This is a genomic window from Mesorhizobium sp. ANAO-SY3R2 (assembly GCF_042466635.1).
Taxonomy (GTDB): domain Bacteria; phylum Pseudomonadota; class Alphaproteobacteria; order Rhizobiales; family Rhizobiaceae; genus Aminobacter.
This window is the reverse complement of record NZ_CP159955.1, coordinates 2,420,139-3,328,286: the sequence shown is the minus strand read 5'-3', so window position 1 is coordinate 3,328,286 and position 908,148 is coordinate 2,420,139. Positions and strand designations below refer to the sequence as shown.

The 908,148-nt window shown below is 63.2% G+C and carries 828 protein-coding genes, 12 tRNA genes, 1 other RNA gene, 6 pseudogenes and 1 riboswitch (2 of these 848 running past the window's edge); of the genes and pseudogenes, 492 read left to right on the top strand and 355 right to left on the bottom strand.

Annotated features, from left to right (window positions below; translation table 11 throughout):
* Together ABSY17_RS20955 and ABSY17_RS20950 are read right to left on the bottom strand one after the other, a co-directional pair.
* Window positions 1-1,113 carry the 5' portion of an extracellular solute-binding protein gene (locus tag ABSY17_RS20955; RefSeq protein ID WP_378944970.1) on the bottom strand. 780 nt of this gene lie to the left of the window's left edge, so 1,113 of the gene's 1,893 nt are visible here — the first part of the coding sequence; it begins with the start codon at window positions 1,111-1,113; its stop codon lies off the left edge, out of view.
* Window positions 1,114-1,267: 154 nt separating this feature from the next.
* Entirely contained in the window at window positions 1,268-2,002 is a 735-nt protein-coding gene (locus ABSY17_RS20950; RefSeq protein WP_378944967.1) for a c-type cytochrome, read from the bottom strand.
* A 203-nt stretch (window positions 2,003-2,205) separates the two neighbouring features.
* On the opposite strand from ABSY17_RS20950, the gene ABSY17_RS20945 reads away from it, so the two are divergent.
* Window positions 2,206-2,934 (top strand): 3-deoxy-manno-octulosonate cytidylyltransferase, encoded by a 729-nt coding sequence (locus tag ABSY17_RS20945; RefSeq protein ID WP_378944964.1) that lies wholly within the window; start codon window positions 2,206-2,208, stop codon window positions 2,932-2,934.
* A 13-nt stretch (window positions 2,935-2,947) separates the two neighbouring features.
* On the top strand, window positions 2,948-3,808 hold the full coding sequence (locus ABSY17_RS20940; protein ID WP_378944961.1) for a prephenate dehydratase: 861 nt from the start codon (window positions 2,948-2,950) through the stop codon (window positions 3,806-3,808).
* A gap of 168 nt (window positions 3,809-3,976) precedes the next feature.
* Here ABSY17_RS20940 and ABSY17_RS20935 read toward each other — a convergent pair whose 3' ends face one another.
* The 3 genes from ABSY17_RS20935 to ABSY17_RS20925 all read right to left on the bottom strand — a co-directional run bounded on the left by ABSY17_RS20935 (window position 3,977) and on the right by ABSY17_RS20925 (window position 6,309).
* Window positions 3,977-4,819 carry a GNAT family N-acetyltransferase gene (locus ABSY17_RS20935; protein ID WP_378944958.1) on the bottom strand — a complete coding sequence of 281 codons (843 nt, stop codon included), beginning with the start codon at window positions 4,817-4,819 and terminating at the stop codon, window positions 3,977-3,979.
* Between the two features lie 96 nt (window positions 4,820-4,915).
* Complete coding sequence (gene nudC / locus ABSY17_RS20930) at window positions 4,916-5,857, bottom strand: NAD(+) diphosphatase (RefSeq protein WP_378944955.1); 942 nt, start codon at window positions 5,855-5,857, stop codon at window positions 4,916-4,918.
* A 32-nt stretch (window positions 5,858-5,889) separates the two neighbouring features.
* Window positions 5,890-6,309: an HIT domain-containing protein gene (locus ABSY17_RS20925; RefSeq protein ID WP_378944952.1), complete on the bottom strand. Its 420-nt coding sequence runs from the start codon at window positions 6,307-6,309 to the stop codon at window positions 5,890-5,892.
* A 119-nt stretch (window positions 6,310-6,428) separates the two neighbouring features.
* On the opposite strand from ABSY17_RS20925, the gene ABSY17_RS20920 reads away from it, so the two are divergent.
* The 7 genes from ABSY17_RS20920 to ABSY17_RS20890 all read left to right on the top strand — a co-directional run bounded on the left by ABSY17_RS20920 (window position 6,429) and on the right by ABSY17_RS20890 (window position 12,211).
* Window positions 6,429-6,881 carry a DUF1772 domain-containing protein gene (locus ABSY17_RS20920; RefSeq protein WP_378944950.1) on the top strand — a complete coding sequence of 151 codons (453 nt, stop codon included), beginning with the start codon at window positions 6,429-6,431 and terminating at the stop codon, window positions 6,879-6,881.
* A 54-nt stretch (window positions 6,882-6,935) separates the two neighbouring features.
* Window positions 6,936-7,032: signal recognition particle sRNA small type (ffs, locus tag ABSY17_RS20915), an RNA gene on the top strand.
* Window positions 7,033-7,155: 123 nt separating this feature from the next.
* A complete protein-coding gene (locus ABSY17_RS20910) occupies window positions 7,156-8,982 on the top strand; it encodes a DNA polymerase III subunit gamma/tau (RefSeq protein WP_378944947.1) in 1,827 nt (608 codons plus the stop codon).
* An 18-nt stretch (window positions 8,983-9,000) separates the two neighbouring features.
* A complete protein-coding gene (locus tag ABSY17_RS20905; protein ID WP_378944945.1) occupies window positions 9,001-9,324 on the top strand; it encodes a YbaB/EbfC family nucleoid-associated protein in 324 nt (107 codons plus the stop codon).
* 201 nt (window positions 9,325-9,525) lie between these two features.
* Window positions 9,526-10,233, top strand: coding sequence for a cell wall hydrolase (locus ABSY17_RS20900; protein WP_378944942.1), 708 nt, complete (start codon window positions 9,526-9,528; stop codon window positions 10,231-10,233).
* 99 nt (window positions 10,234-10,332) lie between these two features.
* Window positions 10,333-10,938 (top strand): recombination mediator RecR, encoded by a 606-nt coding sequence (gene recR / locus ABSY17_RS20895; protein WP_378944939.1) that lies wholly within the window; start codon window positions 10,333-10,335, stop codon window positions 10,936-10,938.
* Between the two features lie 25 nt (window positions 10,939-10,963).
* Window positions 10,964-12,211: a lytic murein transglycosylase gene (locus tag ABSY17_RS20890; RefSeq protein WP_378944937.1), complete on the top strand. Its 1,248-nt coding sequence runs from the start codon at window positions 10,964-10,966 to the stop codon at window positions 12,209-12,211.
* Window positions 12,212-12,624: 413 nt separating this feature from the next.
* Here ABSY17_RS20890 and ABSY17_RS20885 read toward each other — a convergent pair whose 3' ends face one another.
* The 3 genes from ABSY17_RS20885 to ABSY17_RS20875 form a co-directional block, all read right to left on the bottom strand.
* Complete coding sequence (locus ABSY17_RS20885) at window positions 12,625-13,623, bottom strand: LLM class flavin-dependent oxidoreductase (RefSeq protein ID WP_378944934.1); 999 nt, start codon at window positions 13,621-13,623, stop codon at window positions 12,625-12,627.
* The gene (locus ABSY17_RS20880) at window positions 13,620-14,444 is read right to left on the bottom strand and encodes an arylamine N-acetyltransferase (protein WP_378944931.1); all 825 of its coding nucleotides are present in this window, start codon (window positions 14,442-14,444) and stop codon (window positions 13,620-13,622) included. The genes ABSY17_RS20885 and ABSY17_RS20880 overlap by 4 nt, the downstream gene beginning before the upstream one ends.
* Before the next feature lie 160 nt (window positions 14,445-14,604).
* A complete protein-coding gene (locus tag ABSY17_RS20875; RefSeq protein WP_378944929.1) occupies window positions 14,605-15,654 on the bottom strand; it encodes an LLM class flavin-dependent oxidoreductase in 1,050 nt (349 codons plus the stop codon).
* Between the two features lie 221 nt (window positions 15,655-15,875).
* On the opposite strand from ABSY17_RS20875, the gene ABSY17_RS20870 reads away from it, so the two are divergent.
* On the top strand, window positions 15,876-16,304 hold the full coding sequence (locus ABSY17_RS20870) for a DUF6481 family protein (RefSeq protein WP_378944926.1): 429 nt from the start codon (window positions 15,876-15,878) through the stop codon (window positions 16,302-16,304).
* A 238-nt stretch (window positions 16,305-16,542) separates the two neighbouring features.
* Here the strand turns inward: ABSY17_RS20870 and sugE are convergent, their stop codons facing one another.
* Both sugE and ABSY17_RS20860 read right to left on the bottom strand, forming a co-directional pair.
* A complete protein-coding gene (sugE, locus tag ABSY17_RS20865) occupies window positions 16,543-16,857 on the bottom strand; it encodes a quaternary ammonium compound efflux SMR transporter SugE (protein ID WP_378944923.1) in 315 nt (104 codons plus the stop codon).
* Between the two features lie 159 nt (window positions 16,858-17,016).
* On the bottom strand, window positions 17,017-17,142 hold the full coding sequence (locus ABSY17_RS20860; protein WP_109576538.1) for a hypothetical protein: 126 nt from the start codon (window positions 17,140-17,142) through the stop codon (window positions 17,017-17,019).
* 144 nt (window positions 17,143-17,286) lie between these two features.
* On the opposite strand from ABSY17_RS20860, the gene ABSY17_RS20855 reads away from it, so the two are divergent.
* The gene (locus ABSY17_RS20855) at window positions 17,287-18,243 is read left to right on the top strand and encodes a cation diffusion facilitator family transporter (RefSeq protein WP_378944920.1); all 957 of its coding nucleotides are present in this window, start codon (window positions 17,287-17,289) and stop codon (window positions 18,241-18,243) included.
* Between the two features lie 27 nt (window positions 18,244-18,270).
* Window positions 18,271-18,675 carry a GFA family protein gene (locus ABSY17_RS20850; RefSeq protein ID WP_378944917.1) on the top strand — a complete coding sequence of 135 codons (405 nt, stop codon included), beginning with the start codon at window positions 18,271-18,273 and terminating at the stop codon, window positions 18,673-18,675.
* Between the two features lie 9 nt (window positions 18,676-18,684).
* On the opposite strand, the gene ABSY17_RS20845 is transcribed toward ABSY17_RS20850, so the two are convergent.
* The gene (locus ABSY17_RS20845) at window positions 18,685-19,938 is read right to left on the bottom strand and encodes a DNA recombination protein RmuC (RefSeq protein WP_378944914.1); all 1,254 of its coding nucleotides are present in this window, start codon (window positions 19,936-19,938) and stop codon (window positions 18,685-18,687) included.
* Between the two features lie 103 nt (window positions 19,939-20,041).
* Between ABSY17_RS20845 and def the strand changes: the two genes are divergently transcribed.
* The 4 genes from def to truA all read left to right on the top strand — a co-directional run bounded on the left by def (window position 20,042) and on the right by truA (window position 23,017).
* The gene (gene def / locus ABSY17_RS20840; protein WP_378944912.1) at window positions 20,042-20,572 is read left to right on the top strand and encodes a peptide deformylase; all 531 of its coding nucleotides are present in this window, start codon (window positions 20,042-20,044) and stop codon (window positions 20,570-20,572) included.
* Window positions 20,573-20,803: 231 nt separating this feature from the next.
* Complete coding sequence (fmt, locus tag ABSY17_RS20835; RefSeq protein WP_378944909.1) at window positions 20,804-21,739, top strand: methionyl-tRNA formyltransferase; 936 nt, start codon at window positions 20,804-20,806, stop codon at window positions 21,737-21,739.
* Complete coding sequence (locus tag ABSY17_RS20830; RefSeq protein ID WP_378944906.1) at window positions 21,736-22,245, top strand: GNAT family N-acetyltransferase; 510 nt, start codon at window positions 21,736-21,738, stop codon at window positions 22,243-22,245. The genes fmt and ABSY17_RS20830 overlap by 4 nt, the downstream gene beginning before the upstream one ends.
* Window positions 22,246-22,264: 19 nt before the next feature.
* Window positions 22,265-23,017, top strand: coding sequence for a tRNA pseudouridine(38-40) synthase TruA (gene truA / locus ABSY17_RS20825; protein WP_378944903.1), 753 nt, complete (start codon window positions 22,265-22,267; stop codon window positions 23,015-23,017).
* Here truA and ABSY17_RS20820 read toward each other — a convergent pair.
* From ABSY17_RS20820 to dapD, 5 genes are all read right to left on the bottom strand, one after another.
* The gene (locus ABSY17_RS20820; protein WP_378944900.1) at window positions 23,002-23,598 is read right to left on the bottom strand and encodes a transporter; all 597 of its coding nucleotides are present in this window, start codon (window positions 23,596-23,598) and stop codon (window positions 23,002-23,004) included. The genes truA and ABSY17_RS20820 overlap by 16 nt on opposite strands.
* A gap of 12 nt (window positions 23,599-23,610) precedes the next feature.
* Window positions 23,611-24,798 (bottom strand): succinyl-diaminopimelate desuccinylase, encoded by a 1,188-nt coding sequence (gene dapE, locus ABSY17_RS20815; RefSeq protein ID WP_378944897.1) that lies wholly within the window; start codon window positions 24,796-24,798, stop codon window positions 23,611-23,613.
* 114 nt (window positions 24,799-24,912) lie between these two features.
* A complete protein-coding gene (locus ABSY17_RS20810) occupies window positions 24,913-25,284 on the bottom strand; it encodes a DUF805 domain-containing protein (RefSeq protein WP_378944894.1) in 372 nt (123 codons plus the stop codon).
* Window positions 25,277-25,630: a DUF805 domain-containing protein gene (locus ABSY17_RS20805; protein WP_378944891.1), complete on the bottom strand. Its 354-nt coding sequence runs from the start codon at window positions 25,628-25,630 to the stop codon at window positions 25,277-25,279. Before ABSY17_RS20805 ends, ABSY17_RS20810 begins: the two co-directional genes overlap by 8 nt.
* 75 nt (window positions 25,631-25,705) lie before the next feature.
* On the bottom strand, window positions 25,706-26,560 hold the full coding sequence (gene dapD / locus ABSY17_RS20800; RefSeq protein ID WP_378944889.1) for a 2,3,4,5-tetrahydropyridine-2,6-dicarboxylate N-succinyltransferase: 855 nt from the start codon (window positions 26,558-26,560) through the stop codon (window positions 25,706-25,708).
* A 144-nt stretch (window positions 26,561-26,704) separates the two neighbouring features.
* Here dapD and ABSY17_RS20795 point away from each other — a divergent pair, with 144 nt between their 5' ends.
* Complete coding sequence (locus ABSY17_RS20795; protein WP_378944886.1) at window positions 26,705-27,544, top strand: LOG family protein; 840 nt, start codon at window positions 26,705-26,707, stop codon at window positions 27,542-27,544.
* Between the two features lie 24 nt (window positions 27,545-27,568).
* Here the strand turns inward: ABSY17_RS20795 and ABSY17_RS20790 are convergent, their stop codons facing one another.
* A complete protein-coding gene (locus ABSY17_RS20790; RefSeq protein WP_378944883.1) occupies window positions 27,569-28,279 on the bottom strand; it encodes a pyrimidine 5'-nucleotidase in 711 nt (236 codons plus the stop codon).
* Window positions 28,280-28,442: 163 nt separating this feature from the next.
* On the opposite strand from ABSY17_RS20790, the gene ABSY17_RS20785 reads away from it, so the two are divergent.
* Both ABSY17_RS20785 and ABSY17_RS20780 read left to right on the top strand, forming a co-directional pair.
* Window positions 28,443-29,204 carry a GGDEF domain-containing protein gene (locus tag ABSY17_RS20785; RefSeq protein WP_378944880.1) on the top strand — a complete coding sequence of 254 codons (762 nt, stop codon included), beginning with the start codon at window positions 28,443-28,445 and terminating at the stop codon, window positions 29,202-29,204.
* 133 nt (window positions 29,205-29,337) lie between these two features.
* Window positions 29,338-30,243, top strand: a complete 906-nt coding sequence (locus tag ABSY17_RS20780; protein WP_378944879.1) for an EamA family transporter — start codon at window positions 29,338-29,340, stop codon at window positions 30,241-30,243.
* Here ABSY17_RS20780 and phhA read toward each other — a convergent pair.
* On the bottom strand, window positions 30,240-31,094 hold the full coding sequence (gene phhA / locus ABSY17_RS20775; RefSeq protein ID WP_378944876.1) for a phenylalanine 4-monooxygenase: 855 nt from the start codon (window positions 31,092-31,094) through the stop codon (window positions 30,240-30,242). The genes ABSY17_RS20780 and phhA overlap by 4 nt on opposite strands.
* Before the next feature lie 114 nt (window positions 31,095-31,208).
* On the opposite strand from phhA, the gene ABSY17_RS20770 reads away from it, so the two are divergent.
* Entirely contained in the window at window positions 31,209-31,685 is a 477-nt protein-coding gene (locus tag ABSY17_RS20770) for an Lrp/AsnC family transcriptional regulator (protein WP_378944874.1), read from the top strand.
* Window positions 31,686-31,715: 30 nt separating this feature from the next.
* Here ABSY17_RS20770 and argB read toward each other — a convergent pair whose 3' ends face one another.
* Window positions 31,716-32,618 carry an acetylglutamate kinase gene (gene argB, locus ABSY17_RS20765; protein ID WP_378944871.1) on the bottom strand — a complete coding sequence of 301 codons (903 nt, stop codon included), beginning with the start codon at window positions 32,616-32,618 and terminating at the stop codon, window positions 31,716-31,718.
* A 136-nt stretch (window positions 32,619-32,754) separates the two neighbouring features.
* On the opposite strand from argB, the gene ABSY17_RS20760 reads away from it, so the two are divergent.
* The 3 genes from ABSY17_RS20760 (at window position 32,755) to msrB (ending at window position 34,711) form a co-directional block, all read left to right on the top strand.
* On the top strand, window positions 32,755-33,294 hold the full coding sequence (locus ABSY17_RS20760; RefSeq protein WP_378944868.1) for a sigma-70 family RNA polymerase sigma factor: 540 nt from the start codon (window positions 32,755-32,757) through the stop codon (window positions 33,292-33,294).
* The gene (locus ABSY17_RS20755) at window positions 33,291-33,995 is read left to right on the top strand and encodes an anti-sigma factor domain-containing protein (RefSeq protein WP_378952935.1); all 705 of its coding nucleotides are present in this window, start codon (window positions 33,291-33,293) and stop codon (window positions 33,993-33,995) included. The genes ABSY17_RS20760 and ABSY17_RS20755 overlap by 4 nt, the downstream gene beginning before the upstream one ends.
* A gap of 236 nt (window positions 33,996-34,231) precedes the next feature.
* Complete coding sequence (msrB, locus tag ABSY17_RS20750; RefSeq protein WP_378944865.1) at window positions 34,232-34,711, top strand: peptide-methionine (R)-S-oxide reductase MsrB; 480 nt, start codon at window positions 34,232-34,234, stop codon at window positions 34,709-34,711.
* On the opposite strand, the gene yihA is transcribed toward msrB, so the two are convergent.
* The 5 genes from yihA to rpmH all read right to left on the bottom strand — a co-directional run bounded on the left by yihA (window position 34,708) and on the right by rpmH (window position 38,730).
* The gene (gene yihA, locus ABSY17_RS20745) at window positions 34,708-35,346 is read right to left on the bottom strand and encodes a ribosome biogenesis GTP-binding protein YihA/YsxC (protein ID WP_378952932.1); all 639 of its coding nucleotides are present in this window, start codon (window positions 35,344-35,346) and stop codon (window positions 34,708-34,710) included. The two genes, msrB and yihA, sit on opposite strands and share 4 nt — an antisense overlap.
* A gap of 23 nt (window positions 35,347-35,369) precedes the next feature.
* The gene (locus ABSY17_RS20740; RefSeq protein ID WP_378944862.1) at window positions 35,370-36,008 is read right to left on the bottom strand and encodes a CatB-related O-acetyltransferase; all 639 of its coding nucleotides are present in this window, start codon (window positions 36,006-36,008) and stop codon (window positions 35,370-35,372) included.
* 381 nt (window positions 36,009-36,389) lie between these two features.
* Window positions 36,390-38,201, bottom strand: coding sequence for a membrane protein insertase YidC (gene yidC / locus ABSY17_RS20735; RefSeq protein ID WP_378944860.1), 1,812 nt, complete (start codon window positions 38,199-38,201; stop codon window positions 36,390-36,392).
* A 9-nt stretch (window positions 38,202-38,210) separates the two neighbouring features.
* A complete protein-coding gene (gene rnpA, locus ABSY17_RS20730) occupies window positions 38,211-38,579 on the bottom strand; it encodes a ribonuclease P protein component (protein WP_378944857.1) in 369 nt (122 codons plus the stop codon).
* Window positions 38,580-38,595: 16 nt separating this feature from the next.
* Window positions 38,596-38,730, bottom strand: a complete 135-nt coding sequence (rpmH, locus tag ABSY17_RS20725; protein WP_008833937.1) for a 50S ribosomal protein L34 — start codon at window positions 38,728-38,730, stop codon at window positions 38,596-38,598.
* 501 nt (window positions 38,731-39,231) lie between these two features.
* Here rpmH and ABSY17_RS20720 point away from each other — a divergent pair.
* Together ABSY17_RS20720 and ABSY17_RS20715 are read left to right on the top strand one after the other, a co-directional pair.
* Window positions 39,232-40,719: an ATP-binding protein gene (locus ABSY17_RS20720; RefSeq protein WP_378944854.1), complete on the top strand. Its 1,488-nt coding sequence runs from the start codon at window positions 39,232-39,234 to the stop codon at window positions 40,717-40,719.
* A gap of 110 nt (window positions 40,720-40,829) precedes the next feature.
* Window positions 40,830-40,906, top strand: a tRNA-Arg gene (locus tag ABSY17_RS20715).
* Between the two features lie 114 nt (window positions 40,907-41,020).
* On the opposite strand, the gene ABSY17_RS20710 is transcribed toward ABSY17_RS20715, so the two are convergent.
* From ABSY17_RS20710 to ABSY17_RS20700, 3 genes are all read right to left on the bottom strand, one after another.
* On the bottom strand, window positions 41,021-42,037 hold the full coding sequence (locus ABSY17_RS20710; protein WP_378944851.1) for an ABC transporter substrate-binding protein: 1,017 nt from the start codon (window positions 42,035-42,037) through the stop codon (window positions 41,021-41,023).
* Window positions 42,038-42,190: 153 nt separating this feature from the next.
* Window positions 42,191-42,553: a LysR family transcriptional regulator gene (locus ABSY17_RS20705; protein ID WP_378944848.1), complete on the bottom strand. Its 363-nt coding sequence runs from the start codon at window positions 42,551-42,553 to the stop codon at window positions 42,191-42,193.
* Between the two features lie 52 nt (window positions 42,554-42,605).
* Window positions 42,606-44,057: an NAD-dependent succinate-semialdehyde dehydrogenase gene (locus ABSY17_RS20700; RefSeq protein WP_378944845.1), complete on the bottom strand. Its 1,452-nt coding sequence runs from the start codon at window positions 44,055-44,057 to the stop codon at window positions 42,606-42,608.
* A 446-nt stretch (window positions 44,058-44,503) separates the two neighbouring features.
* On the opposite strand from ABSY17_RS20700, the gene ABSY17_RS20695 reads away from it, so the two are divergent.
* The 3 genes from ABSY17_RS20695 (at window position 44,504) to ABSY17_RS20685 (ending at window position 47,038) form a co-directional block, all read left to right on the top strand.
* On the top strand, window positions 44,504-45,448 hold the full coding sequence (locus ABSY17_RS20695; protein ID WP_378944843.1) for a LysR substrate-binding domain-containing protein: 945 nt from the start codon (window positions 44,504-44,506) through the stop codon (window positions 45,446-45,448).
* Between the two features lie 295 nt (window positions 45,449-45,743).
* Window positions 45,744-45,820, top strand: a tRNA-Arg gene (locus ABSY17_RS20690).
* Between the two features lie 300 nt (window positions 45,821-46,120).
* Window positions 46,121-47,038, top strand: coding sequence for a hypothetical protein (locus ABSY17_RS20685; protein WP_378944840.1), 918 nt, complete (start codon window positions 46,121-46,123; stop codon window positions 47,036-47,038).
* Window positions 47,039-47,075: 37 nt separating this feature from the next.
* On the opposite strand, the gene ABSY17_RS20680 is transcribed toward ABSY17_RS20685, so the two are convergent.
* The 3 genes from ABSY17_RS20680 to ABSY17_RS20670 all read right to left on the bottom strand — a co-directional run bounded on the left by ABSY17_RS20680 (window position 47,076) and on the right by ABSY17_RS20670 (window position 50,967).
* Entirely contained in the window at window positions 47,076-47,411 is a 336-nt protein-coding gene (locus tag ABSY17_RS20680) for a hypothetical protein (RefSeq protein ID WP_378944838.1), read from the bottom strand.
* A gap of 200 nt (window positions 47,412-47,611) precedes the next feature.
* Window positions 47,612-48,799 carry an IclR family transcriptional regulator C-terminal domain-containing protein gene (locus ABSY17_RS20675; RefSeq protein WP_378944835.1) on the bottom strand — a complete coding sequence of 396 codons (1,188 nt, stop codon included), beginning with the start codon at window positions 48,797-48,799 and terminating at the stop codon, window positions 47,612-47,614.
* A 77-nt stretch (window positions 48,800-48,876) separates the two neighbouring features.
* The gene (locus tag ABSY17_RS20670) at window positions 48,877-50,967 is read right to left on the bottom strand and encodes a flotillin domain-containing protein (RefSeq protein ID WP_378944832.1); all 2,091 of its coding nucleotides are present in this window, start codon (window positions 50,965-50,967) and stop codon (window positions 48,877-48,879) included.
* 263 nt (window positions 50,968-51,230) lie between these two features.
* Here ABSY17_RS20670 and ABSY17_RS20665 point away from each other — a divergent pair, with 263 nt between their 5' ends.
* The 15 genes from ABSY17_RS20665 to ABSY17_RS20595 all read left to right on the top strand — a co-directional run bounded on the left by ABSY17_RS20665 (window position 51,231) and on the right by ABSY17_RS20595 (window position 65,858).
* On the top strand, window positions 51,231-51,602 hold the full coding sequence (locus ABSY17_RS20665) for a RidA family protein (protein ID WP_378952929.1): 372 nt from the start codon (window positions 51,231-51,233) through the stop codon (window positions 51,600-51,602).
* On the top strand, window positions 51,599-52,114 hold the full coding sequence (locus tag ABSY17_RS20660; protein WP_378944830.1) for a RidA family protein: 516 nt from the start codon (window positions 51,599-51,601) through the stop codon (window positions 52,112-52,114). The genes ABSY17_RS20665 and ABSY17_RS20660 overlap by 4 nt, the downstream gene beginning before the upstream one ends.
* Window positions 52,101-53,141 (top strand): tRNA U-34 5-methylaminomethyl-2-thiouridine biosynthesis protein, encoded by a 1,041-nt coding sequence (locus tag ABSY17_RS20655; RefSeq protein ID WP_378944827.1) that lies wholly within the window; start codon window positions 52,101-52,103, stop codon window positions 53,139-53,141. The genes ABSY17_RS20660 and ABSY17_RS20655 overlap by 14 nt, the downstream gene beginning before the upstream one ends.
* Window positions 53,142-53,146: 5 nt before the next feature.
* Complete coding sequence (locus tag ABSY17_RS20650) at window positions 53,147-53,959, top strand: tRNA U-34 5-methylaminomethyl-2-thiouridine biosynthesis protein (RefSeq protein WP_378944824.1); 813 nt, start codon at window positions 53,147-53,149, stop codon at window positions 53,957-53,959.
* 39 nt (window positions 53,960-53,998) lie between these two features.
* On the top strand, window positions 53,999-55,246 hold the full coding sequence (locus ABSY17_RS20645; RefSeq protein ID WP_378944821.1) for an ABC transporter substrate-binding protein: 1,248 nt from the start codon (window positions 53,999-54,001) through the stop codon (window positions 55,244-55,246).
* Between the two features lie 80 nt (window positions 55,247-55,326).
* Window positions 55,327-56,298: an alpha/beta hydrolase gene (locus ABSY17_RS20640; protein ID WP_378944818.1), complete on the top strand. Its 972-nt coding sequence runs from the start codon at window positions 55,327-55,329 to the stop codon at window positions 56,296-56,298.
* A gap of 4 nt (window positions 56,299-56,302) precedes the next feature.
* On the top strand, window positions 56,303-57,019 hold the full coding sequence (locus ABSY17_RS20635) for an ABC transporter ATP-binding protein (RefSeq protein ID WP_378944816.1): 717 nt from the start codon (window positions 56,303-56,305) through the stop codon (window positions 57,017-57,019).
* The gene (locus tag ABSY17_RS20630) at window positions 57,000-57,797 is read left to right on the top strand and encodes an ABC transporter ATP-binding protein (RefSeq protein ID WP_378944813.1); all 798 of its coding nucleotides are present in this window, start codon (window positions 57,000-57,002) and stop codon (window positions 57,795-57,797) included. Before ABSY17_RS20635 ends, ABSY17_RS20630 begins: the two co-directional genes overlap by 20 nt.
* Window positions 57,794-58,714 (top strand): branched-chain amino acid ABC transporter permease, encoded by a 921-nt coding sequence (locus ABSY17_RS20625; RefSeq protein ID WP_378944810.1) that lies wholly within the window; start codon window positions 57,794-57,796, stop codon window positions 58,712-58,714. The genes ABSY17_RS20630 and ABSY17_RS20625 overlap by 4 nt, the downstream gene beginning before the upstream one ends.
* On the top strand, window positions 58,711-60,792 hold the full coding sequence (locus ABSY17_RS20620; RefSeq protein ID WP_378944807.1) for a hypothetical protein: 2,082 nt from the start codon (window positions 58,711-58,713) through the stop codon (window positions 60,790-60,792). Before ABSY17_RS20625 ends, ABSY17_RS20620 begins: the two co-directional genes overlap by 4 nt.
* A 37-nt stretch (window positions 60,793-60,829) precedes the next feature.
* Complete coding sequence (locus ABSY17_RS20615) at window positions 60,830-62,296, top strand: 2-hydroxymuconic semialdehyde dehydrogenase (RefSeq protein ID WP_378952926.1); 1,467 nt, start codon at window positions 60,830-60,832, stop codon at window positions 62,294-62,296.
* 10 nt (window positions 62,297-62,306) lie between these two features.
* Window positions 62,307-63,098, top strand: a complete 792-nt coding sequence (locus ABSY17_RS20610; protein ID WP_378944804.1) for a 2-keto-4-pentenoate hydratase — start codon at window positions 62,307-62,309, stop codon at window positions 63,096-63,098.
* 14 nt (window positions 63,099-63,112) lie between these two features.
* The gene (locus ABSY17_RS20605) at window positions 63,113-64,042 is read left to right on the top strand and encodes an acetaldehyde dehydrogenase (acetylating) (RefSeq protein WP_378944801.1); all 930 of its coding nucleotides are present in this window, start codon (window positions 63,113-63,115) and stop codon (window positions 64,040-64,042) included.
* Between the two features lie 59 nt (window positions 64,043-64,101).
* On the top strand, window positions 64,102-65,097 hold the full coding sequence (dmpG, locus tag ABSY17_RS20600; RefSeq protein WP_378952923.1) for a 4-hydroxy-2-oxovalerate aldolase: 996 nt from the start codon (window positions 64,102-64,104) through the stop codon (window positions 65,095-65,097).
* On the top strand, window positions 65,094-65,858 hold the full coding sequence (locus ABSY17_RS20595) for a 2-keto-4-pentenoate hydratase (RefSeq protein ID WP_378944798.1): 765 nt from the start codon (window positions 65,094-65,096) through the stop codon (window positions 65,856-65,858). The genes dmpG and ABSY17_RS20595 overlap by 4 nt, the downstream gene beginning before the upstream one ends.
* Before the next feature lie 128 nt (window positions 65,859-65,986).
* Here ABSY17_RS20595 and ABSY17_RS20590 read toward each other — a convergent pair whose 3' ends face one another.
* The 11 genes from ABSY17_RS20590 to ABSY17_RS20540 form a co-directional block, all read right to left on the bottom strand.
* A complete protein-coding gene (locus ABSY17_RS20590) occupies window positions 65,987-66,394 on the bottom strand; it encodes a hypothetical protein (protein ID WP_378944795.1) in 408 nt (135 codons plus the stop codon).
* Window positions 66,395-66,414: 20 nt separating this feature from the next.
* Window positions 66,415-66,918, bottom strand: a complete 504-nt coding sequence (locus ABSY17_RS20585) for a chemotaxis protein CheD (RefSeq protein ID WP_378952920.1) — start codon at window positions 66,916-66,918, stop codon at window positions 66,415-66,417.
* 32 nt (window positions 66,919-66,950) lie between these two features.
* Entirely contained in the window at window positions 66,951-67,340 is a 390-nt protein-coding gene (locus ABSY17_RS20580) for a response regulator (RefSeq protein ID WP_378944792.1), read from the bottom strand.
* Window positions 67,318-68,394 (bottom strand): chemotaxis response regulator protein-glutamate methylesterase, encoded by a 1,077-nt coding sequence (locus ABSY17_RS20575; RefSeq protein WP_378944789.1) that lies wholly within the window; start codon window positions 68,392-68,394, stop codon window positions 67,318-67,320. Before ABSY17_RS20575 ends, ABSY17_RS20580 begins: the two co-directional genes overlap by 23 nt.
* The gene (locus ABSY17_RS20570; protein ID WP_378944786.1) at window positions 68,391-69,290 is read right to left on the bottom strand and encodes a protein-glutamate O-methyltransferase; all 900 of its coding nucleotides are present in this window, start codon (window positions 69,288-69,290) and stop codon (window positions 68,391-68,393) included. Before ABSY17_RS20570 ends, ABSY17_RS20575 begins: the two co-directional genes overlap by 4 nt.
* Window positions 69,287-69,751 (bottom strand): chemotaxis protein CheW, encoded by a 465-nt coding sequence (locus ABSY17_RS20565; RefSeq protein ID WP_378944784.1) that lies wholly within the window; start codon window positions 69,749-69,751, stop codon window positions 69,287-69,289. The genes ABSY17_RS20570 and ABSY17_RS20565 overlap by 4 nt, the downstream gene beginning before the upstream one ends.
* Window positions 69,752-69,755: 4 nt before the next feature.
* Window positions 69,756-71,906 (bottom strand): chemotaxis protein CheA, encoded by a 2,151-nt coding sequence (locus tag ABSY17_RS20560; protein ID WP_378952917.1) that lies wholly within the window; start codon window positions 71,904-71,906, stop codon window positions 69,756-69,758.
* A gap of 31 nt (window positions 71,907-71,937) precedes the next feature.
* On the bottom strand, window positions 71,938-72,303 hold the full coding sequence (locus ABSY17_RS20555; RefSeq protein WP_378944781.1) for a response regulator: 366 nt from the start codon (window positions 72,301-72,303) through the stop codon (window positions 71,938-71,940).
* Window positions 72,300-72,602, bottom strand: coding sequence for an STAS domain-containing protein (locus ABSY17_RS20550; protein WP_378944778.1), 303 nt, complete (start codon window positions 72,600-72,602; stop codon window positions 72,300-72,302). Before ABSY17_RS20550 ends, ABSY17_RS20555 begins: the two co-directional genes overlap by 4 nt.
* A 7-nt stretch (window positions 72,603-72,609) precedes the next feature.
* A complete protein-coding gene (locus tag ABSY17_RS20545; RefSeq protein ID WP_378944775.1) occupies window positions 72,610-74,619 on the bottom strand; it encodes a methyl-accepting chemotaxis protein in 2,010 nt (669 codons plus the stop codon).
* 470 nt (window positions 74,620-75,089) lie between these two features.
* Window positions 75,090-75,455, bottom strand: a complete 366-nt coding sequence (locus ABSY17_RS20540) for a hypothetical protein (RefSeq protein ID WP_378944772.1) — start codon at window positions 75,453-75,455, stop codon at window positions 75,090-75,092.
* Window positions 75,456-75,731: 276 nt separating this feature from the next.
* Here ABSY17_RS20540 and ABSY17_RS20535 point away from each other — a divergent pair, with 276 nt between their 5' ends.
* Window positions 75,732-76,376 carry a carbonic anhydrase gene (locus ABSY17_RS20535; protein WP_378952914.1) on the top strand — a complete coding sequence of 215 codons (645 nt, stop codon included), beginning with the start codon at window positions 75,732-75,734 and terminating at the stop codon, window positions 76,374-76,376.
* On the opposite strand, the gene ABSY17_RS20530 is transcribed toward ABSY17_RS20535, so the two are convergent.
* From ABSY17_RS20530 to ABSY17_RS20515, 4 genes are all read right to left on the bottom strand, one after another.
* On the bottom strand, window positions 76,377-78,014 hold the full coding sequence (locus ABSY17_RS20530; protein ID WP_378944769.1) for a tetratricopeptide repeat-containing sulfotransferase family protein: 1,638 nt from the start codon (window positions 78,012-78,014) through the stop codon (window positions 76,377-76,379).
* A gap of 86 nt (window positions 78,015-78,100) precedes the next feature.
* A complete protein-coding gene (locus tag ABSY17_RS20525; protein ID WP_378944766.1) occupies window positions 78,101-78,823 on the bottom strand; it encodes an outer membrane protein in 723 nt (240 codons plus the stop codon).
* Window positions 78,824-79,012: 189 nt separating this feature from the next.
* Window positions 79,013-79,696: an outer membrane protein gene (locus ABSY17_RS20520; RefSeq protein WP_378944763.1), complete on the bottom strand. Its 684-nt coding sequence runs from the start codon at window positions 79,694-79,696 to the stop codon at window positions 79,013-79,015.
* Window positions 79,697-79,911: 215 nt separating this feature from the next.
* Window positions 79,912-80,583, bottom strand: coding sequence for an outer membrane protein (locus tag ABSY17_RS20515; protein WP_378944760.1), 672 nt, complete (start codon window positions 80,581-80,583; stop codon window positions 79,912-79,914).
* A gap of 323 nt (window positions 80,584-80,906) precedes the next feature.
* Between ABSY17_RS20515 and ABSY17_RS20510 the strand changes: the two genes are divergently transcribed.
* Window positions 80,907-82,394 (top strand): aldehyde dehydrogenase family protein, encoded by a 1,488-nt coding sequence (locus ABSY17_RS20510; protein WP_378944758.1) that lies wholly within the window; start codon window positions 80,907-80,909, stop codon window positions 82,392-82,394.
* A gap of 11 nt (window positions 82,395-82,405) precedes the next feature.
* Here ABSY17_RS20510 and ABSY17_RS20505 read toward each other — a convergent pair whose 3' ends face one another.
* The gene (locus tag ABSY17_RS20505; RefSeq protein WP_378952911.1) at window positions 82,406-84,160 is read right to left on the bottom strand and encodes an ABC transporter ATP-binding protein; all 1,755 of its coding nucleotides are present in this window, start codon (window positions 84,158-84,160) and stop codon (window positions 82,406-82,408) included.
* 231 nt (window positions 84,161-84,391) lie between these two features.
* Here ABSY17_RS20505 and ABSY17_RS20500 point away from each other — a divergent pair, with 231 nt between their 5' ends.
* The 6 genes from ABSY17_RS20500 (at window position 84,392) to ABSY17_RS20475 (ending at window position 91,604) form a co-directional block, all read left to right on the top strand.
* Entirely contained in the window at window positions 84,392-85,417 is a 1,026-nt protein-coding gene (locus ABSY17_RS20500) for a BMP family protein (protein WP_378944755.1), read from the top strand.
* A gap of 115 nt (window positions 85,418-85,532) precedes the next feature.
* Window positions 85,533-87,107: an ABC transporter ATP-binding protein gene (locus tag ABSY17_RS20495; RefSeq protein WP_378944752.1), complete on the top strand. Its 1,575-nt coding sequence runs from the start codon at window positions 85,533-85,535 to the stop codon at window positions 87,105-87,107.
* 162 nt (window positions 87,108-87,269) lie between these two features.
* Window positions 87,270-88,319: an ABC transporter permease gene (locus ABSY17_RS20490; protein ID WP_378944749.1), complete on the top strand. Its 1,050-nt coding sequence runs from the start codon at window positions 87,270-87,272 to the stop codon at window positions 88,317-88,319.
* Between the two features lie 2 nt (window positions 88,320-88,321).
* Entirely contained in the window at window positions 88,322-89,263 is a 942-nt protein-coding gene (locus tag ABSY17_RS20485) for an ABC transporter permease (RefSeq protein WP_378944746.1), read from the top strand.
* On the top strand, window positions 89,260-90,552 hold the full coding sequence (locus ABSY17_RS20480; RefSeq protein ID WP_378944743.1) for an amidohydrolase family protein: 1,293 nt from the start codon (window positions 89,260-89,262) through the stop codon (window positions 90,550-90,552). Before ABSY17_RS20485 ends, ABSY17_RS20480 begins: the two co-directional genes overlap by 4 nt.
* Before the next feature lie 131 nt (window positions 90,553-90,683).
* Complete coding sequence (locus tag ABSY17_RS20475) at window positions 90,684-91,604, top strand: DMT family transporter (RefSeq protein WP_378944740.1); 921 nt, start codon at window positions 90,684-90,686, stop codon at window positions 91,602-91,604.
* A 185-nt stretch (window positions 91,605-91,789) separates the two neighbouring features.
* On the opposite strand, the gene ABSY17_RS20470 is transcribed toward ABSY17_RS20475, so the two are convergent.
* The 4 genes from ABSY17_RS20470 to ABSY17_RS20455 all read right to left on the bottom strand — a co-directional run bounded on the left by ABSY17_RS20470 (window position 91,790) and on the right by ABSY17_RS20455 (window position 97,086).
* Window positions 91,790-92,278 carry a CAP domain-containing protein gene (locus ABSY17_RS20470; protein WP_378944737.1) on the bottom strand — a complete coding sequence of 163 codons (489 nt, stop codon included), beginning with the start codon at window positions 92,276-92,278 and terminating at the stop codon, window positions 91,790-91,792.
* Window positions 92,279-92,422: 144 nt separating this feature from the next.
* Entirely contained in the window at window positions 92,423-93,667 is a 1,245-nt protein-coding gene (eutH, locus tag ABSY17_RS20465) for an ethanolamine utilization protein EutH (RefSeq protein WP_378944734.1), read from the bottom strand.
* A gap of 90 nt (window positions 93,668-93,757) precedes the next feature.
* Window positions 93,758-96,199, bottom strand: a complete 2,442-nt coding sequence (locus tag ABSY17_RS20460) for an FAD-dependent oxidoreductase (RefSeq protein WP_378944731.1) — start codon at window positions 96,197-96,199, stop codon at window positions 93,758-93,760.
* A gap of 2 nt (window positions 96,200-96,201) precedes the next feature.
* Window positions 96,202-97,086 (bottom strand): phosphotransferase, encoded by an 885-nt coding sequence (locus ABSY17_RS20455; protein ID WP_378944728.1) that lies wholly within the window; start codon window positions 97,084-97,086, stop codon window positions 96,202-96,204.
* A gap of 316 nt (window positions 97,087-97,402) precedes the next feature.
* Here ABSY17_RS20455 and ABSY17_RS20450 point away from each other — a divergent pair, with 316 nt between their 5' ends.
* Window positions 97,403-98,167, top strand: coding sequence for a DeoR/GlpR family DNA-binding transcription regulator (locus ABSY17_RS20450; RefSeq protein ID WP_378944725.1), 765 nt, complete (start codon window positions 97,403-97,405; stop codon window positions 98,165-98,167).
* Window positions 98,168-98,201: 34 nt separating this feature from the next.
* Here ABSY17_RS20450 and ABSY17_RS20445 read toward each other — a convergent pair whose 3' ends face one another.
* The 9 genes from ABSY17_RS20445 to ABSY17_RS20405 all read right to left on the bottom strand — a co-directional run bounded on the left by ABSY17_RS20445 (window position 98,202) and on the right by ABSY17_RS20405 (window position 106,712).
* Window positions 98,202-98,519: a hypothetical protein gene (locus ABSY17_RS20445; RefSeq protein WP_378944723.1), complete on the bottom strand. Its 318-nt coding sequence runs from the start codon at window positions 98,517-98,519 to the stop codon at window positions 98,202-98,204.
* A gap of 143 nt (window positions 98,520-98,662) precedes the next feature.
* Window positions 98,663-98,914 carry a formate dehydrogenase subunit delta gene (locus ABSY17_RS20440; RefSeq protein ID WP_378944720.1) on the bottom strand — a complete coding sequence of 84 codons (252 nt, stop codon included), beginning with the start codon at window positions 98,912-98,914 and terminating at the stop codon, window positions 98,663-98,665.
* Window positions 98,904-99,731, bottom strand: coding sequence for a formate dehydrogenase accessory sulfurtransferase FdhD (gene fdhD / locus ABSY17_RS20435; RefSeq protein ID WP_378944717.1), 828 nt, complete (start codon window positions 99,729-99,731; stop codon window positions 98,904-98,906). Before fdhD ends, ABSY17_RS20440 begins: the two co-directional genes overlap by 11 nt.
* A gap of 7 nt (window positions 99,732-99,738) precedes the next feature.
* Window positions 99,739-102,618, bottom strand: a complete 2,880-nt coding sequence (gene fdhF, locus ABSY17_RS20430) for a formate dehydrogenase subunit alpha (protein WP_378944715.1) — start codon at window positions 102,616-102,618, stop codon at window positions 99,739-99,741.
* Window positions 102,619-102,626: 8 nt separating this feature from the next.
* The gene (locus ABSY17_RS20425) at window positions 102,627-104,183 is read right to left on the bottom strand and encodes a formate dehydrogenase beta subunit (RefSeq protein ID WP_378944712.1); all 1,557 of its coding nucleotides are present in this window, start codon (window positions 104,181-104,183) and stop codon (window positions 102,627-102,629) included.
* On the bottom strand, window positions 104,180-104,659 hold the full coding sequence (locus ABSY17_RS20420) for a formate dehydrogenase subunit gamma (RefSeq protein ID WP_378944709.1): 480 nt from the start codon (window positions 104,657-104,659) through the stop codon (window positions 104,180-104,182). Before ABSY17_RS20420 ends, ABSY17_RS20425 begins: the two co-directional genes overlap by 4 nt.
* 141 nt (window positions 104,660-104,800) lie before the next feature.
* A complete protein-coding gene (locus ABSY17_RS20415) occupies window positions 104,801-105,700 on the bottom strand; it encodes a LysR family transcriptional regulator (protein WP_378944706.1) in 900 nt (299 codons plus the stop codon).
* Between the two features lie 74 nt (window positions 105,701-105,774).
* Window positions 105,775-106,182: a DoxX family protein gene (locus ABSY17_RS20410; RefSeq protein WP_378944703.1), complete on the bottom strand. Its 408-nt coding sequence runs from the start codon at window positions 106,180-106,182 to the stop codon at window positions 105,775-105,777.
* Window positions 106,183-106,301: 119 nt separating this feature from the next.
* A complete protein-coding gene (locus ABSY17_RS20405) occupies window positions 106,302-106,712 on the bottom strand; it encodes a VOC family protein (RefSeq protein ID WP_378944701.1) in 411 nt (136 codons plus the stop codon).
* A gap of 252 nt (window positions 106,713-106,964) precedes the next feature.
* Here ABSY17_RS20405 and ABSY17_RS20400 point away from each other — a divergent pair, with 252 nt between their 5' ends.
* On the top strand, window positions 106,965-108,134 hold the full coding sequence (locus tag ABSY17_RS20400; protein ID WP_378944699.1) for an Mrp/NBP35 family ATP-binding protein: 1,170 nt from the start codon (window positions 106,965-106,967) through the stop codon (window positions 108,132-108,134).
* 311 nt (window positions 108,135-108,445) lie between these two features.
* Window positions 108,446-109,132, top strand: a complete 687-nt coding sequence (locus ABSY17_RS20395) for an outer membrane protein (protein WP_378944697.1) — start codon at window positions 108,446-108,448, stop codon at window positions 109,130-109,132.
* A 48-nt stretch (window positions 109,133-109,180) separates the two neighbouring features.
* Here the strand turns inward: ABSY17_RS20395 and ABSY17_RS20390 are convergent, their stop codons facing one another.
* From ABSY17_RS20390 to pgi, 3 genes are read right to left on the bottom strand one after another with little or no spacing between them, the layout of a single operon-like run.
* Window positions 109,181-109,645: a GNAT family N-acetyltransferase gene (locus ABSY17_RS20390; protein WP_378944694.1), complete on the bottom strand. Its 465-nt coding sequence runs from the start codon at window positions 109,643-109,645 to the stop codon at window positions 109,181-109,183.
* Between the two features lie 36 nt (window positions 109,646-109,681).
* Window positions 109,682-110,389, bottom strand: a complete 708-nt coding sequence (locus ABSY17_RS20385) for an HAD family hydrolase (RefSeq protein ID WP_378944691.1) — start codon at window positions 110,387-110,389, stop codon at window positions 109,682-109,684.
* Window positions 110,390-110,394: 5 nt separating this feature from the next.
* The gene (gene pgi, locus ABSY17_RS20380) at window positions 110,395-111,969 is read right to left on the bottom strand and encodes a glucose-6-phosphate isomerase (RefSeq protein ID WP_378952908.1); all 1,575 of its coding nucleotides are present in this window, start codon (window positions 111,967-111,969) and stop codon (window positions 110,395-110,397) included.
* A gap of 318 nt (window positions 111,970-112,287) precedes the next feature.
* Between pgi and ABSY17_RS20375 the strand changes: the two genes are divergently transcribed.
* Window positions 112,288-113,781 (top strand): PLP-dependent aminotransferase family protein, encoded by a 1,494-nt coding sequence (locus tag ABSY17_RS20375; RefSeq protein ID WP_378944688.1) that lies wholly within the window; start codon window positions 112,288-112,290, stop codon window positions 113,779-113,781.
* A gap of 167 nt (window positions 113,782-113,948) precedes the next feature.
* Window positions 113,949-115,538 (top strand): trimethylamine methyltransferase family protein, encoded by a 1,590-nt coding sequence (locus ABSY17_RS20370; RefSeq protein ID WP_378944685.1) that lies wholly within the window; start codon window positions 113,949-113,951, stop codon window positions 115,536-115,538.
* 12 nt (window positions 115,539-115,550) lie between these two features.
* Here ABSY17_RS20370 and ABSY17_RS20365 read toward each other — a convergent pair whose 3' ends face one another.
* The 4 genes from ABSY17_RS20365 to ABSY17_RS20350 all read right to left on the bottom strand — a co-directional run bounded on the left by ABSY17_RS20365 (window position 115,551) and on the right by ABSY17_RS20350 (window position 120,425).
* Window positions 115,551-115,949: a hypothetical protein gene (locus ABSY17_RS20365; RefSeq protein ID WP_378944682.1), complete on the bottom strand. Its 399-nt coding sequence runs from the start codon at window positions 115,947-115,949 to the stop codon at window positions 115,551-115,553.
* A gap of 102 nt (window positions 115,950-116,051) precedes the next feature.
* Window positions 116,052-117,644 (bottom strand): peptide ABC transporter substrate-binding protein, encoded by a 1,593-nt coding sequence (locus tag ABSY17_RS20360; protein WP_378944679.1) that lies wholly within the window; start codon window positions 117,642-117,644, stop codon window positions 116,052-116,054.
* A 125-nt stretch (window positions 117,645-117,769) separates the two neighbouring features.
* Complete coding sequence (locus tag ABSY17_RS20355; RefSeq protein WP_378944677.1) at window positions 117,770-119,572, bottom strand: IlvD/Edd family dehydratase; 1,803 nt, start codon at window positions 119,570-119,572, stop codon at window positions 117,770-117,772.
* Between the two features lie 112 nt (window positions 119,573-119,684).
* The gene (locus ABSY17_RS20350) at window positions 119,685-120,425 is read right to left on the bottom strand and encodes a GGDEF domain-containing protein (protein WP_378944675.1); all 741 of its coding nucleotides are present in this window, start codon (window positions 120,423-120,425) and stop codon (window positions 119,685-119,687) included.
* Between the two features lie 157 nt (window positions 120,426-120,582).
* Between ABSY17_RS20350 and ABSY17_RS20345 the strand changes: the two genes are divergently transcribed.
* Window positions 120,583-121,035, top strand: a complete 453-nt coding sequence (locus ABSY17_RS20345; protein WP_378944672.1) for a carbon monoxide dehydrogenase subunit G — start codon at window positions 120,583-120,585, stop codon at window positions 121,033-121,035.
* Between the two features lie 687 nt (window positions 121,036-121,722).
* On the opposite strand, the gene ABSY17_RS20340 is transcribed toward ABSY17_RS20345, so the two are convergent.
* The 3 genes from ABSY17_RS20340 to ABSY17_RS20330 all read right to left on the bottom strand — a co-directional run bounded on the left by ABSY17_RS20340 (window position 121,723) and on the right by ABSY17_RS20330 (window position 125,809).
* Window positions 121,723-122,352, bottom strand: coding sequence for a sulfotransferase (locus ABSY17_RS20340; RefSeq protein WP_378944669.1), 630 nt, complete (start codon window positions 122,350-122,352; stop codon window positions 121,723-121,725).
* A 554-nt stretch (window positions 122,353-122,906) separates the two neighbouring features.
* Entirely contained in the window at window positions 122,907-123,923 is a 1,017-nt protein-coding gene (locus ABSY17_RS20335; protein WP_378944666.1) for a hypothetical protein, read from the bottom strand.
* Window positions 123,924-124,180: 257 nt separating this feature from the next.
* Window positions 124,181-125,809: a long-chain-fatty-acid--CoA ligase gene (locus tag ABSY17_RS20330; protein ID WP_378952905.1), complete on the bottom strand. Its 1,629-nt coding sequence runs from the start codon at window positions 125,807-125,809 to the stop codon at window positions 124,181-124,183.
* 875 nt (window positions 125,810-126,684) lie between these two features.
* On the opposite strand from ABSY17_RS20330, the gene ABSY17_RS20325 reads away from it, so the two are divergent.
* From ABSY17_RS20325 to ABSY17_RS20265, 13 genes are all read left to right on the top strand, one after another.
* Window positions 126,685-128,280, top strand: coding sequence for an ABC transporter substrate-binding protein (locus ABSY17_RS20325; RefSeq protein WP_378944663.1), 1,596 nt, complete (start codon window positions 126,685-126,687; stop codon window positions 128,278-128,280).
* Between the two features lie 108 nt (window positions 128,281-128,388).
* Window positions 128,389-129,393 carry an ABC transporter permease subunit gene (locus ABSY17_RS20320; RefSeq protein ID WP_378944660.1) on the top strand — a complete coding sequence of 335 codons (1,005 nt, stop codon included), beginning with the start codon at window positions 128,389-128,391 and terminating at the stop codon, window positions 129,391-129,393.
* Window positions 129,394-129,402: 9 nt separating this feature from the next.
* Window positions 129,403-130,311: an ABC transporter permease subunit gene (locus tag ABSY17_RS20315; RefSeq protein WP_378944658.1), complete on the top strand. Its 909-nt coding sequence runs from the start codon at window positions 129,403-129,405 to the stop codon at window positions 130,309-130,311.
* Window position 130,312: 1 nt separating this feature from the next.
* Window positions 130,313-131,164, top strand: coding sequence for an ABC transporter ATP-binding protein (locus ABSY17_RS20310; protein WP_378944655.1), 852 nt, complete (start codon window positions 130,313-130,315; stop codon window positions 131,162-131,164).
* Window positions 131,161-131,988 carry an ABC transporter ATP-binding protein gene (locus ABSY17_RS20305; RefSeq protein WP_378944653.1) on the top strand — a complete coding sequence of 276 codons (828 nt, stop codon included), beginning with the start codon at window positions 131,161-131,163 and terminating at the stop codon, window positions 131,986-131,988. Before ABSY17_RS20310 ends, ABSY17_RS20305 begins: the two co-directional genes overlap by 4 nt.
* A gap of 218 nt (window positions 131,989-132,206) precedes the next feature.
* Window positions 132,207-133,814, top strand: a complete 1,608-nt coding sequence (locus ABSY17_RS20300) for an ABC transporter substrate-binding protein (protein WP_378944651.1) — start codon at window positions 132,207-132,209, stop codon at window positions 133,812-133,814.
* A gap of 245 nt (window positions 133,815-134,059) precedes the next feature.
* Complete coding sequence (locus ABSY17_RS20295) at window positions 134,060-135,046, top strand: ABC transporter permease (protein ID WP_378952902.1); 987 nt, start codon at window positions 134,060-134,062, stop codon at window positions 135,044-135,046.
* Window positions 135,043-135,870, top strand: a complete 828-nt coding sequence (locus tag ABSY17_RS20290; protein WP_378944648.1) for an ABC transporter permease — start codon at window positions 135,043-135,045, stop codon at window positions 135,868-135,870. Before ABSY17_RS20295 ends, ABSY17_RS20290 begins: the two co-directional genes overlap by 4 nt.
* Entirely contained in the window at window positions 135,867-136,631 is a 765-nt protein-coding gene (locus tag ABSY17_RS20285; RefSeq protein WP_378944645.1) for an ABC transporter ATP-binding protein, read from the top strand. The genes ABSY17_RS20290 and ABSY17_RS20285 overlap by 4 nt, the downstream gene beginning before the upstream one ends.
* Entirely contained in the window at window positions 136,628-137,425 is a 798-nt protein-coding gene (locus ABSY17_RS20280) for an ATP-binding cassette domain-containing protein (protein WP_378944642.1), read from the top strand. Before ABSY17_RS20285 ends, ABSY17_RS20280 begins: the two co-directional genes overlap by 4 nt.
* Window positions 137,422-137,928 (top strand): L-2-amino-thiazoline-4-carboxylic acid hydrolase, encoded by a 507-nt coding sequence (locus ABSY17_RS20275; protein WP_378944639.1) that lies wholly within the window; start codon window positions 137,422-137,424, stop codon window positions 137,926-137,928. The genes ABSY17_RS20280 and ABSY17_RS20275 overlap by 4 nt, the downstream gene beginning before the upstream one ends.
* A gap of 201 nt (window positions 137,929-138,129) precedes the next feature.
* The gene (locus tag ABSY17_RS20270) at window positions 138,130-138,312 is read left to right on the top strand and encodes a YegP family protein (protein ID WP_378944636.1); all 183 of its coding nucleotides are present in this window, start codon (window positions 138,130-138,132) and stop codon (window positions 138,310-138,312) included.
* Window positions 138,313-138,435: 123 nt separating this feature from the next.
* Window positions 138,436-138,690, top strand: coding sequence for a GlsB/YeaQ/YmgE family stress response membrane protein (locus ABSY17_RS20265; protein ID WP_378944633.1), 255 nt, complete (start codon window positions 138,436-138,438; stop codon window positions 138,688-138,690).
* A gap of 57 nt (window positions 138,691-138,747) precedes the next feature.
* Here the strand turns inward: ABSY17_RS20265 and ABSY17_RS20260 are convergent, their stop codons facing one another.
* The gene (locus tag ABSY17_RS20260) at window positions 138,748-139,089 is read right to left on the bottom strand and encodes a DUF982 domain-containing protein (protein ID WP_378944630.1); all 342 of its coding nucleotides are present in this window, start codon (window positions 139,087-139,089) and stop codon (window positions 138,748-138,750) included.
* Between the two features lie 231 nt (window positions 139,090-139,320).
* Between ABSY17_RS20260 and ABSY17_RS20255 the strand changes: the two genes are divergently transcribed.
* From ABSY17_RS20255 to ABSY17_RS20245, 3 genes are all read left to right on the top strand, one after another.
* Window positions 139,321-139,590, top strand: a complete 270-nt coding sequence (locus ABSY17_RS20255; RefSeq protein ID WP_378944627.1) for a hypothetical protein — start codon at window positions 139,321-139,323, stop codon at window positions 139,588-139,590.
* Window positions 139,591-140,076: 486 nt separating this feature from the next.
* Window positions 140,077-143,331, top strand: coding sequence for an FkbM family methyltransferase (locus ABSY17_RS20250; protein WP_378944624.1), 3,255 nt, complete (start codon window positions 140,077-140,079; stop codon window positions 143,329-143,331).
* Window positions 143,328-143,684: a hypothetical protein gene (locus tag ABSY17_RS20245; protein WP_378944622.1), complete on the top strand. Its 357-nt coding sequence runs from the start codon at window positions 143,328-143,330 to the stop codon at window positions 143,682-143,684. Before ABSY17_RS20250 ends, ABSY17_RS20245 begins: the two co-directional genes overlap by 4 nt.
* Before the next feature lie 130 nt (window positions 143,685-143,814).
* On the opposite strand, the gene ABSY17_RS20240 is transcribed toward ABSY17_RS20245, so the two are convergent.
* Window positions 143,815-144,510: a hemerythrin domain-containing protein gene (locus ABSY17_RS20240; protein WP_378944619.1), complete on the bottom strand. Its 696-nt coding sequence runs from the start codon at window positions 144,508-144,510 to the stop codon at window positions 143,815-143,817.
* Between the two features lie 153 nt (window positions 144,511-144,663).
* On the opposite strand from ABSY17_RS20240, the gene ABSY17_RS20235 reads away from it, so the two are divergent.
* On the top strand, window positions 144,664-145,140 hold the full coding sequence (locus tag ABSY17_RS20235) for a hypothetical protein (RefSeq protein ID WP_378944616.1): 477 nt from the start codon (window positions 144,664-144,666) through the stop codon (window positions 145,138-145,140).
* Window positions 145,137-146,477, top strand: a complete 1,341-nt coding sequence (locus ABSY17_RS20230) for a GAF domain-containing protein (RefSeq protein WP_378944613.1) — start codon at window positions 145,137-145,139, stop codon at window positions 146,475-146,477. The genes ABSY17_RS20235 and ABSY17_RS20230 overlap by 4 nt, the downstream gene beginning before the upstream one ends.
* Before the next feature lie 347 nt (window positions 146,478-146,824).
* Here the strand turns inward: ABSY17_RS20230 and ABSY17_RS20225 are convergent.
* Together ABSY17_RS20225 and ABSY17_RS20220 are read right to left on the bottom strand one after the other, a co-directional pair.
* Window positions 146,825-146,900: transfer RNA gene (locus ABSY17_RS20225), tRNA-Thr, on the bottom strand.
* 191 nt (window positions 146,901-147,091) lie between these two features.
* On the bottom strand, window positions 147,092-148,048 hold the full coding sequence (locus ABSY17_RS20220; RefSeq protein ID WP_378944610.1) for an NAD(P)H-dependent flavin oxidoreductase: 957 nt from the start codon (window positions 148,046-148,048) through the stop codon (window positions 147,092-147,094).
* Window positions 148,049-148,268: 220 nt separating this feature from the next.
* On the opposite strand from ABSY17_RS20220, the gene ABSY17_RS20215 reads away from it, so the two are divergent.
* The gene (locus ABSY17_RS20215; RefSeq protein WP_378944607.1) at window positions 148,269-149,351 is read left to right on the top strand and encodes a hypothetical protein; all 1,083 of its coding nucleotides are present in this window, start codon (window positions 148,269-148,271) and stop codon (window positions 149,349-149,351) included.
* A 12-nt stretch (window positions 149,352-149,363) separates the two neighbouring features.
* Here the strand turns inward: ABSY17_RS20215 and ABSY17_RS20210 are convergent, their stop codons facing one another.
* Together ABSY17_RS20210 and ABSY17_RS20205 are read right to left on the bottom strand one after the other, a co-directional pair.
* Entirely contained in the window at window positions 149,364-150,962 is a 1,599-nt protein-coding gene (locus ABSY17_RS20210) for a cisplatin damage response ATP-dependent DNA ligase (RefSeq protein ID WP_378944604.1), read from the bottom strand.
* Entirely contained in the window at window positions 150,962-151,972 is a 1,011-nt protein-coding gene (locus tag ABSY17_RS20205; protein WP_378944601.1) for a ligase-associated DNA damage response exonuclease, read from the bottom strand. The genes ABSY17_RS20210 and ABSY17_RS20205 overlap by 1 nt, the downstream gene beginning before the upstream one ends.
* Window positions 151,973-152,089: 117 nt before the next feature.
* Between ABSY17_RS20205 and ABSY17_RS20200 the strand changes: the two genes are divergently transcribed.
* The gene (locus ABSY17_RS20200) at window positions 152,090-153,004 is read left to right on the top strand and encodes a methyltransferase domain-containing protein (RefSeq protein WP_378944598.1); all 915 of its coding nucleotides are present in this window, start codon (window positions 152,090-152,092) and stop codon (window positions 153,002-153,004) included.
* Here ABSY17_RS20200 and ABSY17_RS20195 read toward each other — a convergent pair.
* Entirely contained in the window at window positions 153,001-153,168 is a 168-nt protein-coding gene (locus tag ABSY17_RS20195; protein ID WP_378944595.1) for a hypothetical protein, read from the bottom strand. The genes ABSY17_RS20200 and ABSY17_RS20195 overlap by 4 nt on opposite strands.
* Window positions 153,169-153,819: 651 nt before the next feature.
* Here ABSY17_RS20195 and ABSY17_RS20190 point away from each other — a divergent pair.
* Window positions 153,820-156,321: a ligase-associated DNA damage response DEXH box helicase gene (locus ABSY17_RS20190; RefSeq protein WP_378952899.1), complete on the top strand. Its 2,502-nt coding sequence runs from the start codon at window positions 153,820-153,822 to the stop codon at window positions 156,319-156,321.
* Window positions 156,318-157,031 (top strand): ligase-associated DNA damage response endonuclease PdeM, encoded by a 714-nt coding sequence (gene pdeM / locus ABSY17_RS20185; RefSeq protein WP_378944592.1) that lies wholly within the window; start codon window positions 156,318-156,320, stop codon window positions 157,029-157,031. Before ABSY17_RS20190 ends, pdeM begins: the two co-directional genes overlap by 4 nt.
* Window positions 157,032-157,456: 425 nt before the next feature.
* Here pdeM and ABSY17_RS20180 read toward each other — a convergent pair whose 3' ends face one another.
* The 3 genes from ABSY17_RS20180 to ABSY17_RS20170 form a co-directional block, all read right to left on the bottom strand.
* On the bottom strand, window positions 157,457-158,236 hold the full coding sequence (locus tag ABSY17_RS20180; RefSeq protein ID WP_378944589.1) for a TIGR02186 family protein: 780 nt from the start codon (window positions 158,234-158,236) through the stop codon (window positions 157,457-157,459).
* Window positions 158,236-159,165, bottom strand: coding sequence for a sulfite exporter TauE/SafE family protein (locus ABSY17_RS20175; RefSeq protein WP_378944586.1), 930 nt, complete (start codon window positions 159,163-159,165; stop codon window positions 158,236-158,238). The genes ABSY17_RS20180 and ABSY17_RS20175 overlap by 1 nt, the downstream gene beginning before the upstream one ends.
* Before the next feature lie 174 nt (window positions 159,166-159,339).
* A complete protein-coding gene (locus ABSY17_RS20170) occupies window positions 159,340-163,038 on the bottom strand; it encodes a peptidoglycan-binding protein (protein WP_378944583.1) in 3,699 nt (1,232 codons plus the stop codon).
* Between the two features lie 429 nt (window positions 163,039-163,467).
* Between ABSY17_RS20170 and ABSY17_RS20165 the strand changes: the two genes are divergently transcribed.
* The 10 genes from ABSY17_RS20165 to ABSY17_RS20120 all read left to right on the top strand — a co-directional run bounded on the left by ABSY17_RS20165 (window position 163,468) and on the right by ABSY17_RS20120 (window position 174,354).
* Window positions 163,468-163,920 (top strand): MerR family DNA-binding transcriptional regulator, encoded by a 453-nt coding sequence (locus tag ABSY17_RS20165; protein ID WP_378952896.1) that lies wholly within the window; start codon window positions 163,468-163,470, stop codon window positions 163,918-163,920.
* A gap of 904 nt (window positions 163,921-164,824) precedes the next feature.
* The gene (locus ABSY17_RS20160; protein ID WP_378944580.1) at window positions 164,825-166,621 is read left to right on the top strand and encodes an acyl-CoA dehydrogenase; all 1,797 of its coding nucleotides are present in this window, start codon (window positions 164,825-164,827) and stop codon (window positions 166,619-166,621) included.
* 141 nt (window positions 166,622-166,762) lie between these two features.
* Window positions 166,763-167,164, top strand: a complete 402-nt coding sequence (locus tag ABSY17_RS20155; protein WP_378944577.1) for an endonuclease domain-containing protein — start codon at window positions 166,763-166,765, stop codon at window positions 167,162-167,164.
* On the top strand, window positions 167,161-168,330 hold the full coding sequence (locus ABSY17_RS20150; protein ID WP_378944574.1) for an acyl-CoA dehydrogenase family protein: 1,170 nt from the start codon (window positions 167,161-167,163) through the stop codon (window positions 168,328-168,330). The genes ABSY17_RS20155 and ABSY17_RS20150 overlap by 4 nt, the downstream gene beginning before the upstream one ends.
* A gap of 32 nt (window positions 168,331-168,362) precedes the next feature.
* Complete coding sequence (locus tag ABSY17_RS20145) at window positions 168,363-169,571, top strand: acetyl-CoA C-acetyltransferase (RefSeq protein WP_378944571.1); 1,209 nt, start codon at window positions 168,363-168,365, stop codon at window positions 169,569-169,571.
* A gap of 23 nt (window positions 169,572-169,594) precedes the next feature.
* Window positions 169,595-171,814: a 3-hydroxyacyl-CoA dehydrogenase NAD-binding domain-containing protein gene (locus tag ABSY17_RS20140; RefSeq protein ID WP_378944568.1), complete on the top strand. Its 2,220-nt coding sequence runs from the start codon at window positions 169,595-169,597 to the stop codon at window positions 171,812-171,814.
* A gap of 4 nt (window positions 171,815-171,818) precedes the next feature.
* A complete protein-coding gene (locus ABSY17_RS20135) occupies window positions 171,819-172,364 on the top strand; it encodes a thioesterase family protein (RefSeq protein ID WP_378944565.1) in 546 nt (181 codons plus the stop codon).
* 114 nt (window positions 172,365-172,478) lie between these two features.
* A complete protein-coding gene (locus ABSY17_RS20130) occupies window positions 172,479-172,769 on the top strand; it encodes a hypothetical protein (RefSeq protein WP_378944563.1) in 291 nt (96 codons plus the stop codon).
* Window positions 172,770-172,877: 108 nt separating this feature from the next.
* On the top strand, window positions 172,878-173,528 hold the full coding sequence (locus tag ABSY17_RS20125; protein ID WP_378944561.1) for a helix-turn-helix transcriptional regulator: 651 nt from the start codon (window positions 172,878-172,880) through the stop codon (window positions 173,526-173,528).
* Between the two features lie 7 nt (window positions 173,529-173,535).
* On the top strand, window positions 173,536-174,354 hold the full coding sequence (locus ABSY17_RS20120) for a thermonuclease family protein (protein WP_378944558.1): 819 nt from the start codon (window positions 173,536-173,538) through the stop codon (window positions 174,352-174,354).
* 54 nt (window positions 174,355-174,408) lie between these two features.
* On the opposite strand, the gene ABSY17_RS20115 is transcribed toward ABSY17_RS20120, so the two are convergent.
* A complete protein-coding gene (locus ABSY17_RS20115) occupies window positions 174,409-176,067 on the bottom strand; it encodes a lysine--tRNA ligase (protein ID WP_378944555.1) in 1,659 nt (552 codons plus the stop codon).
* 154 nt (window positions 176,068-176,221) lie between these two features.
* Here ABSY17_RS20115 and ABSY17_RS20110 point away from each other — a divergent pair, with 154 nt between their 5' ends.
* Window positions 176,222-176,635 (top strand): tellurite resistance TerB family protein, encoded by a 414-nt coding sequence (locus ABSY17_RS20110; protein ID WP_378944552.1) that lies wholly within the window; start codon window positions 176,222-176,224, stop codon window positions 176,633-176,635.
* Between the two features lie 116 nt (window positions 176,636-176,751).
* Here the strand turns inward: ABSY17_RS20110 and ABSY17_RS20105 are convergent, their stop codons facing one another.
* Window positions 176,752-177,594: a transporter substrate-binding domain-containing protein gene (locus tag ABSY17_RS20105; protein ID WP_378944549.1), complete on the bottom strand. Its 843-nt coding sequence runs from the start codon at window positions 177,592-177,594 to the stop codon at window positions 176,752-176,754.
* A 440-nt stretch (window positions 177,595-178,034) separates the two neighbouring features.
* Between ABSY17_RS20105 and ABSY17_RS20100 the strand changes: the two genes are divergently transcribed.
* The gene (locus ABSY17_RS20100; protein ID WP_378944547.1) at window positions 178,035-179,981 is read left to right on the top strand and encodes a glycosyltransferase; all 1,947 of its coding nucleotides are present in this window, start codon (window positions 178,035-178,037) and stop codon (window positions 179,979-179,981) included.
* Between the two features lie 12 nt (window positions 179,982-179,993).
* On the opposite strand, the gene ppk2 is transcribed toward ABSY17_RS20100, so the two are convergent.
* Complete coding sequence (gene ppk2, locus ABSY17_RS20095; RefSeq protein WP_378944545.1) at window positions 179,994-180,932, bottom strand: polyphosphate kinase 2; 939 nt, start codon at window positions 180,930-180,932, stop codon at window positions 179,994-179,996.
* Window positions 180,933-181,025: 93 nt separating this feature from the next.
* Here ppk2 and ABSY17_RS20090 point away from each other — a divergent pair, with 93 nt between their 5' ends.
* Together ABSY17_RS20090 and phoU are read left to right on the top strand one after the other, a co-directional pair.
* Window positions 181,026-182,303 carry an ATP-binding protein gene (locus tag ABSY17_RS20090; protein WP_378944543.1) on the top strand — a complete coding sequence of 426 codons (1,278 nt, stop codon included), beginning with the start codon at window positions 181,026-181,028 and terminating at the stop codon, window positions 182,301-182,303.
* Between the two features lie 91 nt (window positions 182,304-182,394).
* Window positions 182,395-183,123, top strand: coding sequence for a phosphate signaling complex protein PhoU (phoU, locus tag ABSY17_RS20085; RefSeq protein ID WP_378944541.1), 729 nt, complete (start codon window positions 182,395-182,397; stop codon window positions 183,121-183,123).
* 139 nt (window positions 183,124-183,262) lie between these two features.
* Here phoU and ABSY17_RS20080 read toward each other — a convergent pair whose 3' ends face one another.
* Entirely contained in the window at window positions 183,263-183,787 is a 525-nt protein-coding gene (locus ABSY17_RS20080) for a GcrA family cell cycle regulator (RefSeq protein ID WP_378944538.1), read from the bottom strand.
* 455 nt (window positions 183,788-184,242) lie between these two features.
* Between ABSY17_RS20080 and ABSY17_RS20075 the strand changes: the two genes are divergently transcribed.
* The 3 genes from ABSY17_RS20075 to ABSY17_RS20065 all read left to right on the top strand — a co-directional run bounded on the left by ABSY17_RS20075 (window position 184,243) and on the right by ABSY17_RS20065 (window position 187,482).
* Window positions 184,243-185,436: an aspartate aminotransferase family protein gene (locus tag ABSY17_RS20075; RefSeq protein ID WP_378944536.1), complete on the top strand. Its 1,194-nt coding sequence runs from the start codon at window positions 184,243-184,245 to the stop codon at window positions 185,434-185,436.
* 14 nt (window positions 185,437-185,450) lie between these two features.
* Entirely contained in the window at window positions 185,451-186,368 is a 918-nt protein-coding gene (gene argF, locus ABSY17_RS20070) for an ornithine carbamoyltransferase (RefSeq protein ID WP_378944533.1), read from the top strand.
* Between the two features lie 121 nt (window positions 186,369-186,489).
* Window positions 186,490-187,482, top strand: coding sequence for an Hsp33 family molecular chaperone (locus ABSY17_RS20065; RefSeq protein ID WP_378944530.1), 993 nt, complete (start codon window positions 186,490-186,492; stop codon window positions 187,480-187,482).
* 12 nt (window positions 187,483-187,494) lie between these two features.
* Here ABSY17_RS20065 and apaG read toward each other — a convergent pair whose 3' ends face one another.
* Window positions 187,495-187,887, bottom strand: coding sequence for a Co2+/Mg2+ efflux protein ApaG (gene apaG, locus ABSY17_RS20060; RefSeq protein WP_378944527.1), 393 nt, complete (start codon window positions 187,885-187,887; stop codon window positions 187,495-187,497).
* A gap of 129 nt (window positions 187,888-188,016) precedes the next feature.
* Complete coding sequence (locus ABSY17_RS20055; RefSeq protein ID WP_378944525.1) at window positions 188,017-189,210, bottom strand: O-succinylhomoserine sulfhydrylase; 1,194 nt, start codon at window positions 189,208-189,210, stop codon at window positions 188,017-188,019.
* 43 nt (window positions 189,211-189,253) lie between these two features.
* Window positions 189,254-189,331: riboswitch (SAM riboswitch) on the bottom strand.
* A gap of 250 nt (window positions 189,332-189,581) precedes the next feature.
* Between ABSY17_RS20055 and ABSY17_RS20050 the strand changes: the two genes are divergently transcribed.
* The 3 genes from ABSY17_RS20050 (at window position 189,582) to ABSY17_RS20040 (ending at window position 192,067) form a co-directional block, all read left to right on the top strand.
* A complete protein-coding gene (locus ABSY17_RS20050; protein ID WP_378944522.1) occupies window positions 189,582-190,670 on the top strand; it encodes a 2'-deoxycytidine 5'-triphosphate deaminase in 1,089 nt (362 codons plus the stop codon).
* A 133-nt stretch (window positions 190,671-190,803) separates the two neighbouring features.
* Complete coding sequence (locus tag ABSY17_RS20045; RefSeq protein ID WP_378944519.1) at window positions 190,804-191,583, top strand: ABC transporter substrate-binding protein; 780 nt, start codon at window positions 190,804-190,806, stop codon at window positions 191,581-191,583.
* Window positions 191,584-191,836: 253 nt separating this feature from the next.
* Window positions 191,837-192,067 (top strand): hypothetical protein, encoded by a 231-nt coding sequence (locus ABSY17_RS20040; RefSeq protein WP_378944516.1) that lies wholly within the window; start codon window positions 191,837-191,839, stop codon window positions 192,065-192,067.
* A 66-nt stretch (window positions 192,068-192,133) separates the two neighbouring features.
* Here the strand turns inward: ABSY17_RS20040 and ABSY17_RS20035 are convergent.
* Both ABSY17_RS20035 and ABSY17_RS20030 read right to left on the bottom strand, forming a co-directional pair.
* Window positions 192,134-192,207: transfer RNA gene (locus ABSY17_RS20035), tRNA-Gly, on the bottom strand.
* A 133-nt stretch (window positions 192,208-192,340) separates the two neighbouring features.
* Window positions 192,341-194,167, bottom strand: a complete 1,827-nt coding sequence (locus tag ABSY17_RS20030; protein ID WP_378944513.1) for a glycosyltransferase — start codon at window positions 194,165-194,167, stop codon at window positions 192,341-192,343.
* 110 nt (window positions 194,168-194,277) lie between these two features.
* On the opposite strand from ABSY17_RS20030, the gene ABSY17_RS20025 reads away from it, so the two are divergent.
* Both ABSY17_RS20025 and ABSY17_RS20020 read left to right on the top strand, forming a co-directional pair.
* Entirely contained in the window at window positions 194,278-195,282 is a 1,005-nt protein-coding gene (locus tag ABSY17_RS20025) for a UDP-glucuronic acid decarboxylase family protein (protein WP_378944511.1), read from the top strand.
* Window positions 195,283-195,391: 109 nt separating this feature from the next.
* A complete protein-coding gene (locus ABSY17_RS20020) occupies window positions 195,392-195,655 on the top strand; it encodes a DUF6460 domain-containing protein (RefSeq protein ID WP_378944508.1) in 264 nt (87 codons plus the stop codon).
* Between the two features lies 1 nt (window position 195,656).
* On the opposite strand, the gene ABSY17_RS20015 is transcribed toward ABSY17_RS20020, so the two are convergent.
* Complete coding sequence (locus ABSY17_RS20015) at window positions 195,657-196,553, bottom strand: histone deacetylase (RefSeq protein ID WP_378944505.1); 897 nt, start codon at window positions 196,551-196,553, stop codon at window positions 195,657-195,659.
* A gap of 116 nt (window positions 196,554-196,669) precedes the next feature.
* Here ABSY17_RS20015 and ABSY17_RS20010 point away from each other — a divergent pair, with 116 nt between their 5' ends.
* A complete protein-coding gene (locus ABSY17_RS20010; RefSeq protein ID WP_378944502.1) occupies window positions 196,670-198,028 on the top strand; it encodes an MATE family efflux transporter in 1,359 nt (452 codons plus the stop codon).
* Here the strand turns inward: ABSY17_RS20010 and ABSY17_RS20005 are convergent.
* Complete coding sequence (locus tag ABSY17_RS20005) at window positions 198,004-199,080, bottom strand: quinone-dependent dihydroorotate dehydrogenase (RefSeq protein WP_378944499.1); 1,077 nt, start codon at window positions 199,078-199,080, stop codon at window positions 198,004-198,006. The genes ABSY17_RS20010 and ABSY17_RS20005 overlap by 25 nt on opposite strands.
* Window positions 199,077-199,427: a DUF952 domain-containing protein gene (locus ABSY17_RS20000; protein ID WP_378944497.1), complete on the bottom strand. Its 351-nt coding sequence runs from the start codon at window positions 199,425-199,427 to the stop codon at window positions 199,077-199,079. Before ABSY17_RS20000 ends, ABSY17_RS20005 begins: the two co-directional genes overlap by 4 nt.
* A gap of 113 nt (window positions 199,428-199,540) precedes the next feature.
* Here ABSY17_RS20000 and ABSY17_RS19995 point away from each other — a divergent pair, with 113 nt between their 5' ends.
* Both ABSY17_RS19995 and ABSY17_RS19990 read left to right on the top strand, forming a co-directional pair.
* Window positions 199,541-199,978: a hypothetical protein gene (locus ABSY17_RS19995; protein ID WP_378944494.1), complete on the top strand. Its 438-nt coding sequence runs from the start codon at window positions 199,541-199,543 to the stop codon at window positions 199,976-199,978.
* Between the two features lie 152 nt (window positions 199,979-200,130).
* A complete protein-coding gene (locus tag ABSY17_RS19990) occupies window positions 200,131-200,787 on the top strand; it encodes a response regulator transcription factor (RefSeq protein WP_378944491.1) in 657 nt (218 codons plus the stop codon).
* A gap of 61 nt (window positions 200,788-200,848) precedes the next feature.
* Here the strand turns inward: ABSY17_RS19990 and ABSY17_RS19985 are convergent, their stop codons facing one another.
* On the bottom strand, window positions 200,849-204,343 hold the full coding sequence (locus ABSY17_RS19985; RefSeq protein ID WP_378944489.1) for a NahK/ErcS family hybrid sensor histidine kinase/response regulator: 3,495 nt from the start codon (window positions 204,341-204,343) through the stop codon (window positions 200,849-200,851).
* 224 nt (window positions 204,344-204,567) lie between these two features.
* Here ABSY17_RS19985 and mscL point away from each other — a divergent pair, with 224 nt between their 5' ends.
* Window positions 204,568-204,990, top strand: coding sequence for a large conductance mechanosensitive channel protein MscL (mscL, locus tag ABSY17_RS19980; RefSeq protein ID WP_378944486.1), 423 nt, complete (start codon window positions 204,568-204,570; stop codon window positions 204,988-204,990).
* A gap of 127 nt (window positions 204,991-205,117) precedes the next feature.
* Window positions 205,118-206,284 carry a pyridoxal phosphate-dependent aminotransferase gene (locus tag ABSY17_RS19975; protein ID WP_378944484.1) on the top strand — a complete coding sequence of 389 codons (1,167 nt, stop codon included), beginning with the start codon at window positions 205,118-205,120 and terminating at the stop codon, window positions 206,282-206,284.
* A 79-nt stretch (window positions 206,285-206,363) separates the two neighbouring features.
* Here the strand turns inward: ABSY17_RS19975 and hemA are convergent, their stop codons facing one another.
* Window positions 206,364-207,641: a 5-aminolevulinate synthase gene (hemA, locus tag ABSY17_RS19970; RefSeq protein WP_378944481.1), complete on the bottom strand. Its 1,278-nt coding sequence runs from the start codon at window positions 207,639-207,641 to the stop codon at window positions 206,364-206,366.
* A 284-nt stretch (window positions 207,642-207,925) separates the two neighbouring features.
* Here hemA and galE point away from each other — a divergent pair, with 284 nt between their 5' ends.
* Both galE and ABSY17_RS19960 read left to right on the top strand, forming a co-directional pair.
* Window positions 207,926-208,921: a UDP-glucose 4-epimerase GalE gene (gene galE, locus ABSY17_RS19965; RefSeq protein WP_378944478.1), complete on the top strand. Its 996-nt coding sequence runs from the start codon at window positions 207,926-207,928 to the stop codon at window positions 208,919-208,921.
* Window positions 208,922-209,055: 134 nt separating this feature from the next.
* A complete protein-coding gene (locus ABSY17_RS19960; protein ID WP_378944476.1) occupies window positions 209,056-210,306 on the top strand; it encodes a D-amino acid dehydrogenase in 1,251 nt (416 codons plus the stop codon).
* 34 nt (window positions 210,307-210,340) lie between these two features.
* Here the strand turns inward: ABSY17_RS19960 and tsaA are convergent, their stop codons facing one another.
* The 5 genes from tsaA to ABSY17_RS19935 are packed head-to-tail and all read right to left on the bottom strand — an operon-like array spanning window position 210,341 to window position 213,929.
* Window positions 210,341-210,832 carry a tRNA (N6-threonylcarbamoyladenosine(37)-N6)-methyltransferase TrmO gene (gene tsaA, locus ABSY17_RS19955; RefSeq protein WP_378944473.1) on the bottom strand — a complete coding sequence of 164 codons (492 nt, stop codon included), beginning with the start codon at window positions 210,830-210,832 and terminating at the stop codon, window positions 210,341-210,343.
* 2 nt (window positions 210,833-210,834) lie between these two features.
* Window positions 210,835-211,041: a molybdopterin-binding protein gene (locus ABSY17_RS19950; protein ID WP_378944470.1), complete on the bottom strand. Its 207-nt coding sequence runs from the start codon at window positions 211,039-211,041 to the stop codon at window positions 210,835-210,837.
* The gene (locus tag ABSY17_RS19945) at window positions 211,038-211,826 is read right to left on the bottom strand and encodes an ABC transporter ATP-binding protein (protein WP_378944467.1); all 789 of its coding nucleotides are present in this window, start codon (window positions 211,824-211,826) and stop codon (window positions 211,038-211,040) included. The genes ABSY17_RS19950 and ABSY17_RS19945 overlap by 4 nt, the downstream gene beginning before the upstream one ends.
* Complete coding sequence (locus ABSY17_RS19940) at window positions 211,823-212,854, bottom strand: FecCD family ABC transporter permease (protein WP_378944464.1); 1,032 nt, start codon at window positions 212,852-212,854, stop codon at window positions 211,823-211,825. The genes ABSY17_RS19945 and ABSY17_RS19940 overlap by 4 nt, the downstream gene beginning before the upstream one ends.
* Window positions 212,855-212,876: 22 nt before the next feature.
* Window positions 212,877-213,929 carry an iron ABC transporter substrate-binding protein gene (locus ABSY17_RS19935; RefSeq protein WP_378944460.1) on the bottom strand — a complete coding sequence of 351 codons (1,053 nt, stop codon included), beginning with the start codon at window positions 213,927-213,929 and terminating at the stop codon, window positions 212,877-212,879.
* Window positions 213,930-214,124: 195 nt separating this feature from the next.
* Here ABSY17_RS19935 and ABSY17_RS19930 point away from each other — a divergent pair, with 195 nt between their 5' ends.
* Window positions 214,125-214,574 (top strand): universal stress protein, encoded by a 450-nt coding sequence (locus tag ABSY17_RS19930; RefSeq protein WP_378944457.1) that lies wholly within the window; start codon window positions 214,125-214,127, stop codon window positions 214,572-214,574.
* A 75-nt stretch (window positions 214,575-214,649) separates the two neighbouring features.
* Here ABSY17_RS19930 and ABSY17_RS19925 read toward each other — a convergent pair whose 3' ends face one another.
* A complete protein-coding gene (locus ABSY17_RS19925; RefSeq protein WP_378944454.1) occupies window positions 214,650-215,708 on the bottom strand; it encodes an alanine racemase in 1,059 nt (352 codons plus the stop codon).
* Window positions 215,709-215,866: 158 nt separating this feature from the next.
* Between ABSY17_RS19925 and ABSY17_RS19920 the strand changes: the two genes are divergently transcribed.
* The 7 genes from ABSY17_RS19920 to ABSY17_RS19890 all read left to right on the top strand — a co-directional run bounded on the left by ABSY17_RS19920 (window position 215,867) and on the right by ABSY17_RS19890 (window position 221,111).
* Window positions 215,867-216,706 (top strand): transporter substrate-binding domain-containing protein, encoded by an 840-nt coding sequence (locus tag ABSY17_RS19920; protein WP_378944452.1) that lies wholly within the window; start codon window positions 215,867-215,869, stop codon window positions 216,704-216,706.
* A gap of 63 nt (window positions 216,707-216,769) precedes the next feature.
* Window positions 216,770-217,432: an amino acid ABC transporter permease gene (locus ABSY17_RS19915; protein WP_378944449.1), complete on the top strand. Its 663-nt coding sequence runs from the start codon at window positions 216,770-216,772 to the stop codon at window positions 217,430-217,432.
* Window positions 217,433-217,437: 5 nt separating this feature from the next.
* Window positions 217,438-218,100 carry an amino acid ABC transporter permease gene (locus ABSY17_RS19910; protein WP_378944446.1) on the top strand — a complete coding sequence of 221 codons (663 nt, stop codon included), beginning with the start codon at window positions 217,438-217,440 and terminating at the stop codon, window positions 218,098-218,100.
* A gap of 10 nt (window positions 218,101-218,110) precedes the next feature.
* The gene (locus ABSY17_RS19905) at window positions 218,111-218,881 is read left to right on the top strand and encodes an amino acid ABC transporter ATP-binding protein (RefSeq protein WP_378944444.1); all 771 of its coding nucleotides are present in this window, start codon (window positions 218,111-218,113) and stop codon (window positions 218,879-218,881) included.
* 16 nt (window positions 218,882-218,897) lie between these two features.
* Complete coding sequence (locus tag ABSY17_RS19900; protein WP_378944441.1) at window positions 218,898-219,281, top strand: RidA family protein; 384 nt, start codon at window positions 218,898-218,900, stop codon at window positions 219,279-219,281.
* 43 nt (window positions 219,282-219,324) lie between these two features.
* Window positions 219,325-220,149, top strand: a complete 825-nt coding sequence (locus ABSY17_RS19895; protein WP_378944438.1) for an IclR family transcriptional regulator — start codon at window positions 219,325-219,327, stop codon at window positions 220,147-220,149.
* A 38-nt stretch (window positions 220,150-220,187) separates the two neighbouring features.
* The gene (locus tag ABSY17_RS19890; protein WP_378944436.1) at window positions 220,188-221,111 is read left to right on the top strand and encodes a sugar kinase; all 924 of its coding nucleotides are present in this window, start codon (window positions 220,188-220,190) and stop codon (window positions 221,109-221,111) included.
* Between the two features lie 520 nt (window positions 221,112-221,631).
* Here the strand turns inward: ABSY17_RS19890 and ABSY17_RS19885 are convergent.
* Genes ABSY17_RS19885 through ABSY17_RS19875 form a run of 3 tightly spaced genes read right to left on the bottom strand, consistent with a single transcriptional unit; the run spans window position 221,632 to window position 223,999 of the window.
* A complete protein-coding gene (locus ABSY17_RS19885; RefSeq protein WP_378944433.1) occupies window positions 221,632-222,204 on the bottom strand; it encodes a hypothetical protein in 573 nt (190 codons plus the stop codon).
* The gene (xerC, locus tag ABSY17_RS19880; RefSeq protein WP_378944431.1) at window positions 222,201-223,448 is read right to left on the bottom strand and encodes a tyrosine recombinase XerC; all 1,248 of its coding nucleotides are present in this window, start codon (window positions 223,446-223,448) and stop codon (window positions 222,201-222,203) included. Before xerC ends, ABSY17_RS19885 begins: the two co-directional genes overlap by 4 nt.
* Window positions 223,448-223,999 (bottom strand): Arc family DNA-binding protein, encoded by a 552-nt coding sequence (locus ABSY17_RS19875; RefSeq protein WP_378944428.1) that lies wholly within the window; start codon window positions 223,997-223,999, stop codon window positions 223,448-223,450. Before ABSY17_RS19875 ends, xerC begins: the two co-directional genes overlap by 1 nt.
* A gap of 127 nt (window positions 224,000-224,126) precedes the next feature.
* Between ABSY17_RS19875 and ABSY17_RS19870 the strand changes: the two genes are divergently transcribed.
* The 3 genes from ABSY17_RS19870 to ABSY17_RS19860 all read left to right on the top strand — a co-directional run bounded on the left by ABSY17_RS19870 (window position 224,127) and on the right by ABSY17_RS19860 (window position 225,404).
* On the top strand, window positions 224,127-224,318 hold the full coding sequence (locus ABSY17_RS19870; RefSeq protein ID WP_378944426.1) for a hypothetical protein: 192 nt from the start codon (window positions 224,127-224,129) through the stop codon (window positions 224,316-224,318).
* Window positions 224,319-224,496: 178 nt separating this feature from the next.
* On the top strand, window positions 224,497-225,246 hold the full coding sequence (locus tag ABSY17_RS19865) for a hypothetical protein (RefSeq protein WP_378944424.1): 750 nt from the start codon (window positions 224,497-224,499) through the stop codon (window positions 225,244-225,246).
* Window positions 225,243-225,404 (top strand): hypothetical protein, encoded by a 162-nt coding sequence (locus ABSY17_RS19860; RefSeq protein ID WP_378944421.1) that lies wholly within the window; start codon window positions 225,243-225,245, stop codon window positions 225,402-225,404. Before ABSY17_RS19865 ends, ABSY17_RS19860 begins: the two co-directional genes overlap by 4 nt.
* Before the next feature lie 19 nt (window positions 225,405-225,423).
* Here the strand turns inward: ABSY17_RS19860 and ABSY17_RS19855 are convergent, their stop codons facing one another.
* Window positions 225,424-225,987 (bottom strand): hypothetical protein, encoded by a 564-nt coding sequence (locus tag ABSY17_RS19855; RefSeq protein ID WP_378944419.1) that lies wholly within the window; start codon window positions 225,985-225,987, stop codon window positions 225,424-225,426.
* A gap of 80 nt (window positions 225,988-226,067) precedes the next feature.
* Here ABSY17_RS19855 and ABSY17_RS19850 point away from each other — a divergent pair, with 80 nt between their 5' ends.
* The 8 genes from ABSY17_RS19850 (at window position 226,068) to ABSY17_RS19815 (ending at window position 231,134) form a co-directional block, all read left to right on the top strand.
* Window positions 226,068-226,412, top strand: coding sequence for a hypothetical protein (locus tag ABSY17_RS19850; RefSeq protein WP_378944416.1), 345 nt, complete (start codon window positions 226,068-226,070; stop codon window positions 226,410-226,412).
* A 135-nt stretch (window positions 226,413-226,547) separates the two neighbouring features.
* On the top strand, window positions 226,548-226,727 hold the full coding sequence (locus tag ABSY17_RS19845; RefSeq protein ID WP_378944413.1) for a hypothetical protein: 180 nt from the start codon (window positions 226,548-226,550) through the stop codon (window positions 226,725-226,727).
* Window positions 226,724-226,864, top strand: a complete 141-nt coding sequence (locus ABSY17_RS19840; protein ID WP_378944410.1) for a DUF5681 domain-containing protein — start codon at window positions 226,724-226,726, stop codon at window positions 226,862-226,864. Before ABSY17_RS19845 ends, ABSY17_RS19840 begins: the two co-directional genes overlap by 4 nt.
* 135 nt (window positions 226,865-226,999) lie before the next feature.
* Window positions 227,000-227,251, top strand: coding sequence for a hypothetical protein (locus ABSY17_RS19835; RefSeq protein ID WP_378944407.1), 252 nt, complete (start codon window positions 227,000-227,002; stop codon window positions 227,249-227,251).
* Between the two features lie 246 nt (window positions 227,252-227,497).
* Window positions 227,498-229,600 carry a putative Ig domain-containing protein gene (locus tag ABSY17_RS19830; RefSeq protein ID WP_378944405.1) on the top strand — a complete coding sequence of 701 codons (2,103 nt, stop codon included), beginning with the start codon at window positions 227,498-227,500 and terminating at the stop codon, window positions 229,598-229,600.
* Between the two features lie 28 nt (window positions 229,601-229,628).
* Window positions 229,629-229,796, top strand: a complete 168-nt coding sequence (locus ABSY17_RS19825; RefSeq protein ID WP_378944403.1) for a hypothetical protein — start codon at window positions 229,629-229,631, stop codon at window positions 229,794-229,796.
* Window positions 229,797-229,845: 49 nt separating this feature from the next.
* Window positions 229,846-230,739: a hypothetical protein gene (locus tag ABSY17_RS19820; protein WP_378944400.1), complete on the top strand. Its 894-nt coding sequence runs from the start codon at window positions 229,846-229,848 to the stop codon at window positions 230,737-230,739.
* 62 nt (window positions 230,740-230,801) lie between these two features.
* A complete protein-coding gene (locus tag ABSY17_RS19815) occupies window positions 230,802-231,134 on the top strand; it encodes a hypothetical protein (protein ID WP_378944398.1) in 333 nt (110 codons plus the stop codon).
* 227 nt (window positions 231,135-231,361) lie between these two features.
* Here the strand turns inward: ABSY17_RS19815 and ABSY17_RS19810 are convergent, their stop codons facing one another.
* From ABSY17_RS19810 to ABSY17_RS19785, 6 genes and pseudogenes are all read right to left on the bottom strand, one after another.
* A complete protein-coding gene (locus tag ABSY17_RS19810; RefSeq protein ID WP_378944395.1) occupies window positions 231,362-232,402 on the bottom strand; it encodes a hypothetical protein in 1,041 nt (346 codons plus the stop codon).
* A 225-nt stretch (window positions 232,403-232,627) separates the two neighbouring features.
* Complete coding sequence (locus ABSY17_RS19805; RefSeq protein ID WP_378944392.1) at window positions 232,628-232,777, bottom strand: peptidoglycan-binding domain-containing protein; 150 nt, start codon at window positions 232,775-232,777, stop codon at window positions 232,628-232,630.
* 867 nt (window positions 232,778-233,644) lie between these two features.
* Window positions 233,645-233,782, bottom strand: a complete 138-nt coding sequence (locus tag ABSY17_RS19800) for a DUF2280 domain-containing protein (protein WP_378944390.1) — start codon at window positions 233,780-233,782, stop codon at window positions 233,645-233,647.
* A 700-nt stretch (window positions 233,783-234,482) separates the two neighbouring features.
* Window positions 234,483-234,875 (bottom strand): annotated as a pseudogene (locus tag ABSY17_RS19795) (ATP-binding protein); the annotation flags it as partial.
* 59 nt (window positions 234,876-234,934) lie between these two features.
* Window positions 234,935-235,498, bottom strand: coding sequence for a hypothetical protein (locus tag ABSY17_RS19790; RefSeq protein ID WP_378944387.1), 564 nt, complete (start codon window positions 235,496-235,498; stop codon window positions 234,935-234,937).
* A 102-nt stretch (window positions 235,499-235,600) separates the two neighbouring features.
* Window positions 235,601-236,536, bottom strand: a complete 936-nt coding sequence (locus ABSY17_RS19785) for a glycosyltransferase family 2 protein (protein WP_378944385.1) — start codon at window positions 236,534-236,536, stop codon at window positions 235,601-235,603.
* Window positions 236,537-236,719: 183 nt separating this feature from the next.
* Between ABSY17_RS19785 and ABSY17_RS19780 the strand changes: the two are divergent.
* A pseudogene (locus tag ABSY17_RS19780) lies at window positions 236,720-236,908 on the top strand (IS3 family transposase); the annotation flags it as partial.
* A gap of 100 nt (window positions 236,909-237,008) precedes the next feature.
* On the opposite strand, the gene ABSY17_RS19775 reads toward ABSY17_RS19780, so the two are convergent.
* Complete coding sequence (locus ABSY17_RS19775) at window positions 237,009-238,133, bottom strand: hypothetical protein (RefSeq protein ID WP_378944382.1); 1,125 nt, start codon at window positions 238,131-238,133, stop codon at window positions 237,009-237,011.
* Window positions 238,134-238,231: 98 nt separating this feature from the next.
* On the opposite strand from ABSY17_RS19775, the gene ABSY17_RS19770 reads away from it, so the two are divergent.
* The 4 genes and pseudogenes from ABSY17_RS19770 to ABSY17_RS19755 all read left to right on the top strand — a co-directional run bounded on the left by ABSY17_RS19770 (window position 238,232) and on the right by ABSY17_RS19755 (window position 240,136).
* The gene (locus ABSY17_RS19770) at window positions 238,232-239,143 is read left to right on the top strand and encodes a capsular polysaccharide synthesis protein (protein ID WP_378944379.1); all 912 of its coding nucleotides are present in this window, start codon (window positions 238,232-238,234) and stop codon (window positions 239,141-239,143) included.
* A gap of 65 nt (window positions 239,144-239,208) precedes the next feature.
* Window positions 239,209-239,379: pseudogene (locus ABSY17_RS19765) on the top strand (IS3 family transposase); the annotation flags it as partial.
* Between the two features lie 2 nt (window positions 239,380-239,381).
* Window positions 239,382-239,760: pseudogene (locus tag ABSY17_RS19760) on the top strand (transposase); the annotation flags it as partial.
* A gap of 124 nt (window positions 239,761-239,884) precedes the next feature.
* Complete coding sequence (locus tag ABSY17_RS19755) at window positions 239,885-240,136, top strand: hypothetical protein (RefSeq protein ID WP_378944376.1); 252 nt, start codon at window positions 239,885-239,887, stop codon at window positions 240,134-240,136.
* 709 nt (window positions 240,137-240,845) lie between these two features.
* Here ABSY17_RS19755 and ABSY17_RS19750 read toward each other — a convergent pair.
* Both ABSY17_RS19750 and ABSY17_RS19745 read right to left on the bottom strand, forming a co-directional pair.
* Window positions 240,846-240,929, bottom strand: a pseudogene (locus ABSY17_RS19750) (IS6 family transposase); the annotation flags it as partial.
* 211 nt (window positions 240,930-241,140) lie between these two features.
* Window positions 241,141-241,728 carry a hypothetical protein gene (locus ABSY17_RS19745; RefSeq protein ID WP_378944373.1) on the bottom strand — a complete coding sequence of 196 codons (588 nt, stop codon included), beginning with the start codon at window positions 241,726-241,728 and terminating at the stop codon, window positions 241,141-241,143.
* A 404-nt stretch (window positions 241,729-242,132) separates the two neighbouring features.
* Here ABSY17_RS19745 and ABSY17_RS19740 point away from each other — a divergent pair, with 404 nt between their 5' ends.
* From ABSY17_RS19740 to ABSY17_RS19690, 11 genes are all read left to right on the top strand, one after another.
* Window positions 242,133-242,480, top strand: a complete 348-nt coding sequence (locus ABSY17_RS19740; RefSeq protein ID WP_378944370.1) for a VanZ family protein — start codon at window positions 242,133-242,135, stop codon at window positions 242,478-242,480.
* A 659-nt stretch (window positions 242,481-243,139) separates the two neighbouring features.
* A complete protein-coding gene (locus tag ABSY17_RS19735; protein WP_378944368.1) occupies window positions 243,140-243,946 on the top strand; it encodes an NAD(P)-binding domain-containing protein in 807 nt (268 codons plus the stop codon).
* Between the two features lie 26 nt (window positions 243,947-243,972).
* Entirely contained in the window at window positions 243,973-245,415 is a 1,443-nt protein-coding gene (locus ABSY17_RS19730; protein WP_378944366.1) for an FAD-binding oxidoreductase, read from the top strand.
* Window positions 245,416-245,783: 368 nt separating this feature from the next.
* Entirely contained in the window at window positions 245,784-247,121 is a 1,338-nt protein-coding gene (locus ABSY17_RS19725; RefSeq protein WP_378952893.1) for a CapA family protein, read from the top strand.
* A 95-nt stretch (window positions 247,122-247,216) separates the two neighbouring features.
* Complete coding sequence (locus ABSY17_RS19720) at window positions 247,217-248,230, top strand: ABC transporter ATP-binding protein (RefSeq protein WP_378944364.1); 1,014 nt, start codon at window positions 247,217-247,219, stop codon at window positions 248,228-248,230.
* The gene (locus ABSY17_RS19715; RefSeq protein WP_378944361.1) at window positions 248,227-249,171 is read left to right on the top strand and encodes an ABC transporter ATP-binding protein; all 945 of its coding nucleotides are present in this window, start codon (window positions 248,227-248,229) and stop codon (window positions 249,169-249,171) included. Before ABSY17_RS19720 ends, ABSY17_RS19715 begins: the two co-directional genes overlap by 4 nt.
* A 4-nt stretch (window positions 249,172-249,175) precedes the next feature.
* Window positions 249,176-250,129 (top strand): ABC transporter permease, encoded by a 954-nt coding sequence (locus tag ABSY17_RS19710; RefSeq protein ID WP_378944358.1) that lies wholly within the window; start codon window positions 249,176-249,178, stop codon window positions 250,127-250,129.
* Window positions 250,126-251,064, top strand: a complete 939-nt coding sequence (locus tag ABSY17_RS19705; RefSeq protein ID WP_378944355.1) for an ABC transporter permease — start codon at window positions 250,126-250,128, stop codon at window positions 251,062-251,064. Before ABSY17_RS19710 ends, ABSY17_RS19705 begins: the two co-directional genes overlap by 4 nt.
* A gap of 40 nt (window positions 251,065-251,104) precedes the next feature.
* The gene (locus ABSY17_RS19700) at window positions 251,105-252,799 is read left to right on the top strand and encodes a peptide ABC transporter substrate-binding protein (protein WP_378944352.1); all 1,695 of its coding nucleotides are present in this window, start codon (window positions 251,105-251,107) and stop codon (window positions 252,797-252,799) included.
* A gap of 58 nt (window positions 252,800-252,857) precedes the next feature.
* Entirely contained in the window at window positions 252,858-253,835 is a 978-nt protein-coding gene (locus tag ABSY17_RS19695) for a D-2-hydroxyacid dehydrogenase family protein (protein ID WP_378944349.1), read from the top strand.
* Entirely contained in the window at window positions 253,828-255,117 is a 1,290-nt protein-coding gene (locus tag ABSY17_RS19690; RefSeq protein ID WP_378944347.1) for an MFS transporter, read from the top strand. The genes ABSY17_RS19695 and ABSY17_RS19690 overlap by 8 nt, the downstream gene beginning before the upstream one ends.
* A gap of 2 nt (window positions 255,118-255,119) precedes the next feature.
* On the opposite strand, the gene ABSY17_RS19685 is transcribed toward ABSY17_RS19690, so the two are convergent.
* Window positions 255,120-256,016: a LysR substrate-binding domain-containing protein gene (locus tag ABSY17_RS19685; RefSeq protein ID WP_378944344.1), complete on the bottom strand. Its 897-nt coding sequence runs from the start codon at window positions 256,014-256,016 to the stop codon at window positions 255,120-255,122.
* 128 nt (window positions 256,017-256,144) lie between these two features.
* Here ABSY17_RS19685 and ABSY17_RS19680 point away from each other — a divergent pair, with 128 nt between their 5' ends.
* The 7 genes from ABSY17_RS19680 to ABSY17_RS19650 all read left to right on the top strand — a co-directional run bounded on the left by ABSY17_RS19680 (window position 256,145) and on the right by ABSY17_RS19650 (window position 261,946).
* The gene (locus tag ABSY17_RS19680; RefSeq protein WP_378944342.1) at window positions 256,145-256,345 is read left to right on the top strand and encodes a rubredoxin; all 201 of its coding nucleotides are present in this window, start codon (window positions 256,145-256,147) and stop codon (window positions 256,343-256,345) included.
* Between the two features lie 18 nt (window positions 256,346-256,363).
* A complete protein-coding gene (locus tag ABSY17_RS19675) occupies window positions 256,364-257,575 on the top strand; it encodes an NAD(P)/FAD-dependent oxidoreductase (RefSeq protein ID WP_378944339.1) in 1,212 nt (403 codons plus the stop codon).
* Between the two features lie 40 nt (window positions 257,576-257,615).
* Window positions 257,616-258,356 (top strand): hypothetical protein, encoded by a 741-nt coding sequence (locus ABSY17_RS19670; RefSeq protein WP_378944337.1) that lies wholly within the window; start codon window positions 257,616-257,618, stop codon window positions 258,354-258,356.
* Window positions 258,357-258,502: 146 nt separating this feature from the next.
* Complete coding sequence (locus ABSY17_RS19665; protein WP_378944334.1) at window positions 258,503-259,237, top strand: PIG-L deacetylase family protein; 735 nt, start codon at window positions 258,503-258,505, stop codon at window positions 259,235-259,237.
* A gap of 24 nt (window positions 259,238-259,261) precedes the next feature.
* The gene (locus tag ABSY17_RS19660; protein WP_378952890.1) at window positions 259,262-260,224 is read left to right on the top strand and encodes a VOC family protein; all 963 of its coding nucleotides are present in this window, start codon (window positions 259,262-259,264) and stop codon (window positions 260,222-260,224) included.
* Window positions 260,225-260,226: 2 nt separating this feature from the next.
* Complete coding sequence (locus ABSY17_RS19655; protein ID WP_378944331.1) at window positions 260,227-260,898, top strand: 4-carboxy-4-hydroxy-2-oxoadipate aldolase/oxaloacetate decarboxylase; 672 nt, start codon at window positions 260,227-260,229, stop codon at window positions 260,896-260,898.
* The gene (locus ABSY17_RS19650; protein WP_378944328.1) at window positions 260,891-261,946 is read left to right on the top strand and encodes a 4-oxalomesaconate tautomerase; all 1,056 of its coding nucleotides are present in this window, start codon (window positions 260,891-260,893) and stop codon (window positions 261,944-261,946) included. The genes ABSY17_RS19655 and ABSY17_RS19650 overlap by 8 nt, the downstream gene beginning before the upstream one ends.
* A gap of 65 nt (window positions 261,947-262,011) precedes the next feature.
* Here ABSY17_RS19650 and ABSY17_RS19645 read toward each other — a convergent pair whose 3' ends face one another.
* Window positions 262,012-262,737 carry a transporter substrate-binding domain-containing protein gene (locus ABSY17_RS19645; protein WP_378944325.1) on the bottom strand — a complete coding sequence of 242 codons (726 nt, stop codon included), beginning with the start codon at window positions 262,735-262,737 and terminating at the stop codon, window positions 262,012-262,014.
* Between the two features lie 697 nt (window positions 262,738-263,434).
* Between ABSY17_RS19645 and tatB the strand changes: the two genes are divergently transcribed.
* The 9 genes from tatB to ABSY17_RS19600 all read left to right on the top strand — a co-directional run bounded on the left by tatB (window position 263,435) and on the right by ABSY17_RS19600 (window position 272,314).
* Window positions 263,435-263,740 carry a Sec-independent protein translocase protein TatB gene (tatB, locus tag ABSY17_RS19640; RefSeq protein ID WP_378944322.1) on the top strand — a complete coding sequence of 102 codons (306 nt, stop codon included), beginning with the start codon at window positions 263,435-263,437 and terminating at the stop codon, window positions 263,738-263,740.
* Window positions 263,741-264,042: 302 nt separating this feature from the next.
* A complete protein-coding gene (locus ABSY17_RS19635; RefSeq protein ID WP_378944320.1) occupies window positions 264,043-264,240 on the top strand; it encodes a hypothetical protein in 198 nt (65 codons plus the stop codon).
* 284 nt (window positions 264,241-264,524) lie between these two features.
* Window positions 264,525-266,270: an amidohydrolase family protein gene (locus tag ABSY17_RS19630; RefSeq protein ID WP_378944317.1), complete on the top strand. Its 1,746-nt coding sequence runs from the start codon at window positions 264,525-264,527 to the stop codon at window positions 266,268-266,270.
* A gap of 71 nt (window positions 266,271-266,341) precedes the next feature.
* Window positions 266,342-267,178, top strand: coding sequence for an IclR family transcriptional regulator (locus ABSY17_RS19625; RefSeq protein WP_378944314.1), 837 nt, complete (start codon window positions 266,342-266,344; stop codon window positions 267,176-267,178).
* 24 nt (window positions 267,179-267,202) lie between these two features.
* Window positions 267,203-267,886 carry an SDR family NAD(P)-dependent oxidoreductase gene (locus ABSY17_RS19620; RefSeq protein WP_378944312.1) on the top strand — a complete coding sequence of 228 codons (684 nt, stop codon included), beginning with the start codon at window positions 267,203-267,205 and terminating at the stop codon, window positions 267,884-267,886.
* Between the two features lie 123 nt (window positions 267,887-268,009).
* Entirely contained in the window at window positions 268,010-269,002 is a 993-nt protein-coding gene (locus ABSY17_RS19615) for a Bug family tripartite tricarboxylate transporter substrate binding protein (RefSeq protein ID WP_378944309.1), read from the top strand.
* Between the two features lie 118 nt (window positions 269,003-269,120).
* Complete coding sequence (locus tag ABSY17_RS19610) at window positions 269,121-270,212, top strand: TauD/TfdA family dioxygenase (protein WP_378944306.1); 1,092 nt, start codon at window positions 269,121-269,123, stop codon at window positions 270,210-270,212.
* A gap of 111 nt (window positions 270,213-270,323) precedes the next feature.
* The gene (locus ABSY17_RS19605) at window positions 270,324-270,806 is read left to right on the top strand and encodes a tripartite tricarboxylate transporter TctB family protein (RefSeq protein WP_378944303.1); all 483 of its coding nucleotides are present in this window, start codon (window positions 270,324-270,326) and stop codon (window positions 270,804-270,806) included.
* A gap of 5 nt (window positions 270,807-270,811) precedes the next feature.
* The gene (locus tag ABSY17_RS19600; RefSeq protein ID WP_378944301.1) at window positions 270,812-272,314 is read left to right on the top strand and encodes a tripartite tricarboxylate transporter permease; all 1,503 of its coding nucleotides are present in this window, start codon (window positions 270,812-270,814) and stop codon (window positions 272,312-272,314) included.
* A gap of 318 nt (window positions 272,315-272,632) precedes the next feature.
* On the opposite strand, the gene ABSY17_RS19595 is transcribed toward ABSY17_RS19600, so the two are convergent.
* Window positions 272,633-273,088, bottom strand: a complete 456-nt coding sequence (locus tag ABSY17_RS19595; RefSeq protein WP_378944298.1) for a thermonuclease family protein — start codon at window positions 273,086-273,088, stop codon at window positions 272,633-272,635.
* Window positions 273,089-273,160: 72 nt separating this feature from the next.
* Here ABSY17_RS19595 and ABSY17_RS19590 point away from each other — a divergent pair, with 72 nt between their 5' ends.
* Window positions 273,161-273,367, top strand: a complete 207-nt coding sequence (locus tag ABSY17_RS19590) for a hypothetical protein (RefSeq protein WP_378944296.1) — start codon at window positions 273,161-273,163, stop codon at window positions 273,365-273,367.
* A 508-nt stretch (window positions 273,368-273,875) separates the two neighbouring features.
* Here the strand turns inward: ABSY17_RS19590 and ABSY17_RS19585 are convergent.
* From ABSY17_RS19585 to ABSY17_RS19540, 10 genes are all read right to left on the bottom strand, one after another.
* Window positions 273,876-273,951, bottom strand: a tRNA-Phe gene (locus ABSY17_RS19585).
* A gap of 165 nt (window positions 273,952-274,116) precedes the next feature.
* Window positions 274,117-274,335, bottom strand: a complete 219-nt coding sequence (yacG, locus tag ABSY17_RS19580; RefSeq protein ID WP_378944293.1) for a DNA gyrase inhibitor YacG — start codon at window positions 274,333-274,335, stop codon at window positions 274,117-274,119.
* Window positions 274,332-274,961, bottom strand: a complete 630-nt coding sequence (locus tag ABSY17_RS19575) for a Maf-like protein (RefSeq protein WP_378944290.1) — start codon at window positions 274,959-274,961, stop codon at window positions 274,332-274,334. The genes yacG and ABSY17_RS19575 overlap by 4 nt, the downstream gene beginning before the upstream one ends.
* A 50-nt stretch (window positions 274,962-275,011) precedes the next feature.
* Window positions 275,012-275,230, bottom strand: a complete 219-nt coding sequence (gene infA / locus ABSY17_RS19570) for a translation initiation factor IF-1 (RefSeq protein ID WP_006200926.1) — start codon at window positions 275,228-275,230, stop codon at window positions 275,012-275,014.
* A gap of 88 nt (window positions 275,231-275,318) precedes the next feature.
* On the bottom strand, window positions 275,319-275,789 hold the full coding sequence (locus ABSY17_RS19565) for a low molecular weight phosphatase family protein (protein WP_378944288.1): 471 nt from the start codon (window positions 275,787-275,789) through the stop codon (window positions 275,319-275,321).
* A 3-nt stretch (window positions 275,790-275,792) separates the two neighbouring features.
* Window positions 275,793-276,278, bottom strand: coding sequence for a UPF0262 family protein (locus tag ABSY17_RS19560; RefSeq protein WP_378944285.1), 486 nt, complete (start codon window positions 276,276-276,278; stop codon window positions 275,793-275,795).
* Window positions 276,279-276,285: 7 nt separating this feature from the next.
* The gene (gene hisD, locus ABSY17_RS19555; protein ID WP_378944283.1) at window positions 276,286-277,578 is read right to left on the bottom strand and encodes a histidinol dehydrogenase; all 1,293 of its coding nucleotides are present in this window, start codon (window positions 277,576-277,578) and stop codon (window positions 276,286-276,288) included.
* Window positions 277,579-277,589: 11 nt separating this feature from the next.
* Window positions 277,590-278,024: a DUF2948 family protein gene (locus ABSY17_RS19550; RefSeq protein ID WP_378944280.1), complete on the bottom strand. Its 435-nt coding sequence runs from the start codon at window positions 278,022-278,024 to the stop codon at window positions 277,590-277,592.
* A 162-nt stretch (window positions 278,025-278,186) separates the two neighbouring features.
* Window positions 278,187-279,476: a UDP-N-acetylglucosamine 1-carboxyvinyltransferase gene (gene murA, locus ABSY17_RS19545; RefSeq protein WP_378944277.1), complete on the bottom strand. Its 1,290-nt coding sequence runs from the start codon at window positions 279,474-279,476 to the stop codon at window positions 278,187-278,189.
* Between the two features lie 129 nt (window positions 279,477-279,605).
* Entirely contained in the window at window positions 279,606-279,794 is a 189-nt protein-coding gene (locus ABSY17_RS19540; protein WP_378944275.1) for a hypothetical protein, read from the bottom strand.
* A 158-nt stretch (window positions 279,795-279,952) separates the two neighbouring features.
* On the opposite strand from ABSY17_RS19540, the gene ABSY17_RS19535 reads away from it, so the two are divergent.
* Window positions 279,953-280,027: transfer RNA gene (locus ABSY17_RS19535), tRNA-Thr, on the top strand.
* 51 nt (window positions 280,028-280,078) lie between these two features.
* Here the strand turns inward: ABSY17_RS19535 and ABSY17_RS19530 are convergent.
* Window positions 280,079-281,629, bottom strand: coding sequence for a phospholipase D family protein (locus ABSY17_RS19530; RefSeq protein WP_378944272.1), 1,551 nt, complete (start codon window positions 281,627-281,629; stop codon window positions 280,079-280,081).
* Between the two features lie 190 nt (window positions 281,630-281,819).
* Here ABSY17_RS19530 and ABSY17_RS19525 point away from each other — a divergent pair, with 190 nt between their 5' ends.
* Both ABSY17_RS19525 and ABSY17_RS19520 read left to right on the top strand, forming a co-directional pair.
* A complete protein-coding gene (locus ABSY17_RS19525) occupies window positions 281,820-282,638 on the top strand; it encodes an endonuclease/exonuclease/phosphatase family protein (RefSeq protein ID WP_378944270.1) in 819 nt (272 codons plus the stop codon).
* 140 nt (window positions 282,639-282,778) lie between these two features.
* Complete coding sequence (locus ABSY17_RS19520; protein WP_378944267.1) at window positions 282,779-284,293, top strand: acetyl-CoA hydrolase/transferase family protein; 1,515 nt, start codon at window positions 282,779-282,781, stop codon at window positions 284,291-284,293.
* Window positions 284,294-284,298: 5 nt separating this feature from the next.
* On the opposite strand, the gene ABSY17_RS19515 is transcribed toward ABSY17_RS19520, so the two are convergent.
* On the bottom strand, window positions 284,299-285,072 hold the full coding sequence (locus ABSY17_RS19515) for an IclR family transcriptional regulator C-terminal domain-containing protein (RefSeq protein WP_378944265.1): 774 nt from the start codon (window positions 285,070-285,072) through the stop codon (window positions 284,299-284,301).
* Between the two features lie 132 nt (window positions 285,073-285,204).
* Between ABSY17_RS19515 and ABSY17_RS19510 the strand changes: the two genes are divergently transcribed.
* From ABSY17_RS19510 to pcaF, 3 genes are read left to right on the top strand one after another with little or no spacing between them, the layout of a single operon-like run.
* A complete protein-coding gene (locus ABSY17_RS19510; protein WP_378944262.1) occupies window positions 285,205-286,062 on the top strand; it encodes a CoA transferase subunit A in 858 nt (285 codons plus the stop codon).
* Window positions 286,059-286,868, top strand: coding sequence for a CoA-transferase subunit beta (locus tag ABSY17_RS19505; RefSeq protein WP_378944259.1), 810 nt, complete (start codon window positions 286,059-286,061; stop codon window positions 286,866-286,868). Before ABSY17_RS19510 ends, ABSY17_RS19505 begins: the two co-directional genes overlap by 4 nt.
* The gene (gene pcaF / locus ABSY17_RS19500; RefSeq protein ID WP_378944256.1) at window positions 286,861-288,066 is read left to right on the top strand and encodes a 3-oxoadipyl-CoA thiolase; all 1,206 of its coding nucleotides are present in this window, start codon (window positions 286,861-286,863) and stop codon (window positions 288,064-288,066) included. The genes ABSY17_RS19505 and pcaF overlap by 8 nt, the downstream gene beginning before the upstream one ends.
* Window positions 288,067-288,147: 81 nt before the next feature.
* On the opposite strand, the gene ABSY17_RS19495 is transcribed toward pcaF, so the two are convergent.
* Entirely contained in the window at window positions 288,148-288,999 is an 852-nt protein-coding gene (locus tag ABSY17_RS19495; protein ID WP_378944253.1) for a sulfite exporter TauE/SafE family protein, read from the bottom strand.
* A 273-nt stretch (window positions 289,000-289,272) separates the two neighbouring features.
* On the opposite strand from ABSY17_RS19495, the gene modA reads away from it, so the two are divergent.
* The 4 genes from modA to ABSY17_RS19475 are packed head-to-tail and all read left to right on the top strand — an operon-like array spanning window position 289,273 to window position 292,265.
* Window positions 289,273-290,079: a molybdate ABC transporter substrate-binding protein gene (gene modA / locus ABSY17_RS19490; protein ID WP_378944251.1), complete on the top strand. Its 807-nt coding sequence runs from the start codon at window positions 289,273-289,275 to the stop codon at window positions 290,077-290,079.
* Between the two features lie 18 nt (window positions 290,080-290,097).
* Window positions 290,098-290,799: a molybdate ABC transporter permease subunit gene (gene modB, locus ABSY17_RS19485; protein WP_378944249.1), complete on the top strand. Its 702-nt coding sequence runs from the start codon at window positions 290,098-290,100 to the stop codon at window positions 290,797-290,799.
* Window positions 290,796-291,908: a molybdenum ABC transporter ATP-binding protein gene (gene modC / locus ABSY17_RS19480; RefSeq protein ID WP_378944246.1), complete on the top strand. Its 1,113-nt coding sequence runs from the start codon at window positions 290,796-290,798 to the stop codon at window positions 291,906-291,908. The genes modB and modC overlap by 4 nt, the downstream gene beginning before the upstream one ends.
* A 15-nt stretch (window positions 291,909-291,923) precedes the next feature.
* Window positions 291,924-292,265, top strand: a complete 342-nt coding sequence (locus ABSY17_RS19475) for a winged helix-turn-helix domain-containing protein (protein WP_378944244.1) — start codon at window positions 291,924-291,926, stop codon at window positions 292,263-292,265.
* A 3-nt stretch (window positions 292,266-292,268) separates the two neighbouring features.
* On the opposite strand, the gene proC is transcribed toward ABSY17_RS19475, so the two are convergent.
* Both proC and ABSY17_RS19465 read right to left on the bottom strand, forming a co-directional pair.
* The gene (gene proC, locus ABSY17_RS19470; RefSeq protein WP_378944241.1) at window positions 292,269-293,084 is read right to left on the bottom strand and encodes a pyrroline-5-carboxylate reductase; all 816 of its coding nucleotides are present in this window, start codon (window positions 293,082-293,084) and stop codon (window positions 292,269-292,271) included.
* 64 nt (window positions 293,085-293,148) lie between these two features.
* Window positions 293,149-294,264 carry a metallophosphoesterase gene (locus ABSY17_RS19465; protein ID WP_378944238.1) on the bottom strand — a complete coding sequence of 372 codons (1,116 nt, stop codon included), beginning with the start codon at window positions 294,262-294,264 and terminating at the stop codon, window positions 293,149-293,151.
* Between the two features lie 154 nt (window positions 294,265-294,418).
* Here ABSY17_RS19465 and ABSY17_RS19460 point away from each other — a divergent pair, with 154 nt between their 5' ends.
* From ABSY17_RS19460 to ABSY17_RS19430, 7 genes are all read left to right on the top strand, one after another.
* The gene (locus tag ABSY17_RS19460) at window positions 294,419-294,913 is read left to right on the top strand and encodes a hypothetical protein (RefSeq protein ID WP_378944236.1); all 495 of its coding nucleotides are present in this window, start codon (window positions 294,419-294,421) and stop codon (window positions 294,911-294,913) included.
* A 114-nt stretch (window positions 294,914-295,027) separates the two neighbouring features.
* Entirely contained in the window at window positions 295,028-295,924 is an 897-nt protein-coding gene (folD, locus tag ABSY17_RS19455; protein ID WP_378944233.1) for a bifunctional methylenetetrahydrofolate dehydrogenase/methenyltetrahydrofolate cyclohydrolase FolD, read from the top strand.
* A 70-nt stretch (window positions 295,925-295,994) separates the two neighbouring features.
* Window positions 295,995-296,957, top strand: a complete 963-nt coding sequence (locus ABSY17_RS19450) for a GlxA family transcriptional regulator (RefSeq protein ID WP_378944230.1) — start codon at window positions 295,995-295,997, stop codon at window positions 296,955-296,957.
* Window positions 296,958-297,031: 74 nt separating this feature from the next.
* On the top strand, window positions 297,032-298,243 hold the full coding sequence (locus ABSY17_RS19445; RefSeq protein WP_378944228.1) for a VWA domain-containing protein: 1,212 nt from the start codon (window positions 297,032-297,034) through the stop codon (window positions 298,241-298,243).
* A gap of 407 nt (window positions 298,244-298,650) precedes the next feature.
* Window positions 298,651-300,180 (top strand): ABC-F family ATP-binding cassette domain-containing protein, encoded by a 1,530-nt coding sequence (locus tag ABSY17_RS19440; RefSeq protein WP_378944225.1) that lies wholly within the window; start codon window positions 298,651-298,653, stop codon window positions 300,178-300,180.
* Window positions 300,181-300,332: 152 nt separating this feature from the next.
* A complete protein-coding gene (locus tag ABSY17_RS19435) occupies window positions 300,333-302,084 on the top strand; it encodes a VWA domain-containing protein (RefSeq protein ID WP_378944222.1) in 1,752 nt (583 codons plus the stop codon).
* 74 nt (window positions 302,085-302,158) lie between these two features.
* Window positions 302,159-302,509 (top strand): MliC family protein, encoded by a 351-nt coding sequence (locus ABSY17_RS19430; protein ID WP_378944220.1) that lies wholly within the window; start codon window positions 302,159-302,161, stop codon window positions 302,507-302,509.
* Window positions 302,510-302,525: 16 nt separating this feature from the next.
* On the opposite strand, the gene ABSY17_RS19425 is transcribed toward ABSY17_RS19430, so the two are convergent.
* The 5 genes from ABSY17_RS19425 to zwf form a co-directional block, all read right to left on the bottom strand.
* Window positions 302,526-302,924 (bottom strand): type II toxin-antitoxin system VapC family toxin, encoded by a 399-nt coding sequence (locus tag ABSY17_RS19425; protein WP_378944217.1) that lies wholly within the window; start codon window positions 302,922-302,924, stop codon window positions 302,526-302,528.
* Entirely contained in the window at window positions 302,921-303,172 is a 252-nt protein-coding gene (locus ABSY17_RS19420) for an AbrB/MazE/SpoVT family DNA-binding domain-containing protein (protein ID WP_378944214.1), read from the bottom strand. The genes ABSY17_RS19425 and ABSY17_RS19420 overlap by 4 nt, the downstream gene beginning before the upstream one ends.
* A 55-nt stretch (window positions 303,173-303,227) precedes the next feature.
* The gene (edd, locus tag ABSY17_RS19415; RefSeq protein ID WP_378944212.1) at window positions 303,228-305,051 is read right to left on the bottom strand and encodes a phosphogluconate dehydratase; all 1,824 of its coding nucleotides are present in this window, start codon (window positions 305,049-305,051) and stop codon (window positions 303,228-303,230) included.
* A gap of 164 nt (window positions 305,052-305,215) precedes the next feature.
* Window positions 305,216-305,917 (bottom strand): 6-phosphogluconolactonase, encoded by a 702-nt coding sequence (gene pgl / locus ABSY17_RS19410; RefSeq protein ID WP_378944209.1) that lies wholly within the window; start codon window positions 305,915-305,917, stop codon window positions 305,216-305,218.
* 4 nt (window positions 305,918-305,921) lie between these two features.
* A complete protein-coding gene (gene zwf / locus ABSY17_RS19405; RefSeq protein ID WP_378944206.1) occupies window positions 305,922-307,391 on the bottom strand; it encodes a glucose-6-phosphate dehydrogenase in 1,470 nt (489 codons plus the stop codon).
* A gap of 258 nt (window positions 307,392-307,649) precedes the next feature.
* On the opposite strand from zwf, the gene ABSY17_RS19400 reads away from it, so the two are divergent.
* Window positions 307,650-308,396 carry an SDR family oxidoreductase gene (locus tag ABSY17_RS19400; RefSeq protein WP_378952887.1) on the top strand — a complete coding sequence of 249 codons (747 nt, stop codon included), beginning with the start codon at window positions 307,650-307,652 and terminating at the stop codon, window positions 308,394-308,396.
* A gap of 110 nt (window positions 308,397-308,506) precedes the next feature.
* Window positions 308,507-309,631, top strand: coding sequence for a beta-ketoacyl-ACP synthase III (locus ABSY17_RS19395; protein ID WP_378944203.1), 1,125 nt, complete (start codon window positions 308,507-308,509; stop codon window positions 309,629-309,631).
* Here ABSY17_RS19395 and ABSY17_RS19390 read toward each other — a convergent pair.
* From ABSY17_RS19390 to ABSY17_RS19370, 5 genes are all read right to left on the bottom strand, one after another.
* Window positions 309,618-310,322, bottom strand: coding sequence for an RNA polymerase sigma factor (locus tag ABSY17_RS19390; RefSeq protein WP_378944200.1), 705 nt, complete (start codon window positions 310,320-310,322; stop codon window positions 309,618-309,620). The two genes, ABSY17_RS19395 and ABSY17_RS19390, sit on opposite strands and share 14 nt — an antisense overlap.
* A gap of 27 nt (window positions 310,323-310,349) precedes the next feature.
* Window positions 310,350-310,874: a plastocyanin/azurin family copper-binding protein gene (locus ABSY17_RS19385; protein ID WP_378944197.1), complete on the bottom strand. Its 525-nt coding sequence runs from the start codon at window positions 310,872-310,874 to the stop codon at window positions 310,350-310,352.
* Complete coding sequence (locus ABSY17_RS19380; protein WP_378944194.1) at window positions 310,871-311,290, bottom strand: DUF5602 domain-containing protein; 420 nt, start codon at window positions 311,288-311,290, stop codon at window positions 310,871-310,873. The genes ABSY17_RS19385 and ABSY17_RS19380 overlap by 4 nt, the downstream gene beginning before the upstream one ends.
* 166 nt (window positions 311,291-311,456) lie before the next feature.
* Complete coding sequence (locus ABSY17_RS19375) at window positions 311,457-312,140, bottom strand: outer membrane protein (RefSeq protein WP_378944192.1); 684 nt, start codon at window positions 312,138-312,140, stop codon at window positions 311,457-311,459.
* A gap of 283 nt (window positions 312,141-312,423) precedes the next feature.
* Entirely contained in the window at window positions 312,424-313,710 is a 1,287-nt protein-coding gene (locus ABSY17_RS19370) for an NAD(P)/FAD-dependent oxidoreductase (RefSeq protein ID WP_378944189.1), read from the bottom strand.
* Between the two features lie 553 nt (window positions 313,711-314,263).
* Between ABSY17_RS19370 and ABSY17_RS19365 the strand changes: the two genes are divergently transcribed.
* On the top strand, window positions 314,264-315,442 hold the full coding sequence (locus ABSY17_RS19365) for an ATP-grasp domain-containing protein (RefSeq protein WP_378944186.1): 1,179 nt from the start codon (window positions 314,264-314,266) through the stop codon (window positions 315,440-315,442).
* 66 nt (window positions 315,443-315,508) lie between these two features.
* Here the strand turns inward: ABSY17_RS19365 and ABSY17_RS19360 are convergent, their stop codons facing one another.
* The gene (locus tag ABSY17_RS19360; protein ID WP_378944183.1) at window positions 315,509-316,942 is read right to left on the bottom strand and encodes a glutamine synthetase family protein; all 1,434 of its coding nucleotides are present in this window, start codon (window positions 316,940-316,942) and stop codon (window positions 315,509-315,511) included.
* 143 nt (window positions 316,943-317,085) lie between these two features.
* Here ABSY17_RS19360 and ABSY17_RS19355 point away from each other — a divergent pair, with 143 nt between their 5' ends.
* The gene (locus ABSY17_RS19355) at window positions 317,086-317,796 is read left to right on the top strand and encodes an HAD family hydrolase (protein WP_378944180.1); all 711 of its coding nucleotides are present in this window, start codon (window positions 317,086-317,088) and stop codon (window positions 317,794-317,796) included.
* Between the two features lie 2 nt (window positions 317,797-317,798).
* Here ABSY17_RS19355 and ABSY17_RS19350 read toward each other — a convergent pair whose 3' ends face one another.
* From ABSY17_RS19350 to aceA, 3 genes are all read right to left on the bottom strand, one after another.
* Window positions 317,799-318,254, bottom strand: coding sequence for a response regulator (locus tag ABSY17_RS19350; protein WP_378944178.1), 456 nt, complete (start codon window positions 318,252-318,254; stop codon window positions 317,799-317,801).
* Between the two features lie 245 nt (window positions 318,255-318,499).
* On the bottom strand, window positions 318,500-318,742 hold the full coding sequence (locus ABSY17_RS19345) for a hypothetical protein (protein WP_378944176.1): 243 nt from the start codon (window positions 318,740-318,742) through the stop codon (window positions 318,500-318,502).
* 96 nt (window positions 318,743-318,838) lie between these two features.
* Entirely contained in the window at window positions 318,839-320,128 is a 1,290-nt protein-coding gene (gene aceA / locus ABSY17_RS19340; RefSeq protein WP_378944173.1) for an isocitrate lyase, read from the bottom strand.
* 245 nt (window positions 320,129-320,373) lie between these two features.
* Here aceA and ABSY17_RS19335 point away from each other — a divergent pair, with 245 nt between their 5' ends.
* Window positions 320,374-321,816 (top strand): short-chain fatty acyl-CoA regulator family protein, encoded by a 1,443-nt coding sequence (locus ABSY17_RS19335; RefSeq protein ID WP_378944170.1) that lies wholly within the window; start codon window positions 320,374-320,376, stop codon window positions 321,814-321,816.
* 62 nt (window positions 321,817-321,878) lie between these two features.
* Here ABSY17_RS19335 and ABSY17_RS19330 read toward each other — a convergent pair whose 3' ends face one another.
* Window positions 321,879-323,930: a putative bifunctional diguanylate cyclase/phosphodiesterase gene (locus tag ABSY17_RS19330; protein WP_378944167.1), complete on the bottom strand. Its 2,052-nt coding sequence runs from the start codon at window positions 323,928-323,930 to the stop codon at window positions 321,879-321,881.
* Between the two features lie 305 nt (window positions 323,931-324,235).
* Here ABSY17_RS19330 and ABSY17_RS19325 point away from each other — a divergent pair, with 305 nt between their 5' ends.
* The 7 genes from ABSY17_RS19325 (at window position 324,236) to ABSY17_RS19295 (ending at window position 331,346) form a co-directional block, all read left to right on the top strand.
* On the top strand, window positions 324,236-325,159 hold the full coding sequence (locus tag ABSY17_RS19325) for a DMT family transporter (protein WP_378952884.1): 924 nt from the start codon (window positions 324,236-324,238) through the stop codon (window positions 325,157-325,159).
* A gap of 196 nt (window positions 325,160-325,355) precedes the next feature.
* A complete protein-coding gene (locus ABSY17_RS19320; protein WP_378952881.1) occupies window positions 325,356-326,702 on the top strand; it encodes a glutamine synthetase family protein in 1,347 nt (448 codons plus the stop codon).
* A 198-nt stretch (window positions 326,703-326,900) separates the two neighbouring features.
* Window positions 326,901-327,998, top strand: a complete 1,098-nt coding sequence (locus tag ABSY17_RS19315) for a polyamine ABC transporter substrate-binding protein (protein WP_378944165.1) — start codon at window positions 326,901-326,903, stop codon at window positions 327,996-327,998.
* A gap of 67 nt (window positions 327,999-328,065) precedes the next feature.
* The gene (locus ABSY17_RS19310; protein WP_378944162.1) at window positions 328,066-329,205 is read left to right on the top strand and encodes an ABC transporter ATP-binding protein; all 1,140 of its coding nucleotides are present in this window, start codon (window positions 328,066-328,068) and stop codon (window positions 329,203-329,205) included.
* A gap of 8 nt (window positions 329,206-329,213) precedes the next feature.
* Complete coding sequence (locus tag ABSY17_RS19305) at window positions 329,214-330,125, top strand: ABC transporter permease subunit (RefSeq protein WP_378944159.1); 912 nt, start codon at window positions 329,214-329,216, stop codon at window positions 330,123-330,125.
* 1 nt (window position 330,126) lies between these two features.
* Entirely contained in the window at window positions 330,127-330,945 is an 819-nt protein-coding gene (locus ABSY17_RS19300; RefSeq protein WP_378944156.1) for an ABC transporter permease, read from the top strand.
* Window positions 330,946-331,034: 89 nt separating this feature from the next.
* Complete coding sequence (locus ABSY17_RS19295; protein WP_378944153.1) at window positions 331,035-331,346, top strand: hypothetical protein; 312 nt, start codon at window positions 331,035-331,037, stop codon at window positions 331,344-331,346.
* A gap of 259 nt (window positions 331,347-331,605) precedes the next feature.
* Here ABSY17_RS19295 and ABSY17_RS19290 read toward each other — a convergent pair whose 3' ends face one another.
* Complete coding sequence (locus tag ABSY17_RS19290) at window positions 331,606-334,860, bottom strand: putative Ig domain-containing protein (protein WP_378944150.1); 3,255 nt, start codon at window positions 334,858-334,860, stop codon at window positions 331,606-331,608.
* A 292-nt stretch (window positions 334,861-335,152) separates the two neighbouring features.
* Window positions 335,153-337,222 carry an ATP-binding protein gene (locus tag ABSY17_RS19285; RefSeq protein ID WP_378944148.1) on the bottom strand — a complete coding sequence of 690 codons (2,070 nt, stop codon included), beginning with the start codon at window positions 337,220-337,222 and terminating at the stop codon, window positions 335,153-335,155.
* A 110-nt stretch (window positions 337,223-337,332) separates the two neighbouring features.
* On the opposite strand from ABSY17_RS19285, the gene ABSY17_RS19280 reads away from it, so the two are divergent.
* A complete protein-coding gene (locus tag ABSY17_RS19280) occupies window positions 337,333-338,100 on the top strand; it encodes a response regulator transcription factor (protein WP_378944145.1) in 768 nt (255 codons plus the stop codon).
* 263 nt (window positions 338,101-338,363) lie between these two features.
* Here the strand turns inward: ABSY17_RS19280 and ABSY17_RS19275 are convergent.
* Window positions 338,364-338,440: transfer RNA gene (locus ABSY17_RS19275), tRNA-His, on the bottom strand.
* Window positions 338,441-338,697: 257 nt separating this feature from the next.
* A complete protein-coding gene (locus tag ABSY17_RS19270; protein WP_378944142.1) occupies window positions 338,698-339,156 on the bottom strand; it encodes a phasin in 459 nt (152 codons plus the stop codon).
* A gap of 242 nt (window positions 339,157-339,398) precedes the next feature.
* Between ABSY17_RS19270 and ABSY17_RS19265 the strand changes: the two genes are divergently transcribed.
* The 3 genes from ABSY17_RS19265 (at window position 339,399) to ABSY17_RS19255 (ending at window position 345,951) form a co-directional block, all read left to right on the top strand.
* Window positions 339,399-342,878, top strand: coding sequence for a PAS domain S-box protein (locus ABSY17_RS19265; RefSeq protein ID WP_378944139.1), 3,480 nt, complete (start codon window positions 339,399-339,401; stop codon window positions 342,876-342,878).
* A gap of 243 nt (window positions 342,879-343,121) precedes the next feature.
* Entirely contained in the window at window positions 343,122-344,162 is a 1,041-nt protein-coding gene (locus tag ABSY17_RS19260) for a Fe(3+) ABC transporter substrate-binding protein (RefSeq protein WP_378944136.1), read from the top strand.
* A gap of 328 nt (window positions 344,163-344,490) precedes the next feature.
* Window positions 344,491-345,951, top strand: coding sequence for an ABC transporter permease (locus tag ABSY17_RS19255; protein WP_378952878.1), 1,461 nt, complete (start codon window positions 344,491-344,493; stop codon window positions 345,949-345,951).
* 259 nt (window positions 345,952-346,210) lie between these two features.
* On the opposite strand, the gene ABSY17_RS19250 is transcribed toward ABSY17_RS19255, so the two are convergent.
* On the bottom strand, window positions 346,211-348,169 hold the full coding sequence (locus tag ABSY17_RS19250) for an acetoacetate--CoA ligase (protein WP_378944133.1): 1,959 nt from the start codon (window positions 348,167-348,169) through the stop codon (window positions 346,211-346,213).
* Between the two features lie 181 nt (window positions 348,170-348,350).
* Here ABSY17_RS19250 and ABSY17_RS19245 point away from each other — a divergent pair, with 181 nt between their 5' ends.
* Window positions 348,351-350,222, top strand: a complete 1,872-nt coding sequence (locus ABSY17_RS19245; RefSeq protein ID WP_378944131.1) for an AsmA-like C-terminal region-containing protein — start codon at window positions 348,351-348,353, stop codon at window positions 350,220-350,222.
* Window positions 350,223-350,277: 55 nt separating this feature from the next.
* On the opposite strand, the gene xseA is transcribed toward ABSY17_RS19245, so the two are convergent.
* Both xseA and ABSY17_RS19235 read right to left on the bottom strand, forming a co-directional pair.
* Complete coding sequence (gene xseA, locus ABSY17_RS19240; RefSeq protein ID WP_378952875.1) at window positions 350,278-351,843, bottom strand: exodeoxyribonuclease VII large subunit; 1,566 nt, start codon at window positions 351,841-351,843, stop codon at window positions 350,278-350,280.
* A 57-nt stretch (window positions 351,844-351,900) separates the two neighbouring features.
* A complete protein-coding gene (locus tag ABSY17_RS19235; protein ID WP_378944128.1) occupies window positions 351,901-352,857 on the bottom strand; it encodes a LysR substrate-binding domain-containing protein in 957 nt (318 codons plus the stop codon).
* 167 nt (window positions 352,858-353,024) lie between these two features.
* Here ABSY17_RS19235 and ABSY17_RS19230 point away from each other — a divergent pair, with 167 nt between their 5' ends.
* Window positions 353,025-353,315, top strand: a complete 291-nt coding sequence (locus tag ABSY17_RS19230; RefSeq protein ID WP_378944126.1) for a DUF1127 domain-containing protein — start codon at window positions 353,025-353,027, stop codon at window positions 353,313-353,315.
* 195 nt (window positions 353,316-353,510) lie between these two features.
* Here the strand turns inward: ABSY17_RS19230 and ABSY17_RS19225 are convergent, their stop codons facing one another.
* The 4 genes from ABSY17_RS19225 to ABSY17_RS19210 all read right to left on the bottom strand — a co-directional run bounded on the left by ABSY17_RS19225 (window position 353,511) and on the right by ABSY17_RS19210 (window position 357,454).
* The gene (locus tag ABSY17_RS19225; RefSeq protein WP_378944123.1) at window positions 353,511-354,410 is read right to left on the bottom strand and encodes a DUF937 domain-containing protein; all 900 of its coding nucleotides are present in this window, start codon (window positions 354,408-354,410) and stop codon (window positions 353,511-353,513) included.
* A gap of 84 nt (window positions 354,411-354,494) precedes the next feature.
* Window positions 354,495-355,868 carry a glutamate--cysteine ligase gene (locus tag ABSY17_RS19220; protein ID WP_378944120.1) on the bottom strand — a complete coding sequence of 458 codons (1,374 nt, stop codon included), beginning with the start codon at window positions 355,866-355,868 and terminating at the stop codon, window positions 354,495-354,497.
* 175 nt (window positions 355,869-356,043) lie between these two features.
* On the bottom strand, window positions 356,044-356,775 hold the full coding sequence (locus ABSY17_RS19215; protein WP_378952872.1) for a 16S rRNA (uracil(1498)-N(3))-methyltransferase: 732 nt from the start codon (window positions 356,773-356,775) through the stop codon (window positions 356,044-356,046).
* Between the two features lie 31 nt (window positions 356,776-356,806).
* Complete coding sequence (locus tag ABSY17_RS19210) at window positions 356,807-357,454, bottom strand: hypothetical protein (RefSeq protein WP_378944117.1); 648 nt, start codon at window positions 357,452-357,454, stop codon at window positions 356,807-356,809.
* 82 nt (window positions 357,455-357,536) lie between these two features.
* Here ABSY17_RS19210 and ABSY17_RS19205 point away from each other — a divergent pair, with 82 nt between their 5' ends.
* Together ABSY17_RS19205 and ABSY17_RS19200 are read left to right on the top strand one after the other, a co-directional pair.
* Window positions 357,537-358,235, top strand: a complete 699-nt coding sequence (locus ABSY17_RS19205; RefSeq protein ID WP_378944115.1) for a type 1 glutamine amidotransferase — start codon at window positions 357,537-357,539, stop codon at window positions 358,233-358,235.
* Between the two features lie 308 nt (window positions 358,236-358,543).
* Window positions 358,544-358,681, top strand: a complete 138-nt coding sequence (locus ABSY17_RS19200; RefSeq protein ID WP_378944112.1) for a hypothetical protein — start codon at window positions 358,544-358,546, stop codon at window positions 358,679-358,681.
* On the opposite strand, the gene ABSY17_RS19195 is transcribed toward ABSY17_RS19200, so the two are convergent.
* The gene (locus ABSY17_RS19195; RefSeq protein ID WP_378944109.1) at window positions 358,665-359,423 is read right to left on the bottom strand and encodes a metallophosphoesterase family protein; all 759 of its coding nucleotides are present in this window, start codon (window positions 359,421-359,423) and stop codon (window positions 358,665-358,667) included. The genes ABSY17_RS19200 and ABSY17_RS19195 overlap by 17 nt on opposite strands.
* Entirely contained in the window at window positions 359,420-360,217 is a 798-nt protein-coding gene (locus ABSY17_RS19190) for an FCD domain-containing protein (RefSeq protein WP_378944106.1), read from the bottom strand. Before ABSY17_RS19190 ends, ABSY17_RS19195 begins: the two co-directional genes overlap by 4 nt.
* Before the next feature lie 196 nt (window positions 360,218-360,413).
* Between ABSY17_RS19190 and ABSY17_RS19185 the strand changes: the two genes are divergently transcribed.
* The 7 genes from ABSY17_RS19185 to ABSY17_RS19155 all read left to right on the top strand — a co-directional run bounded on the left by ABSY17_RS19185 (window position 360,414) and on the right by ABSY17_RS19155 (window position 367,826).
* Window positions 360,414-361,736, top strand: coding sequence for a DUF3422 family protein (locus ABSY17_RS19185; RefSeq protein ID WP_378952869.1), 1,323 nt, complete (start codon window positions 360,414-360,416; stop codon window positions 361,734-361,736).
* A gap of 157 nt (window positions 361,737-361,893) precedes the next feature.
* The gene (locus ABSY17_RS19180; RefSeq protein ID WP_378944103.1) at window positions 361,894-363,390 is read left to right on the top strand and encodes an FAD-linked oxidase C-terminal domain-containing protein; all 1,497 of its coding nucleotides are present in this window, start codon (window positions 361,894-361,896) and stop codon (window positions 363,388-363,390) included.
* Window positions 363,391-363,546: 156 nt separating this feature from the next.
* Window positions 363,547-363,909 carry an endonuclease domain-containing protein gene (locus ABSY17_RS19175; RefSeq protein WP_378944101.1) on the top strand — a complete coding sequence of 121 codons (363 nt, stop codon included), beginning with the start codon at window positions 363,547-363,549 and terminating at the stop codon, window positions 363,907-363,909.
* An 85-nt stretch (window positions 363,910-363,994) separates the two neighbouring features.
* Window positions 363,995-365,248: a glycolate oxidase subunit GlcE gene (gene glcE / locus ABSY17_RS19170; protein WP_378944098.1), complete on the top strand. Its 1,254-nt coding sequence runs from the start codon at window positions 363,995-363,997 to the stop codon at window positions 365,246-365,248.
* Window positions 365,245-365,622, top strand: a complete 378-nt coding sequence (locus ABSY17_RS19165; protein ID WP_378944095.1) for a DUF4870 family protein — start codon at window positions 365,245-365,247, stop codon at window positions 365,620-365,622. The genes glcE and ABSY17_RS19165 overlap by 4 nt, the downstream gene beginning before the upstream one ends.
* A 19-nt stretch (window positions 365,623-365,641) precedes the next feature.
* The gene (gene glcF / locus ABSY17_RS19160; protein WP_378944092.1) at window positions 365,642-366,940 is read left to right on the top strand and encodes a glycolate oxidase subunit GlcF; all 1,299 of its coding nucleotides are present in this window, start codon (window positions 365,642-365,644) and stop codon (window positions 366,938-366,940) included.
* A gap of 133 nt (window positions 366,941-367,073) precedes the next feature.
* The gene (locus ABSY17_RS19155; protein WP_378944090.1) at window positions 367,074-367,826 is read left to right on the top strand and encodes a L,D-transpeptidase; all 753 of its coding nucleotides are present in this window, start codon (window positions 367,074-367,076) and stop codon (window positions 367,824-367,826) included.
* Window positions 367,827-367,933: 107 nt separating this feature from the next.
* Here the strand turns inward: ABSY17_RS19155 and ABSY17_RS19150 are convergent, their stop codons facing one another.
* Entirely contained in the window at window positions 367,934-368,671 is a 738-nt protein-coding gene (locus ABSY17_RS19150; protein WP_378944087.1) for a L,D-transpeptidase, read from the bottom strand.
* Window positions 368,672-368,884: 213 nt separating this feature from the next.
* Between ABSY17_RS19150 and ABSY17_RS19145 the strand changes: the two genes are divergently transcribed.
* Entirely contained in the window at window positions 368,885-369,523 is a 639-nt protein-coding gene (locus tag ABSY17_RS19145) for a DNA-3-methyladenine glycosylase I (protein ID WP_378944084.1), read from the top strand.
* 10 nt (window positions 369,524-369,533) lie between these two features.
* Here the strand turns inward: ABSY17_RS19145 and ABSY17_RS19140 are convergent, their stop codons facing one another.
* The gene (locus ABSY17_RS19140) at window positions 369,534-369,728 is read right to left on the bottom strand and encodes a hypothetical protein (protein ID WP_378944082.1); all 195 of its coding nucleotides are present in this window, start codon (window positions 369,726-369,728) and stop codon (window positions 369,534-369,536) included.
* A 209-nt stretch (window positions 369,729-369,937) separates the two neighbouring features.
* On the opposite strand from ABSY17_RS19140, the gene hisS reads away from it, so the two are divergent.
* From hisS to hisG, 3 genes are read left to right on the top strand one after another with little or no spacing between them, the layout of a single operon-like run.
* The gene (gene hisS, locus ABSY17_RS19135; protein ID WP_378944079.1) at window positions 369,938-371,404 is read left to right on the top strand and encodes a histidine--tRNA ligase; all 1,467 of its coding nucleotides are present in this window, start codon (window positions 369,938-369,940) and stop codon (window positions 371,402-371,404) included.
* 4 nt (window positions 371,405-371,408) lie between these two features.
* Window positions 371,409-372,527, top strand: a complete 1,119-nt coding sequence (locus ABSY17_RS19130) for an ATP phosphoribosyltransferase regulatory subunit (protein WP_378944077.1) — start codon at window positions 371,409-371,411, stop codon at window positions 372,525-372,527.
* On the top strand, window positions 372,527-373,231 hold the full coding sequence (gene hisG / locus ABSY17_RS19125; protein WP_378944074.1) for an ATP phosphoribosyltransferase: 705 nt from the start codon (window positions 372,527-372,529) through the stop codon (window positions 373,229-373,231). The genes ABSY17_RS19130 and hisG overlap by 1 nt, the downstream gene beginning before the upstream one ends.
* A 174-nt stretch (window positions 373,232-373,405) precedes the next feature.
* Here the strand turns inward: hisG and ABSY17_RS19120 are convergent, their stop codons facing one another.
* Entirely contained in the window at window positions 373,406-373,705 is a 300-nt protein-coding gene (locus ABSY17_RS19120) for a hypothetical protein (protein WP_378944072.1), read from the bottom strand.
* Window positions 373,706-373,903: 198 nt separating this feature from the next.
* On the opposite strand from ABSY17_RS19120, the gene ABSY17_RS19115 reads away from it, so the two are divergent.
* From ABSY17_RS19115 to ABSY17_RS19100, 4 genes are all read left to right on the top strand, one after another.
* Window positions 373,904-375,190: an RsmB/NOP family class I SAM-dependent RNA methyltransferase gene (locus ABSY17_RS19115; RefSeq protein WP_378944069.1), complete on the top strand. Its 1,287-nt coding sequence runs from the start codon at window positions 373,904-373,906 to the stop codon at window positions 375,188-375,190.
* A 227-nt stretch (window positions 375,191-375,417) separates the two neighbouring features.
* On the top strand, window positions 375,418-375,876 hold the full coding sequence (locus ABSY17_RS19110; RefSeq protein WP_378944066.1) for a PaaI family thioesterase: 459 nt from the start codon (window positions 375,418-375,420) through the stop codon (window positions 375,874-375,876).
* Between the two features lie 4 nt (window positions 375,877-375,880).
* Window positions 375,881-376,513: a 5'-methylthioadenosine/S-adenosylhomocysteine nucleosidase gene (locus ABSY17_RS19105; protein ID WP_378944064.1), complete on the top strand. Its 633-nt coding sequence runs from the start codon at window positions 375,881-375,883 to the stop codon at window positions 376,511-376,513.
* A 180-nt stretch (window positions 376,514-376,693) separates the two neighbouring features.
* The gene (locus tag ABSY17_RS19100) at window positions 376,694-377,191 is read left to right on the top strand and encodes a DUF2165 family protein (protein ID WP_378944062.1); all 498 of its coding nucleotides are present in this window, start codon (window positions 376,694-376,696) and stop codon (window positions 377,189-377,191) included.
* 45 nt (window positions 377,192-377,236) lie between these two features.
* Here ABSY17_RS19100 and ABSY17_RS19095 read toward each other — a convergent pair whose 3' ends face one another.
* The gene (locus ABSY17_RS19095) at window positions 377,237-377,557 is read right to left on the bottom strand and encodes a hypothetical protein (RefSeq protein WP_378944059.1); all 321 of its coding nucleotides are present in this window, start codon (window positions 377,555-377,557) and stop codon (window positions 377,237-377,239) included.
* Between the two features lie 59 nt (window positions 377,558-377,616).
* Between ABSY17_RS19095 and ABSY17_RS19090 the strand changes: the two genes are divergently transcribed.
* From ABSY17_RS19090 to ABSY17_RS19075, 4 genes are all read left to right on the top strand, one after another.
* Window positions 377,617-378,075 (top strand): MarR family winged helix-turn-helix transcriptional regulator, encoded by a 459-nt coding sequence (locus ABSY17_RS19090; RefSeq protein WP_378944056.1) that lies wholly within the window; start codon window positions 377,617-377,619, stop codon window positions 378,073-378,075.
* A 97-nt stretch (window positions 378,076-378,172) separates the two neighbouring features.
* A complete protein-coding gene (gene guaA, locus ABSY17_RS19085; protein ID WP_378944053.1) occupies window positions 378,173-379,735 on the top strand; it encodes a glutamine-hydrolyzing GMP synthase in 1,563 nt (520 codons plus the stop codon).
* 500 nt (window positions 379,736-380,235) lie between these two features.
* Window positions 380,236-391,935 carry a hypothetical protein gene (locus ABSY17_RS19080; protein WP_378944050.1) on the top strand — a complete coding sequence of 3,900 codons (11,700 nt, stop codon included), beginning with the start codon at window positions 380,236-380,238 and terminating at the stop codon, window positions 391,933-391,935.
* A complete protein-coding gene (locus ABSY17_RS19075; RefSeq protein WP_378944047.1) occupies window positions 391,932-399,857 on the top strand; it encodes a hypothetical protein in 7,926 nt (2,641 codons plus the stop codon). Before ABSY17_RS19080 ends, ABSY17_RS19075 begins: the two co-directional genes overlap by 4 nt.
* A 147-nt stretch (window positions 399,858-400,004) precedes the next feature.
* Here ABSY17_RS19075 and ABSY17_RS19070 read toward each other — a convergent pair whose 3' ends face one another.
* Entirely contained in the window at window positions 400,005-401,606 is a 1,602-nt protein-coding gene (locus ABSY17_RS19070) for a methyl-accepting chemotaxis protein (RefSeq protein WP_378944044.1), read from the bottom strand.
* A 383-nt stretch (window positions 401,607-401,989) separates the two neighbouring features.
* Between ABSY17_RS19070 and ABSY17_RS19065 the strand changes: the two genes are divergently transcribed.
* The 9 genes from ABSY17_RS19065 (at window position 401,990) to sbmA (ending at window position 410,294) form a co-directional block, all read left to right on the top strand.
* Entirely contained in the window at window positions 401,990-403,024 is a 1,035-nt protein-coding gene (locus ABSY17_RS19065; RefSeq protein ID WP_378944041.1) for a P1 family peptidase, read from the top strand.
* Window positions 403,025-403,265: 241 nt separating this feature from the next.
* A complete protein-coding gene (locus ABSY17_RS19060) occupies window positions 403,266-404,216 on the top strand; it encodes a LysR family transcriptional regulator (protein ID WP_378944039.1) in 951 nt (316 codons plus the stop codon).
* A gap of 128 nt (window positions 404,217-404,344) precedes the next feature.
* Window positions 404,345-405,619, top strand: coding sequence for a Coenzyme F420 hydrogenase/dehydrogenase, beta subunit C-terminal domain (locus ABSY17_RS19055; RefSeq protein ID WP_378944036.1), 1,275 nt, complete (start codon window positions 404,345-404,347; stop codon window positions 405,617-405,619).
* A gap of 25 nt (window positions 405,620-405,644) precedes the next feature.
* Window positions 405,645-406,865: a PLP-dependent aminotransferase family protein gene (locus ABSY17_RS19050; protein ID WP_378944033.1), complete on the top strand. Its 1,221-nt coding sequence runs from the start codon at window positions 405,645-405,647 to the stop codon at window positions 406,863-406,865.
* Window positions 406,846-407,712 carry an SMP-30/gluconolactonase/LRE family protein gene (locus tag ABSY17_RS19045; protein ID WP_378944030.1) on the top strand — a complete coding sequence of 289 codons (867 nt, stop codon included), beginning with the start codon at window positions 406,846-406,848 and terminating at the stop codon, window positions 407,710-407,712. Before ABSY17_RS19050 ends, ABSY17_RS19045 begins: the two co-directional genes overlap by 20 nt.
* Entirely contained in the window at window positions 407,709-408,113 is a 405-nt protein-coding gene (locus ABSY17_RS19040) for a RidA family protein (RefSeq protein WP_378944027.1), read from the top strand. The genes ABSY17_RS19045 and ABSY17_RS19040 overlap by 4 nt, the downstream gene beginning before the upstream one ends.
* A gap of 69 nt (window positions 408,114-408,182) precedes the next feature.
* Window positions 408,183-408,533, top strand: coding sequence for an ArsC family reductase (locus tag ABSY17_RS19035; RefSeq protein ID WP_378944024.1), 351 nt, complete (start codon window positions 408,183-408,185; stop codon window positions 408,531-408,533).
* A 124-nt stretch (window positions 408,534-408,657) separates the two neighbouring features.
* On the top strand, window positions 408,658-408,867 hold the full coding sequence (locus ABSY17_RS19030) for a hypothetical protein (protein WP_378944021.1): 210 nt from the start codon (window positions 408,658-408,660) through the stop codon (window positions 408,865-408,867).
* 149 nt (window positions 408,868-409,016) lie between these two features.
* Window positions 409,017-410,294 (top strand): peptide antibiotic transporter SbmA, encoded by a 1,278-nt coding sequence (sbmA, locus tag ABSY17_RS19025; RefSeq protein ID WP_378944018.1) that lies wholly within the window; start codon window positions 409,017-409,019, stop codon window positions 410,292-410,294.
* A gap of 311 nt (window positions 410,295-410,605) precedes the next feature.
* On the opposite strand, the gene ABSY17_RS19020 is transcribed toward sbmA, so the two are convergent.
* Window positions 410,606-411,598 (bottom strand): polysaccharide deacetylase, encoded by a 993-nt coding sequence (locus ABSY17_RS19020; RefSeq protein WP_378944015.1) that lies wholly within the window; start codon window positions 411,596-411,598, stop codon window positions 410,606-410,608.
* Between the two features lie 281 nt (window positions 411,599-411,879).
* Here ABSY17_RS19020 and ABSY17_RS19015 point away from each other — a divergent pair, with 281 nt between their 5' ends.
* The 3 genes from ABSY17_RS19015 (at window position 411,880) to der (ending at window position 415,353) form a co-directional block, all read left to right on the top strand.
* On the top strand, window positions 411,880-412,533 hold the full coding sequence (locus ABSY17_RS19015) for a sulfotransferase family 2 domain-containing protein (RefSeq protein WP_378944012.1): 654 nt from the start codon (window positions 411,880-411,882) through the stop codon (window positions 412,531-412,533).
* A 707-nt stretch (window positions 412,534-413,240) separates the two neighbouring features.
* A complete protein-coding gene (locus ABSY17_RS19010) occupies window positions 413,241-413,906 on the top strand; it encodes a tetratricopeptide repeat protein (protein ID WP_378944009.1) in 666 nt (221 codons plus the stop codon).
* 10 nt (window positions 413,907-413,916) lie between these two features.
* Window positions 413,917-415,353 (top strand): ribosome biogenesis GTPase Der, encoded by a 1,437-nt coding sequence (gene der / locus ABSY17_RS19005; RefSeq protein WP_378944006.1) that lies wholly within the window; start codon window positions 413,917-413,919, stop codon window positions 415,351-415,353.
* Between the two features lie 48 nt (window positions 415,354-415,401).
* On the opposite strand, the gene ABSY17_RS19000 is transcribed toward der, so the two are convergent.
* Complete coding sequence (locus tag ABSY17_RS19000) at window positions 415,402-416,427, bottom strand: helix-turn-helix domain-containing protein (protein ID WP_378944003.1); 1,026 nt, start codon at window positions 416,425-416,427, stop codon at window positions 415,402-415,404.
* 356 nt (window positions 416,428-416,783) lie between these two features.
* Between ABSY17_RS19000 and ABSY17_RS18995 the strand changes: the two genes are divergently transcribed.
* From ABSY17_RS18995 to ABSY17_RS18965, 7 genes are all read left to right on the top strand, one after another.
* Entirely contained in the window at window positions 416,784-419,615 is a 2,832-nt protein-coding gene (locus tag ABSY17_RS18995) for an autotransporter outer membrane beta-barrel domain-containing protein (RefSeq protein ID WP_378944000.1), read from the top strand.
* A 527-nt stretch (window positions 419,616-420,142) separates the two neighbouring features.
* Window positions 420,143-421,330, top strand: coding sequence for a cell wall hydrolase (locus ABSY17_RS18990; protein WP_378943998.1), 1,188 nt, complete (start codon window positions 420,143-420,145; stop codon window positions 421,328-421,330).
* Window positions 421,331-421,570: 240 nt separating this feature from the next.
* Window positions 421,571-421,981: an AtpZ/AtpI family protein gene (locus ABSY17_RS18985; protein ID WP_378943995.1), complete on the top strand. Its 411-nt coding sequence runs from the start codon at window positions 421,571-421,573 to the stop codon at window positions 421,979-421,981.
* A gap of 39 nt (window positions 421,982-422,020) precedes the next feature.
* Window positions 422,021-422,770: a F0F1 ATP synthase subunit A gene (locus tag ABSY17_RS18980; protein WP_378943993.1), complete on the top strand. Its 750-nt coding sequence runs from the start codon at window positions 422,021-422,023 to the stop codon at window positions 422,768-422,770.
* A gap of 65 nt (window positions 422,771-422,835) precedes the next feature.
* Window positions 422,836-423,060, top strand: coding sequence for a F0F1 ATP synthase subunit C (locus ABSY17_RS18975; protein WP_269932084.1), 225 nt, complete (start codon window positions 422,836-422,838; stop codon window positions 423,058-423,060).
* Between the two features lie 62 nt (window positions 423,061-423,122).
* On the top strand, window positions 423,123-423,725 hold the full coding sequence (locus ABSY17_RS18970) for a F0F1 ATP synthase subunit B (protein WP_378943990.1): 603 nt from the start codon (window positions 423,123-423,125) through the stop codon (window positions 423,723-423,725).
* A gap of 10 nt (window positions 423,726-423,735) precedes the next feature.
* A complete protein-coding gene (locus ABSY17_RS18965) occupies window positions 423,736-424,215 on the top strand; it encodes a F0F1 ATP synthase subunit B (RefSeq protein WP_378943987.1) in 480 nt (159 codons plus the stop codon).
* A gap of 329 nt (window positions 424,216-424,544) precedes the next feature.
* On the opposite strand, the gene ABSY17_RS18960 is transcribed toward ABSY17_RS18965, so the two are convergent.
* Together ABSY17_RS18960 and ABSY17_RS18955 are read right to left on the bottom strand one after the other, a co-directional pair.
* Entirely contained in the window at window positions 424,545-425,195 is a 651-nt protein-coding gene (locus tag ABSY17_RS18960) for a ribonuclease HII (protein WP_378943985.1), read from the bottom strand.
* A 129-nt stretch (window positions 425,196-425,324) separates the two neighbouring features.
* On the bottom strand, window positions 425,325-426,479 hold the full coding sequence (locus ABSY17_RS18955) for a PA0069 family radical SAM protein (RefSeq protein WP_378943982.1): 1,155 nt from the start codon (window positions 426,477-426,479) through the stop codon (window positions 425,325-425,327).
* Between the two features lie 140 nt (window positions 426,480-426,619).
* Here ABSY17_RS18955 and ABSY17_RS18950 point away from each other — a divergent pair, with 140 nt between their 5' ends.
* Window positions 426,620-427,126 (top strand): glycosyltransferase family 2 protein, encoded by a 507-nt coding sequence (locus ABSY17_RS18950; protein ID WP_378952866.1) that lies wholly within the window; start codon window positions 426,620-426,622, stop codon window positions 427,124-427,126.
* 5 nt (window positions 427,127-427,131) lie between these two features.
* Here ABSY17_RS18950 and moaB read toward each other — a convergent pair whose 3' ends face one another.
* From moaB to ABSY17_RS18920, 6 genes are all read right to left on the bottom strand, one after another.
* Window positions 427,132-427,683: a molybdenum cofactor biosynthesis protein B gene (moaB, locus tag ABSY17_RS18945; protein WP_378943979.1), complete on the bottom strand. Its 552-nt coding sequence runs from the start codon at window positions 427,681-427,683 to the stop codon at window positions 427,132-427,134.
* 8 nt (window positions 427,684-427,691) lie between these two features.
* Complete coding sequence (locus tag ABSY17_RS18940; RefSeq protein WP_378943976.1) at window positions 427,692-428,582, bottom strand: 4-(cytidine 5'-diphospho)-2-C-methyl-D-erythritol kinase; 891 nt, start codon at window positions 428,580-428,582, stop codon at window positions 427,692-427,694.
* Window positions 428,569-428,754 carry a hypothetical protein gene (locus tag ABSY17_RS18935; RefSeq protein WP_378943973.1) on the bottom strand — a complete coding sequence of 62 codons (186 nt, stop codon included), beginning with the start codon at window positions 428,752-428,754 and terminating at the stop codon, window positions 428,569-428,571. The genes ABSY17_RS18940 and ABSY17_RS18935 overlap by 14 nt, the downstream gene beginning before the upstream one ends.
* An 86-nt stretch (window positions 428,755-428,840) precedes the next feature.
* Window positions 428,841-429,740 carry a S49 family peptidase gene (locus ABSY17_RS18930; RefSeq protein ID WP_378943971.1) on the bottom strand — a complete coding sequence of 300 codons (900 nt, stop codon included), beginning with the start codon at window positions 429,738-429,740 and terminating at the stop codon, window positions 428,841-428,843.
* A gap of 142 nt (window positions 429,741-429,882) precedes the next feature.
* On the bottom strand, window positions 429,883-430,683 hold the full coding sequence (locus ABSY17_RS18925) for a tRNA1(Val) (adenine(37)-N6)-methyltransferase (RefSeq protein WP_378943968.1): 801 nt from the start codon (window positions 430,681-430,683) through the stop codon (window positions 429,883-429,885).
* Complete coding sequence (locus tag ABSY17_RS18920) at window positions 430,680-430,904, bottom strand: DUF2007 domain-containing protein (RefSeq protein WP_378943965.1); 225 nt, start codon at window positions 430,902-430,904, stop codon at window positions 430,680-430,682. Before ABSY17_RS18920 ends, ABSY17_RS18925 begins: the two co-directional genes overlap by 4 nt.
* Window positions 430,905-431,053: 149 nt before the next feature.
* Here ABSY17_RS18920 and ABSY17_RS18915 point away from each other — a divergent pair, with 149 nt between their 5' ends.
* From ABSY17_RS18915 to glyS, 4 genes are all read left to right on the top strand, one after another.
* On the top strand, window positions 431,054-432,070 hold the full coding sequence (locus tag ABSY17_RS18915; RefSeq protein WP_378943963.1) for a polyprenyl synthetase family protein: 1,017 nt from the start codon (window positions 431,054-431,056) through the stop codon (window positions 432,068-432,070).
* Between the two features lie 172 nt (window positions 432,071-432,242).
* The gene (locus ABSY17_RS18910; protein WP_378943960.1) at window positions 432,243-434,042 is read left to right on the top strand and encodes a tetratricopeptide repeat protein; all 1,800 of its coding nucleotides are present in this window, start codon (window positions 432,243-432,245) and stop codon (window positions 434,040-434,042) included.
* 226 nt (window positions 434,043-434,268) lie between these two features.
* Window positions 434,269-435,213 carry a glycine--tRNA ligase subunit alpha gene (locus ABSY17_RS18905; RefSeq protein ID WP_378943958.1) on the top strand — a complete coding sequence of 315 codons (945 nt, stop codon included), beginning with the start codon at window positions 434,269-434,271 and terminating at the stop codon, window positions 435,211-435,213.
* Window positions 435,214-435,277: 64 nt separating this feature from the next.
* Window positions 435,278-437,569, top strand: a complete 2,292-nt coding sequence (gene glyS, locus ABSY17_RS18900) for a glycine--tRNA ligase subunit beta (RefSeq protein ID WP_378943955.1) — start codon at window positions 435,278-435,280, stop codon at window positions 437,567-437,569.
* Window positions 437,570-437,582: 13 nt separating this feature from the next.
* Here glyS and ABSY17_RS18895 read toward each other — a convergent pair whose 3' ends face one another.
* Complete coding sequence (locus ABSY17_RS18895; protein WP_378943952.1) at window positions 437,583-437,966, bottom strand: hypothetical protein; 384 nt, start codon at window positions 437,964-437,966, stop codon at window positions 437,583-437,585.
* A 199-nt stretch (window positions 437,967-438,165) separates the two neighbouring features.
* Between ABSY17_RS18895 and ABSY17_RS18890 the strand changes: the two genes are divergently transcribed.
* The 3 genes from ABSY17_RS18890 to ABSY17_RS18880 all read left to right on the top strand — a co-directional run bounded on the left by ABSY17_RS18890 (window position 438,166) and on the right by ABSY17_RS18880 (window position 441,525).
* The gene (locus tag ABSY17_RS18890; protein ID WP_378952863.1) at window positions 438,166-439,104 is read left to right on the top strand and encodes an L-threonylcarbamoyladenylate synthase; all 939 of its coding nucleotides are present in this window, start codon (window positions 438,166-438,168) and stop codon (window positions 439,102-439,104) included.
* Between the two features lie 119 nt (window positions 439,105-439,223).
* Complete coding sequence (locus ABSY17_RS18885; protein ID WP_378943949.1) at window positions 439,224-440,654, top strand: FAD-binding oxidoreductase; 1,431 nt, start codon at window positions 439,224-439,226, stop codon at window positions 440,652-440,654.
* A 304-nt stretch (window positions 440,655-440,958) separates the two neighbouring features.
* Window positions 440,959-441,525 carry a DUF6101 family protein gene (locus tag ABSY17_RS18880; RefSeq protein ID WP_378943947.1) on the top strand — a complete coding sequence of 189 codons (567 nt, stop codon included), beginning with the start codon at window positions 440,959-440,961 and terminating at the stop codon, window positions 441,523-441,525.
* A 9-nt stretch (window positions 441,526-441,534) separates the two neighbouring features.
* Here the strand turns inward: ABSY17_RS18880 and ubiA are convergent, their stop codons facing one another.
* On the bottom strand, window positions 441,535-442,518 hold the full coding sequence (ubiA, locus tag ABSY17_RS18875) for a 4-hydroxybenzoate octaprenyltransferase (protein ID WP_378943944.1): 984 nt from the start codon (window positions 442,516-442,518) through the stop codon (window positions 441,535-441,537).
* Between the two features lie 136 nt (window positions 442,519-442,654).
* Between ubiA and purD the strand changes: the two genes are divergently transcribed.
* Window positions 442,655-443,932, top strand: a complete 1,278-nt coding sequence (gene purD / locus ABSY17_RS18870) for a phosphoribosylamine--glycine ligase (RefSeq protein ID WP_378943942.1) — start codon at window positions 442,655-442,657, stop codon at window positions 443,930-443,932.
* Here purD and ABSY17_RS18865 read toward each other — a convergent pair.
* Entirely contained in the window at window positions 443,929-445,038 is a 1,110-nt protein-coding gene (locus tag ABSY17_RS18865) for a glycoside hydrolase family 25 protein (RefSeq protein WP_378943939.1), read from the bottom strand. The two genes, purD and ABSY17_RS18865, sit on opposite strands and share 4 nt — an antisense overlap.
* Before the next feature lie 566 nt (window positions 445,039-445,604).
* Between ABSY17_RS18865 and ABSY17_RS18860 the strand changes: the two genes are divergently transcribed.
* Window positions 445,605-447,383 (top strand): acyl-CoA dehydrogenase, encoded by a 1,779-nt coding sequence (locus ABSY17_RS18860; RefSeq protein ID WP_378943936.1) that lies wholly within the window; start codon window positions 445,605-445,607, stop codon window positions 447,381-447,383.
* 26 nt (window positions 447,384-447,409) lie between these two features.
* Window positions 447,410-448,159 carry a crotonase/enoyl-CoA hydratase family protein gene (locus ABSY17_RS18855; RefSeq protein ID WP_378943933.1) on the top strand — a complete coding sequence of 250 codons (750 nt, stop codon included), beginning with the start codon at window positions 447,410-447,412 and terminating at the stop codon, window positions 448,157-448,159.
* A gap of 38 nt (window positions 448,160-448,197) precedes the next feature.
* On the opposite strand, the gene pdxH is transcribed toward ABSY17_RS18855, so the two are convergent.
* Window positions 448,198-448,815 carry a pyridoxamine 5'-phosphate oxidase gene (gene pdxH, locus ABSY17_RS18850; protein WP_378943931.1) on the bottom strand — a complete coding sequence of 206 codons (618 nt, stop codon included), beginning with the start codon at window positions 448,813-448,815 and terminating at the stop codon, window positions 448,198-448,200.
* A 42-nt stretch (window positions 448,816-448,857) separates the two neighbouring features.
* Between pdxH and ABSY17_RS18845 the strand changes: the two genes are divergently transcribed.
* The 4 genes from ABSY17_RS18845 (at window position 448,858) to ABSY17_RS18830 (ending at window position 451,886) form a co-directional block, all read left to right on the top strand.
* Window positions 448,858-449,316 (top strand): RT0821/Lpp0805 family surface protein, encoded by a 459-nt coding sequence (locus tag ABSY17_RS18845; protein WP_378943928.1) that lies wholly within the window; start codon window positions 448,858-448,860, stop codon window positions 449,314-449,316.
* 89 nt (window positions 449,317-449,405) lie between these two features.
* Window positions 449,406-450,344, top strand: coding sequence for a DnaJ C-terminal domain-containing protein (locus ABSY17_RS18840; RefSeq protein ID WP_378943925.1), 939 nt, complete (start codon window positions 449,406-449,408; stop codon window positions 450,342-450,344).
* Between the two features lie 106 nt (window positions 450,345-450,450).
* Window positions 450,451-451,269, top strand: a complete 819-nt coding sequence (gene fabI / locus ABSY17_RS18835; RefSeq protein WP_378943923.1) for an enoyl-ACP reductase FabI — start codon at window positions 450,451-450,453, stop codon at window positions 451,267-451,269.
* Window positions 451,270-451,298: 29 nt separating this feature from the next.
* Window positions 451,299-451,886, top strand: coding sequence for a histidine phosphatase family protein (locus tag ABSY17_RS18830; RefSeq protein ID WP_378943921.1), 588 nt, complete (start codon window positions 451,299-451,301; stop codon window positions 451,884-451,886).
* A gap of 12 nt (window positions 451,887-451,898) precedes the next feature.
* Here ABSY17_RS18830 and ABSY17_RS18825 read toward each other — a convergent pair whose 3' ends face one another.
* Entirely contained in the window at window positions 451,899-452,147 is a 249-nt protein-coding gene (locus tag ABSY17_RS18825) for a DUF1344 domain-containing protein (RefSeq protein WP_378943919.1), read from the bottom strand.
* Between the two features lie 276 nt (window positions 452,148-452,423).
* Between ABSY17_RS18825 and aroC the strand changes: the two genes are divergently transcribed.
* The 3 genes from aroC (at window position 452,424) to ABSY17_RS18810 (ending at window position 455,805) form a co-directional block, all read left to right on the top strand.
* Window positions 452,424-453,524: a chorismate synthase gene (aroC, locus tag ABSY17_RS18820; RefSeq protein ID WP_378943917.1), complete on the top strand. Its 1,101-nt coding sequence runs from the start codon at window positions 452,424-452,426 to the stop codon at window positions 453,522-453,524.
* A gap of 38 nt (window positions 453,525-453,562) precedes the next feature.
* Window positions 453,563-454,660 (top strand): 3,4-dihydroxy-2-butanone-4-phosphate synthase, encoded by a 1,098-nt coding sequence (ribB, locus tag ABSY17_RS18815; protein WP_378943915.1) that lies wholly within the window; start codon window positions 453,563-453,565, stop codon window positions 454,658-454,660.
* A 161-nt stretch (window positions 454,661-454,821) separates the two neighbouring features.
* Complete coding sequence (locus ABSY17_RS18810; RefSeq protein ID WP_378943913.1) at window positions 454,822-455,805, top strand: hypothetical protein; 984 nt, start codon at window positions 454,822-454,824, stop codon at window positions 455,803-455,805.
* A gap of 55 nt (window positions 455,806-455,860) precedes the next feature.
* On the opposite strand, the gene ABSY17_RS18805 is transcribed toward ABSY17_RS18810, so the two are convergent.
* A complete protein-coding gene (locus ABSY17_RS18805; RefSeq protein ID WP_378943911.1) occupies window positions 455,861-457,075 on the bottom strand; it encodes an MFS transporter in 1,215 nt (404 codons plus the stop codon).
* A gap of 131 nt (window positions 457,076-457,206) precedes the next feature.
* On the opposite strand from ABSY17_RS18805, the gene ABSY17_RS18800 reads away from it, so the two are divergent.
* The 7 genes from ABSY17_RS18800 to ABSY17_RS18770 all read left to right on the top strand — a co-directional run bounded on the left by ABSY17_RS18800 (window position 457,207) and on the right by ABSY17_RS18770 (window position 464,082).
* The gene (locus ABSY17_RS18800) at window positions 457,207-457,821 is read left to right on the top strand and encodes a TetR/AcrR family transcriptional regulator (protein WP_378943909.1); all 615 of its coding nucleotides are present in this window, start codon (window positions 457,207-457,209) and stop codon (window positions 457,819-457,821) included.
* 71 nt (window positions 457,822-457,892) lie between these two features.
* The gene (locus tag ABSY17_RS18795; protein WP_378952861.1) at window positions 457,893-458,819 is read left to right on the top strand and encodes a histone deacetylase family protein; all 927 of its coding nucleotides are present in this window, start codon (window positions 457,893-457,895) and stop codon (window positions 458,817-458,819) included.
* A 3-nt stretch (window positions 458,820-458,822) separates the two neighbouring features.
* Window positions 458,823-459,074: an exodeoxyribonuclease VII small subunit gene (locus ABSY17_RS18790; protein WP_055978295.1), complete on the top strand. Its 252-nt coding sequence runs from the start codon at window positions 458,823-458,825 to the stop codon at window positions 459,072-459,074.
* A 45-nt stretch (window positions 459,075-459,119) separates the two neighbouring features.
* On the top strand, window positions 459,120-460,040 hold the full coding sequence (locus ABSY17_RS18785) for a pirin family protein (RefSeq protein WP_378943907.1): 921 nt from the start codon (window positions 459,120-459,122) through the stop codon (window positions 460,038-460,040).
* A gap of 72 nt (window positions 460,041-460,112) precedes the next feature.
* Window positions 460,113-462,026 carry a 1-deoxy-D-xylulose-5-phosphate synthase gene (dxs, locus tag ABSY17_RS18780; protein WP_378943905.1) on the top strand — a complete coding sequence of 638 codons (1,914 nt, stop codon included), beginning with the start codon at window positions 460,113-460,115 and terminating at the stop codon, window positions 462,024-462,026.
* A gap of 53 nt (window positions 462,027-462,079) precedes the next feature.
* Window positions 462,080-462,844: a TlyA family RNA methyltransferase gene (locus ABSY17_RS18775; RefSeq protein ID WP_378943903.1), complete on the top strand. Its 765-nt coding sequence runs from the start codon at window positions 462,080-462,082 to the stop codon at window positions 462,842-462,844.
* Window positions 462,841-464,082 carry a class I SAM-dependent RNA methyltransferase gene (locus tag ABSY17_RS18770; protein WP_378943901.1) on the top strand — a complete coding sequence of 414 codons (1,242 nt, stop codon included), beginning with the start codon at window positions 462,841-462,843 and terminating at the stop codon, window positions 464,080-464,082. Before ABSY17_RS18775 ends, ABSY17_RS18770 begins: the two co-directional genes overlap by 4 nt.
* 13 nt (window positions 464,083-464,095) lie before the next feature.
* On the opposite strand, the gene ABSY17_RS18765 is transcribed toward ABSY17_RS18770, so the two are convergent.
* The 4 genes from ABSY17_RS18765 to ABSY17_RS18750 all read right to left on the bottom strand — a co-directional run bounded on the left by ABSY17_RS18765 (window position 464,096) and on the right by ABSY17_RS18750 (window position 467,373).
* Window positions 464,096-464,806, bottom strand: coding sequence for an NAD-dependent deacylase (locus ABSY17_RS18765; protein WP_378943899.1), 711 nt, complete (start codon window positions 464,804-464,806; stop codon window positions 464,096-464,098).
* A gap of 48 nt (window positions 464,807-464,854) precedes the next feature.
* Window positions 464,855-466,267 (bottom strand): metalloprotease TldD, encoded by a 1,413-nt coding sequence (gene tldD / locus ABSY17_RS18760; protein ID WP_378943897.1) that lies wholly within the window; start codon window positions 466,265-466,267, stop codon window positions 464,855-464,857.
* Window positions 466,268-466,329: 62 nt separating this feature from the next.
* Window positions 466,330-466,851 carry a GNAT family N-acetyltransferase gene (locus tag ABSY17_RS18755; protein ID WP_378952858.1) on the bottom strand — a complete coding sequence of 174 codons (522 nt, stop codon included), beginning with the start codon at window positions 466,849-466,851 and terminating at the stop codon, window positions 466,330-466,332.
* A 6-nt stretch (window positions 466,852-466,857) separates the two neighbouring features.
* On the bottom strand, window positions 466,858-467,373 hold the full coding sequence (locus tag ABSY17_RS18750) for an invasion associated locus B family protein (RefSeq protein ID WP_378943895.1): 516 nt from the start codon (window positions 467,371-467,373) through the stop codon (window positions 466,858-466,860).
* A 380-nt stretch (window positions 467,374-467,753) separates the two neighbouring features.
* Here ABSY17_RS18750 and coxB point away from each other — a divergent pair, with 380 nt between their 5' ends.
* From coxB to rnhA, 11 genes are all read left to right on the top strand, one after another.
* Complete coding sequence (gene coxB, locus ABSY17_RS18745) at window positions 467,754-468,617, top strand: cytochrome c oxidase subunit II (protein ID WP_378943893.1); 864 nt, start codon at window positions 467,754-467,756, stop codon at window positions 468,615-468,617.
* 39 nt (window positions 468,618-468,656) lie between these two features.
* The gene (gene ctaD, locus ABSY17_RS18740; RefSeq protein WP_378943891.1) at window positions 468,657-470,306 is read left to right on the top strand and encodes a cytochrome c oxidase subunit I; all 1,650 of its coding nucleotides are present in this window, start codon (window positions 468,657-468,659) and stop codon (window positions 470,304-470,306) included.
* A 75-nt stretch (window positions 470,307-470,381) separates the two neighbouring features.
* Complete coding sequence (locus ABSY17_RS18735) at window positions 470,382-471,323, top strand: heme o synthase (RefSeq protein ID WP_378943889.1); 942 nt, start codon at window positions 470,382-470,384, stop codon at window positions 471,321-471,323.
* A gap of 1 nt (window position 471,324) precedes the next feature.
* On the top strand, window positions 471,325-471,483 hold the full coding sequence (locus ABSY17_RS18730) for a hypothetical protein (protein ID WP_378943887.1): 159 nt from the start codon (window positions 471,325-471,327) through the stop codon (window positions 471,481-471,483).
* Window positions 471,480-472,127 carry a cytochrome c oxidase assembly protein gene (locus ABSY17_RS18725; protein WP_378943885.1) on the top strand — a complete coding sequence of 216 codons (648 nt, stop codon included), beginning with the start codon at window positions 471,480-471,482 and terminating at the stop codon, window positions 472,125-472,127. The genes ABSY17_RS18730 and ABSY17_RS18725 overlap by 4 nt, the downstream gene beginning before the upstream one ends.
* Window position 472,128: 1 nt before the next feature.
* Window positions 472,129-473,016 carry a cytochrome c oxidase subunit 3 gene (locus tag ABSY17_RS18720; protein ID WP_378943884.1) on the top strand — a complete coding sequence of 296 codons (888 nt, stop codon included), beginning with the start codon at window positions 472,129-472,131 and terminating at the stop codon, window positions 473,014-473,016.
* Between the two features lie 82 nt (window positions 473,017-473,098).
* A complete protein-coding gene (locus tag ABSY17_RS18715; protein WP_378943882.1) occupies window positions 473,099-473,485 on the top strand; it encodes a DUF983 domain-containing protein in 387 nt (128 codons plus the stop codon).
* Complete coding sequence (locus tag ABSY17_RS18710) at window positions 473,482-474,237, top strand: SURF1 family protein (protein ID WP_378943880.1); 756 nt, start codon at window positions 473,482-473,484, stop codon at window positions 474,235-474,237. The genes ABSY17_RS18715 and ABSY17_RS18710 overlap by 4 nt, the downstream gene beginning before the upstream one ends.
* A gap of 172 nt (window positions 474,238-474,409) precedes the next feature.
* The gene (gene ispH / locus ABSY17_RS18705) at window positions 474,410-475,420 is read left to right on the top strand and encodes a 4-hydroxy-3-methylbut-2-enyl diphosphate reductase (protein WP_378943878.1); all 1,011 of its coding nucleotides are present in this window, start codon (window positions 474,410-474,412) and stop codon (window positions 475,418-475,420) included.
* Complete coding sequence (locus tag ABSY17_RS18700) at window positions 475,420-476,382, top strand: homoserine kinase (protein ID WP_378943876.1); 963 nt, start codon at window positions 475,420-475,422, stop codon at window positions 476,380-476,382. The genes ispH and ABSY17_RS18700 overlap by 1 nt, the downstream gene beginning before the upstream one ends.
* A complete protein-coding gene (gene rnhA, locus ABSY17_RS18695; RefSeq protein WP_378943874.1) occupies window positions 476,379-476,828 on the top strand; it encodes a ribonuclease HI in 450 nt (149 codons plus the stop codon). Before ABSY17_RS18700 ends, rnhA begins: the two co-directional genes overlap by 4 nt.
* Before the next feature lie 48 nt (window positions 476,829-476,876).
* Here rnhA and ABSY17_RS18690 read toward each other — a convergent pair whose 3' ends face one another.
* Window positions 476,877-477,362 carry a peroxiredoxin gene (locus ABSY17_RS18690; RefSeq protein WP_378943872.1) on the bottom strand — a complete coding sequence of 162 codons (486 nt, stop codon included), beginning with the start codon at window positions 477,360-477,362 and terminating at the stop codon, window positions 476,877-476,879.
* 113 nt (window positions 477,363-477,475) lie between these two features.
* Window positions 477,476-478,282: a protein-disulfide reductase DsbD domain-containing protein gene (locus tag ABSY17_RS18685; protein ID WP_378943870.1), complete on the bottom strand. Its 807-nt coding sequence runs from the start codon at window positions 478,280-478,282 to the stop codon at window positions 477,476-477,478.
* A 149-nt stretch (window positions 478,283-478,431) separates the two neighbouring features.
* Here ABSY17_RS18685 and ABSY17_RS18680 point away from each other — a divergent pair, with 149 nt between their 5' ends.
* Window positions 478,432-479,037, top strand: a complete 606-nt coding sequence (locus tag ABSY17_RS18680) for a YqgE/AlgH family protein (protein ID WP_378943868.1) — start codon at window positions 478,432-478,434, stop codon at window positions 479,035-479,037.
* On the opposite strand, the gene ABSY17_RS18675 is transcribed toward ABSY17_RS18680, so the two are convergent.
* Genes ABSY17_RS18675 through thrC form a run of 4 tightly spaced genes read right to left on the bottom strand, consistent with a single transcriptional unit; the run spans window position 479,028 to window position 485,235 of the window.
* Window positions 479,028-481,916: an EAL domain-containing protein gene (locus ABSY17_RS18675; protein WP_378943866.1), complete on the bottom strand. Its 2,889-nt coding sequence runs from the start codon at window positions 481,914-481,916 to the stop codon at window positions 479,028-479,030. The two genes, ABSY17_RS18680 and ABSY17_RS18675, sit on opposite strands and share 10 nt — an antisense overlap.
* 2 nt (window positions 481,917-481,918) lie before the next feature.
* On the bottom strand, window positions 481,919-482,515 hold the full coding sequence (locus ABSY17_RS18670; protein WP_378943864.1) for a GNAT family N-acetyltransferase: 597 nt from the start codon (window positions 482,513-482,515) through the stop codon (window positions 481,919-481,921).
* Window positions 482,516-482,530: 15 nt separating this feature from the next.
* The gene (locus ABSY17_RS18665) at window positions 482,531-483,823 is read right to left on the bottom strand and encodes a M16 family metallopeptidase (RefSeq protein ID WP_378943862.1); all 1,293 of its coding nucleotides are present in this window, start codon (window positions 483,821-483,823) and stop codon (window positions 482,531-482,533) included.
* A gap of 14 nt (window positions 483,824-483,837) precedes the next feature.
* A complete protein-coding gene (thrC, locus tag ABSY17_RS18660) occupies window positions 483,838-485,235 on the bottom strand; it encodes a threonine synthase (protein ID WP_378943860.1) in 1,398 nt (465 codons plus the stop codon).
* Between the two features lie 128 nt (window positions 485,236-485,363).
* Here thrC and ABSY17_RS18655 point away from each other — a divergent pair, with 128 nt between their 5' ends.
* Window positions 485,364-485,954 carry a hypothetical protein gene (locus tag ABSY17_RS18655; protein ID WP_378943858.1) on the top strand — a complete coding sequence of 197 codons (591 nt, stop codon included), beginning with the start codon at window positions 485,364-485,366 and terminating at the stop codon, window positions 485,952-485,954.
* A 44-nt stretch (window positions 485,955-485,998) separates the two neighbouring features.
* Here ABSY17_RS18655 and ABSY17_RS18650 read toward each other — a convergent pair whose 3' ends face one another.
* A complete protein-coding gene (locus ABSY17_RS18650) occupies window positions 485,999-486,688 on the bottom strand; it encodes an HAD family hydrolase (RefSeq protein WP_378943856.1) in 690 nt (229 codons plus the stop codon).
* Between the two features lie 160 nt (window positions 486,689-486,848).
* Here ABSY17_RS18650 and ABSY17_RS18645 point away from each other — a divergent pair, with 160 nt between their 5' ends.
* On the top strand, window positions 486,849-487,982 hold the full coding sequence (locus ABSY17_RS18645; protein WP_378943854.1) for a site-specific DNA-methyltransferase: 1,134 nt from the start codon (window positions 486,849-486,851) through the stop codon (window positions 487,980-487,982).
* A 212-nt stretch (window positions 487,983-488,194) separates the two neighbouring features.
* On the opposite strand, the gene ABSY17_RS18640 is transcribed toward ABSY17_RS18645, so the two are convergent.
* The 3 genes from ABSY17_RS18640 to mutY are packed head-to-tail and all read right to left on the bottom strand — an operon-like array spanning window position 488,195 to window position 490,308.
* The gene (locus tag ABSY17_RS18640; protein WP_378943852.1) at window positions 488,195-488,572 is read right to left on the bottom strand and encodes a hypothetical protein; all 378 of its coding nucleotides are present in this window, start codon (window positions 488,570-488,572) and stop codon (window positions 488,195-488,197) included.
* Between the two features lie 8 nt (window positions 488,573-488,580).
* A complete protein-coding gene (locus ABSY17_RS18635; protein WP_378943850.1) occupies window positions 488,581-489,192 on the bottom strand; it encodes an HAD family hydrolase in 612 nt (203 codons plus the stop codon).
* A 3-nt stretch (window positions 489,193-489,195) separates the two neighbouring features.
* Entirely contained in the window at window positions 489,196-490,308 is a 1,113-nt protein-coding gene (mutY, locus tag ABSY17_RS18630) for an A/G-specific adenine glycosylase (RefSeq protein WP_378943848.1), read from the bottom strand.
* Between the two features lie 58 nt (window positions 490,309-490,366).
* Between mutY and ABSY17_RS18625 the strand changes: the two genes are divergently transcribed.
* From ABSY17_RS18625 to ABSY17_RS18615, 3 genes are all read left to right on the top strand, one after another.
* Window positions 490,367-490,864 (top strand): DUF721 domain-containing protein, encoded by a 498-nt coding sequence (locus ABSY17_RS18625; RefSeq protein WP_378943846.1) that lies wholly within the window; start codon window positions 490,367-490,369, stop codon window positions 490,862-490,864.
* A gap of 143 nt (window positions 490,865-491,007) precedes the next feature.
* The gene (locus tag ABSY17_RS18620) at window positions 491,008-491,739 is read left to right on the top strand and encodes a DsbA family protein (RefSeq protein WP_378943844.1); all 732 of its coding nucleotides are present in this window, start codon (window positions 491,008-491,010) and stop codon (window positions 491,737-491,739) included.
* Between the two features lie 60 nt (window positions 491,740-491,799).
* Entirely contained in the window at window positions 491,800-495,258 is a 3,459-nt protein-coding gene (locus tag ABSY17_RS18615; protein ID WP_378943842.1) for a chromosome segregation SMC family protein, read from the top strand.
* Window positions 495,259-495,268: 10 nt separating this feature from the next.
* Here ABSY17_RS18615 and ABSY17_RS18610 read toward each other — a convergent pair whose 3' ends face one another.
* Window positions 495,269-495,820: a TetR family transcriptional regulator gene (locus tag ABSY17_RS18610; RefSeq protein WP_378943840.1), complete on the bottom strand. Its 552-nt coding sequence runs from the start codon at window positions 495,818-495,820 to the stop codon at window positions 495,269-495,271.
* 151 nt (window positions 495,821-495,971) lie between these two features.
* On the opposite strand from ABSY17_RS18610, the gene ABSY17_RS18605 reads away from it, so the two are divergent.
* On the top strand, window positions 495,972-497,162 hold the full coding sequence (locus ABSY17_RS18605) for an efflux RND transporter periplasmic adaptor subunit (RefSeq protein ID WP_378943838.1): 1,191 nt from the start codon (window positions 495,972-495,974) through the stop codon (window positions 497,160-497,162).
* Complete coding sequence (locus ABSY17_RS18600) at window positions 497,159-500,239, top strand: efflux RND transporter permease subunit (RefSeq protein ID WP_378943836.1); 3,081 nt, start codon at window positions 497,159-497,161, stop codon at window positions 500,237-500,239. The genes ABSY17_RS18605 and ABSY17_RS18600 overlap by 4 nt, the downstream gene beginning before the upstream one ends.
* 68 nt (window positions 500,240-500,307) lie before the next feature.
* On the opposite strand, the gene ABSY17_RS18595 is transcribed toward ABSY17_RS18600, so the two are convergent.
* A complete protein-coding gene (locus tag ABSY17_RS18595) occupies window positions 500,308-500,829 on the bottom strand; it encodes a Cache 3/Cache 2 fusion domain-containing protein (RefSeq protein ID WP_378943834.1) in 522 nt (173 codons plus the stop codon).
* 437 nt (window positions 500,830-501,266) lie between these two features.
* Here ABSY17_RS18595 and ABSY17_RS18590 point away from each other — a divergent pair, with 437 nt between their 5' ends.
* The 6 genes from ABSY17_RS18590 to ABSY17_RS18565 all read left to right on the top strand — a co-directional run bounded on the left by ABSY17_RS18590 (window position 501,267) and on the right by ABSY17_RS18565 (window position 506,797).
* Window positions 501,267-501,821 carry a hypothetical protein gene (locus ABSY17_RS18590; protein WP_378943832.1) on the top strand — a complete coding sequence of 185 codons (555 nt, stop codon included), beginning with the start codon at window positions 501,267-501,269 and terminating at the stop codon, window positions 501,819-501,821.
* A 565-nt stretch (window positions 501,822-502,386) separates the two neighbouring features.
* Window positions 502,387-502,842, top strand: coding sequence for a YidH family protein (locus ABSY17_RS18585; RefSeq protein WP_378943830.1), 456 nt, complete (start codon window positions 502,387-502,389; stop codon window positions 502,840-502,842).
* Window positions 502,843-502,895: 53 nt separating this feature from the next.
* Window positions 502,896-504,452, top strand: a complete 1,557-nt coding sequence (locus tag ABSY17_RS18580; protein ID WP_378943828.1) for an arylsulfatase — start codon at window positions 502,896-502,898, stop codon at window positions 504,450-504,452.
* Window positions 504,453-504,505: 53 nt separating this feature from the next.
* Window positions 504,506-505,372: a bile acid:sodium symporter family protein gene (locus ABSY17_RS18575; RefSeq protein WP_378943826.1), complete on the top strand. Its 867-nt coding sequence runs from the start codon at window positions 504,506-504,508 to the stop codon at window positions 505,370-505,372.
* Between the two features lie 70 nt (window positions 505,373-505,442).
* Window positions 505,443-506,423 carry a formylglycine-generating enzyme family protein gene (locus ABSY17_RS18570; RefSeq protein ID WP_378943824.1) on the top strand — a complete coding sequence of 327 codons (981 nt, stop codon included), beginning with the start codon at window positions 505,443-505,445 and terminating at the stop codon, window positions 506,421-506,423.
* Window positions 506,424-506,428: 5 nt separating this feature from the next.
* Complete coding sequence (locus tag ABSY17_RS18565) at window positions 506,429-506,797, top strand: DUF1622 domain-containing protein (protein WP_378943822.1); 369 nt, start codon at window positions 506,429-506,431, stop codon at window positions 506,795-506,797.
* 61 nt (window positions 506,798-506,858) lie between these two features.
* On the opposite strand, the gene ABSY17_RS18560 is transcribed toward ABSY17_RS18565, so the two are convergent.
* From ABSY17_RS18560 to ABSY17_RS18545, 4 genes are all read right to left on the bottom strand, one after another.
* Window positions 506,859-509,240 carry an arylsulfatase gene (locus tag ABSY17_RS18560; RefSeq protein WP_378943820.1) on the bottom strand — a complete coding sequence of 794 codons (2,382 nt, stop codon included), beginning with the start codon at window positions 509,238-509,240 and terminating at the stop codon, window positions 506,859-506,861.
* A 96-nt stretch (window positions 509,241-509,336) separates the two neighbouring features.
* Entirely contained in the window at window positions 509,337-511,706 is a 2,370-nt protein-coding gene (locus tag ABSY17_RS18555) for an arylsulfatase (RefSeq protein WP_378943818.1), read from the bottom strand.
* Between the two features lie 572 nt (window positions 511,707-512,278).
* Window positions 512,279-512,353: transfer RNA gene (locus ABSY17_RS18550), tRNA-Gln, on the bottom strand.
* 120 nt (window positions 512,354-512,473) lie between these two features.
* A complete protein-coding gene (locus ABSY17_RS18545) occupies window positions 512,474-512,809 on the bottom strand; it encodes a VOC family protein (RefSeq protein WP_378943816.1) in 336 nt (111 codons plus the stop codon).
* A 203-nt stretch (window positions 512,810-513,012) separates the two neighbouring features.
* On the opposite strand from ABSY17_RS18545, the gene ppdK reads away from it, so the two are divergent.
* Window positions 513,013-515,679, top strand: a complete 2,667-nt coding sequence (gene ppdK, locus ABSY17_RS18540) for a pyruvate, phosphate dikinase (protein WP_378943814.1) — start codon at window positions 513,013-513,015, stop codon at window positions 515,677-515,679.
* Window positions 515,680-515,874: 195 nt separating this feature from the next.
* Window positions 515,875-516,615, top strand: a complete 741-nt coding sequence (locus tag ABSY17_RS18535; RefSeq protein ID WP_378943812.1) for a polysaccharide deacetylase family protein — start codon at window positions 515,875-515,877, stop codon at window positions 516,613-516,615.
* Window positions 516,616-516,655: 40 nt separating this feature from the next.
* On the opposite strand, the gene ABSY17_RS18530 is transcribed toward ABSY17_RS18535, so the two are convergent.
* A complete protein-coding gene (locus tag ABSY17_RS18530) occupies window positions 516,656-517,411 on the bottom strand; it encodes a hypothetical protein (RefSeq protein WP_378943810.1) in 756 nt (251 codons plus the stop codon).
* Between the two features lie 154 nt (window positions 517,412-517,565).
* Between ABSY17_RS18530 and ABSY17_RS18525 the strand changes: the two genes are divergently transcribed.
* Window positions 517,566-519,203, top strand: a complete 1,638-nt coding sequence (locus tag ABSY17_RS18525; RefSeq protein WP_378943808.1) for a fatty-acid--CoA ligase — start codon at window positions 517,566-517,568, stop codon at window positions 519,201-519,203.
* Window positions 519,204-519,399: 196 nt separating this feature from the next.
* Complete coding sequence (locus tag ABSY17_RS18520; protein WP_378943806.1) at window positions 519,400-520,215, top strand: DUF1499 domain-containing protein; 816 nt, start codon at window positions 519,400-519,402, stop codon at window positions 520,213-520,215.
* A gap of 8 nt (window positions 520,216-520,223) precedes the next feature.
* Here ABSY17_RS18520 and ABSY17_RS18515 read toward each other — a convergent pair whose 3' ends face one another.
* Entirely contained in the window at window positions 520,224-521,129 is a 906-nt protein-coding gene (locus ABSY17_RS18515) for an MBL fold metallo-hydrolase (RefSeq protein ID WP_378943804.1), read from the bottom strand.
* 123 nt (window positions 521,130-521,252) lie between these two features.
* Here ABSY17_RS18515 and ABSY17_RS18510 point away from each other — a divergent pair, with 123 nt between their 5' ends.
* Window positions 521,253-521,849, top strand: coding sequence for a biotin transporter BioY (locus ABSY17_RS18510; protein ID WP_378943802.1), 597 nt, complete (start codon window positions 521,253-521,255; stop codon window positions 521,847-521,849).
* Window positions 521,850-521,930: 81 nt separating this feature from the next.
* Entirely contained in the window at window positions 521,931-522,938 is a 1,008-nt protein-coding gene (locus ABSY17_RS18505) for an NAD-dependent epimerase (protein ID WP_378943800.1), read from the top strand.
* Between the two features lie 15 nt (window positions 522,939-522,953).
* On the opposite strand, the gene ABSY17_RS18500 is transcribed toward ABSY17_RS18505, so the two are convergent.
* Window positions 522,954-524,393 carry a DUF2793 domain-containing protein gene (locus tag ABSY17_RS18500; RefSeq protein ID WP_378943798.1) on the bottom strand — a complete coding sequence of 480 codons (1,440 nt, stop codon included), beginning with the start codon at window positions 524,391-524,393 and terminating at the stop codon, window positions 522,954-522,956.
* Between the two features lie 337 nt (window positions 524,394-524,730).
* On the opposite strand from ABSY17_RS18500, the gene cysD reads away from it, so the two are divergent.
* Genes cysD through cysQ form a run of 3 tightly spaced genes read left to right on the top strand, consistent with a single transcriptional unit; the run spans window position 524,731 to window position 528,378 of the window.
* Window positions 524,731-525,636: a sulfate adenylyltransferase subunit CysD gene (gene cysD, locus ABSY17_RS18495; protein WP_378943796.1), complete on the top strand. Its 906-nt coding sequence runs from the start codon at window positions 524,731-524,733 to the stop codon at window positions 525,634-525,636.
* A 2-nt stretch (window positions 525,637-525,638) separates the two neighbouring features.
* Window positions 525,639-527,576, top strand: a complete 1,938-nt coding sequence (cysN, locus tag ABSY17_RS18490; RefSeq protein WP_378943794.1) for a sulfate adenylyltransferase subunit CysN — start codon at window positions 525,639-525,641, stop codon at window positions 527,574-527,576.
* On the top strand, window positions 527,527-528,378 hold the full coding sequence (gene cysQ / locus ABSY17_RS18485) for a 3'(2'),5'-bisphosphate nucleotidase CysQ (protein ID WP_378943792.1): 852 nt from the start codon (window positions 527,527-527,529) through the stop codon (window positions 528,376-528,378). Before cysN ends, cysQ begins: the two co-directional genes overlap by 50 nt.
* Window positions 528,379-528,399: 21 nt before the next feature.
* Here cysQ and ABSY17_RS18480 read toward each other — a convergent pair whose 3' ends face one another.
* The 3 genes from ABSY17_RS18480 to ABSY17_RS18470 all read right to left on the bottom strand — a co-directional run bounded on the left by ABSY17_RS18480 (window position 528,400) and on the right by ABSY17_RS18470 (window position 531,959).
* Complete coding sequence (locus ABSY17_RS18480; protein WP_378943790.1) at window positions 528,400-529,542, bottom strand: DegT/DnrJ/EryC1/StrS family aminotransferase; 1,143 nt, start codon at window positions 529,540-529,542, stop codon at window positions 528,400-528,402.
* 233 nt (window positions 529,543-529,775) lie between these two features.
* Window positions 529,776-530,699 (bottom strand): carbohydrate kinase, encoded by a 924-nt coding sequence (locus tag ABSY17_RS18475; protein ID WP_378943788.1) that lies wholly within the window; start codon window positions 530,697-530,699, stop codon window positions 529,776-529,778.
* A 114-nt stretch (window positions 530,700-530,813) separates the two neighbouring features.
* Window positions 530,814-531,959, bottom strand: a complete 1,146-nt coding sequence (locus tag ABSY17_RS18470; RefSeq protein ID WP_378952855.1) for an ROK family protein — start codon at window positions 531,957-531,959, stop codon at window positions 530,814-530,816.
* A gap of 284 nt (window positions 531,960-532,243) precedes the next feature.
* On the opposite strand from ABSY17_RS18470, the gene ABSY17_RS18465 reads away from it, so the two are divergent.
* The 14 genes from ABSY17_RS18465 (at window position 532,244) to ABSY17_RS18400 (ending at window position 553,675) form a co-directional block, all read left to right on the top strand.
* Window positions 532,244-533,275, top strand: a complete 1,032-nt coding sequence (locus ABSY17_RS18465) for a sugar ABC transporter substrate-binding protein (RefSeq protein WP_378943786.1) — start codon at window positions 532,244-532,246, stop codon at window positions 533,273-533,275.
* A gap of 101 nt (window positions 533,276-533,376) precedes the next feature.
* Window positions 533,377-534,459 (top strand): ABC transporter permease, encoded by a 1,083-nt coding sequence (locus tag ABSY17_RS18460; RefSeq protein ID WP_378943784.1) that lies wholly within the window; start codon window positions 533,377-533,379, stop codon window positions 534,457-534,459.
* Complete coding sequence (locus ABSY17_RS18455; RefSeq protein WP_378952852.1) at window positions 534,459-535,241, top strand: ATP-binding cassette domain-containing protein; 783 nt, start codon at window positions 534,459-534,461, stop codon at window positions 535,239-535,241. Before ABSY17_RS18460 ends, ABSY17_RS18455 begins: the two co-directional genes overlap by 1 nt.
* A gap of 152 nt (window positions 535,242-535,393) precedes the next feature.
* Window positions 535,394-537,862, top strand: a complete 2,469-nt coding sequence (locus ABSY17_RS18450) for a glycogen/starch/alpha-glucan phosphorylase (protein WP_378952849.1) — start codon at window positions 535,394-535,396, stop codon at window positions 537,860-537,862.
* A 51-nt stretch (window positions 537,863-537,913) separates the two neighbouring features.
* On the top strand, window positions 537,914-540,130 hold the full coding sequence (gene glgB / locus ABSY17_RS18445) for a 1,4-alpha-glucan branching protein GlgB (RefSeq protein WP_378943782.1): 2,217 nt from the start codon (window positions 537,914-537,916) through the stop codon (window positions 540,128-540,130).
* 14 nt (window positions 540,131-540,144) lie between these two features.
* Window positions 540,145-541,407: a glucose-1-phosphate adenylyltransferase gene (gene glgC, locus ABSY17_RS18440; RefSeq protein ID WP_378943780.1), complete on the top strand. Its 1,263-nt coding sequence runs from the start codon at window positions 540,145-540,147 to the stop codon at window positions 541,405-541,407.
* A 3-nt stretch (window positions 541,408-541,410) separates the two neighbouring features.
* Window positions 541,411-542,856, top strand: a complete 1,446-nt coding sequence (glgA, locus tag ABSY17_RS18435; protein WP_378952846.1) for a glycogen synthase GlgA — start codon at window positions 541,411-541,413, stop codon at window positions 542,854-542,856.
* 2 nt (window positions 542,857-542,858) lie between these two features.
* Window positions 542,859-544,487, top strand: coding sequence for an alpha-D-glucose phosphate-specific phosphoglucomutase (locus ABSY17_RS18430; RefSeq protein ID WP_378952843.1), 1,629 nt, complete (start codon window positions 542,859-542,861; stop codon window positions 544,485-544,487).
* A 28-nt stretch (window positions 544,488-544,515) separates the two neighbouring features.
* Window positions 544,516-546,537: a glycogen debranching protein GlgX gene (glgX, locus tag ABSY17_RS18425; protein ID WP_378943778.1), complete on the top strand. Its 2,022-nt coding sequence runs from the start codon at window positions 544,516-544,518 to the stop codon at window positions 546,535-546,537.
* On the top strand, window positions 546,534-548,177 hold the full coding sequence (locus tag ABSY17_RS18420) for an alpha-glucosidase family protein (protein ID WP_378943776.1): 1,644 nt from the start codon (window positions 546,534-546,536) through the stop codon (window positions 548,175-548,177). The genes glgX and ABSY17_RS18420 overlap by 4 nt, the downstream gene beginning before the upstream one ends.
* Before the next feature lie 190 nt (window positions 548,178-548,367).
* Window positions 548,368-549,960 carry a peptide ABC transporter substrate-binding protein gene (locus ABSY17_RS18415; RefSeq protein WP_378943774.1) on the top strand — a complete coding sequence of 531 codons (1,593 nt, stop codon included), beginning with the start codon at window positions 548,368-548,370 and terminating at the stop codon, window positions 549,958-549,960.
* 62 nt (window positions 549,961-550,022) lie between these two features.
* Complete coding sequence (locus ABSY17_RS18410; protein ID WP_378943772.1) at window positions 550,023-550,946, top strand: ABC transporter permease subunit; 924 nt, start codon at window positions 550,023-550,025, stop codon at window positions 550,944-550,946.
* Window positions 550,939-552,057, top strand: a complete 1,119-nt coding sequence (locus tag ABSY17_RS18405; protein ID WP_378943770.1) for an ABC transporter permease — start codon at window positions 550,939-550,941, stop codon at window positions 552,055-552,057. The genes ABSY17_RS18410 and ABSY17_RS18405 overlap by 8 nt, the downstream gene beginning before the upstream one ends.
* A gap of 1 nt (window position 552,058) precedes the next feature.
* Window positions 552,059-553,675 carry an ABC transporter ATP-binding protein gene (locus ABSY17_RS18400; protein ID WP_378943768.1) on the top strand — a complete coding sequence of 539 codons (1,617 nt, stop codon included), beginning with the start codon at window positions 552,059-552,061 and terminating at the stop codon, window positions 553,673-553,675.
* Window positions 553,676-554,106: 431 nt separating this feature from the next.
* On the opposite strand, the gene ABSY17_RS18395 is transcribed toward ABSY17_RS18400, so the two are convergent.
* Window positions 554,107-554,183 (bottom strand) — tRNA-Pro (locus ABSY17_RS18395).
* 202 nt (window positions 554,184-554,385) lie between these two features.
* Here ABSY17_RS18395 and ABSY17_RS18390 point away from each other — a divergent pair.
* Both ABSY17_RS18390 and ABSY17_RS18385 read left to right on the top strand, forming a co-directional pair.
* Window positions 554,386-555,906, top strand: a complete 1,521-nt coding sequence (locus ABSY17_RS18390; RefSeq protein WP_378943766.1) for a phosphomannomutase/phosphoglucomutase — start codon at window positions 554,386-554,388, stop codon at window positions 555,904-555,906.
* Between the two features lie 11 nt (window positions 555,907-555,917).
* Window positions 555,918-558,158, top strand: a complete 2,241-nt coding sequence (locus tag ABSY17_RS18385) for a mannose-1-phosphate guanylyltransferase/mannose-6-phosphate isomerase (protein WP_378943764.1) — start codon at window positions 555,918-555,920, stop codon at window positions 558,156-558,158.
* Between the two features lie 22 nt (window positions 558,159-558,180).
* Here ABSY17_RS18385 and betB read toward each other — a convergent pair whose 3' ends face one another.
* The 4 genes from betB to betI are packed head-to-tail and all read right to left on the bottom strand — an operon-like array spanning window position 558,181 to window position 562,934.
* Window positions 558,181-559,644 carry a betaine-aldehyde dehydrogenase gene (gene betB, locus ABSY17_RS18380; protein ID WP_378943762.1) on the bottom strand — a complete coding sequence of 488 codons (1,464 nt, stop codon included), beginning with the start codon at window positions 559,642-559,644 and terminating at the stop codon, window positions 558,181-558,183.
* Window positions 559,645-559,697: 53 nt separating this feature from the next.
* Window positions 559,698-561,350, bottom strand: a complete 1,653-nt coding sequence (betA, locus tag ABSY17_RS18375) for a choline dehydrogenase (protein ID WP_378943760.1) — start codon at window positions 561,348-561,350, stop codon at window positions 559,698-559,700.
* The gene (locus tag ABSY17_RS18370; protein ID WP_378943758.1) at window positions 561,343-562,344 is read right to left on the bottom strand and encodes a threonine/serine dehydratase; all 1,002 of its coding nucleotides are present in this window, start codon (window positions 562,342-562,344) and stop codon (window positions 561,343-561,345) included. The genes betA and ABSY17_RS18370 overlap by 8 nt, the downstream gene beginning before the upstream one ends.
* Window positions 562,341-562,934 carry a transcriptional regulator BetI gene (gene betI, locus ABSY17_RS18365; RefSeq protein ID WP_378943756.1) on the bottom strand — a complete coding sequence of 198 codons (594 nt, stop codon included), beginning with the start codon at window positions 562,932-562,934 and terminating at the stop codon, window positions 562,341-562,343. Before betI ends, ABSY17_RS18370 begins: the two co-directional genes overlap by 4 nt.
* Window positions 562,935-563,115: 181 nt before the next feature.
* Here betI and ABSY17_RS18360 point away from each other — a divergent pair, with 181 nt between their 5' ends.
* The 4 genes from ABSY17_RS18360 (at window position 563,116) to ABSY17_RS18345 (ending at window position 566,611) form a co-directional block, all read left to right on the top strand.
* On the top strand, window positions 563,116-564,279 hold the full coding sequence (locus ABSY17_RS18360) for an acetyl-CoA acetyltransferase (RefSeq protein WP_378943754.1): 1,164 nt from the start codon (window positions 563,116-563,118) through the stop codon (window positions 564,277-564,279).
* Window positions 564,276-565,001, top strand: coding sequence for an SDR family NAD(P)-dependent oxidoreductase (locus ABSY17_RS18355; RefSeq protein ID WP_378943752.1), 726 nt, complete (start codon window positions 564,276-564,278; stop codon window positions 564,999-565,001). Before ABSY17_RS18360 ends, ABSY17_RS18355 begins: the two co-directional genes overlap by 4 nt.
* 69 nt (window positions 565,002-565,070) lie before the next feature.
* Entirely contained in the window at window positions 565,071-566,075 is a 1,005-nt protein-coding gene (locus tag ABSY17_RS18350; protein WP_378943750.1) for an asparaginase, read from the top strand.
* Between the two features lie 65 nt (window positions 566,076-566,140).
* Window positions 566,141-566,611 carry a GreA/GreB family elongation factor gene (locus ABSY17_RS18345; protein WP_378943748.1) on the top strand — a complete coding sequence of 157 codons (471 nt, stop codon included), beginning with the start codon at window positions 566,141-566,143 and terminating at the stop codon, window positions 566,609-566,611.
* Here the strand turns inward: ABSY17_RS18345 and ABSY17_RS18340 are convergent.
* Together ABSY17_RS18340 and ABSY17_RS18335 are read right to left on the bottom strand one after the other, a co-directional pair.
* Window positions 566,608-566,997: a type II toxin-antitoxin system death-on-curing family toxin gene (locus ABSY17_RS18340; protein ID WP_378943746.1), complete on the bottom strand. Its 390-nt coding sequence runs from the start codon at window positions 566,995-566,997 to the stop codon at window positions 566,608-566,610. The genes ABSY17_RS18345 and ABSY17_RS18340 overlap by 4 nt on opposite strands.
* Window positions 566,994-567,215: an AbrB/MazE/SpoVT family DNA-binding domain-containing protein gene (locus ABSY17_RS18335; RefSeq protein ID WP_378943744.1), complete on the bottom strand. Its 222-nt coding sequence runs from the start codon at window positions 567,213-567,215 to the stop codon at window positions 566,994-566,996. The genes ABSY17_RS18340 and ABSY17_RS18335 overlap by 4 nt, the downstream gene beginning before the upstream one ends.
* A 140-nt stretch (window positions 567,216-567,355) precedes the next feature.
* Between ABSY17_RS18335 and ABSY17_RS18330 the strand changes: the two genes are divergently transcribed.
* Window positions 567,356-568,909 carry a helicase HerA-like C-terminal domain-containing protein gene (locus tag ABSY17_RS18330; protein ID WP_378943742.1) on the top strand — a complete coding sequence of 518 codons (1,554 nt, stop codon included), beginning with the start codon at window positions 567,356-567,358 and terminating at the stop codon, window positions 568,907-568,909.
* A gap of 74 nt (window positions 568,910-568,983) precedes the next feature.
* Here the strand turns inward: ABSY17_RS18330 and ABSY17_RS18325 are convergent, their stop codons facing one another.
* The gene (locus ABSY17_RS18325) at window positions 568,984-569,727 is read right to left on the bottom strand and encodes a L,D-transpeptidase (protein WP_378943740.1); all 744 of its coding nucleotides are present in this window, start codon (window positions 569,725-569,727) and stop codon (window positions 568,984-568,986) included.
* A 190-nt stretch (window positions 569,728-569,917) separates the two neighbouring features.
* Window positions 569,918-570,580, bottom strand: a complete 663-nt coding sequence (locus ABSY17_RS18320; RefSeq protein ID WP_378943738.1) for a haloacid dehalogenase type II — start codon at window positions 570,578-570,580, stop codon at window positions 569,918-569,920.
* Window positions 570,581-570,721: 141 nt separating this feature from the next.
* On the opposite strand from ABSY17_RS18320, the gene ABSY17_RS18315 reads away from it, so the two are divergent.
* From ABSY17_RS18315 to ABSY17_RS18300, 4 genes are all read left to right on the top strand, one after another.
* Entirely contained in the window at window positions 570,722-571,600 is an 879-nt protein-coding gene (locus ABSY17_RS18315; RefSeq protein ID WP_378943736.1) for a branched-chain amino acid aminotransferase, read from the top strand.
* A 107-nt stretch (window positions 571,601-571,707) separates the two neighbouring features.
* Window positions 571,708-572,304, top strand: a complete 597-nt coding sequence (locus ABSY17_RS18310; RefSeq protein ID WP_378943734.1) for a superoxide dismutase — start codon at window positions 571,708-571,710, stop codon at window positions 572,302-572,304.
* A 194-nt stretch (window positions 572,305-572,498) separates the two neighbouring features.
* Entirely contained in the window at window positions 572,499-572,936 is a 438-nt protein-coding gene (locus ABSY17_RS18305) for a c-type cytochrome (RefSeq protein ID WP_378943732.1), read from the top strand.
* Between the two features lie 10 nt (window positions 572,937-572,946).
* Window positions 572,947-573,900 (top strand): c-type cytochrome, encoded by a 954-nt coding sequence (locus tag ABSY17_RS18300; protein WP_378943730.1) that lies wholly within the window; start codon window positions 572,947-572,949, stop codon window positions 573,898-573,900.
* Between the two features lie 47 nt (window positions 573,901-573,947).
* On the opposite strand, the gene ABSY17_RS18295 is transcribed toward ABSY17_RS18300, so the two are convergent.
* The gene (locus ABSY17_RS18295; protein ID WP_378943728.1) at window positions 573,948-576,047 is read right to left on the bottom strand and encodes a S9 family peptidase; all 2,100 of its coding nucleotides are present in this window, start codon (window positions 576,045-576,047) and stop codon (window positions 573,948-573,950) included.
* Between the two features lie 116 nt (window positions 576,048-576,163).
* Here ABSY17_RS18295 and ABSY17_RS18290 point away from each other — a divergent pair, with 116 nt between their 5' ends.
* Window positions 576,164-576,532, top strand: a complete 369-nt coding sequence (locus ABSY17_RS18290) for an SH3 domain-containing protein (protein ID WP_378943726.1) — start codon at window positions 576,164-576,166, stop codon at window positions 576,530-576,532.
* 770 nt (window positions 576,533-577,302) lie between these two features.
* A complete protein-coding gene (locus ABSY17_RS18285) occupies window positions 577,303-577,728 on the top strand; it encodes a MucR family transcriptional regulator (protein WP_378943724.1) in 426 nt (141 codons plus the stop codon).
* 17 nt (window positions 577,729-577,745) lie between these two features.
* On the opposite strand, the gene ABSY17_RS18280 is transcribed toward ABSY17_RS18285, so the two are convergent.
* Window positions 577,746-578,102, bottom strand: a complete 357-nt coding sequence (locus ABSY17_RS18280; protein WP_378943722.1) for a cytoplasmic protein — start codon at window positions 578,100-578,102, stop codon at window positions 577,746-577,748.
* Window positions 578,103-578,319: 217 nt separating this feature from the next.
* On the opposite strand from ABSY17_RS18280, the gene ABSY17_RS18275 reads away from it, so the two are divergent.
* Window positions 578,320-578,742: a helix-turn-helix domain-containing protein gene (locus ABSY17_RS18275; RefSeq protein ID WP_378943720.1), complete on the top strand. Its 423-nt coding sequence runs from the start codon at window positions 578,320-578,322 to the stop codon at window positions 578,740-578,742.
* 7 nt (window positions 578,743-578,749) lie between these two features.
* On the top strand, window positions 578,750-579,553 hold the full coding sequence (locus tag ABSY17_RS18270) for a DUF6456 domain-containing protein (RefSeq protein WP_378943718.1): 804 nt from the start codon (window positions 578,750-578,752) through the stop codon (window positions 579,551-579,553).
* 103 nt (window positions 579,554-579,656) lie between these two features.
* Here the strand turns inward: ABSY17_RS18270 and ABSY17_RS18265 are convergent, their stop codons facing one another.
* Both ABSY17_RS18265 and ABSY17_RS18260 read right to left on the bottom strand, forming a co-directional pair.
* Complete coding sequence (locus ABSY17_RS18265; RefSeq protein ID WP_378943716.1) at window positions 579,657-580,085, bottom strand: SufE family protein; 429 nt, start codon at window positions 580,083-580,085, stop codon at window positions 579,657-579,659.
* 108 nt (window positions 580,086-580,193) lie between these two features.
* Window positions 580,194-580,538, bottom strand: coding sequence for a DUF5330 domain-containing protein (locus ABSY17_RS18260; protein WP_378943714.1), 345 nt, complete (start codon window positions 580,536-580,538; stop codon window positions 580,194-580,196).
* Between the two features lie 465 nt (window positions 580,539-581,003).
* Between ABSY17_RS18260 and ABSY17_RS18255 the strand changes: the two genes are divergently transcribed.
* From ABSY17_RS18255 to ABSY17_RS18245, 3 genes are all read left to right on the top strand, one after another.
* The gene (locus tag ABSY17_RS18255) at window positions 581,004-582,782 is read left to right on the top strand and encodes an ATP-binding protein (protein ID WP_378943712.1); all 1,779 of its coding nucleotides are present in this window, start codon (window positions 581,004-581,006) and stop codon (window positions 582,780-582,782) included.
* On the top strand, window positions 582,757-583,566 hold the full coding sequence (locus ABSY17_RS18250) for a peptidoglycan-binding protein (RefSeq protein ID WP_378943710.1): 810 nt from the start codon (window positions 582,757-582,759) through the stop codon (window positions 583,564-583,566). Before ABSY17_RS18255 ends, ABSY17_RS18250 begins: the two co-directional genes overlap by 26 nt.
* Window positions 583,567-583,652: 86 nt before the next feature.
* Entirely contained in the window at window positions 583,653-584,000 is a 348-nt protein-coding gene (locus ABSY17_RS18245) for a DUF1491 family protein (protein ID WP_378943708.1), read from the top strand.
* On the opposite strand, the gene ABSY17_RS18240 is transcribed toward ABSY17_RS18245, so the two are convergent.
* Together ABSY17_RS18240 and ABSY17_RS18235 are read right to left on the bottom strand one after the other, a co-directional pair.
* A complete protein-coding gene (locus tag ABSY17_RS18240; protein WP_378943706.1) occupies window positions 583,987-585,000 on the bottom strand; it encodes a DUF2336 domain-containing protein in 1,014 nt (337 codons plus the stop codon). The genes ABSY17_RS18245 and ABSY17_RS18240 overlap by 14 nt on opposite strands.
* A 278-nt stretch (window positions 585,001-585,278) precedes the next feature.
* Window positions 585,279-585,740, bottom strand: coding sequence for a hypothetical protein (locus tag ABSY17_RS18235; RefSeq protein WP_378943704.1), 462 nt, complete (start codon window positions 585,738-585,740; stop codon window positions 585,279-585,281).
* Between the two features lie 215 nt (window positions 585,741-585,955).
* Here ABSY17_RS18235 and ABSY17_RS18230 point away from each other — a divergent pair, with 215 nt between their 5' ends.
* Window positions 585,956-586,186, top strand: coding sequence for a hypothetical protein (locus ABSY17_RS18230; protein ID WP_378943702.1), 231 nt, complete (start codon window positions 585,956-585,958; stop codon window positions 586,184-586,186).
* Here ABSY17_RS18230 and ABSY17_RS18225 read toward each other — a convergent pair.
* From ABSY17_RS18225 to ABSY17_RS18215, 3 genes are all read right to left on the bottom strand, one after another.
* Window positions 586,180-586,722 carry a DUF1254 domain-containing protein gene (locus ABSY17_RS18225; protein ID WP_378943700.1) on the bottom strand — a complete coding sequence of 181 codons (543 nt, stop codon included), beginning with the start codon at window positions 586,720-586,722 and terminating at the stop codon, window positions 586,180-586,182. The genes ABSY17_RS18230 and ABSY17_RS18225 overlap by 7 nt on opposite strands.
* Window positions 586,715-587,299: a DUF1214 domain-containing protein gene (locus ABSY17_RS18220; RefSeq protein ID WP_378943698.1), complete on the bottom strand. Its 585-nt coding sequence runs from the start codon at window positions 587,297-587,299 to the stop codon at window positions 586,715-586,717. The genes ABSY17_RS18225 and ABSY17_RS18220 overlap by 8 nt, the downstream gene beginning before the upstream one ends.
* A 112-nt stretch (window positions 587,300-587,411) precedes the next feature.
* Window positions 587,412-589,571, bottom strand: coding sequence for a transglycosylase domain-containing protein (locus ABSY17_RS18215; protein ID WP_378943696.1), 2,160 nt, complete (start codon window positions 589,569-589,571; stop codon window positions 587,412-587,414).
* A 291-nt stretch (window positions 589,572-589,862) separates the two neighbouring features.
* Here ABSY17_RS18215 and ABSY17_RS18210 point away from each other — a divergent pair, with 291 nt between their 5' ends.
* The 30 genes from ABSY17_RS18210 to ABSY17_RS18065 all read left to right on the top strand — a co-directional run bounded on the left by ABSY17_RS18210 (window position 589,863) and on the right by ABSY17_RS18065 (window position 617,457).
* Window positions 589,863-590,312, top strand: a complete 450-nt coding sequence (locus tag ABSY17_RS18210; RefSeq protein ID WP_378943694.1) for a hypothetical protein — start codon at window positions 589,863-589,865, stop codon at window positions 590,310-590,312.
* Complete coding sequence (locus ABSY17_RS18205; RefSeq protein WP_378943692.1) at window positions 590,272-591,552, top strand: DNA-packaging protein; 1,281 nt, start codon at window positions 590,272-590,274, stop codon at window positions 591,550-591,552. The genes ABSY17_RS18210 and ABSY17_RS18205 overlap by 41 nt, the downstream gene beginning before the upstream one ends.
* 12 nt (window positions 591,553-591,564) lie before the next feature.
* Window positions 591,565-592,740 carry a phage portal protein gene (locus ABSY17_RS18200; protein WP_378943690.1) on the top strand — a complete coding sequence of 392 codons (1,176 nt, stop codon included), beginning with the start codon at window positions 591,565-591,567 and terminating at the stop codon, window positions 592,738-592,740.
* A gap of 27 nt (window positions 592,741-592,767) precedes the next feature.
* Complete coding sequence (locus ABSY17_RS18195) at window positions 592,768-593,112, top strand: DUF6107 family protein (RefSeq protein WP_378943688.1); 345 nt, start codon at window positions 592,768-592,770, stop codon at window positions 593,110-593,112.
* A 1-nt stretch (window position 593,113) separates the two neighbouring features.
* The gene (locus ABSY17_RS18190) at window positions 593,114-593,803 is read left to right on the top strand and encodes an HK97 family phage prohead protease (protein WP_378952840.1); all 690 of its coding nucleotides are present in this window, start codon (window positions 593,114-593,116) and stop codon (window positions 593,801-593,803) included.
* On the top strand, window positions 593,800-594,948 hold the full coding sequence (locus tag ABSY17_RS18185) for a phage major capsid protein (RefSeq protein WP_378943686.1): 1,149 nt from the start codon (window positions 593,800-593,802) through the stop codon (window positions 594,946-594,948). Before ABSY17_RS18190 ends, ABSY17_RS18185 begins: the two co-directional genes overlap by 4 nt.
* A gap of 99 nt (window positions 594,949-595,047) precedes the next feature.
* Window positions 595,048-595,617, top strand: a complete 570-nt coding sequence (locus ABSY17_RS18180) for a head-tail connector protein (RefSeq protein ID WP_378943684.1) — start codon at window positions 595,048-595,050, stop codon at window positions 595,615-595,617.
* Window positions 595,617-595,952 carry a phage head closure protein gene (locus ABSY17_RS18175; protein WP_378943682.1) on the top strand — a complete coding sequence of 112 codons (336 nt, stop codon included), beginning with the start codon at window positions 595,617-595,619 and terminating at the stop codon, window positions 595,950-595,952. The genes ABSY17_RS18180 and ABSY17_RS18175 overlap by 1 nt, the downstream gene beginning before the upstream one ends.
* Window positions 595,949-596,125, top strand: a complete 177-nt coding sequence (locus ABSY17_RS18170; protein WP_378943680.1) for a hypothetical protein — start codon at window positions 595,949-595,951, stop codon at window positions 596,123-596,125. Before ABSY17_RS18175 ends, ABSY17_RS18170 begins: the two co-directional genes overlap by 4 nt.
* A complete protein-coding gene (locus tag ABSY17_RS18165) occupies window positions 596,106-596,516 on the top strand; it encodes a DUF3168 domain-containing protein (RefSeq protein WP_378943678.1) in 411 nt (136 codons plus the stop codon). Before ABSY17_RS18170 ends, ABSY17_RS18165 begins: the two co-directional genes overlap by 20 nt.
* 39 nt (window positions 596,517-596,555) lie before the next feature.
* Window positions 596,556-596,972 carry a phage major tail protein, TP901-1 family gene (locus ABSY17_RS18160; RefSeq protein WP_378943676.1) on the top strand — a complete coding sequence of 139 codons (417 nt, stop codon included), beginning with the start codon at window positions 596,556-596,558 and terminating at the stop codon, window positions 596,970-596,972.
* Entirely contained in the window at window positions 596,969-597,310 is a 342-nt protein-coding gene (locus tag ABSY17_RS18155; protein ID WP_378943674.1) for a gene transfer agent family protein, read from the top strand. The genes ABSY17_RS18160 and ABSY17_RS18155 overlap by 4 nt, the downstream gene beginning before the upstream one ends.
* Window positions 597,311-597,354: 44 nt before the next feature.
* Window positions 597,355-597,534, top strand: coding sequence for a phage tail assembly chaperone (locus ABSY17_RS18150; protein WP_378943672.1), 180 nt, complete (start codon window positions 597,355-597,357; stop codon window positions 597,532-597,534).
* Window positions 597,527-597,835, top strand: a complete 309-nt coding sequence (locus ABSY17_RS18145; RefSeq protein ID WP_378943670.1) for a hypothetical protein — start codon at window positions 597,527-597,529, stop codon at window positions 597,833-597,835. The genes ABSY17_RS18150 and ABSY17_RS18145 overlap by 8 nt, the downstream gene beginning before the upstream one ends.
* Window positions 597,832-598,719, top strand: coding sequence for a DUF2163 domain-containing protein (locus ABSY17_RS18140; protein WP_378943668.1), 888 nt, complete (start codon window positions 597,832-597,834; stop codon window positions 598,717-598,719). Before ABSY17_RS18145 ends, ABSY17_RS18140 begins: the two co-directional genes overlap by 4 nt.
* Complete coding sequence (locus ABSY17_RS18135) at window positions 598,716-599,177, top strand: NlpC/P60 family protein (protein ID WP_378943666.1); 462 nt, start codon at window positions 598,716-598,718, stop codon at window positions 599,175-599,177. The genes ABSY17_RS18140 and ABSY17_RS18135 overlap by 4 nt, the downstream gene beginning before the upstream one ends.
* A 15-nt stretch (window positions 599,178-599,192) precedes the next feature.
* Entirely contained in the window at window positions 599,193-603,095 is a 3,903-nt protein-coding gene (locus ABSY17_RS18130) for a glycoside hydrolase/phage tail family protein (protein ID WP_378943664.1), read from the top strand.
* Between the two features lie 32 nt (window positions 603,096-603,127).
* Window positions 603,128-603,340, top strand: coding sequence for a hypothetical protein (locus ABSY17_RS18125; protein ID WP_378943662.1), 213 nt, complete (start codon window positions 603,128-603,130; stop codon window positions 603,338-603,340).
* A 76-nt stretch (window positions 603,341-603,416) separates the two neighbouring features.
* Complete coding sequence (locus tag ABSY17_RS18120) at window positions 603,417-603,710, top strand: hypothetical protein (protein ID WP_378943660.1); 294 nt, start codon at window positions 603,417-603,419, stop codon at window positions 603,708-603,710.
* Between the two features lie 69 nt (window positions 603,711-603,779).
* Window positions 603,780-604,445 carry a response regulator transcription factor gene (locus tag ABSY17_RS18115; protein WP_378943658.1) on the top strand — a complete coding sequence of 222 codons (666 nt, stop codon included), beginning with the start codon at window positions 603,780-603,782 and terminating at the stop codon, window positions 604,443-604,445.
* A 46-nt stretch (window positions 604,446-604,491) separates the two neighbouring features.
* Window positions 604,492-605,868, top strand: a complete 1,377-nt coding sequence (locus ABSY17_RS18110; protein WP_378952837.1) for an ATP-binding protein — start codon at window positions 604,492-604,494, stop codon at window positions 605,866-605,868.
* A gap of 91 nt (window positions 605,869-605,959) precedes the next feature.
* Window positions 605,960-606,406, top strand: a complete 447-nt coding sequence (locus ABSY17_RS18105; RefSeq protein WP_378943656.1) for a hypothetical protein — start codon at window positions 605,960-605,962, stop codon at window positions 606,404-606,406.
* Window positions 606,407-606,505: 99 nt separating this feature from the next.
* The gene (gene ccmI / locus ABSY17_RS18100; protein WP_378952834.1) at window positions 606,506-607,642 is read left to right on the top strand and encodes a c-type cytochrome biogenesis protein CcmI; all 1,137 of its coding nucleotides are present in this window, start codon (window positions 606,506-606,508) and stop codon (window positions 607,640-607,642) included.
* 2 nt (window positions 607,643-607,644) lie between these two features.
* On the top strand, window positions 607,645-608,085 hold the full coding sequence (gene ccmE, locus ABSY17_RS18095) for a cytochrome c maturation protein CcmE (protein ID WP_378943654.1): 441 nt from the start codon (window positions 607,645-607,647) through the stop codon (window positions 608,083-608,085).
* An 18-nt stretch (window positions 608,086-608,103) separates the two neighbouring features.
* Entirely contained in the window at window positions 608,104-610,092 is a 1,989-nt protein-coding gene (locus ABSY17_RS18090; RefSeq protein WP_378943652.1) for a heme lyase CcmF/NrfE family subunit, read from the top strand.
* The gene (locus tag ABSY17_RS18085) at window positions 610,089-610,556 is read left to right on the top strand and encodes a cytochrome c-type biogenesis protein CcmH (protein WP_378943650.1); all 468 of its coding nucleotides are present in this window, start codon (window positions 610,089-610,091) and stop codon (window positions 610,554-610,556) included. The genes ABSY17_RS18090 and ABSY17_RS18085 overlap by 4 nt, the downstream gene beginning before the upstream one ends.
* Window positions 610,557-610,673: 117 nt before the next feature.
* Window positions 610,674-612,209, top strand: coding sequence for a Do family serine endopeptidase (locus ABSY17_RS18080; protein ID WP_378943648.1), 1,536 nt, complete (start codon window positions 610,674-610,676; stop codon window positions 612,207-612,209).
* Between the two features lie 167 nt (window positions 612,210-612,376).
* Window positions 612,377-613,051 carry a response regulator transcription factor gene (locus tag ABSY17_RS18075; RefSeq protein ID WP_378943646.1) on the top strand — a complete coding sequence of 225 codons (675 nt, stop codon included), beginning with the start codon at window positions 612,377-612,379 and terminating at the stop codon, window positions 613,049-613,051.
* Window positions 613,051-614,502 carry an ATP-binding protein gene (locus ABSY17_RS18070; protein ID WP_378943644.1) on the top strand — a complete coding sequence of 484 codons (1,452 nt, stop codon included), beginning with the start codon at window positions 613,051-613,053 and terminating at the stop codon, window positions 614,500-614,502. Before ABSY17_RS18075 ends, ABSY17_RS18070 begins: the two co-directional genes overlap by 1 nt.
* A 9-nt stretch (window positions 614,503-614,511) precedes the next feature.
* Window positions 614,512-617,457 (top strand): bifunctional [glutamine synthetase] adenylyltransferase/[glutamine synthetase]-adenylyl-L-tyrosine phosphorylase, encoded by a 2,946-nt coding sequence (locus ABSY17_RS18065; RefSeq protein ID WP_378952831.1) that lies wholly within the window; start codon window positions 614,512-614,514, stop codon window positions 617,455-617,457.
* Window positions 617,458-617,493: 36 nt separating this feature from the next.
* Here the strand turns inward: ABSY17_RS18065 and ABSY17_RS18060 are convergent, their stop codons facing one another.
* Both ABSY17_RS18060 and pepN read right to left on the bottom strand, forming a co-directional pair.
* Window positions 617,494-619,827, bottom strand: coding sequence for a PAS domain-containing sensor histidine kinase (locus tag ABSY17_RS18060; protein WP_378943642.1), 2,334 nt, complete (start codon window positions 619,825-619,827; stop codon window positions 617,494-617,496).
* A gap of 219 nt (window positions 619,828-620,046) precedes the next feature.
* A complete protein-coding gene (gene pepN / locus ABSY17_RS18055; protein WP_378943640.1) occupies window positions 620,047-622,692 on the bottom strand; it encodes an aminopeptidase N in 2,646 nt (881 codons plus the stop codon).
* A gap of 151 nt (window positions 622,693-622,843) precedes the next feature.
* On the opposite strand from pepN, the gene ABSY17_RS18050 reads away from it, so the two are divergent.
* Together ABSY17_RS18050 and ABSY17_RS18045 are read left to right on the top strand one after the other, a co-directional pair.
* Window positions 622,844-625,153, top strand: a complete 2,310-nt coding sequence (locus ABSY17_RS18050; protein WP_378952828.1) for a xanthine dehydrogenase family protein molybdopterin-binding subunit — start codon at window positions 622,844-622,846, stop codon at window positions 625,151-625,153.
* Complete coding sequence (locus tag ABSY17_RS18045) at window positions 625,150-626,097, top strand: DMT family transporter (RefSeq protein ID WP_378943638.1); 948 nt, start codon at window positions 625,150-625,152, stop codon at window positions 626,095-626,097. The genes ABSY17_RS18050 and ABSY17_RS18045 overlap by 4 nt, the downstream gene beginning before the upstream one ends.
* Here the strand turns inward: ABSY17_RS18045 and ABSY17_RS18040 are convergent, their stop codons facing one another.
* Both ABSY17_RS18040 and ABSY17_RS18035 read right to left on the bottom strand, forming a co-directional pair.
* Window positions 626,098-626,970 carry a uracil-DNA glycosylase family protein gene (locus ABSY17_RS18040; protein ID WP_378943636.1) on the bottom strand — a complete coding sequence of 291 codons (873 nt, stop codon included), beginning with the start codon at window positions 626,968-626,970 and terminating at the stop codon, window positions 626,098-626,100.
* Between the two features lie 36 nt (window positions 626,971-627,006).
* Entirely contained in the window at window positions 627,007-627,660 is a 654-nt protein-coding gene (locus tag ABSY17_RS18035) for a hypothetical protein (protein ID WP_378943634.1), read from the bottom strand.
* 249 nt (window positions 627,661-627,909) lie between these two features.
* On the opposite strand from ABSY17_RS18035, the gene ABSY17_RS18030 reads away from it, so the two are divergent.
* Window positions 627,910-629,592 carry an electron transfer flavoprotein-ubiquinone oxidoreductase gene (locus ABSY17_RS18030; protein ID WP_378943632.1) on the top strand — a complete coding sequence of 561 codons (1,683 nt, stop codon included), beginning with the start codon at window positions 627,910-627,912 and terminating at the stop codon, window positions 629,590-629,592.
* 106 nt (window positions 629,593-629,698) lie between these two features.
* Here the strand turns inward: ABSY17_RS18030 and ABSY17_RS18025 are convergent, their stop codons facing one another.
* The 4 genes from ABSY17_RS18025 to ABSY17_RS18010 form a co-directional block, all read right to left on the bottom strand.
* Window positions 629,699-630,718, bottom strand: coding sequence for an endonuclease/exonuclease/phosphatase family protein (locus ABSY17_RS18025; RefSeq protein ID WP_378943630.1), 1,020 nt, complete (start codon window positions 630,716-630,718; stop codon window positions 629,699-629,701).
* Between the two features lie 54 nt (window positions 630,719-630,772).
* Window positions 630,773-632,272, bottom strand: a complete 1,500-nt coding sequence (locus ABSY17_RS18020; protein WP_378943628.1) for an AMP nucleosidase — start codon at window positions 632,270-632,272, stop codon at window positions 630,773-630,775.
* A gap of 65 nt (window positions 632,273-632,337) precedes the next feature.
* Window positions 632,338-632,532 carry a hypothetical protein gene (locus ABSY17_RS18015; protein WP_378943626.1) on the bottom strand — a complete coding sequence of 65 codons (195 nt, stop codon included), beginning with the start codon at window positions 632,530-632,532 and terminating at the stop codon, window positions 632,338-632,340.
* Between the two features lie 36 nt (window positions 632,533-632,568).
* Window positions 632,569-632,739, bottom strand: a complete 171-nt coding sequence (locus tag ABSY17_RS18010; RefSeq protein WP_378943624.1) for a hypothetical protein — start codon at window positions 632,737-632,739, stop codon at window positions 632,569-632,571.
* 171 nt (window positions 632,740-632,910) lie between these two features.
* On the opposite strand from ABSY17_RS18010, the gene ABSY17_RS18005 reads away from it, so the two are divergent.
* Entirely contained in the window at window positions 632,911-633,633 is a 723-nt protein-coding gene (locus ABSY17_RS18005) for a glutathione S-transferase family protein (protein WP_378943622.1), read from the top strand.
* Between the two features lie 107 nt (window positions 633,634-633,740).
* On the opposite strand, the gene ABSY17_RS18000 is transcribed toward ABSY17_RS18005, so the two are convergent.
* On the bottom strand, window positions 633,741-634,097 hold the full coding sequence (locus tag ABSY17_RS18000; RefSeq protein WP_378943620.1) for a DUF2147 domain-containing protein: 357 nt from the start codon (window positions 634,095-634,097) through the stop codon (window positions 633,741-633,743).
* A gap of 438 nt (window positions 634,098-634,535) precedes the next feature.
* Here ABSY17_RS18000 and ABSY17_RS17995 point away from each other — a divergent pair, with 438 nt between their 5' ends.
* The 3 genes from ABSY17_RS17995 (at window position 634,536) to ABSY17_RS17985 (ending at window position 637,112) form a co-directional block, all read left to right on the top strand.
* Window positions 634,536-634,802 (top strand): sel1 repeat family protein, encoded by a 267-nt coding sequence (locus tag ABSY17_RS17995; protein ID WP_378943618.1) that lies wholly within the window; start codon window positions 634,536-634,538, stop codon window positions 634,800-634,802.
* A gap of 374 nt (window positions 634,803-635,176) precedes the next feature.
* The gene (locus tag ABSY17_RS17990) at window positions 635,177-636,295 is read left to right on the top strand and encodes an ABC transporter substrate-binding protein (RefSeq protein ID WP_378943616.1); all 1,119 of its coding nucleotides are present in this window, start codon (window positions 635,177-635,179) and stop codon (window positions 636,293-636,295) included.
* Between the two features lie 154 nt (window positions 636,296-636,449).
* Window positions 636,450-637,112, top strand: coding sequence for a peroxiredoxin (locus ABSY17_RS17985; protein ID WP_378943614.1), 663 nt, complete (start codon window positions 636,450-636,452; stop codon window positions 637,110-637,112).
* A gap of 45 nt (window positions 637,113-637,157) precedes the next feature.
* Here ABSY17_RS17985 and ABSY17_RS17980 read toward each other — a convergent pair whose 3' ends face one another.
* The 3 genes from ABSY17_RS17980 to ABSY17_RS17970 form a co-directional block, all read right to left on the bottom strand.
* A complete protein-coding gene (locus ABSY17_RS17980) occupies window positions 637,158-637,775 on the bottom strand; it encodes a YitT family protein (protein ID WP_378943612.1) in 618 nt (205 codons plus the stop codon).
* A 102-nt stretch (window positions 637,776-637,877) separates the two neighbouring features.
* Window positions 637,878-639,836 carry an acetyl/propionyl/methylcrotonyl-CoA carboxylase subunit alpha gene (locus tag ABSY17_RS17975; RefSeq protein WP_378943610.1) on the bottom strand — a complete coding sequence of 653 codons (1,959 nt, stop codon included), beginning with the start codon at window positions 639,834-639,836 and terminating at the stop codon, window positions 637,878-637,880.
* Window positions 639,837-639,875: 39 nt separating this feature from the next.
* Window positions 639,876-640,403, bottom strand: coding sequence for an O-acetyl-ADP-ribose deacetylase (locus ABSY17_RS17970; protein WP_378943608.1), 528 nt, complete (start codon window positions 640,401-640,403; stop codon window positions 639,876-639,878).
* 95 nt (window positions 640,404-640,498) lie between these two features.
* On the opposite strand from ABSY17_RS17970, the gene ABSY17_RS17965 reads away from it, so the two are divergent.
* Window positions 640,499-641,056, top strand: coding sequence for a dihydrofolate reductase family protein (locus ABSY17_RS17965; protein ID WP_378943606.1), 558 nt, complete (start codon window positions 640,499-640,501; stop codon window positions 641,054-641,056).
* Window positions 641,057-641,134: 78 nt separating this feature from the next.
* Here ABSY17_RS17965 and ABSY17_RS17960 read toward each other — a convergent pair whose 3' ends face one another.
* The 3 genes from ABSY17_RS17960 to ABSY17_RS17950 are packed head-to-tail and all read right to left on the bottom strand — an operon-like array spanning window position 641,135 to window position 643,461.
* Window positions 641,135-642,742, bottom strand: a complete 1,608-nt coding sequence (locus tag ABSY17_RS17960; RefSeq protein ID WP_378943604.1) for a carboxyl transferase domain-containing protein — start codon at window positions 642,740-642,742, stop codon at window positions 641,135-641,137.
* 6 nt (window positions 642,743-642,748) lie between these two features.
* The gene (locus ABSY17_RS17955; protein WP_378943602.1) at window positions 642,749-643,126 is read right to left on the bottom strand and encodes a type II toxin-antitoxin system VapC family toxin; all 378 of its coding nucleotides are present in this window, start codon (window positions 643,124-643,126) and stop codon (window positions 642,749-642,751) included.
* Window positions 643,123-643,461: an AbrB/MazE/SpoVT family DNA-binding domain-containing protein gene (locus ABSY17_RS17950; RefSeq protein ID WP_378943600.1), complete on the bottom strand. Its 339-nt coding sequence runs from the start codon at window positions 643,459-643,461 to the stop codon at window positions 643,123-643,125. Before ABSY17_RS17950 ends, ABSY17_RS17955 begins: the two co-directional genes overlap by 4 nt.
* 341 nt (window positions 643,462-643,802) lie before the next feature.
* Between ABSY17_RS17950 and ABSY17_RS17945 the strand changes: the two genes are divergently transcribed.
* On the top strand, window positions 643,803-644,195 hold the full coding sequence (locus ABSY17_RS17945; RefSeq protein WP_378943598.1) for a hypothetical protein: 393 nt from the start codon (window positions 643,803-643,805) through the stop codon (window positions 644,193-644,195).
* Window positions 644,196-644,209: 14 nt separating this feature from the next.
* Here the strand turns inward: ABSY17_RS17945 and ABSY17_RS17940 are convergent, their stop codons facing one another.
* The 8 genes from ABSY17_RS17940 to ABSY17_RS17905 form a co-directional block, all read right to left on the bottom strand.
* Window positions 644,210-645,373, bottom strand: coding sequence for an isovaleryl-CoA dehydrogenase (locus ABSY17_RS17940; RefSeq protein WP_378943596.1), 1,164 nt, complete (start codon window positions 645,371-645,373; stop codon window positions 644,210-644,212).
* Complete coding sequence (locus ABSY17_RS17935; protein ID WP_378943595.1) at window positions 645,339-645,983, bottom strand: TetR/AcrR family transcriptional regulator; 645 nt, start codon at window positions 645,981-645,983, stop codon at window positions 645,339-645,341. The genes ABSY17_RS17940 and ABSY17_RS17935 overlap by 35 nt, the downstream gene beginning before the upstream one ends.
* A gap of 305 nt (window positions 645,984-646,288) precedes the next feature.
* Complete coding sequence (locus ABSY17_RS17930; RefSeq protein ID WP_378943593.1) at window positions 646,289-647,401, bottom strand: pyridoxal phosphate-dependent aminotransferase; 1,113 nt, start codon at window positions 647,399-647,401, stop codon at window positions 646,289-646,291.
* Window positions 647,402-647,653: 252 nt separating this feature from the next.
* Window positions 647,654-648,667, bottom strand: coding sequence for a porin (locus ABSY17_RS17925; protein WP_378943591.1), 1,014 nt, complete (start codon window positions 648,665-648,667; stop codon window positions 647,654-647,656).
* A 1,029-nt stretch (window positions 648,668-649,696) separates the two neighbouring features.
* The gene (locus ABSY17_RS17920; RefSeq protein ID WP_378943589.1) at window positions 649,697-650,404 is read right to left on the bottom strand and encodes a GntR family transcriptional regulator; all 708 of its coding nucleotides are present in this window, start codon (window positions 650,402-650,404) and stop codon (window positions 649,697-649,699) included.
* Between the two features lie 749 nt (window positions 650,405-651,153).
* Window positions 651,154-652,086: a tyrosine-type recombinase/integrase gene (locus tag ABSY17_RS17915; protein ID WP_378952825.1), complete on the bottom strand. Its 933-nt coding sequence runs from the start codon at window positions 652,084-652,086 to the stop codon at window positions 651,154-651,156.
* A 257-nt stretch (window positions 652,087-652,343) separates the two neighbouring features.
* The gene (locus tag ABSY17_RS17910) at window positions 652,344-653,507 is read right to left on the bottom strand and encodes a porin (protein ID WP_378943587.1); all 1,164 of its coding nucleotides are present in this window, start codon (window positions 653,505-653,507) and stop codon (window positions 652,344-652,346) included.
* A 138-nt stretch (window positions 653,508-653,645) separates the two neighbouring features.
* A tRNA-Ser gene (locus tag ABSY17_RS17905) sits at window positions 653,646-653,736 on the bottom strand.
* A gap of 452 nt (window positions 653,737-654,188) precedes the next feature.
* On the opposite strand from ABSY17_RS17905, the gene ABSY17_RS17900 reads away from it, so the two are divergent.
* A complete protein-coding gene (locus ABSY17_RS17900; protein ID WP_378943585.1) occupies window positions 654,189-655,208 on the top strand; it encodes a porin in 1,020 nt (339 codons plus the stop codon).
* Window positions 655,209-655,362: 154 nt separating this feature from the next.
* On the opposite strand, the gene ABSY17_RS17895 is transcribed toward ABSY17_RS17900, so the two are convergent.
* Window positions 655,363-656,256, bottom strand: a complete 894-nt coding sequence (locus tag ABSY17_RS17895; RefSeq protein ID WP_378943583.1) for an alpha/beta fold hydrolase — start codon at window positions 656,254-656,256, stop codon at window positions 655,363-655,365.
* Between the two features lie 84 nt (window positions 656,257-656,340).
* The gene (locus tag ABSY17_RS17890) at window positions 656,341-658,377 is read right to left on the bottom strand and encodes a lytic transglycosylase domain-containing protein (RefSeq protein ID WP_378943581.1); all 2,037 of its coding nucleotides are present in this window, start codon (window positions 658,375-658,377) and stop codon (window positions 656,341-656,343) included.
* A 229-nt stretch (window positions 658,378-658,606) separates the two neighbouring features.
* Here ABSY17_RS17890 and dapA point away from each other — a divergent pair, with 229 nt between their 5' ends.
* Both dapA and smpB read left to right on the top strand, forming a co-directional pair.
* Window positions 658,607-659,488, top strand: a complete 882-nt coding sequence (gene dapA / locus ABSY17_RS17885; protein WP_378943579.1) for a 4-hydroxy-tetrahydrodipicolinate synthase — start codon at window positions 658,607-658,609, stop codon at window positions 659,486-659,488.
* A 46-nt stretch (window positions 659,489-659,534) separates the two neighbouring features.
* Window positions 659,535-660,014, top strand: a complete 480-nt coding sequence (gene smpB, locus ABSY17_RS17880) for an SsrA-binding protein SmpB (RefSeq protein ID WP_378943577.1) — start codon at window positions 659,535-659,537, stop codon at window positions 660,012-660,014.
* A gap of 812 nt (window positions 660,015-660,826) precedes the next feature.
* Here smpB and ABSY17_RS17875 read toward each other — a convergent pair.
* Entirely contained in the window at window positions 660,827-661,498 is a 672-nt protein-coding gene (locus ABSY17_RS17875; protein ID WP_378943575.1) for a uracil-DNA glycosylase, read from the bottom strand.
* Entirely contained in the window at window positions 661,498-662,079 is a 582-nt protein-coding gene (locus tag ABSY17_RS17870) for an NYN domain-containing protein (RefSeq protein WP_378943573.1), read from the bottom strand. The genes ABSY17_RS17875 and ABSY17_RS17870 overlap by 1 nt, the downstream gene beginning before the upstream one ends.
* A 282-nt stretch (window positions 662,080-662,361) precedes the next feature.
* On the opposite strand from ABSY17_RS17870, the gene rpoZ reads away from it, so the two are divergent.
* The 9 genes from rpoZ to ABSY17_RS17825 all read left to right on the top strand — a co-directional run bounded on the left by rpoZ (window position 662,362) and on the right by ABSY17_RS17825 (window position 671,347).
* Window positions 662,362-662,760, top strand: coding sequence for a DNA-directed RNA polymerase subunit omega (gene rpoZ, locus ABSY17_RS17865; RefSeq protein ID WP_378943571.1), 399 nt, complete (start codon window positions 662,362-662,364; stop codon window positions 662,758-662,760).
* Between the two features lie 179 nt (window positions 662,761-662,939).
* Window positions 662,940-665,174, top strand: a complete 2,235-nt coding sequence (locus tag ABSY17_RS17860; RefSeq protein ID WP_378943569.1) for a RelA/SpoT family protein — start codon at window positions 662,940-662,942, stop codon at window positions 665,172-665,174.
* Between the two features lie 37 nt (window positions 665,175-665,211).
* Complete coding sequence (pyrE, locus tag ABSY17_RS17855; protein ID WP_378943567.1) at window positions 665,212-665,790, top strand: orotate phosphoribosyltransferase; 579 nt, start codon at window positions 665,212-665,214, stop codon at window positions 665,788-665,790.
* 102 nt (window positions 665,791-665,892) lie between these two features.
* Entirely contained in the window at window positions 665,893-666,309 is a 417-nt protein-coding gene (acpS, locus tag ABSY17_RS17850; RefSeq protein ID WP_378943565.1) for a holo-ACP synthase, read from the top strand.
* A 75-nt stretch (window positions 666,310-666,384) separates the two neighbouring features.
* Window positions 666,385-667,131: a signal peptidase I gene (gene lepB, locus ABSY17_RS17845; RefSeq protein WP_378943563.1), complete on the top strand. Its 747-nt coding sequence runs from the start codon at window positions 666,385-666,387 to the stop codon at window positions 667,129-667,131.
* 2 nt (window positions 667,132-667,133) lie between these two features.
* Entirely contained in the window at window positions 667,134-667,856 is a 723-nt protein-coding gene (gene rnc / locus ABSY17_RS17840) for a ribonuclease III (RefSeq protein WP_378943561.1), read from the top strand.
* Window positions 667,857-667,885: 29 nt separating this feature from the next.
* The gene (gene era / locus ABSY17_RS17835; RefSeq protein ID WP_378952822.1) at window positions 667,886-668,782 is read left to right on the top strand and encodes a GTPase Era; all 897 of its coding nucleotides are present in this window, start codon (window positions 667,886-667,888) and stop codon (window positions 668,780-668,782) included.
* Between the two features lie 348 nt (window positions 668,783-669,130).
* Window positions 669,131-670,834 (top strand): ABC transporter ATP-binding protein/permease, encoded by a 1,704-nt coding sequence (locus tag ABSY17_RS17830; protein ID WP_378943559.1) that lies wholly within the window; start codon window positions 669,131-669,133, stop codon window positions 670,832-670,834.
* 108 nt (window positions 670,835-670,942) lie between these two features.
* Window positions 670,943-671,347, top strand: a complete 405-nt coding sequence (locus ABSY17_RS17825) for a cupin domain-containing protein (protein ID WP_378952819.1) — start codon at window positions 670,943-670,945, stop codon at window positions 671,345-671,347.
* Window positions 671,348-671,509: 162 nt separating this feature from the next.
* Here the strand turns inward: ABSY17_RS17825 and ABSY17_RS17820 are convergent, their stop codons facing one another.
* A complete protein-coding gene (locus tag ABSY17_RS17820) occupies window positions 671,510-672,205 on the bottom strand; it encodes a winged helix-turn-helix transcriptional regulator (RefSeq protein WP_378943557.1) in 696 nt (231 codons plus the stop codon).
* A gap of 178 nt (window positions 672,206-672,383) precedes the next feature.
* On the opposite strand from ABSY17_RS17820, the gene ABSY17_RS17815 reads away from it, so the two are divergent.
* The 7 genes from ABSY17_RS17815 to ABSY17_RS17785 all read left to right on the top strand — a co-directional run bounded on the left by ABSY17_RS17815 (window position 672,384) and on the right by ABSY17_RS17785 (window position 679,488).
* A complete protein-coding gene (locus tag ABSY17_RS17815) occupies window positions 672,384-672,710 on the top strand; it encodes a DUF1330 domain-containing protein (RefSeq protein WP_378943555.1) in 327 nt (108 codons plus the stop codon).
* Between the two features lie 288 nt (window positions 672,711-672,998).
* On the top strand, window positions 672,999-674,231 hold the full coding sequence (gene pepT, locus ABSY17_RS17810; protein WP_378943553.1) for a peptidase T: 1,233 nt from the start codon (window positions 672,999-673,001) through the stop codon (window positions 674,229-674,231).
* A 64-nt stretch (window positions 674,232-674,295) separates the two neighbouring features.
* Window positions 674,296-675,057, top strand: a complete 762-nt coding sequence (gene recO / locus ABSY17_RS17805; RefSeq protein WP_378943551.1) for a DNA repair protein RecO — start codon at window positions 674,296-674,298, stop codon at window positions 675,055-675,057.
* An 85-nt stretch (window positions 675,058-675,142) separates the two neighbouring features.
* Window positions 675,143-677,830, top strand: a complete 2,688-nt coding sequence (locus ABSY17_RS17800; protein ID WP_378943549.1) for a DUF2339 domain-containing protein — start codon at window positions 675,143-675,145, stop codon at window positions 677,828-677,830.
* Window positions 677,831-678,074: 244 nt separating this feature from the next.
* Entirely contained in the window at window positions 678,075-678,713 is a 639-nt protein-coding gene (locus ABSY17_RS17795; RefSeq protein ID WP_378943547.1) for an outer membrane protein, read from the top strand.
* 107 nt (window positions 678,714-678,820) lie between these two features.
* A complete protein-coding gene (locus ABSY17_RS17790; protein ID WP_378943545.1) occupies window positions 678,821-679,066 on the top strand; it encodes a type II toxin-antitoxin system VapB family antitoxin in 246 nt (81 codons plus the stop codon).
* Window positions 679,063-679,488, top strand: coding sequence for a type II toxin-antitoxin system VapC family toxin (locus ABSY17_RS17785; protein WP_378943543.1), 426 nt, complete (start codon window positions 679,063-679,065; stop codon window positions 679,486-679,488). Before ABSY17_RS17790 ends, ABSY17_RS17785 begins: the two co-directional genes overlap by 4 nt.
* A 20-nt stretch (window positions 679,489-679,508) precedes the next feature.
* Here the strand turns inward: ABSY17_RS17785 and ABSY17_RS17780 are convergent, their stop codons facing one another.
* The gene (locus ABSY17_RS17780) at window positions 679,509-680,750 is read right to left on the bottom strand and encodes an MFS transporter (RefSeq protein WP_378943541.1); all 1,242 of its coding nucleotides are present in this window, start codon (window positions 680,748-680,750) and stop codon (window positions 679,509-679,511) included.
* Between the two features lie 254 nt (window positions 680,751-681,004).
* On the opposite strand from ABSY17_RS17780, the gene ABSY17_RS17775 reads away from it, so the two are divergent.
* From ABSY17_RS17775 to ABSY17_RS17760, 4 genes are all read left to right on the top strand, one after another.
* Window positions 681,005-681,523, top strand: a complete 519-nt coding sequence (locus ABSY17_RS17775) for a sigma-70 family RNA polymerase sigma factor (RefSeq protein WP_378943539.1) — start codon at window positions 681,005-681,007, stop codon at window positions 681,521-681,523.
* Window positions 681,520-682,308, top strand: a complete 789-nt coding sequence (locus tag ABSY17_RS17770) for an anti-sigma factor family protein (protein ID WP_378943537.1) — start codon at window positions 681,520-681,522, stop codon at window positions 682,306-682,308. The genes ABSY17_RS17775 and ABSY17_RS17770 overlap by 4 nt, the downstream gene beginning before the upstream one ends.
* Window positions 682,309-682,833: 525 nt before the next feature.
* Window positions 682,834-683,940: a peptidase C39 family protein gene (locus ABSY17_RS17765; protein WP_378943535.1), complete on the top strand. Its 1,107-nt coding sequence runs from the start codon at window positions 682,834-682,836 to the stop codon at window positions 683,938-683,940.
* Window positions 683,937-685,397: a RimK family protein gene (locus ABSY17_RS17760; protein ID WP_378943533.1), complete on the top strand. Its 1,461-nt coding sequence runs from the start codon at window positions 683,937-683,939 to the stop codon at window positions 685,395-685,397. The genes ABSY17_RS17765 and ABSY17_RS17760 overlap by 4 nt, the downstream gene beginning before the upstream one ends.
* Before the next feature lie 77 nt (window positions 685,398-685,474).
* Here ABSY17_RS17760 and ABSY17_RS17755 read toward each other — a convergent pair whose 3' ends face one another.
* Window positions 685,475-686,230 carry a TSUP family transporter gene (locus ABSY17_RS17755; RefSeq protein ID WP_378943531.1) on the bottom strand — a complete coding sequence of 252 codons (756 nt, stop codon included), beginning with the start codon at window positions 686,228-686,230 and terminating at the stop codon, window positions 685,475-685,477.
* A gap of 227 nt (window positions 686,231-686,457) precedes the next feature.
* On the opposite strand from ABSY17_RS17755, the gene ABSY17_RS17750 reads away from it, so the two are divergent.
* Complete coding sequence (locus tag ABSY17_RS17750; protein ID WP_378943529.1) at window positions 686,458-687,084, top strand: glutathione S-transferase family protein; 627 nt, start codon at window positions 686,458-686,460, stop codon at window positions 687,082-687,084.
* Between the two features lie 53 nt (window positions 687,085-687,137).
* Here ABSY17_RS17750 and ABSY17_RS17745 read toward each other — a convergent pair whose 3' ends face one another.
* Together ABSY17_RS17745 and ABSY17_RS17740 are read right to left on the bottom strand one after the other, a co-directional pair.
* The gene (locus ABSY17_RS17745; RefSeq protein WP_378943527.1) at window positions 687,138-687,755 is read right to left on the bottom strand and encodes a hydrolase; all 618 of its coding nucleotides are present in this window, start codon (window positions 687,753-687,755) and stop codon (window positions 687,138-687,140) included.
* Window positions 687,755-688,609, bottom strand: a complete 855-nt coding sequence (locus tag ABSY17_RS17740) for a YgfZ/GcvT domain-containing protein (protein ID WP_378943525.1) — start codon at window positions 688,607-688,609, stop codon at window positions 687,755-687,757. Before ABSY17_RS17740 ends, ABSY17_RS17745 begins: the two co-directional genes overlap by 1 nt.
* 81 nt (window positions 688,610-688,690) lie before the next feature.
* Between ABSY17_RS17740 and ABSY17_RS17735 the strand changes: the two genes are divergently transcribed.
* Window positions 688,691-690,022, top strand: a complete 1,332-nt coding sequence (locus ABSY17_RS17735; protein ID WP_378943523.1) for a dihydroorotase — start codon at window positions 688,691-688,693, stop codon at window positions 690,020-690,022.
* A gap of 565 nt (window positions 690,023-690,587) precedes the next feature.
* On the opposite strand, the gene ABSY17_RS17730 is transcribed toward ABSY17_RS17735, so the two are convergent.
* The 4 genes from ABSY17_RS17730 to ABSY17_RS17715 all read right to left on the bottom strand — a co-directional run bounded on the left by ABSY17_RS17730 (window position 690,588) and on the right by ABSY17_RS17715 (window position 692,708).
* A complete protein-coding gene (locus ABSY17_RS17730) occupies window positions 690,588-691,352 on the bottom strand; it encodes a hypothetical protein (protein WP_378943521.1) in 765 nt (254 codons plus the stop codon).
* A 116-nt stretch (window positions 691,353-691,468) separates the two neighbouring features.
* On the bottom strand, window positions 691,469-691,726 hold the full coding sequence (locus ABSY17_RS17725; RefSeq protein ID WP_378943519.1) for a hypothetical protein: 258 nt from the start codon (window positions 691,724-691,726) through the stop codon (window positions 691,469-691,471).
* Between the two features lie 133 nt (window positions 691,727-691,859).
* Complete coding sequence (locus ABSY17_RS17720) at window positions 691,860-692,237, bottom strand: TIGR02301 family protein (protein WP_378943517.1); 378 nt, start codon at window positions 692,235-692,237, stop codon at window positions 691,860-691,862.
* Between the two features lie 48 nt (window positions 692,238-692,285).
* Window positions 692,286-692,708 (bottom strand): NUDIX hydrolase, encoded by a 423-nt coding sequence (locus ABSY17_RS17715; RefSeq protein WP_378943515.1) that lies wholly within the window; start codon window positions 692,706-692,708, stop codon window positions 692,286-692,288.
* Window positions 692,709-692,815: 107 nt separating this feature from the next.
* Here ABSY17_RS17715 and ABSY17_RS17710 point away from each other — a divergent pair, with 107 nt between their 5' ends.
* A complete protein-coding gene (locus ABSY17_RS17710; protein ID WP_378943513.1) occupies window positions 692,816-693,595 on the top strand; it encodes an SOS response-associated peptidase in 780 nt (259 codons plus the stop codon).
* A gap of 20 nt (window positions 693,596-693,615) precedes the next feature.
* Window positions 693,616-694,236 carry a LysE/ArgO family amino acid transporter gene (locus tag ABSY17_RS17705; protein WP_378943511.1) on the top strand — a complete coding sequence of 207 codons (621 nt, stop codon included), beginning with the start codon at window positions 693,616-693,618 and terminating at the stop codon, window positions 694,234-694,236.
* Here the strand turns inward: ABSY17_RS17705 and ABSY17_RS17700 are convergent.
* Window positions 694,219-694,371, bottom strand: coding sequence for a transcriptional regulator (locus ABSY17_RS17700; RefSeq protein WP_378943509.1), 153 nt, complete (start codon window positions 694,369-694,371; stop codon window positions 694,219-694,221). The genes ABSY17_RS17705 and ABSY17_RS17700 overlap by 18 nt on opposite strands.
* Before the next feature lie 362 nt (window positions 694,372-694,733).
* Between ABSY17_RS17700 and cysS the strand changes: the two genes are divergently transcribed.
* The 8 genes from cysS (at window position 694,734) to ABSY17_RS17660 (ending at window position 701,864) form a co-directional block, all read left to right on the top strand.
* Window positions 694,734-696,155, top strand: coding sequence for a cysteine--tRNA ligase (cysS, locus tag ABSY17_RS17695; protein WP_378952816.1), 1,422 nt, complete (start codon window positions 694,734-694,736; stop codon window positions 696,153-696,155).
* Between the two features lie 48 nt (window positions 696,156-696,203).
* The gene (locus ABSY17_RS17690; protein WP_378943507.1) at window positions 696,204-696,584 is read left to right on the top strand and encodes a VOC family protein; all 381 of its coding nucleotides are present in this window, start codon (window positions 696,204-696,206) and stop codon (window positions 696,582-696,584) included.
* Window positions 696,585-696,596: 12 nt separating this feature from the next.
* Window positions 696,597-697,091, top strand: a complete 495-nt coding sequence (locus ABSY17_RS17685; RefSeq protein ID WP_378943505.1) for a GFA family protein — start codon at window positions 696,597-696,599, stop codon at window positions 697,089-697,091.
* Entirely contained in the window at window positions 697,084-697,560 is a 477-nt protein-coding gene (locus tag ABSY17_RS17680) for a GFA family protein (protein WP_378943503.1), read from the top strand. Before ABSY17_RS17685 ends, ABSY17_RS17680 begins: the two co-directional genes overlap by 8 nt.
* On the top strand, window positions 697,557-698,513 hold the full coding sequence (gene pip / locus ABSY17_RS17675; RefSeq protein ID WP_378943501.1) for a prolyl aminopeptidase: 957 nt from the start codon (window positions 697,557-697,559) through the stop codon (window positions 698,511-698,513). The genes ABSY17_RS17680 and pip overlap by 4 nt, the downstream gene beginning before the upstream one ends.
* A complete protein-coding gene (cimA, locus tag ABSY17_RS17670; RefSeq protein ID WP_378943499.1) occupies window positions 698,510-700,132 on the top strand; it encodes a citramalate synthase in 1,623 nt (540 codons plus the stop codon). Before pip ends, cimA begins: the two co-directional genes overlap by 4 nt.
* Before the next feature lie 126 nt (window positions 700,133-700,258).
* Window positions 700,259-701,161, top strand: a complete 903-nt coding sequence (rarD, locus tag ABSY17_RS17665) for an EamA family transporter RarD (RefSeq protein ID WP_378943497.1) — start codon at window positions 700,259-700,261, stop codon at window positions 701,159-701,161.
* Between the two features lie 16 nt (window positions 701,162-701,177).
* The gene (locus tag ABSY17_RS17660) at window positions 701,178-701,864 is read left to right on the top strand and encodes a glutathione S-transferase family protein (RefSeq protein ID WP_378943495.1); all 687 of its coding nucleotides are present in this window, start codon (window positions 701,178-701,180) and stop codon (window positions 701,862-701,864) included.
* A gap of 99 nt (window positions 701,865-701,963) precedes the next feature.
* On the opposite strand, the gene ABSY17_RS17655 is transcribed toward ABSY17_RS17660, so the two are convergent.
* Entirely contained in the window at window positions 701,964-702,575 is a 612-nt protein-coding gene (locus ABSY17_RS17655) for a TIGR00730 family Rossman fold protein (protein ID WP_378943493.1), read from the bottom strand.
* A gap of 111 nt (window positions 702,576-702,686) precedes the next feature.
* Here ABSY17_RS17655 and ABSY17_RS17650 point away from each other — a divergent pair, with 111 nt between their 5' ends.
* The 5 genes from ABSY17_RS17650 to ABSY17_RS17630 all read left to right on the top strand — a co-directional run bounded on the left by ABSY17_RS17650 (window position 702,687) and on the right by ABSY17_RS17630 (window position 708,052).
* Window positions 702,687-704,093 (top strand): LysM peptidoglycan-binding domain-containing protein, encoded by a 1,407-nt coding sequence (locus tag ABSY17_RS17650; RefSeq protein ID WP_378943491.1) that lies wholly within the window; start codon window positions 702,687-702,689, stop codon window positions 704,091-704,093.
* Window positions 704,094-704,162: 69 nt separating this feature from the next.
* Window positions 704,163-704,501 carry an ArsR/SmtB family transcription factor gene (locus ABSY17_RS17645; protein ID WP_378943489.1) on the top strand — a complete coding sequence of 113 codons (339 nt, stop codon included), beginning with the start codon at window positions 704,163-704,165 and terminating at the stop codon, window positions 704,499-704,501.
* Between the two features lie 13 nt (window positions 704,502-704,514).
* Complete coding sequence (locus ABSY17_RS17640) at window positions 704,515-706,407, top strand: ABCB family ABC transporter ATP-binding protein/permease (RefSeq protein WP_378943487.1); 1,893 nt, start codon at window positions 704,515-704,517, stop codon at window positions 706,405-706,407.
* A 95-nt stretch (window positions 706,408-706,502) separates the two neighbouring features.
* Entirely contained in the window at window positions 706,503-707,201 is a 699-nt protein-coding gene (locus ABSY17_RS17635) for a phosphatidylserine decarboxylase (RefSeq protein ID WP_378943485.1), read from the top strand.
* Window positions 707,201-708,052 carry a CDP-alcohol phosphatidyltransferase family protein gene (locus ABSY17_RS17630; protein WP_378943483.1) on the top strand — a complete coding sequence of 284 codons (852 nt, stop codon included), beginning with the start codon at window positions 707,201-707,203 and terminating at the stop codon, window positions 708,050-708,052. The genes ABSY17_RS17635 and ABSY17_RS17630 overlap by 1 nt, the downstream gene beginning before the upstream one ends.
* A gap of 13 nt (window positions 708,053-708,065) precedes the next feature.
* Here ABSY17_RS17630 and ABSY17_RS17625 read toward each other — a convergent pair whose 3' ends face one another.
* The gene (locus tag ABSY17_RS17625; protein WP_378943481.1) at window positions 708,066-710,288 is read right to left on the bottom strand and encodes an AMP-binding protein; all 2,223 of its coding nucleotides are present in this window, start codon (window positions 710,286-710,288) and stop codon (window positions 708,066-708,068) included.
* 349 nt (window positions 710,289-710,637) lie between these two features.
* On the opposite strand from ABSY17_RS17625, the gene ABSY17_RS17620 reads away from it, so the two are divergent.
* Window positions 710,638-711,144, top strand: coding sequence for an OsmC family protein (locus ABSY17_RS17620; RefSeq protein WP_378943479.1), 507 nt, complete (start codon window positions 710,638-710,640; stop codon window positions 711,142-711,144).
* A gap of 5 nt (window positions 711,145-711,149) precedes the next feature.
* On the opposite strand, the gene ABSY17_RS17615 is transcribed toward ABSY17_RS17620, so the two are convergent.
* The 13 genes from ABSY17_RS17615 to ABSY17_RS17555 form a co-directional block, all read right to left on the bottom strand.
* Window positions 711,150-711,773: a hypothetical protein gene (locus ABSY17_RS17615; RefSeq protein ID WP_378943477.1), complete on the bottom strand. Its 624-nt coding sequence runs from the start codon at window positions 711,771-711,773 to the stop codon at window positions 711,150-711,152.
* A 102-nt stretch (window positions 711,774-711,875) separates the two neighbouring features.
* A complete protein-coding gene (locus tag ABSY17_RS17610; protein WP_378943475.1) occupies window positions 711,876-713,642 on the bottom strand; it encodes an SLC13 family permease in 1,767 nt (588 codons plus the stop codon).
* A 110-nt stretch (window positions 713,643-713,752) separates the two neighbouring features.
* Window positions 713,753-714,499 carry an SDR family NAD(P)-dependent oxidoreductase gene (locus ABSY17_RS17605; protein WP_378943473.1) on the bottom strand — a complete coding sequence of 249 codons (747 nt, stop codon included), beginning with the start codon at window positions 714,497-714,499 and terminating at the stop codon, window positions 713,753-713,755.
* A gap of 94 nt (window positions 714,500-714,593) precedes the next feature.
* Window positions 714,594-716,063, bottom strand: coding sequence for an amidophosphoribosyltransferase (gene purF, locus ABSY17_RS17600; RefSeq protein ID WP_378943471.1), 1,470 nt, complete (start codon window positions 716,061-716,063; stop codon window positions 714,594-714,596).
* 84 nt (window positions 716,064-716,147) lie between these two features.
* Window positions 716,148-716,744: a CvpA family protein gene (locus tag ABSY17_RS17595; protein ID WP_378943469.1), complete on the bottom strand. Its 597-nt coding sequence runs from the start codon at window positions 716,742-716,744 to the stop codon at window positions 716,148-716,150.
* A 27-nt stretch (window positions 716,745-716,771) separates the two neighbouring features.
* Window positions 716,772-718,175, bottom strand: a complete 1,404-nt coding sequence (gene radA, locus ABSY17_RS17590) for a DNA repair protein RadA (RefSeq protein WP_378943467.1) — start codon at window positions 718,173-718,175, stop codon at window positions 716,772-716,774.
* 40 nt (window positions 718,176-718,215) lie between these two features.
* Window positions 718,216-719,712 carry a replicative DNA helicase gene (locus ABSY17_RS17585; RefSeq protein WP_378943465.1) on the bottom strand — a complete coding sequence of 499 codons (1,497 nt, stop codon included), beginning with the start codon at window positions 719,710-719,712 and terminating at the stop codon, window positions 718,216-718,218.
* A gap of 209 nt (window positions 719,713-719,921) precedes the next feature.
* The gene (locus ABSY17_RS17580; protein WP_378943463.1) at window positions 719,922-720,245 is read right to left on the bottom strand and encodes a YnfA family protein; all 324 of its coding nucleotides are present in this window, start codon (window positions 720,243-720,245) and stop codon (window positions 719,922-719,924) included.
* 77 nt (window positions 720,246-720,322) lie between these two features.
* Entirely contained in the window at window positions 720,323-721,612 is a 1,290-nt protein-coding gene (locus ABSY17_RS17575) for a class I SAM-dependent methyltransferase (protein WP_378943461.1), read from the bottom strand.
* Window positions 721,613-721,742: 130 nt separating this feature from the next.
* Window positions 721,743-722,318, bottom strand: coding sequence for a 50S ribosomal protein L9 (gene rplI / locus ABSY17_RS17570; RefSeq protein ID WP_378943459.1), 576 nt, complete (start codon window positions 722,316-722,318; stop codon window positions 721,743-721,745).
* 216 nt (window positions 722,319-722,534) lie between these two features.
* The gene (gene rpsR / locus ABSY17_RS17565; RefSeq protein WP_018427106.1) at window positions 722,535-722,783 is read right to left on the bottom strand and encodes a 30S ribosomal protein S18; all 249 of its coding nucleotides are present in this window, start codon (window positions 722,781-722,783) and stop codon (window positions 722,535-722,537) included.
* The gene (gene rpsF, locus ABSY17_RS17560; RefSeq protein ID WP_378943457.1) at window positions 722,783-723,265 is read right to left on the bottom strand and encodes a 30S ribosomal protein S6; all 483 of its coding nucleotides are present in this window, start codon (window positions 723,263-723,265) and stop codon (window positions 722,783-722,785) included. The genes rpsR and rpsF overlap by 1 nt, the downstream gene beginning before the upstream one ends.
* A 309-nt stretch (window positions 723,266-723,574) precedes the next feature.
* Window positions 723,575-725,437, bottom strand: coding sequence for an LTA synthase family protein (locus ABSY17_RS17555; protein ID WP_378952813.1), 1,863 nt, complete (start codon window positions 725,435-725,437; stop codon window positions 723,575-723,577).
* Between the two features lie 333 nt (window positions 725,438-725,770).
* Between ABSY17_RS17555 and fabD the strand changes: the two genes are divergently transcribed.
* The 7 genes from fabD to gmk all read left to right on the top strand — a co-directional run bounded on the left by fabD (window position 725,771) and on the right by gmk (window position 732,114).
* Complete coding sequence (fabD, locus tag ABSY17_RS17550) at window positions 725,771-726,712, top strand: ACP S-malonyltransferase (protein WP_378943455.1); 942 nt, start codon at window positions 725,771-725,773, stop codon at window positions 726,710-726,712.
* Between the two features lie 55 nt (window positions 726,713-726,767).
* Entirely contained in the window at window positions 726,768-727,505 is a 738-nt protein-coding gene (gene fabG, locus ABSY17_RS17545; RefSeq protein WP_378943453.1) for a 3-oxoacyl-[acyl-carrier-protein] reductase, read from the top strand.
* A 189-nt stretch (window positions 727,506-727,694) separates the two neighbouring features.
* Entirely contained in the window at window positions 727,695-727,931 is a 237-nt protein-coding gene (locus ABSY17_RS17540) for an acyl carrier protein (protein ID WP_347974514.1), read from the top strand.
* 29 nt (window positions 727,932-727,960) lie between these two features.
* Window positions 727,961-729,223 carry a beta-ketoacyl-ACP synthase II gene (gene fabF, locus ABSY17_RS17535; protein ID WP_378943451.1) on the top strand — a complete coding sequence of 421 codons (1,263 nt, stop codon included), beginning with the start codon at window positions 727,961-727,963 and terminating at the stop codon, window positions 729,221-729,223.
* Between the two features lie 107 nt (window positions 729,224-729,330).
* Window positions 729,331-730,536: an endolytic transglycosylase MltG gene (gene mltG, locus ABSY17_RS17530; RefSeq protein ID WP_378943449.1), complete on the top strand. Its 1,206-nt coding sequence runs from the start codon at window positions 729,331-729,333 to the stop codon at window positions 730,534-730,536.
* A 30-nt stretch (window positions 730,537-730,566) separates the two neighbouring features.
* A complete protein-coding gene (locus ABSY17_RS17525; RefSeq protein WP_378943447.1) occupies window positions 730,567-731,457 on the top strand; it encodes a YicC/YloC family endoribonuclease in 891 nt (296 codons plus the stop codon).
* A 3-nt stretch (window positions 731,458-731,460) separates the two neighbouring features.
* Window positions 731,461-732,114: a guanylate kinase gene (gene gmk, locus ABSY17_RS17520; RefSeq protein WP_378943445.1), complete on the top strand. Its 654-nt coding sequence runs from the start codon at window positions 731,461-731,463 to the stop codon at window positions 732,112-732,114.
* A gap of 39 nt (window positions 732,115-732,153) precedes the next feature.
* Here the strand turns inward: gmk and rsmA are convergent, their stop codons facing one another.
* The 6 genes from rsmA to lptF all read right to left on the bottom strand — a co-directional run bounded on the left by rsmA (window position 732,154) and on the right by lptF (window position 739,748).
* Window positions 732,154-732,990 (bottom strand): 16S rRNA (adenine(1518)-N(6)/adenine(1519)-N(6))-dimethyltransferase RsmA, encoded by an 837-nt coding sequence (rsmA, locus tag ABSY17_RS17515; protein WP_378943443.1) that lies wholly within the window; start codon window positions 732,988-732,990, stop codon window positions 732,154-732,156.
* Window positions 732,987-734,009 carry a 4-hydroxythreonine-4-phosphate dehydrogenase PdxA gene (gene pdxA / locus ABSY17_RS17510; protein WP_378943441.1) on the bottom strand — a complete coding sequence of 341 codons (1,023 nt, stop codon included), beginning with the start codon at window positions 734,007-734,009 and terminating at the stop codon, window positions 732,987-732,989. The genes rsmA and pdxA overlap by 4 nt, the downstream gene beginning before the upstream one ends.
* 3 nt (window positions 734,010-734,012) lie before the next feature.
* The gene (locus tag ABSY17_RS17505; RefSeq protein ID WP_378943439.1) at window positions 734,013-734,948 is read right to left on the bottom strand and encodes a SurA N-terminal domain-containing protein; all 936 of its coding nucleotides are present in this window, start codon (window positions 734,946-734,948) and stop codon (window positions 734,013-734,015) included.
* A gap of 119 nt (window positions 734,949-735,067) precedes the next feature.
* A complete protein-coding gene (locus tag ABSY17_RS17500) occupies window positions 735,068-737,449 on the bottom strand; it encodes an LPS-assembly protein LptD (RefSeq protein WP_378943437.1) in 2,382 nt (793 codons plus the stop codon).
* Between the two features lie 11 nt (window positions 737,450-737,460).
* A complete protein-coding gene (gene lptG, locus ABSY17_RS17495) occupies window positions 737,461-738,549 on the bottom strand; it encodes an LPS export ABC transporter permease LptG (protein ID WP_378943435.1) in 1,089 nt (362 codons plus the stop codon).
* The gene (gene lptF, locus ABSY17_RS17490) at window positions 738,546-739,748 is read right to left on the bottom strand and encodes an LPS export ABC transporter permease LptF (RefSeq protein WP_378943433.1); all 1,203 of its coding nucleotides are present in this window, start codon (window positions 739,746-739,748) and stop codon (window positions 738,546-738,548) included. Before lptF ends, lptG begins: the two co-directional genes overlap by 4 nt.
* Before the next feature lie 314 nt (window positions 739,749-740,062).
* Between lptF and ABSY17_RS17485 the strand changes: the two genes are divergently transcribed.
* Both ABSY17_RS17485 and ABSY17_RS17480 read left to right on the top strand, forming a co-directional pair.
* The gene (locus ABSY17_RS17485) at window positions 740,063-741,559 is read left to right on the top strand and encodes a leucyl aminopeptidase (protein ID WP_378943431.1); all 1,497 of its coding nucleotides are present in this window, start codon (window positions 740,063-740,065) and stop codon (window positions 741,557-741,559) included.
* A gap of 91 nt (window positions 741,560-741,650) precedes the next feature.
* Window positions 741,651-742,100: a DNA polymerase III subunit chi gene (locus ABSY17_RS17480; protein WP_378943429.1), complete on the top strand. Its 450-nt coding sequence runs from the start codon at window positions 741,651-741,653 to the stop codon at window positions 742,098-742,100.
* An 18-nt stretch (window positions 742,101-742,118) separates the two neighbouring features.
* Here the strand turns inward: ABSY17_RS17480 and ABSY17_RS17475 are convergent, their stop codons facing one another.
* A complete protein-coding gene (locus ABSY17_RS17475; protein ID WP_378943427.1) occupies window positions 742,119-744,842 on the bottom strand; it encodes an autotransporter domain-containing protein in 2,724 nt (907 codons plus the stop codon).
* Between the two features lie 405 nt (window positions 744,843-745,247).
* Here ABSY17_RS17475 and ABSY17_RS17470 point away from each other — a divergent pair, with 405 nt between their 5' ends.
* The 5 genes from ABSY17_RS17470 to ABSY17_RS17450 all read left to right on the top strand — a co-directional run bounded on the left by ABSY17_RS17470 (window position 745,248) and on the right by ABSY17_RS17450 (window position 748,638).
* Window positions 745,248-745,856, top strand: a complete 609-nt coding sequence (locus ABSY17_RS17470; RefSeq protein ID WP_378943425.1) for a hypothetical protein — start codon at window positions 745,248-745,250, stop codon at window positions 745,854-745,856.
* Complete coding sequence (locus ABSY17_RS17465) at window positions 745,853-746,713, top strand: 23S rRNA (adenine(2030)-N(6))-methyltransferase RlmJ (protein WP_378943423.1); 861 nt, start codon at window positions 745,853-745,855, stop codon at window positions 746,711-746,713. Before ABSY17_RS17470 ends, ABSY17_RS17465 begins: the two co-directional genes overlap by 4 nt.
* Window positions 746,714-746,766: 53 nt before the next feature.
* Entirely contained in the window at window positions 746,767-747,240 is a 474-nt protein-coding gene (locus ABSY17_RS17460) for a hypothetical protein (protein WP_378943421.1), read from the top strand.
* Window positions 747,182-747,967 carry a ribonuclease gene (locus tag ABSY17_RS17455; RefSeq protein WP_378943419.1) on the top strand — a complete coding sequence of 262 codons (786 nt, stop codon included), beginning with the start codon at window positions 747,182-747,184 and terminating at the stop codon, window positions 747,965-747,967. Before ABSY17_RS17460 ends, ABSY17_RS17455 begins: the two co-directional genes overlap by 59 nt.
* A gap of 71 nt (window positions 747,968-748,038) precedes the next feature.
* The gene (locus tag ABSY17_RS17450; protein ID WP_378943417.1) at window positions 748,039-748,638 is read left to right on the top strand and encodes a glutathione S-transferase family protein; all 600 of its coding nucleotides are present in this window, start codon (window positions 748,039-748,041) and stop codon (window positions 748,636-748,638) included.
* A 93-nt stretch (window positions 748,639-748,731) separates the two neighbouring features.
* On the opposite strand, the gene ABSY17_RS17445 is transcribed toward ABSY17_RS17450, so the two are convergent.
* On the bottom strand, window positions 748,732-749,394 hold the full coding sequence (locus ABSY17_RS17445; protein WP_378943415.1) for an outer membrane protein: 663 nt from the start codon (window positions 749,392-749,394) through the stop codon (window positions 748,732-748,734).
* A 419-nt stretch (window positions 749,395-749,813) separates the two neighbouring features.
* Between ABSY17_RS17445 and ABSY17_RS17440 the strand changes: the two genes are divergently transcribed.
* The 6 genes from ABSY17_RS17440 to ABSY17_RS17415 all read left to right on the top strand — a co-directional run bounded on the left by ABSY17_RS17440 (window position 749,814) and on the right by ABSY17_RS17415 (window position 754,964).
* Window positions 749,814-750,578, top strand: a complete 765-nt coding sequence (locus ABSY17_RS17440; protein ID WP_378952810.1) for an SDR family oxidoreductase — start codon at window positions 749,814-749,816, stop codon at window positions 750,576-750,578.
* A gap of 59 nt (window positions 750,579-750,637) precedes the next feature.
* Entirely contained in the window at window positions 750,638-752,635 is a 1,998-nt protein-coding gene (gene uvrC / locus ABSY17_RS17435; protein ID WP_378952807.1) for an excinuclease ABC subunit UvrC, read from the top strand.
* 107 nt (window positions 752,636-752,742) lie between these two features.
* Window positions 752,743-753,339, top strand: a complete 597-nt coding sequence (pgsA, locus tag ABSY17_RS17430) for a CDP-diacylglycerol--glycerol-3-phosphate 3-phosphatidyltransferase (RefSeq protein WP_378943413.1) — start codon at window positions 752,743-752,745, stop codon at window positions 753,337-753,339.
* 5 nt (window positions 753,340-753,344) lie between these two features.
* Window positions 753,345-753,599: a molybdopterin converting factor subunit 1 gene (gene moaD, locus ABSY17_RS17425; protein ID WP_378943411.1), complete on the top strand. Its 255-nt coding sequence runs from the start codon at window positions 753,345-753,347 to the stop codon at window positions 753,597-753,599.
* Window positions 753,600-753,603: 4 nt separating this feature from the next.
* Entirely contained in the window at window positions 753,604-754,077 is a 474-nt protein-coding gene (locus ABSY17_RS17420) for a molybdenum cofactor biosynthesis protein MoaE (protein WP_378943409.1), read from the top strand.
* A gap of 122 nt (window positions 754,078-754,199) precedes the next feature.
* The gene (locus tag ABSY17_RS17415; RefSeq protein ID WP_378943407.1) at window positions 754,200-754,964 is read left to right on the top strand and encodes a YbaY family lipoprotein; all 765 of its coding nucleotides are present in this window, start codon (window positions 754,200-754,202) and stop codon (window positions 754,962-754,964) included.
* Window positions 754,965-755,293: 329 nt separating this feature from the next.
* Here the strand turns inward: ABSY17_RS17415 and ndk are convergent, their stop codons facing one another.
* Both ndk and ABSY17_RS17405 read right to left on the bottom strand, forming a co-directional pair.
* Entirely contained in the window at window positions 755,294-755,716 is a 423-nt protein-coding gene (ndk, locus tag ABSY17_RS17410; RefSeq protein WP_378943405.1) for a nucleoside-diphosphate kinase, read from the bottom strand.
* Window positions 755,717-755,791: 75 nt separating this feature from the next.
* Complete coding sequence (locus ABSY17_RS17405) at window positions 755,792-756,484, bottom strand: glutathione S-transferase family protein (protein ID WP_378943403.1); 693 nt, start codon at window positions 756,482-756,484, stop codon at window positions 755,792-755,794.
* A gap of 166 nt (window positions 756,485-756,650) precedes the next feature.
* Between ABSY17_RS17405 and ABSY17_RS17400 the strand changes: the two genes are divergently transcribed.
* The 4 genes from ABSY17_RS17400 to ABSY17_RS17385 all read left to right on the top strand — a co-directional run bounded on the left by ABSY17_RS17400 (window position 756,651) and on the right by ABSY17_RS17385 (window position 762,880).
* Entirely contained in the window at window positions 756,651-757,163 is a 513-nt protein-coding gene (locus ABSY17_RS17400; RefSeq protein WP_378943401.1) for a DinB family protein, read from the top strand.
* A gap of 190 nt (window positions 757,164-757,353) precedes the next feature.
* Complete coding sequence (locus tag ABSY17_RS17395; protein ID WP_378943399.1) at window positions 757,354-758,622, top strand: MFS transporter; 1,269 nt, start codon at window positions 757,354-757,356, stop codon at window positions 758,620-758,622.
* 97 nt (window positions 758,623-758,719) lie between these two features.
* Window positions 758,720-760,597, top strand: a complete 1,878-nt coding sequence (abc-f, locus tag ABSY17_RS17390; protein ID WP_378943397.1) for a ribosomal protection-like ABC-F family protein — start codon at window positions 758,720-758,722, stop codon at window positions 760,595-760,597.
* 177 nt (window positions 760,598-760,774) lie between these two features.
* Window positions 760,775-762,880: a molybdopterin-dependent oxidoreductase gene (locus ABSY17_RS17385; RefSeq protein ID WP_378943395.1), complete on the top strand. Its 2,106-nt coding sequence runs from the start codon at window positions 760,775-760,777 to the stop codon at window positions 762,878-762,880.
* 12 nt (window positions 762,881-762,892) lie between these two features.
* On the opposite strand, the gene ABSY17_RS17380 is transcribed toward ABSY17_RS17385, so the two are convergent.
* Genes ABSY17_RS17380 through purM form a run of 3 tightly spaced genes read right to left on the bottom strand, consistent with a single transcriptional unit; the run spans window position 762,893 to window position 765,202 of the window.
* Window positions 762,893-763,420, bottom strand: coding sequence for a SixA phosphatase family protein (locus ABSY17_RS17380; protein WP_378943393.1), 528 nt, complete (start codon window positions 763,418-763,420; stop codon window positions 762,893-762,895).
* 13 nt (window positions 763,421-763,433) lie between these two features.
* On the bottom strand, window positions 763,434-764,141 hold the full coding sequence (gene purN, locus ABSY17_RS17375; protein ID WP_378943391.1) for a phosphoribosylglycinamide formyltransferase: 708 nt from the start codon (window positions 764,139-764,141) through the stop codon (window positions 763,434-763,436).
* Window positions 764,138-765,202, bottom strand: coding sequence for a phosphoribosylformylglycinamidine cyclo-ligase (purM, locus tag ABSY17_RS17370; RefSeq protein WP_378943389.1), 1,065 nt, complete (start codon window positions 765,200-765,202; stop codon window positions 764,138-764,140). The genes purN and purM overlap by 4 nt, the downstream gene beginning before the upstream one ends.
* Window positions 765,203-765,409: 207 nt before the next feature.
* On the opposite strand from purM, the gene ABSY17_RS17365 reads away from it, so the two are divergent.
* The 3 genes from ABSY17_RS17365 to hdaA are packed head-to-tail and all read left to right on the top strand — an operon-like array spanning window position 765,410 to window position 767,809.
* On the top strand, window positions 765,410-765,967 hold the full coding sequence (locus ABSY17_RS17365; RefSeq protein WP_378943387.1) for a CDP-alcohol phosphatidyltransferase family protein: 558 nt from the start codon (window positions 765,410-765,412) through the stop codon (window positions 765,965-765,967).
* On the top strand, window positions 765,939-767,105 hold the full coding sequence (locus ABSY17_RS17360; protein WP_378943385.1) for an AI-2E family transporter: 1,167 nt from the start codon (window positions 765,939-765,941) through the stop codon (window positions 767,103-767,105). Before ABSY17_RS17365 ends, ABSY17_RS17360 begins: the two co-directional genes overlap by 29 nt.
* On the top strand, window positions 767,102-767,809 hold the full coding sequence (gene hdaA / locus ABSY17_RS17355; RefSeq protein ID WP_378943383.1) for a DnaA regulatory inactivator HdaA: 708 nt from the start codon (window positions 767,102-767,104) through the stop codon (window positions 767,807-767,809). The genes ABSY17_RS17360 and hdaA overlap by 4 nt, the downstream gene beginning before the upstream one ends.
* 7 nt (window positions 767,810-767,816) lie before the next feature.
* Here hdaA and ABSY17_RS17350 read toward each other — a convergent pair whose 3' ends face one another.
* Together ABSY17_RS17350 and ABSY17_RS17345 are read right to left on the bottom strand one after the other, a co-directional pair.
* The gene (locus ABSY17_RS17350; protein WP_378943381.1) at window positions 767,817-768,095 is read right to left on the bottom strand and encodes a hypothetical protein; all 279 of its coding nucleotides are present in this window, start codon (window positions 768,093-768,095) and stop codon (window positions 767,817-767,819) included.
* Window positions 768,096-768,304: 209 nt separating this feature from the next.
* Window positions 768,305-768,381: transfer RNA gene (locus ABSY17_RS17345), tRNA-Pro, on the bottom strand.
* 190 nt (window positions 768,382-768,571) lie between these two features.
* Here ABSY17_RS17345 and ABSY17_RS17340 point away from each other — a divergent pair.
* The gene (locus ABSY17_RS17340; RefSeq protein ID WP_378943379.1) at window positions 768,572-768,877 is read left to right on the top strand and encodes an ETC complex I subunit; all 306 of its coding nucleotides are present in this window, start codon (window positions 768,572-768,574) and stop codon (window positions 768,875-768,877) included.
* 44 nt (window positions 768,878-768,921) lie between these two features.
* Window positions 768,922-768,998, top strand: a tRNA-Arg gene (locus ABSY17_RS17335).
* Window positions 768,999-769,063: 65 nt separating this feature from the next.
* Here ABSY17_RS17335 and ABSY17_RS17330 read toward each other — a convergent pair.
* Entirely contained in the window at window positions 769,064-770,239 is a 1,176-nt protein-coding gene (locus ABSY17_RS17330; protein WP_378943377.1) for a cystathionine beta-lyase, read from the bottom strand.
* Here ABSY17_RS17330 and ABSY17_RS17325 point away from each other — a divergent pair.
* The 6 genes from ABSY17_RS17325 to ABSY17_RS17300 all read left to right on the top strand — a co-directional run bounded on the left by ABSY17_RS17325 (window position 770,238) and on the right by ABSY17_RS17300 (window position 776,451).
* A complete protein-coding gene (locus tag ABSY17_RS17325) occupies window positions 770,238-771,113 on the top strand; it encodes a phosphatase PAP2 family protein (protein WP_378943375.1) in 876 nt (291 codons plus the stop codon). The genes ABSY17_RS17330 and ABSY17_RS17325 overlap by 2 nt on opposite strands.
* A gap of 263 nt (window positions 771,114-771,376) precedes the next feature.
* Window positions 771,377-772,405 (top strand): amino acid ABC transporter substrate-binding protein, encoded by a 1,029-nt coding sequence (locus ABSY17_RS17320; protein WP_378943373.1) that lies wholly within the window; start codon window positions 771,377-771,379, stop codon window positions 772,403-772,405.
* 63 nt (window positions 772,406-772,468) lie between these two features.
* Entirely contained in the window at window positions 772,469-773,659 is a 1,191-nt protein-coding gene (locus ABSY17_RS17315; RefSeq protein WP_378943371.1) for an amino acid ABC transporter permease, read from the top strand.
* Window positions 773,660-773,668: 9 nt separating this feature from the next.
* Entirely contained in the window at window positions 773,669-774,826 is a 1,158-nt protein-coding gene (locus ABSY17_RS17310; RefSeq protein ID WP_378943369.1) for an amino acid ABC transporter permease, read from the top strand.
* 26 nt (window positions 774,827-774,852) lie between these two features.
* Window positions 774,853-775,656: an amino acid ABC transporter ATP-binding protein gene (locus tag ABSY17_RS17305; RefSeq protein ID WP_378943367.1), complete on the top strand. Its 804-nt coding sequence runs from the start codon at window positions 774,853-774,855 to the stop codon at window positions 775,654-775,656.
* 93 nt (window positions 775,657-775,749) lie between these two features.
* Complete coding sequence (locus ABSY17_RS17300; protein WP_378943365.1) at window positions 775,750-776,451, top strand: TIGR02117 family protein; 702 nt, start codon at window positions 775,750-775,752, stop codon at window positions 776,449-776,451.
* Here ABSY17_RS17300 and ABSY17_RS17295 read toward each other — a convergent pair.
* Together ABSY17_RS17295 and ABSY17_RS17290 are read right to left on the bottom strand one after the other, a co-directional pair.
* On the bottom strand, window positions 776,406-777,629 hold the full coding sequence (locus ABSY17_RS17295; protein WP_378943363.1) for an FAD-dependent monooxygenase: 1,224 nt from the start codon (window positions 777,627-777,629) through the stop codon (window positions 776,406-776,408). The two genes, ABSY17_RS17300 and ABSY17_RS17295, sit on opposite strands and share 46 nt — an antisense overlap.
* Before the next feature lie 19 nt (window positions 777,630-777,648).
* Window positions 777,649-777,897, bottom strand: coding sequence for a zinc-finger domain-containing protein (locus tag ABSY17_RS17290; RefSeq protein ID WP_378943361.1), 249 nt, complete (start codon window positions 777,895-777,897; stop codon window positions 777,649-777,651).
* A gap of 250 nt (window positions 777,898-778,147) precedes the next feature.
* On the opposite strand from ABSY17_RS17290, the gene ABSY17_RS17285 reads away from it, so the two are divergent.
* Together ABSY17_RS17285 and ppx are read left to right on the top strand one after the other, a co-directional pair.
* The gene (locus tag ABSY17_RS17285; RefSeq protein ID WP_378943359.1) at window positions 778,148-780,352 is read left to right on the top strand and encodes an RNA degradosome polyphosphate kinase; all 2,205 of its coding nucleotides are present in this window, start codon (window positions 778,148-778,150) and stop codon (window positions 780,350-780,352) included.
* Window positions 780,352-781,887: an exopolyphosphatase gene (ppx, locus tag ABSY17_RS17280; protein WP_378943357.1), complete on the top strand. Its 1,536-nt coding sequence runs from the start codon at window positions 780,352-780,354 to the stop codon at window positions 781,885-781,887. The genes ABSY17_RS17285 and ppx overlap by 1 nt, the downstream gene beginning before the upstream one ends.
* Before the next feature lies 1 nt (window position 781,888).
* Here the strand turns inward: ppx and ABSY17_RS17275 are convergent, their stop codons facing one another.
* The 4 genes from ABSY17_RS17275 to fumC form a co-directional block, all read right to left on the bottom strand.
* Window positions 781,889-782,284 (bottom strand): DoxX family protein, encoded by a 396-nt coding sequence (locus ABSY17_RS17275; protein ID WP_378943355.1) that lies wholly within the window; start codon window positions 782,282-782,284, stop codon window positions 781,889-781,891.
* Between the two features lie 237 nt (window positions 782,285-782,521).
* Entirely contained in the window at window positions 782,522-783,013 is a 492-nt protein-coding gene (locus ABSY17_RS17270; protein WP_378943353.1) for a hypothetical protein, read from the bottom strand.
* 327 nt (window positions 783,014-783,340) lie between these two features.
* Window positions 783,341-783,763 carry a DoxX family protein gene (locus ABSY17_RS17265; protein WP_378943351.1) on the bottom strand — a complete coding sequence of 141 codons (423 nt, stop codon included), beginning with the start codon at window positions 783,761-783,763 and terminating at the stop codon, window positions 783,341-783,343.
* Between the two features lie 116 nt (window positions 783,764-783,879).
* The gene (fumC, locus tag ABSY17_RS17260) at window positions 783,880-785,277 is read right to left on the bottom strand and encodes a class II fumarate hydratase (protein ID WP_378943349.1); all 1,398 of its coding nucleotides are present in this window, start codon (window positions 785,275-785,277) and stop codon (window positions 783,880-783,882) included.
* A gap of 145 nt (window positions 785,278-785,422) precedes the next feature.
* Here fumC and ABSY17_RS17255 point away from each other — a divergent pair, with 145 nt between their 5' ends.
* Entirely contained in the window at window positions 785,423-786,910 is a 1,488-nt protein-coding gene (locus tag ABSY17_RS17255) for a patatin-like phospholipase family protein (RefSeq protein WP_378943347.1), read from the top strand.
* Between the two features lie 176 nt (window positions 786,911-787,086).
* On the opposite strand, the gene ABSY17_RS17250 is transcribed toward ABSY17_RS17255, so the two are convergent.
* The 4 genes from ABSY17_RS17250 to ABSY17_RS17235 form a co-directional block, all read right to left on the bottom strand.
* The gene (locus ABSY17_RS17250; RefSeq protein ID WP_378943345.1) at window positions 787,087-788,490 is read right to left on the bottom strand and encodes an MATE family efflux transporter; all 1,404 of its coding nucleotides are present in this window, start codon (window positions 788,488-788,490) and stop codon (window positions 787,087-787,089) included.
* A gap of 269 nt (window positions 788,491-788,759) precedes the next feature.
* Window positions 788,760-790,403: a chaperonin GroEL gene (gene groL / locus ABSY17_RS17245; RefSeq protein ID WP_378943343.1), complete on the bottom strand. Its 1,644-nt coding sequence runs from the start codon at window positions 790,401-790,403 to the stop codon at window positions 788,760-788,762.
* Window positions 790,404-790,473: 70 nt separating this feature from the next.
* Window positions 790,474-790,770: a co-chaperone GroES gene (gene groES, locus ABSY17_RS17240; protein WP_378943341.1), complete on the bottom strand. Its 297-nt coding sequence runs from the start codon at window positions 790,768-790,770 to the stop codon at window positions 790,474-790,476.
* Between the two features lie 162 nt (window positions 790,771-790,932).
* A complete protein-coding gene (locus ABSY17_RS17235; protein ID WP_378943339.1) occupies window positions 790,933-791,565 on the bottom strand; it encodes a DsbA family protein in 633 nt (210 codons plus the stop codon).
* A 140-nt stretch (window positions 791,566-791,705) separates the two neighbouring features.
* Here ABSY17_RS17235 and ABSY17_RS17230 point away from each other — a divergent pair, with 140 nt between their 5' ends.
* From ABSY17_RS17230 to ABSY17_RS17220, 3 genes are all read left to right on the top strand, one after another.
* The gene (locus tag ABSY17_RS17230; protein ID WP_378952804.1) at window positions 791,706-792,176 is read left to right on the top strand and encodes a MarR family winged helix-turn-helix transcriptional regulator; all 471 of its coding nucleotides are present in this window, start codon (window positions 791,706-791,708) and stop codon (window positions 792,174-792,176) included.
* A complete protein-coding gene (locus tag ABSY17_RS17225; protein ID WP_378943337.1) occupies window positions 792,173-793,306 on the top strand; it encodes an HlyD family efflux transporter periplasmic adaptor subunit in 1,134 nt (377 codons plus the stop codon). Before ABSY17_RS17230 ends, ABSY17_RS17225 begins: the two co-directional genes overlap by 4 nt.
* 120 nt (window positions 793,307-793,426) lie before the next feature.
* A complete protein-coding gene (locus ABSY17_RS17220; protein ID WP_378943335.1) occupies window positions 793,427-794,965 on the top strand; it encodes a DHA2 family efflux MFS transporter permease subunit in 1,539 nt (512 codons plus the stop codon).
* Window positions 794,966-795,031: 66 nt separating this feature from the next.
* Here the strand turns inward: ABSY17_RS17220 and ABSY17_RS17215 are convergent, their stop codons facing one another.
* Window positions 795,032-797,023: a pilus assembly protein TadG-related protein gene (locus ABSY17_RS17215; RefSeq protein ID WP_378943333.1), complete on the bottom strand. Its 1,992-nt coding sequence runs from the start codon at window positions 797,021-797,023 to the stop codon at window positions 795,032-795,034.
* A gap of 270 nt (window positions 797,024-797,293) precedes the next feature.
* Between ABSY17_RS17215 and ABSY17_RS17210 the strand changes: the two genes are divergently transcribed.
* Together ABSY17_RS17210 and ABSY17_RS17205 are read left to right on the top strand one after the other, a co-directional pair.
* Complete coding sequence (locus ABSY17_RS17210) at window positions 797,294-798,154, top strand: TIGR01459 family HAD-type hydrolase (RefSeq protein ID WP_378943331.1); 861 nt, start codon at window positions 797,294-797,296, stop codon at window positions 798,152-798,154.
* Window positions 798,155-798,162: 8 nt separating this feature from the next.
* On the top strand, window positions 798,163-799,146 hold the full coding sequence (locus tag ABSY17_RS17205) for a bifunctional riboflavin kinase/FAD synthetase (protein ID WP_378943329.1): 984 nt from the start codon (window positions 798,163-798,165) through the stop codon (window positions 799,144-799,146).
* Here the strand turns inward: ABSY17_RS17205 and ABSY17_RS17200 are convergent.
* On the bottom strand, window positions 799,143-799,697 hold the full coding sequence (locus ABSY17_RS17200) for an HdeD family acid-resistance protein (RefSeq protein ID WP_378943327.1): 555 nt from the start codon (window positions 799,695-799,697) through the stop codon (window positions 799,143-799,145). The genes ABSY17_RS17205 and ABSY17_RS17200 overlap by 4 nt on opposite strands.
* Before the next feature lie 209 nt (window positions 799,698-799,906).
* Between ABSY17_RS17200 and ABSY17_RS17195 the strand changes: the two genes are divergently transcribed.
* From ABSY17_RS17195 to ABSY17_RS17185, 3 genes are all read left to right on the top strand, one after another.
* On the top strand, window positions 799,907-800,719 hold the full coding sequence (locus tag ABSY17_RS17195) for a MipA/OmpV family protein (protein WP_378943325.1): 813 nt from the start codon (window positions 799,907-799,909) through the stop codon (window positions 800,717-800,719).
* Between the two features lie 235 nt (window positions 800,720-800,954).
* The gene (gene ileS, locus ABSY17_RS17190; protein ID WP_378943323.1) at window positions 800,955-803,876 is read left to right on the top strand and encodes an isoleucine--tRNA ligase; all 2,922 of its coding nucleotides are present in this window, start codon (window positions 800,955-800,957) and stop codon (window positions 803,874-803,876) included.
* Window positions 803,877-804,066: 190 nt separating this feature from the next.
* Window positions 804,067-804,684, top strand: coding sequence for a hypothetical protein (locus ABSY17_RS17185; RefSeq protein ID WP_378943321.1), 618 nt, complete (start codon window positions 804,067-804,069; stop codon window positions 804,682-804,684).
* 26 nt (window positions 804,685-804,710) lie between these two features.
* On the opposite strand, the gene ABSY17_RS17180 is transcribed toward ABSY17_RS17185, so the two are convergent.
* A complete protein-coding gene (locus tag ABSY17_RS17180; protein ID WP_378943319.1) occupies window positions 804,711-805,163 on the bottom strand; it encodes a nucleoside deaminase in 453 nt (150 codons plus the stop codon).
* Window positions 805,164-805,239: 76 nt separating this feature from the next.
* Here ABSY17_RS17180 and ABSY17_RS17175 point away from each other — a divergent pair, with 76 nt between their 5' ends.
* The 5 genes from ABSY17_RS17175 (at window position 805,240) to ABSY17_RS17155 (ending at window position 811,611) form a co-directional block, all read left to right on the top strand.
* On the top strand, window positions 805,240-807,393 hold the full coding sequence (locus tag ABSY17_RS17175) for a pseudouridine synthase (RefSeq protein WP_378943317.1): 2,154 nt from the start codon (window positions 805,240-805,242) through the stop codon (window positions 807,391-807,393).
* Complete coding sequence (rsmD, locus tag ABSY17_RS17170) at window positions 807,393-807,947, top strand: 16S rRNA (guanine(966)-N(2))-methyltransferase RsmD (protein ID WP_378943315.1); 555 nt, start codon at window positions 807,393-807,395, stop codon at window positions 807,945-807,947. Before ABSY17_RS17175 ends, rsmD begins: the two co-directional genes overlap by 1 nt.
* 109 nt (window positions 807,948-808,056) lie before the next feature.
* The gene (locus tag ABSY17_RS17165; RefSeq protein ID WP_378943313.1) at window positions 808,057-809,430 is read left to right on the top strand and encodes a M16 family metallopeptidase; all 1,374 of its coding nucleotides are present in this window, start codon (window positions 808,057-808,059) and stop codon (window positions 809,428-809,430) included.
* A gap of 4 nt (window positions 809,431-809,434) precedes the next feature.
* Window positions 809,435-810,793 (top strand): M16 family metallopeptidase, encoded by a 1,359-nt coding sequence (locus ABSY17_RS17160; protein ID WP_378943311.1) that lies wholly within the window; start codon window positions 809,435-809,437, stop codon window positions 810,791-810,793.
* Complete coding sequence (locus tag ABSY17_RS17155; RefSeq protein WP_378943309.1) at window positions 810,790-811,611, top strand: patatin-like phospholipase family protein; 822 nt, start codon at window positions 810,790-810,792, stop codon at window positions 811,609-811,611. The genes ABSY17_RS17160 and ABSY17_RS17155 overlap by 4 nt, the downstream gene beginning before the upstream one ends.
* 12 nt (window positions 811,612-811,623) lie before the next feature.
* On the opposite strand, the gene ABSY17_RS17150 is transcribed toward ABSY17_RS17155, so the two are convergent.
* Window positions 811,624-813,054, bottom strand: a complete 1,431-nt coding sequence (locus ABSY17_RS17150) for an MATE family efflux transporter (protein ID WP_378943307.1) — start codon at window positions 813,052-813,054, stop codon at window positions 811,624-811,626.
* Window positions 813,055-813,198: 144 nt separating this feature from the next.
* On the opposite strand from ABSY17_RS17150, the gene ABSY17_RS17145 reads away from it, so the two are divergent.
* From ABSY17_RS17145 to lpxK, 6 genes are all read left to right on the top strand, one after another.
* On the top strand, window positions 813,199-814,542 hold the full coding sequence (locus ABSY17_RS17145) for a TldD/PmbA family protein (protein WP_378943305.1): 1,344 nt from the start codon (window positions 813,199-813,201) through the stop codon (window positions 814,540-814,542).
* The gene (locus tag ABSY17_RS17140; RefSeq protein WP_378943303.1) at window positions 814,529-815,335 is read left to right on the top strand and encodes a 3'(2'),5'-bisphosphate nucleotidase CysQ; all 807 of its coding nucleotides are present in this window, start codon (window positions 814,529-814,531) and stop codon (window positions 815,333-815,335) included. Before ABSY17_RS17145 ends, ABSY17_RS17140 begins: the two co-directional genes overlap by 14 nt.
* A gap of 79 nt (window positions 815,336-815,414) precedes the next feature.
* Window positions 815,415-815,663 (top strand): DUF4170 domain-containing protein, encoded by a 249-nt coding sequence (locus ABSY17_RS17135; RefSeq protein WP_378943301.1) that lies wholly within the window; start codon window positions 815,415-815,417, stop codon window positions 815,661-815,663.
* Window positions 815,663-816,454, top strand: a complete 792-nt coding sequence (locus tag ABSY17_RS17130; RefSeq protein WP_378943299.1) for a lysophospholipid acyltransferase family protein — start codon at window positions 815,663-815,665, stop codon at window positions 816,452-816,454. Before ABSY17_RS17135 ends, ABSY17_RS17130 begins: the two co-directional genes overlap by 1 nt.
* Entirely contained in the window at window positions 816,451-817,767 is a 1,317-nt protein-coding gene (waaA, locus tag ABSY17_RS17125; protein WP_378943297.1) for a lipid IV(A) 3-deoxy-D-manno-octulosonic acid transferase, read from the top strand. Before ABSY17_RS17130 ends, waaA begins: the two co-directional genes overlap by 4 nt.
* A 2-nt stretch (window positions 817,768-817,769) precedes the next feature.
* Complete coding sequence (gene lpxK / locus ABSY17_RS17120) at window positions 817,770-818,795, top strand: tetraacyldisaccharide 4'-kinase (protein WP_378952801.1); 1,026 nt, start codon at window positions 817,770-817,772, stop codon at window positions 818,793-818,795.
* A gap of 119 nt (window positions 818,796-818,914) precedes the next feature.
* Here the strand turns inward: lpxK and ABSY17_RS17115 are convergent, their stop codons facing one another.
* Together ABSY17_RS17115 and mutL are read right to left on the bottom strand one after the other, a co-directional pair.
* On the bottom strand, window positions 818,915-819,148 hold the full coding sequence (locus ABSY17_RS17115) for a DUF2093 domain-containing protein (protein WP_378943295.1): 234 nt from the start codon (window positions 819,146-819,148) through the stop codon (window positions 818,915-818,917).
* Between the two features lie 60 nt (window positions 819,149-819,208).
* Window positions 819,209-821,089, bottom strand: coding sequence for a DNA mismatch repair endonuclease MutL (gene mutL, locus ABSY17_RS17110; RefSeq protein WP_378943293.1), 1,881 nt, complete (start codon window positions 821,087-821,089; stop codon window positions 819,209-819,211).
* Between the two features lie 172 nt (window positions 821,090-821,261).
* Between mutL and ABSY17_RS17105 the strand changes: the two genes are divergently transcribed.
* A complete protein-coding gene (locus ABSY17_RS17105) occupies window positions 821,262-822,827 on the top strand; it encodes a trimethylamine methyltransferase family protein (protein WP_378943291.1) in 1,566 nt (521 codons plus the stop codon).
* 17 nt (window positions 822,828-822,844) lie between these two features.
* Here the strand turns inward: ABSY17_RS17105 and queF are convergent, their stop codons facing one another.
* Entirely contained in the window at window positions 822,845-823,306 is a 462-nt protein-coding gene (gene queF / locus ABSY17_RS17100) for a preQ(1) synthase (RefSeq protein ID WP_378943289.1), read from the bottom strand.
* A gap of 120 nt (window positions 823,307-823,426) precedes the next feature.
* Between queF and ABSY17_RS17095 the strand changes: the two genes are divergently transcribed.
* Window positions 823,427-825,472, top strand: coding sequence for an FAD-dependent oxidoreductase (locus ABSY17_RS17095; RefSeq protein ID WP_378943287.1), 2,046 nt, complete (start codon window positions 823,427-823,429; stop codon window positions 825,470-825,472).
* Here the strand turns inward: ABSY17_RS17095 and ABSY17_RS17090 are convergent.
* Window positions 825,462-826,367, bottom strand: coding sequence for a LysR family transcriptional regulator (locus ABSY17_RS17090; protein WP_378943285.1), 906 nt, complete (start codon window positions 826,365-826,367; stop codon window positions 825,462-825,464). The genes ABSY17_RS17095 and ABSY17_RS17090 overlap by 11 nt on opposite strands.
* Window positions 826,368-826,487: 120 nt before the next feature.
* On the opposite strand from ABSY17_RS17090, the gene ABSY17_RS17085 reads away from it, so the two are divergent.
* The 8 genes from ABSY17_RS17085 (at window position 826,488) to ABSY17_RS17050 (ending at window position 833,862) form a co-directional block, all read left to right on the top strand.
* Window positions 826,488-827,684 carry an acyl-CoA dehydrogenase gene (locus ABSY17_RS17085; protein ID WP_378943283.1) on the top strand — a complete coding sequence of 399 codons (1,197 nt, stop codon included), beginning with the start codon at window positions 826,488-826,490 and terminating at the stop codon, window positions 827,682-827,684.
* Window positions 827,685-827,962: 278 nt separating this feature from the next.
* The gene (locus ABSY17_RS17080; RefSeq protein ID WP_378943281.1) at window positions 827,963-828,433 is read left to right on the top strand and encodes a cupin domain-containing protein; all 471 of its coding nucleotides are present in this window, start codon (window positions 827,963-827,965) and stop codon (window positions 828,431-828,433) included.
* A gap of 233 nt (window positions 828,434-828,666) precedes the next feature.
* The gene (locus ABSY17_RS17075) at window positions 828,667-829,854 is read left to right on the top strand and encodes a glycine C-acetyltransferase (protein ID WP_378943279.1); all 1,188 of its coding nucleotides are present in this window, start codon (window positions 828,667-828,669) and stop codon (window positions 829,852-829,854) included.
* A 53-nt stretch (window positions 829,855-829,907) separates the two neighbouring features.
* The gene (gene tdh / locus ABSY17_RS17070; protein WP_378943277.1) at window positions 829,908-830,942 is read left to right on the top strand and encodes an L-threonine 3-dehydrogenase; all 1,035 of its coding nucleotides are present in this window, start codon (window positions 829,908-829,910) and stop codon (window positions 830,940-830,942) included.
* 199 nt (window positions 830,943-831,141) lie between these two features.
* Complete coding sequence (locus tag ABSY17_RS17065) at window positions 831,142-831,552, top strand: HPP family protein (RefSeq protein ID WP_378943275.1); 411 nt, start codon at window positions 831,142-831,144, stop codon at window positions 831,550-831,552.
* A gap of 112 nt (window positions 831,553-831,664) precedes the next feature.
* On the top strand, window positions 831,665-832,567 hold the full coding sequence (locus ABSY17_RS17060) for an MBL fold metallo-hydrolase (protein WP_378943273.1): 903 nt from the start codon (window positions 831,665-831,667) through the stop codon (window positions 832,565-832,567).
* Window positions 832,548-833,300 (top strand): fumarylacetoacetate hydrolase family protein, encoded by a 753-nt coding sequence (locus tag ABSY17_RS17055; protein ID WP_378943271.1) that lies wholly within the window; start codon window positions 832,548-832,550, stop codon window positions 833,298-833,300. The genes ABSY17_RS17060 and ABSY17_RS17055 overlap by 20 nt, the downstream gene beginning before the upstream one ends.
* Before the next feature lie 25 nt (window positions 833,301-833,325).
* Window positions 833,326-833,862 (top strand): DinB family protein, encoded by a 537-nt coding sequence (locus ABSY17_RS17050; protein ID WP_378943269.1) that lies wholly within the window; start codon window positions 833,326-833,328, stop codon window positions 833,860-833,862.
* A gap of 36 nt (window positions 833,863-833,898) precedes the next feature.
* On the opposite strand, the gene ABSY17_RS17045 is transcribed toward ABSY17_RS17050, so the two are convergent.
* The 4 genes from ABSY17_RS17045 to aztA form a co-directional block, all read right to left on the bottom strand.
* A complete protein-coding gene (locus ABSY17_RS17045; protein WP_378952798.1) occupies window positions 833,899-834,237 on the bottom strand; it encodes a TIGR01244 family sulfur transferase in 339 nt (112 codons plus the stop codon).
* 114 nt (window positions 834,238-834,351) lie between these two features.
* Window positions 834,352-835,287 carry a zinc ABC transporter substrate-binding protein AztC gene (aztC, locus tag ABSY17_RS17040; RefSeq protein ID WP_378943267.1) on the bottom strand — a complete coding sequence of 312 codons (936 nt, stop codon included), beginning with the start codon at window positions 835,285-835,287 and terminating at the stop codon, window positions 834,352-834,354.
* Between the two features lie 30 nt (window positions 835,288-835,317).
* The gene (gene aztB / locus ABSY17_RS17035) at window positions 835,318-836,184 is read right to left on the bottom strand and encodes a zinc ABC transporter permease AztB (protein ID WP_378952795.1); all 867 of its coding nucleotides are present in this window, start codon (window positions 836,182-836,184) and stop codon (window positions 835,318-835,320) included.
* An 8-nt stretch (window positions 836,185-836,192) separates the two neighbouring features.
* Complete coding sequence (gene aztA / locus ABSY17_RS17030) at window positions 836,193-837,032, bottom strand: zinc ABC transporter ATP-binding protein AztA (protein WP_378943265.1); 840 nt, start codon at window positions 837,030-837,032, stop codon at window positions 836,193-836,195.
* A 208-nt stretch (window positions 837,033-837,240) separates the two neighbouring features.
* Here aztA and ABSY17_RS17025 point away from each other — a divergent pair, with 208 nt between their 5' ends.
* Window positions 837,241-837,585 carry a RidA family protein gene (locus ABSY17_RS17025; RefSeq protein ID WP_378943263.1) on the top strand — a complete coding sequence of 115 codons (345 nt, stop codon included), beginning with the start codon at window positions 837,241-837,243 and terminating at the stop codon, window positions 837,583-837,585.
* A 23-nt stretch (window positions 837,586-837,608) separates the two neighbouring features.
* On the opposite strand, the gene hutC is transcribed toward ABSY17_RS17025, so the two are convergent.
* Together hutC and ABSY17_RS17015 are read right to left on the bottom strand one after the other, a co-directional pair.
* Window positions 837,609-838,373 carry a histidine utilization repressor gene (gene hutC / locus ABSY17_RS17020; protein ID WP_378943261.1) on the bottom strand — a complete coding sequence of 255 codons (765 nt, stop codon included), beginning with the start codon at window positions 838,371-838,373 and terminating at the stop codon, window positions 837,609-837,611.
* 8 nt (window positions 838,374-838,381) lie between these two features.
* Window positions 838,382-839,737, bottom strand: a complete 1,356-nt coding sequence (locus tag ABSY17_RS17015; RefSeq protein ID WP_378943258.1) for a formimidoylglutamate deiminase — start codon at window positions 839,735-839,737, stop codon at window positions 838,382-838,384.
* Between the two features lie 94 nt (window positions 839,738-839,831).
* Between ABSY17_RS17015 and hutI the strand changes: the two genes are divergently transcribed.
* The 10 genes from hutI to ABSY17_RS16965 all read left to right on the top strand — a co-directional run bounded on the left by hutI (window position 839,832) and on the right by ABSY17_RS16965 (window position 858,842).
* A complete protein-coding gene (gene hutI, locus ABSY17_RS17010) occupies window positions 839,832-841,067 on the top strand; it encodes an imidazolonepropionase (protein ID WP_378943256.1) in 1,236 nt (411 codons plus the stop codon).
* Window positions 841,064-842,608 carry a histidine ammonia-lyase gene (gene hutH, locus ABSY17_RS17005; RefSeq protein WP_378943253.1) on the top strand — a complete coding sequence of 515 codons (1,545 nt, stop codon included), beginning with the start codon at window positions 841,064-841,066 and terminating at the stop codon, window positions 842,606-842,608. Before hutI ends, hutH begins: the two co-directional genes overlap by 4 nt.
* Window positions 842,605-843,423, top strand: a complete 819-nt coding sequence (gene hutG / locus ABSY17_RS17000) for an N-formylglutamate deformylase (RefSeq protein WP_378943250.1) — start codon at window positions 842,605-842,607, stop codon at window positions 843,421-843,423. Before hutH ends, hutG begins: the two co-directional genes overlap by 4 nt.
* A gap of 25 nt (window positions 843,424-843,448) precedes the next feature.
* Complete coding sequence (gene hutU / locus ABSY17_RS16995; protein WP_378943248.1) at window positions 843,449-845,125, top strand: urocanate hydratase; 1,677 nt, start codon at window positions 843,449-843,451, stop codon at window positions 845,123-845,125.
* 3 nt (window positions 845,126-845,128) lie between these two features.
* On the top strand, window positions 845,129-845,704 hold the full coding sequence (locus tag ABSY17_RS16990; RefSeq protein ID WP_378943245.1) for a HutD family protein: 576 nt from the start codon (window positions 845,129-845,131) through the stop codon (window positions 845,702-845,704).
* A 115-nt stretch (window positions 845,705-845,819) separates the two neighbouring features.
* Complete coding sequence (locus ABSY17_RS16985) at window positions 845,820-845,987, top strand: hypothetical protein (RefSeq protein ID WP_378943243.1); 168 nt, start codon at window positions 845,820-845,822, stop codon at window positions 845,985-845,987.
* Window positions 845,988-846,294: 307 nt separating this feature from the next.
* A complete protein-coding gene (locus ABSY17_RS16980; protein ID WP_378943240.1) occupies window positions 846,295-854,850 on the top strand; it encodes a GH36-type glycosyl hydrolase domain-containing protein in 8,556 nt (2,851 codons plus the stop codon).
* Window positions 854,851-855,092: 242 nt separating this feature from the next.
* A complete protein-coding gene (locus ABSY17_RS16975) occupies window positions 855,093-856,859 on the top strand; it encodes a glucan ABC transporter ATP-binding protein/ permease (RefSeq protein ID WP_378943238.1) in 1,767 nt (588 codons plus the stop codon).
* A 115-nt stretch (window positions 856,860-856,974) separates the two neighbouring features.
* Window positions 856,975-857,739, top strand: a complete 765-nt coding sequence (locus ABSY17_RS16970; protein WP_378943235.1) for a heme ABC transporter permease — start codon at window positions 856,975-856,977, stop codon at window positions 857,737-857,739.
* A 26-nt stretch (window positions 857,740-857,765) separates the two neighbouring features.
* Window positions 857,766-858,842, top strand: a complete 1,077-nt coding sequence (locus ABSY17_RS16965) for an NAD(P)H-dependent flavin oxidoreductase (protein WP_378943233.1) — start codon at window positions 857,766-857,768, stop codon at window positions 858,840-858,842.
* A 22-nt stretch (window positions 858,843-858,864) separates the two neighbouring features.
* On the opposite strand, the gene glpK is transcribed toward ABSY17_RS16965, so the two are convergent.
* The 10 genes from glpK to ABSY17_RS16915 all read right to left on the bottom strand — a co-directional run bounded on the left by glpK (window position 858,865) and on the right by ABSY17_RS16915 (window position 871,669).
* Window positions 858,865-860,358 (bottom strand): glycerol kinase GlpK, encoded by a 1,494-nt coding sequence (gene glpK / locus ABSY17_RS16960; RefSeq protein WP_378943230.1) that lies wholly within the window; start codon window positions 860,356-860,358, stop codon window positions 858,865-858,867.
* An 89-nt stretch (window positions 860,359-860,447) separates the two neighbouring features.
* On the bottom strand, window positions 860,448-862,172 hold the full coding sequence (locus ABSY17_RS16955; RefSeq protein WP_378943228.1) for a carbohydrate ABC transporter substrate-binding protein: 1,725 nt from the start codon (window positions 862,170-862,172) through the stop codon (window positions 860,448-860,450).
* A 75-nt stretch (window positions 862,173-862,247) separates the two neighbouring features.
* Window positions 862,248-862,529 carry a DUF2160 domain-containing protein gene (locus tag ABSY17_RS16950; protein WP_378952792.1) on the bottom strand — a complete coding sequence of 94 codons (282 nt, stop codon included), beginning with the start codon at window positions 862,527-862,529 and terminating at the stop codon, window positions 862,248-862,250.
* Window positions 862,530-862,684: 155 nt separating this feature from the next.
* On the bottom strand, window positions 862,685-863,503 hold the full coding sequence (locus ABSY17_RS16945; RefSeq protein ID WP_378952789.1) for a carbohydrate ABC transporter permease: 819 nt from the start codon (window positions 863,501-863,503) through the stop codon (window positions 862,685-862,687).
* 115 nt (window positions 863,504-863,618) lie between these two features.
* Window positions 863,619-864,485, bottom strand: coding sequence for a carbohydrate ABC transporter permease (locus tag ABSY17_RS16940; RefSeq protein ID WP_378943225.1), 867 nt, complete (start codon window positions 864,483-864,485; stop codon window positions 863,619-863,621).
* 3 nt (window positions 864,486-864,488) lie between these two features.
* Window positions 864,489-865,556: an ABC transporter ATP-binding protein gene (locus tag ABSY17_RS16935; protein ID WP_378943223.1), complete on the bottom strand. Its 1,068-nt coding sequence runs from the start codon at window positions 865,554-865,556 to the stop codon at window positions 864,489-864,491.
* A 10-nt stretch (window positions 865,557-865,566) separates the two neighbouring features.
* A complete protein-coding gene (locus ABSY17_RS16930) occupies window positions 865,567-866,649 on the bottom strand; it encodes an ABC transporter ATP-binding protein (protein WP_378943220.1) in 1,083 nt (360 codons plus the stop codon).
* 37 nt (window positions 866,650-866,686) lie between these two features.
* A complete protein-coding gene (gene glpD / locus ABSY17_RS16925; RefSeq protein ID WP_378943218.1) occupies window positions 866,687-868,216 on the bottom strand; it encodes a glycerol-3-phosphate dehydrogenase in 1,530 nt (509 codons plus the stop codon).
* A gap of 357 nt (window positions 868,217-868,573) precedes the next feature.
* Window positions 868,574-869,917: an AAA-associated domain-containing protein gene (locus ABSY17_RS16920; RefSeq protein ID WP_378943215.1), complete on the bottom strand. Its 1,344-nt coding sequence runs from the start codon at window positions 869,915-869,917 to the stop codon at window positions 868,574-868,576.
* A gap of 15 nt (window positions 869,918-869,932) precedes the next feature.
* Entirely contained in the window at window positions 869,933-871,669 is a 1,737-nt protein-coding gene (locus ABSY17_RS16915) for an ABC transporter permease (protein WP_378943212.1), read from the bottom strand.
* A gap of 513 nt (window positions 871,670-872,182) precedes the next feature.
* On the opposite strand from ABSY17_RS16915, the gene ABSY17_RS16910 reads away from it, so the two are divergent.
* Window positions 872,183-872,704 carry a cytochrome c gene (locus tag ABSY17_RS16910; RefSeq protein ID WP_378943210.1) on the top strand — a complete coding sequence of 174 codons (522 nt, stop codon included), beginning with the start codon at window positions 872,183-872,185 and terminating at the stop codon, window positions 872,702-872,704.
* Window positions 872,705-872,791: 87 nt separating this feature from the next.
* On the opposite strand, the gene ABSY17_RS16905 is transcribed toward ABSY17_RS16910, so the two are convergent.
* The 4 genes from ABSY17_RS16905 to ABSY17_RS16890 form a co-directional block, all read right to left on the bottom strand.
* A complete protein-coding gene (locus ABSY17_RS16905) occupies window positions 872,792-874,081 on the bottom strand; it encodes an NCS2 family permease (RefSeq protein ID WP_378943207.1) in 1,290 nt (429 codons plus the stop codon).
* 323 nt (window positions 874,082-874,404) lie between these two features.
* Window positions 874,405-874,788: a TraR/DksA family transcriptional regulator gene (locus tag ABSY17_RS16900; RefSeq protein WP_378943205.1), complete on the bottom strand. Its 384-nt coding sequence runs from the start codon at window positions 874,786-874,788 to the stop codon at window positions 874,405-874,407.
* Window positions 874,789-874,809: 21 nt separating this feature from the next.
* Complete coding sequence (lon, locus tag ABSY17_RS16895) at window positions 874,810-877,143, bottom strand: endopeptidase La (RefSeq protein ID WP_378952786.1); 2,334 nt, start codon at window positions 877,141-877,143, stop codon at window positions 874,810-874,812.
* Between the two features lie 93 nt (window positions 877,144-877,236).
* Window positions 877,237-877,641, bottom strand: coding sequence for an Hsp20/alpha crystallin family protein (locus ABSY17_RS16890; RefSeq protein WP_378943202.1), 405 nt, complete (start codon window positions 877,639-877,641; stop codon window positions 877,237-877,239).
* Window positions 877,642-877,899: 258 nt separating this feature from the next.
* Here ABSY17_RS16890 and ABSY17_RS16885 point away from each other — a divergent pair, with 258 nt between their 5' ends.
* Both ABSY17_RS16885 and ABSY17_RS16880 read left to right on the top strand, forming a co-directional pair.
* Window positions 877,900-878,805, top strand: a complete 906-nt coding sequence (locus ABSY17_RS16885) for a DnaJ C-terminal domain-containing protein (RefSeq protein ID WP_378943199.1) — start codon at window positions 877,900-877,902, stop codon at window positions 878,803-878,805.
* Entirely contained in the window at window positions 878,806-879,156 is a 351-nt protein-coding gene (locus ABSY17_RS16880) for a MerR family transcriptional regulator (RefSeq protein ID WP_378943197.1), read from the top strand.
* A 23-nt stretch (window positions 879,157-879,179) separates the two neighbouring features.
* Here ABSY17_RS16880 and grpE read toward each other — a convergent pair whose 3' ends face one another.
* From grpE to ABSY17_RS16855, 5 genes are all read right to left on the bottom strand, one after another.
* Window positions 879,180-879,722 carry a nucleotide exchange factor GrpE gene (gene grpE / locus ABSY17_RS16875; protein ID WP_378943194.1) on the bottom strand — a complete coding sequence of 181 codons (543 nt, stop codon included), beginning with the start codon at window positions 879,720-879,722 and terminating at the stop codon, window positions 879,180-879,182.
* Window positions 879,715-881,607 (bottom strand): molecular chaperone DnaK, encoded by a 1,893-nt coding sequence (dnaK, locus tag ABSY17_RS16870; RefSeq protein ID WP_378943192.1) that lies wholly within the window; start codon window positions 881,605-881,607, stop codon window positions 879,715-879,717. Before dnaK ends, grpE begins: the two co-directional genes overlap by 8 nt.
* A 146-nt stretch (window positions 881,608-881,753) precedes the next feature.
* Window positions 881,754-882,437: a cyclic nucleotide-binding domain-containing protein gene (locus ABSY17_RS16865; RefSeq protein ID WP_378943189.1), complete on the bottom strand. Its 684-nt coding sequence runs from the start codon at window positions 882,435-882,437 to the stop codon at window positions 881,754-881,756.
* A gap of 201 nt (window positions 882,438-882,638) precedes the next feature.
* Window positions 882,639-883,586 carry a ring-cleaving dioxygenase gene (locus ABSY17_RS16860; RefSeq protein ID WP_378943186.1) on the bottom strand — a complete coding sequence of 316 codons (948 nt, stop codon included), beginning with the start codon at window positions 883,584-883,586 and terminating at the stop codon, window positions 882,639-882,641.
* A gap of 67 nt (window positions 883,587-883,653) precedes the next feature.
* The gene (locus tag ABSY17_RS16855) at window positions 883,654-883,950 is read right to left on the bottom strand and encodes a DUF2218 domain-containing protein (protein WP_378943183.1); all 297 of its coding nucleotides are present in this window, start codon (window positions 883,948-883,950) and stop codon (window positions 883,654-883,656) included.
* 166 nt (window positions 883,951-884,116) lie between these two features.
* Between ABSY17_RS16855 and ABSY17_RS16850 the strand changes: the two genes are divergently transcribed.
* Together ABSY17_RS16850 and ABSY17_RS16845 are read left to right on the top strand one after the other, a co-directional pair.
* Window positions 884,117-884,689, top strand: a complete 573-nt coding sequence (locus ABSY17_RS16850; protein WP_378943181.1) for an NADPH-dependent FMN reductase — start codon at window positions 884,117-884,119, stop codon at window positions 884,687-884,689.
* 36 nt (window positions 884,690-884,725) lie between these two features.
* Window positions 884,726-885,241 carry a Dps family protein gene (locus ABSY17_RS16845; protein WP_378943178.1) on the top strand — a complete coding sequence of 172 codons (516 nt, stop codon included), beginning with the start codon at window positions 884,726-884,728 and terminating at the stop codon, window positions 885,239-885,241.
* A 66-nt stretch (window positions 885,242-885,307) separates the two neighbouring features.
* Here the strand turns inward: ABSY17_RS16845 and pqqE are convergent, their stop codons facing one another.
* From pqqE to ABSY17_RS16805, 8 genes and pseudogenes are all read right to left on the bottom strand, one after another.
* Window positions 885,308-886,390 (bottom strand): pyrroloquinoline quinone biosynthesis protein PqqE, encoded by a 1,083-nt coding sequence (gene pqqE / locus ABSY17_RS16840; RefSeq protein WP_378952784.1) that lies wholly within the window; start codon window positions 886,388-886,390, stop codon window positions 885,308-885,310.
* A 207-nt stretch (window positions 886,391-886,597) separates the two neighbouring features.
* Window positions 886,598-886,816 (bottom strand): annotated as a pseudogene (locus ABSY17_RS16835) (PqqD family peptide modification chaperone); the annotation flags it as partial.
* Window positions 886,813-887,571 (bottom strand): pyrroloquinoline-quinone synthase PqqC, encoded by a 759-nt coding sequence (pqqC, locus tag ABSY17_RS16830; protein ID WP_378943176.1) that lies wholly within the window; start codon window positions 887,569-887,571, stop codon window positions 886,813-886,815. The gene pqqC and the pseudogene ABSY17_RS16835, both read right to left, overlap by 4 nt.
* The gene (gene pqqB / locus ABSY17_RS16825; RefSeq protein WP_378943173.1) at window positions 887,568-888,497 is read right to left on the bottom strand and encodes a pyrroloquinoline quinone biosynthesis protein PqqB; all 930 of its coding nucleotides are present in this window, start codon (window positions 888,495-888,497) and stop codon (window positions 887,568-887,570) included. Before pqqB ends, pqqC begins: the two co-directional genes overlap by 4 nt.
* Window positions 888,498-888,658: 161 nt before the next feature.
* A complete protein-coding gene (locus ABSY17_RS16820; protein WP_378943171.1) occupies window positions 888,659-888,754 on the bottom strand; it encodes a pyrroloquinoline quinone precursor peptide PqqA in 96 nt (31 codons plus the stop codon).
* A gap of 317 nt (window positions 888,755-889,071) precedes the next feature.
* On the bottom strand, window positions 889,072-889,929 hold the full coding sequence (locus tag ABSY17_RS16815; RefSeq protein ID WP_378943168.1) for a substrate-binding domain-containing protein: 858 nt from the start codon (window positions 889,927-889,929) through the stop codon (window positions 889,072-889,074).
* Between the two features lie 4 nt (window positions 889,930-889,933).
* Window positions 889,934-890,455: a c-type cytochrome, methanol metabolism-related gene (locus ABSY17_RS16810; RefSeq protein ID WP_378943166.1), complete on the bottom strand. Its 522-nt coding sequence runs from the start codon at window positions 890,453-890,455 to the stop codon at window positions 889,934-889,936.
* Window positions 890,456-890,624: 169 nt separating this feature from the next.
* Entirely contained in the window at window positions 890,625-892,526 is a 1,902-nt protein-coding gene (locus ABSY17_RS16805; protein WP_378943163.1) for a methanol/ethanol family PQQ-dependent dehydrogenase, read from the bottom strand.
* 677 nt (window positions 892,527-893,203) lie between these two features.
* Between ABSY17_RS16805 and ABSY17_RS16800 the strand changes: the two genes are divergently transcribed.
* Window positions 893,204-893,560 (top strand): hypothetical protein, encoded by a 357-nt coding sequence (locus tag ABSY17_RS16800; RefSeq protein WP_378943161.1) that lies wholly within the window; start codon window positions 893,204-893,206, stop codon window positions 893,558-893,560.
* 191 nt (window positions 893,561-893,751) lie between these two features.
* Here ABSY17_RS16800 and ABSY17_RS16795 read toward each other — a convergent pair whose 3' ends face one another.
* From ABSY17_RS16795 to ABSY17_RS16740, 12 genes are all read right to left on the bottom strand, one after another.
* Window positions 893,752-893,961 carry a hypothetical protein gene (locus ABSY17_RS16795; protein ID WP_378943158.1) on the bottom strand — a complete coding sequence of 70 codons (210 nt, stop codon included), beginning with the start codon at window positions 893,959-893,961 and terminating at the stop codon, window positions 893,752-893,754.
* 189 nt (window positions 893,962-894,150) lie between these two features.
* Window positions 894,151-894,783 (bottom strand): hypothetical protein, encoded by a 633-nt coding sequence (locus tag ABSY17_RS16790; protein ID WP_378943155.1) that lies wholly within the window; start codon window positions 894,781-894,783, stop codon window positions 894,151-894,153.
* Entirely contained in the window at window positions 894,783-895,655 is an 873-nt protein-coding gene (locus ABSY17_RS16785) for an ABC transporter permease (protein ID WP_378943153.1), read from the bottom strand. The genes ABSY17_RS16790 and ABSY17_RS16785 overlap by 1 nt, the downstream gene beginning before the upstream one ends.
* Window positions 895,652-896,425 (bottom strand): ATP-binding cassette domain-containing protein, encoded by a 774-nt coding sequence (locus ABSY17_RS16780; protein ID WP_378952777.1) that lies wholly within the window; start codon window positions 896,423-896,425, stop codon window positions 895,652-895,654. The genes ABSY17_RS16785 and ABSY17_RS16780 overlap by 4 nt, the downstream gene beginning before the upstream one ends.
* A 73-nt stretch (window positions 896,426-896,498) precedes the next feature.
* Entirely contained in the window at window positions 896,499-896,960 is a 462-nt protein-coding gene (locus tag ABSY17_RS16775; protein ID WP_378943151.1) for a hypothetical protein, read from the bottom strand.
* 43 nt (window positions 896,961-897,003) lie between these two features.
* On the bottom strand, window positions 897,004-897,978 hold the full coding sequence (locus tag ABSY17_RS16770) for a YVTN family beta-propeller repeat protein (RefSeq protein WP_378943148.1): 975 nt from the start codon (window positions 897,976-897,978) through the stop codon (window positions 897,004-897,006).
* Between the two features lie 25 nt (window positions 897,979-898,003).
* A complete protein-coding gene (locus tag ABSY17_RS16765) occupies window positions 898,004-899,233 on the bottom strand; it encodes an ABC transporter substrate-binding protein (protein WP_378943145.1) in 1,230 nt (409 codons plus the stop codon).
* A 219-nt stretch (window positions 899,234-899,452) separates the two neighbouring features.
* Complete coding sequence (gene gfa / locus ABSY17_RS16760; protein WP_378943143.1) at window positions 899,453-900,028, bottom strand: S-(hydroxymethyl)glutathione synthase; 576 nt, start codon at window positions 900,026-900,028, stop codon at window positions 899,453-899,455.
* 61 nt (window positions 900,029-900,089) lie between these two features.
* Window positions 900,090-901,217: an S-(hydroxymethyl)glutathione dehydrogenase/class III alcohol dehydrogenase gene (locus tag ABSY17_RS16755; RefSeq protein WP_378943141.1), complete on the bottom strand. Its 1,128-nt coding sequence runs from the start codon at window positions 901,215-901,217 to the stop codon at window positions 900,090-900,092.
* 356 nt (window positions 901,218-901,573) lie between these two features.
* Window positions 901,574-901,948 carry a hypothetical protein gene (locus tag ABSY17_RS16750; protein WP_378943138.1) on the bottom strand — a complete coding sequence of 125 codons (375 nt, stop codon included), beginning with the start codon at window positions 901,946-901,948 and terminating at the stop codon, window positions 901,574-901,576.
* A 339-nt stretch (window positions 901,949-902,287) separates the two neighbouring features.
* Window positions 902,288-902,557, bottom strand: coding sequence for a hypothetical protein (locus ABSY17_RS16745; protein ID WP_378943135.1), 270 nt, complete (start codon window positions 902,555-902,557; stop codon window positions 902,288-902,290).
* Window positions 902,558-902,825: 268 nt separating this feature from the next.
* On the bottom strand, window positions 902,826-903,542 hold the full coding sequence (locus ABSY17_RS16740; protein ID WP_378943133.1) for an outer membrane protein: 717 nt from the start codon (window positions 903,540-903,542) through the stop codon (window positions 902,826-902,828).
* Window positions 903,543-903,885: 343 nt separating this feature from the next.
* Here ABSY17_RS16740 and ABSY17_RS16735 point away from each other — a divergent pair, with 343 nt between their 5' ends.
* On the top strand, window positions 903,886-904,656 hold the full coding sequence (locus ABSY17_RS16735) for an outer membrane protein (protein WP_378943130.1): 771 nt from the start codon (window positions 903,886-903,888) through the stop codon (window positions 904,654-904,656).
* 87 nt (window positions 904,657-904,743) lie between these two features.
* On the opposite strand, the gene ABSY17_RS16730 is transcribed toward ABSY17_RS16735, so the two are convergent.
* Complete coding sequence (locus ABSY17_RS16730; RefSeq protein WP_378943128.1) at window positions 904,744-905,817, bottom strand: helix-turn-helix transcriptional regulator; 1,074 nt, start codon at window positions 905,815-905,817, stop codon at window positions 904,744-904,746.
* Window positions 905,818-906,246: 429 nt separating this feature from the next.
* Window positions 906,247-908,148, bottom strand: the 3' portion of a protein-coding gene (locus ABSY17_RS16725) for a SulP family inorganic anion transporter (protein WP_378943126.1). 342 nt of this gene lie beyond the right edge of the window; the window shows 1,902 of its 2,244 coding nt (coding positions 343-2,244); its start codon lies beyond the right edge, outside the window; the stop codon is at window positions 906,247-906,249.

The following is a 908,148-nucleotide window of genomic DNA, read 5'->3' as shown; positions in this document are numbered from 1 at the left end:
GCGTTTGTAGGCGTCGAAGAAGATGTTGCGGTTCATTGTTTCGAAGTCGAAGGCCATGGTGATGGCCTTGCGCACGCGCGGATCCTGGAACTGCGGCCGGCGGGTGTTCATCACATAGGCTTGCATCGGCTGGCCCGACGTCGTCGCAAACTCGGCCTTGATGACGTCGCCGGCCTTCACGGCCGGGAAGTTGTATTCGGTCGCCCAGCGGCGGGCGCTAGATTCGGGACGGATGTCCTGGAAACCGCCCTTGGCGAAGGCCTGCCAGGCGGCATTGTCGTCGAGGAAATAGGTATAGCGCCGCTTGTCGAAGTTCTCGCGGCCGACCTTCACCGGCAGCTGTGCCGCCCAGTAGTCGGGCACGCGCTCCCAGACGATCTCCGAGCCCGGCTTGAAGCTCGATATCTTGTAGGCGGCGGAGCCGAGCGGCGGCTCCTGCGTGGGGCGGCTGATGTCGCGTTTCTTGCCTGACGCGTCGGTGCCTTCCCACCAGTGCTTGGGCAGGACGACCAGGTCGCCCATGATCTTTGGCAGTTCGCGATTGCCCTTCTGGTCGAAGTGGAACGTCACCTCGCGATCGCCGGTCTTCACCGCTTCGGTCACGTTGGCGTAGTATTTGTTATAGAGCGGGCTGTGCGTCTTCAGCGCGTTGAACGACCAGATGACGTCGTCGACGGTGATCGGCTTGCCGTCGTGCCATCTGGCGCGTGGGTCGAGGCGGTAGGTCGCTGAGGAGAAGTCCTCGGGGTATTTGTAGGCCTCGGCGACGAGCGGATGGCTGACGCTGCCTTCGTCTGTGGCCTGCTCCATCAGCGTGTCGTAGAGCAGCCCGCCGCCGAAGCTGGCGAAGCCGGCGGCGGCGTTGCCCTGGACGATATAGGGATTGAAGCTGTCGAAGGTGCCTGACGTCGTGGAGTTCAGGGTGCCACCCTTCGGCGCATCAGGATTGACGTAGTCGTAGTGCTTGAAATCCTCGCCATATTTCGAGGTGCCGATCAGCGACGAACTGGTGTGCCATTCGGGGTCGGCGGCGGAAGCAGGCAGCCAGGCGCCTGAGAAAAGAACCGCGGCCAGGCCGGCCGCCGCAATTGTTCTATTCAGGCATGGCTTCATTGCGAACCCCTCGGCGCTGGTATTTCGGGACAGTCTAATTCATTCGCGGCGCATGGAAACCGTGCCCTGGACGATTGTCTTCGCACGATTGCGTAAGGCAACAAAAAAGCCGGGCTAAACCCGGCTTTTTCAAGATGCGAAGATTACAATTCGGTCACTTTGCCGGCTCGGCTGCCGGGGCAGCACCCTCGGCCGGAGCCGCAGGAGCTGCGCCTTCTGCAGGAGCCGCCGGAGCGGCACCCTCAGCCGGAGCGGCCGGGGCCGGAGCAGCGCCCTCTGCAGGGGCCGCCGGAGCAGCGCCTTCAGCCGGAGCGGCCGGAGCAGGAGCAGCGCCCGCCTCAGGCAGCGGTGCCGGGCTGTCCGCCTGCGAACGCAGATAAGCGATCAGGTTGGCGCGCTCGTCGTCCTTCTTGATGCCCGCGAAGCCCATGGCGGTGCCCTTCACGAGGCCCTTCGGCGAAGCGAGGAAGTGGTTCAGGTGGTCGTAGTCCCAGACCACCTTGCCGCCTTCCGAGAATTCTTTCATGGCGCCCGAATAGGCGAAGCCCTCGTGCGAGGCGATCGGACGGTTCACGACGCCCCAGAGATCGGGGCCGACCTTGTTCGGGCCGCCCTTCTCTGCGGAGTGGCAGGCCGTGCACTTCTTGAATACGGCAGCACCCGCCTCGGCGTTGGCGCTTGCCAGCAGCTGGGCGATCGGCACGGCTGCCGGGGCTTCGGCTCCGCCGCCGGCGGCAGCGCCGCCTTCTTCTGCGGCTTCAATGGCAAAACCCGGCTTTTCCGGGGTGGGCGAGGCAAAGATCGCATCCGACACCAGCGAAATCGAGAATACCACAAAGGCAGTTCCCAGCAGGCCGCCAAGCACCTTGTTTACTTCAAATGAGTCCATATGCCCCTGGCTCCCTTATCCGGCCGGTCCGCCGTCCTCTGCGACCGTCGCCGTTTGTCGGTATCGTTTATCGCCCGGCCGGACCGGGTCAAATCGCGCGGAAACTAGGTCTTTTGCTTGCCGGTTGCAACACATATAAGGGCGCTTCCAGTGAGACTTTTTGACACTTTCCAACACCATTTAGAGACAGCCACGGCCAAGCCATGTCCACCCTTGTCCTGATCCCCGCCCGCATGGCCTCGACGCGCCTGCCGGGCAAACCACTGGCCGATATCGCCGGCCGCCCGATGATCGTCCATGTCGCGGCCCGCGCCGCCGACAGCGGACTCGGGCGGGTGGTCGTCGCCACCGATACCGAGGCCGTCGCCGATGCGGTCCGGGCGCATGGCTTCGAGGCGGTGATGACTCGCGCCGACCATGAGTCGGGCTCGGACAGGATCTTCGAGGCGCTGACCGCGCTCGACCCCCATGGCGAGGTCGAGACCGTGGTCAATGTCCAGGGCGACCTGCCGACCATCGACCCCGAACTGATCCGGGCTGCTTTCCGGCCCTTCTCCGAGGCTTCCGTCGACATCGCCACGCTTGGCGTCGAGATCGTCAGGGAAGAGGAAAAGACCAATCCCAACGTCGTCAAGATCGTCGGTTCGCCGCTATCGGCGCAGCGCCTGAAGGCGCTTTATTTCACGCGCGCTACCGCACCTTGGGGCGAGGGGCCGCTCTATCATCACATCGGGCTCTACGCCTATCGCCGCGCAGCGCTCGAACGCTTCGTCAAGCTCGGGCCGTCGCCGCTGGAAAAGCGCGAGCGGCTCGAGCAATTGCGGGCGCTCGAGGCCGGAATGCGCATCGATGTCGAGATCGTCTCGTCGGTGCCACTCGGCGTCGATACGCCCGAAGATCTCGAACGCGCCCGCGACATTCTCTCCAGATAGAACAGGCCTGAAAATGCCCGAAAAGACCAACCGCATTTCCTTCCAGGGCGAACCTGGCGCGAACTCCGACACCGCCTGCCGCAACGTCTTTCCTGATATGGAACCGTTGCCGTGCCCGACCTTCGAGGACGCGTTCAGTGCGGTGGAGACCGGCAAGGCCGATCTCGCGATGATCCCGATCGAGAACACGATCGCCGGCCGCGTCGCCGACATCCATCACCTGTTGCCCGAATCGAAGCTCCACATCGTCGGCGAATATTTCCTGCCGATCCATTTCCAGCTGATGGTGCTGCCGGGCGTGAAGCGCGCGGAGATCAAGACCGTGCACAGCCACATCCATGCGCTCGGCCAGTGCCGCAAATACATCCGCAAGAACAGCTGGAAGCCGGTCGTCGCCGGCGATACGGCGGGTGCCGCCAAGCTTGTCTCGGAGGTCAAGGACCGGACGATGGCAGCCCTTGCGCCGCGTCTCGCCTCCTCGCTCTACGGTCTCGACATACTGGAAGAAAATGTCGAGGACACCGAAAACAACATCACCCGCTTCGTCGTGCTGTCCAAGGGCAAGCACTGGGCCGAGCGCCAGGAGGGGGTGCCGATGGTAACCACCTTCGTCTTCCGCGTGCGCAACGTGCCGGCTGCGCTCTACAAGGCCATGGGCGGCTTCGCCACCAATGGCGTCAACATGACCAAGCTGGAGAGCTACCAACTCGGCGCTTTCACCGCGACGCAGTTTTATGCCGACGTGGAAGGGCATCCCGAGGACCAGAGCCTCAAGAACGCGCTGGAGGAGCTTCGCTTCTTCTCGCGCGAGGTGCGCATTCTCGGCGTCTATCCAGCCAACGAGTTCCGCGCCACGCAGGACGCCGACGCCTGAAGGTCGCTGCACGGCTCCGGCTGGTGCATGACCCCGAAAATCGGAATCGATTTTCGGAAAGGATCATGCACCGTTTCAAAGTGCTACAGCGTCCTTTGCGCGTCCAATCGGACGCGCGGCGCTGGCGCCGGAGCCGTATCGGCAACGGTTTGATCCGGCCGGAAACGCTTACAGGCGCTTAGAATACCAGTGGTCGGCGAAGGGGTTGTCGTTGTACGGCGCGATTTCCTCGTAGCCATCGCGCCTGTAGAGCGATTGCGCTTCCTTGAGCGCACGGTTGGTGTCGAGATACACCGTTTGCGCGCCCAGTTCGCGGGCGATCGCCTCCAGCTCGTGCAGCATGCGGCCGGCAACGCCCAGCCCGCGCGCGGATGGCGCGACCCACATCCGCTTGATTTCCGCCGTGGTGGCATCCAGCATGCGCACCGCGCCGCAGCCAATGGCGCTACCGTCCAGCCGGGCGATCAGGAAGGCGCCGTGCGGACGGACGAACTCACTCCCGCGCACGCTGTTTCCCTTGCTGGTGTCGAAACCTTCCTCGAAGCGCGCCGCCAGCTCGTCGACATAGAGCCCCATGCATTGCTGCGCCTCGGCGCTGTTGGCGTCTTCTTCGCCGATCGTGACGGCGGCGGCGGCGACGAGCAGGCGCTCGACCTCCGCCATGGCAGCGACAAGCCGATTTCGCGCGTTTTCCGAAAGCGGTTGGAGGATGGAACCGGCCAGATCGTCCGACAGGGCGTCGTAGGCGGCGTGCTCCTCGAGGCCCTTGTCGGTCAGCGTCGCGTGGCGGCTGCGGGCGTCGCCGTCGAGCTTGTCCACAGAGACGAGACCCTGCGCCTCCAGCGAGCGCAGCATGCGGCTGAGATAGCCCGAATCCAGCCCAAGCGTCGAACGCAGCGCGCCGAGCGCGGCACCTTCGGGCCCGATCTCGAACAGCAGCCGTGCCTCGCCGAGTGGGCGCCCGCGGCTGAGGTAGCTGTCTTCCAGCACCCCGATGCGGCGGGTGACCATGCGGTTGAAGCTGCGAACCCGGTTGACTTGCGCAGATTTTTCCATTGCCTGACTTTAGTCAGGTATGCGGGAAATGCAAGTCATACCGGACCTCGGTCAGGCGCTCTCCGCCCAGGCGCGGATGAGGTGGTGGGCGATGGCATGGCGCGGCGGAATCCTGAGGTCCGCCGGATGCGTGCCGGCGAACATCTGGAGGACTTCTGTGCGATCGAACCAGCGGCAGTCCTCGAGTTCGGCGGTATCGGGCATGATGTCCTCGTTCAGCGCCTCGCCGAAGCAGCCGATCATCAGCGAATAGGGGAACGGCCAGGGCTGGCTGGCGTGGTAGACGACGCGGCCGAGCCGGATGCCCGCTTCCTCGAAGGTCTCGCGCCGCACCGCCGCCTCGATCGTCTCGCCGGGTTCGATGAAGCCGGCGAGCGCCGAATACATGCCCGGTGCGAAATGGCGGCCGCGGCCGAGCAGGCACTTGTCGCCCGAAACGGTAAGCATGATGGCGACCGGGTCGGTACGTGGAAAATGCTCTGCCCCGCATGAAGTGCAGGCCCGTTTGTAGCCGCCGGCGCGCATTTCGGTCGCATTGCCGCAGCGGCCGCAGAAGCGATGATTGCCATGCCAGGCGAGCAGGGCGGCCCCTTGCGCCAGCGCGCCGAGGCCCTCGCTGTCGATCAGCCCCTGTGTGTGGATCGAGCGGAAATCGATGGCCTTGAGGTGCTCGGGCAGGCCTTCCGGATCGAGGTTTGCGGCAACGGCCAGAACTGCCGTTTCGCTGGCCCGGCCGAGCAGGACCGCCTCGTCGACATCGACCGCCAATGCCCTGGCGGCAGTGAGGGTGAAATAAGGATTGGCTGAGCCATCGGCGAATTCCAGCACCAGCTTGCCCGAAGCGATCAGCAGCAGGCGCGCGCCGGGCTCAGTCAATGCTGCCCGGGCCGAATCGTCGCTGCGCTTTTCCGACTGGCGGTCGATGGTGTTGCCGGCGAAACCAAGGAAATGGCTCGCTTCCCGCTCGGGTGCGTCAAACAGCTTGAAATGCATTTTTCTGGGAACTCGAATCGGGGGGATGGGGTCTACAGGGCAGCCTTGATGGTCTCGGCAAAGCGGTGGAGGTCGTCGCTTCGGTAGGGTTCGCGGACGCCATGTCCCCAGACGGGGCCTGGCCAGCCTGGGTCGCCCTCGGTGCGGGCGATGACGTGGAAGTGCAATTGTCGCACGATGTTGCCGAGCGCGCCGCTGTTGATCTTGGTGCAGCCGGTCGAGCGCTTCAGCGCATGGGCTACCATGTTGCTCTCGAAGGTCAGCATTGCCTGGTCGAGCGGGGTCAGGTCGTGGATTTCCTCGATGCCGGGGCGCTGCGGCACAAGGATGAGCCACGGCCAGCGCCGGTCGTTCATGACGCGCAATTCGCACAGGCCAAGCCACATCAGCGGCTCGCTGTCTGAATCCAGACGCGAATCCAGCGCAAACCCGGCTTTGAGCCCCGATATCATTGGCGTTTCCTTTGTTTTCCAAAAGCTAGAGTGCGGCTGCCATGGCTGCAAGCGAATCATTGGGAATGCGAATCCATGCAGGATTCACGCCGATGCTGCTATGGTGTCGAAACTACTGAATGGGGATGCGCATGCTCGCCGGCCAGATCGCACTCGTCCTCGCGGCCGCCTTCGCCGGTGCCGCATTCTACATTAACTTTGCCGAACAGCCCGCGCGTCTAGGCCTGGACGACAAAAATCTTCTGGCGGAATGGAAGCCGAGCTACGTCAGGGGCTTCATGATGCAGGCCAGTCTCGCCGTCGTTTCCGGCTTTCTCGGGCTGCTCGCCGCGTGGTTCACGACGGACTGGCGCTGGATCATCGGTGCCGTGCTGATCCTCGCCAACTGGCCGTTTACGTTGCTCGGCATCATGCCGACCAACAAGAAGATCGAGGCGATCCCTGGCGAAAGTGCCGGTCCGGAGGCCCGCGCGCTGATCGAGCATTGGGGCGCGCTGCATGCCGTGCGCACCGGCCTGGGGTTGTTGGCCACGCTTGCCTATCTGTGGGCGCTGAATTTCGGCGGCGTCTAGGTCGAGCGGTCTCGGCTCTTGCAATTCGTCGCACAATTGCCGATATGGGGGTTGGGAGGTTGGTGGTGGACGATCCACTCGCCAACCGGGTCAGGTCCGGAAGGAAGCAGCCCTAACGAGCCCGGAACGGGTCATTGTTCCAGCCTCCCGCCTCTTCGCCCTATCTCCGCGTCATTGACGGCGTTACGCCGTGCGGGCGAAACTCGTTTCGCGGAATCGGCCGCTTGCGGCCGCGGCAGGGGCGCCACAACGAACGGGCGGGCGAACGGGGCGGATGAGCGAAGCCGGACAGACCGAAAAGAGCAGGGACGGCGCCTATCGCGTTCTTGCGCGCAAATATCGCCCTGCGGATTTCACTGCACTCGTCGGCCAGGAACCGATGGTCCAGACGCTGACCAATGCGTTTTCCACCGGCCGCATCGCCCAAGCCTGGATGCTGACCGGCGTCCGCGGGGTCGGCAAGACCACGACCGCCCGCATTCTCGCCCGCGCCCTCAACTACAAGACATCAGAGATCGACCGTCCCTCCGTCGACCTCACGGTGCCCGGCGAACACTGCCAGGCGATCATGGAAGGCCGCCATGTCGACGTGATCGAGATGGACGCCGCCTCCCACACCGGCATCGACGACATCAGGGACATCATCGAGCGTGTCCGCTACGCACCCGTGTCGGCGCGCTACAAGGTCTACATCATCGACGAGGTGCACATGCTCTCGACGCAGGCCTTCAACGGCCTGCTGAAGACGCTGGAAGAGCCGCCGCCGCACGTCAAATTCATCTTCGCCACCACCGAAATCCGCAAGGTTCCGATCACGGTTCTGTCGCGCTGCCAGCGCTTCGACCTGCGCCGCATCGACGCCGGCAAGCTGGTCGGTCATCTGCGCAACATTTCCGCGCAGGAAGGCATCGAAGTCGAAGACGATGCGCTCGCCATGGTCGCCCGTGCCGCCGAAGGCTCGGCGCGCGATTCCTTGTCGATCCTCGACCAGGCCATCGCCCATGGCGGCGGCAAGGTGACGACGGAAGCGGTGCGCGCCATGCTCGGCCTCGCCGACCGCGCCCGCGTCGTCGACCTGTTCGAAAACGTCATGAAGGGCGACATCGCAGCCGCCCTCGGCGAGCTGCGCGCCCAGTACGACACTGGTGCCGACCCGGTAGCGGTGTTGAACGACCTCGCCGAATTCACGCATCTGGTCACGCGGTTGCGCTTCGTGCCGTCCGCTGCCGATGACGCCTCGCTGTCGGAAGACGAACGCAAGAGGGGCGTGGAGTTTTCGCAAACCTTGTCGGTCAGGGTTCTGTCCCGTGCCTGGCAGATGCTGCTCAAGGGCATTCCCGAGGTGCAGTCGTCCAACCGGCCGGTCAGCGCCGCCGAGATGGTGCTGATCCGGCTGGCGCATGCGGCCGACCTGCCGACGCTCGACGAGGCGCTGAAATCGCTTGGCGACGAGCCGTCGCAGCCCTCTGGCGGTCCTCGCAATGGCGGCCTGCCCGCGGGTGGCGGCAATGGCGGCCCGGCGGCGTCGGCCGTGGCGCAGGCGCGCATGCCGGTCAGCAATGGTGGCGGCCAGGCGATGCGCCTGGTCGAGACCGCGCCCGCACCTGTTGTCTTCGTGGCGCCGACGCCAGCGCCTGAACCGGTCGCCGATGCCGTGCCGGTGACGTCCATTGCCGATCTGGCGGCCCTTGCCGAGGCCAACCGCGAAATGGCCTTCAAGGTGCTGATCCGGCGCGTCGTGCGCCCCGTCCGCATCGAGCCCGGCCATATCGAGGTCAGCCTGACGGCGGATGCGCCGCGCACCTTGCTCAACGACCTGACGACCAAGCTGAAGGCCTGGACCGGCCGGCACTGGATGGTTTCGCTGTCGCGCGAGGAAGGCGGGCCGACGCTTGCCGAGATCGAGGCGAACAAGCGCGAAGAGGCACTTACCGATGCGCGCGCCGACCCCACCGTGGCGGCGATCCTGCAGCGCTTCCCGGGCGCCAAGATCATCGACGTGCGCCTGCCGACCGCAACTGAGGCGCCCGAGATCGACACCGATGTCGCACTGCAGCCCGATCCGGGCGTGGATAGCGATGACGACGATGACCCGTTCTGACACGAAAAGGACAAGACCATGAAGGATCTCCTCGGCCTGATGGGCAAGGCGAAGGAAATGCAGGCCAAGCTGCAGGCCATGCAGGAAGAAGTCGCCCAGATCGAGGCCACCGGCCAGTCCGGCGGCGGCCTCGTCACCGTAACGCTTTCCGGCAAGTCGGAGATGAAGTCGCTCAAGATCGACCCGTCGCTGCTCAAGGAAGGCGAGGGCGAGATCCTCGAGGACCTGATCGTCGCCGCCCACAACGACGCCAAGGCCAAGGTCGAGGCGACGATGCAGGAAAAGACCAAGGCGCTGACCGCCGGTCTGCCGATCCCTCCCGGCATGAAGCTGCCGTTCTGAGCGCAATAGCAAATAGGACGTAGCGAATAGGGCGTAGTGAGTAGCGAATAGGCCGATCGGCCGAGCCTTCGCCATTCGCTACTCCTTATTCGCTCCCCGCACCCTTCTCTTCCGCGTCCTCCGCGTCATCATTTCGCCTGAAAAAGCTCAATGCTGGCCCCATTCTGGGGACGTGGCGGGCTTTCGAGAGGGAAGCTCTTGATGGTCGTGAGATGGACGACGCCGATTTTGATCGGCGTCATCGCATCCCCGTTGTTCGTATCCGCTTGCAGCACCAGCAGTGCGACGGACGGGGTCACCACCGGCTCGGTCAAGTCCTATGGCTACTCGACCAAGGACAAGGAATGCCTGGCCAGGGCCATGTTCTTCGAGTCCAACCGTTCCAGTCGCGACGGTCTTGTCGCGGTTGGCAGTGTCGTGATGAACCGGCTCAGGTCCGGCGATTACGGCGACACGGTTTGCGGCGTGGTTGGCCAGAAAGGCCAGTTTGCGCCAGGCGTGCTGTCGCGGCCGATGGATTCCGACGCACTTCCCGATGTGCAGGCCGCCGCCGAGGCTGTGCTCAAGGGAGAGCGGCACCCCAAGGTCACGCCGAACGTCAAGTTCTTCCATACGGCGGGACTGAAATTCCCCTACAAGAACATGCGCTACGCCACCGTTGCGGGCGGCAATGCCTTCTACGAGAAGCGCAGCCGCAGGCGCGTGCCATCGCCGGCCGAGCCGGCAGCGCAGGCGGCTGCCGGGCAACGGCAGGCGTTGCCGGGTGTCGAGGCGTCGGCCAGACCGGTCACCGCTGCGGCCGCTGCCTCAGACGCCGCTCTGGAGAGCGCGCTGGCGTTCCAGCCCACGGCCAAACAGGCCGATGCCATCGGTGCGCTGCTTCTCAGACAGGACAGGCCGGTGGACTGAGCGAATAGGGAGTGGGGAGTGGGGAGTAGCGAGTAGGGAAGGGTGTCGATCCTTCACTATTCGCTACTCACTATTCGCTGCCCGCATTATATCCCTCCCATGTCCAAGCGAATCGCCGGTCCCGAGATCGAACGCCTGATTCAGCTCCTGGCCAAGGTGCCGGGGCTCGGGCCGCGTTCGGCTCGTCGCGCAGCACTCCATCTCATCAAGAAGAAGGAACAGCTGCTCGCGCCGCTGGCCGCCGCCATGGGCGAGGCGGTCGACAAGGTGCGCGTCTGCTCCTCCTGCGGCAACGTCGATACCTCCGATCCCTGCATGATCTGCACCGATCCGCGCCGCGACCCCACGACCATCATCGTCGTCGAGGACGTGTCGGATCTCTGGGCGCTCGAGCGGGCGGGGGCGATGAATGCGCGATTCCACGTGCTCGGTGGCACGCTGTCGCCGCTCGACGGCATCGGTCCCGACCAGCTGACCATAAAGCAGCTCGTCACCCGAGTTGCAGAGGGAGGGGTCAGCGAGATCATCCTTGCCGTCAACGCCACGGTCGAGGGCCAGACTACCGCGCATTATCTGACCGACCAGCTTTCCGGCTTCGACGTCAAGGTGACCAGGCTGGCGCATGGCGTGCCGGTGGGGGGCGAACTCGACTATCTCGACGAAGGCACGCTGTCGGCAGCACTCAAGTCGCGGACAGCCTTTTGACGCATTTGGCCTGCAGGGAGCGGGGATGAAACGTCTTTCTGCAAGATTCATTTCCACGCTCGCCGCGGCACTAATCACATTCGGCGTCGTCGCGCCCGCATCAGCCGCCAGGATCGACGACCAGTTCCAGGCTTGGCTGGCCAAGGATTTGTGGCCGGAAGCCAAGGCCAAGGGCATCTCCAAGGCGACCTTCGACGCCGCCTTTGCTGGTGTGTCGCCCAACCTCAAGCTACCCGATCTCGTGCTGCCGGGTGAAAAGCCGAAGACGCCCAAGACACAGCATCAGGCCGAGTTCGGCTCGCCTGGCAATTATTTCGCTGAGAAGACTCTCGGTGCTGTCACCGCTGGCGGACGCTCGCGTGCCGGCACGAACGCCAAAACCCTTGCGGCCATCGAAAAGCGCTTCGGCGTGCCGGGCGGCGTGGTGCTCGCCATCTGGGGGCGTGAATCCGGCTTTGGCGCCGCAAAAATGCCCTACGACGCCTTCGAGGTGCTGGGCACCAAGGCGTTTCTGGCTACGCGCAAGGACATGTTCCGCAAGGAGCTGCTGGCCGGCCTTGAAATGGTCGAGCGCGGCATGGTCAGCCGCAAGGACATGCGCTCGTCCTGGGCCGGCGCGCTCGGCCAGCCACAGTTCCTGCCGACCTCGTTCCTCGAGCACGCCGTCGATTTCGATGGAGACGGCCGCGCCGACATCTGGAACTCGACGCCCGACACGCTGGCCTCGATCGCCAACTATCTTGCCCACTATGGCTGGAAGAAGGGACGTGATTGGGGCTTCGAGGTCTCGGTGCCCGAGAATGTGTCCTGCGCGCTGGAAGGTCCGGACCAGGGCAAGAAGATCGCCGACTGGGCGGCGATGGGCATCACCCGCGTCGGCGGCAAGCCGTTCCCGCAAAACGAAACGCGCGCCGAGGGCTTCCTGATGATGCCGGCCGGGCGCAACGGACCAGCCTTCATTGTCACGCCCAATTTCTACGTGCTTAAGGAATATAACGAGAGCGACGTCTACGCGCTGTTCATCGGTCATGGCGCCGACCGCATCGCCAATGGCGACAAGCGCTTTGCTGGCAGCTGGGGCAAGGTCGACGGGCTCTTCCGCTCCGATGTCGCCGGCATGCAGCGCGGCCTGGAACAGCTCGGCTACGATGTCGGCGGCGCCGACGGCCTGCCCGGCTTCAAGACCCGGCGCTCGATCGGCGTCTGGCAGGTCAAGAACGGCCGCGCGGCGACCTGTTTCCCCGACAAGGGGATCGTCGAGGCGATGCGGTAGTTCTTCGTTTCTGGGTTGGGAGTGTGGTCGTCGGCTTCCTTTCCGTTTCAGGGTAGCGCCGATTTTGGGCCGTCTTTGACTTCCTGCTGCATCACGGCATGGATTCCCGACACTCTACGCTCGTTTCACTCGCGTACGAGGTCGGGAATGACGGATTGCAGGGTATGCTTCCGCCAATCTCTAGCCTCGGAGACTAGCAGGAACGGTCCATGAAGCTCGTCATTCCCGACCTCGTGAGCGACCGTAGGGAGCGGAGAGTGTCGGGAATCCATGCCGCGACAAAACGGAAGTCAATGCCGGTCCCGGATTGGTGCAACTCGCCACCTGCCGAGTTTCTTCCAGCCCCCCTCATCCGTCTTGGCGCTGCGCGCCAATCCAGCTTCTCCCACAGGGGGAGAAGGCAAGGGTCGGCGCTACGCCCCAGTCATCTCCCGATGCACCTCCGCCAGGATCTCGTATGAGCGCTTGCGGGCGGCGTGGTCGAACACTTGCGCGGTGACCATCAATTCATCCGCACCAGTGCGGGCAATGAAGGCTTCAAGACCGCGCTTGACCGTCTCGCGCGAGCCGACAACCGCGCAGGACAATGTCTGCGCCAGCATCTGCCGGGCGGCCGGATCAAGGTCGCGGTCGTAGCCCTCGACCGGCGGCGGCAGCTTGCCGGCGCGGCCGCTGCGGATGTTGACGAATGCCTGCTGCTGCGAGGTGAACAGCAGTTTCGCCTCGGTGTCGCTTTCGGCCGCGACGATGCTGATGCCGAGCATGACATGGGGCTTGGCCAGCCGCTCCGACGGCTGGAAGCGCGAGCGGTAGATGTCGAGCGCCCGGTCGAGTTCGGCCGGGGCGAAATGCGAGGCGAAAGCGTAGGGCAGCCCGAGCATGGCGGCGAGTTGCGCGCCATAGAGGCTCGAGCCCAGCACCCAGACCTCGACGTTCTCGCCCTCGCCGGGCACGGCGCGGATGCGCTGCTCGGGCGTGGCGGGCTCGAAATAATTCATCAGTTCGACGACATCCTGCGGAAAATTATCGACGCCGGCTTCGAGGTTGCGACGCAGCGCGCGCGCCGTCAGCATGTCTGTGCCCGGCGCACGGCCGATGCCGAGGTCGATGCGGCCTGGGTGGAGGGCTGCCAGCGTGCCGAACTGTTCGGCGATGACAAGCGGCGCGTGGTTGGGCAGCATGATGCCGCCGGCGCCGACGCGGATGGTGCTGGTGCCGGCCGCCACATGGGCGATCACGACCGAGGTGGCCGCGCTGGCAATGCCGGGCATATTGTGATGCTCGGCCAGCCAGTAGCGGCGGAAGCCCAGTTTCTCGGCATGCCGCGCCAGGTCCAGCGTGTTCTGCAGCGACTGGGCAGGCCTGCTGCCTTCCGTGACGGGCGATAGATCCAGGACGGACAGCGTGGTCATGGCTTCTCCTTGAATACGATTTCGTGCGCCACGTGCTCAAAGCCGGCCCTATCGGGAACGGTGATGCCGAACCGGCTGTCGAGCAGGTCGGCCAGGTCGTCCGCATCGGTGAGTTCGCGCCGCTCCACCGCGCCATTGGCATGGTAGTGGGAAAAACGGTTGTTGAAGAGTGCCAGCCGCCCATCTGGCAGGGCTCGGGCGGCAATCAGGTTGGTGCGGAAATGCGAGGCCGGGTTGGTCGACAGGAAGTAGTTCGAGACGGAATAGTCGACGGCAAACTGCTCCTGCAGGTCGAAGCGGTAGAGCGTGCGCCAGTCGTCGCCGGTCTTGGCCTGGCTGCGGAAATGACCATCGGTCTCGATGATCCTGAATGTTTCGTGCGGCGTGTCCTGTTCAAGCCCCGGCAGAAACAGCAACGACGCAGTCTGGGTAAGCCCGCCGAAGCCGACATCCGCAAGCCATGTTCGCCCGTCCAGCTCGACCCTCAGCAACATGTGGCCGCGCGCAGTTACTGCGTCTTCGGGCAATCCCCACAACACCCGCGCCGCAAGCCCCGAAACGCTGAAGCCCATTGTCTTCAGCACCTGCATGAACAGACTGTTTTGCTCGAAGCAATAGCCGCCGCGCCGGCTTGCCGTCAGCTTGCGCTGGACCGCGGCCGGATCGAGATCGACCGAGTGATAAAGCAGCGGATCGAGATTTTCGAAGGCGATTGCCTGCGGGTGCAGGAGATGCAGCGCCTGCAACACCTCAAGCGTTGCTTCGCGCGGGCCATCGTAGCCGACCCGTCGGAAATAGGCGCTGAGGTCGATATCGGTCATGGCGGCCTCACTGGTTGCCGAACCGATATAGGTGAGGGCTTGATCGGGTACAAACGGCTTTCTGTTGCGCCAGTGGCAAGCTGACGTGAAGCCACTGGCAGTGCGTGCGCGGTGTCGAGGCGCGGGCTCACCCGGTTGGACAAGCCCGCCAGGAAGAAGATCAGGCCGCCACGGGCGCGGAACCCGCCAGTTCCTTGCGTACCAGCGGCGCGACCTTGGTTCCGTAAAGCTCGATCGCCTTCATGATCTTGGCATGTGGCATGATGCCGATTGCCATCTGCAGCAGGAAGCGGTCGTTCTTGAACAGCTTGTGCTGGGCGACGATCTTTTCGGCCACCACTTCCGGGCTGCCGACGAACAGCGCGCCGCGCGGCCCGCGCGACTGGTCGAAATGGGCCCTGGATGTCGGACCCCAGCCGCGCTCGCGGCCGATGCGGTTCATCACCTCGGCCTGCGGCAGGTAGAAGTCGTCGGCGGCCTGCTCGGTCGTCTCGCCGACGAAGCCGTGCACGTTGATGCTGGTGGCGAGCTTGGCCGGATCCTGGCCGGCGCGCCGAGCTGCCTCGCGGTAGAGGTCGAACAGGGGCGCGAAACGCGCGGGCTCGCCGCCGATGATGGCGAGCGCGAGCGGCAGGCCGAGCACGCCGGCGCGCGCCGCCGACTGCGGCGTGCCGCCGATGGCGATCCAGATGGGCAGCTTGTCCTGATAGGGGCGGGGATAGACGCCGCGATCGTTGATCGCAGCGCGATGGGTGCCCTGCCAGGTCACCCGCTCCTGGTCGCGCAGCGCGAGCAGCAGGTCGAGCTTTTCGGCGAACAGGTCGTCATAGTCTTCGAGATTGTAGCCGAACAGCGGGAAGGACTCGATGAACGAGCCGCGGCCGGCCATGATTTCGGCGCGGCCGCCGGAGAGCAGGTCGAGCGTCGCAAACTGCTGGAAGACCCGCACCGGGTCGTCCGAAGAAAGTACCGTGACGGCGCTGGTGAGCCTGATGCGCTTGGTGCGCTCGGCCGCGGCGGCGAGTGCTACCACAGGTGCCGAGGCCGCGTAGTCGGGGCGGTGGTGCTCGCCGAGACCGAACACGTCGAGCCCGACCTGGTCGGCCAGTTCGATCTCTTCGATGAGGTTACGCAGCCTTTCGTGCGGGCCGATAGCGTTCGGCCCCGGCTCGGGGCTGACGTCGGCGAATGTGTAGAGACCGAGTTCCATGGCGTCACGTCCTTGGGTTGCTATGTCGTGCACAGGTAGCTATAGGAGGCGGCAACTGCCAGTCTCCGGGCAGTGAACAATCTTTGCCGCGTTTTGAACGGTCGGTGCGTTTCCTAGCTGCAACACGCGGGAAAATCATGGCTGATATGCGGTTTTCGCGCTTGAACTTGCGCTTTCGCTGCGTATGTAAGCGTCGTCACTTGACTTCAGGGAAATGACTCTTGGCAATCTACAGGGAAAAAAACTTCGCCGAGCGGCGTGATGCCGCCACTACGGCTAAGAAGGCACTGCTCGAAAAATACAAAGCCAAGCCGGCCGCTGACGATCCGGCAGTTCTGGCACGGCAGGCCGAACGCAAGGCTATTCTTGAGGCTCGCGCCATCCGCGAAGCCGAGAAGGAAAAGCTGAGGCAGGAACGCCTGGCGCGCGAAGCGGCGGAAAAGGCCGAACGCGAAGCCAAGGCCGAAGCCGAAAGGCTCGCTGCCGAGGCGGCTGCACAGGAAGAGGCAAGCCGTCGCGAAGCCGAGGAAAGCGACCGTATCGCCCGCGTGCTCGCCGACGATGCCGAGCGCAAGGCCAAGCGCGATGCGCGCTATGCTGCACGCAAGTCGCGCGTCAAGCGGATGCCTCCTTCGGCCAACTACGGCTGACAACAGGCAGATTTCGTCTCGAAATTGACGGCTTGCGGCCGGGGTAGCCAAGCCCCGGCCCGCAGGTCGTTTTCGTGCGTCCAGCGCATTGGCCGGCAAATCGGAAACGATTTTCGGAAAGTACGACGCGTATGTTCCACGATTTGGAGCGCCTTGCGTCCGTTCCGACGCAAGGCGCTATATATCTGGCGCGCCGGTGGTCCTGAATGGCGTCCCAATGGGCATGCGCCACTTCGGCTCAAGCGACCAGCTTGAGCCCGACGATGCCGGATACGATGAGTGCGATGCAGGCGAGCCGCATGGCGGTTGCCGGTTCGCCGAGCAGCCAGATGCCGAGAAGGGCGGTGCCCACCGTGCCGATACCGGTCCAGATCGCATAGGCGGTGCCGACCGGCAGGGTCTTCAGCGCCAGGCCGAGCAGGCCGAGGCTGACGATCATCGAGGCGATGGTGAGGACCGTGGGCATCGGACGGCTGAAGCCGTCAGTGTATTTGAGGCCGATGGCCCAGCCGATCTCGAACAAGCCAGCGAAAAACAGATATGTCCAAGCCATGGACCGCTCCATTGGTATGGCGGGTCGTCCCGGCCGGATTTTGGATAGCACAAGGTCGTCCTTGCGCCAGGGAATATAGATCCGTTGACAAAGAATACAACCATCCGCCCGGCCGAATGAGCCGGGCGAGGTCGATTGGCATCAAGCCGACAGCAACGACTATTTGTCCTTCAGCTTGGTGGCCTGGACCGGTGGCGCCTTGAATGCAGGCGCTGGCGCAGGCTTCTTGGCATCTTTTTTGGGTTTGCGCGGTTCTTTGCCCGCCTTCATCGCACCCTTGGCCATGATTCGATTCTCCTGCTGCTGGAACCCCGAGTGAAACGCGAAGTCGTCGGGCATGCAAGGGGGAGTGAGCGGGCGAGCCGTGTGGATTCGAAAATGCCTTGAGCGCTTCCATGTGCCCGCTACATTCAGCCAGGTGAGGGTTCCATGGGTGCACGATCCGGTTCCAGGTTTGTCATCTTCGCCGCTATCGCCGGCAACCTTTTGATTGCCGCAACCAAGTTCGTCGCCGCCTTTTTCACCGGCAGTTCGGCGATGCTGTCTGAAGGGGTGCATTCCCTAGTTGATACCGGCAATGGTGGCCTGTTGCTCTATGGGCTCCATCGCGCCGCTCAGCCGCCCGACCGCCTGCACCCTTTCGGTTACGGTCGCGAGCTCTATTTCTGGAGCTTCATCGTAGCGCTGCTGGTTTTCGCGCTTGGCGCAGGCGTCGCCTTCTACGAAGGCGTGACGCATATGCTCGACCCCGAGCCGATCGAGAACCCCCTGGTCAACTATGTCGTGCTGGGGCTTTGCATCCTGTTCGAGGGCGGCTCGTGGCTGGTGGCGCTGAAAGAGTTCCGCCGCGACAAGGGCAGTCTCGGCTACATCCAGGCCGTGCGCCGCAGCAAGGACCCTAGCGTCTATACCGTTTTGTTCGAAGACAGTGCCGCGCTGCTCGGGCTGGCCATTGCACTTATCGGCATTTCGGCCGCGCAATATTTCGACAAGCCATGGCTCGATGGCGCAGCATCGATCGGCATCAGCTTCATATTGGCGGCGACCGCAGTCTTCCTTGCGGTGGAGAGCAAGGGGCTGCTGATGGGCGAGCCGGCGCTGCCCGACGTCCAGTCGGCGATCCTGGCTATTGCGCAGGCCGATCCGGCGGTAGACAAGGCAAATGGCGTACTGACCGTGCATCTGGGGCCGGAGCAGATCGTCGCCGGGCTCAGCCTCGATTTCGTGGACCATGTTTCGGCTGCCGATATCGAAGCCTGTGTCGAGCGGCTGGAGGCCAGGCTGAAGGCCGAGCTGCCGGAGGTCACGGTCGTGTTCGTCAAACCGCAGACATCAGAGCGCTGGCTCGAACGCAGGAAGAAGATCGAAGAAGGCAGCCCCCGCTGACGGGAGCGGATTGATAGGGAGAAGAGCATGAAGATCCAGGGCGGCTGCCATTGCGGGGCCATCACCTACCGGGCAGAGGTCGATCCGGAAAAGACGTCGATCTGCCACTGCACCGATTGCCAGAAGCTGACCGGCACGGCCTTTCGCGTCACCGTTCCGGTACCGGAGGACAAGATCGCGTTTTCCGGCACGCCGAAGGTTTATGTGAAGACCAGCGAGAGCGGCAACAAGCGCGCCCAGGGCTTCTGCGCCGAATGCGGATCGCACCTCTATGCCACCTCGGTCGGCGACGGGCCGAAGGTCTACGGTCTCAGGACCGGCACCTCCGACCAGCGCGAGCAACTCGTTCCGCGCAGGCAGACCTGGCACCACTCGGCGCTGCACTGGCTGCCCGAATTCGACGGCCTGGAAACGTTTGAGAAGCAGGCCTGACCTTTGGCCTCAGTCGTCCTCCTCGACGACGCGGAGCCGGAGCTGGCCAGTCTTCGAATCGGCCGCGCGGGCGCCTGGCGCCTCGCGCTTTGGTGGGTCCTCGGCCTCGGTGCCCTGGCCAGCGCCAAATTCCAGCGCCTCGATCTTCTGGCCGCGCTTGGTGACCTTGGACGTCGACACCAATATGTCGTCGATGTCCTTCGACGCCTGGCCGAAATGCGTCTGGAGCTTGCGGACGCGTTCGTCGAGCCGGCCGACGTCCTCCATCAGGCGGATGACTTCGCCCTGGATGAGGTGGGCCTGCTCGCGCATGCGCGCATCCTTGAGGATTGCCTGGATCACCTGGATCGACAGCATCAGAAGCGACGGCGAGACGATGACGACGCGAGCGCGGTGGGCGCGCTGGATGATGGCTTCGAAATTCTCGTGGATTTCGGCGAACACCGATTCCGAGGGCACGAACATGAAGGCCGTGTCCTGCGTTTCGCCCGAGATCAGGTATTTGTCGGCGATGTCGCGGATATGGACCTCGATATCGCGCCGAAACGACTGGGCGGCCACCTTTTGCGCGTCGGTTCCCTCGGCCGCACGAATGGCGTTCCACGCCTCGAGCGGGAATTTGGCGTCGATGGCGAGCGACGGCGCGTCGTTGGGCATCCGGATCAGGCAGTCGGGCCGGCTGCCGTTCGAAAGTGTTGCCTGGAACTCGTAAGCGCCGTGCGGCAGCCCGTCAGCGACGATCGCCTCCATGCGTGACTGGCCGAAAGCGCCGCGCGTCTGCTTGTTCGACAGGATCGCCTGCAACTGCACGACCTGGCCAGCAAGCGACTGGATATTGCCCTGCGCCGTGTCAATGACCGCCAGCCGCTCCTGCAGCCTTGCCAGGCTTTCGTGCGTCGATCTGGTCTGCTCGGCCATGGTCTGGCCGATGCGCCCGGTCATGGCGTCGAGCCGCTGGCCGAGCGACCGCGTCAGTTCTGCCTGGCGCGCGCCGAAAATCTCGGCGACGGTGCCGAGCCGCCCTTGCATCTCCGCCTGTGCCTGCAGGATGCCGGCCATGCGCGCCTCGGCATCGCGGGCATGGTCGGCGGCTTCGGCTGCCGCCACCGAGCGGGCCTTGGCCGAACGCCAGAGTGCTGCGACCAGCGCGACGAGCAGGACAAAGAACAAAAGCGCGCCGAAGGCGAGGGCATGGCCGAGCGTGATGATGGAGGCGCCGAGTTGGGCAACCGGTTCGGACAAGATGGTGGAAAGCGGGTTCATCCGGAACAACATAGCCGATTCGTTGTGCGAAGGCAGATCAAAACGGGAACATTAACTTAGGCTCCCGGTTGACGGTTTTGCTCGGACATCTTAGGTGAGGCACATGACGATCAAGCCGCTCATCATCCTTCCCGACCCGCTGCTGCGCGAGGTTTCCAAGCCTGTCGAACGCATCGACGACGGTGTCCGCAAGTTCGCCCGCGACATGCTCGACACCATGTATGACGCCCCCGGTATCGGGCTGGCCGCGATCCAGGTCGGAGAGCCGATGCGCATGCTGGTGATCGACCTGGCCAAGGAAGGCGAGGAGCCGGCGCCGCTCACGGTCATCAACCCCGAGATCCTGTCAAGCAGTGACGACCGCTCGGTTTATGAAGAAGGCTGCCTGTCGATCCCCGACTATTATGCTGAGGTCGAACGCCCGGCGACGGTGCGGGTGAGATATCTCGACGAGCACGGCAAGGAAAAGGAGGTCGAGGCCGATGGGCTGCTCGCCACCTGCCTGCAGCATGAGATCGACCATCTCAATGGCGTGCTGTTCATCGACCATATCTCCAAGCTCAAGCGCGACATGGTCGTCAAGAAGTTCAAGAAACTCGCCAAGGACCGCCCGCCGAGCCGCATGGTGGGCTAGGGTTCAATCCGGGCATCTGTTTTGTCGCAAAAAGAGGTGCCCGCGATGGATGACTTGTTGATTGAAAATGTCGATGACGAGCTCCTTCGAAAGATTGAGGAAATAGCCCGTCGAAACGGTAGAGACATCAAGAGCGAGGCCATAAGGCTGATCGAGCTGGGGCTGTCGATCGAAAGACGTGCTTCTCAGGGTTCCGACGTCAAGTTCGCCCGTTCCAAACCAAGGGTATAGATGCCACTTCGCGTCATTTTCATGGGAACGCCGGATTTTTCCGTGCCGACGCTGCGAGCGATCGCCGAGGCCGGGCACGAGGTGGTGGCCGTCTACAGCCAGCCGCCGCGGGCCGCCGGCCGCCGTGGGCTGGAACTGACGCCGTCGCCCGTACATCGCGAGGCCGAACGGCTGGGCATTGAGGTGCGCACGCCCCTTTCGCTGAAGAGCGAGGCCGAACAAGTAGCGTTTGCCGATCTCGACGCCGATGTCGCCGTCGTCGTGGCCTATGGCCTGCTGTTGCCGAAGCCCATTCTCGAGGGCACCCGGCTCGGCTGCTACAACGGCCATGCCTCGCTGCTGCCACGCTGGCGCGGGGCGGCACCCATCCAGCGCGCCATCATGGCAGGCGACACTGAGACCGGCATGATGGTGATGCGGATGGAAGAAGGCCTGGACACCGGGCCGGTGGCGCGACTTGAAAAAGTCGCGATTGGGTCCGACATGACCGCTGGCGAGTTGCATGACCGTCTGATGACGGTCGGGGCCAGTCTCATGGTGGAGGCACTCGCCGACCTCGAAGCGGGCAGGCTGGAAACGGTTCCCCAGTCCAGCGAGGGCGTGACCTACGCCAAAAAGATCGACAAGGCGGAGACGCGGATCGACTGGGCCTTGCCGGCTGCGGTGGTCGACGGCAATATCCGCGGCCTGTCGCCGTTTCCCGGCGCGTGGTGCGAAATTGAAATCGGCGGACGGAGCGAGCGCCTGAAGGTCTTGCGCTCGCATCGTTCCGCCGGACAGGGAGAACCGGGAACGGTTCTCGACGACCGGTTGGAGATTGCCTGCGGCGAAGGCGCCGTCAGGCTGGTCGAGGTGCAAAGGGCGGGAGGAAAACCCGTCACCGCGGATGAGTTCCTGCGCGGTGCCAAGATCGAAAAAGGAATGAAACTGTCATGAGCATGATGTCGATCCGGGCGGCGACGCCCAGGGACCGCGAGGCGATCCGCCTCGTCGAAGAGCATGCCTTCGGTCAGCAGGCCGAAGCCGGACTGGTCGATGCGTTGGTCGATGGCGGCGACGTTGTTGTCGAGTTGGTAGCCGAGGAAGATGGCCAGGTCGTCGGCCATATCTTGTTCTCACGCCTCTACGTGCAGAACGGGGCCGACAGCTTTCCGGCGGTTGCTCTGGCGCCGCTCGCCGTCGAGCCCGATTTCCATCGTTCCGGCATCGGTGGCGCGCTCATCCGCGAAGCCCATATCCGGCTCAGGGATGCCGGCGAGACGCTTGCCGTGGTGCTCGGTGATCCCGCCTATTACGGGCGCTTCGGCTACGCCCATGACCGGGCAGCCGGCTTCGAAAGCGACTACCAGTGCGAGGAGCTGCAGGCACTGGCCTGGGGTGATGCGCCAGAGACCGGCAGGTTGGCCTATGCCCCAGCCTTCGGCACCGCGCTTGCAGCCTGACGACAGCAGATCCCGCCACATGCCGCGCTATCGCCTTGATATCGAATATGACGGTCGCGCCTATGCCGGTTGGCAGCGGCAGGCCGGCCTGCATACGGTGCAGGCCGCCATCGAGCAGGCGGTGCAGAAGTTCTGCGGCGAGGTGATCACGCTGCGTGGTGCCGGCCGCACCGATGCCGGCGTACATGCGACTGCGCAGGTCGCCCACATCGACCTGACCAAGGCCTGGGCGGACGACAAGGTGCGCGACGCCGTCAACGCGCATCTGCAGGCCGCCGGCGAGATGGTTGCGGTGCTCGCGGCACGACAGGTGCCGGACGAATTCGACGCGCGCTTCTCGGCCACCGGACGCCATTACATCTACCGTATCCTCAACCGCCGGGCACCCGCTGCGCTCGAGCGCGGCAAGGTCTGGTGGGTGCCCAAGCGCCTCGACCACGAGGCGATGGCCGAAGCCGCCAAGGTGCTGCTCGGCCGTCACGATTTCACCACCTTCCGCTCGACGCAGTGCCAGGCCAACAGCCCGCTCCGCACCCTCGACCGGCTCGATGTGACGCGGGTGGGCGACATGATCGAGGTCAGGACCTCGGCGCGTTCCTTCCTGCACAATCAGGTGCGTTCGATGGTCGGCAGCCTGAAACGCGTGGGCGAGGGGGGATGGACCTCAGCCCATCTCAAGGCGGCGCTGGAGGCGTGCGACCGCGCCGCCTGCGGGCAGGTTGCGCCGCCTGATGGGCTCTATCTTACAGGGGTCGACTATCCCGGGGCATAGATCCCGAATAGCGACTGCAGTGCAAACAGCACGATCAGCGACGTCACGAACATGCCGGCGAATACTGCCGTGCCGACGGCAGCTCCCTTGCCGATGGCGGCGTTGGTCATGCGCCAGCTGAAAACCATCGTCAGCATGAACAGCACCAGTGACAGCAGCGTGGAGAAACTCTGTGCGCCCGGCAACAGCATGTGCGCCAGTGCAGCCGGCAGCATCACCCAGGCAATGATTGCGGAAGTCCAGTTGCTGGCCACGACGTAGTGGACGAAACGGTCGCCGATGCCGACACGGCGCGCCACCAGCGCGAAGGCGATGAGCGGCAAGATCCATGCACCGATCTCGACCACGGCAAGCCGCAGGACGATGCCGAAACGGGATCCGGCGACGGCTGATTGCAACGTCAGGTCTTCGGACACGCCGACCCAACCGACGATCAGCGCAGGTGCCGCGATCAGGATGGCGAAGAAAGAATTCCAGAAGCCGTCGGCGGTGAGGTCGAGCAGGCGCAAGCCGTCGGGCTTGCCCAGCATTAGCCGCCAGGCACCCGAGAGGTATTGTTGGATTTCCTCAGCCGCCAGCATGGCATCAGGCCGTCATCCGAACCAGTCTTCGATGAAACGTTGGTAGACCTGTGTCAGCGTTTCGAGTTCGGCAAGCGGAACGCGCTCGTCGACCATGTGCATGGTCTTGCCGACCAGCCCGAATTCGACGACTGGGCAGTAGTCCTTGATGAAGCGCGCATCGGACGTGCCGCCGGTGGTCGACAGCTTCGGCGTGCGGCCGGTGACCGTCTTGACCGATCCTGACAGTGCCTCGATCAGCTTGTCGTCGCGGGTCAGGAAGACGTGGCTCGGCCCCTCGCGCCAGATGAGCTCGTATTCGATCGGCTCCTTGCGGCCCTTGCGGTATTTCTTGCGCCCGCTGGCCTTGTCGAGGCGATTGTGGATCTCCGCCTGCAGCGTCTCGGCCGTCCAGCTGTCATTGAAGCGGATGTTGAAGGCGGCTGTCGCCTTGGCGGCGATGACGTTGGTGGCTGTATTGCCGACGTCGAACGTCGTCACTTCGAGATTGGTCGGCTGGAAATCCTTGGTGCCCTTGTCGAAGGCCGGGTTCAAGAGTGCGTCGACCAGCGTCATCAGCCCGCGCACCGGATTGTCGGCGAGATGCGGATAGGCGGCGTGGCCCTGGCGGCCGTTGACCGTGATCTGGCCCGACAGCGAGCCGCGGCGTCCGATCTTGATCATGTCGCCGAGCGCATCCGGGTTGGTCGGCTCACCGACCAGCGAGGCGCCCCACTTTTCGCCGCGCGCCGCCGCCCATTCGAGCAGCTTGACCGTGCCGTTGACCGCCGGTCCTTCCTCGTCCCCGGTGATCAAAAGCGAGATCGAACCCTTGGGGCCGCCCTTGGCCTCGATGTGGCGGGCGACCGCCGCCACGAAGCAGGCGATGCCGCCCTTCATGTCGACCGCGCCGCGGCCATACATTTCGCCGTTGGCAATGGCTGCTGAGAAGGGCGGGTGCGTCCAGGCGGCCTCGTCCCCCACCGGCACCACGTCGGTATGGCCGGCGAACATCAAATGCGGCCCGTTGCCGGAGCGGCGAGCGTAGAGGTTTTCGATGTCGGGCGTGCCGTCTTCCGAGAAGGTAGGGCGCTCGACGGTGAAGCCGAGCGGCTTCAGCATGGCTTCGAGCGCAGTCAGCGCACCGCCTTCGGCTGGTGTTACCGACGGGCAGCGAATGAGGGTGGCGAGGTTCTCAGTGGGATCAGTAGGCAGCATCATGGTTACAGCGATAGTCGAATCGCCGGTGTCTGTCACGACGTTCGGTTGCGCCAGCGATTGCCGTTTCCAGCCTCGCTACAGCGTCGCGGCACCACGACGGTTTCCAGGTGTTGGTTATCGCGGCGAGTTGGTCTGCTGACCGTACTGGTTGGGGCCCGGCGTGCCCGGATAGAAGCAGAGCGCCACGAAGGCGATGATCGAAACGATCGGGATGAACAGCGCTACGGCAAACAGCCCCGGCTTGTCGAAATCGTGCAGGCGTTTGACGCTGAAGGCGATGTGCGCCCACAGGAAGACCAGAAACGTCAGCCCGAACAGGACCGACCACAGCTGTGCCATGGCGCTTTCCGGCGGAACCCGCATGAACTGGTAGAGCGGAAACGACATCACCACCAGCATCAGCAGGAAGCCGAGCACGTAGGCCGCGCGGCTGACGCGGCCCGTGAAGCGGAAGAACAGCCAGAAGAATGCGGATTTGTCAGGCAAGCGGATCGGGTCCAAATCGGTTTGCGCCCCTGGTGCCCTCGAGGATGCCAAGTTCGACGAGAATCCAGATGCCGCCGATGACGGGCACCAGTGCGATCAGGCTCCACCAGCCCGATTTGTCACGATCGTGCCAGCGCTTGGCGTAGATGGCGAGCGCGATGTAGATCGATACGAGACCTGCAACTAGGCTGATGATGCCGGAGCCGGAATCGGCGATGTCGAGCCCGAGCATCATGTCGAGCAGGTTGGCGATGATGTTGATGATGATCATCATGACCACGCCGGCCCAGAACTTGGCGCGGTTGATGCGGCCGTCGAAGCTCGTCAGAAGATATTTCCAGTCCATGTCACCCCTCCGAAATTGAACTATCCGGCGCGCCCCTCGCGCGCCAGCGGACGTTGCTGCGGTTTTCCCGAAAGATCAATCTCTGAGCAACTCGTTGATCGAGGTCTTGGAGCGGGTCTGGGCGTCGACGCGCTTGACGATGACGGCGCAGTAGAGGCTCGGTCCGGCCTCGCCGTTCGGCAGCGGCTTGCCCGGCATGGTGCCGGCGACGACGACGGAATGGGCCGGCACTTCGCCATAGAAGATCTCGCCCGTCGCGCGATCGACGATCTTGGTCGACTTGCCGATGAACACGCCCATGCCGAGCACGGCACCTTCGCGGACGATGCAGCCTTCGACGACTTCCGAACGCGCGCCGATGAAGCAATTGTCCTCGATGATGGTCGGGCCGGCCTGCAGCGGCTCGAGCACGCCGCCGATGCCGACGCCGCCGGACAGGTGCACATTCTTGCCGATCTGGGCGCAGGAGCCGACCGTCGCCCAGGTGTCGACCATCGTGCCCTCGCCGACATAGGCGCCGAGATTGACGAAGGACGGCATCAGTATGACGCCGGGCGCGACATAGGCCGAACGACGAACGACCGCCGAGGGCACCGAGCGGAAGCCGGCCTTCTCATAGTCCATCGCGCCCCAACCGTCGAACTTGGAGGGCACCTTGTCCCACCAGGAAGCGCCGCCGGGCGCGCCCGAGATCAGTTCCATCGGGTTCAGGCGGAAGGACAGAAGAACGGCCTTCTTGAGCCACTGGTTGACCTGCCAGGTGCCGTCGTCCTGACGGTTGGCGACGCGGACAGCGCCCTTGTCGAGCAGGTCGAGTGCTGTCTCGATTGCCTCGCGCACTTCGCCGCGCGTCGAAATGGAGATGCCGTCGCGTTCCTCGAACGCCTTGTCGATGGTCTTCTCAAGGCTGGCCAGGTTGGGCTTCGACATAAACATCTCCGTTACTCGCCGTTAAGGCTGAGGCATCTAAGCTGGTTCGAAATCGCGCGGACCCTATTTCAGCCTTATCTATGGGTCAATCGCGGTGGACAGATCGAACACCGCGTTCAACGGCAAATTGGGACTGAATTGACTATGAATCCGATGGAACAGGCTGGCTGGACGCCGCTGCCGCACTCCGATGAGGACCTGGAGCGTGCCAGAAGCGTGCCCGATACACCGCAGACGCGCGCCTCGACCTATCGGCTGGCCTGGAACGACGAAGATTTCATGACCCGCCGAGAGCTGCGGCCGGTCAGGCTGCAGCTCGAACTGCTCAAGACCGAGATGATTCTCGCCGAGCGCGGCATCCGCTCGACGGTGATCCTGTTCGGCGGTGCGCGCATTCCCGAGCCTGGCGGCGACGCCTGGGCCGCCAAGAACGAGACGCAGCGCCGGAACCTCGAAGCCAACAGCCGTTACTACGACGAGGCGCGCAAGTTCGCGCGCCTGTGCTCGAAGCACTCCGCGTCGCTATACCATCGCGAATTTGTCGTGGTCACCGGCGGCGGTCCGGGCGTGATGGAGGCGGGCAATCGCGGGGCCGACGATGTCGGCGCGCCGTCGATAGGCCTCAATATAGTGTTGCCGCACGAACAGGCGCCCAATCCCTATGTGACGCCTGAGCTGTGCTTCAACTTCCACTATTTCGCCATCCGCAAGATGCACTTCGTCATGCGCGCCAAGGCGGTCGCCGTGTTCCCCGGCGGCTTCGGCACCATGGACGAGCTGTTCGAGACGCTCACGCTCATCCAGACCGGCCGCATGGAGCGCGTGCCGATCATCCTGTTTGGGAAGTCGTTCTGGGAGCGGGCGATCGACCTCGATTTCCTGGCCGAACAGGGCACCATCACGCCCGGCGACCAGGACATCATCGACTTCGTCGACACCGCCGACGAAGCCTGGGACATCATCGCCCGTTTCTACGGCCTCTGATCCCCGCTACGGCGACGAGGTTCCTCACTTGGCGTTGGCTTCGACCAGCGTGGTGAGGAACTTGGCGAGATCGTCGGTGACAAAATCGACGTCGTCGTCGTTCTGGGGGTCGCGTTCCCATATTTCGGAGAACGTCGGCTCGAAATTGCGCGGCACGATCAGCACAGTCGTCATGCCGAGCGCCTTCGGCACCGCGAGGTTGCGGGCGAGGTCTTCGAACATCACCGCGTTGGGACCGGCCACCTTGTGAAGGGCTGCGAACTTCTCGTAGGTCGCGCGCGCCGGCTTGGGGGTGAGGCCGGCCGCGACGATATCGAAGATGTCGTCGAAGTGGTCGAGGATGCCCAGCTGTCGCGCCGTGCGCTCGGCGTGGCCGCGATCGCCGTTGGTGAAGATGAACTTGCGGCCCGGCAGCTGATGGATCGCCGCACCCAGGACCGGATCGGGCACCAGCCACGAATAGTCGATATCGTGTACGTGTTCCAGGAAGGTGTCCGGGTCGATGCCGTAGCGCTTGATCAGGCCGTTCAGCGTCGTCCCATATTCCAGGTACAGCTCTTTTTGCAGTTTGCGCGCGTCCTCACGCGACAGCGTCAGAAGCTCCGACACATAGGCGGTCATCTTCACGTCGATCTGGGAAAACAGATTCGAGTGATGCGGATAGAGCGTGTTGTCGAGGTCGAACACCCACTCGGTGACGTGGTCGAAGCGTGCGGGATCAGGAATATCGGTCATGACGCCCTTATGGCACGGTTGCAGAAATTTGGAAGCGCCTGCGCGCCGTTAGAGTTTGCACCGCACCATGGCCAAATTCGGCATGGTGGGTCAAATTTTAACTACCTAGGAAAGATGACCTTCAGTTGATGCTGGCATTGCATTTGCCGGCAGGGAGCAGAAATTGAAGAGCATTTTTCTCAAGTCCACATTTTTCACGCTGGCGTGCATAGCTGTCACGCTGCCGATGGTCCTTGGGACCATCCGGCTGCTGGGCGGCACCATTGATGCGGCCGCCTACATCTTGCCGATCATCTGCCCTCTGCTGATGGGCTTTCCCTCTGCCTTCTATAGCTTGTGGCAGCGTGAAAAGCTGAAGCGCGCCCACGAGGACCTGTCGCGCGCCCATGCCCAGCTTGCCGCCGCACACCGGCGCCTTTCGGAAAAGGCCAGCCGCGACGAAATGACGGGCATGCTCAATCGCGAGAACTTCTTTGCCGCGCTCGATGGCTCGAGGCGCAAGAGCGACCGTGGCGCGCTGCTGATTATCGATGCCGACCATTTCAAGCGCATCAATGATAGTTTCGGCCATCTGACCGGCGACCAGGCCCTGCTGCAGATCGCCAGCGCCATCAGCCGCGGCGTGCGCAGCGGCGACATCCTCGGCCGCATCGGCGGCGAAGAGTTCGGCGCCTTCCTCGTCGGCGCTTCCGCTGATGAAGCCAAGCTTGTCGCTGAACGCATTCGCGCCGAGGTGGAAAAGCTGAGCTTCCAGCCCGACAATGAGCGTTCCGTGCCGCTCACCGTCAGCATCGGTGGAACCAGCTGCCCGGTGGAGGCCAATGTCTCCGAGTTGATGCGCGCCGCCGACAAACGCCTTTACGAGGCAAAGGCGCGCGGCCGCAACCTGGCGATCTTCAACGATGGGATATCGGAAGCTGCCTGAGCGACCATTGCAGGGCCGCTGACGGCATCGGCGTATCGCCGCTCGGGGCGCGCGTGCACGTAAGGTTGCAAGCTTGGCCTGCGGCCCTTACACGATGCCCCACGGCGCTTTTGCCGTTGCGCCGGACATGTCAATGGAACTCTGGATACCCATCACCATCGCAGCCGCCTTCCTGCAGAACTTGCGGTCGGTGGTCCAGAAACATCTGAAAGGCGTGATGGGCACCACCGGTGCCACATTCGTCCGTTTCGGCTTCGGCTTTCCCTTCGCACTGATCTTTGTCGGCGTGCTGCATGTGGTGGTTGGTTACGATCTGCCGAGGCTGAACGGAACCTTCTTTGCCTGGGCGGTCGTAGGTGGCCTCAGCCAGATCGCCGCTACCTTCCTGCTCGTTCACCTGTTCTCGTTCCGCAATTTTGCTGTCGGCACCGCTTATTCGCGCACCGAGCCGGCGCAGGCCGCCCTCTTCGGCCTCTTGTTCCTCGGCGAGCGGGCGACGGCGGGCGCCATTGCCGCCATCGCCATCAGCGTCTTCGGCGTGATGTTGATCTCGGTCGCCCATATGGCCTTCAACGCGCGTACGCTGGTGACATCCGTGCTTAGCCGCAATGCGCTGATCGGGCTGGCCTCCGGCACATGCTTCGGCATTTCCGCGGTTGCTTATCGCGCAGCTTCCCTGGCGCTTGGCGGGCCGAACTTCATGATGCAGGCAGCGGTGACGCTGGCAGTCGTCATCGTCTTCCAGACACTGGTGATGCTGGCCTGGATCCTCTGCAAGGAACGGGACCAATTGCCCCGCATCGCCAAGGCCTGGCGGCCGGCGCTGTTCACCGGTCTGGTCGGCGCCTCGGCCTCGTTCGGTTGGTTCATGGCGATGACGCTTCAGCAGGCTGCCATCGTCAAGTCGCTGGCCCAGGTCGAGATGCTGTTCACCTTCGCGTCGTCGGTGTTCTTTTTTCGCGAGAAGATCAACCGGCTGGAGGTCGCCGGCTGCCTGCTGATCGTCGGCGGTATTCTGGTCCTGCTCGCTGTTGGCTAGACCGTCGCCGGGTCGAGCGGCGGACCGTCCTTCCGGCGTTTGATGATCGCGGCTATGTCAGTGCTCTGGAACGTGTCCCTGAGCACGTCGAAGGATGGCAGCATGAAATAGGCGCGCTGGAATTTGTCGATCTCGTAGCTCGTGCGCATTACGGTCTCGATATCGAAGGGCACGTGATGCGCGTCAGGACTTTCGACCGCGAACTGCAGTTCGGTGAAGGACGACATCAGCCCGGCGCCGAACGCCTTCAGCGGCTGGCCGGGCTCGCGGATCAGGCCATATTCGACCGTGTACCAGTAGAGCCGCGTGATCATCGCATCGCCGCCGAGCGCGATGTAGTCGCCGGCCCTTTCGCCATAAAGCTGCATGAAGTCGGCGAAGGCGGGCTGGCTGAGGATCGGCACGTGGCCGAAGAAGTCATGAAACATGTCGGGCTCGACGATGTAATCGAGCTCTTCGCGCTTGCGCAGCCAGTTGGTGACCGGGAAGCGGCGGTTGGCGAGGTGGTCGAAGAAGGGCTGCGCCGGGATCAGGCCGGGCACCGCGACGATCTCCCAGCCGCTCAGCCGGCGCAGCTTCTCGCTGACTTCATGGAAGTCGGGGATACGGTCGACGAGGCCCAGGGCCGCCATGCCCGCAAGATAGGAGCGATGCGCCAGCCGTCGCGTCAGCCTGGTCTGGCGGTCGCACAGGGTGCGCCACACGTCCTGTTCGGCGGCGCTGTAGTCGTATCTCTGCTCGACCGTGAAATCGGAGCGGCAGAGCGAATAGTCGCCGCGAAGTCCCTGCTCGGCGCATTCACGCGCATAGTCCTGAATACTGATACCCACGACCTGACCCTCCGCAGACATGGTTTTCGATGCTGAAAGGATAGGGCCGCGTGACGAGCGAAATTCACTTCATTCAGCGCCGTCTCGGCCGGTTTTGAGCTATATTGGCTGGGTAGACGGCATTGCGGAGGAAAAATGCCTCAGTTCGACGAGTTCAAGATCAGGATGCTCGACATCCTGCAACGCGACGGCCGCAAGCCGGTCTCCGAGATCGCGCAGGAAATAGGCCTGTCCAATACGCCATGTTCGCGCCGCTTCGAGGGTCTGCAGGAGGCGGGCGTCATCAAGGGCTTTTCGGCCCACATCAGCCGCCGGGCGGTCGGATTGATGGTCGAGGTGTTCGTGCAGGTCAGGCTCACCAGCCACAGCGACGGCTCGCCTGAAAAGTTCATCGCCGCTGTGCAGCACATGGACGAGGTGTCGGCCTGCTGGACGCTGACCGGCGATTACGACTTCCTGCTGCACGTCATGGTGCCCGATGTCGACCAGCTCAACGCCTTCGTCATGCACCGGCTGATGCGGCTTTCGGGTGTTCGCGACGTGCACACCCAACTGGTGCTGCAGAACATCAAGGGCCCGGGGCACGTGCCATTAGGGCATTTGCGGGGGTGAAAAGGCCGGGCATTGCCCGGCCATCCGACATCACGGGACGATCAGCGTTCCCGCGCCGTGCTCGGTGAACAGCTCGAGCAGCACCGAGTGCGGGGTCTTGCCGTTGAGGATGACCACGCCCTCGACGCCGCGCTCGATGGCCTCGATGCAGGTCTCGACCTTGGGGATCATGCCGCCCGAGATCGTGCCGTCCTTGATCAGGGCCTTGGCCTCGGCAACCGTCAGTTCGTCGATCAGCTTCTTGTCCTTGTCGAGCACGCCGGGCACATCGGTCAGGAACAGCAGTCGCGAGGCGCCGAGCGCGCCGGCGATGGCGCCAGCAAAGGTGTCGGCGTTGATGTTGTAGGTGTGGCCGTCGCGGCCCGGAGCCACCGGGGCGATGACCGGGATCATCTCCGAGCGGGCGAGCAGGTCGAGCAGCCTGCGGTCGACTTCCACCGGCTCGCCGACGAAGCCGAGGTCGAGCACCTTCTCGATGTTCGAGTCGGGGTCGATCATGGTCTTCTTGGCCTTTTCGGCGAAGACCATGTTGCCGTCTTTGCCGCACAGGCCGATCGCCCATTCGCCCTCGGCGTTGATCAGCGCGACGATCTCCTTGTTGATCGAGCCGGCCAGCACCATTTCGACGATCTCGACCGTCTTCTGGTCGGTGACGCGCAGGCCGCCTTCGAATTTCGATTCGATGCCCATCTTGGTGAGCATCGCGCCGATCTGCGGGCCGCCGCCATGGACGACGATCGGATTGATGCCCGACTGCTTCAGCAAGGCGATGTCGCGGGCGAAGGCGCGGCCAAGCTCGACATTGCCCATGGCATGGCCGCCGTACTTCACCACGACCGTCTTGTTTTCGTAGCGCTGCATGTAGGGCAGGGCGGCTGAAAGCAGGCTCGCCTGCATTTCGGCGGTGGCGGCGACGTCGGTCGTCATCGGCATGATCCCGGATCAATGGAGAGATTTTTCGGCGTCTTAGCCGGAAACCGGGCAGGGGGCAAACGGTTCGATCGGCTGCAAGATAGGCTGCGCCGGAAACAGCGATTGCAAATCGTCTTCCGCAACGTAACCTGATGGCATGACGCCGCAGGACATCACCAAGCTGATCGTGCGGACTTCGATGAAGGATCGCGCCGCCTTCGACCTGCTTTACAGGCAGACGAGTGCGAAACTCTTCGGCGTCTGCCTGCGTGTCTTGAACGACCGGTCGGAGGCCGAGGAGGCGCTGCAGGAGGTTTTCGTCAAGGTCTGGACCAAGGCCGACAGGTTCGCGGCTTCCGATCTCAGCCCGATCTCCTGGCTTGTCGCGGTGGCGCGCAATCATGCGATCGACCGCATCCGGGCGCGGCGCAAGGCGACCGTCGCCATCGACGATGCGATCGATGTGGCCGACCCCAGCCCGGGCCCTGAGGAGGCGGCGGTGGCCGGCGGCGAGGCCGGGCGCATCAATGGCTGCCTGGACGAACTGGAGAAGGACCAGGCCGCGGCCGTTCGTGGCGCTTATCTCAAGGGGGAGAGCTACGCCGAACTCGCGGAGCGCCACGGCGTGCCGCTCAACACCATGCGGACATGGCTGCGCCGCAGTCTGCTGAAACTCAGGGAATGCCTGGAAAGATGACGCTGGCGGAGGAAAACGGACCGGAACAGAGAGGCGACGACATCCTCGCCGCCGAATATGTTCTCGGCGTGCTGCCGGCGGAAGAACGGCAGAGGGCGAGCGCGCGGATCGAAAGCGATCCTGCCTTTGCCCGCATGGTCGACCGGTGGGAGGTGCATTTTGCGCCGCTGGCGGATGCCTATCCCGAGGTTGAGCCGCCGGTCTCGGTCAGGCGGGCCATCCACCATCGCGTGTCGCGCGAGGCGGCGGCGCAGGTAGACCTATGGTCCAGCCTTGTCTTCTGGCGCGGCCTCGCCGCCGCAGCACTTACCGTGCTCGTCCTCTCTATCGCGATGCCCTACATGAGCCCGCCCGCTGAGGCGCCGCGCGAAATGATGGTTGCCTCGCTCGCCGCCGAAGGCAGCCCGGTCAAATACATGGTCATGTATGACGGAGGAACCGGCGAGATCGGCCTGTCGCATGTCGCCGGCGAACGTGCCGCCGGCAAGGACTTCGAACTCTGGATGGTCGAAGGTGGCAAGCCGATCTCGATGGGCGTCATTCCCGTCGGCTCGACGATGCATATGCCCGTAAGCCCGGACATGCGCGAGAAGCTTGCCGCGGGCTCCGTGCTTGCCGTCAGCCTCGAACCATCAGGCGGCTCGCCCACCGGCCTGCCGACCGGCCCGGTGGTTGCTACGGGTAACCTGCGCAACATTTGACCCGCTTGCCCGAAGAAAAACGGGACCGGCGAAACTCGTCGCATACTCGCCGCGTATTGGCTTGTGTCGGTCCCGCTACGGGAAGCCGGCGCGGACTTGTGGTTGCGCGGGACTGTCGCTCCTCGAGGCTCGTGCGACCGTCGAGAGCCCCGCAGCCGTCTCGGGGCGGTTGCGGGGCGCAGTTTCGGTCGATCAGATTGATGTCGCTCATGCTATGCCGCGAAAGGACAAGCGCCATGAAACGTCGTTCGTTTTTGCTGGGCAGTGTGGCGGTCGCACTTGCCGGTGCGCTCCTGCCTAGGCGGTTGGTGCAAGCCAAGGCGGATAGCTTCGAGGTCGCCAAGACCGATGCCGAGTGGCACACCACGCTCACGCCGGCCCAGTTCGCCGTCTTGCGCAAGGAGGGCACCGAGCGGCCCTGGAGCAGCCCGTTGCTCAATGAGCATCGCAAGGGCATCTTCCACTGCGCCGGCTGCGATCTCGCCGTCTATTCGTCGGAGACCAAATTCGATTCCGGCACCGGCTGGCCGAGCTTCTGGCAGGCGCTGCCCGGCTCGGTAGGCACCAGCACGGACACCTCGCTGTTCATGACCCGCACCGAGGTGCATTGCCACCGCTGCGGCGGCCATCTGGGGCACATCTTCGATGACGGCCCGCCGCCGACCGGCAAGCGCCACTGCATCAACGGCGTGGCGCTTACCTTCCGGCCCATTTAGCCGCCGTTGACCACCAGCGCGATCGCGGCGCGCAGTTCGTCCATGCCCTCGCTCTTCTCCGACGAGGTGGCGAGCACCGTGGGGAATGCGGCTGGGCGCTTCTTGATCTTGGCCAGCGTCTCCTCGATCAGGCGGGGCACGCCCGCGGCCTTGATCTTGTCGGTCTTGGTCAGCACGATCTGGTAGGAGATGGCGGCCTTGTCGAGCAGGCTCAGAACCTCCTCGTCGTTCTTCTTGATGCCATGGCGTGAGTCGATCAGCAGGTAGACGCGCTTGAGCGTCACCCGGCCGCGCAGATAGTCGAACACCAGCTTGGTCCAGGCGTCGACCTGTTCCTTCGGCGCCTGCGCATAGCCGTAGCCGGGCATGTCGACCAGCGCCATCGGCGGCAGGTCGCCGGCTTCACCGGAGTAGCCGTCGGGCACGAAGTAGTTGAGCTCCTGCGTGCGTCCCGGCGTGTTCGAGGTGCGCGCCAGCCCACCCTGGCGCACCAGGGCGTTGATCAGCGAGGACTTGCCGACGTTGGAGCGGCCGGCGAAGGCGATCTCCGGCGGTCCTTCTGGCGGCAGGAACTTCATTGCGGGCACGCCGCGGATGAAAACCCATGGCCGGGTGAATGTCTCGGCACTCACCATGCCGTTTGCCGTAGTTTGTTGGTTCAAGCCGCTGCCTCCAGCAGAGTAATATTCGAGCCTCTGATGGCGTCGAGGTTGCGGCCGATCTTGTCTATCGGCCAGTTCCACCATGCGATTGCCAGCAGTTTTTCGATGGTCTTGTCGTCGAAACGCTTCTTGACCGCGGTCGAGGGATTGCCGGCTACGATCGCATAAGGCGGTACGTGGCGGCTGACAACCGATTTCGCGGCAATGATGGCGCCGTCGCCGATATGCACGCCCGGAAGGATCACCGCTTCCATGCCGATCCATACGTCATTTCCGACGATCGTGTCGCCACGAACCTCCTGTTGCCAGGTCGCGACATCGAAGCCCTCTTCCCAGCCGTGTCCGAAGATATTGAACGGATAGGTCGAAAAGCCTGACATGGCGTGGTTGGCGCCGTTCATGATGAAGCGCGCACCCTCGGCAATGGCGCAGAATTTTCCGATGATCAGCTTGTCGCCGATGAACGGATAGTGATGCAGCACGCATTTCTGCTGGAACAGGTCCGGCCCCTCGGGGTCGTCGTAATAGGTGTAGTCACCGATCTCGATATTGCCGGCATCGACGAGGGGTTTGAGGAAACCGATGCGCTTGTGCATCGGCACCGGGTGCTTGAGCGTCGGATTGGGTCCTTGCATGGCGATGTTTCCGTGTGGACGCGGATGGGATGGCAATGTAGCGCGATCCGCCGCGATGCCGACATCGCTGGTCCGGATCATCCTCAGTCGATCATTTCAGAGGCACTCCCAAGCAGAGGCGATTGTCATAGGGAGTTTTGGGGCCAAGGTCCAGTCACAGGGGTCTCGCCGTACGCCTGCGAGACCCCTGCCTTGCCGAGACGGTTCATAACTGGCCGGGAGGAGGCCAGCGACCGCCGCCCCGCAAGCCGGGGCCCGGAGGCAACGGACAGTTGCGTGCCGAGCGGGCGAAATCGTCGTCGCTGCGCGCGGCATGTGCCAGAATGAAAAAAGGGCCCGGAAGTTCCGAGCCCTTTTTAATTTCCGAGGCGTAGAGCCGGCCTATTCGGCCGGTTTGGGCTTCTTCTTGAACAGCGCGACCAGATTGTCCCAGAGCTCGATCTTGGCGCCCTGGCGCTTCATGATGAAGCCCTGCTGCAGGATCGACAGGGTGTTGTTCCATGCCCAGTAGATCACCAGACCGGCCGGGAACGATGCCAGCATGAAGGTGAAGATGATCGGCATCCAGGTGAAGATCATCGCCTGGGTCGGATCTGGAGGCGTCGGGTTCATGCGCATCTGCAGGAACATCGTGATGCCCATGATGATCGGCCAGACGCCAATCAGCAGGAAGGCAGGCACCGCCCAGGGCAGCAGGCCGAACAGGTTGAACAGCGACGTCGGGTCCGGTGCGGCCAGGTCGTGGATCCAGCCGAAGAACGGCGCATGGCGCATTTCGATGGTGACGTAGAGCACCTTGTAGAGCGCGAAGAACACCGGAATCTGGATCAGCACCGGCCAGCAGCCGGCCAGCGGGTTGATCTTCTCGGTCTTGTACAGCTCCATCATCGCCTGCTGCTGCTTCATCTTGTCATCCGCGTATTTCTCGCGGATTTCCAGCATCTTGGGCTGAACCATCTTCATGTTCGCCATCGACTTGTACGACTTGTTGGCGAGCGGGAAGAAAATGAGCTTGACGATGACGGTCGTCGCCAGGATGGCCAGGCCGAAATTGCCGAGCAGCTTGTAGAGGTTGTCGATCAGCCAGAACATCGGCTTGGTGATGAAATAGAACCAGCCCCAGTCGATCAGCAGGTTGAACTGGCGGATCTGACGGTTGTCTTCGTAGGCGTTGATCTTGCCGACTTCCTTGGCGCCGGCAAAGACCAGCGTTTCGACGGTAGCCGACTGGCCCGGTTCGACGGTGATCGGGTCGGTCAGGTAGTCCGCCTGGTAGCGCGGACGGCCGTCCTCGAAGTAGGAGAAGCGCGGCTGGAACGGCTGCTTGCCGGACGGGACGAGTGCTGCGGCCCAGTATTTGTCGGTGATGCCGAGCCAGCCGTCGGTCGACTTGCCGGGCAGGACCTGCTTGTCCTTCTCGATCGACGAGTACTTGATCTCCTGCAGACCTTCGGTGCCGGTCACGCCGATCAGACCTTCGTGCAGCACGTAGGTCGAGGCATGCAGCGGCTTGTCGAAGCGGGTAATGCGGCCATAGTTGGACAGCGACACAGGGGCGCCGCCGGCGTTCGTCACCGTGTCGGAGACGGTGAACATGTAGTCCTGATCGACGGCGATGGTGCGCTTGAAGGTCAGGCCCTTGTCGTTGACATAGGTCAGCGTCACGGGCGTGGAAGGCGTCAGCGTCGGGTTGCCTTCGACGGTCCACACCGTGTCCGGACCTGGAACCGCGCCGGTGGCGTCGTTTCCGACGAAGCCGATCTCGCTGTAGAAGCCTGACGGCAACGACTGCGGGTTGAGCAGTTCGATGATCGGCGAATCCGGCTCGACCGTCACCCGATAGTCCTTGAGGCTGATATCGTCGATGCGGGCGCCGTTGAGATTGAGCGAACCCTTGAGGCTCGGCGTGTCGATCGCCACGCGGTTGGAGGCCGAAAGCGCCTGGGCGCGGTCGGCCGGTGCTGCACCTGGGAGCGCTGGCGTTCCGGGGACCCCCGTCTGTGGCTGCGCAGGCACGGTGCCGGCCGGGCCTGCCTGCGGCTGCGCCGGTTGCTGCTGGGCAACGCGTTCGGCTTCGATGCGCGCGGCTTCCCGCTGCGTTTCGATGCGCGGGTTCATGTAGAACACCTGCCACAGGGTCAGGATCAGCACCGACAAGGCGATGGTGATGAAGAAGTTACGGTTGTTTTCCATCGAAAGCCCTTATCGCGTTCCGCGAATGCGCCGAGAGAGTTCAGCCTTCAACTGGCCGAATGGGGCGGTGAGCACGTCTTCGCGCCCGACGATCACATAGTCGCTGCCGGTCGCCATGTCACCTGCGGCATGGGTGCGGACGGCCTCTTTCAGGCGTCTGCGGACCCGGTTGCGCACAACGGCGTTGCCGACCTTCTTGGTGACAGTGAAGCCGACGCGTGGCTCCGCCTGATCGCCGCGGTCCAGCACCTCAACGAGAAAAAGCCGTCCTCGCCGCTTGTCACCGCGGCGGACGGCCAGGAATTCTTTTCTTTTCAGAAGCCGCTTGGGGCCGCTCCCATGCGGAGCAGACCCCTTGGGCTTGCTGTCAGCGGGCAAGGTTCCCGCCTTTTGCTTAGGCCGAGAGCCGCTTGCGGCCGCGATTGCGGCGGGCTGCGACGACGCCACGACCACCCTTGGTAGCCATGCGAGCACGGAAACCATGACGGCGCTTACGAACGAGTTTGGACGGCTGATAGGTACGCTTCATTTATTTTAATACCGCGGGGTGCGGCCCTTCTTGATTCTGTCACGGTGTAACAGGAGCTTGGCTCGGCTTGCCTCGACGCGATAAGAAACTGCGACGGAAGCGGGGCCCGAGCGTGTGCGGGCTTATAGAAAGAAGGTTCCGCCAAGTCAATCCGGCCAGGGTATGACCCCGAAAATCGGAATCGATTTTGGGCAGGCACGATTCGCAAATTCAGATTGTTGCAGCGTCCTTTGCTCGTCCGAGTGAACACGCGGCGGCGCAAGGCATCGGCATGTCCAAGCCGCCATGGCCACTGTAGTTTGTGGGCCTACGCTTTGTCGGGCCATCGGGCCGGGATGTTTATGTATGTGTCTTCGACGATGGAATTTGCAACTTCGCGCCGATGACCTATCTTTGCCGGGATGGAGAAAGCGGTTCGATCCGTTTGTCTGATCGAATCTTGCATATTCCGCGATTAGGCCACCAGCGTGCCTGGGGGCGGGGCTAGCAGTAAAGAAGCGCATGACTGAAGCAGCCGATGCCGGTTCGGGTGACGGAAAGCAGGGGGATCGCGCAGTTCCGCTGGCGCGTGGCCTTTCGGCGAAGCTTCTGCTGCTGACGGTCGCGTTCGTCCTTTTTGCCGAAATCTTCTTCCTTTTGCCGTCGATGTCGTCTTTCCGCATCCGCTGGCTTGAGGAGCGTCTTTCGACGGCTGCGGCCGTGGCGACGATTCTGGTGCAGGGCGATCCCGCCACCTTGTCGCGTTCGGCCCAGGATGATGTCTTGATGGCGATTGGCGCCAAGGCGATCGCCGTTCGCGACGGTGGCGTGTCGAGGCTGCTGGTCATTTCCGACATGCCGCCGCACGTCGATGAGCACATCGAGATCGCCAACGCGACCGTGCTGGGCTCGATGCCGGCGGCCATTGATACGTTGCTGTTCGGCGGCAATCGGATGCTGCGGGTCCATGGGCCGGTGGGCGAGGGCGACAAGGAGTTCGAGCTGATCTTGTCGGATGCCCGCCTCCACAAGGCCATGCTCGCGAATGTTCGCTACATCGCCGTCGTTTCGCTGTTGATATCGTTCTTTACCGCTGGGCTGGTCTATGTCGCCATCGACCGGATCATGATTAGGCCCATCAAGGCGATGACCCGCTCGATGCTGACCTTCTTGAGCGAGCCCGACAATCCGGCTGGCGTCATCGTCCCAGACAAGCGTTCCGACGAAATCGGCGTTGCTGAGCGAAAATTGTCGGCGATGCAGATTCGGCTGCAAAGGATGCTCAACGAGCAGAAGCATCTCGCCGATCTCGGCCTCGCGGTGTCGAAGATCAATCACGACATGCGCAATATCCTGGCCTCGGCGCAGCTGATGTCCGACCGTCTGCGCATGGTCAAGGATCCGACCGTGCAGGCGTTCGCGCCGAAGCTGATCAGGACGCTCGACCGCGCGGTGGCCTATTCCGAAAACGTCCTGTCCTATGGTCGCGCCCAGGAATTGCCGGCGGCGCGCCGGCGCTTGCGCCTGAGGCAGTTGGTCGACGACGTGCACGGCCTGCTCGGGCTCGACGCGGGCTCCGTGATCGAATTCTTCAATGCCGTCGACGGCGATTTCGAGATCGATGCCGACCCCGACCAATTGTTCAGGGTGCTGACCAATCTCTGCCGCAACGCCGTTCAGGCCATGGCCGGCGTGGCCGACAGCGCTATCGTCAACCGGCTGACCGTCTATGCCGAGCGCGAAGGCAGCGTCAGCCGCATCCTGGTTGCCGACACCGGCCCCGGCCTGCCGCAAAGGGCGCGCGAGAATCTTTTCACCGCTTTCCGTGGCTCGGCCCGCAGCGGCGGCACCGGTCTCGGGCTGGCCATCGCCTATGAACTGGTGCGGGCGCATGGCGGCACGCTGGAACTGGTCGAGAGTGCTGGAGGGCGGACCGTGTTCGCGGTCACCATCCCCGATCAGCCTGTCCGCCTTGATGAAGCGCGCGGTAGTCTTCGCAGGCCAGCCTGAGCAAAAAACTTTGCCGGCGGTGGCTTGCAATTCCCAAAGCCAGCGGCTAGTTAGCGCCCATCGCTGCGGTCGAGCCGACCGGAGCTGTGGTCGCCGATGCGGCCTGTTGCGCGCCCGTAGCTCAGCTGGATAGAGCACCAGACTACGAATCTGGGGGTCAGAGGTTCGAATCCTTTCGGGCGCGCCATTTCTCCCTCACTGAGAACAAATCTGGGAACTCGGTATCCGTTGATAGGCCAACGGGCCTTTCAAACGCTGCGACCTGCGCGGTGGCAACGAAGCAACAACCCGTATTTGCCGCTCACAAATCTAGCGTATTCGGGTTTGGCCCCTGCACAGGGCCGATGTAGTTCTCGAAAATGCCCTTGAGGCGTTCGACGCGCGCTCGGTCGTGCATGAACTCACGAAAGCCGGACGGTGATGTGTTGGAATAGTGCCTGACATGGCGGAAACCGGCTGGAATGGCAATATCCTCGCGGGCCGGCCACTGGAACACACTTTCCTGTTGCGATCGCGACAGCCAGAACGAGAGGTAGAGGCGCGCCGCCCACTTGTTGGGTGACGCTTTGATGATCGCGCCCGTCTGAAACCAGGATTGAAAAAAGGTCCGCTCCGGAATGCGGAAACGCAGCGGGTTGCCGGGCTGGTCAACGAGGGTATTGTAGGTCGTAAAGGAAACCTTCTTCTTGCCCGTGGCTATGAGGTGGGCTGGGGTCTGAGTGCCGCGCACCCATTCTACATCCTGCTTCAGCAGGGCTTCGAGCCACCCCCAACCAAATTGACCAACCAACTGCTCGAACTGATAGAGGACGGCATCGTCATCATGGGGGTAGGTTAGGACGATCTGACCTTTCCATTTCGCATCGAGATAGTCCTCCGCTTCGATCGGCGCCTCCGCATCGCTGACCGCACGCGAGTCGTAGACATTCGAGAAGGCGAAAACGAACAACGGGATGAAGAAACCGTCCGGATCGACAAAGCGCTGCGGTGTGTTCTCCAGCCCTAGCGGCCGGTACCTCTCAAGAACGCCCTCGCTCTTCCAGTAGGTGAAATCCTGCAATGACTGCAGGTGAACCACATCGGGAACCTGGCGCTTCGTCAGCAGCCGATGCTCCAGTGTCGCATCATGAAGTTTGGACAGTTCGACGACGGCAGTGATCAGCACCTTCGGAAAGCGGCCGGTGAATGCACTCGTGTACATGAGCGATTGGGACTTGGCGTCTCCCCCCGCCCAGACAAGCAGTTCCTCCTTCCCTTCGGCCGCTTTTTCGTAAAGATGATCGAGACACTGTTTCTCGAGGGTATCGGCGTTGCGCATCGTGCACCTCCAATCGAGCCAAAGGCGAAGCCGGTCGTAGTGGCCTCGCTGCTGTGGGCGGATGCAATGCAATGGGCGAGTTTGTACTTGGTTGCCTCAACGAGGGTATCGACAGTCGAAACTGCTCCTTCCAGCCTGTTCATGGAAACGACCTCAAACGAATGACAACACACCATGTTGGCGCACCAATCGTGCGCTTGAGGTTTGAGGTATGCAATCTTGTTGCCCGTGTTGTCGAAGGGCGTTCCAAGCGGCGAGATGGACCCGCGGGCGGCTTACCCGAACGGTTCCTTGCGGTTCTGCGCGCATGCGCTCGATAGCCCCTTGCACGGCTTCCGCCTCCACGACCATGGCGAGGCAGCGGCGATTGAACTCCTGGCCGACTTCCGTGACTGCAAACTGCCTTGTCGAGCGCTGGATCAGATGGACGCCGAGGCTTTCTTCCAGCAAGCCAATGCGGCGGCTGAGCCGCGAGCAGCTCGACTCGACCCGCGCTTGATCGAATACGTTGCGCAAGCAGAACGCGGTGAGGCCAGGCCTCGCCGCGTTCTTTTCCGCGATGCCCCTTTTACGATCGGCGGGCCGTTTCTGGGAGCATGCGGTGAGAGATCGTTTTCACCACCGTGTAGTGGTGAAGCCCCTCTGCGCCGCCTTCGCGTCCGTAGCCGCTTTCCTTCACGCCGCCGAAGGGCACTTCAGCGACCGAGGCTTCCAGCGTGTTGATCGAGACATTGCCCGCTTCAATGCCGTCTGCCAGCTTGTCGGCATTCGCCGAGGAATGGGTAAACGCATAGGCGGCAAGGCCAAAGGGAAGCGAGTTGGCTTTCTCGATGGCTTCGTCCAGGGTCTTGACCGGGTTGATGATGGCAAGCGGGCCGAAAGGTTCCTCGCGCATGACGCGGGCATCATCAGGCACGTCCTTCAGCACGGTGACCGGGAAGAAATAGCCAGGTCTTGCCATGCGGTCGCCGCCAGCGATGACCTTTGCACCCTTGGAGCGTGCGTCTGAAACGAAACCTTCCAGGGCTTCTATGCGACGGTGATTTGCGACAGATCCCATTTCGGTGCTGCTGTCCATGCCGTTGCCTACAATGATGGCCTTGGCCCGTTCAGCAAAGGCGGCGCTGAATTGCTCGAAAATCGCCTCCTGGACGAAGAAACGCGTCGGCGATGTGCAGACTTGCCCGGCGTTACGCGCCTTTCGGACTGCGGATGTGACACCGGCAAAGTTCGGGTCGATGTCATCACAGACAATGACCGGGGCATGTCCCCCAAGCTCCATCAGAACCGGGGTCATGGTCTGGGTTGCAAGCTGGGTCAAATGCTTGCCGACGGCAGTCGATCCGGTAAAGGCGACAAGTCGGGTCTGCTCTTGCGGAATAATATAGGAAGAGATGTCTGCGGGCACGCCAAAGACCAGGTTGAGGACACCGGCAGGCAGCCCCGCGTCGTGAAACGCGCGGGCGATATGCAAGGCACCAGCGGGTGTTTCTTCCGCTGCCTTCAGGATGATCGAGCAGCCTGCCGCAAGCGCGCCTGCAATCTTGCGGGCGGGCTGGCTCATTGGGAAATTCCACGGCGAGAATGCCGCAACCATCCCGATCGGCTGGTGGACGACGAGGTATTTGATCCCCGGCTCGGAGGGGACGACGCGTCCGTATGTGCGCTGGGCCTCGCCCGCATCCCATTCGAAAAACTCGCAACCTCGGATGACTTCGAGACGTGCCTGGGCGAAGGGCTTGCCGTGTTCGAGCGTGATGGAATAGGCAATCTCATCGATGCGTTCGCGCATGATGGATGCCGCGCGCATGATGAGCTCGGCGCGCGCGCGCGGTGAGGTGCGGCTCCAGATCTTGAAGCCCTCACGGGCGGCCTGAAGTGCCGCATCCAGGTCCTGCCGCGAAGCTACGGGCACACGGCCGATCTCAGTCTCGTCGGCGGGGTTCAGGACCGGCAGGTCGTCTGAAGTGCGCCGCCATTCTCCGCCGACATAGAGTTGAATCTCTGGATAGCTGGTCATTCAAATCCTCAATCGAAATAAGGGCTTCGAGCAATGGTGACTTTGGAAGCCGCCCAACGCGCACGAAAGATCGCCTGGCCCGCAAATGTCGCTGGCAGCTGCTGGATCGGATCCTTCAGCACCGACGTATAGCACCGCGGCGCAGCTCCTTTTCGCTGTTGGCATGCTGATTGCGCTGGCGAAGGATGGCTAGCTGCCGATATAAAAACAAATACAAATAGCGAATTCTGGTATATCAAAATCAAATATCTGAAGGGCATGGGGATTGCGATGATCGGTATCGGGTTCGTTGGGCGATATGTTGAGGCCCAATTTCGCGAACTCGGCACCGGTGCCGACATCACTGCCTGTCGCCCGCCAATCTCCGGAAATCTAGACAGCTCGGCCAAGTCCGCGATGTCGATGGCCCCTGCGGTTCTTGAGCGTCGGCAATCGGTGGTTTGCTGATGCAACCGTCAGCGAAACAGATCGAACAGGTCATGGAGAGGCTGAAGATGCGCCATCTCCGCCTCATCATCGCGGTCGGCACTCATCGCTCCATCCTTCATGCTGCCAAGTCGCTGAATCTATCCCAGCCGGCGGCTACGATCCTCATCAAGGATCTCGAGACCGATCTTAAGGTCCAGCTTTTCGAACGTTCCAATCGTGGCGTTATCCCGACGCCTATTGGTAGGGCGCTGATCCGAAACGGCATGCTCATGCTCAACCAGGTGTCGCGGGCGGCCCAGGAATTGGGCGAGTTGCGCGATGGCTTGGGCGGCCAGGTGGTTGTGGGGACGCTGCTCGCTGCATCAGGTGCCTTGCTGCCTCGAGCCATCGTGCGAGCGGGACAGAACCGCCCCAACTTGCATGTGAAGGTGGTCGAAGGCACGAACGAGGCGTTGATGGTGGCTTTGCGGTCGGGTGAACTGGATATGGTGGTCGGGCGCTTGCCGACCTATCGCCAACCAGAGGAAGTGGTTCAGGAGCGCCTATACGACGATTCCATAGTTGCGCTGTGCAGGCCGGGTCATGAAGTGCTGACGCGCGGACCGGTGACGCTGGAGGCGCTGCTGGACTACCGCTGGATCTTGCCGCCGCCCGAGACGACGCTGCGCAGGCAGATTGATCAGGCCTTCCACGATCAGGGCCTGTCGCTTCCCGACAGCGTGATCGAATCGGTATCGTTTCTGACAAATCGACGCCTCCTGGCCGAGACCGATCTCATAGGCATCTTGCCAAACCACATTGCTGACCCAGATATCGAAGCGGGCATCCTCGCCAGCATCGACTGGGAGGTGCCTTTGCCAATTGGTCCTGTCGGGGTTTCATTTCATGGCGAGGGAGCCCTGTCTCCGGCAGGTATGGTCTTCCTGCAGGCGCTCAAGGCCGAGGCCGAGAGCTTGCGGTGAGACGATTGTGCATGGCCCGAACCGAAGGTTCGCGTAGCGAAAATCGAAGGCGGTTCGTGGAAGGGATTTTGTCCGAATTCAACGTGCCGTGGCGCCACACGTCCTGCCTCGCCGGGGGGTCACAAGAAACTGGGGGTGGATCGTCGGCCAGGCTCCATCCCGCCGTCATGAACCGGCGCATCGTTGGAAAAAGTTCGCGGCGACGGCTTGCAATTCGCGAATCCAGCGGCTAGTTAGCGCCAATCGCTGCGGTCGAACCGACCGAAGCGTTTTGGTCGCCGATGCGACTTGTTGCGCGCCCGTAGCTCAGCTGGATAGAGCACCAGACTACGAATCTGGGGGTCAGAGGTTCGAATCCTTTCGGGCGCGCCATTTGCAAAAAAATTGGTCACACCAGACCAGGTCGGCCCGCCACCAACCACCAGCCCTTCGAGAATCGCCCTGTCGCCGTTGACGACAACGTCAACGGGCCGAAGCCAGCGGCATCTGAGATGTTCCGGGCGTTGAGCCAGGGGGCATTGCTCCCAGGCTGAATCCAGGTCGACCGCATCATGAGCGCTTGGCGCAAGGCGCGATCGCCGCCACATGGATCGGCAAACAGAACCGTTTCCATTTGACGATGAACGGCTCTAAACGGCGTTCTCGAAAGCACCGATTCTCGAGTCCATGCGAATGCATCCGCCCGCCTCAGCTGCTCCTCCGCTCGCTTATACGGCGGATTGCCTTGTCCGGATGGGGCGGTTCCGGGACGGGCTCGCCTCGGCCGCGCGCGAACTGCTTGAAACGCATCTGGCGCTGCCCCAGGAGGTTCACTATGTTGCGGACCTGCAGCGATGGCTCCTCAGTCAGATGACGGTCGCTATGCATTTCGAGAACTACCTCGATCCGGCCGCCCCGCCAATTTCCGCCAAGAATCTGGTCAGGGCGCTGGTGGGCACGGAGATCGCAAGCCGCAACACGGTTTATGGCTTTCTTCAGGAATTGAAGCGCTACGGCTTTGTCGTGCCGCTGCCGAGCGACGACCGGCGACAACGGATTTTTCGGGCGACGGAGATGAGCGAGCGGCTCATCCGGCGCTATTTCGACATCCACCTGCGAGCCCTCGACATTGTCGATGATGGACAGCGCTACGCTCTGTCTTGTCGGCATCCTGATATTCTATTTCGGGCGCAGCCCCGTTTCGCACGGCTTCTACTTGCGCAAGACGACTGGCATAAGCCGCCGCAGAACATAGCCAAGTTCGTGCGTTCCGATTCAGGCAGCAGCATCCTGCATGACCTGATCAAGGGCATTCCGCCACTGTCTACCGACATGACGTCGCCAATCGGCGTCGGAAAGGTGTCGCCCAATGCATTTTCGCTGCGATACCGCATTTCGAGGACGCATGCGGCCCGACTTTTCGGGCTGGCACGAGAAGCGGGGCTGGTCGGCTGGACCAAGGATAGCAACAGGGGCGATTGCTGGATCTCTCCGGATCTCGTCTATGCCTATCGACACTGGCAAGCCGTCAAGCTTGCGGCAGTTTCACAAGCATTCCACGAGGCCTGCCTGAACCCAGATGTGGAGTTATGTGAACTAGTCAGCGGGTAGGATTCGGGGAGCCGCGGATCGGGCTCCCCGCATTCGCTCACTCGTGGATCGTGTAGGATCCCATTTCGCACAGGTCCTGCGTATCGGTCGTGGTGTCGAGGCTGGAGCCCTCCTCGAACTCGAATTTCATGTCGTATTTGCAGACAGTCCGTCCGTCGGCGATGGTGATTTCGATGCTTTCGCCCGGATTGAGAACCTGCTGGCCGAACACGTCATCTTCCCAGTCGTTCACGCCAACGGGAGAGGTGTGGAAACGCGTGAGCACGGACTGCGTTCCGTTCTTGAGCGTGAACACCAGATCCTCGGCTTTCGCTGGGGTGGACAGGCACAGAGCGGCCGCCGACAGCGCAAGGGCGAAGTTGAACTTCTTCATGATTTCATCCTAATATAAAGTAGTGAAAGAATTGTCCCTCAAGGCCCATGTACACGAGCGCCTCATCTGATTGAAGATCTCTGCCGTTCCATGTTTGGGATGAATTTGGTAGCGGCCTGGATAGGGCGGGAAGTTCCTCTTGGCCGACGTTGCCGGCCGGTTATCAGCGATCGTTGGCCAGTGGCGCTACCGGCGGGCGACTATTTCGCTGGGCGAAGCTCTTCGAGCGCGGGTGAGACGTGAGCCGTTGCCTTCATCATCAGGAGCTGATGCGGATGGGGCAGCGCGCGAACGGCGACGGTCGTGCGGGTGGGGCCCTCGCTGTCGAAGAAGCGGCCATAGGCCTCGTTGAAGCGGGCGTAGTGCTCCATGTCGATCAGATACGCCTCGATCTCGACCACATCCGCAAGCGACGCGCCGACGCTTGCCAGCACATCGGCGACATTGCGGATGGTCTCGATCGTCTGCTGGTAGATGTCGAGGACGACCTCGCCAGACTTCTTGACCTTCGCCCCCGCGAATGAATCGTCGGCGCGCCGGGCGCTGATGCCGGAGACGAAGGCGAAGTCGCGGACCCGCTTGACGTGCGGATAGCTGCCGCGCGGCTTGGCCTTGTCCGGCAGGATCTTGTTCTCGATGAGCACGGATTGACATACCCGCGCCGCAGCCTCGATGAGAGGCTGGAGGAAGCGGTCGATATTGCCGTCGTTCATCCGGGTGCTGGGCGCCGAGACCGATATCGCCGCGATCGTTTCGCCGTCGGCATTCTTGATGGGCACAGCTACGCAATCGAGGCCAAGCTCCATCTCCTGTCGATCGCGGGCATGGCCGAGACGGGCGACCTCGGCAACTTCCCTGCGCAGTGCGACGAGTTCGGTCTGGGTGTTCGTCGTAAGCGGCGGCAGGTCGAGCTTCCCAAGTAGCTCCTCGCGTTCCATCGATGGCAGGCCGGCGAGGAAGACCTTGCCAAGCGCCGAGGCGTGGATAGGCATCGGCCGGTCGCGCCTGATGCTGAAGACGAGCGCACGCTGTGGCTCGGACCAGACGACGAAATTGATCTGGAAGCCGTCGAATGTGGCGAGGCTGACGGTCTCGCCGAGCGACTCCGAGAGATTTTCGACAATGCCGCGCGCGCGTTCGGCAATGATGTCGTTGCGGGTCACGCGTCGTCCGAGTTCCGCCACCATCATGCCGAGACTGTAGCGGTTGCCAGGCAGCCGGCTGATCGCTCCGATCTCTTCCAGCGTGAGCAGAAAGCGGTGAGCCGTGGAGAGATTGAGCCCGGAGGCTTCCGCGATCTCTCCCGGCGTCATCGCACCCGGTCCCGCCGCAACTGCATTGAGAATGTCAAAGGCCTTGAGAACCGAATTGTTTTTGGGAGTTCCCATGAATGACCTTCTTCAGGCTGCGGTCGCGGCGACGTCCGGTGATTGTTGTACAAATGGTCGAATAGTCAGGCCGGAATTCAGTCCGTGGAGCCGTGGTGGTGTGATCGCTTGCTGACGACCGCCTCCGCCCCCGCGTTGAACTCGCCGGCAAGCAGGCCGGAGATGCCGTCGGAATCGGGCGACTTCAGGCCGATCTCCCGCAGTAGCGTATCCACCACAGGCGCCTGCGCGCGGTAACGCAACGCGCTGGTCATCACCTGATCCGCAAGATTGCCGCGTACAGGGTCGCCGCTAAGGTCACTTTGGCCGCTGCCGCCATTGGATCCGTTGAGCATGCCGTTGACCTCGACGATCTTGATCGTGTCGATCTGTTCCATCGGCTTGGCGCTTTCGCGGATGATGTCCTTCAGGTTTTCGATCACCGACAGCCTCACCTTGAGATCGATCAAGTCGTCCGACATTGAGTTTTCCGCGCCGATGAGCGCGGCAAGCGTTTTGGCCTCGATCATCTTGCGAGTCTCATAAGCCGTGGCGCGTTCTTTATCTGCTGCCGTTTCCGCCGCCGCAAGGGCGGTAAGCCGCGCGGCTTCCGATTGGGTGTCGATAGTCTTGGCCTTTGCGAGTTCGATGGCTTCCTGGTGCCGCGCCTCGGCGGCCATCAGCGTCGTGATGCCGATTTTCTCGGCCTCGGCCCTGGCCTGGATCAGGGCAACGGCTTTCGCGCGCTCTTCGCGTTCCCGTGCTTTCATCAGGGCCAGTTCTTCCTCGGCCTTGATGAGCGTCTGCTTTTCGGTCTCGGTCGCGGCAAGCGACTGGATTTCGGCCCTGGCGCTCTCGGCGATGGCTATATTTTTCTGGTGTTCGCCAAGGATCAGGGTCTTTTGCTGCTCCACCGAGCGGAGATCGATGGCAAGGGTTGTCTCCAGATCGGCTTCCGAAACGGCCTTCCGTCGGGCGTGGCGACTGATCTCGACTGATGTCTCGTTGTTGATCTTCTCGACCTCGACTTCGCGTTCCGCCGCAAGGCGCGCGAGATCGGTCTGCTTGCCGGCGGCGATCACGACTTCGTCCGCTGCCTGGCGGCGCTCGGCCTCTTCCCGGGCGATCGTCGCGGCCTGCTCGGCCTGCTCGATGGCGATCACCTTCTCGCGCTCGATACGACGCAGCTTGAGCGCCAGTTCGGTCTCGATGACGGCTTCCTCGATCTCGCGCTTGGTCTTCTGGTTCTGCTGCTCGAGCTTCTCCTGGGTGCTGAAGCGTTCGAGCTGCATCTTTTCGTCGGCTTGCACCGTCGCGATGTTGATCTTCAGATTGGCGGCCACCTTGGCCTCCTCGGCCTGCTGCCGGCGCAGGGCCTCCTCGGCGGTGATGCTGGCGGCCTGCTCGGCGCGCCGCACCGCGATCTCGCGGGCCTGCTCGAGACGGGCGTATTCTTCCTGCTTGGCGATCTCGAGCTTGCGGGTCTCGGTCTCGAGATTCTTCTGCTGGATGCCGATCTCGGAGTCCTGCTCGATCGCGTTTCGTTTCAGCCTGCGTCCTTCGATCTCGGTCGTGAGGCGCGTCAAGCCCTCGGCGTCAAAGGCGTTGTTGGGGTTGAAGAACTGTCGGTCGGTCTGGTCGAACGAGGTGAGTGAGGCCGATTCCAGCTCGAGGCCGATCTGGGCGATTTCCTCCCCGGCAAGCTTGCGCGCGCGGCCGATATAATCGCCGCGATGCTCGTGCAGTTCCTCCATCGTCATTTCGGCAGCGACAGTTCGCAGCACGTCGACGAAGCGGCCTTCGAGCAGGTCGCGCAGCGCTTCGGCGCGCGCGGTCTTGCTGCCCAGCGCCTGTGCGGCGAGGGCGATCGCCTCCGGGCTTGAGCCGACGCGGACATAGAATTCCGTGGTGACATCGACCCGCATGCGGTCGCGCGTGATGATTGAGTTCTTCTGTGCGCGGGAGATCTCGAGGCGGACCGTGCTCATGTTGACCCGGATCGTATCGTGCAGCACCGGGATGACGAAAGCGCCACCGCTGTGGACGACTTTCTGGCCCCCAAGGCCGGTTCGCACGAAGGCAAGTTCCTTGGTGGCGCGTTGATAGAGCCACCAGAAGATCACCCACAAAATGGCGATTAGCACGATGGCTGCGACGATGATGCTGACGGTTGTGGCGAGAACGCCCATGAATTGCCTCCCTCTGCTGAATCGGCCGCTGCAGGGGTACTACGACACTGATGCCGCTACGTATTCCCGTGCGCATGCCAATTGAGTTCCTATGGTGGCAGCCTGCCACGAGTAAGTTTTTTTCTCAATATGTGATTTACAATCTTTATTAGTGAGATTACTGTCGCTCCCAAGATACGAACTTTGGGGGAGGGAGGACTCCTTTGAGAACGGTCATCCAATCGGCGCGCTGGCCCGCTCCGAAATTTCGCTATAGCCCGCTCGTGGCGGCAGGGCCGTTTATCAAGACGGCTGGCATGGTTGCCCTGGACGTAGAGACCGGCCAGCTGGCGGCAGGTGGAGTGGGTGCGCAGGCGCGTTGCATCCTGTCGAACCTCTGGTCCGTCATGGCTGATCTTGGTCTCGAGGTCGGGCATATGGTTTCGGCGACAGTCTACGTTTCCGACTTCGATAGTTTCGGTGATCTCAACCAGGTCTGGGACGAATTCTTTTCGTCAGACGACGTGCCGCCGCCTGCGCGGACGTCGGTCGGTGTCTCCGCCTTGCCGCTCGGTGCGGCTGTGGAGATGGAGTTTCTTTTCTACGCCTCGCAGCTCGTCCTGCCGTCCGAACGTGAGCGTTCAGGACGTGCATGAAGCTGTTGTCGGCAAAAACACTGGAGGTTTCGAGTTTGAAGCAGTCGACCACTGACACCAGCGCCGTGTTGCCTCACAAAGCCGTGCCGCGTGGAGCCTATCCCCATTTCCGCCGGGCTGGGTCGTTCGTCTTTGTTTCCGGGACCAGTGCGCGCAATCCGGACAATTCGATCGCCGGCGTGGAGGTCGATACCTTCGGTGCGGCGCAGCTCGATATCCGTGCTCAGACACGAGCGTGTATCGAGAACATGCGCGATATTCTGGAGGCCGCAGGTGGCGGGCTCGACAATCTCATCGAGGTGACCACTTTCCTGGTCTCGATGAATGACTTCGCTGGCTACAACGAAGTCTATGGCGAGTACTTTTCGCATCAGGGGCCGGCGCGCACCACCGTCGCCGTCCATCAGCTACCTCATCCCCATCTCCTTATCGAGATCCGCGGCGTTGCTTGCATCGCCGAGGAGAAGTCGAAGTCGACATCAAATGGAGCAGCGAGCCATGGCCAAGGGTGAAATCGTCGCGGGGTTCATCGCACCCCATCCTCCGCATCTCGTCTACGGTGAGAACCCTCCGCAGAACGAGCCGAAATCACAGGGTGGGTGGGAGCAGCTGCGCTGGGCCTATGAGAAGGTCCGTGCGAGCATCGAAGAGCTTCAGCCCGATGTGATCCTGGTGCACTCTCCGCACTGGATCACGCAGCTCGGCCATCATTTCCTCGGCGTGCCGCACCTGGCCGGCAAGTCCGTCGATCCGATCTTCCCGAACCTGTTTCGCTATACCTATGACGTGAATGTCGACGTCGAGTTGGCCGAGGCCTGCTGCCGGCATGCCCGCGACATGGGGCTGGTGTCCAAGTTGATGCGCAACCCGAAATTCCGGGTCGACTATGGGACGATCACATCCCTGCATCTCGCGCGCCCGCAGTGGGACATTCCGGTGGTCGGGCTGTCGGCGAACAACTCGCCTTACTATCTGACGACCGAAGAGGGCTTCGAGGAGATGGAGACGCTCGGTTACGCGACCCGCAAGGGTATCGAGGAAACCGGTCGCCGGGCCGTTCTGCTTTGCTCGGCGACGATGAGCCATCGGCATTTCCAGGAAGAACCCGATGTGCCGGAGGATATGTCGCGCGAGCATCCGTACTCGATGGAGATGTATCAGTGGGACATGCGGCTGATCGGGATGATGCGCCGCGGTGAAATGAAGAAGGTGCACGAACTGCTTCCGCAATTCGTCGAGACCGCCTTCGCTGAGTTCAAGGCCGGCTCCTTCACCTGGATGTGCGCGGCGATGGGCTATCCGGAATTGCCCGGAGAGCTGCACGGCTTCGGCAACGTCATCGGCACCGGCAACGCGGTGTTCGAGTGGAATCTCGTCAAGCACGGCCTGGCAACTCCTGCGAACGGCCGTCGCTCGATTTCGCGCGCGGTTCAGCCGTCGGTTGCGAGCGTGGCCCGCAATGATTTCGGCAGTGGTCCGAGCTATGGCGGCGCTGGCCCGTCGATCGGCCATTCGTCCACGCATCGGTATGCGGAGTAGATTGGATGCCAGTTGTCTCTGCCTTTCTGGTGCCCGGATCTCCGTTGCCCTATGTCAAGTCGGAGAACCCGCCTTGGGCTCCGATCGCGTCGGGATATCGTGCTGCGGCCCGCGCGCTGAGTGCGTCTCGGCCCGACACCATTCTTTTGTACTCCACGCAGTGGATGGCCGTGCTCGACCAGCTGTGGCAAACGCGGCCGGCTCTCGCGGGAACGCACGTCGACGAGAACTGGTATGAATATGGCGATCTCGACTACAGCGTCCGCATCGACACGGAACTGGCGCACGATTGTGTCGCGGGGGCAAAAGCGATCGGGATCTCGTCCAAGGCTGTCGACTACGATCAGTTCCCGATCGACACCGGCACGATCGTCGCAAATGGCTTTCTCAACCCGGGCGGTCGTATTCCGCTGACGCTCGCTGCCAACAATCTCTACCATTCTTTCGACGACACGATGCGCCTCGCGGAAATGGCGGTGCAGAAGGCCGACAAGCTCAATCGGCGCATCGCGGTGGTCGGGGTAGGGGGGCTGTCGGGCTCGATCTTCAGGCAGGAGATCGACATCCGCAATGACGGCATCGCATCACCTTCCGATGACAGTTGGAACCGGCGCATGCTCGGCCTGATCGAACGTGGTGCGGGCGCCGATATCGTCGAGGAGTGCGCGGCCTACGCCAAGCAAGCCCGCGCGGAGATGGGGTTCAAGCATTTCGGCTGGGTCTTTGGTGCGCTTGGCAGACATTTCGCCGGCGCGCGGATCCATGCCTATGGCGCGACATATGGAGCGGGTGCCGCCGTCATCGAATTCAAGATCTGAGCAGTTGCCAAAACTATAAATGCACCAGGGGAAAACACCATGAATCGAACTATCTTCTACTCAGCGGTTGCCCTTTCTTTGTTGGGCATCGACGCAGCGTCGGCCGCCGACGATTGTGTCGTCAAGGTCGGCCGGGTCGTGCCGATCACCGGGCCTCTGCTCGACATGGGCCGCGAGACGCCGTGGCTGGACGAGAACAAGGTCAAGCCGATCAACGACGCCGGTGGCCTTCAGGTCGGTGACCGCAAATGCAAGATCGAATACAAGATCTACGACACCAAGGGCACGTCCTCCGGTTCCGGCGCCGCCGCAACCCAGGCGATCCTCGACGACAAGGTCGACGTCATCATGGCGCAGGGAACGCCGGATACGACCAACGCGCCGTCCGACCTGTGCGAGCGCTACAAGGTGCCCTGCATTCTCAGTGATACGCCGATTGAAGCCTGGCTCTACGGTCCGGACGGCAAGCCGAAGACCTTCGAGTCCAGCTTCATGTTCTTCTTCTCGGTGCCGGACCTCGTCAAGAATCACATCGGCATGATCAAGGCGCTGCCGGGCGGCTTCAACGGCACCATCGGCTATCTCTATCCGAACGATCCCGACGGCGTGGTCTTCGCCTCGCTGTTCGATCCCGCCTTCAACACGGAGGGCTGGAAGGTGGTCGATCCCGGTCGCTTCGGACAGGGCCTTCCGGACTTTTCCGCGATCATCAACCAATTCAAGCGGGCGCATGTCGAAGTCGTGACCGGCGTGCTGGCTCCGCCGGATCTGCAGAGCTACCTGCAGCAGGCGGCGCAGTTGGGCTTCAAGCCGAAGATGTACATCATCGACAAGGGCACGGGCTATCCCGAGCCGATGAAGGTGCTTGGCGACTTCGGGATCGATATCCTGAGCGTGAATTTCTGGTCGCCCGCCTTCCCAGGCAAGTCGAAATTCGGTGGCTATGACGGTCAGGGGCTGGTCGACGCCTATGAGTCCCAGAATACCGGCAAGTCCTATTCACCGCCGCTGGCCTGGTCGGATGCGTCCTATGACGTGCTCTTCGACGCCCTTCAGCGGGCCGGTTCGACCGACAAGGAAGCGCTGATCAAGGCCATCGGCGAGACGGACATCGACAGCGTTGTCGGGCATATCAAGTTTAATGACCAGCACTACTCGGTATCGCCGCTCGGCGGCGCGCAGTGGCGCCGCGATGAAAAGTCCGGCGAACTCGTCAAGGAGAACGTCTTCAACTCGGTCTACCCCGAAGTGAAAGTCACGGCTCCCATGCGCCTCTATCAGCAGTAGTCGCGCGCACCTGACCCGGGCAAGGCGTGCATCCACGCCTTGCCTCTCATCACAAAACTGGACGCTCGGAGACCGAAGGCATGGCCGCCTATTTTCGGAACTATCAGACGCGCGCGGACCTCGACCGCGCCTACGACGTCGAGCGATCGGTTCCGAACTTCCGTATCTATGCCGACCAGTGGGTCGACGGCAGCGCCCAGGCGCGCCGGCACCTGGGCGGCAAGCTTGGGGTAAAATACGGCCCAACCGTCGAGGAATATGCCGACATCTTTCCTGCCGGCAGACGGGGCGCGCCTGTCCTGATCTTTATCCACGGCGGCTACTGGCGCATGCTGTCCGCACGCGAGTTCAGCTTTGTCGCGCTCGGTCCGGTCGCCGCCGGCGTGACCACCGTCGTCGCCAATTATGCGCTGTGCCCCTCGGTCTCGATCAGCGAGATCGTCCGGCAGATGCGCGCGCTGGTCGCCTGGACTTACAGCAACATCGAGGCTTTCAACGGCGACCCCGAGAGCATCCATGTCTGCGGCCACTCTGCAGGCGGGCACCTCACCGCGATGATGGCGCTGACCGACTGGGCCAAGGCCTACGGTCTGCCGGCCAACGTGCTGAAAAGCGCGTTCCCGATCAGCGGCCTGTTCGAACTGGAGCCGCTTCGCCATAGCTGGCTGCAGCCCGATTTGCAGCTCGACGAGCGTGAGGTTGCAACGCAAAGCCCGCAGCGCCTCGTTCGCCGCGTCTCGCCGCCGATGTTGCTGTCCTACGGCAGCGAGGAGCCTTCGGCGTTTGCGCAGCAGTCCGATAATTTCCTCGCTGGCTGGAAGCGCGCGGGCAACCGGGCATCGTTCATGCCGTTGATTGGCCGTAACCATTTCACTGCCATTTCGGACTTCGCCGACCCGCAGAGCCTGTTTTGCCGCGAACTCTTCCAGATGATGCAGCACAGCCCTTCGCGGTCGCTGTCATCTGGCGGGATGACTGCCCATGAACGGCCGACGGCAGCAGTGTCGCTGCCCACCTCGGGCTACGGCCCGTCCGTGCGCGGGGGGCACTGAGCCAATGGCAGCTCTGTTATCCGTGACGGGTCTCAAGAAGGCCTTTGGTGCGGTCACGATCGCCAACGACATCAGCTTCGATGTCGAGGAGGGCGAGGTGATCGGGATCATCGGCCCGAACGGTGCCGGCAAGACCACGCTGTTCGGTCTGCTCGCCGGCACGATCAAACTCGACGCTGGCCGCATCCAGTTCCGCAAGCAGGACGTGACGGGCCTGCCGACCTTCGATCGCGCCCGTCTCGGTATCGCGCGCACCTACCAGATTCCGCGGCCCTTCACCCATATGACGGTCGCCGACAATTTGAAGGTGGCCGCGCTGTTCGGCGGCGGGCTCGAAGAGGCGGAATGCCCCGAGTGGATCGACCAGATCCTCGAATTCACCGGCCTGGCGAAAGAGCGCGGCATGCTTGCCGGCCGACTGTCCCTGCTCGGCCGCAAACGCCATGAACTCGCCCGCGCGCTCGCCACTCGGCCTAGCCTTCTGCTGATCGATGAGGTCGCGGCCGGGCTTACCGATGCGGAAGTGGACGAGTTCATTTCGCTTATCCGCAGCATCAAGACGGCCGGGATCACCGTGGTGTGGATCGAGCACGTCATGAAGGCGATGCTTGCCGCCACTGACCGCCTGATGGCGGTGGCCGGCGGCAAGATCATTGCCTCCGGTGCGCCGCGCGAAGTCATTCAGTCGAAGGAGGTCCGCCGTGTCTACCTCGGTGCGTAAGGGCGGGTTGTTTGCAAAGCCCGGGCGCGACGGTCGGCTTCCGATACTCAGCGTTTCGGGCCTTTCGGCCTATCACGGCGAGCTGCGCGCGCTGTTCGATGTCAGCTTCGACGTCATTCCCGGCGAGGTGCTGGCGATTATCGGCGCCAATGGCGCCGGCAAGTCGACGCTGCTCAAGTCGATCGTCGGCATGATGAACCGCGGCAAGACCGCCCATATCGAGGGCGTGATCGACTTCCAGGGCCGCCGGCTCGACAGGCTGCAGCCCGAGAAGATCGTCGACATCGGCGTGACCATGGTGCCTGAGGGCCGCATGCTGTTTCCGCGCATGACGGTGACCGAAAACCTGCTCGTCGGCGCTTATCTTCCGCAACACCAGGTGAAGGCCCGGCAGAAGCTCGCGGAGATGTTCGAGTTTTTCCCGCGGCTTGCGGAGCGCCGCGATCAGATCGTCAGCCAGATGTCGGGTGGCGAGCAGCAGATGGTGGCAATCGCCCGTGCCCTGATGTCGGAGCCGTCGCTCATTCTCTTCGACGAGCTGTCGCTGGGGCTCGCGCCGATCATCGTCGACGACATCTACGAGAAGGTCGCCGACATCAACAAAGCGGGCACTACCTGCGTGGTCATCGAGCAGGACATGAACCGGGCGCTGGCCGTCTCGAACCATGTGCTTGTCATGCTCGAGGGCCGCATCGTGCTCGAGGGCGCGCCCGATACCTTGTCCAGGGCGGCGATCACCGACGCCTACTTCGGGACGCGCAGCGGAGCGGCAGCATGACCGACGACGACATCTACTGGACCCTGATCGACATCGCCAACGCGCTGCTGACGGGTACCTTCATCGGTGGCTACTATGCCATGCTGGCGGTCGGGTTGGCGCTGTCCTTCGGCGTCATGCGGCTGGTCAACCTGGCGCATGGCGACTTCCTGATCGTCGGCGCCTATCTGTCGGCGGCGATCGTCCAGATCCTGAAAATACCGTCGTTCTTCGTGCTGTTCATCGTCGCGCCGATCATGTTCGTCATCGGCTACGCGCTGCAGCGCATCCTGCTCAATCGCGTGTCGGTGCAGGCGATGGAGCGGCGAGGCATGTCCGCGAACTTCGGGCTGATGGCGCCGATCCTCGTCACCTTCGGACTGGGCATCGCCATTTCGCATCTGCTTCTCGGCATCTTCGCGTCGGACGCCAAGACGATCCCCAATTCGCTCGCTTTCTCCGCGATCCGGCTGACCGAGGATCTGAGCGTATCGCTGCTCCGCGTCATTTTCTTTTTCATCGCGATTGCCCTGCTGATTGCCGTTCAGGTCTTCCTCAAGAACACCAACGTCGGACGGGCGATCAGGGCTGCCGCGGACAATCAGACCTATGCGGCTCTGATGGGTATTCGCACCGATCACATCTTCTCGGTCGCGCTCGGATTGTCGCTAGCGATCAGCGGCGTCGCCGGCTTCATGATCGGCATGACGCGCACCTTCCAGCCATTCGATGGCCCGCAGTTCATCCTGATCGCTTTCGGTGTCGTCATCATCGGCGGCATGAATTCGATCCCCGGCACCATCGTCGGCGGCATCGTGCTCGGAATTACGCAGGTTCTCGCCGGCACCTTCTTCGGCCCATCGGCGCAACTCGTGGCAGGTTACATGCTCGTTCTCTTCCTTCTCTCCTTCCGCCGCGAGGGGCTGTTTTCGCGATGACCGGTCCGGCTTTCACCTCGCAATTGACCGGGCGGACGGCGCAAGTCCTGTTCGGCATCCTGATCGCCATTCTGTTGGTCTTCCCGTGGCTCGCCGGCCAGGACGGGCAGTATTTCACGCAACTGCTGATGACGGTGTTCATCTTCGCCACGCTCGGGCATTCGTGGAACCTGCTCGCCGGTTTCTGCGGGCTGCTGTCGTTCGGAAGTCAGGTCTATATCGGCCTTGCGGGCTTCACCGTCGCGGTGCTGAACTACTATTTCGGCGTCGACGTCTGGTGGTCGATCCCCATCGCAGCGGTGGTTGCGGCACTGTTCGCGTGGCTGCTTGCGGCCCCGATCTCCGACCGCAACAGCCGCCGCAGCACGACGATCGGCATCGTTGTCGCGGTCGCTCTCTGGTTCGTCTACGAAATCTGGATTGCCTACGACCCAGCCGTCGACATCTTCGGCGGCGCCTATATCCGTCGCGTCATCATCCTGCTGATGATCTTCCTCGGGGCCTTGCCGTTGCTGAAGCTGCAGGGCGCCTATTTCGCCATCGCGACATGGCTGATCGCCGCTGCGGTCGCCTCGATCTTCAACGAATGGCGCGTCGTCGGCGCGGGCGGCGGCATGAACATCGCCTCCGACACCACGGTGGCCGGACGCTATTATGCCGGCCTCATCATTGTCGCGCTGGCCACGGCGGTCGTCTGGTGGCTGCTCAATAGCCGCTATGGCCAGGCGCTGACCGCCGTCCGCGACGACGAGGAGGCAGCAACCGCCGTCGGTATCGACATCCGCCGCGTCAAGACCCTGGTCTTCGTGATCTCGGCGCCGATGGCGGCTGTTGCGGCATCGCTGTTCTACATCGACAGCGTGACGATCACGCCGGCCGACGCGTTCCACATCCGCTGGTCGGCCTACATGGTGTTCGTCGTCGTCGCTGGTGGCATGGGGACGCTCGCCGGGCCGATCATCGGCGCCGTTCTGTACGTCATTATCGATCGCTTCCTGGTCGGGTTCTGGGGCGGCGGAGAGCTGACGCTCGGGCTAGCATCGGTGCTCATCATTCTGATTGCGCCGCGCGGCGTCATGGGCCTGCTCGGCGATGCCTTTGCCGCGTGGGAGCGCCGCGCCAATGCCCGCGGCAGCGGTCTGCCGTCCCCTGAAACGCCGTCGGCCGGATCGTTGTTTCGTCCGCTCGCGAGCGCGGCAAAGCCCGTCCCCGCAAGCCGGCCTTCATACCTGCCGCCGGCGTTGCCCGATGGCGCGCCCGGCATCGTCGGCGCGTTCATGGTGCCCGGCAACCCGCTGCTTTGCCTGCGCTCCGACAACCCGCGCTGGGACGAGCTGACCGCCGGCTACCGGGCGGCCAACGAGGCGCTGCGGGCCATGGCGCCCGACGTCATCCTGCTCTATTCGTCGCAATGGGTGGCGGTGCTCGACCAGCCCTGGCAGATGAAGCCGCGCATCTCTGGCGTCCATGTCGACGAGAACTGGCACGAGTTCGGCGAGCTTCGCTACGACATCGACATCGACCGCGACGCGACCGAGGCAATGATCCGCGGCACCAATGCGCTCGGCATCCGCGCCAAGGGCATCGACTTCGACCAGTTTCCGATCGACAGCGGCACTATCGTCGCCAACACGCTGCTCAACGGCCTGTCCGGCACACCGCTGGTGATCGCCGGGGCCAATATCTACCACGACTACGCCACCACGGTGAAACTCGGGGCCATGGCCGCGCGCACCGCGGTGCAACTCGGCCGGCGTGTCGCCATCGTAGGGGTGGGTGGGCTGTCGGGCTCGATCTTCCGCCACGAGATCGACCTCGCCCGCGACCGCATCCGCACCCCGGAGGACGAGGCCTGGAACACCAGGATCATGGCGATGCTGGAAGCCGGCGACCTCGCTGGCCTCAATGCGAGTGTACCCAACTTCGTCAAGGAAGCCCGCGCCGACAACGGCTTCAAGCACTTCGCCTGGCTCGAAGGCGCCATGGGCAGGGCTTTCGCCGGCGCGCGCGTGCTCGGCTCCGGGGCGGTCTACGGCTCCGGCCAGGCGGTCGTGCAGTTCATGTTGAAGCCGGCCTGACCGTGCCGGCAGACAAGGAAATAGGACTATGACTGATATGGCCCCGCGCCGAACATTGAACTTCATCGACGGCGACTTCCGCACCACGTCGTCGGCCCGGCTGTTCGAAAACCGCTCGCCGATCGACGGTCGCATCGTTTCGATGGTCGAGGAAGCTTCGGCCGAGATGGTCGACCGCGCCGTAAGGGCCGCCAAGGCAGCGCTCGACGGTCCCTGGGGGCGGCTTTCGCTGAAGGAGCGCTGCGACCTGCTGTTTGCGGTTGCCGACGGCATCGAGCGCCGTTTTGATGACTTCCTCGCCGCCGAGATCGCCGACACCGGCAAGCCGGACGTTCTGGCGCGTGCGGTCGATATTCCGCGCGGCGCGGCCAACTTCCGCATCTTCGCCGATCTCGTTCGCGCCACCCCGGAGCACTATTTCCCGCAGGACACGCCCGATGGCGCCGGCGCGATCAACTACACGGTGCGCAAGCCGAAGGGCGTCGTCGCGGTCATCAGTCCGTGGAACCTGCCGTTCCTGCTGATGACCTGGAAGGTTGCTCCAGCGCTCGCCTGCGGCAACACGGTGGTGGCGAAGCCTTCCGAGGAGACCCCGTCGACGGCGGCGCTGCTGGGCGAAGTCATGCGCGATGCGGGCGTGCCGGCTGGCGTCTACAATGTCGTGCACGGCTTTGGCCCGAACTCCACCGGCGAATTCCTGACGCGCCACCCGCTTGTCGATGCCATCACCTTTACCGGCGAGACACGCACCGGCGAGGCGATCATGAAGGCCTCGGCCGTCGGCGTGCGCGACATCTCGGCCGAACTGGGCGGCAAGAACGCAGCACTGGTCTTCGCCGATTGCGATCTCGACAAGGCCGTGGCCGGCACGGTGCGCTCGGCCTTCACCAATTGCGGCCAGGTGTGCCTGTGCACCGAGCGCGTCTATGTCGAACGGCCGATCTTTGACGAGTTCGTCGCGCGCCTGAAGGCGGCGACCGAAAAACTCACCCAGGGTCATCCGAATGCCGCGGGCGTCGACACCGGCCCGCTGATCTCGGCGGGTCACCGCGAGAAGGTGCTGTCCTACTACGAGATCGCCAAGGCCGACGGCGCGCGCGTCGTCACTGGCGGTGGCATTCCCGATCTCGGCCCCGACCTCGCCGGCGGGGCCTGGGTCGAGCCGACCATCTGGACCGGCCTGCCGGAGACGAGCCGCGTCATCCGCGAGGAGATCTTCGGCCCCTGCTGTCATGTCCAGCCCTTCGACACCGAGGACGAAGCCGTCCGGCTCGCCAACGACAGCCAGTATGGCCTCGCCACTGTCGTCTGGACCGAGAACCTGTCGCGGGCGCACCGGGTCGCGGCGAAGATCGATGTCGGCATCGCCTGGGTGAATACCTGGAACCTGCGTGACCTCAGAACCCCGTTCGGAGGCGCCAAGCAGTCCGGCATCGGCCGGGAAGGCGGGCAGTTCTCGCTCGACTTCTATTCCGAGATCAAAAACGTCTGCATCAAGCTCTGAGGAGGAGCCCGTGGAAACAACAACCGAGGCCATCCGGCACGCGGCCGACATCCTGTTCGAAGCGCATGAGCGCGGCGTTGCATGCGACCCCGTCAAGTCGATCATCGAAGGCGGTTCGATTGACACCGCGTATGCGGTCCAGAAATACAACACCGACCGCTGGATGATGGCGGGGCGGCGCGTCGTCGGCAAGAAGATCGGCCTGACCGCGAAGGCGATCCAGGCGCAGCTCAAGGTCGATCAGCCCGACTATGGCGTGCTCTATGCCGACATGGATGTGCCGGACGGTGAGCCGATCGACATCTCCCGCGTGCTTCAGCCGCGTGTCGAAGCCGAAGTCGCTTTCGTAATGCGCGAGGATCTCGACGAGGAGAGGCTGACGACGGCCGATGTCATTTCGGCGATCGACTACGCGGTGGCGGCCATCGAGATCGTCGGCAGCCGGGTACGCGACTGGAAGATATCGATCCTCGATACTGTCGCCGATAACGCCTCCTCCGGCCTCTATGTGATTGGCCAGGATCCGCGGCCGTTGGGCAGCTTCGACATGCGCCTGTGCGGCATGGTGATGGAGCGCTCCGGCGAGCCGGTCTCGGTCGGCGCGGGTGCCGCCTGCCTCGGCAGCCCGATCAACTCCACCCTGTGGCTCGCCCGCACCATGGCGCGGATCGGCAACCCGCTGCGCAAAGGCGACCTGGTGCTGTCGGGCGCGCTTGGCCCGATGACTGCGGCGCGTCCGGGCGATGTGTTTGAAGCGCGCATCAGCGGACTTGGCTCCGTCCGCGCAGCCTTCGCACGATAATTCGGAGACACTTCATGAAAGCAAAAGCAGCGATCATCGGCTCGGGCAATATCGGCACCGACCTGATGATCAAGATCCTGAGAACCGCCAAGCACATCGAGATCGCCGCGATGGTCGGCATCGACCCGAAGTCGGACGGCCTGGCGCGTGCGGCCCGGATGGGCGTGGCGACCACCGCCGACGGCGTCGAGGGACTGCGCGGCCTGCCGGTCTATCCCGAGATATCGATTGTTTTCGACGCCACCTCGGCCGGCGCCCATGCCGAGCACGATCGGTTGCTGCGCGCCGACGGCAAGCGCGTGATCGACCTGACGCCGGCGGCGATCGGGCCGTATGTCATCCCGCCGATCAACCTCGACCAACATCTCGGCGAAGGCAACATCAACATGGTGACCTGCGGCGGCCAGGCGACGATTCCGATGGTGCATGCGGTGAAGCGCGCAACCGGCCGCGTCGTCTATGCCGAGATCGTCGCTTCCATCGCGTCGAAATCGGCAGGCCCCGGCACGCGCGCCAACATCGACGAGTTCACCGAGACGACGTCGCGCGCCATCGAAAGCGTCGGCGGCGCCGAGCGCGGCAAGGCGATCATCGTCCTCAATCCGGCCGAGCCGCCGGTGATCATGCGCGACACCGTCTTTACTCTCAGCCAGGGCGGCAGCGAGGTGGCTATCCGCGACTCCGTTGCCCAGATGGTCGAGACGGTCTCGTCCTACGTGCCGGGCTACCGGCTGAAGCAGGATGTTCAGTTCGAGCGTTTTGGCTCCAACAACCCGGTCCACATCCCCGGTCTCGGCACGTTCGAGGGGCTGAAATCGACAATCTTCCTCGAGGTGGAGGGCGCCGCCCACTACCTGCCGGCCTATGCCGGCAATCTCGACATCATGACCTCCGCGGCGCTTGCGACCGCGGAGCGGTTGGCAGCGCGGGAGTTCGCATCGTGAGCCGTATTGACCCTACCAAGGATCCGATCTTCATCCATGACGTGACGCTGCGCGACGGCATGCACGCCATTCGCCACCGCTACGGCCTCGACGAGGTTCGCAACATCGCCGCTGCTCTCGATAAAGCCGGCGTCGATTCGATCTCGGTGAGCCATGGCGACGGCCTTTCCGGCAGCAGCTTCAACTACGGGTTCGGCACCCACAGCGACTGGGAATGGATCGAGGCCGCCGCCGATGGCGTCAAGCGGGCCCAACTGGCGATCCTGCTCATCCCTGGCATCGCCACCATTCATGATTTGAAGCAGGCCCACGCCCTTGGCGTGACCTCGGCAATCATCGCTACCCACTCGACCGAGGCCGACATCGCCCGCCAGCACATCGGCGTGGCGCGCGATCTTGGCATGGATACGGTCGGCTTCCTGATGATGGCGCACATGACCGAGCCGGACGTGCTGGCCGCCCAGGCGAAGCTGATGGAAGGCTACGGCGCGAACTGCGTCTATGTCACCGATTCCGGCGGCGCGCTTGACATGGACGGTGTTGCCGCGCGCTTCCAGGCCTTCAACCGGGTTCTGAAGCCCGAGACCGAGCGCGGCATGCACGCCCACCACAACCTCTCGCTCGGTGTCGCCAACTCGATGGTGGCGATTGCCAACGGGGCGAACCGGATCGACGCATCGCTTGCCGGCATGGGGGCGGGAGCCGGCAACGCGCCGCTCGAAGTCTTCGTTGCCGCCATCGATCGCAAGGGCTGGAAGCACAGGACCGACCTGTTTGCGCTGATGGATGCCGCCGAAGACATGGTGCGGCCGTTGCAGGACCGGCCTGTCAGGGTCGACCGCGAAACGCTCTCGCTCGGCTATGCGGGGGTCTATTCCAGCTTCCTGCGCCACGCCGAACAGGCATCGTCCGCCTACGGGATCGATGCGCGAAGCATCCTCGTCGAACTCGGGCGGCGCCGCATGGTCGGTGGACAGGAAGACATGATCGTCGACGTGGCGCTCGATTTGAAGCGGGCGGCGGAACTGCGCGCAAAGGAGGCGAACACGCCATGAGCAAACTCAACATCGCCGCCGAGGCGCTCGATCATGCAGCCCAGACCGCGACCGACATTCCGCAATGGAGCGGGGCGGACGCCTTCTCCGTGGACGAGGCCTACGCGGTGCAGGCGTTGTCGATCGAGCGGCGGCTCGCGCGGGGCGAACGCCTGGCCGGCTACAAAATGGGTCTCACCAGCCGTGCCAAGATGGCCCAGGTCGGCGTCGATACGGTGATCTGGGGACGGCTCACCGATGCGATGCGCGTGGCCGAGGGCGGCGAGATTGCACGCGACCGCTACATTCATCCCCGGGCCGAGCCGGAAATCGCCTTCGTGATGGGGCGCAGGCTGGAAGGCCGCGTCAGCCCGGCTGAAGCCATGGCCGCGGTCGACTCAGTTTGCGTCGCCATCGAGATCATCGACAGCCGATACAAGAACTTCCAGTTCGCCCTTGGCGACGTCATTGCCGACAATACGTCCGCAGCCGGCTTCGTGCTCGGCGACCGGCATTCGCCGACGCTCGACATCGGCAACCGCGGTATGCTGCTCGAGGTCGACGGCACGGTCCGCGAGATCGGTTCGTCTGCGGCGATCCTGGGCCATCCTGCGCGGGCGCTTGTCGAAGCTTCGGCATTGCTCGCCACCAGCGGACTGGCGCTGCAGCCGGGCGACATCGTGCTTGCCGGTGCGGCTACGGCAGCCGTTCCACTCTCGCCCGGCATGAGCGTGCGGACGGTGGTCGAGGGGCTCGGCGCCGTTCATTTCCGGACGGTTTAGGGGCGGCTGCGGCAGCCCTCCCTTTTGGAAAATTGAGGCGATCGTCGTCCGGCAAGATCGACGATCGCCGATCCGGCCAGACCTGGGGCACGCCCGAGCGGCGGCGTCCAGCGGATATCGCGGACTGCCTAAAACAGTTCGAAATCGCCTGCCGCGGCGTCTTGCGTGGTTTTGTTGCCGGCGAGGCGGGAGGCGAGGTCGGAGAGGGTGATGGCGGCAAGCGCCTGGTGGGCGTCGAGCTGCCAGTCGGGGGCCGCGGTCTTGGCGAGGTCTGAGAGGAAGCCGGCGAGGGCGCGCAGTTTCTGTTCGATGTGGTCGATGCCCTGCAGCGCCTGGATGTCGTCCGGGGTGAGGTTCTTCGGGGCGGGCGCGCTGGCGGTCGGTGTGGCTGGGGCGGCCTGTTGGGCGTGGGCGCTGACGAGGGGATGCAGTTGCTCGACGGCTGCGGCGAGGTCTGTGAGTTCGGCGCCGGCGCGCCCGAGCAGGGCGGCGAGCGGGGTGGCCGACGAAAGGGGGTGGCTGGCCTTGGGCTGCATGGCGGGACGACCTTTGCGGATCAGAAGAATTCGACGGAACCGCCTGCCGGCACCGGTGGCAGTTTGGGCGGCGGCGGGGCGGCAAGGGCCTTGTCACCGGAGAGCAGGAACTGGCGGGCGCGGCCGCTCAGCGGCCAGTATTCGACGCGGCGGCCGCGGTCGCCGCCGAGATCGCCGCCGACGATGGTGATGCCCTCGTTGCGCAGGAAGGTCTCGGCGAAGGCGCCGTTCATCGCGCCGATGTCGGACAGCCCGTCGATGGTGCGCGCGCCGCCGAACAGCTTGGCCTCGAGCCGGTGGCGATGGGCGCCGCGCTGCAAAAGCCCGTTGACGAGCAGCTCCATCAGATGGACGCCATAGCTCTGCGCATCGAGCGAGGAGGGGCCGTTGGCGCCCGGCAGCAGGAAGTGGTTCATGCCGCCGGTCTGGGCATAGGGGTCGCGGATGCAGGCGGCGACGCAGGAGCCCAAAATGGTTGTCAGCACGACGTCGCCCTCATGGACGACGTGATATTCGCCGCGCATGACGGTGATGCGCTGGCTGGGCGGGGCCTGCGTCACTTAAGGACCCCGACGATCGCCTCGATGGCCTTCTTCAGCTGGGCTGGGGCGAACGGCTTGGTGATGAAGTTGTTGACGCCGAGCGAGATGGCGCGCTGCAACAGCTCGCGGTCGCCCTTGCCGGTCAACAGGATGAACGGCGTCGTGCGGGTCGGGCCATAGGAGCGGATGGCCTTGAGCAGCTGCAGCCCGTCGAGCTTGGGCATGTTGAAGTCGGAGATGACCAGATGCGCGGGCTGGTCCATCATCATGCGCAGCGCCTGCTCGCCGTCCTTGGCGATGGCCAGCTTGCGGATGCCCATCTCCTGCAGCGCGTCGGTGATCAGCATGCGGCTGGTCGTGGTGTCGTCGACGACGAGGACCTTAAAGTGTTCGAGGAAGGCCATTTTTTACTCCATTGGAATTTGAGCGGGTGAGGGCAACGATATGGGCGGCGATCTTGTCCAGCGGCAGCTGGCGTTCGACCGCACCCGTCTCGAAGGCAGCCTTGGGCATGCCATAGACGAGGCTGGTGGCCTCGTCCTGCCCAAGCGTGCGGGCACCCGCCTGCCGCATTTGCAAAAGTCCTGCCGCGCCATCGCGGCCCATGCCGGTCAGGATGACGCCGACGGCCCTGGAGCCGACGGCCTTGGCGACCGAGGCAAACAGCACGTCGACGGAAGGGCGGTGGCCGTTGACCGGATCGGTGGGGCGCAGCCGGCAGCGCAGCTGGCCCGGCCCCGCGATCTCGAGATGGGTGGCGCCGCCGGGGGCGAGGTAGATCTGCCCGGTGGCCAGCGGCGCGCCGTCGACGGCCTCGCTGACCCGCGGCCGGCTCATCCGGTTGAGGCGCTCGGCGAAGCTCTTGGTGAAGGCGCCCGGCATGTGCTGGGTGATCACGGTCGGCGGACAGTTCTCGGGCAGCTGCGCCAGCACCTTGATCAGCGCCTCGACGCCGCCGGTCGACGAGCCGATCGCAAGGATGGAGCCATTGGCGACATAGTCGGCATTGGCCGCCGGCTGCTCGCGATGCCCGCTCGCCTGGTGCGCGGTGCCGGCGAGCGGCCGGATCTGGGCGCGGGCGGCGGCCTTCACCGTCGCCTGCAAGGCGGCGTAGGCCCCCTCGTCGGCGAACGAGGCCTTGGAGATGCAGTCGAAGGCGCCGATCTCGAGGGCTGTGATGGTGGCTGCGGCATCCCGGTTGGTCAGGCTCGACACCATGATCACAGGCATCGGCCTCAGCCGCATGATCTTTTCGAGGAAGTCGAGGCCGTTCATGTTGGGCATCTCGACGTCAAGGGTGATGACGTCGGGGTCGAGCACCTTGATCTTCTCGCGCGCCTCGAGCGGGTCGGCGGCATGGCCGACGACCTCGATGGCCGGATCAAGCCGCAGCACCGCCGACAGCAGCGAGCGCATGGTTGCCGAATCGTCGACGATCAGGACACGGACCTGCTTCATGACGCGGCCCCCGCGCGCAGCTTGTAGGTGGTGATGCCCTCGGGCTGGAAGCTCTCCGTCGCCGGCCCCGAGACCCGTTCGGAATGGCCGATATAGAGGTGGCCCTGCGACGTCAGCAGCGGCACGAAACGGCTCCAGATGCGCGCCTGGGTCGGCTCGTCGAAGTAGATGACGACGTTGCGGCAGAAGATCGCCTGGAAGCGGCCCTTCATCGGCCAGGCGCCGATCAGGTTGAGCTCGCGGAAGGCGACGATCTCGCGCAGCTCGTTGCCGGCGCCGAAGCTGGAGTTGTCGTCCGAACGCAGCGGCGTGAACCAGCGCCGCCTGAGTTCCGGCGGCACCGGGTGCAGGGCGGTGCCGGAATAGACGCCCTCGCGGCCGAAGGCGATCATGTTGGGATCGATGTCGGTGGCCAGCACCTTGATGTCGTAGTTGGCAGCGTCCGGCATCAGCGACAGGATGGTGAGTGCGATCGAATAGGGCTCAGCACCGTTGGAGCAGGCCGCCGACCAGATCCTGACGCGGCCGCCGCGGCGCGCCTCGTCGAGCAGCGGCGGCAGCACCTGCTTGGCCAGATGGTCGAAGTGATGCTGTTCGCGGAAGAAGTTGGTGACGTTGGTGGTCAGTGCGGCCAGCATCTTCTGGCGTTCGTCGAGCCCCTCGCGCGAGGCGATGAGGGCGCAGTAGTCGCGGAAGCTCTCGAGCCCGAGCGCGCGCAGGCGCTTGGACAGCCTGGAATAGACCAGTGCTGCCTTCGCCTCGGTCAGGTGGATGCCGGCATCGGCATGGATGATCGCCGCGATCTGGCGCAGATCATCGCCGGTGAGCACGAACTCGCCCGCCACCAGGCTCTGGCGCTGGCCTCGCCCCGCTCCGCTGTTCGGCAGCTCGCTCATGCTGCGATCGGCTCGAGCGTGGGCAGGACGGCGTCGAGCGCGATCAGGCTGATCATGCGGCCCTCGATGGCGAGAACGCCGCGCACGAAGGTCTTGGCGACGTCGGAGGCGACATCGGGGGTCGGCTGGATCGCGTCGTCGGTCACCGACAGGATGTCGGAGACCGCGTCGACCAGAAGCCCGACCACCTGGGGGCCGACCTGGGCCACCATGATGACATGGCGCACGGTCGGCTCCGGCGGGGTGAAGCCGAGGCGGGCGGCGAGATCGACGATCGGCAAGATGGCGCCGCGCAAATTGATGACGCCGCGCACGAAGGGCGGCGACTTCGGCAGCACGGTCGCCGGCGTCCAGCCGCGGATCTCGCGCACCGACATGATGTCGACGCAGAATTCCTGCTCGCCGACGCGGAACGCGATGAGCTCGCGGGTGGAGTTGTCGTGTCTCAAGGTCTCGGTCATGGTCTTACCCTGCTGCTGCAAGAACGGGTTCAAGATTGGTTGCATCTAATTGCGAGTTGGCGATCACCGCATCGACGTCGAGGATCAGGGCGACGCGGCCGTCGCCGAGGATCGTGGCGGCGGCGATGCCGGGCACGTGGCGGTAATTCGATTCCAGGCTCTTGATGACGATCTGGCGCTGGCCCAGGATCGTATCGACGAGCAGGGCCGAGCGCCGGCCGCCCTCGGTCTCCACCAGGATGGCGACGGCGGCCATCGGATCGGTCGGCTGGCCGCGGAAGCCGAGCTCGCGGCCGATGTCGATCAGCGGGGTAAACGCGTCGCGGATGGCGATGACGCGGGCGGAGCCGCCAAGGCCGTGCACGTCGGCCGCCTTGGGCTGCAGCGTCTCGATGATCGCCGTCAGCGGCACCACCAGCGTCTGCTCGGCAACCGTCACCACCATGCCGTCGAGCACCGCAAGCGTCAGCGGCAGGCTCATGGTGAAGGTCGAGCCCTTGCCCGGCCGCGAGGTGATCGACAGCCGGCCGCCCAGGCCCTGGATCGAGCGCTTGACGACGTCCATGCCGACGCCGCGGCCGGAGATGTTGGAGACTTCCGAGGCGGTGGAGAAGCCCGGCAGGAAGATCAGATTGTCGATCTCCTCGTCGGACAGTGCCGCATCCGCCGCAATCAGCCCCTTTTCGGCGGCGATCGCCTTGACGCGCGCCCGGTTGATGCCAGCACCATCGTCGGCGACCTCGATGACGATGCGGCCCGAACGGTGCATCGCCGACAGGCGCACCACGCCTTCGGCCGGCTTGCCGTTGGCCACGCGGACCTCCGGCTTTTCCAGCCCGTGGTCGATCGCATTGCGGATCATGTGGGTCAAAGGATCGGTCAGCCGGTCGATCACCGTCTTGTCGACCTCGGTGCCCTCGCCATCGGTGATCAGGCGCACCTGCTTGCCGGTCATGCCGGCGACTTCGCGCACCAGGCGCGGCATGCGCTGGAACACCGACTTCACCGCCTGGGCGCGGATCGCCATGACGCATTCCTGGATTTCGCGGGTCAGATGCTCGAGCTCGTCGAGGCCGATGGCCACCGCCGAGCCCGGCACATGGCCCGCCTCCTGCACGCGCTGCGACAGCATCGCCTGGTTGATGACCAGCTCGCCGACGAGATCGATCAGCCGGTCGACCCGCTCGAGGTCGGCGCGGATCGTCTGGGGGGCCGCACCTGCGCTCGCCGCCGCCTCGCCGCGCTGTGCCCCCGCCTTGGGCGACGCCGCCGCCGTGTCCGCCTGGATCTCGGCGTCCGCGGGGGAGGGGGGCGCGACCGCTTCGGGGGCGGCAAAGGCGGCCGCCTCGTCGTCGGCCTGGATCGCCCGGATCAGGGCAAGGACATCGTCGTCGGAAGCTGCTGCATCCTCGGCTTCGATCTCCAGGGCGCAATCCCATTCGACGAACTCGAAGACCTCGCGCACTGCGTCCTTGTCCTTGTCGGTCGTCAGCCTGATCGTCCAGGCGAGATGGGCGCCATCAGGATCGAGCTCGCCCAAAAGCGGCAGCTCGCTTGTATCGCAGCTGACCTCGACCTGGCCGAGGCGCTCGAGTTCGCGCAGCACCAGTGCTGTCTCGTTGCCCTTGGCATAGAGTTCGGCCCTGGGCTTGAAGGAGATGACAAAGACGCGCTGAGCCGGGCCGGCGTCCGCGTCCTCGAGAAAGTCGAACGAGACGGCGATCGGGGTGAACTCGAAGTCGCTCATGTCGTCTTCGGCGTCATCGGCTATTTCCGCCCCTTCGGGGTTCAGCGCGTTCAGCTCGTTGACCAGAACGTCGCTGCGCTCGCCATCGACGGCGATGCCGTCGCGGGCGGCCGCCACCAGATCGGCCAGAAGGTCGGCGGCGCGCAGCATGACCATCAGCACGTCGGCCGACGGCGCCAGCGTTCCGGTGCGCAGATGGTCGAGGGTGGTTTCAAAGACATGGGCGAAGCGCACCAGATCGTCGAGGCTGAAGGCGCCGGCGCCGCCCTTGATCGAATGCACCGCGCGGAACACCGCGTTGACGGTGTCGGGTTCGGCTTCCCCGCGTTCGATTGCGAGGAGGCCCGCTTCCAGTTCTGCGAGTTGCTCCTCGCATTCCTGGAAGAAAGTCTGCTTGACCGTTGCCATTGCGTCCACGGGTCTGTTCCCCTTAATCAGTTCACGCCGCCACGCGGCGGATCGCGTCGATCAGCTTGGTCGGGTCGAAGGGCTTGACGATCCAGCCCGTCGCTCCGGCCCGCCTGGCCCGGTCCTTCTTGACCGCATCGCTCTCGGTCGTCAGCACCAGGATCGGAATGCCGCGATAGGCGTCGTCGGCACGCACCTGCTCGATGAAGCCGAAGCCGTCCATCCGGGGCATGTTGATGTCGGTGACGATGACCTGCGGGGTCTCTTGCCTCAGCACTTCGAGCCCGTGCACCCCGTCCTCGGCCTGGACCACCCGGTAACCGGCCTGGCTCAGTGCCATCTTGAGCATCTCGCGCATGGTCCGTGAATCGTCGACGGTCAAAATGGTCGTGCTCATTGGGCCATCTCCTCCCTTGCGAGGTCGGCTTCGGCAATGCCCATCAGCCGCAAGCCCTCGACCAGGGCCGGCGTCAGGTTGGTAAAGGAGAGCGCGGCATCATCCGCGCTCCAGGTTTTTTGCGCCGACAGCAGAACCTGCAGGCATTGGCCGCCGATCCGCTCCACGCGCGAGGCATCGATGGTCAGCGCGGTTCCGCGCAAGGCGAGCAAGGCTTCGGCCAGGGGCGTCGCCGCCCTGAAGTCGAGAACCGCGGGCAGTTCGAATATCCGTTGCGATGGATCGGACTGGGGTGTCATGGCTGCCTCAGAACTCCTGCCAGTCGTCGGCGGCCGGTGCGGCGGCGCGCACGGCGGAAGTGCCGTAGCTCGACGCCGTGACCTTCAGCTCGGGCCGCGCTGCGCGGGCCGCAGGCTTGGCAGCCGCAGGCCTGGCACTTGCCGGGCGGCCGTGATCGACCGCGGCGAGCTTGCCGAGCCTGAAGGTGCTGATCTGGCGCGACAACTCGTCGGTCTCTTGCGACAGCGAATGGCTGGCGGCCGTCGATTCCTCGACCATGGCGGCGTTCTGCTGGGTCACCTGGTCCATCTGGTTGACCGCGGTGTTGACCTGGTCGAGGCCGGTCGACTGCTCTTGCGCACTGGCGGCGATGTTGGTGACGACAGCGTTGATCTCGGCCACCTGGGTGACGATGCGCTCCAGCGCCTTGCCGGTCTCGGCGACCAGCTTGACACCTTCGCCGACCTGGGTCGTCGAGGTCGAGATCAGGCTCTTGATCTCGCGCGCCGCTTCCGCCGAGCGCTGGGCCAGCGCCCTGACCTCGGAGGCGACCACGGCAAAGCCGCGTCCCGCATCGCCAGCCCGTGCCGCCTCGACGCCTGCGTTCAGCGCCAGAAGGTTGGTCTGGAAGGCGATCTCGTCGATCACCCCGATGATCCGGCTGATCTGGTCGGACGACTTTTCGATCGTGCCCATGGCGTCCATCGCCTTGCGCACCACGACACCGGAGTTTTCGGCGTCGCCCTTGGCCTCCGAGACGACCTCGCGGGCATGGATGGCGCCTTCCGCCGTCTTCTTCACCGTCGCCGTGATCTGGTCAAGCGCGGCCGCCGTCTCTTCCAGGCTCGCCGCCTGCTGCTCGGTGCGGCGCGACAGGTCGTCGGCCGCCGTCGAGATCTCGCCGGTGCCGGCATGGATCGCCCGCACGCTCGAGGTGATCGACAGCATCGTCTCCTGCAGCTTTTCCACCGCCGCGTTGAAGTCGGTGCGCAGCTTGGCCACCTTGTCGGGGAAGGCGATGTCGATGCGGTACATCAGGTCGCCCTGCGACAGCTTGTCGAGGCCCTCGGCGAGGGCGGCGATGACGAGCTGGTCCTGGCGGTCTTCTTCGGCCTTGCGCGCGGCCTGGGCGGCGCGCTCGTCCTCGATGTGCTGGCGCGTCGCCTCGGCCTCGGCCTCGAGCCGGATCTTCTCGATCGCCGCGTCCTTGAAGGTCTGCACCGCCGACGCCATCTGGCCGACCTCGTCCCTGCGCCCGACCGCCGGGATCGCCACGTTGTGGTCGCCCGCCGCGAGATCGCGCATCGCCTGCGTCATCCGGTTCACCGGCTTGGCAATCTGGTTCGAAAGCCACCACGCGATCAGCATCAGAATGGCGATCGTCAAGCCCGCGCTGCCAAGCTGCAGGTATTGGGCCGTGGCAACGGCTTCGTTCTTGCGCGCGGCAATCTCCTGCTCCCAAGTGGAGATCTCGCTCTGCATGTCGGCGACCGCCTTGCGGACGGTGGCCTGCACCTCCGAGGCGTGATCCCCGGCCGCAAGGTCGCGCGCCCTGTCGTAGGTCTCGGGCCTGCTGCCAAGCTCCACGGCCGGGTCGCTGATCTGGTCGCGGAAGGCGTTGGCCGCCGTCTCGAATTCATCGATCGCGGCGAGCACGTCCTTGTCGTCGACCGGCAGGCTCCTTGCCTCGCCGATAGTCTTGTCGACGTGCTGGGAGGTCTCGCGATAGCGCTTGGCGGTGTTTTCGCGTGGGTTCAAAATGTAGGTGCGGGCGATATTGGAGCGGTCGAGATGGAGCGCCTCCGCCTTGCCGAGGGTGGTGAGCAGGCGGCTCGCGGTCTCCAACTCCACGCTGGCGGCTTCCATCGTGTTGAGCGCCCGCGTCAACAGCAGGGCAACGACGACGCTGACCACCATGATTGCCGAGAAGCTCAGTACCAGTTTGCGCACGATGCTCAGATTGGCGAGCGAGAAACCCCCTCCCTGCGGCGGCGCGCCGGAAGCGGATCTGGATGCTGCGTTGAATGTAGAACTCATGGGGCGTTTCCTTGCCGTAGAGATAACGAGACCTGGTTGCTTTCCTGCAGATCGTCGACGCCGGCAAAGCCCGGCCGGCGGTGCAAAGCCCTCCAGCTTCGCAACGCTTGGATACGTGCAGGTCGTGAACTGTTGACGTCCGCCAGCGGCCTGGCGGGTGGGTTGTTTGAAAATGAGATTCTAAAAGGAGGTTTTTTGAATGTGGTTCTTAGAAGCTTCTCATGCGGTGCCTGTACTTTTTCATTCCACGAGAGCGCCGGTGGGAGAACAGCTCCACATCGCTTCCTTGAATGAGCAATCTCGATGACTCCACGTAGTCACCAGACATTACCCAATTGTAAATAACGGCAATGATCTCAATGGATTGAGTCCTCTCGCCCTGGGGTTTTTCACCGTTGGCGACGGCGCTGAAAAGGCGCGATGAGGCGGCGTTTCCTGCTTGGCTTCCGCTGAGTCATGTTCCGCCAAAGTCATTCCGTCCGGCTGGAAGACAATATAACCGGCGATTCATGCTGAGCAGTAGTTGCCGCTTGAACCGCACTGGCAGGAGCGACAGTCAACTTGCGCACCTTGCTGCGATTGCCGAGCGGTTGCTGGTCGATGACCGCGACATCGGTCAGTGCGATACCGATCCCGATCTTGTCGATCGCAGCGGTGACCTTGGGTAGCTGGCAGATGCCGATCACCGACAAGCCGAGAAAAATTTGCGGTCGGCTCTGCACAATTTTTTGGCCTGTCCCCATCCGGGTGGTTAACTGATCGTGTCTTCCTGCTTGCTTTCGCAGTCCCTGCCGCTGCCCTGGCCGCCGGCCGGTGGGCAGTTTTCCCCTGTGCATTCCTGGGCCTGCGCGTGAACTGTCGAAATGAGGCCGGTCCCGGGCGCAGCCGCGAGGCAGATGATCGAAGATGCGAGAAGGAGCAGGCGCATGTCACTCTCCTTGAAGGGGCGGGGTCTTGGGGCGAGAATAGCGCAACCTGCATTGGCGTAAAGCGCAGCGTTTCATCGTACGGTTGAGAATGAGCGGGGCGTGGCAAGTTTTGTGCTAGAGTACGGCTCGAACTCACCAGCATTTTCATTGCCGCGACGCCGATTTCCGTTTATGGCCAAGCCCATGCTGCACCTGCCCGAGAAACTGCTCGCCGGTTACCGCAACTTCATGACCGGTCGCTACGCGACCGAGACCGAGCATTACCGATCCCTGGCGCGCGAGGGCCAGACCCCTGAGACGATGGTCATCGCGTGCTGCGATTCGCGTGCAGCACCGGAGACGATCTTCGACTCGGGGCCGGGCGAATTGTTCGTCGTGCGCAACGTCGCCAATTTGGTGCCGCCCTATTCGCCCGATGGCGAATTCCACTCGACGTCGGCGGCCCTCGAATTTGCCGTGCAGGCGCTCAAGGTCAAGAACATCGTCGTCATGGGTCATGGCCGCTGCGGCGGCATCCGTTCGGCGCTCGACCCCAATTCGGCCCCGCTTTCGCCGGGCGATTTCATCGGCAAGTGGATGAGCCTGGTTGGCCCGGCCGCCGAGGCGGTATCTGGCAACACGATGATGACCCAGTCCGAGCGTCAGACCGCGCTCGAGCGCATCTCGATCCGCTATTCGATCAACAATCTGCGCACGTTCCCTTGCGTGAAGATCCTCGAGCAGAAGGGGCGGCTGTCGCTCTACGGCGCGTGGTTCGACATTTCCACCGGCGAATTGTGGGCGATGGACCCAAGCACCGGCGATTTCGAGCGTCCGGCCGTCGCCTGATCAATCCGCCGCAAGCGGGCCAAGTGCTGCGCGCAGTGGATCGAGGGCCTCGCCGTAAAGCTTCCAGCGCTTGACCGACGAAGCGTAGATCGGCTGGCGCACCTGCCAGCGGCTCGGCGTCTTCACCGTGCGTTCGGTCTCGTGGAAGCGCAGGCAGGCGTCGTCCCACTGCAGGCCGAGGAAGGCGATCAGCCCGCGGGCGCGGGCATCGAGATTCGCGACCGTTTCCTCATAGGGCATGTCATGCATCCTGAGCGGGATGACGTTCGCCCAATGCTGCATCAGCCGCTCGTATTGCCGATAGTAGAGCCCAAGCTTCGTCAGGTCGGCATTGTAGCCATGGGATTCCGAAAAGTTGTGCGTGAAGCATGAGACGCAATTGTCCATGGCGTCGCGGCTGCAATGCACGATGCGCGCATTGGGCAGGATCAGGCTGATGAATGCCAGCAACTCGTAATTGTGCGGCATCTTGTCGATCACCCGCATGGCCTTGCCATCGCGTTGACGGAGATAGGCGAGGAACTTCCCACCAAGCTCCTTCGCCTTTGCGGGCTTGAGCGAGCGCATGGCCTTGACGAAGGCCGTCGGGTCGAGCTTGTCGAAGTCCAGTTCGCCGGCCAGCGCCCGGATCATCGACAATTCGCCGGCACCATAGACGTCAGGATGGCTGGCACAGATCTGTTCGGTCAGCGTCGTGCCCGAGCGCGGCATGCCAACGATGAAGACCGGCCGCTCCGACTGATCTCCGAGCCCTCGGCGTTCGGCGAAGAAATCGGCATCGAAGTGCTCGACGAAGCTGTCGTAGAGTTCCGTGTGGCGAACGATGTCGAAGTCGTTGCCTGAAATAGCCTTGGCCTTGGTAAAGTGGCGGATGGCGGCGGGATACTCGCCCTGGTCGTTCAGGATCTTGCCGGCGGCGTGGTGCAGGACCACGCGCTCCCCGTTGCTCGTGTAGGGCAGGTCGAGCCGCGCGTGCACGAGCACCAGCGTCGGGTCGCCCTTCGGCGCCTTGCGCGCCTGGGCAAGGCCGGCCAGCGCCTCGACGCTGCCCTTGTCGATCGCCAGTGCCTGCTCGAAACAGCCGACCGCCTCCGCGGGCCGGCCGATCTCGATCAGTACATCGCCCATGCCGTTCAGCGCGGCCAGCGAGCGTGGATCGACGTCGAGGGCCCGGCGATAGAACCCTTCGGCGATGTCGCCCTTGAGCTCCGCGCGGTAGGAGCGGCCGAGATTGCACAGCGCCTCGACCAGGCGGCCGTCCAGTTCCACGGCCTTCCTCAGGTGCTTGCGCGCCTTCTCGATATCGCCGGACACGTTGTAGGCGTTGCCGAGGTTGTTGCGGAAGATGGCGTTGCCGGGGTCGAGCTTGACCGCCTTTTCCATGTATTCGATGGCGGTTGCACTTTGCTTGGCCTCGATCGCCAGCGTGCCCATCAGGTTCAGCGCCATGGCGTTCTTTGGCTGCTGGCGCAGCACGGTCTGGTAGCAGAATTCCGCCTCGGGGAAGCGGCTTTGCCGCTGCAGGTCGATGCCGCGCTGCAGGGTCTTTTCGACAGGCTCGCCGGACGCAGCAGACGGCGTTGGCGCGGGAGCCTGCGCGGGAACGGCGAAGGGCTGCTTGCGCGGCATCAGCGGCATGGACGAAAACTCCCCTCGGCCTCATCTAAATGCAAACGGCCCGGAGCGAAAAGCACCGGGCCGGAAAATTGTCAGCAATGACGCGATCAGAACTTGGCAGTGATGCCGAGTTGCAGGTTGTGGGAGTAGAGATTGCCGCCGGTGTAGGGGTCGCCGCCAAAATTATCGTTGAAATCGATATCGGAAACTGCCTTGAAGCGGTAGCCGAAGTCGAGGTCGATATTCTGGGCGACTGCGTAAGTCACGCCAGCGCCCAACTGCCCGGCAAAGCCCCATTCGCCCTTGCCATATCCAAACGGCCTTCCGTCAAATTGTGTGTCCGCGGTGACGTAAGCGGCGCCTATGCCGCCGCCCGCATAGACCGTGGCTTGTCCAAAATGAGCGAGGTCTGCCCAGACGTTGGCAAGAAGGTAGGTAGCCGACAGGTCGCCGGAGGCCGGGTCTGGTGCATATACGTATCCGCCCCAAGAATAGGTCGCCGAACCCGCCTTGTAGCGAGCGTAAGACAACTCGCCTTCGACCCTGAAGGTATCGTTGATGCGACGGCCGACGGTCGCCCCAATTACAAATCCGGTATCGAGGTCCAAGTCGAATTGACCATCAAAATAGTCCGTCTTCACGTCTTGCGGGAAGCTGGCGCCGCCGAACAGCGAGACGTACCAGAGATTCTGCGCAGGCATGACCTCGGCGGCCTGAACGTCAGCTGCGTATGCGGATGATGCGAGTGTCGAGAAAATCAGCGCCGAAGCGCCGGCCAGTAGATGCGACTTCATATTGCCCCCTCTTGAAATTTCAACCTGGAGCTTCAAGCGGGACTCGCGGGTCTTGTCAATCTATTGGTGTAAGTATCTGGAAATCAACTGTTTGTGTGCCCAATGTGCAACACAAGCAATCCCGCGCAAAATCGTAGACGCGCCTAGGCAGATTGCTTGGCGTTCAACGAATAGCGGCCCGGAGTGGAAAGCTCCGGGCCGAGATTTTACTAGACAGCCTTATGATCAGAATTTGGCAGTGATGCCGAGTTGCAGGTTGTGCGTATACAGATCGCCGCCGGTATAGGGCTCGTCGTAGGCGGCGTTAATATCCTCAAAAGCGATACCTGACACCGCCTTGAAGCGGTAGCCGAAGTCAAGATCGATATTCTGCGCCACCGCATAGGTTACGCCAGCGCCCAACTGGCCTGCAACGCCCCATTCGCCCTTGCCGTAGCCCCAACCAATGCCATTAAAGTCTGTGTCGGCCGTGACATAGGCTGCACCGAGACCGCCGCCCGCGTAGATGGTGGCCTGTCCGAAACGAGCAACGTCCGCCCAGACGTTGGCCAGCAGGTAAGTGGCGGACAAGTGGCCGGATGCAGAATACGTGTCTCCTTTCCAGTCGGTGTACGAGTTCGCCTTGTAGCGCGCATAGGACAGCTCGCCTTCCACGCGGAACGCGTCGTTGATTCGCCGGCCGATGGCGCCGCCGATGACAAAGCCAGTATTGAGATCGAGCGAGTAGTCCAAGCTGTATGCGGCACCGTTTACGACGGTCTTCACGTCGTGCGCCAAGCTAGCACCGCCGAACAGCGAGACGTACCAGAGATTGTCGGTCGGCGGGACTTCAGAGGCAGCCACGTCGGCTGCGTGGGCTGCGGTTGAGAGCATCAGGGTCGAGACCCCGGCCATCAAAAGTACTTTCATAATTTCCTCACGTTATTGCGGGGCGGAGCGTAGAGCAATGTGGCGACATATTGTCAAATCACCTGCGGCAGTTCTCCTGCGCTGGGATGCTCGCCGAGCGCACTGCGCTTTCGCCTTCCGCTTGTCAGTATTCCGTGAGGGTTGCGACGCGTTCTGACTTGCAGCGGCCCGGAGCGGAGGTCTCCGGGCCGGAAGCGTGTCAGGCAATCACGCCATCAGAACTTTGCGGTGATGCCGAGCTGGAGACTGTGCGTATACAGGTTGCCGTCCTCGTAGACGCCATAACCGTCGTTATCATCAAAATCGATGCTCGACACCGCCTTGAAGCGGTAACCGAAGTCGAGGTCGATATTCTGCGCGATCGCATAGGTCACGCCGCCGCCCAACTGACCGGCGAAGCCCCATTCTCCCTTGCCATAGCCATAGTCACTTCCGTTGAATTGGGTGTCTGCAGTCACATAGGCGGCACCCAAGCCGCCACCCAGATAGAGCGTTGCCTGATTGAAGTGCGCCACATCGGCCCACACGTTGGCAAGGAGGTATGTCGCCGAAACGTTGCCGTCGGCGGAGTAAGTACCTACGCCATTGTAGGTAAATGTGTCCGCACTATAACGTGCATAGGAGACTTCGCCTTCCACGCGGAACGCATCGTTGATCCGCCGGCCAACAGCACCGCCGACCACGAAGCCGGTTTTCAGATCCAGCGAGTACTCGTCGCCGTAAAAGTCCGTCTTCACATCCTGCGGGATGCTGACGCCGCCGAACAGCGACACGTACCAGAGGTCCTGCGGGGGCGGGGCTTCGGCTGCTACATCGGCGGCGCTTGCGGATGTGATCCCCGCCGCAAGAACCAGGGCCGAAACGCCGGATAATGTATACCTGTGCATGTGCTCACCTACTTTATACAACCTAAGGTAACGTTTGCGCTATAGGCCAGCCCGGCTGATTCTTGTCAATCGCTGCGAGTGCGCTTGCATCTTTTGCGTGTTTATGTGTGTCGATATTGCAACTTTTAGTAATTGCTGATGAAGCCCCGTTCCGGGCTCTCAGATCAGGCCGCAATCGTGTTTGCACATGGCCCGTTTGCTCATGGCCAATGCCAGGCGCTGGTGATCTGATCGGCCGGGCTTGAGCGAACTGCGGACTGCGGCCTAATCTTGCTACGCTGCCAGTTGCAGGCGGCGACAACCGCCAGGCGAGGAGCAGCATCATGACGGGCGCCCATACATCCATCCGCCAACCGCTCGACGGGCGTCATCGCCCGATGTTCATCGGCGGCCGATGGGTCGATGCCGCATCCGGCAAGACGTTCGAGACGCGCAATCCGGCCACTGGCGAGGTGATCGCCACCGTGCCGCGGGCGGAAAAGGAAGACATCGACCGTGCGGTTGCTGCGGCGCGCGCGGCTTTCGAAGGCCCGTGGAGCCGCTTCAATCCGCATGAGCGGCAAAAGCTCCTGCTCCGCATCGCCGATCTGTTCGAGCGCCACTGGGAAGAGATCTGCATCTCCGACACCACCGACATGGGCCTGCCCATCGTCAGGGCACGCGCCAACGCCAACCGCGTCACCGGCATGCTGCGCTACTATGCCGGCATGGCCACCGCCATTCACGGCCAGACCATCGAGAACTCGCTTCCCGGCGAGATCGTCTCCTTCACGCACAAGGAGCCGGTCGGCGTCGTCGGCGCCATCATCCCGTGGAACGCGCCGACGGCCGCCTCGGTGTGGAAGATCGGCCCCGCACTCGCCACCGGCTGCACCGTCGTGCTCAAGCCCTCGGAAGAGGCGCCGCTGACCCCGCTGCTGATCGCCGATCTGATGGCCGAAGCCGGCGTGCCCGACGGGGTCGTCAACGTGGTGACCGGCACGGGCATCGAGGCAGGCGTCCCGCTGGCCGAGCATATGGGTGTCGACAAGATCGTCTTCACCGGCTCGACCGCCACCGGTCAGAGCATCGTCCGCGCTTCGGCCGGCAACCTCAAGCGGGTGTCACTGGAACTCGGCGGCAAGTCGCCGGTCATCGTCTGCGCCGATGCTGATCTCGACCGCGCGGTGCCGGTCGCCGCCATGTCGGTCTTCGCCAATTCTGGCCAGATCTGCATCGCCGGCTCGCGCCTGTTCGTCGAACGCAAGATCCATGACGAGTTCGTCGAGCGCCTCGCCGCCTTTGCCGGGGCCTTGCGCATCGGCAACGGCATCGACCCCGACACCGAGATCGGTCCGCTGATCTCGGCGCGGCAGCTCGACCGCGTTGAGGGTTATTTGCGCGCCGGTGCGGAGGAGGGAGCTCGGCTGGTTGCCGGCGGAGGACGGTTGACTGATGGCGCGCTTGCCGGTGGCAACTTTATCGCACCGACCGTCTTTGCTGGCGTTTCCGACACCATGCGCATCGCGCGGGAAGAAATCTTCGGCCCGGTCATTTCGGCGATGCCGTTCGATACGCTCGACGAGGTGGTGACGCGCGCCAACGACACGCCCTACGGGCTCGCCGCTGGCGTGTTCACCCGCGACGTCGGCACGGCACATCGCCTGTCGCGGCGGCTGCGCGCCGGGTCGGTCTGGGTCAACACCTATCATGCCATCGACCCGGCGGTGCCCTTCGGCGGCTACAAGATGAGCGGCTATGGCCGCGAGGGCGGGGCCGAGCACCTCGACGAATATCTGAATACCAAGGGCGTCTTCATACGCATCGATTGAGCGGGCGCCCGTCAGCGCATCAACTGGAATTCGTAGAGCCGCCGATACAGGCCGCCCGTTTCCAGAAGGTCGTCGTGGCAGCCCTGTTCGGAGACCTTGCCCTTGTCCATGACGATGATGTTGTCGGCCTGGCGGACGGTGGAAAGCCGATGCGCGATGGCAATCGTCGTCCGCCCTTCGGACAGGAGCGCCAGCGCGTCGCGAAACAGCGCCTCCGATTCCGCATCGAGCGCGCTCGTGGCCTCGTCGAGCAGCAGCACCTTGGCGTCACGCAGGAGGGCGCGGGCGATCGACAGGCGCTGCTTCTGCCCGCCCGACAGGAACGAGCCGTTCTCGCCGACCTCGGTGTTGTAGCCCTTGGGCAGTGCCGTGATGAAGTCGTGCGCATTGGCAGCCTTGGCGGCCGCGATCACTTCTTCATCAGTGGTCCCCTCGCGGCCGAGCCGGATATTGTGCATGACACTGCCTGAAAACAGGAATGTGTCCTGGCTGACATAGGCGATGCGGTCGCGCACCGAGTGCAGCGTCGCATGCGAAATGTCCTGCCCGTCGAAGCGAACTTCGCCACTGTCGGGGTCGTACATGCGCATGATCAGGTTCATGACGGTCGACTTGCCGCTGCCCGAGGGGCCGACAAGTGCCGTCATCTTGCCGGGCGGAAATATCAGGTCGAGATCGCTGAGGACCGGCTTGCCATCGTTGTAGGAGAAGCTCACAGACTTGAACTCGACCTGGCCCGGGCCATCGTCCAGCGGCTTGGCGTCCGGCCGCTCGGCCAGCGTCAGCGGGCGGTCGGCAAGTTCGAACATCATGCGCACGCCGACAAGGCCGCTTTCGAGCGAGACGCGAACGCGAGCGAGGCGCTTTGCTGGCTCGTAGGCCAGCAGCAGCGCGGTGATGAAGGCCATGATGCTGCCCGGCGTCTGCCCGCCCTGGATGACGAGAAAGCCGCTGACCAGCACGACGCCGGAGATGGCAAGCCCCGCCAGGGTTTCCATGATCGGGCTGGTGCCTGCCTCAAGGGCCGCGATGGAGTTGGCGCGGCGTTCGACGTCGGCGACGGCCTTGTCCATCCGGTTGCGCATCAGCGATTCGAGGTTGAAGGACTTCACGATGCGCACGCCGATCGTGGTTTCCTGGATGACATGGACGATCTGGGCAAGCGACAGGAACTCTGCCTCCATGATCTTGCGCACCCGGCGCAGGATCTGGTTGACCCCGACGATCGCAAGCGGGCCGACGACGAAGGCGACAAGCGACAGCATCGGCTGCTGGAAAACCATGACCGCGACCAGCCCGATCAGCGTGACCAGGTCGCGCGCGAAGGACGTGACGATCAGGTCGAGCACCGCGCGCGCGGCTTGCGCGTTGTGTGTTACACGGGTGATGAGATCAGCCGATTTGACCGAATGGTAGAAGGCAAGGCCCTGCGCGAGGATGCGCTCATAGATCTTGCGCTGGCGTTCGGCGATGATGGCGTTGCCGACGCGGCTGAGGAACAGCCCCTGCACAAAGGTGGCGATGCCCTTGACGATGAATATCGCCGCTACCGCCCCCGCGATCTTGTAGACCTGGAAAATGTCCCTGCCGACCACGAACTCGTTGGTGATGTACTTCATGACCAGGGCGCTGGAAGCCGTCATGCCGGCGGTCACCAGCATGGCCGAAATCGCCACCGCATAGCCAACGGCATGTTTTCGGAACGACTCCTGCAGCAGCCGCCTGATCAGCAAGTGATTCTGCGTCGGACGAATAAAGCGAAGCAAATCAATGGATACCATAGGCCGCGCCCCCGCGATGGTCTATATAGCTACTGCAAGGGCTGGCGGAGGGAAACCATTTGCATCGCTGCCCCGGACTTTCGGTCGCAGCTGCCAACAACGTCGTGGACAGCGGATTGGCTGCGGATTGCCGCCATTTGCGATTTCGCTTACCCTTGACCAATCGATAAAAGTCTTTTCCCGACAAGATCATCAAGCCAGCCAGAGGTGGACAGAATGCAGAGGATTTCCAACAGTTTCGGCGTATCCCGGCGCACCCTCATCAAGGCTGCCGGCGCGTCGGCGGTGTTTGCCGCGGCGGGTCTGCCCGTCCGCCTCTTTGCTGCCGATCCCATCAAGGTCGCTGCCGTCTACACCGTGCCGGTGGAACAGCAGTGGGTCAGCCGTATCCACAAGGCGGCAAACGCCGCCAAGGAACGCGGCGACATCGAGTATGTCTACTCGGAAAACACCGCCAACAACGACTATGAGCGCGTCATGCGCGAATATGCCGAGGCTGGCTACCAGCTGATTCTCGGCGAGGTCTTCGGCGTCGAGGACGCTGCCCGCGCGGTTGCCAAGGACTATCCCAACGTCGCCTTCCTGATGGGCTCGAGCTTCAAGCCCGACGCCGCCGTGCCGAACTTCTCGGTGTTCGACAACTATATCCAGGACGCTTCCTACCTCTCTGGCATCGTTGCCGGCGCCATGACCAAGACCAAGAACATCGGCATGGTCGGCGGCTATCCGATCCCTGAGGTCAACCGGCTGATGAATGCCTTCATGGCAGGCGTCAAGGAAAGCGCGCCCGACGCCAAGTTCCAGGTCGCCTTCATCGGCTCGTGGTTCGATCCGCCCAAGGCCAAGGAAACCGCCTTCGCCCAGATCGACGGCGGCGCCGACCTGCTCTACGCCGAGCGTTTCGGCGTCTCCGACGCGGCCAAGGAAAAAGGCGCACTCGCTATCGGCAACGTCATCGACACCCAGGCCGACTATCCCGATACCGTGGTTGCCTCCGCGCTGTGGGACTTCCAGCCGACGCTCGACAAGGCGATATCAGAGGTCAAGGCCGGAACCTTCAAGGCCGAGGACTACGGCGTCTATTCCTTCATGAAGAACGGCGGCTCCTCGCTCGCCCCGCTCGGCACCTTCGACAGCAAGGTGCCCGACGAGGTCAAGGCCAAGGTTGCCGAGAAGGAAAAGGCCATCAAGGACGGCTCCTTAGTCGTAGAGATCAACGACGCCGAACCGAAATCGAACTGACGCCGAGCTATCCCTCCCCCTTGAGGGGAGGGTGGCCCGCGAAGCGGGCCGGGTGGGGTCGGCCTGGCCGGCCCCAATTCGCTGGACCTGAAAGAGGGCGTTCCGCGCTGCCGACATGACCCCACCCGCCTCGCTGCGCTCGGCACCCTCCCCTCAAGGGGGAGGGGAGGCCGCTGAACCCGTCCTGCGCCTCTCCGGCATCACCAAGCGTTTCGGCCCGCTCACGGCCAACGACGCCATTTCCTTTGAGCTGAAGCGCGGCGAGGTTATCGCCCTGCTCGGCGAAAACGGTGCCGGCAAGACGACGCTGATGAACATCCTGTTCGGACACTATGTCGCCGACGAGGGCACCGTCGAAGCCTTTGGCAAGCCGCTGCCGCATGGCGACCCGCGCGCCGCACTTGATGCCGGCATTGGCATGGTCCACCAGCATTTTACCCTCGCCGACAACATGACGGTGCTGGAGAATATCGCGCTCGGCACCCAGAAGCTGTGGAGCCCGCGCCTCGACCGGGCCGCCGCGCGACGACGCATTGAGCAGCTTGCCGCCGATTTCGGCCTCGCCGTCGATCCGGCTGCCACGGTCTCTTCGCTGTCGGTGGGCGAACGCCAGCGCGTCGAGATCCTCAAGGCGCTCTATCGCGATGCCCGCATCCTGATCCTCGACGAGCCGACGGCAGTGCTGACCCCGGCCGAGACCGACGCGCTGTTCCGCACCCTCAAGCTGCTGGTCGCCAAGGGCCTGTCGATCATCTTCATCTCGCACAAGCTCAACGAGGTCATGGCCGTCAGCGACCGCGTGCTCGTGCTGCGCGCCGGCCGTCTCGCCGGCGAGCGCCAAACCAGGGCGACCGACCGCAAGGAACTGGCGGCACTTATGGTCGGGCAGGAGGTTAAGCCGGCAGAGGTCATGCCGGTCGAGCCAGGCCAGGCGCTGCTCGTCCTGGACGACGTCTCCACCCACCGCCGCAACGGTGCAGCACTCGATCACGTCTCGCTGACCTTGCGCGCAGGCGAGATCACCGGGCTGGCCGGCGTGTCGGGCAACGGCCAGGCCGCACTCGCAGCACTCCTCTCCGGCATCGAACGCCCCACCGGCGGCACCATCACCATTGCCGGCACGCCTGCCGGCGATTGGTCGCCCCGTGCAGTTCTCGATCGTGGCATCGCCCGCATCCCCGAGGACCGCCACGCCGTCGGCACCATCGGCGACATGAGCGTCACCGAAAACGTCATCGCCGAACGCTACGCCAGCCCGCGCTTCAGCCGCATGGGCTTCCTCGACTGGAAGGCGGCGCGGGCCTTCGCCGAAGAGATCATCGCCGACTACGACGTCAAATGTCCGTCGCCCGAGGCGCGTATCCGGCTCCTGTCCGGCGGCAATATGCAGAAGCTGATCCTCGGCCGCGCGCTCGATCCCGAGCCGTCGGTCATCCTCGCCAGCCAGCCGACGCGTGGCCTCGATGTCGGCGCGGTCGCCTATGTCCATCGCATGCTGCTCGCGGCGCGGGCGAGGGGCGCGGCCGTCCTGCTGATTTCGGAGGATCTCGAGGAGATTCTCGCGCTGTCCGACCGGATCGTCGTGATGTCGAAGGGGCGGCTGTCGGCGCCATCGGCGCGCGGCGAGCGCACCATTCGGGAACTGGGGGAACTGATGGCCGGACACGGCGAAGAAGGGCACGTGGCGTGAGAATTTTGCACCAATTTGCCCCCTCATCCGGCCCTTCGGGCCACCTTCTCCCCGTTGGGGAGAAGAGGCGAGCGGCAACGTCTCAAATCTCCTCTCCCCTCGGGGAGAGGTCGGCCGAGCGAAGCGGAGGCCGGGTGAGGGGGAATTCCTGCGGAGTGCGCTATGCGGCTTGAGCCTAAACCAGCGCCTTCGCTGGCCGTAACCTTGCTCTATCCGCTGGCAGCGATCGTTGCCACGTTTGTGTTCTCGTCGCTGCTTGTGCTGGCCGCCGGCGCCTCGCCGCTGTCGGTGTTCTATCTGGTCGCCAAGGGCGCGGCCGGCTCGCAATTCGCACTGCTCGAGACACTCACTCGCGCCACGCCGCTGATCTTCACCGGTCTCGCCGTCGCCGTCGCCTTCCGCGCCAAGCTTTGGAACATCGGCGCCGAGGCGCAGCTCTATATCGGCGGCGTGGTCACCGTGGTGCTCGGCACCGGCGCGCTGCCGCTGCCGGCGGTGGTGCTGATTCCGGTCATCATGATCGCCGCGATGCTCGCCGGCGGTCTTCTGCTGCTCGGGCCGGCGGTGCTGAAGACCCGCTTCGGCGTCGACGAGGTGGTCACCACGCTGCTGCTCAACTTCATCGTGCTGCTGTTCGTCTCGATGCTGCTCGAAGGCGTGCTCAAGGACCCGATGGGGCTGGGCTGGCCGCAGTCGCAGAAGGTGATTGCCGAGGCGCAACTACCGCGCATCATCCAGGGCAAGCGCCTGCACTACGGCTTCGTCATCGCCATCGTCTCGGCCATTGTGATCTGGGTCATCATGAAGAAGACCGTGCTCGGCTACGAGATGCGCGCCGTCGGCCACAATCCCGAAGGCGCGCGCTTCGTCGGCATCCCGGTCAACCGCGTGCTGATGAAGACGGCGCTGCTATCGGGCGGGCTGGCCGCACTCGCCGGCTTCTCCGAAGTGTCCGGCCTCAAGGGCAACCTGACGCTCGACCTGTCGCCGGGCTATGGCTATTCGGGCATCGTCGTTGCCATGCTGGCGATGCTCAATCCTCTCGGCGTCATCGCCTCGGCGATCTTCGTTGCCGGCATCTTCGTCGGCGCCGACGCCATGAGCCGCGTTGCCAAGGTGCCGAGCTACATCGCCGACGTCATGGTCGCGACCTCGCTGCTCACCATGGTGGTGGCGATCCTGTTGACGCGCTTCCGGGTGAAGTGGAGGTGACCATGGACGCGCTCGAAATCCTCTTCACCGCATCCTTCTGGGTGGCGGCCATCCGCATAGCTTCGCCGCTGATCTTCGCCACCATGGGCGAGCTGATCTGCGAGCGCGCTGGTCTGCTCAATCTCGGCATCGAAGGCATCATGACCGCTGGCGCCTTCGCCGGCTGGTTCACTGTCTATTCCGGCGGCGATCTGTGGACCGGCGTGGCGGTCGCGGCCCTTGCGGGCGCGATGTTCGGACTGCTGCATGCCACGCTGACCGTGCCGCTCGGCCTGTCGCAGCACGTAGTCGGCATCGGTGTGACGCTGCTTGCCACGAGCCTGACCTATTTCACCTACCGCCTGGCGCTGCCCGAGGTCACCTCGCCGCCCAAGATCGAGCCGTTCCAGCCGCTGCCGATCCCCGGCCTGTCGGAGATTCCGGTGCTCGGCGAGGCGCTGTTTACGCAGACGCCGCTGACCTACCTCGCCTTCGTTACCGTCGCCGTCGTCGCCTGGGTGCTCTACCGCACACCACTTGGTCTCGCGGTTCGCGCCGCCGGCGAAAACCCCTCGGCCGTCGAGGCGCAGGGCATCTCCGTCACCGGCATCCGCATGGGCGCGGTGATGGTCGGCAGCGCGCTGATGGCGGTCGGCGGCGCCTTCCTCACCATGTCGGCGTTCAACTCGTTCTTCTTCCAGATGATCAACGGCCGCGGCTGGATCTGCATTGCGTTGGTGGTGTTCGGCTCGTGGCGGCCGGGCAAGGCGCTTCTGGGCGCCATCCTGTTTGCCGCGTTCGACGCCTACCAGGTGCGCCTGCAGCAAATTTCCGGCGGCGTCGTGCCCTATCAGGTTTTCCTGATGATGCCTTACGCCCTATCTATTCTGGCGCTTATCCTGGTGGCGCGCCGCGCCACCTATCCCAAGGCGCTGATGATCCCCTATCAGAAAGGCGAAAGATGAGCTTTGACCTGATCGTCCGTGGCGGCACGCTGCCCGACGGAACCGTGGCCGACATCGGCATTCGTGGCGACAAGATTGCTGCCATCGAGCCGAATATTGCTGGCGAGGCCGAGAAGGTCGTCGACGCTTCGGGCAACCTCGTGTCGCAGCCTTTCGTCGATCCGCATTTCCACATGGATGCGACGCTGTCCTATGGCATCCCGCGCATCAATGCCTCGGGCACGCTGCTTGAGGGCATCGCGCTCTGGGGCGAACTCAAGCCGCTGTTGACCCATGAGGCGGTCAAGCAGCGCGCGCTGGATTATTGCGACTGGGCCGTGTCGATGGGCCTGCTCGCCATCCGCACCCATGTCGACACCTGCGACGACCGCCTGCTCGCCGTCGAGGCGCTGCTCGAGGTCAAGAAGGAGATCGCGCCCTATATCGACCTGCAGCTCGTTGCTTTCCCGCAGGACGGTTTCTATCGTTCGCCGACGGCGCGCGAAAACACTATCCGCGCGCTCGACATGGGCGTCGAGATTGTCGGCGGCATCCCGCATTTCGAGCGCACCATGGCCGACGGCACGCGCTCGGTCACCGAGCTCTGCGAGATTGCAGCCGAACGCGGCCTCATGGTCGACCTGCATTGCGACGAGACCGACGATCCGAACTCGCGCCATATCGAGCAGCTTGCCTATGAAACTCAGCGCCTCGGCCTGCAGGGCAGGGTGAACGGCTCGCACCTCACCTCCATGCATTCCATGGACAATTACTACGTCTCGAAGCTGTTGCCGCTGATTGCCGAGGCCGGCGTTTCAGCCTGCCCGAACCCGCTCATCAACATCGTCATCCAGGGCCGCCACGACACCTATCCCAAGCGCCGCGGCATGACGCGCGTGCCCGAGATGCTGAAGGCCGGGATCAAGGTCGGCTTCGGCCAGGATTGCGTGCTCGACCCTTGGTATCCGCTCGGCACCGCCGACATGCTCGACGTCGCCTTCATGGGCCTTCATGTCGCCCAGATGACCAGCCCGGCCGACATGCGCCAGTGTTTCGACATGGTCACCAGGACCAATGCCGAGATCATGGGGCTCGACCATCTCGGCCTCGAGGTCGGCAAGACAGCGAGCTTGGTCGTGCTCGACGCCGGCAATCCGGTCGAGGCGCTGCGCCTGCGCGCCGAGCGGCTTTGCGTCGTCGCCAAGGGCAAGGTCGTCGCCGAGCGTCCGAAGCGCGAAACGGCGCTGTCGATTGCTGGCCGCCCGGCCACGGTCAATCGTCGCCACGTAGTGCCGTCACAGGCGAACTGAGGCTGCACGGTTCGCGCCTGACGCGTGCGACGCCGCAACGCATGAGAGCTGGATAGATTGCCCTCGCAAAAGCCGTTTTCTGCGCCTATTTAGGCGCAGTTCGGGCTCGGCGCCCGCCGGGTTCAGCACTCATGACATTCAAACAAGCCATCGCTCTGCCCAAGAGCAATCTCGTTCTTGCGGGCGTCCTGCTGATGCTGATGGGCGACTTCATGTTCGCCCTCAACGATGCCATGGGCAAATGGCTGGTCACCAGCTATTCGGTCGGCCAGGTGCTGTTCATCCGATCGGTCGGCGCCTTCATCATTCTCGGCCCGATGCTCGCCAGGCAGGGCCTCGCGCCTCTGGCCAAGGTCGATCGTCCCGGCTTGCAGTTTCTGCGCGTGGTGCTGGCGACGGCCGACACGGCGCTGTTCTACGCTGCGGTCGTCTACCTGCCGTTGGCCGACGTCATGACCTTTTACATGGCCGGCCCGATCTACATGGCGGCTCTGTCGCACTTCTTCCTTGGCGAGAAGGTCGGCTGGCGCCGATGGCTGGCGATTGTTCTAGGCTTCTGCGGAGTGGTCATTGCCCTCAAGCCGTCTGCGGCTTCGCTTGCGTGGCCGTCGCTGTTCGCGCTGGTCGGCAGCCTGTCTTTCGCGATTTCGCTGATCCTGAGCCGCAAGCTGCGCACCACCAGCGACACCACGCTGGTCACCTGGCAGACGATTGGCGCGCTTGCCATGGGCGTCATACTTGCGGTTGGCGACTGGCAGTCGGCAAGTGCGCTCGACTGGTCGGCCATGCTTTTGCTCGGCATCGTCTCCTGCGCAGCGCACCTGATGATCACGCGCGCGCTCAAGCTCGCGCCCGCCTCGCTGCTGGCGCCGCTGCAATACACGCTGCTGTTGTGGGCGGTGGTCTTCGGCGTCGTCTTCTTCAACGACTTTCCCGACACTCAGATCCTCGTCGGCTCGGCCATCATCGTCTTCGCCGGCCTGTTCATCTTCCACCGCCAGAAGGTGGTGGACAAGACCGAGCCCGAGACGGTGTCGACGAGCGTGCACTGACGCGCGCGGCAGGTTTAAGGACTTACCCCCACCTCTAACCCCTCCCCACAAGGGGGAGGGGAACGCCGTCGCGCCTGACAGCGTTCACGTGATCTTCGTGTCAGGCACGCCGAAAAGTCCCCCTCCCCCTTGTGGGGAGGGGTTAGGGGTGGGGGTACATCGGCGACTACAATTGCGCGGGACGTCTACCGCCCCAGCACCAGCGCCCAGTAGCGCTTGTCGCTGCCCTTGGCCTCATGCATGTAAGCCAGGCCGAACTTGGTGAAACGCGGATCGAGCATGTTTCGGCGGTGGCCGTCCGAATTCATCCACATCGAAAACAGCTTAGCCGGGTCCATGGCGCCCTGGGCGATGTTTTCGGCGGCAGGGCCCGGGACGCCATTGTCCTTCAGGCGCGTGGAAAAATCCCGGCCGCGGCCGGTGGTGTGGTTCATCTTGCCGCTCTGGGCCATGTAGGTGGCCTGCTGCAGGGCCGCCTGGCCGAGCGCCGCGTCCGGCCTGAGCGGCGGCAGGCCATGCTCCGAGCGGATGGTCTGGAGATAGGTGACGCCGGTGGCGGAATCGACCGCGCCTTCGCCCGCAACCCTGGTGACTGTCTGGCTCTGGCATGCGGCGAGCGCCAGAAGGCCCCCCATCGCTGCAGCCGTCATCAATCGGTTCAGCCGTTTCGCCATGTCTTGGTCCTTGTCTCGGTGCCCGTCCTAGGCAGCCTTGATAAGACAGATCATGGCTTTTTGGCGAGTGCTCATGGATGGGTACGTCACGACCAGCGCCGGCGGCGCTGGTCGCTGTTTCAGGCGGGGACGTTCCCCGGCAGCTTATGCCACCGCCGGCGCCTCGATATTGCGTCCCTTTGCGCCGCCAAGGTCGCGTTCCTCGGCTTCGAGCTGCTGCGCCTTGGGCACCGACAGCCAGACCGCTAGCGCGAAGCCGGCGATGCCGCCGCCGAGCTTGCCGAGCAGCACGGGCAGGATCATCGTCGGCTGGAAGTTCGCCGTAAAGGCAAGGTGGTCGCCGAACATGAAGGCCGCGCAGACGGCGAAGGCGATGGTCAGCACCTTATCCTTCGGACGCATGGAGCCGACCAGCCGGAACATGGCCAGGATGTTCGCCATCGCCGCCAAAAGGCCGGCCGCTCCCTGCGGCTGCAGGCCGATGCGCGCGCCCAGCACTTCCATCGGCCCGGCCAGGTATTTCGTGATCAGGTAGACCATCGGGAAGGCGCCGGCCAGCATGATGCCGATATAGCCGGCGATCTCGAGCGCGCGGAACTGATCATCGGCGTCGGCGATGATGGGAGCAAAGCCCCACGAGCCGAAGACGGTGGTGAAGATGCCGGTGAAGTATTCCACGATCGAGAACGCCAGCACCAGTGTGATGCCGGCATTCATGATCTTGCCGAACCATAGGAAGCCCTTGATCATCGCGTCGGGTATGAAGCGCAGCCCAAGTGCGATCGCCACGCAAAAGATGATCAGCGGCAGAAGGTTGGTCAGGATCACCCCAAGCGTCAGGCCGATCTGGTGGGTGGCATCGCCGCTGGTGGCGATTTCGGGCCGTACGCTCAGCCCGGAAACGGCCAGCAGTGCGCAGGTGATGAACACGCCGACCGGAATGCTCAGCACGCCCGACATGATGCCCAGCGCCATGTATTTGTGGTCGCGCTTGGCGAGCATGGCGAGGCCTACGGGGATCGAGAAGATGATCGTCGCGCCGGCCATGAAGCCGACCACGAGCGCCATGATCCAACCATCGCGCGACTGCGCCAGCACGTCGGCCAACTGGTAGCCGCCCATGTCTGCGGCGATGATGGTGGTGGCGGCGATGGCGGGATCGGCGCCGATCATCGCAAACGCCGGGCCGACCGCCACGCGGACGACCTCCGACAGATAGGGGATCGATGCCATGATGCCGGCCACAGGCACGAAGATCGGGCCGATGCTGTAGATGCCCTCGAAGAACTCCTTGCCGAGGCCCTTTTCGTTGTCCCTGATCGCTGCGATCGCGCCTGCGATGGCGCAGGCCATGATGATGTAGATTACAACTGTACCAATGGCTGCCATAGCTGGTTCTCCCCCCCTTTATGTGACAGTCTGGATGGTGCTCGAAATCAGGCGGTCATTCTCCCTGTTGCTGCCTCTCCCATCTGTTGCTCAGGCCTTCACCCGTGTTGCGACCGGGTCGTAGAGCGGTTCGAGATGGATCCTTGCCGGCACCCGGTCGTTGGCCACGGCGAGTTCGTATTCGCCCGAGGCCAGAAACGCGTCATTGACGCCTTCCGCATTGCGGACGTAGCCGTAGCCGATGTTCTTGCCGACCGTGTAGCCGTAGCCGCCGCTGGTCAGGTAGCCGACCGGCTCACCATTGCGCAGGATCGTCTCTCGTCCCACCAGCACCACGTTGGCGTCGTCCACGGTGAAGCCGGCCAGGCGCTTGGTCAGCGCCGCGCCGGCCACCTTCTCCAGTGCCTTGCGGCCGAGGAAATGGGTGTCCTTCTTCAGCTTCACCGCCCAGCCGAGCCCGGCCTCGAACGGCGTGTCGTTGGGTGTGATGTCGGAACCCCAGGCGCGGTAACCCTTTTCCAGGCGCAGCGATTCCAGCGCGCGGTAGCCGACGGGGCGGATATCGTGCGCCTTGCCCGCCGCCATCAGCGCGTCGAACACCTCGCCGGTGGCGGCAATTGGCACGTGCAGTTCCCAGCCGAGTTCGCCGACATAGGTCACCCTGAGCGCCCGAACCGTGGTGCCGGCGATAGCGATTTCCCTGACATGGCCGAACGGGAAGGCGGAGTTGGAGACGTCGGCAGAAGTGACGGCTTCGAGCACCAGCCGCGCCTTCGGCCCCATCAGCGACAGCGTCCCGAAATCCTCGGTCACGTCGGCGAGCTTGACGTCGAGCCCGGCCGGGATGTGCTCGCCGATCCAGGCGAGGTCGTGGGTGCGGAAGCCGGTGCCGGTGACGATGTAGAACTTCTCGTCCGCCAGTCGCGCCACCGTCAGGTCGGACTCGATGCCGCCGCGCGTGTTGAGCAGTTGCGTGTAGGTCAGCCGCCCCGCCGGCTTCGACACGTCGTTGGCGCAGATAAAGTCGAGCGCCTTTTGAGCGTCCTTGCCGCTCATCTCGTATTTGGCGAAAGACGACTGGTCGAAGATGCCGACTGCCTCGCGCACATGCTTGTGTTCGTCGCCCACTGGCCCGAACCAGTTCTGCCGGCCCATGGAATAGACGTCCTTGGCCTCCATGCTCTCGGGCGCGAACCAGTTCGGCCGCTCCCAGCCGAGCTTCGAGCCGAACACGGCGCGGTGCGCCTTCAGTCGTTCGTAGAGCGGCGAGACGATATAGGGCCTGCCGCTCTCATATTCCTCATGCGGGAAGCCGATGGTGTAGTGCTTGCCATAGGCTTCCAGCGTGCGGTCCGACACCCATTGGCGGTCGCGATGCAGGTTGGAGAAGCGGCGGATGTCGACCGCCCACAGGTCGAGCGGCGCCTCGCCGTCCATCGCCCACTGCGCCATCACCCAGCCGGCGCCGCCGCCCGAGGCGATTCCGAAGGCGTTGAAACCGGCGCCGACGAACATGTTCGAGCACTCGGGCGCCGAGCCGAGGATGAAATTTCCGTCAGGGGTAAAACTCTCCGGGCCGTTGATCATCTGCTTGACGCCGACATCGGCCAGCGCCGGCACACGCTCGATCGCCTGCACCATGTGCTGCTCGAAGTGATCAAAATCGTCGTCGAACAGGCGGAACTCCCAGTCGTTGGGCACGTCGCCTGTCGTCCAGCCCTGCGGGTTCGGCTCATAGCCGCCCATCACCAGCCCGCCGACTTCCTCCTTGAAATAGGTGCGGCGGTCGGGGTCGCGCAGCGTCGGCGCGTCGGTGGCGAGCCCCTGCACCTTCTCGGTGATGATGTACTGGTGCTTGACCGGCTGCAGCGGCACGTTGATGCCGGCCATCGCACCCACCTGCCGCGCCCACTGGCCGGCGCAGTTCACCACCTTGTCGCAGGCGATGTCGCCCTGCTCTGTCATAACCTTGAGGATACGCCCGTCCTTCATCTCGAAGCCGGTCACGCGCACGTTCTCGAACAGTTTCGCGCCGTGCATGCGCGCGCCCTTGGCTAGCGACTGGGTGATGTCGGAGGGGCTCGCCTGGCCGTCGGTCGGCAGCCAGGACGCGCCGACGAGGTCCGAGGTCTCCATCAGCGGCCACATGCGCTTGACCTCTTCGGGCGAGACCAGGTGCATGTCCATGCCGAAGCTGCGCGCCGTCGTCGCCAGTCGCTTGAACTCGGTCCAGCGGTCCTGGTTGGTGGCGAGCCTGAGGCAGCCGGTCATCTTCCAGCCGGTTGCGAGCCCGGTCTCGGCCTCCAGCCCCTTGTAGAGCTCGACCGAGTATTTCAGCACGCGCGTGATCGAGGCCGAGGAACGCAGCTGCCCCACCAGCCCCGCCGCATGCCAGGTCGAGCCGGAGGTCAGCTTGCCCTGCTCGAGCAGCACCACGTCGGCCTTGTGGTCGCGGGCGAGATGGTAGGCGGTCGAGCAGCCGATGATGCCGCCGCCGATGACGACGATCTGCGCATGCGAAGGAAGGGCCATGACTACAGTTTTCCGTATGTGGTTTGATAGGTTTCGAGCGCCGCCGAGAGCCTTTCGAGGTTCTCGGTCGTGTAGGCGACATAGTCGACGCCCGGCGCGTTGAGGTGGAGTTCGGAGACCATGCTCCACATGGCCTCGCGCAGCAGCGACGCGCATTGCATGGCCGCGTGCGAGCGCCGGATTTCAAAACTCGGCTCGCCGCCAAAATAGACGCGGAGCAGTTCCTCGGATTCTTCCGCCGTCATGCCGGCATTGGAGGCAGCTCCTGCGAGGTCGAACATGGGGGTCGAGAAGCCGGCATATTCGAAGTCGATCAGCCACAGCCGCTTACCATCGTCGAGCAGATTGGCCGGCAAGAGGTCGTTGTGGCTGAAGATGATCGGCAGCGGCGCCTGCGCCCTTTCGAGCCGATCCGCTGTTGCCAGATAGCGCGGCAGTTCGGCCGTCATCCGGCTGTTGCCGGCTTGCAGCGTGCGCGCATAGTCGCGGATGACGTGGAAGGCCCAGAACATGAAGCCGGCCCCCGAGACATGGCGCGGCATTTCATCGTGGAAGCGTCGTATCAACCTGGCGATCCGCGTCGCATTGGCCCGCACGTCGTCCGCGTCGTAGGTTTTGGCGCCGAGAAATTCAGTTACCATCACGCCTGGTTCGGCATAATGCAGTTTGGGCGCGAACCCCGCCTCATAGGCCGCCCGCGCCACCATCACCTCGCGGTCGCGGAAGACGTGGTGGAACGGATAGTCCTTGCCGAAGCGAACGACATGGCGTCCGTTGCGGTCTTCGACCAGCCAGCTTTCGTTGCTGATGCCGCCCTTCAGCGGCGAAATCGTCACCGCGCCGTTCCATAGCGGCAAGGCGCGGACGCGGTCCTCGCTCGTTGTCATCAGCCCCTCCATGCCATGTCCGGCGCATTCCCCTTGCGCCTTAGAGCGCCGTGCGTCCGAATGGACGCACAAAGGACGCTCTAAATTATTGAATCTGCGCATCGTGCTTTCCGAAAATCGAGTACGATTTTCGGGCCGATGCGCGAGTCTTGTTGGCGGGCAGTCTCACGCAGCGGAAGCGGTGGTGTCAATGCGGATTTGTGGTTTTTGTTGTTCTTTTGACCGAACATGTTGAGTAGCCAATCATGAATGCTGTAAATTCAGTCAGGAAAAATCTCAAAAGCGGCCATTCCGGCCGAGCGAGCGGGGTCGCCAAGTGAATCACTCCAAGCGTCACAGCGAAATCCTGCGCCTGCTTGAGGACGAGGGCACGATCACCATCGCCGACCTTGCCGACAAGCTCGGCGTGTCGCTCGAAACGGTGCGCCGCGACGTCAAGCCGCTGACGGCCGATGGGGCGATCCTCAAGATGCACGGCGCCATCGGCCTGCCATCGGTGGTGGGGGAGGCGCCGTTCGAGCGGCGCATGCGCGAGAATGCCGAGGCCAAGCGGACGATCGCCAAGGCGGTCGCTGCCACGATCCGCGACGGGGAGTCGGTCATGCTCGATACCGGCACGACCACCAGCTATCTCGCCCGCGAGCTGCTCGGCCACCGCAGGTTGACGGTGGTCACCAACTCCTCCGACATCGCCCGCACGCTCGCCACCGCCAACGGCAACAAGGTCTACATGGCCGGCGGCGAGCTGCGCAGCGACAGCGGTGCTGCCTTCGGCGTCTCGGCCATCGAGTTCGTCAGCCGCTTCGCCGTCACCCATTCGGTCATCTCGGCCGGTGCCGTCCACGCCGCAACCGGCATCATGGACTACAATCTCGAAGAGGCCGAGTTCGCGCGCATGGTCCTGTCGCGCGGCCAGCGCACGGTCGTCGTCACCGACCACAGCAAGTTCGGCCGCCAGGGGCTGGTCGAGGTCTGCCGCTTCTCCGGCATCAGTGAACTGGTGACGGACCAGGCGCCGCCGGCCGAACTGGCGGATGCGCTCGCCCAGGCCGGCGCGACGCTGACGGTCGCCGGCGCCTAAATTTTGTCCGGCACGCCCGAACGTACTTCTGACCCTAGTCCTCAACGACCCGGTAGATGTTCCAGTAGGACGAGCCCGACACGACCATAGGCTCGAGCTGCTTGCCCCAATGGGCGTGGGCGTCGATCTTCGATAGCTTGGCGAAGAACTCTTCCAGTTGCGCCAGGCTTTCGACCTGATGGTTGACCTCGATAGTCGCCTCCTTGGCGCCGATCGATCCGGTCAGGATCTGCATCGCCATCTTGTCGGCTCCCGCCTGCGGGCCGATCTCCCGCTCCCACTGGCGCATTAGGCCGATGGCACTCTGCTTGTGACCGAAGCGGGCATCGATCTTCCACCGTGCGACGAACATGGCTTTCTCCCTTCTGGGTTATGGGGCCTCCGTTCGCAATTCTACCACCGCTTGCACGCCGCACGAATGGCACGCCAACTCGGCCGGCAGCGATTTCTCACGGCCGGAATAGGTCATAAGCAGTTGGGGAGATCAGGCGTCTGTCAGGCGGCCGTCTGGGCTGGTCTTTTGATCTTGGCTGCGGCCTCGATCACCAGCGGCTTCATACCCGCGCCGCCAGCGTCGACCATCTCGAAGAACTGGCGGCGCATGCGCGGATCCCAGAACTTGTTGATGTGCTCGGCCACGCCCGCTACGCCTTCGTCATGCGGCTTGGAGGCAAAGAAGGTGGCGATCTGGTTGGCCATGTAGACCAGCTTTTCCCTGGTGCCCATCTGGTGCTCTTCATGCGACATGTCTGGCGGCTCCGGTACTGACGCGGTCTGGATGGGTGAAGATGTCGAAATCGTCGCCGCGCACGAGTGCGACCAGCGTCATGCCGGCCGTTTCGGCGGTGCGGATGGCAAGGGCCGTCGGCGCCGACACGGCGATGATGACGGGCGCGCCGATGGCCGCGGTCTTCTGCACCATCTCCACCGACACGCGGCTAGTCACCACGACAGCACCCGAGGCGCCGTCGACGCCGGCCTTGCTCAGCGCGCCGGCCAGCTTGTCGAGCGCATTGTGGCGGCCGACATCCTCGCGCGCCGCCAAAATGCCCTTGCCGGGCACGTAGAAGCCGGCGGCGTGCACTGCACCGGTCTCGGAATGCAGTGGCTGGAGCTTGGACAACAGCTTCACCGCCTGCACGATGTCGTCGGCGGACAGCGCGAGCGCCGGCTTGTGCACGTCGCAGACCGAGCGCATCGCTTCCTCGATGGACTCGATGCCGCAGAGCCCGCAGCCGACGGGACCGGCGAGGCGGCGGCGCCGTGCCTCGAAGCGCGTGTTGGCCTTGTCCTTCAGCCTGATCTGGATGTCGATGCCGGCCTCGACGTCGAGCACCTCGATTGCCTCGATCTCCGCGGCCGAGCCGACGATGCCTTCGGTGAGCGAGAAGCCGAGCGCAAAGTCCTCGAAATCCGCCGGGCTCGCCATCATCACCGCATGGGTGGTTCCGCCGTAGGACAGCGCGATCGGCACTTCCTCCGGCACCATGCGGTTGGCGACCGTGGTGCCGCTCGCCCGCCGGGCGAGGCGAGAGGTCTTGAAGATGGCGGGGCGGTCGCTCACCGTGCCACTACTCCGCCGCTTCCATCCGGCCCGAGATGCGCCGGCTTTGGCGCGCCTGCTCGTTGTAGTCGGTCTGCCACTCGGACGGCCCGTTGGAGTGCGAGACCTGCACTGCCGTCACCTTGTATTCCGGGCAGTTGGTCGCCCAGTCCGAGAAGTCGGTGGTGATCACGTTGGCCTGGGTGTCGGGGTGGTGGAAGGTGGTGTAGACCACGCCCGGCGACACCCGATCGGTGATCAGCGCCCTAAGGGTCGTCTCGCCGGCACGGCTCTTGACGTGCACCCAGTCGCCATCACGCAGGCCGCGGTTCTCGGCGTCATGCGGATGGATCTCCAGCCGGTCTTCGGAGTGCCAGACAACGTTTTCGGTGCGGCGTGTTTGGGCGCCGACATTGTACTGGCTGAGAATGCGCCCGGTGGTGAGCAGCAGCGGGAAGCGCGGGCCGGTCTTTTCGTCCGTCGCCACATATTCGGTGCGGATGAACTTGCCCTTGCCACGCACGAAGCCGTCGACATGCACGATCGGCGTGCCTTCCGGAGCCTTCGCGTTGCACGGCCACTGCACCGAGCCCATCTTTTCCAGATAGTCGTAGGAGACATAGGCGAACGACGGCGTCGTCTTGGCGATCTCGTCCATGATCTCGGACGGATGCGCATAGGCCCAGTTCAGGCCCATCGCCTGGGCGAGCTTCTGCGTCACCTCCCAGTCGGCATAGCCATTCTTCGGGCTCATCACGCGGCGCACACGGTTGATGCGCCGCTCGGCATTGGTGAAGGTGCCGTCCTTCTCGAGGAAGGTCGAGCCCGGCAGGAAGATGTGGGCGTAGTTGGCCGTCTCGTTGAGGAACAGGTCGTGGACGACGACGCATTCCATGGCGGCGAGGCCGGCGGCCACATGTTTGGTGTCGGGGTCGGACTGCAGGATGTCCTCGCCCTGGATGTAGATGCCCTTGAAGCTGCCGTCGACGGCGGCGTCGAGCATGTTGGGGATACGCAGGCCCGGCTCGTTGTAGAGCTTCACGCCCCACAAGCTCTCATAGATCTCGCGCGTCGCGTCGCCCGAAACGTGGCGGTAGCCTGGCAGTTCGTGCGGGAACGAGCCCATGTCGCACGAGCCCTGCACGTTGTTCTGGCCGCGCAGCGGGTTCACGCCGACGCCCGGCCGGCCGATATTGCCGGTGGCCATGGCGAGATTGGCAATCGCCATCACCGTGGTCGAGCCCTGGCTGTGTTCGGTGACGCCGAGGCCGTAGTAGATGGCGCCGTTGCCGCCGCGGGCATAGAGGCGCGCGGCACCCCGGATGGTCTCGGCGGGAACGCCCGACAGCTTCTCGACCTCTTCCGGCGCATGCTGCGGTTCGGCGACGAAGGCCGCCCAGTCCTCGAACTCCGACCAGTCGCAGCGCTCGCGAATGAAGGCTTCGTCGAACAGGCCTTCGGTGACGATGACATGCGCGAGCGACGTCATCACCGCCACGTTGGTGCCGGGCTTGAGCGGCAGGTGATACGCGGCCTCGACATGGGGCGAGCGCACAATGTCGGTGCGGCGCGGGTCGATGACAATCAGCTTGGCGCCCTGGCGCAGCCGCTTCTTCAGCCGCGAGGCGAAGACCGGGTGGCCGTCGGTCGGGTTGGCGCCGATGATCATGACGACGTCGGTCTGCTCGACGGAATCGAAGTCCTGGGTGCCGGCCGAGGTGCCGAAGGTCTGGCCGAGGCCGTAGCCGGTCGGCGAGTGGCAGACGCGGGCACAGGTGTCGACGTTGTTGTTGCCGAAACCCTGGCGGATCAGTTTCTGGACGAGATAGGTTTCCTCGTTGGTGCAGCGCGACGAGGTGATGCCGCCGACCGCACCACGGCCGTACTGATACTGGATGCGGCGGAACTCATTGGCCGCGTGCGTCAGCGCCTCTTCCCACGACACTTCGCGCCATGGATCGGTGATCTTCTCGCGGATCATCGGATTGAGGATGCGGTCCTGGTGGGTGGCATAGCCCCAGGCGAAGCGACCCTTGACGCAGCTATGGCCGCGATTGGCCTTGCCGTCCTTCCACGGCACCATGCGCACCAGTTCCTCGCCACGCATCTCGGCCTTGAACGAGCAGCCGACGCCGCAATAGGCGCAGGTGGTGACGACCGAATGCTCGGGCTGGCCGATCTCGATCACCGACTTTTCCTGCAAGGTGGCGGTCGGGCAGGCCTGCACGCAGGCGCCGCAGGAGACGCACTCGCTGTCGATGAAGGCCTGCTGCATGCCGGCCGAAACGCGGCTGCCGAAACCGCGGCCCTCGATGGTCAGCGCAAAGGTGCCCTGCACCTCTTCGCAGGCCCTGACGCAGCGCGAGCAAACGATGCACTTGGCGGGATCGTAGGTGAAGTACGGGTTGGACTCGTCCTTCGCCATCCAGTTGAAGTTCTGTTCGCCGTCGCGCTTGGCAAAGACGTGGTTGTCGCCCTCGTAGCCGTAGCGCACGTCGCGCAGGCCGACAGCACCCGCCATGTCCTGCAACTCGCAGTCGCCGTTGGCCGCACAGGTCAGGCAGTCGAGCGGGTGGTCGGAGATGTAGAGCTCCATCACGCCCTTGCGGATGTCCTTGAGCCGGCCGGTCTGGGTGTGCACCACCATGCCCGGCGTGACCGGCGTGGTGCAGGAGGCCGGCGTTCCAGCGCGGCCCTCGATCTCCACCAGGCAGAGCCGGCAGGAGCCGAAGGCGTCGACCATGTCGGTAGCGCAGAGCTTCGGGATCTCTATGCCGGCGTCCATCGAGGCACGCATGACCGAAGTGCCCTCGGGCACCGTCACCTCGAAGCCGTCGATGGTCAGCGTCACCTGCTTTTCGGATTTCGAGGCAGGGGTGCCGTAGTCGATTTCGTGAATGAGACCCATGATGCTACCTATTCCGCAGCCTGAGCGACCGTTGCCGGCCGGAAATCTTTGGGGAAGTGGGTGAGGGCGCTCATGACAGGGTAGGGCGTGAAGCCGCCGAGTGCGCAGAGCGAGCCGAATTTCATCGTGTTGCAGAGGTCGGAGACGAGCGCGAGATTCTTCTCGGGTTCGATGCCGGCCTTGACCTTGTCGAGCGTTTCGACGCCGCGCGTCGAGCCGATGCGGCAGGGCGTGCACTTGCCGCAGCTCTCGATGGCGCAGAACTCCATGGCGAAGCGCGCCTGCTTGAGCATGTCGGCGCCGTCGTCGAACACGGTGATGCCGGCGTGGCCGATCAGCCCGTCCTTGGCCGCAAACGACTCGTAGTCGAACGGCGTGTCGAACAGCGCGCGCGGGAAATAGGCGCCGAGCGGACCGCCGACCTGCACCGCCTTGACCGGCCGGCCGCTCGCCGTGCCGCCGCCGATCTCGTCGACGATCTCGCCGAGTGTGAGGCCGAAGGCGACCTCGAACAGTCCGCCATGCCTGACATTGCCGGCGATCTGGATCGGGATCGTGCCGCGCGAGCGGCCCATGCCGAAGTCGCGGTAGGACGCCGCCCCCTTGTCCATGACGATGGGCACCGAGGCCAGCGAGATGACGTTGTTGATGACGGTGGGCTTGCCGAACAGGCCCTCGATCGCCGGTAGCGGCGGCTTGGCGCGCACCACGCCGCGCTTGCCTTCGAGGCTGTTGAGCAGCGAGGTCTCCTCGCCGCAGACATAGGCGCCCGCTCCGGAGCGGATTTCCATGTCGAAGCCTTGCGCCGCGCCCAGCACGCTGTTGCCGAGCACGCCCGCGTCGCGCGCCACCTCGACCGCCTTGTTCATCACCGCGATCGCATGCGGATATTCCGAGCGGATATAGACAAATCCCTTGGTAGCACCCGTGGCGAGGGCGGCAATCGCCATGCCCTCGATCAGCACGAAGGGGTCGCCTTCCATGATCATCCGGTCGGCAAAGGTCGCGGAGTCGCCCTCGTCGGCGTTGCAGACGATGTATTTCTGCTCGGCCGCCGTATCGAGCACGGTCTTCCACTTGATGCCGGTCGGGAAGCCGGCGCCGCCGCGGCCGCGCAGGCCGGAGTCGGTTACCTGCTTGACGATCTCGGCCGGAAGCATCTTGACCGCATTGCGCAGGCCGGCGAGGCCGCCATGCGCTTCATAATCGTCCAGCGAGAGTGGATCGGTGATGCCGCAGCGCGCGAAGGTCAGGCGTGTCTGCTTGGCGAGATATGGCAGCTTTTCCGGGTCGCCGAGCGACAACTTGTGCTGGCCGCCGGAGACAAGCCCGGCGTCGAACAGCAACGCCACGTCCTTGGCCGCGACCGGGCCATAGGCTGTGCGGCCGGCATCGGTCGCAACCTCGACCATCGGCTCGAGCCAGTAGAGCCCGCGCGAGCCGTTGCGCACGACCGTTGCATCGAGGCCGCGTGCTGCGATTTCCTGCTCGATCGCCTTGGCGACCTTGTCGGCGCCGAGCGCCAGCGCGCCGGAATCGCCGGGAACGTAGATCGTCACGCTCATGAGCGCACCTCCTCGACGATCTCGTCGATCTTGTCGGCGTCGAGTCGGCCGATCACCTCGCCGTCGAGCATCGCCGACGGCGCGCAGGCGCACAGGCCGAGGCAGAAGACGGGCTCGAGCGTGACCGCGCCGTCCTTGCTGGTCTCATGGAAGCCGATGCCGAGCTTCTGCTGGACCTGAGCTGCAATCGCTTCAGCGCCCATCGACTGGCACGCCTCGGCCCGGCACAGCTTCAGCACATGCCGGCCGGCCGGTTCCTTGCGGAAATCGTGGTAGAAAGTGACCACCCCATGCACTTCGGCACGCGACAGGTTGAGCGCCTCGGCGATGATCGGCAGCGTTTCTTGCGGCACGTAGCCGAATTCTTCCTGAAGGCCATGAAGGATCGGGATCAACGGCCCTTCGAGGCCTTTCAGTTCGGCTATTACCGCAGATGTCCTCGCGGCGACATCGGTACTTGCAGGCTGCATGACCACGCAGCGCCCTCCCTCATGCTGGCGCCGACAGTTGGGCGCGCCGAATCTATTGAAACCGATCGAAACGACCGAAATCAATAAAGCAGTCTCGTCGCTTGATAGAAAATCTCTATCAAGCGGGTCGATGGAGGGTATCCTAGCTCAGGTCTTGCCGCGGAAATCGCCTGCCAGCGTCATGGCCTCGTCCAGCAGCGCCTGGACAAGTGTCGTATGCGGCTCGCGCCGTGCCACCACCAGGCCGACTGTATGGCTGGCATCCGGCTCGACGATCGGGATCGCCCTGATCGGTTCGGCGAAGCCGAAGGTCTCGGCAAGATTGAGCGGCATGATCGACGACCACTTGCCGGTCCTGATGTGGGAAAACAGCACGATCATCGAATTGGATTCGAGCGTCGGCCTGACCTGTACGCCGCCCGCGGCCAGATGCTGGTCGATGATGCGCCGGTTCTGCATGTCGGGGGTCAGCAGGCACAGCGGCAGCGTGCTCACTTCCTCCCAGGTCACCTTGTCGCGATCGGAATACTCGTTTCCCGCCGCCGTGATCAGTTGATAACGCTCGGCATAGAGCGGCACGGAGGTGACGCGGCCGAGCGGCTCGTTGTCGAGATAGGTGATGCCCGCATCGATCTCGTAGTTGCCGAGTAGCGACAGCACCTCGATCGAGGTGCGCGACAGGATCGAGAAGGTGACGCCGGGGTGCTTTTCGCGGAACGGCGTGGTCAGCTTTGGCACCATGGCGAGCGCCGTCGGGATGGCGGCGATGCGGATGCGCCCGGTCAGGCCGTGGCGGGCGGCGCGCATTTCCTCGCGCATTGCGCGCGTGTCGCCGACGATGCGCAGCGCCCATTCCAGCACCTGCCGGCCCTCCGGCGTAAGGCCCTGGAAGCGCGAGCCGCGCTGCACCAGCATGACGCCGAGAATGTCCTCGAGCTGCTTGATGCCGGCCGACAGCGTCGGTTGGGTGACGCCGCATTGCTCGGCGGCGCGGCCGAAATGCTGCTCCCTTGCGAGAGCGATGAAGAATTCGAGCTTGTCGATCATGCGGCGAAGTTAGCCGCGGCGGCCGGCTTGCGCCAGCCGCCAACGAGCGATACCGACCAGATGATTGGTGCGCGTCAGCGCCGGAACGGGATCAGCGCGCGCAGCCGCTCGTCGCGCAGATAGAGCCCGCCCCAGGCCATCAGCCCGAGATAGACGCCAAACAAGGTGTGCGAAAACAGCGGATTGCCGATGCGCAGATGGATCGCGATGGCTCCGCCGAGATAGCCGGTCAGAAGGATCGCGCCGAGGATCGACGTGCGCGGCCAGGCATAGAGTGCTGTGCAGGCGAGCGTCAGTACGCCGAGCGTGCGCGCCAGTTCCGGCGGAAAACCCAGCGCCGCCGTGGTGTCGATCACCACCTGCAGCGGCACCAGCTTGATCGCCGCGTCGAAGACAAGAAAAGCGACCAGCACGCCGCTGAGGACGCGTCCGGTCCAAAGCGCGCCATTCGAGATTGCCGGGTTTTCAATAGCTGATTGCATCGGAGTTCCCCTCCATGATTGGTTGAGCTGTGTAGCTTGCGCTATTCGCGCGCGTTGCCGCCGCTGATCATCCAGGCTGTGCCGAACCTGTGCTTCCCTGTCGGGTCGGCACCCCGGTCCTACATCTTCATCCCGCAATTGATCATCCAGGGTGTCCCGTATTTGTCGATGACCATGCCGAACTTCTTGGCCCAGAAGGTCTCCTCGAACGGCATCATCACCGTTCCGCCGTTACCGAAGGCGTCGAAGATGCGCGTTGCGCGTGGCTCGTCGTCGATCTGGATCGAGACGCTGAAGCCGGACTTCTCGCTGGGATATTGCGGCGGGGCATCGGCGCCCATGAGTTCGGCGCCACCGGCCACCAAGTGGGCGTTGATGATCTTGTCCTGCCATTCCGTCGGCACCTCGGCACCGGCCGGCGTCTCGCCATGGCTGACCATCGCGACGATCTCGCCGTCGAGCGTTCGGGCGTAGAACTCGAATGCCTCGCGGCAGCGACCATCGAAACTGAGATAGGGGACGAATTTCATGTCTGCTCTCCTTGGTTTCATGACGAAAATTCATCAGGTGAACTAGGAACGAACGGCAGGACGCGAAATCGACAGCGTCTTTGGAATTTTTTGTCGGCATCGGCTGGCGGCCGTTGGGTGCCGGCAACCTTTCGCCCCTCCGACCGCAATTCTGTGCATTCAGGCGTTTTGCCATCACGGCATTCGGGACGGCTTGGTTATCTTGGCATTCTGCACTATCTCAGATGCAACAGGGAGCATCATGTTCGACAAATGACAGTTACCAAGGAAGCCGTCCTGGAGCGTCTCAGGACCGTCAACGGCCCGGATTTCACCGGCAACATCGTCGAACTCGGACTCCTCTCCGACATCTTCATCGCCGACGGCAAGGTGTTTTTCTCGATCACTGTGCCGGCCGCCCGCGCGCAGGAGATGGAGCCGCTGCGCGCCGCCGCCGAGCGTGTCGTCAAGGCCATTCCCGGCGTCACCGGTGCCGTGGTCGCGCTGACCGCCGAGAAAAAGGGCGGCGGCATGGAAGCGCCGGTTCCGCCGCGCCCGGCAGCCCCCAGGCCTCAGCCTGCGCCCGCAGCACGACCAGCACCGCATGCGCCGGCGTCGCACAGCCAGGGCAAGCGCGGCGTGCCCGGCATCGCCTCGATCATCGCGGTTGCCTCCGGCAAGGGCGGCGTCGGCAAGTCGACCACCGCCGTCAACATCGCGCTCGGCCTTGCCGCCAACGGCCTCAAGGTCGGTGTGCTCGATGCCGACATCTACGGCCCGTCGATGCCGCGCCTGCTCAACATCCACGGCCGTCCCGAGACGGTCGACGGCAAGGTGTTGAAGCCGATGCAGAACTATGGCCTCAAGGTCATGTCGATGGGCTTCCTCGTCGACGAGGAGACGCCGATGATCTGGCGCGGGCCGATGGTCATGTCGGCGCTGACCCAGATGCTGCGCGAGGTCGAGTGGGGGCCGCTTGACGTGCTCGTCGTCGACATGCCGCCCGGCACCGGCGACGCCCAGCTGACCATGGCCCAGCAGGTGCCGCTGGCGGGTGCCGTCATCGTGTCGACGCCGCAGGATCTGGCGCTGATCGACGCGCGAAAAGGCCTCAACATGTTCAAGAAGGTCGACGTGCCGCTGCTCGGCATCGTCGAGAACATGAGCTATTTCATCGCTCCCGACACCGGCAAGCGCTACGACATCTTCGGCCATGGCGGCGCGAGGAAGGAGGCCGAGCGCCTCGGCGTCACCTTCCTCGGCGAAGTGCCGCTGGAGATGGGTATCCGCGAAAGCTCCGACGCCGGCACGCCGGTGACGGTCACGAAGCCCGACGGCGTCGAAGCGAAAATCTATCGCGACATCGCCGCCAAGGTCTGGACGCGCCTGCAGGAAGAAAAGGGCGCTGCCGAAGCGGCCGTACCGAGCATCGTGTTCGAGTAAGGCCGGGACATTAACAGGTCGGGGCGCACTCTCTAGCGCCCCCTCTATCCTGCCGGACGTCGCCGTCGAAGCGACGAGATTGGTGGCATCTATGCAGGCACCCGAGCGTCACCGGCTCCTTCGAGCCGGCGACCAGGTTGTCTTCTGGCAATCGATCGCCATATCCGCGCAAAAGTTGTAAACCGTATTGCATTATCGCTCTGGTTGTCGTAGCGGCAGCTATCGCGAGCACTGCCCTGTTCGCTCAGTGAGAGCAAGCACAGGGCATATCGATGATATCAAGCACAACCAGTTCCGTCCGCAGCGCATCCTTGGCAACGCTGCTCGTGACTTCCATTTCGTTGGCGGCGAGCATGCCGACGGCGGCCTCGGATTTGGTGTCGCCGGCGACTGCCGGGTTCGTCTGGACCGGAGGCTATGTTGGCCTTCAGGTCGGGCACGCCTGGGGTGACTCATACTACGGCGATCAATATGGTTCGTTCATCAACTTTGATCCCAAAGGGCTGATTGGAGGCGCATATGCGGGCTACAATCAGCAGTTCGGCAACCTGGTCATCGGTGCCGAGGCCGACATGAATTTCTCGGGCATCGACAGGGATCGAGCAGCGCAAGTGTACGACGACGGCAGCTCAAATGATTATCACTACGGCACCGGCGATGTGAAATGGAACGGCGCCATCAGGGCACGGCTTGGTTATGCCGCGGATCGCTTCCTGCCCTACATTGCGGCGGGCGTTGCATTCGCGAAGTATGATGTCGCTTTCATGCATGACGAAGGCGATGGTGCCTATGCCCATTGGGAAGGGAGCGCCAGCATGACCGGCTGGACCCTCGGCGGTGGTATCGAGTACGCCGCCACCGACAACCTGATGGTGCGAGCGGAATATCGCTATTCCGACTATGGCAATGAAAAGTGGAACGATCCGGACTGGGACAGCGATTTGGATGTCGACCTCAAGACCCACGACCTGCGCCTTGGCGTCGCCTACAAATTCTGATTTCGGCCATCAGGCCGAGGCGCTCCCGGCCTCACGGCCGGGGGGCGCTCAGCGCTCCCTCGGTGGCAGTCTTCGCACCTCAAACCCGGTCTTTGTCGTCTCGAAGCCAGCATTGCGGTAGAAGCCCAGCGTCGCCGGGTTCTTCGATCCGGTGAGCAGCATCACCTTATAGCAGCCGAGCGACCATGCTGCATCGACGGCCGCAAGCAGCACCGCTTTACCGTGGCCTTGGCCGCGGAAGTCGGTATGCGTCACGACATTCTCGATCAGCGCATAGTTGGCGCCGCCGCGGACGAAATTCGGGATGACGACGAGCGTGCAGGTCGCCACCTGCCTGCCGTCAAGCAAGCCGAGAAGGATGGCGCTGTCGCCATAGCGGGAGAAGCGGTCCCAGATTTCTTCGGTCCGCTCGGTGCTGACCGGCACGTCGTCAGGCATGAGATGGCGATAGAGCTGCAGCAGTTCGGGCAGGTCCTCACGGGTCGCCCGGCGGATCGTGAATTCGGCGGCCATGGGCTTCCCTTGCAAGGAGTGCGGACCGGGGTCCAGTCAGGCCCCGCCAGCCAGGAACGCCGGCAGATCGGCGATCGACTCGAGCACCACATCGGCCATCGGCGTCAGCGATTCCCGCGTGCCGGTGCCCGACAGCACCGCGATCGCCAGCGCGCCGCCGGCCCTCGCCATCTCCAGGTCGTGACGGTTGTCGCCGACCATCGCGATCTCCGACGGCTTCAGCCCGGTAAGCTTGGAAAAGGCATGGATCGAGTCGGGCGCGGGCTTCGGGTTGGGTACGGAATCGTAGCCATAGGCGGCGTCGAACATCTCGGCGACGCCAAGTGTCAGCAGCGTCTTTTCGGCCCCGATGGTGGAGTCGTTGGTGGCGACGCCGAGCCGAAAACCCGCGCCGTGCAGGTGCGCCAGCGCGTCACGGCTGCCGGGCAGCGCCACTGCCTTGGCCGCACCCTGTTCGGCCGTCACCTCGTCGAAATGCTTGACCATCGCCGCTCGCGCGGCCTCATCTGCGTCCGGATACCACAGCGTCACGATGTCGGCATTGGTGCCTGCGGCAAAGACCGAGTCGGCGCGGAAGCCGCCCATCGCGAAATCGTATCCGGCGGCGTCCATCAGTGCGTCGGCGCGGCTGCGGTCGCCGTCCGCCGCCTTCAGCGCCATCAGGTCGCCAATGGCGAACCAGGTCGCCTCGAAGTCGACCAGCGTGCCGTCCTTGTCGAAAAGTATGCCCTTGATGCCTTGCAATTCACTCACTCCTTCGCACGCAGGTGGTGAATATGCTCCACCAGCCCGGCTGTCGAGGCATCGCCGCGGGCGGCATTCTCGCGTCCCTCCACGACAGGCAAGAGCCCGGTGGCCAGTTCCTTGCCCAGTTCCACGCCCCATTGGTCGAAGGCGTTGATACCGAACAGCTGTGCCTCGACGAAGACGCGGTGCTCGTAGAGCGCGATCAGCCGGCCGAGCGTGTACGGGTCGAGCTTGCGGTAGAGGATCGTCACCGACGGCCGGTTGCCGGAAAAGACGCGGTGGGGGGCGATCCTGTCGACCTCCTCGGCCTTCATGCCTTTCGTCAGCATCTGCCGCCGCGCTTCCTCGAGCGTGCGACCCTTCATCAGCGCTTCCGACTGCGCCAGGCAGTTGGCCAGCAGCAGGTCGTGATGATGCTTCAACTCCGGTTCGTGGCCCTCGGCCGCCGCCAGGAACTCGACCGGGATGATGTCGGTGCCCTGGTGCAGCAACTGGAAGAAGGCGTGCTGGCCGTTGGTGCCGGGCTCGCCCCAGACCAGCGGGCCGGTCGGCGTCACCGCGCCGCCGCCGGCGAGGGTGACGCTCTTGCCGTTCGATTCCATGTCGAGCTGCTGCAGATAGGCGGGCAGGCGCGCCAGGCGCTGGTCATAGGGGATGACCGCCCGCGCCGGGTAGTTGCAGATCGCCCGGTGCCAGAAGCCGATCAGCCCCATGAGCACCGGAATGTTCCTGGTCAGCGGTGCGGTGGCGAAATGCCGGTCCATGGCATGGGCGCCGGCGAGGAAATCGCGGAAGTTCTTGGGGCCGATGGCGATCATGATCGGCAGGCCGATCGCCGACCATAGCGAATAGCGGCCGCCGACCCAGTCCCAGAACCCGAAGACGCGGGTCGGGTCGATGCCGAAGGCCGCCACCTTGTCGAGCGCGGTTGACACCGCGGCGAAATGCTTGCCCACCGCCTCCGTGCCGAGCGCTTGTTCGATCCAGCGCCGCGCCGTTTCGGCATTGGTCATCGTCTCGACCGTGGTGAAGGTCTTGGATGCGACGATGAACAGCGTCGTCTCCGGGTTCAGCCCCTTCAGCGTGTCGTGGATATGGGCGCCGTCGACATTGGAGACGAAATGCGCGCGCGGGCCGTCGTGATAGGGCGCCAGCGCCAGTGTCGCCATGGCCGGGCCGAGATCCGAGCCGCCGATGCCGATGTTTACGATGTCGGTGATCTTCTTGCCGGTCGCGCCTGTGGCCTTGCCCGAGCGGACGGCGTCTGCAAATTTCGCCATGGCGTCGAGCACGGCATGCACGTCCACGGTCACGTCATGGCCGTCGAGCATCACCGGTTCGCCGACAGGATTGCGCAAGGCCGTGTGCAGCACGGCGCGGTTTTCGGTCACGTTGATGCGCTGGCCGGCAAACATCGCCGCGCGCTTGCCGGGCAGGTCGACCGCCTGTGCCAGTCTTTCGAGCAACGCCATCGTCGTTGCGTCGACCGCGCATTTCGACCAGTCGAGCAGCAGATCGCCGTCGGTGAGGGAAAAATGCTGGAAGCGCTTGGGATCGGAAGCGAACGCCGCCCGCATGTTCTTCGGCGCGTCCTCGCGATGGCTGCGAAGGGCTGCCAGGGCTGCCTGGATGGGTTGTTCGATCACCGTTGAACTCCGGGTATGTGAACTGGTGATCCATCCTAGCAGACCTCCGGCTGCAAGCGAGAGGCTCAGCAGCGGGTTTTGGCGCGAAACGTCAATCGGTTCAATATGCTGCGCCTGCAACCGCTGCTGGAAAGTTCACTGGCATAAATCCCAAGGATTAGAAAAATTGATTGGTGCAATGGGTTGTGCCAAGGATAGCCTTCTATGGTCCAGGAAGATGAAAAAGGCTGGACACATGGGGGACGCCTGATGCCGCAGCGAAACGACACCGCAATCTGGTCCGGACTGTTCCGGATTTCGGCGGAATCAGGCCAGACGCTCCAGGCCCAGATCCGGCAGGCGATCGTCGCCGCCATTCTCGACCGGCAGATCGCGGCGTCGATGCCGCTGCCGTCCTGCCGCATCCTGGCCGAGAAGCTCGGCGTGGCGCGCGGCACCGTGGTGCTCGCCTTCCAGCAGCTGGTCGATCAGGGCTTCCTCGTCGCACGCGAAAGGCGCGGTCATTTCGTCAATCCGGAAGTGCTGGCCACACCCGCCAAGCCACAGCAGAAGACCCCGGACCAGGCGACCGAAATCGACTGGAAGGCGCGTCGCCAGATCGCCGCCAGCGACATGGCACCGCCGACCAAGCACGAAAACTGGATCAAGTCGTCCTACCCATTCGTCTACGGCCAGTTCGACCCGACGCTGTTCCCGACGGCCGAATGGCGCGAGTGCAACCGCATGGCGCTGGCGGTGCTTGAGATCCGCAACTGGGCGGCCGATATGGTCGATCGCGACGATCCCCTGCTTATCGAACAGATCCAGGCGCGCCTTCTGCCGCGTCGCGGCATCTTCGCCAATCCCGACGAGATCATCGTCACGCTGGGTGCGCAAAACGCGCTCTACATGCTGGCGTCGCTCTTGATGACCAAGGGCTCGAAGGTGGCGATGGAGGATCCCGGCTATCCAGACGCACGCTCCATCTTCCGGCTCGCCGGCGCCGACATCGAGCCCATTCCCGTTGATCAGCAGGGCATCGTCACCTCGGCAATCCCATCGGATGCCGGCTTCGTTTTCGTCACGCCGAGCCATCAGTGCCCGACCATGGTGCCGCTCAGCGCCGAGCGCCGACAGGATCTTCTGGCGCGTGCTGCGCGCAACAACCAGATCATCATCGAGGACGGCTATGACAGCCAGTTGCTCGACGACGCGCCCCAGCAGGCGCTGAAGAGCATCGATCGCTCCGGCCGCGTCGTCTATGTCGGCTCGATGTCGAAGACGTTGGCTCCCGGCCTACGGCTTGGCTACATCGTCGCTTCCGCCGGCCTGATTTCGGAACTGCGTGCGCTCCGCCGCTTTATGCTGCGTCACCCGCCGGCCAACAACCAGCGCGCCGTCGCCCTGTTCCTGTCGCTCGGCCACCACGAGGCGCTCGTCCGCCGCCTGTCCACTGCCTTTGGCGACAGGCGCAAGCGCTTGGTCCAGGCGATGTCGGCATTCCTGCCGGACTGGCAGGCGACCGACGCCGCCGGCGGCACCTCGCTGTGGCTCGAGGGCCCGCGCGGCATCGACTCGCGCGGGCTTGCTGCTGCGGCAGCCTCGCGTAGCGTCATCATCGAGCCCGGCGATCGTTTCTTCGAGCACAGCGAAAAGCCCACGCGCTTCATGCGCCTGGGAATCTCGTCGATTGCGCTTCAGCACATCGAGCCGGGAATCCGCGAGCTTGCCACGGCAGCCGGGCGGCGCCCCGCTGCCGCCTGAACTCGGCGGTTCGGCGGGGCGGCCTATATTAGGTCTGGCATATCTGGCGAAATCTGCTGGCCCATGGTCGGGGCCAATCGACGCTGCATAGTCACGCAAAGGGAACGAGGCGGAACGACGGTGGCATAACCACTGCGATCCAGCTTCACAAATTTGCGGAGGACTGCATGCCAGTGGCCGTCGAGAATCCCGTTTCTTCAGCAGAGCAACGCTTACGTCGCTCCGGTGGCCGCGAAGCCCGGCGCGCCTTGCGTTCGGCACCACTGGCCGAAGACATCCGCCCGGTACGCCCCGGCCTCGAGGGCGGGCGGTTCGCCCCGCTCACTCAGCACGATCTCGAACGTATTCATGAGGCGGTGCTGACGCTGCTTGAAACGGTCGGCTTCGCCAATGCCATTCCGAACTGCATCGAGGCACTGACCCGGGTCGGCGCAACCTACGGCGACGACGGCCGCATCCGCTTTCCACGGCAACTGGTGCTGGAGACCATCAGGACCGCTGCACGCGACTTCACCCTGTGCGGCCAGGATCCTCGCCACGACATGATGATCCGGGGCAAGCGCGTGCACTACGGCACCGCCGGTGCTGCCGTGCATCTCGTCGATGTCGAAAAGCGCGAATATCGCGAAAGCCTGCTGCAGGACATCTATGACGCCGCGCGCCTCGTCGAGGGGCTCGACAACATCCATTTCTTCCAGCGCCCGATGGTGCCGCGCGACATTCCCGATCCGCTGGAGATGGATTTCAACACGCTCTACGCCTGCGTGTCGGGCACGTCGAAGCATGTCGGCACCAGCTTCACCGTCCGCGAAAACGTCGCCCCGGCATTGGAGATGCTTTACGAGATCGCGGGCGGCGAGGAGAATTTCCGCGCCCGGCCCTTCGTCTCCAATTCCAATTGCTTCGTCGTGCCGCCGATGAAATTCGCCGAGGATGCCTGCGGTGTGCTCGAGGCCTGCGTCGAGGGTGGCATTCCGATTCTTTTGCTCTCCGCCGGACAGGCCGGTGCCACCGCGCCGGCTGCCATCGCCGGCGCGGTCGTCCAAGCGGTGGCGGAGGTGCTGGCGGGGCTGGTTTATGTCAATGCGCTGAAGCCCGGCCATCCCGCGATCTTCGGCACCTGGCCTTTCGTTTCGGACCTGCGCACCGGCGCGATGTCGGGCGGCTCGGCCGAACAGGCGCTGCTGACTTCGGCCTGCGCCCAGATGGCCCAGTTCTACGACTTGCCCGGCGGTTCGGCTGCTGGCATGGCCGACTCCAAGCTGCCCGACATCCAGTCCGGCTACGAAAAAGGCATCACCAACGTCACGGCCGGCCTGTCGGGCCTCAATCTGGTCTATGAGGCCGCGGGCATGCATGCCTCCCTGCTCGGCTTTTGCCTCGAAAGCCTGATCATCGACAACGACATGCTGGGCCAATGCCTGCGCTGCGTGCGCGGCATCGAGGTCACCGATGCGGCCCTTTCGCTCGACACCATCGCCGAGGTCTGCCTCAACGGCCCCGGCCACTATCTCGGCAACGAGCAGACGCTGCGCCTGATGCAGACCGAGTATTTCTATCCCGCCGTAGCCGACCGCTTCTCGCCCAAGGAGTGGAACGAAAAGGGCAAGCCCGACCTGTTGGGCCGCGCCATTGCCGAGAAGAAACGTATCCTGGCCGAGCGCTTCCCGCGTCACATCCCCAGGGCGCTCGACGACAGGCTGCGCGCCCGCTTCGGCGAGTTGGTCAGGTTGCCGCGCAGCGGAATGGGCGGCTGAGTCGAGCGGCGGCTACTCGGCGCTCAGGCCGAAACGCTCGACCACTTCCGAATTCATCAGCTTGGCGTGCATGGAAAGCAGCACCAGTTGCGCGTCGAGGCTGTCGGTTGCGTCCAGCGCCCGGTCGATGCGCCGTTCGACGTCGAGCATGGCATCGCTGCCGTTGGTCTGCTCGAACGCTCCGGGCCCCGCGAGGCAGTAGCCGAACAGTTGCGCCACCGGCAGATAGGCCTGGGATGGCGGCTCGTCCGGCCAGTGATCCTTCATCAGGTTGACGATGGTCAGCTTGACGCCCTCCGGCACCAGTGCGGGGTGAAGATCGACGCTGCGTAGCGCGGCATCCAGGTCCCGGAGGTCGCCAGAGCGGCCGAACAGGCCAAAAAATCCCAAGGAAGAACGCCGTCTGGCCATGTTGTCCCGATCCTGTTTTCACCGATTTAGGCGGTTTAGGGTCGGAATTCAAAGGCCGTGTCCTGATTGCAACGGGTGAGCAGGCGTGGTCGCGTTTGACGGCTACTCCTTGAGGGACAGCCACCGCGCGCGGTGGACGTTGCGAACGTTGTCGACGAAGCCGGAGACGGCAGGAGCGACAAGGTTTTTCGACACGGCCCAGGTGAGCGGGATCACTGCCGTCTCATCGAGTGCCATCTTCTCGGCCTCATGCAGCAGTTCCACCCGCACCGCTTCAATCGGCTCCGTCCTGGCCTTGTCGAGCAGGGCGTCGAAGCCTGGGTTCGAATAGCCGGGATAGTTGTTGGGGTGGCCGCTATACATCAGCGACAGTGAATCCGCGGCATCCGAATAATCGAGGATCCAGCCGATGGTGCCGGCGGTGAAGTCGTGCCGCATCAGGAAGTCGTGATGCTCGGGGATTGGCCGGCGGACGAAGTCGACTTCGGCGCCGATTTCCTTCCAGTTTTGTGCCACCGCCTCGCTGACCTTCACCTGCGTCGGCATCGTCGAGGTGCGCAGCGTGAATTGCAGCGGCTTGCCGGGCCCATATCCGGCGGCCGCCAGGAGCGCCTTGGCCTCCGCGACACGCTCGCTGTGCTCCATGGCCGCCCAATCGGGCACATAGTGCCTGCTTTCGAAGCCCGGCGCACCAGGCGGCACCATGCCGTAGGCGGCGTTTTGGCCAGTCTGCGTCACCTCCGTACCCAGTCGTTCGCGGTCGATCGCCATCGACAACGCACGCCTCACATTGGGATCGTCAAAGGGCGGATCCCTAAGGTTGAGCACGTAGTACCAGACGCCGAGCGTCGGCACGACCCGTGCCTCGCCGGGCCTTTTGGCTTGCAGTTTCGCAAACGCGTCTGTCGGGAACTGCGTTGCGATCTCGAACTCGCCCTTGTCGAACGAGGTCACTGTCGTGGCTTCGTCGTCGGCGAAATGATAGATCACCTCATCGAGCTTGACGTCGCTGGCAGCCCGGTAGCTTTCGTTGCGCACCGCACGAATATCCATCTCGGATTTCCATTCGGCCAGCTTGAAGGCGCCGTTGCTGACGATGTTTTGTGGCTTGGCCCAGTCGTCACCGAGCTTTTCGACGAGATGACGCGGCACCGGATAAGCGCCTGGCTGGACGAGCGCCTGCAGGAAATAGGGCATCGGCCGTTCCAGCGTGATGACGACGGTGCTTTTGTCCGGTGCCGCAATCCCGAGTGCTGCCGGGTCGGTCATCGTGCCGCTGTTGAAGGCTTCGGCATTCTTGATCGGGAACTGGATGAAGGCGAACTCGGCCGCGAGCCTGGGCTCGAGCAGGCGGCGGAATGCGAACAGGAAGTCGCCGGAATCGAGCCGCTGGCCGTCGCTCCATTTGAGTCCGTCGCGCAGCTTGAAACTATAGGTCAGGCCGTCGGGCGAGACGGTCCAGGATTGCGCCTGGCCCGGCACCGGATTGCCGGCGGCATCTTCCGTCACCAGCCCCTCGAAGAGATCGCCGACGATCCAGTCTGACCAGTCCCCGCTGTGCCTCTGCGGATCGAGCGTTCCGGGTTCCGCCGCGAGCTGTATGTCGAGCGTAGCGGCGAGTGTGGTTGTAGCGAGCAGGAACGGGAAAAGGATGAATGCACTCAGCAAGGATGCGATGCGATTGCCCATGGCCATCGTGCCCTCTCCGATACATCACCCCACCATACACCAAGGGGTTGCGTTCGAAAAGTTGCGCTCGCCGACTGCGGGCGTGGAGTCGGCCAGCGATCGGGTAGGCAGAGTAGATGAGCTTGGCGACCTCAGTGATTGTCGCGCGGGATGCCCTTGGTCTGCGCCACGCGCTGGTACTTCACCGCCGGCTTCAGCACCATGCCCTCCGACAACTGGTCGACCATGCCGCGCTGGATCTCCTGCCATGGCGTCTGGTGGGCGGGGTAGCGGTAGCCGCCGTTGTTCTGGTGCTCGGCGCGGCGGCGCATGATCTCGTCGTCGCTGACGAGGATGTCGGCGGTGCCCTTCTTCAGGTCGATGCGCACCCGGTCGCCTGACTTTAGCAGCGCCAACCCGCCGCCGACGGCGGCTTCCGGCGAGGCGTTGAGGATCGAGGGCGAGCCCGAGGTGCCGGACTGGCGCCCGTCGCCGATGCAGGGCAGCGAATGGATGCCGCGCTTGATGAGATAGGCGGGCGGCTGCATGTTGACCACTTCGGCTGCACCCGGATAGCCGACCGGCCCCGTGCCGCGCATGAACAGGATGGTGTTTTCGTCGATGTTTTCGGCCGGGTCGTCGATGCGGGCGTGATAGTCCTCGGGACCGTCGAACACCTTTGCGGAGCCTTCGAAGGCTTCAGGGTCTTTCGGGTTCGACAGGTAGCGTTCGCGGAACTCGCTGGAGATCACGCTGGTCTTCATGATCGCGCTGTCGAACAGATTGCCCTTGAGGTTGATGAAGCCGGCATCCTGCTTCAGCGGATCGACGACGGTGCGGATCACCTTTTCGTCCATGTTCTCTGATGCGGCGCAATTCTCGCCCATGGTCCTGCCGTTGGCGGTGAGCGCATCCGGATGCGGCAGAAGGCCCGCCTTCATCAGCTCGGCGACCACGGCCGGCACGCCGCCGGCATGGTGATAGTCCTCGCCGAGATATTCGCCTGCTGGCTGCAGGTTGACCAGCAGCGGCACGTGATGGCCGATGCGCTGCCAGTCGTCATTGTCGAGCGGCACGCCGAGATGGCGGGCAATCGCGTTGAGGTGGATCGGTGCATTGGTCGAGCCGCCGATCGCCGAGTTGACGACGATGGTGTTTTCGAAGGCCTCGCGCGTCATGATGTCGGAGGGCTTGAGGTCCTCGCGCACCATCTCGACAATGCGCTTGCCCGTCTCGTAGGAAATCTGGCCGCGTTCGCGATAGGGCGCGGGGATTGCGGCCGAGCCCGGCAGCTGCATGCCCAGCGCCTCGGCCAGGCTGTTCATCGTCGTCGCCGTGCCCATGGTGTTGCAATAGCCGACCGAGGGCGCGGACGAGGCGACGATGTCCATGAACTGGTCATAGTCGATCTCGCCGGCCGCAAGCTTTTCGCGCGACTTCCACACGATGGTGCCCGAGCCGGTGCGCTCGCCCTTGTGCCAGCCGTTGAGCATCGGCCCGACCGAGAGCGCGATCGCCGGGATGTTGACGGTGGCGGCCGCCATCAGCAGTGCCGGCGTGGTCTTGTCGCAGCCGATGGTCAGCACCACGCCGTCGAGGGGATAGCCGTAGAGTACTTCGACCAGGCTGAGATAGGCGAGGTTGCGGTCGAGCGAGGCGGTCGGGCGCTTTCCGGTTTCTTGGATCGGGTGGCAGGGAAATTCGAACGGCACGCCGCCGGCGGCCACGATGCCGTCGCGGACGCGCTTGGCGAGCTCGATGTGGTGGCGGTTGCAGGGCGACAGGTCCGAGCCTGTCTGGGCGATGCCGATCAGCGGCTTGCCCGACTGCAGCTCCTCGCGGGTCAGGCCGAAATTCAGGTAGCGCTCGAGATAGAGCGCGGTCATGCCGGGATTGTCGGGGTTGTCGAACCACTCCTGCGAGCGGAGCTTCTTCGTCGTCTTTGCACCGGCCATCAATTCCTCCCGAAATCCGGACCTGCATCGTTATGGCAAGGACGAAAACGCCGCAAGAGCGATGCGGGCCCGGTCGCGTTCGCCGCTTCATTCGACGGCAGAGCAGCCTCGGTTATGCCGGCTCTTCCAGGACGTCCTCGACCACGACCGTGTTCCGGCCTCGCCCCTTGGCCTCGTACAGACAGCGGTCGGCCCGCCGCATCAGCTGTGAGGTCGGCCGCTGGTCGACCGAGAGAGCAATGCCGATGCTGATGGTGAGGGGGTGCCGTTTGCCCCCATTGGGGTGGAAGGCGAGCTTCTCGACCTCAATCCGGATCCGCTCCGCGATCCGGGCTGCTTCATTTCGGTCCACTGCCGGTAGGAAGACGCAGAATTCTTCGCCGCCGATGCGGCCAACGACGTCGAGGTCACGCGTCGTTGCGTCGATCGCTCCGGCGATGAGCTTCAGCGCCTCGTCGCCGACGGGATGACCGTAGGTGTCATTGACCTTCTTGAAATGATCGGCGTCGATGAGAACGAGAGCACCTTCGTCGCTCCTGCGTCGCGCCTGCTTGAACTGTTCGAAGAAGGCTTCCCGGTTGAGGAAGCCCGTCATCTGGTCGTAATTGGCCTTGGTTTCGAGCTTGGCGTGAAGTTGCGACAGCTCATCGAGCGCCCGTTTGAGCCGGGCATTCTGCCAAAATACATAGAAGGCGGTGGGAAAGCCGGTGATGGTAGGCAGGATGCAGTTCATCATGAAGACGAACAAGGTAAAAGGCTGGCCGGCGGCATAGCGCGTGGCGAACGAAACGACCTGGCTGACTGCGATGACGCCGGCCGTTACGGCGCAGGCCTTGAGTACGATCTTGATCACATCGCCCTCGCGACAATTCTATACATGCTCATCCCATGCAGGCCTTAACAAGCCGTAAGAGAAGACAGCACCGACCGTCGCCGCCTCTGATGCGATGGACAACGCCCCGCGCGTTCGTTAACCCTTTCGGTGATTGATGTGTCGGGAGGATATCGTCATGGCTCTTGTCATCGAAGGCGAGGAAAAGATCGCAGCCCCCATCGACGTGGTGTGGAAGGCGCTGAACGACCCTGAGGTGCTCAAGGAGAGCATTCCCGGCTGCGAGAGCCTGGAAATGTCCTCGCCGACCGAAATGGCCGCCAAGGTGGTGCTCAAGATCGGACCGATCAAGGCGACCTTCAACGGCGAGGTCACGCTCAAGAACCTCAACCCGCCGCACTCCTACACCATCGAGGGCGAGGGCAAGGGCGGCATCGCCGGCTTCGCCAAGGGCGGCGCGGACGTGACGCTGACCGAGGACGGGCCTGACGCCACCATCCTCAAATATGAGGCCAAGGCCGATGTCGGCGGCAAGATCGCCCAGCTCGGCAGCCGCCTGATCACCTCGACGTCGAAGAAACTGGCTGGCCAGTTCTTTTCCACCTTCGGCGAAAAGGTGGGGGGAGCGTAGCCTCTGCCACCTCGTCGTTATCCCGACCGAGCGCAGCGAGAGCCGCGACCCATTGACTGGCGCGGCCGGGTACTGATTTTGCAGTTCCTTTCTTGACGGCTGCCATGACGAGGGCCCGGCCGCGCCGGACGATGGTCGGGCCAATGGGTCCCGGATAACCTGCGCTTCGCTCCGGTTTCCGGGATGACGGCGCCGATGTTGGTGGCAAGCCTATTCACTGCCACGCTCGCTTTCGCGCCTGGCCGTTGTCAAAGAGCACTCCCTCTTTTTTGCTGCCCATGACTCGCTTTCTCGACATGGCTTCGCCAGTCGAGGCGTCATGGGAGGGAGGTGGTTCGGGAAGCGGGGCGCGAGGCCGTGCCTTCCGATAGTCTTTTGTGTGGCGCGACGTTCGCGCCCCGCCCGGCTGCTTGCCCCGCTCAGTCGCCTCGGCATTTCCGCCGCCAGCCTCCGCAAGGCCCGGGCTTGGGGGTGAAACACCCAGTGAGAGAACCGACCTCCCGCCAGCCCGGCACCGGCGCTTCCCCCCGATGCCCGGTGCGCAGCCGGGGTCCCGTGGAAGATCGCGAGGTCAATGATACGCGAGGTTTTGGGAGCGTGGAAAAACGGGGCGGTTTTTCCACGCTAGCTACTGACAGATGGTGACATGGGGAGCGAGTCGCGGCTCCAGCGACTGGCGATAGGCGGCTATCGGTAACCGAAGAATTCCATCAGTTCGCGAGCGTCGTCATGGTCAAACCACGACACGACTTCGGGCGGCAACTCGTGCTTCCACTTGCCTCTGTAGTCTCGAATGGGCTGGTTTACCTGGGCTTGTCGGCGCGAGGCATGTTCGGACATTTTCCTGATTGCTTTTTGGCCCCAGGCGGTCGGCCGCTTGTGATAGTCGAGCATTGCCTCGTCATAAGAGATGCCAAGGAACGAGCACAGGTCCTCAATGGAGCGCGCAGGCAATTCGATGAAGTCTTCATAGCGCCAAAGGAAACTCGAACCGTTCTGAATGCGTAGTTTCGAAGCTGTGCTGTCCTTGGCCCACCTTTTGAATGCGCGTTCAAAACTGCCGTAGCGCTTACCCAGTGAGGCAACCGTGTCCCTGCCGTCGCGCGTGGCGACGATGAACTTTGCGTTGGGCATCACGCGGGAAATGGTGTCGGTGTGCAGGATGTGCCCCGGGGTCTTTTCGATCCACAAAGGCTTTCCCGACAGCTGCGCGCGGATCAACAGCCACGCCAGCTTGCCCCATCGCTGCCCGCGATTGGCATTGCCGAAAACCGCAGTTTCATATGGCACGCTGAACACATCAGAATGCTCCGCCATAATCCGTGCAAGCAGAGTCGTTCCGCTGTGGCCGCAGCCACAAATAAATGCTGAAGATTGCGGCTTTGGCAGCCATCGAACGATCAGTTCATCGATGACCGATCCCCTTCTTCATGCAATATAAGGGGAATAATATATTCCGTATTGCTAAATAACAAGCATTGACAGAGCGGCGGCGTGGACAGCGCCGCTATCGGCTGCTTCGGCCGTGGAAGGGGACAAAGTAGGGAGGCTCAATAGGCGGCCGAAAATCAGCCGCCCTGTAGGGCCTTTCCACGGCGGCGGCTGGATGGTCGGGTGACGACGGTGCGTTGCACGCCTTACCCCTTAGTTCGCGGCAGGATCTTGCCGACATTGGCAGTTGGCTGGGGAACTCGATGTGGCGCGGCCGGTTGTCGCCGGCAAGGTGCTCGCGTCATAGGTGCTCGAACAGCAGGCGGCGCGTGGGGGCGGAAAGTGCACGAAATATCGCGTCCTGAAGCTCAGGCATAACTCATGGCCAGCAGGCCAGGAGTCGATACTCAGCTATCTGGGATGAACGAGATGGCCTTCGATCACTTGGCTTCAATATTCCTCTCGCGACGCATGGCCCATCCGGCACACACGACGTCTTGGCCGGCAAAGTCCCATGCTTCAGCCATCGCGCGAACTTTGATCTGACTATAGGCGATCAGGAAGTTCGTCCGGTCCTTGGCCAGGCAGGAGAATTTGGCATACGCATTGATATTCCACTGATCCGGATACCGACTTACCAAGTCCTGGAAGCCTTTAGCGATATCCGACCAGTTCGCGCGCAAAGAGGCTGTATCGAGCGTGGCTGGATCGTAGCTCGAAGCAACCCAAAACGCGCGAGCCATGAATGAGTGCCCGTCGAGCTCTCGAGTGCGGTCGGTCGCGCTCGTGATAAGTGCGTCTATTTCATCGACGCTGCCGCCCCATTTCGGAAGGTTTCTATCGATCGCGAAGAAATACGTTTGGTAGTAATACGGTTCGCGATCTGCGGCTTCTACAAGTAGTTCGTAGAATGCATCATCGGGCCAGCCTTCTTCCTTTGCAACAAGAACCATAAGCGCATACCAATGAGGGTCCTCTGATGCCTCTTCCTTGATAGCAAGAAAATGATCGCGATGCTTTCGAAGATACTTATGGTAACCTGATCGTTGTTGATCGGTTAGATTGTTGTAGTAGTCGCCTCCGCGTAGGAACCAAGCGTGTTTCGAGAGTGCGTCGGCGTAGACAATCTTTGCCGTCGGTGAAGTAGGCTTCGCCTTTATCCAGGCTAACGCCTGCGCTTCAAAACGGTCGAATGATGCGGGGTCGTCGTTCGAATAGAATGTCTCAGGATTGAACGAAGAGTAGAATATTGTCAATTTCCATAAGCCGCTTTCCGTGCGTTCACGGCCAGTGCGAAATTGATGGGCCATTGCGTCAAGCTCATCAAAGCGCCCATTGATGAACGCCGACGCGACAGCCTTTTGGATGGTTTGGCGCTGGGTAATCTCATTCGCGCGTGCATCCAATGGCTCAAGAATTGGTAGCAGGAAAGGCAGCGCCAACAGCAAAAGACGCATAGGGCAGCTCCATTTTGGCTTCGACGACTATCGTCGTCGCATTGAATGAAGATGGCCTTAGCGTGAACAGTAAATTTTACTTATTTCCCAAAAGTAGAGTTCAATGCTGGTCTTCCGATCAATGTGGTATTCCTATCCTTGTCGGCATACGGGATGGCATTGTCACTCAAGTGGGTCTGAAAAACAAAACGGCCGCCGTGGAGGGCCTTTCCACGGCGGCCGCTGGATGATCGGGTGACGGCGAGGCGGTGGGCGCCTTAGCCCCGCAGTTCCCTGCGTAAAATCTTGCCCACATTGGTCTTGGGCAGTTCGGTGCGGAACTCGATGTGGCGCGGCCGCTTGTAGCCGGTGAGGTTTTCCCGGCAGTAGGCAATCAGCGTCTCGGCCGTGAGGTTGGGGTCCTTGCGCACCACGAACAGCTTCGGCACTTCGCCCGAATGCTCGTCCGGCACGCCGATGGCGGCGACTTCGAGGACACCAGGGTGTTGGGCGACGACGTCCTCGAGTTCGTTGGGATAGACGTTGAAGCCGGAGACCAGGATCATGTCCTTCTTGCGGTCGACGATCTTGGTGTAGCCGGCTTCGTCCATGAAGCCCATGTCGCCCGACTTGAAGTAGCCGTCCTCCGTCATGACCTTGGCGGTCTCGTCGGGACGGTTCCAGTAGCCGGCCATGACCTGGGGGCCCTTGATGCAGATTTCGCCGACCTCGCCGAGCGGCAGGTCGAGGCCTGCCTCGTCGCGGATGGCGATGTCGGTCGAGGGCAGCGGCAGGCCGATCGTGCCGGTGAAATCGGTCGAGCTGCACTTGTTGGCGGTTGCCACCGGCGAGGTCTCCGACAGGCCATAGCCTTCGGTGATGTGGTTGCCGGTGAGCCTCTTCCAGCGTTCGGCCACCGCCTTCTGCACCGCCATGCCGCCGCCGAGGCTGAGGCTGAGGCCGCTGAAATCGAGCTTGCGGAAATCCTCGTTGTTGCAAAGCGCGTTGAACAGCGTGTTGAGGCCGGGGAAGATGTTGAAGTGGAACTTCTTCAACTCCTTGACGAAGCCGGGGATGTCGCGCGGGTTGGGGATCAGCACGTTGAGCGCGCCCATCTGCATGCCCATCAGAGCGTTCACCGTCAGCGCGAAGATGTGGTAGAGCGGCAGCGCGCAGACGAAGGTGAGGTGCGACGGCTTCGGCCGTACCCGGTAGGCGTCCTCGACCCACAGCGCCAGCTGGGCGACATTGGCGAGCACGTTGGAGTGGGCCAGCATCGCGCCCTTGGAAATGCCCGTGGTGCCTCCGGTATATTGCAGGAAGGCGATGTCGCCGGCATCGACCGCGACCGGCTTGAAGGTCATGGCCGAGCCTTCGTTCATCGCCGTCAGGAACTTGGTGTGGCCGGGCAGCGACCAGGCCGGCACCAGCTTCTTGACCCTGCGAACCACCAGGTTGACCAGCAGGCCCTTGATGCCGAGCATCTCGCCCATCGAGGCGACGACGACGTGCTTGATATTGGTCTTGGCGACGACCGCCTGCAGCGTGGTGGCAAAGTTCTCGAGGATGACGATCGCCTCGGCGCCTGAATCCTTGAGCTGGTGCTCCAGTTCGCGCGGCGTGTAGAGCGGGTTGACGTTGACGACCGTGTAGCCGGCGCGCAGCACCGCCATCATGGCAACGGGATATTGCAGCACGTTGGGCATCATGATCGCGACGCGCGCACCCTTGGCCAGGCCCTTCGACTGCAGCCATGCCGCGAAGGCCTGCGACATGCGGTCGAGCTCGCCATAGGTGAGCTGCTTGCCCATGCATGAGAAAGCGGGCCGGCCGGCATATTGGTGGCAGGCGGCGGCGAGCAGGTCGCCAATGGACTGGTAGGCGAGCGGCGCGATCTCCGCCGGCATGTTGGCCGGATAGCTCTTCAGCCACGGCCGTGCGTCGGCCTTCGCTGGAAGCGACTGGGGGATGCTGGACGGGGCGGGTGCTTCCACCACGGGAGCCGCCGGCTTGGCCTTGGCCGCCGGTGCCTTCGCCTTCGGCTTGGCGGCAGACTTCGGGGCTTTTTTGGCTGCTACCGGGGCCTCGCCGGAGACCGCCTTGGCGGTTGCGCCGTTTGATTTCGACGCACTTTTTGCCGTCGCAGGCTTGGCAGTGCCGGCCTTGGCGGACTTCGCGGGAGCTTTCGCGGTTGCCGCCGATTTGGCCGGAGCTGCGGCCTTTGCCGGCTTGGCCTTGGTCTCGGGCTTTGCCTCGCCGTCCGGCTTGGCTGCCGCGTCTTTCCTTACGGTTTCGGCGGTGCTCGACGTGCCTGACGATTTTGCCAATTGTGCCTCCCTGGCCGCTCTTGTCCGTCCGGCTGGTCGTCCGCCGGTTTTCGCCCTGGTTTTTGTATCGCAGCGCCGCAAGAACAGTGCCGCGTCGGGGCATGTTGTAGTCGTTTGTATTGCCACCTGACGCGCCCGGCAAGTATCACCCAGCGTCAACTGGGCAAGGGAATCCCGTGGCTCCCAAATTACATGGTAGCGGCATGACATTGGTGATGAAATCAGGCAAATTTTTGTGTTGAAGCTGGCGCTCATGGAAGCATTCCAAAGTCGAACGCCGAGCTCCTTCAATGAAGTGCCGGGATAGACGGCTATTTCGGGGCGAATTGCGGGTATAATATTCTGCTTACCAAAGGGCAGGCAGGTGGGGAGTTCCAAAGCGCAAAAAACGGTGCTTATATGCGCGCCTGCGAGCCTGACAGGTAGGGGCTTGGGCAATCACTAGGGAGTGTTGAATGATCAAGAAAACGACCTTTGCGGCCGCGCTGCTGGCTGCAACCGTCCTGAGCGGCGCGGCGAGCGCCAAGACGTTCGTCTACTGCTCGGAAGGTTCGCCTGAAGGCTTCGATCCGGGCCTCTACACCGCCGGCACGACCTTCGATGCCGCCGCGCACACCGTCTACAACCGCCTGCTCGAGTTCAAGAAGGGCACCACCGAGACCGAGCCGGGCCTGGCCGAGAGCTACACGATTTCCGACGACGGCCTGGAATACACCTTCAAGCTGCGTCCGGGCGTCAAGTTCCAGACCACTGAGTTCTTCACACCGAGCCGCGAGCTGAACGCCGACGACGTTGTCTTCTCCTATGAGCGCCAGCTCAAGGCTGACAATCCCTGGAACAAGTATGTCGCGGGCGCATCGTGGGAATATGCCGCTGGCATGGGCTTCCCCGAAGTGATCAAGTCGGTCGAGAAGGTCGATGACCTGACCGTCAAGTTCACGCTGACCCGCAAGGAAGCGCCGTTCCTCGCCAACATCGCCATGCCGTTCGCTTCGATCATCTCGAAGGAATATGCCGACAAGCTGCAGGCCGACGGCAAGATGAACCAGATGAACCAGATGCCGCTCGGCACCGGTCCGTTCCAGTTCGTCGCCTACCAGCAGGACGCCATCATCCGCTACAAGGCCAACCCGGAATACTGGGGCGGCAAGCAGAAGATCGACGACCTGGTCTTCGCCATCACCCCGGATGCCTCGGTTCGCTTCCAGAAGCTGAAGGCCGGCGAATGCCACCTGATGCCGTTCCCGAACGCCGCCGACGTGGCTGCGATGAAGGCTGATCCGAACCTCAAGGTGATGGAGCAGGAAGGCCTGAACGTTTCCTACCTGGCCTACAACACCACCCAGGCTCCGTTCGACAAGGTCGAGGTCCGCAAGGCGCTCAACAAGTCGATCAACAAGCAGGCCATCGTTGACGCCGTGTTCCAGGGTGCCGCTTCGGTTGCCAAGAACCCGATCCCGCCGACCATGTGGTCGTACAACGAGGCCGTCGAAGACGACAGCTACGATCCGGATGCAGCCAAGAAGATGCTCGAGGAAGCCGGCGTCAAGGATCTCTCGATGAAGATCTGGGCGATGCCGGTTTCGCGTCCTTACATGCTGAACGCGCGCCGCGCCGCCGAACTGATGCAGGCGGACCTGGCCAAGGTCGGCGTCAAGGCCGAGATCGTGTCCTACGAATGGGCCGAGTATCTCGACAAGTCGAAGGCCAAGGATCGCGACGGCGCCGTCATCCTGGGCTGGACCGGCGACAATGGCGATCCGGACAACTTCCTTGACACCCTGCTCGGCTGCGACGCAGTCGGCGGCAACAACCGCGCGCAGTGGTGCAACAAGGAATTCGACGATCTGGTGACCAAGGCCAAGGAGACGACCGACCTCGCCGAGCGTACCAAGCTCTACGAGCAGGCGCAGGTGGTGTTCAAGAAGGACGCCCCCTGGGCGACCCTCGACCACTCGCTCTCCGTTGTCCCGATGCGCAAGGGCGTCGAAGGCTTCGTGCAGAGCCCGCTCGGCGACTTCGCCTTCGACGGTGTTGACATCACCGAGTAAGGCCGCCTAAACAGGCCTAAAGTTGACGGGGCGCTTGCCATGCAAGCGCCCCGCGCACATTGTGTGCCACCTGCCGAAGCCCTCGGAACATTCACTAAAAGGCATGACATGCTCCGGTTCCTCTTGGGGCGGCTCGCCGTCCTCATCCCGACATTCCTCGGGGTGTCCATCATCGCATTCTCCTTCATCCGCCTCCTGCCCGGCGACCCGGTAGCCCTCCTGTCGGGCGAGCGCGTCATGTCGCCTGAGCGGCACGCCGAAATCTCCGCTCAGCTCGGCTTCGACCGGCCCATCGTCGTCCAGTATCTCGACTATCTCTGGGGGGTCGTACAAGGCGACTTCGGCACCTCGATCGTCACCAAGCGGCCCGTGGTCGACCAGTTCTTCGAGCTGTTCCCGGCGACCCTCGAGCTTTCGCTCTGCGCCATCATCTTCGCCGTCGTACTCGGCATTCCCGCCGGCATTATCGCTGCGATCAAGCGCGGCTCCTTCGTCGACCAGGCGATGATGGGTACGGCACTCGTCGGTTTTTCGATGCCGATCTTCTGGTGGGGCCTGCTGCTGATCATGCTGGTGTCCGGCATGCTGGGCTGGACGCCCGTCTCCGGCCGCATCTCGCTGATGTACTATTTCCCTCCGGTCACCGGCTTCATGCTGATCGACTCGCTGCTTTCTGGCCAGGCCGGTGCATTCAAGTCGGCCGTCAGCCACCTGATCCTGCCGACGATCGTGCTGGGTACCATTCCGCTCGCTGTCATTGCGCGCCAGACGCGCTCGGCGATGCTGGAAGTGCTTTCGGAAGATTATGTGCGCACCGCGCGCGCCAAGGGCTTGTCGACCTTCCGTGTCGTCGGCATCCATGCGCTGCGCAACGCCATGATCCCGGTCGTTACCACCGTTGGCCTGCAGGTCGGCGTCATGCTCGCCGGCGCGATCCTGACCGAGACGATCTTCTCCTGGCCCGGCATCGGCAAGTGGATGGTCGATTCCGTGTCGCGGCGCGACTACGCCGTGATCCAGGGCGGCCTGCTGATGATCGCTGCGGTCATCATGCTGGTGAATCTTGCCGTGGACCTGCTGTACGGCCTCATCAATCCGCGTATCCGGCACTAGGAGGGCACAATGTCTCAAGCTGCTGCAACCAGTGCTATTTCGACTGATCCGTCCCGCCGGGCGCGACTGGCCGAATTCTGGTACTATTTCTCCGAGAACCGCGGTGCCGTCATCGGCCTTGTGTTCTTCGTTTTTCTGGTGCTGCTGGCGATCTTCGCGCCGCTGATCGCACCGCATGACCCAACCCAGCAATTCCGAGATGCCGTGCTGGTGCCGCCGGTCTGGCAGGAGGGCGGCCGCGCCGAGTTCCTGCTCGGTACCGACGCCGTCGGCCGCGACATGCTCTCGCGCCTGATCTATGGCACCCGGTTCTCGCTGTTCGTCGGCGTCATCGTGACGACGCTGTCGCTGGTCGGCGGTGTCGTGCTCGGCGTCATTGCCGGCTACTTCCGTGGCTCGGTCGATACCGTCATCATGCGTGCGATGGACATCATCCTGGCCTTCCCGTCGCTGCTGCTCGCCCTCGTGCTGGTGGCCATCCTCGGGCCGGGCCTGGTCAACGCAATGATCGCGATTGCGCTGGTGTTCCAGCCGCACTTCGTGCGCCTGACGCGTGCGGCGGTGATGAGCGAAAAGACCCGCGACTATGTCGTCGCCGCCAAGGTCGCCGGTGCAGGCCCGATGCGCTTGATGTTCAAGACCATCCTGCCTAACTGCATGGCACCGCTGATCGTCCAGGCGACGCTGTCGTTTTCGAGCGCCATTCTGGATGCGGCCGCCCTCGGCTTCCTCGGAATGGGCGCCCAGCCGCCGACGCCGGAATGGGGCACGATGCTGGCCGAGGCTCGCGAGTTCATCCAGAGCAAATGGTGGGTGGTGACCCTTCCGGGCGTCGCGATCCTTATCACCGTTCTGGCGATCAACCTGATGGGCGATGGCCTGCGCGACGCGCTCGACCCGAAGCTGAAGAGGTCCTGACATGGCGCTTCTTGAAATCGAAAACCTGGTCGTCGAGTTCGAGACGGCCTCTGGTCCCTTCCGCGCCGTCAACGGCGTGTCGATGAAGGTCCATGAGGGCGAGGTTCTCGCCATCGTCGGCGAGTCCGGTTCCGGCAAGTCGGTGTCGATGCTGGCGGCGATGGGCCTGCTGCCCTGGACGGCCAAGGTCACCGCCGACAAGCTGACCTTCAATGGCCGCGACCTGCTCGCCATGCCCGCCAACGAGCGGCGCAAGATCATCGGCAAGGACATTGCCATGATCTTCCAGGAGCCGGTGGCGAGCCTCAACCCGTGCTTCACCGTCGGCTTCCAGATCGAGGAAGTGCTGCGCGTGCATCTGGGCCTCGACAAGGCCGCGCGCCGCAAGCGCGCGATCGAGCTGTTCGAGGCGGTCGGCATTCCCGACCCGGCGGAGCGCCTTGGCTCCTACCCCCACCAGATGTCGGGCGGCCAGTGCCAGCGTGTGATGATCGCGATTGCGATCGCCTGCAATCCGAAGCTGCTGATCGCCGACGAGCCGACCACCGCGCTCGACGTGACGATCCAGAAGCAGATCCTCGACCTGCTGATGAAACTGCAGGCCGAGCACAAGATGGGCCTCATCATGATCACCCACAACATGGGTGTCGTGGCCGAGACCGCCGACCGCGTGGTCGTGCAGTACAAGGGGCGCAAAATGGAAGAAGCCGATGTGCTGACGCTGTTCGAGAACCCGAAGAGCAGCTACACGCGCGCGCTGCTTGCCGCCCTGCCTGACAACGCGACCGGCGACCGCCTGCCGACGATCTCCGAACTGTTCGTCGACGACCAGATGGAAGGGGCAGCACGATGAGCGTCATTCTCGAAGCGCGCAACATCGTGCGCGACTACCACGTGCCCGGCAGCATGCTGAAGAAGGCGCGGACCGTTCATGCCGTCAAGGGCGTGAGCTTCAGCGTCGAGCAGGGCAAGACGCTGGCCATCGTCGGCGAGAGCGGCTGCGGCAAGTCCACGCTTGGCCGCATCCTGACGCTGATCGATCCGGCGACGTCGGGCGAACTGCTGATCGAAGGCAAGAAGGTCGACATCGCCAAGGGGGACCTGACGCCGGAGATGCGCCGCAAGGTGCAGATCGTCTTCCAGAACCCCTATGGCTCGCTCAACCCGCGCCAGAAGATCGGCGACATCCTGACCGAACCGCTGGTCATCAACACCAAAACGCCGGCCGACGAACGCCGGGACCGGGCGATGACGCTGTTGAAGAAAGTCGGCCTGGAAGAGAAACACTACAACCGCTATCCGCACATGTTCTCGGGCGGCCAGCGCCAGCGTGTCGCCATCGCGCGCGCGCTGATGCTGAACCCGAAGCTGCTGGTGCTGGACGAACCGGTGTCGGCGCTCGACCTTTCGGTGCAGGCGCAGGTGCTGAACCTGCTCGCCGACCTGCAGGACGAGTTCAAGCTGACCTACGTCTTCATCAGCCACGACCTTTCGGTTGTACGCTACATCGCCGATGAGGTGATGGTGATGTATTTCGGCGAGGCGGTCGAATATGGCAGCCGCGACGCGGTCTTCTCCAACCCGCAGCACAACTACACCAAGACGCTGTTTGCGGCGACGCCGCGCGCCGATGTCGAAAGCATCCGCGCCCGCATCGCCAAGAAGCGCGCGGCCTGACCGCAAGGCGAAACCGGAGCTTCTTCGGGATCTACGACGCGGGGGCATGGCGACGAATGGCGCCATGCCCCTTTCTTTTGTGCAATTAGTACAATGTTTTGGGCCACAGGCGGCAAACGCCCATTTCATCCCTCGCAAAACTCACGCCACAGATCATAATCCGCTCCATGATTTGACGGGCCGGCAGTATTGCCGTGCCGATGGCAAGGAGATGGGACATGGCGGGGTTTGAAATTTCGCGGCGCAAGTTGCTGGCGGGGTCGGCGTTCCTTTTGGCTTCGACGGCACTCCCGTCGATAGGCTGGGCACAAGCGAAGAAGGGCGGACGGCTTGTGGTGGCGGCCGATTCCGAGCCACGCAACCTCAACCCGGCGATTGTCGCCTCCAACGGCGTGTTCTTCGTGTCGAGCAAGGTCATCGAGCCGCTGGCCGAAGCCTCGTTCGACGGCGAGGGCGGGCTCGACGCGCGGCTGGCGACATCGTGGGAAGGGTCCGAGGACGGCCTGTCAGTGACCTTCAAGCTGCGCGAAGGTGTGACATGGCACGACGGCAAGCCGTTCACCTCGGCCGACGTGGCGTTTTCGGCGCTCAACATCTGGAAGCCGCTGCAAAATCTCGGCCGTGTCGTATTCAAGGATCTGGATTCGGTCGAGACGCCCGACGAGCACACCGCAATCTTCAAGTTCGCCAAGCCGACGCCGTTTCAGCTGATCAGGAACGCGCTGCCAGCGCTGACGGCGGTGGTGCCGAAGCACATCTATGAAGGCACCAATATTGCCGAGAACCCGGCCAACAACGCGCCCGTCGGCACCGGGCCGTTCAAGTTCGCCGAGCACAAGGCCGGCGAATATTACCGGCTGGAACGCAATGACACATACTGGGGCGAGGGCCAGCCACAGCTCGACGAGATCATCTACCGCGTGCTGCCCGACCGTGCGGCTGCAGCCGGTGCGTTGGAGGCGGAGGAAATCCAGCTAGCCGCCTTCTCCGCGGTGCCGCTCGCCGATCTCGAGCGCATCTCCAAGGTGCCGGGCATTAAAGTGATTCCGGAGGGTTACGAGGCGCTGACCTACCAGTTGGTGGTCGAGATCAATCACCGCCGCAAGGAACTGGCTGACCCCAAAGTGCGCCAGGCGATCGCGCATGCCATTGACCGGGATTTCGTCGTCAAGACGATCTTCCTCGGCTACGCCAAGCCGGCGACCGGGCCGGTGCCGCAAAACGACAAGCAGTTCTACACGGCTGACGTGCCGGCTTACGCCTTCGACGTGGCCAAGGCCAATGCGCTGCTCGACGAGGCCGGTTATTCGCGCGGCGAGGGCGGCAAGCGCTTCAGCCTGAAGCTTCTGCCCGCACCCTATTTCAACGAGACCAAGCAGTTCGGCGACTATCTGCGCCAGGCGCTGGCCGAGATCGGCATCGACGCCGAACTGGTCAATAACGACTCGGCGGCGCACCAGAAGGCGGTCTATACCGAGCACGCCTTCGACCTCGCGATCGCGCCGCCGGTATTCCGCGGCGATCCGGCGATCTCGACGACGATCCTGGTGCAGTCGGGTATCCCTGATGGCGTGCCGTTCTCCAACCAGGGCGGCTACAAGAATGCCGAACTCGATGCGCTGATCACCAAGGCAGCCGAAACGCTCGACCCGGCGGCCCGCATCGAACTCTACAAGGAGTTCCAGAAAAAGGTGGTCGCGGACCTGCCGCTGATCAACGTCGCCGAATGGGGTTTTATCACCGTCGCCCGAGACAACGTGAAGAACGTTTCCAACAACCCGCGCTGGGCGGTTTCGAACTGGGCGGACACTTATGTCGAAACGTGACATCATCGTCGAAGCCGGGATGATGATCAGTTCGTAAGCATGCCCCTGGAAGTAGCAGTGCCTCACTTCACCCCCACCCCTAACCCCTCCCCACAAGGGGGAGGGGGACTTGGCGTTGTGCGTCCGGCGACCCTGCCGCCATTTACCCTGGCAGGCCGGGCGGCGCAGAGATTCCCCTCCCCCTTGTGGGGAGGGGTTAGGGGTGGGGGTGCGTCATGCGCGCCCCCATCGAAGGCGATCTCTCGATGACCCGCGCCCTGCACCTGCTCCGGCGGCGGCTGGTCGGCAGCATTCCGGTGCTGCTGATCGTGGTCGTCGGCTCGTTCCTTTTGCTCGAAGCTGCCCCCGGCGACGCCGTCGACGCCTATGTCGTCTCGGTCGGGGGCGATGCCGGCATGATCGAGGCGCTGCGCCAGAGCTGGGGGCTCGACGCTCCGGCGGCGACGAGGCTTGTCACCTATCTCTGGGCGCTGCTGCATCTCGATCTCGGCCGTTCGGTCGCCTTCTCGCGGCCGGTGCTCGAAATCGTGCTGGAGCGGCTGCCCAACACGCTGCTTTTGATGGGCAGTGCGACGGCGCTGTCGTTCTTCCTCGGCACTTCGCTTGGCATGGTTGCCGGTTCGCGGCCGGGCAGCCTGCGTGACAGGTTCCTGTCGATCGGCTCGCTGGCGCTCTACGCCGTGCCCGGATTCTGGCTGGCGCTGGTACTGACCATCGTCTTTTCGGTCGAGTTGCGCTGGCTGCCGCTGTCAGGCATGGAAACCATCGCCTCCGGCAAGACCGGCCTTGCCCGCGCCCTGGACATCGCCCGCCACCTTGTGCTGCCGGTGACCAGCCTCGGCGTCATCTATCTCGCGCTCTACCTGCGCATGATGCGGGCCGGCATGGCTGAGGTCTGGCGCATGGATTTTACCCTTGCCGCCCGTGCGCGGGGCATTCCCCGGCGCCGCATCGTCTGGCGGCACGTCGCCCGCAATGCGCTGCTGCCGCTGGTCACCATGCTCGGCCTGCAGTCTGCGGCGATGCTCGGCGGCAGCGTCGTCATCGAAAGTGTCTTTTCCATTCCCGGCCTCGGCCGGCTGGCGCAGGAGGCGGTAGGGGCGCGCGACACCCCACTTTTGATCGGCATCATCCTGGTCAGCGCGGTGCTTGTCATCCTCATCAACCTCATCGTCGATCTCGCCTATGTGGCGCTCGACCCGCGCGTCGGCGCAAGCGAGGCGGGCGCATGAGGTTGCGGCGTCTTCTCCGTTCACCCGAGGCGGTTGCCGGCTTCGTCATCCTCGGCTGCCTTGCCGCGATGGCGCTGGCCGCCCCGCTGTTGTTTCCGCGCGATCCGCTGTCGATTGCGGGCCCGGCACTGTTGCGACCGTTCCAGGACTGGGCGCTGCCGCTCGGGACCGACCGGCTTGGCCGCGACGTGCTCGCCGGCATCTTCCATGGCGCGCGCACTTCGCTTGCGGTCGGGCTCGCGGCGGCTGCGGCCTCGATCCTCGTTGGCAGCGTCGTCGGCACCATTGCCGGTTTTGCCGGCGGGTTGGTCGACGAGGTGCTGATGCGCATCACCGATGCCTTCCAGACCGTGCCGGGCTTCCTGCTGTCGCTGGCGCTAGTCAGCGTCGTTGGCCCGTCGCTCGGCGTCGTGGTGGCGGCGATTGCGCTCAGCGCCTGGACGGGGCCGGCCCGCATTGCGCGTGCCGAGGTGCTGTCGATCCGCGAGCGCGACTATGTGGCGAGTGCGCGGGTCATCGGCATGCACCCCCTTGAGATCGCCTTCCGCGAAGTCCTGCCTAACGCGTTGCCGCCGGTGCTGGCGCTGTCGTCGGTGATCGTGGCGGCCGCGATCCTGACCGAGGCGGCACTCTCGTTCCTCGGCCTCGGCGACCCCAATCGCGTGACCTGGGGCGGCATGATCGCCGAGGGCAGGGCGGTGCTGCGCTCGGCACCTTTCCTGTCGATCATCCCCGGCGTCGCTCTGGTGTTCGCCGTGCTCGGTGTCTACCTCGCTGGTGAAGGCGTGGTCGAAGGCTCGGCCGCAAGACGAGGGCACGCGTGATGGCACTGCTCTCCATTCGCGGGCTCGGCGTCCGCTATATCAGTGATGGCCGCGAGGTCGAGGCGCTGGCCGGCGTCGATCTCGATGCGGATGCCGGCGAACGGCTGGCTGTGATCGGCGAAAGCGGTTCGGGCAAGAGCACGCTGGCGCGGGCCATTGCAGGCTTGCTGCCGCCCGAGGCCAAGCTCGTCGGCAACGTCGCGTGGCCGGGGGTGGGGCGGACAGCGCAGAACGGCCGCGATATCGGCTTCGTCTTCCAGGATCCGGCATCGAGTCTCGATCCCGTCATGACGGTTGGCGAGCAGGTCGCCGAGGTAGCGTATGCCAATCTCGAGATGGGCTGGCCTGCGGCGCGCCGGCTGGCGGTGGAACTGCTCGACCGGGTCAGGCTGCCCGAACCGGCGGCGCTGGCCAAAGCCTATCCGCACCAATTGTCCGGCGGTCAGAAGCAACGAGTGGCGATTGCCGCAGCGATTGCGGCCGGGCCGCGCCTGCTGATCGCCGACGAGGCGACGAGCGCGCTCGACACCATCGTCCAGGCCGAGATCGTGGCCCTGATCCGCAGGCTGGTGACCGAGGACGGCATGGCGCTCATGTTCGTCAGTCATGACATCGCGCTCGCCGCCAACCTCGCCGACCGCATCGCCGTGTTCAGGCATGGACGCATGGTCGAGACTGGACCGACGGCCGGCCTGATCGCCGCGCCCAAAAGTGACTACACGAGCGCGCTGCTGGCGGCACATCTGGGGCTCGAGGCATGAGCGCGCCGCTGCTCGAGGTCGAGGGGCTGGAGAAGCGCTTTGCGCGCGGCGGCGAGGGCTTTGCAGCACTTGACGGCGTCGGGTTCGCAATTTCGTGCGGCGAAACGCTGGCGCTGGTCGGGCCCTCGGGCAGCGGCAAGTCGACCGTGGCGCGCATCCTGCTCAGGCTGGTCGAGGCCGATGCGGGCAGCGTCCGCTACGACGGCACGGACCTGCTTGGTCTGGAGGGAACTGCGCTCAGGGCGATGCGGGCCAGGCTGCAGATGGTGTTTCAGGATCCGCTCGCCGCCTTCAACCCGCGCGCCACTGTGGCCCGCCTGCTCGACGATCCGCTGCGCATCCACCGCATCGTGCCGCGGGGCGAACGGACCAAGGCAATCGCCAGTCTGTTGGAGCGCGTCGGGCTGCCGGCCGAACTGGCCGGACGCGGCGTGCACGAAATCTCAGGCGGTCAGCGCCAGCGTGTGGCGATCGCCCGTGCGCTGGCGACCAAACCGTCGCTGATCGTGCTCGACGAGGCGGTGGCAGCGCTCGATGTGTTGGTGCGTGCCGATGTCCTGCGCCTGCTTGCCGAACTGCAACGGCAAGAGGGCGTCGCCTATCTGTTCATCTCGCACGATCTGGGTGCGGTGCGGGCCATCGCTCACCGCGTCGCCATTATGGATGCCGGGCGGATCGTCGAACAGGGCGAGACAAGTGCGGTCATCGCCGCGCCCACCTCGGCCACGGGACGCGCGCTGGTGGCTGCCGCGCCCGAACTGCCGCGTATTGCCGCCAAGGAGAGTGCATCGTGACCGAACATGCCGCCAGGGCCGAACGGCTGGCTGCCGAACTCGATGCGGCCTTCCGCAACCGGGCCGATCTCTACCGTCTGATGCTGGACGAGCTTGCCGCCGAGTTCGGCGACCAAAAGGCGGAGGAAATCATGGTGCGGGCGATCGAGAAGCGCGGCCGCGAGGTGGCGGAAGTCGCCTTTGCAGGGTTCGGCCCGAACGACGCGCGGGCGATCGGCGAGGCCTTTCTCGCCGTTAGCCCCGATGGCGGGCGCATGTATCCGACTGATGTCGAGCGCAGCGACAGCCACATCGCCTTCAAGGTTAAACGCTGCCCGCTCAAGGATGCCTGGACAGAGGCGGGTGTCGGCGACGAGAGGCTGGCCACGCTGTGCCGCATCGCCGGTGCCTTCGACCGCGGCCTGTTCGAGGCGATGGGGATCAGATTCGAGAACGTCACCTGGACGCCGGGGCACGGCCCAGGCTGCTGTCATATCTGCCTGACCGACAGAGATGCTGGATGATCAACCCACGGTCGCATCCGGCATGGACTTCCACCGCCCGACCATGCGACGCTTCGTACATCGGCGTGAGTCGCTACAGCGCCGCGCGTCATTCATGACGCGCCACTGACGCTGCAGAACTTTGGAAGTGCGCATCGTGCTTTCCGAAAGTCGTTCCGATTTTCGGGCCGATGCGTTGAGCCGGCAACATGAGGCAAGGCGATGTACAAATTCGAAGTCTACAAGGACAAGGGCGGCGACTTCAGGTTCCGCTTCCGGGCGTCCAACGGCGAGGTGATGTTCAGTTCGGAGGGCTATTCGGCCAAGGCATCCGCCCTGAAATCCATCGAGTCGATCAAGAAGCATGTTGCCGACGCGGACGTCGACGACCAGACCACGACGTGATCTTGGCGCCCTCGCGTCCGCGCGGTCGCGAAACGGCGCTTGCTACCATCCGTATCCGTGCATCGAGCCCGCCAGCAGCCTGCGTGGTTCCGGGACCGGTGCACCTCATCCAGGAGGAATGAAATGGGTATTGGAAGCCTTATCATCTTTCTTATCGTCGGCGCAGTGGCCGGCTGGCTCGCCGGGCAACTCGTCAAGGGCTACGGCTTCGGACTTGTCGGCAACATCGTGGTCGGCATCGTCGGTGCGTTGATCGCCGGCTGGCTCCTGCCCATGGTTGGCCTCAGCCTGGGCGCAGGCATGTTTGCCGACATTATCCGCGCGACCATCGGCGCAGTGATCCTGCTCGTGCTGCTGAGGCTGGTGAAGCAGGCGTAGCGACTGGCCCTAAGCTGACAGACATCCAACCGGGCGGCGATCAGCCGCCGGTTGGCATCATGCCTTGATGCCCCCGCGACCGCTCTTTGGCGCGAGCATCCACGGTTCGATCGAGACGGGGGCTTGTTCGAGCACGCCGGCAGACCGTGCAAAGGTCTGCAACGCAGCCCGCGCCCCCTCCAGCTGCACGTGCCCGCAGCGCGCCGCATGGCAGGCGCGCGATGCGGCGTGGTAGATCGGCCCGCGCCGGTTTTCCGGCCAGTCTCCCAGGAATGCCAGCGCGTCGTCGATGCAGGTGATTTCTCTGATAATGAGACGTCCGTCCTTGATGAACAGAGAGCGGGCAAAGGCTTGGTTGTCCATCACTTCCTCCCGTTTCTTGGGCTTGTTTTTGAGCAAGCGACAGCTTCCGCATTCCACTGCGGTAGCTTGATAGGAAATGGTCCCCGAGACCTATTCCGTCAAGATGATGGCGAATGGTGAAGGCTGGGAGGCAGCTTGTGGCGAGCGCCGACCGCCTTTCTTGCCGCGAACCAAAGTGGCGAAGCCCCCCGATGAAATGGTCGCGATCAAATCGCCGTGATCGGTGGTCGGCATTGGTGGAAATGCGCCTGATGGCGCTAGTTACCGGTGAGCAACGGACGTTTCAAAGTCTATCGATCACTGCCAGAGGAGATCGCCATGATTGGCAAGATAGTGGTTGCAGCCTCCGTGGTTGCCGCTTTTTCGATGCCTGCATTTGCCGCCGAATATTGGGTCGCCAAGGATGCAGCCACGCATAAGTGCGAGGTCGTGGAAAAGAAGCCGGACGGCAAGAAAATGATGGAGGTGGGCAAGGCCGCCCATGCAACCAAAGCAGAGGCAGAGAAGGCAATGAAGGCAGCTGCCGATTGCAAGTAACCCGCCAAACTAGCCCGCTCCGGTCCGCCGGAGCGGGTTTGTCACATTTACGGATGCGACTTCCGGGACGAAGTCCGGGTTGAACCATTCGCCGGGTTCAGCGCGGTGGGTTGTCGTCGCGATTGTGTCGGCCAGCCACGAACTGCCGCTCCGTGGTGTAAAAAAATCACACAGTTTACGCCTGCAGGCGGTCGCGCCAGTTCAGCTTCATGCCGGTCTGGATCGAAGGTGACTGCGTCGAACTAGGTGATATTCATGCCATTTTTGCCGTGCACATAGCGTTTGCGCGATGCCGTACTTGCTGCATTGCTTTGGCTTTGGCATGTGATCGGCAGTCTTGTCTTCATTAGAAGTTATTCAGATGCCGTCTATCGCTTGATGTAACTTTGCTTCAAGTGACGGATGAGAATTCGTCTGTTTCCAGATGTCATGTCTACCTAGATGTACATAAAAATTGCTGGTAGGTATAATTTACAGTTTTGAATATTGTACATCGAATCAAGATTCTCTGCCGCAGCAGAAGAAGAGATCGGCGCGAGACAAATGGCGAGGCCTAGATTGCGAGCGCAGGCATTGGCAGGAGCCCTTAAGCATTCAACTCGACATGGCTCAATTCTGGTCAGGGCCCAGGATCGGCCCATTGCCGACGCCTTGTCTCACTACGGAGAATGGGCGCAAATCGAGATCGATTTCATTGCCCAGTTCATCCGCGATGAGGCCGTCGTACTTGATATCGGGGGGCACGTAGGAATCCATGCTCGCGCGTTTGCAAGGGCGGCAAAGAACGTCACCGTTCATTCCTTCGAAGCGCAACCTCAGTTGGCGCAACTGCTGACCCTAAATGCGCAGAATGCCGCTGGCCAGGTGCATGCGCATTCTGTCGCGATCGGTGACAAGATCGGGCGGGCCTATATCAGCGCGCTACCAGATGACGGATGGGTGAATGCAGGCGCTCAATCCATAAGGAGCGCAAAAAGAGCAGGCGATTTCAGCGTCGACGTTACGACGATTGACAGCCAGGGCTTCAGCCGTGTCGATTTCATCAAGATGGATATTGGGGGGCATGAGGCTGCTGCGCTCAGGGGGGCGTCAAATACCATAGACAGGTGCAGGCCTGTGATATTCTGTGAGGTAAAAACGATAGAGCAGGCGGCAAGAATTTTCGAAGAGATTTCGCTATTCGACTATTCAGTATATTTCGTGTCTACGGCTGCGCATAATGTAGATAACTTCAAAAAAAAATCCAAAAATATATTTGGGGTTGCTCATGGGGCGGCGCTCCTTCTTCTGCCAAAAAAACACAAGGCCCCATCGCCGGTGGGGGCCAGTGTCTGCATGCCGGTAACAGGGTCGGAGAAACTGGCCCCGCATTTCGTGGCAGCTCCCCGCCACGGCGACGATATCGAGCACGATCGGAGCATCGTAGCTCTGCACGAAGAATTGCGCGCCGCACGTCAGGCAACGGAAACGGCGGCGCAGCAACTCGCCTCAACGCAGGCAAAACTGGCTGAGCAGCAAGACGCGCTTTCGCTGTATCAGCTTCGCCACGACCGTCTCGCAGGGTTCGTTTCTCACGACCATGTCGCTGCGCGCCGGAAGGGGGTTCTTGGTGCTTTGTCTCGTCGATTTGGACGTTCGCAGCTTGCGCGAACGTGCCGCAAGCTTATCAATTCGGGTCTTTTTGATCGAAGGTGGTATAAGGCAAGCTACCCGGATGTAGCCGCCTCTCACTACGAGCCTGTGGTCCACTACATACTCTACGGCGCCTATGAGGGGCGCGATCCGTGCAGCGTGTTTGATACTTCCTACTACCTTGAGAACAATGACGACGTTCGCAAGTGGGGCGGCAATCCACTGCTCCATTACATCGATCACGGGGAGCGGGAACTCCGCTGGCCGAACCCCAAGTTTGATCCTGAAACCTATTTGAAGGCCAATCCGCAGGCGCGAAGAGATATCCCGTTATTGCGCCAGCATCAGTTGAGCGGCGGCGGCGTCGAGCCTGTTCAGCCGCCATACAGGCCCACAGCGCCGGATTGGGGGGCATTCATTGCGCTTGTAGACGATGCAGAGTCGCGCTCGGCTGGGCACGGCAGCTCGACGGTCGACATCATAGTGCCTGTCTATCGCGGATATAGCGACACGCTAGCCTGCCTCTTGTCGGTGCTGGAGAGTCCGAACAGGACTGACTTTGAGCTTGTCGTCATCGACGACGCCTCTCCCGAACCGGAACTGTCGGCCGCGCTGGAGCAACTTGCCGCGATGGGGCTGATCACATTGCTGCGCAACGATCGCAACCTTGGTTTTGTCGCAACGGTAAACCGCGGCATCGATCTTCATCCGGATAGGGATGTTCTGCTGCTGAACAGCGATACTTTGGTATTCAATGACTGGCTGGACAGACTCCGAAGCCATTGTCTTGATGGCAGCGTGGGAACGGCAACGCCATTCACCAACAACGGTACGATTTGCAGCTACCCGAAATTCTGCGTGGACAATCCAGGCCTTCAAGACATTTCATTTGCCGAGATCGACAGTTTGGCGGCCGCCGTAAACCGCGGCGCATCCGTCGAGGTGCCGACAGGCGTCGGGTTTTGCATGTATGTCACGCGATCCGCGTTGAATGCGGTCGGCCTCTTCGATGTCGAGACTTTCGGTCGCGGCTATGGCGAGGAGAATGATTTCTGCTGGCGGGTATCCGCGATGCAAATGAAGAACCTTCATGTGCTCGACGTTTTCGTGTTCCACTCCGGTGAGACATCATTCAGCACGGGAGCTGCGCAGGCAAAGCGTGATGGATATCAAGCGCTGGTCAACAAGCATCCGGACTACCCGGCCACCGTCCAGCGGTACATCAAATCCGACCCGGCAAAGACCGCCCGTGCAAGGCTCGATCTGGCGAGGCTGGTCGGCGGCTCTTTCGACAAAGTCGCACTTTGTTTCACTCACGCATGGGGCGGAGGGATCGAAAAATACCTCCGCGATCGGGCCCAGCTAGGGAAACTCACGGGCGAAGCGATCCTTTGCGCCATTCCGGTTGGCGGTGGCGCAGGTTTCCGAATAACAAACGTATATTTCGATGATACAAAGTTGAATTTGCATCATTTCCGTCTGGTTGACGATATTGAAGAGCTAAAAGATCAGCTGGAAGGCATCGTAACTCATATTGAAGTGCATAGCACTGTTCGATGGGGTGGCGATGTCCTGCGGTTCGTTCCTAAGCTGGCGGCAGAGCTTGGGGCGTATTTTGACTTCATGTTGCATGATTATGCTGCAATATGTCCGCAGATAAATTTGATGAACGGATCTGGTCGGTATTGCGGTGAGACCGGTGTCGATCAATGTCGGCTTTGCCTGTCGCAAAATCAGGAAACGCCCCAGGCGATCCATCCGGACTGGAAGGCCAGAGGCATGGACGACATCATGGAGTGGCGGCAGCGCTACCAAGAGTTCCTATCGCAGGCAAGGGAGCTCGTCGCCCCAAGCCAGGATGTGATTGACCGGGTGTCGCGCTACTTGCCGCCACGGCCGTTCATATTGCGCCCACACGTCGAGCCGGACAGGCCATCTGCGCGCGATGTGGCTGTTCCATACCAGGGCGGAAAGCTCAGGGTGGCAATCATCGGCGCCATTGGCGACCAAAAGGGGGCCGCATTCTCGAGCAGTGCGTTGCGGATGCATCCAGCCGGGCGCTTCCCATCCAGTTCTGCATTGTCGGCTACACAAGCAGCGCAATCTTGAACGCCTCGTCCGAGATTTCGGTTACAGGCGCCTACAAGGAAGATGAAGTCTTCGATCGATTGCAGGAAGTTGGCGTCCATGCCGCGTTCCTGCCATCCGTTTCGCCGGAAACCTATTCCTACACCCTCTCGATCGCGCTGCAGGCCGGGCTTCCCGTGTTTGCCTTTGATCTCGGTGCCATTGGGGAGCGGCTGCGCAAATTGAAGAGGCGCACTCTCCTCCCGGTCGAGGCCATGCATGATGCCCAGCGTATCAACGATGCGCTCATAGGGTATTTCGACCTCGGCCGGCACGATGCGCCTCGTCTTGGCCGTGGCTTGCAAGGGGTTGAGCCTGAGCGGGCCGTCAATTAGGGGTAGAGCCTGCCAATCGACCAGATTGTCTTCATCATCAACATCCCGGAGGCGCCGGCCTAGGCACCGCGATGCCAGGGCCGGAACCGACGGCGGCGTGACCGCCGTTGAGCGATGCGCATCGACGGCCTTACGCCACGAGGTCGAGCCGGCGAACGAGATCCGCGAATTCCGCCGCCGACAGTTTCGGCCGTGCGGCGAATTCCATCACCGCATCAAAGGCTTCGCGTGGCGCGTGCTGCTTCATGCCGCCCAGCATGGCCGCGCGCTCGTCGGGCCGTGAGGCCGGGATCATGATCTGCATGAAGGCCATCGACTTTTCCGGCGGCAGCGAGCCGACGATGCGGTTTTCGATCTCCGCCAGTTCGGCATCGGTGAACAGCGACCAAAGCTGCGGAGCCGCCACCGTCTCTTCCTCGAACATGTGTTCGAGGTCGTGCGCCACATAGGCGCTGAAGGCGAGATAGAGGCGGCGCCCGAGTGCGGGCCGCTTGGCGGCCGGCGCCTTTTCAATCTCCGAGATGATCGCCTCGAGCTCGGCAAAGGTCTTGCGGTGGTCGTCGTGCTGGTGGTCGAGCCGCTCGACCGACACCGCGCCGCGCGCCTTTAGCGCATTGTGGATGTGATGATCCTCGTGCTGGACGTGGGAGGCGGCGAGCGTCAGCAGGGCGCGCAGTTCGGTAAGCAGCGCTACCTGGGGTATGCTGAAATCGGCGCTGCCCAGTCGCGGGAGAAGCTCGCACTGGGTCTTGCGGAGGCCCTTGTGCACGGCGCCATAGATGTCGTAGCGGCCGTTGAGGTCGCTGGTGCTGTTGAAGTCGGTCATGTTGATGCTCCATCGTTGGTTTGTGTGGCGCGCATCTACGGACGCGGTGCGAAATTCGCTCCCTAAAAGCTTGCTAAGGCGCTCCTGTCGTTCCTAAAATTTTGCTATCGGTGGTTGAACGAGTTGGGACGGTCGAACGAGTTGGAGAGTGTGATGATCGGCGCGGATGTGGCTGCGTTTATCGACGGCCCGGTGATGATCCTTGTCTCGACGCGCAACGACGAGGGCCGCGCCTTCATCGCGCGCGGCACCGGCGCCCGTTTCGACCGGGCGACGGGATGCATCGACGTGCTCGTCAATTCCGGCCTGTGGCCGGAGGTGGCGGGCCACGCCGTGCCGGAGGCGCGGATTGCCGTCACCGTGGTGCGCCCCGGCGACTATCGCGCCTACCAGGTGAAGGGCCGGATCTGCGAGGTGGCGGCCGCGAGCGGGGCGGAGCAGGCGCGGGGGCGGGCCTATGTCGAGCGCATGTTCGACGTGATGGGCGATCTCGGCGTCAACCGGGTGCAGCTGTCGCACACGCTGACCGACTGGGATCTCGTCCGCTTCAGCTTCACCCCGACCGATCTTTTCGTGCAGACGCCCGGTCCCGGGGCGGGCGCGCGCCTAGCACAGATGGGGGCGTCATGACGCGTCTATGGGATATCCGCGACAGTTTCGAGGGCGTCATCCCCTCGGTGGTGGCGACGACCGGCGCCGACGGCATGCCCAATATCTCCTACTTGTCGCATGTCCACTATGTCGACGAACGGCATGTGGCGCTGTCCAACCAGTTCTTCTCAAAGACTGCCGAGAATGTCCGCCACAGCGGCATGGCCACCGTCATGGTGGTGGACGGGCGGACCGGCCAGCAGCACATTCTCGAGCTGCGCTTCGGCCGTTCGGTCGACGGTGGCGAATTGTTCGACCGTGTGGCATCCCATCTTGCCGTGACCAGCGCCCGCCAGGGCATGGGCGAGGTAATGAAGCTGCGCAGTCTCGACATCTACGCGGTTGAGGATTGCCGGCCGGTCGTCGGCCCCGCGCCGGCGGTCGCGCCGGAGACGAACGCGCCGGAGCGCCATCATCTCGATGCCGCGGCCCGCATCTGCGCTACCGTCGCCGCTCAGGGTGACCCGGAACTGATGCTCGACGGCGCGCTCGCGGAACTGCACCGGCTGCTCAGCTACGGCAATTCGATGGTGCTGGTGCCCAACGCAGAGGCGACTCGGCTCACCACCATCGCCAGCCGGGGCTATCCGACCTTCGGCTTCGGCTCCGAGGTGGCGGTGGGCGAGGGCACCGCCGGGCTCGCCGCCGCCATCCGCCGGCCGTTGCGTATCAGCGACATGCGGCGCGGGCTGCGCTACGCCTCGGCGGTGCGCGCAGTGATGGGCAGCGAGGCGGTCTCGCCGATCCCGTTTCCGGCGCTGGCCGAGGCGCGCAGCCAGCTGGCGGTGCCAATGCTGGGGCGCGGCCGGCTGATGGGCGTGCTGTTCGTCGAATCCGAACGGAGCTACGCCTTCGACCACAATGACGAGGAGGCGCTGTCGCTGGTCGCGACCCAGCTCGCCATCAGCCTGCTGCTGGCGGAACGGGACCGCTCGGAAGCTGGAACGTTGCCGCCTGAAAGTCACCAGCCAGCGTTGGCCCCGGTGGCGCGCCGTATTCGCGTGCGCTACTTTCCGCTCGACGGCAGTATTTTCGCAGACGACGAGTACATCATCCGCGGCTTGCCAGGGCGGCTGCTCCAGCATTTCCTCTCAGCCTATCTTGAAACCGGACGCACTGATTTTTCCAACCGTGAGATCCGCCGCGACCGCTCGCTCCAGTTGCCAGATTTCAAGGACAATCTCGAAACACGCCTCATTCTCCTGCGCCGGCGTCTCGAAGAGCGGGGCGGGCGGATCCGGCTCTTGAGGCCAGAACGCGGACAGATTCGTCTGGAGTGCGATGGTATTCCGGAGATCGAGATTGTGACAGGTTGAGCCTGTGCTGATGCATGTCAGCGTCAAGCGAACGAAGCGATCCTCGGCAGATCTTCGGTCGCCGAGCCGCAGTTGATGTCGACATCTTTGGCCAGCAAGCCGAGAGCCGCTTATGGTCGATGATCCAGCCGTCGTTGTTGTGCTGGATCATCGAACATAGGTTGCTATCGGCAGTTGCAGAACGGCAGCACGTTGCACGCTGTGCAGTTCTCCGAAATGATGCGATGCCGACACTTGGCCGACAGTCGCTTCCGGGGTGTTGCAAGCGCCGCCTGATTCTGCGGCTGAAACAGCCTCTGGCGCCGAAGTGGTCGATGTCTCGTAAGCTCTGGTTTTCTGGGGAGATATGGTGCCGCTTAGGTGACTCGAACACCTGACCCCATCATTACGAATGATGTGCTCTACCAACTGAGCTAAAGCGGCTTCCACATTTCGCGACCCGAGGGCCGCGAGGCAGTGAGTGCCTGATAGCTTCATTGCGTCAGGAATTCAAGACGCCTTTGAAGGGTTTTGACAGGTAGCGTAAAAGTCGCCGCCTGTCGGGAACTCCGGTGCGCAACGCGGAGGCGCCCCCACGCATGGTACGCCTTGCCAGTTGGCCGGGATGGGCTTGTTCAGGCGGCGAGTCTCGCCTTGGCAGCCACATATTCGCGGGCCAGGCGCGCGACCAGTTCGGCTACCGGCACGACCTTGTCGACAGCGCCGATGCCCTGGCCACAGCCCCAGATGTCCTTCCAGGCCTTGTATTTGTTGTCGCCCTCGAAATCCATCTGCGAGGGATCGGAGACGGCGAGGTTGTCGGGGTCCATGCCGGCGGCGCGAATCGAGCCCTTGAGATAGTTGCCGTGGATGCCGGTGAAGAGGTTGGAATAGACGACGTCGGCGGCCTTGGAGTCGACGATCATCTGCTTGTAGGCTTCGGCGGCGCGTGCCTCCTCGGTGGCGATGAAGGGCGAGCCGATATAGGCGAGGTCGGCGCCCATGGCCTGGGCGGCGAGGATTGCTCCGCCATTGGCGATGGCGCCCGACAGGAGTAGCGGGCCGTCGAACCACTGCCGGATTTCCTGGATCAGCGCGAAGGGGGACAGGGTGCCGGCATGGCCGCCCGCACCCGCCGCCACTGCGATCAGCCCGTCCGCCCCCATCTTGATCGCCTTGCGGGCGTGGCGGTCGTGGATGATGTCGTGCAGCACGATGCCGCCATAGGAATGGACGGCCTGGTTGACCTCCTCGACCGCGCCGAGCGAGGAGATGACGATTGGCACGCGGTACTTCACGCACAGGCGCAGATCGTGCTCGAGGCGCTTGTTGGACTTGTGCACGATCTGGTTGACCGCGAAGGGCGCGGCCGGACGATCGGGATTGGCGGCGTCGTGGGCGGCGAGATCCTCGGTCACCGCGGCCAGCCATTCGTCGAGCTGGGCTTCGGGGCGGGCATTCAGCGCCGGAAACGAGCCGACGATGCCGGCTTTGCACTGTGCGAGAACCAGCGGCGGATGTGAGATGATGAACAGTGGCGACCCGACCACGGGGATGCGCAGATTGTTCTTGAGGATGTCAGGCAGGGCCACGCGTCTCTCCCGGTCGCTTTGACGTTTCCGTAAACGTCATCCCATATAGCAGATCGTGCCGTAGCGGCAATGCGGCGACATCGGTGGCGAGGGCTGCAATTTTTGATCCTGATCGACGCCATTGTATGCGGTTTGGCGACAAAAGGCCGACCACGCCGTTGATTGATTGAGCCTCTGTCGCTAACCATCTGGCAAGACAGGCGCCGCTGAGGGACAACGGTTGGATTCGATCGAAAAGGCGATCCGGAACGCTTTCGAGAAGGGCGATCCCGACAATCGCGAATTTCGCGAGAAGGTTTATCGCGCGGCATTCGCCGCGCTCGACCGCGCGCTGAAATCAAACCCGAACATGACGGTCGAGGCGGCGATCAACCGCCGCAAGGGTCTGCAGGCCAAGATCGACGAGATCGAATCGGAATTCGTGCCGGCGGCACCGGCGGCAGCACAGGATGCGGCCCCCGAAGTGTCGCTCGGCGGCAATGGCTCTGCCAGGGCACCAAGCGTGTCGGTCGGCAACGGCGGCGGCAGGGCATCGGGCGTGACGCCCGTCGTGCCCGACATCATGCCCGATGCGCCGCTGCCGCCGCCGGCCAGGTCGCGGCAGAAGCTGAGCCGTGCCGAAAGGCGCGCGGCGGAGCGGGCCGAGCGGTCGGGACGCGGCCGGTCGCTGGCGGGGATGTTCTTTGCCGTCAGCCTGCTCGCCATGGGCGGCATCGGCGTGTGGTGGGCCGTGCAGACCGACCTGTTCAAGTCGGCGGCAGAGCGCGACACCTCCGTCCACAATCCGCCCAAGCAGCTCGAAAGCGAGGATTTTTCGCCCGAGGCGACGGCACCGCCGCTACGCTCGGGCGAGGCCGATCAGTCGCGCAACTGGATCACGGTGTTTTCGCCGGCCGATCCGACCGACGTCAGCGCGCCGAGTGGCACCAGCGCCGAAGTCACCCAGGACGACACAGGCCGCTTCCTGCGCATCCGCTCGGGCAGCACCGGCTCCGCCATCAGCTTCGACGTCGGCCAGGGCGTGCTCGAACAGATCGCCGGCAAGCATGCAGTCTTCGACATTATCGCCCGCGCCGAGGAAGGCAAGGAGACGCAGATGGCGGTCGACTGCAATTTCGGCGAGCTCGGCGATTGCGGCCGCAAGCGCTACCTCGTCGGCTACCAGCGCGGCGAATACCTGTTCGAGATGGATGTGCCCGACAAGCAGCCGGGCGCTGCCGGCTCCATCGCCATCAACTCGGACTTCGAAAAGCAGGGCAAGGCGGTCGACATCTACGAGATCAGGGTTTCGGTCAGCGAGTAGGGGCGGCTCGGCTCAGTCGAGCAGCGCCTGAAGTGTCTCGATGCGGTCGGCTTCCCCCGGCGGCTTGTCCCAACGCAGGCGCGAGATACGGGGAAAGCGCATGGCGACGCCCGATTTGTGGCGCGTTGAGCGGCTGAGCCCCTCAAAGGCCACTTCGAGCACCAGCCCGCTGGCCTTGTCGGCGCGCACCGAGCGCACCGGGCCGAAGCGCTCGATGGTGTTGTCGCGAATGAACTTGTCGATCAGCTTCAGTTCCTCGTCGGTGAAGCCGAAATAGGCTTTTCCCACCGGCACCAGCTCTTCGGCGCCTTCCGGCCCGGTCCAGACCCCGAAAGTGTAGTCGGAATAGAAGCTCGAACGCTTGCCGTGGCCGCGCTGGGCATACATGAGCACGGCGTCGACGGTGTGCGGATCGCGCTTCCACTTGAACCAGGGACCTTTCGGCCGGCCGGCAAGATAGGGCGAGTCGAGCCGCTTCAGCATGACACCCTCGATGATCGGGTGGGGCGGCGCTCGACGCATTTCCTCGAGCGCCTGCCAGCCGGCGAAAGGTACCAGCGGCGACAGGTCGAAACGATCAGGATCGAGCGTGGCGACAAGGCTCTCCAGCCGCGCGCGGCGCTCGGTGAAGGCAAGCCCACGCAGGTCTTCGCCGCCGGACTGCAGCAGGTCGTAGCAGCGAATGAAGGCCGGATATTGCACCTGCATCTTGGCCGACACGGTCTTGCGGTTGAGCCGTTGCTGCAGGTCGGAGAAGGTGCCGGTGGCCTCGCGGGGAATGCCGACCATCAGTTCACCGTCGAGGGCGGCTTCGAACGCCATCGCCGCCACGACATCGGGAAAGGCGCCGGAGATATCGTCGCCTGTGCGCGAATAGAGCCGGCGCATGCCGCCTTCCGACACCGCCTGAACGCGGATGCCGTCCCATTTCCATTCGGCGGCATAGTCGGCCGGCGCGAGCTTTTCGAGGTCGCCGTCGCCGACCGGGTGGGAAAGCATGACCGGCCTGAACAGCGCGCTGGCGGCCTTTTGCGGTTTTTCCGCGTTGCCCTCGAGCCAAGCGAAAAGCTCGGCATAGGGCGGCGCCAGCCCATGCCAGAGCTCCTCGATCTCGGCTACGTCGACCGGGCCGAGATCGGCGAGCGCCTGCTTGGCGAGCCGTGACGACACGCCGATGCGCAAGCCCCCGGTGACCAGCTTGAGGATTGCGTAGCGCGCCGGGACGTCGGCCTGGTCGAGCAGGCGGGCGAGCACGGCGGGGGCGTCGGAACGGCTCGCCGATTGCAGTCGCTCGACCACTTCGGCGAGTGTGATGTCGTGGTTGGGGCGCTGGCCCGGCGCCTCCGGCCAGACCAGCGAGACGGTCTCGGCGAGGTCGCCGACATAGTCGTAGGAATAGGCAAACAGCACCGGATCCATGCGTTCGACTATCAGCTGGCGCAGCATGGCCGGCTTGACCGAGGCGATGCTGAGATCGCCGGCAAGCGCCGCGAGCGCCAACCCGCGGTCGGGGTCCTCGACCTCGCGGAAATGGTCGGTGATGAGTTTGAGCTTGCCGTTGCGCGACGGGGTCAGCACGAGTCGGTCGAGGAGTTCGGCGAAGCGGTTCATCAATCGCCCTCGTCCTCGTAGCCGACGAGATGCAGCGGCCGGGCGGAAATCCCTGTGAGTTCGCACCAGCGCACCAAGGCCTCCTCGCGGCCGTGGGTGACCCAGACCTCACCTGCGCCCGTATCCTTGATCGTGTCGGTGAGTTCGTCCCAGTCGGAATGGTCCGAGATGATGAGCGGTAGCTCGACGCCGCCCTGCCTGGCGCGCTGGCGGATGCGCATCCAGCCCGATGCGAAACAAGTGAGCGGGTCGGGGAAGCGGCGCGCCCAGCGGTCGGCGAAGGTTGCCGAGGGCGCAACCACGATGGCACCAGTGAAGTCGCGTTTGTCGCCGTCCTCGACGGTTGCCGGCTCGAGATGGCCGAGATCGACGCCCCGGCTCTGGTAGTATTCGCTGAGCTTCGTCAGCGCGCCGTGGATGTAGATCGGCCGGTCGTAGCCCTGGTCACGCAACAGGCGGATGACGCGCTGCGCCTTGCCGAGCGCATAGGCGCCGACGAGATGCGTGCGCTCGGGGAACTGGCGCACCGACTTCAAAAGCCGGGCGATCTCGTCCGAGGCGCCGGGGTGGCGGAACACCGGCAGGGCGAAGGTCGCCTCCGTGATGAAGACGTCGCAGGGCACCACCTCGAAGGCAGCGCAGGTCGGATCCTTGGTGCGCTTGTAGTCGCCTGACGCGACGATGCGCAGGCCGCCGTGCTCGACCGATATCTGTGCCGAGCCGAGCACATGGCCGGCCGGGTGGAACGAGACCGTCACGCCGCCGAGCCTGATCTCTTCGCCGTATGTCATCGCCTGCGTACTGCCGGCGAAATTCGGTCCGCAGCGGATCGCCATGATGTCGAGCGTCTCGCGCGTCGCCAGCACTTTGGCGTGGCCGGGGCGGGCATGGTCGGAATGGCCGTGGGTGATCAGCGCGCGGCCGACGGCCCGCACCGGGTCGATGTAGAAATCGCCTGGCGGGCAATAGAGCCCTTCGGGACGGGGATGAAGCAGTTCGCTGGCGCGCATCGCCTCAAGATAGGTATTTGGCGCTTGCGTGAAAGGGTGGTTTGGCAGTAATGCGCGCCACCTTCTTCTTTATTGCCCCTCCTTCCTTTCGCACTTCCCTCATTCCGGATGACGCGTTTGACGCTGTTGCAGCTCTCTTCCAACGACCTGCTTGCCGACCGGCGGGCGGATTATGCCGAAATGCTATTCGCCTCGGGCGACCACGCCGCCGCAGCCGAACTTATGCTCGGTGCGATGGAGATCGCGCCGGCCTGGGCAATGGGCTGGTTTCGCCTCGGCGAGATGCAGGAGGCCGCGGGTGCGCTGGATGCCGCGGCGGAGGCCTGGCGCACGTCGCTGAAGCTCGAGCCGGCCGACCGGCCGGGTGCGGCGTTGAAGCTGCAACTGATCGGCGCTGCGCCGGCAAGCGAGAACCCGCCGAGCGCCTTTGTCGAAACCCTGTTTGACCAGTATGCCGACAAATTCGACCATGCGCTGGTCGATACGTTGCACTATCGTGTGCCCGAACTGCTCAATGCGGCGATCGCCGCGACTGGTCGCCCACGCTTCGCCCATGCCGTCGATCTCGGCTGCGGCACGGGGCTGATGGGCGTGAAGCTGCGCCCGGTGGTGACGCAGCTAGACGGCTACGACATCTCGGCCGAGATGCTGCGCAAGGCGCGCGACAAGGGCGTCTATGACCGTCTCATCAAGGCCGATCTCCAGGAACTCAGGCCGGAGGGCGACCAGCCCGACCTCGTCACTGCAGCCGATGTGTTCATGTATGTCGGCGCGCTCGACCGCATCTTCGCGACGGTGACCGCAATGCTGGCGCCGGGTGGCATTTTTGCCTTTTCGGTCGAGCGCTTTGCGGGCGAGGGCGCCTTCGAACTGCAGCCGTCGCGCCGCTACGCCCATTCGGAGGCCTATGTGCATGGCCTGATCGCCGCAGCCGGTCTGAAGCTAGTTTCGCTGGACCGTGCCGTGATCCGCCAGGACCGCCGCGAGCCGGTCCAAGGGCTGATCGTAGTGACGGAGCGGCCAGCAGCCTAACGGCTTTGCGGGCTGCCGAACATGCCGCGCGACCGCAGCGGCTTTTCGGCCGGTTTGGCGGTGACCCCGGCCTGCTTCTGCAATTGCTCTATCTGGGCCTGTAGTTCGCGGACGAGCTTTTCCAGCGTGGCGATGCGGTCTTCGTGGGAGGCGGTGTCGGTCATGGGGGTGTTCGGCTTGATCCTGCGGGCCAATCAATCTTGGGAATGCGCTCTGAGGCTGACCTCGGTGCAAAGGGCGATCAGATCACATCCGTAGCTGCATTCCAAACTGACGAGGGCAGCCTGCCCATTTGCGATACGACGCAATGCGTTCTGAATGTGAGCCGCAAATTCTGTGTGATACTTCTCTGCGGCACTTGCGTGTGGGGCTGGGAAAAGTTGCGCAAGCCGCGCACTCACATCAGTCCAAATCGCTAGGCCACCTCGAATTATCTCGATATGCTGGATAATATTGCCTTCGCGGAAATCGTTCGCAAGAAAAGGCTCCACCTCCCTGAGTTGAAGCTCAAAGGTCGCGCTATCGGTACGGGAGAGACCAAGCGTGACTGATCTCTCTGCGACGGCGACGCTTGTCAGCCGACCGTCATGGAAGGTTGGAAAAGGTGGCTCTGACATAAGCAAACTATGCAACGCTAGATTAAGAAAGCGCAACGGGGCACAGTCGGCAACGCATACCGGGTATAGCCCGTCCCAGGGCGGCGCATCACTAATGATCCCTTTTTGTTCCAGATTTCGCTTGGCGCGGCAAATTCCTCGCGCTAGGTCTGGCGCGTGACGAGCCAAGCGCGACTGGAGCCGAAGACCTCAGGTGCCATGCTGCCGGAACCATTCGAGCGATGGTTCGCCGAGCGCGGCTGGTCGCCGCGTGCCCATCAGCTCGACCTGCTTGCCACCGCCCAACAAGGCAATTCCGCCCTGCTGATTGCGCCCACCGGTGCCGGCAAGACACTGGCCGGGTTCCTGCCGGCGCTGACCGATCTCGCCACGCGGCCCAAGAAGCGGCCGGGCGAGCCGCAGCGCGGCGTGCATACGCTCTACATCTCGCCGCTGAAGGCGCTGGCCGTCGATATCGAGCGTAATCTCGGCAAGCCGGTCGACGAAATGAGCCTGCCGATCACCATTGAGACGCGCACCGGCGACACGCCGGCTCACAAGCGCACGCGCCAGAAGCTTGTGCCACCGGATATTTTGCTGACCACGCCGGAACAGCTGGCGCTGCTGATCGCTTCGCCGGACGCCGCGCGCTTCTTTGCCGACCTGCGCTATCTGGTGCTCGACGAGTTGCATTCGCTGGTGACATCCAAGCGCGGCCATCTGCTGGCGCTCGGGCTGGCGCGGCTGCGCAGCTACGTGCCTCATTTGCAGGCGATCGGGCTGTCGGCGACGGTCGCCGAGCCGGACGAGCTCAGGCGCTGGCTGGTGAGGCAGAACCCGGCTGGAGAAATGGCCGAGCTGATCACGGTATCAGGCGGTGCCAAGCCCGAGATCACGATCCTTGATTCCGAGGAGCGCGTCCCTTGGTCGGGCCATTCGGCGCGCTATGCCATCCCGGAGGTCTATGAGGCGATCCGCAAGCACCGGACGACGCTGCTGTTCGTCAACACCCGCAGCCAGGCCGAACTCTTGTTCCAGGAGCTGTGGCGGGTCAACGACGACACCCTGCCGATAGCGCTGCATCACGGCTCGCTCGATGTCGGCCAGAGAAGGCGGGTCGAGAAGGCGATGGGCGACAATGCGCTGAGGGCAGTGGTTGCGACCTCGACGCTCGACCTCGGCATCGACTGGGGCGATGTCGATCTCGTCGTCCATGTCGGCGCGCCGAAGGGGGCGAGCCGGCTCGCCCAGCGCATCGGCCGCGCCAATCACCGGATGGACGAGCCGAGCCGGGCGATCCTGGTGCCGGCCAACCGCTTCGAGGTCCTGGAGTGCCGGGCAGCACTGGAGGCCAATTACCTTGGCGCGCAGGACACCCCGCCTCTGGTCGAGGGCGCGCTCGACGTGCTGGCGCAGCATGTGCTGGGTAGCGCCTGCGCAGCACCGTTCGATGCGACGGAGCTCTACGACGAGGTGAGGGCTGCCGCACCCTATGCCGCGCTCGACCGCGAAACCTTCGACCGCGTCGTCGATTTCGTCGCCACAGGCGGCTACGCGCTGCGCACATATGAGCGCTATGCCCGCATCCGCAGGAACAAGGACGGCAAGTGGCGCGTGTCGCACCCGCGTATTGCCCAGCAATACCGGCTCAATGTCGGGACCATCATTGAAGCGCCCGTGCTGAATGTTCGCTATACCCGCGCCAAGGGCAAGTCGGGAGCGGGCACTGCGGCTTCGCTCACCCTGCGCGGCGGGCCGGTGCTCGGCCAGATCGAAGAGTACTTCGTCGAGACGCTGTCGGTGGGCGACATGTTCATCTTCGCCGGCAAGGTGCTGCGTTTCGAGGGTATCCGCGAGAACGAGTGTTACGTTTCGACTGGCGGCGGCGGCAATGTGCTGGTGCCGTCCTATGCCGGCGGCAAGTTTCCGCTGTCGACCTACCTCGCCGAGCAGGTGCGCGGCATGTTGGCCGATCCCGCGCGTTGGCGGGCGCTGCCCGAGCAGGTGGCGGACTGGCTGCGCATGCAGCAGCTGAAATCGATCCTGCCGAGGCGCGAGGATCTTCTGGTCGAGACTTTTCCACGCGGCGAACGCTTCTACATGGTGGCCTATCCGTTCGAGGGCAGGCTGGCGCACCAGACGCTCGGCATGTTGCTGACCCGCCGGCTGGAGCGCATGGGGGCGCGGCCGCTGGGTTTCGTTGCCACCGACTATTCGCTCGCCATCTGGGCGCTTGGTGATCTCGGCTCGATGTTCAAGGCGAAAAGGCCGTCGCTGGCCGAACTGTTCGACGAGGACATGCTGGGCGACGATCTCGAAGCCTGGCTCGCCGACAGCTGGCTGCTCAAGCGCACCTTCCGCAATTGCGCCGTCATTTCCGGCCTGATCGAGAAGCGCTTTCCCGGCCAGGAAAAGAGCGGGCGGCAGGTGACGGTGTCGGCCGACCTGATTTACGACGTGTTGCGCAGCCATGAGCCCGACCACATCCTGCTCAAGGCGACGCGGGCGGATGCGGCGAGCGGGCTGCTCGATGTCAGGAGACTGGCGGAGATGCTCTCGCGCATCCGGTGCAGAATCGTTCATAAGGACCTCGGTCAGATCTCGCCGCTGGCCGTGCCCGTAATGCTGGAGATCGGCAGGGAGCCGGTCAACGGCGAGGCCAACGACTCGCTGCTGCTCGAAGCCGCGGAGCTGATCGAAGACGCGATGGGAAGCGCATGAACATTGCCGCGCGCGAAGTGACGAAAGCCGGCTGCGAGGCGATTGCTATCGCCGGTATGCGCGCCGTCTGCGATCAGCGTGGGGCGCTGCATTTTCCGGAGCTCGACCTGCTGGTCGTCTCCGACCTGCATCTCGAAAAGGGCTCTTCACATGCCCGCCGCGGCAGGCTGTTGCCGCCATACGATACCGCCGCGACGCTGGCGCGGCTGGCCTCCGTCGTGGCGGATTACGCGCCGCGTTTCGTTGTCAGCCTAGGCGACAGCTTTCATGACGGGGAGGGTGCGGCGCGCCTGCCGGACCCCTTCCGCGACAGCCTGATGGGGTTGATGAAGGGGCGCGAATGGTTCTGGGTGGCCGGCAACCACGACCCGGAAGCACCCGCCGACCTGCCCGGCGAGACGGTCGAGGAAGTGGCGGTCGGCGGGCTGGTGTTCCGCCACGAGCCGTCGAAGGGCCATGCCGAGGGCGAAATCGCCGGGCACCTGCATCCATGCGCCCGCATCGTCCAGCGTGGCCGTTCGGTTCGGCGGCGTTGTTTCGCCAGCGATGGCGAGCGCCTGGTCATGCCGGCCTTCGGTGCCTTCACCGGTTCGCTCAACGTGCTCGACCGGGCTTATGGCGGCATGTTTCGCGGTGGTGCGCCCACCGCCTACATGATCGGCACGAGCCGTGTTTATCCGATTGCGGGGTCTTTGCTGCGGCCGGATTAGGGCGTCGGAGCAATCCTGTCGGACGGTAAGGACGCCAGGGTTTTCTGGCGCAACGGCATGGATTCCCGACACTCTCCGCTCCCTGCGGTCGCTCACGAGGTCGGGAATGACGCGCCTCATTTGGTGCTCCCCCAGCTATGCAGCCTTTCCACCAGGCACCAACGTATACGATTGAAAGAGGCCGCAACTGCAACCCGTCATTCCCGACCTTGTGAGCGAGTGGAACGAGCAGAGAGTGTCGGGAATCCATGCCGTAACGGTGACGACGTCAGTGCCGGTGCAGAACATTTTTTCCCCAGTGGCGTCCAGGCCGGCTTCGGGCAGGGAAGATCAACTGAACGCTGACTGAACGCTGGACGTGGCGGAACAGCGTACCGACCCGTATCGGCCGCCAAGATCGGTTGCGGATGTGATCCGCCCCGCCCTCAATCCTTCCTGAAGATGATGCGTCCCAGCCAGCCGGTGAGCATGGCTAGTCCGATGGCGAACAGGCCGTAGCCGAAGCCGTGGTCGTTGGCGAAGCGGAAGATGGTCTGTTCGAAGCCCGACTTGACGATGGCGAGTTGCGTCGAGCTTTCCTTGATAAACAACCCGTTGCGGAACAGGAAGGCGCGCGCCTTGTGGGTGCCCACCGGCACATTGGGGGCGAGGTGGAGCGTAGCGCGAAACAGGTTCTGCGACAGGAACTGAACGCCACCGATATTGTCGCTGTAGAGGCCGAGCGCCTGCTTGCGCTCGCGTAGCGCGTCGGTGAATTCGTCGATGGTCAGCGGGTTGCCGCGCTTCTCTTCCGGCTCGATGTAGATGTTGTTGATGCCGAGCGACAGCTGGCGGTAGCTGTTGGGCTCGGTGATGTCCTGCGGCTGGCGCGTGGTCGCCATGGAATAGGACACCGGCACGTTGACGAAGGTCTCCGAGCTGGTGTTGATCCACATGCCGAGCACGCGGCTCTTGCGGCGGACCACGACGGAGCGCGCGGGGCCCTCGAGCACCACGATGACGTCGTAACGGCCCTGGCGGCTGATCAGCGGATCGGGATTTTCGAGCGCGCCGAAGATGGTGAGGTCGGCGCCGGAAAAGTCGGCGGTGATCGCTACCCGGTCGGTCGACAGGCCTATCTGGATGCCTTCCTGCGGGGCTTGCTGGGCATGGGCCGGCAGGCCGGCAAGAAAGGTGGCGATTGCGACGACAGCCGGGAAGCGCATCACAACCCGACTCCGCTCACGCTGGTCAGCGAATAGAGATTCTGCGGCTTGACGAAGAGGTCGAAGCCCAGGCGCAGCGCCACCGCAAGCACGAGCAGGGCGAGCAAGGCCCGCAGTTGTTCGCCGCGCAGCTTCTGGCCCGCCTTGGCGCCATACTGGGCGCCGGCCACGCCGCCGAGCATCAGCACCAGGGCGAGCACGATGTCGACGGTCTGGTTGGTGGTGGAGTGCACCAGAGTGGTGAAGGCCGAGACGACGACGATGTGGAACAACGAGGTGCCGACGACGACGTTGGTCGGCACCTTGAGCAGGTAGATCAGCGCCGGCACCATGATGAAGCCGCCGCCGACACCCATGATCGAGGATAGGAAGCCGATGCCGATGCCGATGCCGAGCACCGGAATGACCGAAACGAACAGCTTCGAGGTGCGGAAGCGCATCTTGAAGGGCAGGCGGTGGATCCAGTTGTGCTGGCCGGATTTCTTGAGTGCCGGCGGCACGCCGGCCTTGGTCTTGCGCAGGGCGTTGACGCTTTCGATCAGCATCAGTCCGCCGACTGCGCCGAGGAAAACGACGTAGAGCAGCGAGATGAACAGGTCGAGCTGGCCGATGCTGCGCAGGAGGGCGAAGACGAAGCCGCCGGCCGCCGAACCGGCGATACCGCCGACCAGCAGCATCATGCCGAGCTTGAAGTCGAGCGTGCCGCGCTTGAGGTGTGCAAGCGCGCCGGAGAAGGATGAGGCGATGACCTGGTTGGCACCGGTGGCAACCGCGATCGCGGGCGGGATATTGTAGAAGATGAGCAGCGGCGTGATCAGGAAGCCGCCGCCGACCCCGAACATTCCCGACAGAAAGCCGACCGCCGCGCCCATCGCCAAGAGCACGAACGCGTTGACAGACAATTCCGCAATCGGGAGATAAATGTCCACCCTTCAGTCTCTGCAAAAAGATGTTGCCGCCACCCGTTGCCGGGTGCCGGTTAGCTAGCGGGCACTTGCGCCCACATTAGGGCAAAGCCAAACGTCCCGCACTCGAAACGGAAAATAACTCAATCAGTTAACCGTCAGGTAAAGACGCGGCGGCAAATGCCGCCGCCCTAGCGATTATTTGCGGGCGACGAGCGCCTGCGCCAGCACTTCGTCGATCTCGCCCGTGGGCGCCATGGCGTTGTCCCTCTGGAAGGCGACGATGGCGTCCTTGGTCCTCTGGCCGAGCATGCCGTCGGGCCTGCCGGCGTCGTAGCCGTTCTTGTTGAGGATCGCCTGAACGTTCTGGACGGCCCTTTTCATGTCAACGCCGGCGGCGGGAGCATCCTGCCAGGCGGCCGGAACCTCGATCGCGTTGGCGGCCGGGTCGAGGGCCTTGGCCTGCCAAAGCTCGGTTGTCGCCTTGGCGCGTTTGAGTTGCTCAGGCGTCAATGCCTTGGCGATCTCCTCGCGCTTGGCGGCGGCATCATTGTCGCCCTGCTTGGCGACCAGCGCGAACCATTTGTAGGATTCCTCGAGGTCCTGCTGCATGCCGACGCCCTTGGCGGCGAGGATGCCGAGATTGAACTGGCTGTCCTTCACGCCGAGTTCGGCGGCATTGTTGAACCAGCGCGTGGCCTGGTCGTTGTCGACCGTGCCGTCGGCGCCCATGGCGAAGAGCACGGCCAGGTTGTGCATGGCGCTGGCGTTGCCCTGGGCCGCGGCGAGCTGGTACCAGGTCTTGGCCTTGGCCGCGTCGCGCTCCACGCCATTGCCTTTTTCGTACATGTTGCCGATGCGGTACTGCGCCGGCGCGAAGCCGAGTTCGGCGGCCTTTTCATACCACTGGGCGGCAGCCTTGCTGTCGGCAGCGACGCCACGACCTTCGGCATAGCGCGAGCCGATCTCGAACAGCGCCTTGGTGTCGCCGGCGATCGCTGCCTCGCGCAGGGCTGCCGGGCCGATGGCGTCCGGCATGGAGGTTGAGGCGCTCGCGACGGGGGTCGGGGTGAGCGCCTGCGTCACGACGGGTGCGGCGGGGATCGAGTTGGTGATGCGGTTGTCGAGCGCGACCGCGACGGGTGCGACGGTCTCCGTGGTTTCGGCGGCGACCCGCGGTTTGGCGGCAGCCGTTTGGACGATCTCTGGCTTGTCGACGCTGCGCACCGGGGCTGCGGCACTGTCGAGCGCCTTGGGGGCAACGGCCGCAACCTTGGCCGGCTCATCGGACGGCTGGGGCGTGACGCTGGTGGACTGGATCGGGTCGCTGAGGAAGGCCTTGCCGAGCTGCATGCCGGCAAGTGCCAGCATGACTGCGCCGACCGCCATCAGCACGGACTTGCGGCGCGCCTTGACCAGGTCGCCGATGCGCAGAGCACGCACCGGACCCTTGAGGTCGGAATTGCGCTTGAGCGCATCCGCCTCGGCAGCGGCCGCTTGTGCAGCGCGGCGGGCAGCGGCGATGAAGTCTGCCTTGGCGGCGTCCGTTTCATTGACGCGCGCCGGCTGGCCGCGCTCGTCGCGCACGCGGCGCATGATGGCGTTGAGATCAGGCGCGCCGGAGCCGGGCTCGAGCGGACGATTGGCGATCTTTGGATCGAGCGGCGCATCGAGGGCGAGGCTGGGGGCAGGGGCGTCCATGACCGGCTCTGCGACCTCGGCCTTGGCCGGCTCCTCCTTGGCCTTCTTGGTGAAAGCACGGGCGATGCCGCCGAACATCGACGACTTTGCGGGCTTCGGTTCCTTCTTGTCGGCGTGAACGCCGCCGAGCGCTGCCACGGCGGCAGCGGCTTCGGCAGCAGCCTGCGCCGGGCTGCGCGAATGCCGGTCGTCGGATGCGGATTCATCGGCACTGCGGCGACCGAAGGTGGCGTTGGCCTCGGGAAGCGGGGCCGGCTCCTCTGGGGCGAGAGAGGGGGTCTCGAGCACGGCGCGGACTGGTTCTTGATCGGCGATCGGGGCAGTGAGAAGCTCGGCCACGGAAGCCGGCGGTGCTTCTGCGGGAACCGGATCGCTGGTTTCAAGCGAGCCGAGCCGGTCGACGATCTTCAGCAGGGTGTCGTGGATGGCCTCGAAGGTCTTGCCGTTGCGCTCGTCGGAACGGCGGGTCAGCGCTTCGAGCGCCTTGAGGTCTTCCGCAAGCCCCCCGACCGCGACCGCCTCGGTGTTGGAACCGACGAACGAGCGGACGGCGTTCTCGGCTGCCTGGCGTGCGGCTTCGACAAGCGCCTGGTGATTGCCGGCGACGGAGCGCTCGATTTCGTCGAGGCGCGGCCGGATGTCCTCGAACTCGGGCAGCGGTGCTCCGGGTCGCGAAAGGTGGGCCGTCAGTTCGCTGACCTGCGCTTCGAGGCTGCGGATCAGTCCCGGATCGATGCTCGAGACCTGTGCCGCGGAGGTTTCCAGCCGGCCGGAGATATCCTCAAGGCGGGCTTCGAGTGCGCGCATCGCCTGTTCGCCAGCAGGATCAGAGCGGTTGGTTTCGAGGCGCTGGGCGAAGGCGGTGAAGCGCGCGTCGATCGCTTCCATGATGCCGGAATGGTCGGTGGCGGGCTGCGCCGACTGCCGGTCCAGGCGCTCGGTGAGGTCTTCGAGCCGACGCTCGAGGTCGCGGAAAAGAGCATTGCCGTGTTCCAGCGCGTCGCCCTGGCGGCGCTCGAACACCTCGGCCAACGCGTCGAAGCGCTGCTCGATGCCCTGGAAGATCAGGCCTGCATCCGATGCAGCCGGCGTGCGCTCGATCTTGTCAGCGATCAGCGAGATCTGCTGGCCGAGACGCGCGACAGCCTGCTCGGGAATGTCGGTGCGGGCCGCGATGTCGTCGACGCGCTGGGCAAGCGTGCTGAGCCGGTCGATGATCTCGGCCGTCGGCTGGTCCGCCGTCACCTCTTCGATCTGCTGGGCAAGTGCGGCGATGCGGGCCTCGATGCGCTCGAAAGGCTCGGGACTGAAGTGCGGCGTCTGGGCGGCGACCGTCGAGGCGACGATGGCACGCGAGATTTCGTCGAGACGCTCGTCGATCAGCCCGAACATCTCGTCGCTATGGCTGTCGCGCTGGCGCACGAACTGGTCGATCGCGCTAGCGAGTGTGCGAACCTTGTCCTCGATGGAGCGCAGCGACAGCGATTCCGGCAGGTTGTTGACGGCGTCGTTGATCTGTTCGAGACGGTCGGCCAAGGCGACGATTGCCGGATCTTCGCCGCGCGGTTCGGCAGCGGCCGACATGCGGTCGGCGACATCGGCCCAGCGGCGGTCGGCCGAGAGAATGGTTTCCTCGCGCGCCAGATCGGACAACGAACTGCGCATCTGTTCGAGTTCGAGGCGCAGCATGTTGACGCTCTTGTCGTCGCTGCGCTCGGCGAGCGAGTGGATGGCGCCCGACAGCCGTTCCAGTTCCAGGCCGAGCTCGGCGCCCTCGGCGCCGGCAGCACCTGCGCGGCTGGCGCGTTCGATGTCGTTGCGCAGCAGCTCGAACTCGCGCTGCAGACCGGCGCTCATCTCGTGGCGCATCTCCTCGCGCAGCGCGCGGAGTTCGCCGGCGATCTGGCCGATGGCGGCGATGCCGTCCTCCTGGCCGCGGACGCGGTCGATGTCGCGGGCGATCGCATGATATGGCCGCTCGTATGGGGCACTGCGGCCATATTCGCCGCGCGGGGTATAGCCGGCGGCGGGTGCCTGGCGCTGCGAAGGCCGATATGGTTCGGCGTCTTCGTCGCGCGTGCGCTCGAGCCGCGCTTCGAGGTTCTCGAGCGAGCGGTTGAGCTCTTCGAGCGACGCATAGGGACGGCGCTGCCTGCCTTCGTTGAGGGTGTCGAGATAAGACCGCTTGTTGTTCATCGAAACGCCCGTTGGTCAGAGTGCTGGTCCAGGACCAGAGGTCTCAAATCCTTGCCGGGATCGGGGTTGCGAGGCGCCGCGCGGGAATTGGCTTCCTGGGGCTTTTCGCCGCCTTCCGAAACCGTGAACAAATCGATACATGATGACCACGGGTGAACCGACATGCGCACATTTCGCCCAACGTGGTAAACAAGCTCTTAACCAACCTTAAGAATGTGCGACGATCTGACGATCAAAACGTCCAAAATTCCCTTGCGTCGGTTTGGGCGTGTCGTTATAGCATTTACGTAAACGTAAGACGTGTGCAGATCGCCGTCTTGAGTGCCTTTACGTAGAAACCATGAACGGAAGCCCGCCCCCTTCGGCTTCCGCCAGAGCGCAGGCCGGCCCAGTCGCCGCGCTCGCAATTGGGGATATCGGAAGTAAATGATGAAGTCTGTATCGGTCGCCGATGTTGCGGCCAATGAAAACAATCTCGTCGGCGACGACTATGTGCGCATCGGCGATATGGCCAAGAAGTTTGGTGTGACGCTCAGGACGTTGCGCTTCTACGAGGACAAGGGCCTGCTCAATCCCAGGCGCGAAGGCTCGACGCGCCTTTATACGCGGCGCGACCGCGCCCGGCTGAAGCTGATCCTGCTCGGCCGGAAGGTCGGTTTCTCGCTGCGCGACGTCAAGCAGATGATCGATCTCTACGATCCGACCGGCACCAACGCCAAGCAGTTGCGCCTGACCATCGACAAGTCGGAGAAGCAGCTTGGCCGCCTGCAGAAGCAGCGGCTGATGCTCGACGAGGCGATTGGCGATCTCACCAATCACTTGGCCGTCGTGCGGCAAGTTCTGGCGGAGCGCACGGCACCCCAGGCCAGCGCTGCAAGCTGATCGAGCGCGAACCGTTGTTTGAAAACGGCCCGGCGGGGGAGACCTCGCCGGGCCGTTTTTTTTTGGAGGTTCGGGGCAAATTGAAGGCGCGGCGTGGTCGAATGTCGCGTCCATGTACAGCGCGCCTGTCTTCTGCGACGCGAGGAGGCACGGGGCTCAGTTGCGCGCAAAGGCCAAGCTTGGGGCGGGCAGAGCGTGGGAAGTCAATTCCTGTACCGACGCGGGCCTGTCATCGTCACGGCATGGATTCCCGACACTCTCCGCTCGTTTCACTCGCTCATGAGGTCGGGAATGACGTGGGGGTGGTTGTCCCGTCCTTGCTGGGAGGTCTCGTCCAGCCCAAAATCCTCATATTGAGCCGTGCTCTTGTCGAATGGTCGAACCACACCCTAGCGCTGTCGAATGGTCGAACCACACCCTAGCGCCCTCGTAGTTCGACAGGCTCACCATGAGGGCTGCTGAGAGGTCTCCGCTAATCGTCAGTGCTGGAGATTGGCGGCCGCGCCTCCCACCTCCGTCATTCCCGACCTCATGAGCGAGTGAAACGAGCGGAGAGTGTCGGGAATCCATGCCGTGACGCAAAGGACGTCATCGCGGCTGCAGCACCAGCGATATGGCTCGACCCTGAGTTGGGGGCTATGCCCTTGTTTGAGTGTCGGCACGTCGCGGCAACTGCCGGGAACTGTTCCGCCAGGCGGAATGGTCCGATCGGCTCGATCCTTCGCCCAGCCGCCATTTCTCGGTCGACGTCTCCAGCCGAACGCGCGGAAAAATCTACCGCAAGCCGGAGTCGCAAATATTGACGTTTACGCAAACGTCAATATTTGCTAATCGCGTTCGACAAGCGGTTCCCCGTCGCATACCGTCTGGCCGGAACCGGTGGAACCATGCTGGAGGATGAGCGATGCCGATATTCCGGGCCCCGGTCGAGGACACCCTTTTTGTGCTGAACGACGTGCTCGGCTACGAGCGTCACAGCAACCTCGCCGGTTTTTCCGACGCCAGCCCGGACGTGCTTGAGGCGATCCTGGCGGAAGGCGCTAAGCTCGCCGAAAACGTCATGCATCCGCTCAACCGCGTCGGCGACCTGGAAGGCTGTGTGCGCGACGACGACGGCTCGGTGGCCACGCCCAAGGGCTTCAAGGAAGCGTTCGACCAGTATCGTGAAGGCGGCTGGATGGGGCTGGCCGTGCCTGCCGAACATGGCGGCCAGGGCCTGCCCTACACGGTCCATTCAGCGGTCGGCGAATACATGTCGTCGGCCAACATGGCGCTGATGATGTATCCCGGCCTGACCCAGGGCGCGATCGCAGCGCTGCTCGTCCATGGCTCCGACGAGCAGAAGGCGACGTGGCTGCCGAAGATGGTGGAGGGCGCCTGGACCGGTACCATGAACCTGACCGAGCCGCATTGCGGCACCGACCTCGGCCTGCTGCGCTCCAAGGCGGTGCCGAACGGCGACGGTTCCTACAAGATATCAGGCCAGAAGATCTTCATCTCGGCCGGCGAACACGACATGTCGGACAACATCGTCCATCTGGTGCTCGCCCGCATCGAGGGCGCGCCGGAGGGGGTGAAGGGCATTTCGCTGTTCATCGTGCCGAAGTTCAATCTCGATGCCTCGGGCAATCCCGGCACGCGCAATGCCGTGTCGTGCGGCTCGCTCGAGGAGAAGATGGGCATCCACGGCAACGCCACCTGCGTCATGAACTATGACGAGGCGCATGGCTTCCTGCTCGGCGAGGCCAATGGCGGGCTGAAGGCGATGTTTACGATGATGAACGAGGCACGTCTCGGCGTCGGCCTGCAGGGGTTGGCCGTGTCGGAAGTCGCCTACCAGAACGCGGTGGCCTACGCCAAGGACCGCTTGCAGGGCCGCTCGCTGACCGGGCCGAAGGCGCCGGACAAGAAGGCCGATCCGATCATCGTCCACCCCGACATCCGCCGCAAGCTGATGACCATGAAGGCCTTCAACGAGGCCGGCCGCGCGCTGCTGCTGTGGACCGCGCTCAACTCCGACATCGCCCACCGTTCCGAGGACGAAGCCGAGCGCCAGGCAGCCGACGACCACATGGGCCTGATGACGCCTGTGGTGAAGGGCGTGCTGACCGACAAGGGCTTCGAGCATGCGGTGATGGCCCAGCAGGTCTTTGGTGGCCACGGCTATATCGAAGAGCATGGCATGAGCCAGTTCGTGCGCGATGCCCGCATCGCCATGATCTATGAGGGCGCCAACGGCGTGCAGGCGCTCGATCTCGTCGGTCGCAAGCTCGGCCTCAATGGTGGCCGCGCCGTGCAGGCCTTCTTCAAGGAGGTCGGCGAGTTCTGCGAGGCGAACCGTGCCGACGAGCAGATGGCGCCCTACACCAAGGCGCTGAAGAAGGGTCTCAACGACCTGCAGGCGGCGACCATGTGGCTGGTCCAGAACGGCATGACCAATCCTGACGATGCGGGAGCCGCCTCGACCGACTACATGCATCTCTTCGGCCTGGTGGCGCTCGGCTACATGTGGGCGAAAATGGTCAAGTCGGCGCAGGACAAACTCGCTGCGGCTGCCGACGGCTCGGCAGCCTTCTACGAGACCAAGCTGGTGACGGGGCGCTATTTCATGGAACGCGTGATGCCCGAGACCGCAGCCCATCTCGCCCGCCTTTCGTCCGGCTCGGCGACGATGATGGCGCTGCCGGCGGAGGCGTTTTGAGGGGCTGAAGGTATCCCTCCCCTTCGAGGGGAGGGTGGCCCGTAGGGCCGGGAGGGGGCCGAGCGACTGGGTGCCTGAGAAGGGCCTGACAACATACGTGGGAGGATTGGTGTAGTGCCCCGAACTCGCGTCAGCTTCGAAATGCGACAGAAGGCACGGTCGCTGCGCAACCATTCGACAAAAGCGGAAAATCTGCTTTGGTACGAATTGCGCGACTTGAAGGCCGTCGGTTTCAAGTTCAGACGGCAAGCTCCTATTGGTCCCTACATTGTCGATTTTGTCTGCCCGTTGGTGAAGCTTGTTGTGGAAGTTGATGGAGACACCCATGAGACCGACAAAGGCAAGCAGCACGATGCCAACCGCGATGCTTACCTGAAGTCTCTGGGATACGGCGTGCTGAGAATCGATGAGCCGGATGTGATGCACAGCGCCTGGCACGTGGCACAGTTTGTAAGGGAGAGGGCGGAGTACATGTTAGGGGACCCCACCCGGCCGCTGCGCGGCCACCCTCCCCTCAAGGGGGAGGGGGAGGCGAATCCATGACAATCCCGGCAGACGTTCTTGGCCTACCGAAACCCGCCTGGGCGAGCGACGACGTCACCATGCTCTACGACATGGCGCACCGCTTCATGTCGGAAGAAATCCTGCCGCGCTACGACGAGTTCGAAAAGAACGAGATGGTCGACCGCGCCAGCTGGCGCAAGGCCGGCGAGGCGGGGCTGCTCTGCGCCTCGATGCCGGAGGAATATGGCGGCGCTGGCGGCACCTTTGCCCATGAAAGCGCAATCATCGAGGCCATTGGCCATGTCGGCGTCGACGGTTTCGGCATCACGCTCCATAGTGCCATCGTCGCCCCCTACATCCTTCACTACGGCTCGGAAGAGCAGAAGCTAAAATGGCTGCCGAAGCTGGCAACCGGTGAACTGATCGGCGCTATCGCCATGACCGAGCCGGGTGCAGGCTCCGACCTGCAGGGCATCAAGACCCGCGCCGACCGCGACGGCAACCAGTACCGCATCAACGGCTCCAAGACCTTCATCACCAATGGCCAACTTGCGAACATCATCATTGTCGTCACCAAGACCGACCCCGCGCTGGGCGCCAAGGGCACGTCGCTGATCGTCGTCGAGACCGATGAGGTCGAGGGCTTCGAGCGCGGCCGCAACCTCGACAAGATCGGGCTGAAGGCCAACGACACCTCGGAACTGTTCTTCAACGACGTGCGGGTGCCGACTTCGAACCTGCTGGGCGCAGACGAGGGCCAGGGCTTCGTGCAGCTGATGCTGCAGCTGCCGCAGGAGCGGCTTCTGATTGGCACGCAGTCGATTGGCATGATCGAGCGGGCGCTGGCCGTCACCATCGACTACGTCAAGGAGCGCAAGGCCTTCGGCAAGGCGATCCTCGACTTCCAGAACACCCAGTTCAAGCTTGCCGAACTCAAGACCGAGGCGACCATCGGCCGCGTCTTCTACAACGACTGCGTCGCCCGCCACATCGCGGGCGGGCTCGACCCGGCCACCGCCTCGATGGCCAAGTATTGGCTGGCAGACCTGCAGTGCAAGCTCGTCGACGAGTGCCTGCAACTGTTCGGCGGTTATGGTTACATGAACGAATACCCGATCGCCCGCATGTATCGCGATGCCCGCGTGCAGCGCATCTACGGCGGCACGAACGAGATCATGAAGCTTTTGATCGCGCGTTCGCTCTGAGCCGCCGATCCGGAAACCAAGGAGCAAGAAAAATGGCTGACGCTTTTGTCTATGACGCCGTGCGCACGCCGCGCGGGCGCGGCAAGAAGGACGGATCGCTGCACGAGGTCCCGGCGGTGCGGCTCGGCGCCAAGGTGCTGGAGGCGCTGCGCGACCGCAACGGGCTCGACACGGCCGAGGTCGACGACATCATCTTCGGCTGCGTCGATCCGGTCGGGGAGGCGGGCTCGGTGATCCCGCGCTCGGCCGCCTTCGAGGCCGGCTACGACAACAAGGCGCCGGGCATGCAGATCTCGCGCTTCTGCGCTTCCGGTCTCGACGCCATCAACTTCGGCGCGGCCAAGATCGCGCAGGGCGCCGACGAGATCGTCATCGCTGGCGGCGTCGAGAGCATGTCGCGCGTCGGCATGGGCATGTCGGGCGGTGCCTGGTTCATGGACCCGTCGGTGGGCATTCCCGCCTGGTTCATGCCGCAGGGCGTGTCGGCCGACCTGATCGCCACCAGATATGGCTTCTCGCGCGACGACGTCGACGGCTATGCGGTGGAGAGCCAGAAGCGCGCCGCCGCTGCCTGGGGGAAGGGCTACTTCAAGAACTCGGTCATTCCGGTCAAGGACCAGAACGGCCTGACCATCCTCGACCATGACGAGCACATGCGCCCGTCAACCGACATGCAGTCGCTCGGTCAGCTCAATCCGTCCTTCGTCATCCCCGGCGAGATGGGCGGCTTCGATGCGGTCGCCGTCCAGCGCTATCCCGAGCTCGAGGAGATCAACCACGTCCACCATGCCGGCAATTCGTCCGGCATCGTCGACGGTGCGGCCGCAGTCCTGCTTGGCTCCAAGAAGGCCGGAAAGAGCATGGGCCTTAAGCCGCGCGCACGCATCCGCGCCTTCGCCAATATCGGCTCCGAGCCGGCGATGATGCTGACCGGGCCGGTCGACGTCACCGAAAAGTTGCTCAAGCGCGCCAAGATGAAGCTTTCGGACATTGATCTGTTCGAGCTCAACGAGGCCTTCGCCTCGGTGGTGCTGCGCTACATGCAGGCGTTTGAAATTCCGCACGACAAGATCAACGTCAATGGCGGGGCGATCGCCATGGGCCATCCGCTGGGGGCCACCGGAGCGATGATCTTCGGCACCGTGCTCGATGAACTCGAGCGCCGTAACCTCAACACCGCGCTGGTGACGCTGTGCATCGGTGCCGGCATGGGCACCGCAACGATCATCGAACGCGTCTGACAACCGGCCGGAAGGAGAGAGACATGACCTATACCAACTTCACGGTCGACGTCGATGCGGACGGTATCGCGCTCGTCACCTGGAACATGCCCGATCGCTCGATGAACGTCTTCACCGAGGAGGTGATGAACGAGCTCGACAAGATCATCGACCAGGTCGTTGCCGACGCGGGTATCAAGGGGGCGGTGATTACCTCGGGCAAGGAGACCTTCTCGGGCGGCGCGGACCTCACCATGCTGCAGAAGATGCTCGGCCTGTTCCACAAGGAGAAGGCCAAGGATCCGGAGAAGGCTGCCAAGCTGCTGTTCGACAATGCCGGCCGCATGGGCGCGCTATGGCGCAAGCTGGAAACGTGCGGAAAACCCTGGGTATCGGCGATCAACGGCACCTGCATGGGCGGCGCGTTCGAGCTGTCGCTCGCCTGCCACGGCCGCGTTGCCGCTGACTCCGACAAGGTCAAGATGGCCCTGCCGGAAGTGAAGGTCGGCATCTTCCCGGGCGCCGGCGGCACCCAGCGCGTGTCGAGACTCGCCGACCCGCAGTCGGCGCTGCAGATGCTGACCTCCGGCCAGAACCTGACCCCGCAGAAGGCCAAGGGCATGGGCCTGATCCATGCGGTGGTCGAGCCTGCCAAGCTGGTTGAGGCGGCCAAGGCGATGATCGCCGCTGGCCTCAAGCCGGTCCAACCCTGGGACGAAAAGGGCTTCAAGCTGCCTGGCGGGCCGGTCTATTCGGCTGCGGGCGCCAATCTCTGGCCGCCGGCAATCGCCATCCTGCGCCGCGAGACCCATGGCAACTATCCGGCAGCGACCGCGATCCTGAAGTCGGTCTATGAGGGCCTGCTGGTGCCGTTCGACACCGGCCTGCGCATCGAGCAGCGTTACTTCACCGAGATCATGCAGACCCGCGAAGCAGCCGCGATGATCCGCTCGCTGTTCGTGTCGCTGCAGGAACTAAACAAGGGCGCGCGCCGCCCGGTGGGCATCCCCGACACCAAGTTCAAGAAGATCGGCATCCTTGGCGCCGGTTTCATGGGCGCGGGCATCGCCTATGTCACGGCCAAGGCCGGCATACCGGTCGTGCTGCTGGATCGTGACATGGAGTCTGCCGAAAAGGGCAAGGCCCATTGCGACAGCCTGATCTCCGACCAGGTCAAGAAGGGGCGCGCCAAGCCCGAGGATCGCGAGAAGCTCCTTTCGCTGCTGACGCCGACGGCTGACTATGCCGACCTCGCCGGCTGCGATCTGGTGGTCGAGGCCGTGTTCGAGGATTCCGAGGTCAAGAAGGGCGCGACCGAGAAGGCGGAGGCGGTGCTGAAGTCCTCGGCGGTGTTTGCCTCCAACACCTCGACCATCCCGATCACCGCGCTCGCCAAGAACTCGGCGCGGCCGAAGAATTTCATCGGCATCCACTTCTTCTCGCCGGTCGACAAGATGATGCTGGTCGAGATCATTTTGGGCAAGAAGACCGGCGACAAGGCGCTGGCGACCGCGATCGACTTCGTGCGCGCCATCAAGAAGACGCCGATCGTGGTCAACGATACGCGCGGTTTCTATGTCAATCGCTGCGTGCTGCGCTACATGTCGGAAGCCTACAAGATGCTGATCGAGGGCGTGCCGGCGGCGATGATCGAGAACGCCGCCAAGGCAGCCGGCATGCCTGTCGGCCCGCTGGCGCTGACGGACGAGACGGCGGTCGATCTCGCCCAGAAGATCATGAAGCAGACCATCAGGGATCTCGGCGAGAAAGCTGTCGACCCGCGCCAGATGGCGCTGATCAACACACTCGTCGACACACATGGTCGCTTCGGGCGCAAGAACGGCAAGGGTTTTTACGACTATCCGGCAAAGCCCGCCAAGAAGAAGCTGTGGCCTGGTCTCAAGGATCTCTATCCGCAGCTGGCACCCGAAAAGGTCGATGTCGAGGAACTCAAGCAGCGCCTGCTCGCCGTCATTGCGCTGGAAGCTGTGCGCGTGATGGAGGAGGGCATCGTGACTGACCCGCGCGAGGCGGATGTAGGCTCGATCCTCGCTTTCGGCTTCGCGCCCTACACGGGTGGCGCACTGTCCTACATCGACGGCATCGGGGTCAAGAAGTTCGTCAAGATCGCCAAGGACCTGCAGAAGAAATACGGCGTCGAATTCAAGGCGCCGAAGCTGTTGCTCGACATGGCCGACAAGGGCGAGACCTTCTACCAGCGCTTCGATCCCTATTCGAAGGCCGAGGAAAAGAAGGCGGCCTGACGGAATGTACGTCTGGGCAAGACTGGCTCGCATGGCCGCGACGAAATCTCGTCGCGGCCCTTACCGTTTTGGCGATGAGGGTCGGCTGTCGTTCCGCTGCCTGCCGACCGATATCGACTTCAACATGCATCTCAACAACGCGCGCTACATGATGCTGGCCGATGTCGGCCGCATCGACATCTTCATGCGCTCTGGCCTGCTCGACCTCGCCCGCAAAAAGCGCTGGGCGCCGATGCTGGGCGGGTTGCAGACGGTGTTCGTGCGCGAAATCCGGCTGTGGCGGCGCTTCGAGGTGGTGTCCTCGATCGAGACCTGGAGCGGCACAGAGGTGATCGGCAAGCACCGCTTCGTGCTCGACAGCGGCGAGACGGCAGCACTGATCATGACCAGCGCCGGCGTCTATGACCGTGAAGGCCGCCGCTTCGTGCCCATCGATGAGTTGGTTCACTTGCTCGGCGCCGACATCGAGCCGCGCGAGCCGAGCGAGGAGGAGAAGATCTTCATCTCTTCGCACAAGGGGCTGAGGGTGCTGGCGAAATCCGGCGACTGAAACGAGGCGGCGCAACGGCTTCCAACCTGCCCGGCCGCTATATCGGCCTGGGTGCAAGTGGTAATATTGGGTGGTGCTAATATTGGCATTGGCCGGAAGGATATTGCCATGCGCATGATGCTGAAAGTTTCGATCCCCGCCAGCCAGGGAAACCGTGCCCTCAAGGACGGCAGCCTGACGTCGATCATGCAGAAGGCGCTTGCCGAGCTCAAGCCGGAGGCGGCCTATTTCGGCCTCCACGAGGGCAACCGCACGGCCTTCCTTTTCGCTGACGTCAAGGACGTCAGCATGTTGCCGAGCATCTGCGAACCGTTCTTCTTAGGCTTTGATGCCGCCATTGATATGACGCCTGTCATGAACGCCGATGAACTGCGCGCGGGTCTGCAACTGCTGCAGAAGCCATAGCAAAGGACGGCGCCTGCTCGGGCATTGGCCGGGCGCTACGATCTGGACATTGACGGCCGGCATGGTTAATGTGGACAGGTATTTTTTCCTGTCGGCAAGGGGAGCACGATGCTCTCGCATGAACGTGTATGGGCCGCGATCGACGCTCTCGCCGAGCGCTATTCGCTTTCGGCATCGGGCCTCGCCAAGAAGGCAGGGCTCGACTCCACCGCGTTCAACAAGTCCAAGCGCCAGTCCATAGACGGGCGGCCGCGCTGGCCATCGACCGAGTCGCTCGCCAAGATCATCGAAGCCACCAACTCCTCGCTGGAGGAGTTTCTGGGCCTGGTCGAGCCGTCGAAGGCGCCGGCCAAGCCGCGAATGCGGGAGCGGCAGGCGGGCGTGCCGCTGCTCGGCTTTGCCCAGGCAGGGGCAGGCGGCTTCTTTGATGACGCGGGCTTTCCCGCCGGGCAAGGGTGGGAACTGATCGAACTTCCGGCCCGCGCCACCGACAATTCCTACGCGCTGCAGGTGCAGGGCGACTCGATGCTGCCGCTCTACCGCAATGGCGACGTGCTGATCGTCGAGCCGGGGGCTGTGATACGAAAGGGCGACCGCGTCGTGGTCAAGACCATCTCGGGCGAAGTCATGGCCAAGGTGCTCGAGCGCCAGTCGCAGGGCGTGATCGAACTGGTCTCGCTCAATCCCGAACACCCGAACCACCGTTTCCAGACAAGCGAGGTCGAGTGGATGGCGCGCATCGTCTGGGCGAGCCAGTAGCATCGGCATGAAACCATCCGCACTCGCATTCGCCGCTGCCGGCTTCGGCGTCGCAGTCTTGATCGTCTCGGCAGGCGGAAGCCGGCTTTCGTCAGCCGAAACGCCTGTCATCGACGTGATCGACGAAAGCGAGATTTTGGGCATGGAGCCCGAAGGGTCCGACATGGACGGCACGGAGACCGCCGAGCCGTCGCAGTTGGAGGAGCAAGTCGTCGATCCTGTGGTGGCTCGCGCGGTCGCACCGGACGAGATCGTGCCGCCAGCGATCGAGCAGGACGGGCTGGTGCGGGAAGCACCGCGAGCGCCGCTCAGCGAATTGAGCCTGGCGCTACCGCCAAAGCCGAAAGTGACCGACGAATGGGATGGTACTGCGCTGTTCCAGCCGGTGGCCGCCGCGGCCGGCGTGATCGAATCGAAGGGCCTCAGCGTAGCGATCGCTGGAGTGACGCCTCTGGATGCAGGCGAGAGCTGCTCGTTCGAAGACAAGGAATGGAACTGCGGCGCGCGCGCGCGGACGGCGTTCCGTGGCTTGTTGCGTGGTCGCGCCGTGGTGTGCGCGCTGCCGGCCGAGGCAGGGCAGGGCGACGTCGTCGCCAGATGCCGGATAGGGAAGCAGGATGTCGGCGAATGGCTGGTCTCCAACGGCTGGGCGAGAGCCGAGGCCGGGGGACCCTACGAAGATGTCGGCAACAAGGCCGAGGCCGAAAAGAAGGGGATCTTCGGCCCGCCACCGGAGCGCATCGAGATGACGCTTTCGCCCGACGCAGCCCTGCCGGGTGTCGAAGGAGGGCTGTCGGAATCTGTCCCGGATATGCCGGTTCAATAACGGCAGTCGAGGCCGGCGCGCCCGCAAGCAGCGGTCACGCCGGCATTGACCAGATTATGCCGCCAATTGGCCTTCCAGGGCCTGGCGGATCAGTGCGCGGGTTTCGGCGATGCCGTAGAGCGCGGCGAACGAGCCGAAGCGGGGGCCGCGTTCCTGGCCGATCAGCACCTGATAGATCATCTGGAAGAAGGCGACGGACACGCCGGGCCCACCCTCCGGGCTCTGCTTCGAATGATCCTGGTAGCGCTCGATCTGGCGGGCGACGTTGAGCGAGGCGTTCTGGATCGCTTCGCCGTCGGTTTCGTATCCTGCTGGCAAGTTGCCGAGTGCCTTCTCCAGGGAGTCGAGTGCCTGACGCTCGATTTCGTCGGGCGCGCGATAGACCTTGGTGGGCTTCACGAAATCGTCGAAGTAGCGGATCGCATAGCCGGCGAGGCGGTCGAGCTCGGGATGCGTTTCGGCGGTCACACCGGGCGCGTAGCGCGAGATGAAGCCCCACAGCACGCTTCTGTCATGCGCGTTGGACACGCTGACCAGGTTGAGCAGCAGCGCGAACGGCACCGGCAGGTCTATGGCCGGCGGGTTGCCGCCATGCATGTGCCAGACGGGGTTGCCGAGACGGTTCTTCCAGTCCTGCTTCGGGTAGGCGGAAAGGAAGCTGTAATACTCCTCCACCGCCTTCGGGATGACGTCGAAATAGAGCTTCTTCGCCTGCCGCGGCCGCTGGAACATGTAGAGACCGAGGCTTTCGGTCGGCGCGTAGGTCAGCCACTCGTCGATGGTCAGGCCGTTGCCCTTCGACTTCGAGATCTTCTGGCCGTTCTCGTCGAGGAACAGTTCGTAGACGAAATGCTCCGGCGCCCGACCGCCGAGGATGTTGCAGATGCGGTCGTAGATCACCGCATTGGTCTGGTGGTCCTTGCCGAACATTTCGAAGTCGACGCCAAGGGCTGCCCAGCGCATGCCGAAATCCGGCTTCCACTGCAGCTTGACCCTACCGCCGGTGACGGAAAGTGTCGTTTCGGTGCCGTCCTCGTCGTCGAAGGTGATGGTGCCGGCCTTGGCGTCCACGTTCTTCATCGGCACATAGAGCACGCGGCCGCTCGTTGGCGAGATCGGCAGGAACGGGCTGTAGGTCGCCTGGCGCTCTTCGCCGAGCGTCGGCAGCATGACGGCCATGATCTCGTCGTACTTCTCCGCGGCCTTGAGCAGCATCGCGTCGAACTTGCCTGACTTGTAGTACTCCGTCGCGCTGGCAAATTCGTAGTCGAAACCGAAGGTGTCGAGGAAGCGGCGCAGCATCGCGTTGTTGTGGTGGCCGAAGCTTTCGTAGTCGCCGCCAAACGGGTTCGGCACCGCGGTCAGCGGCATGTGCAGATACGGCTCGAGTGCTGCGCGGTCCGGCACGTTGTCGGGGATCTTGCGCATGCCGTCCATGTCGTCGGAGAAGCACAGCAGCTTGGTCTTGACCTTGTTTTCGGTCAGCACGTGGAAGGCATGACGCACCATCGTGGTGCGCGCCACTTCGCCGAAGGTGCCGATATGCGGCAGGCCGGACGGGCCGTAGCCGGTCTCGAACAGGACGGTCTCGGGCAGGCCCGTTTTTTTGTAGCGCTCGACGATTTTCCTGGCTTCCTCGAACGGCCAGGCTTTGCTTTCGGCGGCCGCCGCGAGGATTTCCGGGTTGAGATCGATGTTGCTTGATCTCGTCATGTCGAGAGCCCTTTTTGGTTGGGCGGAATTTCCGCCAAAGACCGCATGCTCTATGCGCGCATGCCGCGGGCGTCAACGATTCCGGCCATTTTTCGTTGCAGCAGCCCCGGCGCGTTCCTAAGTTCCCCTGGCAAACAGGCTTTTGGAGAACTTGATGTCTCGACCTACCACCCATGAAGCACTCATCTATCTGATGGTCATCACATCCGCATCCGACCGCGACATGACCGATGTTGAACTGGCGCGGATCGGCGAGGTGGTGCGCTCATGGCCGATCTTCATGGACTTTGACCAGGAGCGGCTTGTGAAGGTGGCGCAGGATTGCGAGGAGCTTCTGCACCATGAGCCGGGGCTCGAGGGCGTGCTGGACCTCGCCCGCCGGACGATTCCCGAACGGCTGCATGATACGGCTTATGCGGCCGCCTTCGAGGTTGCCTCGGTCGATCTCGAAATGCGGATGGAAGAACTGCGCGTGCTTCAGCGCCTGCGCCAGCATCTGAGCGTCGACGGCTTGACCATCGCGGCGATCGAACGGGCGACCAAGGCGCGCCATCGCACGCTGACCTGAGCCTGAACCGGCCTTACAGCGCCGCGCGTCCTTTTGGACGCGCAAAGGACGCTGTAACACTTTGAATTTGTGCATGATCCTTTCCGAAAATCGACTCCGATTTTCGGGGTCATGCACTAGTAGAAGCTGACCGGGAAATAGCGCAGGTAAAGTTCGGCGAAGGTGCCCTTCGCCGCGATTTCGTGCAGCGCGTAGTCGAAGGCGGCGGCGAGGGCGGCGTTGTCGGTTCCGGTTGCGATCGTCAGGCCGGTGCCGAGATATTCGGGCGCTAGATAGGGGCCGCCGGCAAAGCGGCAGCAGCCCGCGGCGTCCGTGCCGGCGAGCCAGAACGACAGGCGCATGCCGTCGCCGAAGACGGCGTCGAGCTTGCCGTCCTTGAGGTCGATGTTGAGCCATTCCGGCCTGGTGTAGGTGACCACCTTCACATTGCCGAAATAATCGCGGAGCACGCGCTCGTGCGCCGAGCCGGCGATGACGCCGATACGCTTGCCCTGCAGCTTGTCGGCAAGCGGTTCGGTGATAGCTTGAGCCTTGCGCATGATGAAGCGCGCGGGGAGTTGCAGATAGGGTCGCGAGAAGGCGTATTTTTCGCGGCCTTCGGCCGTTGCCGGCAAGCCTGCGATCAGCGCCTCACCGTCACCACGACTGAGCGCGCTGTCGAGTTCGTCCCAAGGCAAGGCCTGAATCTGGCACTTTTCGGCAATGCCGAGTTCGGCGCAGATGGCGCGGGCGAGGTCAACGTGAAAGCCCGACAGCCGGCCGCTCTTATCGATGAAGTTGAAGGGCGGGAAATCGGTCGTCGTCAAAAAGCGCAGGCGTGGAAGCGCGGAAAGTTCGGGCTTGGGCAGCCTTTCCTTGCTGTCCCACAACGCCGGGACCTGCGGCTCTGCCGCCTTTGCCTGGCCGAACATCGCAGTGAGCGTCAAGGCGATCGCGAGCGTCAGCTGTGCGGGGTTCATGACTGCGCTCCAACCTTCGGCTTGTGCAGCAAGCCGGGAATCGATGCCCAATTTCATAGAGAACCGGCTTGGATTCAATATGTCGCAGCGTCGAGCGCGCTGCCGATTGCCCTCAATTTTGTGCTCAGAGCTTTAACGTCTGGGCCGCTGCGAGGCAAAGCCATTGTGGATGGTTCTCCGGCTAAAGATCGGAATTTGCAATGAAATATATCCAGATATATCTGGTCGCGCAATTTATCCCCCATTTGGGGCATGACTAGGCTATAGCGGTGTGCATTATTGCTCACAAGTTTTGCAGCATTGGGGGATGTTGCAATGACGGAGAGTTTGAAACCAGTGCTAGACCGCGCGCCAGCGTACACGCTGAGCGATGACGTCCGCATGGTCAGGCTCGACAGTGGTGGAGCACATGTTTTCGGCTCGCAGGCCAAGGGTGCGTGATGGTTGCGCCAGACTCCGGTCAAGCAACTGTCCGCACCTCTTTTTTTGCCGAAAACCACTTCTCCGAACAGCCGTTCGACAAAGCCAACGACAATAGCGACAATCCCTATTCCCTGGCACTGGCGACCCTGCCGGAACTGCAGCCGGTTCTGGACAGGCTGGGTGTGTCGGCGGCCGATCTCACCGGCCTCGCCGCGCGCGCGGCTCTTCAGGGTACGACGTTTCAGGCCGAATTGCTGGCGTCGGGCCTGATCGAGGAGCAGGCCTTCTTCGCCTCGATGGCGCGGGAGATCGGCGTCGAATACATCGTCTCGCTCGATGCTGGCAGGCTGTTGATGGATGACAAGGCCTGCTGGGCGCAGCTTGAACCGAACAGCCGCGTCATGTCGGCTACGCTGAAAGAGGAGCCGGGCCGCTACTCCCATGTGGTCGCCCCGGACGAGCGCGGCTGGGAGATGCTCAAGCGCTATTGCCATGACAGTCCCAACTTCCGGCATCGGATCAGGGTTACGGCGCCCTCGGTGATCCGCAGTGCCCTGCTCGACCGTTCCCGTGGGGTGCTGACGCAATTCGCTCGAGATCATCTGCACGACACTCGCCCCGATCTGTCGGCGCGCGATGTTTTGTGGCCATGGCAGGCCTATGGCCTCGGCATTGTTACGGCCATCGTGCCGATCGCCATCGCCATGGCGCCTGCACTGGCGTTGTTCGGCCTGCACCTGTTCCTCGTCAGTTTCTTCATCGCTTGTGCGGCACTGCGGGCGACGGCTGCCATCTGGCGGCCGAAGGCCAAGCCGCCCGATATCTCCCTGCCGCTCTCTCCGGACTTGCCGGTCTATTCGGTGCTCGTCGCTCTTTACCAGGAGGCGGAGGTCGTGCCCGATCTGCTTGTCGGACTGAGCAAGCTGCAGTGGCCGCGCAGCAAGCTGGAGGTCAAGCTCGTCTGCGAACAGGATGATGCCGAAACGATCGCAGCGATCAGTGCCCATCCCCTCCGCGCCTACGTCGAAGTCATCTTGGTGCCGCCATCATTGCCGCGCACCAAGCCCAAGGCGCTGGCCTATGCCTTGCGCCTGAGCCGCGGCGATCTGATCGTGCTCTACGATGCGGAGGATCGGCCGCATCCGATGCAGCTCGCCGAGGCGTGGCAACGGTTCGATGCTGCCGGACGCGATCTTGCCTGCCTGCAGGCACCGCTCGAAATCGCAAACAGGCAGGAGAACATCCTCACCAACATGTTCGGCTTCGAATATGTGGCGTTGTTTCGTGGGCTTCTGCCCTGGCTTGCGGACAATCGCATCACGCTTCCGCTCGGCGGCACCTCCAATCATTTCCGCCGCGATGTGCTCGAGGAGGTTGGCGGCTGGGATCCCTACAATGTCACCGAAGACGCCGACGTCGGCCTGCGGCTGGCCCGCCATGGCTTCCGTTGCGAGACGTTGACCTGCCCGACCCGCGAACAGGCTCCGGCAGACCTCGGATCCTGGCACCGCCAGCGCGTGCGGTGGTTCAAGGGGTGGACGCTGACTTGGCTGGTGCATATGCGCCAGCCGGGCGCGCTCGCGGAGGAACTGCCGGTCCGCTCCTTCGTCGTCACCCAGGTATTGTTCGCCGGCATGGTGGTTTCGGCGCTGCTGCACCTGCTGCTGGTGCTCCTGCTGGTCGGGCTTGTCGTGCAGCTGGCCTTTGATGTCCCGATGGGCCTGTGGCAGTCGCGCCTCGTCACTTTCGACCTGCTCAGCATCGCGCTCGGCTACGTGGCGTTCCTGGGGCTGGGCTGGGTTGTACAAAAGCCTGGCGACCGGCGCGGTTTCTGGAAGCTCTGCCTTTTCACGCCGGTTTACTGGACGATGCTGTCGCTGGCTGCATGGTGTGCGCTGTTCGAGTTGTGGCGGCGCCCGCACTATTGGGCCAAGACGCCCCACCGCAGGGCGCGCAGCTGGTAGCGGAGGCCACGCTTACTCGGTCAGGGACCTCATTCCCTCGCCAATGATCTTGCCGTCCTGCTTGCCGACCCTTTCGAGGTCACGGCCGGCATAGGGCAGGGAGTGCAGGATATGCCTGATGGTGGCGATCCGCCCCCTGCGCTTGTCGTTGGCCTGGACCACAATCCATGGGGCATGCCTGGTGTGGGTCTTCTTGACCATCATCTCGATGGCCTTGGAATAGTCGTCCCACTTGACCATGCCGGCAACGTCCATCGGCGAGAATTTCCAGTTCGTCAGCGGGCTGTGGCGGCGATCATGGAACCGCTTGAGCTGCATTTCCTGGCCGATATCGAGCCAGAATTTGAAGAAATGGATGCCTTCGTCGACGATCATCTTCTCGAATTGCGGCGTCTCTTCGAGAAATTGCGCATGCTGCTCGGGCGTGCAAAAGCCCATGACCGGCTCGACGCCGGCCCGGTTGTACCAGGAGCGATCGAAGGTCACGAACTCGCCGCTGGCAGGAAACTGGGCGACGTAGCGCTGGTAGTACCATTGCCCACGCTCGGTTTCGGTCGGCTTGGTCAGCGCCACGTTGCGCGCCGTGCGCGGGTTCATGTACTGGCGCACGGCGAAGATCGTGCCGCCCTTGCCTGCTGCGTCGCGACCCTCGAACACCGCCAGCACCCGTTTGCCCGTCGCTTGCAGCCAAGCCTGGCACTTCACCAGTTCGATCTGCAACTGCTCCAGCGTCTGGTCGTATTCCTTCTGCGGCAGCTTGTCGTCATAGGGGTAGTTGCCTGATTTCAGCGCCTCCTTGTCGATCCAACCAGGCAGGACGGGATCGTCGACATCGAACAGACGCTCATCCTTGCCGATCCTGATCTTTACCGGATCGGAGTTGACCGTCACTTCCGGCGGGACGGGAATGTCGACCGCGGCGTCCTTCTTGCTCTGCTTGTTCTTTTTCATCAACCCGGCACCTTTGCAGCTTGGCAAGTCATGCTATTGGGTGGCTTGAAAGCGGTCCAGAGGGTTCTCGACCGCCGCCACGATGGAAATCGGATGTCCGAAACGGGTACGCAGACGAGGGCAAAGCGCACGGCACGGATTGGGGCCGGCCGTCTCTACCAGAACCGCTGGATGCTGGCTGCCGCGATCGTTGCGGTGCTTGTCGTCCATTTCCTCGGCAGCACTTCGCAATGGGTGACGGCTGCAGCCGTGCTTGCGCTGGTATTGTTTGCGCTGGTCGCTCCGCGCACGCCGGCGGCGAAACGGATGGCTGACGCTGCCGCGCGCGTCGAACGCTCGCCGCTCGACCGACTTTCGGGCGAGAAGCTTGCCGCCGCCGTTGCCGATCCGCTCATCATCTTCGACCGCGACGGTGCGGTGGTCCATGCCAATGCGGCAGCGCAAAGGGCGTTCGGGGCCATCCGCCCGGAGGTGCCGCTGCTGCTGATGTTCCGCGCGCCCGAAATGCAGGCGCTGATCGAGGGCGCGCTCGCCGGCGGCAATGGTCCGCAGGGCGCCGACTATATCGAACGCGTGCCGTTCGAGCGCGTCTACCGCGTCACCGCCTACGCGGTGGAGCGCGGCACGGGCCTCTTCGTGCTTGCCTTCAGGGACCAGAGCGAGGCCCGTCGCATCGACCGGATGCGCGCCGATTTCATCGCCAACGCCAGTCACGAGTTGCGCACGCCGTTGGCATCGATCGCCGGTTTCGTCGAGACGCTACGCGGCCCGGCGCGCAACGATGCCAATGCGCGCGATCAGTTCCTGCAGATCATGCAGAACCAGACCGGGCGCATGGCCCGGCTGATCGACGACCTGCTGTCGCTGTCGCGGCTTGAGATGAAGCCCCATGTCAAGCCGGGTGGGCGCGTCGATCTGCGCCAGACCGTGGAATCCGTGATCGCCTCGCTGGCGCCGCTGGCGGCCGATACCGGCGTGGTTGTGGATCGTGAATTCGGGGAAGGGTCGTTCGAGGTCGAAGGCGACAGGGACGAGCTGTTTCAGGTTTTCCAGAACCTGCTCGAGAACGCCTGCAAATACGGTCAGTCGGGCGGTCGCGTCATTGTGTCGATGCGGCACTCCATGGAGGGCGGCGAGCCGGAGATCGAGGCGACCGTCCGCGACTTCGGTCCCGGTATCCCGGCCGAGCATATACCGCGCGTGACCGAGCGTTTCTATCGCGTCGATCTCGAAACGAGCCGCGCCCAGAAGGGCACGGGGCTGGGCCTGTCCATCGTCAAGCACATCCTGAGCCGCCACAACGGGCGGCTGTCGATCAAGTCGGAACTTGGCGAGGGAACGGCATTCTCGGTGCACCTGCCGGCGCGCTGAAGCGGGCATTTCTTTTTTCTGTCATCAGACTACCCTACACTGGCACATTGGATGCATGATTCATCGTTTTTGAAGGAGGCCCCGAGCAGAAATGCAGTCCGTTCATATCGTCAGTGCCTATGACGAGGAGTTGAAGTTCCTCGCCCGCAAGATCGCAGCCATGGGCGGCCAGGCCGAGCGCATGGTCGAGCAAGCGGTCGCTGCGCTGGTCAATGGCGATCCGGAACTCGGACAAAGGGTGATCCAGGACGATGCGCTGCTCGACGAGGCCGAGCGCGAGATCGACGACAAGGCGATCCTGATCATCGCGCGCCGCCAGCCGATGGCCAAGGACCTGCGCGAGATCATCGGCGCCATCCGCATCTCGGCCGATCTCGAACGTGTCGGCGATCTCGGCAAGAACGTCGCCAAGCGCGTCGCCGCCGTTTCCGAGGGGCGCCAGCCCAACAGCCTGTTCCGCGGCCTGCAGGCGCTGGCCGAACTGGCGCTGACCCAGCTCAAGGACGTGCTCGACGCCTATGCCTCGCGTTCGGTCGAGCGGATCGGCTTCGTGCGCGACCGCGACGAGCAGATCGACGCCATGTACACGTCGCTGTTCCGCGAGCTGCTGACCTACATGATGGAAGATCCGCGCAACATCACGCCCTGCACGCATCTGCTTTTCGTTGCCAAGAACATCGAGCGCATCGGCGATCACGCCACCAACATCGCCGAGACGATCTACTACATCGTCACCGGCGAGCAGATGCCGCCGGAGCGCCCCAAGGAAGACAAGAGCCACCGCGTGACGGTTTCGGGCGAGGCGAAGACGGGCGAATAGCGAGCTGGAAATAGCGAATAGGGAATAGGGAATAGGGAATAGGGAAGAAGAAAGGGGCCCGGATCGTATTGACGAACCGGGCCCCACTATCTTGTTCTATTCGCTATTCGCTATTCGCTATTCGCTATTCGCTATTCGCTCAGCGCGACCGGCGGCGCTCGGACGCTGGCTGGAAGGCGACTTTCGAGTGGTAGCCGCAATACGGCCCGCTTTCGCCTGCCTCATTGCCGCAGAAGCTGAAATCTTCGCTCAGCGGGTCGCCATTCGGCCACTTGCAGGTGCGCTCGTTGAGCTGGACCAGCTGAAGGCGGCGCGAGATCGGCACGACGACATTGTCGACCGGGCGAATGTATTGGCGGACGACCGGCTCGACCTCGAACTGGGCCTGCAGGGCAGTTGCGCCGATGCTTGCGGTCACCGTGCGCGTCGTCGTCACGGGGCGCGAAACCGTCTTGGTTGCCGTCGTCACTTGCGTCGTCGTCGCCTTCTTCTGGCGCGCCGGCGCAGCCGTGGCGCGGCCACGGCTCGACAGCTTCAAACGGTGGACCTTGCCGATCACCGCGTTGCGGCTGACGCCGCCAAGTTGTGCTGCAATCTGGCTGGCACTCAGACCCTCCGACCACAATTTCCTGAGAAGCTCGACCCGCTCGTCAGTCCAGTTCATGAGAACGTACTCCTGATTTGGCGCGCAGAATTCGGAATCCGTCTCCACCCCGGAAAGCCGGGCTGGCACCACATATATTCGGTGAATATGTCCGCCGCACGAAATCTAGTTATTTCCCGATTACAATTACCGATGCGCTGACTCCGTGACAAGAGTCTGACGGGCCATAGTGATTCTGTTTTTGCGGTTTTCCCCAACTTGCCTGAAGCTGACGTCAAGTCAGCAGCCAAGGGGCGTCTTCGCTTTTGCCTGGGGCGTTGGGCCAGGATGCTGGGCCGACTTCAGGAGGGGCTAATGCGCCCTTTCTATGTTCTATGCCATCCTTCACGCGTCCTGCGGAATGCGTTGCGCCACAGGCGACGTTTTCGTTGACTTCATGTCCGAAAAACCTGATATACCCTCGTGGCCGCCGCTTGAGGCGGCTTTTTGATTTTCCGGTTCCGGAGTTGCATATAATGAGCGGATCGGCGCTTTTCGAGACGTTTGCTCGCGTACCCCTGGCTTTCGAGCGAGGTGAAGGTTCCTGGCTGATCACCGAGAACGGCGAGCGATACCTCGATTTTGCCGGCGGCATCGCCGTCAATTCGCTCGGGCACGGCCATCCCCATCTGGTCCAGGCGCTGACCGAGCAGGCAGCCAAGCTCTGGCACGTTTCCAACCTCTACCAGATCCCGGGCCAGAGCCGGCTGGGTGAGCGCTTGGCCGAAAACTCCTTCGCCGACCGCGTCTTCTTCACCAATTCGGGTGCGGAGGCGCTGGAATGCGCGATCAAGACCGCGCGCCGCTACCAGTATTCGAAGGGTCACCCCGAGCGCTATCGCGTCATCACCTTCGAGGGTGCTTTCCATGGCCGCACGCTGGCGACCATCGCCGCCGGCGGCCAGGCCAAGTATCTCGAAGGCTTCGGCCCCAAGGTTGAAGGCTTCGACCAGGTTGCCTTCGACGACGTCGATGCCGCCGAGAAGCTGATCGGCCCGGAGACCGCGGCGATCCTACTCGAGCCGGTGCAGGGCGAGGGCGGCATCCGCCCGTTCCCGACCGCCTCGCTCAAGCGCCTGCGCCAGCTGTGCGACAAGCACGGCCTGTTGTTGATCTTCGACGAGGTCCAATGCGGCATCGGCCGGACCGGCAAGCTGTTCGGCTATGAATGGTCGGGTGTCTCGCCGGACCTGATGGCGATCGCCAAGGGCATCGGCGGTGGCTTCCCGATGGGCGCCTGCCTGGCTACCGAAGAGGCTGCGAGCGTCATGACGGCTGGTGTCCATGGCACCACCTTCGGCGGCAATCCGCTCGCCATGGCGGTCGGCAATGCTGTGCTCGACGTGGTTCTCGAAGAGGGCTTCCTTGAGGAAGTCAGCCGCAAGGCGCTGCTTCTCAAGCAGGGCCTGGCTGCCATTGCCGACGAGTTCCCCGAGGTGATTTCCGAGATCCGCGGCACCGGCCTGATGCTCGGTCTCAAATGCACCATGCCCAACACCAAGGTGAACATGGCGCTGCGCGACCAGAAGCTGCTCGCGGTGCCGGCGGGCGAAAATGTGCTGCGTCTTTTGCCGCCGCTGACGACGACAGACGCAGACATCCAGGAGGCGCTCGAACGCATTCGCGCGGGCGCCGCTAGCCTCTCCAAGGCCGCCGCCAACGGCGGGTAAACCAAGGAATTCACATGACCAGCGGAATTCGTCACTTCACCGACCTCTCGGCCATGTCCGGGAGCGATCTTCGCGGAATTCTGGACGATGCGGCTGCGCGCAAGGCGCGCCTGAAAGCCGGCGAACGATCCAGGCCGCTCGAAGGCAAGGTGCTGGCGATGATCTTCGACAAGCCGTCGACCCGCACGCGCATCTCGTTCGACGTCGGCATGCGCCAGCTCGGCGGCGAGACGATCATGCTGACCGGCACCGAGATGCAGCTTGGCCGTTCCGAGTCCATCGCCGACACGGCCAAGGTGCTGTCACGCTATGTCGACGCGATCATGATCCGCACGACCGCGCACGACCGGCTGATCGAGCTGACCGAAAATGCCACGATCCCTGTCATCAACGGCCTGACCGACGACACCCACCCCTGCCAGCTGATGGCCGACATCCTGACCTTCGAGGAGCATCGCGGCCCGGTCGCCGGCAAGACCTTCGCCTGGACCGGCGACGGCAACAACGTGCTGCATTCGCTGCTCGAGGCCTCCGCCCGTTTCGGCTTCAACGTCAATATGGCGGTGCCGGAAGGCAGCGAGCCGGAAGCGAAATATGTCGAGTGGGCCCGTGCCAATGGCGGCAAGGTGATGATGACGCGTTCGGCCGAGGAAGCGGTCAGCGGCGTCGACGCCGTTGTCACCGATTGCTGGGTGTCGATGGGCCAGGAGCATCGCGCCCGCGGCCACAACGTCTTCCTGCCCTATCAGGTCAATGCCGATCTGATGAAGCACGCCAAGCCAGACGCGCTGTTCCTGCACTGCCTGCCCGCGCATCGGGGCGAAGAAGTGACCGACGAGGTGATCGACGGGCCGAACTCGGTGGTGTTTGACGAGGCGGAAAACCGGCTCCACGCCCAGAAGGCGGTGCTGGCCTGGAGCCTCGGCGCTTGAATGCCTGATCGACCACCCCTATCTGGGGCGGGATCAAGGCAATTGGCGGCGCGACAGCGCCTGTTTCGCGACCCTCGGTTGGCCGATGCGTCGCGGAACTCATCATATGGGATAAGCTGCAGTGGCTGAGACTGAACGCAAGCTCGGCGAATTTGGATTCGCCGGTGACGACCATGTCGTTCCATTTTCGGTGGAGCCGCTCGACGTGCGCGGCCGAACCGTGCAGCTCGGGCCGTTGCTCGACCAGATCCTCGAAAGACACGACTATCCGGAGCCGGTCGCGCGCCTGCTGGCGGAGGCCTGCGTGGTGACGGTGCTGCTCGGCACGTCGCTGAAATTCGAGGGCAAGTTCATCCTGCAGACCCGCACCGACGGGCCGGTGGACATGCTGGTCGCCGACTTCACGACGCCGCACTCGCTGCGCGCCTATGCCCGCTTCGACGCCGATCGTGTCCAAGCCGCAATCAACTCGGGCATGACCGCACCGGAAGACCTGCTCGGCACCGGCGTGCTGGCGCTCACCGTCGACCAGGGCGAGCATACCCAGCGCTACCAGGGCATCGTAGAGCTCAACGGCATCTCCCTCGAGGAGGCGTCGCGCACCTATTTCCGCCAGTCGGAGCAGATTCCTACCGACCTGCGTCTGTCTGTGGCCAAGCTTGTCCTGCCGGGCGAGGGCGGCAGCCGCGAGTACTGGCGCGCCGGTGGCCTTCTCGCCCAGTTTCTGCCGGACTCGCCCGAGCGCCGGCGCGTGGCTGATATCCATGGCGGTGACGGCGACGAGCGCGACATCGCAGGCCAGCCCGACGACAATGCCTGGCAGGAGCTTCTGGCACTGATGGCGACTATCGAGCCGAGCGAGTTGATCGACCCGACCGTCGGTCCCGAAAGGCTGCTGTACCGCCTGTTCCACGAGCATGGCGTACGCGTCTTCGAAGGCGTGCGTGTTGCCGACCAGTGCTCTTGTTCGGATCACAAGATCAGGGGCATTCTGCAGGGCTTCTCGGCTGAAGAAATCGAGGAAAGCGTCGAAGACGGCCGCATCCGCGTCAATTGCGAGTTCTGCTCGAAGGCCTACGAGTTCGAACCGGCCGAGTTCGTGCCGGCGGAGTAGGGCGCTTGTCGCTCAGTTGAGCCTGTGTCGCGTGCCGGGCAGGTCGAGCGAAAAGGCGGGAATGGCGATGTCGAACGTCTCGCCCGCTTCGTTGCGCATGGTGTAGCGCCCGACCATGATGCCTGAGGACGTCGAGAGCGGGCAGCCGGACGTATATTGATAGCTGTCGCCGGGATTGAGCTCGGGTTGGTCGCCGACCACACCTGGGCCGCGAATTTCCTCGATACGGCCGGTGGCGTCGGTGATGTGCCAGTAGCGCGACAACAGCTGGACGAATTCGTCCGAGTTGTTCTCGATCGTTATGCGATAGCCCCAGACATAGTGGTTTTCCGACGGATCGGACCGATCTTCGAGGTAGAACGGTTCGACTTCGACGGCTATGTTGCGGGTAATCGCGCGATACATATGCTGCGCTCCCATGATGCGCCTGTTAGGGTCCGCCCCTTGCCACGGCGGGTCAACTGCCGTTCGACCTGTTCAGTCGAATGTGATCTGTGGCGCCCTGCAGACAGAGCGCCACGTTCACCGGTGCCGTCAGCGCACCGCCTTCAGCGCGCTCTCGATGTCGTTGAGCAGGTCGTCGGCATCCTCGAGACCGACCGACAGCCTGAGCGTGCCATCGTCGATGCCGAGCTCGGCACGGGCCTCGTCGGACAGGCTCTTGTGCGTGGTGGTCGCCGGATGGGTGATCAGGCTCTTGGCGTCGCCGAGATTGTTCGAGATCAGGATGATGTCGAGCGCGTTCTCGAAGGCGAAGGCCGCCTTCTTGCCGCCCTTGAGGTCGAAGCAGAGCAGCGTAGAGCCGCCCTTCATCTGCTTCTTGATGATGTCGGCCTGCGGATGGTCCGGACGGCCCGGATAGATAAGGCGCGACACTTCCGGCCTGCCGGCAAGGAAATCGGCGATCTTGCCGGCGGTCTCGGTCTGCTGGCGCACGCGCAGCGGCAGCGTCTCCAGCCCCTTGAGCAGCGTCCAGGCGTTGAAGGGCGACAGGCTCGGTCCGGTATGGCGGAAATAGTCGTGCAGGTTTTCGTCGATCCACTTCTTGTCCGACAAGATGACGCCGCCAAGGCAGCGGCCTTGGCCGTCGATATGCTTGGTGGCCGAATAGACGACGACATGCGCGCCGAGCTCCAGCGGCTTCTGCTGCATCGGCGTGGCAAAGACGTTGTCGACGACCAGGCGCGCGCCGATCGAATTGGCGAGTGCGGCCACCGCGGCGATGTCGACCACCTCGAGCGTCGGATTGGTCGGGCTTTCGAGGAAGAACAGCTTGGTGTTGGGCTTTACCGCCTTTTCCCAATTCTCGAACACCGTGCCGTCGACCAGCGTGGCCTCGATGCCGTAGCGCGGCGCCAGCGTCTCGACGACCCAGCGGCACGAGCCGAACAGCGCGCGTGCGGCCACGATATGGTCGCCGGCCTTCAGGCTGCACAGGATCGCGGCGGTGACGGCGGCCATGCCCGAGGCCAGGGCGCGGGCGTCCTCGGCACCTTCCAGTTCGCACATGCGCTTCTCGAACATGTCGACCGTGGGATTGGCGTAGCGCGAATAGATGAAGCCCTGGGTCTCGCCCTTGAAGCGCGCTTCCGCACTTTCGGCCGTTTCGTAGACATAGCCCTGGGTGAGGTAGATTGCCTCGGAGGTTTCGCCGAATTCGGATCGGAGCGTTCCGCCATGGACAAGTGCGGTCTGCGGATTCCAGTTGCGCTGCTTTTCGGAGGTCATGGCCAATTCCAAACACAAAAAAACCGGTCGCGAAAAGTCGCAAACCGGCCCAACTGCGGCCCTTTAGCGACTTGTTTAACGTGGCTGCAAGCCGACCGGCCAAATCACCACGGGATAACGGGTGCTTTAGACCCGTCGCCGCCTTGCGTCAACCGCGGGGTCGACTAAACGTTTTGGGCCACGCGCATGACCCGGAAACGGGTCAGTGCATGACCCCGAAAATCGGAATCGATTTTCGGAAAGGATCATGCACAAATTCAAAGTGCTACAGCGTCCTTTGCGCGTCCAAAAGGACGCGCGGCGCTGTAGGGTATCGAGTTGCAGTGCTTGGCCTGCCTGCTGGCCCGGCGGCGCTGTAGAGGAGTAAGACAATGCGACAGTCGGGCATACTTCCGGATCAGGATATCGCGGCCTTGTTCGCATCGGGCGCGCTTGCGGCACCGCCGCTCGACGCCGACCAGATCCAGCCGGCGAGCCTCGACCTGCGCCTTGGCGCCAAGGCCTATCGCGTGCGCGCCAGTTTCCTGCCCGGTCCGAGTAGCCTTGTCTCGGCAAAGCTCGACAGGCTCAAGCTGCACGAGATCGACCTCGCCGACGGTGCGGTGCTGGAGACGGGCTGCGTCTATATCGTGCCGCTGCTCGAAAGCCTCGCCCTGCCGGCAGACATCTCTGCCTCCGCCAATCCGAAGAGCTCGACCGGCCGCCTCGACATCTTCACCCGCGTCATGACCGACTACGGGCAGGAATTCGACAAGATTCCGGCCGGCTACAATGGTCCGCTCTATCTCGAAGTCAGTCCGCGTACCTTCCCGATCGTCGTGCGCACCGGCTCGCGCCTGTCGCAGATCCGCTTTCGCAAGGGCAATGCGCTGCTGACCGAGGCGGAGCTGAACGCGCTGCATAACTCGGACCGCCTGGTCGCCATCGACCCGCCGAACATTTCGGGTGGCGGCATCGCACTTTCCATCGACCTAGCCGGCACGGTGGGGAGCATCGTCGGCTACCGCGGCAAACACCACACCGGGTTGGTCGATGTCGACAAGCGCTCCGCCCACGAGGTCGTCGACTTCTGGGAGCCGATCTATAACCACGGCGCGGGCGAACTGGTGCTCGACCCGGACGAGTTCTACATCCTCGTCAGCCGTGAGGCGGTGCACGTGCCGCCGCTCTACGCTGCCGAGATGACGCCGTTCGATCCGCTCGTCGGCGAGTTCCGCGTTCACTACGCCGGCTTCTTCGACCCGGGTTTCGGCCACTCCAGTGCAGGCGGCACCGGTAGCCGCGCCGTGCTTGAGGTGCGCAGCCATGAAGTACCCTTCATCCTGGAGCACGGCCAGGTCGTCGGGCGGCTCGTCTACGAGCACATGCTTTCGCGTCCGCGCGCGCTCTACGGCACCGACCTCGGTTCGAACTACCAGGCCCAGGGACTGAAGCTGTCCAAGCATTTCCGCATGGGCTGACCCCAGGACCGAGCGTCGATTGCTGAATGTCGGTTGGTCCTAGCCCTTAGTCTGCTTGTCCATTTGCGGCCGCTGTGGTTGGCTGTCGTGGGGGAACACTCGCGAAAAGAGTAACCCGACAACGGAGACGACAATGCAGATTTCCAGAAAATTCGCATGCTCGGCTGCACTCGCAGCACTTCTGTTCGCAATGGGGGGCGCTTCGGCGCAGCAGGCAGCAAAGCTCAAGATCGGTACCGAGGGCGCCTATCCGCCCTTCAACAGCCTCACATCCGACGGCAAGCTGGTCGGATTCGACATCGACATCGCCAACGCGCTCTGCGCCGAGATGAAGGTGGAATGTGAGTTCATCACCCAGGACTGGGACGGCATCATCCCGGCGCTGCAGGGTGGCAAGTTCGACGCCATCGTCGCCTCGATGACGATCACCGACGAACGCAAGCAGCAGGTTGACTTCACCAACAGGTACTACACCACCCCGCTTGCGCTGGTGGCGCTGAAGGACAGCGAACTGACTTCGCCCGAGCCCGACGCACTCAAGGGCAAGACCGTCGGTGCGCAGGCCTCCACCACCCAGGCGATCTATGCCGAAGACAAATATGCCAAGGCCGGTGCCGACGTGAAGCTCTACCCGACGCAGGACGAGGCCATGGCCGATCTCACCAACGGTCGCCTGGACGCCGTGGTTTCGGACAAGTTCGTGCTGGTCGACTGGATGAAGACCACGGGCAACGACTGCTGCAAGATGATCGGCGATCTCAAGGGTACCGAGTCCCTGACCGGCATCGCCGTGCGCAAGGGTGATCCGCTACGCGAGAAGCTGAACGCGGCCATCGACGGGATCGTCAAGGACGGCACCTACGCCAAGATCAACGCCAAATATTTCGACTTCGACATCTACGGCAAGGATTGATCGTCCACGATCGGGCCGGGCGTTGACGGCGCCCGGCCATTCGTCGCAGCAGTCAAGTGCGGATGGCGGCAGGTCCTTCGATCATCTTGTGCCGGCGTCCAACGTGTGCCGACATATACTCCGATATCGTCGAGTGCGGATCAGCGCGCGCGGGCATCGATGCGTTTCGTGATCGATACTCAAGATGTGATTGCAGTCTACTGGCGACCTTGTTCGATCTGGCACATTATTCGAGCGACTGGAGGTAGCCATCATGCGTTACGTTCTTATCGCAGCAGCATTCGGTCTTTCAGCGCCCCTGTCCGGTTGCACGTCGGACAACATGGATTATGTCGGGGCTTTCCAGCCGGGATACTACAACGCCTACGGTTTGCCGTTGAACTTCAACGGGTACCAATCGTACCGATCCGGTAGCTACAGCAGCGGCTATCGCATCCATCAAGGCCAGGGTTTCCATGGCGGCGAACTGCGCAGGCTCCGTTAGGCAACCAGCAGTATCTTCAGAAAACAAAAATCCGGGCGGCGGTGACGTCCGGATTTTTGTTGAAAGTGGAGCGGGTAGCGGGAATCGAACCCGCGCGTTCAGCTTGGGAAGCTGACAGGCTACCATTACATCATACCCGCGCGGCCTTTGGTTAGCATCAGCTATGCTTCTCGGCAATTGGAAACAGCGGACAGGCTGTGCGCAAAGCTTCGTTTCTCTTGGCGGCGGGAGATCATTGGTTCGAGAAGGGTAGGACGGAGTTCCGCCCGTGCACTACCGCCCATTTTTGAACCGTACCTCCGCCCGGCGGAACCATGATGCGCTGATTGCGAGATAGGCACGTCGGCCCAAGTGCCCGTCCAGGCCGGCCTTCATGATCTGCAGCGCCTGCCTTGCCGCAAACTTCCTTGCGATCTCCTTGCAGAACACGCGGGGGCCGAATGCCCGGGCCAGCCCCTGAGCATGCTTGCGAAAGAGCTCGAGGGTTCTGTCATCCTTGTAGAACGCCGGGAGGCGCCTTGGATTCACGCGGGTCGCATGATCGACGACGTCCCAATAGATTTCGGCCGTCGCCCAGGAAAGGCTGCTGGCGTTTGCCAGAAGGGCATCGATGTCGCGATACCACCAGTCTTTCTCCTTCAGCGCGCGATCCTCCTTTCCGCCCCTCACATAGGGCAGCGTCTCGCGCGACGAGAAGTGGTTGGCACCGTGCTGTCGATAGCCCGAGAGAGGGATGGATATCAGTGCGCTGCCGGCCAGTGCATGACACATGGTGTTGAAGTAGCCATCGGCTCCCCGCATTTGCGGCGTGCTGCCATCGTAAAATCGGACAAGCCGCACGACTGATGCACGGTACATGTTGGCGGTCCCGGGTGCCCAGCACCATCCTTTCAGCGATCGTGGTACCGTCGCTGTGTTGGCTGCGAGGCGCTCATATTGGTCGTCGGTGACCGTGGGGAGCCGCAGCACGCTGTCCTGAGGCTGCAATCCCGACGTCAGGTCACGGCGTTTGACGTCGAAACTCGCGCTGGCGGACGTCAGGATGTTGCCGCTGGCATCCATTTCGGCAACGTTCGATGATGTGAAAGCGACTGGCTGAGGCAGGGCCATGTGCGCCTGCATATGCGTCGATGCATAGTTTTCAAACAGCACATCGTCGGCGTCGATAAAGGCGACGAAACCACCCTTGACCTTGTCGAGCGACCAGGACGCGGCACCAAGCTGCCCCAGGTTCTCAGGTAGAGTTTCGACAGTGAAGCGGCTGTCGCCTGCAACGTGACGTGCGATGACATCGGCACTGTCATCAGTCGAGCCGTTGTTGATCACCAGGCACTCGAAATGCGCATAGTCCTGGCGGCGGATGGAGTCGATGGTCGCCCCGACATAGCGCTCATAGTTCCAGCAGATCACCACGAAGCTGACCAGCGGTGGCGCAACCATGCCGTTGGCAAGGTCCCTGATGGTCAGTCCGCCAATCGTGAAGTCCGACGATGTTGCCGGCAGGATCTTCCGCTTCCGGAGGATGACCTGATTGTCGAGGTGCAGGAGTTCGAATTCCCCGGCCCGCTCCTGGAGAAAGGCGTCGATCCCCTCTTTCGGTCTTTCCACGGTCGTATCGCCGAGTTCCCATCCGTAGCCGTCGAGGATCATCACGCCGCCGTTGGCAAGGAGGCTCCAGCCAATCTCGGCATTGGCGAAGGCCGAGGCGGCCCGGTGGTCGGCGTCGACACAAATCACGTCGAAACGGCGGCCCTGCCGCCGCAACCCGGACAGCGCCTCGATCGAATGGGCCTTCAATTTCTCAACCCGGTCGGAGAAGGGGCGTGTGTTTTCGTCGAAGCGGGCTTCGGCTTCCGACATGTCCGTCCGGAAACGCGAGCTCGCCTCCAGATGCTCGGCGTTTCCCCCAAAGGTGTCGATGCAAGTGACATGCGCTTGCTGCCAGAACTGCAGGAAGAACAGCGTCGAACGCCGCTCGACGGCACCGATTCCCAGCACCTTCAGCGCTTCATGCCTGCCTTGGCCCAGAAGCTGCTCCCAAAGCGGAATGTGCGGCGAGGTCCAGTCCAGCGCAAGTGTCTTGCCCGCGAGATAATTCATGAATCACAACTCAGTGGAGGCTTGATCATGACTCTGTAAAACCTGTAGATGCAAGCGCCCGCGCATGACACTGAACGTCTTCGTTGGAAGAAAATGGCTGGGGGAGCGGAATGTCTCGTGAGCGGCGGGTATTGGTAACCGGGGGGGCTGGGTTTCTTGGCTCGCATTTGTGCGAAAAACTGCTCGGCCAGGGAGCTCATGTCATCTGCGTCGACAATTTCTGCACGGGCGCGACCGCAAATATCGCTCACCTCGACGGCAAGACGCGCTTCCAACTGATCGAACACGACGTTTGCCTTCCGCTCGATGTCGAGGTCGACGAGATCTACAATCTCGCCTGTCCCGCTTCGCCGATCCACTATCAGCGCGATCCGGTGCGCACGACCAGGACCAGCGTGCTGGGTGCGCTCAACACGCTCGACCTCGCCATGCGCTATGGTGCGAAAATTCTCCAGGCCTCGACATCGGAGGTTTATGGCGATCCGACTGTTCATCCGCAGGGCGAGGACTATTGTGGCAACGTCAATCCGATCGGGCCGCGTGCGTGTTACGACGAAGGCAAGCGCTGCGCCGAAACGCTGTTTTTCGACTACCGGCGCCAGTACGGCCTCGAGATCAAGGTAGCGCGGATCTTTAACACCTATGGCCCGCGCATGCGGCCTGATGACGGGCGCGTCGTGTCGAATTTCATCGTGCAGGCGCTCGCCGGCCAGCCGGTCTCGCTTTTCGGCGACGGCACCCAAACTCGATCGTTCTGCTATGTCGACGATCTGGTGGACGGGCTGGTGATGCTGATGGCCACGCCGGATGCGGTTACCGGGCCGGTCAACCTCGGCAATCCCTCGGAACATTCGATGATCGACCTGGCCAACAAGGTGCTGACGATGACCGGCAGCACTTCGCCGATGGCGTTCATGCCGCTGCCGGTGGACGATCCTAGGCAAAGAAGGCCGGATATTTCGCTCGCCAAGGCATTGGGCTGGCAGCCGCGCACAACGTTGCGACAAGGGCTTGGGCGCACGATCGGCCATTTCGAGGATCAGTTGCGGCGCATCGAGCCCGCAAAAGTGGATGCTCGACGTGGCGAACATGCAGAGCTCGACGCTATTTATTGATGCGAGGCGGCGGGACGTACCCCTGATATCACGCGGTGGGGACGCCGCATCTTGAAGCGCGGGCCGCAATGGCGATATTCATCGCGTGGCGATTCGCAGGAGATTGAGCTTGTCCGGACTTGCGCGTTTTCTCGGCGACACCCCGCTCAGGGTGTTCATAAAGCTCTTGGTGATCTCCTTCCTCGTCGGCATCGTCATGAGCGCCTTCGGCTGGTCGCCGCTCGACGTGTTCTATCGCATTCACGACTTTGTCCTCGACATCTGGCACATGGGCTTCCGCGCCATCGACCGCTTCCTGAGCTACCTGCTTCTGGGCGCTGCGATCGTCGTGCCAGCCTTCATTATCCTCAGGCTGCTCAGCTACCGGAAATAGGTCAGGCGAAGGCGGCCGCCGTTTCGAACAGGATCGCGTGGCGCGCGGCAAGCGCAGGAGCGTCGTTCGAATAGCCGCCGCCGATGACGCCGCACAGCGGTATGTTTGCCGCGCGAAAATGCTCGATCACCATTCGGTCGCGCCGGCGCAGGCCCTCGTCGCTGAGTGAAAGCCGGCCCAACCGGTCCTCGCGGTGCGGATCGACGCCGGCATTGTAGAACACGATGTCCCAGTCCCTGAGGCGCGACAGGCCGGTCAGCGTGCTGGCCAGTGTCTCGAGATAGGCGTCGTCTTCCGTGCCGTCCGGTAGGCCGATGTCGAGGCCGGAGGCTTCCTTGCGCATTGGATAGTTCTTTTCGGCATGCATCGAGAAGGTGAAGACGGCGGGATTGCCTCCGAGGATGTCGGCCGTGCCGTCGCCCTGATGCACGTCGAGATCGACGACGAGGACATTGGCGACGAGCCCTTCGGCAAGCAGCGCATGGGATGCCACGGCAACGTCGTTGAAGGTGCAGAAGCCCGCACCGTGACTGCGCCGGGCGTGATGACTACCGCCGGCGGCGTTGCAGGCGATGCCATGGCTTAGCGCCAGCCGTGCGGCAAGCAGCGTGCCGCCGGCGGCAAGCTGGGCACGGCGCGACACCCGCTGGTCGACAGGAAAGCCGATCTCGCGCTCGATGCCGGGCGGCACCGCGCAGGCAAGGACCTGTTCGACATAGTCGGCGTCGTGGGCCAGGCGTAGAAGATCCGGCGAAATCGAATCGGGCCGGCTGAGCCCACCCGTCAGGCCCAAAGCGTCGAGCTGCTCCATGAGATGCCGGTACTTGGTCATCGGAAAGCGGTGGCTAGGCGCGAAGCCCGCATCGTAGTCGGGGTGGCTGACGATCTGAAGCGGCATGGACGGACGCTGAACCACCTGATGGGTTTCGCTTGGACATTGAGCTTAATCGGTTGCGCCCGGCGGCGAAACAGGTCCATCTGCCGGCTGGCAGAAAACCTCGGGAGAAGCCGGAATTGGACGACGCCTTACAGGCCAGGCGCAGCATCGCCTTCGACGTCACCAACCGGTCGATCCTGGCGATCGCCGTGCCGATGACGCTTGCCTATCTGACGACGCCGCTGATCGGCCTCGTCGGCACGGCGGTGGTCGGGCAGTTCGGCGACGCTGCCCTGCTGGGCGGCCTGGCGGCGGGGGCGGTCGCCTTCGACGTGGTCTTCACCAGTTTCAATTTCCTGCGCGCCGGCACGACGGCGCTCGTCGCGCAGGCCTTCGGTCGTGGCGACACAGCGGAGGAACAGGCGGTGTTCTGGCGGGCGGCGATCATCGCCATCGTCGCGGGCATCATTCTTGCGCTCACCGCACCGCTGACCTCGCTGGCCGGCCAGTGGTTCATGTCGGCCGAGCCGCGCGTCAACGCGACGCTCGACGCCTATGTGCGCATCCGCATGCTGGGCGCGCCGCTCGCGCTGATGAACTATGCCATCCTGGGTTATGTGCTCGGGCGGGGTGAGGGCGGCTTCGGCCTGCTGCTGCAGCTGGCCCTCAACGGCGTCAACATCGTGCTTTCGATCCTGCTTGGGCTGCATTTCGGCTGGGGTGTGGAAGGTGTGGCTTGGGCGGCGGTTGCCGGCGAGGCCGCCGGCACGCTGGTCGGCCTTGCGGTCCTGCTGAAGCGCTTTTCGCGCGGACCGCTGATATCGCGGGCCCGTATCCTTGATGGGCAGGCGTTCCGGCGCCTGTTCGTGCTCAACCGCGACATCATGATCCGCTCGTTTGCGCTGCTGGCCGCCTTTGCGCTGTTCACGCGGCAGGGCGCCCAGTTCGGCACGGTGACCCTTGCAGCCAACGCCGTGCTGCTGAACCTTTTCCTCGTCGCCAGTTTCTTCCTCGACGGCTTTGCCACAGCAGCTGAACAACTGGCCGGCCGCGCCGTGGGTGCGCGCTATGAGCCGGCCTTTCGCCGGGCCGTATATCTCTGCTCGGTCTGGGGTTTCGCAATGGCGGGCACCATGACCGCAGTGTTTCTCGTCTTCGGAGCCGATCTGGTGGCCGTGATCTCAAGCGCGGAGGATGTGCGCGCGACAGCCGTGGCGTTCCTGCCATGGGCGGCGTTTACCGCGTTGAGCGGCGTGCTCGCCTTCCAGATGGACGGCGTCTTCATCGGTGCGGCCTGGTCGCGCGACATGCGCAACATGATGCTGCTGTCGCTGGCCATCTTCGTCACGGCGCTGCTGGTGCTGACGGCCGCCTTCGGTAATCATGGCCTGTGGGCGGCGCTGCACCTGTTCCTGATCGCGCGTGGACTGCTGCTGCTGTCAGTGCTGGGCCCACGCGCCCGTAGTACCTTTCAGAGCGGCCTGGCCGCCCACTGATCGAGGCGGGTGTCGCGCAGCTCCGAAATGCTCTTGAGCCCCTCGCGGCCGGCAAAATCGGCCATGCCGCGCACAATGCGCGCCGGCAGCGACGGGCCGGCATAGATCATGCCGGTGTAAAGCTGCACGAGGTCGGCGCCGGCACGGATCTTTTCGAGCGCGGTTTCGGTCGAATCGACGCCGCCGACGCCGATGATGGCGCGCTGCGGTCCGAGCAGCTTGCGCATGCGGGCGAGCACTGCCGTCGACCGCTGAAACAGAGGCTTGCCCGACAAGCCGCCGGTCTCGCCTGTGTGCGTAGGACTGCGCAGCGCGGGCCGCGTGATGGTGGTGTTGGAGACGATGACGCCGTCAATGCCCTTTTCGGTGACCTCGCCGGCGATGTCCTCGAGTTCGGCCTCGTGCAGGTCGGGCGCGATCTTGAGGAAGATGGGAACCGGCTGGCCAGCCTCGGCGCGGGCGATCATGACGGCAACCAACAGTTCGGCAAGCTGCTCGCGCGCCTGCATATTGCGCAGGCCCGGCGTGTTGGGCGAGGAGATGTTGACGGTGAGATACGACGCATAGCGGGCGAGCCGCTTCACGCCCTTTACGTAGTCGGTGATGCGATTGGTGCTGTCCTTGTTGGCGCCGATGTTGACGCCGACGATGCCCGGCCGGCCGAAGCGCGCGGCAAGGCGCTTCTCGCAGGCGTCATGGCCCTCGTTGTTGAAGCCGAGCCGGTTGATGACGGCGTCGTCCTCGACCAGTCGGAAGATGCGCGGCTTGGGGTTGCCCGCCTGCGGCAGCGGCGTCACCGTACCAATCTCGGCAAAACCGAAGCCGAGGCTGAGCAATGCGTCAGGCACCTCGGCATTCTTGTCGTAGCCGGCCGCCATGCCGAGCGGGTTGGGGAAGTCGAGACCGGCGACCTTGACGTTCAGGCGCGCGTCGCGCGGCGCACGGCCGCCGACCGGCAGGCCGCAGCGCAGCGCCTTGATCGACATGCCATGGGCTGCCTCGGCATCGAAGCTGAAGAGCAGGTGGCGGCCAAGACGATCGAGTGCGCTCATTCGGATTCCATTTCCGGAAAGTCATGTGTGCCGTCGCTCTTGAGCGGCAGCGGGCGAGCCCAGATCGCGGCGCTGGTTTCGAGCGGGGCATAGAGATGCGGGAACAGCGCGCCGCCGCGCGAGACCTCATATTTCAGCGCCGGCCCGAGTCTGTCGCCGTCGATCGCCACCAGCAGCAGATTGTCCTGGCCGGCGAAGTGTTTCGCCGCCGTCTCGACGACCTGGCTAGCGGTGGAGAAATGGATGAAGCCGTCGGCGAGGTCGACCGGCGCGCCGAGAAAAATGCCGCTGCGCTCGGCATCGCGCCACATCGGCTCGGGGCAGATCTTGTAGATGGTTTTCGTCATAGGCGCGCTATAGGCTGAAAGCACGATACGGGAAAGGGCGGCACGGCTTGCGCCACCGCAATTTGGGCCCATTGCGGCGCGACAATTGCGCCGCCCGTCAATGGAGAGGTTTTATGCGCCGCACTGCCATCTTGCTCGTTCCGCTGCTCGTCGGCCTTGGTGCAGGCGCCTCGCATGCCGCCGAAACCCAGCGCTACCAGATGGAAAAGACCGACAAGGGCTATGTGCGCATGGACACGCAGACCGGCGAGATGTCGATCTGCGAGGAGCGCGACGGCCAACTCGTCTGCAAGCTTGCCGCCGACGAGCGCACAGCACTCCAGGATGAGATCGGTCGCCTGCAGGACGAGGTCAAGGCGATCGAGCAGCGCATCGATAAGCTCGAGAACTCGCTCTCCGCGAGGGGCGAATCGACATTGCCCTCCGAGGAGGAGTTCCAGAAGACCATGGGCTACATGGAGCGCTTCTTCCGTAGCTTCATGGGCATGATCAAGGACTTCGAGAAGGAGGAAAAGGCGCCGCAGCCCGCGCCGGACCCCAACAAGACCTGAGCGGCAAAAGTGCAAAATTGGTTCGACAATGCGCGTGAATTTCCGCTTTGGGGCGAGTTTTCCGTTTAACTGCTTGAAAAGACGCCACCGGGTCGCATAATCGCGCCGACGGTCCAAGACTCATACAACTGTCTGGACCTCGGGAGGGATATTTGTCGGCAGGCCACAAGTTCGTCATCGCGGACGATCATCCGCTTTTCCGCGGAGCCCTCAAGCAGGCGATTGCCGGTTTGGCCGATGTGTCGAGCGTGCTCGAGGCTGGCGACTTCGAAAGCGTGAAGGCGATCGTCGCAGCCAACGAGGACATCGACATCGTTCTGCTCGATCTTTCGATGCCAGGCGCCAGCGGGCTTTCCGGGCTGATTTCGCTGCGCGGCATCCATGCCACCGTGCCGGTGGTGATCATTTCGGCGCATGACGATCCTGAAACCATCCGCCGCGCGTTGGAGCTTGGCGCCTCCGGTTTCATTTCGAAGTCGGCGAGCATGGATGAAATCCGCAACGCGGTTGAAAGCGTGCTTTCGGGCGAGATTTCGGCGCCCGCCGATATCGACCTCGGCGTCGAGCGCGATCCGGAGATATCCGACCTGATCAAGCGGCTGCAATCGCTCACCCCGCAGCAGACGCGGGTGCTCGGCATGCTGGCCGAGGGGCTGCTCAACAAGCAGATCGCCTACGAACTCGGCGTGTCCGAGGCGACCATCAAGGCGCATGTCTCGGCAATCCTGCAGAAGCTCGGCGTCGACAGCCGCACCCAGGCAGTCATCCTGCTTTCCAAGATCGGCGGCGAGCCGCGCCCGGTGTCGTAGGGCATGATCCCGAAAAGTGGATGCCGGTTTTCGGAAAAGATCATGCTCAAGCGATAGGTCGCTATTCTGCTGCGTGCGCCATGCGCCGCATGCGGTTCATCATCGAGCGCAGCACTGCGGGCTTCAGCGGCTTGTTGAGCACCGCGACATTCATGTCGTCGGCCGCCGCGCGCACCTCGTTCGAGCGGTCGGCGGTAATCAGCACGGCGGGCGTCGTCTCGCCAAAAGTGGCGCGCAGCTTCGCGATGACGTCGAGGCCGTTCTCATGGTCGAGATGGTAGTCGGCGAGGATGATATCAGGGGCAGGACCGCCCGTTTGGTCGGCGGCGAATTCGGCCGAGCCTGAGTAAGTCCGGACCACACAGCCCCAGCCTTCGAGCAGCAGCCGCATGCCTTCGAGGATGCGGGCGTCATTGTCGACGCAGATCACCGACAGGCCGTTGAGCACGGCGGATGCCTGCATGCGCGGCCGAGCGGCAGTCGTGGCCGGAACCGCTTCCGCTGTCGTGACCGGCAGGAGAACGGAGAAGCGCGTTCCCTTGTCCTTTTCCGAGTTGATGCGGATTTCGAGCCTGAGCACGCGCGCGATGCGGTCGACAATTGATAGCCCCAGCCCGAGCCCCTGGGCTTCGCGCATGCCGTCGTCGAGGCGGGTGAATTCGTTGAAGACGGTGCCGAGCTTGTCGGCGGCGATGCCGATGCCGGTGTCGATGACCTGGATTTCGGCGAGTTCGCCGCGCCGCCTGACCCCGACCAGGATCCGCCCGCTGCGGGTGTATTTGACGGCGTTGGAAACGAGGTTCTGGATCAGCCGGCGCAACAGGTTGCGGTCGGTGTCGACCGCCAGCGTCGATGGCACGATCACCAGGTCGAGATTCTTGGCCCGCGCCATGGGCTGAAAGTCGGTGCCGATCTGGCGCAGGAGGCCGTCGAGGCGGAACACGGTCTCGGCCGGCTTCATGGCGCCCGCATCGAGACGCGAGATGTCGAGCACCGCGCCCAAAATGGTCTCCACCGACTCGAGCGAGGATTCGATGTTGCGCGCGGCCTGGCCGGCATTGCCCTTGCCTGATTTTTCGATCAGCGACGAGCAGTAGAGGCGGGCGGCGTTGAGCGGCTGCAGGATGTCGTGACCGACGGCCGCCAGGAAGCGCGTCTTGCCGAGATTGGCTTCCTCGGCCAGCATCTGCGCCTGCGCCAGTTCCTCATTCACGCTGGTCAACTCGGCGGTGCGGCTCTTCACGCGTTGTTCCAGCGATTCGTTGGCGCGCTTGAGCGCAAGGTCGGCGGCGACGCGCGCGGAGATGTCGGTGTAAGTTGCCACGACGCCGCCATCGGGCATCGGGTTGGAGCGCATCTCGATGATCCGGCCGCTGGTCTTCATCTCGAGCTGCCATGGCCCGGAGAAGCTGGTCAGGCGGTTGAGCGAGCTCAACCGTGCGGCCTGCTCGATCTCCCCGGTCGCCACGAGATGGCCGAGGATGCGGTCGATCGAGACGCCGACCTGGCCCATGTCGTCGGGTAGATCGAACAGGGACCGGAATTGCCGGTTCCAGCAGATCAGGCGGAAATCCTGGTCGAAGACGGTGATCCCCTGTTCCATCTGGTCGAGCGCAATCTGCAGCAGGTCGCGATTGTGCTGCAGCGCTTCGGTGGCGTCGTCGAGCAGGCGGAACGTGTCCTTGGCGGAATTGTCGCCGCGCTTGAACAGCAAGGACAGGATCAGGCGCGCGGAGGACGAGCCGACTGCGCTCGCCATCAATTGTTCGGAGAAGCGGATCACATCCATGCTGGCGGGGTCGTTGCCGTTCAGCTTGCTGCCGCTCTCCATCTGGAACGTCTGGAACGAACGCTCGGTGCGCTCGACGCCGAGATAGCGGGAGATGGTGTCCTTGAGGTCGTTGACGGTGATGGCCGTGCGGAAACGGCGCAGGGAGGGCATCGGGCTCGCGTCGCGCGGCACGAAGATCGAGGCCTGGATGCGTTCGAGCGGCACGGACGCGCGCGACAGCGAGCCGAAGACGAAGAACAGCGTGTTGACCGCGAGGCTCCAGAGGACGCCGTGGTTGAGCGGCTCGGCGGCCGTGCCGAACAGGGCCTGCGGGCGCAGTGCCTCGATGCCGAACAGGCCGTCGGCGATGATCGACGCATCGGCCCCCACCAGCGAGGGCAGCAGCAGTGTGTAGCACCACATGGCGATGCCGGCAGTCATGCCGAGCGCTGCGCCGCGCGCATTGGCCCGGCGCCAGATGAGGCCGCCGATGAAGGCGGGCGCGAACTGCGCGATGGCCGCGAACGACATCAGGCCTATCGAGGCCAGCCGCGCACTGTTGGTGCTCTCGCGATAGTAGAGAAAGGCCACGAACAGGATGATGAAGATCGAGGCGCGGCGGATGTTGAGGATGATCTCCGACCAGTTCTCGGTGCCGTCGGATTTGATCTTGATCAGCCGCCGCACGAAGATCGGGATGACCAGGTCGTTGGAGATCATGATCGACAGCGCGACGCTCGCCACGATGACCATGGCGGTCGCTGCCGATAGGCCGCCGATGAAGGCCACCATGGCGAGCAGATCATGCCCCCTCAGCAGTGGCAGCGACAGCACATAGAGGTCGCTGCTCGTCGCATGGCCGACGATCGACAGGCCGGCGAAGGCGATCGGCAGCACGAACAGGTTGATCGCCACCAGATAGGCCGGAAAAACCCAGGTCGCGGTGCGCAACTCGCTTTCGCTGCGGTTCTCCACGATCATGACGTAGAACTGGCGCGGCAGCATGATGATGGCAAAGCCGCTGATGACGGTGACCACCAGCCAGGTGCCGAGCGAGGTCCCGTAGCCCATTGCGTCGCCGACCTGCTCGTTGGCGGTGAAGCTGTCGAGCATGTCGCCCGGTCCGTCGAACAGGCCGAAGGTGACGAAAATGCCGACGGCCAGGAACGCGACCAGCTTGACGGTCGATTCGACCGCCACTGCAAGCACCAGCCCATCCTGGTGTTCGGTGGCATCGGCGTGCCGGGTTCCGAACAGCACCGCAAACAGCGCCAGTAGCGCCGCCACGATCAGCGAGATGTCGCTGACGAACGGATCGAAGGACGGGGGCGCACCGGTATAGTGCTCAACCATAAGGCTGACCGAGCCCGAGATCGCCTTGAGCTGGAGGGCGATGTAGGGGATGGCGCCCACGGTGGCGATCAGGGTGGCGATGGAGGCGACGGCAAAGCTCTTACCGTAGCGCGCGCCGAGGAAGTCGGCGATCGAGGTGATCTTCTCGGCCTTGGCCAGCTTGATGATGCGGCTGAGCAACGGGAAACCGAAGACGAAGACCAGCATCGGGCCGATATAGATGGCGAGGAACTCGAGCCCGCGCTCGGAGGCAAGCCCGACCGAGCCGAAGAAGGTCCAGGACGTGCAGTAGATGGCGAGGCTCAGCGCATAGATGAACGGCCGTGGACGGCCCGGTCCCCAGCTTGCAGCACGGCGGTCGCCGATGCTCGCGATGGCGAACAGCAGCGTCACGTAGGCGATGGCGATGAAGACGATGGCCAAGCCCTGCACGGTTTGCGCTCACTCCCCTGGATAGGTCTGTTTCTTCGCCGCGAGGCAATCACAGCTGGGCGGGCAAGTCCATTATCCTTGTTTCCTAGGAGCGCGACTCGCGGCTTCCCGCAACTCACATTGGCAGGTTTTGCGGGCGGAGCTTTTTGCTATGGTGGCGCGATCCCGGCGATGAACTGAATGTATAGATTCGCCGCACTGCAGATCATGACCAGGAGGGTACGATGCTAAAGGAATTCCAGGAATTCATCTCCAAGGGCAATGTGATGGATCTCGCCGTCGGCGTCATCATCGGCGGTGCCTTCGGCCTGATCGTATCGTCGTTGGTGGCGGACATCATCATGCCTGTAATCGGCGCAATCTTTGGCGGCTTCGACTTCTCCAACTACTACCTGCCGCTGTCGTCCAAGGTGACCGCCGACACGCTCGTGGAAGCCAAGAAGCAGGGTGCCGTGTTCGCCTATGGCAACTTCTTCACCGTGGTGATCAATTTCCTGATCCTGGCCTGGATCATCTTCCTGATGGTCAAGGGCGTGAACACGATGCGCCGGAAACTGGAAAAGCAGAAGGAGTCCGAGCCCGCTGCTCCGCCGCCCGCCGACGTCCAACTGCTCACCGAAATCCGCGACCTGCTGGCCAAGAAGTAGAAGCCCGGCCGTTATCTGGTCCTGGCATGTCGAAAAACCCCCGGCTGGCTGGTCCACCGGGGGTTTTTTCATTTGCACAGGCGCGCTACGACTTGTGGCTGGAGCCAACTTTCAATTCTGGGTGATCATGAGCCTCATCGATATGGTTCGCGCCGAAGCCCGCCTCGCGCCGGTAAGCGGCATCGAAGCAGTGGCCAACTACGGGCGCGACCGCGCCGGCCTCATCCCGCTGTGGTCGGGCGAGGGCGACATGCCGACGCCCGATTTCATCAATTCGGCGGCAACGCGGGGTCTCGCCAATGGCGAGACATTCTACACTTGGCAGGCTGGCATCCCGGAACTAAGGCAGGCGCTGGCCCGCTACCACAAGCGCCATTTCGGCATGGACTTTGCCGAGGACGAATTCCTCGTCACCATCGGCGGCATGCAGGCGATCACGCTGGCGCTGCAGGCGGCAGCGGGTGCCGGCGACGAGGCGCTCTACCTGGCACCGGCCTGGCCTAATTTCGCCGGTGCGGCGGGAGTCGCCGGGGTGAAGCCGGTGCCGGTTCTGCTCGACATGAGCGACAATGGCTGGACCTGCGACGTCGAGAAGATCGCCGCCGCCATCACCCCGCGCACCAAATGCATCTTCGTCAACACGCCGTCCAATCCGACCGGCTGGACCGCGGACCGCGAGACGCTGCAGGCGATCCTCGACCTGGCGCGCAAGCACAATCTCTGGATCATCGCCGACGAAATCTATGCGTTGTTCCATTTCGGCGGACGCCGCGCAGCCTCCTTCATGGACATCATGGAGCCTGAGGACAGGATCCTGTTCGTCAACACCTTCTCCAAGAACTGGGCGATGACCGGCTGGCGCGTCGGCTGGCTGCGCACGCATCCCTCGCTTGCCCGCATGTTCGAGAACCTGATCCAGTATTCGACTTCAGGGGTTGCGCAGTTCATGCAGCGCGGCGCGATTGCCGCGCTCGACGAGGGCGACGGCTTCATCGCCGAGCAGGTGGAACGCGCGCAAAAGGCGCGCGACATCGTCTGCCGGGTGCTTGGCGAGACGGGCAAGGTCCGCTTTAGCGTGCCGCCGGGCGCTTTCTATCTGTTCTTCTCGGTCGACGGCATGAAGGATGCCGAGCGGGCCGCTTTCGACATCGTCGACAAGGCCGCCGTCGGCGTCGCGCCCGGAACGGCTTTTGGAGCGGGCGGCGAGGGTTTCTTGCGGCTATGCTTCCACCGTCGTCTCGACCAGGTCGAGGAAGCGGCGCACCGGCTGGCGAAGTGGATCAACGAACGGTAGCCGTCGAAGAGCATCGAATACGAAAAGGCCCGAAAACCGATGCCGGTTTTCGGGCCTTTTCAATAGACTGCGTTACCGCTCAGCCGCCCGAGGTCGGCACCAGCAGTGGAATGATGCGCTCGCTCCTGGCAACCTCGGTGTGGCCTTCGGTGCGATAGGGGATGCCGAGAGCGTTCCAGGTCTCGATCAGCGCGTCCTTCAGCGTCTCGATGAGGGCGTCATCGTGGAACGGTGTCGGCGTGATGCGCAGGCGCTCGGTGCCGCGCGGCACCGTCGGATAGTTGATCGGCTGGATGTAGATGCCGTGGACGCCGAGCAGGCGGTCGGACGCCATCTTGCAGAGTTCGGGATCGCCGACGAGGATCGGCACGATGTGCGTCGGCGATTCCATCACCGGCAACCCCGCACCGGCAAGCACGTGCTTGGCGTGAGCCGCCTGACGCTGCTGCGCGTCGCGCTCGGCCTGCGAATTCTTGAGATGGCGGATCGAGGCGGTGGTGGCAGCCGCGATCGCCGGCGGCAGCGCGGTGGTAAAGATGAAGCCCGGCGCATAGGAGCGCACGGCGTCGACGACGGCGCGGGTGCCAGTGATGTAGCCGCCCAGCGTGCCAAAGGCCTTGGCCAGCGTGCCCTCGATGATGTCGATGCGATGGGCGATACCCTCGCGCTCGGTGATGCCACCGCCGCGCGGGCCGTACATGCCGACCGCATGGACCTCGTCGATGTAGGTCATGGCGTTATATTTGTCGGCGAGGTCGGCTATCTCCTTGATAGGTGCGATGTCGCCGTCCATCGAGTAGACGCTTTCGAACACGATCAGCTTGGCGCGCTCGCGGCCGGCAGCCTGAAGCAGGTTTTCGAGATGGGCGACGTCGTTGTGGCGGAAGATCTTCTTTTCGGCGCCCGAGCGGCGCACGCCCTCGATCATCGAGGCGTGGTTCAGTTCGTCGGAAAGGATGAGGCAGTTCGGCAGAAGCCGGGCGATGGTCGAGATCGCCGCTTCGTTGGAAACGAAACCGGAGGTGAAGACCAGGCCGGCTTCCTTGCCGTGCAGGTCGGCGAGTTCATGCTCGAGCTCGACCAGCGGATGGTTGTTGCCGGAAATGTTGCGCGTGCCGCCGGCGCCGGTGCCCATGTTGCCGGCAGCCTGTTGCATGGCCGCGACCACATCGGGGTGCTGACCCATGCCGAGATAGTCGTTGGAGCACCAGACGGTGATCTCCTCGGCCTTGCCGTTGGAGCGCCAGATGGCGCGCGGAAACTTGCCGACGATGCGTTCCAGATCGGCGAAAACACGGTAACGGCGCTCGGCGTGGACCTGGTCGATCGCTTCTTCGAAAAACCGCTGGTAGTTCATTTCGACGTCCCAATTCTTCAACCGCGAGCATAATCAACGGCTGGTTCGGCGTCCATTGACCGATTTTGGTCAAAATGCCACGCCCTCGACGGTCGCCATCGACCACGTGATGGCGAAACGTCCCTTGATGTGGATCAAGTTGGCCTGCGACGGAATGGACGCAAGTCTTCGCCAAGCCAGTCAAAGAATGTTGATCGCCTCGATCGATCGCCGACTGGGACCTCGCTTTCCGGTTAACTTCCGCGCTAGAGAAAGGGACAGAAGTTCTGCAAGGAGAGGGTACTATGGCGGTTCTGGTAACGGGTGGAGCAGGCTACATCGGCAGCCACATGGTCTGGGAACTGATCGATGCCGGCGAGCACGTCGTGGTGCTCGACAGGCTGTCGACCGGCTTCCACTGGGCCGTCGCCCCCGAAGCGACGCTGATCAAGGGCGACATCGCCGACAAGGAACTGGTCGGGCAGATCATCCGCGACCACGGCATCGATGCCATCATCCACTTTGCTGGTTCGATCATCGTGCCGGAATCGGTCGCCGACCCGCTTGGCTATTACGAGAACAACACCTGCAGGACCCGCAGCCTGATCGAGTCTGCGGTGCGCGGGGGTGTCGCGCATTTCATCTTCTCGTCCACCGCCGCCGTCTATGGGGCAGCCGGTATCGAGCCGGTGCGCGAGGACGCCCGGCTTGCGCCTGAGTCGCCCTATGGCCTTTCCAAGCTAATGAGCGAATGGATGCTGCGCGATGCGGCGGCAGCGCACCCGCTGCGCTATACCGCGCTGCGCTATTTCAACGTCGCCGGCGCCGACCCGCGTGGCCGCACCGGCCAGTCGACCAAGGGTGCCACCCATCTGATCAAGGTCGCCAGCGAGACAGCACTTGGCAAGCGGGCGTCAATGCAGGTCTTCGGCGACGACTACGCGACCCCTGATGGCACTTGCGTGCGCGACTACATTCACGTCTCCGACCTCGCCGCAGCCCACCGGCTGGCGCTCGCCCGCTTGCGCGCCGGCGGCGGCAATCTCGTCGCCAACTGCGGCTACAGTCACGGTTATTCGGTGCTCGAGGTCATCGAAAGCGTGCGGCGGGTCCATGGCGCCGACTTCAAGGTCGAGATGGGCGGGCGCCGGCCGGGCGACGCCGCCTCCGTCGTCGCCAATTCCGATCTCGCGCGCGGCGAACTCGGCTGGACGCCCGCCCATGACGACCTCGACGGCATCGTCCGCGACGCGCTCAACTGGGAGAAGCTGCTGACGCGCAAGAACTCGACCAGCGCCTGATCCCGCCGCAAATGGCGGGTTTCTGCGGCTTTCTCTCGAAATTTGCCGCAACAGGCGCTAATGGTGTGCCCGAGGAGCCAGGCTCCCAACGGTAAAAGGTTCCCGACAGAGCCTGATGTCGACCAGGGTACGACATGAAAATCCTCGTTCTTGGCGCGGGCGTGGTGGGAACCGCGGCCGCCTACTATCTGTCCCGTGACGGCCACGACGTGACGGTGGTGGAGCGCCATCCGGCGGCGGCGCGGGGCACCAGCTATTCCAATGCAGGCCTGGTGTCTCCCGGCGATGCCACCGCCTGGGCCACGCCCGCGGCGCTGAAGACCTTCATCAAGTCGCTGTACACGCCCGACCTCGGCATCAAGGTCAGGCTGCAACTCGATCCCTTCTTCTACGCCTGGAGCCTGCGCTTCCTGTTCCAGTGCACCAGCACCAGGGTGCGCGAGAACACCAAGGCCAAGCTGAAACTCGCGCTCTATTCGCGGCTCTGCATCAACGAGATCTCGTCCGAGACGGGCATCAGTTATGACGAGCGCGCCCGTGGCATCATGTATTTCTTCCGCTCGCAGGAAAGCCTCGACCATGGCGAAAGGATGTATGGCTTCCTTGCCGAGCATGGGCTCGACATCGAGGTCGTCGACCGCAACCGGTTGGTGGAAATCGAGCCAGGCCTCGCCGCTGCCAAGGACGGCATTGCGGGTGCCATCTATTCGCCGATGGACCAGACCGGCGACTCACGCAAGTTCGTCGAGGCGCTTGCCGCCCATGCAGAACAGAAGCTCGGCGTGAAGTTCATGTTCGACACCAATGTCGAGGACCTGATCGTCGAGGGCGACCGCGTTGCCGGCGTCAAGACCTCGGCCGGCCGCCTCGACGCCGACGCAGTGGTCATCGCCATGGGACCGGAAAGCGGGCTGCTCGGCCGCAGTAACGGCATCGACCTGCCGGTCTACCCGGTCAAGGGCTACACGGCGACCATGCCGCTGATCGACCCGGCCAAGGGGCCAACCATGGGCGGCGTCGACGAGGACAGGTTGGTGGCCTATTCGCGGCTCGGCGACCGACTGCGGTTGGCCTCCACCGCGGAGTTCGCAGGCTTCGACCGCAGCCACAAGCCCGAGGATTTCAAGCGCCTGTTCCAGACGACTCAGGAATTGTTCCCCGGTGCCGTCGATCCGGCCAAGGCCGAGGTCTGGGCCGGGCTCAGGCCGATGATGCCGGGCTCGGTGCCGGTCATCGGTCCGGCCCGCTACAAGGGCCTCTATCTCGATACCGGCCACGGACATGTCGGCTGGACGATGGCCTGTGGGTCGGGAAAATTCCTTGCCGACCTGGTGGCCGGCCGCAAGCCGGAAATCGATCCCGAGGGTCTGGTCTACAAGGACTGAGCCAAGCACCGGGCCGGTACGCACAGGCCGGCCGTCAGCCCGTTTCGAAGTCGCCAGGCTGCGGCGGGGCGATCGGCGTGAACAGCGTCCGATCCGGCTTGAGGTCGAGCAAGGGCGTGCCGTCGAGACAGTCCAGCCCGCGCACCGCAAGCACGTTGCCCTCGACGCCCAGCAGTTCGACGATGGAGGTGCCGATCGGGTTGGGCCGCACCGGCGAGCGCAAGGCAAAGGTGCCGCGCGCCATGCCATCATTGGCCGGACTCTGGTGGACGAGGTCGCGCCGCGACAGGTGAAGCCAGTAGAGCACCTCGAGCCGGGCAAATTTTTCCACACCTTCTAGCGCTGCCACCCACGGCTCGAAGATCTCGATATGGCAGACCGGGCCATCGGCGCGCCCCTGGCGCGGTGTCGTCAGCCGCGACGTCCACGGTGTGTGGATGCGGCCGATGAAGTAGAGGCCCGCGTCGTGCCGGGCCGGCAGCGCGACGGCGCTTTCGCCGGCGCGAATCTCGTTTTCGCGGACCATGCTCAGTTCACCGCGACCATGACGTCGGATGCCTTGATGATCGCATAGGCTTCCTTGCCGGCCACGAGGTTCAATTCGTCGACAGATTCGTTGGTGATCGAGGCGGTGACGACCGGGCCGCCGATGTCGATGCGGACATGCGAGGTGGTGGCACCTCTGGTCACCTCGACGATCTTTCCCTTGATCTGGTTGCGGGCGCTGAGCTTCATGGCGCATTCCTTTCGCTGAGGGTCGGGGTGCAGACATGGCGGCCTGCGGCTTCAAGAAAGGCGACGGCGACACCCACACCATAGAGCGCTTCGAGCGATCGGGAAGTCAGCACTTCGGCTGGCGTTCCCTGCGCCACGATGGTGCCCGAGCGCATCAGCGCGACGCGGTCCGCGCAGGCAAAGGCATGGCCGGGGTCGTGGGTCGAAACCACCAGCGCCATGCCCGACGCGGCGAGTGCCGAAATGCGCGTCAGCACGCGCGCCTGGTTGCCGAAGTCGAGGCTGGCGGTTGGCTCGTCCATGACGATCAGCTGCGGCTCCTGGGCGAGTGCGCGGGCGATCAGCGTCATCTGGCGCTCGCCCCCGCTGATCTCAGTGAACGGGCGGAGGGCCAGGTGGGAGATGCCGAGCGTTTCGAGCGAAGCGTGGGCGAGCGCGCGGTCGCCGGGGGAAGGCGCGGCGAAAGTGCCGATGCGGCTGGCGCGCCCCATCAGCACCACGTCGAGCACCGAGAAGGGGAAATAGGTGCCGGTGGCCTGCGGCACGTAGGCGACACGGCGGGCGAACTCGCTGCGCGAGAACTCCGAGACATCGCGGCCGTCGAGTTCGAGGTGGCCGCCCTGGCGGGGCAGCAGGCCGAGCAGCGTCTTGAACAGCGTGGTCTTGCCGCAGCCATTGGGGCCGAGCAGGCAAAGCACTTCGCCGCTCGAGACCGACAGGCTGACGTCCTCGCCGATGCGGGCACCGCGATAGCCGAAGGCGAGATGTTCGGCAAAGAGCCTCATTTCCAGCCCCGTCGCGTCGTCAGCAGCAGGTAGAGGAAGAACGGCGCGCCGATGGCGGCCGTCAGGATGCCGAGCGGGACCTCGATCTCGGCGATGCTCCGGGCGAGGGTGTCGACGCCGACCATGTAGCCGGCGCCAATGAGCATCGAGGTCGGCAGCAGCCGCGAGAAGTCGGGGCCGACGATCATGCGGGCGACATGTGGCACCAGCAGGCCGATCCAGCCGACGATGCCGGAGATCGAGATGGCGGCTGCCGTCATCAAGGTTGCGGCGGCGACGACGACCATGCGGATCCAGCGGGTCTCGACGCCGAGCGCGCGCGCTTCTTCGTCGTCGAGCGTCATCAGGTTCATGCGCCAGCGCAGCAGCACCATCGGGACGAGTGCGATGACGACCGCGGGGAGGATGGAGACGAGGTCTTGCCGGGTGATGCTGGCGAGGCTGCCGAGCAGCCAGAAGGTGATGGCCGGCAACTGGTTGTAGGGATCGGCGAGCACCTTGAGCAGGGATACGCAGGCGCCGAGCAGCGCACCGATGGCGACGCCCGCCAGCACCAGGACGAGGATCGGGTCGCGCTCGCGCACTGCCGCGCCGATGGCATAGACCAGCGCGACCGCGGCTAGGCCGCCGGCGAAGGCGAGGCCCTGGATGGCCAGCACCGACAGCGACAGGAAGATGCCGGCGACGGCGCCCAGGCTGGCGCCGGCTGATACGCCGAGTATGTCTGGCGAGACCAGCGGGTTGCGGAACAGGCCCTGGTAGACGGCGCCTGCCGCCGCGAGCGATGCACCGACCAGGATGCCGGCGCCGACGCGCGGCAGGCGCACGTTCCAGACCACGGTTTCCACGGTTGGAGCCACGCCGCTGGCCGCGCCGGTGATCTTGGCGACGACGACGGCGGCGATGTCGCCGGCCGTCACCGGAAATCTGCCGGTCAGGCTCGCCGCAAGGATAATGCTCGCAAGCAGCACCACCAGCGCGCCGATGGATATCGGCCCGGCTCGCAGGAAGCTCTGGTGGTGCTGCAAGCGATTGGCTTCCGGTCGAAACTCAGGGCTTCGGGCCGGAGTCGGCAAGCAGCTTGCCGAGTTGTTCTTCGGTGAGATCGACATGATAGAACAGCTTGTAGAAGTCGCGCGTCTCGGCCTTCAGATCGACTTCGGCCTTGCCGGGATAGAGCGCCGAAGTGAGCCAGGCGATGCCGATGGCACGGTTGACGCCGGGGGGCGCGTCGAACCAGCCGAAGGGCCGCGCCGGTGCGCGAAACACCCGCCCGTCCTTCACCGCCTTGATGCTCGCCCATGACGGATCGGAGAGCACCGCTTCCTGGAATTTCGGGCTGAGCGTCAGGATCACGTCGGGGTCCCATGACAGGATCTGTTCCAGCGAAACATTGGCGAGGCCGCCTTTGCCGGCGGCTTCGGCGACATTGGTGGCGCCGACGGCCGGCAGCACTTCCATGTTGATCGAGCCGGCGAGGCCGGTTTCCAGCCCGTCTGGGCCGCGGCCGTAGTAGACGCGCGGGCGCTGGTCGGCTGGAATGTCGGCCACGACCTTGTCGAGCCGCTGCGTCGCGGCCTCGGTATAGGCCGCGAGCTTTTCCGCCTGTTCCTTCTCGCCCAGCAGTTCGCCGACCTCGCGCAGCGATTTCGGCGTGCTGGCGAAAGTGCCGTCGATGAGCACGTAGGGGATGCCGGTCTGTTCCTGCACCTTGTCAGCCATCGACGCATAGGTCGGGTCGACCGTGCCGACGTCGAGGATGACGTCGGGCTTCATCGCCAGCACGGATTCCAGGTTGGCGGTGTCGCCCTTGCCGGTCAGGCGGCCGTGGACGGGCAGGTCGCGATAAGGTGCTGCGATGAACTCCTTCTCGTCGTCCTTGAACTCTCGGACCCAGCCGACCAGCTTCTCAGGCGCGACCGAATAGAGCAGCACCGAGGCCGGCGGGCCGGCGGCCACGACGCGCGTGATCTTCTCGGGCAGCGCCACCTTGCGGCCCGCGGCATCAGTGAAGATGCGTTCTTCGGCGGTCGCCAATGGGACGAAGCCGCCGAGGGTGGCGGCGATGGTCAGAACGGAAAGCAGGAATGGACGGCGTTTCACGGGTTTCGATCCAGGCAATGATAAGGGATATATTCAGCCAAATATAGCGATGCCCATTGTTATGTTTGATCAGATATAACGGTCAAGTGGATTTCGCCGTCTGTCCCATCCGATTTGGCGTGGCATCGGCTTGACCCGAGGGGGGCAGTCGGCGAGGCTGGCGCCGAAACCGGAAGACCCTAAGGAAACGTCCTCATGTATGCACATATCCTCATCGCCACCGACGGCTCCGAACTGGCGCAGAAGGGCCTCGAGCACGGCCTGAACCTCGCCAAGGGTCTCGGCAGCAAGGTCACTGTGATGAACGTCACCGAGCCTGCGCCGATCTTCGCGTCGGCTGGCATGTACGGCCCGGTGGCAACGGCGGAAGATATCATCTCCTACCAGAAGTCCGGTGAGGAGTATGGCGCCAAGGTCCTGAATGCCGCGAAGAAGCGAGCCGGCGAACTGGGCGTCAATGCCGAGACGCTGCATGTCGAGGAGATGTGGGCGGCCGAGGCGATCAACCAGATCGCGCAGGACCAGGGCTGCGACCTGATCGTCATGGCCTCGCATGGTCGCCGCGGGCTCGGCCGGCTCATTTTGGGCAGCCAGACGGTCGACGTCCTGACCAACAGCAAGGTGCCGGTGCTGGTCGTCCGTTGAACGCACCGACCTGGAAACAAAGAAAAGGCCTCCCCGGCGAAGTGCCCGGGAGGCCTTTTTGCTGAGTGGCGCGGCTCAGACGATCTTGCCGCGGGCCGGAACCGGCCAGAGCTCGGGTGCGCGGTCCTTGCCGTAGACATAGACGCCATCGACCATGTTGGTGACGACGCAGGCATGGTTGGGGACGATGCGCAGCCGCTGGCCGACGGTGAGATTGATGTCGCCCTCGGTTTTGAGACGCCCATGCTCTTCCGACAGTTGGTCGATGGCGATGTCGGGCCGACCAAGGACATGGCCATGGCCGGTCAGGCCGAGCAGATCCGAGGTCAGCGTCTTTGAGCCGGCGTCGATGATGGCGCGGTTGGGGGCGGGGACCGAGACGACGGTGGCGAGCACGGTCAGCGCGCAATCGTCCCAGCCGCACACCCCGCGCGCCACTAGCGAGCGGTCGTTGTAGACGTAGGTGCCGGGGCGGTACTCGGTTGTGGCTGGCACGAGATGCGCCGACATCATGTCCGGCGAGCCGCCCGAGGTGATGACCGGGACGGCGATGCCTTTCGTTTCGATCAGCGCCTTGGCCTCGGTCATGAAGGCTTGGACCTTGGCAGCACCGCCCACCGGCGGGTAGGTCATCAGGCCGGCGAAATGCAGGCCGGGGGCGGCGGCGATGCGTGCGGCTAGCTCGGCCGCTGCCTGTGGCGAGCCGACGCCGCAACGGTCGGCCCCCGTGTTGCATTCGACAAAGACATTGAGCGCAGCGCCCGCCGCCGAGAAGGCTGCCGACAGACCGTCCACCACCGTTGTGTTGTCGGCGACGACTGCGAGCCGCACCTTGCGCGAGAGTGCGAGCAGTGCCTGCAGCTTGTCTTCGCCGAGGATGTTGTAGGTGATCAGCACGTCGGTGATGCGGTCGCTGCCCACGACCATCGCTTCGGCTTCCGATACTTTCTGACAGGTGATGCCGACAGCGCCTGCATCAAGCTGCAGTTCTGCCACGGCCGGCAGCTTGTGAGTCTTGATGTGCGGCCGAACCTTGAGGCCATGGCTGTCGGCATAGGCCTGGAAGCGCGCGATATTCCGCTTCGCCACATCGATGTCCACCAACACGGCGGGCGTCTGAATCTCGTCGAACATGCCTTGCTTTGCCTCCAAATCGAAACGCCGGGGAGCTTGCCTCCGAACCGCTTGACAAACAATGCCGCCTACATTCTGATACGTCAATCCATTATTCAGGACAGATGTCCATAATAATGGACATCGTAAGGGGAATTCATTTTAGGAGGAATGGTCACATGAAGACGTCTCTCTCCGCGGCCGTTGCCGCGCTCGCGCTGATGATCGCCATGCCTGCCGGCGCGCAGGAAAAACAAAGCAAGCTCGATGAGGTTCTGGCGCGTGGCCATCTGGTCATGGGCACCGGCAGCACCAATGCGCCGTGGCACTTCAAGAGCGCCGACGACAAGCTGCAGGGCTTCGACGTCGACATGGGCCGCATCGTCGCCAAGGCGCTGTTCGGCGATCCGGACAAGATCGAATACGTCAACCAGTCATCGGACGCGCGTATTCCGAACATCACCACCGACAAGGTCGACCTGACCTGCCAATTCATGACCGTGACCGGCGAACGCGCCCAGCAGATCGCCTTCACCATTCCCTATTATCGCGAGGGCGTTGGCCTGATGCTCAAGGGCGACAGCAAGTATGCCGATTATGCGGCGCTCAAGGCTGCCGGCTCGGGCGTCACCATCTCGGTGCTGCAGAACGTCTATGCAGAGGCGATGGTGCATGCCGCACTGCCCGAGGCCAAGGTCGACCAGTATGAATCCGTCGACCTGATCTATCAGGCGCTGGAATCGGGCCGGGCAGATGCGGTTGCCACCGACCAGTCGTCGCTGGCCTGGTACATGAAGCAGAACCCCGACCGCTACAAGGACGCCGGCTACGGCTGGAACCCGCAGACCTATGCATGCGGTGTCAAGCGCGGCGATCAGGATTGGCTGAACTTCGTCAACACCGCTCTCCATGAGGCGATGACCGGCGTCGAGTTCGACTTCTATGCCAACTCTTACAAGACCTGGTTCGGCAAGGAACTGGCTCCGCCGCAGATCGGCTTCCCGGTCGAATACAAGTAAGCTTGTTCAGGCCTTGGCGTGCCCCCTGGAGGGGCGCGCCATCTTCTCCATTCGGACGGCACCATGGGTTACACCCTCAACTTCTCGGCGGTCTGGCGCAGCTTCGACCTGCTGCTGCAGGGCCTGGCGCTCAGCCTCGCGCTCGCCTTCGTGGCGATCGGCATCGGCTGCCTCATCGGCCTCGTCACCGCTTTCGGCTTGCTGTCGAAGCGGGCGGTGCTGCGCGGCCCGGTGCAGGTCTATGTCACCATCATCCGCAACACGCCGATCCTGGTGCTGGTGCTGTTCACCTTTTTTGCGATGCCGCAGATGGGCATCCGCCTGGGCAAGATCGAAAGCTTCGTCGCCACGCTGTCGATCTATGCCGGCGCCTACCTTGCAGAGGTCTTCCGCGGGGGGCTGCTGGCCGTGCCCAACGGGCTCAAGGAAGCCGGCCTCGCCATCGGCCTGACGCAGGCGCAGATCCGCACTTCGATCGTCATTCCGCTGATGCTGCGCAATGTGCTGCCTTCGCTCTCAAGCACGATGATCTCGCTGTTCAAGGACACTTCTCTGGCCGCGGCCATCGCGGTGCCGGAACTCACCTTCGAGGCGCGCAAGATCAATGTCGAGAGCTTCCGCGTCATCGAGACCTGGATGGTCACGAGCCTTCTTTATGTCGCCACCTGCTCCGTGCTGGCTGCGCTTTTGCGCCGGCTCGAGAAGCGCATGTCCATCCCGAGGTGACCGACATGGAACTCGTCGCATTCCTCGAAACGCTCTGGCTCGCCCGCATCCCCATCCTCAAGGGGCTTGGCGTCACCGTTTCCATCTCGCTGCTGGCGATCCTGGTCGGCACGGTGTTGGGCGTCGGTGTCGGTCTGGCGCTGACCTACGGCAACAGGCCGTTGCGCTGGCTGGTGCGCGGCTACACCGACTTCATCCGCGGCACGCCCGTGCTGGTTCTGGTTCTGGCGAGCTACTACGTGCTCGGCACCATCGGCATCGATCTCGGGCCGTTCCAGGCAGGTGTTCTGGCGCTTGCCGTGTTCTGTAGCTCGCATGTCGGCGAGATCGTGCGCGGGGCGCTGCAGTCGATCCCTGTGGGGCAGACCGAGGCCGCCAAGGCGATCGGGCTGACTTTCCCGCAGACCTTCGCCTATGTGCTCGGCCCCCAGGCGCTGCGTCAGGTGCTGCCGGCCTGGGTCAATACCGCTGCCGAGATGGTCAAGGCGTCGACGCTTCTGTCGATCATCGGCGTCGCCGAACTGCTGCTCCGGACGCAAGAGTTGATCTCGCGGACCTTCATGAGCCTCGAATTCTATCTCTTCGCGGGCTTCCTCTACTTCGTCATCAACTACGGCATCGAGCGCTTCGGCAAGTACGTCGAACGCAAGACCTCGATCCCCTCGTGAGGCCGACCCAATGACCGGCAACCTTCTCGAAATTCGCGACCTGCACAAGCGCTACGGCGAGGTCGAAGTCCTCAAGGGCGTCGACTGCACCATGGCCCAGGGCGACGTCATCTCCATTATTGGCTCGTCGGGCTCCGGCAAGACGACCATGCTCCGCTGCATCAACATGCTGGAGGAGTTCCAAGGCGGCTCGATCCGCATCGACGGCGAGGAGATCGGCTACGAAACGGTCAACGGCACCCGTCGCCGCAAGAAGGAAAAGGAAATCGCCCGCCAGCGCGCGATGACCGGCATGGCTTTCCAGCAGTTCAACCTGTTTCCGCATATGAGTGCCGCCGAAAACGTCATGCTCGGCCTGGTCAAGGTCAAGGGCATGCGCCGCGACGAGGCTCGGACCCTCGCCGAAAAATGGCTCGACCGCGTCGGCCTGGCAGAGCGCCGCGACCGCTATCCCGGCCAGCTTTCGGGCGGCCAGCAGCAGCGCGTGGCCATCGCCCGTGCCATTGCCATGAACCCCAAGCTGATGCTGTTTGACGAGGTCACCTCCGCTCTCGACCCGGAACTGGTCAACGAGGTGCTGCAGGTCATCAAGGACCTCGCCCGCGACGGCATGAGCATGCTGCTCGTCACCCACGAGATGCGCTTTGCCTATGAAGTGTCCTCGCGCGTCATCTTCATGAACCAGGGTCGTATAGGCGAAGAGGGCAACCCGCGCGAGATGTTCCTGAAGCCGCAGACAGAGCGGCTGGCGGAGTTCCTCAAGACCTCAACCTTCAACTAGTATTCGGAGAATAGACATGACGATCACGCGTTACGGCACCGGCCAGTCCGGAGCTGGCAAGCAGGCGCTGCCCTTCGCCCGCGCTGTCGAGGCCAATGGCTGGCTCTATGTGTCCGGTCAGGTCGCCATGGAAAACGGCGAGATCGTCGGCGGCGGTATCATCGCTCAAACACGCAAGACGATGGAAAACGTCATCGCCATCCTCGAGGAAGCTGGCTATGGCCTCGAGCATGTCGTGCGCGTCGGCGTCTGGCTCGACGACCCCAGGGACTTCTGGTCCTTTAACGGAGTCTATGCCGAGTATTTCGGCGACCACCCGCCGGCGCGCGCTTGCGTGCAGTCGAGTATGATGGTCGATTGCAAGGTCGAGATCGACTGCGTTGCCTACAAGGCGCCGTGAGTCGGCCGCAGATTTCACAGCAGATCCGCCGGGGAGGCGGCGCATGGACCAGGTTTCGGACGACATGATCAACAGGCGGGCGCGCGGTCTCGATCGCGCCTTCGAGATCCTGAATTTCCTGCGCCTGAAACGTCAGCCGCTGCGTCCCAACGAGATCGCCCAAGGCATCGGCGCGCCGCGTTCCTCGGTCTACGAACTGGTCAATCTTTTGATTCGGCAGGGCATTCTGGAGTATCGCGGCGATGATGGCCGCGTCTTCCTCGGTCGCAAGCTTTACTTCCTCGGCATGGCCTATGCCGAGCAGTTCGACTTGATGCGCGAATGCGACAAGCTGCTTGGCAAGATCGCCGAGGAGACGCGCGAGACCGCGCAGATGTGCCTGCTCGAAGGCAACAAATACACCGTCGCCCAGATGAAGGAGGGCCTGCGCCCCTTCCGCATCTCGTCCAATGTCGGGGACCCGGTGGCGATCCCCTGGACGGCTTCGGGCCGGCTCCTTGTCTCGCATATGAGCGACGACGAGATCCTGGCCTTCATCCCCAGGGACGATTTCCGCCTGCCCAATGGCGACTGGCTCGACCCGGCGGAGTTCATCGCCGAAGTGCGCGAGGCAGCCAGGGTCGGCTATTTCACGTTCAACAGCACGGTCGAGACCTTCACCCATTGCTTTGCCGTGCCGGTCTACCAGGCCGACCGCATCTGCGTGGCCACGCTCTGCCTGGTTGCGCCGCGCGAGGATGGGCTGAAGAACCACGCGCGCTATCTCAAAAGCCTGCTCGATGCGGCTGCGGATTTGTCCAGTCGCCTTGGCCACATGGCTGACGAGGACGGGCAGGGCGCGCGTGCCCGGCCGGCGATTGGCGCTTGATCTGAAACGAAGTTCGACAATCGGGATTGGTCGAAAGCATGGCGGGACGCGTTCTTTCAATCGGCGAATGCATGGTCGAACTCAGCCAGGCCGAAGGCGGTCTGCTGCGGCAGGGATTTGCCGGCGACAGCTTCAACACGGCCTACTATTTGCGTGCCTTCCTGCCACAGGCGCAGCCGGTCGACTATTTCACCGCCGTCGGCACCGATCCCGTCTCCGACGCGATGCTGGCCTTCATCGAAGGCACCGGCGTCGGTACCAGCTTCATCCGGCGCGTACCGGAGCGGACGCCCGGCCTCTACATGATCCATCTCAAGGACGGCGAGCGCAGCTTCTCCTACTGGCGGTCGGCATCAGCTGCGCGGCTGCTGGCCGATGACGCCAATGCCCTGCACACCGCGATCGAGGCCTCGGAGACGATCTTCTTCTCCGGTATCACGCTGGCGATCCTTGCGCCCCCTGCGGTGGAAACCCTGCTTGCGGAAATCGGACGTGCCAGAGACGCGGGCAAGCTGGTTGCCTTCGACCCAAACATCCGCCCGCGGCTTTGGGCCGACGCCGATGCCATGCGCCGGACCATTTCTGCCGCTGCCTCCGCCGCAACGATGGTGATGCCGAGCTTCGAGGACGAGGCGGCACATTTCGGCGATGCCTCGATTGCCGCAACCGTCGCCCGCTACCGCGCCCTCGGCATAGAAAAGCTGGTGGTCAAGGACGGCGTGAACGGGATCACTCTGAGCTTTGATGGCCGGACGAGCTTTGTGCCTTCGGTCGCGGCCGAAGCCGTCGTCGACACGACTGGCGCCGGCGACAGCTTCAACGGTGCCTTTCTCGCAGCCTATCTCGAAACCGGCGACGAACGCCGTGCGGCAGAGTTCGCGGCTCGCGTCGCCGCCACCGTCATCGGCCACCACGGCGCGCTGCTGGCGCGAAGTGAGCTCCAGATACTCGCTGACGTTTGATCTGCGCTGCAACGGCGCGTGCCGGGTATTGGAACACTAGTTGTCGGTCTTGCGTCGCGGTCGCCATGTGGCATCTGCATAAGCAAGCGACACGCCGAAGAAGCCGAAGGCTGCAACGACGAAGGCGACTACGTAGATTGTCTCGGTTGGCATTGTTTCCTCCACTTGTGACCGGCGAATACTGTCCGCAGGGCGAAAGTCGCGCTTTGACCTGAATCAAGTGCTGGAGGAAGAACTGACAGTGAGCCGCCATCATGTCTCGATAGCGGCAATCGAATCGCGCGCGTTAGCAAATGGCGACGATCTTGATTCGTAAGCCTCTAGTGGGGACATAGCGCCCCAGGCAACGTCTGGGCGGAAGTGGGCGTGCGTCAGGCCAAGGGAGCATTCGACTGTAGCCATGAAAATGGCTGTTCGCACGCAAACCAAAAAATGTAATGAGAAACTTAAATGGTGCCCGGAGGTGGATTCGAACCACCGACACGCGGATTTTCAATCCGCTAATGATACCTGATTCTATTTATGTTTTTGCCATCATGTCGCGTCTGTGTTGCATGTGCGCTGCTGGCAAAACAGTGCGCTTGGAGTTATCGCCCCATAAGTGACCGGTAAAACTATCCGAATCCACGATGTGGAGCGACTGCTGTGATTCGTACTTTTTACCAAACCAGCCTTCGTAGGAGATACAGACGGGGAAGCACGCATCATACTTCCAAAACCCCTTGTCATTCTCCATTGTGGTTCCAAACGAGCACGCGGTTCTATCGTTGTTGTGCAAAATTGGCACCACTGTCGCGTCATCGAAGCAGGCAAGCCACATTCGCTTTCGCTCATTGTTCGCCCCGGAGCCGAGCGACGACGCCAATATAGCTGCGTCCAGCGGTCTTATTCTAATGTTTCGCGCCGGTATCGTTCCCGAATTGAGGAGCAGAAGATCATAGGCTATCGCTTCGTTACCTGCTGCATGCGTCTTGACCATGGCGGTGACGATTGGTCTGAAGGAGCGGTGCCAAAAGTGGAGTGAAAGACCGAGAGCTATCAAGGACACGAGGAGCGCGCTGAGCGCGATGGCGGTATCAAAACCTATGGTCATCCCAGGAGGCTCCGTTCTGCCGCTGCCAGTTCGTCGGCATCGTCGCCGCGCGGAAATAGGTGGCCGTAGACGTCCATGGTCATGACGATTGAACTATGGCCAAGACGCTCTTGAACTACTTTCGGGGGTAGGCCGAGCCCGCCATCTTGTGAGCGATTGATGCACCATGAGGCATAGAAGTGTCGCAGGGCGTGCATGCCTGTGTATTTTGCAGTCGGGAGTGGTTTGCCGTCCTCGTCCACTCCTTCGGTCTCTACGGTTACGCCTGCCTTGATCTGCACCGGGATCAGTCCGCGGTTGATGATGTTGGCAAGGTTCTCGACGTTGCCGGAGCCGTTGGCGAAGACGAGGTGCGCAGCCTTCACGTCGTCCCGGATCGGTTTGTTGTCGTCATCCCGACCAATGATCGGCCGGCTATAGGCAAGTTGCCATTCCTTCAGCGCGTTCACCACTATCGGAGGGATCGGGACCGTCCGCTCACCGGCCTCGGACTTCGGCCGTCCGATATCGTTGAAGCGGTCGGCGCGCTGATGGATATGGATCTCGCGCTTGTCTAGGTCCACATCGAGCCAGCGCAAGCCTCGTAGCTCCGATGCCCTCAGGCCGGCGAAGATCGCCGTCAACACTAATGGCCTCCAGCGACCCTCTAAGGCGCCTACAATGGCCTTGATCTCGTCTCTGGTCGGAATGTCCACCCCGACCTTTAGACGACTCTTCTGGCGCCGCTCCTGACGCCTGTTCTTGCCCTTCTGGCGGGCTCGACTCTTCTCCCTGACCGCGTTGCGAACTACCAGCCCGCGCTCTTGCGCATCGGCCAGAAGGGAGCCAAGGCTCACCAGCACCTTGCGTACCATCGCCGTCGAGCGGCCTGTCTCTCTCAGTTTATCCTCGAAATCACGAATGGCGGGCACGGTCAGCTTCGATAGCAGAGTGTCACCGATCAGCGGACCAATGTGTAGATTGAGGTGCTGTCGGTACTGGTCGACTGTTGATCGCTCGAGGCCAGTGGCTTCAGCGGTGGCGATCCAGAATGCACCGGCCGCCTTGATCGTCGCACTGGCGCTGTCGGCAACATGCGTGCCTTCCCGGACCTCAACTTTTGCCGTGGCCGAAAAGCTGTCAGCGTCCTTCTTTTTCGCGAACGTCTTAAGCCGGCGCTTGCCCTTGGTGTCAATGTAATCGACCACCCATGCCGATTTCTCGTTCCCGTCCTTATCCTCCCACGTGCGCTTGCGGATGGACATTATTTGTCGTCGCTGCCCTCAGGGCTTAGGGGTTTAATCTCAATCATCCTCCGTCCTTCCCCTTCACCAATCCATACTTTGAGATTCTCTTCACCGCTTGCAATGCGATCGAGGCTCATTTGGATGAGATCGCTGGCTAGACTGTCCAATATGCCCTTTGGCAGTTCCAACTGCTCCTGCAGTGCACGCATTCCACCCAGAACATCGCGGCTTAACATGATCACGGGCGACGGCCGATCTTCACCAGCAGATTTCCAAAGCTCGCTGTTGGTCGCTTCCACCCGCCCGAGGACGGTCAGGAACTTATTGCCGCCTGTCACTTTGCCAGATGGTGACTGGGCCCGAAGTTCTCGGAGCATCGCGATCGAATAGTCGAGCGCGTCAACCAGTTCCTCTAAGCTTGGATCTTCAGGGAAAGCCTCGCGAAGAACGTCCAAGATCTCAGAGTTCATCGACTTGCCGCTTTCTTCGGCAGCCCTCTTAATTTGATCGCGCATGCCCGGCGGCAGTCGCAATGGAAACTGATCTGAGCCTCGGCCCGGCTTGGCCATCGTTTATCCCCAAATGATATTACGGTAATTCTTTCCGCTTGACGCAGAATGAAATCACCGTAATGTAAATCACCGTAATGTTATTCGATCAAAACGTGCGTGGCAATGCAGTTAAGAAAGGATGGCAATGGAAGCGAACACAGACGCACTCGACCTCATTTGGGGCGTCGAGGATATAGGCAAGCTGATCGGCCGGAACTATCAGCAGACCTACCACATGATCACGAGTGGCAAGCTTCCGATGGTGAAGCAGGTTGGTGAACGGTACGTCGTCAGCCGCAAGAAGCTCGTGGCCTTCTTCATGGATGAAGCGGCATGACGGGCCTCGACCACCAACACACCGCGGTCATTGATGTTGCGGCCCAGTGGTTGGCGACGACGCGGCGGGACCAGATCGCTGGCCCTCTAGTGCCGGTGCTCCGGAAACGTTTCGGCTTGAGCGCACGGGAGGCATGCCAGGCGATTGCCGAGGCCAATCTGCGGAGGGCTCGAGCAGCATGAGGAGTTTTGCCGCGATCCCTCCCTCTGTGTGGCAGACCGACATCAAGAAGTTGCGCGGCGACATCGACGCTATCGCCGTGCACTATCACCTGACGACGAGTTCACACTCCACCATGATCGGCATCTACCCGTTGCCGCTGGTATACTTGGCCTATGAACTCGGAAGCCCCTTGGAAGGGGCTTCGAAGGGGCTTCGAAGGGTCTGCGAAGCCGGTATCGCCACCTACGACGAAGAGACGGAAATCATCTGGGTGCATGAAATGGCCGCCGCTCAGGTCGCGCCCCGCCTGAGCCCCAGGGACAACAGGGTTCTAGCGGTGGCAAAACAACTGGCGGCATTGCCTATCTGCCAGATAACATTGAGCTTTTACGCCCAATATCGAGACGCCTTCCACCTTAGAGATCTCCCGATCCTTGAGGAATTCGAAAGGGCCTTCCGAGGGGCTTCGGAGCCCCTTCGAAGCAAGGATAAGGAGAAGGAACAGGATAAGGACCTAGGAGCAGGAAAAGGAAAATCTGGCTCTGAGCTAAAAGAACCTAGCTCTACGCATCCGCGAGACAAACAACCTGAAGATCCCTACGAGCCCCTGGCAACGCTGGAGCAGGGCAAGCTGTTCCTAATCAAGATCGGCGTCCCATCCAATCGCATGGAGACCGCCCTACAACGCCTTATGAGGGGCGCGCTGTTCCCTTGCGACGTCGAGGAATGGATGCGCGAGACCGAAGTAATGCGGGGTGCGGCATGACGCAGTTTGATCTCTTCGCATGGGCTGATAGCAAGCCCTCGAACATCGTCGACGTGATGCCTGCCCTTATCCGCAAGGCGGCCCTGGAGACCATGTACGACATTCCGCGGCCAAAGGGCGAGGCCAAGATCGTCACCCTGACCAGGAGGGCCGCATGATGCCGTTGGTGAGCCTGCTTCAGGCTGTTGCCATTGCGGGATGCGCAGTGAGCGCTCTGCTGATCTCGATATCGCTTCGCCGCTGGGCTGCTTCCGTGGACGCAAGGCTGTATCGGATCGACACGCTTCTGGATGCTGCCGAAGGCAAGAAAAGGAAGAGGGTCTCGGAGTGACGGTCCCTGCTTCCTATGATCATCGAGTTTCCGCCAGACGCGCCGGCAGGCAGTACCTTGATGCGAGGCTTGGCTTTGGAGGAGATGCGCAACGGATCGATGAGGTTTATCACATGGGCGCCTGGATTGCCGTATCTATCCGGCTCCCTCGCGACGTCGAAGCTGCTGATCAGCTTAGCACCGTTCGGCGCGGTGACTACGGCCTCCTCCGCTTGCCACTCAACATCCGAGCGATTGGCGACTTCGATCGTGACTTCGTACCAGTCGGCAACATCGGTCGGCGTGATTGCGATGGATACCACTGGCAAGTCGGCAGTGACCTGTTTCCTGTACACCACCCATGCGATCCACGCGGCCGTACCTGCCGCCACAGCGCTCATAGCGCTGAAAAACAGCGTCAAGAACTCCATCTGCACCCCTCCCATCTAGGTGCCATCAAATCACAGCACTGGTTGTCCACCAAGGTGGATCTCATCGACGGGGGCGCCGCATGAGCCGTGCTTCCGCGCATGTGGTCAGGATTGATGAGCGGCCTGCTAAAAGAGGCGAATCTACAGGGGCCGGACACCGGGTCATCCTGTCGCGGCCCGGGGAGACGCTCCGGATCGAACAGGCTGCGCACCATGCGACGCGAAACACGAAGACTATTCGCCGCTGGTGCTTTCTCTATGGGATCGGTCGCCAGGCGGGGCCGAACGCCCCGTTGGAAATCCATCGCGTAGCGCTCGATATGGTGCTGCACGGCGACTTCGATGCCCTTGAACTCTTGAGGCAGGGCCGGCGCGATCATGAGGATGTAGCCCGCTACTTCGACCTCGCTGGCCTGCCCATCTGAGACCGGCAAAGATGTCCAAGTACGTCCAATTCTCATCGGTGCCGACAGGTGCTTCTCTGTGTCCCAAGCAGGCGCAAAGGAGTTGGTGGGAATGGCCGATGCCGCAAGTAAACAGGACCGGGAGGAGTGCAGGTGATGCTGACTGGCGCTCGCGTCACTGCCGGGTTCCGAGCGGCTCTGTTCGAGGCTGCCGGCCGTGCTGGAATGACCCCTGGTGAGTTCGCTCTGATCGCCGCCGGCGAGAAGCTGCGCGCCAGCGGCCGCGACTTTCCCGGCGTCTTCAGCGCGCATGAACGGGATGCGGCCAGAGCATGACCGCAAAGCCCTTTACTCGCTTTCAGCCAGGCAAGAGCGGTAACCCGAAAGGGCGGCCGGTCGGTTCGCGCAACAAGGTTACGATTGCTGTCGAGAACTCAGCGACGCCGAACTGGATCGCCTCGAGACCTTCGTGATGCGAGCCGCAGCAATAGCGGGCGATGGCGATGACAGCATCCTCGTTCCGACCGAGTGTGGGCATCTCCGCGACTTCATCGCCTTCGTTGACCGGGACGAGGAGGCGTATTTCGCAGCCATCGCGGAGGCAGCAAATGCGTAACCTCCGCCAGCGTATCGACGCCCTGGAACGTGCCTCTGTCGGGGTTGCTCCGATGGAGGCCGTTGTTGTCGACCGCATCATCATCTGCCCCATGAAAGGGCCGATTGGGACGATGCGGCGGCACAGCCTGCATGGCTGCTCGTTTTTCGACGCAGCGGGCCAGGAACTCAGTGAGACCGACTGGCGGGCTCTCCTCTCCGAGAACCGGCACTCGAGCATTGCTGAGGCTCGCCGTGAGAACTGACCTTCGCCGGCGCATAGAACTCCTCGAGCACGTAAAGCCCATCGTGGGGCTCTCCTCAGACGGAAACGCTCGGGAGGAAGCCTTCGCCAAGGCAACGTCGTTCGTAGACGCCAACGGTGGCCGTCGAGACAACGAGTCCTTGGCCGCGGCCATGGCTCGGATCATGGGCCTTACCTCTGTCGAGCTGATGTCAAACCTGAGCGGTGGCGCCACGGCCGCCGCTCGCACGTCATAGGAATCGGACCAATGACCACCGTCAAAGTCAAGCTGCTGACAGTCACCGGGGCCGGCGTGCTCGAAATGGAAGGTGCGCCTGAGGACGAGGTCGAATTCCGATCCCGCGCAATCAGACCCTATCGACCGGCCGACGTAAAGGTGAACGGCGATCCAGCTGGGACGGCTATCGCGACCACGGACCCGATTAGCTGCACGTGGGCGCGGCGCAATCGGCTGACTGAAAGTGTGGCGTCGCCGCTCTGCTGGACAGACCCGGATCAGGAGCCGGAGGTCGGGCAGACCACGACGATAATCCTCTATGAGCTGGACGGGGTAACCGAGATCACGCGGATCACCGGCTTGACCGGGACATCCTACGATCTCGCTTGGTCGGCATTCGGTGGCAATGATGCGGCAATTCTGAAGTTCATCTCCGAACGCGACGGCTATGAGAGTTGGACGGGATACGCGATCCAGGTCACGCTTCCAAATCTGGCAATCGCCGGCTCGCCAGTCCTGACGGCCACCCTAGGTGCAGCCTATGCCGGGTTCACGGCGACGGCTTCGTATGGCACGCCGCCCTATACCTATTCGCTTGTCGGGGCATGGCCGGCGGGAATCTCGATCAACGCCTCGTCGGGCGAGGTTTCCGGCACGCCGACCGCGAGCGAATCGTTTGCCGGGCTGTCGGTCCGAGTGACGGATGCGGCATCAAATACGGCTGACGTGCCGAGTTTTACCTTGCCGGTCGAAACAAACCTCGGGGCTGTGACGTCACTCGGATCATATTCCCGCGCCCATGTCGCTGCGGCGCCCTATTCAATCACCGGGGCGGCGCTCGGAACCGCGACGAAAAGACGGCTGGCGTTGCTGGTAGAGTGGACCAACCGCGTCACAAACATGAGCCTCAACTCCATACTGGTCGACGGGACCGGTGCCAAAAGACTAGCGGCGGCGGTCGATGGCGCGTCGCTCCAAAATGTCGAACTGTGGTTGGTCGATCTGTCGGCTGCAAACGCCACCAGTGGTGACATCACCTTCGGATGGAGCAGCAATAACCTCAACCCCGACAAGGGCCTGTCGGTCAGGGTGTTTGATGTCACGACCGAACTTCCGGGGGCGTTCTACGCCCGATGGGGCTGGGCGACGTTTGCGAATGTCGCAGCCGGTGTGACGCTGTCCATCCCGGCACCTAGCATCGTGTTTGGTGGGTATGTCCATGCAAATGGCAGCACACCAATGCCAGCAACGCCTGTCTTCGCTAGTGGCGATTTGAAAAACGATATAGCAGCATCGGCGACGACGACCCAGGCATCACGCAGCGCGAGCCGACACATAACGGCAACCGGCCTCCTTACAGTGTCCATGGCGGCGTCCTCCGGTGCCACAAGCCGCGAAATGCTGGGCGCATTTGCCCTTGGGCATATGGGCGCCAGCCTGTCCATAGCTCTCGTCACGGCCGACACCGCCCATGCGTCAGCGACGAACACGAAGGCTGATCTTGAGCTTCTCGGCCATACGGTCACCCTGATCACGGACAGCGCCATCGGATCGACGGACTTCGCCAGCTTCGACTTGATCGTGGCGGTGCGCAGCACAGCAACCTCAGCCACATCAGCGAGTGCAACCGTTGCGGGCCAGTTTCGGGCGCTCGTGAATGGTGGCAAGCCCTTGGTTGTCAGTTCGAATTGCTCTGGCCCCATCTCTGCGGGCGCGGGGCGCAGCACCGTCGCAACTTTGATGAACCTGACCGGGACATGGACCATTCGCGACAGCACGACTGGCACTCTCTCGGAGAGGCAGGACAGCACGATCACCAGCACCGTACACGCCATCACGCACGGATTTTTTGATGTAGGCTTGCTGCCTGTCTATGCCGCTCCCAACTTTCGGGCGAAGCTTACGAGCGGCCAGCCCTATGTCGGAACAAAACTGGCAAATGGTGCCGGAAGCGACGACACGGAGGCGCGTCTGATCGCTATCGAGGCTGGCACAACCGACCTCGCGAGCCAAACTGTCGCGGCACGGGTTGTGTTGGGCGATCTGCCCTACTCAGGGCAAGGCAAGTTGACCCTTGCCGGAGCCACTCTGCTCAGCCGCATGTGCCTGTGGGCGGCAGGGAAGATCGGCTGACCGCGTGGGGCCGGGCAGGGGCGACGATATGGACACTCGGAACCACACCCCGCTCGACGCGATTGCCGACGCCATCCGCACCAACCTGGCGCACAGCAGTCGCACCCACTCGGTCCTCTATGCACTCGCCGGCCATTTCATCATCGGCATCGCGATCGGTCTCGGGGTGGCTGTAGGGCTCGCGATAGCGGGCTGAGGAGAATGCTCGGACGTCACTGACCTCACACCAATATATTGGGGGTATCATGTCTTATCGATACTACCTGTTCCCCGATGAAGGGGATCCACTTCGCATTTCGCAGCGCCTGCTCGAGGGATTGGTAGCTGGCCGCGACGCCATTCCGCACTACGCCGACACACGGCAGCGCGTGCTCTCCGCCAGGTTGGAGCTAGAGGCAGGCAAGCCCGTACGCATTCTGGAGACCCAGGCTTCCATCTGGGTGTTCGATGATGAGGGACACATACGAGACGGCCTGCTTCAGGCGCTCGTGCTCGCGATGGACACGTTGCCGACGCCGCCCAAGGACGAGAAGACGGTGGTTGAGCTCCGCCCCCGAACGTCCAAGCGCAAGTTGGAAGAGGAGTTCCGCTGGGAACCAGGCCAGTCCGAGATTGATCGCGTGATCGCCGACATATGGCCGAAGCAAAAGGCGGACCGCCTGAAATCGATCCAGGGGGAGCTGAAAAAGAAACCGCCGCTGACCTCGGATGCGCGATGGGCAATTGAACAGATTTCGACCGATTTCTGGAAGTTTGCGAACCTGATTTCCACTCTGAAAGAGCCGAGCCAGAAGTCCTTCGGCTTCGAAGCGCGTGAGCGCGCGCAGGAAGAGCTGGAATACGCGCACCTCTACAACGCCCTTGCCGCCATGTCCGACTGGCAACTCGAAGTCCAGCGCCGGCGGCGGACCGGACGTGGGGTCTGGTATGCAGTCGTCGAGGTGATGCTGCACCGACAAGACATAAAGGCTTACGAAACTGCAGAGCGCTTCTACGAACGCTGCAGTAGCCGCGATGAGGCGGTGCTCGCCGTTCGGCGTCTACTGGTCGAACACGCATCGAAGTTCACCGACTACACAACCGTCGAAGGCGAGTTGCTGACCGATCTGGAGTGGGAGCAGCGGGCCTATCCCGACTGAGGCGCCTGCCTCATCGGATGGCCGGAGCGGTAGAATGTCGATTGATCAACGCGAGGATGGGAATGCCTGACCAGCACACTGGAGTGATCACCGAAATCGAGGTCGAGCACGTCGGCATGATCCGTCTCCCCAACATGTGGCAGTGGGCAAGGATCAAGCGGGTCCGCGGCCTAAACCGGGAATTCGCCCAGCTGGCGGCGGCGTGCTCCATGACTATCCAGCAATTCAAACAACTGCCCTTGGAGAAGCGACAGGAGGTGTGGGCCGCCTACCTGAGCCTGACCAGCCCCACCAACGTGGGGAGGTCGGCAGCCCCCGAAAACGGACCGGCAAGTTCCAAAAGGGCATCCACCGAAGCGACGAGGAAAAGGTCGCGATCGGCCGCAAGCTGCTAGAGGTGAAGGCCGAGTTTCCGCGCGGCCACTTCGGCTCCTGGCTGGTCGAACAGGGCATTCCTAAAGGTTTCGCGCGCATGGCGATGAGACTGGCGAGGGCTGCCTGAAGGGGTAGCGCGCCGCCCCGATGGACCGTGCGCGTACCTCGAGCAATCCGCGTATTCTTGCGCTGAATCGGCAAACTGCGCAAGCATCGTGCACGTGTTGTGCCCGTGAGCACCCCGACATCAGAAAACAGCATCATCAGGCTGCGGCCTTCCTTGAAACAAGATGGCGAGCAAATCGACAGGCTCTGTGCACCCAACAAGGAGTGGAGGGGATTCTGGCTCGAAATAGTTTTGACCGGCGCGAAGATCTGGTATCGGTCCGTTGATGACAATTCGAACGCCGCTCAGGTTGCAGTCCTTGAGAGTGCTTCGAGTGAGGGAACCGCAATCTATCTCCTTGAAGCGGCATCGTTTGAACGAGCAGTTTTCCATCGAGAGCGCTGCCATTCTCTCAATATCGCAATGCCTGAATACGAGGTGTCGGAAACGAAAGCCGTCCAAATTCTCTTTGAAAGCTTGGCCGGCAAAATCGCCGCCGACATAGGTACACGTGCGGGCACCACGGACGAGACGCCAGTTCGTCTCATAGTCGTCGTACCGAGCAGAGGTCTCATAGTCCTCAACAAAGATTAGATGATCAGCGACCTGGGCAGGCCTCAAATCGTATGCTGTCTGCAGCGCAGTGATCGCACGCTTGATGTTGGCGCCGGTATGGCCTTCGCCACCCTTTTGTTGAACAAAATCGATCAAGAGAGTTAGAGCTTGATTCCCAAAGAGATCAGGATCTGTCCGAGCGACAACGCTGAGTGTTGCTATCCCCGCGGTGACATTGGCTGCATCATTGTCAGCAAGCAGTTTCGCACCGTCTTGCAACAGCTTAGCGAGGTTGGTTTCCTCTGTGGCAGCGATCTGACGATCTGTGAAGGCCAACTGGCGCTCAACTCGGTACCCTTGGAGGATGGCTTCCCTTGTTTGTCGACTTGCCGTCATGCTTCGCCAGATGGCGAGCGGAAGGCCGATCACTCCCAAGACAAACAACCCAATGTTCCGCACTAGTTCAATTCGGACCCTCAAATCGTCAGTGGTAGTAGGGACTGGATCGAAGATCCGCCAAACGGCCCATATGCCGAACGCCAGAATTACTGCCGAGAAAACAATAAGCGTAACGCCGATGCCATCTACTGCCTGATGATTCTCGCGACTTTCAACTTTGTCCCGCAAGACATACGCCCCCTCACATTGCCCATTCCAGCTAACGTCAATGCGCGGCGTCTGCAAGCGAGGGCAGCATAAACGCATAGCGCGCGAGATACGGCTTGTTCCGGCGGTCGTTGGTGCCTCTCAAGCCTCCTCTCGGGCAAGCTTAACCCAGGGGCGATCCTGGCCTCCTGCTGTAGCCATTCCCGGGGGCAGGACACACAGGGAGCGCCTTTCCCGCTCAGGATGTCAGGGAGAATGCTGCGCGTTGTTCAGCATCTGGCCTATCAGCCCTATTTCTAGCATTTTAGTGAACATTGCATCGTCCGGTTCGCCTGTTACCGGGAGGCCAAACAGCGCTTGGAATTCGCTAATTGCTGCGCGGGTCGGCCGGTCCACAACGCCAGTTGCAGATAGACCTGAATGCCCAAAGGCTCGTAGCGCGCCTTGTATGCCAAAGACATAGTCGCGATCGTACGAGACGAAAGCGTGGCTGCATACTCAGCGGGTGGCGTTGTGCAGCCCGCGACCACGAGAATCGCCATAGTGGCTGCGGCTCTTGCCTTCATCCCCCAGCCCCCAGTGCCGAGCATCTATTCCTTGTTCCCTCATTGGGCGGTGAATGCTCCTCGGTCAACAGGACCTGGGAGATCGACGGTGCGGCCCACAACTGAACATACGCCCGGCTCGACAGACTGCGCGATAGCTGATCTGTTGTGCTCGCAAGCAAGGGGGGTATCTATGAAAATTGCACTTCTGGCCGCTTTGGCGGTCCTTGCTCTGTCCATGTCTGCCAATGCCCACGGGGGCGGTTGCAGGAAGAGCTTGCCGCCCGGCCAATGCTGCCACATGGACAATAGCGCCGGCTCAGTCCACTGCCACTGAAACTGATGAAGACAGCATAGTGCGCAAGCGCCAGCGGGTCGGCCCGCTCCTTCGCGCCTGCCACCACGAGCCAATTTGATTTCTTTTGGTTCAATTCAAAGAGCCGGCTCGATGTTGACATTTGTTGACAGGCTTGACGCGGTTATTAACGGCTGGCAGGACTGCTGGCGTTCCGCGTGATCAGGTGGGGGGAGCCACTTGGAGCCAGTGCCTGTTGTTAAATGTTAAGGTTCTGGAGGCCATTTAAAGTGCCTGCTTCTAGGTGGACCTGAGCGCTGCGATGTCAGCATTTGCAAGCAGACATGCGCCTTGCAATCGCGTCGGCAACTGAAGTTTTCTGAAGTGGCTGAACCCCCTGCTGCTCGGACGTCCTCTAAGCCCCTACACCGATGGGGAGAAGGTCGCGATCGGCCCCCAAGCTTTCTTGAGCGCAGCAGCCACAACAGCCGGGCCGTCGAAGCACGCCAACGCCTGCACCACATATGTTTGCTGCTCGCTGGTTAGCTTTCCTTTTGCCATGGCGATTTCAGGAACCCATCAGGTATGGCTTCTGCGATAATCCAGCCTCCGTTCCCACGAGTTTTGCGCACGAGGCGATGAGGCGGGCGAGCGCCGCGTGGCGGCCACCTCAACATTCTTCAACATCTGCTGCCGCTGCCTGATCAGCCGCAATGACAGCATTTGACAGCAAACGGGGTGCCCTCGGTGAATGCTGCGGCCGTTGGCACCATAACATTTGATAACAGGCGGGATCCCTGATCCTGCAGCACGCTGCTTGTAGGTGAGGGATCACTGGCACAGAGGCAGCGATGTCAGGTTTTGTCAGGTACCGATCAGGTATCGATCCGCCTTGTCGCGCGTGCGACATCGTGGCTCTCGCATGGCTGCCGGCCAATATCGATGCCGTACTCTCGTTTGACGGCAGCCACCACGACAGCAAGCCCATCGACGGCAGCTTTGCGCCCCCATCTTTGCCGTTCGCGAACTGCTATGCAGAACCCAGAAGCGGTCATTCGCTCATGTCGCCCCGGTGGGCTGCACGACCGGCATGTGGGACGTTCCGGTAAGCGCGCTTCTGGGCGACCCGCGCGGAAATCTGCCATTTGCAGCTCCGATAAGGCTCTCGAATTGCACAGCCTGAGCAATGCGGCGTGAAACATGCGCAGGCTGGCCCGGTATTTTATCCGCGAGGAATTGGGTATCGCGGACAGCCCGTTTCGACGAAGTCGAGCCGGGTGAGATGGTCTGCGATGCGGCCCTGGCGGCCGGCACGGGTGTCAGTCTCGAGCCTGTTGACCAGGTCGACGATGTTGAAGAAGCGTCCGCGTGCGCCGTTGCGGATGAGCGCCCGGGCAATGGCGATGGCCAGATGCGACTTGCCGGTGCCAGTTCCACCGACCAGAAAGACATTGCGCTGATCGGCGACGAACGCGCCGGCGGCGAGGTCGCGGATCAGGGGTTCGTTGACCGGCGTGTCGGCAAAGTCGAAGTCCTCGATGTCCTTAGCCAAGGGCAACTTGGCGACGGTGAGCTGGTATTTGATGGAGCGGGCCTGCTTCTCCGATATCTCTGCCTGCAACAGATCCCCGACGATCCTCGGCGGCTCGTGCTGGGCGAGAAGAAGGATGCGATTGCGTTGCCGAGTGCGATGGGTCTCATGGATGGGAGTTCCTATTTGCGGGCCAGCGTCCAGAACGGGGCAATGCCGAGGTCGGGATGATAGACAGCTTGCTGAAGGCCGGCTGCCGGAGGGGTGCGAACATAGGCGAAATGGGCGTGGCAGTCGGCCCACAGTGGTGTCATCCGGGATGGCAGGAATTCGTCGATCTCGGCCCTGGGCCACAGATGCTCAGCATCCGCTCGGGCGAGCCACTCGAAGGCCCGGGCCATCAGCACATTGCCGCCAGCGTCGAAAAGCCAAAGGTCGTCGCCGAACGCCGCCAGTATTCGCGCCAGCCGGCGTTGCAGCGTCGCCACGATGTCATTGCCGATCGTGGCCAGGATCACGCTCTGCGTATAGTTGGCCAGTCCCTTGGCCACGGAGATCACGAGTACGGATCCTGCGAGGCCCCACATCATGACGAGGCTCTGCTCTACGAATACGTAGTTGATGACGTAGCGCATCAGCATTGCAAGGCCGGCCGTCGAGGCTGCGACGATCACCATACAGGACAGCGCTACGAGGTATTTGGGAATATGCCCCCGAAACGACTCCGAGAAGAGCCGCACCATCATCCTTGCGCCTTCGGGATCGGGGAATGCACGGTTCAGCAAGCGCGATACAGTCCGCTTCAGCACTCCTCCAACCCCCAAGAGATGAAACCCCAGCGCCGCATCCTAACCGTACAGATTTGAGCGGCCGCCCCGAAGCGCATTGAGGCGCCCCATGCCCCAGCCGATCGATCGCACTGCGCTCACAGGGGATGCCCTGCCATAGACGGGCAAGACGAGCAAAACGACGCCGAGAGCAGCGCGCATAAGAGCAACCCCCACAGTCATGAACATGCTGCCCGACTTTCGCCCCTCGGTCTTCATGTGGAAGTGGTTGGTCGACTGGGCCATGCCCCGCCTGTATTGGTAGGCTAGGGAAAGCCTTTCGGGGAGGATCGTCTCATAGACGATTGCTTCGGAACTCCAGGCGACTATGCAGCCATTGCGGAGGCACGTCCGGAAGAACGCGGTATCGGAACCTCCGGAATAGCGGTGACGCTCATCGAATCGAATGTTGCGATTTGCCAACCAGCGCAAATCGGCAAGCCAGTTGTTGGTGACGATGGTGTACTTCTTCCTCGCAAGCGCCGCCTTCGCGGTCTTTGCCTCTTTGCGCAACGCCCGACAGGCCAGGCTGCTGTTGACGCAAGACTTCCACCACCCGACGGAATTGCCGGCAGGTGCGACACGAACCGGGCCGCCCACAAGATGTGCGCCCGTGCTGTGCTGGGTATGCATGAGCTTAGTGAGCCAGTCTCTGGCGGGATATTCATCATCGTCAATGAAGCAGAGGAAATCCGCCCCCAAGACGCCGGCCTCGTTCAGCGCCCGGTTCCGGGCTATCGGGATGCCTCGGGACAATTCCACTACATACTTGACATCGATCGTGGTGAGTCCAGCCGAGTTGACTAGTTCTCGTGCCGACTGCTCGGCGTCATTGTCGATCACAAGAAGCGTCGCCTTGGCACCCTGTACGGGGTCCAGAAGTGCGACTGCCCGCAACAGTTGCGCTAGTGTATCCGGTCGCCGGTACGTCAGCACTGCGATTACGATATGCTGCATCCCCCCACTCCTCCTCGCTGCCACCGAGAATACTTGCGACATAGATTGGACCGGATTCTTGATCTGTTCCCCGAAATCCAAGTGCGCCCCGGTTGCAAATCTGCCTTTAGCACAACTACCGCCTGATTTCGTTCATGCCAAGAGGTCTAACTCCATTGCGATGTCGATACTGATTGCCCCCTTGATCACGTGGCCGAAAGCTTCTTCAATCTGTTGAAGCGAGAGCGGATACGCCGAAAGGTCTATCGTTCAAGAGACGAAGCCCGGCAGGATGTGTTCGATTACATCGAGATGTTCTACAACCCGAAGCGCAAGCATGTCAGAAACGGAATGCTGTCGCCCGTCGAGTTCGAAAGGCAGCAGAAAACGTAACCCGAGGGCGTCTACGAAACTCGGGGCTATTCAAAGCAAACCAGCCTCCCTCAGACAATCTCCAAGAAGTTCCAAACGTCTGCACGTTAACGAGATTTTTTTATTCCTGGCGTCGCAGGCCAAGCCGCTTCGCCAGATATTCAAGTTGTGTTCCAAAGTCTGCGTGTCGCAGTGATCCCACTTGCTGGTTGAGCCGGTCATACAATGTGCAATCGAAATTGGCTACGACTTCCCTAACGAGAAGCGGATGTTTCCGCGGATGCTCATGATGCGTCGAGGGGATCTCGAAAGTTATGCCAGTCAAGGCGGACAAGGAGGCCACCTCCCCTTTGTGCCGCTCCGCGATCAAGGCGCAGGCCTCCGGACGCAAGATCGGCTTGCGCCAGCCCTTGTCTCGAGCCTTGCATAGCGCCTTTATCAGTCGGGTGGTGGGCCGGTTAAGCTTACCGTCTTGTTTGGAATACCACCTGAAACGGAAATCCTGAACGATCTGCATCTCTTCGGGGGACAGGCTGTCGTTGACAAAAGGAATGTTGTGTCGAAAGAAGGAAAGGTCGACGCCCATGAAGCGGCCCATTTCTTGCGCGAACTTGCCCACAATACCTTCTTCGGACGCGCTCAACGCACTGAACTCGAGAAACGTACATGGGAAATGTCGCTGCCAGCCTGCGACCCTGCTAGCATAATCAACGAAAAAGTCGGCTGGCGCTGGAAACCGTGAAGAGCCTTTTACCTCCTGTTGAACGAAGGAAAGGTAAAACGAGGCTGGGCTTCGGAGAACTGCGAAAATCAGTACGTCATCGACGCCGGCATCAGCTAGATCCCGCTTGAGCATCGAGATCTCATCCGCGCGCAGACGAAACAGATGTTCTCCGCTGATGATCACATGATGGCCTCGCCGGATTTCGCTCATTAAATCCTGGCGGTAGGCGTCTAGAAATCGCTTCTCTTCCCCTTTGCGTACGCGGGGCGGAAGACCGCGTACAAGTCGATCGCTTCCCTGTGGAAGGTAGGACGAAGCTAGGAAATTGTGATTCAGTCTTGCAATTCCGCCTTGCGGATAGATGATTCCCGCCTCTTTGAGCCAAGGCAGGTTCTGTCGTATCGCTTGCTGGATCGACGTACTTCCAGTCTTTTCCATCCCGACGTGAATGAAACACTTCGCCATGCCGGCCGCGAGACTCGTATCTGATGGCCCACGGCCATTGCGCTTCACATGAAGCATTACGCTGATCTATACTGGTAGGCAATGCCGCATGCAAAGGGCTATGCGCGAAGAGGACATCGGAGCTATACGCGGCCTGATGGGCTGGTACAGATGGCATGACACACAGAGATGGCGAATGCGCGATTGAACGGAATATCTGGATACTTTGGTTGCAAGGATTTGAACTGGCTCCTGAGCTGGTCAAGATCTGCGCCAATACCTGGAGCGCTAAGAATCCAGGATGGCATGTTCACCTTCTTACCGAACAGAATCTGGCTGACTTCCTCGACAACGACTTTCACCGCGAGATAGTTGCGCTGGCGCTGCCGCCTCAAAAGACGGCAAATCTAGTCAGATTGTACCTGGTTTCCCGCTATGGAGGCGTCTGGGCCGATGCAGATTGCTACTGCGCCCGCGCCTTGGATGATTGGCTTCCATCTTCCCTAGAAGGAGGCTTTTTCGCATTCCGTTTTGACGCTGACGCCTGGCTTGAGGCGAACCGCGACCGCCCTCTCGCACGCCTGCTCGGCAGCTCTGCAGACCGCGTGCTTTCAAACTGGTTCATCGCAGGGCGCGCTGGCAACCCAATCAGCTCCGTATTTTTGAGACACCATCTCGAACTTTTTCAGCAGGGAAATTTCGGCGAGCGGCGACGTAATAAGATGTTTCTGCGGTTCGCATTGTTTGTTTTTAGACGCAACGCCTATGTTTCCAGCCAATTGGCAAACTTGCGCCTTCTGCAGCTAGCCGGAACGTTCCCGTATTTCGTATTTCATTATCATTTTGCCAGATTGCTCTTACAAGATAGCACGTTTCACGCGGCGTGGCGGAATGTAGTTCAACGCGACAACCGGCCATGTCTCGCTTACAGTAAGAACCTTCATCTCAAGGATGACGAACGCTTCCGAGAGGATTTCGAAGGGCGCGGAGAGGCTCCCTTGCTCAAGCTTCATTGGAAGCAGCGTAAGGAGGTGACGTTGCCGGGTTCACGTTACCGCGCGCTGGTTGATGGGTCACTGTCCGCATGACAGACCATGGATTGAACCGCACCGGGTTTGCCGGAGGCTCCAACTTCTGAGAGATTGGAGCCGATATGAGCAAGACAACGAATAAATCCTCACCTGAGGTCCGTGACCGGGCCATCCGAATGGTGCTGGATCACGAAGCCGAGCATCCATCACGGTGGGCGGCCGTTTCATCTATCGCGGCCAAGATCGGCTGCTCGCCAGCCACGCTGCACGAATGGGTGAAGAAGACCGAAGTCGGGGCTCGGCGCTGACGCATCATCCGCATGTCCACATGATCGTGCCGAGCGGCGGCATCGCGCCAGGCGGGAGTCGGTAGATATTGTCGCTCCCGGCCTTCCTCCTCCCGGTCCGGGTACTGGGCAAGCTGGCTGTTCCTCAGCCGGCTCGTCGCGCTGCACGACGCCGGCCGGCTCGCCTTCTTCGGCTCGATGGCGCACCTCACCGACCGCCGGGCACTCCTGCGCTACCTGTCGCCGGTCCGGACGAAGCGCTGGATGGTCTACGCCAAGCCGCCCTTCGCCGGGCCGGAAGCAGTGCTTGCCTACCTGTCGCGCTACACGCACCGGGTCGCGATCTCGAACCGTCGCCTGATCCTGTTCGACGAGGTAGGAGTGTCATCGCAGGATTATCAAGGAGCTCAACGCAGCCGGCTTCGACAACCTGCGCCTTCCGCATATTGCGGTGCTGCAGTTTCCCGGGCCGGACGAGGGTCGCCCAGCTACGCTCGCCGAGCGCGCAGGCATGAGCAAACAGGCCATGAACCAGCTACTCGGGAGCCTTGAGCGTTTCGGCTATATTGTCCGAACCGATGCACCGGGTGAGGGCGGCGCGCGCATTGTCCGCTTTACCCAACGAGGACACGCTGCATTCGCAAAAATCATCGACACACTTCGCGACATTGAGCGCGAGTGGAGCAGTGAACTTGGACCCGAGCGTTTCGGCCAGCTCAAGGCGCTGTTGATGCTTGTCTGGGAGGGGCCGCTAGTTCGCTAGCCGAAGGCACTTATTATCCCCATCCGGTTTTTCCGGGCGGTGAATGGCGCTTTGGAAATCGATCATGAAGGTCTGACTGGTCGCCCTTCGCGCCACCCACAGATGATCACGAGAACGGCCGAGAAGGGCCGGGTGCCGATCGGCAGCTATCCGCCTTTGAGCCTTCCAATCCCGACAGTCCGCAAACGGCCCCCAAGCTGTCAGTCGGCAACGCGCCCCATTGCGGTCATTCCGCTGGCCCCTACGGTCTTCCAGCAGCGGACATCGCTGAGGCTGACGCCGCGGGCGAGGTCGCGTCAATTGCAGACGTTGATGGCATTTCAATAGCGGACCTTGTTCGCACCGAGGCCGAGCTGGTCATGATCGAGGTGCATCGGGTTCGCGCCACCGCTCGTGCCGCCTGCGTGGAAGCAGAGAGCTCGCCATTCGGAAAGACGATTATGCCGGTAACAAAGCGAGAGCCCGGCAATCGGTCCATCAACGGAACGACGGCATTGTGGAAATGGAATAGCGAAAAGGCAGAGCTAGTCGCCCAATCGAGGCCAAACCTATCAGTTTCTTCCATTCGATTGGTTATAAGCGCACGAACCAAATATTCGAGCCGAGTGTGTTCGATACGCTGTTTGGAGGGTGAGCGCGGCTCCCTCGCTCGCAGTCTATTGGCTCACTCTGTTGACGCGCCGATTCAAGGCGCGCCCTTTCGGCCTTCATCCCGCAGGCTCAAACCACAGGCCAGATACCGGCGAACGGATAGCAAGATCACTGATCGGTCGAAATGGCGGCCTTTGAACATGGGCGATCTCCAGAAAGCGGAGAGTCCTCCGCGCCTGTGAGCCGAGGCCCTGAGGGCGCGCAAGTTCCGACGTCGAGCATATGCTCCCGCTCAACGATATTGGTAAGGCCATAGTCGATAGTGATCGCTACGCTAATGTCGGGGTAGCGGAGGATAATAGGGGGTGAACGTTGGCCGCGGTAGCCCAATTCCTAACCTTCCAAATCCCTTCTCACTTGGTGATACGGAGGGAGATCCCCAAAAGTTCGCCTAAACGGAGGGGCAGGTGCGATGACGCCTGCAACTCGGCACAACTCGCCGCCCATCGTTGCAAATATTCTGCCGCCGGAATTCCGCTGCGGCCGGGCCAACGATTGAGTGCGCCAAGTGCCTCAACACAATCTGGAGCCTGCTCGAATTCAGCAAGGATGTTCAGCGACATTGCTTGTGCAAATGGGTTGAGACTTAGCATTTCGATCTCGTCCCGATGATCATGGAACCATGCTGTGGGATCGCGTGCCAGCCCCTGGCTGTCGGCCAACGCGGTATAGCGTTTGAGTATGTCCTCACGATAGTCGGCAATGGCATCGCCGAAAGCGTTGTCACCGGCAAAGGGCGGGTCTTGCTTCCAGCTCTTCGCCAGGCGCCCCAAGCCATATAGCAAGAGGGCCTCCACCATCGCCTCCTCGAGCCATTGGCAAGGAGGCGCTGGCTTGGCGTCAGCCCAGCTATTGGCAAGCACGTGGCCCAGTTCATGCCCGAACTGGTAGGCGAGCTTCGACCAGTCCCGCTCACCGATGTTGACGATGACCCACGCCATGTTGCTGTTGCCCGGATGCAGCCAGATTGCGGGGGGGCCAGATGTGTGCGCCTCGACGCGTAGTCGCGTTGGTTGGCGGTCAGATAGAAGACGGACGTCCTCAAGGCATGCATGCCGCATCCGCTCGACGACCTGAAGACCTGCTTCTAGGTGGACCTGAGCGCTGCAATGTCAGCATTTGCAAGCAGACATGCGCCTTGCAATCGCGTCGGCAACTGAAGTTTTCTGAAGTGGCTGAACCCCTTCTGCTCGGCCGTGGGCCGCAACCTTTCTCGATTGCGTCGACAGCCACAGATGGGCTGTATAAGCATGCCAATGCTTGCATGACATATGTTTGCTGCCCGTTGGTGAACTTCCCTTTGCGCGGTATGGAACGTGGTGTTCGGTCGCGCTATAGCCAGCGCATGATCAGATCGTTTGCACGACCATTCGCCTGGCTGCTGCTTGCGGCCATTCTGTTCGTCACCGTCTCGCCCATTCAGTGGCGGCCGCACACGCATGAGCCGGCTGACGTAGAGCGCTTTGCCGCCTTTGCGGTGGTCGGCCTTGCCTTCGTCCTAGGTTACCCGCGCCATTGGCTTCTGGTGACCTGCCTTGTCGTCGGGTCCGCATTCGCGTTCGAAGTAGCCCAGCTTCTGTCGCCCAGCCGGCACGCTCACATCGAGGACGCTATCATCAAGGCGGCCGGCGGACTCGCGGGGATCGTAGCCGGCGCCGCCATCAGCCATTTCACTGGGCAGACCCGGGATTAAGCGTCGCCCATCGACCCGCGCGACCATAACGATTTCACCCAGCCCACTACCGAATGCGATTTGCTCAGCGGCGGACCATGACCCCGCGAATATTGCCGCCGTAGGATCGCCCTGCGGCGCTGAGCTCGGTGTAGAACACGGGCGCCCTCGATCCGTGCTGCGGCCGTTGGCACCATAACATTTGATAACAGTCTAGGACCTGCTCGTGGGCCCTCCTCGCTGCTTGTAGGTGAGGGACATCAGCACCGGCTCGCAGGCCGCGATGTCAAGTCTTGTCGAACATTCCTTAACAGGCGGCCTCCTTACCAACTTGAGTAGGCAGTCGCCGCCCGACGCATTATCGCAGTTTGCGTTTGCCTGCCTGGGCGTAGCCGATCGCCAAGATGTGGCTGGAATACGTTCCATGCTGCTCCGGCATAGCTGATAGCTCCGCAGCACGGCTATCGATATTCGGGGGCGAAGTTATTCATACCGCAACAATGTGTGCTGACTCTCTCCGACGATGAAGACTTGCGTTCGGAGGAAGGGCCTCGCGCCGCAACGGGGTATGCCGCTGGTCTAGGTTTGGCCGGCGAAGGAATGGCTTCGCGTCAACCTGTCGCGTATTTAGCCAGACTATCTGCCTTTGGGTTCGATGTCTGGCACAAAGGGAGGATACAATGAGCGTAAGAATCGGGATCATCGGGTATGGTGAGGTCGGGCAGATTTTTGCCGCCGATCTTCTAACCAATGGTGCAACAGCGGTTGCAATTTATGACAAGATTTTTGGGTCGCCTGTGGCCGAACAGCGTGTCCGCATGGCTGGTGAGCTTGGCATACTTGTGGCCCTATCTGCCCGAGAAGCCGTTCGTGGGGCTGATATCATAATTTCGGCAGTTACGGCGGACCAAGCGAAGCCTGTTGCCGACGGCGTCGCACCATTTCTGAAGGCCGGACAAATCTACCTCGATATCAATTCGGCATCGCCGGAAACCAAGATTGCTGTGGCCAAGATGGTTGATGCCAGCGGTGCTGATTTCGTTGAGGGCGCCGTCATGGCTACGGTCCCTGGTCCGAGGCTCCAGGTTCCGATCCTTGGTGGCGGTAGCAAGGCCGTGCAGGTGGCGAGCGTGCTCAACTCCTTGGGCATGAATATTAATCCGGTAACGACGGAGACTGGCCGCGCCTCGGCGATGAAGCTGTGCCGAAGCATCATGATCAAGGGCCTCGAGGCACTCATCATCCAGTGCAAGGAAGCATCAACGCGCTGGGACATCGAAAAGGAGGTCTTTGCGAGCCTTCATGACACCTACCCCGGAATGGACTGGAAGAAACTCGCCATCCAGATGCCCAACAGGGTCAGCCAGCACGGCGTCCGTCGCAGCGCTGAAATGCGCGAGGCAGCCCAGATGGTAAAGGCTCTCAGCATGGACGACAGCCTGTGCGCCGCAGTTGCGCAGATACAAGCGTCACACGTCGGCAAGTAGGCCCGCAGCAGGACTTTTGCGAGGTCATGATGTCACTTGCCGACAGCCAAACACGCGAGCGTCACGCAGCCGCGCTGTGTTGCATTCTTGGCGACAAAGCAGTCCTTATCGAGGATGCCTCGAAGGCGCCGTATGAGCACGGCGCCCGCTATGACGCAGGCAGTGCGGCCATCGTTCTGAGGCCTGTCGACAGCCACGAGACATCACTGGCGCTTGCCTATTGCGTGGCCCATGGATTGTGTGTGGTGCTTCAGTCGGGCAATACTGGGTTGGTATCCGCCTCGACCCCTGACGGGGCCGGCACGCAGGTAGTCCTCAGCCTTGAACGGATTACCGAGCCGTTCGTGCTTGATGAAGAAAACCGTTCGGTGCGCGTGGGCAGCGGCATGAGGCTGTCGGAACTCAATCGGCGCCTTGCGCCGTATGGCCTATTCTTCCCGATCGACCTTTCGGCCGACCCGTGTATCGGCGGCATGCTCGCTACAAACACTGGGGGCGCTCGCTTTCTCAAGTATGGCGATGTCAGGAGAAACGTTCTCGGGCTAACAACCGTCCTAGCCGACGAAGCCGGGACCATACTTCAGCTTGGGCGCGGACTGCGCAAGGACAACACTGGTCCAGACTGGAGGCAGTTGTTCATTGGCAGCTCGGGATCGTTCGGCGCCATCACCGAATGCTGGCTCAATGTTGAGAGAATGCCCCGACAAGCAGAGACGGTCATCCTGGTTCCGGCAACAAGCCAAGCTGTAGCAGGACTTCTGTTGCGGTTCGAGGCCGAACTTGGTGGCTACCTGACCGCGTTCGAGGGTATGTCGCGCAATGCAATGGCAGCGGCGTTCGGGCATACTCCACACCTTCGCAATCCGTTCGCCCATGGTACTGTTCCCGAATATGCCATCTTGGCTGAGTTCACCCGTTGCTGGGAGCCGAAAGAAGACGAAGCGTCATTGCGTAATCTGGTGGAAAACACTCTGGTGCGGATGTGGGACGACGGCAGCGATCTGCTGGCAGACGCACTGTTTGGATCCGGCGACGACCTCTGGGCGCTTCGCCATGCGCTTTCGGAAGGTGTCCAGAAATCTGGGAAACTCTTTGCGTTTGATCTCTCGTTTCCGCGCGGGCAAGTGGCCCGGTTTCGTGACTGCATTGCCGAGGCTTGCTCCACCAGCTACCCGGAGGTGACCATTTGTGATTTCGGTCACGTTGGCGACGGCGGCGTTCACCTGAACATGGTGGTTCCCCGTGATCACCCCGAACTCCAGAGGCATTCTTACGAACGCGAGCTTCGCGATTGGGTGGTTGAGATTGCGGTCTCCCTGTTCAAGGGAAGCTTCAGCGCAGAGCACGGTGTTGGCCGTACCAACCAGCGTTACTATGACGCTTACACGCCAGAACAGCTTAAGCGGCTAGCTGGCGGCTTTCGCGCGGCAACTTCTCCGAATGGACTTGGCGCCGTTCGGTTTGACTGACTAGCCATCCAAACCATGCCCGGCCTCACCGCAAATGCGCTGGGGTCGCGAAGCCGTGTTCGCTGCCATACGCCTCTGGGCCTATTCCTGATTTTCGCCTGCAGTTCCTGCGGATGTGCTTCCGCTTGCCTTGCGACCGACGGCGACCCATGCCGTTTTGCGATATCTGAAAGGCAACTGTTGATCGTAGTAATACCTCGGCGCATTGATACATTGGTTTGGCGACGACGGAAAAGAAGTCGCATCAGGAGTTTTTGCAGACAGGCGTCACAAACAAATGCGGCCAGGATTTCTGTTGCCGCAACGAGGATCGACGTCGCGATGCCTACTGTCTTGGAGGAATTATGACACCATCGCGCAATTGGAGAGTGTCGTTGGCTGGCGAGTGCATGGTGTGCCGCCCGTTCAGCATGCACGACGAACCAGAGTTCACTCAGGTTTGGGATCTGCTGAAGGACTCGGATGTGGCTTACGGTCACCTTGAGATGAATTTTGCCGACTACGATGAACTCAAGTGGCCGGCGCGCGGCCAGGGCATCGGCAGCTTCATGATGTCTGACCCTGAAATCGCCAACGACCTCAAATGGGCTGGGTTCGACATCATGTCCACCGCCCACAACCACAGCTTCGACTTTGGCGCCGAGGGCCTTCTTGCCACCAAGAAGCACATGAAGGCAGCCGGCATCGTTACGGCTGGCACCGGCGCTGACCTCGAGCTGGCGAGCGAGCCGGGTTATGTCGAAAAGAAGAACGGTCGTGTCGCGCTCGTTTCCACCAGCTCGGGCAACCAGCATTTCATGTGGGCAGGTTTGTCGAAGGGCGCGCTGCGCGGTCGTCCCGGCGTCAATCCCCTGCGCCTGAATTTCGAGTTTATGGTCGACGAGACGACGGCCAAAAACCTCAAGGATTTCGCGCAGAAGCTCAATGTGGCCAAGCCGCCCAAGCATGGACGAGAGGGTTCGTTCGGCATTCAGCTTCCCGGGCCACAGCAGTGGGGCGATCCAGAATCCTTCTTCGTCGGCGATCGATGCGAAATCATCAGCCGCTGCAACAAGCGCGATCTCGAACGCAACTTGCGCTCCATTGACGAGGCACGTGCCATGGCCGACCTGGTCATCGTCGCGCACCATTTTAGCGTGGCAGACGGTCCGCGAGGCGAAACGGCCCCGCAGTTCGTGCAGCAATTTGCCCGAGCCGCGATCGATGGCGGGGCCGACATTTATGTCGGCCATGGCTGGCACAGGACGCTCGGTATCGAGATCTACAACGGCAAGCCGATCTTCTATGGTCTCGGCAACTTCTTCGCCCAGTCCGAGTTCATTCAGCGTGTACCCTACGACAGCTATGACGCCTGGGGCCACGATGTCGACCGGCTGCCAATGTTGACCCCTGCTGCTCACCCATTGCACCCGGGCCTCGACACCCCGTCAGATACATGGTGGAGCTCCGCCGTCATCCAGCTGGAAATGAACGATTATGGGTTGAAGCGGGTCCTTTTGCATCCTGTCGAGATGGGGCGTGACTCGAGCCCGCAGGCGAACCAAAGCCGCCGCACCGGTAAGGGCGATCATCACCAGACCGAAGGCCGTCCGATGCTGGCGAAGGGTGAGGATGCATTCCGCATCATTGATCGCTACCGCCGCCTGTCCGAGCCACTCGGCACCAAGATCCAGATTAAGGACGGTGTTGGAGTGATCGAACTCTAAGAATGAAGAAAGTGCGTGCTTGTGGCGAGGGAGGTCGCCACAAGCCCATTGTGTAATTCATAGGCCCATCGATCTCGTAAAAAGGGAGGAGACGCATGCAGCAAGTCTGCCAGGCGCATAATTGCGACCAGCCAGTTGCGACTGCCGCAGTATCGGCTCCGCTGCTGGACGTTCGTGATCTCACTGTCGCATTTCCAGGGACACCGGAAACGGTCCAAATCGTCAGAGGCCTCAATTACTCGATTGCCCGTGGGGAGACGCTGGGGATCGTGGGTGAGAGCGGCTGCGGCAAGACCATGACTTCACTGGCCCTGTTGGGGCTGATCGCGGGCGGCGGCAAAGTCGGCGGTACAATCGATTTTGGCGGTCAGGAGCTCGTGTCCTTCAACCGACGCCAGTGGCAGCAGCTGCGGGGCAGGGAGATCGCGATGATCTTTCAGGAGCCTATGACGGCCATGAATCCGGTGATGCCGGTTGGCCGCCAGATAGCCGAAGTTCTCGTCAAACACGAGGGACTTTCCAAGCGGGATGCAAAGCAACGTGCGGTCGACCTGCTTGCCTCCGTCGGTATTCCGTCGCCGGCGCGTCGCGCCGAGGACTATCCGCACCAGCTGTCCGGCGGCATGCGTCAGCGCGCGATGATCGCCATGGCGCTGGCCTGCCGTCCGAAACTCCTTATCGCAGACGAGCCAACCACAGCTCTCGACGTCACTATCCAGGCCCAGATTCTCGACCTGATGCTTACGCTTCAGGACGAGGCAAACATGTCTATCCAGTTCATCAGTCACAATCTGGCGGTTGTGTCCGAAATCGCCCACACGATCATGGTCATGTATGCCGGCAAGGCGGTTGAATACGCTCCCGCCGATGAGCTGTTCTCCAATCCACTCCATCCGTACACGCAAGGCCTGATCGCTACCCTGCCAGATCCCGACAAGCAGGTGAAACGGCTGTATGTCATCCCGGGACGGGTCATTTCGGGCGCCACGGTCGGGTGCCGCTTTGCCGCCCGTTGTCCGCGCGCTGACGACGGCTGCCGCAGGATCGAGCCAGAGCTCATCGAGGTCGCTCCCGGCCATCATGTGGCATGTCACAAGGTTGCATCATGACCGAACTTCTGAAGCTCGATCATATCAATGTCGATATCCCCATCGGTGGCGGCTTTCTCAAGCCGAAGGTTTTGCTGCAGGCCGTCCACGACGTTTCGCTGACCGTTTCCAAGGGTGAAACGCTGGCGCTGGTAGGAGAGAGCGGCAGCGGCAAGAGTACGCTCGGATATGTGGTTGCCGGTTTGCGAAAGCAGACAGCTGGAACGGTCACTTTTAGCAGTGAACGCAATGCCGACGACAGCCGCCCGCCAGTGCAGGTGATCTTCCAGGATCCTTTCTCGGCGCTCGATCCGCGTATGATGGTCGGTGAAATTATCGCTGAACCGCTACGCCTTCGCGGCGTCGATTCCGAGGAGCGGCTGAAACGGGCAGTCGAGGTTCTGGGGCAGGTTGGGCTATCGCCTGAGGCGGCCCGTCGCTATCCACATCAGTTCTCAGGTGGCCAGCGGCAACGTATCGCGATCGCGCGGGCGCTGATCGCAGAGCCGGAGATGATTGTCGCCGACGAGCCGCTCTCCGCACTCGATGTCTCGATCCAAAGCCAGGTCCTCAACCTGCTCGATGACATCAAGCAGCAGCACGGGATCAGCTACATCTTCATCAGCCACGATCTCGGTGTGGTGCGACATTTGTCGGATCGAGTGGCGGTTCTCTATCTTGGCCGTCTCATGGAAGTTGCGTCCTGCGACGATCTCTTCAATACGCCGAGCCACCCTTATACTCAGGCACTGCTTGCGGCAGTCCCGAGGATCGGCAAGGGGCGCCGCAAGAAAGAGCAAATACTCAAGGGCGAGATACCGTCGCCGCTGGCGCCACCTTCGGGTTGCGTCTTCCACACGCGCTGCCCACGCGCCCAGGAATTGTGTCGGAAGGAACGACCGGCGCTTGAACCTGCTCCCGGCCGGGCGACGCAACTTTCCGCCTGTCATTTCAAGGATTGAGCCGATGTTCAGGTATTCGATGTCGCGCCTGCTCCAAGCGGTGATCGTCGTTTTTGTGATGTCGCTGCTGCTGTTTGTCCTCATCGGCTTGATGCCGGGCGATCCGGTCGAAAACATGTTGGAAGGCAACCCTTCGCTCACGCCCGACGCCATAGCTCAGATGCGGTCGCTCTACGGTATCGACCAGCCACTCTATGTCCGCTACGGGCATTGGCTGTCGTCGGCGTTGCATGGCGATTTCGGCTACTCCAGCGTCTATTTTCGCCCCGTGCTCGATGTGTTGGGGCCGGCTGTCATACAGACCGCCAAGTTGCTGTTGGCGACGCAAATCATCAGCATCCCGCTTGCCATGCTGCTCGGGGCGCTAGCTGCCAGGAAACCGGGGGGGGGGACGGACAGCCTGATCAGCCTGTTTGCTTTTGCCAGCATTTCGTTGCCGGGCTTCTGGACGTCTCTGATCCTCATCATCGTCTTTGCGGTAAAGCTCGGTTGGCTGCCTGCCAGTGGGACTCCGCTCCTGAGCGGCGCTCCTGTCAGCGAACAGCTTGTTCACATGATCCTGCCCGTGACCGTTCTGACATTCTTCCATGTCGGGCCGCTGGTTCGTTATGTCCGCGCGTCCATGATCGAGACGCTCAACTCGGATTTCGTCCGCACAGCGCGTGCAAAGGGCCTGTCCGAGGCTGCGGTGGTGGTTCGTCATGCGCTGCGCAACGCACTAATCCCAATGGTGACGGTACTGGCACTTGGCTTCGGGTCGCTGTTTTCTGGCGCGCTGGTCGTGGAAACGATCTTCGGCATGCTCGGCATGGGCAAGGTCATCTATGACGCCATCAGCAATATCGATTTCAATCTCGCTCTCGTCGGCCTGCTGTTGGCCACGATCGTAACCCTGTTGTCGAGCCTGCTCGCCGACCTCGCATATGCGTGGCTCGATCCAAGGATTGTCCTGAAATGAGCACCGTGATCATTGAAAAAGCCTCGGCAACTCCTGGTGAAGGCACCGTGTGGAGTAAGCGCTGGGAACGGTTCCGGCACAACAAATTGGCGATGGTCTCGCTCGTTTTCCTTGGTGCCCTGACGTTTGCCTGCGTCATGGCCGGTCCGATCGAATATCTGATGGGGCTGGATGCAAACGCCACGAACTTGCTTCGCCGTTTCCGTCCACCGTCAGCGCAACATTGGCTTGGCACGGACGATCTCGGCCGCGACGTGCTGCTGAGGCTGCTATACGGCGGGCAAGTGTCGATCGCCGTCGGCGTCCTCGCGACGGTCATCACCGCCGTCATCGGCATATCGATCGGCGTCTCGGCCGGCTACGTCGGAGGCAGGTTCGACAACCTCCTCATGCGCATGACCGACTGCATCATCGCCCTGCCGCTCATTCCTGTGCTGATCGTTCTGGGCGCCGTGGACCTGACCAAGATCGGACTCAGCCAAGCGGCCGCTACGTCGCCTGTGGCGGTGTTTCTTCGGATCGTCATCATCATAGCATTGGTGGACTGGACGACGATCGCCAGAATTGCCCGTGCTGGTGCCATGTCGGTACGTGAGGTCGACTATGTGCGGGCAGCGACCGTCAGCGGTGCCGGCAGCCGGTACAATGTCTTCGTCCACGTACTGCCGAACATCGCAACGCCGCTGATTGTCGCCATGACGCTGTCGGTAGGGCGCATCATCCTATTTGAATCGACCCTCAGCTTCCTGGGCTTCGGCATTGTTCCACCGACCCCGACCTGGGGCAACATGCTGACCAACGCCCAGCAACTGATCATTTCCGCGCCATTGCTGGCTGTCTATCCCGGATTGCTGATCTTCGCGACCGTGATGGCAGTGAACTTTGTCGGAGATGGGGTGAGGTCCGCCTTCGATCCGCGCTCAAGTTCGCATTGAGAATTACATCAACAACAGAAGACTTGTGGAGGAGAAAATAATGACGTCTGTAAAATCCAAACTTGCTTCGATTGCCAAATCGGCACTGGCTGGTGCCGCTATTTCGGTCTTGGCTGCGCCGACGGCCATGGCCCAGCCCGACAAAACCCAACTGGTGGTCGGACAACTGCAGTTCCTGACCAATTTTCATCCCCTCATTCAGGTGAACAACACCAAGCGCCTGGTTATCAACTACTCGCTGAGGCCGATCACGGCTTTCAACGAGAATGTTCAGAACAACTGCGTTCTCTGTGAGACGCTGCCGACCGTGGAGAACGGCCTTGCGAAGATCGTGGATCTTCCCGACGGCAAGAAGGGCATGAAGGTCACTTTGACCCTGAAGGAGGGGCTCGCCTGGGGCGATGGTGTTCCAATTACGTCCAAGGATATCGCGTTCACCTGGAAGATGGCGCGCGATCCGAAGATCGGCTTCACCAACTGGAACGCCTGGACGCGAGCATCGGAACTTGAGGTCGTCGATGACCGTACGGTCGTGCTCACCATTCCTCAGATACTGACGAGCTACAATTCCTGGGATCAGATCCTGCCCGAGCATCTGGAAGGACCTATCTACGCGGCAAATCCGACACTCGATGGTTACGTCAAGCAGTCACTCTACAACACCCAGCCGACGAACCCGGGCCTCTGGAACGGTTCGTTCCTGCTGACCGACTATCAGATCGGCACGCGCATCGTGTTCGAACCCAACCCCAATTGGGTCGGCGAGACCAAGCCGCGCCTGCAGCGCATCGTTCTCAGCTATCGCGACAACTCGTCGGCTCTGCTGCAGAACCTGCTCGCTGGCGCCGTCGATGCCGTGCCGGTCAGCCCCGGTGGCATCAGCTTCTCGCAGATGCTGGATCTGAAAGCGCAGAAGCCTGATGCATTCACTTATCACATGGCCTACGGCACCAACCTCGAGCGCATCGTCGTCAACTTCGACAATCCGATACTCAAGAGTCAGCCGGTTCGTCAGGCCCTTCTTTACGGCATCGACCGCCAGGCGATCAGTGATGAGTTGTTTGGCGGACTGCAGCCCGTCGCCAACGGCCCGCTGAGCGATGACAACGCGCTCTATAACAAGAACATTCCGACCTACAGCTATAACCCGGACAAGGCCAAAGAGCTGCTGGCGCAGGCAGGCTGGAAGCCCGGCAGCGATGGCATCTGCGTCAACGACAAGGGCGAAAGGCTGTCATTCGAACTGGTGTCCACGGCCGGCAATCAAACCCGCGAGCAGATTTCCCAGGTCGTGCAGAGTCAGTTGCGGGACGTGTGCGTTGAAATCACGAACAAGTTCGTGCCGCTGCAGGAATTCAACGGCGAATTGATCCGCAAACGGAAATTCAAGGACCTCCTGATGTCGTCGGTGGATTTCTCTCCATCGGTCTCACCGCGGCTCACCTTCGGCTCGGACGCAATCCCGAAGCCGGAAAACAACAATGTCGGCAGCAACTTCTCTGGCTATATGAACCCAGCGATGGACAACGTGATTGCGGAGCTGGAGGTCACGCTCGATCCAACTGCCGCCAAGGCGAAATGGGATGAGGTGCAGAAGATTGCGGCCGAAGATTTGCCTGTGCTTCCACTTTATTTCTATCCGCGCGCCTACGTGACGGTGCCCGACCTTGTGAATTTCCGGCAGGGCACGCTCGATCCGCTGCAGATCTGGTCCGAGGAGTGGGAACGCAAGTAAGCGGTTTCGCCTGCCTTGGCCTGCTGAGTATGCAAACTCTGAACCTGGATTGGATTTCATGAGGTTGAATGTCGCCGTCCTCGACGACTACATCGGCGTTTCCCAGACTGTCGCGGACTGGGGATCGCTGAAGGCCCGTGCCAATGTGGTGGTGTTCAGCAGGCCGCTTTCCGTTCCTGAAGAAGCGGCGAGGGAACTCGCCGACTTCGACATCATCTGTACGTTGCGGGAACGGATGCCTATACCAACGGCGCTCATCGAGCGATTGCCGCGATTGAAGTACATTGTTGTGACCGGCAAGCGCTATGACACCGTCGATGTCATGGCGGCTGCCGCTCGCGGCATTCCTGTTTCGAATACACCTGTCAGCGGCGCGGGGGCCGGCGGCGTTGCTGAACTGGTTTGGGGACTCACCTTGGCGTTGGCCCGTCACATCGCATCCGAAGACAGGCTGATGCGGAGCGGGGCCTGGCAACACCAGCCGGGGACGACACTCGGCGGCAAGACGCTCGGGATTCTGGGGCTGGGCGGCATCGGTCGCCGGGTCGCCGAAATCGGTCTGGTCTTCGGCATGAAAGTTCAGGCCTGGAGCCAGAACATGACCGATGAACAAGCGCGGGTCGTTGGCGCTCGTCTTGTTTCGAAGGAAGAGCTGTTCGCTACCAGTGACGTGATATCCGTTCACTTGGCTCTGAGCGAGCGCACGCGGGGTATCGTCGGGGTGCGCGAATTGGAGGCAATGAAACCTTCCGCCATGCTCATCAACACGGCCCGGGCGGCCATCGTCGACCAACAGGCCCTCCTCGACGCTTTGCAAGCGAGATCGATCGCCGGGGCAGGCCTCGATGTCTTTGAGTACGAGCCGCTTCCGACGGATCACCCCCTGCGTTGCTTGCCGAACGTCGTGATCACGCCGCACCTGGGATATTTTACCAAGGAGATGCTCGGCACCTATTATTCCGATGCGGTGCGGCTCATCGAGGCGTTCATCGACGGCAAGCCAGAGCGGATCGTGAACTTGTCCGCCAATGCATAAGCATGAGCGTCCGGTCCGGCGGCACTTCAAGAAGCTTGCTACTTCGTCCCTGATCAGGCTGGTGACTAAGGGACAGTTTGCCGTCTACACGGCAGGCAACTGTGTGTCGCTTCTGGGTTCCTGGATGCAAAGGATTGGTTGCAGCCTGCTCGTCTGGGAGATGACGCAATCGACCTTCTGGCTTGGTATTCTTGCGGCTGCCGACCTACTCCCGACGGTGTTCATCGGTCCATTCGCCGGTGCTGCGGCGGACCGCTGGAACCCGCTCAAGCTGAACAGGATCTGCCAGATGGTCCTGACTGCGATCGCCTTGATCATCACAGTCCTGATTTATCTCGACCTTCTGAGCCTCGGAGTGCTGATTTCCCTCATAGCGCTACAAGGCAGCATCATTGCGCTGTGCCAGCCAGCACGGCTCTCGCTTGTGCAGGATCTCGTAGTCCGTGAGGATGTCCCGGCTGCGGTCGCGATCAATTCCATGAGCGTAAATCTTGCACGGCTGGTCGGGCCGGCCATCGCCGGGTTGATGGTCGTCTATCTCAACGTGTCATGGGTGTTCCTGACCAACGCCATCGTCACCGCAATTTTCGTTGTCGCGCTTGGTTACGTATCGATCCCGGCCCGAAAGGGCACTGTATTCGGCGGAAGCATGCTTAGCGGTATCGTTGAAGGGTTCCGTTATCTCATACGCGATGAGGGAATGCGCGCGATGTTACTGCTGCTATTGGCGGGTGGCGCAACCATCCGTTCGATCGCCGAGATGCTCCCTGCATTTGCAGATACTTATTTTTCTCATTCGGTCACTGGGCTAGCAATTCTGACGTCATCGATGGCCTTCGGCTCGATCGCAGCTGGATTCAGTGTGGGGACCGGTAGCATTACCAATGGGCTTCCGCGAAAGGTCATCTTGTCCTGGATAGGTGCAGCGGCTTCGGTGATGGTGTTTTCGGTTTGTCATTCCTCATCGCTGCTTGCGCTTGGTGCGTTGGCTATAGGGTTCTTCACCTCTGTCGGCATCATAGGTACCCAGACCTTCGTTCAGCTATCGGCGCCTCCAGCCATGCGCGGAAGGGCTCTTAGCGTTCACGGATTGCTGTTCAGGGCGAGCCCGTCGCTTGGCGCTTTGGTCCTGGGACTTGCTGCGGATATGCTCGGGCTGACCCTTCCGGCTTTGATCAGCGGAGGCGTCATGATGATAGTCGCATTGCTGTATCTGCCGGCTGCAGCAAGGTTGGGCGCGAATCTGGAGCGCGGCGACGCTCCGCTTTGTTCGGATGAATAGACCTACCTTTTCAGGACCTGCAGACAAAGGTCCTTGAGTATCCGGAAGGCAGCCTCCTGAAGCCTATTGTTCAGCCGCCGGGCCGGCAGCACGAGCTGAACAGCCAAAACAAGTTCGGGGCCAATGATATTCCGGGTCGCAAGACCTTGTCCCGCCCTCTTGGTGCCGAGGGTCCGCAAGGAAGCAACCGTGAACCCCAGGCCGTCCGCGACAAGGTCGAACATGGTTTCCAGTGGGTCGAGCTCGAAGACGATGTTCGGTTTCTGCCCCATACGGGCGAGCTCCGAATCGAGCAGCACGCGGACGCTGTTGGGGCGAGGGGCGATGATCATCGGAAGCGTGGCAAGTGCCTCCAACGGAATGGGACCTGTGCCTTCGAAATCGCATTCCCGCCCGACAAGGTAGATTTTTTCCTCAACCAGGTCGTTGATTTCGAGCATCGGCGAACTGGCCGCGTCATACATGATCGCCATGTCGAGGCGCCCAGATAGCAGCCATTCCTGCAACTGGCTGGAGCGACCATGAACAAGTGTCACTTGTGCGTCGGGTAGCTCTTCTCGAACGCGCCTGATGAGCGCGGTCGCGATCGCGACGGAAATCGTCGAGGGTGTGCCAATGACGACTTTGCCGGACTTACCCGTTCGGGCGTTCTCGATATCTTCGTATGTGCGCTCGATGAGGCGAAGAACGCCACGTGCATTGCTCAACAACCGCTCACCGGCCTCGGTCGGTTCGACGCCCCTGCCATTACGGATCAGGAGCGTCTCCTTGAGCTCGATTTCCAGGTTGCGAATCTGCCGGCTGAGGGCAGGCTGGGCGACATGCAGGAAGGCTGAAGCCCGGCTGAAGCTGCCAAGTTCCGCGACACGTACAAAGTAGCCTAATTGGCGAATATCCATGGCCTACCTTTCCCCGTAAAACTGATATGCCGATTTGATATGTCTGATAGTTGCTCAGGCCATCTAGTGATATCAGAGCACGCGTTATAGCTTTCACTCAAGTAAATTCGTTCTGGGAGGAGTGGACGATGGCCCTGTCAGTGGAAGCATCGCTCGTCGCGTTCAAGGTCTGGGAGTGCGTCTTGTGCGGCTTTCGCTATGACGAGGCAGCAGGCGATCCCGACGGAGGCGTTGCTCCCGGAACGCGCTGGGAAGACGTACCTGAAGACTGGGTTTGCCCTGAGTGCGGCGCTCGTAAGAGCGAGTTCGATATGACGGTTGTCGGTTAGAATCGGGATCGGCTGGGCATGTCCAAATCAGATGTAGTGATCCTTGGCGCGTCCCACTCTGGTGTTGCCGCGGCCGCAGCCCTTCGGGGCAGTGGATTTGGCGGGACGATAACGATTGTTACCAGGGAAGGGTGCATGCCCTATCACCGGCCCCCGCTTTCCAAGGAAGGCTTGTCGACAAGCGACTACGCCCCTGCTTTGCTGCGGCCGGCGAGCTTTTACGAGACGAACAGGATCGCTCTCGAACAGGGCGCCGAAATCGCAAGTCTGGACACTAGCGGTAGAGCGCTCCTTGCAGATGATGGCCGCCGTTTTGAATTTGGAACTCTGGTTCTTGCTTGCGGGGCCGAGCCTCGGCGTTTGCCTGCAAAAATGGATCCAGACGGAGCCGCCATCTACCTCAGGACGATGGATGATTTCCTTTTACTGAAGGATCGTCTAGCCCAGGCCAAATCGGTGGCGATCGTTGGCGGCGGGCTGATTGGTCTGGAAATTGCGGCGATGGCAGTCTCCAGGGGGCTGCGTACCACACTGATCGAAGCAGGCGATCGTCTGATGGGGCGCACGGTCAGCGGATCAATTTCGGGCTATTTGCTAGATCGCCATCAGGCAAAGGGTCTGGATGTCAGGCTGGCAACAACTGTTACGTCGATCCGTCGCGACGATGCGCGAGGCGACACGATAGTCCTTGGCACCAGTGAGACCGTTGAGGTCGATCTCACGATCGCAGCTATTGGCGCCGCGCCGAATGACAAGCTCGCACGAGATGCAGGCCTGGCGGTGGAGAACGGCATCCTGGCCTCCGAGCAAGGTCAGACAACAGACGCGGCAATCTTCGCGATCGGCGATTGTGCTGCCTGGTTCGATCCGGAGCTGCAGCGACACGTCCGCTTGGAGGCCGTCAATCCTGGCTTGGACCAAGCAAAGATAGTTGCCTCGCTGATTGCGGCGAGCCCCATGCCGGAAAAGCGCGTTGCACGATACTGGTCGCATCAAGCCGATATCCAGATTCAGATGGCAGGCAACATCAGCAGTTCCGAGAGCGAGGCGGTGTTGAAAGCACCAGAAAGTGGCGCGTTTTCGGTTCTGGGTTTGAAGGACGGGCGACTTGTGTCGGTACAATCCATCAACGCCCCAAAGCAGTTCACCAAGTTGCATGGGCTGATCGGCGCACAGCGCGATGCGGTTGCCCATGCGCTGGACGTGGAATTCCCGCCGCCGCGTCATTGATCGGAGTATCGGTGCCGGCGACGAAAGCAGGAGGAGCAGAATGCAGGCTAGTTCATACGCAGAAAACGAACCCAAGCGCTTTCGCCGCGGGCAATCTTGGAAGGTCAACCTGTTCGGCAAGAACTCGGATATCGCCACGCCCGAGCTGCAGGCGTTCCGCATCGACCTCAACGCTCACCAGAAACTGGATTCGCATTTCCATATCGTCGACCAATTCCAGGTCTTCATTGCTGGTGGTGGCAGCATCGGACGCGACCAGGTCCATCTGGTCACGGTCCACTACGCCGATCATCATACAGGGTACGGGCCGCTGATCGCTAGCGCCCAAGGGCTCTCGTATCTGACGCTGCGCAGTAAGACGGATGCAGGTCTGGTCTATCTGACGACTCCCAATGTGCGTGAAAAGCTAAAGCCGACCAAGCGCCGCCATCGTGTTTCTGAGCCTGTCACTCTCTCCATCGACCCTGTGCTGCGCAACCGTTCGGAAGTCTCCGTCGAAACGGTGATCGAAGAACAGCCTGGAGACGATGGGATGAACGTCAAGGTTATCCGCCTTGGACCATCCATGACGACACAGGCTCCCGACCCAAGCGAGGCCGGCGGACAATACCTCATCGTTTTGAACGGCTCGCTCTTGCTCGATGGTCAAACCTACACCCCCTATTCGCTGGTCTTTGTGCGCCCGACAGACGAAGCGCCCATGCTCAGCGCAGGCGAAGGTGGCGCCGAGATCATGATTACGCAATTTCCGCGTGAAGACGAATGGATGAAATCGATCTGACGGACAGACGTGCGATGTGGGGGGTGAGACCTGCGGTTTCTCGCCTCTATTGATTGACTGAATGATCGGGCTGGTTGGGGCTCGGCGGCCGAATTGACAGGCAAAGCGGATCTGGACGGGATCAGCGAAGCAGTGAGGAAGTACCTATGGCGGAAAAGAAGACCGCGCTCGTTATCAGCGCTCATGCTGCCGATTTTGTGTGGCGCTGCGGTGGGGCGATCGCGCTGCACGCCGAGATGGGGTACGACGTCACTGTCGTGTGCCTGTCATTTGGGGAGCGGGGCGAGTCTGCGAAGCTCTGGAAGGGGCCGGGTATGACGCTCGAGCGCGTGAAGGCCGCGCGCCGATCGGAGTCGGAGAAGGCGGCGCGGGCGCTCGGGGTGCACAATCTCATCGCCTTCGATCTTGGCGATTACCCGTTGCGCCTCACCGACGACGACAAGTATCGCCTCGTCGATGTCATCCGAGATGTGCAGCCGGCCTTCATGCTGAGCCATTCGCAATATGATCCCTACAACACCGACCACATGTATGCGACGCAGGTTGCATTGGAAACGCGAATGATCGCACAAGCGTGGGGCCACAACCCCGGCCAGAAGGTCCTCGGAGCTCCCCAGCTTTACCTCTTCGAGCCGCACCAGACCGAACAGATGGGCTGGAAACCAGACGTCTTCCTCGACATCACCTCTGTCTGGAACAAGAAGCGCGCTGCCATAGAGTGCATGGAAGGCCAGGAGCACCTCTGGGAGTTTTATACACGTGTGGCCGAGAACCGCGCCAACCACTTCCAGCGCAATTCCGGCGGACAGTCAGGAGGACGGGCCTCGAAGTTTGCAGAGGGCTTCCAATCCGTATTCCCCCGCACCGTCGACCAGCTCTGAGAGACTTCCGCAATGGAGCACGCCGTGGAACCGTGTTTTGATATCGCGCATCTGGCGCACGTCGAGATGTACACCGACAAATTCGACGAGAGTTTGGATTTCTTCCTGCGTGTTTACGGATTGACCCTTGCAGGCCAGGACGAGCAATCGGCTTATTTGCGCGCATGGGACGACTATGAATTCCATTCGCTGAAGCTGACACGACATCATACGACGGGTGTCGGACACATTGCTTATCGTGCGACGTCGGAAGCAGCCCTGATGCGGCGCGTGGAGGCCATCCAGAACAGTAAGTACAAGGTCATCGGATGGGCCGAGGGGGACTTAGGCCATGGGCGTGCATTTCGCTTTGAAGATCCATTCGGTCATGCCTTCGAGATCTATTGGGATACCGTCCGATATGAACCGCCGCAGGGAGAACGGCCTGCGTTGAAGAATCTGGCCCAGCGCTTCCATGGGCGCGGTACCCATCCCCGGCGTCTGGACCACCTCAATCTCCTCGCCGGGGATGCCTCGGAATTTCGCATATTCATGGAGACCTGCCTGGGGTCGCGTGTGACTGAACTGATCCAGCTTGATAACGGCCGGATCGGCGGCTGCTGGTTTACCGTCAACAACAAGACTTATGACCTTGCCTGCACGGAAGAGCACGGTGGCGGCAATGGCCGACTGCATCATGTTACTTATGCAACCGATACCCGTGAGGACATCTTGCGGGCAGCGGACATTTTCCTCGAAAACGGCGTGCATATCGAAACAGGGCCGCACAAGCACGCGATCCAGGGAACATTCTTCCTCTATGTGTGGGAGCCGGCAGGCAATCGCGTCGAACTCGCCAATTCGGGAGCTCGCCTCATACTGGCGCCAGACTGGCAACCCGTCGTCTGGACGGAGGCGGACCGCAAAAAGGGTCAGGCATGGGGGCTGCGGACCATTGATACATTCCATACGCACGGCACCCCGCCGGTAAAGCAGGAAAGGCACTGAACATGGGTATCGTTGTTCAACATGTCGCTCGTGCCGACCGGGATATTATCGACAAGCTAAGCGCCGCAGGCGTTGCCACAGTCCATGAGGCCCAAGGGCGCACTGGCATGCTAGCGAGCTACATGAGGCCGATATTCTCCGGCGCGCAGATAGCAGGCTCCGCTCTGACGATCTCGTCCCCGCCCGGCGACAACTGGATGCTGCATGTGGCGATCGAGCAGCTTCGGCAAGGCGATATCCTTGTTCTTGCTCCTACGTCACCTTGCGATAACGGTTACTTTGGCGATCTTCTGGCAACGTCTGCTATGGCTCGTGGCTGCCAAGCTCTGATCATCGATGCCGGAGTACGAGATATCCGCGATCTGACGGCCATGGGGTTCCCCGTCTGGTCGAAGGCGGTTTCGGCTCAGGGGACAGTCAAGGAGACGCTTGGGTCAGTCAACGTTCCGATCGTATGCGCCGGTGCCCATATCGAAGCTGGCGATGTGATTGTCGCGGACGACGACGGCGTCTGCGTCGTCAAACGCGGTGATGCGGAAATTGTGCTGGCCGCCGCCGAAAAGCGGTTGGCGAATGAGGAAATGAAGCGGAAGAGGCTGGCGTCCGGCGAACTGGGGCTCGACATCTACAATATGCGGCAGGCGCTCGATACCAAAGGGCTCCGGTATGTCTGACGCTGGCATTCCGTGCCTTTGGATGCGCGGAGGCACCTCGAAGGGCGCCTATTTCCTGGCCACCGATCTGCCTGCGGAACCTGATCGGCGTGATGCACTGTTGCTGTCGCTCATGGGGTCGCCGGATCCTCGGCAGATTGACGGGATCGGGGGCGCCGACCCACTGACTTCGAAGGTGGCGATCCTCTCGCCTTCGACGCGTGATGACGCGGATGTCGACTATCTCTTCCTGCAGGTATTCGTTGACAGGCCACTAGTCAGCGACGCACAGGCCTGTGGCAATATTCTTGCTGGCGTCGGTCCGGCAGCCATCGAACGGGGATTGGTAAAGCCGGCCGGGGACGAAACCGAAGTACGCATCCATATGCTGAACACCGGCGAAGTAGCGGTCGCTCGCGTACAGACGCCGGGCGGTCGCGTCACCTACGACGGATCTACCGAGATTGCGGGCGTTCCTGGTTCTCATGCGGCCGTGCCGTTGCTGTTCATGAATATAGCCGGCTCAATGTGCGGGGCACTGCTGCCGACGGGCAATGTGGTGGATCTGATCGACGGCGTGCAGGTCACGCTGATTGATAACGGCATGCCCTGCGTGATTATGCGCGCGACAGATTTCGGGTTGAGCGGAGAGGAGACCCGCGACGAACTGGAGGCAAATTCCGAGTTCAAGACCAGGGTTGAATCCATTCGCCTCCAGGCAGGTCCGATGCTGAACCTTGGAGATGTTGGCAAAGCTTCTGTACCGAAGATGACGTTGGTCTCCGCGCCGACGAAGGGCGGGGCCATTTCGACCCGCAGCCTCATTCCGCACAGTGTACACGCATCGATCGGCGTTTTGGCCGCTGTGACAGTAGCTACGGCCACGCGTCTGGAAGGCGGCCCGGCGGCGGCACTGGCAATAAGCCCTCCGGATGGGCGTTACGTGATCGAACATCCGACCGGCTTGACGGAAGTGTTTCTCGAAATTGCCGAGGACGGCTCAATTCGAGGCGCAGGGACGGTGCGAACGGCGCGCAAACTGTTCGATGGAAACGTCTTCCCGAACTGAGAATCCCAAAGGGCTTCGAGGGCATATTCGATGCGGCGGCCGAAGTGCGCCTCGCCATCGTGGCTTCAGGGAACGATCAGATCGGCTTCGCCGCTGCGCTCGAGCACCGTCGAAACGAAGCCATTGGCCTTGATTTCAGTGACGTATCGCAGCAGGAAATCTGCCGCCTCAGGCCGCCCTGCCGGCAATCCCATCGCTTGCCCTATTGACATGAACGGCTCCTGGATGACGCGAAGGCCGCTTCTGCGATCTCGAAATTGCTCCATTGCCTTTCGTACGCCGGCGAGCCCGTCGACTTTGCCAGTGTCAAGCGCTTCGAACGTCTCTTCGGCAGTCGGGAACTCCACGATGGCGGCGCCCTTCGCTTCGCGTTTCAGGAACAGCGAGTAGGCGCTTGCTTTCGTGACCCCGATCTTGAGCCCAAGACGATCAACATCGACAGCGGCGCCTGCTTCGCACCCGTCCCGAACAAGAAAGCAACCTTCGATGGCAACATACGGTTCGGTAAAGGTGATGGTTTTAGCTCGCAGTGGATCGACGGCAAGGAAGCAGATGTCCCACTCGTCTGCAGCAGCACTCGACGAGACATCTCCGGCACGTTCATAATGCCTGAATTCGGGTTCAACACCCAGGTGCCGGCAAAGTTCGTTGGCCAGGTCTACGGTGATGCCCTTTGCTTGCCCGTCGTAGCTGCGCTGAACTAGCACGACGTTGCCGTGATTGAGCGCAAATCGAAGGCGCCCGCAGGGCGCTAGTTTCTTTACGAGTGTCTGCCAATCTTCTGCGTCCATCACTATGCCTCCCGTATCGCGCAGATGGCGATGGAATGTTGAAATGCGACTTTGGCTACGCACTGCAAGCTTTAGGCGAATGGCGAGCTATGGGTAGGGGCGTTGCCGACCTAACAGCCATAGCGTGTTGATATAGTGTCGGGCAGGAAGAGAGATGCTGAGGAAGTAGCTGCTCCTACCCCTTTTGGCAGGATGCCGGATCAAACAACTAGGTGTGCGTCACTGGGATCGTCCAGAGCATGCAGGGCGCACCTTCACGGGACAAGGGTCGAGGTGGAATGGAGCCCAATGGCGCCAAGCGAAATTGGATGAGCCAAATCGTACGTCTGCCTTTGCACGTTGCGTAGCCAAAAGGTTCCGGCGACTAAACCGCCAGTCACCAATGCGATCCCAAGCTGCCGTGCGGCAAGGCGCCCATGTCAGCCATAGAGGCAAACTTTGCCACCGCCGGAAACAGACCTAGCGGGTGATGAATCTTGGAGACTGGAGTTCCGAATCTTAAGCACTTTCCCGGAGGGGTCCGAATGCCTGTGGACGCGACAACAAGGCTCACGATAGCTTCCGGAAATGTCGAACCCTTGCTCGGCATAGGCGTCGATGGCTTCGCGTGATAGCGGGATGTAGACCACCCCGCGATCCGGATCCATGATGTCGCGATAGTTCGCCAACAAACGCGCGGCTGGATTGGATTGAAAGTATGTACGGAATTGATGGTTCGAAACTCATTGTCATAGCTGTGGTTGCGTTGGTGGTAATTGGGCCCCGAGACATTCCGCGTACTCTTGGCAAACTAGGCAAGACAGTTGGCAACTTGCGACGGATGGCCGCTCAGTTTCGATCGCAATTCGATGAGATCATCAAGGACACCGAGGTCGACGAAATTCGAAAGGAACTGCGGGCAGTCCAAGAAGAATTTAAGGGCGCCGGGTCACCTTTGTCCTCCAATCAGGCATCCGCGACTGCTTCGGCGCCAGGCGGGAAAGATAGCGCCCCGCAAAGCTAACGTGCCCATTCCTTGGCGCCTCGAGCGCCCCGTTGCCGACCCCGTCGTCGCCACGCGCCTTCCTGATGTCCTCGCCAGTCTCTTTGTTGATCCGCAACGTGGTCAGGTGCTTATCGGTCAGTTCGTAAAGCGCCGCTGCGATCTCCTCGGCTGGCGGATGTTCTCCCGACGTTCACGGAGCCAACTCTCCGGCTAGCGCGTCTTCTCGGAACCAAAGGCGCCCCCAGTGGTTCTGTTCGGCTGCGCTCCCGCGACGGGGCCCGTTTGCGGGACCGGTATCCTCAAGCAAACAGGAGCAGGTTATGGCTGAACATCCCGCATCGCAACATCATATGAAGGCCGCAGCACACCACGCTGCAGCATCTCATCACCATATCGAAGCTGCCCACGAACACAGTCGCGGTGAACATTCGGAAGCCAAACACCACGCAACCGCTGCAGCCGAACACAGCCAGCTGGCCGCACAACACACGGCCGAGGCGGCGAAGCAGTCCAAGTAACGCAGGCATTCGAGAGCCCCGCCGCCGAAAGGTGGCGGGGTCTCTTTTGCGTGCAGGCCCAAACAAATACCCCGGCTCGTGGCCGGGGCTAAAGACGTTCAGGCAGGTGCGATCAGAACTTGTAGGCGATGCCCAGGCGGATGTCGTGGGTCATGCAAGCAAGGAACGGCCAAGCTGTTTGCTAAAAATTCTGGATATAAAATATCATTCCATATGGAAAATATAATTTGACGCGAGGGCAGAGTCGCTGTGTATTGGGGCCAACGATTTGCGGGAGGTTTCGTATGTCTGGTTTCGACCTTGTGATCCGCGGTGGCACCGTGGTGGACGGCAGCGGCGGCCAGCCTTTCGAAGCCGATGTCGCCATGCAGGGCGGCCTGATCGTCGAGGTCGGGCGCGTTTTGGGCAAAGGCGTCGAGGAAATCGACGCAAGGGGGCAGATGGTAACACCCGGCTATGTAGACGTGCACACCCACTACGACGGTCAGGTGACCTGGGAAAACCGGCTTGTGCCATCCTCCAACCATGGCGTGACGACTGTTGTCATGGGCAATTGCGGCGTCGGCTTCGCGCCGTGCCGGCCGCAGCACCGCGACCTGCTCATCAAGTTGATGGAAGGCGTCGAGGACATCCCCAACATTGTCCTCAAGGAGGGCGTGCGCTGGCAGTGGGAAACCTATCCGGAATATTTAGACGTGCTGTCGAAGCGCACGTTCGACGCCGACGTCTGCAGCTATGTCCCGCACGCCGCCTTGCGCACCTATGTGATGGGTGAGCGCGCCTTTGCCCATGAGCCGGCGACGGAGGCCGAAATCGTTGAGATGTCGCGCATTCTCGGCAATGCAGTGGCGGCCGGCGCCTTCGGGTTCGGCACCTCGCAGACAATGTTCCACCGCTCGAGCGACGGGCAATCGACCCCGACGCTGGCGGCCTCGGAGCAGGAATACGCGGGACTGGCGGCAACCCTCGGCAATGCTGGGCAGGGCATGATGCAGTTCGTCATCGACTGGAGCGAAAGCTGGGAGCGGGTGGCCGACATGGCGATTCGCTTGGCCACCGAGCACAAGCGCCCGCTGACGATGACTCTGGTCCAGAGCCACGGCCAGCCCGAGATCTGGCGCGAGGTGCTGGCCAAGGTCGAGGCTGCCAACGAAGCGGGGACGAAGGCGAGCGTGCAGGTTTTGCCGCGCCCTCTGGGCGTGCTGCTTGGCCTCGAGCTTACCCTCAACCCGTTTTACTCGACGCCGACTTTCACCAGGCTCTCCACCTTGCCGCTCGCCGAACGCGTCGCCCAAATGCGCCGGCCGGAAATCAAGGCGCAGATCCTGTCCGAGACCAACAACCCGAATCCGACCCAACTGATGGGCTTGCGCGTCCGCAATTTCAGCCAGCTATACGAGATCTCGGACCCGATCGACTACGAACCGCTGCCGGAAACCAGCATCGGAGCGCAGGCAGCAAGGCTGGGAGTGACGCCGCAGAGCCTGGCCTACGACAAGCTGCTCGAAAAGGACGGCAGCAACATCCTCTATCTTGCCTTCTCGAACTATGCCGATTTTTCGCTCGAGCCGACACGCCAAATGCTGCTCAGCCCCCATGCCGTGCCAGGCCTTGGCGACGGCGGCGCTCATCTGGGTGTGATCTGCGACGGCAGCATCTACACTCACATGCTGACCCACTGGGGACGCGATCGTAGCCGTGGCGAGCGGCTGTCGATCCCGCACCTAGTCTACATGATGACGAAGCGCGGCGCCGATGTGATGGGTCTGCACGACCGCGGCCTGATTGCGCCCGGCTACCGGGCGGACCTCAATGTCATCGACTTCGACCGCCTTCAGCTTGGGCTGCCCTATCTGGTGCGCGACTTGCCGGCGGGGGGGCGCAGGCTGATGCAGGACGCTCGCGGCTACACGGCGACCGTTGTCGCCGGTGTCGTGGTGTCTCGCGAAGGCCGCCACACCGGCGCGTTGCCGGGGCGCCTGGTGCGCGCGGGGCGGGTCGCGTCGCCGCGTCGCAAGGCGGCGGAATGAGACTGGCGGCTTGCCAAGAACAGCAGCCGGCGTGATTGCAGGCCAACGCAATCGTTAGCACCCGAGGAACTATGTCCGAGAAGTCCACTCCAGCGCAGCATCCAAGTCAGAGCTCATCCGAGCCATCGCGCCGCGTCCGGCGGGGAACGGATCCAGCCCTGCCGTCCTACCATGTGGGCGGCGCGGCGGGGGCGGCGGCAGTCCTGCAGGCGCTGGGCCGGACAAGGCAGCCGGCGCGGCTGACCCAGCTCGCCCGCGACACCGGGCTCAACATGAGCACCTGCCTCAATATCCTGCGGACGCTCGACGATTGCGGGCTGGTGGCGACTGTGCCCGGCACGAAGACCTACACGCTGGGTCTCGGCGTGGTCGCGCTCGCGGGCGCTGCGCTTGCGCGCCAGGGGCCGGTGGCGATGGCGCGGCCGTTGATGCAGTCGGTGGCTAGCAAGTACAATGTGACCGTCAATCTCTGGCGGCGCATCAATGCCGAGGAAAGCATGTTGCTGGCGCTGACAACGGGCGATGCGGCGTGGCGCATCCAGGCCGATATCGGCACCTGTTCGCCACTGCTGTCGGGCGCGGTGGGCCGGCTGATGGTGATGTACCATCCGCAGCCGTTGGAGCAGCTCAAGGAGCAGTTCAACAAGGTCCGATGGCATTCCAGCCTGAGCTTCGAGCAGTTCATGGCAGAGGCGGCGGAAAGCCAGCGCCGGGGCTGGTCGTGCGACGACGGTCACTACAACACCGCCATGCTGAGCCTCGGCGTGCCCTGTTTCGACAATGCCGGCCGTGTTGACCTAGCGCTGTCGGCGGCGATGTTCGCCGGCCAGCACGACGCCGCGACCCATGCCGAGATCGCCCGCGCGATGATGGGGATCGCCGAAGCAATCCGCGAATCCATCACTTGAACCGCAGCAAGAAGGGAGGAGACCATGAGCAACAGCAGGCAAGTCGTGGTGGTCACCGGCGCAGCCGGCGCGCTCGGCCGCGCGGTCGTCGAGGCCTTCGACAAGGCCGGCGCCGACTGCGTTCTGTGGGATCATCACAAGGACGCGGGTGGCAGCGGGACGCACATGACGCTGGTCGTCGACCTGCTCGACGCCAAGGCGGTCGATACCGCAGCTAAACAGGTGCTTGCGGCCAAGAGGCGAGTCGACGTGCTATGCAACATAGCCGGCGGCTTTGCCAGCGGTCTGGAAGTGCATGAGAGCCGCGCACTTTTCGACCGGATGATGGACCTCAACGTCCGCACCATGCTGAACACGGTTGAAGCCCTGGTACCGTCGATGATCGCGGCCGGCGGCGGCAAGATCATCAATGTCGGCGCGAGCCGGGCCTCGGCCGGTTCGGCCGGAAACGGCCCCTACATCGCCTCGAAAAGCGCGGTGATCCGGCTGACCGAGAGCATGGGCGCAGAGCTCAGGGCCAAGAACATCAACGTCAATTGCGTTCTGCCGAGCATCATCGACACGCCGGCCAATCGCGCCGACATGCCCAAGGCCGATCCGGCGCGCTGGGTTGCGCCGGCTGCCTTGGCCGACGTTATTCTGTTCCTGGCTTCGCCGGCGGCGCGCGCCATCAATGGCGCGTCGATACCGGTGACAGGGCTGAGCTGAGGGGGACGATGAGCCGCCGGGAGGGCGGCACCCAGTAGTCAGTTTTCATTGAGACACCACCGCTTCGGGGGGCGAGACGCACGATGTCGGTGGTTCGACAGTCGATTTCGAGGGAGGATTTTCATGACGTTTAACCTTAACCGCCGCTGCCTGCTGGGCCTGATGACTGCAGCCATGCTCACACCGCAGGCGGCACCTGCTTGGTCACAGGATGCCTATCCGACGAAGCCGGTGGCCTTTCTGGTCGGCAATCCGCCTGGCGGCCCGTCCGACTTCGTCGCCCGGCTTGTCGGCGACGCGCTGACGGCGTCTATGGGCCAGGGCTTCGTGGTTGAGAATCGCAGCGGCGGTGGTGGCGCTATCGCAATGACCGCGATCGCCAATGCCGACCCTGACGGCTACACGATCGCGCTGGGCCAGGCCGGGCCGATGACAGTTGCGCCCAACCTGCAGAACCTGCCCTACAAGGCCGACAGCTTCACCCCGATCGCCAAGATCGCCGACACGCCGATGGCTTTCCTTGTCAGCCCCGAGCTTGGCGTCAACACCATCGACGAGCTGATCGCGCTGATCCGAGCAAATCCTGGCAAGTTCAACTACGGTTCGGACGGCATCGGCACCTCGACGCACCTCGCCTTCGAACTGTTCCGTTCGCGCGTCGGCGACCTCGACGTCGAGCACATTCCGTTCAAGGGCTCGGCGGAAATCTTGCAGAACTACGCCAGCGGCAGCATCCAGATGTCGATCACCGGCGTGCAGGCAGCGCTCGGCCAGGTCAAGGAGGGCTCGATCAAGGCGCTTGCCGTCAGCAGCTCCGAACGGCTCCTCGCTCTGCCTGACGTTCCGACCATGGCCGAAGCCGGCTTCAAGGACCTGGAAATGTCGTCCTGGACGATGCTGATCGGGCCATCCGGCCTGCCGGATCCGATCCGCGATCGCCTTGCCGAGGCGTTCCACAAGGTCATGACCCAACCCGAGCTGCTGGAAAAGATGACCAAGCTCGGCGCGCTGATCCCCGATTACCAAGGCCCGGCGGAGTCCAAGGCGTTGATCCAGCGCTTCGACAGCCAGTGGAAAAAGGTCATCGCCGACGCCGGCATCAAGGTCCAGAACTGACCATCCGACAATCAGTCCGGCGGCCCAGGGCCCCGGAACCCCATCGGTCACGCTAGCTACGCCGACCGTTCCCCGGCATGCGCAACAACGCCACCACTCACATCGAGGAAGGAACACCATGACCTATGATCTTACACCTGTGTGCAGCCGTGCCGCATGGAAGGGCAGCGAACTCGACTACCGCCAGAACGGTCTCTACCAGTTGTCCGCAGCCGACCTGACCGAGATCGATGCGGCGCTCGCCAACGTTAAGGCGCTGGGCGACCTCGACCTTCCGGAGATCACCCGCGAGAACTTTCCGCTGTCTGGAATGGGCAGCTTCCTCGCCAATGTTCGCGATGAACTCGCCAGCGGCCTCGGTTTCGTGCTGATCCGAGGCATCGAGCGCGAGCGCTATTCGGACGACGACCTCGCCCGCATCTACTACGGCTTGGGCACCTATGTCGGCGACGTCATCCCGCAGTCGGGCAATGGCGAACTGCTCGGCCATGTCATGAATGTCAGCGACATGGTTGACGAGACGGTGCGCGGCTATCGCTCGGCGCAGGCCATGAACATGCACTCCGACGGCCACGACGTGGTCGGCCTGTTGTGCCTGCGCGAGGCCAAGAAGGGCGGCGAAAGCCGCATTGCGAGCGCCGTCGCGGTGCACGACCGGATGGCCGCGGAGCGCCCCGATCTCGCCGAGTTGCTCTATCGCGGCATGCCGATCGCGCGCGGCCAGCGCGACGCAGAGCGCGGCGACGGCCGCCTGGTGACGCCGAACGACGTCGCCCTGTTCAACAAGGACGGAGGCACGTTCGCGGCCTGCGTGCACGTTGCCCAGGTCAGGGACGCAGCAGCAAACGGCGCGTTCACGATGACGCCGGAGCAGGAACAGGCGCTGGCGATGTTCTGCGAGCTGTCGGCATCGCCGGAGTTCTATCTCGACATGAATATCGCGCCCGGCGACATCCAGTTCCTCAACAACCGCCTAGTCATTCACGGCCGAGCGCTCTATGAGGATCACCCCGAGATCACCCGCCGTCGCCACCTGATGCGGCTGTGGTTGAACATTCCGACCTGGGAACGCCGGTCGGATGCGCAGGACGACATCTATTCGCTGAACGACCTGCCGCTGTGGGCGCGCTACCGCACCCCGCGCATGGAGCTGCCCAGCGTCTACATGGCCGAGATGGTCGCGAACCAACTCAAGACGGCTGCGACCTGAACACAGGCTCTGCTGGCGTCGACCCGCCGACGTCAGCGCATTTCAGGATGTGGTTCGCGCGGTCGATTTGTGAACCGTGACGGTGCGTCAAGCTAGTTGCGAGGGGGGAACATGCCAGCCATCAGGAACACCAAGGACTTCTACGCCGGGGTTCTTTTCAGTCTCATTGCCATCGGAGCGTTGTACAGTTCAGCGAGCTACGGTGTCGGCAGTCTGCGCCGGATGGGGCCAGGCTTCTTTCCGATCGCCGTGTCGCTCGTGCTGTGCCTGTTTGCCGCCACCCTCATGTGGCGCGGCATCGCCGGCGAGGGTCAGCGCGTCGGCGATGTCGCCTTGCGCGTGCCGGTGCTCATCCTGGGCGGGACGTTCCTGTTTGCACTGACGATTCGCCCGCTCGGCCTGCCGTTCGCCATCGCAGCTATGGTCATGGTAGGCTCGCGGGCGAGCCGCCAGCTCACGTTCGGACGGGCGGCCATGCTGGCGACGGTGCTTGCCATCGGATCGGTCTTGGTCTTCCGATTCGGTCTGGGACAGCCCATTCCCGTCTGCGGCGCACTGTTCGCCGAAGCTATCTGCGGCTCCCGCTGGATGTAGGCGCAATGGACTTCTTCGATCACATCACCCTGGGCTTTCAGGCTGCGTTCACGATCAACGCGCTGCTCTACTGTTTTGTCGGCTGTCTACTCGGCACGCTGATTGGCGTGCTGCCGGGGCTTGGGCCGGCAGCCACCATTTCGATGCTGTTGCCCGCGACGTTCACGCTCGAGCCGTCGTCGGCGCTCATCATGATGGCCGGCATCTACTACGGCGCCCAGTATGGCGGCTCCACCACCGCGATCCTCGTCAACCTTCCCGGCGAGGCGACATCGGTCGTCACAGCTATCGACGGTTACCAGATGGCGCGGCAGGGGCGGGCGGGGATTGCGCTCGCCACCGCGGCGATCAGTTCCTTCATCGCCGGCACAATCGCCACGCTGGTGATCGCTGCATTTGCCGTGCCGCTCGGCGCGATTGCCGAAAGCTTCGGGCCAGCCGAGTATTTTTCACTGATGTTGCTGGGCCTGATCACCTCGGTGGTGCTAGCGCAGGGCTCGCTGGTGAAGGCGCTCGCCATGGTCGCGTTTGGACTCCTGCTTGGCATGGTCGGCTCGGATGTCAACTCGGGTATGCCGCGCCTCGACTTCGGTTTCCAGGAACTGTTCGACGGCATCAATCTGGTGGCGGTCGCCATGGGCGTCTTCGGCCTTGCCGAAATCATCCGCAACTTGCAGGGCGGCGACGAAGGCCGCACACTGCACGCCAAGCGCTTGGCTGGGCTGATGCCGCGCTGGCGGGATTTCAAGGCGATGGTGCCCGCCGCATTGCGCGGGACCGGTCTGGGCACTGTGCTCGGCATCTTGCCGGGCGGCGGCGCGCTGTTGTCGTCCTTCGCCTCCTACGCCCTTGAAAAGAAGCTGGCGGACGATCCGTCCCGCTTCGGCAAAGGCGCGATCGAAGGCGTCGCCGGGCCCGAAGCCGCCAACAACGCCGGCGCGCAAACGTCGTTCATCCCGCTGCTTGCGCTCGGCATTCCGTCCAACGTCATCATGGCGCTGATGGCCGGGGCGCTGATCATCCAGGGCATCCAGCCCGGACCCGGCATGATGCAGGAACAGCCGACGCTGTTCTGGGGCCTGATCGCCTCGATGTGGATCGGCAATCTAATGCTGCTTGTGCTCAACCTTCCGTTGGTGGGCGTCTGGGCGAAGCTGGTTACCGTGCCCTACGACATCCTTTATCCGGCGATCATGGTGTTCTGCGCGATTGGCGTGTTCACCCTCAACAATAACACCTTCGACATCTACCTGATGCTGTTGTTCGGGGCTGTGGGCTACATCTTCATCAAGCTCGACTGCGAACCGGCGCCGATGTTGCTGGGCATGGTTCTGGGGCCGATGATGGAGGACAATTTGCGCCGGGCGATGCTGTTGTCACGTGGCGACCCGATGACCTTCGTCGAACGTCCCATCAGTGCCGCGCTGCTGGCCCTGGCGGTGGCGGCTGTGATTGCCGTGGCCGCGCCCACCTTGCGCGCGCAGCGGGAGGTTGCATTCAAAGAGTGAATGCGAGAAGCCGTGTACAGCGCTGTGCTGCTTTGAGTCGTTGGTCGAGTGTCCACTTCAGGCTGCGTTGAAAATCGATACTCTTCCGTTGGAGATGGTGCCGCCTCCGCTGCTGCCAGCTTGGCAACGGTGCATGTATCAATCTCGCCCGTGCTAGGCCGGGCCGGCAGTCTTCGGAACCGGCCGCGGTCGTGAAGTTTACAATGAAACATCAATGAGCTGATTACGCATCTGAATTGCTGGGCAGCATAGAGCAGTTGTCGGCGTCATCTCCCATTCCTCCTCACCCACAACCTAGCCCGTTTGACCTCTGAAGCATCATTTGCCTTTCGGCCGTCTAGATTCCCTAGGCTCGAGGAAGTCACCCTGCCACATGCCGCGGCGATCCGCCTTGGCCTTTGCCTGCTCGCTGCCGTAGGCGCCCTTGCTGTAGCGCGGCCAGTCCAGGGCGTGCCCATTGCGGACCAGCCAGCGGGCGACACTCTGCCCGTCTGCTCTGTAACAGTCGCCCACGAAGCGCCTGTAGCGGTCTCGCTCGACATACTCGCACCTGATAGGGCGTGACGCCGCTAAGAAACTGTCCAGCGCGTCTGCTGCAGCTTTCCCGCAGCGATATGCGGCGCTTGAACCGTCATGGCAGACCTGCCAGCTCTCGGGCGCGTCGACGCCGTTGAAACGGATACGCTCGCCAGCAATCTCTACCGTATCACCGTCGATGACGGAGGCGCGGCCGATCAGTGGATCCTGCGCCGCCGCTGGCGTGGTGGCAAGCAAGGCACATAGGATTAGAGCCAGGCGCACGCTATTCGGCCTGGCGGTCTCTGAGGCGGACGCCTACGCCGCAGTATGATCACGCTTCCCGCCAAGAACATCGCAGCGGTCGATCAGATGGACGAGGGCATGGACACGCTGCGCACCTGCTGGTCGGCGCTGCAGGACATGTCTGTGCTCGACGATGAGATGATCTTGTCCGTTCGCTGCACGCTAGCCGTCGCCATCGAGACGCTGAAGCCCGTCCGAGCCATGCTGAATGGGGAAGGAGGTGCAGCGTGACCGGCGCCACTCTCCTTCTGCTCGAGTTCGAGAGACGCGCCAAGCGACCGTTGGGACGAGGCGACGGGTATGACGGCCTAGCTCGAACAGTTGGCTGATCGGCTCAGATCCCGCCGGGAAAAGGCCGAGGAGACCGAACAGCACGACGCCGATGCTGTCTCTGACCTATTCCACGCAATCATGAACCCCCGCGCTACCACGCTCTCCGGCATTCTGGCGAAGGTGCGGGTGCGAGATCGTTGGAACACGGACGATGAAAAGGGCGAGGTCGCGATTCTCCAGAGCATGTTGGCGGACCTCAAGGCCGTCGCGGAGGAGCGGGGCGGGGCAGGCAAAAGGCAGGGGCAGGGTGCCCCGCCATGTTGCATCCTTGTCGCGTGGACTGGCCGTGAGCTATCGGAAGCCATTGGAAATCAAGGGAACTCAGTTGCAACATGACGCGACATGAATGTGGCGACGCCGCCGATCTTAGGTCGGGCTATGTATTTGATTTCGCTTGAGAAATTAATGGTGCCCGGAGGCGGATTCGAACCACCGACACGCGGATTTTCAATCCGCTGCTCTACCAACTGAGCTATCCGGGCAACCTTCCGAATTCAGGCCGTCTGGCCTTGCTTCGGACCTTCGAAGCGGTGCGCTGCACCCCTGAAAGCGGGTGGGTTATAACACGAGAATCTTGCCTGTCCAGCGCCCCAAAGAGCTTTTCTTGAAAGAAATTACAGGCCCTTGGGGAAAGTTGGAAATGCGCCTCAACGTTCTTCGCCGGCGTCGGGCCGGCCATCGGAATCCTCTTCCTCGTCCTCGCGAACGGGAATGGCGTAGCTGCCCGAAAGCCAGCGGTTGAGGTCGACCGCCTTGCAGCGCGGCGAGCAGAACGGATAGGTCTCGCGCTCGGACGGCTTGCCGCATTCCGGGCAGGGACGCTTGGGACGCAGCGGCGTCACCTTGTCGTGGGGATTCGCAGTCATAGCTGTGCGCCGGTCTGCCAGCGGTACTGGATCGGATAGCCCTCGCCGCTCAACAGCGACGTGGTCTCATAGAGCGGCAGCCCGACGACATTGGTATAGGAACCGGTCAGCTTGACCACGAAGGTGCCGGCAAGCCCCTGGATGCCGTAGCCACCGGCCTTGCCGCGCCATTCGCCCGAGGCGAGGTAATTGTCCATGTCCTGCCGCGACAGGCGCTTGAAGCGCACGCGCGTCTCGACCAGCCGCTGGCGCAGCTTGCCCGCAGGGGTGACCAGTGCCAGCCCCGTATAGACGCGGTGTGAACGGCCCGAAAGCAGCTGAAGGCAGTGGATGGCGTCTTCTGCGGTTTCTGCCTTGGGCAGGATGCGGCGGCCAACCGCCACCACCGTGTCGGCGGCGAGGATGAAGCCGGAAACCTGGTCGGCTTCGCGGCCAATCATTTCGCGCGCGCGCTCGGCCTTGGTCACCGACAGCCGCTTGGCGAGCGAGCGCGGATGCTCGGCACGCATCGGTCGCTCGTCGACATCGGCCGGAAACAGCCGGTCGGGCTCGATGCCCGCCTGCTGCAGCAACTCGACGCGGCGGGGCGAGCCCGAAGCAAGCACAAGCTTTTGCAGATCGCTCAAACCTGGATCCTGTCGCTGGAAACGCTCGACACCCGTGGGCGCCGGCGGACTTACTTGAAGCGGTAGGTGATACGGCCCTTGGTCAGGTCGTAGGGCGTCATTTCGACGAGGACCTTGTCGCCGGTCAGCACGCGGATGCGGTTCTTGCGCATACGGCCGGCCGTGTGGGCGATGATTTCGTGTTCGTTTTCGAGCTTGACCCGGAACATTGCATTCGGCAACAATTCCGTAACAACGCCCGGAAACTCGAGGACTTCTTCCTTCGGCATTCGGTACCTTCGGTTTGGGTGGCATTCCCGGCGCCCCGGCCGGAATTTGCGCGGAACCTATATGATAATGCGCACTTTGTGAACACGCTTAATCTGTGTGGAAATCTACGCCGGTTTTTGCCGGCCTTGCAGCGAATCTTTCCGCCATCCTGACCTTGAGGCGCTCGCGCACGTCGCGATAGGCACCCATGATCTGTTCGCGCGTGCCGGTGATGGCTGTCGGATCGGGCGTCGGCCAATATTCGACGTCGATCGCCATCGAGCGGGTGAATTCAAGTGCTGCATGATGCGCTTCAGGCGCAAGCGTCACGATGAGGTCGAAATAGCCGTCTTCCAGGTCGTCCACGGTACGCGGTTGGTGCTCTGTCAGCCCCATGCCGTCCTCGGCAAGTACGGCATCGACGAAGGGATCGCGGTCGCCGACGCGCACGCCTGCGGATGCGACGAAGATGGAGGGCGCAAGCGTGTGCCGGGCAATCGCCTCGGCCATCGGCGAACGGACCGAATTCATTCGGCACATGAACAGGATCGAGCGTGGGGACGTTGCGTTGCCCGTCATATGTCATCCGCGCCAGTGAAGTACGCAAATGAGCGTGAACAGGCGGCGGGCGGTGTCGAAGTCGATCTCGATCTTACCCGCGAGGCGGTCGAGCAGGGTCTGCGAGCCTTCGTTGTGAAGTCCGCGCCGCCCCATGTCGATCGCCTCGATCTGGCTCGGCGTCGATACGCGGATCGCCGCGTAGTAGCTTTCGCAGATCATGAAATAGTCCTTCACGATGCGCCGAAACGGCGTCAGCGACAGGATGTGGGTGACCACCGCCTCGCCATGCTCGCGCGAAATCGCAAAGACCAGTCGCGAATCGACCAGCGACAGCTTCAGCCTGTAGGGGCCGTGGCCGTCGTCATTGATCGGATGAAAGCTATTTTCCTCGATCAGGTCGAAGATGGCGACCGCGCGCTCGTGCTCGACATCGGGTGTCGAGCGGCGGATCGATTCGTCGAGTTCGACGTCGACCAGGCGGGAGCGTGCGTGGCCCTTGTCGGACATCGCCGCCCTACATGTTCAATCTGATAGCGACCGAGCGCGCATGCGCGTCGAGCCCTTCGGCCTTGGCGAGCGTGATCGCCGCCGGCGCCAGCGCCCTGAGTTGCTCGGGGCCAAGTTTCAGGATCGAGCTGCGCTTGACGAACTCGAGCACCGTGAGCCCCGACGAAAAGCGTGCCGAACGTGCGGTCGGCAACACATGATTCGGGCCGCCGACATAATCGCCGATCACTTCCGGCGTATGGCGGCCGAGGAACACCGAGCCGGCATTGCGGATGCGCGCCAGATAAGCCTCCGGCTCGGCGAGGGCGAGCTCGAGATGCTCGGCGGCGATGCGGTCGATGAGCGAAATGGCACTGTCGAAGCTGTCGACCAGGATCACCGCGCCGAAATCGCGCCAGCTTGCGGCCGCCGTCTCTGCCCGTGGTAACAGCTTGATCTGCCTGATGACCGCCTCTTCCACCGCCTTGCCGAAGGCGGCGTCGTCGGTGATCAGGATCGACTGCGCCGAAACGTCGTGTTCGGCCTGGGCCAGAAGATCGGCGGCGATCCAGTCGGGATCGTTGTCGCGGTCGGCGACGACGAGCACTTCCGAGGGACCGGCGATCATGTCAATGCCGACGGTGCCGAACACCTGGCGCTTGGCAGCGGCCACATAGGCGTTGCCGGGGCCGACGATCTTGGCGACGGGACGGATGGTCTCGGTGCCGTAGGCAAGGGCTGCGATCGCCTGCGCTCCGCCGACCCGGTAGATTTCCGATACGCCGGCGAGATCGGCTGCGACCAGGACCAGCGGATTGATGACGCCGCCGGTTGCCGGAACGACGATGACGATGCGCTCGACGCCCGCGACCTTCGCCGGCATGGCGTTCATCAGTACCGAACTCGGGTAGCTCGCCGTGCCGCCCGGCACATAGAGCCCGACCGCCTCGATCGCGGTCCAGCGCGAGCCGAGTTCGACGCCGATTGCGTCCGTATAGCGGTCGTCCTTCGGCATCTGCCGTTCGTGATGCGAGCGGATGCGGTCGCGGGCGAAGCGCAGCGCTTCCACCGTTTGCGGATCGGCGTCCTTGTAGGCCTGGTCGATATCAGCGCGTGTCACCGCAATGCCGAGCGCGTTGAGGTCGGCGCGGTCGAACTTCGCGGTGTAGTCGACCAGTGCCGCGTCGCCTCTTGTGCGCACATCGTCGATGATGGCGCGCACGGTGGCTTCCACGTCGGGCGATGCCTCGCGCTTGGTGGTCAGGAAGGCGGCGAAGCGCTTCTCGAAATCCGCGGCTGATTGGTTAAGCGTGATGGCCATGATCGAAATGCTCAAGTCTGGTGAATGGGGCGGGAGGAGGCCTGCCAGGCGGCGCCCGTGTCGGTCAGCCGCGCCTCGATGCACTCGACCTCGAGCCGGATCGCGGCCTCGCCTGAAAACAGCAGTTCGATCGCACCGGCCGGATGCTCGGAGGCCACGAAACGAATGGCCAGCAGTTCGAGCACTTCGTCGGTCTTGGCGCGGGAAATGCCGTGCAGCTTGGCCGACAGCACGCGGTCGAAATGCATGATCGACCTGCGCCGCTCATATTTCGGGCGGAAGAAGCCGGTTTTCGCTTCCCAGGCGAAGCGGTTCATCGCCAGCGCGAAGCGTTTGGTCGGAGCCTGGAATTCGATGTCGCCGACCTTCACCACGGCGTCCTGAACATGGGCCGAGACGATCTCCAGGTCCTGTTCGTCGAGGGCGACTAGCTTGAGCTGGTTCATGTCCGTTCGGCTGCCTGCGCGGAAACTTTTGTGCTTCCTGTCTTGTTAGGCGGTCTTGCTGCACTGCGCAACCGCGCGTGAGGGAGTAGGGCAGTAGGGGAGTAAGGCATTGGGGCAGAAGTCACTTATTGCCCTACTGCCTTGCTCCCCTATTCCCCTGAATCAGCCGCTGATCCGTTCGATCACCGCGCCGCAACGCGACAGCTTTTCTTCCAGCCGCTCGAAACCGCGGTCGAGATGGTAGACGCGGTTGACCACCGTTTCTCCCTCTGCGGCAAGGCCGGCAATCACCAGCGACACCGAGGCACGCAGATCGGTCGCCATGACGGGCGCGCCCTTGAGCTTGGCGACGCCTTCGACGATGGCCGTCTGGCCTGACAGCGTGATGTGGGCGCCGAGGCGGGCGAGTTCCTGGACGTGCATGAAGCGGTTCTCGAAGATCGTCTCGGTGATCTTCGACTTGCCCTTGGCCATGGTCATCAGGCCCATGAATTGCGCCTGCAGGTCGGTGGGGAAGCCGGGGAAGGGCTCGGTGACGACGTCGACCGGCGAGATGCCGGAGCCATTGCGCATGACGCGGATGCCGGAATTGGTCTCGGTGATCACGGCGCCGGTGCGGGCGATCACGTCGAGCGCGCTCTGCAGCAGGTCGGCGCGGGCGCCCTCGAGCAGCACGTCGCCGCCGGTCATCGCCACTGCCATGGCATAGGTGCCGGTCTCGATGCGGTCGGGGATGACCCGGTGGCGCGCGCCCGACAGCGAATCGACGCCTTCGATGGTGATCGTCGAGGTGCCGGCGCCGGTGATTCTCGCACCCATGGCGTTGAGGCATTCGGCGAGGTTGACGACTTCCGGTTCGCGCGCGGCGTTTTCGAGCACCGTCTCGCCGCGGGCGAGAGTGGCGGCCATCATCAGCACATGGGTGGCGCCGACCGAAATCTTGGGGAAGACGTAGCGGTTGCCGACGAGCCGGTTCCTGGCGGTAGCAAGGATATAGCCGTTCTCGACGTCGATATTGGCGCCCAGCGCCTGCAAACCGTCGATGAACAGGTCGACCGGGCGCGTGCCGATGGCGCAGCCGCCCGGCAGCGACACCTTGGCCACGCCCATGCGGGCGAGCAGCGGGCCGATGACCCAGAAACTGGCGCGCATCTTGGAAACCAGCTCATAGGGTGCGGTGGTGTCGACGATGTTGCGCGCGGTGAAGCTGATGGTGCGCGAATAACCTTCGCTCTGGCTCTCGCGCCGGCCTTTGACGGAGTAGTCGACGCCGTGATTGCCGAGGATGCGGATCAGTTGCTCGACATCGGCCAGATGCGGCACGTTCTCCAGCGTCAGCGTATCGTCGGTGAGCAGCGAGGCGATCATCAGCGGGAGGGCAGCGTTTTTCGCGCCCGAGATCGGGATGGTTCCGGTCAGCTCGTTGCCACCGACAATTCTGATGCGATCCATTGGTCGTCGTTTCTCCGGGGAACCCCGGTTCTGGCGAGAAATTTTCCTGCCGCCGTCTAGACCATCGCGCCCCCCGGTTCAAGAATCAGGGAACTGCCGTCTTCTGCGCCAAGCGCCTGCCGTTGCCGGTCAGGCTTTCTCGGGTTTGTCGTTGTCACCCTTCGCGGCGGCAAGGCCCTCGGGCCTGGTATCGGCGTCGCCGGTGCGGCGCGAACGCGCCTGTGCCTTGCGTTTCATCAGGTTGGCGCGCAGCTCTGCCGCGAGCCGCGCCTTGCGCTGATCGGCGCCGCTTGAGGGTGTCTTCTTTGTCGACGACATGTGGTGGTCCCCGCTTGTCGCTCGTTCATAACGGAGTGGCAACGGAAATGGCCAGCATTGTGGCGCAGACGGGCCTGTGGAAAATCTTCCGCAAAATGGTTCAACTGATAACTTGCGCTCCCCTGAATCATGTGGCACAAGCCGCCCCGTCCACGGTCGCTGCCGTAGCTCAGTGGTAGAGCACTCCCTTGGTAAGGGAGAGGTCGAGAGTTCAATCCTCTCTGGCAGCACCATTTTCTCCCTCGACAGATTCCCGCATCGTTGGCCTCCGGGCGAAAGCTCGCTCACAATTGCGATTCGATCGGCAGGTAGCCGATCAGCCTGGCAATCAGCCGTCGTCGCAGGCTGGCTTGCGGTTCGTGGCGGAGTTCGCGAGGTCTGTTGGCGGCAATGTCTGTCCAGACCAGTTCGCCCTTGTCCAGCGTCACCTGGAAGCTTGCGCGGGGCGAGGTTTGCGCCGAGATCACCGCTGCCACTTCGTGCGCCAGTTCCTGCTGCTGGAAAAGTACGCCCATTTCGGTATTCAGCGAGGCCGAGCGAGGGTCGAAGTTGAAGGAGCCGACGAAACCCGTTTCCCCGTCCGCGACAAAGGCCTTGGTGTGCAGGCTGGCGCCCTTTGAGCCGAACAGCGACAGTTCGCTGCGCTCGTCGTCCGGCCTCAGTTCGAAGAGGGTGATGCCCTCGTGGAGAAGCGGTTTGCGGTAGCGCATGTAGGCGCCGTGGACGGCGGCAACGTCGGTGGCAGCCAGCGAGTTGGTCAACACTGTCACCGCCACCCCGTTGTCGACCAGGGTGGCCAACTGGTGCGTCCCGGAAACCCCTGGAATGAAATAGGGCGAGACGATGGTCAGTTCCCGCCTGGCGGACTGCAGGACCGGGGCCAGTGTCTTCATCAGCCAGCCGTCCGCCTTGCCGCCCATCGCCTTTTCAGGTGGATCCGAGGCGACGACGACATCGCCGGTCCAGCGTAGTTTTCCGATTTCGGAGCTCGCCCATCGCCGGCTCTCCTCGGTGACGCGGCTTATATAGGGCTCGGCAAGTCCGGTTGTTGCAGCCCGTTCCAGGCGTTGGCGCAGCCCAGGCAGATCGCCCTTCGCCATGCCGGTGACGTGTCGGATCGGCAGCACCGCCTCGCTGTTCCAGAAACGGTCGAAGATGCTCTCGGCCTGGTCGACCGCGGGGCCGACAAGCAAAAGGTCCATGTCGCGGAAATTGGCCTCATCAGAGGCGTCGAAATAGGCGTCGCCGATGTTGCGTCCGCCCACCACGGCCAGCCGGCCGTCGGCGATCCAGGCCTTGTTGTGCATGCGCCGCGTGGTACGGACCGCACGCAGCACCAGTTCCAGTCCCCGTTGCAGTCCGAAGGCCCGTGCCCAGCTCGGATTGAACAGCCTGACTTCGATATTGGCATGGCTGTCGAGGGCAATGTAGTTGGGGTCGTAGCCCCTGGCGTTGATGTCGTCGAGCATCAGCCGCACACGCACGCCACGATCGGCGGCGGCGAGGATTTCGCGCGCCAGCAGCCCGCCCGTCAGGTCGTCTTTCCAATAATAGTATTGCAGGTCGAGGCTGCGCGCCGCATGGCGCGCCGTATAGGCTCGGACGGCAAAGGCTTGAAGGTTGCTGGATAGTAGCGCCAGTCCGCTTTGTCCGGGATGCTTGGCCAGCAGAGGTGCTACCAGCCGGTCGAATTCGCCCTGGTCGGCGGTCGTTGGCAGGGCGAAGGAGGGCGCGCCGCGCGCGCGCCTGGCGAAGCGGCCATAGGCATAGACTGCAAGCACCGATGCGATGACCAGGGTGCCTACAATGGCGACGATGATGGCGATGAGTTTCATGCGTCGGACGGCCCGCAATCTGAAGCGGCAAACCCATGCTCACGGCATGAATGCGGTGGATGGCCATTGTGACGCATGTGGAAAATCTCGAACACCTCAACCATATAGGCTAGAGTTGACAGTGAAGCCTGTCGCAAGTGAACACGAATTTCCCAGAGATTCCAGACGAGTGATGGCTAGCAGACAAAGCTTGGAGATTCGCGCAAAGTCGGGCGCCGGACAGGCGGGTTCAGCGCCTCGGTTGCAAGGCAAAGTTTCGGCGCCCGACGCCGATGCGCACGGCGAAATCGTCATAGCTTCCTACAACGTCCACAAATGCGTCGGGCTGGATCGACGCTTCGATCCGCAGCGGACGATGCAGGTCATCTCGGAAATCGACGCCGACGTCATTGCTCTGCAGGAGGCCGACCAGCGCTTTGGCGACCGAGCGGGCTTGCTCGATCTCGCAGCCCTGGAGCGCGAGACCGGGCTGGTGCCGGTTCCGCTTGCCGGCCGGCGCAAGAGCCATGGCTGGCGCGGCAATGTCGTGCTTTTCCGCAAAGGCACGGTCACTTCGGCGAAGCAACTGGTGTTGCCGGGGGCTGAACCGCGTGGGGCGGTTGTCGTCGATCTCGAGATGGAAGCGGGACCGTTGCGTGTCATTGCCGCGCATTTCGGCCTGTTGCGCCATTCGCGCAAGCGGCAGGCGGGCATGCTGCTGACGGCAGCCGAACTGCACAGTGAAAAGCCGACGGTGCTGGTCGGTGATCTCAACGAATGGCGGCTTGGCAGGCGCTCGTCGTTGCGCTTGCTGGAGCCTGCCTTCGGGCCTGCGCATGCGCTGGTGCCGAGCTTTCCGTCGCGTTTTCCGGTGCTGGCGCTCGACCGGGTCATGGCAAGGCCGCACAGCCTGCTGACCGAACTGCAGGCGCACGATACCGCGCTGGCGCGCATCGCTTCGGATCATCTCCCGATCAGAGCCGTTCTCAGGCTCAACGCCAAGCGCAACGGGATAGCCGAAGCAGCCTGAAGCCGCCGTAGCGTCACCTTCCCGCATCCCACTCTTCACTTGCACGGATCGCGGATGCCGTACTAGCTGGAGTTGGTGGAACACGGCGAATGCCGGCAATGGGAAAAGGGAAAAGCTTCACGCGGACAGAAGGGTGAAACATGGTTGAGTCACGGATAGGCTGCAAAAGCCTGCGTTCCAAGGTGATGAGCGCCGAGGATGCGGCGTCCCTGATCCAATCGGAGACGACGGTCGGCATGAGCGGTTTCACCGGCTCGGGCTATCCGAAGACCGTTCCCCTGGCGCTCGCTGCCCGCATCGAGGCAGAGCACGCCGCCGGCAATCCGTTCCGGCTGCGGGTCTGGACGGGAGCCTCCACTGGCCCCGAACTCGACGGTGCGCTGGCCAAGGCCGACGGCATCGAATTCCGCCTTCCCTACAATTCCGATCCCATCGCCCGCGACAAGATCAATCGCGGCGAGATGGAATATTTCGACATGCATCTGAGCCAGGTGGCACCGATGGCCTGGCAGGGCTTTCTCGGTCCGCTCGATACTGCCGTTGTCGAGGTATCCGGGATCAGGCCCGATGGTTCGCTCATTCCTTCGTCTTCGGTGGGCAACAACAAGACATGGCTCGATCGCGCCAGCAAGGTGATCCTCGAGGTCAACAGCTGGCAGAATCCCGAGCTCGAAGGGATGCACGACATCTACTACGGTACGGCATTGCCGCCGCATCGCGTGCCGATCCCGCTGCTGCGCGCCGACGACCGCATCGGCGAGACCGCCTTCCGCTGCGATCCGGACAAGATCGTGGCCATCGTCGAGACCGATGTACCCGACCGCAACTTGCCATTCTCCAAGCCCGACCAGGTCGCCCACGCCATCGCAGGGCATCTGCTCGAGTTCTTCCGGCATGAGGTTGCCATGGGTAGGCTTCCGGCCTCGCTGCTGCCTATCCAGTCAGGCGTCGGCAACATCGCCAATGCCGTGCTGACCGGGCTGGTCGATGGTCCGTTCGAGAACATGACCGCCTTCACCGAGGTGATCCAGGACGGCATGCTGGACCTGATCGATTCCGGCAAACTGCGCATGGCGTCCGCCACGGCATTCTCTCTGAGCCCCGAGGCCGCCGCCAATCTGAACGCCAATATGGGTCGCTACCGCGACAAGATGATTCTGAGGCCGCAGGAGATCAGCAACCACCCCGAACTGATCCGGCGCCTTGGCTGCATCGCCATGAACGGACTGATCGAGGCCGATATCTACGGCAACGTCAATTCGACCCACATCATGGGCTCGCGCATCCAGAACGGCATCGGTGGTTCCGGCGATTTCGCCCGCAACGCCTATGTTTCGATCTTCGTGACGCCGTCGACGGCCAAGGGCGGCAAGATCTCGTCCATCGTGCCACAGGTGAGCCATGTCGATCACATCAACCAGGATGTGCAGGTCATCGTCACCGAACAGGGCCTGGCGGATCTGCGCGGCCTGTCGCCCAAGCAGAAGGCGCGGCTGATCATCGAAAAATGCGTCCATCCCGACTACCGGCCGGCGCTCGAGGACTATTTCGAGCGCGCACTGCGCGGCTCCTATGGCCTGCAGTCGCCGTCGCTGCTCAACGAGGCGCTGTCGTGGCACCAGCGCTACATCGAAACCGGAACGATGCGGGCCTGATCGGCCTACTGGACTACAAAGAAGTCGCTGATCCTTGCTGCCGTCTGTTGGAGTATCGGCAGGATCTCGGCTTCCATCTCGGCCGGCGTGTGACGCGCGCTCTGCGTCGAGACGTTGATTGCCGCGACGATCGCGCCTGAGCGGTCGCGCAGCGGAACGGCAATCGAGCGCAGGCCGATTTCGAGTTCCTCGTCGACGATGGCATAGCCGTCCGCGCGAACCTTGGCGACGATCTCGGCAAGCCTCTTCCTGTCGGTCGTGGTCTTTGGTGTACGAGGTTCGATCCTTGCCCTTGCCAGGAAGGCTTCGAACTCCTTGTCGCCAAGACCTGACAGGAGAACGCGTCCCATCGCCGTGCAATGGGCGGGCAGGTGGGCGCCGACCTGCAGGTCGACGCCGATGATGCGCGGCCCCGGCACGCGCGCGACATAGACCATGTCTTCGCCGGAAAGCGTCGCGGCCGAGCAGGATTCGTGCAATCTGGCTGCCGTCTCGCGCATGAACGGCTCGGCGAATGTCCAAAGTGGTACGCCATGTAGCCAGATGCGGGCCTGTGTCAGCAGCCGCGGCGACAAGGAAAAGTTCCGGCCCGCCTGCACGGCGTAACCAGTCGCCACCAGCGTCAGTAGGAAACGCCGCGCGCCGGCGCGGGTGAGCCCTGCCTTTTCGGCCGTCTCGGTAAGCGTCAGTCCGGCCGGATTGGCGGCGAGGATCTCCATCACCGCCAGCCCGCGTTCCAGCGAGGTGACGTGGTCGCGGCTGGTTTCCTCGTCGCTCATCGATGCCTTTCCCGAAATACTTTGTCTGCGCGGAGCCGGTTGATTGACTCCGTGGTCATCTTGGATCAAGAATGTATCGCATACAAAACAAATGTTCGCAATGCGAACTTTTGACAATCGGGACGAAACGCGATGACCAAATTTCTCCCCCTGTCGAAGGCAGTCGCCGACAATCTCAACAACGGCGACACCGTGGCCTTCGAAGGGTTCACGCACCTCATTCCCACCGCGGCTGCGCATGAGGCGATCCGCCAGGGTTTCAAGGATCTGACGCTGGTGCGCATGACGCCGGACCTGGTCTACGACCAGATGATCGGCATGGGCATGGCCAGGAAGGCGATCTTCTCCTACGCCGGCAATCCTGGCGTCGGCCTGCTGCGCCGTCTGCGCGACGCGGTCGAGAATGGTTTTCCGCATGCGCTGGAGATCGAGGAGCACAGCCACGCCGCCATGGCCAATGCCTATGAAGCGGGTGCGGCGGGGCTGCCTTGCGCCATATTCCGCGGTTATCGCGGCGCTGAACTCGCCAAGGTCAACCCGAATATCAAGTCGGTGACCTGTCCGTTCACCGGCGAGGTGCTGGCCGCCGTTCCGTCGGTTCGTCCCGACGTCACCTTCATCCACGCCCAGAAGGCGAACAAGCGCGGCGACGTGCTGGTCGAGGGCATCATCGGCATCCAGAAGGAAGCAGCCCTCGCTGCCAAGCGCGCCGTGGTCACCGTCGAGGAAGTGGTCGACGATTTCGACGACCTGCACCCGAACCTGACCGTCCTGCCGAACTGGTCGGTCACGGCGATTTCCGTCGTGCCAGGCGGCGCGCATCCGTCCTACGCGCATGGCTACTACATCCGCGACAACGCATCCTATCTCGAATGGGATGAGATCGCGGCTGACCGCGACCGTTTCCGTGAGTGGATGCAGAAGAATGTGCTGGAGAAGACCGCCGACGACTTTGCGGCCCGCGTCGAACACCTGAGGAACGCAGCATGAGCGAGCTCGGCTTTACCCCCAATGAAATGATGACCATCGCCGCCTCGCGCGCGCTGAAGAACGACGACGTCTGCTTCGTCGGCATCGGCGCGCCGTCGGCCGCCTGCAACGTGGCGCGGCTGACCCATGCGCCCGACATCACGCTGATCTACGAATCCGGCACCATCGGCACCGCACCCGACGTGCTGCCGCTGTCGATCGGCGACGGCGAGTTGTGCGACACTGCCGTCACCACCGTCTCGGTGCCGGAGATGTTCCGCTACTGGCTGCAGGGCGGCCGCATTTCCATCGGCTTCCTTGGTGCTGCCCAGCTCGACAAGTTCGGCAACATCAACACCACTGTCATCGGCGACTACGCCCATCCCAAGACCCGCCTGCCGGGCGGCGGCGGCGCGCCGGAAATCGCGACGTCGTCGAAGGAAATATACATCACCATGGCGCAGTCGAAGCGCGGCATGGTCGAGAAGATCGATTTCTACACATCCTTCGGCCATGGCGAAGGCGGCGACCACCGCCAGCGTCTAGGCATCGACACCAAGGGCCCGACGCTTTTGATCACCGATCTGGCGATCTGGAAGCCGGATCCGGTGACCAAGGAATTCACCGTTGTTTCGCTGCATCCGGGCGTCACCCGCGAAAAGGTCCAGGAGACCTGCGGCTGGACGGTGAAATTTGCCGACCAGCTCGAGGAAACGCCGGCACCGACGCAGTTGGAATTGCAGACGCTGCGTGATCTAAAGGCGCGCACCGACGCTGCCCACAAGGGCGAGGCGGTTTCTGCCAAGAGAGGATCCAAGGATGGCTGAAGCCTATATCTGCGATTACATCCGCACGCCCATCGGCCGTTTCGGCGGCTCGCTGTCGTCGGTGCGTGCCGACGATCTCGGTGCCGTGCCGCTCAGGGCGTTGATGGAGCGCAATGCTTCGGTCGACTGGGCCGCCGTCGACGACGTCATCTTCGGCTGCGCCAATCAGGCCGGCGAGGACAACCGCAACGTTGCTCGCATGTCGCTACTCCTGGCCGGCATGCCGCAGGCTGTGTCGGGCACGACCATCAACCGGCTGTGCGGTTCGGGCATGGACGCCCTGATCGCCGCCGCCCGCGCCATCAAGGCCGGCGAGGCCGAACTGATGATTGCCGGCGGCGTCGAGAGCATGAGCCGTGCGCCTTTCGTCATGCCAAAGGCGGATGCGGCTTTTTCGCGTCATGCCGAGATCCACGACACCACCATCGGCTGGCGCTTCGTCAACCCGTTGATGAAGAAGCAGTACGGCATCGATTCGATGCCCGAGACCGGCGAGAACGTCGCGGAGGACTTTTCCGTCTCCCGCGCCGACCAGGATGCCTTTGCCGTGCGCAGCCAGAACAAGGCTGTCGCAGCGCAGGAGAATGGCCGTCTCGGCAAGGAGATCACGCCGGTTTCGATACCCCAGCGCAAGGGCGATCCGATCGTTGTTGCCAAGGACGAACATCCGCGCGCCGGCACCACCATCGAGACGCTGGCCAAGCTGCCGACGCCGTTCCGCCAGGGCGGCACGGTAACCGCCGGCAATGCTTCCGGCGTCAATGACGGTGCGGCTGCCCTCATCGTCGCTTCCGAGGCCGCTGTAAAGAAATACGGCCTGACGCCGATTGCCCGTGTGGTCGGCGGTGCGGCTGCCGGTGTCGCCCCGCGCATCATGGGTATCGGACCGGCGCCGGCGACGAAGAAGCTGTGCGCGCGGCTCGGCATCAAGCCGTCGGATTTCGACGTCATCGAGCTCAACGAAGCCTTCGCCTCCCAAGGCATTGCCGTGCTCCGCGAGCTTGGCATCGCCGAGGACGCGGAGCACGTGAACCCGAATGGCGGGGCCATTGCGCTGGGCCATCCGCTTGGCATGTCGGGCGCCCGCATCGCCGGCACCGCAGCACTTGAACTCGGCCTGCGCGGCGGCAAGCTGGCGCTGGCCACCATGTGCATCGGGGTCGGTCAGGGTATCGCGGTCGCTCTCGAAAGAGCCTGATCCGCGCCTGTCGCTCACTGAAACGAAAAACGCCCGGGCATTGCCCGGGCGTTTTTCGTTTCAAGGAATATGCTGATGAAGTCAGCCTACCAGGCTGACCAGGAAGCGCAGGCTGATCAGCAACAGAAAGATGCCGAACGCCACCTCCAGCTTCCGCTTCGACAGTGCATGGGCGAGCCGCGCACCCAGCGGGGCAGTCAGCACGCTTGTCGGCACGAACAGGATCAGGCCGACGAGCGAGACATAACCCAGCGACAGCGGAAACTGCAGGGCGGCGACATCAGGATATTCCGCCGCGCGCGGCCAGCCGGCATAGATGTAGCCGAGTGCGCCGGGGATGGAGATCAGCACGCCCAGGCCTGACGACGTTGCCACCGCCTGGTGTATGGGTCGGCCGTAGAAGGTCATGAACAGATTGGAGAGCTGGCCGCCGCCGATGCCCATCAGGCTCGACAGCACGCCGATGATCCAGCCGTAGATGTTCATGATGAGCTTGCCCGGCATGTCGAGCCCGAGCCGCCAGGAGTCCTTGCCGAACAGAAGGCGGATGGCGGAGATGCCGGCCACGATGACGAACACCGCCTTGAACAGATCGGCCGGCGCGTAGCGTGCAATGAAGCTGCCCATGACCACCCCGACGACAACGGGTACTGCCCATTGCTTGAGGATGGTCATGTCGACTGCGCCCTTGGCCTTGTGAGCGTTGAAAGAGCGGATTGAGGTCGGGATGATGATGGCAAGCGAGGTGCCGACGCAAAGCGGCATGCGCACCTCCTCCGGCACGCCGACCACCCGGAACAGCTCATAAAGCACCGGCACGATGACTGCGCCGCCACCGACACCGAAGACGCCGGCGAGTAGACCGGTAATGGCGCCGGCGCCAAGCAGGGCGATGGCGAGCCAGATGAGATCGAACATGGAAATGCCGGACATGTCGGGGGAACTCTGCAGTGGTGAAAGGCGATGGGGCGCAAACCGGCAGCAAGCTGCGGCCTGAGCTTCCCCAAGTGGAAGGCCGACATATGGCATGAAGCGTCGGGCCAGTCTTCCCCAGAATGCGATGCCAGCCGCCCAGCCATCAGCACGAGAATGCAGCTGCGGTGCTCTTGATCGCCTGGATTGGCAATTGCGCGGCTAGTGTTATATTCCTATGAATATAACGAATCGGCGGCAGTTGGGCTGCCTTGTCGTGATGGAGGAGTGACTATGTTCACGCGTAGGGGATTTGGTGTGCGGCTTGCCGCGATGGTTGGTGGCCTTGCGGCGGTGCTGGCGCTCGGCCTGCCTTCGGCACGTGCCGATGGCGAGGTGGTTGTGTTCGCTGCGGCCAGCCTCAAGAATGCGCTCGATGCCGTCGATGCCGCCTGGAAAGCCGAAAGCGGCAAGTCGGCTACGGCTTCTTACGCCGCCAGCTCCGCGCTCGCCAAGCAGATCGAAGAGGGCGCGCCAGCCGATGTCTTCATCTCCGCCGATCTCGACTGGATGAAGTATCTCTCCGACAAGAAGATGATCAGGCCCGATTCGGAGGTCAAGCTCCTCGGCAACCGCATCGTGCTCGTTGCGCCGAAGGATTCGGCCGCGACCACCGACATTGCGCCGAATTTCGATCTCGCCAAGCTCCTCGGCGACGGACGTCTGGCCATGGGCGACGTCAAGGCCGTGCCGGCCGGCAAATACGGCAAGGCCGCGCTCGAAAAGCTCGGCGTCTGGCCATCGGTCGAGGGTAAGGTCGCTCAGGCCGAGAACGTGCGCGCCGCTCTCAAGCTGGTGTCTACCGGCGAAGCACCGCTCGGCATCGTCTACCAGACCGACGCTGCGGCTGAGCCGGGCGTCAAGATCATCGGCACTTTCCCGGAAGAGACGCATCCTCCCATCGTCTATCCGGTTGGCGTAACAGTGGACTCGAAGAACGCGGACGCAGCCGCGTATGTGAAATATCTTCAATCCGCCAAGGTGAAGGAGCTTTTCGAAGCGCAGGGTTTCACTATGCTCGCGCCGGTGGTGTCGAACTAAGCGAAAGTCTTACCAAGCATGAACTGGCTGGACCTCAGTCCTGACGAATGGAATGCGGTTCATCTGTCGATCAAGGTTGGGCTGTGGGCGATGGCCGGCAGCCTGCCTTTCGGCATCCTCACGGCCCTGCTGCTGGCGCGTGGAAAATTCTGGGGCAAGTCGGTGCTCAATGGCATCATCCACCTGCCACTCGTCATGCCGCCCGTCGTCACCGGTTATCTTCTCCTGTTGAGCTTCGGCCGGCGCGGCCCGATCGGTGCCTTCCTTGCCGAGAATTTCGGCATCGTCTTCTCGTTCCGCTGGACCGGTGCGGCGCTTGCCTGCGCGGTCATGGGGTTTCCGCTGATGGTGCGCGCCATCCGTCTCTCAATAGAGGCGGTGGATCGCCGGCTGGAGGCGGCCGCCGGCACGCTCGGCGCAAGTCCACTCTGGGTGTTCTCGACCGTCACATTGCCCCTGATCCTACCGGGCATCGTCGCCGGAATGATCCTTTCCTTCGCGAAGGCGATGGGCGAGTTCGGCGCCACCATCACTTTCGTCTCCAACATACCCGGCGAAACCCAGACACTGCCCTCGGCGATCTATACGTTTACGCAAGTGCCCGGCGGCGATGCCGGTGCGATGCGGCTGACGCTGATCTCTATCGCCATCTCGATGGCGGCATTGTTGGTTTCCGAAGCCTTCGCCCGCCGCATCGACCGCCGTATGGTCATCGAATGACGCTGCTCGTCGATATCAACCACCGGCTTGGCGCGCTGAACCTCGACGCAAAATTCGAGAGTGCGGGCCATCTGACAGCGCTGTTCGGGCCGTCCGGCTCCGGCAAGACCTCGCTTATCAACATCATCGCCGGTCTCATCCGACCCGATGCCGGCCGCATCGTCATCGGCCAACGGACACTGGTCGACACCGAACGCGGTATCTTCGTTCCCGCCCACAAGCGCCGCGTTGGCTTCGTTTTCCAGGACGCGCGGCTGTTTCCCCATCTGAATGTCAGTTCCAACCTGCTCTACGGCCGTTGGTTCACGCCGGGCCGCGAGCGCTACGCCGATTTCGGCCATGTCGTCGACATGCTCGGCATCGGCCACCTGCTGGAGCGTCGCCCCGCCCACCTCTCCGGCGGCGAAAAGCAGCGGGTCGCCATTGGCCGCGCGCTGCTGGCAAGCCCGAAGCTGCTTTTGATGGACGAACCGCTGGCTTCGCTCGACGACGCCCGCAAGGCCGAGATCATGCCGTTTCTCGAGCGCCTGCGCGACGAGACCAGGATTCCGATCGTCTATGTCAGCCATTCCATCGCCGAGGTTGCCCGCCTCGCCACCGACATTGTCGTGATGGCCGAGGGCAAGGTTGCCGCTGCCGGGCCCACTTCCGCGATCATGCAGCGGCTCGACCTGTTGCCGCCGGAGGAGGTGGGCGAGGGCGGTGCTGTGCTCGACATGAAGGTTCTTTGCCACGACGAGGCGTTCGGCATGACCGTTCTTGGGGCGGCGGCAGGCGAGATACGCGTGCCGCGCGTCGCCGTGCCTGAAGGCGTCATGGTCCGTGTCCGCGTCAGGGCACGCGACGTCATGATCGCTACCGAGCTGCCACGCGGACTCAGCGCGCTCAATATCCTGCCCGGGCGCATCGCTGAAATCGGCGAGGTCAACGACGCGCAGGTCGATCTGCGCCTTGACTGTCATGGTGACGTGCTTGTCTCGCGCATCACCCGCCAGTCGTTCGAAACGCTTGAGCTGGCTCTGGGACGCGAGGTCTTTGCCGTCATCAAGACTGTTGCCTTCGATCGCGCCAATCTTTCTCCGGGGGCGCCGCTTGTGCTAACCAGCTGACAACTGGAGTAGCCGATGCCAACACTCAGCCTGCGCGTAGATCTCGACCCGAAGGGCCGTCTCGGCCCTGGCAAGGTGGCACTGCTCGAACAGATCGCCGCGACGGGCTCGATCTCGGCGGCGGCGCGCGCCATGGAGATGTCCTACAAGCGCGCCTGGGACCTCGTCGAAGAGCTCAAGGAAATTTTTGGCAAGCCGCTGGTGGCCGCCAAGACAGGCGGCAAGCGTGGAGGCGGCGCCGAGTTGACCGCGGCCGGCGAGCAGGTCGTCAGCCGATTCCGCGAGATGGAGCGCGTCGCAAACGAAGCGGCAGCACCGCACATCAGGGCGCTGCAGGCCGAGATCGCCGCAAAGTAGCGCCTATTTGCCGAGCTCGATCGAGCGCAGCCGTGCCGCTTCCACGGCATCGGTGAGCAGATTCTTGAGTCGGTCCTCGCCCATCAGCACGTTGAGCGCCGCGGCCGTCGTGCCATTCGGGCTGGTCACCTGGCGGCGCAGCACGGCCGGGTCTTCGCGGCTTTCTGCGGCGAGGCTGGCTGCGCCATAGACCGTCTGCATGGCCAGCAGCGCTGCCGTCTTGGGCGGCAGTCCGGCATTTTCCGCTGCCGCCGTAAGGCACTCGATGAAATGGAAGATATAGGCCGGGCCCGAACCGGAAACGGCAGTCACCGCATCCATCAGCCCCTCGTCGGCGATGGTCGCGACCTCGCCGCTGGCCGACAGCAGGTCGCCGACGAAATCCTTCGTCTGCGCGCTGACATGGTCGTTGGAATAGAGGACCATCATGCCCTTGCCGATGGCCGCAGGCGTGTTCGGCATGCAGCGCATGATCGGGGTTTTCGATCCCAGGATCTCAGTGAAGGTAGCGACGGGCGTGCCGGCTGCGACGCTGACGAAGGTCGTCCTGGCATTGCCGAAGCGGCGATAGCCCGATGTGACGTCGCGAATGACTTGCGGCTTGACCGCAATGACGACGACCTCGGGATCGGCATCGACGGGGATGCCGCCTACTTCTGAGGCGACGCGGCTACCCAGTGCGGCGGCACGGGCGCGCAACTCTGCGTTGGGCTCGACCACGAAGGTCTCTGCCGGCGCGAGCTTGCCCGAATTGAGCCAGCCCGTGAGCATGGCGTAGCCCATGTTGCCGCAACCGGCGAGGATCAGTCTGATGGTCATTCGATGCCCTCCGAATACCCTGACATAGACCGTCTTGGCCTCAGGCGGAAGTGTCAAGCGCCACTCAGCGTGCGCTGTCCAGTCTCTTGCTGAAAGCGTTGGTGAAGGCGATGCCGGCGTTCGGTGTGGCTTCCGCCAGAGCCACATCCATGAAGTCGTCGGTGATATGGACCACCGCGAACCCGCCCATGAAGGCAGCCTTGGGTTTGAAGAGATCGAGCCCGGCAGCCCTATAGATCATCGGTGTGTCGTGCTGGTGGCCGTGGAAGATGCCCAAGACGTTGTAGCCATCGATGGCCGCGCTCAGTGCGCGCCGCTCGTCGTCGCTCCACCAGTGCGGCTTGCCGCTGCCCGTTGCGTCGAATTTGTGGGCGGCCGGATCCCATCTTTCAGTCGAGAATGGATCCCAGCCATAATGCTGGAACAGGATCACCGGACGCCCGTCGCTGGCTTTCGTCTTGAGGTCCGCTTCCAGCCAGGGAAGCGCGCTGATGGCGCCCTTGGTCATATCTCCCGCGAAGCGATGGGCCTGGACGAGATGCAGACCGCCCCAGTCCCATGAATAGCTGTCGGAAAGCGCATCGTAGTTGGCCACCGGCACCAGCGGCTTGAAGAAGACGCCCGGCCGATGGTTGAGTTCGACATAGTCGCGCATCTCGTGCCGGTACCGGTCGACATGCTCAGGCGGCCCGTCCTGGTCGAGATCGTGGTTGCCGAGCCCGACATAGACGGGCACATGCACCTGGTCCGGTCCAGCCCCTTGCTGATAGCGTTGGCTGAACTGCAGCAACTGCGTGCCCTCGCGTGGCGTCATCGCCTGTCCGCCGCCATCGTCGGTCATGTCCCCGCCGATCACCAGACCGAGCGACCGGCCGATTCGTTGGCCGACCCCGGCCAGCCCAGTCGCCACGCCGCCGATCTCGCGCGGCCACGCCAGTTCGCCGACCTCGTTCAGGGCCGCGATATGGCGGCGCAGATTTTCGTCGGTCTTGCCCTCGGCCTGGCAATGCGGGGAGAGGCCGTCGCCCATGCGGCACGTATGGACGTCGGCGGCAAACAGGAATGTCGCGTCGACCTTTGGCCAACTGTCAGTTCGCGCCGCCGGTACCTTGAGCAGTGACGCGAGGCCAATGCCGAGCGTCTGGGCGAGGATACGACGTCTGGTGACGTAGTTAGCCATGAGGCAAGAATGACTTGCCCGCCGATGCCGATCAAGGGTGCCGCGTCGACTGCCGGGGGAAGCGAGATTAACTCTTTGTTTTCCAAGCCTGTCTAGCGTGCGGTCAACGACCGGACCCCCGATCTGGCGCAGTGCATTGGAACAGTCCAGGACTATGGCCGAACCCTCGAACCGCGACGATGAATGGCGGCGCAAGCATTCCCTGCTGGCGCGGTGGCAGGACGATACAGCCAATACGCTGCGCAACACATCGCTGCTTTCGATCGTCGTTGACGAGCACGATGAGGCGGATGTGGTGGACCCGGCCACTTTGCATCGCATGGCGCGTTTCTGCCGTGAACGGGAGCGCGCAGCCCCCGACGCCGTTGCGGAAGCTGTCGAAACTTTCCGGCCCGAACTTCGCACCGAACCTTTCGAAGCTGCCTATGCACCGGAGCCTGCAGTCGACGCGCCTCATCCCGATCCGTCCGCCAACTCCCAACTGTTGGCCGCCCCGGTTGATTATCCTTGGCAACCCGCACCCAGTTCGGCTACCCATCTGGAGCCCTCGGCGCCAGCGAGCCAGATAGACGAGATCAGCGAAAGCCTGCGCGAGGTCCGCAACGAGTTGAACCTGCTCAGGGAACGGCGTGCCCGCCGCTACTTCTGACATTTCTCCCAAGCGGTTTCGAGTTTACGGCACAGAACGCCGCAATGGTGGCTTTGCCGGCCTGAAGTTTGATGGCAATGCTTGCGTCGCAAGGCGCATGACACGGAGTGGCCTATGGCTGACATCATCGACGGAAAGAGTGCCGCGGCCCAGGTCGTCGAAGGCGTCAAGAAATCCGCTGCGGCACTTGGCGCGCACGGCATCAAGCCTGGTCTCGCCGTGGTCATCGTCGGCGAGGATCCGGCGAGCCAGGTCTATGTCGCCAACAAGTCGCGCACGGCCAAGGAATGCGGCTTCCATTCGGTCCAGCACACGCTTGCTGCTGAAACCTCCGAAGCCGAACTGGTGGCGCTGGTCGAGAAGCTCAATGCCGACCCTGATATCCACGGCATCCTGGTGCAGTTGCCGCTGCCCGCGCATATCGATGCCGGCAAGATCATCCAGACGATTGCACCCGACAAGGATGTCGACGGCTTCCACTTCATCAATGTCGGCAAGCTGGCAACCGGCGAACTCGACACGGCCTTGGTGCCGTGCACGCCTGCCGGTTCGATGCTTTTGATCGAGAAGCGGCACGGCAAGGACCTGTCGGGCCTGAGCGCTGTCGTCGTCGGCCGTTCCAACATCGTCGGCAAGCCGATGGCGAGCCTGCTGCTTGCCGCCAACGCCACGGTCACTATTGCCCACAGTCGCACGAAGGACCTGCCGGCGCTGTGCCGCACGGCAGACATTCTCGTTGGCGCCGTCGGTCGACCCGAGATGATCAAGGGCGACTGGGTCAAGCCGGGTGCGACCGTCATCGATGTCGGCATCAACCGCGTTCCCGCACCCGACAAGGGTGAAGGCAAGTCGCGGCTGGTCGGCGACGTCGAATTCGCCTCGGCCGAAAGGAATGCCGGCGCCATTACCCCGGTTCCCGGTGGTGTCGGCCCGATGACCATCGCCATGCTGATGGCCAACACGCTGGTCTCGGCCTACCGCCACGCCGGCCTCGAATACCGGGGGCTCTGAGTGACAGCGGCGTTGTCCAGTCCAGCGCCGCTCAACTGCCCGAATTGGCGCATTCGGTAGATTTTGCGCCATGTCGGAATCGCACGCCGTCGGCCGCCAGTTCGCCTTCCTCCTTGTCGACCGGTTCTCGATGTTCACGCTCGCTGCCGCCATCGACACCTGTCGGTCGGCCAACCGCCTGCTCGGCCGCGATGTCTATAGCTGGACCACTGTCTCGGCCGATGGGGAAGCGGTCATCGCCTCCAACGGCCTGCCGCTGAAGGTCGACTACAGCGTCGCCGACATCCCGCCCGTCGACATCCTCTTCGTCTGCGTCGGTGTTGCCACGGAATTCTCCGGCAAGAGCAAGGTGCTGGCGGCACTCCGCTCCTGGGGCCGCCGCGGCGGCTCGCTGGGCGGACTTTCGGTCGGTTCCTACCTGCTTGCCGAGGCCGGGCAGCTCGACGGCTACCGCTGCACCATCCATTGGGAAAACCGCGCCGGCTTCATGGAGAGGTTTCCCGACATCGAGTGCACCAACAACGTCTTCGAGATCGACCGCAAGCGCTACACCTGCGCCGGTGTCACCACCTCGATCGACCTGATGCTCGAGATCGTCAAGCGCGACTTCGGCGCCAATCTCGCCAACGAGGTGGCGAACCAGTTCCAGCACGAGCGCATCCGCTCGGCCGGCGACCGCCAGCGCGTTGGGCCCGAGCGCGACCTCTCGGGCAAGTCGGACAAGCTCAAGCGCATCGTCGAACTGATGGCCGATCATCTCGACGAGCCGCTGTCGGCGGTGCAACTCGCCAAGACCGCCGGTCTGTCCGTCCGCCAGGTCGAACGCCTGTTCCTGCGCCACCTCAACGTCACGCCGGGGCGATACTACATGCGCCTGAGGCTCGAACGCGCCCGCGAGCTGTTGCGCCAGACCAACATGCCGATCCTCGATGTCGCGATCGCCACCGGCTTCACCTCGCATTCCTACTTCGCCCAGAGCTACCGGCTGCAGTTCGGCCGGCCGCCGAGCGAGGAACGGCGGACGACGTATTGATCGACGGGCGGGTTGTCAGGCTTGGACCCGTTGATTAGCGTCGCCGCCCATCCAACCGAGTCGGCGAGGCCAGCATGAAGGCGTTTTCACGAAGCATCCTGGTGTCGGCCGCGCTGCTGTCGGCTGTGGCGAGCGCAAGTGCTGCCGACCGGGCGATCGTCGTGCTCGATGCCTCGGGCTCGATGTGGGGGCAGATCGACGGCAAGCCCAAGCTGGAGATCGCCCGCGACGCCTTGCGCTCGGTGCTGAAGACCGTGCCCGCCGGCACAGAGATCGGGCTCATGGCCTATGGCCATCGCGACAAGGCCAGCTGTTCAGATATCGAGCTTGTCGTCCCGCCCGCGGCAGGCTCGGCGGACGCCATCACCGCCGCCGCCGACAGCCTGAAGTTCCAGGGCAAGACGCCGCTGACGGCGGCAGTCAAGCAGGCGGCGGAAGACCTCGACTACATCAAGCAGAAGGCGACAGTGATCCTGATCACCGACGGGCTCGAGAGCTGCAAGGGCGACCCTTGCGCGCTCGGCAAGGAGCTCAAGCAGTCGGGTGCTGGCCTCACTGTCGATGTCGTCGGCTTCGGCCTCACCGCCACAGAGGGCAGGCAGGTTGCCTGCCTCGCCGAGAACACCGGCGGCAAGTACATCCAGGCATCTGACGCCAGGGGGCTCCAGGCGGCGCTGGCGCAGACTGTTGCCGCGACTGCGGTAGCGCCGGCACCTGCGCCGGAGCCTGCGTCTGTACCGGCAGTCACTCCGGCGGAGCCGGTAAAGACCGCAACCGAAGCTACCGAACAGGTCGGCGTCGGCCATGTCGTGCTCAAGGTGCTGTATGCGCAGGATGGTGAAGAAGTCGAAGCATCTGGCCTCGACGTGAAGATCTACAAGACTGCAACGAATGCAGGCGGCAGCCGCGAGCAGGTTTCGCAAGGGGCGGGGCCGGACACGAATTTCGACCTGCCTGCCGGCGACTATGTCGCCGTGCTGCGCCTGGACCAGGCCGAGGTCGAGCAGCCCTTCAGCGTCCGCACCGGCGAGACCAGTGATGTAACGGCCGTGATCGACGCCGGCATACTCGCGATCACCGCGCCAGGTGCGACGTCGATCAAGGTGTTTTCCGCTGGCAGGGACAATCAGGGCAATCGCAAGGAATTCGGCCACGCCTTCGCCGACAAGCACCAGACGACCTTGCCGGCCGGCGACTATGTCATCGAGGCCGAGACCAACGGCGGCAAGAAGGAGGGGGCGGCTTCCGTCCATGCCGGCGAGCGCAGTGAAGTGACGATCCCTTAGAGCGCCGTGCGTCTGAATGGACGCACATGGGACGCACCAGACTATTGAATCTGCGCGTCGTGCTTACCGAGAATCGATTCTGATTTTCGGGCCGATGCGCCAGGCTTGCAACTTTCGGGATGTACGGATATTCAGGCAGTACAACTCGTCAAAGAAAGGAGGGCTGCGTGATCGTGCATTTTTATCACCATCGTCAGCGCGGCCCCGTCCACGCCCTGCAAATGCGTTTGCAGGGCTGACCACAGACGAGACGCCTAGCGTTCTCTTTTCCGGTCTGCCCTTCGTGGTGATGCAGTGCTGAGCCTGTGCTCGCGCGCATCGTGAACTTCCCACCGGACCCGGCTTTGCCCTTTGCGCATACCCTTGATCGGGTGCGGGCGACGGTCCGGACAGACCAGAGAACGAACATGGCCTTGATCAATCTGCGGTCCCTCGGCGTCACCATCGGCGTGCCGCTTTTCTCCAACCTCAATCTCGCCATCGAGCCCGGCGACCGTCTCGGCATCGTAGCCGCCAATGGCCGTGGCAAGTCCACGCTGCTGCGCTCGATCTCCGGCAGCTTCGAGCCGACATCGGGCGACATCACACGGGCGCGCGGCCTGCGCGTCGGCCATGTCGAGCAGGACGTTCCGGCCAGCCTGACAGACGTGACCTTCTACGACGCGGTGCTTCAGGCATTGCCCGCCGATCAGGCCGAGAGCGATAGCTGGCGCGTCGATGTCGTGCTTGAGTCGCTCGAAGTGCCCGAAGCATTGCGCCAGCGGCCTCTGTCGCAGCTGAGCGGCGGCTGGCAGCGGCTGGCGCTGCTTGCCCGAGTCTGGGTGACCCAGCCCGACATGCTATTGCTCGACGAGCCGACCAATCATCTCGACCTCGCCCGGATCGGCCAGCTGGAAGAATGGCTGAATGCGCTGCCACGTGACGTGCCGGTGGTCATCTGCAGCCACGACCGTGCATTCCTCGATGCGGTGACCAACCGGACGCTGTTTCTACGCCCGGAAAACTCCCAGGTCTTTTCGCTGCCTTATACCCGGGCACGCGCGGCGCTTGACGAGATCGACGCTTCGGAAGCGCGGCGCTTCGAGAAGGACATGAAGACGGCCCAGCAGCTGCGCCGCCAGGCCGCCAAGCTCAACAATATCGGCATCAATTCGGGCAGCGATCTGCTGGTGGTGAAGACCAAGCAACTGAAGGAGCGGGCCGAGCGGCTGGAAGAGGCCGCGCGTCCCGCCCATCAGGAGCGCTCGGCTGGCGCCATCAGGCTTGGCAATCGCGGCACCCATGCCAAGGTGCTGGTCACGCTCGACGATGCGCCGGTGACGACACCCGACGGCACGCTGTTGTTCAGGACCGGCAAGCTCTGGATCCGCCAGGGTGACCGGGTGGTGCTGCTCGGCCGCAACGGGGCGGGCAAGACGCGGCTGGTCAACATGGTCAGGCAGGCGATCGCCGCACCCGACGTCGCCGTGGACGGCGTCAAGGCGACGCCCTCGCTGGTGCTCGGCTATGGCGACCAGGGCCTGTCCGACTTGGCCGACAAGGATACGCCGCTTGGCGTTCTCACCCGCCGCTTCGAGCTGGGCGAACAGCGCGCCCGCACCTTGCTCGCCGGGGCAGGCATGAATGTCGAAATGCAGTCGAGCCCCATCGGCCGCCTGTCCGGCGGGCAAAAGGCGCGGCTGGGAATGCTGGTGCTCAGGCTGACCAACCCAAATTTCTACCTGCTCGATGAGCCGACCAATCATCTCGACATCGACGGCCAGGAGGCGCTGGAAGACGAATTGCTGAAGCACGAGGCCAGCTGCCTGCTGGTCTCGCACGACCGCAGCTTCGTCCGCGCCGTCGGCAACCGCTTCTGGCAGATAGAGAAGAAGCGGCTGGTCGAAGTGGAAAGCCCCGATGACTTCTTTGAGGAGGTGGCCGTTCTGAGGGCCTGACGTGCTTGGCCGCGGGCCGCGCGGCCAAGCACTTTGTTGCACTAAAAGATTGTATTAATACTAGAAAAGCAATCCCTGATCGCATAGACAGGGCGCCTTGATCAGGCGGTACGGGCCGAGCCGTGCCGCCGCGCCTTGCCTTTGGAGGGTACATGCTGAAACGTTTCGCCGCCGCAGCCCTTGTGTGCGCGATAGTCTCCGCCGCTCAGGCGGCCGAACGCACCATCATCGTGCTCGACGCTTCCGGCTCGATGTGGGGTGTCATCGATGGCAAGCCGAAACTCGAAATCGCCCGCGAGACCCTGCGCAACGTGCTGACTACCGTGCCGGCGGATGCCGAACTGGGGCTGATGGCCTATGGCCACCGCGAGAAGGGCAACTGCGACGACATCGAACTGGTGGTTCCGCCTGCGCCGGGCACCGCCGCCGCGATCACCGAGGCTGCAGACAGGATGCGCTTTCTCGGCAAGACGCCGCTGACGCAAGCCGTGCGCCATGCCGCCGAGGCGACGCGCTACACCGAGGAAAAGGCCACGGTCGTGCTGGTCACCGATGGTCTGGAGACCTGCAGCGCCGACCCCTGCGCGCTCGGCCGGGAGCTGGAAAAGTCGGGCGTCGATTTCACTGCCCATGTCGTCGGCCTTGGTCTTTCCCGCGACGAGGGACGCCAGGTTGCCTGCCTCGCCGAAACCACTGGTGGCCGGTACATCAAGGCCGACGACGCCGCGCAGCTACGCGAAGCGCTGAGCAAGACGGTCGCCGCCAAGGTGGAGACGCCGCAGCCGGTCACCTTGCCCAAGGCCGGCATCTCGGTGGGCGACAAGCCGACGATCGGCCAGAGCTTCGACGTCGCCTGGACCGGCCCTGCCGGCGCGAACGACTATATCGACATCGTGCCGGCCGGCACCGAGGAGATCGGCGGTGAGCTGTTCTTCGCCTATGTCAAGGAAGGCGCCACCCTGGCCATGCGCGCCCCGGGCGAGCCCGGGGCCTACGACATCCGCTACATCTGGGAAGGGCCCGACAAGCGCCATGTTCTTGCAAGCGCGCGCATCGAGGTCGTCGCCTCCGAGAATGCGCTCGTGGCACCGGCATCGGTCAGCGTTGGCCAGGGTTTCGAGGTCGCGTGGAAAGGGCCGGGCCAGGACGGGGACTATGTCGATCTCGTGGCGGAAGGGCACGTCGAGACTGCCGGCGAGCTCTCCTTTGCCTACGTCAAGGAAAGCAATCCTGTCCGCCTGAGGGCTCCTGGCAAGGCCGGTCCATATCTGCTGCGCTACATCCTGTCCGCGCCTGATGGCCGCAAGATGCTGGTATCCGTGCCCCTGGCCGTCACCGAGGCCACGGCCTCTGTGTCCTTCCCGCAGAGCGTGATGGCCGGCACCGAGATCAATGTCGCCTGGAAGGGACCCGCCGCAAGCGGCGACTATGTCGACCTCGTTCCGGCAGGCCGCGCTGATACGTCGGGCGAGATTTCCTTCTCCTATGTCGAGCAATCGCAGGATAGCGAAACCGTTGTGCTGCGCGCGCCCGCCGACGCCGGAAAATACCAGATCCGCTACGTGCTCGAGGCCGCCGATGGAAAACAGGTGCTGGCGTCGCAGCCGCTGGAGGTCAAGCCGGTCGAGGCATCCCTCAAGGCTCCCGCAGCCGTCGAGAAGGGGGCGCAGTTTGAGGTCGAATGGACCGGCCCTGCCGCGACGGGCGACTATGTCGACCTGGTACCGAAGGGCCACGCCGATACCACGGGCGAGCTGTCCTTCGAGTATGTAACGAGTGCGCAGGAGGAACGTAGGGTGGCGCTCACCGCCCCGGAGCAGGCGGGCGAATACGAGGTCCGTTATGTGCTCGAGGCGCCCGACGGCAAGCGGGTGGTCGCTTCGGCTCCGCTCATGGTCGAGTAGTCACAGATGGGCGGCTTGGGGCTTTGCGCTCATGCTATCGTGAGGTTTGCAGGGCCCGAAGAAGGAGGCCACCCATGCGCCCGATTCTGACCGCATTGATCCTCGCCGCTGCCGTAAACAGGGCGGCGGCAACGACCGTGACGCTGGAACTGCCAGGCGATGCGCCGGTCGACCGCCAGACGGTGACCTACAAATGCGACGGCCCGGCCGTGAAGGCCGAATATGTCAACGCAGGCGAAAATTCGCTCGTCATTCTCACGTTCGACGACCGGACGGTCGTTGCCGTCACGGTGTTGTCGGCAAGCGGCGCGCGATATGCCGGCCGGCAATATGTCTGGTGGACAAAGGGTGACAATGCCGATCTGTACGACCTGACCAGGGGCGAGGACGCCCCGCCCGTCTTTTCCTGCACGGCAAGCAGGTAGGGCGCTGCCACCGCCTTCAGGTCGGGATCGCGGCTTCACCGCCGAGCTTCTTGACCAGCGCGGCGGCCTTCCGGTCAAAGGTCACGAAGGTTGTTCCGCCTGCCTGTGCACCCTCGAATGCGATGACCCCGTCGGCGAAGTCGCCGCCGGCCAGCAGCATTGCGATACCGGCTTCCGCAGCGGGCCGGTTGGTCTCGACGATGCTGGATGCAAGCAGTCCTTGAAGTGAAGCCGCGACATCGGCAGCCGGGCGCTTGTAGCTCTGCCGCAGCACCCAGACGAATTCGCAGAGGGTGGTCAGCGGCACGGCGATGATCTCGGCCTTGTCGAGGGCCTGCAGTGCGGCCGCTGTCTGGATATCATCGTCCATGACCGCGATCCGCACCAGCACATTGGTGTCGGGCGTGACCTTCACCTTTTGCCGGCCCAGCCGTTGCGGATCGCCTGGTCGATCTCCTCAAGGGAGCGGGCCGGCTCTCCGGATCGGTGCAGACTGCCGATGAAGCCCTCAAGCCCGCGCTTGGACTTTATCGCACTGAGGCTCGCCTTGCCGCCAGGTAGGACCTCGACAGCGATCTTGTCCCCGGGCTTGACGCCCAGATGCTGAAGTACTTCCTTACGCAGCGTTACCTGGCCCTTGGCCGTGACGGTCAGGATGGTCATGGCAAACCTCCAGCTTCAAAGGTAAGGCAGAATTGCCTTACCATCAAGCAGGTCGTCATGCCGCCCCGAACGCGCTCGCGCCATGGTCCGCGCGGCCGACCATCTGGCGGAAGCCGGCGAACAGCTCGCGCCCCATACCATGTTCGTTGTCCGACAGGTCGCAGACGGGCTTTGGCCGCGAGGCGAGCTCGTCCGCCGACACGAGCACTTCGAGCGTGCCTGTTTCGGCATCGACACGGACCATGTCGCCGTCATGGATGCGGCCAATCAGGCCGCCTTCAAGCGCTTCCGGCGTGACATGGATCGCCGCCGGCACCTTGCCGGATGCGCCAGACATGCGCCCGTCAGTTACCAGTGCCACCTTGTGGCCGCGGTCCTGCAGGATGCCGAGCACGGTGGTCAGCTTGTGCAGTTCCGGCATGCCGTTGGCCTTCGGCCCCTGGAAGCGGATGACGGCGACGAAGTCGCGGTCGAGCTTGCCCGCCTTGAAAGCGTCGTTGAGCCTCTGCTGGCTGTCGAACACCAACGCCGGGGCCTCGACGATGCGGCGGTCCGGCTTGACCGCCGACGTTTTGATGATGGCGTGGCCGAGATTGCCGCTGAGTACCTTGAGCCCGCCGGTTGGCTGGAACGCCTTTTCTGCCGGGGCAAGTACTTTCTCGTCGCCGCTCACCTTGGGCGCTGCCTCGCGCACAACAGTTCCGTCGGTACCGAGCTTGGCCTCGATCGCATAGGGCCGCAAGCCTTCGCCCCATACGGTCTGGACGTCTTCGTGCAGGAAGCCGGCGTCGAGCAGTTCGCGGATCAGGAAGCCCATGCCGCCCGCCGCCTGGAAGTGGTTCACGTCGCAAAGCCCGTTCGGATAGACGCGCGCCAGAAGCGGCACGGCGTCGGACAGGTCGGAAATGTCCTGCCAGGTCAGGCGGATGCCGGCAGCGGCGGCAATGGCGATCAGGTGAATGGTGTGGTTGGTCGACCCGCCCGTGGCGTGCAGGCCGACGACGCCGTTGACCACCGAGCGCTCGTCGATCATGCGGCCAACCGGAATGTACTCGTTGCCAAGTGCCGTGATCGCCAGCGCGCGTTTTGCGGCTTCGCGCGTCAGCGCCTCGCGCAGCGGCGTTCCCGGATTGACGAAGGAGGCGCCGGGCGTGTGCAGGCCCATGATCTCCATCAGCATCTGGTTGGAATTGGCGGTGCCGTAGAAGGTGCAGGTGCCCGGGCCATGATAGGACTTCGATTCCGCTTCCAGAAGTTCGGCACGGCCGACCTTGCCCTCGGCATAGAGCTGGCGGATTCTGGCCTTTTCGTCATTGGGCAGACCCGAGGTCATCGGGCCCGCGGGGATGAAGACGGCCGGCAGATGGCCGAAGGTGAGGGCTGCAATAGCCAATCCCGGCACGATCTTGTCGCAGACGCCGAGATAGACTGCCGCGTCGAACATATTGTGGCTGAGGCCGATGGCCGTCGCCATGGCGATCACGTCGCGCGAGAACAGCGACAGCTCCATGCCGGGCTGGCCTTGCGTGACGCCGTCGCACATCGCCGGCACGCCGCCGGCGACCTGAGCGATACCGCCCGCTTCGCGCGCCGCTTGCTTGATCAGTTGCGGGAAGGTCTCGAATGGCTGATGCGCTGACAGCATGTCGTTGTAGGAGGTGATGATGCCGAGATTCGCCACCTTGTCGCCGCCCAGCGCAACTTTCTCCGAAGGGCTGCAGACGGCAAAGCCATGGGCGAGGTTTCCGCAGGAAAGCACGGCGCGATTGGCGGTCTTGGTGGCGGCATCAGTGACGCGGCCGAGATAGATCTCACGGCTGACCTTCGAACGCTCGCGAATGCGCTCGGTGATGGCTTCGATATCTTTCCTGGCGGTCATGGCCTTTGTCCTTTCAAAGCGGCGCCCGAAGCATGGGGGGATGCTTCGGGCCCGTGCATGAGCACGAAAATCGGGGGATTCTCTGCGAGCATCATGCACGAATTCAAAGTGCTGCAGCGTTCGTCGCGCGTCCCAGGACGAGCGGCGCTGCGAGGGCGTCCGCTTCAGGGCGCCCAGTAAATCTCGACCTCGCGGGGTGCGCGTTCCACGACTGTGCGGATCGGCAGCGCCCTTTCCGCCGCCATCGCGGCCTCGAACACCGCACGTTTTTCAGCACCTTCGATATGCACGGCGAGCAAGCCGGCACCGACAAGGCTCGCAAGAGCCAGCGTCAGACGCGGCTCGCCAGCGGTGTCCGCATGAACCGGCATCACGATGCTTGCCGAAGCGGGATCGAGCAGGGCGTCCAGTCCTTGCGCGTCGGGGAAGAACGAGGCCGTGTGACCGTCCGCACCCATGCCGAGGATGGCTGCGTCGAGCGGCCAGGGCAGGGCGCGCAAGGCGGCGTCGGCAAGGCTTGCTGCTTCCTCGACCGAGCCGGCCTTGTGATAGAGCGGCGCAAAGCGGGCAGCTGCCGCCTGGTTCTGCAGCAGGTTGGCCTTGGCCAGCGAGGCGTTCGAGCGCGCCGAGCTTTCGGGCACGAAGCGTTCGTCGACGAGTGTGACGATGACCCTGCTCCAGTCGAGTTCCTGCTGCGACAGCGCGGCGAAGAAGCGCCCCGGCGTGGTTCCGCCGGAGACGGCGAGCAAGGCCTCGCCACGCCGTGCGATCGCGGCTCGCAGCACGTCTGCAACCGTGCAGGCGAGTGCCGCCGCCAGTTCATCGCGCGTCGCAAATTCATTCCAGCGGGGAAGGTGACCAGCCATGGCGTCAGTTGCTTTCGTGCCAGGTGCGGCCGTCGCGTTCGATCAGGGCGATCGAGGCGGACGGGCCCCAGGTGCCGGCGGTGTAGCCTTGCGCTTCCTGGCGGCTCGATTCCCAAGCGTGCTGGATCGGGTCGATCCATTTCCAGGCGGCCTCGACCTCGTCGCGGCGCATGAACAGCGTCTGGTTGCCGCGCACGACGTCCATGACCAGCCGCTCGTAGGCGTCCGGCGCGCGGCCGTCGAAGGTCTGCGCAAAGCTCATGTCAAGCGGGATTTGGCGCAGGCGCATGCCGCCGGGGCCGGGGTCCTTGATCATGATGAACTGCTTCACGCCCTCGTCGGGCTGCAGGCGGATCACCAACTGATTGTTGAAGATCGGTCCAGCGTGCTCGCCGAAGATCGAATGCGGGATCGGCTTGAACTCGATGACGATCTCCGAGACGCGCGCAGCCAGCCGCTTGCCGGTGCGCAGGTAGAACGGCACGCCGGCCCAGCGCCAGTTGGCGATCTCGGCCTTGATGGCCACGAATGTCTCGGTATTGCTGTCGGCACCGAGTTCCTCGACATAGCCCGTCACCGGGCCGCCGGCCGAGGCGCCGGCACGATACTGGCCGCGCACTGTATGCTTGGGCGCTTCGTTGCCGTTGATGCGCTTCAGCGCGTTGAGCACCTTGAGCTTCTCGTCGCGCACGGCATTGGCCTCCATCGAGGCCGGCGCCTCCATGGCGACCAGGCAGAGCAGCTGCAGCATGTGGTTCTGCACCATGTCGCGCAGCGCGCCTGCCTTGTCGTAATAGGTCACGCGGTCCTCGAGACCGACCGTCTCGGCAACGGTGATCTGCACATGGTCGATATGCGCCGAGTTCCACAGCGGCTCGTAGAGCGCGTTGGCAAAACGCAGCGCCATCAGGTTCTGCACCGTCTCCTTGCCGAGATAGTGGTCGATGCGGAAGATCTGGTGCTCGCCGAAGTCGTCGCCGATCGTGTCGTTCAGTGCTTTGGCCGACTCGAGGTCGCGGCCGATCGGCTTTTCCACGACGATGCGCGAATCCGGCGTGACGAGCTTGTGCTCCTTGAGATTGTCGGAAATGTCGCCGAACAGGCTGGCTGCCACGGCGAGGTAGAAGACGCGGATGCGCTTGCTGTCGGCCAGAGACTGCTTCAGTTCGGCAAAACCGCTGCCGGACTTGGCGTCGATGGCGACATAGCTCAGCCGGTCGAGGAAGGTCTTGAGTTGTTCTTCCTCGATATATTCCGGCTTGACGTGGTCGGAGATGGCCTTTCGGGCGAAGGCGCGGAATTCCTTGTCGTCCATCTTGGTGCGCGAGGCGCCGATGATGCGCGTCGGCTCGGAAAACTGGTGGTCGCGCTGGCGGTGGTAGAGCGCCGGCAGCAGCTTGCGTTCCGACAGATCGCCAGTGCCCCCGAAAATGATGAAATCGAATGGGTCAACGGGAATGATCTGGCTGGTCATGGTCTTTCCGCTTCCAGGACGGTCGTCGTATTGCCGACACCGTATATGCTAATCGATTTAAAGATGCCAGTGTCCGCAACGTCACAGTTTCGTTTTTGCCGTAGCCGTTGTGCTCGCCAAGCATAGGGCTTTGACGCGGCTAGTCCAAGAATAAGCCAAGGGGCGATACGTCTGGTGTCGTGATGGCGCGCAAGCATTGAAGCGCACGTCCGCACCGGCTAGACCGCTTGGGAGGAAATGACAAAGGGCGGGAAGATCATGCGTCTGAAGGACAAGGTGGCGATCATCACCGGTGCGGCGGCCGGTTTCGGTGAAGGCATGGCAAAGCGATTTGCCGAAGAGGGGGCGAAGATCGTCGTTGCCGACCTGAACATGAAGGCGGCCGAGCGTGTCGCCGACGAGATCGGTGCCAACGCCATCGCCATCGCCACCGACGTTTCGCTCAAGTCCGAGTTCGACGAGATGGTCTATGCTGCCAAGAGTGCCTTTGGCCGCATCGACATCATGGTCAACAACGCTGGCTACACCCATCGCAATGGCGACATGCTTGAAGTCGAAGAGGATGTGTTCGACCTCATCACCGCGGTCAACATGAAGGCGATTTACCACGCCGCCCGCGCGGTCGTGCCGATCATGGAGCGGCAGGGCGGCGGATCGATCCTGACCACGGCGTCGACCGCCGGGCTCAGGCCGCGCCCAGGCTTGACCTGGTACAACGCCTCCAAGGGTTGGGCGATCACCGCCACCAAGTCGATGGCGGTCGAACTTGCGCCCAAGAACATCCGCGTCAACTGCCTCTGCCCGGTGGCCGGCGAAACCGGCATGCTGGAGCGGTTCATGGGGCAGGACACGCCCGAGATTCGCGAGAAATTCAAGGCCTCGATTCCTCTCGGCCGCTTCTCGACACCGCTCGATATCGCCAATGCCGCTTTGTTCCTCGTCTCCGACGAGGCAGCGCTGATCACCGGCGTGGCGCTCGAGGTCGACGGAGGCCGCTGCATCTGAGCGGATGTTCCGCTTGGTACCAGGCCGTTCACTTCTGAAACCTGGCCTTTCCGCTTGACCGCCGGGATGGGAGCCCTATTCCAATGGCTTAAACGCCAGCAGGAAACGCCATGCACAGGGTTGCGATCAGCGGTACCGGCATCTTCACGCCGAAGGAAGTCATCACCAATGCCGAGTTGGTGGCCTCCTACAACGAATATGCCCATCGGCAGAACATGCTCCACGCCGACGCCATCGAGGCCGGCGAGCGCGAGCCGATGGCGATGTCGTCGGAAGAGTTCATCGTCAAGGCGTCCGGCATAGAACGCCGCCACGTCATCAGCAAGTTTGGCGTCCTCGATCCCGGCATCATGCATCCGGTGCTGCCCGAACGCGCCGAGGACGAGCTGTCGCTGATGGCCGAAATTGCGGTGAAAGCGGCCGACGAAGCGATGAAGAAGGCAGGCCTGACCGCTGCCGACATCGACGCGGTGATTTGCGCTGCCTCCAACCATGAGCGCCCCTATCCTGCCATCGCCGTCGAGGTACAGCAGGCGCTCGGCATCAAGGGCTTCGCCTTCGACATGAATGTCGCCTGTTCCTCGGCGACCTTTGGCATCCAGATCGCCGCCGACATGATCCGCACCGGCTCCGTCCGCGCCGTGCTGATGGTCAATCCGGAGATCACCTCGGGCCACCAGGAATGGCGCGACCGCGACTGCCACTTCATTTTCGGCGACGTCTGTACCGCAGTCGTCCTGCAGCGAGCCGACGAGGTGAAGTCGGAAAACGCCTATGAGGTCGTTTCAACCCGCTGCCTCACCGAATTCTCCAACAATATCCGCAACAACAACGGCTTCCTGCGCCGCACCCGCGAAGGCCACATGGCCGACCGTCGCGACATGCAGTTCCATCAGGAAGGCCGGAAGGTCTTCAAGCAGGTGGTGCCGATGGTGGCCGAACTGATGCTCGGCCATCTCGCCGACCAGGGCATCGAGCCTTCGAACCTGGCGCGGCTGTGGCTGCACCAGGCCAACAAGGGCATGAACGACCTGATCGGCGCCAAGGTGCTGGGTCGCGAGCCGACGCGAGCCGAGCAGCCCAACGTGCTGCAGGACTATGCCAACACGTCGTCGGCCGGTTCGATCATCGCTTTTTCGAGATTCTCCGACGACCTGCCTTCGGGCAGCCTCGGTGTCATCTGTTCATTTGGCGCAGGCTACTCTGCCGGCAGCGTCATCGTCAGGAAGATCTGAGCCGCAGTCGCTCGACCACCCGGTCGGCCATGCGCTCGCAGCGCGCGCCATCGAACGGAAACACTTCCACGAAGCCGGCCGAAAGCCGCCTTTCGATGGCCGAACGCATCAGTCGGCGGGCCCGGAACAGCCGCGTCTTGACCGTTTCGGGCTTGAGCGACAGCTGCGCTGCGGTTTCCTCGATGCTCATTTCCTCGACGTCGCGGAGCATGAAGACGACGCGGAAAGCGGCCGGCAACTCGTCGATAGCCTGTTCCAGAAGCTCGCGCGCCTGCCGGCGGCCAAGCTCTACATCTGCCTCGGGCGGGATCAGCGACGTTGGAAACATGATCACCTGGCCTCCGTCCTTGCTGGCTGAGGCGTCGAGTTCTTCGATGCCGGCCACTGGTCGCCTGCGCCGCATGCGCGTCAGTGCTTCGTTGAGTGCGATCCGCGTCAGCCAGGTCGAGAATGCGGCATCGCCCTTGAAGCTGCCCAGCCGGGTGAATGCCCGGACATAAGTTTCCTGCACCACGTCCTCGGCTTCGCTGTCGTTGCGCATGATGGCGCGGGCCACGCGGAAGAGCCGCTGGTTGTTGCGCTTGATGAGCACGCGGACGGCGCCTTCGCCGCCTTGGCGGGCGAGCGCCACCAGTTCCTCGTCCGCCCGTCCGTCGAGATCGCCATGTTGGCGCAAGGCTGCCCGGTGCATGGTTCACCTCCTTCTTTGGTCTGTCGTTCACGAGTGGTCGACGAAGCCCTTGGCGATGATCTCGTCAACCGACGGAAACCCGTTCAGTGCCACATCGGGCAGCGGCGTGAGCGAGGCGGACACGGCGCCAGTTACGACCGGCGGCGGTGTCCCGACCACGATACGCCCGACCATCCCGGCCTCTTCGTGGGGCACGCAATAGTAGTCATACACCCCGGGCATCGCCAACGTTGCCGTGAAGGACTCGCCGGGCAGCAGATAGTCCGAATTCCAGGGCATTGCCCCCGCCGGGATGCGCAAGGGGCGGTCAAAGACGTCGGGATGATAGGCCGTGGTGGTGTGCGAATTCGCTGGATCGCGATTGGTCCAGCGCACAGTCTGTCCCGGCTCGATATGGACGCCCCATGGTTGGAACCAGACATGCGCGCCATTGTCCTTGCCGTGCATCTCGATTTCGACGATCTGGGCGGCGGAGAAGGCTGGCCTCGCCAGAAGCGCGGCGAGGAACAGTCCCCCGCCGCCTTCCATGATTTGTCGGCGCGTGACGATCATTTCGCTACCCGAGCCTCGTCAGCCTTGCTCACGTGCCATAGTACGACATGGACATGCGGCTCCTCTACGCCTGGGTGGCCGGCATTGTAGTAGACTTGGACATGGTCGACCTTGCCGCCGGGCGACGCCAGATTTTCGAAGCCCTTGTCCGGTTTGAGGTCCTTGATCGGCAACATGTAGATGGTGCTGACCAGTTTGCCCTTGTGGTCATAAGCAAGGAACGGACCTGCCGGCAGGGTGGCCGGATCGACGAAGAGCTGGCCCATGCCGGGCAGGAAGTCGGGCAATTTGACCAGGCTGCTGACGGCCTTGTACGGCGCGGCCGGCGGCGCCTTGTCCACATGGGCGGGATCGCGGGCAAGGGCCGGAAGCGATCCGGCGAGCAAGACGGCCAGTGCAACGGTAACAGGTTTCATCGAAACGTCTCCTTGGCTGCGCCCCCGCCAGATGCGGTGGCGTCGAACCATTGGACGCGGCATCGGTGAAAAGGTTCCCGGATATCCCCGGGCGGTCGATGAGTTGGCCCGTCGCGGGCACAAAAAAACCGGCGCGAACGCCGGCTCTCTTGTCGGTTGGTGCCGGTCAGAACTTGTAGTTCACGCCGACGCGGACCCCATCGGCGCTCCAGTCGCCGCGGACGATATCCCCGTCGATCAGGAAGTTGTCGTTGCCGAGGTCGGTGTGCAGATACTCCAGCTTGCCGGTCCAATTGTCGGTGAAGGCATATTCCATGCCGACGCCGGCGGCCCAGCCGAACCGTGTGGTGCTGTCGCTGAAGGACACGCCCGTTACGTTGTTATGCTCGGTGAGCTTAAGATTGCCGTAGGCCGCGCCGCCCGTGATGTAGGGCAGGAAGCGGTCGAAGGCATAGCCCAGTCGCGGTCGGAATGTACCGAACCACTGCGACTTGATTTCACAATCGAAGACATCACTGAAGCAAAAGACGCTGTCCTTTGCGCCCGACCAGGAAAGGTCGGTTTCGATGCCGAGCACGACGTTATTCGTGAACTGGTAGTTGTAGCCGACGGTGCCGCCGAAGTTCCAGCCATTGGAGTCCAGGCTGGCGAAGCGTTCACCTTCGATACTCCAGTCGCTGCTGCCCCAGTTGTAGCCGCCGACGAGACCGATATAGACACCCGTCCAGGTGAATATCGGCACCACCGGGATTGGCTCCTGGGGTAGAACGATGTCCGCGGCGAAGGCCGCACTTGTGGTGGAAAGTACTGCCGCGGCAATAGTTGCGCGGATAACACTGCTCTTGGTCAAGATCGCCTCCACTCGAAACAATGAAGAGATGCTATTTCAACCCAGCGCCCCGAAGTTACCCTACGTCATGTTTTGGGAAGCCGCTGTCGCAAATATGTGACAGGTTGCTAATATTCGACATGGCGCTCCGCCGAGCATGTTCTTCTTGAGCTCGAACAAAGAATGCCGGCTGGAAGCGCCGGTGACCGGCCCGCACCTTGCACCGTACATGGCGGACCTTGGGCCGGGTCGCATCGCGCCAGGCAAAACTGCCTCTTTCGAAGACGAGGCCGCTAGGAAGCCACTAGATCCTGTCCCGCAAGGCGAACCAGTTCAGCGCCAGGAACAGTAGCGGTGCGCGCAAACGCCGCCCGCCGGGGAAGGGCGGAATCTTCAGGTCCTCGATCAGCTTGAGCCGGTCGCGGTTGCCCGCCACCGTCTCGGCATAGAGCTTGCCGAAGAAGTTGGACAGCATCACCCCGTGGCCGGAGTAACCGCCGACGGAAATCACGTTGGGCATGACCTCGCGCACGAAGGGCTTGCGTGGCACGGTGATGCCGACATAGCCGCCCCAGCCATGGGTGATCTCGACATCCTTCAACTCAGGATAGATCTCGGTGATCTGCTTGCGGATGTGGATATGGATGTCCTTGGGGTCGTTGACGGCATAGATCTCACGTCCACCGAACAGCAGCCTTCCGTCCTTCGACTTGCGGAAGTAGCGCACGACGAAGCGGGAGTCATCGACCGACTCGCCGCCGGGAATTACAGGGGAATCCGCCCCCAGCGGCACGGTGGCGCCGATGAACGAGCCGATCGGCATGATGTGCGAGGCGCTGATCGGCTCGAGCTTGCCGCCATAGGCATTGGTTGCAATCAGGCATTTCTGCGCGGTGATCGTGCCGCGCGGAGTCGTCACCTTGACCTTGCCACTCTGCGAGATGATGCTGGTCGACGGCGTGTTCTCGAAAATCTGTGCGCCCGCTGCGGCGGCCACGCGGGCGGTGCCGATCACCAGCTTGAGCGGGTGGATGTGGCCGGTGCCGGTGTCGCGCGTGCCGCCATAGTAGTGCGTTGAGCCCAGCCGCTCGGCCGTTTCCTTGGCGTCCATGAACTTGACATGCGGATAGTCGAAGCGGCTGGCCATGATCTCGGCATGCGCCTTGTAGTCGTCGACATAGCGCGGCTTGTGGGCCACCGACATCTGGCCGGGCATGTAGTCGATGTCGATGGCATTGGCTGCAGCGAAGTCGAGGAGATGCGCCTTGGCTTCCTCGGCAAGGTCGAACAATGCCTTGGCGCGGGTGAAGCCGTACTCGCCTTCCAGTTCCTCCGCCCAGGCACGCTGGCCGGTGCCGAGCTGGCCGCCGTTGCGGCCCGAAGCGCCATCGCCGAAGCGATGCGCCTCGATCAGCACGACATTGGTGCCGGCCTTGGCGAGATGCGCCGCCGCCGAAAGTCCGGTGAAGCCGCCGCCGATGATGACGACGTCGGCCTGCCGGTCGCCGTCGAGGGCAGGGTATTCAGGCCGCGGGCCGGCAGTGTCTTCGTACCAGGAGAAGCCGGGCGAGATCGGGGATTGGTAGGGCATGATGCGTCTTTGATATTCACTTGTCCTGCCCTCCGCCGTTGCAGCCACCAGCGACGTCGAGACTTCGGTTTCGTTCAATTGCCGTGCCGAGACTATCAGCCCCAAGCTTTCGAATGGCAAGGGTGACTGGCCCGGCGCCGATGATTTCATTCGGCGCAAAAATTTCTACTGGAAATCGAAAATTGATGTGGGATTCCAGTGCGTTTGTCCGCCTTGCAGCCTTCCCGCCGCGATTGCCGGCCTGTAAGGAGGGCGTGGGGTACTAAAACGGGTGGGGAAGCGAATGTTCATTGCTCGTCAGGAGAGCGATCGGGCAGGATCCGGTCTGGACAGTCGCTACGGCCTGCCGCCTCCCTGCGGGAGAGGGCAACCCGCCGGCAGAAGAGCCTTTGGTGCGCACCCTGCGTCGCGCAGCATCCTGCTTGCAAAGTAGGCTTTTAGGCTAGTCCCTCAATTTTCCAGGGTTCCAGGCATGCGATCGGTCGGAAGACACGCCGCCGTCGCTGTCGATCCTGCGTAGCTTTCAATAGTTCCTGCCGCCATGACACTTCGCGTGCTTCTCTTCGCAATCCAGACCAGCCATTTCGGAAGCTGCAGGCTGCCGAAAGCCCTGAAGGAGGCTGGTTTCTGCGTCGGCGCGCTAGCGCCTAGAAGCAGCCTTGTTCACGCCTCGCGATATGTCGACGAGAGATTTAGGCTGGGCGCCCGCCGGTTTGAGCCGATCATCCGCCACGGCATCGAGAACGCATTTAAGAAGTTCGGGCCGGATCTCATCGTGCCTTGCGACGAGTGGGCAGCGGCGATCGTCAACCACTGGGTCGGGAAGGGAGGCGGATCGGGGCGGCGGCTTACTCCGCAGCTCCTGCAATGCCTTGAGCGGTCGCTAGGGCCTCTCCAGCGCTTGCCACAGCGCGCCTCCAAGCCCGATACGCTGGCGCTGGCGCGGGCAATCGGCGTCCTTTGCCCGCGAGAGACGATCGTGGAAGATTTCCCTGGTTGTGAGAAGGCGGCCGGGGAATATGGCTATCCGGTGGTGCTCAAGTTGTCCCATGGCGCCGCCGGAAGCGGTGTGAAGGTTTGTGAAACCAGGGAAGAACTGAAGGGGGCTTTCGGCAGCTTCAAACAGGCTCAGTTAAAATCTGACATCATGCTTCGCCGCCTGCTGAGGGGGGACTGGTTCGGGAGCAGGCTGGACATACTGGTGCAGGAGCATGTGTCAGGCCAGCCTGGCATGAGTTGTGCTAGCGCTGTCGACGGGCGCACCGTCTCCGTCCTCACCGGGTTGGTGGAGGCCACGACATCTCAGACTGGGCCTGCCAGTGTTGTCCACCTTGCCAACCAGCCTTTGATCGTCGACGCGACGATCAAGATGATCACAGCCTTCGGCGCATCCGGCTTCGTGTCCTTCGACTTCATCGTCGATGATCGCGGGCAGACCTATCTTCTCGAATGCAATCCGCGCCCCACGCCAATGCTGCATCTCGGCCCGCTTGTCGGCGTGGATCTGGCCAAGGCCTTGTTGGCGGGGCTGCAGAATGGGCGGTGCGATACAAACTGCGAAGTTCCAGCAGGCGAACGGACGGTTTCGATTTTCCCTCAAGAATGGGTCGGGGATCCGTCCAGCCCGTCACTGCGGGCGACCTACCACGATGTTCCCTGGGACGACCCTACGCTTCTTGCTGCCGTGATGCGCAAACGGCCGGTCAGAAGGCTGCGACGGCGGTTCCTATGACGGAACGGCGTGATCCGACCAAAGGCCGCGCCCATGGGCGCGGCCTGTGCCGATCACGTGTCGAGGTTACACGTTGAGCAACAAATACTCCCGCTCCCAAGGGCTGATGACCTCCATGAAGGTCTCGAACTCCGCCCGCTTGATCGCCGCATAGGTCGTGGCGAAGGCTTCGCCGAGCATGGACCTCAGTTCCTGGTCGGCCTCAAACAGATCGACGGCTTCCAACAGTCCGCGCGGCAGATCGATCTCGTCTTCGTTGGCCGTAGTCAGTACCGGCTGGTCAGGCTGGAGCTTGTTGGTCATGCCGATCAGGCCGCAGGCCAGTGAAGCGGCCAGCGCCAGATAAGGGTTGGCATCCGACGAGGGGATTCGGTTTTCGACGCGGCGACCGGCTGGATCGGACCGCGGGACACGGAACGCCACAGTGCGATTGTCGTAGCCCCATTTCGTGTTGACCGGGGCCGAGGCCGCCTGGGTCAGCCGGCGGTACGAGTTGACGTAAGGCGCAAACATCACCAGCGCGTTCGGCACATGCGTCTGCATGCCGCCTATGAAATTGGTGAAGGCCTCGGTTTCCGATCCGTCCTCGGCGGTGAAGATGTTCCGGCCGGTCTTCTTGTCGATGATCGACTGGTGGATGTGCATGGCCGAACCCGGCTGGCCCTGGATCGGCTTGGCCATGAAGGTGGCATAGGTATCGTGCTTGAGTGCGGCCTCGCGGATCGTGCGCTTGAACAGGAAGACCTGGTCGGCGAGTTCGATCGGGTCGCCGTGGCGCAGGTTGATCTCGAGCTGGCCGGCACCTTCTTCATGAATCAGCGTGTCGATCTCGAGACCCTGTGCCTCAGAGAAGTGGTAGATGTCGTCGATCAGTTCGTCGAACTCATTGACGCCCGCGATCGAATAGCCGGCACCGCCGCCGATAGGCCGGCCCGAACGGCCCACCGGAGGGGTCAGCGGATAGTCCGGGTCGGGGTTCTTGCGAACCAGATAGAATTCGATCTCGGGTGCCACCACGGGTTTCAGGCCGCGCTTGTCGTAAGCGGCCATCACGCGCTTGAGCACGTTGCGCGGCGTGAACTCGACATTGCGGCCGTCCTGGTGGACGAGGTCGCAGATGACCTGCGCCGTCGGGTCGTCTTCCCATGGCACGACCGAAAGGGTCGACAGGTCGGGGACCAGCTTCAGGTCGCCGTCGTCCTCCGGATAAGCAAATCCGTTGCCGTCTTCGGGGTAGTCGCCCGAAATCGTCATCATGAACGGGGCAGACGGCAGTGCCAGCGAAGTGTTGGAGGTGAATTTCTTCGACGGCATCATCTTGCCGCGAGCAACGCCGGCCTGGTCTGGCGTGATGCATTCGATGTCTTCGATGCCGCGCCACTCGAGCCACTCGGCGGCTTCCTTCCAATTCTTGACGCCGCGCGTGTTCTTCACGAATGCGGGCGTGCGGGCTCGTCCCCCCCGAGTGGTCGGACGGACTTCCTTCTTTGCAGGCGGCATCAATCACCAGATTGTCGTTGCAGATCGTATGAGTATAGCCGTGCCCGATTGAATAAGAAAAGGGGGGCCAAGCAGGCCATTCGTCACGCCGGCACGTTGAAAGTTTCTGGTTTTGCGGCCGTTTCTGCCCTAAATCATTCGCCATGACCTCCCGCGACGGAAAGCTTTCGACCATCGGCTTCGATGCCGACGACACGCTCTGGCAGAACGAGCAGTTCTTCCGCATGACCGAAAACCACTTCGCCACGCTGCTTGCCGAGCATGGCGAAGAGGCGCAACTGAAGGCGCGCCTGCTGGAGGCCGAGAAGCGCAACCTCGGCGCCTATGGCTTCGGCATCAAGGGTTTTACCCTGTCGATGATCGAAACCGCGATCGAGGTCACCGGCGGGCAAGTTCCCGCGCGGGTGATCGAGCAGATTTTGGCTGCCGGCCGCGAAATGCTGAGCCATCCGATCGAGACGCTGCCGCATGTCCATGACACGCTCAAGGCGCTGGCGGGCCGCTACCGCCTGGTGCTCATCACCAAGGGCGACCTGTTCGACCAGGAACGCAAGCTGGCGCAGTCGGGGCTTGGCGACTTCTTTGACGCCGTCGAGATCGTCAGCGACAAGTCGCGGCCCACCTATGAGCGCATCTTTGCCCGCCACGGCGATGGTCCGTCACGCGCCATGATGGTCGGCAATTCGCTCAAGTCGGACGTGGTGCCGGCGATCGATGCCGGCAGCTGGGGCGTCTATATCCCGCACGATCTGACCTGGGTCTACGAGCATGTCGAGGAGCCTGTCGGCGCGGAGCGCTTTCGCAAGCTGCCGCATCTCGGCGAACTGGCCGAACTGCTGAAGCGCCTGGACTGACGTCAACCGCGCCCGAGGAGCTTTTCGACAACCGGCTGCAGCCGCTCGGGCGTGATCGGCTTGGCCACGACGACGTCGATGGCACTCAATAGCGCCAGGCTTTCGGGGGTTGCATGTGGACTGGACAGCAGGATCACCGACGGGAGCATGGAGCCCGACGCCAGCCGCAGCGCCGTGATCGCCGGGATCAGCGCATCGCAATCCTTGTTGTCAGCGCCTCCATCCAGGATGATCGTGCCGGGCGTCAACTGACGCAGCATCGTCAAGGCGACTTCCGGGGCCTCGGCAACCGGCCTTAAGCCGGAGCGTTCGACGATCTTGCTGACGACGACGCGGTTGATCTGCGACCGGGCGACAACCAGGACCTGATTGAAGTCGGCAATGTACGGGATATGGCGCTCGGTACTGCGCGAAATCATCTCCGGGCGCAGGCCCGGATCGGCATCATTTGGTTTCATTGGTGCTACCGACGGCTAGGGGGCGTCTGTTCAATGCGTGGTTGCGTTCGGCACCTTACGTTCGCGTCATGTGCGCGCAGTGTCAAGCGCAACCCTCAAAATGATGTTCGACTTTAGTCTCACAGCGGTGTTGTCCCTGATGTCCAGGACGGTTCCGCTTCACCCACCACAAACACAAATCCCGCCCGCAGCGGCGCTGCGAGCGGGATCCGTGGGGGCGGGGGCTTAGCTTATTCGTGCGGCGTTCAGCCGTGCGGCTGCTGGGTGACGATGACAGGGATCAGGAGGTCGCCCCAGTTGCCGTTGCCGCCATGGTGGCGTGCCGAGCGGACCAGTTCCACCGAGACGCCGGCCTCGACAGCCTTCATGACCGACTGGTTGAGCCGATGCAGGTCGTTGGCGACGATACGGATCACTGCCTGCTGGTCGGCGCTCATCGTGGTCGCCTGTTCTTCGGCTCGTTCCTTGACGCGAGTCTGCGGTGCCATTGTGCTTCTCCTCGAAGTTTTGCCTTGCCCCTGCGGGCATTTCCTCTGGCTGGCGCCCGGAGGCTTTTCGCCTCCGGTATCGCCCTCGGGATGAACTTATTCCGCCGCCGGGCGGAACTGTTCGTGTTCGGTCGATTCATGCATGGCGGTCGTCGACGACTTGCCGCCTGATATCGCCATGGAGACGGCGTCGAAATAGCCGGTGCCGACCTCGCGCTGGTGCTTGGTCGCGGTGTAGCCATTGGCCTCGGCCGCGAATTCCGCTTCCTGCAGCTCCGAATAGGCCGCCATCTGGCGCTCCTTGTAGCCGCGGGCCAGCTCGAACATGCCGTAGTTCAGCTGGTGGAAGCCGGCCAGCGTGATGAACTGGAACTTGTAGCCCATCGCGCCCAGCTCGCGCTGGAACTTGGCGATCGTTGCGTCGTCGAGATTCTTCTTCCAGTTGAACGACGGCGAGCAGTTGTAGGCAAGCATCTTGCCCGGATGTGCCTTGTGAACGGCCTCGGCGAACTTGCGTGCCTGCTCGAGATCCGGCTTGCCGGTCTCCATCCAGATCAGGTCGCAGTTCGGAGCGTAGGCGATGGCACGCGCGATGCATGGTTCGATGCCGTTGCGCACCTGGTAGAAGCCTTCCACCGTGCGGCCCGCGTCATAATCGACGAAGGGCTGGTCGCGCTCATCGATATCCGAGGTCAGAAGCTTGGCGGCCTCGGCGTCGGTGCGGGCAACGATCAAGGTCGAGGTGCCCATCACGTCGGCGGCGAGACGCGCGGCGTTGAGGTTGCGGATGTGCGCTGCGGTCGGGATCAGAACCTTGCCGCCGAGATGGCCACACTTCTTCTCTGAAGCCAGCTGGTCCTCGAAGTGGACGCCGGCGGCACCCGCTTCGATAAAGGCTTTCATGATCTCGAAGGCGTTGAGCGGGCCGCCGAAGCCGGCTTCCGCGTCGGCGACGATCGGGGCGAACCAGGTGTCGACCGACAAGCCCTTGCCTTCCGAGGTCTCGATCTGGTCGGCGCGCTGCAGCGTGCGGTTGATGCGCTTGACCAGTTCAGGTGCAGCATTGGCCGGGTACAGCGACTGGTCGGGATACATGGCGGATGCCGTGTTGGCGTCGGCCGCGACCTGCCAGCCCGAGAGATAGATCGCCTTCAGCCCGGCGCGAACCTGCTGCATGGCCTGGTTGCCCGACATGGCGCCCAGCGCGTTGACGAAGTTTTCCTCGTGGATGAGCTTCCACAGGCGGTTGGCGCCCATTTCGGCCAGCGTCTGCTTGATCTGGACCGAGCCGCGCAGCCGCTTCACATCCTCAGGCGAGTACGGGCGCTCGATGCCATCGAAGCGGCCTTCCGGGGCCGAAGGGACGAGGTTGTAAAAATCGGTCATGATCGACTCCGCTCTGCAAAACTGTTTCGTGGAAGCCGCTGCCTCTTGGGAGCTTGTGGGCGAGTTCCATGTGACTTGTTTTACATTGCGGTGCCGCAGCAGCCAGAATATTCGCCGAAAAGCCCGGAACATAAGGGAAAATCTGTGTTGCGTTTGACAGGATGTCTCTGTAAATTTGTAAAGTCTGTAAATCTTGAGCTGGCTCCCAGGCCGGCGCGTCGTTGTAAATCCGTGTAAAGAAGGCCATGGCCGAGCAAAAGATATTCGCCGGGCCGCGCATTCGGCGCATCCGCAACCAGAAGGGCCTGACCCAGACGGCGATGGCCGAGGGGCTGGGCATCTCGCCGTCCTATCTCAACCTCATCGAGCGCAACCAGCGGCCGCTGACGGTGCAACTCATCCTCAAGCTTGCCTCGGTCTACAAGGTCGACCCCGACGAGTTGCAGGGTGAGGCGCGCGGGTCGATCGCGGCACTGCGCGAGGTCTTCGCCGATCCGCTTTTGGCCGGCGAACTGCCCGGCGACCAGGAACTGGTCGAGATCGCCGAGGCTGCGCCCAATGCGGCAGCGGCGGTGATCAAATTGTTCCGCGCCTATCGTGAACAGGCCGAGCGGCTGTCCGATCTCACCGAACTGCTGGCCCGCGAGGGCCATACGACAGCTCTGTCGGGCGCGCGGCTTCCCATCGACGAGGTGCATGAGGTCTTCGAACGCCGGCCCAATCATTTTTCCTCCCTGGAAGAGGAAGCCGAAGCGTTCACGTCGCTGCTCGATCCGGGCGACGACCTGTTCGGTGCGCTCAAGGCGTGGCTCAGGCGCGAGCACGGCATTGTCGTCAAGGTGCTGCCGGTCGCCACCATGCCCAACTGGCGCCGCCGTTATGACCGCCACTCGCAGCGCCTGTTCCTGTCCGAGCGGCTGTCGCCTTTCGACCAGCTGCGCGAGGTCGCGATGGAGGCAAGCCTGATCCGCATGCAAGTGGCCGTTGCCGCCGAGATCCAGTCGCTGAAGCTCACGACCGACGAAGCGCGGCGGCTCGCCCGCTTCGAGCTAGGCCGCTATGCCGCGCATGCGCTGATGATGCCCTATCAGACTTTCCTATCGGCCGCCCAGCGCGCGCGCTACGATGTTGACGTGCTGCGCTCGCGTTTCGGCGTGTCGTTCGAGCAGGCGGCCAACCGGCTGACCATGCTGCAGCGCCAGGGCGCGTCGGGCGTACCGTTCTTCATGCTCGAGATCGACAATGCCGGCAACCGCTTCCGCAAGGCCGGCGCGCAAGGTTTTCCCCAGAGCCGTTTCGGCGGCGGCTGCCCCAAGCTCCCGGTTCATGCCGCCTTCACGCAGCCCGGCCAGATCTTTGTCGAGGCGGTCGAGATGCCTGATGGCGCGGAATTCCTTTGTGTCGCGCGCACGCTGGAGGGGCCGCAGGGCGCTTTCAGCGAGCGTCCGCGCCGCACCGCCATTCTGCTCGGCTGCGACATCGCCTTCCGCGACGAGATTGTTTACGGCGCAGCGCTTCCGGGCATTGCTGCCGGCGGCAAGCAGGGGGCGGTGGCGGCGACGCCGGTCGGGCCGGCCTGCCGGCTGTGCGAGCGTTCGGGCTGCCTGTCGCGCGCCGAACCGCCGATCACCCGCCCGCTCGGCCTTGACGAGATGGTGACAGGGCTGAGCGCGTTCGACTTCCAGTAGCGCCCAAACATTGTGCCCGAACCCGGCGGCAGCGTCCAAGTGGTTGCAAGTGGTTGCAGTCGTCAGGCGGTCAGCCTGGCGGGGTCATCGTCGTTGACAATGCCGGCCCTGGCAAGGCTGCGCGCGGTGCCGGTGTCGAGCGGCCGCCCATATAGGAAACCCTGCGCTTCGTCGCAGCGTCGATCCATGAGAAATGCTGCCTGAAAATCCGTCTCGACACCTTCCGCGAGCACCGGGATCGACAGCTTGTGGCCGAGCTCGATGACAGTCTCGATGACGCTGGTTGCCTGCGCTTGCCGACCCAGCGCGTTGAGGAAGCTACGGTCGACCTTGATCTTGTCGAAGGGGAAGGAGAACAGCGTCGACAGCGACGAATAGCCGGTGCCGAAATCGTCCATGGCGACCCGCACACCCAGCGCCTTGATCTGGCGCAGTATGTGCAGCGCCTGTCCGGGATTGTCGATGAGGGTGGTTTCGGTGATCTCGATTTCGAGGCGGGTGGCGGCAAGTCCAGTCTGGGTAAGGGCTTCCTTGACGCGGTCCGCGAAGTCGGGCCGCATCATCTGGATCGGCGAGACGTTGACCGCGACGCCGAGCGGTTCGGGCCATAGTGCGGCTTCCCGACAAGCTTCGGTCAGTACCCAGTCGCCGATTTCGACGATCATGCCGGTCTGCTCGGCAACGGGAATGAACTCGGCCGGCGAGACGTCGCCGAGTTGGCCGCTGTTCCAGCGCAGCAATGCTTCAAAGCCGAGAAGCTTGCGGTCCTTGACCATATATTGCGGCTGGAAGACCAGGCGCAGCGCGCCGTCGGCGATTGCGCTGCGCAGGCCGACCGCGATCTGGCCGCGTCGCCGACCGTCTTCGTCGGCGTCGGCATCGTACCAGCACCAGCCACCGTTTTGTGCCTTCTTCGACCGGTACATCGCAAGGTCTGCGCGCGTGGTCAGGTCGTCGATGCTTTTGCCATCTCGCGGGTAGACGGCAATGCCGATGCTGGCGCTGGTCGCGAAGTTGGTCTTGCCGATCTCGCTGGGGCGAGAGAAGGCATCGCTGATACGGGCGGCAAACTCTTCGATTTCTGATTCAAGGGTGAACTGCTTTGCCGCGAGAAACTCGTCGCCGCCGATCCGGGCGAAGAATTCGCCGTCCTCGAGCGTTGCGATCATGCGCGCCGTCGTTTGGGTAAGCACCGAATCGCCCGCGGCATGGCCGTAGACATCATTGATTTCCTTGAAGCGGTTGAGGTCCACGGCGATGATGGCGAGCGGAAGCCCGTCTGCTTCCTTCAGCCGGCGCGGCAGGTCGTCACGAACCATTGCACGGTTGGGCAGGCCGGTGAGTGGATCGTGCAGGGCGAGGTGCCGGAAATGTGCGAGCGTATCCGCCTCGGACTGCGCTTCGGCAAAATGCGTTATGGCAGCGAGCACTACTACGAGTACCGTCACCGCGACGACCAGGCTCGCCAAGATGGTGTCCGACAGTAGTTCCGCCGGTACGGTGATGCGCGGGTCCGGTGTGATCTCGATGGCGCCCATGGCGGTGAAATGCATGACGCCGATCGCCAGCATGAACGCCACGGCACCGTAGTGCCGGCAAAATCGCGTATTCGGGCGGGCAACGCGGTTCGTCGTCAGCATTCCCAGCGCCGCGCCCGCGATGATCGCCGAGACAACCAGTGTCTGATCATAGGCGATCGTGCCGGCGACCAGAAAACCGCGCATGCCGGTGAAGTGCATCAGCGCTGCACCGGTGCCGAGTACTAGGCCGCCGACTTCGATCATCGGGCCGGTCGGCCGATTGGCGGCAATCATGAAGCCCGCCAGCGACGTGACCATGGCGAAGGCGAGCGACAGCGTCGTTGCGATTGGCTCGAAGCCGTGCTCGACATTGGGGACAAAGCCAAGCATCGCCAGAAAGTGCGTGGTCCAGATGGTCATGCCACCGGCAATTCCGGCCATGAACACCAACGCTGCGTGTTTGGTGCGCCTGGCTGCCCGGGCGCGGGCGAACAGGCGGGTCGACACGAGACTGCCGATGGCACAGATGATAAGTGCCGCCGCGACAAATCGATGATCGTGTTCTGTCGTCAGGCAGTTGAGTACGGTCAGCATGTCGAATCCCTCAGGCCGCCCGGCTACTAGACGGCATGTCTTGTCGATCCGTTTCACGGCGGGCGCTTTGCAAGATTTTATTCCTTGCATCCACATCTGATTATCGCCTCGCTGCGCCGCATGACGCGGACGTATCAGCCAGCCCTGGGGCGAGTGCCCTAACCCAATGGTTCTGGTGGACCTCGCCTGACAGGGGGCACTGGGCTAGTGGGGCGCTGCGGCGGTGTTTCCGCTGACATTGCGATTATTGGCTGGTGACATCCCGGATGAACGAACAGACATCGGCAATAGATGTGCGTCCCACGATGGATGTGGCCGCGTCGAACCGCGAGCAGCGCATCGGCATCCTTTTGGTTTTCCTGTCGGCGCTGATGTGGAGTTTTGGCGGAACGATCGCCCGCTTCATCGAGGCAACGGATAGCTGGACCGTGGTGTTCTGGCGTTCGTTCTGGGCGGCCGCGTTCCTGCTCGCCTTCATGGCCTGGCGCGATGGCCTGCGCGGCACGCTGAAGCTGTTCCGCGACATGGGGCTGCCGGGGCTGGCGGTCGCGTCCTGCTTTGCCATCGCATCGACCTCCTTCGTCGTCGCGCTCTCTTACACCACCGTCGCCAATATCCTGCTGATGCAGGCCGGCGTGCCGCTCCTGGCAGCCCTCATTGCCTGGGCGCTGTTTCGCGAGCGTGTCTCAGGAGCGACCTGGGCGGCTATTGCGGCGGTGATCTGCGGCGTCGCCATAATGGTCTCGGAAACGCTCACCGGCGCGGTTTCCCCGATCGGCGACGGGCTGGCGCTACTGATCGCAGTTGTGTTTTCCATCGCAACTGTCATTACCCGCCGCTTCTCGCATGTGCGCATGACGCCCGCGACCTGCCTGGGAACGATCTTTGCCGCGCTCTTTGCGGTGAGCCAGGCGGGGGGCTTCGCCGTATCGTCGGCCGATATGGGTTTCCTGTTCGCCTTCGGCGCCATCAACCTTGGTCTCGGCCTTGCCTGCTTCGCCACCGGAGCGCGCCTGATCCCGGCGGCCGTGGCCGCCCTGATCGGCACGTTCGAGCCGATTCTCGGGCCTGTCTGGGTATGGCTGGTCCATGGCGAGGTCCCGTCCGGACGCACGATATTGGGTGGTGCCGTGGTGTTCGCGGCACTGCTCGTCCACCTGGCCATGGAGTTCAAGCGCCAATCGCGGCCGCGCCGGCCGGGCGTCACGGGCCTGCCTGCGCCCCATTGACAGACCTGTCACGGCAAGCGCAGGTTAGTTAAAGTTGAAACAAACAGATAGGCACATCTTGCGGGAAATAGCCGGAAACGCTCACACCGGAAAAAAACATTCCATTGGCGATACTACCTTTGCCCAAGGGGTTTCCGCCAGAAAGAGCGTTCCGCCTGAACATCCTCCGGCTGCTGCCGTTGAAAAGGGCAAATTCATCTCCCTCGAGCACGAGGCCGAATACCGCGCCTTCGTCGAAAAGCACCCCGACATCGAGGCGGTGGAATTCCTGCTGGTCGACCCCAATGGCGTGATGCGCGGCAAATGGGCTCCGGGCGACGCCTTGAAGAAAGCCTTCCAGGACGGCGTCAACTTCCCCATGTCATTGCATGGGCTTGATGTGTGGGGCCGCGAGGTCGCCGAAACCGGGTTGCACATCGAGACCGGCGATCAGGACGGCTACTGCCGCGCCACCCGCGGCTCACTGTCGATCGTGCCCTGGGCCAAGCGCAAGACCGCGCAGGTCCTGCTCCAGACATTCTCGCCGGAGGGCGAGCCTTTCATGGCGGATTCGCGCCAGGTGCTGAAGCGCAAGGTCGCCGAAGTCAACGCCAAGGGCTTTTTCCCTGTCGTCGCTTTCGAACTGGAGTTCTACCTTCTCGATCCCGAGCTGGAATGGGACGACGGCATGCCGTCGCCGGTAGGCGCCACCGCTGGGCCGGACCGGCTGCGCATGTACGGTCTCGATGACCTTGCCGAGCACGCAGAGTTGTTCGACATGATCCGCGATGCTGCCGATGCGCAGGGCCTGCCGATCGACACCATCATCAAGGAGGCGGCGCCGGGCCAGTTCGAGGTCAACCTCAAGCATCGCGCCGACCCGCTCAGGGCTGCCGACGACGTCATCATGCTGCAGCGGCTCGTCATTGGCTGCGCGCGTGCCCATGGCCTGACGGCGACCTTCATGGCCAAGCCCTTCCTCGAATATGCCGGCAACGGCATGCATGTTCACGCCTCCATGCTCGACGCCGAGGGCCGGAACATCTTCAGCGGCGCGGATGGGCGCAAGAAGCTCGAATCCGCTGTCGCCGGGCTGTTGAAGACCATGCCGGAAACGCTCCTGCTGTTCATCAACACCTGGAACGGCTTCCGGCGCATCACGCCGGGTTCCTATGCGCCGACGCGTGCCGTCTGGGGGGAGAACAACCGATCGGTTGCGCTACGCATTCCCGTGTCATCAGAGGAAAACAAGCGGCTGGAACATCGCATCGCCGGCGCCGATGCCAATCCCTATCTGGTCATGGCCGCGCTGCTGCAAGGCATGGTCGAGGGCATCGAGAATGCGGACGTTCCGCCGCCCCCGATCGTCGGCAACGCCTATGACGAGGGCGGATTGTTCCTGCCTGACGACATGGACGAGGCGCTGCAGCTCATGGCGAAGAGCAGCTTTGTCGAGCGTGCGCTGGGGCCTCTGATGAAGAAGGTCTACCAGGACCTGAAGCGGGCCGAGATCCTGGCTTTCTGGGCCGAGATCACCCAGCTCGAACGAACTACCTATCTTTGATCGCGAGGTTGAGAAAAATCGCGATCCAGCAACGACATAGGGGCCGTGCCGACGCAGTGGAAACGGCCCCAAAAACCGATCGACAGGCGCGATTTCGCGCTTGTCGCCCTTCATGAACGACAATAGGCTCAAGCATCCAAACCTGCTCTCTGGGCTCGCCCACGGCCCGGAACGGAACACTGAACAGAGGAGATAAAGATGATCCGTAAAGCGTTATGGCTGACTGCCACTTCGGCCTTCGCAGCATTGATGACGGTGTCGGCCGGCGCCCAGGAGCGCGTCGTTAATGTCTACAACTGGTCGGACTATATCGACGCGTCGATCATTGAAGACTTCACAAAGGAAACCGGCATCAAGGTCGTCTATGACGTCTTTGATTCCAACGAGATTCTCGAGACCAAGCTTTTGGCCGGCGGCAGCGGTTATGATGTGGTCGTGCCGACCGCCAACTTCCTTGCCCGTCAGATCGAGGCTGGCGTCTTCCAGAAACTCGACAAGTCGAAGCTGCCCAATCTTTCCAACATGTGGGACGTGGTCAGCGAGCGCACGGCGAAATACGACCCGGGCAACGACTACTCGATCAACTACATGTGGGGCACGGTCGGCATCGGCTACAACGAAGCGAAGGTGAAGGAGGCGCTCGGCGTCGACAAGATCGACAGCTGGGACGTGGTGTTCAATCCAGAGCAGGTCGCCAAGCTCAAGGATTGTGGCGTCTACATGCTCGATTCGCCGACCGACATGATCCCGACGACGCTGCGCTATCTCGGCATCGATCCGGAAAGCCGTTCGCCCGAGGATATCGCCAAGGCCGAGGAAGCCTTGCTGAAGATCCGGCCCTATATCCGCAAGTTCCACTCGTCGGAATACATCAACGCGCTGGCCAATGGCGACATTTGCCTGGCTGTCGGCTGGTCGGGCGACGTGTTCCAGGCGCGCGACCGCGCCGCCGAAGCCAAGCAGGGCGTCGTCGTCGGCTATCTCGTGCCGAAGGAAGGTGCCGAGATGTGGTTCGACCAGATGGCGATCCCCGCCGACGCCCAGCACGTCGCCGAGGCGCATGAGTTCCTGAACTACATCATGAAGCCGGAAGTGGCGGCGAAAGCCACCAACTACATCTACTTCCCCAGCGGCAACAAGGCGGCGCAGCAGTTCGTCGACAAGGAGATCATCGGCGATCCGGCGATCTACCCCGATGAAGCAACGCTGGCCAACCTCTATACTGTCTCTCCCTACGACTCCAAATCGCAGCGCCTGATCACGCGCAGCTGGACCAAGGTTGTCACGGGGCAATAGTCCTGGCGAATAGCCCGGCGCCCTCGGCGCCGGGTTTTCGTATCTGGGGGAGGGGACGAAAAGGCACATGAAATCGCTCGGCAATATCCGTAGGGAGTTTGCGCCCTGGAACCAACCGGACGCAAAGCCGTACATCCAGTTCAAGAACATCACCAAGCGTTTCGGCGACTTCACCGCCGTCAACAACCTGTCGCTGTCGATTTACGAGCGCGAATTCTTCGCGCTGCTTGGCGCCTCGGGCTGTGGCAAGTCGACCCTGCTGCGCATGCTTGCCGGCTTCGAAGAGCCGACCGAAGGCCAGATCCTGCTCGATGGGCAGGATTTGCGCGGCATTCCGCCCTATCGGCGCCCGGTCAACATGATGTTCCAGTCCTATGCGCTGTTCCCGCACATGACGGTTGAGCAGAACATAGCCTTTGGTCTCAAGCAGGACGGCATGCCGAAGGCGGAGATCGAAAAGCGCGTCAGCGAGATGCTCAAGCTGGTGAAGCTTTCCCAGTTCGCCAAGCGCAAGCCGCACCAGCTTTCAGGCGGCCAGCGCCAGCGCGTGGCGCTTGCCCGCGCGGTTGCCAAGCGGCCCAAGGTGCTGTTGCTCGACGAACCGCTCGGTGCGCTCGACAAGAAGCTGCGCGAGGAAACGCAGTTCGAGCTGATGGACCTGCAGCAGACGCTGGGGCTCACCTTCGTCGTCGTCACCCACGACCAGGAAGAGGCCATGACCATGGCCGACCGCATCGCCATCCTCGACAAGGGCGAGGTGATGCAGGTTGCGACACCCGCCGAGGTCTACGAGGCGCCGGGTTCGCGCTTCGTCGCCGATTTCGTCGGCAACATCAACATGTTCGAGGGCAAGGTGGCCGGCCGAAACGGCACCGGGATGGTTATCGCCGGCGCCAACGGACTGACCATTCGCACCGCCAATGCCGGGGAAACGCCAGCCGGTACCGATGTCGCCTTCGCCATCCGCCCGGAAAAGATCAAGGTGTCGTCGAAAAAGCCGGAAGCGGCCGACAATGTCATGGAAGGTGAGGTCTATGACATCGCCTATCTCGGCGACATGACCATCTTCCACGTCAAGCTTGGTGACGGCCAGGTGGTCAAGGCAAGCGCGCTCAATGTCACGCGCGCCACCGAGGACCCGCTGAGCTGGGACGACAAGGCCTGGATCTCGTTCCGGAACGACGCTGGCGTCGTCCTGACGCGATAGGTGGTGCGATGAAGGGCTTCGTCTCCGCCGTCACCAGCCGCCTCGTCATCGCCGTGCCCTATGTGTGGCTGCTGTTCTTCTTTCTCATCCCCTTCTTCATCGTCTTCAAGATTTCTCTGTCGACGACGGCAATCGCGATGCCGCCCTATACGCCCGTCCTCAGTCTCGAGGACGGCCTCGCTGGCCTGAGGGCGCAATTCAGCGAATTCAGCTTCGACAACTATATCTGGCTGACCCAGGATCCGCTCTATTTCAACGCCTATGTCTCGAGCGTGGTGATCGCCCTGGTCTCGACGTTCCTGGCCCTGCTGGTCGGCTACCCCATCGCCTACGGCATGGCGCGTGCCCCGGCGACGATCCGGCCGACGCTGCTGATGCTGGTCATCCTGCCGTTCTGGACCAGCTTCCTGATCCGCGTCTATGCCTGGATCGGTATCCTCAAGCCGGAAGGGCTGCTCAACCAGTTCCTGCTCGCCACCGGCATCATCGACGAGCCGCTGGTGATCCTGAATACGCATACGGCGATCTTCATCGGTATCGTCTATTCCTACCTGCCGTTCATGATCCTGCCGCTCTATTCGGCGCTTGAGAAAATGGACTACTCGCTGATCGAGGCTGCTCAAGACCTCGGCTGCACGGCGATTTCCGCCTTCTGGAAGATTACCTTTCCGCTGTCGCTGCCGGGCGTCATCGCCGGCTGCCTCCTGGTCTTCATTCCGGCCGTCGGCGAGTTTGTCATTCCCGACCTGCTCGGCGGTTCGCAGACGCTGATGATTGGCAAGACACTGTGGAACGAGTTCTTCTCCAATCGCGACTGGCCCGTCTCCTCGGCGGTGGCCGTCATCCTGCTTCTGCTTCTGGTGGTGCCGATCATGTTCTTCCAGCAGGCGCAGGCGCGCGCCCAGGAACAGGAGCGCTGAGATGAATGCGAGCTGGAGCCGCTTCAACATCACCGCGATCGTGCTGGGCTTTGCCTTCCTCTACCTGCCGATCGTGCTTCTGGTCGTCTTTTCCTTCAACGAATCGAAGCTCGTCACCGTTTGGGGCGGCTTCTCGACCAAGTGGTACGTTTCGCTCTTCCAGAACCAAGGCCTGATGGATGCGGCGTGGGTTACCATCCGCGTCGGCCTGATTTCAGCGACCATCGCCACGGTGCTCGGCACGCTCGCGGCGCTCGCGCTTACCCGCTACACGCGCTTCCGCGGTAGGGTGCTGTTTTCGGGCATGGTGTTTGCGCCGCTGGTCATGCCTGAAATCATCACCGGCCTGTCGCTGCTTCTGCTGTTCGTGGCTGTCGGGCTTGATCGCGGATTCCTGACACTAACCCTCGCGCATATCACCTTCACCATGTGCTTCGTGGCGGTCGTGGTGCAGTCGCGGCTTGTCACTTTCGACCGCTCGCTCGAGGAGGCGGCGATGGATCTCGGCGCTTCGCCGGTGAAGACCTTCTTCCAGATCACGCTGCCGGTCATCCTGCCGGCGATCGTGTCCGGCTGGATGCTGGCGTTCACACTGTCAATCGATGACCTGGTGATTTCCAGCTTCGCCTCGGGGCCGGGCGCCACCACGCTGCCGATGAAGATCTACAGCCAGGTGCGCCTGGGAGTGACGCCCGAGATCAATGCCGCCTGCACGATCCTGATCGGTATCGTTGCCGTCGGTGTCATTGCAGCTTCGCTGGTCAACAAGCGGCGCGAAGTCCAACGCCTGCGCGATGAGCAGGCGGCGCAGCGAGCGTGATCAAGGCGTGGCATTTCCAAGCATAGGCCACTGGATATACCAATGTCGCCATGCTAGCGTCGTGGCTATAATCTTCAGGAGCAGGGTTCATGACGCGTTTTATGGCTACGGCCGCAGCTTTGTCTTTCGTCGCACTGGCCGCAACGGCCTGTAACACCCCGCAGGAACGTGCCGTCGGTGGCGGCGCAATCGGCGCGGCGGGCGGCGCGCTTGTCGGTCAGGCGATCGGCGGCAACACTGGTTCGACCGTCGCGGGTGCAGTCATCGGCGGTCTCGCCGGTGCGATGATCGGCGCGGGCACCGCTCCCGGCGAATGCCGCTTCCATCAGCAGGACAGCCGCGGCCGCCCGATGTACGACCGCTACGGCAGGCCGGTGACCTTCCTGGCTCCCTGCCGGTAAGGCGCTCAATCGAGCGGCGACGCGGTCGCCACCGACAGACAAGCGGCGTGCCTTTGATCAAGGCGCGCCGCTTTTTCGTTGGGCAGTCGGGTGCAGCTACTGCCGAACCGGCCGATCATGACCGCCACGTCCGGGCGCTGACGCCGGGCCGTCAGATGCGCGAGCGTCATGCCGGAAGGTGGCGGCCGCCTTTGGGCTTCAGGCACAAACAAAAACCCCGGCGCGAGGCCGGGGCTTGAGAGTTTCGGATCGATGCCGGTCAGAACCTGCCGGAGACGCCGAGCTTGCCGCCGGCAGATTTCTGCCCTTCGCCCTCGAAGTCGACGAGCACGGACAGATCCATGTTCCAGTTGATGTTGTTGGAAAGCACCAGCCCGGCGGAAAGCGAGGCGAAGGTGCCGTCCCCGTCCATCGCCGAGTAGCCGACATTCAGGCCTGCGGAAGGCGTGAGCAGCAGGCCGCTTTCGAGTTCGTATATCCGTTCCAGGTTGAAGCCGGCGCTGAGCCGCAACTGCTCCTCGCTGAAGCCCTCCAGCCCGATGGTGGTGGTGCCGTTCGATACGTCGTAGTCGTCGACGCGTTCGTTGAGATAGACGGCGCGCAGTTTCGGCGTCAGCGTGGTGGCTTCATCCAGGAGCCACTGTCCCTTGAGGCTGGTGTCCGACATCCAGCGACGGGTATCGAACGTGCCGTCGTAGAACCGGGTGTCGATATCGTTCGCAGACCCGCCATAGAGCAGGCTGGTGTCGAGGAACACGCCCTGACCGATCTCGAAGGACGCGTAGGGACCGACCAGCCAGCCATTGCCGGTCAGCTTGGCGTCCTCGTCGGTCGGATAGCTCATCCGGTCGTAGTGGAACGACAGGCCCACAAGCGCCTTGTCGCTGATCAGATAGTCAGCACCCGATGAGAACAGCGCGAAGCTGCCCCATCTGTTGTCGTTCTCCTCGCGATTGTGGATCTGGAAGGTGCCGCTTGCCCAGACATTGAACGGCGAAAGATCGGGCGCGACGGTTTCGCCGACCTTGGCCTCGGCTTGTTGCCGTGCCGCCTCGACCTGCGCCAGGCTGGTCGAGAAGTTCAGATTGGCGCCATCAGCCGAGGGCGAAACAGCGGTTGTCACAGCTTCGCCGGCGGATGCGGCACGGCGACGCTCCATCAGGCCGGGAAGCGCGATGGATGACGACAGCAGGTTCTGGCGGCTCTTGACGAAGCCATGCACCATGCCGCTGATGTCGCTCGCCACTTCGTCGACATCGACGGCGATGCGATAGGTGACCGTACCGGTGTTGGAGGTTCCGAAGCCGCTCGTCAGCGTGTAGCCGACCACCGCCTTGCCCGAGAAGGCCCGGTTGGGAGTGAACTTCAGGTAGTAGCCGACCGGCACGAAACTGCCCAACGTCGCCACTTCGCCCTGGATGATCTCGGCGGTACCGGCATTGGACGGATTGACGTAGGCGACCGCTGCGCCGGTGAACGGCCCGCCTGTGGCTCCCGAGTTCAGATAGACGGTATTCGGTGTCGATCCAGCCGGGACGTCAACCTCCTTGTCACGGGCGGTGATGTCTTGTTCGAGTACCTCCAGCGTATAGCTGGCCGACCCGGTCGCCCCGGTGCTGTCGATGGCGCTGATGGTAAAGTGGTAGCTGCCGAGCGTGGCGTTTGCCGCCAGCGGGCCGCTCAGTGCGCCGGTCGAGACGTTGAGCACCATGCCATCAGGCAGGGTGCCGCTGATCCCGTAGATCACCGTTCCGGTTGTACCGCCAGCGGAGGCTGTTGCGGTGTAGTCTTCGCCGGCCATCGCGGCGGGCAAAGCGCCGCCGGCCGGGGTGAAGCGGAGCACCCCTTTGATATCGAGCGAATAGGTGGCTGAGCCGGATGCGCCATATGCATCGGTGGCCGTGACGGTGAAGCTTGCCTCTCCGGCAGCCGACGGAGTGCCCGATATGGTGCCCGTCACCGGATCGATGGCCAAGCCGGCAGGAAGTGCGCCGGAGGTTACGGCATAGCTGTAGGGGGCCGTACCCGCGGTAGCGGAGAGGGCCTGGCTGTAGGCGTCGTCGACCTTGCCGTTCGGCAGCGAACCGGAAGCCGGAGCGAAGGCAAATGTCGGCGCGGATACGGTGACGGTGACAGTCGCGGCCGAGGAGGTGCCCGTGGCGTTCGTTGCGGTGTAGGTGAAGCTGTCGGAACCCGAGTAACCGGCGGTGGGCGTGTAGGTGATCGTCGCTCCCGAGGCCGTTGCCGTGCCGTGGGAGGCAGGCGAGGCCACGGTCACGCTGGCGGCAGCACCGCCTGTGACGTTGAGCGTGATCGGATTGGCGGACGAGTTGGCGTCGACTGTCGCCGACGCCGCATTGGCTATCGGGGCGGGAAGGTCGTCATAGGTGAAGCCGTTCGGCAATCTCACGGTGCCGCCGGGCGTGGTGACGACGACATCGACTGCGCCAGCAGCGTGGGCGGGCGTCTTGGCGGAGATCGTACGATCGCTTGATACGGAGAACTGGGCTGCCGGCAGGTCGCCGAAAGTGACTGATGTGGCCCCGGTGAAATACCATCCGTTAATCGTCACGTTGGTGCCGCCGGTCTCGGCGCCCTTGGCCGGCGAAACCGAGGTCAAGAGTGGCACTCGGGGTGCGATGTCGATCGAATAGCTTGCCGAGGCTACGACGCCGCAGGCATCTTCCACGCCAATGGAAATATTGGCCTTGCCCACTGCGGTGGGGGTGCCGGAGATCGCGCCGGTTGTGGAATTAAAGGTCAGGCCGGCGGGAAGCGTGCCGTAGAGGTTGTAGGTGGTATAGGGCAGCCGGCCGTTCTGGGCTGCGACCGACTGTGAATAGGCGGCGCCAAGATTGCCCTTGGCGAGCGGTCCGGGTGCCGGCAAGGAAATAGCCGGGTCCGGATAGACCCGCAAATATGCCGAGACTGGGGCGCTGGTGCCCGCGCTGTTGGTCGCCGTATATGTGAAACTGAAAGCCCTGCAGTAGCTTCCCGATGGGGTGTAGTTGATAGTCGTTCCCGAGGCGGTGAGCGTTCCGACTACCGGCTGGTAGCCGGTGATTGTGATGTAATCAGCCGGGTCACCCGACAGCACCGGGGTGATCGAACTGGCGGCAATCATCGGCACGGTTTTTGTGAAGGAAGTGGCGACTGGCTTTTGCAGAGCTCCATAGGTGAAGCCCCCTGTCGACGTCGTCGAACCGTCCAGCGTGACGACGCTGACATCGACCGCCCCGGCTGCATGAGTTGGAGTGGTAACGACGAGTTCGGTCGGGCTGATGCTGATGTAAGAGGTCGCCTCGACCCCGCCGAATCTGACTGTGGGCATGGTCCCCAGGTTCTGGCCGGTGATCGTCACCGTGCTGCCGCCAGTCGCGCTTCCGGAACTGGGACTGATGGACGTGATCTCGACCGTCAAGCCGCTCGATGCCTGGGCGGCAAGGCTGAGGACGAGGGTGGCGAGCAACGCCAGCATCATTGCGGCAATCTTGTGCGCCAATGTCGCAAGCATCCGGCCGCCAACCGCCGCCGGTTGCAATGCTCTACCCGTCTGTCGTTCGTTATTGTTCGCCGGGCGCAGCGATCCGCGCCTGTGTATTGATGTTGCCGCTGTCATGCCAGGGATGCCTTTGATCCGAATATTTCAAACCGAGGCAGATGGCGGCGGGTATGCCGCCGGTCGGTCCATCCGCCCCTTTGGCAGGCACCCTAAAGAGCGGCGCCAAGCGGTGACAGAAACGAGATGGAACGAAAAGGAACGAAATGGAACGAAAGCCGTGGCCGGGGCGCGACACCTGTGGAAATTACTGAAGTGACATGGCAACCATGGATGCTCCGGCGGGCCGGACATCGGCAAGGGGCAAGACGATCCGCACGGTTGTCCCGGCATCTATGTCGCTGGTGATCTCGACCGTGCCGCCGTGGGCTGCCGCCACGCGCGACACCAGCGACAGCCCCATTCCGGACCCTTCGATGTTTCCCGCATTCGATCCGCGCACGCCGTTGGTCGTCACCCGCTCCAGGTCGGCGGGAGGAATGCCGATCCCCCGATCGGTGACCGAGATGACCGCCTTGTCATGGCTCGAGGTAAGCGAAAGAACGATGGCGGGAGCACCTCTGGCCGCCGAGAATTTGACCGCGTTCTCCAGCAGGTTGATGATTGCCAGTTCCAGCATGCCGGGGTCGGCCATGATGCGTAATTCCGTCGCGCCGGAACCAAGATCGACGTCGATTTCCGCCCTTTGAAACAGATCGCGGCCGCGCATTGCCGCCGCCGAAACGACGTCGCCAGGCGCAATCAGGGCGAGTTGCGGCTGGAAGGACGGCCCTTGCAGCCGGCTACGCGCCCTGTTGACCTCCAGCATCTCCACCAGCCGCACGATGGCCCGCCTTATGCGGTCGATCCTGCCGTGGTTGGCGTCGTCGCCCGACGGCAGGCTGATGGCGATGCTGTCCACGGTGGAGCGGATCGACGCCAGTGGTGTGCGGTATTGATGCGAGATCACTTCCATGAAGCGTACCTGCTGCTCTTGCGAGCGTAACTCGGCGTCAAGCGCATCCTCGGCGATCTTGCGTGCCTGGACGAGTTCGCGGGTTCGCTCCTCGACCAGCATGTTGGCCGAACGTTCGGCATCCTGTGCGGTGATGAGTGCTTGCTCGCGCATGACGGTGTTCATCGCCTCCGCGGTGCGCAGGCGAACGGCGAGCGCCCCGGTCAGCAGGATGGCCTGGAGCAGGCCGCTGACTGCGTAGGCATGCCAGAATATGTTGGGCAGCCAAGCATAGCCCAGACGCTGGCCAAGCGACAGGAATGCGCCGATCCACACGATGCAGAATGCCGCCGCCCTCAGGCGACTGGCCGTGCCGTCCTCATTGGCATAGCGCAGGCCCAGAGTGATGTTGAGCACCCCCATCACAATGCTGAAACTGTTGCCGAACGGGCCAAACACAATGTTGCTCTTGAACAATGCAAAGCCGACGCCGATCAGCCCGACGCCGGCGGTCGCCTGATAGACGCGGTGCAATTTCGGCGCACGACTGGGCAATTCCAGGATGCTGGAATAGGCCAGTGCACTGGCGAAGAGACCGAACCAGGCGACGGCGCCCATGAACAGGTCGTTGGCAGGTCCATTGTCTGGAAACAGCAGCAGGCGGCTGACGCCGAGGTTGCTGGTGTAGACCAGCATGATCCCGAGCGTGCTGAGCGCCAGCAGTGGATAATGCAGCTTGCGGTCGAAACAGTAGAAGACCAGCTGGACGATGAACAGGACGCCCATGCCGCCAAACCAGGCGCCGTAGGCCAAGCTCGCGCGCGTGGTCTGGACGGTGTGACTTCCCTGGGGATAGAGCCTGACGTTCAGGTGGGTTGCGGAGTTGGTATTGGCAAGGCGGATATAGACGAGCGTCGTTTCGCCTTTGGCGAACTCCAGGGGAACGACGTTGGCAAGGCCTGACAGGCCATCGGCAGGAAGCGGGCGGTGATCGCCCATTGCATGATGCGAAAAATCACTGGCCAAGAGAGCCGGCCCTTGCCGGGCTGTATAGATATCGATGAAATCGAGAAAATTGGGGGTCAGCGACAACAGTCCCATGGCGGCTTGCGTGCCCTCGAGCTCGAGACGCAGCCACGCGGCGTTTCTTGTGTAGCCGAGGTTTACGTCGGGGCCCGGGATCGGCCTGAACTCCATTTGCCTTTCAGGGCTGAAAACGTCGGCAAGGGTCAACGACCAGGACGGATCGACAAGGATGGCCATGTTGCCATTGAGCGACGGCAGCGCTGCCTGGGGCGGCGGCGAAACGCTCGCTGCCCAAGCCGGCCCGGCGAAAAGAAAGCACAGCATTGCAACGATCAGCCTGAGATATGCTCCGCGCACGGCCGCCCGTTTCCACGCCGCGACAGGCCCCGCGACAGTCTCATCTGGCATGACACCAGCGCACCAATTTACAATCACACCCAAATCCCCACCCGCTTCGCGGAAACCCTATGCAGATAGTCGCCACCTCTCCACAAGCCACGAATGTCACGACCCGCCCCCTTGTCCGGGTGGTTCTGGTCGAGGACGACCACGATCTCAGGCAAAGTGTTGCGGATTACCTGCGGCTGCGAGCGTTTGACGTCACCGAAGTCGACTCGGCCCTCGGCTTTTACAAAGCGCTTAACGAAAGCGAATTCGATATCGCGATACTCGACGTCAATCTGCCCGACGCCAGCGGTTTCGACCTTGCCCGCGGCGTTGCCTCCGGCAAACGCATGGGCGTGATCATGCTGACCGCACGGACAGGTCGTGACGATCGCATCAAGGGCTATGAAGAAGGTGCCGACCTCTATTTGACCAAGCCGGTGGATGGCGAAGAGCTTGCGCTTGCCGTAGGCAACCTGGCCAGGCGCATCCATCAGGCTGGAGCGCGACCGGCGAACACCACTGTCAGCACCTCTACGGTTGCGGGCCAGTGCGGCTGGCGACTCGAGCGTGAACGCCAACGCCTGACATCGCCCCAGGGCCTGTCGATACCTCTATCCGGGCGCGAATTCATGCTGATGGAACAGCTTGCCCGCAGCGACGGCGCAACGCTTTCCCGGGCGGCCATCGGCGCATTGTTCGGGCACGTCAATCCCGATCCCGAAAGCCGCAGACTCGATGCAGCGCTCCGCCGCCTGCGTCTCAAGGCAAAGGATGCCGGCACGGATCTGCCCCTGCAAAGCGTTCATGCTGCCGGCATCCGGTTTACCGGCGCTCTGGAAGTCGTCTAGCGAGACAACCCAAAGGCGGAGGCGCCAGAAGATCGCGGGACGGTCAAGCTGCCCCTCGAAGTCCGCCGGGCCCGATTCGCGGTCCAGGCCATTGTTCCGTCCTGAAGCATTCGCGCACGATCCGCGGCCATGTCGCGCGGATACTGCGCCGCCTTGCGGAAACTCTGGAAATTAAGGAACTCGTTTGCAGTTCGACGTGACAAAACCCCGTCTCGCCAAGCTTGCGATACGGCTTATCAAGCTGAAATCATTGAGAAAAGGAATGGTACGGTTGGCTGGGATCGAACCAGCGACCTCCGGATCCACAATCCGGCGCTCTAACCAGCTGAGCTACAACCGCATCCCGTAGTCTGGTGCCGCGTCCATACGGACAATTCCGACACATTTCAAGAGCTTTGCGCACTATCCACTGCGGCGATTTGCGCCCGCGGCGCGAAGTCCTTGTTTCCTGCGGGGTATGGCCCCGAAAAAGAAAAAGGCCGGCGGGAGGAGGTGCCGGCCTTTTTCTTTTATGTAGCCAGCGGGAGGAGGTGCTGGCCGCTTCGCCCGGCAGGCAGAGGGAGGAGGAACCGCCCGCCGGGTATTCCTTGGGCTGCCTTAGGCGGCCTTGAGTTCCTTGAGCGCCTTTTCGAAGGCGGTCTTGACGGGCTTCGAGACCTCTTCGGCTGCCTTCGAGGCAACGGACTGGAAGTCCTTGGCCTGCTCGACCGTGGCTTCCACGCGCTTGCGCAAGAATGCGGTCTGCAGTTCGACGATCTCCGACAGCGACTTGGCGCCGGCCAGCGCCTCAAGGTGGGCGAAGCCGGTTTCGGCATTGCTGCGCAGCGCGGCGATCGCCTTCAGCGACAATTCGCTATGTACATTGCGGGCGGTTTCGAAGGTGTTTTCCATGGTCTTCTGCGCCTCTTCGGCGCCGCTCTTGAACTTGGAGTAGGCCTCCTTCGACTGCTCGACGCCCTTCTCGGCGAAGGCACGGAACTGGTCGGTGGCCTTGGAAACGTCGAAGCTCGGCATTTCAATGGTATCTGCGAATTCTGCGGTCTTGGTCTTGGACATTGTCTCACCCTGGGGACTGGACGGGACATTGCCACCCGTCTCATTTATTCGCATGATCCATATAGCGTGATTTATTGTGCATTGCAATATTGATGTTGCGGTGCAGCAAAGACGAAGCGACCGGGTTAACCACGTGGCGAGAATAATGCCGCGAGCATGCACCTGTTTGCTAGACCTAGGCGATGACGGCTTTTATTAACAAAGCGTTAAATGCGAGAATGCGTGCCTTGCGGGTTAAGTGAATGCCGTCTGCAGCCTATTCCTTTATCGATGTCGCCGTGGTCGACCGCGTCAGGCAGCGTTTCGCTGCCGGAGATGCGGTCGTCGTGCTGTCGGTCGACCTCGAACAGGTGCTCTGGGCCAACGGTCCCGGCGCGGCGCTGCTCGGCTATGACGACATCGACGCGGTCATCGGCGCGCCGGCGCGTCTCGGCTTTGCGGCGCGTCGGCAGATTGCAGCGACTTCTGGCTTCCCCGAGATCGGGCACGACCGCGCCATCATGGTGCGCCTTGCCTCGGGCCTGACCAGCAACGCCGTCGCGCTGATGGCAAGTTCCGTCCGGTTGCCCGATGGCAAGCCCGCGATCATGCTGGCCGTTCCCGTGGCGCAGGCTGCGTCGCGGGACAAGGGTGAGATCGCGGCGAGCGCCATCAGCGGCTTCACCGAGCCCGGGCATTTCCTGGCCTTCGTCGATGCTCGTGGCGAGGTCGAGGCCGCGACCCAGGGCTTTGCCGGGCTTGGCATCGCCGCTGCGACACTCGCCGGATTGGTCTCGGCCGTCCGCAATGAGCGCGACCGCATGATCAAGCGGATAATTCCGGCCGCCGGCGGCTATCTGCCGGCTGGTCTGGCGCGGTTGACCGACGAGCGGCACCTGCTGGTCGTGGTCGACGAGCGCGCCGAGGGGCAAGATGTCGGCGCAGCCTATGATACGTCGACCGAGCCGGCTGCTGCCGCACCCGCTCAGCCGCCCGCGCAGGATCCGGCAGTAGTGCCCTCGCAGGCGAATGCCGAGCACGATCATTGGTATTTCAGTCCGGAAGAGCGAGAGAATCGCGGCGAGGCCACGGCACGGGTCACGTCTGTTACGCCCCCGGCGCCGCCTGTTCCCGAGCCCGGTTCCATCGCCGATCTGGTCGAGCCTCAGCCAGTGGCACATGCCGCGGTCGCGCCCTCGGCATCCACCGAATCGCTGGCCGACCGATCGGCCGCGCCGGTGCGATTCGTCTGGCGCACGGATGCCGAGGGGCGCTTCAGCTCGATCTCGCCGGAATTCGCCGCCGTCGTCGGCGAGCATGCTGCCGATGTCGTAGGCCGCCGCTTCAAGGACGTGTCGACCACATTCGAGCTGGATCCCTCGGGCGAGATTGTCGGCCTTCTTCAGCGCCGGGACACCTGGTCCGGGCGTTCGGTGCTGTGGCCGGTCGCCGGAACCGACAGGCGCATCCCTGTCGACCTCGCCGCATTGCCGGTTTACGGCCGCGACCGCAGTTTCGAAGGGTTTCGCGGGTTTGGCGTGGCGCGCCCTGGCGAGGCGGTCATCGACCACGAGCGCATCGGGCTGGCTCTTGTGCCCAATGGCAAGGCTCCCGAGGAAACCGAACCGGAAGTCGCGCCGGCTCCGACTGCCGCAGAGCAGGAAACTCCACTACAAGCTGTCGAGCCTGCAGCCGTCGAGACTGCTGCACCGGCCGAGGTCGAGCCCGTAGTTTCCGAACAACCCCCAGCCGAGCCACCCGCTCCGGAAGAATCGCCTGAGGCCGAAGCCCCTGTGTCCGAGGCGGAGCGGGATCAGGATCTGCGCTATTCCGACAAGGTGATAAGCCTTGCCGAACATCGTCAGGGCGCGCCGGAGCCTGCCAACGGCAAGGGCCTGTCCAGTGTCGAACGCAGTGCCTTCCGCGAGATCGGCGAGAGGCTGAAACGCGCCAGCGACATCGTTGCCGCCCGCCAGCAGCAGGCGACGAGCGCCGAAGCGACCGACATGCCTGTCGACCAGAAGAATGGCGAGGCGACCTCGGCCGAGATATCGGCCTATGCCGAAGCAGCCGCTGCCGAGAGTGCCGAACACGCGGCGCCGGGTGAGGTGCCAGCCGCACCTGCAGCCGAACAGCCGGGTGAGGGCGCCGAAGTGGTCGTCCTGTCCTCGGTGCGGCAGAGCGAGGTCGACCAGGCCGAAGCGGCTGTCGAGCGCGCCGAGGCGGAAAGGCCGCCGCTGCGCACCGAGGACGTCATCCCCTCGTTTGCGGGCGGCCGCGACACGCCTGTCGATGCGCCGATTCTCGAACAGTTGCCGGTGCCGGTGCTGATCCACGCGGGCGACCTGCTTCATTACGCAAACACCGAGTTCCTCGCGCTGACCGGCTATGGCACCGTTGATGAACTGGCCCAAGCCGGCGGGCTCGACGCGCTGTTTGCCCAGAGCTATGGCGAGGCGGCCGGCGAGGGCCACGAACTCAGGCTGCGGACCCGCGACGGCGAGGAGTTCCCGATCGAAGCCGTGCTGCGCTCGGTACCGTGGGGCGAAGGCAAGGCGCTGATGCTCGTCGTGCGCCGCGCCGGCGAAGATCACGCCGACGGCGCCGCCGCACAGGTGGCCGAGCTCGAAGAGCGTCTTGCCGAAATGCGTACCATCATCGACACCGCAACCGACGGTGTCGTGCTCATCGACCGCGACGGCGCCATCCGCTCGATCAGCCGACCGGCCGAAGCCTTGTTCGGTTTCGACAGCGATGAGGTCAAGGCCAAGCCGTTCCACTCGCTGTTTGCCATCGAAAGCCAGCGCGCCGCCCGCGACTATCTTGCCGGGCTGTCCGAACATGGCGTGGCGAGCGTGCTGAATGACGGCCGCGAGGTCATCGGGCGCGAAGCGCAAGGGCGGTTCATCCCGCTGTTCATGACCATCGGCCGCCTGCCCAACGAAAGCGGTTACTGCGCCGTCGTCCGCGACATCACCCAGTGGAAGCGCGCCGAGGAGGAACTGACCCAGGCGCGCGCCGTGGCCGAGCGTTCGTCGTCGCAGAAGACCGACTTCCTCGCTCGCATAAGCCACGAGATCCGCACGCCGCTCAACGCCATCATCGGCTTTTCCGAGTTGATGATCGACGAGAAATTCGGGCCTGTCGCCAACGACCGCTACCGCGACTATCTGCGCGACATCAACCGCTCGGGCAATCATGTGCTCGATCTGGTCAACGACCTGCTCGACATCTCCAAGATCGAGGCCGGTCAGCAGGAGATGGATTACGAGGCGGTGTCGCTCAACGACACGCTGGCCGAGACCGTCGCCATGATGCAGCCGCAGGCAAACCGCGAGCGCGTCATCATCCGCTCGAGCTTTGCCTCGAAGCTGCCCGAGATCGTCGCCGACCGCCGCAGCATCCGCCAGATCGCGCTCAACATCCTGTCGAACGCTGTCCGCTACACCCAGGCCGGCGGCCAGGTCATCGTTTCAACCGCTTACGAGGCCTCCGGTGACATCGTCATGCGGGTGCGCGACACCGGCATCGGCATGAGCCAGGCTGAGATCGAGCAGGCGCTGAAACCGTTCAAGCAGATCAATTCGCTCAAGCGCACCCGTGGAGACGGCACCGGGCTTGGCCTGCCGCTGACCAAGGCGATGGTCGAGGCCAATCGCGCCCGATTCTCCATCGCCTCGACGCCAGGCGAGGGAACTCTGGTCGAGGTCACTTTCCCGTCGACACGGGTGTTGGCCGAGTAGCCGACCTGCGACATTTTGTACATTCTTGTGCGGGCGGTTCGGTGGTTGTTAGAGAATTTCGAACAAGCCATTGAATCCGGTGCGAAACAATCCAGTTTAGAACAATTCTAAACTATTGAAATGATTGACCTTTAATCTTGACCTTCTCAGTCAGATTGACGATACGGGAAGCAGCTTCCGGATGCGAGGCTGCGAAGAATTGTTCCCCCGAGGGTTTTTGACCCCTTTGGCCAGGAGAGAAAGATGAAGATTGGAAACGCCCGGTCGCTGATCGTCGGCTTTGCGCTTGCCGCCCTATCCGCCACGTCGGCCCTCGCCGATGGTGTCGTCAACGTCTACACCTATCGCCAGCCGGACCTGATCAAGCCTGTTCTCGATGCCTTCACGGCCGAGAGCGGCATCAAGACCGAGGTGCTGTTTCTCGACAAGGGTCTTGAGGAACGCATTCTCGCCGAAGGCCAGAACTCTCCTGCCGATGTCATCATGACCGTCGACATCGCCCGCCTGACTTCCGCCAAGGAAAAGGGCGTCACCCAGCCGCTCGTCGATGACGAGATCAACAAGCTGCTGCCGGCCGAATACCGTGATCCGGAAGGCCACTGGTTCGGCCTGACCAAGCGCGCCCGCGTGGTCTATGCGTCGAAGGATCGCGTCAAGGATGCCGCGATCACCTATGCCGACCTCGCCGATCCCAAGTGGAAGGGCAAGATCTGCATCCGTTCAGGCCAGCACGATTACAACCTCGCGCTCTTCTCCGCGGCAATTGCCCATTGGGGCCCGGAAAAGACCGAAGAGTGGATGAAGGGTCTGAAGGCCAATCTCGCCAAGAAGCCTGATGGCGGCGATCGCCCGCAGGCTGGCGCCATTGCTGCCGGCGAGTGCGACATCGCCATCGGCAACACCTACTATGTCGGCCTGATGCGCAACAACGACAAGGATCCCAAGGAAAAGGAATGGGGCAACGCCATCAACGTGCTCTTCCCGACCTGGGAGAACGGCCTGACCCACGTCAATATCTCGGGTGCTGCCCTCGCCAAAAACGCGCCGCATCGCGATGACGCCGTCAAGCTGATCCGCTTCCTGGCCAGCCACAAGGCGCAGCAGGTCTACGCTGAGAAGAACTACGAATATCCGGTCGAGCCGGGCCTCGAGCCGTCCGAGACGGTCAAGGCATTCGGCACGCTCAATGCCGACACGCTGCCGCTGGTCGACATCGCCAAGGGCCGCAAGGCGGCCTCCGAGATGGTCGATCGCGTCGGTCTCGACGACGGCCCGGCAAGCTGATACGCCGGTCACATTACTGAGGAAGAGCCGGGCCATCCGCCCGGCTTTTCCGCATTGCTGAGGAAGTACCTTGTCTAGCGACGGAGCGGGTGCAGGCATTGTCAACGCAGCGACAGTTGCGACCGCTCGCCCCTTGCCTGTCAGGCGGCTGCGCCATCCTTTTCTGAGCGCCTGCGCACTAGCCATCGGCATCGTCGTTATCCTGCCGGTTCTGTCGCTCGTCTTCGTGGCGCTCTCCGGTACGGGCGAGGATTGGCCCCATCTGATCGAGAACGTACTGCCCGGCGCGACGCGCACCACGCTTGCATTGCTGGCGATGGTGGCGGCGATGACCTCCATCACAGGTGTCGCCTGCGCCTGGGCCGTCGTTGCCTATGATTTCCCCTTCCGCCGCATCTTGTCCTGGGCCCTGGTGCTGCCGCTCGCCGTGCCGTCCTATCTCGCGGCCTACGCCTTCGGCGAGTTCTTCCACTATCAGGGACCGGTCCAGAGCCTGGTTCGCGAGATCTTCGGTTTCCAGACCATTCGCGACTACTGGTTCCCGGATATCCGCACGACATGGGGCACGGCCTTCGTGCTCGCTTCGGTGCTCTACCCTTACGTCTATCTCACCACCCGCATCGTCTTTCTCATGCAGGGCCGCAATATCGCCGATGTCGCCCGCACGCTCGGCGCCTCGCCGGCGCGCGTCTTCTGGCGGGTTCTCCTGCCCGTGGCGCGGCCGGCCATCATCGCCGGCGTGGCGCTGGTGCTCATGGAGACGATCAATGACATCGGCGCAGCAGAATATTTCGGCGTTCGCACGCTGACGGTTGCCGTCTATACGACCTGGCTCAACCGCGGCAGCCTGGAGGGGGGCGCCCAGATTGCCCTGTTGATGCTGGTTCTGGTCGTCCTTCTGCTGGTGATGGAACAGTGGGCGCGCCGCCGCCAGCGTTTCAATGCCGGCCGCGGTACGCATCTCAAGGTCCATCCGCCGCGCGTGAAGCTGAAGGGCTTGACGCGCCATGCCATGCCGGCAGCCCTGGCATTGCCGATCCTCAGCGGCTTCGGCATCCCCATCACCGTCTTTGGCCAATACGCCTGGCGCCGGCTCGAGCAATTCGCCTTGCCGGATGTGGGGCGCGCTTTCCTGAACAGCCTGATGACCGCTTCGATCACGGCGCTGATCACGGTCGTCATCGCGCTTTTCCTGCTCAATGCGCAACGCTTGTCCAAGGGGCGCGCCATGGCAGCGACGGTGCGGCTGGCATCCGTTGGCTATGCGCTGCCGGGGGGCATTCTCGGCCTCGGCCTGCTTTTCGTGCTCGCCCGTTTCGACAACTCGATCGATGCCTTCGCCCGTACCCATCTGGGCTTTTCCACCGGGCTGCTGCTTACCGGTTCGGCCGCGGCCGTCATCCTTGCCTGTACCATCCGTTTCGTTGCACTCGCCGAAGGTGCGGTCCGCTCCGGCATGGAAAAGCTGCCCGGCAGCCTCGACGAGGCTGCCCGCAGCCTGGGCAAGACGCCGGCGCAGAGTGCTGCCAAGGTGCTGCTGCCATTGCTTAAGCCCGCAATCATCACGGCGGCGGTCCTGGTCTTCGTCGACACCGTCAAGGAATTGTCAGCGACGATCCTGCTCAGGCCCTTCGGCTTCAGTACGCTGGCGACCTATGTCTACGAGAATGCCTCGCGTGGCGTGCCGGAGGAGGGCGCGGTCGCCGCGATCGTCATCATCATCACCGCCATGGTCCCGGTGGTGCTGCTTTCAGGCGCGCTGGTGCGTGACGCCGAAGCCTCGCTGTAGTCTCCTTTCTCAGCATTCCGGCAAAGAAAAAGGCGCCTCTCGGGCGCCTTGAAGGGGATGCTGTTTCAACGGGGACTTGAGCCGACGAGATGCACTCGATGGCAAGGACCGGGATTTCTCCCTCAAGTTACGTAGCAATATCGGGGCTGGAACTTAACGACTCCTTACCCAGGCGCCTAAAAATTTACGAAAGTGTACCACTTCTGAAGTCTAGGTAAATTTGCGGGTAGGCCTTTGTTAACCTTGTCGCACCGTTGAATCAGACGTTCAGCGCGGGGATGTCGCGATAAAGTTCCAGCGCTTCGGGGTTGGCGAGCGCCTCCCTGTTCTTGACCGTACGGCCGTGAACGATGTCGCGGACGGCGAGTTCGGTGATCTTGCCCGACTTGGTGCGCGGGATGTCGGTGACCGCAACGATCCTGGCGGGCACATGGCGCGGACTGGCACCAGTGCGGATCTTCGCGCGGATGCGCTTCTCAAGCTCCTCGTCGAGCACGACATCTGCCGCGAGCCGGACGAACAGCACCACGCGTACATCGTCCTGCCAGTCCTGGCCGATGCAGATGGCCTCGAGGATCTCCGGCATCTGCTCGACCTGATTGTAGATCTCGGCGGTGCCGATGCGCACTCCGCCCGGATTGAGCGTCGCATCCGAGCGGCCATGGATGATCATGCCACCATGGGCGGTCCATTCGGCGAAGTCGCCATGGCACCAGACATTGTCGAAGCGCTCGAAATAGGCCGCGTGGTACTTCTTGCCGTCGGGATCGTTCCAGAAGCCGATCGGCATCGCCGGGAAAGCCTCGGTGCAAACGAGCTCGCCCTTTTCCTGGCGCACCGGCTTGCCCTGGTCGTCCCAGACGTCGACTGCCATGCCGAGGCCCGCGGCCTGGATCTCGCCCGTCCAAACCGGCTCGGTCGGGACACCGAGCACGAAACACGAGACGATGTCGGTGCCGCCGGAGATCGAGGCGAGATGCACATCCTTCTTGATCCCGTCATAGACGAAGGCAAAACCCTCCGGCGACAAAGGCGAACCGGTCGAGGAGAGCGTGCGCACGGTGGAAAGGTCGTGGCTGTCGATCGGCCGCAGGCCGGCCTTGCGCAGGGAATCGATGAACTTTGCCGAGGTGCCGAAATAGGTCATGCGCTCGGCCTGGGCGAAGTCGAACAACACATTGCCGTCGGGATGGAAGGGCGAGCCGTCGTAGAGCAATAACGTCGCATCCGAGGCCAGCCCCGACACCAGCCAGTTCCACATCATCCAGCCGCAGGTGGTGAAGTAGAAAAAGCGGTCGCTCGGCATAAGGCCAGCATGCAGGCGCTGTTCCTTGAGGTGCTGGATGAGCGTTCCGCCGGCCGAATGCACGATGCATTTGGGAATGCCGGTCGTGCCCGAGGAAAACAGGATGTAAAGCGGGTGGGCGAAGGGCAGGGGCGTGAAATTGACCGGCTTGGCCGCAAATGGTGCCAGCGCGTCCTCCAGAGTTTCGGCCTTGGCGATGCCCTTGGCGACCTCTTGGGCCGCGCCGAGATAGTCGACCACCAGAACGCTCTTGATGCTGGGCAGCTTCTGGCTGATCGCGGCGATCTTGTCGCCCACCTCGATATGCTTGCCCGCGTACCAGTAGCCGTCGGGCGCGATGAAGATCTTCGGCTCGATCTGGCCGAAGCGGTCGAGCACGCCTTGTTCGCCGAAGTCGGGCGAGCATGACGACCACACCGCCCCGATCGATGCGGCCGCCAGCATCGCTGCCACCGTCTCGGGCATGTTGGGCATCATCGCCGCGATCCGGTCGCCGGACTGGATGCCAAGCGAGACGAACAGTTGCTGCAGCCGCGACACCAGTGCAGCAAGTTCGTTCCAGGAGAGCCGGCGCTCGACCTTGTCCTCGCCGCGGAAGACGATCGCCTCGCCGCTGCCCGAGCTTCGCAGCAGGTTTTCGGCGAAATTGAGCTTGGCATCGGGGAAGAACGCCGCCCCCGGCAGTTTGTCGCCATCGGCGATCACGCTGCTGCCCTTGTCGCCGATCACCCCGCAAAAGTCCCAGACCAGATCCCAGAACGCCTCGCGCTCGGCAATCGACCAGGCATGCAACTCGGCATAGGTGGACAATGATCGTCCGCTGCGTTGCGCCGCCTGGGCCATGAACGCGGTCATCGGCGCGCCTGCAACCTGCTCGGCGGTCGGTGTCCAAAGCGGCATTTCAGCACTCATCGCTACTCTCCCGGGACTGCGCTCGGTTATGCATGCCGCGCCGCTTGGGATCAAGGAAATGTCAAATTGCGCCTTTCATTGTGCCCAAACGCCATGGAGAGGCCATAAAGACTTGAAATGTCGTGGGTCTCGGTTACACCCGGTTGGCACTACGGCGCAGCACGGGCAGCACAAGGGCAACATGCCACCACCACTGTTCAGGCGCAGCATCTGGGCGATCATCGGCGTAGCCGTCCTGATCGTCGTCGTGGTTGCGGCCATCCCGTTCATTGCCTCGACCCAGATCGTCAAGGGCCGCATTGCCGATGAGATGAGTGCGTGGAGCGGTTTCCGCGTCTCCATCAACGGTACCCCCGATATCCAGATCTGGCCGGTGTTCCGCGCAACGCTGAGCGAAGTCAGCATGACGGAATGGGACGCTGCAGGCGACCCGCCCGTCCTCGAGGCGGATCGTGTCGAGATCGAATTGTCGGCTTTCGCCGCCCTTGCCGGCAACATCGATTTTTCCGACGCGCGATTTGTGCGCCCGACAATCCGGCTTGTGCGCCGCGCCGACGGCGGCCTGGAACTGCCCCATTCATCCGGCGGTCGGCTCGCGCGCTCCATCGAGCGCGTGCGTGCCGCCGTGGCTGCCCACCCCACCAGGTTTAACCCGGAGGCGCTGCCATCCGATGAATTTGGCGCTATAGAATTTGTCGACGGCCGTGTCCTTGCGGTTTCGGGCAAGGACGAGGAATTGCTTCTGGGCGACCTCACCGGCAAGGCGAGCTTGCCGGCCCTCAACAAGGCAGGAACCCTGACCGCCTCCGGCGTGTGGCGTGGCGAACAGGTGGCGGTTGAACTCTCGTCGCCGCGTCCGCTGGCGCTGTTGGCAGGCGGAAGCGCCCCCATCACCGCTGCATTGAAGTCGGCGCCCGTGGAAGCCTCGTTCGACGGCGTTGCCCGCCTCGTTGGCGATGTCCAAGTCGATGGGCAGGCAAAGATCTCCGCGCCCTCGCTGAGACGGGTGGCCGAGTGGTCACAGCCCGGCGTCCTGCCCAGCAGCCCGGTCGGGTCAATCGCTATCGCCTCGAAGGTCACCGGCGATCCCGCCCGATTGAAGCTCGAAAACGCAAAGGTCACGCTGGAAGGCAATCCGGGAGTAGGTCTTCTCGACCTGTCGCTGATCGGTCCGGTACCATCGATCTCCGGCACGCTTGCCTTCGATACGCTCAACCTGATGACCTTTGCTTCGGCTTTCGCGCCCCTGGCGCAGTCCAACCCGGGCGCGGCCGAGATCGACACGAGCTTTGCCGACCGCATCAATCTCGACCTCAGGCTATCGACAACCAAGGCGACGATCGGCTCGATCGCGCTGGAGGAGGTTGCGGCAACGGCGCAGGTCAAGGGTGGCCTCGCTGCCTTCGATATCTCCGATGCCGAAGCCTTCGGTGGCAACATTCAGGCAGGCATCCGCTTCGATCGCAAACCAGGCGGGACTCACGCCGAAATCAGACTTCTGGCCTCCGACATCGATGGCGGCGCCTTCGGTACCGCAGTAGGCTTGAGCCGTATCGTGCCGATCGGCCGCGGCACGGTCTCGGTCATTCTCGCCGGGCCCGGCCTCAGTTGGAACGCGCTGCTGCAGAATGCCAGCGGCTCCATCTCGGCGACATTCGGCCCCGGTGCCATTGCCGGCCTCGATCTCGAGGCATTTCTCAAGCGTTCGGCCGAGCGCGGCTTCTTTTCGCTGGACGAGGTCTCGGGCAACGCGTTGCAGATCGACGGCGTCGAGTTCAAGGCAACGATCTCGAACGGTGTTGCCAAGATCGACAAGGCCGAAGCCCGCACGCCCACCGAGCGCATCTGGCTTACCGGCATCGTCCCCTATGTCGGGCGTGGCCTAGCCTTGTCCGGAGCAATCGAGCCAAAGGACACAACGGCCCCGAGCAATCCCGCCCAGCACAGTGCCTTCTTCGTCGGCGGTTCGTGGGGCGCACCGTTCATTTCTCCGCTCGTCCAACCGGTGACGACGGCCCCTTTGGATCCTGCGTCTGCTCCATCTGGGGATTGAACTGGGCCGGCCTGTCAAACCGGCCGGTCAAATCGGCAATGCGGCGGCAGCAGCTTTAAAAAAGGCTACCCTGGCTGCCCGGCTCCTTCACCTTGGCTGCGGGCTTTGCAACGGCTTTCGGCTTTGCCTCGCCACTGGTCGCCACAGCGTGGGCCGTGCCGTCGGCGAACTCGATCGACAACGCAGCTCCCGATGCCACATCGGCTGCCCGCTTGATCACGTCCCCTTCGGCATCGCGCACCAGCGCAAAACCGCGGGCCAGAACGGCCTTGTGCGATAGGGTCGCCATCAGCCGCTCTGCCTGCGACAGCTTGCTGCGCGCGCGTTCGAGCCTGAGCCCGACGGCATGCGTGCCCCGGCGCTCGAGAGCGCTGATCTGCAAGCGAAAGCCTTCCTGGCGACGCGCCAGCGGTTCTGGCGACAGTCGCCCCTGCGTGCGGTCGAAGCGTATGCGCTGTTCGCGCACCACGCCCCGCAACGCGACGTCGGCACGCAGCATGTCGCGGTCGAGATGCCGGCGTGTCTCGCCGATCCGCCGCGACAGTGTTGCCGGGGACAGCCGCACGGCGGCAAGGCGAGCGCGCTTGCGCTCGGTGGAAACCGTCAGCGCCCGGCCGAGCCGGCTCGTCGCCTCGTCGAAGCGCCGGCGCGGGAGGGCCAGCAACTGGTCGGGCGTGGGCAGGGCGCGGGCCGCCGCCCGCACCGCCTGGCGTCGCCTGTCGATCAGGCGCAGCACCGCGCCCTGCAGCCTGGCGCTAAGGGCAGCCAGCGTCGCTTCGAGTTCGGCTTTCACCGGCACGGCAAGCTCGGCTGCACCCGTCGGCGTCGGCGCACGCATGTCTGCGGCAAGGTCGATGAGCGTCCAGTCGGTTTCGTGACCGACGGCGGAGATGACGGGGATGTGCGAGGCGGCAACGGCGCGGACCACCGCCTCGTCGTTGAAGCCCCAGAGGTCTTCGAGGCTGCCGCCGCCGCGCGCGACGATCAGAAGATCAGGCTGCCGCATTCCGCCTTCTGCGGCGAGCGCATTGAAGCCGTTGACGGCAGCGGCTACCTCCGCCCCCGACGTTTCGCCCTGCACGCGCACTGGCCAGACCAGCACGTGTAGCGGGAAGCGATCCTTGATGCGGTGGATGATATCGCGGATGACCGCGCCCGTCGGCGAGGTGACCACGCCGATGACCAGCGGCATGAACGGCAGCAACTGCTTGCGGCGCTCGTCGAACAGGCCTTCGGCCGCCAGCTTGCGCTTGCGTTCCTCGAGCAGCGCCATCAGGGCGCCTGCGCCGGCCGGCTCGAGATTGTCGATCACGATCTGGTATTTCGACGAGCCGGGATAGGTCGTCAGCTTGCCGGAGGCGATCACCTCCATCCCTTCTTCGGGACGGAATTTCAGCCGGCCCATCGTGCCTTTCCAGATCACGGCCTCGATGCGGGCACGGTCGTCCTTCAGTGAGAAATAGGCATGGCCCGACGAATGCGGTCCGCGGTAGCCTGAAATCTCGCCGCGCACGCGCACATTGCCGAAGGCGTCCTCGACGGTGCGCTTCAGCGCGCCGGAGATCTCGCTGACGGTGTATTCGGCGGCGTTTGTTCGTGATTCGTCGGCAAGTTCGTTCATGGCGCGATTGAGGGCTGGCAGGCCCCCTTCGTCAAGCATGTTGGCATCTGCGGATGCCTACCATCCCGGCATGATGTGGTTGGGCTTCAGCCTCCGTCCGCGGTTGGCCGTCAAGGCCGCGAAGTCGAATGTGCCGGCGTCCTCGGGAATGGGCACCGAGATGTTGTCGAGGCTCTCGCTGATGTGGCGGGCGAGCGCGTCGACGATCTCGGGGCGGCTCGAATGGCCGCGCAGGATGCCGATCTTGCAGTCGGCAAGCGGGCCGAAGCCGTCGGCCTCGCCGAGTACGCGCATACCAGGCCTGAGCGCGCATTCCGGCAGTATCGATACGGCGAGCCCCGACAGCACCGCAGCGGTGATCACGGTGGCTGACCAGCTGGTGAACAGGATGCGGTACTTCCGGCCGCTGGCGTCGAGAATTTCGCAGGCCGTTCGCCGCCACTGGCAGTTTGGGCGGCCGAAGGCCATCGGCAGGATTTCTTCCTCATGCACCATGTGGCTGGACGACGACACCCACAGCAGCGGCTCGTTGCGCACGATCTCCGCCGGTTTGGTGTCCTCGCATTGCGTCACCAGCGCGATGTCGAGATTGCCGCGCCGGATCTGGTCGGCGAGATTGACAGTCGGCTCGCACACTACAGACAGTTCGACGCGTGGGTTGGAACGCGAGAACCGCGCCATGATCTCGGGAAGGAAACGGTCGGCATAGTCGTCCGGCACGCCGATGCGGATGGTGCCCTCCAGCGCCCGGTCGTCGAAGGCGGCAAGTGTCTCGCGGTTCAGATGAAGCAGCCGCCGTGCATATGACAGCAGCCGTTCGCCTTCCTCGGTCAGCTTGTTCATGCGCCCGTCCTTCTCGAACAGCGGCTTGCCGATGCGCTCTTCGAGGCGGCGCATCTGCATCGACACCGCCGATTGCGTGCGATGAACCTCATCCGCCGCGCGGGTAAAGCTGCCCGTGTCGACGATGGAGATGAAGGTCTGGAGCTGGTCAAGATCGAGCGGAGCGGCCATTGTCGTTCCCATCATGAACTTTGATGGTAAAGATTAAAAACATTCGTTGGATTAATCAATACATCGAGAGCAAAGTCGCAGCGTCCACATAAGGCATGTGAATCGGAACCGGGGCGGCAAAAGGAGTGCCGACCGGGCGGGACCCGTTTGTCCCTTGGAGAGAAGTCATGACCACGCTCGACCATTGCGCTGAGACGACGCATTCCGCGGCTCGCCCGGTCAATGCGATGCGCCTAGTCACCTATCTCGCCAATGTCATTCAAGCCTGGAAAAACCGACGCGCCTTCTATCGCCTTGGCGAGATGACCGACACCGAACTCGCCGACATCGGCCTCACCCGTGCCGACCTGCACGTCGCTGTCGACCTGCCGTTCACCGGCGATCCGACCGTGCGGCTGCGGTCGATCAGGCAGGTGCGCAGCGAAAACATCGAGACCATGGCGCGCCGCGTCGCCTAGCTTCTGCGCGCTAAAAGGGCGCGCGCCCATTGAGAGTTTCGCAGGCTCCCCACTCCCAGCCGGTCCCCGCCGGCCTTGCCTGCATACTGCCCGGTCCTCCCAAGGACCGGGCTTTTTTGTTGGGGGAGGCAGTAGCGAATAGCGAATAGCGATTTGGGCAACTCACTACTCACTATTCGCTATTTCGCCATTGACTCACCGGTACCGATCCATGCCCTTGCTGAACTGGTCGAAGATCGATTCCACGCCCTTCTGGTAGTCGTCGCGCTGCTGGCGACCGGTCTCGAACATCTGCCCGAACAGGTCGTCATAGGGGTTCTTCGGCCGGCCGCTGGGGTTGGCCTGGGCCTGCGGCTGCGGATCGGGCTCAGCGGTGCGGTTGGTGCCGCCCAGCATCTGTTCGAAGATCTTGCCCAGCGGATTGTCGCCATAGGGGTTCTGCTGCGGCGGCTGCTGGTTCGAGGTCGGCTGCTGTGCCTGCCCGCCGCCGAACATGTCCTTCAGCACCTTGCCGAAGGGGTTGTCGAACGGGTCCGGCGCCTGTGTCTGTTGCGGGGCCTGCTGCGGTTGCTGGGCGCCGCCCATCATGCCGCCCCTCATTCCACCAGCTTGGCGCATCATCTGCTCGAGAATGTCGCCCAGCGGATTGCTGCTGCCGCCTGGCGCCTGCATCTGGCCGGTCGACTGCTTGAACAGTCCGCCCATGATCATCGATGCGATCACCGGCAGCATCTGCTTGAGCACGTCCTGGCCGATGCCGGTCGCCTGAGCGGCCTGGCTGGCCACCGCCCGCGAGATGTCCTTGGAGCCGAACAAGTGACCGAGGATACCGTTGCCTTCGTCCACACCCTGGGGCGAGAAGGCGCGGCTCGCGTCGTCGAAATATTTGGCGTGCTGGCCGCTCGCCATGGCCTGCAGGAATGAGCCAACGCCATAGGGATCCGACGCGTTGCGCTTCAGACCCTGGCTGAACGCGGGCATCAGCGCGTCTATTGCGGCCTGCGTCTGCTGCTGGCTGAGCCCGAACTGGCGCGCCAGCGCCTCCATGCCGTTGCCGTTCTGGGCATTGGCCAGCATTTCGAACAGGGGCAGCATGTCTTCCTCCTCGGGTCATTTCCGGGGAGGAAGCGTAGTGCGTTTCCGCAGGGGATTGAAGGGACTTTCGCCGCCGCCAGGCGCTTAGTACGCATACTCCAGGAATACCGGCTCGATCGAACCGCCCCAGCGCGTGTGATAGGCGTTAAGCATCTCCTCGGCACTTGTCGTGCCGCGCGATACCACCTCGTCGAGGGTGTTGAGGAAACCGGATTCGTCGAAGCCTTCGCGGTTCTTGCGGCCGCGGTTGACCAGTCCCCGGCGTGACAAGGCCAGCACCTCGCGGCCAACCTCGCGCAGCGTGGTGTTGCGGAACGGGGCGGAGATGCCCTGCTCGGGCACCGCATTGCGCATCGCCAGCACTTCTTCGTAGGTCCAGTCGGCGGTCAGCGCCTCGGCCGCGTCGAGCGTCGCCGGATCGTAGAGCAGCCCGACCCAGAAGGCCGGCAGGGCGCAGATGCGCCGCCAAGGTCCGCCGTCCGCACCACGCATTTCAAGGAAGCGCTTGAGCCGCACATCGGGGAACAGGGTCGACAGGTGGTTGGCCCAGTCGCCCATGGTTGGCATGCCCTCGGGAATGTCGTTGCGCGCAGCACCAGCCATGAACTGGCGGAAAGTCACATGCGTCATGTCGTGGTAGTGGCCGTTGCGGATGGCGAAATACATCGGCACGTCGAGCGCCCATTCGACATAGTCGGCAAAGCCGAACTCCGGCGAAAAGCAGAATTCGAGCAGGCCGGAGCGTTGGTTGTCGGTGTCGCGCCAGATGTCGCCGCGCCAGCTTTGGAACCCGTTCGGCTTGCCGTCGGTGAAGGGTGAGTTGGCAAACAGCGCCGTCGAAAGCGGCTGCAGCTTAAGCGACACCTGCATCTTGCGGCGCATGTCGGCTTCGCTCTCGAAGTCGAGGTTCACCTGGATCGTGCAGGTCCGGTACATCATGTCCAGCCCCTTGGTGCCGACCTTCGGCATGTAGGCGGTCATGATGTCGTAGCGCGACTTGGGCATGCGCGGCGTCTCGGCCAGCGTCCATTTCGGGCTGCCGCCCAGGCCAAGGAAGCGGATGCCGAGCGGCTCGGCGATCTCGCGGAGCTGCGCCAGATGCGCGTTGCCCTCGCGACAGGTCTGGTGGATCGTCTCGACAGGTGCGCCCGACAGTTCGAACTGTCCGCCGGGTTCCAGCGAAATCGCGCCCTGTCCGGTCGGCTCAACCAACCCGATGATGCGGTCGGCATCGATGATCGGGTCCCAGCCGAGCGTCTTCTGCATGCCCTCGAGCAGGGCGCGGATGCCGCGGTCGCCGCCATAGGGAACCGGCGCGTTGCCGTCGACATAGAAGGGGAACTTCTCGTGCTCGGTGCCGATTCGCCATTTGTCGCGCGGCTTGTTACCGGCGGCCATGTAGTCGACAAGCTCCTCCATCCCCTCGATGGGCCGGGAATCAGTGGTGTCGCGCGCCATTTATGCTTCTCCTGAGGGGCGGAAGAACCGCGGCGCTTGATGGACGATCGAGCGCTCGCCGATCAAGCGAAAAATCCTGAGCCTTCGTCAATAGATATTGAATGATTTCTTTGCGCCCAGAGCGTTTTGCAAGTCCATGCCTTGACCATCGTGCAGCAAAGGTCGCCGGTGCAGGCTACCAGTCGCCGATGGTCGCCTGGATCACCGCCAGTGCCGCCACCGCCGCCGTATCCGCTCTCAGGATGCGTGGTCCCAGCGGAATCGCGGTGACGAAAGGCAGAGCGCGCAACATCCGGCGCTCGTCCTCGGAAAAGCCGCCTTCGGGCCCGACCAGCAGGCCAAGCTTGCGCTCTTCGATGCCCTTTAGCGCGGCCATCGGATTGTTGGTCGAAGCATCCTCGTCGCAAAAGATCAGCCGCCGGTCCTTGTCCCAGTTGCCGAGCAGCCGGTCGAGTTTTTCGGCCTCGCGAACCTCGGGGACGGCGAGGATGCCGCATTGCTCGGCGGCCTCGACGACATTGGCGCGCAACCGGTCGATGCCAGGCTTTACTTGCGTGTGCTGGGTGACGACGGGTTGAAGCGTACCCGCGCCCATCTCCACCGCCTTCTGCACCAGATAGTCGAGGCGGCCCACCTTCAGCGGCGCAAAGCAGTAGACGAGATCGGGATGCGCGGGCTGCGGCCGCTGCAGTTCGAGCACTTCGAGCCGCACCGCCTTCTTGGAGCGGGCGGCAATCTTCGCCGTCCACTCGCCGTCGCGGCCGTTGAACAGCAGTACCTCCGCGCCTTCGCTCAGGCGCAGCACATTGCCGAGATAGTGGCTCTGCTGCGGGTCGGCGTCGAAGGCCGAACCGTTGGCGAGGTCGTTCGGCACGAAAAGCCGTTGCATCTTGTAGTTTGCGCGCATGGCCGAGTGATGCGACAGGGCAATGCTGCGGTCAAGGCGTAGCACTCTGGTGCCATTCCGGCCGATAGCCTTGTCTCAGCACGGCAAGTGTCGCCGCAGGTGTGATGATGCACATTTCGCGTTCGCCAAATTCATCAAAGTCCAGCCTTTGCCCATAGCCGGAGAACGACCAGCGCAGGGCCTTGCCGTCATGGATGGCGTAGTCGCCTTCGCCGTCGGAAACCATGGCGCCGTCGGGCAGCAGCTGCAGCCCGTGCCGGTCGACCTCGACCGGCTTGCCGCCTGATCCCAGCCGCTCGCCGTGCAGATGGGCATCGATCTCGCCGACCTTGGCGTTGGCGACGCCGAAGGCTTGGCCATATGCGCTGCCAAAGGCCTTTGCCCGCGCGCGCCGGCAATAGAAGCAGGGACGATGCCCGGCGGCCAATGCCGTCACTTCGTCGAGGAAGAACAGTTCGGTCCAGCCGGTTCCGCCGCCGGCGCGATTGCGGCCCATCGGCACGCGCCGCACGTCCTTGAAGTGAAGCGCGCAGGTGATCCAGGCCTTGGTCGCCCAGCGGCGGGTCAGCAGCGTCCTTGTCTCTGGATCGTGGATGATGCCGCGATTGCCGGTGAACATGCCGCGTGCCGGATCGGCATGGATGTCGCCGAACGGGTCGACGCGGTTCTGCAGTGGCATAGACGATCCTTATTGGCTGCGTTCGAGGCCGCATGATACGGCTCACCGAAGCTTTGTCATCTTGGCTGACAGAAGGGTTAATATGCGCGTTTTGGTCGTACAGAATTTCGTAGACACGGGTCTTGGACAGGTCGGCGCCGCCCTTGCCGAAGCCGGCGCCGAGATCGACCGGTGCTGCGCCCATCTCGGTGAGGCGCTGCCGGCCGATGCTGGCGGCCACGACGCGATGGTCATGCTCGGCGGTGGCCAGAATGCCATCGACGACGATCATTCGCCCTACTTCCCGCAACTGGTAGAACTTGCCCGCGACTTCGTTGGCAAGGACAAGGCCGTACTCGGCATCTGCCTCGGCAGCCAGTTGCTCGCGCGTGCCTTCGGCGGCGAGAATCGTATCGGCTGCGCCACCGAATTCGGCTGGCATGGGATTTCGCTCACGCAGGAAGCCCAGGACGATCCGGTCTTCGCCGATCTGCCCGAGGGCTTTCCCATCTTCCAGTGGCATGACGACACCTTCACCCTGCCGGAGGGAGCGGTTCGGCTCGCATCGAGCCCCGTTGCCGACAACCAGGCCTTCCGCGTCGGCCGTGCCGGCTATGGCGTCCAGTTCCACTTCGAGGCCGACCGGGCGTTGGTGCGGGACTGGAACGAGGCGTTTGCCGCCGTGATCGCAAGGCGCAACCCGGATTGGCCCGAGCGGCATGGCGCCGAAGCCGCCCGCCACGGTCCGGACGCCGACGCTGTCGGGCTCGCGTTGGCACGCGCCTGGGTGGCGGCGATCTGACCGGTCGCGCCGGCCCGAACCAAGCGCGGTCCCGAGCGCCCGTGACATTTTTGGCACGCCGCAAATAATCTGCGGTGGAAAGCACGTTTGCGTGCTGGATTGTGCCCAAAAGCCTTTCTAAAGAAAGCCCCGCGCCAGCCGGCGATGGTATCGCGAATGAGCCATTTCGGAATCCCGCGCGACACAAGCCCGATACAGAACGACCCTAGAAGCACGGCCGCGATGCCGCGCGTCGATGGTGTCGACTAAACTTTTCGGAAACTTATTCGTAACTCTGCTGTGGCAGAATACAGGAAGCTCAACCTGAGATGACTCCCTTGAAAGCAGCGCTCCTGTCCTTCGCCATGCTGTCGGCAATCGTGCTCGGCGGCTTCGGGATCTATGCCGCCGATGCGGCGGCCGACCATCGTGTGGTCGACGGCTACGGCGTCACCGCCACCCGCTGAAGCCGGGCGCTTCCACCGAAATCAGCCGTTTGTCCGCGCCGTCGATGACGAGTGCGGTCAGCGCGCCTGAATAGAACACGCCGGTGTCGATGTTGACCCGGTTGGCCATCACCTCGGGCTCTGCCTGTGGCGTGTGGCCATGCACCACGACTTTCGGATGCAGCCCCGGATAGTCGAGGAATTCACTGCGTATCCAGATCAGGTCGTTGGGATCTTGCCAGTCGAGCGGGATGCCCGGCTTGATGCCGGCATGACAGAAGAAGAAATCGCCGAAGGACGCCGAATAGGGCAGAGAGCGCAGGAACCGGATATGGCTCTGGGGCACGGCGCGCACCAATGCCGCGTGGCCGTCGTGGAGACTGTCGCGGTCGCTGAAGCTCAATTCGACGCCATAGGATCGCGCCGTTTCCGCTCCGCCATTATGGGCGAACAGTCCCTCGGGGTCGGGAAATGCGAGGAAATCGAGGAACCCGACGTCGTGGTTGCCCGTCAGCACGATGTTGCGGTTGTCATGGGCGGTGGCGGCGATCAGGAAGTCGATCACGCCTTTCGAATCGGGGCCGCGGTCGACCAGGTCGCCGAGGTGGATGATACGCCAGTCCGCCGGCAGGTCGCGGGCTATTTCATTGGCGATACGGGCATGCATGGTGGTCAGCAGGTCGAGATGGCCATGGATGTCGCCGATGGCATAGATGCGTATTCCCTCCGGGCCACGGGCGTCGAGATAGTGCATGCCGTTCATGGCCGCTTCCGATCCGCTTCCTCGTCATCCATACGCTGCCTGAGCCGCAGGCGCGAGACGCGCTGCCAGTCGCCGCTGCGTTCGGCCTCGGCCATGGCGCGTTCGAGATAGCTGATGTGGTCCATCGCCGCCTTGCGCGCACCCGCAGGGTCGCCCGCGACGACCGCGCGGTGGATTGCCTGATGCTGCGCCAGGAGCGCCTCGCGCGCCGCCGGCTGCGTAAAGACGATCAGCCGGTTCTGAAACACCCCGTCCGACAGCAGCCGGTAGCAGGAGCGCAGTGTGTGCAGCAGGATGATGTTGTGCGCGCATTCACCGACCGCATGGTGGAATTCGACGTCGATCTCGGCCTCTTCGCGGAAATCGGCGTGCCGGTGCGCGGCCTCCATGCGCGCCATGATGCGGTCGAGCAGCGCCAAGTCTTCCGCCGTCGCCCGTTTGGCGGCGTACTCGGCCGCCAGTCCCTCGATCTCGCGGCGATATTCGAGGTAGTCGGCGGCCGCCTTGCGGTGGCTGACGATCAGTTCCATCACCGGCTTGGAGAACACCTGGCCGATGACATCGGCGACATGGGTGCCGCCGCCGTGGCGCGACACCATCAGCCCGCGCCCTTCCAGCACCTTCAGCGCGTCGCGCAGGATCGGCCGCGATACGTCGAACTGCTTGGCCATCTCGCGTTCGCCGGGCAGCCTGTCGCCGGCGCGCAGCACGCCTTCGAGGATCAGGCTCTCGATCTGCTGGACGACCTCGTCGGCCGTCCGCGAATGCTCGATCCTGGAAAAGATGTCGCTCAAGGTCGTGTCCGCAGGTTGGCTCGGGCGCCAAGGATAGGAGTGGCGTGGCCCGCTGGTCAAATTAATTATCCAGTTTTGGGCACTGCGCGGCCCTTGGCAGCAAGGGCCCCCTTATCGGCCGCGCCGCAGTTGACGTTTGTCTGTTGCACCCAATTTGCCTACAGCCTCGAATGTCAGTGCACAGATGGAGCCAATGGTGTCGATAGATCCGTCCACGCTCGAGTCCCTGACGCTTGCCACCGGCACGGTGATGGGATTTCCAGCCCATGAGGGGCGTCCCGACGCCCTGGGCGAAGTCCATTCGCGGCCGCATCCCCTGGTCGAGCAGCCACGGGTGCTGATCCAGCTCTCGTTCATGACCGAGGGGGGCTCGGCCGTCGACCACGCCGTGCTGTGCGAGCTGTCGCGCCGCCTCGGTATCGCCGCCCCCGATCGCCATGCCCGTCACTACGCGATGAAATGGGGCCAGGGCTCGGTGCGCTGGGAGCGCCACACTGAGTTCTCGACCTACCTCTGGGAGGGGCCGCTCAGCGAGAACGGCCGCACGCCTGAGGATTCGCCCTTCGGCCACGGCTTCAGTCCGCCCGGCACGGTCATTTCGGGTATCCGGCTGGAGATCCGCGAGTGGACGCCGGCGAGCGAGGAACTGATCTCCGGCTTCGACCCCGGCAGCCTGTGCTATTCGCTGGTCGAGAACGGTCTTGCTGCGATCATCACCGATTTTCGCCAGGACGGCGATGGCCTGACCCGCATCCTCGTGCTCGATCGAGGCCTTTCCTCGGCCCGTACTGGCGCCCTGTCGCAGCGATTGATGGACATCGAGACCTACCGCACGCTGGCGATGCTCGGCCTGCCCATGGCGATGTCGCTGTCCGGTCGTGTCAGGCGCATCGAGGATCGGCTCGCCCTGATCACTCGCGAGATGAAGGCGACCGAGACGCGCGACAGCCAGGCCCTGCTTGGCGACCTTACCGAGCTCGCCGCCGAACTCGAGGCCGACGCCGCTGCCAGCCTCTACCGCTTCGGCGCCAGTCGCGCCTATGACGGCATCGTCCGCGAGCGCCTCGAAGCGCTCGATGAGGAGGTCGTGCCCGGCTACGACACCTGGGCCCTGTTCCTCAAGCGCCGGGTTGCGCCAGCCATGCGCACCTGTCGTTCGGTCGAGGAGCGCCAGGCCAACCTGTCGCGCAAGATCACCCGCGCCACCACGTTGTTGCGCACGTGGGTCGACGTCGAGGTCGAGCAGCAGAATCGCGACCTGCTCGCCTCGATGAACAACCGCGCCCGCTTGCAGTTGCGCCTGCAGCAGACGGTCGAGGGCCTCTCGGTCGCCGCCGTATCCTACTATGTCGTCGGCCTAGTCGCCTACATCGCCAAGGGCGCCTCGACGGTGAATCACTTCTTTGCGCCTGAGGTCGTCACGGCCGCTGCCGTGCCGCTTGCGGTCCTGCTCGTCTGGTGGGGGGGGCGCCGGGTGCGCCGCGCCCATGACGAGCCGAAGGCGGTGGCCGGCGAATAGGCTTCGCTCGTTCTTGATTGGAACTGCCGGCAGCGGCAGATTGACGCTACGTAAGAGTGGTCGGGGCGCCTTGCAGCGCTGCCGTCCTCTTCCGGTTTGCAAGCTATCGGCACTACTGGTAAAAGCATTTTACCAGTTGACCCAGTTCAGGTGACCGATGTCCGGCATTGCCATGCCCAAGCCTGATGCGGCGACGCTCGCGCGCCGCGCCGAGATCGTTGCCGACATGCGCATCATCGTGCCGGGAGAGGGCGTGGTCGACACGGTCCACGAGATGCGCGCCTTCGAAAGCGACGGCCTGACCGCCTACCGGCAACTGCCGCTGGTCGTCGTCCTGCCCGAAACGGTCGCGCAGGTGTCGCGGCTGCTCAAATATTGCAACGATCGCGGCATCCGCGTCGTGCCGCGCGGGTCGGGCACGTCGCTGTCAGGCGGGGCGCTGCCGCTCGAGGATGCCGTGCTGCTCGTCATGAGCCGCTTCAACCGCATCCTCGAGATCGACTATCCCAACCGCACCGTCACCGCCCAGCCTGGTGTCACCAATCTTGGCATTACCCATGCGGTCGAGCAGGACGGCTTCTATTATGCGCCCGATCCGTCCTCGCAGATCGCTTGTTCGATCGGCGGCAATGTCGCGGAGAATTCCGGCGGCGTGCATTGCCTGAAATACGGGCTCACCGCCAACAACGTGCTCGGCATCGAGATGGTCCTGATGAACGGCGAGGTCGTCCGCCTCGGCGGCAAGCATCTCGATGCCGAGGGCTACGACTTGCTCGGCGCCATGACCGGGTCGGAGGGTCTGCTCGGCGTCGTCACTGAGGTTACCGTGCGCATCCTCAAGAAGCCGGAGACGGCGCGGGCGCTGCTGATCGGTTTTCCGACCAGCGAGCAAGGCGGCCAGTGCGTCGCCGACATCATCGGCGCCGGCATCATCCCCGGCGGCATGGAGATGATGGACCGCCCGGCGATCCATGCGGCCGAGGATTTCGTCCATGCCGGCTATCCGCTCGATGTCGAAGCGCTGCTGATCGTCGAACTCGATGGCCCGGCGACCGAAGTCGACCATCTCATCGCCGCCGTCGAGGCCATTGCCCACCGCAACGGTTCGACCACCTGCCGCATTTCGCAGTCCGAAGAGGAGCGGCTCACCTTCTGGGCCGGGCGCAAGGCGGCATTCCCCGCCGTCGGTCGCATTTCGCCCGACTACTACTGCATGGACGGCACCATCCCGCGCAAGGAACTGCCGCGCGTGCTTGCCGGCATGCGCGAACTGTCCGAGCATTACGGCCTCGGCGTCGCCAACGTTTTCCACGCCGGCGACGGCAATTTGCACCCGCTGATCCTCTACGATGCCAACAAGCCCGGCGAGCTCGAGAAGGCGGAAGAATTCGGCGCCGATATCCTGCGCCTTTGCGTCAAGGTCGGCGGGGTGCTGACCGGCGAGCACGGCGTCGGCGTCGAAAAACGCGACCTGATGCCGGAAATGTTCAACGAGATCGATCTCGACCAGCAGATGCGGGTCAAATGCGCCTTCGACCCCAACCACCTGCTCAATCCCGGAAAAGTCTTTCCGCAACTGCGCCGCTGCGCCGAGCTCGGCCGCATGCACGTCCACCGCGGCCAGGTGGCGTTTCCGGATATTCCGAGGTTTTGAGGGATGATGGCGGGATCTCAGGATTTGGGTTCCTCTCCCCCGCAAAGCGGGGGAGAGGTGGCTCGGGCGAAGCCCGAGACGGAGAGGGGGGCTGTTCCCAGCCGCCGCTCGCCAAAAGACATTGCCCGGGCGCGGCAGCTTCGTCGCGGCGACAACATGGCCGAAGCCACGCTTTGGAATGAACTGAAGGCCAAGAAGCTTGGTGGGCACAAGTTCAGCCGGCAGGTGCCGCTCGGCCCCTATTATGCGGACTTCGTCTGCCGGCAGGCCAAGCTTGTCATTGAACTCGACGGCAGCCAGCATGTCGGCAGCAGCCATGATCTGCGGAGAGACGAGTTCATGCGGGCCAACGGATACTCCGTTCTCAGATTCTGGAGTGGCGATGCGCTGCGAAACATGAGGGCTGTGTGCGAGACAATTCTGGCAGTATTGGACGGTAGGCTTGCCGAAGATGTCGTTGCGTCCGACATGAAGTTCGTATTCGCGCCTGCAGGGCAATCCCGAAGGGAAGGCGAATGACCCAGACGGTCCCCCTCTCCGCCTCGCTGCGCTCGGCACCTCTCCCCCGCTTTGCGGGGGCGAGGAACCTAGGATTTGTGAGCCCATGACCACCTTCACCCCATCCACCGCAGCCGAGGTCCTGTCCGCGGTCCAATGGGCGGTTGCGGAAGATGCGCCGCTCGAAATCCTCGGCCACGGCTCCAAGCGCGGCATCGGCCGGCCCTTGCAGTGCGAACATACGCTCGACCTGTCGAAACTCTCCGGCGTCACGCTCTACGAGCCGGCCGAGCTGGTGCTTTCGGCGAGGGCCGGCACGCCGCTGGCCGAGATCGAGGCATTGCTTGCCGAAAGCGGCCAGCAACTCGCCTTCGAGCCGATGGACTACGCGCCTTTGCTCGGCGGTGAGCCGGGCAGGGGCACCATCGGCGGCGTGCTTGCCGCCAATCTCGCCGGTCCGCGCCGGCTGAAGGCGGGGGCTGCGCGCGACCATATCCTCGGCATCCATGCGGTTTCCGGCCGGGGCGAGGCGTTCAAGTCGGGCGGCCGCGTCGTCAAGAATGTCACCGGCTACGATCTGTCCAAGGTCATGGCCGGCTCCTGGGGCACGCTGTCCGTACTGACCGACGTAACCTTCAAGGTGCTGCCGGCGGCCGAAAGCGAGACCACGCTCGCCATTCGCGGCCTGCTCGACGACCATGCCGCCGCCGCCATGGCGCTCGCCATGGGCTCCAGCGGCGAGGTGTCGTCCGCCGCCCATCTGCCCGAACGCATGGCCGCGCGGGTCGCTGACGGCAGCCTTGGCGGCGATCCCGCCACCTTGCTGCGGGTCGAGGGTTTTGGCCCCTCCGTCGCCTACCGCATTACGCATCTCAAGGACCTGCTGAAAAACGCCGGCCCGATCGAAGAGATCGCAGGCGAAGCATCCAAGGCACTCTGGCGCGACGTGCGCGATTGCCGCCCGTTCGCCGACGGCTCGGACAAGCCGGTCTGGCGCGTGTCGATGCCGCCGGCCAACGCCCACCACATGGTGCTGGCGCTGCGCATGCAGGCGGCGGCCGACGCCTTCTACGACTGGCAGGGCGGTCTCGTCTGGCTGCGCATGGAAGGCGAGCCGGAGGCCGAGCTGCTGCGCGCCTTGATCAAAAAATTCGGCGGTGGCCACGCCACGCTGGTGCGCGCGCCTGCCGTCTGGCGTGCCGCGCTGCAGGTGTTCGAGCCGCAATCGGCAGCATTGGCAGCACTTTCGGCCCGCCTCAAGGCCGAGTTCGACCCCAAGAACATCCTCAATCCGGGCCGGATGGTGCAGGGCGCCGACTCTGCTACCTTGGCGCGTGCAACAGAGGGAGCCACATCGTGACCGACGCACCACCTTCCGCCACGCCGCGCCAGACCGACCGCTGGCTCGAACCCGGCCAGACCAACGTCCAGATCATCTACATCCTCTACCTTGCCGGCCTGGTTATCGGCATCAGCGGTATTGTCGGCATCATCCTGGCCTACATGAACCGCGGAAAGGCCGGCGGGTTCGTGGAGAGCCACTACACCTGGCTCATCCGCACCTTCTGGATCGGCCTTCTCTATGGGCTGGTGTCGTTGGTGCTGATGGTCGTGCTCATCGGCTTCGTCCTGATGTTTGCCGTCGCCGTCTGGTTCATCGTCCGCTGCATCATGGGCCTGCAGGCGCTGGGCCGCGGCGAGCCGATCAAGAACCCCCAGAGCTGGCTGATCTAGCAAGAAAGCCTCAAACGCCGTGCAGACCAATTTCACCGCCGCCCAGCTCACTGACCCGCATGTCCAGGAGTCGGAAAAGATCCTGCGCAAATGCGTGCATTGCGGCTTCTGCACGGCGACCTGTCCGACCTATGTGACGCTCGGCAACGAACTGGATTCGCCGCGTGGAAGAATCTACCTCATCAAGGACATGCTTGAGAACGGGCGTGCGGCCGACAAGGAGATTGTCACCCATATCGACCGCTGCCTGTCCTGCCTTGCCTGCATGACGACATGCCCGTCGGGCGTGAACTACATGCATCTGGTCGACCACGCCCGCGCCCATATCGAAAAGACCTATCGCCGCCCGCTGATGAACCGCTTTACACGCGGGGTGCTGGCGGCCGTACTGCCCTATCCCGCGCGCTTCCGCGCGGCGCTCAAGCTCGCGAAGCTCGGCCGGCCATTTGTCAGGGCCTTCGACGGCGTGCCGGCGCTGAAGCCGTTCGCGGCGATGCTGAGGCTGGCCCCAAATTCGGTGCCGACGGCGTCGCCGATGGCATCGCCTGGAACTCATGTAGCGGTGGGTGGCAAAAAAGGCCGCGTCGCCATCCTCACCGGCTGCGCCCAGCCGGTGCTCGAGCCCGGCATCAACGAGGCGACGATCTCGCTGCTCACCCGTCTCGGCATCGAAGTGGTGGTGCCCAAGGGCGAGGGCTGCTGCGGCGCGCTGGTGCACCACATGGGCCGCGAGGAAGCCGCCCTTGCCTCGGCCAGGCAGAATGTCGACGCCTGGACGCGCGAGATCGAAAATGGCGGCCTCGATGCCATCGTCATCACCGCCTCGGGCTGTGGCACCACGATCAAGGACTACGGCTTCATGCTCAGGCTCGACCCTGTATATGCCGACAAGGCCGCGCGCGTGTCGGCGCTGGCCAAGGATGTCACCGAATATCTGGCCACCCTCGACCTGCCTGAACCCGTGCGCAAGCCGGGGCTGACGGTCGCCTACCATTCCGCCTGCTCGATGCAGCATGGCCAGAAGATCGTGCGCGAGCCCAAGGAGTTGCTGGCGCGCGCCGGCTTCGTCGTGAAGGAACCGCGCGAGGGCCATCTGTGCTGCGGCTCCGCCGGCACCTATAACATCATGCAGCCGGAGATTTCGGCAAAGCTGCGCGACCGCAAGGTCAAGAATATCGAGGCTACCGGCGCGGCACTCGTCGCCACCGGCAACATCGGCTGCATCACCCAGATCGCCTCGGCCGCCAAATTGCCGGTGGTCCATACCGTCAAGCTGCTCGATTGGGCCTATGGCGGGGACAAACCGGCGGGGCTTTGATCCTATCCGAAAGCGGTACTACAGCCACTGATTGAACATCGACGGTGGAACATGCGATTGTTTCGCGCGTTCTGGATTTCTCAATATGTGGGGACGTCCGATGTCAGTGATCAGTCGACGTGAACTGCTGTCCATGACAGCTACAGCAGCAGCCTCTATCGCACTCTCCGCCTGCAGCACTGCCGGTTCGCGTAGCGTTCGGGCCTATCCGGGGAGTTGGCTGCAGATGGGCGCCTATGCGGGCGCCGGCAATGCCCGCTCGACATATGCGGCCGTGTCCGATGGCGGCCATGAAATCCCTGCCGTACCAATCGGAAAGGTCGATCCGCGCTTCTATCGCCAGGTCGTGCGCGATCCCACTGGCGAAGCGCCGGGCACCGTCGTCATCGACACCTCCCAGCACTTTCTCTATCTGGTGCAGGCCGATGGCCAGGCGATCCGCTACGGCGTCGGCCTCGGCCGCCAGGGCTTCGAATGGGCGGGCCGCGGCGTGATCCAGTGGAAGCAGGAATGGCCGCGCTGGTTCCCGCCCAACGAGATGATCGACCGCCGGCCGGATCTCGAGCAATATCGCGCCCGCCAGGTCCGCGGCACCAACGTCTGGAACGGAGGCATGGACGCCGGCGTCGACAACCCGCTCGGCGCGCGTGCGCTCTACATCTACCAGAACGGCAAGGACACGCTCTACCGGCTCCACGGCTCGCCGGAATGGTGGTCGATCGGCAGGTCCGTCTCCTCGGGCTGCGTGCGGCTGATCAACCAGGACATCATCGACCTTTACGCGCGTGTGCCTGATGGCACGCCGATCATCGTCACCAACGGATTGATGTCCAGCGCGCAGCAGCCGGGCGTGTTCCGGATATCGTCGGACGTTCTGAGGCTCTGAAACAGGTCAGTTCTTGATGCGAAAAAGGCGGCGCGATCTTCCGCCGCGCCGCCTTTTTGCTTGGGAGCCCGATCTCGCGACCCGGCTCCGCCCCCGTAAACAGTTGGTTATCTGACGACGACCTTTGTGCCGACCGGAACCCGCTCGTAGAGGTCCATCACGTCCTCGTTGCGCATGCGGATGCATCCCGACGACACCGCTCCGCCGATGGTCCAGGGCTGGTTGGTGCCATGGATGCGGTAGAGCGTCGAGCCGAGATAGAGCGCGCGCGCGCCAAGCGGGTTGTCGGGACCGCCTTCCATCATCGCCGGCAGCACGCGGCCCTTGGCGCGTTCGCGCTCGATCATCGCAGCCGGCGGACGCCAGTCGGGCCATTCGCGCTTCGACGTCACCTTGTGGGTGCCCGACCATTCGAAGCCCGGCTTGCCGGTGCCGACGCCATAGCGTCGAGCCTGGCCGTCTTCCTGCACCAGGTAGAGGAAGTTCTCGATCGTATCGATGATGATCGTGCCGGGCCTTTCCTGGCCGTCATAAGCGACCTGCTGCGGCAGGTAGATCGGGTTGATCTTTGGCCTGACGGACTTTCTCTCCGGTGCGCGCAGGGCGACGGGCTGCACCTGGGCGGGCGCCACTGGCCTGACCTGAAGCTGTGCCTTCTGCTCGCGCAATTGCCGCTTCGGCATGACCTCGGCCGGGTTGCGGCCAAGCTGCAGCACCCAGGGCGCGGAAAGGTCAGGGCTCACCACCACGGGCGGCCGTTCGGCATAGCGGTCATAGGCCAGCGCTGGCGCGGCAAGCTCCGCCAGAAGGGCGGCTGAGGCCAGCAGCATCAGAAATTTCTTCATCAATGCACTCTCAACACGGGTCGTCGTCGCGGGGCAGCACTGCCTGACCCGGTTCCGGTCCATGTTTGATACGGCGTTCCAACCGAAAAGTGAATCGGGTTGCTTAAAATGCCGAATTGTCAGGAAAGTATTTGGTGTGGTTACCAGCCGGTTCAGGAGTCTGGTAAAGCACGGGTAAATCAGCGCCGCTCGCAGTTAACAAACGGATTCGAAATGGCAAACGACAAGACAGGCCTGATGCTTGGGGCGGATGGTGCGACCCGCTGTTTCTGGCCCGGAACGCTGCCGGACTATCTGCATTATCACGACAACGAGTGGGGCCGCCCGGTCGCCGATGAGCACCGCTTGTTCGAAAAGATCTGCCTCGAAGGCTTCCAGTCCGGCCTGTCGTGGCTGACGATTCTGCGCAAGCGCGACAATTTCCGCGAGGCCTTTTCCGGTTTCGATTTCGACCGTGTCGCCGAGTATGGCGAGAGCGACATCGAGCGCCTGCTCGGCAATCCCGGCATCGTGCGCCACCGCGGCAAGATCGTCTCGACCATCAACAATGCCAGGCGCGCCCGCGAACTCGCCGACGAGGCCGGATCGCTCGCGGCCTGGTTCTGGAAGTTCGAGCCCGGCGCGGACGAGCGACCGCAAGTGGTCGATTACCCGACGCTGATCGCCAATCCGACGACGCCGACCTCGACGCGGATTTCAAAGGAATTGAAGAAGCGCGGCTGGAGCTTTGTCGGCCCGACAACCGTCTATGCCTTCATGCAGGCGATGGGGCTGGTCAACGACCACATCGAGGGCTGCATGTGCCGGCACAAGGTCGAGGAAGAGCGCCAGCGCTTCAAGCGGCCGGTGTAGAGGTTGCGGGTCAGGCACTCACGCCGGCAAGCAGCAAGCCGACACCGATCAAGCCGAGCGCGCCGAGTGCCGGGTAGATCACTAGGAGCACGGTCAACAGCGTGTCGCCGATCGTCGGCGCGGCGTTGCGGCTTGTATCGCCGTCAGGCTGTACTGGACCTGGGCGCGCGAGCGCCGGATTGTCGTCATGGGTTGTCGTGGCCATCTTCCGTGTCCCCACTTCCAAGATGCTGCGCCTTCTCTCGCCGGGCAGTATCGATATGATGTCGGTCAAAATGAGGAAATGTTTCTGCTTTTCCGTGGCTCGTCGGCCTTCCATTGTGGCGGGCGCTTGCCGCTCCATCCCATTTCGGTTAGGACACGGCGCGCCGCGTCAGCGGCCGAAATATCTGGAAAAATCGCGGAAACTCGACCATGGCCGACAAATCGGAAAAGATGAAAGCGCGGCTGCCGCGCGGCTTCGTCGACCGCAGTGCGGATGACATCCGGGCCGTAGAGAAGATGATGGCGGCGATCCGCGAGGTCTATGAGCTCTACGGCTTCGAGCCGGTCGACCAGCCGCTGATCGAATATACCGACGCGCTCGGCAAATTCCTGCCCGACCAGGACCGGCCCAACGAGGGCGTCTTCTCCTTCCAGGACGACGACGAGCAGTGGCTGTCGCTGCGCTATGACCTGACCGCGCCGATGGCGCGCTTCGTCGCCGAAAACTACGAGCGGCTGCCCAAGCCCTACCGCAGCTACCGCTCGGGCTGGGTGTTCCGCAATGAAAAGCCCGGCCCCGGCCGTTTCCGCCAGTTCATGCAGTTCGATGCCGACGCTGTTGGCACGCCCGGCGTCGCCGCCGATGCCGAGATGTGCATGATGATGGCCGACGTGCTCGAAGCGCTCGGTATCAAGCGCGGCGACTATGTCATCCGCGTCAACAACCGCAAGGTCTTGGACGGCGTGCTCGAGGCCATCGGCCTCGGCGGCGACGAGAACGCCAATCGCCGGCTGATCGTGCTGCGCGCCATCGACAAGCTCGACAAGTTCGGCCCCGAGGGCGTCAGGCTGCTGCTCGGCGAGGGACGTTGGGATGGCGGCTCGGAAGGAGAGGGCGACTTCACCAAGGGCGCGGGGCTGGACAATGCGGCCATCGCCAAGGTGCTGGCCTACATCGAGACCGGCGAGATCGAAGCCAACGAAGGCGTCGAGGAACTGGCACAGATCCGGGCGCTTTGTGCTGCTGCAGGCTATGATGACGGCCGCATCAAGATCGACCCTTCGGTCGTCCGAGGCCTCGAATACTATACCGGTCCCGTCTACGAGGCCGAGTTGCTAGCCGAGATCCCCAATGACGAGGGAAAAATCGTGCGTTTCGGCTCGGTCGGCGGCGGTGGCCGTTACGACGGCCTCGTCTCGCGCTTCCGCGGCGAGCCGGTGCCGGCAACGGGCTTTTCCATCGGCGTGTCGCGCCTGATGTCGGCGCTGAAGAACCTCGGCAAGCTCGATACGTCAGACGTCATTGCTCCCGTCGTCGTGCTGGTCATGGACAAGGACACCGAAAGCCTCGGCCGCTACCAGAAGATGGTCGCCGAGCTGCGCGCGGCAAAGATCAGGGCTGAAATGTATCTCGGCGGCGCCGGCATGAAGGCGCAGATCAAATACGCCGACCGCAGAGGTTCGCCCGTCGTCATCATCCAGGGCGGCGACGAGCGTGCGCGTGGCGAAATCCAGATCAAGGACCTGATCGAAGGTGCGCGCCTGTCGGCCGAGATCACCGACAATGCCGAGTGGCGCGCCGCCCGTCCGGCACAGATCACCGTGCCCGAGGCCGACCTCGTCGCTGAAGTGAAGAAGATTTTGGCCGCGCAGGCGGAAGATCGGGTGAAGCAGTAAGGCCATGAACGCGCGCTATCCGGCCATCGCGCCCGACATCGTCAAGCTATTTGCCGCGCGCGGCGCCGATCCGGTCGACGTGCCGGTGCTGCAGCCGGCCGATCCTTTCCTCGACATGGCCGGCGAGGATTTGCGCCGTCGCATCTTTCTCACCGAAAGCGAGACCGGTGCTGCACTCTGCCTCAGGCCGGAATTCACCATTCCTGTCTGCCTCGACCACATCCGCACGCAATCGGGCACGCCGCGGCGCTATTCCTATCTCGGAGAGGTTTTCCGCCAGCGCCGAGAAGGCGGCAGCGAGTTCTTCCAGGCCGGCGTCGAGGATCTCGGCGATACCGACATCGCGGCCGCCGACGCGCGCTCGGTGGCCGATGCCCATGCGCTGCTGACGCTCTGCCTGCCCGGCCGTGACCTCAGCGTCACGATCGGCGACCAGGCCATTTTCGAGGCGGTGTTGGCAGCGCTCGGCCTGCCGCGCGGTTGGCGCATGCGGCTGGCCCGCGCCTTTGGCTCGGACGAGCTTCTGGCGGCAGCCCTCGAGGATCTTTCTGCCCCGACTCGCGGCTCGGCCCTTGCCGAACCTGTCGCATCGCTGGTCGCTGACGGCGACGTCGACGCGCTCGCCGCCCACATCGCCGCCGGCATGCAGGAGGCTGGTCTTTCGCCATCGGCCGGCCGCACGCCAACCGACATCGCGCGCCGCCTGATCGAAAAGGCCGAGCTGCGCAGCGTGCGCCTGTCGAGCGACGCCTTCGAAGCGCTGGAGCGGTTCCTTGCCATCGACGTTTCGCTCGACCAGGCATCTGTGGCGCTGAAGGACTTTGCCGCCGGTGCGGGCCTCGCGCTCGGTGCCGCACTCGACAATTTCGCCGCGCGTGCAAAGGCTATCGCCGGCCACGGCATCGCCCCGGCAAGCGTCCGCTATGACGCGGCCTTCGGTCGCCCGCTCGACTACTACACCGGCCTGGTCTTCGAGATTTCCGGTCCCGCCCGCGACCGCCCGCTGGTCGGTGGTGGCCGCTACGACCGGCTGCTGACGCTGCTGGGTGCTGCCAAGCCCATTCCCGGCGTCGGCTTCTCCGTCTGGCTCGACCGCATCGAAGCCTTGAGGGAGGCCAACTGATGCCGATTTCGATTGCGCTCCCCTCCAAGGGGAGGCTCAAGGAACAAGCGCTCGAGGTGCTTGCCAAGGCCGGCTTCACCGTCAACCTTCCTGACGACGACCGCCGCTACCGCGCCACCATCGAGGGCAGGGCGGATATCGAGATCGCCTTCCTGTCGGCTTCCGAGATTTCAGGCGAGATCGGCCAGGGCAATGTCGACTTGGGCATCACCGGCGAGGACCTTGTCCGTGAAAACCTCGCCGACTGGGAGAGCAAGGCTGAGATCATAGCCCGCCTTGGCTTCGGTCATGCCGACGTCATCGTCGCTGTCCCCGAGATATGGCTCGACGTCGACACCATGGCCGACCTCGATGACGTCGCCGCTGATTTCCGCCAGCGCCATGGCCGCCGCCTGCGTATCGCGACCAAATACTGGCGCCTGACCCAGCAGTTCTTTTCCCAGATGCACGGCATCCAGGTCTATCGCATCGTCGAAAGCCTGGGCGCGACCGAAGGTGCTCCGGCCGCGGGTTCCGCCGACGTCATCGTCGACATCACCTCGACCGGCTCGACACTGCGCGCCAATCATCTCAAGATCCTGTCCGACGGCGTCATCCTGCGCTCGCAGGCTTGCCTGGTGCAGTCGCGCAAGCAGCGCTCCGCCGCCGACGAGGCGGTGCTCGCCGAGTTCAATGCGGCGATAGCGACTGCGGTCGGTGGATGATCTGCGCCGTCCGCGGCTCAAGTCATGAACATTCGATCAGCTAAAAACAGGCGCGGAGCGATCCGCGCCTGCTCTCGCCAGGCCTAGGTCTTGTTGGCTGCGATGGCGCGGTGGTGCCATGTGCTGCAGCCGGCTGTGCCGAAGCGGGCGGGGAGGGACGCCCGCCTGCGGTCGTCAGCAGACCCTGACGCGGTTGTAGAAGACCCGGCCGTTGCGATAGTGCCTGACGGTTCTGTAGTGGCAGCCACCATAGTAGTTGCGGCCATAGTAGCTGCGATACGGTCCGCGATAATAGCTGCGATACGGCCCGCGATAGTAGCTCCGATACGGCCCGCGATAGTAGTCCACATTCAGGGCCGTCGAGCCGGCGGCCGGTGCTTGCACCGGGGCTACGGGCATGGCCGCCTCTGACGGCATGATGCCGGACATGGCGCTGGCGACCGCTATGATGGAAGCAAGAACAAGGTTTTTCATCTTGAGCCTCGATTGGGTAGCGATTTTCCGCGACGTCCCGATAAACCCTTGGAACGCCGGCCATGTTCCAGCATTACGAAATGTTTAGGTTCGAGTTGCTTTGAAGTGTCCGATAAAATCGGTGTCCCGCTTGTGCATGCAGCCGCACGGCGTTACTCAGGCGGTCTCTCGGGTAAGCCGAAATAGGGATCACCGGATATGCGACTTGGCGGAAGGCTGGCTGCGGCCATCGAAGTTCTCGACGACATGGAGCGGCGGCACCGGCCCGCTGCCGACGCGCTCAAGGATTGGGGCCTGTCGCATCGTTTCGCTGGCGCCGGCGACCGCGCGGCGATCGGCAACATCGTCTACGACGCCCTGCGCCGCAAGCGGTCCGCCGGCTGGCTGCTCGACAGCGAAACCTCTCGCGCCCTCGGATTTGGCGCCCTTCTGCTCGAATGGAACCAGTCAGCTGCTGCCCTCAATCAAGCGCTCGACGGCGACAAGTTCGCACCTGAGCCCCTCGACGCATCCGAACTGAAGGCGATTGCCGAGCGCAAGCTGGCGGACGCGCCTGACGTCGTCCGCGCCGACAGCCCGGACTGGTGCGCCCCGCTGCTGGAGCGTGCCTTCGGTGCTGACTGGGTGGTGGAAGGTGCAGCACTTGCCGCTCGCCCGCCGCTCGACCTCAGGGTGAACACGCTGAAGGCCGACCGCGAGCGCGTCATTGCCGAGCTCGAAGGCACGGGTGCAGCACACACTGCGCTTGCTCCGCACGGCGTACGCATCCCGCCGATCGACGGCAGCGGCCGCCATCCCAATGTGCAGGCCGAGCCAGCCTTCCAGAAGGGCTGGTTCGAGGTCCAGGACGAGGGCTCGCAGCTCGCCGCCGAACTCGCGGGGGCCATGCCCGGCATGCAGGTGCTCGACTATTGTGCGGGTGCCGGCGGCAAGACGTTGGCACTGTCGGCTTCCATGGACAATCGTGGCCAGATCTTCGCGCATGATTCGGAGAAGTCGCGCCTTGCGCCGATGTTCGATCGCCTGCGCCGTTCCGACAACCGCAACGTCCAGGTGGTTGCCCGCCAATCCGAGCTTGCGCCGCTCATGGGCCACATGGACCTCGTCCTGATCGATGCGCCCTGCACCGGCAGCGGCACCTGGCGGCGTCGGCCCGATGCCAAGTGGCGCTTGACGGAGAGGCAGCTCGACGTCCGCCGGGGCGAGCAATCGGCCATCCTCGATGCGGCCAGCGTCTATGTGAAGCCCGGCGGGCTGGTCGTCTATATTACCTGTTCGGTATTCGAAGAGGAAAATGCCGACCAGGTCGAGGCGTTCCTCGCACGCAACAAGGCATTCGCGCCGGTTGATCACCATGCGCTGTGGGCCAGCCGTTTCCCCGGACGGGATGACGTCGTACGGTTTGGCCGGCAGGGGCTGTCGCTGACCCCGGCAAGGAGCGGCACCGACGGCTTCTATTTCGCCGCCTTGCGTCGATCTGCCTGACCGGACGGAAGCTCAATTCGCCTTTCTCCTGACGAAGCGAGAGACGCCGAGATGATTTTGCGCTGCAGCATTTGCGATTGCCTGGCTTTGCCCGCTTTGCGATAAGCATGTGGAACTGCAGCGCCGTCCGTCCTGAAGGACCGGCAAGCGCCGCGGCCACATTTAGGAACCGCGCCTGATCCGGAAATCTGTTCCGGGCTTCTGGGTCAGCCGCCAGGACATTGCACATGGCAGCCAAGATCGTACCCGCACCGGATTTCGAGGAGCGCGTTCGCTCGTCGTTCGCACGCCAGAGCGCGATGCGGACCATCGGTGCCGAGCTCACGCTGGTCGCCCCCGGAACGGTCGAGATCGAGATGCCTTATTCGCAGGCGCTGACCCAGCAGCACGGGTTCCTCCATGCCGGCGTCATCTCGGCAGCGCTCGATTCGGCCTGCGGTTACGCCGCCTATTCGCTGATGCCTGAAACTTCGGGCGTGCTGTCCATTGAGTTCAAGGTTAACCTGCTGGCTCCGGGCAAAGGCGAGCGCTTCCTCTTTCGCGGTTCGGTGACGAAGCCTGGACGCACCATCGTCGTGGCCGACGGCCAGGCCTACGCCTTTGCTGCCGACGGCGAGGCCAAGCTGATCGCCACGATGACCGGCACGATGATGACCGTCGTCGGCCGGGACGGGATCGAGGGATAGCGATATGCCGGTTACGCGGTTTGCCGGACGCAATATCCTGTTCGTCATGGCGGCCGAGGCCGAATACGGCCCGCATCTCAGGAAGATTTTCGTGCCGCTGATGACCGGTGTCGGTCCCGTCGAGGCGGCTGTCGCGGTCGGCGCCGAACTGGCCCGGCTTGCCGCCTTCAATGCGCTGCCCGACCTGGTCGTCTGCCTGGGCTCGGCCGGCAGCCGCCGGCTCGAGCAGACCGAGGTCTATCAGGCCTCCTCGGTATCTTATCGCGACATGGATGCCTCGGCCCTCGGCTTTCCCAGGGGCATCACGCCGTTCCTCGACCTGCCGGCAACTGTGCAGTTAGGGTCGGCCATTCCCGGCGTGAAGCAGGCGAGCCTGTCGACCGGCGGCGCCATCGTCTCCGGCAAGGCCTACGGCGCCATATTGGAAGATATGGTCGACATGGAAACCTTTGCTGTCCTGCGCGCTTGCCAGATGTTTTCCGTGCCGCTCATCGGCTTGCGCGGTATCTCCGACGGTGCTGCCGACATCAATCACGTCGACGACTGGACTGAATATCTGCACATCGTCGACGAGAAGCTCGCCCATGCCGTCTATCTGCTTGGCCAGGCCATCGACGGCGGGGAATTGAAGCTTTAGCCGACCTTTGCTCTGCGCGCTTTTGTCGTAGGTTTTGCCGAAGCGTTTGTAGTATGCGGCGCATACGACGTGCACGCTTATCGGTGTCGCCGTGCCTTCTTGCTCCAGGCTGTGTGCCCGGACCGAAGTGGCGCAGCGGCACCGAGGCGTGCACTCGCTTTTTCAGGAGTAGCCTACCAAATGATGATCACCCGTATCTCCAAGACGGCCGCTGTTGCTGCCATCGCGCTGTTTTCGACACTTGTCGCCTTTGGCAATATTACCGACTACGGTACCAACTTCGCCTTCGTGCAACATGTGCTGAGCATGGACACTATCTTCCCGGATTCGGCCATCATGTATCGCGCCATCACCAATCCGGTACTGCACAACCTGTTCTATGTCCTGATCATCGCCGCTGAAACGCTGACGGCAATCCTGTGCTGGATCGGCGCTTGGCGTCTTGCCAGCAACCTGCGCAACGATGCGCGCAGCTTCATTGCAGCCAAGACGATGTCCATCGCCGGCCTGACGCTCGGCTTCCTTGTCTGGCAGGTCGGCTTCATGTCGGTTGGCGGCGAATGGTTCGGCATGTGGATGTCGAAGACGTGGAACGGCGCGCCCGACGCATTCCGTTTCTTCATCACCATTCTGGTGGTGCTGATCTTTGTTGCCCAGCGCGACGAAGACCTCGCCTGATCTGAACCGGGATAGCCGGCCTAAGGTGGCTATCCCATCCACCATCTATGGGCGCGGCAGCCCCTTGGCGTTGCCGAACAGGATGCCGAGCAGCTTTACCCTGGTATCGCGGTCCCGGTTGATGTAGGTGACCGCTCCGGCCTCGTGGTCGATCTTCCAACGGCCGACGGCGCCATTGTTCCAGTCGACCGCATAGCCGCCCTCGGCGAGCCGCCATTTGCCCTGCCGTGTCTCGCCGTCTTCGAGCAGCATATGGGCGGTGTCACCCGTCTCGAAATAGACATAGGCCTCCTTGCCGTTGCGGTCGAGCACATGGGTCGTGCCGGGGATCAGCACAGCAAGAGCGGCTTGGTCGAGAATTGCCATCGTTGTTTCCTTCCACTATTTAATCGTCAAGAACCTTGACGTTATGCGTGATTGGAAAAATGGTCAAGCAGCTTGACGAAGATGTTATTTCAACGCTCGCCGACCATGTCGGCTGGCGCCTGTGGCAGGCAAGCCGCGCCTGGCAGGCCGAATTCGCCGCAGCGATGCGCGCCGCCGGCCACGACTGGTTCAGCGAGGCCCGCGCGGGCCTGCTCGGGCACATTCCCCGCGGCGGCATTCGCCAGGCATCGCTGATCGAGCGCGCCGGCGTCTCCAAGCAGGCGGTGCAGCAATTGCTCGACGGGCTGGAGGCGGAGGGCGTGATCGAGCGCGCACCCGACCCGCACGACAAGCGCGGCAAGCTGGTGCGCTATACGGCACGCGGACTTGCCGCGCTGTCCGACGGCGACCGCATCAAGCTCGACATCGAGCGCCGATATCGCGAAAGGCTGGGCGATGGCGGGTTCGATGCCCTGATGACGGCGCTTCGTGCGCTCGACCATGATCCTGTAAGATGACCGCGGGCAGCGTCCTGGCCTCGCGTTGCGGATTCACCGCACCTGCCATGCGCTGCAACCCATTGCGCAGACTCGAATCTTTCATTAAACGCCCGCCATGAAGAACTCTGAGCACCCCGAAACCGTCCTCATCATCGACTTCGGCAGCCAGGTGACGCAGCTGATCGCGCGTCGCGTCCGCGAAGCCGGGGTCTATTCCGAGATCGTGCCCTTCCAGTCGGCCACCGAGGCCTTCAAGCGGATCAACCCCAAGGCGGTGATCCTCTCGGGCAGTCCGCATTCCACTGTCGACATCGGTTCTCCCCGCGCGCCGGACGCTATCTTCGGCGCCGGCATCCCGGTCCTCGGCATCTGCTATGGCGAGCAGACCATGTGCGCCCAACTCGGCGGCAAGGTCGAGGCCGGCCATCATCGCGAGTTTGGCCGCGCCTATCTCGAAATCCAGGACGACAGTCCGCTCTTCGACGGCGTTTGGGCCAAGGGCACCCGCCACCAGGTGTGGATGAGCCACGGCGACCGCGTCACCGAAATTCCCGCCGGCTTCCGCGTCATTGGCACCTCCAGCGGTGCGCCGTTTGCCGCCATCGCTGACGAGGCGCGCAAGTTCTATGCCGTGCAGTTCCACCCCGAGGTGGTCCATACCCCTGACGGCGCCAAGCTTCTGCGCAACTTCGTCCACAAGATCGCCGGCATCGAGAGTGACTGGACCATGCGCGCCTATCGCGAGCATGCTGTCGAGGCCATCCGTAAGCAGGTCGGCGACAAGAAGGTCATCTGCGCGCTTTCGGGCGGCGTCGATTCCTCGGTGGCCGCACTGCTCATCCATGAAGCCGTTGGTGACCAGCTCACCTGCATCCTCGTCGACCACGGCCTGATGCGGAAGAACGAGGCGGCCGATGTCGTCGCCATGTTCCGCGAGCACTACAATCTGCCGCTGATCCTCGTTGACGCTTCCGACCGCTTCATCTCGGCGCTCGAAGGCGAATCCGACCCCGAGGTGAAGCGCAAGACCATCGGTCGTCTGTTCATCGAGGTGTTCGAGGAAGAGGCGAAGAAACTCGGCGGCGCCGATTTCCTTGCCCAGGGCACGCTCTATCCCGACGTCATCGAAAGCGTGTCGTTCACCGGCGGCCCCTCGGTCACCATCAAGTCGCACCACAATGTCGGCGGACTGCCCGACCGCATGAACATGCAGCTCGTGGAGCCCTTGCGCGAACTGTTCAAGGACGAGGTCCGCGTACTCGGCAAGGAGCTCGGCCTGCCCGACAGCTTCATCGGCCGCCATCCGTTCCCTGGTCCGGGCCTCGCCATTCGTTGCCCGGGCGGCATCACCCGCGAGAAGCTCGAGATCCTGCGCGAGGCTGACGCGATCTATCTCGACGAAATCCGCAAGGCGGGCCTCTACGATGCCATCTGGCAGGCCTTCGCCGTGCTGCTGCCGGTCCAGACCGTCGGTGTCATGGGCGATGGCCGCACCTACGAGTTCGTCTGCGCCCTGCGTGCGGTGACGTCGGTCGACGGCATGACCGCCGACTTCTACCATTACGACATGGCCTTCCTCGGCCAGGCCGCCACCCGCATCATCAACGAGGTCCGCGGCATCAACCGCGTCGTCTACGACGTCACCTCCAAGCCCCCAGGCACGATCGAGTGGGAGTGAGTCGGCAATAGCGTAGTTTCGGCGGACTATCGCCGTCGGCACTGCATAGATTGCCTTTGACCGCCTCCGGCGCTCCTGACAATCCAGTTAGCGCAACGGCCCGAGAATCGGAATCGATTCTCGGGCCGTTGCGCATGTTCAAAGACATAGAGCGCCCTTTGAGCGCCCATTCGGATGCATGGGCGCTCCAGAAAGCCGGCTTGCCACGCACGGCGTATTGTCCCGCTTCAGCTCTGGATTAGCCGGCCGGACCAAGCCGGTGTCGGTTGTTGAACCGATAGGGCGCGACAGATCAGTTTCGCCTCGTGACCGAAGATCAGCGCTACCGACAGCTCGCGAACCTCGGCAGCTTCCTTGGCCATGGCTCTGCGCTTTAGCGAGCTGGAATTATTCGCACCCATAGGTTGCACTAAATGCCTGTAGTGCGTAAAGTAAAATCATTGGTTGAAATTTATCGTTTGGGGTAAGAAGTACAAGCTGCGAAACTGCGGGGTGGGACGGTGGTCAGGATTCTCTTGCCGGCCATGCCGGACGGTGTCGAGGTCTGGTTCGAGGCAAACCTTGAAACGGATGGCTACCAGGCCCGAAGACTTGGTCTCAAAGTCAACACGATAGAGGGCGATTTCGTCTTTGCGTCGACGCTGACCATTCCCGAAGTTCTGGTGGCGGGGCCCAGGGAGCCGGCCGACGCCGACAAGCTGCTCCTTACCTGGGATGACGCGGTGAAGGGCGAATCCCAGGCGCTCGCTGCTGCCGAACTCAACAAATTGTATGACAATCTGCGCGCTCTTGCGCTCAAGCACGACGGCTCGACCGACGATCAAGTCACGGCAGACTTTCTCGGCGTCCATGGCATTGGCAACGCTGCGACGGCTTGTAAAGTCGAGATCAATCCCCATAACCTGCTGCCCAATGTCGGCACCGACGAGCCGATCTTGCGCGCTTCGGCGCGGGCCGAATTCAAGGGTGGCTTTCGGTCTCCTTTCACGGCCGGCGGGATCGACGCGGCTGTGCGCATCGATGTCGAACTGACGCGCAAAGGCTTGCTTCAGGTGCTGCCACGCATCGATGTGCCGGACCTGCCGCATTTCAGCCTCGTCTTCCCGAAGTGCGACTTGCAGAACTGGTCGTTATCAGGGCCTTCGTTTGACAATCTTGATCTCGAGTTCTTCCGGCTGCCGCTACAAGACGACCTTGGCGTCAAGGTCACCTGGACGCCGAATCCGAAGCTCTATTTCATGGTAGCCGACGGCAAGCTGAAGCTTGCGACGAGCGCTTCGGACGTGTCCGTCCAACTCGACGGCACGGAAATCCTCAGGGCCGAAGGCGTATCGCTAAGCGTCGAAGGCGACGCAGTTACGGTCGCCGCCCAGAACGTCATCACCGGCGCCGCCCGCAAGACAATTCCGTCGATCGACCTTTCGACGCGTCTCGCAGGGCCATTTCTCGTCACACTCTCTGACGTCACCGTGACGGTGGAGGCCTCGGGCACCGGGCCGGTGAAACTGGTCGTGACGCTCGACATCGGGCGCGTCCTGATCCGTGCGCGCACCGATCCTGCACTCGTCCTGTCGGCCGCGGTGACGCTTGAACTCACCTACGACAACGGCAAGCTCACGCCGAAGCTGACGAAATTCGAACTGGTCGAGCCTTATCCGATCGAACTCGCGCTCGTCGCGGCGCATGTGATCGAAGACGGTACGCGGCGGCTGCTCTCGTTCCTCCAGAGGATAGAGGTTCCAAAGCCGGGTGTGCCAGGTACGCCGAAGCTTCCAAGCCTGCAGGGCTTTCTCGACGTGCTTCGACGGATAGGGCAGTTGGCCGCAGCCGGTGCCGCATGGCTCGCAACCCAGGGCGTGGCCGGGGCGCGTGCGCTGGCCGGGCTGGCCGAGGCCGCGTTCAAGCTCATCGCCGACACGATCGCGGCGCTCGCAGAGGCGATCGCGGCGGGCGCCGGTGATGTGGCGAAAGCCGTGGTCGTGGAGGTTCGCGTCGACCTTGACCGCTGGCGCATCGTCCAGATCGTGGTCACGCCGGCCGATCCCAAGATCGGAACCTCGTCCTTCGAGCGCAGTTTCCTCGGCTTCGAGCTCAAAGTGCCGTACGACTTCGCGCCTGCGCTGGTCTGCGACCTCGAGAACGGCTGGACCGCGCTTGTGCTGCAAGTCGCGCAATCGAACAAGTCGGTGACGCTGTCGACGGATCTCTGGCTCGATCACGAGAAGACGGGCGTCGTGGAGCCAGTGTCCGGAACGGATCCGGGCGGGACGCCCATCCAAGACAAGCGCAAACCGCTGCTGCAACTGACCGTCACGCCGCTGAAACCGTTCGCCATTGCGCTGGTCATGGTCGAAAGCGGTAAAGCGGCTTTCTTCCGCAAGCTGACCACGCGACCGACCACCAGCTCCATCCCCAACCTGGCAGGTAAGACGGTCGTTCCGGCGGGCCAACTGTTGCTCGCCGCGCGCATCGAAACAGTCGGTAGATTCGACAACGGGGACTTCAATATCGCGCCGGGGATTGACCAGGACCGGATCCTGTCGATGTTCCGCGCGCCGACAAACGCCGATCCGGCGAGCCCGAGCGTGGAGCAGTTTTCCCAGTATATCCGGGTCAAAAAGGCCGATAGCTGGAAGCTTTCTCCTCCGCATATCGAGATAACGCTCGACGTCGAGATCAGTATCGCCGAGACGAAAGTCGACACGCAGCTCATGGTCAAAGTCGATCTCGAGAGCCTGTCGGCCAGGATCGATGGCGGCAAGTTCGATATCGAAATCGATGCGGCTCAAGAGAAAAAGGGCTTCACGCTCCTGGGGCTGAACGGCAAGTTCGTCCGCCTCGGTTCGAACACGGGCAAGCTGAAGCCGCTCTTTCTCGACTTCAGCGACGGCGACCCGCGCCTCGGCCTGAACCGGGAGCAGGCGCGGATCGAACTTTTCTTCGACAGGCTGTCGAGCGCCGGGCGCGGCCTCGGCTTCACGGTCAATGAGTTCGTCGTGTCGCGCGGCGGCATCGACCTCGACGCCGCCGTGCGGGACGAGCCGGTGACGCTCGCCGGCATCGACATGCCGTTCCGCTTCGACAAGGGACAGATGTCGGTCAAGCGCAGCCGGATTCAATCCTTCGCGCTGGTCGGGCACGGCAACCTGCCGCCGGCTCTGGTCGGCGAGGCGAAGGCGTCGATCGAACTGAACTTCGCACAATTGGATGGTGCGCTGGCGCTTCAGGCGGCCAAGGCGGTGCTCGACAAGACGGCCGATCCGTTGCGATGCGAGGGAACGCAATTCACCATTTCGCTGACCAAGCTCGGCCTGAAATTTGTCGAGCAAGGCGGCTACCATTTCTACTTCACGCTGACGGGTTCGGCCGAGTTCCGGCCGGATGGGGATTCGTTTGCCGGCGGACTGCTCAAGAACCTGTCGTCGCTGCGCATCGTGCTCGACGAAGCGCCGCTTGCCGCGGATCCGAGCGTCCTTCTGAACCACATCGAGTTTCAGGTGCCGGTCGATCCTCCGAACCGCACCAACTTCTTCGACCTGTTCGGCTTCGAGTTGCGTGGCGTCGGTTTCCATCCGGCCGCCAAGGAGTTCGGCGGCTCCCCTGCGTTCTCGATCTCTGGCCAGGTGAATTTCACCGACTTCGGCGATGTGGTGACGCCTCGCTTCGACTTCCACAAGCTGTGGATCGCGCCGCCGGAAGCCGGCAAGGCTTTGCCGCGCGTGCGTTTCGACGGCCTCGGTGTCGGACTTTCGCTCGGTGCCATGGGGGAGGCATTCGGAACGGCGATCGCCGTCGATGGGTCGCTGCCGACGTTGTTCAAGCCGGATTCACTGCCCGCGAACGTCACCGCCAAAGGTTTCTTGGCCTCCGGCTCGCTCCGCATCCAGGGCTGGGCGTCGATGTCGGCCTCGATGGGCTTTCTTGAACTCGAAAAGCAGGGGGTATCAGGCAAGCGCCCGGCTTTCTTCCTCTACATCCAGCGCAACGACATGTCGGAGAAGATTCCGACGCCGATCGGAACGATCTTCCTGCGCGAGGTCGGTTTCGGGTTCGGCTATCGCTATACGCTGGCGGGCCTTGCCGCGGCCGACAAAGCCGAAACGCCGCGTGAACTCGTCAAACTGCTCGACGAGGTATCAAAATATCAAGGCAGCCTCGACGACGTGAAGGCGTGGCTTCCACAATATGACAGTTCCGACCTGACGCTTGCGTTGCGCGGCTTGTTCTCGTTGACATCGGCATCGTCGTCGACGGAATACAACCACAAGGGCGAGAAGGACCTTCCAAATCTCGTCCTGTTCGACATCGTCGCAGCGCTCAGGACCGATCTCACCTTCCTGATGAATCTGCGCGCCTGGGTCGCCTACAACTATGCCGATTGGCGCGATGGGCGCAGGACCAACGCCCCTTGGCGCTCGAATCCGACGCTCACCGGCTATCTCTACCTGTCGGTGCCGCGCCGCGAGTTTCTTGCCCGCGCCGTCTACAATCCCGGCGCCGAAATAGGCGATCATCCCAAGCTTCCGGACGAGCTGAAGACGGCCATGAAGGCCGTGCGCTGGTCTTCGACGCTCTATATTCGGCCTGGCCTCTTTCACATGGAATATGGCTGGCCATACGAACTTGGCTTCTCTCTCGGCAAACCGGACGACACCTTCTTTCTCGCGGTCGAAGGCGGCACTGTCCTGCGGTTCGAAGACGCTGCGATCCTCTATGGGCTGGCGTTCCGGGCGCGTGGCCACATCCGTTTCGCCTATGATACCGGCGGCGATTTCGGCGCGTCCGTGTCTGCCGAAGCAAAGATTGCGCTCGGTGCGAAGTTGATCGCCTATCTGGCGGCCAACGTGTCGGACTCGATGTTCTACGGCGTCATCAAGCTCGACATCACGGTCGAGTTCTCCGTGCGCGCGTGGATGAAGTCGGAGTGGTTCAGCCTGTCGGCCGGATTCTCGCAATCGATCACCATCCACGTCGGCGTCGAACTGCTCGTCGAGCCGAACGGCATTGCGGGGCGGGTCGAAGCGTCGGTCGCGGTCGGCGCGTTCGGGCGCACATTGTCCCTCGGCATAGGCTTCACGCTCGGAGACAGCAGGCGCTTGGACAGTGCGCGTGCGCGGGTCGAGCGTTTCCTGTCGCTCGGGCTGGGCTCGACCTATCCTGATCCGGAGGCAGGCGTTCCAGTGTCGCGACCGGCCCCGCTGCCGGAGCCTTCGCGGGCGGGCAACGCGCAACGGTCCGACAATCGGGTCGAGCAGGGCGCGGAACGGCGCAATGAAACGGCGCGGCTGGACACCGGTGCCACCACAAAACCATTCGACATCGTCGGCATAGCCTTCGGGGAGACGGTTTCTTATTGGGCACTGCTGTTCCCGATAGCGGCCGAGGGCGTGCAGGAAGAGCACTATCTCATTCAGTTGGTGCCGTGCGACAACAGCTTCGACGGCGGCGACAATCACACAAAGAGCCATTTCTACGCAGCGCCGATCACGAAGGAAAGCGAGGCCGCGCCTTACGTCGTCTGGGGCCTCCAGGAGCGCGAAGTCCTGTTCCGCAAGGACTTCGCGCCGGTCCCGACCGGCGCAGGCGGCCTTGAGATCAAGACCGACTGGAATGCACCTTTCGGGTTGCACGGCGAGGGCAAGAACGCGACCACCCGGCCGAGCCTTGGAGCCGCATTCAGGGCTGGGTGCTTCATGGCGCCCGGTCAGCCTGTCGGTGTGAAGGTGTTCGAGGCGACCGACATCGAGTCGATCGCATGGGCGCCGCCGGAAGATCTGCCAACCGATCCCGAGGCGGCCAGCATCAGGCTGGCTGCGGCAGCGCGCTCGCGCGCCGATGCCGGACCGACGTTCAAGCGCATGCAGCAGGTCGAGGAGGCGCGGTCCTGCTTCATCGCGACCGTGGCGGAATGCGCCGCACAACTGGCCCTGATGGTCACTTTCGACGGTGCCGACGCCAAGGTCGACAAGGAGCAGGCTGAAAGGCTGGAGTTCGATCCGCGCGCCATCGGCCTGACATTCGTCCTTTCGCGCACCCGCCTCAAAGAGCTTTTTGAGCACATGGACGAGGACCACGCGGAGCCCCCTAAGTCGGGCAACTTCAAGATCGCGACTCGCATTCCGTTCAAAGGTGCGCCGGCATTGGGCACGCCAAGTGAAATCCTGCTGTTCAATCCGCCAAAGCGCATGTTCCGCATTGCTTCGCCGATGTTGAAGGACATCGAACAGAAGCAATCCGTCTCCGGCATCCAGCTGTCATGGGATCTGGAGCCGGCCTGGACGGCTTCGAAGAGCATCTATGGCGATCCGGAGTTCCATCTGAAGCACTACCGGATCGAGCGCCGCATCGAAAAGCTGGGCAAGCGTGCGAAGGGCGTCGAGCCCGCGCCGCGCCAGTTCACGGTGAAGGCGGCCGATCACATCGAGGTGTGCCTCATCGAAGGGGTGTTGAAAAAGCGCCGGCTTCGCTCGCGTCTGCAATTTGTCGACGACCTTCAGGACGTCGACAAGGACGTTCGTGCTGCGCTGTTGAAGCCGGCACTGTCGTCAGAGGTTTCCGAGGCGAAGCCGGACATACTTACGCAAGATAGCCGGGTCGTCTACGCGGTTCTGGCTGTCGATTGTGCCGGAACCAGCGGGATGAGCGATCAGCTTTCGCTGCGCATCTCCCCGCCGATACCCGAACAGAAGGGTATTCTCAAGGCCATTGCGCGGTTCCGCTATGACCGGGTGCCAACGCTCGCCGAGCGTTTCACGCCCCCCGGCGATTTTCTGGCATTCACGGTCGAGGAAGAAGAAAAGAAGGTAGAGCCGAAGGAAAAGGGCAAAAAATACGCAAGCGTTGCCGACGAGGACAGACGGCCGGAGCTCGATGACCTCACCAGCTACACGCTCAGGATCAGGAAGGAACGCACGGTCGCGGTGGGCGTGTTCGGCTCCGACGCGCTGACGCAGGCCCGCGCCGAGCCAGCTGTGCCTGAGCGCGACGACAAGGATCCGCGCGAGAACGAAGTCGATGTCGTGCTGAACGCGCCGGACAGCGCGGGCTACAATGACAAGGACAGGAAGATTTGGATCACCCGCGTCCCACGCCGGCTCAAGATGCGAACGACACCGGGCAATCCGCCTGAGCCGGTTGAGAAGCTATTCGACTACACGATCACCGACACGGACTACAAGAAACTGCTCAAGGCTCTCGACATCGGCTTGTCCGCGGGCTCGTCCGCGCGCGTGAATGCGGCCCGGCTCTATCTGCGCCCGGAGCTGAAAGAGGGTGCTGGGCTTGCGCCGCAGTGGTGCCCGGTCCAGTTGCAGCTGCGGATCGGCAAGGGCGGCGAAGAGACCGCGGTCGATACTACGATCGAACGCTTCGAACACCCGCTCGACGTGCAATTCCAGCCGATCAAGGCGAAGAGCATCATGCCGTCCTCTGGGCGGCTGCATCTCTATCACCCGATGCCGGGTGCGACCTTCGGCGACTTCATCGCTGCAACGAAGGGCAAGCCCTCCGAATCGATACGGTTGCTCTGCGATGGCGATCAGCGCACCGGCGTAAAGCTCGCATGGAATGCGCGTCCGAGCGGCATCGGGGCGTCAAGGGAGGCTGATGAGAAACTGCACTCGCTCATCGCGGGCTATGATCTGTTCTCCCTCGATACCACCGCGATTCCGGGCAACCCGGACAATTGGCGCACGCCATTGCGCTTCGTCGCGCCGCTTGGCCGCGTGCAGCGCCTGCCGACGCAGGAGCGCGGGCTGGAGCCCTCGGAGACTGGCGATTTTGCCCGCGTCGAGGCGTTTTATCCGAGCGGCACGCAGCGGCTGACCGATAAGAATCTGGATCGCAGCTTCGGCAAGCGGCGCGCGGTCTGGTATTCGCCCGCGGAGTCGTTCCTCCTCTGGCCCAGTCGTCCGCTGCGGCGTTCTGTGCTGACCCTGCCCGACGAAACCGACATTGCCCGGCTGTTTACCAAGCAGCGGCCGATGAAGGTCAGGGTGGCGTGGGTGGCGCCCGAAAAGGACGGCAAGCCTTGGCCTGTTGAGGATCGGCTGCAGCCCTGCTTCGCAGTCGCCGCCGACGGCGCCTATCCGGAGACGACCCTGACCGACGGCGTCATGACGCCGGAATTGGCGGGGGGCGTCGCTGGCTCCGCCTTCAGGGTGGATCAGCTCCGGTCCCTCTTGCGCCGGCTCGTCGTATGCGCCCCAAACCCCAAAAAGCTCGGTGAACTCGATGAGAACGACAAGATTGCCAACCGGGATCCCGAAATCTTCGGCAACCTGGCGATTTCACTGACGCCGCTGGACAAGTCCGGCAGGGCGATCGTACCGAGCCCGGACGTTCCCGCCGAGGTGACGATCAAAGTGTCGCTCGCGCCCGGAATCCATCCGATCCTTGCCGACACGCTCGACCTGCTGCAGTACCATGCCGGTCCTCCGTCCTATCGCCGCTACGAACCGGTGCTGGAGGCCGCGCCTCCGCTCAATGCGGACAGGCTGTCCGCCTTCTTCGACGAGACCGCAGCCGATCGCGACCCCGCCGGATGGGGCGTGCTGCGCACCCTCGGACTTGCCGCCGCGTTCCGTCTCTATGACGTCGAGGAGGGCCGGTTTCTTGAATCGGACAGCGCACTGAAGCTGCTGAACGAGGCACTCGCGCGTGTTCTGCCGCGCTATGCCAACGCGCCGTCCGCCATCGGGGCGCCTTTCGTCGACGTGTTTTTCACGACCGACGGGCTGGCCGAGCTCGTTTCTCATCACGGCGCGGCGCCCCACGACCCGGATGCCGAGGTCACCTTGCGCGACGGCAAGGCGCTGGCGCTGGTGCAGATCGAGTTGCGGCCAACGGTGGAGCCGCTATCGCCGGTCGCCAAGCCGCAGCGCTTCGTCCACTACGCCACGCTGAAACGCAAAATCGGCGAGGCGTTCACCCTGCGGGCCGCAAAACCGACCGGCGATGGAAAGGCGCCGGCGCCGATCCTGATCGAAGTCGACGTGCTCACGGCGACGGACGGCGGGGCCCAGCGACGTGTCCTGTTGATGCAAGGCGCAACTGAAGGGCGGTTTCCGCTCTCGAACGGCGAGACCGTCAGCGATGCCATCAGCTTCCAACCGGGGCCGGCCGGCAGCGACATCGCCTATGTCCGGTTCGTCGCGCTGACGCAGGCGATTGGCGACAACGATCTGAAGCGCCTGCTGAAAACGACGGCGGCGAATGGCGCTGAGAATGCGGCTATCGAGGTCGTGTCGTCCTGGCCATCGAAGGACGACGAAATTGGGGTTCCAGACCGCGTCGTAAATCGACCCAGGGAAGGCGAGGCTGGCCCCTGGGGTCGCTTCGCGGACATCCCCGACACCTGGCTTGCCGCCATGCTTTTCAACGACGGCATAGCCGACAAGCCGGGGGACGGCCCGAAAATTCTCGATGAAGCCTTTGGCGCAGCCTCGCCCGGCAACACGCTCTTCACGATCGCGCACGTCCTTGCCCCGCGCGCCGCAAAGCAGGGCAAGGCCGATTTTGCCGCGACGCCCAGCGATCCGCAAAAACGCCTGGATCTGGTGAGCCGTCTCGCGGCCTGGACGCGCCGCTTCATGGAGCACGGCCCGGCGCGGAAGGGTTCAGGCGCAGAGGCAGGCCTTGCTTTCGGGATGCTGACACGGCCAAATCCGTGGCGGCTTGCACCCGACAAGGACGGACTGCTGTCGATCATGCTGCCGGAGAAGGATCGTTGGGGCAAGACGCTCAAATATGCCGTGCGCCCGTTTGGGCGGTACGAGAATCTGGTGCGCGCCCAGCAAGCATATGAGGCCAGGAAAAAGAGCGAGGAGGACCTGGACCCGGGGAAGGGGCTTGCGCCACCAGCCTTTACCGACTCGTTCCGCTCTACCGACATCGACGATGCAACGAAGGTCGCCGGTGTTCTCTACGACTACTTCGCCGACGCCGTGATCGAGCGCACGGAACCGCTCGCTGCTCCGGTCATCCTAGCCACGCGCCGCAACGATCTCGTCGACGACACCGGCTTGCGTCGACCCGGGAATACGATCCAGGTCATCGTTTCGCGCCATCCCGAAGAGATCTTGTCCGATGCCAATATCCGCGTCGATGCGGGGCTCGCGATGCGGCATGTCGCGATCGGCTTCTGGCGCGAGTTCGCGGCGCCGAAATGGGCGCGCAAGGTCGTCGACGAGAGCAAGTTGGCTGGGCCCATCGATCTCCTCGCCGAGTTTGGGCCGTTCCGTGCGGGCGGGCACGATTATCGACGGCTGCCCGAGCCTAGGGCGCTCTCGATCGTCAAGGAGACCGACGGCAAGGCAGTCGCGGTGGTTCCTGTGACGGCAGTCGCGCCGATCGACGACATCGACTACACGACGATCCGCGAGCTCTACGAACGCCATCCCGATCTCTGGCGTGGTGCTTACGCCCTCAATCTCGCGGCATTGCCATATGGTTTCCGCCTGCATGCGACGGCGCATGCCGCGGCCGGCGTGGTCGTCTCGCCGTCGAGCGTCGCAACGGTCGACGAGGCAGGCTACCAGCTCGTCTTGCCCTGGCGGCAGGATATCAGCGTATCCCAGGCTTGGCAGGACAAGGCCGTGGCGTCACCGTCATGGGCCATCGACAGGCCTGCGCCGGAGGACGCCGACGAGCCGGTCAAGCTTGTCGTGCGCTACCCGCTGGTGCGCCTGGTCGATGGCATGTTCAAGGACGCGCGGGATATCTGGTTCGATGGGGAAGACGCCCCCGATCTGTACCGCTTGCCCGATCCCGCGGTCAGCTATCGGCTTTCGATCGAGACGCGCGACGGGCGCGTGCGCGTCGGCGAAGTCGACATCGGCGCCGTCACGAACGACCCGGACGAGCCGTCCACGCCACGGCATGCCTTGTATCTCAATCAGTTGATCGGCACGCGCTTTGCCAAACCTGATGACCAGCCGATCCCGAGCGTACTTTCCGCACGGCTTCCGACCCACTTCGAGCTCGCATTGACGCTCACGGTCAAGGGCGACGCTCCTTCGCCTCGTACCAAGCCATCGGATTTCGAGCTTCGGCCCATGACATCGTCGCCGCGGCCGGGCGACCTGCGTATCGCTGCGGCCGACATGGCCATGTGGGGCGTGATTGCGCCTGAGCCAAATGCGGCCAATCGGACGCTGGCGCTGACGCTGACGCCGCCCGACGCGCCGGATCCCAATACGGGGCAGCCGGATTCGACATGGACGGCATTCAGGACCGAGGTGGTGCGGTTCGTCGCGGCGGTCGAAACCTATGCGGCGCTCGCCCGCCCGCAGAGGGTGAAGGACATTGCGACATCTGTGACGAACCAGGTCAGGCCGTATGCGGTCGACCGCGTCGCGAACTGGCCGGGCCCGAAGAACGGGGGCCAGGCGGAGCCGGCGACGTTGCAACTCCCGTGGGTGCTGGGCCTTCCTGCCGAAGGCTTCAAAGGCATCGGCGTCGGACGTCCCGGCGGGTGGATTTGGCCGGCCGAGCCGCTTGTCGATGCGACCAATGCGGCGGCGCGAGCGGTCGTCGTCAAACTGCTCGACGATGCACTTGCGGCGGCGGCAGGAAATGCCGATCGCGAGGCACGACTAGCGGCGCTCAGACTTGCCGTCCTCGACGCCATGCGGGCACGGGCAGTTGCGTGGCGCCGCTTCCACGACGAACAGCCGCTGCACATGCTCCGCCCCCTGCGGCGGAGCGATGTACCGGATAAGGTGACGGTTGCTGCGCTGCCGCCGATCGCCGTGACCGATCCGTTTGATCTTGTGGCGACGATCCGGCTTCCCAGGAAATGGACCCGAACGGAGGCGGATGTCGAGGCCGCCATTGCCGCGCTCGAAGACGAGCCCAACACGGCCGACACGCTGGACGCGCTGGTCGCATTGGCCAGGCAGCCGGAGGAGGCCGCTGAAGTCGCGATGCGCTGGTCGTGCAGGGCTGTGGCGCAGCCGAGCCTCGAAAGCCTCTCCGATGGCGCCGCCCTCGATCTCAAGATCACGACGATCATCCTGAACAAGCCGGCCCTACTTTGGGAGACGCGGAAGCTCGCGCCTGCAAATCTTCTTCTTCCGGCGCTCGTCGACGAACTCACCGAGGAGATGCTGTTCGGACCGCAGCGTCGGCTGGTGATACAGGCGTTTCACGGCCTTGCGAAACCGGCGCATGACGCGGTGGAGAGGGATCAATCGACATGAGCGAAACTACCAAGCTGAGCCATGTACGCATCGTCGGCCCCCGGCTCGCACTGACCGACCACGGTCCGGCCTCGACGGCCTTCACGTGGCACGCGGATTTGTCGGTCGCCTATCTTGGGAAAGATCGTCCAAAGCCCGAGGACAGGGCGCTGGTCAACTATACCCAGGGCCTGCGCGTGCTGCTGCAGGCACCTGAGTCTGACCCTCAGGCAACGCCGATCGAGGTTGAAGTCCCGAGGAATCCCCCGGATCCGAGGGAGAAGCTCAAGGAACCACCAATCCATGAGACAGTGCGGCTGCGCACGCCGCATCTGCTGGTCGGCAATGTCCATGCCGGCGGTTCGACCCTGACTTTCGCGCATGCATCCACGGGCTACGCGGTGCGTGCGGCTGCGCCCGAAGCCGTTGACGACAACAACAAGGTGACGCGTGGCTTCTCCAGCCTCGTCCTGACCCCGCTCGATCCCTGGCCGACGCCGCAGAAAGATCGCAAAATCGAGGTCCCACGTTTTGCGATCGGCGAGCAGCGACTGCGCGTCCTCGTCGGCGTGACCAAGAAAGAGCCTGAAGGCTTCCTGCGGCTCGCCAAGCTCTCGAACGACACGGCGGCGGCATTTGTCGGTACGCTGCCGAACACCGGGGCCGATCTGGCCAAGCTCCCCCGCGTGGAGCTTCAGCTTGTCAAAGTGACCGGTGCCACGGGTTCGTTCGTTGCGCTCGAGCTGACGCCCGATGGCATCGAGTTGCGCGGAACCGTCGCCAATCCTCTGAAGTCGTTCGGGGTCGCCGGCGCCAAGGACCGCATCGACGTGATCCTGCGTCTCGTCCACAAGGTCGATCCTGTTTCGCCCGATCAGACGATTTGGAGCCTCGAACTCGTTCGCGAGGAAGACCCGGCCGCCTCCGACAAGATCGGCAACGCGATCCGCCAGGCGCTTGGCATTGTGCGTGCCGCTTTCGCGCCATGGCAGACCCAGCCTCTGGTCCTCGACATCGATACCGTCGTCCCAGATCTGGCGGTGCGATGGCCGTTGGAATTGAAGGACAAATCGCTTCGGCTGCCCGGCGCTGACGGCGAGGCATGGAACCTTCGGGTCGATGCCGGCGCGCTGCGGGCGCGCCTGAGGGGATCCCCTGTCCGCGAGGGCGAGTTTGCGACGGAGGTCGCGATCGTTCCGAACATGCTTTCCTTGTCGAAATCCGCCAAAGGCGTCGAACTCGTACTCGATGCCGATCGGCGCGACGCGGCCGAGAAGGCAAAGAGCGGGGACAAGGTACCCGGCCCGTGGGTGACGCTGAGGCACACCGGCGCCGGACCGACGCAGGTTTCGATTGCCCCAACCGACGGCAATCTGGACTGGTTTCTCGACCGTCGCGCGCTGGCCCATGATCTGGCCGAGCGCTATGCCCGAGCCGGGGTTCACCCAGCCGGCGCCGATACGACCTACGCCTTCGTCCCCTTGACTGAAGGCTGGCTGCAACTGCCGCTCAGCCTGGATGATGACGGCGACGATGGCTACGGCAACGGCGCGCCGACCGACTCGATCGGCTTCGAGGGGCAGGTCGCCTTCGCGATCGACGATTCCGCAACGCCGGGGGTGCCGTTGAAGCCGGCGGAACTGCCTCGCCCGCTCGGTCGGCGCCTTGAGATCACCGCCGCCGATCGTGTGCACGCGACGGCGACGTTCAAGGCGAAAAAGGTCGCGGACCTCACGATCGATATCCGTGGCGCGGCGGGGACCGTGGACGGACTGCTGTGGGTGGCGGCCGGCAGCCCTTCGCCGGAGAACATCCTGCCGCAATTCGACGCCGGCCCTGCTGCGTTGATGGGGTGCACGCTCGCCTTCAGCCGCCTGGCAAAGCCTCCGGCACAGCTGATGCCGCTGACCTCCAAAGCCTTCGTACCCGACAAGGAGTTCGCGCTCATTCTGCCAACGGCGAGCAACGGGCCAACGCTATCCTATCTGTGGCGCGGATACACCGATATGCCGTTGGTGACGGCGATCAGCATGACGCGGACGGCGGAAAGCTCGGGCAATCCGTCATCGACACGCGGCCTGTTGTGCAGGGAGTTTGACCGGGCGAGCCATGCCTGCGTTCTGACCTACCCGCCGCCGCACGGTTTCGCTACGCTCACGCTCGAGCACAAGAAAAAAGATGTCCCGCTCGATAAATTGCCTTTGTTCGGCGGCGCCGCGGGCCCGCAATCCCAGGTGCCGCTCGTGCCGGTCACGTTGCCCGGTATCGAACTCAAACCCGCCGCAGGCACGTTCACCGAACTCGAGACGCACCTTCGCTTCGATCTGCCGATGCTCGACGAGTTGTTCGCCAACACTCGCCTGCCCGAGAAGGCGCCGGTCAATACGAACGGCGCGGCGCCGGAGCTTCCTCCGCCGGACGCACCGACGTCGCTTGATCCCGATCGTCTCATGATGGCGTGGCAAAAGGCCGTGGATCGTCTGGATCTCTCGCGGGTCCAGGCTTCCAAAGCGTTCGACGAAGGGGCGCAAGCGCGGAAGGTCGTTATCGAAACTCTGTTCGAGGGCGCGACGTGGACGACGGACTTTGCGCTCTACCCCACGGTTCAAATTGAGGCCAAGCAATACGCATTCGGATCCTACTATCTCGGCAAGGAGCGCTTTGGCGGACGGCAAGCGCTGCAAGGGCTTTCCAGAGCGTTTGACGTCAACAAGCAATTGGTGGACGCTGCGGCTGGCTCGAAAAATCCATTGCGGATCATAGGCTTTGCGGCTGCCCTTTGGGAGGACACGCGCGATGGGCTGACTGGATGGCGTGACACGCGCGCGGCCATCACGGCGAAGCTTCCCACCTCCGAACGCTTCCGCGACGAAGCGCCTGGCGAGGGCAACGGGCTGGTGCTGCGCGAGGTCGGCATTGTTGGCGCCGACGGCAAGCTTGCTGCGCGATCCTCGCGCGCGACACTCGCCAAACCGATCCCGGTCGAATTGCCCGCCGTCAAGCAGCGCACGCTCGGTCTGTGGTTTCGCGACTTGCCACTCAAAACGAAGAGTGCGGGGCATCTCAGCCTGGTCCAGGACGCGGATGACCTGGAACTGACCATCGGGCCAAGCCAGGCGGCCTTCGATCGGACCGTTCTGCCGCGATCAATCCATGAATGGCGGTTGTGCAACGACGCGAAGGCGGGGGGCGCGGAGCCGCCAAGCGCCTACGAGATCGCGCTCGGGCCGTTGCGGTTTCGCCCGTTGCGCTTGCTTGATGTCACGCTCGACGACGCCAATGGCTGGAGCGCCAGCGGCGCCAAGATCGGCGGGACGGTCTCGCTGGCCAGTTCCGGCGTGAGCACATTCGATCACGGCCCGTTCGAGCCGGAGCTCGCCTATGCGACCGGCAATCTCGCGGCAATTTCGCTGGTGAAGCACAAACATGGGCTGACATTCGCTGGGGCGGGCTGGGAAAGCGTTCAGGTCGACGTCGATCCGGGGGATGCAAAAAGGCGTGTGGTCACCAGCGGCGGCGCCGCGAAGTTGTCGTTCCGCCTGGCCAATGTGGCGGTGGCCTACGGACCGGATGTCCCTTCCGGGGACACGACCACAGTGCTGCTCGAGCTGACAGCAGACAAGGCGGCGGGACCGGAGGGCTTGCCGAACTTCTCTGCCGCAAAGCTCACCGCCGTTCTTTTCGGTCGGCGGGTCAAGTTCGAGACGGACGCGGTGGCAGTCATATCCGACGCGATCACCGCGACGTTTGACGCATCACTCGACGCCGGCGATCTGAAGGATGCAAGCGGCATTCGGCTGACAAGAGTCAAGATCGCCATCGTGGCCGGCCGAACGCCGACGCTGACCTTGAGCGGCGAGTTGAAGATTGCTGCAGCGGACCCCTCTGAAGGCGCCAAGCCGCTCGACGTTGTCCAGCACACGCTGGGCGGTGCGTTGTATTGGCTCAATCACGAAATCATAAGCTTGGGCGCATTGCTCAAGCAGGATCCGCGGCGCCGCCCGATGATGGTGGATCATCGGCGCGGCGTGATCGATATCGCCGGCAATCTGCAGGGCGCTTCGGCCCAACCGATCGCCGGGCTGACGGCGGCCGAGCCGAAGATCCGCTTCAGCTTGACGATGGCCATCTTGCGGGGCGAGCCAAAAGGGACAAACAGCGACTACGTCTACAGGTCAGTTTCGGGCTTTGGCGAATTTAGCCTGGCTTCCAGCGATGGGCCCTTGCAGCGCTTCGATCATGTCGTCGCCAGCAAGGACAACAAGTCCGATCCGGCGTGGACATCGCGCATTATGGTGGACGTGAAGCTCGCCGCCCGCGAGAGCCGAATCCACTGGCCGATCGGCAGCCTTCCCGAAAAATTGATGAGGCTGGATACAGGGGCTTACGTCGATTTCGCCAATCTCGCCGCACTGGTCAGCTCGCGCGCATTGCGTGGCGTGCTGAGCGCTGCCGATGCCGGCACGGTTCTCAAGCACGTGGTGACGATGACCGCCATCGGTCAGCCGATAGCGACGAGCGCGTTGAGCGTGGAAGAGAGAGATGCCATGCCACGCGTGGCGTTCCAGATACCCTGGACGTTCCACGCTCTGGCCGAGCATCACGTCAGCGATCCTGAGGGCGAGGACAGGACACTCGCTTGGACGAGCCTCGACCATGTCAATGCCATCGATGCGCACGTCCTTATCGAAGCGGCCAAAGCTGCCGTGAATCTGAAAGAGCCGTACAACAAGGGCATCTTTGCATTTTCGCCGCGCTACAAGAATATCCACCCGGACGAAGGAAAACATCCGCCGGTGGTGAAGGCCGGACTCGTTCTGAGGGCCTTTGCCCAGGCTGGCTTTCCGGTCGAAGCACTGGCGGTCGCGCTCGCCGAGCTTGATGATCCGACGGAAGACGGGATCATCTTCACCGCCGCCGGTCCGACCACGGTCGAGACGACGCCGAAGCTGGAGGGGCCCTTCTGGCCGGCGATGCCGGCAAAATCGGAGTACATCAGCTGCGATCGACACGGCCTTGTGCTTGCGCTGCCATGGCTGACGGCGATCGATGAGGACTATCAACTTGGAGAGGTTCTCGACTCGTTCAAACAGGCGCCACGGGCGGGCACGGCCGAATGGGACGCCCCTGACGTCGATTGGGCTGCCGGATCGTCCGCTCCACTGGCGCGCAAGCCCTCGCCGATCCAGCCTGTCGGTTCGGGCAGCGCCGCTGATATCGCTTCTTTGCTCGCCCGCGCGCTGCAGCGCGGTGTCGATGCCGAACCGGTGCGCGCGCTGGCGGCGGTCGAGCAGGTTTTCCTGCGGCCGGGGAAGAATGCCGGACCGCTCGAAGAGCGGCCGATATGGTTGCGGAGCCTGCTGGCACTACGCACGCTCTGGCAGGAAATAGCAGAGGTCGAGTGCGCGCCCGGCGAAGTCTTGTACATCGATGAGCGCGCCATCATGATAGTGCCATCCGGCGAGGCCGATGGCGGCGTTGCCCGCTTCAAGCTCGGACGCCGCCGTTTGTCTGACGAGAGCGAGGCTGAGGCGCCGCTGATCGGCGCGGCCGGCCGCATGATCGCCATCGATCGCGAACGTGCCGTATCCGAACCGATGCCGGCAACCGAGACCCTTGGCGCCTCATCCGGCGCGGGCGGAGATCAGGTCCTCCGGCGCGCCCGTCTCGCGAGCCGCGCAGAGTGTCTTGTGAAACAGCCGGTCGCAGTGGTCGCTGTCGCGGCCTGGCCGGAGGCCAACGACAAGGCGGCAGACATCTGGATTCGGGTCGAGGTGTCGCCCGATTTCGACGACGGCGCCCTCGATATTCCGGTCGAGATCGACGCCCAAACCCGGCTCTATGCGTCCCCTGCGCTCGGTTGGCCGACGGCAAAGGGTACTGCGAAGGCGGCGACCGGAGCGATGGGGATGGGCGAAGATCGCGCCTTCCAGGATGCCGGCCCGAAGGACGATCCCGACATCGCCACCCCTGACGATGTCAAACGATATGGATCAGGTCTGTCGGGACGTGCCGCGAGCCTGTCGCTGCCGGCGCGAGCAAGTACCGACGAGCGGCCCGATCCGACGAACGACGACCTGTTCATTGATACCCGTTCTCCGGTATTTATCGCGTTTGGACGCAAGATGATCTTCAACCGGCCCGCGCCGGCCGATCTGCCGATCGTGTCGCCGCCCGCCCGTCATCTCTCTCCGACCGAGGCGCGGGCGATCGTTCCGGCGGCGCAGGACCTCCAGGCGACGCTCGGACGCGTCGTCACGGGGCACGCAGCACCGCTTGTGCCGCCGCACCTCGAGCGGACGAGCTTCGGGCTGCGTCCGGGCGCCATGCAGGCTGAATTCGATGCGCTGCTGTTCACGGACGGATTGTGCCGCAGCGAGATCGCCGCAGAGAAACAAGAAGACCTCAGCGCCGGCATCGGCCGGTTCGGTCGCCCTGGGCATGCCGGACCTCGGCTGGTGCGCCAGCTGCGGCCGCCACGCGCGCCCGCGCTGCCGCGTGTGCCCCTGTCGCGGCAGGACTTTGTCACCAGCCATGGCCGCCGGACATTTGTCGAACTTGACGACCACGCCACTGATGGCGGGCCCGGCAAGGAGCAGGACGTGCGCTTTCCGACGCCGTTCCGGCTCTTCGAAGGCGTAGGAACTATCTTGCGGCGGGACTACAAGAGCTATCGGATACAACTGCTCGGAATGCCGCTGTTGCCCGAATGGGGCGGCACTCTGACGCTGCGCATCACGTCGCCCAGCTACAGGTCAGGCGCAGATGAACTCGCAAAAGCGCTCGCCGAACTCGGATTGTTGAGCAACGGTCCTAAAGGTCTCGGCGCGGTGCTCTCCATTAACCGGTTCATCGTGCGCTTTCGCGAGGCGAGATGGTCCATTGTCGGGGATGCCGTCGATCTGACCTTGGTGACCGAGAGCAGTGACCTTGCCAACGTGCGCTCGCGCCTCGATGCGGTGGACGGCGATTCTCAGGTCATACTCCAGATGCGTTGCGCACAGGAGCTGGATGGCGCGGCTACACCACCCGTCACCTTCGCCCTGGCATCCGCGCCGGCGGAGCCAACGCAGGCCGTGGCTGTCCTCGAAGCTGAGCCGCGCCGGCAGTTTGCGTTGCGTGTGCCGGTTCGTCCGACAGCACGGCCGAGCGTGAATGTCGGCATATCGACACTCGTTTTCGGCGATCCCTCCTACGATCGCGAACTATCGGGTCCGGGCCCGTCGAATTCGCAGCGCGACACGAGCGGTGTGCTGTGGAAAGTCGCACTCGACCGATTTGAATACGGGACCGACACCCCGTTCTATTTCGCATTCGGATCGATCAATGTAGAGAGCGGTCTGTTTGGAGATACCGCGCCGAATGCCGCCGTCGTGACCTTGCAGCGGCAGGTCGCGGTAAAGGACGACAGTCCGTCGCAGATTCAAGATCTCAAGGTCGCCAACATGACCAATGGCGACGGGATATATGAGATCAAGGTTGCCGAGGCGTATGGGATTACCTTCGACCAATTGCGCAACAAGGACGGCAGTCCCGTCGAATTCGGCGATGGCGATCAGATCGTGGTGTCGATCAGGTTCACCGATCCCGCGAACGTGAAGCGCGATCTCTCCGTGCGTGCAACGGTCGTCCCACGTCCGGTCGTCGCTCCGCCGCCGGCGGTCTTTGCGCTGGTAGCGCCGTTCGACGACGGCGGCAAGCAACGTGCTCGGGTTGCCTTGCATGCAACGGCACCGCTGCCGCAACGCATCGAGTTCCCGAATTTGGCGCATGATCTCGCGATCGGCCACATCAGGCGGCGGGCCTTGTTCGTCTGGTCGATCAGCACCGTTCCGGCGGCATCGCCGGAGCAGGTAACCCTCGTGAAGATCGATCGTGCGGGAGGCGGGCAGCTTCCCGAAAGAGGCTCCGACCTTTTCTTGCCCTTGCCTTTGCCACAATAGCTCGCGGCCGACAGGTATGTCGTTTGCCTACGGGTTCCGGTTGCGAAGCTTGGATCCCATAAGTTGGAGCGCCGCGCGTCCATTCGGTCGCACGGCGCTCCAATTGTCCTGCTGTGGACTGGCTTCGGAACCGTGAAGCTTGATGCCTCAGAACTCGTTCCAGCCGGCCTCCGGCCCCGCGGGGTTGCCATTTCCGTTGCGGACGACCCTGAGCGGGGGCTGCGTCCGGCGCTGGCGCGTGTCGGCGCGTGCTGCACGCGGCGCGCGTCCGGCGACCTCGAAGTGGGACACGCTGGTCGTCAGCGCTACGGCCTCTTGGGCGAGTGCATGGGACGCTGCGGTCGACTCTTCGACCATGGCCGCGTTTTGCTGCGTGACCTGGTCAAGCTGGTTGACGGCGTTGTTGATCCCCGACAGGCCGACTGACTGCTCCTTGGCCGAATTTGCGATTTCGGCAACCAGCACGCTGATCTCCGTCACCTTGCTGGTCAGCACCTCGAGCGCGTCACCCGTCTGGGCGGCGAGCCTGACACCGGCTGCGACACGCTCGCCCGAGGATGCGATGAGCGTCTTGATCTCGCGTGCCGCGTCCGCCGAGCGCAGCGCCAGGCTGCGAACTTCAGAGGCGACGACCGCAAAGCCCTTGCCGGCGTCGCCGGCGCGTGCTGCCTCCACCCCGGCATTCAGCGCCAGAAGATTGGTCTGGAAGGCGATGTCGTCGATCACCGAGACGATCTGGCCGATATGCTGGGCCGAGCTGTCGATCTCGCCCATGGCGATGGTCATGTCCCGCATCGCCTGGCTGCTTGACTGGGCACTGGACTTGGCGTCCTGCGCAACGCCATCGGCCTTGGTCGCGCCAGTGGTGGTCTGCGAGGTGGCCTGCGAGATCTCTTCGAGCGCCGCAGCGGTCTGTTCCAGGCTCGCCGCCTGGTGCTCGGTCCGCCGCGCCAGATCGTCGGCTGCCTGGACAAGCTGGGCGGAGCCGTCGTGGATGGCGGCGGCGTTTCCATGGATGCGGCCGACTGCTTCCTCGAGCAGTTCCATGGCGCGGTTGAAATCCGTCCTGATCTGGTCGTAGTTCGGCGCGTCGAGGGGCTCGATCCGATGATTGAGCTGGCCTTTGGCAAGCTGGTCGATGGCCTCTGCGAGTGAAGCGAGTGCGGTGCGCTGCTCCTTCTCTGCCTCCTCGCGTGCGGCTTCGGCGGTCAGCCGGCGCTTTTCGGATTCCGCGAGATAGGTGGAGATCACGAGTTCCATGTCGAACAGCGAGGCCTTGAGCAGGGCGCTGAGAGCCTGGCTCGCCCGCTCGCGTCCAGGCGCCCGAATGCCAAGGCCCTTCGGCCAGAACTGCTCGAGGATAACCGAGACGATCTGGTCGATGATCAGGGTGTAGCCGCCGACATACCAGCGGGGCTCCAGGCCGATATCGGCATGGATCCGCCCGATCCGCTGCGCCGACTGGACGTAGCCCTCGCCGAAATTGCCCGCCGCGATCGCGCTCCAGTGCTTGATCTGGCGCCCGCTCGCGACCTGCATCTTCTGGCTTCCGGCCACGCCAGCCCCGAAGAAGCGGCGCGCCTCCTCGAACTTGGCGATGTGAGCGTAGAAGTTGTCCATCACGGCCGGCAGCGCCGCTTCGATCGCGGGTCTGACTTCGTTCAGAGCTTCACGCGCTTCGCCATCGAACCGTACAAAGGCAAGACGTCGAGCAATCGCGGCGTCCGTGGCAACGGAATTGTCGGACATTTCTATTCCTTTTGGGTGGCCGGCCGGTTCCTGGGGCATCACTTGCGCGAGGCTCTCGCCAGCGGCTTGTGGTCGACTGGCTATGCTCAAATGGTTCATTTTCCGTTTCCGGCAAAGCATTGGAATCATATGCGAAATGTTGACGTGGCGTTACGGCGCCATCTATGGTTGCTTATGGGCTGGATCCACTCTCCCTATGCTAGAATTGTCGTGCCCAGCATCATGTGGCCGACAGTCGCGGTGGCTGCTACCGCGACAGCTGCGCGGCGGCGGCATCGCTGGCCGTTTGCATTGCAGCCACTGGACAACGGCCTCCGTCTCGCCAACAAGGTCGCCGGGCCGCAGTTGGTTGGCGCGAGTCCGAGAGCAGGAGTTGAGACATCATGTCGATGATTGCGCGAGATATGGGCATCCTGTGTGGCACGCTTGAGCCAGGGCCGCGCAACGCCATTACAGACGTGCCCGGTGTGCTGGTCGGCCACCACACGATCCGCACCGGCGACCTCAACACCGGGGTCACCGCGATCCTGCCGCATGGCGGCAATCTCTATCGCCGGAAGGTGCTGGCCGCCAGCGACGTGATCAACGGTTTCGGCAAGAGCACCGGCCTTGTCCAGATTGATGAGCTCGGCGCGCTGGAAACGCCGATCCTGCTCACCAACACTTTTGGCGTCGGCGCTTGCGCCAACGCGCTGATCCGCGCGGCGATCGCGGAAAATCCCGACATCGGCCGCGAGACGGCGACCGTCAATCCGGTCGTTTGCGAATGCAATGACGGCGCGCTGAGCGACATCCAGGCGCTGGCCGTTGGCGAAGACCATGCCCGTGCCGCCCTTGCCGCTGCGGCCGGGAGCGACGTCGCCGAAGGCAATGTCGGCGCCGGCACCGGCATGAGCTGCTTCGGCTTCAAGGGTGGCATCGGCACCGCTTCGCGCCGGCTGATGCTTGGCGGCAACACGCACCATCTTGGCGTTCTGGTCCTGTCCAATTTCGGGCGCGCCGGCGATCTGGTCCTGCCCGACGGCCGCCGCCCCGATCCCCGCTCGCTGCCGGAAGCGGAGAAGGGGTCTGTCATCGTCGTGCTGGCGACCGACATTCCGATGGAGCATCGCCAGCTCCGGCGGATCACGCGCCGCTGCGGCGCCGGTCTCGCCCGGCTGGGCGCATATTGGGGCCACGGTAGTGGCGACATCGCCATCGGCTTCAGCACGGCTGTGACCTTCGATCATGACGAGCGGGCCGATTTCGTCGCCATGACAGCGCTCAACGAGAACCGCATCGACAGACTTTTCCGAGCCGCCACCGAGGCGACGCAGGAGGCGGTCCTGAATTCGATGTGCGCCGCCGAAGCGATGCATGGCCGCGCAGGCCATTTCAGACCCTCGCTGGCCGACTGGCTGCGCAACTCCGCTCCCTAGTCTGTTCGGACGAGGCCGATGCAGGTCTCGCCATACGTAATGCCCTGAGCTGATCGCGCCGTCCGGGAGGAGCCGACGGTCGATTGGCAGGGGAGGGGCGCATCGATTGCCGCCGCGTTGTCTCATGCGCGAACGATCCGCATCTCCCTGTCCATGCTGCTGGCCCGACTTCGGGCCCGCGATGTGAGGGAGGGATCTGCTTTGCCGACCGTCTCAAGCCCAGCGTACGGGACGTGACGCGATGGTGCTGCGCAACCTGGCAAAACTCGACCTCAATCTCCTGCATGTCTTTGAGGCCGTCTACAGCGAAGCAAGCATCACCCGGGCTGCCGAGACGCTGAATGTCACCCAGCCGGCGGTCAGCAACAGCCTTGCCCGCCTGCGCGACATCTTTGGCGATGCGCTTTTCGTCCGAGCCGGACAGGGGATCGCCCCCACGCCGCTGGCGCAGAGCCTGATTCACCCGATCCGGGAAGCGCTGATCGCACTGGACCGGACGCTCGCCCTCCATGAACGCTTCGACCCGCTCACCTCCGAGCGCATCATGACGTTCAGCATGAGCGACTTTGCCGAGGCGGTCGTGCTCGCGCCGCTGGTCGGCGAGATCAACCGCATCGGTTCCGGCATTGCGGTCCGCAACCATTTCGTCGCCGAGCGCGAACTCGATTCCGGCCTGGCGTCGGGCGAGATCGACTTTGCCGTCGAGTCGCATCCGCTCGCCGAGCCCGGCCTTGGCCGGCGCCTGCTGTTCAGGGACGAGTTCGTCTGCGTGGTGCGCAAGGGGCACCCGGTGCTGGGCGAGCCGCTGACATTCGAGCGCTATCTTGGGCTCAGGCACCTGCACATCTCCAATCGCCCCCGCGTCGCCAACCTCGTTGATGGTGCGATTGGGCGCCTCAAGCGTCGGCGCGAGGTGGCGGTCCATGTCGAGCATTGCCTGGCGGCGCGCGCGATCCTCGCCCAGAGCGACCTGTGCTTGACCATCCCCACGTCCTTCATCGAGCACTTTCTGCCGGCCGACCGTTTCGAGGTCGTGCAGAGGCCGTTCCGCATGCCACCGTTGCAGACCTGGCTCTACTGGCACCCCGCATCCGAAAACAGCCCGGCTCACAAATGGGTGCGGAGCCTGCTCGACGATTGTTTCCCGTCGGAAAGTGAAGCCTCGCAGCCGACGCGGGATCATTTTGAATGATGATGCTCATTCGCAATGGCGATTTGTCCCGGCTAATCCGCGCCACCTATAACTGTTCGCAACATCGCACATCGGGACACATGCCCGGCGTGGCGTAGGCCGGAAGGCTCATCGCCGGAGGAGGGCGCATGCGTGTTGCTGACAGGGTCGAGGATGTGGTCGAGCGCGGGCTTTGCACTGGCTGCGGCGCCTGCGAAAGCCTGCTGGGCAAGGACGTGTTGCGCATGGGTCTGTCCCCGGAGGGCTTCATGCGGCCGCGTCGGCAGCGCCCCTTGCGCGACACCGAGCAGCAGGCGGTGATGCAGGTTTGCGCCGGCCGGCGCCAGTCCGGTCCAGCGCCGAGCGAGGTCGCCCCGCACCGCATCTTCGGCACCATGCTGCACCTCGGGAAGGGGCATGCCGTCGATCCCGAGATCCGCTTCAGGAGCGCCACGGGCGGCATCCTCACCGCACTCGCCGTCTATCTCGTTGAAAGCGGCGAGGTCGATGGCATCCTTCAGGTTGGCGTCAGCAGCGACAATCCGTTGCAGAATGAGACCCGTTTCAACACCACGCGCGCCGAGATCGTCGCATCCGCCGGCTCGCGCTACGGCCCGACCGCACCGCTGAAGGATGTCCATGCCTTGCTGGACAGCGGCAGGCGCTTCGCCTTTGTCGGCAAGCCTTGCGATGTCGCTACCATGCGCAATCTGGCCCGCGTCGATCCGCGGGTCGACAGGCAGGTCCCCTACATGCTGGCGATGTTCTGCGGCGGCAATCCCAGTATCGCCGCCACCTACAATATCGTCCGCCGTTTCGGCGAGGATCACCGCGACGTCGACGAGTTCCGCTATCGTGGCCATGGCTGGCCCGGCCCGACCTACGTGCGCACGAAGCAGGGGCGGGAGCACAGCCAGACCTACGACGAGACCTGGTTCTCGAACCTCACCTACGAACTGATGTTCCGCTGCAAGATCTGCGCCGACGGCATCGGCGAGCACGCCGACGTCGTCGCCGGCGATTGCTGGGCCATGGAGAACGGCAAGCCCAGCCACCGCGAGGCCGGCGACGGCTGGAACATGCACATCGCCCGCACCGAGCGCGGCAGGCAACTGATCGAGGACGCGGTCGTCGCTGGCTACATCCACGAGGAGCCGTTTTCAGTGGCCGAGCTGGAGGCCATGCACGACGATCATGGCACCAAGAAGCGCTCGGTCCTGTGGCGGCTCGCCGGCCTCGCCCTGACCAGTCAGCCGCGCCCGGACTTCGGCGCTCTCCGTGTCATGGAAGCCGGCCGCGCCGCCAGCTGGCGAGAACGCTGGACGGCCTTTCGCGGCACGCTTGCCCGCTCGCTCAAGCGCCGCAACCGCGAGAGCGGCATCGATTCCGGCGCTTTTGTCCCGGACGCAACGAAAACCAGCTGAAAACAATCAATCACGGAGGAAAAAAATGTCAGTCGATCATCTGCGCGCCAAGCTCTCGGGTTCCGGTCCCGCACTGTTTTTCCCGGATCCGGAAGTCCCTGCGATCTTCAACTTCGACCAGGGCCTTGCCGCGCCCGAGACCTTCCCGACCGACGATCTCGTCCGTCTCGCCCGCAAGGCGCTCGACGAGCACGGTGCCAAGGTGCTCGACTATTTCGACCCGGCCACCGGCTATGAGGAACTGGTCTTCGGCTTCAAGGGCCTGCGCAAGGAGATCGCCGACCGCATCGAACGCACCCAGGGCAAGCAACTCGGCACGCTGGGCGTCATCCTGACGTCGGGCTCGGTGCAGGGCATCGCGCTGGCCGCCAACGGCTACGTCAATCCGGGCGACGTCGTCGTCGCCGAGGCGGCGTCCTTTCCCTATGCGCTGCGTTTCATGGAGATGGCCGGCGGCGACCTGCGCACGGTGCCGGTCGACGATCACGGCATGGACATCGACGCGCTCGAGACCCTGCTGAACAAGGTCAAGGCCGAGGGCAAGAAGGTCAAGGTGGTCTACACCATCCCGACCTTCCAGACGCCGACCTGCACCGAAATGTCGGTGCCGCGCCGCAAGCAACTGCTCCAGCTCGCCAAGCAGCATGACTTCCTGATTATCGAGGATAACGTCTATGGCGACCTGCGCTTTGCCGGTGAGGAACTGCCGACCCTGCTCAGCCTCGACACCGACGACCGCGTCATCCAGTGCGGCAGCTTCTCCAAGATCGTCGCCCCGGCGCTGCGCCTCGGCTGGATCGCCGGTCCGGCCGCAGCCATCGAGCCCATCGCCGCAGTGCGTCAGGACCTTGGTGTCAGCCAATGGTACTCCCGCGTCATGGCCTCCTACATGGCCGACGGCCTGCTTGAGGACCACATCGCCGAGGTCAACAAGGTCTACAAGAGCAAGGCCGAGACGGCGGCGCGCGCCGTGCGCGACTATTGCGGCAACTATGTCACCTTCCGCATGCCGCAGGGCTCGTTCTACCTCTGGCTGGAGATCGATGAACGCGTCGACTGGCAGCGCGCGGCCGAGATGTCGGCCAAGGAAGGCATCTTCTTCCGACCCGGCGAGCGCTTCATGGGCGAGACCGACGGCCGCCAGTTCCTGCGCCTCGCCTACAGCCATGTCAGCGAGGACATCATCGAGCGCGGCATCAAGAAGCTCGGCGAGATCCTCAGCGCCTGTGCCAGGGTTCCGGCATGACGTTGGCAGTGCGTACGATCGCGGGGGATTCGTCTATCCCGAATGCCCCCGCTGGCATGACGGGCAGCTGTGGTTCGCCGACCAGCACGATGGCCTCGTCCACGTGCTATCAGGCGACGGCATCAGGCGCGACAGCTTCGCAGTTCCGGGCGGTCCCTCCGGCATGGGCTGGCTTCCCGGCGGCGACCTGCTCGTCGTGTCGATGAACGACCGCAAGCTGTTCCGGCGCGGCCGTGACGGCAAGCTCACGCTTCACGCCGACCTGGCCGATGTCCACCCGTTCCACTCGAACGACATGGTCGTCGATAGCGAGGGCCGTGCCTTTGTCGGCAACATCGGCTTCGACTTCTATGCCGGCCAGCCGCCGGCGCCGACCGTGCTGGCCATGGTCGCGCCCGATGGAAAGGTGGGTATCGCAGCCGACGGCCTGATGTGCCCGAACGGAGCGGTGATTTCGCCAGACGGTCGCACGCTGATCATCGCCGAATCGATGGCCGCCCGCCTGACGGCCTTCGACATCGGCGCCGGCGGTGCCTTGTCCAATCGCCGGCAGTTCGCTGCGGTCGATGGCCATGTGCCTGATGGCATCTGTCTGGACGCCGAGGGCCATGTCTGGGCGGCCTCGCCCTACGAGAAGCTGGTGCTGCGGGTGAGCCCCTCAGGCGACATCGTCGAGCGTGTCGAAATCCCCGACGCCAACCCCTACGCCTGCATGCTCGGCGGCGCTGATGGACGCGACCTGTTCATCTGCGTTGCCCCGCACCACGACCCCGAGGTGACGGTGAAGCTGAGGGGAGGGCGCATCGATGTTGTCAGGGCGCCCGCACCTGGAGCCGGACGGCCATGAGCAATGTCGAGCGGTTCAACCCGCCGGATATGGCCTTCCCCGGTATGAGCCAGGCCGTCGGCTGCGGCGACCTCGTGCTGGTCTCCGGGCAGGTGGCGCTCAGGGACCGGCAGGTCGTCTGCGTAGGCGATCCCGCCGGCCAGGCCGAGCAGGCGTTTCGCAACATCGAGGCAGCACTTGCTGAGGCAGGGCTGACGCTCGGCCATGTCGTGTCGCTGCGCTGCTATCTCACCAGCCGCGACGCCTATCCGGCCTATGCCTCGGTCAAGAACCGCCTCTTCGCCGACAATCCGCCGGCTGCCACCGCCATGGTCGTCAGCGAGTTGCTGCTGCCCGACCTCCTGGTCGAGGTCGAGGCAGTCGCCTGGCGCCACGCGCTTGCCAAACCGGCTGCGGTGTAGAACCTAGCCGCCACTTGAAACTGGCCGAGTCGGGTCCGCCCGGCCGGCCGCGCTTGCGGAGGCCCGGTCTTGTCGATCACCATTTACGGCATCAAGAACTGCGACACGATCAAGAAGGCCCGTACCTGGCTCGAAGGCCACGGCATTGCCTACGACTTCCATGACTACAAGGCCGCTGGCATCGCCCGCGAAAGTCTGGAGAAATGGGTCCGGGAATTCGGCTGGGAGACCGTGCTCAACCGCGCCGGCACAACCTTCAAGAAGCTGCCCGATGCCGACCGGCAGGACCTTGATGCCGACAAAGCCATCGCCCTCATGCTCGCCCAGCCCTCGATGATCAAGCGCCCGGTGCTCGACCTCGGCGACCGCCGCATCGTTGGCTTCAAGCCCGAGCTCTACGAGGCTGCCTTTCCGGGCTGAGGCGCGCGCCAACCCCCGCGCTGCGTTCAACGTTACTGAACCTCCCAATGCCGATTTCTTGATTGAAAATGCAGGGATCGTAACGATCTATGCAGGAGAAAAAAAACGCCTCGGGAGAAGGCAGATGAAGGTTTTCTCGTTCCTGTGCCAGTTTTTTGGCCTATCGTCTTCGGATGCGGTCGCCTCGTGCGAGCGCCTGCTGTCATGGATCCGCGATCCGCTCGCCCATCCCGAAATCGAGCGGATGGACGAGCGCCAGCGCGGCGACCTGCCGTTCAACACCGGCTTCCGCCGGCCGCCGCTGGATATGCGCGACATCGCTTGCCGCGCCTGAAAAGCAAGGAATCATCGGAAAATCGCCACGATTTGCGGCACAAGGAGCCGGTCAAGACAGCGGCGGGGATTCCCATTGGCCGCGAACTGTGACTTGATGCCGCCCAACAGCGATACCGCCGATCAGCGCGCCGAAAGGAACCTGGAAAAGTGTTCGTATCCTTCTTCCCACAGCCGAAGCTTTTTTTCACCTCGGCTGCCGTCTGGAGTCTCGCAGCCGTCCTGTTATGGTTCTTTGGTGGCGAGCAATTGGGAGCCGTCTTCGGTATGCCGCCTGCGCCGGCCGGTGTCCCGCCGATACTTGGGGTGCAGATTTTCTGGTCTGCCCCCTTCCTCTGGTTCTATATCTATTTCGCTTTTTTGGTTGGGGCATTCTACGCCTTCTGGGCCTGGTATTCGCCGCATTCCTGGCAGAACTGGTCGATCCTGGGTTCGTCGGCGATCCTTTTTTCCACCTACACGACGGTTCAGCTCTATGTTGCTTTGAACACATGGCGTGGACCGTTCTTCGACCTGTTTCAGAAGGCCATATCGACCGCTGGATCAGTAACGCCAGGCGAACTCTACGAACTCACCTGGGTCTTTGCCGGGATCGCCTTCTTCTCAGTTTCGTTGTTCGTGGTTACACGCTTCTTCGTCAGTCACTACATCTTCCGGTGGCGTACGGCTATGAATGACTACTACATGGCCAATTGGCCGAAGCTGCGTCATATCGAAGGTGCGTCCCAGCGTGTTCAGGAAGACACGATGCGTTTCTCAACGACGCTCGAAGGCTTGGGCGTTGCCTTCATAGATTCTGCGATGACGCTGATTGCCTTCCTGCCACTGCTGGCCCAGCTTTCTTCGCATATCACGGCACTGCCTATCGTTGGCCAGATACCTTACTCGCTGGTCTTCGCTGCGATCTTCTGGTCGCTCTTTGGTACCATCCTACTGATGGTCTTCGGCATCAAGCTGCCGGGTCTTGAATTCAAGAACCAGCGCGTTGAAGCGGCATATCGCAAGGAGCTCGTGTATGGTGAAGACCATGCGGATCGCGCCCAACCACCTACCGTGGCCGAACTGTTCGCGAACGTCCGGCGTAACTATTTCAACCTCTATTTCCACTATGCCTATTTCAACGTCATTCGCTCTGGCTACCTTCAGGCGGATGCTATTTTTTCGAGCCTGATTCTCATCCCGACCATCGCTGCGGGCAAAATAACACTTGGAATCTGGCAACAGATATCCACTGCCTTTGGCCAAGTCAGTTCTTCGTTCCAGTACCTTGTGAGTGCCTGGCCGACGATCGTTGAGCTGATCTCGATCTACAAGCGCCTGCGCGCCTTCGAGGCGACGCTGCTCGGCGAGGAGTTGCCCGATATCGATCAGCGCTATCTCGCACGGGAGAAGGCCGGCGCCCAGGCGGAAGATCAGCCGGTGGCGTGAGCGGCTTTGGGGGAGTTGGGTCGTTTTCGAACCAGGCGGAACTATCCTACTTTGCTCTTGGCTTGATCAACGTAACGGCATGGATCCCCGGGATCTCCGCACTTCGCTCCGCTCGTGCTCCAACCCGAGGATGACGAAACTTGTTCGACGTCTCTGCCAATCTCTAACGTTTGCGATTGGCGACAGGTGCCCGTGCACTCGTCATCCTCGGGCGGAGCAGGAGCGCAGCGAGTGCGGAGACCCGGGGATCCATGCCGTGAAATCTCCATTGCTGCTCCGGTCAGGAGATATATCGGCCGCGAATGCCGCCGTCAGCCTCCAGCCTGACCGGGCGCCGCTTCCCCTTGCCGCGACACATAGTCGGCATAGCTGATGCATTCGACGTCGGCCTTGACGCAGACCTCGCCGGCAAAGCGCTCCAGCGCCCGCCAATAGGCGCCATCGTTCATCAGCGTGAAATGGAAGCCGATCTGCAACGGGATGCGGCCGCCCGCATATTGCTTGTCGAAGGCCGAACGGAACGCCTCATAGGCGCGGGTCTCGAATTTGGCTGCTTCTTCGGGTTTGTCGACGCCGCCGGAATGGCGGACGAACAGATTGTAGTCCATGGCGATGATGCGCCGTTCCGACGGGCCTTCGGGGATCAGCGGCAGGGCAAACTGCATCATACCCTGGCCGCGCCTGGGCGCTTCTGGTTCGCGCGACACGCCGCTGGCATTGTAGGCAAAACCCTTCTCGCGCAATGCTGCCGTCAGGCCCTTGCTGTCCGACAGATAGGGTGCGCGAAAACCCTGCACTTTTGCCGCGATGTCGGCCCAGCCGGCCGGCTCGGGCGAAATGCCATTGATCTTGTAGGCGTCGCGCATGATGGTCGAGAAGGCGTCGAACTCCTTCGTCCACTCGGCCTTGCTCCATTTGCTGCCGTCAAAATGGCCGCAGGCGTGGCTGGCGATGTCGTGGCCTTCGGCAACCGCCAGGTTGATCTGGCCCAGCCGGTCGACCACCTCCTGCTTGTTCATCGCAAAGCCGACATTCGAGCGGCCGGCCGATTTTCCCGGCGCCTGGTATTCGCCGCGCGTCTCGCGTGACAGCAGGAATACGCAGGACAGGAAATAGGTGAAGCGCGCGCCGGTTCGGGCGGCAAGGTTGCGGCTGCGCTGCCATTGCGCGAGATCATGGGCGCCGTCGAAGGAGATCAGCACCACCTGCGGCCGCTTCACGTCCTCGATCTTTGGGGCGGCAACCGCAGGCAACGAGATCAGCGCCGCCGAAAGCACGGCGCCGGCACGATAGATTTTTGACATTGTCCCCGAACTTGTAGGCAGTACTGGAATGTAGACGAAAATCGTCGACTAGGCAGCAAATGTGGCACGGATGCGTTCGCCGGGGAACCTGGCCGTGGATAACCGGCCGCCTGTTCATCCGGATTGTCGGATCGCCCACGACCACTTTTCTGCTGCGGTCTTGGCGGGGGAGGCGGTTCGCGGAACTAGCGGAAATGGTCTGGATCCGACGATGCTGTCAGCGTCTTTTTTGTTCTATACTATCTATGTCTAAAGCACCCGCGACGGCAGTGAAGGCAACGATGATTGTTTCACACCAGCATAAGTTCATTTTTCTGAAAACCAGAAAGACCGCAGGTACGAGCCTGGAAATAGGTTTGAGCGAGTTCTGCGGTCCAGAAGACATCATCACGGCGATTTCTCGGCCCGACCAGGAAACGCGGTCGCGCTTGGGATTTAGGGGGCCGCAAAACCATATGTCGCCGAAGAGATTCTGGAAGAAAAGCCGCCCACTTTTCCGCAACCACAACACGGCCGCGCAGGTAAAAGCGGCCTTAAGTGACGATATCTGGCGTGACTATTTCAAATTCACGTTGGAGCGGAACCCTTTCGACAAGGCGATCAGCTTATATTGGTGGAGCACGAGGTCGGCTGCAGTTCGTCCGGATCTGACTTCGTTCTTGCACACCGTCCCAACGTATAAGTTGAGCAATTGGGGCGTTTACGCGATCGAAGACTGTTTAGCCGTCGATTTCGTAGTCAGGTTCGAGACGATGAGCCAGGATTTACTGACGCTTGAGCAAAAGCTTGGCATCGGTCCTATCCAGCTGGTTAGAGCGAAAAGCTCGCATCGGGTTGATAGGCGGCCATACAGAGAGGTTTTGAGCCCGTCGGATCGCAGTCTGATCGAGCGGGTTTGTGCTCGCGAAATGAAGGAATTTTCATACGATTGGTGATGCAACGCCTTGCAGTCTCGCAGGAAGAGCGCCGGCGTGGACGTGACTGATCTCCCCCCTTGTGGGGGAGATGGGCAGCAGCCCAGAGGGGGGCAACGTAGAGCCCAAGCTTTCAATTGGTGGCATCGCACCAACTCGAGACTGTCAGCATCTGTCACCAACCAGCGTGGAAAGACGCCCCCGTTTTTCCACACCTCCAAAACCTCCCGTACCATGATCCTCGCGATCTTCCACGGGACTCCGGCTGCGCACCGGGCATCGGGGGGAAGCGCCGGTGCCGGGCTGGTGGGAGGTCGGTTCTTCCACTGGGTGTTTCACCCCCAAGTCAGGGCCTTGCGGCGGCTGGCGGCGGAAATGCCGAGGCGACTGAGCAGGGCAAGCAGCCGGGCGGGGGTGAGACATGTCCGGCCGCAGGCCGGCGAAAAGCCAACGATTTGGCTTTTCGAATGTCGAACGCCCGGAGCCATAGCGGAGGGCCGGGGCGGGCCACACAAGAGACTATCGGAAGGCTCGGCATCGCGCCCCGCTTCCCGAACTACCTCCCGACAAGGGAGCGTTCTTTGACAATGGCCAGACCGGAAACGGGGCGTGGCAACGGCTAAAACTGCCCGGTGGGCGAATTTCCACCCCGCCCCCTTCCATGCCGGTGAATTTACGTTAAAACGCAGGCTCACAAGGGCCCCGAGCGGCAAAGGTGGTTGGATAGTATGTCGGACGACAGTTTCTTTCGTGAGGTGAACGAGGAAATTCGCCAGGAAAAGGCGAAGGCCCTGTGGGACCGCTACGGCCCTGTGGCCATCTTCATTGCCGCAATGGTCGTCATCTGCACCGCCCTGTTCGTGGCCTGGGAATATTGGCACGAGACCAGCGCCAATGCCTCGGGCGACCAGTTTTCGCAGGCGCTCGTGCTCGCCAATTCCGGCAAGGCCGACGAGGCGCTCGTCGCGTTCGAGGCGCTGGAGAAGGATGGCTACGGCGCCTATCCGCTGCTGGCCCGTATGCGCGCCGCAACCGTCCAGGCCGACAAGGGTGACTTCAAGGCGGCGGTAGCCGGCTTCGACGAGGTTGCCGCCGATGGGTCGATTCCCGGCGTCATTCGTGACATTGCGCGTGTGCGCGCCGCCATGGTGCTGGTCGACCACGGCACTTACGCCGATGTGTCGAGCCGCGTCGAAGCGCTGACCAATGACACCAATCCGCTGCGCCATTCGGCGCGCGAGGCGCTCGGCCTCGCCGCCTGGAAGGACGGCAAGCTCGCCGACGCTCTCAAGCTGTTCGAGCAGATTTCCGCCGACGAAGGCGCGCCCCGCAACGCGCGCCAGCGTGCCAACCTCCTCGCCGAACTGATCCGCGGTTCGGGCAACCCTTCGTGATGCAGGCCACATGGCATTCAAGATCGCCATAATCGGCCGGCCAAACGTCGGCAAATCCACCCTTTTCAATCGACTGGTGGGAAAGAAGATCGCCCTTGTCGACGACACGCCAGGCGTCACCCGTGACCGTCGCGTCCACGCGGCCAAGCTCTACGACCTGACCTTCGACGTGATCGATACGGCCGGCTTCGAGGATGCTGGTGCTGCGACCCTGCAGGGGCGCATGCGCGCGCAGACCGAGATCGCCATCCAGGAAGCCGATCTCATCTTCTTTATGGTCGACGCCAAGTCTGGTCTGACCCCCGACGACCGCACTTTCGTCGAGATCGTGCGCCGTTCGGGCAAGCCCGTCGTGCTCGTCGCAAACAAGTCCGAGGCGCGCGGTGCGCAAGGCGGTGCACTCGAGGCATGGGAACTCGGCATTGGCGAGCCGGTGCAGATTTCGGCCGAGCACGGTGTCGGCATGCCCGACCTGCGCGACGCCGTTGTCGAGGCGCTCGGCAAGGAACGCGTGTTCGCCGACGACGAGGAAGAGGGCGACGACATCGCCGAAAGCGATGTGCTGATCGGTGAGGATATCGCCGATCCCGACGCCGAGGATGTCCACGCCTACGATGAGACCAAGCCGCTGCGGATCGCAGTCGTTGGCCGCCCCAATGCCGGCAAGTCGACGCTGATCAATGCGCTGATCGGCGAGGAACGACTGCTGACCGGGCCCGAGGCCGGCATCACCCGCGATTCGATCTCGGTCGAGTGGGACTGGCGCGGCCGGGAAATCAAGCTGTTCGACACGGCCGGCATGCGCCGCAAGGCCAAGGTCCAGGAGAAGCTGGAAAAGCTCTCGGTCCAGGACGGGCTGCGCGCTATCCGCTTCGCCGAGATCGTCATCATCGTGCTCGACGCGACCATTCCCTTCGAGAAGCAGGACCTGCAGATCGCCGACCTGATCATCCGCGAGGGCAGGGCGCCGGTCATCGCCTTCAACAAGTGGGACCTGATCGACAACCCTCAGGAGGCGTTGGCCGAGCTGCGCGAAAAGACCGAGCGGCTGCTGCCGCAGGCGCGCGGGCTGCAGGCCGTGCCGGTTTCGGCCGAGACGGGCCGTGGGCTCGACAAGCTGATGGATGCCGTCATGCGCACCCATCGCGTCTGGAACAGTCGCGTGTCGACCGGCAAGCTCAATCGCTGGCTCGATGGGATCACCGCCCATCATCCGCCGCCCGCGGTCGCCGGCCGTCGCCTCAAGGTCAAGTACATCACCCAGGCTAAGACCCGCCCGCCGGGCTTCGTCGTGTCGTGCTCGCGCCCTGACGCCATGCCGCAGTCTTATGTGCGCTATCTCGTCAACAACCTGCGCGATGCCTTCGAGATGCCAGGGGTGCCGATCCGCATGGCGCTGCGCACCTCTGACAACCCGTTCGCGGGCCGCGCCAAAAAGAAGAAATGAACCAAGGGCTCGCGTATCGCGGGCCCTTTTCGCATTGCAGTTGCGACTTCATCCAATCCGATCCACCACGCCGAGCTGCTGCGCATATTCGGCAAAGCGCGCCTGTACCTGCGCAAGCCGCTGATCGGTCATTGCCGGCTGTGCTGCTTCTTGCCGGGCTTCGCTCGGCGTCATGTCGAAGCGGGCGCGGAATGCCCGGAGGAACTGGCTGCTGCCTGAAAAGCCGAACCGGTAGGCGATATCGGTGATAGAGCGCGAAGAGGCGTCGGGGCGTACAAGCACGCGATACGAGGCATCGAGCCGCCTTTCGCGAACCACCTTGGCAACCCCGCCATCTGCGGCAAACATCCGGTAGAGGTGGGCGCGAGAAACCCTGAAACGGTGCATCAGCAAAACGGGGCCGAGCTCCGGCTCGGCCAGATTGGCATCGATGAAGTCGAGCACGCGCCGGCGCAGCACATGTGTCAGCGCCGGATCCTGCAGCGCGGTGTCGGACGGGCTGCGCTGCAGGGCCGACGCGAGCAAGGCGACCGCTGCATCTTCGAGCGCCGGTGCGCCGATCTCGTCAAGCACTGGCGCAACGTCGGTCAGACCGATGATGAAGTCGGCAAGCAGTCGGGTCAGTGGCTGGTCAGCCTTGAACTGTATGCCGTGCAGGCTTCGCCCACCGGCTACCCTGTCCAGTTGCTCCCGTCGCAGGATGACGCTCAGGGTCGAGCCGGCGCCAACGGAAGCGGTGAATGTGCGGCCCATGTCGAAGATATAGACGTCGCCGGCGGTGATCGACATGCGCGTGCCCTCGCAATCGGCGAGGCATGTGCCTTCGGTGAAGAGCTGTACGAGATAGAAGTCCTCGAGGCCGCTATGGCTGACGATGCGCCTGTCCCTGTTGTAGCGCTGCGGATTGAAGTTGGCGTACCCCACCATCATAGGGCCGATCATCCGCGTGCTAAACGCACCTTCGAGCGACGGATGCAGGCCGCTGTCATCTGGCATCGTGTCGAACAGCGGGCGTGTGACGCTGCGCCAATAGTCCGTACGCTGATCGGCCCCCGACAAGGTCGGTGGAAACATTGATGGTACCGCGCACTATCGAACGCCAGCTTTGGCTCGCCACACCGTTTGCCCCCTCGATGCACAACGAATCTCATGACCATGGGTAAGGTGCGCGGTCGCGCCGGTCCAGCAATTGCAGCTGGTGGCAGTTTGTACCGACACGGAAAGGTAGCGGCACAGAGACACCATGCGCAAAGAAATGAGACGCTGAGCCGCTTCGACATAGAGCATTCGATGTAAAGATACGGCTGCGGCGGGCATGACCAAGTTGAGACAGTGATGCTGCGCGACCTGATCCATGTCTCCTGACTGGGAATGCTCGCATCCGACCATCGATGCGGGCGGCCGTGCGGCTCCCGACAGGGCGTACTTGCATGTCGGTCTTCAACAAGACTTCGACCATCTGTTTTTCCGCGCGGGCCGTCTCGGCCGGTGTCTCTGCCCTCGCACTCTCGGCTGCGCTGTTGGCGGATTTGCCGTCGGCGACGGCCGCCGATTTCCACTTCATTTCGTCCGGCAATTCGACTTGGGGGCAAGTGTCCGGTAATGCTGGCTTTGAAGGGACCATCCCCCCCGGTGCCGGCGACCGGGCGATCTACGATCGGGCGGGCACCGGCCAGTCGGTCGTCTGGGGGGGAGCCAAGAATGCTGGCCAGTTGGTATTTCTGGCTCCCTATGATGGCACCGGCTTCAAGCCCATGTCTCCCGCTACACAGTCCGGAACGTTCAACCTCCACGGCGTGGACGGGCTGGGCGTCGACAGCCGGGTCAACCAGCAGATCACATTGTCAGAGCGGATTGCCATCGGCGGCAATCAGGAATGGCAGATCGACAGCACCACCGGCAGCATCACGCAGTTGGGCCATACGGGGACTCGCTTCCTGAATCTGGGGAGTTACACGCTGACGCTCAACGCCGTGAATGCGGGCAATTCCTTCATTCTCAACAATCCCGTCACCGGAACCGGCGGACTTGTCGTCAAGGGTTTGGGTACGACCTACCTCACCAACGCCAACACCTATTCGGGCGGAACATTCCTCAATGGTGGCACCGTTTCGATTGCCGCCGACAACAATCTTGGCGCAACATCCGGCGGCTTGTCCTTTGATGGCGGCACGCTCGAGCTCACATCATCGCTCACGTCGTCGCGCTCGATCACGCTGGCGTCCAGCGGCGGGACGATCGACACTCAAGGCAACAACACTGTGCTTTCGGGTGCCATTTCGGGCAATGGCGGGCTGACCAAGATCGGAGACGGTGCCCTGAATCTGTCAGGTGTCGCAAGCCATACAGGTGCGACGACGATCCGATCAGGCACACTGGGCCTCGTCGGAGCAGGCAGCCTTGCCGATTCCGCCAGGGTCATTGCGGACGGCACGTTTGACATTTCCGCCATCGCAGCAGCCAGCACGAACATTCGTGCGCTCGCTGGCACGGGTGAGGTCGTGCTTGGCGCAAGGGCCCTGACGCTGACTGATGCCGACGACATATTTGCCGGCACCATCGAGGGAGTAGGCAGCCTGGCGCTCGCGGGTGGAACCCAGGTACTGACAGGTGCAAACACGTATTCGGGTGGCACAACGATCACCGGCGGCACCCTGTACCTCGGCAATGGCGGAGCCTCCGGCAGCGTCTTGGGCAACATCGCCAATGACGGCACGCTTGTGTTTTATCGGTCGGACGACATCTCATTTGGCGGCGTCGTTTCTGGGGGTGGCGTGGTCGAGCACAGTGGCGCTGGCATGACGACGCTGACCGGCGACAGTTCCGGATATTCAGGCTCGACCAAGGTGAATGCCGGCATCTTGTCGGTGAACGGCATCCTCGGCGGCACCATGGACGTGCGCGGCGGCCGCCTGCAGGGCACCGGCAAGGTTGGCTCCACCATCAACCATCTTGGCGGTGTCATCGCGCCGGGCAATTCGATCGGCACGCTGACCATTGGCGGCGACTACACCAGCAATGGCGGCGGGCTCGAGATCGAGGCCGAACTCGGCGACGACAGCTCACTCACCGACCTGCTGGTCATCACCGGCAACAGCATCCTGGGCACCGGACCGACCCAGGTGCGGGTCATCAATGTCGGCGGGCTCGGTGCCGAAACGACTGCCGATGGCATCAGGATCGTCGAGGTGCAGGGCGCCATCTCTGATGCCGGCGCCTTCGTTCTCAGTGGCCCGGCGATTGGCGGCGCCCACCGCTACAATCTGTTCCAGAACGACCTGACTGGCACCCAGGATGACGGCGACTGGTATCTGCGCGCGGCAGGCCTGGCACCGACCGTTCCGGTCTATGAAAACTATCCGCAGGTGCTGCTCGGCATGGTCGCGCTGCCGACACTCGAGCAACGTGTCGGCCAACGCGTGCGCAACGCCGGGGCGGGCAATTTCGCTCCGTCGGACACTGCCATCTGGACCCGCATCGAAGGCGCCCATGGCCATGCCGAGGCCGGTGCCTCCACCACCGGAGTGTCCTATGACAGTAACACCGCGCTGGTGCAGGTCGGTTTCGATGCCGAGCTTGCCTCGGGCGCCGCAGGCTCGCTGGTGGGTGGGGTGACCGCGCAATTCTCGCAGGCGGATGCCGACATCTATTCGAGCCTCGGCGACGGTTCCAACACCACCGTCAGCCGTGGTATCGGCGCCACGCTGACCTGGTATGGCGCAAACGGTTTTTATGTCGACGCCCAGGCGCAGGCCGCGACGCTGCGCAGCGATCTGTACGCTGCAGGGGTCGGCCGGTTCGGCGACGATATCCACGGCGGCGGTAATGCGCTCAGCCTGGAAGCCGGCCAGAAGGTCGGGCTTGGCAATGAATGGTCGCTGACGCCGCAAGCGCAGCTTGCTTATTCATCGATCGACTTCGGCGCCTTCACCGATCCGTTCGGCGCCAACGTATCCCTGCACCAAGGCGACAGCCTCAAGGGACGCCTCGGCGTTGCCGCCAATTACGACAACGATAACGCAGGTCGCCATGTCTATGGCATTGTCAACCTGACCTACGAGTTCCTCGACGGCACTTCGGTGGCGGTGTCAGGCATCGATCTTGCTTTCGAGCCGCAGCGCTTCGGCGGAGAACTTGGCCTCGGTGGCACCTACAAATGGGCCGATGGCAAATATGCCCTGCACGGCGAAGCACTTGCCTCGACCAGCTTCGAGGGCGGCTACGGCTTCAAGGGCACCATCGGCCTAACGGCGGGGCTCTAGGCCAAGGGAACTGCGCCGCCTTTCAAACTTGGTCGCGCCAACTGTCGCGATCCTCTTTTCACCATTAGCGGGCCTCGACTGGCAGTTCTTGGCCGCTGGGCTTTTCTCTCGCCCTTTTTTGGCCGTTGGCTGCAGCCGGGATCATCGCCACAGCCGGCTCCAACGCTGCGCAAGATGACGGCTGCGCATTTCCGCCGGTTGCTCCCACCATGCTGATTGGCACGTCTACAAATCGTCGCGGTTCCAATTGCCGCTGGGTGAAGGCTCAGCGGTAGATCTGGGCCTTTGATCGATCTCGCCACTGATCAGATTCTGCTCGTTGCAGTGAAATGCGACTGCGCGGTTGGATACTGCATTCCCGTCTCGTCCATTAAATGCGCATTAACCATGCTCTCCTATGGTTAACGCTGAGTTTTGGAGAGAGACATGTGCACGATGCCTGCCTCTGCGTACATAACGCGCAGCAAGCAAGGTTAGTGCTTCATTTTTCTCTCCAGTAGCGGTGTGTTGCGTCCTGGAGAGTTTCCGTGCATCGACGAGTTGTGACGCGGCGGGCTGCCGCCGCCCGCGAGGGAAAGCGTTCGTTCCTGGCCCCCGCCGTCGTCGGGCTCGGCATCTGGCTCGGCTTTCCAACCATCACCGCCTTTCAGGACATGACCAGCCTGGTTTCCGGCCTCGAGGGCCAGAATGCCCGCTGGGGCTCGTATGTCGAGAAGGCCGCCGCCGGCTCCGTCCATGCGGCTGAAATGCCCTTCGTCGACGCCATCGTCACTGGGCCGATGTCCGGCTCCGGTGTGAAGATTGCCGGCGTCGGCACAGTAACCTTCCGCGGCAAGAGTGGTGTGTCGTCCAAGCTTCCCGACGAGGAAAGGGTCGTGCGCGTCGACAAGAGGGGCCGCGTCGTTCAGGTTTCGCCGGTCGCGCCGCCGAGGAATTTCACCGCCGGCTCGGTGTTCGAGCGCACCAGTTCGCTGCTTTTGCGCCCCTCCACCGATGGTGGCCTGAAACAGACCTTCGCCAAGCCCCAGATCAAGGGCAAGGAAATCCAGATCGCCGGCGCCTTCCACGCCAAGGAGACGAAGAAGAAGAGTGTCGGCGTGCCCTCGATGCTGGCTTCGCTGGTCAACAACGACAAGCCCGACATCCTCGCCACCGCCTATGCGCCCGCAGCACCCGACTATGCCCGTGCTTCGCCCTTCGAGGCGCTGCTGCGCGACGAGGACGAGGCGTCGGGCCGATTCATACCGCCGATGGGCAAGGGCGATCACTGGTGGCTGCAGAACCCGCTGCCTGCTGGCGTGTTCTCCAAGGCTGAACAGGCTTGCCTCGCCAATGGCATCTATTTCGAGGCCCAAGGCGAGCCGCTGCGCGGCCAGGCAGCCGTCGCCCAGGTCATCCTCAACCGGGTGCGCAACCCGGCCTATCCCGACAGTATCTGCGGCGTCGTCTACCAGAACGATGGCTGGTTCAACCGCTGCCAGTTCTCCTTCGCCTGCGACGGCATCAAGGACCGCGTCACCAGTCCCTCCCACTACAAGGTCGCCCAGGACGTCGCCATGGCGGTCACCGCCGGCAAGATCTTCCTGCCCGAGGTCGGCTCGTCGACCCACTACTACGCCAACTACGTCAATCCGGGTTGGGCGCGTGGCATGAAGAAGATGACCAAGATCGGTCTCCATATCTTCTATCGCACCTATGGCGGCGGCTGGAGCTGACGGCTCCCCGTAGGCAGCGCTGCCGGCCAGCCGGTCCCGGTTTGCGGGGGGATTCGGCAACGGATCGATCCGCTGGGGCGCGGGCAGGATGTCGCACTCAGTCAAGTTGTTGATTTTTCGGCCTAAAATACTTGGGCCGAAGGGTGTCCGCGTGGCTTGACGGGCAGGGGCCCTCTAACTATGTTGCCGGCGACTTTGAAGCGGACTGACGGAGACGCTCGGACCGGGTGGGAGTTTGCAATGGCCAAGCCATCAGGGCAAGGCGAAGGTGGAGACTCCCGGCCCGAAAAACGAGCCGAAAACGGTATCCGTGACGACGAACTCGAGCGCCGCCGGCGCGATCTTGAAGCAACGCTTGCAACAAGACGCCAGGCTGGTCGCGAAGGGGAAAAGGGTACAGGGTCGAATGGCAATACCGGCTACGGCCAAGCCATCAAGCTGTCCAGCGAGTTCATCGCCGGAATTGCTGTTGGCGTAGGTCTCGGTTGGTTCGTCGATCGGCTGGCAGGCACGTCGCCCTGGGGCTTGATCGTGTTTCTGATGCTTGGCTTTGGTGCCGGTGTACTCAACGTTCTGCGCTCCGCAGGGCAGATCTCTGAAGCCGGCATCAAGTCGCCCGACGGGCGGCCGGACGAGCCGGAAAAGAAATAGTGGTGCCGAAAGGCGCAATTTAGGCGAAGGGGGGCCGAAGTGGCCAACGATCCTATTCATCAGTTTCAGATCTCGAAATTGATCCCGATCGAAATCGGCGGCCTCGATTTCTCCTTCACCAATTCGGCCGCCTTCATGGTCGCGACCGTGTTCGCCGCTGGCGCCTTCATGCTGCTGACCACGTCGAGCCGAGGCCTCGTGCCGAGCCGCTCGCAGTCGCTGGCGGAGCTGTCCTACGAATTCATAGCCTCGATGCTAAGAGATGCGGCGGGCTCGCAAGGCATGCGCTTCTTCCCGCTCGTGTTCTCGCTGTTCATGTTCGTGCTGGTCGCCAACCTGCTCGGTCTGTTCCCCTACTTCTTCACCGTTACCAGCCACATCATCGTCACCTTCGCGCTGGCGCTGCTGGTGATCGGTACGGTCATCGTGTACGGCTTCGCCAAGCACGGTTTCGGCTTCCTCAAGCTTTTCGTGCCGAGTGGCATTCCGGGCCTCCTGGTGCCGCTGGTCGTGGTGATCGAGATCATCTCGTTCCTGTCGCGTCCGGTCAGCCTCTCGGTTCGTCTGTTCGCCAACATGCTTGCCGGACACATCACGCTCAAGGTCTTCGCCGGCTTCGTCACCTCGCTCAGCGCGCTCGGTGCAGTTGGCGTCGCGGGTTCGATCCTGCCGCTCTTCATGACGGTGGCGATCACGGCCCTGGAAGTGCTCGTCGCGTTCCTGCAAGCCTATGTGTTTGCGGTCCTGACCTGCATGTATCTGAACGACGCGGTCCATCCCGGACACTGACCCAGAATCGGCGGGCGTTCCGCCGCGTAAAAGAAACAGCAACAGTTCCACCAAGGAGTTTGAAAATGGAAGCAGAAGCAGCAAAGTATCTCGGCGCCGGTCTGGCTTGTTTCGGCATGGCCGGAACCGCTCTCGGTCTCGGCAACATCTTCGGCAGCTACCTCTCGGGCGCGCTGCGCAACCCTTCGGCTGCTGACGGCCAGTTCGGCCGCCTGGTGTTCGGCTTCGCCGTGACGGAAGCTCTGGGCATCTTCTCGCTGCTGATCGCCCTGCTGCTGCTGTTCGCATAAGAACCAGCTGACGATTGAACCGGTCGCCGCTGGCGGCCGGTCGGGTTGGACAGGGGAAAGAGATGTTTGTCACACCGGGTTATGCCGAGGAAGTCGCGCCCGCGGCAACAGGCACTGATACCAATGCCGCCGCCGCTACGGCTCACACGGAAACAGCTGCCCAGCACGGCGAGAAGGGCGTTTTCCCGCCTTTCGATTCGTCGACCTATCCGTCGCAGATTCTGTGGCTCGCGATCACTTTCGGCCTGTTCTATCTGTTCCTGAGCAAAGTCGTTCTGCCGCGCGTCGGTGGCACTCTCGAGGTTCGCCGCGATCGTATCGCGGGGGATCTCGACCAGGCCGCGCTGATGAAGTCGGAAGCCGACGCGGCAGTCGCCGCCTACGAGCAGGAGCTTGCCGCGGCGAAAGCCAGGGCAAACACCATCGGTCAGGAAGCTCGCGACGCTGCCAAGGCCGAAGCTGAATCCAAGCGCAAGGAAGTCGAGGCCGGTCTCGAGCAGAAGCTCGTCACTGCCGAGGCGCGCATTGCCACAATCAAGGCCAACGCCATGAAGGAAGTGGGCTCCATTGCGGAGGACACTGCCACGGCGATCGTGCAAGCGCTCGGCGCCGGCAAGGTCGACAAGGCCGACATCGCCGCTGCCGTCAAGGCTACGGGCAACTAGGAGAGAGGCCATGGACGCCACATTCTGGGCCACAGTTGCTCTCTTCATCTTCGTCGCAATCGTCCTGTACCTGAAGGTGCCGGGCATGGTTTCGAAGTCGCTTGACGACCGCGCCGATCGCATCCGCGCCGAACTCGAGGACGCACGCAAGCTTCGTGAAGAGGCCCAGCAGCTGCTCGCCGAGTATCAGCGCAAGCGCAAGGAAGCGGAAAAGGAAGCAGCCGAGATCGTCGAGATCGCCAAGCGCGAAGCTGGCCTTCTTGCCGAGGAAGCGCATGCCAAGACCGAGGAATATGTTGCGCGCCGCACCGCGCTTGCCGAACAGAAGATCGGCCAGGCGGAACGCGAGGCGATCAACGAGGTCCGCGCCAACGCCGTCGACCTCGCTGTCGAGGCCGCACGCCACGTCCTTGGCAGCAAGGTCGATGCCAAGGCCAGTTCCGATCTCTTCAAGAGCTCGGTGCAGGAAGTGAAGGCCAAGCTCAACTAAGTCGAGCAGGCCGTAAGAGTTGAGAAAGCCGCTGGAATTTCCGGCGGCTTTTTTCGTTTTGGCGAGTGCGCACTTTCAAAGTGCGGCAGGCCTGAATGGACGCGGGGCGCTGTGGTGCGTGGGCATGGCAAGGTTTGGTGGTGCGTCCTTCGAGGCTCGCCCGCAGTTGTCCGCACCTCGATTGGGTCGGTTGTGGGGGCTCGCACCTCAGGATGAGGGCCGTTGCGGCTGCATGGCACCGCAGGTGGCGCATGGCACCGACCTCTCTCATCCTGAGGTGCTCGCCTGAAAGGCGAGTCTCGAAGGACGCACTGCCCATTGGCTGATGCTCAGTTCCTGAACGGGGCGAAGGAGACGCGGTGCAGCCGATGCGCCGCGCCATGCTCGGTGATGGCCGCCCGGTGTCGGGCCGTGGCGTAGCCCATGTGGACCTCGAAGCCGTAGCGATCGTCCTGGGTGCCGCAGACGGTCATTATGCGGTCGCGGATGACCTTGGCGACAATGGAAGCAGCGGCGATGGACTGCGAGCGCTGGTCGCCCTTGACCAAAGCGCGGCAAGTGCATTCAAGGTCGGGCGGAACGTCGCGGCCATCGGCCAAGGCCGACTTCGCGGTGAGCGGCAGGCCGGCAAGCGCGCGGCGCATCGCCTCCAGGCTCGCCTTGCGGATGTCGCTGGCGTCGATGCTGGCAGCCGACACGGAGGCCACCGCGACGCCGAGCGCCTTGCCCAGGATCTCGTCGAACAGCGCGTCGCGCTGAACGGCCGTCAGGCGCTTGGAATCATCGAGGCCGCTGGGGATGTTGGCTGGATCGAGCACGACGGCGGCAGCCACCACAGGCCCGGCGAGCGGACCGCGCCCGGCTTCGTCCAAGCCCGCGCAGGGCCAGAGACCGTTGGTCATCGCCTTCGTCTCGAAGGAGAAGTCGGGCTTTTCCAGAATTTCGAAAAGGGAGGGAGAATCGGAACGCGGGCGAGCCATAATTCGGCGATGCTCGCATCGGCTCCGATTCTCCGCAAGTCCTTCCCGGCCGATTGGGGCGGCGGTCCGGGAAGGCACCGTCGACTGGCCACGGGGGAGGCCGGACGGGATCTCTTGTGCCTCGAGCGGTCAGAGCAGCATCAACTGCTGCTGATCCTTGGGCGCGGCCTGGAACAGGTCGGTCCTGAGCGGTGTGCGCTCAGAATTGAGGCCGAGCCGCTTGGCGGCGATCTCGAAACGCCGGCCGATCTGCCAGGCATAGGGGCCCTTGCCGCGCATGCGCTTGCCCCACTCGGCATCATAGTCCTTGCCGTCGCGCATCGAGCGGATCAGCGACAGCACGTGGCGGTAGCTGTCGGGATAGTGGCGCAGCAGCCAATCCTTGAAGATCGGGCTGACTTCGAGCGGCAGCCTGAGCACGACATAGCCAGCGCCCGTGGCACCCGCCGCGCGGGCCGAATCGAGGATGCGTTCGATCTCCTGGTCGGTCAGTCCGGGAATGATCGGGGCGACCATCACCGAGACGGGAATGCCTGCATCGGACAATTGCCTGATGGCTTCGAGCCGCCTCGTCGGCGTAGCCGCGCGGGGCTCCATGGTGCGGGCAAGCATCCGGTCGAGCGTGGTCACCGACAGCGCGACCTTGGCCAGGCCCTTCTCGGCCATGCGCGAGAGGATGTCGATGTCCCTGACAACCAGCGCCGATTTGGTGACGATGCCGACAGGATGGTTGCGCGCTTCCAGAACTTCGAGCACCTCGCGCATGATGCGCCAGGTCTTCTCGATCGGCTGGTAGGGATCGGTGTTGGTGCCGATCGCGATGGTGCGCGGCTGGTAGCCGTCCTTCGACAGTTCGCGGTCGAGCAGCTTGGCGGCATCGGGCTTGGCGAACAGTTTAGCCTCGAAATCGAGACCGGCGGACAGGCCCATATAGCTGTGCGACGGCCTGGCGAAGCAGTAGATGCAGCCGTGCTCGCAGCCGCGATAGGGGTTGATCGAGCGGTCGAAGGAAATGTCGGGCGAGTCGTTACGGGTGATGATGGTGCGCGGCTTCTCGACCTGAACTTCGGTCTTGAACGGCGGCTGTTCCTCAATCGTGCTCCAGCCATCGTCGAAGACATGCCGGCTGACCGGCTCGAAGCGCCCGGAGGGGTTGACGCCGGCGCCACGGCCGCGCCTGCGCTCCTGATTGATGCGCAGCCCGCTTTCCTCAACCATGGCGTTGGCCATTCCGGCTCCGCCACCCTTGAAGGCGGCGACATCGGCCTGCGCGATGGGTTCCATTTCATCGTCTCCCGAAGGGAAAATGGCCGTCCGTCGATTCGTCCGGCATGAAACTATTCCTATTCCCGCGACCGGAACAAAGCAAGAACTTTATAGCGGCCGGCTGGTGCGCGGGCCGGCTTTCGGATATGCGGCTAGGTATGCTGAGTGTGCTTATCGAAACACGGAATGACGAGGAGGGGCTGGCCCGGACGCTGGCCTCGCTGGTCGGTGGTGCCGTCGAAGGCGTGGTGCGCGAGGTCGTCGTCTGTGATCTTGGCTCGACCGATCACTCCCATTACGTCGCCGAACACGCTGGCTGCGCTTTTGTTGGCAGTGGCGGCATCAAGGCAGGCATCGAGCAGGCGAAGAGCGACTGGCTGTTGTTGCTTGAGCCGGGGGCTCGGCTCGGCGAAGGCTGGGCCGAAGAAGCGATGCGCCACACAGGCCGTCTGACGATGGCGGCGCGGTTTTCGCGGGCCAGGGAGAGTAACCGGCCGCTCTGGGCGCGCATCTTCGGCCGGCCGCGCGCGCTGGAGCAGGGGCTGGTCATCACCAAGCGACAGGCCACGGTTCTCGCCCGCAACGGAGCCGATGCCGAAGGCATCGCGCGCGGGCTCGCGATGAAGACGCTCAATGCCGAGATCGCGGTCGCGCCGAGACGATAGCGACCTCAGGCGATCTTTGTGCCGCCGCGCTTCAAGTGCTCGTCGAGGCGCGGCATGATCTCCACGAAATTGCAGGGCATGTGGCGGTAGTCGAGCTGAGCCTTGAGGATGCCGTCCCAGGCGTCGCGGCATGCGCCGGGCGAGCCCGGCAGCACGAATACGTAGGTGGCGTTGAGCACGCCGCCGGTCGCTCGCGACTGGATCGTCGCGGTGCCGATCTTGTCGTAGGAGATGCGGTGGAACACCGCCGAAAACCCGTCCATGCGCTTTTCGAAGATGGGCTCCAGCGCCTCGGGGGTCACATCGCGGCCGGTGAAGCCTGTGCCGCCGGTGGTGATGATGATGTCGATGTCGGGATCCAGCGACCATGAGGTGACGCGGTCGCGGATCTTGTCCTTGTCGTCGGTGACGATGTCGCGGGCCTTCAGCACATGGCCCGCCTCCGCGATGCGGTCGGAGAGCGTCTGGCCAGATTTGTCGTCGGCGAGCGTGCGGCTGTCGGAGACGGTGAGCAGGGCGATGCCGACGGGGATGAAGGCGCGGGGTTCGGCTGCCATTTTCGCTCCTAGGCCAGAGTTCTGGTGGCGGTACTGAACCACCGCGGCCGTTCGCCGGCGATTGCTTCGGCGGCGCGCGCAGCGGTGGCAGAATCGTCGAAGATGCCGAAGCAGGTCGCACCCGAGCCTGACATGCGCACGAAGGATGCGCCAGCGCCCCGCAGCGCGGCGAGCGCGTCGCCGACCAAGGGCTCGATCGAAATCGCCGGCGGCTCGAGGTCGTTGCGGGTAGCCGTCAGCCAGTCGCGCACCGCGGTTGTATCACTGAGCGGGGCGAGCGGCGGGTTATCGCGCGAGGCGAGCGCCCGGAACACGCTGGGCGTCTCCACCGGCACGCCTGGATTGACCAGAACGATCGGCAGCGCAGGCAGGCGCTCGACCGGCTCGAGTTGCTCGCCGATGCCGCGCGCGACCAGCGGCCGGGCGGCGACGCACATCGGCAGGTCGGCGCCGAGCGGCAGCGCGAGGCGCGCAAGCGTAACGACGTCGACGGGGATGCGCCACAGCCGGACAAGCGCCCGGAGCGTCGCGGCAGCGTCGCTCGACCCGCCGCCGATGCCCGAGGCGACCGGCAGGTTTTTTTCCAGCGCGATAGAGACGGGCGAGGTCGGGTGGGCGGGATAGGCGGCCCGGAGCATATCGCGGGCGCGCAGCACGAGATTGTCGTTGGTCAGCGGCACGTCGCGCGCAAAACGACCTTCGACCAAGAAGCTGTCCCTTGCGGCTGATGATACGGCGATGCGGTCGCCGAACTCGGCGAATACCACCAGGCTTTCGAGCAGGTGATAGCCGTCGGCGCGCCGGCCGGTGACGTGCAGCGCGAGATTGATCTTGGCCGGGGCGAGTTCGGCGAGCGGAACGGCGTTGAACGTCACGGGCTGGCTGTCAGTCCTTTTCAAGACGGTATTCGCCAGTCTCGGGGTCCTTGACCAGCGTGCCGTCGGTGCCGGTTTGGCGCTGGCGCTCGGCGCGCCTCACCTTGGCGGTCACGCGCTCGGCCTCCCGGATGAAGGAGCGATAGCCGAAATATGCCACCGCAATGATGAGCGCGAAGAAGATCAGCTGGGGCATTCGACTTTCTCCTCCCTGCGGGGATGGGTCCCGCTATCTGGCCCAACAGGACCAGACGCAGATGATATTCCGCGACGCTGGCTTTTTCAAAGGCCGAAGCGGCTCCAGATCGCGCGTTCTTCCGCCGCATCGATCAGGCCGGAAGCTGCGGCCGAGGCAATCTCGGGCCCAAGGCCAGAAGCCGAGGTGCCAAACACGCCGAGCTTGCGCCCGAACAGGCCGCGCGGCTGGCTGATCAGCCGAAGCTCGGTCTTTGCGCCGTAGCGGTCCTTGAGCACGGTGCGCATGTCGCCAAGCGAATCGACGAGACCGAGTTCCAGGCCCTTCTTGCCGGACCAGAACAGGCCGGTGAATAGGTCCGGATCGTCCTTGAGCCTGGCGCCGCGACGCTCCTTGACCATGTCGATGAAGGTTTCGTGGACCTCGAGCTGCAGCTTCTTCAGCCGCTCGACGTCTTCCTTCTTTTCCGGCTTGAACGGGTCGAGCGTCGCCTTGTTCTCGCCGGCGGTATAGACGCGGCGCTCGACGCCGATCTTCTTGATCAGTTCGGTGAAGCCGAAAGAGGACGTGACCACGCCGATCGAGCCGACGATGGAGGAGGGGTCGGCGATGATCTCGTCGCCGGCAATGGCGATCATGTAGCCACCCGAGGCGGCGACGTCCTCGACGAAGACCAGAACCTTTTTCTTCTTCTCTTCCGCGAGCGCGCGGATGCGCTTGTAGATCAGCCGCGACTGTACCGGCGAGCCGCCGGGCGAATTGATTGAGATGGCGACGGCCGGCGCGTCGGGAACGGCGAAGGCCTTTTCGATCAATCCTGCCGTCGAGGCCAGCGACAGCGCCGGCCGGAACTGGCTGCCGCCGGACATGATGGCGCCTTGCAGCCTGATGACGGGAATCGTCACGCCGTCCGAGCGCATCGATTTCGGCAGCAGTCGGCGGAAAGGGTTTTTCACGGCTTTGCGTCTCCGGTCTTGATTGTGCATGCCCTCGAAAATCGGAAACGATGCCGGATAGGATCATGCACAGATTCAAAGTTCTACTGCGTCCTTTGCGCGCCCAAAAGGACGCGCGGCGCTGTAGCGGGATGTATGTATTCCCGGCCGTTCCGCAATGCTTGCGTGTTGTTCAATCGCCGAAAAGCGAGGCGCGGCCGTTGTTTATGTCGTCGGCGCGCTGCGAGAACCCGTTGCCATCGTCATGCAGGACCAGAGGCGGGCAGAGCTGCATGGCGGCGCGCGACGCCCGCACCGCCCGGACGATCACTCGGATGGCGGCGGCATCGGCGCGCGGATGCACCGGCACGATCTCGGCATTGCCGAAGCGGCCGTCCATCGTGTTGAGGATAGGCACCAGCGATTCCGGCCGCGCAATGATGGCAAGACCGCCCCGCGGCTTGACCACGGCGGCCGCACTGCGGATCCAGCTTTCGAACAAGCCGTCTTCCATGACATGCGCCTGCCGCTTCAGCGCGTCCGGCGTCGGCCGATGATGGGCGGGGTTGAACGGCGGGTTCATGATGACGAAATCGAGCGAACTGTCGGCCAGACCGGCCTTGGCCCGTGCCTTGCCGGTCAGCGACACATCGGCCATCAGGATTGCGGCGCGGCCGCGGAGATCAGCGTTGCCGGGGTAGGCGAGCGTGGCTGCGGCAAATGTCGCCATTTCGTTCGTCAGTTCGACCAACAGCGCATGCGCGTTCCTGCAGCGCGAAGCCACTGCCAGTCCGGCAGCACCGGCTCCAGCGCCGAAATCGGCCAGCCGCCCCGAGAATGGGGTGGGCACGGCAGCAGCCAGCATCATCGCATCCATGCCGGCACGGTGGCCGCCCTTCTTTGGCTGCACAAGCCAGAAATCGCCGCGATGGAAGGCATCCACCGTGTGCGGTGGCAAGTCCGGCAGTTCGGCGTGCTGGGGTTCGGCTGTCACTTCTGGGGGATTTCGTGCTCGATGCCGGCGTCGGCCAGCAGTTGCCGCGCTTCCTCGGCGTCGCTTTCGTCGATCATGATGCGGCGCGGCAAAATTCCGATCGAACCGTCGAGAATGCTCATGTTCTGGTCGGCTATGAAGCAGCCGATGCCGGAGTCGCGCAGCAGCGATTCGACAAAGGAGATGATGACGGGGTCGTTGGTGCGGATGAGTTCGATCATTTGGCGAAATTCGCAGTTTGATGCGGCGAAGTAAACGTTGACTGTTGCACCGCGCCAATTCGCCACTTGCGGGTGGTGTGCATGCCGCCCTAGAATCGCCTAAAAGCTACGCGCGCGACCTCGCGCCTGTGCAATTGGGAGTGTTGGCTTTGGGTGTCGTTCTCAACATCGAGAAGGGAAAGCGGGACGCCGCGTCGATCAAGGATTTGATCGACCTGACCTCGGCCGACATGGCCAGGGTCAACGAACTGATCCTGTCCAAGGCCGGTTCCGATGTCGAGATGATCCCCGAGGTGGCCAACCACCTCATTTCATCGGGCGGCAAGCGCCTGCGGCCGATGCTGACGCTCGCCGCAGCCCAGATGTTCGGCTACCAGGGCGAGAACCACGTCAAGCTCGCGACGTCGGTCGAGTTCATGCATACGGCAACGCTGCTGCATGACGATGTCGTCGATGAAAGCGACCTGCGCCGCGGCAAGAAGACTGCCCGCACCATCTGGGGCAACCAGGCGAGCGTGCTCGTCGGCGATTTCCTGCTTGGGCAGGCATTCCGCATGATGGTCGAAGTCGGTTCGCTCGAGGCGCTCGACATCCTGTCATCAGCGGCGTCGATCATCGCCGAGGGCGAGGTGATGCAGCTTGCCGCCGCCAAGAACCTCGAAACGACCGAAGACGAGCACTTCGCCGTCATCAAGGCCAAGACCGCAGCCCTGTTTTCTGCCGCTGCCGAGGTCGGGCCGGTGATCGCCGGCGCCTCGAAGAACGACAAGGCAGCGCTCCGTTCATATGGCATGAACCTCGGCCTGGCCTTCCAGCTCATCGACGATGCGCTGGACTATGGCGGGTCGAGCAAGGACCTCGGCAAGAATGTCGGTGACGACTTCCGCGAGGGCAAGGTCACGCTGCCGGTGATCCTGAGCTACCGTCGCGGCAGCGCTTCCGAGCGCGCATTCTGGAAAAGCGCCATCGAGGACGGCGCGACCGACGATGCCGCGCTGGAGAAGGCAGTCGGCCTGATGACCAGGCACAACGCGATCTCGGACACGATCGGCCGTGCCAGCCATTTCGGCGAGATCGCCCGTGACGCGCTGGCGCCGCTCGACAACACACCGCAGAAGGCGGCGCTAATCGACGTTATCGATTTCTGCATCAGTCGCGTCGTTTGAGGCCGGAATAGCCGGTCGCAGGCGCCTCTGTTCCGCGCAACCGGGCCGGTTGTCGGATTGTGGTGCCGGCACGGATTGAAGCTTGACCCCAAAAAGGCCATGCTTGGCATCGACAAACGATCGGTACTGCGGGCGTCATCGAGACCGTAGGACCTCATTGGGAAGGACTTTCATGCGGCAGCGACGCGCAATCTGGCTACTCGGGCTGGCGGCCCTGACGGGTTTCACCGCCCTGACGCAGCCCGGATATGCCAAACAGGTCACCGAGCCGGTCGAGATCAGCTCTTTCTCCGGCGCGTACCTTGCGGCCCGTACCGCGGAAGCCGACAATGACCTCGACAGCGCCATCGCCTACTACAAGCGGGCGCTGGCATTCGACCCCGAGGACGCGGCACTGCAACAGAGCCTGATGCTGGCGCTGATTTCGCAAGGGCGCTTCGACGAATCGCTGCCCTATGCGCAGATGCTGAAGACGGTTCCCGACGTCGAGCGGTTCTCACGCCTGGCGCTCGCCGTCGACACCTTGCGCAAGAAGGACTACGGGGCGACCGAGAGCTGGCTGAAGCTGGCCCTCGAATCCGACCTCGACCGCCTCATCACCGGCGTCATGACCGCCTGGACCAAGCAGGGCGAGGGCAAGTCCGGCGACGGGTTGAAGTTCCTCGATACGCTCCAGGGCCCCGAATGGTATGAGCTGTTCAAGACCTATCATCGCGCTCTGATCGCCGAAGCCGCCGGCCAAAAGGACAAGGCCGACGAGATCTATCGGGCCACGATCGACAATCTGGGTGCCGGCAGTGCCGCACCCGAGACCTGGATGCGTGCCGCCGAAGCCTATGCCGGTTTCCTCGCGCGTGGCGGCAAGAAGGCCGAGGCGCTGGCCGTGCTCAATCGTGCCGACGAGTTCGCGCCGGGCAAGCTGCCGGTCGCTGCCTTGCGCGACAAGATCACCAAGGGCGAGAAGATTCCGCCGCTGGTTGCCGGTCCGAACGACGGAGCTGCCGAAATCCTGCTCAACCTGTCGACCGCGCTCAACCGCGGCGGCGGCGAGCCGTTCGTCAGGCTCTACCTGCAGTATGCGTTGGCGCTGAAGCCAGAAAGCGACGAGATACTGGTGCAACTGGCGGCGATTGCCGAACAGCAGCAGAACAGCGAAGAGGCGATTGCGCTCTATCGCCGCGTGCCGGAGAGCTCCCCGCTCAAGCGGCTGACGGAACTGCAGCTCGGCCTCAACCTTGCCGACCTCAAGCAGCACGACGAGGCGATCAAGCATCTCAAGGCGCTGGTCGATGCCAACCCCGAGGACATGCGCGGTTACCTGGCGCTTGGCGGCGTCTATGCCGCGACGGAGAATTTCCGCGCCGCGGCCGACGTCTACGACAAGGCGGTGGACGTGCTGAAAAAGCCGACCAACGCCAACTGGAACCTGTTCTACCAGCGCGGCATCGCCTACGAGCGGCTCAAGGAGTGGCCAAAGGCCGAGCCCAATTTCCGCAAGGCGCTGGAACTGTTCCCCAACCAGCCGCAGGTGCTCAACTATCTCGGCTATTCCTGGGTCGACATGAACACCAATCTCGAGGAAGGCCTCGGGATGATCAAGAAGGCCGCGGAACTCAGGCCAAGCGACGGCTACATCATCGATTCGCTCGGCTGGGCCTATTATCGCCTTGGCCGCTACGACGACGCCGTGCGCGAGCTTGAGCGGGCCGTTGCGCTGAAGCCGGACGATCCGGTGCTGAACGACCATCTTGGCGATGCCTACTGGCGCGCCGGGCGCAAGCTTGAGGCGACATTCCAGTGGAGCCATGCGCGCGACATGAAGCCGGAACCGAATGTTCTGGCCGAGGTCGTAAAGAAGCTCGCCGATGGCCTGGCGCCGCTGCCCGAGAAGCCCACGGCGCTCGGCGTTCCGGCAGACCCACCGGTAGCCGAACCAGTGGCACCTGCACCGGATAGCCAGAAGAAGGGCTAGAACCTCGGTGCATGACCCCGAAAATCGGAATCGATTTTCGGAAAGGATCATGCACCAATTCTAAGTGTTGCAGCGTCCTTTGCGCGCCCAAAAGGACGCGCGGCGCTGTAGCGAACAGTGCCGCAGCGCGCGGCACTGCTTGACCCCTGTCGATGGCCGGAATAGGACGGACCGTCTTGCGGCCCCGCAGCCTTGCGGGGCGCGCGCCAACGATCGAGCCTTGCCCGTGACCGACCAGATGCCCGCCCATTTGCACCCCAGCCGCTCGTTCCAGGGGCTGATCCTGACGTTGCACAATTTCTGGGCGGCGCAAGGTTGCGTCATCCTCCAGCCCTACGACATGGAAGTGGGCGCCGGCACGTTCCACCCGGCGACGACGCTGCGCGCGCTCGGCCCCAAGCGCTGGAACGCGGCTTATGTGCAGCCCTCGCGCCGCCCCAAGGACGGCCGCTACGGCGAGAACCCAAACCGGTTGCAGCACTACTACCAGTATCAGGTCATCCTGAAGCCGAACCCGTCGAACCTGCAGGAGCTCTATCTGGGCTCGCTCAAGGCAATCGGCGTCGATCCGCTGGTGCATGACATCCGCTTCGTCGAGGACGACTGGGAAAGCCCGACGCTCGGTGCCTGGGGACTGGGCTGGGAGTGCTGGTGCGACGGCATGGAAGTGTCGCAGTTCACCTATTTCCAGCAGGTTTGCGGCATCGAATGTTCGCCTGTCGCCGGCGAGTTGACCTATGGCCTTGAGCGCCTGGCGATGTATGTGCAGGGCGTCGACAACGTCTACGACCTCAACTTCAACGGCATGGAAGGCGACAACAAGGTCACCTACGGCGACGTGTTCCTGCAGGCCGAGCAGGAATATTCCAGGCACAATTTCGAGCATGCCAACACCGCCATGCTGCTCAAGCATTTCGAGGACGCCGAAGCCGAGTGCAAGGCGCTGCTCGAGGCCGGGGGGCCGATCAAGGGCGGCAACCTCGCCCAGCACAAGATGGTGTTCCCAGCCTATGACCAGTGCATCAAGGCAAGCCATGTCTTCAACCTGCTCGATGCGCGAGGCGTGATCTCCGTGACCGAGCGGCAGAGCTACATCCTGCGCGTGCGCAACCTTGCCAAGGCCTGCGGCGAGGCGTTTTTGCTGACCGAAGCGGGTGGCCTGGCTGCCTGATTTTCCTTCCGCCCTCCGTATGGCAAGCGTCATGCGAGGACATTTTTCCGCGTGAGCCCGTCCGATGCCCGATCTGCTTTTAGAGTTGCGTTCCGAAGAAATCCCCGCGCGCATGCAGCGCAAGGCCGCGGGCGACCTGAAGAAGATGCTGACCGACGGTCTGGTCGAGGCAGGCCTGACCTATGAGGCGGCGCGCGAATACTGGACGCCGCGCCGGCTGACCCTCGACATCCGCGGGCTGACCGCGCGTTCGAAGGACGTGCACGAGGATCGCAAGGGCCCGAGCACCAAGGCACCAGAAGCCGCGATCCAGGGCTTCCTGCGCAGCGCCGGCCTCGCCTCGATCGCCGAGGCGCATGTCCACAGCGATCCCAAGAAGGGCGATTTCTACGTCGCGCACATCTCCAAGCCCGGCCGCGCCGCCGAGGAGATCATTGCCGAACTGGTGCCGGCGATCATCAAGTCATTCCCGTGGCCGAAGTCGATGCGCTGGGGGCCTGCGTCAGCCAAGCCCGGCAGCCTGCGCTGGGTGCGCCCGCTGCAGTCGATCGTCTGCACCTTCGGTCCGGAGACCGAGGAGCCTGTCGTGGTCGACTTCGAGGTCGACGGCATCCGTTCAGGCAATGTCACCTATGGTCACCGCTTCCACGCGCCAGAGGCCATCAAGGTCAGGCGCTTCGACGACTATGCCGCCAAGCTCGAAGCGGCCAAGGTGGTCATCGACGGCGAGCGGCGCAAGGAAATGATCCTTGCCGACGCGCGCAATCTGGCTTTCGCCAGCGGGCTCGACCTTGTCGAGGACGAGGGCCTGCTCGAGGAGGTGTCGGGCCTCGTCGAATGGCCGGTCGTGCTGATGGGCACTTTCGAGGATGCGTTCCTGGAAATCCCCGCCGAGGTCATCCGGCTGACCATCCGCGCCAACCAGAAGTGCTTCGTCACGCGCCCGCACGGCAGCGAGGACGAGCTTTCGCACCACTTCGTGCTGACCTCGAACATCGAGGCCAAGGACGGCGGCAAGGAGATCGCTCACGGCAATGGCAAGGTGGTGCGCGCCCGCCTTTCGGACGCGCTCTATTTCTGGAACACCGACCAGGGCGACCTGCCGGATCTCGACACGTTGAAGCAGTCGGCCGCCGATTTCGGCCTCGACCTCTCCAAGCCGCTCGACCAGCGCATGGCTCGCCTCGACCATCTCGGCGTGACCTTCCATGCCAAGCTCGGCACGCAAGGCGCCCGCGTCCAGCGCATCCGGGCGCTCTCTCGCGAGATCGCGCCGCTGGTCGGCGCCGATCCGAAGCTCGCCGAACGCGCGGCGGTGCTCGCCAAGGCCGACCTGCAGACCGAAGTGGTTGGTGAGTTTCCGGAACTGCAGGGAGCGATGGGCCGCAAGTATGCCCTTCTCCAGGGCGAGAGCCCTTCTGTGGCCGCAGCGCTTGAAGAACACTACAAGCCGCAGGGGCCGTCCGACCGCGTGCCCGCCGATCCGGTTTCGGTGTCGGTGGCGCTGGCCGACAAGCTCGACACGCTGGTCGGTTTCTGGACCATCGACGAGAAGCCGACGGGCTCGAAGGACCCCTATGCGTTGCGCCGCGCAGCCCTCGGCGTGGTCAGGATCATTCTGGCGGCGCGCGGCGCGATGCCGCTGCAAAAACTGTTCGATGCCGCCCTGCGACAACTGGGCGAGGCGTCCGTCCAGCGCCGGCTTGCCGAGTTCGAGGCCACGCAGGCAGCGCTCAATACCGGCGATGTTGATGGCGAGCAGGACGTCGATAATGCGTTGGCCGCCTTCGAGGCGGAACTGCGCCGCGACGTCGTCGAGCGCGCCGCAGCACTCAAGGCCGACCTCCTGGCCTTCTTCCACGACCGCCTAAAGGTCTATCTGCGCGAGCTTGGTGCGCGCCACGACCTGATCGATGCGGTGATTTCGCCTGATGCCGACGATCTGCTGGCAGTTACCCGCCGTGTCGAAGCACTCGGAAAATTCCTCGACACCGAGGACGGCAAGAACCTGCTCGCCGGCACCAAGCGCGCCGCCAACATCCTGGCTGCGGAGGAGAAGAAGGGCACTGCCGTAGCCGCTGCGGTCGATCCTGCACTGTTCCGCGAGGAGGCCGAAAAGGCGCTGTTCATCTCGGTGAACCAGGCTGTCGACGAAGCCGGCGAGGCGATCCGCAAGGAAGATTTTTCAGACGGCATGCGCGCGCTCAGCGTGTTGCGCGAACCGGTCGATACGTTCTTCGACAAGGTGCTGGTCAATGACGAGGATGCGGCCGTGCGCGCCAATCGCCTCGCTTTGCTTGCCCGTATCCGCGCGGCGACCGATCAGGTCGCCGATTTCTCCAAGATCGCGGGCTAGGCTCCGGGCGGCGCTATCTGAGTTCGGGTAGCGCCTCTTCCGGCTCGGTGGCGGGCATAGGTGCTTCATTGCCAGCCTGCTGAGTTGGTGCGACTGCGACCGCTGATGGTGCGACCAAAGAAGGTTCTGGCGATGCCGAGCCTATCTCACCGCCGCGAATAACCATCAGATCGGGGCCCATCCTGTGGCTTTTGGGCTGCGGATCAACAGCCGCGACATTGTTGGTGTCCAGCGGCAGGGTTCCGAGCGCAATGAACGAGGTCGCCACCGGTTCGTTGAGGCCAACGAAGATCGAGGACGGACTTGTCGCATCGCTGTCGAGGAAGACGAACGACGACGCATGAGCCGAGCCCGATGTGGCGATGCCGGCAGCGAGAAGCACAGCAGTAAGACGCATATGGCCCCCAGAGTTGGAAACAACCTTGGATGACAAGATAGTGGTCCGCCGTTGCGTTCGGCTTGCGAAGATGGCGCGCATTTTAGGCAATCGGCCGATTCTGCCCGGCCGCGGCCTTGTCGCGCTGTGCCATGCGAGGTAGTGACCGGGCACGAAAGGAAGCTGAGACGTGACGGAACTGATCGCAGCGGACAAGGCGATGGACCGGGCATTGGCGCTGCTGAGCGTCGGCCAGGTCGTGGCCATTCCGACCGAAACCGTCTACGGCCTTGCCGGCGACGCCACCAATGGCGAGGCAGTGGCGCGCATCTTCGAGGCCAAGGGCCGGCCGCGCTTCAATCCGCTGATCGCCCATGTCTGCGACATGGAGATGGCCGAACGCATCGGCGTTTTCGATCCGCTGTCACGCAAGCTTGCGGAAAAGTTCTGGCCGGGACCGCTGACGCTGGTCGTGCCGCTCCAGCCCGGATCGGGCATTCATCCGCTGGTGACGGCCGGGCTCGACACGATTGCGCTACGCATGCCCAAGGGTTTCGGCGGCGCCTTGATCGGGCGTCTTGGGCACCCGCTCGCCGCACCCAGCGCCAACACGTCAGGCAAGATCAGCGCCACCAGCGGCGAGGCGGTCGCGCGCGATCTCGGCGGCAGGATCCCGCTGGTCGTCGATGCCGGCCCGACAGCGGTCGGGCTCGAATCGACCATCGTCAAGGTCGAGGACGGCCGGGCCCGGCTGCTGCGGCCCGGCGGCGTGCCGGCAGGCGATATCGAGGCGGTCGCGGGCGCGCCCCTGCTGCGCGGCGTCACCGCCGGCATCGAGGCGCCGGGGATGCTCGCCTCGCATTATGCACCGGGAGCTGCGATGCGGCTCAACGCTGACAGCGTGGTGAAAGGCGAGGCACTGCTCGGCTTTGGTCCGAATCGCGCCGAAGGCTGGCAGCAAGCGCGCGCCTTTCTCAATTTGTCCGAGACCGGCGATCTGCGCGAGGCGGCGACGAACCTCTTTGCCCATCTCCAGGCGCTCGACCGCAGCGGCGCGGAGTTGATCGCGGTCGAGTCGGTTCCCTTCGAAGAGCTTGGCGAAGCGATCAACGATCGGCTGGCGCGTGCCGCCGCCCCCCGTGACAATCCCCACGTCTGAAACTACAGCGCCGCGCGTCCATTTGGACGCGCAAAGGACGCTGTAGCACTTTGAATTTTGTGCATGATCCTTTCCGAAAATCGATTCCGATTTTCGGGGTCATGCACTAGCTTCTGGGCATGATCCAGAATCCGACCGGCCTCGACCCCGCGCTTGCCGAGCGCTTTGCAGCCATCGTCGGCGAGCGCTACGCGGTTCGCCAGAGTTCCGACATCGAGCCCTATGTCCATGAGCCGCGTGGCCTGTTCACGGGCACGGCCTCGCTCGTGCTGCGCCCCGGCAGCGTCGAGGAGGTGAGCGCGATCATGAAGCTCGCCACCGAGACGGGCACGCCGATCGTGCCACAGGGCGGCAATACGGGTCTCGTCGGCGGCCAGGTTCCCGACCGCTCTGGCGGCCAGGTGGTGCTGTCACTGTCGCGGCTCAATCGCATTCGCGAGATCGATCCGGTCTCCAATACGGTGACCGTGGAGGCCGGCGTGGTGCTCGACACGCTGCATCATGCCGTGGACGCCGCAGGCAGGCTCTATCCGCTGTCGCTGGCCTCGCAGGGCTCGTGCGAGATCGGCGGCAACCTGTCGTCCAATGCCGGTGGCGTGGCCGTCGTGGCCTATGGCAATGCGCGTGAGCTTTGCCTCGGCGTCGAGGTGGTGCTGCCGACGGGCGAGGTGCTGGACGACCTGCGCAAGCTCAAGAAGGACAATACCGGCTACGACCTGAAGAACCTCTTCGTCGGCGCCGAGGGCACGCTCGGCGTGATCACCGCGGCCGTGCTCAAGCTCTTCCCGAAGCCCAGGGGGCGCGAGGTCGCCTGGGTGGGGCTGTCTTCGCCGGAAGCGGCACTTGGCCTGTTCGACCGCGCACAGGACCTTGGCGGCGGTGCCCTGACGGCTTTCGAACTGATCGGACCGCGGCCGATGGAATTCGCCATGCGGCACATCCCCGATGCGCGCCCGCCACTTGAGGGCGAGTGGCCCTGGCAGGTGCTGATGGAAATCTCCTCGGGCCGCTCGGCCGAGGATGCGCGGCAACTGATCGAACACATTCTGTCTGAAGGAATCGAGGCAGGGCAGGTAGGCGATGCGGTGATCGCCGCAAGCACTGCTCAGGCCAACGAGTTCTGGCGCCTGCGCGAGATGCTGCCGGAAACGCAGAAGGCCGAAGGTGCGTCGATCAAGCACGACATCTCCGTGCCGGTTGCCAGCATTCCCGCCTTCATCGCCGAGGCCGACAAGGTTGTGACCGGCGTGTGTCCGGACGCGCGCGTGGTCTGCTTCGGCCACATGGGCGACGGCAACCTGCACTACAACGTGTCGCAGCCGCTCGGCATGGCGCCACAAGAGTTCCTTGCCCTCTACCGGCCGATGAACAACGCGGTGCATGACGTCGTCCGTAGCTTCAACGGCTCGATTTCAGCAGAGCACGGCATTGGCCAGCTCAAGCGCGACGAACTGATCGCAACTGCTCCGCCTGTCGCCATAGATCTGATGCGCAGGGTCAAGGCGGCGTTCGATCCGGCCGGCATCATGAACCCCGGCAAGGTCATCTGATTACCAGTATGCACAATGGGTTGGCGCGCGTGGTTGCCCGTGCGGCTATTGTCCGGATCGTCGTTGCTTATGCGGCCAGTGTCGGATGACAGTCGTCCTGGTTCATCGTTTCTTCAGACCGGTTTACAAGATCTTGTGGCCGGTCGGATTCCGATAACCATCGCCGAGATCAGCAAAATTTAACCGACTTTCTTAAGCGGGGCGGTAAGGAGACCCCGCTAATGTCCTTCCTACAAACGAGGCCAGGAAAACTGGTCCGGAGAGACCGGAAACCGGCTCTCAGGAGATAACAGGAAGGCACAACATGAACACCGGACTGAAGCCAGTCTGGGCGGGACGCACCATGCGCCTCGACCCTTTCCGCTTGCCGCAGATGGTCAGCTTCGACACGCGCGATGACCTTGGCGATGTCAACTTCACCATCGATCAGCGCGGGGCGGTCATCCGCCGCACGCTCGCCCTCAGCGGCCTTCCGGTCACGGTCGCATTGCCGGCCCGCGCCTTTCGCGGCGTCGCCGCCCGCGCCATGGAAGACGACTTGGGCAACGTCACGGTGACGCTCGAACTACTGCACAACGATCCCATGCTGTCGGTGCCGCTGCTGGTCGCCGACGATCTCGACGACGTGGCGGCCGACTGGCGTGCCTGGGCCGATTTCTACAGCCTGCCGATGCTTTTGATCGAGGCCGACGGTGTCGCCCGCACGCTGGAGGAGTCGCTCGGTGCGGCAATCAAGACCCAGCCGGTGCGCGAACGCCGCAAGGGTCGTGTTTCGCGCATGCGTCGGCCGCGCTTCCTGGCGCGCCGCAAGTCGGGCGACCTGGGCGTCCGGCTGGTCATCGACGGCGAAGAGATCATCGCCCGGGCCTGACGGTTAAAATCAGATCAGCGGCTTGAGCGCCACCCAGGCGCCGCCGAAGACGAGCCCTAGGAAGATGATCCAGCCGACCTGGCTGTTCGACTTGAACAGCTTCAGGCACTGGTCTGGATCGTCGATGTCGAGCGTCGTGATCTGGCGCGCCATGTGCACGCCCGCGGCGGCCAGTCCGGCGAGGGCCGGCATCGGCACCTGCGCCATGGCGAAGGCCGAGGCGAACAGGATCAGTGCGCCGGCATAGAGCCCGACAAGCCACGATTTGGTGTTTTCGCCGAAGAAGCGCGCCGTCGACCTCACGCCGACCAGCGCGTCGTCTTCCTTGTCCTGGTGGGCGTAGATCGTGTCGTAGCCGATCACCCACATGATCGAACCGAAATAGAGCAGCAGCGCCGGCGGATCGATGTCGCCGAACTCGGCCGCCCAGCCCATCAGCGCGCCCCATGAGAAGGCGAGGCCGAGCACGAATTGCGGCCAGTTGGTGATGCGCTTCATGAACGGATAGATCGCGACGATGGCTAGCGAGGAGATGCCGAGCAGGATCGCGAAGCTGTTGAACTGCAGCAGCACGACCAGCCCGACCAGCGCCTGCAGGACGAGGAACAGCCAGGCCTGGCGGCGGCTGACCTGGCCCGAGGGCAGCGGGCGCGAGCGGGTGCGCTCGACCTGGGCGTCGATGTTTTCGTCGACGAGGTCGTTGTAGGTGCAGCCAGCGCCACGCATGGCAATCGCACCCACCATGAACAGGGCGAGATACCAGGGCGATGGCAGCAGCGAAATCAGGCTATCCTCGGGGCGGGCATAGGCGCTCGCCGCCATCGCCGCCGACCACCAGCACGGCCACAAAAGCAGCCACCAGCCGATCGGTCTATCCCAGCGGGCAAGCTGGGCGTAGGGCCAAAGGCCGCGCGGCAGTGCGCGGTAGACCCAGTGACCACTGGGGGCATCGGCGACCCGGCCCTGGCCGGCTTTGGATTGGATCTGTTCCATTGCGGTGGAGTGGCAGGCGCGCGACTTTGCGTCAAGCGGATGATTTGTCCATGATCGGTATGACTGGAGCTTGACCCGGAACGCCATGCGCCATACCGGGGGCGCGAGACCGGATAGCAGAAAAAGGATGTGCCGCATGAATGTTCTCCTGATCGGCTCCGGCGGCCGCGAACATGCGCTGGCCTGGAAACTCGCTGCCTCGCCGATGCTGACCAAGCTCTATGCCGCGCCCGGCAATCCTGGCATCGCGCAAGAGGCCGAACTGGTCGCGCTCGACGTCGCCGACCATGCCGCAGTCGCGGATTTTTGCAGGGAAAAAAACATCGACCTCGTTGTGGTCGGTCCCGAGGGGCCGCTGGTGGCCGGCATCGGCGACGATCTGCGCGCTGAGGGCATCCGGGTCTTCGGGCCATCGGGCAAGGCAGCACAGCTCGAGGGTTCGAAGGGTTTCACCAAGGATCTCTGCGCCCGCTACAACATTCCGACCGCTGCCTACGGCCGCTTCGACAATGCGGCGGCGGCGCGCGCCTATGTCGAGAAGATGGGCGCGCCGATCGTCATCAAGGCAGACGGGCTGGCCGCCGGCAAGGGCGTGACGGTGGCAATGACGCTCGACGAAGCGCTTGAGGCGGTGGACGCCTGCTTCGAAGGTGCGTTCGGCGGGGCCGGTGCCTCGGTGGTGGTCGAGGAATTCATGACCGGCGAGGAGGCGAGCTTCTTCTGCCTTTGCGACGGCAAGACGGCACTGCCCTTCGGCACGGCGCAGGATCACAAGCGCGTCGGCGACGGCGATGTCGGCCCCAACACAGGCGGCATGGGCGCTTATTCGCCCGCACCGGTAATGAGCGCGGAAATGATCGAGCGCACGATGCGCGAGATCATCGAGCCGACCATGCGCGGCATAGCCGAGATGGGCGCGCCTTTCTCAGGCGTGCTGTTTGCCGGCCTGATGCTGACCGAGGATGGGCCCAAGCTGATCGAATACAACACTCGCTTCGGCGATCCCGAATGCCAGGTGCTGATGATGCGGCTCAAGGACGATCTGCTGGTGCTGCTCAGCGCCGCTGCCGACGGCCAACTCGGGCACATGTCGGTGCGCTGGCGCGACGAGGCGGCGCTGACGGTGGTGATGGCAGCCAAGGGCTATCCCGGCACGCCAGAAAAGGGCTCGGTGATCTCGGGCCTCGACAAGGCGAAGGCCGCGGGCGCCGAGGTCTTCCACGCCGGGACCGGCCTCAAGGACGGCAAGATCGTCGCCAATGGCGGCCGTGTGCTCAACGTCACTGCAACGGGACGCAACGTCACGGAAGCGCAGGCCAGGGCCTATGCCGCAGTCGATCTGGTCGAGTGGCCGGAAGGCTTTTGCCGACGCGACATCGGCTGGCGGGCAGTGGAGCGCGAGCAGGCTGGCTAAGGCTCGGCGCGATCGAGACCGATCGAGCCGGTAGAGAACGGGTCAAGTTCGGCCCTGCCATCCGCGCGCTGACGCTCATTGCGCAGCCGTTCGTCGAGCCGGGCTGCGGCGTATTCCGCCATCCCGTCGGTGTATCGATTTGCCCGCGCCGTGATCGGTGGAAGCGCACCCAGTACGGCACGGTTCCAGCTCGATTTCAGCGCATCGGCGAGGCCGTGGAGGTGCACCGGATAGGCCACCGAGGCATAGGTGATGCGGCTTTCGCCCCTGAGGCCGTGCTCACGCGCGATCGGCACGGGCACATTGGTCATGAATTCGACGTTCGTCTCGATCAACTGGCCGAACGGCCAGGCCTTGCGCAGGGCAGCTGCATCCATTGGTGCTACGTTGACGTCGATATCCTTGTTGGTGCCGGCCACGCGGTAGGGGCAACGGCTGATGCCACAATTGGCCTGCGCCGAAAACTGCCACAAGGTGTAGCGCTGCCAGTTGCCCTTGGGGAAATGAATGCCGATCTCGGACTTGTAGCGTGCATACCACAGCGGCAGGCGCGACAGCAGCGGATAGCGAAAGCGGTTGTCGGCAATGTATTTCGAGGTCGAGCCGTTGGTGTAGAGGACCGGGTAGCGGCCAGTGCGCCGGTAGATGTGGCGCACGAACAATTCGGCGTCCTCCAGCGATATCCATTGGGTCGGGTCATTGTCTTCGATGTCGAGGGCCATCAGGTCGTCGGGCCCTGGTTCGGCAAAGTCGAGGAAATTGTTCGCCTGTTCGATCGGATTGCCCGGTCGGCCGAGGTGATAGGCGCCCCATTCCAGACCGAGCGACTTGGCGATGACCTTGCGGGTATGGAACAGTTCCCGCGCCACCGCATGACGTTTCCACAGCGCCTTGCACAGCCGGTAAGCGGTTTCGTCGCCGGAACAGTCGTAGGCGGGCGGCAGCCCGTCCGACGCCTTGTTGATGAAGCCGACGATGCGCTTGTCACCGGAGAGCTTCGGCCAGTCGATGGTGTTGTATTCGTAAGCGTCGATGACCAGGGCCCGGTCGATCTTTTTCCACGGTTCGGAAAATTCTGAGGCGTCAGCCTGGACGGGCAGAAGCATGAGGCAAGCGGCGGTAGACGCTGCGAGCGCGAGCCTGCGAAGCTGTGACGCCAATCCCCTCAAACGGCTACCCCTCAAGAACTGATGGCCGATCGCGAGGCGACATAGTTAAGGAAATGCTTATAAAGCGCCAGCAATCACTGGTTGCAACTTTTTGTTACCGACGCGTCATTGCCTCGATCGAGAGCGGATCGGGGGCGGGCTCGGTCGGAAGCGTGCCTTCTACCTCGCGTTTCCGGTAGTGTGCGAGGGAACATCTGGGCGAGCACAGCAGGCCACGATCGGTCCAGTAGGCCGCACCGTTCTCGATCCTGCCTTCATGGTAGCAGAAGCCCTCAGAGTGAAAGTTCAGGCTGCATTCGATGCAGTTATAGGCGTCAGGCCGGGCGAGCATGGCAATCCCCGTTGTTGTCGCCCCCTTCTATCAATGTCCTACTTTGGTGCAAAGGACCCACTAAAATTTGACGTTTACGTCAAAAGTCGCTTTCCCTCGCCGGGCCAAGGCGGCTAATGTGCGGGACAGGCAGGCGGCTGCAGCCGCATCTTTATCAGCAGGAGAAAACGCCATGTATCGCGCCCCGGTCGAAGAGATAGGTTTTGCGCTGAAGCATGTGGCGGGGCTGAAGGCCGCACTCGATGCGAGTGCTTTCGGCGATCTCGGCGAGGACCTGGTCGATGCCATCCTGGCCGAGGCAGGACGTTTTGCTACCGAGGAGGTTGCGCCGCTCTACAAGGTCGGCGACCGCGAGGGCGCCGTGCTCAAGGATGCCGCGGTCACCATGCCGGCCGGCTGGAAGGAGCTCTACAAGCACTGGATCGAGGGCGGCTGGAACGGCCTGAACGGGCCCGAGGAGTTTGGCGGGCAGGGCCTGCCGACCATGCTTGGCGTTGCCGCGCTCGAAATGTGGAACTCGGCCGCCATGGCCTTCGGTATCGGGCCGACGCTGACCATGGGGGCGGTCGAAGCGCTGGAGAAGCATGCTTCGGAGGAACTGAAGGCGGCCTATCTCGAAAAGCTCGTCTCGGGCGAGTGGATGGGCACCATGAACCTGACCGAGCCGCAGGCGGGCTCGGATCTCGCTGCCTTGCGCGCCCGCGCCGAGCGTGCCAGCGACGGCACCTACCGCATCTTCGGCCAGAAGATATTCATCACCTATGGCGAGCATGACCTGACCGACAACATCGTGCATCTGGTGCTGGCCCGGCTGCCCGATGCGCCGGCCGGCACGCGCGGCATCTCGCTGTTCCTGGTGCCCAAGTTCCTGCTCAACGAGGATGGCACGCCGGGTGCGCGCAACGATGTGTTCTGCTCCGGCCTTGAGGAAAAGCTCGGCATCCACGCCTCGCCGACCTGCACGATGATCTACGGCGACGGCTTCGCTGGGGATCGCGAGCCGGGCGCCGTGGGCTGGCTGATCGGCGAGGAAAACAAGGGGCTCGCCTGCATGTTCACGATGATGAACAATGCCCGCCTGTCGGTTGGCATGCAGGGCGTGGCGGTTGCCGAGACTGCCTTCCAGAAGGCGCTCGCCTATGCCAACGACCGCCGCCAGGGCAAGGCGTCGAGCTATCAGGGCGAGGGCATGGCGCCGATCGTCCATCACCCCGATGTCCAGCGCAACCTTCTGACCATGAAGGCGCTGACCCAGGCAGCACGCGCCATCGCCTATTCCTGTGCGCATGCGCTCGACATGGCGCGCGTTTCGGAAGGCGAGGCGAAGGAGCATTGGCAAGACCGTGCCAATCTGCTGACCCCCGTGGCAAAAGCATTCCCCACCGATGTAGGCGTCGAGGTGGCTTCGCTCGGAGTGCAGGTGCATGGCGGCATGGGCTTCATCGAGGAAACGGGGGCGGCAAGCCTTTTGCGCGACGCCCGCATCGCTCCAATCTACGAGGGCACGAACGGCATCCAGGCGATCGACCTCGTGATGCGCAAGCTGCCGCTCGGCAATGGCAAGCACGTCCAGGGCTACATAGACGAACTTGGCGAGGTGGCCGGCGCGGTCGCGGCCCGGAACGACGTGGACTTCGGGCGGACGGCTGACAGTCTCGAGCAAGCGCTCGGCCACCTCCGCGAGGCCGCGCGCTATCTGCAGAACGCCCTGGGCGACGGCCGAACGGACGATGCGCTGGCCGGCGCCACGCCATATCTCAGGCTGTTCGCGCTGGCCGCCGGCGGTGCCTATCTGGCGCGGGCGGCACTTGCCGATAGCGATGCCGGGCGCATTTCGCTCTGCCGGTTCTTTGCCGAAAACATGCTCGGCGAAACTGCCGCGCTCAAGGACCGTGTCATCGGCGGCGCAGACAGCCTGGCGGACGCGGCGAAAGCGCTGGTCAAGGCGTAGAAAATAGGACGAGGGGACGTAGAGACGTGAGCGACCATATTGTCATCGAGCGGCAGGATGCCGTGCAGATCATCCGGCTGAACCGTCCGGACAAGAAGAACGCGATCACGCGGGCGATGTATGCCGACATGGCGGCTGCGCTGACGGCGGGCGACGCGGACCCCGCGATCCGCGCCCACGTCTTTCTCGGCCTGCCGGGCGCGTTCTCGGCCGGCAACGATCTGGCCGACTTCATGGCGATCGCCAGTGGCGGCGAGGGTGGCGGTGAAGTCTGGGACTTCCTGCTGGCGTTGGCCAATGTCGGCAAGCCGATCGTTTCAGGTGTCGATGGCATTGCCGTCGGCATCGGCACCACGCTCAACCTGCACTGCGACCTGACCTTCGCCACGCCGCGCACCACCTTCCGCACGCCTTTTGTCGATCTCGGCCTCGTTCCGGAAGCAGGGTCGAGCCTGCTAGTGCCGAATGTGCTCGGGCTGCAGCGGGCGTTCGCGATGCTCGGGCTGGGCGAGGGCCTTTCGGCCGAGCGCGCCCAGGCCGCCGGCCTGATCTACAAGGTCGTGGCCGAAGACGAGCTCGAGGCGGCAACACTTGCTGCGGCGCGCGAGATCGCCGCCAAGCCCCCGGAAGCGCTCAGGATCGCGCGCGACCTGATGCGCGGCGACCGCTTGGAATTGGTCGCCCGCATCAAGCAGGAAAGCGAGCACTTCCGCGCCCGCCTCAAGTCCGACGAGGCGCGCGCCGCCCTCGTCGCATTCATGACCAGGAAGAAGTAAGGGGCTTCACCCTCCCTACAAGTGGGAGGGTGAAGAGCTCAGGGATAAAGCCGTTCTTTCTCCCAGCCGCCGTTGCCACTGCGCGTGAAGACGATGCGGTCGTGCAGCCGGAACGGACGGTCGTGCCAGAACTCGATCTGGCTCGGCAGGATGCGGAAGCCCGACCAGTGCGCCGGCCGCGGGATCTCGCCGATGGCGTGACGCGCGGTGTATTCGGCAACCGCCTTTTCCAGCGCGAATCGGCTTTCGAGCGGACGCGACTGCTTCGACGCCCAGGCCCCGATGCGGCTTCCGCGTGGACGCGAAGCGAAATAAGCGTCGGCCTCTTCGTCGGTGACGATTTCCACAGGCCCGCGCACCCGCACCTGGCGGCGCAGCGACTTCCAGTGGAAGCACATCGCAGCCTTCATCGTTGCCAGGATCTCGCGGCCCTTGGCGCTCTCGAAATTGGTGTAGAAGACGAAGCCCTGCTCGTCGAAGCCCTTGAGCAGCACCATGCGGACGTCGGGCAGCCCGTCGGTGTCGACCGTCGCCAGCGCTACCGCGTTGGGATCGTTCGGCTCGCTGGCTGTCGCATCCTGCAGCCATGCGGCAAAGAGCCGATAAGGCTCCGCGCTCTCCGTGAAGTCACCGCTTTTTAACCCTGTGTCCGTCATAGCTCTTACTCGACCTGCCAATGCCGACCGGGAGAATGCCTATTGTCGCGTCCCGCGCAAGCCTTTGAGGGCTCACATTTCGGAATTCGTTGCCTCAAGGTGGTGCTTCTGCTCAGCCTGACAATGGTGACCGCCTGCGGTGCCGGCGGCTTCAGCCTGGAAAAGGCCGAGGTCGATCGCAGCGTGCTGACGAGCAAGGTGCCCGACGATGCCGGCAGCGCGGGCATCGACGCGAATCGGCTGTCCGACCAGGCGACCATCCGCAACGCCGTCTCGTCAGCCGACTTGCAGGAACTGAAGGGGCAGGCGATTCCCTGGGCCAATGCCGAGACCGGCGCGCGCGGGTCGATCACGGCGCTAGCCGAGAGCATGGAACGCGGCGTGCTGTGCCGCAAGTTCTCCGCATCGCGCGAAAGCTTCGATGGCGTCACCCTGTTCAAGGGCGAAATCTGTGCCGCCGGAGCCGGAACCTGGCAGATGCTAGCTTTCGAGCCGGTCTGACACTTTGCGGGGCCCAAGCCTCTGGAATTTCTTCCTAGCCAAGCGCATATAGGTGGTGATCAACCCTTCTCTAAGCGTGGAAATTTTGCATGCGCGACCCCTATGAGGTGCTGGGCGTTGCCAAGAACGCCTCGGCCAAGGACATAAAGGCGGCCTATCGCAAGCTGGCCAAGAAGCATCATCCGGACCAGAATCCCGATGATCCGAAGGCGAAGGAACGCTTTGCAGCTGCCAACCAGGCCTACGAGATTCTCGGCGACGAGCAGAAGAAGGCGGCGTTCGACCGCGGCGAGATCGATGGCGAGGGCAAGCAGCGCTTCCATGGCTTCGAAGGTGCCGCGGGTGGCGATCCGTTTGGCGGATTCCGTCGCCAATCGTCGGGCGCCGGTGGCAGCCGCTTCGAGTTCCGCTCGGGCGGGCCGGGCGGCTCGTCCTTCGAGGGCGGAGACATTTTCAGCCAGATCTTCGGCGACGCGTTCGGCCAGCGCGGCGGTGGCGCTGGCGCGCGTGCCGGTGCGGGCGGGCCGAGCCCCCAGCCGGGTGCCGACATCAATGTCAATCTCGACGTGACCATCGAGGAGGCCGCGACCGCGCCGAAGGTGACGGCACTGTTTCCAGACGGCCGCAAGATGGCAGTCAAGCTGCCGGAGTTTGTCGAGGACGGCCAGACCATTCGGCTTAAAGGGCAGGGCGAGCAGGGCTTCGGCGCTGCCGGCGACGCGCTGGTGAAGATCAGGTTCCGCCGCCATCCGCGCTACCGCGTCGAAGGCCGCGATCTCCATGTCGACCTGCCGGTGCCGTTGCACGATGCCGTGCTGGGCGCCAAGGCAGCCGTCGAGACGCCCACGGGTCGCATTGCCGTCAAGGTGCCGGAATGGTCGAGCTCGGACAAGGTGCTGCGCATCAAGGGGCGTGGCTTGCCGGAAAAAAACGGTGGCCACGCCGACCTCTATGTCCATATCAGGGTGATGCTGCCCGAGGGCGGCGATCCCGAGCTCGAGCATCTGATGCGCACGCGCAACGCCTGACGGCTGCTGCACTGGCCGTATCGTTGCCGACGCATGAGCGCTTGAAGGCGCAGGTAGCCTATGCGATAGGCTCTTCCAAACAGTTCAAGCATCGGAGTGCGCTCATATGGCGGGTGGACAGGGCCTCATGGCCGGCAAGCGCGGCCTTATTCTCGGCGTCGCCAATAACAGATCGATCGCCTGGGGAATCGCCAAGGCCTGTGCGGACCAGGGGGCGGAACTCGCGTTCACCTATCAGGGCGATGCGCTGAAGAAGCGCGTCGAGCCGCTGGCCGCCGAAATCGGCGCCTTCGTCTGCGGTCATTGCGACGTCACCGACATGGCCAGCATCGACGCCGTGTTCGAGACGCTGGAAAAGAAGTGGGGCAAGCTCGACTTCGTCGTCCACGCCATCGGCTTCTCCGACAAGGAAGAGCTGACCGGCCGCTATGTCGACACCAGCCACGACAACTTCCTGAAGACCATGGACATTTCGGTCTATTCCTTCACGGCGATCGCCAAGCGCGCCGAGAAGCTGATGACCGAAGGTGGTTCGCTACTGACCATGACCTACTACGGCGCCGAGAAGGTGATGCCGAACTACAACGTCATGGGCGTTGCCAAGGCCGCGCTCGAGGCAAGCGTGAAGTATCTCGCCGTCGACATGGGTCCCAAGAACATCCGCGTCAACGCGATCTCGGCCGGCCCGATCAAGACGCTTGCCGCTTCGGGCATCGATGATTTCCGCTACATCCTCAAGTGGAACGAGTACAACGCCCCGCTGCGCCGCACCGTGTCGATCGAAGAGGTCGGCGATGCCGGTCTCTACTTCCTGTCGCACCTGTCTCGCGGCGTCACCGGTGAGGTCCACCATGTCGATTCCGGCTATCATGTCGTCGGCATGAAGGCCGTAGACGCGCCTGACATCTCGACCGTCAAGGACTGACCAAAGCCAGATCCTTGTCACTGCCCGGCATGTCACCGATCGTCTATTTCGTGCGCCACGGCCAGACGGCCTGGAATGCCGAGCAACGCCTGCAGGGGCAGGCCGACACCGACATCAATGCGCTCGGCCGCGAGCAGGCCGACCGCAATGGCGCTCGTCTCGCCGAGCTGATCTGTGATCCCCAGGCATTCGACTTCGTGGCGAGCCCTCTGCGGCGTACCCGCGAGACGATGGAACGGGCCCGCCAGGCGATGGGGCTCGACCCCGTGGCTTACCGGACCGACGAGCGACTGGTCGAGGTGCATTTCGGCGACTGGCAGGGCCACACCTTCGCCGAGCTTGAAACCCGCATGCCCGGGTCGTCCGAGGCACGCCAGCACGACAAGTGGGATTTCGTGCCGCCCGGCGAATACGCCGAGAGCTACGAGATGCTCACCGCGCGTGTGCGGCCATGGCTTGCGGAGATCCGGCAGCCAACCGTCTGCGTCACTCATGGCGGGGTGGTGCGCGCCATCTTCCGGCTGGTAGCGGCCATGCCCAAAAGCAAAGCGGCGGCCCTGGAGATACCGCAGGACCGCGTGCTCAGATTCGAGGATGGCCGTCTGGACTGGCTGTGACGGCTGCCGTTTTTACTGCGGCAGTTCCATGTCGGTGATGAGGTTCTCGCCGCCGACCACGTCATAGGCGATCAGGATATCCATGCCCGGCTTGATGTTGTCGACGTCGAACTCGCCCGGCAGCTTGTAGGACTTGCCGTTGTCGAGCGTGATGACCGACTTGTCCTTGTCGACGGACTTGATCTTGCCTTCGGCCTCGGCGGCCAGCGCGGCACCGGATATCATGAGAACGGCGGCAACCGCGCCAATAAGGGTACGCATTATCGTTATCGTCCTCTTTCTTCTGCGCCCCTCCCGGGAGGCGAACGATTTACGGGCGGTCGGAAGGAAGCAGAAACCAATCGAATGTGTCAAAACTAAATCTGCCGCGATCACGGTTGACCACCGCTAAATGGAAATATGAGCTACACGCAACCTGTCCGCGTGCGCAAGGATCATCCTGTCGCTTTGAAAGCGTGGTTCATGCCGTCCTAAAAGTAATTTCACTTTTCGAGGGCATGCGCTAGAAGGCGCCGATACGCCGGAAAGGGCCTTTTCATGTCGCATAACACCTTCGGCCATCTGTTTCGCGTCACCACCTGGGGCGAGAGCCATGGGCCGGCGCTTGGCTGCGTGGTCGACGGCTGCCCGCCCGGAATCCGCTTCACGCTGAAGGACATCCAGGACGAACTCGACAAGCGCAAGCCGGGCCAGTCGCGCTTCGTCACCCAGCGGCGCGAGCCCGACGAGGTGAGGATCCTGTCCGGCGTGATTACCGACGAGGATGGCGAGACGCTTGTTTCGACCGGCACGCCGATCTCGATGCTGATCGAGAATGTCGATCAGCGCTCGAAGGACTATGGCGAGATCGCCCGGCAATACCGTCCAGGCCATGCCGATTACACCTATGACGTCAAATACGGCTTGCGCGATCACCGGGGCGGCGGCCGCTCCTCGGCGCGCGAGACTGCGGCGCGGGTGGCTGCAGGCGCCATTGCCCGCAAGATCGTGCCCGGCCTCGTCGTGCGCGGCGCGCTGGTGTCGATGGGCACCAAGGATATCGACCGCGCCAATTGGGATTGGGATTTCATCGGCGATGCCGAAAACCCGTTCTTCACGCCCGACCCCGCCTCGGTTCCGGTCTTTGCCGACTATCTCGACGGCATCCGCAAGTCGGGCTCGTCGGTCGGTGCGGTGATCGAGATCGTCGCCGAAGGCGTGCCGGCGGGGCTCGGCGCGCCGCTATATGGCAAGCTCGACCAGGACATCGCGTCGAACCTGATGTCGATCAACGCCGTTAAGGGCGTCGAGATCGGCAACGGCTTTGAGGCCGCGCGCATCACCGGCGAGGAAAATGCCGACGAGATGCGCATCGGCGAAGACGGCAATCCGGTGTTCCTGTCCAACCACGCAGGCGGTATATTGGGTGGTATCTCGACCGGGCAGGCGGTGATCGCGCGTTTCGCCGTCAAGCCGACCTCCTCGATCCTGACGCCGCGCAAGTCCATCGACAAGGACGGCAAGGAAGTCGACGTCATGACCAAGGGCCGCCACGACCCCTGCGTCGGTATCCGCGCGGTGCCGATCGGCGAGGCGATGGTTGCCTGCGCGATCGCCGACCACTATCTGCGCCATCGCGGACAAACCGGCCGCGGCTGACGTCTCAGAATACTCGTTTTCGGAATGGAAGACCGACCATGGCATACGACCAGAAGAAAGTCGTCGAAGCGCTGAGGGCCTTCGAGCGCGGTGAGATCGTGGTCGTGATGGACGACGACGGGCGCGAGAACGAGGGCGACCTGATCGTCGCAGCCGTCCATTGCACGGCTGAGAAGATGGCCTTCATCGTGCGCCACACCTCCGGCATCGTCTGCACGCCGATGCTCAAGGAAGACGCCCGCCGGCTCAATCTGGCACCGATGGTCGCCGACAATGATTCCGCCCACACCACGGCCTTCACCGTCAGCGTCGACTTCAAGCACGGCACTACCACCGGCATCTCGGCCGACGACCGCACGCTGACCGTGCGCAATCTCGCCAATCCCAATGTGGGTGGTGCCGATTTCGTCCGGCCGGGCCACATCTTCCCGCTGATCGCGCGCGAAGGTGGCGTGCTGATGCGCTCCGGCCATACCGAAGCCGCCGTCGACCTGTGCAAGCTTGCCGGCCTGCCGCCGGTCGGCGTCATCTCCGAACTGGTGAACGACGACGGCACAGTGATGCGCGGCCCGCAGGTGGCTGCCTTCGCCGAGAAGAACAATCTGAAGCAGGTATCGGTCGCCGACCTGATCGCCTACCGCCAGCGCCAGGAAACGCTGATCGAGCGCGTCGACACATTCGACATCGAAACCCCCGCCGGCAAGGCCAAGGCCATCACCTATACGCTGCCCTGGGATGTCATGCACCATCTCGCCATCGTCTTCGGCGACATCCGCGACGGCGAGGAAGTGCCTGTGCGCTTGCACACCGAGGACGTCGTGACCGATGTGTTCGGCACCAGCAATCGTCTCAGCGACATCATGAAGACCTTCGGCGAGTGCAAGCGCGGCGTGATCGTCTACCTGCGGGAGGGCTCGGTGGGCGTTTCAAACCTCGGCCGCAACCGGCCGTCCGCCGAACGCGAGGACCACGAGGAAGCGCGCCACCGCGAGGACGAATGGCGGCAGATCGGCCTCGGTGCCCAGATCCTCAGGGATCTCGGCATCTCGTCGATCAACCTGATCGCCTCGCGCGAGCGCCACTATGTCGGCCTCGAAGGTTTTGGCATCCGCATCGCCAAGACCGAAATCCGCTAAGTCCTATCCCATAAGTTGCCGGCGGCGGATGGTTGACAACCGCCCGCGGCTGCGCATTCTCGTGCCCGTCTCCGGAGCGCGGCGCTTCGGATTGTTTTGAATCTGGGCGCGGCGCTGTGGGGTGGGGATCCCGGCCGATGCCTTCACGGGGGGATTCGGGCATGTGGGACTTTGAAATCAGCAAGAGCCTGTCGATCATGGCGCGCACCTGGCCGTTCATTGTGCTGCGCATGGTCGTCTATTTCAGCATCACACTCGCCTACATCGTGGCGATGGGGGCCGGCGCCGGCGTCGGTTACGGGGTCGGCCATGTCGCCACCGATCCTGACGGACCGATAACCTTCGCGCTCTGGGGTGGCATCGCCGGCTTCGGCGTGGTTTCGCTGGTCGTCTACTGGATCCGCGAATACATCCTCTACATCGTCAAGGCTGGCCACATCGCCGCCATGGTCCACCTGATCGACGGGCGCGAGCTGCCCGGCGGGCAGAACCAGATCGTTTATGCGCGCGAAGTCGTCACCGCCCGCTTCAGCGAGGCGAGCATCCTGTTCGTGCTCGACCAACTGGTGAAGGGCGCCGTCGGCGCGATCACCGGCCTGATCGGCGGCATCGCCGCCTTCATCCCGATCCCCGGTCTCGACGGCGTGGTCAGGTTCATCAACACGGTGATCCGCATGTCGCTGACCTATGTCGACGAGATCATCCTGGCCTACAACATCCGCATCGGCAGCAACTCGCCCTGGCAGAGCGCGCGGCAGGGCATTGTGCTCTACGCCCAGAACGGCAAGACCATGGTCAAGAACGCCATCTGGCTGTCCCTGGTGGTGTGGATCGTGTCGCTGCTGATCTTCCTGTTCATGCTGGCGCCGGCCGGCGCCATCCTCTACTTCATGCCGGGCGAATTGGCCGGCTGGGCCTTCGTCCTCGCCATCATATTCGCCTGGGCCTTCAAGGCGGCGTTGATCGAGCCCTTCGCCATCGCCTCGTTGATGCAGGTCTATTTCAAGGTCATCGAGGGCCAGGTGCCCAATCCCGAATGGGACAACAGGCTGGAAGAGGCTTCGTCGAAGTTCCGCGAACTCAAGGAGAAGGCCTTCGGGTCGGGCGAGGCGTCGCGCTGGGACGGCGCTGCGAAAAACGTCTGATGCAATGCTTCGGCTGGCGCTGACCTGCTTTCCAGGCCGCGCCAGCCGATAGTTGCTATTCGGCAGGGACAGGCGCTGCTGTCATTCCGCGTGTCGAGCGTTGAAGCGTCGCCTGCCCCAGGAACGTGATGACGAGGGCCATGAATCCTGCAGCCAGCGAGACAAGGAACCCGTGGGTTGATCCGAGTTCGTCGATGATCCACCCGGATGCGGAGGAACCGAGCGCCAGGCCGATGCTGATGCCGGTGATAGCCCAGGTCATGCCTTCGGTGAGCTTGGACGAGGGCACCAGCTTTTCCACCAGCGCCATCGAGGTGATGATCGTTGGTGAGACGGCGCTGCCGGCGACAAACAGGACGACGGCCAGCGTCGGGATGTTGGAGACCATTAGCAGCGGCAAGGTAGTGAGTGCTGCGAGCGAAATGGTCATCAGCAACTGGCGGGCGAGGGGGATTTTCGGCTTCAGCGCTCCGAATGCCAGCCCCGCGATGAGCGAGCCGGCTGCATAGGCCGCCAGCGTGAAGCCTGCCGCCCCCTTGTTGCCCTGACTTTCGGCAAAGGCCACCGCCGTCACTTCGGAGGTGCCGAAGATCGCCCCGATCGCCATCAGGATCATCACCAATATCTGCATCGAAGGTAGCCGGATGACCGATGCGCCGCCGCTTTTGTCTTGGGCGTGAATGGGCGGTTCGGTCGATCTCTGCGCGGCAAAGAGCAGGTTGCCGATAGCCAGCAGCACTGTCGCTACTAGCGGGCCGGCTTCGGGGAAGACCGCGACACTGAGTCCAATCGAGACGATCGGTCCGGTAATGAAGATAATCTCATCGGCGATCGACTCGAAGGCAAATGCCGTGTGCAGCATGGGCGTATCGCGATAGATTTGCGTCCAGCGTGCCCTGACGAAGGCGCTCATGCTCGGCATCGTGCCGGCCATGATCGCGAACATGAACAGCGTCCAGTTCGGCGTGCCGTATCGTGTGGCGAGCATCAGGCCTGACAGCGCGGAAACGGCGATGATGGTGCCGGGAATGAGAATTCTGCTCTGCCCATAGCGGTCCACAAGTCGAGATACCTGTGGCGCGATCAGCGCGTTGGAAAACGCGAAAGTCGCTGCCACGGCCCCCGCCAGCCAATATTCGCCATGTGTTTCCGACAGCATCGTCACGATGCCAAGCGAAATCATGGAAAGAGGCAGGCGGGCGACGAAGCCGGCGGCCGAAAAGGCCTTGGCGCCAGGCGCCTTGAATATGTCGCCATAGGGGTTGGGCATTGGGAAGTCCTGGAGTTTCGAGCTTGCGCAATTCACATACGCTGCGTATGTCATGCTGATATAGGCATACGTAATGTATGTCAATTAACATACGTCGTGTATGTGACATGTATGTGAATGGAGGCGAATACGTGCATAAGCCACGCAGGGAAATGATCGCCGAGACCCGTGCCAAGCTGATCGGCGCGGCCCGTCATGCTTTCGGCACGGTCGGATATGCCGATGCCTCCATGGACGATTTCACCTCTGCGGCAGGGCTGACACGCGGTGCGCTCTACCATCACTTCGGCGACAAGAAGGGACTTCTGGTGGCCGTCATCGCCGAGATGGATGCCGAAATGTCGGAGCGTTTGAGTGCCGTTTCGGCCAGGGCCGATAATCTCTGGCAGGGTTTTGTCGACGAGTGCACCGCATATATCGAGATGGCGCTGGAGCCCGAGATCCAGCGCATCGTGTTGCGCGACGGGCCGGCCGTTCTGGGCGATCCCCTGCAATGGCCTCATCAGAACGAATGCATACGTTCGATGACCCAAAGCCTGCAAAGACTGGTCGATAAAAACATGATCGTCCCCGTCGACGCGGAGGCCATGGCACGGCTGGTCAATGGAGCCACGCAACATGCGGCACAATGGATTGCCAATTCCCAGGAGCCGGAAGCCGCTTCCAAAAAGGCCGTCGCAGCGTTCACTGCCTTGCTGGAAGGACTTTTGGCGCCGAAGTCGAAGGATGGACAGGCTTCGGCCTAAACCTTGTTGAGCAGCTATTCCAACCGTGCGCCAAGCATGGTCAAAGTCGGCTGGTGCGCCTATATCGAGATATGGTCACCAGGCTCTATACGCATCCGATCTATCTCGAGCACTTGACGTCGGCCGGACACCCGGAGCGGCCGGACCGGCTGCGCGCCATACAGCGCGCGCTCGATGACGAGCCATTCGAGACGCTTGACCGCGCGGAAGCGCCCGAAGGTGACGAGCAGACGATCCTGTTCGTTCATCCGGAGCCGTTCGTCGAGAGCATTCGCCGGCAGGTGCCGGAGGAAGGGCTCGCGCAGATCGACGGCGATACCATCTTGAGCCCGAAGAGCTGGCAGGCGGCGCTGACGGCCATCGGTGCGGCGAACGCTGCCGTCGACGACGTCTTTTCCGGCAAGATCGACAATGTCTTCGTTGCAGCCCGCCCGCCGGGCCACCACGCCGAGAAAACCACGGCGATGGGCTTTTGCCTGTTCAACAATTCTGCGATTGCCGCGCGCTACGCGCAGCGCCGGTATGGCGCCGAACGCGTCGCCATCGTCGATTGGGACGTGCACCACGGCAACGGCACGCAGGATATCTTTTGGGAAGACCCGTCCGTGCTTTATTGCTCGACGCATCAGATGCCACTGTTTCCGGGCACCGGCGCCAAGAGCGAGGCGGGTGTCGGCAACATCGTCAACGCGCCATTGTCGCCGGATACCGGGAGCGATGATTTCCGCGAGGCCTTTCGCTCACGCGTGCTGCCGGCGCTCGACAACTTCGCGCCCGACCTGATCATCATTTCCGCCGGCTTCGATGCCCATCACCGCGACCCGCTGGCCGAGATCAACCTGACCGAAGCCGATTTCGACTGGGCTACGGGGCAGCTGATGGATCGCGCCGCGCGCTTCTCCTCGAACCGTCTCGTCAGCCTGCTCGAAGGCGGCTACGATCTTCACGGGCTGGCCTTTTCGGTGGCCGCCCACGTCAAGCGCCTGATGAAAGGATGAACCATGGCCGCTGAGCCCAATGACGAAATCAAGGCCATGAGCTTCGAGCAGGCGCTGGCCGCTCTGGAAAAGATCGTCGACGATCTCGAGCGCGGTGACGTGCCGCTCGACCAGTCGATCAAGATCTACGAGCGCGGCGAAGCGCTGAAGGCGCATTGCGACCGCCTGCTCAAGGCTGCCGAGGACAAGGTCGAGAAGATCAGGCTTTCGCGCGACGGCAAGCCGGTGGGCACGGAGCCGCTCGACGCCGAATAGGGGAATGCGGGGGGCTTTGCACGAGTTCAGTCAAGGAGCAAACCGATGAGTTTCTTCCCAGCCAACGATCCGACCCCGGGCGACGCCTTTTCCTGCGACCAGATCGAACTGATGGTCGTGCCCAACGCCAAGGACATCGACGGCTTCCAGGTTCGCCGCGCCTTGCCTACCGCACGGCGCCGGCTGGTCGGACCGTTCATCTTCTTCGATCGTATGGGGCCCGCGATCCTGCGTGGCGGCCACGCGCTCGACGTGCGGCCGCACCCGCATATTGGGCTTGCGACCGTGACCTACCTGTTCGACGGCAAGATCCGGCACCGCGATTCGCTCGGCACCGAAATGGTCATCGCACCCGGCGACGTGAACCTGATGACGGCGGGGCGCGGTATCGTCCATTCCGAGCGCACGCCTGAGGAACTGCGCGGCGCGCCGATGTCGGTTTCCGGGCTCCAGACATGGCTCGCGCTGCCGGACGACAAGGAAGAGATGGCGCCGCTGTTCGAGCACACCGTAGCTGCCGAGCTTCCGACATTTTCGGCGGACGGCGTTACTGGCAGGCTCATCATCGGCGACTTCAAGGGCGTACGTTCGCCGGTGCGCCGGGCTTCCGATACGCTCTATGCCGATATCTCGCTTGCGCCCGGCGCCCGTATTAAGATCCCCGCCGATGCCGAGGAGCGCGCCATCTACACCCTCGACGGCGAGATCGACATTCTTGGCGACCGCTTTCCGATCGAGCGCCTTTTGGTGTTTCGCCCCGGCGACGAGATCGTCGTGTCGTCGGAGACGGGTGCGCATTTCATGCTGTTCGGCGGTGCTTCGCTCGGCTCGAAGCGCTATATCTGGTGGAATTTCGTCTCGTCCTCCAAGGAGCGCATCGAGCAGGCCAAGAATGAATGGAAGACCGGCCGCTTCGATATCGTTCCCGGCGATGAGGAGGAGTTCATACCTCTGCCCGAAGGCTGAGGCGCGGCACCTCCACGCATTTACATTCAATGACTGCGGTCGTATCTGCCGCAGTTCAACTGGTGCGGATTGATGAACGCAAAGCCCGAAACGCCGCTGCTCGACAAGGTCCGCCTGCCGGCCGACCTGCGCACGCTCAATGAGGCGCAACTGCCGCAGCTCGCCAGCGAATTGCGGGCCGAACTGATCGACGTGGTCTCGCAGACCGGCGGGCATCTCGGCGCGGGCCTTGGCGTGGTCGAGCTGACGGTGGCGCTGCACTACGTCTTCGACACGCCCGACGACCGCATCATCTGGGACGTCGGCCACCAGGCTTATCCGCACAAGATCCTGACCGGCCGCCGCGACCGCATGCGCACGCTGAGGCAGGAGGGCGGGCTCTCTGGCTTCACCAAGCGCAGCGAAAGCGAATACGATCCCTTCGGCACGGCGCATTCCTCGACCTCGATCTCGGCCGGCCTCGGCATGGCCGTTGCGCGCGATCTCAAGGGCGGCCGCAACAATGTGATCGCCGTCATCGGCGACGGCGCGATGTCGGCCGGCATGGCCTATGAGGCGATGAACAATGCCGGTTCGCTGGATGCGCGGCTGATCGTCATCCTCAACGACAACGACATGTCGATCGCCCCGCCGGCGGGCGCGATGAGCGCCTATCTGGCGCGCCTTGCCTCTGGCCGCACCTATGCCGGCGTGCGCGAGCTCGGCAAGAAGCTGACCTCCTATCTCGGCCGCCGCGTCGACCGTGCAATCACCCGCGCCGTCGAGCACGCGCGCGGCTTCGTTACCGGCGGTACGCTGTTCGAGGAGATGGGCTTCTTCCACATCGGCCCGATCGACGGCCACAATCTCGAGCACCTGATTCCGGTGCTGAAGAATGTGCGCGACAACGGCACCGGCCCGGTGCTGATCCATGTCGTAACCCAGAAGGGCAAGGGCTATGCGCCGGCCGAAGCCGCCGCCGACAAGTATCACGGCGTCAACAAGTTCGACGTCATCACCGGCGCGCAGGCCAAGGCGCCGGCCAATGCGCCTGCCTACACCAAGGTCTTCGCCGAGAGCCTGATGCAGGAGGCGCGCGAGGACGACAGGATCATCGCCGTCACCGCCGCCATGCCTACGGGCACCGGGCTTGACCTGTTCGGCGAGGCGTTTCCGTCGCGCACCTTCGATGTGGGCATCGCCGAGCAGCATGCGGTGACATTCGCCGCGGGCCTTGCCACCGAAGGCTTGCGGCCGTTCGTGGCTATCTACTCGACCTTCCTGCAGCGTGCCTACGACCAGGTTGTGCATGACGTGGCGATCCAGAAGCTGCCGGTGCGTTTCCCCATCGACCGCGCCGGTTTCGTCGGCGCCGACGGGCCGACCCATTGCGGCGCCTTCGACACCGCCTATCTGGCTTCGCTGCCCGATTTCGTGGTGATGGCAGCGGCCGACGAGGCCGAACTGCGCCACATGGTGCGCACGGCTGCCGAATATGACGAGGGCCCGATCTCGTTCCGCTACCCCAGGGGCAACGGCGTCGGCGTCGACATGCCCGAGCGTGGGCAGGTGCTGGAGATCGGCAAGGGCCGGGTGGTCAGGGAAGGCTCCAAGGTGGCGCTGCTGTCCTTTGGCACGCGGCTCAAGGATTGCCTGCTCGCCGCCGAGGAATTGGGCGCTGCCGGTCTTTCGACCACGGTTGCCGATGCGCGCTTTGCCAAGCCGCTCGACACCGACCTGATCCGCCGGCTGGCACGCGAGCACGAAGTGCTGGTCACCGTTGAGGAAGGCTCGGTTGGCGGCTTTTCCAGCCAGGTGCTTGATTTCCTCGCCCGCAACGGCCTGCTCGACAACGGCCTCAAGGTGCGGCCGCTGACGCTGCCGGACAGCTTCGTCGACCACGCCAATCCCGACAAGATGTACGCCGATGCCGGGCTCGATGCGGCCGGCATCGTTCACGCCGTGTTTGCCGCGCTCGGCAAGTCGGAACAGGCCGTTCGCGCCTGAGCATTTCGAATGACTGCGCTTGCCTTGCGGGCGCGCATTCGCCATTGGAAGTCATGGACATCTCAAGGCAAGCTCGCATCAGCCTGCGGCTCGACGAACTGCTCGTCAGCCGCCGTTTCTTTGCGAGTCGATCGCGGGCCCGCGATGCAGTGACGCGCGGTGCTGTCACCGTCGACGGCCAGCCGGCCAAGAAGCCGGGGCAGTCGGTTGCGGCGGATGCCGAGATTGCGGTCGACGATCCGGCGCAGGCCTATGTGTCGCGCGCGGCGCTGAAACTAATAGCCGGCCTCGACCATTTCGGCTTTGATCCGGCGGCTAGTCATGCGTTCGACATCGGCGCTTCGACCGGCGGGTTTACGCAGGTGCTGCTGGAGCGTGGTGCGGCGCATGTGGTGGCGATCGATGTCGGCCACGGCCAGATGGATGCCAAGCTCAAGGCCGATCCGCGCGTGACCTGCCGGGAAGGGCTGAATGCGCGCAACCTGACGCTCGACGACCTCGACGGGCGGCGGCCGGACTTTGTCGTCTCCGATGTGAGCTTCATCTCGCTGCGCCTAGCGCTGCCCAATGCGCTTGAGCTTGCCGAGCCGGGCTCGAAGGCTGTCCTGCTGGTCAAGCCGCAGTTCGAGGCAGGGCGCGAGGCGATCGGCAAGGGCGGCCTGCTCAAGAATCCTGACGATGGCCCGCGCATGGCTGAAGAATTGTGCTGTTGGCTCGACGCCATACCGGGCTGGCGTGCGCTTGGCACATGCCCGTCGCCGCTCGAAGGCGGTGACGGCAATCATGAATATCTGCTCGGTGGAGTGAAAGATCGATGACGACACGGTTCGAGATTGCGCGGCTCGGCGCGCATGGCGACGGCGTCGTCGACATCAATGGCGGCCATGTGTTCGTGCCTTTCACACTGCCTGGTGAGACGGTGACCGCGGCCCGCGACAAGGACAGGGCGCAATTGCTCGCCGTTTTGGAGGCGTCGCCCCAGCGTATCGAGCCGGCCTGCCGCCACTTCACCGAATGCGGCGGCTGCGCCATCCAGCACCTGGAAGACGGGGCCTATCGCGAGTGGAAGCGCGGGTTGGTCGCCCATGCGCTGCATACGCGGGGCATCGATGTGCCGGTCGGCGAACTGGTTGCCTGTCCGCCGCACAGCCGCCGGCGCGCGGCGTTCACTGCGCGCAACACCGAAACGGGCTTGCATCTCGGCTACAACAAGGCTTTCTCCAATGTCCTGATCGACATTGAGGAATGTCCGGTGCTGCTGCCGGAGATCATCGGCGCCGCCAGCACCTTGCGCCACCTTGCAGGCATCATCTCCAATACCTCGAAGCCTTTCAGGTTCCTGGTTACCGCCACGGAGTCCGGGCTGGAGGTGGCGGCGAGCGACTGCGGCAAGCCGACCGAAGCAATACGCCGCGCTGCGACCGACTTCGTCATCAAATCGAAGATCGCCCGGCTTTCCATCGACGGCGAGATCATCGTCGAACCGGTGAAGCCGATGCTGACATTCGGCACGGCGACGGTGACCCCGCCGACCGGCGGTTTCGTCCAGGCGGTGGCCGAGGCCGAGCAGGCGATGGCGTCGCTCGTCACCGGCCATCTGCGCAAGGCCAAGAAGGTCGCCGACCTGTTCTCCGGCAGCGGCACGTTCTCGCTGCGGCTGGCGACAAATTCGGAAGTTCACGCCGTCGAGGGCGACGCAGCAGCCCTTGCCGCACTCGATCGCGGCTTTCGCTTCGCCAGCGGACTGAAGCGGGTGACCGTCGAGCGCCGCGACCTCGACCGCCGCCCGCTGACCTTCAAGGAACTGAATGCCTTCGACGGCATCGCCTTCGATCCGCCGAGGGCCGGCGCCGAAGACCAGTGCAAGCAGATCGCACGGTCGGACGTGCCGCTCGTGGCTGCCGTCTCGTGCAATCCGGCAACGCTGGCGCGCGACCTGCGCATCCTCATCGACGGCGGCTACAAGCTGAAGAGCGTGACACCGATCGACCAGTTTCTCTGGTCGCACCATGTCGAGGCGGTGGCGTTGCTGGAGAAGCCCAGGAAGAGGCGGTAGGCGCGGCCGCGGGCTACTTCCGTCCGTTCAGCAGGCGTTCGACGAAGGCCGGGACGACCTCGGTGGCGCGGCCGTGGATAGCCTCGTCGAAGAGGCTGTAGCCCTCGGAAGGTTCCAGGTTGAGCTCGGCCGTGCGGGCGCCGGCATGGCGCGCTTCCTCGACGAATCCGGCGGCTGGGTAGACATTGCCGCTCGTGCCGATGGACACGAACAGGTCGCAGCCGTCGAGGGCCTCGCCGATTTCCTCCATGTGGTAGGGCATCTCGCCGAACCAGACCACGTCGGGCCTGACATGGCCGACCGCTTCGCAGGTGGGGCAACTCGAGGCGCAGGACATGCTGTCCCGCCACGCATGCCTGGCGCCGCATCTGGCGCACAGCGCCTTGGCCAGTTCACCGTGCATGTGGACAGGACGCTGCGATCCGGCTCTTTCGTGCAAGTCGTCGATGTTCTGCGTGACGAGCAAGAGCTTGCCCTCGAACTCGCGTTCGAGCCGGGCCAGCGCGACATGGGCGGCGTTGGGCGCGACAGTGTCGAGGCCCGAACGGCGCGCGTTGTAGAAGTCGTGCACCAGCGCCGGATTGCGCGCAAAGCCCTCCGGCGTTGCCACGTCGCGGTAGTCGAACTTCGACCAGATGCCATCTCGGTCGCGGAAGGTGTCGACACCCGATTCGGCCGAGATGCCGGCGCCGGTGAGGATGACGATGGAGGAGGGCAGGGTCATACCTCGTCGCTCATAGTGCCTGGCAGGGAAATAGCGGTGGGCAGGAGGTCACACGCGTGTGCCGCCGACTGTCATCTGGTTCATGCGCAGATGCGGCTGGCCGACGCCGACGGGCACGCCCTGACCGGCCTTTCCGCACATGCCGATACCGGTGTCGAGCTTCATGTCGTTGCCGACCATGGAAACGCGGTGCATGGCGTCGGGGCCGTTGCCGATCAGCATGGCGCCCTTGATCGGCTGGGTCACCTTGCCGCCCTCGATCATATAGGCCTCGGTGCAGCCGAACACGAATTTTCCGGAGGTGATGTCGACCTGGCCGCCGCCAAAGGAGACGGCGTAGATGCCATTCTTGACCGAAGCGATGATCTCTTCCGGCGTCTTGTCGCCCGAGGTCATGTAGGTGTTGGTCATGCGCGGCATCGGCTGGTGCGCATAGGATTCGCGGCGGCCGTTGCCGGTCGCCTTCATGCCCATCAGTCGCGCGTTCTGGCGGTCCTGCATGTAGCCCACGAGCTTGCCGTCCTCGATCAGCACGTTGCGGCCACTCGGCGTTCCCTCGTCGTCGACGGTGATCGAGCCACGGCGCTCGGCGATCGTGCCGTCGTCGACCACGGTGACACCCTTGGCGGCGACCTGCTGGCCGAGAAGGCCGGCGAAGGCCGAGGTCTTCTTGCGATTGAAATCGCCCTCGAGGCCATGGCCGACGGCTTCATGCAGCATCACGCCCGGCCAGCCGGAGGACAGCACGATGTCGAAGGTTCCCGCGGGGGCGGGAATGGCTTCGAGATTGACCAGCGCCTGGCGCAGCGCTTCGCTGGCAGCGTTCTGCCAGCTTTCCTCGGTCAGGAACTCGTTGAAACTCTTGCGCCCGCCCGCGCCATACGAGCCGCTTTCCTGGCGATCGCCGTCGCCGACAACGACCGAGACGTTCATGCGCACCAACGGGCGGATGTCGCGCACGACCTGTCCGTCGCCGCGCAGGATCTCGACATGCTGCCAGGACGAGGCGAGCGAGGCCGTGACCTGGCGGACGCGCGGGTCCTTGTCGCGCAGCCAGGCATCGATTTCCTGCAACAGCTTGGCCTTGGCCTCGAAACCTGGCGAGGTAATGGGGTTTTCCTCGCCATAGAGATGGCGGTTGGTGCGGGCAGGGGCGTCGGCGAGAGTGCCGGAGTAGCCGCCCTTGACCGCGGATACGGCGTCGGAGGCGCGCAGCAGGGCTGCTTCGGACAATTCACTGGAGTGGGCGTAGCCGGTAGCCTCGCCGGCAACGGCGCGCAGGCCAAAACCCTGGTCTGTATTGAAATTGGCCGTCTTCAGTCGGCCATTGTCGAACATCAGCGCTTCGCCCTCGCGATATTCGAGGAACAACTCGCCGTCGTCGGCGCCCTCGATCGTGCTGGCGACGATCCGGCGCACGCGGTCTTCGGTGATGTCGAACTGGCTGAGAAGGCTGGTCATGGCGCTTGCCCTTCAATAAACGATTTTACCGGATGTAGGCGCGTGGGCACCATTCGACAACGTCACAACGAACCTAGACGGTTATCCAAGGTCAAGCGCCGTGCCATCATGATTTCGTCGATTTCCCGACCTTCGTGAAGAAAGCCACCGGGGATGCGGCCGATTTCGTGAAAACCTTCCCGAAGGTAGAATCGAAAGGCTGCTGGATTTTCAGCGCTTACGGCCAGTTCGACCTGTCGTACACCTAGTGTGCGGGCGTGGTCGAGCAGTAGGTCGAGCATCGCGGCAGCCCGCCCGCCGCCGCGTTCATTCTCGCGCAAATACACCATGATGATAGTGGCGCGGTGCGCCATCTTGCTGGGCTGCTGCGGCATGAGCCCCATGATGCCAACAGGCTCTTCTTCGTGGAAGGAGACCACCACCGAATTGTCTTTGAGGCGGCGCTGCCATTCCTCGTCGGGGAGCGTCGCCCAATCCCGTTCGCTGCTGGCAAAGGCCGCGGGGGCCAAGCGCAGGGCTTCCAGGCGAATCCGCTTGAAAATCTCGTAATCTTCGGGTGGGAGCAACTTCAAGGTCAAGGGCAGGCGGCCTCACGGCAGCGCCGCGAAACCTTCGGCGAAACCATTGAGGTCGACGGGGATGCCGATGCCTTCCTCAGGCGTCTGGAAGACGATGAAGGTGGCCGACTTGCCGGTCTTGAGCGTGTCGAGCAGCGGTTTGTCCAGGATCACCTCGGCATAGCAGCCATCCTGGAAGCAGCGCACGAAATAGGCGCGGCCGATATCCTTCTGGTCCACATTGAGGCCGAGGCCGTTGGGAAGCAGCACGCCGAGCGGGGCGAGCACGCGCAGAATCTCCGCCTTGTTGTCGGCGGTGCGCAGCACGACCACCGACAGTCCCATCTCCGGGCGGTCTTCGGCGATGACATTCTGCATCATCACGCATTGCTCGTTGGTGGCACCAGCGGGCGTGTCGCAGATGATCGACCATGCGCCATGGGTGGACTTGACCGTGCCGCTCTGCTGCTGGGCGCCGGCATGCATGGGAGCCAGGCAGGCGGCGGCGACCAACAGCTTCGCCAAGGTTTTAGACAGCCCAGACTTCATGACGGCTCCATTGCGAATCACGACAAACCACGTCGCGTGTAGGGTAAGTAAATAACAAGAAGGCTAAGTCGCCATCCTGCGATCTCACGTTTTCCAGACATTCAAGGCCGAATTGGCCCGAATTGCGACGTCTTTTGAAGGCATGACTGCCAACAACGCGGCGAATAGCACGCCCGCGCGCCCTTCAACTAGCGCCAAACGGGCCGTAGCGCCAGCCCGCTGGCCTGCGCGCAAAAATGCCGCATGAGTTACGCCTCTGCTTCCTTGCGGTTATAAAGAGAGTATGGTTTGAACCTCCGAACGTCTCCGGGATTCCCGTCCTGGAGCGGCACGATGTCCTTGCGGATAAGCCCGCACGGAAATGGGAGATACAGAGGGCGATGAGAAAGATCCTAGCTAGCGCCGTCGCGGCGACTGCTTCCCTTGCCAGCGTCGCGGCCTATGCGGCGCAGCCGGTGGACTGGCAGACCAATTTCCAGCCGGCGGCGACCGGCATCATGGAACAGATTACCTGGTTCGAGCGCTACAGCCTGTGGTTCATCGTCCCGATTACCCTTTTTGTTCTGGTTCTTCTGGCCTATTGCATCCTGAGGTTCCGTGCGAGCGCCAATCCGACGCCTTCGCGCACCAGCCACAACACGCTGATCGAGGTCGTCTGGACCGTCGGTCCGGTCGTGATTCTGCTGTTCCTGGCGGTTCCGTCGTTCCAGCTGCTGACGGCGCAGTATTCGCCGCCGGAAGAAGCCAAGCTGACGATCAAGGCCACCGGCAACCAGTGGAACTGGGACTACGAGTACCAGACGCAGGACCCGCTTTCCTTCAACTCGGCGATGCTGACCGAGGATGCCCGCAAGGCTGAAGGCAAGGAGAACATGGCCGTCTATCCCCGCCTTCTGGCGGTGGACAATGAGATGGTCGTTCCGGTCAACCAGGTGGTTCGTATTCTCGTGACGGCCAGCGACGTCATCCATGCCTTCGCCATGCCGGCCTTCGGCGTGAAGACCGACGCCGTGCCGGGTCGCATCAACGAGATCTGGTTCAAGGCGGAGAAGGAAGGCCTCTATTATGGCCAGTGCTCCGAGCTTTGCGGCAAGGACCATGCCTTCATGCCAATCGCAATCCGCGTCGTAAGCGACGCACAGTACAACACGTGGCTGGCTGCCGCGAAGTCCGACCTGCCGGGTGCCAACAAGGCGCTGATGGCCGAGACGGATGCAGCCAAGGTCGCGGCCGCCGGCAACTAAGCCGCGGCAGCATAGGGATCAGGGAACGGAGAGCGGATTATGGCAGGCGCTGCAGCTCACGAACACCACGACCACAGGCCTCGCGGCTGGGTCCGGTGGGTGTACTCCACCAACCACAAGGATATCGGGACACTCTACCTGATCTTTGCGATCATAGCGGGTCTCATCGGCGGCTTCCTGTCCGTCATGATGCGCTGGGAGCTCGCCGAGCCGGGCATCCAGATCTTCAACGGCCTGGCCGAGATGGTCTATGGCGTTGGCGGTGACTCGGCTGTCGATGCCGGCAAGAGCATGTTCAATGCGTTCACCACGGCTCATGGCCTGGTCATGATCTTCTTCATGGTCATGCCGGCGCTGATCGGTGGTTTCGCCAACTGGATGATCCCGATCATGATCGGTGCGCCTGACATGGCGTTCCCACGCATGAACAACATCTCGTTCTGGCTGCTTCCGCCTGCCTTCATCCTGCTGCTGCTCTCGGCCTTCATGCCGAGTGCGCCTGGTGCGCATGGCGTTGGTGGTGGCTGGACGCTCTATCCGCCGCTGTCGACCTCGGGTCAGCCCGGGCCTGCGATGGATCTTGCGATCCTGTCGATCCACATCGCCGGTGTTTCCTCGATTCTCGGCGCCATCAACTTCATCACCACGATCTTCAACATGCGCGCTCCGGGCATGACGCTGCACAAGATGCCGCTGTTTGCCTGGTCGGTGTTGATCACCGCCTTCCTGCTGCTGCTTTCGCTGCCGGTTCTGGCGGGCGGCATCACGATGCTTCTGACCGATCGCAACTTCGGCACGGCATTCTTCGCGCCTGAAGGCGGCGGCGATCCGATCCTGTACCAGCACCTGTTCTGGTTCTTCGGTCACCCTGAAGTGTACATCCTGATCCTGCCGGGCTTCGGCATCGTCAGCCACATCGTGTCGACCTTTTCGCGCAAGCCGATCTTCGGTTACCTCGGCATGGCCTACGCCATGGTCGCCATCGGCGCCGTCGGCTTCGTCGTGTGGGCTCACCACATGTACACCACCGGCCTGTCGCTCGACACGCAGCGCTACTTCGTGTTCGCCACCATGGTCATCGCGGTTCCGACTGGCGTGAAGATCTTCTCGTGGATCGCCACGATGTGGGGCGGCTCGATCTCGATGCGCACCCCGATGCTGTGGGCGATCGGCTTCATCTTCCTGTTCACGGTCGGTGGCGTCACCGGCGTGCAGCTGGCCAACGCCGGTCTCGATCGCGCCCTTCACGACACCTATTACGTCGTGGCGCACTTCCACTACGTGCTGTCGCTGGGCGCTGTGTTCGCGATCTTTGCGGCCTGGTACTACTGGTTCCCGAAGATGAGCGGCTACATGTACTCGCCGCTGATCGCGCGCACCCACTTCTGGGTCACGTTCGTCGGCGTCAACCTGGTGTTCTTCCCGCAGCACTTCCTCGGCCTCGCCGGCATGCCGCGCCGCTACATCGACTATCCGGATGCGTATGCCGGCTGGAACATGGTGTCGTCCTACGGCTCCTACATCTCCGCCGTCGGCGTCCTGATCTTCCTGTTCGGCGTCTTCGAAGCCTTTGCCAAGAAGCGCGTCGCTGGAGCCAACCCGTGGGGCGAGGGTGCGACCACCCTCGAGTGGCAGCTGTCTTCGCCGCCGCCCTTCCACCAGTGGGAACAGCTGCCGAAGATCAAGTAAGGCACTGACTGAAATTCGAAGCCGCCGGTTCAGCCGGCGGTTTCGGCCAAACGGAACGATTGGACGTAAGTACGCATGGCCATTGTCCACAACCGCATTGAAGACCAGACCTTCCGCGTCTCGGAAGCGACGGCGGGCGACTTCTTCGCCCTGCTGAAGCCTCGCGTCATGTCGCTGGTCGTCTTCACCGCCTTTGTCGGCATGGTTGCCGCACCAGACAAGCTCAATCCTTTCCTTGCCTTGATCGCGATCCTGGCGATTGCGATCGGCGCCGGCGCCTCGGGCGCCCTCAACATGTGGTACGATGCCGACATCGACGCGGTCATGACGCGCACGGTCAATCGCCCGGTGCCCGCTGGTCGCGTCCAGCCGGGCGAGGCCCTGACCTTCGGGCTCGTGCTTTCGGTTCTTTCTGTGATGACGCTCGGCGTCCTCATCAATTGGCTGGCGGCGGCACTGCTCGCCTTCACCATCTTCTTCTATGCCGTCGTCTATACGATGTGGCTCAAGCGCTGGACGCCGCAGAACATCGTCATCGGTGGCGCAGCCGGGGCGCTGCCGCCGATGATTGGCTGGGCTGCCGTGACTGGTGCGGTCAGCCTTGAGAGCGTCGTGCTTTTCCTCATTACCTTCCTGTGGACGCCGCCGCATTTCTGGGCGCTCGCACTGTTCAAGTCGCAAGACTATGAGCGCGCTGGCGTGCCCATGATGCCGAACGTCGCAGGCGAGGCCTCGACGCGCAGGCAGATATTCGCCTATTCGCTGCTGCTTGCCCCTGTCGGCGTGTTGCCCTGGCTGCTTGGCTACACCACTGTCGGCTATGGCGTCGTTTCGCTCGCGCTCGGCATTGGCTTTGTCTGGTACGCCTGGAAGGTGTTGCGCATGCCCGATAGCGATCGGGTGATGAAGCCGGCCAAGGCGCTCTTCGGCTATTCGTTGCTCTACCTGTTCGTGATCTTTGCCGCCTATCTGGCGGACAGCGTCATCGAGCGTGTGTTTGCGCTTGGAGGTGCATGAGATGTCTGACAACGACCTGATTACGCTTTCGGACAAGCAGAAAAAGGCGCGCCGCAGCCGCAACATTGCCATCGGTCTGGCCTTGGCCGTGCTTGTCATCATTTTCTATATCGCGACCATCGCCAAATTCGGTCCCGGGATCATGGATCGTCCGCTATGATCGAAGGTGTGAACGGCGCGACCCAAGCCGCCGAGGACAAGAAGAAGGCCCGTTCCAACGCCGTGGTTGCGGGCATGTGCGTCGCGTTCGTCGGCGGCATGGTCGGAATGGCCTACGCTGCCGTGCCGCTCTATGCGATGTTCTGCCAGATCACCGGCTATGGTGGCACGACGCAGCGCGTCGAGCAGTATTCGGACAAGATCCTCGATCGCGAGATCACGATCCGGTTCGACGCCAACGTGTCAGGGGGGCTGGCGTGGGATTTCCAGCCGGTGGCCCGCGACATCAAGATCAAGATCGGCGAGACCGCGCAGGCGCATTACAAGGCGCAGAACCGTTTCGACAAGCCTGCAGCCGGACGCGCGACCTTCAACGTCACGCCTGAATTGGCAGGATCCTACTTCAACAAGGTGGAGTGCTTCTGCTTCACCGATACGACGCTAAAGCCCGGCGAGTCGCTCGACATGCCAGTGGTGTTCTTCGTCGATCCGGATATCGTCAACGAGCCCGACCTCAAGGATCTCAAGACGATCACCTTGTCCTATACCTTTTTCCCGATTGAGGGGGAAAAGCCCGTAGCAGCCGCGCCCAAGGTCGACGGCGAAGCGAAAAATGTTAATTCCGACGGAAAAGCCGGGGGCTGATATGGCAGACGCGCACGCGAAACATCACGATTATCACATCATCGATCCCAGCCCGTGGCCGTTCCTGGGCTCACTGGGCGCGCTCGTCATGGCCTTCGGTGGCGTTGCATGGATGCAGCACATGAAGGGCTCGGTGTTCCCGATCTTCGGTTACAACGTTGCCAACGCCAACTACTGGATCTTCCTGGTCGGCGTCGCCATCGTGCTCTACACGATGTTCGGCTGGTGGTCCGATACGATCAGGGAAGGCAACGAGGGGCACCATACGCGCGTCGTCTCGCTGCACCTGCGCTACGGCATGATCATGTTCATCGCCTCCGAGGTGATGTTCTTCGTGGCCTGGTTCTGGGCGTTCTTCGACGCATCGCTGTTCCCCAATGAAGCGAACCAGTACATGCGCATGGAGTTCACCGGTGGCGTCTGGCCGCCCAAGGGCATCGAGATCCTCGATCCCTTCCACCTGCCGCTTTACAACACCGTCATCCTGCTGCTCTCGGGCACGGCTGTGACCTGGGCTCACCACGCCTTGCTTCACAACGACCGCAGGGGCCTGATCAACGGCCTGGCGATCACGGTCGCGCTTGGCGTGCTGTTCAGCTTCGTGCAGGCCTACGAGTACATCCACGCTCCGTTCGCCTTCAAGGACTCGATCTACGGTGCGACCTTCTTCATGGCGACCGGTTTCCACGGCTTCCACGTCCTCATCGGCACGATCTTCCTGCTGGTCTGCCTGTTCCGTGCGATGGCCGGTGCCTTCACGCCCAAGCAGCATTTCGGTTTCGAAGCTGCTGCCTGGTACTGGCACTTCGTCGACGTGGTCTGGCTGTTCCTCTTCGTCGCGATTTACGTCTGGGGATCGTCGGGCGGTACCATCGCCGCAGGCCACTGACACTGGACTTTCATGATGCAAGGCGGTCGCGGCAACGCGGCCGCCTTGTCTTTTTCGAAACGCCATCGATGAGGACCGAGCAATGAGCAAAGACCAGGCGATCTGGCCACCCGTCGAGCCGATAGCCGCCGGCCTCAAGGGCCGCTGCCCACGTTGCGGCGAGGGCAAGCTTTTTTCCGGTTTCCTCACGGTCGCCAAGCAGTGCGGGGTCTGCCGTCTCGACAATTCCTTCGCCGATGCCGGAGACGGTCCGGCGGTCTTCGTCATCCTGATCATCGGCTTTGTCGTGGTTGGCCTCGCTTTGTGGATGGAGGTGAACTTTTCGCCACCCACGTGGCTGCATCTGCTGCTCTGGATACCGCTGACGGTGGTGCTCAGCCTTGGATCGCTCCGGTTGATCAAGGGCGTTCTGATCACGCTGCAATATCGCAACAAGGCAGCCGAAGGGCGTCTGGACGGCAGCGAATGAGCGACGACGAGATCATGGCCCGACCTGCGGCCAAGCGCGGCACTTTCCTGATGCTGGTGCTCGGCACCATCGTCTTCGCCATATTGATCGCGCTCGGCAGCTGGCAGCTCCAGCGCCTGTACTGGAAGGAAGGGCTGATCGCCCAGATCGCCGAGCGGACGCATTCGCAGCCGCTCCCACTCGCCGAGATGGAAGTGAAGTTCCGCGCGACCGGCGACGTCGACTACTGGCCGGTGACGCTTTCAGGCACTTTCGAGCATCAGGGCGAGCGGCATTTCTTCGCTACCTGGGAAGGCCAGTCGGGCTTTTACGTCTATACGCCGCTCAGGCTGGAGGACGGGCGCTTTGTGCTGGTCAACCGCGGCTTCGTTCCCTACGACCTCAAGGATGCCGGCAAGCGTCCGCTGGGGCAGGTGGAGGGCGCAGTCCGCATCACCGGACTGGCGCGCGATCCGCTCGATGCCAAGCCCGGTTCCCTGGTCCCGGACAACGATCCAGTCAAGAACGTCTTCTACTGGAAGGATCGCGACGCGATGGCGGCCAGTGCCGGCCTGCCGGCGGACGCGGCGGTGCTGCCGTTCTTTGTCGATGCCGACAAGACCCCCAACCCGGGCGGCCTGCCGATCGGCGGCGTGACCATGATCGATATGCCAAACAACCATTTGCAGTATGTGGTGACTTGGTGGGGGCTGGCAGCGGCACTGCTGGGCGTCATGGGTTTCTGGCTGCTGCGCCGCCCGGAGCGCAAATGACGCTTGGAGCGCCGTGCGTCCGGCTGGACGCACAAAGGACGCTCTAAGAGTTTTCGAATCTGCGCATCGTGCTTGCCGACAATCGATTTCGATTTTCGGGCCGATGCGCCGGCGCCCTTGACAGCAAAGGGGCGCAGACATCATTTCGGCACGGAACGAAGAAGCGGATGCCATGCTCCAGACGACGACCAAACCGCCCCTGACGATCAGGCTCTGCCAACCACGCGGTTTCTGCGCCGGTGTGGATCGCGCGATCCAGATCGTCGTGCTCGCGCTCAAGAAATATGGCGCGCCGGTCTATGTCCGTCATGAGATCGTCCATAACCGCTATGTCGTCGAGGGTCTGCAGAATCTCGGCGCGGTGTTCATCGAAGAACTGCACGAGATTCCCGACGAGCATCACGATGCGCCGGTCGTGTTCTCGGCCCACGGCGTGCCGAAATCGGTGCCGGCGGACGCGGTGGCGCGTAAACTTTTCTATCTCGACGCGACCTGTCCTCTGGTTTCCAAGGTTCACAAGCAGGCCATGCGCCACCAGCGCCAGGGTCGCCATGTGCTGCTGATCGGCCACGCCGGCCATCCGGAAGTGATCGGCACCATGGGGCAGCTGCCGGAAGGTGCGGTGACTCTGGTCGAGACCGAGGCCGATGCCAGAAGCCTCGTGCCGGCCGATCCCGAGGCGCTGGGCTTCGTCACCCAGACGACGCTGTCGGTGGAGGACACCGCCGGCATCCTGCGGGCGCTGCAGGAGCGTTTCCCGGCGCTGCAGGCGCCGGCCGCCGAATCGATCTGCTATGCCACCACCAACCGCCAGGAAGCGGTGAAGGAGACGGCGCCTGGGGCCGACCTGTTCCTCGTCGTCGGTGCACCCAATTCGTCGAACTCCCGTCGTCTGGTCGAGGTCGCCGAGCGGGCAGGGGCGAAGATGTCGCTGCTGGTTCAACGCGCGTCGGAGATTCCCTGGAGCGACGTCGGCGGCATCACCACGCTTGGCCTGTCGGCAGGCGCGTCGGCACCGGAAATCATCGTCGACGAGATCATCAACGCCTTCCGCGAGCGCTTCGACGTGACCGTGGAACTCGCAGTGACCGCGACCGAAACGGAGGACTTCCCGGTCATGCGGGTATTGCGCGACGTCGAACTAACCCCGGCCGACATGGCATTCGTCAACGGTGTCCGCTGATGGCCGTCTATACCGACGTTTCCGAGGGCGAACTCGAGGCCTTCCTTCGTAACTATCCGGTCGGCGAACTGCTCTCCTACAAGGGAATCGCTGAAGGTACGGAGAACTCCAACTTCCTGCTGCACACCACGACCGGCGCCTATATCCTGACGCTCTACGAGAAGCGGGTGGAGAAGGCCGACCTGCCGTTCTTCCTCGGCTTGATGCAGCATCTCGCCCACAAGGGCATTTCCTGCCCGCTGCCGGTCGACGGCAAGGACGGCAACGTCATCGGCACGCTGGCCGGGCGTCCCGCGGTGGTGATCACCTTCCTAGAAGGCATGTGGATGCGCAGGCCCAAGGTTGTGCATTGCCGCGAGGTCGGCAAGGCCCTGGCCCAGATGCACCTGGCCACCCAGGATTTCGCCATGACGCGGCCGAACGCGCTGGCGATCGATGGATGGCGCAAGCTGTGGGACGCAGCGCGCCCGCGCGCCGACGAGGTCGAGCCCGGCCTGGCCACGGAAATCGATGCCGATTTCGCCGAGTTGGGCAGGGGCTGGCCTGCCGGCCTGCCGTTGGGCGTCATCCATGCCGACCTGTTTCCCGACAATGTGTTTTTCCTCGGCGACGAGTTGTCAGGGCTGATCGACTTCTATTTCGCCTGCAACGATCTCTACGCCTACGACCTCGCCACCTGCCTCAACGCCTGGTGCTTCGAGAAGGACTTTTCCTTCAACCTGACCAAGGGAGCCGCGTTGCTGGAAGGCTATCAGAGCGTCAGGCCGCTGAGTGAGGCCGAGAAGGCGGCGTTGCCGATGCTGGCGCGCGGCTCGGCGCTGCGCTTCATGCTGACCAGGCTCTATGACTGGCTGACCATCCCCGATGGCGGCCTGGTGATGAAGCGAGACCCGATGGAGTATATCCGTCGCCTGCGCTTCCACCGGGCGATCAAATCCCCGCAGGAATATGGTTTGAAATGAAGCATGTCGAGATTTTCACCGACGGCGCCTGCTCGGGCAATCCGGGCCCGGGCGGCTGGGGCGCGATGCTGCGCTACAACGCCAAGATCAAGGAACTGTCGGGGGGCGAGGCCGAGACTACCAACAACCGCATGGAGTTGCTGGCTGCCATTTCGGCGCTGAATGCGCTGAAGGAGTCGTGCGAGATCGACCTTCATACCGACAGCAAATACGTCATGGACGGGATCTCCAAGTGGATCCACGGCTGGAAGAAGAACGGCTGGAAGACGGCGGACAAGAAGCCGGTGAAGAACGGCGAACTCTGGCAGGCGCTGGACGAGGCGAACAAGCGCCACAAGGTGACCTGGCACTGGGTCAAGGGTCACGCCGGCCATCCCGAGAACGAGCGGGCCGACGAGTTGGCGCGGGAGGGCATGGCGCCCTTCAAGAATGGGCGCAAGGCCTGATCCGCAACTCCGGTAGCGCGCCGCTTGGCGACGCGCTCTCGGCGAGTATTAGAGCTGCTCGAGAATGCGGGCAGCGCCGGAATCGATGGCCTGGCCGGGCGAGCCTTCGATGTTGAGCTGCGTGACTTTGCCGTCCTCGATAATCATCGAGAAGCGCTTCGAACGCAGGCCCATGCCTGCCGCCGAAAGGTCGAGGTCGAGGCCGGTCGCACGGGCGAAGTCGCCGCTGCCGTCGGCCAGGAACAGCACCTTGCCTTCACCGCCGCTGAAGCGCGCCCAGGCGCCCATGACGTGGACATCGTTGACCGAAACCACCGCGATCGTATCGACGCCGCGGGCGATGATGGCGTCGTGGTTCTCGAGATAGCCGGGCAGGTGGTTGTTGCTGCAGGTCGGCGTGAACGCGCCGGGAACGGCAAACAGGACGATCTTCTTGCCGGCGAAGATCTCATCGGTGGTGAGGTTCTTGGCGCCGTCGGCGGTCATCGTCTTGAAGGTGGCCTGGGGCAGCTTTTCGCCAATCGCAATGGTCATGAATTTCCTCGTATGCGTTATGGTTGTCGTATTCAGCGCAGAACCGCTTCACAACTACAGCAGATACCGGGCTTGTCCAATGGCTGGGCCCTGGCGACTGCCGCACATCTCGCTCATGGGTAGGGCAGAAAGCCGTCGACGGCGCCCGCCGGGCTCGACAGCGTATATGGAATGCCCTTGCCCGAAGGCTTCGTCTTCGGCCGTTCCAGCACCTTCACGGTGAACATGGCCTTGCCGGCATCTGCCTGCCGCTCGGGCGTGCCGAACACGTAGCCGTCGGTGCCGGCGAGGAAGAGGTTGGTCCCCTCGGGAGCACCGGGGGATGTTGCCGTGATGGACATCCTTTCGCCTGCGCCAGAGGTCAGTTCGGCCCCGAATTCCGGCTCAGCGGGCGCTGGAAGCGCGGCAAAGGCCCCCGTCACCAGCGCGGCATTCTCGGCATTGTCCGGATCGCTGGCCGGATCCAGTTCGAGCCTCGCCTGCACCGGCACGCAGATCGATTCGCAGACGCCGAGGAAGATGTCCGCGACGATCGATGAGGGCTGGCCCGGGGAGGGGACGGTCAACGTAACCGGCAAGCGGACCGGATGATCGTAGCCGGCCCATTTGGCGTAGCCGTCGTCATGGAGCTGCGGCGCGGGAAACGAAAACTCGGCCGCCGAGATGTTGCTGCTTGCCGAAATGTCGATCTGGGGCGGCACTCCGGAATTTCCGGGATCGCGCCAGTATGTTTTCCAGCCCGGCTTGAGCTCGACGTCGAGCACGCCCCGGAGGCTGCCCGATTCATCCGGTTGGCCGCTGGTGACGAGCCGAATGCGGGCGCCCTCCATTTCGGACCATGCCGACGAGGAGGCGAATGCCGGTGCTGCGGCCAAAGCGGCCACGCCCAAAGCTGCAATGAAAGAGATCCTGGAAGTCATGGTGGTGATTTGATCGTCTCCTGTCGTCATCGCAACATGTGCAGCGTTCACCCCGGCATCATTTTTCCGTGACGTCACAGGGAGAAGTTGAAGGTTCGGGCCATTGTGGTGCCCTTTCAAGACAACACGAAACGCGCTAGATTCCGCTCATGGATATCCTGCAGAAAAAGGGTGCCTCCGAGCGCGGTTTCCTCGACGATCAGTTCCTCATCGCCATGCCCGGCATGAAGGATGATAGGTTCTCGCGTGCGGTCATCTATATCTGTGCCCACAGCGACGAAGGCGCGATGGGCCTGATCATCAACCAGGTCCAGCCGCTGCTTTTCACGGACCTTCTGGTGCAACTCGGCATTCTCGACGAGCAGGAAGCGATCAGGCTGCCGATGAAGTCCAGGGACCTCATCGTCCGCAATGGCGGTCCGGTCGACCGCAGCCGTGGCTTCGTGCTGCACACCGACGACTACAAGGTTGAATCCTCGCTGCCGGTTTCGGAGGAAATCTGCCTGACGGCGACCGTCGACATCCTCAGGGCGATTTCCGCCGGGCGCGGGCCGCGCCACGCGCTGATGGCGCTGGGCTATTCCGGATGGGGCGCGGGCCAGCTCGAAAGCGAAATCGCCGCAAATGGCTGGCTGACCTGCCCGGCGACGCCGGAACTGCTGTTCGACGCCGACATCGAGCGGAAATACGACCGTATCCTCGCCTCGCTGGGCATCGACCTCGTGCGGCTGAGCAGTGCCGCCGGTCACGCCTGAGCCAGCGGATACTGCTCTTTCAGCATCTTCAGGGCCTGCTCGCCGGGGACCGGCGCGCCGAACATGAAGCTCTGCACATATTCGCAGCCCATCTGCCGTAGTTCGAGCGCGTCGCTCTCGTCGGAGATGCCTTCGGCGACCACCGACAGTCCCAGTTCGTGAGCCATGTTGACCATCGACTTGATCAGCACCGCGCGCTTGGGCGAGGTGTCGTCGACGAAGCTCTTGTCGATCTTGATCGTGTCGAAGGGGAAGCGCGTCAGGTAGGACAGCGACGAATAGCCGGTGCCGAAATCGTCGAGCGACAGGCCGATGCCGAGCTGTTTGAGCTTGGTCAGGACGTGGTTGGTCTGCTCGGGATTGTCCATCACAAGCGATTCGGTGAGTTCGAGGCGGAAGCAGCGTGGCTTGAGATTGGCTCGCGCGATAACCGAACGCACATCGCTGACGAGATCGCGGCGGATGAGCTGGCGGCTCGACAGATTGACCGACACCGACAGCGGCACGTCGCCGATCTGCTTCTGCCACTCGGCAAGGTCCTCGGCCGCGCGTTGCATGGCGAACAGGCCTAGCTGCACGATCAGGCCGCAGCCTTCGGCGACGGGGATGAAGTCGCCCGGCGGGATCATGCCGCGGCGCGGATGGTCCCACCTCAAAAGCGCTTCGAAACCGGCGACGCTACCGTCTTCCAGCCGCACGATCGGCTGGTAGGCAAGGGTGAACTCCTTGCGCTCGATGGCGCGGCGCAGGTCCGATTCAAGCTGCAGCCGGTCGGTGCCGACGCTGCGGAAGGCCGGACGGAACGGTTCGATGCGGTCGCCGCCGAAACGCTTGGCCTGGTGCATGGCGAGCTCGGCATCCTTGACCATGTCCTCGGCCGAGGCCTGGGCGGTGGTCCAGGTGATGAGGCCGACCGAAGCGGTCAGCACGATCTCGCGCTTGGCGAAGGTGATCGGCGCCCTGATCGCCTGCTTGATGGCGTCGGCCACGGCGGCGATGCGCGAGGGGTCCTGCTCGGAAAGCAGCATCAGGGCGAACTGGTCGCCGGCAAAGCGCGACAGCGAGTCCTTGGGCTTGAGCAGGCGGTGCAGGCGCCGGGCGATGGTGAGGAGGATGGTGTCGCCGGCCGAGATTCCCAGACCGTCATTGACCAGCTTGAAGCGGTCGATGTCGATGACGAAGACCGACGGCCGCACCTTCTCTTCGGTGCGGGCAATGGAGATGATCGCCTCCAGCCGGTTCATGAACAGTTCGCGGTTGGGCAGGCCGGTCAGGTTGTCGTGCACCGCATCGTGCAGCAGCCGCTCTTCCGATTTTTTCTGCTCGGTCACGTCGACCATGGTGCCGACGCAGCGGATGACTTCGCCATCCGAGCCGATTACCGGCCGCGCCTTCAGCGAAAACCAGTGGTAGTGGCCGTCTGCGCCACGCAGGCGGAAATCCTGTGCTACCCGGCCGCGGCGATGCTCGAGAACCACGTCGAGCGTGGTGCGGAAGGTATCGCGGTCGTCTGCATGCAGCACCGGCAGCCAGTTGCGCGCCGGCCCGCCAAGGCTGTTGGGCTCAAGGCCAAGCTGCAGGCTGACGTCGGGGCGGGTCACGACGCGGTCGCGCAGCACATCCCAGTCCCAGACGACGTCGCCCGAGCCGGCAATCGCCAGCGCCTGGCGCTCCATGTCGCTGAACAGGCCCTGGTGTAGGGCACCGCCGGCAAAGGCGTGCTGCATGACGGTGAAGCCGATGAGCAGGATGATGAGGATCAGGCCGCCGCCGAGCGCGGGCTGAACGATGTCATTGTCGAGAAGGCCGGTAATCGCCATCCATGAACCGGTCAGCCAGATCAGCACCATGGCCCAACTGGGCACCAGCATGATGGCGCGGTCGTAGCCGCGTATGCCAAGGAAGACGATCAGCCCGAGCCCGGTGATGGCAGTGGCCGCAAACGAGATGCGCGCGATGCCTGCGGCCACTGCCGGATCGATGATGGCGACGCCGGCGATCAGCACCAGGCCGAATATCCACACGAACGCGCCGTAGCTGAAATGGCCGTGCCAACGGTTGAGGTTGAGATAGGCGAACAGGAAGACCACGAATGTCGCCGCAAGCGCCACCTCCGTTCCCGCTCGCCATATCTGCTCGTTGCCCGGGGAGACCTCGATGACCTTGTTGAGAAAGCCGAAGTCGACGCAGATATAGGCGAGAACGGCCCAGGCGAGCGCTGCTGTCGCCGGGAACATCGAGGTTCCCTTGACCACGAAGAGGATGGTCAGGAACAGCGCCAGAAGACCGGAGATGCCAATGACGATGCCACGGAACAGCGTGTAGGAGTTGACCGAGTCCTTGTAGGATTCAGGCTCCCACAGATAGACCTTCGGCAGCTTGGGCGAGGCCAGTTCGGCGATGAAGGTGACGACCGTGCCCGGGTTCAGCGTGACCAGGAAGACGTCGGCGTCGGGGCTCGCCTGCCTGTCGAGCGCGAAGCCCTCGCTCGGCGTGATCGCGGCGATACGGCTGGAGCCGAGGTCCGGCCAGAACACGCCCGAGCCGACGAGCCGGAAATGCGGCGCCACGATCAGGCGATCGAGCTGCTGGTCGGTGGTGTTGGCAAGCGCGAACACCGCCCAGTCGCCGGTCGAGCGCTTGTCGTTGGCCTCGACCTCGATGCGGCGGACGATGCCGTCCAGCCCGGGTGCCGTCGAAACCTGAAAATTCTCGCCCTGATTCCTGTAGATCTCCACGGCGCCCGAAAGGTTCAGCGCGACGTCGTCACGGGAGATCTTGATCGGCTCCACGGCCTGCGCCTGCGACACCGCGCAGACGCTGGCAACAAGTGAGACGACAAGCGCCAGCAGCGGCGCCAACAGGAAATGCTTAGACAAGTTCAGCCCTTCATGATGACGGCGTGCGGAACGTCCGCGATCAATGCGTAGAGATAGTGGTCGTGCCATTCGCCGTTGATCCTGAGGTAGGATCGCAAAAGTCCTTCGCGCCGGAATCCGGCTTTTTCAAGCACACGGATAGAGCGCCCATTGTCGGGGATACAGGCAGCCTCGATCCGGTGCAACCGAAGCGTATCGAAGGCGTGGCGGACAACAAGGCGAACAGCGTCGGCCATGAAGCCCTGGCCGGCATAGCGTTCGCCGATCCAGTAGCCAATGTGCCCGCTCTGGGCGACGCCGTAGCGGATGTTGCCGAGCGTGATGCCGCCGATCAGCTTGTTTGTCGCATTGTCGTAGATGAAGAATGCAGCCGCCGTACCCTGGATGAACTCGTCCTGGTAGCGGGAGAGGCGGACGCGCCACGCTGACCGTTCCAATTCATCGGGCGCCCAGCGCGGCTCCCATGGCTCGAGGAAGGAACGGCTTTCCGCACGTAGCGCCGCCCATTCGCGATAGTCGCGCCAGTTCGGCATGCGCAGGGTAACGCGCTCGCCTTTGAGCGCCGGTGTGTCGCGGCGAAAGAGCGAGAACGAGAACATGGACGCTGGGGCCCGTCAGACGGCGAGCTTACGGCCGGCCGACTGTGCGCCCCGAAGCGAATCCAGGATCGATTCGTAAGGCGCGAGCGTACCGACCGGCCCGACCGCGGTGATGGTCGGCTTGGTCGAGAACAGGCGCGAGGACAGGTCGGTCAGGCGATCGACGGTCAACGCCCCGAGCCGTTCCATCAGCTCCTCCTTGTCGATCGGGCGACCGAACAGCAGCAGCTGGCGGGCGATCTGCGAGGAGCGGCTGGAGCTGCTTTCCGCCGACATGATGAGCCCGGCCCGATATTGCGCGCGAGCGCGGTCGAGTTCCTCCTGGAGGATACTTTCGCCCGACTTCTGCAACTCGCTGATGATGACGGGCAGGAGTTCGGCGATGTCGCTCTGGCCGGTGGCGGCATGGATGCCGAAGACGCCAGTGTCGGAAAAGCCCCAGTGGAAGGCATAGACCGAGTAGCACAGGCCGCGCTTTTCGCGCACTTCCTGGAACAGGCGCGAAGACATGCCGCCGCCGAGAATCATCGACAGGACCTGCGAGGCGTAGAAGTCGCGCACATGATAGGCGCGGCCCTCGAAGCCGAGCACGATCTGTGCGTCCATCAGGTCGCGGTCTTCGCGGAAGTCGCCGCCGACATATTGCGCATATTGCGGAATGGTGCTGTCGGCCTTGGAGCGGAAATTGCCCAGGCGTTTTTCGACTTGGCGAACGAATTCGTCATGCTTGACGTCGCCGGCGGCGACCACGACCATGCGCTCGGCGCCATACTGGCGCTGCATGAAATCGTGCAACTGGGCCGAGGTGAAGGATTTCACCGCTTCCGGCGTGCCAAGGATCGAGCGGCCGATCGTCTGGTGACGGAAGGCAGTTTCGGTGAAGCGGTCGAAGACGATGTCGTCGGGCGTGTCGTGGGCGGCGCCGATTTCCTGCAGGATGACGTGCTGTTCGCGCTCGAGTTCGTCCGGATCGAATTCGGAATCCTGGAGGATGTCAGACAGGATATCGACCGCCAGAGGCACGTCGTCGGACAGCACGCGCGCATAGAATGCGGTTGTCTCGACCGACGTGGCGGCGTTGATCTCGCCGCCGACATTCTCGATCTGCGAGGCGATCTCGAAGGCGCTGCGGCTCTTGGTACCCTTGAACGCCATGTGTTCCAGCAGATGGGCCATGCCGTGCTCGTCGTCGCGCTCGTTGCGCGCGCCCGACTTGACCCAGGTGCCGAGGGCCACGGTCTCTACGCTTGGAAGTGTTTCGGTGGCCACTGTCAGGCCGTTCGACAGACGGCTTACCTCAACACTCATATTGCGCATGCTCCCTAGCGTGCCGCTCGTGTGCAGCGGCTAATGTAATCTTCCACCATTTTTATCTCTGATGGAAGTACCGTGAACTTTTCCTTACGTTCCATCAGCCCCGAGAGCCAATTTGGCAGGCCGGGCTCGATTCCGCTGGCGGCCTTGACCGCTGCGGGGAATTTTGCCGGGTGGGCAGTGGACAAAACGATCATCGGCACGTCGTTTGCGGGCAGCGCGGATGCCACATGCACGGCGGTCGCCGTGTGCGGATCGAGCAGGTAGCCGTTGCGTTCAAGCGTCGACTTTATGGTCGCTGCGGTCTCAGCCATGTCGGCGCGGCCGGCGCCGAACTCGGAGCGGATGCTGGCCAGAGCCCTGGCTTCGATGGTGAAGGCACCGGATTGCTTGAGGCCGGCCATGTAGCGGCGCACGACGGCGGGATCCCTGTCCGAGGCTTCGAACAGCAGGCGCTCGAAATTCGACGACACCTGGATGTCCATCGACGGCGAGGTCGTCGCCACCACGCCGGTCGTGCGGTATTCGCCGCTCTTCAACGTGCGGGCCAAGATGTCGTTGTCATTGGTGGCGATGACAAGCTGGTCGATCGGCAAGCCCATGCGCTTGGCGGCGTAGCCGGCGAAGATGTCGCCGAAATTGCCTGTTGGCACGGTGAAGGACACGGGACGGTCGGGCGCGCCCAGCGAGATGGCGGACGAGAAGTAGTAAACGATCTGGGCCATGATGCGGGCCCAGTTGATCGAGTTCACGCCCGACAGTTGCACGCGATCGCGAAAGCCGTGGTCGTTGAACATGTCCTTGACCAGGCCTTGGCAGTCGTCGAAATTCCCTTCGATCGAAAGCGCATGAACGTTGGCGGCGGTCGACGTGGTCATCTGGCGCTGCTGCACCGGCGAGACGCGGCCGTGCGGGAAGAGGATGAAGATGTCGGTGCGCTCGCGCCCGGCAAAGGCGTCGATCGCAGCACCGCCCGTATCGCCCGAGGTCGCGCCGACGATGGTGGCATGCTGGCCGCGCTCGGCGAGCACATGGTCCATCAGCCGCGCCAAAAGCTGCATGGCGACGTCCTTGAAGGCGAGCGTCGGGCCGTGGAACAGCTCCAGCACGAAGCTGTTGGCGCCGGTCTGGACCAGCGGGCACACGGCATCGTGACGGAAGGTGGCGTAGGCCTCGCGCACCAGGCGCTCGAAGACGTCAGGCTTGATCTCGCCGCCGAGAAAGGGCGTCAAAAGCCTGATCGCCAGGTCGGGGTAGCTGAGACCGCGCATGGCGCGGATTTCCGCAGCGCTGAAGGTCGGCCACTGCGCCGGAAGGTAGAGGCCGCCGTCGCGTGCCAGGCCAGCCATTACGGCATCGGAGAATCCGAGGGTGGGGGCTTCCCCACGGGTGCTCACATAGTGCATTTTGATCCATTCCAAGGCGATGCGACCTGCCGGCGCTCGGCGGGGCGGGAAAAACTGCGCTCCATCAGTCGCATTTTTGCCGCCCGGTTGCTATAGAACGACAGCTTTGCGAGAGGGAAGTGCAGTTCATGGTGTTTCGTAAGATCGACGGTCGCTTTCTTGCGACTTTGGCGACCTCGTGCTTGATGCTTGCCGTCACAGGCTGCCAATCCGGCGGCGGCAGTCCATTCGCCTCGGCCCCGCCCAAGGATCCCAAGCAGATAGCGGCCGAAGAGGGCAAGATCCTGGCCAGCGAACTGCTCGCCTACTGCCCCAACGTCGTGCTTCGAGACGGCACCGCCTTTTTCAACAGCTACGCCAAGGGCGGCCAGGGCGATCCTGCCAAGCTGCTCAATCAGTCGGCGATCACCGACGTCACCCGCAGCTGCTCGCGTGCCGATGGTCAGATGACGATCAAGGTCGGCGTCGCCGGCAAGGTCGTGGTCGGCCCAGCCGGCGGTGCCGGCACCGTCAACATGCCGATCCGCGTCGCGGTCGTCCGCAATGGCGAGGTGCTCTATTCGCAGCTTCACAAGAACGTCGTTCAGGTCACCGATCCTTCGACCGCAACGCAGTTTGTCTTCACCGACCAGAATGTCGTGATCCCGGTTCCGAGCGCGCGCGACATCCAGATATTCGCCGGCTTCGACGAAGGCCCACAAAAGGTGGCTTCGCGGTAGCAAAGACCTGCAAAAGGCGCCGGCGATCAGCCGGCGCTTTCGCGTCAGGCGTTTTCCGACCACATGCTGAGTGCCGCCAGCACGCCGCCGAGATCGGCCCAGCGCCGGATCACCGTTTCCGCGCCCGCCTCGGTCAGCATGTCGGCATGACCCGGATAGCTGTGCGAGCCGCCGGTGAAGCCGATGACGCGCATGCCGGCGGAAACCGCACCGGCAATGCCGTGTACTGAATCCTCGATGACGAAGGTATTGGCCGGGCTGGCGCCGTAGGTGTTCGCCGCATGCAGGAAGACGTCGGGCGAGGGCTTGGGCTTCTTGCTCGGCGTTTCCAGCGCCGAGAAGATGCGGCCCTTGAACAGCGGTAGGATGCGCGTGCGCTCGAGCATGATCTCGATACGTTCGCTGCGCGAATTCGAGCAGATGCAGCGCGGTGCCGAGACAGCAGCCACCGCCTCGTGCACGCCTTCGATGGCGCGCACGTCGTTCTTCAGCTTGCGATCGACCAGTTCCTCGGCCTGATCGATGAGCGAGGCCTGCAGCGGGATCGCCGCCTTTTCCTCGATCCTGAGCAGGATGTCCTTGAAGGTCAGGCCGGCATAGGTCTCGGCGATCTCTTCCGCCGTGATCTCGAAACCGGCCGAGGTCAGCAATTCGGCTTCGATGCGGGCGGCGATGATTTCGGAGTCGACGAGCACGCCGTCGCAATCGAAAATGACTAGGTCTGGCTGGTTCATGGCGATCCGGGAAATGGGGTCTGCGCGAGGCGCGTTCAAGCCGCGGCGATTACACCATTCCGGCCCGAACCGCAAATTCGACCACCTGCTTCATCAATTGTTTACGCTGATCGGTAACCATAACAGCGAGTAAACAGTAACGCGTCATCCGGGTATCAGAATGTTAGCAGTGCGTCCTCTCAGCCAACTTTCCCGCACGCCCCAGCCGTCCGAATGGCTCGACACCATCATCAAGGGCGATTGCGTGGCGGCGCTCGACAAGTTGCCGGCCAATTCGGTCGACGTGATCTTCGCCGACCCGCCCTACAACCTCCAACTCGATGGCGACCTGCATCGTCCCGACCAGTCGAAGGTCGACGCGGTCGACGATCATTGGGACCAGTTCGAGAGCTTTGCGGCCTATGACGCCTTCACCCGCGCCTGGCTCTTGGCTGCGCGCCGCGTGCTCAAGCCCAATGGCACGATCTGGGTCATCGGCTCGTATCACAACATCTTCCGCGTCGGCGCGACGATGCAGGATCTCGGCTTCTGGATCCTCAACGACGTCGTCTGGCGCAAGACCAACCCGATGCCGAACTTCCGCGGCCGCCGTTTCCAGAACGCCCACGAGACGATGATCTGGGCCTCGCGCGACCAGAAGGGCAAGAACTACACCTTCAACTACGATGCGCTGAAGGCGTCGAACGACGACGTGCAGATGCGCTCTGACTGGCTGTTCCCGATCTGCACCGGCGGCGAGCGCCTGAAGGACGACGACGGCAACAAGCTGCACCCGACCCAGAAGCCGGAGGCGCTGCTGGCCCGCGTCATGATGGCCTCGACCAAGCCGGGCGACGTGGTCCTCGACCCGTTCTTCGGCTCCGGCACCACGGGTGCTGTCGCCAAGCGCCTCGGGCGTCATTTCGTCGGCATCGAACGCGAGCAGGCCTATATCGACGCCGCGCAGGAGCGCATCAACTCGGTGCGCCCGCTCGACACGCCCTCGCTCACGGTTTTGACCGGCAAGCGCGCCGAGCCGCGCGTCGCCTTCGTCAGCCTGCTCGACATGGGCCTGCTTACCCCGGGAACGAAGCTTTACGACGCCAAGAAGCGCTGGTCGGCAACGGTTCGCGCCGACGGCACCATTGCCTCCGACGATACGGCCGGCTCGATCCATCGCGTCGGTGCGGCAGTGCAGGGCTTTGACGCCTGCAACGGCTGGACCTTCTGGCACTATGAGCGTGCCGGCGGCCTGACCCAGATCGACGAACTTCGCCGCATCGTGCGCGTCGGCATGGAAAAGGCAGGGGCCTGACCGATCAGGTGGCGCGCCGGGCCATCCGGCGCGACCGCGCAGGCTCCATGGCTGGCCCGTTCTGGACCTTCAGAAGCTTGCCAGGCCCTGCCAAAACAGTTCGAATTCCGGGCGCCTAGGCTTTCCGGATTTCGCCGGTCGGCCGGTTTCCAGTCACCGTCCGATCCCGAGACGCTCGAGGTCCGCCTCGAGCGTTTTGGCATTTCCTGCAGCTAGAATTCCTGCACGGTGAAGTTCTCTACCCGACCCTCGATAAGTGTTCGGAGCTGGTTTGAGAACTCAAGTATCTGGGAATAGTCAACGACAAGCGCCACCTTGGCTGAGTTGCCGTCGTAAGATAGTTCTATGCTGATCGCGTAGTGCCCGGTTCGGTCTCTCGATGATACGGAAATGTTGAGTAGTCCGAAATCGTCGATGCTCAAGTTTGCAGCGGACAATGTGGGAGATCTGAGTTCCGCGGCAAAGCTTGCAATGGCTTCTGCCGTTGGAGCCGTCAGCGTCAATGTCAGGTTGCCGCGAAAATCGCCCTTCTGAACTTCGATCTCAAGATGCGCAACTTCGCGGTCGAGGGAGAAGGCCGCGTATCCCATGACTAATCCTACAACGCGATCCCGAGACGCTCGAGGTCCGCCTCGAGCGTTTTGGCATTTGTGAACAGCACTGCCTGCCAGCCGGCGTCGATGGCGGCGTTCACGTTCTTTGGGCTGTCATCGATGAACAGCGAGGCCTTCGGATCGAGATCGAAAGATGCGACGTGAAGGTCGTAGATGCGGCGGTCGGGCTTGATCAGGCCGACGTCGCCGGAGACCGTCACGCCGCGGGGCGTCTCCAGGAACGGGAAGCGGCCGCGTGCCTCGCGAAAGGTGTCGGAGGCCCAGTTGGTCAGCATTGTCACGTCGTGGCCGGCCTGGACGAGGCCTTCCATCAGGGCGACGGAGTCGTCATAGGCGTGCGGCACCATCTCGTGCCAATGCTGGCGGAAGGCGCGGATGCTCGTCTCGTGGTCGGGGAAGTCGGCAATGAGAAGGGCTTCGGCCTCCTCCCAGGTGCGCCCGCGATCCTGCTCGATATTCCAGTCGCTTGTGCAAACATTGTCGAAGAACCAGCGGCGCTCGACCGGATCGGGGATGATGCGGCTGAAGGGCAGGTCGGGATCGTAATGGATCAGGACCTTGCCGATGTCGTAGACGATATGACGGATTTCGGTCATTCCCTAGCGTCCTCGCTGCGTTGCGCCCGGTATGGCAGCTTCGATGACTTTTTTCATCACGCTTGGCAAGGCTTCGCCGCCGAGGTCGGCAGGGGCCGACCAGAAATGGCCGTCTGGCAGGTCCAAGCTGCCGACTTCGGCGCGGTAGACCTCGAGGTCGAGCGCGAAATGGGTGAAAACGTGGGTGATGCCGCCAGCCCGCTGCCATTCCGCCTCGAAGGGCGCACTGTCGGGACCGGTCACGCCATCGATGCGCGACGTCCAGCCGGTCGTTGGCACTTCGGTCATGCCGCCGAGCAGGCCCTTGCCCGGCCGCTTGCGCAACAGCACGGCGCCATCGGCGGCGACAGCGACGAAGGCGGCACCGCGCCGCGTCGGCCGCTCGGCCTTGGGCGGCTTGACCGGGTAAAATTCCGGGTCGCCATTTGCCACCGCACTGCAGTGGTCGCGTAGCGGACAAAGCATGCAGCGCGGTCGGCGCGGCGTGCAGATGGTGGCGCCGAGGTCCATCGTCGCCTGGGCGAAGTCGCCCGGCCGCGCAACTGCGAGCATGCGCTCGACATGGGCGCGGATTTCCGGTTTTGCCTCGGGCAGGGGTGTGGCGATCGAAAACAGGCGTGTGACGACGCGCTCGACGTTGCCGTCGACCACGGCCGCCGGCAGGTTGAAGGCAATCGAGGCGATTGCCGCCGCCGTATAGGGGCCGATGCCGGGCAGGGCGCGCAGGCCGGCCTCGGTGTCGGGAAAGCGGCTGCCGGGCAGTGCGGCGACCGCTTCGGCGCAGGCCTTGAGGTTGCGGGCGCGGGAATAATAGCCGAGGCCGGCCCATGCCTTCATGACGTCTTCTGCGTCGGCGGCGGCCAGCGATCGCACATCAGGCCATTTTTCGAGAAAGGCGCGGAAATAGGGCTTTACCGCTTCGACCGTCGTCTGCTGCAGCATGATTTCCGACAGCCAGACGCGGTAGGGATCGGGACGGTCTCCTCGCGCCAGGTCGCGCGGCGGGGTGCGCCACGGCAATTCTCGGTGGTTGGCGTCGTACCAGTTGAGCAGCAACGCGGCGATGGTGGAGTCCACATCCGTGGCGTGCTTGCGGGTATCGTCTTGTAATGCCATTTATGGGGTGGACTGCCTTCGGCGTTGCGTGTCGACAGGGTCATATCTGGAGAACGACATGGCAGGTAAAAGGTGGGCGGGCAATCCCGTTCCGGTGAGCGACCTCGCAAGCGCCATCCTCGATCCGGTGCTGCGCAAGCGCACCGGCATTTCGGTCGGCCTCGTCCAGTCCTGGGAAGAGATCGTCGGGCCGCGCCTGGCCCAAAACTCGCGGCCGGAAAAGATCCAGTGGCCTCGACGCATGCACGAGGACGACCCATTCGAGCCGGCGGTGCTGATCGTTGCCTGTTCGGGGCCTGCAGCGCTCCATCTCCAGCACGAGACCGGCGAGATCATTGGCCGAGTCAACTCCTATCTCGGTTTCAACGCCATCGGGCGCATTCGCATCGTGCAGAAACCTGTCGCCAGGGCCGATGGACCGGTCCGGCCGCGGCTGCGCAAGCTGAGCGATGCCGAGCAATCCAAGCTTTCGGGCGTCGTCCAGCACATCGAGGATGCGGGCCTCAAGGCTTCGCTGGAGAAACTTGGCGCCACCATCTTGGCGTCCCGCAAGTAGAATACTCCACGCTTCTCGCGGATTCGTGATCGAATGACTGCAAAATGGCGATTGGATTGGGGACAGCGATGCCATAATTCGCGCCAACTCTCGCTTTCACGTAGAACCGCATTGCAAAATCCAACCATCGTCAGGTGATTCGTATGTTCCGTTCCATTTCCCGCAGGGCCGCCCTTACCGGGCTCGCAGCCGTTTCGGCGGCAGCACTGCTTTCCGCATGCAGCGACTCCGGCGAGGAAGCCAAGGCGGCGGCGCCGAAGCCTGCCGAGCCGGCGGCACCAGCCACGCCTGCGACGCCCGCCGTGACCGTGAAGGCGCCTGATGCGCAAGGCACCGTCGACATGGCCAAGCTGCTCGAAGCCGGCAGCCTGCCGGATATGTCGATCGGCAAGGCGGACGCGCCCGTCACCATCGTCGAATATGCCTCGATGACCTGCCCGCACTGCGCGCATTTCCACGAGACGACGCTGCCGACGATTAAGACCAAGTACATCGACACCGGAAAGGTGCGGATGATCTTCCGCGAGTTCCCCTTCGATCCGCTGGCCGAGGCGGGCTTCATGCTTGCGCGCTGCTCGAAGGACAACTACTTCCCGATGATCGACGTGCTGTTCAAGCAGCAGCAGGCCTGGGCCGCATCGCAGACGCCCAAGGACGCGCTGCTGCAGATCTCCAAGCTCGCCGGCTTTACACAGGAGTCGTTCGAGGCCTGCTTGACTGACCAGAAGCTTCTGGACGATATCAGGGCCATGCGCGCCCGCGGCGAGAAGGATTTCAAGGTCGACTCGACGCCGACCTTCTTCATCAACGGGAATGTCTACAAAGGGGCAATGACGATTGAGGAAATGTCGGCGGTTATCGACGGCATGCTCTGACAGGTTCATGGCACCGGAGCGGCATAGCTTCGGTGCACCCTTTTGTGCGGGCCGGCGCGAATGAAGTTTTCGCGCCTCCGCCTTCTCGGTTTCAAATCCTTCGTAGAGCCGGGCGAGTTCGTCATCGAACGCGGCCTCACCGGCATCGTCGGGCCGAACGGCTGCGGCAAGTCCAACCTGGTCGAAGCGTTGCGCTGGGTCATGGGCGAAAGCTCATACAAGAACATGCGCGCTTCCGGCATGGACGACGTCATCTTCTCCGGGTCAGGCACCCGGCCAGCGCGCAACACCGCGGAAGTGACGCTTTTCCTCGACAATTCCGACCGCACCGCGCCGCCCTCCTTCAACGATGCCGACGAATTGCAGGTTTCGCGCCGCATCGAGCGCGAGGCGGGCTCGGTCTATCGCATCAACGGCAAGGAAGCGCGCGCCAAAGATGTGCAGCTACTGTTCGCCGACCAGTCGACCGGTGCCCGCTCGCCCTCGATGGTGGGACAGGGGCGCATCGGCGAACTGATCCAGGCCAAGCCCCAGGCGCGCCGGGCGCTGCTTGAAGAGGCGGCCGGCATTTCCGGCCTGCACACCCGGCGTCATGAGGCGGAGCTTCGCCTGCGTGCCGCCGAGCAGAACCTCGAGCGCCTCGACGACGTCGTCGGCGAACTCGAAAGCCAGATCGAGAGCCTGAAGCGCCAGGCGCGCCAGGCATCGCGCTTCAAGAACCTGTCGGCCGACATCCGCAAGGCGGAAGCGACCTTGCTGCATCTGCGCTGGACACTGGCCAAGGCGCAGGAAGGCGAGGCGCAGTCGGCGCTGGCGACCGCCACGGCCCTTGTCGGCGACCGCGCGGCAGCCCAGATGACGGCTGCCAAGGACCAGGCCATCGGCGCGCACAAGCTGCCCGAGATGCGCGAGGCCGAAGCTGCGGCCGCAGCCACCTTCCAGCGCCTTTCGATCGCTCGTACGCAGCTGGAGGAAGAAGCCGGCCGCATCAATTCGCGCCAGGGCGAACTCGACCGCCGGCTGCAGCAACTCGACGCCGATATCGCGCGCGAGCAGCGCATGATCGGCGACAATGCCGCCATTCTCGCGCGTCTCGATACAGAGGAAAGTTCGCTCCGCGAGGAGAATGACGGCGCAACCGACCGCGAGGCCAGCACGCGCGCCGCGCTCGATGAGGCGATGGCGACGCTGGCGCGGGCCGAGGCCGAGCTTGGCCGCGTGACAGCCGAGCGCGCCGACGCCGCTGCCGGCCGCACCCAGGCCGAGCGCGCTTTGCGCGATGCCGTCGAGCGCCGCGACCGCTTTGCTCGCCAGTTGAGCGAACTCGACCGCGAGGCCGGCGAGATCGCCGCGCGCATTTCAGCGCTCGCCGATCCGGCGGAAAAGCAGATGCTCGCCGAAGCCGCGCAGGAAGCGCTGGAGGAAGCCGAGTACGCCGCGACTGAGGCCGAGCGCGCCGTTGCCGATGCTCGGCAGGCAGAGGCGTCCTCCCGCTCGCCCTTGCAGGAAGCCAAGGCAGAACTCGCCCGTATCGAGACCGAAGCACGCACGCTGGCCAAGATCATCAATGCCGTGTCGGGCGATGCCTATCCGGCCGTGCTCGAGCAGATCGGCGTCGATCGCGGCTTCGAGACGGCGCTTGGTGCTGCCCTTGGCGACGACCTCGAGGCCGCGCTCGACCCCGCAGCACCTGTCCATTGGGGCAATGCCGAGCCGGTGTCAGGCGATCCCAAATTGCCGGAAGGTGTTCGCAGCCTCGGCGAAGTGGTGCGTGCGCCAAGCCAACTCGCCCGCCGCCTTGCCCAGATCGGGGTTGTGGAGGCTGCCGATGGCCCGAGGCTCCAGGCGCTTCTTGCGCCGGGCCAGCGGCTGGTCAGTCGCGAGGGTGCGCTGTGGCGCTGGGACGGTCTGACTGCCAGCGCCGATGCGCCGACCGCTGCCGCGCAACGCCTTGCCCAGAAGAACCGTCTCGCCGAACTCGATGCCGAGGCAATTGAAGCGACGCTTCTCGTGCGGGCCGCCGAGGAAGCGCTCGCGCGCGCCGAAGCCGCGGTGCGCGAGAACACCGAAGCCGAACGGCAGGCACGCCAGGCCTGGCGCGATGCCCAGCACCAGGTCGGTGCGGCGCGCGATGCCTTGGCGCAGGCGGAAAAGGCCGCAGGCGAGCTGACGAGCCGCCGTGCGGCATTGGATGAAGCGCGATCCCGCGTGGCTGATTCTCACGAAGAGGCCCAGGAGGCCTATGTCGAGGCTGAGGATCTGCTCGGTTCGGCACCTGATCTCGCCGACCTGCAGGCGCGGCTCGAACAGCTTTCGGCCGCGGTTTCGCGTGACCGCTCTTCGGTCGCCGATGCGCGCGCGGTGCATGATGGCCTCAACCGCGAAGCCGAGGCAAGGGCGCGCCGGCTCGCCGCGATCGCCGCCGAGCGCCAAAGCTGGGTGCTGCGCGCAGAAAGTGCCGCCGAGCAGATCGAAGCGCTGGCCGAGCGGCGCGAGGAGGCCGCGGCCGAACGCGAGGTGCTTGCCGAGGCACCGGACGAACTCGATGCCCGCCGCCGTGCGCTGATGTCGCAGCTGGCCCAGGCCGAGGTGCTGCGCAAGGAGGTCTCTGACCGCCTGCAGGAGGCCGAGAACCGGCAGGCGGTGCTCGACAAGGCCGCCACAGCAGCTATCCAGGGGCTTGCCGAGGCTCGCGAGGCGAGGGCGCGCGCCGAGGAACGGCTGACAGCCGCCGACGATCGCCGCCGCGAGATCGAGGCGCGCATCCAGGAGGTGCTGGCAACGCCGCCGCATCTTGTCATCCGCCACACCGGGCTTGAGGCGGATAGTCCGATGCCCGATCCGGCCGAGGTCGAAAGGACGCTGGAACGTCTCAAGATCGAGCGCGAGCGGCTTGGCGCCGTCAACCTTCGCGCCGAGGAGGAGCAGCGGGAACTCTCCGAGCGGCTGGAGGCGATCGTCTCCGAGCGCGAGGACATCATCGAGGCGATCCGCAAGCTTAGGCAGGGCATCCAGGGGCTGAACCGCGAGGGCCGCGAGCGCCTGCTTGCCGCCTTCGACCTGGTCAACGGTCATTTCAAGCGCCTGTTCACCCACCTCTTCGGAGGCGGCACGGCCGAGCTTCAACTGATCGAGTCCGAGGATCCGCTCGAGGCGGGCCTGGAAATCCTCGCCCGCCCGCCCGGCAAGAAGCCGCAGACCATGACGCTGCTCTCAGGTGGCGAGCAGGCGCTGACGGCAATGGCGTTGATCTTCGCCGTGTTTCTGACCAATCCGGCGCCGATCTGCGTGCTGGACGAGGTCGATGCGCCGCTCGACGACCACAATGTTGAGCGCTTCTGCAACCTGATGGACGAAATGGCGGCGTCGACCGAAACGCGTTTCGTCGTCATCACGCACAATCCGATCACCATGGCGCGCATGAATCGCCTGTTCGGTGTGACCATGGCCGAGCAGGGCGTAAGCCAACTCGTCTCGGTCGACCTGCAGGCGGCCGAAGCCATGCGCGAGGCGAGTTAGTCCGCAGTTATCAGGTTGAGCCTCTAGCGGCCTCGTCAAGCAGATAGGAGATCGCCATGTTGCGTTCATCCTCGTGGAGGATGTCCATGTCGAAGAGCTTCATGCTGCGCAGGCCTTCGATCACGAGAAAGGCCACCATCAGTTTCGCCGTGTCGGGGCTCTCGGCCTTAAGGCGGTCGAGCAGCTGCCGCTTGAAGTCCCTGACGGGATTGAGAAAGTCGGGGTCCTCGGTAAGCGCTGCCAGTACGCCCGCCGCCGAAGGCTGGTTGTATCTGCATTCCTCGGCTGACAACTCAATATAGGCGGCCAGGCTGCTGCCAGGACGGTTGTTGTCGCCGGACGCCCTTGCGGCGAGGCCTTGCTCGAAGTTCTTGAGGTACTCTTCGACCAGCCCTTGCATCAGCTTTGCCTTGGTCGGGAAGTTGTATAGAAGCCCGCCCTTGGATACGCCGGCCTTTTGGGCTACTGCATCGAGCGAGAGATTGCCGGGGCCCACGGCCTCCGCCAGTTCGGCTGCAGCAGCCAGAATTTTCTCGCGGGAACTCGGTCTATGACCCGACATTGGCAGCGCCTCCTTGACGGTTCACACTATCGCTGATTGACAATACCGTCCAGACGGTACAGTTAGGCGTCTCGGAATTGGGTCTTGCTGAAGCTGGCCCTATTTGCGCGTGGCCGTCCGGTCGCCGCACATAATTTGATTGGGGTCTACTTTGATCAAGCGTCTCATAATCGCTATCGTACTGCTCGTGATTGTCTGCGGAGCAATCGTCGGGTTCAACAGGTTCCGCGACGATGCCATCAAGCAGTTCTTCGCCAATAGGCCGGTTCCTGCCGTGACAGTGGCCGCCACCAAGGTCGAGGCCGGACCGTGGATGCCCGGTATCGAGACGATCGGCACGGTCAGCGCAGCACAAGGCGTCCATCTCACCGTAGAATCGGCGGGCATCGTCAAGGAGATCAGGTTCAACGCCAACCAGCCGGTCAAGCGGGGCGATGTTCTTGTCCAGCTTGATGACAGCGTCCAGCAGGCCGATCTGGCCGCAATCAAGTCCCGCGCAGCGCTTGATCAGCAGTCGCTGGAGCGCGCAATCGCGTTGCAAAAGCGCGGCGTCGGCTCCGATGTCACGCTTGACGAGGCACGCGCCGCCGCCTCCAGTTCGGCCTCGGAGGTCCAGAAATTGCAGGCGCTTCTGGACCAGAAGCAACTCCGCGCGCCGTTCTCCGGCACCATGGGCATTCCGAGGGTCGATGTCGGCCAGTATCTTACGCCTGGCGCAACTGTAGCCACGCTGCAGGACCTGGAGACGATGCGGGCCGACTTCGCCGTGCCCGAGCAGCAACTGGGCCTGCTCAAGATCGGTCAGCCCGTTCGCTTTGGCCTCGGCAATGCCGATATGCCGTTCAATGGGTCGATCACCGGTATCGACCCGAAGGTTGATTCGACGAGCCGTCTGGTTTCGGTTCGGGCGGATATCACAAATCCCGAAGGCCGGCTGAGCCCCGGACAGTTCGTCCAGGTGCGCGTGGTCCTGCCTGAGGAAGACGGTGTCATTGCGGTGCCGCTGACCGCCTTGGTCAGCAGCCTGTATGGCGACTTCGTCTATGTCATCCGCCCCGCCGAGAAGGCGGAAGGCACCGCCGCTGCCGCCGCTCCAGCCGCAAATGCTGCCGCTGCTGCTCCGGCGGCAAAGGCGGAGGAAGCCCCGGCGCTTGTCGTCGACCAGGTCTTCGTCAAGGTCGGGCGCCGCTCACAAGGCCGCGTTGAGATCGTGTCGGGCGTCAATGACGGCGACGAACTGGTGATCGCAGGGCAGAACAGGCTTTCAAACGGCATGCCGGTCAAGATCGACAACACGGTTTCGCCGGTTGCCTCGGCCAGCCAGAAGGTGGCCGCCGAATGAGCTTTTCCGATATCTTCATCCGCCGACCCGTCCTGTCGACGGTCGTCGCTTTCATGATCCTGCTCTTGGGCTTCCAGGGGATTTTCAACCTTTCGGTCCGGCAATATCCTGAGGTCGAGGAGACGGTGATCACCATCTCCACGGTCTATCCGGGCGCCAGCGCCGACTTGATCCAGGGCTTCATCACCGCACCGATCGCAGCCGCGGTATCGACGACCGAAAACATCGACTACGTCACCTCCAAGAGCAGTCCGTCGATGAGCACGGTCACCGTTCAGATGGAGCTCGGCTCCAACCCTGATACGGCGCTGACCGAGGTCATGTCGAAGGTACAGCAGGTGCGCGGCCAACTACCCGCCGATGCCAAGGACCCGACCATCGTCAAGGGCACGGGCATGCAGTTCGCCATCATGTACCTGGCGATGCAGAACCCGAACATGAGCTCGGAGCAACTCACCGAGTATATCGAACGCGTCATTCGTCCGCGCATGTCGACCATCGAGGGCGTTGCCGAAGTGCAGGTTCTCGGTGCCGCGAACTACTCGATGCGCGTCTGGGTCGACCCGGTGAAGCTTGCGGCTCGTGGCCTGACCGCTGCCGAAGTGCTGCAGGCGATCAACGCCTCCAACTTCCTGTCGGCTCCCGGCAAGACCAAGAACGAATTCGTCGCCTATTCGATCACCATGAAATCGACGCTGCAGACGCCGGAGGCGTTCGCAGAGCTGCCGCTCAAGTCGCAGGATGGCAACGTCGTCAGGCTTCGTGACGTGGCACGGGTGGAACTCGCCGCCGAAAGCACCGACACGGTCGTCAACTTCAACGGCGAGCCGGGCACCTTCATCGGCATCTTCCCCACACCGTCGGCCAACCCGCTCAATACGGCTGCTGCCGTCATCAAGGAACTGCCGGCGATCAGCGCGAGCCTGCCGGAAGGCATGACCATCACCTTGGTCTATGACTCCACAGAGACGATCAGCGCCTCGATCGAAGAGGTGTTCAAGACCATCGCCGAAGCGGTGGCGATCGTCGTCGTCGTCATCCTGCTGTTCCTTGGGTCGTTCCGCTCGGTGCTGATGCCGGTGGTGACGATCCCGCTGTCGCTGATCGGCGTCTGTTTCATCCTCTTGATGATGGGCTATTCGATCAACCTGCTGTCGCTGCTGGCGATGGTGCTGGCGATCGGCCTGGTCGTCGACGACGCCATCGTGGTGGTGGAAAACATCCATCGGCACATCGAGGAAGGCATGTCGCCGATGCAGGCGGCGTTCAAGGGCATGCGCGAGATCTTCGGGCCGGTGGTCGCCATGACCATCACGCTTGCCGCCGTCTTCGCCCCGCTCGTCTTCACCGGCGGCCTCACCGGTTCGCTGTTCCGCGAATTCGCGGTCACGCTTGCCGGCGCCGTTGTCATCTCGGGCTTCATCGCGGTGACGATCACGCCGATGATGTCGGCACGCCTGTTGAAGTCGGGCAACCACAGCCGCTTTGCTGCAATGGTCGACCGGACTTTTGAGCGCATCGCCAACTTCTATGAGCGGCTTGTGGCGGGTTCGCTGAAGTACCGGCCCGTCACGCTCCTGGTCGTCATCGCGCTCGTTTCGGTGACCGGCTTCATGTTCTTCAAGACGTCGAGCGAACTGGCGCCTGAAGAGGATTCGGGTGCTCTGTTCTCGCTGATCACCGCACCGCGCTATGCGACGACCGAATACACCAGCCTCTATGCCGACCAGATCCGCGGCCTGACCAAGGACCTGCCGGAACTCAAGGCGAACTTCTCGATCGTCGGCATGGGGGGCGCCACCAATTCGGGCTTCTCGGTCTGGGCATTCAAGGACTGGGCCGAACGCGACCGTTCGCAGAAGCAGCTGCAGACCGATATCCAGGGACGGCTGTCCACGGTCAGCGGTGTCGAAGCGCTGGTGTTCGCACCGCCGTCGCTGCCGGGCGCGGGCGGCGGTCTGCCGATCTCGATCGTCATCCAGTCGACCGGCGATCCGAGCCAGGTCTACGAGGTGGCTCAGGAGATCAAGAACAAGGCGCAGGCCTCAGGGCGCTTCATCGTCGTGCAGAACTCGCTCGCCTTCGACGCGCCGCAGGTTACGGTGACCATCGATCGCGACCGAGCTGCGGCCCTTAACCTGTCGGTGCGCGACATCGGCACGACGCTGAGCCTGCTCGTCGGCGGCGGTGCGGTTGCGGAATTCGACCGCGATTCGAAAAGCTACGACATCATCATGCAGGTGCCGGACGAGTATCGCGACAACCCCGAGAAGCTCGGCGAGTTCTTCGTTCGCAGCGTCAACGGCCAGATGGTGCCGCTGTCGGCGGTGGTGTCGATCAGCACCAATGCCTCGCCGGCAGCGATCGAGCAGTTCAACCAGCTGAACTCGGCGACGATCTCGGCGCTGCCCTTGCCTGGCGTTACCACCGGCGACGGCCTGAAGGCTATCGAGGAGATCGCCGGGCCTCTGCTGCCGGCCGGCTTCTTCGTCGACTATTCCGGCCAGTCGCGCCTCGAAAGCGAGCAGGGCAACACGATCCTGATCGCCTTCGCGCTAGCCATCGTGGTGATCTACCTGGTGCTGGCGGCACAATTCGAGAGCTTCCGCGACCCCCTCATCATCATGATGTCGGTGCCGCTGTCGATCTTCGGAGCCATCGTGCCGCTGAACCTTGGGCTCGGCACGCTCAACATCTACACCCAGGTCGGGCTGATCACGCTGATAGGCCTGATCACCAAGCACGGCATCCTGCTGGTCGAATTCGCCAACCAGCAGCGTGAGGAGCATGGCCTGTCGCGTGAGGCGGCGATCATCGCCTCGGCCAAGGTGCGCCTGCGGCCGATCCTGATGACGACGGCCGCCATGGCGCTCGGCGTCGTGCCGCTGATCATGGCCTCGGGCGCAGGTGCGGCCGCGCGCTACTCGATGGGTCTGGTGATCTTCTCGGGCGTGATCGTGGGTACGGTGTTCACACTGTTCGTGGTGCCGATGTTCTACACTTACATCTCGCGCAAGGAACTGGCCGCGCATGCCGAGCAGCCCGACGCCGCGCAGATGGCGGAGGCCAGCCACTGAGACGACGGCAGTAAACGTAAGAAAAGAGGGCCCTGGAGCGATCCAGGGCCTTTATTGCATCACGGTACCTATTTCAAGTAGCCCACGTAGTAGATGCCGATCACCTGGTTGTCCGCATCCCTGATTGGATCATATCCAGTCACGTAATGTTTGCCGAGAATGTCGGCCTCGCCATAGTAGGCTTCATCCTTCTGGATAAAGGTGATCACTTTTCCTTTTGGGTCCAGAATGGTTCCAATCGCCCGCTCACCGTCGTCCTTCTTTACGGTAGTGGCGACCCGGACATATTCATCACCGCTCTTCACGAAGATGGTTGCGGTGCCGCCAGCTTGCTTCGCCACGTCGTCGACTAGGGCAAAGTTGTTGTTCATCTTGGTCGATCCAAAATAGATGGCCGGCACCTCCTTGCCGCCAACCACATCCGTTCCGTCAATCTTCGGTGGCCCCAGCTCGCTTGTCTTCGACTTCAAGAGTTCCATCGCAGCAGCCACCTTCGAATCTTGTGCCTGGGCGGTCATTGCTACGAGTACGACGGCACTGGTGAAGAACGAGGCCGTCATGGTGCTGATGATGGCTTTTGTCAGGCTCATGGGCTTTCTCCTCGGAAGCCCTCTCCAGGATGACCTGCTGAACAATGCCACAGGGATCATCGCGCCGATGGCCTCTGCTGTCGAGTAGGTTGCTATGGTGGGCCACGCTCTTGCGGAGGGAAGCCACCGAAGCTGAAAAGTGAACCAGCGTTGCGTGGCTCGGCACGCAAAATTCTGGTATCTTGGACACCAGAGACAGTTGCTCATGCGTCAGCTGCGGCATGCGCTTAGGAAGAGTTCAGGCACCGACCATCGAAGATGCGACCTCCTCGCAAGCGATGTCGAAGCTAATCGAGTTGGCTTACGACTGCACGCTTGATGTTGATCGGGGAACTGGCGCTCGGCTAAACCACACACGTTTCAAGCGCAGGCAGGTCGTCTCCAACCTGCAGCGGTGCCTGCCATCGGTTTGCCCGCTGCTTACGATGGAGGAAGCGATGAAGCCCACGATAGTGACATCCGCTACGACAACCAAAACTGTCAAAGCGGCACTTGTTTCCGGGTTGCTCTTGTCCCTGGTCCCTGGAGCCGTGCTCGGAGCGCCGATCGAAAAGAAGGGCACGACCCCCTACGTGACGCATTTCATCTTTCGGCCTTTGCACAGCATTGACATTCCCGGGCTCGGGACAGCCACCGCGCTGGAGGCGGTCGGCACCACCGAGAACATGAAGGGAGAGGCAATGCTCGACAAGATGTCGGCGCAGTGCACGGCACTGAGTGTCGATTCAGGTGACAAGAAGTATATCGATGGCGCCTGCGTGCTGGCCGACAAGGATGGAGACAAGATATTCTCGACCTTCGACACCCGCGACAAGGACAAGTCGCAGCCGGACATGAACTGCGGAACCCATATCATTACGGGCGGCACCGGCAAGTACCAGGGCATCACCGGGAGCGAGCCCTTCTCCTGCATAGCGATGCCGGCACTGGCTGGTCCTGGCGGCTACACCGCGATGGACATTCCGCATAACACGACCTGGGAGATCAAATGACCGGAAGCTGCGTCATAGCCTTATGCCATTTCGACCGGATTGATAGGTCCTGACCTTGGGCCGCACGGATACTTGCCCCGCCTCGGCGGGGCATTTTTGTCTAAGCAGGTTGGGAAGCAAACCAAAAGTCCCGCTTGGCGAAGCACTGCGGCTACCTGGGTGAAGAAGAGAATGCGCGCAAATCGGCAGGTGGCGACGATGTACCCTCCGATCGCCCGCGCCGAACTGCATCGCTCGACATGTCATCCTGGAACACTTGCCAACTCTCCTGCTGGCCCTAGTTCTCCCGAGCGCGGTGACTAGCCCTGTTCTAGTTCACCGAAGAGTTTGCAGCGTGCGCCGACGATTAGCGTGACCACATTGCCGAAGGAGAGGCCCCCTTTAAGGAATCCGAGCCTTGTCTTGATCACCAGCTTTTTGCCGGGCCAAGCGATGCTGCCGATCCCGATGCTCTGCCGGACGTTGCGCAAGGGGATCAGCGTACCACGAAACACATATCGCCGCTGTCGTTTGCGACACTCCAATTGGAAACAGTGCTCTGGTCTGATTGCGTGGAGAGGCCAAGATGTTGACGGATCCGAAAATGTCGGCCGAGCAGGTCTCGGTCGAGTTGTCGTCGCGTCGAACAGGAATGTCGTTTCAGCGCACGCGAATGAGTGCCGATCGAACCCTGATGTCGGTCATTCGCACGTCGCTGTCGCTGATCAGTTTCGGCTTCACGATCTTTCAGGTCTTTGAAAAGCTGCGCGAGGCAGGAACGCTGGAGCATGTCTCGGCCCCGCGCAATTTTGGCGTGACCTTGGTGTGTCTTGGCATCGCGATGCTGGTGTTCGGCATCATCTACCATGTCCGCTTCATGCAAGGGTTGCGCGCGGAACGAACGTCGATGACTGCGGACGGGCTGATCCACGGCGAGAGTTGGTTCCCGGCTTCGATGGTTCTCGTCACCGCAATCATCCTGCTTTTGATAGGCGTCGCCGCCATCGTCAGCATGCTTTTCCAGGCTGGACCATTCGGATGAAGGGGAGTCGCAAGGATCCATCTGTCAACTCGAACCAGGCAAGGAGATACAGGATGGCACAGACGCCAAAGAACGGTAAGCCGAACATTCTCGTCATCTGGGGGGACGACATCGGCATCTCAAATCTGAGCTGCTATTCGCATGGCCTGATGGGTTACCAGACACCCAACATCGACCGCATCGCCAGAGAAGGAATGATGTTCACCGACAGCTACGGCGAACAGTCCTGCACCGCCGGGCGCTCGTCATTCATCACCGGGCAGAGTGTCTTTCGCACCGGGCTTTCGAAGGTCGGCATTCCGGCTGCGCCGATCGGCATGAATGAGAAGATCATCACGATCGCGGCGGCTCTCAAGAACCAGGGCTATGCCACCGGGCAATTCGGCAAGAACCATCTCGGCGATCTCAACCACATGCTGCCGACCAACCACGGCTTCGACGAATTCTACGGCAACCTTTATCACCTCAACGCCGAGGAAGAGCCGGAAATGTATGATTACTATCCGGAAAAGGACTTCCCGGAGTTGCGCAAGAATGTCGCCCCGCGCGGCGTCGTCCATTCCTGGGCGACCGACAAGGACGACCCGACCGAGGAACCCCGCTGGGGCAAAGTCGGGAAACAGAAGATCGAAGACACCGGCCCGTTGACCAAGAAGCGCATGCTGACCTGCGACGACGATTTCGTCAGCTCAGCCCAAGACTTCATCAAGCGCCAGAACGCCGACGGCAAGCCGTTCTTCGTGTGGCTGAACACCACGCATATGCATTTCATCACACACACCAAGCCGGAGAGCAAGGGACAGGCTGGGCGCTGGCAGTCGCCGTATCACGACACCATGATCGACCATGACAGGAATGTTGGGCAGATGCTGGATTTTCTCGACCAGCTCGGCATCGCCGACAATACCTTCGTGATGTACTCGACCGACAACGGGCCGCACCGGAATTCCTGGCCGGATGGCGGCATGACGCCATTCAGGAGCGAGAAGAATACCAACTGGGAAGGCGCCTTCCGGGTGCCGCTGCTGGTACGTTGGCCCGGCAAGATCAAGCCCGGCAGCGTCTCCAACGAGATCGTCCAGCATCACGACTGGTTCCCGACCTTCCTGGCGATGGCCGGCGAACCAGACATCGTCGAGAAGGTGGAAAAGGGCTACCAGGCAATCGGCCGCACCTACAAGAACCGCATCGATGGCCTGAACCTCGTTCCCTATCTGACCGGGAAGGAGCAGACCAGCCCGCGCAAACTGTTCATTTACATCAGCGATGACGGCGACGTGCTCGCGTTGCGCTACGACAACTGGAAGGTCGTGTTCATGGAGCAGCGCTGCAAAGGCACGATGCAAGTCTGGGCGGAGCCATTCACCAGGCTTCGTCTGCCAAAGATCTACAATCTGCGGACAGACCCCTATGAGTTCGCCGACGTTACCTCGAACTCATACTACGAGTGGTTCATCTATCACGCCTACATCCTCTACGGTGCCTTCGCGCTCGCCGACAAATTTGCTGATACATTCAAGGAGTTTCCGCCAATACAGAAACCCAACAGTTTCACCATCGACGACGCATTGGCAATGATGGCGGATGCCAGCGGAGGTGGCGGACATTGAGCGGCAACGTGGCGGCGTAAACAACGCCGCCACCAGGCTCGTGGGGATAGCCCATGACACTCGCACAACTCATACCGTTCGCCATCAGTGCGAGCATGTTCATGATCGTTCTGGCGATCGGTCTCAACGCGACCTTGCATGACGCCACCTATCTGTTTCGCAATCCTTCCTTGCTTGTCCGTTCCATCCTTTCGATGAATGTCGTCATGCTGGTCGTGGCGGGCGCGATCGCGTTCCTCTTCGACCCTCCGCCCGCCATCAAGATCGCGATCGTAGCCTTGGCCGTCTCGCCGGTACCGCCCATCTTGCCAACCAGACAGGAAAAGGCCGGCGGTACCGAGGAATACACAATTGGGCTCCTGGTGGCGGCGGCTGCGATCGCGGTCGTATTGGTGCCGCTCTCTGTACAACTGCTTGCCAGGATCACCGGCATCCCCATGCACGAGCCGCCCAGCAAGATTGCAGCGGTCGTATTCTCCTCTGTCATCGTGCCGCTCCTGTCAGGTGTAGCGATCCGCCATTTCGCACCTGAACTGGCGCGACGCGCCTCCCGCCCGATCCCTCTGCTGGCGGCCGGCCTGCTGTTCCTGGCCTGCATCCCGGTCCTTCTCGTTGCTTGGCCTGCGGTCCGCACGCTGCTTGGCAACGGCATGGTGATCGCCCTTGCAGCCTTTACCTTCATTGGACTTGGGGTCGGCCACTTGCTGGGCGGGCCGAACAAGCACGATCAGGCGGTCTTGGCGCTGGCAACCGGCACCCGCCATCCGGGCGTCGCGCTCGCCATCGCAAACCTGAACTTTCCGGCCGAAAAAGGCGCTCTGGCTGTCGTGCTGAGCCATCTGATCATAGGCGCCATCGTCTCGGTGCCCTATGTCCGATGGCGCATCAACGCCCGTTCGGTTGGAACGGAGGCAAAGTGATGAGTGCGGGTTTGGCCTGCTGAAATGATGATTGGCGCATGGTCTTTGGCTCCTGAAGAAGGCATTTGCGATGAACGAGCATTCAGCTGACATTCATGGCTCCACCGCACGGAAAGAACCGCCTGATCCAGGCATGGTCTGGATACCGGGCGGCGAATTCCGGATGGGTTCCAACGACCACTATCCCGAGGAGGCGCCGGTCCACCGCATCAAGGTCGACGGCTTCTGGATAGACAAGTTCACCGTGACCAACCGTGACTTCGAGCGTTTCGTTGCCGAAACCGGCCATGTCACGCTGGCCGAGAAACCAGCCAATCCCGATGATTATCCCGGCGCGCTGCCCAATCTTCTGGTTCCTTCCTCGACCATGTTCCGCAAGCCGGGCGGACCGGTCAATCTGAGCAACCATTACAATTGGTGGGTCTATGTCGCGGGCGCGAACTGGCGCCATCCGCGCGGGCCTGCAAGCTCCATCAAGAAGCTCGGCGACCACCCGGTGGTGCACGTGGCCTACGAAGACGTGGAAGCCTACGCGCAATGGGCAGGCAAGGAACTGCCGACCGAGGCCGAATGGGAGTTTGCCGCGCGCGGCGGGTTGGATGGCGCCGAATATGTCTGGGGTGACGAGCTGACGCCCAATGGCCGCTACATGGCCAACACCTGGCAAGGCGAGTTCCCCTACCGCAACACGCTTGGCGACGGTTTCGAATATACTTCCCCGGTCGGCTCATTCCCGCCCAACGGCTACGGCCTCTACGACATGGCGGGCAATGTCTGGCAATGGACGGATGACTGGTATCAGGCGCATTCGCAGATCGACAGCCCGTGTTGCACGGCTGCCAATCCTCGCGGCGGCAGGCTGGAAGCGAGCTATGACCCCAGCCTGCCCGACATCAAGATTCCGCGAAAAGTCACCAAGGGCGGCTCGCATCTCTGCGCCCCGAACTATTGCCGGCGCTACAGGCCTGCGGCGCGCATGGCGCAACCGATCGACACGTCCATCTCCCATCTCGGTTTTCGCTGCATCATCAGGCCGAGCAAGGCGGAGTAGAGGGGATGGCGAAGGAATGGCTGGTCGAACTGACTGGACTGGTCGTTCCAATCATCGAACTGATGGCCCTGATCATCATCGTTGCCGGAACGATGGAGGCGTTCTTCAGGGGGCTGTATGTCATGGTCCGGCACCCGTCCGGGCATGTCGCTGTACGCTCGGTGTGGATGCAGTATTCCCGTTGGTTGGTTGCCGGCCTTACCTTCCAGCTTGCCGCCGACATCATCGAAACGTCGGTGACGCCGGGCTGGGAGGACATCGGCCGCATCGGGGCGATCGCCCTGATCCGCACCTTCCTCAATTTCTTCCTCGAGCGCGACCAGCATGAGGTGCGCGAGCTTCAACAACGCGCGAAAGAACCAAGGCCGGAATGACCGCGCAAGACGCGGCTCGGCAAGGACGCTGCCGTGCGAAGCTGCACGGCAGCGTACCCGCTCACTGCCGGGCCATGGCGAGGCTGAAACGGTCTTCCGCGGTGATCAGGTGATCGTGGTCGTCGTCGCCGAGGTCGATCTGGACCCAGGCGATGTCGCCGTTGAAGGCATTGCCGGTCGGGCCGTAGTCAGGTGATGCCGGCGAGCCGGTGTCGGCGCCCACATCGGCTGCCTCGTCGGCCGAGTAGGCCATTGGCTGGGTCTTGTCGACGCGACCTTTCCCGACGGCCTTTCCATCGTAGTAGAGGGTAACGTCGCCACCCTTGGCCAGGCCACCACCATCGTATTTGAACTCCATCCTGACCTGATGCTTGCCATCGGGAATGGGTTGGTCCGCCTCGGCGAAATAGAACTCGATGCCGAAGAAGTTGTAGCAATACTTCAGCTTGCCGTCCTTGACGTAGAGTGTCCATCCGCCCACCGAGCCGCCTTGGGTGACGATCACACCTTTGGCGCCGCCCTTCGGCACAGTCACCTCGGCGGTAACCGAATGCGACTTGTTCTTCAGCGTCAGAACACAGGCTTCGCTGACGCGCATGCCCTGAAACAGTATCTGGCTGTTGCCGGTGATGAGCTGCGGCCGTCCGGCAATATCCGGATTGATCCGCTCGAACCCGCGATCGTCGAGCGGCACGCAGTTATATTTGACCGCCTCGATCAACCACAGCCGTTGCAGTTCGGCGAGTTTCTTCGGATTGTCGGCGACGATGTTTTTCGCCTGGGTCCAGTCGTCCGGATCGTACAGTTCCCAAATGTCAGCATCGAAGGGCGGCGGCTGATCGGCCTTCCACGGTGTCCGGTGCTTGGTGCAGGCAGTCCAGCCCTTGTAGTAGATGCCGCGGTTGCCCATCATCTCGAAATACTGGAGCTGATGGGTTTCGGGTGCTGCCGCTTCGTTGAAGCTCGGCACCATGCTCACGCCCTCGAAAGGCGCCTGGGCGATGGAGTTGACGATTGCCGGTTCCGGCAGGCCGGTGACGTCAAGGATCGTCTTTGCCACGTCGATGACGTGATGGAACTGGCTGCGTATCTGGCCCTTGCCCTCGATGCCGCCCGGCCAGTGCACGATCATGCCATTGCGCGTGCCGCCCCAGTGCGAGGCGACCTGCTTGGTCCATTGATAGGGCGTGCACAGCGCATGCGCCCAGCCGACGGCATAGTGGTTGTAGGCCTTGGGCGTGCCGAAGTCGTCGATCTTCGAAAGCAGGAATTCGACCGTTTCGATGCCCGGCATGCCGTTCAGCGTGGTCATTTCGTTGAAGCAGCCGTTGAGCGTTCCTTCAGCTGAGGCGCCATTGTCGCCGATCAGGTAGAAGACCAGCGTGTCATCGAGGATTTCGAGGTCGGCGAGCGCATCGACCAGCCGTCCGACGTGATGGTCGGTCTGCTCCAGGAACCCCGCGTAGATTTCCATCTGACGGGCAAGCACCGGCTTCAGTTCCGCCGGCATGTCGTCCCAGGCTGGAATTTCCTGGTGGCGGGCTGTCAGCCTGGCATCCTCGGGTATCAGGCCGAGCTTTTTCTGGCGCGCGAAGGTCTCCTCCCGGAGCTTGTCCCAGCCGCCGTCGAACTTGCCCTTGTACTTGTCCGACCATTCCTTCGGCACATGGTGTGGCGCATGCGTGGCGCCGGGCGCGAAATACATGAAGAAGGGTTTGTCGGGCATCAGCGCCTTCTGCTGGCGTACCCAGGTTATGGCGTGGTCGGCGAGGTCTTCGGTAAGCGTATAGCCCTCTTCGGGTGTCTTTGGCGGCTCGACTGCCGTGGTTCCCTGATAGAGACCCGGATAATACTGGTTGGCCTCGCCACCGACGAACCCGTAGAAATACTCGAACCCCGAGCCGATTGGCCATTGATGGAACGGCCCCATGGGAGACACTTCCCAGAACGGCACTTCATGGCATTTGCCCAGTTGCGCCGTCGAATAGCCGTTCAGCTTCAGGATTTCGGCGATCGGCGCCTTGTCCTTGGGTCGAATGCTGTTGTTGCCAGGCGCGGACGTTGCCATCTCGGTGATGGCGCCCATGCCGACCGAGTGATGGTTGCGCCCGGTGAGAAGGGCCGCACGCGTCGGCGAACACAGCGCGGTCGTATGGAAGCGATTGTATTTTAGGCCACCCTTCGCCAGACGTTCGGCAACCGGCGTGTAGCAAGGGCCCCCGAACGCGGAGGACGAGCCGAAGCCCGCGTCGTCGATCAGTATGAACAGCACGTTCGGCGCGCCCTTCGGCGGCCTGAGCATGCGGATCGGCGGATATTTCGTGTCGGGATCCTTCGCGTCATAGGTGGTGAGGCCGACGTGCTTGGCGTCGGGAATTGGAAGAATGTCGCGCGAAAAGGTGTCTACCGGTCGGGCCGGTTGGGCTTTTGAGTTCTTGGCCATTTTATCCTCCACGGGCTGTTCCGCCCCCTGGCTGAACGTCACCGACATACAATGGAAGGCGGCCCGCTCCCGACAGGGGCGGGCCAAACATCATGGCTATTGCCGCGCCATCTCGGCGCGGGCGCGGGCATGCTTCTGCTCGTCCGTATCGGGGACCAGCTTGCCGGTCAGATCGACCGTGATCTGGAGAATGGTGCCGGTGAACTCGAAGGGTGGCCCGTAGAGTTGGCTGACCGGCGAGCCCGAATTGCGCCCGATGAAGACGCCGCTGCCAATGCCGAGCGCGAGCGGCACGGTGTAGGGCAGCTGCATTTCACCGACCAGCTTCTTGTTGATGTAAAGCTGCGCCTTGCCCGGCGAGCCCTTGCCGCCCTTAAGATCCGGCTGGCCCGTCGGCTGGAACTCGTAGCGCAGCTCGACCTTGCCGGTCGGCACGTCGCTGCTGGAGGCGAGGTGGAATTCCTCGGCGCCGACATAGTTGTGGACGTAGTGGAGCTTGTCGTCCTTCATGAACAGCGTGTAGCCGCCGACATTGCCGCCGTGGCAGATGAGCACGCCTTCGGCGCCGCCCTTGGGGATGTCTACCTCGGCGGTGATGCTGTGCGCGCGATTGAGCAGCTTGGCCGCGACGTTTTCGGGGATCATCTGCGTGTGCGGATAATAGACGTACGTCTTGCGGTCCTTCGCCAGTTCCGGCCGTTCGTCGGCAAAGCGCAACGTACCGCGGCTGTCCAGCGGCAGGACGTTGTATTTGCCGGCCTCGCCATACCAAAGCGCGATCATCTCGATCAGCTTGGGACGGTTTTTGTCCGCGACGTTGTTCGTCTCGGTAGGATCGTTGGTGAGGTCGTAGAGCTCCCAGCCCTTGGCGTCGAGTTCGCGAAGCTTGTCTTCGGTCAACGTCATCATGCCGAAGAAGATGCCGGCCTCGCTGAAGGATGGACCGGGAACCGGACACACTGCGCGCCAACCGTCATGATAGAGCGAGCGGTGGGCGAACATCTCGAAATATTGTGTCTTGTGCCGGCTTTCCGCCTTCTGGTCGCTAAAGACATGGGCGAAGCTGACGCCCTCGATCGGCGATTGCGTCACACCGCGTATCTGTTGCGGCGCCTCGATCCCAAGCGCTTCCAGCACCGTCGGAACCATGTCGATGGCATGGGCGAACTGGGTACACACCTTGCCGCGGCCCTTGATGCCCTTCGGCCAATGCACGATGAACGGATCGGACACGCCGCCGCGATAGGTTTCGCGCTTCCAGCGCCGGAATGGCGTGTTGCCGGCATGGGTCCAGCCCCATGGGTAATGGTTGAAGTATTTGGGGCCGCCAAGGTCGTTGAGCGCGGCGAGATTCTGCTTGAGGTCGTCCGGTACGTTGTTGAAGAACTTGTTCTCGTTGATCGAGCCGGTCGGGCCGCCTTCCGAACTCGCGCCATTGTCCGAAATGACCATGATCAGCGTGTTGTCGAGTTCGCCCATCCGCTCCAGGAAATCGATGAGCCGCCCGACATGGTGGTCCATGTGTTCGCAGAAGCCGGCGAACACCTCCATCATGCGGGCATAGAGCTTGCGTTCGTCTTCGGGGAGCTTCGACCAGTCCTGCACATCAGGATCGTGCCGAGACAGCTTCGCGTTCTCCGGCATGATGCCGAGCTTCTTCTGCCGGGCAAATACCCGCTCGCGATAGGCGTCCCAGCCATCGTCGAATTTGCCCTTGTATTTGTCGGCCCATTCCTTGGGCACATGGTGCGGCGCGTGATTGGCGCCCGGCGCGAAATAGAGAAAGAACGGCTTGGCTGGCGCCACCTGCTTCAGGTCGGCGATGAAGCCGATGGCCCTGTCGGCCAGGTCCTCGGTCAGGTGATAGCCTTCGTCGGGCGTCTTGGGCGGCTCGACCTGATGATTGTCGTAGACAAGATCGGGATAGTACTGGTGGGTGTCGCCACCAAGGAAGCCGTAGTAGCGCTCGAAACCCCGCCCCAGCGGCCAGCGGTCGTAAGGACCGGCGGCGCTGATCTGCTCGGAAGGGGTCAGGTGCCATTTTCCAAGCGCGTAGTTGGCGTATCCCTGCTGCTGCAGGATTTCAGAGAGGAAGCCGTTCTCGAACGGGATGGCGCCGTTGGAGCCGGGAAACCCTGTAGAGGCTTCGGTGATGCAGGCCATGGCGTTGGAATGATGGTTGCGGCCGGTCAGGATGCAGGAGCGCGAAGGCGAGCACAGGGCGGTGGTGTGCATGTTGTTGAACAGCAGGCCGTGCTTGGCCAGCTTGTCGAGGTTCGGCGTCCTGATCTCGCCGCCATAGCAGCCGAGTTGGCCAAAGCCAGTATCGTCAATGACGATGAAAAGGACGTTGGGAGCGCCGACTTTCGCGCGACGCGGCGCCGGCCACGCCGGATCGGATTCTCCAATGGTGCGGCCCATGCGGCCGGGAAATGCTGACCCAGGTTTGTATTCCTTGAGTGGCATGCTCGTCTCCTCTGTATTTTGATTGAGAAGCGCGGCTGGACAGGGCAGAAAGGTGTCGTGGATGCCCTGATGCTCATGAAAGCAATTTCGCTGTCGCATGCGATGCGAGCGTTTGTTCATGCGATGCAAATAACAGCCAGGAAGAAACGATCTCGTCTGCCGGGAGGCAGACGGCTCCTGCACCATGTCCCGACGTCGACTCGTTAGGTAGCGGGCACTCGCCTCGCGTCAAGGTTTGCAGAGTTCGCCTCGGGAGACAGCGGAAGGGCTGAGTAATAACTCATGCAGCCGCGTATCGAGTCGTCGCGCCAAGTATTGGCCTTCATACGGTCCGACCGGTGGAGACTTCCTGTGAAACTGTTCTTCCCGGGCGGTCGTGAACCGGCGCGGCATCAGCGGTCGCCAACGGAAGTCATGGTCTCTGCGGACGAGGTTCTGGATTTCGTGGCAGGCCGCTATGCCGGACTGCCCTGGGCCTGTGTCTCAGCTTCGTACACATTCGCAGAGGGAGATCGGGACGCAGATTCGCACAGATCGAATCTATAGGTGATTTCAATGGCTTTTGGATGCAGTGGCTGGGGCGCCAGGATTCGAACCTGGGAATGTCGGTACCAAAAACCGATGCCTTACCGCTTGGCGACGCCCCAACAAGCCGCAGGCGATTCAGATAGTGAACCGCAGGCGAGTCGACTGACCGCCGCCTTATATGCAGTCGGCGGCAAAAGCACAATCGCGCCTTTGCCGCTTTTCAGAGCAAAACTTGCAGCTCATTCGCCCCAGACGGCGAGTTCGTTGCCAGCTGGATCGACGAAGTGGAAGCGCCGCCCGCCGGGGAAGGAGAAGATCGGCTTGACGATGGTGCCGCCGGCCTCTTCCACCGCAGCCAGCGTCTGTTCCAGCGCTTCCGAATAGAGAATCGGCAACGGCTTGGCCGGGACCTCCGCCTGGAAGCCGCCGTCGATGCCTTCGTCGAAGGCCGAATAGTCGGGGCCGTAGTCGGTGAAGGCCCAGCCGAAGGCCGCGCTGTAGAAAGCCTTCACATGGTCCATCGTGCCGCCAGTCGCGGCCATTTCGATATAGTCGAGCTTGCCGGTCTTTCTCATCGAGATCTCCTTTAGGTGTTCTTGAAATGTTCTATATCAGGCAGCCCGACGCGGCAACAGCGGTGATCCATCCGCCGATTAATCGATTGTAGGATGTTGCGTGCGGGAAACGCGCCTTGCCTTTCGCACTGCAGCATCATATCGCTCCCCGAATGCGGGCGGCGGCCACCGCCTGTTAAACACCCAGTCGGCGAGGAGAGAGCATGACCAAGTGGGTTTACAGGTTTGGCGACGGTGCGGCGGAGGGGCGCGCGAGCGACCGCGACCTGCTCGGCGGCAAGGGGGCGAATCTCGCCGAGATGTGCAGTCTCGGCCTGCCGGTGCCGCCGGGTTTCACCATCACCACCGGGGCCTGCAACTGGTACTACGCCAATGGCCGCGACTATCCCGAAACACTGAAGGCGGATGTCCGCGAGGCCCTTGAGCACATCGGCGCCTTGACCGGACGCCGCTTCGGCGATCCGGAAAGCCTGCTGCTCGTCTCGGTGCGTTCAGGTGCCCGCGCCTCGATGCCGGGCATGATGGATACGGTGCTCAACCTCGGCCTCAACGACGTGACCGTCGAGGCGCTGGCCCGGGATGCCGGCGACGCGCGCTTCGCCTATGACAGCTACCGCCGTTTCATCACCATGTATTCCGACGTGGTTCTCGGTCTCGATCACGAGGTCTTCGAGGAAATACTGGAAGACGAGAAGGGCCGGCTCGGCCACGAGCTCGACACCGATTTCACGGCACTGCAGTGGCAGCAGGTAATTTCGCTCTACAAGGCGAAGGTTGAGGAGGAACTCGGCCGCTCCTTCCCGCAGGACCCGCATGAGCAATTGTGGGGCGCGATCGGCGCGGTGTTCTCGAGCTGGATGAACCATCGCGCGATCACCTATCGCCGCCTGCACGATATTCCCGAGAGCTGGGGCACGGCGGTCAACGTCCAGGCGATGGTGTTCGGCAATATGGGCGATACGTCGGCCACCGGCGTTGCCTTCACCCGCAATCCGTCGACCGGCGAGAAGATGCTCTATGGCGAGTTCCTGGTGAACGCGCAGGGCGAGGACGTGGTGGCCGGCATCCGCACGCCGCAGAACATCACCGAAGCCGCGCGCATCGCCGCCGGCTCCGACAAGCCCTCGCTGCAGAAGCTGATGCCCGAGGCCTTCGCCAATTTCATGGCGATTTCGGAGCGCCTCGAGAAGCACTACCGCGACATGCAGGATCTCGAATTCACCATCGAGCGCGGCAAGCTGTGGATGCTGCAGACCCGTTCGGGCAAGCGCACCGCAAAGGCGGCGCTGAAGATCGCGGTGGAAATGGCGGCGGAAGGCCTGATCAGCAAGGAAGAGGCCATCGGCCGCATCGACCCCGCGTCGCTCGACCAGCTGCTGCATCCGACCATCGACCCCAAGGCGCAGCGCGAGGTGATCTCGGTCGGCCTGCCGGCGTCGCCGGGGGCTGCCACGGGCGAGATCGTGTTCTCGTCCGACGAGGCCGAGGAGATGAAGTCGGTGGGGCGCAAGGTCATTCTCGTGCGCATTGAGACCAGCCCCGAGGACATCCACGGCATGCATGCGTCGGAAGGAATCCTGACGACGCGCGGGGGCATGACCAGCCACGCCGCAGTGGTTGCCCGCGGCATGGGCAAGCCTTGCGTTTCGGGCGCGGGCTCGCTGCGCGTCGACTATCGCACGGGCACCTTGACCGCGATGGGCCAGACCTTCCGCAAGGGCGACATCATTACCATCGACGGTGGCAATGGCCAGGTACTGAAGGGCTCGGTGCCGATGCTGCAGCCAGAGCTGTCGGGCGATTTCGCCGCCATCATGGAGTGGGCGGACGCGGCACGCCGCATGAAGGTGCGCACCAATGCCGAGACGCCGGCGGATGCGCGCATGGCGCGCTCCTTCGGCGCCGAGGGCATCGGCCTTTGCCGCACCGAGCACATGTTCTTCGAGGGCGACCGCATCCTCGCCATGCGTGAGATGATCCTGGCCGACACCGAGAAGGACCGGCGCACCGCACTCGCCAAGCTGTTGCCGATGCAGCGCTCGGATTTCATCGAGCTGTTCGAGATCATGGCCGGCCTGCCGGTGACGATCCGCCTGCTCGACCCGCCGCTGCACGAATTCCTGCCCAAGACCGAGGAAGAAATCGCTGAGGTCGCCGCCGTCATGAAGGTGTCGGCCGACAAGCTGCGCCAGCGCACTGATGCGCTGCACGAGTTCAACCCGATGCTCGGCCATCGCGGCTGCCGTCTCGCCGTCTCTTATCCGGAGATTGCCGAAATGCAGGCCCGCGCCATCTTCGAAGCCGCCGCCGAGGCCGGCAAGAAGACGGGCAGCCCGGTGGTGCCGGAAATCATGGTTCCGCTGGTCGGCCTGATGAAGGAACTCGATTACGTCAAGGCGCGCATCGACCAGGTCGCCCAGAGCGTCATGCAGGAATCCGGTACGAAGATCGACTACCTCGTCGGCACGATGATCGAGCTGCCGCGCGCGGCGATCCGGGCTCATGTGATTGCGGAAGCCGCCGAGTTCTTCTCCTTCGGCACCAACGACCTGACGCAGACGACCTTCGGCATCTCGCGCGACGATGCGGCTTCCTTCCTCGAGACCTACCGCCAGAAGGGCATCATCGAGCAGGACCCCTTCGTATCGCTCGACATCGACGGCGTCGGCGAACTGGTGAAGATGGCGGCCGAGAAGGGCAGGGCGACGCGCCCCGCAATCAAGCTCGGCATCTGCGGCGAGCATGGTGGCGACCCCGCCTCGATCCGCTTCTGCGAGAGTGTTGGGCTGGACTACGTGTCGTGCTCGCCATTCCGCGTGCCGATCGCACGCCTTGCCGCGGCACAGGCTGCGGTCAAGGCGAAGCGATAAGGCTGTAACCGCCTGAATCCGTTCGGCTATACCCCATTTGCGAATTGGGTATAGCCGCCGGTATCAGGTGCTCAGGCCGGCCCTGGCCGTCATCCCCTACGCAGGCAAGTGGCGAGGATATTACCCCTCGTCATCATCGCGCCAAAATTCGAGCGCCTGTGAACGCACCTTTTGACGACGGACTTCGAACTACGTATGCGCATGCCCACAAGGTTTTTGATTGGTGCGGCCCTGACCGCGCTTCTGGTTTCTCACGCCTCGGCCGTACCGCTTCTCGAGCCGCAACTCCGCCTCAAGCCCTCGAGCCAAACACACCCGCGCGTGGCGCTGACGCTTGACGCCTGCGGCGGTGCGACCGACACGCGCATTCTCTCGGCCCTCGTCGACAACAAGATCCCAGCAACGATCTTCGTCACCGGCCTGTGGCTGAAGCGGAATGCCGAGGCGCTCGCGATCATGAAGGCGCATCCTGAACTGTTCGAGTTGGAAAACCACGGCGCAAGGCATATTCCGGCCGTCGACACGCCGCACAAGATCTACGGGCTGAGCAGCGCTGGAAGTGCTGAGGCGGTCCAGGCCGAGGTCGAGGCGGGCGCCCTTGCACTGACCGATCGCGGCGAGCCGCAGCCGAAATGGTTTCGCGGCGCAACCGCCCAATACAGCCCGACCGCGATTGCGCAGATCCGACAGCTCGGATTCCGCATCGCCGGCTATTCGATCAATGGCGATGGCGGCTCGCTGCTCGGGGCGCGCGAGACCGAACGCCGCGTGGCTAGCGCCAAGGATGGCGATGTCATCATCGCGCACATCAACCAGCCCACGCACGCCGCCGGCGGCGGACTGGTCAAGGGGCTACTGAAGCTCAAGGCCAAGGGCTACGATTTCGTACGGCTCGACGATGTCGACGACGACGGCACTGACGACACGACGAACTGATCGTCGTGTCGATATTGCGTTGAAGGATGGGGATTGCCGGTCAGGCCGCCGAGCGAAACGCCTCGACCACACCGACATAGGCTTCGGCGAGCTTTGCCAGCGGGCTTTTGCTGCGCGAGGCCGACTCGACCTTGAGCTTGCCGCCGACAACGGGCAGCGAAAGCAGCAAGAACTGGCGGCGGGCGCCGTCGCCGATCGAGGCCGCAGCGATGTGCTTGTCCTCGCCGTCGTCGTCGATGCGCATCTTGAACAGCAGGATTCCGCCGACCGACTCGAGCGCCTCGTCGACAAGCTGCTCGAATTCGCTTTCCGTAACAAACTTGGTGGCGACCGCGGGTGTTTCTGCCGCGAGCATCTCGACAACTTCGTCAGAGGCTTCCACCTCGACCGGGGGCGCAAACTCTTCGGCGGCCAGTTCTTCATTCAAGAACTCTTCGAAGTCGAGTTCTTCGGGAGCAAGCTCTACGGACACGGGCTCCACTAGCCCCCAATCCTCAATGGCCTGATCCTGCGCTTCCATTTCCGGACTTTCCGGCTTCGCCTCGGCGGCTTCAGGCGCAACCTGCCATTCGTCTTGCAAGTCTTCGGCCGATAGCTCGATGTCTTCCTCGGCCTCGATGGCCGACTCGTCAGCGGCGCTCGCTTCGGTCGCCAGGCTTTCGCTGGGTACGGTAACCTCGTCGGCAGCCGTCAGTACGACTGGGCCTGCTACGGCTTCATCGGTGGCGACATGCTCTTCGGCTTGCGTCTCATGTTGCGACAGGACTTCGTCCTCCGCGCGTGGCTGCGTATCCATGCGAACCCTCACAGTACTCTACCCACACCAGCCGGCAACAAAGGTTAACCGGGACCGTGGCCGCAATATGGCCGTCTGTGGTTTGCCCCGGGACAGGCTGGACAAAGCATGGATTGCACCCAAAGATGACAGCACACGATCTGGGAGGATCCATATGCAGGGACTGATGCAGGAGTGGCCACTGCTGTGCCACAAGATCATGGACCATGCCGCGCGCCAGCACCCGCACCGGGAGGTGGTGTCGCGCTCGGTCGAGGGGCCGATCGTCCGAACAACCTATGCCGAGCTTCGCTTGCGGTCCCTGAAGGTCGCGCAACGGTTGGAGCGGGACGGGTTCAGGGGCGGAGATCGCATCGCCACGCTCGCCTGGAACACCGCCCGCCACATGGAGGCCTGGTATGGCATCATGGGCATTGGTGCGGTCTACCACACGCTCAACCCGCGTCTGTTTCCCCAACAGCTTGTCTGGATCATGAACCATGCGCAGGACCAGGCGCTGTTCGTCGATCTGACCTTCTTGCCGCTGGTCGAGAAGATCGCGCCGTCCGTGCCGTCGCTCAAGCGCATCATCGTGCTGACAGACGCCGCCCATCTGCCGCAGACCTCGCTGCCCGGTGTCGTGGCCTATGAGGAATGGCTCACCGAGGCTGACGGCGACTTTGTCTGGAAGAGCCTCGACGAGCACGCCGCGGCCGGCATGTGCTATACCTCGGGCACGACCGGCGACCCCAAGGGCGTCGTCTATAGCCACCGCTCCAATGTGCTCCATGCAATGATTGCCGTGATGCCCGACGCCATGGGCATTTCGGTTCGCGACGTGGTCATGCCGGTGGTGCCGATGTTCCATGCCAATGCCTGGGGCCTAGCCCAGAGTACGCCGATGGTGGGCGCCAAGATGGTGATGCCGGGCGGCAAGATGGATGGTGCCTCGATCTACGAAATGCTCGACACCGAGCGTGTCACCTTCACTGCAGCTGTTCCGACCGTCTGGATGATGCTGCTGCAGCATCTGGAGGAAACCGGCAAGAAACTGCCGCATCTCGACAAGGTGGTGATCGGCGGTGCGGCCTGTCCGAGGGCCGTTACGCAGAAGTTCGAGCGCAACTACGGCGTCGAGGTCATCCACGCCTGGGGCATGACCGAGATGTCGCCGCTGGGTACGTTGTGCACCATCAAGCCCGAATATGACGATCTCGAAGGCGAGGATCGGCTGAACATCCAGCAGAAGCAGGGCTACACCCCGTTCGGCGTCGAAATGAAGGTCACCGACGACGCCAACGATGAACAGCCCTGGGACGGCAAGACATTCGGGAGGCTCAAGGTGCGCGGCCCGGCGGTATCTGCCTCCTATTACGGCGGTGCAAGCTCCGAGCAGTTCGATGCCGACGGCTGGTTCGATACGGGCGACGTCGCTCATATCGATCCCAACGGGTACATGCAGATTACCGACCGCTCCAAGGACGTGATCAAGTCGGGCGGCGAGTGGATCTCCAGCATCGAACTCGAAAACCTCGCGGTCGGTCACCCAGACGTCCAGGAAGCTGCGGTAATCGGCATCAAGCACCCGCGCTGGGATGAGCGCCCGCTGATGGTCGTCGTCCGCAAACAGGGGCGGGAGCCGTCCAAGACCGAGATACTTGGCTTCCTCGAGGGCAAGGTCGCCAGGTGGTGGATGCCCGATGACGTCGTCTTCGTCGATGAGATTCCCCATACCGCGACCGGCAAGATCCAGAAGATGGAGTTGCGCGCGAGGTTCAAGGATTATCGTTTGCCGACAGACACGGGTGCATGAAAGCTGCAAGTGCGGGGAGGGGGCTGAAACCGCCTTGCTGCTTCAGCCGTGGACGGGCACCAACGGCACTCCAAGTTGTTGAATCCGCGCATCGTGCCTGCCAAAACTCGTTCCGATTTTCGGGCCGGTGCGATAGGGTCTCGCCGGCAGCGATACGTGCCGGAAAGCGGCAGCGGGTGATTGGGTGACGGGTTCCATGGTTGAGTACAAGTCGAGATATCTGCAGCCGCGCACGACGCGCGCTGCGGGCTGGTCGCGCGGCACGGCCTCTTTTTCAGCCGTCTTGCTGGTCATTGCGGTACTCGGCCACCACCGCGGCCTGATCGAGACGCCGGCCTTCTTCTGGGTGCTGGGCATCGTCGCGCTGCTGGCCGCTTTTGCCTTGCTGCTGTCTGGCTTCGCCTTTTCCCGACTGTGGAAATTCGGCGACCAGGGCGGGCGCGACCTGACCATAGGCGCCTTGCTGGGGCTCGTGGTCCTGGCGCCATTCGCCTTCACGGCCTACCAGGTCGCCGTCTATCCGATGCTGCGCGATATCTCGACCGATACCGAGGAACCGCCGGAGCTGACGGCGGCGGCATCGCTGCGCACGCCTGATATGAACCGCCTGGAGACGATGACCATGGGCGAGCGGACCTTGCAGGCGCAGGCCTATCCGCTTGTCGCCGGCCGGCGTTATGACCTGTCGCTCGACCGCGTACTCCAAAGCGTCGAGACGGTTCTCGGGCGCCAGGGCTGGCAGGTCGTGGTGCCGCCGCCGCCGATCGATGAGGCGAATGGCGAGGTCGATATCGAGGCGGTCGCGCGTAGCTTCGTGCTGGCTTTGCCCTCTGATTTGGCGATCCGGCTCGTCGATGACGGCGATTCGACCTTCGTCGACATGCGCTCCGCTTCTCGCTATGGCCGCCATGACCTTGGCGACAATGCAGCGCGCATCACCGGCTTCCTGACCGAACTCGACCAGGAGATCGCCAATCAGGCCGGGACGGCAACCACTGCTACGCCTGAATAGGGTTCTCGTCAGGCCGGAGAATAGTGGCCGCCCAGCGAAGGGGCCTCGTCGCTGACGATCCGGCCGCGGCCGACGAGATCTTCGATATGCGCAAACACCGACAGCCCGGCTGCCGCGTGAAGCTTCGGGTCGATGTCGCGATAGATGGCGCCGACGATCTCGGGAATCGTGCGGTCGCCGGCAATGATGCGTTCGAGGATCGCCCGCTCGCGCATCTTGCGGTGCGCCTTGAGGCCGCGAACGAATTTCTGCGGCGACACCACCGGACCACCATGGCCGGGCAGATAGACGTAGTCGTCGCGTTCGACGAGCCGGTCGAGCGAGGCCATGTAGTCCGACATCGCACCATCCGGCGGCGCCACGATCGAGGTCGACCACGCCATGACATGGTCGGCGGAAAACAGGATGCCCGTGCCTTCGAGCGAAAATGCTGCGTGATTCGCCGCGTGTCCCGGTGTCAGTACCGTGCCCATGCGCCATCCGTCGCCCTCGACGACCTGGCCGTCGGCAACAGTGAGGTCAGGTACGAAACCCGTGTCGCCGCTGGCATCGAGGCGCGCGCCCTCGCCGATCAGCAACGGGCGTGCCGACCGGTGCGGCCCTTCGGCGACGGTCACAGCACCCGTCAGCGCCTTCAGCCTGGCGGCGAGCGGTGAGTGGTCGCGATGGGTATGGCTGATGAATATATGGCTGACCGGACGCCCCGCAATGGTGCGGATCAGTGCGTCAAGATGAGCGTCGTCCTCGGGGCCGGGATCGATGACCGCCAGCGTGTCCTTGCCGATGATGTAGCTGTTGGTGCCGTGAAAGGTGTAGGGGCTCGGATTGTTGACCGTCAGGCGCGCGATGCCCTCGGCAATCGGAACCGCCTGGCCGTAGGCGGGCTCGAAGTGGGTGTCGAAATCGAGTGACATGGCGTGCCTGTACCTGTGTGTTCCCGCGCCTGACGGCAAATTCGTTTGCCGCTTAGCACGGAAGACAATATAGGGAAAACCATGTCGGACGTGCTCCGGCATACGCAGCACAAGGGGATTTTCATGGCCGTTGCATCCAGCAATTCCACCGCGTTCGTCACTGCAGCCCTTCCCGAAAAGGGAGCCCTGCGCCTGGCGACCCAGCTTCTTCTGGCCGTTGCCGGCTCGTTGCTCCTGGTTGCCTCGGCCAAGACCAAAGTCGTGCTCGGTCCGGTCGACATGTCGCTGCAGACGCTTGTCGTGCTCGGCATCGGCGCGGCCTACGGCCTTCGCCTCGGTCTCGCGACGGTGCTGCTCTACATGGCCCAGGGTGCCATGGGTTACCCGGTGTTCCAGAGCACGCCGGAGAAGGGCCTCGGCATCGCCTACATGCTCGGTACGACCGGCGGTTTCCTCGCAGGCTTCGTGGCCATGGTCGCGATCGTCGGCTGGGCGGTTGACCGCGGTTGGGGCCGCAGCATCGTCAAGATGCTGGGTGCCATGCTCGTCGCCGAAGTCGTCATGATGGTGATGGGCTTCTCGTGGCTGTCTCTGCTGATCGGCGCCGAGAAGTCCTGGCAGTTCGGTGTCGCGCCGTTCATCATGCCGGACCTGGTCAAGGTCGCACTCGCCGCTGCTGCCGTCCCGGCCGTCTGGGCGCTTCTGCCCAAGAAAGGCTGACCGACCAGCGATCGGCAATGGATTTGCATACGCCCCGGCTCTACAAAGGCCGGGGCGTTTGCATTTGAAGAGCACAGTTGAATGACGATCCTGGTCACAGGCACCGCAGGTTTCATCGGCTTCCACGTTGCCCGACGGTTACTTGCCGAGGGCTATGAGGTGGTCGGCTTCGACAGCATCACCGACTACTACGACACTTCGCTCAAGCGCGCCCGGCTCGACTTGCTGGCCGAGAACAAGGATTTCCGCTTCATCCAGGGCGATCTCGCCGACGCGGCGGCGGTGAAACAGGCCTTCGCAAGCCGTCCCGAGATCGTCGTTCATCTCGCGGCCCAGGCAGGTGTTCGCTATTCGCTCGACCATCCGCAGGCCTATGTCGACGCCAACGTCACCGGCTTTCTCAACATCCTCGAGAACTGTCGGGCAGCGATGCCCAGGCACCTGATCTATGCCTCATCGAGTTCGGTCTACGGCGGCAACAAGAAGCAGCCCTATTCGCCGCGCGACAGCGTCGACCATCCGGTCAGCCTCTATGCCGCCACCAAGAAGGCGAACGAGCTGATGGCGCATACCTACAGCCATCTGTTCGGCGTGCCGGCCACGGGCCTGCGCTTCTTCACCGTCTATGGGCCGTGGGGGCGTCCTGACATGGCCTACTACAAATTCACCCGCGCCATCTTCGCCGGCGAGGCGATCGACATCTACAACAATGGCGACATGTACCGCGACTTCACCTATGTCGACGACATCGTCGAAGGCATCGTCCGGCTTCTCGACCATCCGCCTGCCGCCAATCCCGACTATGACATCGCTGCCGGGGGTGCTTCGGGCAGCTGGGCGCCGCATCGCGTGATGAACATCGGCAACCGCCGCAAGGAACATCTGATGGAGATGATCCGGGTGCTGGAGCGCGCAACCGGCCGCGAGGCGGTGAAGAATTTCCTGCCGTTGCAGCCGGGCGACGTGCTCAGCACCTGGGCCGATGTGACCGATCTCGAAGCTTTGATCGGCGAGCTTCCGCACACGCCGATCGAGGAGGGACTTCTCCGCTTTGTCGACTGGTACGGCAGGTACTACCGCGTCCAGTAGCTGTCGGCTTGCCAGTCAGACATACTGGCCTCCGGTTGCCGTCGTGCCGGCCACGTCGCCGGGCAGATAGGCCGCGCCAGCTCCGTTGACGTTGATTACCGAGTTCGTGATTGCCGAATAGCGCTTCCCGGTGGCGCTACCTACGAAAGTGTTCTGATTGACCATCGCCACCGAAGCACCGTCACATTGAACAAAGTTGGCGAAGGCCGGTGTTCCGACAATCGTGATGGTCTTGCCTGCATCGATCACGAAAGAGCCGCCGGACAAGTACCAGTGGATGAGAGCGCCACCTGAAATCGTCGTATTGCCGTAGGCAATCGCCGAACCACGATTGGCAACATTTATGTGCGAGGTCGTGCACCCCCCAAACTCGATGCTGGCATAGCGCAGCGTGGAGTTGGCATCCACGTAGATACCGTGCTGGGTCGCCTGAAGCTTGAAGCCACTAACACGCCACGTCGAGTTGATGGCGCTGGCGGTGAGGCAGATGCCGGTTACGTTCAGCGTGACGTTCGAGGGCGTGGCAGGGTCGCCCTGCAGCGTCCATGTGCCCGAGCCGATGAACTGCGGCAGCACGATCGGAACGGTCCATGTGCCGGGACCAACCTGAACCGTCACATTGTAGGTCGCGCCGTCGAGTGCGGCCGTCACCGCCAGCGCTTTGGCGATGGTCAGGAAAGCGCCGCCACTGGTGTTACTCAGGCCGTTGTTGGCGTCCGATCCGTCGGTCCGGACATAGTAGGTCCTGTTGGCGGTGAGCAGTTCGCGGACGTGCCGCTTTGCCACCACCTGGTTCTGGTCGGTCAGGGCCACAGCCGCCGGCAAAAGCACACGGCCGTCCGTGCAACTGACCTTCAGTGCTTCCGTCCAGGCGGATCCATCGGGCGAGACCTTGACGTGCCAGTCGTCGTCGCCAGTAAGGCCGAATTCGGCGCGACCCGAATAGCCGGTCTGGAACAGGACGGAAGCGGTATCGCCGAGAGCCGCCTTGTTGATCTTGACCTGCTGCCCCGCGCCCTGATTGTCGAACAGCACCGCCGGGCTCTTGACCGCGAGCCTGTTCGTCGTGTCCGCAGTGGTGTTGATGCCAACCACCGAGGCGGGGTTGACGCCAAGCGAAAGCGTGTCGATCCAGCCGCTGCCGTCATAGGCAAGGATGCGCTGCTCGTCGGCGACCCAGGCAAGCCAGCCGCTGACCGGCGGATGGAAGCTCCATGCTCCATCCTGCCAGGCTGCCACCTGGCCGCTCTTTCCCGCCCAGGCGCCGGTCGCCGGGGCTGCGACGATGTAGCGGGAGCCCTCGGCTGGCAATGGCGGCGGTGCGGCGAGATGACGGTCGAGGACCGAAAGCTGGACCAGCACGTCGAGCGCAAGCAGCGCCTCGTTGTGTGTGACATGCTTCTGTGCCTGGGAAGGCATGATGAACGGCATTTTCAGGTTGGTCGTTTGTTCCAAGGCGGGCTCCTGTCGTTGGGGTGCCCAATGATACGGCCGCTTGGGAGGGGGTGGAAAAACACGCTGGTTTTTCCACGCTCCGGCCGGCTCGTGCCGCTGGCGGATGGGCGTCACGGGCCCGGAGGCGATTGCAGATAAATTTCCCGGACGCCCGGATTACGGGCGATCGCGTGGAATGCCATTCCGCGCTGCGCAGTAGATGAGCAATAACCGACTGGGCGGGAGATGGATTTTGGTCTTGGACTTCTTGCGACAAATCCAAATTGTGGGACACTGCGCGCAATTGGATGTGCGGGGACGCTATCCCCGAGCGACGTCGTTTTCCTAAGGCTCTTTAATGCTTGCCAGACTGACTCACCTTGACCGTCTCGAGGCGGAGGCGATCCACATCTTCCGTGAGGTGGCGGCCACCTTTTCCAAGCCTGTGATGCTCTATTCCGTGGGAAAGGATTCCTCGGTTCTGCTGCATCTGGCGATGAAGGCGTTCTATCCGGCCAAGCCGCCGTTTCCGTTTCTCCATGTGGACACGACCTGGAAGTTCCGCGAGATGATCGAGTTTCGCGATGCCATGGCGCGCCAACTCGGCTTCGATCTGCTGGTTCACGTCAACCCGGACGGCATCCGCGACAACATCAACCCGTTCGATCATGGCTCGAACACCCATACCCATGTGATGAAGACGGTCGGGCTGCGCCAGGCGCTCGACAAATACGGCTTCGACGCAGCCTTCGGCGGCGCCAGGCGCGACGAGGAGAAGTCGCGCGCCAAGGAGCGCATCTTCTCGTTCCGCAACGCCCAGCATGCGTGGGACCCGAAGAACCAGCGGCCGGAAATGTGGAAGATCTTCAACACGCGCGTTGCGGCGGGTGAATCGATCCGTGTCTTCCCCCTGTCCAATTGGACCGAGCTCGATATCTGGCAGTACATTCTGCAGGAAAACATCCCCATCGTGCCGCTCTATTTCGCCAAGCATCGACCGGTGGTGGAGCGCGATGGCATGCTGATCCTGCGCGACGACGAGCGCATGAAGCTGCGCTCGGGCGAGGTGGTGGAGAACAGGCTTGTGCGGTTCCGCACGCTCGGCTGCTATCCGCTCACCGGTGCGATCGAATCCGATGCGGACAGCCTCGAAGCCATCGTCAGCGAGATGTTGACGGCCCGCACCTCCGAGCGCCAGGGGCGCCTCATCGACCGTGACGAAGCCGGCTCGATGGAAAAGAAAAAGCGCGAAGGGTATTTCTGAACATGCGCTCTGTCATGGCCGACAACGTCGATGCAGCCGGAGGCGTCCGCGACTATCTCGCCGGGCAGGAGCAGAAATCACTCCTGCGTTTCCTCACCTGCGGCTCGGTCGACGACGGCAAGTCGACACTGATCGGACGTCTACTGTCCGATACGAAACAGATTTTCGAGGACCAGCTTGCCGCTCTGGAGCGCGACTCGCGCAAGCACGGCACGACTGGCGAGGACGTCGATTTCGCGCTTCTGGTCGACGGGCTGGAAGCCGAGCGCGAGCAGGGCATCACCATCGACGTCGCCTACCGGTTCTTTGCCACGCCCAAGCGCAAGTTCATCGTCGCCGACACGCCCGGCCACGAACAGTATACACGCAACATGGCGACCGGCGCCTCGACGGCCGATCTCGCCATTGTTCTGGTGGATGCGCGCCAGGGCGTGCTGCGGCAGACGCGGCGGCATTCGATCATCGCTTCGCTGCTGGGCATCCGCCACATCGTTGTGGCGATCAACAAGATCGACCTGGTCGGCTTCGACCAGCAGGTGTTCGACCGCATTGCCGCCGACTACGCGGCCTTTGCCGAAAGCCTGGGCTTCCGGTCGATCGTGCCTATCCCGATCTCGGCGCGCTACGGCGACAATGTCATTCGTCGCTCCGAGAACATGGGCTGGTATTCGGGGCCGACGCTGATCGAGCATCTTGAAACGGTCGTGGTCGAAGACGAGGCGGTCGAGAGACCATTCCGTTTCCCGGTGCAGTATGTGAACAGGCCCGATCTCGATTTTCGCGGTTTTGCCGGCACCGTCGCTTCGGGGGCGATTTCTGAGGGTGACGAGATCGTCGTCGCCAAGTCGGGCAAGACAGCGAGGGTCAAGCGCATCGTCGCCCATGGCGGAGATCTAGGCTCCGCCGTCGCGGGGCAGGCGATCACGCTGGTGCTCGACGACGAGATCGAGGTTTCGCGCGGCAACGTGCTGGTTGCACCCGAGGCACGTCCGCATGTCGCCGACCAGTTTGCCGCCAATGTCGTTTGGTTCGACGAAAATACCATGCTGCCGGGCCGCTCCTACATCCTGCGGACCGAGACCGACCAGGCAAGCGCAACCGTCACCGATCTGAAATATCGTATCAACGTCAACGACTTCGCCCACGAGGCGGCGAAGGCGCTGGAGATGAATGAGGTCGGCGTCTGCAATATTTCGACCCAGTCGCCGATTGCCTTCGACGGCTTCGCCGACAACCGCATCACTGGCGCTTTCATCCTGATCGACCGGATCAGCAATGCCACCGTCGGCGCCGGCATGATCCTGCATCCGCTGCGACGGGCCGAGAACATCCACTGGCAGTCGCTTGACGTGACGCGCCAGGCGCGTGCCGGGCTCAAGAACCAGAAGCCGGCGGTGCTGTGGTTCACTGGCCTGTCGGGCTCCGGCAAGTCGACGGTCGCGAACCTGCTTGAAAAGAAGCTGCACGCGGCCGGGCGCCACACTTATATTCTCGACGGCGACAATGTGCGCCACGGGCTCAACCGTGACCTCGGCTTCACCGATCAGGATCGCGTCGAGAATATCCGTCGCGTCGCCGAGGTCGCCAAGCTCATGGCCGATGCCGGCCTGGTCGTCATCGTGTCCTTCATCTCGCCCTTCCGCGCCGAGCGCTGGATGGCGCGCGAGATGATGGGGCAAGGTGAGTTCGTCGAGGTTTTTGTCGACACCCCGTTCGAGGAGTGCGCCAGGCGCGATCCCAAGGGGCTATATGCGCGGGCGCTCGCCGGCGCGATCAAGAATTTCACCGGCGTTGATTCCCCCTATGAAACGCCGGAGAATCCTGAAATTCATCTCCAGACTCTCGGCAGGACGCCGGAAGAGATGGTCGAAACGATCGAGAACTGGCTGAATGAGCGGAACATTGCAGAACATCAACACGACCATGGTGGCGGCATCTGACGACGCCGTTCTCGCTGTGTTCGAGCGCCTGGCCATCGAGGCCGGCCGGGCGATCATGGAAGTCTACAATTCCGAATTCGCGGTGACGGACAAGGCGGACGCATCGCCCGTCACCCAAGCCGATAAGGCCAGCGAAAAGATCATCCTCGAAGGCTTGCGCGCGGCGTTTCCGGATCTGCCCTGCGTTGCCGAGGAAGAAGTCGCCGAAGGCATCGTCCCGCCTGATCTGGGGCGGGCCTTTGTCCTGGTGGACCCGCTCGACGGCACCAAGGAATTCGTCAAGCGCAGGACCGATTTCACGGTCAACATAGCACTTGTCAGGGACGGTGCGCCGGCAATCGGCGTCGTCTACGCGCCATGCACGGGCCGCTTCTTTTCGGGCCGCCCAGGCAAGGCGGAGGCATTCGAGATCAGCGAGGGCAAGGCAGGAACACGCCGCCAGGTCCACGTCCGCGAGGGGCGCCAGCCGCTGACCATCGTCGCCAGCCGCTCGCATCTGACGCCGGAAACTGAAGTCTTCATCAAACGCGTCGCTGCTGCGGAGATCGTTTCCGTAGGGTCGTCGCTGAAGTTCTGCCTGCTGGCTGCCGGCGAGGCCGACCTTTATCCGCGTTTCGGGCGCACGATGGAGTGGGACACGGCGGCGGGAGACGCGGTGCTTCGCGCTGCCGGCGGCAGCACTCATACGCTGGATGGTGCACCGCTCGTCTATGGCAAGCGCAACCAGAGCGACGATGCGGATTTTGCCAATCCGCATTTCGTGGCGAGCGGCCGGATCACCGATCCGGCCTTCGTTTACTGATGAAGAATCGCGTGTGAACGCCTACTCGGCCGCGATCCTGGCCGAGTTCGAGCCGACATAGTTGCGGATCGTGCTGATGATCCGGTCCTGGTCGGCTTCGCTGAGATAGGGGTGCATGGGCAGGCACAGGATGGTGCCAGGCACCGCTTCCGAAACCGGCAGGCCGCCAGGCGTGCGCGGATAGTGCCGGTAGGCGACCTGGGTGTGCAGCGGCTTCACGTAGTAGATGACCGACGGGATGCCCTGTTCCTGCAGATGGGCCTTCAGCCCGTCACGGTCGGCAGTCTCGATGGCATACTGCGCCCAGGCCGAGCGGCCGTCTTCCGGCGCGCGCGCTGCCTTGACCACGTCACCGAGTCCGTCGGCGTAGCGCTTGGCCACCACTGCACGGGCCTGCATCTCGTCTTCGAGGATCGCGAGCTTTTCGATGAGGATCGCGGCCTGCAGGGTGTCGAGGCGCGAATTCAGGCCGACATGGATGTTGTCGTACTGCGTTTCGCCCTTGCCGTGGAAGGCGAAGGAGCGCAGGCGCGCGGCGAGTTCGTCGTCATTGGTGAACATCGCGCCGCCGTCGCCGTAACAGCCCAGCGGCTTCGCCGGATAGAAGCTGGTCGCACCGACATGGCCGTAAGCGCCGCACATCTTGCCGTCCTGCGCGCCGCCGATCGATTGGGCGGCGTCCTCGATGACCAGAAGCTTCTCGCGCTTGGCGATGGCGTCGATCGCGGCATAGTCGGCGGCGGTGCCGAACAGGTCGACCGGGATGATCGCCTTGGGCTTCAGGCGGCCCTCGGCCTTGACCATCGCAATCGCTGCTTCGAGGCTGTCGATGGAGATGTTGTAGGTGTCGGGTTCGATGTCGACGAAGACCGGCTCGGCCTTGGCGAGTGCCACGACTTCGGCGGTTGCCGCGAAGGTGAAGCTCGGCACGAACACCGCATTGCCCGGGCCGATGCCGGAGGCGAGCAACGGCAGCAGCAGCGCATCGGTGCCGTTGGCGCAGGCTACGACATGCTTGACGCCGACATATTTGGCGAGCTGGTTCTCGAATTCAGTGACCTCGGGGCCGAGGATGTAGCGCCCATCGTCGACGACCTTGTCGATGGCCGCCTTGAGACGGTCGCGGATACGTTCGCGCTGCGCGCCGAGATCGATGAACTGCATTCTGGCCCCATAACCCACTGACTTTATTGCGCCGCTGATAGCAGAGTTGCCGGAGTCGAAAAAGCCGAGGGGCCTGCGGCAAGTCGGGCGCGGCTGTGGTTCTTGTTACTTTCGGTTGTGCCGCTTTCGCGCCGAAAGTGCCGGAAAACGTGGCTTTCTTGCCATTGGCCATCCAGCCGGCTTGGCAATTCGAAACATAAAGTGATCTTGCGAGGTGCCGGAATGCGCCGAAATCAGCCCAGTTCGTGCCGCCATGGCGGGTTGGCGCCGGCGCGCGAGACGGTCACGCCGGCAGCGCGCGCGCCGAGTGAAAGCGCCTGTTCGATGGCGGCTTCCGACAGGTCGGCAATCGCTGATTTGGTCAGGGCGCCTTGTTCGTGGAGCGAGGCCAGCACGCCGGCGTTGAAGGTGTCGCCAGCCCCGACAGTGTCGACGACGGCTACCTTGTCGGGCGTCACCGAGACGGTGTGCCTGGGGCTGTAGGCGGTGGCACCCTTGCTGCCCGCGGTGACGATGACCAGCTTCGGGCCCTTGCGCAGCCAGTTGGCGGCGATCTCGTCGTGGCTGCCGGTCTCGCCGAACCAGGCGAGGTCCTCGTCCGAAAGCTTGACGATGTCGGCCATCGCTATCATCCGCTGCATCCGCTCGAGATGACGCTGCTTGTCTGGAATGAAACCCGGCCGGATGTTGGGGTCGAGCATGGTCACGCGCCGCTCATGCTCGCGCTTCATCAGCGCCTCATAAGCCGAGCCGCAGGGTTCGGGGATCAGGCTGATCGCGCCGAACAGCATGGCGTCGATGTCTTTGCCGAGCGCCGGCAGGTCGGCCTCGGTCAGCATCCGCCCGGCCGTGTTTTCATCATAGAAGGTATAGGTCGCGTGGCCGTCGTTGAGGCGCACGAAGGCGAGCGTGGTCGGGCGCGGCGACAGGTCGGCATAGCGCGAACCGACATTGCTGGCCGCAAGCACATCCCGGATCTGCTGCCCGAACAGGTCGGAAGACAGGCCGGAGAAGAACTCGACCGGCACGCCGAGCCGTCCGAGCGCGATCGCCGAATTGAAGATCGCCCCGCCCGCATAGGGCGCAAAGGCAGCTTCGCCTTCGACGCTCCGCCGCGGCAGCATGTCGATGAGCGCTTCACCGCAGCAAAGGATCATGAGTTTCCGCTCCCCTTCGGATAGATGACACCCTCGCGGATGACGACAATGCCGTAGAGCGTCGGCTCGCTGGTGGCAATGGGGCCGTGCAGCGGCTGAACTCCGACAGGCACGTCAGCCCCGCGAAAGCGGCGTTGCGCCGACGAGAAAGCGCTCGGACAAGGGCAGACTGGCACCGCCGAGTGCGCGGGCATGGATACCCACGGTTCCCTCTCGCACCGTGGGGATGCGCAGGCCCTCGACGTCGATCCCGCCGATCGCCGCTTGCACCGCGCCAACGAGGCGGGCGCGGATCGAGGCAGGCATCCAGCCGTCGATGATCGCGCTCTCGAAGTCGATGACCGAGGCAGAGGCGACGATGGCGTAGGCGAGTGCGCCGGCGGCCGCCGCAATCCAGTCGTCGAGCTCGGGCCCGAGTTCGCCCCACTCCTTGGGCGACGTCCATAGCTGGGAGGCATCGACGCCGCGCGCGTTCAGGGTCTTTTCAAGCGCGGCGATGGAGGCGATGTCGATGAGTTGCGTCGGCTTGCCGCCGGGGCCGGGCACCGGCATCGAGCCCAGTGCGCCGGCATTGCCGGTCGGTCCGCTGTAGAGTCTTCCATTGAGCACCACGCCGCCGCCGGCAAAAGCGCCGATGTAGAAGTAGACGAAATCGCGCAGATTGCCGATGTCGCCGAATACCAGTTCGGCGCCGCAGGCCGAGGTTGCGTCGTTCTGCATGTAGACCGGGAAGCTGACCAGCGACTGGAGGTCGGCGCGAATGTCGCGGGAGCGCCATTCGACCAGGATCTGGTCGGGGGCGCCCGCGGCATCGGCCCAGTTCCACAGTTCGAATGGCATGGCGGCACCCAAGCCGGCGATGCGCTGATCCTGCTCGCGGGTCAGGCTGGCGCGCATCCGGGCGATGCCCGAGCGCACGAATTCGATCGTCTCGCGCGGGGCAGGGTAGCGATAGGAGTTGTGCAGCATCATCCGCGTGTTGCCGAGGAAGTCGATCAGCACGAGTTCGGCGCTGCGCCGCCCAATCTTGAGGCCGATGAAGAAGGCGCCTTCCGGGTTGAGCGCCATCGGAATGGAGGGCTGGCCGATCTTGCCGCGCACGGGCTCCTGCCTCAGCAGGAGGCCTTCTTCCTCCAGTTCGCGCATGATGACCGAAACGGTCTGGGCCGAAAGGCCGGTCATCCGGGCAATGTCCGATTTGGCCAACGCACCGCTCTGTCGCACAAGAGACAGCACCAGCCGCTCGTTGTGGTCGCGCATGCCGCTCTGGTTGGTCCCGCGCAGGTGCTGGCTTTCCGAGGCCTCTGGCAAACCCTGACTTATGCTTCCGGCTTCCACCGGTTTCCTCCCGTCAATTCCATGTCGCTGTCGTGTTTTGGGACAGAATGCGGCTGCACTGCAATCCTGTCAATAATAATTAAGAGTGATTTATTTATTGACTCATCGTCCGGATTGGTGTTTCGTCATCGCGGGATGCTCGACTGGGAAGGGTGAACGAACATTCGTTGAGGTGCCGGATAGCCAATCTTTGGGAGGAGAGTGCGATGAAGGTCACAGTGCTTAAATCGACTGTCTTTGGCGCGGCTGCTGCTGCGCTTCTCGGTTTTGCTGCGCCTGCTTCGGCGGCCGATGTCGGCGCCTGCCTGATCACCAAGACCGACACCAATCCGTTCTTCGTCAAGATGAAGGAGGGGGCGGCCGCCAAGGCCAAGGAACTCGGCGTCAATCTCAAGAGCTACGCGGGCAAGATCGACGGCGACAGTGAAAGCCAGGTGGCGGCGATCGAGACCTGTATTGCCGATGGCGCCAAGGGCATCCTGATCACTGCCTCGGACACCAAGGGTATAGTGCCGTCGATCAAGAAGGCGCGCGACGCCGGCATGCTGGTCATCGCGCTGGACACGCCGCTCGAGCCGGCCGACGCCGCCGACGCGACATTCGCGACGGACAATCTGATGGCCGGCAAGCTGATCGGGCAGTGGGCGGCCGCAACCCTCGGCGACAAGGCCAAGGATGCGAGGGTTGCCTTCCTCGACCTTGCCCCGTCGCAGCCGACCGTCGACGTGTTGCGCGACCAGGGCTTCATGATGGGTTTCGGGATCGACGTGAAGGATCCCAACAGGATCGGCGACGAGGACGATCCGCGCATCGTCGGCCATGACGTCACCAACGGCAACGAAGAGGGCGGCCGCAAGGCCATGGAGAACCTGCTCCAGAAAGATCCCGGCATCAATGTCGTTCACACCATCAACGAGCCTGCCGCCGCCGGTGCCTACGAGGCGCTGAAGGCGGTGGGACTGGAAAAGAACGTGCTGATCGTCTCGGTCGACGGCGGCTGCCCGGGCGTGAAGAATGTCGAGGCGGGCGTGATCGGTGCGACTTCGCAGCAATATCCGCTGGCCATGGCGGCACTCGGCATCGAGGCGATCAAGAAGTTCGCCGACACTGGCGAGAAGCCCAAGCCTACCGAGGGCAAGGCGTTCTTCGATACGGGCGTTGCGCTGGTGACCGACAAGCCCGCCAAGGGTGTCGAGTCCATCGACGTCAAGTCCGGCCTCGCCAAGTGCTGGGGCTGATCTAGATATCGGAGCATTGACCGTTCGGAAGGAGGGCGGTCTCCGGGCCGCTCTTCCTGCAAGAGGGATCGAGAGAATCCCTCATTGGGAGGAAATTCGACATGTCCGACGCTTCGGCAGATGCCAGGCGGCCGCAGGAGTTCGAGAAGGTTCTCTCGGGCAGCGACACGTCAGTGGCAAGCTTCGAGACGCATACGCGATCTCCGGTCGAGAAGATCCAGCATTTCCTGCACTCCAATCCAGCGGCCGTACCGCTGATCGTGCTCGTCGCATCGCTGGCTGCATTCGGCTTCATCATTGGCGGAAAGTTCTTCTCCGCATTCTCGATGACGCTGATCCTTCAGCAGGTCGCCATCACCGGCATCATCGGCGCCGCCCAGACGCTTGTCATCCTGACGGCCGGCATCGACCTTTCGGTCGGCGCCATCATGGTGCTGTCTTCGGTGGTGATGGGCCAGTTCACCTTCCGCTACGGCCTGCCGCCGTCGCTTGCGGTTCTCTGCGGCTTTGCCGTCGGCGCCTTGTGCGGCTGGATCAATGGCGCGCTGGTGGCATATATGAAGCTGCCGCCCTTCATCGTCACGCTCGGCATGTGGCAGATCGTGCTGGCCGCGAACTTCCTCTATTCGGCGAATGAAACGATCCGCTCCCAGGACATCGAAGCCCAGGCTCCGCTGCTCCAGCTGTTCGGCCAGAATTTCAGGATCGGCAATGCCGTGTTCACCTACGGCGTCGTCGCCATGGTGCTGCTGGTCTTGTTCCTCTGGTATGTCTTGAACCACACCGCATGGGGGCGGCATGTCTACGCCATCGGCGACGACCCTGACGCAGCCCAGCTTTCCGGCGTGCGCGTGAACAAGGTGCTGATCTCCGTCTACGTGCTTTCCGGGTTGATCTGTGCGCTTGGCGGTTGGGTGCTCATCGGGCGCATCGGCTCGGTTTCGCCGACCGCCGGCCAGTTTGCCAACATCGAATCCATCACCGCGGTGGTCATCGGCGGCATCTCGCTATTCGGTGGCCGCGGCTCGATCCTGGGCATGCTATTCGGTGCCCTCATCGTCGGCGTCTTCCAACTTGGGTTGCGCCTGATCGGCACCGATCCGCAGTGGACCTACCTGCTGATCGGCATGCTCATCATCATCGCGGTCGCAGTCGACCAGTGGATCAGAAAGGTTGCAGCATGATGTCGACCGAACCTCTCCTCACAGCGCGTGGCCTGGTCAAGCGTTATGGCCGCGTCACTGCCCTCGATTATGCCGATTTCGACCTCTATCCGGGCGAAATCCTCGCCGTGATTGGCGACAACGGTGCGGGAAAGTCATCGCTCATCAAGGCGATATCGGGGGCCATCCTGCCCGACGAAGGCGAGATCCGCCTCGACGGCAATGTGGTGAACTTCAAGGCGCCGATGGAAGCCCGCGACGCCGGCATCGAGACGGTCTACCAGAACCTCGCCCTGTCGCCAGCGCTGTCGATCGCCGACAACATGTTCCTTGGTCGAGAGGTCCGAAAGCCGGGCATCCTCGGCAACTGGTTCCGCATGCTCGACCGCACGGCGATGGAAAAGCGCGCCCGCGACAAGCTCACCGACCTCGGCCTGATGACCATCCAGAACATCAGCCAAGCGGTCGAAACGCTCTCCGGTGGCCAGCGCCAAGGCGTGGCGGTGGCGCGCGCCGCTGCCTTCGGGTCCAAGGTCATCATCATGGACGAACCGACGGCGGCCCTTGGTGTCAAGGAATCCCGACGCGTCCTTGAACTGATCCTCGACGTGAAGCGGCGCGGAATTCCGATCGTGCTGATCTCGCACAACATGCCGCATGTGTTCGAGGTGGCCGACCGCATCCACATCCACCGGCTCGGCCGGCGCCTGACCGTCATCGACCCAAGAGAATACACCATGTCCGATGCGGTTGCCTTCATGACCGGGGCCAAGGCACCCCCGGAAGAGGCGCTCGCCGCCTGATCGGCCTGCAATCTCCGCGTCGCCGGATATTGACGCGGAGATTCAATTCGATTGGAAATAGGCTCGGTTGGCCAGCATGAACAGGAGGATCGGTGTCGGATCGGGAGGGAAGTGACAACGTGGCCGACCTGGCCAGCTATGCGAGAGGCAAGATGACCCGCGCAATGCCCCCGAAACTCTCCCATCCGCCGTTGGGCGACACCAACCCCCAGGCACTTGCCGACGAAATTCTGCAGGCGCTGAAATACCGCATCGGCAAGGATGCCACGGTTGCCACCGACTACGACTGGCTGACCGCATCCATCAAGGTCGTGCGCGACCGCATCGTTGACGAGTGGATCTCGTCGACCAAGGAGGCCTATGAGGAAAGCGCTAAGCGGGTCTACTACCTGTCGCTGGAGTTCCTGATCGGCCGACTGATGCGCGACGCCTTCTCCAATCTCGGCCTGATGGAGGCGATGCGCGAGGCGCTGGCCTCGCTCGGCGTCGAGTTCGACGTCATTGCCAAGCTGGAGCCTGACGCTGCGCTCGGCAATGGCGGCCTCGGGCGCCTTGCCGCCTGCTTCATGGAAAGCATGGCGACGGTCGACATCCCCGCCCATGGCTACGGCATTCGCTACGCCAACGGCATGTTCCGCCAGGAAATCCAGGATGGCTGGCAGGTCGAGCTACCGGAGACCTGGCTGGAGCACGGCAACCCCTGGGAGTTCGAACGCCGCGAGCGCGCCTTCGAGGTCGGCTTCGGCGGATCGGTGGAGTCGGTCACGGCCAAGGACGGTCGGCTCGAGCGTCACGTCTGGAAGCCGACGGAGCACATGCTTGCGGTTCCCTATGACACACCTGTCGTCGGCTGGCGCGGCAAGCGCGTCAACACGCTGCGGCTCTGGTCCGGCATGCCGGTCGACCCGATCCTGCTCGACCGGTTCAACGCCGGTGACCATATCGGCGCCTTGGCGGAGAGCAACAAGGCCGATGCGCTTTCGCGGGTGCTCTATCCCGCCGACGCCACGCCGGCCGGACAGGAGCTCAGGCTGCGGCAGGAATATTTCTTCTCGACCGCCTCGCTGCAGGACATCCTGCAGCGCCATCTCAGCCAGTATGGTGATCTGAACGCGCTGCCGGAAAAGGCCTCGATCCATCTCAACGACACCCACCCGGCGGTCGCCGTGCCCGAACTGATGCGACTGCTGATGGACGTCCACGGGCTGGATTTCGACACCGCCTGGGGCATCACCAAGAGTACATTCGCCTACACCAACCACACGCTGTTGCCCGAGGCGCTGGAAAGCTGGCCGGTGCCACTGTTCGAGCGGCTGCTGCCGCGGCATATGCAGATCGTCTACGCGATCAATGCCGAAGTCCTGCTCGAGGCGCGCGCCACCGGCCGTTTCGACGACGAGCAGATCAGTTGCATCTCGCTGATCCAGGAGGATGGCGGGCGCCGTGTCCGCATGGGTAATCTGGCCTTTGTCGGATCGCACAGCGTCAACGGCGTGTCGGCGCTCCATACCGAGTTGATGAAGGAGACGGTGTTCGCCGACCTCCACCGGCTCTATCCGCACCGGATCAACAACAAGACCAATGGCATCACCCCGCGCCGCTGGCTCATCCAGTGCAACCCCGGCCTGACTGGCCTGGTGCGCGAGGCCATTGGCGATCGCTTCCTCGACGACATCGAGGCGATACGCGACCTCGATCCGCTCGCTGGGGACGCGGGTTTCCGCGAGCAATTTGCGGCGGTGAAGCGGGCGAACAAGCAACGCCTGTCGAACCTGGTCGCCGAGCGGCTTGGCATCCGGGTTGATCCGTCGGCGCTGTTCGACATCCAGATCAAGCGCATCCACGAATACAAGCGCCAGCTATTGAACATCATCGAGGCGGTGGCGCTCTACGACCAGATCCGCTCGCATCCCGAGCGCGAATGGACGCCGCGGGTGAAGTTCTTCGGCGGCAAGGCGGCACCCAGCTACCACAACGCCAAGCTGATTATCAAACTGGCCAATGACGTGGCCAAGGTGATCAACCGTGACCCGTCGGTGCGCGGCCTGCTGAAGGTCGTCTTCGTGCCGAACTACAATGTCAGCGCCGCCGAGATCCTGATACCGGCGGCCGACCTTTCCGAGCAGATCTCGACCGCCGGCATGGAAGCGTCCGGTACCGGCAACATGAAGTTCGCGCTCAATGGCGCACTCACCATCGGCACGCTCGACGGTGCCAATGTCGAGATCAAGGAACATGTCGGTGACGACAATATCTTCATCTTCGGGCTGACCGCCGAGGAGGTCGCGCAGCGCCGCGCCAATGGATACCAGCCAGAGGCGGTGATCGACGGGTCGCCGGAACTGAAGCAGGCGATCGCAGCGATCTCGTCAGGCGTCTTTTCGCCTGACGATCCCGGCCGCTACCGCGATCTGATGGATGGGCTGTACCAGCACGACTGGTTCATGGTGGCTGCCGACTTCGACGCCTATTCCGCGGCCCAGCGCCAGGTCGACGCCGTCTGGCGCAATAGTCCCGACTGGTATGCGCGCGCCATCCACAATGTCGCGCGCGTCGGCTGGTTCTCTTCCGACCGGACCATCCGCCAATACGCCAAAGAAATCTGGAACGTACCGGCGTGATGTGATTGCATGCAGTGACCTCGCGAAATTACAGGGAGGGGACGCCTGAACATGAAAAAGCCGCGCGCGGCCGCCGAGACCAAGCCGGAGCCTGCAAGGGCGACGGACGGCGATGTCGAGGCGATCGTCAACGGGACCCATGGCGACCCGTTCGCGGTTTTGGGAATTCAGCAGGCCGACAGCGGCTTTGTGGAGCGTTGCTTCATACCGCATGCGGAGACGGCCACGGCCCATACGCTGGAGGGAAAGGCCTGCGGCGAACTTGAACTTCGTCATGCTGCCGGCTTTTTCGAGGGCAAGCTTTCCATCCGCAAGCGCCAGCCGATCAAGCTGCATGCGCGCAATGCCGGCGGCGAGTGGTGGATCACCGATCCCTACAGTTTCGGTCCGGTGCTTGGTCCGATGGACGATTACTTCATCGGCGAGGGCTCGCATCTCAGGCTGTTCGACAAGCTGGGCGCGCATCTGGTTTCGCACGAAGGCGTCAAGGGCGTTCACTTCGCCGTCTGGGCACCCAACGCGTTGCGCGTCTCAGTGGTCGGTGAATTCAACGACTGGGACGGCCGCCGCCACCCGATGCGGCTGCGCCAGGACACCGGGATCTGGGAAATCTTCATTCCCGGAATCGGCCCCGGCCGGCCCTACAAGTTCGAGCTGATCGGCGCACATGGCGTCAGGCTTCCGCTCAAGGCCGACCCGTTTGCCTTCCGCTCCGAACTGCGGCCGGCAACTGCCTCGGTCACCGACGCGCCTCCGGCGCATCAATGGGGCGACGACAAGCACCGCGCCTACTGGAAGTCGGCCGACCACCGGCGCGAGCCGATCAGCATATACGAGGTGCATGCCGGCTCGTGGCAGCGGCGCGACGACGGCTCGTTCCTGTCGTGGGATGAGATGGCGGACAGGCTGATCCCCTATGTCGCCGAGACCGGGTTCACCCACATCGAATTCCTGCCGATCTCCGAACATCCCTACGACCCGTCATGGGGCTACCAGACGACCGGGCTCTACGCGCCGTCGGCGCGTTTCGGCGATCCCGACGGATTTGCCCGCTTTGTCGACGGCGCCCACCGGGCGGGCATCGGCGTCATCCTCGACTGGGTGCCGGCGCATTTCCCGGTCGACGAGCACGGTCTCGCCCATTTCGATGGCACCGCCCTTTACGAGCATGCCGACCCGCGCAAGGGATTTCACCCCGACTGGAACACCGCGATCTACAATTTTGGCCGGCGCGAGGTGGTGTCCTTCCTCGTCAACAACGCGCTGTTCTGGGCCGAGAAATACCATGTCGACGGCTTGCGCGTGGATGCGGTCGCCTCGATGCTCTACCTCGACTACTCGCGCAAGGAAGGCGAGTGGATCCCCAACGAGTTCGGTGGCCGGGAGAATCTGGAATCGGTGCGATTCCTGCAGAAGATGAATGCGTCAGTCTATGGCGCTCACCCCGGCGTGATGACGATCGCCGAGGAATCGACCTCATGGCCGAAGGTGTCGCAGCCGGTGCATGAGGGCGGGTTGGGCTTCGGCTTCAAGTGGAACATGGGCTTCATGCATGACACGCTGGAATACCTTTCCAAGGAGCCGGTGCACCGAAAGCACCACCACAACGAAATCACCTTCGGGCTGACATATGCCTTCAGCGAGAATTTCGTGCTGCCGCTTTCCCATGACGAGGTGGTGCACGGCAAGGGCACGCTGCTCGCCAAGATGGCCGGGGACGACTGGCAGAAGTTTGCCACGCTGCGCGCCTATTACGCCTTCATGTGGGGCTATCCCGGCAAGAAGCTGTTGTTCATGGGCCAGGAGTTCGCCCAGCGCCGGGAGTGGAGCGAGGCAAGGGCGCTCGACTGGGACCTGCTCGACTTCGCCCCGCATCGCGGCGTCAAGCAGTTGGTGCGCGACCTCAACTATCTTTACCGCTCGCGGCCGGCACTGCATGCGCGCGACTGCGAGCCGGAAGGCTTCGAATGGCTGGTCGTCGACGACGCGGCGAATTCGGTCTTCGCCTGGCTGCGCAAGGCGCCCGGCGGCGCGCCGATGGCGGTGATCTCGAATTTCACGCCGGTGGCCCGCGAAAACTACAGCCTGCCGCTGCCCAAGGACGGCAAGTGGCGTGAGATCTTCAATACGGACGCGCTCGACTATGGCGGGTCCGGCAAGGGCAATGGCGGCATGGTCAGCGCGCAGCGGGTGGAGGGTGGAGGAGCAGTGGCAATGCTGCTTTTGCCGCCGCTGGCGACGATCATGCTGGAGCTTGTGGCGGACTGAGCAGGGAGGATGCCATGGAAGACAAGAGAAACCAGCCGTTGGCACGCGATGCCATGGCCTATGTGCTTGCGGGCGGTCGGGGCAGCCGGCTCAAGGAACTGACGGACCGGCGCGCCAAACCGGCGGTCTATTTCGGCGGCAAGACCCGCATCATCGATTTTGCGCTGTCCAATGCGCTGAACTCCGGCATCCGCCGCCTTGGCGTCGCCACCCAATACAAGGCGCATTCGCTGATCCGCCATCTGCAACGCGGCTGGAACTTCCTCAGGCCCGAGCGCAACGAGAGCTTCGACATCCTGCCGGCCAGCCAGCGTGTGTCGGAAACGCAGTGGTACGAAGGCACGGCCGACGCGGTGTTCCAGAACATCGACATCATCGAGGCCTACGGCCCGGAATACATGGTCATCCTCGCCGGCGACCACATCTACAAGATGGACTACGAACTGATGCTGCGCCAGCACGTCGATGCCGGCGCCGACGTGACCATCGGCTGCCTCGAGGTGCCGCGCATGGAGGCGACCGGCTTCGGCGTCATGCATGTCGACAGCAAGGACAACATCATCTCCTTCATCGAGAAGCCCGACGATCCGCCCGGAATGCCCGACAGGCCCGACTTCGCGCTCGCCTCGATGGGCATCTATGTCTTCAATACCAAGTTCCTGATGGAGCAACTGCGCCGCGATGCGGTTGAACCCAACTCCAGCCGCGACTTCGGCAAGGACATCATCCCCTACATCGTTCATCACGGCAAAGCCGTCGCGCATCGTTTCGCCAACTCCTGTATCCGTTCGAGCACGGAAGGGGAGGCCTACTGGCGCGATGTGGGCACGGTCGATGCCTATTGGGAGGCCAATATCGACCTGACCGACGTGACGCCGGAACTCGATCTCTACGACCGGAACTGGCCGATCTGGACTTATGCGGAACTGACGCCGCCGGCGAAATTCGTCCATGACGAAGACGGAAGGCGCGGCCAGGCGATCTCGTCACTCGTGTCGGGCGACTGCATCATCTCGGGCGCTACGCTGCGGCGGAGCCTGATCTTCACCGGCGCGCGGATCAATTCCTTTGCTTCGCTCGAGGACGTGGTGATGCTGCCAGCCTGCCATGTCGGCCGCTACGCCCGGCTTAAAAGAGTTGTCATCGATCATGGTGTACAGATCCCGGAGGGCCTGGTGGTGGGCGAGGATCCGGAACTCGACGCCAAGCGCTTCCGCGTCTCGGAAAAGGGCATCTGCCTGATCACCCAGGACATGATCAACAGGCTGGAGCTTTAATTGGTGCAGGTGCTTTCGGTCACGCCCGAGATATTTCCGCTGATCAAGACCGGCGGGCTGGCCGACGTGGCGGGGGCGCTGCCCGTGGCGCTCGCCGGGCTGGGCGTCGCGACGCGCAGCCTGGTGCCCGGCTATCCGGCCGTGATGAGCGCGCTCAAGAAAAATAGGGCTGTCCATCAATATGCTTCGCTGCAGGGCGGCAAGGCAGCGCTTGTTGCCGCCGAAGTGGCCGGGCTCGACCTGCTGGTGCTTGACGCGCCGCATCTCTTCGACCGCCCCGGCGGCCCCTATGGCGACGCGACGGGCGCCGACTGGCAGGACAACTGGAAACGTTTTGCCGCACTTGGCCGTGTCGGCGCCGACATCGCCGCCGGAGTCGTCAGCGGCTACAAGCCCGACATCGTGCATGCGCATGACTGGCAGTCGGCGATGACGCTTGCCTACATGCGCTACGGTGAGGCTGCCAATGTGCCGTCGGTGATGACGGTTCACAACCTCGCCTTCCAGGGCCAGTTCGCCGCCAGCATCTTTGCGGGGCTGGGGCTGCCCCAGCAGGCGATGGCGCTCGACGGCGTTGAATATTATGGCGGCGTCGGTTTCCTCAAGGCTGGCTTGCAGGCGGCCTCTGCCATCACGACGGTCAGCCCGACCTATGCGCAGGAGATCCGCACGCCGGCATTCGGCATGGGGCTCGACGGACTGCTGAACCTGCGCGCGCCCGAGCTCCACGGCATCGTCAACGGCATCGACGTCGACATCTGGAACCCTGAGACCGACAGGCATCTTGCGGCGACCTATTCGGCCAGCAGCCTCAAGGAGCGCAAGACCAACAAGGGGGCGATCGAAGAGCGCATGGTGCTCGACCGCGACGAGGGCCCGATCTACTGCGTGGTCAGCCGGCTGACCTGGCAGAAGGGCATCGACATACTCACCTCCATCCTCGATCCGGTCGTTGCATCCGGTGCGCGGCTGGCGATCCTGGGATCGGGCGATGCCGGGCTGGAAGGTGCGCTTCTGGCAGCCGCGGCACGCCATCGCGGCCGGGTCGGCGTCGTCATCGGCTATGACGAGGGGCTGTCGCATCTGCTCCAGGGCGGCGCTGACGGCATCCTGATTCCATCGCGCTTCGAGCCTTGCGGCCTGACCCAGCTTTATGGTCTGCGCTATGGCTGCGTGCCGATCGTCGCCCGCACCGGCGGACTTGCCGACACAATCATCGACGCCAACGAGGCGGCGGTTTCGGCAGGTGTGGCCACCGGGTTCCAGTTCGCGCCGGAAAATGCCGGCGCCTTCCATCATGCCATTTTGCGCGCCAACGCCCTATATGCCGACCCGGCCGACTGGACCTCGTTGCAGCGGCAGGGCATGAAAGCGGATGTGTCCTGGGACCGCAGCGCGCGGAAATACGCCGCGCTCTACCGGACACTGATTGCGAAAAGGGCTGCATGAAAATGATCCGAACCGTCTCCACCACTCCCTATGACGACCAGAAGCCCGGAACCTCGGGCCTGCGCAAGAAGGTGCCCGTTTTCCAGCAGCCGAACTATGCCGAAAACTTCATCCAGTCGGTGTTCGATTCGCTCCAGGGTTTCGCCGGCAAGACGCTGGTCGTCGGCGGCGACGGCCGCTTCTACAATCGCGAGGTGATCCAGAAAGTGATCACCATGGCTGCGGCTAACGGATTCGGTCGCGTCGTGGTCGGCCAGGGCGGCATCCTGTCGACGCCTGCAGCCTCCAACCTGATCCGCAAGCGCAAGGCCTTTGGCGGCATCATCCTGTCGGCCAGCCACAATCCCGGCGGCCCACGCGAGGATTTCGGCATCAAGTACAATGCCGAAAACGGTGGTCCCGCACCCGAAAAGCTGACGGATGCGATCTACGCCCGCAGCAAGGCGATCACCAGCTACAAGATCGCCGACATCGGCCACGTCGATCTCGATCGTGTCGGCACCGTCGATGCTGGTGGCATGGCGGTAGAAGTCGTCGACCCGGTGACCGACTATGCCGAACTGATGGAGACGCTCTTCGATTTCGACGCGTTGCGCGCCCTGTTCAAGTCGGGCTTCCGCATGCGCTTCGATGCGATGCATGCAGTCACCGGTCCCTATGCCAAGGAGATCCTCGAACGGCGGCTCGGCGCGCCCGAGGGCACGGCGCGCAATTTCATTCCGCTCGAGGATTTCGGCGGCCACCATCCCGATCCCAATCTCGTTCACGCCAAGCACCTCTATGACGAAATGATGGGGCCCAATGCGCCGGATTTCGGCGCCGCCTCCGACGGTGACGGCGACCGCAACCTGATCATCGGTCGCGGCATCTTCATCACGCCGTCGGATTCGTTGGCGATGCTTGCTGCCAACGCCCATCTGGCGCCTGGCTACAAGGCCGGGCTCAAGGGTATCGCCCGGTCGATGCCGACCAGCGGTGCGGCTGACCGGGTGGCCGAAAAGCTCGGCATCGGCATGTATGAGACGCCGACTGGCTGGAAGTTCTTCGGCAATCTGCTCGACGCCGGCATGGCGACGATCTGCGGCGAGGAAAGTGCCGGCACCGGCTCCGACCACGTACGCGAAAAGGACGGGCTGTGGGCCGTGCTGTTGTGGCTCAACATCCTGGCGGTTCGCGGCGAGAGTGCCAAGGAGATCGCGACCAAGCACTGGGCGACCTATGGCCGCAACTACTACTCGCGCCACGACTACGAGGAGGTCGAGACCGAGCGGGCCAATGCGCTGGTCGATGAGTTGCGGGGCAAGCTCGCTTCGCTGCCGGGCAGCGTCGTGCGGGGCATGAAGATCGCCGGCGCCGACGACTTCACCTATCTCGATCCGGTCGACGGGTCGGTGAGCCGGAACCAGGGCATCCGCATCATGTTTGAGGGCGGTTCGCGCGTCGTCTTCAGGCTTTCGGGGACCGGCACGTCGGGGGCGACAGTGCGGGTCTATATCGAACGCTACGAGCCCGATCCGGCGCGGCACGATCTCGACACGCAGCAAGCCCTCGCCGACCTGATCCAGGCCGCCGAGGACATTGCCGGTATCCGCCGTCATACCGGCCGCGAAAAGCCGAGTGTGATTACGTGAGATTGGCCGTCACCGTCGTCCCTGCCCAATGACCCAACGTCGCACCAAGACAACCCTGGGTGCGACGGTTGACGACGGCGGCATCCGCTTTTCGGTCTGGTCGGGTGATGCCGAGCGTATCTGGGTTTCGATCTTCGACGCTTCGGGGGATCGCGAGGCCGATCGCCTGGAACTGGTTCAAACGGGCGGCGGGGTCTTCTCGCTGTCCGTTCCGGGACTGGGGGAAGGCACCCGCTACGGCTATCGCGCCGAGGGCAGATATGCGCCTGGCGAGGGTTTCTGGTTCGATCCCGACAAGCTGCTGGTCGATCCCTATGCGCTGCGGATCGACCGGCCCTACCGCTACGACCAGCGTCTAGCCGCGCCGCGTGGGGAGGGCGGTGATACGGCGCCGCTGATGCCGACGGCGGTCGTGACCAGGCTTCCGACCGTCGCCGCTGCGCCACCGCTGTTCAGTCCGGCTGGGTTGATCTACGAGGTGCCGGTGCGCACCTTTTCGATGCGCCATCCTGATGTGCCGGAACATCTGCGCGGGACGATCCGTGCGCTGGCCGAGCCGGCGGTCATCGCGCATCTCGTGAAGCTCGGCGTCTCGGCGGTTGAACTGATGCCGGTCACCGCGACGATGGACGAGCGGCATCTGCCAGCGCTGGGCCTTAGCAACGCCTGGGGCTACAATCCTGTTACCTTCATGGCGCTCGACCCGCGTCTGGCGCCGAACGGAATCGCCGACCTCCGCGAAACCGTGGCCGCACTCCACGCCGCCGGCATCGGCGTGATCCTCGATCTCGTCTTCAACCACACCGCCGAGAGCGATGAGTTCGGGCCGACGCTATCGCTGCGCGGGCTCGACAACCGCGCCTACTATCGCCTGTCGAGCGATGGTTCTGGCCGATACGCCAACGACACCGGCACCGGCAACACGGTCGCCTGCGACCATCCGGTCGTGCGCGAACTCATCCTCGACAGTCTCAGGCACTTCGTTCTCCATGCCGGCGTCGATGGTTTTCGCTTCGACCTTGCTCCCGTGCTGGGCCGGGTCGGCGGCGAGTTTGTCGCCGATGCGCCGCTGCTCCGGGCAATGCGTGACGACCCCGTGATCGGCGACCGCATCCTGATCGCCGAACCTTGGGATGTCGGGCACAACGGCTATCGTCTGGGCGGTTTTCCCGACGGCTTTCTCGAATGGAATGACCGCTATCGCGACGATGTCAGGCGGTTCTGGCGCGGCGACCGCGCTTTGGTGGGGGCGCTCGCCACGCGGCTTGCCGGCTCGTCCGACATTTTTGGCGGGGGCAGGCGCACGCGAAGCGTCAATTTCGCCGCTGCCCATGACGGCATGACGCTGGCCGATATCGTTCGCTACGAGCGCAAGCACAACGAGGCCAATGGCGAGCACAATCACGACGGTCACAACGAGAATTTTTCCTGGAACAACGGCGTCGAGGGCGAGAGCCGCGACCCCGAGATAGCGGCCGAGCGTGCGCGCGACGTGCGCGCGTTGCTTTCGACGCTGTTTGCCTCGCGCGGCGCGATCATGCTGACGGCGGGTGACGAGTTTGGGCGCAGCCAACGCGGCAACAACAATGCCTATGCGCAGGACAACGAACTGACCTGGCTCGACTGGACCGGACGCGACCTGGAGCTGGAGACTTTCGTCGCGCGGCTTGCTGAACTGAGGCGAGCCGCTCCCGCCCTTGGCGAACTGGCTTTTCTCACCGGGACAGCGGCAGCGGGAAGGGAAATTCCTGACGTCGAGTGGCTGACCGAGGACGGAAGGCCGATGACGGAGGCCAACTGGAACGATCCCGACAGGCACCGCCTCGTCATGCTCCTCGCCGACGGCACGGCCACCGGCGGCCGCCTGGCCGTCATGGTCAACGGCGCGCGTCGCGATGCCAGCTTTCTGTTGCCTGCGCGCTGGGGCTTCACTTGGGTTGATGCCATGGACGGGGCGGAGCCGGCTGGCACTCGCTTCCCGGTTTCGGCGCGCAACGTCTGTTTCGCGCGCGAGCGAGCGACGGAAAATCCTGCAGGAGATGGGCGATGAAGGCGAAAAAAGGTGCGGCGTCGAATGCCGACTGGTGGCGCGGCTGCGTCATCTATCAGGTCTATCCGCGCTCCTATCAGGACAGCACCGGCGACGGCAGCGGCGACCTTGCCGGCATCATGCAGCGGCTGCCGCACATTGCCTCGCTGGGCGTCGATGCCGTCTGGCTGTCGCCCTTCTTCAAGTCGCCGATGGCCGACATGGGCTACGACGTGTCCGACTATTGCGCCGTCGATCCGATGTTCGGCACGATCGAGGACTTCGATGCGCTGGTCGCCGAGGCGCATCGCCTCGGGCTCAAGGTCATCATCGACCAGGTGCTGTCGCATTCGTCCGACAGCCATCCATGGTTCGTCGAAAGCCGCTCGAGCCGCGACAATCCCAAAACCGACTGGTACGTCTGGGCCGAGCCCAAGGCTGACGGCACCGCCCCCAACAACTGGCTGTCGATCTTCGGCGGCCCGGCCTGGGAGTGGGATTCGACGCGCAGGCAATATTACCTGCACAACTTCCTTGCCGCGCAGCCCGATCTCAATTTTCACAATCCCGAAGTTCAGGAAGCGCTGCTGGAGACCGTGCGGTTCTGGCTCGACCGCGGTGTCGACGGTTTCCGGCTCGACACGGTCAATTTCTACGTCCACGACAGGTGGCTGAGGGACAATCCGCCACTCGCAAGGAGCATTTCCGGCGAGATCGACGAGAAAAATCCATACGAATACCAGGACCACCTGTTCGACAAGACGCAGCCTGAAAACATCGGCTTTCTCAAGCGTTTCCGCGCGCTGCTCGACCAGTATGGCGCGCGCGCTTCGGTGGGTGAGGTGGGCGACGGCGAGCGCTCGCTACAGACGGTGGCAGCCTACACCTCCGGCGGCGACAAGCTCAATATGTGCTACACCTTTGACCTGCTTGGCCCGAAATTCTCGGCAAGCCATGTCCGCAAATGCATTGCCGATTTCGAGGCGGCGGTGGTCGATGGCTGGGTCTGCTGGGCCTTCTCCAACCATGACGTGATCCGCCACGTGACACGCTGGACCCGGCCGGGCGGCGACCCGGAGGCGGTGGCGAAATTCTCCATCGGCCTGCTTGCCTGCCTCAGAGGTTCGATCTGCATCTACCAGGGCGAGGAGCTTGGCCTCGAGGAGGCGGAACTCGCCTTCGAGGACCTTCGCGATCCCTACGGCATCCGATTCTGGCCCGGCTACAAGGGCCGCGACGGCTGCCGCACGCCGATGGTGTGGGAGGCGCAGGCCGAACAGGGCGGGTTCTCGGATGGCAAGCCCTGGCTGCCGATCCCGCCTGAACACCGGGCCCTCGCTGTAGACCGCCAGCAAAGGTATCACGACTCGGTCCTGGCCCGCTATCGCGCGGTGCTGGCCGCCCGCAGGGCCCATCCGTCCCTTGTCCATGGGGCGATTTCACTTCTGGATGCAGATGGTGACGTGCTGGCGTTCGTGCGGGAAGCGGAGGGTGAGCGGCTGCTGTGCGTGTTCAATTTTGCCGAACAGGCGGCGTGGTGGCCAATTCAGGATTGGGCGGGCCAACTGCTTTCGGTCGACTTTCCGGGAGCCGAGGGAGATGCCGATTCCGGCCGTATCGCCTTGCCGCCGCTTGGTTATTTCATCGGCCGCTTTGTTTGAACCTGCTCATGTTGACTTAAGGTTAGCAGGAGCCGTGTTGAAATAAAAAATTCTCATGGATAGTCTCAGCTACCGCCGGCAATGGGAACTGCCGGCTCGCTCAACGAAACCGGAAAAAATCCGGCATTCGGGCGCTAACCAGGCGAGGCCGTGTTTTACGGGGAACACGCCTATTTGGGAGATGGAAAACATGCTTAAAAACATGCTGAAAGCGACTGTGTTCGCGACGACGCTTACACTGACGGCGGGCGCGCTGTCGGTGCCTGCGTTTGCCGAGGTGGTCTATAATCGCGGCAGCGCCGCAGAGCCGGAGTCGCTCGATCCGCACAAGACGTCCACCACCTATGAAGCGGACATCCTGCGGGATATGTTCCTAGGTCTGGTAACGGAAAATGCGAAGTCGGAAGTCATCCCGGGAGCAGCTGAAAGCTGGACCGTGTCCGACGACGGCACCGTATACACTTTCAAGCTGCGCCAGGGCGCGACATGGTCCGACGGCAGCCCGGTGACTGCCGAGGATTTTGTGTATGCGTTCCAGCGCCTCCAAGACCCTAAGACCGCGGCCGAATATGCGTCAATGCTTCAGAAGGTCGTCAACGCAAAGGAAGTAAATGCGGGCACCAAGAAGCCGGAAGAACTTGGTGTAAAGGCGATCGACGCGAACACGCTTGAAATCACGCTGATTGCGCCGACACCGTATTTCCTTGAGGTTCTGACCCACCAGTCTACCTACCCCGTCAACAAGGCATCGGTCGAGAAGCTGGGAGCCGATTGGGTCAAGCCGGGCAACCTTATTTCCAATGGCGCGTACACGCTGGCCGAATGGGTCCCGAACGACCACATCAAGCTCGTCAAGAACCCGAAGTTCTACGACGCAGCCAACGTCAAGATCGACACAGTAAACTACATTCCGACTGAGGACCGCTCGTCGGCCATGAAGCGCTACGAGGCTGGCGAACTCGACAGCTATGGCGATCTGCCTACCGAGCAGCTTGCCGATCTGAAGGCCAAGTTCGGCGACCAAATTCGTGTCGATCCGTATCTCGGCATATACTACTATGCGATCAAGACCGATAAGGCGCCGTGGGACAACGTCGAACTCCGCAATGCTGTTTCGATGGCAATCGACCGCGACTTCTTGGCCGAGAAGGTTTGGGGCAATTCAATGTCTCCTGCCTATTCCATGGTGCCTCCGGGCATTCAGGGCTATACGACTTCGCCGGCGGCATTCGCTGACAAGTCGCAGATCGACCGCGAGGACGAAGCCAAGAAGATCCTCGAGAAGCTCGGTTATGGTCCGGACAAGCCGCTGAAGATGGAGATCCGCTACAATACGTCGGAGAACCACAAGAACACGGCAGTCGCGATCCAGGAACAGCTCAAGCCGCTCGGTATCGAAGCGACGCTGCTGAATACCGACACCAAGACCCACTACGGTCATCTCGAGCAGAAGGGTGACTATGACGTTGCCCGCGCCGCTTGGATCGCCGACTACAACGATCCGGAAACCTTCCTGGAAATCTCGCTCAAGGCGGACGGACACAATTACTCGAACTTCAACAATGCGAAGTTTGAGGAACTGATGAAGGCTGCCACGGCAGCTGGTGGAAAACCCGAAGAGCGCTTCAAGCTGCTTAGCGAGGCTGAGAGGGTTCTCGTTGACAACGTCGGCAACATCCCGCTGCTCTACTATAACTACCACAATATCGTTTCCCCGAAGCTCGTAGGCTTTGAGGACAACCAGATGGATCGTCATCCGACTCGATTCATGAGCAAGAACTAAGTCCAGCCGAACCGCCGCCCCGTTTCGGGGCGGCGGCTTTTCTTCTAAAAGGCGGACAAAAAATGCTGCGTTATGTACTCAGGCGGTTGTTGACCGCCATTCCGACGATGTTGGTCATTGTCACGCTGGCGTTCTTCCTGATCCGGGTAGCTCCAGGCGGCCCTTTCAATCAAGAACGTGGACTGAGTCCGGAAATCAAGGCCAACCTCGAAGCGCAATTCGGCCTGAATGATCCGCTCTGGCAACAATATCTGAACTATTTGAACAACTTGGCGCATGGTAGTCTCGGCCCGAGCTACAACTTGCCCGATTTCACTGTCGGTGAACTGTTTGCCACTGGACTGCCCATTTCTATCCAGCTTGGTGGCTTGGCGCTCCTGCTGGCTATAGTTGTCGGTGGCATCCTGGGCATTGTTGCCGCGCTCAACCAGAACAAGCTCGGCGATTATTCGGTGATCGCGCTGGCCACTGCCGGCAGCACAATCCCGACCTTCGTCATCGCGCCTGTCATCCAGTTGCTGTTCGGCCTGACTTGGAAGCTGCTACCGGTCGGTGGGTGGGGCGACGGCGCATTGATCAACAAGATCGGCCCGATCCTCACCCTGTCACTGCCGCAGATCGCCATCGTTGCACGCCTGATGCGCGGGTCGATGATCGAATCACTGCGCTCCAACCACATACGCACGGCCAGGGCGCTCGGCCTTTCCGACTGGTCGGTCGTGGTCAAGCATGCGCTACGCGGCGCGGTCCTGCCCATCGTTTCCTATGCGGGTCCCGCGGCGGCGGCGCTACTGACGGGTTCCATCGTTGTCGAAACGATCTTCGCCATCCCCGGCGTCGGCCGCTACTTCGTCGAAGCGGCACTCAATCGAGACTACACGCTGGTCATGGGTACGGTGGTGGTGATTGCGCTGTTTACGATCGCCTTCAATCTGATCGTCGACGTCCTCTATGCCTTCTTCGACCCGAGGGTGCGCTATGACTGATGCTGTTTTAGCTGAGCCCGTCGTCGGGCGATCGCTTTGGGGCGATGCGTGGGCGCGCCTGAAGGCGAACAAGGCTGCGATGTTCAGCCTTTTCTATCTGATCGGCATGGCAGTGGTTTGCGTGGTGGGCCCGTATTTCGTGCCGCACCAGTACACCACCATCTATGCCGACTATGTGCGTACGCCGCCAAGCCTGTCGGCCTATCCAAAACCGGAAATGATCGAGACGGCCTTGAACGACGTGGTCAAGCGCATGCGTGTCGATCTCAAGGAATGGAAGCAGGAGGACGAGCGTGTGTTCATGACACTCGTCTCGACCAAGCCGATCGACGAACGCAACGTCCGCTACATCGACCGTTCCGACACCTTCGACGACGGCAAGGTCGAGAGCAAGTCGGCCGACGGCCTTGCTATGGTCGTCAGCGCCTCGATCAAGCAGCAGTACTTTCTGTTCGGTACCGACAACGTGGGTAGAGATCTTCTGTCTCGGACGTTGATGGGGGGACGCGTTTCACTTGCCATCGGATTGCTTGCAGGCATCGTTGCGGTGGTGATCGGCGTCGTCTACGGCGCCACCTCCGGCTTCATGGGCGGCAAGACCGACGAGGTGATGATGCGCATCGTCGACGTGCTCTATTCGCTGCCCTTCATCTTCTTCGTGATCATGCTGGTCGTCTTCTTCGGGCGAAACTTCGTGCTGATGTTCCTGGCGGTCGGGGCCGTGCTTTGGCTCGACATGGCGCGTATCGTGCGGGGACAGGCCTTGTCGATCCGAAGGCAGGAATATGTCCAGGCCGCCGAGGCACTCGGCGTCAGGTCGCGCGGGATCGTGCAGCGGCACGTGATCCCCAACCTGCTCGGACCGGTGGTCATCTACATGACGCTACTGGTTCCGCAGGTCATCATCCTCGAGAGCTTCCTGTCGTTCCTCGGGCTCGGTGTGCAGGAGCCGATGACGAGCTGGGGCGTGCTCATCTCTGCCGGCGCGAAGAACATCGGCACAGCAAACTGGCTGCTGTTGTTCCCCGCGTTTTTCCTCGTCTCGACGCTGTTTGCGCTGAACTTCATCGGCGACGGGCTGCGCGATGCACTCGACCCGAAGGACAGGTGAGATGGCTGGCGAAACGATCCTTTCGGTCAAGGACCTGCGTGTACGTTTCCGCACGCTCGATGGTGTCGTGGAGGCGGTCAAGGGCACCAATCTCCACGTCGAAGCTGGCGAGACGGTTGCCGTGGTCGGCGAATCCGGCTCAGGCAAGAGCCAGACGATGATGGCGGCGATGGGCCTGCTCGCCTCCAATGGCGAGGCGACGGGCGCGGTGGATTACCGCGGCACGAACCTTTTGACGCTGCCCAAGGCGGGGCTCAACAAAATCCGCGGGCGCAAGATCAGCATGATCTTCCAGGAGCCGATGACCTCGCTCGATCCGCTCTACACCATCGGCAACCAATTGATGGAGCCGATTCGGCGGCATCAGGGTCTCGACGCCAAGGCGGCTCGCGCCGAGGCGCTCAGGCTTCTCGAACTGGTCAAGATCCCGGATCCGGAGCGGCGGCTGAAGTCGTATCCTCACGAGATGTCGGGCGGCCAGCGCCAGCGCGTGATGATCGCCATGGCGCTGGCCAACGATCCCGACATCTTGATCGCCGACGAGCCGACCACGGCCCTCGATGTCACCATTCAGGCGCAGATTCTCACGCTGCTCGCAGAGTTGCAGCGCAAGCTCGGCATGGCGATCGTCTTCATCACGCATGACCTGGGTATTGTCAGGCGCTTTGCCGACCGGGTCTATGTCATGCGCGCTGGCGAGGTCGTCGAGGAAGGCAAGGCCGACGAGCTCTTTGCCAATCCGCGCCACGACTACACCAAGATGCTGCTTGCCGCGGAGCCCACCGGGCGCAAGGCGGCACCGCCAGACAATGCGCCGATCCTGCTCGAAGGTCGCAACGTCGAGGTCGAGTTCAAGATCGGCGGCGGCTTCCTGTCCGGCCCGCCGATGCTGCTCAAGGCCGTGGACCGAATCTCGGTGACGCTCAAACGCGGCCAGACCATCGGCATCGTCGGCGAATCCGGCTCCGGCAAGTCGACGCTCGGACGCGCCTTGCTCAGGTTGCTGCCGAGCGAGGGGGTGATCCGCTTCGATCATCATGACCTGTCCAAGGCCGACAGGAGCGCCATGCGGCCATTGCGCCGCGAACTGCAACTGGTGTTCCAGGATCCGTTCGGCTCGCTGTCGCCGCGCATGACGGTGGGCCAGATCGTCACCGAGGGGTTGCTCGTCCACGAGCCTTCGTTGTCGACCAAGGAGCGGGACGCACGTGCCGTCTTGGCCCTTCGCGAGGTCGGTCTCGATCCAGCCGCGCGCAACCGCTATCCGCACGAGTTTTCCGGCGGTCAGCGCCAGCGTATCGCCATTGCCCGCGCGATGATCCTGAAGCCGAAGGTGGTGGTTCTCGATGAGCCGACTTCGGCGCTGGATCGCTCGGTGCAGAAGCAGATCGTCGAGCTCCTGCGCAAGCTGCAAGCCGATCACGAGCTTTCCTACCTGTTCATCAGTCACGATCTGGCCGTGGTCCGCGCCATGGCCGACTACATCATCGTCATGAAGCAGGGGAAGATCGTTGAGGAGGGGCCGACCGAGGCGATCTTCAGCGACCCGCGCGAAGCCTACACCAAGACGCTCATGGCGGCTGCCATCGACGAGACGAAATTCCGCCAGACGGCGTGATTGTGTCCGCCGGACCAGGTCCGGCAGATACTTCGTGGCGAACTAAAGTGCCGCCATGGTGGTCCTCAAGCGGGATAGGCTGGGAGGACGGCCGCGTTGGCGTGGTCGCAATTCTGCGCTTGCCCATCAGGGCGTTGGCGAATTGTGACACCCCGGCATTGCGAGGTGAAGCTTCCGCGCAAATACGCCTTCCAGCCTCGAACATAAGATCGGGGGCATAGTGTCTCTTTGCCACCGAGATTGAGCTGATCGGCTGGATGCCGGACTCTTCGGCCCGCAAATTCTGATTGGTCTTCGCCAGAATATTCTACGGGGCGTGCGCGGTATTCTTCGGCCTTACGAGCCTGAGCCAGTTGGCGTGCCCTGCCGGCGCACAACGTGCAAACCCTGCGGTTCTTCGTACAAGAGATCGGGATATCGGGAAATTTAACTGGTCGGAGTGGCAGGATTCGAACCTGCGACCCCATCGTCCCGAACGATGTGCGCTACCAGGCTGCGCTACACTCCGTGACCAGTGGGCGGGCTTATAGCTGCCGGTTCGGTATCCTGCAAGCAGCAAAGTTCGGCTGGCACAATTTTTCGCAAGTGGGTATTCTTGTTGTGCTTTCGAACTTCTCTCTGACGCTGGGTGAGGGGGGGACACCGCCTCAATCTTGCGATAATCGGTACCGACTAGAAGTGCCCATTTTTGGCAGCAGTGGAGTGCAGTCGTGAGAATCAGGCCGTTGGATCAAGTGGCTCCCAATACGTTCGAGTTCGAGACCCGCGCCCTGGTCAAGCCGACCGGTTTCCGCGAATACGACGCGCGCTGGTGGTTCGGGCATCCGAACTCGACCAAGCAGCCTGAGCTCAATCTGATCGGCGTCCAGGCGCTGGGGATGGGGATTGGTACGTTGATTCGCCGCCTGGGCGCGGGGCCGGATATCGTCACCGGCCATGATTTTCGCTCCTATTCGCTGTCGATCAAGCTGGCGCTGGTGTCGGGGCTGATGGCTGCAGGCGCACGGGTCAAGGACATCGGGCTGGCGCTGTCGCCCATGGCCTATTTTGCCCAGTTTGCGCTCGATACGGCCTCGGTCGCGATGGTGACAGCCTCTCACAACGAAAATGGCTGGACCGGCGTGAAGATGGGGGCTGCGCGCCCGCTGACCTTCGGGCCCGACGAGATGTCGGCGCTGAAGGAGATCGTTCTTGCGGGTGATTTCGACCTGACGGGCGGCGGAGCTTACGAGTTCGTGCCCAACTTCCGCGAGGTCTATCTCGACGATTTGGTGGCCGGCAATCGCATCGGTCGCAAGCTGAAGGTGGTGGCGGCCTGCGGCAACGGCACCGCGGGCGCTTTCGCGCCCGAGGCTTTGGAGCGCATCGGCTGCGAGGTCATTCCGCTTGACGTCGAGCTCGATCACACATTTCCGCGCTACAATCCAAATCCGGAGGACATGCAGATGCTGCATGCGATCCGCGACAAGGTGCTGGAGACCGGCGCCGATGTCGGCCTGGGCTTCGACGGCGACGGCGACCGCTGCGGGGTGGTCGACAATGAAGGCAACGAAATCTTCGCCGACAAGGTCGGCGTGATGCTGGCGCGGGACATTTCCGCGCTCCATCCGAACTCCACCTTCGTCGTCGACGTCAAGTCGACCGGTCTGTTCAACACCGACAAGGTGCTCGCCGAAAACGGTGCGAGGACCGACTACTGGAAGACCGGCCACTCCTATCTCAAGCGCCGCGTGGCCGAACTGGGGGCGATTGCAGGCTTCGAGAAGTCGGGCCACTTCTTCTTCAATCCGCCGATCGGGCGCGGCTACGACGATGGCATTGTGACGGCGATTGCAGTTTGCCAGATGCTCGACCGCAATCCTGAGAGGTCGATGGCCGATCTCTACCGGGCCTTGCCTTTGACCTATGGCACGCCGACCATGTCGCCGCATTGCGACGACGAGCTCAAATATGGCGTGGTCGAGAAGGTCGTCGCCGACTTCGAAGCGATGAAGCGCAACGGCGAGACCTTTGCCGGCCAGAAGATCGCCGACCTCGTGACCGTCAATGGCGTGCGCGTGGTGGCCGAGGATGGTACATGGGGGCTGGTGCGGGCCTCTTCCAATAAACCGGAACTGGTGGTCGTGGTGGAAAGTCCCGTCTCTTCCGAGCGTCGGCGCGAAATGTTCGAGGCAGTCGATGCGGTCCTGAGGCGCAATCCTTCTGTCGGCGCCTATAACCAGACATTTTGAGAGGTTCAGGCATGGCTGAACGGATCGTCAGTTTCGTCATGAGCGGCGGAGTCGGCTCGCGACTCTGGCCACTGTCGCGCGAAGACAACCCCAAGCAGTTCCACGATCTCTCGGGCGACGGGTCGATGCTGGTCAAGACGCTGAAGCGTCTGGCCGCGCGTGACGACGGCGAAACACCGATCTATCTGATCGCCTCCGAGCGCCATGCGGCCCGCGTCCGCGCCGACCTTGCCGCGACCGACCTCTCCGGCGGTGGTGCGATCTTCGAGCCGACAGGGCGAAACACGGCCGCGGCAGTGGCGATTGCCTCGCTGCAGACCCTTTCGTCATATGGCGACGGCATCGTGCTGGTTGTTCCTTCGGATCATGAAATCTCGACCCAGCGGCAGTTCTGGGACACGGTCGAGCGTGGCGTGCCGGCGGCCAACGCCGGCCGCTTGGTGGTGTTCGGCATCAAGCCGGCAACGCCGGAGACCGGCTACGGCTATATCGAGGTGGCCTGCGAGCGCGACGGGGTCTCCGATGTCGCCCGCTTCGTCGAGAAGCCCGACCTTGCCACGGCGGAAGCCTATCTTGCCGCCGGAAATTTCTTCTGGAACGCCGGCATCTTCCTGTTCCGGGCGAGCGCGATGCGCGACGCTTTCCTCGCGCACCAGCCGGAGATCTGGCACAAGGCCGAGGCTGCGTTCAGGGCTGCGACCAAGGACCTCTCTGGCATCTACATGCCGCTGGAGCTCTATTCCGGCATCCCTTCGATCTCCATCGACTACGCGATCATGGAGCGCACCAGCCGCATCGCCATGGTGCCGGCGAGCTTCCGCTGGAACGACCTCGGCTCGTGGCAGTCGCTGCTCGACGTCAGCCCATCCGACAAGGACGGCAACGTGATCGTCGGTGACGTCGTCGCCATCGACTGCGAGAACTCGTATCTGAGGGGCGAGGGCCGGCTGCTGTCGGCGATCGGGCTGAAGGACGTAGCCATCGTCTCGACCTCGGACGCGACCTTCGTGGCACCCGTCAGCCACAGCCAGAACGTCAAGAAGATTGTCGAGCAGCTCGAGAAGAGCGGGCGGCTGGAGACCAAGTTCACGCCGGCCCATGGCCGGGTGCTGGTCAACGGCGCGTGGCGCAAGCGCGTCCAGCACTGGCTGATGGAGGAAACACTTCCCTTGTGGTCGACGGTTGGCGTCGATCACCATTTCGGCGGCTTCCACGAAGCCCTTGGCTTCGACGCGCGCCCACTCAGCAAGCCCAAGCGCATGCGCACCATGGCGCGCCAGGTCTATGCTTTTGCGGTGGCCAAGCAGCGCGGCTGGAACGGCAATGCGGATGCGTTGATCGACCACGGCATCCGCTTCATGGCCGACAAGGGACGGACGGATCGCGGCGGCTGGGTGCGCACGCTGAACACCGACGGCAGCGTCGCCGATCCGCTCGAAGATGCCTACGATCATGCCTGCGTGCTGCTGGCGCTCGCCCATGCGCACCGCTCCGGCAACAGGGAGGCGTTCGGCCTCGCCGCGGAGACTTTCGCTTTCCTCGACCAGCATCTCGAGGACGAGCGGATGACCGGTTTCATGGAGAGCCCGGACGGCGAGGGCGTGCGGCGCTCGAACCCGCATATGCATCTTCTCGAGGCGTTCCTGGCGTGGCACGCGGTGACCGGCGATCGCGCCTATCTGCGCCGCGCCGCCCGCATCATCGACCTGTTCCGCAGCCATTTCTTCGATGTCGAGACCTGGACGCTGGGCGAGTTCTTCGACCGCGACTGGCATCCGGCGCCGGGCGAAAAGGGACAATGGACCGAGCCGGGCCACCATTTCGAATGGGCGTCGCTATTGGTCGACTTTGCCGAAAAGAGTGGCCAGAAGGAGCTGGTTGCCTTCGGCCGCAAGCTCTACGCCTCGGCCATCGCCAGCGGGCTGAACCGTGCCACAGGTCTCGCTTATGGTGCCGTGTCGCGCCAGGGCCTGCCGCTCGACCATATATCGCGCAGCTGGCCGCAGACAGAGGCGATCAAGGCGGCGGTGGCGCTCGACGGCACCGGCGGTCCCGACCTCAAGCCGGAGATCGAGGAACGCGTCGGACGGCTGTTCCGCTGGCACATCGACCCCGCTCCGCAGGGCCTGTGGATCGACCAGATCGACGAGTGCGGCCGCTCGCTGGCCAAGGAAGTGCCGGCCAGCATCTTTTATCACCTGGTGACGGCGCTGACCCAGTATCTCGACAAGACCGAGCCGACGGCGCAGTGATGCGCGACCGGCCGGAGAGCGCTTAGTAAGGGCTCGCGACGTCGCCGGTCTCGACATAGACCGACTTGAGCTGGGAATAATGCTGGAGTGCGGCGAGCGAGTTCTCGCGACCGATGCCCGACTGCCTGAAGCCGCCGAAGGGTATCTCGACCGGGGTCAGATTGTAGGCGTTGATCCAGCAGGTCCCGGCCTTCAGCTCACTGATGACGCGGTGGGCGCGCGGCAGGTCCTTGGTGAAGACGCCGGCGGCGAGACCGAACTCGGTGTCGTTGGCGCGTGCAACGACCTCATCCTCGCTGTCGAAGGACAGGATGCTCATCACCGGCCCGAAGATTTCTTCGCGCGCGATGCGCATGTTGTCGGTGACGCCGGTGAAGACTGTCGGCTCGACGAAGAAGCCGCCCTCGAAGCCTTGCAGCGCAGGAGTGCCGCCGCCGCAGCGCAGTTCCGCACCTTCGGCCTTGCCCGTGGCGATGTAGTCGGTGACCTTGTCGTGCTGCGACTTGTTGATGAGCGGGCCCATCTGCGTTTCCGGGTCGAGCGGGTCGCCGAGGCGAATGGCCTTGGTTCGCTCGACCAGGCGCTCGACGAAGCGGTCGTGAAGGCCCCTCTGGACAAAGACGCGGGTGCCGTTGGAGCAGACCTGGCCGGCAGAGTAGAAGTTGCCGAGCATTGCCCCGCCGATGGCGTTTTCGAGATCGGCGTCATCGAAGACGATTAGCGGCGACTTGCCGCCGAGCTCCATCGTGGCGTGCTTCATGTGCGAGCCGGCGAGCGAAAGCACCTTCTTGCCGGTCGGCACCGAGCCTGTCAGCGAGATCTTGTCGACCGCCTGATGCGAGGCAAGGGCAGCGCCGATATCGCCATACCCTTGCACGACATTGAACAGCCCGTCCGGCAGCCCGGCCTCGGAATAGATCTCGGCGAGTGCGAGAGCGGAGAGGGGCGTGTTCTCGGACGGCTTGAACACCATCGCGTTGCCCATGGCGAGTGCCGGCGCCGACTTCCAGCCGGCGACCTGGATCGGATAGTTCCACGCGCCGATGCCGACGCAGACGCCCAGCGCCTCGCGCTTGGTGTAGGCGAACGGCCCACCGAGATCGACATATTCGCCATTGAAGGCGGCGATCGCGCCGGCGAAGAATTCGAGGCAATCGGCGGCGGAGGCGGCGTCAGCGACCAGCGTTTCCTGGATCGGCTTGCCGGTGTCGAGCGTCTCCAGCCGTGAAAGCTCTTCATTGCGGGCGCGGAGAATGTCGGCGGCGCGGCGCAGGATACGGCCGCGCTCGACCGGCTTCAGTCGCGCCCAGGCGGGTTGGGCTTCGCGCGCGGCTTCGACCGCAAGCTCAACCACATTGGCGGTTGCCGAATGCAATTGCGCGATGATCTCTCCGGTTGCCGGATAGATGACGGGGATCGCAGCACCGCGCTCGTCGTCGACGAAGCGGCCGTTTACATAGTGCGAAGCTTTGGGCTGGGCGCGCATTCGTGTGCTCCAAATGGGTATTCGTGGCGGTCGTGATCGGGCCGGATGATGACCTATCTGTCGGCGGCCTGCCAGCGCGGATTGATCCACGGTTCCTGGTTGGAGGGCGCAAGCGGCGTCCTGCCGAGGATGTGGTCGGCGGCCTTTTCGCCGGTCATGATCGACGGCGCGTTGAGGTTGCCGTTGGTCACGCGCGGGAAGATCGAGGAGTCGGCGACCCTAAGGCCGTCTACGCCGATGACGCGGCATTCCGGATCGACCACGCTCATGGGGTCGTGGGCAGCGCCCATGCGGCAGGTGCCGCAAGGATGATAGGCGCTTTCGGAATGCTCGCGGATGAAGGTGTCGAGTTGTTCGTCGCTTTCGACGTGCTTGCCCGGCGAAATTTCGCGTCCGCGGAACGGGTCGAAGGCTGATTGGGCGAAGATCTCGCGGGTGAGGCGGATGCAGTGGCGGAAGTCCCTCCAGTCGTCCGGATGGGACATGTAGTTGAAGCGGATCTCGGGCTTCGCCCACGGATCGCTCGAGCGCAACGTGACCGCGCCGCGCGACTTCGATCGCATCGGCCCGACATGGACCTGGAAGCCGTGCGACTTGGCCGCCGCCTTGCCATCATAGCGGATTGCCGCCGGCAGGAAGTGGAACTGGATGTCGGGATAGTCGACGCCCGCTGCCGAGCGCACGAAGGCCGCTGCCTCGAAGTGATTGGTGGCGCCGAGCCCTGACTTGAACAGCAGCCACTGGGCGCCAATCAGCGCCTTGGAGAAGGGGTTCAGCACGGAGTGCAGCGTGATCGGCTGCGTCGCCTCCTGCTGGATGTAGAGCTCCATATGGTCCTGCAGGTTCTGGCCGACGCCGCGCCGGTCGGCGACGACGTCGATGCCGTGCGCCTTGAGATGGGCGGCTGGCCCGATGCCAGAGAGCATCAGCAGTTTCGGCGAATTGATGGAGGAGGCAGCGACGATCACTTCACGTCGCGCCCTGACGACCTCGATCTTCTTGCGAGCTTCAATCTCGACGCCGACCGCGCGTTGATTCTCGATCACCACGCGGCGTGCGAAGCCATTGACGACACGGACATTACCACGCTTGAGCGCCGGCCTGAGATAGGCGTTGGCGACCGACCAGCGGCGGCCGTGGTGGATCGTCTGCTCCATGGCGCCGAAGCCTTCCTGCTTCGCGCCGTTGTAGTCTTCAGTCAGCTCGAAGCCAGCCTGATGACCAGCTTCGACAAAAGCATGGTAGAGCGGGTTCCGCCGCGAACCGCGCTGGATGTGCAGCGGCCCCTTGGTGCCGCGCCAGCCGTCCTCGCCACCTTTTGCGTGCTCCATACGCTTGAAGTAGGGCAGCACGTCGGCATAGCCCCAGCCCGTGGCGCCCTGTTCTGCCCAATGGTCGAAGTCGCGGGCATGGCCGCGGACATAGACCATGCCGTTGATCGAGGACGAGCCGCCGAGCACCTTGCCGCGCGGGGTGGCAAGCACCCGCCCACCGAGATGCGGCTCCGGCTCGCTCGAAAAGCCCCAGTCGTAGCGGCTCATGTTGAGCGGGATCGACAGTGCCGACGGCATCTGGATCAGCGGGCCGAAATCGGTGCCGCCATATTCGATGACGATCACCGAGTGCTTGCCGTCCTCCGACAGGCGATAGGCCATGGCCGAGCCGGCGGAGCCGGAGCCGATGATGACGAAATCTGCTTCAAGCATTGCTTATGTGAACCATGAAATCGGCGAGCGAAACGTTGCCACCGGTTGCGACGACGAGCACGGATTTGCCGGCTACGTCGACCTTTCCTCCCAGAAGTGCCGCCAGCGACGAGGCGCCTGACGGCTCGAGCACGAGCTTCAGTCGCTCGAATGCCAATTTCATCGCGCGGCGGACGCTCGCGTCATCGACAGCCAGGCCGCGCACGCCGGCGGCGGTCACAGCCGCATAGGGCGCATCGCCGGGCCTGCGGGCCATCAACCCATCGCAGATCGACTTGGGGCCGAGCGGCATGGTTTCGATGGCGCCGTGGGCGAGTGAGGTGCCCAAGCCGTTGAAGCCCTCGGGCTCGACCGCAAAGACCTGCGTCGACGGCGACAGGTAATGGAAGGCGAGCGCGACGCCGCCGATCAGGCCGCCGCCGCCGACCGGGCAGAGCACGATGTCGGCCGCAGTACCCTTGGCCGCGAGTTGGTCCAGCGCTTCGAGGCCCACGCCTGCCTGGCCGGCAACGATCTCGGGGTCATCGAAAGGGTGGAGCAGCGCGAGCCCTTCGGTCTCGGAAATTTCTCGCGCCTTGGCGGCAGCGACCTCCTCGCGGGCGCGTTCGCCGTGGTCGGTGAGCACGACCCGGGCGCCATAACCCTTGGTCGCCTCGCGCTTGGCCTCGGGTGCGTCGATTGGCATGACGATGGTGACGGGGATGCCGAGCGCCTGTCCTGCGGCGGCAAGCCCTTGCGCGAAATTGCCGGAGGAGTAGGCAACCACGCCATGACGCGCTTCGTCGGACGAGAGCTGCTTGAGGCGCCAATAGGCGCCGCGTGCCTTGAAGGAGCCGGCCCATTGCAACGACTCCGCCTTGACGAAGACGCGCGCCGCACCGGTCTCGCGGGCGAGCGCTGCCGGTTCCAGTAGCGGCGTGAGTTGGGTTGCGCGCGACGTCTCGGCATAGGCCTGCCTGAGGCGCTCGATCGTCGGAATGGTCACCTTGTTCATTGTCCGGCCTTTGCGTGAGCGAGCCTGGTTTCGAGATAGTCCTCGATCAAAGCCGCTGCGGTCGCAGCATTCGGCGCGCCGTTCTTGAGTGCCCGGCGAATGTAGAGCCCGTCGATCAGGGCAGCCGTGGTCTCGGCGACGCGCTCGGCCTCGGCGCGTGGCAGAAGTGCTGAAAGTCCGCTCATCAGGTTGGAGTGCAGCCGTCGTGCATAGACCCTGAGAAGGCGGCGTAGCGCCGGCGACTTCTGCGCCTCGACGTAGAAGGCGAGCCAGGCGGCGATGGTCTCGGCCTGGAACTGCTTAGCGGAGAAGTTGACCGCGATGACAGCCGACACGCGTGCGCGTGGGGTCGCACTGGCCCTGAGTGCAGCCCGGCTGTCGGCGTTCAGTTCGGACAGGAGGTGGCGCATGGTCGCCAGCAGCAGGTCTTCCTTGGCGCCGAAATAGTGATGCGCGAGCGCCGCCGACACGCCAGCGCGCCCGGCGATTTCGGACATGGTGACGTCAAGCGTGCCGCGTTCGCCGATCGCCAAGATCGTCGCGTCGATCAGCGCCTTGCGGCGCAGCGGTTCCATTCCGACCTTGGGCATCAGTCTCCTCCAATTGCGAAGGTATTTTAATTGACTGATCAATCAACAATAATTCGCGGCAGATTGCATCGCGATTGCGCCATTGCAACGCTCAGTGAACTGTTCATACATGAACGGCATTGAACGCCGTTGGAATCGCCCTGCAAATGGCGCAACATGCCGGCTGGCGATGGAGACAAGAATGACTGCGTGCATAGTCGGTTGGGCGCATTCGCGCTTCGGCAAGCTCGAAGGCGAGACGCTGGAGAGCCTGATCACGACTGTCGCCAATCAGGCTCTTGAACATGCCGGCATCGGCCCAGACGATGTCGACGAGATCGTGCTGGGGCACTTCAATGCCGGCTTCTCGGCCCAGGATTTCACCGCGAGTCTCGTGCTGCAGGCCGACGAGCGCCTGCGCTTCAAGCCGGCAACGCGGGTGGAGAACGCTTGCGCGACGGGTTCTGCGGCCGTGCGCCAGGGCATCCGGGCGATCAATGCCGGCCAGCGCATCGTGCTGGTGGTAGGTGCCGAGCAGATGACGACGACGCTCGGTCCGGAAATCGGCAAGAATCTCTTGCGTGCATCCTACCTGCCCGAGGAGGGCGACACGCCGGCCGGTTTCGCGGGCGTATTCGGCAATATCGCGCAGGCCTATTTCCAGCGCCATGGCGACCAGTCGGACGCGCTGGCGATGATCGCGGCCAAGAACCACAAGAACGGCGTCGACAATCCCTATGCCCAGATGCGCAAGGACTTCGGCTTTGAGTTCTGCCGCACCGAGAGCGAGAAGAATCCTTTCGTCGCCGGTCCGCTGAAGCGCACCGATTGTTCGCTGGTCTCCGACGGGGCGGCGGCGCTGGTGCTGACCGACAGCACGACGGCACTGCGCATGCGCCGTGCCGTTGCCTTCAGGGCCAACGAGCACGTGCAGGACTTCCTGCCGATGTCGAAGCGCGACATCCTGCTGTTCGAAGGCTGCGAGGTGGCCTGGGCCAAGGCGCTGAAGTCGGCCGGGGTGACGCTCGACGACCTGTCTTTCGTCGAGACGCATGACTGCTTCACCATTGCCGAACTGATCGAATACGAGGCGATGGGGCTTGCGCCGCGCGGCGAGGGGGCTCGGGTCGCGATGGAGGGCATTACCGCGAGGGATGGCCGGTTGCCGGTCAACCCTTCCGGCGGTCTCAAGGCCAAGGGGCATCCGATCGGCGCGACCGGTGTGTCGATGCATGTGCTGAGCGCCATGCAACTGACCGGCGAGGCCGGGGGCATCCAGGTGAAGGACGCCAAGCTTGGGGGAATCTTCAACATGGGCGGTGCTGCGGTCGCCAACTACGTCTCGATCCTGGACCGCATCAGATGAGGCAATGCGCCGTCGTCATCGGCGGGGCTTCCGGCGTCGGCCTTGCGGTGGCCGAACGCCTGGTCGCCGACGGCTGGCCAGTGGCTGTGATCAACACGGATAGAGCGGCTCTGGCCGCCGCCGAAGACGTGATCGGCAATGACGAGGTGGTCTTCATCGAGGCTGATCCCACTGATGAAGATGAGATCGCAGAGGCGTTTGACCAGGTCGTGGATCAGCTTGGCCTCATCGGCGGACTGGTCGCGCTGGCCGGTTTCGGGCGCCGCGCGACCGTCGAAGACACCAGCGCCGAAATGTTGCGCGAGGCGCTCGACGTCAATCTGGTCGGGCCGTTCATCGCCTCCAAGGCCGCACTCGAGCGAATGGGTGGTTCGCTGTCGATCGTCAGCGTCGGCTCCGTCTCCGGAATGCGAGCCCGCCATGGCCATCTCGCGGCGGCCGCCTCGCAGTCGGGGCTCAAGCTGATGACTGAAGTGCTGACGCTCGAGTTCGGCGACCGCGGCGTGCGGGTGAATGCCGTCGCCGTCGGGCCCATCGACAACGACGCAGGAAAAGGCGGCAACGGACCGCGCAATGTGCCGCAGGGACGCTATGGCGAGCCCGATGAGGTTGCAGCCGCCGTCGCCTTCCTGCTGTCGCCGGAGGCAAGCTACGTCAACGGTCATACGCTGGTTGTGGATGGCGGTTTGCTGGCCGCTGGTCTATCGACAGACAGGTCGTGAAGCCGCGTGTTCGGCGGCGACGGAAATGGCCAGACAACAGACCAGCATGTGCATGAAGGCTTCCCACAAATGACAAATCCGGTTCTGGTCGAGGTGCTGCGCGGCACCCTCGTCGAAAGCGCGCATCGCGGTTCAGTCGTCGTCGTTGACGCGGACGGCAAGACGGTCCTTGCCCTGGGCGATGTGGCGAAACCGGTATTTCCACGCTCGGCCGTCAAGGCGATCCAGGCGCTGCCCTTCGTCGAAAGCGGGGCCGCGGAAGCATATGGATTCGGCGACCGCGAACTGGCGCTCGCCTGCGCCTCGCATTCGGGCGAGCCGGCTCACGCGGAACTGGCCGCGGCGATGCTGGCCAAGGCGGGACTTGGGCTGGAAGCGCTGGAATGCGGTGCGCATTGGCCGTCCGGCCAGACCGCCATGGTAGGCCTGGCGCGCAGCGGTGCGGCGCCGAGCGCGCTGCACAACAACTGTTCCGGCAAGCATTCCGCCTTCGTCTGCACCTGCCGCCATCTCGGTATTGCCCATCAGGGCTATGTGCGGCCCGAGCATCGCTTCCAGCAGATGGTGCGTGAGACGATGGAGGCCGTGACCGGCGCCGCCCACAATGAGACCAATCGCGGCACCGACGGCTGCTCGATCCCGACCTTTGCCGTGCCGCTGCAAAATCTCGCCCAGGGGTTTGCCCGCATGACGACCGGCAACGGACTGGCGCCGGAGCGTGCAAAGGCGGCGCGGCGCCTGATGTCGGCCTGCATGGCGGAACCCTTCCTCGTCGCCGGCACCGCCAGGGCCGATACGGATTTGATGCATGCCGCACAGGGCCGCATCTTCGTCAAGATCGGTGCCGAGGGCGTCTATTGCGCGGCCATTCCCGAACTTGGGCTTGGCATCGCGCTCAAATGCGACGACGGCGCGGGCAGGGCGGCCGAGGTGATGATCGCGGCGGTTCTGGCGAAGCTGATGGCTGCTGACGAGACTTTGGCGGAAAAGTTGACGAAGGCCGCGAACCCCATTCTCAAGAACTGGAACGGCATCGAAGTCGCGTCGCTGAGACCGACCGAAGCATTCGGCTGAATGGCGCGTGATCTAGTCAGTTTAGCTGGCTTGTTATCGCCTCGGTGAACGCCTACGTTTCGTTCATGAGCAGAGCTTTCACTCGCGACGACGACAGCGAAAACGTGATTGCCGACATCGGCGAGCGTCCGGTCAGCTCGTCCCGAAATCTCGTGACCGAGCAGGGCTTTGCCCATATCGAGGCTCAACTCGCGCACTTGCGCGAGTCTTTGGCAAAGGCGGAAGCGGATGCAAATCGCGAGCGCATAGCGACCGTGTCGCGCGATCTGCGCTACTGGCAGTCGCGGCGCGAGACGGCGGAAATTTCCGTTCCCGAGCCAGACAGTTCGGTCGTCCGCTTCGGCATGAAAGTGACAATCGAGGACGACGACGGCAAGCGCAATGTCTGGCAGATCGTCGGCGAAGACGAGGCCGACGCATCCAAGGGCCGCATCTCGCATGTCTCGCCCATGGCCCAGGCGCTATTCGGCAAGTCTGTCGGCGACGTCGCCAGCGTCAATGGCCGCGACTGGGAAATCGTTGAACTTAGCGTCTAGGCTTCGATAGGGAGCGTATGGTCGCGGAAGAAAGCCGTAGCGCCTGCCTCATCGATCTCGCCGGCGGCAACGCCCATGACGAACAAGTATAGTGCGCCGTCATCCACCGTCAGCGCGTAGCCATTGATAGCTAGAAAGGTGCCTGCAGCCACGATTGCCGTTCGCTTGTTGCCATCTACGAAGGCATGGTTCCGCGCGTTTCCAAACAAATAGCCTGCCGCCAGTTCCGCGATCGTAGGCTCGCCGTAGGCGGCCTTGTACTCGGCGCGGGAAAGTGCCGATTCCAATGCGTTCTCATCGCGAAGCCCTTGCGCGCCGCCGTGCCTGCGGAGCTGTGCCGCATGCATGGCCTCAACCACGCGCCGATTCAGGTATTGCGGGCTCATTCGGCGAGCTTCTGAAGCGCCACCTTGTATTTGTCCATGAATTTACGGGCGGCTTCCATCTGCCGCTCGAAGACATCATCAGTCGGCTTCAGGGTCAGGCCATCGTTCGATTCGACAAGCTCGAGCGTATCCCCAGCCCTGAGATTGTGCCGGTCAAGCACTTCCTTGGGCAGGATCACGCCTTCTGAATTGCCAATCTTGCGTACCGTGACATTCATGGTTGCGTCTCCATGTTATAACGCGCGTATAACATATAAGCGGATGCGATCCAAGCCATTGTCGCACCGTCAAGCCGCCTCTATACCTTTCATGTGGCCGCGATGGCGGTCGGGAAAGGGCATTGCCGGAGATATCGCATATGGCGCAGGACGATAGCATTTTCATTGGTGCCAGCCGCAAGCCGGATGACAGCTATCAGCGCGCGGAACAGCTGCTGCTGCGCTACGGCAACCGCCATGGCCTCGTCACCGGCGCCACCGGCACCGGCAAGACGGTGACGTTGCAGGTGCTTGCCGAAGGCTTCTCCAATGCTGGCGTCCCGGTCTTCTGCGCCGATATCAAGGGCGATCTGTCGGGCATCGCGATGAAGGGCGAAGCCAAGGACTTCCTCGTCGCGCGCGCCGAGGCGGTCAAGCTCGATCCCTACGTATTTGAGGACTTCCCGGTCATCTTCTGGGACCTGTTCGGCGAGCAGGGACACCCGATCCGCGCGACGGTGTCGGAGATGGGACCGTTACTGCTGTCGCGGCTGATGAACCTCACCGCCGCGCAGGAGGGCGTGCTCAACATCGCCTTCCGCATCGCCGATGAAGAGGGGCTGCTGCTGCTCGACATGAAGGACCTGCAGTCGCTTTTGGCCAACATCGCCGAGCGGGCGGCCGAGATCGGCGCGCGCTACGGCAATGTGACCAAGCCGTCGGTCGGCGCCATCCAGCGTTCGCTGCTGGTGCTTGAGCAGCAGGGCGGCAACTATTTTTTCGGCGAGCCAGCGCTCAGGATCAGCGACATCATGCGTACGACGCGCGATGGTCGGGGCGCAGTCAACGTGCTCGCCGCCGACAAGCTGATGATGAACCCCAGGCTTTACGCGACATTCCTGTTGTGGCTGCTTTCGGAGCTGTTCGAGGAACTGCCGGAAGTGGGCGATCCTGACAAACCCAAGCTGGTGTTCTTCTTCGACGAGGCGCACCTGCTGTTCGACGACGCGCCCAAGGTCGTCGTTGACCGTATCGAGCAGGTCGTGCGGCTGATCCGCTCCAAGGGCGTGGGCGTCTATTTCGTCACCCAAAACCCGCTCGACGTGCCGGAAACCGTGCTGGCCCAGCTTGGCAATCGCGTCCAGCATGCGCTGCGTGCCTACACGCCGCGCGAGCAGAAGGCAGTGAAGACCGCTGCCGACACATTCAGGCCCAACCCGGATTTCGATTGCGCCAAGACGATCACCCAGCTCGGCACCGGCGAGGCGCTGGTGTCGACGCTGGAGAACAAGGGTGTTCCCTCGATGGTGCAGCGGACACTGATCCGCCCACCGGCGTCGCGGTTAGGGCCGCTCACACCGGAAGAACGCAGGAAGCTGATCAACGAAAGCCCCGTGGCCGGCCAGTATGATCAGACGATCGACCGCGAGTCGGCATTCGAAATGCTGCAGAAGAAGGCCGCTGAAGTGCAGAAGGCGCAGCAGGAGGCTCAACAGGCCAATCCCGGTGGCGGTGGCTGGACCATGCCCGATTTCGGCAATGGCGGCGGTACCGGTTCGGGAGGCCGCACGCCCAATGGTGCGCCGGCACCGCGTCCGTCGAACCGCCAGAGCGTTACCGAAGCGGCGATCAAGTCGGTGGTTCGCTCCGTTGGCTCGTCGCTCGGCAGGGAACTGGTCCGGGGTATCCTGGGAAGCCTGAAAAAAGGTTTCTGATCCAGCGGGATAGCAAAAAAACGAAAACGGCGCGTCGATGACGCGCCGTTTTCGTTTGAACGTTCATTGTGCGGTCAGGCCGTGCCGAGACCGTTGGTGACCAGGATCGGCGTCTTGCTGGGCACGCGATCGTAGAGATCGATGATGTCCTGGTTCATCAGGCGTACGCAGCCGGACGAAACCGACTTGCCGATGGTCCACCATTCAGGCGAGCCATGGACGCGGTAGAGCGTGTCCTCGTTGTTCTGGAAAATGTACAGCGCGCGGGCACCCAGCGGGTTGTTGAGGCCTGGCTGCATGCCGCCGTTGCGGACGCTGTATTTTTCGAGTTGCGGCTGACGGCCGATCATTTCGTCCGGCGGGGTCCACTTCGGCCATTTGCGCTTCCACTGGATGACGGCGCGACCCGACCATGCAAAGCCTGCGCGGCCGAGGCCGACGCCATAGCGGATCGCCTCACCGCCTTCGCGGACGAGATAGAGATGGTGGGTCGAAGTGTCGACGACGAGGCTGCCCGGACGCTCGCCGGTCGGATCGGCGACGATCTGGCGACGAAACTGCTCCGGCACTTTCTTGATCGGAATCCCGGGGACTTCGTAGCCTTCGTCGACAACGGGGGCGTACATGCTGACAAAGTCGCCGAAGCCCGGTTCGACGCTGACCGGAGGGGGCGGTACGACCTGGGGCGCATCGACGATCTGGTCGTTGCCGCGCATGGTCGAGCAGGCGGAAAGGGCAGCGGTGGCTGCACCTGCCGCAGCAAGGTTCAGGAATCCGCGACGGCTGAGGCCGCGGGAGGAATCAATCTCTATGGGCATGACGGCGATCTAGAATTCCAGTTCGAAAGAAATGGTGAATGCATCGGAAACAATTGGCGTCCCCTAAACGCTGTCGGAGATAGGCGGGTCAAAATCGGTCAAAATCTGACCAGAGGGGGGACAAAGCATGGCGAGGGTGCGACAGGCCAATCACTGTTGCGTTATGGCAACAATGCTGACCTATGGTCAGCTAACCAATTGTAACTAAACCTTCCAGCGATGGCAGGATAAGCGCCGGCGGAAAATCCCGGTATTCGTCGGGCTGGCCGTGGCGATTGATCCAGACGGTGCGGAAACCGAATTTTGCCGCCCCCGCAATGTCCCAGCGATTGGAGGACTGGAACGATATGGCGTCGGGATAGAGGCGCCAGTTGCTGGCGACGAGGTCGTAGACCGACTGGTCCGTCTTGAAGCGGCGAACGCTGTCGACGGAGAAGACTTCATCGAGGATCAGGTCGAGCCCCGCAGAACGCACCGCAGCATCGAGCATGGCCGGCGAACCGTTGGAAAGGATGGCGAGCCGCGCGCCACCGTCCTTCAGCGCTCGCAACACCGCAGGAACTTCCGGGTAGCAGTCGAGATGCCAATAGGCATCGAGTAACTTGCTGCGCATCGCCCGGTCGACCGACGGCACCTTTTCGAAGGCGAAGTCCAGCGCCTGCTCGGTCAGTTGCCAGAAATCGGCATAGGCGCCCATGAGCGTGCGCACCCAGGAATATTCGAGTTGCTTGGCCCGCCAGATCTCGGAAAGCAGTTGGCCGTGCGATCCGATGTCGGCGGCATGCCGGCGCACCGCCGCGTGCACGTCGAACAAGGTTCCGTAGGCATCGAATACATAGGCTGTGTGGCGCATGTCGTTGATTTTCCAACGGCTTGAAACGTAGTGCAAGTGCAAGCATCGCCTGGCTCCAACGATTCGGCTCGCTGCCGGTTGACGAGGGGGGGCCAAAGGCTCTTCCATGTCGCAAACAACTATTGTGACGGGACATTCGACATGACACTCGCGGCGGCAGCACAATCCGTGACCTGGACCTATGTCGACGGCGACTGGTACGAGGGCAACGTTGCGATCCTCGGCCCGCGCAGCCACGCCATGTGGCTGGGGTCCAGCGTCTTCGATGGCGCCAGATGGTTCGAGGGGGTGGCGCCGGATCTCGACGCTCATTCGCGCCGGGTAAATGCCTCGGCCATAGCGCTCGGCCTGAAGCCGACGATGAGTCCGGAGCAGATCGTCGGGCTCACCTGGGACGGGCTCAAGAAGTTCGACGGCAAGACGGCGGTCTACATCCGACCAATGTATTGGGCAGAGCATGGCGGCTACATGGGCGTGCCCGCCGACCCCGCCTCGACGCGCTTTTGCCTGTGCCTCTACGAGGCGCCAATGATCGCGCCTGCCGGCTTCTCGATCGGGCTGTCGCCGTTCCGTCGCCCGAGCCTGGAAACGATGCCGACCAACGCCAAGGCGGGTTGCCTCTACCCCAATAACGGCCGGGCGATCATGGAAGCCAAGATGCGCGGCTTCGACAATGCGCTGGTTCTCGATATGCTCGGCAATGTCGCCGAAACCGGGTCGTCGAACATCTTCCTGGTCAAGGGTGGCCAGGTCTTCACCCCAGCGCCCAACGGAACTTTCCTTTCCGGCATCACGCGCAGCCGAACGATGTCACTGCTCGCCGAGAACGGCACGCCGGTCATCGAAAAGACTTTGTCGGTGCGCGAGTTCCTGGAAGCCGACGAGATTTTCTCCACCGGCAACCACTCCAAGGTTGTGCCGATCACCCGTATCGAAGATCGGAATCTTCAACCGGGCCCGGTAGCAAAAAGATCGCGTGAGCTATATTGGGAGTGGGCGCATTCGGCCGGTAAGGCCTGAGTGTAGCAAAGAAAAAACGCGCCCATTGTCTGTTGTCACACGTTGACGACGACCTATCTGTAGACGGCATAGACATGCCGCGAATTGCCAGCAAGGGAGTATGATCCATGGCTTTTGAATTGCCCGAATTGCCCTACGACTACGAGGCGCTGCAGCCCTTCATGTCGAAGGAGACTCTCGAATATCACCACGACAAGCACCACAAGGCCTATGTCGACAACGGCAACAAGTTCGCCGTCGAGGCGGGCATGGACAAGCTGTCGCTGGAAGAGGTCGTCAAGCAGTCGTTCGGCAAGAACGCGCCCCTGTTCAACAATGCCGCGCAGCACTACAACCACGTCCATTTCTGGAAGTGGATGAAGAAGGGCGGCGGCGGCAACAAGCTGCCTGGCGCGCTGCAGAAGGCAATCGATTCGGACCTCGGCGGCTACGACAAGTTCAAGGCCGACTTTATCGCAGCCGGCGTTGGTCAGTTCGGTTCGGGCTGGGCCTGGCTTTCGGTCAAGGACGGCAAGCTCGAGATCTCCAAGACCCCGAACGGCGAGAACCCGCTGGTTCACGGCGCGACCCCGATCCTCGGCGTCGACGTCTGGGAGCACTCCTACTACATCGACTATCGCAATGCCCGCCCGAAATACCTCGAGGCGTTCGTCGACAGCCTGATCAACTGGGACTACGTGCTCGAGCGCTACGAAAACGCCTGATCCACGGGCGATTTGAGTGGATTTGTACTAGGCTCACCTATCGAGAACCCCGGCTTTGCCGGGGTTTTCTTTTGTGCCGGGCATGGACGCAAATAGAAGCCTAAATCACGCAAGCGTGAAGAGCATTCCGGGACGAACTCGGCCAGTTTCGCCGTTTAGCGAAGGCAGTTATTCGCAACATCGGAGAGGAATAGATGAGAAGATTCATACTGGCCGTTTCGGCGCTGGCGCTGGCGACCACGGCGGCATTTGCCGACATTGTCGCCGACCGCCAGGCGGTGATGAAGGAAAATGCCAAGCAGGTTGGCGTTCTTGCGAAGATGGTAAAGGGCGAGGCCGCATTTGACGCCGCCGCCGTCCTGGCCGCGTTGACGGCGCTCAACGGCAACGTCCAGAAGATCGACGTGGCCGCCTCGTTCCCGGCCGGAACTGACAAGGGCGACACGACTGCTTCGCCGAAGATCTGGGAGGATGCGGCAGGATTCCAGGCTGAGGTCGACAAATTCAAGGCCGTTGCCGCCTCCGCAGCCGCCGCTCCTGCACAGGATCTCGATGCGCTGAAAGCGCAGGTCGGTGCGATCGGCCAGACCTGCGCGAGCTGTCACCAGTCCTTCCGCGTCAAGAAGGGCTGAGCGGGATCGAATGCGCGTGCTGAAAAGGCTCGCTTTGGCGGCACTGGCGCTTGGCTGCGCTGGTGCCGCCACTTTCTGGTGGCTGACTACGCCTGAACGCATCGATCGCGATGCGCTCGCGGCCATGGGGGCGGGTGACGCCGCCCGAGGCCAGCGCATATTCGACGCCGGGGGATGTGCTTCGTGCCATGCCCGGCCGAAGGCGGAAGGCGAGGCACGCCTGCAGCTTGCCGGCGGGGTCGAGCTCAAGACGGCATTCGGCACTTTTGTTGCGCCCAACATTTCGCCGGACCAGAAGGACGGTATCGGCGCATGGTCGCTGGAGGATTTCGCCAATGCGATGCTGAAAGGCGTATCCCGCGACGGACAGCATCTTTATCCGGCATTTCCCTACACCTCGTATGCGCGCATGCAGCCCGCCGACGTGGCCGATCTCCATGCGTTCATGAAAACCTTGCCGCCTGTGGCCGGCAGGGCGCCGGATCACGATCTCGGCTTCCCCTTCAATGTCCGTCGGGGACTGGGGTTGTGGAAGCTGCTCCACCTGAACGACGCTCCGGTGGTCGCCTTTGGCGACGGCACACCCGAAAAGGTGCTGCACGGACGCGAACTGGTCGAGGGAGCAGGGCATTGCGGCGAGTGCCATACGCCTCGCGGCTTTGATGGTGGGTCGAACAACGGCCTGTGGCTGGCCGGGGCGGTTGCCGCCGAAGGCGATGGCGTCGTTCCAAACATCACGCCGGGCGGCAATGGCATCAACGCCTGGTCCGAAGGCGATATCGTCAGCTATCTCGAAACCGGATTCACGCCCGAGTTCGATTCGGTTGGCGGCACGATGGCCGACGTCCAGAAGAACATGGCACGGCTGACGGCCGAGGATCGCGAGTCGATTGCCGCCTATCTCAAGGCGATCCCTGCGCAGGCGAACGGTTTTCCCGTTCGGCAGAAACAGCCCGCGAACTGAACGCCACCGGCGACACACAGTGTCGCCGGTCTCTCGATTCCTTTCCGTCAGGCGCGTCGAGCAACCTTCAAGGCAAAGGCATAGTTGAAGGCGACCTCCTCCAGCCTCGAGAAGCGGCCTGAAGCCCCGGCGTGGCCGGATTCCATGTTGATCTTGAACAGAACAGGGCTGTTGCCTGCTTTTCGCTCGCGCAGGCGCGCGGCCCATTTCGCCGGCTCCCAATAGGTGACGCGGGGGTCGGTAAGGCCGGCAACGGCAAGGATCGGCGGGTAGTCGAGTGCTGCCACATTATCGTAGGGCGAATAGGCGGCAATGGTCTGGTAGTCCTGCTCGGAAGTGATCGGATTGCCCCATTCCGGCCATTCCGGCGGGGTGAGCGGCAAGGTGTCGTCGAGCATCGTGGTCAGCACATCGACGAACGGGACCTCGGCGACGATGCCGGCAAAGGCTTCAGGCGCCATGTTGGCCACTGCGCCCATCAGCATGCCGCCGGCCGAACCGCCTTGGGCCACGATCCTGTCATGCGCCGTGTAGCGCTCGGCGACGAGATGGTGGGCGCAGGCGATGAAATCGGTGAAGGTGTTCTTCTTGGTAGTGCGCTTGCCATCCTCGTACCAGGCATAGCCCTTGTCCTTGCCGCCGCGAACATGAGCGATTGCATAGACGAAGCCGCGATCGACTAGGGACAGGCAGTTGGTGTTGAACGATGCCGGGATGGTGATGCCATAGGAGCCGTAGCCATAGAGCAGGCAAGGAGCCGAGCCGTCGAGCGGCGTGTCGCGATGGAAGATCAGCGAGATCGGCACCAATTCGCCATCCGTCGCCGGCGCCATCAGCCGACGCGTGACATAGTCCTCGACATTGTGCCCCGATGGCACCTCCTGGGTCTTGAGGAGAACCCGTTCACGCGTCCGCATGTTGTAGTCGAAGAGCTGCGTCGGCGTCGTCATCGACGAGTAGCTGAAGCGCATGATGTCGGTGTCATATTCGTAGGAACCCGACAGGCCGAGCGAGAACGCCTCTTCGGCGAAGGAGATGTGATGTTCCTCGCCGGTGGCGCGCTCATGCACGACGATGCGCGGCAGGCCCTCCTTGCGCTCGAGGCGGATCATGAAGTCCTTGAAGCCGATGACCGAAAGGATGAGGCGGCCAGGTTCGTGGGCAACGAGTTCCTTCCAGTTGGCGCGCACCGGGTCGCTGACCGGCGCTGTCATGATCTTGAAATCCTTGGCGCCGTCGGCGTTGGTCAGGATGAAGAAGATGTCGCCGCCTTCCTCCAGGTCATACTGCAGGCCAGTTTCGCGCGCCGCCACCAGCTTCGGCTCGGCGAGCGGATCGGTGGCCGGGAACAGACGGTATTCCGAGGTCTCGTGATCGCTGATCGAGACCATGATCCATTCGTTGCTACGCGTGCCGCCGACATTCATGAAGAAGCCGGGGTCGGTCTCCTCATAGATCAACTGGTCGGACGCGGTGTCGCTGCCTAGGGCATGGTAGAAAACCTTGGAGGGCCGATGATTGGGATCGAGGCGCGTATAGAAGAAGCCGTTGTTGGCTGCATCCCACACGCCCGATCCGCCGGTGTCGCCGACGACATCCGTCAGTTCGCTGCCGGTCGCGAGATCGCGGACGCGTAGCGTGTAGAATTCCGAGCCCTTGTCGTCGAAGCCCCAGATGAGCCGGGAATGGTCGGAGGAATGGTCGAGGCCGCCAAGGCGGAAATAGGCATGGCCTTCCGCTTCCTTGTCGCCGTCGAGGATGATCTCTTCGGGACCGCCCGTGCTCGGGATGCGGAAATAGCGAGGCTGCTCGCCGCCTTTCTTGTAGGAAGAGCCATAGGCGAAGGGGCCATCCTTCATCGGCACCGAGGAATCGTCTTCCTTGATGCGGCCCTTCATTTCCTCGAACAATTGCTTTTGCAAGTCCGCCGTGTCGGCCATCAGCGCTGCCTGATAGTCGTTTTCGGCTTCAAGATGAGTTCGAATGGCCGGATCGAGCAGGCTCGGTTCGCGGAACACCTCCTGCCAGTTCTCGGCCCGCAGCCATGCATATTCGTCGACGCGCGTGATGCCGTGCCGGGTGTCGGAGACGGGGCGGCGTTGGGTCGAGGGAGCGGCGATATCGGCGAAGATGGCGGGTCTGGTCATTATGTCTCGCTTGGGATGAATCTTGAACGTCGAATGAACACCCCGATCAGGGCGGGTTCAAGAGCCCAGTTGCATTGTGGGGTCGTTCCATTTTCCAAACGCCCCGGAGGAAAGAGATGAAAACGGTCTTCCGAGTCACTGCAGCTCTCGCATTGGCATCGACCGTGGCGTTTTTCGCTGGCCAGACCCGCGCATCAACATTTGCGGCCTGGGAGGTTGTTAATGTGCCGTGGGGCGATACGCTCAACATCCGCAAGTATCCGTCCAATTCTTCACAGAAGCAGGCCGCCTATCCCAATGGCGCTGTACTGCAAATGACAGGAAAATGCACCGGTGGATTGAGCCTGTTCGAAATTGGGCACCTGCCGGACTGGAATCAGAAGCAGCGTGTGCGGTACCGCTGGTGCCAAGTCTGGCACGACCCGGCCCAGAACGGACGATTCGTCACGGGATGGGTATATGGCCGGTATATCGCTCCCTACTGAAATGCGACCGCGGTTTTGTGCTCAGAAATAGTGCCGCGCCGGTCCTTCTTGTCCATTCTTGTCCGGGCGGCGCTGCGATCTTGGGTTGTTGCCGCTTCTTCTTCCTCGGCGCCGTTCGCATCGCGGGAAACGGGCAATGCCGCCTCAGTCGGTGTGGCTGAAACAAGAGGACGCGATGGTCGAATGACCATGATCGCTGAACATCGGCCAATATAATATTGGAACTTTGATCATGTTCTGTGCGTTATTTGCGTGTGCCAAAGCAGTCAGCCTGCGCCGGTTTGCAACGACTGTGGTTGTCTCGTTGAGGCTATTGGGAATGCGCGGCTGCTGCTTGGCGCTGATTTCGCCGGCGTTGGATGTTGGCGAACTGCTCGGCTGCCTTGTCCTTGCCAAGGTGTCTTATTCGGCGGCTTAAGCGATATGGCAAGGCTCGTTCACGAACGATTAGGCTTAAACGCCTGATTGAACAAAGAACAATTTCCCTTCGGTAACCTAATGCCAATAATGACCTGGCATGAGAACTAGCGGCGTTGTGTGAATTGATCTGGATTGAATGCCCTAGCCCCATCAAGAAGGCCCATTTGTTAGAGAAGTGATGAAGCCATTTCTTTGATTGACAAAGAATAGTGAATTGACTTGATATGGAGACAGGCTCATTAAAGTGACAGAGCGCGAATCGCATAGGCCAATGGCGATAAAAGAACGCGCCGCACCCCGATCGCAACATCGGGCAAAGAAACAACCAGTCACATTGGGGCCTGAACCACATGGATACTTCTGAAACGCCTGCAGCAAATAATGAGACGCTGATCGAACTGACCGCCGACGTGGTGGCAGCCTATGTCAGCAACAATCCGGTCCCGGTGGGAGAACTCCCGGGGCTGATCGCCGATGTCCACGCAGCTCTTGGCCGTGTTGGCAATGTCGTTGAGGCACCTCCGGCCGACAAGCAGAAGCCCGCCGTCAATCCCAAGCGGTCGGTGCATGACGACTACATCATCTGCCTTGAAGACGGCAAAAAGTTCAAATCGCTCAAGCGCCATCTGATGACGCATTACAACATGACGCCCGACCAGTATCGCGAGAAGTGGGGCCTTGACGCCGGCTATCCTATGGTCGCGCCAAACTACGCGGCCGCCCGTTCGCAGTTGGCCAAGCAGATGGGCCTGGGGCGCAAGCGCAAGGCCAAGTAACGATCTTTGCGAATTGACTATCCAGCGGCGCCTTCGGGCGCCGTTTTGCTTTTCCGGCGCTGTCGGCGCGGCCGCAGGGACAGATGCCGCTGGTCATCGGGGAACACGCCCTTCAGCCGGTCACGCACCTGCTTGAGGGCGATATGCCGGTTGAGGTCGTAGCTCCAGTGGCGGTTGACACCTCTGAGCCTTTCCCGTTCGATTGCCCGTTCGAGCCGCTTCAGCAAGGCCATGGTCTGTGCGGGCTGATCTGCCAATGCATCCGAAAGCTCGATCCCGCAACAGAGCTGCAAGGCAGCCCTTTGGCGCGCATCCGTCAGTTCGTTGAGCTTGTTCTGCCTGAATTCGGCGATTTCCCTGGAAAATTCCCGCATCGCGTACCTGCCTGATGTGACTTCGATCACGCGATGATGCGGCCACTTTCGGAGGTGGGGAGAAACTGGGCGGAAATTTCCGTTCGATGAAATTAATAATCCAATGAAACCAGTTTGTTGGCGATTTCCTTGGTGTATGTTTGTTCATTTTTTGTTCACACCCTGCGGCCTTCCGGATATAAGAACTTATTCCTATTTCTGGAGGGGAACGGGATTGGTGGGAACGACATCGGCAATATTGGTGAAACGGCAGGATGCCGCGCGCGAGGCCGCAGCCGAGATAGATCGCACGGCCAAGGACCTCATTGCGGAAAGGCGTCGCGACGAGGTCGTGGAGCGATGCGATGCGGTGATCGACCTGATGGCCGCGCTGTTTGGTGTTCCCAGCAAGGAGCTTCGTCGGCTCGGCCGGACCGGCAACGATATCTGCCGTCTTCGGCAGATTGCCATGTATGTCGCCCATGTCGTGTTTCGCTTCAACATGAGCGAGGTCGGCCGCGGTTTCGGGCGCGACAGGACCACGGTGCTTTACGCGTGCCACACGGTTGAGGACCTGCGCGACGACACCGACTTCGACCGGATTGTGGCGTTGGCGGAGCGGGTGGCTATCGCTGCCTTCCGAGACAAGTTGGAGGGGTGAGGTGAGCATGGATCCGGCAATGGAGAAGGAGCGGCTGCGCGTGCTCGACCTGCTGGCCAAGGGGGCTGCCGAATGCAGTCCGGCTGCTGGCAGCGGCAAGGTGGTGGTCGAAAATGGCAAGGGCGCCCGGATCGCCGTTGGTACAGACACGCTTGCGGCGCTGGAACGCGAGGGGTTCGTTGTGCGCCGGGGCCAGGCACTGATGCTTTCTTCGGATGGGAAGTCAAAGGCTCGACGCGAGGCGATCGGCAAAAATGCTTTTCAGGACCAGCATCGCGAACTTGAAGCCATCATTGTTGATGCCGATGTCGGCCAGTACGCCGCGCTGATCAATCTGTCGGAATCACCACTCGGCCAACTCGTTCGGCGCAAGAGCAAGTCGGGCGAACCTTTCCTTAGCCATGGCGAGTTCGTTGCCGGCGAGCGGCTGCGTTCCGACTATACGCGCGGACAGATCATGCCGCGCATGGGCGCCAACTGGGAGGCCTCCGTGGCCTCGGGCAGGCGCGGTGCGGGAGGCGGAGGCTTGGCGGAACTGACCGACGCGGCACTTGCAGCGCGTCTGCGGGTCGACAAGGCCATCGACGCCGTCGGCCCGGAACTGTCGGGCGTGTTGATCGACGTCTGTTGCTTCCTGAAGGGCCTGGAATTGGTGGAAGCCGAGCGCGGCTGGCCGGTGCGTTCCGCCAAGATCGTGCTCAAGTCGGCACTTGGTGTCCTAGCCCGCCACTACAGTCCGGCCTCGATCGCCAGGAGCGGGCGCAAGGTGCTGCATTGGGGGGCGGCGGACTATCGGCCGAAGCTGGCCTGACTAGAGCGCCGTGCGTCCGAATGGACGCACAAAGGACGCTCTAAGTCATTGAATCTGCGCATCGTGCCTACCGAAAATCGAATCCGATTTTCGGGCCGATGCGCTAGGCGAACTGGCGCAGCGCTGCCTCGGCGTCGCGCTTGATGCGCTTGACCATCGCACGCAGGCCGTTGGAGCGCTGCGGCGACAGGTGTTCGTTGAGGCCCAATTCCCGAAGCGTGGCCTCGGCGTCGATGCCGATGATCTCGCTGGCACGGCGGCCTGAAAACAGGGCGAGCATGATGGCAACCAGCCCGCGCACGATATGCGCATCGGAGCAGCCTTCGAAACGGATCACCGGATCGGCGCCGTCGCCTTGATGGGTGACCAGCCAGACCTGGCTGACGCAGCCCTGTACCTTGTTGGCATCGGTTTGCGCGCTCTCGGGGAAGTGCGGAAGCGCTTCGCCGAGGTCAATGACATAGCGATAACGATCCTCCCATTCGTCAAGGAAGGAAAAGTCGTCGCGGATGGTGTCGATCGAAGCCGTCATGGTTCCTTGGATATAATGGCAGCGCGGCCACCCGTCACGAAAAAAGAAATGCACCGCGGGCGCCGGAGGCGGGCAGCCCGCGGTGGGGCCGAATTGGCCAATGGGGAATCAGTTGGCGGGGGCCACAGTCTCCGTGGACGGTGCCGCCTCCAACGGCGGCACGCTGCCAGTCTGGGTCGCGGCATCGGGTTGACCGAATTGCTGGTCGAGAACCTCATAGGCGATCCGCGCGCTCTCGCGTGCCCTGACGCCGATGGTCTGCATGGCGGCCTTGCCGGTCTCGCAGACGTCGGGCTTCCGTTCGCAGATGCCGGCAATGTCGCCGACTGCCTCGCGCGCGGCAAACAGCGCCTGCAGCGGGCTCACCCGGCTCTCTCCGTCAGAACCCGTCCCGAGGGGCAGCATGAGCAGAACAAGCGAAAACCAGAACGCAGTCCTAATCAGAAACCCCATGAAACGCCTCTCGTGGTCTGGCCGTGGCAGGTCTCCTGCCGCAGCCTCATGCATCGATGCGCCGACAATGGCACCGATGAGCGAAGGAGCGCTTGCTGTAAAGGGTGGCATTCTACGCAGGCTTTTCACCAAAGATTAACGGACTGGGGCGGCGGCGTTGCTTGCGAGCGGGCCGGTTTCCGTGTCTGATTGCCAAGTATTTGATTCAAATTGCGAATTTGGCTGGAGCGGGCGGAAAACCACGTCCGGCGGCGATTCTCCGGGGCAAGCCGGCAAATAACCCTCCGTTTACCATGGCGAGAAGTGTTCTCGAATGTCGGCGTTGTCATCCCGATATTCGCCCTGTGCTTGGGTTCTGGTCGGCTGACTTTATCCCTTCATTAAAGGCTCGGTGCGAGTTTGGAGACCAACCACATAAGAGCCGCAAAGCGAGCCACGAAAGAGTGCGTAGCGTTGAGTTTTGTCATGACCAGATACGGTGAGTTTTCCGGCGCGGTAGCCGGCGGCTGTGACCGGCTGGTCCACCCGTCGATCGAAGGTTCGGAGCGGCCGCGCCAGCAACGCCTGGTAGGATTGCTGCTTGCTGCGCCGTTCTTTGTAGCGGGTGCGGGCGTCGTGCTGGTCTCGGCCAATCTCGGCGCGACCCCGACTTTCGCCGTCATCTTTGCCGCTTTCAGTCTCAGCTGGCTCGCAGCACTTGCGGTCGCAGCTACGGGCAGGGCGAAGGAGATCGGTGTGGCTGCCCTGGTTGCCGGCGTAGCCGCAATCGGTGCAATCGTTGCTGCTGCCGGAGGGCTGACGTCGCCGGCGGCGTTGCTGGTTGCGGCCTTGCCGTTCGAGGCGCTGTGGATCTGGCGCAGCCGCAAGGCAGCCACGCTCGGCAGCTTTGCAATGTTGGCTGCTGTACTTCTGTCCGGCGCGCTGGGGACGATGCCATTTGCCGATAGCGCGGCCGCATCGGCCTGGCATTGGCTTCTGCCGCTCGTCTGGGCCGCGACGTTGGCCGTGCGCGCGATGGAGTTTGCCGCCAAGGGTGCCGCCGAGCGGGCAACGGCCCCCTCGGATGCGCTTGAGAATATCCTGAAGGCGGTCGTGTTGCGCATGGCGCATAGCGGCGATGTGGTCGACGTGTCCGAGCAGGCGCGCTCCATGCTGCGGCTGCAGCCGGAATTGTTGCTGGGTACGGCTCTTTTCGATCGCATCCACGTTGCCGATCGCGTGGCCTATCTGTGTGCGCTCGCCGACATGCGCGATGGTGCCGACTTGCGCCAGGTGGAATTGCGCCTGCGTCTGCCGCGCGAGAACGAGAGCGATGCAGGCGACAATTTCCGGCCCTTCGCGATGGAAATGATGAGGGGCAGCGATCAGACTTTTGTCGTCCTGCTTCGCGAGAACGGCATGATCGCCGAACTGCGCGACGAAGTTGCCAAGGCGACTGACGCCGTAAAGAGCGCGGAGCTCGCCAAGAGCAATTTCCTGGCCGCTGTCAGCCACGAGTTGCGCACGCCGCTCAACGCGATCATCGGCTTCTCCGACATGCTGCTGCATGAGATGTTCGGCCCTTTCCGGGAGCCGCGGCAGAAGGAATATGTCGGCATCGTGCGCGAGTCGGGCCAGCACCTGCTCGATGTGGTGAATTCGATCCTCGACGTCTCCAAGATCGAGTCGGGCTGCTATGCGATCAACCCGGAGCCCTTCAAGTTCCGCGATGCTGTCGACATGTGCGCATCGATGATGGCGCTGCAGGCGCAGGCCAAGGCGCTCGACCTTGCCGTCGACGTCGCAGTCGGCACCGGCGAGGTGCAGGCCGACCGTCGGGCCGTGCAGCAGATGCTGATCAACCTCGTTTCCAACGCGGTCAAGTTCACGCCCGATGGCGGCCGCGTCGAGATCGGTGCCAAGCGCCTTGGTTCGCGCTTGCACTTCTGGGTGTCGGACACCGGCATCGGGATTGCCGAAGAGGATCTTTCCCGCCTCGGCACGCCTTTCATGCAGATCCAGAACGACTACACCCGCCATTTCGAAGGCACAGGCCTCGGCCTCTCGCTGGTCAAGGGATTGGTCGCGCTGCATGACGGCACAATGTCCATCGAAAGTGCGCCGGGCGAGGGTACGACAGTGACGATCAGCCTGCCGATCGAAGGACCGGCGACGCGCTCCGGAGCGACCAAGGGTGAACTGATGCGGCTTCCGGCGGGCAGGATCAAGGAGAAGCGGGATGGCGCGCTCCGCAAAGCAGGCTAAGCGAAAGATCGAGGAGCGCAGCCCGCTCCAGGAGGGCGTTCTGGCCGTTGGCGGGCTTGTTGCGCGCAATCCTGTGCTGGTGGGCGGCTCGACGGCGTTTCTGGTCGCACTCTTCTACGTCTCGGCGAACGCGGTATGGTACCAGCCCTATGCGCACAAGGGAGCGTTCTTTTCGACCCGCGAAGCCGTCGAGTTTCCCGACATGGTGAGCGAGGAGCCTGAGACGACCATCAGGATCGAGCGCCCGGTGGCCGAGGTTCAGGTTGATGTGCCGCCACGGCTGGGGGACCCGCTGGTTGAGCAGGTGCAGAGCATCCTGAAGGATCTGAGCTTCTACGGCGGCACTGTCGACGGCCTCAACGGCCCCAATACGCGAAGCGCCATTGCTGCCTACCAGAAGAAGGTTGGCCTGGCGGCGACCGGTGAGATCGACCAGGCGCTGCTCGAACAGCTTGGCGCGGCCGAAACAACGTCCGGCATCGCGCCGCGGCCCGCTCCGCGGCCCGAGACGCCAGCCGTGACGCCACCGCGCTCGCAGCCGGGACCAACTCCGGGTCCCGTCCGCACGCAACCGGCACCGAATGGCGACCTGAATGCGCGCATCATGAAGATCCAGGCCGGTCTCAAGGCCTTCGGCAATGACGCTATCGAGGTCGACGGGGTTACTGGAGCGCGGACGAAGGCCGCGATTCGTGAATTCCAGGCCTTGTTCGGCCTGCCGGAGACGGGCGAACCCGATCCGGCCGTTTACGCCAAGATGCGCGATATCGGGCTGATAAACTGAGGCCGTCGCGCACGGACGTTTGGCCTGTGCGCCTTCACTGCAAGTCGCTATAGAGGCCGGATCGAAACAGCGGTCGGGCCGGCTCAATGCGTGTAACCACTGATTTTTGGGTTTCAGCCCTTTTGCGCAGGGTTTTCAGCGAGGGCGGATTCGGCGCGATCATCAATCGGGGCGCAATGGAAGCGGGTGCCGTCTTCATCCTGACGCGTGATCGTTTCGGCAGCACAAAGCTCTTTGGTCCAGCGCCCCAGACCAGCTACGACACGGCCAGGCCCGACGAGCGCCAGTTCAGCCTGCTGGGAAGCGACGACGACGGTACCGAGATCGAAAAGCGGCTTGAGCGCGAGCGTCGCTTCGATCCGGACATCTGGGTGGTGGAGATCGAAGCTGGGCAGACCGCTATCGAGGAGCTTGTGTCGCTTACGACGCCTTGAGTTTGTCGTCGTGCGGGCTGGGGGCTCTCGGCTTGGGCTGAAGCCGCTCGGCATTGCGCCGGATGCGCGCGCCGACGGAAGCTGCCTTCCAGTCACGGACCCGGTCGAGCGCCACGTCGCGATGAAGCAGCCGGTAGCGGTCGAGGAACAGCCTGATCGCGTCGGCATGCGCGAACTGGCCGGGGAAGGTTGCGGCAGCCAGAAGGAAGGCCTGTTCCTCGGGCAGGTCGAGTGCCTTGAGTGCGTCGATGAGGGAGGAGTAGCCCGCTTTCTCCGTGATCGACCGCGCGGTCTGGAAGTCGATCTCGAGCGCGTCGGCGAGCGCTGTCTGGAAGAAGGCGCTGTTGCCGGTCAGTGCGGTGGTTTTGAGCCGCTGATAGGCCCCGTCATGGGCCGGTCCCGCGGCTGGACTCGTCTGTTCGGGACCGTTCGGCGCCATCATGGAGCGCAGCCGGCGGCGTACGTTTTCAGCCAGCTCACTTGGCGAAGAGAGGTCAGCGGCTGAACCCGTCTTACCAATTTCTTGCTGAGCGGCGGCAGGGTCCGCATCGGATTCGGCCGGCGGCGTCTCCGGGTGGACCAGCCGCGGCCTCTCAAGCACGCGGATCAGGTCGGCTATCGTCTTGTTGAGGCCGGGGCGTCTTGCAATGGCGCGCGCATGCGGCAGGCCATGGCGGCCGATCAGCGCAATGAGCGTGACATCCGAGAGGAGCGGGGAGCGGACCAGAAGCGGGGCTGCGATGTCGACGCTCTCGTCGCAAAGCCGGCGGATGAGTCCCAGCGGCGCATATTCATTGTCGGAGAGGGCAGCCGCCACAAACCGGCGCGCCTCGACCGACACCTGGTCGAACAAGGGAAGGGTGAGGTCTTCGAGTTGCGAGATTTCGCGGCGCGAGGGGCGGGGCAGGGCGCAAAAAGCGGTAACCGCGGCACGGAAGAGCCGTTCGGGCTTTCCGGCTTCGCGTCCTATCGCGATTTGTCTGAAGTCAGAAGATGACACGGTACGCCTGACACAATTCGACACTGCCTCGGGATCGATCCGGCTACGCCCACGCGTTTTCTGAAATCCCCGAACACGAACATGAACTTGGCGGCGATCCGTTCGGATAACGTGCTTTGCAAACTTCCTTGCGCTTCAGGTTAGCGCATTGATTTTACGTAGCAAAATAGCCGTCAGGCGCTGATAGGTTCAATTCTTATCAAATTGTAGCCGTAGGTGGTTAAGAGGTGATGAACTTTCCTGGTCCTGGATAGGTCGCGTGGCCACAGGAATGGCGGTCAATCTGGGCCCGCGGCGTCGCCAAGATTGATCATGGCCTTTCCGGTGACTGAGGCCTTTTGCAGAAGGCCGACCTTGGCATCGGTACTCTCGTCGCTTGCGTATGTGCTTGAAACGGAGGCCGTAAGAACCCCCAGGAGCGAGAATACGACGCCCCACAAGAACCACTGCAGAGTTCTGCGATAGACGCGCTCGTTGTCGTCGGCGACTTGCAGTGAGCGCCAAAGGGCAATCGACAGGCAGGCTATCGAGAGGAAGGTGGGCACCGAGGCAAGGAATGACATCAGCGTCCAGTCTCCCGCCGCTTCCAGGGCCCAGAAGCGAACGAAATACAGGGAGAACCCTAGTATTACCGATATCGCCGTGATTACCCCTTGGCGATAGCCATTTGGAAGGGGCTTTTCGGCCTCCTGGGCTACTTCCTCCGGTTCTTGGTGTCCTGAGATATTGTCGGCCGCCATATGAAATAGCCCGATCTAGCTCCTTTGATAGGATAGATGTCGCACGGCATCTGGTCCAGTGTGCAGTTGCGCATTCGCGCAGTGCCAAGATCGAACAGCCCGGAAAGTAAGTAAGGCCGCTGAGAGCGTTAGCGGACTGTTAACACTATGCTGTCCTTATCAAGAAGGAGGCGTTGCGTGCTTGCTCCGGTCCAACCGAGAGGAAATCGCCAGCCATGGGCAGCATAGTGCCATTCGTGCCACGCAGTGCGGGCGCCCGCCAGGCCCCGCGTACAGCGGATAGTTCGGCATCCATCGTCATTTTCCCGGGCGTCCGCTATGAGCGCACCACAGCCAGCACTGCAGCGGCCGGCGAGCGCCTGGCACGAAGGAACGTGTCGCGCCGCAAGGAGACCGGTTGCCAAGGCGTCGAGGACGACCGCGATACAGGGGCTTCCGCCTACTGAACCTCGCAGTTGATGCCATCGAGGAAGCGCTCAACCTTGGGCTTCCAGCTGTCGTCGGGAACGAAGACGCGGACGACGACGATTCCCTCGTCGATCGGCGTTTCGACGAAGATCGACTTCTCGAATTCCGTGGGCAGATCCTTGCGCAGTTCGATCATCTGGGCGGGGGTCAGCACGACGAAGTCGAGGTTTCCGTCGGGCGGGGTGCGGTCATTGAAGCTGTAGATGTTCTGGCCGCTGCGGTCGTAGACCGAGGCCGACCAGTAGGGCACCTTGCCGGCATTGTCGATGCGGACGACACCTTCGGTGAGATCGAAACGGCAGGCAGCATCGTAGAAGGACGGATCGAGCGACTTGACCAGCGGTGCGCCATCGATCTCCTTGTCGAGACGGACGATCTTGTTGGGGCCCGCCGCCATGGCCAGCCGCGACCATGCGTCCCGCTCAGAAAAATTGGGTACCAGCAGCAGGACGACGATATGGGCGATGCCGGCGCCGATAAGCCCGAGCAGGAGGGCGTGGAGCAGCCTACGCATTGCACTGCACCCTGACGATGCGGGGCATTTCGATGTCGGAAAGTCCCGTGCTGCTGGCAATCGGCGTGTCGTAAAGCGTCAGCACCAGGTTCATGTCGCCGGCGCCCGACACCGCAAGCCAGTTGCCCGGCGTCGCCCGCGCGCCGACAGCAATTTCGATAGAGTTGTCGGGCTGGCGCAGCACCTCGAGCGAGTGCAGGTCGGGATCGCGGCGCATCCCCGACTTCAGCGCGACCTGCTCCTTGTCGGATGCGTAAATGGTCCAGAACCTTGCAACCGGCAACGAACCTTCGACGCGGTAGCTGCATTCGCGCTTGAGATTGGCGCCTCCGGAATCTTTTTCGGCGATGAAGCTGAGGCCCTCGGCGCGGCCCAGGGCAAGTATGCCGTCGCGGGCTACGCGGGCCTTGGAATAGGGGTCTGCATCCGGTGTGCCGATATCGGGAAAGGCCGTCCAGGGGCCGACCGTGACGGCGCCGATGCCTTCCTGCGAATTGAGCACGAAGCCCACGCTGGCAGCACCGCCGCCGACGGCGATGGCAAGCGCGAGACCTATCAGGAACGTTTGTTTCAGCATGGGCCGCCGCAGGATGGAACAAGCGGAGGAATATCCCGCCAATCGACAGGAAGGCAAGCCGGGAACGGCTGCAACCGGGATCGCAATGGTTGGTGGCAGGCTGTCCGCAGCATCACAGCGCCGACAGCGTTTCCGGTTCGGGCGGCGGTTCGATGGCCGGCGCGTTGTGGAAGGTGTCGGCGATTTCGCGGAGCGCGCGCGTGGTCGTGCTCGACAGGACCGGAGGACGGTCGGCAGAGTCGTCCGCCGCCTGCTCCGCTCCCTTCTTGGCCGCTTCCTCGGCCTTGGCGATCGCTGCCGGGTCGACGAAGGGGTTCTTGATGCCGGGAATGGGCTTCAGGTCGATGTTCTGATGCGCATAGGCCATGAGGCGCTGCCAGACCATGGCCGGCAGCGAGCCGCCAGTCATTTCGTTGGTCGTGGAGAAATCGTCGTTTCCGAGCCAGACCGCGGCGGTGTAGTTGCCAGTGTAGCCGATATACCAGGCATCGCGGTAAGCTTGGGTGGTGCCGGTCTTGCCGGCGGAGCGGATGCCCGGGAGGGCGGCCCTGCGGGCCGTGCCGACCTCGGGGATCTGGACCATGATCGAGTTCATCGACGAGACTGCCTGCTCGGACAGTACGCGGTGGGGCGGGGGAGCATCCTTGGACCAGTCGTAGACGACCTTGCCTGAATGCGTCAGCAACTGGGTGATGCCGTGGCGGGTGCCGACGATCCCGTCCTGTGCCAGAACACTGTAGCCGGTGGCCTGATCCATGACGGTCAGGCCGGACGTGCCGAGCACCATGGTCTTGTGCGAACTGACGGGGGATTCGACGCCCATGGCCTCGGTCATCGCCTTGATCGGCGGAATGGAGAGATGGTCCTTGGCCAGCCGCACCGGCACGGTGTTGATCGACTTGACCAGCGCGGTCGTCAGAGTCATGCGGCCCGAGAAGCCGCGCGTGTAGTTCTTCGGCGACCAGTTGCCCCAGCTGATCGGTCCATCGGAGATGACCGATTCCGGGGTGAAGCCATGTTCCATGGCGGTCGCATAGACATAGGGCTTGAACGACGAGCCGGTCTGGCGCTGGGCCTTGGTGGCGCGGTTGAACTGGCTGGTGCCGTAGTCGCGGCCGCCGACGATGGCGCGAACCGCACCATTGGTCTCGATGACGACCACAGCCCCCTCGGTGACGTGGTATTCCTTGCCGAACTGGCGCAGGTGGAATTCGACCGACTCTTCGGCTGCGTTCTGGATATTCATGTCGATGGTGGTGCGGGCGACCAGCGAGTGGACGCCAGATTTTTCGGCGATCCGCTTCACCTCGTCAAAGGCCCAGTCGAGGAAATAGTCCGGGCTCTTCAGTTTGCCGCGGTCGACGACGGTGGCGGGATGGAGGCGCGCCGACAAGACCTGGCCTTCCGTCATGAAGCCGGCCTGCACCATGTTGGAGAGCACGACGTTGGCGCGCGCGCGCGCTGCGGGGAGGTTGACGTGCGGAGCGTATTTGGACGGTGCCTTGAACAGGCCGGCGAGCATCGCGGCCTCGGCGAGATTGAGATCCTTGACCTGCTTGCCGAAGTAGAAGTCCGCGGCGGCGGAGATGCCGAAGGTGCCGCCGCCCATATAGGCGCGGTCGAGATAAAGCTGCAGGATCTCTTTCTTGGACAGGTTTGATTCCAGCCACAGCGACAGGAAGGCTTCCTTGATCTTGCGCTCGACCGTGCGCTCATTGGTGAGGAACAGGTTCTTGGCGAGCTGCTGCGTGATGCTCGAACCGCCCTGGACGACAGAGTTGGCGCGCATGTTCTCCGACATGGCGCGGATCAGGCCAAGGAAGTCGATGCCGTAGTGCTCGAAAAAGCGCCTGTCCTCGGTCGCCAGCACCGCCTTGATGACATGGTCCGGCATTTCGTCGACGGGGACCGAATCGCGCTGGATGATGCCGCGCTGGCCGATTTCGTTGCCATAGCGATCGAGGAAGGTGACGGCGAAATCGTCGCGGTTGCGCCAGTCGCCGGTTGTTTCCTGGAAGGCCGGCATCGCCAGTGCCAGCATCACCACCGAACCGCCGGCCGCCATGGTGAAGGATTCGCTCAAGACCTCGATGACACCCCGGCGCCAGCCTTTGACGCGGAAGCGGCGGAAGAATATGGTGGCGCTTTCCCAGAACTGCTGCGCCTTGAAGCGGAGCTCGTAGAGCGTGGAGTCGAGCCAGGCATCGACGGCCAGCAGGCCCGCGGACAGCCGGCCTCTTTTCTTGCGTGGTTCGAGGGAAGGAGTTTCCATATGAGATGGGCCCGGCGCGTGACTGCAGCTTATACCTAAAAACTTGTGCTGGCGAATTGAGGGCGCGCGTCCCTCGGCCCATGTCGACTTGTCCTCGATTTTGAGCGGCGCGGCAAGGGGACGCCGGATTCAACGGTGGGTATCGGAAAAAGTTGCCAAGATAGGAATATATTCTTGACAGCGTGACGGTGCTTTGCTAGTGTTTGTCTATCGTCGAAGAAGTGTGGCCAGCGGCACCGACCCGCCCGCGCTTTGACGGATTTCCCATCACAATCAGTCCTGGAGGCATCGTTGGGCGCGAAAGCGAACGAATGCTGGCGCGCGTTGCGCGCGCTCTATGAGGGCAGGCCGGCGGATGCCGGAGTGCTGGCGATCGCAAGCGGCCATGCGGTCGCCTCGATCGAGAAGCGGATTGTCCGCGAAGGCTGGGTGAAAGCCGCATTGGGAGAATTCGACGAGCGCCTTGCGCGGCTCGCAGACTCCCTCATCGGGCAGGTGGAGACGCTCAGGCTGGAAAGTGAAGGCGTCTTCGACAAGAGCCAGGTCGACATGGTCGCTTCGATCGTCAGGACGGTCGAGAAGATCGGCGAACTGATGAGCGGAGGCGATGCTGCGAAAGTGAGCCAGACGAAACGCGATGCAGAAATGGCCGACGTGCTTGCCAGGATCGATCGACGCATCATCGAACTCGCCCGAGACTATGCTCGGGTGCTGGGCGCGGGCGAGCCTGACAGACCGTGAGGTTTGGCTGATCGCGGAAGAATGGTTCCAGTCGGCGCGGATTGCTCAATACCCGCTGGAAGCTAGGCCGGCGACCTGGCTGGTGGTCGGTGGACGAGGTGCCGGCAAGACCCGGCTTGGGGCCGAGTGGGTGAACAGCATGGTTCGGGGCCTTTCGCCCTTTGCCAGCAGGAAGCATTCCCACATCGCGCTCGTCGGCGAGACGCTGGCCGATGTGCGCGATGTGATGATCGAGGGCCCCTCGGGGATCATGACTATTTCGCGCCACGACCGGCCGCGCTTCGAGCCAAGCCGCAGGCGGCTGGTCTGGGACTGCGGTGCCGTTGCGCAGATTTTTTCGTCGGAGGATCCCGACAGCCTGCGCGGCCCGCAGTTCGACGCGGCGTGGTGCGACGAACTGGCGAAGTGGAAACATGCGGATGCCTGTTTCGACATGCTGCAGTTCGGCCTTCGGCTCGGCGACATGCCCAGGCAAATCATCACCACGACGCCGCGACCCGTGCCGCTGCTGAAGCGCCTGCTTGCCGATCGGCAAGTGATGGTGACGCGCATGCGCTCGGATGAAAACGGTGCCAACCTGGCGCCGGGGTTCCTCAACGCCATTCGCGGCCGCTATGGCGGCAGCGTGCTTGGGCGGCAGGAACTGGACGGCGAAGTGATCGAGGATCGCGACGATGCCTTGTGGTCGCGGGATATGCTCGAACGGGCACTGGTTGATGAGGCAACTGACTTGCGTCGGATGGTCGTGGCGGTCGATCCGCCGGCGAGTTCGCGAAAGACGTCGGATGCGTGCGGCATCGTAGCCGTCGGTCTTGACGGTGTGGGCAGGGCGGTGGTGCTCGCCGATGCTACGGTGCGGGCCGCCAAGCCGCAGGATTGGGCCGGCACGGCAGTCAGGCTGTTTCACCGCCTGGAGGCTGATTGCATCGTCGCCGAGACCAACCAGGGCGGCGAGATGGTGAGTGCGGTCATCCGAACCGTCGACCCGGCGGTGCCGGTAAAGGCGGTCAGGGCGCGACGGTCCAAGTGGCTGCGCGCCGAGCCAATCGCCGCGCTCTACCAGCAGGGCAAGGTGCTTCATGCCGGGCGATTTACGGCGCTGGAAGATGAAATGTGCGATTTTGGCCCGAACGGGCTTTCGAATGGCCGGTCTCCTGACCGCGTCGATGCGCTGGTCTGGGCGATCGGCGAGTTGACGCCGGAGTGGCAGACCGAACCGCGAATCCGCGATTTTCTCTGAACAGGAAACGATATGGCTGTGAACTGGCCTTGGTCCCGGGGGGCCGGGAAGGGTAGCGTCGTGCCCGAACGCAAGAGCGGCGGGGCGACGGGTTTTGTCGCCATCCACGCCCAGGGCGAGGCGCGATGGACGCGTCGCGACTATGCGACGCTGGCGCGCGAAGGTTTCATGCGCAATCCGATCGTCCACCGCTCGGTGCGGCTGATCGCGGAGACGGCAGCGACCATTCCCTGGCTGCTCTACGAGGGCGTAGCGGAACTCGACGATCACGTCATGCTGAGGCTGTTCGAACGGCCGAACGAGCGGCAGGCCGGCGCGAGCTTCATGGAAGCGCTGTATGGACATCTGCTGCTGTCGGGCAACGCCTATGTCGAGCTGGTCGAGGCTGCCGGCGGGGCGCGCGAGCTGCACCTGTTGCGGCCGGACCGGGTGGCTGTGGCTACGGATGCCCGCGGCTGGCCGATGGCGCTCGAACATCGCGAGGGCAGCCAGCGGCGCCGCATCGCGCTTGGCCTGAGCGAAGGCGGCGGGGCGGCGCATCTCAAGCTGTTCCATCCGCTCGACGACCACTACGGCTTCGCGCCGCTGGAAGCGGCCCTGATCGCGCTCGACACGCACAATGCCGCCGGGCGCTGGAACAAGGCGTTGCTCGACAACTCGGCCCGGCCGTCGGGAGCGCTGGTCTATGCGCCGAAGGAGGGCGGCAATCTCAGCGACGAGCAGTTCGACCGGCTGAAGGCCGAACTCGAGGAGGGCTATTCGGGGGCCACGCGCGCCGGACGGCCACTACTGCTCGAAGGCGGGCTCGACTGGAAGGCCATGGGGCTGACGCCGAAGGACATGGATTTTATCGAAGCCAAGCACTCGGCAAGCCGCGACATAGCGCTTGCCTTCGGCGTGCCGCCGATGCTGCTCGGCATTCCCGGCGACAATACCTATTCGAACTACCAGGAGGCGAACCGCGCCTTCTATAGGCTGACCGTGCTGCCGCTGGTGGCACGCACCGCGAAAGAGCTGTCGGCATGGCTGGCGTCGGCGTTCGGCGAAGGCTTGCGGCTTTGGTACGACGCCGACCAGGTGGAAGGGTTGTCCGGCGAGCGTGACGCGCTGTGGACCCGTCTCGAGGCAGCAAGCTTCCTGAGCGACGACGAAAAGCGCGAGGCCGTGGGCTATCCCCCGCGCGGCTGATCTTTCCAACAAGAGAACCTGAAAACGATGACGGAAATCTCCGATCCCGGCTGGCTATGGCTGGCCAAGGGGGCGGGTGCGGTCGCCGGCTCGGCGATTTCGCTCGCCTACATCCTGCCGCACGGGCGGCGCGAGGCGGCTGTGCGCTTTGCCGTGGGCGTCGTCTGCGGCCTGGTTTTCGGCGGGACGGCGGGTCTCAAGATCGCCTCCGAATTGGGCGTCGAGCGGCTGATCGGCCCCTCCGAGATGATGATGATGGGGGCCGCGGCAGCGAGCCTGTGCGCCTGGTGGGCGCTGGGCTTCGTCATGCGCGCCTTCGACGGCAATCGCATCGGTCGCTGGTTTGAAGACAGACGGAAAAGGAATGGCTGACATGATGCATGGGGCTGCGGTGCTGCGCGGCGAACAGAAGCTCGTCGACCTGGTGCTCGACGAGGTCGCCACCGATGGCACGTTTTCCGGATATGCGAGCCTGTTTGGTCGCGTTGACCTCGGCAAGGACGTCGTCGAGCGCGGTGCCTTTGCCAAGTCGCTCAGGACGCGAGGAGCTGGGGGCATCCGCATGCTGTTCCAGCATGATCCGAACCAGCCGATCGGCACCTGGACCGAGCTCAAGGAGGACCGGCGCGGCCTGTTTGTCCGCGGCAGGCTGGCCAAGGATGTCGGCCGTGCCCGCGACGTGCACAATTTGTTGCGCGGCGGTGCGCTCGACGGGCTGTCGATCGGATTTCGCGCGGTAAAGGCGCGCAAGGACCAGGCGAGCGGTATCCGCCACATCCTTGAAGCCGATCTCTGGGAGATCTCCATCGTGACCTTTCCGATGCTGCCGGAGGCGCGCATCGAAACGGTCAAAGGCCGTGGGCGGCTGCCGACGACCCGACAATTCGAAGGCTGGCTTACGCGGGATGCGGGGCTGACCAGGAGCGACGCCCGGGCGGTCATCGCCGAAGGCTTCGCCAGCCTCGTGCGCAAGCGGGACGCAGCATGGGGAACCGAGACCGGCCTCGCCGAACATATCCGCGAGGCCACACGCATGATCAAACAAAGAGGAAGCAGCGTATGAATGAGAACCACGCGCCGCGTGCCCCCGAAACCAAGGCGGCCGGCGACACGCTCGACCTGAAGGATGCCTTCGGCATCTCGCGTGCGCTCGATGAGCAAAAACGCGCGCTCGACAGCCTTTCGCTGAAGCGTGTGCGACCGGTGCTGGGCCGCGACGGCAACCGCGCCGGGCCGAGCGAGCACAAGGATGCCTTCGACCTGTACATGCGCAGCGGCGACGACCGCCAGTTGCGCGCCCTCGACGCCAAGGCGATGTCCTATGGCTCCGGCCAGGACGGCGGCTATCTCGTGCCCGCCGAGACGGAAACCGAGATCGGTCGCAGGCTTGCGGCGTTTTCGCCGATCCGCTCGATCGCTTCGGTGCGGCAGGTTTCCGCAGCGGTGCTGAAGAAGCCGTTTACCGTCGCCGGTCCGGCCGTCGGCTGGGTGGCCGAGACGGCGGCGCGGCCGCAGACGGCGACGCCGACGCTGGCCGAACTGCAGTTTCCGACCATGGAACTCTACGCCATGCCAGCGGCGACCGCGGCCTTGCTCGAGGATAGCGTCGTCGACCTCGACCAGTGGATCGCTTCGGAGGTCGAGGCGGCCTTTGCGGAGCAGGAGGGCACGGCCTTCGTCAGCGGCAACGGCACCAACAAGCCGAAGGGCTTCCTCGACTACAACAAGGTGGCCGAGGCGAGCTGGGCCTGGGGCGACATCGGCTACATCGTCACCGGTGTGTCCGGCGGGCTGCCGGCATCGAGCCCGTCCGACGTGCTGATCGACACGGTCTACACGCTGAAGGCCGGCTACAGGCAGAACGCCAACTGGGTGATGAACCGCAAGACCCAGGCGTCGATCCGCAAGCTCAAGGATGCCGACGGCAACTATCTCTGGCAGCCGCCTTCGGCGCCTGGCCAGCGCGCCATGCTGATGGGCTTCCCGCTTGTCGAGGCCGAGGACATGCCTGATGCGGCGGCCAACAGCACGCCGATCGCCTTCGGCGACTTCGCCCGCGGCTACCTGATCGTCGACCGCACCGGCGTCAGGGTCCTGCGCGACCCGTATTCGGCCAAGCCCTATGTGCTGTTCTACACGACCAAGCGTGTTGGCGGCGGCGTCCAGGACTTCAGCGCCATCAAGCTGCTCAAATACGGCACCGCGTGATCGGTAAGGACGGGTCCCCCTCCCGTCCCGGTCGCCTGCCGTTGCGGCCCCGGTTTCTCCCGCCGGGGCCGCTCCTTCCATTCCAGACAAAGGTGACGAATGACCCTTATCAGAACCGGCGCCCCGGCGGTCGAGCCGGTGACGCTGGTCGACGCAAAGGCACATTTGCGCATCACCCACTCAAGCGAGGACGCCCTGATCGGCGGCCTGATCCGGGCCGCGCGCGAGGATGTCGAGCGCACGACGGGCATGGCATTGATCGACCAGACCTGGCGGCTGGTGCTCGACGACTGGCCAGCCGATAATTGCGTGGACCTGACGCGGCACCCTATTCGGCAAATCGTCTCGGTGACGACCTTCGGCAGCGAGGGCGAGGCCTCGGTCGTCAATCCGGCGGACTATCAACTGGACAGTCTGTCACGGCCGGCGCGTCTGCATTTTGCGCGAGCGCAGGAGCGGCTGCGCGCGATGAATGGCGTCGAGATCGATTTCCGCGCCGGCTTTGGCGAGGCCGGCACCGACGTGCCGGACCTGCTCAAACGGGCGATCCTGTTGCTGGTGGCGCACTGGTACGAGTTCCGCGCCGGTTTCGGGCCGGATGAACAGCCGGTCTCCTATCCGGGCGGCTACGACCGGCTGCTCGCCGGATACCGTGCGCGGAGGTTGTGATGCAGGCGACATTCATCGACCCCGGCGCGCTCAGGAGCGAGTTCGCCCTCGAGCAATGCACGACGACGCCCGATGGTTTCGGCGGACACACGGAGAGTTGGGTCGAGATCGCGACGCTGTTTGCCCGCATCGAGCCGATCATCGTGCAGAGCACGTTTGGCGCCGACCAGACGCTGGAGACTGCGACGCATCGCGTCACGGTACGGTGGCGTGAGGGGCTCAAGAGCGGAATGCGGTTTCGCCGAAATCAGCGCGTGCTCGGTATCGTTACCGTGCATGACCCCGACGAGACGCAGCGCTACCTCGTCTGCCGCGCCAAGGAGCAAGGGGCATGAACGTGACCATGAAGCTGACCCTTGATGGGCTCAAGCGCGCCCTGCGCTGGAAGGCCCATGAATTGGCGGAAACCGCCGATCAAGGCTATCGTGACGATGCGCGGGCAGATGCGGTGCCAAGACGTGAGACCGACCGTGTGAGGGAGGCAGACGATGACCGCCCCGGCCGCTGAATTGCAGAAGGCTGTGTTTGGCGCGCTCGGCGGCAGCGCAGAGCTGTTGGCGTTGCTTGGCGGCGCAAAGATCCACGACCAGACGCCGGCCAATGTCGTCTTTCCCTACCTGACCTTCGGTCGGACGAGCGTTTATGACTGGAGCACCGACACCGAAAGCGGCGCCGAGCAGCTTTTCTCCATCCATGTCTGGTCGAAGTCGCAAGGCAAGCGCGAGGCGCTGAAGATCATGGAAATCGTGCGCGGGCTGCTCGACAATGCGACGCTGAGCCTCGACACGCATCACTTGGTCAGCATGCGGCTCGAATTTTCCGAGACGCGCTTCGACGACAGGCTTTCGGTGCAGCACGGGTTGCTGCGCTTTCGCGCGGTGACCGAGCCAAAGGCCTGAGAACCGGCATCTTTCTCACTACATTTCAGGAGACCACGGATGGTCGCACAGAAGGGCAAGGACCTTCTGCTCAAGATCGACAGCAACGGTCTGGGCAGTTTTGTCACAGTCGCGGGACTGCGCTCCAATCGCATCGCATTCAATAGCGAGACCGTCGACATCACCGACGCGGATTCGGCCGGGCGCTGGCGCGAATTGCTGGCTGGAAGTGGTGTCCAACGTGCCGCCGTCAGCGGCTCGGGCATCTTCAAGGACCAGCAGTCCGACGCCAGGATCCGCAGCTGCTTCTTTGGCGGCGAGATCGTCAGGTGGCAGCTTGCGGTGCCGGATTTCGGAGTGGTCGAGGGACCGTTCCAGATCACCGCGCTGGAATATACCGGCAATCACGACGGCGAGGTGAGTTTCGAGGTGGCGCTCGAATCCGCTGGCGTCGTCGGCTTCACGGTGACGCCATGACGGCGAACAGGCGACGCGGCGAGATATCAGCCGAACTCGACGGCAGAAGCTTTCGGCTCTGCCTGACGCTGGGCGCCCTGGCCGACCTCGAAGCTGCATACGCCGCCGACGACTTGTCGGCGCAGGTGGCGCGGTTCTCGAGCGGCAGGCTGTCGGCCACCGACATGATCCGCATCATCGGGGCTGGACTGCGCGGGGCGGGAAACGAGCTGACCGACGACGAAGTCGGCGGCATGCGCGCCGAAGGCGGTGCTGCGGGATTTGCCGCGATCGTGTCGGATCTTCTGACGACAACCTTTGGTGCGACGCCCACATCGGAGACAACGGAGAACCCTTAGACGCCGCAGCGGGCAGCAGCGCGGAATTCCCGTGGGACAGTGTCATGGCCACGGGATTCGGCCTGTTGCGGCTATCACCTGCAGCATTCTGGATGATGACGCCACGCGAAATGGAGCGCGCGATGAGTGTGCTCAACCGAGGCCCGGATGGCCCGCCGCGCAAGGCGCAGCTGGCCGCGCTGATGACGATGTTCCCGGACGGACTGGAGGCAGGACATGGCTGAGGACGTGACGGTTTCGATCCGTGCCGACACAGCGCCGTTCCAAACGGCGCTGCAGTCGCTGGAGCGGCTTTCGGACAATTTTGGCGCGCAGCTGACCGGCGCGATGAAGAGTGCGGTGGTCAGCGGGCGCGAGCTCGACGACATCCTGAGGCGCATCGGTTTGAACCTGGCCGGAATGGCACTGCAGCAGGGGCTGAAGCCGCTCCCGGTCCGCTTCGATGTCGAGCGCCTGTCGCTCAGCCTTACCGCATTCAAAGCCGGACAAATTCCCTCCATTCCGCTGGTGGAGGTGGGGCTATGACGATGCCCGAGGGTTTGACCAATCATCTGGGTCAAGCAGTGACCAGCGTGTGCCATTGCTGGCGCCTGACGAGAGCCGATGGCGCGGTGAGCGGCCATACCGACCATGATCGGTCGCTCGTCGTGGACGGCACGACGTTCGAGCCTGAATCGGGCCTGAGCGCCAGCGAGGCGAGGGCATCGCTCGGCCTTTCCGTCGATACCGTCGATGTCGAAGGCCCGCTGTCTTCCGAGCGCATTCGCGATGTCGACATAGCAGCCGGGCTCTATGACAATGCCAAGGTCGAGACGTTCCTGGTCAACTGGATGGAGCCCCAGCATTTCGCTCTGCTGCGGACCGCGACGATCGGCAAGATCACCCGCAGCGGCCAGCGTTTCGTGGCCGAACTGGAGAGCGCGACACACGCGCTCGACCAGCCGTACGGACGCTACATCGGTCGCGCCTGCGATGCCGAGCTTGGGGACCAGCGCTGCGGCGTGGCGCTGGCGCAGCCGCAGTTTTCGGGCAGCGGGACGGTGACGGCCCATACCGCGCCCGACATGCTGACGGTATCGGGACTGGCAGGCTTCGAGCCGGGCTGGTTCACGCATGGCACGCTGAGCTGGACGTCAGGCGCAAGGGCCGGGTGCAGCGAAAGGATCACGGATCATCGCCGCGACGGCTCCGGCGTGATGCTCGTCCTGGCGCCAAGTTCGGGGGCGCCCATGGTGGTCGGCGATGCGTTCTCGATCCGCGCCGGGTGCGACAAGGCTTTTGCCACGTGCAAGGCGAAATTCGCCAATGCCCTGAATTTCCGAGGCTTTCCGCATCTTCCCGGCAATGATGCCGGCTATTCCTATGTCACCGAGGGCGGTGTCTTCGACGGCAAGCCGGTGGTTCCATGACGAGGACAGGCAATCCGGACAGTTTGCAAGACAGGATCGTCGCCGAGGTTCTCGAATGGGTCGGCACGCCTTACCGCCACCAGGGAAGTCGCAAGGGCGTCGCCTGCGATTGCCTTGGCCTGGTGCGCGGAGTCTGGCGCGAGATCCATGGCCATGAGTTGGAACAGCCCGGACCTTACGCGCCTGATTGGGCCGAGGCCACCGAACAGGAACGGCTGCTTGAGGGGTTGCGACGGCACTTCGTGGAAAAGCCCGTCGCAGCCATGGCGGCCGGCGACCTGATCGTCTTTCGCTGGCGGCTGCACCTGCCGGCGAAGCATGCGGCGATCCTGACGGAGGCGGAGTGCTTCGTGCATGCCTATCAGGATCATGGCGTGAGGCTGACAAGGCTGGTGCCGCAATGGCGCCGGCGCATCGCGGCAGCCTTTGCCTTCCCAGAATTCACCCCAAACAGCTGATACCGGAGACCGCCGATGGCGACGATTGTGCTGCAGGCTGCCGGGGCTTTCGTCGGTGGCATGCTCGGACCGATAGGCAGTGCCATCGGCGCTGCTGCCGGAGCCCTGGCCGGATACGCTGTCGACCGGGCGCTGATCGACAGCACCCGGCGCATCGAGGGACCGCGCCTGACGGGGGCCCGGCCTTTCACTGCGGAAGAGGGAGCGTCTCTGCCGCGGATCTACGGCACAGCGCGCGCTGGCGGGACGCTGATCTGGGCCACACGTTTCAAGGAGACGCGGTCGACGCGCAGGCAGGGCAAGCTCGGCCCGAAGGTGACCGAATATTCCTACTATGGCAATGCGGCCTTTGCTTTGTGCGAAGGCGAGATCGCCGGCATTCGCAGGGTGTGGGCGGATGGGCGTGAACTCGACCGCGAGAAGATCGAGTTGCGTGTTTATTCAGGCACCGAAAGCCAGAGCGTCGACCCGCTGATCGCGGCGAAACAGGGGGCGGGCAATGCGCCGGCCTATCGCGGGGTCGCTTATGTCGTGGTCGAGAACCTCGATATCGGCGAATACGGCAATCGCATTCCGCAGATGCAGTTCGAGGTGCTCAGGCCGATCGGCGCGTTACGCAAGGCCGTGCGCGCCGTCTCGCTCGTTCCAGGCGCGACGGAGTATGGCCTGTCGACCAGTCTGGTCCGGCGCCAGAAAAGGCCAGGCGACACGGAGGCAGTCAATCGACACGTCCTTTATGCTGGCACCGACATCGCAGCCTCGCTCGACGAGCTGCAGATGCTGTGTCCGAACCTCGCGAATGTGGCGCTCGTCGTCGCGTGGTTCGGCAATGATTTGAGAGCCGGTCAATGCAAGCTGAAGCCGGCAGTCACCAACGCATCGACGCCAGGGCTTTCCCATGCCTGGCGAGTGTCGGGCGCGGCGCGGCCGGAGGCGATGGTCGCTTCTACCCATGACGGCGGCCCAGCCTATGGCGGCACGCCCTCCGACCGCAGTGTCAAGGAGGCCATTGCCGAGATCAAGGCGCGCGGGCTCAAGGTGACGCTGTACCCGTTCGTGATGATGGACATCGCCGAGGGCAACAGCCTGCCCGATCCCTATGGTCAGCCACGCCAGGCGAGCTACCCTTGGCGCGGCCGCATTACCTGCACGCCGGCGTCGCAGCTTGCCGGAACGGCGGATAGGACCGCCGCAGCGCGGAGCCAGGTCGACGCGTTTTGCGGCAGCGCGCTCAGGACGCAATTCTCGGCGGCAGGCGATACGGTCAATTTCTCGGGCAGCGCCAGTGACTGGGGATACCGGCGCTTCATCCTGCACTATGCCCATCTGGCCGCTTCTGCGGGCGGGGTCGACGCGTTCCTGATCGGCACCGAGTTGCGCGGCCTGACCACATTGCGCGACGGTGCCAACGCCTTTCCCTTCGTCGAAAAGCTCTGCACGCTCGCGGCCGACATTCGCACCGTGCTGGGGCCGGGTAGCCAAATCACCTACGGCGCCGATTGGAGCGAGTATTTCGGGCATCAGCCGGCCGACGGCAGCGGCGATGTCTATTTCCACCTCGATCAGCTCTGGGCACATCCGGCGATCGACGCCATAGGCATCGACAACTACATGCCCTTGTCGGACTGGCGCGATGCCGACTATGCCGGGGGCAACCCGGATGGATTTGCCTCGCCCAATGACCTGGCGGGCCTGCGCACAGCGATTGCCGGTGGCGAGGGATTTGATTGGTACTATGCGGATTTTGACGCGCGGCTGCAGCGAACACGCAGCCCGATTTCTGATGGCGCCTACGGCAAGCCCTGGGTATTTCGATACAAGGACCTGATCGGCTGGTGGTCCAATCATCACTACAACCGGCCAGGTGGCGTCGAGGCGGCGACACCCACCGCCTGGGTGCCGCGGAGCAAACCGATCTGGTTCACCGAACTGGGTTGCCCGGCGGTCGACAAGGGGCCAAACCAGCCCAACATGTTCCCGGACGTCAAATCGTCCGAGGATGCGGCTCCGTATTTTTCCAATGGCGGGCGCTCCGATATGGCGCAGCGGCGCCTACTCGAAGCCCATGCGGGACATTGGGATCCGGCTTCGGCTGGTTTCGATGGTACGCGCAATCCGCTGTCGCCCGTCTATGGCAGCCGCATGGTCGATGTGGCGCGCAGCTACCTGTGGGCATGGGATGCACGGCCTTATCCGGCCTTTCCGTTGCAGTCGCGGGTCTGGGCGGACAGCGAGGCGTGGCATCGCGGGCATTGGCTCAACGGCCGCTTGTGCGGGCCAACGGTTGCCGATCTCATCAACGCCATCCTGCGCGATCATGGCCTGCCCGAGGCTGATACGGACGGCGTCGACGGTACGGTAGGCGGCTATGTGATCGCCGACCCGACATCGGCCAGGGCGGCGCTCGAGCCTTTGCTGGAACTGTTCGGCCTGTCGGTGAAGGAGGAGACGGCAAGGCTCGTCTTCAGGCGGGCGACCGCCTCCAATGAGGCACCCATAGAACTCACGGAACTGGCATTCGATGGCGAAAAGGCGGTGGTCGAGACGGTGCGCGCACCCGATCACGATCTGCCCGTCGAGGTCGTGCTCAATTTTCGCGATCCCGTCGCCGACTATCAGTCGGCCACGGCGCGCAGCACCAGACTTGCCGCTGCCGGCACTCGTCAGCACGGGATATCCTTTCCGGGCATGCTCGAAGCCGGCCAGGCAAGGGCGCTTGTCGAGAACTGGACGCGCAGGGTCTGGGGCGAGCGCGAACGCACGAGCTTCGCGCTCGCCGAGCCGCGCGCTGACATCGCGCCGGGCAGCATCGTCAAGGTTCCTGCTTCCGGCAGCAGTTCGGAATTCCTGGTGACGGAGATAGAGCAGGGGTTGGTCAGGAAGGTCACTGCACGCCAGATGGTGCGCACCGTGCCTGAGCCATGGCGTTCGGCGAATCCCGGCGTGGAGCCCACGACGTCAGTGGTGACTGGCCAGCCGCACGCCGTCTTCCTCGACCTGCCGATGATGGAGGCGCTGTCATCTGCACCTCAGGACCATTTTCGGGTTGCCGTCACGCAAACGCCCTGGCGCAGCCAGGCTCTTTTCGTGTCGCCCGAAGACAGCGGCTTCATGCTGCGCGGATCAGTCGGTCGGCGTGCCGATATGGGCGTACTCGCAGCAGCCTTGCCGCCCGGAGTGGAGGGGCGTCTCGTTCTTTCGGCAGCATTGGCGGTGGAGCTCTATGAAGGCGAACTGGCGAGCGTGAGCCGTCTGCAACTGCTCAATGGCGCAAACCTTGTTGCCGTGCGATCAGCCAATGGCGCCTGGGAAGTGCTGCAGTTCGAGACCGCAGAAGAAACGGCGCTGGGGATTTGGCGTTTGAGCGGCCTGTTGCGCGGGCAGTTCGGGACTGGCGATGCGGCCGCTGCGGGAGCAAGTGCCGGAGCCGATTGCGTCGTTCTCGATGATGCTGCAGTGGCGGCCGGACTGCTGGCGGGGGAGGCCGGCCTGCTGCTCAACTGGCGCGTCGGGCCGCTGGGAGGCGATTTCTCCAGCGTCAATTTTTCCACGCATCAGGAAACAGGCGGCAGGCGAGCGCTGATGCCGCTTTCACCTGCCCATCTGAGGGGGAAGTTGACGGCCGGACACGATCTTGCGCTGTCCTGGATCAGGCGCGGACGCATCGACGCCGACAGCTGGGAGGCGAGCGAGATACCGCTCGGCGAAGAGCGTGAGGAATACCGCATCGACGTGGCCGCCGCAGGCGGCGCCATCGTGCGCTCCGTGACCCTCTCGACGCCGGCCTGGACCTATCCGGCAGCCGATATTGCGGCTGACTTCGGCACACCGCCGGCCGTCCTCGACATCGCCGTGCGTCAGCTGAGTGCCGCTGCAGGCTGGGGCCTGCCGGCGACGCGGCGCTTCGCGTTGGCCTGAGCGGCAGAGTTTTCATCTGAAAGGATCAGAACATGTTGAACCTGAAACCCTGGTACATGTCGCGGACAATCTGGGCCTCGGCCGTGACCATGCTGTTGGGCATCGCCGGGCTTGCGGGGATGCCGGTTGACGGCGTCGACAATGCGGCGCTGACCGATACGGTCCTGCAAGCGATCACCGCACTTTCGGGCCTGGTTGCGATCTTTGGGCGACTGGCCGCCAAGGAGCGCATCGGCAAGCGCTAGGAGGCTTGCTATGGCAGCAATTGCATGAACTCATTGTTCATTCCACGTTCAGCACTGCTGCAGTAGAAGTTCCGGCATGAAAACGTTTCGCTCCATATTCCGGCCCGTCGTGACCGCGCTTTGCGCGGCTGGACTGTTCGCCAGTTCTGCGATTGCAGGGCCGCGGCAAGCCGCGGAAGGCGAATATGTCGTCGCTGCCGCGGATTGCTATGCGATCGGCCAGCAGGTGGCTGACCAGCATGGCGGAACATTGGCGAAGGCTTCCGAATCCAACCAGGGCGGGCAGTCCGTATGCGTGATCGTGGTTCTGGTGCCGGCGAAAGACGGCCAGCGCCCGCGTCGGGTTCAGGTCGTGGTGCCGGCCAACTGACGGCGATTTCGCCGGAAGGCCGGAATCGCCTATATCTTGTGTAGTCCCAATCACTGATCGTGAAACCATATGCGCATACTCGTCGTCGAAGATGACAAGGACCTGAACCGCCAGATTTCCGAGGCGCTGACCGACGCAGGCTATGTCGTCGACAAGGCCTTTGACGGTGAGGAGGGGCATTACCTCGGCGACACCGAGCCCTACGACGCCATTGTGCTCGACATAGGCTTGCCGCAGATAGACGGTATCAGCGTCGTCGAGCGCTGGCGCCGTGATGGCCGCAAGATGCCGGTGCTGATGCTGACCGCACGCGACCGCTGGAGCGACAAGGTCGCCGGCATCGATGCCGGAGCGGACGACTATGTGACGAAGCCCTTCCATATCGAGGAAGTGCTGGCACGGGTTCGGGCGCTGATCCGGCGCGCCGCCGGCCATGCCTCGTCGGAACTGTCTTGCGGCCCTGTACGGCTCGACACCAAGGCATCGAAGGCTGATGTCAACGGTGTGCCGCTGAAATTGACGTCGCACGAGTTCCGCCTGCTTGCCTATCTCATGCATCACATGGGCGAGGTGGTGTCGCGCACGGAACTGGTCGAGCATCTGTACGACCAGGATTTCGACAGGGATTCCAATACGATCGAGGTCTTCGTCGGCCGCCTTCGCAAGAAAATGGGCATCGACATGATCGAAACCGTCCGCGGTATGGGATACCGCATGCGCGAGCCGGAGGCGTAAAGCGGAACAGCTTCGCAAACGACTGACACGCTGGAAGCGATATGCGCTGAGCCTGGGGCCGCGCTCGCTGGCGTTCCGCGTCATCGCCTTTTCGACGATCTGGGCGATCCTGGCGTTCGCCTTGATCTTCACCGTCATCAGTTCGCTCTATCGCGAGACGAGCGAACGGGGCTTCGACAGCTTGTTGTCGGCGCATCTGTTCAATCTGATCGGTTCTGTCGGGGTCTCCGATAGCGGGACCCTGACCGGCGGCCCGGATTTGGGGGATCTCCGGTTCTCCGAGCCGGTATCGGGCTGGTACTGGTCGGTCGAGCCGGTGTCAAAAGGCCTCGTCGGGCAATTGCGCTCCTCGTCGATGACCAAGCCGATTGATGCGCCGAGCATTGCCGATGCGCCATTCAATTCGGAATTCCAGCGGCACTACCAGATCGGCGGCATCAACGGGGAGGTGCTCCAGGTCTTCGAGAGCGAGTTCGTGCTCGATTCGCAGAACCGCATCGCGCGCTTCCGCGTCATGGGCAATCGCAGCGAACTTGAAGACGAGATCTCGGGCTTCGAGTGGCGCTTGTTCTCGTACCTGTCGCTGTTCGGCTTCGGCATGATCGCAATCAATGCCATTGCCATTCTGCTCGGGTTGCAGCCGCTGGCCCGCGTTCGCAACGCGCTTGCCATGGTTCGGGAGGGCACGGCGCAACGGCTGACCGGGCGTTTCCCAGCCGAGATCCAGCCGCTCGCCAACGAGACCAACGCCCTCATCGAAAACAACAGGCGCATCGTCGAGCGTTCGCGGACCCAGGTCGGCAACCTCGCCCACTCGCTGAAGACGCCCCTGGCCGTGATGCTGAACGAAGGACGTGCGCTGGGCGGCCCCAAGGGCCAGCTGATCGCCGACCACGCTGCCGCCATGCAGCAGCAGATCGATCACTATCTCCAGCGCGCGCGTGTTGCCGCCCAGCGCGAAAGCGTCGTTTACCGCACACCGGTTGCGCCACTCCTCCAGCGCATGGTCCGCGTGATGGAAAAGCTCTCGCGCGGGACGAGGATTTCGCTGGCCCTTCCCGAGACCGAGGTGGTGTTCGCTGGCGAGCGCGAGGATCTTGAGGAGGTCATCGGGAACCTGCTCGAAAACGCGATGAAATGGGCGTACACGGCGGTCGAGGTATCGGTGGAAACCGCAGCGCCCGTGGGCGACGAGCCGCCACGCTTTTCGATTCTCATCGAGGATGACGGGCCGGGCATTCCAGAGGACAAGGCACGCGAGGCGCTGCAGCGCGGAAAGCGGCTGGACGAGACCAAACCGGGCACCGGGCTCGGTCTGGCCATCGTTGCGGATCTGGTCAAGGAATATGGCGGGCGGCTCAGTCTGGAACGGTCGACGATGGGAGGATTGAAGGCCGTCGTGGAGTTGCGCGGAGTGCAGTAAAATTGTCTGGCCGAATCGGCCCCATTTCGGCCAAAGATGGAACCTACGCGGCGCCAAGTCATTGTAAGTGGACGCAGATTCGGGACCGGTGATGAGCATGAGATTTCAGGTGGCACTGGTTGCTGGGCTGGTTGCCGTTTCCGGCTGCACGACCAGCGGGGGCGGAACCGGTGGAGCGATCGCTCCTGCAATTGCTGGTGTCTACAGCGGTGCTTCGAACGGCAAGGTGGCGGTGCGCATCATCAACGCCATGGAAGGTGGCCTGATTGGCGGTTCGATCGGCAATGGTTTGAGCGAATCAGATCGGCGCAAGGCGCTTGAGGCTGAATATCGTGCACTTGAGTACGGTCAGGGCGGACAGGCGATTGCCTGGAAAGGCACCGGGCGTGCCGGCGAAGTCGTTGCCGCGCAGCCCTACAGGGTCGGCTCGCAGGATTGCCGGCAATATTCGCAAACAGTGTTCACCACCGGGACGCCGGTGACCGCGCGCGGAACGGCCTGCCGCAATGCGGATGGCAGCTGGACGCCGTTGACCTGAGTTTTCGCGCATTTCGATTCAGCAGAAGCGCTTGAATCGTCAATAAGCCGCAGCGTGGAGATGTTGGCAGCTTGCCGGCTGCTGGCTATTTAGATGAGCATGCTGTTCTGGGTCATAGCCGCCGTTCTGACACTTGCTGCGAGCCTCGCGGTTTTGCTGCCGTTGACGCGCCGCGTCGAAGGCGATTCCGACAAGAGCCATGACCTCGAAGTCTATCGTGATCAGCTCGCCGAACTCGACAAGGACGCGGCGCGCGGCTTGATTGCTGCGCCTGATGCCGAGCAGGCACGCGCCGAGATTGCACGTCGCATCATCAGGCTGGACGTCGAGGGGGCGCCATCCGCGCGGACTGGCCCGTCGCTTGTTTCGCGAGCGATCGGCGTTATGGCGGTGCTGGCTATCCCGGTATTGAGCTGGAGCATCTATACAGCGATCGGCTCACCCGCTGTGCCGTCGCAACCGCTGGCCGCGCGACTTGCGCAGAATCCGGCGAACAGTTCGGTCGATGAACTCGTTGCGCGCGCCGAGGCGCACCTTGTTGCCAACCCTTCCGATGGCAGGGGCTGGGATGTGCTTGCGCCGATCTACATGCGGATGGGTCGCGCCGCCGACTCGGTCACCGCCTATCGCAACGCCACCAGGCTTTTGGGCGCGAGCGCCGCGCGCACTTCCGGTCTCGGCGAAGCCATTGCCGTCGCCGCCGGCGGGATCGTCACGGCGGATGCTCGTTCGGCGTTCGACGATGCGCTCAAGGTAGAGCCTGCCAATCCAAAGGCGCGGTATTTCCTTGGGCTCGCGCTCGCACAGGAAGGCAAACTGGCCGATGCGGCCGTCGCATGGCGGCAATTGGCCGAAGGCTTGCCGGCGGATTCGCCATGGCGCTCGGTGGCCGAGCAGGCGGCGGCGCAGGCTGAAGCCCCGGCTGCACCAGCAGCCGCTGCTGCAGGAACGCCCGGGCCAAGCCAGCAAGACATCGATGCTGCTGCCTCCATGTCGGCGGGGGACCGTACGGCGATGATCGAGGGTATGGTGGCAACGCTCGACGCGAAGCTTCGTCAGGACCCGCTTGACCCGGAGGGCTGGCAACGGCTGGTGCGTTCATACACGGTGCTAGGCAAAGCCGAACTGGCTCAGGATGCGCTTGATCGTGGCTATGTGGCGCTCGGGCGAGACAGCGAGGATGGCAAGAAACTTTCAGAGTTGGCCGGTTCTCTCGGTCTCAAGGTAACGGAGTAGGCATGACGCGCAAGCAAAAGCGGCTGTCGGTGATTGCGGGAGCCCTCGCCTTCCTCGGCGCGGCCACCGCGCTGACCTTCTACGCGCTTGGCCAGAAGGCGTCCTATTTCTACATGCCGGCCGATCTCCAGACGGCCAGCCTGCAGCCGGGTAAGCGCATTCGCCTCGGCGGCCTGGTCGAGGTGGGATCGATCGTGCGCGGGCAGGGCACCGATGTTGCCTTCGGCGTGACCGACTCCGATAAGACGGTCAAAGTGCGCTACACTGGCATCCTGCCCGATCTGTTCCGGGAAGGGCAGGGCGTGATCACCGAGGGCAGCTTCGGGCCGGACGGCACCTTCATTGCCGACAGCGTGCTCGCAAAGCACGACGAAAACTACATGCCCAAGGAAGTCGCCGACAGCCTGAAAGAAAAGGGTGTCTGGCAGGAAACAGCAAAATGAACGGCGGACGGCGCTGACATGGTCGAGACGGGTCACTTCGCGCTTATCCTGGCGCTCGCCTTGTCGCTGGTGCAGTCGCTTGTGCCGCTTTACGGAGCCTACCGGGGCGACGCCAGGCTGATGGCTGTTGGCGGGCCGGTCACTGTCACCGGCTTTGCCATGATCGCGCTATCCTTCGCGGTCCTGACGATGGCTTATGCCCAGTCCGACTTCTCGGTGGTCAATGTCTGGGAAAACTCCCATTCACTCAAGCCGATGCTCTACAAGATTACCGGAACCTGGGGCAATCACGAAGGCTCCATGCTGCTGTGGGTGCTGATCCTCAGCTTCTTCGGTGCGCTGGTGGCGGCCTTCGGCGGCAATCTTCCGGCCACGCTCAGGGCCAACGTGCTGGCCGTCCAGGGCTGGATCGGAACCGCGTTCCTGCTGTTCATCCTGATCACGTCCAATCCCTTCGCCCGCCTGGTTCCGGCACCGATCGAGGGCAAGGATCTCAATCCGATCCTCCAGGACTTCGGCCTCGCGGTTCATCCGCCGCTGCTCTATCTCGGCTATGTCGGGTTCTCCGTCTGCTTCTCCTTTGCCGTTGCAGCATTGATCGAAGGCCGCATCGACGCTGCCTGGGCGCGCTGGGTCCGGCCGTGGACGCTCGCCGCCTGGGTGTTCCTGACCGGTGGCATTGCCATGGGGTCATACTGGGCCTACTACGAGCTCGGCTGGGGCGGCTTCTGGTTCTGGGACCCGGTCGAAAACGCGTCCTTCATGCCTTGGCTCGCCGGCACCGCGCTGCTCCATTCGGCCATCGTCATGGAAAAGCGCTCGGCGCTGAAGATCTGGACGCTGCTGCTGGCCATACTGACGTTCTCGCTGTCGCTGCTCGGCACCTTCCTGGTGCGCTCGGGCGTGCTGACTTCTGTCCATGCCTTCGCCAGTGACCCGAGCCGCGGCGTGTTCATCCTTTGCATCCTCACGCTGTTCATCGGTGGTTCGCTGGCGCTTTTTGCGCTGCGGGCCTCGTCGTTGACTTCCGGCGGCATCTTCCAGCCGATTTCGCGCGAGGGCGCCCTGGTCCTGAACAACCTGTTCCTGACCACGGCGACGGCGACCGTGCTGATCGGAACGCTCTATCCGCTGGTGGTTGAGGCGCTGTTCGGTGACAAGATTTCGGTCGGCGAACCCTTTTTCAACCTCACCTTCGGCCCGCTGATGATCCCGCTTCTGGTGCTTGTGCCATTCGGGCCGCTGCTGGCCTGGAAGCGCGGCGACATCGCCGCGGCCTCGCAGCGGCTGATGTTCGCTTTCGGTGCTTCGCTGTTGGTCGTGCTGGTCACCTTCCTGTTCATCGACGGCGCTTCGGTCTTTGCGGCTCTCGGAGCGGGTCTTGCGGCTTGGCTCGTGCTTGGTGCGCTGACCGATCTCGCACTCAAGTCCGGTATCGGAAATGTCACGTTCCGGATCGCCTTGCGGCGTCTGGTCGGGCTGCCGCGCTCGGTGTTCGGCACGGCTCTGGCCCATCTCGGTCTCGGGCTGACCTTGCTTGGAATCGTTGGCGTCCTGTCGTTCCAGAGCGAGGCCATACTGGTCATGAAGCCCGGCCAAGTTCTTGAAATCTCAGGCCACAACCTTCGCTTCGACGGGCTGCATCCGGTGCGCGGGCCGAACTACACCGAAGATCAAGGCCGCTTCTCGCTGCTCGGTGCCGCCGGCCAGCCCGTTGGGGAGATCATCTCGTCCAAGCGTTTCTATCCGGTCCGCCAGATGCCGACGACCGAGGCCGGTATCAAAACGATGTGGCTCAGCCAGCTCTACATTTCGCTTGGTGACGAGACCCAGGATGGCTCGGTGGTGGTGCGTGTCTGGTGGAAGCCGCTTGTCACTCTGATCTGGGGCGGCGCGCTGGTGATGATGGCGGGCGGCTTCGTGTCGCTGATGGATCGCCGCCTGCGGGTGGGCGCACCTGCGCGCCGCAAGTCGGCCGAAGCCAAAACCAGCCCGGTGACAATATGAAAACGAAACTGCCGGCAGTCGCTGCGTTCCTGGTCGCGACGTTCGTCGCGGGGGCGGCCCTAGCCGTCAAGCCGAGCGAGATGCTCGCCGATCCGGCGCTGGAGGCACGGGCGCGTCTGCTTTCTGAAGAACTCCGCTGCATGGTCTGCCAGAACCAGTCCATTGACGAATCGGATGCAGAGCTTGCGGCCGATTTGCGCGTTTTGCTGCGTGAGCGCCTGCTTACCGGCGACTCGGACGAGCAGGTGATGGACTACATCGTCTCGCGCTATGGCGAGTTCGTGCTGTTGAAGCCGCGCTTCAATCTGCGCAACGCCCTGCTGTGGGGGGCGCCCGTGCTGATCCTGCTTGGCGGCGCAGCCTTCGTCTTCACGTCGGCGCGTTCACGCCGCAGGCAAGAAACCGCGGCCCTCACAAAGGAAGAGCGGGATGCGCTCGATGCAATCCTGCGCAAGGACAGCTGATCTTTCCAAACATTACGAAAGTTTCATCCGTCGGAAATGGCACTGTAATGTAAGCCTCTCTATCTCTTGAGTCATCGGATGCGGTAGAAAGCATCCCGCTCAAGAGGATCAGAGACAATGAACAGCACCCATTCTCCCCTTTCTCGTTCGCGCAAGCGCTTCATGGCAGCAGCCGCTTCGATCGCCCTTGCAGGCACGATCGGGCTGGGTGCCGTGACCACTGGGGCGATCCCCGTTTATGCAGATCCGGTGCGCGTAGACGCTGTGCAGGTTCCCAGCTTTGCGGATGTCGTTGACCATGTCTCGCCGGCCGTTGTCAGCGTTCAGGTCAAGGCCAAGATCGCTCCTGCTTCGGATACGGGCGACGGCGCCTACTTCGATCAGCGCGGCTTTGACAATCTGCCCGACAACCACCCGCTGAAGCGCTTCTTCCGTCAGTTCGGCGAGGACGGCAACGGCAACCAGAACCGTGGCCCGAAGTTCAATCGCGGCGGCAACCAGAAGCCGCGCCCGGTCGCTCAGGGCTCTGGCTTCTTCATTTCCGATGATGGCTACCTGGTCACCAACAATCACGTTGTTGGCGATGGCACCGCCTACACGGTCGTCACCGGTGACGGCAAGGAATACGACGCCAAGCTGATCGGCACCGATCCGCGTACCGACCTTGCCGTGTTGAAGGTCGATGCGGACACCAAGTTCACCTATGTCAGCTTTGCCGATGACGCCAAGGTGCGGGTCGGCGACTGGGTCGTCGCTGTCGGCAACCCGTTCGGCCTCGGCGGCACCGTTACGGCAGGCATCGTATCGGCGCGCGGTCGCGACATTGGCGCCGGTCCCTATGACGACTTCATCCAGATCGACGCCGCAGTGAACCGTGGCAACTCGGGCGGACCGGCCTTCAACCTGAACGGCGAAGTGGTCGGCATCAACACCGCCATCTTCTCGCCCTCCGGCGGCAGTGTCGGTATCGCCTTCGCCATCCCCGCTTCGACCGCCAAGCAGGTTGTCGCCGACTTGATGAAGACCGGCAGCGTCCAGCGCGGCTGGCTCGGCATCGAAATCCAGCCGGTGACTGCCGACATCGCCGAATCCCTTGGCCTCAAGAGCGAGAAGGGCGCGCTGGTAGCGAGCGCACAGGATGCAGGTCCGGCCAAGAAGGCAGGCATCCTTTCCGGTGACATCGTCACTGCGGTCGACGGCAAGGAGGTCGCTTCGCCCAAGGAGCTCTCGCGCCTGATCGGCGGTATCGCGCCTGGCAAGACGGTGGACGTCACCGTCTGGCGCAACGGCAAGAACGAGACCGTCAAGGTTGGCCTTGGCGAACTGCCGGGCACGGACAAGCAGGCATCGGCTGACAAGCCCTCGACGCAGAGCGAGGCGACGTCGCTTGCCGATCTCGGCCTGACCGTCACGCCCAACGAAGACGGCAAGGGGCTGGTTGTTACCGATGTCGATCCGTCGAGTGACGCTGCCGATCGCGGCATTCAGGCCGGAGACGTCATCACCGCCGTCAACGCCGTTGAAGTAAGCGCACCGGCCGACGTGTCCAAGGCTCTCGATCAGGCAGAAAAGGCGGGCCGCAAGGCGGTCCTCTTCCAGATCAGCCGCGACAACGGCAACCGCTTCGTGGCTCTGCCGGTCAACCAGGGCTGATTGAACGAACGGCCTTTCCCATCGCGCGGCCCCCATCCCCGGGAACCGTCGCGATGGGACAAGTGGCGTGGCAGCGGCAGCGGGTCTTGCGACCTCGCTGCCGCTTGCTCTTGGAGGATCGAACAATGTCGGCTCTGCCATCGCCCAAAATCGCGTATAACGACGCTATGAAGATTCTCGTTATCGAAGATGACCGCGAGGCGGCGGACTATCTGCAGAAGGCCTTTGCGGAGGCTGGTCACACCGCGCATGTCGCAGGCGACGGCGATTCCGGCTTCGCGCTCGCCGACGCCGGCGAGTATGACGTGATGGTGGTCGACCGCATGCTGCCCCGGCGTGACGGGCTCTCGGTGATTGCTGGCCTGCGGTCGCGGGGTAACACCACTCCCGTGCTCATCCTCTCAGCTCTTGGCGAGGTCGATGACCGCGTGACTGGCCTGCGTGCCGGCGGCGACGACTACCTGACCAAACCCTATGCGTTCTCCGAACTGCTGGCCCGTGTCGAGGTGCTCAACCGGCGCGCGCCGACGCGCGAATCCGAAACGCTCTATCGCGTTGGCGATCTCGAACTCGACCGGTTGTCCCATACCGTCCGGCGCGCATCGCACGAGATCACGCTGCAGCCGCGCGAATATCGCCTGCTCGAATATCTGATGCGCCATGCCGGGCAGGTGGTCACCCGCACGATGCTTCTGGAAAATGTCTGGGACTATCATTTCGATCCCCAGACCAACGTGATCGACGTCCACGTCTCCAGGCTGCGCAGCAAGATCGAGAAGGGCTTCGACAAGCCCATCCTGCACACCATCCGCGGTGCCGGCTACATGCTCAAGGCGGGCTGATGGCGTTCAAGCTGCCAGCAATCATGCGAACCACGGCTGCGCGCCTGTCGGCGCTCTACCTGCTGCTGTTCGCACTCTGTGCAGTTCTGCTTGTTCTCTACATGACGTCGTTGTCGGTCCGCATGCTGACGGCGCAGACGCAGGATACCATCAACGAGGAAGTGCTCGGCCTCGCCGCCGGATATCAGCGCGGCGGCATCCCTGTTCTGGTCCGCGTCGTGGAACAGAGATCGCGGCAGCCGGGCGCCAATCTATACCTTCTCGCCGATCCCAACGGCCAGATCCTGTCCGGTAACGTCCAGAGCATCCAGCCGGGCGTGCTGAAACGCGAAGGCTGGACGGAAACGCCCTTTTCCTACGAACGCTATGGCGAGAACGCCGGCAGGCGCCCGCCGACCTCGACCGAGCCGTCCGCGGCTCAGGCCGCAGGCGAGATCGGGCACAACGCGATAGCGGTAGTGCTGCGCCTGCCCAACCAGATGATCCTGCTTGTCGGCCGTGACCTTGGCGAGCCCGAAAGGTTCAGGAGCGTCGTCCAGCGCGCCCTGATGGGCGCGCTCGGCATGATGGCCGTTGGCGGCCTGTTGATCTGGTATTTCGTCGGCCGGCGCGCCTTGAAGCATATCGACAGCGTCTCGGAAGCCAGTCGGCGCATCATGGGCGGCGACCTTAGCGGCCGTCTGCCGGTGTCCGGCGGTGGCGACGAATTCGACCGTCTGTCGGAGAATCTGAATGCGATGCTGGCCCGCATCGCCCGCCTCAATGACGGGCTCAAACAGGTTTCCGACAACATCGCCCATGACCTCAAGACCCCGCTGACGCGCCTGCGCAACAGGGCGGAGGCAGCACTGTCGGGCAAGAAGAGTACGGCCGAATACCGCGAAGTGCTGGAAGGCACTATCGCCGAATCCGACCAACTCATCCGCACGTTCAACGCCATCCTGATGATTTCGCGGCTCGAGGCTGGTTATTCCGCCGAACAGCTCGCCAAGGTCGACCTCGCGGCCGTGCTCCGTGATGTCGTAGAGCTCTACGAGCCTGTCGCCGAGGAAATGGGTGTCGGGCTGGAGGCCACCGTGGCCGGCGACTTCGTGGTCAACGGCAATCGCGAACTGATCGCCCAGGCGCTGTCGAACATCGTCGACAATGCCATCAAATATTCGGCCGGCGTGGTCGAGCAGCCGCATGTAAAGGTCGCTTTGGAGCGCAAGGGCACCGAGATCTGCCTGGCGGTTTCTGACAACGGCCTGGGCATTCCCGACGAGGGCGACCGCAAGCGCGCCACCGAACGTTTCGTGCGGCTGGAAAAGAGCCGTTCGCAGCCGGGGTCCGGCCTCGGCCTCAGCCTTGCCAAGGCGGTGATGAAATTTCACCACGGCCGGCTTGATCTCGAGCCCGGCAATCCCGGATTGTCCGTGCTGATGGTGTTCCCCGGATCGAAGGACGAATAGATGAAGAGCATGGCCGCCAGGAAGGCATCTGACGAATGGCGGCTCAGGCCCACTACGGCTGTCGCAGCGCTCGATCCGGAGCGCGGCCGCCGCGAACTGTACGAATTGGCGGCGCATGCAAAGGAAGAGGGGCTCGATCGCGTCGCTGCCTTTTTGAAGGCCAAGGGGCCGGTCCAGGACTTTCTTGCTGCGGTCGTCGACCTCTCGGTCTTCATGCGCGACAGCGCCAGGCGCCAGCCGGAGATGCTCGATCGGCTTTTCGAACAGACCATTGCGGAGCGGCTCCAGGCCATCGGCGAAAGCATTGCGGCCGCACCGCGAGAGGAAGGCGTAACCGAAGCCACCTTGATGATGCGGCTGCGTCGCTTGAAATCGGAGGCGCATTTCCTGATTGCGCTGGCCGACCTCGCCGGTGAAGCCGATGCGTCGGTCAGCGTGCGCCGGCTGAGCGATCTGGCTGATCTCTGCACGGCTGCTGCGGTGGATTTCCTGCTTCGGGATGCCCACCAGCAGGGCAAGCTCAAGCTTCCCGATCCCGAAAATCCCACGCGCGGGTCCGGCTGGATCCTGCTCGGCATGGGCAAGCTCGGCGCACACGAGCTGAATTTCTCGTCCGACATCGACCTCGTCGTCTTCTTCGATCCCGAGGCGCCAGCGATCCTCGATCCATACGAGGCGACCGACCTGTTCGCGCGGCTGACCCGCCGCTTGGTCCGCATCATGCAGGACCGTACCGAGCACGGCTACGTGTTCCGAACCGACCTGCGCCTGCGTCCCGATCCCGGCTCGACGCCGCTGGCGATCTCGATCCGGGCAGCACTGCACTACTATGAAAGCCGCGGCCAGAACTGGGAGCGCGCGGCCATGATCAAGGCGCGCCCGGTGGCCGGCGACATCGCCGCCGGTGAGGCGTTCCTGAAAGAGCTTCAGCCCTATGTCTGGCGCAAATACATGGACTACGCGGCCATTGCCGACGTCCACTCGATCAAGCGCCAGATCCATGCCCACAAGGGGCATGGCGAGGTTGCGGTCAAAGGCCACAACGTCAAGCTCGGCCGCGGCGGCATCCGCGAGATCGAATTCTTCGTCCAGACCCAGCAACTGATCGCCGGTGGCCGTTTCCCCGAATTGCGCGGACGCGCCACGGTGCCGATGCTTGGCCAACTCGCCGCCCGTGGCTGGATCACGGCCGAGGCGCGCGACGCGCTCGAGCGGCAATATTGGTTCCTGCGCAGCGTCGAGCACGCTATCCAGATGGTCGCCGACGAGCAGACCCACACCTTGCCGGAGGATGATGAGGGGCTATCCCGCATCGCCCACATGCTGGGCTTCCCCGACGCCGACGCCTTCTCCAAGGCCTTTCGCGCCTCGCTGCTGGAGGTCGAGGGGCACTATGCGGCGCTGTTCGAGGCCGCGCCCGAGCTTTCCGCCGGCATCGGCAACCTCGTCTTCACCGGTGATGTCGACGATCCCGACACGCTGCACACGCTGCGCCAACTCGGCTTCCAGCGCCCATCCGACATCTGCCGCGTCATCCGCGGCTGGCATTTCGGCCGCTACCGCGCCACCCAGTCGGCCGAAGCGCGCGAGCGCCTGACCGAACTGACGCCGGCACTGCTCGAGGCCTTCGGCAAGACGCGCCGGGCCGACGAGGCGCTGATGCGCTTCGACGAGTTCCTTGCCGGCCTTCCCGCAGGCATCCAGCTTTTCTCGCTGCTCCAGTCGAACCCGGCGCTGCTCAGGCTGCTCGCCACCATCATGGGCGCGGCCCCCCGGCTTGCCGCCATCATCACCCGGCGGCCGCATGTCTTCGACGGGCTGCTCGATCCCGCGCTGCTGTCCGAACTGCCTGACCGGGCCTATCTCGCCGCTCGCCTTTCGGCCTTTCTCGAATCCACCCGTCTCTATGAAGAAGTGCTCGATCGCCTGCGCATCTTCGCGGCCGAACAGAAATTCCTGATCGGCGTGCGTCTGCTTGCCGGCGCCATCGACGCGCCGCGCGCCGGCAAGGCTTTTTCCGACCTCGCCGACCTGACAGTCGGCGCAGCACTGGAGGCGGTCGAAGCCGAATTCGCTCAACGTCATGGCAAGGTTCCGGGCGGACGCGTGACCATCCTCGGCATGGGCAAGCTCGGTAGCCGCGAACTGACCGCCGGTTCCGATGTCGACCTGATCCTGCTCTACGATCACGACGAGCACGCCGAGGAATCAGACGGCGAAAAACCGCTTGCGCCTTCGCACTATTATGCGCGGATGACCCAGCGGCTTATCGCGGCGGTCGCCGCGCCGACTGCTGAAGGGGTGCTTTACGAACTTGATCTCAGGCTACGCCCCTCCGGCAACAAGGGGCCGGTCGCTACCCACGTCTCGTCCTTCCGCAAGTATCAGCGCGAGGAAGCCTGGACGTGGGAGCATATGGCGCTGACGCGCGCCCGCCCGATTGCCGGCGATGCTTCGCTCTGCGCCGAGGTCGAGGCGGAGGTCCAGGCAATCATCGACCTGCCGCGCGATGCCGCCAAGGTTGCGGCCGAGGCGCGCGACATGCGCCAGATGATCGAGGACGAGAAGCCGCCGCACGATCTATGGGACATCAAGCTGGTGCCCGGCGGGCTCATCGACCTCGAGTTCCTCGCCCAGGTGGCGGTGCTTACCGGCAAGCTGGAAGGGCAGGGGCATTCGACCGCCACCGCAGATGTCCTGCATCGCCTGGCACCGGGGTTTGCCGACGCGCAAACGCGCCAGGATCTGGTCGACGCCTATGCGCTCTATGCGGCGATTACCCAGATGACGAGACTGTGCCTTACCGGTGCGTTCGAACGCAACGACGTTCCGCCTGGACTCTCGGACTTGCTCCTTGCGGCAACCGACCTGCCCGATTTCAGCGTGCTGGAGGCTCATCTCAAGGAGACACAGCAGAAGGTTCGAACGCATTTCGACCGGCTGCTGCGCGCGTAGCGGAAATAGGATCAGGGAGTAGTGCGGGCGGTCTTCTCAGGCCGCCTTCAGCAGCGTGCCGGCGGCCTTCCGCACCGGGATGCGCACGGCAACGATGGTGCCGACACCTTCCGTCGACCTGATCTTCAGCGCGCCGCCATGCAACTCGGCGAGCGACCGCGAAATGGCGAGGCCGAGGCCGGAGCCCTCGTGGTTCTTCGAGAACTGGTTCTGAACCTGTTCGAACGGCCGGCCGAGCTTGCCGAGCGCGTTCTTGGGGATGCCGCAGCCATTGTCTTCGATGCTGAGCGTCAGCGCGCCCGAGGCGTTGCGAGCCCGCATCATGATGCGGCCGCCCTGGCCGGTGAACTTCACGGCGTTCGACAAGAGGTTGATCAGGATCTGCTTGACGGCGCGGCGGTCGGCGAACAGCGTCATCTGCTCGGCGATTTCGGTCTCGACAGTGATCGATTTCTGCGCCGCCTGCAGCGAGATCACCCGCACGGTCTCGCGGATCAGCGGGCAAAGGTCGATTTCCTCGCGGTCCATCGAGAACTGGCCGGCTTCGATCTTGGACATGTCGAGGATGTCGTTGATGACGCCCAGCAGGTACTTGCCGCTCGAGTTGATGTCGCGGGCATATTCCTCGTAGCGCGGCGAGCCGAGAGGGCCGAACAGCTTGCCTTCCATCAGTTCGGAGAAGCCGATGACGGCATTGAGCGGCGTCCGGAGCTCGTGGGACATGTTGGCCAGGAATTCCGACTTGGCGCGGTTGGCAGCCTCGGCGCGTTCGGTTTCCTTCATGTATTTGCGGTTGAGCTCGACCAGTTCGCGCGAGCGTTCCTCTTCGGAGCGGCGCGCCAGGCTGAGGTCGTGGATCGTCGCCATCAGGCGGCGCTCGCCCTCCATCAGCTTGTCCTGGTGCTGCTTGATCTGGGTGATGTCGGATCCGACCGACACGGTGCCGCCGTCGCGCGTCTTGAGTTCGTTGACCTGCAGCCAGCGGCCGTCGGCAAGCTGGCGCTCATAGGTGGCGCCCGCGCGCGGACCGTTGGCGTTGGCGAGCCGCCGCTCTGACACGAAGGCGACCATGCGTTCCTCGAGGTCTTCGCGCGATGTGCCGGGCAGCACGTCGCGGTCGCTCAGCCCGTTGTCGTGCTGGTACTTGGTGTTGCACATGACCAGCCGGTCCGACGAATCCCACAGAACGAAGGACTCGGTGATGTTTTCGATCGCTGCCCTCAGCCTGAGGTCGGCGGCCTCCGAGCGTAGCGCCAGGTGCCGCTGCTCGGTGATGTCGACGGCGATGCCGGTCATCTGGATTTCGGGGGCCTCCGGATCGACGACCTGGGCGCGGGCGCGCATCCACACCCAGCGGCCGTCGGCATGGCGCATGCGGAAGACGCGGTCGATATGGTCGACCTCGCGCGCCACCACCTGGTTGGCCAGCTCGAACAGATCGCCGTCCTCGGGATGGATGATGCGGGCAACCTCGCCGAACGACAGCATCGCTTCGCAGGTCTCGTAGCCGAGCAACTCGTACATCGAACGCGACCAGTACATCTTGCCGCGTACCATGTCCCAGTCCCACAGCCCGCACTTGCCGCGGACGAGCGCGAGATCGATGCGCTCTTGTCCTTCCTGGTAGATGCCGTCGGCGGCCTGGGCGCGCGCAGCCTGGCTGAAATAGGCGAAGAGAATGATGATCATGACGGCGGCGGTCAGCACGAACAGCGCGACATTGAGCGAGACGGATTTGCGCCATTCCGCGAACACCGCTTCCTGCGGGATCATGGCTGCGGCCGCGGCGCGCTTGCCTTCGGCGAGGTCGACTGCGGCGAACCAGTCCTGCCCGCCGATGCGCACGGTCATTACGCCTGCGCGGTCGCCGAACATGAACAGCGGCTGTCCGCCGCTGACGATGGCGTCCAATGACTGGCCCTGCCAGCCGGTTGATTGCGGGCTGACCGCGATGATGCGGAAGTTCTGGTCGGTCAGGGCAATGACATGGCTGCGGCTCAGCGCACCGTGCTGGACCGCGCGTTCCAGCAGGTCCTGCCCGACGGTGGCGATCGGCACCTCTTCGGTCGCGCCGACCATCAGCGAATTGACCATCTCGCCGGCGGCGAGCGCGAGGATCGCCTTGGCGTTGCGCTCGACGTCGTCGCGCAAGGCCATCATCGACAGGAAGCGCGTCCCGGCGACGACGATCAGGAAGATCATGATCAGCGTTGGTATGGTGCGCCTGAGCAGCGGCTCGGCGGCAAGCAGGCGGCGGTAGGCGGGTTCGGCGATAAGACGTGCGTTGCCCGACAGGCCAGCGCTTCGCGCCTGCCTGCGTCGGACAATGACAGTCTCATCGGGCGCGCCCCACGCGTCCGCCTTGGCCATAGATGGCTCCCCGCAATCCCGTTTTGATGTGACAGATCCGGCAACACAGCACTTCCGAATCGCTAACAAGGAATCAAAGCTGATTCACCTTGTCCAGTGGGGCGGGCGAAAAAGATTAAAATTCGGCTAAAAAGCCATTCGAGAATGGCGTTGTCCAAACTAAAACGGCGGCTCCGAAAACCGGATGCCGCCGCGTTTTGAAAGGCCGTCTCGTGGCGGTCAGGCCAGCGTGCGCTCGACAATGTCGCGCAGATCGGCAGACAGCCCCTCGGCCGCCTGAATGGACAGCAATGCTGCGCGCGCCTTGGCCTGGCGTTCGGGTTCGAGCGAACGCCACGAACGCAGCGCGGTCGCCAGACGTGCCGCGAGCTGCGGATTGCGCTTCTCGACGGTCAGCACCGTCTCGGCGAAGAAGTCGTAGCCGGCTCCGTCGGCGCGGTTGAAGCCTGTCTGGTTGGCGCTGGCGAAGCCGCCTACCAGCGACCGTACCCGGTTGGGATTGGCGATCGAGAAGGCTGGATGCTTGGTCAGCGCCTTGACCGCCTCCAGGGTTGCGGCACCCGGTGCTGTCGCCTGGATCGTGAACCACTTGTCCATCACCAGCGGGTCGCCATGGTAGCGGCTGTCGAACTGGGCGAGTGCCGCGCTGGTCTCCGGCGAGCCGGCGTGCCGATGTGCGAGCACGGTGAGGGCGGCCGCTCGGTCGGTCATGTTGGTGGCAGCTGCGAAATGTGCCGCCGCGCGTGCCGCTCCGCCTGGTAGGATCGCGAGATAGTCGAGCAGCGTGTTGCGCAGCGACCGCCGACCCGCACTCGCCGCATCGGGCGAGAATCCGCCCGACATGCGCAAATCCTCGTAAAGCTGCGCAAAGACGTCGCTATTGGTCTCCGCGATCTTTCTCGCCAGTGCCTCGCGCCCGGCAAAGATCGCGTCCGGGTCGATGTTCTTGCCGATCTCGCGGGCAACGTCCGCTTCGCCGGGCAGGGCAAGCGCCAGCGCCCGGAAGGCATGCTCGAGCGTGCCGTCGTTTGCGATCCGGCCGGCGAGCTTCGCGAGCTCGTCGCTGAACTCAGGCTGCCTGCCGCCCAGCACGTTCCTGTATGCGGCGACGGTGGCGTCGGTCAGAAGCGTGTTGAACGCCTGCCAGCGCGAGAACGGGTCGCTGTCATGCGAGGCGAGGAACATCTGGTCTTCCGCCCGCTGTTCGACTGCCAGCGTGATCGGGGCCGAGAAGCCGCGGTTGAGCGACAGCACCGGCCGTTCGGCGACGCCCGAGAACGTCACCACATGCTTGCGCTTGCGGACGTGGATGACGCCGTCTTCAACGCTGGCGCCCTCGACGCTGTCGAAGGCCATGTCCTTGCCGTCGGCGCCAACCAGCCCGAAGGCGAGGGGGATGTGCATCAGCCGCTTGCGGCTTTCGGACGGCGTCGGCGGCACCGACTGTTCGATCTCGATAGTGAAGGTGGCATTTACCGGATCGTGCGCGGTCGTCACGCTGAGGTTCGGCGTGCCGGCCTGATGGTACCACAGCGCGAACTGCGACAGGTCCTTGCCCGAGACGTCCTCGAACACCCTGAGGAAATCCTCGATCGTCGCCGCCTCGCCGTCATGGCGCTCGAAATAGAGGTCCATGCCCCTGCGGAACATCTCCGCGCCGAGCACGGTGCGGATCATCCGCACCACCTCCGAGCCTTTTTCGTAGACGGTCGCGGTGTAGAAGTTGTTGATCTCGCGGTAGCGCCGGGGCCTGACCGGATGCGCCAGCGGGCCCTGGTCCTCAGGGAATTGATGCGACCTTAGCGTCCGCACCTCGGCGATGCGCTTGACTGGCCGCGAGCGCTGGTCGGCGGAGAATTCATGGTCGCGGAAGACGGTCAGCCCTTCCTTGAGGCAGAGCTGGAACCAGTCGCGGCAAGTGATTCTGTTGCCGGTCCAATTGTGGAAATACTCATGCGCGATGATCGCCTCGATATTGGCGAAGTCGGCGTCGGTCGCGGTCTCCTCGGCGGCAAGCACGTACTTGTCGTTGAAGATGTTGAGGCCCTTGTTCTCCATCGCGCCCATGTTGAAGTCGGAGACGGCAACGATGTTGAAGACGTCGAGGTCGTATTCGCGGCCGAACACCTCCTCGTCCCACTTCATCGAACGGCGCAGCGCGTCCATCGCATAGCCGGCCTGGTTCTCCTTGCCGCGCTCGACATAGATGCCGAGCTCGACCGGCTTGCCCGAGGCGGTGACGAAACGGTCCTTGATGCAGCCGAGATCGCCGGCCACCAGCGCAAACAGATAGGACGGTTTCGGGAACGGGTCGTGCCAGACGGCATAGTGCCAGCCGTCGGCGAGATCGCCTGACTCGATCGGATTGCCGTTGGAAAGCAGCAGCGGCGCCTCGGCGCGCTCAGCCTCGATGCGCACGGTGTAGACCGACAGGATGTCGGGCCGGTCGAGAAAATAGGTAATGCGCCTGAAGCCCTCTGCCTCGCACTGGGTGCAGTAGACCTTGCTGGAGCGGTAGAGGCCCATCAGCGCTTCATTGCGCGAGGGGTCGAGCTCGGTCTCGATCAGCAGCGTGAAGCGACCCGTTACAGGTGGATTGTGGATCACCAGCCGGTCGGGCGTGGCTTCGAAGCCGGCGGCGTCCAACGCCTCGCCGTCGATCTCGAGGCGGCGCAGTATCAGTCCATCGCCGTCGAGTTCGAGTTGCACGGGCTTGTCGACGCCGGCGCGGCGTTCGATGATCAATCTAGCCACCACTCTCGTGCTGTCCTGACCCAGCCGGAAGTCGAGCTCTGTCTTGGGGATCAGGTAGTCGCTGGGCCGGTAGTCCTCGATACGAAACACCTGTCCAGTATCAGTGCGCATGTGATTGGCCTTCCTGTCGACTTCCGAACGCTGGTTCCGCGCTGGTAGAATAAATATGCGGCCGCTGCTCTTTACACGAAACGCCCCCTCGGCAAAACTGTCCGGGACCGCACATTTGCTGCGCTTTCCCAACAATCCTGACGGGGCAGAGATGACAAACGTCACGCCGAAATTCGGAATGGGCGCGTCCGTTTTGCGCCTGGAAGATGCCGCTTTCATCACCGGCAGGGGCCGCTACACAGACGATATTGCTCCGGCTGCGCTGCTGCACGGCTATGTCCTGCGCTCGCCGGTGGCCAAGGCGCGTTTCAAGGTGGGGCCGCTCGATGCCGCCCGCGCGGCACCCGGTGTGCATCTGGTGCTCACCGGCGCCGATGTCGCTCATCTCGGCGACCTCAAATCGACCGTCATGCAGAAGCAGCCTGACGGCACCCGGGCGCCGACCCGCGATATCCCGATCCTGTGCCGCGATAGGGTCAATTATGTCGGCGATGCCGTTGCCTTCGTGGTCGCCGACAGCCGTGCCTTGGCCCATGACGCGGCCGAACTGATCGAAGTCGACTACGACCATGAGGATGCCGCTGCCGACACCGCCACGGCGCTCGACGATACAGCACCGCTGGTCTGGCCCGAACTCGGCTCTAACAGCGCCTTCACCTATCATCTCGGCGACAAGGCTAGGACCGATGCTGCCTTTGCCAAGGCCCGGCACGTCACCCGCATCGAATTCGTCAACAACCGGCTCATCTGCAACTATATGGAGCCGCGTTCGGCCGTCGGCGAGTGGCACGAGGCGGAAGGCCGCTTCGTGCTCACTACCGGTTCGCAGGGCGTGCATTCCATGCGCAACATCCTTGCGGGCCAGGTCTTCGGCGTCGGCCCTGAAAAGCTGCGCGTCGTCACCCCCGATGTCGGCGGCGGCTTCGGCACCAAGGCCTTCGCCTATCGCGAGCATGCGCTGGTGCTGGAAGCTGCGAAGCGCCTCGGCCGTCCGGTCAAATGGGCCAGCGACCGCACCGAACACTTCCTCACCGACGCGCAAGGCCGCGACAATGTCGTCACCGCCGAAATGGCGATGGACAAGGATGGCCGCTTCCTCGCCCTGCGCGTGAAACTGCTTTCCAATGTCGGCGCCTATATCTCGCAATACGGCCCGATCATCGCTCATATCGGCGCCAGCATGTCGACCGGCGTCTACGATATCCAGGCTCTCGACGTGTCCATAGTGGGCGTCTACACCAACACCTGCCCGGTCGATGCCTATCGCGGGGCAGGGCGCCCGGAAGCCGCCCTGCTGGTCGAGAAGCTGGTCGATGCCTGCGCCCGCGACCTCGGCCTCTCCGTCGACGAGATCCGCCGCCGTAACTTCATCCGCCCCGAGCAGTTTCCCTACCGCACCCAGGCCGGCCGGCTCTATGACGTCGGCGAGTTCGAGGGTCACATGAACCTGTCGATGGAACGCGCCGGCTGGGCCAGCTTTCCGGACCGGCTGGCAGAGGCCAAGGCGAGGGGAAGAATCCGCGGCATCGGCATGGCGACCTATATCGAGGCCTGCGCCTTCGCAGGCTCCGAACCGGCACGCGTCGAACTCAACGCCGACGGCACGGTTTCGGTCTTCATCGGCACCCAGTCCAACGGCCAGGGCCATGCCACGGCTTACGCCCAGTTCGTATCGGAAAAACTCAACCTCGACATCGCCAAGATCATCGTCCGCCAGGGCGACACCGACGAGCTTGCCAAGGGTGGCGGCACCGGCGGCTCGCGCTCGATCCCGCTCGGCGGCGTCTCCGCAGCCCGCGCCGGCGAGGCGTTGGCCGACAAGCTCAGGAAGCTGGCCGCCGATGAACTGGAGGCCGCCGCCGCCGACATCGAGCTGGACAATGGCGAGGCGCGCATCGTCGGCACCGACCGCTCGATCGGCTTTGCAGCACTCCATGCCGCGGCGAAAAAGCCTGATGATCTCAAAGCGATCGGCGAGTTTGTTCAGGACGAGGCGACCTATCCCAACGGCACCCACATCTGCGAGGTCGAGATCGATCCCGAGACCGGCGCGACAGAAGTCATGGCCTACACCATCGTCGACGATTTCGGTGTGACCGTGAACCCGATCCTGCTTGCCGGCCAGGTCCATGGCGGCGTGGTGCAGGGTATCGGCCAGGCGCTCTCGGAAGAAGCCGTCTATGGTGAGGATGGCCAGCTTCTCACCGCGAGCTTCATGGACTACGCCATGCCGCGCGCCGACACCGTGCCCTCGTTCCATTTCGAAACGCGTAACGTGCCCTCGACCACCAATGCGCTCGGCATGAAGGGCGCGGGCGAGGCGGGCACCATCGGCGCGACCCCGGCCGCCCTCAATGCCGTCACCGATGCGCTCTATCGCGCCTATGGCATCGGCCATATAGAGATGCCGGCCACCCCGGTTCGAATCTGGGCGGCGATAGAGGCGGCCCGGCACAAGTGAAGCATCAGACAGTTCAAGCGGCCCGGTCGCCGCTTTTCGGTATTGCGTTAAAAGTCGTCTCCGTTGCCATCTTCGTCGGCATGTCGACCGGCATCAAGGCGGCTGGCGATGTCCCTGCCGGTCAGATCGTCTTCTATCGTTCCTTCTTCGCCATCTTTCCGATCCTGATCTTTCTCGCCTGGCAGCGCGAACTCAGCACTGCATTCGTCACCCAACGCCCGGTGAGCCATATCATGCGGGGACTGGTCGGCGTCTCCGCCATGGGCTTCGGCTTTTTCGCGCTGACGCACCTGCCGCTGCCTGAGGCAATCACGCTCAACTATGCCCAGCCGCTGCTGGTCGTTGTTTTCAGCGCGCTTTTCCTCGGCGAGACGGTGCGCATCCATCGCTGGACGGCGGTCGCCGTCGGGCTCCTCGGCGTGGTCATCGTCTCGTGGCCCAAGCTGACCTTGTTCACATCGGACGCCGGCCTCGGCGACCGGGAGGCCCTCGGTGTCGTGGCAGCCCTCATCGGCGCTTGCCTGTCGGCTGTTGCCATGCTGCTGGTCCGCAAGCTCGTCCATACCGAGCGGACGGCTACAATCGTGCTCTGGTTCTCGCTGACGGCCAGCGGGATAGCGCTGTTCAGCATCCCTTTCGGCTGGCAGTCGCTGTCGTGGCAGCAGACAGCATTGCTCGTCACCGGCGGCGTCTGCGGCGGCATAGCTCAGCTCTTCATGACCGAAGCCTACCGCTATGCGGAGGCCTCCACGGTCGCGCCCTTCGAATACACCTCCCTGATCCTCGGGATCGGCGTCGGTTATCTCGTGTTCGGAGATTTGCCGACGATCCACACGCTGGTCGGCGGCGCCATCGTCATCGGTGCGGGCATCTTCATCATCTGGCGCGAGCGACGCCTCGGTCTCGAACGCCAGGCGGCCAAGAAGGTGTCGGTGCCGCAGTAGTCACGAACCACTCAGTTCCCTGAGCTTAGCCTTGACCTCCAGGAAGTCACGCCACGCGAGTTTCTTGTGCGCGGGATTTCTCAACAGATAATCCGGATGCAGCGTAGGCATGACCGGGATCACCGTGCCGCTTGCGGTGGTGTGGGTCTTCCAGTTGCCGCGCAGCCGAACAATGACATCAGGCGAGCCGGTCAACAGCTTGGCCGGAAGCCCGTCCAGGGTCACCAGCACCTTGGGGTTGGCGAGCGCGATCTGGCGCTCGATGAAGGGACGGCAAATCTCGGCTTCGTGCGGCGTCGGCGCGCGGTTGCCCGGCGGCCGCCACGGGATCGCATTGGCGATATAAGCCGATTTGCGGTCGAGCCCGATCGCCGCGAGGATGCGGTCGAGCATCTGCCCCGAACGGCCGGCAAAGGGCAGGCCCTCGAGGTCCTCGTCGCGACCGGGAGCCTCGCCCACCAGCATCAGCTCCGCCTGCGGGTTGCCGTCGGCGAACACCAGGCTCTTGGCGGTGGTCTTGAGGTTGCAGCCTTCGAAACCTTCCATGATCTGGCGAAGTTCGTCGAGCGTAGTTGCCTTCGAAGCGAGTTCCCGCGCTGCTGCCGCCTGCGCTTCGTCGGGTACGCTGGCGGACGCCATCGGTCGCGACGGGGCAGCGGCGAACCTGTCGTTCCTCGCCGGAACGGCCTCGGAGCGTCCTGCCCCTGATGGCGTAGCCCGTGCAGCCTGTTGCGCAGCGGCGGTCTGCTGCCGCACATTCTCGGCAAATCTGTCTATCGGATCGTCGGCAAGCGCATCATCGACACCCGCCTCCGCATAGAAGGCGAGCAGATCGCGCAGATCCGGACGTTCGTATCCCGAAATGGAGGCCATGGCTCTTTTTCGGCCTTCGGACGCCGATTTGCAAGTTCAAGACGAGGGAATGCGCGGGTCCTGCACCAGATAAAAGCGCCAGCGCGGCGTGTAGTCGGTCACCAGGAAACTGAAGTCGGCCAATTCGCCCGGATCGACCTTGCCTTCGGTGAAACGCAGGCGGTCGTAGGGCTCGAAGTCCCGGCTGTATCGGGAAAAGCTGTTCGACGAGATGTTGGCGCTGTCGGTCCGCCTCTGGTCGAACGATAGTCCGTCGCCGAAATCGCTTGGCTTGCCCTCGATCTCTTGCAGTTCGAATTCGAACTCTACCCAGGCCTGGCCGCTGTTGTTCACCGCCTCGATGCGCATGAACATGATGCCGTTGGCATAGAAACCGGTGCTATCGTACGGCCTTATCGGGCGGATGGTCCGCATCGTCAGCGTCACTGGCGAAGAGGATTCCAGTTCTTCCCTGATGACGAGCGGGTCTTCCCGCGTGCCCTTGCCGGAGACCGATGTGATGCGAAAGCCGCCGAGTTCGTCGGAAAACGAATAGGCTCCGGCGGTCCAGACTTTCTGGTCGTCTTCGGCCTCCTGCGCACGGCTTTCAGTGGTCAGGCATACTGCAATAAGGAAGAAGGCCCCGGCCAAGGTCTGGCACAGGGGGCTGAAGCGATTCAGTCCTGTCCTGCAAGGCACATTGGGGCGCATGAAGACTCTATGGACGGATAGGCTGACGAGCATCACCTGTCGCCGACACTACGGTCAGGCACAAATCGTCGGAAAGCGAAATCTTTTGATCTTTACGTTTACGTAAGATATTTCGCTGTTTGAACGGTGCTCCTAACCTAAATAGCCGATGTGCGGATCGGTCTCGTTTGACCTTTGCCAATCATACGCTATGGAGCGCGTAGCCAACAGAATGCCCTAGGGACAGGGTCAGCCAGCGCGGAGGGATTGATGAGCGAAGTTGAACGCGAGAGCATGGAGTTCGACGTGGTCATCGTCGGCGCGGGTCCGGCGGGTCTGGCAGCGGCGATCCGGCTCAAGCAGGTCAATCCCGAGCTTTCGGTCGTCGTCCTGGAAAAGGGCGGCGAGGTCGGCGCGCATATCTTGTCGGGTGCTGTCGTCGATCCGATCGGCATCGACCGCCTGCTGCCCGACTGGCGCGAGGATCCCGACCATCCGTTCAAGACGCCGGTCACCGACGATCATTTCCTGATCCTCGGGCCGGCAGGTTCCGTCAAGCTGCCCAATTTCGCCATGCCGCCGCTGATGAACAATCACGGCAACTACATCGTCTCGCTCGGCAATGTCTGCCGCTGGCTGGCGACCAAGGCCGAGGCACTCGGCGTCGAGATCTATCCCGGCTTTGCCGCCGCCGGCCTGCTCTACAATGACGAGGGTGCGGTCACGGGCGTCGTCACCGGCGACATGGGCGTCGAGCGCGACGGCAGCCACGGTCCCGCCTTCGCGCCCGGCATGGCGCTGATGGGCAAGTACGTGCTGATCGGCGAGGGCGCACGCGGTTCGCTCGCCAAGCAGCTGATCGCCAAATACGACCTCGACGCGGGCAAGGAACCGCAGAAATTCGGCATCGGCCTCAAGGAATTGTGGCAGGTCGCGCCCGAAAAGCACAAGCCGGGCCTGGTCCAGCACTCGTTCGGCTGGCCGCTCGACTTCAAGACTGGTGGCGGCTCGTTCCTCTATCATCTCGAGGACAACATGGTTGCGGTCGGCTTCGTCGTCCATCTCAACTACAAGAACCCCTATCTCGCGCCCTTCGAGGAGTTCCAGCGCTTCAAGACGCATCCGGCGATCCGCGACACCTTCGAGGGTGGCAAGCGCCTGTCCTACGGCGCGCGCGCCATCACCGAAGGCGGCTACCAGTCGGTGCCGAAGCTCAGCTTCCCCGGCGGCGTGCTGATGGGGTGCTCGGCTGGCCTGGTCAACGTCCCGCGCATCAAGGGTTCGCACAACGCCGTGCTGTCGGGCATGCTCGCCGCCGAACATGTTGCTGACGCGATTGCCGCCGGCCACGCCAATGACGAGCTTGTTTCCTACGAGGCAGCCTGGCGCTCGACCGACATCGGCAAGGACCTCAAGAAGGTCCGCAACGTCAAGCCGCTGTGGTCGCGCTTCGGCACGCTGCTCGGCGTTGGCCTCGGCGGCCTCGACATGTGGCTCAACACCTTGTTCGGCGTTTCGCCCTTCGGCACGCTCAAGCACGGCAAGACCGACGCCCAGTCGCTCGAGCCGGCGTCGAAGCACAAGAAGATCGACTATCCCAAGCCCGACGGCGTGCTGACCTTCGACCGCCTGTCGTCGGTGTTCCTGTCCAACACCAACCACGAGGAAGACCAGCCGGTCCACCTCCAGGTCAAGGACATGGAACTGCAGAAGCGTTCGGAATATGGCGTCTTCGCCGGCCCCTCGACGCGCTACTGCCCGGCTGGTGTCTATGAGTGGGTCGATGCCGACGGCAACGCCATTGCGGGCGATCTCGGCCATGCCGATGCAAAGTTCGTCATCAACGCGCAGAACTGCGTCCACTGCAAGACCTGCGACATCAAGGACCCCAACCAGAACATCAACTGGGTGCCGCCGCAGGGCGGCGAGGGGCCGGTCTACCCGAATATGTGATTGGCCGAATATTTGATTGGTAAGGCGGCTCGCTTCGGCGAGCCGTTTTGCATTGGAGCACCGCGCGTCCGGATGGCCGGGCGGCGCTTTCGATGTCAGAGCCTGCTCATCGGGGAGGTTGCACAGATACGGTCTGCGTTTCGGCCTCTTCGGCCGACGGCGGCGTCTCGCGGAACGAGAACTCGACCAGCAGCGGCCGGTGGTCCGAACCGGCGTCCGCTTCCATAGTCACCGAATGCACGACTACGTCGCCCTTGGCCATGATGTGGTCGATGGTGAGACCGGCGAAGCGCAAGGCGTCGGGCAGCATCAAGGTCAGCCAGGTTCGTCCGGCGGCCGGCATCAGCTTGAGGTCGCCTGCCTTGGCGACGCGCGCCACCGCTGCACTCCATGGCGTGGCGTTGAAGTCGCCGCCGAGGATCGCATTTTCGCCTAGCGTGGCAAGGTTTTCGCTCAGCACGCCGATCTGGCGCGATTGCTCGTACGGCCAGGGCCAGCCGAGGTGGAGGGCAGCGATGTCGCTCGTGCGTCCGCCGAAATCGACCGTGGCAATCGCCAGCGACCCGTTGTCGAAGCACTTCGGCTCGCCGCCCTCGGCAAAGGGCCGGCGCGATAGGATCGCCCCGCCGAACACCTTGCCGGGATGCGGGCAGAGCATATGGTGAGGATAGCGCGCAAACAGCGGCGCGAGCTTGTTCTCCCACATCGCCGACACTTCCTCGAAGGTGATGACGTCGGGCTGCGTGCGCCCGACGAGCGACAGCACCTTGGCGGGCTCGGTGTTGTTGAAGCGCAGGTTCATCTGCAGCATCTTGTAGACCGGCCGGTTCGAGCTACGTGGCTCGAATGCTGCCTGCACCGGCCCGATGCCGGGAACAGGGAGCGACGATGTCGTCGCGATTGCCGCCATGCCAAACAGCAGTGCCATGACGGCTTGCCAGCGCAACGACGTCGCCAGCAGCGGCAGTGCCGCCAGCATCATCAGGACCGCCAGGTGCACCCTGAAGTGTGCGAACGAATCGAGTGCCGGATGCCAGGCGCCGAACAAACCGGCGACCAGCGGAACCGAGGCAAGCATCATCGCCGAGAAGCAGGCGATCTTTCCGAATGTGCGCAACGTCGTCATTCCTGCTTCATTCAGCAAGAAATGCGGCCCATTGATGATCAAGGGGCAGGACTTTTACTGGAACGCCGTCTCCGAGAAACTGCGCAGCTTGCGCGAATGCAGCCGTTCATTGGGCATTTCGGCGAGCTTTTCCATGGCGCGGATGCCGATGGTCAGATGCTGCGCCACCTGCCGCTTGTAGAACTCGGTCGCCATGCCTGGCAGCTTCAGTTCGCCATGCAGCGGCTTGTCGGAGACGCACAGCAGCGTTCCATAGGGTACGCGGAAGCGGAAGCCGTTGGCGGCAATCGTCGCCGATTCCATGTCGAGCGCGATCGCCCGCGACTGCGACAGCCGCTGCACCGGGCCACGCTGGTCGCGCAGTTCCCAGTTGCGGTTGTCGATGGTCGCCACCGTGCCGGTGCGCATGATGCGCTTGAGGTCGTAGCCCGACAGCCCGGTCACTTCCGCGACCGCCTCCTGCAGCGCCACCTGCACCTCGGCCAGCGGCGGGATCGGCACCCACACCGGCAGGTCGTCGTCGAGCACGTGGTCCTCGCGCACATAGGCATGCGCCAGCACATAGTCGCCCAGCGCCTGGGTGTTGCGCAGGCCGGCGCAGTGGCCGAGCATCAACCAGGCATGCGGCCGCAGCACCGCGATATGGTCGGTGATCGTCTTGGCGTTGGAGGGGCCGACACCGATATTGACCATGGTGATGCCGGCGTGCCCGGGCTTCTTGAGATGGTAGGCCGGCATTTGCGGCAGCCGCGGGGGTGGCGTGCCTTGGGAAGGCGCGGTCTCCCCCGCCTTCGTGACGACGCCGCCGGGCTCGACGAACTCGCTGTAGCCGCCGCCGCCCTTGGCCATCAGGTCGCGCGCCAGCACCACGAACTCATCAATGTAGAACTGGTAATTGGTGAACAGAACGAAGTTCTGGAAATGGTGCGGCGTGGTCGCCGTGTAGTGCGCGAGGCGATGCAGCGAATAGTCGACGCGTTGGGCGGTGAACACCGAGAGCGGCCGCGCGTCGCCCGGAATCAGCTCCAGGGTGCCGTTGGCAATGTGGTCGTCGGTGCCGTCGAGATCGGGCACGTCGAACAGGTCGCGGATCGGGCGCTGGATCCGCTCGGCCGCCGCACCGTCGACATGCGTGCCTTCGAGGAAGGCAAAATGCAGCGGGATCGGCGTCGAGGATTCCGAGACCGTGATCGGCACGCCGTGGTTGCGCATGATCAGCCCGATCTGTTCGACCAGATAGGTCTCGAACAGGTCCGGGCGGGTGATCGTCGTGGTGAAATTGCCGGGCGTTGGCATGTGCCCATAGGCCTGGCGGGAATCCACCTGCGAGTAGGACGAGGTGATGACACCTATTTCCGGGTAGCAGGCGCGGAAGCGCCTGGCTGGGGTGCCATGCGCGAGCGATGCGAATGCCTCGCGCAGGAAGGCGGTGTTGCGCTCATAGAGCTTCTTCAACGCTGCAACCGCTTCAGCCGCATCGGTGAAGCTCTGCCGTGGGAACGGCTCCGGCGTGAGGATGGATTCTATGGGTTCAGGATAGATTCGCTTTTCCATGACCCATTATAGAGAGCAATTGTGACAGTTGGGAGAGGGTAGAAGGTGTCTGTTTCCTCGCGAATTTAGCCGCGCTGCAAACTGACCAGCAGTACGAAGCCGACACCGCCCTTGCGCGCCTTTGGCGCCTCGATGGTCGAGCCCGCGTCGCCGCGCAACTGCGGGACGGCGAGCACCGGAGCGGCGAGAACCAGCAGGATCAGCAGGGCACGCGGCAATAGCCTGAGCACTTGTACGATCTGGGTCGCGGGGCGGGTCATCTGGGTTTTCTTTTCGTTTGAAACGGGTTGATCGCGTTACTTGCGAAGAGGCGGCTTGCAGGTCAGGCCTTCTTCGAACACGCACGGCACCACGTTGCCGATGTCCCACGAGCGGGCAGGGCGGCTTACTTCGGCGACAAGCGTGGCAAACATAAGGCCAAACAGGGCAGTCAGCAGACAGACGATGGTGAACCTGCGCGCGAGCATGGATGTGTCCCCTTCAATGGGAAGGAATATGCGTCACGCCGACTGAACGGCTACTGAGGCCGCCGTTCATCTTCGGTTCAAATTTATTGACAAGCCTTAATGTTTGCGGAGGGTTGCGTTTGGGTCGGCTGCGCATATCTCAAGTGCATCGCACAATATGGAGCCTGCAGCATGCCCACTCAGACATTGCCGATCGAACTCTACTACTGGCCGACCCCCAACGGCTGGAAGATCTCGATCATGCTGGAGGAACTCGGCGTTCCCTACACGGTCAAATACGTCAACATCGGCAAGGGTGAGCAGTTCGAGCCGTCGTTCCTGAAGATTGCGCCCAACAACCGCATGCCGGCGATCATCGATCCCGAAGGTCCGGCCGCCGACGGCAAATGGGGCAACGAGCCGATCTCGATCTTCGAGTCGGGCGCGATCCTGCAATATCTCGGCCGCAAGTTCGGCAAATTCTATCCAGCCGATGAGCGCGGCCGCGCTGAGGTCGACCAGTGGCTGTTCTGGCAGGTCGGCGGGCTCGGGCCGATGGCTGGCCAGGCCCATCATTTCCGCCAGTATGCGCCGGAGAAGAGCACCTACGGCATCGACCGCTACACCAATGAGGTCAACCGCCTCTATGGCGTGATGAACAAGCGCCTGGCCGACCGCGAGTTCCTGGCCGGCGCCTATTCGATAGCCGACATGGCGGCCGTGGGCTGGATCAAGCCGCACAAGAACCAGGGCCAGGATCTCGAGGACTTCCCCAATCTCAAGCGCTGGTTCGAGACGATGCTGGCCCGGCCGGCGGTTGCGCGGGGCCTTGTCGTCGGCGAGGAATATCGTCGCAGCATTGCCGACGACAAGGAAGCGCAGAAGGTGTTGTTCGGTCAGCGGGCGAGGGCGTGAGGAGCGAATAGGGAATAGTGGGTAGCGAATAGGGATTGGAGGCTGGCTCCGGCGGGTGCCAGCCTTCTTTCTACTCACTACTCGCTATTCCCTATTCCCTATTCGCCCTACAGCTTCATCCAATTCTGCGTCTTGCAGATCAGGCCGCCGAGCACGCAGCCCTTCATTTTGAGATTGGAGCCGGCCAGCGAGGCCTTGCCGGTATAGGTCTTGTCGTTGGCCGGGTCGGTGATCTCGCCCGAATAGGCGCTGCCGCCATCGGCATCGAACGTGCCGATCTTCTTGCCGGCGTGCTTGCCGTCTTTCAGCGTGATGCAGAAGCTGCCGCCGCAGGGGGCGATGGCCGCGGTCGCGCCGGCTTCCGTCTTCCAGCTGCCTTCGATCGGATCGGCATGGGCCGCACTTGTTAGCACTCCGGCCAGCATCATGGTGGCAGCCATGGCCAGGCTTATCTTGCGAAGCATTCAATTCCTCCCTGATGGTGTCTTGCGCACAGGCGTCTCCCTCGCCTGATGCTTACGCAAACGTAAGCGTAATTTAGCGCCCGCCAGAACGGAAGTGGTGCCGTAGCGGAAGATCGAAGCATTCTTTAACCACCCGAACGCCCCCGCCATGGCTGAATCTTCACGCTGCGTGGGAGAAGAATGTCGGGCGTGGTTATCAAAGACTTTCGCCGCAGCGCGCGAATTTTCATCGCATTTTCTTCAAATTCCATGCGCTGCAAGGACTCCTATCCTTAATGAATTCCGCCATTTACCCTTTGTTTTAGGTTTGTTTTCCTCGGGTTAAGCAAGCCGTTTAACGGCGGATTCAAGGCTCGCCGGCATCCTCCAAAACATCGAAAGGGCAACTCCGGGGGACACCAGGGAGCCGCTCTCGGGAGATGGACAGGGGATAAGAAAATGGCACGTTTCGAGATATTTGAAGCTGGCTTCGGCGCGATGGGAACCACCGCTCAGGCCGACATTCTTCTGGAACTGGGCATGATGTATGCGACCGGCCGCGATTGCGCCGTCGATGTCGTGGCCGCCCACAAGTGGTTCAACATCGCCGCGATCAAGGGTTCCGCCCGCGCCGCCGAACTGCGCTCCGAGCTTTCGGGAGCGATGTCCAAGGCCGACATCGCCAAGGCCCTGCGCGAAGCGCGCGAATGGATGACGATGCACTAACAGATCTTCCGGGGGGGAAGACCGGAGCCACCGCAGGGCGGCTCCCAACAACAAGAGCGCGACGGCTTGAAGGACGGGCGAGGCGCGCCAGGACTAAAAAACAGGGCAGGCGAATTTCCGACGTGGCCAAAGAGCCGCGCGGAGCATTCCAGGAAAAAGCCGCGACCGATCGAAACAAGATCGGCGCGGTTTTTTCCGTTTTGAGCGTGCGTTTTCTCCACTTCGTCTCCCACGATTGCCTGCGAATGCGCTTGCAGGCACAATGTCCTGACGCCCATGCGCCAAGACAAATCCTGGCGGAAGTGAAAGGTCATCGGCGAGTTGCACGTAAGGCGCGAATCCGGCATTTCCGGTGCGCCTAAAGGAGAGGAAACATGCATCTGAAACGTTCTATCGGCGCATTGCTCGCGCTGTCGCTCAGCGCCGGCGTCGCTTTCGCCGACGACATCACCTTTGCCGTCGTCGGCCCGATGACCGGCCAGCTCGCCAATATCGGTGACCAGTTCAAGCAGGGCGCCGAAGCCGCCGCCAAGGCGATCAACGAAAAGGGTGGCGTGCTCGGCCGCCAGATCAAGCTCTCGATCGAAGACGACGTCTGCGATCCCAAGCAGGCCGTTTCGGTGGCCAACCGCATCGTCGCCAACGGCATCAACTTCGTCGACGGTCATGCCTGCTCGGGCTCGAGCATCCCGGCTTCGGCTGTTTATGCTGAGAGCGGCACGCTGATGATGTCGCCGGCGTCCTCGAACCCGGTCATGACCGACGATGCCGCCAAGAAGGGCTGGCCGACGATCATGCGCCTCTACACCCGCGACGACGCGCAGGGTGCCTTCATCGGCCCGTGGATCGCCAAGAAATATGCCGGCAAGAACGTCGTCATCCTTCATGACAAGAGCGCCTACGGCCAGGGCGTGGCCGATGCGGTCAAGTCGACGATGAACGCCTCCGGCCTCAATGAACTGCTCTACGAAGGCCTCAATGCCGGCGAGAAGGACTATTCGGCGCTCGTCACCAAGCTCAAGGAACTCAAGGCCGACGTCGTCTATTTCGGCGGCTACCACCCCGAGGCCGGCCTGATGCTGCGCCAGTCGGCCGAGCAGGGCCTCAAGTTCCAGCTGATCATGCCCGACAGCATTGCCTCGCCGGAATTCTGGCAGATCGCCGGCCCGGCTGGCGAAGGCACGATGTTCGTGTTCCCGTCCGATCCGCAGGCGAAGCCCGAGGCCAAGGAAGCGGTCGAGAAGATCAAGGCCGGCGGCTTCGTGCCGGAAGGCTTCACGCTGTTCTCCTATGCCGTCATCCAGGCTTTCGCACAGGGCATCGAGCGCGCCGGTTCGGACGATCCGATGAAGGTCGCCGAGGCTCTCAAGGACGGTAAGCCTATCTCGACCGTCGTCGGTGATGTCGTCTTCGACGAGAAGGGCGATCTCAAGAACGCCAGCTACGACATCAACCAGTGGCACGACGGCAAGTACGCGCCTATCGCGCAGTAGGCTTTTCCGGGAAATTCCAAACTGTGGCAATGGCCGGGCATGTCCCGGCCATTGTCGTTTCTACGGGCTTGGCGCAAGATGAGCCGATTGCGCGGCCATCGGCCACTGGGTTCGGTGCGGTGCATCATCCATCGAAATCAGGAGGAAAGTCACAATGAGTCTTCGCATCAATGATACTGCCCCGGACTTCAAGGCCGACACTACGGATGGCCCGATCGCCTTCCATGAATGGATCGGTGACGGCTATGCGGTCCTGTTTTCGCATCCCAAGGACTTCACCCCGGTCTGCACCACCGAGCTCGGCTACATGGCCGGGCTGAAGGCTGATTTCGCCCAGCGCAATGCCAAGATGATCGGCATTTCGGTCGATCCGGTCGAGAACCACCACAAGTGGAAGGCCGACATCGAACAGCTTTCCGGCAACAAGGTCGACTATCCGATGATCGGCGACCCGACGCTGGCCATCGCCAAGCTCTACGACATGCTGCCGGCCAGCGCCGGCAACAGTTCGGAAGGCCGCACGCCCGCCGACAACGCCACGGTGCGTTCGGTGTTCGTCATCGGTCCGGACAAGAAGATCAAGCTGATGCTGACCTACCCGATGTCGACCGGGCGCAACTTCGACGAAATCCTGCGCGCGCTCGATTCCATCCAGCTGACAGCCAAGTACCAGGTCGCCACGCCGGTGCAGTGGCAGCCGGGCGAGGACGTCATCGTTACCGCCGCCGTGTCGGACGAGGACGCCATCAAGCGCTTCGGCTCGTTCGAACGCGTGCTGCCTTATCTGCGCAAGACCAAGCAGCCGACCGCCGGCTGATTACTTGCACCGCAATGCGAAGCCGCTCGCCCCGAGCGAGCGGCTTCAGCTCATGCCGACATAGCGGCCGGGGCGGTGATTGATCGCAATGATCAGGTTGAGCACCGCAGCGCCCACCACAGACAGCGCGACCTTGTCGATCTCGATATAGAACAGCGACACCACGAGGATGACGAGGTCGACGCCGAGCTGGAAGTAGCCCGCGCGGATGCCGTAATTGTCCTGCAGATAGAGCGCCAGGATGTTGAAGCCGCCAAGCCCGGCGCGATGGCGAAACAGCACCAGCAATCCCATGCCCATCAATCCGCCGCCGGCAATGGCCGCATAGAGTGGGTCCAGATGGCTGATGCCGATCCACTCGGGTGTCAGCCGCGACAGTACCGAAATCAGTGCCACTGCCGCAAACGTCCTGATCGCGAACGGCCAGCCCATGCGTTTCACCGCGAGATAGTAGAACGGCAGATTGATGACGAAGAACACGGTGCCGAAGCCGTAGCCGGTCACATACTGGATGAGAAGCGCCAGTCCTGCCGAACTACCGGTGATCAGCCCGGCATGGGTGTAGAGAACCAGTCCGAGCGCTACCAGCATCGTGCCCGTCAGCAGCGCCAGCACGTCCTCGTAAAGCCTGTGCGGCACAGAATCGCCATTGGTTTCGGTCACGGGCCAGCCTGTTGATGGTTGCAGCAATCCAGCCCTAAGACTTCGACCCGAAAATCGAAACCGGTTTTCGGGTTGAAGTTGCGCTGCATCAAGCAGTTTCGCTTATTCCTCGAAGCGCACCAGCACGGTGCCATCGGTGACCTGCGCGCCCTCGGCGGCGATCTCGTGGATCGTGCCGTCATGGGTCGCATTGATGGTGTGCTCCATCTTCATCGCCTCCAGCACCAGAAGTGGCTGGCCCTTGCTGACCTTGTCGCCCTTGGCGGCGCGCACCAGCTTGACCAGTCCCGGCATCGGCGCACGCATGCTGGATGCGCCTTCGCCGATCTCGGCCGCGCGTGCGAACGGATCGCTGATGGCGAAGTCGAAGGAGCGGCCACCTTCAAACACCGTCACGTGTCCGGGCCAGATAGCCACGCTCGTACCGGCGGCGGTATTGGAGCCCGGCGACAGTACGAATGCTTCCCCGCCTTGCCGGCGCACGTCGAAGCGGCCGTCGGCACGGGCTGCGACATGGGCGACGATCTTTGCTCCGTCGAACGACAAGACGGTGCGTCGTTCCAGTGGGTGGAAATGCGCGTAGCCGGTCAGGCTCGACCACGGATCGTCGCTTGCCCTCGATGCGGCCGCACCGGTCGCCGCCAGCGCTGCCAGTGCAATGACGCGGCCGGAGGGGGCGGCCGCTGCCGTCAGTTCATCCTGCTTGCGGCTGATCAGCCCAGTGTCGACATCACCGGCGGCAAAGTCCGGGTCGCGGGCAAGCGCTGCCAGAAACGCGGCATTGGTGGTCGAGCCGGCAACCTCGGTGCGGCTGACAGCCTGGGCGAGCGCATCGAGTGCTGTCGCACGGTCCGGCCCATGCGCGACCAGCTTGGCGATCATCGGGTCGTAGAAGGGGGAGATGGCATCGCCCTCGCGCACGCCGGTCTCGATGCGGATCTCCGTGCCCACAGCCGTGTCGGCGGGAAACCGCAGGTGATGCAGCGTGCCGATCGCCGGCAAGAAGCTCTTCGCCGGGTCCTCGGCATAAAGCCGCGCCTCGAAGGCGTGGCCGTCGAGCCTGATTTCGTCCTGCGCCAGTGGCAGTAGTTCGCCGGCGGCGACCCGAAACTGCCACTCGACCAGATCGAGGCCTGTCACCATCTCGGTGACGGGATGCTCGACCTGGAGTCGCGTGTTCATCTCCATGAACCAGTATCGGTCGGGCCTGAGGCCCTCCGAGGCATCGACGATGAACTCGATCGTGCCGGCGCCCGAATAGTTGATCGCCTTGGCGGCCTTCACCGCGGCCTCGGTCATCGCTGCCCGCAGTTCGACGGTCATCCCAGGGGCAGGGGCCTCCTCGATCACCTTCTGGTGGCGGCGCTGGGCCGAGCAGTCGCGCTCGAACAGATGCACGGCGTTGCCGAAATTGTCGCCGAACACCTGCACCTCGATGTGGCGCGGCTTGTCGACATATTTCTCCACCAGCACCCGGTCGTCGCCGAAGGCGGCCTTGGCCTCGCGCCTCGCGCCCGACAGCGCGTCGGGAAAATCGTCAGGATGGTCGACCCGGCGCATGCCCTTGCCGCCGCCGCCGGCCCGCGCTTTGATCAGCACGGGATAGCCGATCTCGCGCGCCTTGCTGGCAAGGATGACGATCTCCTGCGCCTCGCCGTGATAGCCGGGCACGACAGGCACGCCGGCCTTCTCCATCAGCCGCTTGGCCGCGTCCTTCAGCCCCATCGCCCGGATCGATTCCGCCGATGGACCGATGAAGACGAGCCCCGCCGCCGTCACCTGGTCGACGAAGTCGGGGTTTTCCGAGAGGAAACCATAGCCGGGGTGGATCGCCTCGGCGCCCGTCGCCCTGGCGGCGGCGATGATGAAGTCGCCGCGCAGATAGCTTTCGGCAACCGGCGCGGCACCGATATGCACCGCCTCATCGGCCATCGCCACATGCAATGCGCGCGCGTCCGCGTCCGAATAGATGGCCACCGTGCCGATGCCCATCCTGCGCGCCGTGCGGATGACGCGGCAGGCAATCTCGCCGCGATTGGCGATGAGGATTTTCGAGAACATCATTCCCCCGAAACGAAGTGAGATATTGGATGGCGCGGACTATTCATGATCGCCTCGCAGGACCGCGAGGGCAGCGCGATGGAATTCCGCGGCCGCTTGATCAAAACAGCAGAAGATCACGCGGTCCGGCAGTTCGGCCCCTTCCAGATGGCGCGTGACAGCCGCGACGGCGATCCGCGCAGCCTCGTCCTTGGGAAAGCCGTAGATGCCGGTCGAGATCGACGGAAAGGCGATGCTCGTCAGATCACGGGCGGCAGCCAGTTCGAGCGCACGGCTGTAGCAGGAGGCAAGCAGTTCGGCTTCGCCCCTGTCGCCGCCCTGCCACACCGGGCCGACGGCATGGATCACATGGCGTGCCTTCAGTTGAAAGCCCCGGGTGACCTTGGCGTCGCCCGTCTCGCATCCGCCCAGCAGCCGGCATTCGGCCAGCAGATCAGGACCCGCGGCGCGATGGATCGCGCCGTCCACCCCGCCGCCGCCGAGCAGCGAGCGATTGGCTGCGTTGACGATGGCGTCCACCTCGAGCGTGGTGATATCGGCGACGATCACCGAGACGCGCGGATTCATGCTGCCTCCGGGTGCTTGTTCAGGACCGGTTGCAAAAACGGAGCAGTCATGTAGTCTGAAAACCAGTTGCAAGATGCAAGCAATGAGGAGGTGCAATGCGCAGGGTCGTCATCTGGAACGTCATGACTCTCGACGGCTATTTCGAGGGCACCGCACCTTGGGATCTGTCCTTCCACAACCTTGTCTGGGGCGAGGAACTTGAGGCCTTCTCGCTCCAGCAGGGCGAAGAACTCAGCACCCTGCTGTTCGGTCGCAAGACCTACGAGGGCATGGCGGCCTATTGGACCAAGGAAACCGGCGCCATCGCCGACATGATGAACAACAGCGAAAAGGCCGTAGTCTCGCGCACGCTCAAGGACGTAGCCTGGAACAACAGCCGCCTGCTCGAGGGCGATGTGGTCGAGGCCGTGGAGCGGCTCAAGCGCGAACCGGGCAAGGACATTTTCGTTTTCGGCAGCGCCGAATTGGTCGACACGCTGCTCAAGAACCGCCTGGTCGACGAATACCGCCTCGGCATCGCCCCCGTCGTGCTCGGTGCCGGCAATCCGCTGTTCAAGGCTTCCGGCGACCAGCTCGTCATGAAGCTTTTGAAGACCACGCCGCTCAAGACCGGCGGCGTCGTCCTGCACTACCAGCCGCAATACGCGGCCTGAACTGGAACGCTGCCAAGGGTCGATCAAGGATCGCGCTTCCTTCCCAGAGAGGGCTGCCGTCTTCGCGGCGGCCCTGCTTCACATCCTGAACACGCCGAACCGGGTGTCGCCGATAGGTGCGTTGAGTGCCGCTGATAGCGACAAGGCCAGCACCTCGCGCGTCCTCGCGGGGTCGATGATGCCGTCGTCCCACAGCCGCGCCGATGAATAGAGCGGGTGTCCCTCGCGCTCGTATTTCTCGAGGATCGGCGCGCGGAATTCGGCCTCCTCCTCCTTTGTCCAGGCGCCGCCCTTGCGCTCGATGCCCTCGCGCTTGACCATGGCGAGCACCGTCGCTGCCTGTTCGCCGCCCATCACCGAGATGCGCGCATTCGGCCACATCCAAAGGAAGCGGGGCGAATAGGCGCGTCCGCACATGCCGTAATTGCCAGCACCGAACGAGCCGCCGATGATGATGGTCACCTTCGGCACCTGCGCGGTTGCCACCGCCGTCACCAGCTTGGCGCCGTCCTTGGCGATGCCGCCGGCCTCGTATTTCGCGCCAACCATGAAGCCGGTGATGTTCTGCAGGAACACCAGCGGGATCTTGCGCTGGCAACACAGCTCGATGAAATGTGCGCCCTTCAGCGCGCTTTCGGAAAACAGCACGCCGTTGTTAGCGAGGATGCCCACCGGCATGCCGTGGATATGGGCGAAGCCGGCCACCAGCGTCGTGCCGTAGTTCTGCTTGAACTCATCGAACTCGGAGCCGTCGACCACGCGCGCGATCACCTCGCGTACATCATAGGGCTGCCTGACATCGGTGGGGATTACGCCATAAATCTCCTCAGGTGCATGAACAGGCGGAATCGTCTTCTGCAAAACCAGCCCGATGTCCTTCTTCCGATTCAGGTTTCTGACGATGCGCCTGATGATCGCCAGCGCGTGTTCGTCGTCCACCGCATAGTGATCGGCGACACCCGAAACGCGCGTGTGCAGGTCGGCCCCGCCAAGTTCTTCGGCGCTCACATCCTCGCCCGTCGCCGCCTTCACCAGCGGTGGCCCAGCCAGGAAGATGGTCGCCTGGTTGCGCACCATCACCGTCTCGTCCGACATCGCCGGCACATAGGCCCCCCCCGCCGTGCATGAGCCCATGACGCAGGCGATCTGTGGAATGCCGGCAGCCGACATATTCGCCTGGTTGAAGAAGATGCGGCCAAAGTGGTCGCGGTCGGGAAACACCTCGTCTTGGTTGGGCAGGTTCGCGCCGCCGGAATCGACCAGATAGATGCAGGGAAGATTGTTCTGCAGCGCGATCTCTTGGGCGCGAAGGTGCTTCTTCACCGTCAGCGGATAGTAGGTGCCGCCCTTCACCGTGGCGTCGTTGACCACGATCATCACCTCGGTGCCCTCGACCCGGCCGATGCCGGCGATCAGCCCGGCCGACGCGATGTCACCGCCATAAAGCCCAAAGGCCGCGAACTGGCCGATCTCGAGAAACGGCGAGCCGGCATCGAGCAGTTGCGCCAGCCTCTCCCTGGGCAATAGCTTGCCGCGCGAGGCGTGCCGCCTGCGCGCCTCCTCCGAGCCGCCGCGCTCGACATGCGCTGCCTTTTCTCTGATGTCTGCCACTAGCCCGCGCAGCCGCGCGGCATTGGCCTTGAAGCTTTCGGAGGAGAGGGAGAGCTGGGATTGAAGGATTGCCATATGTCCTCAGCGGATGATTTCGATCTTGCAGCCGACGTCGAGGTCGGCCCATTTTCGGTCGGCGGTGACGGCAGTCCGTTCGGTCAGGATCGCCAGCGCCAGACAGGCACGGTCTCCCAGCGAAAGGCCTTTGTGCTTCGTATCGGCGCGCAGCTTGCCTGCCAGCCTTGCAAGCTCATGGTCGAACGGCATCACGTCGAGATTGAGCCCGTCGCAACGCCGGGCGGCCAGGTCAGGGGCGAGGCCCTTGTCGATCTGCTTGGCGACGATCTCCGTGACGTTGACGGTGGACACCATGCTTGTCCTGAAAAGCCCATGGACCTGATCTCCGCCCGGCTCCTTGAACAGGAAGGCAAGCACGGCCGAACTGTCCAGGACCGTCATTCTTCGTCCCACATCGCGCGGCGCTCGGCCAGGAACTCATCGACCACGCTCTCGCCCGGCTTCTTGTATTTTGACACCTCGTCCTGAATGCGCCGCAGGTTCTCTTCGAACGAGATGATGTGTAGCACCCCGTCCTCGACGTGGGCGACGAGATCGTCGCCGGGCTTGATGCCCATTTCCTCGCGCATTGCAGCCGGGATGACGATGCGACCGCCGTCGCCGACGCGCAGGCGTTCGAAACGCGGCGGCTTGCGCAGCAACTCGTCCCTGACCTTGGAGCTATAGGGCTTCTGCGCTTCCTCGGCGAAGCCCTTTGACGCCTCTGGCGCAGTCATGGCATGAACCTCGATCTGTGGCAGAAAGCGAGATTATGCCATAAGTGGTCATTTGCGGCAAACCTGGACCACCGTCGAGGCGACATCCTCTGGTTGCTTTCTCTTGATTGCGTTTCGAAATGCGTGTATTTGCCCGCTCCCGCTAGGGCGTGCCATTGGCGCACGCACGGGTACCGCAACCTGTCCTCTAGGAGACGACCGATGAGACGCATCGATATGCGCCTGACATTCCGTCTCCCTTCGGCAAAGGGCTGAGGCCGCCGAAGGGCGGCCCTTTCACACCCCGATTTCCCCGATGTTTCAGAGGAGCGCGCCGCCGTCGAGGCCGCGCGGTTGTCATCATGTACGTGCGTTTCGTTACGCCGCTCATCCATCCCAGGAGCCGGGTGGAGGCCGGCTTCTTCCAGGCCTCCTGGTATCTCTACCGCAACGGTTGCCCGGACTGGATCCTGGTCGAACTGCGCCAGCAGTTCGATTGGTTCAACGCCAACCTGCCGGTGCCCGACCGGATCGGCCGCCACTTCAAGCGGCGCAACTCGATCTGGGGTATCTGCTGGTTCGATCCGGACGCCGCGGAAGCCATCAGCCGTGCCCGCTACTGTGCCTGGCTGATCGAGGAGGGCGGCCTGCCGGTCCGCAGCATCAAGACCTCCGGCCAGCGCGAGATCATCTGGCGCGACGCCCACCAGATCGTATCGAAGCCGACGGGCGACCTGCCGAGGGCATTCCAGTGACCGGGCGGGAGGCGTCATGCGCCTTCCGCCATGATCTCGCGACCGATCAGCCAACGCCTGATTTCGCTCGTGCCTGCGCCGATCTCGTAGAGTTTTGCGTCGCGCAGCAACCGTCCCGTCGGGTAGTCGTTGATGTAGCCGTTTCCGCCGAGCAGTTGCAGCGCGTCGAGCGCTGCCTGCGTCGCCTTCTCCGCGGCAAACAGCACGCAGCCGGCGGCATCCTTGCGCGTCGCCTCGCCCCGGTCGCAGGCTGCCGCCACCGCATAGACATAGGCGCGCGCGGCATTCATCGTCGCATACATGTCGGCAAGCTTGCCCTGCACCAGCTGGAATTCGCCGATTGGCTGGCCGAACTGCTTGCGCTCGTGGACGTAAGGCACCGCCACATCGAGGCAGGCCGCCATGATGCCGAGCGGCCCGCCGGCCAGCACCACCCGCTCGTAGTCGAGGCCCGACATCAGCACCTCGACGCCGAGTCCTTCCTCATGCAGCACGTTTGCCGAGGGCACCTCGACATTGTCAAACACCAGTTCACCGGTGTTCGAGCCGCGCATGCCGAGCTTGTCGAGCTTCTGGGCCACCGAAAACCCCTTCATCGTCTTTTCGATGATGAAGGCGGTGATGCCGCGCGACTTCAGTGCGGGATCGGTCTTGGCATAGACCACCAGCGTGTCGGCGTCGGGCCCGTTGGTGATCCACATCTTGGTCCCGTTCAGCACATAGGCGTCGTTGCGCTTTTCCGCCCTCAGCTTCAGCGAAACGACATCGGAGCCAGAGCCACTCTCCGACATCGCAAGCGCGCCGACATGCTCGCCCGAGCACAGTTTGGGAAGGTATCTCGCCTTCTGATCCGACGTGCCCCAGCGCTTGATCTGGTTGACACAGAGGTTCGAATGCGCGCCGTAGGATAGGCCGACCGAGGCCGAGGCACGGGAAATCTCTTCCACTGCCACGACATGGGCGAGATAGCCCATGCCTGAGCCGCCATATTCCGGATCGGCGGTGATGCCGAGCAGGCCGAGCGCGCCCAGTTCCTGCCAGAGATGCGCGGGAAACTCGTTGGCGCGGTCGATGTCGGCGGCAATCGGCGCGATACGTTCCTGGGCGAAGCGTCTGACCATCGCGCGCAGGCTGTCGATGTCCTCACCCAGCCCGAAGTTCAGCGTCTTGTCGTACATGCCTGTCCTCCGTACTGGACCTGGCGCCGGTCAGGCGCATGGTCATGGCCAGATAGGTAGCGGTCACTTCGTCGACGGAAAGGCGCTCGTCGGGGCGGAACCAGACGATGACACCTGTTATCATCTGGATGATCGCCATCGCCGTCAGGCCGGTGTCATCGACTTCCAGTTCGCCTGTCTCCGCGCCGTCTCGCAGGATTGCCCGGAGTTCTTTCTCATACGCAGTGCGCAGCTTCAGGATGCTGGTCAGATTATCGCGCGAAAGGCTGCGCAGTTCCATGTTCGAGACATGGGTGGCATGCCGGCGCTCGACGTGGAAACGAATGTGGTTGGCGACAAAGGCGGTCAATTGCGCGACCGGATCGTCAATGTCGGGTCGTGCGTGTTCCCAGGTGGCCAGCAGCGCCTGCATGTGCTCGCGCAACAGGGTGAACAGCAGGTCTTCCTTGGTGGGAAAGTAGCGGTAGAGCGCGGCGGCCTGCACGCCCACTTCGGCCGCAAGCTGGCGCATGGTCACTGCCTCGAAGCCGTGGCGTGCGATCAACTGCACCGCCGCGTCGCGGATCGCAGCTTCGGTTCTTTCGCCATCCGAGCCTGCCGTGCGCGCCATTCAGTCATTTCTCCGAGGTGGCAGGGATAATAAAATGAACGTTCAATTAATTCAAGCGGTAGCGGAAACGCGGCGATGCCGTGCCGTGGCTTGCCGCGGCCTTGCACCGGTTTCGGCTCTGTTCGCTGAACTGTGTCAGAGCATCTGGCAGCTAGGTGAAGTCGCTTGGCGTTGCAAAAAGTGAGGCAAAAACAGACAGACAGGCCGGAGGCGGTCCGGATCTATCCGGGCGTCCGACCCTCCAGGCCATCCCGCGCGCGTGGCTCGGGGGCGGTGATTTGCGGAGTGCAGTCCTGCCTGTTTGCTCAGCCGCCGCGCGCGGCAGCAATCGCGCCGGGCAGTTCCTCGGCGAAAATGTCGAGCTCGTGATCGAGGCCGACGCTCACCCGGATGCAGCGGTCGAGTACAGGCGCCATGGGCTTGCGGATGAACACGTCGCGAGCCAGCAGGTTACGCATGATCGACAGCGCGAATCCTGCGTTGCCGCCGCAGTCGATGGCGACGAAGTTCGTGCCCGAGGGCAGGGGATTGAGCCCGTTGTCGCGGGCAATGGCGGCAATGCGTTCGCGCCCCGCCGCCACCTTGGCGACGACCTCTGTCAGATAGGCCTGGTCGGCCAGTGCCGCTTCGCCGGCGATCTGCGCCATGCGGCTGACGCCATAGTGGTTGCGCACCTTTTCGAAGCTGGCGATCACCTCGGCATCGCCGAAAGCATAGCCGCAGCGGATGCCGGCAAGGCCGTAGGCTTTGGAGAACGTGCGCATGCGCACGACATTGGGCCGCGAAATGTCGACCGGCGGCAGCGCCGAGGCGGGAGCCGTCTCGCCATAGGCCTCGTCCAGCACCAGCATCGTCGTTTCCGGCAGGGCCTCGGCGAAGCGCAGGACCTCGTCCGCTTCCCACCAACTGCCCATCGGATTGTCGGGATTGGAGAGATAGACGATCGGGGTGTTCTCGCGCTTGACCGCCTCGAGCAGCCCCCCGAGATCCTCCTTGTCGTCGCGGAACGGCACCGGCACCAGCCGCGCGCCGACGCTGGCGACGTGGAAATTGAAGGTTGGATAGGCGCCGAGCGACGTCACCACCGGGCTACCTTCGGTCGCATACATGCGCACCACGAGGTTGAGCAGCCCGTCGATGCCTTCGCCGACCACGACATTCTCCGCTCCAATGCCGAGATGGCGCGCAAGTGCAGCCTTGAGGTCGAAATTGTCCGGGTCGCAATATTTCCACATCTCGGGCGCCGCCTCGATCATGCGGGCGACGACCCGCGGCGAAGGCCCGAAACCGCTTTCATTGGCGCCGATTCGCGCCCGGAACGGCTTCCCGCGCTCGCGCTCCTGCGCCTCGGGGCCGACAAACGGCACGGTGACCGGTAGGGCACGGATGACGGGGGTAAGCAGCGGCTTTGTGGTCATGGAAGCATACTCGTGAGGCAGGCCGCGCGCGTTCAAGCTGCGGCAAGGATCGGTATGCTTGAGCCTATACGACACAAAACGTGGTGGTTGCATGCGCTTTGTGTGCCGGGGCGAGAATTCTGCCGGGCTTTCGAACGCGAAATAAGGGCTGCGATCGGGTTTCGTCCGCGCTCCGGCAACATGCTGCCGGAACAAGAACGGCCCGGGTCTCGATGAGACCCGGGCCGCCTTTTCGCTTAAAGCGTCGCTCGATTAGAACGAAGCGTCGAGACGGAGGAAGCCGCCGAACGAGCCGTCGGTAGCCTTGTAGCTGTCGCCGTCGGTGTAGTTGACAGCCAGCTTGGCGTCGAGGTTCTGGACGATGTTGTAGTCGACAACGGCGCCGACGACCCAGTCGTTGTTGCCAGCAACAGCCGGAGCGAGGGTGGTGTTGTATGCATCGCCGAGGTACTGACCGCCGACGGTCAGGGCCAGCTTCTCGGTGGCCTGGAACACGACGTTGCCGCCGAGCGACCACTCGTAGCCGATGCCGTAGAAGCTCTCGCCCGAATCGTAGCTGGCGAGCGCCTGCAGCGTGACAGTGTCAGTCGCCTTGAAGCGAGCGATACCCTTCAGAGCGTATTCTTCTACGACCGAGTCGTAAGCGGCGTACAGGTCAACGCCGCCCCAGCCCTGAGCAACCGACGCCTTGCCGGTGATGTTCGGGACGTAGGAGTCGTTGTTCTCAGCCACTTCGAGGCCCGCGCTGAGCGCAATGCCGTTGCCGGCGTCGAAGGTGTAGCGAACCTGGTTGACGCGGTCGCCGCCAGCCAGTTCGAACTCGCCGTCGATGTCGCCGTCAAACAGCGTGTCGGTGCGGCCGACCAGCAGGCCGCCAAGCTCGAAATAAGCGTGACGAAGCTCGATGCCGGTCTCGTCTTTGCCGCTGACCGGGTCAATGCCGGAGTTCGCGAACTCGACCTCGATGAAGCGCTTGAACGTGCCGTACTCGGTTTCCGAACGAGCGTCGAACTTCAGGCGGGCAGCCGTTTCCTTGTTCCAGCCGTCGTCGCCGGTCTCGCCGGAGATTTCGTAACGAACCAGGCCGCCGACCTTGAGGCAGGTCTCGGTGCCGGGGATGTAGTAGAAGCCTGCGCCATAGACGTCGCAGACGCGGACGTATTCCATGGGCTCCGGCTCAGCAACGACAACGGCGTCGGCAGCACGGGCACCGGAAACTGCGACCAGCGCCGCAGCGGAGCCGAGAAGAAGGCTCTTAATGTTCATTTGAAGTCCTCATTTTATGCGCAGCCGTTGATTGCTGTGCATTGTGTTATTGCAATCGATGCTATGTCAGAAAGAAATCCATCGAGATGAATCAATTTCTGCGTCGTGATTGCCGCAGGTTGAACAGCGGATCAACCGCCAATGGCTCGGTTGGAAGGTTCACGGCATCTGATGATCGTCCCGCGTGGTATAAATGCCACAAATCGGCAATGTGCCCAGTTGCGTTGACTGGAGCCTGAGATGGTCTGGCTAACAGGCTGTTTGTGAATAACTTATTTGTGAGATGACACAGAACGCCAGAAATGCTTTGGGTTTGTCGACCGAATTTCGGTCTGACCTCCAGTCATGCTGACCTCAATGTGTATTGAAAATTCCCTGAATATGCATTGAGGAAAGCATGACGCAGGGGCAGGCGCATCCTGGTGCCTCTCCCTCTTTTCCCGAATTGCGATGGTTGGCTGTATTCCCGGATCTGGGCAGGATTGGCGCCATGCCGGCGCCGTGGCAGCTTCCGAAAGAGCATCGTCCTCCGAAAGTGCATCGCCCAATGAAAACACCGCCATCGCGGCGTAGTTGGGGCGCAAACTTGCTTGCAGCCGCATCCGGTCGGCAAGCCTTGCCGCAAGATCACGTTTCAGGGTTTTGAAGTCAGGAGCAGCCACGCCGGGCCGTCCGCCGCAGGCATGGGCAGGTCTTCCCATGCCGAGGCACGCAGCTTGGTGACGCTTTGGGTGGACTACAGCACCCCGCGTGTCCTTTTGGACGCGCAAAGGGCACTGTAGCACTTTGAACTTGTGCATGACCCTTTCCGAAAATCGATGCTGATTTTCGCTACGCGGACCTTCGGTTCGGGGTCATGCACCGGAGCAATTCCAGGAAAAGTGCGAAGCGGTTTTCCGCTCGGAATTGCGTCAAAACAAGGAGGTCGAGTGTTTTCGCGATTCGAAAAAAGCGGAAACGCTCTACGTGGCTAAGGCCGTGCCGATTCGCCCATCTGTTTGGTCAGGCGGGGGTGTTGGTCCGAAACACTCAGCATTTGCCAAGGATCGCCCTGAGGTCGACGCTGCCGTCGGTGACGCCAAAGCGCATCGACTTGCGTGCCCGGTCGATGGCGGCGGTAGCCGTTTGCAGGGCCTCGTCTTTTCTGCCCGCGTAGATCAACTGGTTGAGGGTCGTCGTGTATTCCACCGTGGCGATATTGCCCGTTACCCCCTGGTAGACGGACAGGGCAAGCGCAAGCCTGGAGGTCGCTCGCTCGAATTGCGCTGCCAGAACCAGGTTGCCGTAGATCAGGGCCAAAAGCGTGCCGTGCTCCATATGCAGGCGTCGGATCGCTTGAAGCTCATCCGCCTCTTTCTCGGCCTGAGCATGCAAAGCCAGCCGCTCGCGCTGCTCGGCACTGATGAGGTGCGGCTGATCGGCGAGTTTACCGACAATGTAGCCGCACATGGCCGATACCGCTTCACAGAGTTCGAGGGCATCGCGAGGCGAGGGTATGGCAACATAGGCGCCACGGTTGAGAGGCAGCGAAACGACGCCTTCTTGCTCCATGATCAAAAGCACCTTGCGGATCACCGTGCGGCTGACGCCGTAGATTTCACTCAAGGCCAATTCTTCAAGCTTCACGCCCGGGCGCAGCGACTGGCAGATGATCGCATGCCAGAGGTCGTCGTAGATATTGGCCTCCACGCCAACCAACGGTGCGACGATCAGCGACAGCGCGTCCTGATCGCTCATGGCCGGGGACAGAAAGCGTGCTGGCATGTGGTCTCCTCTCCAATAGCGACGAATGGAAAGTAGCCAGCGGCCGTCCGCAGGCCAAGCCTTTCTATGCGTCGCCCGGGTCTATTAGCGCAGACCCGATACCGTTGCCTTAACATATTGCGAGAGCTGAGTTTGGCGGGCCGCACGCGAATCTCCTGCCAACCCCGCGCTTGAGCGTTGCAAATGCCAGCGCACTTCCGGCTCATCAGCTATGCCGTGTGGCTCAGCCTGCGCATGGTCGAGGACTTGCTTGCCGCTCACGGCATTGACCTCTCGAACCGAGCCATCGCCGAACGGCGGGCAACATGCGCGTCAGAATGCTGGATGCGCAAAATGGCGTGCACCGTTCGATCATCATCGCCGAATCCGCTCTCTGCTCAGGGGAGCGACACGGGTCTGAGCATCGCCAGCAACATCGCCGCTTTTCAACGGGATCGGCGCGGTCCGGATGGCCAGGCAAGTGGGTCCTGACCCACATGGGACATTGGGCGCGTCGATGCAGGGGGAGCGTTCGGCAAAATGCCGGCCGACGCCACGACTTTGGCAAAATGCCGCTGGCGAATTGACGCTGGCGAATTCGAGGCCGGAGTGCAAACGGCGGGAGGACACGTGCATGTCGACGGCAATTGCCCTTCTCGGCGGTGCTGCGACAAGCTGCGAATCGCCTCTCCTGAAAGCCGCTTGCGGAGACAGCTTTGCGAACCTTCGGATGGAGGCTTCGCTCAGTGGCGTTCCAGCACCACCACACAGCGGTCGAGGTCGTTGGTTGCGAGATGGGCGTAGCGCATGGTCATCGCCAAGGTCTGGTGGCCAAGCCACATCTGCACGCGTCGGATGTCGATGCCGCCTTGCACCAACCGCGAAGCGCAGGTGTGGCGCAGGATGTGCGGTACCACCTGGTCGTCGGTGCCCAGGCCCACTTCCGCCTTGGCCTCGTTCCAGATCGCGCGAACCTGCGGCTGAGTCAGCATGGCGAACGGCCCTTTCGGGCGCGGTCCGCGCTCGGACTGCCACTTGGCGACCTGCTTGGCGCGCACGGTCAGCGGAATGGTGCGGCTGCGTCCCGACTTGGTGATCCAGAAGCTGACGCGGGTTTCCTGCACGTCGTTCCAGATCAGCCCCAGCGCCTCGCCGAGGCGGCATCCGGTGTCGACCAAAAAGACGCAAAGCCGGTAGCAATCCTCGCTCTTGGCCCTGATCGCGGCAAAAAGCCTGTCTTCTTCCTCGAGTTCGAGGAAGCGGATTCGCCCCGCGCGCTCCTTCTGGCGGCGGAACTCGGGCAGGCTGTGGACGTCCCCCATCTTGTAGGCCTTGCGCAACAGTTTGCTCAGGGCGGCCATCTTTCGATTGATGGTCGCGTTGCTGTTACCGCGTTGGCGCAGGGAGCCTATCAGGCTGTCGAGGGTTTCCTGGGAAAATGCGCTGAAGCGCTCGCCCAGAAGAATCTCGTCTATCTCACCGATGAAGGAGCTGACGTTGTACTTATGCTTCCCGTCGTCCCACAAAATGTCCTTGTATGACGAAAAAAGGTCCAAAACCCTGAATGACTTGACTTCTTTAATATTGCCAAAATTGTAAGTAACTTTGCAATTGGTCAACAGGGCGGCTGAATGGTGGCCGCTCAAAATATCGTCCTTGGAAGTTGCGTTCTTCATAAAGATACCAGCAACCCAGCGCCAAAAGCAGCCAAAGGCTACCCTAGCATGCGTCGTCCGGCAAGATGACGGTTGCAGATTTCGGTTCGTAATGTTCGAGCAGGCGGCGATGCCGTATCTGGCGCGAGCTTCACGTAACTGACAGCGTCCTCGTTTTCCTCTCCCGGTTGATACCCCCAGCGCCCTCCGCTGGTGTAATGGCAGCCCGGATTTCATGCGAAACCCGGGCTGCCTTTGTTGCTTAAGACGTCAGCCTATCAGAAGGCGGCGTCGAGGCGGATGAAGCCGTAGACCACGCCGCCGTCTTCTTCGAAGCTGTCGCCGTTGTAGTAGTTGACCGACAGCTTGGTATCGAGGTTCTGGATGATGTTGTAGTCGATGTCGGCGCCAATTCTCCAGTTGTTGTCGCCGCCTTCGCCAAACACGGGGACAAATTTGCCGGTGGTCGGAGGAGTGCCCGTGCCCGGAACAAATTTCTGGAGGTTGTCGTCGTGGAGGTTGGACAGATACTGGCCGCCGAAGGTCAGGCCCAATTTCTCGTTGACCTTGTATACGACGTCGGCGCCGACCGTCCATTCATAACCGATATACTCGGTGGTAACGCTCCAGTAGCTCGGGCCCGTCTCGTAGGTTGCGAGCAACTCAACGGTCAGGGCGTCGGTGGCCTTGAAGCTGGCGAGAGCCTTGAAGGCACCTTCGCCGAAGGCGTCGTCATAGGCTGCCCACAGGTCGACCGAACCCCAGCCCTGCGCGAACGACACCTTGCCGACGACCAGCGGAACGTAGTCGAAGTTGTAGGACTCTTCTTCCAAGCTGGCCGACAGCGTGATGCCGTTGCCGGCGTCGAATGTATAGCGGATCTGGTTGATGCGGTCGCCGCCGTTCTGGTCGAATTCCGCAGAGAGGCCACCGTCCCACAGCGTGTCGGTGTGGCCGATCAGCAGGCCGCCGAGTTCGATATAGGCGTAACGGAGCGTGGTGCCCGACTCTCCCATCAGGCCGGTCCAGACGTCGACTTCTTCAGAGCCAACGATATCATCGTCGTCAAGGACCGGCCTTCTGCCCTTGATCCAGCCGTTGTCCTCGGTGGCGCTGCCGCCGACGCTGTGCTGGATTTCGATGTAGCGGCGGAAGGTGCCGAATTCGCTTTCCGAACGCGCGTCCATCTTCAGACGGGCGAGCGCGATCTTCTTCCAGCCGTCGTCGTCGGTCTGGCCGTCGATTTCATAGCGAACCAGGCCGCCGATCCTCAGGCAGGTCTCGGTGCCGGGGATGTAGTAGAAGCCGGTGCCGTAAACGTCGCAGATGCGGACATATTCCATGGGTTCCGGTTCGGCGACGACGACGGCGTCGGCCGCACGTGCGCCGGAGACTGCGAGCAGAGCCGCAGCGGAGCCGAGAAGAAGGCTCTTGATGTTCATTTTCTGACCTCCAGTCAGAATCGCGACCGAAAACCGAAAACGGGGGCGCAAAACCGCACGAAATCGGCCGCGCTGAAGGCGCAAGCGATTGAAATGACGGGGGTCTTGGGAATTCTTTGGAAGGTGGCAGCGTGAGGCTGGCGGAGAGGATGGGATTCGAACCCACGAGAAGCTTTTGACCTCTACTCCCTTAGCAGGGGAGCGCCTTCGACCACTCGGCCACCTCTCCGTTGAGGCGCTGGATAAAGAAAAGGTGGGGCATAATCAATAAGCCTTTGCACCATTCTCCATAAAAAGAGTGCCTTTGGGCCTGGCGGGGGCGAATCTGTGGCGAGTCTCACGCCCGCCAGCTCGTGCACGAACACGATTCCCGGGGCCGCTGATGCGAATCCCCAGCGATTCCTGCCCGCCAGGGCCGTTGCCAAGCGGGCATAGATCTTAATGACTACTTTATGGGGGGTATCAAATCGTGTCATTTGTGCAACATCGCCCCCGGATAGCGTGCCGTCGCGTCACAGTTGGACGTGTTGGCTGTTGAACGGCGGCGGCGCTTGGGTAATGTCGGTCTCGAAGAAGGAACGCGGTGCGTGTCTTTTTCAAATGGGGATGGGGCAGGGAACGCTGTCCTTCAGCAAAAAATACCCAGACCCTCTTTTGAAACTTTTGACTGGAGGTCAGAAAATGAACATCAAGAGCCTTCTTCTCGGCTCCGCTGCGGCTCTGCTCGCAGTTTCCGGCGCTCGTGCAGCTGATGCTGTTGTCGTTGCTGAGCCCGAGCCCATGGAATACGTCCGCATCTGCGACGTTTACGGCACCGGCTTCTACTACATCCCCGGCACCGAGACCTGCCTGAAGGTCGGCGGCCTGGTTCGTTATCAGATCAGCTTCACCGATGAAGACAACGGCTGGGTCAAGTCGACGACGGCTCGCCTGAAGCTCGACGCCCGTTCGGAGACCGAATACGGCACCTTCCGTCGCTACATCGAGCTTAACGCTTCGAACAACGGCGGTAACGATGATCCGCGTCCGGGTCACTGGGCCGACAACAGCAGCTTCGCCGTCCGCTACGCCTACGTCGAACTCGGTGGCCTGTCGTTCGGTCGTAACGATACCCTGTTCGACGGCGGCATCTATGGCGAGTTCGACCAGGGCGGCGGCGACTTCATCAACCAGGTTCGCTACACCTTCGACGCCGGCAATGGCATCGCGATCAGCGGCGGTCTCGAAGTGGCCGTGAACGACGATTCCTACGTCCCGAACCTCACCGGCAAGGTGTCGGTCGCTCAGGGCTGGGGCGGCGTTGACCTGTTCGCTGCTTACGACTCGGTCGTTGAAGAATACGCTCTGAAGGGTATCGCCACCTTCAAGGCTTCGGATGCTATCTCGCTGCAGGTGATGGCGACCTACGGCTCGGGTTACAGCTTCTACGAAGTCGGCTTGGATGCCCTCCAGGCTTACGAGTGGTCGCTGGGCGGTGCGGTCCGCTTCCAGGCCAACGAGAAGCTGGCACTGGCCGTCGGTGGTCAGTACTTCGGCGACGAGTTCGTCACCGGCGCCAACGACTGGACCGTCGGCGCGACCGTTGACTACAACATCGTCAAGAACCTCGACGCCCTGCTGGCCGTCAACTACGTCGCAGGCGATACTGCTGCGACCGACAACACCTGGAACGGCTTCCTGCGTCTGAACGCAGCGTTCTAATCGGCTCTTGAGCTGATTTAGAGAAAACCCGGCGGGCAACCGCCGGGTTTTTTCGTTGTCGGTCAGGTGTGCGGTCTGCAAGCTGCCGGCGTGCGCGAGCGGCCGCTGGCGGGCAGCGGCCCTGCGCTCGTTCGTTCGCCCGGCGTGCTCCGTTCTACGGCCTATTCGGGCCGGGATTCGGCACACCCATCAGGAACGCCGCGATCCTTTCGGGCAGATCGCCGGTTTCCAGAAACGGCGCGTGGCCCTGGCCTTCGACCGTGATGGCCTTGAAGCGCGGATGCCGCCGGGCCATCTCTTTTAGCGTCTCGACAGAGAGCAGCCGTGAATTGGCGCCGCGGATAGCCAGAATAGGTAGGGCCGAGAGTGCTGCGAACTGCGGCCACAGGTCAGGCAAGGGCTGGTCGAGCTTCATCGCAAGCACCGTGTTGATCTGGGCCGGGTCGTAGTCGGCGACGGGTTTTCCGGTGTCGTCGCGATAGATTGCGCGGACAAAACGCTGCCAGTCGGCCTCGGCAAGTGCCGGAAAGGCATCGCCATGAATGGCCCGTTGCTGTGCCACCGCCTCGGCAAAATCCGCCGGGCGAGGGGCGTTCTCCAGATATGAGCGAATGTGGGCAAGCCCTGCAGGCTCGATCACCGGGCCGATGTCGTTGAGCACCACGGCCCTGACGAGCGTGGGCTGCATGACGCCAAGCACGTGGATGATCAGCCCGCCGCGCGAGATGCCGATGAACGCCGCCTCGTTGATCCCCAGTGCCGCGAGCCCGGTGAGGATGTCGGCCGCTTCTGTGCCGACATTGTAGTTCTGCCAGTTGGAATCGTAAGCTGACAGGCCCCGGCCGCGATAGTCGAAGCATATGATTCGACGCGGGCTTTCGGCGGTCAGGCGCAGCGCCAGTTCGTGGAAGTCGCGGGCGTTGCGGGTAAGGCCCGGCAGGCAGACGACCGGCAGGCGTCCATTGTCCTCGCCATAGATCCGGGCGTGGAGTTTCAGCCCGTCCTGCGCTTCGTAATAAAAATCCGAAAAACCTTCATCGCTTGCCATTGCCCGTCCCCGGAATCGCCGCCGATCTCAGAGGCATTGTGGGGCCACTGGCGAAGCGCGGTCAAACCGGGGGCCATGCCCGCGTCAGCGGCCGTTAATCAGGTCGCCTGAAATGTCGTAGGTGCCCGACAGGCGCATCTTGTAGACCTGATAATTCTCCATGACACGCTGGACGTAGCTGCGGGTCTCCGCAAAGGGGATGCGCTCGATCCAGTCGACGACGGTGTCGATATCCTTGCCGCGCGGGTCGCCATAGCGTTCGATCCACTGGGTGGCACGGCTCGGGCCGGCATTGTAGCCGGCGAAGGTCAGGATGTAGGAGCCGTTGAAGCGTCCAAGCTGCTCGCCGAGGAAGGCCGCGCCCAGCGTTGCATTGTAGCCGGCATCCGAGGTCAGCCGGTCGGCCGAATAGGCCATGCCCGCCTTCTTCGCCACTTCCTTGGCGGTGCCGGGCATCAGCTGCAGAAGGCCGCGCGCGCCGACGCCGGAGACGGCCGAAACGTTGAACTCGCTTTCCTGGCGCGCAATGGCGTAGGCCAGCGCCTTGCCCGAGCCCTCGATGTTGGCCGAGGCCGGGATGACGCCGACCGGATGCGACAGCGCGCCGACGTCGAGGCCACGCTGGGCGGCGATCTTGCCGACGCGCAGCGCCAGATAGTGGTTGTCCTGCTTTTCCGCCATGGCGGCGAGCAGAGCCAGTTCGCCTGGACTGTTCAGCTGGCCGGCGAGGTCGCGATAGAGTATTTCGGCGTAGCGCGCGTAGCCTGCGCCTTCCAGGCGGGTGATGGCGTTGACTGCCTCACGCTCGGAAAACGTTTTCCGCTCGGCGGCAGATGGTGTGGGATAGGCGACGTTGAGCGCCTTGCGGCCGATCCGCTCGGCGGCGAGTTGGCCGTAGAAGGTCGTGCCATAGGTGGCAGCGCGAGAATAGTAGTCGCCAGCCGTGCCGGGAGCACCCGATTCGGCGGCGCGGCCGAGCCAGTAATAGGCGCGCGATAGCGACAGCGGGGTGGCGGCGATCTCGGCGATGCGGGCGAAATGGAGCGACGCGGTCTTGGCGTCGTTGAGGCCGCGCAGGGCATACCAGCCGGCATGGAATTCGGCATCGGCGGCGTTGGTCGGGCTCTCCGCCGCATGGGCGGCGGCGATCTTGTAGGCGGTCTTGGCGTCGCCGTGGTCGACCAGTTCGCGCGACAGCGCCCGGCGTTCAATCCACCAGGCATCGGGATCGACCAGTGCTGCCCGCTCCTTCGGCGCCTTGAGCATGGCAGCGGCGGCATCGACGAACTTGTCGTTCCTGCGCAACAGGCGCGATTGGGCGAAGTAGTAGCCGGCTGAGCGCAGGTTCGCGGGCACCGCGTCCAGCAGCGCCTGGGCCTTCTTGTCGCCCTTGAGGACGGCCGCCCAGGCATCCGCCAGCGGCTTGGCGTCGGCGAGTTCGGCGACGCGCTGTGCGGAAGCGATGCGGTCGGCATAGAGCATCTTTTCCATGCGGAAGCGGTGGTCGGCGGCCGACAGAACGGTGCCGAACTCCTTGATGATCGCTGCCTCCTGCTTCGCCTCAAGCTTTTCGCTGCGCCAATAGGGGTTGATCGCCGCGTGCGCTGCCTTGGCGTCGCCGCGCGCCAGTTGCGAGCGGGCGAGCAGGATCGCGCCCTCGATGGTCTGCGGCTGGCTGCCGGCGAAGGCCTGGATCACGGTTTGCGGCTCGGGATTTTCGCGCGCCATGGCGCGTTCGCTGTTGCGGCGAAGGGTGGTGAGGCCCGGCCAGCCGGGCAGGGCCTGCGCTGCTGCGGCGATTTCGGTGCTGGGCACCCAGTCGCCTTTGATCGCGATCGCCCACATCAGGATGTGGCGGTCGAGTGCGGTGGCCGGCAGGCTGTCGCGGACGGCGCGGGCCTGCGCGACGTCTCCGGCCGACAGCGCGTCCAGGCCGCTCTTCAACTGGTCGATGGTGCCGAAGGCCGCGCGCGTGGCGTCGCCCTTGCCGATCGAGGCGAAGGGGAGGGCCCCGGTCGCGCCAAGGTCGAGCTCGGCGCCCGACGCAAGGGTGGTCGAGAGCGCAAGAACGGCGCCGAAAAGCACAGATCTCGGCCGGATGGCCGGAATGAAAGTGGTCATTCCCTGTCCTTGCACACGACCTTTTGCAGCCGCTAGCGCCGAGGCTAGCCGCCGGTGGTGAAGAGCCGGTAAATGAAAAGTTAGTGCCGCCATTCGAATTGCCCGTATATGCCCAACACCTCACTTGCCGCAAATTGGTGTCGAGACTATGGTGCGCGACCCTGTTTTCGACTAGAAAGCCGGCCATATCAAAAACCAAAAAACCGCAGGGTTCCTGGAGTTGGACGACATGCTGAGAGGCTCACTTACCGCGCTCGTGACACCATTCGAAAAGAATGGCCGTCTCGACGAGAAAGCCTTTCGCGCGCTTGTCGAATGGCAGATATCGGAGGGCACGACTGGCCTCGTCCCGGTCGGCACGACCGGCGAGTCGCCTACGTTGAGCCATGAGGAGCACCGCCGGGTGGTGGAGATCTGCGTCGAGGTGGCGCGAGGCCACGTGCCGGTGGTCGCCGGCGCCGGCTCGAACAACACCGAAGAGGCTGTCGGTCTGGTGAAGCACGCCGAGAGCGTCGGTGCCGATGCCGTCCTGGTCGTCACGCCCTATTACAACAAGCCGACGCAGCGCGGCCTCTATACCCATTTCGCGGCGGTCGCGCAGGCAACCACCCTGCCAATCATCATCTACAACATTCCACCGCGTTCGGTCATCGACATGACGCCGGAGACGATGGGCCGGCTGGTTCATGACTTCAAGAACATCAAGGGTGTCAAGGACGCGACCGGCAGGGTCGAGCGCGTCACGGAGCAGCGTCTGGCCTGCGGCAAGGATTTCATCCAGCTGTCGGGCGAGGACGCCTCCGCCCTCGGCTTCAACGCCCATGGCGGCGTCGGCGCCATTTCGGTGACGTCGAATGTCGCGCCGCGGCTTTGCGCCGAGTTCCAGAACGCCAGCCTGTCCGGCGACAAGGACAAGGCGCTCAATCTGCAGGACCGCCTGATGCCGCTTCACAAGGCAATCTTCATCGAGCCGGGCGCTTCGGGCGCGAAATACGCGCTGTCGCGCCTCGGCCGGATCGAGAACGTGCTGCGCTCGCCCCTGATGACCGTGGAGCAGTCGACCGCCGAGAAGATCGACGCGGCGATGAAGCACGCCGGCCTGATCGACTGAGCGGCGGAGGCTTGCGGAATATCCACTTCGCAGCCATAGCGATGTCATGAGCCAAGGCAAGAAATCCGATCCCAACAACAAGGTCGCCGCGGAGAACCGCAAGGCGCGGTTCAACTATGAGATCCTCGACACGCTCGAGGCGGGCATGGTGCTGAGCGGCACCGAGGTGAAGTCGCTGCGCCTCGGTCAGGCCAACATCCAGGATTCCTACGCCTCGTTCGAGGGTGGCGAACTCTGGCTGATCAATTCCTATGTGCCTGAATATCTGCAGGCCAACCGCTTCAACCACGAGACGCGTCGCCGCCGCAAACTGCTCGTCAACAAGCGCCAGATGGGCAAGCTTGCCCAGAGCATCGAGCGCGAGGGCATGACGCTGGTGCCTTTGAAGATCTACTTCAACGATCGCGGCATGGCCAAGATGCTGCTTGCCGTCGGTCGCGGCAAGAAGCTGCACGACAAGCGCGAGACCGAAAAGAATCGCGACTGGAACCGCGAGAAGGGACGCCTGCTCAAGGAGCGGGGGTGAGGAGTGGTGGCCGCAGGTCAGGAAAAGCCAACGATTTGGCTTTTCTAACGACGAACGCCTGAGGCCACAGCGGTGGGCTGGGGTGAGCTATACCTTTGGCCGGTTGGCAATGCCGGTTGCTTGGACCCGTCATCCCGGGCGAGCAGAGCGAGACCCGGGATCCATTGACTGGCGCGACCGGGTTCTCACTACGCACGGCCTACACCTAGGCGAGGACCCGGCCGCGCTAAACGATGTTCCAGTCAATGGATCCCGGATAACCTTCGCTTCGCTCCGGTTTCCGGGATGACGGCGTCTGTGTTGGCGCCAAGCTTCTTCACCGCCACGCTCGCTTTCGCGCCTGGCCATTGTCAAAGAGCGCTCCCTTGTCGGGAGATGGTTCGGGAAGCGGGGCGCGAGGCCGTGCCTTCCGATAGTATTTGTGTGGCGCGACGTTCGCGCCCCGCCCGGTTGCTTGCCCCGCTCAGTCGCCTCGGCATTTCCGCCGCCAGCCGCCGCAAGGCCCGGGCTTGGGGGTGAAACACCCAGCAGGAGAACCGACCTCCCGCCAGCCCGGCACCGGCGCTTCCCCCCGATGCCCGGTGCGCAGCCGGGGTCCCGTGGAAGATCGCCCGATCATGGTACGGGAGGTCTTGGAAGTGTGGAAAAACGGCGCGGGTTTTCCACGCGGTCTGCTGACAGATGGTGACATCTTGAGGCGGCCACCAATTGAATGCTCGAGTCCAGAGGGGGGCGAGGGGAGCGCGGAAAGCGCGGAAAGCGTTTCCACGTTTTCCGGGATGCTGAGATGGCGGCGACAATGCCTGGGCGCTTCAGTCCCGCTCCCGCAGGAAATCGGCTACGTCGTTGAAAACCTTGACGAACATTTCCTCAGTCAGCACACCTGTATTGGTATTGTAGCGCGAGCAGTGATAGCTTGAAAACAGTGCCAGATTGCCGACGTCATGGCGCGCACCGTGCTTGAACGGCACTGCCGCGACACGCGCGCCGAGCGCCCGCACGGTCGATTGGTGAGCGATCGCGCCAAGGGTCAGGATGGCGCGCAGGTTGGGAAAGCTCGCAATGGTCGGGGTCAGGAAGCTGCGGCAGGTGTTGATCTCGGCGCCCACCGGCTTGTTGTCAGGCGGCACGCAGCGGACCGCATTGGTGATCGCCGTCCCGATCAGTTCCAGCCCGTCGTCCGGCCGCGCCTGGAAGGTTCCGCGCGCCATGCCGAAACGGCCGAGCGTCGAATAGAGCAGGTCGCCGGCATAGTCGCCGGTGAAGGGCCGGCCGGTGCGGTTTGCGCCGCGCAAGCCGGGCGCCAGCCCGACGATGAGGAAACGCACGCTGTCCGCACCTTCCTGTGGCAGGAAGGAGCGGACGGGCGCGTTGTACCAGCCGGGCTCGCGCTGCCGCCAGCCTGCGATGAAGTCGTGCAGGCGGGGGCAGAGCGCGCAATCCCGCTCGGGATCGGCTTGCATGGCAGGTGTTGCAATCAGCATCAGCTATCGTCGGGCTCAGGCTCGATCGGTTCAACCTTGCGTACCGGGCGCTCCGAAGGCTCGCGGCCAATCTCGGCCTTCAGCGTCATCAGGTCGATGAAGTGGTCGGCCTGGCGGCGCAGGTCGTCCGAGATCATCGGCGGCTGCGATGCCATCGTCGAGATCACGCTGACCTTGCGGCCGCGACGCTGCAGGGCTTCGACCAGCGTGCGGAAGTCGCCGTCGCCGGAGAAGATGACGTAGTGGTCGACGACATCGGCAAGCTCAAGCGCATCGACGGTCAGTTCGATGTCCATGTTGCCCTTGATCTTGCGCCGGCCGGTCGCGTCGGTGAACTCCTTGGCCGGCTTGGTGACGACCTTGAAGCCGTTGTAGTCGAGCCAGTCGATCAGCGGACGGATCGAGGAATATTCCTGATCCTCGACGAGCGCTGTGTAGTAGTAGGCTCTGAGAAGGTAACCGTGTTTCTGGAAGCTGGCGAGAAGCTTGCGGTAGTCGATGTCGAAGCCAAGAGCGCGCGAGGTGGCGTAGAGGTTGGCTCCATCGATGAAGAGTGCGATTTTTTCGCGTGGATCAAACATAGGAAAATTTCCTTGTTGAAATAGGCTGTCGCCGAATAAGTCTGTGTCGAGTGTTTTCGTCTCCCCCCGATCAAATACCCTAGCCCTATCCGGCTGATATCGCCCGCAGTGAGTCATTGCCAAGGGGCGATGGTCGTGGCGTAGTAAAAAACTGTGGGTGGACGGATACCGGGATTCCGGCGCTTCACCCGAGTACACAGGCTTCATGCTTGAATTGCGAGGCCTTTCAGGTTAATGCACGCGCCAGCTTTCCGTCAAATACATGCATGAAAGGGGCACTTCATGGCCCGCGTAACCGTTGAAGACTGCATTGACAAGGTCGGCAACCGCTTCGAGCTGGTGCTGCTCGCTGGCCATCGCGCCCGCCAGATCTCGCAGGGCGCACAGATCACGATTCCTCGCGACAACGACAAGAACCCGGTTGTCGCCCTGCGCGAGATCGCCGACGAGACGCTGTCGCCTGATGACCTGAAGGAAGATCTGATCCACTCGCTGCAGAAGCATGTCGAGGTCGACGAGCCCGAACCCGAAGCCCCCGAAGCTGCAGTCGATGCGACCGGTGTGGCGGCGATCGAGGCCGAAGAAGCCGAAGAGAACATCGCCTTCGACCGCATGACGGAAGAAGACCTGCTCGCCGGCATCGAAGGACTGGTGGCACCCGAGAAGAGCGACGACTTCTGAGACCCTTGTGAGTTTTCCCTGTCGGCCGACCGGGCCGGTGGGGGAAATGGCAAAAAGGCTTGGCAGAACGTGATCCGGCCGCAACGGGGCCTTCCACGCCGCCAGATCAGTGGTTATCTATGACATGCGCCGCAAGTCCTTGCGGCGCATGATTCATTTCCAGTACCGGGAAGCTGCCCATGATGCGTCAGTATGAGCTTGTCGAGCGCGTCCAGCGCTACAAGCCTGACGTCAACGAGGCGCTGCTCAACAAGGCCTATGTCTACGCCATGCAGAAGCATGGCCACCAGCGCCGCGCCTCGGGCGACCCCTATTTCTCGCATCCGCTGGAAGTCGCGGCGATCCTCACCGACATGCATCTCGACGAGGCGACCATCGCGGTCGCCCTGCTGCACGACACCATCGAGGACACGTCCGCCACCCGCGCCGAGATCGATGAACTGTTCGGCCCCGACATCGGCAAGCTGGTCGAGGGACTGACCAAGCTCAAGAAGCTCGACCTCGTCTCCAAGAAGGCCGAGCAGGCGGAGAATCTGCGCAAGCTTCTGCTGGCCATCTCCGAGGATGTGCGGGTGCTGCTGGTCAAGCTGGCCGACCGGCTCCACAACATGCGCACGTTGCACCATGTGCCGGAGAGCAAAAGGCTGCGCATCGCCGAGGAGACGATGGAGATCTATGCGCCGCTCGCCGGGCGCATGGGCATGCAGGGCATGCGCGAGGAGCTCGAGGAACTGGCCTTCCGCTATATCAATCCGGAAGCCTACCGGACGGTTACGGAAAGGCTGAAGGATCTTTCCGAGCGCAACAAGGGCGTGCTCGAGGACATCGAGAAGTCGTTGTCGCAGCTGTTCGAGAAATACGGAATCAAGGCCACGGTGACGAGCCGGCAGAAGAAGCCGTGGTCGGTGTTCCGCAAGATGGAGACCAAGGCGCTGTCCTTCGAGCAGCTGTCCGACATCTTCGGCTTCCGCGTCATCGTCGACAGCCTCGAGGATTGCTATCGGGCGCTCGGCGCCATCCACACGACCTGGTCGATGGTGCCGGGACGCTTCAAGGACTACATCTCGACGCCCAAGCAGAACGACTATCGTTCCATCCACACCACCATCGTCGGGCCGGCGCGCCAACGCATCGAGCTGCAGATCCGCACCCGTGAGATGAACAAGATCGCCGAATACGGCGTGGCCGCGCATTCGATCTACAAGGACAATGTCGCCAAGCTGAACGGCGCCGGCCACCAGATCTCCAAGGACACCAACGCCTATGGCTGGCTGCGGCGGACGATCGAGCAACTAGCCGACGGCGACAATCCCGAGGAGTTCCTGGAGAACACCAAGCTCGAGCTGTTCCAGGACCAGGTGTTCTGCTTCACGCCGAAGGGCATGCTGATCGCGCTGCCGCGCGGCGCCACCCCCATCGACTTCGCCTATGCTGTTCATACCGACGTCGGCGACACCTGTGTGGGCGCCAAGGTCAATGGCCGGGTGATGCCGCTGATGACCGAACTCAAGAACGGCGACGAGGTCGAGATCATCCGCTCCAAGGCGCAGGTGCCGCCGGCGGCGTGGGAATCGATCGTGGTCACCGGCAAGGCGCGCTCGGCGATCCGGCGGGCGACCAAGAACGCGATCCGCAAGCAATATTCTGGCCTGGGCACGCGCATCCTCGAACGTACCTTCGAACGGGCGGGCAAGAAATTCTCCAAGGACAGCCTGAAGCCGGTGCTGCATAGGCTGGCGCGCAAGGACATCGAGGACGTGCTGGCGTCGGTCGGACGCGGCGAGCTGGCCTCGAACGATGTCGTGCGCGCCGTGTTCCCCGACTACAAGGAAGAGCGTGCCACGCCCGCGGCCTCGAAGCCGCGTGAGGAGGGCTGGTCGAAGATCCGCAACGCCGCCGGCATGCTGTTCCAGATTCCGGGGCGGTCGTCGGCCCCGCAGCGCAAGGAGCCCAAGCGCTGGGGACCGGCGGTGCCGATCCGTGGCGTCAGCGGCGACCTGCCGGTGCGCTTCGCACCCGAAGGGGCGGTGCCGGGCGACCGCATCGTCGGCATCATGCAGCCGGGCTCGGGCATCACGATCTATCCGATCCAGTCGCCGTCGCTGATGGCCTTCGACGACCAGCCGGAGCGCTGGATCGACGTGCGCTGGGACCTCGACGAAGGCTCCAAGGAGCGCTTCCCGGCCCGGCTTTCGGTGACGGCGATCAACGCGCCGGGCTCGCTCGCCGACATTGCCCAGGTGGTGGCCGCCAACGATGCCAACATCCACACGCTGTCGATGGTGCGCACCGCGCCCGACTTCACCGAAATGCTGATCGATCTCGAGGTCTGGGATCTGAAGCACCTGAACCGGCTGATCTCCCAGCTCAAGGAAAACACCAGCGTCAGCGACGCGCGCCGCGTCAATGGCTAAGCTCTGGGGCTAAGCTCCGGCGACAGGAAAGACAAAGATGCAGACGAAAGAGGTTCTCGATATTTTCCGTTCGGCGGGTGCGGTGCTGGAGGGCCACTTCATCCTGACGTCGGGCCTGCGCAGCCCGGTGTTCCTGCAGAAGGCGCGCGTCTTCATGCATGCCGACAAGACCGAAGCGCTGTGCACGGCGCTGGCCGACAAGATCCGCGCCGAGGTGAAGGGCGACATCGACTATGTCGTGGGCCCGGCGATCGGCGGCCTGATTCCGGCCTACGAGACCTCGCGGCACCTCAAAGTGCCGGCGATCTGGGTCGAGCGCGAGCAGGGCACCTTCCGCCTGCGCCGATTCGAGATCGAGAAGGGTGCCCGCGTCGTCATTGTCGAGGACATCGTGACCACCGGACTGTCGATCCGTGAGACCATCGAATGCCTGCGTGAACTGGGCGCCGAGGTGGTAGCTGCGGCCTGCATCATCGACCGCTCGGCTGGCAAGACCGATGTCGGCGTGCCGCTGATCGCACTCGCCGAATACGAGGTGCCGGCCTATCCCGCCGACCAGCTGCCGCCGGAACTGGCGGCGATCCCGGCGGTGAAGCCGGGCAGCCGGAATATCTAGTCGGATGGCGCTGCGCCGGGTCACTCCCCTTTGGCCTGCCGGCCATCTCCCCCGCAAGGGGGGAGACCGGCAGCTTTGGCGCCGCGCGCCAGGGGGCAAAAGATGATCATCGGCATCGGCAGCGACCTCGTCGACATCAGGCGGATCGAGAAGTCGATCGAGCGCCATGGCGAGCGTTTCATCGCGCGCATCTTCACCGCGGCCGAGCAAGAGCGGGCGGAAGGGCGGCGCGCGCGCGTCGCCTCCTACGCCAAGCGCTTCGCCGCCAAGGAGGCTTGTTCCAAGGCGCTCGGCTGCGGCATCGCCGAGGGCGTGTTCTGGAGCGAGATGGGCGTGGTCAACATGCCCGGCGGGCGGCCGACCATGGAACTGACCGGCGGCGCGGCCAAGCGGCTGGCGGCGATGACGCCGCAGGGCCACCGGGCGGTCGTGCATGTCACCATCACCGACGATTTTCCCCTTGCACAAGCCTTTGTGATCATCGAGGCGCTGCCGGTCGAAGAACCGCCACTATCTTAAGGTTTTGCCGACGGCTGAGACATTGCCCCCGGGCGTGCGAGCCCTTATACCATCGCGACCTGCAACGAGGACGATATGAGCGTGGCTGAAAAACAGAAGAAGTCGGGCGGTCTCGGCGAGACCGTGAGCGTCATCGTCCAGGCGTTGCTGCTGGCGCTGGTGATCCGTACCTTCCTGTTCCAGCCGTTCTCGATCCCGTCTGGCTCGATGCGTCCGACCTTGCTCGAGGGCGACTATCTGTTCGTCACCAAGTGGGCCTATGGTTTTTCGCGCTATTCGCTGCCGCTGTCGCCCAACCTGTTCTCGGGCCGCATCTTCGGCTCCGATCCCGAGCGCGGTGACGTCGTCGTCTTCAAGTTCCCGCCCAACCCCTCGCTCGACTACATCAAGCGCGTCGTCGGCTTGCCCGGCGACCGCATCCAGATGAAGGAGGGCGTGCTCTACATCAACGGCACAGCCGTGCCGCGCGAGAAGGTCGGCCAGATCGACAACCCTGACATCACCGAGGTCAACCGCCCGGTCGACGTTTATCGCGAGACCCTGCCCAATGGCGTGTCCTATGAGACGCTCGACCTGACGCCGAACTCGATCGGCGACGACACGCGCGAATTCGTCGTGCCGGAAGGCCATTTCTTCATGATGGGCGACAATCGCGACAACTCGACCGACAGCCGCTTCAACGTCGGCTACGTGCCGGCTGAAAACCTCGTCGGTCGCGCCAACATCATCTTCTTCTCGATCGCCAATGGCGCAAGCCCGCTGGAAATCTGGAAATGGCCGTCCGACATGCGCGCCTCGCGCCTGCTCAACTCCGTTCACTAGGCATGGCTGGCAAACGGCTCACCGCCACGGAAATCGCCGATGCGCTGCAACTCCGCACCGGCCACATCTTCCGCGACCACCGGCGCCTGCAACGGGCGCTGACGCATGGCAGCGCACGCAGCGCCAATGCCGGCGTCGACTATGAGCGCTTCGAGTTCCTGGGCGACCGGGTGCTCGGGCTGGTCATCGCCGACATGCTGCTGGCGGATTTCCCGGACGCGCCCGAAGGCGAGCTTTCGGTGCGCCTCAATGCGCTGGTCAATGCCGAAGCACTTGCCCAGATCGCCGACGAGATCGGCCTCGCCGAACTGATCCGCGCCGGCTCCGAGGTGCGCAATCTCGCTGAACGCAAACGGGTCAACTTGCGCGCCGACGCACTCGAATCGCTGATCGCCGTCATCTATCTCGACGGCGGGCTGGATGCGGCGAAGCGCTTCATCCACAAATACTGGAAGCCGCGCGCCGAGGCCGTGGGTGCGGCCCGCCGCGACCCCAAGACCGAATTGCAGGAATGGGCGCACCAGGCCGCAAGCGCGGTTCCCGCCTATCAGATTGAAAGCCGCACCGGCCCCGACCATGATCCCGTCTTCACGGTCAGCGTCAGGGTCGGAGAATTTTTGCCTGCCACCGGCACTGGGCGCTCCAAGCGCGAGGCCGAGCAGAACGCCGCCGCCACCGTGCTTGTGCGCGAGGGTGTGTGGAAGAACGAGGAGACCGCATCGTGACCGATGCCCCTGAGACCGCCAGCCCCGAAATGGCTGCAACCCGCTCCGGCTTTGTCGCGCTGCTCGGCGCACCGAACGCCGGCAAGTCGACGCTGGTCAACCAGCTGGTCGGCGCGAAAGTGTCGATCGTCACCCACAAGGTGCAGACGACGCGCGCCATCGTGCGCGGCATCGCAACCCACGACAACGCCCAGATCGTCTTTGTCGACACCCCCGGCATCTTTAAGCCGAAGCGCCGGCTGGACACGGCCATGGTGACCACCGCCTGGGGCGGGGCCAAGGACGCCGACGTGATCCTGGTGCTGATCGACGCCGAGCGCGGCATCCGTGGCGACGCCGACGCCATCCTCGAGCGGCTCAAGGACGTGCGCCAGCCCAAGATGCTGATCCTCAACAAGGTCGACAGGGTGAAGCCGGAGGCGCTTTTGAAGCTGACCTCCGAGGCCAACGAGCGCGTCGATTTCGAGCGCACCTTCATGGTCTCCGCCCTGACCGGGTCGGGCTGCAAGGACCTGCTCGACTTCCTCGCCAAGCGCCTGCCCGAAGGACCCTGGTACTATCCTGAAGACCAGATCTCCGACCTGCCGATGCGCCAGCTTGCGGCCGAGATCACCCGCGAAAAGCTCTATCTGCGCCTGCATCAGGAACTGCCTTACTCCTCCCATGTCGAAACCGAGAAGTGGGAAGAAAAGCCAGACGGCTCGGTGCGCATAGAGCAGGTCATCTATGTCGAGCGCGACAGCCAGAAGAAGATCGTGCTCGGCCACAAGGGCGAGACGATCCGCGCCATTGGCCAGTCTTCGCGCATGGAGATTGCGGGCATCCTCGAGCAGAAGGTGCACCTGTTCCTGTTCGTCAAGGTACGCGAGAACTGGGGCAACGACCCCGAGCGCTACCGCGAGATGGGGCTGGAGTTCCCGCACTAAGGTCTTTTTTCGACCTGCAGGCCAACGGTTCGACGTCTCACAGACAGCGCGGCGCCCCCCTGAACGGGAGCGCCGCGTATGCCTTCGTTTTTGCTGCGGAATCGGCGAAGGCGCGGCCGCATTGAAGCGTGGACGACCGCGAATTTTCAGCGGGATCGGAGTAAGATCGGCTCCGAACCGGAGCATCCCGCGTGACGTCTGTAGCACCCGAGAGCAGGATTGAGTTGTCCCGACTGACGTGGAGCGTATGACACGCGCGCAGCCCACCGCTGCAATTGGGGTCGCCTATAAGCTGCCCGTCAGTCCGAGCCTTCAAGGGGCGCTTCGAGCCAGCCGATGGGGAGAACGATGGACCGACAGCAAACTTCGCTCCGGCTGACCGCCGCCCGCTTCGTACGATCCGTTGGCATGTTCATCAGCTCCGAGTTTGGCCGAAAGGCCAGATTGATGTTTGCCGTTCTCATCGCGCTACTGTTCGGCATCAGCGGCCTGAATGTCGCCAACAGCTTTGTCGGCCGCAACTTCATGTCGGCAATCGCCGAGAAGCAGACCGCCGAGTTCATGCGGCAAGCGCTGTTCTACATCGGTGTGTTCGCCGCCTCCACGGTGGTTGCTGTGTTCGCCCGGTTTGCCGAAGAGCGGCTTGCCCTGCTCTGGCGGGAGTTCCTGACGCGGCGGGCGGTCGGAATGTATCTCGCCGGGGGCGCCTATTATCGCCTCGACGCTTCGGGGGAGCTTTCGCACCCGGATCAGAGAATAGCGGAGGACATCCGCGCGTTCACCGTCACGACGCTCTCCTTCAGCATCATGATGCTGAACAGCATCCTGACGATCGTGACCTTTTCCGGGGTCCTGTGGACGATCAGCCCGCTGCTCTTTGTCGTGGCCGTCCTCTATGCGGCATGCGGCTCCTACCTGATCATCATGCTGGGCCGCCCCCTGATCAACCTCAACTATGATCAGCTCGACAAGGAGGCGACCTTCCGGAGCGGCCTTATCGGCGTGCGGGAAAACGCCGAGGCGATCGTCGTGTCGCGTGGCGAAGAGCGGTTGGGCGTGAATCTGATGCAGCGTCTCGATGACCTCGTTGCCAATTTCCGCCGCATCACTGCCGTCAACCGCAATGTCGGCCTCTTCACCACCGGCTACAGCTGGCTGATCCAGATCATCCCTGTACTCATCATCGCCCCCGCCTTCATGCGCGGGGAGATCGAATTCGGTGTGATTACCCAGTCGGCCGCGGCGTTCGCGACCCTGGTGGCGGCGTTTTCGTTTGTCGTCACCCAGTTTCAGCAGATCTCAAACTTCGCGGCCGTGGTGTCACGCCTGAGCTCGCTGCTGGAGGCGATCGAAAAGGTCGGGGCAAAGACGGAAGGCGGAATCGAAATGGTCGAGGCCGAGGGGCGTCTCGCCTACGAGCATCTGACGTTGCTGTCCTCGCCGGGCGGCCCGCCTTTGCTGGAGGATCTGTCGGTATCGATGCCACGCGGCTCTCGAATCCTCGTCACCGGATCCGATGAGAGTGCGGGCATGGCATTGTTCCGGGCAACGGCGGGCATCCCATCCGAAGGCACGGGGCGCATCGTCCGCCCGGGCGCCGACGAAATCAGCTTCGTACCGCAGCAACCCTATCTGTCTCCGGGGACATTGCGTGGAATCCTGGTGCCTTCCGGCAGGGCGGGTGAGATCTCCGACGAGCGGATCTTCCAGCTGCTTGGCGAACTCGGCATCGAACGCGTCAAAGACCTGGCAGGCGGGGACCTGGCAGGCGGGCTGGACACGGAGCAGGATTGGGCCGCGGTGCTCACCATGCGCGAGCAGCAACTGCTGGCCCTCGCAAGCATTGTCCTGGCAGCCCCGGGTTTCGTTTGCCTGGAAAAGGCCGAGGCTGTTCTCGACCCCGAAGAACTTGATCGGGTGCTGCGCGAACTTTCCGAGGTTTCGACAACCTCAGTCAATTTCGGAGAAGCCGATGGGGCGTACGATTTCTATGATGCGGTGCTCGAGTGTCGCGAAGACGGCACGTGGCGCTGGACGACAGGACTGCATTGAGTTGCAGCTTTGGATTGTGAAATTCGTTGCTGGAATGCGCGGCGAGGTTTATCGTACATCGCGCATTGCATGGACAACGGACGCAAGGGGGACGCTCTCTTGAAGGCTGTGGTTCATATCGATCATGCGCTCGAAGAATGGCGCGCGGGGGTGCTGGCACGCATGCTCGTGTCGGCCCGCGCCGGTGCCTCGCAGCTTTGCATCTTTGAGCAGTGGGTGGTGCCCGGGGCGGGCGCGCCGATCCACCATCACCCCGTCGAGGAAGTCCTGACGGTCATGGCCGGCGACGCCGGGTTCTGGCTGGAAGGTGAAACCCTGGAAATGTCCGCCGGGCAGACTTTGGTCGTTCCGGCGCAATGGAGGCACGGGTTCCGAAATATCGGTCGGTCGGAATTGCATTTGCATGCGGTCCTGGCATCGGCTGAGTTCGAAGCGACGCTGGAAGGCAGCGGAGAGACGATACGGCGCTGGGGGGCTCTGTTTCCCGATGACGGGTCGGCTGGCTACCGGTAAGGGAGACGAGCCTGGGTTCTATTGTGAGATGAGGCTCGAGTTCCCGCACTGAGGCCCTTTCGATCTGAAGGCCGGACGCAACACAGTCAGTTCGGCCCTCCGCCGACGGCATCAACCTTGATCACTCGAACTTTCCGCACCGATCGCTCTGGGTGATCGTGCCTATGCAGCGACGCGTTTTGGTTCAACCGCAAACGGGCTGAGCCCAAGCCATGTCTGCATGGAGCCGGCCAGCCCACGGTCTCCGGTCAGGACGACTTTCCCGCGTTCCTTGGCGACCGTGGTCAGTCCCATCCAGATCGAGGTCATCGTGCGCAGGTCGCTCGACACATAGAGATCGACATCGAAACCCGGATCGGACCAGCAAAGATCAACCTCACCATGCGGTTCGACGACCAGCCACCAGAACCGTTTGGAGAGCGGTAGCTCCGGATACAGAAACTGTATCACCGTGCGCCTGTCGGGTAGCGGCAAGGGGTTCAGATTGCGCCGCATATCCCACATCAGCAGCGACGGATCTAGATTCTTGAGCGATTGTCTGGCCTCGACCCATCTCTGCCCCCAAAAGCCCATCGCTTCGATGACTTGGCGAAGATCCCTTCCGGACTCGGTCAGGTGGTATTCGTAGACGCCAGCCTCCGACTTCAGCGCCCGACGTTCGATGATCCCGTCCGCTTCCAACTCCTTCAATCGTTGCGACAGAAGGGTTGGCGACATTTTCGGAACGCCGCGCCGCAAATCATTGAAGCGTGTTGTGCCAGCGACGAGTTCGCGCAACAGCACCATTGTCCACCGCGAACACAGCATTTCAGCGGCCATGGCCAGCGGGCAGAACTGCTTGTATCCAGCCTGGGTCATTTCGGTATCCTCGAAATGGTTGATACTGGACGCTATGCCTAAATCCCCCCTTCAGCCAGTCCAGAAGCCGTACCGGCCGCTCCAGTTTCCGGACTGGAGGCCTGGCACGCTTTCCTGTGAGGTATGGAGACGGTCACGGAACACCCCGTGTCTGTCAAACCAAACAGGAAAGAAGACAATGTCAGCCTATTTGATCGCAGACATCAAAGTGACGAACGATGGTTGGGTTCCGGAGTACGCGGCTTCGGTTCATGAATTCGTGCACAAGCACGGCGGCAAATATCTGTCGCGCAGCGGCAATGTGAAGACCCTTGAGGGGCAGCCTCTCGAGACTTCGCTCATTGCCATCCTGCAATTCCCGACGGCGCAACATGCGATGGCCTTCGTCAATGACCCAGGCTACGCGCCTTTCATGATGGCACGCCAGAGAGGCAGCGAAAGCCGCTTCCAGTTGATCGACGACACCGATCTCGCTGGTACGCTCTCCTACCTGCCCAAGGGCTAAACTCGGTCTTCAAATGTCGGGACAGGCCATATGCAGGGGAGGCAAACATTGCCTCATCTCATTGCCTGTCCCGATCGAAGAAGTTGCGATCACGTCACGTCACGTTGCGGACGGGTGGGAATGATGGCCCGAATGTGACGATCAATTTCTTCTTGTGCTGCTGCTCGATAATCAGCAACGGCTCGAATGCTGGCTTCCGCTGGCACAACGCCTCGGTCCCGCAAAACGCATTCACGCCGGCCGTTGCGGAGGCTATAGCAGGGCAACGCCGCTGAATTGGAGCTTGCCATGACCGACACCGTGACCGACCGTTTCCTGCGCTATGTCGTCATCGACACCCAATCGGACCCGAAATCCCAGGCGCAGCCGTCGACCGACAAGCAGAAGAATCTCGGCCGCGTGCTGGTCGGCGAACTGCTGGCCATGGGGCTCAATGATGCGCATCTCGACGAGCACGGCTATGTCTATGCGACCATTCCGTCGAATGTCGACAAGCCGGTGCCGGTCATCTGCTTTTGCTCGCACATGGACACCGCGCCCGATTTCACCGGCACCAACGTCAAGCCGCAGGTCCTGCGCAACTATGCCGGCGGCGACATCGTGCTGCCGGGCAATCCCGAGCGGGTGATCAAGGTCAGCGAGCATTCGGAACTGAAGAACCAGATCGGCAACGACATCATCACCACCGACGGCACGACGCTGCTGGGCGCCGACGACAAGGCGGGCATTGCCGAGATCATGGCTGCGGCGCAGGTCCTGGTCGACAATCCAGATATCCGCCACGGCACGATCAAGATCCTGTTCACGCCGGACGAGGAAATCGGCCGGGGCGTCGACAAGGTCGATTTCGAAAAGCTCGGGGCCGACTTCGCCTACACTATGGACGGCGAGACGGCCGGCACCCTCGAGGACGAGACCTTTTCGGCCGACGGCGTGGAGATCAGGATCCAGGGCGTGGCGATCCATCCCGGCTTCGCCAAGGGCCGGATGGAGAACGCCATCAAGATCGCCGGTGCCATCATCGACCGGCTGCCGAAGGATCAAGCGCCGGAGACGACCGACGGCCGCCAGGGCTTCGTTCATCCGACCGGGGTGACCGGCTCGCTCGACAGCGCCACCATCAGCCTGATCGTCCGCGATTTCCGCGACGAGGGCCTCGCCGAGAAGGAGGCCATGCTCGAGGCGATCGTCAAGGACGTCATGAAGGGTTTTCCCGGCTCGACGTACGGCTTCGAGGTCAAGCACCAGTACCGCAACATGAAGGTGGTGCTCGACCGCCATCCCGAGATCGTCGACAACGCGCTGGAGGCCATCCGACGTGCCGGCATGGAGCCGGTGCGCGGCAGCATCCGCGGCGGTACCGACGGTTCGCGGCTGTCTTTCATGGGACTGCCATGCCCCAACATCTTTGCCGGCGGCCACGCCTTCCACTCGCCGCTCGAATGGGTCAGTCGCCAGGACATGGAGAAGGCGGTGGCGACCATCGTCGAACTGGCCAAGGTCTGGGAAGAGCGGGCCTGATCGCGGGGAGCGCCCGCGCGCCATAGTTCTTGATTTCGCCGCCCAACCGGCTGATGGTCCGGCCATGGAGTGGCGCGACGAAGGAATCATCCTTGGCACCCGCAGGCACGGCGAAACCAGCGCCGTGCTCGAGGTGATGACGCGTGCGCATGGCCGGCATCTGGGCATGGTGCGCGGCGGCCGCTCGCGCAAGCAGCAGCCGGTGCTGCAGGCCGGCAACCGCGTCGACCTGGTCTGGCGGGCGCGGCTCGACGAGCATCTCGGCACCTTCCAGGCCGAGCCGATCGAGCTCAATGCGGCACGGCTGATCGACAGTGCCGTTGCCGTCTATGCGCTGCAGACGCTGGCCGCGCATCTGAGGCTCCTGCCGGAGCGCGACCCGCATGCCGGCCTCTACGAGACATTGGCGATCATGATCGAGCATCTCGACGACGCCGACAGCGTCGGCGAACTGGTGGTGCGGTTCGAACTCCTGGTGCTGGAAGAGCTCGGCTTCGGCCTCGATCTTACGGAATGCGCGGCCACCGGCAGCCGCGAGGAGCTGACCTATGTGTCGCCGAAATCGGGGCGTGCCGTGTCGCGCGCAGCCGGCGAGCCGTGGCGAGACAAGCTCTTGTCTTTGCCTGTGTTCCTGCGGCAGGGCGCACGGCAGGGGGCTGATCTGGCAGCGGTCGAGGATGCGTTCCGGCTGACCAGCTTCTTTTTTGCCCGCCATGTCTATGAGCCACGCGGCATGAGCGCGCCCGAAGCGCGGGCCGGGATGATGACGGCGCTCAGGAAATACTACGCCGCCCGCGCCATTTCCCACGGAGGGACGGCCGCATGAGGGAAGTCGAGCTTTTCCTTGGCCATTCTTCTCTGCCTGGCCCGGGCGCTATATGCTGAGCCGGGCGATCTGAGGGGAACTGGCCATGTTTGAGAGCCTTCTCGGCATTGTCGCGATCGTTGTGCTGCTTGTCATTGCCTCCCGGCAGCAGAAGCGGCTCAACCTGCTCGAACGCGAGCTGGGGGCGTTGCGCGGTCTGGTGCTGTCGGGCGTTGTGCCCGCGCCTAAGGCGGAGCAAGGCCAAGCAGCGGCCGGTGTCGCATCGCCCGAGGCGCCAGCGGCGACGGTCGCCGAGATCGTGCCTGCCGCCCTGCGCGCGGAACCAGCTGCTGCAGCAGCCGAAGCGGCCGAGCCGGCCGCGGCCGGAACGGCTCTCCTCGAGGCGTCCGAGGCGGCGACCGCCGAACCGGCTCCAAGACCCGACATCGAGACTGCGCTCGGCACGCGCTGGGCGGTCTGGGTCGGCGGACTGGCGCTGGCCATCGGTGCCGTGTTCCTGATCCGCCATTCGATCGCATCCGGCTTCTTCGGACCCGGCGCGCGCCTGACCATGGCAGCAGCGCTCGGCCTGGTGCTGGTCGGCGGCGGCGAGTTCATACGCCGCACCGGCTACCGCGTGCCGGTCGAGGGCGGCGGCAGCGCCTATATCCCGGCGATCCTGACGGCGGCGGGCGCATTTGCCCTGTTCGGCACGGTCTATGCCGCGCATGGGCTCTACGGCTTCATCGGTCCAGGGGCGGCCTTCGTTCTTTTGGGCATCATCGGCGTTGCCACCATTGCCGCGGCCCTGGCGCACGGACAGGCGCTGGCCGGTCTCGGCCTGCTCGGTGCGATGCTGACGCCGGCGCTGATTTCGTCCACAGCCCCCAACATCTGGGCGCTGTTCGGCTACCTCGCCATCGTGCTGGCTGCGACGGCGGCGGTGGCGTGGACACGCCGGTGGTCGCTGTTGATGGGGGCGGCCTTCGTCGGCACCGGCCTGTGGACGCTGCTCTATCTCGCCGACGCGCCGCTGGCCAACTTCACGGTCGTCCTGTTCATCAGCGCGGCGACACTTTTGGTGCTCGCACTGCTCTGGCTCGGACGCGGCCACGAACCGGACGATGCCGCACTCGACTGGCCGTCTTTTGTGCCCGCCTTCTTCGTCGCGGTGACGGCGCTGATGCTGTTCATTCATCCGACCTATGTCGTGCTTGGCGGACCGCTGCGCGGAGCGGCACTGTTGCTCGGCTTGCTGGCGGTTGCGCTCTACCGCCCGTCCGCGCTGGCGCTACTTTTCGCGGCGGGAAGTGCCGTGGTGCTGGTCTATCTGCGCAACGCGGTTGGCGGCACCTTCGAACTCGACCTGCCGATCGGCAGCCTGACGGTGGAGGGCCTGCCGATCGAGCTGGCCGGTTCGACGCTGACGCGGATCGGCTGGGTGCTCGGGCTGGTCTTTGCCGGCGCGGGTTTTTGGAACGCGCGGCGCATGCAGGTTTCCGCGCCCTGGCGTGCCGCAGTCTGGACCGGCTGGGGCGTGGCCGTGCCGCTGGTCATACTGTTCTCGCTGTGGTTGGCCTATGGCAATCCCGACCGCGACCTGGTCCGGGCGTTGATCGCGGCTGCAATGGTGGTGGCGTTCGCGGCCGGCGGCGAGTGGCTGGCGCGGGGCGAAGAGCCGCCGCTGCAGGGTGGGCCAGCGGTTTCCTTCGCGCTTGGCGGGGCAGGGGTGGCGCTGCTGGTCGCGCTGCACATGGGTTTCGGCTCAGGCCTGACCACCGTGCTGCTCGGCGCCTCGGCGGTGCTGCCGGCGCTGGCCACCCGGCTGCGCGCCTATCCGGTGCTCGGCTGGCTGAGCGTTGGCGCCGCGGTCGCGGTGCTGGTGCGCGTTGCCTTCGATCCGACCATCGTCGGCGCAAACGCGCTCGGCCGCACGCCGGTGTTCAACTGGCTGCTATCAGGCTACGGCATCCCGGCGCTCGCCTTCGGCTTCGCCGCCTGGCAGTTGGCCCGCACCACAGGTGGCCGGCCGCGGCTGGTGATGGAGGCAGTGGCCGCACTGTTTGCGCTGTTGACGGTGGCGATGCTGGTCAGGCATGCGATGAATGTCGGGGTCATCACCGCCAATACACCGACGCTGGCTGAGCAGGCGATCTACACGCTGATCACGCTTGGCGGCGCGGGCATCATGGTGGCGCTCGACATGCGCGCGCCAAGTTCGGTGCTGCGCTACGGCTCGCTCGGCCTGGGCGTGCTATCGGTGCTCGCCATCCTGGCCCAGCACTTCCTCGTGTTGAACCCGCTGTTCACGGACGAGGGCACGGGGCGGATCCCGTTCTTCAACCTTCTGTTCCTGGCCTATCTGCTGCCGGCGGTGGCTGCCGGTGCGCTGGCGCTCTACACGCGGGGGAAGCGGCCGCCATGGTATTCGGCGATGCTGGCTCTGGTCGCCATCCTGCTCGTCTTTGCCTATGCCACGCTGTCGCTGAGGCGGCTGTTCCAGGGCGAACATATCGGACTGTGGGCCGGACTCGGTCAGGTCGAGACCTATTCCTATTCGGCGCTGTGGCTTGCCATGGGCGTCGCCCTGCTGGTTGCCGGCGTGACGCTGAGATCGCAGGTGCTGCGCGTCGCCTCGGCGGCGCTGATCTCGATCGCCGTCGCCAAGGTCTTCCTGTTCGACATGTCCGAACTTCAGGGCGTGCTGCGCGCGCTGTCCTTCATCGGGCTGGGCGGGGTGCTGATCGGCATCGGGCTGTTCTACCAGCGCCTGCTGTCGCGGGCGGCGCGGTAGATCTTCTTCCGCGCATTAAGTCATTGTTAAGCTTACTGGAAGATTGCCGGCCAATTTCCGATTTTATTCAAATTGCGCCATGTTTCGGCAATGGATTGGAGCCAAGTTCCGCTCGCGCCAATGACATGGCGCACGGGATTCGTTCCGGCGTGTTTCTTTTTCCCGATGCCGCCGTTCCGATACCCGTCAACGGGTCGCAAAGCCTTTGGCCGCGCGGCTCCAAGCAATTTCGGAGCATTCAATCATGTCCAAGCGGCATCTGTTTTTCGTCATGTTCGCTGGCCTTGTGCCTTTCACCGCGCCGGCCGCCGCAATCGCGGCGGACATGGCGTCCGGCTACTATGAGCAGTCGGATTCGTCCGGCGCCCATGACTGGTCCGGCGTATATGCCGGCGGCAATGTCGGTATCTCGAACGCCGATATCCCCAACCCGCTGTCCAAGAAGACCGGCTGGCAACTCGGCGGCCAGGCCGGCATGAACTTCCAGTCCGGCCAGGTCGTCTATGGCGCCGAGGTGGACGGCAGCTACTCGACCGGCACGCGCCACAAGATCGGCGGCGGCGCAGAACTCGAGCGCCACTGGGATCTGGCGGCCAAGGCGCGCGCCGGCGTCGCGTTCGACCGCACCCTCGTCTTCGGCACGGCCGGTTATGGCGTCACCAAGTTCGACGCCAGGCGCAACGTGACCTCCGGCTCCAACTGGGAAGGCGGTCTGCTGCTCGGCGCTGGCGTCGAGCAGGCGCTGACCGACAAGGTCTCGGCCAAGGTCGAATACAACCATGTCGACTACGGCAAGGTGCGCTCGGACGTCGTCGGCGGGGGCCGGAATGTCAAGGAACTCGACAGCAACACGCTGAAGGCCGGCCTGAACTACAAGTTCTAGCGCCAGCAGCCTTGTGTCGAAGGCGGGCTTGCGAGCCACGCCCGCTTTCGATGCGATTGAACGTGTATGCGTCAGGGCGCATCTGAATATCCAGAAGGGATATTCAGATGCCGCTCTATATCCGCGACAATGAAGTCGACGCCCTGGCTGCTGAGTTGCAGGCCGTCTCCGGCGCTGCGAGCAAGACCGAGGCGGTGCGCACCGCGCTTCTGCACAAACTTGAGCGCAATCGCGCCAAGGTGCCGCTGGCAGAACGGCTGGCCAGGCTGCAGGCAAGGGCTACCGAGATCGGCCTGCCCAATCGCCAATTCGACATGAAAAGGTTCAGTGATGAGATGTGGGGCGATGAGTGATGTTCGTCGACGCATCGGTGATCGTCGCCATCATCAACCAGGAGCCGGGTTGGGAAGAGCTGGTCAAGCGGCTCAGTGAGTTCGCCGGTGAGCGCAATGTCTCACCTATGGTGCGCTTCGAAGCGGTTGTGGCCGTGGCACGTGCAGCGGCCGAAGTGACCGGCAGCAAGACGACTCCGGACCTCGTCGCCAAGGCGTGGGAACTCTTCGATGGCTTCGTCACCGAAATTCAGGCGCGGGAACTGTCACTTTCGAGCGAGATTGGTTCCGCTGCCATCGAGGCAGGCACATGCTATGGCAAAGTGGTCGGCCATCCGGCCGGTCTCAATTTCGGCGACTACTTTGCCTATGCCTGCGCCAGGGCGTTGAAGACGGCGCTCCTCTACAAGGGCAACGACTTTTCCCAGACAGATCTGGCCTGAGCGTGGTTAGCCCTGCGGCGTTACTCCGCCGGAGCCAGCGCGAGCGGCCGTTCCACCGGACGCTCCTTGATCGGCCAGTGGACCGCGGCGGCAAACAGGCCGAGCGCCACGCCCAGCCACCAGACCGGGTCGTAGCTTCCGAAATGGTCGTAGAGGTAGCCGCCGAGCCAGACGCCGAGGAACGAGCCGATCTGGTGGGAGAAGAAGACGATGCCGCCGAGCATGCCGAGATGGCGGGTGCCGAACATGATGGCGACGAGCCCGTTGGTCGGCGGCACGGTCGACAGCCACAACAGACCCATGATGATGGCAAAGACGATGACGCTGGTCGGCGTCTGCGGCAGCAACAGGAAGGCCGCCACCAGCGCCGAGCGGGCCAGATAGATCCAGGCGAGGAAATGCGGCTTGGAGTATTTCTGGCCGATGATGCCCGAGGCGAGCGAGCCGATGATGTTGAAGAAGCCGATCAGCGCCAGCGCGATCACCGCATAGCGGGCATCGATGCCGATGTCGCGGATATAGGCTGGGAAATGGGCGGTTATGAAGGCGACCTGGAAGCCGCAGACAAAAAAGCCGGAGACCAGCAACAGGTAGCTCTTGTGGGCGAAGGCTTCCGACAGTGCCTGCCCAAGCGTCTGGTCGATTTCGGCCAGCGAAACCTTGCCTGAACGGGAGTTGCCGGCAAGCGGGATGGCAAGGACCGGGATGACCAGCATGGCGACGGACATGTAGACCAGCGTGTCCGACCAGCCATAGGCGTCGATCAGCCCCTGGCTGATGGGGGCGAACAGGAACATGCCGGCGGAGCCCGCCGCGGTGCCGATGCCGAAGACCATGCTGCGCCGCTCGGGCGAGGTATGCCGGGCGAAGGCGGCGAGCACGATGCTGAAGGAGCCGGCGGCGACGCCGAGGCCGACCAGCACGCCGCCGCTGACATGCAGCATGGTGGCGCTGTCGGCGTGGGCCATCATGTAGAGGCCGAGCGCATAGAGCAAGGCGCCGAGCGTGAGCACGCGCCAACTGCCGAATTTGTCGGCGAGCGCGCCGAAGATCGGCTGACCGAGGCCCCAGAACAGGTTCTGGATCGCCATGGCGAGACCGAAGGTGGTGCGGTCCCAACCCTTTTCGGCAAGCATCGGCAACTGGAAGAAGCCCATGGCCGAGCGCGGACCGAAGGTCAGGGCTGCGATGAGGCAGCCGCAGGTGATGATCAGCCAAGGCACGCTAGAACCGGACCGGGTGTTCACAGCCGCTGCCGTCATCGCCGTTTCTCCTAAAGGAGCGGAGTTTTTATCCGATCCTCGGCGATCTTCACAATCAATAGGTTTTGGCCAATGCGTCAATGTTTCTGATGGTTCGGGAATAGAATCCAAGCGACACGCGTTAGTTGTATGCTCGGATGGCTGGGCCGGCAGGGAACCCCAAGCACGATGGGCGCTATCCGCGCGGCACTTGCGCCGCGCGGATAAGGCGCGTTCAATCGGCAAACAGCGAGGGTGACTTGCGATCGGCGGTCATGGACGAGAAGAAGGCAGCGATACTGGATGAAATTCCGCGCCTGCGCCGCTATGCGCGGGCGCTGTTGCGCGACCGCGATGCCGCCGACGACCTCGTCCAGGATTGCCTCGAACGCGCGCTCGTCCGTCTGGACAACTGGCGCACGGAGGAAAGCCCGAGGAAGTGGCTGTTTACGATCATGCACCATCTGTTCATCGACAACATGCGCAAGATCGGCCGCCGCGGCGAGGCCTCGATGCTGCCGATCGATGCCGACGAGGCGCTGGCGACGCCTGCCACGCAGGCCGAGAGCGTCGCCTCGCGCGAGATCATCAACGCCTTGCAGGCGATCAGCCCCGACCGGCGCGCAGCACTGGTGATGGTGGCGATCGAAGGTTTTTCCTATGCCGAGGCGGCCACGATGCTGGGTATTCCGGCGGGAACGCTGATGTCGCGCATCTCGCGTGGCCGTGAGGAGTTGCGCGCCCTGCTCGATGACCAGGCGCGGCGCAGGTCGATAAGGATCGTCGAGAGATGAATGCACGTCTCTACAGCGAACGTGACATCCACCTGGCGCTCGATGGCGAACTGCCCGAGGACGAACGCGCGGCATTCCAGGCCTGGCTCGAGGCCAATCCCGACATGAAGGCCAGGAGCCAGCGCTACGCTACCGACGATGCGATGTTGCGCGGTGTCTTCGACGGCGTGCTCGACGAGCCGGTACCGTTTCGGCTGGAGAGCGCCGTCAATGGCGATGCACCGAGCCGCAAGCCTGCATCGCAGCGTTGGCGCATGGCGGCGGCTGCGGCGGTGCTTGTGCTGCTTGGCGGGGTGGGCGGATACTTCCTCGGAGTGAACAACGCCGACGAGTCCGATGACCGCATGGCCGAGCTGGCGATATCAGCGCATCAGACCTTTGCCGCCGACCAGACGCGTCCTGTTGAGGTGGATGGCTCCGACAAGGCCTATTTGACGGGCTGGCTGTCCAAGCGAACGGGTCTCAAGCTGGTGGCACCCGATCTCAGCAGCGAGGGCTTCCAGTTGCTTGGCGGCCGACTGGTTCCTGCCGGCACCAGTACCGCGGCGCTGATGCTCTATGCCGATGACAAGGGCAACCGCATCTCGGTCTATGTCACCACTGAAGGCACCGAGCGTACCAAGGGCACCTACGTGCTAGAAGGCGGTGGACCGCAGGCGATCTACTGGCAGGACGAGGGTTATGGCTGTGCCATCGTCGGTACGCTGCCGTCGGATGTGTTGAGCGTGGTCGCCAAGGATGCCTACAGGCAATTGCTGGCGGGGGCGGGGATCACGCAGTCGTAAGCTGTGCCGCGTCGGGTGTGACGTCGGCGCGTCAAGTTGCCGGGGGCAGGTTTCCTGATGGCTCAGTGGCGCCTTGACCGTTACGGCATGGATTCCCGACACTCTCCGCTCGCGTTGCTCGCTCAAGAGGTCGGGAATGACGAGCTTGATGAGTTGTTTCCGTCAATCTTCGACGCCTGCGCCCGTGTAAACAGCCGACGTTGGAGGTTGGCGGGAACGCCCCCATTTTCCGTCATTCCCGACCTCGTGAGCGACCGTAGGGAGCGGAGAGTGTCGGGAATCCATGCCGTGGCGGCTGAGTAGCCACGGGCCTTCAGGAGCCGGGTAGGGCGCAATGAGCTTTCGATGCGCACGGCAGGCACTTCCCTGGGCATAAATACCCCCGAGAATTATATCCCCGACCACCCCTGCGCCATGTCACAATAAGGCCCGAATCGAGGCGTGACTGCGCTGCTATGCATGCGCATGAGCGCTTCGCAGGTTCCTTCAGGGCTCCTCCCGCCCAGCCGAGGTTCTCAGGTCCGCATGGCTGCCGACATTCGAACGGCCCGCGCTGAAGACGTCGATGCGCTCTGCGCCATCGAGAACGCCGTCTTTGAGGGCGACCGGATTTCGCGCCGCTCCTTCCGCCAACTGATCGACCACGAGACCGCCGAAGCGCTCGTCGCCGAATGCGAGGGCCGGGTTGCCGGATACGCCATGGTGCTGTTCCGCAAGGGCAGCGGCGTAGCTAGGCTCTATTCCTTCGCCATCGCACCCGATTTCGCCGGCAAGGGTATCGGCCGGCGCCTTCTGGATGCGGCCGAGCATGTCGCCTACGAGCATGGGCGCATGATGCTGCGCCTCGAGGTGCGCGAGGACAACGCCCGCGCCATCGGCCTCTACGAGCAGAACGGTTACCGCAGGATCGGGCACGAGGCCGACTACTACGAGGACGGCATGACCGCGCTGCGCTACGAAAAGACGCTGCGCGGCGACGTGCCGATCGCGACAAAAGTGCCGTTCTACGCCCAGACCTGCGATTTCACCTGCGGGCCCTGCTGCCTGATGATGGCGATGGCCAATTTCGACCGCAGCTTCGTGCCCGATCCTGTCATGGAAGTGCGGCTGTGGCGCGAGGCGACGACGATCTTCATGATGTCGGGGCCTGGCGGCTGCGAGCCGTTTGGATTGGCAGTCGCGGCACATGAGGCCGGGCTCGGCACCGAGATTTTCGTGTCGGCGGAGGGAGCGCTGTTCCTGCAGTCGGTGCGCAGTGAAGAAAAACGCCGGGTCATGGAACTGGCGCAGGCCGATTTTCGCAACCGCGCCGAAAAATACGCGATCCCGGTGACCTATCATCCGTTCGTGCTGGATGACATCAGGGCGCGGCTCGCCGAGGGCAGGCTGGCGCTGGTGCTGATCTCGGGCTTCCTGATGTTCGGCAAAAAGGTGCCGCACTGGGTGTTGGCCATCGGCGACGATGGTGGCCACATCCTGATCCACGACCCCTGGATCGAAGACGAGCAGCGCGAGACGGCGTCCGACGCGGCCAATATCCCCGTTCCCTACGATATCTTCATGCGCATGGCGCAATTCGGCCGCAATGGCCTGCGCGCCGCGATCATCCTCGGAAAGCCCGACAAGACATGACCTGGGTCATACTCACCGGCCGGCAAAGCGACCTCGACCAGACCGCGACGCCGCACAAGATCATCACCAACCGCGACTACCTTGCCCATCCGGCGCTGTTTCGCGGCCAGCGGCCGAAAGTCATCAACCTGTCCAACCGCTACGACTACCAGAGCCGCGGCTACTACGCCTCGCTGCTGGCCGGCTCGCGCGGACACAAGGTGATCCCGTCGGTCGAGACGATGATCGACCTGTCCGAGCGCAAGCTCTACGAGAACGCGCTACCGGAACTTGAGTTGGCGCTCAACAAGTGCCGCAAGGATCTGGGCGGCACGTTTCCGGCCAAGGTGACGGTCTTCTTCGGCATCGGCCCGTCCAAGGCCTGGGACCGCTTCGCCAAGCTTTTGTTCGACTGGTTCCGCGCGCCGGCCCTGGAAGTCACGATCAAGGATGGCGAGTGGGCCACTATCCACAAGATCGGTTTCGCAGCCCTCGGGCGGCTTGACGACGCCGACAAGAAGCGCTTCGTCGCCGCCCTCGACACTTACACCAGCCGCGAATGGCGCGACACCAAGGCGCGCACGCCGTCGCGCTACACCTTCGCCACGCTGATCGACCCCAACGAGCAATTGCCGCCGTCGCAGATCTCGTCGCTGCGCCACTGGGCCCGCATCGCCGAGAAGATGGGCGTCGAGGTCGAGCCGATCACCAGGAAGGACCTGGCCAAGCTTGCCAACTACGACGCGCTGTTCATCCGCGAGACGACGTCGATCTCCAACCACACCTACCGCTTCGCCCGCCGGGCCCAGCAGGAGGGCATGCCTGTTATCGACGACCCGCTGTCGATGATCCGCTGCACCAACAAGGTCTATCTCAACGAGTTGATGGCCCACAACAACGTGCCGGTGCCGCCGACCGTCATGATAGCGGGGCCAGCCGACCTGCAACTGGCGGCTGACACGCTCGGCTTTCCGCTGGTGCTGAAGATCCCCGACAGCTCGTTCTCGCGCGGCGTCAAGAAGGCGTCGGACTTCGAGGAGTTGAAGAGCCTCGCCACCGCCTGGCTCGAGGATTCCGACCTTTTGATCGCGCAGAAATTCATGCCGACCGACTATGACTGGCGCGTCGGCGTGCTTGGCGGCCAGCCGCTGTTTGCCGTCCACTATCTGATGGCCAAGAAGCACTGGCAGATCGTCAACCACAATGGCGGCGGCAAACCGGTGGAGGGCGGCATCAGGACCTTCACGCTGAAGGATGCGCCGGCCCACGTCATCGACACCGCCGTGCGCGCCGCGAGCTGCATCGGCGACGGGCTCTATGGTGTCGACCTCAAGGAGACCAAGGACGGCGTGTTCGTCATCGAGGTCAACGACAACCCCAATCTCGACCACGGCGTCGAGGATTCCGGCGAGAAGGACGAGGTCTGGGTGCGGCTGACGCAATGGTTCCTCGACCGGCTGGAGCGCAACGGGAAGTAGGGCCAAGGTCGACTTCCGTTGCGGAAGCCTTCGGGGGACGCGGGTTGCCGTTTGGGCGGTATGACGCCACCTGAACATCAGCCGCTGTTGCGAAGTCCCTGGACGATCAGAAGCAGGCCGCCCGCCACCACGACAACGTCGAGGATGGCGATGTGAGCGCGGTTGGTAAGGCCAGACGTCAGGCGTTTGGCGACGAAGGCGCCTGGGGTCGCGCAGACGCCGATGAGCAGCGCTAGCGCGACCGATGACAGGGGCAGGAAGCCGGAGGACTGGAATACCAGTATCTTGGCGAGGCCGAGCGTCATGGATATGCCGGCGTCGGTGGCGACCACAGCGGTGCCGCTGAGCCCGGCTGCGAGCAGGATGGTGATGAGCACGACACCTGAGCCGGCAGTGCCGCCGGCCAGCAGCCCGTAGCCAAGGCCAGCGGCATTCAGGCTCGCGCCATTCAGATGCCGCTGCCGACGCAGGAGCAGGCGGCGAAGCGGCACCAGCACAATGAGCACCGAGCCGATCAACAGTGTGATGCCGGGGCCTGAAAGCAGCGTGTAGCCATAGGCACCCGCAATACAGGCGGGAAAGGCGAAGCAGCCGACGGCCAGCGCCTTGCCACGGTCGAAATCGCTCCGGAAGGCGGCGAGGCGGCTTCCATTGGTCATCAATGCCGCGACGCTGATGATTGGAACGACGGCTTCGGGCCCGACGATCGGCAAGAGGACTGGCGGCAGAAGCAGGCCAGTGCCGTAGCCTGTGACACCGCCGATGGTCGCGGCGCCGAACGACACCGCAGCCACGACGAGATATTGCCACAGCGACACATCACCAAGGGTCACGACTCAGCCTCGCCCGATGCGGAATGGTTCATTCTTCTGGTGCAAACCCTACGCGGCCGCAACGGTTTGGTGACAGGGGCGCTCTAAGTTGCTGAATCTGCGCATCGTGCTTTCCGAAAATCGAATCTAATCTTCGGGCCGATGCGCTAAACAACTGGCGGAGCGACTTCTGGATCGGGATGTTGCCTCGTGTAGTATCGCTGGACCTGCGATCCGGAAGGCATCCCATGATTCTCATTGGCCAGTTCGACTCACCCTTCGTCCGCCGCGTCGGCATTGCGCTCAGGCTCTACGGCCTGCCCTTCAGGCATGAGCCATGGTCGGCCTTTGGCGATGCCGACAAGATCCGGGCCTACAATCCGCTGACGCGGGTGCCGACGCTGGTGCTCGACAATGGCGAGGTGCTGATCGAAAGCCACATCATCCTCGACTATCTCGACAGCCTGGCGCCCGCCGGTCAGGCGATGTTCCCCGCCGCCGAGCCGGCGCGCCACCAGGCGCTGAAGATCGCGTCTCTGGCGATGGGCGTGGGCGAAAAGGCAGTCAGCCTGTTTTACGAAAAGCGGCTGCACACGCACGTGTCGGAGGTCTGGGTCGAACGCTGCCGCACGCAGATATCGTCAGTTCTCGAAGTGCTTGAAGCGGAGCGCAGCAAGAGGAGCAGCGATTACTGGTTCGGCGACCGCATCGGCCATGCCGACATCGCCGTTGCCATGGTGCTGCGTTTCATCAACGATGCGCATCAAGGGCTTCTGTCGATGACGGATCTCCCGGCACTTGCCGCAGATGCCGCGCGGCTCGAGGCCATGGCACTATTCCAGGAGATCAGCCAGCCTTTCATCCCGCCGGCATAGGCATTTTTAGTGGAGCATGATCTTGCCCGAAAACCGGCGTCCACTTTTCGGGATCATGCTCTGCTCGCCCGCAGCTTCTCGATAGCCTCGAATCGCTCGAGGAACGCCTTCTGCACTCGGCTTGCTGGTTGCGGGGCAAGATCGAGCCCGTCGGGGGTGATGTTGCGCGGGCGGCCGAAGAACTGCGTCGCCTCGGCGACCGAGAAGCCGGCGAGTTGGGTCGCCTCGAAATAGGCCGCGATCTGGTCGGCGCGCTTGATGTCCTTCTTGAGGCCCAGGGCGATCGCAGCGGGGAGGCCGAAGCGCAGGTGGATGGCGCTCTGGAGCCGTTCTTCGCAGGACTTGTAGCCACCGCCGACGACCGACTTGAACGGCGAGATCATGTCGCCGATGACATATTCGGGCGCGTCATGGAGGAGAGCGAGTAGTTGCGCCTCGGGTGAGGCACCCGGCACGAACTTGCGGAAAATCTCCTCGACCAGCAGCGAGTGCTGCGCCACTGAATAGGCATGGTCGCCAAAGGTCTGGCCATTCCAGCGGGCGACGCGGGCGAGGCCATGGGCGATGTCGACGATTTCGACGTCGAGTGGCGAGGGGTCGAGCAGGTCGAGGCGTCGGCCCGACAGCATGCGCTGCCAGGCACGCGCCGGGGCGCCGGGACGGTCGCCCATCAGGCGTCTTCCGCGCTTGCGGCCTCCGGATAGGTGAAGCTCGCCCAGGCGGGGATTGCCGGTGTCACCGCTGCCTCGCCGGCGGTGATCTCGGCGCCCGCGTCGAGTGCCGCCTTGACACGGTCGATGCGGGCGATTGCGAGGCCGCGGGTGTCCGAGACCGAGCCGAGCGTGCCCACAACCTTGCCGCCGGAAACGAGGTCGGTGCCGGGTGCGGGGAGGGGCGAGGCGGCCGAGACGAGCAGGACGCGGCGGCGCGCGGTGCCACGATGCTGCATGCGCGAGACGACTTCCTGGCCGATGAAGCAGCCCTTCCTGAAGCCGACGCCGCCCGTCTGGTCGAGCAGCACGTCATGCGGGAAGGCATCGCCGAGCGCATAGTCGGAGCCGCTTTCGGCGACGCCGCTCACGATGCGGAAGGCGTGCCAGTCGGCCTCGGTGGCGTCGGACGTGGGTGCAGCGCCATAGTGGCGAAGGATCTGTGGCTGGAAGCGGCTGTCGCGGACAGTTGAATCGGCATGCGAGGCGGCTGAATCAGCTTGCCATGAAACAGCGATATCAGCTTGATCCTGCTTGGAAATGTCTGCCTTGGCGCGGAGCCGATAGAGCATCAGGCGGCGGACGAAATCGTCTGATATGTCGGCCCGGCATTCGAGGCGGAGCGCATTTTCGCCGCAGCGCGAGACCAGGAAATCGAACATGATCTTGCCCTGGGGGCTAAGCAATGCGCCGGGCTTGGCTTCTCGCTGGCCAAGCGCGCCGAGATCGACGGTCAGGATGTTTTGCAGGAAATGCTCTGCATCCGGCCCGGAAACGGCAATGACGGCGCGGTCTGTAAGACGGGTTGTCGGCATGGGCGAGGGCTAGCCTGATCTTGCATTTCGGAGAGCCATTACGTAAGCCGCTGGCAATTCCCACACAAGGGCAGGCGCGACATGGCAACGACCTACGATCTCATCCTCAAGGGCGGCACCGTCGTCAACCAGGACGGCACAGGCGTCCGCGACGTCGGCGTGACCAATGGCCGGATCGCAGCCATCGGCGACCTTTCTGCCGCTTCGGCCGGCGAGACGATCGACTGCCGCGGCCTGCACATCCTGCCCGGCGTGGTCGACAGCCAAGTGCATTTCCGCGAGCCGGGGCTGGAGCACAAGGAAGACCTTGAGACCGGTTCGCGCGCGGCGGTCCTCGGCGGCGTCACATCAGTGTTCGAGATGCCCAACACCAACCCGCTGACCACCAGCGAAGCAGCGCTTGCCGACAAGGTGAGCCGCGCCAGCGCGCGTATGCATTGCGACTTCGCCTTCTGGGTCGGCGGCACGCGCGAGAATGCCAAGGACGTCGCCGAACTGGAGCGCCTGCCGGGCGCTGCCGGCATCAAGGTGTTCATGGGTTCGTCGACCGGCGACCTGCTGGTAGAGGACGACGAGGGCGTGGCCTCCATCCTGCGCAACACGCGCCGCCGTGCGGCGTTCCACTCCGAGGACGAGTTCCGCCTGCGCGAGCGCCTCGGTGAACGCGTCGAGGGCGATCCGTCCTCGCATCCGGTCTGGCGCGACGAGATCGCGGCGCTCCAGTGCACCGAGCGGCTGGTGCGCATTGCCCATGAGACTCGCGCGCGCATTCACGTGCTGCACATCTCCACGGCAGAAGAGATCGCCTTCCTCGAGCACCACAAGGATGTCGCCACCTGCGAGGCGACGCCGCATCACCTGACCCTGTCGTCGGACGACTATGCGCGGCTCGGCAACCTGATCCAGATGAACCCACCGGTGCGGGCTCCCCGCCATCGCGACGGCGTCTGGCACGGCATCAGCCAGGGCGTGGTGGACGTGCTCGGTTCCGACCACGCGCCGCATACGCTGGAAGAGAAGGCAAAGCCCTATCCGGCCTCGCCTTCGGGCATGACCGGGGTGCAGACGCTGGTGCCGATCATGCTCGACCATGTGAACGCCGGTCGGCTGACATTGGAGCGCTTCGTCGACCTTTCGAGCCACGGCCCGAACCGCATCTTCGGCATGGCGCGCAAAGGCCGCATCGCCGCCGGCTACGATGCCGACTTCACCGTCGTCGACATGAAGCGCACCGAGGCCATCACCAACGCCCAGGCGGGCTCCAAGGCCGGCTGGACGCCCTATGACGGCAAGAAGGTCACCGGCTGGCCGGTCGGCACCATCATCCGCGGCACCCGCGTGATGTGGGAAGCTGAAATCGTCACGCCGTCGCAGGGCAGGGCGGTGGAGTTTTCGGAAGCAGTGGTGCGGTAGCACTTCTATCTGCCCTGGTGGGGCGGACCTCCGGGTGGGGCAGATGCCCGGTCGGCCAGTTCTGTTTTTCGGCCGGATCTGACTTCGGCGATTTCACGGCATGGATTCCCGACACTCTCCGCTCGTTCCTCGCTCACGAGGTCGGGAATGACGGATTGCGGGTTGCCCCGTCCCTGCCGGGATGTCTCGGCCAGCCCAAAATCCTCATGGTGAGCCTGTCGAACCACGGATTTTGGGCCAGCGACACGGAGCACGAACCCACGACCTAGCGCCCTCGTGGTTCGACAGGCTCACCATGAGGGCTACCGAGACCTCTCGACTATTCGTCAACGCTGATTGGCGGCTGCGCTCCTCGCACTCCGTCATTCCCGACTTCGTGAGCGAGTGAAACGAGCGGAGAGTGTCGGGAATCCATGCCGTGACGGGGGAGCATCGGGGGCAAATGGTACCCTACCACAGGCGCATCGCGCACCCGTGCCACTGAGCATTGATTCCGACTCGCGAAACCGCCCGTCAGCCGCCTCTAAGGGCTCCTTCTCCCGCAGGCGAGCAGAAGGAAAAAGAATCAATCGCCAGCGACGAAGAAGGCCCAGCTTCCCTCGGGCGTGATGCCCAGGCGGTAGAAGACATAGGCGCCGTATTGCTTCATGTCCTCGTAGTCGCCGGCCGTCACGATCTTGAACAGCTCGACCTTCTGGCGCGCGTCGAGCTTGTCGAGCGGGATGCCGAAGAAATAGGGCCAGACATAGAGGTCTTCCTCGGTGCCTTCGCCGAGGTGGACATAGCCCGCATTCAGAACCTCTTCCATGATGGCGAGGATTTCCTGGCCTTCGCCGTCGCCCGAAAGTCCCTTGATGAAAGCAATCGGGTCGCCTTCGATGTCGCCGAAGGACAGTTGCGGCATGTTCGAGCCCGTGCCGATCAGCGGCCTGAGCTTTTCGATGTCGCCGGTCTTGGCCGCCTCGACGAGCAGGTTGCGCATGCGGCTCACCGGCTCGGGCAGGCGGCTGAGGTCATGGACGATCTCGGGCAGAGGGCCGTCATTGTCGAGGTGCGGCGCGGCCGGGCCCGTGGCCTCGCCCGGTGCTGCATCCAGCGGCTCGTCCTGCTGGTCGGCGGGTAGCTCTTCGGCGTCGGTTGCCGACGGCTTCTGGATCGGGTCCGGCATCGGAACCGAGTTTTCGGGCATCGTCTCCGAGGTTGCCGGCTTGGGCGGGGTCACAGGCGCCGGGATCTCCTCGCGCTTGATCTCGCTGAGCGCGAGCGCCGAGGTCGCGTTGAGTGGGAGGATCAGGGTCGTTGCGAGGCCAAAGGCTGCAAATTTCAACATCGCGCGGGGCGCGAAAACAGTATGTGGCCGCATCAAAGCTACGCTCCGGGGATTCTCTAGGACGTGCCGGCAACATGCCGAAACCGTGCCGGCTCGTCAAAGAACCGGGGCGGTGCTCAATGTCGCAGGCGCAGCGGCTCGAACTCGCCGGCCTCAACGCGCGCGCGCATGCGATCGAGCAGCGCAATCGCCGCTTCCTCGCCATTGGCGGCGACGATTTCGGCAAAGGCAGTCGCGAGGGCGGCTTCAGCGATGATCTCCGGCTCGATGCCGGCGGAAAGGCCTTCCGCCCAAGCCTCGTTATGGCTCTCGACGGCGGTCAGGCGCTTTTCTTCCCTGACCAGGGCGTCGATGTCGCTTACGCTTTGTTCCATTTCGGTCTTTCACCCTGCCAAGCCGCCCGATGATTCGGGTCAACTTGAGCTATCCCTTTAATGTCCCGTTAAGACAACTAGCACAATCGGCCGTCGATGTACGGTCGGCAATGCCCGAACAGTAAATAGGTTGTTAATTACCGAAGCGCGAGGCGATGTCGCGGCTGAGCGTCTCGCCTTCCTTCATGTAGCGGGTGATCGCCTCGGTCGCGGACGGCGTACAGGCGGTGTAGGTGCCGTCGAAGGAACGGTATCCGCGATTGAAGGACGCGATGAAACGGGCGCGGCGCTCGGGCGAGGGGTTCTCGGCCTGGAGCAGCTTTTCCATCTCGTCGCGCCACTGCGTGCCCTTCTCGCCGCAGAGATTGCGCAGGAAATGCAGCGAACCCAGAACCTCGGCGAGGCGCATCAGGCCCGGCTCGAACGGCGCATCGACGGCGCGCGCCGGCCCCGAGAGGGCGGTGCTCGCGGCAAGCGCCATGGCAAGCATGAAGGTCGAAGCGCGGATCATAAGCTTTTGTGGCGAAACAATTGGTTGGCCGCAAGACGCAAGCGCCGGCTATCCCGGCAGATTTACCTGGCCGTCGAGCAGTTCGAGCACGATCTCCAGCGTCGAATCGGTCAGCGGCAGCCGCTCGATCTCCTCGAGATGGTGAAACGCCGCTTCGTCGGCGTCGTCGCCGCTGACGGGCTCGCCGCCGCTGTGGCGCGCGCCGAAGACGGTGAGTCGGTAGACCGAGGCCCCTTCGTCGCGGCTGTCGATGAGGATCTCGCGCAAGGGCACCAGCGCGCCGACCTCGATGCCGGTCTCTTCCATGAGCTCGCGCCGGGCCGCGTCCTCGAGCGTTTCGTCGGCCTCGACGCGTCCGCCGGGAAAGGCATAGAGACCCTTGGACGGCGCGCGACCGCGACGGACGAGCATGATCGCGCGGTCGCGCAGGACCGCGACTGAGACGGCGGGGACTATGTTTGCTTCGTTCATTTCACCTGCCTTGGCCGGGACCCGCCTGTCGATTGGCTCTGGACTGCTTTAACTGTTGCGGCGAGCGCGATCCATCGCCACTTTCAGTTCGAACAAGGATGTGAACCATGTGCGGACGAATAGCGGTCATTGCCTCGCCCGAAGAGGTGGCGGCCTTCACAGGCGTCGGCGATCTCGAGAGCTTTCCGCCGCGCTACAACATTGCGCCGACCCAGCCGATCCTGGTGGTGACGGCCGGGCCGCCACGGCCGCCGGGCTCCAACCTGCCCGACCGGGCCGCGCTGCTGGCGCGCTGGGGGCTGATTCCCGCCTGGACCAAGAACCCGGCCGACCTGCCGCTGCTGATCAATGCGCGGTCCGAAACGGCGATCGAAAAGGCGTCGTTCCGAAATGCGATGCGCCACCGGCGGGCGCTGGTGCCGGTGTCGGGCTTCTATGAGTGGAAGAAGCTGCCGGGCAACCGCCGTCAGCCCTATTGGCTCAGGCCGCGCAAGGGCGGGCTGGTTGCACTGGCCGGGCTGCTGGAAACTTGGGCCGAGCCGGGCGGCTCGGAGATCGACACCGCCGCGATCCTGACGACAGGCGCCAGCGCCGACATCATGCATATCCACGATCGCATGCCGGTGGTGATCCAGCCCGAGGACTTCGGCCGCTGGCTCGACTGCCGCACGCAGGAGCCGCGCGACGTCGTGGATCTGATGCGGCCGGCCCAGCCCGATTTCTTCGAGCAGATCCCGGTTTCCGAACTGGTCAACAAGGTCACCAATGTCGCGCCCGAGATCCAGGACCGGGTGGAGCCCCTGCCGGAAGCGGCGCCGGCGAAGGTTGCGAAGCCAAAGGCCGAAAAGCGTCAGTCCAGCGAAGATGGCCAGATGAAACTCTTTTAAGAAGCGTCTAGAAGGGCGGCGTGTCTACGCCAGTCCTCTCCGCCGCCCTTTCCGGTTTCCTGCTCGGTGCCTCGCTGATCATCGCGATCGGCGCACAGAATGCGTTCATCCTGCGGCAGGGGTTGCTCCGCCAGCACGTCTTCGTGTTGTGCCTGATCTGTGCGCTTTCCGACGCGCTGCTGATCGGCCTGGGCGTCGCCGGGCTCGGCACGCTTCTGGCGCAATCGCCGACGCTCATTTTCGTGGTGACCGCGGGCGGCGCGCTGTTCCTGTTCAGCTATGCGGGAATTGCCTTCCGTCGCGCGATGAAGCCCGAAGTGCTGCAGGCGGCCAAATCAGGCGAGGTACGCTTGTGGCCCGCAGTCGCCGCCTGCCTCGCCTTCACCTTCCTCAACCCGCACGTCTATCTCGACACGGTGGTGCTGCTCGGCGGCCTGTCGGCAGCCTATGAGGGCCAGGCGCGCCTGGCCTATGGCCTGGGCGCTGCAACGGCTTCGTTCGTCTGGTTCTTCGGGCTCGGCTATGGCGCTCGCCTGCTCGAGCCGGTCTTTGCCCGGCCGGCGGCTTGGCGCGTACTCGATCTGCTGATCGGTGCCGTCATGGCTGCGATCGGCCTTAGCCTCTCAAGCCGCCTTGTCTAGCTTGGCGGCCTCTTCCTTCTTCGGCGCGCAGATCAGCGCGGCGAGAATGGCGGCGGGGCCGATGGAGCGGTAATGCTTGGCGAGTTCGGCGTATTGGCTACGCGCTCGGTCTGCTTCGGCTTGCTTTTGTTTCATTGGTCTCTTCCCTAACGTCAGCTCTGATGAGAGCGGCTGGATGTGCTTGTCGATTGGGTCTTAATCGTGGCATGCGGGCGCTTCTAACCGGCAAATGTTTCACGACGGTGCCGACATGGCTAATAAACTGTTTCCGTGTTGCTTCCGGACCACGCGCGACCTTGAACTTTGATGAAGGGGCGTCTTGACGGCAACGAGGCTCAAGGCGATAAAGCAGCCGATGAAAACGTCATTCGCCATTTCCGGCATTTGCATTATTGGCTAGCGTTCGCGCTGGTCAGGACGTTTTCGCCTCATCTTCACACAAGACAGGTCAAACGCCCGGGCCAGCAGGCCAGGGGAGTTTTATGTCTGACTCAACGATGAAGTCCGATGCGTTCAAGGGCTTGCGCCTCACCAACACGCTGACGCGCACGAAGGAAGACTTCGTGCCGATAGATCCGCAAAACGTGCGGATGTATGTCTGCGGGCCGACCGTCTACGACTTCGCCCATATCGGCAATGCCCGCCCGGCGATCGTCTTCGACGTGCTGTTCCGCCTGCTGCGCTATGTCTATGGCGCCGATCACGTCACCTATGTGCGCAATCTCACCGACCTCGACGACAAGATCAACGCGCGCGCCCTGCGCGATTTTCCCGACCTGCCGCTGAACGAGGCGATCAGGCGCGTCACTGAAAAGACGGCTAACCAGTACCAGGCCGACGTCAAGGCGCTGGGCTGCCTTGAGCCCACCGTCGAGCCGCGCGCCACCGAGTTCGTGCAGCCGCGCGCCGATGGCCGCGCCGACATGGTCACCTTGATTCTGAGCCTCATCGAACGCGGCCATGCCTATGAAGCGGAAGGCGAAGTGCTGTTCGACACCGGTTCGATGGCAGACTACGGGCAGCTGTCGAGGCGCAATCTCGACGAACAGCAGGCCGGTGCGCGCATCGAGGTCGAGGCACACAAGAAGAATTCAGGCGACTTCGTTTTGTGGAAGGCATCCTCGCCGGACGAGCCGGGCTGGGACAGCCCCTGGGGCCGCGGCCGACCGGGCTGGCACATCGAGTGCTCGGCCATGGCGGCCGCCTATCTCGGCGACGTCTTCGACATCCATGGCGGCGGGCTCGACCTGATCTTCCCGCATCATGAGAACGAGATCGCCCAGTCGCGCTGCGCCCACGGCACCGAGGTGATGGCCAACTACTGGATGCACAACGGCTTCCTGCAGGTCGAGGGCCAGAAGATGTCCAAGAGCCTGGGCAACTTCTACTCGATCCACGAATTGCTGGCTACGGAGAATTTCGGCGGCCGCAAATGGCCGGGCGAGGTGCTGCGCTTGGCGATGCTGATGACGCATTATCGCGAGCCGATCGACTTTTCGGTGCGCAAGCTCGAAGAGGCGGAGAACACGCTGCGCAAATGGAAGCGCGCGGCCGACGCCGCAGGCGAGGCGGAAGGCGTGCTGCCCGATGCGCTGGTAGCAGCACTCAGCGACGACTTGGCAACGGCAACCGCCTTCCATGGCCTATCGCAGTTGGCCGGCGAGGCGGGCGGCAATGCGGAGGCGGCGGCAAGTCTCAAGGCGGCGCTACTGTTCCTGGGCTTTACGCTGGAGGCTGCCGAGGTGGACGAGGCTGGCGTGGCGGAGACGATCGCGCGGCGGCTGGAACTGATCAAGGCCAAGAACTGGGCCGAGGCGGACAAGATCCGCGACGAACTGCTGGCGCAGGGCGTGCAACTCAAGGACGGCAAGGATCCGGCGACAGGCGAACGCGTGACGACCTGGGAAGTGAAGCGGTAGTGTGATCTCTGTGGTGGGCGCGCAGCCCACAAAGGAGGAGTTCGTGCAATGATCGACCATACGGGCATTTCGGTTGCGGATTTCGACAGGGCCAGGGTGTTCTACGACAAGGCGTTCGCGCCGTTGGGCGCCTCGCTTTTGATGATGGTTCCGACCCAGCATACCGGCGGCGTCAAGGTCGGCGGCTATGGCCGTGAGCGGCCGGTGTTCTGGCTGCACGAGGCCGAGCCGGGCCCGGGGCGGCACTACGCGTTCACTGCGCGCAGCAGGGCCGAGGTCGATGCCTTCCACGCGGCGGCGCTGGCCGCCGGCGGCAAGGACAATGGCAAGCCGGGGCTGCGCCCGCACTATCATCCCAGCTACTATGGCGCCTTCGTCTTCGATCCCGATGGCAACAACATCGAGGCGGTCTGCCATGCGCCGGAATAAGGGGCCGATGCCATGAGCCTGGACAACAAGCCGGTCTATTCAGGCGGATGCCAGTGCGGGGCGGTGCGCTTCCGCGTCGAGGGCGCGCTCGGCGACGCTTCCGTCTGCCATTGCCGCATGTGCCAGAAGGCTTTCGGCAATTTTTACGCACCACTGGTGTCGGTGCGTGGAGCCAACCTCGAATGGACGCGTGGCGAACCGAAATACTTCCAGTCCTCGAACCACGTCAGGCGCGGTTTCTGTGAAAATTGCGGCACGCCCTTGACTTACACCGCTCCCGATGGCGTGGGGCTGGCGATCGCCGCCTTCGACGAAGCGGAAGAGATAGCGCCGACGATCCAGTGGGGCATCGAGGGCAAGCTGCCCTATGTCGACCATATCCACGAGCTTCCCGGGCAAAGCACGGAAGAAGACCAGGAGGCGGCCGACTTCATCCACGATATTGTCTCCTACCAGCACCCGGACTTCGACACCGAACAATGGCCCCCGGAGGAAGATCATGACTGAAACGGCAAGGACAGGCGGATGCCAGTGTGGTGCGGTACGCTTCCGCATTCGCGGCGAACTCGGGCGCAGCTCGATCTGCCACTGCCGCATGTGCCAGAAGCAGTTCGGCAACTTCTTCGGCGCCTTCGTGGCCGTGCCCAGGGATGGCGTCGAATGGATACGCGAGGAGCCGAGCTATTTTCAGTCGTCGGTCAACATCGCGCGTGGCTTCTGTCAGCGCTGCGGTACACCGATGACTTTTCGCTCGCCCGAGGGGCTGGAGATCACCACCGGTGCCTTCGACGACCGCTCCGACCTCGCGCCGACGATCCAGATCAACCACGCGGCGCGGCTGCCCTGGGTCGACACGATCTTCCACGCGCCGGCCCATGACAATCCCGACTACTACGCGCGGCAGGAATCCATCATTTCCTTCCAGCACCCCGATGAAGAGACGGCCAACTGGCCCGAACACGGACTGAGACTATGAGCAACGAACTGCGCGGGCTTTATCCCGAGATCGAACCTTTCGACAGCGGCATGCTGGATGTTGGCGACGGCCACCAGATCTACTGGGAGCGCTGCGGCACCAGGGGCGCCAAACCGGCCGTGTTCCTGCATGGTGGCCCCGGTGGTGCTATCTCGCCCAAGTATCGGCGCGTGTTCGATCCCCAACTCTACGACATCATCCTGTTCGACCAGCGCGGCTGCGGCAAGTCGGTGCCCAACGCTTCGCTCGACGCCAACACCACCTGGCACCTGGTGGCTGACATTGAGCGCCTGCGCGAGATGGCCGGCTTCGACAAGTGGCTGGTGTTCGGCGGTTCCTGGGGCTCGACGCTGGCGCTCGCATATGCCGAGACGCATCCGAACCGCGTCAGCGAGCTGGTGGTGCGCGGCATCTACACGCTGACCCGCGCCGAGCTCGAATGGTACTACCAGTTTGGCGTCTCCGAGATGTTCCCCGACAAGTGGGAGCGGTTCGTGGCGCCGATCCCCGACGCCGAACGCGGCGACATGATGGCCGCCTATCGCAAGCGCCTGGTCGGCGACGACCGCGCCGCGCAGATCGAGGCCGCCCGCGCCTGGAGCATCTGGGAAGGCGAGACGATCACCCTGCTGCCCGACCCCGAGACCAGCGGCAAGTTCGGAGAGGACGACTTCGCCATCGCCTTCGCCCGCATCGAGAACCACTATTTCGTCCATGCCGGCTGGATGGAAGAGGGGCAACTGATCCGCGATGCGCATCGCCTGCATGGGATTCCTGGTGTCATCGTCCATGGGCGCTATGACATGCCGTGCCCGGCGAAATATGCTTGGGCGCTGCACAAGGCCTGGCCACAAGCCGAGTTCCACCTGATCGAGGGTGCCGGCCATGCCTATTCCGAGCCGGGGATTCTCGATCAACTGATCCGGGCAACGGACAGGTTCGCAGGGAAATGACCATGACGCGTGAACGCATCTACCTCTTCGACACGACGCTGCGCGATGGCCAGCAGACGCCCGGCATCGACTTTTCGGTCGAAGACAAGATCGCGATTGCGGCCATGCTCGACGAGTTCGGGCTGGACTATGTCGAGGGCGGCTATCCCGGCGCCAACCCGACCGACACGGCGTTCTTCGCCGAAAAGCGGACGAAGCGGGCGAAGTTCGTCGCCTTCGGCATGACCAAGCGGGCAGGGGTCTCGGCCTCCAACGATCCGGGCGTAGCGGCACTGGTCCAGGCCAGGTCGGACGCCATCTGCTACGTCGCCAAGAGCTGGGATTACCACGTGCGAGTCGCACTCGGCATCACCAACGACGAGAACCTCGAAGGCATCCGTGCTTCGGTGGAGGCGGCTGCCGCCGTCGGCAAGGAGCCGATGGTCGACTGCGAGCATTTCTTCGATGGCTACAAGGCCAACCCGGAGTTTGCGATCGCCTGCGCCCGGACAGCCTACGACGCGGGTGCGCGCTGGATCGTGCTGTGCGACACCAATGGCGGCACGCAGCCGTCCGAGGTGCGCGAGATCGTGGCGAAGGTGATCGCGGCGGGCATTCCGGGCGCCAATCTCGGCATCCACGCCCATGACGATACCGGCCAGGCGGTGGCCAATTCGCTGGCCGCCATCGAGGCGGGCGTGCGCCAGGTGCAGGGCACGATCAACGGCATCGGCGAGCGCTGCGGCAATGCCAATTTAATCACCATCATCCCGACACTGGCGCTGAAGCCGCATTTTGCCGAGCGCTTCGAGACCGGCGTTTCGAGCGAGGCGCTGGAGGGTATCGCCAGGCTCTCGCGGTCGTTCGACGAACTGCTCAATCGTGCGCCGGAGGCGCAAGCGCCCTATGTCGGTGCTTCCGCCTTCGCCACCAAGGCGGGCATCCACGCCTCGGCAATCGCCAAGGAACCGAAGACCTACGAGCATGTGCCGCCGGAAGCAGTCGGCAACCGCCGCCGGGTGATGGTCTCCGATCAGGGCGGCAAGGCGAATTTCATCGCCGAGCTCAAGCGGCGCGGTATCGACGTTCCGCGCGACGACAACCGGCTGGATGGACTGATCGCAGTGGTCAAGGAGCGCGAGGCCGAGGGCTACGCCTATGAGGGAGCGGACGCCAGTTTCGAGCTGCTGGCGCGCAAGATGCTGCACGGCCTGCCGGAGTTCTTCAAGGTCACCGGCTTCCGCTGCCTGGTCGAGCGGCGCTTCGATGCCAACGGCAACCTCAAGACGGTGTCGGAGGCGGTGGTCAAGGTGCTGGTCGACGGCGAGGAAAAGATGTCGGTGGCCGAGGGCGACGGCCCGGTCAACGCCCTCGACATCGCCTTGCGCAAGGATCTGGGCAAATTCCAGCACGAGATCGGCGACCTCGAACTGGCTGACTACAAGGTGCGTATCCTCAATGGCGGCACCGAGGCCATCACCCGCGTGCTGATCGAGTCGCATGACGCCACCGGTGCGCGCTGGTGGACGGTCGGCGTGTCGACCAACATCATCGATGCATCGTTCCAGGCGCTGATGGATTCGATCGTCTACAAGCTGATGAAGAACCGCGACATGGCCGGGCTGGTGGCGGCGGAGTAGCGGCGCTGCCGGAAGCGGGCCGGTGACACAAGCTGGCCCGATCGATTGATCCATCAACGAAAAGCCGATGGACCATCAGAATTTTGAAATGGCTTGTGCCGGACTACCGGCGCATAGGTTCGCGCCATGAGCACAGACACGCCTGCGATTTCCCGCGAGGAGGCCAACCGCGGCTTCTTTTTCGCCCTTTCGGCCTATTTGATGTGGGGTTTTCTGCCCTTCTACATGAAGGCGGTGGCCCATATCCCGGCAGCCGAGGTGATTGCCCATCGCATCACCTGGTCGATTCCGGTGGCGGCACTTCTGCTGTGGTGGCTCGGCCGCACCGGCGACATCAAGGTGGCGCTTCGCAGCCCGCGCACGCTGGCGCTGGGAGCGCTGACGGCGTCGCTGATCACCATCAACTGGGGCGTCTATGTCTGGGCAATCGGCAACGATCGGGCCCTCGAAACCGCCCTTGGCTACTATATCAACCCGCTGTTCAGCGTCTTTCTCGGCGCGGTCGTGCTTGGCGAAAAGCTGATGCGCGCGCAACTGGTGGCAATCGGCCTGGCTGCGGTGGCGGTGGCGCTGCTGACTTGGGAAAGCGGCGGGCTGCCGTGGGTGTCGATCGCGCTCGCCCTGTCCTGGGGCTTCTACGCGCTGTTCAAGAAGACGCTGCCGATCGGCCCGGCGCAGGGCTTTTTCCTCGAAGTGCTGATCCTCGGCATTCCAGCACTCGGCTACATCTTCTATCTGCAGTCGACAGGCGTCGGCCATTTCGGCACCACCGGCATGAACGATGTCTGGCTGATGCTTGGCTGCGGACTGGTGACCGCCATTCCGTTGATCCTGTTTGCCAACGGCGCCAAGCTCTTGCGCATGTCGACCATCGGCATCATGCAGTACATTGCGCCAACGATGATCTTCTTCATCGCGATATTCATCTTCGATGAGCCGTTCAGCCGCGAGCGGGCGGTGGCCTTCGGACTGATCTGGGTGGCACTGGTCGTCTATACTTGGTCGATGTTCTCGTCGAAGCGAAGCTGAGGGGGCGATAGTCGCCATGTACCAGTTGTTCATCGCCAACAAGAACTACTCTTCATGGTCGCTGCGGCCGTGGGTGCTGATGCGCGCGCAGGGCATGCCGTTCATCGAGCGACAGGTGCCGTTCGGCAATCTGCCTGGCCAGCCGGAGTTCTCTTCGTTTTCGCCGACGGGCAGCGTTCCTGTGCTCATCGATGGCGACCTGACTGTGTGGGACTCGCTGGCGATCGTCGAATACCTGGCCGAGCATCATGAGGGCGTCTGGCCGGACGATGCCGCCGCGCGTGCCTGGGCCCGCTCAGCCGCGGCGGAGATGCATTCCGGATTCCGCAGCCTGCGCAACATCTGCGGCATGAGCTGTGGCGTGCGCGTGCGCCTGGGCGAGAGGCCGGCGGGGCTCGAAAGCGACATCGCGCGCATCGGCGAGCTTTGGAACCAGGGCCTTGATCGGTTCGGCGGACCATTCCTGGCCGGTGACAGGTTCACCGCTGTCGATGCGTTCTTCGCCCCTGTCATCTTCAGGGCGCAGACCTATGCCCTGGATTTCGGCGGCCGGTCGGGTGACTATATCGCAACGATGCTCAAGCAGGCCGCCATGCGCGAATGGTACGACGCAGCGCTTGCCGAGACGTGGCGTGACCAGCCGCATGAAGACGAGGTCGCGGCATCTGGCACGATCACGCTCGACCTGCGCGCTAGTGCATGACCCCGAAAATCGGAATCGATTTTCGGAAAAGATCATGCACAGATTCAAAATCCTACAGCGCCGCGCGTCCAATTGGACGCGCGGCGCTGTAGCGCCTGCTTACATCTTGTCGATGAGCGACTGGACACCCTCGGTGGGGGTGGCGTCGGCGCCTGCAGCGACCATGATGGCCGAGACCACGGCATCAGGATCTTCGACCACCAGCGGCTGGACCAGATGCGAGGTGTGGACGAATCCTTCCTCTTTCATGTGGTCGAGCAGCGCCAGCATCGGGTTCCAGAAACTCTCGACATTGGCGAAGACGATCGGCTTGCGGTGATGGCCGAGCTGTGCCCAGGTCATGATCTCGACGATCTCCTCGACCGTGCCGATGCCGCCGGGAAGTGCGACGAACGCGTCCGACTTCTCGAACATCAGATGCTTTCGCTCGTGCATGTTGTTGGTGACGACCAGGTCGTCGAGCCGGCCAAGCGCGCTTTCCGTCGCTTCCTTGTTCATCAGGAAGCGCGGGATGATGCCGGTGACCTTGCCGCCGGCGCGCAACGCGCCATCGGCGACCGCACCCATGATGCCCTTTGTGCCGCCGCCGTAGACTAGCCTGAGGCCGGCCTTGGCGATGGAACGGCCGAGCAGATGGCCGGCCTTCATGTAGACCTCGTCGCGGCCCGGCGAGGAGCCGCAATAGACGCAGATGGATCGAATCGTGTTCATGGCGTGATTGGGTATTGCCTCCGTGCGCGGGGTCAAGACCGGCGAGGGCTTTTTCTTGTCGCTGCCGGCAAAACAAGGTAGACCCGTTGCACGGCTAGGGGCAGGGAAAAGATGGCTAACAATCCGTTGAAGATAGTTCTTCTCGCAGCAGGCGGTGCCGCCGCCGTCGCAGCAATCGCATATGTCTCGGGAGCACTCGATCCATATCTCGCCCCGCCAGCCGCCGTGGCGAACGCACCAGCACCGGCCGCACCTGCTCCGGCAGCCCCTGCGCCGACGGCGGCGAAGGCGCCTGAGCCCGCGAAACCCGCTGCCGAAGCCGCAGCACCTGTAGCGCCCAAGCCCGCCGAAGCTGCTGCGCCCGTGGTGGCCCCCGCATTCGACCTCGTCCGCGTCGAAGACAACGGCTCGGTGGTGATCGCCGGCAAGGCGGCCGGCAACGCCAAGGTGGAGATCGTCACCGGATCGCACGTGATCGGCGCCGCCGTCGCGGGCGCCGATGGCGACTTCGCCGTAGTGCTCGACAAGCCGCTCAAGCCCGGCGACTACCAGATCGTGCTGCGTTCCACCGCCCCTGACAATGTCGTGGCTACCTCGACCGAGACCGCCGTGGTGTCGGTGCCGGAGCAGCCGGGCGGGCAGGTGCTTGCACTGGTCGAGGAGCCGGGCAAGCCAGCCCAGTTGATCACGGTTCCCGAGCCGACCAAGGCAGCGACGCCGCAAACCGGCGCGGAACAGCCGGCCGCCGCCCCGCAGGCTGCTGCGCCCGCGGCCACGCCTGCAAAGCCGGAAGCGCCAGCTTCGGGCATCAAGGTTGCGGTCGAGGCGGTGGAGATCGAAGGCAAGAAGATCTTCATCGCAGGCGCTGCCGATGCGGGAAGGAAGATGCGCGCCTATGCCAACGAAATCCTCATCGGCGAAACCCAGAGCTCGCCTGAGGGACGTTTCCTGATCGAGGCTGAGCGCGAATTGCCCATTGGCGACTACATTGTCAGGGTCGATGCGCTCGAGCCGGACGGCGTCAAGGTGGTGGCGCGCGCGGCGGTTCCCTTCACCCGCGAGCCCGGCGAGTCGATTGCCGCCGTGGCGCCGGCACAGCCAGCCGCACAGCCGGCCGCCGCTGCACCGTCGGGCACCGAGGCCCAGGCCGCCAAGCCGGCAGCCGGCGAGGCGGCGGCCAACCCCGGTGTGGCACCGGCGGCATCGTCCGCCAAGCCTGCCGAAGTTGCCTTGGCACCGGCAACCGAAGGTGCTGCGGAAGCGACAGCCCCAAAGCTGGAGCCGGTCGACAGTGCGGTGATCATCCGCCGCGGCGATTCCTTGTGGCGGATCTCGCGCCGCGTCTACGGCCATGGCTTGCGCTATTCGACCATCTATCTGGCCAACCAGGACCAGATCCGCGATCCCGACCGCATCTGGCCTGGCCAGGTGTTCCGCGTGCCGGAGAAGTCGCATGAAGGCGAGGACGCCAATATCGAAGCCCTGGGCGAACAGGCGATGCCAGCGCCGAAGCCGTAGCCTCGCAGCGACTGTTTTCTGCCGTTGGCCGTTGCATGAGCATATTTCATCGTCTATCGTCGATAGACGATGAAAACTTTTCCCGCAGATCAGGCTAGCAGCGCTGCCTCCACCGAGGATGTGGCGCGCAAGCTTGCGGCCCTCTCGCATCCCGCGCGGCTTGAAATCCTGCGCCGGCTGGGCGGCGGCCGATCATGCTGCTGCAAGGAAGTGGTCGAGCATCTCGATCTCGCCCAGTCGACTGTTTCCCAGCATCTCAAGATCCTCGTCGAAGCGGGGCTGGTCGTCTACCAGCCGGAGCGGCAGCGCTCGCGCTATCAGATAGATCAGGCAGCCCTGGCTGCCGTGTCCCGATCCGTCTCCGCGATCGTCGATACCTGCTGCGCCATCGAAGGCGCCGAAAACTAGCAAGGCAAGAACATTGGCAAAGACCGTATCGGCCGACCGCGGCTCGACATTGAGCACCATCAGGAACCTGTGGCCCTACATGTGGCCTGAAGACCGCCCCGACCTCAAGGCGCGGGTCGTCTGGGCGACAGTCTTTTTGGTCGTGGCCAAGCTGACGCTGGTTGCCGGACCGTATTTCTTCAAATGGGCGACCGATGCGCTGGCCGGCGACCAGAGCGCGCCGCTGGCGCTGCCGGCATTGCTCGCGGCCCCCGTCATGCTGGTGGTCGCCTACAATTTCGTCCGCATCGTGCAACTCGGCTTCAACCAGTTGCGCGACGCGCTGTTTGCCAGCGTCGGCCAATATGCGGTGCGCCAGCTTGCCCACCGCACCTTCGTGCACATGCACCAGCTGTCGCTGCGCTTCCATCTCGAGCGCCGCACCGGCGGGCTGTCGCGTATCATCGAGCGCGGCACCAAGGGCATCGAGACGATCGTCCGCTTCACCATTCTCAACACCGCGCCGACAATTCTCGAATTCGCGCTGACGGCGGGCATTTTCGCCTATGCATATGGCTGGAAATACGTGGCGGTGGTGGCGGTCACGGTCTGGCTCTATGTCTGGTTCACTGTCAAGGCGAGCGACTGGCGCATCGCCATCCGCCGCGAGATGAACGAATCCGACACCGACGCCAACACCAAGGCGATCGATTCGCTGCTCAACTTCGAGACGGTGAAATATTTCAACAACGAGGCCATGGAAGCGCAGCGCTTCGACCGTTCGATGGCGCGCTACGAGACGGCTGCGACCAAGACCTGGACGTCGCTCGGCTGGCTCAACTTCGGCCAGGGCGTCATTTTCGGGCTCGGCATGACGGTGGTGATGTGGATGTCGGCGCGCGAGGTGATGGCCGGCACCCAGACGGTGGGCGATTTCGTTTTCGTCAACGCGATGCTGATGCAGCTTGCGGTGCCGCTCAACTTCATCGGCATGATCTACCGTGAAATCCGCCAGGGGCTGACCGACATCGAAAGGATGTTCGAACTGCTCGACGTGCCGCAGGAGGTGGTCGACAAGCCGGGTGCGCAGGCACTTGCGGTGGGCGCGGGCCGTGTCGAGTTCCGCGACGTGCATTTCTCCTACGACCCGAACCGACAGATCCTCAAGGGCGTGAGCTTCGAGGTCCCGGCCGGCAAGACGGTGGCGATCGTCGGCCCCTCGGGCGCCGGCAAGTCGACGATCTCGCGGCTGCTGTTCCGCTTCTACGACATACAGCAGGGCGCGATCCTGATCGACGGCCAGGACATTCGCGATGTCACCCAGGTAAGCCTGCGCGGCGTGATCGGCATGGTGCCGCAGGACACGGTGCTGTTCAACGACACCATTTCCTACAATATCCGTTACGGCCGCATGGATGCGGACGAGGAGGATGTGCGCATGGCGGCTGAGTTGGCCCAGATTTCGGGCTTCATCGAACGCATGCCCGACGGCTACAAGTCGATGGTCGGCGAGCGCGGCCTGAAGCTCTCGGGCGGCGAGAAGCAGCGCGTGGCGATTGCCCGCACCATCCTCAAGGCGCCACCTATCCTGATGCTCGACGAGGCGACCTCGGCACTAGACACCCAGACCGAACAGGACATCCAGAGCGCGCTCGACCTCGTGAGCAAGGGGCGCACCACGCTCGTCATCGCCCACCGGCTGTCGACCGTGATCTCTGCCGACGAGATCATTGTGCTCGACGACGGGCGAATCGCCGAGCGCGGCACCCATGCCGAATTGCTGCGTCATGGCGGGCTCTATGCTAGCATGTGGGACCGCCAGCGCGAGGCGACCGAGGCGGAGGAACGGCTGCGCAAGGTGCGCGAGGAAGACGAGTTCGGCGTCATCACGCGCCGCCGCACGCCGGAGGTCGCGGAAGGCGCCTGATTGGGGTGCCGGAACGGTTGCGGCAATGTCGCGTTGCGGGGGCGGGCCGTTTCCGCTAAGCACTCCGGGACTTCAACAGCGATGGCCGCCCCCTCATGAGCATAGCCGACACGATCCGCAACGTCTTTGTTCCGGTCCATCGCGAGGGGTATCCCTTCATCGCCGGCTTTGCGGCAGTGACGATCCTGCTCGGCTTCTTCTCGACGTCGCTGTTCTGGATCGGGGCGATTCTCACCGCCTGGTGCGCCTATTTCTATCGCGATCCGGAGCGCGTGACGCCTGTCGATGACCGGCTGGTGGTAAGCCCGGCTGATGGTGTGGTGTCGGCTGTCGGCCCCGCCGTGCCGCCGCGCGAACTCGGCCTCGGCAACGCCGAGATGACCCGCATCTCGGTGTTCATGAACGTCTTTTCCTGCCACGTGAACCGTGCGCCGGTGCGCGGCAAGATCGTGCGCATCGAGCACCGGCCGGGCAAGTTCCTCAATGCCGAGCTCGACAAGGCAAGTCAGGAAAACGAGCGCAATGGCGTCGTCATCGACAGCCCCAACGGCCAGGTGGCCGCAGTTCAGATCGCCGGCCTGGTTGCCCGTCGCATTGTTTGCTGGGCCGATGTCGGTGGCAATATCGGCGTGGGCGAGCGCTTCGGCCTGATCCGCTTCGGCTCGCGCGTCGACGTGTTCCTGCCCGCAGGTGCGGTGGCGCGTGTCGCCGTTGGCCAGACGGCCGTCGCCGGCGAGACCGTCCTTGCCGAATTCGGCGGGGCGAGCCACGCACCGCTGGTACGGGTTTCCTGATGGTGGCGCCGTTCAAGCCGTTCGAACCGCATGGCCAGGGTGGCCCGCGCATCCGCGAGATCCCGCTTAGGCTGGTAATGCCCAACCTGATCACGGTCCTGGCGATCTGCGCCGGGCTTTCCGGCATTAGGCTCGCCTTCGAGGGTCGGTTCGAGCCGGCCGTGGTGATGGTGCTGCTGGCAGCCTTCCTTGATGGCATCGACGGGCGCTTGGCACGTATGCTGAAGGCGACCTCGAAGTTCGGCGCGCAGATGGATTCGCTCGCCGACATCGTCAATTTCGGCGTCGTGCCGGCGCTCGTGCTCTACGCCTTCCTGCTCGACAAGGCAGGCTCGCTCGGCTGGATCGCGACGCTGCTGTTCGCCATTGCCTGCGGCTTGCGACTCGCCCGCTTCAACGTGCTCGACGAAGACCTGGAACGGCCGGCCTGGCAGGCCGAATATTTCGTCGGCGTGCCGGCGCCAGCGGGCGCGATCGTGGTGATGTTGCCGATGTATCTCGCCTTCCTCGGGGTCGAGCCGACGCGCACCATGGCCTATGCCTGCACCGCGTTCACGATCCTGATCGCCTTCCTGCTGGTCAGCCGCCTGCCGGTCTATTCCGGCAAGAAGCTGCATATCCGCCGCGAATATCTGCTGCCGGTGATGCTGGCGGCGGTGTTCTATGTGCTGCTGCTGACCGTCTATCCATGGCAGACGCTGACGGCTTCGGTCGCCGGCTACCTTATTTTCCTACCGTTGAGCGCCAGCGCCTATGCGCGACGGGCGAAGATCGAAGGCGAGAAGGCGGCAGCCGAAGCTGCGACCACCGACGTCGCATCCGAGTCGCCAGAGACCAAGCCCGAGGCCTGATCGATCCGCCGCTTCAGGCGGCTTCCAGCCCCAACTGGTCGATAGCCATGCGACGGGCAGCGACATAGTCGGTCTTGCCCGAGCCGAGGATCGGCAGTTCCTGGACCTTGATGATGTCGTGCGGCAGCATCAGTTCGGCGACGCCGGCCTGCTTGCCGTGGACGCGGAGCGCTTCCGCGTCGGCGTCGGGGGCGGTGGTGACGAGTACGATCCGCTCGCCCCGGCGCTTGTCGGGCACCGCCACCACCGCATGATGCTGTTCCGGCCACAGGGTCTGTACCAGCATCTCGACGGCGCCGAGCGACACCATCTCGCCGGCGATCTTGGCGAAGCGCTTGGCGCGGCCGAGGATGGTGATGAAGCCCTCGCGGTCGACCGATACGATGTCGCCGGTGTCATGCCAGCCGTCGTGCGGCTGCAGTTCGCCCGGCCGGTCGGCGGTCATGTAGCCCATCATCAGGTTCGGCCCCTGCAGCCACAGGCGGCCGCCTTCGGTCACGCCCTCGACCTTTTCGAGGCGCATGCGCATGCCGGGCAGCAGGCGCCCGACCGTGCCATCGCGGTGATGGGTGGCGGTGTTGACGGCGACCACGGGCGCCGCTTCGGTCAGGCCGTAGCCCTCGACAATTTCGGTGTCGAATCGCTCGCGCCAGGCGTGACGGGTTTCCTGCCGTACCGGCTCGCCGCCGGCGACGGCGAAGCGCAGGCTGGAGAAATCGCCGTCCTCGGCTGTTCGCGCATAGGCGGCGAGGAATGTATCGGTGCCGAACATGACGGTCGGCCGGGCCTTGCGCGCCACCTTTGGTATCAGCTTGTAGTGCAACGGTGAGGGGTACAGGATCAGCCGCACACCGGTGAGCAGAGGCAGGATGGTGCCGCCGGTCAGGCCGAACGAGTGGAAGGCCGGCAGCACGTTGAGCAGCTTGTCGGCGGGGGAGATGGTGATCCTGGCCTCCGCCTGCATGGCATTGGCAATCAGGCTGCGGTGGGAGAGCACCACCGCCTTGGGCGTGCCTTCCGAGCCCGAAGTGAACAGGATGACCGCAGGTTTGGTGGCATCCTGCGGCTGCAGCGGCCGGTGCCACTGCAGGGCGGCGCCAAGTTTGTCCCGCATCGAGACGGTGTCGCGCAAATCCTCCAGCCAGACGATGGTCGCACCGGCCAGTTCGGCGGCAGCGATGACGTCGCCGATGCCGGCTTTCTCGACAAAGGTCCGCGAGGAGACGATGATCCTGATCTGTGCGGTGGCTATCGCCGAGGCGACATTGGCCGGGCCTGCCGTGTAGTTGAGCATAGCAGCGACGCGGGCCGCCGAGGTCAGGCCGAGCAAGGTAAGAACCAACCCGTTGGCGTTGGGCAGGAGCACACCGACGGCCTCGCCGGGGGCCGTTACCTGCTGGAAGCGGTTGCCCAGCAGATGCGCGCCAATCATCACTTTGCGATAGCTGAGGACGCCGCCAGCGGCGTCTTCGATGATCGGGCGCGATGCACCGTAGCGCGAAGCCGCTTTGCATATCGCTGAAAACAGGCTGCTGTCGAGGTCCGCACCGGCAAGGCGTGCTTCGGCGAAACGGTCGAACAACGCATTTGCCCTGGTTGTCGACACTCCGGAGGTGCGGGTGACCAGTTCGGCTATCGTCATCGGGGCGAGGGCCACGATGGTGAGGCGCGGGAACCAGCGTCGTGGCGCCCGTTCGGCCGGTGTCAATGAAAATGGCAAGCGACGCGCGCCGGACACGAAGACCGGCACAATCCTGGCATTGGCCTGGTCGGCGATGCGGGCAACGGCACGGAACAGGCGGAAGGATTTGACGTCCGACTCGATCGTGTCAGGCAGATAGACCGCCAGGCGGCCTTTGCCGCGCAGCACGCGGACGAGGCGGCGGCTGACGAAGATGTGTTCGGCGTTGAAGGTGATCGTGCGACCGAGTTCGCGCCATGGCTCGAGCCAGTAGGCCCGGGCGGAACCCTCATCGAGTATATGCAATGTCTGTTCGGGCAGCAGCGACAGCATCAGCGCCGGCTCGATGCGCGACTGGTGCGACACGACGTAGATGACCGGAGCCTCGGTCTTGCCTGCCGCACGCATCGATTCGTCGCGCATCCTGTAGATAAACTTGGACGGCACATAGAGCAGCGCCTGGCGAAAGCGGATGCCAAGATCCTGCATCACCAGGCAGGCTGCGAGAGTCCACACAGCCGCGATGCCGAGCAAGACTGCACTGGCAAGGAACATGCCGCACCTCCCGATGCGCGCAGGGATATTCGCGCACATCGAAACTAGACCATGACGATGCCACGTCAATGCTGCATCGTCCGCCCCGTCCCCTTGGGTCGGGATAGGAAAAAAGCCGGTCTTTCGACCGGCTTGAAGAAAAGGGGACGGGTGGAGGGGGATGGGGGGATGGGGCAACCCGTCCTGAACCCAACAACGTGAAGCCTCAGGATTGGTTCCACCGGGTTCCAACTTTTCGCGAATTATTTTCAACCATGCCGGGCATAGCCGCCCGTCGGCGCCAGCGTCGCCGCGTGCCGGCTGGGGCGGGGTGTGATAGGGTTGGTAGGTTGGCAGCGGGAGCATGCCCATGGATGCCGAAGGTCTGAGGGCGCTGCAGGCGCCTCTCAAGGATGCCTACCGCGAGGACGCAACTCGGGCTCTGATCACGCTGCGGGCGAGAGGTGCCGTCGCGGAACAGTCGATCGCCTGCAGGATCGATACCGGCAAGGCGATTGTTACCGCTGGCCTGCATCCGGCCACAGGTGGCACCGGCATGGAGCTTTGCTCGGGCGACATGCTGCTCGAGGCGCTGGTTGCCTGCGCCGGCGTGACCCTGAAGGCAGTGGCGACCGCGCTCGAGTTCCGCCTCGGCGAGGCCGTGGTCTCGGCCGAGGGGGATCTCGACTTTCGCGGCACGCTCGGCGTCGCCAGGGACGCCCCGGTGGGCTTCCGCGCCATCCGGCTCGCCTTCAAGCTCGATACCGACGAACCGCAACAGCGGATCGATGCGCTGATCAAGCTGACCGAACGCTATTGCGTGGTCTTCCAGACGCTGGCCGTTCGACCTGAGTTGTCGGTGTCGGCGGAGCGGTAGCCTGTTCAGTTCACGGCGAAGCAGTAGAACAGGCCGTCGCCCCCAGTTCCCTTGAGCGCCTGCTGACCGCAGCCGCCTCGCGACGCGTGCGACGAGTTCCATGACTTGGCAGCCGCGGATTCATCTAGACCCTTGCGGTCGTGATGCCCCATCATGGCAGCGCCGTCGCCGTCGCTGGTCCAGTTGCTGCAGGTCTGGTCCGCGATCTTCGTCCCGTCCGGCTTCGATCCGGTGAGCATGTCGTGGCGGTTCGGGGTGTCGCCGCGGCCATTGACGACATTGCCCTTCTCGTCGAGCGCCGTGTCCTTGCTGATGTTGTTGGCATCGCTGTGCAGTGAGGCGACGTCGTCGGCGATCTTCTGGCCCTTGGCATTGAACCACGGACCCTTGCCGATGCGGTTCCTGGCGTCGACGTCGTCGGTCGAGAGGTAGGCACGCCAACTCTTGCCTATGCTGCCGGCCGCTTCCGCGAGCCTGCCGCAATGCGCATCGGCGCCTTCGAGGCCGCCGAGATTGGCACCCTTGCCAAGGCCGGTGCTGGTCACGAAAAAGCTCATCGTGTTGTCCTGGGCGCTGGCAGAGAACACGCCGGCACAAAGAGCCGCAGACAAAATGACAACGCGTTTCATCGATACTCCTCCCCTATCTTGTCGGTCGCAGGAGCAAAATTACGTTGAGGCGATATCGACAGCCAATCACGCTTGCGTGTCGTTCAGGCGGCCAACCGCGCCCTACATCGGCCAAACGAGCATCAGCATCGGCACGGCGATGACGATGACCAGCAGCGACAACGGCAGCCCGAGGCGCGGATAGTCCGAGAATTTGTAGCCGCCTGGGCCCATCACCAGCGTGTTGCACTGGTGCCCGATCGGGGTCAGGAAGTCGCATCCTGCACCAATCGCCACGGCCATCAGGAAAGCCTCCGGCCGGTAGCCCAGCGTACTGGCGAAACTCGCCGCGATAGGTGCCACGACGAGGACGGTGGCGGCATTGTTGAGGAAAGGCGTGACCGCCATTGCCACGATCAGGATGAGCCCCAGTGCCCCCGCCGGTGGCAGTGTAGCGGCAACATTCGCGAGCCAAGCGGAAATGACATCAGTCGCGCCCGTGGCTCGCAGCGAGTCGCTGACGGGGATCAGGGCTGCCAGCATGACCAGGATCGGCCCATCGATGGCGCCGTAGACCTCGCGCAGCGGGATGACGCGAAACAGCACCATCGCAATCGCCGCAGTGAAGAAAGCGAGCGCCACCGGCAGCAGGCCCGAGGCCGTGGCCGCCATGGCGGCGACGAGGATGGCGAGCGGCACGATGCCGCGGCGGACACTGCCCAGCAGGATCGGGCGTTCGGCCAGCGGCAGGCAGCCAAGCTCGCGCAGGATATCGGGGATGGTCTGCGGATTGCCTTGCAGCACGACAACGTCGCCGAGGCGCAGGATGACAGCGCCGAGTCGTTCCTGGATGCGCTCGCCCTTGCGGCTGACCGCCAGCAGATTGACGTTGAAGCGGTCGTAGAGCGCCAGCCTCTGGGCCGAGCCACCGATCAGGCTGGAGTTCTCGCCGATGATCGCCTCGACCGCCGTCGCCATATGCTTGCCTCCGGCGGAATCGCGGTTGCCGGTGACGTTGAGCTTGGCCTGCGCCACCATGCGGTCGAGTGCGTCGGGCGCGCCTTCGAGCAACAGGATGTCGCCTTCGCGCAGCGTGACATCTGGAAAGGGCGTGACGTGCAGCGCGCGCGAGCGAAGGATGGAGGTGACAATGGCCTGGCCGCCGCCGAGCTTGAGCAGATCGGCCAGCGTCTTGCCGGCAACGGTCGAGTCGGCGACGACATGGGCCTCGGTGACGTAGTTCTTGATGTCGATCGCCTCGTGGATCGACGCCGAAGCACGCGTCCGGATCGGCAGGATCCAGTAGAACAGCACCAGGAACGCGACCCCGGCCGTGGCAAGGGCGGCTCCAACCGGCGTGAAATCGAACATGGAAAAGGCTTCGCCGGTCATTTCCTGACGCACGCGCGAGACCACGATGTTGGGCGAGGTGCCAATCAGGGTCATCAGGCCGCCGAGCAGCGAACCGAACGCCATCGGCATCAGGAAAACCGACGGCGAGGTGTTGGAGCGCCGTGCGAACTGGAAGGCGATTGGGATCATGATCGCCAGCGCGCCGATGTTCTTCACGAAGGCCGAAAGCACCGTGACGATGACGACCAGCAGCATCATTTGCGCCCGGACGCTGGAAACCTCAGGTGCAAAGCGCTGGATGGCATATTCCATGATGCCCGAGCGGGCGACGCCGGCGCTGACCAGCAGTGCTGAGCCGACGATGATGACGATGTCATCGCTGAAGCCGCTGAATGCCTTGGATTGCGGCACGATGCCTGCCGCCACGGCCGCGAGCAGTGCACCGCAGGCGACTAGGTCATAGCGGAACCGGCCCCAGATGAACGCCGCCATCATCAGTACGATTATGGCTAGGGACATCATCTGGTCGGTCGTCATACGGCGGAAGTCCCCACTTCTGTCGTTTGGCGCTGGTCAACGCGGCAATTGCGTCTTCACTGCGTCGGAACCGGCCAGGTTGCAGGCGCAACGCTGGCAGGCAGGAGGTATTATTCGGGCATCTGGTACGACGCCCAGCGCTGCTGGCGGATCTGGTAGATCTGGCCGGTGTGCGTGAGCGCGGGGTCAACCATCGGCAGGATGTGGCTCGCCGTCTCGGAAGGATGCGTGACCGTCTCCGGGTTCTCGCCGGGAACGGCCTGCGCGCGCATCGCGGTGCGGCTGGTGCCTGGGTCGAAGATGTTGACGCGCAGCTTGAGGTTCTTGGTTTCGTCAGCCCAGGAGCGGGCGAGCGCCTCGACGGCGGCCTTCGACGCCGCATAGGGCGCCCAGAAGGCACGGGCCGAGTGGGCAGCCCCGGAACTGACGATGACGGCGCGGCCGGCGTCGGACAGGCGCAGCAGCGGGTCGACCGAGCGGATGACGCGCCAGGTGGCGTTGACGTTGATGTTCATCACCTTGTCGAACACCTTGGCTTCGACATGGCCGATGGGCGCGATGACGCCGAGAATGGCAGCATTGGCGACGAGGATGTCGAGCTTGCCCCAACGCTCGTGGATCGAACCACCGAGGCGGTCGATGCCGGCCATGTCGGTGAGATCGAGCGGAACCAGCGTAGCACTGCCACCCGCCGCCTTGATCTCGTCGTCGAGTTCTTCCAAGCCACCGACCGTGCGGGCAACCGCAATGACATGGGCGCCGGCAGCGGCAAGCTGCTTGGCAGTGTTGTAGCCAATGCCGCGCGATGCGCCGGTGACGAGAGCGATGCGGCCGGAGAGGTCGGGTGTGGTGGTCATGCTTATGCTCACTTCAGTATAGCTTGTCCCTCACCCGGCCTCCGCGTCATTCGGTCAGGCCGGGCAAGTGGCCAAAAGATCAAAACGGAACCAGTTACAGCCCGCCCGTCGCAAGCAGCGACAAGCTGCGCACGTTGTCGGCGCCTTCGTGGTCGAGCAGCCTGGTCGGGTACTGGTCGGAGAAACAGGCATCGCAGAACTGCGGCTGTTCGGCGTTGCGACCCGGTTCGCCGACGGCGCGATAGAGCCCGTCGAGCGAGAGGAAGCCGAGCGAGTCGACGCGGATGAACTCGGCCATCTCCTCGATAGTCATGCGCGAGGCCAGAAGCTTGGATTTCTCCGGCGTGTCGACGCCGTAGAAGCACGAGGCGCGGGTGGGCGGCGAGGCGATGCGCATGTGCACCTCGCGGGCACCGGCGTCGCGGACCATCTGCACGATCTTCTGGGACGTGGTGCCGCGGACGATGGAATCATCGACCAGCACGATGCGCTTGCCCTCGATCATCCGCCGGTTGGCGTTGTGCTTGAGCCTGACGCCCATGTGGCGGATGGAATCGCCTGGGGAGATGAAGGTGCGGCCGACATAATGGTTGCGGATGATGCCCAACTCGAAGGGCAGGCCGGCTTCCTGGCTGAAGCCGATCGCCGCCGGCACGCCCGAATCCGGAACCGGCACGACGATGTCGGCGTCGACCGGGCTCTCGCGGGCCAGTTCCATGCCGATGCGCTTGCGCACGTCATAGACGTTGCGGCCTTCGACCGAGGAGTCGGGGCGGGCGAAATAGACATATTCGAAGATGCAGAAGCGCGGCTTCTGCGGCTCGAACGGGAAGTGGCTCTCGATGCCCTTGGAGGTTACGACCACCATTTCGCCGGGCTTGATGTCGCGGACGAAGCGGGCGCCGATGATGTCGAGCGCACAGGTTTCGGAGGCGAGGATCCAGGCGCCGTCGAGATCGCCGAGCACCAGCGGGCGAATACCAAGCGGGTCGCGGCAGCCGATCATCTTCTTCGATGACAGGGCTACCAGCGAGAAGGCGCCTTCGACCTGGCGCACCGCATCGATGAAGCGCGCGTTGAGGTCGCGCTCCTTGCTGGTGGCGACCAGGTGGAGGATCGTCTCGGTGTCGGAGGTCGATGAAAAAATTGCACCCTGCTTCTGCAGCGCGCGCTGGACCGTCATGGCATTGGTCAGGTTGCCGTTGTGAGCGATGGCGAAGCCGCCGTCGGCCAGTTCGGCGAAGAAGGGCTGCACGTTGCGCATGCCCGCACCACCTGTCGTGGCGTAGCGGGTGTGGCCGATGGCGCGGTTGCCCTTGAGCCGGTCGATCACTGCCTGCTTGGTGAAGTTGTCGCCGATCAGGCCGATATGGCGCTCGACGTGGAACTGGCTGCCGTCATAGGAGACGATGCCTGCCGCTTCCTGACCACGGTGTTGAAGCGCATGCAGCCCCAACGTGACGATGGCTGCGGCATCCTGCCGGCCGAAAATGCCGAATACACCGCATTCGTCGTGGAAATGATCGTCGGCTTCCGCTGGAAGGGCGGTCGATGCGTCTGCCATGGGGCGAGGCCTCTCGTCGCAAAAACGGTATATAGGGCCAAGAGGCGGGAAGGGCAACGCGCCTTCCCGCCTCATATGGCTTTGTCAGTTGCTGGATGGTGCGCTTTCGGCCGGAGCGTCCGCCTCACCTTCCGGTGCAGGCGCCGCCGTCCCGGTATCAGGTTCGCCACCGTGCTGGTTGAGCTTCTTGAGGATCGACTTTTCGGGATCCTCGGGCAGCATGTTTTCAAGCGTGGTGCCGATGCTCTCGAGCAGCGGGCGCGACTTTGCTTCCGAAACCCATGCCGGCGCCTTGTCGCCGACCAGCCAGTTGAAGAACAAGAGGCCGACAGCGACGACCAGGATGCCGCGCGCGGCGCCATAAAGGAAGCCGAGCGTGCGGTCGAGTGCGCCGATGCGGCTGTCGATGATGAAGTCGGCGATCTTCATGGTGATGATGGTCACGACGATCAGCGCGACGATGAAGACGATGCCGGCGGCCGCGGCCATGGCGATCTTCTCATTGTCGATATAGGGCTGAACGTAAGGCACGACCGGCTTGTAGAACAGGAAGGCCGCGGCGGCGGCAGCCGCCCATGATGCGATCGACAGCACCTCGCGCGAAAAACCGCGCACCATGGCGAGCATCGCCGAGACCAGGGTGAAGCCGACCAGAATTCCGTCGAGCAGCGTAATCGGCATCGTGTCACTCACTCCATGACGACGGCGTCAGTCCGTCTGTTCCGCGCGGCTTCGCTTCGAGCCGGCTATACGCGCCACCAGATCCGCGAGTGCGGTCGGTTGGAACGTCCCGGCACCTGTTCCGCCTGCGATGTCCCCACTGCCGGAGGGCAGTACGGCCCTTCCGAACCCCAACTTTTCGGCCTCTTTAAGGCGTTGCTGCGCATGCGCAACCGGTCGGACAGCGCCAGAAAGGCTGATTTCGCCGAAATAGACGCAATCCGCAGGCAGGGCAATACCGGTGAGAGACGAAACCAGTGCGGAAGCCACCGCAAGGTCCGCTGCCGGCTCGGAAATGCGGTAGCCGCCGGCGATATTCAGATAGACGTCATGCTGGCCGAAACGGACGCCGCAATGGGCCTCGAGCACGGCGAGCACCATCGACAGCCGCGATGAATCCCAGCCGACGACGGCGCGCCGCGGCGTGCCCAGCGTCGAGGGCGCGACCAGCGCCTGTATCTCGACCAGGACAGGACGCGTACCTTCGATCGCCGCGAATACGGCCGCACCCGGCGCCTTGGCATGGCGTTCGCCCAGGAACAGTTCGGACGGGTTGGCGACCTCGCGCAGGCCCTTGTCGGACATTTCGAAGACGCCGATCTCGTCGGTGGGGCCGAAGCGGTTCTTGACCGTGCGCAGGATGCGGTAGTGATGGCCGCCTTCGCCCTCGAAATAGAGCACGCCGTCGACCATGTGCTCGACGACGCGGGGGCCGGCGATCTGGCCTTCCTTGGTGACGTGGCCGACCAGGACCACGGCCGCACCCGTCGACTTGGCGTAGCGGATCATCGCCTGGGCCGAGGCGCGCACCTGCGTGACGGTGCCGGGCGCGGAATCGGCGAGGTCGGTCCACAGCGTCTGGATCGAATCGATGATGACCAGGTCCGGCCGCTTGCCGTCGGCGATGGTGGCGAGGATGTCCTCGACATTGGTCTCGGCGGCGAGTTCGACCGGCGTGCTGGCAACGCCAAGGCGCTGGGCGCGCAGCCTGATTTGCGCGACGGCCTCTTCGCCCGAGACATAGACGATGCGGTGGCCGCGCGAGGCGAGTGCTGCCGCTGCCTGGGTGAGCAGGGTCGACTTGCCGATGCCGGGGTCGCCGCCGATCAGCAGCGCCGAGCCGCGGACGAAGCCGCCGCCGGTGGCGCGGTCGAGTTCGCCGATGCCCGAGACGATGCGCGGCGCATCCTCGATGTCGCCGTCGAGCGAGGTCAGCGTGACGGGGCGGCCCTTGCGTGCGCTCTTGAGCGAACCCGGGCCGCTTCCGATGCCGCCCGCAGTGCCTTCCTCGACGAGCGTGTTCCATTCGCCGCAGGAATCGCACTTGCCGGCCCAGCGCTGATGCGCCGAGCCGCAATTCTGGCAGATGAACTGGGTGCGGGCTTTAGCCATGGGGCGGACGCGATGCTGCTTTCGCGGTGTTTGACAAGGCCTACTGTTCTCCAAACCGCTCCGGCAAATGATGCTCGGGCGCGAGGTCGAAGAAGCGGGTGAATTCGCCCTGGAAGCCGAGGCTGACGGTGCCGGTGGGGCCGTGACGCTGCTTGGCGACGATGACTTCGGCCTTGCCGCGGACCTCGGCCATGTCGCCTTCCCACTTCAGATACTCGTCGGTGCCGGGCTTCGGCTCCTTGTTCTTGAGGTAGTACTCCTCGCGGTAGACGAACAGGACCACGTCGGCGTCCTGCTCGATCGAGCCCGATTCACGCAGGTCGGAGAGTTGCGGGCGCTTGTCGTCGCGGTTTTCGACCTGACGCGACAGCTGGGACAGCGCGATGATCGGCACGTTGAGTTCCTTGGCCAGTGCCTTGAGGCCCGTGGTGATCTCGGTGATTTCCTGCACGCGGTTCTGCGACGCCTTGGCGGACGAGCCCTGCATCAGCTGAATATAGTCGATGATGATGACGTCGAGGCCGCGCTGGCGCTTGAGGCGGCGCGCGCGCGCGGCGAGCTGGGCGATCGAGATACCACCGGTCGAATCGATGAACAGCGGGATCTTCTGCAGCGTCTGGGTGCAGCCGACCAGCTTTTCGAAGTCGGCTTCGGTCAGGTCGCCGCGGCGGATCTTCGAGGAAGGCACCTCGGCCTGCTCGGAAATGATACGGGTGGCAAGCTGCTCGGACGACATTTCGAGAGAGAAGAAGCCGACGACGCCGCCATTCTCGGCCTTGAACGAGCCGTCGGCCTGCTGGGCCGGCACATAGGCGTGGGCGACGTTGAAGGCGATGTTGGTGACAAGCGAGGTCTTGCCCATGCCGGGGCGGCCGGCGAGCACGATCAAGTCGGACGATTGCAGGCCACCCATGCGGGCATCGAGGTCCTGCAGCCCGGTGGCCGTGCCGGACAGGTGGCCGTCGCGCATATAGGCCGCGCTCGCCATGTCGATGGCGGTCTTGACGGCATCCGAGAAGCTTTCGAAGCCGCCGTCGTATCGGCCGGTTTCGGCAAGCTCGAACAGGCGGCGCTCGGCGTCCTCGATCTGCTCGCCGGGCGACATGTCCACCGGCGCGTCATAGGCGATGTTGACCATGTCCTCGCCGACGGTGATCAGCGCGCGGCGGGTGGCCAGATCATAAATGGCGCGGCCATAGTCGGAAGCATTGATGACGGTGACGGCTTCGCTGGCAAGGCTGATGAGATAGCGCGCGACGGTCATGTCGCCGACCTTTTCGTCGGCCGGCAGGAAGGTCTTGAGCGTAATGGGGCTGGCCACCTTGCCCATGCGGATGAGCTCGGAGGCGACCTCGAAAATCTTGCGGTGCAGCGGCTCGTAGAAGTGCGTCGCCTTGAGGAAGTCCGAGACGCGGTAGAAGGCGTCGTTGTTGACGAGCATGGCGCCCAGCAGGGCCTGCTCGGCCTCGATGTTGTTGGGGGCTTCCCGGTAGAGCGGGGTTTCCGCCACTTCGAACTTGCGCGCTGCCTCGGCCAATGTCTTCCCCGTCTCTGAACCCGAACGTCTTCCTAACAGAAGCGCGCCCCGGCGCGACTACGTCATGCCGGCTTATTTCGCGCACTGCCCACGATTCACACTCGTCCACAGGCAGGCGTTGCGCGCCAAGGATTCCAGTTGACGCGAATCGGGGGGAGTTTAGGTGCTCCCATGCCGCGGCGGCAAGAACAAAACAAGAAAGTCTGGGGTTATGCACCCCTTGGTGCGAGCAGGATGACCGACGCGCCAAAGACGCAGATCGCGGCACCGATCATGTCCCAGCGGTCGGGGCGGATGCCCTCCGCAAGCCAAAGCCAGCACAGGGAGGCGGCGATGTAGATGCCGCCATAGGCGGCGTAAGCGCGTCCGGCGGCATTGGCGTCGACCAGCGCCAGCAGCCAGGCAAAGGCGACCAGCGAGAATAGTCCTGGCGCGAGCCAGAGCGGCGATTTGTCGAGCCGCCACCAGGCCCAGAAGGCAAAGCAGCCGGCGATCTCGGCAAGGGCGGCAGCAATGTAGATGGCATAGGTCATGGAGAGGCTCGCGACAGGGGGCGGGCCCATTTCCTACGACAGCGGCCAGGGACGCAAGAGTTGCTCCGCCGGCAAGCCTATTCCTTGTCGGCAACCTTGCGCCCGCGGGACGTCTTCGCCGCCGGTGCGGCCTTGCGGTGCGCCACTTCGTGCATGGCGAGCGCTTTCTCGCACTTGCCGATATAGTCGCGAGTGATCGGCAGCGTGTCGTTGCGGTGAGTGAGCTGGATCTGGAACACCATCAGGTCCTGCCAGCGGAACGCGGCCTCGGAGGCAGCGAGATAGAACTCCCACATCCGGCAGAAGCGCTCGTCATAGATTGCCTTCGCCTTGTCGCGGTTGGTGGCAAAGCGCTCGCGCCAGTTTTTGAGCGTTTCGGCATAGTGCAGCCTGAGGATCTCGACATCGGTGACCATCAGCCCCGATTTTTCGATGGCCGGCAGGACCTCCGACAGGGCAGGGACGTAGCCGCCGGGAAAGATGTATTTTCGGATGAAGGCGCTGGTTGCCGTCGGCGGGCCGAAACGGCCGATCGCGTGCAGCACCATAACGCCGTCCGGCTTCAGCCGTTTGGCGACGGTCTCGAAGAAGGTGCGGTAGTGGTTGACGCCGACATGCTCGAACATGCCGACCGAGACGATGCGGTCGAAGCGTTCGACAAGCTCGCGATAGTCCTTGATCTCGAAATGGGCCTGGCCGTCCAGCCCTTCCGCCTGGGCGCGTTCGGTGGCGAGAGCGTGCTGTTCGGTGGACAGCGTGACCCCGAGCACCTGCACCTCGAAATTGCGGGCGAGATAGAGCCCGAGCCCGCCCCAGCCGGAGCCGATGTCCAGGACCGACTGGCCCGGCATGAGCCGCATCTTGGCCGCGATATGCGCTTTCTTGGCGAGCTGGGCTTCTTCGAGCGTCATTCCCGGTTCGGCGAAGTAGGCGCAGGAATACTGCATGTCGGCGTCGAGAAAGAGCCGGTAGAGATCGCCGGACAGATCGTAGTGGCGCTCGACGTTGCGTTTTGCCCGTGCCGCCGTGTTGACCTGCTGGAAGCGGCGGGCCGCCACCCGCAGGCCCTCGATGGCGCGCGACCACGCGGCGTCGACCGTGCCGTTGCCTAGGTTCTGGAAGGCGATCCGCATGAAGCCGAAGACGTCGCCTTCGACGATGTCCATCTCGCCGTCCATGTAGGCTTCAGGCACCGCCAAGGTCGGATCGAAGGTAATGAGGCGTTCGGCCCGCTTGGTGCGGATCAGCATGTGGATGGGGGGGCCGCTGCCGTCGCCAAAACGGTGCGCTTGCCCCTCCGGGCCGGTGACGGTCAGGTTTCCAATGCGCACAAGTCTTCCGAATATGCGCTGAAGCAACATGTTCATGTCGGTGCTCGCGATCGGTCGGTCCTGTCACCCGATCCTGTTAAATCGCAAACGTCTTGGCAAGTTCCGCCAAACACAAAAAAGCCCGGGCGTTTCCGCCCGGGCTTGGTCCAGAAAAACTGATATGGAATCAGGCTTCTTCGTCTTCTTCCGCGTTCGGATCGAAGAAGCTGTCCGGACGGGCGTTCTCGTTGATGTCGTCGCCGTAGATGGCTTCGGCGGTCGTCAGTGTCTCACCCTTCGACTGACGCTCGGCTTCGTCGGCCGTGCGCGCGATGTTCAGCGTGATGGTCACTTCGACTTCGGCGTGCAGCGCGATGGCGACGTTGGTCAGGCCGATGTTCTTGATCGGCTGGTTGAGCTCAACCTGGTTGCGGGCAATCGTGAAGCCTTCGGCGATCAGGATGTCGGCGATGTCGCGGGTCGAGACCGAGCCGTAGAGCTGGCCGGTTTCACCAGCCGAGCGCACGACCACGAAGGTCTTGCCGTCGAGCTTCTCGGCGACCTTTTCGGCTTCCGACTTGCGCTCGAGGTTGCGGGCTTCGAGCTGGGCGCGCTGGCCTTCGAACTTCTTCTTGTTGGCTTCGTTGGCGCGCAGCGCCTTGCCCTTGGGCAGCAGGTAGTTACGGCCAAAGCCGTCCTTGACCTTGACGATGTCGCCCATCTGGCCGAGGCGGGCAATACGTTCGAGAAGAATGACGTCCATTGTCCTTGTCCTTTCGTTGGCTGCAAAGGCAGCGAATTGGGTTCAACGGGCAAGGAAGCAATCTTGGCGCTGTGCGCCGGTTTCGCTGTCCTGCCTGTCGCGGCAGTTAGGATTTCCTGGGAAATCCAACTCGGGATTTGAAGGCTTGCCTGGCCGCGCCCGTCGCGGCAGGGAGTATTCCGGCCCGGGAGCGAACCCGCCGGGCCGGAACGAATATCACTTCACCACGTAGGGCAGCAGGCCGAGGAAGCGGGCGCGCTTGATCGCCTGGGCGAGTTCACGCTGCTTCTTCTGGCTGACGGCGGTGATGCGCGAAGGAACGATCTTGCCGCGCTCGGAAATGTAGCGCTGCAGCAGACGCACGTCCTTGTAGTCGATCTTCGGGGCGTTGGCGCCGGAGAACGGGCAGGTCTTGCGGCGACGATGGAACGGACGCCGGGTCGGGATCTGATTGATGTCGACCATTATTCTGCACCCCCTTCAACACCTTCGCGCGGACGGCGCGGACCACGGTCGCCGCCTTCGCGGTCGCCGAAGCTGCGCGGGCCGCGATCACCACGGTCGCGATCGCCGAAGCTGCGCGGACGGTCGCCGAAGCCACGGTCGCCACGCTCGGAGCGCTCTTCGCGCTTCTGCATCATGGCCGACACGCCTTCTTCATGCGCTTCGACCTTGATGGTCATGAAGCGCAGGATGTCTTCGGACAGGCCCTGCTGGCGCTCGACTTCCTTGACGGCCGCCGACGGAGCGGTGATGTCCATCAGCGTGTAGTACGCCTTGCGGTTCTTGTTGATGCGGTAGGTGAGGGACTTCAGTCCCCAGTTCTCAACCCGGCCAACCGATCCGCCAGCTGCAGTGATGATGCCCTTGTAGTGTTCGACAAGTGCATCGACCTGCTGCTGCGAGAGGTCCTGGCGGGCAAGAAACACATGTTCATAAAGAGCCATAGTTTTTGCCTTTCTTCGTTTCCATCTTCCGGTCCCGGCGGCTAGAGCCTCTGCGACTTCCCTGACCCTTCGAGGGCCTTGCGGCCTCCTCAGGGGAAGAAAGGAGCACGACGAGACGGTCGAGAGCGGAGACACGGGAGGCGGAAGCGTTTTCGCTTCACGCGGCGGCTTTCGAGAAAGCCGCCGGCCCTCCGTTCAGCCCCCAGCTGGGACCGGCAGATGGCGGGCGTCTATAGGCAAAGTGCACGAAAGGCAAGGGGCAGGGCGGCGATTCCCGCGAAAGCCGGCCATTTCCGGCCGGTTTCAGGTTTAGCCCAAAGCTTCGACGGTCAGGAACAGCGGCGAGCGGGTGCGGTTGGCGACGACCTTGTCGATCGTCTCGGGGAAGAACGGCTTGGCGCCATGGCGCTTGCCGAACATCATGTCGTACTGCAGCCAGCGGAAATCGCGGATCGCCGGGTCGAGATCCTGGTCCTTCTGCCGCGACCAGTCGAACACCGGTTCGCCGGCCTTGGGCATGAGCATGTTGCGGTCGACGACGCGGTAGCGTTCGTGCAGGTCTCCAAGGAAGCCGGTGTAGTAGGGGTGGCTGATGCCTGCGGTCTCGAGCACATGCAACGGCAGGAAGGCCGGGCTGATCGAGCCGATGTCGCGCACGGCGCCCGTGCGGTTCGACCAGACGACGAGTGGGGTCTCGTGCTGAACCAGCATCTCGTCGATCGGTGCCTTTCGCTTGGCGACGGGCTCATTCATGAAGCCGGTCTCGACATAGACGGGTCCGAGCGGCGGCAGGTGGTCACCGAAGAAGGCAATCACCGTCGGGCGCTCGCGCTTGGCCGCCCAGTCGATCAGGCGCTGCAGGCCGCGGTCGGCGTCCGATGCACCCTCGGCATAGGTCAGGATCGATTGGCGCGCCCACGATGAGGTGTCGGCCTCGACCTGATGGGTCGCGTCGCTGTAGCGGTTCGGCTCGTAGGGGCCGTGGCTCTGCAGGCTGACTGCAAAGAAGAAGAAGGGATGCTCGGTCGCGTCCGCCTGGCGGATGATCTCTTCGGTGAGCGCGGCGTCGGAGGCCAGCGGTCCGCGCTTTTCGAGCGCTGGCAGGTTTTGCTCCGACATGAATGTGTCGAAACCGAATGCCTTGTAGACCGGGCCGCGATTCCAGAACCAGTCCGCGAACGGATGGATGGCGCGCGTTTCGTAGCCCTCACTCCTGAAGAACGTGGCGAGCGACGGCACCGGGGCGCGGACATATTGCTGATAGGGGATCGAGCCCGCCGGCAGGAAGGCGTTGGAGAAGCCGGTCAGCGCCTCGAACTCGACATTGGCGGTCATTCCGCCGAATTCCGGCGAAAAGACATGGCCTGACTGGGCGGCACGCACGCTGGGAATCGGATCCGGGGTGATCGACACGCCGGGCAGCCGCATCGGATCCCAGAACGATTCGCTCATCACGATGATGACGTCGGGCTTTTCCTCGGGTAGCGCGGCGACGGCCGGTTCGGGTCTGGCGATGGCGTCGATCGCTTTGTCGGAATAGCCTTGGGGTGCCTTGACCTTGGCCATCGGCACGTTGAGCGCAAAGGCGATGGCGAAGCCGTTGGAGGCGTAGTTCTCCTTCTGGTCCCACATCATCGGGATGATCTGGAGGCGGTCGCGTGTCCACGAGAAGGTCGCGTAGTCCATGATCGAGACGAAGAAGGCGAGCGCGGGAATGGCGATCGCAAGGCGCGAAATGCGCGCCCAAAACGTCATCACGGGCACGCGGCGACGCCAGTGGCGCCAAGCATAGATCAGCAGGGCAATGCCGGCGACGAGGCCGACGGCGATGCCGAGGCCGGCAAGCGGCCGCTCGCGTACGAGCAGCGGCATGAGCTCCAGAATCTGCCTGATATAGAGAAAATCGGTCGGGTAGAGCGGATCGCCGAGATAGAGCGACTTCTGGTGGCCGACGAAGGCGAGCACGAGCGTCACTGGTGCTACGATCAGCAGGCCATGGTGCGGGCGGCCGAGCAGCGCGTCGAGGCCGACGAGCAGCAGGGCAAACAGTGCCACGGTCGTCCAGCTCGGCTTGAACGGCTGATGGAAGAAGTTGATCGTATCGGCAAACGAGCCGCGCGCGATGAGCTCGACCGCGAACACCAGAACTGCCGAAACTGTGAGCGTGACCATCACCGAACGCAGCACGCGCAAGGTATAGGCACGTTGGCCGAGGGCTATGGCAGCCTCGTTCCCCTCATCCTGAATCGCGGCCTCGCGGCCTGCTACGACATTTGCCAACTCAATATCCCCGACGGCTGGACAGGCGTGTCACGCAACTGTCACGAAACTGTCACCGAAAACCGGGTGCTTATGGCAAAATTGAGAAGCAGGAGGCAACAATGCGTGTTTCGGATTAATCTTCTGTGATTAATTGCGCCCACCGGGCCGGAAGACGCTCAAGACTTGACTTGGCTGCATGCATTGCGCCAGAGGCACAGCCAGCAAAGAGCCGGGAGACCAAAAATGGCCATCGCATTTACTTTTCCAGGGCAGGGCAGCCAGGCCGTGGGCATGGGCAAGGATCTGGCCGACGCATTCCCCGAGGCGCGCCGCGTTTTCGAGGAAGTCGATGACGCGCTCGGCGAAAAGCTGTCCAAACTGATCTGGGAAGGTCCCGAGGAGACGCTGACGCTGACGGCTAATGCCCAGCCGGCGCTGATGGCGGTGTCGATCGCAGCGCTCAGGGCACTCGAATCGCGCGGCTTCTCGCTCAAGGACAAGGTTTCCTATGTCGCCGGCCATTCGCTCGGCGAATATTCCGCGCTCGCCGCAGCCGGTTTCGTATCGGTGGCCGACGCGGCGCGCCTGCTGCGCATCCGCGGCAACGCCATGCAGGCGGCGGTACCCGCAGGGCTGGGTGCGATGGCTGCGATCATCGGGCTCGAGCAGCCGGATGTCGACGCGGCCTGCGCTGAGGCGGCCGAAGGTTCGGTCTGCCAGATCGCCAACGACAATGGCGGCGGCCAGTTGGTGATCTCCGGCGAGAAGGCAGCGGTCGAGCGTGCCGCCAAGCTCTGCACCGAAAAGGGCGCCAAGCGCGCGCTGATGCTGCAGGTCTCCGCCCCGTTCCATTCGGCGCTGATGGCGCCCGCTGCGGAAAAGATGCGCGAGGCGCTGGCCAGCGTGAAGAAGAACGTGCCGGTGGTGCCGGTGGTGGCCAATGTCTCTGTTCAGCCGATCACCGATCCCGAAGAGATCGCCGCTCGCCTCGTCGAGCAGGTGACGGGCCGCGTCCGCTGGGCTGAGACCGTCGAGTGGTTCGGCAACAATGGCGTCACCACGCTTTATGAAGTGGGCGCCGGCAAGGTGCTGTCGGGGCTCGCCCGCCGCATCAACAAGGAAATCGCGACCGCTGCGGTCAACAGCCCGGCAGACGTGGATGCGGCAATCGCCGCACTCGCCTGAACAACTCAAATGACCCCACCCGTGTGAAGGGTGTGCTCTGAAAGGGATTGGAAACATGCTCGACCTGACCGGCCGCAAGGCACTCGTCACCGGCGCATCCGGTGGCATCGGCGAGGAAATCGCCCGCATCCTGCACAAGCAGGGCGCCATCGTCGGCCTGCACGGCACCCGCATAGAGAAGCTTGAGGCATTGGCCAATGAGCTGGGCGATCGCGTAAAACTGTTTCCGGCCAATCTTTCCGACCGCGACGAGGTCAAGGCGCTGGGCCAGAAGGCCGAGGCCGAGCTCGAAGGCGTCGACATCCTCGTCAACAATGCCGGCATCACCAAGGACGGCCTGTTCGTGCGCATGTCCGATGCCGACTGGGATTCGGTCATCGAGATCAACCTGACGGCGATGTTCCGCCTGACCCGCGAGCTGACCCATCCGATGATGCGCCGCCGCCATGGCCGCATCATCAACATCACCTCGGTGGTGGGTGTGACCGGCAATCCCGGTCAGACCAACTATTGCGCCTCGAAGGCTGGCATGATCGGCTTTTCCAAGTCGCTGGCGCAGGAGATCGCGACCCGCAACATCACCGTCAACTGTGTCGCGCCCGGCTTCATCGAATCGGCAATGACCGAGAAGCTCAACGACAAGCAGAAAGAGGCCATCATGGCCGCCATCCCGGCCAAGCGCATGGGCACCGGCAAGGAAGTCGCGTCCGCCGTCGCCTATCTCGCCTCCGACGAGGCCTCCTACGTCACCGGACAGACGATTCACGTCAACGGCGGCATGGCAATGATCTGATAGGCCGGGAAACCGGCCTTTTGGCCCTTGGACACGGTAAAGAATTCGTGTAATGCCGCGGTCCATCAGGTGGCTGGGCCGAAACCGGACCGCTGCCCGAGCGCTTTGGGAAAGCGTAGAATTGAGCTTGATTAGCGGCATTCCGCCCGCTAACGAAGACCGAAGAAACACAAGACTGAGGATGCCCACATGAGTGACACCGCAGAGCGCGTCAAGAAGATCGTTGTCGAACATCTTGGCGTCGACGCCGACAAGGTGACGGAAGCCGCAAGCTTCATCGATGACCTGGGCGCGGACAGCCTCGACACGGTCGAGCTCGTTATGGCGTTCGAAGAAGAATTCGGCGTCGAGATCCCCGATGACGCGGCCGAGACCATCCTGACGGTTGGCGATGCCGTGAAGTTCATCGACAAGGCTTCGGCCTGAGCGATCGCAGATTGTCAGGGATGCCTGCGATGAGGCGTGTGGTCGTAACGGGCCTAGGCCTGCTTTCGCCGTTCGGCATGGGCTACGAGCACGGCTGGAAAGAGCTTCTTTCCGGCCGGAGTGGTGCGCGACGCATCACGGAGTTCGAGGTTGAAGACCTCCCCTGCAAGATTGCCAACGTCATCCCCAGGGGTGACGGCACGAACAATACCTTCAACCCCGAAGCAGTCCTGGAACCCAAGGAACTGCGCAAGATCGGCGACTTCATCCTTTACGGGATTGCCGCCGCCGACGAGGCGTTGAAGGATTCGGGCTGGGCGCCCAAGACGCCGGATGAGCAGAACGCGACCGGCGTCATGATCGGCTCGGGCATCGGCGGCATCGACGGCATTGCCGAAAATGCGCTGATCCTGCAGGAACGCGGCCCGCGCCGTATCAGCCCCTTCTTCATTCCCGGCCAGATCATCAATCTGGTTTCCGGGCAGGTTTCGATCCGGCACGGCCTCAAGGGGCCGAACCATGCCGTGGTCACTGCCTGCTCGACCGGCGCGCACGCCATCGGCGACGCGGCACGTCTGATCATGTTCGGCGATGCCGACGTGATGTTGGCCGGTGGTGCGGAAGCACCGCTGACCAGGCTTTCGCTGGCCGGCTTCGCAGCCTGCAAGGCGCTGTCGACTGGGCGCAACGACGATCCCGAAAAGGCCTCGCGCCCCTATGACCGCGACCGCGACGGTTTCGTCATGGGCGAGGGTGCGGGCGTGGTGGTTCTCGAAGAACTCGAGCACGCAAAGGCGCGCGGTGCGAAGATCTATGCAGAGGTCGTGGGTTACGGCCTGACCGGTGACGCCCATCACATCACAGCACCCGCCGAAGACGGCGACGGCGCCTTCCGCTGCATGACCGCAGCGCTCAAGCGTGCCAACCTGTCGGCGGCCGATGTCGACTACATCAACGCCCACGGCACTTCGACCATGGCCGACACCATCGAACTGGGTGCTGTCGAGCGCCTGGTCGGCAATGCCGCCTCGAAGGTCTCGATGTCGTCGACCAAGTCGTCGATCGGCCACCTGCTCGGTGCTGCCGGTGCGGCAGAAGCGATCTTCTCGATCCTCGCCATCCGCGACAACATCGCGCCGGCGACGATCAATCTCGACAATCCCGAGCGTGAGACGGCCATCGATCTGGTGCCGAACAAGCCGCGTTCCAGGCAGATCGACGTGGCATTGTCCAACTCCTTCGGCTTCGGCGGCACCAACGCCTCGCTGGTCTTCCAGCGCTACAACGGCTGATCGTTTGTGGCGAAGGCCCCGATTGCGGGCCCTTCGCCGTGAATTTTGCCACATTCCGCCCTAGTCTCCCGGCGGGGATTCGACGCAAGAGGGAGTGGCGAGGCCATATGAGCATCAATACGCCAGGCACTGGGGAAGGCGCGCCGCGCGCTGCACCGGCAAATCCGATCGTTCCGAAGACGGCGCAGGAAGCGCTGCGGCCGGAAATCGGCACACCGCCGCCCAAGCGTTCGCGCGCTTCGCGCAACCAGATCATCGTCTTCATGAATTTCCTGATGTCGTCTGCGATGCTGATGATTCTTGTCGGCGGCGCCGCCCTCTATTTGGGCCGGCAGGAATTCAACGGCACCGGCCCGTCGTCTGTGCCGAACACCTTCCTGGTCAAGCCGAGCACCGGCGTGGCCGACATCGCCGACCAGTTGGAGCGCCGCGGTCTGATCAGCGATGCGCGCATCTTCCGCATAGGTGTTCGCGCCTACGGCAATGACGGAGCGCTGAAAGCCGGCGAATACGAGATCCAGGCCGGTGCCTCGATGCGTGACATCATGGAACTGCTGAAGAGCGGCAAATCCGTTCTCTATTCGCTGACCATTCCCGAGGGGCTGACCGTCGAGCAGGCCTGGAACCGCATTTCCGAGCACGAGGCACTGAGCGGTGACATGCCGGCCGAGATGCCGGCGGAAGGCATGCTTGCGGCCGACACCCAACGCTTTACGCGCGGCGCCAGCCGCCAGCAGATCGTCGCCAAGATGTTGGCGGACCAGAAGGAACTGGTCGAGAGCATCTGGGCGCGCCGGACCTCCGATCTGCCGCTTGCCGACGTCAACGAATTCGTGACACTGGCTTCGATCGTCGAGAAGGAAACGGCCCGCAGCGACGAGCGCTCTCGCGTCGCGGCCGTCTTCATCAACCGCCTCAACAAGGGCATGCGGCTGCAGTCGGATCCGACGATCATCTACGGCCTCTTCGGCGGCAAGGGTAAACCGGCCGACCGGCCGATCTACCGCTCCGACATCGACAAGCCGACGCCTTACAATACCTACACGATCAAGGGCCTGCCGCCGACGCCGATTGCCAATCCGGGGCGCGCCTCGCTCGAGGCGGTCGCCAATCCGTCGAAGACCAAGGATCTGTACTTCGTCGCAGATGGCACCGGCGGCCATGTCTTTGCCGCAACGCTGGACGAGCACAATGAGAACGTCGCCCGCTGGCGCGCTTTCCAGCGCAAGGTGGTTGAAGACGAGAAGGCGGCGGACCAGAACGATCCGGCCAAGAGCGACGCCGGCACGACCAATGGCGCCAAGAAGAAGTAGCGCGCAGGCCAAAGGGAACAGGCGGACCAGATGAACTTGCAGAGCATGACGGGCTTCGCGCGGGCGACCGCGGAGTGTGACGGCACCGCCGTCGCCTGGGAGGTGAAGTCGGTCAACGGCAAGAGCGTGGAAGTGCGCCTGCGCCTGCCACAGGGCTTCGAGCGGCTTGAGCCGGCAGTCCGCCAGACCATCCAGAAGTGCTTTTCGCGCGGAAACGTCCAGGCAACGCTGACTGTCAGCCGCACCGGCACCTCGATGGTCCAGCCTGTCATCAACGAGGTGTTTCTGCGCGACGTCGCCGAACTCGCCAACAGGCTGGTCGCTCAATATGGCGCAACGCCTGCCAGTGCCGATGGGCTGCTGTCGCTGCGCGGCGTGTTCGACATGCCCGAAGTGGTCGAGACCGAAGAGCAGCGCGCGGCCATCGACGCCGTGATCATGAAGTGCCTTGAGGCGGGGCTTGCCGGCCTCGTCGAGGCGCGCCAGGCCGAAGGCGATGCGCTGCGGGCGCTTCTTTCGGGTCATATCGCGACCATCGAGACGCTGACGCTCAGGGCCGAGGCCGACCCGTCGCGCGAGCCTGGGGCGATCCGCCAGCGATTGGCCGACCAGGTGCGGTTGCTGCTTGAGGCTTCGCCGGCGCTGGACGAGGCGCGCCTCAACATGGAGGCGGCGTTTCTTGCCACCAAGGCCGACATCCGCGAGGAAATCGACCGGCTGAAAACGCATGTCGCCGCGGGACGCGCACTGATTGCGGGCGGCGGTGCCATCGGCCGCAAGCTCGATTTTCTGGCACAGGAATTCAATCGCGAATCGAATACCCTATGTTCGAAGTCGAACGCCGCAACGGTCACGGCCATCGGGCTGGAACTCAAGGCCGTGGTCGACCAGTTTCGCGAGCAGGTTCAGAATTTGGAGTAGCGCATGAGCGCCGATAACCCATCCAACTCCATCAGGCGGCGCGGCCTGATGCTTGTCCTGTCTTCGCCTTCCGGCGCCGGCAAGTCGACGATTGCGCGCAATCTTCTCGAGAGCGATCCGGGGCTGGAACTGTCTGTCAGCGTGACGACACGGGCGCGGCGCGGCAGTGAGATCGACGGCATCCACTACCATTTCCGGACCATGCGCGACTTCGAGCGGCTGCGCGATTCCGATGCCCTGCTTGAATGGGCCGAGGTCCATGGCAACTACTACGCCACCCCGCGCGAACCGGCCGAACTGGCTATGGCGCAAGGGCGCGACATGCTGTTCGACATCGACTGGCAGGGCGCGGAGCAGCTGAAGGAGAAGATGCGTGCCGACATCGTATCGATCTTCATCCTGCCGCCCTCCATGGGTGAGCTGAAGGCGCGCCTGCGCCGCCGTGCCGAGGACCAGGATGCGGTGATCGAGACCAGGCTGCACAATGCCCGGGTCGAGTTGGAGCACTGGCGCGACTACGACTATGTCGTCGTCAACGATGACCTCGACAAGGCCTTCGCCTCGGTGAAGGCAATCGTCACCGCCGAGCGGCTGCGCCGCGATCGCAGGCCTGGTCTGTTCGATTTCGTTTCGAAGCTGCTCGACGAGAAGGTCTGAGCTTTTGATTACCCTCCCCAAAAAGGGGAGGGAATGAGGCTACACGGCTTCCGCCAGCGCCACGAATTCCTCGACGCTCAGCGTTTCGGCGCGGCGGGTCGGATCGATGCCGACCTTTTCCAGCAGCTTTTCGCCACCCAAGCTTTTCAGGCTCTGGCGCAGCATCTTGCGGCGCTGGCCGAAGGCGGCTTCGGTGACGCGGCCGAGTACCTTCACATCTGCTGGCAGCGGCTCATTGCGCGGCACCAGATGCACCACCGAGGAGGTGACCTTGGGCGGCGGCGTGAAGGCCTGTGCCGGCACGTCGAAGGCGATGTGGGCGTCGGTGCGCCAGCCGGCGAGAACGCCAAGACGCCCGTAAGCCGAACTTGCCGGCTTGGCCACGATGCGTTCGGCGACCTCGCGCTGGAACATCAGCGTCAGCGACTGGTAGAAGGGTGGCCAGGCCGGCACGGTCAGCCAGCGCACAAGAAGTTCGGTGCCGATATTATAGGGGAGATTGGCGACGATCTTTACAGGTCCGCCGTCCCCAAGGGCGGTGAAATCGGTCTTCAGCGCGTCGCCCGGAATGACCTCCAGCCGCCCCGGATAGTGCGCTGAGACTTCGGCAAGGGCCGCCAGGCAGCGCTCGTCGCGCTCGATAGCGACGACGCGCTTGGCGCCATGCATCAGCAGCGCCCGTGTCAGTCCGCCTGGGCCGGGACCAACCTCGATGACCGTTACGTCGGTAAGGTCGCCGGCTGCGCGGGCGACCTTGCTGGTGAGGTTGAGGTCGAGCAGGAAGTTCTGGCCAAGCGCCTTCTTGGCCTGAAGCTCGTAGCGCTCAATGACGTCGCGAAGCGGCGGCAGGCCGTCGATACTGGTGGCTGAACTCACGATGTCTTGGCTTCCATGTCGGCGAGTTGTCGTGCCAGCTTCAGCGCCGCAATCAGGCTGTCAGGCCGGGCAATGCCCTGGCCGGCGATGTCGAAGGCGGTGCCGTGGTCCGGCGAAGTGCGGATGAACGGCAAGCCGAGCGTGACGTTGACGGTTTCGTCGAAGGCCAGCGCCTTCGCCGGGATCAGTGCCTGGTCGTGATACATGCAGATGGCCGCGTCATAGCCGGCGCGGGCGCGGGCGTGGAACATGGTGTCGGCGGGCAGGGGGCCAAAGGCGTCGATGCCTTCCGCCTTAAGCGCCTCGACTGCCGGGCGAATGATGTCCTCGTCCTCGCGGCCCATGGCCCCGCTTTCACCGGCATGTGGGTTGAGCCCGGAAACGGCGATGCGTGGCCTAGTGACGCCGAAGCGTCTCTGGAGATCGCGGGCGGTGATGCGGATGGTGCCGATGATGGCCTCGGTCGTCAGCGTCTTGGGCACATCGGCGAGTGCGATGTGGATGGTGACGGGCACGGCGCGGAGTTCCGGGCCGGCAAGCATCATCACCGGCATCACAGCTGTGCCGGTCTTCTGTTCTGCCAGATGGGCGAGATACTCGGTGTGGCCGGGGAAGCGAAAGCCTGCATCATAGAGCGGCTTCTTGGCGATGGGGCAGGTGACGACGGCAGCGGCACGGCCCTCGAACGTATCCGCCACTGCACGGTCGATCGCTTCGATGATGCCAGCCGCATTGCGGCTGTCGGGCTGTCCGGGTGTGTCGACCAGGGAGGACGCCAGCGGCACGACGGGCAGCGCGTTGGCGAAGACCTGTGCGGCTCCCGAAGGATCCGTCTCGATGACCTGCAGATCTACGCCGACGGCCTTGGCGCGCGCGGCTACGAGTGCCGGATCGCCAAGCAGGTAGTAGGCCGGCACGTCCGCCTTGTCTCGCAGCAGCCATGCGGCGATCGCGATTTCAGGGCCGATGCCGGAGGGGTCGCCTGATGTCAGCGCCAGCGGAGCGCGAGTGGCAGCCACGGCTTAACGGTTGACGATGCGGGCTTTCGTCCGCAGTTCGGCGAGGTACTTCTTGCTGAGTTCGTCGGCCTTGGCGTTGTCGCCTTTGCCCGCGCCTTCGGCCTGGAAGACCATCTGGGCGACCTTGTCGTCGGAGACTTCGCGGGAGCTGCACACGCCGATGAACTCGACGCCGCGCTCGGTCTCGCGCACCGGCGTCGCGGCGCCAGCCTTGAGCTTCTTGATCTGGTCGGCCCATTCGGGCGGCAGTTGCGGCGCCAGGACACGGCCGAGATCGCGCACGGTGACGTCGAGCAGGCCCTTGGCGAACTCGCGCGTCTGCTCGCAGCCGTTGAAGCGGCCGCGCATGGATTCGGCCTCGCGCTTGCGCTTGCCGATCGAACCGCGCTCGCTCGCCGGCACTACGAAGATCACCTGCTGGAGCATGTATTCGGTTGCAGAGGGCTTCGCACCGCCCTGCTGGAGCATGCGGCGCACCGCGTCCTGCTCGCTGGTGCCGCCAGAGCCGCCGGTTTCAGCGCGGAAGCGTGCGCTGAGCGCCTGGTTCCAGCCGATCTGGGTGCGGATATATTCCTTGAAATGGCCGCTCGTTACGCCCGCTTGGGCCAGAACCTGGTCCATCTGCGCGGTTTGCAGCTTGTTGGAGGCGGCAAAGCGGGCATAGGCGTCGTCGACCTGCTTGTCGGGAATGCGGATGTTGAGCCGCTTCATTTCCGCCTGGCGCAGCGTCTGCTCGATCATCTCCTCGCCGGCATCGCCCTTGCGGCGTTGCAATTTGAGGAAGGCGGCACGCCGTTGGATGTCGTAGCTGGTGACCGGCACATCATTGACAATGTACTTGATTTCGCTCGCATGTGCTGGTGGCGCGTAGGCCGTCATCGAGAGTGACGTTGCCGCCACGAGCAGCGCGAAACCTGCCGACAAGAGGTATTTCCGCATCGAAAAAGTCCCGTTCAAACCCCAAATCCGAGCAATGCCCGGATGCTCTTTGCCCCGTCCATGGCCGCGTTATGCGGCAAAACGATGTCAGGTCGCCCTGACATCATGCCTATCCAATATCAGAATTTATTAGGCGCGGTACCGAAATCGCCGAGCGTTCGGAACGAGATGTTGAAGCCTACCGAGCGCGAAACCTCGTTTGGTTTGCCGGTTTCGCGGCTCTCCGTATAGGTCATGATGTAGGTGAAGCACTCGTCGTCATAGGCGAAGCCGAGACCGTTCTTGACCAGCGTGTCGTTGTGGATGTCGTACGTGCCCGAACCGAAGACGCGCCATTCGTCGTTGAAGCGCGCGGTGGCGCCGAGCGTGACCTCATGGCGGTCGTAGTTGAAGCCATAGAGCGGTTGCTTCTCAATGAAGGCGTAGCGGGCAGAGACTGCGACGGGGCGGGCATCCAGTCCGACCTTTACTTCGGCGCGGCGTACTTCCAAGGACTGCTCGTCAAAGCGGCCGCTGACCGAAGCGGCGAAGCCGTTCGGGCTGGCGATGCCGGCGAGGGCCACGTAGTCGGACGTTTCGGTCTCCAGGCCCGAGGCAGCACCGGCGTTGACGAGATCCGGTGCGGCGAAGGAGTTGTCGCCGGCGAGCTGGTAGGATTGGCCGGCAAGCGCGTTGGTCGTCCAGCCATTGGCGAAGCTGCCGGAATAGCGCAGGCCGAGATTGGCGCGCGTGCCACCTTCCATGCGGTCGTAGCCGGAGAACTTGTCGCGCTCGAACAACGAGGCAGCGTCGAACACGAAGCTCTGCGCATCCTCGTTGGGAATGCCCAGGCCGCCGATGTTCTGCTCGCTCGGACGGGCAAAGACCTGCGCCATCGGCTCGAGCACGTGCGTAGCACTTGTCGACGAGAACAGCACCGGCCAGCGCAATTCTAGGCCAAGGGTTGCCATGTAGCGGAACAGCGACGAACGCACGTCATCGGCGACGCCGAGTTCGCCCGCCATGATGTCGATGGCGTCGAGAGACGCGTTGTTGGTGCTGAGATAGCTGCCGTCGGCACGGAAGGCCATCAGCGGCGTCACCAGCAGGCCGCCATCGGTGATGATGGTGCGCTTCCACTCGGCCTCGCCCGTCAGGCGACCGGAGGAGCCGGCGAGGCCGTGAATGGTAGGTTCGTCTACCCCGAAATTATCCTGGAACAGGTCGGAATCCAGCTCCGTCCGCTGGAGCGCGCGGGCATTGACGTTGAACGAGAGCTGTCCGCCGGCCAGCGGCATGTCAGGAATGTAGGCGTAGTCGAGCGACGGGAAGACCCAAGGCTGCTTGTCGGCGCGGGCTCCGGGCTGGCCATCGAGCGCGTCTTCCTGGACCTGGAAATGCATGGCGCGCAGGTCGAAGTAGTTCCGGTCGTTGAGGCCGGTGAGGTAGACCTCAGACGTCTGGACGCTGTTGGCGTAGCCCTCGATGTTGTAGGTGCGCGAGAAATTCTTGTCCGACTGGGCGAGGATGTCCCAGCCGAAGGCCCAGCGCGGATTAAGCTCGAAGCGGCCCTTGGAGCCGACCATGCCGCGCAGCCTGTTGTCGCCATTGTCGCCGCGATCGACGGTTCCGGCGTCGAAGGCGTCGGGGTCGGCCTGGCTCATGCCGGCGATCTTCAGGCTGTACTGGCCATTATTGAAGCGCTGGCGCCACTCCGCTTCGCCGAGGAAGCCCTGGCGGGTGTAGCCGGTGCCCTTGACCGTGAGGTCGTAGGTGGGCGAAAGCGCGAAATAGTAGGGAATACCAATACCGACGCCGAGATCGCTCTTGTAGGCGATGCTGGGCATCAGGAAGCCGCTCTTGCGCTTGACCGTCGGGTCGGCGATCTCGAAGGCCGGCAGGAAGGCAATCGGGAAGCCGAAGAACTCGAAATTCGAGTTCTCGAAGCGAACCGTCTTCTTCTGGCCGTTCCAGATGATCTTCTGCGCCTTGATGCGCCAGATCGGCGCCTTGTCCGGCTTTGCCTCGCAAGGTTCGCAGGCGGTGTAGACGCCATTGTTGAAGGTCGTGAGAATGCCGCCTTCGCGCTTGGCGCTTTCGGCGGCGAAATAGGTCTTGTCGGCAGTCTCGACGCGCAACGCGTTGACGAAGCCGTCGGCGAAGTCGTCGGTGATGTCGATCTCTTGCGAGAAAATCTTGGTGCCGTCGGAATTGACGATCTCGACATTGCCGCTGGCGATCAGCCGCGACGTCTTTCGGTCATAAGTGACCCGCTGGGCGACAAGGCGGTTGCCGGCGTATTCGATCTGCACGCCGCCGACCGCCGTCACGGTGCTGTTGTCATTGTCGTAGACGAGCGTGTCGGCCTCGAGCAGCATCTGCGAACCCGCAGGCACCGTGGGCGCGAGGTCGGCGATGGTCTGGGCGAAAGCGGGAACGGTCGGAGCAACGCATGCGGAAAGGCATGCGAGCGCGGTCGCACCGAACAGGCGAGCCCTAAGGGCCGTCTTGCGGCTGGCCATTGCGCCCCTCACTAACCGTCCTCCTTGTAGAGCAGGAAAGTCACCCCGAAAAACATTGCTACGACAACTGGGAGCCACGCCGCAATATAAGTCGGCACGAATCCCGCATTTCCAAATGCTTTGACCAGAACCGAAACGACATAAAGCAGAAAGCCGGCGACGACGCCACCCAGAATCATCGTTGCCGACTGCCCCATCCTCGCAAATCGCATCGATACTGTTGCAGCAATGAGCGTCATTGCAACCAGGAGGAAGGGAAGGGCGACGAGCGAATGGAACTGCATGGCGAAAGCGTTGGCCCTGAGGCCGAAGGAGCGCGCCACCTCGATCTTCTCGGGCAACTGGAAGAACGGAATTGTTTCAGGCCGCGCCAGGCGTTCCTGCACGAATTCCGGCTTGAGGTTGGTTGGAACCTGGTCCGACGGCGCCGTGGTGAACTGTTCGCTGCCCTTCATGCTGCGCACCTTGACCAGTTCCCAATGGCCGTCGCGCAGATAGGCGTGCTCGGCATCCTTGCGCTCGACCATGTTGCCGTCGGCGTCGAAGATGAAGAACACCGCGTCCGACAGTTCCAGGCCCTGCTTGAGCACGGCGCGGGCGCCGATGATGACTTCGGTACCGTTGGCCTTCTGGCGCAGCCATGGAGCGGAGAAGGCCGAAACCGAGTTCGACTGGCGCGAGCGCAGCTCTGATTCGATCGTTTCCGAATGCGAGAAGCCGTATGCCGCGATCGGATTGAGGATGCCGACAGTGATAAAGCCGAAGAGCAGCGCGCCAATGCAGCACGGCAGCAGGAACTGCCAGGCCGAAATGCCGGCTGCGCGGGCAATCACGAGTTCATAGCGCCGGTTCAGCGATACCAGCGTCGCCATTGCCCCGAACAGGGCGACGAAGGGCACGGTCTGCTGCATGATCATCGGTACGCGCAATGCGGAAACAGTCAGCGCGATGCTGAACTTGAAGCCAGGAAGGCCGCCGACATTGCTGGAGAATTCGGTCACATCGATGATGAAGATCAGCGCAAAAATGCCGACGAAGAACCACGACGTGATGACGGCGTAGCGAAGGAAGAAATAGCGACCGAGAGTCCAGCCCATCACGCGGCTCCCTGGCGGGGCGCGCCGCCGCCGCCAAAGCGGATTCGAAGAGCCGTCATCCAGTCGCGCGCCCGTGCAAACTTTGCCGCCAGCCAGTCAGCCGCGGCGACCGGCAGTTCCATCGTACGGTTGGTCGCGATGAACCAGATGGCGAGGGCCGACGCGAAGAGCGGCACCGCATAGACCACGTAGCTGACCCACGGCAGGCTGCCTCCCTTGCTGTCGGCGAAGAAGCCGAGCCAGCGGAAAAACAGCGCAATCGCCGTGGTCGTGATCAGCGGATGGATGCGTGCCTCGCGGTGGGAACGCGCGTCGCCGGCAACTGCGAGAGCAATCAGCGCGAAGGCGATCGGATAAAGCCACTCGGTGAAGCGGCGGTCGATTTCGGCCCTGAACTGCAAGGGATTGCGTTGGTAATACTTGTCATTGGGCGGCGGGTTCAAAAGATAGAGCGTCGACCGATCCTTGGGGCGCATGACCACTTCATTGGCCGCGGCCGAAAATTCGCTGAGATCGAAGGCATAGGAATCGAAGCTGATCACCGACACTTCGCCGCCCGGCGCCTTGCGGTGGATCACACCCTCGTTCATCACCAGCATCTGCTTGCCGTCGCGCTCGATGAAGGAGCCGTCCTTGGCATAATAGACGAGGTCGATGTTCGGCTCGCGCGAATCGGCCACGAAGATGCCGCCCAGCCCGCCATTGGGCAGGCGTTCGCCGACTTGCACGAACAGGCCCTCGTCGACTTTGCGGAAGGTGCCTTCCTGGATGATCAGCGACAACAGATCGGCGCGCGACGTGGCGATCAGTTCGCGATTGCGCTGGCGCGCCATCGGGTCGGCGACGTTGTCGATGACGAAGGAGAACAGGCTAGCGCCTATGGCCAAGATCAGGATCGGCCGAACAATGGTGAGCCGCGATGCGCCGGCTGCGTTGATCACCACCAGTTCCGAATCGGTGTTCATCGAACTCAGCGTCTGCGCCACTGCGATGATCAGCGCGAACGGCACGACGATGGGGATGACGGTCGGCAGGATGAGGGCTGCGACTTCGAAGAAGGTGAGCGCCGACTGACCGCTGTCGGTGACGAGGTCAATGCGCCCGAGCACCTGGGTGGTCCAGACGATTGCCAGGGTCCATGACAGTGCGGCGATGAAAACCGCGAACGCACGACGCAGGATGTAGCGTTCAACAACCTTCATCGATGATCAGGATTCCGTGTTTCCGACATGGCCGGCCGACAGGACGCCGCATGGCCGGTGGATGCTAAGATATAGTCCAAGCGAGGCCGGTACAACCAGCCCCTCACGATCGGCATGGTTCCAACACCATCTTTCCGTAAGATGCGAGTCTCGGCCGCAATGGCTAAGAAAGCCCCAATGGAGATGGTTAACGCGCCGTTTTCAGTAGTATTTGAGGCTAAACGATACGCGGTCCGGGTGACGTGAGGCTTGCCAAAACGGCCAAAACGACGAAATGTCGCGGTCATCTGAATGGAATCCGAAAGCAGGTCATCATGACTTCTCAGCCGTCGATCAGTTTCGCCAAGGCGGGCGCGCCGAAAAAGGGCAGCGTGTTCGTGTTCTCCACCGAGGGGGGTGGGCTAAGCGATGCGGCACGCGCCTGCGATCCGGCAAAGACGCTCGATCGCGCCTTTCCCGTCGCCGATTTCAGCGGCAAGTTCGGCAATGTGGCGGAGGTGCTCGCGCCCGAAGGCACCGGCGCCGACAGGCTGGTGGCCATCGGTGTGGGCAAGACGTCGGCGCTCGACGAATATGCCTGGCTGAAGCTGGGCGGAACGGTTGCGGCGCAGTTGCGCAAGGCGACCGATGTCGCGGTCATTCTCGACATTGCGGGCATGGAAGTTGACGCCGCCGCCGCTGCCGGCCTTGCCTCGGGCATCCTGCTCCGGGCCTATTCCTTCGACAAGTACAAGACCAAGAAGGACAATGGCGACGGCAAGGCAGACGACAAGAAACTCGCCAAGATCACCATCCATTGCGCAGATCCGGCTGCCGCCAAGAAGGCGTTTGCCGATGCGGAATCCGTGGTTGACGGCGTGCTGCTCGCCCGCGACCTGGTCAATGAACCGGCCAACGTTCTCGGCCCGGTCGAGTTTGCCGAACAGGCCAAGGAACTGGAAAAGGTCGGCGTCAAGGTCGAGGTCCTGACCGAAAAGGATATGAAGAAGCTCGGCATGGGCGCGCTGCTCGGCGTGGCGCAGGGCTCGGTCCGCCCGCCGCGCATGGCAATCATGCAATGGAACGGCGGCAAGGCCAAGGACAAGCCGATTGCCTTCGTCGGCAAGGGCGTGGTCTTCGATTCGGGCGGCGTTTCGATCAAGCCTGCCGCCGGCATGGAGGATATGAAGGGCGACATGGGCGGGGCTGCGGCGGTAACCGGCCTGATGCATGCGCTGGCGTCGCGCAAGGCCAAGGTCAACGCCGTCGGCATCATCGGTCTCGTCGAGAACATGGTCGACGGCAACGCACAGCGCCCCGGCGACATCGTCACCTCGATGTCGGGCCAGACCATCGAGGTGCTCAATACCGACGCCGAAGGCCGCCTCGTGCTGGCCGACGCCCTGTGGTACTGCAACCAGCGTTTCGAGCCGAAATTCATGGTCAACCTGGCGACGCTGACCGGCGCCGTCATGGTGGCGCTGGGCCAGCATCATGCCGGCCTGTTCTCCAACAACGATGAACTGGCCGAACGCCTGACCGCTTCGGGAACGGCGACGCAGGAGAAGCTCTGGCGCATGCCGCTGGGTGCCGACTACGACAAGCTGATCGATTCCAAGAACGCCGACATGAAGAACATCGGCGGCCGCTATGGCGGTTCGATCACCGCCGCCCAGTTCCTGCAACGCTTCGTCAAGGAGACGCCTTGGGCGCATCTCGACATCGCCGGCACGGCGATGGGTTCGCCCACCAACGAGATCAACCAGTCCTGGGCCTCGGGCTATGGCGTGCGGCTGCTGGACAGGCTGGTGCGCGACCACTACGAAGGCTGAACGTTCGAAAATCCGCCGCGCCGGGGCAATCTGGCGCGGCGGCAAATCCCGCGCTTCACTGGCAAGTCATTTTCGGGCATAGCATTGCCCGATGGCCGAAGTCCTTTTCTATCACCTGACGGAATCGACGCTGGAGGACGCGCTGCCGGGTTTGCTCGAGCGCAGCCTGCAGCGTGGCTGGAAGGCAGTGGTACAGACTGGCACCGAAGAGCGGCGTGACGCGCTCGACGCCCACCTCTGGACCTTTCGCGACGATTCGTTTCTGGCCCATGGCAGTGACAGCGAAGCGCATGTGGCGGAGCAGCCGGTCGTGCTGACGGTCAGCGACGGCAACCCCAATTCGGCCGAAATCCGGTTCATGGTCGACGGTGCTGCGCCGCCCGACATCGCGCCGTATCAGCGGGCCGTCTTCCTGTTCGACGGTCACGACGCAGCGCAGCTGGAAGGTGCGCGCACGCATTGGAAGACGATGAAAGCCGGTGGCCACACCGTTACCTACTGGCAGCAGACGCCGGACCGGCGCTGGGAGCGCAAGGCCTGACGGCAGCCTTTCCTCTTCCTAGAATTTGACGCTCAGATCGGCGCTGAACGTATGATCCTGCGTCTCACTGGCGATCTGTCCTGCATATGAGAGCCCAAGCGTTGCGGCTTGGCTTACGGTCGTGTCGATCCCGGCTTCCAGCAAAAGCGCGTCCCTTGCGATCGGCAGGCCTTCGACGGTGAAGGCACCACCACCAGCAAAGGCGAGGCTGGCCGTCGGGGTGACATCGCCGAAGGCGTGGCGCCAGCCGAGCGTGCCGCGTGCTGAGGCCGAAACCGTTCCGAGGTTGAAGTCGGTTGCGGCATGAAGGCCAAGCGTCGAAAAGGCCGTATCGAAGGTCGAGGCGGCGCTGGAGAGTACGGCTGCGCCGCCCTTTTCGCTGAAGCCATCTGTGCGGACGCTGGCGTAACCCAATCCGGCGAACGGCTCGAAACGGAACCGGCCTGCGTCCGTTTGATAGCCAATCTCGCTGAATGCCTGCGCAGTGCCGGCGTCGTAATCGGCGCTCAGCCGGCTTGGGCTGGCGAAGGCGACGTCGCGGTCGGTCTCGATGTCGTGCCATGTGTAGGCAGCACCGGCGCGGAGAGCGAGCGCGCCGTAGGCTGCCCCGCCATAGGCACCGAGATGGATGTTCTGCGACGAGCCAGAGGCAGCCTCGGCATGGAATGAGGTGCGGCTGTAGCCGCCGGTCGCACCAAGCCGCCAATTGTCTCCGGCAGCCGCATCGCCGCCGAACAGCAGCCCGCCGGTCGAATGTTCGAGTTCAGCTCCATTGACGTTGCTAACCGATTGGCCCCATGCGCCGAGCGCCTGAGACCAGACCGCGAAACGCTCTGTGTCGGCGGGAGCCAATTCCGGCCCGCCGGGGCCATAGGCCATCACCGGCAGTGCTGGGGCTGCGACATCTGCGAATGCCGAGCGCAAACGAGTAGAGGCGGCGTCGCCGAGGAAGCCGCTTGTCTCGATGAGCGAGCCCGTGAGCGAGGCGTGCATCTCGCCGGTCAGATGGCCGAAGGCTGCTTGCGCCTGGCCGACGGACAGGCCGATGACGCCATCGAACACCGCATGGCCGATGCCGAGTTGTTCGATGGCTGCTGCCGCGGCTACGCCGTTTGGGGTTGCCGCCGTATCGGCGAAGGCGACCGTGTTGCGGGTGACGTCGAGATAGACGTGGTTCGGGTCGTAAACGAGCCCCAGGTTGAGGAAGGCAAAGGGATCGAGCAGGTTGGCGAACGTGCCGGTGACACTGCCGGCCGAAAGGATGGTGTGGCGCCCGTCGCCGGTATAGCCGCCTGTCGCGAGCCGCGCATCAAGCTGCCCATCGATCGAGGCGGTTCCCGAAAGGTCGAGCAGGCTGGTGCCGTCTCGCGCGCCGAGCATGACGACCATCGTCGCGCCGTCGGATTGCAAATAGTCGCCGTCGAGCGAAAGCGTGCCGCCCGCGCCGCCCCAGCCGGCCCACATCGTGCCATGGTTGTCGACGTCGCCGACGATCGTTCCATCCCCGCTCAGAATGCCGCCGGCCTCGACATACGTGCCCGAAACGATGCTGCCGGAGATCGCCAGTATGCCGTCTTCAACCCGCGTTGCTCCGGCATATGTGCTGTTGCCGAACAGCGACAGGACACCGTTGCCCGCCTTGATCAGGCCGCCCGCGCCGGTGATGTCGTTGAACCAACGGCTGTCGGCCATCGTCTGCACGGCGCGGAAATCGCCCCAATCGAACTTGCCCGGGCCGAGTATTGCCATGCTGACGTCCAGGAGCCCGTACCCATAGACCTCGTCAACGCCCGGATCCCCGACATCATAGGCGGTCCCAAGCAGCACCTGCTTGATCTGGAAGGGCGTCATGTAGGGAAACATCTGCTGTACCAGCGCCGCTCCGCCCGCCACATGCGGGCCGGCAAACGACGTTCCCCAGACCTCTTCATAGCCACCGCCGGCAGCAGCCGTGTAGATCCGGCTGGCGGGGGCGGCGATGCACCAATTCTTGGCGACGCCGCATTTGTTCGCATCTTCGTAGCCGTAGCCTGTGACGGCCAGCCAGCCCGCCTCGAGCTCGGGGAAAAAGTATGGCAGGCCGGCTTGCGGATTGGCGTCGTCCAGACCCTGATTGTGGGTTGGTACGATCATCAGCGTGCCCGCTTCGAAAGCGCGGCGGAAAGCAGCCAACTGTGCTCCTTCGTAGTATTCGTATTCTTCGGCGTTCGTTTCGGTAATGGCAAACGTGTGACCCAGTTCGTACAGGATGAATGGCGCTTTCCTACTCAGCAACCAGTCGATTGCTCCAGGCACAGCGGCTGAATCGATGTCGCCGTTGCGATCAGTGTATGTTGCCTCGAGGATTGTCGCTCCGGGGGCGACGCCGTGCATGCCCTTGCCATCGCGCTTGCCCGCGAGGACCGCGGCCACCAGCGTTCCGTGGCCCTTCGGATCAGTCGCCCAACTGACGCCGTCCCATCCGAGCCCGCTGAAATTGCCGCCTGCAAATTCCGGGTGGCTCATGTCGATGCCCGAATCGACGATGCCGACGGTCACGCCACTGCCGTCGAGTCCCTTGGCGTAGGCATATTCCGCACCGATCCAGTCCAGTCCGTACTGCGCGAAAAATTCCGGCGTGCGCCAGAAATCGGGATCGGTAGGGTCGTCGGTCGCCCAGGCTGCTCCCGTCGCCACGGCAAAAAGCGACGTCGACACGAAAAGCGTCGCCATGCGGCCCGACAGGCGCAATTTATCCAACATTTCCGGACGTTCCCCGATGCGGTCCGTCGCAGCAATGAGGCAATAATTTTTTCAGGTCAACGCGCAGTGACTGCTTTTCTAATCCAGATTTCGAACATGCGCTGTAAACAATCAGCGAAAGATAGTCGTATGCGTTGATTTATCTACCATAAGTTGTGCGTCTACGTTGCGTACATGCTGGTAAACTCAAACCGCTAGCACATCTACTTTCGGAAGATCTAAAATTGGCCTTTTTTGAACTGGCTGACAACCCCAGTGGGGTTGAAGGGTGACCGGATTCCTGTCGCGGCCCGCGCAACAAGTCACGGGTGGTCCCGCACTTTTCGCCAACGACTAAAAGCCGTAGTAGGAAGACGACTACCCATCCGGCCGATATCCGCCGTCGTCTACAGATTTTCGGGCATCATGCGTCTTCTCTTCCTTCTCATCCTTCTCGCCGGCACCGGTCTCGGCATCATCTACCCGTGGGCGACGACCAATTTCGCCGGCCGTGAAATCGGCACCTATCGCGTCTATGATCGCGGCGGCAGTTTCCGTCCCGTTGACGTGGCCTTGGCAACCGTCGACGCGCCGGTCCGTGTCCTCGCCGACCTCACCACCTTCGCGCCACCGGTGACGACGCCGGCGCATGCGACCCTTCACGTTACCGCATCGACGCGCGGCGAAACCGTGCTCACGCAGGCGCTCAATTTCTACGACACCACGCCGCGCGAGCGCAGCCCGCAATTGCCGGATCCGGTTTTCCGCGACGACGCCGGCCTGATTCACAACGTCCGGCCCGGCACCTATCGCTTCGCCATAGCGCAAGGCGACGTCGACAACGTCCAGGTCAAGAGTGTGGATCTCATCCTGCGTTCAGGCGGCTGGGGCGTGGACGAGCGCGCCCAACCGGTCGGCTTTTCGCTGATGGCAATAGGCTTCGTTGGCCTGGTCATGTCGCTGCGTAGTCGCCGTCCGGAAAATCCAAATTCGCAACCGCCGGCGCCGCGCCGGGGCAGGGGCAAGCAATCATGAACTATCGCCACGCCTATCACGCCGGCAATTTTGCCGATGTCGTCAAGCACGCCGTGCTCGCCCGGCTGGTCGAATATCTCAAGCGCAAGGACAAGGCCTTCCGCGTGATCGATACCCATGCCGGGATAGGCCTCTATGACCTGTCGTCGGAAGAGGCGCGCAAGACCGGCGAATGGCATGACGGCATCGGTCGCCTGATCGACGTGTCGTTGCCGGCCAATGCCGCCGAATTGCTCGCGCCCTATCTGGATGCCGTGCGCGCGGTGAACCCGGATGGCGGCATTGAAAGTTACCCCGGCTCGCCACTGATCGTGCGCCACCTCCTGCGCAAGCAAGACCGACTGTCGGCGCTCGAACTGCATCCCGAGGATGCCAAGACGCTAGCCACCCTGTTTGAGGGCGACTTCCAGACACGCGTGACCGAACTGGACGGCTGGCTGGCGCTGGGCGCGCATCTGCCGCCCAAGGAGAAGCGCGGACTGGTGCTGGTCGATCCACCGTTCGAGATCGGCGGCGAATTCGACCGTCTCGTCGATGGATTGAAGAAGGCACATCGGCGTTGGCCGGGCGGCATCTTTGCGCTGTGGTATCCGGTCAAGGACCGCAAGGCGGTAGCGGAATTCCGCGAGGCGCTAGCCGTCGCCGAGATACCCAAGATCATGGACATCGAGTTCTATATCCGCCAGCCGTCTCCCGAACCGCGCCTCGATGGCACCGGCATGGTGGTGGTCAACCCGCCTTATCAGCTTGAAAGCGAACTGAATGTCCTGTTGCCGGCGCTGAGCAAGGTTCTTGCCGAGGCGCCGGGCGCGCGCTGGTCCGTCGAATGGCTGGCTGGCGAAGAGCAGGCTTCTTGACCGCGACGCGGCGAACAAGCAAACTGGGTTGTATCGTTTGTGGAGTACAAACCATGAGTCGCGTTGCCAGAGCCGTTTTCGCCGCAGTGTTCGGTCTCGGAACGGCTATGCTTGGTGCGGTCCCTGCGCAGGCCGGCGCCTTCTTCGGAAAGTCCCCCTACGCCTACAACAATACAAGCGTTTGCGGCGAGGCATGGGTACTCAACCAGATCAGCAACCGCTTCCGCTACCAGGTTCGCCACGTGCCGAACCTGCCTGACGTGGCGATCACGAATTTCAGCAATATCCAAGAGAACAGCTATCTGCCAAACGACGAAAACCACCCAATTGCCCGCGTCTATTGCGTTGCGACGGTCACCTTGTCGGATGGCGATGACCGACCGGTGTGGTATCTGATCGAATATGGCATGGGCTTCGCGTCGATCGGCAACAATGTCGAGTTCTGTGTCGCCGGCTTCGATCGCTGGTATGTCTACAATGGTGGCGGTGACGACATCGGCCGTGGCGGCTGCCGCGTCCTGCGTTGAGGCCAAGTCCATATCAGTGACTTTGTGGCGGCGGACGAGGGCGGCCGGACTTTGCGCGGCGCTACTGCTTGCGCTGGCCGCATGCGCGCCGGCGGAAGAGAAATCAAGCGACGCCAGCCAGAAGCCGGTGGCCACACAAGCCGTGCCGCGCGGGCAGGGCTTTGATTTCTATGTGCTTTCGTTGTCTTGGTCGCCGAGCTATTGCGAGGCCGAGGGCCAGCGGGCCAATGGCCAGCAGTGCCGTGCGGGGCGGCCTTACGCCTTTGTCGTGCACGGGCTTTGGCCGCAATTCGAGCGCGGCTATCCCGAGAACTGCCCGACCAGCAAGAGCGACCTGTCGAGCGCGGAGTTGCGCAGCCTTTACGATCTCATGCCGTCGTCGGGTCTCATCCGCCACCAATGGCGCAAGCACGGCGCCTGCTCGGGCCTGACGCAGGACGACTATTTCAAGGTTTTGCGCGCGGCGCGCGAAAAGATCGAGATTCCCCGCGAGTTCGAGCGGCTCGGTACCTACAAGACCTTGACGCCCGGACAGGCCGAACGCGCTTTCCTTTCGGCCAACCCAGCCCTGAAGTCTGACGAGATCGCCGTCACCTGCGACCGGCGCTATCTGCGCGAAGTGCGCATCTGCATGACCAAGGAACTCGACTTCCGCGCTTGTCCCGAGATCGAGAGGCGAGCCTGCCGGCTCGACAAGGTGGTGATGCCGCCGGTGCGCGAGCGCTGAATTTCCGGTGCGATGCGTTGCCGTTGCCTCGCTTGCTGAATATGGTCCCCGCCGAAAAAGGGGACCTTTTGATGCCAAGACTTCTCTATTCTCCCGCCTCGCCCTACAGCGCCAAGGTTCGCATGGCCGCAGCCTATGCCGGAATACCGGTCGAGGCTGTCACTGTCGACACCGGCCCGCAGCCGGCGTTGCTGACCGACGCCAACCCGCTCGGCAAGATCCCGGTTTGGATCACCGACGAGGGCGAGGGCATCTATGACAGCCGGGTCATCACGCAATATCTGAACCGTCTTTCCGGCAACAAGCTGCTCCCGCGCAACGCCGACAAGCGGCTCGATGCCGAGCGGCTGGAGGCCTTGGCCGACGGCCTCTGCGACTGCCTGTTGGCGATGGTCTATGAACGCCGCTCGCGGCCCGAGGAAATCGTCCACCAGCCGTGGATCGACAAGCAATGGTCGAAAGTGGTCCGTGCGCTCGACCTGCTCAATGCCAATCCACCGAAGCTGCCCAAGTCGATCACGACCGGGCAGATCGCGCTGCGCGCCACCATCGGCTACATGGAACTGCGCTTTGCCGGCAAGTGGGAGAAGGGGCGGCCGCGGCTGAAGCGCTGGGCGGCACGCTTTGACGAAAAGTTCCCCGACCTGAAGACGATCATGCCGCAGGGTTGAGCCGCGCGCGTTTGATGGGCAAGAGCTGAACGGCAAGAAAACAAAAAAGCCGGGCGCAAGGCCCGGCTTTTCCGTAAGTCGCGATCTTTCAGATCAGAACTTCATACCGACGCCGAACTGGATGCGGTGATCCTTGTTCGACACTTCGGCAGTGCTGCCGCCGAGGTTGAAGTTGTCGCTACCGTAGTCGGTGTAGCGGTACTCGACGCGGCCGAAGACGGCCTCGGTGAGCTTGACGTCGGCACCAGCGCCGGCGGTCCAGCCGAGTGCGGTGTTCGTGTCTTCGAAGCCGCCGCTGCTGACTTCGACACGCTTGCCGGCGCCACCGGCAGTACCGTAGAGGAGGATGTCAGGCGTCACGGCATAGCCGAGACGGGCGCGCAGCGAGCCATCGATGCCCGACTTGACGTTCAGGCCGCCGTTGTCGGTTTCAACGCCGCTGTAGCCGATGTCGCCTTCAGCACCGAGGACAATACCGTTGTCCATCTGGTAGTTGTAGCCGACGAAAGCGCCGCCGAGGAAACCATCGGTGTCGAGCTTCGTACCACCGACATTGGCTTCACCGCTGAAACCGTAGCCGACGGTGACACCGGCATAGGGGCCCGACCAGGTGTTGAGCGGCGGCATCTCCATCGGAGCGGCAGGTGCCGGCGGCTCTTCCATGACGACGTCGGCGGCGAAGGCGGGCATTGCCGCCAGGGCGACCAGGCCGAACGCTGCCGCGAGCGGGCGGGCATGCTTGAGAATGGCAGTCATTTCATACTCCTTAAAGCCAAAAGACGCTGGCTTCCTTTCAAGATGGCGCCCTCAAAATCCCGCCGGGGGGAGGAACGGGTCAGGCGCCGAACAGGTCCGAATGTCGGGTCGAAATGCGGCTGAACCGAACCTGAAGTTGGGTGATTACCCGGCGCAAATGAGGCTGAAAGGTGATGTTGCGCTCTCGCAACAGCCTTGTCAGGAGCTTCGCCGGAGATTTGCCGCAAGCCGCTTGGTGCAACGGGTTGGGCATTCTATATCTGGTTTGCCGGCGTGCTTCGCGGGGCGCTTTGCGGGTGGAAGTTTGGGCTTTCGCCACATTGCTGCCCGATCGATGAATGGCTGTTTATGCATGTTACCGAACGGTAACCGAGTTCGCCCCGCGAAAGCTGGTGGACAAGAAGAAAGAGGACGACTGGATGGCAAGCATGGCACGCAATGCGCTGGTGACAGGAGGGGCAAAGCGGATTGGTCGCGCGATCGTCGAGGACCTGGCGGAGCATGGCTTCGGTGTCGCCATCCATTGCAACCACGCGCGCGCCGAAGCCGACGAGCTTGCCGCCGCAATCAGGGCAGCGGGTGGACGCGCGGCTGTGGTGGAGGCCGATCTTGCCGATATGGACGCTGTCGATCGCATCATTGGTGCGGCAACGGCAGCACTCGGGCCGATCGGCTTGCTCGTCAACAACGCCTCCGTCTTCGAAGCCGATTCCGTGACCGATTTCGACTGGGATACCTGGGACAGGCATTTTGCGCTGCACGTGAAGGCGCCCGCGCTGCTGGCCAGGCATTTTGCCGTCGCACTGCCCGAAGAGGCGCACGGTCTGATCGTCAACATGATCGACCAGCGCGTGCTCAAGCCGACGCCGCACTATTTCTCCTATGCACTGTCGAAATCGGCATTGTGGACTGCGACCCGGACGATGGCGCAGGCGCTGGCGCCGCGGATTCGTGTCAATGCGATCGGCCCGGGCCCGACATTGCCCAATTCGCGCCAGGATGACGCTGCGTTTGCGGCGCAACTGGACGGCCTGATCTTGAAACACGGCCCGGCACTCGCCGAATTTGGCTCGACCATCCGCTATCTCTGGGAGGCGCGCTCGGTCACCGGCCAGATGATCGCGCTCGACGGCGGCCAGCATCTTGCCTGGCAGACACCTGACGTGACAGGCATGGTGGAATGAGCCAACGCGAATCCGATACCAGGCAGCGCCACGCAAAAGATGGCCGGCCAACCGAAGACATGCCCGACATCGACATCGATGATGAAGAGGCGGTGGAGGAAGAGGTTGCGCCCAGCGGCCCCGAACTGCCATTCACCGCCATTGACTGGACCGCGCATGCCGGCGATGCCGATGGCATGGTCGGCGCCGAGGTGATCCAGACGCTGGTGAAGCGCCTGCCCAACGCGCCGGGCGTCTATCGCATGATGAATGCTGCCGGCGACGTGCTTTATGTCGGTAAGGCGCGCAGTCTCAAGAAGCGCGTCACCAACTACGCACAGGGACGTTTCCATACCAACCGCATCGGCAAGATGGTGCGCGAGACGGCGACGATGGAGTTCGTCGTCACCCGCACCGAGATCGAGGCGCTGCTGCTCGAAGCAAACCTGATCAAGCGTCTGCGCCCGCGTTTCAACGTGCTGATGCGCGACGACAAGTCGTTCCCCTACATCATGCTGACCAGCGACCATTCCTCGCCTGGAATCTACAAGCATCGCGGCGCGCGTTCGCGCAAAGGCGGCGACTATTTTGGGCCTTTCGCCTCCGCGCAGGCGGTCGGGCGCACGATCAACTCACTGCAGCGCGCCTTCCTGCTGCGCAGTTGCACGGACAGTTTCTTCGACAATCGCACGCGGCCCTGTCTGCTGTTCCAGATCAAGCGTTGTGCAGCACCTTGCACCGGCGAGATTTCGCGCGAGGGCTATGCCGAACTGGTCAGCGAGGCGAAGGACTTCCTGTCCGGCCGCAGCCAGAAGGTGAAGACAGAGATTTCCGGGCAGATGCAGCAGGCCGCCGAAGAACTCGATTTCGAGCGCGCGGCTGTCTATCGCGACAGGCTCGCCGCACTTTCGCATGTCCAGAGCCATCAGGGCATCAACCCGCAGACCATCGACGAGGCCGACGTCTTCGCCATCCATCAGGAGGGTGGGCAGACCGGCATCCAGGTGTTCTTCTTCCGCACCGGGCAGAACTGGGGCAACCGCGCCTATTTCCCCAAAGCCGATCCGTCGCTGGAGGCGGCCGAGGTGCTCGGCTCGTTCCTGGCGCAGTTCTACGACGACAAGCCGTCGCCGCGCGCAATCCTTTTGTCGCATACGGTCGAGGAGCAGGAGTTGCTGGCCGAGGCGCTGTCCACCCGCGCCGGCCACAAGGTCGCGATCTCGGTGCCGCAGCGCGGCGAGAAGAAGGATATCGTCGACCAGGCCGTGCAGAACGCCCGTGAGGCGCTTGGCCGCAGGCTGGCCGAGACGTCGACGCAGGCGCGGCTGCTGGAGGGCTTTGCCCAGACCTTCGGCCTGGAAAAGCCGCCGGTGCGCATCGAGGTCTACGACAACTCGCACATCATGGGCACCAATGCGGTAGGCGGCATGGTGGTCGCGGGACCCGAGGGCTTCGTCAAGAACCAGTACCGCAAGTTCAACATCCGCTCGACCGACATCACCCCTGGCGACGACTTCGGCATGATGCGCGAAGTGATGACGCGGCGCTTTTCACGGCTGCTCAAGGAGCACGGCGACGAGCAACCCGATCCGGAAGGAAGCGAGGATGCCGGCGCATTCCCGGCCTGGCCCGACGTCATCCTGATCGACGGCGGGCAGGGCCAGATGACGGCGGTGCGGGCGATGCTGGCCGAACTCGGCATTGAGGACCGCGTCGTGGCGATCGGCGTCGCCAAGGGCCAGGACCGCGAGGCCGGCCGCGAGCGCTTCTTCGTCAAGGGCAAGGAATCGTTTTCGCTGCCGATACGCGATCCGGTGCTCTATTTCGTCCAGCGCCTGCGCGACGAGGCGCATCGCTTTGCCATCGGTTCGCACCGGGCGCGTCGCAAGAAGGAAATGGTCAAGAACCCGCTCGACGAGATCGACGGCATCGGGCCGGCGCGCAAGCGCGCGCTCCTCCTGGCCTTTGGCACGGCCAAGGCGGTCAGCCGGGCGGCCGTGGAAGACCTGAGAGCCGTGGAAGGCATCTCGGATTCCATTGCGCGCCTTGTTTACAACCATTTTCACGATAATGGGTGATGTGGGAATGGGTTGTCGTCGGGAGCCAACCTGGCCTATCCATACGCAGTTGACCCATCCTGCCTGCTTCTGATTTCAGTGCGGCAGACGAGAGAGCATTAGAGACCATGGCCAAGCGCGCTTTCAACCTGCCCAATATGCTGACCTATGCGCGCATTCTGGCAGTGCCGCTGGTGGTGTTGTGCTTCTTCCTCGAAGGCACCTTGAAGTCGAGCGACTTCGCCCGTTGGAGCGCGCTCGGCATCTTCATCGCGGCGAGCGTCACCGATTATCTCGACGGCTATCTGGCGCGTGCCTGGAAGCAGACATCGAACATCGGCAGGATGCTCGATCCGATTGCCGACAAGCTTCTGGTCGCCACCTGTCTGCTGCTGCTGGCAGCCGATACGGATCATCGCGGCGGCATTGCCGGCTGGTCGCTGTGGGCGGCGATCATCATTCTGTGCCGCGAGATCCTCGTGTCCGGCCTGCGCGAATATCTCGCAGCGCTGAAGGTCAGCGTGCCTGTGACCCAACTCGCCAAGTGGAAGACCGCTATCCAGATGGTGGCCATCGCCTTCCTTCTCGCCGGTCCGGCTGGCGACAAGATTTTCCCGCTCACCACCCAGATTGGCCTCGTGCTGCTTTGGATCGCGGCCCTTGTGACGCTATATACCGGTTATGACTATTTCCGCGCTGGCCTGAAGCACATCATGGACGAGTGAGTCCCATGACCAAGCTCATCTATTTCGCCTGGGTGCGCGAGCGGATCGGCAAGGCCGAGGAAGACATCGAGCTTCCAGCGGGGGTCAAGACGGTGTCCGATCTGCTGCTGTGGCTCAAATCGCGCGGCGACGAGTTCGAAAGTGCCTTGCAGCACCCCGAGGTGATCCGCGTGGCGATCAACCAGGAGCATGTCGATCATCGCGAAACGATCGTCGGGGCGCGCGAGATAGCACTCTTCCCGCCGATGACGGGGGGCTGAGGCGATGACCGCCACCGTCGTGCCTATGGTGCGGATTCAGGCGGCGGATTTCGATGTTGCCGCCGAGGTCGCGCGGCTGACTGAGCGCAGGGCCGATGTCGGCGCGGTCGTGACCTTCACCGGCCTTTGCCGCGACGAGGCGGGTACGCTTTCGGCACTCGAGCTCGAGCATTACCCCGGCATGGCCGAGGCCGAGATCACCCGGATCGCCCACGAGGCGATCGAGCGCTGGCCGCTCGCCGGTATCACCGCCATCCACCGTTTCGGCCGTATCAGGCCGGGCGAGAACATCGTGCTGGTGGTCGCCGCCTCCACGCACCGGCAGGCCGCCTTCGAGGCGGCGAATTTCCTGATGGACTACCTCAAGTCGCGCGCGCCCTTCTGGAAGAAGGAGCATCGCGTGGACGGCAGTGAGGGCGGGTGGGTTGACGCCAAGGAAAGCGACGAGCTTGCTGCCGCTCGCTGGGCGAGATCCTGACCGGGTGCGATGGTAATATCAACTGGCGGCCACGGAACCACCGCAATCCTTCCTACCTTCATGTGCGGGAATCGCGCGCAAGGCTGCGCGAATTCCAGGCAACAACAAAAGGTGGATGCACGATGATCGGCAAGCTTACGGAACTTCTCGTATTCGGCTTTGCGCCGCTGCTGTTGGGCATGCTGTCGGTTCCGGAAATGGCGGCTGCCGAAGAAAAGTCCATCACCGGCGAGGTGTCCTATCGCGAGCGCATCGCGTTGCCGCCGCATGCGGTTCTGACCGTGCAACTGGTCGACGTGTCGCTGGCCGATGCGCCCTCGACGATCATCGGCCAGCAGAAGATCGACCCGGCCGGTCAGGTGCCGATCAAGTTCTCGGTGCCCTTCGATCCGGTGGCCATCCAGCCGCAGCTGAGCTACGCGCTGCAAGCCCGCATCACAGTCGACGACCGGCTATGGTTCATCAACGACGTGCGCCATGACGTTGATCCGCTGACCGCCGGGCCGCAGAACATGATGCTCATCAAGGTTAGCCAGAACGAGACGCCGACCGGCGACATCTTTGACCGCGAATGGGTGGCCGAGGAAATCGGCGGGGCGGCCGTGCTCGACGAGCCTGTCTCGACACTGCGCATTGCGACCGACGGCAAGGTGACGGGTCGCGGCGCCTGCAACAATTTCTTCGGTTCGGCGACGGCAACGGCGGGAACCATCAAGTTCGGGCAGATGGGCTCGACCCAGATGGCCTGCGAGCCGTCGGTGATGGACCAGGAGCGCAAGTTCCATGACGCGCTTGAGAACGCCGCAACCTACCGCATCGACAACGGCAAGCTGATCCTGGTCGACAAGGACGGCAAGGATATCGTCCTCTTCGGCGACGGCGGCTGATTGAATCAGTTTCTGTGGTCTGTTGGGCAACTCATTGAGAAGCTTGCTCGTGCGTCCTTCGACAAGCTCAGGATGAGGACCGTAGTAGCCAGCAGCGGGTGAAGCCGTTGTGCCAAGAGCCTAAACGGCAGAGGTGACGGAACGTGAGGGAAGCTGACATCCTGCTCGGTGGGTCGTCAGTTCTGGACAAGCGGCAGCGCCGTCGGTCCTCATCCTGAGCTTGTCGAAGGACGCACCACCCCACCACCGGGCAAAAGAAAAGCCGGGGCGCGAGCCCCGGCTTTTCGAATCTGGATCAGGGGCTTGGAGCCTATGGCTCCAGCCTTTGATCAGCCGACGATCTCGGTCTCGGAGAACCAGTAGGCGATTTCCTGCGCCGCGGTCTCGGGAGCGTCCGAACCGTGCACGGAGTTCTCGCCGATCGACAGTGCATGCACCTTGCGGATGGTGCCTTCGGCTGCGCTGGCCGGGTTGGTGGCGCCCATCACGTCGCGGTTCTTGAGGATGGCGTTCTCGCCTTCAAGGACCTGAACGATCGTCGGGCCCGACGACATGGATTCGACCAGCTCGCCGAAGAAGGGGCGTTCCTTGTGGACGGCGTAGAAGCCCTCGGCCTCGCGGCGGCTCATCCACACGCGGCGGGACGCCACGACGCGCAGGCCGGCATCCTCGAGCATCTTGGTGATTGCGCCGGTCAGGTTGCGCTTGGTCGCGTCCGGCTTGATCATCGAAAATGTGCGTTCGATCGCCATGATAGTTCCTTGTGAGATGGGGAAATGCAGTGTGGCGGGGTCTATACAGGCCGCCCGCCGCATTGCCAAGGGGGACTAAACCGCTGCTGCAACGCCGCGCCCCTTGCCGTTGTGGAGGTCGAGGCAGCGCTCGAACCAATCGGCGATCGGATCGGCTTCGTCCAGCACCTTGTAGGATGTGGCGATGCGGACCCATTGGAATGCACCGAAGAGGATGTAGTCGGCGAAGAGCGGTCCGTTGCCGCCAATCCACGGCTGGTAGGAAAGCATGCTGCGCAACGGCTCGAGCGACGCCCGGAAGGCGCCGAGTCCTGCGTCGCGCGCTACTGTCACGTCTTCCAGAGACTTGCCGTAGCGCGCCTCGCGGCTTTGGCGGAAGTAGGCGGCATTCGCCTGGTCCTGCATTGAATGGAGCGCGGTGAGGGCGGTGACGCCGAGATAGGGATGAACGATCGTTTGCGTCCAGCGTTCGACGAAACGGGCAAGTGCTTCGCCGCCCTTGCCACCAAACAGTGTCGGCCGCTCGGGATAGGCCTCATCGAGATAGAGCGCGATGGCGAAGGAGTCCGAGACCACCTTGTCGCCGTCGCGGATGACCGGGATCGTCTTCGGGGCACCGCCTTCGATCTCGGCAACTTCCAGGAAACGCGTCGGCACGGAGCGATGGTCGAGCCCCTTGTGGGCCAGGGCCATCGCGATCTTCCAGCAATGCGGGCTGAAAGGACGCGCAGTATCGCGGCCGACGAGGTCATAGAATAGAATGGTCATTGGCGATGGTTCCCGATGCACTTAGAGCGCCGTGCGTCCGAATGGACGCACAAAGGACGCTCTAACACTTTGAATCTGCGCATCGTGCTTTCCGAAAATCGATTCTGATTTTCGGGCCGATGCGCTAGGAAGGGGCTCATTGTTTCGACGCACCGAAGGATTTTCGATGAAACAGCATTTCATGATGTTGGCGGCCTACAATCAATGGGCCAACGAGCGGATTTACGAAGCAGCGGCGGATCTCGACGCAGACGAATTCGGCCGCGACTCCGGCGCCGTCTTCAAGTCGATGAAGGGAACGCTGAACCATCTTCTCGTCGCCGACCGCATCTGGATGAAGCGGTTTACCGGCGAGGGCGACGCTCCGGCCACGCTCGACACGATCCTGCACGAGGATTTCGCCCGGTTGCATGCGGCGCGCCAGGCAGAGGACAAGCGCATTGTGCAATGGGTGGGCGCGCTCACCGACAAGGCGGTTGCCGGCCGCTTCACCTACATGACCGTCACCGATATGCGCACCATCTCCCAAAGGCTGGCCCCCGCGCTCGATCATCTCTTCAACCACCAGACCCATCATCGTGGACAGGCGCATATGATCCTGACGGTTCTCGGACGCCCTTCGGTGACCCTTGATCTGATCTATTTCCAGCGAACCGAGGACGGAAGGGCATTCGCCTGACATCAGTTGCCAGTGGCAGCTGCGCATCCTGGTGTCATGAGTTGTCTGGATCAAGCGATCGACCCATGCTGGGCGTGCTGGTTTGCCTTGCCTTTGCCCCGCGTCTCGGCCAGAGCATGTCCTGAATCGGGCCGGCCAGCAGGGGCGTTTCGGTGGCTGCCCGCCAATCCGGACCTTCAAGGAAACTCCTTTGCGCGCCTATGGTGAAAAGACCGGCCAGGCAATCGTGCTGCTGCTCATTGCCGGTTCCGGCATGGTGGCCATCGCCAGGGGCATGACGCTGACTTTCCTGGCCATCCGCCTGCAGCAGGATTTTGGCCTGGGGCCGGCCGTCATCGGCATGCTGATCGGCGCCGGGCCGCTGCTTGGTGCTGCCGCCAGCCCGTTCGCGGGAACAATCTCCGACCGGATCGGTCGCCGCAGCGTGCTGACGATAGCACTGCTCTTCGCCGGCCTTGGGCTGATCGGGTTGGGTCTTGCCCAGTCGGTCGCAGCCTTCGCCATCGCCCATATCGTCTCCTCGGTTGCGGCTGCGGCCTACGAGCCTGTGTCGCGGGCGCTGATGAGCGACGCGGCTCCCGAAAAGCTCCGTTTGAAGATGTTCTCGTGGCGCTATCTGATGATCAATGCCGGCTGGGCGGTCGGGCCGATGATCGGGATCGCAATCGGCGCCAATTCGCCGGCGCCCTTCGTCATCGCCGGTCTCGTTCACTTCATCTTCGCGGCGGCGATCTTTGTCATCGTGCCCAATGTGGCCGCAAAGCCCGTTGGCGAGAAAGCTGCTTCGCCGGCGCCGGGCTTTCGCCGGCTGGTGCTCGCACTGCGCGACCGCCGGCTGCTGTTCTATGTCGGCGGCGGGACGCTGCTTATGGCCGTCTACGGCCAATGGTCGGTGACGCTGTCGCAATATCTGACCACGAACCTGGCCGACGGCATGAAGATCTTCGCACTGCTGGTGACCACCAATGCCACTGTTGTGGTGCTGGCAACCGCTCCCGCCCGATATGTGATCGAAAGGATCGGGCCGCTCAAGGCCATGGTGTTGGGCTGCCTGCTGTTCCTCGGCGGCGAGCTCGGCTTTGCCGCCGCCACCAGCCCGGCGATGCTGATCGGTTTCATGGTGCTGTTCACCATCGGAGAGGTGCTGGTCGTGCCGGCCGAGTATGTGCTGGTCGACAAGATCTCCAACGATGGCAATCGCGGCGCCTATTTCGGTGCGCATTCGCTGGCGTCGGTCGGCAATTTTTTCGGGCCGCTGCTCGGTGGTCTGGCGCTTGGAGCGCTGGGCGGACAGGGCATGTTCATGCTTTTCGCCATCCTGTCGGCAGGGAGTGCGATGCTGTTTGCGCTGGGCCATGCCTCGCCGCCGCCGACGTCGCTGGATGGGCAGGTTGCCGGCGAAGGTAGCGAGGTCGTCGAAGGTGCCCTGCACCGAGCCGCAAGGCCTGCCCTGGCATAGACAATCGCGCCTGAAGCCGCTTTCGACCGTGCGTTGCATCTCTCCGGATGCGTCGCGCCCTTGCCATTGTCGCAACTCTCCGTCAAAACCCCACGCCATGCTTATCATCAACGATCTCTCCCTCCGCATCGCCGGGCGCCTGCTTCTCGACCATGCGTCGCTGACCCTGCCTGCCGGCACCAAGGCCGGCCTCGTCGGCCGCAACGGCACCGGCAAGACCACGCTGTTCAAGGCGATTACCGGTGACTTCAGTTCCGAAACCGGCAGCATCAGCCTGCCCAAGAACACGCGCATCGGCCAAGTGGCCCAGGAAGCGCCCGGCACCGAGGAGCCGCTGATCGACATCGTGCTCAAGGCCGATGTCGAGCGTACGGCACTTCTCGCCGAGGAGCAGACGACCACCGATCCACACCGCATCGCCGAAATCCATGTCCGGCTCGCCGACATCGACGCCCATTCGGCCGAGTCGCGCGCGGCTACGATCCTTGCCGGCCTCGGCTTCGACGACGAGGCGCAACGGCGTCCCGCTTCGTCGTTCTCGGGCGGCTGGCGCATGCGCGTCGCACTTGCTGCGGTTCTGTTCTCCGAGCCTGACTTGCTGCTGCTCGACGAGCCGACCAACTATCTCGATCTCGAAGGCACGCTGTGGCTGGAGAACTACGTCTCCAAGTACCCCCACACAGTCCTGCTGATCAGCCACGATCGCGATCTGCTCAACCGCGCCGTCAATTCGATCGTCCATCTCGACCAGAAGAAGATGACCTTCTGGCGCGGCGGTTATGACCAGTTCGAGCGCCAGATCGCCGAACAGCGCGAGTTGCAGGAAAAGGGCCGCGTCAAGCAGGAGGCGGCGCGCAAGCACCTGCAGTCCTTCGTCGACCGGTTCCGCGCCAAGGCCTCCAAGGCGCGCCAGGCGCAGTCGCGTATCAAGGCGCTGGAAAAGATGAAGCCGATCGCGGCACTCATCGAGGACAATGTCAGGCCGTTCAGCTTCCCCGAGCCGGTGAAGACCGTTGCCTCGCCGATCGTGGCGCTCGATCGCGTCAATGTTGGCTATCAGGCGGACAAGCCGATCCTCAAGAAGATGACCCTGCGCATCGACGCCGACGACCGTATCGCGCTCCTGGGCGCCAACGGCAACGGCAAGTCGACCTTTGCCAAGCTTCTGGCTGGGCGGCTGAAGGCCGAGACCGGGTCGGTGACGATTGCGCCGGGGCTCAAGGTGGCGATCTTCGCCCAGCACCAGCTCGACGACTTGAGGCCGGACGAAAACGCCTACGAGCATGTGCGCCGTCTGATGCCGGATGCGCCCGAGTCGAAAGTGCGCGCCCGTGTCGCCCAGTTCGGTCTGCCAACCGAAAAGATGAACACCGCTGCCAAGGATCTTTCCGGCGGCGAAAAGGCACGCCTGCTGATGGGGCTCTCGGCCTTTGACGGCCCGAATCTGTTCATCCTCGACGAGCCGACCAACCACCTGGATATCGACAGCCGCGAGGCGCTGATCATGGCGCTCAACGATTTTCCGGGCGCGGTGATCCTGATTTCGCACGACCGCCACCTGCTCGAGGCGACGGCCGACCGGCTGTGGCTGGTCAAGGATGGCAGCGTCAATCCGTATGACGGCGACCTCGAGGACTATAAGACGCTGGTGACGGGCGTCTCTGGTGATCGGCGTGAAAAGCGCGAGGCAGACAAGGCGTCGAAAGCCGACCGCCGCCGCGAGGCCGCGGCAAGGCGTGCCGCGCTCGAGCCGCTGGCCAAGGAAATCCGCGCTACCGAGGCGCTGATGGACCGCATCCGCAAGCGCATCGACCTGATCGAAGACGAGCTTGCCAATCCGGCGCTCTACGAGAAGGATCCGATCAAGGCGACGCGGCTGGCCAAGGAGCGCTCGGAGCTCTCTGGACAGCTCAACGGCCACGAGGAAAAGTGGCTGACGATGTCCACTGAATACGAGGAAGGTATAGCGGAGTAGGGGCTTCCCAGCGGCGCCCCCTCATCTGGCCCTTCGAGCCACCTTCTCTCCGTCGGAGAGAAGGTGTGGGCGGTCCACCTCCGGTCTCCTCTTCCTGCCGGGGGCCGAACGTAGTGGAGGCCGGGTGAGGGAGAGTTGGCCCTACACTCGCCGCCGACATCAGGGTAAAAGGGCGCCATGAACCAGACCGCCAATATCAGGATCGGCCACTCGGCCTGTCCGCACGATTGCCCCTCGACCTGCGCGTTGAATGTCGAACTGCTCGACGACAAGCGTATCGGCCGCATCCATGGCGCCAGGGACAACAGCTATACGGCCGGCGTGGTCTGCGCCAAGGTCGCGCGTTATGCCGACCGCATCCACCATCCCGACCGCCTCACGAAGCCGCTGGTCCGCGCCGGCGCAAAGGGCGGAGGTCAGTGGAAGGAAGCGAGCTGGGAGGCGGCGCTCGATCTGGTGGCGGAAAATTTCATCGCAGCCGAAGCCAAACACGGCTCCGAGACGGTCTGGCCCTATTTCTACGCCGGCACGATGGGCCTGGTTCAGCGCGACGGAATCGAACGCCTGCGTCATGCCAAGAAATATTCCGGCTTCTTCGGCTCGATCTGCACCAACCTGGCCTGGACCGGCTATGTGATGGGCACCGGCGCGTTACGCGGTTCAGACCCGCGCGAGATGGCCAAGTCGGACTGCGTGGTGATCTGGGGCACCAATGCGGTGGTCACGCAGGTCAACGTGATGACCCACGCGGTCAAGGCCCGCAAGGAGCGCGGTGCGAAAATCGTCGTCATCGACATCTACGAGACCGCGACGATGAAGCAGGCCGACATGGCGCTGGTGCTGAAGCCCGGCACCGACGGTGCGCTTGCCTGCGCGGTCATGCACGTGTTGTTCCGGGAGGGGCTGGCCGACCGCGCCTATCTCGAACAATACACCGACGACCCGAAGGGGCTGGAAGAGCATCTGCGCGAAAAGACGCCGGAATGGGCGGCTGCGATCACCGGGCTGTCGGCGGAAGAGATCGAGGCATTTGCGCGGCTGGTCGGCACGACCAGGAAGACCTTCTTCCGTCTCGGCTACGGCTTTTCGCGCCAGCGCAACGGCTCGGTCAATATGCACGCGGCGCTGTCGATCCCGGCGGTGACCGGTGCCTGGCAATATGAGGGCGGCGGCGCCTTCCATTCCAATTCGGGCATCTTCAAGCTCAACATGGAACTGCTCGAGGGCAGCAGGCTGCGCGATCCTGACATACGCTATCTCGACCATTCCCGCATCGGCCCGGTGCTGACAGGGGCCGAGGACGCGCTTTATGGCGGCCCGCCGGTGACTGCGATGCTGATCCAGAACACCAATCCGGCGAATGTCGCACCCGAGCAGCGGCTGGTGGTAAAGGGCTTTTTGCGCGACGACCTGTTCACCTGCGTGCACGAGCAGTTCATGACCGACACCGCCAAGCTCGCCGACGTCGTTTTGCCGGCGACGATGTTTTTGGAGCACGACGACATCTACAAGGGCGGCGGCAACCAGCACATCACGCTGGGTCCGAAGCTGATCGATCCGCCGGAGGGACCGCGCACCAATCATTTCGTCATCGAGGAACTGGCCAAGCGGCTCGGCGTGGCCGACAGGCCGGGTTTCGGGCTGACCGAGCGCCAGCACATCGACCACATTCTCGCCAAGCGCGGGCTCGGCGACTTCGACAGCCTCGAGGCCAGCCGCTGGGTCGACATGCAGCCGGAATTCGAGAGCGCGCATTTCCTGAAGGGATTTGGCCATCCCGATGGAAAATTCCGTTTCAAGCCGCAGTGGAACGGCGGCATGGCCCCCAACAAGCCACCGCGCAGCATGGGCATCTTCGGCCCGGTTGAGCAGTTGCCGGAGTTCCCCGACCATGTCGACCTGATCGAGGTGGCAGACGCCGAGCATCCGTTTCGGCTGGCAACTTCGCCGGCCCGCAACTTCCTCAATTCAACTTTCGCCGAAACGCCTGTGTCGCGGGAAAAAGAGGGTCGGCCGGAACTCCTGATCCATCCGGAGGACGCGGCAGTGCTTGGCTTGGCAGCCGGCGACCGCGTCGAGGTCGGCAACCGACGCGGCGAGGTCGTGCTGCATGCAAAACTGTTCGACAACATCAAGCGCGGCGTGGTTATCGCCGAGGGCATCTGGCCGAACTCGGCTCATGAGCGCGGCGAGGGCATCAACGTGCTGACCGGCGCGGACGCGCCTGCGCCCTATGGCGGTGCTGCCGTCCACGACAACAAGGTTTGGGTGAGGGCGGCCTAGCCGCCCACCCGTTCAGCCGAGATCCTTAGGGCGCAGGCAGTGTGTCAGGCGGGCAACTCCGAACTGCAGCTTGTCCCATCGCCCTTCGACTGCGAAGCGGGCAAAGGCACCGGTAGGGAGCTTTTCGCCGAGAAGCGCGGACGCCTTTGCGTCCGAGCCCGGTCCGGCGAGGCGCCGGGCAAATTCTTCCAGCCCCGGATTGTGCCCGACGATCAGCAGCGTGGCCACCCTATCGGGTGCCAAGCGCGATTCGGCCAGCAATTCGTCCGCCGAGGCTTCGTAGAGGTCTTCGTGAAACAAAACGGGGGGAGCGGGCTCCGGCCAATCCGCAGAGACCAGCCGCCAGGTTTCGCGCGTGCGCGCAGCGGGCGACACGAGCGCCAAGTCAGGTAACCAGTTGCGCCGGGCCATTTCGGCGCCGATGCGCGGCGCGGCCTTCTCGCCGCGCGGCGCAAGCGGCCGGTCGAAATCGCTGAGGGACCCGTCGTCCCAGCTCGATTTGGCGTGGCGCAGGAGAAGCAGTTGCCTTGTCCTTGCCATGCTTGCCTCCGTTTCAGGGCGTGATGCGCGCCAACTGTTCCAGGTCGATCTCTTCGCGCGCCGGGTTTGGTGCCGCAATCTCGTCCTGGCCGACAGTGTCGGCGAAGCCGGAAAACGCGGTGCGGTTGCCTTCCATCCGCACCTTGCCTTCGGCAAACAGCCTGAGCGCCAGCGGGTAGAGCCGGTGCTCCGCCTTGAGCACGCGCGCCGACAGCGTCGGTTCGTCGTCGTCGATCAGAACAGGTACGGCGGCCTGGGCGATGATCGGGCCGTCGTCCATGGCTGCTGTCACGAAATGGACCGTGCAGCCATGCACGCGAATGCCGGCGTCGAGGGCGCGCTGGTGGGTGTCCAGGCCCTTGAAGGAGGGCAGGAGTGCGGGGTGGATGTTGATCATCCGTCCCTGCCACTTCTCGACGAAGCCAGCCGTCAAAAGCCGCATGTAGCCGGCCAGCGCCACGATCTCCGCGCCGAAGGTGGCGAGCGCGGAATGGATCGCCGCGTCATGGGCATCCTTGCTGGCATGGTCGGCGCGCGTAACCACCTTGGTGGCGATGCCGCGGCTGGCGGCGATGCCGAGGCCAGCCGCATCGGCCTTGTCGGAGATGACGCCGACGATCTCGGCCGGGAAGGCGGGGTCGGCGGCGGCGTCGATCAGTGCGGCCATGTTGGAGCCGCGGCCGGAAATGAGGATGACGGTGCGTTTGCGCTGGCTGGTCATAGCGAAAGCGTGCCACGATAGATGACGCCGGTATCGCGGCGCGGCACGATGCGACCGATCGGCGTGACCGTCTCGCCCGCTTCCTGCAGCACGGCGGCAACCTGTGCCGCCTGGCCGGCGGCGACCACCGTTATCATGCCAATGCCGCAGTTGAAGGTGCGCATCATCTCTTCCGGCGCTACGTCGCCGGCTTTGGCGAGCCAGGAGAACACCGGCGGCACGTCGATCGCCGACAGGTCGAGCTCAGCCGAGAACTCCTTGGGCAACACCCTCGGGATGTTTTCGGGGAAGCCGCCGCCGGTGATGTGGGCCAGCGCCTTGATGCCATGGGTCCCGCGGATCGCCTTGAGCAGCGACTTGACGTAGATGCGGGTCGGCTCGAGCAGCGCCTCTGCCAGCGTCGGCCCGTCGGCGAAGGGCGCGCGGGCGCTCCATGTCAGGCCGGATTTCTCGACGATGCGCCGAACCAGCGAATAGCCGTTGGAATGAACGCCGGAGGAGGCGAGACCGAGCAGCACGTCACCTTCTGCCACGTCGTCGGTGGGCAGCAGCTGGCCGCGCTCGGCAGCCCCCACGGCAAAGCCGGCGAGGTCGTAGTCATTGCCATGGTACATGCCCGGCATCTCGGCGGTCTCGCCGCCGATCAGCGCGCAGCCGGCCTGGCGGCAGCCCTCGGCGATGCCCGAGACGATGTCGGCGCCCTGGATCGGGTCGAGCTTGCCGGTGGCGAAATAGTCGAGGAACAACAGCGGCTCGGCGCCCTGGACGACGATGTCGTTGACGCACATGGCGACGAGGTCGATGCCGATGGTGTCGTGCTTGCCCGCGTCGATGGCGATCTTGAGCTTGGTGCCGACGCCGTCATTGGCCGCGACGAGGATCGGGTCGGAAAAACCTGCTGCCTTCAGGTCGAACAGGCCGCCGAAGCCGCCAATCTCGCCGTCGGCCCCCGGCCGGCGCGTCGAGCGCACCAGCGGCTTGATCTTCTCGACCATCAGGTTTCCGGCGTCGATGTCGACGCCCGCCTGCGCGTAGGTGAGACCCTTGCTGCCTTCGCTCATCGTAAAATCCTGATGCCGTGCGTTTGGCGCGCTATTCGCATGAACGGCTCCTTCCCGCAAGCGAATGAGGCCCGGTGCGGCCGGATAGCCCGCCAAAGCGGTGGACAGAGCCCAGCATGGCAGGTCACTTGCGGTGACGCGAAGTCTCGCCCATGTATCGGGAAAAGACAAAGACTATCGGCGAAAACCAAAGGCGGGATGCGAGTTGTGACTGTTCCGAACATAATCACGATCGTGCGGCTCCTGCTCGTCCCTTGCGTGATCTACGCCATGCTTTCGGGGGCTTGGGACTGGGCCTTCGCCGGCTTCGTCGTCGCCGGCGTGTCGGACGCCGTCGATGGCTTCATCGCCCGGCATTTCAACCAGCGTTCGGTGCTTGGCTCCTATCTCGACCCGATGGCCGACAAGCTGCTGCTGGTCAGCGTCTTTGTCGTGCTCGGGATCATGGGGCATCTGCCGCTTTGGCTGGTGATCCTGGCTGTGTCGCGCGACGCCCTGATCGTCTGCGCGGTGCTGCTCTCCACCGTCATGGGCAATCCCGTCGTCGTGAAGCCGCTGATGGTGTCCAAGGCCAATACCGCCATACAGATCGTCCTGGCGGCAGTCGTGCTGGCCGAGCTTTCCTTCAGCTTTGCCCTTGGACCGGTGCGCCCGGCGTTGATAACGGTCTCCGGCCTCTTGACCGTCGCTTCCGCAGCAGCCTATCTCGTGGCTTGGCTGAGGCATATGAGTGGTTATGGCGAAGGCGAAGCTTCCAACCGATAGCGAGGCGGCTGAAGCCGCATCGGCAGCGTCGTTCCGCACGCAGATCCGCTTCTGGCTGATCACGGCCGTTCTGTTCGTCGCTTTCCTCTATCTGTTCAGCAACATCCTGCTGCCCTTCGTGGCTGGCATGGCGCTGGCCTATTTCCTGGATCCCGTCGCCGACAGGCTGCAGCGGTTCGGGCTGTCGCGCTTCATGGCGTCGGTGGTGATCCTGATCTGTTTCGTCATTCTGCTGACGCTGGCGCTGGTGGTGCTGATTCCGGTGCTTGCCACGCAGATGGCGGATTTCGCCGAAAAGGTTCCCGGTTATGCCGAAAAGCTTCAGAAACTGGTGACCAATTTCAATCCGCAGTGGCTCGAACAGCGATTTGGCGTCAGCGCAACTGGCCTGCAAGACGCGCTCAATTCGGTCCTGAGCGCTGGCTTCGGTTTCCTCGCGACGGTGTTCAAGTCGATCTGGAGCTCAGGCATGGCGCTGTTCTCCATTGCCAGCCTGTTCGTCATCACGCCGGTCGTTGCTTTCTATATGCTGCTCGACTGGGACCGCATGGTCGCCGTGGTCGACAGCTGGATACCGCGCGACCATGTCGAGACCGTTCGCCAACTGGCAACCGACATCAACGCCGCCACTGCAGGCTTCGTGCGGGGACAGGGCACGCTCTGCATCGTGCTTGGCGTCATGTATGCCGTCGGCCTGACGCTGACAGGGCTGAACTTCGGCGTGCTCATCGGCTTGTTTGCGGGTCTGATCAGCTTCATTCCCTATGTCGGCTCGCTGACAGGCTTGGTTCTGTCGGTCGGCGTTGCCTTCGTGCAGTTCTGGCCCGACTGGATGATGGTGCTGGCCGTCGCCTGCGTGTTTTTTGTCGGCCAGTTCATCGAAGGCAACATCCTCCAGCCGCGGCTGGTGGGCAAAAGCGTCGGCCTGCATCCGGTGTGGCTGATGTTTGCCCTGTTCGCCTTTGGCGCGCTGTTCGGCTTCGTCGGACTGCTGGTCGCTGTCCCTTCCGCCGCTGCGATTGCCGTGCTCGTGCGCTTTGCCATAGCGCGTTATCTTGAATCGCCGCTTTATCACGGCCATGCGGACGAACCGACCGCCGCGCCGCATGCGCCGGCCGACGACCGAACGGAAAAATGACCTTGACGCGCGAGCCCGAAAAACCGCGTCAGTTGCCGCTTGATCTTGGCCATTCGCCAGGGTTTTCACGCGACGATCTGGTCGTTTCGCCGGCCAATCTGCAGGCAACGGCCCTTATCGACCGCTGGCCGGACTGGCCGGCACCGGTAGTTCTGCTCGCTGGGCCGGCCGGATCGGGCAAATCGCATCTGGCGGCGATCTGGCGCGAGCAGGCGGGAGCCATAGAGCTTTCCGCTTCCGACATCTCCGCCCATATCGGCGCGATCGGCTCGACGCCGGTGGTGATCGACGATGCCGATCAGGGCAGGCTCGATCAGGATGGCCTGTTTCACCTCATCAATCTGGTGCGTGGAGCCGGCTCGCATCTGCTTTTGACCGCGCGCAGCTTTCCCACCGCATGGGGAGTGACGCTGCCTGATCTGGCCTCGCGGCTCAAGGCTGCGGCGACAGTTGAGATCGAAGAGCCCGATGACGTGCTGCTTGCGGGCGTCATCACCAAGTTGTTCGCCGACCGCCAGGTCGAGGTCGAGCCGCATGTGGTTCAGTTCCTCGTCCGCCGTATGGAACGTTCGCTGTCGACGGCGATCGGGGTTGTCGACCGGCTCGACCGCGCGGCCCTGGAGCAAAAGAGCCGGATCACCCGCGCGCTTGCCGCCGAGACGATCAACGCGCTCGATGCAGGCCAAGGCGAGTTCGAACTCTGACCCCGGCTCAGGCCAATCGCGAATAGACGGCCTTCGCCGCAAGCAGCAGCGCAAGGATGGTCGCGTTCGAAAACAGGCCGACCAGGACTGCGGTGGCGGCGGGATGGCTGTCCGCCGGTCCCAGGCTGAACGGAATCAGAACGGCGACGAAGACGACGCCCAGCGCGATCGGAATCCACCGGTTCAGCGCTTGCGCGGTGTTTGCTGCGGTCAGAACCAGCGCGATCAGTAGTCCGATGCGGAACGGGTCGAGGAGTTGGGCGAGATAGATGTCGAGATACGGCAAGTTTGATCCTCCCTGCGCCAGATGCGCAGGCCGATTGCAAACTGTCGAGTAGGCAGTTGGTCTTAGAACGGCATAAGCGGCTGGCGACGAAGGAATCGCAGCAGATAGCTGTTCTTCAGTAACGCTGGGACAGCAGCAACTGGAAGCGGGCCTGTTCTGTCCGCCTCTTCTACCAACCTGATGGGTGATTGGGTCTACAAAGACTTGAATGGTCGGAGTGATAGGATTCGAACCTACGACCCCCTGATCCCAAATCAGGTGCGCTACCAGGCTGCGCTACACTCCGGACCGCTTTGAGAAGCCGTGCGTAGTGGCTTCCGCCCAACAAGGCAAGGGCAAAAAGAGCGAAATCGGAACTTCCCACTGCAAAGCTCCGATGCTGTCCGGACCCAGCCTTGCAGCGGCGGCGATTGCGCAGTAATGACGGGCGCATCGGGATGTCCGCACGTTCATGCGGATCGACGAAAGAGGTGAGCATGTCCGCGCGAATTTTCAGCCCTGCCAAGACCGCTATGCAGTCCGGCAAAGCCAAGACCGGACAGTGGGTGCTCGAATTCGACGCCGAGAAGCCGAAGAAGATCGACCCGCTGATGGGCTACACCACCTCCAGCGACATGAAGAGCCAGATCAGGCTGACCTTCGACACCCGCGAGGAGGCCATCGCTTTTGCCGAGAAGGAAGGCATCGCCTTCCGCGTGCAGGAGCCGAAGGAACCCAAGCGCCGGCAGATTTCCTACTCCGACAATTTCCGCTATGACCGCAAGATTCCCTGGACGCACTGACGATTCCAGGCCTGACCATGCCGGCCCGTCAAAGGCCGGCGAGCGGTCCCGTAGCTCAGCTGGATAGAGCACCGGCCTTCTAAGCCGATGGTCACAGGTTCGAATCCTGTCGGGATCGCCATTATTTTCAAAGACATAGCCGGCGCAGCAGTCTGCCTTGCCGCCGCAGTTCCTCGAAAATCCGGCCTATTCGGCGGCGTTGGCCGCCACCAGTCCGGCTGAAATGTCCGCCTTGAGATCTTCAACGTCTTCGAGGCCGATCTGCAGGCGGATGAGCGGTCCCTCGTAGGGGCCCTTGGCGATCTTGCGGTCGCCGAGGAAGACCGGCACCGCCAGACTTTCGAAGCCGCCCCAGGAAAAACCGAGCCCGAAGATTTCGAGTGCATCGAGGAAGGCATGCGCCTTCTGGGTGCCGCCACCGGCAAGCACCACCGTAAAGATGCCGCTCGAGCCGGAAAAATCGCGTTTCCACAGGGCATGGTCGGGATGGCTTTCGAGGGCAGGGTGCAGCACCCTGGCGACGCCCGCCTGGCCTTCGAGCCAGCGCGCGATCTCGAGCGCGCTCTTTTCGTGGTGGGCCAGCCGGACGCCCATCGTGCGCAGGCCGCGCAGGACCTGATAAACGTCGTCGGGACCGGCACAGCAGCCGAGCGTGTCGAACGCATCCTTCAGGCGTGGCCAGCAGGCGGCATTGGCCGAGACGGTGCCGCTCAGTACGTCGGAGTGGCCGGCGGGATATTTTGTCGCCGCATGGATCGAGATGTCGACGCCGAAGTCGAGCGCCTTGAAGAAAAGCGGCGTTGCCCAGGTGTTGTCCATCATGACGATCGCGCCGGCGGCATGAGCGGCTTTGACGATCGCCGGGATGTCCTGAACCTCGAAGGTGTTTGATGCGGGCGATTCCGTGAACACGACCTTGGTGTTGGGCTTGATCAGGGCAGCGATTCCGGCGCCGACATGCGGATCGTAATAGTCTACCTCGACGCCGAGGCGCTTGAGCATGGTGTCGGCAAAATGTCGCGTCGGCCCGTACACGGAATCGGTGATCAACACATGGTCGCCACACGACAGGAAACCGAGCAGGGGAACGGTGACGGCGGCGAGACCCGAGGGAACCGCGATCGTTCCGGCCGAGCCTTCGAGTTCATCGATCGCTTCGCACAATGCGTCGGTGGTCGGCGTTCCGTGGGTGCCGTAGGTGTATTTCTGGGCACGTGCTGCCATCGTTGCAGCGTTGGGGTACAGAACCGTCGACGCATGCACCACGGGCGGATTGACAAAGCCGTGAAACCCGTGTGGATCGTGCCCCGAATGCGCAAGCCGCGTGTTGACGCCCTTTATCCGACTGTTGCCACTTGTCATGAAAACGCACCCTTTCAGCGAAGACGCCAGCCATAGTGTGGCGCCTGAACCGGCGCAACCGGCGAGGTTGCACGTTCGGCTGGGCCAGATCTGGCCCGCGGGCCACTTCGGCCGCCTTGGCGAAACGATTGCGTTTACCTGGCGCCGCATGTGGCGTGCACCGGTAGGCCAGCCTGAGCCGGTATGGTCGCGTCAGCTGGTGTTGCTGGCGCTGGCCGGCTTGGTCGCGGTGGTTCTGTTGTTGCCATTCGATGCGACGGTGATGGATTTCATCCTCTCCAACCGCAATCAGCTGATGCGCTGGCTTGCGTCGCTCAGCCAGACGGGCAAATCGGAGTGGTATCTCGTTCCCGCGCTGCTGCTTTATCTGGTCGCGGCAACGGCGGATTGGCGCAATGCCGGCCATCGTGTCAGGGCGCGGCTGGTGGTGCTGTTCGGGCAGGCGTCCTTCCTGTTCAGTTCGGTCGCAATCACCGGGATCGCCGTGAATCTGGTCAAGATCGTCGTCGGCCGGGCACGGCCGTCGATGTTCGGCGAGCTTGGGGCCTACCATTTCGACCCGTTCGTGGTGAGCAAGTATTTCTCGAGCTTTCCGTCAGGGCATTCGACGACGCTCGGCACCGTGGCTGCGGTGCTGATGATCTGGTTCCCGCGTCAATGGCTGCCGATCGGCGTTGTTTTCCTGACGCTGTCGTCGTTCCGCGTTCCCGCCGCCGCGCACTATCCGTCCGACGTCGTGGGCGGGTTCATGTTCGGCCTCGTGCTGACGATCGCCATGGCGCGTTTCCTGGCCGCCCGGCGTGTGGCTTTCCGTCCGCGCAAGGGCAAGCTGTTGCCGGCGGCGACTGGCATCGGCCGCAAAAAGCAGCCCTGAATTCAGGTTTTAGGCAGTCGTCTGCCCGCTCTGGCGGCAATCACTGCACAAGCTCTTGCGTGCATTTGTCCATGGGCAATGCAGCGGGTCATTATTACTTGACCTCATTGGATTTTTCCCCTTCGATGCGATTGTGGACCGGACTGCAGCAAATGCGCGCCGGAGAGGGTGCGCAATCCGGAAATGGGCCGGATAGGGGATGCTGAGTTCACATTTCAAAAAGCAGGCATAAGCCTGTAAAAACAGAAAAGGGTTCGTGGGTCATGAAATACATCATTTCGGGCATTCTGGGGGCTGCCGCGCTCGGTGCCATGGCGACCGCGGCTTCGGCCGGCACGCTTGACGACGTCAAGGCCAAGGGCTTCCTGCAATGTGGCGTGAGCACCGGTCTGGCGGGCTTCTCGGCGCCGAACGACAAGGGCGACTATACGGGTCTCGACGCTGATTTCTGCCGGGCGGTCGCCGCAGCGGTCTTCGGCGACGGCACCAAGGTCAAGTTCACGCCGCTCTCCGCCAAGGAGCGCTTTACGGCGCTTCAGTCTGGCGAAATCGACCTTCTGTCGCGCAACACCACCTGGACCATCAACCGCGACACCGCGCTCGGCCTGAACTTCGCCGGCGTCACCTACTATGACGGCCAGGGTTTCATGATCAACGCCAAGAAGCTGCCGGGCGTGAATTCCGCGCTGCAGCTTTCGGGTGCCGCCGTGTGCGTGCAGACAGGCACGACGACCGAACTCAACCTCGCCGACTACTTCAAGGCGAACAAGATGGAGTACAATCCGGTCGTCTTCGAAAAGCTGGAAGAGGTCAACGCCGCCTATGACGCCGGCCGTTGCGACGTCTACACCACCGACCAGTCGGGCCTGTACGGCATCCGCCTGACGCTCAGCTCGCCCGACGATCACGTGGTGCTGCCCGAGATCATCTCCAAGGAGCCGCTCGGGCCGACCGTGCGCCAGGGCGACGACCAGTGGTTCCACATCGTCCGCTGGGTCTATTTCGCGCTGCTGACCGCCGAGGAACTCGGCATCACCCAGGCCAATATCGAGGAGATGAAGGCGTCGGGCAATCCCGAGGTCAAGCGTGTGCTCGGCACCGAGGCCGACACCAAGATCGGCACCGACCTTGGCCTCACCAACGACTGGGTGGTCAACATCGTCAAGGCCGTCGGCAACTACGGCGAGCTGTTTGAACGCAATGTCGGCCAGGGCAGCCCGCTCAAGATCGCCCGCGGCATCAATGCGCTATGGACCAAGGGTGGCTTGCAGTACGCACCGCCGATCCGCTGATCCGAAGTCTACCCGGGAGGTGGGATCCTCCGCCTCCCGGTCACTCTTCAAGAGGGACTTCCGATGGCTACGCAGGACATTCCCCGAGACGTAGGGGGCGGCCGCGCGTCGCTGATCTATGATCCGAAGGTACGCGGCATCTTCTTCCAGGTTCTGGTCGTTGTGGCGCTGGTCGCCTTTGTCTACTGGATCGTCGGCAATACGGTCGAAAATCTGAAGCGCGCCAACATCGCTTCGGGTTTCGCTTTTCTCAATGGGCGCGCCGGCTTCGACCTCAGTGATTCACTGATCGCCTTCAATTCCGACTCCACCTACAAGCGGGCACTGCTGGTCGGCCTCATCAACACGGTTGTGGTGGCGGCGGCGGGCATCGTGACGGCTTCGGTTCTCGGCTTTCTCGTCGGCATCGGACGGCTCTCCCACAATTGGCTGATCCGCAAGATTTGCACTGTTTACGTCGAGGTATTCCGCAACATTCCGCCGCTGCTGGTGATCTTCTTTTGGTATTTCGGCGTTCTTTCGGTGCTGCCGCTGCCCAAGGAGAGCATAGAGCTGCCGTTCGGCTCATATCTCAACAGCCGCGGGTTCTATTTTCCAAAGGCCGTCTGGGGCGAGGGGGGGCTGCTGGTCCTGCTGGCGTTCGTCCTTGGCGTCGGCATGTCCATTTTCGTCGCCCGGCGCGCCAGGCAAAGGCAGATGGCGACCGGCCAGACCTTTCCTGTTCTGTGGACGTCACTCGCGCTGGTCGTCGGCCTGCCGCTGCTGGCCTTCATCGCCACCGGATTCCCGCTGAGCTTCGATTTCCCGCAGAAGTCGACCTTCAACCTGACCGGCGGCGTGCAGATCAAGCCCGAGTTCCTGTCGCTTTACCTGGCGTTGTCGTTCTACACCGCTGCGTTCATCGCAGAGATCGTCCGCGCCGGCATCAAGGGCGTGAACAAGGGACAAAGCGAGGCTGCTGCGGCCCTCGGGCTCCGCTCCGGCCCCACGCTTCGGCTGGTGGTGGTGCCGCAGGCGCTGCGCATCGTCATTCCGCCGCTGACCAGCCAGTATCTCAACCTGACCAAGAACTCGTCGCTGGCGATCGCGATCGGATATCCGGATCTGGTGGCGGTGGGCGGGACCGTACTCAACCAGACCGGCCAGGCAATCGAGATCGTCGTGATCTGGATGGTTGTTTATCTCGGCCTCAGCCTCATGACCTCGGCCTTCATGAACTGGTTCAACGCCAAGATGGCGCTGGTGGAAAGGTAGGAGGCGGGCATGTTGCAGAACGAGGTGAGTTACGTCCGCACCGAAATGGCCCTGCCGCAGCCGGCGCCGGCCAAGGAGCGTGGGCCGGTGGCCTGGGCGCGGAAGAACCTCTTCGCCAATCCCTTCGATTCGGTGCTCACCATCCTTGGCATGGTGATCGTGGCGCTCACATTGCCACCGCTGGTGGACTGGGCTTTGGTTCAGGCGCAATGGACCGGGACCGATCGCACCTTCTGCGCGACAGTGGCGCAAGGGGGCATCCAGCCCGATGGCTGGTCCGGCGCCTGCTGGGCCTTTGTCAGGGCAAAGTTCGGCCAGTTCATGTTCGGCCGCTATCCGGAAGAAGAGCGTTGGCGGGTCATGCTGGCGGCGGCGCTGTTCGTGGCACTGCTTCTGCCGATGATGATCCCGCGCGTGCCGCGCAAGGGGCTGAATGCGATCCTGCTGTTTCTGGTGTTGCCGGTGGTCGCCTACATCCTGCTTGTCGGCAACATGTTCGGCCTGACGCATGTCGAGACCCCGCTGTGGGGCGGGCTGCTGGTGACGCTGACGCTGTCCTTCGTCGGCATCGTAGTGTCGTTGCCGCTTGGCATCATGCTGGCGCTGGGCCGTCGCTCGAAGATGCCCGTGGTCAAAATGCTGTGCGTGATCTTCATCGAGACCGTGCGCGGCGTGCCGCTGATCACCGTGCTGTTCATGGCGAGCGTCATGCTGCCGCTGTTCCTGCCGGCGGGCATCACCTTCGACAAGTTCCTGCGCGCGCTGATCGGTGTTTCGCTGTTCGCCTCGGCCTATATGGCGGAGGTGGTGCGCGGTGGCCTGCAGGCCATCCCCAAGGGCCAGTACGAGGGAGCCGATTCACTCGGCCTCAGCTATTGGCAGAAGATGGGGCTGATCATACTGCCGCAGGCGCTCAGACTGGTCATCCCCGGCATCGTCAATACCTTCATCGGCATGTTCAAGGACACCAGCCTGGTCTACATCATTTCGATGTTCGACCTGCTCGGCGTGGTACGCCAGAACTTCTCGGATGCTGCCTGGGCGTCGCCACAGACGCCGGCGTCGGGGCTTGTTTTTGCGGCTCTGGTATTCTGGATGTTCTGTTTTGGTATGTCGCGCTATTCTATCTATATGGAACACCGGCTCGACACAGGGCATAAGCGCTAAGGGAAGAGAAAAAGGGGATTCGGCCGATGGCCACCGAAAACGCAGTCAGCGCAGAAGAGATCAAGGTCGACCGGGCGAAGATGCATATCTCCGACACCGATGTGGCAATCGACATCGTCGGGATGCACAAATGGTATGGCGAGTTCAATGTCCTTAAGGACATCAACCTGCGCGTCATGCGTGGTGAGCGCATCGTCATCTGCGGCCCGTCGGGTTCGGGCAAGTCGACCATGATCCGTTGCATCAACCGTCTGGAGGAACACCAGAAGGGCAAGATCATCGTCGATGGAAAGGAACTGACCAACGATCTCAAGAAGATCGACGAGGTTCGCCGCGAAGTCGGCATGGTGTTCCAGCACTTCAACCTGTTTCCGCATCTGACGATCCTGGAGAACTGCACGCTGGCGCCGATCTGGGTGCGCAAGACGCCGAAGAAGCAGGCGGAGGAGCAGGCGATGCACTTCCTGCGCCGGGTCAAGATTCCCGAGCAGGCCAACAAATATCCGGGGCAACTGTCGGGCGGCCAGCAGCAGCGCGTGGCGATCGCGCGCTCGCTGTGCATGAACCCGCGCATCATGCTGTTCGACGAGCCGACTTCGGCACTCGATCCCGAGATGATCAAGGAAGTGCTCGAGACCATGGTGGGCCTCGCCGAAGAGGGTATGACCATGCTGTGCGTGACGCACGAGATGGGCTTTGCCCGCAAGGTCGCCAACCGGGTGATCTTCATGGACCAGGGCCAGATCGTCGAGGAGAACACGCCGGCCGAGTTCTTCGACCATCCGCGCCACGAGCGCACCAAGCTGTTCCTCAGCCAGATCCTGCACTAGGGGCAACGGCGGGGCGATACATGAGGGCCCGGCTGCGTCACAGCCGGGCTACCTCTTGGTGAACCGAGTACTTTGAACAGGGGCATTTGGCCGTTGAAAAGGGCGCTTCGCCTCACCAGCCTTGCCGTGCTGCTCGTCCTGGCGGCAGTCGTGCTGGGGGCGCTGGTGCCGCGGCCGTTGTCCGGCGGCGGGCAGGTGGACGTCGCCCCGCGTCATGTCCTAGTCATCAGCAACCCGATTCACACCAATATCGCCGTGCCGATCGAGGCATCCGTGCTCGCCAGGTTTGGCTTCCTGATTGAAGAGGGCTTCCTCGCCAGTTGGCCCGAGGCGCGCTATCTCGTTTTCGGCTGGGGGAGCCGGGCGTTCTATCTCGCCACTCCGACATGGTCGGAACTGCGACCCGGGCCGCTCCTTGCGGCACTGACGCTCGACCAGTCGGCCATGCATGTCGATACGGCCGGCGACATCGCACTGCCGCATCCGGCGGTCTCGCGCTTCGATGTCGGAGAAGCGGAGTTCGCGGCACTGCTCGATTTCATTGCAGCAAGCTTCGAGCGCGATGGAGCGGCTGTTCGGCGGATAGCAGGTGCGCGCTACGGATCCAACGACGCATTTTTTGAGGCCAATGGCTATTTCACTGCGCTGGCCGGCTGCAACACCTGGGCCGCCGCTGCCCTTCGCGAGGCCGGCTTGACGACCGGCTGGTGGAACCCGCTGCCGCTGACGCTGAATTGGTCGCTTGGCCTTTACAACCGCTCTTCGTCGGTCCAACCGGGCGGCATCCAGCCATAGAGCCAGTCAAGGTCGGCAGCCAGGCTGTTTGGCGATTTCAGCTTCAGGAACATGTTGCGCGCCAGTGCCACTGGGCCCGTCGCGTGCCAGGCAAGGTGGTTGAGCGCTCCGCGACGCGCCACCCGCGCGACACGCTGCTTGCGCACCGCTTCCCATTCAGCAAGCGCCTTGGGCCGGTCGGATGCGGCGGCAACGGCGTTCGCCAGCGTCCAGGCATCCTCGATCGCCATCGCTGCACCCTGTGCGGCGAAGGGCGTCATGGCATGGGCCGCGTCGCCGATCAGAGCGATGCTTCCATCGCGTGTCCATGGATGGCTTGCATCAGCGGTGTGCAGCGGCCAGACGGTCCAGGGCGCGGCTTCATCGACGATACGCAAGAGTTCGGGCGCGGTGCCGGCCATGGCGTGGCGCAGGGCGCCGGCGTCGGTCGTGCCCGACCACTGCTCGGCGATGGCTACACCAGGCGTGAAGGCGACGAGATTGATGGCCGCGCCTGCTCGGACAGGGTAGGCGACAAGGTGGAAGCCGGAATGAAGAAAGGTGGTCACCACCGTCGGCGAACAAAGGGCGACAAAATGCCGTCCAATGTCGCTGTCGGAGGATATCGTCGTGCGCCAGGCGAGTTCGCCGGTAAAGCGGCTCTTGCCATCAGGGCCGACCAAGTGCCGGCTGTTCGACCAGACGCCGTCGGCGGCGACGAACAGCATGCCCTCGACCTCGGATGTGAAGCCGGCCTGCTCGACTGACACCGCAACTCCGTCCGGCTGCACTTCGGCGTCGATGACCGTTGCGCCGAGCGTGATCTCGATCAGGGCGCTTTCGCGCGCTCGCCTGAGCAGGGCGTTTTGCAGGTCGGCGCGATGAGCGACGAGATAGGGCGCCTTCCAGCGCTGATCGGCGGCAGCGCCGAGCGGCACGCGCGCGCGCTCGTTGAGCGTTGCTGCATCGCGAAGCACGACTGCCTCCGGCTGCACGGCCGAAGGGCGGACGATGTCGAGCACGCCGAGGCGGTCGAGGATTCGGGTGGCGTTGGGCGAGAGCTGGAGGCCGGCGCCGACCTCTTCGAGCACCGGCGAGCGGTCGTAGACACGAACCCTGAATCCGAGATCAGAAAAAGCAATCGCTGCCGTCAGGCCGGCGATGCCGGCCCCCGACACGACAATCTGCTGCGATTGCATGACCTACGGATTGGTGGGTTCAGGCCGCGCGGTCGGCGACGTAGAGGCAGCCCTGCGGCTGTGTCTCGGTGGCCTTGAGGTCCGATGAATAGCGATAGAGCGTCGAGCAGTAGGGGCAGACCTTCTCGGAGTCCGCGCCCATGTCGAGGTACACATGCGGATGGTCGAAGGGCGGGTTGGCGCCCACGCACATGAATTCCTTCACGCCGATCTCGATCACGGCATGTCCAGCGTCGTTCTGGAAGTGGGGAATGGAGCCACCGGCCATGGAGTTTTCCCTTCGAGAAACCTTGCGCATGACCCCGAAAACCGGTTCCGATTTTCCTAAAGATCACACGCACCATCAAAATGCCACAGCATCCCTGGCGCACACAACGGGCGCGCTGCGCTGTAATTGGAGCGTTTGTATCATAAGCGGCGGGTTTGCAAGATGCTGAAATGAAACTGTCGCAATTGCCTGTCACAGGATAAGCTGAGCCGGATAAGCGGCGGAACGCGGCAATGGGGAAAGAATGCCTTTGAATCAGTTGAAGCCGGTCCATACCGATTTCGTCAATGACAAGTCGCCGACGGACGCCGCCGACGGCAACCCCGATCGCTTCGTCAATCGCGAATTCTCCTGGCTGCAGTTCAACCGGCGTGTGCTGGAGCAATCGCAGAATCCTAACCACCCGCTGCTCGAACGTGTCCGTTTCCTGTCGATCTCGGCGGGCAATCTCGACGAGTTCTTCATGGTGCGCGTCGCCGGCCTGGCCGGCCAGGTGCGCGAGGGCATCACCATCCGCAGCCCCGACGGGCGCACCCCGCAACAGCAGCTCGAACAGTTGCTGCTCGAAGTCGAGCGGCTGCAGGAGGATCAGCAGAAAAGCCTGGCCAGCCTGATGCAGTTGCTCAAGCTCGAGGGCATCGAGAGCATTGCTGCGGCCGATCTCGCCAAGGACGAACGGAAGTGGCTGGAAGACCACTTCATGGAGCAGATATTTCCGGTGCTGACGCCGCTGTCGATCGACCCGGCGCATCCGTTCCCCTTCATTCCCAATCTCGGCTTCTCGATCGCGCTGCAACTCCGCCACCGCAAGAACGGCGAGGAGATGACGGCCCTGCTGCGCCTGCCGGTGGCGCTCAAGCGCTATATCCGGCTGCCGGACCGCAAGCGCGCAGTGCGCTTCATCCCGATCGAAGAGACGGTCAACCTGTTCATCGGAAAGCTGTTCCCCGGCTATGAGGTCAAGGGATCGGGCACGTTCCAGATCATCCGCGACAGCGATATCGAGGTCGAAGAAGAGTCCGAGGATCTGGTGCGCCTGTTCGAGACTGCTCTCAAGCGCCGGCGGCGCGGATCGGTGATCCGTATCGAGTTCGACAGCCAGATGCCGCCGGAATTGCGCGAATTCGTCGCCGCAGAGCTGGGTGTTTCAGCCAACCGCGTCAGCGTGCTGAGCGGGCCGCTGGCCATCAACCAGATTTCGGAGATCGTGGCGGTTCCGCGCGACGACCTGAAGTTCCCGCTGTTCAACCCGCGTTTCCCCGAGCGTATCCGCGACCATCGCGGCGATTGCTTCGCAGCGATCCGGGAAAAGGACTTCATCGTCCACCACCCGTACGAATCCTTCGATGTGGTGGTGCAGTTCGTGCGCCAGGCGGCGTTGGATCCCGAGGTGGTGGCGATCAAGCAGACGCTGTACCGCACCTCGAACGACAGCCCGATCGTGCGCGCGCTGATCGATGCGGCCGAAGCCGGCAAGTCGGTGACCGCACTGGTCGAGCTCAAGGCGCGTTTCGACGAGGAGGCCAACATTCGCTGGGCGCGCGATCTGGAGCGGGCCGGCGTGCAGGTCGTGTTCGGGTTCCTCGAGCTCAAGACTCACGCCAAGATGTCGCTGGTGGTGCGGCGCGAGGACGGCCGTCTGCGCAACTACGTGCATCTCGGCACCGGCAACTACCACCCGATCACCGCGCGCATCTATACCGACCTGTCGTTCTTCACCACCGATTCGGCGATTGCCCGCGACGTGGCGCAGATCTTCAATTTCATCACCGGCTATGCCGAGCCGGCCGAGGAGATGTCCATCGCGCTGTCGCCCTATACGCTGCGCAGCCGCATCCTCCAGCACATCAGTGACGAGGTGGAGCATGCGCGCGCCGGCCGGCCGGCGCAGATCTGGATGAAGATGAACTCGCTCGTCGATCCCATGATCATCGACGCGCTCTATGACGCCAGTCGCGCCGGCGTGGAGATCGACCTGGTGGTGCGCGGTATCTGCTGCCTCAGGCCGCAGGTGCCGGGCCTGTCGGAGAACATCCGCGTCAAGTCGATCGTTGGCCGCTTCCTCGAACACAGCCGCATCTATTGTTTCGGCAATGGCCACGGCCTGCCGTCGGACGAGGCGATCGTCTATATCAGTTCGGCGGATTTGATGCCGCGCAATCTCGACCGCCGCGTCGAATGCATGGTGCCCATCACCAATCCGACTGTTCATGAGCAGGTTCTGGGGCAGGTCATGCTCGGAAACATCATGGACAACCAGCAAAGTTTCGAAGTATTGGCGGACGGTACCTCGCGGCGGGTGACGCTGGACGAGGGCGAAGAGCCATTCAACGCGCAGGAATATTTCATGACCAATCCGAGCCTCTCCGGACGGGGTGACGCGCTGAAATCTCATGCGCCCAAGCGCATCGCGCAGTTCAAGCGCCGCAAGAAGGCTGAGGCAGCGGCCAGCTGATGGCTGAGCTCTCGCAGGGGCGGCTCAAGGACCGCCGCCCGCTGTCGATCATCGATATCGGCTCGAACTCCATCCGTCTCGTCGTCTATGAAGGATTGGCGCGTTCGCCGACCCTGCTGTTCAACGAAAAGATGCTCGCCGGCCTCGGTCGCGGTATCGTTTCGACCGGAAAGCTCGATCCGGAGGGCGTAGCGCGGGCAGTGGACGAATTCAGGCGTTTTCGTGCGCTTTCCGAACAGGCGGGCGCCGAGAAGATGTATGTCCTGGCAACCGCTGCCGCCCGAGAAGCGGTCAACGGCCCGGATTTCATCCACCGCGCCGAGGCCATTCTCGGTACCGAGATTCGCGTGTTGAGCGGCCGCGAGGAAGCCTATTTCTCGGCGCTCGGCGTCATTTCGGGTTTTCATCCGGCTGATGGTATCGCTGGCGACTTGGGCGGCGGCAGTCTCGAACTGGTCGACGTCAAGGGCGAGGACATCGGCGATGGCATCACGCTGCCGCTTGGTGGTCTGCGGCTGCAGGACATGGCCAAGGGCTCGCCGGTGCAAGCGGCCAAGATCGCCCGCACGGAGCTTGCGCGCGCAAAACTCCTCAATGGCGGGCAGGGCAGGATCTTCTACGCGGTGGGCGGCACCTGGCGAAATCTTGCCCGACTGCACATGACCGCCACCAACTATCCGCTCGAGGTCATGCATCACTACGAGCTCGATCCGACAAGCCTGCTGCCGTTCCTCAGGCAAGTGGCCCGTGGCGAAGTCGAAAAGCTCAAGGGCATCGAGGGCGTGTCGAAGAACCGCCGCTCGCTGTTGCCCTATGGTGCGGTGGTGCTGCAGGAGATCATCTCCGCCATGCAGCCATCGAAGATCGTGGTTTCCGCGCTCGGTGTGCGCGAAGGATTTCTCTATTCTCTGCTGGAGGAAGACGAGCGCCGTTCAGATCCGCTGATCTCGGCGGCGGAAGAACTGGCGCTGCTGCGGGCGCGCTCGGTGCGTCATGCGCATGAGCTGACCGAGTGGACGCGCAGGTCCTTCGAGGCCTTCGGCATCGACGAGACCGAGGAGGAGTCGCGCTATCGCCACGCCGCCTGCCTGCTTGCCGACATCGGGTGGCGGGCGCATCCCGAATATCGCGGGCGGCAATCGCTGAACATCATCGCCCATGCGTCGTTCATCGGCGTCGACCATCCTGGCCGGGCCTTCCTGGCGCTGGCAAACCTGTTCCGGCACGACGGCGTGTTCAACGACAGTTTCGCGCCGGAACTGAAGGAACTGGCGACGCCGCGCTATCTCGAACGGGCGCGCATCCTTGGTGCGATGATGCGCGTGGTCTACCTGCTGTCGGCCGCGATGCCCGGCGTCATGCCCAAGCTGCGCTGGGAGGATTGGGACGGTGGCATATTGGCGCTGGTCATCCCGGCCGAGTTCAGCCAGCTCTATGGCGAACGTCCCGCAGGTCGCCTGGCGCAGCTTGCCAAGGTTACTGGACGCAAGCTGGTGCTTGCCGTCGAGGACGGCCCGAGCACCGCTGTGAAATAGATCAGGCTCGGTCGACAGAAAACGCGCCCGGCCCGGCGGCGGAGAGCGCCAGAAGTCCGCCGGCGATTGCGATGTCCTTCATCAGCGCCTGTGCGTGCATCGTCACCAGCACCGGATCCGTGCCGCCATGCCCGTAGTGGCCGATGAATCCTGCGGCGAACGAAAATGCACCGAGCAGAATTGCGACGGGCCTCGTCTGGAACCCGAGGAGCACGGACGCACCCCCGACGAACTCAAGCAGCCCGACGCCCCAGGCAACCAGAATCGGGAGCGGAAAGCCGAGACCGCCGAAATAGGTCGTCGTGCTTGCGATGTTGGAGAGCGTGTGGATGCCCGATGGTACGAAAAGCACGGCAATCAGGATACGTGCGGCCAGAAGCAAAAGGTTCCTGAACATCGACATCACCTCCGCAGTCTTCGCAAGGATGCGCTTGCGGCGGGAAAAAGTCACTTGCGCGGTTCATCTCGAATTCGCGGTGAAAACGTCCCGCAACCTTTCGGCAACGGGGTTCGTCCCTACCTTTGAGGTGCCCGAAGTACTTGGTTGCGTTCGTACGCAAATAGCCCCGCCACCTTTCGGGCAGCGGGGCGATTGGTTGGTTGAATGTGAAGCCGCCGTACCTATCCGAGGCGACTAATATCCAGGATAGCAGGATCCGTAGTAGTTGGAGTAATAGGGTGGGCAATAAGAATACCACGGATCTCCCTCGCCGTTGTTAAAGAGGAAGTTGTTGTTGCGGAAATGACGATGGTGGAAATGACCATGGTGGAAATCACCGTTGTGGAAGTGACCATTGTGGAAGTGACTGCCATGATCAAAGTGATTGCCGTGGAAACCATGGCCGCCCATGCCTTGGCCGCCGCCTCCACTCGGAAACATGATGCCGCCGTGGTGGCCGCCGCCCATGCCGCCGTGGCCGCCTCCGCCCATGCCGCCGCCGCCGTGACCGCCGCCGCCGCGGACGAGTTGCAGGCCGCCGCCTAGATCACCATGCCAGGCACTTCCGATGGTCGGGGCAATGTCGGAAATGGAACGAGGAATGCTGCCGGCAAAAGCAGGCGCGCCGTAGAGCGCTCCAATGCTCAGCAATCCCGAGCATGCGAGTACGGAGAGATAGCGTCTCATTTGTCTTCTCCAGGGGAAAATGTCCGTGGAGCTCAAGGCCTGCGATGATCGTCAGTGAGATGAACCTCTTTGCGATGATCGCGGGGGGTGGGCCTCTATCGGATCTCCTGAATAAACGCTCGGCAACGAAAGATATTCCCAACCGCTGCTCGCTCGGAGATGAGGCGGGAGGGCGTGCGCGGCACCAAGCCGGGCGCCAACGCCGTCCCTGCTAGGCTGGTGTGGCGGGGGCTTTGAACGATTCGCGAGGACGAGTGGTGGGTTGTTTGTGCCAAAACAGCAAAGCCCGGGACGAGCCCGGGCTTTGCTTGGGAGGTCTTTCCCGATTTAACGGCGGCCGTCGACCGACAGCGCGCCTGCGCCGAAGGCGGCGAGCACGAACAGGCCGCCGGCAATAGCCAGGTTCTTCTGCAGGAACATCACCTGGATCTGGTCGGCGAAGTCGAGATGGGCGATGGCAGTCGCAGCCAGGGTGAAGACAGCCAGCACCAGTGCGGCGATCCGGGCCTGGAAGCCGACGAGGATTGCAAGACCGCCAAGCAGTTCGACCAGGCCGACGACGACCGTCGTTGCGGTGGGCATCGGCAGGCCGAGGCTTGCGAACCAGCCGGCAGTGCCGCCAATCGCAGTCAGCTTGGCATAGCCGGCGAGAATGAAGATCACCGACAGGAGGACGCGGCCGAGAAGAACCAGGGCCGGGCCGCCGGCGCCGAGGCCGGCCTTTTCGGAAGCGATGGAAGCGTTGGACATTTGGGTGGGGCTCCGTGAAAAACGATGCCCCACAATTAGCCTATCGCGACTGTTCACCAAAGATACGAAACAGTCGACACATCGTTCACAGTCGGAACGATTCAACCCTATTCCGATCAACCGGGACGGGTCATGTCTTCCGGACGAACGATCCGGTCATAGTCCTCGGCGCTGACGAGACCGGTGGCGAGTGCCTCCTCGCGCAGGGTCGTGCCGTTCTTGTGCGCGGTCTTGGCGATCTTGGCGGCGTTGTCGTAGCCGATGGTCGGCGCAAGGGCGGTCACCAGCATCAGCGAACGGTCGAGCGCTGCCTTGATGTTGTCCTCGCGCGCCTCGATGCCTACCACGCAATTGTCGGTGAAAGAGACCGCCGCATCGGCCATCAGTTGCACCGACTGCAGGAAGTTGTAGGCCATGACCGGGTTGTAGACGTTGAGCTCGAAATGGCCCTGGCTGCCGGCGAAGGTCAGTGCAGCGTTGTTGCCGAACACCTGGACGCAGACCTGGGTCAGAGCCTCGCACTGGGTCGGGTTGACCTTGCCCGGCATGATCGATGAGCCCGGCTCGTTTTCAGGCAGAGCCAGTTCGCCGAGGCCGGAACGCGGGCCCGAGCCAAGGAAGCGGATGTCGTTGGCGATTTTGAACAGGGCTGCCGCCGCCGCGTTGATGGCGCCGTGCGAAAAGACCATCGAATCGTGGGCTGCCAGCGCCTCGAACTTGTTCGGCGCGGTGACGAATGGCAGGCCGGTGATGGCGGCGATCTGCTCGGCAACCTTCTCGGCAAAGCCGATCGGGGCGTTGAGGCCGGTGCCGACCGCAGTGCCGCCCTGGGCCAGTTCGCACAGGCCCGGCAGCGTCAGTTCGATACGCTTGATCGACGAGGCGACCTGTGCGGCATAGCCACCGAATTCCTGGCCGAGCGTGAGTGGCGTCGCATCCTGGGTGTGGGTGCGGCCGATCTTGATGATGTGGTCGAATTCCTTGGCCTTGGCGTCGAGCGCGGCATGCAGGTGCTTCAGCGCCGGCAAGAGGTCATGGACGATGCGCTCGGCGCAGGCGATGTGCATGGCCGTCGGATAGGTGTCATTCGACGACTGGCTCATGTTGACGTGGTCGTTGGGATGGACCGGCTTCTTCGAGCCCATCTCGCCGCCCAGCATCTCGATGGCGCGGTTGGAGATCACCTCGTTGGCGTTCATGTTGGACTGGGTGCCCGAGCCGGTCTGCCAGACGACCAGCGGGAAGTGGTCGTTGAGCTTGCCCTCGATCACTTCCTGCGCAGCTTCGACCACGGCCTTGCCGACCTTGGGGTCGAGGCGGCCGAGCGCCATGTTGGCTTCGGCTGCGGCGCGCTTGACGATGCCCAGTGCCCGGACGACCGACAGCGGCTGCTTTTCCCAGCCGATCTTGAAGTTGCCGAGCGAGCGCTGCGCCTGGGCACCCCAGTAGCGGTCGGAAGCAACTTCGATCGGTCCGAAGGTGTCGGTCTCGGTTCTGGTCTTTTGGGCTGTCACGATCGCGTCTCCGAAAAATCTCGTTGCGGGCATCGGCCTATCGCGTTGCACACAAGGCATCAAGGGGAGATTGGCGTCGTACCAAATCCTAATCGGTTCAAACCTCCATGCGGAGGTTGGGCAACATGTTTTGTCAAATTGCCGCTTGCTGGCAATGCGGTTAACTTGCCAGCTCAAAGCACATGTTCGGGGGGATGGCGTGCGAACTTTGACAACTGGCTTCGCGCTTGCTTGCGCCGTGGTGTCCGTCAGTTGTGTCAGTGGCGATGTCGGCCCGATCAACGAGCTGGTTTCGACAGTCGGCCGCGACTCCGAGGAGTTCATACCTGAAGCATCGGATGATGGCTCGACCGTTGTTGGCCTGGCTTTTTCAGGTGGTGGAACCAGGACTGCGGCTTTTTCCTATGGCGTGTTGCGCGAGCTCGATGAGATTGTCATCGACACGCAGCCGGAACGCCGGACGCTGCTTGACGACATCAGGATGATCTCGGGTGCCTCCGGCGGTGCCGTCACCGCGACCTATTTCGGCTACAAGGGCAAGGACGGCTACCACGATCTACGCGAGCGCTTCCTCGTCAAAGATGCCGAGGCCTATCTGCGCAAGCGCTTCTCGCCGATCAATCTGGCCCGTGCCTACAATGGCGGCGTCAATGACCGTCGCGGATTTCCGCGCTGGCTCGACGAGAACCTGTTCGACGGGGCGACGTTTGCCTCTCTTGATCGCTCCGATGCGCCGGTGGTGTGGATAAATGCCTCCGACATCTTCAACCGGACGCCGTTCCTTTTCACCTACGATACCTTCGCCGCCCTGTGCAGTGACCTCGACAAGGTGCGGCTGTCCGATGCCGTCGCGGCGTCTGCGGCGGTGCCGGTGGCGTTTTCCCCGCTTGTGGTTTCTGCGGCAGAACCAAATTGCAACTACACCCGGCCCAAATGGCTGGCCAATGCACTCGAAGCGCCCGAGGCTTCGATGCGTTTGCGATCTTATGCACGTGCCCTCGAAGGCTATCAGAAGACCGATGATCTCGACTACGTGAAGCTCCTCGATGGAGGCCTGACCGACAATATCGGCGTCACCGGTTTCACCATCGAGCGGCTTTCGGCCCAGACGCCCTATGGTCCGCTCTCGCCTGCCGGCGCGGTGAAGCTGCGCAAGTTCATATTCGTGGTGGCGGATGCGGGACAGTCAACTACCCCTGATTGGGGCGAGACCGTCGGCGGCCCCAAGGTCGCGACCTTGCTGAATGCGGTCACCGGCACGACGATTTCCGCGCTGGTCCGCAACGAGTTCGACGCGCTCAAGCTGGCCATGGACAACTGGAAGGGGGAACTGGTCCGCTATCGCTGCGGGCTATCACTGGGCGAGGTCCGGAAGCTTCGCGGCAGCCTGGCTGGCTGGAACTGCCGGGATGTGGAACTGGTGATCGAACTCGTGTCGTTCCACGATGTAGACGCCAACATGCGTGCCAGGCTCAACTATGTTCCGACACGGCTGAAGTTGCCGGTTGCCGAAGTCGATCTGACCATCGAGGCCGGCAGGTTGGCGCTGCGCAACAATCGCAACCTTGCTAAGGCTGTGGCCGAAATCCAGCGCTACGCCGGGGTTTCCGGCCAGCTGGCCGCAGCCGACTAGCCCTAGAATCAGAACGCCCCCCGCATTTGGAATGCTGAGGGGCGTCCTACGCGTCCTTCGGTTTTCCTTCAGGATATCTCCATCCGGACGTGCCTTGGACGCTTACACAACGGAGTCAGTCCGAAAAGGTTCCGTCGATTTGAACAAAATCTTCCGGATTCTCCCAGCAGGGCGGCTCAGGCTCCAGCGGCCTCGGTACGGGCTCGGAACAGGCCCCAGGAAAACCCCGCTTTTGCCTTGCTATGGACGAGCAGGGCAGAGACTACCAGGACCATCAGCAGTTCGGATGCGGGGCCAGCCAGCCAAATGCCACGCTCGCCTACGAGATGCGGCAATCCCAATGTCAACGGTATCGCAAACCCATAGGTGCGCGTGATGCTGAGCAGGATGGCCCGTTTTGCATCGCCGATCGCCTGGAAATAGCCCGACAGGATCATCACCGGGCCAGCGACGACGTAGAGCGCCACAGTCATCGGCAGGATGCGCGCCACCTCCCGTTGCGTTGCCATGTCGTCCACGAAGATCGAACCGAGGCTGCCATGGGTCAGCAGCATGACGGCTTGGAAAACGGCGCAATAGGCGAGGGCCAGCACCAACCCCAGCTTCAGGCCGGCGTCGGACCGGTCCCACAGCCTTGCGCCGAAATTGTTGCCGACGATCGTCTGCATCGCCATGTTCAGCCCCAGCAGGGGCAGGAAGGCGAATGTCATGATCCGCGTGATGATGCCGTAAGCCGCCACGGTTGCCGCGTAGGCGTCGCCCTCCCAGACCTGGTTCGAATAGATGACGACGGTGGCGAGCAGCGAAATGCCGATGAAGCTCAGGCTCTGCGGCGCGCCGAGTGTCAGAAGCTGACGCCAGGCCGAGGTCCAGCGCATCGACGGTATCAGCCTGTACTGCAGCACGGTGCCGGCGCGCAGGCGATAGACGATGATGAAGATCACCGCTGCCATTTGCGCCAGAACGGTGCCGATCGCCGAACCGGCGACGCCGTAATCGAAGCCGACGATGAGTACGTAGTTCAATGCGGCGTTGGCGATGGAGGTCAGGAAGCTGGCCGCCGCGACGAGGCCGAGCCGCCCCTCGCTACGCAAGCCGTCGCCATTGAGCGACAGCACGAACATCAGGGGCGAACACCAGATCAGGATGGAGATGTAGGTGTATCCCATCGCGGCCAGCGGCTCGGATCCGTTGGCGAGCCAGAGGGCAAGATCCTTGCCCTCCAGCAGGAAGGCCGCGACAACCACGGCGCATATGACAAGCGCCAGGCCGTGTGCGCCGAGGAATGTTTCCCGGGCCTGTCGTGTGTCGCCGGCGCCAAGCAACCGGGCCAGCAGGCTGGCCATGCCGCTCGCCACGAGCGTGGACAGCGCAACGAGCAGCATGAAGGCTGGGAACATCAGGGTTACCGCCGCCAGCGCGTCGGGCCCGACATATTCGCCCAGAAAATAGGCGTCGACGATGGCCAAAAGGCCGTTGGTGCCCGTGATCAGGATGATCGGCGCTGCGGTTCTAAGAAAGAGGCCGGGCAGGGGCGCGTGAAGAAAGGCGTTTGCGCCTTTAGGGTCGTGAGAAGTCATCTCGTCGTCTCCGGAATCGCATCAAACGGAGATCAAATGGGGCCCGCATTTCCATTGGTCTGATGCGTCGGTTTCGACAGAATCCAGCGGGGCTTTACCGTGCTTGCGCTGCGGGCGGCAGGTGCCTCGAACCTGGAGCGCTGAGTAGGCGGAAGAGCTCGCGTTGTCAATCGCGCCCTTGGCGGAACCCGAGGCGCTTCTCGCGCTTCCGCCAAGCAAAAAGGGCGCCCGAAGGCGCCCTTTCCGTAAGTTTTACCAGATGGCTGGACTTAGAAGTCCATGCCGCCCATGCCGCCCATGCCGCCGCCCGGCATTGCCGGCATCGCGGAGTCCTTCTTCGGAGCTTCAGCGATCATGGCTTCGGTGGTGACGAGCAGGCCGGCAACCGAAGCGGCGTCCTGCAGAGCCGTGCGCACAACCTTGACCGGATCGACGATGCCCATGGTGATCATGTCACCGAACTCGCCGGTCTGGGCGTTGTAGCCGAAGGTCACGCTCTTGTTCTCGAGGATCTTGCCAGCAACGATCGAAGCTTCCGCACCGGCGTTGGTCGCGATCTGACGGACCGGAGCCTGGAGAGCGCGGCGAACGATGTTGATGCCTGCGTCCTGGTCAGCGTTTTCGCCCTTGGCCTTGATGACCGAAGACGAGCGCAGCAGAGCCGTGCCGCCGCCCGGGACGATGCCTTCTTCAACGGCAGCGCGGGTGGCGTTCAGGGCGTCGTCGACGCGATCCTTGCGTTCCTTGACTTCGACCTCGGTCGCGCCGCCGACGCGGATCACCGCGACGCCGCCTGCGAGCTTGGCGAGACGCTCCTGGAGCTTCTCCTTGTCGTAGTCCGAAGTGGTCTCTTCGATCTGCTGCTTGATCTGGGCGACGCGGCCCTGGATCTCGGCCTTCTTGCCGGCGCCGTCGACGATGGTGGTGTTCTCCTTGGAGATCGACACCTTCTTGGCGCGGCCGAGCATGTTGAGGCCGACGTTCTCGAGCTTGATGCCGAGGTCTTCAGAGATCACCTGGCCACCGGTCAGGATCGCGATGTCCTCGAGCATGGCCTTGCGGCGATCGCCGAAGCCCGGAGCCTTGACGGCAGCGATCTTCAGGCCGCCACGCAGCTTGTTGACGACGAGCGTGGCCAAAGCCTCGCCTTCGACGTCTTCCGAGATGATGAGCAGCGGCTTGGAGGTCTGCACGACAGCCTCGAGGACCGGCAGCATGGCCTGGAGGTTCGACAGCTTCTTCTCGTGGAGAAGGATGTAGGCGTCCTCAAGGTCAGCAACCATCTTGTCGGGGTTGGTGACGAAGTAGGGCGACAGGTAGCCGCGGTCGAACTGCATGCCTTCGACGACTTCGAGTTCGGTCTCGGCGGTCTTGGCTTCCTCGACGGTGATGACACCCTCGTTGCCGACCTTCTGCATCGCTTCGGCGATCATCTGGCCGATGGCGGTCTCGCCGTTGGCCGAGATGGTGCCGACCTGAGCGACTTCTTCCGAGGTCTTGATCTTCTTCGAGCTCTTGACGAGGTGCGAAACGACTTCGGTCACGGCCAGGTCGATGCCGCGCTTCAGGTCCATCGGGTTCATGCCGGCGGCAACGGCCTTGTGGCCTTCCTGAACGATCGCCTGGGCCAGAACGGTCGCGGTCGTGGTGCCGTCGCCGGCGATGTCGTTGGTCTTCGAAGCGACTTCGCGGACCATCTGGGCGCCCATGTTCTCGAACTTGTCGGCAAGCTCGATTTCCTTGGCGACGGTGACGCCGTCCTTGGTGATGCGCGGCGCGCCGAACGACTTGTCGATGACGACGTTGCGGCCCTTCGGACCGAGCGTGACCTTCACCGCGTCGGCGAGGATGTTGACGCCATTGAGCATGCGCTCACGGGCGTCGCGGGAGAATTTTACTTCCTTGGCAGCCATTTTAAAGCTCCTGCTGGGTCCTCAGGGAGGACACCCGAATTTCAGATTGGATGGATGCGGGTGACTGAAATCAGCCGATGATGCCCATGATGTCGGATTCCTTCATGATCAGAAGGTCTTCGCCATCGAGCTTCACTTCGGTGCCGGACCACTTGCCGAACAGCACGCGATCACCAGCCTTGACATCAAGCGGAACGAGCTTGCCGGCTTCGTCGCGCGCGCCCGAACCAACGGCGATGACTTCGCCTTCCTGGGGCTTTTCCTTGGCGGTGTCGGGGATGATGATGCCGCCCTTGGTCTTCTCTTCGGATTCGACCCGGCGGACGACCACACGGTCATGAAGCGGGCGGAACTTCGACTTTGCCATTTGAATTTCCTCGGTGAACAAGTGAAAGAGTTCCTCCGTCCGGCTGGGCCGGACTTCATTAGCACTCCCTTGGGGTGAGTGCTAACGTGCCGCTGAGATAGTCTTTCGCCATTTTACTGTCAAGGGAACGACAATACTGCGACGGCACGATTGCGGGGGAAATCATGCCCGCGCCTGGGCAATCGCCTTGCGAAGGTCCTCCGCCGACATGCCCCTCTTGTAGAGCGCCGTGCCTATCAGGAAGCCCGGCGTTCCCTGCAGCGCGAAGGCCGTCGCCTGGGCGTGGGTGCGCGACAGGATCGCGGCCAGGCTTTCGCCGCGCCTCGCGAGTTCGCTTCGGGCGAGGGCCATGTCGACGCCGGCATCGCCGAGCAGGTCGGCCGTGCGCCGGAAGGTGAGGCGCTCGGAATTGGTCATCAGGGCCCGGGTGGCCTCGGCGTATCGCCCCTGGGCATGGGCGGCCAGCGTTAGCAGCGCCGCATTGCGGGAGACCTCGCCGAATATCGGCCAATCGCGCAGGACCACGCGTATGTTGCCGTCTTCCGCCATCACCTTGGACAGTTCGATGAAGCTCTGCTTGCAGTAGGTGCATTGGTAGTCGGTGAACTCGACGACCGTGACGTCGCCATTGGGATTGCCGAGCGCCGGCAATTCGGGGTCAAAGGCTACTTCCTTTACTGTTGGCATCGGCGCCGCCTTCGAAGGTCCTGCTGCAAGCAGGGTCAGGCCGGACACCGCCTGCAGCATGCGCCGGCGCGAAAGCGTGCGCCCAAACAGGTGCGATGGTTGCGACATGGCTTCAGCCTTTCCCGACTCTGCGCTCGTATGCGCGATGCCCGTAGTCGCCGCCGATTGGCACCACAATGTGATGGCCGGCCATTTTGCACTGCAAAAATGCGCTTGAATCATGAGCATGCTCATAATATATGCCGCTCATGAAAAGCGAAGGCACCGATAGATTGGGCTTCCTGATCCACGACGCAGCAAGGCTGATGCGGCGCTCGTTCGAGCAGCGCGCAAGCGATTTCGGACTGTCGGCCGCGCAGTGGCGGCTGCTCGTCAGGCTGATCAAGGAAGAAGGCATGGCGCAGGCGCGCCTCGCCGAACTTCTCGAGATCGAGCCGATCAGCGTTTCGCGGCTTCTCGACCGGATGGAGGAGGGGCATTGGGTCGAGCGCCGGCAGGCTGCGCATGATCGGCGCGTGCGCATGGTCTTTCCGACCGATAAGACGCGCGATGTCTATGCCAAGATCAAGGCGGTGGCCGGAGAGGTCTACGAGCATGCGCTTTCAGGGCTTTCGCCCGCCGAACGCCAGGCGATGATCCACGGCCTGCGCGTGATGGTCGAAAATTTGTCGGCAGGGGACTCTGCCGAGCCGATCTGTATGAAAGAGGCAATGAAATGAACGCGGTTGCGAAAGTGAATGACAAGGACGCAACAGTCCAGCCTGATGGAGCGGCGGGGCAGCCACAGCCAGCCGCACCTGCCCCGAAAAAGCGCGGCCGCTTCGTGCTGATGGCCGCACTGCCATTGGCGATGGTTGCCGGCGGCGGCTATTACTGGGTCACCGGCGGCCGCTATCAGGAGACCGAAAACGCCAATCTGCGCCAGGCCAAGGTCAGTATCGCTTCGGAAGCCGCGGGCCGTATCGTCAAGGTCGACGTCACCGACAACTCCGAGGTCAAGGCCGGCGACGTCCTGTTCGAGGTCGATCCCGAGCCGTACCGGATCGCGCTGGCGCAGGCTGATGCCTCGCTCGCTGCAGCGCGTCTGAACGTCGAGCAGCTTCGCGCCGCCTACAGTCAGGCTGTCGCCCAGGAGCGTGTCGCGGCGAGCGGCCTCGACTATGCACAGTCGCAGTTCGAGCGCAGCAGCGACTTGGTCGGCAAGGGCGTGAACACCAAGTCGTCGCTCGACCAGACCCGAACGGATCTCGACAAGGCCAAGGAACAGCACGGCGCCGCTGAACAGGGCATCGTCAGCGCCAAGGCTGCGCTCGGCGGCAACCCTGATATCCCCACGGACGAGCATCCGACTGTTCTTGCGGCCCAGGCGGCGCGCGACAAGGCGGCGTTCTACCTGGCCCAGACCACGGTCCGCGCGCCGTCCGACGGCGTCGTCTCGCAGGCCTCCTCGTTCAAGGTGGGCCAGTTCGTCGGTACCGGCACTGCGCTATTCAGCCTCGTCGAGACCGGCGATGCCTGGGTCGAGGCGAATTTCAAGGAAACGCAGCTGACCCACATGAAGCCCGGCCAGGAGGCCGAGATCGTGCTCGACACCTACCCCGACCGCACCTTCCGCGGCACGGTCGAGGCGATCGGTGCCGGTACGGGCGCGGAGTTCTCACTCCTGCCGGCCCAGAACGCCACCGGCAACTGGGTCAAGGTCACGCAGCGAATTCCGGTTCGGATCAAGCTCGAAGACGAGGACGCCAAGGTTGCGCTGCGCACCGGCATGAGCGCGACTGTGTCCATCGATACTGGCGCGAGGCGCGGTTTCAGTTCGCTGTTAGGCGCTGCTGTCGCCGCCGAGTAATGTCTGCCTGCGGGGTGACCGCAGATTTTTGATCAGGACAACCCGGCAATCGATGATGGCCGGGCCCGCTGATCCCAAAGCCGCCTGGCGTGCGCGAGGTTGGTTCCCAAGGTTGCCCAGATGAGTCAGTCAGCCGACAAGACATTCACCGAAGTGCCGCATCGCGGCCTGATCACCATCTCCATCATGCTGGCGACGGTGATGCAGGTGCTCGACACCACCATCGCCAATGTGGCGCTGCCCTCGATGGTGGGCGATCTCGGCGCCTCCCAGGACACCATCAACTGGGTCTTGACCTCCTACATCGTTGCTGCCGCTATCATGACGCCGCTGACCGGCTGGATGGCCGATCGCTTTGGCGCAAAGCAGCTTTTCCTGTCCGCCGTCGTCGGATTCACGGTCGCCTCGATGATGTGTGGCGTCGCCTGGAACCTTGAGTCGATGGTGCTGTTCCGCGTCCTGCAGGGCGTGTTCGGTGCGGCCATCGTGCCGCTGAGCCAGACTTTCCTGCTCAACATCAATCCGAAGGAGCGCCACGGCCAGGCCATGGCCATGTGGGGCGCCGGCATCATGGTCGGCCCGATCATCGGCCCGACGCTGGGCGGCTGGCTGACCGAGAGCTTCAACTGGCGCTGGGTGTTCTTCATCAACCTGCCGGTCGGCATCGTCGCCTTCCTCGGATGCGCCGCCTATCTGCCTGCGGTTGCCAAGCGCCTGCGCGGCTTCGACTTCTTCGGCTTCGCCATGCTGTCGCTCGGCGTCGGCGCACTTCAGCTCATGCTCGATCGCGGTGCCGAGGTCGACTGGTTCTCGGCGGCCGAGATCTGGGTCGAACTCGGCCTGTCGATCACCGGCTTCTGGATCTTCACGGTCCATATGATGACGTCGAAAAACACCTTCATCGATCCGAAGATCTTCACCGACCGCAATTTCGTGACCGGCCTGGTCTTCATCTTCGTGATCGGCGTGATCCTTTTGGCCAGCATGGCGCTGCTGCCGCCGATGCTGTCGCGCATCTATGGCTATCCTACGATCACCACAGGCCTGGTCATGGCCCCGCGCGGTGTCGGCACGATGATCTCGATGCTGCTGGTCGGGCGTCTGGTCCGGATGGTCGATGCCCGCGTCCTGGTCGTGACCGGGCTCGTCTTCACCGCAGCGTCGCTCCACTTGATGACCGGCTTCACGCCGCAGATGGACAGTTACCTGATCATCACCACGGGTATCCTGCAGGGGCTGGGATTGGGTCTGGTGTTCGTGCCGCTGTCGACCGTTTCCTTCGCGACGCTTGCGCCGCAGTTCCGGACGGACGCAGCCAGCCTGTTCAGCCTGGTCCGCAACATCGGCTCGTCGATCGGCATCTCGATTGTCGCTGTGGTGCTGTCGCGCAATATCCAGATCAACCATGCCGAGCTGTCGACCAACATCACGCCCTACAATCCCAACCTTCTGGCGATGTCTCCGGGGGCTGCCGCCGGCAATCCGACGGCGCTCTCGCAGATCGACGGCCTCGTCAACATCCAGTCGTTGATGATCTCCTACATCAACGACTTCAAGCTGATGATGATCGTAACACTTTGCGCGATCCCGCTAGCACTGTTGCTGCGCAAGCCCAAGGCTCAGATAACTGGCGGCGCGCCGGCCGTGCATATGGACTGACCCAACAAGCAAATGGCGCCCGACCGCGAGTAGGGCGCCATTGTTTGGTTTCGGACTTGGTCGTCGTCAGCTGACGATGCGCAGGTTCGACAGTTCGTCGGCGATTTCCTTGAAGACCTGCATCAGATTTGCGCCGGTCGCATTCCAGTACAGCTTCTTGCCCGGGGTGCTGCGCGAATAGGATGCGCATTTGCTCAATTCTTCGATGGCCTTCTTCTCGTCCGACTGGGACGTGCTGAGATCCAGCGAAACGGTCATGACGATCACATTGTCGGAGCCCGACCCGTCGGCCTTGCGTGCCTTCTGGCCTTTTGCGTTGGTGCAAACCATCTGCATCTGCTCGTCCATTGCAGCCTGGTAGTTGCTTGTCGTGTAGCTCGTCTTGCTGACGGCACTGCTGGTATCCATGAACATGCGGGTCGTACTGGTGCCATTGTAGCCCACGCCGGTGTAGCCGTAGGCGGCATAGGTCGACTTGTTGCCGGCGCCGTCGGGATCGGCTCCCGTTCTGCCATAGGTGTTGGCGCCGTCGGTCAGCACGATCACCACCTTGTCATTGCCTTTTTCACCGTCCGGCCGCCCTTCGGTGAAGGGTGCGCCGCTGGAGACGACGCGCCAGCCCCAGGCCGTTCCTTCCGGAACGTTGGTGTTGCCCGTCGGTGTCATGGCATCGATGGCTTTCAGGATCTGCTGCTTGCCGTCAGCCTTGCTGACATCGACAAGCGGAGTGATCGGCGTGGTCGAACAGCTGGAATTCGGTCCGGCGCTTCCGCTTGGCGAAGTCGAGCCATACGGCTTGATGCGGAAGTATTTCCGCATGTCCTTCTGCCGGGCAACTGCCCCCGAATTGTCCCAATCGACCCACCAGTTGTTGCCATAGCCGAAATTGGCGTTGTTCAGGTCTGGATCCTTGTTGTCGTCGATGACACCGTCGCCATTCATGTCCAGGCGCCAGAGATGCCTGGCCTCGTCGGGTGCGAACATCGGCACGAACAGGGTTGCCGGGTTGGTCTTCGAAGCCGGTTCATCATTGTTGTTGTAGGGTGCTGGTCGCGCTTCGACGCAGCCCTGCCAACTGGAAAACTGGCTGTAGGTGTAGGTGTAGTCGTATTCGTCGGCACCCCTCTTGCACGTGCCGTTCGCGCGCTTCTCGTAGCAGACGTAATGCTTGCTGCCTTCGACGCGTTCGCGGTCCGATTCGACCGTGATATCCTGGTAGAGGCTGAAGCGGGTCAGTGGCTGGTCTTGAGTGTCGCCCCATCCGGCACCACGTTTACGCCAGATGCCACCTGCAAGCTCGGCATATCTGTTGCCGATAAGCGGTGCATTCGCGAGGGTCATTTTCGACCAGTCGAAATTCTCATGATGGATCGGCGACAGTCCTGCCGTATCCATCCATGGCTGGTTGTCATTCTGCGGCCCGATATTGACGGACGCAGAAAATGGGACCAGTCCGAACTGGACCGGCTTTTCGATCTGCTTCATCTGAGCGGCTTGCGCGGCGAGTGTTTCGACGAGTTGTTTGGAAGCGTTCTTCAGCAGATCGATGCGCTTCTGCCCCGTGCCCGAACCCTTTTCACTCATCGAGCCCGAGTTATCGAGCACCAGCGCCACTTCGAGCGTGTTCTTGAGGCGGATGCCGGACTTGACGACGAAGCTGAGTTCGACGTCCTTGCTGGACTTGCCGAGCAGCGCTGCGGCGACGGGCAGGAAGTAGGGCTGATATTTGAGCGTCGTCTCCATTTCCAAGTTGCCACCGCCAAAGTTGTTGCTTGGCAGCGTCACTTTCAGAGGCGCGTTGGCGGGCTTGATTCCGCCGAGATTGGCGTTGAAGAAGTCGAGGGCGTAGGTCTCCAGCTCTGCATTCGTTGCGCCCTCAAGCGAGCGCCTGGCAGTGGCCATGCCTGCTGCGTCGAGCGCATTGCGGACCGCCTCGCGCTGGCGCAAGACTTCGGCATAGTCGATCGCGAGCGCCAGTGCGCCCATGATCGGCACCATCGCAAACACGGTTAAGATCGTATAATTGCCGCGCTTGTCCTTCAGAAATTTGCGGATCATCGGATCGGTCCTCAAGCTCAACCAGGGGACGATCCCACAGAATCGTTAAATTTGCGGTTTCCACCTATGTGAGAAATTTCTAATTTGCCGGAGCGGTCTGTTAACCATGCCCATGGGGCTTCGGTATTTCGCGGCCAGCATGCAAGGACCGTTGCCTTGCAAAGTCCGGTCGCGGCGAAAGCTGGTGACAGGCCGTGCCGCTTCGGCTAATTCCGGGATGCTTGGCCGGCCGGCCACATTCTCCTGTTGGAAACGTTCGAAGGACAGGCCATGGCGGGTTTGCCGCAATCAATCACGTCGCTCGAAGCGGTCAGCAACCGCTATCAGGCACTTCTCTGCGATGTCTGGGGCGTCATCCACAATGGAGTCTATGCCTTCCCGGAGGCTGTGGCAGCACTTTCGGCAGCACGCGAGAACGGCCTTGCGGTCGTCCTCATCACCAATGCGCCGCGTCCGCGCGAGGGCGTCATAGCCCAGCTTGCCAATCTTGGCGTGCCGACCACCGCCTGGGACCAGGTGGTGACTTCAGGCGACGTCACCCGCGATCTGATCCGTACAGGTCCCCGGCAGGTGTTCCACATCGGTCCCGACCGGGATTTCCCGATCTATGACGGCCTCGACATCGAGCTCGTCGAGGAGTTCGAAGCATCGTCGGTGGTCTGCACCGGGCTGTTTGACGACGAGACCGAAACGCCCGACGACTACGCCGAGATGCTGCAGCGCCTGCGGGCGCGCAACCTGCCCTTCATCTGCGCCAATCCCGACATCGTGGTCGAGCGCGGCCACGAGCTCATCTGGTGCGCCGGTGCGCTCGCGCGCGACTATGGCCAGCTCGGCGGACGCACGCTGGTTTCCGGCAAGCCACACCGGCCGATCTATGAGGCGGCGTTGCGGGCGGCTGGCGACGTGCTTGGTCGCGACCTCGCAAAGTCCGAAGCACTGGCCATCGGCGACGGCATGTTCACCGACGTCAAGGGTGCTGCCGACAATGGCTTCGACGTGCTCTATGTGTCTGGCGGCATCCACGCCCGCGACTATGGCGAGCCGCATGCCCCCGATCCGGACAGGCTGGCGGCGTTCCTCGACCAGCACGGCTATGATCCGGTGGCCACCATCCCGAGGCTTCGATAGGCGTTTGCATGGACCAGACATTTCTGCGCGTCTCTGGTGAGGAAGCGCTGCCGGAGCATCTGCGCGGCGGCGTCGTTGCCATCGGCAATTTCGACGGGATCCATCGCGGCCACCAGGCCGTGCTCGAGCGCGCGCTGGAAGAGGCTCGTCGCAGGAAAGTGCCGGCTCTGGTGCTGACCTTCGACCCGCACCCGCGAAAAGTCTTCCAGCCCGACGTTCCGCTGTTCGTGCTGACACCGCCGGCGGTCAAGGCCGAGCTCATCGAGGCACTGGGATTTGCAGCCGTCGTAGAGCGGCCGTTCACGCGCGAGTTCGCCGCTTTATCGGCTGACGACTTCGTCACCTCGATCCTCGATGAACGGCTGGGCATCAGCCATGCCGTCACCGGCTTCGACTTCCATTTCGGCAAGAACCGCCAGGGCGGCCCCGCCTTCCTGATGGCCGCCGGCGAGCGCCATGGTTTCGGCGTGACGCTGGTCGATGCGTTTCGCGATGAGGGTGCGGAGATCGTTTCGTCGAGCCGCATCCGCGCGTTGCTCGCCGAGGGCGAGGCGGCCGAGGCCGCCGGCCTGCTCGGCTATCGCTATACGGTCGAGGCCGAGGTCGTGGGCGGCGCCAAGCTTGGGCGCACGCTGGGTTTTCCTACCGCCAACATGCGGCTTTCGGCAGAGGCGGGTCTGAAGGAGGGCATCTATGCGGTTCGTTTCCGTCGCGCTGACGGGACCCTGCATGACGGTGTCGCCAGCTTCGGCCGCCGGCCCACGGTCGATGACAATGGCGCGCCGTTGCTCGAAACCTTCGTTTTCGATTTTACGGGCGATCTCTATGGCGAGATCGCCCGCGTTTCGTTCTTCGGCTATCTGCGCGGCGAGGTGAAGTTCGAAGGGCTCGATCCGCTTGTCGCACAGATGAAGCGCGACGAAGCCGAGGCGAGGGCGCTGCTGTCAAGCGTGCGCCCCCTGTCGGAGCTTGATCGCGCTTTTGCCTTTTAGGCTCGCCGCAGGCCGAAGCCGAAGGCGATGTAGGTGATGCCCTGGAAGATCAGGTCGATCGCCAGGAACAGGCCGAGGATCCACAGGCTGTTGACCGGCCAGCCGCTGAAGATGATCAGGCCGGCAAGAACGGTGACCACGCCGGCAGCGACGACCCAGCCCCAGCCCGCGAGATTCTTGCTGGTGAAGCCGATCCAGATGCGCACGAGGCCGGAAGCAATCAGGCTGATGGCCAGGAATAGCGTCAGGACTGCGGTGGCGAGCAGTGGGTTTGCGAAGGCGAAGTAGCCCGCGACGATGTAGAGCAGGCCGCTCAGCAGCCACAGGATGAACTTGCCCCAGCTCTTGACGCCGAATGCATGGATGATCTCGACGATGCCGGCCGCAATCATCATCGCACCGACGAAGAACACGGACGCAGCGGTGGCGATCAACAGGTTGCCCGCTGCGATGACGCCCAGGGCCAGCACGATGATGCCGAGCACCACGAACCATCCCCACTTCGAGCGAACCGCAGCGTCGCCGTTTGGCATTTGATCTGAAATTGCCATTTGTCCCTTCTCCGTAAAAGCGCAAGTTCTCAAAAGCGTGGCCCCTGGCCACAGGCGAACGCTATCCCTCGCGATTGAGTCCGTCCAGTGGTCTCAACTTGGGATGGGGATTAAAACGCCCGGCAACCCGAGGATTTAAATCAAATTTTACTATGGCTGCGCCAGACACCGTTCTGCCTGACGGTGTAATTTTGCGTAAGCGGTGCAGCATGAAGTCTCTTGGTCGCCTTTCGACAGCATTTTCCGCGCTTGCCATGGCGGCGGTCCCGACATCGGCCATCGCCGGCGAAGGTGGTGCCTTCGGCTGGATCAAGGGCGACTGGTACTTGACGCTTGGCGCCACGGGCATGGTCGGGCCGAGCTTCGAAGGCTCGAAGAAATACATCTTCAGCGCCCAGCCGATCATCTCGCTGGGCAAGGCGGGCAACGAGACGCGCTTTTCTTCGCGCAACGACAACATCTCGCTTGCGTTAATCGACGACGGCGAGGTGCGCGCCGGCGTCGCCGGCAGGATCATCTTCGGGCGCGATGCCGACGACGAGCTGAACGGCCTCGACGATATCAGCTGGGGCGGCGAAGTCGGCGGCTTTTTCGAGTTCTATCCGACGGACTGGATGCGCGCCCGCGCCGAGGTGCGGCAAGGCGTCCGTTCCCACTCCGGCGTTGTCGCTGATATCGCGGTCGATGCGTTCCACGATGTGACGCCTGCCGTCCGAATCTCAGCCGGGCCCCGCGCTTCGTTCGCCACCGACGGCTATTTCGATACCTACTATGGCGTGAACGCGCAGGAATCGGCAAAATCCGGCCTGAGCCAGTACGATCCCGGCGGCGGCATGGAGTCGGCCGGCATCGGCGGCGCGATCACTTGGAAGGCGACCGACAACATCACCGCCAGCCTGTTCAGCGAGTATTCGCGCCTGATGGGGCCGGCAGCCGATTCCTCGATCGTCCGAGAGCGCGGTTCGCGCGACCAGCTGACAATTGGCCTGTCGAGCAGCTATCGCTTCGACTTCAACCTCTGACATGAGCGAATTAGGCGCTTTATTCCGCGCCTCGGCTCCGCTAAAAGCGCGGCCATGAGATTTTTCGCGCCCGTCTTCGCGACTGCGATACGAATTACTGGCCCGGCCTTCCGGGCGGCCTGAGGCTGCCCGCAAGTCCGGGACGATTTTGCCTGCGCGCCGGATGGCGCCTCTTCCAGATCATGACAGTTGAACGCCCGTGGCAGTATTTCCGGGCAAGACGATGGCAAGACAGATGACCGATACGTCCGAAAAGATCGACTATTCCAAGACCCTCTATTTGCCGCAGACGGAGTTCCCGATGCGCGCCGGCCTGCCCGAGAGGGAGCCGGTGACGGTCGCTCGCTGGCAGAAGATGGGCCTCTACAAGCGTCTGCGCGAAAGTGCTGCCGGCCGCGAGAAGTACGTGCTGCACGACGGCCCGCCCTACGCCAACGGCAACATCCATATCGGGCACGCGCTCAACAAGATCCTCAAGGATGTCATCACCCGCTCGTTCCAGATGCGCGGATACGACTCGAACTACGTGCCGGGCTGGGACTGCCATGGCCTGCCGATCGAGTGGAAGATCGAGGAAAAATACCGCGCCGCCGGCAAGAACAAGGACGAGGTCGAGATCAACGAATTCCGCAAGGAATGCCGTGAATTCGCCGCGGGCTGGATCGGCATCCAGGCGGCCGAGTTCCAGCGGCTCGGCGTCGTCGGCGATTTCGACAATCCCTACACCACGATGAACTTCCATGCCGAGGCGCGCATTGCCGGCGAATTGCTGAAGTTTGCCATGTCGGGCCAGCTCTATCGTGGCTCGAAGCCGGTGATGTGGTCGGTGGTCGAGCGCACCGCGCTTGCCGAAGCCGAGGTCGAATACCAGGACTACGAGAGCGACACGATCTGGGTGAAGTTCCCCGTCGCAACCGGTTCGGACGCACTGACGGATGCGCATGTCGTCATCTGGACGACGACGCCTTGGACCATCCCCGGCAACCGCGCCGTCAATTATTCGCCGCGCATCGGCTATGGCCTCTATGAGGTCACTGCCGCCGAGAACGATTTTGGCCCGCAGCCGGGCGAGAAACTGATCTTTGCTGAAGCACTTGCCGAAGAGGCTGCGGCCAAAGCCAAGGTGACGTTGAATCTGCTTCGCAGCGTTTCGGGCGAAGAGCTTGGAACGCTTGTGCTTTCCCACCCGCTGGAAGGCCTCGGCGGCGGCTATGAATTTCCCGTGCCGATGCTGTCAGGCGACCATGTCACCGACGACGCCGGCACCGGCTTCGTGCACACCGCACCCGGCCACGGCCGCGAAGACTTCGACGCCTGGATGGACGCGGCGGCTGAACTCGAGAAGCGCGGCATCGACCCGGCGATCCCCTTCACCGTCGACGATGCCGGCTTCCTGACCAAGGACGCCCCTGGCTTCGGTCCCGATCGCGAGGGTGGTGCAGTCCGCGTCATCGACGATCACGGCAAGAAGGGCGACGCCAACAAGGCGGTGATCGAAGAACTGATCAAGCGCAACGCATTGTTCGCGCGCGGCCGCCTCAAGCACAGCTATCCGCACAGCTGGCGTTCGAAGAAGCCCATCATCTTCCGCAATACGCCGCAGTGGTTTGTCTACATGGACAAGCAGTTGGGCGACGGCACGACGCTGCGCAGCCGCGCGCTTCAGGCCATCGACGACACCCGCTTCGTGCCCGCCGCCGGCCAGACCCGCTTGCGCGCCATGATCGAGGATCGCCCCGACTGGGTGCTGTCGCGGCAGCGCGCCTGGGGCGTGCCGATCGCCATCTTCGCCGATGCCGACGGCCAGGTTCTGAAGGACGAGGCGGTCAACGGCCGCATCGTCGAGGCTTTCGAGAAGGAGGGCGCCGACGCCTGGTTCGCGGAAGGTGCCCGCGAGCGCTTCCTGGGCAACCGCGCCAACGAGCCGTGGACGCAGGTCATGGACATCCTCGACGTCTGGTTCGACTCGGGCTCGACCCATGCCTTCACGCTGGAGGACCGCCCCGACCTGAAATGGCCGGCCGACGTCTATCTCGAAGGCTCCGACCAGCATCGCGGCTGGTTCCATTCCTCGCTGCTCGAAAGCTGCGGCACGCGCGGTCGCGCGCCCTACAACGCGGTCGTCACCCATGGCTTCACCATGGACGAGGAAGGCCGCAAGATGTCGAAGTCGCTCGGCAATACCGTCGTGCCGCAGGATGTCATGAAGCAGTCGGGTGCCGATATCCTGCGCCTGTGGGTGATGACCACCGACTATTGGGAAGACCAGCGCCTCGGTAAGAACGTGCTGCAGACCAATATCGATGCCTACCGCAAGCTGCGTAACACCATGCGCTGGATGCTTGGCACGCTCGCCCACGACGAGGGCGAGGAGGTCGAGCTTGCCGAGATGCCGGAACTGGAGCGGCTGATGCTGCACCGTCTGGCCGAACTCGACGCCCTGGTGCGCAAGGGCTACGACGACTTCGAGTTCAAGCGCATCACCCGTGCGTTGATCGATTTCATGGTGGTCGAGTTGTCGGCGTTCTACTTCGACATCCGCAAGGACGTGCTTTACTGCGACGCGCCGTCCAGCACCCGCCGCAAGGCCTCCGTCAAGGTTGTCCGCCACCTGTTCGATTGCCTGGTCAAGTGGCTGGCGCCGATGCTGCCTTTCACCATGGAAGAAGCCTGGCTGGAGCGCAATCCTGAGGCCGTTTCCGTGCATCTCGAGCAGTTCCCCGAGGTGCCCGCGGCATGGCGCGATGACGTCTTGGCCGAGAAGTGGCGCAGGATCCGTCAGGTGCGCAGCGTCGTCACCGGCGCATTGGAGCTGGAGCGGGCCAAGAAGACCATCGGGTCGTCGCTGGAGGCAGTGCCGGTCGTCTACATGGCAGATGCGGCGCTAGAGGAAGCCCTGGCTGGCGTTGACCTCGCCGAAATCAGCATCACCAGCGACCTCGTCATCTCGCACGAGGAAGCACCGGCCGAGGCTTTCACCTTGCGTGAGGTTCCGGGCGTCGCCGTGGTGGTGGAGAAGGCGGAAGATCGTGGCCTGGTGAAGTGCGCGCGTTCGTGGCGTTACACCGCCGATATTGGATCGGACGCGGCTTTCCCCGACGTGTCGGCCCGCGATGCCGCCGCCCTGCACGAACTGCAGGCACTTGGCCGGCTGTAACCGGTGACCAAAATGCAACGGCCGGACGGTGATCGCCCTCCGGTCGTTGCCCTTGACGGGGCGTTAAGGTAAAAGCGCAAAACTTCGGCAGACAAACTGTCGCCGGAATTCCGTCGGATGAGCAAGGCGGATCGGGGACCCGGCTCAAGGCCGGCATCTAGCGAGAGGCGTTCGAGTGAAAATCATTGGCATGACGGACCGCATCAGCGCGCGCACAGCTTTGCTTGCGTCACTGGCCGTTTCCGGCCTGACGCTGACGGGCTGCATGAGCGCGCCCACCTACGGTACCGACAAATCGGCGACCGAGCAGTTGGCAAGCGACCTGACGAACGTCATGTCGATGAAGCCCAAGTCCAATAGCATCGACTACAAGCCGCGGCCGGAACTGGTGAAGCCGAAAGCCGGCCAGCAGGCCGTGCTGCCCGCGCCGCAGGACAATATCGTCCAGACCGCCAGCGCCGACTGGCCCGAATCGCCCGAGGCGCGCCGCGCCCGCATTCGCGACGATGCGACCAAGAACCGCGACAATCCGAACTTCGAACCGCAGGTCGTCAACGACATGACGTCACTGAGCGGCCCGGACATGAGCAAGATGACGCCGGCCCAGCGCAAGGCCGAGATGGAGCGCCGCCTGCGCGAGAACAAGCAGGGTAGCGCCACCACCCGCAAATATCTGAGCGAGCCGCCGCTGGCCTATCGCGAGGCCGCTCCGACCGCTTCGCAGGATGAACTCGGCGAGGACGAAGCCAAGAAGGAACGCCGCAGGAAGAAGCTCGCCAAGAAGGGCAGCAGCTGGTGGCCGTTCTGATCCACGATTAACTACGGCGCGACCGCCTACAGGTCGCGTCGGTCCTGGAAGAAGCCTTTCAGAATTTCGGCGGCGCGCGTTTCGCCCATGCCCGAATATACGTCCGGTACATGATGGCAGGTTGGTGACGCGAAGAAGCGCACGCCGCTGACCACAGCTCCGCCCTTGTCGTCGACCGCGCCGAAATAGAGCCGTCTCACGCGTGCGAAGGAGATGGCGGCCGCGCACATGGTGCACGGCTCCAGCGTGACATAGAGATCGTGTCCGGTGAGCCGCTCGGAGCCGAGTTTTTCGGAAGCCTCGCGGATCGCCAGCACCTCGGCATGTGCGGTGACGTCGTTGAGTTCGCGGGTCCTGTTTCCGGCGCGCGCGACGACTTTGCCGCCGCGGACGACGACCGCGCCGATCGGTACTTCGCCGCGCGCCGCTGCTGCTTCCGCCTCCGCAAAGGCTTGCGCCATGTAATCGGGACGTTTCACGTCTCAATCATCCTGTTACCCCTCGCTTACCCCCGAGCTTCCTGTTATCTACCCGCCGAAAAGGGCAAAGGCCACTATGGACGACGATCGAAAGAAATTCCCGCGCAAGGGCGGCTCAAAACCCGGCGGCGCTGGCGGCCGCGACGGCGGCCCGAAGAAGTTCGGCAAGCCGCGCGCCGAGGGCGCGGGCAAGCCTTTTGCCAAGAAGCCATACGCACCGCGCGCTGAAGGTGCCGAGGGCGGCGATCGTCCCAAGCGTGATTTTCGTCCGCGCGACGGCGAGGCCCGTCCCGCCGGCGCCGAGCGTCCGTTCCGCAAGGGCCCGCGCCCCGAAGGCAGGCCGTTCGAAAAGCGCGAAGGCCGTCCGTTTGCCGACAAGCCCTACCGCCCGCGTCCGGCTGAAGGCGCTGAGGGGGCCGAGCGTCCGCGCCGCGAATTCCGCCGTGACGACCGTCCGCGTGATGGCGAAGCGCGCACGGAGAGTGGCGAGCGCCCGTTCCGCAAGGGGCCACGCCCGGAGGGCAGGCCCTACGAGAAGCGCGAAGGCGGCCGTTCCTTTGGCGACAAGCCATATCGTCCGCGTCCCGCCGAGGGCGCCGAGGGTGGCGAGCGCCCGTTCCGCAAGGGGCCGCGTCCCGAGGGCAAGCCGTACGAGAAGCGCGAAGGTGGCCGTTCCTTTGGCGATAAGCCTTATCGCCCACGTCCCGCCGAAGGTGAAGGCACTGAGCGTCCGCGTCGTGAGTTCCGCCGCGACGACCGTCCGCATGATGGCGAGACACGCCACGAAGGCGGCGAACGTCCGTTCCGCAAGGGACCGCGACCCGAGGGCAGGCCTTACGAGAAGCGCGAAGGCGGGGAGAGGTCGTTCCGGCCAAGGCCGGAAGGCGACCGTCGCCCAAGCGACGATGGCTTCAAGCCGCGTCCACGCAGGACCGAGGAAGCCGCCGAGCCGGGCGAGCGCATCGCCAAGCGGCTTGCGCGCGCCGGCATCGCGTCGCGCCGCGACGCCGAGGAACTGATTGCCGCCGGCCGCATCAAGGTCAACGGCAAGATACTTTCGTCGCCGGCTTTCAACGTGATGCCTGACGATGTCATCCATCTCGACGGCACCGAGATTCCGCCGATCGAGCGCACCCGGCTGTTCCTGTTCCACAAGCCTGCGGGCCTGGTAACGACCAATCGCGACCCCGAAGGCCGCAAGACCGTCTTCGACGTTCTTCCCGCCGAGCTGCCGCGGCTGATGACCATCGGCCGGCTCGACATCAACACCGAGGGCCTGCTGCTTCTGACCAATGACGGCGGGCTGTCGCGGGTGCTGGAGCTGCCAGCGACCGGCTGGCTGCGCCGCTACCGCGTGCGCGTCCATGGCAAGGTCGAGCAGAAGACCCTGGATGGGCTCAAGGACGGCATCGCCGTCGAGGGCGTGTTCTACGGCTCGGTCGAAGCGACGCTCGACCGCGAGCAAGGCACCAATGCCTGGATCACCATCGGCCTGCGTGAGGGCAAGAACCGCGAGGTCAAGAACATTCTCGGCGCGCTTGGCCTGGAGGTTAACCGGCTGATCCGCATCTCCTATGGCCCGTTCCAGCTCGGCGAACTGCCGGAGGGACACGTCCAGGAGGTCAAGGGCAAGATGCTGCGCGACCAGCTTGGCGAGCGGCTGATAGAGGAGTCCGGCGCCAACTTCGACGCCGACATCGTCAAGCCCTTCTCCAACAAGCCGACACCCCGCCGCGAGGAGCCGCGCGCCGAAGAACCGGCGCGTCCGCGGATTCAGCGCGACGGCGAGCGCGGCCGCATCGGTGAGGGCGGACTGATCAAGAACCGCAAGCGGTCCAATGAGCGTCACCGTGAAGACGTTCTGGGCCGTCTGTCGACCGAGCGCCCGAGTTTCGGCGACAAGCCCAAGTTTGGCGACAAGCCAAAATTTGGTGACAAGCCGAAATTCGGCGACAAGAAGTTCGGCGATCGTCCGAAATTCGGCGGCAAGAAGGGCGGCGAGCGCGAGCAGAAGCCGTTCGAGACGCCCGGCGCGCGCAAGGCCAATGTGTGGATGGCGCCCGGTGCACGACCGCAGAGCGAGAAGGCCAAGGCTGAGGCCGCATCGCGGCCGCCGCGTGACAAGCCTCGCTTTGAAAAGTCGGGCTTCGACAAGCCCCGTTTCGACAAGCCAAGGGGTGAGCGTCCTGGTGGCGGCCGTCCGACCGGTCCGCGCAAGGGCCGTAGCTGATGCGCGTAGTCGGTGGTGATTTGCGTGGCCGCCCTTTGGCCACGCCGCGGGACCATGCCATTCGTCCGACCACCGACCGCACCCGCGAAGCGTTGTTCAACATGCTCGCCCATCGCTTCGCCGACAGGCTCGAAGGCGCGCGCGTGCTCGATCTCTTCGCGGGCACCGGCGCCCTCGGCGTCGAGGCGCTGTCGCGCGGCGCCTCCTATTGCGTCTTCATCGAGGAGTCGGCCGAAGGCCGCGGCCTGATCCGCACCAATGTCGAAGCGTTCGGCCTGACGGGTCGGACAAAGATCTTCCGTCGCGATGCCACCAGCCTCGGCGACGCCGGTACGATGGGGCCGTTCGGCCTTGTGTTTGCCGATCCGCCCTATGGCAAGGGGCTCGGCGAGCGAGCACTTCATTCGGCTCGCGCCGGAGGCTGGCTCGCGCCGCGCGCGCTCTGCATCGTGGAAGAGACGGCGGCGGTGGCTTTCGAGCCCGGGCCGGGCTTTTCGGTCCTCGATGAACGCTCTTACGGCGAAACGGTGATCCGCTTTATCGAAACTGAATAGCGCGCCCGCCCGACTTCGGCCCTTTTTTGTTGGCAGAGACAGCCCCAAGTTCAGTGTTCGCGGCCTTCAGAGGCTCATAAGGCGGCGCTTACAAATTCAGAGGCAGTCAATGATATTGGGATTTCTGCGGGCGAAGGGCCCGCTGCCGGCCGTGCTTGCCTTAGGCTTGGCATGGGCTGCACCGGCTCTGGCCGAAGCCCCGGGAAAGGGCGGGGTGGCTTCCAGCTTCACCTTGGACAATGGCATGCAGGTAGTGGTCATTCCCGACCATCGTGCGCCTGTCGTCACGCATATGGTCTGGTACAAGGTCGGCAGCGCCGACGAGGTGCCAGGCAAGTCGGGTATCGCCCATTTCTTCGAACATCTGATGTTCAAGGGCACGACCAACCACAAGTCAGGCGAGTTTGACCAGAAGGTCGCCGAGATCGGTGGGAACGAGAACGCCTTCACCACCTATGACTATACCGCCTATCACCAGACCGTGCCGCCATCGGCGCTCGAAACCATGATGAGTTTCGAGGCCGACCGCATGCGCAACCTCGTGCTGACGGATGACGTTATCGGTCCCGAGCGCGACGTCGTCCTCGAGGAGCGCCGCTCCCGCATCGAAAACAGCCCGGGCTCGTTGCTCGACGAGGAAGTTGACGCGACGCTCTACCAGAACGAACCGTACCGAACTCCCGTCATTGGCTGGATGCACGAGATCGAACAGCTCAACCGCACCGATGCGATAGCCTTCTACAACCAATATTACGCGCCCAACAATGCGATCCTGGTCGTGGCTGGTGATGTCGAGCCGGAGACGGTCAAGGCGCTCGCCGAAAAGACCTATGGCAAGGTGGCGCGCGGCCCCGACCTTCCGCCGCGGGTCCGTCCGATGGAGCCGACACACGACACCAAGCGTACCGTTGAACTGCGCGACGAACGCGTGACGGTTCCGAGCTTTTCAAAAGCCTGGGTTGTGCCATCATATCAGACAGCGAAGGACGGCGAGGCTGAAGCACTGGATCTGCTTTCCGAAATCCTTGGCGGCGGCACGCTCAGTCGCCTAAATCAGAGCCTTGTGGTCGAGCAGGGCATTGCTTCTTCCGCGGGCGCTGGCTTCGAGGGTATGATGCTGGGCGAAACAAGTTTCACCGTCTATGGGGCGCCGCGCGGCGAGGCCGATCTGCAGCAGGTAGAGGCTGCCGTCGATGCCGAAATCCGCCGCATCATCAAGGACGGCGTGACTGCCGAGGAACTCGAAAAGGCCAAGGATCGCTTCGTGCGCTCGACGATCTTCGCTCGTGACAACCAGGCCAGCATGGCCAACATTTACGGCGCCACCCTGGCTACCGGTGGAACCGTAGCCGATGTCGAGCAATGGCCGGATCGTATCCGCGCCGTGACTGCCGATCAGATCAAGGCTGTGGCAGCCAAATATCTCAACCCCGACCATTCGGTCGCCGGCTATCTCCTGCCGGCCAAGCCTGTCGAGAAGTGAGCTGATGACCAAGTCTATTGCAGTGCATTTCAGGCCATTCGCGTCGGCGACGACGCTGATGCTGGCCCTTGCTTTCCTTGTCCTGCCTCCCGTCGTGGCAGCGCGGGCCGAGGTTCGTATCCAGGAGGTCAAGTCCGAAAAGGGCATCACCGCCTGGTTGGTCGAAGATTATTCGGTTCCGATCGTCGCGTTCAAGTTCCTGTTCGCCGGCGGAAGTGCGCAAGACCCTGCCGGCAAGGAGGGACTGGCCAACCTGATGACAGGCATGTTCGACGAGGGCGCCGGAGACATCGATGGCGACACGTTCCAGACCAAGCTGGACGATTCTGGTGCTGAGATTGGCTTCCGCGAAAGCAACGACGCGGTGAGCGGGTCGATGCGCGTGCTTGCCGACCAGCAGGACGACGCTTTCGAACTGCTGGCGTTGGCGGTCCAGAAGCCACGTTTCGACCAGGAGCCGATCGATCGCATCCGTTCGCAGGTTGTTGCCGGCATCGCCGCCAACAAGCGCGATCCCGAGACGCTGGCCGCCCATGTCTGGGCTGCGGCGATCTATGGCGACCACCCCTATTCGAGGCCTGACGCGGGAACCGAGCAGTCTCTGGCGAACATTAGCGCCGACGATCTGCGCGCTTTCCACAGGGCCAACTTTGCGCGAGACAACCTCCACGTCGCGGTCGTCGGGGCAATCGATGCCGAGACCCTCAAGAAGCGGCTGGATCAGGTATTCGGCGACCTGCCGGAAAAGGCGCAATTGCGTTCGGTCGAACGTGTCGATCCGAAGCTGGGCCAGAGCGTTCACAACGAATATAATTTGCCCCAGACCTCCCTGCAGCTCGTCTACCCCGGCGTGCGGCGCGAAGCGCCCGACTTCCTCGCAGCGGCGCTGGTTGACCAGATACTCGGCGGTGGCCCGTTCTCGTCGCGGCTGTACGACGAAGTGCGCGAGAAGCGCGGGCTGGCCTACAACGTCAGTTCTTCGCTGATCAACCAGGAGAATTCGTCTTCGATGATGATCTCCACTGCGACCCGTTCGGACCGTGCGGCCGAGACGCTGGGCGTCATCCGCGATGTCGTTCGCAAGATGGCCGAGGAAGGGCCGACCGCAGCCGAGCTGGAAGCGGCCAAGAAATACATGATCGGTGCCTACGCCATCAACAATCTCGACTCTTCGAGCGCCATTGCCAGTACGCTGGTGGATTTGCAGGTCGACAAGCTGGGCATCGACTACATGAAGCGGCGCGTCGACCTCATCAACGCCGTCACGCTCGACGAGGTCAAGGCTGCCGCGCGCAAGCTGCTGTCGGTCGAACCGGCCGTGATGATCCTGGGCCCGAAGCTGGCGGGTACGGTCAACGGATGAGCCCAACCTTCGCACTTGCCCTGGGAGGTGGCGGGGCGCGCGGGTTGGCGCATATCCATGTCATCGAGGCGCTGGATGAGCTTGGCGTAAGGCCGGTGGCGATCGCCGGTTCGTCCATCGGTGCGATCATGGGGGCCGGCATGGCTGCCGGCCTGTCCGGGCGGGAAATCCACGAGCACTGCCGATCCGTGCTCGGACGGCCAGCGGAAGTCGCAAGCAGGATGTGGCGGGCGCGTCCCGGCACGCTCTCGGAGATGGTCGAGAGCGGCATCAGGGTCACGCAGTTCAATGTCGAGCGCATCCTGAAGGCGTTTCTGCCGGAGGGGGTGCCCGCAACTTTCGAAGAGCTTGCGGTGCCGCTCAAGGTGACGGCGACCGACTATTTCGGCCATAGCTCGGCAGTGTTCGACAGCGGCGAGCTCTTCTCCGCGCTGGCGGCTTCGGCTGCCATTCCGGCCGTGTTCAAGCCGGTGATGCGCGGCAACAAGCTCTATATCGATGGTGGCATCTACAATCCGGTGCCGTTCGACCTGCTAGACGGGCTGGCCGACTACACCATCGCCATAGACGTCGTGGGCGCGCCGGTCGAGAATGACGGCAGGCGCTTGAACTCGATCGACCTGATGTTCGGCGCGAGCCAGTTGATGATGCAGTCGATCATCGCCAACAAGCTTGGGCAAAGCCAGCCGGACATCTTCCTGCGCCCGCCTGTGTCACGCTTCCGCGCGCTCGACTTCCTCAAGATCGACCAGGTGATGGCCGAAACGGTGGCGATCAAGGACGAGCTGAAGCGCGCGGTGGACGAGATACTTCAGTAGCTCGGCGGACGCTCACTGCAGAGTCGAGGCCTTGCCGGTGGAGAAGGGCGACTTCGCCGCCGGCGGCGGCGTTGGCATCGGCTCGCCCTGATGCGTCGGCTTGCTGGCGATCTCCCTGACGACGCGGAAACACACCAGCATCGACACGACGCCGAACACCACGGCGCCCAGGCCCCATCCGGCAATGACGCCGAGGGCGCCCCAGTAGTGTGCGCCGACCCACACAAAGGGAATGACGCCGAGCGTCGAGCGGCCCCAGTTGAACACCGTCGAATAGGTCGGATAGCCGAGATTGTTGAACGCTGCGCTCGAAACGAAGATAGCGCCGTTGAACAGGAAGCTGCCCGCGGCAAACCAGCAGAAGAACAAGATCAGATCGCGTGCCACGCCCACCGCGCCGAACGCGCTGGCGATCGGGTTGGCAAAGATTGCCAAGAGCGCCCACACGACCAGCACATAGCCGATGGTGAACACAAGGCTGTCGCGCATCGTCGTGGTCAGGCGGTCGAATTTGCGCGCACCGTAGTTCTGGCCGAGGATCGGCCCGACCGCGCCCGACAGGGCAAAGAGCACGCCGAACGCCACCGGAACCAGGCGGCCGATGATAGCCCAGCCGGCAACGGCCTGATCGCCATAGGCGGCAATCTCGATGGTCACGAATGCGTTCCCAACCGGCGTGGCGACCTGCGTGAGCATCGCCGGCAGGCCGATGGCGAAGAACGGCCGCACGGCGTCGCGCAACCCGCCGAGGTCTGGGAGCCTGATCAGCTTGTGCACCACATGCGCCCCGTGCAGGCCGATCACGAGCATGACGGTGCGCGACAGCACTGTCGCTATCGCAGCGCCGTCGAGGCCGAGGTTGAAGCCGAAGATGAACAGCGGGTCGAAGATCGCGGCGGCGATGCCGCTGCCCAGCGTGACATACATGGCGCGGCGGGCATCGCCGACCCCGCGCAGGATGCCGGTCGTGCACATGCCGAGCGCCATGATGGGGAAGGACGGCAGCACGATCTGAAGGAATCGCGTCGACAGTTCCAGCGTTTGGCCCGTGGCGCCGAGCAGCGCGAGAAGCGGCCGCAGGAACGGAAACGTCAAGACGGTGACCAACAGGGTCGCAAGCGCCATGAAAACCATGGAGGCACCGCCCATGCGCGCCGCTTCCTCCCGCTGGCCGCGGCCCAGGCAGCGGGCGACGAGCGCGCCGCAGGCGATGGTGAAGCCGATAGAGATCGAGACGGTGAAGAACAGCAGCGTCGAGGCAAATCCCACCGCCGCGGCCAGTTCCTCGACGCCGAGCAGCGAAATGTAGAACAGGTTGAGTGCATCGACGATGAAGATGGAGATCAGGCCGACCGAACCCGTCGCGGTCATCACGATGACGTGTCGCATCGTCGAACCGACGGTGAATTTCGCTGGCGCTGCCGCCTGAGCCTGACTGGACATGTCGATTTCCCAAAGTTTCTGGCGGCGAAGCGCTCAAGAGGGGCCGTTTGACCATGCACCCGCCCATTGCACAAGCGGGTTGGGAACAATAGATGGGTGGTACAGGCCGCCACCAACCGGGCGGCAAGCAATCGGAACATGCCAATGAACGATACCAACGACGCCGCAAAACTGGCCGACCGGGTGGCGGGCCTCGTCGAGGCGGCAAGGAAAGCAGGCGCCGATGCCGCCGACGCGGTTGCCGTGCGCGGGCGCTCGACCAGTGTTTCGGTCCGCCTCGGCAAGGTCGAGGGCACGGAGTCGTCCGAAAGCGAGGATGTTTCGCTCAGGGTTTTCGTTGGACAGCGCGTCGCTAGCGTTTCGGCAACCGCTGCCTCCGATGCAAGGAGCCTGGCCGAGCGCGCGGTGGCAATGGCGAAAGTGTCACCCGAAGACCCGTTCCAGGGGCTCGCGGACCAGGCGTTTCTGGCCAAGGCGCAGCCCGATCTCGATCTGTTCGATGCAACCGTGGTCTCGGCCGAGCGCCTGAAAGAAGATGCGCTTGCTGCCGAAGAGGCTGCGCTCGCCGTCAAGGGTGTCACCAATTCATCCGGCAGCGGTGCCTCCGCCGGACTGGGTGGGTTGGTGCTCGCCACCTCACATGGTTTCCTGGGTCATTATGTCGGCTCCCGATTCTCCCGCTCGACCAGCGTGATCGCCGGTGAAGGCACGGCGATGGAGCGAGACTACGAATATTCCTCGCGCCTGCATTTCGCCGATCTCGATGCGCCCGAAGAAATCGGCCGCAAGGCCGGCGAACGCACGGTGAAGCGGCTCAATGCGCGCAAGGCAGCGACGGGACCGGTTGATGTGGTCTTCGACCCTCGCGTCGCACGCGGCATTGCCGGGCATCTTGCCGGCGCGATCAATGGCGCCTCGGTTGCCCGCAAGACCAGTTTCCTGCGCGACATGATGGGCAAGCAGGTCGCGTCTGCAGCAATCACCGCGATCGACGAGCCACTGAAGCGGCGCGGCCAGGCTTCGCGGCCGTTCGACGGCGAGGGCGTTGCGGGCGCAACGCTGAAGATGGTCGAAAACGGTGTGCTCAATCACTGGTTCCTGTCGACCTCGGCGGCACGCGAGCTTGGCCTCACCACCAATGGCCGCGGCGTGCGCGGCGGTTCATCGGTGTCGCCATCCTCGACCAATTTCTCCATCGAGCCCGGCGAGAAGTCGCCGGAGGAACTGATCCGTTCGCTGAAGCGCGGTTTCTACGTCACCGAAGTGTTCGGGCAGGGCGTCGACATGGTGACGGGCGAATATAGCCGCGGTGCGTCCGGCTTCTGGATCGAGAACGGCGAGATCGCCTGGCCCGTATCGGAGGTGACGATCGCCTCGAACCTCAAGGACATGTTCCTGCGCATGGTCCCGGCATCCGACCTCGACCGGAACTATGGCACGGCAGCCCCCACTTTGCTGATCGAAGGCATGACACTTGCCGGGGATTGATACAGCCGACGGACGCGACCTTTGTGCCGACCTCGAACTGCTGCGTTCCGCGGCAGTGGAGGCCGGGCGCATCGCCATGCGCTATTTCCGCAACAGCCCGGAGGTCTGGTTCAAGGACGGCAATTCGCCGGTCAGCGAAGCCGACTATGCCACCGACAAGTATTTGCGCGAGACGCTGACTGAGGCCCGTCCCGACTATGGCTGGCTGTCGGAGGAGACCGCCGACAATCGCGATCGTCTTGGCGCGCGTCGGACATTCGTCGTCGATCCGATCGACGGCACGCGCGGCTTTGTCGACGGCAGGACGGCGTGGTGTGTGAGCGTTGCAATCGTCGAGAATGGCGGTTCGCTGGCCGGAGTGCTCGAATGCCCTGCTCGCGATGAGACCTATTGGGCCGTCGCCGGTGAAGGTGCCTTTCTCAACGGCGAGCCGATCAGGGTTCGTGGAGCAGGTGAGCGCCTGCGCGTCGCCGGTCCCAAGCCGATGATTGACCGACTGCCTGATGAATGGCTGCGGCGCATCGATCGGGAGTCTTACATTCCATCGCTCGCCTATCGCGTGGCGATGATTGCGAAAGGCACGCTTGATGCGACTTTCGTGAAACCGAATGCTCATGACTGGGACATTGCCGCAGCAGAGCTTATATTGCGCGAAGCGGGCGGCAGCCTGCTTGACAGTGAAGGACGAGTGCCGACCTTTGCGGGCGAGAAGATCGTCCATGGCGCGCTAATGGCGGGAAGCGGGGAGCTTTTCGATGCCATGGGCACAGTGATTGCCGGTTCCGACGGCTGAACGCATCGGGACCTGTTCCAAAATGGCCCGCTTTGGTCTAGACCAAGCGGACCCCTGATATGATGACTCAAGGAAGCAGATGGCCGACAAAGACGGTAAACAACTCTTGCATCTGGTGTTCGGTGGCGAGTTGAAGTCGCTCGGCAGTACCGAGTTCCGCGATCTTGATGCGCTCGACATCGTTGGCATCTATCCCGACTACAAGTCGGCCGAACTGGCTTGGAAGTCGAAGGCGCAGGCGAGTGTCGACAACGCGCATATGCGCTACTTCGTCGTTCACCTGCATCGCCTGCTCGAGCCGGACGCGAAGGCGCCCGGTCAGAATTGATGGAGCGGTCCCGCATGGCGTCGCCGGCCGCAAGGCCCGCGACGAAGAAAAAGCGCGCCAAATCGGCGCCGAAGGCTTTCTGGCAGCGCATCCGCGAGCCGCTGGCGAAGTCGCGCTTCGCCAAGGGTGCGATCGCCAGCCTGTTTGCTGGCGCCTTGCGCTTCATCAAGCTGACCAATCCTTATGCGAAAGGTTCGTTCGAACTGGCCGGCGGCACCTATGCCGACAGCGAGCCGCTGATCGTCGGCCTCTGGCATGGGCAGCATTTGCTGGCACCAGCGATCTACCCAAGCGACCGTGGCCTCGTGGCGATGGTGTCGCGCAGCGCCGATGCTGAACTGAATGCGCTTGTCATCAACAAGTTCGGGATGGAAGCAGTCCGGGGTTCGGGTGGGCGCGATACCAAGAGCAAGCTCGAAAAGGGTGGTGCGACAGCGCTCATTGCCCTCAAAAAGGCGCTCGATGCCGGCAAGAACGTCTGCATGATCGCCGATATTCCTCATGGCAAGCCCCGCGACGCAGGCATGGGCATCGTGCTCCTTGCTCGCTTGTCCGGCCGCCCGATTGCGCCCGCGGCGATTGCCACCAGCCGCCGCAAGGTGCTGGAGAGCAGTTGGGACAAGACGACCATCAATCTGCCCTTCGGCCGCTGTGCGGTCTTCGTGGCGCCGTTGATCGAGGTTCCCGCCGACGCTGATGATGCCGAGATGGAGCGCAAGCGCCAGGAACTCACCGCTGCCATCAACCATGCCACCGAGCAGGCCTATCTTTTGGTGGATGGCAAGCGATGAGCGAACGCTGGGCCCGTGCCATCCTGAAAGCCTATCGGTTTGCCGGGGCTGCAGCCTATCCAATGGTTGGCGGCTATGTCGCCTGGCGCGCGTCCAAGGGCAAGGAAGATCGCAACCGCCGCCGCGAGCGCTATGGCGTGCCGAGCCGCGAACGCCCCGAAGGGCCGTTGATCTGGTTCCATGCCGCTAGCGTCGGCGAAACGATCGCCGTGGTGCCGTTGATCGAGGCTATCCTGGCCTATGGCATCAATGTCGTGCTGACCACCGGGACGGTGACTTCGGCGCAGGTCGCCGAGGAGCGTCTCGGCAACCGCATCATTCACCAGTATGTGCCGCTCGACCTGAAGCCGGCGGTGAGCCGCTTCCTCGATCATTGGCATCCCGATCTCGCGATCATCGCCGAATCCGAGATCTGGCCGATGACCATCCTCGAACTCGGTTCGCGGCGCGTGCCCCAGATCCTGGTCAACGGGCGGCTGTCCGATCGCTCGTTCAAGTCGTGGAAGAAGCGCGCCAACATCGCCGAAGCGCTGTTCGAGAACATGGCCCATGTCGTTGCGCAATCGGATGTCGACGGCGAGAGGTTCCGCGCCCTTGGTGCGCGGCCTGTCACTGTCTCGGGCAACCTGAAGGTCGACACTGCGCCGCCGCCGGTCGACGAGCGCGCGCTGCACATGGTCCAGCGCCAGATCGGCCGGCGCAAGACCTGGGCTGCGGTTTCGACCCATGACGGCGAGGAGGTCATGGCAGCAGAAGTGCACGCGATGCTCCGCAACCGTCACCGCGATCTGCTCACCATCATCGTGCCGCGCCATCCCGATCGTGCGGCCACCTTGATGACGGAACTGACCGCAATGGGCCTGAAGGTGGCCCAGCGCAGCACCGGCGACCGCATAATGCCGGACACCGACATTCTGCTGGGTGACACGATCGGCGAGATGGGGCTCTATCTTCGCTTGACGGAAATCGCCTTTGTCGGTCGTTCGATGACATCGCAGGGCGGCCAGAACCCGCTCGAGCCGGCGATGCTCGATACGGCCATTCTCGCCGGTCGCAATGTGCAGAATTTCCGCGATACCTATCAGCGTCTGATCGACCGCGGCGGCGCCAAAATCGTGCGCGACCGCGACATGCTCGCCGGCGCGGTCAATTTCCTGCTCGGCAACGAGATCGCCCGCCACGACATGATGGCAGCCGGCGCCTTGACGGTCGAGGAGATGCGTGGGGCGCTCGCCCGCACGCTGAAGTCGCTCGAACCCTTCATTCATCCCCTTATCGTGCAGTCGCGCCTCAGGGGCGCTGGCGGGAGGTAACCCTGGCAAGCGAAGCGCCTCCGTTCTGGTGGGAAAAGCCGGATTGGCGCTCTTTCGCGCTCTATCCGGCGTCGACGCTGTACGCCCTTGTGGCCGGCCGGCGCATGAAGAAGGCCCGGCGCGAGAAGATGAACGCGCCGGTGCTTTGCGTCGGCAATTTCACCGTTGGCGGCACCGGCAAGACCCCGATTGCGATCGCGCTCGCCAAGCAGGCCAAGCGCATGCAACTGGTGCCGGGCTTCCTGTCCCGCGGCCACGGCGGCAGCTTTGCGGTGCCGCATATCGTGGATGCCCATCACGACAGCGCCAAGCATGTCGGTGACGAACCGCTGCTGCTGGCCGAGCATGCACCGGTAGCGGTCTCGGCCAATCGCGCGGTCGGCGCGCGCATGCTGATCGAGCGCGGCTGCAATTTCCTCATCATGGACGACGGCTTCCAGAGCGCGCGCATCCACATCGACTATGCGTTGGTGGTGGTCGATGCGCGCTTCGGCCTAGGCAATGGCCATGTCATACCTGGCGGGCCGATGCGGGCGCGGCTGGCCGATCAACTGATGTATGCCGACGCCGTGCTCAAGATGGGCGAGGGGGACATGGCCGATGCAGTGGTGCGCCGGGCGGCCCGCGCCGGCAAACCGATCTTTGCCGCCGTGGCACGTCCGCGCTCCAAGAAGCGCTTTCAGGGGCGCCGCTTCCTGGCCTTTGCCGGGATCGGTCACCCGGAAAAATTCTTCGACACATTGAGCAAGGCCGGCGGCACTGTGGTGCTGGCGCATTCCTTCCCCGACCACCATTTCTATCTGCCTGACGAACTGGACGATCTCGTCGCTGTGGCCCGTGCCGGCGAACTGGAATTGGTGACGACATCGAAGGACGCGGCACGTTTGCGCCACGGCGCAGCCTCGCCCGAGTTCCTGGAAAGTCTCAATGTGATGGAGATCGATGTGGCGTTCGACATCGAACATTCGGCTCAGCGCATCATCGACGATACGCTGGAAGCCTGGCGGCGCAGGAAGAACGGAGGCTGAAGCCTCTCTTTTACAGCGCCGCGCGTCCTTTTGGACGCGCAAAGGACGCTGTAACATTTTGAATTTGTGTTTGTGCATGATCCTTTCCGAAAATCGATTCCGATTTTCGGGGTCATGCACTAGCGCCGCTTGCGCAGATCCGGGTTCATTTCGAGCTCGCGGTCCAGCGAAACCGCGGCGTCGCGATAGGCTTCCTGGCGGGCGACGCTCCAATATTTGAGCTCGTCCAGCGGGATGGACTCTGAGGTTACCGCGCAACGCACGAACGAGCCGGGGCTGGTTACCTGGAAGTCGCCATCGAGATAGCGGATGCGGGCTTCGCGTGCGCCGGGGCCTTCGAAACGGTTCATCATCGGTTTGTGCTCAACTTCGTTGCTGGGCCCTTACGGCCACAAATCGCCTGACAGGTCAAGTTAGCGCCGCCCGAACAGCCGTTCGATATCGGCGAGTTTCAGCTCAATATAGGTCGGCCGGCCGTGATTGCAGGTGCCCGAGCCCGGCGTCGCCTCCATCTGCCTGAGCAGCGCGTTCATCTCTTCCGGCCGCAGCCGGCGCCCCGAACGCACCGAGCCATGGCAGGCCATGGTGGCGGCAATGGCGTCGAGCCGTTCCTTCAGCGTGTCGGAGGTGTCGCTGTCGGCGATCTCGTCGGCGAGATCACGCACAAGTTGGGAGACGTCGGTTTCGCCCAGCATCGCCGGTGTCTCGCGCACGGCGACAGCACCCGGCCCGAAGCGTTCGATGCCGAGGCCGAAGCGACTGAGTGTTTCGGAATGCAGCGCCAGCCGCTCGGCGTCTTCTTCCGGCAGGTCGACGATTTCGGGCATCAGCAGCATCTGTGCTGCCACCGGCCGGGAATGCAGCGCGTTCTTCAGTGCTTCGTAGACCAGCCGCTCATGGGCGGCATGCTGGTCGACGATGACGAGCGAATCCCGCGTCTGGGCGACGATGTAGTTCTCGTGGACCTGGGCGCGCGCCGCGCCCAATTCGGTCTGCAGCAGCGCCTCGGCCACCTCCGCCAGCCCGGCGCGGGCGTCGGCGCTGTGCAGAGGGCCGGTGTCGAAGCTCGCTTGCTGCTGCTCGGCAAAGCCGGTGTCGAGCGGCCTATACGGCGAGCGCGCGGCGTCGAATGGGGCCGTGGGCGCTGCGCGGAAATCGGCCCCGAAGCCCGCCGAAGGCGAGGCTCGGAACTCTGGATTGAAGCTACGGTGGCCGCCGGCGGGGCCGGGGTGCCCATAGCTGGGAGCGCCGGGTCGAAAGGCGCTCATCATCGCCTGCGCGCCTGTGGTCGCCGGGCGGATGCCGGCGCCGGCGAGCGCCTGGCGCACCGCACCCACGATCAGCCCGCGCACGAGGCCCGGATCGCGGAAGCGCACATCGGCCTTGGCCGGGTGCACGTTGACGTCTACATAGGCCGGGTCGAGCGTCAAAAACAGCACCGTGACGGCATGGCGGTCGCGCGGCAGGACGTCGGCATAGGCGCCGCGAATGGCCGAAGCGATCAGCTTGTCGCGCACCGGCCGGCCGTTGACATAGGCATATTGCTGCAGCGCGTTGGCGCGGGTGTAGGACGGGATCGAGACGTGCCCGTCGAGCCGCACGCCCTCGCGCACCGCCTCGACTGATATCGAATTGTCCGGAAAGTCCGACCCCATCACCTGCGCGATGCGGGCAAGCCTTCCGTCGGCGTCGTCGCTTGCTGCGGCAAGCTCGAGCGTCGAGCGGTCGGTGCCCGACAGCGTGAAACGAACGGCCGGGAAGGCAATCGCGATGCGCTTGAGCACATCGGCGATAGCGGTCGCCTCGGCGCGCTCGGTCTTCATGAATTTGAGCCGGGCAGGGGTGGCGAAGAACAGGTCGCGCACCTCGACCGACGTGCCGCGATTGGAAGGTGCCGGGCGGACGGCGGAGATGCGGCCGCCCTCGACCGAAATCTCGGCGCCGCTGTCGGCCGTCCTTGTGCGCGAGCGGATGGCGAGCCTCGACACCGAGCCGATGGACGGAAGCGCTTCGCCGCGGAAGCCGAGCGAACGGATGTCGTGGATGTCGTCGGCAAGCTTGGAGGTGCAATGGCGTAAAATCGCCAGCTCCAGTTCGGCTTCCGGCATGCCCGACCCATCGTCAACGACGCGGATCAGGCCTAGCCCGCCACCGGCGGTGGCGACCTCGATGCGCGAGGCGCCGGCGTCGAGCGCGTTCTCGACCAGTTCCTTGACCACGCTGGCTGGTCGTTCGACGACCTCGCCGGCGGCGATCTGGTTGATCATCGTTTCGGAAAGCTGGCGAATGGGCATGCGGCCATTCTAGCCGGATTCGGTTCGGGAGCCATGGGAAAAGGTGACGGTCAGATGCGAACGACGGCCGGCGCTGCGCCGCCGGGACGAAAACGGCATCGCAGGGCGTTTGGGCAGCTTTGCGCGGCGTCGCTGCGGCGCTAGGCTTGAACGAAAGAGGAGATTATCGTTCATGCAAACGCCGACTGCCGAAGCCCAGGGGGAGCCCGCCAGACGCCGTGAACGTGGCGGCCGCAACGCGCGCCGCGAGCAGCGTGCGCATGGGCAGGACGGGCTTGGACGGCCCTACATCCTCAGAAACATTCCGACCTACGACATCTTGTCGGAGGAAAACCTCGCCCGCATCGAGCAGACTGCCGACCGCATCCTTGCCGAGATCGGCATCGAGTTCCGCGACGATCCGGCAGCGCTCGATCTCTGGAAGCGGGCGGGCGCCAAGGTCGAGGGCGTGCTGGTCAAGTTCGATCCCGGCATGCTGCGCGAGTTGCTGAAGACCGCGCCCGCCCAATTCACCCAGCATGCCCGCAACCCTGAACGCTCCGTGGTCATCGGCGGCAACAGCGTGGTTTTTTCGCCGGCCTACGGCTCGCCCTTTGTCATGGATCTCGACAAGGGTCGCCGCTATGGCACGATCGAGGATTTCCGCAATTTCGTGAAGCTGGCGCAGTCCTCGCCCTGGCTGCACCATTCCGGCGGCACCATCTGCGAGCCGGTCGACGTGCCGGTCAACAAGCGCCACCTCGACATGGTCTACAGCCATATCCGCTATTCCGACCGCGGCTTCATGGGCTCGGTGACCTCGGAGAGCCGGGCCGAGGATTCTATCGACATGGCCCGCATCGTCTTCGGCGAACAGTTCGTCGACGATAATTGCGTCATCCTCGGTAACGTCAACGTCAACTCGCCGCTGGTCTGGGACGGTACGATGACGCTGGCGCTGCGCGCTTATGCCCGCGCCAACCAGGCGGCGGTGGTGGTGCCGTTCATCCTCGGCGGCGCCATGGGGCCGGTGACCAATGCCGGGGCGATTGCCCAGTCGCTGGCCGAGACCATGGCCGGCTGCGCGCTGACCCAGCTCGAACGGCCCGGCGCGCCGGTGATCTTCGGCAACTTCTTGTCGTCGATGTCGCTGCGTTCCGGCTCGCCGACCTTCGGCACGCCGGAGCCGGCGATCGGTTCGATGGTGATCGGGCAGTTGGCACGCCGATTGAACCTGCCACTGCGCTGCTCGGGCAATTTCACCACCTCGAAGCTGCCCGACGCCCAGGCGATGAACGAAGGTACCATGTCGATGCTGGCGGCCGTGCAGTGCGGCGCCAATTTTATCCTCCATTCGGCCGGCTTTCTCGACGGGCTCTTGGCCATGTCCTATGAGAAGTTCGTCATGGACGCCGATTTCTGCGGAGCGCTGCACACCTATCTCGACGGTGTCAGGCTCGACGACAACCAGCTGGCGCTCGATGCCTTTCGCGAAGTCGGGCCGGGCAACCATTTCTTCGGCTGCGCCCACACCATGGCCAATTACGAGACGGCGTTCTGGGATTCGGGCGTCGCCGACAACGAACCTTTTGAAAAATGGGAAGCCGCGGGCTCGGTCGATGCGGCGTCCCGCGCCAACAAGCGCTGGAAGACGATGCTGGCCGAATACGAGGCGCCGCCACTCGATCCCGGTATCGACGAGGCGCTCAGGGATTTCATGGTGCGCAAGAAGGCGTCGATGGACGATGCGTGGTATTGAGGCGACCCTGTGGGGGCTCACCCCCGCCCGCGATAGGGGGCCACGCCTGTGTCGGGCAGCCATGCGCCCTCGGGCGGGGTGCCGGTCTGCCAGAACACGTCGATCGGGATGCCGCCGCGCGGGTACCAGTAGCCGGCGACGCGCAGCCACAGCGGCCTGGTCGCCTCGACCACGCGGCGGCCGATCATGACCGTGCAATCCTCGTGGAAGGCGCCGTGGTTGCGGAACGACACCATGAACAGCTTGAGCGACTTGGATTCGACCAGCAGGTTGTCGGGGGCGTAGTCGATGACGATGTGGGCGAAGTCGGGCTGGCCGGTGACCGGGCACAGCGAGGTGAATTCCGGGCAGATGAAGCGCACGATCGCGGGCGGCCCGTCGGGGCGCGTGTAGGGCACGGTTTCGAGCACGGCAGTTTCCGGCGAGGCGGGCGTTGCGACCTTGGCGCCGAGCTGGGTGAGGGTATCGGTGGCAGTCATTGGGCAGCTCTTGGGTCGTCCCTGGCTCATTGCGCCGGCGCGAAGGCGGGCGACAGTCGAGGAAGGCGCCGGCGTTGGACTTTGGTGTCGTCTATTAGCGCTTGATCATGCAGGAAGGCAATGACCAGCAACGATCCGCTTCTCCAGCCCTACCGGCTCAAGCACCTGACGCTCAAGAACCGCGTCATGTCGACCAGCCACGAGCCGGCCTATTCCGAAGACGGCATGCCCAAGGAGCGCTACCGGCTCTACCATGCCGAAAAGGCCAAAGGCGGCATGGCGCTGACGATGACGGCGGGCTCGGCTATCGTGTCGCGCGACAGCCCGGCGGCCTTCGGCAATCTCCACGCCTATGACGACGCCATCGTGCCGTGGCTCGCCGAGCTGGCCGGCGCCTGCCACGAGCACGACTGCAAGGTGATGATCCAGCTCACCCATCTCGGCCGCCGCACCAGCTGGAACAAGGCCGACTGGCTGCCGGTGCTCAGCGCCTCGCCGGTGCGCGAGGCGGCACACCGGACGTTTCCGAAGACCGCCGAGGACTGGGACTTCGAGCGCATCGTCGCCGACTATGCCTCTGCCGCACAGCGCATGCAGGCGGCAGGACTCGACGGCATCGAGTTCGAGGCCTACGGCCACCTGCTTGACGGTTTTTGGTCGCCGGCCACCAACCATCGCACCGACGACTATGGCGGCTCGCTCGACAACCGTCTGCGCTTTACCTGGCGTGTGATCGACGCGGTGCGCGCGGCGGTCGGCCCGGACTTCATCGTCGGCATCCGCATGGTCGCGGACGAAGATTTCGACAAGGGCCTGTCGAAGGAAGAGGGCGTCGAGATCGCCCGGCGGCTGGCGTCGTCTGGAAGGTTCGACTTTCTCAACATCATCCGCGGCCATATCGACACCGACGCAGCACTCACCGGGGTGATCCCTATCCACGGCATGCCGTCCTCGCCGCATCTCGATTTCGCCGGCGAGGTCCGGGCGGCGACGAAATTCCCGGTCTTCCACGCTGCCCGCATTTCCGATGTCGCGACAGCGCGCCATGCGATTGCCACCGGCAAGCTGGACATGGTCGGCATGACGCGCGCGCACATCGCCGATCCGCACATCACCGCCAAGGTGATGGCTGGGCGCGAGCACCAGATCCGGCCGTGCGTCGGCGCGACCTACTGCCTCGATCGCATCTATGAGGGCGGCGGGGCGCTCTGTATCCACAACGCCGCGACTGGCCGCGAAGCCACCATTCCGCATGTGATTTCCCGTTCCGACGGGCCGTTGCGCAACGTCGTGGTGGTCGGGGCCGGTGCCGCCGGCCTCGAGGCCGCACGGGTGATTGCCGAGCGCGGGCACAAAGTGACCGTGCTGGAAGCCGCGAGCCAGGCGGGCGGGCAGGTGCGGCTTGCCGCGCAGAATCCACGCCGGCGCGAGCTCATCGGCATCGTCGATTGGCGACTGGCCGAACTGGAGCGCCTCGGCGTCGAGATCCGCTACGACATCTGGGCCGGCAAGGATGACGTGCTGGCGCTTCAGCCAGATGCCGTGGTCATCGCTACTGGCGGCGTGCCGCAGAACCCGCCGCTCGACGCCGGCGACGACCTGGTGACGTCGAGCTGGGACATCATCGCCGGCAGCGTCAAGCCGGCCGAAAACGTGCTGCTCTATGATGAAAATGGCGGCCATCAGGGCATGACGGCTGCGGAACTGATCGGCAAGGCTGGCTCGAAACTCGAGCTTGTCTCGCCCGAGCGGCTGTTTGCGCCCGAGATCGGCGGCATGAACCACGTGCCCTACATGGAGGCGTTCCACCGGTCGGGCGTGAAGATCACCATCAATACGCGGCTCACGTCAGTCAAGCGCGAGGGCAACCAGCTGGTCGCGACGTTGTCGTCCGACTTTGCCAAGGGCTGGCGCGAGGAACGCCGTGTCGACCAGATCGTGGTCGAGCACGGCACTGTGCCGCTCGATGAACTCTATTTCGAGCTCAGGCCCTTGTCGAAGAACGGCGGAGCCGTCGACTACGAGCGCCTCATCCATGGCGGCGAGATCTTTCCGGTCAAGAACCCGGATGGCTGCTTCCTGCTGCTGCGCATCGGCGATGCGGTCCAGTCGCGCAACATCCATGCGGCCATCTATGACGGGATCAGGTTCGGCCTCAGGATTTGAGGCCGGTAGTCGATATCTCAGCTGCGATCCAGCGCAGGAACTCGCGCAGGCCGGGGCGGTCCTCGGTGTTGGTGCGGAAGGCGAGCCGATAGGGAAATTCGCCCGCGATGCGGTTCGCCGACGCCGTCACCAGCCGGCCGGCGTCGAGTTCGGGCCCTACGAGAAATTGCGGCACCAGGGCCACGCCGAGACCGGCGACCGCCGCTTCGACGACCATCGAGAATTGTTCGAAGCGATGGCCGCGCAGTGTGGTGCGCGGGTCGATGCCCGCTGCCTGGAACCATTGCAGCCACAGCGTCGGCCGCGTCGACTGCTGCAGCAGCGGCAGCGCGGCCAGTTCGGCATCGTCGAGCGATGCCCGGCCGTCGAGCAGTCGCGGTGCTGCCACAACGACAAGCTCCTCGTCGAACAGGCGCATCAGGCCGGGCTGGCCCGACTCGACCGGGCCGCGCTGGATCGCTGCGTCGAAGGCTTCCGTTTCGAGGTCGACCGGCTCCAGCCGCACCGCGAGGTCGATGGCGACGTCGGGGGCTGCGGCATGAAAATTCGCCAGTCGCGGAATGAGCCAGCGGTCGGCGAAGGTGGGGAGCACCGCGAGGCTGAGTACATCGGACTGGCCGCCAAAGGCCATGGTTCGGACCGTGGCCTCATGCAGGCCGTCGAGCACCGTGTCCACGTCGCGCGCGAACCGTCGGCCGGCGTCCGACAGTGCCAGGCGTTGGCGAATGCGGTGGAACAGGGCGACCCCAAGCCGGTCCTCCAGTTGCCCGATCGAGCGGCTTACCGAACTTTGCGTCAGGCCAAGCTGATCGGCGGCGCGAATTGTCGTCCCATATCGGGCGCAGGCGCGGAACGCTTCAAGTTCGGCAATCGTAGGCACATAGGCGCGGCGCATGGCTGGGTTTGATTCCGAGTTTATCGAATTTGTGCATCAACTTTGCGAGATTACTTGTTAGCGAAAACGCCGGAGGCGGTCTAGGATGCACCCAACTCATCCATATCTCCCGGAGGAACCATGAGCACATCCAAACCGGCGGCCAGCTTTGTCTGGGCCGATCCCTTCCTGATTGAAGACCAGCTGACCGAAGACGAGCGCATGGTCCGCGACGGCGCGGCCGCATTTGCCGCCGACAAGCTCGCGCCACGTGTCGAGGAGGCTTATCTCGAGGAAAAGACCGACCCGGCGATCTTCCGCGAGATGGGCGAGGCGGGACTTCTGGGCATCACCATTCCCGAGGAGTACGGCGGCCTTGGCGCCGGTTATGTCACCTACGGCCTTGTTGCCCGCGAGGTCGAGCGCATAGATTCGGGCTACCGCTCGATGATGAGCGTGCAGTCGTCTCTGGTGATGTACCCGATCTATGCATATGGCTCGGAAGAACAGCGCCGAAAGTACCTGCCCAAGCTCGCCTCGGGCGAGTGGATCGGCTGCTTCGGCCTGACCGAGCCGGATGCCGGCTCTGATCCGGGCGGCATGAAGACCCGCGCCGAGAAGACGGCCAATGGCTACAAGATTTCCGGCTCGAAGATGTGGATCTCCAACGCGCCGATCGCCGACGTCTTCGTCATCTGGGCGAAATCGGCTGCCCACGACAACCAGATCCGTGGCTTCGTGCTCGAAAAGGGCATGAAGGGGCTTTCGGCTCCGAAAATCGGCGGCAAGCTGTCGCTGCGCGCCTCGATCACGGGCGAAGTGGTGATGGAAGGCGTCGAGGTCGGCGAGGACGCGCTGCTGCCGAACGTCTCGGGCCTGAAGGGTCCGTTCGGCTGCCTCAACCGTGCCCGCTACGGCATCTCGTGGGGCGTCATGGGCGCTGCCGAGGATTGCTGGTTCCGCGCCCGCCAGTACGGTCTCGACCGCAAGCAGTTCAACAAGCCGCTGGCCGGCACCCAGCTCTACCAGAAGAAGCTGGCCGACATGCAGACCGAGATCGCGCTTGGGCTGCAGGGTAGCTTGCGCGTCGGCCGCCTGATGGACGAGCACAAGTTCGCACCCGAGATGATCAGCCTCGTCAAGCGCAACAATTGCGGCAAGGCGCTCGACATTGCGCGGCAGGCCCGCGACATGCATGGCGGCAACGGCATCCAGATCGGCTACCACGTCATGCGCCACGCGCAGAACCTGGAGACGGTCAACACCTACGAGGGCACGCATGACGTCCATGCGCTGATCCTCGGACGCGCCCAGACCGGCATTCAGGCGTTCTTCTAAGAGGCGGCGTCCAATCGGACGCAGCTAGAAATCTGTTCGGCGGCCGCAGTGGTTCCCCTGCGGCCGCCGTTTCATTTCAGCCAAATTCACTCAGTATCGGTTTGCGTGCTGCTTTCGATTTCTGGTTTAATTTCTTCGAATGCAATTCGTCTTTGGCGCGAAGTGTTTCATGGCCTTGAAACACGCCACTTATTTCTCGACTTCAAGCGGTTACACGGCGACGATAGTTCCCGGTTTAGCCGGCGGCTTCGCCGGGCCGCAGGTGGAGGAGTTCGTCGGTGACCGCCCAGACCAATGACAGCCAGATACTCTGGTTTGGACACAATTTGATGACGATCCGCGTAGAGGCAAACGCGGGAAGCGACCAGATCAGCATCATTGAATGCCGGATGCCACAGGATATCTCGACACCTGTGCATGTCACTCTCAGTGAAGACGAGATCATTCACGTCCTGCAAGGCACGGTGCGCGTTCGTGTCGACGGCAAGGTCTTTTGCGCCCATGCCGGCCAGACAATCCTGGCACCCAAGGGAATGACGCACACATTCACCATCGACGCGCCCGACGGCGCCAACTGCCTGATCGTCACTCAGGGCAGCGAATTTGAGGAGGTGGTCCGGCAGATGAGCCTACCCGCGCCCTCTGCTGCGGTGCCTTCAAAAGCGGAGCGCGCGCCGGACCCGACCGATCGCATCTTCGACAACTGCGCGAACAACAACACACAGGTCATCGGCGCCCCGCTACCATAGCGTCGATGGCGGGCTGGGCGGGTGCGGGGGCGTGCCCGTCCAGCCGACAATTTTCATCCTTGCGGGCGAACGGCAACGCGCGTTCCTGCCTTGCCGAGCTTTTCGCTGACGCGTTGCCCGATTGACAGCCTCCAGGGCCTCAAGCCGTCAATCCGTCGTATTAGCGATGGATTTTCTTGTCGCGAGGGGCAACACTTGCCCGATCCGGACTCAATCAGGGCGGCAAGCTGGCCATGAGCAACGCATTTTTGTCCCATCTGTCTGTGGAGCTCGAGGCGCTGAAGTCTGCGGGCCTCTACAAGTCCGAGCGTGTCATCACCTCGACCCAGTCGGCGAAGATCGAGGTCGGCGGCGACAAGGTCCTCAACTTCTGCGCCAACAACTATCTCGGTCTCGCCGACAGCCCCGACTTGCGCGAGGCCGCCAAGCAGGCGCTCGACCGCTACGGCTACGGCATGGCCTCGGTGCGCTTCATTTGCGGCACGCAGGAGGAGCACAAGGAACTGGAAGCCAAGCTGTCGGCATTTCTCGGCATGGAAGACACGATCCTCTATTCCTCCTGCTTCGACGCCAATGCCGGCCTGTTCGAAACGCTGCTTTCCGAGGAGGACGCCATCATCTCGGATGCGCTAAACCATGCCTCGATCATCGACGGCGTGCGTCTGTCCAAGGCAAAACGCTTTCGCTACGCCAACAACGACATGGCAGCCCTCGAAGAAGAACTGAAGAAGGCCGAAGGCAGCCGCTTCAAGCTCATCGCCACCGACGGCGTGTTCTCGATGGACGGCATCATCGCCAATCTCCAAGGGGTGTGCGACCTCGCCGAAAAATACGGTGCGATGGTGATGGTCGACGACAGCCATGCCGTGGGCTTTGTCGGTGCCCATGGCCGCGGCACATCAGAACATTGCGGCGTCGAAGGACGGGTCGACATTCTTACGGGCACGCTCGGCAAGGCGCTGGGCGGCGCCTCGGGCGGCTACACTTCGGCCAAGCGCGAAGTGGTCGATTGGCTGCGCCAGCGTTCGCGGCCCTACCTGTTCTCCAACACGCTCGCTCCTTGCATCGCCGGAGCCTCGATCAAGGTGCTGGACCTGATTGGCGAAGGCGGTGCCTTGCGCGAAAGGCTCTATGCCAATGCCGAGCGCTTCCGCGCGGGCATGAGCAAGCTCGGTTTTACGCTGGCCGGCGCCGACCATCCGATCATTCCCGTCATGCTGGGCGACGCAACACTCGCCCAGGAAATGGCGGCGCGGTTGCTGAAGCGCGGCATCTACGTCATCGGCTTCTCGTTCCCGGTGGTTCCCAAGGGCCAGGCGCGTATCCGCACGCAGATGTCGGCGGCGCATTCGCTGGCCGACATCGATCGCGCTGTAGCCGCATTTGGCGAAGTCGGCCGTGAACTCGGCGTCATTTCCTGAGCGGGTTGGGCGGCGAAAGCGATTCTGGATCAAGGGATTCGAAGGACAAGACAATGTCGAACATGATGCGCGCGCTGGTGAAGGCAAAGGCCGAACCGGGCATCTGGATGGAACAGGTGCCGATCCCCGAGATCGGTCCGAACGACGTGCTGATCAAGGTCCGCAAGTCGGCGATCTGCGGCACCGACGTCCACATCTACAACTGGGACCAGTGGGCGCAGAAGACCGTGCCCGTGCCGCTGGTCACCGGCCATGAATTCGTCGGCACGGTCGCCGATTTCGGCGCGGGCGTGAAGGATTACAAGGTCGGCCAGCGCGTGTCGGGCGAGGGGCATATCGTCTGCGGCCACTGCCGCAATTGCCGCGCCGGGCGCGGGCATCTGTGCCGCAATACGCTCGGCGTCGGCGTCAACCGCCCGGGTTCATTCGCCGAATATGTCGCGATCCCGCAGCACAATGTCGTGCCGATCCCTGATGACGTGCCGGACGAGATCGCGGCGATCTTCGACCCGCTCGGCAATGCGGTGCATACTGCACTGTCCTTCGATCTTGTCGGCGAGGACGTGCTGGTGACAGGTGCCGGGCCGATCGGCATCATGGGCGCGCTGGTGGCGCAGTGCGTCGGCGCCCGCAAGGTGGTCATCACCGACATCAACCCGACGCGGCTGGAACTGGCCAGGAAGCTCGGCGTGCATCACGTCGTCGATGCGTCCAAAGAAAAGCTGCGCGACGTCATGCGCGACGAGGGCATGACGGAGGGTTTCGACGTCGGGCTTGAAATGTCCGGCTCGGCGATTGCCTTCCGCGACATGATCGACAGCATGAACAATGGCGGCAAGATAGCGATCCTCGGCATCGCACCGACCGGCTTCGAGATCGACTGGAACAAGGTCATCTTCAAGATGCTGCATCTCAAGGGCATCTATGGCCGCGAGATGTTCGAGACCTGGTACAAGATGATTGCGCTGGTCCAGGGACCGCTGGACGTTACCGGCCTCATCACTCACCGGATCGGCATTGACGACTTCCAGGCCGGCTTCGACGCCATGCGCAGCGGCAGTTCCGGCAAGGTTGTCATGGATTGGTGACAGCGGGGAAGGTTTTCCCAACGATAGCTGGTTCTTTCGAACACATGCCGTTGCCTGACGGCACGGCAAGTTGCTATCGAGGCGGACCTTTCGCCGGGGAATAGCTTTGCGCCGCCATATTCGTACTCTTACCGCCCGCCATGAGCCTCGCGGACAGTTCCTCTCGCACCTCAAGTCGGGGTCGGGAGCGATCATTGGCATGTCGGCCGTCGGTGGGCTTGCCTCGGTCACCGGACTGCCGATGCTGATAGCACCGCTGGGGGCAACCGCGGTGCTGCTGTTCGGCCAGCCGGCAAGCCCGCTGGCGCAGCCCATCAACATTTTCGCCGGCTATTTCATCGCGACCCTGATCGGCGTCGGCGCGGCCATGGTTTTTCCGGGGTTGTGGGAAGTATCCGCAGTGGCAGTCGGCGTCGCGATCGCGCTGATGCTGATGTTCCGCGTCACCCATCCGCCGGCAGGCGCGATCCCGCTTGTCGCCACCGCATCGCCTTACCAGGGCGGTACGCTGTTCGTGGTCGTGCTGCTCGGCTGCATCAGCCTTTTCGTGCTGGCGCTGGTACATCACTGGATCCCGCCACGAGTGCAATATCCACGCCGCATCGACTGACGCTTTCAGCTTGCCTCGGCCTTTGCCGACACTCTACCTTGGCTCCCTCAAGGAGAGTTGGTCGAATGAGCAGCAACAGCACAGCCGCTGATCTAAAGCCGGGTGTACCACTATGAGCGACCGCCTCGTTCTGCTTGGCACCAAGGGCGGTCCGGCGATCCGGCCGGGCGGCCCGTGGCCGACCTCGACGCTGCTGGAACTCGGCGGGCGCACAATGGTCATCGATTGCGGGCTTGGCGTGACGCGTGGGCTGACCGACGCTGGCCTGAGCCTCAAGGCGCTCGATCTTGTTTTCGTGACGCATCCGCATTCCGACCATGTGCTCGAACTCGGGGCCCTGATCCACACGGCCTGGACGGCCGGCTTGGCCACGCCGGTCACAGTGTTCGGGCCAGCTGGCATGAATCGATACTGGCAGAGCTTCGTGCAAGCGCTTGAATTCGATATCGAAACCAGAATCGCCGACGAAGGGCGGCCTGATCTGCGCGAGATGGTCGAAATCGTGGAGTTTGGCGAAGGCGACGTGCTGCGGGACGCCGGGCTGAGCGTCACTGCGCTGCGCGTCGATCACCCGCCGGTGACCGATTGCTTCGCCTTGCGATTCGAGCACGCGGGCAGAAGCGTTGTCTTTTCGGCCGATACGGCCTTTTTCCCGCCGCTGGCCGAGTTTGCGCGGGGCGCCGGCATCCTGCTCCACGAAGCGATGCTGGAGCAGGGCGTCGAGCGCCTGGTGGCGCGTACCGGCAACGGCGCGCGGCTGCGGGAGCATCTGATGGCAAGCCACAGCCTGGCAGGCGAGGCCGGCACGATCGCGGCCCGTGCCGGCGTTGGCAGGCTGGTGCTCAACCACCTCATCCCGGCCGACGATCCCGAGATCGGCGAGACGGACTGGATCGAGGCTGTCAGGAAAACATGGTCTGGTCCCTTGACGATCGGCCACGACGGGCTTGTTGTGGCGATTGAGGGCGATAGCGCCCGCATTCGGGAGGATTGGCATGAAACTGGCGACACTTAAAAACGGTTCGCGTGACGGAAAACTGGTCGTCGTTTCACGCGACCTGACACGCTGTACCGACGCCTCTTTCCTGGCGCCCAACCTGCAGGCGGCGCTGGACGACTGGCATCGCATGTCCCCGCATCTCGCCGCACTGGCTGAATCGCTCGAACTTGGCTCGGTGCCGTCGTTGCGGTTCCATGAGCACGATGCCCTTGCGCCCTTGCCTCGCGTCTTTCAGCGCGTCGGCGGTGGCGACGCGCTTGCCGGCCCCCGCGAGCCGATCGAGCTTACCGGCAAGATGCGCGACGCCAAGGTCGAGGCATCAGTCGCCGTGATCGTCACGGATGTCGCCATGGCCGCTGCGGCTGAACATGCCAAGGCTGCAGTCGCCCTGATCGTATTGTCGGCTGATACCGTGCTGGACGATGGGCGTGCGGGAACCTCGGCGCTGTCGCCGGTAGCAGTCACGCCCGATGAATTGGGTGATGCCTGGGACGGCTCGGTGCATTTGTCGCTGCTTGCGGGGACGCGGAGCGTCGCCTCGACTGGCTGGGCGAGCTTTCCCAGACTGATCGCTGATGCAGCCGCGACACGGCCGCTTTCTGCCGGTGCAATCGTCAGGGGCGGTGTCGAGATGCTTGCGGTTTCGCTCGGCGAGACGGTTCGGATCGCAATGAAGGACCGGGCGGGCCACTCGATCTTCGGCGCTATCGAGCGCCAGGTCGGCCGTTTTGAGCCGCCGCTGCCCTGACAGGAGGCAACCGTGGGATGACGCCATGCACATGACGAGCCATTTTCGCCGCATGGCGCGGAACAACCTGTGGTCCAACGACCGGATCTACCGCGCCGTGACGGCTTTGCAGCCGGGAGAATTCGAGGCGGCGCGGACGAGTTTTTTTCCTTCGCTCAAGGCGACGCTGAACCATATCCTGTCGGTCGATCTCTATTATCTCGACATGATCGAGGAGGCCGGCGAGGGGCGAAAAATCTTCGAGCGTTTCATCGATTTCGAAGATGCCTCGGTGCTTGCCGGGGCGCAGGCGGAATTCGATCGCCGGCTGGTCGTTTGCTGCGACCGGCTGACGGAAGCCGATCTGGACAGGCAGGTCCTGTCGGATCGGGGCGAGGCGGGTCGAATTCCCGAACGGATCGGCGACGTGCTCGCGCACCTGCTAGTCCACCAGATCCACCATCGCGGCCAGGTGCACGCCATGCTGTCAGGCACGTCGGCCGCGCCGCCGCAACTGGACGAGTTCTTCCTCGACTACGATTTGCGTTTCCGCAGCGAGGAGGTCGAGCGGCTGGGGCTTTAGCTAAATCCAGGGCCAAGCCGCTCGGAGGATCGCCGATCAGCCCTTGGTCTGCTGGATCGCCATGTAGAGGTTGGTGCAGCGCGTGCCGGAACGGCAATAGGCGAGGACCGGGCTTTCCATCTCGTCGAGCGCTTCGGCCATGTCGGCAACGTTGTCGCCGGTCATCTGGCCGCTGATCACGGGGATGTAGCGGAAGGCGAGGCCGGCAGCCTCGACCGCCGCCTTGACGCTGTCGGCGGAGGGCTGGCCAGGCTGTTCGTTGTCCGGCCGGTTGCAGATGACGCTCTTGAAGCCGGCGGCCTTGATGGCGGCGACTTCTTCCGGCGTGATCTGGGGGGAGACGGAGTAGTCGTCGGTGATCTCTCGGTATTCCATGTTCGTCCTCGCAAGGTTGTCGGCCATGCGGCCGGTCGGCGCCAGTTCTGCCACTGTCGGAGCCGAGGGGCAACCGCCTGGTGGCCGCGGCTCAGCGATGCCAGGCCAAGAATTTCAGCCGGCGATATTCGCCCGCTTTATGGTCTCAATGTTGCTCTTCATCATGTCGATGTAGGTCGCGGCGGGACCGTCGGCCTTGGAAAGCGCGTCCGAATAGAGCGTGCCGCCGACCTTCACACCGGTTTCGGTGGAAATCTGCTCGATCAGGCGCGGATTGGTGATGTTCTCGACGAAGATGGCCGAAGCCTTGTCATCGCGGATCTGCTTGATGAGGGCCGCGACATCGGCGGCAGAGGCTTCGGCCTCGGTCGAAATGCCTTCAGGCGCGAGGAAGGTCAGGCCATAGGCATGTTCGAAATAGCCGAAGGCATCGTGCGAGGTGATGATCGTGCGTTTCTCCTCGGGGATACCGGCCACCGCAGCCTTCACTTCGGCATCCGCCGTGTCGAGCTTGGCGGTGTAGGCTTGGGTATTTGCCCTGTAGGTGTCGCAGCCGGCGGCATCGGCCGCGCAGAAGGCATCAGCGATGTTCTTCACATAGATTTTGGCGTTGGCGATCGACTGGAAGGCGTGGGGGTCGATATCGCCGTGATCGTGTCCGTCATCGGCCTCCTCGCCCTCGGCAGGATGCTCATGTTCCTCCTTCATCGTGAGCGTCTCGACGCCCTTGCTCACTTCGCTGACTGACGCCTTGGTCGCGCTCGCCTCGACAAGGCGCTGGAGGAAACCTTCGAACCGAAGGCCGTTGACCAGCACGACATTGGCCTTTGACATCTTCACCGCGTCGGCAGGCGAGGGCTCATAGACATGGGCATCGCCGTCGGGACCGACCAGCGTGGAAAGTTCGATACGGTCGCCGCCGACGTTCCGGGCGAAATCGCCGATGATCGAAAAGCTGGCCACCACCTTGAGCGGTTCAGCCGAGGCCGCGCCAAGGGAGGTAAATGTTATAACGCCCATCAGCGAGGCGAAGCCGATTGTCCTGAGCATGGGTCTCTCCGTGTCGAAATCTGAAGCGGTTCAGGCCGTGCGGTGGCGGTGGCGGCGCAGCTTGGTGTTGAAGACGCCGCGGGTGCCCATGAGGATGGAGGCGAGGTAGATCGCGCCTGCCGACAGGATGATCGCCGGTCCCGAGGGCAGGGAGGCGTGGTAGGAGATCAGCAGTCCGGAGATGCAGGATATCGCGCCGAATCCGAAGGCAAGCACGCACATCGGCTCGACCCGCGCCGTCCAGAAACGAGCGGCTGCTGCCGGTAGCATCATCAGCCCGACCGACAGCAACGTGCCGAGCGCCTGGAAGCCGCCGACCAGATTGAGCACGACAAGGCCAAGGAAGATGAAGTGCACCGGTGTACCAAGTCGGCTGACCGAGCGCAGGAACAGCGGGTCGAGGCATTCGGCGATCAGCGCGCGCCAGAAGATGGCGAGCGTTAGCAGTGTGATGCCCGAGATCAGCGCGATCAGCGTCAGCGCGTCGTCGTTGAGTGCCAGCACGGTACCGAACAGCACATGCATCAGGTCGACGCTTGAGCCGCGCAACGACACGATGAGCACGCCAAGCGCCAACGAAATCAGATAGAACGCCGCCATCGAGGCGTCCTCGCGCTGCACCGTGAAGCGCGATACGGCGCCCGCGCCGAGCGCCACGATGACGCCGGCGATCAGCCCGCCGATGGTCATCGGCACGATCTGCAGTCCGTAGAGCAGGAAGCCGGCGGCGGCGCCCGGCAGGATGGCGTGGGCCATGGCGTCGCCAGTCAGGCTCATGCGCCTGAGCATCAGGAACACGCCGACAGGGCAGGCGCCCAGAGCCAGTAGAAGCGAGCCGGCAAGTGCACGCTGCATGAAGCCGAATTCGACGAACGGGGCGATCAGGAAATCATACATGGTGCCGCTCACGCTGCCCTGGGGCCGGATTCATGGTCGGGGCGGTCGTGGATCTCGCCATGCTCGTGGTGGTGATGTTCGTCATGGACATGGCTGTGGGCGTGGGAATGCCCGTGATCGGGCTCGCACCATGGGGCGTCGTCGTGCCATGCCTCGTCAAAGCGGCGCGCCTTGGCGAGGTTCTGCGGGTGCAAGGTCTGGAGCGTCTCACCCCAGGCCACTGGCCGGCGCGCGAGCAGTAGCGTTCTCGGAAAATGCGCGCGCACCAGTTCGAGGTCGTGGGCCACCACCATCACCGTGCGCTTTTCGCCTTGCCAGTGCTTGATGAGGTCGATCAGGTCACCAACCGTCTTGGCGTCGACGGCATTGAACGGTTCGTCGAGCAGGATGACATCGGCATCCTGGAGGAGCACGCGGGCGAATAGCGCCCTTTGAAGCTGTCCGCCGGAGAGTGTGTCTATGGCGCGCTTCTCGAATCCTTCGAGCCCGACGGCCTTCAGCGCATGTCGGATCGCTTCCCGGTCCTCGCTTCTGTAGCGGCCCAGCAGACCGCGCTTCGGCCATAGGCCGAGCGAAACGAGATCGATGACGCGGGCGGGAAAGCTGCGGTCGAGTTCCGACTGCTGCGGTAGGTAGGCGATGCGCTTGCCCGGAGTGATTGTGCATGTCCCGGCCATCGGCTTCAGCACGCCGACAATGCCCTTCATCAGGGTGGATTTGCCTGACCCATTGGCGCCGACGACAGCCGTCAGCGAGCCGGTTTTGACCGCACCGCTCAGGTGATGCACCGCTGGGTGGCTGTTGTAGCCCAGCGTCAGATCCTTGAATGTCAGGCAGGCGTCGGTCATCTGTGGGTCTTGCTCAGGGTGGCAAAGCTGCCTTTTGGATATGTGATGTTATTACATTAGTCAACGCGCGTGGCCGGACAAAGTGATCGAATTGCGCAGGCAAGCGACGTGCTGCACGCTTGACCCACTGAAATTCACCGTTGCGGCCTTGCGCCGAAGTGCTGGCCAAATCTAAAGAGGGCTCCAACCCTAACGGAAGGAGACCATCATGAGCATTCGTCGTATCGATGTCGGCCCGCGCATGAGCCAGATCGTGATCCATAACAATACGGTCTACCTGGCCGGCCAGGTTGGCGCGCCGGGCGAAAGCGTCGCCGCGCAGACCAAGGCGATCCTCGCGGAGATCGACGCCCTGCTGGCCAAGGCTGGCACGGACAAGACCAAGATCCTTCAGGCAATCATCTGGCTGGACGACATGTCGACCTTCGCCGAAATGAACTCGGCCTGGGACGCCTGGGTGCCGCAGGGCAACACGCCTGCTCGTGCCACCGGTGAAGCCAAGCTGGCCTCGCCGGAATACAAGGTCGAGATCATCATCACGGCCGCAGCTTAACGGCTGCTACGGAACGGCCCGCTTCAACTGTCTGATGGCGTGAAGCGGGCCACCACTGCATGGGCGTTCGCCGGATAGGTGAAGTGTACATGCGTGACGGGGCGCTCGGCGCTCCACGTCCGCCGTTCGATGATCAGACAGGGCGCCCCGGACGGAAGGTTCAGCGCGGCCGCAATCTCCGTATCGGCAGCCATTGCCCGGATCACATGCTCGGCCGAGCTCCACGGCACCCGACCGATTAGCCAGGGCCCCGGTGCGGTCTCCACGAACCCTTCGGCCGCTGCTTCCGGCACGGCGGCGAGGTTGATCAGCCGGTCTTCGACGCAGAATGGCCGCGCGCCGGCGTGGTGGCGACACCTGAGCGCAAGGATCTGGCCAGATACGTCAGGCCCCAGCCTTTCGCGGTCTGCAGTATTTGCGCGGCGCCTGGCGTGCGCAATCAACTCGTAGCGATAGGGCAGTCCGAGTGCCTCGACCTCGGCGCGGATGTCATGGATTTCCAGAACCGCCGCCTGTGATTGTGGCCGACGCACGAAACTGCCGGACCTCCGTCGCCGCTCGATCAGTCCCGACTTTGCCAACTGCGACAGCGCCTTGTTCACGGTCATGCGCGAACAGCCATATTGCTCCGTCAGCTCATGTTCGAAGGGAATGCGGTAGCCTGGCTCCCATTCGCCCGAGATGATGCGGTCCCTGATGTCGGTGAGGATGCGCTGGTAGAGCGACGTCGATGCGTCGGCGCCGCCAGCTTCCTCTCCCCTCGCCATTTCCGCAATCGAATCAGCCATCGTCTCGCCTATGCCGCCGCGAGCTCCATCATCACGGCGCGGAACCGTGCCGCAATAGCGTCGCGACGGAAATGTGCGCCGCCCGACACGACCTTGCGGCCGCGCGTCCACGCGCAGTCGACACCGGTGCCACGTGCAAAAATCCAGGCGTCGAGGATGGCATCGCCGCTCTTGCCGGCAAGCGTCGGATGATCAGGGTCGAGAGATACCAGATCGGCCGCCCGCCCTTGCACGATGCCGGCTGGTCCGGCGCCGAGCGCCTGCGCGCCGCCTTCGAGCGCGCGCTCGAACAGGGCGCGGCCGGTCGATTGACCAGGAGTGGCCAGAACGTTGCGGGCGCGGTGCGCCAGCCGTTGCGAATATTCGAGCATGCGCAACTCGTCGGCGACACCGATCTCGATATTGGAGTCCGTGCCGATGCCGAACCTGCCGCCATGTTCGACGAATTGTGGTGCCGAAAAGACGCCGTCGCCGAGATTGGCTTCGGTGATCGGGCACAGGCCGGCGACCGCTCCGGTGCGGGCCATGGCGATGGTTTCCGCTTCGGTCATGTGGGTGGCGTGGATCAGGCACCAGCGCTTGTCGACATCGGCGTGGCGCAGCAGCCACTCGACCGGGCGCGCACCTGACCAGGCGACGCAGTCCTCCACTTCCTTGACCTGTTCGGCGATGTGGATGTGGATCGGACCTGATGTCATTGCTGTCACGGCAGACAGTTCTTGTGGGGTGACCGCGCGCAGGCTGTGGGGTGCGACCCCCAGCATCGCCCCATCGATTGCTTCAAGTGCCTCACCGCTCTTCTCAAAAAGCCTCGCGAAGCGATTCGCATCGTTGATGAATCGCCGCTGGCCGTCATTGGCGGGCGCACCGCCGAAACCGGAATGCGCGTAGAATACGGGCAGCAGCGTGAGATTGATGCCGGTCAGGACGGAGGCGGCGGCAATGCGCTCGGCCATCTCGGCGATGTTGGCGTAGGGGCTGCCGTCGCGGTCGTGGTGGAGATAATGGAACTCCCCGACGCGGCAGAAGCCGGCCTCCAGCATCTCGACATAGAGCTGGGCGGCCACCGCCTCGACCTGTTCCGGCGTCATGGCGAGCGCAAAGCGATACATCGTCTCGCGCCAGGACCAGAAGCTGTCGGATGACGGGCCGCGAACCTCGGCCAGCCCTGCCATGCCGCGCTGAAAGGCGTGGCTGTGCAGGTTGGGCATTCCCGGAAGGATGATCGAATGGCGCTCGTCGCCCGGCTGGGCGGACGTCTTGGTTTCCACCGCACCGATGCGGCCGCCTTCAAGTGTCAGCCTGACATTGCGTTGCCAGCCTCCGGCCAGAAGTGCCTGCTCGGCAAAGATCGTCGCCGCCATGTTTCCTCGCCCCTTTTGCCCGCAGCGCGCCGGCACTTGCATCGCTCGTTAATATGTATATACATAATTGCGGTTGGAGGAAATCGAAAAGATCATGGCTGGCGATCAGACTGCAGGATCGGCGAGGGTGCGTATCTGGCGCAACGCGCGGCTGGCGACGCTCGCCCAGGGCTTGCCCGGGCTCGGCGTTGTCGAGCATGGAGCGGTCGCCGCGCGCGATGGTCGCATCGCATTTTCTGGTGCTGAAGCTGACCTGCCTGCGGGACTCGAGGCGGGCGCCGAGATCGTCGATTGCGAGGGGCGCTGGATCACGCCGGGTCTCATCGACTGTCACACCCATCTCGTCCATGCGGGCAATCGCGCCAACGAATTCCAGATGCGGCTTGCCGGTGCGACCTACGAAGAGGTGGCGCGGGCAGGGGGCGGCATTGTCTCGTCGGTCAAGGCGCTGCGGGCGGCGAGCGAGGCCGAACTGGTCGCTCAGACGTTGCCGCGGCTCGATGCGCTGATCGCCGAAGGGGTGACCACGGTCGAGATCAAGTCGGGCTATGGGCTCGATGTGGCGAACGAAGCCAAGTCCCTGCGCGCCGCGCGCCAGCTTGGCGAACTGCGGCCGGTGACGGTGCGCACGACGTTCCTTGGGGCGCATGCGCTGCCGCCGGAAGCCAAGGGCGACAAGGACGCCTATATCGACCTCGTCGCCGGTCCGATGATGGAGACCGTTGCCAATGCGGGGCTTGCGGACGCCGTCGACGGCTTCTGCGAGGGCATCGCCTTCTCGCCCGAGCAGATGGCGCGCGTCTTCAATGCGGCCAGAAAGCACGGCCTGCCGGTGAAGCTGCACGCCGATCAGCTTTCCGATCTTGGCGGCGCGGCCTTGGCCGCGAGCTACGGCGCATTCTCGGCCGATCATCTTGAATACGCCAGCGAGGCAGGCGTTCGCGCAATGGCCGAGGCGGGCACCGTCGCCGTCGTCCTGCCGGGCGCCTACTATTTCATCCGCGAAGCCAGGAAGCCGCCGATCGGGCTGTTCCGCCGGGATGGTGTCAGGATGGCGGTCGCCACCGACAACAATCCCGGCACCTCGCCGCTGACCTCGCTTCTTCTGGCCATGAACATGGCGGCTACCCTGTTTTCCATGACCGTCGAAGAGTGCATCGCCGGCGTCACCCGCGAGGCGGCGCGTGCGCTTGGCCTGCAGGCCGAAACCGGAACGCTCGAAGCAGGCAAATGGGCCGACCTCGCCATCTGGGACATCGAGAGCCCGGCCGAACTTGTCTATCGCATGGGGTTCAACCCGCTCCATGCCCGCATCTGGAGGGGAAATTGAGCACGCTTGTTTTGAAGCCGGGCGAGGCCACGCTTGCCGATTGGCGCGCCATTTATCACGGCGCCGTACCTGAACTCGACCCGGCATGCTGGCCGAAGATCAGGGCCAGCGCGGAGACGGTGGCGCGGATCGTCGCCAAGGGTGAGCCGGTTTACGGTATCAACACCGGCTTCGGGAAGCTGGCCAGCGTTCGCATTCCGACCGCCGACCTCGAAACCCTGCAGCGCAACATCGTGCTCTCCCATGCCGCAGGTGTCGGCGAGGCGATGCCGGTGGCGGTGGCGCGGCTGATGATGGCGTTGAAGCTTGCGAGTCTGGCGCAGGGTGCCTCGGGCGTGCGCGCTGAGACCATCGAGCTTTTGCAGGCGATGCTCGCCAGGGACGTCATTCCGATGGTGCCCGCGCAAGGGTCGGTCGGCGCCTCGGGCGACCTCGCGCCGCTGTCGCATATGACCGCAACCATGATCGGCGTCGGCGAATGCCACACCCCACACGGCATCGTGCCGGCCAAGGTCGCCTTTGTCACCCACGAGTTGCAACCCATCACGCTGGGCGCCAAGGAAGGGTTGGCGCTGCTCAACGGCACGCAGTTTTCGACCGCCTACGCGCTGGCCGCCCTGTTCGAGGCTGAAAATCTGTACCAGTCGGCGCTGGTCACCGGCGCGCTGTCGACCGACGCTGCCAAGGGCTCGGACGCGCCGTTCGATCCGCGTATTCACCTCTTGAGGAAGCATCGCGGCCAGATCGAGACGGCCGATGCCTTGCGCAATCTGATGATCGGCAGCGCCATCCGCGAGAGCCACCGCGTCGGCGACGAACGCGTGCAGGACCCTTATTGCCTGCGCTGCCAGCCGCAGGTGATGGGCGCCGCACTTGCCCTGCTGCGCCAGGCAGCCGACACGCTCGGCACCGAAGCCAACGGCGTCACCGACAATCCGCTGATCTTCGCCGAGGATGATACCGCGCTGTCCGGCGGCAATTTCCACGCCGAGCCGGTGGCCTTCGCCGCCGACATGATCGCGCTTGCCGTCTGCGAGATCGGCTCGCTCTCCGAGCGCCGCATCGCCATGCTGGTCGATCCAGCACTTTCCGGCATGCCGGCCTTCCTGACGCCGAAGCCGGGGCTGAATTCCGGCTTCATGATCCCGCAGGTCACGGCCGCCGCTCTCGTTTCCGAAAACAAGCAGAAAGCCTATCCGGCATCCGTCGATTCGATCCCCACCTCGGCCAACCAGGAAGACCATGTCTCGATGGCCGCGCACGGTGCGCGCCGGCTTATGCCGATGATCGAAAACGCCTGCGGCGTGCTCGGCATCGAATTGCTGGCCGCCGCCCAGGGCTGCGACTTCCACGCGCCGCTCAATTCGAGTGCCGCGCTGGAGGCGGTGCGAAGGCTTGTGCGTGCAAAGGTGCCGCATCTCGATGACGACCGCCATTTTCATCCGGACATGGAAAAGGCGATCGCCTTGGTTCGCCGCGGCGCAGTCGTCCGGGTCGTCGAGGGGGTCGACCTGCCGGCTATTGCGGGGCAACAGGCATGAGCGACGCTCCATGGCTGACGGTCAGGCGGGGCACAGCGCCGCTTGTGGTCAGCATTCCGCATACCGGAACCGAACTTGCCGGGCTGGACGAGCGTTTCGTCTCGCCATGGCTGGCGCGGCGCGACACCGACTGGTGGATCGAAAAGCTCTATGATTTCGCTGAGGATTTGGATGCGACTGTGGTGCGCACCGCGATCTCGCGCTCGATCATCGACGTCAACCGCGATCCCTCGGGCGCCTCGCTCTATCCCGGCCGGGCGACCACGGAGCTGTGTCCGACCATCACTTTCGACGGTGACCCGCTCTACAAGCCAGGACAGGCGCCTGATGCGAGCGAAGTTGCCGCTCGGCGGGCGGCCTGGTTCGACCCTTATCACGCCGCCCTGGAAGCGGAAATCGTACGGTTGCGGGCGCTTCATCCGAAGATCGTGCTCTACGACTGCCACTCGATCCGTTCGACCCTGCCGCTGCTGTTCGACGGACAATTGCCTGTGTTCAACCTTGGCACCAATGGCGGCAAGAGCACCGACCCTGTCTTGCAGGAGAACGTTGTGGCGATCATGGCCGCCACCGGCTGGTCGTGGGTGCTCGACGGCCGCTTCAAGGGCGGCTGGATCACCCGCCATCATGGTCGTCCCGCCGACGGCGTCCATGCGTTGCAGATGGAACTCGCTAATCGCGGCTACATCCGCGAACCTGAAGGCAAGGGCGTTCAGTCGAACTGGCCGGTTCCCTACGACCGCGATTTCGCGGCACCGATGCGGGCGACGCTGACAGACATCTTCAAGGCCGCGCTCGCTTGGGCGGGCAGCTGATACCCATTCCTAGGGAGGTTTCCGCATGACCCAACATACCCGCATCGACAATTCGCGAATCATTCGCGCGGCCACCGGCACCGAGCTTTCTGCCAAGAGCTGGCTCACCGAAGCGCCGCTGCGCATGCTGATGAACAATCTTGACCCGATGGTCGCCGAAAAGCCGGGCGAACTGGTCGTCTATGGCGGCATCGGCCGTGCGGCGCGCGACTGGGAGAGTTTCGACCGCATTGTCGCAGCACTCAGGAAGCTCGAGGCCGACGAGACGCTTCTGGTGCAGTCGGGCAAGCCGGTCGGCGTGTTCCGCACCCACAAGGACGCGCCGCGCGTGCTGCTTGCCAACTCCAATCTCGTGCCGCACTGGGCGACTTGGGACCATTTCAATGCCCTCGATAAGAAGGGCCTGATGATGTACGGCCAGATGACCGCCGGGTCGTGGATCTATATCGGCAGCCAGGGCATCGTTCAGGGCACCTACGAGACCTTCGTCGAGATGGGTCGCCAGCACTATGGCGGCGATCTTTCCGGCCGCTGGATCCTGACCGCCGGGCTTGGCGGGATGGGGGGCGCACAGCCGCTGGCCGCCACCATGGCCGGTGCCTCGTGCCTCGCTATCGAATGCCAGCCAAGCCGCATCGAGATGCGCCTGAAGACCGGCTATGTCGACGTGCAGGCCAAGGATCTGGACGACGCGCTGGCGATCATCGACCGCGCCGGCAGGGACAAAAAAGCGATTTCGGTAGCCCTTCTCGGTAATGCCGCCGACATCTTCCCTGAATTGGTCAAGCGAGGCGTCAGGCCGGATGCGGTGACCGACCAGACCTCGGCGCATGACCCGGTCAACGGCTATCTGCCCAAGGGGTGGGCCGTTGCCGAATGGGAGGAAAAGCGCGAGCGCGATCCGAAGGCCGTTGAAAAGGCGGCCCGCGCCTCGATGGCGGTGCAGGTCCAGGCGATGCTCGACTTCCACAAGATGGGCATCCCGACCGTCGACTACGGCAACAACATCCGCCAGATGGCGCTGGAGGAAGGGGTCGAAAACGCCTTCGATTTCCCCGGCTTCGTGCCCGCCTACATTCGCCCGCTATTCTGCCGTGGCATCGGCCCGTTCCGCTGGGCAGCGCTCTCGGGCGATCCGGAGGACATCTACAAGACCGACGCGAAGGTCAAGGAACTGACGCCCGGCAACAAGCACCTGCACAACTGGCTCGACATGGCCGCCAAGCGTATCCATTTCCAGGGCCTGCCGGCGCGCATCTGCTGGGTCGGACTGGGCGACCGCCACCGCCTCGGCCTCGCCTTCAACGAAATGGTTGCAAAGGGCGAACTGAAGGCTCCCGTCGTCATAGGCCGGGATCATCTCGACTCCGGCTCGGTCGCGTCGCCCAACCGCGAGACCGAAGCCATGAAGGACGGCTCGGATGCCGTGTCCGACTGGCCGCTGCTCAACGCGCTGCTCAACACCGCCTCGGGGGCGACCTGGGTGTCGCTGCATCATGGCGGCGGCGTCGGCATGGGCTTCTCGCAGCATTCGGGCATGGTTATCGTCTGCGACGGCACCGACGATGCGGCGCGTCGGCTGGAGCGCGTCTTGTGGAACGATCCGGCAACCGGCGTCATGCGCCATGCCGATGCCGGCTACGACATCGCCATCGATTGTGCCAAGGAGCACGGCCTCAACCTGCCTGCTATCCTGGGCTGAACGATGCGCGTCATCCGTCATGCCGATTGCCGCCCGATGCCGTGGAAGAACGGCGGCGGCGTGACCACCGAAATCCTCGCCTGGCCGCCAGCGGCCGGGCTGGATGACTTCGACTGGCGCATCAGTATGGCGCAGGTGGCGGCCGGCGGGCCGTTCTCTGTCTTTGCCGGCATCGACCGTACACTGACTGTGCTGGCCGGGAGCATGCGGCTCGCGGCAGGCGATGCGCCCACGGTCGAGCTTTCACCGCTTTCGCAGCCATATGCGTTCCCAGGCGACGCCATCACCGAAGCGTCGCTGATCCACGGACAGGTTGTCGATTTCAACGTCATGACCCTGCGTGGGCGCTTCAGTCACTCGGTCGTAAAGCTGCAATTCTCCGACCCAGCCGAGATTGAACTGGAAGAGGGTGTCAGCCTGGTCTTTTCTGTGTCAGGCACTACCCGCGTTCACAGCGGAGGCAAGAGCGTCGCACTCGCGGCGCTGGACACGCTGGTTGCAGATGACGGTGCTTCGGTATTGCGATTCGAGCCAGACGAGCCGGTTGCTCTCTTGCTCGTCTCAATTCGAGGCCAATAGCCGGCCAATCTACAAATTCGTCGTGACATCCGGGCGGAACTGACGAACTATCTTCGAAAGGGGAGGGTATGTCTGGTCCGCGACGGATTTCGCGCGGCGATTTGGAGAATGTGCCATGGACACCTGCACGACCGGCAAATTCATCGGCATCGTTGCAACCGGACTTATCATCGACGACGGCGAGGTGGCCGAGGCCTGCATTGCCAAATTTCCCAACGATTTCATGGCAGATTGCCATACCCTCGTTGTCGGGGGCGGCACTGTCTTGCCGCGTCGACAATGACCGGCCAGGCTGCGGAAGGAACCTGGAACGGACAGGCAGCAGGACCCCGCCCGAAATAGGGTGAAATTTGTCTGGGCGAACACGAAAAAGCCTGAATCCTTGCGTTCCGATCTTTTCGCGGCACTGCTATGAGGCGCGGGCGGCATAGGCTGTGACGACGCCATATTTTCACTCAATGGTGGTGCCAGAGCGATCCCTCGACCTGTTGTGTTGCCATGCAACCAATTCTTGTTTGAAACGGTTTTATGCGGCGGGTCCGCGACACTGCGAGGTGGCGCGGACCTTCCGTGAAACGGAAATGCTGTAAATGAATATTCAGACCGACCCACGCAGGATCACGGACGCAGAGGCGAACTTCCCCGCTGTTGCGGAGCAGCCGATCAGGGCAGCCGTTCTGCATGAGGATCGTATGCGCGCGGTTGGCGTAAGCCTGGCGCGCAGGGAACTCGCCTCGCTGTTCGGCCTGGAGGCATTCGACTTTCATGCCCGCATCCGCGAGAGCGCCAAGAAGATCCTGCAGGTCTATCGCGACACGAACGCAGCACAGGGCAGGGGGGAGCCGATCACGCCGTCTGCGCAGTGGCTGCTCGACAACAACTATCTGGTCGAACAGACCATCTATCAGATCAAGCGCGACCTGCCGCGCCGCTTCTATCGCGAATTGCCGACCATTGAGATTGCTCCCGGTCAATCTGTGCCGCGCGCGCTCGCCATCGCCTGGGTCTATGTCGCGCATTCCGATAGCACCGTTTCGGCGCAGATGTTCAAGGCGATCGTCGAGGGCTACCAGTCCATCGAGCCGCTGCAGATCGGTGAGCTGTGGGCGCTTCCGTCCTTGCTGCGCTTCGTATTGGTGGAAAACCTGCGCCGCCTCGCCGTGCGGGTCAAACGCTCGCGCGACATGCGCCAGATCGCCAATGACGTCGCCGATCGGCTGCAATTGGTGCAGGAGCAGGATGACGGCCTCGCGTTGCTGAGGGCCTATGCCGCCCATGCACGCGACGCGACCTTTGCGACACAACTGCTCTATCGCTTGCGCGACGGTTCGCAAAATGCCGGCAAGGCATTGATCTGGCTTGAAAGCGAACTCGAGAAATCGGGCAGCGACGCCGAAGAGATCATCATCGGCGAACACGTCACGCTGTCGAGCGGCAACGTCACCACCGGCAACATCATCCGTGGTCTGCGGCTGATCGACGACCAGGACTGGACGGTCTGGTTCGAGGATGTAAGTCGCGTCGATCTGTTGCTGCGCGAGCGTACCAATTATGGCGCTCTCGACTTCGCCTCGCGCGATCAGTATCGCCGGGCGATCGAGGAACTGGCCCGCCATTCGGACCTGTCGGAATACCAGGTCGCAGAACGCGCGACCGATTTTGCGGTGGCGGATAGGCCTGCTCCGGCCGAAGCACGCGCCGATATGCAACAGGATTGCTCGGACGTCGGCTTCTTCCTCGTCGGCCCGCGCCGAGCGGAACTCGAACAGGCAATCGGCTATCGTCCGACCATCGGCCGCATCATCAACCGGGCCTTCCGCAAGACCAACTGGCTGGGCATAGCGCTGCCGGTGTTTGCCCTGACAGTGCTCCTGCTGTTCCTTGCCGGCAATGCGCTGGCCGCGCTCGGTTTGTCCGCCGGCGCCATCACGCTGATGCTGGTGCTGTTCTCGGTTCCGGCAAGCGAGGGCGCGCTCGCCTTCTTCAATACCATCGTGCTGAAGTTTCTCGAGCCGACCCGACTTGTCGGGTACGAATTCAAGGACGGCGTGCCGGTGGAAGCCCGCACGCTGGTCGTGGTGCCGTCGCTGATCGGCTCGCGCGACGATGTCGACGAGAATATCCGCAACCTCGAAGTGCACCACCTCGCCAACATGTCCGGCGATATCTATTTCGCCCTGCTGTCGGATTGGCCCGACAGCCAGACTGAGCTTTCGAGCGGCGACCGCGAAATCTACGAATATGCCCGCCGCGAAATCGCACGCCTCAATCAACGCTACCCGAAGGACGATTCGCCGCGCTTCTATATCCTGCATCGCCGTCGGCTCTACAATCCGGCGCAGGGCTGCTGGATGGGTTGGGAGCGCAAGCGTGGCAAGCTGCACGAACTGGATCTGCTGTTGCGCGGCGACGGTGATACCACGTTCATGCCCACTGACGTACCGCTGCCGGAGAACGTCGTTCACGTCATGACGCTGGACGCCGACACGCGCATGACGCGCGGCGTGGTCACCAAGCTTGTCGGCAAGATGTGCCACCCGCTCAACAAGCCGGAGTTCGATGCCGAGCGTCGGGTCGTAACCGCGGGTTATGCGATCCTGCAGCCGCGCGTGACGCCGTCGCTGACGACAGGCGACGAAGCCTCGTTCTTCCAGCGCGTGTTCTCGGCCAATCGCGGTCTCGACCCATACGTCTTCGCCGTCTCCGACCTCTACCAGGACGTATTCGGCGAGGGTACTTTCACCGGCAAGGGCCTTTACCATGTCGACGCGATGGAGGCTGCCCTCAAGGGGCGGATCGCCGAAAACACCGTGCTCAGCCACGACTTGCTCGAAGGCGCGCTCGCCCGCTCGGCGCTGGTGACCGATGTCGAGGTTGTGGAGGACTACCCGACACGCTATTCGGTCGATGCGTCGCGCCAGCATCGCTGGGCGCGCGGCGACTGGCAGTTGCTCGGCTTCATCCTCGACCCGAAATCCGGCGTGCCGGCGCTGTCGCGCTGGAAGATGATCGACAACCTCAGGCGTTCGCTGACCCCGATCTTCTGGGTCATGGCGGCGATTGCCGGCTGGACGCTTTTGCCTTTCACCCAGGCCGCGCAGTGGCAGGCGCTGCTGATCCTCACCCTGTTCATGGCGCCGACCTTCGACATTGTCGACGCCATCCTGCCCAAGAACCGCGATGCTACCGCCCGCGGCCACTTCAGCGCGCTGGCCCGCGACCTGGCATTCGGCACGGCCATGGTCGCGCTCAAGGTCGTGTTGATGGCGCATCTTGCCTGGATGATGGGCGACGCCATCATTCGCACGCTCTATCGCCTGTTCGTCAGCCGCAAGAACCTGCTCGAGTGGCGCACCGCCTCGCAGGCGGCCAAATCGGGCGGAAACGACCTCCTTGCCTACTATCGCATGATGTATGGCGCGGTGATCATCGCGGTCGTCGGGCTCGTGCTGCCGGTGATGACGGATTCGACCGGCGCTTTCGTCGCCTTTGCCTTCGCCATCTTCTGGGCCGGCTCGCCAGCCTTCGCCTGGCTCATCAGCCGCTCGGCCGAGACCGAGGATCGGCTGCATGTCGCCCCGTCCGACATCTACACGCTGCGCACGGTCGCGCGCCGCACTTGGCACTACTTCGAGACTTTCGTCACGGAGGGACAACACCACCTGCCGCCGGACAATTTCCAGGAAAATCCTACCGGCGTCATCGCCAATCGCACCTCGCCGACCAACATCGGTGTTTACCTTTTGTCGGTCGTTTCCGCGCGCGACTTCGGCTGGATCAGCCTTGCGGATGCTGTCGGTCGCATCGAGCGGACCGTCTCGACCATCGAGAAGATGGAGCGCTTCCGGGGCCATCTCTATAACTGGTATGACACGACGACCCTGCGCCCGCTCTACCCGCTCTATGTCTCGAGCGTCGACAGCGGCAACCTGGCCGGCCATCTCGTCGCCGTGGCCGCTGCTTGTTCCGAGTGGGCCGAGGCGCCGTCGGTGCATTTGCAGGGCGACTTTGAAGGCATTCTCGACATCGTTGCCATCATCGAGGAGAGCGTTGCCGAATTGCCTGACGACCGCAGGCAGTTGCGGCCGCTGCGCCAGCGCTTGATCGACCGTGTCGACGGCATGCGCCGGGCGGTGGAAACTATCAAGTCGCAGCCGGAAATGGCTTCGATCCGCACCATCAATCTGGCGGTGCTGTCGGGCGAGATCCGCAAGCTAGCTGGCGCCATCCACACCGAGGCCGCTTCGACCAAGAGCGATCTGCTGGCAGACTGGGCGAAGACGCTGGAGGCCACTTGCGAGGCGCATGTGCACGACGCGCACGCCGACGATCACGCGGTCGCGGTACTGCGCACCAAGCTCGTCGAACTGCGCGAGCGCGCGCGAAAATTCGCCTTCGAGATGAATTTCACGTTCCTCATGCGCAACGAGCGCAAGCTGTTGTCCATCGGCTACCGGGTCGAAGAGCACCAGTTGGATGAGAGCTGCTACGACCTGTTGGCTTCCGAGGCACGGCTGACCAGCCTGTTTGCCATCGCCAAGGGCGACGTTCCGACCGAACATTGGTTCAGGCTTGGCCGCCCGATCGTCGAGATCGGTTTCCAGGGCGCGCTGATGTCGTGGTCAGGCTCGATGTTCGAGTATCTGATGCCGCCGCTGGTCATGAAGGAGCCGCAAGGCGGCATCCTCAACCAGACCAACAAGCTCATCGTCCGCCGCCAGATCCAGTACGGCCGCTCCAAGGGCATTCCGTGGGGTGTCTCCGAGTCGGCCTACAATGGCCGCGACCGCGAGCTGACCTATCAATACACCAATTTCGGCGTCCCGGGTCTCGGCCTCAAACGCGGCCTCGGGCAGAACACCGTCATTGCGCCCTATGCGACGGTGCTTGCGGCTCAGTTCATGCCAAGCGAAGCGACGTCGAACCTGCGGCGTCTGCGCAAGCTCGGTGCGCTCGGCCGCTACGGCTATTACGACGCGGTCGACTACACCCCCCAGCGCGTGCCGGAAGGGGCTGACCATGCTGTGGTCTACAACTACATGGCCCACCATCAGGGCATGTCGATCGTGGCCATCGCCAATGCCATCTTCGAAGGCCGGATGCGCGACCGCTTCCACAGCGACCAGGTGATCGAAGCGGCAGAACTGCTGCTGCAGGAGAAGGCGCCGCGTGACATACCGGTCGCCACCGTGCGCACCGAAGTCGACGAGCACACCAAGGACGAGACGGCCGATCACAGCGCCGACACGCGCCTGGTGCTCAATCCGATGCGGGCGCTGCGCTCCACCAACCTGATGTCGAACGGGCGCTACTCGGTGATGGTCACTGCCACCGGCTCCGGCTACAGCCGCTGGAACGAGATGGCGATCACGCGCTGGCAGCCCGACCCGACCGAAGACAGGATGGGAACCTACCTGTTCCTGCGCGACACTGAGACGGGCGATTGGTGGTCTGCGACCGCCGAGCCCAAGCGCGCCACCGGCGAGCAGGTGCAGACCATTTTCTGCGATGACAAGGCGACCTTCGTGAAGACGGTGGGCACGCTTCGCAGCGAGGTCGAGTGCATTGTCGTCTCCGAAGGCAATGGCGAGGCGCGCAAGATCGTCATCTGGAACGATGCGGCGGTAGACCGCCATATCGAAGTTACATCCTTCGCGGAACTGGTGCTTGCGCCCGAGGCCGCCGACAACGCCCATCCGGCTTTCTCGAAGATGTTCGTGGAGACCGAGATTTCCCAAAATGGCAGCGCCATCCTGGCGACGCGCCGCACACGATCGCCCAATGAGCCGCAGGTGGTGGCGGCCCACTTCGTCACCGATCCGTCTGGCCTCGTGCGTGACACCGAGGCCGAGACTGATCGCCGCGCCTTCATCGGCCGAGGCCGCACCATTGCCGATCCGGCGGCCTTCGATCCGGGCGCCAGGCTCACCGGCAGCGCCGGTTTCACGCTCGACCCGGTGGCGGCCATTCGACGCCGCGTCCGTGTTCCGGCCAACAAGAAGGTTTCTCTGACCTTCTGGACGGTCGTCGGCTCGACCCGCGAGGAAGTCGAGGAAACCGTGGCCAGGCTTGACCACCCCGAGGGATTTCCACGGCAGGCGATGCTGTCATGGACGCGCTCGCAGGTTCAGACGCGGCATCTCGGTCTCAGTCTCGCCGATGCAGCCAACGTCCAGAAGCTGGCCCGCTATCTGATTTATCCGGATCCGTTCCTGCGGCTTTCGGCGGATGCGATTGCGTCCGGGCTCGGCCGACAGTCGGCGCTGTGGCCGATGGCGATCTCGGGTGATTTCCCGATCCTGGCGGTCCGTATCGGCGACATCGCCGACATCGAAGTCATCGCCCAGGTGCTGCGTTTCCAGGAATACATGCGTGCCCGCGGTCTGCTCGCCGATCTCGTCATCATCAACGAACAGGCATCGTCCTATGTCCAGGACCTCCAGCAGGCCATCGAGGCACTTTGCGAAAACAGCCGCCTGCGCGGCAAGGAACTCGGGCCACGGCAGCATATCTTTGCCGTGCGCCGGGATCTGATGGACGAGGATTCCTACAGGACGTTGCTGGCCGTGGCCCGCGTTTGCCTGCATACGCGCAACGGCACCATCTTCGATCAGATCGAGCGCGCGGAAGCGGCGGCTCTTCTGGCACGTGATGCGCTTGCTTCCGCTCAGGCGCCGGCCAATCCGGTGCCGCAAGTGCTGCAGACCTCGCCGTCGCGCGCCCTTCGCAAGAACAGCGGAGAGGGGTTGGCCTACTGGAACGGCTTCGGTGGCTTCGATGCCGGCGGTCGCGAATATGTGGTGCGCCTCAATGGCACCCGCGCCACGCCGCAGCCATGGATCAACGTCGTGGCAAACTCCGCCTTCGGCTTCCACAGTTCCGCCGAAGGGGCGGCTTTCACCTGGAGCCGCAACAGCCGCGACTACCAGTTGACGCCATGGACCAACGATCCGGTGACCAATCGGCCGGGCGAGGCAATCTACATCTTCGATCGCGCCAGTGGTCGGACGCATTCGCCCATTGCGGCGGTGGCGCGAGATGCCGGCGCCACCTATGAGGCACGCCATGGCCAGGGCTTTTCGACCTTCCGTTCCAAACGCGGCTCGCTGGCGACCGAGCTGACCCATCTGGTCGATCCGGTGGATCCGGTCCGAGTTTCTCGCTTGCGGATCGAGAACTCCGGTGCGGTTCCGGCAAAGCTCCGGGTCTATGCCTATGCCGAGTGGGTTCTGGGCAACAGCCGTGCCAAGACGGGGCCCAACATCGTGTCCTCCGTTGACGCCGCTACGGGCGCGCTGTTGGCCCGCAACACCTACGGGCTCGATTTCGGCGAGCGCGTGGCCTTCATGGCATTGGACGGCAAGGCCGGGTCGGTGACCGCCGACCGCCACGAGTTCATCGGTACCGGCGGTACCGTCGAGTTGCCTCACGCGGTGATGCTCGGTGCCGACCTGACTGGTCGTGTCGAGGCAGGTGTCGACCCGTGCGCGGCGATCGCCCGCGATGTCGAGGTGCCCGCCGGCGGCGCGATATCGTTGATCTGGCTGCTCGGTGATGCAGATTCGGGCGAGGCGGCGAGTGGGCTGGTGGCGCGCCACCTTAAGGTCGATTTCGACCAGAGGCTCGCCGAAAACGAGGCCAACTGGCGTTCCTTCCTCGGCACGATCGAGGTGGAGACGCCGGACAAGGCGCTCGACGCGATGGTCAACAACTGGCTGCCCTACCAGAGCCTTGCCTGCCGCATCCGAGCGCGTTCGGCCTTTTACCAGGCAAGCGGTGCTTTCGGATTCCGCGACCAGCTCCAGGATACGCTGGCGCTTCTGCTGCATGACCCGAGGCTTGCCCGCGAGCAGATCCTGAATGCCGCTGGCCGGCAATTCGCGGAAGGCGATGTGCAGCATTGGTGGCTGCCACGCACGGGTGCCGGGGTACGCACCATGATCTCCGACGACGTGGTCTGGCTGGCCGGCGCCACGGCGCGCTACATCACCGTCACAGGCGATTCGGCGATCCTCGGCGAGCATCTGCCCTTCATCGAAGGTCAGGCGCTCAGTCCCGGCGAACATGACGCCTTCTTCACCCCTGAGGTATCCAAGAAGAAGGCGTCGCTTTACGAGCACTGCGCCCGGGCGCTCGACCTCGCCATCAAGCGGACGGCCCGAAACGGCCTGCCGCTCATCCTCGGCGGTGATTGGAACGATGGCATGAACCGCGTCGGCGAAGGCGGCAAGGGCGACAGCGTATGGCTGGGCTGGTTCCTGCTGCGGACACTGAACCAGTTCGTGCCTCTGGCCAAGGCCGAGGGCGATTCCAAGCGGGCCACCGCTTGGGACAAGCACGCCAATGCGCTCAAGCGGGCGTTGGAAAATGCTGCCTGGGACGGCGAGTGGTATCGTCGCGGCAGCTTCGACGACGGCACGCCGCTCGGCTCGCGCAATTCGGACGAATGCAAGATCGATTCGATCGCGCAATCGTGGAGCGTGTTGTCGGGAGAGGGCGATCCGGCCCGTTCGCGCACTGCCATGCAGCAGGCGACGAATTTGCTGGTCGACGACGAGCTTGGTGTCATCAAGCTGTTTACGCCGCCCTTCTACGCAACGGAGAAGGACCCCGGCTACATCAAGGCCTATCCGCCGGGTGTCCGCGAGAACGGCGGCCAGTACACGCATGCGGCCACGTGGTTCGTCATCGCATTGGCCGAGATGGGACAGGTCGATGAGGCTTATCGCTGCTTGTCGATGCTCAACCCGGTCAACCACGCGCTCGACGAGAAGGCGGCTGAGATTTATCGCGTCGAGCCTTATGTCGTGGCTGCGGATGTCTACGCCGACCCCTCCAAGGCGGGACGCGGTGGCTGGACCTGGTACACCGGCTCGGCGGGCTGGCTCTATCGGGCGGCAGTCGAGACCATCCTTGGCATAAGCCGGCGCGGCGACCGAATCGTCGTTTCTCCGGCCATTCCGAGCCATTGGGAAGGCTATTCGGCGACGCTGCGTTTGGGCGGAGCCATCTACAGGTTGCGTGTGGTCAGAGACAAATCCGCTAAGGCTGCCAAGGCCGAGGTCGATGGCGTCAAGAGCAAGGACGCATCTTTTGCCATGTGCGAAAGCGGCGAGATTGAGGTCACAATCCGCATACCAGGATAGGGCATCGGCGGCACGCGTGCGTGCCGCCGATGACCGTCATCATTTCGCCGTAAGACTGCCTTTTTTCGTTAGTTCTCAATTCCTTATAGCATCACACCAGATTACCGGCCGTTGCCATGTGTTGTTCGATTTTTTTGAACTCAACAGCTATCTGCGCATTGTCTTGCGGGACAGTGGTCGATACTGATCGACCATTGTGCGGTGCACAATGAAGGGACTGACGGGACTCATGGGGTACCAAAGTGTCGTTGCTTGAGGTTTATTGGAGAGCCCTCCGCTACCTTGCCGCCGATGGCAAGAAGGTGGGCTTGATTTGCGCGGCCAACATCGTGTTGGCGATCGTCACCATTGCCGAACCCATCCTGTTCGGGCGAATTATCGATGCCATTTCCGAGAAGTCGGAAGTGGTCCCGACCATGGCGCTGTGGGCGAGCTTCGGCGCGTTCAACATCGTCGCCTTCGTGCTGGTGGCGCGCGGCGCCGACCGTCTAGCCCATGCGCGGCGTGGCGAGGTGCTCTGTCAGTCCTTCGAGCGGGTGATAACCATGCCGCTCGCCTGGCACCAACAGCGCGGGACTTCGCATTCGCTGCATACGCTGCTGCGCGCCGTCGAAACGCTGTTCAGCCTTTGGCTCGAATTCATGCGCACGCATCTGGCGACCGCAGTTGCGCTGGTGTTGCTGATCCCGACGGCCTTCTCGATGGATACGCGGATGTCGCTGGTGCTGATCGCGCTCGGCGTACTCTATGTCGCCATCGGCCGGCTCGTCATGCGCAAGACCAAGGAAGGTCAGGCCTCGGTCGAGCGCCACTATCACAAGGTCTTCTCCCACGTTTCGGATTCGGTCAGCAATGTCGCGGTGCTGCAAAGCTACAACCGTGTCGGCCACGAGACCGAAGCGCTGCGTGGCTATGTCCGCGCGCTGATCGCGACCCAGAACCCGGTGCTCGACTGGTGGGCGCTGGCTTCGGCGATGCATCGCCTCGCTTCGACCATCTCGATGATGGTGGTGCTGCTCATCGGTGCCTATCTGGTGACCCATGGCCAGTTGCGCGTCGGCGAGATTGTAGCCTTTACAGGCTTCGCCTCGCTGCTCATCAGCCGCCTCGATCAGGTCTCGGCATTCGTCAACCAGATATTCGACGCGCGTGCCAAGCTCGAAGAGTTCTATCACCTCGAAGACAGCGCCGCCGACCAGAGTGAGCCCGACGGTCTGCGCGACCTGGAAAACGTCACTGGCCATGTTCGCTTTGAAAACGTCGGCTTCGAGTTCCCGAATTCGGGGCAGGGCGTACGCGACGTCTCGTTCGAGGTCAGCGTCGGCCAGACGGTCGCCATCGTCGGCCCGACCGGAGCCGGCAAGACCACGCTGATCAATCTGCTGCAGCGTGTCTATGCGCCGGAACAGGGACGCATCCTGATCGACGGCATCGATACCCGCACCGTGACCAGGAAGTCGCTGCGCCATTCGATCGCAACCGTCTTCCAGGATGCTGGCCTGCTCAACCGGTCGATCGAGGACAACATCCGTGTCGGTCGTGCCGGCGCCAGCAATGAAGAAGTGCATGCTGCAGCCGCCGCTGCGGCCGCGCAGGATTTCATCCTGTCCAAGAGCGACGGTTACGACACCAATGTCGGCGAACGCGGCGGGCAGCTGTCGGGCGGTGAGCGCCAGCGCATCGCGATTGCCCGCGCCATTCTCAAGAGCGCGCCGATCCTGGTCCTCGACGAGGCGACGAGCGCGCTCGACGTCGAGACCGAGAACCGGGTCAAGGACGCCATCGACATGCTGCGTGACGGGCGCACGACCTTCATCATCGCGCATCGGCTGAGCACGGTTCGCGATGCCGATCTGGTCGTGTTCATGGATCATGGCCAAGTGGTCGAGATGGGCGGGTTCGCCGAGCTTTCGTCACGCAACGGCCGGTTTGCATCGCTGTTGCGCGCTGGCGGCCTGCTCAATGACGAGGACGTCCGTCGCGTCACCCATGTCGAGGCAGCCGCCTGAGACGCCATTTCACGGCTGGAAATATCCTGCGGGGCGCTTCGGCGCCCCGTTTGCATTGAGGCCCGCGACGTCGGAACCGATTGCGGAGCAGGCTGGCCACCGCTATTTAGCGTTCATGACACAGATGACCTCGCAGCCTTGGCGTTTCAGCGACCTTGCCAATCCGACCCGCTTCATTGCGTTGGTCGACAAGGTCGTACCCTGGCTGGCCGGTTTGTCCGTCCTGGTTCTGGCCATAGGGCTTTATCTCGCCTTTGCCGCCCCTGAGGATTTCCAGCAAGGCATCACCGTCCGCATCATGTACATCCACGTGCCGTTCGCCTGGTTGTCGATGATGTGCTACTCAGTGATGGCCATCTCGGCTCTCGGCACACTGGTCTGGCGCCACCCTCTCGCCGATGTCGCGTTGAAATCGGCAGCACCAGTCGGTGCCGTCTTCACCGCGCTGGCACTGCTCACCGGTTCGATCTGGGGCAAGCCGATGTGGGGCACCTGGTGGGTATGGGATGCCCGCCTGACGTCGGTCTTCGTGCTTTTCCTGATGTATCTCGGTATCATCGCACTGACCCGCGCGCTCGACGATCCAGCGCGCTCGGCGCGTGCGGCGGCTGTCATCACGCTGGTAGGCTTCATCAATATCCCGATCATCAAGTTTTCAGTCGAATGGTGGAACACCCTGCATCAGCCCGCTTCGGTGTTGCGTCTTGACGGTCCGACGATCGATTCGAGCATGCTCTGGCCGCTGCTCATCATGGCGGTTGGCTTCACCCTCATGTTCTTCACCCTGCATCTGATGGCGATGCGCACCGAGATCTGGCGCCGGCGCGTCATGGCAATGCGCCAGATCGCTGCCCGAAGAGCCGAACGCCAGCAGGCCTGAAGGCTTTCAACAGGAGGCAAGACCCCATGTGGCCGGATCGTCGTATTCTTGATCTTCTGGGCCTTGAACTTCCTATCCTTCAGGCGCCGATGGCGGGCCCTGTCTATTCCGAAATGGTGATAGCCGTTTCCGAAGCCGGCGCCCTTGGAGGTTTGCCTTGCGCAATGATGACGCCTGACAAGGCGCGCGCCGAACTCGGCATCATCCGCCAGCGCACCGCACGGCCAATCAACGTCAATTTCTTCTGCCACAAGCAGCCTGAGGAAGACGCGGCGCGAGAGGCCGCCTGGAAGCGTCGTCTCGCGCCCTATTATGTCGAACTCGGGCTAGATCCCGGCGCACCAGTGCCGCGTTCCGCACGTGCGCCATTCGATGACGAATTCTGCGCAATCGTCGAGGAATTCAGGCCGGAGGTGGTGAGCTTCCATTTCGGCCTGCCGGATGAGGTGTTGCTCGACCGCGTCAAGGCAGCCGGCGCGAAGGTCCTGTCTTCGGCGACGACCGCCGACGAGGCTGTGTGGCTTGAGGCGAGGGGCTGCGACGCCATCATCGCCCAAGGCTCCGAGGCAGGCGGCCATCGCGGAATTTTCCTGACCAACGACATCGCCAACCAACCCGGAACCTTCGCGCTGGTGCCGCAGGTGGTCGATGCTGTCAAAGTGCCTGTCATTGCCGCCGGTGGGATTGCCGACGCGCGCGGCATCATCGCCGCCTTCGCGCTTGGAGCGTCGGCGGTGCAGATCGGTACCGCCTATCTTTTTTGCCCGGAGGCCAAGGTGTCGGCGGTGCACAAGGCGGCGCTTCGAGGCGCGAAGGACGACCACACTGCGCTCACCAATGTCTTCACCGGTCGGCCTGCGCGGGGCATCGTCAATCGCATCATGCGTGAGACCGGGCCGATCTCCGATCTCGCGCCGGAGTTTCCGCTTGCCGGCGGCGCGCTGGCGCCGCTGCGGGCCAAGGCCGAGGCGCAGGGGTCGGGCGACTTCACTTCGCTATGGTCGGGGCAGGCGGCCAGCCTCGGCCGGGAGATGCCGGCTGGCAATCTGACCAGGATGCTTGGCGAGGAAGCGCAAGCGCTACTCGCCAAGTTGGCCGGGTAGTCCCGCTCGTCGCCGCGAGGACCTATTTCGGCGTCAGCGTCCGGCGCACCGCCTCGTGCCAGCCCTTCAGCTTGGCGGCCCGCATTCCCGGTTCCATCTGCGGTCTGAATTCGCGGTCGAGGGCCCAGGACTTGGCAAAATCCTCGGCCGAGGGCCAGACACCAGCCCGCGACCCGGCCAGCCAGGCCGCGCCCAATGCCGTCGTTTCAAGCACCGTCGGACGATCGACCGGCGCGTCGAGGATGTCGGACAGGCGCTGCATGGTCCAGTCGGAGGCGACCATGCCGCCGTCGACACGCAGCACAGTCTTGCCGTTTGTCGATTTCCAGTCCTTCTTCATCGCGTCGAGCAGGTCGTGGGTCTGGTAGGCAACGGATTCTAGCGTTGCGCGTGCGAACTCCGCCGGTCCGGTGTTGCGGGTGAGCCCAAAGATCGCGCCGCGCGCCTCGGCATCCCAATGCGGCGCGCCGAGCCCGACGAAGGCCGGAACGAGATAGACGTCCTGCGTTTCATCCGCATTGGCGGCCAGTTCGCCACTGTGTTCAGCCTTTCCGATCACCTTGAGGCCATCCCGCAGCCACTGCACGGCCGCACCCGCAACGAAGATCGAGCCTTCGAGCGCATAGGTCGTCTTGCCGTCGAGGCGGTAGGCAATGGTGGTCAGCAGGCGGTTCTTCGAGCGGACGATATCGCTGCCGGTATTGAGGATGGCAAAGCAGCCCGTGCCATATGTCGATTTCATCATCCCGGGTTCGAAGCAGGCTTGCCCGATGGTCGCCGCCTGTTGGTCGCCGGCCACACCGAGGATCGGAATCTCGGCCCCGAACAGAGACTTGTCCGTCACGCCGAAGTCGGCCGCGCAATCCTTGACCTCGGGCAGCATCGCCGCGGGGATACGCAGGATGTCGAGCAATTCGGCATCCCAGGCGTTCTTCACGATGTTGTAGACGAGCGTGCGCGAGGCGTTGGTTGCGTCGGTCGCATGCACCTTGCCGGCGGTCAGGCGCCAGATCAGGAAAGAATCGATGGTGCCGGCCAGCAGTTCGCCGCGCGCAGCACGGGCGCGCGCGCCTTCGACCTTGTCGAGCAGCCAGGCGATCTTGGTGCCAGAAAAATAGGGGTCGAGCAGCAGGCCGGTCTTCTCGGTGAAGAGAGGCTCGAGGCCTCGTTCCTTGAGTTCGGCGCAAAGCGGTGCGGTGCGGCGGTCCTGCCAGACGATGGCATTGTGGATCGGCCTTCCGGTCGCCTTGTCCCAGATGACGACCGTCTCACGCTGGTTGGTGATGCCGATTGCGGAGATGTCGGCGGCAGTCTTTCCAGCCTTGTCGAGCGCGATGTGCACGGTCGAGACGACACTGTCCCAGACCTCCTCGGGATCGTGCTCGACCCAGCCGGAATCGGGAAAATGCTGGGTGAATTCCTTCTGGCCCGCGCCGACGACCTTCATCCTCGCGTCGAACACGATCGCCCGACTGGACGTCGTGCCCTGGTCAATGGCCAAAACGAAACCGCTCATTTCATGCTCCTGCAGTCACTTGCATAAATAGGGGAGGCGGCACTACGCCGTCTCCCCGGATACTCCATCGGGCAAACTGTCGCCCGAACTTACTTGCTCCAGCTTTTCACCAGTTCGTCATAGTTGACGGTGATCGGCTTTTCCTTCTCGTTCTCGATCTTCAACTGCGGCGCCAGATTGCCGTTCTTGGCCGCGTCGGCATTCCAGTAGGCCAGGTCATGCTTCTCAGCCAGCTTCGGACCGATGTCGCCCTGGATTCCGGCGCGCTCGAGGCGTTCCAGCACCTTTTCCTGCTCCGCACACAGCGAGTCCATGGCCTCCTGGGCGCTCTTTGCGCCCGACGACGCGTCCCCGATCGCCTGCCACCACAGCTGCGCCAGCTTCGGATAGTCAGGCACGTTGGTGCCGGTCGGCGACCACTGCACGCGGGCCGGCGAGCGATAGAACTCGATCAGTCCGCCGAGCTGCGGCGCGCGGTCGCTGAAGCTCTTGTGGTCGAGGGTCGACTGGCGGATGAAGGTCAGGCCGACATGGCTCTTCTTCACGTCCACCGTCTTCGAGGTGACGAACTGTGCATAGAGCCAGGCGGCCTTCGCGCGATCGTCGGGCGTCGACTTCAGGATCGTCCACGAACCGACGTCCTGGTAGCCGAGCTTCATGCCGTCCTTCCAGTATACGCCATGCGGCGAGGGAGCCATGCGCCATTTCGGCGTACCGTCTTCATTCATGACCGGCAGGCCTGGCTTGACCATGTCGGCGGTGAAGGCCGTGTACCAGAAGATCTGCTGGGCAATCGCGCCCTGGGCCGGCACAGGGCCGCTCTCGGAGAAGGTCATGCCCTGGGCTTCCGGCGGCGCATAGCCCTTCAGCCAGTCGAGATACTTGACGATCGAATAGACCGAAGCCGGCCCGTTGGTGTCGCCACCGCGGTCGACGCAGGAGCCGACCGGCTGCGACTTGGCATTGACCTTGATGCCCCATTCGTCGACCGGCAGGCCGTTCGGCAGGCCCTTGTCGCCGTTGCCGGCCATCGACAGCCAGGCGTCGGTGAAGCGCCAGCCGAGCGAGGGATCCTTCTTGCCGTAGTCCATATGGCCATAGACCTTCTGGCCGTTGACGTCGCGGCCGGTGAAGAATTCGGCGATGTCCTCATAGGCCGACCAGTTGACCGGAACGCCGAGGTCGTAGCCGTATTTCGCCTTGAAGTCGGCCTTGTTCTTATCGTCGTTGAACCAGTCGTAGCGGAACCAGTAGAGGTTGGCGAACTGCTGGTCGGGAAGCTGGTAGAGCTTGCCGTCAGGTGCGGTGGTGAACTTGGTGCCGATGAAGTCGGCGACGTCGAGGTTGGGGTTGGTGACGTCCTTGCCCTCGTTGGCCATCCAGTCGGTCAGGCTGCGCGCCTGCTGGTAGCGCCAATGCGTGCCGATCAGGTCGGAGTCGTTGACATAGGCGTCATAGATGTTTTCGCCCGACTGCATCTGCGTCTGCAGCTTCTCGATCACGTCGCCTTCGCCGATGAGGTCGTGCGTGATCTTGATGCCGGTGATGTCGCTGAATGCCTTGGCCAGCGTCTTCGATTCATATTCGTGGGTGGTGATGGTCTCCGAAACGACTTTGATCTCCATGCCGGCGAAAGGCTTCGCCGCATCGATGAACCATTGCATTTCAGCTTCCTGGCCGGCGCGATCGAGCGCCGACTGGTCCTTGATTTCGGCATCGAGGAAGGCTTTCGCCTCGTCCATTCCGGCAAAGGCATTTCCTGCTCCCAGGAGCAGAGCAAGCACGCTGGTAGACGTCAAAATTCTAAAACGCATTTCAGTCCTCCCAAACAAGGTTGCATTGCCATTTGGCGCCGTCGCGGGTCTGCGGCGGTTCCAACACTTCCCTCTCTAGACGAAGCGGAATACGCCGATGGCGTAGACTACTGCGAGAGCGAGAGCCCACCACAGGTTGGGGCCGACCAGCCCCAGCCATGCGAGATGAATGAAGGCGCTGCCGAGCAGCGACACGAAGAGACGGTCTCCTCTGGTTGTCTCGAAACGGAGAATGCCGACACGCGGGTTGCCGCCGGGCGAAAAATACTCCCACACCCCCATGCCCACGAGCATGAGGAAGATGGTGGTGAAGAACAGCGCCGTCGGCAGCGTCCATGCCATCCAGGAAAAGTTCAGGCGGAGCGCCAGATTGAATCCGAACATCTCGATCTGGTTCGGATCGGGGAAGCCCAAAAACATCGCCACGACATCGAACTGCAGGCCGATCCAGGCCACCAGCACCAGCAGGCAGCCGACGATCGACCAACGTGCAATACTGTTCGTGTCAGGCATCACACCCTCCCCAGGGCAAAGCCCTTGGCGATGTAGTTGCGGACGAACCAGATCACGAGCGCGCCCGGAATGATGGTCAGCACGCCCGCCGCCGCCAGCACGCCCCAGTCCATGCCCGAGGCTGAGACCGTGCGGGTCATGATCGCGGCGATCGGCTTGGCGGCGGTCGTGGTCAGCGTGCGGGCAATCAGAAGCTCGACCCACGAGAACATGAAGCAGAAAAAGGCGGCCACCCCGATGCCGCTGGCGATCAGCGGCACGAAGATCTTCAGGAAGAAGCGCGGGAACGAATAGCCGTCGATATAGGCGGTCTCGTCGATCTCCTTGGGCACGCCTGACATGAAGCCCTCGAGGATCCACACCGCCAGCGGCACGTTGAACAGGCAGTGGGCCAGCGCCACCGCGATGTGGGTGTCGATCAGGCCGAAGGCTGAATAGAGCTGGAAGAAGGGCAGGGCGAACACCGCCGGCGGCGCCATCCGGTTGGTCAGCAGCCAGAAGAACAGGTGCTTGTCGCCGAGGAAGCGATAGCGCGAGAAGGCATAGGCGGCCGGCAGGGCGACGGCGACCGAGATCGCGGTGTTCATCACCACATAGATGATCGAATTGATGTAGCCCTTGTACCAGGACGGATCGGTGAAGATCACGCGGTAGTTGTGAATCGTCGGGTTTTGCGGCCACAGCGAGAAGGTGCCGAGGATCTCCTGGTTGGACTTGAAGCTCATGTTGATGAGCCAGTAGATCGGTAGCATCAGGAAGATGATGTAGATGGTGGGCACCAGCCACCAGAAGCGCGATTCCTCGCCGCGGCGGCGCATCCGGCGCGCTAACGCTTTGTCCGATGCGCCATGGGCAGCAGCGGGCGCGGCCGGTGCGCTGCGCATCAGCTTCTGCTTGTCGGCGTTCACGGCAACGTCCCTTGCGCCCGCCATCTCACTTCTCCACGCCGTAGTTGGTCATCACGGTGTAGAAGACCCAGGAGAGCAACAGCACGATCAGGAAGTAGATGATCGACATCGCCGCCGCCGGGCCGAGGTCGAACTGGCCGACCGCCATCTTGACGAGGTCGATCGACAAATAGGTCGTCGAGTTGCCGGGGCCGCCGCCGGTGACGACGAAGGGCTCGGTGTAGATCATGAAACTGTCCATGAAGCGCAGCAGAACTGCGATCAGCAGAACGCGCTGCATCTTCGGCAGCTGGATGTAGCGGAACACCGCCCAGCGCGAGGCGCCGTCGATCTTGGCGGCCTGGTAGAAGGCGTCGGGGATCGACACCAGCCCGGCGTAGCAGAGCAGCACCACCAGGCTGGTCCAGTGCCAGACATCCATGATGATGACCGTGACCCAGGCGTCGAAGGGATCGTTGACGTAGTTGTAGTCGATGCCGAGCGCGGCCAGCGTATGGCCGAGCAGGCCGATGTCTATGCGCCCGAAGACCTGCCAGATGGTGCCGACGACATTCCATGGAATGAGCAGCGGCAGCGCCATCAGCACCAGGCAGACCGGCACGCCCCAGCCCTTGCGGGGCATGTTGAGGGCAATGAAGATGCCAAGTGGGATCTGGATTGCCAGGATGATGGTCGAGAAGATCAGGTTGCGGCCCATCGCTGCCCAGAAGCGGGGCGAATGCAGGATCTCCTCGTACCATGTGCTGCCGGCCCAGAAGAAGACGTTGTTGCCGAAGGTGTCCTGCACCGAATAGTTGACGACCGTCATCAGCGGGATCACCGCCGAAAATGCCACCAGCACCAGCACCGGCAGCACCATGAACCATGCCTTGTTGTTCCAGGTCTTTTCCATGGATCAGCCCCCCATCTCGACGCGCCAGGACTTGTCGTAGAGGTTGATGCCGGCGGGGTCGAAGGTGACGCGCGGCTCGGTGGGGATGCTGTCGTCTTCGCCGATGATCACCGCGATTTCGCGGCCTTCAAGTTTTGCGCGGACGACCTTGTGGCGGCCGATGTCTTCGACCTTGTGAACCGAGACCGGCATGCCTTTGGTGCCGAGCCGCACATATTCGGGGCGGATGCCGAGTTCGATGGTACTGCCTTCGGCGTCCGGCGAGCCCGGCAGCTCAACGACGTGCCCGCCGAGCCGGGCACGCCGACCTTCGACAGCCACCGGCAGGACGTTCATGCCGGGCGAGCCGATGAAATAGCCGACGAAGGTATGCTTTGGACGTTCGAACAGTTCGGCAGGCGTGCCGATCTGGACAATCTGGCCGTCATACATGACCACGACGTTCTCGGCGAAGGTCAGCGCCTCGGTCTGGTCGTGGGTGACATAGATCATCGTGTAGCCGAAGCGGCGGTGGAGATGCTTGAGCTGCGAGCGCAGCACCCACTTCATGTGGGGATCGATGACCGTCAGCGGTTCATCGAACAGGATGGCATTGACGTCGGAGCGCACCAGTCCGCGGCCGAGCGAGATCTTCTGTTTCTGGTCGGCCGTCAGCCCGCGCGCCTTGCGCCCGGACCAACTGGCGAGATCGATCATCTCCAGCGTCTCGCGCACCTTGCGGTCGACCTCGGCTTCCGCAACACCGCGATTGCGCAACGGGAAGGCGAGATTGTCGTAGACCGTCATGGTGTCGTAGACGACTGGGAACTGGAACACCTGGGCGATGTTGCGCTCCTGCGTCGACAGTCGCGTGACGTCCTTGCCGTCGAACAGCAGCCGGCCGTGCGAGGCATGGAGCAGGCCCGAGATGATGTTGAGCAGGGTGGTCTTGCCGCAGCCCGACGGGCCGAGCAATGCATAGGCGCCGCCGTCGTCGAAACTGTGGTCGACTTCCTTGAGCGCATAGTCGCTTTCCGTCTTCGGATTTGCACCGTAGGCGTGGCGGATATGGTTGAGGTCGATGCGCGCCATCCCGTCGTCCTCATGCAGCCATGGAATGGGAGGGAGAGGCAGCGCGGCCATCGGCGTCGAACACCATCACATGGCGCGGGTCGATGAACACCTCGATGATCTCGTCCGCTTCGTACTGGCGGATGCCGTGGGCCAGCATCACCCAGCGCACATCGGCGAAGTCGAGATGCACGAAGCTCTCCGAACCGGTGATCTCGGTGACCGAGACCTTGGTCTTGACGCCGGCGGCGTCGCGGGTACGCCTTTCGAAGGAAAGGTGGTGGGGCTGGAAGCCGATGGTGTAGGGCCCGTCGGCAATGCCGGCCAGCTCCGCCGGCACGGGCAGTGCCACCCCCCCGTCGAGATGAAAGTTGCGCCCGCTCTTTTTCAGCCTGATCGTGTTGAGCGGCGGATCGGCAAAAATCCTGGCGGTGGTCAGGTCCCGGGGCTTTCGGAAGACGTCGATCGTCGGCCCGAACTGGGTGATCCGGCCTTCCGAGAGGGTTGCGGTATTGCCGCCCAGCAGGAGGGCCTCATGCGGCTCGGTCGTGGCGTAGACGAAGATCGCGCCGGTTTCGGCGAATATCCTTGGCAGTTCGGCGCGCAGTTCCTCGCGCAGCTTGTAGTCGAGATTGGCCAGCGGCTCGTCGAGCAGTACCAGCCTGGCGTTCTTGACGATGGCGCGCGCCAGTGCGGTGCGCTGCTGCTGACCGCCGGAAAGATTGAGCGGCGTGCGGTCCAGATAGGGCGTCAGCTTGAGCAGTTCGGCCGCGCGCCGCACGTGCCTGTCGATGCTGGCCTTGTCCATGCCGGCCACCCGTAGCGGCGAGGCGATGTTTTCGTAGACGGTCATCGCCGGGTAGTTGATGAATTGCTGGTAAACCATGGCGATGTTGCGCTTCTGGACGGGTACGCCGGTGACGTCGACGTCGTCGAACCAGATCGAGCCGAAAGTCGGCCTGTCGAGCCCGGCCATCAGCCGCATCAGGCTTGTCTTGCCCGAAAGCGTAGGTCCCAGAAGTACGTTGAGGCTTCCGTGCTCGAGCTTGAGCGACACGTCGCGGATGTGGTCCGCGCCTGCCACCGACTTGGTTACGTTGCGCAATTCCAGCATTTCCCCTCCTCCCGGGGCAGATGCAGGCGGTTGGCGCCTACTCTGCCGCGGCGTGATGTACGCCAGGGCTTATTCCATGCAGAAATTCGTCTAGTGCTGCGGCTTGTTCCCTGCCGAGCTTAAGGCCACGCTTGGTTCGACGCCAGAGCACGTCTTCGGCCGTGACAGCCCATTCGTTTTCGACCAGATAGCGCACCTCGGCCTCGTAAAGGTCGGCGCCGAAATTGCGACCCAGGTCGGTTTCGGATTTTGCTGCGCCGAGCAGGGCCTTGGCCCGCGTGCCATAGAGCCGTGTCAGGCGCCGCGCCAAGCCAGGCTCGAGGAAAGGATAGGCCGACCTGAGCTTCGCCACTTCCGCATCGAAGCCGGTGACCGCGAACTCGCCGCCCGGAAGGGCAGCAGAATGCGTCCATGGCTTGCCCTTGTTGCCAAGGTGCTTTTCGATGATTTCGAGCATCGACTCGGCGAGCCTGCGATAGGTGGTGATCTTGCCGCCGAAGATGTTGACGATGGGCGCCTGACCCTCGCCGCCCTCGGACTTCAGCACGTAGTCGCGCGTCGCTTCCTGGGCTTTGGTCGCGCCGTCGTCATAGAGCGGGCGAACGCCGGAATAGGTCCAGACGATGTGCTCGGGCTTCACCGGTTCGGCGAAATACTCGCTTGCCGCGTCGCACAGATACTCGGTCTCGGCCTGGGTGATCTTCACCTCGTGCGGATCGCCATCGTAATCCCGGTCGGTGGTGCCGATCAGGGTGAACTCGTCCTCGTAGGGAATGGCGAAGATGATCCGCCCGTCCTTGTTCTGGAAGAAATAGGCGCGGGGATCGTCGAACTTCTTGCGCACAATGATGTGGCTGCCCTGGACGAGCCGCACGTTGTGGACGTTGTCTTGCCCGACGGTCCCGGCAAGCACATGGTCGATCCACGGGCCGGCCGCATTGACGATCAGCCGCGCCTTGACCTCTTCGACGGCGCCGTTGCGCTGGTCTTCGACGCGGATCGTCCAATGCCCATTGTCGCGGCGCGCGTTCGTCACCTTGGCGCGGGTGCGGATCGTGGCGCCACGGTCAGAGGCGTCGCGGGCGTTGAGCACTACCAGGCGCGCATCGTTGACCCAGCCGTCCGAATATTCGAAGGCGCGCGCAAAGATCGGCTTCAGCGGCTTGCCGGCTGCGTCGCTGCGCATGTCGAGCGTCTTGGTCGCCGGCAGGAGCTTGCGGCCGCCGATGTGGTCGTAGAGGAACAGGCCGAGCCGGATCAGCCAGGCGGGACGCAGTCCCTTGGCGTAGGGCAGCACGAAGCGCATCGGCCAGATGATGTGCGGCGCGTTCTTCCACAGAACCTCGCGCTCCATCAGCGCTTCACGCACCAGCCGGAACTCGTAGTGCTCGAGATAGCGCAGGCCGCCATGGATGAGCTTTGTGGAGCAGGAAGACGTACCGGAAGCCAGGTCATTCATCTCGGCGAGGTAGACCGAGTAGCCTCTGCCAACCGCATCGCGCGCGATTCCGCAGCCATTGATGCCGCCGCCGATGACAAAGATGTCGTGTATTTCCGGTATGCTCACGCCTTCGCCGCCTTTTCGCACTGCAGCATTTTTAGCTCTTTTCGAAGCTATATAGGGATTATTTCGAACTAATAACGAATGTCAAACGAAATGTACCAGCTGCGATGCGCTTTCGGTTTCGATGCTGGCGGATCTTGTCGATGGGCATATCAGGAGGATGGATCGGCCAACTGGACGAACGGCAATGGCGGGTTTTCCGATTTTCTGGATTCGAACTCGCACCGGCGATAGATAAAGCTGCTCTATGTGAAGCAGTAGTTTCGTTTTTGGGGAATATAGTCGGAAACGAAAGTTGGCGGGGCCGCGCCTATTGTTAACAGCGCGAGCCCACACTGCCGCAGGCGGCGACCGGCCTGGTCAGGCGGGGTTCTCCAGATTGAACTCTCCGGCTTGCTCGTCATAGCCGAACAACTCGGCATAGCGGCCCCATGAAATGGCAGCGCGGAGCGTCGCCTCCGCGTCCGCCACCGACATGTGGTCCTCGAGTTCTTCCGAGAAGCGCGTGAATGGCGCGCGGTGGCTCGGCCGTTCGTCGAGCACCCGCCGGATCATCGCTGCAAGCGGCACATAGGTGGCGAGATGCTCGGCAAACTGCTGCTTGCGGGTGTCGATGTCCGAATCGACGAACTGCCTGCCGGCGTCCGTCAGTTGCACGTCGCCCTCGGCCATCTCGGCAAAGCGCAGCAATTGCAGGGTCTCGGCGATCGGAAACAGCTCGTCTACCTCCATCTGCAGCGTCGCCGCCAGTTCGGGCAAGTCGGCCTTGCCGCCATAGGCGGGGGTAGCAAGCTCCTCCATCAGGCCGGACATCAGGTTCGTCGATATGTGCGGCAGCACCATGTTGATGCCGGTCCCGGGCAATCCATCAACGGCCCGCTTCTCGGCCTTCTCGGCCGGAGTGCGCTGCGTCATGCGAGCGTAGATATCGTCCACCAGCTGCCGGAAGGCGAGATCGTCGCGATCTCTGGGGTGCGGCAGCTCGATCTTGATCTCGGCGGCAACTCGTCCGGGGTTCGAAGAGAAGATCAGGATGCGGTCGCACATCAGCACGGCTTCCTCGATGTTGTGGGTCACCATCAGGATCGACTTGATCGGCAGCCGGCCCTCGATCCACAGGTCGATGAGGTCGGTACGCAGCGTCTCTGCGGTCAGCACGTCGAGTGCCGAAAATGGCTCGTCCATCAGCATCAGGCGCGGATGGACGACGAGCGCGCGGGCGAAGCCGACGCGCTGGCGCATGCCGCCGGAGAGTTCCTTGGGATAGGCGCTTTCGAAGCCGTCGAGGCCGATCAGGTCGATTGCCTCGATGGCGCGGCGGCGGCGCTCGGCCGCCGGCACGCCGAGCGCCTCGAGGCCGATCTCGACGTTTTCGAGCACGGTGAGCCAGGGAAACAGCGCAAAGCTCTGGAACACCATCGACATGCCCTCGCAAGGGCCCGACACTGGCGCATCGCGCCAGCGCACGCTGCCGCTGGTCGCCGGCACAAGACCGGAAAGCACGCGCAGCAGCGTCGACTTGCCGGAACCCGAGCGGCCAAGCAGGCCGACGATCTCGCCCTCGCGGATGGTCAGCGAGACGTTGTCGAGTACGACGAGCTCGGTATTGTCGCCCTTGGGGTAGACCATGCGCACGCCTGCGAGATCGACCAGCGGGGCCGGGGCGAGGCTGGAATGGTTGTTCTGGAGTTCGAGCAGGGACATGGGATGTTCCTTTCCTCAGTCGAGGCGCAGACGGCTGGCGGCAAAGGCATAAAGCGGGCGCCAGAGAAGTCGGTTGAACAGGATCACGAAGAGCGACATGACCGCGATGCCAAGAACGATGCGCGGATAGTCGCCGGCGGCCGTGGCTTCGGCGATGTAGGCTCCGAGCCCATGGGCCTTGAGCGTAGTGCTGCCCCAACTCGCCACTTCGGCGACGATCGACGCGTTCCAGGAACCGCCGCTGGCGGTGATCGCACCGGTGACATAATAGGGAAAAACCCCCGGCAGGATGACCTTGCGCCACCACTGCCAGCCACGGATGCGGAATGTTGCCGCCGCCTCCTTGAGGTCGTTGGGGAAGGCGCTGGCACCGGCAATGACGTTGAACAAGATGTACCATTGCGTGCCCAAAACCATCAGCGGCGACAGCCAGATGTCGGGGTTGAGACCGAGCCGGACGATGGCCACGACGGCGAAGGGAAAGACGATGTTGGCCGGGAAGGCGGCGAGGAACTGCGCCAGCGGCTGGACCCGCTCGGCAACGCGCGGCCTGAGGCCGATCCACACGCCGACCGGCACCCAGATCAAGGTGGCGAGCGCCATCAGCACGACGACGCGCAGCATGGTCAGCACGCCCAGCCCGACGACCTTTCCGACTTCCGCCCAGGCGAGTTCCGTCGCGATGAAGCGGGCGATCAGCCATATCGATGCGGACGCGGCAGCCAGCACGATCGCCAGCCAGGCACGATCTGCCCAGGCGCTGGACAGCCACGCGTCGACCCTCCCGGGCTTGGCGGCAGGCAAGGCGAAACGCTGGCGCGGCAGGGCGGCAAGGGCGGTTTCGAAGGGGCGAAGCAGGATCTGGAACAGGCGCGTCCTCCTGATGGCGACGAGCAGCCAGGAGTGCGGCGCCACCGCACCGGCGGACTGCTCGACCCGGAACTTGTCGCTCCACGCGACCAGCGGCCGAAACAGCAACTGGTCGTAGATCAGGATGACGACGAGCATCGCCATCACTGCCCAGCCGACTGCCTGCAGGTTTTTCCGGGCGATTGCGAGCGCCACATAGGAGCCGATGCCGGGCAGCGTGATGGTGGTGTTGCCGACCGAGATCGCTTCGGAGGCGACGACGAAGAACCAGCCGCCCGACATCGACATCATCGTATTCCAGACGAGACCGGGCATCGAGAACGGCACTTCGAGGCGCCAGAAGCGCTGCCAGGGAGACAGCCGGAAACTGCGCGTGGCTTCGTCGAGATCGCGCGGTACCGTCTTCAGCGACTGGTAGAAGCTGAAGGTCATGTTCCAGGCCTGGCTGGTGAATATCGCGAAGATGGCGGCGAGTTCGACGCCGGCCACCTGGCCCGGAAAAAGTGCCATGAAGCCCACCACCGTGAACGACAGGAAGCCCAGCACCGGCACGGACTGGAGGATGTCGAGCAGCGGGATCAGCACCATTTCGGCACGACGGCTCTTCGCTGCCAGCGCACCATAGGCGAGGGTGAAGACGAGCGACGCCACGATAGCCGCCAGCATGCGCATGGTCGTGCGCACCGCATATTCCGGCAGCATCGCCGGGTCGAGCGAGATGGGCGTCTGCTCGAGGGCGGTGAGCGGCGCAAGCGTGGCGCGGCCGCCCTGGATGATGAGGATGAGCGTCCCGAAGACCAGGCCGAAGGCCAGCGCGTCCCACAGATTGGGCACGTAGCGCCGCGCGCGGCCGGCCTCGAGTGCCGGATGAAACAAGGTCATGGTCTGACAACCCGATTGTCGAATGGAAGCAGGGCCGCGCGACGGCGCAACCGGCGACTGCTGTCAGGGCAGCAGCGTTAGCTTCCTATTCGATCCCCACGGTCGGCACACCGCAGGGCGGGTTGAAGGATGCGGAAGAGTGCTGTCCGCATGGTTCACCTCTTGTCCACTGCCTGCCGGCGGGACGGGTAAACCGGACGCAGTCGGTCAGGTTCGCGACGCCGTGGCGAGCAGGCTGATGCTAGATCGACTGGAACTGTCCATTAACGGAGCTATCCTGAGTTGCTGCCGGCATCCAAGGCCGGCAATTGGTATATCTGTCTCGATCATCTTGGCGTCAAGTTGAATTTTTGGTGAGCGCCGGACCGCTCAACGCAGCGGTTTTCGCCCCTTTTCAGTGATCGCCAATGGTGCGAAGGTTTGCCGTCCCTTGAAACGATACAAGTCTTGGGAAGCAATCAGCAGGGGATATGCGAAGTCGAACAGCAACCAAATTGAGACAAGGGTGACGTAATGTATCGAGCACCATTTGGACTTGTATGCTTGGCCGCAACATTTGCTTTCTCGTCGCCGGTCCTGGCGAACGAGCAGGAGATCAAGCGGGGCGAATATCTGGTTACGATAAGCGGCTGCAACGACTGCCACACGCCGGGATATTTCCTGGGAAAGCCCGACCAGGACAGGTTCCTCGGTGGCTCGGATGTTGGTTTCGAGATCCCTGGAGTGGGCGTCTTCGTCGGCCGCAACATAACGCCCGACAAGGAAACCGGTATCGGCAACTGGACCACGGAGCAGATCGTGACCGCGATCCAGGCGGGCCAGCGACCGGACGGACGCGTGCTGGCTCCGATCATGCCATGGCATGCCTTTGCCCAGCTGACGCCCGAAGATGCCCGGGCTATCGCCGTGTTCCTGCAGAGCGTAGAGCCGGTCAGCCAGGCGATACCGGGCCCGTTCAAGCCGGGTGAGAAGGTTTCCACCTTCCTGTTCCGCATCTCTCCGCCCGGCGAAATCGCGGCCGCTGCGCCGAAATAGGCTTTGATCGGGTTCCAAGGCCTTGCAACAATGGTTTCGCCGGAGGCCGCACTTGCGCGCCTCCGGCAGAGATCTTGAGCTTGACCCTCAAGCGAAGAACGCGAAGCGGATGACGAACAGCGCCGCCACCAGCCAGGTTGCCAGGTGGACTTCGCCCGGCCGACCCGTCAGCGTCTTCAGCACGGCGTAGCTGACGAAGCCGAAGGCGAGGCCATTGGCGATCGAATAGGTGAACGGCATCATCAGCGCCGTCAGCGCGGCCGGCGCCGCCTCGGTGATGTCGGCCCATTCCACCTCGACGAGCTCGCGCATCATCAGGCACGCGACGTAGAGCAACGCGGGCGCCGTCGCATAGACCGGCACCGAGCCGGCCAGCGGCGCGAAGAACAATGCTGCCAGGAACAGCACCGCGACGACGAGTGCGGTGAGCCCGGTGCGGCCGCCGGCCTGCACGCCCGATGCGCTCTCGACATAGGCGGTGGTGCTGCTGGTGCCGAGCAGCGAGCCCGCGACGATCGCTGTGCTATCCGCCAGAAGCGCACGGCCGAGCCGGTTGGGCTTGCCCGGCTCGATCAGCCCGGCGCGCTTGGCGACGCCGATCAGCGTGCCGGTGGCGTCGAACACTTCGACCAACACGAACACCAGGATCACGTGCACCAGGCCGGTATGCAGTGCGCCGACAATGTCGAGCTGCAGGAAAGTGGGCAGGATGGATGGCGGCATCGAAACGATGCCTCCGAACTGGCTGACGCCAAGCGCTATCGATGCCAGAGTGATCGCCAGGATGCCAATGAGGATCGCGCCGCGCACCTTGAGCGCATCCAGCGCGGCAATGATGAAGAAACCGGCAATCGCAAGCAGCGTTCCTGTCTGGCTGAGGTCGCCGAGCGTCACCAGCGTGGCCGGGCTGGCCGCGATGATGCCCGAGCTCTTCAGCGCGATGATGCCGAGGAACATGCCGATGCCGGCGGCGATGGCGCTGCGCATCGAATGCGGGATGCCGGCGATCAGCCAGCTGCGCGCGCCGCTGACCGTCAGCAGCAGGAAGATGACGCCTGATATGAAGACGGCCCCCAGCGCTTGCTGCCAGGAAAAGCCCATGGCGCCGACGACCGTGAAGGCGAAGAAGGCGTTGAGCCCCATGCCCGGCGCCATGCCGATGGGCCACTTAGCGACAAGGCCCATGATCAGCGAGCCGAGTGCCGCGGCAAGGCAGGTGGCGACGAACACGGCGTTGCGGTCCATGCCGGTGGACGACAGGATCTCGGGGTTGACGAAGATGATGTAGGACATCGTCAGGAAGGTGGTGATGCCGGCGATCACCTCGGTCCGGACGGATGTTCCCTGTTCCCTAAGGTTGAAGAACTTTTCAAACACGCTTTGCATCCTCCCATGCGGCGAGGAGCAGCCATGGTTCATGGGCCGCATATGCGAGCCGTGTAAACCCCCACGGCCCACAAGGCCGGCAACCTGCCAGACTGCGCCTTCTGGGCCGCCGGCCTTGAGTGCCAGATGGCGGCACCGTCCCCAGCCGGTCGGCCATGATCTCGACTCGGGCATGATTGCTTGTCGAGGTGGACAAGCTTCCGCCCGTTCTTCTGGAGGCACAAGGGCGGCAACGATCTTTCCGGTGGATGCAGTATCGAGTTCGCGCGGTCAAACAGCTGTGACGCTGCCGGAACCTGGTACGGATGCGCCGCCTACATCCGTCTTTGCTGGTGTTCCAGATCAGCTTCTTCCCCGACGGTCAGAATCGCTTCGGGTGTGGCCTCCAGTCGGGCTTTCGGTATCCGCTTGCCGCTGATGTCGGAAATTCCGTAGGTGCCTTCCTCGATCTTCTGCAGCGCCCGCTCGATCGCCTTGAGGCGGCGATTGTCCACGTCATGAAGGGCCTGGTGGACTTCGGTCTCGCTCATTTCCTGGGCGGTTTCCTCGAATTCGCGGGGCTCGTCGCCGCGCACCTCTCTTTCCGCCCGCTCCTTCGCCAGTTCAGCCAGTTCGGGGCCGAGAAGCTGCCGGCGCAATGCCTGGAGCCGCCCGCGCTGTTGCTCGATAAATGACTTGTCCATGGACCAGTCCGCCAATGTGTTCAGGTTGCAGCCGATCTATTCCGCCGCCGCCGCTTTGGTTGAGGAGCCTTCCAATCCGGCAGTGATCGCGTCATCGACCTTATCCAGCCAGATGAATTCGAGCGTCTTGCGGGCATCTTCTGGGATCTCTTCGAAATCGCGGCGGTTGCGAGCCGGCAACATCACCCGCTTGATCCCAGCCGCTGCAGCCGCGACCACCTTTTCCTTGATGCCGCCGACCGGCAGCACCAGCCCGCGCAGGCTGATTTCACCGGTCATGGCCGTGTCGTTGCGCACCGTCCGTCCGGTCAGCAACGACACCAGCGCCGTGAACATGGCGACGCCGGCACTTGGTCCGTCCTTCGGCGTGGCGCCGGCCGGGACATGCACGTGGATGTCGATCTTTTCGAAAACACTCTCGTCGATGCCGAGCGACACCGCACGGTTCTTGACGATGCTGAATGCCGCCTGGGCGCTCTCGCGCATGACCTCGCCAAGCTGGCCGGTAAGGATCAGGCCACCCTTGCCGGGAACCCGCGTCGCTTCGATGAACAGGATGTCGCCGCCGACAGGGGTCCAGGCCAGGCCCGTGGCAACCCCGGGAACGCTGGTACGCATGGCGACTTCGTTCTCGAAACGCCGCGGCCCAAGGATCGTTTCGAGTTCGGTCGCCGTGATCGGCACTTTGGCAGCACTGCCTTCGGCGATCAGCACTGCCGCATGGCGCAGCGCGCGGCCGATCTCGCGCTCCAGGGTCCGCACGCCCGCCTCGCGGGTATAGTCGACGATGATGTGCCGGAGTGCCTCGTCGTCGATCTCGGCCTGACCGGGCTTGAGACCATTCGCCTCCATCTGACGGCCCACCAGATAACGTCGGGTGATCTGGAGTTTTTCGTCTTCGGTGTAGCCGGCAAGGCTGATGATCTCCATGCGGTCGTAGAGCGGACCGGGCACGGTATCGAGCATGTTGGCGGTTGCGATGAAAACCACCCGCGAAAGGTCGAACGGCACGCCGAGGTAGTTGTCGCGGAAGGTGCTGTTCTGTTCGGGGTCGAGCACTTCAAGCATCGCCGCCGACGGGTCGCCCTGGATCCCGCGTCCCATCTTGTCGATCTCGTCCAGCATCATGACGCAATCGCGCGCCTTGGCCTTGCGGATCGCCTGGATGATGTTGCCTGGCAGCGCGCCGATATAGGTGCGGCGATGGCCCCTGATCTCGGCTTCGTCATGCACGCCACCAAGGCTGACGCGGGCGAAAGGCCGCCCCATCGCACGGGCGATGGATTGGCCGAGCGAGGTCTTGCCGACGCCGGGCGGGCCGACGAAACACAGGATCGGCGCCTTGCCGTGCGGCGCAAGCTTCCGCACGGCGAGATATTCGATGATCCGGCGCTTGATCTTGTCGAGCCCGAAATGATCCTTGTCGAGGATGCGCCTGGCCTCCTCGATGTCGATCGGCTTTTCCTCCGGAAGCGCCCAAGGCAGTTCGACCAGCCAGTCGAGATAGTTGCGCACCATGCCGGCTTCGGCAGCCGCCTCCGGCATCCGTTCGTAGCGGCGAAGTTCCTTGCGAGCCGTTTCCTCCACTTCCGTCGGCATCTGCGCCTTGGTGATCGCCTCGCTGAGTTCGGCGATCTCGGGTCCCTTGCCTTCGGCCTCGCCAAGCTGTCGCTGGATCGACGCCATCTGCTCGCGCAAGATCACCTCGCGCTGGCGCTCGTCGAGTGCCGCCTTGGTCTGGCGGCCGATTTCATGCGTCAGCCGGAGAACTTCGAGCCGTTGCGCCAGGAACCACGAAACCTTTTCGATCCGGGCCACGACATCGGTGGTTTCCAGGATCTCCTGTTTCTCCTCGGGCTTGATGTCGAGATAGGCCGCGATCAGATCGGCAAGCGCCCCGGGTGCCGTGGCCGATTGCACCGCCGCGAGCATCTCCTGGGGGACCTGCGGAAGCAACTGCAGCCCCTCCATGGCCTGCTGGCGCAGGTGCAGCGTCCGCGCCTCTATCTCGGGTGTCTGTTCCTCCGATTGCGCGATGCGCTGCACGCGGGCAGCCAGGAAGGGCCGCTCGTGAATGAAATTGACCACGCTGAAGCGCTGTTCGCCTTGCAGGACAAGATGATGGTGCCCGTCCGGCGTGTTGACGTAGCGCAGGATGTTGGCAACCGTTCCAGTGCGGTGCAGCTCGAGCGCCGACGGCTCGGCGACTTCCGGATCCCGCTGCATCAGGATGCCTATCGAGCGCTCTTCGCGCAGTGCCTGCTGCGCGGCAAGGATCGAGGCCTGCCGACCGATGCTCAGGGGAAACACGGTGCCGGGGAAAACGACCACATCGCGCGCGGCAAGGATGATAAGGCCGTCATCAGGCAGGGCAGCGGTAGCTGGGGCCGGCTGGTCGGTTCCAGCCTCGGTTTCGGCGGCGCGGAGAATTGTGTCGCGATGATACACGGCTGTTCCCCCGGCTCAGGCCATCTTGCGCAGGCTGAACACGAGGCAGCCGTGCTGGGCGCTGCGTTGTACCGATGAGTAGTGACCGGGCGGCAGCGGGATGCGCCGCTCGAAGCGGCCTTGCGGAAGCTCCAGGCGATGGATGACGGCGGCGCGCAGTTGCGGCGGATGCAGCTTTCGGCCGGCAATCAGCAGCGCATTGCCTTCGATGGCGGCTTCGACGAGGTCCGGATCGATCCCCGGCAGGGCCACAAGGATCAGCACCTCGTCGGCCAGCTCGAGCACGTCCACGGGGGGCTCCCACGCTGCTTGCAAGGGAGCCGGACGGGGCTGGAAGAACTGCCGGTGCAAATGTTCCGCGCGGGCCAGCATCTCGATCGCATCCGACCACATGGAGTTGTTGGGATCGTCACGCCTCATCGCAAAACTCCGCCCCGATCGTCGGTGTCACTGGTCTTTTCGGCCCACAAGGTTCCAGCGCGGGCCAAGCGCTGAGCTGTCGTCAAACGGCCAATTCGCCGAGGACGGACAGCGATCCCGACCATGCAACCGCATCACCTGGGGCCGCATTGACGACTGTCAGTTTCAGCTTGCCGGCTTTCGTCTAATTGCAGGTGATGCCGGAACCGGTTGCGGCCTTCTGCATCAAGACTTTCGAGCTGAGCGGCGGAGATCCGAATGAGCACGGGCGATCCGTATGAGGTACTGGGTGTTTCGCGAGATGCCTCCCAGAAGGACATCCAGGCCGCCTACCGCCGTCGCGCCAAGAAGTTGCACCCCGATCTCAACCCCGGCGACAAGCAGGCTGAGCATCAATTCAAGGAGCTTTCTGCCGCCTACGATATCCTGGGCGACGAGGACAAACGCGCGCGCTTTGACCGCGGCGAAATCGATGCCCAGGGCATGGAGACACCGCAGCGTCGCTATTACCGCGACTTTGCCGGGGCCGAGGCCGGAGCCTACCAGCACGGATCATCCTTCGACGATGCCGGTCTGGACGATATTCTCGGCGGGTTCTTCTCACGCGGGTCGGCACGCAATTTTCGCCGGCGCGGAGCCGACATCCGCTATGTTTTCGAAATCGACTTCCTGGACGCTGTCAACGGTGCCAGCCGCAAGGTGACGATGCCTGACGGCCGGACGCTGGAGATACGCATTCCGCCCGGCGCCCATGACGGCCAGATATTGCGCTTGCGCGGGCAGGGAACTGCCGGCGACGAGGGCGAACCGGCTGGCGATGCCCTGATCGAACTGCATGTGCGCAGCCACCCCTTCTTCAGACGCGACGGTGACGACATCCGCTTCGACTTGCCGATCTCGCTGGCGGAGGCCGTGAATGGCGGCAAGATCAGGGTTCCGACACCGAGCGGACCGGTAATTGCTTCGGTCCCGGAAAACTCCAGCAGCGGCAGGACTTTGCGCCTGAAAGGCAAGGGCGTCGCGAAGAAGAATGGAACGAGAGGCGATGCATTTGCGACGCTCAAGATCGTGCTGCCGGACAAGCCTGATTCCGAACTTAGGGAATTCGTCTCGAACTGGTCCGCCGGAAAAGCCTTTGATCCCAGGCGATCGGTGGAGGCTTAGATGTCGAGTGAGGAAGAATTTGCCGGCCGCGCCCGGATCGACATCACGAGGCTGCAGGTCTGGCTCGACGAGGGATGGATCGTGCCGAGCCGGATCGGTGGCGATGCCGTCTTCAGCGAGGTCGACTTGGCGCGAGCGGCGCTGATCCGCGATCTCGACGTGTTGATGGGCGTCAATGACGAGGGCATCGGCGTGATACTTGGGCTAGTCGACCAACTCCATATGCTCAGGCGCGATTTCGATACGATGGTCGAGGCGCTGAAGGCGGCGCGGGCCGAGGATGAGAATGCCCGCACCGGCAACGTGCGCCATCAGCCTGAAAATACGGACGGCGGTCTGCCGCACCGCTGACCTGCCATCAGCGGACGCGGTTTTCACTCATCCCGTGCAGCGGCAACGCCGACCATGGCAGGCCTGAGCAAGCGTTCATGCATGATGTAGCCGGGCTGCAGCACCTCGATGATCTTGCCTTCCTCGTCATCAGGCCTCTGGAAGACCGCCTGGTGGAGATTGGGGTCGAACACTTCGCCGAGCGGTTCGATCTTGCGCACGCCGTGACGCTCGAGCGCGGCCATCAGGTTGCGCTCTGTCACCTCGACCCCAGCGACGAGTTGCTTCATCTCGGCTTCGCCAGACTCCGTCGCTGCCGCGCTCTCGATGGCCCGGCGCAGGTTGTCGAGTGTTTCGAGCAGGTCCTCGGCCAGTTTCGAAGCGGCAAATTTCACCGCCTCGTCGCGTTCGCGCTGCATCAGCCGTCGGATGTTCTGCTGTTCGGCCAGCGCACGCAGCAGCTTGTCCTTTGTCTCGGCAAGTTCCGCTTCGAGGTCCGGCGTTGGCTCGTCTACGCCGGGGCCTGCCGGTTCCGCGGCTGACGCCTCGGGCGTTTGGCCAGCCTGATCCTTGGGTGGCTCAGCCATGCTTGTGCTCGTCCGATTCTTCGATTTCTTCGAAATCGGCATCGACGACATCCTCGCCGGACGCCGGTCCTGCACCTGCGCCAGCCTGGTGAAGCTTGGCGCCGAAATTGGTCGACGCGACTTGCAGCGCGTGGCTCTTTGCCTCGATGTCGCTGACCGAATCTCCGGCCATGGCGGTCTTGAGGTCGTTGATGGCTGCTTCGAACGGCGCCTTGTCGGCCTGGGAAACCTTGTCGCCGGCTTCGTCGAGCGTCCGCTGGGCCACCGCTATATGCGCATCGGCATGATTGCGCGCCTCGATCAACGCGCGTCTCTTCTTGTCGCTTTCGGCGTTGGCCTCCGCTTCCTTCACCATCCGGTCGATGTCGGATTGCGACAGGCCACCCGACGCCTCGATCTTGATCTTCTGTTCCTTTCCAGTCGCCTTGTCCTTGGCGGTGACATTGACGATGCCGTTGGCGTCGATGTCGAATGTGACTTCGATCTGAGGCATGCCGCGCGGTGCCGGCGGAATGCCGACGAGGTCGAACTGGCCCAGCAGCTTGTTGTCGGCGGCCATTTCGCGCTCGCCCTGGAACACACGAATGGTGACCGCGTTCTGGTTGTCTTCCGCGGTCGAGAAAACCTGGCTCTTCTTGGCGGGAATGGTGGTATTGCGCTCGATCAGTCGAGTGAAGACACCGCCCAGTGTCTCCAGTCCGAGCGACAGCGGCGTCACGTCGAGCAGAAGCACGTCCTTGACGTCGCCCTGCAGTACGCCGGCCTGTATCGCCGCACCGATCGCGACCACTTCGTCGGGGTTGACGCCTTTGCTGGGCTCACGCCCGAAGATCTCGGTAACGGTCTCCTGTACCTTGGGCATGCGGGTCATGCCGCCCACCAGCACGGCTTCGCCGATGTCCTGGGACTTCAACTTGGCGTCCTTCATCGCCGCCCTGCAGGGCGGTTCGGTGCGCCGGATCAGGTCTTCGACAATGTCTTCGAGCTTGGCCCGGCGCAGCTTGATCTCGAGATGCTTGGGGCCATGCTGGTCGGCGGTGATGAACGGCAGGCTGACGGTCGTTTCGATGGCTGACGACAGTTCGATCTTCGCTTTTTCCGCTGCCTCGCGCAGCCTTTGCAGGGCAAGCTTGTCGCCGCGCAGGTCGATGCCCTGGTCCTTCTTGAATTCATCGGCCAGCCAGTCGACGATCCGCTTGTCGAAGTCCTCGCCGCCAAGGAAAGTGTCGCCGTTGGTTGCCTTGACCTCGAATACACCGTCGCCGATGTCGAGGAGCGAAATGTCGAAGGTTCCGCCGCCGAGGTCATAGACCGCGATCGTGCCGCCCTTCTTCTTGTCCAGCCCATAGGCAAGGGCCGCCGCCGTTGGCTCGTTGATGATGCGCAGCACTTCTAGGCCGGCGATCTTGCCGGCATCCTTGGTGGCCTGGCGCTGGCTGTCGTTGAAATAGGCCGGCACGGTGATCACCGCCTGCGTGACCTTTTCGCCGAGATAGGCCTCGGCGGTCTCCTTCATCTTGACCAGCACGTAGGAACTGATCTGGCTCGGGCTATACGTCTTGCCCATCACCTCGACCCAGGCATCGCCATTGTCGGCCTTGACGATCTTGTAGGGGACTAGGCCCTTGTCCTTCTCGACGGTCGGGTCATCATAGCGACGTCCGATCAGCCGCTTGATGGCGAAGATGGTGTTTTCCGGATTGGTCACGGCCTGGCGCTTGGCGGGCTGGCCGACCAGGATCTCGCCGTCCTTGGTGAAGGCGATGATGGAAGGCGTGGTGCGCCCGCCCTCGGCATTTTCGATGACCTTGGCCTGGGTGCCTTCCATGATCGCCACACAGGAATTGGTCGTACCCAGGTCGATGCCGATTACCTTGCCTGCCATGATTGCCTCCGTGGACGTGTCGCAGCCGGCGCTGCCGCGCCTTCGGCCAGTCTTGGAGCCAACTGCGATCGATTGCCTTGACCGTCGTCAGTTTCGGGCCCCGGGGTGCGGGACGTTGCTGCCCAAAATTGCCGAACACGGGGGGATCAGTACTGATCCCGCTTCACGATCTTGATCCGTCGCGGTCCCTGCAAGGTGATGACGCCACGTTCCTGCAGATCGGTAAAAGCGCGACAGACCGTCTCCACCGAAATCCCCAGCATGTCGGCGATGTCGTAACGCGAAATCGGCAGTGGTGCGTCATCGTCCTGGGCGACCGCCATCCGGTCGCAGAAATAGGAAAGAAAGCCGCGAACCTTCTCCTGCGCAGTCATCGTGCCGACGACCAGCATCTGTTCCTCCAGTCGTTCGATGGCCTGGAAACACCGCGCCCGGATGTCCTTGGCAGCGCAGGGGTCGATGTCGGCCAGCGCCTCGACCCGTTGCCGCGGGTAGCATTCGAGCGTGGTGTCGTCGGCGACTGCCTGCACGCCGAACCAGCGATGGGTGCGCAGCGTGAACCCGAAGAAATCGCCCGGCAGGAGGATGTCGATGATCTGCCGACGCCCATCGCTGCGCACGACATATTCGCGAACCGCACCCGAAACCACGCCGTACCAGTTGTCGCTGCGCTCGTCCTGACCAAAGACCTCCTGGTCGCGCTTGAAGTGCTTGACGTAGGAGATGGCGCGAAGTGCCTCCGATGAGGACGAAGCGTTGGCGGTGATCGGCTGCAACGCGATCGATTTGGCGAGGGATTTCGAGCTCTGGAAATGCTGCACCTTGTACATCCTTTCTTGCGAATGGATCCAGATCCGATGCTTCCGCTGCAGTTTTCAACTGACCCGGAAGTCGGCGGCGCGCGGTCCGACTGGAGCAGGAAATAGGGCCGCGTCGAGGACGTCGAATGCGGACCCCGCCGACATGGCGGGCGTTTCATTCACGATCGTATGTCCGTCTCGGGTAACATCAGGCGGGCTTGAAGAACTCCATCAGTCCAAAGGTTTCAGATTGGCCTCGATCGCGGCTCGCTTCGCCTCCAGAAACGGCGGAAGTGACAGGCGCTCGCCGAGGCTGTCGAGCGGTTCATCGACGTCGAACCCGGGACCGTCGGTGGCGATCTCGAACAGAATGCCGTTGGGCTCGCGGAAATAGAGGGAGCGGAAATAGTAGCGCTCGACCTCACCGCTGGAGGGTAGGCGGAACTGCCCCAGCCGTTCGGTCCATTCGTGCAGGCCTGCTACATCAGGCGTCCGGAACGCGACATGATGAACGCCGCCCGCGCCTTGCTCGGAGATGGGCAGCCCAGGCTGGACGGCGACATGCAATTCGGCCGCCGGTCCGCCCGGACCCATTTCGAAGACATGCACGTCGCCCTGGCCGTCGGGGGAGGGGTATTCGCGTGCCTTGCGCATGTTCATCACCTGCAGCAGCACGACTTCGGTATAGTCGAGCCTCGGGACGCTGATGGTGATCGGGCCAAGGCCCCGGATCTGGTGCTGCGCCGGCACGGGGCTGTGCTCCCATGGATGCGCGACGCCGGCGCCGCCGTCATTGACGAGCCGCAGGCGCTGGCCTTCCGGATCCTCGAAATCCAGCGTGGCGCGCCCGTCCAGTTCGATGATCTCGCCATATTGTACGTTTGCCTCGGCGAGGCGCTCGCGCCACCATTCGAGGCTGGGGATTCCGGCAACGCGCAGGCTCGTGCGCGATATGCTGTGCCGGCCACGGCGCTCGGGCGCCACGGGCCAATCGAAGAAGGTCAGGTCCGTGCCTGGCGTCGCCGCACCGTCGCCGTAAAACAGATGGTAGGCGCTGGTGTCGTCCTGGTTGACGGTCTTCTTGACCAGCCGCATGCCGAGCGTCTCGGTGTAGAACCGCAAGTTTCCCGGCGCGTCGGCCGTGATGGCCGTCAGGTGATGGATTCCGGTCAGTTGCATGGGCTTTACCCCGTCTGATGCGCGACGCTTCGGGTTCGTCAGTCGCACTTGCCACTAACGCGCCTGATCAGGCAGGGTTCCCGCCTTCACGCCAATCGAACGCAAGCTCTTCGCGAAAGGCGAAGCGCTTGATGTGATCTTCGACAACCTGCTGGAAGCGGGGCAGGTCGGCTGCATCTGTTGCTGAGAGTTCAATGTTCAGGGTGTGCTCGTCGGCATCAAGGATGCAGGGCCCGAATGGCAGCGCGATTTCGCCATGGGTCGGGGTGAATTCGACTGTGAATTTGTGCCCCCAATGCTTGCAGAGCTGCTGCAGATATCGACTCGCATGGGCGGTTTGGACGTCGGCGCGGCGCTTGTTCATCGCGGTGTTCCTGAAGCTGGAGTGGGGAGGAGGCACGTCATGAGCGAGCCGCCGGGGCAAGGAGGACGGCCGCAATATATGACGGAAATTGCTGGATGTCAGTGCAGCCGGCCTGGTCAGGCGCTAGCTGCAAGACCGTCGTTTCTCACATGCATGGGAAGTCGCCATGACCCAGCACACGGTAGGCTATCTGATCGGCAGTCTCGCCAAGGGATCCATCAATCGCAAGCTTGCCAAGGCGCTGGTGAAGCTTGCACCGCCGGAACTAGTGATGAGCGAGATTCCGTTCAAGGACCTGCCGCTCTATAGCTACGACTACGATGCCGCTTTTCCACCGGCCGCCCTGGCCTTCAAGAAGGCCATTGCCGACGTCGAGGCTGTGCTTTTCGTCACGCCCGAATACAATCGCTCGATCCCCGGCGGGCTGAAGAACGCGATCGACTGGGCTAGCCGGCCCTACGGCCAGAACTCGTTCACGCGCAAGCCCTCGGCCGTCATCGGTACATCCCCCGGCGCCATCGGCACTGCTGTTGCCCAGCAGGCCCTGCGCAGCGTGCTGGGCTTCTGCAACTCGCCTCAGATGAACTCGCCGGAAGCATACATCCAGTTCACCCCCGGCCTGATCACCGACGATGGCGAGGTGACCAATGTAGGGACGGAAGAATTCCTGCGCAACTACATGGCCGATTTCCATCTTTTTGTTGCCCGGGTGCTGTCGGTACTGCCGAAGGATGCCTGATGGCCCGGTCGCTCATCTCGAATAAGGAGGCAGACTATGGACAAGGATGCTGCAAAGCACCGCCGTGATGCGCCGATGCAGACGCCGACGGATTTGAAATCGAATGCGGTCCGGGACATCGCAGGTTCGCTGAACCTCGTGCTGGCGGATGTCTTTGCCTTGTACCTCAAGACCAAGAACTTCCATTGGCACATGTCGGGGCCGCATTTCCGCGACTATCATCTTCTGCTGGACGAACAGGCCGATCAGATTTTCGACATGACCGACCCCATCGCCGAACGTGTCCGCAAGCTCGGCGGAACGACCCTCCGTTCAGTCGGGCACATCGCTCGCCTGCAGCGCGTACTCGACAACGACGCCGACTTCGTCACGCCGGAGGATATGCTGGCGGAACTGCGCGACGACAACCAGCAACTGGCGACCCACATGCGCGAGGCCCATTCCGTGTGCGACGAGCACGGTGACGTTGGGAGCGCTAGCCTGCTCGAAACCTGGATCGACGAGGCCGAACGTCGGACATGGTTTCTGTTCGAGACCACTCGCCGCGCCTGATTTCGCTTCCGGTTCGTCTGTGACCCGTCACCGGCCTGGCTTGAGAAACCGTCAGGAAAGCGGCGCCTATGCCGGGGTCTCAGCGCCGATCCGGCGCCATGCAAACGTGTCCTGCTCCCCGTCGTTGTCAGGCGAAGCAGCCTCGACCAACATTGCCATCCGAGCATGGAGCGGTGATTTGATGCAGGCCGGATCGGTCGCCGCGGCATCGCCGACAATTGCCATCGCCTGGCATCGGCAGCCGCCCCAGTCGATCTCGCGCCTTTCGCAACTGCGGCAAGGTTCCTGCATCCAGCCTGTGCCACGGAAAGCGTTGAAGGCCGCTGAATTCGTCCAAATCTCGGCGAGCTCATGAGGCCCGAAACGCTCGAAGTCCAGGGAGCGGATCGTCTGCGCAGCGTGGCACGGCAACACCGTGCCATCAGGCGTTACGACGAAGGCGTCGCGCGCCCATCCTCCCATGCAAGGTTTCGGATAGGTGGCGAAATAGTCCGGAGGCACGAAATCGATATTCATGACTCCGACGAGCTCTTCCTTGGCCGCCTTTACGTATTCGGCTTGTCGATCGACTGCCGCCCGGTCGGGCATCAGCCAATGGCGATTGGCAAGCGCCCAGCCGGCATATTGCACATTGGCGATCTCGAGCCGCTCCGCGCCGAGCGACAGCGCCAGCTGGATGAATTCCGGAACCTCGTCGATGTTGTGACGGTGGATCGGTGCATTGATGGTGAGTGGCAGGCCTGCCGCCCGCGCCTGTCTTGCGGTCTCGAGCTTCTTGTCGTGGCTACCGCGATGATTGCCGATGCGGTCCGTCGTGCCTGGTCGCGCGCCCTGGAAGCTCAGTTGCAGATGATCGAGCCCGGCCTCGGCGAACGCCGCGATGTGGCCTTCCGCGATGCCGATCCCGGCGGTGATCAGATTGGTGTAGACGCCGCGCCCCGAAAGCCCTGCAATCAGCTGCTCCAGGTCGCGGCGCAAGGTCGGCTCGCCGCCGGAAAGATGCACCTGCAGCACTCCAAGGTCTGCAGCCTGGCCGAAGAGGTCGAGCCAGGTTTCCGTTGGCAGTTCGCGATTGGCCTTGAGCAGTTCGATCGGGTTGGAACAATAGGGGCATTGCAGGGGGCAGCGATGGGTGAGTTCCGCCAGCATGCCGATTGGAGGAAGGAGCGCGCTTCTCTCGGTGCGCTGCACGTCCTTGCTTGTGCCCAAAGGACGTTCCAGGGCGCTGAATTCAAGGGTCGCGCCCGGCGAGAATCGATCCCGATCTTCGGGTCGACGCAACAGCCTCACCAGCAGCCGGTCGGACCATTCCTGCAGGAAGGCGACGACATCGCCGGCGAGGGCGGCTTCGGACGCATCGTATTCGGTGGCAAGGCTGGCGACGATCTGGCCGACATCGGTGCATCCGTCGCACCGGCTGAGAATGTCGAGGCTGATGTCGTTCGGCCAGAACACCCGTTCCGGTGAAAGCACAGCGAATGCCTGGCGCAGCGGATCATAGCGGATATGCACGTGGCCCGGCAGCGACGGAACAGACTGAAGCGAAACTATTGCTCGTGCGCACGGCGTCGTCATCGCGGCACCTCCGGCTGGAATGCTCCCGGCGGGATGTTTCCCTCCTCGCCATAGGCGTGCTGGAGCGCGTCTAGCATGGTCCAGAGGATGTCGCACTTGAACACGAGCGCATCAACGGCGGCCTGCTGGCGCTCCGGGGTGTCGGCATGCTCCAGCACATAGGCAAGAGCAAATGCGGCATCACGCGAAGCCTGCTCCGGCCGCGCCGTGAAATATGCCAACGTGTCCTTGGTAATGTAGTCGTATCTGGCCAGCATTGCCGGCACCCGCTCGCCGATTATGGCCGGCGAAAACAGTTCCGTAAGGGATGATGCGACCGCTTCCAGCAGTGTTTGGCTGGCACAGAAATTGAGATAGGCGCCAACGGCGAAACGCGTAGCCGGCAGCGCCAGCCTCTCGCTCTTGACGGCATCGGCATCGAGCCCCAGCGAAGTCGCCAGATGCAGCCACCGCGCGATGCCGCCGCTCCAGCCGTCCTCGCCGTCATGGTCCTCGATGCGCTTGCGCCATGCCGCGCGAAGGGCCGGGTCTTCCGCACGCGCCAGGATCGTAGCGTCCTTGCGCGGAATGATTGCCTGATAGCAGTAGCGATTCAGCGCCCAGGCCTGCATCTCGCCCTTGGACAGGGTGCCTGCCGTCATCCTGTGGTGGAAGAGATGGCGATTGTGATAGCGTTCCGCACCGACTTGCCGCAGCACGACCTCCAGTTCGGTAGCGGACAATCCGCCTTCGGCTACGCGATGGAAACTGCTCATAGCCTTATCTCCATTCCATCATGGGCTATCTCCCAGCCCGCCTCGCGGACTGCGGCGTGCTCGGCTGAGTGTTCGTCGAGAACCAGATTGGTATTGTTGACATGGATGAAGATGCGGCGGCCGACCATCACGTCGGCCAGCGCGGCGATGGAGCCGGCTTCTCCCGACATGGCCAGATGCCCCATCCGGCCCCCTGTCTTCTGCCCGACGCCGGCTGATATCATCTCGTCGTCGGTGTAGACCGTGCCGTCGAAAAGCAGCAGATCCGCGCCTTCGAGGCGCAAGCACAGATCCTCGTCGATGCGTGCGCAGCCCGGGATGTAGAAAGCCTCCCCGCAGCCCTCGGCCGTGATGCGCAGGCCGATCGTGTCGCCGCTGTCGGAGCTGAAATCGGCTTCCGGCATGGCGGAATTCTCGAGATAGAGAGCTACTTTCCCGGGGACGGCGAAGCTTTCGATCCTCACGCCCGTCTCTTGGCCATCCGCGCCGCAAATCTCCAGCACGTCACCAAGGTGCAGAACGCGCCGGGGCACGATCGCGCGATCGAGGACATTGAAAATGGGGTTCGCGTCAAGCACTGCCAGAACTTGTCCTGTCGCATAGATCGCGAAGGGCTGTCGCTCGCGCAAGCTGAGAAGGCCGGCGACATGGTCGACATCGGCATTGGTGAGGACCACGGCCCGAATGGGCGTTGACCGCAACGGCGCTTCTGCTGCCGGCTGCAACTCGGGCGTCTTGCTGATTTGCTGGCGAATATCAGGAGAGGCGTTGAACAAGACCCAGCCGTTCCCGTCAGCGGAGGCGGCGAGGCTCGATTGCGTTCGTTCGCCCACCCCTTGCTCGCGGGCCAAGCGGTTCAGCCGGTCATTGCAGTTCCACTGCGGAAAACCTCCGCCCGCAGCCGATCCGATGACCTTCAGGCGCATGGCAACACCCCCTCCGGCTTGCCCTCGTATCTCGGGACCACATGCGACCCGAACGCCTTCACGGATGACATGGCGGTTCAAAGGACGCTGGCATCCTCCAGGGAACGTGGGCGGAAGGCGATGCGTGCCTCTGCGTCGGCAGGAGCACGCATCGTTTCCCCCTACTTCTTGGGTTGGACTTCGGCAGGCAGGTAACGCGAGATCTCGAAGCCCGCAGCGACCTCGCACATGGTCGGTTTGGCCCAGGTTTTCTTCATGGCATTCCTCCTTGCACCGGCCGGAAGGCCGTTTCTGTCACGTCAGCCCTTGCAAGGCATCGTTGTGCAATGGCTGGTCCTTCAAATGGACAAAGGGAAGTGAAGGTGCTTGAAAAACCGGAAATCGAAAGCTTGGCTCGTTTCGGCCGCAATGCTCGCTACGGCAATATTCGCTGTGACAATATATAGGGTCGGTTCTCCTCCAGCGGTAGGGTTGGAGTTTTCTCAACCGCCCGAACCTGAGGGCACGAGAAAACCGAACTGCAACTCCATTCGATGTCCTGCGCTGCTGGCTTCCAAGGACATCCAACAATTGGTCACTCAGTGATCGGCTTGTCGTGCTCGTCGAGCAGCGGCACGTCAAAGCCGAGCAAAATCCGATTGATCTCCTCCTGATTGTCCTTGATGAGCCGGTTGAGTGTTCGCTTCCATTCCTGGTCGGAGGGGCGCACCCCCATCGTGATGCGATAGGTCATGCGCGATCCCGTTTTCTCGCTCACCAGCGGAACGACGGCGAGATCCGCCCCGGACTTCCTGGCGTAGTAACCGCCCATCGGCCCCCACACGACCGCGGCGTCGATGTGGCCGTCCAGCATGTCCTTGATCATGAGTTCGGCGACCGAGGGCACCACTCGCGTGTCCACCATCAGCGGGTAAACCTTGGCGGTCTTCATCAGATTGGCACGGGCCATGTTTGCACTGGGCGGCGTTCCCTGCACGACGCCCAGTCGTTTGCCCGCGAGTTTCGGATCCTCGAGCGTTTGGACGCCGTCGAGACCGCTGTCCTTCTTGAATACCAGCACATAGGCGGAGCGATAGTAGGCGTTGGTGTTCTGAACCAGCTCGTCGCCTTGCGCAAAGCCCATGATGATGTCGCACCGATTGGCGCGCAACGTATTTCGGACGAAGCCCGTGAACATCGGGAACCACGTGTACGTGACGGATTTGCGCCCGGTCTTCTCGGCGACCAGCTCGGCCAGCTTGTTTTCGAAGCCTTGACCGCTCTCGTCGCTGAACGGCATGTTCGAGGGATCCGCGCACACCCGCAACATGTCGGGGTCGACCAGTTCCCCGGCAGCGCCGAGGCCCGCACCTTGGGCAAGGGCCAGGGTTGGCGCGGTTGCCATCATCAGCGCCGCCGCGATCGTATGCCGAAGAAGATTGCGCGCCAGCATGACCTCATCCCCCCATGCACGACGCTTCGTAGTCCTTGGCGGACTGCGGTTTTTCGGCTCTCTTGGGCGGCCGGCCACGTGGGATCGCGTCGACCGCACGTGCCCTCAGATAGATGTAGAGGTCATCCAGATAGCAATAGACGTTCTTGTTGTCGCCGAAGGCAGGCATGACGTTTTGATTGCCACCTGCCATGTTCTTGCGGCCTTGAGCGACAATCGAGAGGAATGTCGCATAGTCCAGGGTCTTGAGTGAATCGGCGAGCGCCGGCGCATAGGACGACCCGACGCCGTCGGGGCCATGGCAGACATGGCAGTCCGAATGGTAACGGCGATAGCCGCTGAACGTATACCAGTCCACGCTCCCGTCTTCCTGGATCTTGAAGGTCGGGTTCCCTTGGGCGTCGAAATACTTGCCGTTGTCATCTTTGACCGCGGCTGCCTTCTGTTGGTCGTCTTCAGCGCGGGCCATCCCCGAGATTGCCAGAAAGATCAGGGCAACAACCATGCCTGAATTGCGAGCGGTCATTCCTACTCCTCTCCTCATTTCGCCACGGACGCAGCTTTGCTGTCGCGATGCGGCGGTAGCAGGTGCTCGTAGTTGGATGGCGAAATCGAGAGCCCGGCTCGGTCCCGGCGAACCGGGCTCTCGCTTCTTGGCCTTCCGCCTTGTCGAAGACGGATTGAGGGTCGGCAGATCAGTCCGGAAGCCCGAAGACGGTCAACTGGCCGCCGAGTGCCGTATATTGGGCAAGGCCCGCATAGCCGCCTACGGCGCCAAGGCCTGCCGTGCCGATCACCTGGGCCTGGTCGCCCTGCGCCCGACCCTGGTCGACCGCGCCATGCCATGCGGCTGCGTTTTCCGGCGAAAGCAGACCACCTGCCAGGCCGATGCCAGCCCAGCCACCGACACCCGAGAGCACGGCTACGTACTGCTTGCCGTTGTGTTCATAGGTGTTGATGTTGCCGATGATGCCTGACGGTGTCTTGAACTTGTAGAGTTCATTGCCGTCCTTATCGACTGCCTTGATGTAACCTTCCAGCGTTCCGTAGAAGACGACGTCGCCATCGGTGGACAGCGCGCCGGACCACACTGAAAAGAGCTCCGGCTTCGACCAGACGATCTCGCCCTTGGCCGCATCCCACGCGATGAAGTTGCCCATGCCGCCATGGCTGTTGGCAGCCGGGAACATCGACACCGTCGCGCCGACATAAGGCTGGCCGGCGGTGTAGCTTACCCGATAGGGCTCATAATCCATGCAGACATGGTTGGTCGGCACGTAGAACAAGCCGGTCTTGGGCGAGTAGGTCGCAGGCTGTTGATCCTTGGTGCCCAGCGCTGCGGGGCAGATGCCGGCGGTGTTGACGTCCTCGCCATTGGTCTGGGGGGAGAACTTCGGGTTCACCTTCGGTCTGCCGAAAGTCGGGCTGTTCCGATCCATGTCGATCTCGGTCGCCCAGTTGACGGCCGGGTCGAATTTCTTGGCCACGAGCAGATCGCCGGTCGCACGGTCCATGGTGTAGGCAAAGCCGTTGCGATCGAAATGGACCAGCACGTCGTGCTTCTTGCCGCCTATGTCCATGCCGTCGACGAGGATCATCTCGTTGACGCCGTCATAGTCCCATTCGTCATGCGGGGTCATCTGGTAGACCCATTTGGCCATACCGGTGTCGGGATCGCGGGCGAAGATGGCCATCGACCAGCGATTGTCGCCCGGCCGCTGAACCGGGTTCCAGGTCGAGGGGTTGGCGGTCCCGTAGTAGATCAGATTCAGCTTGGGATCATAGGAATACCAGCCCCAGGTGGTGCCGCCGCCGCTCTTCCATTGCTCGCCCTCCCAGGAAGCAAGGCTGGAATCCGGTCCGATCGGCTTGCCGAGGCTAGTCGTCTTGGCCGGATCGACGAGCATGTCCTTGTCCGGCCCGGTCGAATAGGCCTTCCAGGCCAGCGTGCCGTCCTTGATGTTGTAAGCCGCCAAGAAACCACGCACGCCGAATTCAGCGCCGGAGATGCCGACGAGGACCTTGTCTTTCACGACCACCGGCGCAGACGTTCCGGATTCAGCCTTGCTGCCGTCGATGGCCTCGCCGTTCTGCACCGACCACACGACCTTGCCGGTCTTGGCGTCGAGCGCCACCAGCGTCGTGTCGGCTTGATTGAGGAAGATCTTGCCGTCGCCATAGGCAACGCCGCGATTGACGGTGTCGCAGCACATGATCGGAATGACGTTCGGATCCTGCTTGGGTTCGTATTTCCACAGGATCTTGCCGTCATTGTTGAGATCGAGGGCGTAGACGATATTTGGGAACGGCGTGTGGACATACATCACGTCGCCGATCACCAGGGGGCCGCCTTCGTGGCCGCGCAGAACGCCAGTGGAGAACGTCCACTTCGCCTGCAGGTTCTTCGCATTGTCCTTGTTGATCTGGTTGAGCTTGGAGTAGCGAGTATTGGCATAGTCGCCCGTCGGCATCGCCCAGTTCCTGGGGTCCGAAGAAAGCTTCTGGAGTTCTTCATTGGCCCAGGCGCCAAATGCCGAAGCGCCTGTTATCAGCGCCGCGGCAAGAGGAATGCACATCGATTTCCTGAATAAGCGCATTCGAGGATCCTCCCGAGGTTCACATTCCGAAATCAGTCTACAAGCCGCCCGCAGGAGCTTGCCTGAACGATTCATGTGGTGGGAAGTATTCCGGCAGCGTGTCACGACCCAAGCCGAATAGGCGAGGCACCGTTACCGCCCACCGCACTTGACCTACGAAAGACTATCGCCGCTCCCTATGACGGTGACGTCATTGAAGCCGGAAACGCCGTAAGAATATGTCATTGATAAGCGAGAGGCAAGCAAAAACAAAAAACCATATCTTGCGCCACTGCGCGAATAATTATGCGAAATCAATTCTGATAGATTGATCGTTTTGTCGGTTTCTTCGAGAAACTTTTTGTCAATCAAAATCATAATTTTGTAGATTTATCGATGCCAATGAAGGGTGTGCCACGAGTAGTTATTTGGATTTACTATTAAAACTCTGATTGCGAGATCGCCACGAAGTACGATTTCGCTTGGCCCGCTTCAGACAATTGGCACAAATCAGTATTCGTATTGAATTCCCATGATGCCGCCAAAGCCGGCTCGGCGAGGAGCATGCCGGGTGTAGCACTTACCTCCTTCGGTCTTGTACGACTCCCATTTGCCAGCTTGACTGGCGTCGTCGCAGATTGCCAAATGGCGCGGCAGATCCCATCTTCAGATCGTGTCAGGCTCCCAGGAGCTTCGTGATGCCTAGATTGATCGGATGCTCGGCCTTTGTCGTCTGTATGGCCACCGCGACACTGTCGTTGGCCGGCCCGGCCAAGGCTGCAGGGGGCTACCCGACCGACGCGCTGGCCGACTATGTCTTCGGCTGCATGAAGTCGAATGGCGAGACACGCGATGCGCTGGAACGATGCTCCTGCTCGATCGACGTCATCGCTTCGATCGTACCCTACGAGCGCTATGTGACTGCAGAAACCTTCAGGCGGATGGCGCTGACCACGGGCGAGGCTAGCGCTCTGTTCCGCGAGAGTGCGCCCGCCAAGGCGGCCGGCGCGGAACTCAGGCGCGCGCAGGCCGAGGCCGACGTCCGCTGCTTCTGAGTACAAGCGACGCTTCAAGCGGCCATTCGTCGTGAAAACCTTGGCGTCCGTGTCGGCAGCCTCGACGCGGTCTTTCCGGCCCTGTGCGTGCTGGGGGCGAAGCGGCCTCCGCACAACGGGGCTATGTCGCTGCGCCCCCAGCACGCACACAGGCAAATCCCGTCATAAGCTGTTTTGTCCCGGCGTTTTCTTTAGGTCGGCCGTGCCTTGTCCGGAAATGCGCATTTCCAGCGCACGACCTTGAGGGCGGGGTGCTCAACGGACCATCTCGCAATTTCAGGCGGCGCCAGGGTCATGCACTGCACCAGTGAGCCGCGGTTCTCGAAATAGAGGTGCTCAGTCCGACATTCGGCAGGGTTCGCCGCGAGGCAAACCGTGAGGATAAGATCGATCAGGTTCATTCATCAGGCACCCCGTTGTCGCCTCAAGGCTGCTCATCCGTCTTCCGGGCGACCGTGTCTCGGGGCCGGATGTGCATGTCTTTGAGATTTCCCGCAGGTGCCGGGCCGGAAACCGTTGGCAATGAGGCTACGCGCTCACCCAGAGACCGTCAACACGCTCGGGGCGAGCAGGGAAGGCGCAATGGGCGGCTATTTCTGCACCATCATCTCGCCAATCGTCTTGGCAAGTGCATACAGCCTTTGCTCGATCAGGGTTGGCACTTCGCAGACATAGGTGAGCGATTGCACGCGTTCCTCGAAAATCCGCGTCTCCCATGCTAGCCGATCGGTCTGAGCTGCGATCTGATTGACATCGGCATCGGGCTTGCTGCGGAGTGCGTCGACGTCCGAGGCCTCCTTGCGCAGCCGCGCCGCGAACTCGAGTTGCCTGCGGGCATAGCGCGCGATGCCTGAAATGACCTGTGAGCGCTCGGCGTTCATGTGGTCGAACAGGCCCTGAACCAGCATCGCCAACTTGGCGTCGGCCTGGCCGGCCGGCAGGCTGGCGGCGAAATCGCGTATGTCCTTTTGTGCGTCGGCAAGCGGCAGGCGTCGTGCCGCCAGCTCTTGCACCAGTGCCTCGACGTTCTTGTCTTTGGACCAATCCTTGGCCGCAGCGGGCAATTCCGGACCGTTCCATATCTGACCCAGTGACAGTTCGGGCACCTTCCGCTGGATGCAGGGCCAATCCGGACTTTGGTTTGCCGCACCGCTCGCGATACTTGGCGCAGCACCCAGCGCCGCTGCGATTGCCAGGCCGCGAACAAGTTCCATGCGCGCCATCAACCGTTTCCTCCCGTATCCTGCTTTCTCGCCATCAGTCCGCGCGACGGATCGTATGCGATGATGGCGCCGGCAAGAAAAACCACAGCGCAGCCGATTAGGACAGCCAGTGAGACCCAGTCGACCTGGCCGTAGAAGGCGAAGCGGATCAGTTCGACGGCATAGGTGAACGGGTTGGCGAGGCAGATCTTGTGCAGCAGCGGGCTCGCCTCCTGGATGCGCCACAGCGGGTAGAGCGCAGGCGAGGCGAAATACATCGGGAAGATCACGAAGTTCATGACCCCCGCGAAATTCTCCAGCTGCTTGATCCAGGAAGACAGGAAAAGCCCGAGCGCGCCGAGCATCAGCCCGGCCAGGAATAGCGCCGGCAGCACCGTGAGATAGCCGAGCAGGGGCGCCCTGACGCCCCAGAACCAGGCGATAGCCAGGAACACGTAGACCTGCGCGATCGACACCGCGACGCCGGCGAGCAGCTTGGACACCAGCAAAAACCAGCGCGGGAACGGGCTGACAAGCAAAGTGCGCATGTTGCCCATCTCGCGGTCGTAGACCATCGACAGCGATGACTGCATGCCGCTGAACAGCAGGATCATGCCGCAAAGGCCCGGCGTGATGTAGACCTCGTAAAGCACATAGGTCTTGTAGGGCGGGATGATCGAGACGCCGAGCACCTGGCGGAAGCCGGCCGCAAAGATGAAGAGCCAGAGGAGCGGTCTGACCAGTGCGGAAATGAAGCGTTCGCGCTGGTTGAGGAAACGCAGCCCCTCGCGGATGAGGATGCCTTTCAGACAGATCAGATAGTTGCGGACGCCGAAGGCCGTCGCCGGCAGGGGCAGGGTGCTGGCCGTCCTTTCTGGTGACAGGCTTTTCATGCAAAACCCTCCGGCGCGGCGGCCTTGCGGCTGAGCTTCGCAAATGCCTCGCCGATCGTCTTTGTGCCCGTCGCTCGGATCACATCCGCCGCACCGGCATTGGCGACCAGATTGCCCTCGGCGAGAACCACGACATGATCGCTCTCATCCACCTCGTCGATCAGATGCGTCGCCCAGAAGGCGCTGATGCCCTCCGTCTCCACCAGCCTGCGGATATCGGCGAGGATGGCGGCGCGCGATTGTACGTCGAGCCCGACTGTCGCTTCGTCGAGCAGGAGCAGCGGCGGCCGGTGCAGCAGCGCGCGGGCGATCTCCACGCGTCGCATCTGGCCGCCCGACAAGCTGCGCGCCTTGTCGTGCAGGCGACTGCTCATCTCGACGGTTTCAAGCACGGCGTCGATCCTGCGGCGCGCCTCTGTTGAGCCGATGCCATGCAGCGAGGCATGATAGGAGAGGTTTTGGTAGACGCTCAGGTCGAGATCCAGCGTGCGCGCCTGAAAGACGATGCCGAGGCGACGAAGCGCTTCTCCCGGAGCGCGCCTGATGTCGTGGCCGAAGATGCGGATCGAGCCGTGGCGCGTGTCGTAGAGATGGCTGATCAGGGAGAACAGCGTGGTCTTGCCGGCCCCGTTGAGGCCTAGCAGGACAGTGAAGCTCGCTGGCTCGATCGAGAACGTGACTTCGTTGAGCGCCCGTTTCTGACCATAGGAGTGGCTCACAGCGGTGACGTCCAATGCCGCCACTGCATCCAGCCCTCCGCCAGTCCTCAGATGCCGCACGCCGGCTCGCTCCTTGTCATCAAGAGTTAGTGCGCCGGGAACCCTTGGCATCTCCCCGACCCATCTATTTGACCGTTATCGTCCCCTTCATGCCCTTGTCGGCGAGATCAGGCACCGACCAGGAATAGACGCCTGGTCGCACCGTGGCGAACTGGACCTGGATCGTGCCGTCACTGTCGAATTCGAGCCATGCCGGCGCGCCGTTCATGTGCACTTCGAGATCGTTGATGACGATCTGGTTCATCCAGACGTTTCGGAAAAGGTCGGTCTGGAACTTGTATTCGAGGCCGCCCGCCGCCGAGATCTTCCAACGATAGCCTTGGCCGGCGATCAGCTCGAAATCCTTTCGGTTGACGGTGAACTGATCGTCCTTCGTTCCCAGGATCAACTCCGGCACATCCTTGCTGGCACGGCTAACCTTTTCGGTGGCCGCCGGTTTCTGGGCATCGTCATCGTCGTCGGCCCAGGCCAGGGAGTGCATCGCGGCGAGGCCGATTGCTGCAGCGAATGCGATCACCTTGAACATCTGTCGCTCTCCTACCTCTGATCTGCCGATGGTTTTCGCTCTATCAGTTCGGCGACACGACGATGCCCCATGGCAGCGCGCCTACCGTAACCGACTGAATCGGTTCATCGGTCGCCACATCGATGAAGGTGATGTCGTTCGACACGCCGTTGGTGCTGATGATGGTCTTCTGGTCGGGCGTGAAGGCGAGCTGCCAGACGCGCTGGCCGACCAGGATGTATTTCTCCACCTCGTAGGTTTCCGTATTGACCACGGCGACGTGGTTGGCCGGGCCGAGCGCGACATAGGCCTTCTTGCCGTCCGCAGTGATCCGGATGCCGACGGGCTGAATGGACTCGGTGCGCAGCCCCGGAATCTTGAAGGTTATCTTGTGCTTCACTTCGCGGCTCTTGTTGTCGATGACCGATACCGTGCCGCCGATCTCCGCACTGACCCAGACCTCCGAGCCATCCGGCTTGAATTCGGCGAAGCGCGGCCGCGAATCCACCAGCACATTGTCGGTGATCTCATGCGTCGCGGTGTCGACGAAATGCGCCATGTTAGTCGTTTCCGACGTGTTGACCAAGGTCTTGCCATCTGGGCTTATGCCCATACCTTCAGGCTCGACGCCGACCGGAATCTCGGCAAGCACGCTCTTGCCTTGGACATCGATCACGGTCACCAGATTGTCGTCCTCGTTGGCGACGTAGAGCCTCGTGCCGTCGGGTGAAAGCACGAACAATTCCGGGTCGGGACCAGAGGGCAGGGTGCCTATGATCTCGAGCGTGGCGGTGTCGATGATCTCGATCGTGTCGTCGTCGCTGGCGCAAAGGTAGATCAACTTGCCGTCATGCGAGATGGTGATGCCGCGCGGCCTCTGGCCGACATTGACCGACTTGACGACCTGCATCGTGGCCGAGTCGACCACCGTGATCGTGTTGTCCTTCTCGTTGGAGACATAGACACTATAGGCCGATGCTGGGCCGACTGTGAGCGCAAGCGTTGCTGTGGCAGCCGCTATGGACAATCGCCTTCGCATCGAACCCCTCCGTATTGTTCAGACCCTATTTCAGTACGCATTTCGTCTCGGGCTGATCGACACCCAGCGTGTCCAGTTCCGAAACCTGGTGCAGAAAACCCTCCTGGGGCGAGGTCGTCACGACCGAACGTCCGTCGCCGAGGAATATCGGCTGGCGCAGCTGCCAGTTCCATTTTCGGAATGTGAGCTTCTGGCCCTTGAAGGCGGCGATCGAGAAATCATCCCCCCGGATGAAGGCTTCGATCTGCTTCTCGTCGGCGCCTCGCGTCCTCGTTGCGGCGTCGCCGACGATGCGCGCTGCCGTCCAGGCCGACATGTCCTTGGACAGCATGCGCCGGCCGTTGGCCTTGGCGAAGCGGTTCTGGATCTGGCTGCCGCCCCATTGTTCGCTGGCGGGATGCCAGGCCGACGGAACCAGTCCCGCCGTGCCGGCGACGGGCCTGGGAATCCAGGTATGGAACGGCACATAGGTGCCAAACACCTCGCTCTCGTCGGCGACCAGCACGACGTCGTGGTCGGGCAGGTCCTGCATGAAGACCGGCATCTGCCGCTGGACCTGCACGACGCCGGTATCCGTGCGCCGCGCCGTGCCGGTGTCCTTGAATTCCTTTTCGCCGACGATCTGCCCGCCGAAGCGGTTCGCCGCCCTCCGCATCGCATCGGCGAAGAGTTGGTCGCGCTCATGCGAGCCGTAGAGCAGCACCCAGCGAGGCCATTGCTTCCAGATCAGATACTGCGCCAGGCCGTCGGCCAGCATCGAGCGCGTCGGCGCGATGTGGAACACGTTCACGCGGCATTCCTCCTCGCGCAGCACGTCGTCGGGTGCGCCGACATTGAAGAGCAATACACCGTTGTCCCGCGCGATGTCGGCGATCGACAGCAATTGTCGTGCTGAGAGATCGGCGAGTACGTAGCGGTCGCCCCTTTCGACCATGGTCTTGAACACCGGTACTACGTCGGCATCCGGCTTCACCTCGGTGACATCGAGCATGAACTTCTGGCCGAGGAACTTGCCGGTCGTGTTGTTGTCGGCAATCGCGACATTGGCGCCAGCCACGCCTTCGTCCGGCGGCGGAGTGTCGAGGACCGAGAGCGCCAGTTGCGGTGCATAGGCCCGGAGATAGCCGATCCTGATCTCGGTGACCGGCTTCTCGGGCCTCGCCTTTTGCTGCGCCGTTTCTTGGGCTAAGGCGGGCCATGGGGCGACGCTCGCCAGAACCAGTGCGACGAAGACCAGGAGAGTATTCGGCACCATGCTCCTCATTGCTTGCGCTTTCTTACACGCTCCGTCGTCCGCCCCGGGGATGGTGCACTGTTTGGTGATTTCGCTGATATCGGGCCCGCCCCAGGGCCAGTTTGCTGTGGCCGTTGCCCGACACGCCTGCGATGCCGACGAGCACGTTTTCGCGCACGTCAACAACGAGGCGCATCGAACAGCCAGAAAGCCCCGGCAAAGCCGTGGCGTTTGATTCTACTATGACTTCAGTACACCGGACTTTTTCGCCACCCACGTGGCGATATAGTCCATCAAGGCCGGCGACAGACAGTCGTAGGGCTCAAGCCCGAGTTCGCGCAACCGGGCGCGCACGCCATCCATCTCGGAGGGATCGACCCCGGACTCGATGATGGATGAGACGAATGCGGCAAAGCCGGGCTCGGCCCAGCCCTCCTCTTCGAAGCGTTCGGGGTGGATGAAGTCGAGGCCCTTGAAGGCGTGGTCACGCTCGACCGGACCATACATGTGCACGCCGCATACCTTGCAGGCGTGGCGCAGGATGAGTGCGGTCGGATCGACCACGGCGAGCTTGTCGCCGTTTTCCAGCACTGTCACGTTCTCATGCCCTGTCACCGCCACGATCGAGAACTTGGCGCCGTCCGGCTTCCAGCATTTGGTGCAGCCGCAAGCGTGGTTGTGGGCGACCTGTCCCTTGATCGCCACCTTCACCGGCCGGTCGGTGCAGGCGCAGACCAGCGTGCCGCCGGAAAAGCTTGGGCTGCCGGCCTTCACCCCACCATCAATGGCCGGATGTATCGTGACTGTACTTGCCATCACATGCTCCTCCCAGTTGTGGATATTGTGGACCCGGCCGAAGCCGGGCCGGTGAACCGTCTCAGTAGACCACGACGCTCCTGATGGACTTGCCTTCATGCATCAGGTCGAAGCCCTTGTTGATCTCGTCCAGCGTCAGCGTGTGGGTGATCATCGGGTCGATCTGGATCTTGCCCTCCATGTACCAGTCGACGATTTTGGGCACGTCGGTGCGGCCGCGGGCGCCACCGAAGGCGGTGCCCATCCAGGTCCGGCCGGTGACCAGCTGGAACGGCCGCGTGGAGATCTCTTGGCCGGCGCCGGCGACGCCGATGATGACCGATTTGCCCCAGCCGCGATGCGACGATTCCAGCGCCTGGCGCATCACCTTGACGTTGCCGGTGCAGTCGAAGGTGTAGTCGGCGCCGCCTATCTGGTCAGCCCCCCGCTTGGTCATGTTGACGAGAAAGGGCACGAGGTCGCCGTCGACTTCGGTCGGATTGACAAAATGAGTCATGCCGAAGCGTGTCCCCCATTCCTTCTTGTTGTTGTTGATGTCGACACCGATGATCATGTCGGCACCGGCAAGGCGCAGGCCCTGGATGACGTTGAGGCCGATGCCGCCCAAGCCGAAGACGATGGCTGTCGCCCCGATTTCCACCTTGGCCGTGTTGATGACCGCGCCGATGCCGGTGGTCACGCCGCAGCCGATGTAGCAGATCTTGTCGAAGGGCGCGTCAGGGTTGACCTTGGCGACTGCGATCTCGGGCAGCACGGTGAAGTTCGAGAAGGTCGAGCAGCCCATGTAGTGGAAGATCTTTTCGCCGCCGATCGAGAAGCGGCTGGTGCCGTCGGGCATCAGGCCTTGGCCCTGTGTGGCGCGGATGGCGGTGCAGAGGTTGGTCTTGCGCGACAGGCACGACGGACACTGCCGGCATTCGGGCGTGTAGAGAGGGATGACGTGGTCGCCCTTCTTGACCGAGGTCACACCCTTGCCGACATCGATGACGACGCCCGCACCTTCATGGCCGAGAATAGCCGGGAAGATGCCCTCGGGATCGGCGCCCGACAGGGTGAACTCGTCGGTGTGGCAAATGCCGGTCGCCTTGATCTCGACGAGCACCTCGCCGTCGCGCGGGCCTTCGAGGTCCACTTCCTTGATTTCAAGCGGCTTTCCGGCAGCTATAGCCATGGCGGCGCGGGTTTTCATGGCGGTCTTCTTCCTTGCAAAAAGAAGTCGAGGCCTCAGGCCAGCTCTGCTGACTTAATGTCTTCCCACAGTTTTAGAGCCGCAATACCGTCGCGCGGAAATCCAATCGTCTAAGGCGCCTGATCTGTATCAGCGGTCTCAATGCGCACATGTTATCATTGACCGAGCGAATGCCAAAGCAGATCTCTCAGCGCCTTGTCCGCTCGCCACCAAGGGTGCGGAACGTGGGCAGCAGGCCATGCTGCCCAATCCAATCGCTAGATCGGATGCTGAAAAGGCAACTTCATGTGAGATTTCTCGCCGACGCCAAATATAGCGGCGTAAGCGACATGTTGCCGATCTGAACAGGCGGTCGATTAGACCGCGCGAGTGCGAAAGATAATCGTCGCGAACATCAGCACGCCGACAAATGTAACCAGTGATGACACGGCAACAACTGGCTCCAAGGACTGGTTGCCGGTCAGGAGCAAGTAGAGGGCGGGCGTCATCACGATCACGCCGCCGGTGTAGACAAAGTACTGCACCTTCGCCAGGCGGGTCTTGGCTCCTTGCGGGTTAAGCGCATGAAACGCGCCGAATATTGACATCGTCACCCAACCGAGCAGGTTGATATGCGCGTGTGCGCCGACTGCTACGTAGTTGTGAGCGATCGACATCTGCAGGCCGAGCAGTATTCCGGCTATCAGGAAGCAGATGGCAGTTATGAAGTACATTCTGGAAATGTTTGGCATGTTCCCCCCAAGACGTTACGGTTTTCACTAAGCCGGCCAAACGCTGCGCTCGCCGCTCACTCCTGCAGTGCACTCGGTGGTCTGACACTGACGCTGTTGCATGGTCGGGTTCGTGCTGTCACCGCGTGAATTTGACATTGGGACGTAGCGTCATGAAGATGAGACGTGCAGTCATGGTGTTTGGAGACGAATGCCGCGGAGGCGGCCTGTCAGGTGGCCATCTGCCGAGGTGCCTGAACGCGGCGAACAAAAACCCAGGTGTCAGGCCGGCCGCTCTCGAGCAGCGGCGGGGGGTAGCCCGTATGTCATTGCCGCCGATGGTGACCGGCGAGGCGCCCGCTAGCCGATGTTGCGCCGCCTGGTGTCGGGACCTTTCCAGCCGGCGAGCATATCGAATGCTTCCAGGCCGTCCGGCCGTTGGTCGTGGTGCGGGCGCTGCCCGGCCAAGGTGACAAGTGCCCATGCTTTGCCAAGTAGCCGACCCAAATACGATGGCCGCGGGCGAGCCGGTTGCTCCACCAGCGCTTCGCCGATCTGCTGCATCTGAACTGCTTCGTCCGGCATGTTCGTGCCCTTTCGGTGCTCGCTCCATTGCTCATTTTCGTTCATGTCTTGCCGGCCTCCATGGCGAGCCAGGAGGCCTCAGATCAAACGCCGAAATACCTGTCTGTGATCTTGAGCATGCCGTCACTGCCCCGAACGAGATTGCCGTGCACATTGGGATGTTCAGTCATCAAGATGAGACGTGCAGGCATGATGTTCGGCGTCCGATGCCGTGGCCTCAAGGCACGTGCCTGTCAGATGGCCATCTGCCGAAGCCCCGAACGGTGCAAACAAAAACCCCGGCGCTCGGCCGGGGATGGCGGAAGGCTGGCGATCAGAACTTGTAGTTGACGCCGATCTTCAGGGCGTGAGCGTCGAAGGCGTCATCATACGTCCTGTTGTTCCCGCCATCCACGAAGCGATGGAGCTCAATGTTTCCGTTGAAACGGTAGTATTGATACTCCGCCTTTACTGTCCAGTTATCGGTGACCGCGTGCTCAATGCCTCCGCCGAGCGTCCAGCCCGTTACAGTGTCGGAACCATCAGCATCGACGGACATGCCGTTGCCGCCTGTATCGCCCAGTGCGATGTGTGAGAAGCCGATACCGCCCTTGGCATAGAAAAGCGTTCGATCGAATGCGATACCGGCTCGCGCAGTCAAACTGGCAAGCCAATCCATTTCAACATCGATATCCGCGACATCGCTGCCAGCAGCTAAGATGTTATTGAGCCCATTCGCATTAGACCAAGCGATGTCGCCCTCAACACCAATAACCCAATTATTAATCTGGTAGTTGTAGCCGACCTGGATGCCGCCGAGCCAGCCGTCACTATTGATCTCTGCTTGCTCAACAAGCGAACCGGTTGGCTCAAGATAGTCGCCAGTTCCCTGGGTCCATGCATAGCCTGCATGCAGGCCGATGTAGCCACCAGTCCAGACAAAGCCCCCTGCGGCCGCTTCCGGCGCGGCTTCATAGGCAACAGCATCAGAGGCAAGCGCGCTGCCAGCTGCGGCAAAAAGGAATGTCGTGGCGAGAAGTGCCGTTTTCATAATCCCGTCCCCCAAATCAGTGGGGCACAACACGCAGGTTGCGCCGGTTCGATCGAAGCGCTGCCATTCCAGAGCGCGAGAGAGCCGACGCAACGCAAGTGGAAATGTTGCGCGCGCCGGCCAACCAGCAGCGCATTTCGGGTGAACTGCTGCCGTGGCTCTCGCATGTCCAAATTGCGCTGTCACTGCCGCAACTGAGGTCGCCGATCACAATGGGACGTCCAGTCATGAAGATGAGACGGACGGTCAAGGCGAAGTATTATCGCGCCATGCTATGGACGTGAATACTTCTAACAATGCGACATTTGGGGCTGTTATGAAAAATTCTGCCAGAATTTCTGCCTTGTCTTCTTCCGTAACTTCCGTTTTGATCTTGGCTTTGTCCTCAGCTCAGGCCGCAGACCTGATCGTTGAGCCAGCGCCGGCGCCGGTTGCGGAGCGCTTCTCATATGATTGGAGCGGCTTCTACATCGGCGTCCATGCCGGCATTGGCGGCGGCACGTTCAATCACGTGTTCAATCACATCGCCGACTCCTTGGATGAAGGTGGTGACTACCGTCAAACTGAAGACATAACGGCCTTTGGCGCGTTTGGTGGCGTTCAGGTCGGCTACAATCACCAGTTTGTTCCCAACTGGGTTGCTGGCATCGAAGCGGATCTTTCAGCATCCAGAATCAAGGCAAGTGATTCCCGAAGCTACAACTGGTTCGATCACAACGAGTTCGGCAAGCGTGAGATTGAGACCAAGATCGACTGGTTTGGCACGATCCGCGGTCGCCTCGGCTATGCAATGGACAACTTCCTGATCTACGGCACGGGCGGCGCCGCCTACGGCAGCATCAAGACTTCCGCCATCGATAGTGCCTCCTGGAACGACGGCACCGGCGGATATTACGACAGTCACTCGTTTTCGGACATCAAGCTGGGTTGGACGGCCGGAGCCGGTTTCGAATATGGCCTGACCGAGTACATCACCCTCAAGACCGAATATCTCTATGTCGATCTTGGGAGTATCGAGACTTCCGGATACAATGAGTTTCACAGCAGCGACGGCGACACGAGCGTGGATACGGCCTTCCACACGCTCAAGACCGGCCTGAACTATAAGTTTTGATCCGCGCGACTGAGACAGGCTGGGGCGGCTTTCGAGCCGCCCTTTTCATCTGGTGCGAGGCCCACAAAATGCCGGCCTGCAGCGCAGTCATCCTGCGTCTTCCGATTCCCTGGCCTTGGCAGACACGAGCCAGGCTTCGGCTGTCGAGCTTTCAGTCCCCGCATCGTTCTCTGCCCAGCTCAGGTACAAAGCGCTGCCTTGCGCGCGCATGGTCAGGGCCAGCGCCGCGCTTGGGCTCATTTCATAGCGCGTCCGGAAAGCGCGACTGAAATGTGCTTCGCTGCGAAATCCATTCTGGTGGGCGATGGCAGATATCTTCAACTTGCCGTCAGATCTTACGATGGCCTGTAGGGCGGCTGACAGCCGTTCGCCAAGCAGCCAGCGTTGCACGCCACCATGCTCCTCAAACGAACGAAACAGTTTCGATCGCGACATCCCCAGTTCGAGCGCCAGATCTTCGGGACCAAAATCCGGATCGGACATTTTCTTTCTGGCCAGCCGATGGGCGCGATTCAAGACGGAGAAATCGTCACGCGTCTTTCCCGGCGTAGCGGCAGGAAGGGTGGTCGCAGCAAACCGCAAGATGCCGTCGACGGCCGACTGAGCCTGATCGACGCTGAGCCCGTCGATATGATCCACCAGTGACCTGATCTGGGACCCGAGAAGATAGCCAGCGCTGCTGCTTGGGTTCAGCACCATGCCATGGACATTGCCTTGCAGGCCGGAAGGTGCGTTCGCCCTGTCGAATGTTAGCGTTATCCCCTCGTAGCCGGGCGTATAGGATTCATAAGGTAGGGAATAGTCGACGGCTACGATATCGCCAGGAACATGGGTTCGCTTGTGTCCGTCGTAGTCGGTTACAACGCTTCCCTCTGTAAGCAGATAAATCGACATCTGAGAGATCGGTCGGTCATCGATGACGCGCTGTGGTCGAGACATCATCATCGCCGACCCTCCGTTGACCTGCAGGAAGGCCTCGGGAAGCTGCCATGTGCAGCCGTGAAAATCGAACGCCGCCGGATCTGTCTCGGCCGGTATTGCGCAGTCAACCAATTTGGAAAGTGCAGCCTTCCAGGCAACGAAGCACTCCACCCCTGGAGGGTATGGCCAAACTATACCTAGCGACGCGCATGACCTGGCGTTGGTGTCGGCTTCGAACATCAGTACTGCCCCTCCGCGCCCCTAGAGATCGCAAGCCCGCCACAGTCGATGATTGCAATCCCGCCGCCGTGCGCCATGTTCGGCGAGATGGTGGCGGCATGACCGGGATCACGGCTACGAGTGCGGCGGCAGACAACCGTGTCTATCGTACCCGAAAAGAAATTGAAATATTCATAGCACTCCCGTTACGTCCCTAGTAATCTCTGATCGACGCAAGCCTTCTTATGATTTTCGATAATCTGGTATCTGTCTTTGGAGGCGTAGTTTATTGCGTGACGCGGGCGTTACTTGTGTTTGCCCTGCATCGAAACGACGAAGAGTGTGAGGGCCGATCGGAGGTCACAGCCACAACTCCGCCTATTGGTCTCCCTCACATGGTGCTAGCCGGTGGAGACATATGGAAGGCAAGCCCCGGAATAGCCCGGCCGGCTAGCCGCTCACGAGCATCGTCATCCGGTTTGAGATCGTCAGGCGCTCGGCGAGCGCGCGGGCGAAAAGGCGGTGTGCCAGGACCGCGAGTTCCGGGTCTTGCATTTCGAGTTGCTCCAGCGCTGGGCGTGTCAGCTTGAACAAGGTCGCAGACCTTTCGACAATGACATCGGCGGTGCGGGTGCCGCCGAGATAGAAGGCAACCTCGCCCAGCACCGCGCCGGCCGTCATGCTGCGCAGGCGCAGCGCCCGGCCGTTGGCAAGGGTGAGCTGGACTTTGACTGCCCCCGAGCCGACCAGGAAAATATCGTCGGCTTCTTCGCCGGCGTGGATCAGCCGCTTGCCCGCGGGGTGGTCTATGCGCTCCATGACCGACACCAGTTCCGCCAGCCGCGGATGCGGGCCGAGCGCGCGCATGAGCTGGATCGCGATATCTTCGGGTTCTGGCACGCCTCCGCTTGCCGTGATGAGATGCTCTTCGCAGGCTTCGAGCGCGTGGTCGAGATCGGCGGCGATGGCAATCTTTCCCCGGGCGCGCGTCTCCTCGACGGTCCGTTCCAGCAGATGCGCCACGGCCAGGGGCAGGGCCGAGAGCGTGATTGCGACCCCTTCGGCGGCTGCCATGTTGAAGATCTTCTCAAGGCCCGCGACGGCGGCGGAATCCGCGCCGCCGACATTGCGGAAATCGAGGATCAGGAAACGCGGCGCGTCGCCTTGCGCGAACCGACGCCGCACGGCGCCGACGACCTGCTCCATCGTGCCGAAGAACAGATAATTCTGCAGCTCGAGGATATGGATATGGTGGCCGTTTTGGTCGAGGACATGGCCGGCGGCGGCGGAGCGGTCGCTGCTGCTGCGCCGGTCGCGGCCGCTGGCGGCAAGGCGGATGGCTGGTAGGCGCGCATAGTTGAAAACGAAGGTGACGACGGAGCAGACGAGACCGACCGCCATGCCTGTCATGAAGCCGAACGCCATCATCGACAGCACGATCGCAAGCACCACCGCCCATTCGAGACGCGGCAGGGTTTTGCGGGTGGCAAGGGCCCAGTCGTACAGTAATTCGCCGCCCAGTATCATCATCAGCCCGGCAGCAAGGAAGAGTGGGACTGCGCCAGCAAGCTCCATGGCGAAAGGCAGGGCCATGGCCGTCACGGCGGCGGTGGCGAGGCCGGCGGAACGGCCGGTGACGCCGAGTCGGCGGGCGAGCAGCGTCATGCCGAGGCCGGTGAAGCCGGAGGCGCCGCCGAGAAGGCCGACGGCGATGTTGGCCTGTCCGGTCATCTTCAGTTCCGCATTCGCGTCGATGTCGCGGCCGGCGGCCAGTTCCAGCCCGCTGGTGTTGAGCAACAGGCCGGCCATGGCGATCAGCGGAACTGAGACGAGCATCGGCAGCACGGAAAGCACCGCCATCCAGTCGGCCTCGCGGATCACTGCGAGCGGCGAGGGCAACCGTAGGCCGCCGGAACCGTAGAGATCCGGCAGCCAGCCCCAGGCGCGGACCGTTTCCAGCGGCAGCCCGGTTACCCAAAGAGCGATGTAGAAGAATGCGATCGAAACGAGCATGATGATGGGCGCTGCAAGCGGGCTTGGCGACAGGCGCAAGCCGGCCGCCATCGCCAGCGCGAAGAGGATGGCCGGCAGCAGGATGCCGAGGACGGCGGGATCCCGGAAGGATCGCGCCATTTCGAACACCGTGTAGGCGTTGCTGACCATCATCAGCGCACCTTCGAGCAGCAGCCAGCCGGAACCGGCAAGAAATCCCGCGACAACGGGGTAAGGAAGGAAGCGCACGAGGGCGCCCAGGCCGAACCGGCCCGACAGGTAGAAGAAAAACCCCGTTGCCAGCGTGCTGGTGGCAAGTATGGCAAAGGCCGTGGCGACCTTCTCGCCGGTGCTCGCCGC

Coding starts and splice junctions, on each gene's coding strand:
- ABSY17_RS20510 (WP_378944758.1), top strand. CDS start 80,907: ATGACGGGCGCCCATACATCCATCCGCCAACCGCTCGACGGGCGTCAT.
- ABSY17_RS18225 (WP_378943700.1), bottom strand. CDS start 586,722: ATGCGTAGGCTGCTCCACGCCCTCCTGCTCGGGCTTATCGGCGCCGGC.
- ABSY17_RS18645 (WP_378943854.1), top strand. CDS start 486,849: ATGTTAGCAGTGCGTCCTCTCAGCCAACTTTCCCGCACGCCCCAGCCG.
- ABSY17_RS20900 (WP_378944942.1), top strand. CDS start 9,526: ATGGTCGTGAGATGGACGACGCCGATTTTGATCGGCGTCATCGCATCC.
- pepN (WP_378943640.1), bottom strand. CDS start 622,692: ATGCGCACTGATACTGGACAGGTGTTTCGTATCGAGGACTACCGGCCC.
- ABSY17_RS20550 (WP_378944778.1), bottom strand. CDS start 72,602: ATGACACCCCAGTCCGATCCATCGCAACGGATATTCGAACTGCCCGCG.
- ABSY17_RS18405 (WP_378943770.1), top strand. CDS start 550,939: ATGACTGATGCTGTTTTAGCTGAGCCCGTCGTCGGGCGATCGCTTTGG.
- ABSY17_RS19685 (WP_378944344.1), bottom strand. CDS start 256,016: ATGGATATTCGCCAATTAGGCTACTTTGTACGTGTCGCGGAACTTGGC.
- ABSY17_RS17945 (WP_378943598.1), top strand. CDS start 643,803: ATGTACGTGCGTTTCGTTACGCCGCTCATCCATCCCAGGAGCCGGGTG.
- ABSY17_RS16770 (WP_378943148.1), bottom strand. CDS start 897,978: ATGCGAAGGCGATTGTCCATAGCGGCTGCCACAGCAACGCTTGCGCTC.
- aztC (WP_378943267.1), bottom strand. CDS start 835,287: ATGCTCAGGACAATCGGCTTCGCCTCGCTGATGGGCGTTATAACATTT.
- ABSY17_RS18125 (WP_378943662.1), top strand. CDS start 603,128: ATGTTGAACCTGAAACCCTGGTACATGTCGCGGACAATCTGGGCCTCG.
- ABSY17_RS20470 (WP_378944737.1), bottom strand. CDS start 92,278: ATGGCGAAACGGCTGAACCGATTGATGACGGCTGCAGCGATGGGGGGC.
- ABSY17_RS18085 (WP_378943650.1), top strand. CDS start 610,089: ATGAAAACGAAACTGCCGGCAGTCGCTGCGTTCCTGGTCGCGACGTTC.
- ABSY17_RS17105 (WP_378943291.1), top strand. CDS start 821,262: ATGCAAACGCCGACTGCCGAAGCCCAGGGGGAGCCCGCCAGACGCCGT.
- ABSY17_RS19070 (WP_378944044.1), bottom strand. CDS start 401,606: ATGTCCGACAATTCCGTTGCCACGGACGCCGCGATTGCTCGACGTCTT.
- ABSY17_RS20320 (WP_378944660.1), top strand. CDS start 128,389: ATGCTCCGGTTCCTCTTGGGGCGGCTCGCCGTCCTCATCCCGACATTC.
- ABSY17_RS18520 (WP_378943806.1), top strand. CDS start 519,400: ATGGTTGAGTACAAGTCGAGATATCTGCAGCCGCGCACGACGCGCGCT.
- ABSY17_RS20820 (WP_378944900.1), bottom strand. CDS start 23,598: ATGCTGGCGGCTGAGGAAATCCAACAATACCTCTCGGGTGCCTGGCGG.
- ABSY17_RS17605 (WP_378943473.1), bottom strand. CDS start 714,499: ATGACCACCACACCCGACCTCTCCGGCCGCATCGCTCTCGTCACCGGC.
- ABSY17_RS19235 (WP_378944128.1), bottom strand. CDS start 352,857: ATGGCCGCTCCGCTCGATCTTGACCAGCTCCAGACCTTCATCTCCATC.
- radA (WP_378943467.1), bottom strand. CDS start 718,175: ATGGCTAAAGCCCGCACCCAGTTCATCTGCCAGAATTGCGGCTCGGCG.
- ABSY17_RS18950 (WP_378952866.1), top strand. CDS start 426,620: ATGCTGAGTGTGCTTATCGAAACACGGAATGACGAGGAGGGGCTGGCC.
- ABSY17_RS17310 (WP_378943369.1), top strand. CDS start 773,669: ATGTTGCAGAACGAGGTGAGTTACGTCCGCACCGAAATGGCCCTGCCG.
- recO (WP_378943551.1), top strand. CDS start 674,296: ATGGAGTGGCGCGACGAAGGAATCATCCTTGGCACCCGCAGGCACGGC.
- ABSY17_RS17220 (WP_378943335.1), top strand. CDS start 793,427: ATGAGTCAGTCAGCCGACAAGACATTCACCGAAGTGCCGCATCGCGGC.
- ABSY17_RS17295 (WP_378943363.1), bottom strand. CDS start 777,629: ATGCAATCGCAGCAGATTGTCGTGTCGGGGGCCGGCATCGCCGGCCTG.
- ABSY17_RS18920 (WP_378943965.1), bottom strand. CDS start 430,904: ATGATCGAACTCATCCGCACCAACGACCCCGTCATCATCTCCTTTGTC.
- ABSY17_RS18685 (WP_378943870.1), bottom strand. CDS start 478,282: ATGACTTCCAGGATCTCTTTCATTGCAGCTTTGGGCGTGGCCGCTTTG.
- ABSY17_RS17780 (WP_378943541.1), bottom strand. CDS start 680,750: ATGACGGCAGCGGCTGTGAACACCCGGTCCGGTTCTAGCGTGCCTTGG.
- ABSY17_RS19330 (WP_378944167.1), bottom strand. CDS start 323,930: ATGCTGACCGTACTCAACTGCCTGACGACAGAACACGATCATCGATTT.
- ABSY17_RS16745 (WP_378943135.1), bottom strand. CDS start 902,557: ATGAACGAAAATGAGCAATGGAGCGAGCACCGAAAGGGCACGAACATG.
- ABSY17_RS20950 (WP_378944967.1), bottom strand. CDS start 2,002: ATGGACTCATTTGAAGTAAACAAGGTGCTTGGCGGCCTGCTGGGAACT.
- ABSY17_RS20535 (WP_378952914.1), top strand. CDS start 75,732: ATGCTGCACCTGCCCGAGAAACTGCTCGCCGGTTACCGCAACTTCATG.
- ABSY17_RS17305 (WP_378943367.1), top strand. CDS start 774,853: ATGGCCACCGAAAACGCAGTCAGCGCAGAAGAGATCAAGGTCGACCGG.
- ABSY17_RS20390 (WP_378944694.1), bottom strand. CDS start 109,645: ATGGCCGCCGAATTCACGATCCGCCGGGCGACCCGTGAGGACCTGCCC.
- ABSY17_RS19755 (WP_378944376.1), top strand. CDS start 239,885: ATGAGCAAACAGGCCATGAACCAGCTACTCGGGAGCCTTGAGCGTTTC.
- ABSY17_RS16855 (WP_378943183.1), bottom strand. CDS start 883,950: ATGAACAAGCGCCGCGCCGACGTCCAAACCGCCCATGCGAGTCGATAT.
- ABSY17_RS18580 (WP_378943828.1), top strand. CDS start 502,896: ATGGCACAGACGCCAAAGAACGGTAAGCCGAACATTCTCGTCATCTGG.
- ABSY17_RS17795 (WP_378943547.1), top strand. CDS start 678,075: ATGTCCAAGCGGCATCTGTTTTTCGTCATGTTCGCTGGCCTTGTGCCT.
- ABSY17_RS16930 (WP_378943220.1), bottom strand. CDS start 866,649: ATGCTGGAATTGCGCAACGTAACCAAGTCGGTGGCAGGCGCGGACCAC.
- ABSY17_RS20460 (WP_378944731.1), bottom strand. CDS start 96,199: ATGGCCCTTCCTTCGCATGCGCAGATCGTCGTCATCGGCGGCGGCATC.
- ABSY17_RS16915 (WP_378943212.1), bottom strand. CDS start 871,669: ATGACCTTGTTTCATCCGGCACTCGAGGCCGGCCGCGCGCGGCGCTAC.
- ABSY17_RS17275 (WP_378943355.1), bottom strand. CDS start 782,284: ATGTTCAGGAACCTTTTGCTTCTGGCCGCACGTATCCTGATTGCCGTG.
- ccmE (WP_378943654.1), top strand. CDS start 607,645: ATGACGCGCAAGCAAAAGCGGCTGTCGGTGATTGCGGGAGCCCTCGCC.
- ABSY17_RS19120 (WP_378944072.1), bottom strand. CDS start 373,705: ATGAAAAACCTTGTTCTTGCTTCCATCATAGCGGTCGCCAGCGCCATG.
- ABSY17_RS18805 (WP_378943911.1), bottom strand. CDS start 457,075: ATGCCCAACCCCTATGGCGACATATTCAAGGCGCCTGGCGCCAAGGCC.
- ABSY17_RS16730 (WP_378943128.1), bottom strand. CDS start 905,817: ATGTTCGAAGCCGACACCAACGCCAGGTCATGCGCGTCGCTAGGTATA.
- ABSY17_RS17135 (WP_378943301.1), top strand. CDS start 815,415: ATGGCCGACAAAGACGGTAAACAACTCTTGCATCTGGTGTTCGGTGGC.
- ABSY17_RS17230 (WP_378952804.1), top strand. CDS start 791,706: ATGAAAAGCGAAGGCACCGATAGATTGGGCTTCCTGATCCACGACGCA.
- waaA (WP_378943297.1), top strand. CDS start 816,451: ATGAGCGAACGCTGGGCCCGTGCCATCCTGAAAGCCTATCGGTTTGCC.
- ABSY17_RS17445 (WP_378943415.1), bottom strand. CDS start 749,394: ATGACTGCCATTCTCAAGCATGCCCGCCCGCTCGCGGCAGCGTTCGGC.
- ABSY17_RS16970 (WP_378943235.1), top strand. CDS start 856,975: ATGACACAGATGACCTCGCAGCCTTGGCGTTTCAGCGACCTTGCCAAT.
- ABSY17_RS16935 (WP_378943223.1), bottom strand. CDS start 865,556: ATGGCGCGCATCGACCTCAACCATATCCGCCACGCCTACGGTGCAAAT.
- ABSY17_RS16880 (WP_378943197.1), top strand. CDS start 878,806: ATGTCGAGTGAGGAAGAATTTGCCGGCCGCGCCCGGATCGACATCACG.
- ABSY17_RS19505 (WP_378944259.1), top strand. CDS start 286,059: ATGAGCGAGCTCGGCTTTACCCCCAATGAAATGATGACCATCGCCGCC.
- xerC (WP_378944431.1), bottom strand. CDS start 223,448: ATGTCCATCCGCAAGCGCACGTGGGAGGATAAGGACGGGAACGAGAAA.
- ABSY17_RS20405 (WP_378944701.1), bottom strand. CDS start 106,712: ATGAAATTCGTCCCCTATCTCAGTTTCGATGGTCGCTGCCGCGAGGCA.
- ABSY17_RS20180 (WP_378944589.1), bottom strand. CDS start 158,236: ATGCGCTTCCCGGCTGTCGTCGCAATCGCCACCTTTCTTGCCGGCCTG.
- argF (WP_378944533.1), top strand. CDS start 185,451: ATGACCAGCGGAATTCGTCACTTCACCGACCTCTCGGCCATGTCCGGG.
- pgsA (WP_378943413.1), top strand. CDS start 752,743: ATGGCCAAGCGCGCTTTCAACCTGCCCAATATGCTGACCTATGCGCGC.
- dapE (WP_378944897.1), bottom strand. CDS start 24,798: ATGATGCTGCCTACTGATCCCACTGAGAACCTCGCCACCCTCATTCGC.
- ABSY17_RS18300 (WP_378943730.1), top strand. CDS start 572,947: ATGCGCGTGCTGAAAAGGCTCGCTTTGGCGGCACTGGCGCTTGGCTGC.
- ABSY17_RS18130 (WP_378943664.1), top strand. CDS start 599,193: ATGGCGACGATTGTGCTGCAGGCTGCCGGGGCTTTCGTCGGTGGCATG.
- ABSY17_RS20280 (WP_378944642.1), top strand. CDS start 136,628: ATGAGCGCGCCGCTGCTCGAGGTCGAGGGGCTGGAGAAGCGCTTTGCG.
- ABSY17_RS19890 (WP_378944436.1), top strand. CDS start 220,188: ATGGCGGGACGCGTTCTTTCAATCGGCGAATGCATGGTCGAACTCAGC.
- ABSY17_RS20360 (WP_378944679.1), bottom strand. CDS start 117,644: ATGGCCATGGGCAATCGCATCGCATCCTTGCTGAGTGCATTCATCCTT.
- ABSY17_RS20400 (WP_378944699.1), top strand. CDS start 106,965: ATGACAGTTACCAAGGAAGCCGTCCTGGAGCGTCTCAGGACCGTCAAC.
- ABSY17_RS17955 (WP_378943602.1), bottom strand. CDS start 643,126: ATGACGGTCCTGGACAGTTCGGCCGTGCTTGCCTTCCTGTTCAAGGAG.
- dnaK (WP_378943192.1), bottom strand. CDS start 881,607: ATGGCAGGCAAGGTAATCGGCATCGACCTGGGTACGACCAATTCCTGT.
- ABSY17_RS19790 (WP_378944387.1), bottom strand. CDS start 235,498: ATGATGGTGCGGCTCTTCTCGGAGTCGTTTCGGGGGCATATTCCCAAA.
- ABSY17_RS16785 (WP_378943153.1), bottom strand. CDS start 895,655: ATGAAAAGCCTGTCACCAGAAAGGACGGCCAGCACCCTGCCCCTGCCG.
- ABSY17_RS18190 (WP_378952840.1), top strand. CDS start 593,114: ATGATGCATGGGGCTGCGGTGCTGCGCGGCGAACAGAAGCTCGTCGAC.
- ABSY17_RS19610 (WP_378944306.1), top strand. CDS start 269,121: ATGACCTATGATCTTACACCTGTGTGCAGCCGTGCCGCATGGAAGGGC.
- rpmH (WP_008833937.1), bottom strand. CDS start 38,730: ATGAAGCGTACCTATCAGCCGTCCAAACTCGTTCGTAAGCGCCGTCAT.
- aceA (WP_378944173.1), bottom strand. CDS start 320,128: ATGACCGATTTTTACAACCTCGTCCCTTCGGCCCCGGAAGGCCGCTTC.
- ABSY17_RS19855 (WP_378944419.1), bottom strand. CDS start 225,987: ATGGAGTTCTTGACGCTGTTTTTCAGCGCTATGAGCGCTGTGGCGGCA.
- ABSY17_RS18670 (WP_378943864.1), bottom strand. CDS start 482,515: ATGTTCTCGTTCTCGCTCTTTCGCCGCGACACACCGGCGCTCAAAGGC.
- ABSY17_RS20330 (WP_378952905.1), bottom strand. CDS start 125,809: ATGCCGGCGGAGATCGCGCCGCTCGCCTACCAGTCCATTGGCGACCTG.
- tsaA (WP_378944473.1), bottom strand. CDS start 210,832: ATGGTCCGCGAAAACGAGATTCGCGCCGGCGAAAGCGCCGTCGCGCTG.
- ABSY17_RS18360 (WP_378943754.1), top strand. CDS start 563,116: ATGACTGCGTGCATAGTCGGTTGGGCGCATTCGCGCTTCGGCAAGCTC.
- ABSY17_RS18185 (WP_378943686.1), top strand. CDS start 593,800: ATGAATGAGAACCACGCGCCGCGTGCCCCCGAAACCAAGGCGGCCGGC.
- ABSY17_RS18310 (WP_378943734.1), top strand. CDS start 571,708: ATGGCTTTTGAATTGCCCGAATTGCCCTACGACTACGAGGCGCTGCAG.
- ABSY17_RS18025 (WP_378943630.1), bottom strand. CDS start 630,718: ATGACGACGTTGCGCACATTCGGAAAGATCGCCTGCTTCTCGGCGATG.
- ABSY17_RS19690 (WP_378944347.1), top strand. CDS start 253,828: ATGCATAAGCATGAGCGTCCGGTCCGGCGGCACTTCAAGAAGCTTGCT.
- ABSY17_RS20490 (WP_378944749.1), top strand. CDS start 87,270: ATGCGGCTTGAGCCTAAACCAGCGCCTTCGCTGGCCGTAACCTTGCTC.
- rnhA (WP_378943874.1), top strand. CDS start 476,379: ATGAAGCATGTCGAGATTTTCACCGACGGCGCCTGCTCGGGCAATCCG.
- ABSY17_RS19730 (WP_378944366.1), top strand. CDS start 243,973: ATGATGTCACTTGCCGACAGCCAAACACGCGAGCGTCACGCAGCCGCG.
- ABSY17_RS20485 (WP_378944746.1), top strand. CDS start 88,322: ATGGACGCGCTCGAAATCCTCTTCACCGCATCCTTCTGGGTGGCGGCC.
- ABSY17_RS20860 (WP_109576538.1), bottom strand. CDS start 17,142: ATGGCCAAGGGTGCGATGAAGGCGGGCAAAGAACCGCGCAAACCCAAA.
- ABSY17_RS17315 (WP_378943371.1), top strand. CDS start 772,469: ATGGCTACGCAGGACATTCCCCGAGACGTAGGGGGCGGCCGCGCGTCG.
- ABSY17_RS18625 (WP_378943846.1), top strand. CDS start 490,367: ATGGCAGGTAAAAGGTGGGCGGGCAATCCCGTTCCGGTGAGCGACCTC.
- pdeM (WP_378944592.1), top strand. CDS start 156,318: ATGAACATTGCCGCGCGCGAAGTGACGAAAGCCGGCTGCGAGGCGATT.
- ctaD (WP_378943891.1), top strand. CDS start 468,657: ATGGCAGGCGCTGCAGCTCACGAACACCACGACCACAGGCCTCGCGGC.
- ABSY17_RS20635 (WP_378944816.1), top strand. CDS start 56,303: ATGGCAGCTCTGTTATCCGTGACGGGTCTCAAGAAGGCCTTTGGTGCG.
- ABSY17_RS17480 (WP_378943429.1), top strand. CDS start 741,651: ATGGCCGAAGTCCTTTTCTATCACCTGACGGAATCGACGCTGGAGGAC.
- ABSY17_RS17680 (WP_378943503.1), top strand. CDS start 697,084: ATGACTGAAACGGCAAGGACAGGCGGATGCCAGTGTGGTGCGGTACGC.
- infA (WP_006200926.1), bottom strand. CDS start 275,230: ATGCCGAAGGAAGAAGTCCTCGAGTTTCCGGGCGTTGTTACGGAATTG.
- ABSY17_RS19345 (WP_378944176.1), bottom strand. CDS start 318,742: ATGGCACCGCAGACTCGCGTCAAGGAACGAGCCGAAGAACAGGCGACC.
- ABSY17_RS17870 (WP_378943573.1), bottom strand. CDS start 662,079: ATGTTTGATCCACGCGAAAAAATCGCACTCTTCATCGATGGAGCCAAC.
- ABSY17_RS18830 (WP_378943921.1), top strand. CDS start 451,299: ATGTCACCGATCGTCTATTTCGTGCGCCACGGCCAGACGGCCTGGAAT.
- ABSY17_RS18080 (WP_378943648.1), top strand. CDS start 610,674: ATGAACAGCACCCATTCTCCCCTTTCTCGTTCGCGCAAGCGCTTCATG.
- ABSY17_RS18620 (WP_378943844.1), top strand. CDS start 491,008: ATGTTCCGTTCCATTTCCCGCAGGGCCGCCCTTACCGGGCTCGCAGCC.
- ABSY17_RS17730 (WP_378943521.1), bottom strand. CDS start 691,352: ATGTTGAAATTTGCAGCCTTTGGCCTCGCAACGACCCTGATCCTCCCA.
- guaA (WP_378944053.1), top strand. CDS start 378,173: ATGAAGAACTCTGAGCACCCCGAAACCGTCCTCATCATCGACTTCGGC.
- coxB (WP_378943893.1), top strand. CDS start 467,754: ATGAGAAAGATCCTAGCTAGCGCCGTCGCGGCGACTGCTTCCCTTGCC.
- ABSY17_RS20560 (WP_378952917.1), bottom strand. CDS start 71,906: ATGGCAACGGTCAAGCAGACTTTCTTCCAGGAATGCGAGGAGCAACTC.
- ABSY17_RS19305 (WP_378944159.1), top strand. CDS start 329,214: ATGAAGGGCTTCGTCTCCGCCGTCACCAGCCGCCTCGTCATCGCCGTG.
- pqqB (WP_378943173.1), bottom strand. CDS start 888,497: ATGCGCCTGAAGGTCATCGGATCGGCTGCGGGCGGAGGTTTTCCGCAG.
- ABSY17_RS18710 (WP_378943880.1), top strand. CDS start 473,482: ATGAGCGACGACGAGATCATGGCCCGACCTGCGGCCAAGCGCGGCACT.
- ABSY17_RS20580 (WP_378944792.1), bottom strand. CDS start 67,340: ATGGCCTTCCTCGAACACTTTAAGGTCCTCGTCGTCGACGACACCACG.
- mltG (WP_378943449.1), top strand. CDS start 729,331: ATGAGCATCAATACGCCAGGCACTGGGGAAGGCGCGCCGCGCGCTGCA.
- ABSY17_RS20120 (WP_378944558.1), top strand. CDS start 173,536: ATGAAACCATCCGCACTCGCATTCGCCGCTGCCGGCTTCGGCGTCGCA.
- ABSY17_RS17935 (WP_378943595.1), bottom strand. CDS start 645,983: ATGGCGCGCACGGCAGGCTCGGATGGCGAAAGAACCGAAGCTGCGATC.
- ABSY17_RS17720 (WP_378943517.1), bottom strand. CDS start 692,237: ATGATCCGCGCTTCGACCTTCATGCTTGCCATGGCGCTTGCCGCGAGC.
- ABSY17_RS17635 (WP_378943485.1), top strand. CDS start 706,503: ATGAGCATAGCCGACACGATCCGCAACGTCTTTGTTCCGGTCCATCGC.
- ABSY17_RS19335 (WP_378944170.1), top strand. CDS start 320,374: ATGGCCGAGCAAAAGATATTCGCCGGGCCGCGCATTCGGCGCATCCGC.
- ABSY17_RS19495 (WP_378944253.1), bottom strand. CDS start 288,999: ATGTCCGGCATTTCCATGTTCGATCTCATCTGGCTCGCCATCGCCCTG.
- ABSY17_RS19325 (WP_378952884.1), top strand. CDS start 324,236: ATGGATGTGGCCGCGTCGAACCGCGAGCAGCGCATCGGCATCCTTTTG.
- ABSY17_RS17405 (WP_378943403.1), bottom strand. CDS start 756,484: ATGACCATTCTATTCTATGACCTCGTCGGCCGCGATACTGCGCGTCCT.
- ABSY17_RS19915 (WP_378944449.1), top strand. CDS start 216,770: ATGGGTTACACCCTCAACTTCTCGGCGGTCTGGCGCAGCTTCGACCTG.
- ABSY17_RS20755 (WP_378952935.1), top strand. CDS start 33,291: ATGACGCTGGCGGAGGAAAACGGACCGGAACAGAGAGGCGACGACATC.
- ABSY17_RS20625 (WP_378944810.1), top strand. CDS start 57,794: ATGACCGACGACGACATCTACTGGACCCTGATCGACATCGCCAACGCG.
- ABSY17_RS18430 (WP_378952843.1), top strand. CDS start 542,859: ATGATCCGAACCGTCTCCACCACTCCCTATGACGACCAGAAGCCCGGA.
- ABSY17_RS19245 (WP_378944131.1), top strand. CDS start 348,351: ATGCCACCACCACTGTTCAGGCGCAGCATCTGGGCGATCATCGGCGTA.
- ABSY17_RS20515 (WP_378944760.1), bottom strand. CDS start 80,583: ATGCACAGGTATACATTATCCGGCGTTTCGGCCCTGGTTCTTGCGGCG.
- ABSY17_RS20615 (WP_378952926.1), top strand. CDS start 60,830: ATGGCCCCGCGCCGAACATTGAACTTCATCGACGGCGACTTCCGCACC.
- ABSY17_RS18035 (WP_378943634.1), bottom strand. CDS start 627,660: ATGCGCCCCAATGTGCCTTGCAGGACAGGACTGAATCGCTTCAGCCCC.
- truA (WP_378944903.1), top strand. CDS start 22,265: ATGCCGCGCTATCGCCTTGATATCGAATATGACGGTCGCGCCTATGCC.
- ABSY17_RS18230 (WP_378943702.1), top strand. CDS start 585,956: ATGGGCAGCATAGTGCCATTCGTGCCACGCAGTGCGGGCGCCCGCCAG.
- ABSY17_RS19250 (WP_378944133.1), bottom strand. CDS start 348,169: ATGAGTGCTGAAATGCCGCTTTGGACACCGACCGCCGAGCAGGTTGCA.
- ABSY17_RS18715 (WP_378943882.1), top strand. CDS start 473,099: ATGAGCAAAGACCAGGCGATCTGGCCACCCGTCGAGCCGATAGCCGCC.
- ABSY17_RS17615 (WP_378943477.1), bottom strand. CDS start 711,773: ATGAAACGCGTTGTCATTTTGTCTGCGGCTCTTTGTGCCGGCGTGTTC.
- phhA (WP_378944876.1), bottom strand. CDS start 31,094: ATGTCTGCGGAGGGTCAGGTCGTGGGTATCAGTATTCAGGACTATGCG.
- ABSY17_RS19105 (WP_378944064.1), top strand. CDS start 375,881: ATGCCGGTTACGCGGTTTGCCGGACGCAATATCCTGTTCGTCATGGCG.
- ABSY17_RS17360 (WP_378943385.1), top strand. CDS start 765,939: ATGGCGAAGGCGAAGCTTCCAACCGATAGCGAGGCGGCTGAAGCCGCA.
- ABSY17_RS20160 (WP_378944580.1), top strand. CDS start 164,825: ATGCCGATATTCCGGGCCCCGGTCGAGGACACCCTTTTTGTGCTGAAC.
- ABSY17_RS20645 (WP_378944821.1), top strand. CDS start 53,999: ATGAATCGAACTATCTTCTACTCAGCGGTTGCCCTTTCTTTGTTGGGC.
- ABSY17_RS17715 (WP_378943515.1), bottom strand. CDS start 692,708: ATGAACGAAGCAAACATAGTCCCCGCCGTCTCAGTCGCGGTCCTGCGC.
- ABSY17_RS19100 (WP_378944062.1), top strand. CDS start 376,694: ATGATGATCACCCGTATCTCCAAGACGGCCGCTGTTGCTGCCATCGCG.
- ABSY17_RS18795 (WP_378952861.1), top strand. CDS start 457,893: ATGGTCACCAGGCTCTATACGCATCCGATCTATCTCGAGCACTTGACG.
- mutY (WP_378943848.1), bottom strand. CDS start 490,308: ATGGCATTACAAGACGATACCCGCAAGCACGCCACGGATGTGGACTCC.
- ABSY17_RS20520 (WP_378944763.1), bottom strand. CDS start 79,696: ATGAAAGTACTTTTGATGGCCGGGGTCTCGACCCTGATGCTCTCAACC.
- ABSY17_RS20115 (WP_378944555.1), bottom strand. CDS start 176,067: ATGACGAGATCAAGCAACATCGATCTCAACCCGGAAATCCTCGCGGCG.
- ABSY17_RS20890 (WP_378944937.1), top strand. CDS start 10,964: ATGAAACGTCTTTCTGCAAGATTCATTTCCACGCTCGCCGCGGCACTA.
- modC (WP_378944246.1), top strand. CDS start 290,796: ATGACGCTGCTCGTCGATATCAACCACCGGCTTGGCGCGCTGAACCTC.
- ABSY17_RS19675 (WP_378944339.1), top strand. CDS start 256,364: ATGTCCAAATCAGATGTAGTGATCCTTGGCGCGTCCCACTCTGGTGTT.
- ABSY17_RS19360 (WP_378944183.1), bottom strand. CDS start 316,942: ATGCCGCCTGCAAAGAAGGAAGTCCGTCCGACCACTCGGGGGGGACGA.
- ABSY17_RS16820 (WP_378943171.1), bottom strand. CDS start 888,754: ATGAAGAAAACCTGGGCCAAACCGACCATGTGCGAGGTCGCTGCGGGC.
- ABSY17_RS17145 (WP_378943305.1), top strand. CDS start 813,199: ATGAACGATACCAACGACGCCGCAAAACTGGCCGACCGGGTGGCGGGC.
- ABSY17_RS17340 (WP_378943379.1), top strand. CDS start 768,572: ATGTCCGCGCGAATTTTCAGCCCTGCCAAGACCGCTATGCAGTCCGGC.
- hutU (WP_378943248.1), top strand. CDS start 843,449: ATGACCCAACATACCCGCATCGACAATTCGCGAATCATTCGCGCGGCC.
- ABSY17_RS19400 (WP_378952887.1), top strand. CDS start 307,650: ATGCGTCTGAAGGACAAGGTGGCGATCATCACCGGTGCGGCGGCCGGT.
- ABSY17_RS18030 (WP_378943632.1), top strand. CDS start 627,910: ATGAGCGAAGTTGAACGCGAGAGCATGGAGTTCGACGTGGTCATCGTC.
- ABSY17_RS18930 (WP_378943971.1), bottom strand. CDS start 429,740: ATGCACAATCAAGACCGGAGACGCAAAGCCGTGAAAAACCCTTTCCGC.
- hisS (WP_378944079.1), top strand. CDS start 369,938: ATGGCCGACAAATCGGAAAAGATGAAAGCGCGGCTGCCGCGCGGCTTC.
- betI (WP_378943756.1), bottom strand. CDS start 562,934: ATGCCCAAGGTCGGAATGGAACCGCTGCGCCGCAAGGCGCTGATCGAC.
- ABSY17_RS19625 (WP_378944314.1), top strand. CDS start 266,342: ATGTCCGAGAAGTCCACTCCAGCGCAGCATCCAAGTCAGAGCTCATCC.
- ABSY17_RS19145 (WP_378944084.1), top strand. CDS start 368,885: ATGGCAAACGACAAGACAGGCCTGATGCTTGGGGCGGATGGTGCGACC.
- rpsR (WP_018427106.1), bottom strand. CDS start 722,783: ATGGTCGACATCAATCAGATCCCGACCCGGCGTCCGTTCCATCGTCGC.
- ABSY17_RS19435 (WP_378944222.1), top strand. CDS start 300,333: ATGCTGAAACGTTTCGCCGCCGCAGCCCTTGTGTGCGCGATAGTCTCC.
- ABSY17_RS16985 (WP_378943243.1), top strand. CDS start 845,820: ATGGACACCTGCACGACCGGCAAATTCATCGGCATCGTTGCAACCGGA.
- ABSY17_RS20720 (WP_378944854.1), top strand. CDS start 39,232: ATGACTGAAGCAGCCGATGCCGGTTCGGGTGACGGAAAGCAGGGGGAT.
- yidC (WP_378944860.1), bottom strand. CDS start 38,201: ATGGAAAACAACCGTAACTTCTTCATCACCATCGCCTTGTCGGTGCTG.
- ABSY17_RS20170 (WP_378944583.1), bottom strand. CDS start 163,038: ATGAACAACAAGCGGTCTTATCTCGACACCCTCAACGAAGGCAGGCAG.
- ABSY17_RS17965 (WP_378943606.1), top strand. CDS start 640,499: ATGCGCAGGGTCGTCATCTGGAACGTCATGACTCTCGACGGCTATTTC.
- ABSY17_RS19280 (WP_378944145.1), top strand. CDS start 337,333: ATGCAGATAGTCGCCACCTCTCCACAAGCCACGAATGTCACGACCCGC.
- hdaA (WP_378943383.1), top strand. CDS start 767,102: ATGACCTTGACGCGCGAGCCCGAAAAACCGCGTCAGTTGCCGCTTGAT.
- ABSY17_RS19370 (WP_378944189.1), bottom strand. CDS start 313,710: ATGCCCTACCAATCCCCGATCTCGCCCGGCTTCTCCTGGTACGAAGAC.
- ABSY17_RS18970 (WP_378943990.1), top strand. CDS start 423,123: ATGTTTGTCACACCGGGTTATGCCGAGGAAGTCGCGCCCGCGGCAACA.
- ABSY17_RS19560 (WP_378944285.1), bottom strand. CDS start 276,278: ATGTCCGACAAGGGCCACGCACGCTCCCGCCTGGTCGACGTCGAACTC.
- ABSY17_RS20310 (WP_378944655.1), top strand. CDS start 130,313: ATGGCGCTTCTTGAAATCGAAAACCTGGTCGTCGAGTTCGAGACGGCC.
- ABSY17_RS17015 (WP_378943258.1), bottom strand. CDS start 839,737: ATGGCGGCGACGATCTTTGCCGAGCAGGCACTTCTGGCCGGAGGCTGG.
- ABSY17_RS17910 (WP_378943587.1), bottom strand. CDS start 653,507: ATGAACATCAAGAGCCTTCTTCTCGGCTCCGCTGCGGCTCTGCTCGCA.
- hutG (WP_378943250.1), top strand. CDS start 842,605: ATGAGCGACGCTCCATGGCTGACGGTCAGGCGGGGCACAGCGCCGCTT.
- groES (WP_378943341.1), bottom strand. CDS start 790,770: ATGGCAAAGTCGAAGTTCCGCCCGCTTCATGACCGTGTGGTCGTCCGC.
- ABSY17_RS20845 (WP_378944914.1), bottom strand. CDS start 19,938: ATGAACCCGCTTTCCACCATCTTGTCCGAACCGGTTGCCCAACTCGGC.
- ABSY17_RS17750 (WP_378943529.1), top strand. CDS start 686,458: ATGATTCTCATTGGCCAGTTCGACTCACCCTTCGTCCGCCGCGTCGGC.
- der (WP_378944006.1), top strand. CDS start 413,917: ATGGCATTCAAGATCGCCATAATCGGCCGGCCAAACGTCGGCAAATCC.
- ABSY17_RS18070 (WP_378943644.1), top strand. CDS start 613,051: ATGGCGTTCAAGCTGCCAGCAATCATGCGAACCACGGCTGCGCGCCTG.
- ABSY17_RS19785 (WP_378944385.1), bottom strand. CDS start 236,536: ATGCAGCATATCGTAATCGCAGTGCTGACGTACCGGCGACCGGATACA.
- ABSY17_RS19770 (WP_378944379.1), top strand. CDS start 238,232: ATGACACACAGAGATGGCGAATGCGCGATTGAACGGAATATCTGGATA.
- ABSY17_RS20290 (WP_378944648.1), top strand. CDS start 135,043: ATGAGGTTGCGGCGTCTTCTCCGTTCACCCGAGGCGGTTGCCGGCTTC.
- ABSY17_RS18600 (WP_378943836.1), top strand. CDS start 497,159: ATGAGCTTTTCCGATATCTTCATCCGCCGACCCGTCCTGTCGACGGTC.
- ABSY17_RS19050 (WP_378944033.1), top strand. CDS start 405,645: ATGTCAGTCGATCATCTGCGCGCCAAGCTCTCGGGTTCCGGTCCCGCA.
- ABSY17_RS19095 (WP_378944059.1), bottom strand. CDS start 377,557: ATGGCAATTCTCGACCAAGCCGCTCTTGCTGTGCTGATCCCCGGCACG.
- cysQ (WP_378943792.1), top strand. CDS start 527,527: ATGAGCGGAACATTGCAGAACATCAACACGACCATGGTGGCGGCATCT.
- ABSY17_RS20530 (WP_378944769.1), bottom strand. CDS start 78,014: ATGCCGCTGATGCCGCGCAAGCAGCCCTTCGCCGTTCCCGCGCAGGCT.
- ABSY17_RS17555 (WP_378952813.1), bottom strand. CDS start 725,437: ATGGTCACGCTCACAGTTTCGGCAGTTCTGGTGTTCGCGGTCGAGCTC.
- cysN (WP_378943794.1), top strand. CDS start 525,639: ATGCGCTCTGTCATGGCCGACAACGTCGATGCAGCCGGAGGCGTCCGC.
- ABSY17_RS19840 (WP_378944410.1), top strand. CDS start 226,724: ATGACCGCAAAGCCCTTTACTCGCTTTCAGCCAGGCAAGAGCGGTAAC.
- ABSY17_RS17645 (WP_378943489.1), top strand. CDS start 704,163: ATGAAAACTTTTCCCGCAGATCAGGCTAGCAGCGCTGCCTCCACCGAG.
- lptF (WP_378943433.1), bottom strand. CDS start 739,748: ATGAAGGTTGTTGAACGCTACATCCTGCGTCGTGCGTTCGCGGTTTTC.
- ABSY17_RS19530 (WP_378944272.1), bottom strand. CDS start 281,629: ATGAAACTCATCGCCATCATCGTCGCCATTGTAGGCACCCTGGTCATC.
- ABSY17_RS17950 (WP_378943600.1), bottom strand. CDS start 643,461: ATGACTGCGCCAGAGGCGTCAAAGGGCTTCGCCGAGGAAGCGCAGAAG.
- ABSY17_RS18065 (WP_378952831.1), top strand. CDS start 614,512: ATGGCCGCCAGGAAGGCATCTGACGAATGGCGGCTCAGGCCCACTACG.
- ABSY17_RS18510 (WP_378943802.1), top strand. CDS start 521,253: ATGGCCGTTGCATCCAGCAATTCCACCGCGTTCGTCACTGCAGCCCTT.
- ABSY17_RS16755 (WP_378943141.1), bottom strand. CDS start 901,217: ATGAAAACCCGCGCCGCCATGGCTATAGCTGCCGGAAAGCCGCTTGAA.
- ABSY17_RS20795 (WP_378944886.1), top strand. CDS start 26,705: ATGAATCCGATGGAACAGGCTGGCTGGACGCCGCTGCCGCACTCCGAT.
- ABSY17_RS20605 (WP_378944801.1), top strand. CDS start 63,113: ATGAAAGCAAAAGCAGCGATCATCGGCTCGGGCAATATCGGCACCGAC.
- tatB (WP_378944322.1), top strand. CDS start 263,435: ATGTACGGAATTGATGGTTCGAAACTCATTGTCATAGCTGTGGTTGCG.
- ABSY17_RS20055 (WP_378944525.1), bottom strand. CDS start 189,210: ATGACCTCCGAAAAGCAGCGCAACTGGAATCCGCAGACCGCACTTGTC.
- ABSY17_RS18325 (WP_378943740.1), bottom strand. CDS start 569,727: ATGCCCATAGAGATTGATTCCTCCCGCGGCCTCAGCCGTCGCGGATTC.
- ABSY17_RS19040 (WP_378944027.1), top strand. CDS start 407,709: ATGAGCAATGTCGAGCGGTTCAACCCGCCGGATATGGCCTTCCCCGGT.
- ABSY17_RS19655 (WP_378944331.1), top strand. CDS start 260,227: ATGGGTATCGTTGTTCAACATGTCGCTCGTGCCGACCGGGATATTATC.
- ABSY17_RS19015 (WP_378944012.1), top strand. CDS start 411,880: ATGATTGTTTCACACCAGCATAAGTTCATTTTTCTGAAAACCAGAAAG.
- ABSY17_RS19110 (WP_378944066.1), top strand. CDS start 375,418: ATGGCAGCCAAGATCGTACCCGCACCGGATTTCGAGGAGCGCGTTCGC.
- murA (WP_378944277.1), bottom strand. CDS start 279,476: ATGGATCGCATCAGAATTGTCGGTGGCAACGAGCTGACCGGAACCATC.
- ABSY17_RS18285 (WP_378943724.1), top strand. CDS start 577,303: ATGGATACTTCTGAAACGCCTGCAGCAAATAATGAGACGCTGATCGAA.
- ABSY17_RS19950 (WP_378944470.1), bottom strand. CDS start 211,041: ATGAAGCTCAGCGCCCGCAACCAGATCAAGGGAAAGATCGTCGAGGTG.
- ABSY17_RS19800 (WP_378944390.1), bottom strand. CDS start 233,782: ATGGCAAAAGGAAAGCTAACCAGCGAGCAGCAAACATATGTGGTGCAG.
- ABSY17_RS17920 (WP_378943589.1), bottom strand. CDS start 650,404: ATGAGCGATCAGGACGCGCTGTCGCTGATCGTCGCACCGTTGGTTGGC.
- ABSY17_RS20345 (WP_378944672.1), top strand. CDS start 120,583: ATGGCTCTTGTCATCGAAGGCGAGGAAAAGATCGCAGCCCCCATCGAC.
- ABSY17_RS17045 (WP_378952798.1), bottom strand. CDS start 834,237: ATGGAATACCGAGAGATCACCGACGACTACTCCGTCTCCCCCCAGATC.
- ABSY17_RS19630 (WP_378944317.1), top strand. CDS start 264,525: ATGTCTGGTTTCGACCTTGTGATCCGCGGTGGCACCGTGGTGGACGGC.
- ABSY17_RS20540 (WP_378944772.1), bottom strand. CDS start 75,455: ATGCACAGGGGAAAACTGCCCACCGGCCGGCGGCCAGGGCAGCGGCAG.
- ABSY17_RS18010 (WP_378943624.1), bottom strand. CDS start 632,739: ATGCTCGCGCGCAGGTTCACCATCGTCTGTCTGCTGACTGCCCTGTTT.
- ABSY17_RS17200 (WP_378943327.1), bottom strand. CDS start 799,697: ATGGCAATTTCAGATCAAATGCCAAACGGCGACGCTGCGGTTCGCTCG.
- ABSY17_RS18295 (WP_378943728.1), bottom strand. CDS start 576,047: ATGACCAGACCCGCCATCTTCGCCGATATCGCCGCTCCCTCGACCCAA.
- ABSY17_RS20025 (WP_378944511.1), top strand. CDS start 194,278: ATGTCTCGTGAGCGGCGGGTATTGGTAACCGGGGGGGCTGGGTTTCTT.
- ABSY17_RS17625 (WP_378943481.1), bottom strand. CDS start 710,288: ATGTTCCTTGCCAGTGCAGTCTTGCTCGGCATCGCGGCTGTGTGGACT.
- ABSY17_RS17990 (WP_378943616.1), top strand. CDS start 635,177: ATGCATCTGAAACGTTCTATCGGCGCATTGCTCGCGCTGTCGCTCAGC.
- ileS (WP_378943323.1), top strand. CDS start 800,955: ATGACCGATACGTCCGAAAAGATCGACTATTCCAAGACCCTCTATTTG.
- ABSY17_RS17290 (WP_378943361.1), bottom strand. CDS start 777,897: ATGGCCGGTGGCTCCATTCCCCACTTCCAGAACGACGCTGGACATGCC.
- abc-f (WP_378943397.1), top strand. CDS start 758,720: ATGCTTATCATCAACGATCTCTCCCTCCGCATCGCCGGGCGCCTGCTT.
- ABSY17_RS17860 (WP_378943569.1), top strand. CDS start 662,940: ATGATGCGTCAGTATGAGCTTGTCGAGCGCGTCCAGCGCTACAAGCCT.
- ppx (WP_378943357.1), top strand. CDS start 780,352: ATGGCTGAGCTCTCGCAGGGGCGGCTCAAGGACCGCCGCCCGCTGTCG.
- ABSY17_RS18105 (WP_378943656.1), top strand. CDS start 605,960: ATGAGCATGAGATTTCAGGTGGCACTGGTTGCTGGGCTGGTTGCCGTT.
- ABSY17_RS19710 (WP_378944358.1), top strand. CDS start 249,176: ATGTTCAGGTATTCGATGTCGCGCCTGCTCCAAGCGGTGATCGTCGTT.
- ABSY17_RS20340 (WP_378944669.1), bottom strand. CDS start 122,352: ATGGCGGAGCATTCTGATGTGTTCAGCGTGCCATATGAAACTGCGGTT.
- ABSY17_RS19030 (WP_378944021.1), top strand. CDS start 408,658: ATGAAGGTTTTCTCGTTCCTGTGCCAGTTTTTTGGCCTATCGTCTTCG.
- ABSY17_RS17575 (WP_378943461.1), bottom strand. CDS start 721,612: ATGAACATGTTGCTTCAGCGCATATTCGGAAGACTTGTGCGCATTGGA.
- ABSY17_RS18345 (WP_378943748.1), top strand. CDS start 566,141: ATGAGCAGAGCTTTCACTCGCGACGACGACAGCGAAAACGTGATTGCC.
- ABSY17_RS18090 (WP_378943652.1), top strand. CDS start 608,104: ATGGTCGAGACGGGTCACTTCGCGCTTATCCTGGCGCTCGCCTTGTCG.
- ABSY17_RS19650 (WP_378944328.1), top strand. CDS start 260,891: ATGTCTGACGCTGGCATTCCGTGCCTTTGGATGCGCGGAGGCACCTCG.
- ABSY17_RS20005 (WP_378944499.1), bottom strand. CDS start 199,080: ATGAGCGCACTCGATCGTCTTGGCCGCCACCTGCTCTTCAGCTTCGAT.
- ABSY17_RS18720 (WP_378943884.1), top strand. CDS start 472,129: ATGGCAGACGCGCACGCGAAACATCACGATTATCACATCATCGATCCC.
- ABSY17_RS20920 (WP_378944950.1), top strand. CDS start 6,429: ATGGGGATGCGCATGCTCGCCGGCCAGATCGCACTCGTCCTCGCGGCC.
- ABSY17_RS17060 (WP_378943273.1), top strand. CDS start 831,665: ATGAGCGACCGCCTCGTTCTGCTTGGCACCAAGGGCGGTCCGGCGATC.
- rnc (WP_378943561.1), top strand. CDS start 667,134: ATGGCTGGCAAACGGCTCACCGCCACGGAAATCGCCGATGCGCTGCAA.
- ccmI (WP_378952834.1), top strand. CDS start 606,506: ATGCTGTTCTGGGTCATAGCCGCCGTTCTGACACTTGCTGCGAGCCTC.
- groL (WP_378943343.1), bottom strand. CDS start 790,403: ATGGCTGCCAAGGAAGTAAAATTCTCCCGCGACGCCCGTGAGCGCATG.
- ABSY17_RS20440 (WP_378944720.1), bottom strand. CDS start 98,914: ATGTCGCATGAAGAGCACCAGATGGGCACCAGGGAAAAGCTGGTCTAC.
- def (WP_378944912.1), top strand. CDS start 20,042: ATGACGATCAAGCCGCTCATCATCCTTCCCGACCCGCTGCTGCGCGAG.
- ABSY17_RS20270 (WP_378944636.1), top strand. CDS start 138,130: ATGTACAAATTCGAAGTCTACAAGGACAAGGGCGGCGACTTCAGGTTC.
- ABSY17_RS19590 (WP_378944296.1), top strand. CDS start 273,161: ATGATCACGCTTCCCGCCAAGAACATCGCAGCGGTCGATCAGATGGAC.
- ABSY17_RS18330 (WP_378943742.1), top strand. CDS start 567,356: ATGGCGCAGGACGATAGCATTTTCATTGGTGCCAGCCGCAAGCCGGAT.
- ABSY17_RS17150 (WP_378943307.1), bottom strand. CDS start 813,054: ATGTCCAGTCAGGCTCAGGCGGCAGCGCCAGCGAAATTCACCGTCGGT.
- ABSY17_RS19885 (WP_378944433.1), bottom strand. CDS start 222,204: ATGACCATAGGTTTTGATACCGCCATCGCGCTCAGCGCGCTCCTCGTG.
- ABSY17_RS18960 (WP_378943985.1), bottom strand. CDS start 425,195: ATGGCTCGCCCGCGTTCCGATTCTCCCTCCCTTTTCGAAATTCTGGAA.
- ABSY17_RS18895 (WP_378943952.1), bottom strand. CDS start 437,966: ATGCGTCTTACTGCTGTGCTTCTCGCTGCCGGCATCGCCACATCGGGC.
- ABSY17_RS19295 (WP_378944153.1), top strand. CDS start 331,035: ATGACGCGTTTTATGGCTACGGCCGCAGCTTTGTCTTTCGTCGCACTG.
- ABSY17_RS19620 (WP_378944312.1), top strand. CDS start 267,203: ATGAGCAACAGCAGGCAAGTCGTGGTGGTCACCGGCGCAGCCGGCGCG.
- pgi (WP_378952908.1), bottom strand. CDS start 111,969: ATGCGGGCGGCGTTCGCTTCCGATCCCAAGCGCTTCCAGCATTTTTCC.
- ABSY17_RS18530 (WP_378943810.1), bottom strand. CDS start 517,411: ATGGATACGCAGCCACGCGCGGAGGACGAAGTCCTGTCGCAACATGAG.
- ABSY17_RS18175 (WP_378943682.1), top strand. CDS start 595,617: ATGCAGGCGACATTCATCGACCCCGGCGCGCTCAGGAGCGAGTTCGCC.
- ABSY17_RS17440 (WP_378952810.1), top strand. CDS start 749,814: ATGGCAAGCATGGCACGCAATGCGCTGGTGACAGGAGGGGCAAAGCGG.
- ABSY17_RS18420 (WP_378943776.1), top strand. CDS start 546,534: ATGAAGGCGAAAAAAGGTGCGGCGTCGAATGCCGACTGGTGGCGCGGC.
- ABSY17_RS17065 (WP_378943275.1), top strand. CDS start 831,142: ATGTCGGCCGTCGGTGGGCTTGCCTCGGTCACCGGACTGCCGATGCTG.
- ABSY17_RS18735 (WP_378943889.1), top strand. CDS start 470,382: ATGGCCATTGTCCACAACCGCATTGAAGACCAGACCTTCCGCGTCTCG.
- rarD (WP_378943497.1), top strand. CDS start 700,259: ATGAGCACAGACACGCCTGCGATTTCCCGCGAGGAGGCCAACCGCGGC.
- ABSY17_RS18450 (WP_378952849.1), top strand. CDS start 535,394: ATGACCCGCGCAATGCCCCCGAAACTCTCCCATCCGCCGTTGGGCGAC.
- ABSY17_RS19205 (WP_378944115.1), top strand. CDS start 357,537: ATGCGCGTTTTGGTCGTACAGAATTTCGTAGACACGGGTCTTGGACAG.
- ABSY17_RS18860 (WP_378943936.1), top strand. CDS start 445,605: ATGTATCGCGCCCCGGTCGAAGAGATAGGTTTTGCGCTGAAGCATGTG.
- gfa (WP_378943143.1), bottom strand. CDS start 900,028: ATGGCAAGTACAGTCACGATACATCCGGCCATTGATGGTGGGGTGAAG.
- ABSY17_RS18000 (WP_378943620.1), bottom strand. CDS start 634,097: ATGCTTCGCAAGATAAGCCTGGCCATGGCTGCCACCATGATGCTGGCC.
- ABSY17_RS20125 (WP_378944561.1), top strand. CDS start 172,878: ATGCTCTCGCATGAACGTGTATGGGCCGCGATCGACGCTCTCGCCGAG.
- ABSY17_RS18250 (WP_378943710.1), top strand. CDS start 582,757: ATGGCGCGCTCCGCAAAGCAGGCTAAGCGAAAGATCGAGGAGCGCAGC.
- ABSY17_RS19520 (WP_378944267.1), top strand. CDS start 282,779: ATGGTTGAGTCACGGATAGGCTGCAAAAGCCTGCGTTCCAAGGTGATG.
- ABSY17_RS18770 (WP_378943901.1), top strand. CDS start 462,841: ATGACGACACGGTTCGAGATTGCGCGGCTCGGCGCGCATGGCGACGGC.
- ABSY17_RS18865 (WP_378943939.1), bottom strand. CDS start 445,038: ATGCTTCTGCCCGTCCAGGCTGACGCCTCAGAATTTTCCGAACCGTGG.
- ABSY17_RS16810 (WP_378943166.1), bottom strand. CDS start 890,455: ATGACCGCTCGCAATTCAGGCATGGTTGTTGCCCTGATCTTTCTGGCA.
- ABSY17_RS20410 (WP_378944703.1), bottom strand. CDS start 106,182: ATGCAATCAGCTATTGAAAACCCGGCAATCTCGAATGGCGCGCTTTGG.
- ABSY17_RS18890 (WP_378952863.1), top strand. CDS start 438,166: ATGGACCGGGCATTGGCGCTGCTGAGCGTCGGCCAGGTCGTGGCCATT.
- ABSY17_RS18655 (WP_378943858.1), top strand. CDS start 485,364: ATGGTGTTTCGTAAGATCGACGGTCGCTTTCTTGCGACTTTGGCGACC.
- ABSY17_RS20805 (WP_378944891.1), bottom strand. CDS start 25,630: ATGGACTGGAAATATCTTCTGACGAGCTTCGACGGCCGCATCAACCGC.
- ABSY17_RS20880 (WP_378944931.1), bottom strand. CDS start 14,444: ATGACCGATATCGACCTCAGCGCCTATTTCCGACGGGTCGGCTACGAT.
- ABSY17_RS19230 (WP_378944126.1), top strand. CDS start 353,025: ATGACCACGCTCGACCATTGCGCTGAGACGACGCATTCCGCGGCTCGC.
- glyS (WP_378943955.1), top strand. CDS start 435,278: ATGCCCGATCTGCTTTTAGAGTTGCGTTCCGAAGAAATCCCCGCGCGC.
- ABSY17_RS17450 (WP_378943417.1), top strand. CDS start 748,039: ATGCCAAGACTTCTCTATTCTCCCGCCTCGCCCTACAGCGCCAAGGTT.
- ABSY17_RS19225 (WP_378944123.1), bottom strand. CDS start 354,410: ATGCTGCCCCTGTTCGAAATGCTGGCCAATGCCCAGAACGGCAACGGC.
- ABSY17_RS20195 (WP_378944595.1), bottom strand. CDS start 153,168: ATGACCGACACCGCCTCCCACGAAGACCGCATCGCCACGCTGGAAAAG.
- ABSY17_RS18050 (WP_378952828.1), top strand. CDS start 622,844: ATGACAAACGTCACGCCGAAATTCGGAATGGGCGCGTCCGTTTTGCGC.
- ABSY17_RS18505 (WP_378943800.1), top strand. CDS start 521,931: ATGACGATCCTGGTCACAGGCACCGCAGGTTTCATCGGCTTCCACGTT.
- ABSY17_RS20415 (WP_378944706.1), bottom strand. CDS start 105,700: ATGATCGACAAGCTCGAATTCTTCATCGCTCTCGCAAGGGAGCAGCAT.
- ABSY17_RS18825 (WP_378943919.1), bottom strand. CDS start 452,147: ATGCGTACCCTTATTGGCGCGGTTGCCGCCGTTCTCATGATATCCGGT.
- ABSY17_RS18460 (WP_378943784.1), top strand. CDS start 533,377: ATGTCCGACGCTTCGGCAGATGCCAGGCGGCCGCAGGAGTTCGAGAAG.
- ABSY17_RS20790 (WP_378944883.1), bottom strand. CDS start 28,279: ATGACCGATATTCCTGATCCCGCACGCTTCGACCACGTCACCGAGTGG.
- rplI (WP_378943459.1), bottom strand. CDS start 722,318: ATGGACGTCATTCTTCTCGAACGTATTGCCCGCCTCGGCCAGATGGGC.
- ABSY17_RS20205 (WP_378944601.1), bottom strand. CDS start 151,972: ATGCGCGCCAGCGAACTGCTTCATCCCCGTCCCGAAGGGCTCTATTGC.
- ABSY17_RS20650 (WP_378944824.1), top strand. CDS start 53,147: ATGCCAGTTGTCTCTGCCTTTCTGGTGCCCGGATCTCCGTTGCCCTAT.
- ABSY17_RS17505 (WP_378943439.1), bottom strand. CDS start 734,948: ATGCGGAAATACCTCTTGTCGGCAGGTTTCGCGCTGCTCGTGGCGGCA.
- glgX (WP_378943778.1), top strand. CDS start 544,516: ATGACCCAACGTCGCACCAAGACAACCCTGGGTGCGACGGTTGACGAC.
- ABSY17_RS20235 (WP_378944616.1), top strand. CDS start 144,664: ATGATCGGCGCGGATGTGGCTGCGTTTATCGACGGCCCGGTGATGATC.
- fdhF (WP_378944715.1), bottom strand. CDS start 102,618: ATGGGTCTCATTCACGAAATCGACTACGGCACCCCTGCCTCGAAATCC.
- ABSY17_RS17595 (WP_378943469.1), bottom strand. CDS start 716,744: ATGCCGATTACGCTGCTCGACGGAATTCTGGTCGGCTTCACCCTGGTC.
- ABSY17_RS19350 (WP_378944178.1), bottom strand. CDS start 318,254: ATGAAACCAAATGATGCCGATCCGGGCCTGCGCCCGGAGATGATTTCG.
- smpB (WP_378943577.1), top strand. CDS start 659,535: ATGAGCCAAGGCAAGAAATCCGATCCCAACAACAAGGTCGCCGCGGAG.
- ABSY17_RS20850 (WP_378944917.1), top strand. CDS start 18,271: ATGAAGATCCAGGGCGGCTGCCATTGCGGGGCCATCACCTACCGGGCA.
- ABSY17_RS17160 (WP_378943311.1), top strand. CDS start 809,435: ATGACCAAGTCTATTGCAGTGCATTTCAGGCCATTCGCGTCGGCGACG.
- ABSY17_RS20640 (WP_378944818.1), top strand. CDS start 55,327: ATGGCCGCCTATTTTCGGAACTATCAGACGCGCGCGGACCTCGACCGC.
- ABSY17_RS19645 (WP_378944325.1), bottom strand. CDS start 262,737: ATGGACGCAGAAGATTGGCAGACACTCGTAAAGAAACTAGCGCCCTGC.
- ABSY17_RS17460 (WP_378943421.1), top strand. CDS start 746,767: ATGAGTCGCGTTGCCAGAGCCGTTTTCGCCGCAGTGTTCGGTCTCGGA.
- ABSY17_RS20230 (WP_378944613.1), top strand. CDS start 145,137: ATGACGCGTCTATGGGATATCCGCGACAGTTTCGAGGGCGTCATCCCC.
- ABSY17_RS17210 (WP_378943331.1), top strand. CDS start 797,294: ATGGCGGGTTTGCCGCAATCAATCACGTCGCTCGAAGCGGTCAGCAAC.
- ABSY17_RS18665 (WP_378943862.1), bottom strand. CDS start 483,823: ATGAGTGTTGAGGTAAGCCGTCTGTCGAACGGCCTGACAGTGGCCACC.
- glgB (WP_378943782.1), top strand. CDS start 537,914: ATGAAAAAGCCGCGCGCGGCCGCCGAGACCAAGCCGGAGCCTGCAAGG.
- ABSY17_RS18195 (WP_378943688.1), top strand. CDS start 592,768: ATGACGGAAATCTCCGATCCCGGCTGGCTATGGCTGGCCAAGGGGGCG.
- ABSY17_RS18615 (WP_378943842.1), top strand. CDS start 491,800: ATGAAGTTTTCGCGCCTCCGCCTTCTCGGTTTCAAATCCTTCGTAGAG.
- ABSY17_RS18410 (WP_378943772.1), top strand. CDS start 550,023: ATGCTGCGTTATGTACTCAGGCGGTTGTTGACCGCCATTCCGACGATG.
- ABSY17_RS19510 (WP_378944262.1), top strand. CDS start 285,205: ATGACCAAATTTCTCCCCCTGTCGAAGGCAGTCGCCGACAATCTCAAC.
- ABSY17_RS19020 (WP_378944015.1), bottom strand. CDS start 411,598: ATGTCAAAAATCTATCGTGCCGGCGCCGTGCTTTCGGCGGCGCTGATC.
- ABSY17_RS17085 (WP_378943283.1), top strand. CDS start 826,488: ATGAGCACATCCAAACCGGCGGCCAGCTTTGTCTGGGCCGATCCCTTC.
- grpE (WP_378943194.1), bottom strand. CDS start 879,722: ATGGCTGAGCCACCCAAGGATCAGGCTGGCCAAACGCCCGAGGCGTCA.
- ABSY17_RS20100 (WP_378944547.1), top strand. CDS start 178,035: ATGGTTGCGCCAGACTCCGGTCAAGCAACTGTCCGCACCTCTTTTTTT.
- ABSY17_RS18340 (WP_378943746.1), bottom strand. CDS start 566,997: ATGAGCCCGCAATACCTGAATCGGCGCGTGGTTGAGGCCATGCATGCG.
- ABSY17_RS18765 (WP_378943899.1), bottom strand. CDS start 464,806: ATGACCCTGCCCTCCTCCATCGTCATCCTCACCGGCGCCGGCATCTCG.
- ABSY17_RS19835 (WP_378944407.1), top strand. CDS start 227,000: ATGCGTAACCTCCGCCAGCGTATCGACGCCCTGGAACGTGCCTCTGTC.
- ABSY17_RS19695 (WP_378944349.1), top strand. CDS start 252,858: ATGAGGTTGAATGTCGCCGTCCTCGACGACTACATCGGCGTTTCCCAG.
- ABSY17_RS18115 (WP_378943658.1), top strand. CDS start 603,780: ATGCGCATACTCGTCGTCGAAGATGACAAGGACCTGAACCGCCAGATT.
- ABSY17_RS19910 (WP_378944446.1), top strand. CDS start 217,438: ATGGAACTCGTCGCATTCCTCGAAACGCTCTGGCTCGCCCGCATCCCC.
- pdxH (WP_378943931.1), bottom strand. CDS start 448,815: ATGACGGACACAGGGTTAAAAAGCGGTGACTTCACGGAGAGCGCGGAG.
- ABSY17_RS19670 (WP_378944337.1), top strand. CDS start 257,616: ATGCAGGCTAGTTCATACGCAGAAAACGAACCCAAGCGCTTTCGCCGC.
- ABSY17_RS20355 (WP_378944677.1), bottom strand. CDS start 119,572: ATGGCCGGTGCAAAGACGACGAAGAAGCTCCGCTCGCAGGAGTGGTTC.
- ABSY17_RS20365 (WP_378944682.1), bottom strand. CDS start 115,949: ATGGCCAGACGGCGTTCTTCCTTGGGATTTTTTGGCCTGTTCGGCCGC.
- ABSY17_RS18650 (WP_378943856.1), bottom strand. CDS start 486,688: ATGAACCAGCCAGACCTAGTCATTTTCGATTGCGACGGCGTGCTCGTC.
- ABSY17_RS18515 (WP_378943804.1), bottom strand. CDS start 521,129: ATGTCACTCGATTTCGACACCCACTTCGAGCCCGCCTACGGCCAGGCG.
- ABSY17_RS20885 (WP_378944934.1), bottom strand. CDS start 13,623: ATGACCACGCTGTCCGTCCTGGATCTATCGCCCGTCACGGAAGGCAGC.
- purD (WP_378943942.1), top strand. CDS start 442,655: ATGAATGTTCTCCTGATCGGCTCCGGCGGCCGCGAACATGCGCTGGCC.
- ABSY17_RS19260 (WP_378944136.1), top strand. CDS start 343,122: ATGAAGATTGGAAACGCCCGGTCGCTGATCGTCGGCTTTGCGCTTGCC.
- moaB (WP_378943979.1), bottom strand. CDS start 427,683: ATGGCAGCCGAACCCCGCGCCTTCATCCCCGTCGGCATCGCCCTGCTC.
- ABSY17_RS19395 (WP_378944203.1), top strand. CDS start 308,507: ATGCACAGGGTTGCGATCAGCGGTACCGGCATCTTCACGCCGAAGGAA.
- ABSY17_RS16920 (WP_378943215.1), bottom strand. CDS start 869,917: ATGTCCCTGCTCGAACTCCAGAACAACCATTCCAGCCTCGCCCCGGCC.
- ABSY17_RS19600 (WP_378944301.1), top strand. CDS start 270,812: ATGGACTTCTTCGATCACATCACCCTGGGCTTTCAGGCTGCGTTCACG.
- ABSY17_RS18415 (WP_378943774.1), top strand. CDS start 548,368: ATGCTTAAAAACATGCTGAAAGCGACTGTGTTCGCGACGACGCTTACA.
- ABSY17_RS18170 (WP_378943680.1), top strand. CDS start 595,949: ATGAACGTGACCATGAAGCTGACCCTTGATGGGCTCAAGCGCGCCCTG.
- tdh (WP_378943277.1), top strand. CDS start 829,908: ATGTCGAACATGATGCGCGCGCTGGTGAAGGCAAAGGCCGAACCGGGC.
- cimA (WP_378943499.1), top strand. CDS start 698,510: ATGACCATGACGCGTGAACGCATCTACCTCTTCGACACGACGCTGCGC.
- ABSY17_RS19315 (WP_378944165.1), top strand. CDS start 326,901: ATGATCCGTAAAGCGTTATGGCTGACTGCCACTTCGGCCTTCGCAGCA.
- ABSY17_RS17420 (WP_378943409.1), top strand. CDS start 753,604: ATGACCGCCACCGTCGTGCCTATGGTGCGGATTCAGGCGGCGGATTTC.
- ABSY17_RS18785 (WP_378943907.1), top strand. CDS start 459,120: ATGAGTTTCTTCCCAGCCAACGATCCGACCCCGGGCGACGCCTTTTCC.
- ABSY17_RS19150 (WP_378944087.1), bottom strand. CDS start 368,671: ATGAAGAAATTTCTGATGCTGCTGGCCTCAGCCGCCCTTCTGGCGGAG.
- ABSY17_RS18180 (WP_378943684.1), top strand. CDS start 595,048: ATGACCCTTATCAGAACCGGCGCCCCGGCGGTCGAGCCGGTGACGCTG.
- ABSY17_RS19740 (WP_378944370.1), top strand. CDS start 242,133: ATGATCAGATCGTTTGCACGACCATTCGCCTGGCTGCTGCTTGCGGCC.
- ABSY17_RS20760 (WP_378944868.1), top strand. CDS start 32,755: ATGACGCCGCAGGACATCACCAAGCTGATCGTGCGGACTTCGATGAAG.
- hemA (WP_378944481.1), bottom strand. CDS start 207,641: ATGAACTACCAGCGGTTTTTCGAAGAAGCGATCGACCAGGTCCACGCC.
- ABSY17_RS19720 (WP_378944364.1), top strand. CDS start 247,217: ATGCAGCAAGTCTGCCAGGCGCATAATTGCGACCAGCCAGTTGCGACT.
- ABSY17_RS18575 (WP_378943826.1), top strand. CDS start 504,506: ATGACACTCGCACAACTCATACCGTTCGCCATCAGTGCGAGCATGTTC.
- ABSY17_RS17765 (WP_378943535.1), top strand. CDS start 682,834: ATGGCTGCCGACATTCGAACGGCCCGCGCTGAAGACGTCGATGCGCTC.
- ABSY17_RS18235 (WP_378943704.1), bottom strand. CDS start 585,740: ATGGCGGCCGACAATATCTCAGGACACCAAGAACCGGAGGAAGTAGCC.
- ABSY17_RS19605 (WP_378944303.1), top strand. CDS start 270,324: ATGCCAGCCATCAGGAACACCAAGGACTTCTACGCCGGGGTTCTTTTC.
- thrC (WP_378943860.1), bottom strand. CDS start 485,235: ATGCACTATGTGAGCACCCGTGGGGAAGCCCCCACCCTCGGATTCTCC.
- ABSY17_RS18635 (WP_378943850.1), bottom strand. CDS start 489,192: ATGACCGAAATCCGTCATATCGTCTACGACATCGGCAAGGTCCTGATC.
- proC (WP_378944241.1), bottom strand. CDS start 293,084: ATGACCATCAGACTGATCCTCGCCGGTTGCGGCAACATGGGCTACGCC.
- ABSY17_RS20655 (WP_378944827.1), top strand. CDS start 52,101: ATGGCCAAGGGTGAAATCGTCGCGGGGTTCATCGCACCCCATCCTCCG.
- betA (WP_378943760.1), bottom strand. CDS start 561,350: ATGCTTGAAGCAGATTTCGTCATCATCGGCTCCGGCTCCGCCGGCTCG.
- ABSY17_RS17185 (WP_378943321.1), top strand. CDS start 804,067: ATGACGGACCGCATCAGCGCGCGCACAGCTTTGCTTGCGTCACTGGCC.
- ABSY17_RS17320 (WP_378943373.1), top strand. CDS start 771,377: ATGAAATACATCATTTCGGGCATTCTGGGGGCTGCCGCGCTCGGTGCC.
- ABSY17_RS19850 (WP_378944416.1), top strand. CDS start 226,068: ATGAGCCGTGCTTCCGCGCATGTGGTCAGGATTGATGAGCGGCCTGCT.
- ABSY17_RS18545 (WP_378943816.1), bottom strand. CDS start 512,809: ATGAGAAAGACCGGCAAGCTCGACTATATCGAAATGGCCGCGACTGGC.
- folD (WP_378944233.1), top strand. CDS start 295,028: ATGGCTGACATCATCGACGGAAAGAGTGCCGCGGCCCAGGTCGTCGAA.
- ABSY17_RS20830 (WP_378944906.1), top strand. CDS start 21,736: ATGAGCATGATGTCGATCCGGGCGGCGACGCCCAGGGACCGCGAGGCG.
- ABSY17_RS20135 (WP_378944565.1), top strand. CDS start 171,819: ATGTACGTCTGGGCAAGACTGGCTCGCATGGCCGCGACGAAATCTCGT.
- ABSY17_RS20455 (WP_378944728.1), bottom strand. CDS start 97,086: ATGACAACGAGCGAGGACCGCGTCCGCGCCTTGCCGCTATGGAACGGC.
- ABSY17_RS19290 (WP_378944150.1), bottom strand. CDS start 334,860: ATGCTTGCGACATTGGCGCACAAGATTGCCGCAATGATGCTGGCGTTG.
- ABSY17_RS19300 (WP_378944156.1), top strand. CDS start 330,127: ATGAATGCGAGCTGGAGCCGCTTCAACATCACCGCGATCGTGCTGGGC.
- ABSY17_RS20315 (WP_378944658.1), top strand. CDS start 129,403: ATGTCTCAAGCTGCTGCAACCAGTGCTATTTCGACTGATCCGTCCCGC.
- ABSY17_RS18305 (WP_378943732.1), top strand. CDS start 572,499: ATGAGAAGATTCATACTGGCCGTTTCGGCGCTGGCGCTGGCGACCACG.
- aztA (WP_378943265.1), bottom strand. CDS start 837,032: ATGACCGACGCCTGCCTGACATTCAAGGATCTGACGCTGGGCTACAAC.
- tldD (WP_378943897.1), bottom strand. CDS start 466,267: ATGACCAGCCTTCTCAGCCAGTTCGACATCACCGAAGACCGCGTGCGC.
- ABSY17_RS16965 (WP_378943233.1), top strand. CDS start 857,766: ATGTGGCCGGATCGTCGTATTCTTGATCTTCTGGGCCTTGAACTTCCT.
- hutC (WP_378943261.1), bottom strand. CDS start 838,373: ATGGCTGATTCGATTGCGGAAATGGCGAGGGGAGAGGAAGCTGGCGGC.
- hisD (WP_378944283.1), bottom strand. CDS start 277,578: ATGGCCATCACGCTTAACCAATCAGCCGCGGATTTCGAGAAGCGCTTC.
- ABSY17_RS17095 (WP_378943287.1), top strand. CDS start 823,427: ATGACCAGCAACGATCCGCTTCTCCAGCCCTACCGGCTCAAGCACCTG.
- ABSY17_RS19060 (WP_378944039.1), top strand. CDS start 403,266: ATGGTGCTGCGCAACCTGGCAAAACTCGACCTCAATCTCCTGCATGTC.
- mutL (WP_378943293.1), bottom strand. CDS start 821,089: ATGCCCATTCGCCAGCTTTCCGAAACGATGATCAACCAGATCGCCGCC.
- ABSY17_RS17690 (WP_378943507.1), top strand. CDS start 696,204: ATGATCGACCATACGGGCATTTCGGTTGCGGATTTCGACAGGGCCAGG.
- ABSY17_RS20105 (WP_378944549.1), bottom strand. CDS start 177,594: ATGAACCCCGCACAGCTGACGCTCGCGATCGCCTTGACGCTCACTGCG.
- ABSY17_RS20855 (WP_378944920.1), top strand. CDS start 17,287: ATGGGTGCACGATCCGGTTCCAGGTTTGTCATCTTCGCCGCTATCGCC.
- ABSY17_RS19705 (WP_378944355.1), top strand. CDS start 250,126: ATGAGCACCGTGATCATTGAAAAAGCCTCGGCAACTCCTGGTGAAGGC.
- ABSY17_RS20710 (WP_378944851.1), bottom strand. CDS start 42,037: ATGCGCAACGCCGATACCCTCGAGAAACAGTGTCTCGATCATCTTTAC.
- ABSY17_RS20590 (WP_378944795.1), bottom strand. CDS start 66,394: ATGCAGCCCAAGGCCAGCCACCCCCTTTCGTCGGCCACCCCGCTCGCC.
- ABSY17_RS17330 (WP_378943377.1), bottom strand. CDS start 770,239: ATGACAAGTGGCAACAGTCGGATAAAGGGCGTCAACACGCGGCTTGCG.
- ABSY17_RS16790 (WP_378943155.1), bottom strand. CDS start 894,783: ATGGCGCGCATGGAACTTGTTCGCGGCCTGGCAATCGCAGCGGCGCTG.
- phoU (WP_378944541.1), top strand. CDS start 182,395: ATGCAGTCCGTTCATATCGTCAGTGCCTATGACGAGGAGTTGAAGTTC.
- ABSY17_RS20595 (WP_378944798.1), top strand. CDS start 65,094: ATGAGCAAACTCAACATCGCCGCCGAGGCGCTCGATCATGCAGCCCAG.
- ABSY17_RS18690 (WP_378943872.1), bottom strand. CDS start 477,362: ATGACCATTGCGATTGGCGAAAAGCTGCCCCAGGCCACCTTCAAGACG.
- ABSY17_RS17820 (WP_378943557.1), bottom strand. CDS start 672,205: ATGACCCAGGCTGGATACAAGCAGTTCTGCCCGCTGGCCATGGCCGCT.
- ABSY17_RS17455 (WP_378943419.1), top strand. CDS start 747,182: ATGTCTACAATGGTGGCGGTGACGACATCGGCCGTGGCGGCTGCCGCG.
- ABSY17_RS19745 (WP_378944373.1), bottom strand. CDS start 241,728: ATGGCGTGGGTCATCGTCAACATCGGTGAGCGGGACTGGTCGAAGCTC.
- ABSY17_RS18040 (WP_378943636.1), bottom strand. CDS start 626,970: ATGGCCTCCATTTCGGGATACGAACGTCCGGATCTGCGCGATCTGCTC.
- ABSY17_RS18565 (WP_378943822.1), top strand. CDS start 506,429: ATGGCGAAGGAATGGCTGGTCGAACTGACTGGACTGGTCGTTCCAATC.
- dxs (WP_378943905.1), top strand. CDS start 460,113: ATGAACGCAAAGCCCGAAACGCCGCTGCTCGACAAGGTCCGCCTGCCG.
- ABSY17_RS17770 (WP_378943537.1), top strand. CDS start 681,520: ATGAATGCACGTCTCTACAGCGAACGTGACATCCACCTGGCGCTCGAT.
- ABSY17_RS18075 (WP_378943646.1), top strand. CDS start 612,377: ATGAAGATTCTCGTTATCGAAGATGACCGCGAGGCGGCGGACTATCTG.
- aroC (WP_378943917.1), top strand. CDS start 452,424: ATGTCGCATAACACCTTCGGCCATCTGTTTCGCGTCACCACCTGGGGC.
- ABSY17_RS19615 (WP_378944309.1), top strand. CDS start 268,010: ATGACGTTTAACCTTAACCGCCGCTGCCTGCTGGGCCTGATGACTGCA.
- ABSY17_RS17075 (WP_378943279.1), top strand. CDS start 828,667: ATGAGCAACGCATTTTTGTCCCATCTGTCTGTGGAGCTCGAGGCGCTG.
- ABSY17_RS17900 (WP_378943585.1), top strand. CDS start 654,189: ATGAACATCAAGAGCCTTCTTCTCGGCTCCGCTGCGGCTCTGCTCGCA.
- ABSY17_RS17525 (WP_378943447.1), top strand. CDS start 730,567: ATGAACTTGCAGAGCATGACGGGCTTCGCGCGGGCGACCGCGGAGTGT.
- ABSY17_RS17800 (WP_378943549.1), top strand. CDS start 675,143: ATGTTTGAGAGCCTTCTCGGCATTGTCGCGATCGTTGTGCTGCTTGTC.
- ABSY17_RS17175 (WP_378943317.1), top strand. CDS start 805,240: ATGGACGACGATCGAAAGAAATTCCCGCGCAAGGGCGGCTCAAAACCC.
- ABSY17_RS19995 (WP_378944494.1), top strand. CDS start 199,541: ATGCGCCGCACTGCCATCTTGCTCGTTCCGCTGCTCGTCGGCCTTGGT.
- nudC (WP_378944955.1), bottom strand. CDS start 5,857: ATGCATTTCAAGCTGTTTGACGCACCCGAGCGGGAAGCGAGCCATTTC.
- ABSY17_RS17875 (WP_378943575.1), bottom strand. CDS start 661,498: ATGCTGATTGCAACACCTGCCATGCAAGCCGATCCCGAGCGGGATTGC.
- cysD (WP_378943796.1), top strand. CDS start 524,731: ATGCTTGCCAGACTGACTCACCTTGACCGTCTCGAGGCGGAGGCGATC.
- ABSY17_RS17930 (WP_378943593.1), bottom strand. CDS start 647,401: ATGACCACAAAGCCGCTGCTTACCCCCGTCATCCGTGCCCTACCGGTC.
- ABSY17_RS16800 (WP_378943161.1), top strand. CDS start 893,204: ATGCCTAGATTGATCGGATGCTCGGCCTTTGTCGTCTGTATGGCCACC.
- purM (WP_378943389.1), bottom strand. CDS start 765,202: ATGAGCGAAGGCAGCAAGGGTCTCACCTACGCGCAGGCGGGCGTCGAC.
- ABSY17_RS17115 (WP_378943295.1), bottom strand. CDS start 819,148: ATGATGAACCGTTTCGAAGGCCCCGGCGCACGCGAAGCCCGCATCCGC.
- ABSY17_RS19215 (WP_378952872.1), bottom strand. CDS start 356,775: ATGCGCGCAAACTACAAGATGCAACGGCTTTTCGTGCCGAACGACCTC.
- ABSY17_RS20500 (WP_378944755.1), top strand. CDS start 84,392: ATGCAGAGGATTTCCAACAGTTTCGGCGTATCCCGGCGCACCCTCATC.
- ABSY17_RS20620 (WP_378944807.1), top strand. CDS start 58,711: ATGACCGGTCCGGCTTTCACCTCGCAATTGACCGGGCGGACGGCGCAA.
- ABSY17_RS18370 (WP_378943758.1), bottom strand. CDS start 562,344: ATGAACAAGGTGACCATTCCGACGATCGAGCGCCTCAGGCAGGCCTAT.
- zwf (WP_378944206.1), bottom strand. CDS start 307,391: ATGACCAGCCAGATCATTCCCGTTGACCCATTCGATTTCATCATTTTC.
- ABSY17_RS18290 (WP_378943726.1), top strand. CDS start 576,164: ATGAAAACGGTCTTCCGAGTCACTGCAGCTCTCGCATTGGCATCGACC.
- ABSY17_RS18205 (WP_378943692.1), top strand. CDS start 590,272: ATGCTCGGGTGCTGGGCGCGGGCGAGCCTGACAGACCGTGAGGTTTGG.
- ABSY17_RS19380 (WP_378944194.1), bottom strand. CDS start 311,290: ATGAAACCTGTTACCGTTGCACTGGCCGTCTTGCTCGCCGGATCGCTT.
- ABSY17_RS20325 (WP_378944663.1), top strand. CDS start 126,685: ATGATCAAGAAAACGACCTTTGCGGCCGCGCTGCTGGCTGCAACCGTC.
- glgC (WP_378943780.1), top strand. CDS start 540,145: ATGGAAGACAAGAGAAACCAGCCGTTGGCACGCGATGCCATGGCCTAT.
- ABSY17_RS20910 (WP_378944947.1), top strand. CDS start 7,156: ATGAGCGAAGCCGGACAGACCGAAAAGAGCAGGGACGGCGCCTATCGC.
- ABSY17_RS19130 (WP_378944077.1), top strand. CDS start 371,409: ATGAACGCGCGCTATCCGGCCATCGCGCCCGACATCGTCAAGCTATTT.
- ABSY17_RS19820 (WP_378944400.1), top strand. CDS start 229,846: ATGTCTTATCGATACTACCTGTTCCCCGATGAAGGGGATCCACTTCGC.
- queF (WP_378943289.1), bottom strand. CDS start 823,306: ATGACTGCCACCGATACCCTCACCCAGCTCGGCGCCAAGGTCGCAACG.
- ABSY17_RS18140 (WP_378943668.1), top strand. CDS start 597,832: ATGACGATGCCCGAGGGTTTGACCAATCATCTGGGTCAAGCAGTGACC.
- ABSY17_RS18790 (WP_055978295.1), top strand. CDS start 458,823: ATGGCCGCTGAGCCCAATGACGAAATCAAGGCCATGAGCTTCGAGCAG.
- pcaF (WP_378944256.1), top strand. CDS start 286,861: ATGGCTGAAGCCTATATCTGCGATTACATCCGCACGCCCATCGGCCGT.
- ABSY17_RS17325 (WP_378943375.1), top strand. CDS start 770,238: ATGAAAACGCACCCTTTCAGCGAAGACGCCAGCCATAGTGTGGCGCCT.
- ABSY17_RS17630 (WP_378943483.1), top strand. CDS start 707,201: ATGGTGGCGCCGTTCAAGCCGTTCGAACCGCATGGCCAGGGTGGCCCG.
- ABSY17_RS18480 (WP_378943790.1), bottom strand. CDS start 529,542: ATGCAGTTCATCGATCTCGGCGCGCAGCGCGAACGTATCCGCGACCGT.
- ABSY17_RS19460 (WP_378944236.1), top strand. CDS start 294,419: ATGGCCGAACCCTCGAACCGCGACGATGAATGGCGGCGCAAGCATTCC.
- ABSY17_RS19825 (WP_378944403.1), top strand. CDS start 229,629: ATGGACACTCGGAACCACACCCCGCTCGACGCGATTGCCGACGCCATC.
- ABSY17_RS18840 (WP_378943925.1), top strand. CDS start 449,406: ATGCGCGACCCCTATGAGGTGCTGGGCGTTGCCAAGAACGCCTCGGCC.
- ABSY17_RS17485 (WP_378943431.1), top strand. CDS start 740,063: ATGACTTCTCAGCCGTCGATCAGTTTCGCCAAGGCGGGCGCGCCGAAA.
- ABSY17_RS20780 (WP_378944879.1), top strand. CDS start 29,338: ATGGAACTCTGGATACCCATCACCATCGCAGCCGCCTTCCTGCAGAAC.
- ABSY17_RS18560 (WP_378943820.1), bottom strand. CDS start 509,240: ATGGCCAAGAACTCAAAAGCCCAACCGGCCCGACCGGTAGACACCTTT.
- ABSY17_RS18470 (WP_378952855.1), bottom strand. CDS start 531,959: ATGCGCGACCACAACGAGCGGCTGGTGCTGTCTCTTGTGCGACAGAGC.
- ABSY17_RS20425 (WP_378944712.1), bottom strand. CDS start 104,183: ATGAGCGTGACGATCTACGTTCCCGGCGATTCCGGCGCGCTGGCGCTC.
- ABSY17_RS18955 (WP_378943982.1), bottom strand. CDS start 426,479: ATGGAACCCATCGCGCAGGCCGATGTCGCCGCCTTCAAGGGTGGCGGA.
- acpS (WP_378943565.1), top strand. CDS start 665,893: ATGATCATCGGCATCGGCAGCGACCTCGTCGACATCAGGCGGATCGAG.
- ABSY17_RS17475 (WP_378943427.1), bottom strand. CDS start 744,842: ATGTTGGATAAATTGCGCCTGTCGGGCCGCATGGCGACGCTTTTCGTG.
- ABSY17_RS16850 (WP_378943181.1), top strand. CDS start 884,117: ATGACCCAGCACACGGTAGGCTATCTGATCGGCAGTCTCGCCAAGGGA.
- ABSY17_RS17925 (WP_378943591.1), bottom strand. CDS start 648,667: ATGAACATTAAGAGCCTTCTTCTCGGCTCCGCTGCGGCGCTGGTCGCA.
- ABSY17_RS19265 (WP_378944139.1), top strand. CDS start 339,399: ATGCCGTCTGCAGCCTATTCCTTTATCGATGTCGCCGTGGTCGACCGC.
- ABSY17_RS19420 (WP_378944214.1), bottom strand. CDS start 303,172: ATGACCATCCTGACCGTCACGGCCAAGGGCCAGGTAACGCTGCGTAAG.
- fabI (WP_378943923.1), top strand. CDS start 450,451: ATGGCGGGTGGACAGGGCCTCATGGCCGGCAAGCGCGGCCTTATTCTC.
- ABSY17_RS19270 (WP_378944142.1), bottom strand. CDS start 339,156: ATGTCCAAGACCAAGACCGCAGAATTCGCAGATACCATTGAAATGCCG.
- ABSY17_RS19115 (WP_378944069.1), top strand. CDS start 373,904: ATGCGACTTGGCGGAAGGCTGGCTGCGGCCATCGAAGTTCTCGACGAC.
- ABSY17_RS16865 (WP_378943189.1), bottom strand. CDS start 882,437: ATGTACAAGGTGCAGCATTTCCAGAGCTCGAAATCCCTCGCCAAATCG.
- ABSY17_RS18610 (WP_378943840.1), bottom strand. CDS start 495,820: ATGTCGGGTCATAGACCGAGTTCCCGCGAGAAAATTCTGGCTGCTGCA.
- ABSY17_RS17895 (WP_378943583.1), bottom strand. CDS start 656,256: ATGGCAAGCGATGAAGGTTTTTCGGATTTTTATTACGAAGCGCAGGAC.
- ABSY17_RS18020 (WP_378943628.1), bottom strand. CDS start 632,272: ATGGAAAAGCGAATCTATCCTGAACCCATAGAATCCATCCTCACGCCG.
- ABSY17_RS20575 (WP_378944789.1), bottom strand. CDS start 68,394: ATGAAGCAGGTCCGTGTCCTGATCGTCGACGATTCGGCAACCATGCGC.
- ABSY17_RS19875 (WP_378944428.1), bottom strand. CDS start 223,999: ATGGCCAAGCCGGGCCGAGGCTCAGATCAGTTTCCATTGCGACTGCCG.
- ABSY17_RS17940 (WP_378943596.1), bottom strand. CDS start 645,373: ATGTACGACAAGACGCTGAACTTCGGGCTGGGTGAGGACATCGACAGC.
- ABSY17_RS20675 (WP_378944835.1), bottom strand. CDS start 48,799: ATGGGAACTCCCAAAAACAATTCGGTTCTCAAGGCCTTTGACATTCTC.
- ABSY17_RS18810 (WP_378943913.1), top strand. CDS start 454,822: ATGTGGGACTTTGAAATCAGCAAGAGCCTGTCGATCATGGCGCGCACC.
- ABSY17_RS17610 (WP_378943475.1), bottom strand. CDS start 713,642: ATGACGACCGACCAGATGATGTCCCTAGCCATAATCGTACTGATGATG.
- ABSY17_RS18165 (WP_378943678.1), top strand. CDS start 596,106: ATGACCGCCCCGGCCGCTGAATTGCAGAAGGCTGTGTTTGGCGCGCTC.
- ABSY17_RS16775 (WP_378943151.1), bottom strand. CDS start 896,960: ATGTTCAAGGTGATCGCATTCGCTGCAGCAATCGGCCTCGCCGCGATG.
- ABSY17_RS16860 (WP_378943186.1), bottom strand. CDS start 883,586: ATGCAACTGACCGGAATCCATCACCTGACGGCCATCACGGCCGACGCG.
- ABSY17_RS20050 (WP_378944522.1), top strand. CDS start 189,582: ATGCGACAGTCGGGCATACTTCCGGATCAGGATATCGCGGCCTTGTTC.
- ABSY17_RS20335 (WP_378944666.1), bottom strand. CDS start 123,923: ATGCGTCTTTTGCTGTTGGCGCTGCCTTTCCTGCTACCAATTCTTGAG.
- ABSY17_RS19465 (WP_378944238.1), bottom strand. CDS start 294,264: ATGGCTAACTACGTCACCAGACGTCGTATCCTCGCCCAGACGCTCGGC.
- ABSY17_RS20770 (WP_378944874.1), top strand. CDS start 31,209: ATGCCTCAGTTCGACGAGTTCAAGATCAGGATGCTCGACATCCTGCAA.
- era (WP_378952822.1), top strand. CDS start 667,886: ATGGCTGCAACCCGCTCCGGCTTTGTCGCGCTGCTCGGCGCACCGAAC.
- ABSY17_RS20480 (WP_378944743.1), top strand. CDS start 89,260: ATGAGCTTTGACCTGATCGTCCGTGGCGGCACGCTGCCCGACGGAACC.
- ABSY17_RS17915 (WP_378952825.1), bottom strand. CDS start 652,086: ATGAAGAACGCAACTTCCAAGGACGATATTTTGAGCGGCCACCATTCA.
- ABSY17_RS19815 (WP_378944398.1), top strand. CDS start 230,802: ATGCCTGACCAGCACACTGGAGTGATCACCGAAATCGAGGTCGAGCAC.
- ppdK (WP_378943814.1), top strand. CDS start 513,013: ATGACCAAGTGGGTTTACAGGTTTGGCGACGGTGCGGCGGAGGGGCGC.
- fabD (WP_378943455.1), top strand. CDS start 725,771: ATGGCCATCGCATTTACTTTTCCAGGGCAGGGCAGCCAGGCCGTGGGC.
- ABSY17_RS20925 (WP_378944952.1), bottom strand. CDS start 6,309: ATGATATCGGGGCTCAAAGCCGGGTTTGCGCTGGATTCGCGTCTGGAT.
- fabG (WP_378943453.1), top strand. CDS start 726,768: ATGCTCGACCTGACCGGCCGCAAGGCACTCGTCACCGGCGCATCCGGT.
- galE (WP_378944478.1), top strand. CDS start 207,926: ATGGCGGTTCTGGTAACGGGTGGAGCAGGCTACATCGGCAGCCACATG.
- ABSY17_RS17415 (WP_378943407.1), top strand. CDS start 754,200: ATGATCGGCAAGCTTACGGAACTTCTCGTATTCGGCTTTGCGCCGCTG.
- ABSY17_RS19925 (WP_378944454.1), bottom strand. CDS start 215,708: ATGTTCGACGAGATTCAGACGCCCGCCGTGTTGGTGGACATCGATGTG.
- fabF (WP_378943451.1), top strand. CDS start 727,961: ATGAGGCGTGTGGTCGTAACGGGCCTAGGCCTGCTTTCGCCGTTCGGC.
- ABSY17_RS18535 (WP_378943812.1), top strand. CDS start 515,875: ATGCGCATGCCCACAAGGTTTTTGATTGGTGCGGCCCTGACCGCGCTT.
- ABSY17_RS19000 (WP_378944003.1), bottom strand. CDS start 416,427: ATGTTTCCACCGACCTTGTCGGGGGCCGATCAGCGTACGGACTATTGG.
- ABSY17_RS18465 (WP_378943786.1), top strand. CDS start 532,244: ATGAAGGTCACAGTGCTTAAATCGACTGTCTTTGGCGCGGCTGCTGCT.
- ABSY17_RS20495 (WP_378944752.1), top strand. CDS start 85,533: ATGACCCCACCCGCCTCGCTGCGCTCGGCACCCTCCCCTCAAGGGGGA.
- ABSY17_RS17265 (WP_378943351.1), bottom strand. CDS start 783,763: ATGTCCAACGCTTCCATCGCTTCCGAAAAGGCCGGCCTCGGCGCCGGC.
- rsmD (WP_378943315.1), top strand. CDS start 807,393: ATGCGCGTAGTCGGTGGTGATTTGCGTGGCCGCCCTTTGGCCACGCCG.
- ABSY17_RS18985 (WP_378943995.1), top strand. CDS start 421,571: ATGGCCAAGCCATCAGGGCAAGGCGAAGGTGGAGACTCCCGGCCCGAA.
- ABSY17_RS17025 (WP_378943263.1), top strand. CDS start 837,241: ATGAGCATTCGTCGTATCGATGTCGGCCCGCGCATGAGCCAGATCGTG.
- ABSY17_RS20935 (WP_378944958.1), bottom strand. CDS start 4,819: ATGGTCACCCGCCGCATCGGGGTGCTGGAAGACAGCTACCTCAGCCGC.
- purF (WP_378943471.1), bottom strand. CDS start 716,063: ATGGCAGACGCATCGACCGCCCTTCCAGCGGAAGCCGACGATCATTTC.
- ABSY17_RS16750 (WP_378943138.1), bottom strand. CDS start 901,948: ATGCCAAACATTTCCAGAATGTACTTCATAACTGCCATCTGCTTCCTG.
- modA (WP_378944251.1), top strand. CDS start 289,273: ATGTTCACGCGTAGGGGATTTGGTGTGCGGCTTGCCGCGATGGTTGGT.
- ispH (WP_378943878.1), top strand. CDS start 474,410: ATGCTCCAGACGACGACCAAACCGCCCCTGACGATCAGGCTCTGCCAA.
- ABSY17_RS17815 (WP_378943555.1), top strand. CDS start 672,384: ATGTCAGCCTATTTGATCGCAGACATCAAAGTGACGAACGATGGTTGG.
- ABSY17_RS18155 (WP_378943674.1), top strand. CDS start 596,969: ATGACGGCGAACAGGCGACGCGGCGAGATATCAGCCGAACTCGACGGC.
- purN (WP_378943391.1), bottom strand. CDS start 764,141: ATGACCAGCCAGCGCAAACGCACCGTCATCCTCATTTCCGGCCGCGGC.
- ABSY17_RS19310 (WP_378944162.1), top strand. CDS start 328,066: ATGAAATCGCTCGGCAATATCCGTAGGGAGTTTGCGCCCTGGAACCAA.
- ABSY17_RS19775 (WP_378944382.1), bottom strand. CDS start 238,133: ATGCTTCATGTGAAGCGCAATGGCCGTGGGCCATCAGATACGAGTCTC.
- ABSY17_RS19390 (WP_378944200.1), bottom strand. CDS start 310,322: ATGCACCGGGCAGCCTTGCGCCAACATGGCGATCTCGACGGACGGGCG.
- ABSY17_RS17960 (WP_378943604.1), bottom strand. CDS start 642,742: ATGGCAATCCTTCAATCCCAGCTCTCCCTCTCCTCCGAAAGCTTCAAG.
- ABSY17_RS19565 (WP_378944288.1), bottom strand. CDS start 275,789: ATGACGGGCAACGCAACGTCCCCACGCTCGATCCTGTTCATGTGCCGA.
- rpoZ (WP_378943571.1), top strand. CDS start 662,362: ATGGCCCGCGTAACCGTTGAAGACTGCATTGACAAGGTCGGCAACCGC.
- ABSY17_RS19385 (WP_378944197.1), bottom strand. CDS start 310,874: ATGATCGTCACGCGCCGACAAATCATGGAAGGCGGCGGGGGACTGTTC.
- ABSY17_RS17385 (WP_378943395.1), top strand. CDS start 760,775: ATGAACCAGACCGCCAATATCAGGATCGGCCACTCGGCCTGTCCGCAC.
- recR (WP_378944939.1), top strand. CDS start 10,333: ATGTCCAAGCGAATCGCCGGTCCCGAGATCGAACGCCTGATTCAGCTC.
- ABSY17_RS20300 (WP_378944651.1), top strand. CDS start 132,207: ATGGCGGGGTTTGAAATTTCGCGGCGCAAGTTGCTGGCGGGGTCGGCG.
- ABSY17_RS19155 (WP_378944090.1), top strand. CDS start 367,074: ATGACAGCTACAGCAGCAGCCTCTATCGCACTCTCCGCCTGCAGCACT.
- ABSY17_RS16940 (WP_378943225.1), bottom strand. CDS start 864,485: ATGGAAAAGACCTGGAACAACAAGGCATGGTTCATGGTGCTGCCGGTG.
- ABSY17_RS17195 (WP_378943325.1), top strand. CDS start 799,907: ATGAAGTCTCTTGGTCGCCTTTCGACAGCATTTTCCGCGCTTGCCATG.
- ABSY17_RS19220 (WP_378944120.1), bottom strand. CDS start 355,868: ATGGCGCGCGACACCACTGATTCCCGGCCCATCGAGGGGATGGAGGAG.
- ABSY17_RS16955 (WP_378943228.1), bottom strand. CDS start 862,172: ATGCGTTTTAGAATTTTGACGTCTACCAGCGTGCTTGCTCTGCTCCTG.
- ABSY17_RS18880 (WP_378943947.1), top strand. CDS start 440,959: ATGAACACCGGACTGAAGCCAGTCTGGGCGGGACGCACCATGCGCCTC.
- ABSY17_RS18260 (WP_378943714.1), bottom strand. CDS start 580,538: ATGGGGTTTCTGATTAGGACTGCGTTCTGGTTTTCGCTTGTTCTGCTC.
- ABSY17_RS18885 (WP_378943949.1), top strand. CDS start 439,224: ATGATCCAGAATCCGACCGGCCTCGACCCCGCGCTTGCCGAGCGCTTT.
- fmt (WP_378944909.1), top strand. CDS start 20,804: ATGCCACTTCGCGTCATTTTCATGGGAACGCCGGATTTTTCCGTGCCG.
- ABSY17_RS16805 (WP_378943163.1), bottom strand. CDS start 892,526: ATGCGCTTATTCAGGAAATCGATGTGCATTCCTCTTGCCGCGGCGCTG.
- ABSY17_RS20165 (WP_378952896.1), top strand. CDS start 163,468: ATGAAGTCTGTATCGGTCGCCGATGTTGCGGCCAATGAAAACAATCTC.
- ABSY17_RS18220 (WP_378943698.1), bottom strand. CDS start 587,299: ATGCTGAAACAAACGTTCCTGATAGGTCTCGCGCTTGCCATCGCCGTC.
- ABSY17_RS19450 (WP_378944230.1), top strand. CDS start 295,995: ATGTCGGAATCGCACGCCGTCGGCCGCCAGTTCGCCTTCCTCCTTGTC.
- ABSY17_RS16765 (WP_378943145.1), bottom strand. CDS start 899,233: ATGGTGCCGAATACTCTCCTGGTCTTCGTCGCACTGGTTCTGGCGAGC.
- msrB (WP_378944865.1), top strand. CDS start 34,232: ATGAAACGTCGTTCGTTTTTGCTGGGCAGTGTGGCGGTCGCACTTGCC.
- ABSY17_RS17155 (WP_378943309.1), top strand. CDS start 810,790: ATGAGCCCAACCTTCGCACTTGCCCTGGGAGGTGGCGGGGCGCGCGGG.
- ndk (WP_378943405.1), bottom strand. CDS start 755,716: ATGGCGATCGAACGCACATTTTCGATGATCAAGCCGGACGCGACCAAG.
- ABSY17_RS19920 (WP_378944452.1), top strand. CDS start 215,867: ATGAAGACGTCTCTCTCCGCGGCCGTTGCCGCGCTCGCGCTGATGATC.
- hisG (WP_378944074.1), top strand. CDS start 372,527: ATGCCGATTTCGATTGCGCTCCCCTCCAAGGGGAGGCTCAAGGAACAA.
- ABSY17_RS17215 (WP_378943333.1), bottom strand. CDS start 797,023: ATGATCCGCAAATTTCTGAAGGACAAGCGCGGCAATTATACGATCTTA.
- ABSY17_RS19975 (WP_378944484.1), top strand. CDS start 205,118: ATGAGCCTCATCGATATGGTTCGCGCCGAAGCCCGCCTCGCGCCGGTA.
- ABSY17_RS19960 (WP_378944476.1), top strand. CDS start 209,056: ATGAAAATCCTCGTTCTTGGCGCGGGCGTGGTGGGAACCGCGGCCGCC.
- ABSY17_RS19430 (WP_378944220.1), top strand. CDS start 302,159: ATGCGCCCGATTCTGACCGCATTGATCCTCGCCGCTGCCGTAAACAGG.
- ABSY17_RS20075 (WP_378944536.1), top strand. CDS start 184,243: ATGAGCGGATCGGCGCTTTTCGAGACGTTTGCTCGCGTACCCCTGGCT.
- eutH (WP_378944734.1), bottom strand. CDS start 93,667: ATGGCAGCCATTGGTACAGTTGTAATCTACATCATCATGGCCTGCGCC.
- ABSY17_RS18160 (WP_378943676.1), top strand. CDS start 596,556: ATGGTCGCACAGAAGGGCAAGGACCTTCTGCTCAAGATCGACAGCAAC.
- apaG (WP_378944527.1), bottom strand. CDS start 187,887: ATGTATCGCGCGATTACCCGCAACATAGCCGTCGAAGTCGAACCGTTC.
- ABSY17_RS18320 (WP_378943738.1), bottom strand. CDS start 570,580: ATGCGCCACACAGCCTATGTATTCGATGCCTACGGAACCTTGTTCGAC.
- ABSY17_RS17165 (WP_378943313.1), top strand. CDS start 808,057: ATGATATTGGGATTTCTGCGGGCGAAGGGCCCGCTGCCGGCCGTGCTT.
- ABSY17_RS18640 (WP_378943852.1), bottom strand. CDS start 488,572: ATGGGATACGCGGCCTTCTCCCTCGACCGCGAAGTTGCGCATCTTGAG.
- ABSY17_RS20265 (WP_378944633.1), top strand. CDS start 138,436: ATGGGTATTGGAAGCCTTATCATCTTTCTTATCGTCGGCGCAGTGGCC.
- ABSY17_RS19180 (WP_378944103.1), top strand. CDS start 361,894: ATGTCCGGCATTGCCATGCCCAAGCCTGATGCGGCGACGCTCGCGCGC.
- uvrC (WP_378952807.1), top strand. CDS start 750,638: ATGCCCGACATCGACATCGATGATGAAGAGGCGGTGGAGGAAGAGGTT.
- ABSY17_RS16980 (WP_378943240.1), top strand. CDS start 846,295: ATGAATATTCAGACCGACCCACGCAGGATCACGGACGCAGAGGCGAAC.
- moaD (WP_378943411.1), top strand. CDS start 753,345: ATGACCAAGCTCATCTATTTCGCCTGGGTGCGCGAGCGGATCGGCAAG.
- ABSY17_RS18200 (WP_378943690.1), top strand. CDS start 591,565: ATGGCTGTGAACTGGCCTTGGTCCCGGGGGGCCGGGAAGGGTAGCGTC.
- ABSY17_RS20155 (WP_378944577.1), top strand. CDS start 166,763: ATGCGACAGAAGGCACGGTCGCTGCGCAACCATTCGACAAAAGCGGAA.
- ABSY17_RS19140 (WP_378944082.1), bottom strand. CDS start 369,728: ATGGCCACGACAACCCATGACGACAATCCGGCGCTCGCGCGCCCAGGT.
- gmk (WP_378943445.1), top strand. CDS start 731,461: ATGAGCGCCGATAACCCATCCAACTCCATCAGGCGGCGCGGCCTGATG.
- ABSY17_RS17985 (WP_378943614.1), top strand. CDS start 636,450: ATGAGTCTTCGCATCAATGATACTGCCCCGGACTTCAAGGCCGACACT.
- ABSY17_RS18935 (WP_378943973.1), bottom strand. CDS start 428,754: ATGCCCCAGCTGATCTTCTTCGCGCTCATCATTGCGGTGGCATATTTC.
- ABSY17_RS20110 (WP_378944552.1), top strand. CDS start 176,222: ATGTCTCGACCTACCACCCATGAAGCACTCATCTATCTGATGGTCATC.
- ABSY17_RS18265 (WP_378943716.1), bottom strand. CDS start 580,085: ATGACGGCTTCGATCGACACCATCCGCGACGACTTTTCCTTCCTTGAC.
- ABSY17_RS19440 (WP_378944225.1), top strand. CDS start 298,651: ATGGCCTTGATCAATCTGCGGTCCCTCGGCGTCACCATCGGCGTGCCG.
- ABSY17_RS19945 (WP_378944467.1), bottom strand. CDS start 211,826: ATGAGGCTCTTTGCCGAACATCTCGCCTTCGGCTATCGCGGTGCCCGC.
- ABSY17_RS16910 (WP_378943210.1), top strand. CDS start 872,183: ATGTATCGAGCACCATTTGGACTTGTATGCTTGGCCGCAACATTTGCT.
- ABSY17_RS20670 (WP_378944832.1), bottom strand. CDS start 50,967: ATGGGCGTTCTCGCCACAACCGTCAGCATCATCGTCGCAGCCATCGTG.
- ABSY17_RS19635 (WP_378944320.1), top strand. CDS start 264,043: ATGGCTGAACATCCCGCATCGCAACATCATATGAAGGCCGCAGCACAC.
- ABSY17_RS17685 (WP_378943505.1), top strand. CDS start 696,597: ATGAGCCTGGACAACAAGCCGGTCTATTCAGGCGGATGCCAGTGCGGG.
- ABSY17_RS19175 (WP_378944101.1), top strand. CDS start 363,547: ATGGCCGAAGCCACGCTTTGGAATGAACTGAAGGCCAAGAAGCTTGGT.
- dapA (WP_378943579.1), top strand. CDS start 658,607: ATGCTGAGAGGCTCACTTACCGCGCTCGTGACACCATTCGAAAAGAAT.
- ABSY17_RS17205 (WP_378943329.1), top strand. CDS start 798,163: ATGGACCAGACATTTCTGCGCGTCTCTGGTGAGGAAGCGCTGCCGGAG.
- ABSY17_RS18005 (WP_378943622.1), top strand. CDS start 632,911: ATGCCCACTCAGACATTGCCGATCGAACTCTACTACTGGCCGACCCCC.
- aztB (WP_378952795.1), bottom strand. CDS start 836,184: ATGTATGATTTCCTGATCGCCCCGTTCGTCGAATTCGGCTTCATGCAG.
- ABSY17_RS18335 (WP_378943744.1), bottom strand. CDS start 567,215: ATGAATGTCACGGTACGCAAGATTGGCAATTCAGAAGGCGTGATCCTG.
- ABSY17_RS18315 (WP_378943736.1), top strand. CDS start 570,722: ATGACACTCGCGGCGGCAGCACAATCCGTGACCTGGACCTATGTCGAC.
- ABSY17_RS17620 (WP_378943479.1), top strand. CDS start 710,638: ATGGATGCCGAAGGTCTGAGGGCGCTGCAGGCGCCTCTCAAGGATGCC.
- ABSY17_RS16945 (WP_378952789.1), bottom strand. CDS start 863,503: ATGCGCCGCCGCGGCGAGGAATCGCGCTTCTGGTGGCTGGTGCCCACC.
- dapD (WP_378944889.1), bottom strand. CDS start 26,560: ATGTCGAAGCCCAACCTGGCCAGCCTTGAGAAGACCATCGACAAGGCG.
- ABSY17_RS18775 (WP_378943903.1), top strand. CDS start 462,080: ATGGACATCTCAAGGCAAGCTCGCATCAGCCTGCGGCTCGACGAACTG.
- ABSY17_RS19200 (WP_378944112.1), top strand. CDS start 358,544: ATGACTCCCTTGAAAGCAGCGCTCCTGTCCTTCGCCATGCTGTCGGCA.
- ABSY17_RS18525 (WP_378943808.1), top strand. CDS start 517,566: ATGCAGGGACTGATGCAGGAGTGGCCACTGCTGTGCCACAAGATCATG.
- pqqC (WP_378943176.1), bottom strand. CDS start 887,571: ATGAGCAGTTTCCATCGCGTAGCCGAAGGCGGATTGTCCGCTACCGAA.
- ABSY17_RS18475 (WP_378943788.1), bottom strand. CDS start 530,699: ATGATCCTTTGCTGCGGTGAAGCGCTCATCGACATGCTGCCGCGGCGG.
- ABSY17_RS19865 (WP_378944424.1), top strand. CDS start 224,497: ATGAGGAGTTTTGCCGCGATCCCTCCCTCTGTGTGGCAGACCGACATC.
- ABSY17_RS20000 (WP_378944497.1), bottom strand. CDS start 199,427: ATGACGAAAACCATCTACAAGATCTGCCCCGAGCCGATGTGGCGCGAT.
- ABSY17_RS19700 (WP_378944352.1), top strand. CDS start 251,105: ATGACGTCTGTAAAATCCAAACTTGCTTCGATTGCCAAATCGGCACTG.
- ABSY17_RS20685 (WP_378944840.1), top strand. CDS start 46,121: ATGCATCCGCCCGCCTCAGCTGCTCCTCCGCTCGCTTATACGGCGGAT.
- ABSY17_RS18215 (WP_378943696.1), bottom strand. CDS start 589,571: ATGGAAACTCCTTCCCTCGAACCACGCAAGAAAAGAGGCCGGCTGTCC.
- ABSY17_RS20370 (WP_378944685.1), top strand. CDS start 113,949: ATGCCAGTGGCCGTCGAGAATCCCGTTTCTTCAGCAGAGCAACGCTTA.
- ABSY17_RS18595 (WP_378943834.1), bottom strand. CDS start 500,829: ATGAGCCTGACAAAAGCCATCATCAGCACCATGACGGCCTCGTTCTTC.
- ABSY17_RS19055 (WP_378944036.1), top strand. CDS start 404,345: ATGCGTGTTGCTGACAGGGTCGAGGATGTGGTCGAGCGCGGGCTTTGC.
- ABSY17_RS20545 (WP_378944775.1), bottom strand. CDS start 74,619: ATGAGTTCTACATTCAACGCAGCATCCAGATCCGCTTCCGGCGCGCCG.
- ABSY17_RS19445 (WP_378944228.1), top strand. CDS start 297,032: ATGAAGGCGTTTTCACGAAGCATCCTGGTGTCGGCCGCGCTGCTGTCG.
- yihA (WP_378952932.1), bottom strand. CDS start 35,346: ATGGTGAGTGCCGAGACATTCACCCGGCCATGGGTTTTCATCCGCGGC.
- ABSY17_RS20570 (WP_378944786.1), bottom strand. CDS start 69,290: ATGAGCGAGCTGCCGAACAGCGGAGCGGGGCGAGGCCAGCGCCAGAGC.
- ABSY17_RS17400 (WP_378943401.1), top strand. CDS start 756,651: ATGAAACAGCATTTCATGATGTTGGCGGCCTACAATCAATGGGCCAAC.
- ABSY17_RS17660 (WP_378943495.1), top strand. CDS start 701,178: ATGTACCAGTTGTTCATCGCCAACAAGAACTACTCTTCATGGTCGCTG.
- ABSY17_RS18120 (WP_378943660.1), top strand. CDS start 603,417: ATGAAAACGTTTCGCTCCATATTCCGGCCCGTCGTGACCGCGCTTTGC.
- ABSY17_RS17235 (WP_378943339.1), bottom strand. CDS start 791,565: ATGTCGCAACCATCGCACCTGTTTGGGCGCACGCTTTCGCGCCGGCGC.
- ABSY17_RS17050 (WP_378943269.1), top strand. CDS start 833,326: ATGCACATGACGAGCCATTTTCGCCGCATGGCGCGGAACAACCTGTGG.
- ABSY17_RS20945 (WP_378944964.1), top strand. CDS start 2,206: ATGTCCACCCTTGTCCTGATCCCCGCCCGCATGGCCTCGACGCGCCTG.
- ABSY17_RS19830 (WP_378944405.1), top strand. CDS start 227,498: ATGACCACCGTCAAAGTCAAGCTGCTGACAGTCACCGGGGCCGGCGTG.
- ABSY17_RS17745 (WP_378943527.1), bottom strand. CDS start 687,755: ATGGGCGACCGTCCCGGCGCCCCGGCGCGTGCCTGGCAGCGCATGCTG.
- ABSY17_RS17650 (WP_378943491.1), top strand. CDS start 702,687: ATGGCTAACAATCCGTTGAAGATAGTTCTTCTCGCAGCAGGCGGTGCC.
- ABSY17_RS17830 (WP_378943559.1), top strand. CDS start 669,131: ATGGACCGACAGCAAACTTCGCTCCGGCTGACCGCCGCCCGCTTCGTA.
- ABSY17_RS20140 (WP_378944568.1), top strand. CDS start 169,595: ATGACCTATACCAACTTCACGGTCGACGTCGATGCGGACGGTATCGCG.
- ABSY17_RS19900 (WP_378944441.1), top strand. CDS start 218,898: ATGACGATCACGCGTTACGGCACCGGCCAGTCCGGAGCTGGCAAGCAG.
- ABSY17_RS19210 (WP_378944117.1), bottom strand. CDS start 357,454: ATGCCACTGCAGAACCGCGTCGACCCGTTCGGCGACATCCATGCCGAT.
- ABSY17_RS16990 (WP_378943245.1), top strand. CDS start 845,129: ATGCGCGTCATCCGTCATGCCGATTGCCGCCCGATGCCGTGGAAGAAC.
- ABSY17_RS17970 (WP_378943608.1), bottom strand. CDS start 640,403: ATGAATCCGCGCGTCTCGGTGATCGTCGCCGATATCACCACGCTCGAG.
- ABSY17_RS20045 (WP_378944519.1), top strand. CDS start 190,804: ATGCAGATTTCCAGAAAATTCGCATGCTCGGCTGCACTCGCAGCACTT.
- ABSY17_RS20150 (WP_378944574.1), top strand. CDS start 167,161: ATGACAATCCCGGCAGACGTTCTTGGCCTACCGAAACCCGCCTGGGCG.
- ABSY17_RS19475 (WP_378944244.1), top strand. CDS start 291,924: ATGCCAACACTCAGCCTGCGCGTAGATCTCGACCCGAAGGGCCGTCTC.
- mscL (WP_378944486.1), top strand. CDS start 204,568: ATGCTAAAGGAATTCCAGGAATTCATCTCCAAGGGCAATGTGATGGAT.
- ABSY17_RS17500 (WP_378943437.1), bottom strand. CDS start 737,449: ATGGCCAGCCGCAAGACGGCCCTTAGGGCTCGCCTGTTCGGTGCGACC.
- ABSY17_RS17130 (WP_378943299.1), top strand. CDS start 815,663: ATGGAGCGGTCCCGCATGGCGTCGCCGGCCGCAAGGCCCGCGACGAAG.
- ABSY17_RS19860 (WP_378944421.1), top strand. CDS start 225,243: ATGACGCAGTTTGATCTCTTCGCATGGGCTGATAGCAAGCCCTCGAAC.
- ABSY17_RS19010 (WP_378944009.1), top strand. CDS start 413,241: ATGTCGGACGACAGTTTCTTTCGTGAGGTGAACGAGGAAATTCGCCAG.
- ABSY17_RS18700 (WP_378943876.1), top strand. CDS start 475,420: ATGGCCGTCTATACCGACGTTTCCGAGGGCGAACTCGAGGCCTTCCTT.
- ABSY17_RS20080 (WP_378944538.1), bottom strand. CDS start 183,787: ATGAACTGGACTGACGAGCGGGTCGAGCTTCTCAGGAAATTGTGGTCG.
- ABSY17_RS17465 (WP_378943423.1), top strand. CDS start 745,853: ATGAACTATCGCCACGCCTATCACGCCGGCAATTTTGCCGATGTCGTC.
- ABSY17_RS16815 (WP_378943168.1), bottom strand. CDS start 889,929: ATGCTGGCGCGCAATCTTCTTCGGCATACGATCGCGGCGGCGCTGATG.
- glcE (WP_378944098.1), top strand. CDS start 363,995: ATGACCACCTTCACCCCATCCACCGCAGCCGAGGTCCTGTCCGCGGTC.
- ABSY17_RS20875 (WP_378944929.1), bottom strand. CDS start 15,654: ATGGAACTCGGTCTCTACACATTCGCCGACGTCAGCCCCGAGCCGGGG.
- ABSY17_RS18910 (WP_378943960.1), top strand. CDS start 432,243: ATGCGGCAGCGACGCGCAATCTGGCTACTCGGGCTGGCGGCCCTGACG.
- ABSY17_RS18965 (WP_378943987.1), top strand. CDS start 423,736: ATGGACGCCACATTCTGGGCCACAGTTGCTCTCTTCATCTTCGTCGCA.
- ABSY17_RS18255 (WP_378943712.1), top strand. CDS start 581,004: ATGACCAGATACGGTGAGTTTTCCGGCGCGGTAGCCGGCGGCTGTGAC.
- ABSY17_RS20740 (WP_378944862.1), bottom strand. CDS start 36,008: ATGCAAGGACCCAATCCGACGCTCAAGCACCCGGTGCCGATGCACAAG.
- ABSY17_RS20090 (WP_378944543.1), top strand. CDS start 181,026: ATGTCCGAAACGGGTACGCAGACGAGGGCAAAGCGCACGGCACGGATT.
- ABSY17_RS20040 (WP_378944516.1), top strand. CDS start 191,837: ATGCGTTACGTTCTTATCGCAGCAGCATTCGGTCTTTCAGCGCCCCTG.
- ABSY17_RS16890 (WP_378943202.1), bottom strand. CDS start 877,641: ATGAGGCGTGACGATCCCAACAACTCCATGTGGTCGGATGCGATCGAG.
- ABSY17_RS17225 (WP_378943337.1), top strand. CDS start 792,173: ATGAACGCGGTTGCGAAAGTGAATGACAAGGACGCAACAGTCCAGCCT.
- pepT (WP_378943553.1), top strand. CDS start 672,999: ATGACCGACACCGTGACCGACCGTTTCCTGCGCTATGTCGTCATCGAC.
- rpsF (WP_378943457.1), bottom strand. CDS start 723,265: ATGGCTCTTTATGAACATGTGTTTCTTGCCCGCCAGGACCTCTCGCAG.
- ABSY17_RS17725 (WP_378943519.1), bottom strand. CDS start 691,726: ATGGAACAAAGCGTAAGCGACATCGACGCCCTGGTCAGGGAAGAAAAG.
- ABSY17_RS18585 (WP_378943830.1), top strand. CDS start 502,387: ATGTTGACGGATCCGAAAATGTCGGCCGAGCAGGTCTCGGTCGAGTTG.
- ABSY17_RS20695 (WP_378944843.1), top strand. CDS start 44,504: ATGCAACCGTCAGCGAAACAGATCGAACAGGTCATGGAGAGGCTGAAG.
- argB (WP_378944871.1), bottom strand. CDS start 32,618: ATGCCGATGACGACCGACGTCGCCGCCACCGCCGAAATGCAGGCGAGC.
- ABSY17_RS20565 (WP_378944784.1), bottom strand. CDS start 69,751: ATGACCGAGACCTTGAGACACGACAACTCCACCCGCGAGCTCATCGCG.
- ABSY17_RS20145 (WP_378944571.1), top strand. CDS start 168,363: ATGGCTGACGCTTTTGTCTATGACGCCGTGCGCACGCCGCGCGGGCGC.
- modB (WP_378944249.1), top strand. CDS start 290,098: ATGAACTGGCTGGACCTCAGTCCTGACGAATGGAATGCGGTTCATCTG.
- ABSY17_RS17735 (WP_378943523.1), top strand. CDS start 688,691: ATGGCAACGACCTACGATCTCATCCTCAAGGGCGGCACCGTCGTCAAC.
- ABSY17_RS18725 (WP_378943885.1), top strand. CDS start 471,480: ATGATCGAAGGTGTGAACGGCGCGACCCAAGCCGCCGAGGACAAGAAG.
- ABSY17_RS18350 (WP_378943750.1), top strand. CDS start 565,071: ATGACAAATCCGGTTCTGGTCGAGGTGCTGCGCGGCACCCTCGTCGAA.
- ABSY17_RS20130 (WP_378944563.1), top strand. CDS start 172,479: ATGATGCTGAAAGTTTCGATCCCCGCCAGCCAGGGAAACCGTGCCCTC.
- ABSY17_RS18245 (WP_378943708.1), top strand. CDS start 583,653: ATGCGTGTAACCACTGATTTTTGGGTTTCAGCCCTTTTGCGCAGGGTT.
- ABSY17_RS17775 (WP_378943539.1), top strand. CDS start 681,005: ATGGACGAGAAGAAGGCAGCGATACTGGATGAAATTCCGCGCCTGCGC.
- ABSY17_RS17890 (WP_378943581.1), bottom strand. CDS start 658,377: ATGACCACTTTCATTCCGGCCATCCGGCCGAGATCTGTGCTTTTCGGC.
- hutI (WP_378943256.1), top strand. CDS start 839,832: ATGGCTGGCGATCAGACTGCAGGATCGGCGAGGGTGCGTATCTGGCGC.
- ABSY17_RS20295 (WP_378952902.1), top strand. CDS start 134,060: ATGACCCGCGCCCTGCACCTGCTCCGGCGGCGGCTGGTCGGCAGCATT.
- ABSY17_RS18455 (WP_378952852.1), top strand. CDS start 534,459: ATGTCGACCGAACCTCTCCTCACAGCGCGTGGCCTGGTCAAGCGTTAT.
- betB (WP_378943762.1), bottom strand. CDS start 559,644: ATGCGCGCCCAGCCCAAAGCTTCGCACTATGTAAACGGCCGCTTCGTC.
- ribB (WP_378943915.1), top strand. CDS start 453,563: ATGGCATACGACCAGAAGAAAGTCGTCGAAGCGCTGAGGGCCTTCGAG.
- ABSY17_RS19665 (WP_378944334.1), top strand. CDS start 258,503: ATGGCGGAAAAGAAGACCGCGCTCGTTATCAGCGCTCATGCTGCCGAT.
- ABSY17_RS17250 (WP_378943345.1), bottom strand. CDS start 788,490: ATGACTTCTCACGACCCTAAAGGCGCAAACGCCTTTCTTCACGCGCCC.
- ABSY17_RS19540 (WP_378944275.1), bottom strand. CDS start 279,794: ATGTCGTCGACAAAGAAGACACCCTCAAGCGGCGCCGATCAGCGCAAG.
- glpK (WP_378943230.1), bottom strand. CDS start 860,358: ATGAGCGGTTTCGTTTTGGCCATTGACCAGGGCACGACGTCCAGTCGG.
- ABSY17_RS20660 (WP_378944830.1), top strand. CDS start 51,599: ATGAAGCTGTTGTCGGCAAAAACACTGGAGGTTTCGAGTTTGAAGCAG.
- ABSY17_RS20905 (WP_378944945.1), top strand. CDS start 9,001: ATGAAGGATCTCCTCGGCCTGATGGGCAAGGCGAAGGAAATGCAGGCC.
- ABSY17_RS19735 (WP_378944368.1), top strand. CDS start 243,140: ATGAGCGTAAGAATCGGGATCATCGGGTATGGTGAGGTCGGGCAGATT.
- ABSY17_RS20445 (WP_378944723.1), bottom strand. CDS start 98,519: ATGTTCGTCGCACGGTGGAAGATCGATGCCCGCTTCGGTCACAAGCAG.
- ABSY17_RS18680 (WP_378943868.1), top strand. CDS start 478,432: ATGGATATCCTGCAGAAAAAGGGTGCCTCCGAGCGCGGTTTCCTCGAC.
- ABSY17_RS16795 (WP_378943158.1), bottom strand. CDS start 893,961: ATGAACCTGATCGATCTTATCCTCACGGTTTGCCTCGCGGCGAACCCT.
- ABSY17_RS17995 (WP_378943618.1), top strand. CDS start 634,536: ATGGCACGTTTCGAGATATTTGAAGCTGGCTTCGGCGCGATGGGAACC.
- ABSY17_RS19895 (WP_378944438.1), top strand. CDS start 219,325: ATGGACCAGGTTTCGGACGACATGATCAACAGGCGGGCGCGCGGTCTC.
- ABSY17_RS17380 (WP_378943393.1), bottom strand. CDS start 763,420: ATGGCAAGGACAAGGCAACTGCTTCTCCTGCGCCACGCCAAATCGAGC.
- ABSY17_RS18385 (WP_378943764.1), top strand. CDS start 555,918: ATGGCTGAACGGATCGTCAGTTTCGTCATGAGCGGCGGAGTCGGCTCG.
- ABSY17_RS19905 (WP_378944444.1), top strand. CDS start 218,111: ATGACCGGCAACCTTCTCGAAATTCGCGACCTGCACAAGCGCTACGGC.
- ABSY17_RS19930 (WP_378944457.1), top strand. CDS start 214,125: ATGTATGCACATATCCTCATCGCCACCGACGGCTCCGAACTGGCGCAG.
- ABSY17_RS18995 (WP_378944000.1), top strand. CDS start 416,784: ATGTCGGTCTTCAACAAGACTTCGACCATCTGTTTTTCCGCGCGGGCC.
- ABSY17_RS19550 (WP_378944280.1), bottom strand. CDS start 278,024: ATGAACCAGCTCAAGCTAGTCGCCCTCGACGAACAGGACCTGGAGATC.
- edd (WP_378944212.1), bottom strand. CDS start 305,051: ATGACCGCCAGGAAAGATATCGAAGCCATCACCGAGCGCATTCGCGAG.
- ABSY17_RS19680 (WP_378944342.1), top strand. CDS start 256,145: ATGGCCCTGTCAGTGGAAGCATCGCTCGTCGCGTTCAAGGTCTGGGAG.
- ABSY17_RS19255 (WP_378952878.1), top strand. CDS start 344,491: ATGACCTCCATCACAGGTGTCGCCTGCGCCTGGGCCGTCGTTGCCTAT.
- ABSY17_RS17270 (WP_378943353.1), bottom strand. CDS start 783,013: ATGAGACGCTATCTCTCCGTACTCGCATGCTCGGGATTGCTGAGCATT.
- ABSY17_RS19715 (WP_378944361.1), top strand. CDS start 248,227: ATGACCGAACTTCTGAAGCTCGATCATATCAATGTCGATATCCCCATC.
- ABSY17_RS19065 (WP_378944041.1), top strand. CDS start 401,990: ATGTCGATGATTGCGCGAGATATGGGCATCCTGTGTGGCACGCTTGAG.
- ABSY17_RS20585 (WP_378952920.1), bottom strand. CDS start 66,918: ATGCGCGGCGAATATCACGTCGTCCATGAGGGCGACGTCGTGCTGACA.
- ABSY17_RS18280 (WP_378943722.1), bottom strand. CDS start 578,102: ATGCGGGAATTTTCCAGGGAAATCGCCGAATTCAGGCAGAACAAGCTC.
- sugE (WP_378944923.1), bottom strand. CDS start 16,857: ATGGCTTGGACATATCTGTTTTTCGCTGGCTTGTTCGAGATCGGCTGG.
- yacG (WP_378944293.1), bottom strand. CDS start 274,335: ATGACTGCGAATCCCCACGACAAGGTGACGCCGCTGCGTCCCAAGCGT.
- ABSY17_RS17655 (WP_378943493.1), bottom strand. CDS start 702,575: ATGAACACGATTCGATCCATCTGCGTCTATTGCGGCTCCTCGCCGGGC.
- ABSY17_RS18270 (WP_378943718.1), top strand. CDS start 578,750: ATGGATCCGGCAATGGAGAAGGAGCGGCTGCGCGTGCTCGACCTGCTG.
- ABSY17_RS20240 (WP_378944619.1), bottom strand. CDS start 144,510: ATGACCGACTTCAACAGCACCAGCGACCTCAACGGCCGCTACGACATC.
- ABSY17_RS18145 (WP_378943670.1), top strand. CDS start 597,527: ATGGCTGAGGACGTGACGGTTTCGATCCGTGCCGACACAGCGCCGTTC.
- ABSY17_RS18555 (WP_378943818.1), bottom strand. CDS start 511,706: ATGCCACTCAAGGAATACAAACCTGGGTCAGCATTTCCCGGCCGCATG.
- ABSY17_RS18060 (WP_378943642.1), bottom strand. CDS start 619,827: ATGGCCAAGGCGGACGCGTGGGGCGCGCCCGATGAGACTGTCATTGTC.
- ABSY17_RS18730 (WP_378943887.1), top strand. CDS start 471,325: ATGTCTGACAACGACCTGATTACGCTTTCGGACAAGCAGAAAAAGGCG.
- ABSY17_RS20015 (WP_378944505.1), bottom strand. CDS start 196,553: ATGCCGCTTCAGATCGTCAGCCACCCCGACTACGATGCGGGCTTCGCG.
- ABSY17_RS20210 (WP_378944604.1), bottom strand. CDS start 150,962: ATGAACCGCTTCGCCGAACTCCTCGACCGACTCGTGCTGACCCCGTCG.
- ABSY17_RS19195 (WP_378944109.1), bottom strand. CDS start 359,423: ATGAACGGCATGCACTATCTCGACGCCCGTGGCCCGGAGGGAATACGC.
- ABSY17_RS20680 (WP_378944838.1), bottom strand. CDS start 47,411: ATGAAGAAGTTCAACTTCGCCCTTGCGCTGTCGGCGGCCGCTCTGTGC.
- ABSY17_RS17710 (WP_378943513.1), top strand. CDS start 692,816: ATGTGCGGACGAATAGCGGTCATTGCCTCGCCCGAAGAGGTGGCGGCC.
- ABSY17_RS18590 (WP_378943832.1), top strand. CDS start 501,267: ATGAAGCCCACGATAGTGACATCCGCTACGACAACCAAAACTGTCAAA.
- pyrE (WP_378943567.1), top strand. CDS start 665,212: ATGCAGACGAAAGAGGTTCTCGATATTTTCCGTTCGGCGGGTGCGGTG.
- ABSY17_RS19845 (WP_378944413.1), top strand. CDS start 226,548: ATGCTGACTGGCGCTCGCGTCACTGCCGGGTTCCGAGCGGCTCTGTTC.
- ABSY17_RS17700 (WP_378943509.1), bottom strand. CDS start 694,371: ATGAAACAAAAGCAAGCCGAAGCAGACCGAGCGCGTAGCCAATACGCC.
- ABSY17_RS17975 (WP_378943610.1), bottom strand. CDS start 639,836: ATGTTCTCGAAAATCCTCATCGCCAATCGCGGCGAGATTGCCTGCCGC.
- ABSY17_RS20940 (WP_378944961.1), top strand. CDS start 2,948: ATGCCCGAAAAGACCAACCGCATTTCCTTCCAGGGCGAACCTGGCGCG.
- ABSY17_RS18570 (WP_378943824.1), top strand. CDS start 505,443: ATGAACGAGCATTCAGCTGACATTCATGGCTCCACCGCACGGAAAGAA.
- ABSY17_RS20375 (WP_378944688.1), top strand. CDS start 112,288: ATGCCGCAGCGAAACGACACCGCAATCTGGTCCGGACTGTTCCGGATT.
- ABSY17_RS20030 (WP_378944513.1), bottom strand. CDS start 194,167: ATGAATTATCTCGCGGGCAAGACACTTGCGCTGGACTGGACCTCGCCG.
- ABSY17_RS20700 (WP_378944845.1), bottom strand. CDS start 44,057: ATGACCAGCTATCCAGAGATTCAACTCTATGTCGGCGGAGAATGGCGG.
- ABSY17_RS17470 (WP_378943425.1), top strand. CDS start 745,248: ATGCGTCTTCTCTTCCTTCTCATCCTTCTCGCCGGCACCGGTCTCGGC.
- pip (WP_378943501.1), top strand. CDS start 697,557: ATGAGCAACGAACTGCGCGGGCTTTATCCCGAGATCGAACCTTTCGAC.
- ubiA (WP_378943944.1), bottom strand. CDS start 442,518: ATGGAACAGATCCAATCCAAAGCCGGCCAGGGCCGGGTCGCCGATGCC.
- ABSY17_RS16740 (WP_378943133.1), bottom strand. CDS start 903,542: ATGAAAACGGCACTTCTCGCCACGACATTCCTTTTTGCCGCAGCTGGC.
- ppk2 (WP_378944545.1), bottom strand. CDS start 180,932: ATGAAAAAGAACAAGCAGAGCAAGAAGGACGCCGCGGTCGACATTCCC.
- lepB (WP_378943563.1), top strand. CDS start 666,385: ATGAGCGTGGCTGAAAAACAGAAGAAGTCGGGCGGTCTCGGCGAGACC.
- ABSY17_RS17055 (WP_378943271.1), top strand. CDS start 832,548: ATGAAACTGGCGACACTTAAAAACGGTTCGCGTGACGGAAAACTGGTC.
- ABSY17_RS19870 (WP_378944426.1), top strand. CDS start 224,127: ATGGAAGCGAACACAGACGCACTCGACCTCATTTGGGGCGTCGAGGAT.
- ABSY17_RS17090 (WP_378943285.1), bottom strand. CDS start 826,367: ATGCGCCGCGCCTATGTGCCTACGATTGCCGAACTTGAAGCGTTCCGC.
- ABSY17_RS17760 (WP_378943533.1), top strand. CDS start 683,937: ATGACCTGGGTCATACTCACCGGCCGGCAAAGCGACCTCGACCAGACC.
- ABSY17_RS18135 (WP_378943666.1), top strand. CDS start 598,716: ATGACGAGGACAGGCAATCCGGACAGTTTGCAAGACAGGATCGTCGCC.
- pqqE (WP_378952784.1), bottom strand. CDS start 886,390: ATGCTGGCGGAACTCACCCATCGCTGCCCCCTGCAATGCCCCTATTGT.
- xseA (WP_378952875.1), bottom strand. CDS start 351,843: ATGAACGAACTTGCCGACGAATCACGAACAAACGCCGCCGAATACACC.
- ABSY17_RS18400 (WP_378943768.1), top strand. CDS start 552,059: ATGGCTGGCGAAACGATCCTTTCGGTCAAGGACCTGCGTGTACGTTTC.
- ABSY17_RS20305 (WP_378944653.1), top strand. CDS start 131,161: ATGAGCGTCATTCTCGAAGCGCGCAACATCGTGCGCGACTACCACGTG.
- ABSY17_RS16885 (WP_378943199.1), top strand. CDS start 877,900: ATGAGCACGGGCGATCCGTATGAGGTACTGGGTGTTTCGCGAGATGCC.
- ABSY17_RS17540 (WP_347974514.1), top strand. CDS start 727,695: ATGAGTGACACCGCAGAGCGCGTCAAGAAGATCGTTGTCGAACATCTT.
- ABSY17_RS20190 (WP_378952899.1), top strand. CDS start 153,820: ATGCTGCCGGAACCATTCGAGCGATGGTTCGCCGAGCGCGGCTGGTCG.
- ABSY17_RS18750 (WP_378943895.1), bottom strand. CDS start 467,373: ATGAAGTCTGGGCTGTCTAAAACCTTGGCGAAGCTGTTGGTCGCCGCC.
- ABSY17_RS19090 (WP_378944056.1), top strand. CDS start 377,617: ATGGTCAAGCAGCTTGACGAAGATGTTATTTCAACGCTCGCCGACCAT.
- ABSY17_RS19515 (WP_378944265.1), bottom strand. CDS start 285,072: ATGAGCGACGAGGAAACCAGCCGCGACCACGTCACCTCGCTGGAACGC.
- ABSY17_RS17580 (WP_378943463.1), bottom strand. CDS start 720,245: ATGACCTATGCCATCTACATTGCTGCCGCCCTTGCCGAGATCGCCGGC.
- ABSY17_RS18015 (WP_378943626.1), bottom strand. CDS start 632,532: ATGACCCGCCCCGCGACCCAGATCGTACAAGTGCTCAGGCTATTGCCG.
- ABSY17_RS19355 (WP_378944180.1), top strand. CDS start 317,086: ATGACCTCCCGCGACGGAAAGCTTTCGACCATCGGCTTCGATGCCGAC.
- cysS (WP_378952816.1), top strand. CDS start 694,734: ATGAAGTCCGATGCGTTCAAGGGCTTGCGCCTCACCAACACGCTGACG.
- ABSY17_RS17740 (WP_378943525.1), bottom strand. CDS start 688,609: ATGCCGACAACCCGTCTTACAGACCGCGCCGTCATTGCCGTTTCCGGG.
- ABSY17_RS20475 (WP_378944740.1), top strand. CDS start 90,684: ATGACATTCAAACAAGCCATCGCTCTGCCCAAGAGCAATCTCGTTCTT.
- pgl (WP_378944209.1), bottom strand. CDS start 305,917: ATGGCTGGTCACCTTCCCCGCTGGAATGAATTTGCGACGCGCGATGAA.
- ABSY17_RS20555 (WP_378944781.1), bottom strand. CDS start 72,303: ATGAGCACGACCATTTTGACCGTCGACGATTCACGGACCATGCGCGAG.
- ABSY17_RS18150 (WP_378943672.1), top strand. CDS start 597,355: ATGGCCACGGGATTCGGCCTGTTGCGGCTATCACCTGCAGCATTCTGG.
- ABSY17_RS18975 (WP_269932084.1), top strand. CDS start 422,836: ATGGAAGCAGAAGCAGCAAAGTATCTCGGCGCCGGTCTGGCTTGTTTC.
- ABSY17_RS17790 (WP_378943545.1), top strand. CDS start 678,821: ATGCCGCTCTATATCCGCGACAATGAAGTCGACGCCCTGGCTGCTGAG.
- ABSY17_RS19075 (WP_378944047.1), top strand. CDS start 391,932: ATGAGCGAAACTACCAAGCTGAGCCATGTACGCATCGTCGGCCCCCGG.
- dmpG (WP_378952923.1), top strand. CDS start 64,102: ATGCACGCCATTCGCCACCGCTACGGCCTCGACGAGGTTCGCAACATC.
- ABSY17_RS16845 (WP_378943178.1), top strand. CDS start 884,726: ATGGACAAGGATGCTGCAAAGCACCGCCGTGATGCGCCGATGCAGACG.
- ABSY17_RS18355 (WP_378943752.1), top strand. CDS start 564,276: ATGAGGCAATGCGCCGTCGTCATCGGCGGGGCTTCCGGCGTCGGCCTT.